This window comes from Streptomyces venezuelae ATCC 10712 (genome assembly GCF_008639165.1).
In the GTDB taxonomy this organism is placed as follows: Bacteria; Actinomycetota; Actinomycetes; order Streptomycetales; family Streptomycetaceae; genus Streptomyces; species Streptomyces venezuelae.
In genome coordinates this window covers 7,041,384-7,958,248 of the sequence record NZ_CP029197.1, presented here as the reverse complement: position 1 = coordinate 7,958,248, position 916,865 = coordinate 7,041,384, and the positions used below count along the sequence as shown (strand labels likewise).

At 72.7% G+C, this 916,865-nt stretch carries 757 protein-coding genes, 2 tRNA genes, 14 pseudogenes and 1 riboswitch (2 of these 774 cut by a window edge); of the genes and pseudogenes, 372 read left to right on the top strand and 401 right to left on the bottom strand.

Features of this window, described 5'->3' with window-relative positions:
- From DEJ43_RS36175 to DEJ43_RS36160, 4 genes are all read left to right on the top strand, one after another.
- Positions 1–407, top strand: partial view of a tellurite resistance/C4-dicarboxylate transporter family protein gene (locus DEJ43_RS36175; protein ID WP_015038416.1) — the end only. 526 nt of this gene lie to the left of the window's left edge; 407 of the gene's 933 nt are visible here — the last part of the coding sequence; its start codon lies off the left edge, out of view; it ends in the stop codon at positions 405–407.
- 392 nt (positions 408–799) lie between these two features.
- Positions 800–2,191 carry a globin domain-containing protein gene (locus DEJ43_RS36170; RefSeq protein ID WP_078508832.1) on the top strand — a complete coding sequence of 464 codons (1,392 nt, stop codon included), beginning with the start codon at positions 800–802 and terminating at the stop codon, positions 2,189–2,191.
- Positions 2,188–3,024: a pyridoxamine 5'-phosphate oxidase family protein gene (locus tag DEJ43_RS36165; protein ID WP_015038414.1), complete on the top strand. Its 837-nt coding sequence runs from the start codon at positions 2,188–2,190 to the stop codon at positions 3,022–3,024. Before DEJ43_RS36170 ends, DEJ43_RS36165 begins: the two co-directional genes overlap by 4 nt.
- A gap of 125 nt (positions 3,025–3,149) precedes the next feature.
- Positions 3,150–3,959: a polysaccharide deacetylase family protein gene (locus tag DEJ43_RS36160; protein WP_015038413.1), complete on the top strand. Its 810-nt coding sequence runs from the start codon at positions 3,150–3,152 to the stop codon at positions 3,957–3,959.
- A gap of 122 nt (positions 3,960–4,081) precedes the next feature.
- Here DEJ43_RS36160 and DEJ43_RS36155 read toward each other — a convergent pair whose 3' ends face one another.
- The 3 genes from DEJ43_RS36155 to DEJ43_RS36145 all read right to left on the bottom strand — a co-directional run bounded on the left by DEJ43_RS36155 (position 4,082) and on the right by DEJ43_RS36145 (position 7,682).
- On the bottom strand, positions 4,082–4,882 hold the full coding sequence (locus DEJ43_RS36155; RefSeq protein ID WP_041663283.1) for a bestrophin-like domain: 801 nt from the start codon (positions 4,880–4,882) through the stop codon (positions 4,082–4,084).
- A 261-nt stretch (positions 4,883–5,143) separates the two neighbouring features.
- Positions 5,144–6,025 (bottom strand): diacylglycerol/lipid kinase family protein, encoded by an 882-nt coding sequence (locus DEJ43_RS36150; RefSeq protein WP_015038411.1) that lies wholly within the window; start codon positions 6,023–6,025, stop codon positions 5,144–5,146.
- A 61-nt stretch (positions 6,026–6,086) separates the two neighbouring features.
- A complete protein-coding gene (locus DEJ43_RS36145; RefSeq protein WP_015038410.1) occupies positions 6,087–7,682 on the bottom strand; it encodes an FAD-binding oxidoreductase in 1,596 nt (531 codons plus the stop codon).
- Positions 7,683–7,756: 74 nt separating this feature from the next.
- Between DEJ43_RS36145 and DEJ43_RS36140 the strand changes: the two genes are divergently transcribed.
- Positions 7,757–8,356, top strand: a complete 600-nt coding sequence (locus DEJ43_RS36140) for a TetR/AcrR family transcriptional regulator (protein WP_015038409.1) — start codon at positions 7,757–7,759, stop codon at positions 8,354–8,356.
- Positions 8,353–9,921 carry a glycerol-3-phosphate dehydrogenase/oxidase gene (locus tag DEJ43_RS36135; RefSeq protein ID WP_015038408.1) on the top strand — a complete coding sequence of 523 codons (1,569 nt, stop codon included), beginning with the start codon at positions 8,353–8,355 and terminating at the stop codon, positions 9,919–9,921. Before DEJ43_RS36140 ends, DEJ43_RS36135 begins: the two co-directional genes overlap by 4 nt.
- Before the next feature lie 65 nt (positions 9,922–9,986).
- Here the strand turns inward: DEJ43_RS36135 and DEJ43_RS36130 are convergent, their stop codons facing one another.
- The 3 genes from DEJ43_RS36130 to DEJ43_RS36120 all read right to left on the bottom strand — a co-directional run bounded on the left by DEJ43_RS36130 (position 9,987) and on the right by DEJ43_RS36120 (position 14,163).
- On the bottom strand, positions 9,987–11,300 hold the full coding sequence (locus DEJ43_RS36130; RefSeq protein ID WP_015038407.1) for an MFS transporter: 1,314 nt from the start codon (positions 11,298–11,300) through the stop codon (positions 9,987–9,989).
- Between the two features lie 122 nt (positions 11,301–11,422).
- Positions 11,423–12,592, bottom strand: coding sequence for an acyl-CoA dehydrogenase family protein (locus tag DEJ43_RS36125; protein ID WP_015038406.1), 1,170 nt, complete (start codon positions 12,590–12,592; stop codon positions 11,423–11,425).
- Positions 12,593–12,606: 14 nt separating this feature from the next.
- A complete protein-coding gene (locus DEJ43_RS36120) occupies positions 12,607–14,163 on the bottom strand; it encodes an acyl-CoA synthetase (RefSeq protein ID WP_041663281.1) in 1,557 nt (518 codons plus the stop codon).
- Positions 14,164–14,276: 113 nt separating this feature from the next.
- Between DEJ43_RS36120 and DEJ43_RS36115 the strand changes: the two genes are divergently transcribed.
- From DEJ43_RS36115 to DEJ43_RS36095, 5 genes are all read left to right on the top strand, one after another.
- Complete coding sequence (locus DEJ43_RS36115) at positions 14,277–14,903, top strand: TetR/AcrR family transcriptional regulator (protein ID WP_015038404.1); 627 nt, start codon at positions 14,277–14,279, stop codon at positions 14,901–14,903.
- 245 nt (positions 14,904–15,148) lie between these two features.
- Positions 15,149–16,876 (top strand): M6 family metalloprotease domain-containing protein, encoded by a 1,728-nt coding sequence (locus DEJ43_RS36110; protein WP_015038403.1) that lies wholly within the window; start codon positions 15,149–15,151, stop codon positions 16,874–16,876.
- Positions 16,873–17,709: a hypothetical protein gene (locus tag DEJ43_RS36105; protein WP_015038402.1), complete on the top strand. Its 837-nt coding sequence runs from the start codon at positions 16,873–16,875 to the stop codon at positions 17,707–17,709. Before DEJ43_RS36110 ends, DEJ43_RS36105 begins: the two co-directional genes overlap by 4 nt.
- Positions 17,706–18,623, top strand: a complete 918-nt coding sequence (locus DEJ43_RS36100) for an MvdC/MvdD family ATP grasp protein (RefSeq protein ID WP_015038401.1) — start codon at positions 17,706–17,708, stop codon at positions 18,621–18,623. The genes DEJ43_RS36105 and DEJ43_RS36100 overlap by 4 nt, the downstream gene beginning before the upstream one ends.
- A 4-nt stretch (positions 18,624–18,627) precedes the next feature.
- The gene (locus DEJ43_RS36095; RefSeq protein ID WP_015038400.1) at positions 18,628–18,936 is read left to right on the top strand and encodes a hypothetical protein; all 309 of its coding nucleotides are present in this window, start codon (positions 18,628–18,630) and stop codon (positions 18,934–18,936) included.
- 65 nt (positions 18,937–19,001) lie between these two features.
- On the opposite strand, the gene DEJ43_RS36090 is transcribed toward DEJ43_RS36095, so the two are convergent.
- From DEJ43_RS36090 to DEJ43_RS36015, 16 genes are all read right to left on the bottom strand, one after another.
- A complete protein-coding gene (locus tag DEJ43_RS36090; protein ID WP_145953734.1) occupies positions 19,002–21,071 on the bottom strand; it encodes a beta strand repeat-containing protein in 2,070 nt (689 codons plus the stop codon).
- 52 nt (positions 21,072–21,123) lie between these two features.
- Entirely contained in the window at positions 21,124–21,714 is a 591-nt protein-coding gene (locus DEJ43_RS36085; protein WP_015038398.1) for a hypothetical protein, read from the bottom strand.
- Entirely contained in the window at positions 21,707–26,017 is a 4,311-nt protein-coding gene (locus tag DEJ43_RS36080; protein ID WP_015038397.1) for a LamG-like jellyroll fold domain-containing protein, read from the bottom strand. Before DEJ43_RS36080 ends, DEJ43_RS36085 begins: the two co-directional genes overlap by 8 nt.
- Complete coding sequence (locus DEJ43_RS36075) at positions 26,014–27,339, bottom strand: baseplate J/gp47 family protein (RefSeq protein ID WP_015038396.1); 1,326 nt, start codon at positions 27,337–27,339, stop codon at positions 26,014–26,016. Before DEJ43_RS36075 ends, DEJ43_RS36080 begins: the two co-directional genes overlap by 4 nt.
- Positions 27,336–28,001 (bottom strand): hypothetical protein, encoded by a 666-nt coding sequence (locus tag DEJ43_RS36070; protein ID WP_015038395.1) that lies wholly within the window; start codon positions 27,999–28,001, stop codon positions 27,336–27,338. Before DEJ43_RS36070 ends, DEJ43_RS36075 begins: the two co-directional genes overlap by 4 nt.
- 58 nt (positions 28,002–28,059) lie before the next feature.
- On the bottom strand, positions 28,060–28,434 hold the full coding sequence (locus tag DEJ43_RS36065) for a hypothetical protein (protein WP_015038394.1): 375 nt from the start codon (positions 28,432–28,434) through the stop codon (positions 28,060–28,062).
- On the bottom strand, positions 28,434–30,179 hold the full coding sequence (locus tag DEJ43_RS36060) for a hypothetical protein (protein WP_015038393.1): 1,746 nt from the start codon (positions 30,177–30,179) through the stop codon (positions 28,434–28,436). The genes DEJ43_RS36065 and DEJ43_RS36060 overlap by 1 nt, the downstream gene beginning before the upstream one ends.
- Positions 30,170–30,595, bottom strand: coding sequence for a hypothetical protein (locus DEJ43_RS36055; protein ID WP_015038392.1), 426 nt, complete (start codon positions 30,593–30,595; stop codon positions 30,170–30,172). Before DEJ43_RS36055 ends, DEJ43_RS36060 begins: the two co-directional genes overlap by 10 nt.
- Entirely contained in the window at positions 30,592–31,101 is a 510-nt protein-coding gene (locus tag DEJ43_RS36050) for a hypothetical protein (RefSeq protein ID WP_015038391.1), read from the bottom strand. Before DEJ43_RS36050 ends, DEJ43_RS36055 begins: the two co-directional genes overlap by 4 nt.
- Positions 31,102–31,123: 22 nt before the next feature.
- A complete protein-coding gene (locus DEJ43_RS36045) occupies positions 31,124–35,521 on the bottom strand; it encodes an AHH domain-containing protein (RefSeq protein ID WP_015038390.1) in 4,398 nt (1,465 codons plus the stop codon).
- Positions 35,518–35,730, bottom strand: coding sequence for a hypothetical protein (locus DEJ43_RS36040; protein ID WP_015038389.1), 213 nt, complete (start codon positions 35,728–35,730; stop codon positions 35,518–35,520). The genes DEJ43_RS36045 and DEJ43_RS36040 overlap by 4 nt, the downstream gene beginning before the upstream one ends.
- Positions 35,731–35,752: 22 nt before the next feature.
- Positions 35,753–35,950, bottom strand: coding sequence for a hypothetical protein (locus DEJ43_RS36035; RefSeq protein WP_015038388.1), 198 nt, complete (start codon positions 35,948–35,950; stop codon positions 35,753–35,755).
- 19 nt (positions 35,951–35,969) lie between these two features.
- Entirely contained in the window at positions 35,970–36,368 is a 399-nt protein-coding gene (locus tag DEJ43_RS37705; protein WP_015038387.1) for a hypothetical protein, read from the bottom strand.
- 11 nt (positions 36,369–36,379) lie between these two features.
- The gene (locus DEJ43_RS36025) at positions 36,380–37,693 is read right to left on the bottom strand and encodes a hypothetical protein (RefSeq protein ID WP_051025986.1); all 1,314 of its coding nucleotides are present in this window, start codon (positions 37,691–37,693) and stop codon (positions 36,380–36,382) included.
- Positions 37,694–37,760: 67 nt separating this feature from the next.
- Positions 37,761–38,519: a hypothetical protein gene (locus DEJ43_RS36020; protein WP_015038385.1), complete on the bottom strand. Its 759-nt coding sequence runs from the start codon at positions 38,517–38,519 to the stop codon at positions 37,761–37,763.
- A 79-nt stretch (positions 38,520–38,598) separates the two neighbouring features.
- Positions 38,599–41,379, bottom strand: coding sequence for a gluzincin family metallopeptidase (locus DEJ43_RS36015; RefSeq protein ID WP_015038384.1), 2,781 nt, complete (start codon positions 41,377–41,379; stop codon positions 38,599–38,601).
- A 506-nt stretch (positions 41,380–41,885) separates the two neighbouring features.
- On the opposite strand from DEJ43_RS36015, the gene DEJ43_RS36010 reads away from it, so the two are divergent.
- The 23 genes from DEJ43_RS36010 (at position 41,886) to DEJ43_RS35900 (ending at position 72,243) form a co-directional block, all read left to right on the top strand.
- Positions 41,886–42,458 (top strand): antibiotic biosynthesis monooxygenase, encoded by a 573-nt coding sequence (locus DEJ43_RS36010; RefSeq protein WP_015038383.1) that lies wholly within the window; start codon positions 41,886–41,888, stop codon positions 42,456–42,458.
- 27 nt (positions 42,459–42,485) lie between these two features.
- Positions 42,486–43,658: a hypothetical protein gene (locus DEJ43_RS36005; RefSeq protein WP_015038382.1), complete on the top strand. Its 1,173-nt coding sequence runs from the start codon at positions 42,486–42,488 to the stop codon at positions 43,656–43,658.
- Positions 43,659–44,236: 578 nt separating this feature from the next.
- Positions 44,237–45,715 (top strand): sugar transferase, encoded by a 1,479-nt coding sequence (locus DEJ43_RS36000; RefSeq protein WP_041663276.1) that lies wholly within the window; start codon positions 44,237–44,239, stop codon positions 45,713–45,715.
- A 73-nt stretch (positions 45,716–45,788) separates the two neighbouring features.
- Complete coding sequence (locus DEJ43_RS35995; protein WP_015038380.1) at positions 45,789–47,105, top strand: nucleotide sugar dehydrogenase; 1,317 nt, start codon at positions 45,789–45,791, stop codon at positions 47,103–47,105.
- Entirely contained in the window at positions 47,095–48,375 is a 1,281-nt protein-coding gene (locus DEJ43_RS35990; protein WP_015038379.1) for a glycosyltransferase family 4 protein, read from the top strand. Before DEJ43_RS35995 ends, DEJ43_RS35990 begins: the two co-directional genes overlap by 11 nt.
- Complete coding sequence (locus tag DEJ43_RS35985) at positions 48,372–49,946, top strand: Wzz/FepE/Etk N-terminal domain-containing protein (RefSeq protein WP_015038378.1); 1,575 nt, start codon at positions 48,372–48,374, stop codon at positions 49,944–49,946. The genes DEJ43_RS35990 and DEJ43_RS35985 overlap by 4 nt, the downstream gene beginning before the upstream one ends.
- Entirely contained in the window at positions 49,943–51,493 is a 1,551-nt protein-coding gene (locus tag DEJ43_RS35980) for a Wzz/FepE/Etk N-terminal domain-containing protein (RefSeq protein WP_015038377.1), read from the top strand. The genes DEJ43_RS35985 and DEJ43_RS35980 overlap by 4 nt, the downstream gene beginning before the upstream one ends.
- A 3-nt stretch (positions 51,494–51,496) precedes the next feature.
- A complete protein-coding gene (gene asnB, locus DEJ43_RS35975) occupies positions 51,497–53,422 on the top strand; it encodes an asparagine synthase (glutamine-hydrolyzing) (RefSeq protein WP_015038376.1) in 1,926 nt (641 codons plus the stop codon).
- Between the two features lie 26 nt (positions 53,423–53,448).
- A complete protein-coding gene (locus DEJ43_RS35970; RefSeq protein WP_015038375.1) occupies positions 53,449–55,632 on the top strand; it encodes a bi-domain-containing oxidoreductase in 2,184 nt (727 codons plus the stop codon).
- Positions 55,633–55,634: 2 nt separating this feature from the next.
- Positions 55,635–57,596: an alginate lyase family protein gene (locus DEJ43_RS35965; protein ID WP_202490858.1), complete on the top strand. Its 1,962-nt coding sequence runs from the start codon at positions 55,635–55,637 to the stop codon at positions 57,594–57,596.
- A 9-nt stretch (positions 57,597–57,605) separates the two neighbouring features.
- On the top strand, positions 57,606–59,204 hold the full coding sequence (locus DEJ43_RS35960) for a right-handed parallel beta-helix repeat-containing protein (RefSeq protein WP_015038373.1): 1,599 nt from the start codon (positions 57,606–57,608) through the stop codon (positions 59,202–59,204).
- Between the two features lies 1 nt (position 59,205).
- On the top strand, positions 59,206–60,477 hold the full coding sequence (locus DEJ43_RS35955) for a membrane protein (protein WP_015038372.1): 1,272 nt from the start codon (positions 59,206–59,208) through the stop codon (positions 60,475–60,477).
- Positions 60,478–60,484: 7 nt separating this feature from the next.
- A complete protein-coding gene (locus DEJ43_RS35950; RefSeq protein ID WP_015038371.1) occupies positions 60,485–61,762 on the top strand; it encodes a glycosyltransferase family 4 protein in 1,278 nt (425 codons plus the stop codon).
- Positions 61,759–62,994, top strand: a complete 1,236-nt coding sequence (locus tag DEJ43_RS35945) for a class I SAM-dependent methyltransferase (RefSeq protein ID WP_015038370.1) — start codon at positions 61,759–61,761, stop codon at positions 62,992–62,994. The genes DEJ43_RS35950 and DEJ43_RS35945 overlap by 4 nt, the downstream gene beginning before the upstream one ends.
- A complete protein-coding gene (locus DEJ43_RS35940) occupies positions 62,991–63,785 on the top strand; it encodes a glycosyltransferase family protein (protein WP_015038369.1) in 795 nt (264 codons plus the stop codon). The genes DEJ43_RS35945 and DEJ43_RS35940 overlap by 4 nt, the downstream gene beginning before the upstream one ends.
- A complete protein-coding gene (locus tag DEJ43_RS35935; protein ID WP_015038368.1) occupies positions 63,782–64,429 on the top strand; it encodes a PIG-L deacetylase family protein in 648 nt (215 codons plus the stop codon). The genes DEJ43_RS35940 and DEJ43_RS35935 overlap by 4 nt, the downstream gene beginning before the upstream one ends.
- A 3-nt stretch (positions 64,430–64,432) precedes the next feature.
- Positions 64,433–65,458 (top strand): NAD-dependent epimerase/dehydratase family protein, encoded by a 1,026-nt coding sequence (locus DEJ43_RS35930; protein WP_041663274.1) that lies wholly within the window; start codon positions 64,433–64,435, stop codon positions 65,456–65,458.
- Complete coding sequence (locus tag DEJ43_RS35925) at positions 65,446–66,726, top strand: DUF4910 domain-containing protein (protein ID WP_041663273.1); 1,281 nt, start codon at positions 65,446–65,448, stop codon at positions 66,724–66,726. Before DEJ43_RS35930 ends, DEJ43_RS35925 begins: the two co-directional genes overlap by 13 nt.
- A 4-nt stretch (positions 66,727–66,730) precedes the next feature.
- The gene (locus DEJ43_RS35920) at positions 66,731–68,056 is read left to right on the top strand and encodes an MATE family efflux transporter (RefSeq protein ID WP_015038365.1); all 1,326 of its coding nucleotides are present in this window, start codon (positions 66,731–66,733) and stop codon (positions 68,054–68,056) included.
- Between the two features lie 111 nt (positions 68,057–68,167).
- Entirely contained in the window at positions 68,168–69,115 is a 948-nt protein-coding gene (locus tag DEJ43_RS35915; RefSeq protein ID WP_015038364.1) for a glycosyltransferase family 2 protein, read from the top strand.
- Positions 69,112–70,362: a polysaccharide pyruvyl transferase family protein gene (locus DEJ43_RS35910; RefSeq protein ID WP_015038363.1), complete on the top strand. Its 1,251-nt coding sequence runs from the start codon at positions 69,112–69,114 to the stop codon at positions 70,360–70,362. The genes DEJ43_RS35915 and DEJ43_RS35910 overlap by 4 nt, the downstream gene beginning before the upstream one ends.
- Positions 70,359–70,910, top strand: a complete 552-nt coding sequence (gene rfbC, locus DEJ43_RS35905; protein ID WP_015038362.1) for a dTDP-4-dehydrorhamnose 3,5-epimerase — start codon at positions 70,359–70,361, stop codon at positions 70,908–70,910. Before DEJ43_RS35910 ends, rfbC begins: the two co-directional genes overlap by 4 nt.
- Positions 70,911–70,917: 7 nt before the next feature.
- A complete protein-coding gene (locus tag DEJ43_RS35900) occupies positions 70,918–72,243 on the top strand; it encodes a glutamate-1-semialdehyde 2,1-aminomutase (RefSeq protein ID WP_015038361.1) in 1,326 nt (441 codons plus the stop codon).
- A gap of 7 nt (positions 72,244–72,250) precedes the next feature.
- Here the strand turns inward: DEJ43_RS35900 and DEJ43_RS35895 are convergent, their stop codons facing one another.
- The 3 genes from DEJ43_RS35895 to DEJ43_RS35885 form a co-directional block, all read right to left on the bottom strand.
- Positions 72,251–72,907: a phosphatase PAP2 family protein gene (locus DEJ43_RS35895; protein WP_041664565.1), complete on the bottom strand. Its 657-nt coding sequence runs from the start codon at positions 72,905–72,907 to the stop codon at positions 72,251–72,253.
- A 138-nt stretch (positions 72,908–73,045) separates the two neighbouring features.
- Positions 73,046–74,239, bottom strand: coding sequence for an alpha/beta hydrolase (locus DEJ43_RS35890; protein ID WP_233448030.1), 1,194 nt, complete (start codon positions 74,237–74,239; stop codon positions 73,046–73,048).
- A 187-nt stretch (positions 74,240–74,426) separates the two neighbouring features.
- Entirely contained in the window at positions 74,427–75,242 is an 816-nt protein-coding gene (locus DEJ43_RS35885) for a S1 family peptidase (RefSeq protein ID WP_015038358.1), read from the bottom strand.
- A 191-nt stretch (positions 75,243–75,433) separates the two neighbouring features.
- Here DEJ43_RS35885 and cseB point away from each other — a divergent pair, with 191 nt between their 5' ends.
- The 4 genes from cseB to DEJ43_RS35865 all read left to right on the top strand — a co-directional run bounded on the left by cseB (position 75,434) and on the right by DEJ43_RS35865 (position 79,687).
- Positions 75,434–76,150 (top strand): two-component system response regulator CseB, encoded by a 717-nt coding sequence (gene cseB, locus DEJ43_RS35880; RefSeq protein ID WP_041663269.1) that lies wholly within the window; start codon positions 75,434–75,436, stop codon positions 76,148–76,150.
- 13 nt (positions 76,151–76,163) lie between these two features.
- Entirely contained in the window at positions 76,164–77,411 is a 1,248-nt protein-coding gene (locus tag DEJ43_RS35875) for a sensor histidine kinase (RefSeq protein WP_015038356.1), read from the top strand.
- Between the two features lie 239 nt (positions 77,412–77,650).
- Positions 77,651–78,598: a D-alanyl-D-alanine carboxypeptidase family protein gene (locus DEJ43_RS35870; protein WP_015038355.1), complete on the top strand. Its 948-nt coding sequence runs from the start codon at positions 77,651–77,653 to the stop codon at positions 78,596–78,598.
- Between the two features lie 3 nt (positions 78,599–78,601).
- A complete protein-coding gene (locus tag DEJ43_RS35865) occupies positions 78,602–79,687 on the top strand; it encodes an endonuclease/exonuclease/phosphatase family protein (protein WP_015038354.1) in 1,086 nt (361 codons plus the stop codon).
- 99 nt (positions 79,688–79,786) lie between these two features.
- On the opposite strand, the gene DEJ43_RS38835 is transcribed toward DEJ43_RS35865, so the two are convergent.
- The 4 genes from DEJ43_RS38835 to DEJ43_RS35845 form a co-directional block, all read right to left on the bottom strand.
- Positions 79,787–80,263: a restriction endonuclease gene (locus DEJ43_RS38835; protein ID WP_234104587.1), complete on the bottom strand. Its 477-nt coding sequence runs from the start codon at positions 80,261–80,263 to the stop codon at positions 79,787–79,789.
- A gap of 525 nt (positions 80,264–80,788) precedes the next feature.
- Complete coding sequence (locus DEJ43_RS35855; RefSeq protein ID WP_015038352.1) at positions 80,789–82,120, bottom strand: MFS transporter; 1,332 nt, start codon at positions 82,118–82,120, stop codon at positions 80,789–80,791.
- Positions 82,117–83,490, bottom strand: coding sequence for a GH1 family beta-glucosidase (locus DEJ43_RS35850; protein WP_015038351.1), 1,374 nt, complete (start codon positions 83,488–83,490; stop codon positions 82,117–82,119). Before DEJ43_RS35850 ends, DEJ43_RS35855 begins: the two co-directional genes overlap by 4 nt.
- 158 nt (positions 83,491–83,648) lie before the next feature.
- Positions 83,649–85,976 (bottom strand): LPXTG cell wall anchor domain-containing protein, encoded by a 2,328-nt coding sequence (locus tag DEJ43_RS35845; protein ID WP_015038350.1) that lies wholly within the window; start codon positions 85,974–85,976, stop codon positions 83,649–83,651.
- 202 nt (positions 85,977–86,178) lie between these two features.
- On the opposite strand from DEJ43_RS35845, the gene DEJ43_RS35840 reads away from it, so the two are divergent.
- Together DEJ43_RS35840 and DEJ43_RS35835 are read left to right on the top strand one after the other, a co-directional pair.
- Complete coding sequence (locus DEJ43_RS35840) at positions 86,179–86,742, top strand: hypothetical protein (protein WP_106433787.1); 564 nt, start codon at positions 86,179–86,181, stop codon at positions 86,740–86,742.
- Positions 86,743–86,857: 115 nt separating this feature from the next.
- Positions 86,858–87,958: an AfsR/SARP family transcriptional regulator gene (locus DEJ43_RS35835; protein WP_015038348.1), complete on the top strand. Its 1,101-nt coding sequence runs from the start codon at positions 86,858–86,860 to the stop codon at positions 87,956–87,958.
- Here the strand turns inward: DEJ43_RS35835 and DEJ43_RS35830 are convergent, their stop codons facing one another.
- Entirely contained in the window at positions 87,959–88,624 is a 666-nt protein-coding gene (locus tag DEJ43_RS35830; RefSeq protein ID WP_015038347.1) for a cutinase family protein, read from the bottom strand.
- A gap of 155 nt (positions 88,625–88,779) precedes the next feature.
- Between DEJ43_RS35830 and DEJ43_RS35825 the strand changes: the two genes are divergently transcribed.
- Positions 88,780–90,441, top strand: coding sequence for a PLL family lectin (locus DEJ43_RS35825; RefSeq protein ID WP_015038346.1), 1,662 nt, complete (start codon positions 88,780–88,782; stop codon positions 90,439–90,441).
- 80 nt (positions 90,442–90,521) lie between these two features.
- Here DEJ43_RS35825 and DEJ43_RS35820 read toward each other — a convergent pair whose 3' ends face one another.
- Complete coding sequence (locus DEJ43_RS35820) at positions 90,522–91,559, bottom strand: alpha/beta hydrolase (protein ID WP_015038345.1); 1,038 nt, start codon at positions 91,557–91,559, stop codon at positions 90,522–90,524.
- Positions 91,560–91,610: 51 nt separating this feature from the next.
- On the bottom strand, positions 91,611–94,082 hold the full coding sequence (locus tag DEJ43_RS35815) for a penicillin acylase family protein (RefSeq protein ID WP_015038344.1): 2,472 nt from the start codon (positions 94,080–94,082) through the stop codon (positions 91,611–91,613).
- Positions 94,083–94,310: 228 nt separating this feature from the next.
- Between DEJ43_RS35815 and DEJ43_RS35810 the strand changes: the two genes are divergently transcribed.
- The 4 genes from DEJ43_RS35810 to DEJ43_RS35795 all read left to right on the top strand — a co-directional run bounded on the left by DEJ43_RS35810 (position 94,311) and on the right by DEJ43_RS35795 (position 100,605).
- A complete protein-coding gene (locus DEJ43_RS35810; protein WP_015038343.1) occupies positions 94,311–95,822 on the top strand; it encodes a DUF8189 domain-containing protein in 1,512 nt (503 codons plus the stop codon).
- A 20-nt stretch (positions 95,823–95,842) separates the two neighbouring features.
- On the top strand, positions 95,843–97,885 hold the full coding sequence (locus DEJ43_RS35805; protein ID WP_015038342.1) for a DUF8189 domain-containing protein: 2,043 nt from the start codon (positions 95,843–95,845) through the stop codon (positions 97,883–97,885).
- A 489-nt stretch (positions 97,886–98,374) separates the two neighbouring features.
- The gene (locus DEJ43_RS35800) at positions 98,375–99,184 is read left to right on the top strand and encodes a serine/threonine protein kinase (protein WP_181399415.1); all 810 of its coding nucleotides are present in this window, start codon (positions 98,375–98,377) and stop codon (positions 99,182–99,184) included.
- Positions 99,181–100,605, top strand: a complete 1,425-nt coding sequence (locus DEJ43_RS35795; protein WP_015038340.1) for a serine/threonine-protein kinase — start codon at positions 99,181–99,183, stop codon at positions 100,603–100,605. Before DEJ43_RS35800 ends, DEJ43_RS35795 begins: the two co-directional genes overlap by 4 nt.
- 85 nt (positions 100,606–100,690) lie before the next feature.
- Here DEJ43_RS35795 and DEJ43_RS35790 read toward each other — a convergent pair whose 3' ends face one another.
- Genes DEJ43_RS35790 through DEJ43_RS35770 form a run of 5 tightly spaced genes read right to left on the bottom strand, consistent with a single transcriptional unit; the run spans position 100,691 to position 105,939 of the window.
- Positions 100,691–101,503 carry an ABC transporter ATP-binding protein gene (locus DEJ43_RS35790; protein WP_078508827.1) on the bottom strand — a complete coding sequence of 271 codons (813 nt, stop codon included), beginning with the start codon at positions 101,501–101,503 and terminating at the stop codon, positions 100,691–100,693.
- Complete coding sequence (locus tag DEJ43_RS35785; protein ID WP_015038338.1) at positions 101,470–102,480, bottom strand: ABC transporter ATP-binding protein; 1,011 nt, start codon at positions 102,478–102,480, stop codon at positions 101,470–101,472. Before DEJ43_RS35785 ends, DEJ43_RS35790 begins: the two co-directional genes overlap by 34 nt.
- A 5-nt stretch (positions 102,481–102,485) precedes the next feature.
- Positions 102,486–103,355: an ABC transporter permease gene (locus tag DEJ43_RS35780; RefSeq protein WP_015038337.1), complete on the bottom strand. Its 870-nt coding sequence runs from the start codon at positions 103,353–103,355 to the stop codon at positions 102,486–102,488.
- Positions 103,352–104,305, bottom strand: a complete 954-nt coding sequence (locus DEJ43_RS35775) for an ABC transporter permease (protein ID WP_015038336.1) — start codon at positions 104,303–104,305, stop codon at positions 103,352–103,354. Before DEJ43_RS35775 ends, DEJ43_RS35780 begins: the two co-directional genes overlap by 4 nt.
- A complete protein-coding gene (locus DEJ43_RS35770) occupies positions 104,302–105,939 on the bottom strand; it encodes an ABC transporter substrate-binding protein (protein WP_015038335.1) in 1,638 nt (545 codons plus the stop codon). The genes DEJ43_RS35775 and DEJ43_RS35770 overlap by 4 nt, the downstream gene beginning before the upstream one ends.
- Before the next feature lie 141 nt (positions 105,940–106,080).
- Between DEJ43_RS35770 and DEJ43_RS35765 the strand changes: the two genes are divergently transcribed.
- Positions 106,081–107,199: a LacI family DNA-binding transcriptional regulator gene (locus DEJ43_RS35765; protein WP_015038334.1), complete on the top strand. Its 1,119-nt coding sequence runs from the start codon at positions 106,081–106,083 to the stop codon at positions 107,197–107,199.
- On the opposite strand, the gene DEJ43_RS35760 is transcribed toward DEJ43_RS35765, so the two are convergent.
- On the bottom strand, positions 107,166–108,800 hold the full coding sequence (locus DEJ43_RS35760; RefSeq protein WP_015038333.1) for an amidohydrolase: 1,635 nt from the start codon (positions 108,798–108,800) through the stop codon (positions 107,166–107,168). The two genes, DEJ43_RS35765 and DEJ43_RS35760, sit on opposite strands and share 34 nt — an antisense overlap.
- Positions 108,801–108,910: 110 nt before the next feature.
- Between DEJ43_RS35760 and DEJ43_RS35755 the strand changes: the two genes are divergently transcribed.
- Positions 108,911–109,618: a TetR/AcrR family transcriptional regulator gene (locus tag DEJ43_RS35755; protein ID WP_015038332.1), complete on the top strand. Its 708-nt coding sequence runs from the start codon at positions 108,911–108,913 to the stop codon at positions 109,616–109,618.
- A gap of 87 nt (positions 109,619–109,705) precedes the next feature.
- On the opposite strand, the gene DEJ43_RS35750 is transcribed toward DEJ43_RS35755, so the two are convergent.
- Complete coding sequence (locus tag DEJ43_RS35750) at positions 109,706–110,896, bottom strand: GlxA family transcriptional regulator (protein ID WP_015038331.1); 1,191 nt, start codon at positions 110,894–110,896, stop codon at positions 109,706–109,708.
- A gap of 111 nt (positions 110,897–111,007) precedes the next feature.
- Here DEJ43_RS35750 and DEJ43_RS35745 point away from each other — a divergent pair, with 111 nt between their 5' ends.
- Genes DEJ43_RS35745 through DEJ43_RS35735 form a run of 3 tightly spaced genes read left to right on the top strand, consistent with a single transcriptional unit; the run spans position 111,008 to position 114,600 of the window.
- Entirely contained in the window at positions 111,008–111,814 is an 807-nt protein-coding gene (locus DEJ43_RS35745; protein ID WP_015038330.1) for a dienelactone hydrolase family protein, read from the top strand.
- Between the two features lie 26 nt (positions 111,815–111,840).
- On the top strand, positions 111,841–112,485 hold the full coding sequence (locus DEJ43_RS35740) for a TetR/AcrR family transcriptional regulator (RefSeq protein ID WP_015038329.1): 645 nt from the start codon (positions 111,841–111,843) through the stop codon (positions 112,483–112,485).
- 60 nt (positions 112,486–112,545) lie between these two features.
- A complete protein-coding gene (locus DEJ43_RS35735) occupies positions 112,546–114,600 on the top strand; it encodes an alkyl/aryl-sulfatase (protein WP_015038328.1) in 2,055 nt (684 codons plus the stop codon).
- A 38-nt stretch (positions 114,601–114,638) separates the two neighbouring features.
- On the opposite strand, the gene DEJ43_RS35730 is transcribed toward DEJ43_RS35735, so the two are convergent.
- The 7 genes from DEJ43_RS35730 to DEJ43_RS35700 form a co-directional block, all read right to left on the bottom strand.
- The gene (locus DEJ43_RS35730; protein ID WP_041663266.1) at positions 114,639–115,319 is read right to left on the bottom strand and encodes a GntR family transcriptional regulator; all 681 of its coding nucleotides are present in this window, start codon (positions 115,317–115,319) and stop codon (positions 114,639–114,641) included.
- A gap of 47 nt (positions 115,320–115,366) precedes the next feature.
- A complete protein-coding gene (locus DEJ43_RS35725) occupies positions 115,367–116,749 on the bottom strand; it encodes an aldehyde dehydrogenase family protein (RefSeq protein WP_015038326.1) in 1,383 nt (460 codons plus the stop codon).
- Positions 116,746–117,750, bottom strand: coding sequence for a proline racemase family protein (locus tag DEJ43_RS35720; protein ID WP_015038325.1), 1,005 nt, complete (start codon positions 117,748–117,750; stop codon positions 116,746–116,748). Before DEJ43_RS35720 ends, DEJ43_RS35725 begins: the two co-directional genes overlap by 4 nt.
- 123 nt (positions 117,751–117,873) lie before the next feature.
- Positions 117,874–118,782, bottom strand: a complete 909-nt coding sequence (locus tag DEJ43_RS35715; RefSeq protein ID WP_015038324.1) for a dihydrodipicolinate synthase family protein — start codon at positions 118,780–118,782, stop codon at positions 117,874–117,876.
- Positions 118,779–120,317, bottom strand: coding sequence for an NAD(P)/FAD-dependent oxidoreductase (locus DEJ43_RS35710; protein WP_015038323.1), 1,539 nt, complete (start codon positions 120,315–120,317; stop codon positions 118,779–118,781). Before DEJ43_RS35710 ends, DEJ43_RS35715 begins: the two co-directional genes overlap by 4 nt.
- A complete protein-coding gene (locus tag DEJ43_RS35705) occupies positions 120,298–120,612 on the bottom strand; it encodes a (2Fe-2S)-binding protein (protein ID WP_015038322.1) in 315 nt (104 codons plus the stop codon). Before DEJ43_RS35705 ends, DEJ43_RS35710 begins: the two co-directional genes overlap by 20 nt.
- Before the next feature lie 32 nt (positions 120,613–120,644).
- The gene (locus tag DEJ43_RS35700) at positions 120,645–121,802 is read right to left on the bottom strand and encodes an NAD(P)/FAD-dependent oxidoreductase (protein ID WP_015038321.1); all 1,158 of its coding nucleotides are present in this window, start codon (positions 121,800–121,802) and stop codon (positions 120,645–120,647) included.
- Between the two features lie 207 nt (positions 121,803–122,009).
- Between DEJ43_RS35700 and DEJ43_RS35695 the strand changes: the two genes are divergently transcribed.
- From DEJ43_RS35695 to DEJ43_RS35675, 5 genes are read left to right on the top strand one after another with little or no spacing between them, the layout of a single operon-like run.
- On the top strand, positions 122,010–123,752 hold the full coding sequence (locus tag DEJ43_RS35695) for an ABC transporter substrate-binding protein (protein ID WP_041663264.1): 1,743 nt from the start codon (positions 122,010–122,012) through the stop codon (positions 123,750–123,752).
- A gap of 10 nt (positions 123,753–123,762) precedes the next feature.
- Positions 123,763–124,695 (top strand): ABC transporter permease, encoded by a 933-nt coding sequence (locus DEJ43_RS35690; RefSeq protein WP_015038319.1) that lies wholly within the window; start codon positions 123,763–123,765, stop codon positions 124,693–124,695.
- Positions 124,692–125,678 carry an ABC transporter permease gene (locus DEJ43_RS35685; RefSeq protein ID WP_015038318.1) on the top strand — a complete coding sequence of 329 codons (987 nt, stop codon included), beginning with the start codon at positions 124,692–124,694 and terminating at the stop codon, positions 125,676–125,678. Before DEJ43_RS35690 ends, DEJ43_RS35685 begins: the two co-directional genes overlap by 4 nt.
- Positions 125,678–126,682: an ABC transporter ATP-binding protein gene (locus DEJ43_RS35680; RefSeq protein WP_015038317.1), complete on the top strand. Its 1,005-nt coding sequence runs from the start codon at positions 125,678–125,680 to the stop codon at positions 126,680–126,682. The genes DEJ43_RS35685 and DEJ43_RS35680 overlap by 1 nt, the downstream gene beginning before the upstream one ends.
- Positions 126,679–127,662, top strand: coding sequence for an ABC transporter ATP-binding protein (locus tag DEJ43_RS35675; protein ID WP_015038316.1), 984 nt, complete (start codon positions 126,679–126,681; stop codon positions 127,660–127,662). Before DEJ43_RS35680 ends, DEJ43_RS35675 begins: the two co-directional genes overlap by 4 nt.
- A 51-nt stretch (positions 127,663–127,713) precedes the next feature.
- On the opposite strand, the gene DEJ43_RS35670 is transcribed toward DEJ43_RS35675, so the two are convergent.
- From DEJ43_RS35670 to DEJ43_RS35650, 5 genes are all read right to left on the bottom strand, one after another.
- A complete protein-coding gene (locus DEJ43_RS35670) occupies positions 127,714–128,649 on the bottom strand; it encodes an ornithine cyclodeaminase family protein (protein ID WP_015038315.1) in 936 nt (311 codons plus the stop codon).
- A complete protein-coding gene (locus DEJ43_RS35665; RefSeq protein WP_015038314.1) occupies positions 128,646–129,632 on the bottom strand; it encodes a proline racemase family protein in 987 nt (328 codons plus the stop codon). The genes DEJ43_RS35670 and DEJ43_RS35665 overlap by 4 nt, the downstream gene beginning before the upstream one ends.
- Before the next feature lie 86 nt (positions 129,633–129,718).
- A complete protein-coding gene (locus tag DEJ43_RS35660; RefSeq protein ID WP_041663262.1) occupies positions 129,719–132,079 on the bottom strand; it encodes a collagenase in 2,361 nt (786 codons plus the stop codon).
- Between the two features lie 184 nt (positions 132,080–132,263).
- Positions 132,264–134,240, bottom strand: a complete 1,977-nt coding sequence (locus DEJ43_RS35655; protein WP_015038312.1) for an RNA polymerase sigma factor — start codon at positions 134,238–134,240, stop codon at positions 132,264–132,266.
- 35 nt (positions 134,241–134,275) lie between these two features.
- The gene (locus tag DEJ43_RS35650) at positions 134,276–134,599 is read right to left on the bottom strand and encodes a YciI family protein (protein ID WP_015038311.1); all 324 of its coding nucleotides are present in this window, start codon (positions 134,597–134,599) and stop codon (positions 134,276–134,278) included.
- 143 nt (positions 134,600–134,742) lie between these two features.
- Here DEJ43_RS35650 and DEJ43_RS35645 point away from each other — a divergent pair, with 143 nt between their 5' ends.
- Positions 134,743–135,423, top strand: a complete 681-nt coding sequence (locus DEJ43_RS35645) for a DUF998 domain-containing protein (RefSeq protein ID WP_015038310.1) — start codon at positions 134,743–134,745, stop codon at positions 135,421–135,423.
- A gap of 103 nt (positions 135,424–135,526) precedes the next feature.
- On the opposite strand, the gene DEJ43_RS35640 is transcribed toward DEJ43_RS35645, so the two are convergent.
- Both DEJ43_RS35640 and DEJ43_RS35635 read right to left on the bottom strand, forming a co-directional pair.
- The gene (locus DEJ43_RS35640; protein ID WP_015038309.1) at positions 135,527–137,272 is read right to left on the bottom strand and encodes a lysyl oxidase family protein; all 1,746 of its coding nucleotides are present in this window, start codon (positions 137,270–137,272) and stop codon (positions 135,527–135,529) included.
- 77 nt (positions 137,273–137,349) lie between these two features.
- The gene (locus tag DEJ43_RS35635) at positions 137,350–138,240 is read right to left on the bottom strand and encodes a helix-turn-helix domain-containing protein (protein WP_015038308.1); all 891 of its coding nucleotides are present in this window, start codon (positions 138,238–138,240) and stop codon (positions 137,350–137,352) included.
- A gap of 103 nt (positions 138,241–138,343) precedes the next feature.
- Here DEJ43_RS35635 and DEJ43_RS35630 point away from each other — a divergent pair, with 103 nt between their 5' ends.
- The 6 genes and pseudogenes from DEJ43_RS35630 to DEJ43_RS38460 all read left to right on the top strand — a co-directional run bounded on the left by DEJ43_RS35630 (position 138,344) and on the right by DEJ43_RS38460 (position 149,140).
- Positions 138,344–139,852, top strand: coding sequence for an MFS transporter (locus DEJ43_RS35630; protein WP_041663260.1), 1,509 nt, complete (start codon positions 138,344–138,346; stop codon positions 139,850–139,852).
- Between the two features lie 49 nt (positions 139,853–139,901).
- Entirely contained in the window at positions 139,902–140,501 is a 600-nt protein-coding gene (locus DEJ43_RS35625) for a CU044_2847 family protein (protein ID WP_015038306.1), read from the top strand.
- A gap of 4 nt (positions 140,502–140,505) precedes the next feature.
- A complete protein-coding gene (locus DEJ43_RS35615) occupies positions 140,506–142,692 on the top strand; it encodes a VMAP-C domain-containing protein (protein WP_015038305.1) in 2,187 nt (728 codons plus the stop codon).
- 32 nt (positions 142,693–142,724) lie between these two features.
- On the top strand, positions 142,725–143,735 hold the full coding sequence (locus DEJ43_RS35610; protein ID WP_106433925.1) for an AAA family ATPase: 1,011 nt from the start codon (positions 142,725–142,727) through the stop codon (positions 143,733–143,735).
- Positions 143,732–146,083: pseudogene (locus DEJ43_RS38660) on the top strand (SAV_2336 N-terminal domain-related protein); the annotation flags it as partial. The gene DEJ43_RS35610 and the pseudogene DEJ43_RS38660, both read left to right, overlap by 4 nt.
- 54 nt (positions 146,084–146,137) lie before the next feature.
- Positions 146,138–149,140 carry an AfsR/SARP family transcriptional regulator gene (locus tag DEJ43_RS38460; protein WP_411572333.1) on the top strand — a complete coding sequence of 1,001 codons (3,003 nt, stop codon included), beginning with the start codon at positions 146,138–146,140 and terminating at the stop codon, positions 149,138–149,140.
- A 27-nt stretch (positions 149,141–149,167) separates the two neighbouring features.
- Here DEJ43_RS38460 and DEJ43_RS35600 read toward each other — a convergent pair whose 3' ends face one another.
- The 3 genes from DEJ43_RS35600 to DEJ43_RS35590 all read right to left on the bottom strand — a co-directional run bounded on the left by DEJ43_RS35600 (position 149,168) and on the right by DEJ43_RS35590 (position 153,043).
- A complete protein-coding gene (locus DEJ43_RS35600) occupies positions 149,168–149,821 on the bottom strand; it encodes a GOLPH3/VPS74 family protein (RefSeq protein WP_015038302.1) in 654 nt (217 codons plus the stop codon).
- 120 nt (positions 149,822–149,941) lie between these two features.
- Positions 149,942–151,750, bottom strand: coding sequence for a CAP domain-containing protein (locus DEJ43_RS35595; RefSeq protein WP_015038301.1), 1,809 nt, complete (start codon positions 151,748–151,750; stop codon positions 149,942–149,944).
- 108 nt (positions 151,751–151,858) lie between these two features.
- Positions 151,859–153,043: a Gfo/Idh/MocA family protein gene (locus DEJ43_RS35590; protein ID WP_015038300.1), complete on the bottom strand. Its 1,185-nt coding sequence runs from the start codon at positions 153,041–153,043 to the stop codon at positions 151,859–151,861.
- A gap of 199 nt (positions 153,044–153,242) precedes the next feature.
- On the opposite strand from DEJ43_RS35590, the gene DEJ43_RS35585 reads away from it, so the two are divergent.
- On the top strand, positions 153,243–153,632 hold the full coding sequence (locus DEJ43_RS35585) for a hypothetical protein (protein WP_015038299.1): 390 nt from the start codon (positions 153,243–153,245) through the stop codon (positions 153,630–153,632).
- A 45-nt stretch (positions 153,633–153,677) separates the two neighbouring features.
- On the opposite strand, the gene DEJ43_RS35580 is transcribed toward DEJ43_RS35585, so the two are convergent.
- From DEJ43_RS35580 to DEJ43_RS35565, 4 genes are all read right to left on the bottom strand, one after another.
- Positions 153,678–154,871: an MFS transporter gene (locus DEJ43_RS35580; protein WP_015038298.1), complete on the bottom strand. Its 1,194-nt coding sequence runs from the start codon at positions 154,869–154,871 to the stop codon at positions 153,678–153,680.
- A 132-nt stretch (positions 154,872–155,003) separates the two neighbouring features.
- Positions 155,004–155,858: a DUF1684 domain-containing protein gene (locus DEJ43_RS35575; RefSeq protein ID WP_015038297.1), complete on the bottom strand. Its 855-nt coding sequence runs from the start codon at positions 155,856–155,858 to the stop codon at positions 155,004–155,006.
- 354 nt (positions 155,859–156,212) lie between these two features.
- Positions 156,213–157,271 carry a chitinase gene (locus DEJ43_RS35570; protein WP_015038296.1) on the bottom strand — a complete coding sequence of 353 codons (1,059 nt, stop codon included), beginning with the start codon at positions 157,269–157,271 and terminating at the stop codon, positions 156,213–156,215.
- Between the two features lie 148 nt (positions 157,272–157,419).
- The gene (locus DEJ43_RS35565) at positions 157,420–158,562 is read right to left on the bottom strand and encodes a S1 family peptidase (RefSeq protein ID WP_015038295.1); all 1,143 of its coding nucleotides are present in this window, start codon (positions 158,560–158,562) and stop codon (positions 157,420–157,422) included.
- A 260-nt stretch (positions 158,563–158,822) separates the two neighbouring features.
- Here DEJ43_RS35565 and DEJ43_RS35560 point away from each other — a divergent pair, with 260 nt between their 5' ends.
- Positions 158,823–159,761 (top strand): adenosine kinase, encoded by a 939-nt coding sequence (locus DEJ43_RS35560; RefSeq protein ID WP_071892336.1) that lies wholly within the window; start codon positions 158,823–158,825, stop codon positions 159,759–159,761.
- A 42-nt stretch (positions 159,762–159,803) separates the two neighbouring features.
- Here DEJ43_RS35560 and DEJ43_RS35555 read toward each other — a convergent pair whose 3' ends face one another.
- The 3 genes from DEJ43_RS35555 to DEJ43_RS35545 form a co-directional block, all read right to left on the bottom strand.
- Complete coding sequence (locus tag DEJ43_RS35555) at positions 159,804–160,700, bottom strand: geranyl diphosphate 2-C-methyltransferase (protein WP_015038293.1); 897 nt, start codon at positions 160,698–160,700, stop codon at positions 159,804–159,806.
- A 3-nt stretch (positions 160,701–160,703) separates the two neighbouring features.
- Positions 160,704–162,158: a family 2 encapsulin nanocompartment cargo protein terpene cyclase gene (locus DEJ43_RS35550; protein ID WP_015038292.1), complete on the bottom strand. Its 1,455-nt coding sequence runs from the start codon at positions 162,156–162,158 to the stop codon at positions 160,704–160,706.
- A gap of 106 nt (positions 162,159–162,264) precedes the next feature.
- Entirely contained in the window at positions 162,265–163,677 is a 1,413-nt protein-coding gene (locus DEJ43_RS35545; protein ID WP_015038291.1) for a family 2B encapsulin nanocompartment shell protein, read from the bottom strand.
- A 420-nt stretch (positions 163,678–164,097) separates the two neighbouring features.
- On the opposite strand from DEJ43_RS35545, the gene DEJ43_RS35540 reads away from it, so the two are divergent.
- Both DEJ43_RS35540 and DEJ43_RS35535 read left to right on the top strand, forming a co-directional pair.
- Positions 164,098–165,558, top strand: coding sequence for a basic amino acid/polyamine antiporter (locus DEJ43_RS35540; RefSeq protein ID WP_015038290.1), 1,461 nt, complete (start codon positions 164,098–164,100; stop codon positions 165,556–165,558).
- Positions 165,559–165,610: 52 nt separating this feature from the next.
- Positions 165,611–166,873, top strand: a complete 1,263-nt coding sequence (locus tag DEJ43_RS35535; protein ID WP_015038289.1) for an arginine deiminase — start codon at positions 165,611–165,613, stop codon at positions 166,871–166,873.
- A 91-nt stretch (positions 166,874–166,964) separates the two neighbouring features.
- Here DEJ43_RS35535 and DEJ43_RS35530 read toward each other — a convergent pair whose 3' ends face one another.
- From DEJ43_RS35530 to DEJ43_RS35475, 12 genes are all read right to left on the bottom strand, one after another.
- Positions 166,965–167,468, bottom strand: a complete 504-nt coding sequence (locus DEJ43_RS35530; protein WP_071892332.1) for a DUF1269 domain-containing protein — start codon at positions 167,466–167,468, stop codon at positions 166,965–166,967.
- 17 nt (positions 167,469–167,485) lie between these two features.
- A complete protein-coding gene (locus DEJ43_RS35525) occupies positions 167,486–168,127 on the bottom strand; it encodes an FxLYD domain-containing protein (RefSeq protein ID WP_015038287.1) in 642 nt (213 codons plus the stop codon).
- A 41-nt stretch (positions 168,128–168,168) separates the two neighbouring features.
- Positions 168,169–169,263 (bottom strand): baeRF3 domain-containing protein, encoded by a 1,095-nt coding sequence (locus tag DEJ43_RS35520; RefSeq protein ID WP_015038286.1) that lies wholly within the window; start codon positions 169,261–169,263, stop codon positions 168,169–168,171.
- Positions 169,264–169,356: 93 nt separating this feature from the next.
- Positions 169,357–169,860 (bottom strand): DUF1269 domain-containing protein, encoded by a 504-nt coding sequence (locus DEJ43_RS35515; RefSeq protein ID WP_015038285.1) that lies wholly within the window; start codon positions 169,858–169,860, stop codon positions 169,357–169,359.
- 136 nt (positions 169,861–169,996) lie between these two features.
- Positions 169,997–171,142 (bottom strand): agmatine deiminase family protein, encoded by a 1,146-nt coding sequence (locus tag DEJ43_RS35510; RefSeq protein WP_015038284.1) that lies wholly within the window; start codon positions 171,140–171,142, stop codon positions 169,997–169,999.
- Positions 171,139–171,981, bottom strand: coding sequence for an ABC transporter ATP-binding protein (locus DEJ43_RS35505; protein WP_015038283.1), 843 nt, complete (start codon positions 171,979–171,981; stop codon positions 171,139–171,141). Before DEJ43_RS35505 ends, DEJ43_RS35510 begins: the two co-directional genes overlap by 4 nt.
- Positions 171,974–172,999 (bottom strand): ABC transporter ATP-binding protein, encoded by a 1,026-nt coding sequence (locus tag DEJ43_RS35500; RefSeq protein WP_015038282.1) that lies wholly within the window; start codon positions 172,997–172,999, stop codon positions 171,974–171,976. Before DEJ43_RS35500 ends, DEJ43_RS35505 begins: the two co-directional genes overlap by 8 nt.
- Complete coding sequence (locus tag DEJ43_RS35495) at positions 172,996–173,856, bottom strand: ABC transporter permease (protein ID WP_015038281.1); 861 nt, start codon at positions 173,854–173,856, stop codon at positions 172,996–172,998. The genes DEJ43_RS35500 and DEJ43_RS35495 overlap by 4 nt, the downstream gene beginning before the upstream one ends.
- A complete protein-coding gene (locus tag DEJ43_RS35490) occupies positions 173,853–174,812 on the bottom strand; it encodes an ABC transporter permease (protein ID WP_015038280.1) in 960 nt (319 codons plus the stop codon). The genes DEJ43_RS35495 and DEJ43_RS35490 overlap by 4 nt, the downstream gene beginning before the upstream one ends.
- A complete protein-coding gene (locus tag DEJ43_RS35485; RefSeq protein WP_015038279.1) occupies positions 174,809–176,494 on the bottom strand; it encodes an ABC transporter substrate-binding protein in 1,686 nt (561 codons plus the stop codon). Before DEJ43_RS35485 ends, DEJ43_RS35490 begins: the two co-directional genes overlap by 4 nt.
- A gap of 110 nt (positions 176,495–176,604) precedes the next feature.
- Positions 176,605–177,618, bottom strand: a complete 1,014-nt coding sequence (locus tag DEJ43_RS35480) for an agmatine deiminase family protein (protein ID WP_015038278.1) — start codon at positions 177,616–177,618, stop codon at positions 176,605–176,607.
- 302 nt (positions 177,619–177,920) lie between these two features.
- On the bottom strand, positions 177,921–178,502 hold the full coding sequence (locus DEJ43_RS35475) for a TetR/AcrR family transcriptional regulator (RefSeq protein ID WP_015038277.1): 582 nt from the start codon (positions 178,500–178,502) through the stop codon (positions 177,921–177,923).
- A 131-nt stretch (positions 178,503–178,633) separates the two neighbouring features.
- Between DEJ43_RS35475 and DEJ43_RS35470 the strand changes: the two genes are divergently transcribed.
- The 4 genes from DEJ43_RS35470 (at position 178,634) to DEJ43_RS35455 (ending at position 182,990) form a co-directional block, all read left to right on the top strand.
- On the top strand, positions 178,634–179,248 hold the full coding sequence (locus tag DEJ43_RS35470; protein WP_051025984.1) for a TetR/AcrR family transcriptional regulator: 615 nt from the start codon (positions 178,634–178,636) through the stop codon (positions 179,246–179,248).
- Positions 179,249–179,497: 249 nt separating this feature from the next.
- A complete protein-coding gene (locus DEJ43_RS35465) occupies positions 179,498–180,682 on the top strand; it encodes an agmatine deiminase family protein (RefSeq protein WP_015038275.1) in 1,185 nt (394 codons plus the stop codon).
- Between the two features lie 130 nt (positions 180,683–180,812).
- Entirely contained in the window at positions 180,813–181,637 is an 825-nt protein-coding gene (locus tag DEJ43_RS35460; protein ID WP_223831202.1) for a DUF4436 domain-containing protein, read from the top strand.
- A 102-nt stretch (positions 181,638–181,739) separates the two neighbouring features.
- Positions 181,740–182,990, top strand: a complete 1,251-nt coding sequence (locus DEJ43_RS35455) for a serine hydrolase domain-containing protein (protein WP_041663257.1) — start codon at positions 181,740–181,742, stop codon at positions 182,988–182,990.
- A gap of 75 nt (positions 182,991–183,065) precedes the next feature.
- On the opposite strand, the gene DEJ43_RS35450 is transcribed toward DEJ43_RS35455, so the two are convergent.
- Positions 183,066–183,518, bottom strand: a complete 453-nt coding sequence (locus DEJ43_RS35450; RefSeq protein ID WP_041664545.1) for an SRPBCC family protein — start codon at positions 183,516–183,518, stop codon at positions 183,066–183,068.
- A 192-nt stretch (positions 183,519–183,710) separates the two neighbouring features.
- Here DEJ43_RS35450 and DEJ43_RS35445 point away from each other — a divergent pair, with 192 nt between their 5' ends.
- Entirely contained in the window at positions 183,711–184,520 is an 810-nt protein-coding gene (locus DEJ43_RS35445) for a hypothetical protein (RefSeq protein ID WP_233448028.1), read from the top strand.
- Between the two features lie 314 nt (positions 184,521–184,834).
- A complete protein-coding gene (locus tag DEJ43_RS35440) occupies positions 184,835–188,905 on the top strand; it encodes a bifunctional nitrate reductase/sulfite reductase flavoprotein subunit alpha (protein ID WP_041663255.1) in 4,071 nt (1,356 codons plus the stop codon).
- 28 nt (positions 188,906–188,933) lie between these two features.
- Here DEJ43_RS35440 and DEJ43_RS35435 read toward each other — a convergent pair whose 3' ends face one another.
- Positions 188,934–189,677: an ankyrin repeat domain-containing protein gene (locus DEJ43_RS35435; RefSeq protein WP_233448027.1), complete on the bottom strand. Its 744-nt coding sequence runs from the start codon at positions 189,675–189,677 to the stop codon at positions 188,934–188,936.
- 187 nt (positions 189,678–189,864) lie between these two features.
- Between DEJ43_RS35435 and DEJ43_RS35430 the strand changes: the two genes are divergently transcribed.
- The 3 genes from DEJ43_RS35430 to DEJ43_RS35420 all read left to right on the top strand — a co-directional run bounded on the left by DEJ43_RS35430 (position 189,865) and on the right by DEJ43_RS35420 (position 193,130).
- Entirely contained in the window at positions 189,865–190,956 is a 1,092-nt protein-coding gene (locus DEJ43_RS35430; protein ID WP_015038268.1) for a sugar ABC transporter substrate-binding protein, read from the top strand.
- Between the two features lie 99 nt (positions 190,957–191,055).
- Entirely contained in the window at positions 191,056–191,841 is a 786-nt protein-coding gene (locus DEJ43_RS35425; RefSeq protein ID WP_015038267.1) for an ATP-binding cassette domain-containing protein, read from the top strand.
- Positions 191,838–193,130, top strand: a complete 1,293-nt coding sequence (locus DEJ43_RS35420) for a sugar ABC transporter permease (RefSeq protein WP_015038266.1) — start codon at positions 191,838–191,840, stop codon at positions 193,128–193,130. Before DEJ43_RS35425 ends, DEJ43_RS35420 begins: the two co-directional genes overlap by 4 nt.
- Positions 193,131–193,157: 27 nt before the next feature.
- On the opposite strand, the gene DEJ43_RS35415 is transcribed toward DEJ43_RS35420, so the two are convergent.
- Positions 193,158–194,825 (bottom strand): BCCT family transporter, encoded by a 1,668-nt coding sequence (locus tag DEJ43_RS35415; RefSeq protein ID WP_051026236.1) that lies wholly within the window; start codon positions 194,823–194,825, stop codon positions 193,158–193,160.
- A gap of 269 nt (positions 194,826–195,094) precedes the next feature.
- Here DEJ43_RS35415 and DEJ43_RS35410 point away from each other — a divergent pair, with 269 nt between their 5' ends.
- Both DEJ43_RS35410 and DEJ43_RS35405 read left to right on the top strand, forming a co-directional pair.
- Positions 195,095–195,730 (top strand): GntR family transcriptional regulator, encoded by a 636-nt coding sequence (locus DEJ43_RS35410; RefSeq protein ID WP_233448107.1) that lies wholly within the window; start codon positions 195,095–195,097, stop codon positions 195,728–195,730.
- Between the two features lie 939 nt (positions 195,731–196,669).
- On the top strand, positions 196,670–198,037 hold the full coding sequence (locus DEJ43_RS35405) for an amidohydrolase (protein WP_015038263.1): 1,368 nt from the start codon (positions 196,670–196,672) through the stop codon (positions 198,035–198,037).
- Between the two features lie 121 nt (positions 198,038–198,158).
- Here DEJ43_RS35405 and DEJ43_RS35400 read toward each other — a convergent pair whose 3' ends face one another.
- Entirely contained in the window at positions 198,159–198,533 is a 375-nt protein-coding gene (locus DEJ43_RS35400) for a VOC family protein (RefSeq protein ID WP_041663252.1), read from the bottom strand.
- 406 nt (positions 198,534–198,939) lie between these two features.
- Between DEJ43_RS35400 and DEJ43_RS35395 the strand changes: the two genes are divergently transcribed.
- Complete coding sequence (locus DEJ43_RS35395) at positions 198,940–200,514, top strand: pectate lyase family protein (protein ID WP_015038261.1); 1,575 nt, start codon at positions 198,940–198,942, stop codon at positions 200,512–200,514.
- A 28-nt stretch (positions 200,515–200,542) separates the two neighbouring features.
- On the opposite strand, the gene DEJ43_RS35390 is transcribed toward DEJ43_RS35395, so the two are convergent.
- Both DEJ43_RS35390 and DEJ43_RS35385 read right to left on the bottom strand, forming a co-directional pair.
- Entirely contained in the window at positions 200,543–201,232 is a 690-nt protein-coding gene (locus DEJ43_RS35390; RefSeq protein ID WP_015038260.1) for a DUF6000 family protein, read from the bottom strand.
- Between the two features lie 157 nt (positions 201,233–201,389).
- A complete protein-coding gene (locus DEJ43_RS35385) occupies positions 201,390–202,157 on the bottom strand; it encodes a hypothetical protein (RefSeq protein WP_041663250.1) in 768 nt (255 codons plus the stop codon).
- Positions 202,158–202,369: 212 nt separating this feature from the next.
- Between DEJ43_RS35385 and DEJ43_RS35380 the strand changes: the two genes are divergently transcribed.
- Positions 202,370–202,771, top strand: coding sequence for a hypothetical protein (locus DEJ43_RS35380; protein ID WP_015038258.1), 402 nt, complete (start codon positions 202,370–202,372; stop codon positions 202,769–202,771).
- A 59-nt stretch (positions 202,772–202,830) separates the two neighbouring features.
- Positions 202,831–202,968 (top strand): hypothetical protein, encoded by a 138-nt coding sequence (locus DEJ43_RS37695; protein WP_158506280.1) that lies wholly within the window; start codon positions 202,831–202,833, stop codon positions 202,966–202,968.
- Positions 202,969–203,079: 111 nt separating this feature from the next.
- Here the strand turns inward: DEJ43_RS37695 and DEJ43_RS35375 are convergent, their stop codons facing one another.
- Complete coding sequence (locus DEJ43_RS35375) at positions 203,080–203,757, bottom strand: hypothetical protein (protein WP_015038256.1); 678 nt, start codon at positions 203,755–203,757, stop codon at positions 203,080–203,082.
- A gap of 205 nt (positions 203,758–203,962) precedes the next feature.
- Between DEJ43_RS35375 and DEJ43_RS35370 the strand changes: the two genes are divergently transcribed.
- From DEJ43_RS35370 to DEJ43_RS35340, 7 genes are all read left to right on the top strand, one after another.
- Entirely contained in the window at positions 203,963–204,322 is a 360-nt protein-coding gene (locus DEJ43_RS35370; protein WP_015038255.1) for a hypothetical protein, read from the top strand.
- A 247-nt stretch (positions 204,323–204,569) separates the two neighbouring features.
- The gene (locus DEJ43_RS35365; protein ID WP_015038254.1) at positions 204,570–205,052 is read left to right on the top strand and encodes a DedA family protein; all 483 of its coding nucleotides are present in this window, start codon (positions 204,570–204,572) and stop codon (positions 205,050–205,052) included.
- 223 nt (positions 205,053–205,275) lie between these two features.
- Positions 205,276–206,010: a hypothetical protein gene (locus tag DEJ43_RS35360; RefSeq protein ID WP_015038253.1), complete on the top strand. Its 735-nt coding sequence runs from the start codon at positions 205,276–205,278 to the stop codon at positions 206,008–206,010.
- A 286-nt stretch (positions 206,011–206,296) separates the two neighbouring features.
- Positions 206,297–207,337 (top strand): N-acetyl-gamma-glutamyl-phosphate reductase, encoded by a 1,041-nt coding sequence (argC, locus tag DEJ43_RS35355; protein WP_015038252.1) that lies wholly within the window; start codon positions 206,297–206,299, stop codon positions 207,335–207,337.
- The gene (gene argJ, locus DEJ43_RS35350; protein WP_015038251.1) at positions 207,334–208,485 is read left to right on the top strand and encodes a bifunctional glutamate N-acetyltransferase/amino-acid acetyltransferase ArgJ; all 1,152 of its coding nucleotides are present in this window, start codon (positions 207,334–207,336) and stop codon (positions 208,483–208,485) included. Before argC ends, argJ begins: the two co-directional genes overlap by 4 nt.
- A 17-nt stretch (positions 208,486–208,502) precedes the next feature.
- Positions 208,503–209,441: an acetylglutamate kinase gene (gene argB, locus DEJ43_RS35345; RefSeq protein ID WP_015038250.1), complete on the top strand. Its 939-nt coding sequence runs from the start codon at positions 208,503–208,505 to the stop codon at positions 209,439–209,441.
- A gap of 38 nt (positions 209,442–209,479) precedes the next feature.
- Positions 209,480–210,622 (top strand): acetylornithine transaminase, encoded by a 1,143-nt coding sequence (locus tag DEJ43_RS35340; protein WP_051026235.1) that lies wholly within the window; start codon positions 209,480–209,482, stop codon positions 210,620–210,622.
- A 94-nt stretch (positions 210,623–210,716) separates the two neighbouring features.
- Here the strand turns inward: DEJ43_RS35340 and DEJ43_RS35335 are convergent, their stop codons facing one another.
- The 5 genes from DEJ43_RS35335 to DEJ43_RS35315 are packed head-to-tail and all read right to left on the bottom strand — an operon-like array spanning position 210,717 to position 215,643.
- A complete protein-coding gene (locus DEJ43_RS35335) occupies positions 210,717–210,941 on the bottom strand; it encodes a hypothetical protein (RefSeq protein ID WP_071892329.1) in 225 nt (74 codons plus the stop codon).
- 17 nt (positions 210,942–210,958) lie between these two features.
- Entirely contained in the window at positions 210,959–212,533 is a 1,575-nt protein-coding gene (locus DEJ43_RS35330; RefSeq protein WP_015038247.1) for an amidohydrolase, read from the bottom strand.
- Between the two features lie 52 nt (positions 212,534–212,585).
- Complete coding sequence (locus tag DEJ43_RS35325) at positions 212,586–213,452, bottom strand: ABC transporter ATP-binding protein (RefSeq protein WP_015038246.1); 867 nt, start codon at positions 213,450–213,452, stop codon at positions 212,586–212,588.
- Complete coding sequence (locus DEJ43_RS35320; protein ID WP_015038245.1) at positions 213,449–214,558, bottom strand: FecCD family ABC transporter permease; 1,110 nt, start codon at positions 214,556–214,558, stop codon at positions 213,449–213,451. Before DEJ43_RS35320 ends, DEJ43_RS35325 begins: the two co-directional genes overlap by 4 nt.
- Positions 214,555–215,643 (bottom strand): FecCD family ABC transporter permease, encoded by a 1,089-nt coding sequence (locus tag DEJ43_RS35315; RefSeq protein ID WP_181399414.1) that lies wholly within the window; start codon positions 215,641–215,643, stop codon positions 214,555–214,557. Before DEJ43_RS35315 ends, DEJ43_RS35320 begins: the two co-directional genes overlap by 4 nt.
- A 246-nt stretch (positions 215,644–215,889) precedes the next feature.
- On the opposite strand from DEJ43_RS35315, the gene DEJ43_RS35310 reads away from it, so the two are divergent.
- A complete protein-coding gene (locus DEJ43_RS35310) occupies positions 215,890–217,599 on the top strand; it encodes an ABC transporter ATP-binding protein (protein WP_015038243.1) in 1,710 nt (569 codons plus the stop codon).
- Positions 217,600–217,673: 74 nt separating this feature from the next.
- Positions 217,674–219,527, top strand: coding sequence for an ABC transporter ATP-binding protein (locus DEJ43_RS35305; RefSeq protein WP_051026234.1), 1,854 nt, complete (start codon positions 217,674–217,676; stop codon positions 219,525–219,527).
- Between the two features lie 90 nt (positions 219,528–219,617).
- Here the strand turns inward: DEJ43_RS35305 and DEJ43_RS35300 are convergent, their stop codons facing one another.
- The 4 genes from DEJ43_RS35300 to DEJ43_RS35285 form a co-directional block, all read right to left on the bottom strand.
- Complete coding sequence (locus DEJ43_RS35300; RefSeq protein WP_015038241.1) at positions 219,618–219,827, bottom strand: MbtH family protein; 210 nt, start codon at positions 219,825–219,827, stop codon at positions 219,618–219,620.
- Positions 219,824–234,160 (bottom strand): non-ribosomal peptide synthetase, encoded by a 14,337-nt coding sequence (locus DEJ43_RS35295; protein WP_015038240.1) that lies wholly within the window; start codon positions 234,158–234,160, stop codon positions 219,824–219,826. The genes DEJ43_RS35300 and DEJ43_RS35295 overlap by 4 nt, the downstream gene beginning before the upstream one ends.
- A gap of 131 nt (positions 234,161–234,291) precedes the next feature.
- Positions 234,292–235,353, bottom strand: a complete 1,062-nt coding sequence (locus DEJ43_RS35290) for an iron-siderophore ABC transporter substrate-binding protein (RefSeq protein WP_015038239.1) — start codon at positions 235,351–235,353, stop codon at positions 234,292–234,294.
- Positions 235,354–235,462: 109 nt separating this feature from the next.
- The gene (locus DEJ43_RS35285) at positions 235,463–236,839 is read right to left on the bottom strand and encodes a lysine N(6)-hydroxylase/L-ornithine N(5)-oxygenase family protein (RefSeq protein WP_015038238.1); all 1,377 of its coding nucleotides are present in this window, start codon (positions 236,837–236,839) and stop codon (positions 235,463–235,465) included.
- A 242-nt stretch (positions 236,840–237,081) separates the two neighbouring features.
- Between DEJ43_RS35285 and DEJ43_RS35280 the strand changes: the two genes are divergently transcribed.
- Both DEJ43_RS35280 and DEJ43_RS35275 read left to right on the top strand, forming a co-directional pair.
- The gene (locus DEJ43_RS35280; protein WP_015038237.1) at positions 237,082–238,026 is read left to right on the top strand and encodes a methionyl-tRNA formyltransferase; all 945 of its coding nucleotides are present in this window, start codon (positions 237,082–237,084) and stop codon (positions 238,024–238,026) included.
- 26 nt (positions 238,027–238,052) lie between these two features.
- Positions 238,053–238,721, top strand: a complete 669-nt coding sequence (locus tag DEJ43_RS35275; protein WP_015038236.1) for a MarR family winged helix-turn-helix transcriptional regulator — start codon at positions 238,053–238,055, stop codon at positions 238,719–238,721.
- 46 nt (positions 238,722–238,767) lie between these two features.
- Here the strand turns inward: DEJ43_RS35275 and DEJ43_RS35270 are convergent, their stop codons facing one another.
- Positions 238,768–240,516: an ABC transporter ATP-binding protein gene (locus tag DEJ43_RS35270; RefSeq protein WP_015038235.1), complete on the bottom strand. Its 1,749-nt coding sequence runs from the start codon at positions 240,514–240,516 to the stop codon at positions 238,768–238,770.
- A 73-nt stretch (positions 240,517–240,589) separates the two neighbouring features.
- Here DEJ43_RS35270 and DEJ43_RS35265 point away from each other — a divergent pair, with 73 nt between their 5' ends.
- The 4 genes from DEJ43_RS35265 to DEJ43_RS35250 all read left to right on the top strand — a co-directional run bounded on the left by DEJ43_RS35265 (position 240,590) and on the right by DEJ43_RS35250 (position 244,590).
- Positions 240,590–241,195 (top strand): TetR/AcrR family transcriptional regulator, encoded by a 606-nt coding sequence (locus tag DEJ43_RS35265; protein ID WP_015038234.1) that lies wholly within the window; start codon positions 240,590–240,592, stop codon positions 241,193–241,195.
- 191 nt (positions 241,196–241,386) lie between these two features.
- The gene (locus tag DEJ43_RS35260) at positions 241,387–242,439 is read left to right on the top strand and encodes an iron-siderophore ABC transporter substrate-binding protein (RefSeq protein WP_015038233.1); all 1,053 of its coding nucleotides are present in this window, start codon (positions 241,387–241,389) and stop codon (positions 242,437–242,439) included.
- Positions 242,440–242,521: 82 nt separating this feature from the next.
- On the top strand, positions 242,522–243,493 hold the full coding sequence (locus tag DEJ43_RS35255; protein WP_202491912.1) for a FecCD family ABC transporter permease: 972 nt from the start codon (positions 242,522–242,524) through the stop codon (positions 243,491–243,493).
- Entirely contained in the window at positions 243,490–244,590 is a 1,101-nt protein-coding gene (locus DEJ43_RS35250) for a FecCD family ABC transporter permease (protein ID WP_015038231.1), read from the top strand. The genes DEJ43_RS35255 and DEJ43_RS35250 overlap by 4 nt, the downstream gene beginning before the upstream one ends.
- A gap of 10 nt (positions 244,591–244,600) precedes the next feature.
- Here DEJ43_RS35250 and DEJ43_RS35245 read toward each other — a convergent pair whose 3' ends face one another.
- Positions 244,601–245,185 carry a histidine phosphatase family protein gene (locus DEJ43_RS35245; protein WP_015038230.1) on the bottom strand — a complete coding sequence of 195 codons (585 nt, stop codon included), beginning with the start codon at positions 245,183–245,185 and terminating at the stop codon, positions 244,601–244,603.
- Positions 245,186–245,493: 308 nt separating this feature from the next.
- Between DEJ43_RS35245 and DEJ43_RS35240 the strand changes: the two genes are divergently transcribed.
- The 15 genes from DEJ43_RS35240 (at position 245,494) to DEJ43_RS35170 (ending at position 260,348) form a co-directional block, all read left to right on the top strand.
- Positions 245,494–245,721 (top strand): CbtB domain-containing protein, encoded by a 228-nt coding sequence (locus DEJ43_RS35240; protein ID WP_015038229.1) that lies wholly within the window; start codon positions 245,494–245,496, stop codon positions 245,719–245,721.
- A gap of 14 nt (positions 245,722–245,735) precedes the next feature.
- Positions 245,736–246,551, top strand: a complete 816-nt coding sequence (locus DEJ43_RS35235; RefSeq protein WP_015038228.1) for a CbtA family protein — start codon at positions 245,736–245,738, stop codon at positions 246,549–246,551.
- A 358-nt stretch (positions 246,552–246,909) separates the two neighbouring features.
- Complete coding sequence (locus DEJ43_RS35230) at positions 246,910–248,055, top strand: DUF6421 family protein (protein ID WP_223831195.1); 1,146 nt, start codon at positions 246,910–246,912, stop codon at positions 248,053–248,055.
- Positions 248,048–249,193 carry a branched-chain amino acid aminotransferase gene (locus DEJ43_RS35225; RefSeq protein ID WP_015038226.1) on the top strand — a complete coding sequence of 382 codons (1,146 nt, stop codon included), beginning with the start codon at positions 248,048–248,050 and terminating at the stop codon, positions 249,191–249,193. Before DEJ43_RS35230 ends, DEJ43_RS35225 begins: the two co-directional genes overlap by 8 nt.
- Complete coding sequence (locus tag DEJ43_RS35220; protein WP_015038225.1) at positions 249,190–249,774, top strand: type 2 periplasmic-binding domain-containing protein; 585 nt, start codon at positions 249,190–249,192, stop codon at positions 249,772–249,774. Before DEJ43_RS35225 ends, DEJ43_RS35220 begins: the two co-directional genes overlap by 4 nt.
- Positions 249,774–251,033 (top strand): MFS transporter, encoded by a 1,260-nt coding sequence (locus DEJ43_RS35215; RefSeq protein WP_041663246.1) that lies wholly within the window; start codon positions 249,774–249,776, stop codon positions 251,031–251,033. The genes DEJ43_RS35220 and DEJ43_RS35215 overlap by 1 nt, the downstream gene beginning before the upstream one ends.
- Positions 251,018–252,175: a GNAT family N-acetyltransferase gene (locus DEJ43_RS35210; protein ID WP_015038223.1), complete on the top strand. Its 1,158-nt coding sequence runs from the start codon at positions 251,018–251,020 to the stop codon at positions 252,173–252,175. Before DEJ43_RS35215 ends, DEJ43_RS35210 begins: the two co-directional genes overlap by 16 nt.
- On the top strand, positions 252,169–253,407 hold the full coding sequence (locus tag DEJ43_RS35205; protein ID WP_015038222.1) for an ATP-grasp domain-containing protein: 1,239 nt from the start codon (positions 252,169–252,171) through the stop codon (positions 253,405–253,407). The genes DEJ43_RS35210 and DEJ43_RS35205 overlap by 7 nt, the downstream gene beginning before the upstream one ends.
- Positions 253,404–254,492, top strand: coding sequence for an aminotransferase class IV (locus DEJ43_RS35200; RefSeq protein WP_015038221.1), 1,089 nt, complete (start codon positions 253,404–253,406; stop codon positions 254,490–254,492). Before DEJ43_RS35205 ends, DEJ43_RS35200 begins: the two co-directional genes overlap by 4 nt.
- 72 nt (positions 254,493–254,564) lie before the next feature.
- Complete coding sequence (locus tag DEJ43_RS35195) at positions 254,565–254,858, top strand: ferredoxin family protein (RefSeq protein ID WP_015038220.1); 294 nt, start codon at positions 254,565–254,567, stop codon at positions 254,856–254,858.
- Positions 254,859–254,880: 22 nt separating this feature from the next.
- Entirely contained in the window at positions 254,881–256,428 is a 1,548-nt protein-coding gene (locus DEJ43_RS35190) for a coproporphyrinogen-III oxidase family protein (protein ID WP_015038219.1), read from the top strand.
- A gap of 7 nt (positions 256,429–256,435) precedes the next feature.
- The gene (locus tag DEJ43_RS35185; RefSeq protein WP_015038218.1) at positions 256,436–256,717 is read left to right on the top strand and encodes an acyl carrier protein; all 282 of its coding nucleotides are present in this window, start codon (positions 256,436–256,438) and stop codon (positions 256,715–256,717) included.
- An 88-nt stretch (positions 256,718–256,805) separates the two neighbouring features.
- Positions 256,806–257,372, top strand: coding sequence for an RBBP9/YdeN family alpha/beta hydrolase (locus DEJ43_RS35180; protein WP_015038217.1), 567 nt, complete (start codon positions 256,806–256,808; stop codon positions 257,370–257,372).
- On the top strand, positions 257,369–258,961 hold the full coding sequence (locus tag DEJ43_RS35175; protein WP_202490857.1) for an amino acid adenylation domain-containing protein: 1,593 nt from the start codon (positions 257,369–257,371) through the stop codon (positions 258,959–258,961). Before DEJ43_RS35180 ends, DEJ43_RS35175 begins: the two co-directional genes overlap by 4 nt.
- A gap of 13 nt (positions 258,962–258,974) precedes the next feature.
- On the top strand, positions 258,975–260,348 hold the full coding sequence (locus tag DEJ43_RS35170; protein ID WP_015038215.1) for a S8 family serine peptidase: 1,374 nt from the start codon (positions 258,975–258,977) through the stop codon (positions 260,346–260,348).
- 78 nt (positions 260,349–260,426) lie between these two features.
- Here DEJ43_RS35170 and DEJ43_RS35165 read toward each other — a convergent pair whose 3' ends face one another.
- The gene (locus DEJ43_RS35165; protein WP_015038214.1) at positions 260,427–261,512 is read right to left on the bottom strand and encodes a branched-chain amino acid aminotransferase; all 1,086 of its coding nucleotides are present in this window, start codon (positions 261,510–261,512) and stop codon (positions 260,427–260,429) included.
- A 112-nt stretch (positions 261,513–261,624) separates the two neighbouring features.
- Between DEJ43_RS35165 and acpS the strand changes: the two genes are divergently transcribed.
- Positions 261,625–262,116: a holo-ACP synthase gene (gene acpS / locus DEJ43_RS35160; RefSeq protein WP_015038213.1), complete on the top strand. Its 492-nt coding sequence runs from the start codon at positions 261,625–261,627 to the stop codon at positions 262,114–262,116.
- Positions 262,117–262,125: 9 nt separating this feature from the next.
- On the opposite strand, the gene DEJ43_RS35155 is transcribed toward acpS, so the two are convergent.
- Entirely contained in the window at positions 262,126–267,048 is a 4,923-nt protein-coding gene (locus DEJ43_RS35155) for a hypothetical protein (protein ID WP_041663244.1), read from the bottom strand.
- Positions 267,049–267,224: 176 nt separating this feature from the next.
- On the opposite strand from DEJ43_RS35155, the gene DEJ43_RS35150 reads away from it, so the two are divergent.
- Entirely contained in the window at positions 267,225–268,250 is a 1,026-nt protein-coding gene (locus tag DEJ43_RS35150; RefSeq protein WP_015038211.1) for a LacI family DNA-binding transcriptional regulator, read from the top strand.
- Between the two features lie 78 nt (positions 268,251–268,328).
- On the opposite strand, the gene DEJ43_RS35145 is transcribed toward DEJ43_RS35150, so the two are convergent.
- Positions 268,329–271,106, bottom strand: coding sequence for a glycosyl hydrolase (locus DEJ43_RS35145; protein ID WP_015038210.1), 2,778 nt, complete (start codon positions 271,104–271,106; stop codon positions 268,329–268,331).
- A gap of 315 nt (positions 271,107–271,421) precedes the next feature.
- Here DEJ43_RS35145 and DEJ43_RS35140 point away from each other — a divergent pair, with 315 nt between their 5' ends.
- The 4 genes from DEJ43_RS35140 (at position 271,422) to DEJ43_RS35125 (ending at position 276,113) form a co-directional block, all read left to right on the top strand.
- Positions 271,422–272,741 carry an ABC transporter substrate-binding protein gene (locus tag DEJ43_RS35140; RefSeq protein ID WP_015038209.1) on the top strand — a complete coding sequence of 440 codons (1,320 nt, stop codon included), beginning with the start codon at positions 271,422–271,424 and terminating at the stop codon, positions 272,739–272,741.
- Positions 272,742–272,819: 78 nt separating this feature from the next.
- A complete protein-coding gene (locus tag DEJ43_RS35135) occupies positions 272,820–273,785 on the top strand; it encodes a carbohydrate ABC transporter permease (protein WP_015038208.1) in 966 nt (321 codons plus the stop codon).
- Positions 273,782–274,648 (top strand): carbohydrate ABC transporter permease, encoded by an 867-nt coding sequence (locus DEJ43_RS35130; RefSeq protein ID WP_015038207.1) that lies wholly within the window; start codon positions 273,782–273,784, stop codon positions 274,646–274,648. Before DEJ43_RS35135 ends, DEJ43_RS35130 begins: the two co-directional genes overlap by 4 nt.
- A 61-nt stretch (positions 274,649–274,709) precedes the next feature.
- Positions 274,710–276,113 carry a GH1 family beta-glucosidase gene (locus DEJ43_RS35125; RefSeq protein WP_015038206.1) on the top strand — a complete coding sequence of 468 codons (1,404 nt, stop codon included), beginning with the start codon at positions 274,710–274,712 and terminating at the stop codon, positions 276,111–276,113.
- 20 nt (positions 276,114–276,133) lie between these two features.
- Here DEJ43_RS35125 and DEJ43_RS35120 read toward each other — a convergent pair whose 3' ends face one another.
- From DEJ43_RS35120 to DEJ43_RS35110, 3 genes are all read right to left on the bottom strand, one after another.
- Entirely contained in the window at positions 276,134–276,862 is a 729-nt protein-coding gene (locus tag DEJ43_RS35120) for a hypothetical protein (protein ID WP_015038205.1), read from the bottom strand.
- 155 nt (positions 276,863–277,017) lie between these two features.
- The gene (locus DEJ43_RS35115) at positions 277,018–278,388 is read right to left on the bottom strand and encodes a carbohydrate-binding protein (protein ID WP_015038204.1); all 1,371 of its coding nucleotides are present in this window, start codon (positions 278,386–278,388) and stop codon (positions 277,018–277,020) included.
- Between the two features lie 139 nt (positions 278,389–278,527).
- The gene (locus DEJ43_RS35110) at positions 278,528–279,466 is read right to left on the bottom strand and encodes a LysR family transcriptional regulator (protein ID WP_015038203.1); all 939 of its coding nucleotides are present in this window, start codon (positions 279,464–279,466) and stop codon (positions 278,528–278,530) included.
- Positions 279,467–279,708: 242 nt separating this feature from the next.
- On the opposite strand from DEJ43_RS35110, the gene DEJ43_RS35105 reads away from it, so the two are divergent.
- Both DEJ43_RS35105 and DEJ43_RS35100 read left to right on the top strand, forming a co-directional pair.
- On the top strand, positions 279,709–280,374 hold the full coding sequence (locus DEJ43_RS35105) for a GOLPH3/VPS74 family protein (protein WP_071892325.1): 666 nt from the start codon (positions 279,709–279,711) through the stop codon (positions 280,372–280,374).
- Positions 280,375–280,629: 255 nt separating this feature from the next.
- Complete coding sequence (locus tag DEJ43_RS35100; protein WP_041663242.1) at positions 280,630–281,979, top strand: hypothetical protein; 1,350 nt, start codon at positions 280,630–280,632, stop codon at positions 281,977–281,979.
- A gap of 45 nt (positions 281,980–282,024) precedes the next feature.
- On the opposite strand, the gene DEJ43_RS35095 is transcribed toward DEJ43_RS35100, so the two are convergent.
- Positions 282,025–282,999, bottom strand: a complete 975-nt coding sequence (locus DEJ43_RS35095; protein ID WP_051025981.1) for a DUF4232 domain-containing protein — start codon at positions 282,997–282,999, stop codon at positions 282,025–282,027.
- Positions 283,000–283,188: 189 nt separating this feature from the next.
- Between DEJ43_RS35095 and DEJ43_RS35090 the strand changes: the two genes are divergently transcribed.
- The 7 genes from DEJ43_RS35090 to DEJ43_RS35060 all read left to right on the top strand — a co-directional run bounded on the left by DEJ43_RS35090 (position 283,189) and on the right by DEJ43_RS35060 (position 291,045).
- The gene (locus tag DEJ43_RS35090) at positions 283,189–283,956 is read left to right on the top strand and encodes a GntR family transcriptional regulator (RefSeq protein WP_041663241.1); all 768 of its coding nucleotides are present in this window, start codon (positions 283,189–283,191) and stop codon (positions 283,954–283,956) included.
- Positions 283,957–283,996: 40 nt separating this feature from the next.
- Positions 283,997–284,224, top strand: a complete 228-nt coding sequence (locus tag DEJ43_RS35085; protein WP_015038198.1) for an indolepyruvate ferredoxin oxidoreductase subunit alpha — start codon at positions 283,997–283,999, stop codon at positions 284,222–284,224.
- 14 nt (positions 284,225–284,238) lie between these two features.
- Positions 284,239–285,600 carry an ABC transporter substrate-binding protein gene (locus tag DEJ43_RS35080; RefSeq protein ID WP_015038197.1) on the top strand — a complete coding sequence of 454 codons (1,362 nt, stop codon included), beginning with the start codon at positions 284,239–284,241 and terminating at the stop codon, positions 285,598–285,600.
- Positions 285,597–286,457, top strand: a complete 861-nt coding sequence (locus DEJ43_RS35075) for an ABC transporter permease (RefSeq protein ID WP_015038196.1) — start codon at positions 285,597–285,599, stop codon at positions 286,455–286,457. The genes DEJ43_RS35080 and DEJ43_RS35075 overlap by 4 nt, the downstream gene beginning before the upstream one ends.
- On the top strand, positions 286,454–287,230 hold the full coding sequence (locus DEJ43_RS35070) for an ABC transporter ATP-binding protein (protein WP_015038195.1): 777 nt from the start codon (positions 286,454–286,456) through the stop codon (positions 287,228–287,230). The genes DEJ43_RS35075 and DEJ43_RS35070 overlap by 4 nt, the downstream gene beginning before the upstream one ends.
- Positions 287,231–287,283: 53 nt before the next feature.
- The gene (locus DEJ43_RS35065; RefSeq protein WP_015038194.1) at positions 287,284–290,058 is read left to right on the top strand and encodes a fumarate reductase/succinate dehydrogenase flavoprotein subunit; all 2,775 of its coding nucleotides are present in this window, start codon (positions 287,284–287,286) and stop codon (positions 290,056–290,058) included.
- 192 nt (positions 290,059–290,250) lie between these two features.
- Positions 290,251–291,045 (top strand): VOC family protein, encoded by a 795-nt coding sequence (locus DEJ43_RS35060; RefSeq protein WP_223831190.1) that lies wholly within the window; start codon positions 290,251–290,253, stop codon positions 291,043–291,045.
- Between the two features lie 75 nt (positions 291,046–291,120).
- On the opposite strand, the gene DEJ43_RS35055 is transcribed toward DEJ43_RS35060, so the two are convergent.
- Entirely contained in the window at positions 291,121–292,587 is a 1,467-nt protein-coding gene (locus DEJ43_RS35055; protein ID WP_015038192.1) for an MFS transporter, read from the bottom strand.
- Between the two features lie 123 nt (positions 292,588–292,710).
- Here DEJ43_RS35055 and DEJ43_RS35050 point away from each other — a divergent pair, with 123 nt between their 5' ends.
- Positions 292,711–293,178: a MarR family winged helix-turn-helix transcriptional regulator gene (locus tag DEJ43_RS35050; RefSeq protein WP_015038191.1), complete on the top strand. Its 468-nt coding sequence runs from the start codon at positions 292,711–292,713 to the stop codon at positions 293,176–293,178.
- Between the two features lie 16 nt (positions 293,179–293,194).
- Here the strand turns inward: DEJ43_RS35050 and DEJ43_RS35045 are convergent, their stop codons facing one another.
- Positions 293,195–294,055, bottom strand: a complete 861-nt coding sequence (locus DEJ43_RS35045; RefSeq protein ID WP_015038190.1) for a M64 family metallopeptidase — start codon at positions 294,053–294,055, stop codon at positions 293,195–293,197.
- Positions 294,056–294,057: 2 nt separating this feature from the next.
- On the bottom strand, positions 294,058–294,450 hold the full coding sequence (locus DEJ43_RS35040; RefSeq protein WP_145953733.1) for a hypothetical protein: 393 nt from the start codon (positions 294,448–294,450) through the stop codon (positions 294,058–294,060).
- 255 nt (positions 294,451–294,705) lie between these two features.
- On the opposite strand from DEJ43_RS35040, the gene DEJ43_RS35035 reads away from it, so the two are divergent.
- A complete protein-coding gene (locus DEJ43_RS35035; protein ID WP_015038188.1) occupies positions 294,706–295,161 on the top strand; it encodes a carboxypeptidase-like regulatory domain-containing protein in 456 nt (151 codons plus the stop codon).
- A gap of 60 nt (positions 295,162–295,221) precedes the next feature.
- Complete coding sequence (locus DEJ43_RS35030; RefSeq protein WP_015038187.1) at positions 295,222–296,082, top strand: thermonuclease family protein; 861 nt, start codon at positions 295,222–295,224, stop codon at positions 296,080–296,082.
- Positions 296,083–296,099: 17 nt separating this feature from the next.
- Here DEJ43_RS35030 and DEJ43_RS35025 read toward each other — a convergent pair whose 3' ends face one another.
- From DEJ43_RS35025 to DEJ43_RS35005, 5 genes are all read right to left on the bottom strand, one after another.
- Positions 296,100–296,852 (bottom strand): hypothetical protein, encoded by a 753-nt coding sequence (locus DEJ43_RS35025; protein WP_041663237.1) that lies wholly within the window; start codon positions 296,850–296,852, stop codon positions 296,100–296,102.
- Positions 296,853–296,881: 29 nt separating this feature from the next.
- A complete protein-coding gene (locus tag DEJ43_RS35020) occupies positions 296,882–297,559 on the bottom strand; it encodes a hypothetical protein (RefSeq protein ID WP_015038185.1) in 678 nt (225 codons plus the stop codon).
- 31 nt (positions 297,560–297,590) lie between these two features.
- Entirely contained in the window at positions 297,591–299,117 is a 1,527-nt protein-coding gene (locus DEJ43_RS35015) for a hypothetical protein (RefSeq protein ID WP_145953732.1), read from the bottom strand.
- Positions 299,118–299,194: 77 nt separating this feature from the next.
- Positions 299,195–300,658, bottom strand: a complete 1,464-nt coding sequence (locus DEJ43_RS35010) for a hypothetical protein (protein ID WP_015038183.1) — start codon at positions 300,656–300,658, stop codon at positions 299,195–299,197.
- A 317-nt stretch (positions 300,659–300,975) separates the two neighbouring features.
- Positions 300,976–301,356, bottom strand: coding sequence for a YrdB family protein (locus DEJ43_RS35005; RefSeq protein ID WP_015038181.1), 381 nt, complete (start codon positions 301,354–301,356; stop codon positions 300,976–300,978).
- Positions 301,357–301,562: 206 nt separating this feature from the next.
- On the opposite strand from DEJ43_RS35005, the gene DEJ43_RS35000 reads away from it, so the two are divergent.
- Entirely contained in the window at positions 301,563–304,559 is a 2,997-nt protein-coding gene (locus DEJ43_RS35000) for a carbohydrate binding domain-containing protein (RefSeq protein ID WP_015038180.1), read from the top strand.
- A gap of 83 nt (positions 304,560–304,642) precedes the next feature.
- Here the strand turns inward: DEJ43_RS35000 and DEJ43_RS34995 are convergent, their stop codons facing one another.
- Together DEJ43_RS34995 and DEJ43_RS34990 are read right to left on the bottom strand one after the other, a co-directional pair.
- Positions 304,643–305,236, bottom strand: a complete 594-nt coding sequence (locus tag DEJ43_RS34995) for a TetR/AcrR family transcriptional regulator (RefSeq protein ID WP_015038179.1) — start codon at positions 305,234–305,236, stop codon at positions 304,643–304,645.
- A complete protein-coding gene (locus DEJ43_RS34990; protein WP_015038178.1) occupies positions 305,233–305,595 on the bottom strand; it encodes a DUF1304 domain-containing protein in 363 nt (120 codons plus the stop codon). Before DEJ43_RS34990 ends, DEJ43_RS34995 begins: the two co-directional genes overlap by 4 nt.
- Positions 305,596–305,915: 320 nt before the next feature.
- Between DEJ43_RS34990 and DEJ43_RS34985 the strand changes: the two genes are divergently transcribed.
- The 3 genes from DEJ43_RS34985 (at position 305,916) to DEJ43_RS34975 (ending at position 310,552) form a co-directional block, all read left to right on the top strand.
- Positions 305,916–307,745, top strand: coding sequence for a S8 family peptidase (locus tag DEJ43_RS34985; RefSeq protein ID WP_015038177.1), 1,830 nt, complete (start codon positions 305,916–305,918; stop codon positions 307,743–307,745).
- A gap of 203 nt (positions 307,746–307,948) precedes the next feature.
- Positions 307,949–308,860: an AurF N-oxygenase family protein gene (locus DEJ43_RS34980; RefSeq protein WP_015038176.1), complete on the top strand. Its 912-nt coding sequence runs from the start codon at positions 307,949–307,951 to the stop codon at positions 308,858–308,860.
- Between the two features lie 33 nt (positions 308,861–308,893).
- A complete protein-coding gene (locus DEJ43_RS34975; RefSeq protein WP_015038175.1) occupies positions 308,894–310,552 on the top strand; it encodes an FAD-dependent oxidoreductase in 1,659 nt (552 codons plus the stop codon).
- Positions 310,553–310,655: 103 nt separating this feature from the next.
- On the opposite strand, the gene DEJ43_RS34970 is transcribed toward DEJ43_RS34975, so the two are convergent.
- Entirely contained in the window at positions 310,656–311,234 is a 579-nt protein-coding gene (locus DEJ43_RS34970; protein ID WP_015038174.1) for a type-2Aa cytolytic delta-endotoxin, read from the bottom strand.
- 108 nt (positions 311,235–311,342) lie between these two features.
- Positions 311,343–312,179 carry a LysR family transcriptional regulator substrate-binding protein gene (locus DEJ43_RS34965; RefSeq protein WP_015038173.1) on the bottom strand — a complete coding sequence of 279 codons (837 nt, stop codon included), beginning with the start codon at positions 312,177–312,179 and terminating at the stop codon, positions 311,343–311,345.
- Positions 312,180–312,243: 64 nt separating this feature from the next.
- Between DEJ43_RS34965 and DEJ43_RS34960 the strand changes: the two genes are divergently transcribed.
- The 3 genes from DEJ43_RS34960 (at position 312,244) to DEJ43_RS34950 (ending at position 314,617) form a co-directional block, all read left to right on the top strand.
- Positions 312,244–312,654, top strand: a complete 411-nt coding sequence (locus DEJ43_RS34960; protein WP_015038172.1) for a DUF5997 family protein — start codon at positions 312,244–312,246, stop codon at positions 312,652–312,654.
- 107 nt (positions 312,655–312,761) lie between these two features.
- Entirely contained in the window at positions 312,762–313,721 is a 960-nt protein-coding gene (locus DEJ43_RS34955; protein ID WP_015038171.1) for a universal stress protein, read from the top strand.
- Positions 313,722–313,816: 95 nt separating this feature from the next.
- Positions 313,817–314,617 (top strand): VOC family protein, encoded by an 801-nt coding sequence (locus tag DEJ43_RS34950; RefSeq protein WP_015038170.1) that lies wholly within the window; start codon positions 313,817–313,819, stop codon positions 314,615–314,617.
- Between the two features lie 61 nt (positions 314,618–314,678).
- On the opposite strand, the gene DEJ43_RS34945 is transcribed toward DEJ43_RS34950, so the two are convergent.
- The 12 genes from DEJ43_RS34945 to DEJ43_RS34890 form a co-directional block, all read right to left on the bottom strand.
- On the bottom strand, positions 314,679–316,274 hold the full coding sequence (locus DEJ43_RS34945) for a hypothetical protein (protein WP_015038169.1): 1,596 nt from the start codon (positions 316,272–316,274) through the stop codon (positions 314,679–314,681).
- 124 nt (positions 316,275–316,398) lie between these two features.
- Positions 316,399–316,593: a hypothetical protein gene (locus DEJ43_RS34940; RefSeq protein ID WP_015038168.1), complete on the bottom strand. Its 195-nt coding sequence runs from the start codon at positions 316,591–316,593 to the stop codon at positions 316,399–316,401.
- Between the two features lie 110 nt (positions 316,594–316,703).
- Positions 316,704–318,341 carry an amidohydrolase family protein gene (locus DEJ43_RS34935; protein ID WP_015038167.1) on the bottom strand — a complete coding sequence of 546 codons (1,638 nt, stop codon included), beginning with the start codon at positions 318,339–318,341 and terminating at the stop codon, positions 316,704–316,706.
- A gap of 95 nt (positions 318,342–318,436) precedes the next feature.
- Positions 318,437–319,096, bottom strand: coding sequence for an ABC transporter ATP-binding protein (locus DEJ43_RS34930; protein ID WP_015038166.1), 660 nt, complete (start codon positions 319,094–319,096; stop codon positions 318,437–318,439).
- Positions 319,089–320,102, bottom strand: coding sequence for an ABC transporter ATP-binding protein (locus tag DEJ43_RS34925; protein ID WP_015038165.1), 1,014 nt, complete (start codon positions 320,100–320,102; stop codon positions 319,089–319,091). The genes DEJ43_RS34930 and DEJ43_RS34925 overlap by 8 nt, the downstream gene beginning before the upstream one ends.
- Complete coding sequence (locus tag DEJ43_RS34920; RefSeq protein ID WP_015038164.1) at positions 320,099–320,935, bottom strand: ABC transporter permease; 837 nt, start codon at positions 320,933–320,935, stop codon at positions 320,099–320,101. Before DEJ43_RS34920 ends, DEJ43_RS34925 begins: the two co-directional genes overlap by 4 nt.
- The gene (locus DEJ43_RS34915) at positions 320,928–321,920 is read right to left on the bottom strand and encodes an ABC transporter permease (RefSeq protein ID WP_015038163.1); all 993 of its coding nucleotides are present in this window, start codon (positions 321,918–321,920) and stop codon (positions 320,928–320,930) included. Before DEJ43_RS34915 ends, DEJ43_RS34920 begins: the two co-directional genes overlap by 8 nt.
- Complete coding sequence (locus tag DEJ43_RS34910; protein WP_015038162.1) at positions 321,917–323,533, bottom strand: ABC transporter substrate-binding protein; 1,617 nt, start codon at positions 323,531–323,533, stop codon at positions 321,917–321,919. The genes DEJ43_RS34915 and DEJ43_RS34910 overlap by 4 nt, the downstream gene beginning before the upstream one ends.
- A 122-nt stretch (positions 323,534–323,655) precedes the next feature.
- Positions 323,656–324,753, bottom strand: a complete 1,098-nt coding sequence (locus tag DEJ43_RS34905; RefSeq protein ID WP_015038161.1) for an acyl-CoA dehydrogenase family protein — start codon at positions 324,751–324,753, stop codon at positions 323,656–323,658.
- Positions 324,750–325,931 carry an acyl-CoA dehydrogenase family protein gene (locus DEJ43_RS34900; protein ID WP_015038160.1) on the bottom strand — a complete coding sequence of 394 codons (1,182 nt, stop codon included), beginning with the start codon at positions 325,929–325,931 and terminating at the stop codon, positions 324,750–324,752. The genes DEJ43_RS34905 and DEJ43_RS34900 overlap by 4 nt, the downstream gene beginning before the upstream one ends.
- Positions 325,928–326,896: an NADPH:quinone oxidoreductase family protein gene (locus DEJ43_RS34895; RefSeq protein ID WP_015038159.1), complete on the bottom strand. Its 969-nt coding sequence runs from the start codon at positions 326,894–326,896 to the stop codon at positions 325,928–325,930. Before DEJ43_RS34895 ends, DEJ43_RS34900 begins: the two co-directional genes overlap by 4 nt.
- Positions 326,897–326,964: 68 nt before the next feature.
- Positions 326,965–327,561 carry a helix-turn-helix domain-containing protein gene (locus DEJ43_RS34890; RefSeq protein WP_015038158.1) on the bottom strand — a complete coding sequence of 199 codons (597 nt, stop codon included), beginning with the start codon at positions 327,559–327,561 and terminating at the stop codon, positions 326,965–326,967.
- A gap of 66 nt (positions 327,562–327,627) precedes the next feature.
- On the opposite strand from DEJ43_RS34890, the gene DEJ43_RS34885 reads away from it, so the two are divergent.
- Both DEJ43_RS34885 and DEJ43_RS34880 read left to right on the top strand, forming a co-directional pair.
- The gene (locus tag DEJ43_RS34885; protein WP_015038157.1) at positions 327,628–328,602 is read left to right on the top strand and encodes an NAD(P)/FAD-dependent oxidoreductase; all 975 of its coding nucleotides are present in this window, start codon (positions 327,628–327,630) and stop codon (positions 328,600–328,602) included.
- A gap of 99 nt (positions 328,603–328,701) precedes the next feature.
- Positions 328,702–329,481 (top strand): VOC family protein, encoded by a 780-nt coding sequence (locus tag DEJ43_RS34880; RefSeq protein ID WP_015038156.1) that lies wholly within the window; start codon positions 328,702–328,704, stop codon positions 329,479–329,481.
- A 48-nt stretch (positions 329,482–329,529) separates the two neighbouring features.
- Here DEJ43_RS34880 and DEJ43_RS34875 read toward each other — a convergent pair whose 3' ends face one another.
- The 14 genes from DEJ43_RS34875 to DEJ43_RS34810 all read right to left on the bottom strand — a co-directional run bounded on the left by DEJ43_RS34875 (position 329,530) and on the right by DEJ43_RS34810 (position 345,304).
- Positions 329,530–330,282: a PIG-L deacetylase family protein gene (locus tag DEJ43_RS34875; RefSeq protein ID WP_071892318.1), complete on the bottom strand. Its 753-nt coding sequence runs from the start codon at positions 330,280–330,282 to the stop codon at positions 329,530–329,532.
- Complete coding sequence (locus DEJ43_RS34870; RefSeq protein WP_015038154.1) at positions 330,279–331,211, bottom strand: SIS domain-containing protein; 933 nt, start codon at positions 331,209–331,211, stop codon at positions 330,279–330,281. Before DEJ43_RS34870 ends, DEJ43_RS34875 begins: the two co-directional genes overlap by 4 nt.
- Positions 331,212–331,315: 104 nt before the next feature.
- Positions 331,316–332,476: a GntR family transcriptional regulator gene (locus DEJ43_RS34865; protein WP_106433784.1), complete on the bottom strand. Its 1,161-nt coding sequence runs from the start codon at positions 332,474–332,476 to the stop codon at positions 331,316–331,318.
- 92 nt (positions 332,477–332,568) lie between these two features.
- Complete coding sequence (locus DEJ43_RS34860) at positions 332,569–333,876, bottom strand: alpha/beta fold hydrolase (RefSeq protein ID WP_041663232.1); 1,308 nt, start codon at positions 333,874–333,876, stop codon at positions 332,569–332,571.
- A 76-nt stretch (positions 333,877–333,952) separates the two neighbouring features.
- A complete protein-coding gene (locus DEJ43_RS38830) occupies positions 333,953–335,419 on the bottom strand; it encodes a cellulase family glycosylhydrolase (protein WP_015038151.1) in 1,467 nt (488 codons plus the stop codon).
- A gap of 184 nt (positions 335,420–335,603) precedes the next feature.
- A complete protein-coding gene (locus DEJ43_RS34850) occupies positions 335,604–336,536 on the bottom strand; it encodes an ABC transporter substrate-binding protein (RefSeq protein ID WP_051026232.1) in 933 nt (310 codons plus the stop codon).
- 35 nt (positions 336,537–336,571) lie between these two features.
- On the bottom strand, positions 336,572–337,246 hold the full coding sequence (locus DEJ43_RS34845) for an ABC transporter permease (protein ID WP_015038149.1): 675 nt from the start codon (positions 337,244–337,246) through the stop codon (positions 336,572–336,574).
- On the bottom strand, positions 337,243–337,923 hold the full coding sequence (locus tag DEJ43_RS34840; RefSeq protein WP_015038148.1) for an ABC transporter permease: 681 nt from the start codon (positions 337,921–337,923) through the stop codon (positions 337,243–337,245). The genes DEJ43_RS34845 and DEJ43_RS34840 overlap by 4 nt, the downstream gene beginning before the upstream one ends.
- Before the next feature lie 58 nt (positions 337,924–337,981).
- On the bottom strand, positions 337,982–338,368 hold the full coding sequence (locus tag DEJ43_RS34835; protein WP_015038147.1) for a VOC family protein: 387 nt from the start codon (positions 338,366–338,368) through the stop codon (positions 337,982–337,984).
- Between the two features lie 98 nt (positions 338,369–338,466).
- Positions 338,467–339,297: an ammonia-dependent NAD(+) synthetase gene (gene nadE, locus DEJ43_RS34830; protein WP_041663230.1), complete on the bottom strand. Its 831-nt coding sequence runs from the start codon at positions 339,295–339,297 to the stop codon at positions 338,467–338,469.
- Between the two features lie 94 nt (positions 339,298–339,391).
- Entirely contained in the window at positions 339,392–340,633 is a 1,242-nt protein-coding gene (locus DEJ43_RS34825; RefSeq protein WP_015038145.1) for a sulfite oxidase, read from the bottom strand.
- A 55-nt stretch (positions 340,634–340,688) separates the two neighbouring features.
- Positions 340,689–342,851, bottom strand: a complete 2,163-nt coding sequence (locus DEJ43_RS34820) for an ATP-binding protein (protein ID WP_041663229.1) — start codon at positions 342,849–342,851, stop codon at positions 340,689–340,691.
- Positions 342,852–343,007: 156 nt separating this feature from the next.
- Complete coding sequence (locus DEJ43_RS34815; RefSeq protein WP_015038143.1) at positions 343,008–344,594, bottom strand: molybdopterin-dependent oxidoreductase; 1,587 nt, start codon at positions 344,592–344,594, stop codon at positions 343,008–343,010.
- Between the two features lie 107 nt (positions 344,595–344,701).
- Entirely contained in the window at positions 344,702–345,304 is a 603-nt protein-coding gene (locus tag DEJ43_RS34810; RefSeq protein ID WP_015038142.1) for a sigma-70 family RNA polymerase sigma factor, read from the bottom strand.
- Between the two features lie 172 nt (positions 345,305–345,476).
- On the opposite strand from DEJ43_RS34810, the gene DEJ43_RS34805 reads away from it, so the two are divergent.
- Positions 345,477–346,466, top strand: a complete 990-nt coding sequence (locus tag DEJ43_RS34805) for a MerR family transcriptional regulator (protein WP_015038141.1) — start codon at positions 345,477–345,479, stop codon at positions 346,464–346,466.
- A 71-nt stretch (positions 346,467–346,537) separates the two neighbouring features.
- Here DEJ43_RS34805 and DEJ43_RS34800 read toward each other — a convergent pair whose 3' ends face one another.
- Both DEJ43_RS34800 and DEJ43_RS34795 read right to left on the bottom strand, forming a co-directional pair.
- Positions 346,538–347,911 carry a cryptochrome/photolyase family protein gene (locus DEJ43_RS34800; RefSeq protein WP_015038140.1) on the bottom strand — a complete coding sequence of 458 codons (1,374 nt, stop codon included), beginning with the start codon at positions 347,909–347,911 and terminating at the stop codon, positions 346,538–346,540.
- An 80-nt stretch (positions 347,912–347,991) separates the two neighbouring features.
- Positions 347,992–349,641 (bottom strand): SDR family oxidoreductase, encoded by a 1,650-nt coding sequence (locus DEJ43_RS34795; protein ID WP_015038139.1) that lies wholly within the window; start codon positions 349,639–349,641, stop codon positions 347,992–347,994.
- 147 nt (positions 349,642–349,788) lie between these two features.
- Here DEJ43_RS34795 and DEJ43_RS34790 point away from each other — a divergent pair, with 147 nt between their 5' ends.
- Together DEJ43_RS34790 and DEJ43_RS34785 are read left to right on the top strand one after the other, a co-directional pair.
- Positions 349,789–350,283 carry a MarR family winged helix-turn-helix transcriptional regulator gene (locus DEJ43_RS34790; protein WP_015038138.1) on the top strand — a complete coding sequence of 165 codons (495 nt, stop codon included), beginning with the start codon at positions 349,789–349,791 and terminating at the stop codon, positions 350,281–350,283.
- Between the two features lie 227 nt (positions 350,284–350,510).
- Positions 350,511–352,604, top strand: a complete 2,094-nt coding sequence (locus tag DEJ43_RS34785) for an MMPL family transporter (protein ID WP_015038137.1) — start codon at positions 350,511–350,513, stop codon at positions 352,602–352,604.
- A 27-nt stretch (positions 352,605–352,631) separates the two neighbouring features.
- Here the strand turns inward: DEJ43_RS34785 and DEJ43_RS34780 are convergent, their stop codons facing one another.
- From DEJ43_RS34780 to DEJ43_RS34765, 4 genes are read right to left on the bottom strand one after another with little or no spacing between them, the layout of a single operon-like run.
- A complete protein-coding gene (locus DEJ43_RS34780; RefSeq protein WP_015038136.1) occupies positions 352,632–353,546 on the bottom strand; it encodes an amino acid ABC transporter permease in 915 nt (304 codons plus the stop codon).
- On the bottom strand, positions 353,543–354,208 hold the full coding sequence (locus DEJ43_RS34775; protein ID WP_015038135.1) for an amino acid ABC transporter permease: 666 nt from the start codon (positions 354,206–354,208) through the stop codon (positions 353,543–353,545). Before DEJ43_RS34775 ends, DEJ43_RS34780 begins: the two co-directional genes overlap by 4 nt.
- Before the next feature lie 13 nt (positions 354,209–354,221).
- On the bottom strand, positions 354,222–355,088 hold the full coding sequence (locus tag DEJ43_RS34770) for a glutamate ABC transporter substrate-binding protein (RefSeq protein ID WP_041663228.1): 867 nt from the start codon (positions 355,086–355,088) through the stop codon (positions 354,222–354,224).
- Between the two features lie 48 nt (positions 355,089–355,136).
- Entirely contained in the window at positions 355,137–355,892 is a 756-nt protein-coding gene (locus tag DEJ43_RS34765; RefSeq protein WP_015038133.1) for an amino acid ABC transporter ATP-binding protein, read from the bottom strand.
- A gap of 232 nt (positions 355,893–356,124) precedes the next feature.
- Between DEJ43_RS34765 and DEJ43_RS34760 the strand changes: the two genes are divergently transcribed.
- Complete coding sequence (locus DEJ43_RS34760) at positions 356,125–356,583, top strand: Crp/Fnr family transcriptional regulator (RefSeq protein ID WP_015038132.1); 459 nt, start codon at positions 356,125–356,127, stop codon at positions 356,581–356,583.
- A 115-nt stretch (positions 356,584–356,698) separates the two neighbouring features.
- Positions 356,699–358,019 (top strand): annotated as a pseudogene (locus tag DEJ43_RS34755) (carboxyl transferase domain-containing protein).
- Between the two features lie 73 nt (positions 358,020–358,092).
- On the opposite strand, the gene DEJ43_RS34750 reads toward DEJ43_RS34755, so the two are convergent.
- Positions 358,093–358,521 (bottom strand): hypothetical protein, encoded by a 429-nt coding sequence (locus DEJ43_RS34750; protein WP_233448024.1) that lies wholly within the window; start codon positions 358,519–358,521, stop codon positions 358,093–358,095.
- A 170-nt stretch (positions 358,522–358,691) separates the two neighbouring features.
- Between DEJ43_RS34750 and DEJ43_RS34745 the strand changes: the two genes are divergently transcribed.
- Entirely contained in the window at positions 358,692–360,356 is a 1,665-nt protein-coding gene (locus tag DEJ43_RS34745; protein ID WP_015038129.1) for an FAD-dependent monooxygenase, read from the top strand.
- Positions 360,357–360,359: 3 nt separating this feature from the next.
- On the opposite strand, the gene DEJ43_RS34740 is transcribed toward DEJ43_RS34745, so the two are convergent.
- From DEJ43_RS34740 to DEJ43_RS34720, 5 genes are all read right to left on the bottom strand, one after another.
- Positions 360,360–362,009 (bottom strand): glycosyl hydrolase family 8, encoded by a 1,650-nt coding sequence (locus DEJ43_RS34740; RefSeq protein ID WP_015038128.1) that lies wholly within the window; start codon positions 362,007–362,009, stop codon positions 360,360–360,362.
- Positions 362,010–362,155: 146 nt separating this feature from the next.
- The gene (locus tag DEJ43_RS34735; protein WP_015038127.1) at positions 362,156–363,244 is read right to left on the bottom strand and encodes an AI-2E family transporter; all 1,089 of its coding nucleotides are present in this window, start codon (positions 363,242–363,244) and stop codon (positions 362,156–362,158) included.
- A gap of 163 nt (positions 363,245–363,407) precedes the next feature.
- Positions 363,408–364,172, bottom strand: a complete 765-nt coding sequence (locus DEJ43_RS34730) for a 4'-phosphopantetheinyl transferase family protein (RefSeq protein WP_015038126.1) — start codon at positions 364,170–364,172, stop codon at positions 363,408–363,410.
- 24 nt (positions 364,173–364,196) lie between these two features.
- Positions 364,197–364,427 carry an acetylxylan esterase gene (locus tag DEJ43_RS34725; protein ID WP_015038125.1) on the bottom strand — a complete coding sequence of 77 codons (231 nt, stop codon included), beginning with the start codon at positions 364,425–364,427 and terminating at the stop codon, positions 364,197–364,199.
- 135 nt (positions 364,428–364,562) lie between these two features.
- Entirely contained in the window at positions 364,563–365,420 is an 858-nt protein-coding gene (locus DEJ43_RS34720) for a class-II aminoacyl-tRNA synthetase family protein (RefSeq protein ID WP_015038124.1), read from the bottom strand.
- A 245-nt stretch (positions 365,421–365,665) separates the two neighbouring features.
- Here DEJ43_RS34720 and DEJ43_RS34715 point away from each other — a divergent pair, with 245 nt between their 5' ends.
- The 5 genes and pseudogenes from DEJ43_RS34715 to DEJ43_RS34700 all read left to right on the top strand — a co-directional run bounded on the left by DEJ43_RS34715 (position 365,666) and on the right by DEJ43_RS34700 (position 371,988).
- Positions 365,666–366,733, top strand: coding sequence for a phytanoyl-CoA dioxygenase family protein (locus DEJ43_RS34715; RefSeq protein ID WP_015038123.1), 1,068 nt, complete (start codon positions 365,666–365,668; stop codon positions 366,731–366,733).
- Positions 366,715–367,995: pseudogene (locus DEJ43_RS38455) on the top strand (DUF6271 family protein); the annotation flags it as partial. The gene DEJ43_RS34715 and the pseudogene DEJ43_RS38455, both read left to right, overlap by 19 nt.
- A 30-nt stretch (positions 367,996–368,025) precedes the next feature.
- On the top strand, positions 368,026–369,756 hold the full coding sequence (locus tag DEJ43_RS34710; RefSeq protein ID WP_233448104.1) for a condensation domain-containing protein: 1,731 nt from the start codon (positions 368,026–368,028) through the stop codon (positions 369,754–369,756).
- 1 nt (position 369,757) lies between these two features.
- The gene (locus tag DEJ43_RS34705; protein WP_015038121.1) at positions 369,758–371,023 is read left to right on the top strand and encodes an MFS transporter; all 1,266 of its coding nucleotides are present in this window, start codon (positions 369,758–369,760) and stop codon (positions 371,021–371,023) included.
- A 95-nt stretch (positions 371,024–371,118) separates the two neighbouring features.
- Positions 371,119–371,988, top strand: a complete 870-nt coding sequence (locus DEJ43_RS34700; protein WP_041664520.1) for a hypothetical protein — start codon at positions 371,119–371,121, stop codon at positions 371,986–371,988.
- A gap of 73 nt (positions 371,989–372,061) precedes the next feature.
- Here DEJ43_RS34700 and DEJ43_RS34695 read toward each other — a convergent pair whose 3' ends face one another.
- A complete protein-coding gene (locus tag DEJ43_RS34695; protein ID WP_015038119.1) occupies positions 372,062–372,778 on the bottom strand; it encodes a TetR/AcrR family transcriptional regulator in 717 nt (238 codons plus the stop codon).
- A 101-nt stretch (positions 372,779–372,879) separates the two neighbouring features.
- Between DEJ43_RS34695 and DEJ43_RS34690 the strand changes: the two genes are divergently transcribed.
- From DEJ43_RS34690 to DEJ43_RS34680, 3 genes are all read left to right on the top strand, one after another.
- Complete coding sequence (locus DEJ43_RS34690; protein ID WP_015038118.1) at positions 372,880–374,073, top strand: FAD-dependent monooxygenase; 1,194 nt, start codon at positions 372,880–372,882, stop codon at positions 374,071–374,073.
- Between the two features lie 248 nt (positions 374,074–374,321).
- The gene (locus DEJ43_RS34685; RefSeq protein ID WP_181399412.1) at positions 374,322–374,471 is read left to right on the top strand and encodes a hypothetical protein; all 150 of its coding nucleotides are present in this window, start codon (positions 374,322–374,324) and stop codon (positions 374,469–374,471) included.
- A 39-nt stretch (positions 374,472–374,510) separates the two neighbouring features.
- Positions 374,511–374,906, top strand: a complete 396-nt coding sequence (locus tag DEJ43_RS34680; RefSeq protein WP_071892314.1) for a hypothetical protein — start codon at positions 374,511–374,513, stop codon at positions 374,904–374,906.
- 34 nt (positions 374,907–374,940) lie between these two features.
- Here DEJ43_RS34680 and DEJ43_RS34675 read toward each other — a convergent pair whose 3' ends face one another.
- Complete coding sequence (locus DEJ43_RS34675; RefSeq protein ID WP_015038116.1) at positions 374,941–376,041, bottom strand: carboxylate-amine ligase; 1,101 nt, start codon at positions 376,039–376,041, stop codon at positions 374,941–374,943.
- Positions 376,042–376,157: 116 nt separating this feature from the next.
- Here DEJ43_RS34675 and DEJ43_RS34670 point away from each other — a divergent pair, with 116 nt between their 5' ends.
- The 3 genes from DEJ43_RS34670 to DEJ43_RS34660 are packed head-to-tail and all read left to right on the top strand — an operon-like array spanning position 376,158 to position 377,493.
- The gene (locus DEJ43_RS34670) at positions 376,158–376,691 is read left to right on the top strand and encodes a hypothetical protein (RefSeq protein WP_145953731.1); all 534 of its coding nucleotides are present in this window, start codon (positions 376,158–376,160) and stop codon (positions 376,689–376,691) included.
- Positions 376,692–376,721: 30 nt separating this feature from the next.
- Positions 376,722–377,282, top strand: a complete 561-nt coding sequence (locus tag DEJ43_RS34665) for a type 1 glutamine amidotransferase domain-containing protein (protein WP_015038114.1) — start codon at positions 376,722–376,724, stop codon at positions 377,280–377,282.
- A 22-nt stretch (positions 377,283–377,304) separates the two neighbouring features.
- Complete coding sequence (locus tag DEJ43_RS34660; protein ID WP_015038113.1) at positions 377,305–377,493, top strand: CsbD family protein; 189 nt, start codon at positions 377,305–377,307, stop codon at positions 377,491–377,493.
- Between the two features lie 299 nt (positions 377,494–377,792).
- Here DEJ43_RS34660 and DEJ43_RS34650 read toward each other — a convergent pair.
- Positions 377,793–377,880: pseudogene (locus tag DEJ43_RS34650) on the bottom strand.
- A gap of 35 nt (positions 377,881–377,915) precedes the next feature.
- Entirely contained in the window at positions 377,916–378,692 is a 777-nt protein-coding gene (locus DEJ43_RS34645; RefSeq protein WP_051025978.1) for a DUF7873 family protein, read from the bottom strand.
- 127 nt (positions 378,693–378,819) lie between these two features.
- On the opposite strand from DEJ43_RS34645, the gene DEJ43_RS34640 reads away from it, so the two are divergent.
- Positions 378,820–379,389 (top strand): GNAT family N-acetyltransferase, encoded by a 570-nt coding sequence (locus tag DEJ43_RS34640; RefSeq protein WP_041664518.1) that lies wholly within the window; start codon positions 378,820–378,822, stop codon positions 379,387–379,389.
- A 48-nt stretch (positions 379,390–379,437) separates the two neighbouring features.
- A complete protein-coding gene (locus tag DEJ43_RS34635; protein ID WP_015038110.1) occupies positions 379,438–379,770 on the top strand; it encodes a type II toxin-antitoxin system PemK/MazF family toxin in 333 nt (110 codons plus the stop codon).
- A gap of 48 nt (positions 379,771–379,818) precedes the next feature.
- On the opposite strand, the gene DEJ43_RS34630 is transcribed toward DEJ43_RS34635, so the two are convergent.
- The 20 genes and pseudogenes from DEJ43_RS34630 to DEJ43_RS34530 form a co-directional block, all read right to left on the bottom strand.
- Entirely contained in the window at positions 379,819–380,532 is a 714-nt protein-coding gene (locus tag DEJ43_RS34630; RefSeq protein ID WP_041663226.1) for an alpha/beta fold hydrolase, read from the bottom strand.
- Positions 380,533–380,576: 44 nt separating this feature from the next.
- Entirely contained in the window at positions 380,577–381,503 is a 927-nt protein-coding gene (locus DEJ43_RS34625) for a helix-turn-helix domain-containing protein (RefSeq protein ID WP_202490852.1), read from the bottom strand.
- Between the two features lie 41 nt (positions 381,504–381,544).
- Positions 381,545–382,396, bottom strand: a complete 852-nt coding sequence (locus DEJ43_RS34620; RefSeq protein ID WP_015038107.1) for an alpha/beta fold hydrolase — start codon at positions 382,394–382,396, stop codon at positions 381,545–381,547.
- Positions 382,397–382,535: 139 nt separating this feature from the next.
- Positions 382,536–383,783, bottom strand: coding sequence for a PucR family transcriptional regulator (locus DEJ43_RS34615; RefSeq protein WP_015038106.1), 1,248 nt, complete (start codon positions 383,781–383,783; stop codon positions 382,536–382,538).
- 136 nt (positions 383,784–383,919) lie between these two features.
- A complete protein-coding gene (locus DEJ43_RS34610; protein ID WP_015038105.1) occupies positions 383,920–386,754 on the bottom strand; it encodes a helix-turn-helix transcriptional regulator in 2,835 nt (944 codons plus the stop codon).
- Between the two features lie 104 nt (positions 386,755–386,858).
- Complete coding sequence (locus tag DEJ43_RS34605) at positions 386,859–387,695, bottom strand: alpha/beta fold hydrolase (protein WP_015038104.1); 837 nt, start codon at positions 387,693–387,695, stop codon at positions 386,859–386,861.
- Positions 387,696–387,831: 136 nt separating this feature from the next.
- Positions 387,832–390,588, bottom strand: coding sequence for a helix-turn-helix transcriptional regulator (locus tag DEJ43_RS34600; protein ID WP_015038103.1), 2,757 nt, complete (start codon positions 390,586–390,588; stop codon positions 387,832–387,834).
- Positions 390,585–391,472, bottom strand: a complete 888-nt coding sequence (locus DEJ43_RS34595; RefSeq protein ID WP_015038102.1) for a carbohydrate ABC transporter permease — start codon at positions 391,470–391,472, stop codon at positions 390,585–390,587. Before DEJ43_RS34595 ends, DEJ43_RS34600 begins: the two co-directional genes overlap by 4 nt.
- Positions 391,469–392,434: a carbohydrate ABC transporter permease gene (locus DEJ43_RS34590; protein ID WP_015038101.1), complete on the bottom strand. Its 966-nt coding sequence runs from the start codon at positions 392,432–392,434 to the stop codon at positions 391,469–391,471. Before DEJ43_RS34590 ends, DEJ43_RS34595 begins: the two co-directional genes overlap by 4 nt.
- A complete protein-coding gene (locus DEJ43_RS34585) occupies positions 392,434–393,759 on the bottom strand; it encodes an ABC transporter substrate-binding protein (RefSeq protein ID WP_015038100.1) in 1,326 nt (441 codons plus the stop codon). Before DEJ43_RS34585 ends, DEJ43_RS34590 begins: the two co-directional genes overlap by 1 nt.
- Before the next feature lie 103 nt (positions 393,760–393,862).
- Positions 393,863–394,588, bottom strand: a complete 726-nt coding sequence (locus DEJ43_RS34580; protein WP_015038099.1) for an alpha/beta fold hydrolase — start codon at positions 394,586–394,588, stop codon at positions 393,863–393,865.
- 117 nt (positions 394,589–394,705) lie between these two features.
- The gene (locus DEJ43_RS34575; RefSeq protein WP_015038098.1) at positions 394,706–395,422 is read right to left on the bottom strand and encodes a GPR1/FUN34/YaaH family transporter; all 717 of its coding nucleotides are present in this window, start codon (positions 395,420–395,422) and stop codon (positions 394,706–394,708) included.
- Between the two features lie 19 nt (positions 395,423–395,441).
- Positions 395,442–397,313, bottom strand: coding sequence for an amidohydrolase (locus tag DEJ43_RS34570; RefSeq protein WP_041664515.1), 1,872 nt, complete (start codon positions 397,311–397,313; stop codon positions 395,442–395,444).
- A gap of 8 nt (positions 397,314–397,321) precedes the next feature.
- Positions 397,322–398,275 (bottom strand): alpha/beta hydrolase, encoded by a 954-nt coding sequence (locus tag DEJ43_RS34565; RefSeq protein ID WP_015038096.1) that lies wholly within the window; start codon positions 398,273–398,275, stop codon positions 397,322–397,324.
- Positions 398,276–398,316: 41 nt separating this feature from the next.
- Positions 398,317–399,147: an alpha/beta fold hydrolase gene (locus tag DEJ43_RS34560; RefSeq protein WP_015038095.1), complete on the bottom strand. Its 831-nt coding sequence runs from the start codon at positions 399,145–399,147 to the stop codon at positions 398,317–398,319.
- Positions 399,148–399,310: 163 nt separating this feature from the next.
- Positions 399,311–400,735 (bottom strand): dihydrolipoyl dehydrogenase family protein, encoded by a 1,425-nt coding sequence (locus DEJ43_RS34555; protein WP_015038094.1) that lies wholly within the window; start codon positions 400,733–400,735, stop codon positions 399,311–399,313.
- Complete coding sequence (locus DEJ43_RS34550; protein WP_015038093.1) at positions 400,735–401,313, bottom strand: Dps family protein; 579 nt, start codon at positions 401,311–401,313, stop codon at positions 400,735–400,737. The genes DEJ43_RS34555 and DEJ43_RS34550 overlap by 1 nt, the downstream gene beginning before the upstream one ends.
- Before the next feature lie 93 nt (positions 401,314–401,406).
- Positions 401,407–401,916 (bottom strand): DoxX family protein, encoded by a 510-nt coding sequence (locus DEJ43_RS34545; RefSeq protein WP_015038092.1) that lies wholly within the window; start codon positions 401,914–401,916, stop codon positions 401,407–401,409.
- Positions 401,917–401,921: 5 nt separating this feature from the next.
- Positions 401,922–402,584, bottom strand: coding sequence for a hydrolase (locus tag DEJ43_RS34540; protein WP_041663224.1), 663 nt, complete (start codon positions 402,582–402,584; stop codon positions 401,922–401,924).
- A gap of 571 nt (positions 402,585–403,155) precedes the next feature.
- Positions 403,156–403,889, bottom strand: a pseudogene (locus tag DEJ43_RS34530) (IS5 family transposase).
- A gap of 417 nt (positions 403,890–404,306) precedes the next feature.
- Here DEJ43_RS34530 and DEJ43_RS38825 point away from each other — a divergent pair.
- Both DEJ43_RS38825 and DEJ43_RS34520 read left to right on the top strand, forming a co-directional pair.
- Positions 404,307–404,429: pseudogene (locus tag DEJ43_RS38825) on the top strand (3-oxoacyl-[acyl-carrier-protein] synthase III C-terminal domain-containing protein); the annotation flags it as partial.
- 390 nt (positions 404,430–404,819) lie between these two features.
- On the top strand, positions 404,820–406,130 hold the full coding sequence (locus DEJ43_RS34520; RefSeq protein ID WP_015038086.1) for a cellulase family glycosylhydrolase: 1,311 nt from the start codon (positions 404,820–404,822) through the stop codon (positions 406,128–406,130).
- Positions 406,131–406,194: 64 nt separating this feature from the next.
- On the opposite strand, the gene DEJ43_RS34515 is transcribed toward DEJ43_RS34520, so the two are convergent.
- From DEJ43_RS34515 to DEJ43_RS34505, 3 genes are all read right to left on the bottom strand, one after another.
- Entirely contained in the window at positions 406,195–407,955 is a 1,761-nt protein-coding gene (locus DEJ43_RS34515; RefSeq protein WP_015038085.1) for an ABC transporter ATP-binding protein, read from the bottom strand.
- 828 nt (positions 407,956–408,783) lie between these two features.
- Positions 408,784–408,966: a cellulose binding domain-containing protein gene (locus DEJ43_RS34510; protein ID WP_041663222.1), complete on the bottom strand. Its 183-nt coding sequence runs from the start codon at positions 408,964–408,966 to the stop codon at positions 408,784–408,786.
- A 16-nt stretch (positions 408,967–408,982) separates the two neighbouring features.
- Positions 408,983–410,131, bottom strand: a complete 1,149-nt coding sequence (locus tag DEJ43_RS34505) for a cellulase family glycosylhydrolase (protein ID WP_257788021.1) — start codon at positions 410,129–410,131, stop codon at positions 408,983–408,985.
- Between the two features lie 381 nt (positions 410,132–410,512).
- On the opposite strand from DEJ43_RS34505, the gene DEJ43_RS34500 reads away from it, so the two are divergent.
- Positions 410,513–411,544 (top strand): LacI family DNA-binding transcriptional regulator, encoded by a 1,032-nt coding sequence (locus tag DEJ43_RS34500; protein WP_015038082.1) that lies wholly within the window; start codon positions 410,513–410,515, stop codon positions 411,542–411,544.
- Between the two features lie 70 nt (positions 411,545–411,614).
- Here the strand turns inward: DEJ43_RS34500 and DEJ43_RS34495 are convergent, their stop codons facing one another.
- The 3 genes from DEJ43_RS34495 to DEJ43_RS34485 all read right to left on the bottom strand — a co-directional run bounded on the left by DEJ43_RS34495 (position 411,615) and on the right by DEJ43_RS34485 (position 414,907).
- The gene (locus DEJ43_RS34495; RefSeq protein WP_015038081.1) at positions 411,615–412,490 is read right to left on the bottom strand and encodes a carbohydrate ABC transporter permease; all 876 of its coding nucleotides are present in this window, start codon (positions 412,488–412,490) and stop codon (positions 411,615–411,617) included.
- Positions 412,487–413,461 carry a carbohydrate ABC transporter permease gene (locus DEJ43_RS34490; RefSeq protein WP_015038080.1) on the bottom strand — a complete coding sequence of 325 codons (975 nt, stop codon included), beginning with the start codon at positions 413,459–413,461 and terminating at the stop codon, positions 412,487–412,489. Before DEJ43_RS34490 ends, DEJ43_RS34495 begins: the two co-directional genes overlap by 4 nt.
- Before the next feature lie 120 nt (positions 413,462–413,581).
- Entirely contained in the window at positions 413,582–414,907 is a 1,326-nt protein-coding gene (locus DEJ43_RS34485) for an ABC transporter substrate-binding protein (RefSeq protein WP_015038079.1), read from the bottom strand.
- Between the two features lie 279 nt (positions 414,908–415,186).
- Here DEJ43_RS34485 and DEJ43_RS34480 point away from each other — a divergent pair, with 279 nt between their 5' ends.
- Positions 415,187–417,586 (top strand): glycosyl hydrolase 2 galactose-binding domain-containing protein, encoded by a 2,400-nt coding sequence (locus DEJ43_RS34480; protein ID WP_015038078.1) that lies wholly within the window; start codon positions 415,187–415,189, stop codon positions 417,584–417,586.
- Complete coding sequence (locus DEJ43_RS34475) at positions 417,583–418,629, top strand: LacI family DNA-binding transcriptional regulator (RefSeq protein ID WP_015038077.1); 1,047 nt, start codon at positions 417,583–417,585, stop codon at positions 418,627–418,629. Before DEJ43_RS34480 ends, DEJ43_RS34475 begins: the two co-directional genes overlap by 4 nt.
- A 164-nt stretch (positions 418,630–418,793) precedes the next feature.
- Here the strand turns inward: DEJ43_RS34475 and DEJ43_RS34470 are convergent, their stop codons facing one another.
- The 4 genes from DEJ43_RS34470 to DEJ43_RS34455 form a co-directional block, all read right to left on the bottom strand.
- Entirely contained in the window at positions 418,794–420,101 is a 1,308-nt protein-coding gene (locus tag DEJ43_RS34470; protein WP_015038075.1) for a cellulase family glycosylhydrolase, read from the bottom strand.
- Between the two features lie 340 nt (positions 420,102–420,441).
- Positions 420,442–421,623 carry a mannose-6-phosphate isomerase, class I gene (manA, locus tag DEJ43_RS34465; RefSeq protein ID WP_041664512.1) on the bottom strand — a complete coding sequence of 394 codons (1,182 nt, stop codon included), beginning with the start codon at positions 421,621–421,623 and terminating at the stop codon, positions 420,442–420,444.
- 119 nt (positions 421,624–421,742) lie between these two features.
- Positions 421,743–422,717 (bottom strand): ROK family protein, encoded by a 975-nt coding sequence (locus DEJ43_RS34460; RefSeq protein WP_015038073.1) that lies wholly within the window; start codon positions 422,715–422,717, stop codon positions 421,743–421,745.
- Positions 422,718–423,272: 555 nt separating this feature from the next.
- Positions 423,273–424,238: a pirin family protein gene (locus DEJ43_RS34455; RefSeq protein ID WP_015038072.1), complete on the bottom strand. Its 966-nt coding sequence runs from the start codon at positions 424,236–424,238 to the stop codon at positions 423,273–423,275.
- Between the two features lie 119 nt (positions 424,239–424,357).
- On the opposite strand from DEJ43_RS34455, the gene DEJ43_RS34450 reads away from it, so the two are divergent.
- The 3 genes from DEJ43_RS34450 (at position 424,358) to DEJ43_RS34440 (ending at position 425,939) form a co-directional block, all read left to right on the top strand.
- Complete coding sequence (locus DEJ43_RS34450) at positions 424,358–424,705, top strand: tetratricopeptide repeat protein (protein ID WP_015038071.1); 348 nt, start codon at positions 424,358–424,360, stop codon at positions 424,703–424,705.
- 53 nt (positions 424,706–424,758) lie between these two features.
- On the top strand, positions 424,759–425,181 hold the full coding sequence (locus DEJ43_RS34445) for a DUF6153 family protein (RefSeq protein ID WP_015038070.1): 423 nt from the start codon (positions 424,759–424,761) through the stop codon (positions 425,179–425,181).
- 92 nt (positions 425,182–425,273) lie between these two features.
- Entirely contained in the window at positions 425,274–425,939 is a 666-nt protein-coding gene (locus tag DEJ43_RS34440; RefSeq protein ID WP_015038069.1) for a DUF305 domain-containing protein, read from the top strand.
- Positions 425,940–426,074: 135 nt separating this feature from the next.
- Here DEJ43_RS34440 and DEJ43_RS34435 read toward each other — a convergent pair whose 3' ends face one another.
- Both DEJ43_RS34435 and DEJ43_RS34430 read right to left on the bottom strand, forming a co-directional pair.
- Entirely contained in the window at positions 426,075–427,736 is a 1,662-nt protein-coding gene (locus DEJ43_RS34435; protein ID WP_015038068.1) for an amidohydrolase, read from the bottom strand.
- Positions 427,737–427,827: 91 nt separating this feature from the next.
- Positions 427,828–429,243, bottom strand: a complete 1,416-nt coding sequence (locus tag DEJ43_RS34430) for a purine-cytosine permease family protein (protein ID WP_015038067.1) — start codon at positions 429,241–429,243, stop codon at positions 427,828–427,830.
- Positions 429,244–429,394: 151 nt separating this feature from the next.
- On the opposite strand from DEJ43_RS34430, the gene DEJ43_RS34425 reads away from it, so the two are divergent.
- Positions 429,395–430,024 (top strand): TetR/AcrR family transcriptional regulator, encoded by a 630-nt coding sequence (locus DEJ43_RS34425; protein ID WP_041664510.1) that lies wholly within the window; start codon positions 429,395–429,397, stop codon positions 430,022–430,024.
- 7 nt (positions 430,025–430,031) lie between these two features.
- On the opposite strand, the gene DEJ43_RS34420 is transcribed toward DEJ43_RS34425, so the two are convergent.
- Positions 430,032–431,480 carry a dihydrolipoyl dehydrogenase family protein gene (locus tag DEJ43_RS34420; RefSeq protein ID WP_015038065.1) on the bottom strand — a complete coding sequence of 483 codons (1,449 nt, stop codon included), beginning with the start codon at positions 431,478–431,480 and terminating at the stop codon, positions 430,032–430,034.
- A gap of 115 nt (positions 431,481–431,595) precedes the next feature.
- On the opposite strand from DEJ43_RS34420, the gene trxA reads away from it, so the two are divergent.
- Positions 431,596–431,964 (top strand): thioredoxin, encoded by a 369-nt coding sequence (trxA, locus tag DEJ43_RS34415; RefSeq protein ID WP_015038064.1) that lies wholly within the window; start codon positions 431,596–431,598, stop codon positions 431,962–431,964.
- A 205-nt stretch (positions 431,965–432,169) separates the two neighbouring features.
- Here trxA and DEJ43_RS34410 read toward each other — a convergent pair whose 3' ends face one another.
- The 3 genes from DEJ43_RS34410 to DEJ43_RS34400 form a co-directional block, all read right to left on the bottom strand.
- The gene (locus tag DEJ43_RS34410; protein WP_015038063.1) at positions 432,170–433,354 is read right to left on the bottom strand and encodes a thiolase family protein; all 1,185 of its coding nucleotides are present in this window, start codon (positions 433,352–433,354) and stop codon (positions 432,170–432,172) included.
- 197 nt (positions 433,355–433,551) lie between these two features.
- Positions 433,552–433,821, bottom strand: a complete 270-nt coding sequence (locus DEJ43_RS34405; protein ID WP_015038062.1) for a hypothetical protein — start codon at positions 433,819–433,821, stop codon at positions 433,552–433,554.
- 17 nt (positions 433,822–433,838) lie between these two features.
- Positions 433,839–434,873: a LacI family DNA-binding transcriptional regulator gene (locus DEJ43_RS34400; protein ID WP_015038061.1), complete on the bottom strand. Its 1,035-nt coding sequence runs from the start codon at positions 434,871–434,873 to the stop codon at positions 433,839–433,841.
- Positions 434,874–435,028: 155 nt separating this feature from the next.
- Between DEJ43_RS34400 and DEJ43_RS34395 the strand changes: the two genes are divergently transcribed.
- The 7 genes from DEJ43_RS34395 to DEJ43_RS34365 all read left to right on the top strand — a co-directional run bounded on the left by DEJ43_RS34395 (position 435,029) and on the right by DEJ43_RS34365 (position 441,271).
- Positions 435,029–436,291 carry an MFS transporter gene (locus tag DEJ43_RS34395; RefSeq protein WP_015038060.1) on the top strand — a complete coding sequence of 421 codons (1,263 nt, stop codon included), beginning with the start codon at positions 435,029–435,031 and terminating at the stop codon, positions 436,289–436,291.
- A gap of 41 nt (positions 436,292–436,332) precedes the next feature.
- Positions 436,333–437,040: an alpha/beta fold hydrolase gene (locus DEJ43_RS34390; protein WP_015038059.1), complete on the top strand. Its 708-nt coding sequence runs from the start codon at positions 436,333–436,335 to the stop codon at positions 437,038–437,040.
- A gap of 14 nt (positions 437,041–437,054) precedes the next feature.
- On the top strand, positions 437,055–437,282 hold the full coding sequence (locus DEJ43_RS34385; protein WP_041663218.1) for a hypothetical protein: 228 nt from the start codon (positions 437,055–437,057) through the stop codon (positions 437,280–437,282).
- Between the two features lie 84 nt (positions 437,283–437,366).
- Positions 437,367–438,782, top strand: coding sequence for a flotillin family protein (locus tag DEJ43_RS34380; RefSeq protein ID WP_015038057.1), 1,416 nt, complete (start codon positions 437,367–437,369; stop codon positions 438,780–438,782).
- 454 nt (positions 438,783–439,236) lie between these two features.
- Positions 439,237–439,962 carry a dienelactone hydrolase family protein gene (locus tag DEJ43_RS34375; RefSeq protein WP_015038056.1) on the top strand — a complete coding sequence of 242 codons (726 nt, stop codon included), beginning with the start codon at positions 439,237–439,239 and terminating at the stop codon, positions 439,960–439,962.
- Between the two features lie 255 nt (positions 439,963–440,217).
- Positions 440,218–440,748, top strand: coding sequence for a VanZ family protein (locus tag DEJ43_RS34370; protein WP_158506279.1), 531 nt, complete (start codon positions 440,218–440,220; stop codon positions 440,746–440,748).
- A 163-nt stretch (positions 440,749–440,911) separates the two neighbouring features.
- Entirely contained in the window at positions 440,912–441,271 is a 360-nt protein-coding gene (locus DEJ43_RS34365) for a hypothetical protein (RefSeq protein ID WP_015038054.1), read from the top strand.
- 123 nt (positions 441,272–441,394) lie between these two features.
- Here the strand turns inward: DEJ43_RS34365 and DEJ43_RS37690 are convergent, their stop codons facing one another.
- Positions 441,395–441,565, bottom strand: coding sequence for a hypothetical protein (locus DEJ43_RS37690; protein WP_167537147.1), 171 nt, complete (start codon positions 441,563–441,565; stop codon positions 441,395–441,397).
- Between the two features lie 77 nt (positions 441,566–441,642).
- Positions 441,643–442,473, bottom strand: coding sequence for a TIGR02452 family protein (locus DEJ43_RS34360; RefSeq protein ID WP_015038052.1), 831 nt, complete (start codon positions 442,471–442,473; stop codon positions 441,643–441,645).
- Positions 442,474–442,721: 248 nt separating this feature from the next.
- On the opposite strand from DEJ43_RS34360, the gene egtA reads away from it, so the two are divergent.
- Genes egtA through egtD form a run of 4 tightly spaced genes read left to right on the top strand, consistent with a single transcriptional unit; the run spans position 442,722 to position 447,017 of the window.
- The gene (gene egtA, locus DEJ43_RS34355; protein WP_015038051.1) at positions 442,722–443,981 is read left to right on the top strand and encodes an ergothioneine biosynthesis glutamate--cysteine ligase EgtA; all 1,260 of its coding nucleotides are present in this window, start codon (positions 442,722–442,724) and stop codon (positions 443,979–443,981) included.
- Positions 443,978–445,303 carry an ergothioneine biosynthesis protein EgtB gene (gene egtB / locus DEJ43_RS34350; protein ID WP_015038050.1) on the top strand — a complete coding sequence of 442 codons (1,326 nt, stop codon included), beginning with the start codon at positions 443,978–443,980 and terminating at the stop codon, positions 445,301–445,303. The genes egtA and egtB overlap by 4 nt, the downstream gene beginning before the upstream one ends.
- Positions 445,303–446,055: an ergothioneine biosynthesis protein EgtC gene (egtC, locus tag DEJ43_RS34345; protein WP_015038049.1), complete on the top strand. Its 753-nt coding sequence runs from the start codon at positions 445,303–445,305 to the stop codon at positions 446,053–446,055. Before egtB ends, egtC begins: the two co-directional genes overlap by 1 nt.
- Positions 446,052–447,017 carry an L-histidine N(alpha)-methyltransferase gene (gene egtD / locus DEJ43_RS34340; protein ID WP_015038048.1) on the top strand — a complete coding sequence of 322 codons (966 nt, stop codon included), beginning with the start codon at positions 446,052–446,054 and terminating at the stop codon, positions 447,015–447,017. Before egtC ends, egtD begins: the two co-directional genes overlap by 4 nt.
- On the opposite strand, the gene DEJ43_RS34335 is transcribed toward egtD, so the two are convergent.
- The 3 genes from DEJ43_RS34335 to DEJ43_RS34325 form a co-directional block, all read right to left on the bottom strand.
- Complete coding sequence (locus tag DEJ43_RS34335; protein WP_015038047.1) at positions 446,912–447,874, bottom strand: lysophospholipid acyltransferase family protein; 963 nt, start codon at positions 447,872–447,874, stop codon at positions 446,912–446,914. The genes egtD and DEJ43_RS34335 overlap by 106 nt on opposite strands.
- A complete protein-coding gene (locus DEJ43_RS34330) occupies positions 447,871–448,746 on the bottom strand; it encodes a GNAT family N-acetyltransferase (RefSeq protein ID WP_015038046.1) in 876 nt (291 codons plus the stop codon). Before DEJ43_RS34330 ends, DEJ43_RS34335 begins: the two co-directional genes overlap by 4 nt.
- Before the next feature lie 138 nt (positions 448,747–448,884).
- Positions 448,885–450,135 carry an extracellular solute-binding protein gene (locus DEJ43_RS34325; protein WP_015038045.1) on the bottom strand — a complete coding sequence of 417 codons (1,251 nt, stop codon included), beginning with the start codon at positions 450,133–450,135 and terminating at the stop codon, positions 448,885–448,887.
- Positions 450,136–450,427: 292 nt separating this feature from the next.
- Between DEJ43_RS34325 and DEJ43_RS34320 the strand changes: the two genes are divergently transcribed.
- Positions 450,428–451,468: a vWA domain-containing protein gene (locus tag DEJ43_RS34320; RefSeq protein WP_015038044.1), complete on the top strand. Its 1,041-nt coding sequence runs from the start codon at positions 450,428–450,430 to the stop codon at positions 451,466–451,468.
- 76 nt (positions 451,469–451,544) lie between these two features.
- On the opposite strand, the gene DEJ43_RS34315 is transcribed toward DEJ43_RS34320, so the two are convergent.
- The 11 genes from DEJ43_RS34315 to DEJ43_RS34265 all read right to left on the bottom strand — a co-directional run bounded on the left by DEJ43_RS34315 (position 451,545) and on the right by DEJ43_RS34265 (position 457,917).
- Entirely contained in the window at positions 451,545–451,763 is a 219-nt protein-coding gene (locus DEJ43_RS34315) for a dodecin (protein ID WP_015038043.1), read from the bottom strand.
- Between the two features lie 187 nt (positions 451,764–451,950).
- Positions 451,951–452,442, bottom strand: coding sequence for a phosphatase domain-containing protein (locus DEJ43_RS34310; protein ID WP_015038042.1), 492 nt, complete (start codon positions 452,440–452,442; stop codon positions 451,951–451,953).
- 81 nt (positions 452,443–452,523) lie between these two features.
- Positions 452,524–453,735 (bottom strand): glycosyltransferase, encoded by a 1,212-nt coding sequence (locus tag DEJ43_RS34305; RefSeq protein WP_041664506.1) that lies wholly within the window; start codon positions 453,733–453,735, stop codon positions 452,524–452,526.
- Between the two features lie 113 nt (positions 453,736–453,848).
- Entirely contained in the window at positions 453,849–454,301 is a 453-nt protein-coding gene (locus DEJ43_RS34300) for a gas vesicle protein K (RefSeq protein WP_015038040.1), read from the bottom strand.
- Positions 454,298–454,579 carry a gas vesicle protein gene (locus DEJ43_RS34295; protein ID WP_015038039.1) on the bottom strand — a complete coding sequence of 94 codons (282 nt, stop codon included), beginning with the start codon at positions 454,577–454,579 and terminating at the stop codon, positions 454,298–454,300. Before DEJ43_RS34295 ends, DEJ43_RS34300 begins: the two co-directional genes overlap by 4 nt.
- Positions 454,576–455,451: a GvpL/GvpF family gas vesicle protein gene (locus tag DEJ43_RS34290; protein WP_071892307.1), complete on the bottom strand. Its 876-nt coding sequence runs from the start codon at positions 455,449–455,451 to the stop codon at positions 454,576–454,578. The genes DEJ43_RS34295 and DEJ43_RS34290 overlap by 4 nt, the downstream gene beginning before the upstream one ends.
- Positions 455,448–455,909, bottom strand: coding sequence for a gas vesicle protein (locus DEJ43_RS38450; protein ID WP_078508819.1), 462 nt, complete (start codon positions 455,907–455,909; stop codon positions 455,448–455,450). The genes DEJ43_RS34290 and DEJ43_RS38450 overlap by 4 nt, the downstream gene beginning before the upstream one ends.
- A 138-nt stretch (positions 455,910–456,047) precedes the next feature.
- Positions 456,048–456,296 (bottom strand): gas vesicle protein GvpG, encoded by a 249-nt coding sequence (locus DEJ43_RS34280; protein ID WP_015038035.1) that lies wholly within the window; start codon positions 456,294–456,296, stop codon positions 456,048–456,050.
- Between the two features lie 24 nt (positions 456,297–456,320).
- On the bottom strand, positions 456,321–457,037 hold the full coding sequence (locus DEJ43_RS34275) for a GvpL/GvpF family gas vesicle protein (protein ID WP_015038034.1): 717 nt from the start codon (positions 457,035–457,037) through the stop codon (positions 456,321–456,323).
- A 3-nt stretch (positions 457,038–457,040) separates the two neighbouring features.
- The gene (gvpJ, locus tag DEJ43_RS34270; RefSeq protein ID WP_015038033.1) at positions 457,041–457,526 is read right to left on the bottom strand and encodes a gas vesicle protein GvpJ; all 486 of its coding nucleotides are present in this window, start codon (positions 457,524–457,526) and stop codon (positions 457,041–457,043) included.
- Positions 457,527–457,554: 28 nt separating this feature from the next.
- A complete protein-coding gene (locus DEJ43_RS34265) occupies positions 457,555–457,917 on the bottom strand; it encodes a gas vesicle protein GvpO (protein WP_015038032.1) in 363 nt (120 codons plus the stop codon).
- A 205-nt stretch (positions 457,918–458,122) separates the two neighbouring features.
- Here DEJ43_RS34265 and DEJ43_RS34260 point away from each other — a divergent pair, with 205 nt between their 5' ends.
- Together DEJ43_RS34260 and DEJ43_RS34255 are read left to right on the top strand one after the other, a co-directional pair.
- The gene (locus tag DEJ43_RS34260) at positions 458,123–459,100 is read left to right on the top strand and encodes a histone H1-like repetitive region-containing protein (RefSeq protein ID WP_015038031.1); all 978 of its coding nucleotides are present in this window, start codon (positions 458,123–458,125) and stop codon (positions 459,098–459,100) included.
- A 3-nt stretch (positions 459,101–459,103) separates the two neighbouring features.
- Positions 459,104–460,183, top strand: coding sequence for an SRPBCC family protein (locus DEJ43_RS34255; RefSeq protein ID WP_015038030.1), 1,080 nt, complete (start codon positions 459,104–459,106; stop codon positions 460,181–460,183).
- A 154-nt stretch (positions 460,184–460,337) separates the two neighbouring features.
- On the opposite strand, the gene DEJ43_RS34250 is transcribed toward DEJ43_RS34255, so the two are convergent.
- From DEJ43_RS34250 to DEJ43_RS34225, 7 genes are all read right to left on the bottom strand, one after another.
- A complete protein-coding gene (locus DEJ43_RS34250) occupies positions 460,338–460,511 on the bottom strand; it encodes a CsbD family protein (RefSeq protein WP_015038029.1) in 174 nt (57 codons plus the stop codon).
- A gap of 100 nt (positions 460,512–460,611) precedes the next feature.
- Entirely contained in the window at positions 460,612–460,785 is a 174-nt protein-coding gene (locus DEJ43_RS37685) for a hypothetical protein (protein WP_015038028.1), read from the bottom strand.
- A gap of 57 nt (positions 460,786–460,842) precedes the next feature.
- Positions 460,843–461,313 carry an SMI1/KNR4 family protein gene (locus DEJ43_RS34245; RefSeq protein ID WP_233448020.1) on the bottom strand — a complete coding sequence of 157 codons (471 nt, stop codon included), beginning with the start codon at positions 461,311–461,313 and terminating at the stop codon, positions 460,843–460,845.
- A 167-nt stretch (positions 461,314–461,480) separates the two neighbouring features.
- On the bottom strand, positions 461,481–461,795 hold the full coding sequence (locus DEJ43_RS34240; RefSeq protein ID WP_071892303.1) for a hypothetical protein: 315 nt from the start codon (positions 461,793–461,795) through the stop codon (positions 461,481–461,483).
- 77 nt (positions 461,796–461,872) lie between these two features.
- Entirely contained in the window at positions 461,873–464,026 is a 2,154-nt protein-coding gene (locus tag DEJ43_RS34235; protein WP_015038025.1) for a xanthine dehydrogenase family protein molybdopterin-binding subunit, read from the bottom strand.
- A gap of 16 nt (positions 464,027–464,042) precedes the next feature.
- Positions 464,043–465,026 carry an FAD binding domain-containing protein gene (locus DEJ43_RS34230; protein WP_015038024.1) on the bottom strand — a complete coding sequence of 328 codons (984 nt, stop codon included), beginning with the start codon at positions 465,024–465,026 and terminating at the stop codon, positions 464,043–464,045.
- Positions 465,023–465,700: a 2Fe-2S iron-sulfur cluster-binding protein gene (locus DEJ43_RS34225; RefSeq protein WP_015038023.1), complete on the bottom strand. Its 678-nt coding sequence runs from the start codon at positions 465,698–465,700 to the stop codon at positions 465,023–465,025. Before DEJ43_RS34225 ends, DEJ43_RS34230 begins: the two co-directional genes overlap by 4 nt.
- A 231-nt stretch (positions 465,701–465,931) precedes the next feature.
- Here DEJ43_RS34225 and DEJ43_RS34220 point away from each other — a divergent pair, with 231 nt between their 5' ends.
- A complete protein-coding gene (locus DEJ43_RS34220; RefSeq protein WP_041663215.1) occupies positions 465,932–466,951 on the top strand; it encodes an MsnO8 family LLM class oxidoreductase in 1,020 nt (339 codons plus the stop codon).
- Between the two features lie 36 nt (positions 466,952–466,987).
- The gene (locus DEJ43_RS34215) at positions 466,988–469,351 is read left to right on the top strand and encodes an ATP-binding cassette domain-containing protein (protein WP_015038021.1); all 2,364 of its coding nucleotides are present in this window, start codon (positions 466,988–466,990) and stop codon (positions 469,349–469,351) included.
- Positions 469,352–469,365: 14 nt separating this feature from the next.
- Here DEJ43_RS34215 and melC2 read toward each other — a convergent pair whose 3' ends face one another.
- From melC2 to DEJ43_RS34190, 5 genes are all read right to left on the bottom strand, one after another.
- Entirely contained in the window at positions 469,366–470,193 is an 828-nt protein-coding gene (gene melC2 / locus DEJ43_RS34210) for a tyrosinase MelC2 (protein WP_015038020.1), read from the bottom strand.
- Between the two features lie 22 nt (positions 470,194–470,215).
- The gene (melC1, locus tag DEJ43_RS34205) at positions 470,216–470,605 is read right to left on the bottom strand and encodes an apotyrosinase chaperone MelC1 (protein WP_015038019.1); all 390 of its coding nucleotides are present in this window, start codon (positions 470,603–470,605) and stop codon (positions 470,216–470,218) included.
- A gap of 314 nt (positions 470,606–470,919) precedes the next feature.
- A complete protein-coding gene (locus DEJ43_RS34200; RefSeq protein WP_015038018.1) occupies positions 470,920–471,669 on the bottom strand; it encodes a succinate dehydrogenase/fumarate reductase iron-sulfur subunit in 750 nt (249 codons plus the stop codon).
- Positions 471,666–473,612, bottom strand: a complete 1,947-nt coding sequence (locus DEJ43_RS34195) for a fumarate reductase/succinate dehydrogenase flavoprotein subunit (protein WP_015038017.1) — start codon at positions 473,610–473,612, stop codon at positions 471,666–471,668. The genes DEJ43_RS34200 and DEJ43_RS34195 overlap by 4 nt, the downstream gene beginning before the upstream one ends.
- A gap of 1 nt (position 473,613) precedes the next feature.
- Complete coding sequence (locus DEJ43_RS34190; protein WP_015038016.1) at positions 473,614–474,240, bottom strand: succinate dehydrogenase; 627 nt, start codon at positions 474,238–474,240, stop codon at positions 473,614–473,616.
- Between the two features lie 195 nt (positions 474,241–474,435).
- On the opposite strand from DEJ43_RS34190, the gene DEJ43_RS34185 reads away from it, so the two are divergent.
- Positions 474,436–475,368: a LysR family transcriptional regulator gene (locus DEJ43_RS34185; protein ID WP_041663213.1), complete on the top strand. Its 933-nt coding sequence runs from the start codon at positions 474,436–474,438 to the stop codon at positions 475,366–475,368.
- A gap of 60 nt (positions 475,369–475,428) precedes the next feature.
- Here DEJ43_RS34185 and DEJ43_RS34180 read toward each other — a convergent pair whose 3' ends face one another.
- Both DEJ43_RS34180 and DEJ43_RS34175 read right to left on the bottom strand, forming a co-directional pair.
- Complete coding sequence (locus DEJ43_RS34180) at positions 475,429–476,517, bottom strand: sensor histidine kinase (RefSeq protein ID WP_015038014.1); 1,089 nt, start codon at positions 476,515–476,517, stop codon at positions 475,429–475,431.
- Positions 476,510–477,205, bottom strand: coding sequence for a response regulator transcription factor (locus DEJ43_RS34175; RefSeq protein ID WP_015038013.1), 696 nt, complete (start codon positions 477,203–477,205; stop codon positions 476,510–476,512). Before DEJ43_RS34175 ends, DEJ43_RS34180 begins: the two co-directional genes overlap by 8 nt.
- A 153-nt stretch (positions 477,206–477,358) precedes the next feature.
- Between DEJ43_RS34175 and DEJ43_RS34170 the strand changes: the two genes are divergently transcribed.
- A complete protein-coding gene (locus DEJ43_RS34170) occupies positions 477,359–479,536 on the top strand; it encodes a TerD family protein (RefSeq protein ID WP_041664503.1) in 2,178 nt (725 codons plus the stop codon).
- A 140-nt stretch (positions 479,537–479,676) separates the two neighbouring features.
- Here DEJ43_RS34170 and DEJ43_RS34165 read toward each other — a convergent pair whose 3' ends face one another.
- Positions 479,677–481,842, bottom strand: a complete 2,166-nt coding sequence (locus DEJ43_RS34165; protein WP_015038011.1) for a putative bifunctional diguanylate cyclase/phosphodiesterase — start codon at positions 481,840–481,842, stop codon at positions 479,677–479,679.
- Positions 481,839–482,651 (bottom strand): SAM-dependent methyltransferase, encoded by an 813-nt coding sequence (locus DEJ43_RS34160; protein ID WP_015038010.1) that lies wholly within the window; start codon positions 482,649–482,651, stop codon positions 481,839–481,841. Before DEJ43_RS34160 ends, DEJ43_RS34165 begins: the two co-directional genes overlap by 4 nt.
- 842 nt (positions 482,652–483,493) lie before the next feature.
- Here DEJ43_RS34160 and DEJ43_RS34155 point away from each other — a divergent pair.
- The 3 genes from DEJ43_RS34155 to DEJ43_RS34145 all read left to right on the top strand — a co-directional run bounded on the left by DEJ43_RS34155 (position 483,494) and on the right by DEJ43_RS34145 (position 485,487).
- Complete coding sequence (locus DEJ43_RS34155; RefSeq protein WP_150253484.1) at positions 483,494–483,931, top strand: hypothetical protein; 438 nt, start codon at positions 483,494–483,496, stop codon at positions 483,929–483,931.
- 65 nt (positions 483,932–483,996) lie between these two features.
- Positions 483,997–484,761 (top strand): bestrophin-like domain, encoded by a 765-nt coding sequence (locus DEJ43_RS34150; RefSeq protein WP_015038009.1) that lies wholly within the window; start codon positions 483,997–483,999, stop codon positions 484,759–484,761.
- 168 nt (positions 484,762–484,929) lie between these two features.
- Entirely contained in the window at positions 484,930–485,487 is a 558-nt protein-coding gene (locus DEJ43_RS34145) for a hypothetical protein (protein ID WP_071892293.1), read from the top strand.
- Between the two features lie 143 nt (positions 485,488–485,630).
- Here the strand turns inward: DEJ43_RS34145 and DEJ43_RS34140 are convergent, their stop codons facing one another.
- Positions 485,631–486,116 carry a membrane protein gene (locus DEJ43_RS34140; protein WP_015038007.1) on the bottom strand — a complete coding sequence of 162 codons (486 nt, stop codon included), beginning with the start codon at positions 486,114–486,116 and terminating at the stop codon, positions 485,631–485,633.
- A gap of 403 nt (positions 486,117–486,519) precedes the next feature.
- Between DEJ43_RS34140 and DEJ43_RS34135 the strand changes: the two genes are divergently transcribed.
- Positions 486,520–487,182, top strand: coding sequence for a class F sortase (locus tag DEJ43_RS34135; RefSeq protein ID WP_015038006.1), 663 nt, complete (start codon positions 486,520–486,522; stop codon positions 487,180–487,182).
- Between the two features lie 62 nt (positions 487,183–487,244).
- Here the strand turns inward: DEJ43_RS34135 and DEJ43_RS34130 are convergent, their stop codons facing one another.
- On the bottom strand, positions 487,245–488,108 hold the full coding sequence (locus tag DEJ43_RS34130; RefSeq protein ID WP_233448019.1) for a polysaccharide deacetylase family protein: 864 nt from the start codon (positions 488,106–488,108) through the stop codon (positions 487,245–487,247).
- 105 nt (positions 488,109–488,213) lie between these two features.
- On the opposite strand from DEJ43_RS34130, the gene DEJ43_RS34125 reads away from it, so the two are divergent.
- Complete coding sequence (locus DEJ43_RS34125; protein WP_015038004.1) at positions 488,214–488,675, top strand: universal stress protein; 462 nt, start codon at positions 488,214–488,216, stop codon at positions 488,673–488,675.
- Between the two features lie 33 nt (positions 488,676–488,708).
- Here DEJ43_RS34125 and DEJ43_RS34120 read toward each other — a convergent pair whose 3' ends face one another.
- Positions 488,709–489,929 (bottom strand): CapA family protein, encoded by a 1,221-nt coding sequence (locus tag DEJ43_RS34120; protein ID WP_015038003.1) that lies wholly within the window; start codon positions 489,927–489,929, stop codon positions 488,709–488,711.
- Positions 489,930–490,210: 281 nt separating this feature from the next.
- Here DEJ43_RS34120 and DEJ43_RS34115 point away from each other — a divergent pair, with 281 nt between their 5' ends.
- From DEJ43_RS34115 to DEJ43_RS34105, 3 genes are all read left to right on the top strand, one after another.
- Positions 490,211–490,768 (top strand): sigma-70 family RNA polymerase sigma factor, encoded by a 558-nt coding sequence (locus DEJ43_RS34115; protein ID WP_015038002.1) that lies wholly within the window; start codon positions 490,211–490,213, stop codon positions 490,766–490,768.
- A gap of 4 nt (positions 490,769–490,772) precedes the next feature.
- Positions 490,773–491,186, top strand: a complete 414-nt coding sequence (locus tag DEJ43_RS34110) for a PaaI family thioesterase (protein ID WP_015038001.1) — start codon at positions 490,773–490,775, stop codon at positions 491,184–491,186.
- A gap of 217 nt (positions 491,187–491,403) precedes the next feature.
- Positions 491,404–491,907 (top strand): hypothetical protein, encoded by a 504-nt coding sequence (locus tag DEJ43_RS34105; protein WP_041663207.1) that lies wholly within the window; start codon positions 491,404–491,406, stop codon positions 491,905–491,907.
- Between the two features lie 17 nt (positions 491,908–491,924).
- On the opposite strand, the gene DEJ43_RS34100 is transcribed toward DEJ43_RS34105, so the two are convergent.
- The 8 genes from DEJ43_RS34100 to DEJ43_RS34065 form a co-directional block, all read right to left on the bottom strand.
- Positions 491,925–493,133: a histidine kinase gene (locus DEJ43_RS34100; RefSeq protein ID WP_015037999.1), complete on the bottom strand. Its 1,209-nt coding sequence runs from the start codon at positions 493,131–493,133 to the stop codon at positions 491,925–491,927.
- Entirely contained in the window at positions 493,130–494,881 is a 1,752-nt protein-coding gene (locus DEJ43_RS34095) for a sodium/solute symporter (protein ID WP_015037998.1), read from the bottom strand. Before DEJ43_RS34095 ends, DEJ43_RS34100 begins: the two co-directional genes overlap by 4 nt.
- A 10-nt stretch (positions 494,882–494,891) precedes the next feature.
- Positions 494,892–495,305, bottom strand: coding sequence for a DUF485 domain-containing protein (locus tag DEJ43_RS37890; protein WP_015037997.1), 414 nt, complete (start codon positions 495,303–495,305; stop codon positions 494,892–494,894).
- Positions 495,306–495,404: 99 nt separating this feature from the next.
- Positions 495,405–496,160, bottom strand: coding sequence for a LytR/AlgR family response regulator transcription factor (locus tag DEJ43_RS34085; protein ID WP_041663206.1), 756 nt, complete (start codon positions 496,158–496,160; stop codon positions 495,405–495,407).
- Positions 496,161–496,213: 53 nt separating this feature from the next.
- A complete protein-coding gene (locus tag DEJ43_RS34080; RefSeq protein ID WP_015037995.1) occupies positions 496,214–497,086 on the bottom strand; it encodes an Fpg/Nei family DNA glycosylase in 873 nt (290 codons plus the stop codon).
- Between the two features lie 54 nt (positions 497,087–497,140).
- Complete coding sequence (locus DEJ43_RS34075) at positions 497,141–498,490, bottom strand: wax ester/triacylglycerol synthase family O-acyltransferase (protein ID WP_015037994.1); 1,350 nt, start codon at positions 498,488–498,490, stop codon at positions 497,141–497,143.
- Between the two features lie 150 nt (positions 498,491–498,640).
- A complete protein-coding gene (locus DEJ43_RS34070) occupies positions 498,641–500,620 on the bottom strand; it encodes a SpoIIE family protein phosphatase (protein ID WP_233448101.1) in 1,980 nt (659 codons plus the stop codon).
- Positions 500,621–500,774: 154 nt separating this feature from the next.
- Entirely contained in the window at positions 500,775–501,974 is a 1,200-nt protein-coding gene (locus DEJ43_RS34065; RefSeq protein WP_015037992.1) for a DUF6777 domain-containing protein, read from the bottom strand.
- 211 nt (positions 501,975–502,185) lie between these two features.
- On the opposite strand from DEJ43_RS34065, the gene DEJ43_RS34060 reads away from it, so the two are divergent.
- The 3 genes from DEJ43_RS34060 to DEJ43_RS34050 are packed head-to-tail and all read left to right on the top strand — an operon-like array spanning position 502,186 to position 505,068.
- Positions 502,186–503,070, top strand: coding sequence for a YndJ family protein (locus DEJ43_RS34060; protein WP_051026227.1), 885 nt, complete (start codon positions 502,186–502,188; stop codon positions 503,068–503,070).
- Positions 503,067–503,618 carry a DUF1990 family protein gene (locus DEJ43_RS34055; RefSeq protein ID WP_015037990.1) on the top strand — a complete coding sequence of 184 codons (552 nt, stop codon included), beginning with the start codon at positions 503,067–503,069 and terminating at the stop codon, positions 503,616–503,618. The genes DEJ43_RS34060 and DEJ43_RS34055 overlap by 4 nt, the downstream gene beginning before the upstream one ends.
- 22 nt (positions 503,619–503,640) lie before the next feature.
- On the top strand, positions 503,641–505,068 hold the full coding sequence (locus DEJ43_RS34050; protein ID WP_015037989.1) for a lipase maturation factor family protein: 1,428 nt from the start codon (positions 503,641–503,643) through the stop codon (positions 505,066–505,068).
- Between the two features lie 90 nt (positions 505,069–505,158).
- Here the strand turns inward: DEJ43_RS34050 and DEJ43_RS37680 are convergent, their stop codons facing one another.
- The 3 genes from DEJ43_RS37680 to DEJ43_RS34040 form a co-directional block, all read right to left on the bottom strand.
- On the bottom strand, positions 505,159–505,329 hold the full coding sequence (locus tag DEJ43_RS37680; protein WP_015037988.1) for a hypothetical protein: 171 nt from the start codon (positions 505,327–505,329) through the stop codon (positions 505,159–505,161).
- Between the two features lie 289 nt (positions 505,330–505,618).
- A complete protein-coding gene (locus DEJ43_RS34045) occupies positions 505,619–507,103 on the bottom strand; it encodes an SDR family NAD(P)-dependent oxidoreductase (RefSeq protein ID WP_015037987.1) in 1,485 nt (494 codons plus the stop codon).
- A gap of 87 nt (positions 507,104–507,190) precedes the next feature.
- Positions 507,191–507,904, bottom strand: a complete 714-nt coding sequence (locus DEJ43_RS34040) for a (2Fe-2S)-binding protein (RefSeq protein WP_015037986.1) — start codon at positions 507,902–507,904, stop codon at positions 507,191–507,193.
- A 256-nt stretch (positions 507,905–508,160) separates the two neighbouring features.
- Here DEJ43_RS34040 and DEJ43_RS34035 point away from each other — a divergent pair, with 256 nt between their 5' ends.
- The gene (locus tag DEJ43_RS34035) at positions 508,161–509,168 is read left to right on the top strand and encodes a DMT family transporter (RefSeq protein ID WP_071892289.1); all 1,008 of its coding nucleotides are present in this window, start codon (positions 508,161–508,163) and stop codon (positions 509,166–509,168) included.
- Here the strand turns inward: DEJ43_RS34035 and DEJ43_RS34030 are convergent.
- Together DEJ43_RS34030 and panD are read right to left on the bottom strand one after the other, a co-directional pair.
- Complete coding sequence (locus DEJ43_RS34030) at positions 509,049–510,464, bottom strand: transglycosylase family protein (protein WP_015037984.1); 1,416 nt, start codon at positions 510,462–510,464, stop codon at positions 509,049–509,051. The two genes, DEJ43_RS34035 and DEJ43_RS34030, sit on opposite strands and share 120 nt — an antisense overlap.
- A gap of 374 nt (positions 510,465–510,838) precedes the next feature.
- Positions 510,839–511,261, bottom strand: coding sequence for an aspartate 1-decarboxylase (gene panD, locus DEJ43_RS34025; RefSeq protein ID WP_015037983.1), 423 nt, complete (start codon positions 511,259–511,261; stop codon positions 510,839–510,841).
- Positions 511,262–511,644: 383 nt separating this feature from the next.
- Between panD and DEJ43_RS34020 the strand changes: the two are divergent.
- Positions 511,645–511,956 (top strand): annotated as a pseudogene (locus DEJ43_RS34020) (transcriptional regulator); the annotation flags it as partial.
- Between the two features lie 103 nt (positions 511,957–512,059).
- On the opposite strand, the gene DEJ43_RS34015 reads toward DEJ43_RS34020, so the two are convergent.
- Complete coding sequence (locus tag DEJ43_RS34015; RefSeq protein WP_015037981.1) at positions 512,060–512,578, bottom strand: hypothetical protein; 519 nt, start codon at positions 512,576–512,578, stop codon at positions 512,060–512,062.
- A gap of 321 nt (positions 512,579–512,899) precedes the next feature.
- Entirely contained in the window at positions 512,900–514,561 is a 1,662-nt protein-coding gene (locus DEJ43_RS34010) for an FAD-dependent oxidoreductase (protein WP_150253482.1), read from the bottom strand.
- Between the two features lie 234 nt (positions 514,562–514,795).
- On the opposite strand from DEJ43_RS34010, the gene DEJ43_RS34005 reads away from it, so the two are divergent.
- The 7 genes from DEJ43_RS34005 to DEJ43_RS33975 all read left to right on the top strand — a co-directional run bounded on the left by DEJ43_RS34005 (position 514,796) and on the right by DEJ43_RS33975 (position 520,110).
- Positions 514,796–515,917 (top strand): SchA/CurD-like domain-containing protein, encoded by a 1,122-nt coding sequence (locus DEJ43_RS34005; protein WP_015037979.1) that lies wholly within the window; start codon positions 514,796–514,798, stop codon positions 515,915–515,917.
- 67 nt (positions 515,918–515,984) lie between these two features.
- The gene (locus DEJ43_RS34000) at positions 515,985–516,455 is read left to right on the top strand and encodes a cupin domain-containing protein (protein ID WP_015037978.1); all 471 of its coding nucleotides are present in this window, start codon (positions 515,985–515,987) and stop codon (positions 516,453–516,455) included.
- Positions 516,452–517,720: a beta-ketoacyl-[acyl-carrier-protein] synthase family protein gene (locus tag DEJ43_RS33995; RefSeq protein WP_015037977.1), complete on the top strand. Its 1,269-nt coding sequence runs from the start codon at positions 516,452–516,454 to the stop codon at positions 517,718–517,720. The genes DEJ43_RS34000 and DEJ43_RS33995 overlap by 4 nt, the downstream gene beginning before the upstream one ends.
- Complete coding sequence (locus DEJ43_RS33990) at positions 517,717–518,964, top strand: ketosynthase chain-length factor (RefSeq protein WP_015037976.1); 1,248 nt, start codon at positions 517,717–517,719, stop codon at positions 518,962–518,964. Before DEJ43_RS33995 ends, DEJ43_RS33990 begins: the two co-directional genes overlap by 4 nt.
- Before the next feature lie 24 nt (positions 518,965–518,988).
- Positions 518,989–519,249 carry a phosphopantetheine-binding protein gene (locus tag DEJ43_RS33985; protein WP_015037975.1) on the top strand — a complete coding sequence of 87 codons (261 nt, stop codon included), beginning with the start codon at positions 518,989–518,991 and terminating at the stop codon, positions 519,247–519,249.
- Between the two features lies 1 nt (position 519,250).
- Complete coding sequence (locus DEJ43_RS33980) at positions 519,251–519,730, top strand: SRPBCC family protein (RefSeq protein ID WP_015037974.1); 480 nt, start codon at positions 519,251–519,253, stop codon at positions 519,728–519,730.
- A gap of 47 nt (positions 519,731–519,777) precedes the next feature.
- The gene (locus tag DEJ43_RS33975; RefSeq protein ID WP_015037973.1) at positions 519,778–520,110 is read left to right on the top strand and encodes a TcmI family type II polyketide cyclase; all 333 of its coding nucleotides are present in this window, start codon (positions 519,778–519,780) and stop codon (positions 520,108–520,110) included.
- A 95-nt stretch (positions 520,111–520,205) separates the two neighbouring features.
- Here the strand turns inward: DEJ43_RS33975 and DEJ43_RS33970 are convergent, their stop codons facing one another.
- Positions 520,206–521,234, bottom strand: coding sequence for a methyltransferase (locus DEJ43_RS33970; RefSeq protein ID WP_015037972.1), 1,029 nt, complete (start codon positions 521,232–521,234; stop codon positions 520,206–520,208).
- 54 nt (positions 521,235–521,288) lie between these two features.
- The gene (locus DEJ43_RS33965; protein WP_015037971.1) at positions 521,289–522,353 is read right to left on the bottom strand and encodes a right-handed parallel beta-helix repeat-containing protein; all 1,065 of its coding nucleotides are present in this window, start codon (positions 522,351–522,353) and stop codon (positions 521,289–521,291) included.
- 189 nt (positions 522,354–522,542) lie between these two features.
- On the opposite strand from DEJ43_RS33965, the gene DEJ43_RS33960 reads away from it, so the two are divergent.
- Entirely contained in the window at positions 522,543–524,087 is a 1,545-nt protein-coding gene (locus DEJ43_RS33960) for an MFS transporter (protein ID WP_041663205.1), read from the top strand.
- A 193-nt stretch (positions 524,088–524,280) separates the two neighbouring features.
- On the opposite strand, the gene DEJ43_RS33955 is transcribed toward DEJ43_RS33960, so the two are convergent.
- The 4 genes and pseudogenes from DEJ43_RS33955 to DEJ43_RS33940 all read right to left on the bottom strand — a co-directional run bounded on the left by DEJ43_RS33955 (position 524,281) and on the right by DEJ43_RS33940 (position 527,889).
- The gene (locus DEJ43_RS33955; RefSeq protein ID WP_015037969.1) at positions 524,281–524,877 is read right to left on the bottom strand and encodes a class F sortase; all 597 of its coding nucleotides are present in this window, start codon (positions 524,875–524,877) and stop codon (positions 524,281–524,283) included.
- Positions 524,878–525,106: 229 nt separating this feature from the next.
- Complete coding sequence (locus tag DEJ43_RS33950; protein WP_015037968.1) at positions 525,107–525,736, bottom strand: hypothetical protein; 630 nt, start codon at positions 525,734–525,736, stop codon at positions 525,107–525,109.
- A gap of 338 nt (positions 525,737–526,074) precedes the next feature.
- Positions 526,075–526,418: pseudogene (locus DEJ43_RS33945) on the bottom strand (DUF2083 domain-containing protein); the annotation flags it as partial.
- Between the two features lie 235 nt (positions 526,419–526,653).
- Positions 526,654–527,889 carry a PucR family transcriptional regulator gene (locus DEJ43_RS33940; RefSeq protein WP_041663202.1) on the bottom strand — a complete coding sequence of 412 codons (1,236 nt, stop codon included), beginning with the start codon at positions 527,887–527,889 and terminating at the stop codon, positions 526,654–526,656.
- Between the two features lie 355 nt (positions 527,890–528,244).
- On the opposite strand from DEJ43_RS33940, the gene DEJ43_RS33935 reads away from it, so the two are divergent.
- Positions 528,245–528,853 carry a helix-turn-helix domain-containing protein gene (locus DEJ43_RS33935; protein WP_015037965.1) on the top strand — a complete coding sequence of 203 codons (609 nt, stop codon included), beginning with the start codon at positions 528,245–528,247 and terminating at the stop codon, positions 528,851–528,853.
- Between the two features lie 44 nt (positions 528,854–528,897).
- Here DEJ43_RS33935 and DEJ43_RS33930 read toward each other — a convergent pair whose 3' ends face one another.
- The 3 genes from DEJ43_RS33930 to DEJ43_RS33920 all read right to left on the bottom strand — a co-directional run bounded on the left by DEJ43_RS33930 (position 528,898) and on the right by DEJ43_RS33920 (position 533,150).
- Entirely contained in the window at positions 528,898–530,262 is a 1,365-nt protein-coding gene (locus DEJ43_RS33930; RefSeq protein WP_041663201.1) for an NAD(P)/FAD-dependent oxidoreductase, read from the bottom strand.
- Positions 530,263–530,442: 180 nt separating this feature from the next.
- Complete coding sequence (locus tag DEJ43_RS33925) at positions 530,443–531,504, bottom strand: Gfo/Idh/MocA family oxidoreductase (RefSeq protein WP_015037963.1); 1,062 nt, start codon at positions 531,502–531,504, stop codon at positions 530,443–530,445.
- A gap of 197 nt (positions 531,505–531,701) precedes the next feature.
- Entirely contained in the window at positions 531,702–533,150 is a 1,449-nt protein-coding gene (locus DEJ43_RS33920) for an APC family permease (RefSeq protein ID WP_015037962.1), read from the bottom strand.
- 502 nt (positions 533,151–533,652) lie between these two features.
- On the opposite strand from DEJ43_RS33920, the gene DEJ43_RS33915 reads away from it, so the two are divergent.
- From DEJ43_RS33915 to DEJ43_RS33845, 15 genes are all read left to right on the top strand, one after another.
- Positions 533,653–535,188 carry a flavin-containing monooxygenase gene (locus DEJ43_RS33915; protein WP_015037961.1) on the top strand — a complete coding sequence of 512 codons (1,536 nt, stop codon included), beginning with the start codon at positions 533,653–533,655 and terminating at the stop codon, positions 535,186–535,188.
- The gene (locus DEJ43_RS33910) at positions 535,181–536,116 is read left to right on the top strand and encodes an alpha/beta fold hydrolase (RefSeq protein WP_015037960.1); all 936 of its coding nucleotides are present in this window, start codon (positions 535,181–535,183) and stop codon (positions 536,114–536,116) included. The genes DEJ43_RS33915 and DEJ43_RS33910 overlap by 8 nt, the downstream gene beginning before the upstream one ends.
- Positions 536,117–536,140: 24 nt before the next feature.
- Positions 536,141–536,845 (top strand): hypothetical protein, encoded by a 705-nt coding sequence (locus tag DEJ43_RS33905; RefSeq protein ID WP_015037959.1) that lies wholly within the window; start codon positions 536,141–536,143, stop codon positions 536,843–536,845.
- 26 nt (positions 536,846–536,871) lie between these two features.
- A complete protein-coding gene (locus tag DEJ43_RS33900; RefSeq protein ID WP_071892284.1) occupies positions 536,872–538,230 on the top strand; it encodes an NAD-dependent succinate-semialdehyde dehydrogenase in 1,359 nt (452 codons plus the stop codon).
- A 29-nt stretch (positions 538,231–538,259) separates the two neighbouring features.
- Entirely contained in the window at positions 538,260–539,375 is a 1,116-nt protein-coding gene (locus tag DEJ43_RS33895) for a Zn-dependent alcohol dehydrogenase (RefSeq protein WP_041663199.1), read from the top strand.
- A gap of 17 nt (positions 539,376–539,392) precedes the next feature.
- Positions 539,393–540,649, top strand: a complete 1,257-nt coding sequence (locus tag DEJ43_RS33890) for an aspartate aminotransferase family protein (RefSeq protein WP_015037956.1) — start codon at positions 539,393–539,395, stop codon at positions 540,647–540,649.
- Between the two features lie 117 nt (positions 540,650–540,766).
- On the top strand, positions 540,767–542,323 hold the full coding sequence (locus tag DEJ43_RS33885) for a long-chain-fatty-acid--CoA ligase (RefSeq protein WP_015037955.1): 1,557 nt from the start codon (positions 540,767–540,769) through the stop codon (positions 542,321–542,323).
- A gap of 143 nt (positions 542,324–542,466) precedes the next feature.
- Entirely contained in the window at positions 542,467–544,044 is a 1,578-nt protein-coding gene (locus DEJ43_RS33880; RefSeq protein WP_233448017.1) for an AMP-binding protein, read from the top strand.
- A 3-nt stretch (positions 544,045–544,047) separates the two neighbouring features.
- Complete coding sequence (locus DEJ43_RS33875; RefSeq protein WP_015037953.1) at positions 544,048–544,824, top strand: SDR family oxidoreductase; 777 nt, start codon at positions 544,048–544,050, stop codon at positions 544,822–544,824.
- A gap of 29 nt (positions 544,825–544,853) precedes the next feature.
- Positions 544,854–546,092 carry an acyl-CoA dehydrogenase family protein gene (locus tag DEJ43_RS33870; RefSeq protein WP_041663198.1) on the top strand — a complete coding sequence of 413 codons (1,239 nt, stop codon included), beginning with the start codon at positions 544,854–544,856 and terminating at the stop codon, positions 546,090–546,092.
- Entirely contained in the window at positions 546,092–547,192 is a 1,101-nt protein-coding gene (locus DEJ43_RS33865) for a phosphotransferase family protein (protein WP_041663197.1), read from the top strand. Before DEJ43_RS33870 ends, DEJ43_RS33865 begins: the two co-directional genes overlap by 1 nt.
- 143 nt (positions 547,193–547,335) lie before the next feature.
- Positions 547,336–547,611 (top strand): hypothetical protein, encoded by a 276-nt coding sequence (locus DEJ43_RS33860; protein WP_015037950.1) that lies wholly within the window; start codon positions 547,336–547,338, stop codon positions 547,609–547,611.
- Positions 547,611–549,251, top strand: coding sequence for a sodium:solute symporter family transporter (locus tag DEJ43_RS33855; protein WP_015037949.1), 1,641 nt, complete (start codon positions 547,611–547,613; stop codon positions 549,249–549,251). Before DEJ43_RS33860 ends, DEJ43_RS33855 begins: the two co-directional genes overlap by 1 nt.
- 150 nt (positions 549,252–549,401) lie before the next feature.
- Positions 549,402–550,268, top strand: a complete 867-nt coding sequence (locus DEJ43_RS33850; protein WP_015037948.1) for a phytanoyl-CoA dioxygenase family protein — start codon at positions 549,402–549,404, stop codon at positions 550,266–550,268.
- A gap of 48 nt (positions 550,269–550,316) precedes the next feature.
- Positions 550,317–552,497, top strand: a complete 2,181-nt coding sequence (locus DEJ43_RS33845) for an ATP-binding SpoIIE family protein phosphatase (protein WP_015037947.1) — start codon at positions 550,317–550,319, stop codon at positions 552,495–552,497.
- Between the two features lie 48 nt (positions 552,498–552,545).
- On the opposite strand, the gene DEJ43_RS33840 is transcribed toward DEJ43_RS33845, so the two are convergent.
- The 7 genes from DEJ43_RS33840 to DEJ43_RS33810 form a co-directional block, all read right to left on the bottom strand.
- On the bottom strand, positions 552,546–553,235 hold the full coding sequence (locus tag DEJ43_RS33840) for a DUF1345 domain-containing protein (RefSeq protein WP_015037946.1): 690 nt from the start codon (positions 553,233–553,235) through the stop codon (positions 552,546–552,548).
- 296 nt (positions 553,236–553,531) lie between these two features.
- Positions 553,532–554,869 (bottom strand): LLM class flavin-dependent oxidoreductase, encoded by a 1,338-nt coding sequence (locus DEJ43_RS33835; RefSeq protein ID WP_015037945.1) that lies wholly within the window; start codon positions 554,867–554,869, stop codon positions 553,532–553,534.
- Between the two features lie 10 nt (positions 554,870–554,879).
- Complete coding sequence (locus tag DEJ43_RS33830) at positions 554,880–555,881, bottom strand: ABC transporter permease (protein ID WP_015037944.1); 1,002 nt, start codon at positions 555,879–555,881, stop codon at positions 554,880–554,882.
- Positions 555,878–556,702: an ABC transporter ATP-binding protein gene (locus DEJ43_RS33825; protein ID WP_015037943.1), complete on the bottom strand. Its 825-nt coding sequence runs from the start codon at positions 556,700–556,702 to the stop codon at positions 555,878–555,880. Before DEJ43_RS33825 ends, DEJ43_RS33830 begins: the two co-directional genes overlap by 4 nt.
- A gap of 5 nt (positions 556,703–556,707) precedes the next feature.
- The gene (locus DEJ43_RS33820) at positions 556,708–557,745 is read right to left on the bottom strand and encodes an ABC transporter substrate-binding protein (RefSeq protein ID WP_015037942.1); all 1,038 of its coding nucleotides are present in this window, start codon (positions 557,743–557,745) and stop codon (positions 556,708–556,710) included.
- 23 nt (positions 557,746–557,768) lie between these two features.
- Positions 557,769–558,326 carry an NADPH-dependent FMN reductase gene (gene ssuE, locus DEJ43_RS33815; protein ID WP_015037941.1) on the bottom strand — a complete coding sequence of 186 codons (558 nt, stop codon included), beginning with the start codon at positions 558,324–558,326 and terminating at the stop codon, positions 557,769–557,771.
- Positions 558,327–558,346: 20 nt separating this feature from the next.
- Positions 558,347–559,294, bottom strand: coding sequence for a TauD/TfdA dioxygenase family protein (locus tag DEJ43_RS33810; protein ID WP_015037940.1), 948 nt, complete (start codon positions 559,292–559,294; stop codon positions 558,347–558,349).
- A gap of 826 nt (positions 559,295–560,120) precedes the next feature.
- Here DEJ43_RS33810 and DEJ43_RS33805 point away from each other — a divergent pair.
- Positions 560,121–561,044, top strand: a complete 924-nt coding sequence (locus DEJ43_RS33805) for a formylglycine-generating enzyme family protein (RefSeq protein WP_041663194.1) — start codon at positions 560,121–560,123, stop codon at positions 561,042–561,044.
- A 43-nt stretch (positions 561,045–561,087) separates the two neighbouring features.
- Here DEJ43_RS33805 and DEJ43_RS33800 read toward each other — a convergent pair whose 3' ends face one another.
- The 5 genes from DEJ43_RS33800 to DEJ43_RS33780 form a co-directional block, all read right to left on the bottom strand.
- A complete protein-coding gene (locus DEJ43_RS33800; RefSeq protein WP_015037938.1) occupies positions 561,088–563,319 on the bottom strand; it encodes a sulfatase family protein in 2,232 nt (743 codons plus the stop codon).
- Between the two features lie 131 nt (positions 563,320–563,450).
- A complete protein-coding gene (locus tag DEJ43_RS33795; protein WP_015037937.1) occupies positions 563,451–564,560 on the bottom strand; it encodes an aryl-sulfate sulfotransferase in 1,110 nt (369 codons plus the stop codon).
- Positions 564,561–564,584: 24 nt separating this feature from the next.
- Positions 564,585–565,580 carry an ABC transporter substrate-binding protein gene (locus tag DEJ43_RS33790; RefSeq protein ID WP_015037936.1) on the bottom strand — a complete coding sequence of 332 codons (996 nt, stop codon included), beginning with the start codon at positions 565,578–565,580 and terminating at the stop codon, positions 564,585–564,587.
- 32 nt (positions 565,581–565,612) lie between these two features.
- Complete coding sequence (locus tag DEJ43_RS33785) at positions 565,613–566,329, bottom strand: ABC transporter ATP-binding protein (protein ID WP_015037935.1); 717 nt, start codon at positions 566,327–566,329, stop codon at positions 565,613–565,615.
- Positions 566,326–567,105 carry an ABC transporter permease gene (locus tag DEJ43_RS33780; protein WP_015037934.1) on the bottom strand — a complete coding sequence of 260 codons (780 nt, stop codon included), beginning with the start codon at positions 567,103–567,105 and terminating at the stop codon, positions 566,326–566,328. Before DEJ43_RS33780 ends, DEJ43_RS33785 begins: the two co-directional genes overlap by 4 nt.
- 137 nt (positions 567,106–567,242) lie before the next feature.
- Here DEJ43_RS33780 and DEJ43_RS33775 point away from each other — a divergent pair, with 137 nt between their 5' ends.
- Both DEJ43_RS33775 and DEJ43_RS33770 read left to right on the top strand, forming a co-directional pair.
- Positions 567,243–567,812 (top strand): helix-turn-helix domain-containing protein, encoded by a 570-nt coding sequence (locus DEJ43_RS33775; RefSeq protein WP_015037933.1) that lies wholly within the window; start codon positions 567,243–567,245, stop codon positions 567,810–567,812.
- Between the two features lie 216 nt (positions 567,813–568,028).
- Positions 568,029–569,468 (top strand): hypothetical protein, encoded by a 1,440-nt coding sequence (locus tag DEJ43_RS33770; protein WP_015037932.1) that lies wholly within the window; start codon positions 568,029–568,031, stop codon positions 569,466–569,468.
- A gap of 24 nt (positions 569,469–569,492) precedes the next feature.
- On the opposite strand, the gene DEJ43_RS33765 is transcribed toward DEJ43_RS33770, so the two are convergent.
- Positions 569,493–569,945: an Lrp/AsnC family transcriptional regulator gene (locus tag DEJ43_RS33765; protein ID WP_015037931.1), complete on the bottom strand. Its 453-nt coding sequence runs from the start codon at positions 569,943–569,945 to the stop codon at positions 569,493–569,495.
- A gap of 93 nt (positions 569,946–570,038) precedes the next feature.
- Here DEJ43_RS33765 and DEJ43_RS33760 point away from each other — a divergent pair, with 93 nt between their 5' ends.
- The gene (locus DEJ43_RS33760) at positions 570,039–570,866 is read left to right on the top strand and encodes an LLM class flavin-dependent oxidoreductase (RefSeq protein ID WP_015037930.1); all 828 of its coding nucleotides are present in this window, start codon (positions 570,039–570,041) and stop codon (positions 570,864–570,866) included.
- Positions 570,863–571,300, top strand: coding sequence for a nucleoside deaminase (locus tag DEJ43_RS33755; protein WP_015037929.1), 438 nt, complete (start codon positions 570,863–570,865; stop codon positions 571,298–571,300). The genes DEJ43_RS33760 and DEJ43_RS33755 overlap by 4 nt, the downstream gene beginning before the upstream one ends.
- Before the next feature lie 92 nt (positions 571,301–571,392).
- Here the strand turns inward: DEJ43_RS33755 and DEJ43_RS33750 are convergent, their stop codons facing one another.
- From DEJ43_RS33750 to DEJ43_RS33695, 12 genes are all read right to left on the bottom strand, one after another.
- On the bottom strand, positions 571,393–574,017 hold the full coding sequence (locus DEJ43_RS33750) for an RICIN domain-containing protein (protein ID WP_015037928.1): 2,625 nt from the start codon (positions 574,015–574,017) through the stop codon (positions 571,393–571,395).
- A gap of 39 nt (positions 574,018–574,056) precedes the next feature.
- Positions 574,057–576,426, bottom strand: a complete 2,370-nt coding sequence (locus DEJ43_RS33745; RefSeq protein ID WP_015037927.1) for a non-reducing end alpha-L-arabinofuranosidase family hydrolase — start codon at positions 576,424–576,426, stop codon at positions 574,057–574,059.
- Between the two features lie 190 nt (positions 576,427–576,616).
- Positions 576,617–578,167 (bottom strand): sigma-70 family RNA polymerase sigma factor, encoded by a 1,551-nt coding sequence (locus DEJ43_RS33740; RefSeq protein WP_015037926.1) that lies wholly within the window; start codon positions 578,165–578,167, stop codon positions 576,617–576,619.
- A 204-nt stretch (positions 578,168–578,371) separates the two neighbouring features.
- A complete protein-coding gene (locus DEJ43_RS33735; protein ID WP_015037925.1) occupies positions 578,372–579,847 on the bottom strand; it encodes a non-reducing end alpha-L-arabinofuranosidase family hydrolase in 1,476 nt (491 codons plus the stop codon).
- A complete protein-coding gene (locus DEJ43_RS33730; RefSeq protein ID WP_015037924.1) occupies positions 579,847–580,593 on the bottom strand; it encodes a cupin domain-containing protein in 747 nt (248 codons plus the stop codon). The genes DEJ43_RS33735 and DEJ43_RS33730 overlap by 1 nt, the downstream gene beginning before the upstream one ends.
- Positions 580,590–581,513 (bottom strand): DUF6807 domain-containing protein, encoded by a 924-nt coding sequence (locus tag DEJ43_RS33725; protein ID WP_015037923.1) that lies wholly within the window; start codon positions 581,511–581,513, stop codon positions 580,590–580,592. Before DEJ43_RS33725 ends, DEJ43_RS33730 begins: the two co-directional genes overlap by 4 nt.
- Positions 581,510–582,556: a Gfo/Idh/MocA family protein gene (locus DEJ43_RS33720; protein ID WP_015037922.1), complete on the bottom strand. Its 1,047-nt coding sequence runs from the start codon at positions 582,554–582,556 to the stop codon at positions 581,510–581,512. Before DEJ43_RS33720 ends, DEJ43_RS33725 begins: the two co-directional genes overlap by 4 nt.
- Positions 582,553–583,605: an endo-1,4-beta-xylanase gene (locus DEJ43_RS33715; RefSeq protein ID WP_015037921.1), complete on the bottom strand. Its 1,053-nt coding sequence runs from the start codon at positions 583,603–583,605 to the stop codon at positions 582,553–582,555. Before DEJ43_RS33715 ends, DEJ43_RS33720 begins: the two co-directional genes overlap by 4 nt.
- 30 nt (positions 583,606–583,635) lie before the next feature.
- Complete coding sequence (locus tag DEJ43_RS33710) at positions 583,636–585,027, bottom strand: glycoside hydrolase family 30 protein (protein ID WP_015037920.1); 1,392 nt, start codon at positions 585,025–585,027, stop codon at positions 583,636–583,638.
- Between the two features lie 38 nt (positions 585,028–585,065).
- Positions 585,066–585,896: a carbohydrate ABC transporter permease gene (locus DEJ43_RS33705; protein WP_015037919.1), complete on the bottom strand. Its 831-nt coding sequence runs from the start codon at positions 585,894–585,896 to the stop codon at positions 585,066–585,068.
- The gene (locus tag DEJ43_RS33700) at positions 585,893–586,882 is read right to left on the bottom strand and encodes a carbohydrate ABC transporter permease (RefSeq protein ID WP_015037918.1); all 990 of its coding nucleotides are present in this window, start codon (positions 586,880–586,882) and stop codon (positions 585,893–585,895) included. Before DEJ43_RS33700 ends, DEJ43_RS33705 begins: the two co-directional genes overlap by 4 nt.
- Positions 586,875–588,167 (bottom strand): extracellular solute-binding protein, encoded by a 1,293-nt coding sequence (locus DEJ43_RS33695; protein WP_015037917.1) that lies wholly within the window; start codon positions 588,165–588,167, stop codon positions 586,875–586,877. Before DEJ43_RS33695 ends, DEJ43_RS33700 begins: the two co-directional genes overlap by 8 nt.
- Before the next feature lie 240 nt (positions 588,168–588,407).
- Between DEJ43_RS33695 and DEJ43_RS33690 the strand changes: the two genes are divergently transcribed.
- The 4 genes from DEJ43_RS33690 (at position 588,408) to DEJ43_RS33675 (ending at position 594,931) form a co-directional block, all read left to right on the top strand.
- Positions 588,408–589,415, top strand: a complete 1,008-nt coding sequence (locus DEJ43_RS33690; RefSeq protein WP_015037916.1) for a LacI family DNA-binding transcriptional regulator — start codon at positions 588,408–588,410, stop codon at positions 589,413–589,415.
- A 9-nt stretch (positions 589,416–589,424) separates the two neighbouring features.
- Entirely contained in the window at positions 589,425–591,644 is a 2,220-nt protein-coding gene (locus DEJ43_RS33685; protein ID WP_015037915.1) for a beta-glucosidase, read from the top strand.
- Positions 591,641–593,116, top strand: a complete 1,476-nt coding sequence (locus tag DEJ43_RS33680) for a glycoside hydrolase family 43 protein (RefSeq protein ID WP_015037914.1) — start codon at positions 591,641–591,643, stop codon at positions 593,114–593,116. Before DEJ43_RS33685 ends, DEJ43_RS33680 begins: the two co-directional genes overlap by 4 nt.
- Before the next feature lie 366 nt (positions 593,117–593,482).
- Positions 593,483–594,931: an endo-1,4-beta-xylanase gene (locus DEJ43_RS33675; protein ID WP_015037912.1), complete on the top strand. Its 1,449-nt coding sequence runs from the start codon at positions 593,483–593,485 to the stop codon at positions 594,929–594,931.
- A gap of 57 nt (positions 594,932–594,988) precedes the next feature.
- Here DEJ43_RS33675 and araD (DEJ43_RS33670) read toward each other — a convergent pair whose 3' ends face one another.
- The 4 genes from araD (DEJ43_RS33670) to DEJ43_RS33655 all read right to left on the bottom strand — a co-directional run bounded on the left by araD (DEJ43_RS33670) (position 594,989) and on the right by DEJ43_RS33655 (position 600,949).
- Complete coding sequence (gene araD / locus DEJ43_RS33670; protein ID WP_041663193.1) at positions 594,989–595,702, bottom strand: L-ribulose-5-phosphate 4-epimerase AraD; 714 nt, start codon at positions 595,700–595,702, stop codon at positions 594,989–594,991.
- Between the two features lie 44 nt (positions 595,703–595,746).
- Positions 595,747–597,255 carry an L-arabinose isomerase gene (gene araA / locus DEJ43_RS33665; protein ID WP_015037910.1) on the bottom strand — a complete coding sequence of 503 codons (1,509 nt, stop codon included), beginning with the start codon at positions 597,253–597,255 and terminating at the stop codon, positions 595,747–595,749.
- A gap of 73 nt (positions 597,256–597,328) precedes the next feature.
- Complete coding sequence (gene araB, locus DEJ43_RS33660; protein WP_015037909.1) at positions 597,329–599,035, bottom strand: ribulokinase; 1,707 nt, start codon at positions 599,033–599,035, stop codon at positions 597,329–597,331.
- A gap of 867 nt (positions 599,036–599,902) precedes the next feature.
- The gene (locus tag DEJ43_RS33655) at positions 599,903–600,949 is read right to left on the bottom strand and encodes a LacI family DNA-binding transcriptional regulator (protein WP_015037908.1); all 1,047 of its coding nucleotides are present in this window, start codon (positions 600,947–600,949) and stop codon (positions 599,903–599,905) included.
- Between the two features lie 226 nt (positions 600,950–601,175).
- Between DEJ43_RS33655 and chvE the strand changes: the two genes are divergently transcribed.
- From chvE to mmsB, 3 genes are all read left to right on the top strand, one after another.
- On the top strand, positions 601,176–602,285 hold the full coding sequence (gene chvE / locus DEJ43_RS33650) for a multiple monosaccharide ABC transporter substrate-binding protein (protein WP_015037907.1): 1,110 nt from the start codon (positions 601,176–601,178) through the stop codon (positions 602,283–602,285).
- 62 nt (positions 602,286–602,347) lie between these two features.
- Positions 602,348–603,919, top strand: a complete 1,572-nt coding sequence (gene mmsA, locus DEJ43_RS33645) for a multiple monosaccharide ABC transporter ATP-binding protein (protein ID WP_051026225.1) — start codon at positions 602,348–602,350, stop codon at positions 603,917–603,919.
- Positions 603,916–605,160, top strand: a complete 1,245-nt coding sequence (mmsB, locus tag DEJ43_RS33640; RefSeq protein WP_015037905.1) for a multiple monosaccharide ABC transporter permease — start codon at positions 603,916–603,918, stop codon at positions 605,158–605,160. The genes mmsA and mmsB overlap by 4 nt, the downstream gene beginning before the upstream one ends.
- Before the next feature lie 75 nt (positions 605,161–605,235).
- Here the strand turns inward: mmsB and DEJ43_RS33635 are convergent, their stop codons facing one another.
- The 5 genes from DEJ43_RS33635 to DEJ43_RS33615 all read right to left on the bottom strand — a co-directional run bounded on the left by DEJ43_RS33635 (position 605,236) and on the right by DEJ43_RS33615 (position 611,178).
- A complete protein-coding gene (locus DEJ43_RS33635; protein WP_015037904.1) occupies positions 605,236–606,303 on the bottom strand; it encodes an aldose epimerase family protein in 1,068 nt (355 codons plus the stop codon).
- Between the two features lie 136 nt (positions 606,304–606,439).
- Positions 606,440–607,438 (bottom strand): galactofuranose ABC transporter, permease protein YjfF, encoded by a 999-nt coding sequence (gene yjfF, locus DEJ43_RS33630; protein WP_015037901.1) that lies wholly within the window; start codon positions 607,436–607,438, stop codon positions 606,440–606,442.
- The gene (locus tag DEJ43_RS33625; protein WP_015037900.1) at positions 607,435–608,550 is read right to left on the bottom strand and encodes an ABC transporter permease; all 1,116 of its coding nucleotides are present in this window, start codon (positions 608,548–608,550) and stop codon (positions 607,435–607,437) included. The genes yjfF and DEJ43_RS33625 overlap by 4 nt, the downstream gene beginning before the upstream one ends.
- Positions 608,547–610,109, bottom strand: coding sequence for a sugar ABC transporter ATP-binding protein (locus tag DEJ43_RS33620; protein ID WP_015037899.1), 1,563 nt, complete (start codon positions 610,107–610,109; stop codon positions 608,547–608,549). The genes DEJ43_RS33625 and DEJ43_RS33620 overlap by 4 nt, the downstream gene beginning before the upstream one ends.
- A gap of 67 nt (positions 610,110–610,176) precedes the next feature.
- Positions 610,177–611,178 carry an ABC transporter substrate-binding protein gene (locus tag DEJ43_RS33615; RefSeq protein ID WP_015037898.1) on the bottom strand — a complete coding sequence of 334 codons (1,002 nt, stop codon included), beginning with the start codon at positions 611,176–611,178 and terminating at the stop codon, positions 610,177–610,179.
- A 483-nt stretch (positions 611,179–611,661) separates the two neighbouring features.
- On the opposite strand from DEJ43_RS33615, the pseudogene DEJ43_RS33610 reads away from it, so the two are divergent.
- A pseudogene (locus DEJ43_RS33610) lies at positions 611,662–612,633 on the top strand (zinc-dependent alcohol dehydrogenase).
- Positions 612,634–612,971: 338 nt separating this feature from the next.
- On the opposite strand, the gene DEJ43_RS33605 reads toward DEJ43_RS33610, so the two are convergent.
- Positions 612,972–613,985, bottom strand: coding sequence for a LacI family DNA-binding transcriptional regulator (locus DEJ43_RS33605; RefSeq protein ID WP_015037895.1), 1,014 nt, complete (start codon positions 613,983–613,985; stop codon positions 612,972–612,974).
- A gap of 360 nt (positions 613,986–614,345) precedes the next feature.
- On the opposite strand from DEJ43_RS33605, the gene DEJ43_RS33600 reads away from it, so the two are divergent.
- The 3 genes from DEJ43_RS33600 to DEJ43_RS33590 all read left to right on the top strand — a co-directional run bounded on the left by DEJ43_RS33600 (position 614,346) and on the right by DEJ43_RS33590 (position 617,743).
- Entirely contained in the window at positions 614,346–615,311 is a 966-nt protein-coding gene (locus DEJ43_RS33600) for a glycoside hydrolase family 6 protein (protein ID WP_015037894.1), read from the top strand.
- Between the two features lie 105 nt (positions 615,312–615,416).
- Positions 615,417–616,703: a glycoside hydrolase family 6 protein gene (locus tag DEJ43_RS33595; RefSeq protein WP_015037893.1), complete on the top strand. Its 1,287-nt coding sequence runs from the start codon at positions 615,417–615,419 to the stop codon at positions 616,701–616,703.
- A 224-nt stretch (positions 616,704–616,927) separates the two neighbouring features.
- The gene (locus DEJ43_RS33590; RefSeq protein WP_015037892.1) at positions 616,928–617,743 is read left to right on the top strand and encodes a sulfite exporter TauE/SafE family protein; all 816 of its coding nucleotides are present in this window, start codon (positions 616,928–616,930) and stop codon (positions 617,741–617,743) included.
- A 16-nt stretch (positions 617,744–617,759) separates the two neighbouring features.
- Here the strand turns inward: DEJ43_RS33590 and tsaD are convergent, their stop codons facing one another.
- The 4 genes from tsaD to DEJ43_RS33570 all read right to left on the bottom strand — a co-directional run bounded on the left by tsaD (position 617,760) and on the right by DEJ43_RS33570 (position 620,611).
- Positions 617,760–618,830, bottom strand: a complete 1,071-nt coding sequence (gene tsaD, locus DEJ43_RS33585) for a tRNA (adenosine(37)-N6)-threonylcarbamoyltransferase complex transferase subunit TsaD (protein ID WP_015037891.1) — start codon at positions 618,828–618,830, stop codon at positions 617,760–617,762.
- 110 nt (positions 618,831–618,940) lie between these two features.
- The gene (gene rpsR / locus DEJ43_RS33580; protein ID WP_015037890.1) at positions 618,941–619,177 is read right to left on the bottom strand and encodes a 30S ribosomal protein S18; all 237 of its coding nucleotides are present in this window, start codon (positions 619,175–619,177) and stop codon (positions 618,941–618,943) included.
- 37 nt (positions 619,178–619,214) lie between these two features.
- The gene (locus tag DEJ43_RS33575) at positions 619,215–620,366 is read right to left on the bottom strand and encodes a CobW family GTP-binding protein (RefSeq protein WP_015037889.1); all 1,152 of its coding nucleotides are present in this window, start codon (positions 620,364–620,366) and stop codon (positions 619,215–619,217) included.
- On the bottom strand, positions 620,366–620,611 hold the full coding sequence (locus DEJ43_RS33570; RefSeq protein ID WP_015037888.1) for a type B 50S ribosomal protein L31: 246 nt from the start codon (positions 620,609–620,611) through the stop codon (positions 620,366–620,368). Before DEJ43_RS33570 ends, DEJ43_RS33575 begins: the two co-directional genes overlap by 1 nt.
- 153 nt (positions 620,612–620,764) lie before the next feature.
- Between DEJ43_RS33570 and rpmB the strand changes: the two genes are divergently transcribed.
- Positions 620,765–621,001, top strand: coding sequence for a 50S ribosomal protein L28 (gene rpmB, locus DEJ43_RS33565; RefSeq protein WP_015037887.1), 237 nt, complete (start codon positions 620,765–620,767; stop codon positions 620,999–621,001).
- Positions 621,001–621,306, top strand: a complete 306-nt coding sequence (rpsN, locus tag DEJ43_RS33560) for a 30S ribosomal protein S14 (RefSeq protein WP_015037886.1) — start codon at positions 621,001–621,003, stop codon at positions 621,304–621,306. The genes rpmB and rpsN overlap by 1 nt, the downstream gene beginning before the upstream one ends.
- A 16-nt stretch (positions 621,307–621,322) precedes the next feature.
- Here rpsN and DEJ43_RS33555 read toward each other — a convergent pair whose 3' ends face one another.
- From DEJ43_RS33555 to DEJ43_RS33540, 4 genes are all read right to left on the bottom strand, one after another.
- Positions 621,323–621,958, bottom strand: a complete 636-nt coding sequence (locus tag DEJ43_RS33555) for a nucleotidyltransferase family protein (protein WP_015037885.1) — start codon at positions 621,956–621,958, stop codon at positions 621,323–621,325.
- Entirely contained in the window at positions 621,955–623,025 is a 1,071-nt protein-coding gene (locus DEJ43_RS33550) for an iron-containing redox enzyme family protein (protein WP_015037884.1), read from the bottom strand. The genes DEJ43_RS33555 and DEJ43_RS33550 overlap by 4 nt, the downstream gene beginning before the upstream one ends.
- A complete protein-coding gene (locus tag DEJ43_RS33545) occupies positions 623,022–623,468 on the bottom strand; it encodes a CDGSH iron-sulfur domain-containing protein (protein WP_015037883.1) in 447 nt (148 codons plus the stop codon). Before DEJ43_RS33545 ends, DEJ43_RS33550 begins: the two co-directional genes overlap by 4 nt.
- Before the next feature lie 94 nt (positions 623,469–623,562).
- On the bottom strand, positions 623,563–624,285 hold the full coding sequence (locus tag DEJ43_RS33540) for a HemK2/MTQ2 family protein methyltransferase (RefSeq protein WP_015037882.1): 723 nt from the start codon (positions 624,283–624,285) through the stop codon (positions 623,563–623,565).
- A gap of 147 nt (positions 624,286–624,432) precedes the next feature.
- Here DEJ43_RS33540 and DEJ43_RS33535 point away from each other — a divergent pair, with 147 nt between their 5' ends.
- From DEJ43_RS33535 to DEJ43_RS33515, 5 genes are read left to right on the top strand one after another with little or no spacing between them, the layout of a single operon-like run.
- Positions 624,433–624,618, top strand: coding sequence for a hypothetical protein (locus DEJ43_RS33535; RefSeq protein ID WP_041663188.1), 186 nt, complete (start codon positions 624,433–624,435; stop codon positions 624,616–624,618).
- Between the two features lie 22 nt (positions 624,619–624,640).
- Entirely contained in the window at positions 624,641–625,156 is a 516-nt protein-coding gene (locus tag DEJ43_RS33530) for an SRPBCC family protein (protein ID WP_015037881.1), read from the top strand.
- 58 nt (positions 625,157–625,214) lie between these two features.
- Complete coding sequence (locus DEJ43_RS33525) at positions 625,215–625,904, top strand: HAD family hydrolase (RefSeq protein WP_015037880.1); 690 nt, start codon at positions 625,215–625,217, stop codon at positions 625,902–625,904.
- A 50-nt stretch (positions 625,905–625,954) separates the two neighbouring features.
- A complete protein-coding gene (locus DEJ43_RS33520; RefSeq protein ID WP_015037879.1) occupies positions 625,955–626,206 on the top strand; it encodes a BON domain-containing protein in 252 nt (83 codons plus the stop codon).
- Positions 626,203–627,009 (top strand): metallophosphoesterase family protein, encoded by an 807-nt coding sequence (locus DEJ43_RS33515; protein WP_015037878.1) that lies wholly within the window; start codon positions 626,203–626,205, stop codon positions 627,007–627,009. The genes DEJ43_RS33520 and DEJ43_RS33515 overlap by 4 nt, the downstream gene beginning before the upstream one ends.
- A gap of 170 nt (positions 627,010–627,179) precedes the next feature.
- Here DEJ43_RS33515 and DEJ43_RS33510 read toward each other — a convergent pair whose 3' ends face one another.
- The 4 genes from DEJ43_RS33510 to DEJ43_RS33495 all read right to left on the bottom strand — a co-directional run bounded on the left by DEJ43_RS33510 (position 627,180) and on the right by DEJ43_RS33495 (position 629,761).
- Positions 627,180–627,875: a DUF6766 family protein gene (locus DEJ43_RS33510; RefSeq protein ID WP_015037877.1), complete on the bottom strand. Its 696-nt coding sequence runs from the start codon at positions 627,873–627,875 to the stop codon at positions 627,180–627,182.
- An 82-nt stretch (positions 627,876–627,957) separates the two neighbouring features.
- Positions 627,958–628,389 carry a hypothetical protein gene (locus tag DEJ43_RS33505; protein WP_233448014.1) on the bottom strand — a complete coding sequence of 144 codons (432 nt, stop codon included), beginning with the start codon at positions 628,387–628,389 and terminating at the stop codon, positions 627,958–627,960.
- 115 nt (positions 628,390–628,504) lie between these two features.
- Positions 628,505–629,185, bottom strand: a complete 681-nt coding sequence (locus DEJ43_RS33500; RefSeq protein WP_015037875.1) for a hypothetical protein — start codon at positions 629,183–629,185, stop codon at positions 628,505–628,507.
- Between the two features lie 9 nt (positions 629,186–629,194).
- On the bottom strand, positions 629,195–629,761 hold the full coding sequence (locus DEJ43_RS33495) for a hypothetical protein (protein ID WP_015037874.1): 567 nt from the start codon (positions 629,759–629,761) through the stop codon (positions 629,195–629,197).
- Positions 629,762–629,887: 126 nt separating this feature from the next.
- Between DEJ43_RS33495 and DEJ43_RS33490 the strand changes: the two genes are divergently transcribed.
- From DEJ43_RS33490 to DEJ43_RS37675, 6 genes are all read left to right on the top strand, one after another.
- A complete protein-coding gene (locus tag DEJ43_RS33490) occupies positions 629,888–630,550 on the top strand; it encodes a UdgX family uracil-DNA binding protein (protein ID WP_015037873.1) in 663 nt (220 codons plus the stop codon).
- 104 nt (positions 630,551–630,654) lie between these two features.
- Positions 630,655–631,167 (top strand): SDR family oxidoreductase, encoded by a 513-nt coding sequence (locus DEJ43_RS33485; protein ID WP_015037872.1) that lies wholly within the window; start codon positions 630,655–630,657, stop codon positions 631,165–631,167.
- 46 nt (positions 631,168–631,213) lie between these two features.
- Positions 631,214–631,747, top strand: a complete 534-nt coding sequence (locus tag DEJ43_RS33480; RefSeq protein WP_041663186.1) for a cysteine hydrolase family protein — start codon at positions 631,214–631,216, stop codon at positions 631,745–631,747.
- Between the two features lie 167 nt (positions 631,748–631,914).
- Positions 631,915–633,729, top strand: a complete 1,815-nt coding sequence (locus DEJ43_RS33475) for a thiamine pyrophosphate-requiring protein (protein ID WP_015037870.1) — start codon at positions 631,915–631,917, stop codon at positions 633,727–633,729.
- 45 nt (positions 633,730–633,774) lie between these two features.
- Positions 633,775–634,731 carry a TIGR03557 family F420-dependent LLM class oxidoreductase gene (locus DEJ43_RS33470; RefSeq protein WP_015037869.1) on the top strand — a complete coding sequence of 319 codons (957 nt, stop codon included), beginning with the start codon at positions 633,775–633,777 and terminating at the stop codon, positions 634,729–634,731.
- 83 nt (positions 634,732–634,814) lie between these two features.
- The gene (locus tag DEJ43_RS37675) at positions 634,815–635,207 is read left to right on the top strand and encodes a hypothetical protein (protein ID WP_015037868.1); all 393 of its coding nucleotides are present in this window, start codon (positions 634,815–634,817) and stop codon (positions 635,205–635,207) included.
- A gap of 7 nt (positions 635,208–635,214) precedes the next feature.
- Here DEJ43_RS37675 and DEJ43_RS33460 read toward each other — a convergent pair whose 3' ends face one another.
- Positions 635,215–637,572, bottom strand: coding sequence for a CHAT domain-containing protein (locus DEJ43_RS33460; RefSeq protein WP_015037867.1), 2,358 nt, complete (start codon positions 637,570–637,572; stop codon positions 635,215–635,217).
- A 73-nt stretch (positions 637,573–637,645) separates the two neighbouring features.
- Between DEJ43_RS33460 and DEJ43_RS33455 the strand changes: the two genes are divergently transcribed.
- Positions 637,646–640,501: a CHAT domain-containing protein gene (locus tag DEJ43_RS33455; protein WP_015037866.1), complete on the top strand. Its 2,856-nt coding sequence runs from the start codon at positions 637,646–637,648 to the stop codon at positions 640,499–640,501.
- Positions 640,502–640,638: 137 nt separating this feature from the next.
- Positions 640,639–650,412: a hypothetical protein gene (locus DEJ43_RS33450; protein WP_015037865.1), complete on the top strand. Its 9,774-nt coding sequence runs from the start codon at positions 640,639–640,641 to the stop codon at positions 650,410–650,412.
- A gap of 93 nt (positions 650,413–650,505) precedes the next feature.
- Here the strand turns inward: DEJ43_RS33450 and DEJ43_RS33445 are convergent, their stop codons facing one another.
- Positions 650,506–650,787, bottom strand: a complete 282-nt coding sequence (locus DEJ43_RS33445; protein ID WP_015037864.1) for a hypothetical protein — start codon at positions 650,785–650,787, stop codon at positions 650,506–650,508.
- A gap of 252 nt (positions 650,788–651,039) precedes the next feature.
- Here DEJ43_RS33445 and DEJ43_RS33440 point away from each other — a divergent pair, with 252 nt between their 5' ends.
- Both DEJ43_RS33440 and DEJ43_RS33435 read left to right on the top strand, forming a co-directional pair.
- Positions 651,040–652,011, top strand: a complete 972-nt coding sequence (locus tag DEJ43_RS33440) for an acetylxylan esterase (protein ID WP_041664485.1) — start codon at positions 651,040–651,042, stop codon at positions 652,009–652,011.
- 30 nt (positions 652,012–652,041) lie between these two features.
- On the top strand, positions 652,042–652,497 hold the full coding sequence (locus tag DEJ43_RS33435) for a hypothetical protein (RefSeq protein ID WP_015037862.1): 456 nt from the start codon (positions 652,042–652,044) through the stop codon (positions 652,495–652,497).
- A 330-nt stretch (positions 652,498–652,827) separates the two neighbouring features.
- Here the strand turns inward: DEJ43_RS33435 and DEJ43_RS33430 are convergent, their stop codons facing one another.
- Entirely contained in the window at positions 652,828–654,018 is a 1,191-nt protein-coding gene (locus DEJ43_RS33430) for a cytochrome P450 (protein ID WP_145953730.1), read from the bottom strand.
- 379 nt (positions 654,019–654,397) lie between these two features.
- Here DEJ43_RS33430 and DEJ43_RS33425 point away from each other — a divergent pair, with 379 nt between their 5' ends.
- Both DEJ43_RS33425 and DEJ43_RS33420 read left to right on the top strand, forming a co-directional pair.
- On the top strand, positions 654,398–655,483 hold the full coding sequence (locus DEJ43_RS33425) for a cytochrome P450 family protein (protein ID WP_051025972.1): 1,086 nt from the start codon (positions 654,398–654,400) through the stop codon (positions 655,481–655,483).
- Between the two features lie 39 nt (positions 655,484–655,522).
- On the top strand, positions 655,523–656,290 hold the full coding sequence (locus tag DEJ43_RS33420; protein WP_015037859.1) for a class I SAM-dependent methyltransferase: 768 nt from the start codon (positions 655,523–655,525) through the stop codon (positions 656,288–656,290).
- Between the two features lie 34 nt (positions 656,291–656,324).
- On the opposite strand, the gene opcA is transcribed toward DEJ43_RS33420, so the two are convergent.
- Both opcA and DEJ43_RS33410 read right to left on the bottom strand, forming a co-directional pair.
- Entirely contained in the window at positions 656,325–657,239 is a 915-nt protein-coding gene (gene opcA, locus DEJ43_RS33415) for a glucose-6-phosphate dehydrogenase assembly protein OpcA (protein WP_015037858.1), read from the bottom strand.
- Positions 657,240–657,321: 82 nt separating this feature from the next.
- Positions 657,322–657,870 carry a DoxX family protein gene (locus tag DEJ43_RS33410; RefSeq protein ID WP_015037857.1) on the bottom strand — a complete coding sequence of 183 codons (549 nt, stop codon included), beginning with the start codon at positions 657,868–657,870 and terminating at the stop codon, positions 657,322–657,324.
- Positions 657,871–658,148: 278 nt separating this feature from the next.
- On the opposite strand from DEJ43_RS33410, the gene DEJ43_RS33405 reads away from it, so the two are divergent.
- From DEJ43_RS33405 to DEJ43_RS33395, 3 genes are all read left to right on the top strand, one after another.
- Positions 658,149–659,525, top strand: coding sequence for a dipeptidase (locus DEJ43_RS33405; protein ID WP_015037856.1), 1,377 nt, complete (start codon positions 658,149–658,151; stop codon positions 659,523–659,525).
- A gap of 66 nt (positions 659,526–659,591) precedes the next feature.
- Positions 659,592–660,200, top strand: coding sequence for an HdeD family acid-resistance protein (locus DEJ43_RS33400; RefSeq protein WP_015037855.1), 609 nt, complete (start codon positions 659,592–659,594; stop codon positions 660,198–660,200).
- 178 nt (positions 660,201–660,378) lie between these two features.
- Entirely contained in the window at positions 660,379–660,801 is a 423-nt protein-coding gene (locus DEJ43_RS33395; protein ID WP_015037854.1) for a DUF350 domain-containing protein, read from the top strand.
- A 25-nt stretch (positions 660,802–660,826) separates the two neighbouring features.
- On the opposite strand, the gene DEJ43_RS33390 is transcribed toward DEJ43_RS33395, so the two are convergent.
- The gene (locus DEJ43_RS33390; RefSeq protein ID WP_015037853.1) at positions 660,827–661,378 is read right to left on the bottom strand and encodes a hypothetical protein; all 552 of its coding nucleotides are present in this window, start codon (positions 661,376–661,378) and stop codon (positions 660,827–660,829) included.
- Positions 661,375–662,811: a WGR domain-containing protein gene (locus DEJ43_RS33385; protein WP_041663185.1), complete on the bottom strand. Its 1,437-nt coding sequence runs from the start codon at positions 662,809–662,811 to the stop codon at positions 661,375–661,377. The genes DEJ43_RS33390 and DEJ43_RS33385 overlap by 4 nt, the downstream gene beginning before the upstream one ends.
- 176 nt (positions 662,812–662,987) lie before the next feature.
- On the opposite strand from DEJ43_RS33385, the gene DEJ43_RS33380 reads away from it, so the two are divergent.
- Positions 662,988–664,145, top strand: coding sequence for an SPFH domain-containing protein (locus tag DEJ43_RS33380; RefSeq protein ID WP_233448011.1), 1,158 nt, complete (start codon positions 662,988–662,990; stop codon positions 664,143–664,145).
- A gap of 8 nt (positions 664,146–664,153) precedes the next feature.
- Positions 664,154–665,149 (top strand): M23 family metallopeptidase, encoded by a 996-nt coding sequence (locus DEJ43_RS33375; RefSeq protein ID WP_015037850.1) that lies wholly within the window; start codon positions 664,154–664,156, stop codon positions 665,147–665,149.
- Positions 665,150–665,201: 52 nt separating this feature from the next.
- Here DEJ43_RS33375 and DEJ43_RS33370 read toward each other — a convergent pair whose 3' ends face one another.
- Together DEJ43_RS33370 and DEJ43_RS33365 are read right to left on the bottom strand one after the other, a co-directional pair.
- Entirely contained in the window at positions 665,202–665,909 is a 708-nt protein-coding gene (locus tag DEJ43_RS33370; RefSeq protein ID WP_015037849.1) for an ABC transporter ATP-binding protein, read from the bottom strand.
- Positions 665,910–665,946: 37 nt separating this feature from the next.
- Positions 665,947–667,455: an ABC transporter permease gene (locus tag DEJ43_RS33365; RefSeq protein ID WP_015037848.1), complete on the bottom strand. Its 1,509-nt coding sequence runs from the start codon at positions 667,453–667,455 to the stop codon at positions 665,947–665,949.
- Between the two features lie 111 nt (positions 667,456–667,566).
- Between DEJ43_RS33365 and DEJ43_RS33360 the strand changes: the two genes are divergently transcribed.
- Positions 667,567–668,391, top strand: coding sequence for an MBL fold metallo-hydrolase (locus DEJ43_RS33360; RefSeq protein ID WP_051025971.1), 825 nt, complete (start codon positions 667,567–667,569; stop codon positions 668,389–668,391).
- Positions 668,392–668,433: 42 nt separating this feature from the next.
- Here DEJ43_RS33360 and DEJ43_RS33355 read toward each other — a convergent pair whose 3' ends face one another.
- Both DEJ43_RS33355 and DEJ43_RS33350 read right to left on the bottom strand, forming a co-directional pair.
- Positions 668,434–668,949 carry a GNAT family N-acetyltransferase gene (locus DEJ43_RS33355; protein WP_015037846.1) on the bottom strand — a complete coding sequence of 172 codons (516 nt, stop codon included), beginning with the start codon at positions 668,947–668,949 and terminating at the stop codon, positions 668,434–668,436.
- Between the two features lie 139 nt (positions 668,950–669,088).
- Entirely contained in the window at positions 669,089–670,327 is a 1,239-nt protein-coding gene (locus tag DEJ43_RS33350; RefSeq protein ID WP_041663184.1) for an ROK family transcriptional regulator, read from the bottom strand.
- 148 nt (positions 670,328–670,475) lie between these two features.
- Here DEJ43_RS33350 and DEJ43_RS33345 point away from each other — a divergent pair, with 148 nt between their 5' ends.
- Both DEJ43_RS33345 and DEJ43_RS33340 read left to right on the top strand, forming a co-directional pair.
- Positions 670,476–671,045 (top strand): winged helix-turn-helix transcriptional regulator, encoded by a 570-nt coding sequence (locus tag DEJ43_RS33345; protein WP_015037844.1) that lies wholly within the window; start codon positions 670,476–670,478, stop codon positions 671,043–671,045.
- A complete protein-coding gene (locus tag DEJ43_RS33340; RefSeq protein WP_015037843.1) occupies positions 671,042–671,971 on the top strand; it encodes a ketopantoate reductase family protein in 930 nt (309 codons plus the stop codon). Before DEJ43_RS33345 ends, DEJ43_RS33340 begins: the two co-directional genes overlap by 4 nt.
- Positions 671,972–672,010: 39 nt before the next feature.
- Here DEJ43_RS33340 and DEJ43_RS33335 read toward each other — a convergent pair whose 3' ends face one another.
- The 3 genes from DEJ43_RS33335 to DEJ43_RS33325 form a co-directional block, all read right to left on the bottom strand.
- The gene (locus DEJ43_RS33335) at positions 672,011–672,313 is read right to left on the bottom strand and encodes a hypothetical protein (protein WP_015037842.1); all 303 of its coding nucleotides are present in this window, start codon (positions 672,311–672,313) and stop codon (positions 672,011–672,013) included.
- A 13-nt stretch (positions 672,314–672,326) separates the two neighbouring features.
- Positions 672,327–672,557, bottom strand: coding sequence for a hypothetical protein (locus DEJ43_RS33330; protein WP_041663182.1), 231 nt, complete (start codon positions 672,555–672,557; stop codon positions 672,327–672,329).
- A gap of 169 nt (positions 672,558–672,726) precedes the next feature.
- Entirely contained in the window at positions 672,727–674,376 is a 1,650-nt protein-coding gene (locus tag DEJ43_RS33325; RefSeq protein WP_015037840.1) for an FGGY family carbohydrate kinase, read from the bottom strand.
- A 137-nt stretch (positions 674,377–674,513) separates the two neighbouring features.
- Between DEJ43_RS33325 and xylA the strand changes: the two genes are divergently transcribed.
- Positions 674,514–675,683, top strand: coding sequence for a xylose isomerase (gene xylA / locus DEJ43_RS33320; RefSeq protein ID WP_015037839.1), 1,170 nt, complete (start codon positions 674,514–674,516; stop codon positions 675,681–675,683).
- 33 nt (positions 675,684–675,716) lie between these two features.
- On the opposite strand, the gene DEJ43_RS33315 is transcribed toward xylA, so the two are convergent.
- Together DEJ43_RS33315 and DEJ43_RS33310 are read right to left on the bottom strand one after the other, a co-directional pair.
- Positions 675,717–676,754 carry a LacI family DNA-binding transcriptional regulator gene (locus DEJ43_RS33315; protein WP_015037838.1) on the bottom strand — a complete coding sequence of 346 codons (1,038 nt, stop codon included), beginning with the start codon at positions 676,752–676,754 and terminating at the stop codon, positions 675,717–675,719.
- A 199-nt stretch (positions 676,755–676,953) separates the two neighbouring features.
- The gene (locus tag DEJ43_RS33310) at positions 676,954–677,274 is read right to left on the bottom strand and encodes an L-rhamnose mutarotase (protein WP_041664480.1); all 321 of its coding nucleotides are present in this window, start codon (positions 677,272–677,274) and stop codon (positions 676,954–676,956) included.
- A gap of 179 nt (positions 677,275–677,453) precedes the next feature.
- On the opposite strand from DEJ43_RS33310, the gene rhaI reads away from it, so the two are divergent.
- Genes rhaI through DEJ43_RS33280 form a run of 6 tightly spaced genes read left to right on the top strand, consistent with a single transcriptional unit; the run spans position 677,454 to position 685,185 of the window.
- Complete coding sequence (gene rhaI / locus DEJ43_RS33305; protein ID WP_015037836.1) at positions 677,454–678,620, top strand: L-rhamnose isomerase; 1,167 nt, start codon at positions 677,454–677,456, stop codon at positions 678,618–678,620.
- A 53-nt stretch (positions 678,621–678,673) separates the two neighbouring features.
- Positions 678,674–680,794 carry a bifunctional rhamnulose-1-phosphate aldolase/short-chain dehydrogenase gene (locus tag DEJ43_RS33300; protein ID WP_079179238.1) on the top strand — a complete coding sequence of 707 codons (2,121 nt, stop codon included), beginning with the start codon at positions 678,674–678,676 and terminating at the stop codon, positions 680,792–680,794.
- Positions 680,791–682,374: a rhamnulokinase gene (locus DEJ43_RS33295; protein ID WP_015037833.1), complete on the top strand. Its 1,584-nt coding sequence runs from the start codon at positions 680,791–680,793 to the stop codon at positions 682,372–682,374. The genes DEJ43_RS33300 and DEJ43_RS33295 overlap by 4 nt, the downstream gene beginning before the upstream one ends.
- 26 nt (positions 682,375–682,400) lie before the next feature.
- Positions 682,401–683,117, top strand: a complete 717-nt coding sequence (locus DEJ43_RS33290) for a (Fe-S)-binding protein (protein ID WP_041663181.1) — start codon at positions 682,401–682,403, stop codon at positions 683,115–683,117.
- Between the two features lie 29 nt (positions 683,118–683,146).
- Positions 683,147–684,550, top strand: a complete 1,404-nt coding sequence (locus DEJ43_RS33285; protein WP_041664478.1) for a LutB/LldF family L-lactate oxidation iron-sulfur protein — start codon at positions 683,147–683,149, stop codon at positions 684,548–684,550.
- A complete protein-coding gene (locus DEJ43_RS33280; protein WP_015037830.1) occupies positions 684,547–685,185 on the top strand; it encodes a LutC/YkgG family protein in 639 nt (212 codons plus the stop codon). Before DEJ43_RS33285 ends, DEJ43_RS33280 begins: the two co-directional genes overlap by 4 nt.
- A 45-nt stretch (positions 685,186–685,230) precedes the next feature.
- Here DEJ43_RS33280 and DEJ43_RS33275 read toward each other — a convergent pair whose 3' ends face one another.
- Genes DEJ43_RS33275 through DEJ43_RS33260 form a run of 4 tightly spaced genes read right to left on the bottom strand, consistent with a single transcriptional unit; the run spans position 685,231 to position 689,460 of the window.
- Complete coding sequence (locus DEJ43_RS33275; protein ID WP_015037829.1) at positions 685,231–686,256, bottom strand: LacI family DNA-binding transcriptional regulator; 1,026 nt, start codon at positions 686,254–686,256, stop codon at positions 685,231–685,233.
- Positions 686,257–686,285: 29 nt separating this feature from the next.
- A complete protein-coding gene (locus DEJ43_RS33270; RefSeq protein ID WP_015037828.1) occupies positions 686,286–687,200 on the bottom strand; it encodes a carbohydrate ABC transporter permease in 915 nt (304 codons plus the stop codon).
- On the bottom strand, positions 687,197–688,150 hold the full coding sequence (locus DEJ43_RS33265) for a carbohydrate ABC transporter permease (RefSeq protein ID WP_015037827.1): 954 nt from the start codon (positions 688,148–688,150) through the stop codon (positions 687,197–687,199). The genes DEJ43_RS33270 and DEJ43_RS33265 overlap by 4 nt, the downstream gene beginning before the upstream one ends.
- Positions 688,147–689,460, bottom strand: coding sequence for an ABC transporter substrate-binding protein (locus DEJ43_RS33260; protein WP_015037826.1), 1,314 nt, complete (start codon positions 689,458–689,460; stop codon positions 688,147–688,149). Before DEJ43_RS33260 ends, DEJ43_RS33265 begins: the two co-directional genes overlap by 4 nt.
- Positions 689,461–689,669: 209 nt before the next feature.
- Here DEJ43_RS33260 and DEJ43_RS33255 point away from each other — a divergent pair, with 209 nt between their 5' ends.
- Entirely contained in the window at positions 689,670–691,691 is a 2,022-nt protein-coding gene (locus DEJ43_RS33255; protein WP_015037825.1) for a beta-galactosidase, read from the top strand.
- Between the two features lie 68 nt (positions 691,692–691,759).
- Positions 691,760–693,340 (top strand): glycoside hydrolase family 53 protein, encoded by a 1,581-nt coding sequence (locus DEJ43_RS33250; protein ID WP_015037824.1) that lies wholly within the window; start codon positions 691,760–691,762, stop codon positions 693,338–693,340.
- An 84-nt stretch (positions 693,341–693,424) separates the two neighbouring features.
- On the opposite strand, the gene DEJ43_RS33245 is transcribed toward DEJ43_RS33250, so the two are convergent.
- Together DEJ43_RS33245 and DEJ43_RS33240 are read right to left on the bottom strand one after the other, a co-directional pair.
- Entirely contained in the window at positions 693,425–694,330 is a 906-nt protein-coding gene (locus DEJ43_RS33245; protein WP_015037823.1) for an SMP-30/gluconolactonase/LRE family protein, read from the bottom strand.
- A gap of 102 nt (positions 694,331–694,432) precedes the next feature.
- On the bottom strand, positions 694,433–695,215 hold the full coding sequence (locus DEJ43_RS33240) for an IclR family transcriptional regulator (RefSeq protein ID WP_015037822.1): 783 nt from the start codon (positions 695,213–695,215) through the stop codon (positions 694,433–694,435).
- A 236-nt stretch (positions 695,216–695,451) separates the two neighbouring features.
- Here DEJ43_RS33240 and DEJ43_RS33235 point away from each other — a divergent pair, with 236 nt between their 5' ends.
- The 3 genes and pseudogenes from DEJ43_RS33235 (at position 695,452) to DEJ43_RS33220 (ending at position 698,457) form a co-directional block, all read left to right on the top strand.
- Positions 695,452–696,606: a mandelate racemase/muconate lactonizing enzyme family protein gene (locus DEJ43_RS33235; protein WP_015037821.1), complete on the top strand. Its 1,155-nt coding sequence runs from the start codon at positions 695,452–695,454 to the stop codon at positions 696,604–696,606.
- A 192-nt stretch (positions 696,607–696,798) separates the two neighbouring features.
- Positions 696,799–697,287, top strand: a pseudogene (locus DEJ43_RS33225) (hypothetical protein); the annotation flags it as partial.
- A gap of 117 nt (positions 697,288–697,404) precedes the next feature.
- Complete coding sequence (locus tag DEJ43_RS33220) at positions 697,405–698,457, top strand: LacI family DNA-binding transcriptional regulator (RefSeq protein ID WP_015037819.1); 1,053 nt, start codon at positions 697,405–697,407, stop codon at positions 698,455–698,457.
- On the opposite strand, the gene DEJ43_RS33215 is transcribed toward DEJ43_RS33220, so the two are convergent.
- The 5 genes from DEJ43_RS33215 to DEJ43_RS33195 are packed head-to-tail and all read right to left on the bottom strand — an operon-like array spanning position 698,447 to position 706,425.
- Positions 698,447–700,687 (bottom strand): glycosyl hydrolase family 95 catalytic domain-containing protein, encoded by a 2,241-nt coding sequence (locus DEJ43_RS33215; RefSeq protein ID WP_015037818.1) that lies wholly within the window; start codon positions 700,685–700,687, stop codon positions 698,447–698,449. The genes DEJ43_RS33220 and DEJ43_RS33215 overlap by 11 nt on opposite strands.
- Entirely contained in the window at positions 700,684–702,708 is a 2,025-nt protein-coding gene (locus tag DEJ43_RS33210; RefSeq protein ID WP_015037817.1) for a beta-galactosidase, read from the bottom strand. Before DEJ43_RS33210 ends, DEJ43_RS33215 begins: the two co-directional genes overlap by 4 nt.
- 44 nt (positions 702,709–702,752) lie before the next feature.
- Complete coding sequence (locus tag DEJ43_RS33205) at positions 702,753–703,670, bottom strand: carbohydrate ABC transporter permease (protein ID WP_015037816.1); 918 nt, start codon at positions 703,668–703,670, stop codon at positions 702,753–702,755.
- Positions 703,667–704,698 carry an ABC transporter permease gene (locus tag DEJ43_RS33200; RefSeq protein ID WP_015037815.1) on the bottom strand — a complete coding sequence of 344 codons (1,032 nt, stop codon included), beginning with the start codon at positions 704,696–704,698 and terminating at the stop codon, positions 703,667–703,669. The genes DEJ43_RS33205 and DEJ43_RS33200 overlap by 4 nt, the downstream gene beginning before the upstream one ends.
- Positions 704,699–704,700: 2 nt before the next feature.
- A complete protein-coding gene (locus DEJ43_RS33195; RefSeq protein ID WP_015037814.1) occupies positions 704,701–706,425 on the bottom strand; it encodes an extracellular solute-binding protein in 1,725 nt (574 codons plus the stop codon).
- A gap of 356 nt (positions 706,426–706,781) precedes the next feature.
- Here DEJ43_RS33195 and DEJ43_RS33190 point away from each other — a divergent pair, with 356 nt between their 5' ends.
- Both DEJ43_RS33190 and DEJ43_RS33185 read left to right on the top strand, forming a co-directional pair.
- On the top strand, positions 706,782–709,655 hold the full coding sequence (locus tag DEJ43_RS33190) for a glycoside hydrolase family 3 C-terminal domain-containing protein (RefSeq protein WP_015037813.1): 2,874 nt from the start codon (positions 706,782–706,784) through the stop codon (positions 709,653–709,655).
- A gap of 77 nt (positions 709,656–709,732) precedes the next feature.
- Complete coding sequence (locus DEJ43_RS33185; RefSeq protein ID WP_015037812.1) at positions 709,733–710,263, top strand: hypothetical protein; 531 nt, start codon at positions 709,733–709,735, stop codon at positions 710,261–710,263.
- Positions 710,264–710,297: 34 nt separating this feature from the next.
- On the opposite strand, the gene DEJ43_RS33180 is transcribed toward DEJ43_RS33185, so the two are convergent.
- Both DEJ43_RS33180 and yicI read right to left on the bottom strand, forming a co-directional pair.
- Positions 710,298–710,672 carry a pyridoxamine 5'-phosphate oxidase family protein gene (locus DEJ43_RS33180; RefSeq protein WP_015037811.1) on the bottom strand — a complete coding sequence of 125 codons (375 nt, stop codon included), beginning with the start codon at positions 710,670–710,672 and terminating at the stop codon, positions 710,298–710,300.
- A gap of 141 nt (positions 710,673–710,813) precedes the next feature.
- Positions 710,814–713,084 (bottom strand): alpha-xylosidase, encoded by a 2,271-nt coding sequence (yicI, locus tag DEJ43_RS33175; RefSeq protein WP_015037810.1) that lies wholly within the window; start codon positions 713,082–713,084, stop codon positions 710,814–710,816.
- A 250-nt stretch (positions 713,085–713,334) separates the two neighbouring features.
- On the opposite strand from yicI, the gene DEJ43_RS33170 reads away from it, so the two are divergent.
- The 12 genes from DEJ43_RS33170 to DEJ43_RS33110 all read left to right on the top strand — a co-directional run bounded on the left by DEJ43_RS33170 (position 713,335) and on the right by DEJ43_RS33110 (position 727,078).
- Complete coding sequence (locus DEJ43_RS33170; protein WP_015037809.1) at positions 713,335–713,985, top strand: GntR family transcriptional regulator; 651 nt, start codon at positions 713,335–713,337, stop codon at positions 713,983–713,985.
- Positions 713,982–714,905, top strand: coding sequence for a dihydrodipicolinate synthase family protein (locus DEJ43_RS33165; protein ID WP_015037808.1), 924 nt, complete (start codon positions 713,982–713,984; stop codon positions 714,903–714,905). Before DEJ43_RS33170 ends, DEJ43_RS33165 begins: the two co-directional genes overlap by 4 nt.
- The gene (gene araD / locus DEJ43_RS33160; protein WP_015037807.1) at positions 714,902–716,647 is read left to right on the top strand and encodes an L-arabinonate dehydratase; all 1,746 of its coding nucleotides are present in this window, start codon (positions 714,902–714,904) and stop codon (positions 716,645–716,647) included. Before DEJ43_RS33165 ends, araD (DEJ43_RS33160) begins: the two co-directional genes overlap by 4 nt.
- Positions 716,648–716,751: 104 nt before the next feature.
- Positions 716,752–717,690 carry a carbohydrate ABC transporter permease gene (locus DEJ43_RS33155; RefSeq protein ID WP_015037806.1) on the top strand — a complete coding sequence of 313 codons (939 nt, stop codon included), beginning with the start codon at positions 716,752–716,754 and terminating at the stop codon, positions 717,688–717,690.
- Positions 717,687–718,607, top strand: a complete 921-nt coding sequence (locus DEJ43_RS33150; RefSeq protein ID WP_015037805.1) for a carbohydrate ABC transporter permease — start codon at positions 717,687–717,689, stop codon at positions 718,605–718,607. The genes DEJ43_RS33155 and DEJ43_RS33150 overlap by 4 nt, the downstream gene beginning before the upstream one ends.
- A gap of 26 nt (positions 718,608–718,633) precedes the next feature.
- Entirely contained in the window at positions 718,634–719,797 is a 1,164-nt protein-coding gene (locus DEJ43_RS33145; protein WP_041663177.1) for a Gfo/Idh/MocA family protein, read from the top strand.
- Entirely contained in the window at positions 719,794–720,639 is an 846-nt protein-coding gene (locus DEJ43_RS33140; protein WP_015037803.1) for a DUF6807 domain-containing protein, read from the top strand. Before DEJ43_RS33145 ends, DEJ43_RS33140 begins: the two co-directional genes overlap by 4 nt.
- Positions 720,636–722,378, top strand: a complete 1,743-nt coding sequence (locus DEJ43_RS33135; RefSeq protein ID WP_015037802.1) for a glycoside hydrolase family 43 protein — start codon at positions 720,636–720,638, stop codon at positions 722,376–722,378. Before DEJ43_RS33140 ends, DEJ43_RS33135 begins: the two co-directional genes overlap by 4 nt.
- Positions 722,379–722,440: 62 nt before the next feature.
- Complete coding sequence (locus DEJ43_RS33125; protein WP_015037801.1) at positions 722,441–723,781, top strand: ABC transporter substrate-binding protein; 1,341 nt, start codon at positions 722,441–722,443, stop codon at positions 723,779–723,781.
- A complete protein-coding gene (locus DEJ43_RS33120) occupies positions 723,778–724,602 on the top strand; it encodes a rhamnogalacturonan acetylesterase (protein ID WP_041663175.1) in 825 nt (274 codons plus the stop codon). The genes DEJ43_RS33125 and DEJ43_RS33120 overlap by 4 nt, the downstream gene beginning before the upstream one ends.
- Positions 724,599–725,909, top strand: a complete 1,311-nt coding sequence (locus tag DEJ43_RS33115) for a pectate lyase family protein (RefSeq protein WP_015037799.1) — start codon at positions 724,599–724,601, stop codon at positions 725,907–725,909. The genes DEJ43_RS33120 and DEJ43_RS33115 overlap by 4 nt, the downstream gene beginning before the upstream one ends.
- Before the next feature lie 29 nt (positions 725,910–725,938).
- Complete coding sequence (locus tag DEJ43_RS33110; RefSeq protein ID WP_015037798.1) at positions 725,939–727,078, top strand: pectinesterase family protein; 1,140 nt, start codon at positions 725,939–725,941, stop codon at positions 727,076–727,078.
- A gap of 29 nt (positions 727,079–727,107) precedes the next feature.
- On the opposite strand, the gene DEJ43_RS33105 is transcribed toward DEJ43_RS33110, so the two are convergent.
- The 3 genes from DEJ43_RS33105 to DEJ43_RS33095 are packed head-to-tail and all read right to left on the bottom strand — an operon-like array spanning position 727,108 to position 728,666.
- Positions 727,108–727,530: a secondary thiamine-phosphate synthase enzyme YjbQ gene (locus DEJ43_RS33105; protein ID WP_015037797.1), complete on the bottom strand. Its 423-nt coding sequence runs from the start codon at positions 727,528–727,530 to the stop codon at positions 727,108–727,110.
- A 60-nt stretch (positions 727,531–727,590) separates the two neighbouring features.
- Positions 727,591–728,328: a permease prefix domain 1-containing protein gene (locus tag DEJ43_RS33100; protein ID WP_015037796.1), complete on the bottom strand. Its 738-nt coding sequence runs from the start codon at positions 728,326–728,328 to the stop codon at positions 727,591–727,593.
- On the bottom strand, positions 728,325–728,666 hold the full coding sequence (locus DEJ43_RS33095) for a PadR family transcriptional regulator (RefSeq protein WP_015037795.1): 342 nt from the start codon (positions 728,664–728,666) through the stop codon (positions 728,325–728,327). The genes DEJ43_RS33100 and DEJ43_RS33095 overlap by 4 nt, the downstream gene beginning before the upstream one ends.
- Positions 728,667–728,761: 95 nt before the next feature.
- Between DEJ43_RS33095 and DEJ43_RS33090 the strand changes: the two genes are divergently transcribed.
- Positions 728,762–729,244, top strand: coding sequence for a membrane protein (locus tag DEJ43_RS33090; protein WP_015037794.1), 483 nt, complete (start codon positions 728,762–728,764; stop codon positions 729,242–729,244).
- Between the two features lie 36 nt (positions 729,245–729,280).
- Here DEJ43_RS33090 and DEJ43_RS33085 read toward each other — a convergent pair whose 3' ends face one another.
- Genes DEJ43_RS33085 through DEJ43_RS33070 form a run of 3 tightly spaced genes read right to left on the bottom strand, consistent with a single transcriptional unit; the run spans position 729,281 to position 731,587 of the window.
- Positions 729,281–729,937, bottom strand: a complete 657-nt coding sequence (locus tag DEJ43_RS33085) for a hypothetical protein (RefSeq protein WP_015037793.1) — start codon at positions 729,935–729,937, stop codon at positions 729,281–729,283.
- Entirely contained in the window at positions 729,937–730,476 is a 540-nt protein-coding gene (locus DEJ43_RS33080; protein ID WP_015037792.1) for a SigE family RNA polymerase sigma factor, read from the bottom strand. The genes DEJ43_RS33085 and DEJ43_RS33080 overlap by 1 nt, the downstream gene beginning before the upstream one ends.
- Positions 730,457–731,587 (bottom strand): LacI family DNA-binding transcriptional regulator, encoded by a 1,131-nt coding sequence (locus tag DEJ43_RS33070; protein ID WP_015037791.1) that lies wholly within the window; start codon positions 731,585–731,587, stop codon positions 730,457–730,459. The genes DEJ43_RS33080 and DEJ43_RS33070 overlap by 20 nt, the downstream gene beginning before the upstream one ends.
- A gap of 282 nt (positions 731,588–731,869) precedes the next feature.
- Between DEJ43_RS33070 and DEJ43_RS38820 the strand changes: the two are divergent.
- Both DEJ43_RS38820 and DEJ43_RS33065 read left to right on the top strand, forming a co-directional pair.
- Positions 731,870–732,286 (top strand): annotated as a pseudogene (locus tag DEJ43_RS38820) (sugar-binding domain-containing protein); the annotation flags it as partial.
- A pseudogene (locus tag DEJ43_RS33065) lies at positions 732,283–733,485 on the top strand (beta-galactosidase small subunit family protein); the annotation flags it as partial. The pseudogenes DEJ43_RS38820 and DEJ43_RS33065, both read left to right, overlap by 4 nt.
- A 45-nt stretch (positions 733,486–733,530) precedes the next feature.
- Here the strand turns inward: DEJ43_RS33065 and DEJ43_RS33060 are convergent.
- The 9 genes from DEJ43_RS33060 to DEJ43_RS33020 all read right to left on the bottom strand — a co-directional run bounded on the left by DEJ43_RS33060 (position 733,531) and on the right by DEJ43_RS33020 (position 747,598).
- Positions 733,531–734,130, bottom strand: a complete 600-nt coding sequence (locus DEJ43_RS33060; RefSeq protein ID WP_015037788.1) for a DUF4328 domain-containing protein — start codon at positions 734,128–734,130, stop codon at positions 733,531–733,533.
- A 116-nt stretch (positions 734,131–734,246) separates the two neighbouring features.
- The gene (locus DEJ43_RS33055; RefSeq protein WP_015037787.1) at positions 734,247–735,305 is read right to left on the bottom strand and encodes a rhamnogalacturonan acetylesterase; all 1,059 of its coding nucleotides are present in this window, start codon (positions 735,303–735,305) and stop codon (positions 734,247–734,249) included.
- Between the two features lie 17 nt (positions 735,306–735,322).
- Positions 735,323–738,046: an exo-rhamnogalacturonan lyase family protein gene (locus DEJ43_RS33050; protein ID WP_015037786.1), complete on the bottom strand. Its 2,724-nt coding sequence runs from the start codon at positions 738,044–738,046 to the stop codon at positions 735,323–735,325.
- A 655-nt stretch (positions 738,047–738,701) separates the two neighbouring features.
- A complete protein-coding gene (locus DEJ43_RS33045) occupies positions 738,702–739,571 on the bottom strand; it encodes a serine/threonine-protein kinase (RefSeq protein WP_015037785.1) in 870 nt (289 codons plus the stop codon).
- Positions 739,568–740,476, bottom strand: a complete 909-nt coding sequence (locus DEJ43_RS33040; protein ID WP_015037784.1) for a carbohydrate ABC transporter permease — start codon at positions 740,474–740,476, stop codon at positions 739,568–739,570. The genes DEJ43_RS33045 and DEJ43_RS33040 overlap by 4 nt, the downstream gene beginning before the upstream one ends.
- Positions 740,473–741,531: a carbohydrate ABC transporter permease gene (locus tag DEJ43_RS33035; protein WP_015037783.1), complete on the bottom strand. Its 1,059-nt coding sequence runs from the start codon at positions 741,529–741,531 to the stop codon at positions 740,473–740,475. Before DEJ43_RS33035 ends, DEJ43_RS33040 begins: the two co-directional genes overlap by 4 nt.
- Complete coding sequence (locus tag DEJ43_RS33030; RefSeq protein WP_015037782.1) at positions 741,531–742,814, bottom strand: ABC transporter substrate-binding protein; 1,284 nt, start codon at positions 742,812–742,814, stop codon at positions 741,531–741,533. Before DEJ43_RS33030 ends, DEJ43_RS33035 begins: the two co-directional genes overlap by 1 nt.
- Positions 742,815–742,975: 161 nt before the next feature.
- Positions 742,976–744,499, bottom strand: a complete 1,524-nt coding sequence (arfA, locus tag DEJ43_RS33025) for an arabinosylfuranosidase ArfA (protein ID WP_015037781.1) — start codon at positions 744,497–744,499, stop codon at positions 742,976–742,978.
- 186 nt (positions 744,500–744,685) lie between these two features.
- Positions 744,686–747,598: a glycoside hydrolase family 48 protein gene (locus tag DEJ43_RS33020; protein WP_015037780.1), complete on the bottom strand. Its 2,913-nt coding sequence runs from the start codon at positions 747,596–747,598 to the stop codon at positions 744,686–744,688.
- 272 nt (positions 747,599–747,870) lie between these two features.
- On the opposite strand from DEJ43_RS33020, the gene DEJ43_RS33015 reads away from it, so the two are divergent.
- Positions 747,871–749,415, top strand: a complete 1,545-nt coding sequence (locus DEJ43_RS33015) for a cellulase family glycosylhydrolase (protein WP_079179237.1) — start codon at positions 747,871–747,873, stop codon at positions 749,413–749,415.
- 16 nt (positions 749,416–749,431) lie between these two features.
- Positions 749,432–751,177, top strand: a complete 1,746-nt coding sequence (locus DEJ43_RS33010; RefSeq protein ID WP_071892272.1) for a glycoside hydrolase family 6 protein — start codon at positions 749,432–749,434, stop codon at positions 751,175–751,177.
- A 151-nt stretch (positions 751,178–751,328) separates the two neighbouring features.
- Here the strand turns inward: DEJ43_RS33010 and DEJ43_RS33005 are convergent, their stop codons facing one another.
- Complete coding sequence (locus DEJ43_RS33005; protein ID WP_015037775.1) at positions 751,329–752,360, bottom strand: LacI family DNA-binding transcriptional regulator; 1,032 nt, start codon at positions 752,358–752,360, stop codon at positions 751,329–751,331.
- A gap of 370 nt (positions 752,361–752,730) precedes the next feature.
- Between DEJ43_RS33005 and DEJ43_RS33000 the strand changes: the two genes are divergently transcribed.
- The 4 genes from DEJ43_RS33000 (at position 752,731) to DEJ43_RS32985 (ending at position 757,581) form a co-directional block, all read left to right on the top strand.
- Complete coding sequence (locus DEJ43_RS33000; protein WP_015037774.1) at positions 752,731–754,083, top strand: ABC transporter substrate-binding protein; 1,353 nt, start codon at positions 752,731–752,733, stop codon at positions 754,081–754,083.
- A 90-nt stretch (positions 754,084–754,173) separates the two neighbouring features.
- Positions 754,174–755,178: a carbohydrate ABC transporter permease gene (locus DEJ43_RS32995; protein WP_015037773.1), complete on the top strand. Its 1,005-nt coding sequence runs from the start codon at positions 754,174–754,176 to the stop codon at positions 755,176–755,178.
- Positions 755,179–755,182: 4 nt separating this feature from the next.
- Positions 755,183–756,085, top strand: a complete 903-nt coding sequence (locus DEJ43_RS32990; RefSeq protein WP_015037772.1) for a carbohydrate ABC transporter permease — start codon at positions 755,183–755,185, stop codon at positions 756,083–756,085.
- Positions 756,086–756,147: 62 nt separating this feature from the next.
- Positions 756,148–757,581 (top strand): GH1 family beta-glucosidase, encoded by a 1,434-nt coding sequence (locus DEJ43_RS32985; protein WP_015037771.1) that lies wholly within the window; start codon positions 756,148–756,150, stop codon positions 757,579–757,581.
- 70 nt (positions 757,582–757,651) lie between these two features.
- Here DEJ43_RS32985 and DEJ43_RS32980 read toward each other — a convergent pair whose 3' ends face one another.
- From DEJ43_RS32980 to DEJ43_RS32970, 3 genes are all read right to left on the bottom strand, one after another.
- Entirely contained in the window at positions 757,652–758,122 is a 471-nt protein-coding gene (locus DEJ43_RS32980; RefSeq protein ID WP_202490841.1) for a hypothetical protein, read from the bottom strand.
- 176 nt (positions 758,123–758,298) lie between these two features.
- Positions 758,299–759,042 (bottom strand): IclR family transcriptional regulator, encoded by a 744-nt coding sequence (locus DEJ43_RS32975; RefSeq protein ID WP_015037769.1) that lies wholly within the window; start codon positions 759,040–759,042, stop codon positions 758,299–758,301.
- Between the two features lie 157 nt (positions 759,043–759,199).
- Positions 759,200–760,783 (bottom strand): hypothetical protein, encoded by a 1,584-nt coding sequence (locus DEJ43_RS32970; RefSeq protein ID WP_015037768.1) that lies wholly within the window; start codon positions 760,781–760,783, stop codon positions 759,200–759,202.
- 233 nt (positions 760,784–761,016) lie between these two features.
- Here DEJ43_RS32970 and DEJ43_RS32965 point away from each other — a divergent pair, with 233 nt between their 5' ends.
- Positions 761,017–761,937 carry a glycerophosphodiester phosphodiesterase gene (locus DEJ43_RS32965; protein WP_015037767.1) on the top strand — a complete coding sequence of 307 codons (921 nt, stop codon included), beginning with the start codon at positions 761,017–761,019 and terminating at the stop codon, positions 761,935–761,937.
- Positions 761,938–761,994: 57 nt separating this feature from the next.
- Here DEJ43_RS32965 and DEJ43_RS32960 read toward each other — a convergent pair whose 3' ends face one another.
- Complete coding sequence (locus DEJ43_RS32960) at positions 761,995–762,498, bottom strand: HD domain-containing protein (RefSeq protein ID WP_041663171.1); 504 nt, start codon at positions 762,496–762,498, stop codon at positions 761,995–761,997.
- A 125-nt stretch (positions 762,499–762,623) separates the two neighbouring features.
- On the opposite strand from DEJ43_RS32960, the gene DEJ43_RS32955 reads away from it, so the two are divergent.
- On the top strand, positions 762,624–763,550 hold the full coding sequence (locus DEJ43_RS32955) for a TIGR03564 family F420-dependent LLM class oxidoreductase (protein WP_015037765.1): 927 nt from the start codon (positions 762,624–762,626) through the stop codon (positions 763,548–763,550).
- Here DEJ43_RS32955 and DEJ43_RS32950 read toward each other — a convergent pair.
- Together DEJ43_RS32950 and DEJ43_RS32945 are read right to left on the bottom strand one after the other, a co-directional pair.
- Positions 763,539–765,842 (bottom strand): MMPL family transporter, encoded by a 2,304-nt coding sequence (locus DEJ43_RS32950; protein ID WP_015037764.1) that lies wholly within the window; start codon positions 765,840–765,842, stop codon positions 763,539–763,541. The two genes, DEJ43_RS32955 and DEJ43_RS32950, sit on opposite strands and share 12 nt — an antisense overlap.
- A 138-nt stretch (positions 765,843–765,980) precedes the next feature.
- Complete coding sequence (locus DEJ43_RS32945; protein WP_015037763.1) at positions 765,981–766,685, bottom strand: DUF2470 domain-containing protein; 705 nt, start codon at positions 766,683–766,685, stop codon at positions 765,981–765,983.
- 197 nt (positions 766,686–766,882) lie between these two features.
- Between DEJ43_RS32945 and DEJ43_RS32940 the strand changes: the two genes are divergently transcribed.
- The gene (locus DEJ43_RS32940) at positions 766,883–768,205 is read left to right on the top strand and encodes a hypothetical protein (RefSeq protein WP_015037762.1); all 1,323 of its coding nucleotides are present in this window, start codon (positions 766,883–766,885) and stop codon (positions 768,203–768,205) included.
- A 95-nt stretch (positions 768,206–768,300) separates the two neighbouring features.
- Positions 768,301–768,771: a hypothetical protein gene (locus DEJ43_RS32935; RefSeq protein ID WP_041664469.1), complete on the top strand. Its 471-nt coding sequence runs from the start codon at positions 768,301–768,303 to the stop codon at positions 768,769–768,771.
- A 48-nt stretch (positions 768,772–768,819) separates the two neighbouring features.
- Here the strand turns inward: DEJ43_RS32935 and DEJ43_RS32930 are convergent, their stop codons facing one another.
- The gene (locus DEJ43_RS32930; RefSeq protein WP_041663169.1) at positions 768,820–769,095 is read right to left on the bottom strand and encodes a hypothetical protein; all 276 of its coding nucleotides are present in this window, start codon (positions 769,093–769,095) and stop codon (positions 768,820–768,822) included.
- Positions 769,096–769,188: 93 nt separating this feature from the next.
- Here DEJ43_RS32930 and DEJ43_RS32925 point away from each other — a divergent pair, with 93 nt between their 5' ends.
- The 3 genes from DEJ43_RS32925 to meaB are packed head-to-tail and all read left to right on the top strand — an operon-like array spanning position 769,189 to position 774,154.
- Positions 769,189–771,000 carry a methylmalonyl-CoA mutase family protein gene (locus tag DEJ43_RS32925; RefSeq protein ID WP_015037759.1) on the top strand — a complete coding sequence of 604 codons (1,812 nt, stop codon included), beginning with the start codon at positions 769,189–769,191 and terminating at the stop codon, positions 770,998–771,000.
- The gene (gene scpA / locus DEJ43_RS32920) at positions 771,000–773,174 is read left to right on the top strand and encodes a methylmalonyl-CoA mutase (protein ID WP_015037758.1); all 2,175 of its coding nucleotides are present in this window, start codon (positions 771,000–771,002) and stop codon (positions 773,172–773,174) included. The genes DEJ43_RS32925 and scpA overlap by 1 nt, the downstream gene beginning before the upstream one ends.
- Positions 773,171–774,154: a methylmalonyl Co-A mutase-associated GTPase MeaB gene (gene meaB / locus DEJ43_RS32915; RefSeq protein ID WP_015037757.1), complete on the top strand. Its 984-nt coding sequence runs from the start codon at positions 773,171–773,173 to the stop codon at positions 774,152–774,154. Before scpA ends, meaB begins: the two co-directional genes overlap by 4 nt.
- A gap of 146 nt (positions 774,155–774,300) precedes the next feature.
- Here the strand turns inward: meaB and DEJ43_RS32910 are convergent, their stop codons facing one another.
- Positions 774,301–774,651 (bottom strand): winged helix-turn-helix transcriptional regulator, encoded by a 351-nt coding sequence (locus DEJ43_RS32910; RefSeq protein ID WP_015037756.1) that lies wholly within the window; start codon positions 774,649–774,651, stop codon positions 774,301–774,303.
- A gap of 59 nt (positions 774,652–774,710) precedes the next feature.
- Between DEJ43_RS32910 and DEJ43_RS32905 the strand changes: the two genes are divergently transcribed.
- Both DEJ43_RS32905 and DEJ43_RS32900 read left to right on the top strand, forming a co-directional pair.
- Positions 774,711–775,595, top strand: coding sequence for an NAD(P)-dependent oxidoreductase (locus DEJ43_RS32905; RefSeq protein WP_041663167.1), 885 nt, complete (start codon positions 774,711–774,713; stop codon positions 775,593–775,595).
- Between the two features lie 148 nt (positions 775,596–775,743).
- Positions 775,744–776,034, top strand: coding sequence for a hypothetical protein (locus DEJ43_RS32900; protein WP_015037754.1), 291 nt, complete (start codon positions 775,744–775,746; stop codon positions 776,032–776,034).
- Positions 776,035–776,094: 60 nt separating this feature from the next.
- Here the strand turns inward: DEJ43_RS32900 and DEJ43_RS32895 are convergent, their stop codons facing one another.
- Positions 776,095–777,168, bottom strand: coding sequence for a nitric oxide synthase oxygenase (locus tag DEJ43_RS32895; RefSeq protein ID WP_041663165.1), 1,074 nt, complete (start codon positions 777,166–777,168; stop codon positions 776,095–776,097).
- Between the two features lie 273 nt (positions 777,169–777,441).
- Positions 777,442–778,818 carry a helix-turn-helix domain-containing protein gene (locus DEJ43_RS32890; RefSeq protein WP_015037752.1) on the bottom strand — a complete coding sequence of 459 codons (1,377 nt, stop codon included), beginning with the start codon at positions 778,816–778,818 and terminating at the stop codon, positions 777,442–777,444.
- A gap of 221 nt (positions 778,819–779,039) precedes the next feature.
- Between DEJ43_RS32890 and DEJ43_RS32885 the strand changes: the two genes are divergently transcribed.
- Positions 779,040–779,831 (top strand): DUF4232 domain-containing protein, encoded by a 792-nt coding sequence (locus DEJ43_RS32885; RefSeq protein WP_015037751.1) that lies wholly within the window; start codon positions 779,040–779,042, stop codon positions 779,829–779,831.
- Positions 779,832–779,891: 60 nt separating this feature from the next.
- On the opposite strand, the gene DEJ43_RS32880 is transcribed toward DEJ43_RS32885, so the two are convergent.
- The 4 genes from DEJ43_RS32880 to DEJ43_RS32865 form a co-directional block, all read right to left on the bottom strand.
- Entirely contained in the window at positions 779,892–781,394 is a 1,503-nt protein-coding gene (locus DEJ43_RS32880; protein ID WP_015037750.1) for a carboxylesterase/lipase family protein, read from the bottom strand.
- A 197-nt stretch (positions 781,395–781,591) separates the two neighbouring features.
- Complete coding sequence (locus DEJ43_RS32875; RefSeq protein WP_015037749.1) at positions 781,592–782,599, bottom strand: HEAT repeat domain-containing protein; 1,008 nt, start codon at positions 782,597–782,599, stop codon at positions 781,592–781,594.
- A gap of 3 nt (positions 782,600–782,602) precedes the next feature.
- Positions 782,603–783,274, bottom strand: a complete 672-nt coding sequence (locus tag DEJ43_RS32870; protein ID WP_041663164.1) for a HEAT repeat domain-containing protein — start codon at positions 783,272–783,274, stop codon at positions 782,603–782,605.
- Positions 783,275–783,347: 73 nt separating this feature from the next.
- Positions 783,348–783,998 (bottom strand): alpha-ketoglutarate-dependent dioxygenase AlkB family protein, encoded by a 651-nt coding sequence (locus DEJ43_RS32865; protein ID WP_015037747.1) that lies wholly within the window; start codon positions 783,996–783,998, stop codon positions 783,348–783,350.
- Positions 783,999–784,071: 73 nt separating this feature from the next.
- On the opposite strand from DEJ43_RS32865, the gene DEJ43_RS32860 reads away from it, so the two are divergent.
- Entirely contained in the window at positions 784,072–784,950 is an 879-nt protein-coding gene (locus DEJ43_RS32860) for an oxygenase MpaB family protein (protein WP_233448010.1), read from the top strand.
- Between the two features lie 209 nt (positions 784,951–785,159).
- On the opposite strand, the gene DEJ43_RS32855 is transcribed toward DEJ43_RS32860, so the two are convergent.
- Entirely contained in the window at positions 785,160–785,726 is a 567-nt protein-coding gene (locus DEJ43_RS32855; RefSeq protein ID WP_015037745.1) for a hypothetical protein, read from the bottom strand.
- A 260-nt stretch (positions 785,727–785,986) separates the two neighbouring features.
- A complete protein-coding gene (locus tag DEJ43_RS32850) occupies positions 785,987–786,469 on the bottom strand; it encodes an RrF2 family transcriptional regulator (protein ID WP_015037744.1) in 483 nt (160 codons plus the stop codon).
- A gap of 106 nt (positions 786,470–786,575) precedes the next feature.
- Between DEJ43_RS32850 and DEJ43_RS32845 the strand changes: the two genes are divergently transcribed.
- Positions 786,576–787,322 (top strand): SDR family oxidoreductase, encoded by a 747-nt coding sequence (locus DEJ43_RS32845; RefSeq protein WP_015037743.1) that lies wholly within the window; start codon positions 786,576–786,578, stop codon positions 787,320–787,322.
- Positions 787,323–787,428: 106 nt separating this feature from the next.
- Here DEJ43_RS32845 and DEJ43_RS32840 read toward each other — a convergent pair whose 3' ends face one another.
- On the bottom strand, positions 787,429–788,592 hold the full coding sequence (locus DEJ43_RS32840; protein WP_106433912.1) for an esterase-like activity of phytase family protein: 1,164 nt from the start codon (positions 788,590–788,592) through the stop codon (positions 787,429–787,431).
- Positions 788,593–789,053: 461 nt separating this feature from the next.
- Here DEJ43_RS32840 and DEJ43_RS32835 point away from each other — a divergent pair, with 461 nt between their 5' ends.
- From DEJ43_RS32835 to DEJ43_RS32800, 8 genes are all read left to right on the top strand, one after another.
- Positions 789,054–789,647, top strand: coding sequence for a PadR family transcriptional regulator (locus tag DEJ43_RS32835; RefSeq protein ID WP_015037741.1), 594 nt, complete (start codon positions 789,054–789,056; stop codon positions 789,645–789,647).
- Positions 789,644–791,410 (top strand): sulfatase, encoded by a 1,767-nt coding sequence (locus DEJ43_RS32830; RefSeq protein WP_015037740.1) that lies wholly within the window; start codon positions 789,644–789,646, stop codon positions 791,408–791,410. The genes DEJ43_RS32835 and DEJ43_RS32830 overlap by 4 nt, the downstream gene beginning before the upstream one ends.
- Before the next feature lie 116 nt (positions 791,411–791,526).
- Positions 791,527–792,879, top strand: coding sequence for an MFS transporter (locus DEJ43_RS32825; RefSeq protein ID WP_015037739.1), 1,353 nt, complete (start codon positions 791,527–791,529; stop codon positions 792,877–792,879).
- Positions 792,876–793,880, top strand: a complete 1,005-nt coding sequence (locus DEJ43_RS32820) for a formylglycine-generating enzyme family protein (RefSeq protein ID WP_078508811.1) — start codon at positions 792,876–792,878, stop codon at positions 793,878–793,880. Before DEJ43_RS32825 ends, DEJ43_RS32820 begins: the two co-directional genes overlap by 4 nt.
- A gap of 35 nt (positions 793,881–793,915) precedes the next feature.
- The gene (locus DEJ43_RS32815; protein WP_015037737.1) at positions 793,916–794,779 is read left to right on the top strand and encodes an SGNH/GDSL hydrolase family protein; all 864 of its coding nucleotides are present in this window, start codon (positions 793,916–793,918) and stop codon (positions 794,777–794,779) included.
- 507 nt (positions 794,780–795,286) lie between these two features.
- Complete coding sequence (locus DEJ43_RS32810; RefSeq protein WP_015037735.1) at positions 795,287–796,765, top strand: cellulose binding domain-containing protein; 1,479 nt, start codon at positions 795,287–795,289, stop codon at positions 796,763–796,765.
- Between the two features lie 22 nt (positions 796,766–796,787).
- Positions 796,788–797,312, top strand: coding sequence for a hypothetical protein (locus DEJ43_RS32805; RefSeq protein WP_015037734.1), 525 nt, complete (start codon positions 796,788–796,790; stop codon positions 797,310–797,312).
- Between the two features lie 161 nt (positions 797,313–797,473).
- A complete protein-coding gene (locus DEJ43_RS32800) occupies positions 797,474–798,439 on the top strand; it encodes a MerR family transcriptional regulator (RefSeq protein ID WP_015037733.1) in 966 nt (321 codons plus the stop codon).
- A 518-nt stretch (positions 798,440–798,957) separates the two neighbouring features.
- Here the strand turns inward: DEJ43_RS32800 and DEJ43_RS32790 are convergent.
- Positions 798,958–799,713, bottom strand: a complete 756-nt coding sequence (locus DEJ43_RS32790) for a DeoR/GlpR family DNA-binding transcription regulator (protein WP_041663160.1) — start codon at positions 799,711–799,713, stop codon at positions 798,958–798,960.
- A 48-nt stretch (positions 799,714–799,761) separates the two neighbouring features.
- Here DEJ43_RS32790 and DEJ43_RS32785 point away from each other — a divergent pair, with 48 nt between their 5' ends.
- From DEJ43_RS32785 to DEJ43_RS32775, 3 genes are all read left to right on the top strand, one after another.
- Positions 799,762–800,145: a hypothetical protein gene (locus DEJ43_RS32785; protein ID WP_015037731.1), complete on the top strand. Its 384-nt coding sequence runs from the start codon at positions 799,762–799,764 to the stop codon at positions 800,143–800,145.
- Complete coding sequence (locus DEJ43_RS32780) at positions 800,142–800,816, top strand: NUDIX domain-containing protein (protein ID WP_015037730.1); 675 nt, start codon at positions 800,142–800,144, stop codon at positions 800,814–800,816. Before DEJ43_RS32785 ends, DEJ43_RS32780 begins: the two co-directional genes overlap by 4 nt.
- Positions 800,817–801,134: 318 nt before the next feature.
- Positions 801,135–801,512 (top strand): nuclear transport factor 2 family protein, encoded by a 378-nt coding sequence (locus DEJ43_RS32775; protein ID WP_015037729.1) that lies wholly within the window; start codon positions 801,135–801,137, stop codon positions 801,510–801,512.
- 45 nt (positions 801,513–801,557) lie between these two features.
- Here DEJ43_RS32775 and DEJ43_RS38435 read toward each other — a convergent pair.
- Together DEJ43_RS38435 and DEJ43_RS32760 are read right to left on the bottom strand one after the other, a co-directional pair.
- Positions 801,558–801,683 (bottom strand): annotated as a pseudogene (locus tag DEJ43_RS38435) (IS630 family transposase); the annotation flags it as partial.
- 225 nt (positions 801,684–801,908) lie between these two features.
- Positions 801,909–801,982: transfer RNA gene (locus tag DEJ43_RS32760), tRNA-Pro, on the bottom strand.
- A gap of 194 nt (positions 801,983–802,176) precedes the next feature.
- On the opposite strand from DEJ43_RS32760, the gene DEJ43_RS32755 reads away from it, so the two are divergent.
- Positions 802,177–802,728 (top strand): DUF309 domain-containing protein, encoded by a 552-nt coding sequence (locus tag DEJ43_RS32755; protein WP_015037727.1) that lies wholly within the window; start codon positions 802,177–802,179, stop codon positions 802,726–802,728.
- A gap of 18 nt (positions 802,729–802,746) precedes the next feature.
- Here the strand turns inward: DEJ43_RS32755 and DEJ43_RS32750 are convergent, their stop codons facing one another.
- Entirely contained in the window at positions 802,747–803,115 is a 369-nt protein-coding gene (locus tag DEJ43_RS32750) for a DUF488 domain-containing protein (protein ID WP_015037726.1), read from the bottom strand.
- 29 nt (positions 803,116–803,144) lie between these two features.
- Positions 803,145–803,747, bottom strand: coding sequence for a TetR/AcrR family transcriptional regulator (locus DEJ43_RS32745; RefSeq protein ID WP_015037725.1), 603 nt, complete (start codon positions 803,745–803,747; stop codon positions 803,145–803,147).
- Between the two features lie 208 nt (positions 803,748–803,955).
- Between DEJ43_RS32745 and DEJ43_RS32740 the strand changes: the two genes are divergently transcribed.
- The 7 genes from DEJ43_RS32740 (at position 803,956) to DEJ43_RS32705 (ending at position 814,682) form a co-directional block, all read left to right on the top strand.
- Entirely contained in the window at positions 803,956–804,804 is an 849-nt protein-coding gene (locus tag DEJ43_RS32740) for a phosphatase PAP2 family protein (protein ID WP_015037724.1), read from the top strand.
- Entirely contained in the window at positions 804,801–805,955 is a 1,155-nt protein-coding gene (locus DEJ43_RS32735) for a DMT family transporter (protein ID WP_015037723.1), read from the top strand. Before DEJ43_RS32740 ends, DEJ43_RS32735 begins: the two co-directional genes overlap by 4 nt.
- Before the next feature lie 52 nt (positions 805,956–806,007).
- The gene (locus DEJ43_RS32730) at positions 806,008–807,015 is read left to right on the top strand and encodes an SPFH domain-containing protein (protein WP_015037722.1); all 1,008 of its coding nucleotides are present in this window, start codon (positions 806,008–806,010) and stop codon (positions 807,013–807,015) included.
- Complete coding sequence (locus tag DEJ43_RS32725; protein ID WP_015037721.1) at positions 807,012–807,911, top strand: NAD(+)/NADH kinase; 900 nt, start codon at positions 807,012–807,014, stop codon at positions 807,909–807,911. The genes DEJ43_RS32730 and DEJ43_RS32725 overlap by 4 nt, the downstream gene beginning before the upstream one ends.
- 258 nt (positions 807,912–808,169) lie before the next feature.
- Positions 808,170–809,036 carry a GNAT family N-acetyltransferase gene (locus tag DEJ43_RS32720; RefSeq protein WP_041663159.1) on the top strand — a complete coding sequence of 289 codons (867 nt, stop codon included), beginning with the start codon at positions 808,170–808,172 and terminating at the stop codon, positions 809,034–809,036.
- Between the two features lie 818 nt (positions 809,037–809,854).
- Positions 809,855–811,555 (top strand): S8 family serine peptidase, encoded by a 1,701-nt coding sequence (locus DEJ43_RS32710; RefSeq protein WP_041664462.1) that lies wholly within the window; start codon positions 809,855–809,857, stop codon positions 811,553–811,555.
- A 223-nt stretch (positions 811,556–811,778) separates the two neighbouring features.
- A complete protein-coding gene (locus DEJ43_RS32705) occupies positions 811,779–814,682 on the top strand; it encodes a helix-turn-helix transcriptional regulator (RefSeq protein ID WP_015037718.1) in 2,904 nt (967 codons plus the stop codon).
- On the opposite strand, the gene DEJ43_RS32700 is transcribed toward DEJ43_RS32705, so the two are convergent.
- Positions 814,672–815,481 (bottom strand): caspase family protein, encoded by an 810-nt coding sequence (locus DEJ43_RS32700; RefSeq protein ID WP_015037717.1) that lies wholly within the window; start codon positions 815,479–815,481, stop codon positions 814,672–814,674. The two genes, DEJ43_RS32705 and DEJ43_RS32700, sit on opposite strands and share 11 nt — an antisense overlap.
- 260 nt (positions 815,482–815,741) lie before the next feature.
- On the opposite strand from DEJ43_RS32700, the gene DEJ43_RS32695 reads away from it, so the two are divergent.
- Both DEJ43_RS32695 and DEJ43_RS32690 read left to right on the top strand, forming a co-directional pair.
- On the top strand, positions 815,742–821,213 hold the full coding sequence (locus tag DEJ43_RS32695) for a trypsin-like peptidase domain-containing protein (protein ID WP_015037716.1): 5,472 nt from the start codon (positions 815,742–815,744) through the stop codon (positions 821,211–821,213).
- Positions 821,214–821,218: 5 nt separating this feature from the next.
- Positions 821,219–822,301 carry a trypsin-like serine peptidase gene (locus tag DEJ43_RS32690; RefSeq protein ID WP_041663158.1) on the top strand — a complete coding sequence of 361 codons (1,083 nt, stop codon included), beginning with the start codon at positions 821,219–821,221 and terminating at the stop codon, positions 822,299–822,301.
- A gap of 1 nt (position 822,302) precedes the next feature.
- On the opposite strand, the gene DEJ43_RS32685 is transcribed toward DEJ43_RS32690, so the two are convergent.
- The gene (locus DEJ43_RS32685) at positions 822,303–822,956 is read right to left on the bottom strand and encodes a maltokinase N-terminal cap-like domain-containing protein (protein ID WP_015037714.1); all 654 of its coding nucleotides are present in this window, start codon (positions 822,954–822,956) and stop codon (positions 822,303–822,305) included.
- A 232-nt stretch (positions 822,957–823,188) separates the two neighbouring features.
- Between DEJ43_RS32685 and DEJ43_RS32680 the strand changes: the two genes are divergently transcribed.
- On the top strand, positions 823,189–823,656 hold the full coding sequence (locus tag DEJ43_RS32680; RefSeq protein ID WP_015037713.1) for a GreA/GreB family elongation factor: 468 nt from the start codon (positions 823,189–823,191) through the stop codon (positions 823,654–823,656).
- An 8-nt stretch (positions 823,657–823,664) separates the two neighbouring features.
- Positions 823,665–824,516: a hypothetical protein gene (locus DEJ43_RS32675; RefSeq protein WP_015037712.1), complete on the top strand. Its 852-nt coding sequence runs from the start codon at positions 823,665–823,667 to the stop codon at positions 824,514–824,516.
- 42 nt (positions 824,517–824,558) lie between these two features.
- Here the strand turns inward: DEJ43_RS32675 and DEJ43_RS32670 are convergent, their stop codons facing one another.
- Both DEJ43_RS32670 and DEJ43_RS32665 read right to left on the bottom strand, forming a co-directional pair.
- Positions 824,559–825,413: a family 1 encapsulin nanocompartment shell protein gene (locus tag DEJ43_RS32670; RefSeq protein ID WP_015037711.1), complete on the bottom strand. Its 855-nt coding sequence runs from the start codon at positions 825,411–825,413 to the stop codon at positions 824,559–824,561.
- A 5-nt stretch (positions 825,414–825,418) separates the two neighbouring features.
- Positions 825,419–826,408 (bottom strand): Dyp-type peroxidase, encoded by a 990-nt coding sequence (locus tag DEJ43_RS32665; RefSeq protein ID WP_015037710.1) that lies wholly within the window; start codon positions 826,406–826,408, stop codon positions 825,419–825,421.
- 255 nt (positions 826,409–826,663) lie between these two features.
- Here DEJ43_RS32665 and fdhD point away from each other — a divergent pair, with 255 nt between their 5' ends.
- A complete protein-coding gene (fdhD, locus tag DEJ43_RS32660; RefSeq protein ID WP_015037709.1) occupies positions 826,664–827,500 on the top strand; it encodes a formate dehydrogenase accessory sulfurtransferase FdhD in 837 nt (278 codons plus the stop codon).
- A gap of 123 nt (positions 827,501–827,623) precedes the next feature.
- Here fdhD and DEJ43_RS32655 read toward each other — a convergent pair whose 3' ends face one another.
- The gene (locus DEJ43_RS32655; protein ID WP_015037708.1) at positions 827,624–830,185 is read right to left on the bottom strand and encodes an ATP-dependent Clp protease ATP-binding subunit; all 2,562 of its coding nucleotides are present in this window, start codon (positions 830,183–830,185) and stop codon (positions 827,624–827,626) included.
- A gap of 245 nt (positions 830,186–830,430) precedes the next feature.
- Here DEJ43_RS32655 and DEJ43_RS32650 point away from each other — a divergent pair, with 245 nt between their 5' ends.
- Complete coding sequence (locus tag DEJ43_RS32650) at positions 830,431–831,717, top strand: YhgE/Pip domain-containing protein (protein WP_015037707.1); 1,287 nt, start codon at positions 830,431–830,433, stop codon at positions 831,715–831,717.
- 34 nt (positions 831,718–831,751) lie between these two features.
- Here DEJ43_RS32650 and recQ read toward each other — a convergent pair whose 3' ends face one another.
- On the bottom strand, positions 831,752–833,794 hold the full coding sequence (gene recQ / locus DEJ43_RS32645) for a DNA helicase RecQ (RefSeq protein WP_015037706.1): 2,043 nt from the start codon (positions 833,792–833,794) through the stop codon (positions 831,752–831,754).
- Positions 833,795–833,952: 158 nt separating this feature from the next.
- On the opposite strand from recQ, the gene DEJ43_RS32640 reads away from it, so the two are divergent.
- On the top strand, positions 833,953–834,204 hold the full coding sequence (locus tag DEJ43_RS32640; protein WP_015037705.1) for an EF-hand domain-containing protein: 252 nt from the start codon (positions 833,953–833,955) through the stop codon (positions 834,202–834,204).
- Positions 834,205–834,384: 180 nt separating this feature from the next.
- Here the strand turns inward: DEJ43_RS32640 and DEJ43_RS32635 are convergent, their stop codons facing one another.
- Positions 834,385–834,675 carry a hypothetical protein gene (locus DEJ43_RS32635; protein ID WP_041664459.1) on the bottom strand — a complete coding sequence of 97 codons (291 nt, stop codon included), beginning with the start codon at positions 834,673–834,675 and terminating at the stop codon, positions 834,385–834,387.
- Between the two features lie 228 nt (positions 834,676–834,903).
- Here DEJ43_RS32635 and DEJ43_RS32630 point away from each other — a divergent pair, with 228 nt between their 5' ends.
- The gene (locus tag DEJ43_RS32630) at positions 834,904–835,632 is read left to right on the top strand and encodes a YoaK family protein (RefSeq protein ID WP_041663156.1); all 729 of its coding nucleotides are present in this window, start codon (positions 834,904–834,906) and stop codon (positions 835,630–835,632) included.
- Here DEJ43_RS32630 and DEJ43_RS32625 read toward each other — a convergent pair.
- Complete coding sequence (locus DEJ43_RS32625) at positions 835,629–836,189, bottom strand: carboxymuconolactone decarboxylase family protein (RefSeq protein ID WP_015037702.1); 561 nt, start codon at positions 836,187–836,189, stop codon at positions 835,629–835,631. The genes DEJ43_RS32630 and DEJ43_RS32625 overlap by 4 nt on opposite strands.
- Before the next feature lie 75 nt (positions 836,190–836,264).
- Here DEJ43_RS32625 and DEJ43_RS32620 point away from each other — a divergent pair, with 75 nt between their 5' ends.
- Together DEJ43_RS32620 and DEJ43_RS32615 are read left to right on the top strand one after the other, a co-directional pair.
- On the top strand, positions 836,265–837,188 hold the full coding sequence (locus DEJ43_RS32620; RefSeq protein ID WP_015037701.1) for a pirin family protein: 924 nt from the start codon (positions 836,265–836,267) through the stop codon (positions 837,186–837,188).
- Positions 837,189–837,238: 50 nt separating this feature from the next.
- Positions 837,239–837,580 carry a GNAT family N-acetyltransferase gene (locus DEJ43_RS32615; RefSeq protein WP_015037700.1) on the top strand — a complete coding sequence of 114 codons (342 nt, stop codon included), beginning with the start codon at positions 837,239–837,241 and terminating at the stop codon, positions 837,578–837,580.
- Between the two features lie 82 nt (positions 837,581–837,662).
- On the opposite strand, the gene DEJ43_RS32610 is transcribed toward DEJ43_RS32615, so the two are convergent.
- The gene (locus DEJ43_RS32610; protein WP_041663154.1) at positions 837,663–838,460 is read right to left on the bottom strand and encodes a VOC family protein; all 798 of its coding nucleotides are present in this window, start codon (positions 838,458–838,460) and stop codon (positions 837,663–837,665) included.
- Positions 838,461–838,603: 143 nt separating this feature from the next.
- Here DEJ43_RS32610 and DEJ43_RS32605 point away from each other — a divergent pair, with 143 nt between their 5' ends.
- From DEJ43_RS32605 to DEJ43_RS32595, 3 genes are all read left to right on the top strand, one after another.
- Positions 838,604–839,008 (top strand): ArsR/SmtB family transcription factor, encoded by a 405-nt coding sequence (locus tag DEJ43_RS32605; RefSeq protein WP_078508809.1) that lies wholly within the window; start codon positions 838,604–838,606, stop codon positions 839,006–839,008.
- Positions 839,005–839,424: an SRPBCC family protein gene (locus DEJ43_RS32600; RefSeq protein WP_015037697.1), complete on the top strand. Its 420-nt coding sequence runs from the start codon at positions 839,005–839,007 to the stop codon at positions 839,422–839,424. Before DEJ43_RS32605 ends, DEJ43_RS32600 begins: the two co-directional genes overlap by 4 nt.
- 82 nt (positions 839,425–839,506) lie before the next feature.
- The gene (locus tag DEJ43_RS32595) at positions 839,507–840,580 is read left to right on the top strand and encodes an NAD-dependent epimerase/dehydratase family protein (protein WP_015037696.1); all 1,074 of its coding nucleotides are present in this window, start codon (positions 839,507–839,509) and stop codon (positions 840,578–840,580) included.
- Positions 840,581–840,653: 73 nt separating this feature from the next.
- Here the strand turns inward: DEJ43_RS32595 and DEJ43_RS32590 are convergent, their stop codons facing one another.
- A complete protein-coding gene (locus DEJ43_RS32590) occupies positions 840,654–841,790 on the bottom strand; it encodes a sensor histidine kinase (RefSeq protein ID WP_015037695.1) in 1,137 nt (378 codons plus the stop codon).
- Positions 841,787–842,596, bottom strand: coding sequence for a response regulator transcription factor (locus DEJ43_RS32585; RefSeq protein ID WP_015037694.1), 810 nt, complete (start codon positions 842,594–842,596; stop codon positions 841,787–841,789). Before DEJ43_RS32585 ends, DEJ43_RS32590 begins: the two co-directional genes overlap by 4 nt.
- A 134-nt stretch (positions 842,597–842,730) precedes the next feature.
- On the opposite strand from DEJ43_RS32585, the gene DEJ43_RS32580 reads away from it, so the two are divergent.
- The 3 genes from DEJ43_RS32580 to DEJ43_RS32570 are packed head-to-tail and all read left to right on the top strand — an operon-like array spanning position 842,731 to position 844,771.
- Positions 842,731–843,408 (top strand): glycosyltransferase family 2 protein, encoded by a 678-nt coding sequence (locus DEJ43_RS32580; RefSeq protein ID WP_041663152.1) that lies wholly within the window; start codon positions 842,731–842,733, stop codon positions 843,406–843,408.
- A complete protein-coding gene (locus tag DEJ43_RS32575) occupies positions 843,405–844,094 on the top strand; it encodes a TIGR04282 family arsenosugar biosynthesis glycosyltransferase (protein WP_015037692.1) in 690 nt (229 codons plus the stop codon). The genes DEJ43_RS32580 and DEJ43_RS32575 overlap by 4 nt, the downstream gene beginning before the upstream one ends.
- Positions 844,091–844,771 carry a class I SAM-dependent methyltransferase gene (locus DEJ43_RS32570; RefSeq protein ID WP_015037691.1) on the top strand — a complete coding sequence of 227 codons (681 nt, stop codon included), beginning with the start codon at positions 844,091–844,093 and terminating at the stop codon, positions 844,769–844,771. The genes DEJ43_RS32575 and DEJ43_RS32570 overlap by 4 nt, the downstream gene beginning before the upstream one ends.
- Here DEJ43_RS32570 and DEJ43_RS32565 read toward each other — a convergent pair.
- Together DEJ43_RS32565 and DEJ43_RS32560 are read right to left on the bottom strand one after the other, a co-directional pair.
- Complete coding sequence (locus tag DEJ43_RS32565; RefSeq protein ID WP_015037690.1) at positions 844,732–845,289, bottom strand: hypothetical protein; 558 nt, start codon at positions 845,287–845,289, stop codon at positions 844,732–844,734. The two genes, DEJ43_RS32570 and DEJ43_RS32565, sit on opposite strands and share 40 nt — an antisense overlap.
- The gene (locus tag DEJ43_RS32560; RefSeq protein ID WP_015037689.1) at positions 845,286–846,506 is read right to left on the bottom strand and encodes a molybdopterin-dependent oxidoreductase; all 1,221 of its coding nucleotides are present in this window, start codon (positions 846,504–846,506) and stop codon (positions 845,286–845,288) included. The genes DEJ43_RS32565 and DEJ43_RS32560 overlap by 4 nt, the downstream gene beginning before the upstream one ends.
- A gap of 113 nt (positions 846,507–846,619) precedes the next feature.
- Between DEJ43_RS32560 and DEJ43_RS32555 the strand changes: the two genes are divergently transcribed.
- Positions 846,620–848,020, top strand: a complete 1,401-nt coding sequence (locus DEJ43_RS32555) for a glycosyltransferase 87 family protein (RefSeq protein ID WP_015037688.1) — start codon at positions 846,620–846,622, stop codon at positions 848,018–848,020.
- 249 nt (positions 848,021–848,269) lie between these two features.
- On the opposite strand, the gene DEJ43_RS32550 is transcribed toward DEJ43_RS32555, so the two are convergent.
- Positions 848,270–849,127 (bottom strand): class I SAM-dependent methyltransferase, encoded by an 858-nt coding sequence (locus DEJ43_RS32550; protein WP_015037687.1) that lies wholly within the window; start codon positions 849,125–849,127, stop codon positions 848,270–848,272.
- A 313-nt stretch (positions 849,128–849,440) separates the two neighbouring features.
- Between DEJ43_RS32550 and DEJ43_RS32545 the strand changes: the two genes are divergently transcribed.
- Positions 849,441–850,655, top strand: a complete 1,215-nt coding sequence (locus DEJ43_RS32545; protein ID WP_015037686.1) for a glycoside hydrolase family 64 protein — start codon at positions 849,441–849,443, stop codon at positions 850,653–850,655.
- A gap of 81 nt (positions 850,656–850,736) precedes the next feature.
- Here the strand turns inward: DEJ43_RS32545 and DEJ43_RS32540 are convergent, their stop codons facing one another.
- On the bottom strand, positions 850,737–851,291 hold the full coding sequence (locus tag DEJ43_RS32540; protein ID WP_015037685.1) for an SMI1/KNR4 family protein: 555 nt from the start codon (positions 851,289–851,291) through the stop codon (positions 850,737–850,739).
- A 21-nt stretch (positions 851,292–851,312) separates the two neighbouring features.
- Complete coding sequence (locus DEJ43_RS38655) at positions 851,313–856,073, bottom strand: DUF6531 domain-containing protein (RefSeq protein ID WP_015037684.1); 4,761 nt, start codon at positions 856,071–856,073, stop codon at positions 851,313–851,315.
- Positions 856,074–856,539: 466 nt separating this feature from the next.
- Here DEJ43_RS38655 and DEJ43_RS32530 point away from each other — a divergent pair, with 466 nt between their 5' ends.
- Together DEJ43_RS32530 and DEJ43_RS32525 are read left to right on the top strand one after the other, a co-directional pair.
- Complete coding sequence (locus tag DEJ43_RS32530; protein ID WP_015037682.1) at positions 856,540–857,151, top strand: RNA polymerase sigma factor; 612 nt, start codon at positions 856,540–856,542, stop codon at positions 857,149–857,151.
- Positions 857,139–857,504, top strand: coding sequence for a hypothetical protein (locus DEJ43_RS32525; RefSeq protein WP_015037681.1), 366 nt, complete (start codon positions 857,139–857,141; stop codon positions 857,502–857,504). Before DEJ43_RS32530 ends, DEJ43_RS32525 begins: the two co-directional genes overlap by 13 nt.
- 93 nt (positions 857,505–857,597) lie before the next feature.
- Here the strand turns inward: DEJ43_RS32525 and DEJ43_RS32515 are convergent, their stop codons facing one another.
- Positions 857,598–861,284, bottom strand: coding sequence for a discoidin domain-containing protein (locus tag DEJ43_RS32515; RefSeq protein WP_079179236.1), 3,687 nt, complete (start codon positions 861,282–861,284; stop codon positions 857,598–857,600).
- Positions 861,285–861,892: 608 nt separating this feature from the next.
- On the opposite strand from DEJ43_RS32515, the gene DEJ43_RS32510 reads away from it, so the two are divergent.
- A complete protein-coding gene (locus tag DEJ43_RS32510) occupies positions 861,893–865,192 on the top strand; it encodes a S8 family peptidase (RefSeq protein ID WP_015037679.1) in 3,300 nt (1,099 codons plus the stop codon).
- A gap of 169 nt (positions 865,193–865,361) precedes the next feature.
- On the opposite strand, the gene DEJ43_RS32505 is transcribed toward DEJ43_RS32510, so the two are convergent.
- The 3 genes from DEJ43_RS32505 to DEJ43_RS32495 form a co-directional block, all read right to left on the bottom strand.
- Complete coding sequence (locus DEJ43_RS32505; protein WP_015037678.1) at positions 865,362–866,147, bottom strand: class I SAM-dependent methyltransferase; 786 nt, start codon at positions 866,145–866,147, stop codon at positions 865,362–865,364.
- Between the two features lie 152 nt (positions 866,148–866,299).
- Positions 866,300–867,799 (bottom strand): DUF4246 domain-containing protein, encoded by a 1,500-nt coding sequence (locus DEJ43_RS32500; protein ID WP_041663148.1) that lies wholly within the window; start codon positions 867,797–867,799, stop codon positions 866,300–866,302.
- Positions 867,800–867,919: 120 nt separating this feature from the next.
- Positions 867,920–868,834, bottom strand: coding sequence for a LysR family transcriptional regulator (locus DEJ43_RS32495; protein ID WP_015037676.1), 915 nt, complete (start codon positions 868,832–868,834; stop codon positions 867,920–867,922).
- Positions 868,835–868,953: 119 nt separating this feature from the next.
- Here DEJ43_RS32495 and DEJ43_RS32490 point away from each other — a divergent pair, with 119 nt between their 5' ends.
- From DEJ43_RS32490 to DEJ43_RS32480, 3 genes are all read left to right on the top strand, one after another.
- A complete protein-coding gene (locus DEJ43_RS32490) occupies positions 868,954–870,072 on the top strand; it encodes a diaminopropionate ammonia-lyase (protein WP_041663146.1) in 1,119 nt (372 codons plus the stop codon).
- 231 nt (positions 870,073–870,303) lie between these two features.
- Positions 870,304–872,091 carry a PP2C family protein-serine/threonine phosphatase gene (locus DEJ43_RS32485; RefSeq protein ID WP_015037674.1) on the top strand — a complete coding sequence of 596 codons (1,788 nt, stop codon included), beginning with the start codon at positions 870,304–870,306 and terminating at the stop codon, positions 872,089–872,091.
- The gene (locus DEJ43_RS32480) at positions 872,088–872,603 is read left to right on the top strand and encodes a response regulator (RefSeq protein ID WP_015037673.1); all 516 of its coding nucleotides are present in this window, start codon (positions 872,088–872,090) and stop codon (positions 872,601–872,603) included. The genes DEJ43_RS32485 and DEJ43_RS32480 overlap by 4 nt, the downstream gene beginning before the upstream one ends.
- A 25-nt stretch (positions 872,604–872,628) precedes the next feature.
- On the opposite strand, the gene DEJ43_RS32475 is transcribed toward DEJ43_RS32480, so the two are convergent.
- Both DEJ43_RS32475 and DEJ43_RS32470 read right to left on the bottom strand, forming a co-directional pair.
- Complete coding sequence (locus DEJ43_RS32475) at positions 872,629–875,049, bottom strand: ATP-binding protein (protein ID WP_051026220.1); 2,421 nt, start codon at positions 875,047–875,049, stop codon at positions 872,629–872,631.
- Between the two features lie 78 nt (positions 875,050–875,127).
- Positions 875,128–876,597: an MFS transporter gene (locus DEJ43_RS32470; protein ID WP_015037671.1), complete on the bottom strand. Its 1,470-nt coding sequence runs from the start codon at positions 876,595–876,597 to the stop codon at positions 875,128–875,130.
- Positions 876,598–876,756: 159 nt separating this feature from the next.
- Between DEJ43_RS32470 and DEJ43_RS32465 the strand changes: the two genes are divergently transcribed.
- Both DEJ43_RS32465 and DEJ43_RS32460 read left to right on the top strand, forming a co-directional pair.
- Positions 876,757–877,404, top strand: coding sequence for a TetR/AcrR family transcriptional regulator (locus tag DEJ43_RS32465; protein ID WP_041663144.1), 648 nt, complete (start codon positions 876,757–876,759; stop codon positions 877,402–877,404).
- A 116-nt stretch (positions 877,405–877,520) separates the two neighbouring features.
- Positions 877,521–878,126, top strand: coding sequence for a dihydrofolate reductase family protein (locus tag DEJ43_RS32460; protein ID WP_015037669.1), 606 nt, complete (start codon positions 877,521–877,523; stop codon positions 878,124–878,126).
- A gap of 181 nt (positions 878,127–878,307) precedes the next feature.
- Here DEJ43_RS32460 and DEJ43_RS32455 read toward each other — a convergent pair whose 3' ends face one another.
- Positions 878,308–879,234: a LysR family transcriptional regulator gene (locus DEJ43_RS32455; protein ID WP_015037668.1), complete on the bottom strand. Its 927-nt coding sequence runs from the start codon at positions 879,232–879,234 to the stop codon at positions 878,308–878,310.
- Positions 879,235–879,376: 142 nt separating this feature from the next.
- Here DEJ43_RS32455 and DEJ43_RS32450 point away from each other — a divergent pair, with 142 nt between their 5' ends.
- Together DEJ43_RS32450 and DEJ43_RS32445 are read left to right on the top strand one after the other, a co-directional pair.
- Complete coding sequence (locus tag DEJ43_RS32450) at positions 879,377–880,198, top strand: 3'(2'),5'-bisphosphate nucleotidase CysQ (protein WP_015037667.1); 822 nt, start codon at positions 879,377–879,379, stop codon at positions 880,196–880,198.
- 44 nt (positions 880,199–880,242) lie between these two features.
- Positions 880,243–880,845 carry an NADPH-dependent F420 reductase gene (locus tag DEJ43_RS32445; RefSeq protein WP_015037666.1) on the top strand — a complete coding sequence of 201 codons (603 nt, stop codon included), beginning with the start codon at positions 880,243–880,245 and terminating at the stop codon, positions 880,843–880,845.
- Here DEJ43_RS32445 and DEJ43_RS32440 read toward each other — a convergent pair.
- On the bottom strand, positions 880,835–882,076 hold the full coding sequence (locus DEJ43_RS32440; RefSeq protein WP_015037665.1) for a serine/threonine-protein kinase: 1,242 nt from the start codon (positions 882,074–882,076) through the stop codon (positions 880,835–880,837). The genes DEJ43_RS32445 and DEJ43_RS32440 overlap by 11 nt on opposite strands.
- A gap of 331 nt (positions 882,077–882,407) precedes the next feature.
- On the opposite strand from DEJ43_RS32440, the gene DEJ43_RS32435 reads away from it, so the two are divergent.
- The 5 genes from DEJ43_RS32435 to DEJ43_RS32415 all read left to right on the top strand — a co-directional run bounded on the left by DEJ43_RS32435 (position 882,408) and on the right by DEJ43_RS32415 (position 890,415).
- Positions 882,408–883,256, top strand: a complete 849-nt coding sequence (locus tag DEJ43_RS32435) for an SDR family oxidoreductase (protein WP_341874299.1) — start codon at positions 882,408–882,410, stop codon at positions 883,254–883,256.
- A 252-nt stretch (positions 883,257–883,508) separates the two neighbouring features.
- Positions 883,509–886,136 (top strand): class III lanthionine synthetase LanKC, encoded by a 2,628-nt coding sequence (gene lanKC, locus DEJ43_RS32430; RefSeq protein ID WP_015037663.1) that lies wholly within the window; start codon positions 883,509–883,511, stop codon positions 886,134–886,136.
- A gap of 44 nt (positions 886,137–886,180) precedes the next feature.
- On the top strand, positions 886,181–886,309 hold the full coding sequence (gene ramS, locus DEJ43_RS32425; protein ID WP_015037662.1) for a mycelium formation morphogenetic lantipeptide SapB: 129 nt from the start codon (positions 886,181–886,183) through the stop codon (positions 886,307–886,309).
- Between the two features lie 144 nt (positions 886,310–886,453).
- The gene (locus DEJ43_RS32420) at positions 886,454–888,547 is read left to right on the top strand and encodes an ABC transporter ATP-binding protein (protein WP_015037661.1); all 2,094 of its coding nucleotides are present in this window, start codon (positions 886,454–886,456) and stop codon (positions 888,545–888,547) included.
- 185 nt (positions 888,548–888,732) lie between these two features.
- Positions 888,733–890,415 (top strand): ATP-binding cassette domain-containing protein, encoded by a 1,683-nt coding sequence (locus tag DEJ43_RS32415; protein WP_051025969.1) that lies wholly within the window; start codon positions 888,733–888,735, stop codon positions 890,413–890,415.
- Positions 890,416–890,449: 34 nt separating this feature from the next.
- Here DEJ43_RS32415 and DEJ43_RS32410 read toward each other — a convergent pair whose 3' ends face one another.
- The 4 genes from DEJ43_RS32410 to DEJ43_RS32395 all read right to left on the bottom strand — a co-directional run bounded on the left by DEJ43_RS32410 (position 890,450) and on the right by DEJ43_RS32395 (position 892,555).
- Positions 890,450–891,064: a helix-turn-helix transcriptional regulator gene (locus DEJ43_RS32410; protein WP_015037659.1), complete on the bottom strand. Its 615-nt coding sequence runs from the start codon at positions 891,062–891,064 to the stop codon at positions 890,450–890,452.
- Positions 891,065–891,288: 224 nt separating this feature from the next.
- Complete coding sequence (locus DEJ43_RS32405; protein ID WP_015037658.1) at positions 891,289–891,483, bottom strand: hypothetical protein; 195 nt, start codon at positions 891,481–891,483, stop codon at positions 891,289–891,291.
- Positions 891,484–891,637: 154 nt separating this feature from the next.
- Positions 891,638–892,201 (bottom strand): hypothetical protein, encoded by a 564-nt coding sequence (locus DEJ43_RS32400; RefSeq protein WP_145953729.1) that lies wholly within the window; start codon positions 892,199–892,201, stop codon positions 891,638–891,640.
- 280 nt (positions 892,202–892,481) lie between these two features.
- A tRNA-Pro gene (locus DEJ43_RS32395) sits at positions 892,482–892,555 on the bottom strand.
- A gap of 602 nt (positions 892,556–893,157) precedes the next feature.
- On the opposite strand from DEJ43_RS32395, the gene DEJ43_RS32390 reads away from it, so the two are divergent.
- The gene (locus DEJ43_RS32390; RefSeq protein WP_051025968.1) at positions 893,158–894,396 is read left to right on the top strand and encodes an acyl-CoA dehydrogenase family protein; all 1,239 of its coding nucleotides are present in this window, start codon (positions 893,158–893,160) and stop codon (positions 894,394–894,396) included.
- A gap of 115 nt (positions 894,397–894,511) precedes the next feature.
- Here the strand turns inward: DEJ43_RS32390 and DEJ43_RS32385 are convergent, their stop codons facing one another.
- The 5 genes from DEJ43_RS32385 to DEJ43_RS32365 are packed head-to-tail and all read right to left on the bottom strand — an operon-like array spanning position 894,512 to position 898,508.
- Entirely contained in the window at positions 894,512–895,084 is a 573-nt protein-coding gene (locus tag DEJ43_RS32385) for a GAF domain-containing protein (protein ID WP_015037655.1), read from the bottom strand.
- On the bottom strand, positions 895,081–895,704 hold the full coding sequence (locus DEJ43_RS32380; protein ID WP_015037654.1) for a GTP-binding protein: 624 nt from the start codon (positions 895,702–895,704) through the stop codon (positions 895,081–895,083). The genes DEJ43_RS32385 and DEJ43_RS32380 overlap by 4 nt, the downstream gene beginning before the upstream one ends.
- Complete coding sequence (locus tag DEJ43_RS32375; RefSeq protein ID WP_086024655.1) at positions 895,682–896,053, bottom strand: DUF742 domain-containing protein; 372 nt, start codon at positions 896,051–896,053, stop codon at positions 895,682–895,684. Before DEJ43_RS32375 ends, DEJ43_RS32380 begins: the two co-directional genes overlap by 23 nt.
- A 2-nt stretch (positions 896,054–896,055) precedes the next feature.
- Positions 896,056–896,490 (bottom strand): roadblock/LC7 domain-containing protein, encoded by a 435-nt coding sequence (locus DEJ43_RS32370; RefSeq protein ID WP_015037652.1) that lies wholly within the window; start codon positions 896,488–896,490, stop codon positions 896,056–896,058.
- 5 nt (positions 896,491–896,495) lie between these two features.
- The gene (locus DEJ43_RS32365; RefSeq protein WP_015037651.1) at positions 896,496–898,508 is read right to left on the bottom strand and encodes an ATP-binding protein; all 2,013 of its coding nucleotides are present in this window, start codon (positions 898,506–898,508) and stop codon (positions 896,496–896,498) included.
- A 908-nt stretch (positions 898,509–899,416) separates the two neighbouring features.
- Between DEJ43_RS32365 and DEJ43_RS32360 the strand changes: the two genes are divergently transcribed.
- The 4 genes from DEJ43_RS32360 to DEJ43_RS32345 all read left to right on the top strand — a co-directional run bounded on the left by DEJ43_RS32360 (position 899,417) and on the right by DEJ43_RS32345 (position 905,882).
- Positions 899,417–899,668: a hypothetical protein gene (locus DEJ43_RS32360; RefSeq protein WP_015037650.1), complete on the top strand. Its 252-nt coding sequence runs from the start codon at positions 899,417–899,419 to the stop codon at positions 899,666–899,668.
- 136 nt (positions 899,669–899,804) lie between these two features.
- A complete protein-coding gene (locus tag DEJ43_RS32355) occupies positions 899,805–900,611 on the top strand; it encodes a biotin/lipoyl-containing protein (RefSeq protein ID WP_015037649.1) in 807 nt (268 codons plus the stop codon).
- A gap of 107 nt (positions 900,612–900,718) precedes the next feature.
- The gene (locus tag DEJ43_RS32350) at positions 900,719–902,860 is read left to right on the top strand and encodes an NHLP family bacteriocin export ABC transporter peptidase/permease/ATPase subunit (RefSeq protein WP_041664448.1); all 2,142 of its coding nucleotides are present in this window, start codon (positions 900,719–900,721) and stop codon (positions 902,858–902,860) included.
- 1 nt (position 902,861) lies between these two features.
- A complete protein-coding gene (locus tag DEJ43_RS32345; RefSeq protein ID WP_015037647.1) occupies positions 902,862–905,882 on the top strand; it encodes an NHLP bacteriocin export ABC transporter permease/ATPase subunit in 3,021 nt (1,006 codons plus the stop codon).
- 20 nt (positions 905,883–905,902) lie between these two features.
- Here the strand turns inward: DEJ43_RS32345 and DEJ43_RS32340 are convergent, their stop codons facing one another.
- Positions 905,903–906,754 carry a DMT family transporter gene (locus DEJ43_RS32340; protein WP_071892269.1) on the bottom strand — a complete coding sequence of 284 codons (852 nt, stop codon included), beginning with the start codon at positions 906,752–906,754 and terminating at the stop codon, positions 905,903–905,905.
- A 273-nt stretch (positions 906,755–907,027) separates the two neighbouring features.
- On the opposite strand from DEJ43_RS32340, the gene DEJ43_RS32335 reads away from it, so the two are divergent.
- Positions 907,028–909,343 carry an FG-GAP repeat domain-containing protein gene (locus DEJ43_RS32335; protein WP_015037645.1) on the top strand — a complete coding sequence of 772 codons (2,316 nt, stop codon included), beginning with the start codon at positions 907,028–907,030 and terminating at the stop codon, positions 909,341–909,343.
- Between the two features lie 51 nt (positions 909,344–909,394).
- Here DEJ43_RS32335 and DEJ43_RS32330 read toward each other — a convergent pair whose 3' ends face one another.
- On the bottom strand, positions 909,395–910,597 hold the full coding sequence (locus DEJ43_RS32330) for an MBL fold metallo-hydrolase (protein ID WP_015037644.1): 1,203 nt from the start codon (positions 910,595–910,597) through the stop codon (positions 909,395–909,397).
- A gap of 131 nt (positions 910,598–910,728) precedes the next feature.
- On the opposite strand from DEJ43_RS32330, the gene DEJ43_RS32325 reads away from it, so the two are divergent.
- Both DEJ43_RS32325 and DEJ43_RS32320 read left to right on the top strand, forming a co-directional pair.
- Entirely contained in the window at positions 910,729–911,916 is a 1,188-nt protein-coding gene (locus DEJ43_RS32325) for a Glu/Leu/Phe/Val dehydrogenase dimerization domain-containing protein (RefSeq protein ID WP_015037643.1), read from the top strand.
- Positions 911,917–911,979: 63 nt separating this feature from the next.
- Positions 911,980–912,573, top strand: a pseudogene (locus DEJ43_RS32320) (TetR/AcrR family transcriptional regulator); the annotation flags it as partial.
- A 153-nt stretch (positions 912,574–912,726) separates the two neighbouring features.
- Here the strand turns inward: DEJ43_RS32320 and DEJ43_RS32315 are convergent.
- The 3 genes from DEJ43_RS32315 to DEJ43_RS32305 all read right to left on the bottom strand — a co-directional run bounded on the left by DEJ43_RS32315 (position 912,727) and on the right by DEJ43_RS32305 (position 915,679).
- Positions 912,727–913,497 carry an SIMPL domain-containing protein gene (locus DEJ43_RS32315; protein ID WP_015037641.1) on the bottom strand — a complete coding sequence of 257 codons (771 nt, stop codon included), beginning with the start codon at positions 913,495–913,497 and terminating at the stop codon, positions 912,727–912,729.
- A gap of 230 nt (positions 913,498–913,727) precedes the next feature.
- Positions 913,728–914,522 carry an SGNH/GDSL hydrolase family protein gene (locus tag DEJ43_RS32310; protein ID WP_015037640.1) on the bottom strand — a complete coding sequence of 265 codons (795 nt, stop codon included), beginning with the start codon at positions 914,520–914,522 and terminating at the stop codon, positions 913,728–913,730.
- 164 nt (positions 914,523–914,686) lie between these two features.
- Positions 914,687–915,679 (bottom strand): M23 family metallopeptidase, encoded by a 993-nt coding sequence (locus DEJ43_RS32305; RefSeq protein WP_015037639.1) that lies wholly within the window; start codon positions 915,677–915,679, stop codon positions 914,687–914,689.
- Positions 915,680–915,683: 4 nt separating this feature from the next.
- A riboswitch (cyclic di-AMP (ydaO/yuaA leader) is annotated at positions 915,684–915,838 on the bottom strand.
- Between the two features lie 393 nt (positions 915,839–916,231).
- Here DEJ43_RS32305 and DEJ43_RS32300 point away from each other — a divergent pair.
- Positions 916,232–916,865, top strand: the 5' portion of a protein-coding gene (locus DEJ43_RS32300; protein ID WP_015037638.1) for a tyrosine-protein phosphatase. 188 nt of this gene lie beyond the right edge of the window; 634 of the gene's 822 nt are visible here — the first part of the coding sequence; the start codon lies at positions 916,232–916,234; its stop codon lies beyond the right edge, outside the window.

Below are 916,865 nucleotides of genomic sequence, written 5' to 3'. Positions count from 1 at the left end.
ACGCGTTGACCCGGTTCGACTTCGGGCAGGTCGTGAGGGGGGCCGGTGACCACTGGATCGCGGGCGGCGCGATGGCGATCTCGGCGCTCGCCGGATCCAAGCTGCTCGCCTCGGGCGTGTGGTCGGGCGGCGCGGAGACGGCGCTGCGGACGACGACGCTCGTCCTCCTGGCGCTCGACCTGATCTGGTACGTGGTGCTGCTGGGCGGCGAGATCGTCCGGCCGCGCCCGGGCTACGACCTGCTCCGCTGGGCCACGGTCTTCCCGCTCGGCATGACGGCGGTGGCGGCGCTCTCGACCTCGGCCGCGACGGGGGTGGGCTGGCTGGATTCGCTGGGCCGGGTACTGCTGTGGATCGCCGTCGCCGTCTGCCTCCTCACGGCGTACGGCTTCGCGCGCGCACGCTGACAGGACGCGCCCAGCCGGGTGGGCTTCGTGCGGAGTCCGGCGTTCGGGCCGCCTCCGGTCGCGCCGTCGTCGGCCTGTCCCCGATCTTGTCGGGCAGATGTGGAGAAGTTCTGGTCACCGCGTGACTATTCCGTCGGTGAATTCCTCGCGCGCGTCACACAGGAAACACCTTCAGACCTTCCCTACTCAATAGTAGATGCCCTCTGAACAGCCAAAACGCCGACTCTGGAGGGGCCGTCAAGCGAAACTCCGGAATTCAGGCGGTCGGGGTATGGTCGGGCCCGCTCATTCGTCCGAGTATTCGTCAAACCTCATGGGCGACAAGGAGAACCGGGCATATACAGCCCCCACGGGCGACAACCGACCAAAGACGTTCGAGGTGAGGCAGACCGATGGAAGCTCCGACCACCCCGTCGGGCGACGGCTACGGATACGGCTCCGGTGCCGGCGCCGGTGCCTCTGCCGCCGGCGGCGGTCAGGGCGGGGGCTGGTTCGTGCGAGGCCCGAAGGAAGCGCGCGTGCCCCGGCAACCCGGGCGACCGGAGACCGACCGGTCTGCCCCGGAATCCGCGCCCCGCCCGACGGAACGCCGCCCCGCCCAGAGCCCGGCCCCGGGCCCCGCACCGGCACCGGGCCCCGCACCGACACCGGCACCAGTCCCCTCCCCCACGGACCTGCTGCGTCGCACCATGGCCGAGATCGAACCGATCGCCGACCAGGTCACCTCGTACTTCTACGCGCTGCTCTTCCTCCGCCATCCCGCTCTGCGCGACCTCTTCCCCGCCGCGATGGACACCCAGCGCGACCGGCTGTTCAAGGCCCTGCTCACCGCCGCGACCCACGCGGACGACCCCGCCACGCTGACCCGGTACCTGACCCATCTCGGCCGCGGGCACCGCAAGTACGGCACCCTCCCCGAGCACTACCCCGCCGTCGGCGAGGCCCTGATCGGCGCCCTCACCCGCTACGCCCCCGAGACCTGGGGTCCACGGACCGAGGCCGCGTGGGTGAGCGCGTACACCACGATCTCCCAGATCATGATCGACGCGGCGACCGACGACGAACTCCGTGCGCCCGCCTGGTGGCAGGCGGAGGTGGTCGCCCACGTCATGCGCACCAAGGACGTCGCGGTCGTCACGGTCCGGCCCGACGGCCCCTACCCCTTCCTCGCCGGCCAGTACACGTCCGTGGAGACCCCCTGGTGGCCGCGGGTCTGGCGGCACTACTCGTTCGCCTCCGCGCCCCGGTCCGACGGACTCCTCTCCTTCCACGTCAAGGCCGTACCGGCGGGCTGGGTCTCCAACGCCCTCGTCCACCGCGCCCGCACCGGAGACGTCATCCGGCTGGGTCCTCCCGCCGGCTCCATGACCGTGGACCACACCAGTGACAACGGGCTGCTGTGTCTCGGCGGCGGCACCGGCATCGCGCCCATCAAGGCGCTCGTGGAAGACGTCGCCCAGCACGGCCGGCGCCGCTCCGTCGACGTGTTCTACGGCGCCCGCCGGGACCACGGCCTCTACGACATCGACACGATGCTCCGGCTTCAGCAGTCGCACCCGTGGCTCTCGGTGCGTCCGGTCGTCGACGACGGACCCGTCGGCCTGCTGTCCGGCGGAATCCCGCAGGCCGTGCGCGAGTTCGGCCCGTGGCACAGCCACGACGCCTACCTGTCCGGCCCGCCCGGCATGATCCGGAGCGGCGTCGACACCCTCGTGGGCATCGGCATACCCACCCACCGCATACGGCACGACGCCATCGAAGAACTGGTCGGGGCAACGACGTGAGCACTACTCCACACACCGGACAGCAGGGGACGGCGATCCTGCGCACGGTCCGACCCGGCAGTGACGGCGAACACCTCGTCCAGCAGCGCATGGGCACGACGGACCGCGCGGACCGCTTCTACGCCGACCAGGTCCTCGACCGGCTCAACGGCCGGATGCGCGAGTTCGTGAACCGGCAGGAGATGTTCTTCCTGGCCACCGCCGACCGGCACGGCGCGTGCGACAACACGTTCCGCGCCGGCCCGCCCGGCTTCCTGCAGGTCCTCGACGACACGACGCTCGCCTACCCCGAGTACCGGGGCAACGGCGTGCACGCCAGCCTCGGCAACATCGAGGAGAACCCGCAGGTCGGCATCCTCATGGTCGACTTCCTGCGGGACCGCATCGGGCTCCACGTCAACGGCCGGGCGGCGAGCGTGGCCGACGACGAGATGCGCCGCGCCCATCCCTGGCTGCCGGCCGACCAAGTCCCCGGCCGGCGGGCGCTGGTGTGGGTGGTGATCAGCGTCGAAGAGGCGTACATCCACTGCGCCAAGCACATCCCCCACCTCCAGAAGGCCCCCGCGCACGGTCACGGCCGCTCGTGGGGAACGGACGACTTCAAGCGCAAGGGCGGGGACTTCTTCGGAGCGGCCTCCGAAGCACCGGAGCGGGGCCCGTTCCTGCCGCCTCCCCGGCCGGACGCGGATGCGGCGACCTGGCGGGCGGAGGCGGAGAGGGTACTCGCACGGGCCGAGCGGTCCGTCCGCGGCGAAGGCACCGGCGGCGGGGCGGAATCACCCGCGGGGGCACCGCCGTTCAGCGGCTGGTTCAGGAGGAGCACCTCGGTCTGAGCCCCTGGCCCCGAGCTCCTCAACCGCACGTTTCCGATTCTTGACCAGGTCTGATGAAACCTTCCGGCCGCCTCGTCCGTCCCCCTAACCGGGAGAGCGTAGAGATCGGCGAGGAGTGGCAGGACATGGGCCTGAAGGGCAAGTACACCGCGCACATAGCCGTGGCGGCATCGGCGGTCGCGATCAGCCTGGCGGCGTGGGGCGCCACCGCGCTGACGGACACCGAGGCCGCCGCCCGCCCGGACGCGGGCCGGAGTGCGACCGGGCCCGAGGGGCAGGCGAAGGACCCGGCGGCGGGCCCGCCGCCGGTGGCGAAGGTGACGGTGCCCCAGTCGATCGCCCATGCCACCGAGGCGGGCGGGAAGAGCGTGAACATCACCATCGACGACGGCCCCGACCCGAAGTGGACGCCCAAGGTGCTGGAGGTTCTCAAGCAGCACGACGTCAAGGCGGTGTTCTGCATGGTCGGACCGCGGGCGCAGGAGTTCCCCGAGCTGGTCAAGCGGATCGTCGCGGACGGGCACCGCCTCTGCGACCACACCACGTCCCACGACACCGCGATGGACAAGAAGCCCGTCGCGTACCAGAAGCAGCAGATCCTGGACGCGAAGCGGATGATCGAGGAAGCCGCCGGGGGCGCGAAGGTGGAGTACTACCGGGCGCCGGGCGGCGCGTTCACGCCTGACAGCCGGCGGATCGCCGCCGAGGCGGGGATGCGGCCGCTGGGATGGAACGTGGACACCAAGGACTTCGAGAAGCCCGGCACGAACGCCATCGTCGGCACCGTCAAGAACGAGCTGTCGAACGGTCCGACGATCCTGTTCCACGACGGCGGCGGCGACCGCGGCCAGACCGTCGAAGCCCTCAAGCAGGTCCTCCCGTGGCTCAAGCAGCAGGGCCACACCTTCAGCTTCCCCGTACGCACCACCCCCTGAGGACCTGTCGGCGGGCCGGCCGGGAGACGGAAGCCGCACGGCTGACGTCCACCGGCGGGGTACGGGGGTGGCGTTCCGTCAGATCCTCGGCGGGCGCGGCGCTGTGACGCGGGTCTCCAGGGTCAGGCGGCCCGGCGGTTGCCCTCGTCGTCGCAGGGCAGGACGGCGGCCGGGTTGTGGGCGAGGACGTCGCGGGTGGCCTGCCGCTCCACCTCGCTGATCGCCGTGGGCTCCACGTTGATGATGCCGCCGAAGGGGCGGTCGACGTCCCGGATGACGATCAGCATCGCGGTCAGGAGTGCGGTGATCACCGTCAGGGTGATCAGCTGGCCGCGGTTGTTCTTCCGGGGCAGGCAGATGCCGAGCGCCAGCACGGTGATGAAGAGGGTGGCGAGCAGGAACCAGAAGATGGCGCTGGGGATGCTGGCGCTCGCCTGGGTGAGCCGTTCCTCGCGCTCGTCGGAGCGCTTGTTGTCGGCGCCGATCAGCATGCCGAAGACCGGCTTGCCCTCCAGGGTGCGGAACGTCACCCGGAAGTCCGTGGACCACACGCTGGGCGCCGACGATCCGTGCCCGTCCGACATGGCGGGCCATTCCTGCTCGCGTACGGCGCGGGCGTAGCAGACGGCGCCGGCCTGGATCCGCGCGCGCTGCGCATCGGGCGCGTACTCGGCGGTCTCCACGAGCTGGTCGAGGGCCCGGGCCTCACCGCGGGATGCGACTTCGGCTTTGCCGTACGAGCCGTTGGCGGTGACCAGGACGAAGGAGAGCAGCAGCACGGTCATCGTCAGCAGCGGGCCGACGAGGTCCTTGACGGCCATGCCCGTGTCGTCGTCCTCCTTGAGCAGCCGGGGCCGCAGCCAGCGGTTGGCGGCGAGACCCGCGAGCAGAGCCACGACGGCGACGACGATGACGAGGACCACGAGGGGCCACCTCCGGAGTTCGGTGGGGAGTTCCCCTGCTGTCGGCAGGGCGCCGCGATCATGTCGTGGCCTCCACCCCCGTCCGGCCGCTGAAACGATCACTCGCCTTCGAACGAGCGACTCACTTTCGCCCAGGTAGTGGCCTCACCCTGCTCGGCATCGGCATCGGCATCGGCTGCGCGCTCGTGGCGGCCGCCTCGCACGGCGCTCGACCGACGACCCGGTGCCTCCCGGTGCGCGGCTCGGTCGCGTGGGCTCCCGTCAGGACAGGACGCGGAGGGCCGCGGGCCTGACCTTGAGGGTCACCGGCAGGGTCGCGTCGACCTCGCCGTCCGCGCCGTACGGCAGGGGGCGGTCGGCTTCGATGCGGACCTCCTTGCCGCGCAGGATCTCGATCTGAGGGCGGTTCACGTGCGCGCCCGTCTTCAGCTCGTTCATCATGGCGAAGAAGAGACGTTTGGGTGCTTCCTTGATCACCACAATGTCGAGGAGGCCGTCGTCGACCCGCGCGCCGGGGGCGATGTTCCGCCCGAAGCCGTAGAAGCCGGAGTTGGCCGCGACCACGGTGTAGCCGGTGCGCTCGTGCCGGGTCCCGTCGATCGTGATGCGGTACGCGGCGGGCTTCCAACCGAGGACGGCCCGGAGGCCGCCCGCGTAGTAGGAGGCCGCGCCGCGCAGCAGACGGGAGGTGTTGGCGTGGCGGTTGGCCACCGCGTCGACGCCCGCGTACACGCTGCCGAGGACGTGGATGCCGGGGTGCTCGGCGGACGTCACCTCGATGGTGTCGACAGCCCGCGGTTCGCCGTCGAGCAGTACCTCGGCGAGGCCCTGGGCGTCGGTGGGGAGTCCGAGGGCGCGCGCGAAGTCGTTGCCTCGGCCGGCGGGGACCAGGCCGAAGACCGTGTCCGTGCCGCTGAGTGCGCCGCCCACGGTGCCGGCCATGCCGTCACCGCCGACGGCCAGCACGACGTGCCCCTTCGCCCCGGCCTCCCGGGCGAGCTCCCGTGCGTGTTCCAGGCTGCGGCTGTAGACGGTGTCGAGCCGCGCGCCCCCCTCCCGCAGCAGCCGGGCCAGCGGAAGCAGGCTCGCCGTGCCGCTGGAACCCCCTGCGGTGGGGTTGACGACGGCGGTGAACTGTCGCATGGATCTGGCCTCCGGGGGCGGCGGGAGAAGGAGTTCGGCGGGTGGGGATCAGCGGGTGGTGTCAGCGGAGGGGGATCAGGACCCCGGGGCTGAGGACGCCGGACGGGTCGATCTCGGCCTTGACGGCCTGGAGGATGCGGACGCCGAGGGGGCCGATCTCGCGGGCGTACCAGTCGCGGTGGTCGGTGCCGACACCGTGGTGGTGGCTGATGGTGCCGCCGGCCGCCAGGATCGCGTCGTTCGCCGCCTGCTTGACCGGCGCCCAGTGCGCGACGGCGTCCTCGCCCTGTGCGGAGACGACGGTGAAGTACAGCGAGGCGCCGTTCTCGTACGTGTGCGAGATGTGGCACATGACGAGCGGCGGGGTGCCGGCCTCGGTGAGGGTGTGGGTGAGCGCCTCGCGGACCGCCCGGTAGAGGCCGGGGATCGCGGACCAGAAGGCGGCCGTCTCCAGCGTCTCGGCGAACGCGCCGGCGTCGAGCAGCGCGTCGCGCAGGTAGGGCGCGTCGTAGCGGCCGTGCTGCCACTTGTCGCCGGCCTCCTCGCCGAGGAACTCTCCGTCGCAGGCGAGGAGGACCTCGCGGGCGGCGGCGCGGCGGGCGGTGGTGTCCGCCTCGGTGCCCTCGAAGCCGACGATGGCCATGCAGCCGGGGTTCTGCGGGAGTTCGGTGGTGCCGATGGCGTTCGGCTGCGCGAGTCCGATGAAGGTCTCGGACTCGTCCGACAGCCGCAGCACCGTGGGGCGCGGGCCGTCCTGGGCGAGTCGGCGCAGTGCCTCCGTGCCGGCCTCGAAGGAGGCGAAGCGCCAGCCTTCGTAGATCCGCTTCTCGGGCAGCGGGCGGATGCGTACGGTCACCGAGGTGATCACTCCGAGGGCGCCTTCGGAGCCGAGGAGTAGTTGGCGCAGGTCGGGACCGGCGGCGGAGCGCGGGGCGCGGCCGCTCCAGAGGGTGCCCTCGGGGGTGGCGACCTTCAGGCCGAGGACCATCTCGTCGAAGCGGCCGTAGCCGGCCGAGGCCTGGCCGCTGGAGCGGGCCGCGGCGAATCCGCCGATGGACGCCCATTCGTAGGACTGCGGGAAGTGGCCGAGCGTCCAGCCCCGCTCGTTGAGCAGCGCCTCGCACTGGGGGCCGCGCAGGCCGGGGTGCAGGGTGGCGGTGCGCGACACCTCGTCGAGGGCGAGGAGCTGGTCGAGGCGTCGCAGGTCGAGGGCGACGAACGGGCGCTTCGTGGTGGGCGCGAGGCCGCCGACGACGGAGGTTCCGCCGCCGAACGGGACGGCGGACAGGCCGTGGTCCGCGCAGGCCCGCAGGACGGCGAGGACCTCGTCGTGACCGCCGGGAAGGACGACGGCGGCGGGGATGTCGTCCACCTCGCCGGCGCGGATGCGCAGGAGGTCGGGGGTGGACTTGCCCCGGGTGTGCCGGATGCGGCTCTCGGTGTCGTCCCGCAGGCCGTCGGGGGCGGCGACGGCGGCGCGCAGCGCTTCCCTCGCCTCATCGGTGAGTGCCGGGGCGGGCACGTCGATGTCGGCGAGGGTGGCCGGGCCGTTCTCGCGCGGTGTGACGCCGAGCAGGTCCCGCAGCAGACCGGTCACCGATTCGGGCAGGGGTGCCGCCTTGGCCGGGTCGCCCCAGCCGCTCCACAACATGTCCACTTCGAGAGGTTCCTCACGGTCTGTTTCACGGACGGCGCTGCCGCTCGGCCCGCACTGGCATTACACTGTGACAGATGACGCCCATTCGTCACAACCATGCGGACGCAGATCCCGTACTCGACGCGGCACGCGACTGCGTGCTCGCCGTCGGCGTACGGCGAACCACCCTCACCGACGTCGCCCGGCGGGCCGGTGTGTCCCGGATGACGCTGTACCGACGCTGGCCCGACGTGCGGACCCTCGTCGGCGACCTGATGACCCGTGAGTGGATCTCCGTCGCCGCCGGCGCCATGCCGCCCGCCGACGACGACCTGCCCGAACGGGCCCGGATCGTCGAGGGGCTGGTGGCCGGAGTCGCCGCCTTCCGGTCCCACCCGCTGTTCCGGAAGATCCTCGACGTCGACCCCGAGCTGCTCCTGCCGTACGTCCTCGACCGGCGGGGCGCCAGCCAGGACGCCCTGCTCGGACTGCTCCTCACGGCACTGGAAGAAGGGCACGAGGACGGTTCCGTACGCCGCGCCCACCCCGAGGTGCAGGCCCGGTCGCTCCTGCTCGTCGTCCAGTCCTTCACGCTCTCGCTGCGCACCATGACCGACGAGCACGATCCCCGACTGAGCGAAGCCGCCTTCCTCGAAGAGCTGCGCACCCTGCTGGAGAGGACCCTCGCCCCATGAACCCCACGAGCAGCACCGCCCTGCCCGGCTCCTCGCTCCACGCCGAGCGGCGCCGGCGCGAACTGGACCGGCTCGCCGACGGCGACGTCGTCGACGTACTCGTCGTGGGGCTGGGCGCCACCGGCGCCGGAGCCGCGCTCGACGCCGCCACCCGCGGGCTCCGGGTCGCCGCGATCGACGCCCACGACCTCGCGTTCGGCACCTCCCGCTGGAGCTCCAAGCTGATCCACGGCGGGCTGCGCTACCTCGCGTCCGGGCAGCTCGACGTCGCCCACGAGAGCGCCGTCGAACGCGGCATCCTCATGGAGCGCACCGCCCCCCACCTGGTCCGCGCCCAGCCCTTCGTGCTCCCCCTCACCCCGCTCGTCAGCCGCGGCCAGGCCGCCCTCGCCCGCGCCGGGTTCGTCGCGGGCGACCTGCTGCGCGTCGGTGCCCGCACCTCGCGCCGCACGCTGCCGCAGCCGCGCACGCTGTCCGCCGTCGAGACCCGCCACCTCGCTCCGGCCCTGCGCCCCGTCGGCCTGCGCGGCGGACTGCTCTCCTGGGACGGACGGCTCTCCGACGACGCCCGCCTGGTGACCGCGATCGCCCGCACCGCGGCCGCCCACGGTGCCCGGGTCCTCACCCGCTGCCGGGCGCTGGAACTCCACGGCGACGGCGCCCTGGTGCGCGACGAGACCACCGGCCAGGAGCTGCGCGTCCGCGCCCGCACCGTCGTCAACGCGACCGGAGTGTGGGCGGGCGGCCTGATCGACGACATACGGCTCCGGCCCTCGCGCGGCACCCATCTCGTCCTGCGGTCGGAGACCCTCGGCCGGCTCTCCGCCGGACTGCACATCCCGATCCCGGGCGAGACCAACCGCTTCGTGCTCGTCCTGCCCCAGGGCGACGGGCGCGTGTACGTCGGCCTCACCGACGAGCCGGTCGACGGCGACGTCCCCGACGTCCCTGAGGTCCCCGAGACGGACATCGGCTTCCTCCTCGACGTCCTGGGGTCCGCGCTGGACGTCACCGTCCACCGCTCCGACGTGGCCGGGGCCTTCGCCGGACTGCGCCCCCTGCTCGACACCCGGGACCAGCAGGGCCGCACGGCGGACATCTCACGCAAGCACGCCGTGCTCACCTCGCCCGACGGCGTCGTCACCGTCGTCGGCGGCAAGCTGACCACGTACCGCCGCATGGCCCAGGACGCCGTCGACGCGGCCGTCGCCGTCCGCGGCCTGTCGGCCGGCGCCTGCCGCACCGCGTCCGTCCCCCTCGTCGGCGCGGCCCGCCCGCAGACCCTCGCCGGTCTCGACGTGCCACCGCGCCTCGTACAGCGCTACGGCTCCGAAGCCCCGGCCGTCCACGCCCTCGGCCTCGAGGACCCGGCCCTAGCCGAGCCCGTCGTGCCCGGCCACCCCGTCACGGGCGCCGAACTGGTGTGGGCGGTCCGCCATGAGGGCGCCCTCGACACCTCCGACCTCCTCGACCGCCGCACCCGCATCGGCGTGGTCCCGGAGGACCGCGCCCTCGCCGAAGCGGCGGCCCGGGACGCCCTCGCCCGTACGGCCCCGGCACACTGAACGGGCCCGGCCGACAGGGAGGGTGGACGCACCGGATCATGGAGGGGGCGCCGGGGCCGCCGTGCTCAGGCCGGCGGCCGTGACCCGGCTTCCTGGGCGATGCGGCGGGCGTCCCGCTCCGGGCGGATGGCCGTCAGGGCGAAGGCTCCGGCCGTGAGCATCACCGCGCCGGCGGCGACGAACGCGGTGGTGTAGCCGGCGGCCGGGGTCTGCGCCGTGTCGATGAGGTGGCCGGTGAGGAACGGTGCGACGAGCCCCGGCAGGGTTCCGACGCCGGCCACGATGCCGAAGACGGCGCCGCGCTGGGCGGGCGGGACGACCTCGGCGGTCGTCATGTAGTGGAGGGGGACGGCCACGGCGGTGCCGCCGAAGGCGCAGGCGACGAGTACCAGCCGCGGACCGGTGGCGTCGACGAACGGGAACGCCGTCATCGCGCATCCGGCCAGGACCACGGCGACGCTCTGGGCCGCCCCGCTGGACCAACGGCTGCTCACGCCACGGGATTTCAGCGCGTCCACGAACGGGCAGACCCCCAGCAGCAGCACCAGCCCGAAGCCCGATATGACGCTGATGGCGGTCGCCGAGGCCGCGGCGGACATGTCCAGCTGGGTCCTGAAGTACGCGGGCAGCCAGGCGTGGCTGAGGGACAGGGCCCACGCCGCCCCGAAGGCGCTGGCGATGCTGCCGAGCACCGTGCCGGTCAGCAGGATCCTCCGGTACGGCAGCCGGGGCCCGCCCGGTCCCGTGGCCGTGCGCTCGTGGTCGTACGGGCCGTCGTGTCCGACCCGCCACCACAGCAGTGCCCAGAGGGCGCTGACGGCGGCCAGGACGGCGTAGGCCGAACGCCAGCCGAAGCCGTCGATCAGCCAGGTGACGACGGGCGCCGCGATGAGCGTGCCCAGGGCCGCGCCGCCGATCTGGAGGGCGGAGGGCAGGGCGCGGCGTTCCGGCGGGAACCACTTGTACAGGGCGTGCATGGACATGGACGCCGCCGGCCCTTCGGCGGCGCCGAGCAGGATGCGGCCGGCCATCAGCGTGGGGACGGACGCCACCAGCAGGACCGGGAGTTGGGCGACGGCCCACAGCACGGTCATGACGAACAGCAGGACGCGGCTGGAGATCCGGGTGGAGAGGAACCCCACGAGGAGTCCGGCAACACTGAAGAGGAAGAAGAAGGAGCTGGAGATCAGGCCGTAGGTGCTGTTGCTGAGGCCGAGTTCCGTCATGACGGGCACGGCGGCGAGGCCGAGGACCGACTTGTCGGCGTAGTTGACGACCATGAAGGCCACGATCATCGCGGTGACCAGCCAGGCTCTGCGACGGTCCGCCGCCGGTGCGGCGACGGGCCGGGACCGCGTGATGAGGGTACGGGGTGTCATGGGGCGACTCCTGCGGGTGCGGGTGGGGCAGGGGGTCGTACGGGTGGGCGGTCGTCCCCCGTGGCCGGGGGCCCCGCTCGCCGGAGCGGGGCCCGGCACCGCCCTGGGCGCCAGGGGGTGGGTCAGACGAGGCCCTTGGCGATGGCGTTCTTGTGGATCTCGGTGGTGCCGGTGACGATCCGGAACATCCGCAGGCTGCGGAAGATCTGCTCGACCTCGTGTCCGCGGGTCAGGCCGGCCTTGCCGTGGATCTGGACCGCCTGGTCGGCGGCCCGGAAGCACGCCTCGGAGGTGAAGAGCTTGCACATGTTGGCCTCGACGGAGATGTCGTCGCCCCGGTCGGCCTTCACGGCGGTGGCCGTCACCATCGAGCGGGCCGCGTAGATCTCGGTGGCCATGTCGGCGATCTTGTGCTGGATGGCCTGGTGGGCGAGGAGCGGCCGGCCGAAGACGACGCGGTTCATGGCGTACTCCACCGACAGGTCCCAGGCGCGGCGGGCCGCGCCGATGAGGGAAGGGCAGTGGAGCAGGCGGTTGAGGGTGATGCGGCCGATGCCGATGCGCAGGCCCTGGCCGATCTCGCCGAGGAGGTTCGCGGCGGGGACGCGGCAGCTCTCGAAGAGGAGGTCGCCTTCCATCTGCTGCCCCGACATGGGGACTTCGCCGTCCAGGACGGTGCAGCCCGGGGTGTCGAGGTCGACGAGGAAGGCGCTGTACGTGTCCTCCTCGCCGGCCATGCGGGCGACGACGACGGCGAAGTCGGCGAACGGGGCGGCGGAGGAGAAGACCTTCTTGCCGTTGAGGACGTAGCCGTCGCCGTCCGGGGTGGCGGTGGTCGTCATCCGGCGTACGTCCGAGCCCGCGTCCTCCTCGGTGAGGGAGAAGCAGCAGGCCCGTTCGCCCCGGACGACGGGCATGAGGTAGCGCTCCCGCTGCTCCTCGGTGGCGTACTTCACGATCGCGCCGACGCGCAGCGGCCCGCCCATGTCACCGAGGACGGAGTGGGAGAGGGCGGCGCCGGAGGCGGTCAGTTCCTCCTTGAGGGCGCACAGTTCGGCGAAGCCGATGCCCTGCCCGCCCAGCTCCGGCGGCAGGCTGACGCCGTAGAAGCCGAGTTCCGCGCTGCGCTTCCAGACGCGTTCGAGGGTGGCGCGGTCGAGCGGGGTCTCCGGGGTGATCCCGTGCTCGCGCTCGTACGGGAGGAGTTCGTCACGCAGGTAGGTGCGCAGCCGGACGACGAGTTCCTGGAGGCGGGGGTTCTCGTCGTAGGAGGGTTCGAGGGTGAAGGGCATGGCGGGGTTCCTGTTCAGTTGACGCGGCGCGCGGCGCCCGCCCAGTAGGGGTCGCGGACGGCGCGGCGGTCGATCTTGCCGTTGGGGTTGTGGGGCAGGGCCGTGACGAAGTCGACGGAGCGCGGCTTCTTCATGCGGGCCAGGTGTTCGGCGCAGAAGTCGATGAGGTCGGTCTGCGTGAGGACGGCGCCGTCGCGCGGGACGACGACGGCCTTGACCGCCTCGCCCCACCGCTCGTCGGGAACGCCGACGACGGCGGCCTCGTAGACGTCGGGGTGCTGCTGGAGGACGGACTCGACCTCGACGGCGTAGATGTTGAATCCGCCGGAGACGATCATGTCCTTCTTGCGGTCGACGATGAAGACGTAGCCGTCCGCGCGGCGGCGGGCGAGGTCTCCGGTGTGGAACCAGCCGTCCCGGAAGGACTCCGCCGTCAGGGCCGGCTCGTTGTGGTAGCCGGGCACGACATCGGGCCCGCGGACGGCGATCTCGCCGATCTCTCCGTCGGCGACGGGCTTTCCGTCGTCGTCGACGATGACGACCTCGGCCTCGGCGAGCGGGCGGCCGCAGGACAGCAGCAGCTCTTCGTCCTCGCCTTCGATGGCGCGCCGGTGGTCCTCGGTGGAGAGGAACAGGACGCCGGAGGTCGTCTCGCCGCATCCGTATCCCTGGGAGAGGACGGGTCCGAAGAGCTCCCAGGCGGCCCGGATGCGGGCCGGGGCCATCGGCGCGGCGCCGTAGGTCAGCTGACGCAGACTGGAGAGGTCGTGGTCGCGGGCGGTCGGCAGGGCGAGCACGGTGTTGACCATGGTCGGCACGACGAAGGCGTGGGTGGCGCGCTCGCGCTCGACGGTGGCGAGGAACTCCTCGGCGTCCCAGCGGGGCAGTACGACCGCGCAGCCGCCGGCGAAGAAGATGCCCATCAGCGGCATGCCCGAGGCGTGGGTGACCGGCCCGGCCAGGATCTGCCGGCTGCCGGGGCCGACCCGGGTGTCGGCGCCCATCGTCGACTTGCGCATCAGGGCGAGCCTGTTGCCGTACGTCTGGACCGCCGCCTTGAGTTTTCCGGTGGAGCCGGAGGTGAAGTGCAGGACGGCGGTGTCGTCTTCGGCGCATTCGGTCTCGACGGGTTCCGGTTCGGTGGCGGCGAGGGTCTCGGCGTAGCCCGGGCCGAGGTCGCAGGGGCCGTCGTAGCCGAGGACGGTCGTCACGCCCGAGCCGGGCACCACCGCGCGGGCGGTGTCCAGGTGGGCGGCGTCCGTCAGCAGGACCCGGGCATCGGACTCGGCGAGCAGGTGCGCCACCTCGGTCGCGCCCAGTCGGGCGTTGATCGGTGCGCGGGCGAGGCCCGCCTTGTAGAGGGCGACCTCCGTGACGACCAGTTCGGCCCGGTTGCCGGCGAGGGTCGCCACGCGGTCGCCCCGGCGAAGGCCGAGTGCGCGCAGCGCCGTCGCGAGCCGGTCGCTGTGGTCGTCGAGTTCCGCGTACGTCAGCCGTACGGGTCCGCAGACCACGGCCTCGGCGTCGGGTTGGTGGCCGGCGGTCCGGCGCACATATCGCCCGAGGTTCATCACACCTCCAGAGTTTCCGAACAGTGTGTTCGGTATCAATCTTGGTGTGCGGCAACGTACGGGCAACGCTAGGGTCAGGTCAACGGTTCGAAGGAGAAGGAAGCGAAGTGGACATGAAGCCCGCGGGAGACCGCCGCGTCCGCAGGACACGGGCCGCACTGCGCCAGGCCCTGGTCGAACTGGTCCTGGACAAGGGGTTCCACGCCGTGACGGTCGAGGAGGTCACCGAACGCGCCGACGTCGGCCGCGCCACCTTCTACGCGCACTACCGCGACAAGGAGGACCTCCTGGTCGGGATCGTCCGCGACCTCGCCGAGGACCGCGAGCGCCTCCTGCCGGCCGTCCGGCAGGCGCACGCCGAGGGGTTCACGGGCCTGCCGGTGAAGTACGTCTTCGAACACGCCGAACAGGAGAAGCCCGTCTACCAGGTCATCCTGCGGGGCGAGGGCGACGGCCGGGCCCTGCGCGAGTTCACCGACCTGATCCGCACGCACGCCGAGGCGGCCTTCCGCGCGCGAGTGGCACAGCTCGGGGTGACGCCGCGGATCCCCCTGGACGTGGTCGCCCGGGCCTGGACCGGCGAACTCATCGCGCTGCTCACCTGGTGGGTGGAGAACGACACCGGCTACAGCGCCGCCGAGATCACCGCCCATCTGCGCGACCTATCGGTCTACGGCCGCGTCTGGGCCACCGGACTCACCCCGTCCGACGCCCCGGGAGCCCTCGACCTCACGCCCTGACCCCGCCGCGCGCCTGCACGGGGCCTCAGTCGTGGTCGCGTTACCAGACAGACTGTACGGTAAAGGCCCGATGGACCGGACGGGGAACGGGGAGTGCGGGGGCGCGCGGCGGCGCCTTCGGGTGGGTGCGCGCGCCGACCATGGGAGCGCATATGCCGAGGGCTCGTTCGTCGGGCGCGCTCCCTCAACGAGCGACGGCTACCTTGGTGACGGAAAGCAACGGACCATCACTCTCAGGAGTCGCCATGGCCGATCGTGCCGCCGCCTCTTCCCCGTTCTGCGCCGTCGCGCCAAGCCCGGAGCTGCGCCAGCGCATGCTGGACGAACTCGAGCAGGTGCGGGGTGGCCCCGGGGAGCTCACCAGCCTGCTCGGTTTCACCAGCCCGCCCACGCCCCTGGGCTTCGACGACGGAACCATCTTCCCCCCGGAGGCGTTTCCGGCGGGAACCCCCCGCTCCACCATCAGCGCGGCGGCGGCCGACCGGGCCCCGCTGCGCGGCGCCATCAGGGTGATCGTCGTCCTGGTGGACTTCTCGGACCAGCCGATGGCGAAGTCCGCGGCGGACATCGACCGGCTGTTCTTCTCGCTCGGCTCGATGCCGGACGGCAGCGTGCGCGAGTACTACCGCGAGGTCACCAACGGCCTGGTGGACCTCGTCGGCGAGGTGCACGGACCGTACCGCATGCCGGAGACCATGGACTGGTACGCGGCCGGCACCTTCGGCATCGGCAGGCCCGTCCCGCCGTTCCGGTCACCGGAGATGGCGGCGTCCGCCGCGCAGGCCGCCGACGCGTCCGTGAACTTCGCGCCGTTCGACAACGACGGCAACGGCTACGTCGACGCCTTCGTCGTGGTGCACTCCGGGCCCGCCGCCGACCAGAGCGGAAAGCCGTTCCACATCTGGTCGCACAAGGCGACCCTGCCGTCCGTGCACCAGACCGACGGCACGAACATCTACGGCTATCTGACCATCTCCGAAGAGGCGAAGATCGGCGTCTGCGCGCACGAACTCGGCCATCTGCTCTTCGGTTTCCCCGACCTCTATGACACGGACGACACCTCCGAGGGCGTCGGCATGTGGTGCCTGATGGGAGCCGGCTCCTGGGGCGGCGGTGGAGACCGCCCCACGCATCCGTCCGCCTGGTGCAAGGTCAACCAGGGCTGGGCCACCACCAAGATCGTCACGAGTGGCGGCGACGAGTCCTTCCCGGACGTGAAGTCCAGCCAGACCGTCCACCGGCTCTGGAAGGACGGCGCGGGCGGCAGCGAGTACTTCCTGCTCGAGAACCGCCAGCGGACCGGGTACGACGCCTCGCTGCCGGGAGACGGGCTGCTGATCTGGCACATCGACGAGAACCAGCCGAACAACCGGGACGAGAACCACTACAAGGTCGGCCTGGTGCAGGCCGACGGCCTGCGCAACCTCGAACTCAGACAGAACCGCGGCGACGACGGAGACCCCTACCCCGGAACCAGCGGCAACACCACCTTCACCTCCTCCAGCTCACCCGCGTCGCGCACCTTCGCGGGCGCCAAGTCCTGCGTCTCCGTCACCCGGATCTCGCCGTCCGCGGCGACCATGACGGCCACCTTGGCGGTCTCCTGCGGAAAGGAACCCGTCAAGGAGCACAAGGAGTGGAAGGAGCCGGCCAAGGAGCACAAGGACTGGAAGGAGGTCAAGGACGACTGGGACAACCCTCCGGACGTGTCGGCCCCACGATCGAGGGGCGGGGCGGGCGACCCCACCGCCGCCGCCATCCACGACCTGCGGACCCGGCTCACCGCCCTGGAGCGGTCCGTGGGCGGCGCCGGGGGCGCGGGCGAGCACACGGAGCCGTTCATCGGCGCCGAGCTCCGGCCCGACCTGGTCGGCGGACCACGGTACGGAGCGGGCGCGGAGGCCCTGCGGGAGGCCGTCGAGGCCGGCGACGCGCAGGCCAAGCGGGTGTACGACAGTCTCCCCCCGCAGTGAGCGGAAGCATTCTCCTCCTGGCCGCTCCCGAGGACGGCGGCGCGGCGGCGGTGGCCCGCGCGCTGTCGGCCCGGGGCGGCCACGGCGTAGTCCTGGTCCTCACGCCCGCCGAACTCGCCCGCGCTCGGTGGAGCCACCGGGTGACCCGCGCGGGCGTGGCCGCCACCCGGATCACCCTGCCCACCGGCCGGGTCCTCGACGACCGGACCGTCGGCGCGGTGCTGAACCGGCTGCCGGGCACGCCGCCCGCCACGAGAACCGCGGACGGCCCCCGCGCCAAGGACGCCCAGTACGCGCACAGCGAGCGGCAGGCCCTGGTCGCCAGCTGGCTGCTGTCCCTGGCGCCCCGGGTGATCGGCCTGGTCGACGCGTACGGAACCGCCCACGGCACCGTCTCCCCCACGACGGCGCTCGTGCACGCCGAACGGTGCGGCCTGCCGGTGGCCCGGCGCGGCGGGGCGACCCGCGGCGGCCTGGTCGGCCCGCCCGACCCCGGGGAACGGCACGTGCCGCGCCTCGCGTGGCCGGGCGGCCCCGGATCACCGGTCCCGGTCGACGTGCTGTCGGTGGCGCCGGCGGGATACCGCGACACCCTGCTCGTCGCCGGGGACCGGGTGATCGGTCCCCGGGCCGGCGAGCACGGCGAGCGCTGCCTGCGCCTCGCCGACGTGCTCGGCACACGGCACTTCGAGCTCCGGTTCGCGCCCCGCGCGACCGGAGCCGTGGTGACCGACGTGCGTCTGTGCCCGCGGCTGGACGACCCGCCGCACGTCGAGGCCACCGCCGCCCTCCTGGTGGCCGTCGCAGACCAGCCCACGAGGAGGACCGAGTGATCCTGTTCTTCGGCCGTACGGACGACGCGCCGCTCACCCGCGCGATCGGCGCCGCGCGGGACGCCGGCCTGCGCCACCTGGTGATCGACCAGGCCCGCACCGCCCGGTACGACCTCGTGGTCGGTACGGACGCCCTGGACGCCCGGTTGACCGTCGAGGGGACGCGGGTGCCGCTCGGGGAGGTGTCGGCCGTGTACGCCCGCCCGCTGGAGCCGCCGGACGACGCGGACCCGGCGGCCCGGGCACGGGCTGCGGCGTTCCAGGAGTGGTTCGTGGGCTGGCTCGACACGGCCCCGGCCGTCGTGGTCAACCGGCCCCGCGCCATGGGCTCCAACGCCTCCAAGCCCTACCAGGCCCAGCTCATCGGGCGCTGCGGATTCGCCGTACCGGAGACGCTGGTCAGCGACGACCCCGAGGAGATCCTCGCGTTCCGCGCCCGGCACGGCCGGATCGTCTACAAGTCGGTGAGCGCGATCCGTTCCGTCGTCACGGAGTTCACGGCGGCGGACGAGAACCGACTTGCGCTCGTCCGTGGGCTCCCGACCCAGTTCCAGGCGTACGTGCCGGGCCAGGACGTCCGCGTCCACGTCGTCGGCACGGACACGTACGCCGCCGCCGTCGACAGCGACGCGATCGACTACCGGTACCCCGGCCGGGACGGACGGTCCGTCCGGCTCGCCCCGTACGACCTGCCCCCGGAGACGGCCCGGCGCTGCGTGGAACTCGCGGCGGCGCTCGGCCTGCCGCTCGCGGGCGTCGACCTGCGCCGCACCCCCGACGGTTCGTGGGTGTGCTTCGAGGTCAATCCGATGCCGGCGTACAGCTATTACGAGGCGCACACCGGCCTGCCCATCGCCTCGGCCCTCGTCGCCCACCTCGCGGGCCGTGGGGCCGCCGTGCCCGTGGGGGTGTGAACAGGTGGTCCAGTCGGTCGAGAACCGCACCGCGCTGTCGCTCCGGCTCCTCGCCCGGAGCACCCACCCGCGGCTCGACGAGTGGGACCTGGTCACGTGCCAGGTCCTGGCCGCCGTCCCCGTCCCGGGCATGGCCGATCTGATCTCCGCCAACCTCACGGGCTCCCCGCTGGACCTGGGCGTCCGGCGTGAGCTCCTCCAGGGCGTGGTGCTCGGGGCGATCCTCCATCTCCGGGCGAGCCTCGGCTCCTCGGGCGACATCCTGGCGGAGCCCCACCCGGCGGCCGGGGACTTCCGCGTCGAGCGGTCCTGACTCCGGGGGACGCCCAGGGGTGCCGCGCGGACACCTGACCCGGTGCGCGGTTCCGCGCGGTGTCGTCAGACCACGTCCTCGGGCACGGTGTCCGGCGCCCCGCCACGGGCGGCGAGTTGGGCGAGGGAGCGGTCCGCCGGACGGCCGATCAGTTCCGGATGCACCAAGAGGCCCTGCTCCTCCCCGGTCTTGCTCACGTCGGCGACCAACGGGTTGGCCCGGGCCCAGTTGTCGCAGCGGACTCCGGTGATCTGCCAGCAGACGTCGAGGCCCGCGGCTCCGCCCGCTATCTCGAAGGTGTGGTCCGTGAGGGGGCGGCTGACGTGCAGGTCGGGGGCCGGGGCGCCGACCGCGGTGAGCTGGTAGCGGAAGGACTCGTTCAACGACTCGAACCACTCGGGCAGTTCGACCGTGGCCCGGCCGTTCGCGTCGAGGACGGCCGAGCCGTCGTAGACGTTCTTCAGCTCGGAGGACTCGACGGCCGCGTGGATCAGGAAGCGGTCCTCGGGCGCCACCGGGTGGTCGATCCGCATGAGGTTCGCGCCGTCGGAGACCGTGCCGGTGATCACGACGTCGCCGTCCAGGATCGCGGCTTGCGACGAGCCCTTCGCGAACAGGCCGACCGCTCCTGTGGCTTCGACCCCGTTGCCCTGGGTGCTGTCGCCGTGAACGCCCGATCCGAAGGTGACACGGCCCTCGACACCGGCCTTCCCGGATCCGCCCTTGCCGAACACCCCGACGTTCTCCGTGCTGGAGCCGGACAGGCCGGGCCCGGCGCCGCCGGTACCCTGGACGCCCGGATTCGCGCCGCCTCCCGTGCCGGACACGCCCACGCCCTGGGTGCTCGTGCCCGAGACACCCGTGCCCTCCACGCTCGACGCGGACACCCCCGCGCCGCTGGTGCTCTTCGCGAGGACGCCGTCCCCGCTGGTGCTGGTGCCCTGGAGACCGGCGCCGCCGGTGCCGGTGCCGGCGACTCCGGGGGACGACGCTCCGCCGGTCCCCGAGACGCCGGCGCCCTGGGCACTGGTACCGGACACGCCCGGACCCTCGGCGCCCGTACCCTCGACACCCGCGTTCGCCCCCTCCCCCTTCCCGCTGACGCCCACTCCCCCGGTACTGGTGCCGAGGACCCCGGCGCCCTGGGTACTGGTACCGAGCACACCCGCGCCGGTCCCGCCGACTCCCTCGACGCCGGCGGAGGCGCCACCGCCCGTGCCGCGCAGGCCGACACCGGAGGTGCTGGTGCCGGAGACTCCCGGACCCGCGTCGGCGCTGCCGGCCACGCCCGCGCCCTGGCCTCCTCCCTTGCCGGTGACGCCGGGCCCCTTCGTGCTCGTACCCGAGACGCCGGCTCCGTCGGTGCTGGTGCCGGAGACGCCCGGTCCGGTCGGGGCGCTGCCTTCCACTCCCGCCGCGGTGCCGCCGCCCTTCGCCAGGACGCCCGGGCCTTCCGTACTCGTGCCCGAGAGGCCCGGACCGGCGCCGGCGGTGCCGACGACACCGGCACCGGTGGTGCCGGCGACGCCCTTGACCCCGTCGCCCTGCTCGCTGGACCCGTGGACTCCGGGGCCGGTGGCACCGGAGCCGGTGACGCCCGGTTCGGCGCCGGTGCTCTCGCCGGAGACACCGGGGCCGCCGGGGCTCGTGCCCGACACTCCGGGGCCCTCGGCGGAGGACCCGAGCAGGCCCGGCCCCGCACCCGTGGTGGCGCCCAACACGCCGGGGCCGTCGGTGCCGGTGCCGGCCACACCGGGTTTGCCAGGCCCGCCCTTGCCGGACACTCCGGGGCCCTCGGTGCTGGTGCCTTCCACACCCGCGCCTTTGGTGCCCGTGCCCAATACCCCGGCGGCGGCTCCCTTGCTGACGCCGGACACTCCGACCCCGCCGACGCTCAGACCGACGACACCCGTGCCGCCGGTGCCGTTGGTGGACTGGCCCGCGACGCCGATGCCGCCGGACTCCGGATGAACCCCGAGCACACCGGCGATCGGGTCGTCCGGCAGGCCGGTGCTCCCGCTGCTGCTGCCGATGACGCCGGTGCCCAGTTCGGAATCTCCCCAGACACCGAACTTGCGGCCTATCGGGGGTGTGAACTGGCTGGGGTCGCCGTCCCGCGACTCAGGGGGCTTCACGGGTGACATGATCGTTTCCTCTCCTGGTGCGCCGAACGGGGATCCGGACAGCTCACTGGTAGACGAGTTGGACGCAGAAGACCTTCACCGGTTTCGTCAGTTCCGCACCGACCACCTCGACCGTCAGGTAGTAACGGATCGATTCGTTCTTTATCCGCACCTCTTCCGCGGGCGGGGCGGGGATGCCGAGCTTCGTGGAACTGACGAACCTCTTGGTACCCGCGTCGTTGTTGCCGATCTCCCGGCCGTCGAGACTCACCGTCAGTGTGCCTGTGGAGGACTGATTGGATCCGGTCACGAGCAGGGACCGCACCTGAACGCCGTCCGGCAGCACGATGTTCATGAAACCGTGCGCCTCAGCCACGTTGGCCGGCTTCGCGACCATGTCGACGGCCTGCTCCCATCCCGGTACGGCGATCCCGTCTTTGGCGTAGCTGTGCAGGGCGGGCACCAGCGTGAGATGTCTCGTCGGCGTCCCCAGCACGTCCAACATCGGGTTGATCTGGTTCTCCGCCAGCCCCAGGAACTCGGCTTCCAGCTGGTGGAAACGGCTGTTGAGTCCGTTCTCGCCGCCCGCCTGGACACGGTCCTGGTTGTCGATCCAGTCCTTGTGGCTGAACTGGGGTACGTAGCGCTCAGTCATGACGGTCGTCCTTGCGCAGGTGGATGAACGGGGACGAGAAGGGATCCGTGACGTGATACGTCGGGAAGGTGTAGAGGCGCGGCCCCTCCTCCTCTCCCTTCGGATCGATGTCCGCCAGGGCCCGCAGGTGGTCCGTGCGGCATTCCACCCCGAGCGGGTGGAACCAGTTGAGGACGTTGAGGATCAGGTCGTACTGCTCCTTCGTGACGGCCGCGTCGGGGTTCGACTCAAGATCGGGCTTGAGCCGGATCTCGCACTGGTACGGCCGCAGCCCTTCACCGGGGAGGTAGGCGGCCCGGAGCATGACCCGCCCGGGCGTGCGGCCGAGGACCGCGGACACCGGGGCGTGGGGCGTCACCGGTTCGGCGGTGCCGCGGCCGTGCGGGACGGCCGACCACGCGAGTACCTCGCCCGTGCCGGTGCCCAGCGGAAGCTCGGCGTCGAGCCGTGGCGGTCCCGGCGGGTCCTCGCGGAGGGGTGCGAGGTCGGCGAGGAGCACGGTGCCGCCGTGCCGCGGAGCCATGACGAGGCAGGGCGGGTACGGGGTCCCGGCGGGGCTCGCGGCCAGCGCCGTGCCACCCCGGCCCGGGCTGAACACCAGCGGCAGGCGGACGCCGGTGGCGACGTCCACGACGTGCACGCGCCCGACCGCCGGGGGCGCACCCTCCGTCGCCACGAACAGCAGCTTCCCGTCGCCGCTCAGGCTCAGCGCCGCCGGGGCGGCGCCGGCGGGGAACCCGCCGATCTCGGCCTTGGGGTCCGCGTCGGGCGGGCGGTAGACCCGGACCGCTCCGTCCCTGTCCGGGTCCGCCCCCGGGCAGATCACGTACAGCTTCTTCCCGTCGGCCGTGACGGCGGCGGCGCGGGCTCCTGTGTCGTGGGTGTCGGCCTTCTCGCGCAGGGTCAGCGTCGCGCGCTCCACGCGGCACCAGTGACCGTCGTCGAGGACGGCGTACAGGGAGGGGCTCCCGGCAGCGACCACGAGGGATCTCGGCACGGCGGGGAGCGACAGCGTGCCCGCGGGCTGGCCCGTCGTCAGGGCGAAGGCCCGCAGGGTCTTGTCGCCGCAACCGACGTAGAGCCTGTCGGCGTCCGTCGCCAGCGCTGTAGGGAGGGGACAGAGGATCTCCGGCGGGGTGGTGGCCGGCGTGAGGTCCGCCGGGTTGAGCACCGCGACGCGGCCGCGCGGTTCGTGCGCCACGAAGAGGTGTCCGCCGCCGAAGGCGAGGGCTCCCGGGAACAGGTCCACCCGGCGTGACGTGTCGAGACGCATCTCGGGAGCGGGGCGCCCGGCATGCGCTTTGAGGGTGAAGGAGGTGATCCGGTGCGTGCCCGGCTCGGCCAGGAAGACCCGCGAGCCGTCCGGGGCGAAGCACGCGGCGGCGGGTTCGGCGGCGGGGGCTGCCTCCACCAGGACGGACTTTCCGGCCTCGACCTCGACGGGCTCCACCGCCGCGCCCGGGGCGGGCTCCCCGGCTCCTGCGGCGCTCGGGCGGGTCACCGCGAGTTGCTCTCCGGCGGCGACGGCGACGCGCACGGTCTCGGGCCCGTCCGGCTCGGTGGGCGGGGCCGGGTCGACGCGGATGTGGTCGAAGCCGGCCGCGAAGGCACGTGCCGCGAGCGCCGGGGCGGTCAGCGTGGTGTGACGGAGCCTCAGGGCCCGGCCCTGGGCGTGGAGGGCGGCGTCGGGGTCGGTCTCGCCGGCGTCGCCCGGCGGCGGCTCGCCCTCGTCCTCCGGGACGTACGAGCGGCGTACCTCGAGCTTGCCGGCCGTGCCCGCGAGCAGGGCGAGCAGTCGGTCGAGGGCCTCGCCGGTGACGCGTTGCATCATCCGGTTCCCGGGCTCGTCGCGGTAGTCGACGAGGCGCGGCGCCGGGCCGAGGTCGTCGGTGCGTACCCGCAGCATGTCCGGGTCGAAGTCGTCGGTGGGCGGGCCCGCCGCGGCCGCCTCGGCCGCGTCGAGGCGGCCGGTGCCGCTGATGCTCCGCCCGGCCGTGAGGGAGGTGTCGGACAGGCCGATCCGGATCCGGCGGGTCCCGCTGGCGACGTGCCCGTGCCGCACGACCTCGACGCGGACCCAGACGTCACCGGCGGCGAGGGCGTGCAGGGTGCCCGGCGCGCGCGGCGGGAACGCGGCATTGCCGGCTCCCGAGCGGAGGACGGACCACCGGATCTCGGCGTCGGTGATCCGGGAGGGGTCGGGCTCCACGCCGAGTGCGAGGGCGCCGCCCACAGTGACGTCCGGCGGGCCGGGGGATGCGTCCGTGGCGGGCGTGGTGATGCGGAAGACCTCGCCGCGCGGCTGGGCGGCGTAGACGTGGCCTTCCTTGGTGTGGTGGACCCAGCCGAAGCCGGCCGCGTGGGCGAGGGCTCCGAGCCGTGCGGGGCTGATGTCGGGCGTGTGGGTGAGCAGGACGGCGCGCCCGACTCCGTGCAGGCCGGTGGAGGTGGGGTCGTACGCCTTGAGGACGTGCAGCGCGCGGGGGGCGGGTTCGCTCGGGTCCGCGGGGTCGCCGTCGGCGGGGGGGTCGAGGTCGGCGAGGCGGCTGAGAAGGGCGTCGAGGGCGTCGAGGACGACGAGTTGCGTCCGGCGGCCGTCGCCGTCGTCCTCGAAGGTCAGTCCTGCCCGGTCGGGGCAGCTGATCAGCCAGGCGGGGTCGAAGTCGGGTTCGTCGCGGGCGGCGGTGCCGACCGTGGCTTCCTCGGGCGTGCCGAACTCGCCCTCGGCGGTGAGGGACTGGCCTACCGGGAGGGTCGTCGGCAGGACGCGCAGGGGCAGTCCGCCGGTGGCCACGGTGGCGCCCGCTTCCCGCACCACGAAGGGATCGGGGTCCGCCGGGGCGGCGGCGATCGCGCCGGCGGCCGCGTTCACCGCGGCCTGGAGCCGGTCGGGGGTGGGCAGGAGCCAGCGGTGGAAGATCCGGAGCCGGCGGCGGTACTGCTCGTCGGATTCCCCGGTGACCGGGTCGAAGGTGTCGCGGGCCGTGCCGGAGACGCGTACCTCCTCGATGAGGCCCGTGTACTGCGCGGTGATGTCGCCGTCTCCCCGGGCTTCCGTGCCACGCCCGATCACGAGCTCGGCGGTGCTGGTCAGGGCGCCGAGGGGGGTCTTGAGGGGCTGGCGGGCCACCTCCTTCCCGTCGACGTGGAGCAGGACGGTGGAGGCGCCGTCCGCGCGGGAGAGCGCGCCCGCGATGTGGTGGAAGGCGCCGTCGCCGAGGTCGCGGTCGGCGAAGACCTCGGCCTCGGTGCTGCCGTCGGAGAGGCTGAAGCGGACGTTGCGGTCGATGCCGCGGAAGGTGCCCACGGTCAGGGACCAGCCCGCGTCCGCACGGGTGTTGAGCTTCCGGCGCTTGGCGACGACGGCTCCGGTCGTGGTGGTCCGGTCGGTCCGCACGACCGCTTCGACGGTGAGGGCGGCGGTGGCCGGGAGGGCGAAGGCCGGGGCGTCGTCGACGGTGACGAGGCTCTTGTCCGGCCCGAAGCCGAAGGCGTGGGCGAAGCGTCCGGTCCGGCCGCTGCGGCCGCCGGTGTTGCGCCCTTGTCGGCCGGGGGCGGCGGAGTCGACGACGGTGGTCACCTCGTCGTCGGGGTCCGGGATCCCGTTGGGGCCGGCCGGGGGGACGTCGTCGAGGTGGAAGAGCGCGATCGTGGCGTCGTCGACCGTGTGCGGTCTGGGCGGGAAGCGGGGTGCGCCCAGGTCGAGGCCGAGGAGGTCCAGGCTGACGCCGTGCGCGGTCGCGGTGTTCCGCTGTGCCGTCACGTCCCTGAGGTGTTCGGCGACGAGTTCGTGTTCGGCTCCGATGACCCAGAGTAGTTTGGCCAGGTTCCCGAGCAGTGCGGTGACCTCCCACGTGACTGTGCCGAAGGACCGGTCGGGCGGGAAGGGGGCGAGTTCGACGAGTTCCAGTTGGTCGGTGACGTCCGCGTCGCCGGGGATCGGGATGGTCATCGCCCTTCCGGCCGGGTGGCCCGCCGGGAACCGTACGACCACGGGCTTCTCGGCCGTGACCTTGGACCGGGTGTAGGAGACCTGGACAGCGAGGGGTCGGGGGATGTCCTGCCGGGGGGCGAGCAGGTAGCGGGGGGATGCGGGCGGTGTGCCGTAGAAGCGCTCGTAGCGGGTGAAGTCGAACTTCGGGACGGGGACGTTCTCGCTGCCCTGCGCCCGGTCGAGCACCACGGTCATGCGCTCCATCCCCCGGTCGTACGGGGCGGGGAGGGCGCCCCGCATGACGGCGAGGGCGCCGCCGGGGAGCGGGTCCCGGAAGCGGGGGCGTCCGCAGGGGCGCGGGCTGCTCATGTGATCACGACCTGGAGGTCGGCCATGGAGGTGTCCACGGAGAAGCGGGCGATCTCGTCAGGGGCGAGGTTCAGGTTCTCGCCGACGGACAGTTCCTGGGACCCGCCGTAGGTGGCACCGCCGTAGTGGGTCTGGCCGAAGGCGGGCGCGAAACGGCGCAGCCGCAGGTGCTGCACGTCCACGACGCCCGCGGCGGTGCGGGCGCTGAGGACGATGTCGGAGTGGAGCACGCCGTGACCGAGCCGGAGCCGGTTGACGGAGGCGCGTACGGCGTCGAGGATCGCGCCCTTGACGGCTTCCTCGTCGTGGCCGGCCTCGACGACCAGGGTGGCGCGTATCCCGACGTCGACCTGGTTGGCGGCGAGGATGTCGGGGAAGACCGACACCGGCCGCCACTGCCGTACGACGTCGAGGACCTCGTCGTACACGCCGGGGATGAGCGCCTCGCCGCTGTTCCACGGCCAGCCGGGTTCGGCGGCGACGACGATGTCGAAGAAGTAGGGGGAGCCGGTCTGGCGTTCCCGGGAGAAGGCGCGGTTGCCGAAATTGAAGGTGCCGAAGGCGCGCCGGGTGGCCTCGACCCCGCCGAGGGGGTCGAAGATCGCCGCGTCCCGTACGCCGTTCACGTCGAGCACCTGGGCGAGCAGCGCTTCCTGGGTCCACACGGTGCGGGGGACGCCGAGCAGGCGGGCCCGGTAGGCGGCGTCGGACTCGCCGAGGTCACCGCCGTGGAAGGACTGTTGCACGACGACCTTGACCTCGACGGTGCCCAGGTTGAGGTTGTGCCGGGCCCATTCGTGGTCGAGTCGCAGCGTCGTACTCTGGTTGATGTTCCCGGTGGCACCGCGTGTGACGGCCTCGACCTCGACGGTGGCGGTCGGCTGTTCCGCGGAGAGGATGGCGGCGCGGGCGCTCCGGAAGGCCAGGACGGCTTTGCCCGGCGCGGGTTCGGTCACGAAGACCGTGCCCTGCGGGAAGGCGTAGCGGCGGTCGGTTTCTCCTTTCTCGATCGCGAGGATGACGGTCCCCCGGGCGCGCAGTTCGCGGCGGTGCAGGCCCAGGTCGCAGCCGAGCAGGTCCAGGCCGGGGCCCTGGGCGGTGCTGACGAAGGTGCCGTAGTACTGGGATTCCAGCGCCCGCCACAGCTCGTGGGTGTCGAAGGCCGCGGCGTCCAGGACCTTGCGCAGGGCGCTGCCCGACGTGAGGTCGACGTCGTCGCCGAACATGGCCCGGGCGCGGGTCTGCTGGTCGGCGATGATCCGGTCGATGCCCTTGACGACGAACCCGTCCTCGCCGACGCCGAACCGTTCCTCGGAGGTCATGGGGTCCCCCTTGCTCGCAGGGTGACTGGGGTGTTCGCGACGGTGTCGACGACGGCGTAGACCGTGTAGAGGCGTGCCGCGTGCGCGGCGGCGATCTCCCGGCGGTGGGCCTCGTCGTCGAGTCCGGGGAGCAGTTCCCGGTAGCGCGGGTCGTCGTCGTAGAACACCTCGCGCACGTCGGTGACGCGGAGGTCCGTGCTGAGGCAGCGGACGAGTTCCATGGTGAGGAACTCCTTGCGGGTGGTCAGGTCGTCGGCGTAGGCGCTGATGGCCAGGCGGTCGAAGCCGAACCGGACGTTGAGCGGGTCGCTGCCGGTCTGGGTGGCGACGGCCAGTTCCAGCGCCTGGCCCAGGGCGTCGGCGCCGGCGACGAGGGCCAGGTCGTGGGAGCGTCCGTCGATGACGAGGTCCCCGTCGTCGAGGGCGAGGCTGCGGCCGAGGCTCGGGGCGCCTTCGCGTACGGCGTCGCCGGCGAGGTACGGGCGGATGGCGGCGGCGAGTTCCGGGACGGCCGACGAGACGCGGAAGCCTGGCCTTCGGGGTGCGGCGGACGGCGAGGGGCCGCCCCTGAGGGCGTCGGCGGTCTGTCCGCCGGGGAGGTCCAGGGCGCCGCCGCCGGCTGGGGGGTCCTCGCGCGGTGCCAGGGGTTCGTTGCCGGTCATCTGAGGATCTCCAGCACGGCCGGGGTCGTCGACGGGGTCTCCAGCGCGGTCCGGGTCATCAGAGGGTCTCCAGCACGGTCTGGCCCGGGTCCGCGACCTTCCACTGCCCTGGTCCCTGTCCGCTCACGGTGACCCCGAAGGCCGTGGCCAGCAGGACCGGGGTACCGCCGACGGTCAGCTTCTTCGACCATCCGTCGGGGGTCGCCGGGACCGTGATGGTGCAGGCCTTGGGCGCTGCGGGGGTGGGCGCGGTGCAGGGTGTGATCATGCCGGGTACGGGTGCGGCGGCGGAGCCGAACGTGAGGCCGTTCTCCTTGCCGGCGAGGACGACTCCCCTGCCCTTGACGGTGACCCGGGGGTCGCCCGCGGCGAGCCTGAGCCTGCCCTGGTGGGTGCACTCGATGATCGCGCCTTCGACGAGTACGAGGGGCATCAGCTGATCGCCACCTTTCCGTTGCCGATCGTGAGGGTCACTCCGCCGGACTTGAGCACCACGTCCTGCGCTCCCCCGTCGACGGTGACCTTTCCGTCGGCGGCGATCTGGACCGTGGTGCCCGACTTGTGGGTGAGCAGGAAGACTTCGGCGTCCCCCTCGGTGGGGCGGTCGCCCACCGGTGAGCAGGCGTTCTCGCCGATCGCGATCTTCAGACCGATCGCCTCCACGACCCGCCGGCCGTCCGCGGCGATCAGGTCGTTGGCGCCCTTCCCGGTCGGTTTGGGCGCGCTGCCGACGGTCAGGTCGGTGGGCAGGCAGAGCCACCAGTCGCCCTCCTTGGACTTCGGACGCTCCGTCTGGGGGTCGTTGGGCCACAGGAAGCCCGTCACCACGGTGTCGTCGGGGTCGTCCCTGACCTGGTTGAGGAGGGCGCGCATGCCCCGGTACACCGGGACCGAAAGACCGACGTTGTGCCAGGCGAACGGGGACGCGACGGGCCTGTCGTACCGCTCCCCGGTCGCTCCGGTGACGGGCAGTTCCACGCTGGGCGACGCCTTGGCGTAATCGGTCGACTGGCCGACCATCACGCTCGCCACCCGCTTGTCCGGCGTGGCCTTGTCTATCTCACCGACGTCGACGGAGGGGTGCGCGGCGGCCCGCTCCTGGGCCTTGCCGGAGATCAGGTCGGCGATCGACTGCGGACTCGCCTTGCGGGCGAGCTCGCTGCGCCGGTTGTTGCCGCCGATCCCGCTGAACTCGACGGCGCGGCCGGTGCAGGTGTAGCCGTTCCGCGGCGAGAACGTATGGGTGAGCTGGAGGACGCGGAAGTTCATGAGCGCCTTCTGGTAGCCCTCGACTCCGGCGGCCACCATGAGGCCCGCCCGGAAGGTGGGGACGCCGAGCACCGTGAAGTCGAAGAGCTCCACCTTGTCCGGTTCCGGCTTGTCGGCGACCACCGACTGTTTGCCGACCGCCTCCAGCTGCCCGGGTTTGAACTCGGCCATCCGGGCCACGGTCATCGTCGCGTACGCCACGAGACAGTCCTCGGAGAGCATCGCGGCCGCGAGCAGGGCGTCCGGGGGGATGAAGGGGAACCTGCTGTCGGTGGGCGGATGGCTGAGGGTCATCCCGCACTGGACCTTCCCGTCCTGGACGAGGACCTCGTAGCCGCAGTCGGAGGCCATTCCGGTGAGGAGCGCGAAGGAGTTCTTGCCCCTCTTGTTGATCGGGCGTTCGGGGGCGTCGGGCTCTTCCGGGCCTTCCAGGGGGACCCCGGCGAGGGCGACGATGTCCTTGGCCGCGTCGTAGGGCGTCGACGCCTTCCGCGAGATGACGGCCTCGGGTGGATGGGTGCCCGGGTCGGTGTGGTTGAGCAGCCGGTGCGCCGCCTCCTCGTGCCCGGTGAGTCGCATGCCGAGCGGAGGGAACCGGGTCGCCGACTTGATCTCTTCGACCCGGCCCGTCAGGGCCACGGCCCGCCCGGACGGGTCGTCGAGATAGCCGAGGTGGATGTCGACGATGACACCGCCTTCCGGGCCGGTGTCCTTCGCGAGCTCGCTCGTCAGCTTCTCCTGGACGAGGAGCGGCAGGTCCGCGAAGGTGATCTCGAACGTTCCCGCCTCACCGATCGCGTACTTGATCACGATCTCGGCGTCGGCAAGGACGGACCCGCTGCGGACGTCGTTCGAGATTTTGAGCATCATCTTCGGGAAGTCGATCTGGTACCAGAGGATCACTCCCATCGCCGCGCCACCCCGATCACTATCCGGGAGCCGTAGTGGCCGGCTCCGTTGAGATTGCCGCGGGCCACCGTCGCCTCGACGAGCTTGACCGCGAGCGGGCCCGCCTCGTGGACGAGGTCCGGCTCGGGGACGAGCTTGCGCTGGAGGAGGACGCGCGGCCCGTCGGGCCCGGGGGCGGTCACCTTGAGCACCAGGTGGCCCGGAGGCACCGGCTGCTGCTCGGGGTCGATCGGCTGGGGCGCACGGCTCCACGACGTCAGGTCGTACAGCATCTCGGGCGGGTCGTCCTCACCGCTGTCGAAGTTGGCGTAGAGGGCGAAGTCGTAGGTGGTCCCGCCGACCGGGCAGCGGAAGACCTGCGGCAGCCCCGCGTCGGGCTCGACCGGGAGTCGGTAGAAGGTCGGTTCGGCGCTCACAGCCCACCTCCCAGCTGGCGGTCGGGCGAGATCATCTCGCTGACGGTGGGGATCGCCGCGGATCCTGCGGCGAGCGCGATGTCCATGGCTTCGCCCAGGATCGCGGTCAGGCTCGAACGGGGCACCTGTTCGAGGCTGATGGCGACGTCCAGAGCGTCCCGCTTCTGGTTGGACTGGGTGAAGCGCAGACTGGTGATCTGCATGTCGAGGCTCACGGTCATCCCGCAGACGACCGGCAGCCCCGCCATCTTCATCAACGGCGCCGTGGAGCCCGCCAGCACACGCGAGGTGAGCGCCATCGCCTCCAGGCCCTTCTTGGTCAGCAGCCGGGTCCTGCCGACGAGTACGGCCTCCACGCTGATCGACTTGGTCGTCGGCGCCACGAGCTGGGCCAGACGGCTTCCGGCGATCCTGGCCACCTGATACCCCTCGCCGAGGGTCAGGCTGGTGACCGTGAACAGCGGAACCGCGCCGATCAGGACGGGAACGTTCACACCGGCGGGCATGGTCCGCGCCTACCTTCCCTGCTCATTTCCCGTGGCCTCCTCGCCTGTGCGCCCGCTTCTTCTTCCGTTCCGGCTCCGCGATCTCTCCGACGACCTCGTACAACGGCTCGCCCGCCACGTCTTCGACGACCTCGGGGGCGACGCGCGTGGGTGGCTGCGTGTCCACGCGCACGCGCGGCTTGGGCCCGCGCCGTTTGCGGGGTGGCGGTTCGAGACTGACGCGCGGTCCGGGCGGGGGCGGCTCGACGGCGACCCGTTGGCGCACCGCGGGCTCGGCCGGGGGCTCGTGCTCGGACGCGGCGGTCGTGGTCTCGGGCTCGGCTTTGGGCTTGGCCTTGGCTTTGGATTTGGCCTGGGCTTTGGCCTTGGCCTTGGCTTCGGCTTTCGCCTGGGCCTGGGCCTGGGCCTTGGCTTCGGCCTTCGCTTTGGCTTTCGCCTCGGACTTCGCCTTGGCCTGGGCCTTTGCTTCGGCCCTCGCCTGAGCCTTCGCCTCGGACTTCGCCTTCGCCTGGGCCTTGGCTTCAGCCTTCGCCTTGGCTTTCGCCTCGGACTTCGCCTTCGCCTCGGCCTCCGACCTGGCCTTCGTCTTCGCCTCCGTCTTCGGCTTGGGCTTGGGTTCCGCCTCGGCCTTGAGCTTGGCCTCGTGTTCCGCCTTCCGCTTGGCCTCGGCCTTCGGTTCGGTCTCCGCCTTGGGCTTCGCCTCCGCCTTGGGCTTGGCCTTCGCCGTCTCCGGCGGCTTCGGCTTCGGTGCCGCGTCAGCTCCTGCGACTTCCTTCGGGCGCGCCTTCCGGGGTGCCCTCGGCGCGCTCGGCCGCCGCGGTGTGGCCCTCACCCTCTCAATCAGCTCGGCCTGCTCCGCGGGGGTCAGCCAGTCCATGTTCTCGTGCATGTACCTCTCGAACCACTGGGCGAAGTTCTCCCCGCGCGTTCCCTCGGCGGCAGGGGGGTGCCAGCCGTGGATGAGGTCCTCCTTGATCCGGGACATCTCGTGGATGACCCCGTCAGCCCCGCCGAACTTCCTCGCCTCTACGAGTCGCTCCGTGATCGCCTTGTAGTAGTTGTCCGTGTGCAGGACCTCATGCAGGGTCCCGGCCTCGTGGATGACCTTCGAGTCCCTCGAGGTCTGGGTCAGATAGATGCCGTTCAGAGGGCAGTCGTCGGGATTCACACCCGCCCATTCGAGGATGTCCCTCGCGGGCTGGGCCTTACGGTCCGACGCCGGCACGCCGTGGTGTGCCGCCTGCCCGTGCGACTTGTACTGACCGATCTTCTCCATGGACTGCGTCATCTCGTGCGACGGCGACCCCGCCTCCCCGAGCTTCGGCTTGAGTTCCTCGCGGACGCTGAGCGCCGCGGGCGGCGCCTCCTCGGCCTCGTGGTGCAGGGCCTTGGCCTCCTTGCCCGCCTTCGCCTCCGCCTCCGCCACGATGTCGGCGACGTGCCCTTCGGTCGTGCCCTGGGCCTTGGCCAGGTCCTCGAACTTCTCCAGGGACTCCATCGCCTTCGCTGGGTCGGTCTCGGCCGTCCGCGCGATCTGCCGCAGCGCGTTGTCCATCGCCTTCGGGTTCTTGACCTTGTTCTTCGGGAACCGCTTGCGCAGTTCCTTGATCCGCTGCTGCACCGGGGCGCGTTCGAGGACCGTCGCCTTGACGGGCGGCGCCTTGAGCGGCCTGTCAAGGCGCCGCCAGGGCCCCTTCTTCGCCTGGTTGAGCTTCTCGACGAACTCGCTGAACTCGACCGCCTTGCCCTCGGCGAGGTGCTGCGCGCGGATCTTCTCGAGTCTCGCGAGCATGGCGTCGAAGGCCTCCGCGCTTCCGGCGGAGCGGGAGTGCATCTGGCCCACGACGGTGATCCCGTACTGGTGCACGGCCTCCATGCGCTTGCCGTCGGCGGCGAGCACCGCCAGCAGGTCCGCCTTCACCTGGGCCCCTGCCCCGATCCGGCCGTAGCCGATCTGTTCGAGCATCGCGGCGAACCGGGCGCCCTCGCCCTCCTGGAGGGCCTCGGCCACCTTGGCGACCTCGGCGACCGTGAAGGCGTCCTTCCCGGTCAGCCGGGTGAACATCTGGGCCACCTCGGGTGTGAGTCCACCCGACTTGGCGCCCAGCACCCGCAGGACCTCGGCCTTCGGCTTGAGGTCGGCGAGCACGGGGCCGAGCCGGGGATGCTCCATCAGTTCCGCAAGACGGCTGCCCTTGGGCACGTCGATCTCCTGAAGGACGGCGCCGAGGCGGATGCCGTCCTCCTCGGGCAGCATGACCATGAGTTCCACGACCGCGTGCTCGTCCTTGAGCCCGTTCAGTACGGCGCTGCCGGCGTGCAGGGCCTCGGCCAGCCGGGTGAACCGTGCGGCGATCTGCTCGCCTTCGAAGACCTTGAGCACCTTCAGGAAGCGCAGGATGGCGACGACCTTCTCGAGCTTGGCCAGTGCCTCGACGGCGGCCTGGATCTCCGAGATCCAGGTGAGCGCCTCGATGATCACCGCCCACTTGATCCTCGTGAGCGCGCGCGGGCCGACGCCGAGGAGCGCGGCACCTCGCAGACCGTTGACGAGTGCGCCGCCGACCGCGCTGCCGACCTTCTGGACCAGTTCCTTGAGTTGTTTGGTCGACGCCTCGTGGCCGTACCAGGCCAGGTAGCAGGTGTACGTAAGTTTGTTGAGTTCCCAGAGCGCGGAAAGGATCTTCTCTGGCTGGGTCAGCATGATCTTGACGGCTTCGAGCGTGCCCAGGACGAATCCCATCGCCGCTCTGACGGCCTCCTCGATCTCGATCATCTTCTTGAGATCGACGACGGCCGTCTGTTCCTGCTCGACGTTCCGGCTCAGCCCGACGTCGTGCTGCATCGTCAGGTTGAGCGCCTCGGCCACGAGGCCGATGAACTCCCGGACGGTCAGCTCCTTGTTGTCGCCGAACTTCTTGCCGACCTCGATGAGCAGGTCCCAGAGGTCACTTCCCAGGTCCGCGAAGAGCTGCTCGTACAGGCCTGCCTTGATCAGGCGGTCCCGGACGGCCTGCAACTCGGTCATGCCGTCCAGCGAGAGCATGATCTGGATGATCGCGTGCCGTGGTTCCTCGAACGTCCAGGCCTTGACCAGGATTTCCAGGTACTTCTCCCGCCGCTCCAACGACGCCAGGGCGAACGCCTTCGCGTTCATCTCGGACAGCTGTTCGGCGGCCTTCTCCAGGCTCTCGTCGTTCCCGGCGAGCCCGGCGTCCACGAGGCGGTCGAGTTCCTGGAAGGTGAGGGCCGTCAACTCCTCGGCTGAAAGGCTGAGTTCCTGATAGAACTTGCTCAGCTGGAGCCAGCGTTCCGCTTCCTCCTCGTCGCCCCACACCACGCCGCGTTCCTTGGTCCACAGCAGGTTCACGCCGTACCGGTGACCGTCCAGCGTGGTGACGACGCGCAGGACGCGGAACCCCGAGTAGACGTTGACCTTCTGGCCGGCGACGTGCCGGACTCCCACCGCCTTGCCGATGATCTCGTCGGTGAGGGTGGGACTGGTGGCGACGGCCCAGTAGAAGCTCTCCGCCGTCCCGAGCGGGCCCTGCAGAACGGCGAAGGAGCGGGCCCCGAAGATGTGGTCGCCGAGTTGGACCGCGTGGATGAGGGTCTCCGTGCGCGCGTGGCGGGTCGCCTCCCCCAGCATCACGAGTTGTGTGGCTCCGATGACCATCACGGCACGTCCGTCGACCGGGCTCGGTCCTTCGATGACCTCGCGCGTCAGCTCGTCGGAGTCCTCGCCGGCGGCCGCCGCCACGTCCCTTGTTCCGTACGGCGCTTCCGTGGCCGCCTCTTCCGGCGACACCTCGGTCGCGGTGCCGGTGGCGGGAGGGGCTGGTGTCTGATCGGCGGTCGGAGCCGTCGTGGTGCCCGAGGCAGCGGGGGTCGCGGTGGCGCTTGTCGACCTCCTGGGGGTGGCGGCCTTCCCGGTGGTCTGCTTGGTTTTCGCCGCAGGAGTCGCGCCCGGTTCCGCGGTCTTCGCGGCGTCCCCTTGGCTCTGCTCCGGGGTGGCCCGGCCCGTGCCCTGCCCGGCACCGCTCTCCCCCTGTTTCCCGTCCTTCTCCGCGCCGCCCGCCCCGCCGCCTTCCCCGTCCTCGCCCGCCTCGGCGACGGCCATGGCGAAGGTGAGATGCGCGCGACCGGTCGCAGTGGGCTCCGTCGGCGCCCCGGCGGCCGTCTCGTCGCCGGTCGGCGGCCACCCCGGCCGTGGGCCGGTGATGCCCGCGTCCCGGTCGTCCTGCTCGATCGCCCGGGTGACCGCGCGGAGCAGCAGCGCCTCCAGCCGTGCTCGGTAATCCGGGGGTTCCTCGTCCCCGGTGAACTCGACCGAGGTCGGCAGGTGCAGTCGCCGGTACGCCACGCCGCCCACCGCCGTCTCCGCGGCGGTGACCGGCCTGACCACGACGGGCGCGTTCACGGCGCCGCCCGCGCTGTGCCCGCCGCATCCGCCGCATCCGCCGGGACGATCTCGGTGAATCCCGCCGCTGCGATCCGCGCCCGCGCGAAGCTCAGGCGTGCGGCCAGTGCCTGCTCGACCACCTCGCCCAGGCGTTCCAGCGCGGCGGGCGAGGGAGTCCCCGTGATCCTCACGGTGATGGGGAAATGGCAGGTGATCGTGGTGGGCATGTGAACTCTCCGGGCCACGCGGTCAGCTGAGGGCGTCGTGCAGGGCCTCGTAGATTCCCGAGACGAGATCCTGGCGGGTCTCCTCGGCGATGTCTCCCGCCACGACCACCTCGATGGGGAAGTGGAAGTGAAGCTCCGCCCCCGGACCGGAGACGATGACGGGCTCCGGTCCCATGACCTCGGGCAGGGCACCCTGTTGCTCGAATTCCTGGTGCGACACGGGGTCCTCCGCAGTCGGGTCAGGCGCTGGTGGGGGTGACTTGCAGACAGACGCAGTTGAAGGTGGTGGTCGGGACGCCGTCGACGAGGATCGTGCTCGCGGCGGACGTGATGTAGCAGTCGTTGAACAGGATCTGCTGGAACGTCCAGTCGCTGCCGGAAGCCTCCTGGAGCCCGATGTTGAAGCTCTTGTGCGTCAGGGCGATGTCGGTGAGCTTGGCGACCGCCGGGCCGATCGCCTTCACCGCCATGGAGAAGGAGAACGCCTTGGGCTGGACGACATGGGCGACGTTGTCGGCCTCCAGTGAATGCAGAGGCACCACCGGGCTGTTGAAGGTGGGGTTGAAGGAGTCGATGGGGGTGACCGCCGTGGTGTCGAGCATCACCGTCAACCGGGTGTCCCACTTGACCTCGGACATCTCATCGCTCCTTAACCCTTGAGAACGAGCTTGACGGCGATCTGGTGGATCACGCCCGCGTAGACGACCGAGACGTCCATCTCGACCTTCCGGCCGCTCCGGCCATCACTGATCTGTTTGAGCTCGTCGGCAGTGAGGGTGGCGCGTTCGCGTTCCATGAGCACGAGCAGCGGGATGTGGATGGCGTAGCTCTCGATGACGCCCCGGTTCACCTGCGGCGAGAGCACGCTCTGGACGAGCGTCACGACCGTGCGCAGGCCCGGGCGGTCGATGCGGAGGTCGCCCACGGCCTGGATCAGCGCGGCCTTGATGCGGAAGCTGATGTCGTCGAGCGTGCGCACGACGTCGACGTACTCCTTGCCGCCGACCGGGCTGGCGGTGAGGCCCTCACCCAGATAGAGGGCGTGGCCGGGGAGCAGCACCGGGCTCGCCACCCAGTTGATCGACGCCGTGCGGTAGGCCTCGATCTCGTTGGCGGTGAAGAGCTGGGTCATCTCGATGGAGATCGGCTTGAGCAGGAGCGAGATGTGGGGTTCGTGGCCGGCGATGACTCCGGCCACCGCGGCGGCCACGTCGTCGTCCGACTTGTGGGCCACCAGGACCATGCGGTTGCTCTGGATGTCCCCCTTGTTCAGGGCGATCTGCTTGGTCTGCGTCAGCGTCCGGTCCAGCATGGCCACCCCGATGCGCTCGCTGCCGTCGCCGCCGGTGTTGGAGACCGCGGTGACGTGCTTCGCCAGGAGTTCGACCGGATGGTTGGTGCCCGGCTGCTCGTTGAGGGGGGTGTTGGCGAGCACCACGATCTGCGCGGGGACGTCCACGGCGGCCGCGAACGCGGTGGTCCAGGAGGGGTTGGCGGGGGCCAGTTCGATGCCCCAGACCACGGTGGGGGGCGGGGTCTGTGCGAAAGCCGTCGAGATGGCGGCGGCGAGGTCGCTCGTGCCGTGCCCGACCACCGGGTCGTCAACCGGGTGCGGGTTCTTCAGTTCCTTGTCGAGCGTCAGGGTGACCTTGGTGGCGACGACGGCGACGCTCTTGACGGTGCGCACCTCGGCCGTGCTGTCCTTCCCGACCACGACCTCGGTGCCGGTCGGGAACTCCGCCGCGACGCTGACGGCGGTCGCGTTGGCTTCGCTCTTCTCCACCAGTTTCGTCGCGCCCATCGGGTACTTCTCCGCGGCTGTGGCCGGGTCGGTGAATCGCTGGGCGGCCGAACCCGAGCTTCCGACGGCTCCCTTGCCGATGATCAGGATGTCCCCGAAAGCCCTGGTGGCGGGCGTGAAGAGATCACTGCTGGCTGCGACAGTGACGTAGTTGAACGGCATCGAATGCTCCTCACCGTATGCGCGCCCGGTCTCCTCGGAGGGGGCGCGGCCGGTGCCCACCGGGCGGTCAGGGCGCCGCCTCGAAGGCGGCGACGAATCCCTGGGTCGCCAGCAGATCGCCGACCAATTGCTCGGTCGTCTGTGACGGGTCGTCAGGCGTGAGGGCGGGGAAGACCGCCAGCCACGCGCTGGAGGCGAGCCTGGTGCCGCCGTCGTGGACCTCGGACTGCGGGCTCGCGGCGTCGACCGCCCGTTTGGCCTCGCTGAGCCGGCGCAGCGCGTCGGCGAGGTCGAGTCGGTCGAAGAAGAGCGTCGACACCCGCAGGGCGAGGTTGCGGGCCGGCGCTGTCGGTTCGAAGGGAGGGGGGTCGGCGTACTGGAGTCGGTAGGGCCGCTCGAACTCGCCCGGCCGCGCCCCGGCGCCGTCGGCCGCCACCCAGGGGTCCGCGTCCACGGAGGCGAGGGCGCCGCCGACCGGTGCCGTCTTCACCGAGACCATCGTGTCCAGGGACATGTCGATCCAGTGCACCGGGGGTGTCGCCGGTATCTCGACGGTGGCCCGGGCCTGTTCGGTGCTGGGGATCGACTTGTCCCACGAGCCGTGGACGGCGAGGGTGGCGTGGACGGCGGTCTGGAACTCCTTGTGGTCGACCTTGACGGACTCCACCGATCTGATGTCGAGCAGGGCGGGGTCGTAGACGGAGACGAGCAGCGACCGCAGGCGCTTGCGCTCCGGGTCGGCGCCGGGCGACAGCAACGCCTCCACGTTCCCCGGTTGGAGGTACCGGAGCATCAGGCCGTCCGTAAAGGGGATCGTCGCTGCCATATCGCTGTCACCTTCTTCAGCGTACGTCGAGGAGTTGAGCAGGTCATGTCGGCCGAAGTCCCCCGGCCGCGGCGCGGAATCAGCCGGTGTTGTGCTGCGGGAGGCAGTACGCGCACCCGTTGTAGCCGTGGGCCAGGGCCAGTTCGATGCGCGGGTACGGCTCCTTGCTGTGGTCGCTGATCTGATCCCAGTAGGGGCAGGTCTGGATGTGGACCTCGTGGGTGTTCCGGTTGCCGAAGAACCACTCGGACAGGTCCTTGACCGCGGTGATCTCGATGGTCAGGCGTCCGGCCACCTCGTGGTCCTGGAGCTGGGTGGTGACGAGGTCGTAGGCCTTCATGTGCACGGCCTCGTGGGAGAAGTCGATGGTGACATCGGCGGACACCTCGTCATTGGCGTCGAGACGGAAGCCTTCGACGAGCGCCGAGTCCCCGCCCTTCATCTGCAGAGTGGTGCGGACATCTCCGGCCTCCGTCGCTTCGATGTTGGTGAGGGTGGAGGGCTTGATGATGCGGCTCAGGGTGCGGATGGTGATCTGGGTGTCCGGCGGCATGGCCGTGGCGTCCAGCTCCCACGCGCCGTCCGTCGCCGCCGGCCCGCCGTTGAGCTTCATCGGGAACTTCGTCTGACCACCGAGGATGGACGGCTTGGGGTACACGTTCCGCTGGCCCACGTTGTTGTCGAAGCGGACGAGCTTGTCGTGCGGGATCGGATCACCCGACGTGGCGGTGACGGCGGGGTCGTCCGCCCCGTGCGCGACCGCGATCAGGCACTCGTGCCCCGCGATGGTCGGCGTCCAAGGGAAGGGCCCGACGCGCACCGACCCGCCCGCCGGGATCGGTTGTTGAATTGTCATTTTCTCGCTGATGGGCTTGAAGGAGCCGGGCCACGTCATGCCGGTGCCCGGGTCGCACCGGCGCGTCTCGACCGTGAAGCTGCCCGCCGGCGCCTCGTCCGTCCCGCGGTTGCGCACGCGCACGTACAGGTAGTTCACCTGATTCATGATCGGCTCTTGGTGACCCGCGTCGGGATCGTCACCCTCCAGCTCGTTGCGGACCCAGATGTCCGGCGACGTCCAGAACGGGTCCCCTTCGCCGCTGGGCTCCTCACCCGTGTCCCTGTCACTGTCCGCGATGAACACGTCGATGTTGGGCTTCGGCAAGAGGCCCTGGCGGACGAAGGCGCCACGCATCACGTTCTTGTGCAGACCGCCGTGGACCTCGGTGTCCGCGGCGATGCAGATGTTGGCCAGGTGGACGGCGTTGTCCTTGCTCTTCGGGGTGTCCGCCGCCAGGCGCGGCACCATCGCGAGCAGCACCTTGATCAACTTGTCGGCGGCCTTCTGCCGTACCGGCTGGTTCTTCGACGCCCCGCCCATGCCGAGGTAGCACTGCCACAGCGCCGAGGCCAGCATGGAGGTGCGCCGGTCGGGCGGGAAGGTGTCGAAGTCGGGATCGTCGAAGCGCTGGGTCAGGTCGAGCCGCCGGTCCTGGCTCCACGCCTCCTGTGCGTTGTTGTCGAAGGGGAACGTCTCGGTCCGCCGGTGTCCCTCGCGGTTGAACAGGTCCCGGTAGATGCCGGCCATGACGTCACAGATGCTGTGCTCGTACTCCAGGGGGGCCGTCGCGCCCGGCCGCAGCCACTGGATGACTCCGTGCGTGTATTCGTGCACGATGATGCCGAGGTCGGCGGCCCCGGGCACGTGCTTCATGTCGAAGCGCATTCGCGGCGGATCCGTGGTGCCGATCCACTCGCTCCGGTCGATGGTCGGGGCTCCCTGCGGGTCCACGTCGACCGCGACCATGCGTTCGTTGAGCTGTGGATTGCCGAGCTTCTTGAGGTAGTTGGCGAAGGAGTCGACCCAGTAGTACGCGTTCGCGCTGAGGAACCCGAGGTTCGCGCGATGGCTCTCGAAGACGAAGCGGGGCGGCGAGGCCGACTCCGGCTGGGCGAACCCCGACTCGTCCCAGTCGACGCAGCGGCACATGGGACCCGCGAGGTGGAACTTCCCGTTGCCGTCGGCGGGCGAGACGTCCGTCTGGACCTCGTGGGCCAGCGCCTTCAGTTCGTCGTTGGTCGACAGGGAACTCAGCGTACCGAGGCCGGAGTCGGTCACAGGGTCGGGCAGATAGACGTTGAGCGTCGCCGTCACGTACCTCCCCGCGGTCTCGATCCAGAGCAGGTTGCCGCCGACGGCGTCGACGACGACACGGAAGTGCTCGAAGGGCCCCGAGGTCTCGACGACGAGGTCGTGGACGAGGTGCAGCTTGCCGTCCGGTCGGCGCTTCCCCGTCTTCAGGAGCGCGACCGAGGCGGTGGGGCGGTCCGCCGCCGGCAGCGGGGGCCTCGACGTGTCCCGCAGGTAGCCGAGGGTGTCACGCACCACCGCAGCCGACTCGTACCCCTTCTGGAAGGGGGCGAGCGCCGCCTTCTCGACGACGTCGGGGGCCTGGGCCTCGGTCACGTCGGGGGCGTCGGAGACGTCCGGCTCCGTCGCGTTCTCGACCTGGACGACGGCCGCCTGCCCGGTGTCGGCCACCATCTGGAGCGTGGCCCCGAGGATCGGGACGTCCTGGTGATACTGCTGGTAACGGACATGGAGCGTCGACGTGTGCTCCTCCTTGGCGACCTCGCGGAGGTCCGTGCCCTCCGTCCCGAGGTCCCCCGCCCGCTCCCGTACGAAGGTGTTGACGGCCCTGCGGGCGGTCGGCGCGCGGAAGAGCGTCGCACCGGGATCCAAGTACCGGCGCAGGACGCCGTCGGCGCCCCGGTGCTCACCGACCCCGGACGTCAGCTTCAGCGGCACGCCGGGCAGCGGGCCCGGGTCGTTCCTGTGCCTGCGTTCCTCGTTCCGGCCCATGACGTGCTCCTCTGCGCACCTGGATCCGTTCCCCCGCGGCAGCCCACCCCTCGGTGCCTGGCTCCGTCGACGGGCACGGCCGTCGGCCGGCCGGGGCGGCGCCGAGGGTGGTGGGGTTCGTCAAGGGGCCTCCGCGGGACCGAGGGCCCGGAAGGGCGAGGCCGCGGTGGGCGTCGCGAAGGTGATGTGGTTCTGCCTGCCGCCCATGGCTCCTGCTCCCGTCGCCTGCGGCCGCGTCCCCCTGACCAGCTTAGGCACGTGTCACGCGGGTCGACCACACGACCGGGCGGGCGCGGGCTTCGCCGTCCGGCCACCGTGCTGACTCACCGTCATCGGGTTGACTCACCGTCACCGCGCTGACCGACCGTCACCGAGTTGACTCATCGTGACCGCTCCCGTCACCCGCGCGGCGACCCGGGACGAAGGCGGTGGCACGCGCAGCACGCCGCCCGCGGCCGGCAGCGCGTAGAGTACGGCCGGGCGCGGTGAGATCATCTGGAGTTCCTGTGACCGCGGTCAGCCTTGAGCACACCACCGTCCCCGCCGACACGGGCGAGGTGACGCTCCTGATAGCCCGTCGGGTGGAGCCCGGCTACGAAGCCGCCTTCGAGCGGTGGGCCAGGGGCATCCTGGAGAGCGCGGCCGCCTTCCCCGGACACCTCGGATACGGACTCTTCCGTTCCTCAGGCGGTGACGCGCCCTGGTTCCTCGTCCACCGCTTCCGGGACGAGGCGGCGTGCCGGGCCTGGCAGGAGTCCCCCGAGCGGGCAGCCTGGTTCGCCGGCTGCGAAGGGCACCACCACACGGAGATCGCCCGCCGCACGCTGACCGGCATGGAGACCTGGTTCGCCAAGCCGGGCTCGACGCGGCCCGCACCGCCCCGGTGGAAGATGGCGATCAGCGCGACCCTGGCGATCTACCCGATCTCGGTCCTGGGCAGCCTCTTCCTCGTACCACGGCTGACCGGACTCCCCCTTCTGCTGAGCAGCGCGGTCATCGCCTGCGTGTTCAACGTGCTCATGACGTACGTGGCCATGCCCGCCGTGAGCAGAGTGCTGCGCGGCTGGCTCACGCCGTAGGACCGGCAGCGGCGGGCCCTGCGGGAGGTGACGAATTCGTCGGGGGCGGCAGGGCAACCATGCGGGACCCTCGGTGGTCTCCTGATCGGTCACGCCGGTGACCGTACACACAAGGAGATCATCATCACCGCCATACGCAAGACCCTCGCCGCCACCGCCGTCGTCGGTGCCGTCCTCGCCGGCTCGGCCGCCTGCGGCACGGTGGAGCAGGTGTCCGCGGGAAAGAAGCTGGACCAGGCCTTCGAGAAGCTGGGCAAGGAGAAGTCGCTCTCGTTCGAGCTGGACCTGGACGTCGACGCCGCGACCCTCAAGCAGCTGGACGCCGAGTCGGACCCGGAGCCCGGTGAGGAGATCCCCGACGAGGCGGCGAAGCTCCTCAGCAACGCGAAGATCAGCGTGACGGTCGAGTCGGGCAAGCCGATCGTGGACTCCGAGGAGAAGGACTTCCTCGGCATGGCCATGAAGGTCAGCACCACCGACGGCGACCTCGCCGAGTACCGGGTCGTCGGCGACTACACGTACATCCGCTCCGACGTCCAGGCCCTCAGCAAGGCGATCGGCATGCCGATGCCGCCCGCCGACCAGTTGCCGCCGGAGGCCAAGGGCCTCAAGAAGATGCTGGACGGCGAGTGGGTGAAGTTCAGCACCGAGGAGATGGAGAAGGCCGGCCAGGGGCTGGGGCAGGAGCCCGGCGCCGCCGCGCCGTCGCCCGAGCCCACGCTGGACGCCAAGACGCAGAAGAAGCTTCTGGACGCGCTGCGCGGGGTCATCGCCCGCAAGGTCGAGTTCAAGACGGCCGGGGGCGAGGACGGCACCGAGCACATCACCGCCACGGCGCCGTTCCGCTCGCTGATCACGGAGCTGTTCGGTGAGATCCGTCCGCTCACCAAGGACCTGCCGCCGGGCATGGACCTGCCGTCGGACGAGGACCTCAAGGACGCCCCCGAGACCGACGTGTCGGCCGACTTCACGCTCAAGAACGGTGAGCTGACCGAGGTGTACGTCGACCTCGCCAAGCTCGCGGAGAGCGCGAAGGTCAAGAAGTTCGGTCTTGCCCTCAAGATGAGCGCGGGCACCCGGCCCACGGCCCCGGCCGGAGCGACCGAACTGCACCTGGACGAGCTGATGCAGGGCTTCCTCGGCGGCATGGCGCAGGACGCGTCCTTCGAGGAGGACGAGCTCGCGGAGGGCGCCGCGTAACCGGAACCACCGGGAGTGCGGGGGGAGGTACGGTTAGCCGTACCTCCCCCTGTTCCGTATACCAACGCCCCCCGACAGCCGGGGCGTTGGTGGTGTGAGCGGCGCGCGCCTCCGGCGCGCGAGGCTAAAGAACAAGCCAAGCCTGACCTTCCCCGGGTGTCGGAACGACGCCGTCTCACGGGCTTTCTCGACGCCTGGAAACACCGTCGTCACAGGTCACGCGGCACATGCCCGGCGGCACGACGGTCCCGGTCGGTCGACGGCCCGTGGAGCCGCCTTCAAACGTTCAGCACAAATTGCATACATCCCCTCTTCAGGCGGGCCCCGATGCTCTAGATTGACCATGCTTCACAGCTCGGACACCAGGCGACAAACCATGATCTTTCGGTCAGGTATGGAGCGCCGCAACAACCGGTACGTCATCGCGGGGTGAGCGGGGGCTCCCTGAGCGAGGAACAGCGCGGCGCGGGAGGCGGGGGCCTCCCGAGGGGAGGAGCGGCGCGGGGGGCGGGGGCTCCCCGGGGGGAGGAACCGTGTGGAGCCAACACGTCGAGCCCACTGAGGCCCTGGGGGGGTCCGTGCAACAGGGGGAGTTAGTCAGCCCGTTTCCATCGGCGCGCGGGCGCCTGGAGAACGGGGCGTTCGGCCGGACGACCATCGACTGGGAGCAGCGCTACCGCCGTGCCGTGATCACCAGCGACACCGTGGCCACCGCCTTCGTCGTGGCGGCCATAGGCGGCTTCTTCGGCGGCCGGGACGCGGCCAACTGGCACGAGAAGTGGCGGATCCTCGCCTTCGCCACCGAGCTCCTGGTGCTCGCCGCGCTCGCGGTGAGCCGAGCGTGGTCCCCGGCCGTACTCGGCCAGGGCGCCGAGGAGTTCCGCCGGCTCGGCCGGTCCCTGTGCACGGCGGCGGTGGTCCTGGCGCTGGTCGGGATCGCCCTCACCTCGCGCAACATCAAACTGTGGATCTTCGTCGCGATACCGGTGATCGCGCTCGTCACGATGACCGAGCGGTATCTGCTCCGGCTCTGGCTGCACAAGCAGCGCAAAGAGGGGCGGTGTCTGCGCCCGGTGCTCGCCGCCGGGAGCCCGGCCACCGTGCGCGACCTGATCACCCGCACCCGCAAGTTCCCGCACCTCGGCTGGCGGGTGGAGGCGGTGTGCACGGCGGACAGTCCCGGGCTCGGCGAGGACCACGTGGACGGCGTGCCGGTCGTCGGCCGGCTGGCCGACGTCGCGGGCCATGTCCGGCACCACGGCTACCGGGTCGTCGCGGTCACCCCGGACCCGCACTGGTCACCGGACCGGCTGCAGCGGCTGGCCTGGAACCTCGAAGGCAGCGATGCCGAGATGGTCGTGGCCCCGGTGCTCATGGAGGTGGCAGGACCGCGGCTGCACGTCGACGCGGTGCTCGGGATACCGCTGCTGCGGGTCAGCATGCCGACCTTCACCGGCGCACACCGGGCGGTCAAGGAGGTCGTCGACCGGCTGGGCGCGGCGGTGCTGCTGGTGCTGTTCGCGCCGCTGATGGTCCTCGTCGCGCTGCTCGTGGTGGCGGACAGCCGGGGCGGGGCGGTCTACCGCCAGCGCCGGGTCGGCAAGGACGGCCGCGAGTTCACCATCTTCAAGTTCCGCACGATGGTCGTCGGGGCCGACGCGGCGCGGGCCGCGCTGGCCGACCGCAACGAGGGCGCCGGACTGCTGTTCAAGCTCCGCCGGGACCCGCGGGTGACCCGGGTCGGCACGGTGCTGCGCCGGTACTCGCTCGACGAGCTGCCGCAGCTGTTCAACGTGCTCACCGGCTCGATGTCGCTGGTCGGCCCGCGGCCTCCGCTGCCGGAGGAGTCCGCCGCGTACGGCCCCGACATCCGGCGGCGGCTGCTCGTCAAGCCCGGGCTCACCGGGTTGTGGCAGATCAGCGGACGCAGCGACCTGCCGTGGGAGGAGGCCGTCCGGCTCGACCTGCGGTACGTGGAGGACTGGTCGCTCGCGCTGGACGCGGTGATCCTGTGGAAGACGCTGCGTGCGGTGCTCTATGGGCAGGGGGCCTACTGATGCGCGGGGGGCGTCGTCAGGTCGGCTCGTGGACGGCAGGCCACAAGGGCCTGCCCGGGGGGAGGAGCGGGTCATGAGGGTCAGCGTCTTCGGACTCGGCTACGTGGGCTGTGTGTCGGCCGCGTGCCTGGCGAGCCTCGGTCACGAGGTCATCGGGGTGGACGTCAACCAGGTGAAGGTCGACCTGGTCAACGACGGCAAGGCCCCGCTGGTCGAGGAGCGGATCGGGGAGCTCATAGCGGAGGTCGTGCGCGCCGGGTCGTTGCGCGCCACGACCGACGTCCGTGAGGCGATCATGGACAGCGAGGTGTCGCTGATCTGTGTGGGTACGCCGTCGGAGCCCAACGGCAGCCTGTGCACGACGTACTTGGAGCGGGTCACCGAGGAGATCGGTGCCGCGGTGGCCGAGCGGGGCGGTCGGCAGACCGTCGTGTTCCGCAGCACCATGCTCCCGGGCACCTGTCTGAACCTGCTGGTGCCGATCCTGGAGAAGCACGCCGGCGGCACGGCGGGGGTGGACTTCGGGGTGGCGGTCAACCCGGAGTTCCTGCGCGAGGGCACCAGCGTGCGGGACTTCTTCGATCCGCCCAAGACCGTCATCGGCGAGCTCGACCCGGCGAGCGGCGACGTGGTGGCGGCGCTGTACGACGAGGTGCCCGGCGAGGTGTTCCGGGTGCCGATCCCGACGGCCGAGGCCATCAAGTACGCGGACAACGCCTTCCACGGCCTGAAGATCGGCTTCGCGAACGAGCTGGGCGCGGTGTGCCGGGCGCTCGGGGTGGACTCGCACCAGGTGATCGACGTGTTCCTGGCCGACCGCAAGCTGAACATCAGCCCCGCCTATCTGCGGCCGGGCTTCGCCTTCGGTGGCTCCTGCCTGCCCAAGGACCTGCGCAGTCTGGTGCACGCGGCGCAGCGGGCCGACGTCTCGGTGCCGATCCTCTCCCATGTGCTCCCCTCCAACGCCGACCACCTGCAGCGTGCGGTGGAACTGGTCGAGCGCACCGGGAGGCGCCGGGTGGGGCTGTTCGGTCTCTCGTTCAAGCCCGGCACGGACGACCTCCGCGAGAGTCCGCTCGTCGAGCTGGCGGAGCGGCTCTTCGGCAAGGGGTACGACCTGCGGATCTACGACCCCAACGTGAACCTGTCGCGGCTGCTCGGCGCGAACCGCGAGTACATCGAGACCCGGCTGCCGCACCTCGCGCAGCTGCTCGCGGAGTCCGTCGACGAGGTGCTCGACCATGCCGAGGTATGCCTGGTCGGGACGAGGGACCCGGCCGTCCTCTCGGCGCTCCCCCATGGCGACGGCACGGTGATCGTCGATCTCATCCACCTTCCCGACGCCGAAGCGCGGCGGGCCGAACCGGGGTACGTGGGCCTTGCCTGGTGACACATCGTTCGACGACACATCCGGTGGTGCCGGGCCGGTCCGGCGCGCGCTGATCCTGGTGGAGAACCTGTCGGTGCCGTTCGACCGGCGGGTGTGGCAGGAGTGCACGACGCTGCGCGACGCGGGCTGGGAGGTGCACGTCGTCTGCCCCCGCGGGGAGAAGCGGGACACGGAGGCGGAGGCGGTGATCGACGGGGTGCGGATCCACCGCTATCCGCTGCGCGCGGCCACCGGCGGGCCGGCCGGCTATCTGCGGGAGTACGGCTCGGCGCTGTGGCACACGGTCCGGCTGGCCCGCCGGGTCGGCCCGGTGGACGTGGTCCACGCCTGCAACCCGCCGGACCTGCTGTTCCTGCCGGCGCTGTGGATGAAGCGGCGCGGGTCGCGGTTCGTCTTCGACCAGCACGACCTGGTGCCCGAGCTGTACCTGTCCCGGTTCGACCGCGGCGAGGACCTGCTCTACCGCGCGGTGTGCGCGCTCGAACGGCGGACGTACCGGGCCGCGGACGTCGTGCTCGCCACGAACGAGAGCTATCGGGACGTCGCACTGCGCCGTGGGGGGCTGCGGCCCGAGGACGTGTTCGTGGTCCGCAGCGCACCCGACATCGACCGCTTCCACCCGGTGCCGCCCGAACCGGAGTTGAAGCGCGGCAAGCCCCATCTGCTGTGCTACCTCGGCGTCATGGGGCCGCAGGACGGCGTCGACTACGCCCTGCGGGCGCTCGCGAAGCTGCGCGACGAGTACGGGCGTACCGACTGGCACGCGGTGTTCGTCGGCGCCGGCGACGCCTTCGACGCGATGGTCGAGCTGTCCGGGCGGCTCGGGCTCTCGGACCAGGTGCAGTTCACCGGGCGCGTCCCGGACGCCGACCTGGCGCGCTACCTGTCCACCGCGGACGTGTGCCTCTCCCCCGACCCGCGCAATCCGCTCAACGACGTGTCGACCATGAACAAGGTCCTGGAGTACATGGTCATGGGGCGGCCGATCGTCTCGTTCGACCTCCGGGAGGCGCGCGTCTCCGCCGGTGACGCCGCCGTGTACGCGCCGGCCAACGACGAGACGGCGTTCGCCGGGCTCGTCGCGGGGCTGCTCGACGATCCGGAGGAGCGCGCCCGGATGGGCAAGATCGGGCAGGAGCGGATCGGCGGGGAGCTGTCCTGGCGGCACTCGCAGCGGTCGCTGCTCGCCGCGTACGCCGCTGCCGTCCGAGACCACACTCCCGTGGCGGTGAGCCGTCCGGTCCGGACGGGGAGAAGGCCGCGCCGTTGAGCGATGACACCATACGCCTGGTCACGATCGGGCGGATCGTCCGTCGGCGCCGACGGCTGCTCGTCCTCCTCGTCGTGGTGGGCGCGCTCGTCGGCTACGGCACCTCCCTGCTGCTGCCGCCGCGCTACACGACGTCGGCGTCGGTGCTGCTGCCGGGGGCGTGGGAGGAGCGCGAGCTGCTGACCCAGGCGGAGATCGCGACCACGTCGGTGGTGGTGGACCGCACGGCCGCCGCGCTGGGCTGGCACGGCGTCAGCGGCGAGGAGCTGCGGGAGCAGCTGACCGCCAAGGCCGCGGACGGGAACATCATCAAGATCTCGGCCACCGCCGACACCCCGGCCCGCGCGCAGCGCCTGGCCGACCAGGTGGCCGAGGAGTTCGTGACCTTCGCCGCGCAGATCTCGGGCGACGGCGCCGACCCCGAGGCGGCCGGGCAGCCGGAGGCACTGCGGAAGCTGGTGGAGCAGACCAGCCGCCGCATCACCGAGCTGGCCGACGGGGCGGGGTCGGGGAAGAGCGTGGAGAGCGTGCAGACCCGCACCGAGCTCGCGAAGCTGCGGACCGCGCTGCAGGAGGCGCTGGACAAGCTGGACAAGGCCGAGCCGGCCGCCGGACGGGCGAGCATGGTCGTCCTCGGCCCGGCGGCCCGGCCGACCGGCGAGGCACCGCCGACGAGGACCCAGCTCGTCGCCGGCGGGGCGCTGCTGGCGTTCGTGCTCGCGGTCCTCGGTCATCTAGCGGCCGCGCGGGTGAGCCGTCGGCTGCGCACCGAGCCGGAGATCACGGCCGCGCTCGGCGCGATGCTGCTCGGCACCGTCGACGTGCCCGCGCAGGGCTCCGCGCAGCGGACCGAGGGCCGTGGCGCCCGGGCGCTGGTCCGCCGGCTGCTCGGCCTCGACGTACGGTGGGACATCCCGGCGCCGCAGAGCTCCGGCGACGAGGCCAGCAGGCAGATCCGCTACCGGCGGGTGTACGCCCGCCTCCGGGACCAACTGCCGCCGTCGCATGTGGTGTTGGTCGTGGTGCCGGAGGGCGACGCGGTCGCCCGCCGGGCCGCCGACCGGCTGGTCGCCGAGGCTGCGACCGCGCCTTCCCCGGCTTCGGCGAGCGGGGGCCGGCGCTCGCTGCGGGTGGTGGAGGTGTCGGTGTCCCGGCCGATGGTTCCGGACCCCGACGACGAGTCCGGAGCCGTGGTCGTGCTGAGCGCGGGCAGCTGGACCGCCGGGGAGCTCGCGGGGATCGCCGAGGCGTGTGCCGACGCCCGGCACGAGGTCGTCGGCGTCGTCCTGGCCGGCACGGTCTGGACGCGTCCGGCCCGCACGGCCGGCCGCGCGCGACGGTCCGCCCCGGCACGGCTCACGGCCGACGAGACGGAGCCGCAGACGCTCGCGGCGGGCGGCCGCACGTCACCGATGCTCGGCACGGAGGACACGTCGCCGACGCCGGGCGCGGAGGACCGCGGGTCGCGGACGTCCACCGCGGACGAGCGGACGTCACCGGCGGTCGACGCGGACGACCGCGCCGCGCCGGCCCTCGCGGTGGGCGACGACGCGCCGGGAGGCAACGGGTGACGACGCGCACGACGCCGGAGCCGCAGGGCGCCGCTCCGCTGCTCGACCTGCAGTCGCTGGTGGTGGCGGTACGGAGACGGCGCCGCCTCTGGTCCGCCATGGCGGCACTCGGTCTGGTCGGCGGCACGGCGATGGCGGTCCTGATGCCACCGCCGCCGACCGCGGTGACCAAGGTGCTGGTCGCCCATCAGGAGGACCAGCCGAACGACCCCGGAACGCTGATCCGCACCGACGCCGCGCTGCTGCACACCACCCGGATCGCCGGCAGCGCCCTGCGATCGCTCAAGTCCCCGGAGAAACCGGAGGACTTCATGAAGGAGTACGAGGGCGTCGGCTTGACCAACAACCTGCTGCAGATCGATGTGACGGGTGACAGCGACGCGGAGGCGGTGGCCCGCGCCAAGGCGCTCGCCGACGCGTTCGTCGCGGACCACGTGCGGCGGATAAGGGAAGCGGCGGACGCCGAGGCCAAGGCCCTGCTCGACCAGCGCGACCGGCTGCGGGACGATCTCGCCGAGGTCAACCGGGCGATCGGGGAGGGGTCGTCGGCGAACGGCCCGAAGACCTCGGCGAACATGGAGTCGCTCTTCGCCCGCCGGGCCGAACTCACCTCGCAGATCTCCGACTTCGGCCAGCGCGCCGCCGAGGCGCGCATCGGCACGCCGCACCTCGTCGCCCGCACCCAGATCGTGGACGCCCCGCGCGTGGTGCGGCACTCGCTGCCGAAGGCCGCCGCCACCAACGGCGGGGTCGGTCTCGCCCTCGGGCTCGCGCTGGGGCTCGCGGTGGCCGCGGTCGGCGCGGTGGTGGCGGACCGGCCCGTGCTGCGCCGGGACATCGCGGCCCACCTCGGCGCCTCGGTCATCGCCGAACTGCCGCACGGCAAGGGCGGGTTGTGGCGGCGCCGAAGGACCCGGGCGGCCCGGGCGCGGCTCGCCTCGTCCCTGGCCCGCACGGTGCGCGGCTCCGCCGAACCACTGTCGCTGCTGGAGCTGGGCAGTGAGCAGAGCACGACCACGATCGCCCTGGACCTCGCCGGAGCGCTGGCGGACGAGGGCCCCGTGACGATCGTCGACGGTCTCCCCGGCGGCCGGCTCGCCGGCCGCCGGCCGAGGCCGGGTGATCCGACCGTGCTCGGCGGGGACGCCGCCGCGGCCGTCCCGTACCAGGAGCGCAGGCTCGGCGTCGGGTCGGTGGCGCCCGGTACGGCGTGGACCGACCTCCACCACCTCGGCACCCGGACGGTGCTCGTGGTCCGTGCCGGCCACGGCAGCGCGGCCTGGCTGCACACCGTGGCGCGGCAGCTCGCCGACCAGCGGATCGCGGTGATCGGCGTGGTGCTGATCGACCCCGATCCACGCGACCGGACCGACGGCACGCTGTGGGACGTGGCGCAGGCGGTGCCGCGCGGCCGGGGCGAGAGGCCGCCCCGGCGCAACGGCGGGGGTGCCTCCCACGGCGTTCCGGCGGTGGACGGGCGGCGGGGGACGGAGCGGGTGCCGATGTGGACGACACGGATCCCGGACATCGACCAGGACGGGCGGTAGGACATGTGTGGCATCGCGGGCACGTACCGGTGGCCGGACGGGAAGGCGGTGACCGACCGGCTCACCGACATCCTCGCCCACCGGGGCCCGGACGCGGCGGGCCGGTACGACCACCGCGCCGGTGACGTCGAGGTGCACCTCGGGCACCGACGGCTGTCCATCATCGACCTGTCCGAGACCGGCGCCCAGCCGATGGTCCGGGACGGCCTCGTCCTGACGTACAACGGCGAGCTGTACAACGCGCCCGAGCTGCGCGCCGAACTGGCGGCCGCGGGGGTGCGCTTCCGGGGCACCTCCGACACCGAGGTGCTCCTGGAGGCCTGGCGGCGCTGGGGCACGGACTGTCTGCCCCGGCTGCGCGGCATGTTCGCCTTCGGGGTCTTCGACGAGCGCACCGGTGAGCTGGTGCTCGCCCGTGACCAGCTGGGCATCAAGCCGCTGTTCCTGCTGCGGCGCGGTGAGGGCCTGGTGTTCGCCTCCGAGCTCAAGGCGCTCGCGGCGACCACCGGCGGCACCGTCGAGGTGGACCACGCGGCGCTGGTGGCCTCGCTCCTCTACTACTGGGTGCCGGACTCGCGGTGCGCGCTCCGCGGGGCGGAGAAGCTGCCGCCGGGCACCTGGCTGAGGTGCCGGCCCGACGGCGGGGTGGAGCGCGGGCGGTTCTGGAACCTCCGGGAGGTGGCCGCCGAGGGGCGGGACCGGGCGCGGAGCGGTGAGCTGCCGGATGTCGCCGCCGTGGTCGAGGAGTCGACCCGGCGCCATCTGCTCTCCGACGTGCCCGTGGCGACGTTCCTGTCCGGTGGTCTCGACTCCAGCTATCTGACCGCGCTCGCGGCCCGCGACCGGCCCGGGATCTCCGCCTACACGATCGGGTTCCGGGCCGAGGACGCCAGGTTCGAGGCGATGCCGGACGATCTGCGGTACGCCCGTCAGGTGGCCGAGCGGTTCGGCGTGGACCTGCACGAGATCGAGATCGCGCCGAACGTCCTCGACCTGCTGCCGCAGATGACGTACCACCTGGACGAGCCGATCGGCGACCCGGCGGCGATCAACACCTTCCTGATCTGCCAGGCGGCGCGGGAGGCCGGGGTCAAGGTGATGCTGTCGGGGATGGGCGCCGACGAGCTGTTCGCCGGGTACCGCAAGCACCTGGCCAACCTGCTCGCGCTGCGCTACCAGCGGGTGCCGCGGCCGCTGCGGCGCGGTCTGTCGGCGGCGGTGGACCGGCTGCCGGTCGCGTCGGCCCGCCGGGGGTACCGGTCGGTGCGCTTCGCGAAGCGGTTCCTCTCCTTCGCCGACCTTCCGGAGGAGACCGCGTTCCGGCGCAGCTACACCATGTACGACCGGGACGAGCTGCTGGCCCTGGTCGACCCGGACCTGGCCGGGACGGTCGGGGACGTGCTGACCGAGCACGCGGACGTCTACGAGGACAACGACCTCGACGACTTCGTCAACCGCATGTGCCTGGGTGACGCCCGGATGTTCCTGCCGGGTCTGAACCTCGCGTACACGGACCGGTCGAGCATGGCCGCGTCGACCGAGGTACGGGTGCCGTACGTGGACGTCGAGGTGGTCAGGGCGGCGTTCGCCGTGCCCGGCGACCGCAAGATCGTCGGGCGGCAGGGCAAGGCCGTCCTGAAGGAGGCGGCCACCTCGATCCTGCCCCGGGAGATCGTGTACCGGCCCAAGGGGCTGTTCAGCGCCCCGCTGCGGGCCTGGATGAGCCGGGATCTGGCGCCGCTGGTGCGGGAGGTGGTGCACGACGGCGTCCTGGTGCGTTCCGGGTTCCTGCGCCGTGACGCGCTGGCGCGCATGGTCGCCGAGGACGCCGCCGGGCAGCGGGACTTCTCCAAGCACCTGTGGCATGTGCTGACCCTCGAGTACTGGTATCGCGGCGTGACCTCCGGGTCCGGCCGGAACGCGCACTGAACAGCAGAGGAACAAGGGGACTTCGGGTGAAGCAGGTCGTACAGAACTACAAGAGCGGCGAGCTGGCGGTCCTCGACGTGCCGGTGCCGGGATGCAAGCCGGGCGGGGTCCTGGTCAGGACCGCCTACTCGCTGATATCCACCGGGACCGAGCTCATGAAGGTGTCCGAGGCCGGCATGTCGATGCTGGGCAAGGCCCGCTCCCGCCCGGACCAGGTGGCCAAGGTCATGCAGAGCGTGGCCACCAACGGGATGTCCGCCACCTACCAGAAGGTGATGGGCAAGCTGGACTCCTACACGCCCCTCGGCTACTCGCTGTGCGGGGTGGTCGAGCAGGTCGGGCCCGGGATCGACGACGTCAAGGTCGGCGACCTGGTGGCCTGCGCGGGCAACGAGCACGCGCTGCACGCCGAGCTGAACTGGGTGCCGAAGAACCTCTACGCCCGGGTGCCGGACGGTCTCGCGCCCCGCCACGCGGCCTTCGGCACCGTCGGCTCGATCGCGATGCAGGGCGTCCGGCAGGGCGAGCCGCAGCTCGGCGAGGTGGCGCTGGTCATCGGCCTCGGGCTGATCGGGCAGCTGGTGGCGCAGCTCCTGACCGCCTCAGGGGTCCGTGTCGTCGGCGTCGATCCCGATCCGGAGCGCTGCGCGCTCGCCGAGCGGCTGGGCGCCGCGGCCTGCGGCGATCCCGCGTCGTCGGCGGTGGAGGCCGCCGTCGCCGAACTCACCGACGGCCACGGCGTGGACCAGGTGTACCTGGCCGCCGGCGGTGGCAGCAACCAGCCGGTCGAGCTGGCCGCCCGGCTCTGCCGGGACCGCGGCCGGGTCGTCGACATCGGCAAGTGCCGGCTGGACCTGCCGTGGAACGCGTACTACGAGAAGGAGCTGGACGTCCGGTTCTCGCGCAGTTACGGCCCGGGGCGCTACGACCCGGAGTACGAACTGGAGGGGCGTGACTATCCGATCGGCTATGTGCGCTGGACCGAGCGGCGCAACCTCGCGTGCTTCCTGGATCTCATGGCCCGGGGCCGCGTCGACGTGGACCCCCTGGTGTCCCACGTCGCCGACTTCGACGACGCCGTGGAGACGTACCGGCGTCTGAAGGACGGCGATCTGAAGGCCGTGGCCGTGCTGTTCCGCTATCCGGAGCGGGCTCAGGACGCCGAGGTCCGCCCGGAGGTCGCCGTGCCCGCGGTGCGGCGCGGCGGCGGCGCGTCCGTCCCGGCCCGGTCCGCGGCGGCGCCGGTGCGCCTCGCGTTCGTCGGCGCGGGGAACTACGCGACGTCGATGCTGCTGCCGCACCTGGCGCGGCGCGAGGGCGTCGAGCTGTCCACGGTCGTCACCACGACGGCGCTGTCGGCGGCCAACGCGCGGCGGAAGTTCGGCTTCGCCTCGGCGACGACCGATCTCGACGCCGTGCTCGGGGATCCGTCCGTCGACGCGGTGTTCGTCGTGACCCGGCACAGCTCGCACGCCGAACTGACCCGCAAGGCGCTCCTCGCCGGCAAGACGGTGTTCGTGGAGAAGCCGCTCGCGCTCACCGAGGACGAGCTGGCCGGTGTCCTCGCCGCGGTGGAGGAGTCCGGCAACGACCGGCTGCAGGTCGGCTTCAACCGGCGGTTCGCGCCGCTGCTCCAGGAGGCGAGGTCGAGGTTCGGCCCCCGGACCGGTCCGGCGAGCCTGCGCTACCTGGTGAACGCGGGCCGGCTCCAGCACGGCAGCTGGTACCTGCAGCAGGGCACCGAGGGATCGCGGTTCGCCGGCGAGGGCGGCCACTTCATCGACACGGCGAGCTGGCTGCTCGGTGCCGACCCGGTCTCGGTGTACGCGACCGCCCCGGCCGGCAACGACGACCTGCAGGTCGTGCTGCGCTACCCGGACGGGTCCACCGCGACCATCAGCTACGTCACCACCGGCCCGGCCGGCTACCCCAAGGAGACGCTGGACCTCATCGCGGACGGCAGGGTGCTGCGGCTCGACGACTTCGTCCGCGCCTCGGTCCACGGCGGCAGGCGGTGGGTCAGCTCACGGCTGCCGCAGGCCCGGAACAAGGGGCAGAACGCCGAGCTGGCCGCGTTCGTCAAGGCCGTGCGGACCGGCGGCCCGATGCCGGTGCCGCTGGAGTCGCTGGTCGCGACCACGGCGGCCACCCTCGCCGTGCGGACCGCGCTGGCCGGTGGCGCGCCGGTGACGCTGGCGAGGGCCCTGTGACCATGAGCGCGGGCTGGTACCTGCGGCGGTTGTCCGCGATGGGGCCGGCGGAGGTCGGCGGCCGGGTGGGCGACGCGGTGCGCAGGCGGCGGTGGCGGTCGGAGCTGCCGGACTGCCCCTGGGTGACCGGCGCGCGGTTCACGGCGGTGCTGCCCGCCGGGACGGTCGCCGGGCTGCCGGCGGACGCCGTGAAGCGGCTCGTGGCCGAAGCGGACCGGCTGATGGCCGGGCACGCCGAGTACTTCGGGGTGGACCGCGACGACCTGGCCGACCCGGACTGGTGGTACGACCCGAAGACCGGGCGCCGGGCCCCGTGGGGGTACGCCTTCGACGTGCCGTACCGGAACGAGGAGGCGGTCGGGGACGTCAAGCAGATCTGGGAGCTGTCCCGGCACCAGTACCTCACCGTGCTCGCGGCCGCCTACGCGGTCACCGGGGACGAGCGGTACGCCGAGCGGGTCGCCAAGCACCTGCGGCTGTGGTGGGCGGCCAACGCGCCGCTGCGCGGCGTGCACTGGGTCAGCGGCATCGAGCTGGGCATCCGGCTGCTGTCCTGGGTGTGGGTGCGCAGGCTGCTCGACGGCTGGCCGGGCGCGCCCGGTCTGTTCGAGGAGAACCCGGTGGCGCTGAAGCAGATCTGGTACCACCAGCGCTGGCTTGCCGCCTTCCCCAGCCGGGGGTCCTCGGCGAACAACCACGTCATCGCGGAGGCGGCCGGGCAGTTCGCCGCGGCCTGCGCGTTCGGCTGGTTCCCGTCCTCGGCGCGCTGGCGGGCCGACGCGATGCGGTCCCTCGAGCGGCACCTGCGGAGCAACACCTTCGGCTCCGGGCTCAACCGCGAGCTGGCCACCGAGTACCACGGACTGGTCCTTGAGCTGGGTCTCGCCGCGGTCGCGGAGGCGGACGCCGCCGGGGTGGCCGTCCCGCCGTCGGTGCGGCTCGTCCTGCTGCGGATGACCGACGCGCTCGCGGCGATCGTGGACGGCCGGCTGCGGCCGCCGCGCCAGGGGGACGCGGACGACGGGCACGGTCTGGTCGTGGACGGCACGGGCACCGACCGCTGGGGTTCGCTGCTTGCCACCGGGGAGGCGGTGTTCGGCCGGCTCGACTGGTGGCCGGCGGTGACCGGCACCGATGTGCGCACCCCGCTGCTCGCCTCGCTCGTCCGGCCGTACGGGAAGGGCGGCGCCGTGCCGGACGCGAAGCGGCCGGCCACCCGGCCGGCTCACTTCGCCGACGCGGGCATGACCATCCTTCGCGGTCCCGGGGAGATCTGGTGCCGTTGCGACGGGGGCCCGCACGGGTTCCTCTCCATCGCCGCGCACGCGCACGCGGACGCGCTGTCCGTGGAGGTCCGGCACGACGGGGTCGACGTGCTCGCCGACCCGGGGACGTTCTGCTACCACGGGCAGCCCGAGTGGCGGCAGTACTTCCGGTCGACGCTGGGCCACAACACCCTGCAGTGGGACGGCGGTGACCAGTCCGTCTCCGGGGGGCCGTTCCTGTGGACCCGGCAGGCCCGCACCCGCGTCCTGGTCGCGGAGGCCTCCGGTGACGCCGACGGGGGGACGTCCCGCTGGTGCGCCGAGCACGACGGCTACCAGCGCGTCGTGCACCGCCGTCGGGTGGAACTGGACTCCGGGAGCCGGGAGTTACGGGTGGTGGACGAGGTGCGCGGCGATCAGGGGGCGGTCCGGCTGGCGTTCCACCTCGGTCCGGCGGTCTCGGCGGACCTGACGGGGAACCGGGCGGTGCTCACCTGGAGCAGGGACGGCGAGGACCGCTCCGCGGTGCTCGACCTGCCCGCGGAGCTGTCCTGGCGTGCGCACCGGGGCGAGACCCGCCCGCCGCTTGGCTGGTACTCCCCCGGGTTCGGCCGCAAGGAGCCCGCCACGACGCTGGTCGGCACCGGTTTCGCCGCCGGCGCGGCCGGGTTCACCACCGTGCTCGGGTTCCACGGGTAGGGCGGGCGCGTGGGGATCAGGGGGAGGTTCGGGGCCTGGGCGGTGGCTCCGCCGGCGGTGGCACTGCTGGTGGCGACCGGCTGTACGGGTGCGCCGGACGCCCCGGCGGGGCCGTCGGGTGCGCCGTCCGCTGCGGGCACGTCCGCCTCGGCCGGTGGGTCCGGCGCGTCCGGGTCCGGCGCGTCCGGTGGGTCCGGCGCGCCGGTCACGCCCGTGGCCCGGGTGTGCGACCGGGCCGTGGCGGGTCCGGCGAAGGCGCCGGCGGGCGCGGTGACGGTCGATCCGTCGGTGGTCGGTGACCTGGCGGCGAAGACCGAGAGCAGTCCCCCGCGCACCACGTTCTGGCTCCGGCCGGGCAGGCACCGGCTGGAGCCGGACCCGTACGCGCAGGTCGTGCCCAAGGAGGGGAACCGCTATCTCGGCGCGCCGGGCGCGGTGCTCGACGGGGAGAAGGTCAACCAGTACGCGTTCGGCGGGGCCGCCCGCGACGTCACGATCCGCCATCTGACGGTGCAGCGGTTCGTCGCACCGCGCGACGAGGGCGTGGTCAACCACGACATGGCCGACGGGTGGGTGATCGAGCACACCACCGTCCAGGACAACTCCGGCGCGGGGCTGATGGCCGGTGCCCGCCAGCGGCTGCGCGCCAGCTGCCTGCGCCGCAACGGCCAGTACGGGATGAACGCGTACAAGACCGGTGACTCCATCCGCGGCCTGCTGGTCGAGGGCAACGAGATCGTGGGCAACAACACCGACGACTGGGAGCGGCGGCAGCCGGGCTGCGGCTGCACCGGCGGCATCAAGTTCTGGGCCGTCGACGGCGCCGACGTCCGCGGCAACTGGGTGCACGATAACCGCGGGGCCGGGCTGTGGGCGGACACCAACAACAACGACTTCCTCGTCGAGGGCAATGTCATCGAGGCCAACGACGGTGCCGCGCTGATGTACGAGACCAGCTACAACGCGGTCGTCAGGAACAACACGGTCCGGCGCAACAACTGGGTCGAGGGCCGTGCGTACGCGAAGGACGGCGACACCTTCCCGTACGCGACCGTCTACGTCTCCGAGGCCGGCGGCGAGCCACGGGTGCCCGCCCGCACGGACAGGATCGAGATCTACGGGAACGTGCTGGAGGACAACTGGAACGGGATCACCCTCTGGGAGAACGCCGACCGGTTCTGCAACAGCCCGGCCAACACCTCCACCGAGTACTGCACGCTCCTCGTGAAGGACACCGGCCGCTGCGCGCGGCCGGCGATCGCCTCCGCGCCGCTCTACGACGACTGCCGGTGGCGGACCCAGCGGGTGGACATCCACGGAAACCGCTTCGTCCTCGACGCCTCCGTCGTCGGGTGCGGGCCGGAGTGCGGCCGGATGGCGGTGCTCGCCAACGAGGGCACCGCACCGGACTGGTCGCCGTACAAGGGCCGGCGGGTGGCCGAGGCGATCACCCACCGGCAGGGGAACCGCTGGCACGACAACACCTACCTCGGTCCGTGGAGCTTCGTCGCCGGCGACCAGAGCCGGACGCTCGACCCGGAGCGGTGGCGCGGCCTGCCGTACCGGCAGGACGAGGGCAGCACCTTCGGCCCGCGGGCCGGTGGTTGAGATGGGCGGAGAGCTGACCTCCGGCGCCGCGGGCGCGCCGCCCGCCGCCGCACCGGGCCCCGGTGGCACGCCGAAGGCCGTCGGGATCGTCTGGGCGCTCCTCGGTCTCAACACCCTCGGGTCCGCCGGGGCGAAGACCGTCGTCCCACTCCCCCGGTCCCTCATCCAGATGGCCACCATGGGCGCGCTGGTCGCCGCGTTCGCGCTGGCGCTCGCGCTCAACCCCCGGCTGCGCATCCGGGCCAGCGCCTTCCTGTTCCTGCTCACCCTGCTGCTCGTGCCGAGCGTCATCGCCAGCGTGCAGCCGGACGTCGGGTTCGGCGCGCTGTTCCGGTGCACCCGGCTCGCGGTCTTCGTCGGCACGCTGTGGCTGCTCAGCCACTGGTGGGACGGCGGCCTGACGTTCGTCAGGTACCACATCCGGATGTACTTCGCGGTGCTCGTGCTGGTCGCCGCGGGCCTGGCCGTCGCCCCGGGCACGGCGATGCCGGAGTACTACGGCGGGCGGCTGGTGGGCGCGCTGTGGCCGCTCACCCCGCCGCAGATCGGCCAGTACGCCGCGATCGTCATCGGGCTCGCCGTGCTGCTCGTCCTCGGCCGCCGGACCACGGCGGGGAGCGCGGCGGTGGTCGTCGTGCCGTCGCTCGTCCTGCTCGCGATGACGCACACCCGGACGGCCACGCTCGGCCTGCTCATCGGGCTGGTGCTGGCGATCGGCTCGCTCGTCCTGACCAGTGCGGCCGCCCGCCGGTTCTTCGCGTGGGCGGTGCTGTGCGCCACGGTGGCCGCGGTCGCGTTCAGCTCGGCGCTGCGGGCGTGGTTCCTGCGCGGGCAGAGCCAGGAGAACTTCGCCAACCTCACCGGCCGGGCCAAGGTCTGGGACGCCCTGCTCGCGGAGCCCCGGTCGACCGGGGAGAAGGTGTTCGGCACGGGTCTGGGCGACAAGTCGTTCGACGGTCTGCCGATCGACAACAGCTGGCTGGCCGTCTACGACGAGCAGGGCCTGATCGGGGTCGTCGTCGTGGCGGCGCTCGTCATCGTGATCGGCGGCGTCGCGCTGCTCCGGCCGCCATCGCTGCCGAGGGCCTGCGCGATCTTCCTGATCAGTTACTGCGCAATCTCCTCGTACACCGAGGTAGGCCTCGGCGACGCCTCGGCGTACCTGCTGCATCTGGCGCTGGCCGCCTCGCTTCTGGTCGCGCCCGCTCCCCCCGCGCCGCTGCCGGTGGCCGAGATTCCCCGACGACGTATCCCCCGATGGGCCAGGAGGTGACCTGAGCATGCATGTCCTTGTGGTGCACAACCGCTACTCCTCGGCGCAGCCGAGCGGGGAGAACAGGGTGGTCGACGAGGAGGTGGGGCTGCTGCGGGCGGCCGGCCACCGGGTCGACGTGTTCGAGCGGCGCAGCGACGACATCGCGGCCCGTTCCCTGCTCGGCAAGGTCGCGGTGCCGCTGCTCGTGCCGTGGAACCCGGCGGTCCGTACGGAGCTCGCGGCCCGGCTGCGCGCCGAGCGGCCGGACGTGGTCCACGTCCACAACGTCTTCCCGCTGCTCTCCCCCGCGGTGCTCGCCGCCTGCGCCGACGCCGGTGTGCCCGTCGTCGCCACGCTGCACAACTACACCCAGGTCTGCCCGCCCGGCACGCTGCACCGCGACGGCCGGCAGTGCACCGAGTGCGTCGGCTCGGCGACGTCGCTGCCCGCCGTCCGGCACGGCTGCTACCGGGACTCGCGCCTCGCGACGGTTCCGCTCGCGGTCAGCCTGGCGGTCAACCGGCGGCGCTGGTGGTCCGGCGTGGAGCGGTTCTTCTGCATCTCCGGGGCGCAGCGCGACATCCTGGTGCGGTCCGGGATGCCGGCCGAACGCCTCGCCGTGAAGCACAACTTCGTGCCCGACCCGGGGACCCGCCGGACGGGTCCCGGCGAGCACGTGCTCTTCCTCGGCCGGCTCGCGGAGGCCAAGGGCGTACGGCTGCTCATGGCCGCGTGGGACGAGCTCGCGGCGACCGGCGGTGTGGGTGTGCCGCTCGTGATCGCCGGGGCGGGGCCGCTGGAGCCGGAGGTGACCGCGTGGGCGGCGGGCCGGGACGACGTGCGTCTCGCCGGTCTCTGGGACCCGGAGGAGTGCCGGCGGGGTGTCGCGCGGTCGGTCGCCGTGGTGGCTCCTTCGCTGGCCATGGAGACCTTCGGTCTGGTGGTCGCGGAGGCGATGGCGGCCGGGGTGCCGTCCGTGGCCGCCGGTCACGGGGCGTTCGTCGAGCTCGTCGAGGACGGGGTGACCGGGCTGCTGCACCGCCCGGGGGACGCCTCCTCGCTCGCGTCCCGCATCCGTCGGATCGCGGGCGATCAGGACCGCAACGGGGCGATGGGCCGGGCGGCCCGGCTCCGTTACGAGCAGGGGTTCAGCCCGGCCGTGGGCCTGGACCGCCTGGTGGAGGGGTACCGGGCCGCGATCGCGGGCCGGTCCGGCGGCGGGGAGGCCGCGCCGCCGGTAGGGAACGAACACGCTGGCCCGCGCCGGGAGACCCGCGCGGGCAGGGATGGGGGCAGTAGATGACAAGGTGCCGACTCTGCGGTTCGGCGGCGCTGACCGGCGTCGTCGATCTCGGGGCGACCCCGCCGTGCGAGAGCTTCCTCGCCGCGGACCAGCTGGACCTGCCGGAACCGGCGTACCCGCTGCACCTGCGGGTCTGCACCGACTGCTGGCTCGCGCAGATCCCACCGCTGATCACGCCGGAGGAGACGTTCAGCGAGTACGCGTACTTCTCGTCGTTCTCGACCTCCTGGGTGGAGCACGCCCGGGTGTTCGTCGCGGACGCCGTGGAGCGGGTGGGGCTCGGCCCCGACGCCTTCGTGGTCGAGGTCGCCAGCAACGACGGGTACCTGCTGCGGCACGTGGTGGACCGGGGGATCCGCTGCCTGGGCATCGAGCCGTCGGTGAACGTCGGCGCGGCGGCGCGCGATGCGGGGGTGCCCACGGTCACCGCGTTCCTGGGCCCGGAGACCGGCTCCGCCGTCCGTGCCGAACACGGCCCGGCGGACCTGGTCGTGGCCAACAACGTGTACGCGCACATCCCCGACGTCGTCGGGTTCACCCGGGGGCTGCGCGCCCTGGTCGCCGACGACGGCTGGGTCTCCATCGAGGTGCAGCACCTGCTGACCCTCATCGAGGAGAACCAGTACGACACGATCTACCACGAGCACTTCCAGTACTACACGGTCGCCTCCGCGATCCGGGCGCTCGCGAGCGGCGGACTCGCGCTCGTGGACGTCGAGTTGCTGCCCACCCACGGCGGGTCCATCCGGCTGTGGGCCCGGCCCGCCGAGGTGGCGGGCGAGCCGACGCGGCGGGTCGCCGACGTCCTCGACCGGGAGAAGGCCGCCGGGCTCCAGGAGCTGTCCGGCTACACCGAGTTCTCCGCCCGGGTGGCCAAGGTGCGCCGGGACCTCCTGAAGTTCCTCATCGGGGCGGCCGAGCGCGGCGAGACCGTCGTCGGCTACGGCGCCCCGGGCAAGGGCAACACGCTGCTCAACCACTGCGGCATCCGGCCCGACCTGCTCGCGTACACGGTCGACCGCAACCCCTACAAGCACGGCCGGTTCACCCCCGGCACCCGCATCCCGATCCTGCCGCCCGAGCGGATCGCCGAGGACCGGCCGGACTACGTCCTGGTCCTCCCGTGGAACCTGCGGACCGAACTGGTCGAGCAGCTGTCCTTCGTGCACGAGTGGGGCGGCCGCCTTGTCTTCCCCATCCCGGAACTGAGCATTGTCGAGGTCACGCGATGAAGGTCGTCCTGTTCTGCGGCGGTTACGGACTGCGGATGCGCAGCGGAGCCTCCGACGACATCCCCAAGCCGATGGCGATGGTCGGTCCGCGGCCGCTGATCTGGCACGTCATGCGCTACTACGCGTACTTCGGGCACAAGGAGTTCATCCTGTGTCTCGGGTACGGGGCCCACCACATCAAGAACTTCTTCCTCAACTACGAGGAGACGACGTCCAACGACTTCGTGCTGCGGGGCGGGCGGACCGAGCTGCTGTCCACCGACATAGCCGACTGGACGATCACGTTCGCGCAGACCGGCATCGAGTCCCCGATCGGGGAGCGGCTGCGCCGGGTGCGCCACCACCTGGACGGGGACGACATGTTCCTCGCCAACTACGCCGACGTGCTCACCGACGCCCCGCTGCCGGAGATGATCGACCGGTTCGCGCGGCGGGACGCCGGGGCGTCGATGATGGTGGTGCCGCCGCAGTCGTCGTTCCACTGCGTGGAGCTCGGCGAGGACGGTCTGGTGGGGGGCATCACGGCGGTGAGCGACATGCCGCTGTGGGAGAACGGCGGCTACTTCGTGCTCCGCCAGGAGGTCTTCGACCACATCCCGGAGAACGGCGACCTGGTCGCCGACGGCTGTGCCCAACTGGCCAAGCGGGGGCGGCTCGTGGCGCACCAGCACCGCGGGTTCTGGAAGCCGACCGACACCGTGAAGGAGCGGGCCGCGCTCGACGCCGCCTACGTCCGGGGCGACCGGCCGTGGGCCGTGTGGGAGCGGGACGACGCCGGGGTGCGCGCGTGATCCGGCTCGGGGCGGGACGGCTCGACCGGGTCGTCGCGGTGGGCGCGCACTGCGACGACATCGCCATCGGCGCCGGCGGCACGCTCCTGACGATGTGCCGCGCGCGGCCGGGTCTCCGGGTCGACGCGCTGGTGCTGTCCGGCGGCGGCGGTGAGCGCGAGGACGAGGAGCGGGCCGCGCTTGCCGCCTTCTGCCCGGACGCCGACCTGCGGCTGACCGTGCTCAAGCTGCCGGACGGCCGGCTGCCCGCGCACTGGGAGGAGGCCAAGGCGGCGGTCGAGGAGCTGCGCGAGCGGTCCGAGCCGGACGTGATCGTGGCGCCGCGCACCGATGACGCACACCAGGACCACCGCGGGCTGGCGCAGCTGATGACCACCGCGTTCCGCGACCATCTCGTGCTCGGCTACGAGATCGTCAAGTGGGACGGCGATCTCGGGCGTCCGTCGGCGTACCAGCCGCTGACGCCGGAGATCGCCGAGCACAAGGTGCGGCTGCTGCAGGAGCACTACCCCTCGCAGCGGCACCGTCCCTGGTACGACCGGGAAGCCTTCCTCGGTCTGGCACGCATCCGCGGCATCGAATGCCACGCGCGGTACGCCGAGGCGTTCGCCGTCACCAAACTCACTCTCGATCTGGGGGATTGAACCTTGCGCGTACTGCTGACCGGACACCAGGGCTACCTGGGCACCGTGATGGCCCCGGTCCTCGCCGCCGCCGGGCACGAGGTCGTCGGACTCGACTCCGGCCTGTTCGCCGACTGTGTGCTCGGCCCGCCGCCCGCGGACCCCGCCGGGCACCGGGTGGACCTGCGTGACGTCACGGCCGAGCACGTGGCCGGGGTGGACGCCGTGATCCACCTGGGCGCGCTGTCGAACGACCCGCTGGGATCGCTGGCGCCGGACCTCACCTACGACATCAACCACCACGCCTCCGTGCGGCTCGCCCGGCTGGCCAAGGACGCCGGGGTGCGGCGCTTCCTGTACGCCTCGACCTGCTCGGTGTACGGCGCCGCCGGCGGTGACGAACTGGTCTCCGAGGACGCGCCGTTGCGCCCGGTGACCCCGTACGCCGAGTCCAAGGTCCGGGTGGAGGACGACCTGCACGCGCTCGCCGACGGCGACTTCACCCCGGTGTACATGCGCAACGCCACCGCGTTCGGCTACTCCCCCCGGCTGCGCGCCGACATCGTGCTGAACAACCTGGTGGGCCACGCCCTGCTGTCCGGCGAGGTTCTGGTGATGTCCGACGGCACGCCCTGGCGTCCGCTGGTGCACGCCGCCGACATCGCCCGGGCCTTCACGGCCGCGCTGACCGCGCCGCGCGAGGCGGTGCACGACCGGGCGTTCAACATCGGCAGCGAGGTCAACAACGTCACGGTCGCCGAGATCGCCGGGCAGGTCGCCGAGGCGGTGGCCGGCTCGAAGGTGGTGATCACCGGGGAGACCGGCGCCGATCCGCGGTCGTACCGGGTGGACTTCGCCCGGTTCCGCGGCGCGGTCCCGGGCTTCGACTGCGAGTGGACGGTGAAGCGCGGGGCTCTCGAACTCGCCGACGCCTACCGCGAGTTCGGGCTGACCCGGGAGGACTTCGAGCAGCGTTTCACCCGGCTCGCCGTGCTGCGCGCGGCCTCGGAGTCCGGCGCCGTCGACGACACCCTGCGGTGGCGCCGGTGACCGTCGGAAAGGACATGCACGAGCTGGTGGAGCGGCTGTACCCGCTCTGCCGGAGCATCACGGGCGACGGGGTGCGCGCCACCCTGGAGATCGTCGGCGAGTACGTTCCGCTCCAGGTGCACGAGGTGCCCACCGGCACACAGGTGCTCGACTGGACGGTGCCCCAGGAGTGGAACATCCGGGACGCGTACGTCGCCGACGCCGCCGGGAACCGGGTGATCGACTTCGCCGCGTCCAGCCTGCACGTGCTCGGCTACAGCGTGCCGGTGTCACGGACCATGCCGCTGTCCGAGCTGCGGGAGCACCTGCACACCCTGCCGGAGCACCCCCGCTGGGTGCCGTACCGCACCAGCTACTACACGCCGGAGTGGGGGTTCTGCCTGGCCCAGGAGACCCTGGACGCGCTGCCGGACGGCGAGTACGAGGTGTGCGTCGACTCCACCCTCGCCGACGGCCACCTCACCTACGCCGAGCACGTGGTCCCCGGTCAGGTCTCCGACGAGGTGATCGTCTCCTGCCACGTCTGCCATCCGTCGCTGGCCAACGACAACCTGGCCGGCATCGCGGTGGCGACGTTCCTGGCCAGGGCACTGGCCGAGGAGACGCCGTACTACACCTACCGGTTCATCTACGCGCCGGGCACCATCGGGGCGATCACCTGGCTGGCCCGCAACGCCGAGCGGATCGAGCAGGTCAAGCACGGGCTGGTGCTGGCCTGCGCGGGCGACTCGGGCCGGCTGACGTACAAGCAGAGCAGGCGCGGCGACGCGGAGATCGACCGGGTGCTGCGGCACGTCCTCGCCGCCTCCGAACGCCCGCACCACGTCACCGAGTTCACGCCGTACGGCTACGACGAGCGGCAGTACTGCTCGCCCGGGTTCGACCTCGGCGTGGGCTCGCTCAGCCGGACCCCGTACGCCGGGTACCCCGAGTACCACACCTCGGCGGACAACCCGGACTTCGTCTCCCCGGAGGCGATGGCGGACACGCTCGCCGTCTGCCGCGAGGCGTTCGCCGTACTGGACCGGAACAGGAAGTACGTCAACCTCAGCCCCTACGGCGAACCGCAGCTGGGACGGCGGGGGTTGTACGACTCGCTCGGCGGCCGCAGCGACGCGAAACAGGCGCAGATGGCCATGCTCTGGGTGCTCAGCCTCTCCGACGGCGAGCACGGTCTGCTCGACGTCGCCGAGCGGTCCGGGCTGCCGTTCGACACGGTCGCGGCCGCCGCCGACGCCCTGTGCGAGGCCGGGCTGATCAAGGCATGAGCCGATGAGCACCGGGAAGGAGAGGACGACGGCGCCCGCGGACCCGGCCGGACCCGCCCGGCCGGCCGCGCGGCGCGCCATGGCCGGACGGCTGTCCTGGGGGCTCGCCGACCAGGCGGCCTCCAGCGCGACCAACTTCATGGTCGGGATCTATGTGGCCCGCTCGCTCGGGCTGGCCGCGTTCGGGGTGTTCAGCCTGGCCTGGGTGACGTACGGCGTGGTGCTCAGCGTCTCCCGGGGGCTGTCCACCGACCCGCTCATGGTGCGCTTCAGCGGGGTGCCCGAGGCGGCCTGGCGGGGCGCGGTGGCCCGGTCCTCGGGCACCGCGCTCGGCGTCGGCGCCGCCGTCGGCGTGGTGTGTCTGGCGCTCGGACCGGTGCTCGGCGGCTCCGTGGGCACGGCCTTCGCCGGCCTCGGCGTGGTGCTGCCGGGGCTGCTCCTCCAGGACGCCTGGCGGTTCTCGTTCTTCGCGGCGGGCGCCGGGCGCAAGGCGTTCCTCAACGACCTGGTGATGGGCGTCGCCCTCGTCCCGGCCATGCTGGTGGCGGCCCGCGTCGGCAGCGTCGCCGCGTTCGTGCTCGCCTGGGGTGCGTCCGCCGCGGTCGCCGCGGGGTACGGCTACCTGCAGTCCGGCATCCGGCCGCGGCCGGCCGGGGCCCGGACGTGGCTGGGCGAGCAGAGCGACCTCGGCTACCGGTATCTGGTCGAGAACGTCGGCGTCAGCGGCGCCGGCCAGCTGCGGGCCTACGGCCTCGGCGCGATCGTCGGGGTCAGCGCGGTCGGCGTGGTCCGGGGCGCGGAGCTCCTGCTCGGCCCGTTCCTCGCCGTCCTGATGGGTCTGTCCCTGGTCACCGTCGCGGAGGCGGCGCGGGTCCTGCGGCAGGCACCGCACCGGCTGCGGGTGTTCTGTCTGCTGCTCGGCGGCGGGCAGGCGGCCGCCGCGCTGCTCTGGGGCGCGGCGCTGCTCCTCGTACCGGACCGGTTCGGTGAGCTCGTGCTCGGCGGTGTCTGGCACGCCGCGTCGGAACTCATCGTGCCGGCCACCCTCGGCGTCGCGGGCGCGAGCCTCGGCACCGGCGCGGCGGCCGGACTCCGCGCGCTCGCCGCGGCCCGGCGCAGCCTGCGCTGCCAGCTGATCGCCTCCACCTTCTACGTCGCCGGTGGTCTGGGCGGGGCGGTCGTGGCCGGCACGGTCGGCTCGGCCTGGGGGGTCGCCGCCGCGACGCTGCTCAGCTCGGCCGTGTGGTGGCTGGAGCTGCGAGCCGCCCTGCGCGAGCACCACCGCCGTCCCGTCCCCGAGGCGCACCCGACCAGCCCGTCCCCGACCTGAGCACCACCGGTTCGTTCCCGAGCCGAGCAGCACCGACGCCCGCCCGACGCGAGCACCACCGGTTCGTTCCCGACCTGAGCTTCACCGCTCCATCCCCGAAGTGAGGACATCATGACCGCCCCTCCCCGGCTCGGTATCGGCCTGCCCGTCTACAACGGCGAGGAGTACCTCGCCGAGGCGCTCGACGCCCTGCTCGGCCAGACCTACGAGGACTTCGAGCTGGTCATCTCCGACAACGCCTCGACCGACGGGACCCGGGACATCTGCCGCCGGTACGCCGCGAAGGACTCGCGCATCCGGTACATCCGGCTCTCCCGGAACATCGGCGCCGCGCCCAACCACAACTACGTGTTCACCCAGTGCCGCGGCGAGCTGTTCAAGTGGGCCTCGCACGACGACCTGTACGCCAGGGACCTGCTGCGGCGCTGCGTGGACGCGCTGGACGAGCGGCCCGACGTCATCCTCGCCCACGCCGACCAGGCGGTCATCGACGGCGACGGCCGGGTGAAGGTCCCGTACGAGTACACGCTCGCCACCGACTCGCCGAGCGCGCCCGAGCGCTTCCGCAGCATGCTCTTCGAGCCCGGCGGCGACGACTTCTACGGGGTGATGCGGGCCGACGTGCTGCGCCGGGTGAAGCCGCACGACAGCTACCACCACGCGGACCGCACGTTCGTCTCCGAGATCGGTCTGCACGGTCCCTTCCACCAGGTGCCCGAGCTGCTGTACTTCCGGCGCGACCACCCCACCCGCGCCGAGCGGGCCAACCCGTCCAAGCGGTCCCGCTGCGTCAACCTCGACCCGCGCCGGGCCGGCCCGCTGCACCCGACGCCCCGGCTGCTCGCCGAGTACGTCTGGGGCTTCGTCGCGGCGATCCGGCGGGCGCCGCTGTCGCCGGCGGACCGGCGGGCGTGCTACCGCCACCTGGCCGCGTGGGCGACCAGCCGGGCCAGGCCGGGCGCCGGCGAGCGGGTCGAGGACCGTGCCCCGGTCGACCCGGCCCGGTACGCCGTCTCCCTGGACGCGATCGTCGCCGGCCGGGAAGGCAGGCGGGCGTGAGGTCCCGGAACGGGGGCCCGCCGCGCGTCGGGCTGTTCGGGCTGCTCGGTTCCGGCAACCTCGGCAACGACGGGTCGATGGAGGCCGTGCTCGGGTACCTCCGCTCCGCGCACCCGGAGGCCGTCGTGGACGCGATGTGCGGCGGCCCGGAGGTCGTCGCGCTGCGGCACCGGCTCCCCGCGACCCGGCTCCACTGGTACCGCGGCGAGTACCGGACGGCGTCGCGGGCGGGCGCGGTCGCGGGGAAGGGCTTCGGCAAACTCGTCGACGCCGTCCGCACCGCCGCCTGGGTGCGCCGGCACGAGGTGGTGATCGTGCCGGGCATGGGCGTGCTCGAGGCCACCCTGCCGCTGCGGCCGTGGGGCTTCCCGTACGCGCTGTTCCTGCTCTGCGCGTCCGGCCGGCTGTTCGGCACCCGGGTCGCGCTTGCCGGGGTCGGCGCCGCCCCGATCGGCAACCCGTCGACCCGGGCCCTGGTGCGCTGGTCGGCGCGGCTCGCCGCGTACCGGTCGTACCGGGACGCGCAGTCCCGCGACGCCCTGCGGGCGATGGGCGTCGACACCACGGGGGACGAGGTCTGTCCGGACCTCGCGTTCGCGCTGCCCACGCCGGCGGCGAGCGCGCCCTCGGGGACGCCCGGGACGGTCTGCGTCGGCGTCATGGACTTCCACGGCGGCGACGACGACCGCGCCCGGGCGGAGGGGATCCACCGGCGCTACCTCGAAGGGACGATCCGCTTCGTCCGCGCGCTCGTCGAGGACGGCAGGCCGGTCCGGCTGCTCACCGGCGACGAGGTCGACCGGACGGTGGTCGCCGCGATCCTGGACGCGGTGGACTCCCCGCTGGTCACCGCAGCCGAGCCGGCCTCGCTCGCCGACCTGATGAAGGAGATGGCGGCCGCCGACAGCGTGGTCGCGACCCGGTACCACAACCTGGTCTGCGCGCTGAAGGTCGGCGTGCCGACGCTCGCGCTCAGCTATGCGGCGAAGAGCGACACGCTCATGGCCGAGTTCGGCCTCGCCGCGTACCGCCACCCGGCCCGCGAGGTCGACGCCGAACGGCTCCTCGAACAGTTCCGGGACCTGGAGAAGAACGCGCCGGAGCTGCGGCGGACCCTCGCCGAGCGGAACCTGGCCGCCGCCCGTCGAGTGGAGCAGCAGTTCACCGCCCTCACGGCGGCCCTGTTCCCCAAGGCCGTCCCGAAGACCCACCCCGTCCCCACCCACGCCCCACGGGAGACTCCATGAAAGCGACCGAAGTCCCGGAGATCTCCGGGGCCTTCCTGTTCGAACCGACGCCGTACGCCGACGAACGCGGCTTCTTCTGCCGCACCTTCGACGCCGACGTGGTCCGCTCGGTGGGCCTCGACCCGGGCGCCTTCGTCCAGGACAGCGTGTCCCGCTCGGTCCGCGGTGTGCTGCGCGGCCTCCATCTGCGCTCGGGCGCCGGCGAGGCCAAGCTCGTCCGCTGCTCGTACGGGAGGATCTTCGACGTGGTCGTCGACCTGCGGGCGGACTCGCCGACCTACCGCAACGTGGCCACCTTCGAGCTGTCCGGCGAGACGCAGCGGACCCTGTACGTCCCGGCGGGGTGCGCGCACGGCTTCCAGGCGCTGACCGACACCGCCGACACCTCGTACCGGATCGACCGCCCGCACGATCCCGCCGAGGACGTGACGATCGCCTTCGACGACCCGGAGCTCGCCATTCCGTGGCCGCTGCCGGCGACCTCGATGTCCCCACGGGACCGGGAGGCGCCGCGCCTCGCCGAGGCCCTGAAGCAAGCGGAGAAGTGAGGGCGGCGTGGACACCGAAGACTTCCTCCTGCCCCGGTCGCGCGCGGCGAACGCGCGGCTGCACGAGCTGATCCCCGGGGGCGCGCACACGTACGCCAAGGGGGACGACCAGTACCCCGAGGACCTGGCGCCGGTGATCAGTCACGGCCTCGGCGCCCATGTGTGGGACGTCGACGGCAACCGGTACGTCGAGTACGGCTCCGGCCTGCGGTCGGTCAGCCTCGGACACGCCCATCCGCGCGTCCTTGAGGCGGTGCGGCGGGAGATCGACCGGGGCGGCAACTTCGTCCGGCCGTCCGTCGTGGAGATCGAGGCCGCGGAACGCTTCCTGGCCACGGTCCCGACCGCCGACATGGTCAAGTTCGCGAAGAACGGCTCGGACGTCACCACCGCCGCCGTGCGGCTCGCCCGCGCCGTCACCGGGCGTCCCCGGGTGGCCGTCTGCGGCGACCACCCGTTCTTCTCCGTCGACGACTGGTTCATCGGCACCACGCCGATGTCCGCCGGCATCCCGGCGGCGACCACCGAGCTCACGGTGGCGTTCCCGTACGGGGACCTGGCCGCCACGGAGGAGCTGCTCGACCGGTACCGGGGAGAGGTCGCCTGTCTGATCCTGGAACCCGCCGGTCACACCGAACCCCCGCCGGGCTACCTCGCCGGACTGCGCGAACTGGCCGACCGGCACGGCTGCGTCCTCGTCTTCGACGAGATGATCACCGGTCTGCGCTGGTCGGAGGCGGGCGCCCAGGGCCTGTACGGCGTCGTCCCCGACCTGTCCACCTTCGGCAAGGCGCTGGGCAACGGGTTCGCCGTCTCCGCGCTCGCCGGGCGCCGCGAGCTGATGGAGTGGGGCGGGCTGCGGCACGCGGGCGACCGGGTGTTCCTGCTGTCCACCACGCACGGTGCGGAGACGCACGCGCTGGCCGCCGCGATGGCCGTGCAGACCACCTACGCCGAGGAGGGCGTCACCGCGCGGCTGCACGCCCTCGGCGAGCGGCTGGCCGCCGGGGTCCGGGAGGCCGCGGCCGGCATGGGGGTCGGTGACCACGTCGTCGTACGGGGCCGGGCCAGCAATCTGGTGTTCGCCACGCTCGACGAGCGCGGGCTGCCGTCGCAGGCGTACCGCACCCTGTTCCTGCGGCGGCTCCTCGCGGGCGGGGTGCTCGCCCCGTCGTTCGTGGTGAGCAGCGCGCTCGACGACGCCGACATCGACCACACCGTCGACGTGGTGGCGCAGGCGTGCGCGGTGTACCGGAAGGCGCTGGACGCCGGTGACCCCACGCCCTGGCTGGGCGGCCGGCCGGTGAAACCCGTGTTCCGCCGGTCGGTGTGACCCGGCGTCAGCCGCGGGCCCGCCCGGCCGCGTCGGCCGCCCGGTCGAGCAGCCGGGCGGCCGCCGGGACCACCGCGAGGGCGGTGCACAGGCCGCCCAGGGTGTCGGTCGGATAGTGCGCGCTCAGGACGACCTGCGCCCAGCCCATGGCGGCGCCGGCGGCCAGGGCCGCGGCGAGGACGATGGCCGTGCCGGCCGTCCTGCCGAGGGCGGGCCGGCCGGCCACCAGCAGGGCGACGGCGAGGGCCACGGCGGTGAGGAAGGCGGTGTGCCCGCTCGGGTAGGACAGGTTCCCGTCGCCGTGGATGGTGCGTCCCACCAGGTGTTTGAGCACCTTCGTCGCCGCCACGGCGAGGCCGGGGCCGACGACGACGAGCACCGCCGCACGGGGCCGTCGCAGGAGCAGACAGCCCGTCACCAGGGCCGCGACGAGCAGCGCGGCCCCGACGGGCTCGCCGAGGAAGTCCGTGGCGACGGCGACCTGCCGGCCCGGTGGAGCCCCGTCCAGCGCCGCCACGAGCCGCGCGTCCACCGTGCCGGGGCGGCCCGCGTCGGCGTACAGGACGCCGAGGGCGAGGACCGCGAGCGCGGCGAGGACCGACACGAGGCCGAGCGGTCCGCGCAGCCGCGGGGGCAGTGCCGGGCGAGCGGGCCGGCCGGTCACCCGCTCCCCCGGCGCCACGGGCCCGCGGTACGGGGCCGTCTCAGGTCCGTTCCGGCCAGACGGTCCCACGCGACCCCCCTGTCGTGTCCGATCCATCCTCCGGCGAGCCTATACCGCGGGCGGGAACGGGCCGGGCGGCTACGGCCGGTCGAGGTACCGGCGGAAGAACGCCACGGCGTGGGCCACGCCGATCCCGCGCTGGGCGGCCTCGGTGAGCTGGGGGTGGAACGTGGAGCCCCCGGGGTCGGTGCACCGTCCCGGGTGGGCGTCGTCGTGGGAGGCGTCGTCGCGGGCGGCGACCTCGCCGCTCTCCGGCGACCACCGGGTGTTGAAGTAGTGGTGGTTGGCGCCGGGGATCTCCGCCGAGTGGAACCCGGCGGTGCTCCGCGCGGTCGCGTCGGCGGCGAAGGACAGGGCGTCGGGGCCGACCTGGCCGTCGCAGCTCCCGCGGATCACGGACATCGGGGTGCCGGTGATCTCGTACGCGGTCATGTCCTCGGTCATGACGTTGTACGCGGGGGCCAGCGCGAGCACGGCCCTGACCTTGACCCCGGCGGGCCACTGGGCCTCGTGGCGGTCGGCCGCCTGCCAGGTCACCCCGGCGCCGCCGCGGGAGTGGCCCATGGTGCCGACCCTGTTCAGGTCGACGCGGTGCCGGAAGTCGACGGCGCGCGGCTTGCCCGTGGCCGCGTCGCGGAACGCGCCGGCGAGACCGCCCCGGCCGGAGGCGCTGAGCCGCTGCCACAGGGCGAGGTGCTTGTTGATCAGGTCGGCCCGTGCGGAGGCGTTGTCGTCGCCCCACAGCGACGCGGCGTTGATGCCGTTGGCGCGGACGGACACCACGACGAAGCCGCGGCGGGCGAGTTCCTCGCCGAGGTAGTCGTAGCCGCGGTCGTTGGCGAGGGGGCGGATGCCGGGGGCGCAGGGCCAGCTGTACAGCTTCCGGTCGGCGGCGTCCGCCGCTGCCCAGTCCCCGGCGCGTACGGCGGCGTCGCGGGCGGCCTCCGCGTCCCGGTCCGCGCAGGTCTCGTGGAGGCCGTGCAGCTGGACGACGAGGGGGCGCGGGGTGCTGCCGAGGTCCTTCGGGTAGTGCACGGTCCCGGCGATCTCGACCGGCTCGCCGGTGCCGGGGAGTCGGTAGGCCTGGTCGCCCAGGTCGTAGGTGACGGCGGCGACGCCCTCGGCGCGCCGGGTCGGGGCGTCGGGGGTCTCGGCGGCCGCGGCGCTTCCCGCCAGGGCCTGCGGCACGAGGAGGGCGGCCGTGGACACGGCGAGCGTGCGGGCGCGGATCAGGGGGCGGCGAGCGGCCGTGGGTGTGGCGTCGTGATGCAAGGGACGGTCTCCAGGGGCGGTGAACGGTGTGCCGTGCGCGGGGGCGCCGGGAGGATTTCCCCGCGTTCCGCGCGTGCGGCGCCGGGAGTGGTTCCCGGCGCCGTGCGGTGGCTTCATTCCGACAGACGTCCGGGGAGGCCCGGGGTTGCGTCCTGTTCCGCGTGTTTCACGGATGCCGTGACCGGGGTCAGCGGTGGTGCCCGAGGGTCTTGCGGATCCAGTCCGCGTAGGCGAGCACGTCGGTGTAGAGGCCGGGCCCGGCCGAGCAGGCGACTCCCGGGGCGCCGGGACCGGACGTGGCGCCGATCAGCTCCCACCTCCCGTTCCGGCCCTTCTGGAGCTGCGGCCCGCCGGAGTCGCCGCGGCAGGCCATGGCCCCGGGCACCCGGCTGATCGTGCAGAGCCGGGTCCGGGCGGCGTAGCCGGGGGCGCATTCGCCGGCGGCGCCCCTGCGGGTCTCGAGCTCCTGCAGCCGCTCCGCGAACTTCAGTTCGCCGTCGACGGTGGTGCCGAAGCCCAGGACGCGGGTCGGGGTGCCGGGCCGGCCGGCGCGCTCCGCGATGCGGATCGGCTTCTCGGTGACCGGGCGGTCGAGGCGGACCAGGGCGATGTCGTTCTTGTTGGGGCCCTGCCCGGCACCGCTCACGAAGCCGGGATGGACGACCGTCCGTTCGATGGCCCGGACGGTGCCCCCGGACTTCCGCGCCTCGCTGCCGATCCGGACGGTGCCGTCGAGGACCAGGCCGTCGCCGGTCACGCAGTGGGCGGCGGTCAGCACCCAGCGGGGGTCGATCAGCGTCGCGCCGCAGTTGCCGTCGTACACCCCGTACTTGGGCGCCGACTCGGGGATGGTCGCCATGAACGGGTAACGCTCAGTGGAATCAGTGCCGTTGACGATCGCCCCGGCGCCGCCGGCGAGCAGGGTGGCGCAGGTCGCGGCGGCGAGGGCGCCGACGACGGCGGTACGCGCCGCGCGGCGCCCGACGGACTTCAGGCTGAACACAGAGGGGCCTTCTTTCGTGGAACGGGAGTGCTCGTCCACCCTCCTCGTTCCAAGATCCACCGGACCATCCGGACAGCGGGCCGGAGTGCGGTGGGGGTGGCCCCCGGGGGGAGCCGGTGGGGTGCACCAGCGTGGAGATGGAGGTGCGGCATGATGGGAGTCCCGCCGATCACCCCCGATGGAAGCGACGCATGCCCCCGTCTGAGTCCGAGCCCACACCCGTGACGATCCTGCTCGTCGAGGACGACGAGGTGATCCGCAAGTCCGTCGCGATGGCGCTGGAACGTTACGGCTACCACGTGTCCGTCGCCGGCGACGGACTGACCGGACTCGAACTCTTCCGTGCGGGACAGCACGACCTGCTGCTGCTCGACGTCATGCTGCCGGCCCTGGACGGCATCGGGCTCTGCCGCCGCATCAGGGAGACCAGCACCGCGCCGATCCTCATGATGTCCGCACGCGGCGACGCCCTCGACGTGGTCTCCGGGCTGGAGGCGGGGGCCGACGACTACGTGGTCAAGCCGGTCGACACCGCCGTCCTGGTCGCCCGCATCCGCTCCCTGCTCCGCCGGGCCTCCGCCGCCGCCCCGCCGCCCGCCGGCCCCGGCGCCCCCGGCCCGGCCGGTCTGCTCGTCTTCGGCGACCTGACCATCGACCCCGCCGCCCTCGAAGTACGACGGGACGGGCAGGAGATCGCCCTGGCCCCGTCCGAACTGCGGCTGCTCCTGGAGTTCTCCGCCCACCCGGGGATCGTGCTCGACCGCCAGACCCTGCTGCGCAACGTCTGGGACTACGGCTGGGACGGCGACACCCGGGTCGTCGACCTCTGCGTCCAGCGGCTGCGCAGGAAGATCGGAGCCGACCGCATCGAGACGGTCCGGGGCTTCGGCTACAAGCTGCGGCGCTGAAGGAGAGCTCCGGATGACCCCCGTACGCGCGCTGCTCAACCTCCGGTCGCTGCGCTGGAAGATCGTTCTCCTCGTCGGCCTCGCGTGCACCGCCATGGCCCTCACGGTGGGCGTGCTCGTCCACGAGTCGACCCTGCGGCGGTCGATGCACGAGGGCGCGGGCAAGGCACTGGCCGCCCTCGATCCCGTCGTACGGGAGGGCACCACGACCCAGCCCACCGCGCTCCCCGACGTCCTGCTGCGGCAGGTCCGACGCGACGGCACCGCCACCCTGTACGACAACCGGCCCCCGGCCCCCGTCTTCTGGGCCGCGCGGACGCAGGACGGGCAGCTCTACGCGACCAGGGTCGACATGACCGCCGACCTCCTCACCCGCCAGGCCCTGGACCGGCACATGTGGAAGTACTCGCTGCTCACCCTCGGCATCGTCGTCCCGGTCGCGGTCCTCGCGACCGAACTGCCGGCACGACGGCTGCGCCGGGTGGCCCGCACGGCACGCCGCATCACCGCGGGCGACCTGGACGCCCGTACCGAGACGAGCCGTGGCGGCGTCGACGAGATCGGGGAGATCGGGGCCGTCGTCGACTCCATGGCCGACAGCCTGCAGCAGCGCATCGCGACCGAGCAGCGTTTCACCGCCGACGTCGCCCACGAACTGCGCACCCCGCTGATGGGCCTGGTCACCTCGGCCGGGCTGTTGCCCGAGGGCGAGGTCACCGACATGGTCAGGGACCGGATCGGGGTGCTGCGGGACCTGATCGAGGACCTGCTGGAGATCTCCCGGCTCGACGCCGGGGCCGAGGAAGCCCAGTTCCGGCCGGTGGTCCTCGCCGAGCTCGTCCGGGAGTCGGTGGCGCGGACCGGGACGACGGCCCGGGTGACCGCCGACGAGCCGGCGGTGGCCGACACGGATCCGCGGCGGCTGGACCGGATCGTCGCCAACCTCGCCGTCAACGCCCACCGCCACGGCGCGGGCCCCGTGGAGATCACCGTCTCCGGCCGGACGATCACGGTCCGGGACCACGGCCCGGGCTTCCCGGCGGACCTCCTGGCCGACGGTCCCCAGCGGTTCCGGACGGGCAGCGCCGAACGGGGCCGCGGGCACGGCCTGGGCCTGACGATCGCGAGCGGCCAGGCGGCCGTGATCGGCGCGGCGCTGTCCTTCGCGAACCATCCCGAGGACGGAGGAGCGGTGGCGACGCTTCGCCTGCCGGCGGAATGCCGCGGCGCGTCCGGTGTGTCCGGCACGTCCGGCACGTAGGCGTCACGCGGGGAGCTCGCCACCGAAGCACCGGTCGAGGGTCCGACCCCACAGCCCCGCCCACCGACACACCCCCACACCCCCACACCCCCACCGGTCCACCCCCGCCGATACACGCCCGATACACAGCCGACGCGTTCCCGAGCTCCCCTGAAGCGCTCGCCTTCGCCGTCCTGACACACCGGGCCCGCAGCCTGGCTGCCGTACCGATTCCGTACGGCAGCCCCGGAGGTGGCCCGATGTCCCTTTCTCCCTCGCACCGCAACCGCGTCGCGGGCGGCGCACTGGCCCTGCTCCTTCTGACCGGCCTGGGCGTCGCCGTGGCCGGGACGGTGGACGGTTCGGCCACGGTGCCGTACCCGGACGGGGGGCGGGGCCGGGTCGTCGTCGACGACGGGGCGCTCCCGTGGCCGAAGGGCGGGCAGAGCGCGGTCGCCCTCGAAGGGTCCGGTCCGGTCGGCACACGGGGCGACGGGCGGCCCGTTCCCATCGCGAGCCTGACGAAGGTGATGACCGCCCACGTCATCCTTGAGGAGCACCCGCTGAAGCCGGGCGAGTCGGGGCCGATGATCGAGGTGGACCGGCAGGCCGCGTACGAGGTGGGCGTCGGCGGCGAGTCCACGGTGCCGCTCCAGGCCGGCCGGCGGTACTCCCAACGCCAGCTGCTGGAGATGCTGTTGATCCCGTCGGGGAACAACGTCGCGCGGCTGCTGGCCCGGTGGGACTCCGGGACCCAGGAAGCGTTCGCGGAGAAGATGCAGCGCACCGCCGGCGGTCTGGGCATGAAGGACTCGACGTACACCGGGGCGAGCGGCATCGAGGTCACCACCACGAGCACCGCGGCGGACCAGCTGGCCCTGGCCCGCAAGGCGATGAAGAACGCCGTGTTCCGGGAGATCGTGGGCACCCGGTCCGTGACCGTGCCCGGCGTCGGCACGATCACCAACACCAACCCCCTCCTGGACACCCCGGGCGTCGTCGGCATCAAGACCGGCTCCAGCACTCCGGCGGGTGGCAACCTGCTGTGGGCCTGCGAGGTGCGCGTGGGCGGCGCGACCCGCCTTCTCGTCGGCGCGGTGATGCACCAGCGGGCGGACACCACGCCCTCCGAGGGCCTCCGGGAGGCCGTCGACAGCAGTCGGCGCCTGATCGCGGGGCTCCGCGACAGCCTGACCCGGGAGGGCTGAACCATGACGCCCACCATCCGTCCGGCGGACGCCCCGGAAGCTCCTGCGGACCCGGAAGCGGCGAGGGACCCGGAAGCGGCGAGGGACACAGAAGTGCCAAGGGACCCCGAAGCGGCACGGGCCGGGCACCGGGGACGCAGGGGCAGGAGCCTCGCGCTCTCCGCCGCCCTGCTCGCCCTCGGCATCGTCCTCGTCGGCCACGGGGGCCTGCCCGACCTCCCCGGCCGTCTCAGCAGCCTGGCCGAGACCGTGTTGCCGTGGTCGGGCCTCGCGATCCCCGCGCTCGCGGCCCCCGCGCTGCTGCGCCGGTCGCGGACGGCGACGGCGGCCCTGGTCCTGCCGGTGGCGGCCTGGCTGACGGTCTTCGCGGGCACCCTCGCCGACAAGTCGGCGCCCGGCGGGGATCTCACCGTCGTCAGCCACAACGTCAACCAGGACAATCCGGACCCGCAAGCCACCGTGCGGAGTCTGATCGCCTCCGGGGCCGACATCGTCGCGCTCCAGGAGCTCTCCCCGGACACCGCGCCCGCCTACGAACGTGCGCTGGCCGCCACTTACCCCCACCACTTCTACGAGGGCACGGTCGGCCTGTGGAGCACGCGCCCGCTGCGGAACGCTCGGGCCCTGCCGATCATGCCGTGGACCCGGGCCCTGCGCGCGACGGCCGACACTCCCGCCGGCCCGGTGGCCGTGTACGTCGCCCACCTCCCGTCCGTCCGGGTCGGAGCGACCGGCTTCACCTCGGGCACCCGCGACGAGGCCGCCGGGCTCCTGGCGGGGTTCCTGCGCGCCGAGCGCTCCCCGCGCGTGCTCGTCATGGGCGACTTCAACGGTTCCACCGACGACCGGGGCCTGCGCCCGCTCACCGCCGGCATGGCCTCGGCCCAGTCGACGTCCGGTGAGGGCTTCGGCCTCACCTGGCCGGCCAGCTTCCCGCTCGTACGGATCGACCAGATCCTCCTCAAGGGAGCGCGGGCCACCGGGTCGTGGACCCTGCCCGCGACCGCGAGCGACCACCTCCCCGTCGCGGCCCGTGTCGACCTCGGGCCCGGCCCGTCCGCCGCGGACGGCTCCCGCCCCGCCGGCTGACCGGGCCGGTCGGCGGGCCGGGCCCGACGACGTCCGCCTCACGGACCGCCTGGACGGACGACACGCCCCTCCCCGCCGATGCCACGTCGGCCGACGACGTCACCTGGCCGCGGCTTCCGCCTCAGTCTCCGCCGTCGCCTCCGCCGGCTCTCCCGGCTCCGGAGGGAGGGCGTCCCAAGGAGCCGGTGCCTCGGACGCGGTCCACGCGGACAGGGCGGGCCCGTCGACGCAGAGGATCCCGCACGAGGCCGCGTAGTCGAGGGCGGGATCGGTGAACGAACTGGTCGTCACCAAGGCCGCCACATCGGCCTCGTGGACGCTCCAGCAGGTGCCGCCGAAGCGCTGGAGGTCCGGCGAACCGACGCGGTGATCCGGCGCGTACCGCTTGCACTGGATCACGACCCGCCGGCCGTCGGCCGTGGTCGCCAGCACGTCGGCACCCAGATCACCCGCGCCCCCGACCACCTTCACCGATGTGCAGCCGTCCCGGGCGCAGAGCGCTGCCACGGTGTGCTCGAACTCGTACGGGTCGGCGGCGACGTGGTCCAGTGCCTCCTCGTCCACGACGGGTGCCACGCCCGGTGCACCTTCCGCGACCGGCTCGAGTACGTCCTCACCCGTGCCCCCTTCGACCGCCGCGTGCCTGCGACCCCAGCCCCGCAGGTGACCGAGGCGCCCGGCATCGCCGCCGCGACGCCCGCCGCGACGCCCGGGCCGCCGCGGCGGCGTGAGGCACCACCGGGCCATCGCCACCACGACACCGAGCACCAGGAGCAGCACGATCGGCATCACGGGCGGGTGGGCACCCGCGGCCCGCACCGTTCTGAGGAACAAGGCCGCCCCGCCGGCGACAACTCCCGCGAGACCCACGGCGAGCACCACGTCCCGCCCGAAGGCCGCCCGACCCCCCTCGGCCGTGCCCCTCTCCCTGCCACCGCTCGCCGCCATGCGCGGCCCCCTTCCCCAGCTCCTGTGACGTCTCGACCGAAGCGCGGCCCCGGCCCCGGGCTACGGGGGCGGGGAATTCCCTTCGAGCGAACGACAACGGCTGCAAGGCCGCCTGACCACGAAAGCGCTGCCGAAACACCCCTGGGTGTCGGGTCAGGCGACCGAGCGGATGCGGCGGACCAGGACCGAACCCGCGAGGGCCAGGGCGCCGGCGAGGGCGTACAGGGCCGTGTACCCGCCGAAGTGGGTGACGACGGGAGCCGCGATCACCGGGGCGAGGACCTGGGGCAGCGCGTTGGCGATGTTGATGACGCCCAGGTCCTTGCCCCGGTCCTCGGCCGTCGGCAGGACGTCCGTGAGCAGGGCGAAGTCCACGGCCGTGTACACGCCGAAGCCGAGACCCAGCACGAGCGAGGCGACGACGGCGCCGGTCCACGTCTGCCAGACGGCGAGGAGGAGGGTGGCGGCCGCGATCACCAGGCCCGACCGGATGACGTAGGACTTCCGCCGGCCGCTGCGGTCGGACCGGATGCCGCTGATCACCACCGTGGAGAGCAGGGTGAGCGCGTTGAGCGCCGTGAGGATCAGGACGCCGTTGTCCGCGTCGCCCCCGTACCGCACGGCGTCGGTCAGGTAGTAGAGCAGGTACATCGTGCTGATCGAGTACGACAGGTTCATCAGGAACCGGGTGAGCCAGGCCCAGCCGAAGTCGGGATGGCGGCGCGGGTCGATCCAGAACCCGCCGAGGAAGGTCCGCCACCGGAAGGCCGGCCGGGCGGCGCGGGCGAGCGGGGTGTCGCGCCGCATCAGGACGTACGGGACGGCCGCGAGGACCGCGAAGACGGCGCAGGCCAGGTATCCGGCGGCGACACCGCCCGCGAGCGTGGCGAGCGCCGTGCCCACCAGGATGCCGACCACCTGGGAGACCCCGAGCCAGCCGCCGACCAGGCCGCGCTGCCGGGCCGGGACCTGGTCGGGGACGGCGGCGGTGAGGGCGGCGAAGGCGGCGTTGAGGGCGAGCTGGACCAGGCACCAGCCCGCGATCACGGTGGCGACGTCCCGCGCGGCGGCGAGGACGAGCAGCCCGGCCGCCCCGCCCGCCACGCCGCCGGCCACCCAGGGGACGCGCCGGCCGACGGCGGCCGTGGTCCGGTCGGAGAGCGCGCCGAACACGGGGTTGGCGACCATCGACACGGCCGCTCCCACGCCCGTGACCAGGGCGAGGGTGGCGGCCTTGTGGTCGGGGGCGAGGTGCTCGGCCTGGCGGGCGAGGAGCAGTTGCAGGGGGCCGAACCAGCCGACCCAGACCCCGAGGTTGGCGAGGGACAGCGCCCCCACCCACCGACCGCCGACCGGCACGGCGGGGGCGTCGGGGGCGGTGCCGGGACCGCCGACCGGCGCGGCGGGGGTGCCGGGAGCCGGGGCGCCGGGCGTGGCGGGTGGCTCGGCCTGGGGTTCCCCCGCCGCCGTGCCCTCGGCGGTCATCTGCCGCTCTTGATCAGGTCGCGGTACCAGGCGTAGGACGCCTTGGGGGTCCGCGCCAGCGTCTCGTAGTCGACGTGGACGAGCCCGAACCGCTGCCGGTACCCCTCCGCCCACTCGAAGTTGTCGAGGATCGACCAGATGAAGTAGCCGCGCACGTCGGCGCCCTCGGCCATCGCCCGGTGCAGCGCGCGGACGTGCCCGTCGTGGTAGGCGATCCGGCGGGTGTCGTCGACCCGTCCGGTCTCGGGGTCCGGCCCGTCGTCGTACGAGCAGCCGTTCTCCGTGATGTAGAGGGGCGGCAGCCGGTCGCCGTACCGCTCGCGGAGGCCGGCGAGCAGTTCGCGCATTCCGTCGGGGACCACCGGCCAGCCGAAGTCGGTGCGTTCGGGCCCCTCGATCTGCCGTACGGCGAAGGGGAGGTCGGACGGTATCTCGATGCCGCCGAAGGAGGAGCCTCCGGCGGCCGGCCGGGGGGCGCCGACGAGCATCGGGTTGTAGTAGTTGACGCCGTACCAGTCGAGGGGGGCCGAGATGGTCTTGAGGTCCTCCGCCACCGGGCCGGGGAGCAGCGAGGCCAGGCCCTCGTCGGGGTAGGCGCCGGTCAGCACGGGGTCGGCGAAGAGGCGGTTCGTGAGCAGGTCGTACAGTTCGGCGGCGCTCCGGTCCTCGTCGGTGTCGCCCGCCGTCCAGATGGGGCTGTGGGAGGCGGCGATGCCGATCTGGCGGGCGCCCGCGGCGCGCAGGGCCTGGACGCCGAGGCCGTGGGCAAGGAGCTGGTGGTGGGCCGCGGGCAGGGCGTCGAAGACCAGCCGTCTGCCGGGGGCGTGTTCGCCGAGGCCGTATCCGAGGAGGGTGACCTCGGCGGGCTCGTTGATGGTGATCCACAGGGGGACGCGGTCGGCGAGCCGCTCGGCGACCACGGAGGCGTACGCGGCGAACCGTTCGGCGGTGTCGCGGTCGAGCCAGCCGCCGTTCTTCTCCAGGGCGAGCGGGGTGTCCCAGTGGAAGAGGGTGGGTGCCGGGGCGATGCCCGAGGCGCACAGTTCGTCGACGAGCCGGTCGTAGAAGTCGAGGCCCTTCTCGTTGACCCGGCCGTGTCCGTCGGGCAGGACGCGGGACCAGGAGACGGAGAACCGGTAGGCGCCGACGCCCAGTCCGGCCATCAGCGCAACGTCCTCGCGGTAGCGCCGGTAGTGGTCGGTGGCGACGCCGGCGTGCGAGCCGTCCTTGACGCGTCCGGGCTCTCCGGTGAAGGCGTCCCAGGAGGAGGGGCCGCGGCCGTCGGCCGTGAGCGAGCCTTCGATCTGGAAAGCGGAGGCGGAGACTCCCCAGAGGAAGTCGGCCGGGAACTCGGGGACGGGCGCTGTCATCGGAGCTCGCTTCGTTCGGCGGCGTGCGGGGTGTTGACGGCACTTTCGGGTGCCCGGGTCCGCCCTGTCAATGGAAAGTGAACAACTCTCATGTTTTTCTGGAGCCCGACGCGAACGGGCCCCTCCCGCAAGGGGAAGGGCCCGTCCTCCGTACCGGTTCAGCTCCCGGAGTTCACCCGGCGGCGGCGCCACCAGACGAGCGCGCCGCCCGCGCCGATCGCGACGGCCGCGATCCCGGCGATCAGACCGACGGGCGCGCTGCTGCCGGTGTCGGCGAGGTCGCCGCCGGGGTCCTGCGGTCCCGGAGGCGGTGTCGCCCCCGGGGTCCCGCCGGTCGTCGGCGCCGGCTCGGACGGGGTCGGCGTCGGCTTGCCCGTACCCGTCGGGGTCGGGGTCGGCTGCGCCGTGTCCGTCGGGCTGGGCGCGGGCGTGCCGCCCTCGGAGTGTCCGGCGCTGTTCCCGCCGAACATCAGGTACCCCTGCTTGTTCGGGTCGTCGGCGATGGTGTCGACCGCGAACCCGACCGTGCGCGGCTTGTAGCGCTGCTCGGTGCGGAAGCGCACGGGGTTCATGTTGGCCTTGGGCTGCTTGGAGAAGTCGACCCCGCCCACCGTGTAGACGTAGACGTCCTCGCCGTTGGACCACTTGTACTTGAAGGTGCCTTCGGTGAAGGCCTTGTAGTAGCGCTCCCAGACCTGCCTGCCGGTCCAGTCCTGGTGGGGGGCGCGGAGCGGCCAGCGCTTCACGTCGTTGCTGTTGATGATCTTGCGGTACTCGGCGGGCATGTCGGCGGCGTTCTGCCGGACCCACTCGGCGGCGACGCGGGCGGTGTAGACGCGGCGCAGATCGGCGTAGTAGTCACCGTTGTTGACCTTCTCGGCGACCAGCGGGGTGATGTACCGGTCGAGCACCCGGTCCGACTGCTGCGTCTCCGCCTCGGTGAGGTCGCAGCCCTTTCCGCCGGGCGGCTGCGTGGTGGTCTCCTGCGGCACCGTGGAGAGCTTCAGCGGGGTGTCGAGGATGTGGATGCCGCCGTCCTGCTCGCGGACGACCGCGGTCTCCGGCTCGATCCAGTAGCGGAACCCGGCCCAGCAGGGGAAGCCGTTGCGCTTGGGCAGGGCGTTCATGAAGGCGCGCCCCGCCTCCGTCTCCGGGTCCATGGCCTTGAAGATGTCGTGCTTCAGCTCCAGGTCCGCCTCCAGCAGCACCCGACCGGCGTCGGTCTTGCCGAAGCCCGCGTCGATGATGCGGTTCGGCTCGTCCGGGTTGAGGTTCACCCAGAACGTCGACGGGTCCAGGGCGAGCCAGGTGAAGAACGCGTCGGAGATCAGGTTTCCCTTCTCCTGGCCGCCCCAGCCGGCCGCGTACTCGTCCTCGACCGACTTGGCGGAGAAGGCGTAGTCGAGCCCCTTGCCGCCCTTGCCCTTGCCGATGTAGCGCAGGTCGAGGGTGGTGAAGTCGATGCCGCCGAGACCGCGGTTCATCAGGGCGCGTTCGCCGGTCTTGCCGAGCCGGTCGAGCTGGTCCTTGAGGGTCCGCGGGTTCGGCGGGGACTGGTTGATCACCTGGTTGCCGGAGCCGCGCGAGCCGGTCGAGGCGCCGTTGCCCGGCGACATCGTCGTGCTGTTCGCGCGGTAGGGCCCGTTCTCGGTGCCCTTGGGCGGCAGTCCCTTGTGGTGGGACTGGTAGTCGTAGGTCCGGACCCGGTCCCTGCCGAGGGTGTCCTTCCCCGCGGTGGTCTTGAGCTCCTTCATGAAGTTCTTGGCGTCGCGGGTCTGGTTCTCGGCGAAGACGTAGGTGTACCGGTAGGAGCGCCAGCCCGGGTTCTTGGCCCAGGCCCGGTCCGCGGGCTTCTCGCGGCCGTCCGGGCTGCCGTTGGACTTGACCTCCACGATCTCCCGGCTGCGCTTGTTGTAGGCGTCGAGCCGGCGCACATGGCGCTCGCCGGTGTCCGGGTCGACGAAGTAGAACTCCTTCTCGCAGATCCAGTCCGGCCCGGTGAGACCCATCTCGCGGACGACCTTGCCCATGAAGGCCTTGCCCCGGGCGTCGTAGCCCTGGTTCGGGATGTAGACCTTCGTCAGGTAGTCGCCGAAGTTCTTCCACCGCTGCTGCGCGTTGAACCGGGCGTAGATGCGCCTGGGGTCGCTGTGGTCGTACTTCTTGTAGTCGGTGCCCGCCGCGTCGAGTTCGGCCTTGGTGGGATTGAGGCCGTCGAACTGCAGACCGGGGTTGGTGTAGTCGTACGTGTCCCAGCGGTCCACGGCGCGCGAGGCGTCCCCGACGGGCAGACCGCCGGTGGGGACGTTCTTCACCCCGTACATCTCGTCGCAGCGCTTGCCCGGCTTCAGCTTCGGCGGTGCCGGCGCGGCCTCCGCCACGCCGGCGACGGACTGGCCGGTCATCGTGACGGCGGTGGCACAGGCGAGCGCTAGCAGGCTGTTCCTGAGCGCGCGCCAGCGGCGTGCTATTCGTGCTGGCTTCACAGTGCTTTCCCCCGGGAGCCCCACGGGTCCGATTCCTGCCGCGCGGCGCCAGGGCCCCCGAAGCTCATGTGGGCGCCGCACGAGCGCTCCGATCCTAGGGCGTGGCTTTGCCGTCGCAATGTCGTTTCGCCGGTGGGAAATGTGTTAACTCCGTGCAGATCAGAGATTTTTGAGGTCACATCGGGGGCTAGGGTTAGCTGCTGTGAGCGATGACACCTGGGAGTACGAGGACGAGGACGAGCCGGCGGACGAGCATGCCGTCGCCGAGCGCGTCGACAGGGCGCACGCCGACAATCCCCGGCTGACGGCCTGGCTGGACGAGCGGCGGGAACAGTTCGACGACTGGAGCCGTCGGCACGGCGGCGGCTGGGACTTCGGCGAGCGCTCTCTCGACCGCCTGGAGGCCCTCGTCCGCGAGCACCTCACCTCCGTCGACGACCTGTTCGCCCGCGAGCACACCCCGATGGTGCAGACCGCCTGCTGGTACCTCGGCGAGGTCCACAACCGCACCCGTGGCACCCGGTGGCGGATGGACCCCGACCCCGCCGACAGTCACCCCTGGTCCTGGCGCCCGTACGTCGTCGTGCCCTTCGCCCGGCTGGACGAGTACCGGGACCCCGAGGGCATCGACTACGACGCCCGCCCCCGGCACCACCCGCTCAGCAGCTTCCTCACCCTCCTGCGGGAGGGCCCCACGGCCGGTCCGGGGTCGCTGCGGAGCGAACTCGACGACTACGAACCCGGCTCCGGCGACGACGAGGAGTGACGCCGCACGTCGTGCGTGTCACTCCGGATCGTTCCGGGTGTCCGGCCCGACGCTCCCCCTCTACCGTGTCGACGGCGCGCCAGACCCGACCAGTCCGGAGCCCGGGGAGCAACCGATGCCGACGACCACCACAGCCCGACGCCCCACCCCCACCGCCACCGCCACGCCCGCCACGCTCAGGGCTCAGGAGCGGGAGGTGCTCTCCGCGGTCGGCTGCGGCCTGCGGGACGACGAGATCGCCGCGGCCCTCGCCATCCCCGAGGACGCCGTGGCGGCGCACCTCGCGCGGATCCTCGCCAAGCTCGGTCTGCGCGACCGGGCGGCCGCCATCGTGCACGCCTTCGACTGCGGCCTGGTCGTCCCCGGTCGCGGCACGCGCACCAGGGCGACGGGCCCGGCGCGCCGGAGCGCGGGCCGGGCGGCCGGCCCCGCGGTACGGATCTCCCTGCTCGGACCGTTGCGCGCCTGGCGCGACGGGCGGCCCCTGAACCTGGGACATCCGCGCCAGCAGGCGGTCCTCGCGACGCTGGCGCTGTGCGCCGGGCGGCCCCTCAGCCGGCGGGAACTCCTCGACGACGTCTGGGGGACGGAGCCGCCGGCGGCGAACGTGGTGCCGGTGTACGTCTACCGGTTGCGCAAGGCCCTGCGGGTCGGGGACGGCCCCGACGCCGTCATCGAGCACGCCCGGCACGGTTACCGGCTGGCCCCCGGGGCCGTCGACGTGGACGTGGCGCGGATGGAGGGACTGGTCACCGGCATGGCGAAGGCGGACCGGGCGGGCGACCCGGCCGAGGCCGTCCGCCTCTGCGGCCAGGCGCTCGACCTCTTCCGCGGCGAGCCGCTCGCCGGTCTGCCGGGACCGCTCGCCGAACTGGAGCGCCTGCGGCTCACCGAGCGCCGGATCGGCCTCGTACAGCGGAAGTTGGAGTGGCAGCTGCGGCTCGGGCAGGACGCGGAGGTGATCGCCGAGCTGTACGCCCTGTCCGCGGCCCACCCGTTGAACGAGCCGCTGGCCGCGATGCTGATGCGGGCGCTGTACCGCGACGGCCGCCAGGCCGACGCGCTGGCCGTGTACGCCCGCGCCCGCCGCAGCCTCGCCGACGAGCTGGGTGTCTCCCCCAGCCGGCTGCTGCGGCGGACGCACGAGATGATCCTGCGGGGCGACGAGACGGGCCTCGGGCTCACTCCCCCGGCCGGCCGCGCCGCCCGCCCGTGATCACCAGGAGGCGGGGAACCAGGCGCCGTTGTACCACTGCTCGTTGGCGACGTCGTTGTGGAAGTCCATGTTGAAGTCGTTGGGGTAGTTGTTCACGTGGTTCGCGGGATAGGTCCAGATTCCGGCGGACTCGTCGCAGACGTAGTCCCAGTGGCAGATCGTCTTCACCGGCACATTGCCGAAGAAGCGGTCGGCGCCGGCCAGCGGGGCGCCGACGATTCCGCCGAACGGAACGGATCCGCCGTTGGCGCCGGGATTTCCCTGGCGCTTCGGGTCGGCGATGAGAATGGCGTTGACGTTGTCGAACGTCTGCCAGTTCTCGGTGACCCAGGTGTGCACGACGGCGGCGCCCAGCGAGTACCCGCCCATCTTGACGTGCTGCCACGGGCACGCGGCCCGCTGGTCACGGACCAGCCGGTTCAGCTCGTTGACGCCGGCCCGGGCGCTCGCCCCGTTGGGGATCTGGGTCGGATATCCCACGTGCTGCTGGATGTTGCCGTAGAAGCCGTCGTTGTTCCACGAGCTTCCCGTACCGCCGACGACGATCGTGTACGTGCCCTCGCACGGAGCCGTCGCCGCCGCCTGCGCGGTGGCGCCCTGGGTCACCGAAAGTCCGGCCGTCAGCAGAACTCCGGCCAGCGCGGCCGTGATCCTCTTCGCTCGCATCTCGATCCTCCCGTGTGTTCGGTCTGCGTCCACGACATTGGCAGCGGCCGATGACATCCCGATGAAACGCGCGCCCGGCCGATTCCATCGGCATTTCATCGGCGCCTTCTACTGTCGGCCGCCGTCCACCGGAATTCACGAAGGAAAGGCACACGATGGCGAGAACGGGATGGAATCGCGTGTTCACCAGACTGGCCTTACTGGCCTGCCTCTGGGCCCTGGTCGTCGGGATGACCGCCTCGGTCGCCGTCGCCCGGCCCGACCCCGCTCCGGGCCCGCGCGACGACCACTACGGCGTCTCCCGGTACTTCAGCGGCCCGGAGGGCCTGGCCATCTCGACCGAGCCCTGTGACCCGGCCGGTCCCTCGGCCACCGACGGCATCATGGCCGACCAGCTCAACCCCCAGCTCCAGGCGCGGATGGCCGGCTATCTGACGGCCTACAAGATGTCCTGCGCGCGGATGGTCACCCAGGCGGTGAAGGACCGGGGGCTCAACCCGAGGGCCGCGGCGATAGCGATCGCCACGATCATCGTGGAGACCAACATCAACAACTACTCCGAGGCCGTCGACTACACCAGCATCGGGCTGTTCCAGCAGCAGGACTGGTGGGGCAGCAAGGCGCAGCGCCTCGACCCGGTCTACGCGACCAACGCCTTTCTGAACGCGATGGAGCAGCAGTTCCCGGGCGGCTCGTGGAACGACGAGGCGATCGGCGACGTGTGCTGGCAGGTCCAGCGGCCGAGGGAGGACCTGAACTACAAGTACGGTCTTGAGGCGGGCGACGCCGTGATCATCGCCAACGCGCTGTGGTCCGGCACGAGCAAGGGGCCCAAGCACCCCTACGCCGCCGGCCGGGTGGTCTCGGGGCGGTCCGCCGACGGGCGTCTCGAGGCGTTCGCCGCGGGGGCGGACGGCGTCTACCACTCCTGGCAGAACGAGGTGAACGGCGGCTGGTCGCCGTGGCGGTTCGCGGGTGGCCCGCGCAACGCGCAGCTCGCGGTGGCGTCCAACGCGGACGGCCGTCTCGAGCTGTTCGCGCTGTCCGACAGCACGCTGGACCACATGTGGCAGACCGGGCCCAGCGCGGGCTGGTCCGGCTGGCAGACCTTCGGCACCGGCGGGTACCGGCTGGCGGCCGGGAACAACGCGGACGGCCGCATCGAGGTGTTCGCCTCGAACTCCAGTGGGGTGTTCCACCGCTGGCAGACCGCGCCGAGCGGCGGCTGGGCCGGCTGGGTGGGCTCGCCCGGCGGCCCGGCGAACGCGCGCCTCGCCATGGAGAACGCCCCCGACGGGCGGCTCGAGGTCTTCGCGCTGTCGGACTCCACCTTCGGCCACCTGTACCAGAAGGCCGTCAACGGCGACTGGTCCTCCTGGGAGCACTTCGGCGAGGGAGGGAAGGCCGTCACCGCCAGCTACAACCAGGACGGGCGCCTCGAAGTGTTCGCCTCCAACGCCGGCGGGGTGTTCCACCGCTGGCAGACGAGTCCGACCTCGTGGTCGGAATGGACGGGCACGGGCGGGCTTCCCGACGCCGAGCTGGTCACCTCGCGGTCGGTCGACGGCCGGGTCGAGGTGTTCGCGATCAACGGAAGCGCCGCGAGCCACGCCTGGCAGACCGGCCCGAACGCCGCGTTCTCGGCCTGGGAGAACTTCGGCACCGGGGGCACCGCGATCGGTACCGGCAACAACGCCGACGGGCGCATCGAGGTGTTCGGCACCAGCAGCGCCGGTGTCTACCACCGCTGGCAGACCGGCTTCGCGAGCTGGTCGGAATGGGGCTGGCTGAACGGCCCCGGTCCCGCGGTGGGCTAGCGGGACAGGCCCTGGGAACGCGGGCCCGCCGTCGTCCCCGAGTCCGCGGCAGCGGGCGGGACGACGGCGGGCTCGGGGCGTCAGGAGGCGAAGTGCCGCTCGAGCCGGGGGATGAGGTCCCTGAGGTCCTCCTCCCAGCAGCCGGCGTTGTGGCCGCCGTTGCACTGGGTGCCCCAGCCGGAACCGTCGCCGTAGTTCACGAAGTGGTACGACATGCCCTGGGCGTCCATGGCGTTCTTGACGTGCTTGGCGGCGCCCTCCAGGTAGAACTCCAGGTCGGTGGGCGAGCCTCCGCCGTTGCCCACGTAGATCGAGACCCCCACGCCGCCGGCCTTGAGCCGGTCCATGTGCTGGGAGGGGTCGACCTCGTTGAACCGCCAGTCGGCGTTGAACACCGGGTACGGCGAGCCGAAGGCGGCGTCGCTGTCCACCGAGGGCTCGTAGGCGACCAGGGAGGCGACGACGGCGAGCCGCAGGTCCATGGAGCGCACCGAGAGGTCGATGTCGCCGGAGAGGGCCGCGGTCTGGCTGAACAGGTCGGGGCGGGCCTGGGCGTAGTGGAGGGCTCCGAACCCGCCCATGGAGATGCCGGAGACGGCCCGCGCCTTCTTGGTGGCGATGGTCCGCAGGTTCGCGTCGATGAACGGGATCACCTGCTTGAGGTGGAAGTTCTCCCAGTTCTGGGCGCCGGCCCTGGTCTTCTGGTTCAGCCAGTTGGTGTACCAGCCGCGTGCGCCGCCGTCCGGGATGACCGTGATCATCCGGTCCGACATGCTCAGCGCCGGATAGGTCTGCTGCACCGGGTCGTCGGGCGAGCCGTGCAGGAAGTACATCACCGGGTAGCGCCGGTTCGGGTCGTCGTAGTAGCCGCTCGGCAGGATGATCTTGATGTGCTGTTCCTCGGCGACCTCGGCGGTGGTCACGGTGAGGTAGAAGTTGGTGGCGGTGCCGACCGCCGCGCCCACCTGCGTCAGGCCGAAGCCGTCCGTCATCGGGGGCGGGGTGGTGTCGTCGGCGGCCTGGGCCGAGGCCGCCGGCAGGACCGTGGCCAGGGCCAGGGCGGCGAACAGCCAGGCCACCGTCATGCGCCGGCGCTTCGCGCCGCGTCCTCCGAACATGGTGCTCCCTCTCTCGTGGTCTTCTGTCGTGGTCTTCTATGGGGCGTGGTGTCAGTCGAGGACCTTGACGACCAGGGCCGGTGAGGCCGCGATCTGGTCCTCGGTGAAGCGCTCGGTCACCCACTGGCCGGCCGAGAAGAGCTTGGTCTGGTCGGCGTAGTGGGCCGAGTTCGGGTCGGCCGACTGGGAGTAGGCCAGGACGGACCGCGCCTGCGGCGGGCCCTCGGCGGTGAACCGGACCTGCTGGATGAAGCTGGAGCCGAAGACGACGTCCGTCTTCCCGTCGACCTGGCCGGCCTTGATGACGTTCAGTACGCCGAGTTCGCCGATCATTCCGTGGATCGGGATCTGCTCACCGCCCCGCGTGACCTTCTGGACGTCCGACAGCGGCGCGTTCAGGGCGATGCCCGCGGTGCGCATCGCGAGCACGGCGCGGGCCAGGGCGTCCCGGAGGGCGGAACTCCCGGTGTCCAGCGAGTTCGGCGTGTGGACCGGGTCCTTGGGGTCGAAGGGGACCCGCCACGGGAGCTTCTCGACGCCCTGCCCGCCGAGCAGGGAGTACCAGTAGTTCGCGAAGAGCAGGGAGCCCCGGCTGTCCGCCGTGTAGTCGTGGTCCTTCCAGCCGGCCAGGACCGGGCAGGCCTCGCTCACGTTGACCAGGTTGCCGTCCACCAGGACCAGCCCGAAGGGGACGCTCTGGCACATCGCCACGGTGGCGTTGAGGGCCAGGTCGGCCGCCCGGCTGTTGTCGGCGAACAGCAGCTTCCCCATGGTGTCCGGGGTGAAGCCCCGGCCCGGCAGTCCGTCGGTCCCGTTGATCCGCTTCTGCGCGGTCAGGATGAGCTCCTGGGTGCGCAGCGAGCGGGGCGCGCCGGCGTCGCCCATCACCCGGGGGAAGCTCAGCGGCTGCTCCGGGTTGGCCAGCCAGGCGCTGTCGTTGGCGTTGCCGACGAAGTCGTCCCGGATCAGGCGGGGTTGCTTGTGCGGGTCGAGCAGTCCCGGTGCGACCGCGTTCGGGTCGTCGGGCCAGTCGCAGGCGCTCCGCTTGCCGTCGAAGATGGAGATGGGCGGCACGTTCGGCAGCTTCAGCGGCTGGTTGAAGAGCAGTTGGCCGGTCATGGTGAGGCAGGAGTTCGCGTGGGCGTCGGTGATGTTCGCGGTGGCCTGGATGTCCGCGTACAGCGCCTTGCCCTTGCGGTCGGAGGCGATCGTGTTGAAGAAGGGGACGCCCTGGGTGGTCTCCAGGGTGTTCACCACGTCGTCGACGTCCTTGGCCTGGTCGAGACGGAACCAGGTGTTCAGCGCCCGCAGGTTGTTCATGTTCACGTCGCGCACCGCGTGCGCGCTGACCACCCAGGGCAGCGCCACCCCCTGCAGCGACGTGGTGACCGGGCCGTAGCGGGTGGACCACAGCGTCCTGGTGACCTTCCCGAGGGAGCCGTCCGGGTTCCGCACGTCGACGGCGACCTGCTGGGAGGTCATCCGCTCCCAGGCGCCGTCGACCAGGTACATGGTGGGGTTCAGCGGGTCGACCTGGACGTCGAACAGGCCGAACGGGGCCACCGTGGCGACGGTGTGGCTCCAGGCGACGTCGTCGTTGTACCCGATGTTGACCGCGGGGAGGCCGAGCAGGCTCGCCCCGGAGACGTTCACCTTGCCCGGGATCGTCAGGTGGCTCTGCCACATCCGATTCTTGCCCTGCCACGGGAAGTGCGGGTTGGCCAGCAGCATGCTGGTGCCGCCGGACACGCCCTGCGAGCCGACGGCCAGGGCGTTGCTTCCCATGCTCTGCTGTCTGCTGACCGCCATCGCGGCGCTGATCTTCGCCGCCGTCTCCTTGGGAGAGGAAGCCGGCGGCGGTGACTTCGGCTTCGCGGCGGCCGAGGCCCCAGGCGGGGCGGCGTTGACCTGGCCGTCCAGGAGCGCGTCGGCGCTGCCCATGATGATCTCGGCGTGCGCGTGCCGGTAGACGTCCAGCTCGGTGATCGGCCGCACCCAGGCCGCGCCGCGGCAGGCCGGGTCGGTGAGGTTCCCGGCGCCCGTCTCTGCCAGGTAGCGGTTGTAGCCCTGGACGTAACCGCGGATGGCCTCGCGCACCTCGGGTTCGGGTCCGTCGGGGGCGGGCTGTTCGAGCAGCCGCTCCACCACCCGGTTGTCCTTGATCCGCTGGAAGTACAGGTCGCTGTTGAGATTGGTGGTGCTGTTCTGGTTCTGGCCGGGGCTCGCCTTGCCCTGGGGTCCCAGGTACCGGGAGCGCTGGGCGTTGACCATCAGATAGGTGTCGGCCAGGGTGCAGATGTTGTCCTTGGCTGCCGCGTATCCGTAGCCGGTGCCCAGCCCCTCCCAGTCCGAGGCGATGATGTGCGGGATCCCGTACTCCGTGTACCGGATCGTCGGCCTGTCCGGCCCCGCCGCCCCGCCCCCCGTGGCGGCCGTGGACCCCGTGGCCGCCACCGTGCTCATCACCGCGACCACGGCCGCCACCGTCACCGGCAGCCCCGCTCTTGATCGCCTCCGTGCCATCGAGCCGTCCTTCCTTCGGTCCGGTCCTCGTGCGAACGCGGTCACGTTAGGGAGGGGCGATGAAATCCCGATGATGGGGCGTCTCCTGACGGGCCGTCGTAGCCGACGCGCTCCCGGCTGTCACTCCGTAACCTTCCGGGGTCTGTCGGCGGCGGGTGCGTTGCTACGTTCCCTACCGCCCGTTCGCGCCGCCCGGTCGACGGACCGCGCCCCCTGGAGGAGCGTCCTGTGCTGACTGCACTTTCCCGCCGTGCACTGACCTGTGCGCTCGCCGCGGCCGCCGCCCTGCTGCTGCCCGCGGTGGTGCCCGCGGCTCCGGCCTCGGCCCGTACCGCCGCCGCCGCGGCCTGCCCGGCCGCCGGTCCCGTGTCCCAGCACTACCACTCCGGTCACAACGGCGTGGACATCGCCAACGACGTCGGGACGCCGATCTACGCGGTCGGCGACGGCGAGGTGACCATCTCCGGGTACAGCGGCGACTACGGCCAGTGGATCCGGGTGCTGCACCCCGACGGGCGGATCTCCGAGTACGGGCACATGTCCCGGCGGGACGTCTTCGCCGGGGACCGGGTCGTGGCCGGCCAGCAGATCGCCCTGATGGGCTCCGAGGGGAACTCCACCGGCCCCCACCTCCACCTGCGGATCTGGGGGGACCAGTCCACCTCGTACGGCATCGACCCCGAGGTCTACCTCGCGGAGCGCGGCGTGGTGCTGCCCTGCACCCCGGGCACCGGTCCGCAGCCGAAGCCGCTGGTGCATCCGGCGGAGTCGGGCCGGGTCGTGTCGGCGCGGTCGGCGGACGGACGGCTGGAGGTGTTCGCGGCGGGCGCCGACGGCATCCACCACGCCTGGCAGCAGCGGGTCAACGGCGACTGGTCGGCGTGGGAGCCGCTCGGCGGGCCGGGCAACGCCGAGCTCGCCATCGCGCCCAACGCCGACGGCCGCCTTGAGCTGTTCGCGCTGAGCGGCAGCACCTTCCAGCACCGCTGGCAGCTGAGCCCGTCCGGCGGCTGGTCGAACTGGGAGGCCTTCGGCGAGGGGGGCCGGGACACGGCGGCCGGGGTCAACGCCGACGGCCGGATCGAGGTCTACGCCTCCGGCCCGGTCGGGCTCTTCCACCGCTATCAGCTCGCCCCCAACGGCGGCTGGTCGGAGTGGACGCCCACGGGCGGCGGCCCCGCCGACAGCCGCGTGGAGATGGAGAAGGCTCCCGACGGGCGCCTCGAGGTCTTCGCCCTCAACGGAAGCACCTTCCAGCACCGGTACCAGACGGCGCCCAGTGGCGGCTGGTCCGGGTGGGACGGCTTCGGTGAGGGGGGCCGCGACCTGACGGTCGACCACAACGCCGACGGCCGCCTGGAAGTCTTCGCCTCCGGCCCGGTCGGGGTGTTCCACCGGTACCAGACCGGCCCCGCCGACTGGTCCGGCTGGGAGGCCACCGGGGGCCCGGCCGACGCCCAGCTCACCAGCGAACGCACCGCCGACGGGCGCGTCGAGGTCTTCGCCATGAACGGCAGCACCGCCATGCACCTGTGGCAGACCGCCGTCAACGCCCCCTACGGCGCGTGGGCGCCGTTCGGCACCGGCGGCACCGAGGTCACCGCCGCCGCCAACGCCGACGGCCGGATCGAGGTCTTCGGCACCAACCCCACGGGCACCTTCCACACCTGGCAGACCGGCTTCGCCAGCTGGTCCCCCTGGACCTGGGTCAACGACACCGCCGGCCCCGGCCTCGGCTGACGCTCCCGCTGGAGGGACTCGTGCTTCCGATCAGCAGACGGAACCTGCTGCACGGCATGGCCGGGGCCGCCGGGCTCCCGCTCCTGGGCCTCGGCCGGGCCGGGGAGGCCGCCGCCGCCGCGGCGGTCGGGGACGACCCGGCCCCCCGGTGGGTCGGCGCGGAACCCTTCGCGTACGTCTACGACCCCTCGGACTCCGGTGGCCCGCGCTACCTCAACGACCACACCCTGGTCCACGGGCGGGGCCGCTGGCACCTGTTCTCCATCGTCGGGGAGAGCGCGCCGCGCGGCGAGGCCCCCGACAGCGCGGCGGAGATCTCCTTCGCCCACGCCTCCGCGCCGAGCCCGCGCGGGCCGTGGACGAGCCACGCCGACGCCCTCACCGTCGACCCTGCCTACTTCGGCGAGGAACACCTGTGGGCGCCGCACGTCGTCGAGGCCGACGGCAGATTCTGGATGTTCTACGCGGCGGGCGGCGAGGGCGGTGCCGCGATCAACCTCGCCACCTCGGACGACCTGTTCACCTGGACCCGCGAGCCGTCCGGCCCGCTGTTCCGGGGCCGCGCCGCGCGGGACCCGATGGTGCTGCGAGTCGGCGCCGAGTGGGTCATGTACTACACGGAGCTCTCGGACGCGGGCGGGCACCACGTCGTGGCGTACCGGCGGTCCGCCGATCTGCTGCGCTGGAGCGAGCCGGGGGTCGCGTTCACCGACGCGAGCACGGACGCGACCGTCTCGGTCACCGAGTCGCCGTGCGTGGTCCGGCGGGACGGCTGGTACTACCTGTTCGTGGGGCCGCGGGGCGGCTACGAGGGCACGGACGTGCTGGCGTCCCGGGACCCGTTCCGCTTCGAACTCTCCGGGTACGCCGGGCACGTGCCCGGTCACGCCGTCGAGGTGACCGCCGACGGGGACACGTGGTACGCCAGCGCCGCGGGCTGGTTCCGCAACGGGCTGTACGTGGCGCCCCTGGTGTGGCGGGACGGCCCGGCCCCCTGGCAGAGCCCCGACAACCCGGTGGCCGGCCTCGACGTGCGCGGCCGGCTCACGGTGTTCGCGCTCGACGCGGCCGACCGCTCGATGCTGCGGCGCGTCCAGCTCGACCCGTACGGCGACGGCTGGTCGGAGTGGGAGCGGTTCGGCGGCCCGGCCGGCGCGGTCCCCACCCTGGGCCGCGACGCCGACGGCCGCCTCGAGGTCTTCTCGCTCGCCCCCGGCGGCGTCAATCTGCACCGCAGGGTGCAGCGGTCGGACGGCGGCTGGCACGACTGGGAGGAGTTCGGCGGCCCGGCGGGCGCCGCCCCCGCCGTCGCACGCGACGCGGCCGGCCGGCTGGAGGTCTTCGCCCTGAGTCCGGGCGGCGGTGCCGTCGCGCGGCGCCGCCAGGCGTCACCCGGGTCCCTGGCCTGGGACCCCTGGCAGCCCGGCTTCGGAGCGGCGGCGGGCGCGCCCCCGGTGGTGGCGGCGAACGCCGACGGCCGCCTGGAGGTGTTCGCCCTGCTGCCCGGCGGCTCCGGGATCGTGCACCGCTGGCAGGAGGCCGCCGCCGGGCCGTGGACCGCTGACTGGCATCCGTACGGCACGGCGGCGGGCGCCGCGCCCCGGGTGGCCGGGGACGGCAGCGGTCGGCTCTCCGTGGCCGCGATCGGGCCGTCGGGCGTCGGGACCTTCGTCCGGCGGCAGGCCGTGCCGAGCGGTGGCTGGGGCGGGTGGCTGCCGCTGTTCGGCTGGAGCGCCGCCGCGCCGCTGTTCGCGGCCAACGACGACGGCCGCCTGGAGGCGTTCTCCCTGGCACCGGGCGGCGCGCGGCTCGTGCACCGCTGGCAGGTGGCTCCGGGCGGGGAGTGGAGTCCGGGCGGGGAGTTCGGCGAACCCGGTCTGCGGCTGGCGGCCACCCCCACGGCCGCCCTCGACGTCACCGGACGCCTCCACGTCTTCGCCGTGACCGCGTCGGGCGGGGTACGGACCCGGGTGCAGGAACGGCCGAGCGGCGGGTGGCGGCCGTGGGCGGCGTTCGGCGACCGTGCGGTCGCGCCCCTCGTGCCGGGCGGTCCCGCCTGGTGACCGGAGAGTACGGATCGCGCCATCGGAAGGGGGGACTCCGCCTGCGGTACGGGCCGTGAACCTCCTCCGGCCCGGCTCTCCGGCCCCGCGCCACGGTGACTTTCCCCACCTTGAACTGCCTCTCCCCCGGCAGCCGCTCCGCGCCCGGGAGGCGCGGGGCGCGCGGGCCGGCCTTCGGCGGCGGCGGCCGGTGTCCGCCGGGTGCCGAGGTCACATCTCCGGACGAACGGCCCGCCGGCGGCCCGGAAACAGCCCCACATAGCGGCTCATGTCACAGCGTTACAGTGACCTGGCCGGGGCGGGAGCCGTCCGCCGCCGAGCGCGCCGAGGGCGGAGCGCTCCGGGCGGCTCGTCGTACCTCCGGCGGCGACGCCCCCGGCACCCGCGCGGGGCACCCGGGCGAGGTGGCCAAAGTACGACGGTGAACTCCCCCTACGGATGAGTATCGTTCGGCTCGACCGACGCGTACGGCTGGGGGACGGGGGAACGGTGAGCGGCGTAGTCATCCATCTGCCGCAGGGAAGCGGTGGCGCCGAAGGCGGCGAACCGCCCGGTGACGCGGTGACCCTGCGGCTCGGCCCCGGCGAGGTCGCCCGCTTCGGACGGGGCTCCGCCACGGTCCCCGTGGAGCTGCTGCTGGCCGACCCGGCCATCTCGCGGCTGGCCGGGGAGATCCGGGTGACCCACGACCACTGGCAGCTGACGAACTACAGCACCAGCCACAGCTACCTGGTGGAGAACCCCGAAGGGGCGGGCGAGTACCTGCGCATCCCGCCCCGCCGGGTCGGCGCGCCCATCCCGTTCGAGTTCTCCCGCGTGGTGCTGCCCACGCGCAGCGACGCCACCATCGCCTTCCAGGTGTACGCCCCCGACCACGTCTTCCTCGACCCCGAGGCCATGGACGTCCCCTGGGGGAACAGCACCGTCACCGCGTACTCCCTCGACGAGACCGCCACGTACTTCCTCGTGCTCCTCGCCCTCTGCGAACCGCGGCTGCGGGACCAGTCCCGGGTGGCGGTCCCCACCACTCCGCAGATCGTCGAGCGGCTCAGGGACCACCCCGCCTGCGGCACGCTGACCGCGCGGGCGGTCAGCTCGCACATCGACTACCTCGCCGAGGAGAAGCTGCGCATCGCGGCCCCGGACACCGGCGAGACCGGCAAGGCCGACCGCCGCAACGGCAAGCGGGAGGAGATCGTGGGCCTCGCCCTGCGGTTCGGGCTCGTACGTGAGGAGCACCTCGCGCTGCTGCCGCCCCAGACGGGAGCCGGAGGGCGGGAGCGGCAGGCCGGATCATGACCTCCCCGGACCGCCCCGGCGCCCCCACCGCGAGCGACCGTACGGATGTGCTCGCGGCGGGCAGCGAGGTGGGCGACTGGGTGGTGACCCGGCTGATCGGCTCCGGAGGCTGGTCGACCGTCTACGCGGCCCGGCCCGCCGACGCGGCCGCCGGCTCATCGGGCCCCGCCGAAGTCGCGCTCAAAGTCATGCCGACGGCCGGGCTCGCGCCGCGCCAGGCGCGCAGGATCATGGAGTCCGCCCGCCGCGAGGTGGACCTCGGCAGCAGGGTCGGGCATCCCCGGCTGATCGGCCTGCGGGAGTCGTTCGTCCTCACGGCGCCCGACCGGCCCGCCCTGGACGGCGCGATCGTGCTCGTGATGGAACGGGCCGTCGGCAGCCTGCGCGAACTCATCGACGCCGGAGTGCCCGAGGCCGACCGCGGCCCGCTGATCGCCGGGATCTGCGAGGGGCTCGCCCATCTCCACGGCTCGGGCTGGGTCCACGCCGACCTCAAACCGGAGAACGTCCTGCTCGGCGAGGACCGCTCCGTGAAGCTCTCGGACTTCGGCCTCGCCACCGAACTCACGGGGACACACGGATACGTGCCGCCGATGGGCACCCTCGACTACCTGCCGCCCGAGCGCTGGCGGGCGCCGCTCGGCGAACTCGGCGTGCGGGTGCGGCCGTCCGCCGACATCTGGGCCCTGGGCATCGTCATCCACGAGGTGTTCTCGGCGGGCGGCTCGCCGTTCTCGGGGGCGACACCCGTGGCGCGCGGCGCCGCCGTGCAGGAGTACGCGCAGGGACGCGCCCCGCTGCGGATGGACCACACGGTGCCGCCGTTCTGGCGCGCGCTGGCCGCCGACTGCCTCGCCCCGAACCACGCGGCGCGCGCGCCGCACACCGCCGAGAGCCTGCTGGCCCGCATCGCCGCGCACCAGGACGCGACCGGAGCGGGTACGGGGGCGGGGTCGGGGCGGCGGCGGGGCCGGGCCCGGACCGCCGTCCTCGCCACCGCGCTCTGCGGCGTCGCCGCCGCCGCCCTGTGCTCGGACGCGGCCCGAGGGGGCTCGTCCGGGCCGCCCGTCCGGGTGGGCGCGCCGGCCGGCACCGTCCGGGTGTTCAACGCGGAGCGGAGCTGCCGGGAGCGGGCCGATCGGGCCGCCGGGTGCAGTCTCGGCCTGGCGGTCGATCCCCTGCGGGCGTACACGGCGGACAACGTCGTCCCGACTCGGGTGTGGCACGACGACGTCTTGGCGGCCGACTGCGAACTGCCCGACGGGCAGCCCATCATCGACGAGGAGGCCCGGTGGTCCACCCGCTGGTTCCGGGTCCGCCTCCCGGCCGGTTCCGCGCCCCCGACGGCCTGGCTGCCCGCCGTGCGCACCAAGGACCGCCCGGCCCTGCCGCGCTGCCCGCGTCCCACGGCCGCGCGCTGACACCGCCCGGCGCGCGGTCCGTTCAGCCGCCGACGGCGTCGGGGCGGAGCGCGTCCGAACCGCCCGTCGCCCCGGGCGTCCGCCCTCAGCGGGCGCCGCCCAGGGGCCTGCCGCGCCGGGGCACGGAGTCGAGCAGCAGCCGGGTGTACGGGTGGTCCGGCGCGTCGAGCACCCGGTCCACGGGGCCCGACTCCAGGACCGCGCCCGACCTCAGGACGAGCACCTCGTCGGCGATGTGCCGTACGACCGCGAGGTCATGGGTCACGAACAGATAGCCGACCCCCGCCGCACGCCGGATCTCGCGCAGCAGATCGAGGATCTGCGCCTGGATCGACACGTCGAGCGCGGCGACCGCCTCGTCGAGGACCAGCACCCGGGGCTCCACCGCGAGGGCCCGTGCGATCGCCACGCGCTGGCGCTGGCCGCCGGAAAGACCGCGCGGCAGGGCGCCCGCCTCGCGGCTCCCCAGCCCGACCCGGTCGAGGAGTTCGGCGACCCTCACCCGGCGCGCGGCGGCGTCCAGGCCGGTGTGCAGCCGCAGGACCTCGTCCAGGCAGCCGCTCACCGTCACCCTCGGGTCGAGGGACAGATAGGGGTCCTGGAAGACCATCTGGATCTCCCGGGCCCGCGCCAGCCGCTCGGCGCGGCCCCGGGCGCGGGCCGAACGGTCGCGGCCGTCGAGGCGGACCGTGCCGCCGTCGGCGCGCTCCAGGCCCACGAGCATCCGTACCGTCGTCGTCTTGCCGCTCCCCGACTCGCCGACGATCGCCAGCGAACCGCCCGGCGGCAGGGTGAACGACACCCCGTCGACGGCCGTGTGCGTGCCGTACCTCTTCGTCAGCCGGTCGACCACCAGTCCCTCGGTCACAGGGTGATTCCTTCCTCGGCGCGGAGGCATGCGGCGAGTCCCCCGCCGTGCGGTGCCAGTGCGGGCTTCTCCTCGGTGCAGCGCGCCACCGCGTGCGGGCAGCGGGCGGCGAAGGAGCAGCCGGGCGGGGCTTCGGCGAGCGAGACCGGCCGGCCCGGGATGGGCAGCGGCGCGGGGGCGCCGGGCTCGATGCGCGGGGTGCAGGCGAGGAGTCCCGCCGTGTAGGGGTGGCGGGGCCGGTCGAAGAGCTCGGCGGTGGTCCGGGTCTCGACGATCCGGCCCGCGTACATCACGTACACCCGGTCGCAGATCGCCGAGGCCAGTTCCAGGTCGTGGGTGACGAAGAGCATCCCGGTGCCGCGCTCGGCCCTCAGCCGCGCCAGGATCGCGATCACCTCGGCCTGGGTGGTGACGTCGAGGGCGGTGGTCGGTTCGTCGGCGAGGAGCAGGGCGGGCTCGGCGGCGAGGGCGGCGGCGATGACGACCCGCTGGAGCATGCCGCCGGAGAACTGGTGCGGATAGCGGCGCAGGGCGCCGTGCGGGTCGCGGATGCCGACGGCGTCGAGGAGTTCCCCGGCGCGTGCGGCGGCCTGGCCGGCGGGGGTGCCGGCGGCGCGCAGCCCTTCGGTGAGGAAGTCGCCGACGCGGCGCAGCGGGTTGAGGGAGGCGCGCGGGTCCTGGAAGACCATGGCGACCTCGCGGGCCCGCAGCGCGGCGAGTTCCTTGGGGCGCATGCGGAGCACGTCCCGTCCCGAGACCCTGACCTGCCCGCTGGTGCGGGCGCCCGCGGGCAGCAGTCCGAGGACGCTCCGGCAGGCGACGGACTTGCCTGAGCCGGACTCGCCGACGAGCCCGACGGTCTCCCCCGGCCGTACGGTCAGGCTGATCCCGTCCAGGACGGGCCGCGCGGCCCGGTCGTCGGGGAGCCGGATGCCGAGCCCGTCGATCTCCAGGACGGGCGGCGCCGGTGCCGGTGGTGTCGGGGCGCCGTTCGCTGTCGACGTCATGGCGTTCACTTCTCCCGTCGCGCGATCCGGTCGGCGAGCCCCTCGCCGACGATTCCGAAGGCCACGACCGCGAGCACGATGCACGCGGACGGCGCCAGGGCGGGGAGCATCGCGCCCTGCAGGACGGCCCCCTGGCCCTCGTTGATCATGGCGCCCCAGTCGGCGGTCGGCGGCTGGACGCCGAAGCCGAGGAAGGACAGGGCGGCCAGGTCCATGAGCGCGTACCCGAAGTTCATCGCGGACTGGGCGAGGACGGTCGGCGCGATGTTCGGCAGGAGGTGGCGCAGGCACACCGTCCAGCCGGACCAGCCCTGCACCACGTACGCCTCGATGTACGGCCGCCGCTTCTCCTGCCGGGCGATCCCGCGCACCAGCCGGCCCACGTACGGGGTGTAGGCGACGGACATGGCGACGACGGGTGCGGTCATGCCGGGGCCGACGACGGAGACGAGCAGGATCGCGAGCATCAGCCCGGGGATCGCGAAGACGAGGTCCATCGAGCGGGAGAGGACCGCGTCGGCCCAGCCGCCCCGCCAGGCGGCCACCACGCCGAGCAGCACGCCGAGCAGGGTGGACACGCCGACCACGAGCAGCGGGCCGAGGAGCCCGGTGCGGGCGCCGTGGAGCAGCCGGGACAGGATGTCCCGGCCGGACTGGTCGGTGCCCAGGAGGTGGTCGCCGCCGGTGCCGACGAGGCTGGCGGCGAGGTCGAGGGCCTCGGGGTCGTACGGCGCGAGGACGGGGGCGAGCACGGCGACGAGGACGAGGAGGGCGAGCACCGCGACCGAGGCCGTGAACAGCGGGCCCTGGCCGAGGACGCGCAGTCCGCGCAGGCCCGGCCTGCGGTACGGCGCCGTGCTGAGGGTGGTCGTCATGAGGAGCCTTCCCCGGGGGAGAGACGGGGGTCGATGAGCGGGGCGAGCAGGTCGACCGCGAGGTTGACGAGGACGAAGGCCGCCACGCTGAGCAGGGTGACCGCCTGGACGACGGCGAAGTCCTGGGCGGTGACCGACTGCACGAGCAGCGAGCCGAGCCCTGGCACGTCGAAGGCGGTCTCCACGATCGAGGTGCTGATGAGGAGGCCGGCCAGCATGGTGCCGCCGACGGTGACGACCGGGCCAAGGGCGTTGCGCAGGACGTGCCGGCGGACCACCGTGCGGGCGGCGACGCCCCGGGCGCGCGCCACCTCGACGTGCTCGCGGCCGAGTTCGTCGAGCATCGCGGAGCGGGTGACCCGGGCGAGCAGGCCCGCGAAGGTGAGGGCGAGGGCGAGGGCCGGGAGGGTGAGCTGGTGGAGCCGGGCGCCGAGGCCGTCCGCCGCGCCGCCGCCGGGACCGGGGAACCAGCCGAGCTGGACCGAGAAGAAGGAGACGAGCACGATCGCGGTGACGAAGGACGGGGTGGCGGTGGCCACGCCCGTGCCGATGAGCACCGCCCGGTCGAGGAGGCCCGGGCGCAGCGCCGCGAGGATGCCGGCGCCGACCCCGAGGGCGGCGACGAGCAGGGCCGCGTAGCCGACGAGCAGGGCGGTGCCGGGCAGCCGGGAGCCGAGGAGGGCGGTGACGTCCTGGTGGTACTGGGCGGAGCGGCCGAGGTCACCGGTGAGGACGCCGCCGAGCCATTTCCCGTACTGGACGGCGAGGGGGTCGTCCAGGTGGTGCTCGGCGCGCAGGGCGGCCACGGTCTCGGGGGTCGCGGGGCGGCCGTGCAGCAGGAAGGTCACGGGGTCGCCCGGTGCCAGGTGGACGGCGCCGAAGACCACGATCGAGGTCAGGAACAGCACGGCCGCCAGGCCGAGGAGTCGCCCGAGGAGGAAGCGGGTCATGACTGCGCGGCCCCGATCGTCGCGGCCCAGGGGTAGTAGAGCTGGGCGATGCCGGTGGGCGCGCCGGTGACGCGCTTGCCGAGGAAGACCGAGTACGGCGCCTCGTACACGGGGATGACGGGGAGCTCGCGCAGGGCGATCTCCTGGAGCTTCGCGGTCAGCTCGGCGCGCTTGCCGGGGTCCGGTTCGGAGTTGGCCCGGTCGAAGGCGACGTCGAACGCGGCGTCGGACCACTTGCCGTAGTTCCCGAAGTCGCCGGTGCGCAGATACTGGTAGAACTCCAGCGGGTCCGGGGTGTTGTCGTAGCCGTTGGTGACGACCAGGTCGAGCCCCTCGCGGGCGGCCGGGTCGACGAAGATGCCGCTGTACGCGTCGGGTGAGACGGGCTTCAGCCTGACGTCGAGGCCGATCTGCCGTCCTGCCGCCTGTACGGCGTTGGCGACCACGCTGATCTCGGGGGCGAGCGAGCTGGTGGCGAGGGTGATGGTGCGGCCGGTGGCGCCGGCCTCCTGGACGAGCTTCTTGGCGCCCTCGACGTCGTACGCGGGCTCGGGGAGCGTGTCGAACAGGGTGGCGGTCTTCTCGGGGGCGAGCGCCCAGGCGCCGCGTGCGGCGGGTGCCTTGGCGGGGACGCCGACGCCGCCGGCCGCCGCCTTGACGATGTTCTTCCGGTCGAGGGCCATGGACAGGGCCTTGCGGACCTTGAGGTTGCCGAGCGGGCCGTGGAAGTCGAGGACGGCGAGGTTCGCGGCGGCGGTGTTGGGGCCGAAGAGGAGCGAGCCCTTCCCGCTGCTCCGCAGATGGCCGAGGGAGGTGGCGGGGACCATGTAGCCGCCGTCGGCGGCGCCGGACAGGAAGGCGTTGGAGCGGGCGGCCGGGTCCTCGACGAAGGTGAACTTCACGGATGCGGACTTCGGGACGAGCTTCTTGTCCCAGTAGGCGGGGTTCCTGCGGAGCGTGATGCTGTCGCCCTGCGCCCACTTCTCGAGGGAGAAGGGGCCGGTGCAGTTCAGGGAGCCCTTGGGGGTGCCGTAGTCCTTGCCCTGCCGGGCGAGGGAGGCGGCGCTGACGACGGTGCCGGGCGAGGCGGCCAGGAGTTCGTGGAAGAGGACGTCGGCCTTGCCGAGGCGGATCGTCACCTCCAGCGGGCCGGTCTTCTCCACGGAGTCGACGTTCTTGAAGGCGGAGCCCCAGGGGGAGCCGGTGGCCGGGTCCGTCTGGCGCGTGAGGGAGGCGACGACGTCGTCGGCGGTCATGGTGGTGCCGTCGTGGAACTTCACGCCGGGCCGCAGGGTGTAGACGAGGGTGCGCGGGTCGGGCCGGGTCCACTTGACCGCGAGTCCGGGTTCGATCCTCAGGTCGGGGGTGACCCGCAGCAGCTGCTCGCAGACGTTGGCGAGCACGGTGTTCGGCGGGTAGTCGTACGCGAGGGCGTAGTCCAGGGTGTACGGCTCGGCGTACAGCGACCAGGTGAAGGAGTCCAGTTCGCCCTTGGCGGCCGGGGAGGTCGGGGTGACGTCGAAGCCGGCACCTCCGCCGGCGCCGGTCTGCGGCCGGGTGGCTCCGGAGCAGGCGGTGAGGGAGGCCGCGAGCGCGGCGGTACAGACGAAGACGATGAATCCGGGCATGCGCATGCAGACCCACCCCTTTACGGGTGTTGTGTCGGGCACGGGAGGATGGAGCGAGTATTGATGCGGGAACGTTCCCGCACAAGAGTTCGGCCGGCTTTGCGGGAACGGTTTTGCAGAGGTCGGGAGGATGGCAGCATCGGTCCCATGACCGAAGCTTCAGGGCCCGGCGGGCCGCCCTCGCCCCAGGCCGGACGCCCCGCCCCGCGCGTCCGTCTCGTCGACGTCGCCCGCGAGGCGGGACTGTCCAAGACCACCGTCTCGGCGGCGCTCAACGACACCGGCCGGCTCTCCCCCGAGGTCCGGGAGCGGGCCCGCGAGACCGCGCGCCGGATGGGCTACCGGCCCAACGCCACCGCGCGGCACCTGCGCGCGGGACGCGCCCGGCTCATCGGCTACGTGGTCGGCGAACTGGCCGACGCCCCCTGGACCTTCCTGGAGTCGCCGTACTTCGCCCGGCTCACCGGGGCCACCGCCGCCAGCGCCCTCGGACGCGGGTACGCGATGGTGCTGCTGCCCGCCGGATCGCTGCAGAGCGAGTGGGCCGCGCTGCCCCTGGACGCCGTGGTCGTCGCCGACCCCGTCGCCGACGACCGGATCGTCGAAGACCTGGTCGCCGCCCGCATCCCGGTCTTCAGCGACCGGTCCGTGGAAGGCCTGCCGGAGGCCCACTGGGTGGACGTCGACGCGACCGCCGCCGTCCACCGGACCCTGGACCACTTCGCCGCCCAGGGGGCCCGGCGCCCCGCCCTCGTCGTCCCCGACAGCACCACCCGCTTCCACCGCGAGGTGTTCGCCGCACACCACGACTGGTGCGCGGCGCACGGGCTGCCGGAGCTGTCCGTACGGGCCGCCGAGCCGGGCAACGGGCCGGTCGTCCGGGCCGTCGAAACCGCCCTGACGGCCGGGCCCGAACGCCCGGACGCCCTGTTCGTGGTCGCCGAGGCGAGCCCGCCGCTGCTGCTGGAGGCGGCCCGCCGCCACGGCTACGACGTGCCCGGCGACCTCCTCCTCGCCTGTGTGAGCGAGGACGAGACCGCCCTGCACACGCAGCCGCCGGTGACGACGCTCAGCCTGCGCCCCGACGCGGTCGCCGAGGCCGGGATCGAACTGCTCGTGGCCGTCCTCGAGCACGGGCAGCGGGAGACCGGCGGGGTGCTGGTGCCGGTCCGGCTCGACGTACGGGCCTCGTCGGTGCGGAACCCCGGGACCTCGGGGGCGGCGGCGCGGTCTCAGTCGCCGAACACGAGCGCCCCGCCCACATAGGTCCGTTCCACCCGGGCCTCGGCGATCTCCTCCGGCGGCGCGGCCAGGATGTCCCGGTCGAGCACCACCAGGTCGGCCAGGTGGCCGGGGAGGAGACTGCCGGCGTCGTTGAAGCCGTTCACGTGCGCGGAGCCGGCCGTGTAGGCGGTGAGGGCCGAGAGGAGGTCGATGCGCTGCTCGGGAAGGAACACCCGCTCGTCGGTGGCCCCCGGTTCACGGCGGTTCACGGCGACGTGGACGCCCGCGAGCGGGTCGGGGCTTGAGACCGGCCAGTCGCTGCCCGCCACCAGGGTGGCGCCCGCCCGCAGCAGACCACCGAAGGGGTACTGCCAGGCCGCGCGCTCCGGACCGAGGAACGGAATGGTCAGCGTGTCCATCTGCGGCTCGTGCGCCGCCCACAGCGGCTGGATGTTCGCGAGGGCGCCGAGCGCCGCGAAGCGGGGCAGGTCGTCGGGGTGGACGACCTGGAGGTGGGCCAGGTGGTGCCGGTTGCCGCGCCGTCCGTTGGCGGCCACGGCGGCCTCGATCGCGTCGAGCGCCTCCCGTACGGCCCGGTCGCCGAGGGCGTGGAAGTGGACCTGGAAGTCGAGCGCGTCGAGCTCCGTCACATATTTCCGCAGGGCCTCCGGGTCGACGAAGCTGAGACCGCTGTTCGCGGTGGCGCAGCCGCAGCCGTCGAGGTACGGGGCGGTCAGCGCGGCCGTGAAGTTCTCCGCGATGCCGTCCTGCATGATCTTCACGGACCCGGCACGGAACCGTCCGTACGTCAGCTCCTCACGGCGCCGCACCAGTTCGGGAATCTGCTCGGCGCCGCGGTCCCGGTCCCACCACAGCGCGCCGTTCACCCGGGCGGTCAGGGAACCGTCCCGGGCCGCCGTCAGATAGGCGGTCGACGGGTCCGCCATGCCGTTGAAGTCGCCGAGCAGCGCGTCCTGCCAGCCGGTGATGCCGAGCGAGTGCAGCAGCTTCTGGGCCCGCAGCAGCCCCGCGAGCCGCTCCTCCGGCGTCCTCACCGGCACCAGGCGGGCGACCAGCGCCGTCGCGCCCTCCTGGAGCATGCCGGTCGGGAAGCCGTCCGTCTCCCGCTCCATCCGGCCGTCGGCCGGGTCCGGGGTGGCGGCGGTCAGGCCGGCCAGTTCGAGCGCCCGGGTGTTGGCCCAGGCCCCGTGGTGGTCCCGGTTGGAGAGCAGCACCGGCCGGTCCGGCACCACGGAGTCCAGCTGCTGACGGGTCGGCAGCCCGCCGGCGAACCCCTCCATCGACCAGCCGCCGCCGGTGATCCACTCCCGCTCCGGGTGCGCCTCGGCGTAGGCCCTGATCCGCTCCAGGCACGCGTCGGCGTCGACGACGTCGGTGAGATCGCACTCGGCCAGTTCGGCGCCGCCGCCGACCGCGTGGATGTGGGAGTCCTGGAAGCCGGGCAGCAGCATCCTGCCCGCGAGATCCACCACCTCCGTGCGGGGCCCGATCAGCTCCCGCACCTCGTCGTGGCCGACGGCGGCGATCCGCTCCCCGGTGACCGCGAGCGAGGTCGCCCGGCTCCGGGCCGGGTCCATGGTGAGGACGGGTCCTCCGGTGAAGACCAGATCGGCGTGAGGCATGCGGCGGCTCCCCTGCGGGTGTGCGCTGGCGGCGACGGGTGACGGTGACGGACGCCATCGAAGCCGCCGAGCCGTTTACACGTCAATGGTGTTGACGTAAGGTCCCGGCCATGTCCGATCGCGTGGTCCCCGAAGCAGGCCGACGGCGCCGCCGCCCCACCCGGGAAGGCGCCGTCCTCTCCGAACGGCTCATCATCGAGACCGCCCTGCGGCTCGTCGAACAGCACGGCGCGACGGCACTCTCGGTCCGCCGGCTCGGCGCCGCGCTCGGCGCCGACCCCACCGCGCTCTACCGCTACTTCCGCAACACCGACGCGCTGCTCCTCGCCCTCGCCGACGAGGTCATCGGCCGCGCCCAGGAGGGCTGGACGGCCACCGGCGACTGGCGCACCGACCTGCGGGCGATGGGCCTGCGCATCCACGCCGCGTACCTCGCCCAGCCGCAGGCCGCACTGCTCGCCGCCCACCGCACCACGGGCCGGCCGCACGAGACCCGGGCCGTCGAGCGGATCATCGGCATCCTCCGCGACGGCGGCTTCCCCGACGCCCTGGCCGTCCGGATCTACCACGCCTTCGTCGACCAGGCGCTCGCCTTCGCCGCCCAGGACGCCGCCGCGGCTGCCCTGCCGCCGCTCGCCGCGGCCGCCGACGCGGAGGTCTGGCAGGCCGCCTACGGCAAACTCTGCGCCGAGACCCATCCGCACATCGCGGCGACCTTCCCCCACCTGGCCGTCGACATGCGCGACAGCGGCTACCCCTTCGCCCTGGAACTGACCCTCACGGGCGCGGCGGCCCTGCACCCGGACGCGGGCCGATAACCGCCCGGGCCTTACGTCAACGCCATTGACCTTGCCGCGTCCGGCCGGGTCTCATGACGGCACCCCTGGGGCGATCTCTCCGCCCGCTCACCCCTCCGGGCCCCGGTCGCGGCGGCGGAAGGCGGCGCGATAGGCGCTCGGCCGGTGGCCGGTGTGGCGGGCGAAGAGGGCCGCGAACGTGCCGGGGTCCTGGTATCCGACGGCCGCCGCCACGGAGGCGACCGTGCGGTCGGTGGTCTCCAGGAGGTGGCGGGCCCTGCGGACCCTGGAGGCCTGCAGATGGGCCAGCGGGCTGTGCCCGGTCTCCTCGGCGAACCGGCGCAGGAGGGTGCGGGTGCTGACCCGGAAGTCGTCCGCGAGCGCGCCCAGGTCGTACCGCTCGGCGAGGTTCTGGTCGAGCCGCCGCATGACCCGCCGCGAGAACCCGGCCCCGGGCCGCGGCAGCAGCCGCGGGTCGACGTACGGGGTCTGCGAGGTCCGCGCGTCGTCGACGAGCGCCACCCGCGCGGTGGTGCGGGCCACTCGGTCACCGCTGTGCCGGCGGATCAGGTCGAGCGCGAAGTCGTACATGGCGCTGAACGCGGCCGTGGTCGTGACCCCCGCGTCGGTGACGACCAGCCGTTCGGGCCGGACGTCGGCCGTCGGGCAGCGCCCGGCCAGTTCGTCGGCGTACAGCCAGGACGTGGTGGCCCGGCGCCCGTCGAGCAGCCCGGCCTCCGCGAGCAGGAACGCGCCGACGCAGAGCGAGACGACGGCGGTCCCGGCGGCGGCCTGGGCGCGGATCGCCTCGGTCTCGGGGGCCAGTCCGGCGAGAAGTGCGTCGAGGTCCGTGCCGGGGCCCCGTTCGAACCCGGGCACGACCAGGACGTCGACCTCGCGCAGCGGACGCACGTCCAGGCTCGCGCCGCCCGAGGCGACGACCCGGCGGCGCGGCGAGACGACCGTCACCCGGTAGCCGGGCGCGTCCGGTCCGGCGACGTGCGCGGCCATCGTCAACAGGTCCGGCACGCCGAAGACTTCGGACGCGAAACAGCCGGGGTAGGCGAGCACCCCGACCCGCAGCGCACCGGCCCCGCCGCCGCCCCGGTCCACCCGCCGCGCGTCCGCGGCGCGGTCGCGGTCCGCCCGCCGCACGTCCGGGGCGCGGTCGCCATCCGCCCCTCGCACGTCCGGAGTTCGGTCGGCGTCCGCCCCTCGCGCGTCCGGGGCGCGGTCGGCGTCCGCCCGCCGCGCGTCGCGGTCTCCTGGCGCCTTCGGGCGCCGTACGGCCACCGTCATCGTCCCCGTACCCCCTTCGCCGTACGATCCCGTCTCGCGTGGCGAGATTACCCCTGGACCAGGCGATCCCGCCCCTCCACGGACCGGCCGGCGCCGGGCCACGCTGGCCCCATGACCGACGATCCGATCACCGACTTCATCCGCCGGAGCGTGGCCGTACAGGGGGTGGAGAAGACCGTGTACGTGGCCGGGGCCGGGCCCGCCGTGGTGGTGCTGCCCGAGATGCCCGGCATCAGTCCCGACGTGCTGCGGCTGGCCCGCTGGGTGCGGGACGCGGGCTTCACCGTGCATGTGCCCTCGCTGTTCGGGACGGACGGCGCGTTCCCCACGGCGGAGGGCGGCCGGGAGGTCGTCCGCCGCGCCTGCGTCAGCGCGGAGTTCCGCGCCTTCGCGGGCGGCGGGACCAGCCCGGTGACGGTGTGGCTGCGCGGGCTGGCGCGCCAGGCCCACGAGGAGTGCGGCGGGCCCGGGGTCGGCGCGATCGGCCTCTGCTTCACCGGCAACTTCGCGCTCACCATGGCCCTGGAGCCGGCGGTGATCGCCCCCGTGGTCAACCACCCGTCGCTGCCGCTCGACGACCCCGGCGGGCTGGAACTCGACGCGGCGGACGCGCGGGCCGTCCGTGACCGGCTCGCCCGCGACGGACTCACCGTCCTCGCCTACCGGTTCGAGGGCGACCGCTGGTGCACCGGGCAGCGTTTCGCCGCCTATCGCGCGCTGCTCGGCGAGGCCTTCGACGGGCGGGTCCTGCCGGACGACGCGGCGAACCCGGTCCCGCCGCCGTTCTTCGCCGACGTGGTCGGCACCCCGCACAGTGTCGTCACCGCCCATCTGGTCGACGAGGCGGGCCACCCCACGGTCCGGGCCCGCGACGAGATCCTCGCCTTCCTCACCGGCCGGCTGCGTCCGGCCGGCTGACGCGGCCCTTCTGCCACCATGGGCCGGTGAACGACACAGAGGCGGGAAAGGGCCCCGGACGCGCGGATTCCGGCACGCGGGGGCGGCGCAGGCGCGACCCGGAGTGGACGTACGCGGCGCTGCTCGACGCGCTGCTCGGGCTGGTCTCGGAGGACGGCAGGGAACCCACCCGGAAGGCGATCGCGGAGCGGGCCGGGGTGTCGGAGCGGACGGTGTTCGTGCACTTCGCCGACCGCGAGGCGCTGTACGTGGCGGCCGCGCGGCGGCAGGCCGAGCGGTGGCGCGCCCACGCGGAACCGGTGCCGCCCGAGGAGGAGACCGGCCGCAAGGCGGCGGCGCTGCTCGCTCAGCGCGCCCGGATGTACGAGGTGATGACGCCGATCCGGAAGATCGGGCTCGGTCTGGAGGCGGACTCGCCGGGCCTGCGCGGGGTGATGGCGGAGGGCGACGCCTGGTTCCGGGCGGATGTCGCGGCGGTGTTCGCACCGGAGTTGGGGCGGGTGGCGGACGCCGGGGCTCCCGGTGGGCTGCTCGACGCCCTGGAGGCCGCCTCGTCCTGGGCGGTCTGGGACCATCTGCGGTCCCGCCGGGGGCTCGACGGGGCGGCGGCCCGGGCGGCGATGGAGCGGACGCTCCGGGCTCTCCTGGACGGGGTGCCGCCCAGCCCTTGACTGGTATTGCAGTCCGACTGCAATAGTGGGCGTCCTCACCGAGAAGGGCGTGACTCTGCCATGACTCCGATGAACCGGCGCGGCTTCGTCGCGGCCGCCGCCGCGATGGGCGCCGCGGCCGCCTCCGTCTCCCTGAACCCGCAGACCGCCCAGGCGCTCGCCGGGCACCTGCCCCGGGCGATGGGGACGCCCACGCGGACCGACGGGCTGCCGTACGACGACGAGACCGACTTCGGCGACGCGGACCGCGGCTTCGTCGCCGCGTTCACCGGCGGACCGATCACCGACGCCACCGGGCGGACCGTCTGGGACCCGGGCGCGTACCGATTCCTGACCGAGGCGGAGGACGCACGCGAAGGCCGGGGCGACGACGGCAGCGGTCGCGGCGGGGACGGCGGCGGCCACGGCGGGGACGGCCGACCCGGCGCCGACGGCGACGACGGCGGCCACGCGGGACCCGCCACCGTCGACCCCAGCCTATGGCGGCAGGCGCGCCTCCTGTCCCGCCAGGGCCTCTACCGGGTCACCGACCGGATCTACCAGGTCAGGGGCCTGGACCTGTCCAACATGACGATCGTCGAGGGCGACACCGGCATCATCGTCATCGACCCGCTCATCTCCGCCGAGACCGCCGCCGCGGCCCTGCGGCTCTACCGCACCCACCGGGGGGACCGCGCGGTGCGGGCGATGATCTACACCCATCCGCACGTCGACCACTTCGGCGGCTGCCGGGGCGTGCTGCCTGACGGCGCCGGGGACGTACCCGTGCTCGCCCCGAAGGGCTTCATGGAGCACGCGGTCAGCGAGAACGTCTACGTCGGCACCGCGATGGCCCGGCGGGCCGGCTACATGTACGGCTCCACGCTCCCGAAGAACGCGGCCGCGCAGGTCGGCTGCGGGCTCGGCCTCACGGTCTCGCTCGGCACCGTCGGGCTCATCGCCCCCACCCGGTACATCGGGGCCACGGGCGAGGAGGTCGTGCTCGACGGGGTGCGGATCCGGTTCCAGATGACGCCGGGCACCGAATGCCAGGAGGAGATGAACTTCCTCTTCCCGGACCTGCGCGCGGTGTGCATGGCCGAGAACGCCACCCACACCATGCACAACATCCTCACCCTGCGCGGCGCCCAGGTGCGCGACGCCCATGCCTGGGCCGGCTACCTCACCGAGTCGATCGGACTCTACGACGGCGCCGCCGACGTCGCCTTCGCCTCGCACCACTGGCCGACCTGGGGCAACGACGCCATCGTCGCGCTCCTCACCCACCAGCGGGACCTGTACGGCTATCTGCACGACCAGACCGTCCGGCTGATCAACCGCGGCCTGACCGGCACCGAGATCGCGGAGACCTTCCGGCTCCCGCCGCAGCTCGAAGGGGTCTGGGCCAACCGCGGCTACTACGGCTCGCTCAGCCACAACGTCAAGGCGGTCTACCAGCGGTACATGGGCTGGTTCGACGGCAACCCGGCCCACCTCTGGGAACACCCGCCCGCCGAGGAGGCCCGGCTGTACGTCGAGTCCCTCGGCGGCCAGGCCGCGGTCCGCGCCCGCGCCCGGCACTACGCCGACCGGGGCGAGCTGCGCTTCGCCGTCACGCTGCTCAACCACGCCGTCTTCAACGACCCTCGGGACAGCCGGGCCAAGCGCCAGCTGGCCGCGCTCTACACCCGCCTGGGACAGGCCGTCGAGAACGCCGTCTGGCGGAACTTCTACCTCACGGGGGCCCAGGAGCTGCTCCACGGCATCACCCCGCGCGCCACCGCCACGCTCGGCCCCGACATGTACCTGGCCCTGACGGTCGGCCAGATCATCGACAGCCTCGCGGTCCGCGTCGACGGCCCGAAGGCCTGGTCGCTGCGGATCGTCATGGACTGGCACATCGGCGCCGACTACTGGCACCTGCGCCTCGCCAACGGCCTCCTGACCTGGACCAGGGACGACCGCCCGGCCGCCGACGCCGCCCTGACCCTGAGGATGACCAAACCCCAGCTCCTCACCCTGCTCGCGGGCAAGGGCACCGCGGGGATCACCATGACCGGCGACCGCGGTCTGCTCCCCCGGCTGCTCGCGGTCCTCGAAACCCCCGAGCCGGACTTCCCGATCGTGACTCCGTGACCTTGACTCCCGGCAGGCCCCGGGGCCCAGAGGCAGGCCTACCGCTCGGCCGGTCCGCCGCTCTTCGCCCAGAGGGAGCGGACGTGGCCCAGGTGCCGGGTCATGCAGGCCTCCGCGCCCTCGGCGTCCCCGGCGATCATCAGGTCGAGGAGCTCCAGGTGCTCCTCGGCGGAGGGGATGAGGTCGCCGCTCTCGTCCAGGGCGGTGAGCCCGTACAGACGGGAGCGCTTGCGGAGGTCTCCGACGGTCTCGACGAGGCGTTCGTTGCCCGCGAGGCCGAGCAGGGTGAGGTGGAACAGCCGGTCGGCCTCCAGGTAGCCGATGAGGTCGTGCTCGCGGGCGGCGCGCACGATCTCCGTGGCCACCGGCCGCAGCGCCTCCAGGTCCTCGCGGGCGGCGGACCGGGTGACGCGGCCGACCGTGGGGATCTCGATGAGCGCGCGGATCTCGGTGAACTGGTCGAGGTCGCGCTCGTCGACCTCGGTGACCCGGAATCCCTTGTTGCGGACGGGCTCGACCAGACCCTCACGGGCCAGGTCGAGCATCGCCTCGCGTACGGGGGTGGCGGAGATCCCGAAGTCCTCCGCCAGGGTGGGGGCCGAGTACACCACGCCGGGCCGCAGCTCGCCGGAGATCAGGGCGGCGCGCAGGGCGTGGGCGACCTGGTCGCGCAGCCGCTCGCGGGAGGCGTTGAGGTCGCGGTGGGTCAGGTGCCCCATGGCGGTGGTGGTCCCTTCGGTTCGGTCTCCGTCACCACCGTACGATGTCATGCCGCCGCGCCCGTGGGTGCCAGTGTGTAGGTGCGCGAGGACGTGTAGAAGTCCAGGGCGGCCTTGCCCTGTTCGCGCGGGCCGTGGCCGGACTGCTTGGCGCCGCCGAACGGCAGGTGGAAGTCGACGCCGGTGGACGGGGCGTTGATCCGGATCATGCCGGTGTCGACGAGGTCGAGGCCGTACAGGGCGGTGTCGAGGTCGGCCGTGTGGACGGAGGTGACGAGGCCGTACGGCACGGAGTTGGTGATCCGTACCGCGTGGGCGAGGTCGTCGGCGGGCAGCAGGGCGGCGACGGGCCCGAAGACCTCCTCGTTGAGCAGTCGGTGGCCGGGCGGGACCTTCTCGACCAGGGTGGGGGCCGCGTACCAGCCGGTGCGCTCCGGTACGGTCGCGCCGGCGAGCGCGGAGAGCCCCTGCCAGGACTCGGCGACGCGCTCCCGCGCGCTCTCGTGGACGAGCGGCCCGCAGACCGTGCCGGGGTCGTTCGGGTCACCGACCCGGACGGCCCGGAACGCCTCGGCGAGCGCCTCGCGCAGCGGGTCGAGCACGGCGCCGACCGCGACGATCCGGCTGGTCGCGGTGCACTTCTGGCCGGCGAACCCGGCGACGGCGGCGGCGATGTCGGCCGCGGCCCGGCCGAGGTCGGCGTCGGGCAGGACGATCGCCGCGTTGAGTCCGCCCATCTCCGCCTGCGCGGGGATGCCGCGCGCGGTCGCCGCGCGGGCGACGGCGCGGCCCACGGGGGTGGAGCCGGTGAAGGAGACGACGTCGGCGGCGGAGACGAGGGCGTTGCCCTCGGTGGCGCCGCCCGGCAGCACGTCGAACACCTGCCCGGGCAGGGCGTGTCGGACGATCTCGGCGAGCCGCAGGGCGCAGGCGGTGGCCTCGGGGGCCGGCTTGAGGACGACGGCGTTGCCGGCCGCGAGCGCCGGGGCGGCCTTCCAGCTCGGGATGGCGAAGGGGAAGTTCCAGGGGGTGACGAGTCCCGCCACTCCGTGCGGGCGGCGCCGGCTGAGGAGGAGTCCGGGGCCGGCCGCGGTCTCGTGGACGGCTCCGGTGGGTTCGAAGGGCGCTTGGGCGTAGTAGCGCCAGATGGCGACGGCGCGCGCGACCTCGGCCCGGGCCTCGCCGACGGGCTTGCCCACCTCGCGTACGGCGAGGGCGGCGAGCTCGTCGGCCGCGGCCGCCAGGGCGTCGGCGACGGCGCCGAGGGCGGCCGAGCGGGCGGCGGCCCCGGCGCGCAGCCAGCCGGGCTGGGCGGCGCGGGCCCGCTCGACGGCGTCGGCGGCGGCGAAGGCGCCCGGGGCGCGGAGTCGTACGAGCACGTCGGCGGGGTCGGCCGGGTTGCGGGAGACGAGGCTGGCGTCGGTGGTCACAGGAGGAAGCCTCCGGGGAAGGGGTCGGCCGGGTCGAGGAAGTACTGGGCGGTGCCGGTGATCCAGGCGCGGCCGGTGACGGTGGGGATGACGGTGGGCAGGCCGCCGACCTCCGGGCCGGCGGTGAGGCGGCCGGTGAACCGGGTGCCGATGAAGGACTCGTTGACGAAGTCGTGGTCGAGCGGGAGTTCGCCGCGCGCGTGGAGCTGGGCCATCCGCGCGCTGGTCCCGGTGCCGCACGGGGAGCGGTCGAACCAGCCGGGGTGGATGGCCATCGCGTGCCGCGAGTGGCGGGCGTCGGAGCCGGGGGCGGCGAGGTAGACGTGCTTGAGCCCGGCGATCTCGGGCTGGGTGGGGTGGACGGGCCAGTCGGGAGAGGCGTTGATCGCGTCCATGATCGCGAGCCCGGCGGCGAGGAGGTCGTCCTTGCGGTCGCGGTCGAAGGGCAGTCCGAGGGCGTCGAGTTCGACGAAGGCGTAGAAGTTGCCGCCGTAGGCGAGGTCGTAGTTGACCTTGCCGTGGCCGGGGACGTCGACCGCGCGGTCGAGGCCGACGCAGAAGGCGGGCACGTTGGTGAAGGTGGCGTGCTCGGCCACGCCGTCCTGGACCCGGACGTCGACGGAGACGAGGCCTGCGGGGGTGTCGAGGCGGACGGTGGTGACCGGTTCGACGACCGGCACCATGCCGGTCTCGACGAGGACGGTGGCGACGCCGATGGTGCCGTGTCCGCACATCGGCAGGAGTCCCGAGACCTCGATGTAGAGGACTCCGTAGTCGGCGTCGGGTCGGGTGGGCGGCTGGAGGATCGCGCCGCTCATGGCCGCGTGCCCGCGCGGCTCGAACATGAGGAGGGTCCTGAGGTGGTCGAGGTGCTCGATGAAGTGAAGCCTGCGCTCGGCCATGGTGGCCCCGGGGATCACACCGACGCCTCCGGTGACGACCCGGGTGGGCATGCCCTCGGTGTGGGAGTCGACGGCGTGGAAGACCTGACGCGTACGCACGGGGTTCGTTCCTTTCGGTGGGCGGTCGGGAGGACGGGGTGGCCGGGCGCGAGCCCGTGACCGGTCGGGAGGGCCGGTGGCCGGGGGCTCCGGCCACCGGCGGTGGGCTCGTCGGTGGCCCCGTCAGCGGTGGCCGTCGGCGACGGCCTTCTCGGTGGCGGTGCGGACGGCGGCCTCGGTGGCTCCGGTGAGGGGGAGGCGCGGCGGACGGGTCGGCCCGCCGCGGCGGCCGGCGATGTCCATGGACAGCTTGATGCACTGGACGAACTCGATCTTGGAGTCCCAGCGCAGCAGGGAGTGCAGCGAGGAGTAGAGCGGCCGGGCGGTGGCGAGGTCGCCCGCGACGGCGGCCCGGTACAGCTCGGCGCAGCTGGCGGGGAGGGCGTTGGGGTAGCCGGCGATCCAGCCGACCGCACCGGCCAGGGCGAGTTCCAGGAGGACGTCGTCGGCGCCGATCAGCAGGTCGAGGTTGGGGGCGAGTTCGGCGATCTCGTAGGCCCTGCGGACGTCGCCGCTGAACTCCTTCACGGCGACGATGCTTCCGGCGGTGTGCAGCTTCGCGAGCAGGTCGGGGACGAGGTCGACCTTGGTGTCGATGGGGTTGTTGTACGCGACGACGGGGATGCCGACCCGGGCGACGTCCGCGTAGTGGGCGAGGACGGAGGGCTCGTCGGCGCGGTAGGCGTTGGGCGGCAGGAGCAGGACCGAACCGCAGCCGGCCTCGGCGGCCTGCTCGGCCCATCGGCGCGACTCGGCGCTGCCGTACGCGGCGACGCCGGGCATGACCCGCGCCCCGTCGCCGGCGGCCTCGACGGCGGTACGGACGACCCGGGCGCGCTCGTCGGCGGTGAGGGTCTGGTACTCGCCGAGGGAGCCGTTGGGGACGACGCCGTCGCAGCCGTTGGCGATCAGCCAGGCGACGTGCTCGGCGTAGGCGTCGTGGTCGACGGAGAGGTCGTCCCGGAACGGCAGGGTGGTGGCGACCATGATGCCGCGCCAGGGGCGCTCGGTGGTCCAGGTGGTGTCGTTCATCTCGACGGCCTTTCTGTCCTGTGTGGGTGCTGGTGGGTGGGGTGTGCCGGTCCTTCGGACCCGGCGGCGGGGTCCGGCGGAGCGTCGAGCGCTGCGAGCGCCGACAGGGGTACGGGCACGGCGAACGGCCGGTGCTCGGAGGGGGGTTCGGGGGTGCGGCCGGCGGCCGCGAGGCATGCCACGGCCGTCCCGCACATCCGGCCCTGGCACCACCCCATGCCGGCCCGGGTGAGGAGTTTGACGGTCCGGGCGTCGTGCGCGCCGAGCTCGGCGACCGCCTCGCGGATCCGGCCCGCGGGGACCTCCTCGCAGCGGCAGACGTCCGTGTCGTCGTTCAGCCAGGCGGGCCAGCCGGGACCGGGGGCGTGCGCGGCGGCCATCACGTCGGCAAAGGCCCGCAGGCGGTCGCGGCGGCGCCGGAGTCCGGTGGTGGTCCCGGCGCCGGTGCGGTGGCCGAGAAGCCGGGCGGCGATCGCCCGGCCCGCCAGCTCCCCCTCGGTGCGGGCGAGTTCGGCTCCGCCGACGCCGCCGGTCTCCCCCGCCGCCCACAGGCCGGGCACCGAGCTCTCCTGGAAGTCCCCCAGGGCGAGGCCCAGGGTGCCGTCGGGCAGCGTGCGGGTGGCGCAGCCGACCGCCGTGGCAAGTTCGATCTGGGGGACGAGGCCGTGACCGACGGCGAGGGCGTCGCAGTCGATCCTGCGGCCCGAGCCCGGTACGGGGCGCCAGTCGCGGTCCAGGCGGCTGACCGTGACGGCCTCCACCCGGTCGGTGCCGTGCACCTCGGTGACCGCGTGGCGGAGCCGTACGGGGACCCGGTGCCGGGCCAGTGCGACTCCGTGGACGAGGGCTTCGACGGCCTTGCGCGGGTTGCCGACGAGGGCGCGGGGAGCCCGGGCGTACCGCAGGTATCCCGCCGCTTCGACGACCATCGGCACCCGGGCGCCGGCCGAGGCGAGCGAGGCGGCGACGGCGAGCAGCAGCGGGCCGCTGCCGGCCACGACGACGCGCCGACCGGGCAGCACCAGGCCGGACTTGAGCATGGCCTGGGCGCCTCCGGCGCCCACGACGCCGGGCAGGGTCCAGCCGGGGAAGGGCAGTTGGCGCTCGTAGGCGCCGGTGGCGAGCAGCAGGGCGCGGGCCCGGATGCGTACGGGCGCCTCGTCGACGCCGTCGGCGCCGGTGAGGGCGTGGACCGACCAGGTGTCGTCGGACTCCCTGGTCAGGGACCAGACATGATGGCCGGTCAGGTGTCGGACGTCGCTCGCCGTCAGGCGGCGGCGCAGGTCGGTGAAGGCGGACCAGTCGTGGTGGAGGGCCTCGGGGCGGATCGCGCCGAGGGCGGGCGCGGGGTGCCGGTAGAACTGGCCGCCGGGCTGGGCGGAGGAGTCCAGCAGGGCCACGGAGAGGCCGAGCCGGGCAGCGGTCACGGCGCCGGCGAGCCCGGCGGAGCCCGCGCCGACGACCGCCAGGTCGTACGGCACGGCAGGGGGCGTGCCCGCGTCGTCGTCGTCCGGTTCAGACGCCGAGGCGGTCATGGCCGTGGCCTTCCTGAGTGGTGACGGCGTCGCCGGGGCGGGCCGGGACCAGGCAGGCGCGGCGGTTGGGCACGCCGTTGACGGTGGCGAGGCAGTCGTAGCACTGGCCGATGCCGCAGAACGCGCCGCGCGGGCGGCCTCGGTCGCGGGTGGTGCGCCAGGCGAGGATGCCCGCGCCCCACAGGGCGGCGGCGAGGCTCTGGCCGGGCAGGGCGGTGAGGCGGCGGCCGTCGAAGGTGATCTCGAACGGCGGCTCGGGCTCCGCCCTGACCAGGCCGATGGGGGTGCGGGCCACGGGCCCTCCTCTCGTGTCGGTGGGTGCGCGCCTCACCGGTCGGCGGCGTCGAAGCGCTCGGGGCGGAACGGGTGGAGGTCGAGGGGTGGTTCGGTGCCGGTGACGCAGGCCGTGACGATCCGGCCGGTGACGGGGGCGAGTCCGATGCCCGCGCCCTCGTGGCCGCAGGCGTGCAGCAGTCCGGGGACGCGCGGGTCGGGTCCGACGGCGGGCAGGTGGTCGGGGAGGTAGGGGCGGAAGCCGAGGTAGGTGCGGATCGCCCGTACGGTGCCGAGAACGGGGAAGAGGGTGGTGGCCCCGGTGGCGAGGCGGCGCAGGACCTCCGTGGAGAGCGTCCGGTCGAAGCCGACGCGTTCGCGGCTGGCGCCGATGAGGACGGGTCCCGCGGGGGTGCCTTCGACGACGGCCGAGGTCTGGAGCGCGGCGGAGCCGCTGGCCACGTCGGCGACGTAGTCGGCGGCGTACACCTTGTGCCGGACGACGCGGGGCAGGGGTTCGGTGACGAGGACGAAGCCGCGGCGGGGCAGCACGGGGAGGTGGACCCCGGCGAGTCCGGCGACGGCGCCGCCCCAGGTGCCCGCGGCGTTCACCACGTACGGGGCGTGGATGTCGCGGGTGGTGGTGCGTACGCCGCGGACCGCTCCGTCCGCGCCGGTGAGGAGGGCGGTGACCTCCTCACCCAGCGCGAGGCGGACCCGGTCGCCGGCGGCGTGGAGCAGCCGTGCGGCGGCGTGGGCGGGCATCACCTGGGCGTCCTGGGGGTAGTGGAAGCCGCCGGTGAGTCCGGGTGCGAGATGGGGCTCCAGGTCGTGGAGCCGGTCGGCCGGGACCTCGTGCGCGATGACGCCGGCTTTCTCCTGGCGGCCCGCGAACTCCCGCAGGGCGTGCAGTCCCGTCTCGCCGGAGGCGACGACGAGACCGCCCTTGGCCTCGTACTCGACGGCCGGCGGTAGCCGTTCGGCGAGTTCGCTCCACAACGCGGTGGAGAGGAGGGCGAGTTCGAGTTCGGGGCCGGGTTCCTTGTCGGAGACCAGGAGGTTGCCCTCGCCCGCTCCGGTCGTGCCGCCCGCGACGGAGCCGCGGTCGACGACGGTGACGGAGAGGCCGGCGAGGGCCGCGTAGTGGGCGCAGGCCGCGCCGACCACGCCGGCGCCGATGACGATGACGTCCGAGGTTTCTCTCGTGGGCACATCAGTAATATTTCACATTGCACTGGCCCTGCCAAGACCCCGGGTCGACACCCGTCGAGGTCATCATCGGGGTCCCGACCGGGCGTTCGCCGGACACGGATGGATAACGGGGCACCCGACACCTTGTCAGTACAATTTCACATTACTATGTTACCGGTCACATTCCAGCCGACCGAGGCTGTCCGACTGCTCCCCGGAGTGACCCGCATGAACAAGCGCACGCGCACCCTGGCCACGGCCCTGGTGACGACCCTGGCCCTCGCCGTCACCGGCTGCTCCGGCTCGGACACCCCCGGGGGCGCCCGGAACGGAAAGAACCCCGCGACCACCAACAGCGGGGCGGTCCTCGGCGGCACCCCGCAGAAGGGCGGCACCCTCACCGTCCTGTCCAACCAGGACTTCACCCATCTCGACCCGGCCCGCAACTGGGTGATGGGCGACATGGACTTCGGCACCCGCCTGCTCTACCGCACCCTCGTCACCTACGCGGCGGCGCCCGGCACCCGGGGCGGCGAACTGGCCCCCGACCTCGCCGAGGACCTCGGCACCCCGTCCAACGGCGCCCGGACCTGGACCTTCAAGCTCAAGCCCGGGCTGAAGTACGAGGACGGCACCCCGATCACCTCCCGGGACATCAAGCACAACGTCGAGCGCTCCTTCTCGCCCGACCTGCCCGGCGGCCCCGACTACGCGGCCCGCTACCTGGCCGGCGCGGAGGGCTACCAGGGCCCGGCGGGCGGCAAGCACCTCGCCTCCGTGAAGACCCCCGACGAGCGGACCATCGTCTTCGAACTCCGCACGCCCTTCGCCGAGTTCCCCTTCGCCGCCACCCTCCCCACCTTCGCGCCCGTGCCCCCGTCCCAGGACAAGGGCCCGCAGTACGACAACCGGCCCTTCTCCTCGGGGCCGTACAAGGTCGACTCCTACGCCCGCGACAAGCGGCTCGTCCTCGTCCGCAACACCCACTGGGACCCGAAGACGGACACCGTGCGCAAGGCGTACCCGGACCGGATCGTCGTCACCATGGGCCTCAAGGCCAACCAGATCGACGACCGGCTCATCGCCGCCGCCGGCCCCGACGCCTCCGCCGTCCCCTGGGACAAGCTCCGCCCCGAATCCACCCCCAAGGTGCTCACCAAGCCCGACATCCGGGCCCGCCTCCTCGCCGAGTCGACCAGCTGCACCGAGATGGTCCAGATGCACACCGGCCGCGCGCCCTTCGACGACGTCAGGGTCCGCCGGGCCGTGCAGTACGCCCTCGACCGCGAGGCCGTCCTCACCGCCTCCGGCGGCCCCGCCCTCAACGACCCGGCCACCGCGCTGATGCCCGGCGTCCTCTTCGGCGGCAAGCAGCCCGACACCCTCGGCATCCCGCTCACCGGCGACGTGGCCAAGGCGAAGCAGCTCCTCAAGGAGGCCGGCAAGCCGGACGGCTTCACCACCCGGATCACCGTCTCCAACGGCGACAAGGCCGTCGGCGAGGCCGTCCAGCAGTCCCTCGGCCGGGCCGGGATCAAGGTCACCATCGAGACCGTCGACCCCTCCGCCTTCTACGACACCATCGGCGACACCAAGAACCGCACCGACCTCGTCTACACCGGCTGGTGCCCCGACTACCCCTCCGGCTCGACCTTCCTCCCCTTCGTCTTCGACGGCCGCTACATCAAGGAGAAGGGCAACTCCGGCAACCACTCGCTCTTCCGCGACGACACCACCATGAAGCGCATGGACCAGATCGCCGCGATGACCGACGCCGACCAGGCAGCCAAGGCCTGGCGGGAGCTCGACGGCCAGATCCTCGCCAAGGCCCCGACCGCGCCCGCCGTCGTCGAGCGCCGGCCCCTGCTCATCGGCACCAACATCGCCGGAGCCTTCGGCCACACCTCCTACGGCGGCCAGCTCGACTACGCCACGGTCGGCCTCAAGGACCCCTCGAAGAGCGCGAACTGAGGCCGAACCCGTGACGACCACCACCGCACCGCCTCCCGCCCGCACGGCCCACAGCCCCTGGCAGCTCGTCCGGGCCGAACTGCGCCGCCGCCCCGCCGCCCGCCTCTCCCTCGGCGTGGTCGCCTTCTTCGCGCTGCTCGCCGCGGCCGCCCCGCTGATCGCCGCGCTCGGCGGCTGGGGCCCGGACGAGTTCGACAAGAGCGCCGTCGACCCCTACCTGGGCGGTCTGCCCCTCGGGCCGCTCGGCGGCGTGTCGGCCGAGCACTGGCTCGGCGTCGAACCCGTCACCGGCCGCGACCTGTTCGCCCGGGTCGTGCACGGCGCCCAGGTCTCGCTGCTCATCGCCTTCGCCGCGACGGCCATCGTCGTCCTCGCCGGGACGGCGGCCGGCATCTGCGCCGGCTACTTCGGCGGCCGCACCGACACCGTGCTCTCCCGGCTGATGGACCTCACGATGTCCTTCCCCTCCCTCATCTTCATGATCGCGATGATGTCGGTGGCCCGGGACGTCAACCGGATCGTCCTCATGACCGCCGTCATCGGCCTCTTCGGCTGGCCCGGCATCGCCCGGATCGTCCGCGGCCAGACCCTGTCGCTCAAGCACCGCGAGTACGTCGACGCCGCCCGCGTCGGCGGCTCCGGGCCCTGGCGCATCCTCGTCCGCGACATCCTCCCGGGCGTCGCCGGGCCCGTCATCGCGTACACCACCCTGATCGTCCCCGGCATGATCGCCACCGAGGCCGCCCTCAGCTACCTCGGCGTCGGCGTCCGCCCGCCGACCCCGTCCTGGGGCCAGATGATCGCCGAGAGCGTCGCCTACTACGAGACGGACCCCATGTACTTCGCCGTCCCGAGCCTCTGCCTCTTCCTCACCGTGCTCGCCTTCACCCTGCTCGGGGACGCGCTGCGCGACATCCTCGACCCCCGGGGAGGCGGCGCGTGATCCTCTACCTCGGCCGCCGGCTCCTCGGCGTGCTCGGCGTCCTCGTCGCCGTCGCCGCCGTCACCTTCACCATCTTCTACGTCCTGCCCTCCGACCCGGCGGCCGCGGCCTGCGGCAAGTCGTGCAGCGCCGAACGCCTGGAGGCCATCCGCGCCAACATGGGCCTGGACGCCCCGCTCTGGCGGCAGTTCGCCGACTTCGTCACCGGGATCTTCACCGGCCGCACGATGGGCACCGGCCCCTACGCGCTGCGCTGCGACTTCCCCTGCCTCGGCTACTCGTACGAGAACAGCCAGAGCGTCTGGGACCTCCTCGTCGACCGGCTGCCCGTCTCCGCGTCCCTCGCCTTCGGCGCCGCCGCGCTCTGGCTGCTGCTCGGGCTCACCGCAGGCGTCACCGCGGCGCTCCACAAGGACACGCTCACCGACCGGGTCCTGATGGTCGGCGCGGTCGCCGCCGCCTCCCTGCCCGTCTACTTCACCTCCGTCCTCCTCATCTACGGCCTGATCCGGGTCACCGGCCTGCTGCCGTATCCGCAGTACGTGCCGTTCGGCGACGACCCGCTGTCCTGGGCGTCGAACATGCTGCTGCCGTGGCTGGCGCTCGCGATCCTGTACGCCGCCATGTACGCCCGGCAGAGCCGCGGCTCGATGATCGAGTCCATGGCGGAGCCGTACATCCGCACCGCCCGCGCCAAGGGCCTGCCCCGCCGCACCGTCGTCGTCAAACACGGGCTGCGCGCCGGGATGACCCCGATCCTCACCATCTTCGGGATGGACCTCGGCGGTCTGCTCGCGGGCGCCGTCATCACCGAGTCCATCTTCGGACTGCCCGGCGTCGGACGGCTCTTCTACGGCGCGCTGTCCACCGGCGACCAGCCGGTCATCCTCGGAGTGACCCTGCTCGCCGCCACCTTCATCGTCGTCGCCAACCTGGCCGTCGACCTGCTGTACGCCGTCGTCGACCCGCGAGTGAGGTACTGATGGCCGACTCCGCCCCCCTCCTGTCGGTCCGGGACCTCGACGTCACCTTCGCGACGCGGCACGGACCCGTCAGGGCCGTCGACTCGCTCTCCTTCGACGTCCGGCCGGGCCGGACCCTCGGCATCGTCGGCGAGTCCGGCTCCGGCAAGTCGGTCACCTCGCTCGCCGTCATGGGCCTGCACACCGGCGCCCGGGTCACCGGCTCCGTCACCCTCGACGGCCGGGAACTCATCGGCCTCGGCGAGCGCGAACTGAACACCCTGCGGGGCCGCCGGATGGCCATGATCTTCCAGGACCCGCTGTCCAGCCTGCACCCCTACTACACCGTCGGCGAGCAGATCGCCGAACACCACCGCGTCCACTTCCGCTCCCGCCGGGCCGCGGCCCGCGAGCGGGCCGTCGAGGCCCTCGCCGAGGTCGGCATCCCCGAACCCCGGCGGCGGGCCGGCGAGTACCCCCACCAGTTCTCCGGCGGCATGCGCCAGCGGGTGATGATCGCGATGGCGCTCGTCTGCGAACCCGACCTCCTCATCGCCGACGAGCCCACCACCGCCCTCGACGTCACCGTCCAGGCGCAGATCCTGGAACTGATCGCCCGCCTCCAGCAGGAACGCGGCCTCTCGGTCGTCATGATCACCCACGATCTCGGAGTGGTCGCCCGGGTCGCCCACGACGTCCTCGTCATGTACGGCGGCCGGGCCGTCGAACACGCCCCGGTGGACGCCCTGTTCGCCGCCCCCGCCCACCCGTACACCCAGGGGCTGCTCGACTCGCTGCCCCGGCTCGACGACCCCGACGACGCCCCGCTGCGGGCGATCCCGGGAAGCCCGCCGTCCCTGCTGGACCCCTCGCCGGGCTGCGCGTTCGCACCCCGCTGCCCGCGCGCCGCCGTCGGCCCCGCCGAGGAACGGGCCCGCTGTACGACCGAACGCCCGTCCCTCGGCGGCCCGGACGGGCACCCGGCCGCCTGCCACTTCCCCGCGTACGAAGGCGTCGCCCCATGACCACGACCCCACCACCGCCCCTCCTCCGGGTGCGGGACCTCACCGTCACCTTCCCGGGCCGCCGCCGCGGCTCGGCCCCCGTGCGGGCCGTCGACGGCATCGGCTTCGACGTGGCGGCGGGCGAGACCCTGGGCCTCGTCGGCGAGTCCGGCTGCGGCAAGTCGACCACGGGCCGCACGATCGTGCGGCTCCTGGAACCGACCGCCGGCTCCGTCGCGTTCGACGGCCGGGAGATCGGCCGTCTGCCGCAGCGGGCACTGAAGCCGCTGCGCCGCGACCTCCAGATGGTCTTCCAGGACCCGCACTCCTCCCTCAACCCCCGGCAGACCGTGGCCCGGATCATCTCCGACCCCCTGCTCACCCAGGGCGGTTCGGCGGCCGCGGCGCGCAAGCGGGCCGTGGAGCTGATGGAGCTGGTCGGCCTCATCCCGGAGCACATCGACCGCTACCCCCACGAGTTCTCCGGCGGACAGGCGCAGCGCATCGGCATCGCCCGCGCCCTGGCCACCAGCCCGCGGCTGGTGGTGGCCGACGAGCCGGTCTCCGCCCTGGACGTCTCCGTCCAGGCGCAGATCGTCAACCTGATGGAGCGGCTCCAGCGCGAACTCGGGCTCGCCTATCTCTTCATCGCCCACGACCTGTCCGTGGTGAAGCGGGTCTGCGACCGGGTGGCCGTGATGTACCTGGGCCGGATCGTGGAGATCGGCGCCAAGGAGCGGGTGTACACCGCCCCGGCCCACCCCTACACGCGGGCGCTGCTGTCCGCCGTGCCGCTCCCGGACCCGGCGGCCGAGCGGAGCCGGGAGCGGATCACCCTGCTCGGTGACCCGCCGAGCCCCGCCGCTCCCCCGCCGGGCTGCACCTTCCACCCGCGCTGCCCCAAGGCCCAGGCGGTCTGCCGCACCGAGGCGCCGCCCCTGCGGGTGGCCGTGGCGGGCGAGCCCCGTGAGGTCGCCTGTCACTTCCCCGAGGCCGGCTGAACGCACGGACGCCCCGGTCCCGCCGCGCGCGGGACCGGGGCATCGGTGCCTCTACGCCGAACGGGCCGCCTCGTACAGGGCGGCGGCCACCGCGAGGTCCTCCCAGGCCATGCCGACGCTCTTGAAGAGGCGCGGGCGGCCAGGCGACGGCGTCCGGCGGCCCGTCACCAGTTCCGCGAGATCGCCGGCGACGTGCTCGGCGCCGATCGCCCCCTCGGAGAGGGGGACGAGCAGGTCACCGGCCTCCCGCAGGGCCGCGCCCCGGGCCTCGACGTACACCTCGGACCGGGTGACGAGCGCGGTGTCGGTCTCGCGGGCGGACGGCTCGTGGGAGCCGACGGCGACGACGGTCGCGCCGGGCGCGACCAGGGCGCCGTCGAAGAGCGGTGCGCGGGCGGTGGTGCAGCAGACGACGAGGTCCGCCGCGGCCACGTCGTCCGGTGCGCCGGTACGGGCGAGGACGCCGAGGGTCCGCGCGTATCCGGCGAGGGCGCGCCCGCCGACCGGCTCGCGCGCGACGACGACGGCCTCGGCGACCTCGCGGGCGGCGAGGACGGCCTCCAGGTGCCCGTACGCCTGGGGTCCTGCCCCGAACAGGACGAGGCGCAGGGGCCGGTCGGACGGGGTGAGGAGGCGTACGGCGAGGGCGGAGACGGCGGGGGTGCGGAGTTCGGTGAGCGCGGCTCCGTCGAGGAGGGCGAGCGGCCGGAGGTCGGCGCCGTCGAGGAGGAGGTAGGAGCCGGTGATGCGGGGCAGGCCGCGGGCCGGGTTGCCGGGGGCGACTCCGGCGATCTTGACCCCGGCGTAGGCGCCGGAGGCGGCGGGCATCAGGAGGAGTTCGCCGGCCGGGACGGGTACGGCCGTGCGGGGCGGTCCCGCGTCGGGGTCGAGTCCGGCCCGCAGGACCTCGGCGAGGACGTGGGTCGCCGCCGCCGGGCCCAGGAGGCGGGCCATGGTGGCGGCGTCGAGGACGAGGGGCGGGTTCACAGGAGGAACCCCGTTCCCAGTGCGTCGTGCGGGTCGAGGACGAAGGAGTGGGTGCCGGTGCGGTGGGTGGTGCCGTGGACCTCGGTGATCCCCTCCGCGAGGAGGCGCCCGGTGAAGACGGTGCCGACGACGGACTCGTGCCGCAGGGTGTCCCCCGGGCCGAGGCGTCCGTCGGCGCCGAGCAGGGCGAGCCGCGCGGAGGTGCCGGAGCCGCAGGGGGACCGGTCGATCTGCCCGTCGGCGAAGACGGTGACGTTGCGCTGCCGGCGCCCTTCGGGGGTGGCGGGGAGCTCCTCGTAGAGGATGACGCCGTACACGTCGTGTGCGGGGAGCGCGGCGCGGATCTCCCGTCCGGCCCGGACGAGTTCGGGCAGGGCGGGCGTGGTGACGTCGAGGCCCAGGTCGCGGGCGGCGACGGAGACGTAGCAGGCGCCGGAGTGGGCGAGGTCGGCGTGGACGGTGCCGAGCGATGTGGTCACCTCGACGTCTCGGGCGACGACGCGGGTCGGCACGTTGCGGAAGGTGACGCCGGTGGTGCGGCCGCCGGCCCGGTGCACGGTGGCGGTGACGCGGCCGGAGGGCACGTCGACGCGGACGGGGACGTCGCCGTCGTCGGGGGCCGGGACGCGTCCGCTGTCGACGGCCCAGGCTCCGAGGGCCATCGTGCCGTGGCCGCAGGCGGTGGAGTAGCCGTCCTTGTGCCAGAACAGCACGCCGAAGTGGGCGCCGTCGTCGTCGGGCGGCACGACGAAGCCGCCGTACATGCCCGCGTGCCCGCGTGGCTCCCGGGACAGCAGGCGGCGCAGGTCGTCGAGCGGGCCGGGGCGCGGGTCCGTGCCCGTGCCGCCGCCGGCGAGGGCGGTGGCGCGGCGTTCGGCGACGGTGTCGCCGGGGATCGGGGGGAGGTCCTGGTCGACGATCCGGAAGGGTTCGCCGGCGGTGTGGTAGTCGGTGGTGCGGACCGTGTGCGGGGTGGTGCTCACGAAGTACGGCCTCCGGGGCGGGGGTTCGGGGCGTGCGAGGGGGCCGGTCCCTCCCCGTGGAGGGACCGGCCCGGGGGTGGGGCGGGTCAGCTGCGGAGGGGGCCCTCGCAGCTGAAGCTCGACGTGCCGGCGACCTTGTTGGTCCAGATCTCGACCGGTCCGAAGGAGCAGTTCATGTCGGCCAGGTTGTTGGAGGCGGCGCCCGCGCGGTCGAGGATGAAGTAGTCGACCGTCTCGGACATGTCCTTGAAGTTCTGGTCGGGGCTGGCCCAGTTGGACAGGTTGGCGGTGATCCGGCCGGTGCAGAGGAAGCGGCGCTTGCCCGGCTCGCCGTTCTCGACGCAGTCGGGGGTGTTGTAGGTGGCGGTGGCGAAGGCGGACCGCACCGCGGACACGGTCGAGTCGCGCAGCTGGCCGTTGGGCGTGTACGTGGTGTTGGGGACGTACAGCGTGTCGACCTTGGCGATCTGGGTGTCGAGGAAGCGGTTGTAGTCGGCCTGGAGGCCGGTGTCGTTCCCGAGCCGGACGCGCCAGGCGTCGTATCCGGCGACGTCGTTGTTCCGCAGGTGGGTGTACATCTCGCGGATCAGGGAGGGCTTCTCGTTCCAGAGGAACTCGAAGAAGGTGCCCGCGTAGTTGTAGAAGCGGAAGCCGTCGCCGTCGTAGGTGGCGTTGAGGATCTGCCGGAGGTTCATCCGGGGGCCGCCGCCGGCCGTGTCGTTGATGACGCCGCGGACCAGGGACTTGCGGACCTTGATGCCGTCGTCGCGGGTGGCGCCGTCGAAGAACTCGGCGGTGCCCTCGTCCATGAAGGTGGTGCGGTCGCCCTGGTACCAGGGGCCCTCGCCGAAGAAGCCGGGGACGGCGTAACGGCCGTTGAGGTAGTGGGTGTACTCGTGGCGGAAGAGCTCTTCGAGCGTCAGGGAGGAGTCCTGCGGGACGCGCCGCTGGTAGGTGTAGAAGGTGGCGCCGCGCTCGATGTAGATGCCGCCGTTGTTGGTGTCCATCCCGGTCAGGATCGGGTGGTAGTTCTCGTAGTCGGCGCGCGAGCCGTACAGGACGATGGTGAGGGTGGTGTTGGGGTCGCCGGCGAGCGGCCGGTCGCTGCCGACCACCCGGTGGAACTGGGCCTTGACCTGCTTGCTGGCGTAGTAGAGCTGGTCGACGGTGGCCCGGTCGAGGCCGGTGCGGACCTTGATGGCGCCATTGTCGTAGGTGTACGTGTACGGGAAGATCTGCGCCTCGATGTCGGCCTTGCACACGCCGTACGGCTTGCACGCGTCGAAGTAGTTGAGCCAGGAGACGATCTTGGCCCACTGCTGGCTGCCGCGGCCGAAGGTGGTGACGGCCTGGCCGAGCAGACCGCCGAGTTCGGCGGTGGTCTCCGTCCGCAGGGCGGCTATCTCGCCGAAGCGGCCGAACTCGCTCAGGGCGTCGCGGGCGACCCAGTCGTTGGCGGTGCCCTTCAGGTGGCCGTAGCCGGCGAAGGCCTTGAAGACGGCGCGGTACGCGGGGTCGGCGGCGGCGGCCGCCTGGAAGGCGGTGTCCTGGTTGCCCGGGTAGACGCCCAGGTAGTTGACGGAGAGCGCGGCGAGGGCGGCCCCCGCCCATGAGACGTCGAGGTGGGTGGCGGTGTGCGCGGGGTCCATGGTGGCGAGGACCCGCTTGATCAGGCCGAGCTGGTGCTGTCGCAGCCCGGGGGCGCTGGCCGCGTAGAGGGCTTCGCGGAGGGTGAGGGCGTTGTTCTTCGTGACGTCGAAGGTGCGGGCCGCGTTGCCGAAGTCGGCGACGGCCTGGCGCATCGCGTTGACGGTGGGCGCGTCGGTGACGTCGATCTCGCCGCGGGAGTGGTCGTGGTAGGCGACGGCGTGCAGGTAGGTGAACATCTCCTCCAGGTGCGAGGAGTTACGGCCGTCGTGGGCGGCGGCCAGGCTTGATATGCGGCGGGAGACGGCCTGGACGTGGGCGTCGGACATGACGGGCGCGAGGCGGGCGTCCCAGGTCCAGATGAGCCCGCGCAGACAGCCGTCGGCGAGGACGGCCGGGTCGGCGAGGAAGTCGGCGAACTGCTCGGGGCCGAGGCCGGTGATCCCGTCGAGCGTGCAGGGGACGCCGGCGGCGGTGGTCGTGGTCGCGGCGGCGAGGGTCCGCGCGGTGGAGGCCGGGGCCGGGGCGCGGCCTGGGACGCGGCCGGCGGCGAGGTTTCCGGGGGCGGGCGCGGGCCCGAAGGTCTGGCGGGGCGCGGTGGCGAGGCGCTCCACCTCGTCGAAGGGGTTGGTGGCGTGCTCGGCCCGGGGGGCCGGGGCGCCGGTCGTCGCTGCGGGGACAGCGGTGGCGCGGGCGTCCGTGTCGGCGGCGAAGGCGCCGGTCTGGGCGGAGGTGGCCAGGAGGGTCACCGCGACGGCGGAGGTCAGCAGGGACGAACGCACGCGTCTGTGGATGGACAACAGAACTCCATGAGTGTGTGGGGGTCGTCGTGGGTGTGGGACGAGAACTGTTGTGGTGCACACGGGGTTTGACGAAGGCTCATCGCACCGCGTGCGGTGTAACATAGTAATGTGAAATTGCACTGACAACCCCTGTGCAGACACCAGTTACCTCGACTTCACCTGGGCCCGCGGAAGCTCCCGCTCAGGGCCGGGGCTTGAGCTGACGCAAGGTCCAGCCCTCGTGCGCCGGGTCGAGCGACCGGGTGGCCGCCTTGAACAGGTACTCGGCCCGCTCGTACGAAAGCCGCCGACGGCCCGTCTCCGGGCACAGGTCCGCCGGCCCCGGTGTCCGGGCGGGGCCCGGCCGGCGGTCGGAGAGGAAGACCGGGCCCCGGGTCCGGCCGGCCAGCAGCTCGGGAAGGAGCGCGGCGGCCCCCGAGCGCCAGCTCACCCGGCCCCGGTCCGGGCGGACCCGCCGGTCGTCCAGGTCCAGATCCTCGACGTCGAGCGCCAGGACGGCCTTCACCCCCGCCGCCGACTCGTGCAGCAGCCGCCACAACGTCCGCTCGCGCAGCGGCAGGTCCGTCCGGCCCCAGAGCGCGCCGAGCTCCTCGGGGTCCAGCGCCCGCACCCGGGCCCGGGTCCCGGCCCGCCGTTCGAGGCCCGCCGCGAGGCCGTCCAGCGAGGCCCAGGCGCCGAACGACCGGACGGCCGCCCGGTGCCGGTTCCAGGTACCGGCCGCGGCCCCGCCCCACGAGGCGGCGAACACCCGGGAGACCTGCTCGGCCGTCAGACCGGCGAGCGGCAGCTCCTCGCCGAGGGCGAGACGGAGCCGCCGGAGCGTCTGCCCGTACGAGCGGACCGTCGCGGCGTCCAGTTCGTCACGGCCCAGGAAGTCCCGCACCGCCTCCCCCAGCGTCGGAAGCGACGGGCCGTCGACCGCGATTCCCGCCGCGCGCCGCAGCAGGAAGGCACGCTCGGCGGCGTTCCCGGTGAGCGCCGCGGCCCGGTGGAACTCCCGCCGCGCCTCCCCGCCCCGGCCCAGCCGGAGCAGCAGGTCTCCCCTGACGCCGGGCAGGAGGTGGTAGTCGCGCAGCGCGGGATCGGAGACCAGCGAGTCGACCAGGTCGAGGCCGGCCTGCGGCCCGTACGCCATGCCGAGGGCCACCGCCCGGTTGAGCTGGACGACCGGCGTCGGAAGCAGCCGCGCCAGCGCCGCGTACAGCTCGGCGATCCGCGCCCAGTCGGTGTCCTCGGCGGTACGCGCCTGGGCGTGGCACACGGCGATCGCCGCCTGCAGCAGGTACGGGCCGGGCGTCCCGCCGGCTTCCCTGGCCCGCAGCATCGCGGTGAAGCCGCGCCGGATGAGCAACTGGTCCCAGCGGCCCCGGTTCTGCTCGTGCAGCCGGACGGGCTCGCCGGACGGTCCGGTGCGGGCGGCCGCGCGGGACGCCTGGATCTCCATCAGGGCGACCAGCGCGTGCACCTCGGACTCCTGCGGGGCCAGCTCGGCGAGGAGCCGCCCGAGCCGCAGGGCTTCGAGACAGAGTCCGGGACGGATCAGATCGTCGCCGGAGGTCGCGGAGTACCCCTCGTTGAAGATGAGGTAGATGACCTCGCGCACGGACGACAGGCGCTCGGCCAGCTCCGGCCCCTCCGGCAGCTCGAACGGCACGCGCCGCTCCGCCAGGGTCCGCTTGGCGGCGGCGACGCGCCGGGTGATCACCGTCCCGCCGACGAGGAAGGCCCGGCCGATCTCCTCGGCCGTCAGCCCGCCGAGCAGCCGGAGCGTCAGCGCCACCCGGGCCTCGGTCGGCAGCACGGGGTGGCAGGAGATGAGCATCAGCCGCAGGACGTCGTCCTGTTCGGGGTCGTCCCGCTCCTCCGGGTCCCGCCGGTGCTCCAGTTCGCGGGCGAGCCGCTCCTGACCGCGGGTCAGCCGCTCGGAGCGCCGGATGTGGTCCACGGCCCGCCGCCGGGCCGTGGTCGTCAGCCAGGCGGCGGGGTTGTCCGGGACGCCCGAGCGGGGCCACTGTTCGAGCGCGGCGACGAGCGCGTCCTGCGCCAGCTCCTCGGCGAGCCCGACGTCGCGGACGAGCCGGGTGAGTCCGGCGATGATCCTGGCCGACTCGAGTTTCCAGACGGCGTCGACCGTACGGCGGGTGTCCGGCTCGGGCACGCTTGCCTCGCTGCTCCTCGGCTCTGGTGCGACGGTCAGGGGCCGAAGACCTGCTGGACCACGCTCTCGCCGTCGCCGACGATCCTGCGGAAGCGGCGGGCCAGTTCGATCGCCTCCTCCTTGGACCGGACCTCGATCAGCGCGAAGCCGGCCACGGCCTCCTTGGCCTCGGCGAACGGCCCGTCCGTCACCGTGATCTCGTCGCCGAGGGAGCTCACCAGGGTGCCGCCCGGTTCGAGGCCACCGGTGGCGAGGAGGACGCCCGAGGCCGTCAGTTCCTCGATGAACCGGCCCATCTCGGCGAACAGCTGCTCGTCGGGGGCGGTGTCGGAAGGCCGGGTCGTCATCAGGTAGCGCATGGATTCCTCTTCTCTCCGTGGGGTGACTGCCCGCCTCCACGTCGAACGAGCCTATGTGACAGGGAACGGTACGCGTTCCCTGTCACATCGCCCGATCGACGTGTCAGCGAGCACCGCACACCACGAACCCCGGAGGACCCGCCATGACCACCCTCGACCACCGCGGCACCGCCGCTTCCGGCCCGGCCGGCCGCTCGGCCCGCCGCGCCACCCGCTCGCTGCTCAGCTGCGCGGTCGTGGCGACCCCGCTGTGGGCGGTCGTGGCCCTGACCCAGGCCGCCACCCGGGAGGGCTTCGACATCACCCGCCACCCCCTGAGCGCGCTGAGCAACGGCTCCCTCGGCTGGCTCCAGATCGGCAACTTCCTCCTCGTCGGCGCCCTGCTCGTGATCGGCGCGACCGGCCTGCGCCGGGCCCTGCGCGGCACACCGGGCGGCATCTGGGCACCGCGCCTGATCGGGGTCGCCGGCGTCGGAATGGTCGCCGCGGGGGTGTTCGTCATGGATCCGGCCGACGGCTTTCCGGTGGGCACCCCGTACGGCATGCCGGCCGCGCTCAGCTGGCACAGCTACGCCCACTTCGCCGCCGGTTCCGTCACCTTCCTCGCGATGATCGCCGGGTGCTACGTCCTGACCCGTCACTTCCGCCGCGCCGGCCGGCGCGGGTACGCCGTGCTCGCCGCCGTCGGCGGCACCGCTCTCCTGCTCGGCAACGGCTGGTCCATGGCCGGCGGCACGGCCGGCACGCTGACCCTGGCCGTCGGCGTCATGACCGCCATGCTCGCGATCTCCCTGATCGCGCACCGCTGCCGCCGCGGCCTCTGAGCACCCTCCCGGTCCACGTACCGACACGAAGAGGCGCCTGACGCGGGCTTCCGCCCGTCAGGCGCCTCTCGGCCGTCCGTCCCCGCGCGGGGACGGAGGTGTGTCAGTTCGCGTTCACGAGGTCGTGCGCGGGGACCGTCACGGTCCGCTTGCCGGGCGTGCCACCGAGGACGATCTTCCGCAGCGCGCTGTTGTTGTCGAGGTTGGTCTCCTTCAGCCGCTTGGCCGGGTTGGCCAGCACCTGGATGTAGTACGTGCCGTTGGGGACGTCCGTGATGTCGAACGACTGGCCCGGCAGGTCCTGGGTGTAGGTGTCGCCGGAGCCGACGTCGAGCACCTCACGGACGGAGATGGAGTTCTCCTGCCCGCACGCGGTGGACAGGTCGGTGTTGAAGGGGTGCCAGTTGGCGTTCTTCACCGTGTAGTCGACGGCGTCGGTGTTGGCGAGGCAGAAGGCCTCCTTGCCGCTGCGCACCGCTTCCTTCTGGTCGGCCTTCAGCAGCCGGTAGCTGGCGAAGTCGGTGAAGTGCCAGTGCACGTGGCCGGGGCGCGGGTCCCACTCCATGGTGCCGGTCGGGGTGTAGCCGACCTGCTTGCCGTTGGCGTCGTAGAAGTACTGGAAGGCGTCCATCGTGGGCTTCCCGGGCGAGCGGAAGCCGTCCACCACCAGCTGGGCCGGACCGGCGTTCCAGACGTTGGCGCTGAAGGCCAGGTAGTCCTTGCCGGGGACGTCCTGGCCGCCGTCGCTGATGGTGATGCCGTAGGCCGGCAGCGACCGCAGGTCGGGCTTGGGGACGTTCGGGACGGACGGGGTGCCGGTGGGCCGCTTCGCCTGCGGCGTCAGGGCCGGTGCCTTGCGCGAACCGTCGGTCTGCCCGGTGGTGTCGGCGGCCCGCGCCTCGGCGCGCGCGGCCTCCTGCCGCTTCAGCGCCCACGGCAGGGCCGGCGGCGCGGCCTTCAGCGGCCCGTGGCCCACGTTGTACGAGGGACCCGCGCCGCTCGTCTCCGGCGCCCCGGCCTGGGCCGGGCTCGGGGCGTGGCCCGGCCCGTGCCCGGCGTGGGCGGCCGGGGCCTGCTGACCGGCACCGTGCCCGGCGTGCTCGCCGGCCGTCTGCCGCGCGGCCGCCCCGCCGCCGTCCTCCCAGCTGCGCTCCTGGACGGTGACCCGCACCGTCGCGGGCTTGTCGGCGATCCCGAAGAGGTCCCGGTACTTCTTGGCGACCCCGACCTTGGCCGTGTACGTGCCGGCCGCGAGCTTCACCGGCTGGGTGTAGGCGCCGGAGTAGGTGTTGGCGGCCCAGCCCTTCTCCACGCCCCACACGGAACCGAGCGTGAACGGGTTGGTGGGGCAGCTCTCCGGATACTTCGAGGTGGCTGGCGCGTCGGGCCGGACCCGTCCGCTGGCGTTGTTGGGACAGAAGCTCTCCGTCCGGCTGACGACCTTCTTGCCGGTGCTGTCGGTGACGGTGATCTCCGCGAAGCCGGGCAGCCCGGAGAAGTCCTTCACGGTGTTCTGGGGCAGGACCTTCGCCTTGGCCTTGCCGCCCTCGTACACCGTCTGGGTGACGACCACCGGGTCCTTGTAGGACTTGCGGGTCACCTTGAGCTCCAGCGGTGTCCCCTCCGCGGTCAGGTAGGTGCCCAGGTCCAGGAAGACGCCGGGCTCCTCCTTCCAGGAGGTGAGCGTCACCGAGTCGGTCGCCGCGATAAGACTCAGTCGGGGTCCCGTCGCGGCCGTCGCCTGCTCCGGCGTCGCGGCCATGAAGCCCGCGGTGACGGCCATGGCGGCGACGGCCGTGGTTCCGGCGAGCAGCGGACGCCGCAGCCGGGTCGTGCGCGTGGTGGTCATCGTTCCCTCGTCCTCCGGGTGCTGTGGCCGGGAAGATGAGGGGACCGGACACCGGGTTGTGCGGGGCGGGGAAATCGTCAGGATGTTGGCCAGATAGCGCCGTTGTGGGGAATTCCGGCTGCTCCGGAAGGCTGACGCTCCGAAGTCAGGAGCCGCAGGGCGTCCGCGGAGCCCGGATCGTTGGGGGTGTAGACCTCGAGCCGGTGGTCGGGGCTGTCCGGTTGCAGCCACACCTGGTAGTCGACGCTGACCGGGCCCGCGGCCGGGTGCCGCAGCTGCATGGTTCCCGTGGTGCAGTCGGCGACGTCCCGGGTGGCCCACAGGGCCGAGAAGTCGTCGCTCCGCATGGTGAGTTCGCCGATCAGTTCCGCCAGCCGCGCGTCGGTGGGATGACGGCCGGCGGTGAGCCGGAGGTAGGCGACGTGGACGCGGGCGAGCTCGTGCCAGTTGCCGTACAGGTCGCGCGCGACCGGATCGAGGAAGAACATCCGGGGGATCGAGGGGCGGCGCCCCGGCACGTCCGGCGACGCGAGGTCCAGGTGCCCGGCGAAGAGGGCGTGCCCGGCGCGGTTCCACGCGAGCACGTCACCGCGGCGGCCGAGCACGATCGCGGGCATCGCCTCGCCGAGGGATGCCAGGAGGGCGAGGACGCGCCGGTGGGGCGCTTCCGCCGGGGGTTCGCTCAGCCGGAGCGTCGCCGGCTGCCGGGCGAGGTCGTGCAGATGGGAGGTCTCGGTCGCGTCGAGCCGCAGCGCCCGGGCGAGCGCGTCGAGCACCTGCTCCGACGCCGTGTCGGCCTGCCCCTGCTCCAGGCGCGTGTAGTAGCCCGCGCTCACTCCGGCGAGGAGGGCGAGCTCCTCCCGCCGCAGCCCGGGGACGCGGCGCCCCGTCCCGTGGGTGCGCAGCCCGATGTCGTCCGGGGTGACCCGGTCCCGGCGGCTCTTCAGGAACGTCGCGAGGCTCTCCACGGCGGCAAGCGTAGGACGGCCGGGGCGTGCCGTGGGTACACCTGTCGGGTGTACCCACGGCAGGGGGGTGGCTGCCCGTTCCGCGCTGCCCGACGGTCGGGGCATGTCGAAACAGCACACCCCCGACTCCCCCGGGCCGCGCGCCTGGCTGGGTCTTCTCGTCGTCCTCGGCCCCGTCCTGCTGGTCTCCATGGACGGGTCGGTCCTGTACCTGGCGATGCCCCGGGTCGGCCAGGACCTCGACCCGACCGCCGGTCAGGCGCTGTGGATCCTGGACGTGTACGGCTTCGCGGTCGGCTCGCTGCTGATCGCCTTCGGCAGCCTCGGGGACCGGTACGGCCGCCTGAGACTGCTGATGACCGGCGCGGCCGTCTTCGGTCTCGCCTCCGCGGCGTCGGCGTTCGCGCCCGACGCCGAGCTGCTCATCGTGTCCCGCGCGCTGATGGGCGTGGCGGGTGCGACGCTCCTGCCGTCGGCGCTCGCCGTGCTGAGCGAGCTGTTCGGCGATCCTCGGTGGCGGGCGCGGGCGGTCGGCGTCTTCGCCGCGGCCTTCGCCGCCGGGTTCGCCGTCGGCCCGGTCGTGGGCGGCGTCCTCCTCGAACGCTTCTGGTGGGGTTCGGTCTTCCTGGTCAACCTGCCCGTCATCGCGCTGTTCCTCGTCCTCGCGCCCGTCCTGCTGCGCGAGGTGCGCACGACCCGCCCCGGCCCCGTCGACGGGCCGAGCGTGGCGGCCTCCGCGGCCGGGCTCCTGTGCGTGGTGTACGGCCTCAAGCACACGGCCGCCGACGGATTCTCGCCGTTCGCCGTGCTGGTGGCGGCGGCCGGCGTCCTGCTGCTCGTCCTGTTCGTACGGCGGCAGCGGCGGCTCCCGTACCCCCTGATGGACTTCTCCCTCTTCCGCGACCGGGTCTTCACCGTCGCGATCGTCACCGGTCTGCTGCCGCTGGCCGCCTGGTCGGCGAGCGCCTATCTGTCGGGGATCTACCTCCAGTCCGTCCTCGGTCTCCCCGTCCTGCGGGCGGCGCTCCTGGCGCTGCCCGGGGCGGTGGTCCTCGTCGTCGCCTGTGTGGTGACTCCCCTGGTGGTGGATCGCCTCGGCAAGCGCGCGGTCCTCGTCCTCTGCCCGTTCGCCATCGCGGCGGGGCTGCTGCTCCTGCTCCCCACCACCCTCACCGGCGGCGTCGGCTGGTACGTGGCGTCCACGTCCGTGGCCGGCCTCGGCTACGGCATCTCCTTCAGCGTCGTCGCCGACACCGCCGTCGGCGCGGTCCCGGCCGAACGGGCCGGCTCGGCGGGGGCGATCGCCGAGACCAGCAACGAGATCGGCAACGCCCTCGGCATCGCGCTCGTCGGCTCCCTCGCCGCCCTGCTCTTCCGGCTGCGGGGCCCCGACCTCGCCCCCACCCTCGACGGGACGCTCCGGCTGCCCGGCCTCACGTCCTGGGCGGTCACGGAGGCGAAGTCGGCGTTCGTCACCGGTCTGCACGCGGCCGTGGCGGTGACGGCCCTCCTGCACGCCGCCCTCGGCGCCTGGGCACTGCTCCGGCTGCCCGGGGCGCGGCGCCCCCGGCGCACTCCCGCGCCCGACGCCGGTGCCGCGCACGGGAGATGATCGGTGAACAGCCGGGCGGAACCCCGTGTGACATGCGAGACTCTCGCCCATGGGGGACGTGAGACTCACCTTCGACGACGGTTCCGTCGTGCGCCTGCACCTCGTACCCGAGGACGGCCGGACGGCCGGGCCCGCCGGTGCGGAAGCGGGGCCGGACGACGACCTCGACCTGCCCGCGGGATTCGGCTCGGCGCGGCCGGTCAGCGCCGACGGCCGCGCCGCGCAGGCCCTGACGCGGGGCGGCGAGGCGCTCACCCAGGCGCTGCGCCCGCTGGGTGGCGTGCTCGGCGGAATCCACCGCAGCTTCTCGCAGTTCGCCCAGCGGCCCGACGAGGTGACCGTCGAGTTCGGGGTCACGCTGGGCAGCGACCTGAGCCTCGGTGTCTTCTCGGGGAGCGGCGAGGCGAGCTTCACCGTCTCCGCCACGTGGAACCTGGCGGACCGCGCCGACGGCGGGGCGGGCACCGACCCGGCCGACGGCACCGGCGCCCCCGCCGCCACCCAGGCCGGCGGCACCGGCGCCCCCGTCGCCACCCCGGCCGACGGCGCCCGCTCCTCCGACGCCGTCGACACCGGCTCTCCGGTCGACGCCGCCGTGGCGGCCCAGGCCGGCTCCCTTCCCGTACCCGGCCCGGTGAACGGCTCCTGATGGCATGCGGCATCAGGTGAGTCCCGCCGGGGCCGACGAGCCGCTGAACCGGGCGTTCGTGTCCGTGCGCGGACCGGCCGGACCCGTCGGCGCCGCCGTACTGATCACCCCACGGCTGGTGCTGACCTGCGCGCACGTCGTCAACAGCGCCCGGGGACGCGATCGTTTCGACCCCTCGCCGCCGTCGCGCGCCGAGACGTTCACGCTCCGGATGCCCCACGTCGACCGCGAGCGGACCCTGGTCGGCCGGGTCGTCCCGGCGATGTGGCGGCCGCCGCGCGCCCGTCCCGAGCCCGACTGTCCGCTGCCCCCGGCCGCCGGCGCGCTGCCGTACTACGGCGACCTCGCGGTGCTCGAACTCGACGAGGAGGCACCGCCGGGCGCCGAGCCCGCCCCGTTCCTCCCGCACCGGGACGGCAACGAGGTCGTGGCCCAGTGGGCCAGCGGACACGCCCTGCCCACGCTGCGGGCGATGCCCCGGGCCTCCGGGCACCCCTGGATCGCCCTGGACGTGCTGGGCGGGACGGTGGCGGACGGGTTCAGCGGCGGACCGCTGTGGGACCGGGACCGCCAGGCCGTCGTCGGGCTCGTCGTCGCCGCCCACGACACGGCCGGCCGGCCCGCGCCGCCCGATCCGGCCGGGGGCCGGCCCGGCCCGCCGCCCGCCATGTACGCGATCGGGCTCTCCTCCGTCGAGTCCGAACTGCCGGACCTGCCGCCCGTCACGGTCCCGGCGGCCGGCCGCGGCCGCCAGCAACTCCTCGACGTGCTGGAGCGGTTGCTGCCCACCCGGCAGGACGTCCGGGACTGCGAGGAGCGGCTCGCCGCGCAGCTCGACCGCCGGACGGCCGGCCCGGCCGCGGACGTCGAACGGCTCGCGGGACTCGCCCTGGGCGTGCGGCGGGGGGTGCCCGAACTCCTCGACATCGTCCACGAGCACCTCGCCGAGCGCCGGCTCGGCGGCGCCGCGGAGTCGGCAGACTGGCAGCACGTCCTGCGCGTCGCCCGTGTCGTCAGCCCGCGCGAGTGGCTCTCCGTGAAACGGCGGCGGGGCCTCACCGCGCTGCTCCCGCACTGCCGCGCCACCGAGCCCGCGACGCTGCTGCGCACCGTGCTGCCGTACGCCGACACCTCCGTCCCCGTCGACCTCGTGGACGCCACGCACATCCTGGAGGGCTACGACCCCGCCCCCGGCCAGCCGATACCCCCCTTGCTCCAGGGCGTCGTGCTCATCGGAGTGCACGAGCGGGCCGCCGGCGGGGAGTACGCCGACGACCTGGACGCCTGGGTCCGAAGGGCGGCACCCCGACTGGGCGTGCCGGCGGCCGCCGTCGACCAGTTCCGCGCCGACGCCGCCGCCGCGCACACCGCGACCGCCTCGGCCGCCCGGCGTGCCGCCGCCGCGCCGCCCCGGGTCCAGGTCGAGCTCCTGCCCGCGCCGCCCGGCCACCTCTTCACCTTCCAGATCTGGGTGTGGAGCGGCGACGGGCGGCACGAGGTGGTCCTGACCCAGGACACCGAGGTCACCAGCCACCGCGTGGTCGAGGCCATCCGGCAGGTCCTGCGCACGGAGGTGCGGGAGCACCCCGAGACCGCGCTCCTCGAGTTCTTCGTGTCCCCCGCCTGGCTCCGACTCGACGTGGACACCTGGGAGTTCGTGGGCGACGCCGACGACGGCGGCTTCTATCCGGGCATCACCCGCCGTGTGGTGCTGCGGAGTTCGGAGCGGACCCGGGACACGTACGCCTCCTGGAAGCGCCGCAGCAGCGCGCTGCCGACCTCGCCGCGGCTGCTCCTGGACGAGCGCTGCACGGACCCGGCCGTGGCGCGGGCCCGGCTCGAAGTGAGCCCGGAGGCCGGGATCGTCGTCGTGAGCTGCGACCGGCGGCAGCAGGGGCGCGTGCTGCGCCAGTGCATCGAGGCCGGGGTGCACACGGTGCTCTGGCACCGCGAGGACCACGGCGGGCACATCTCCACGGACCTGCTGGCACTGGTCGAGGGCATCGACCACACCCAGATCCCGGAGGTCGTACGGCTGGAAAGGGCGAAGGCGATGGCCGACCCGGACTGTCCGGCCCACCACGGCCGCCGGCTCTCGCTGCTGCACGACGGCCCCGACCACCGGCCCCCGCCGCTCGCACCCGACCCGTGGGCCCTCACCCAGCCGTCGCAGCGGGCCCCGCAGCCGTGAACCCGTCCCACCGCCCCGACAAGGAGACCGCCATCGTGCAGCCGCCCGCCACCCCTTCCGGCGCCAACGGCTCCGCTCCCGAGCCCTGGTGGGTGTTCCGCGGCACGGCGGAACTGCCCGAGCCCCCGCCCTGGCGGCGGTTCCCCGCCTCCCGCCGCCTCCCGCGGGCCCAGCGCCACCTGATGAGCGACGACGAGATCGCCGTCGTCAACGCCGCTCTCCATCTGCGGCGGCCCCTCCTGGTCACGGGCCGTCCGGGCACCGGCAAGAGCTCCCTCGCGCGTGCCGTCGCCGAGGACCTGGGTCTCGGCGACGTCCTGCGCTGGTCGGTCAACAGCCGGTCCACCCTCGCCGACGCCCTCTACCGCTACGACGCCGTCGGCCGGCTGCGCGAGGCCTCGCTCCAGCGGGAGCGCGAGGCGCCGCGCGGCGCGGCCCGCAGGCTCAGGAGGCGTGCGGGACAGGGCTCGGACATCGGGAACTACCTGCGGCTCGGCCCGCTCGGCACCGCGCTCGCCGCCACCGGCGGGCCCCGCGTCCTGCTCATCGACGAACTCGACAAGTCCGACATCGACCTGCCCAACGACCTGCTGGTAGTGCTGGAGGAGGGCGAGTTCGAGATCCCGGAGCTCTCCCGCCTCCCCGAGCACCAGCAGACCGTCGACGTCCTCGCCACCGGCGGCAGGGACCGCGTCCGGGTCCACCGCGGTCTCGTGTCGTGCGCCCACTTCCCCGTCGTCGTGATGACCAGCAACGGCGAGCGCGAGTTCCCGCCCGCCTTCCTGCGCCGCTGCGTACGGCTCGACCTGCGCGACCCGGACGAGGCGAAGCTGCGTGACATCGTCCGGCAGAACCTCGGCGAGGAGGCACTCGCCCGGGCCGACGACCTGATCGACGCCTTCCTCAACCGGGCCGCCGTGCAGAGCCTGGCGACCGACCAGCTGCTCGCCGCGGTCCATCTGCGGGTCACCGGCGCCGACCTGAGCCGCGACGAACTCCTCGCGGCGGTCATGCACCGGTTGGACGAAGCGTTCCCCGCATGATCGATCGGCTGCGCCGCGTCCTGGACGGCATCGGGTACGACCTCGGCGGCCCCGAGCTGCTCGACGTCCTGTGGCTGGCCCGGGCGATGGACAGCGGAACGGACCGGACGGCCGACGCCGCGCCCGGGCCGTTCACGGCGGACGAAGAGGCCCCGGCCGGCCCGGTGGAGGCGCCCGTCGCCCGGGGCACCGCCCCGCCGGCCGACCCCGCCGCCACGGTCCCGGACCCGCCGGCCCGCCCCGTACCCGATCCGGCTGCCCCGGACGCGCACACGGACGCGGACGCCCCGAGGCGGCACCGCCTCTTCACCGCGCATCACGTCCCCGGGGCGGACAGCGGCTCGGCGGCCCGGGCCATCCACGCGCCGGGGCCGCGCGCCCTCCCCGGGACGCACGGCCTCGCCCGGGCACTGCGCCCCCTGCGCGGTCACCGTGACCACCGGCACCGGACGGTCGCCGACATCGAGGCCACCGTCAGGGCCACGGCCGAGTCCGGTGTCCTCGACGTGATCTCCCGCCCCGAGCAGGAACTGCGGCACACCGCCGTGCTGCTGGTCGACGAGTCGGCCTCCATGCGGGTCTGGCAGCCGCTCGTCCGCGAGGTCAGACGCCTGCTGGAGCGCGCCGGGGTCTTCCGTGCCGTCCACGTCCACCGGTTCGACCTGCGGAAGAGCCGCCGGCCCGGCACCCCACCGCGTACGGAGTCGCCCGTCGTCTTCGTGCTGACCGACGGCGTGGACGAGGCCTGGCGCGGTCCGGCCGCGCGGCGTTTCCTCGGCGCGTGGGAACGCTCCGGCCCGCTGGTCGTCGTGCCGCCGCTTCCGCGTCGGCTCTGGCGCGGCACCGCCTTCGACGCCCGGCCCCAACTCCTCGTCGCGGAGAGCCGGTTCGCGACGGACCGGGAGCTCGGCGTCATCGACCCGCTCGGCGGCGGCCCCGTGGCGGGCCTCGGGGACCGGCTGCCCGTCCCCGTCGTGCCGCTCTCCCCCGCCACGCTGCACACCTGGGCACGCCTGCTGACCCGGCCGCGGGTGCCCCAGCTGGTGGACACCGTCCTGATGGGACCGGGCTCCGGGGGCGCCGTCGGCGCGCCGTCCGGCGCGGGCCCGCTCCCGTCCACCGCCGAGGAGCGGCTCGAACGCTTCCGCGCCTCGTTCTCACCGGAGGCGTACCGGCTGGCCGTACGGCTCTCGGTGATCCGGCCCCTGAGCATGCCCGTGATCCAGCTGATGCGCGTCGCGACGATGCCCGCGACCACCTCGGCGGTCGTGGCCGAGGTGCTGCTCGGCGACCTCCTCCAACCCCTCGCGGAAGGGGAACCGAGCGGGGCGAGGCCGCCGGCGGTCGTGCTGGGCGGCGCCGACGAGGCCCTGTACGACTTCCGGCCCGGTGTGCGCGACCTCCTGGCGAGCGGTCTGGACACCGAGCGGTCCATCGAGGCCGTCGAAGCGGTCGGCCGGGCGCTCGAACCGCACCTGGGCCGCATGCCGGACTTCACGGCGCTGCTCGCCGACCCGGCGGGTACCGCGCGCCTGTCGCCGGGGACGTCCGCGTTCGCCGTCCTCGTGAGCCCGTTCCTCGACCGGTTGTACGGAGGGACGCGGGCGATCGGCAGCGAGCCGGCCGACACGGCGGACCGGGCCCCTTCGGCGCACGTGCGGTTCACGGTCTTCGGACCGGAGCTGGCCTGGCGGGGAGACGAACCGGTGCCCGTGGGCACGCCCGTACAGCAAGCGGTCCTGGCCGTCCTGCTGTTGCGGGGCCGCCGGTTCGTCACTCCGGCGGAGCTGGCGTACGCGCTGTCGGAGGGCGAGAACCTCTCCCCGTTCGAGGCGTACGAGCTGGACGAGATGCGGGACCGGGTGTCGAGCATCGGGCAGCTCCTCGCACCGTGGGGCGTGGTCGTCGAGAGCGCGGCACCCGGATTCCGTCTCCGCGCCGACGGCGCGGACGAAGCCGTCGGCGCGATTCCCCGTGACCTGGCGGAGGCCGAGCGACTCCATGCCGAGGCCAAGGCGGCCTATGCCGCCGGCGATGCCGCCGCCGCCATGGGGCTGCTCGGCGAGGCCGTGGGCGGCCTGGTCGGCACGCCCCTCGACGGCGTTCCCGGGGTGCACGCCGAGGCGCAGCGCACCCGCCTGGCCGAGTGGCGCCTCATGCTCGTCGAGAGCAGGATCGAACTCGCCCTGGAACTCGGCAGGTACGAGGACGTCGTCCCCGAGCTCACCCGGCTGACCGCCGCCCATCCGCTCCGCGAGGACCTGCGCGCCCAGCTGATGGTCGCGTTGTACGGCTCCGGCCGCTCGGCAGAGGCGCTGGCCGTGTACGCGGACACCCGGCGGCTGCTCGGGGAGGAACTGGGCGTCGACCCCTTCCCCCCGCTCGGCGAGGTGCACCGGCGCATCCTCCGGGGCGAACCGCCCGACCGGGTGCACGCCCCCCGCCACGCTCCCCTCGCGGCCCCCGCCACCCGGACCGTCCCGGCCTGGCCGACGGCCGAAGGCCTCGCGTTCGGCGTCCTCGGTCCGGTCAGGGGATGGCGCGATGCGGAACCGCTGCCGACCGGCGCCCCCCAGCAACGCGCCTTCCTCGCTCTCCTGTTGCTCCGCGAGGGCCGGATCGTGACGGCGTCCGAAGTGATCGACGCGATCTGGGGCGAGGGTCCGCCCGGCCAAGCACTCGCCGCGGTGCGGACGTACGCCTCCCGGATGCGCAAGGCGTACGGCCCCGAGACCCTGCTGAGCGAGAGCGGCGGCTACGCGGTCCGCCTCCCGCCCGGCACGCTCGACCTGCACGCGGCCCGCGAGCTGGCGACGGAGTCGGAACGGTCCCGGGCCCTCGGTGACCTCCCCCGGGCCCGCGACCTCCTCACCCAGTCCCTCGCGCTGTGGGCGGGCGAGGCCCTGGCGGGTGTCCCGGGGCCGTACGCCGACGCGCAGCGGACCCGGCTGGAGGAGTGGCGCCTCGAACTCCTGGAAACCCGCCTGGACATGGATCTGGAGGCGGGTGCCCATGCGGAGGCGGTGCCGGAGCTCACGGCGCTGACGGCGGCGCATCCGCTCCGGGAGCGGCTCCGTGAGCTCCTGATGCTGGCGCTGTACCGGTGCGGTCGGCAGGCGGAGGCGCTCGCCGTGTACGCGGACACCCGGCGGCTGCTCGCCGACGAGCTGGGTGTGGACCCGTCCCCGGCCCTCCAGCGGCTGCAGCGGCGCATCCTCGACGCCGACGACGCCCTGTTCGGCCCTCCGCCGTCCGCTTCCGATCCGCCCCACGCCGCGCCCCTCCGGCCCGAGCTGCTCCCCGCCCGGGTCCCCGACTTCACCGGCCGTACGGAGCTCCTGGGAGAGCTGGCGCGCCGCCTCACGACCCCCGAGGGGTCCGGCCCGGCGGTCTCGGTGATCGCGGGGATCGGCGGCGTCGGGAAGACCACGCTGGCCGTGCAGGTGGCGCACGAGGTCCGCCCGCACTTCCCGGACGGCCGGCTCTACGTCGACCTGGATGGGGCCGGTCCCCGCCCCGCCGACCCCGTCACCGTCCTCGGTGCGTTCCTGCGGGCACTGGGCACCCCCGACTCCGCGATCGCCCCGGGCCTGGCCGACCGGGCCGCGCAGTTCCGTGCCGCGCTCGACGGCCGGCGGGTCCTGGTGGTGTTGGACAACGCCCGGGACGCGGCACAGGTCAGGCCGCTGCTCCCGGGCACGGCGGGCTCCGCGGTGCTGGTCACCAGCCGGGCCCGCATGGCCGAGCTGCCGGGCGCGCGTCTCGTGGACCTGGACGTGATGTCCGAGGCGGAGGCGCTCCACCTCTTCACCCGGATCGTGGGCGACGGGCGGGTCGCGCCCGAGCGGGATGCGGCGGTCGAGGTGGTCACCGCCTGTGGGTTCCTGCCGCTCGCGGTCCGTATCGTCGCCGCCCGCCTGGCGGCCCGCCGCGCCTGGTCGGTCGCGGTCCTGGCCGCCAAGCTGGCGGACGAGACCCGCCGCCTGGACGAGCTGCGGGCCGGCGACCTTTCGGTCAGGGCGACCTTCGAGCTCGGCTACGGCTGGTTGGAGCCGGACCAGCGGCGTGCCTTCAGGCTCCTCGCGCTCGCCGACGGCCCCGACATCTCCCTCACCGCCGCGACCGCCGTCCTCAACCTGCCGCCGCACCGGACGGAGAGGCTCCTCGAAGCCCTCGTCGACACGTCCATGCTCGACTCCTCGGCCCCCGGCCGGTTTCGCTACCACCCTCTCGTACGGCTCTATGCGCGGGCCTGCGCCGAGCGCGACGAACTGCCGCCCGCCGAGTGCGAGATGGCGCGCTCCCGGCTGCTGGACTTCTATCTGGCGACGGCCTGCAACGCGTACGCGATCGAGCACCCGGGCGACCGTCTGGTCGCGCACATGGAGCCGACCACGCACCCGGGGCTCACGTTCTCCGACTCCGGTGAGGCGCTGAACTGGCTCCATGCGGAGGCCGACTGCCTGCTGGCCTGCGCGGGCCGCTCCACCGGCCGAGAACTGTTGAGCCGGGCCGTGGACCTCCTCTGGCTGGCGCAGGACATCAGCGAGTCCGGAACCCATGCGCTCGCCTACGCCTCGACCGCGCGGATCCTCCGCTCCGCGACCGAGGCCGAGGGCGTCGTGGGCCGGGCGGGCAGGGCCGCCTTGATCCAGGCCGAGGCCGAGCTGGGCCTCGGCGCCTTCGACGCCGCCAGGGAGGGCGCGGAGCTGGCGCTGCGCCGGACGTTCCAGGACCCTCCGGTCGACTCCCGCGCGGCGGTCGTCCTCGCCGCGGTCGCCCTCCACCAGAGCCGGGACGACGACGCGGAGAGGCATTTCACCGAGGCCTTTCACGCGTTCCGCTCGGACGAGGACCGCGCGGGCGAGGCGGGCGTCCTGTGCAACTTGTCCCGTATGCGACTCGACCTGGGAGATGCCGCCGGCGCTCTCGGTCTCGCGGAGGAGGCCGTGGCCCTCTTCGAAAGCCTCGGTCCCTCGGTGCGCGGGGGCGACGCGCGCTACGCCCAGGGCCTCGCCCTCACGCACGTCGGGCGGCACAGCGACGCCCAGGCGGCGCTTCAGCGGGCGCGGGAGGTGTTCCGGAGCCGCGGCGCGCCGAGCCGGTCGGGTTCGGCGCTGTTCCGGTCGGCGGTGGTCGAGCTGCTGCTGGGCGAGCCCGAGCAGGCGGCCGCGCACACCGCGGAAGCGCTGGAACGCGTCGGCGTGTCCGGTGGGCCGTGGCGTCGTGGCAGCATCCTGGTGGTGCGCGGACACGCCCTCCACGCCCTGGGCCGCGCGGACGGCGCCCGCGCCTGCTGGCGGGAGGCGCTGACCTTGTTCGAGGGCATCGGTACGAAGGACGCGCAGCCCGTCCGGGAGCTGCTCGGCGACACAGTCACGTCCTCGCCGCCCGACCTCGGCTGAGCGGGATCGGGCGGCGAGGCACGGGGTTCAGACGGCGCGCCAGATGTTGTCGAAGGCGGCCTGCTCCACGTCGCGGCGCTGGCGTGCGGCGGCCAGTTCCAGCTCGGCGTCGCCCAGCGCGGCGAGCACGGCCTCGACACCGTCCGGGAGGTCCGCCGTCCCGGCGGCGTCGGTCGCGCCGTCGGACCCGTCGGCCTCGGTCAGGTCGTCCGGCACGTCGGCCTCGTCGAGGCGTACGGCGGCGGCCAGCGCGGTGAGGACGGGCTCCTCCGCCGTCAGGCGGTCTGCCGCGCGACGGCGGTCGGGCGACTCGGCGAGGGTGGGTTCGCCGGCCGCCCGGAACGGCAGCCTGCGGCCGCGCTGCCGGGTGAGCAGCCCTTCCGCCTCCAGGGCGGCCTGATACGCCGGGGACAGTTCGCGGCCCCGGCGCCACAGCCAGTCGTCCACGGACTCGTACGGCTCCTCCCGTACGACTCCGGACGCGGCGGCCCGCAGCAGCGCGTCGTCGGGCGCGGCCCCGCCGGCCGGCACGATGTGGTCGCCGTCCAGCTCGACGGTCCCGGCGGCGAGGAGGTCGATCAACTCGGCTCCGGCGAGCGCGAGCGACAGTTCGCCCTGGCCCGGCGGGCGACCCGATGCCGCGTCCAGGGCGACGAACATCAGGTCACGCGGTGTGGTCATGCTCAGCTCCTGCTGTCTGCGGGCGGGGGCCGGGACGGCCGACGGGGCCTTCGTGGCCCCGTCGGCCCCAGCGTACGGCCCCGGGCCCGCGCCGGACTCCGCCCGCCGTGCGACGGTCCGTCAGCGGGCGCCGAACACCTGGGTCCAGTAGGGGCCGCCCTGGGAGTGGATACCGATGCCGATCTCCTTGAAGGAGCAGTTGAGGATGTTCGCGCGGTGGCCCGGGCTGTTCATCCACGCCTCCATGACCGACTCCGGGCTGCTCTGGCCCATGGCGATGTTCTCGCCGTAGGTCGACCAGGGATATCCGGCGGCCGTGACCCGGTCCCCCGGGTCGGCGCCGTCGGGGTTGGTGTGGTCGAAGAAGTCGCGTGCGGCCATGTCGTCGGAGTGTCCCTGCGCCGCCCGGGCCAGGGTGGCGTTGGCCGTCAGCGGGCCGCAACCCGCCTTGGCGCGTTCCTGGTTGACCAGCGCGATGACCTGGTCGGCGGCCGAGCTCTGTCCCTGGTCGTTCTGGCGACCCGCGCCGGTGCCGGTCTCCGTGCCGGCGTCCGAGCCGGTGCCGGGGTCGCTGGGCCGGCTGTCAGGGGTGGGCTTCGTGGTGCGGGGCGGCGCCGTCGTCGCCCGGGCGGGGGCGGTGGTACGGGCCGGGCGGGGCGGCGGGGTGGTGAGGCGTGCGCTGGGCGAGGCCGACGCGGAGGGCTTGGCGGTGGTCGCGGAGGCGGACGGCGAGGCGGCGGGGGTCGTCGACGTCTCCGTCGGGGACCCCGAGAGGGCGGAGGGGTCGTGGGCGACGGGGAGGTCGAGTTCGGGGGCGGCGACGTGGTTCGCTTCGAGGTTCTCATCGTCACCGCCGCGGCCGCCGTGCAGCGAGAACGCCCCTCCGGTGACCGCCATGGCCACCACGCCGGCCGCGATGACGGCTCGGCGGCGGCCCCGCTCCTGCGTCCGGCGGCGGTGGCGCAGCGCGGCGCGCGCGCCGTGCGGGACGGCCGCCCGGGCTCCGCCGGCGTGCCGGGATATGGGGGGCCGGGCGTGCTCGGCGGCCCCGGCCAGGAGGTACGGCTCCGTCAGCTCCGCCGTGTGGTCGGTCCCGGGCGCCTCGGCGGCGGACGCGGGCGCTGGTGTCCCCGAAGGTCCCCATGCGGGCTCGCCGACGAGGGGAGCGGTCCTGGCGGCGGAAGCGGCGGCGGGCGCGGGCCGCTCGGCCACGGCCGGCATGGCCGACAGCAGCGTCTCGGCCGGGACCAGCGCGGTCCACCGCGTGGCGCAGTCGCCACAGCTGACGGTGTGGTGGGCCAGGTGGTCGCGCCAGGGTGCGGAGGGCCGGCCGTCCCAGCCGGCCGCCTGGTGGCTCAGGGCGGGGCAGGCCGGGGTCGCGGCCAGGGCGCCGGCGACGACGCGGGCGGCGTCGAGCCGGCCCCGCAGCGCCTCGACCCGTGCGGTCAGCTCCTCCTCGGACCACCGCGACGCGGCGGCGGTCTCGTACCGGGTCAGTTCGCCCGCGCGTTCCAGCCACCACAGGGCCAGTTGCTCGGCGTCGCCCGGGTCGAGCCAGCGGGCCGCCTCGGAGATCTCGTACCCCGGTCCGGTGCCGTACGGCGGGGCGGCCGGGGCGTTGCCGTACGCGGGCCCGGCCGGGTGGGCGTGGCGGTGCCTGCGGACGCCGTCGACGGCGATCGCGACCAGCCAGGGCCGGAAGACCCGGGGGTCGGTCAGGGTGCCGAGGCCGTCGAGGGCGCGCAGCATCGTCTCCCGTACGACGTGCTCGACGAGTCCGGCGTCCTGGCGGCCGCTCAGGGCGAGTCCCACGGTCGTGCGGATCAGGGGCAGGTGGGCGGTGACGAGCTGGTCCCGCGCCCAGGGGTCGCCGCCGCACGCCGCCGCGACCAGCTCGGTGTCCCTCTCGATTACTGTGCTCTGCCGCACGCCGACCGTCCCGTCCGTTGGAGATGTTTGCGCCTGGGAGAGCCTGGAGCGGGGGGTGCGACAACGGAAACCCGGAGGCGGGGAAAGTGATGTGGGTCACAGACCCCGTCAGCGGGTCTGACCGCGCAGGAAGTACCGGACGAGCGCGGGGTCGAGGGGCGGCACCGCGCGCGGTGCGCCGCCCGCGCGGAGCGATTCGGTGGCGCGCGCCCCGGCCGCCACGGACATCCGGGCGGCCACCGGCGAGGTGTCGGTGCGGCCGCCGTCGCGGGCGAAGCGCACGAACTCGGCCACGAGCAGCGGATCCGCACCGCCGTGTCCGGCCTCGTCCTCCGCGTCGGGTACGGGGTACTCGGCGTCCGGCTCCGCGCGGTAGCCCGACCGGCGGGAGTTCCACACCCGGACCGATCCGCCTGGCCCGTCGCCGAAGTTCTCCAAGCGCCCGGCGTCCCCGATGACGGTGTAGTTGCGCCAGTAGTCGGGGGTGAAGTGGCACTGCTGGTAGGCGGCGAGCACGCCGTTGTCCAGGCGCATGTTGACCAGGGACACGTCCTCGACGTCGATCACCGGGTTGAGTCCGCGCTGGGTGTGCGGCGGCCAGTGGCCGTCCTTGGTGTACCAGTCGTCGGTCTTGGGTTCGCCCGGGGCGCGGCGGTGCGGGTTGTCGCCGTAGACCATGAGGTCACCGAGCGCCTGCACCCGCTCCGCGTAGCCGCCGGCGAGCCAGTGCAGGACGTCGATGTCGTGGGCGGCCTTCTGGAGCAGCAGCCCGTTGGTGTGGCGCCGCTCCGCGTGCCAGTCCTTGAAGTACCAGTCGCCGCCGTAGCCGACGAAGTGCCGGACCCAGATCGTCTTGACGGCGCCGATCTCGCCGCGCCCGATGATGTCCCGCATCAGCCGGACCACGGGCATGTGGCGCATGTTGTGTCCGACGTAGAGCCGGGTGCCCGTCTCGTACGCGGTGCGCAGGACGGCGTCGCAGCTCTCGATGTCGACGGCGAGCGGCTTCTCGACGAGGACCGGTTTGCCCGCCTTGAGCGCCTCGCGGGCCACGTCGGCGTGGGTGTGGTCGGGGGTGAGGACGAGGACGGCGTCGACGTCGAGGTCCTCGACGACCTGACGGTGGTCGGCGGCGATCCGCGCGCCGGGGAAGGCCGGTGCGGCCTCCGCGCGGGCCTCGGGGTCGGGGTCGGCGAGGGCGGTGACCCGTGAGCCGGCGCCGGGGCGGTGGGCCGTACGGGCGAGGGAGCCCCGCAGTCCGTAGCCGAGGACGCCGAGACGGAGGTCGGTCATGGGCGGTCGTTCCTTCCGCGGGGAGGGACGAAGGCGTACGTGCGGGCCACGCGGCCCCGTACCCCGGTGCGCGGTCCTCACACCTGCCGTAGGGCTCCGGGGTCGACCGGGTGCGGCGACCCGGGATAATCGGACGCCCGGAGCCGTCCCGCGCGCAGGGCGCGACCATGGCCCGGCCGAGTGGAGAGACGAAGGTGCGATGACGCCGAAGGTGGGCCAGCGCGTGCGGCTGGCCGTGGAACTGGCGTGGCCGGGCGAGGTCACCACGGTGGCGGCGCCCGGCGAGCCCGGCGCCGCCGTGGGGTTCCTGTCCCTGGCGGCGGGCGTCGAGGGCACCGTCGAGGAGGTGACCGTCGGGGAGCGGGAGAGCCATGAGGTCCGCGAGTACGTACGGCTCAGCTCGCTCCTCGACGACTTCGGTCACCAGATGCCCCCGGAGAGCAGGAACCGGCTGGCGGAGCAGGTCGCCGCGCTCGAACCCGAGTGGACCGCCTTCCAGGCGCGAAGGCTCCGGGCGACGCTCCGGGTCCGCCTCGACAACGGCTTCGTCCTGCGCGACGCATCCGAGCAGGTCTTCATCCCCGCCTGAGCGCCCCGCCCGAACGCCCCGCCCGAGCCTGGCGGAGGGACGGCTTCAGGGTCGTCGCGCCGCCACCGGCCGCCGGATCAGATAGACGGCGGCCGGGACGACCAGCACCAGCATGCAGGCGATGAACACCAGCCCGGCCCCCTCCAGGCCCAGCGGATCGGCGAGCAGGCCCACGCCGATCACCGGGATCGAGATGCCGGTGTACGCGACCACGAACAGGGTCGAGATGACGGCCGCGCGCCGGTCCGCGGGAGCCGCCCCGGCGACGGCGGACAGGGCCGCCCGGAACGCCAGGCCCTGCCCGACACCGCCGACCACGGCGGCCAGGACGACCAGGACGAGCAGGTCCGTGTACAGGGCCGCCGCGAGCAGCACCAGACCGGTGAGGAGCACCGCGCAGCCCAGCGGCAGGGAGCGGGGCACGCCGACGCGGTCGACGGCCAGCTGCCCGGCGGTGGAGGCGAAGAAGGCCAGGGCGACGACGAGACCGCTCACGGCGTGGTTGTCCACGTGCAGGTAGCGGGCGAGGAACGCGGGGCTCACCGAGGTGAACACCCCGAAGAGGGCGAAGCCCACGAAGGAGGCGATCGCCGCCGGTACGAACACCGCCCGCACCTGCGCCGGGAGGGCGGGCAACTGGGGCCGTACGGCGCCCGGTCCGCGTCTGTCCCGTACCGTCTCGGGGAGCCGCAGCAGGACGACGAAGCCGGCCACGACCAGGCCGAGGTGCACGGCGAAGGGCAGGACCAGGGGGTCGGGGGCGTACTCGGCGAGGAGTCCGGCGAGCAGCGGCCCGCAGCCGAGACCGCCCATGTTCGCGGCGGTCGCCACCAGCGTCGCCCGTGAGCCGCCGCCGGGCGGGGCGAGCTCCATGACGTACGCGGTGGCGGCCCCGGTGAACAGGCCGGCGGACAGGCCCGAGAGCAGCCGGCCCGCGTACAGCCAGCCGAGGGAGTCGGCGGTCAGGAAGCAGACGGCGCTGGCCGCCGCGAACCCCAGGCCGCACAGCAGCGTCGGCCGTCTGCCGACCGTGTCCGAGGCGTTGCCCGCGAGGAGGAGGACGCCGATGACCCCGAAGGCGTACACGGCGTACACCACGGTCACCGTCAGTTCGGAGAACCCGAACTTCTCCTGGTAGAGGGGGTAGAGCGGGGTGGGCAGCGTGGTGCCGGCCATGCACACGACGAACACGGCTCCGGCGAGCAGACACTGCAGCCACCCCTGACGGTCACCATCCATGCGGTGGACCGTATCCCCGCGCCGCGGCCGCCCGGCGGCACGAACTGCGCAATCGCGGGGACGTCACCCGCCTCGCCCCGCCCGGGCGGCTCTCGGCGCCCCTGCGCGCGGCCCGCCGCCCGGGCCGGGCGTTCACCCGGCGACGGGTCCGCGCTCGCGGGGGATCTTCTCGCCGGCCTCGACGGCGAGCGGGAGCCGGTTCTCGGCCGGCGGGAGCGGGCAGGTCGCGAAGTCGGTGTACGCGCAGGGCAGGTTGGTGGCCCGGTTGAAGTCGAGGACCACCTCGCCGCCGGGGCCGGGGGCGTCGATCCGCAGGTCACGGTTGGCGGCGTACGTGGTGACGCCCGAGGTCGCGTCGGTGAAGAGCGCGGTGAAGGCGCCGGGGGTGTGGCCGTTGAAGACGGTCAGGCCAAGCTCCCGGCCGTCGAGCCGGAAGGTGACACGGCCGGGCGCGTCGTAGACGTGCCGCAGTCCCTCGACGGTGGCGCCGACGGTGGTCGGGCGCGGCTCGGGGAAGGGCTCGTACCGGCCGGTGACGACCCAGCGCGGATCGGGGGCGTACGCGGGTGTCCCGGTGAAGGCGGTCCGCAGCGGGTGGCCGGGGTGCCGGGGCCGGACGATGTCGTGGCCGCCGCGCCTGGCGACCTCGATCACGGCGTCGCCCCAGACGGCGTTGACGCCGCCGCGTTCCGGGAGGACGCCGAAGAGGTGCCGTCCCCGGACGGCGGCGCCGTCGACGACGAGCTCCGTGTCCTCGTCGAGCTCGACGAGGACGCCGTCGGGTCCGGTCGACCAGAGGCCGGGGGCGTCGGGGACGTGCTGCGGTTCGGCGGTGAGCCAGTGGAGGCCGGTGATGGCGAGGAAGCCGTGCTCGGCGGCGAGCCGGGCGTCCTTGGCGCGGTGCCACGCCTCCCACTCGGCGGCGAAGCCCTCCGGGTCCACCACCTGGGATGCGGCGGTGGCGAGGGGAACGTCACGGGTGCTCATGGATCCTCCTGATGTCGTGCGCGCGGGGGTGCTCGGCTGCGTCGGGAGGCCGCTCGCGCCCGGACCGGCGGACCCGGGCGGGTCCGTGGGACGGGGCGTCGAGGAGAGGACGAGGGGGCACGGTGGTCGCGCGGGCGACGGCCGGCTGCCGGGACGAGGGCCTCGGTGTCAGCCGGAACAGGACGTGGTCGTGACGCGCCCGTGGTCCACGTGTCGGCGCGTCACGAGCGGGGTCATGCGACTAGCTAAGCACGACCGCCGTGCCCCGGGCCAGTGATCCTCGGTCCTGGATCACCGGTCCGGGGCACGACCGCCGTCGCCGGGGCACGGCTCGCGGTGCCGTGGGCGGCGGGGCTAACGACCCTGGAGGGCCTTCACGTTGTCGCCGAACGTCCAGCCCTTGGACCCGTCCCAGTTCGCCGACCAGGTCATGAGGCCCTTGAGCGCCCCGCCGTAGTGGTTCCACGCCTGGGCCACGAGCGACGGCGCCATGTGGCCACCGCCGGCGCCCGGCTGGGCGGGGAGGCCGGGGGCCTGCTTGTCGTACGGGACGCGGATGGTGGTGCCCTGGATCACCAGGCCCCGGTTCAGGCAGTCGGTCTGCGCAACGAACCCGGCGACGGAGCCCGCCGAGTAGGAGTCGCCCGAGCAGCCGTACATGCTGCCGTTGTAGTACTGCATGTTGAGCCACCACAGGCGGCCGTTGTCGGCGTACTTCTTGACGATCGGCAGGTACGCGCCCCAGATCGAGCCGTAGGCGACGCTGCCCCCGGTGACGTACGCGGTCTCGGGTGCCATCGTCAGTCCGAACCCGGCGGGCATGCGGGCGAGGACGCCGTCGATGATGTACACCAGGTTGGCCTGCGAGGCGGACAGGGTGCCGATGCTGCCGCTGCCGACGAGGCCGGTCTCGATGTCGATGTCGATCCCGTCGAAGTTGTACTTCTTCAGGAGGGGCACGATCGTCGCGATGAACCGGTCGGCGACGGCCCGGGAGTTGAGGTCGATTCCGGCGGCGGCGCCGCCGATCGACATGAGCAGCGTCGCCCCGGCCGCCTTGGCGTTGCACATCTGCGCGGGGGTGGAGACCCGGACGGTGCTGTCCATGCCGTCCTCCCAGAGGACCGATCCGTCCGAACGGATCACGGGGAAGGCGGCGTTGATGACGTTGTAGCCGTGGGCGGCGAAGCGCGGGTCGTCGATGGGCGCCCAGCCGAAGGGCGGGTGGACGCCGTTGGCCGCGCCGTCCCAGTTCTCCCAGTAGCCCTGGAGCACCTTGCCCGCGGGCTTCTGCTTCAGGGCGCAGGTGTCGGCGGACGGGGCGGCCACGGCGGAGGGGGCCGCGAGGGTGACGGCGGCGAGCAGGGTGGCGAGGCCCGCTCCGAGGAGACGGGCGATCCGGGGGGCTGGCATGCGTGCTCCTTGGGACGTGGGGGGGTGGTCCTAGGCGTGGCGCGCGCTCCAGCAGACCGTAAGTTGGTCCAGACCTTTCGTCAACCTTCCGTACACACAAGGGAGTTGCGGCACCGCGGGCCCCGCCGGAGCGAGGCCCGCCCGTGCGTCAGGCCGTGTGCAGCGTCAGCCCGTAGCGGGTGAGTATCTCGTTGACAGGCTGGAACCACGTCTCGCCGCCGGAGGAGCAGTTGCCCCAGCCGCCGGAGGTCACGCCCTGCGCCTGGTCCCCGCTGATGAAGGCGCCGCCTGAGTCACCGCCCTCCGCGCAGACGCTGGTCTTGGTCATCTGGTGGACGGCGCCCTGGCTGTAGTTCACGGTCTCGTTCTTGGCGAGGACGGTGCCGCAGTGCCACTTGGTGGTGGAGCCGGAGCGGCAGATCGAGGCGCCGACCGGCGCCTCGGCGGAGCCCCGGACGAGCCGGTCCGGGATGACGCCCCAGCCGAGGACCACGGGCACCGTCCACCAGCCGCTGTGGATGCTCACGTACGCGTAGTCGTTCCCGGGGAACGAGGAGCCCTGGAAGGTGCCCATGGCCGATCCGTCCCAGCCGCGGACGGCCGCCCCCGCCCCGCCGCAGTGCCCGGCGGTGACGAAGCCGCCGTGCACGGAGAAGCCGATGGAGCAGCGGACGTTGCCGGTGTAGTACGGGTCGCCGCCGACGGTTCCCGCGGCGTAGGTACGGGGGGCGGTCGCCGTCTCGGCGACGGTGACGGGGCCGGCCGCCCTGGCGCGGTCGACGAAGGCGCGCACGGCGGGCCTGTTCCGTTCGGCGCGGACGACGGTGACGACGACGCTGTTGGACCGGGGGTCGACGTGCCAGCCGGCGACACCGGCGGGGGCGGGGGCGGCGTCGAGCCGCGCCTTCGCCCGGTCGAGGGCGGCGGCGCTGTGCCGGACGAGCCGGGTGTCGGCGCCGAGCGCCCGGACGCCGGCCTCCTCGTCGCGGTCGGTGAGGGCGACGACGAGCCGTCCGGTGCCGCTGTCGAACCAGGCCCCGCCGTAGGCGCCGCCCGCCGTCTTCCTGGCCTCGGACTCCACGCGGGCCGCCGCGCGTTCGGCCGCCAGCCGCTCCTCGGCCTGCCGCGCGTCGAGCCCGAGGTCCTGGCGCATGGCGTCGAGGAGTCCCGCCGAGGCGGCGGGCGGGGTGGCGGTGGGGACGGCGCTCGCGGGGACGGCCTGGGCCGCGCCGAGTCCGACGGTGAGCAGGAGGGCCGCGGCGGCGGCGCGCAGGGCGGACGTACGTTTCACAGGAGCCTCCTAGTGGGGGGAGCAGGCACTGAGAGCGCTCTCAAGCAAGCGCGGAGGCCACCGTAGCGAGACTTCACTTGTCAGGTCCATACCATGTACCGACATTGCGGCCGGGGCCGACGGGACTCACGCGGGCGACCGAAGGCGCGCAAGCGCTTGCCGAAATTCATTGCAAGATCTTGCCGACGCGGGTCGAGGACTGCTTGACTCGCCTGCGAACAAAGGGAAGTCGAAGCCCGGCGGGCACGGAAGGACCTTCGATGAGCAGTCGGTACGACGTCCTCGTCCTGGGAGGGGCGGGCGTCGACACGATCGTGTACGTGCCCGAGCTCCCCCTGCCGTACGCCGACAGCTACATGATCCGGCCGGGCATCGAAACCCGCGCCGGGCAGACCGGCGACTTCGTGGCGCTGGGCCTGAGCGCCCTGGGCCTGCGGACGCACCACCTCGACATGATCGGTGACGATCCGGCGGGCGACCTGGTCCGGGCCTTCCACCGCGACCGGGGCATCGGCCTCACCGAGGTGCCCCTGCCCGGCGGGACCAGACGGGCCGTCAATCTCGTGAGCCCCGACGGCCGGCGGCTCTCGCTCTACGACGACAGCCGCTCCCAGGAGTCCGACCGGCTCCCCGAGGACCTGGTCCGCTCCCTGGCCGCGGTCAGCCGCCACGCCCACGTCTCGATCACGCACCCCTGCGCCTTCGCCCTCCCCCAGCTGCGCGAGGCAGGTCTCTCGATCTCCACCGACCTGCACGACTGGGACGGCGAGAACCCCTACCACGAGCCCTTCGCGCACGGCGCGGACATCGTCTTCGTCTCCGCCACGGCCCTGGCCGAACCCGAGCGGACCATGCGGCGGATCCTGGAGCGGGGCCGCGCCGAGGTCGTGATCGCCACCGCCGGCGCCGAGGGCGCGTCCGTGCTGACCGCCGACGGCCTCGTCCACGTCCCGGCCGTCACGCCGCGCGCCCCGGTGGTCGACTCCAACGGCGCCGGGGACGCCTTCGCCGCCGGATTCCTGTTCGGCCGGCTCACCGGCGAGGACCTCGACCGGTGCGCCCTCTACGGCGCGGTGGCCGGGGCGTACGCGTGCACCGTCCCGGCCACCGCGAGCGACGCCATCGACCGCGCCGGGCTCGTCGAGGCGGCCGCCGCGGCGCTGACGGCGGACGCCGACGGGGCCCGGTCCGTCGTGTGACGGACCGGGCCCCGTCGGCTCACCTGGGGGCCGGGCGGATCATCAGACGCGGTCGGCCGCGATCAGGACGTACTGGAACGAGCCGTCCTTGTACGAGTTGATGAACGCCTCCTCGATGCCGGTCACCAGGGACGACGTGGCACGCAGCTCCCAGTACGGCAGGGTGTCGGGCGTCAGGTCGATGACCGCCTGCGGCACCAGACGGTTGTCGGCCATCGCCCGCAGGTACTCGCGGCGGGAGTGGATGTTGCACTCGAAGTGCGCGTTGATCTGCGAGACCCACTTCGAGGGCTGGCCGTACCGGGGGTTCCAGCAGCCGGTGATGGTCACGTAACGGCCGCCGACCTTGAGGAAGCGGGAGTGCTCCGCGAAGAGGTCGTCGAGGTCGACGTACATGCTCGACTCGTTGTTCCACGAGCCGGCGATGCTGCCCTTCTCGAAGGGGGTGTCCAGCATGTTGCAGACCTGGGCACGGACGTGGTCGTCGATGCCGAGCTCCTTCGCGCGCTGGTTGCCGAAGTCGGCCTGCGTGGAGGAAAGGGTGACGCCCTCGACCTTGCAGCCGAAGCGCTGGTGGGCCATGACGCTCGAACCGCCGCGGCCGCAGCCGGCGTCCACGAGGGTGTCGTCGCGCCCGATGGTTCCGAGGTGGTCGAGGAGGACCTCGGCCTGCGCGGACTCCAGCCGGTGCAGCTCGGTGATCAGCTTCTTCTCGTACTCGCTGTCCTCGACGTCCCCGAGCGCGGCGTGGTCCACGTCACCGATGCCGTAGTGGTGGTGGTAAAGACCGTCGACGTCCCCCAGGCGCAGGTTCACGGGCCTGGCCTCGGCGTTCCAGTAGCGGGCGATGTCCCCCTGGTAGGGGGTCGCCGGGGAGGGGACGAACGCGGAGGTGCCGTTGACGGTGGTGTACTCGGTGCTGGTCACAGATAATTCCATTTCTTACCAGAAATCGGGCAGGCTGTAGCGATAGGTGTTGGTCTGGTGCCAGTAGTGGTTGCCGTCGACCCACACGGCCACGCCCCGCAGGAAGCGCAGCACGGTCGGGACGGGGCAGGCGGCGGCGAGGGCGGCGGCCTCGGCCTCGAACTCGCGCATGAGGTCGTTGTGGACCTCGACCGCCTTCAGGTAGGCGTCCCGCTCGGAGAGGCCCTCCCGTTCGGCGATGACCACCGGCAGGTTCAGGTGCTTGCCGGGGCTGGCGAGTTCCTTCGTGTACGAGTACAGGTCGTTCACGATGGTCGTGGCGTTCCCGGCGAGCGCGAGGACGCGCTGCATGGCCGGCTGGGCGTGCAGGTCGGCCGGGAGTTCGTAGCCGCCGACGGAGTCGGTGATGGTGGGGCAGGGGCGGAAGTTGTTGAACTGCCGCATCGACAGGTACTCCCACACCTCCGGTACGTGGTTCGTCTCGGCCCACGCGGCCTCGGCGAGGTACCCCAGGTGCAGCCGGGCCATGTCGTGCCGGAACCGGTCGGCCTGGGAGGCGGTCGTCTGGTTGACGAAGTACTCCATCGCGGAGCGGTAGGCGCGCCGCGGCGCGTCCGCGTACAGCGACTCCGCCCAGAGGGGCTGGTACTCCTTCGTCGTGTGCACGGGGTCGAGGGCGGTGTGCGCGAGCAGCAGCCGGCCGCCGAGCCCGACGGGCGAGCCGCCGTGGTCCTCGCAGTAGCAGTCGTCGACGGCGTTCTCGGCGACCATCAGGCGGGTGGCGAGCATCAGGTGCTCGACGGTCGGGGCGTCGGGGTGACAGGCGACCATGTACCGCCCGACGGAGAAGCCGTCGAACTCGCCCTCCCAGTCCTCGGGGTAGAGCTGGATCTCGTCGAGGGCCCAGGCCTTGATCCGGCGGCTGACCTCGTCCACCCGTACCGGGTCGGGTTCGGCGATGGGGTGGAAGTAGAGCCCGGGGATCGGCCGGCCCGCCGGCGGCGCCTCGGGCGCCGGGGGCTCCGGCAGCTCCGGCACCGCCTCGCGCCGGGCCAGGGAGAGACCGGCCGTGCCCAGACCGGTGGGGCCCCGGAGCACAAGCCCCAGGTCGGGGCGGTCGGGGCTGTCGCCGACAGCCGCCGGGGCCGCCGAGGCTGCCGGGGCTGACGGGGCCGCCGAAGCGACCCGGACCAACGGGCCCACCGGGGCGACCGGGACCACCGGAGCCGAAGGGGCGAACGGGGCTGCCGGGGCCGACGGGACTGCCAGGGCGGCCGGGACCACCGGGCCCGACGGGACCACCGGGCCCGACGGGGCGGCCGGGACCGCCCGGGCCGTCGGTGCCGCGTCGGTGGGGACCGGGGCGGGCGCCCCGGCGGGCGCGGCCGCCCGGGCGAGGACGTGCGCCCCGAAGTGGGCGGCGGCGCTGGGGAGGCTCGACTGCAGAGGGGAAGGCCCGGGTTCGGGCATCCGTGACTCCTTGGTGAGGGGATGGGCTGTCCGGGGTCCCGGGCCCGCTCGGCCGGCCCGGGACGGTCCGGACTGTCATGGCCGCCGTGGCGGCGGCCCGGGACCTCTAGTCGCGCCGGCGGGCGATCTGCACGTTCTCCAGGACGCCCAGCGCGTTCGGCACGAGGATGGCGGCGGAGTAGTACGTGGTGACCAGGTACGACATGATCGCCTGCTCGCTGATGCCCATGAAGCGCACCGAGAGGCCCGGCTCGTACTCCTCGGGCAGGCCCGTCTGGCGGAGCCCGATCACGCCCTGGTTGTCCTCGCCGAGGCGCATGGCGAGGATGGAGCTGGTGTTGTCGTCGTTGATCGGGATCTTGTTGCAGGGCAGGATCGGGACGCCGCGCCAGCCCAGGACCTGGTGCCCGTCGAGCTCGACGGTGCCCGGGTAGAGGCCGCGGGCGCTCCACTCGCGTCCGATGGCGGCGATGGCCTTCGGGTGGGCCAGGAAGAGCTTGGTGCCACGGCGGCGGCAGAGCAGCTCGTCGAGGTCGTCCGGGGTGGGCGGACCCGAGTGCGTCTGGATGCGCTGCTTGAAGTCGGCGTTGTGGAGCAGGCCGAACTCGCGGTTGTTGATGAGCTCGTGCTCCTGGCGCTCGCGCAGGGCCTCGATGGTGAGCCGGAGCTGCTCCTCCGTCTGGTTCATCGGCCCGTTGTAGAGGTCGGCGACCCTGGTGTGGACCCGCAGGACGGTCTGGGCGACGGACAGCTCGTACTCGCGCGGCTTGAGCTCGTAGTCGACGAAGGCGCCGGGCAGGGCGACCTCGCCGGTGTGGCCGGCCGACATGGCGATCTCGGCCTCGCCGTGCTTGTTCTGCTTCTGCAGCGGCAGGGAGCTGAATTCCTGGATGTGCGACTGGAGGGCGGGCGCGGAGGCCAGCACGGCGGCGAACTCGGCGCGGGAGAGGGTGAGGAGCGTGCCGGAGGTCTCGGCGGTGGCGGTGTAGTCCCAGCTGGCGTCGGCGTCCAGCAGGGCGTTCTCGCCGAACCGGTCGCCGTCGGCGAGCACGGCCACGGCCACCTCGTCGCCGTACTTGCCGACGGAGGTCTGGTTGATCCGGCCGTGGGCGATGAGGTGGATCTCCTCGGCGGGGGTGCCGCGCTCGACCAGGACCTCGCCCGCGCGGAACTCGCGCTGCACGCAGCGGCCGGCCAGCGCGTTCAGCACCTCGTCGTCCTCGAAGCCGCGCAGCAGGGCGAGTTCGCCGAGTTCGCGGGGGATGACGCGGACGTTCGCGCCGTCCTGGACGAACTCGATGCGCCCGTCCCCGACCGTGTAGCTGAGGCGGCGGTTCACCCGGTAGGCGCCGCCCTTGGTCTCGACCCAGGGGAGCATCCGCAGCAGCCAGCGGGAGCTGATCTCCTGCATCTGCGGGGCGGACTTGGTGGTGGTGGCGAGGTTGCGGGCGGCGGCGGTGCTGAGGCTGGACTGCTTCGGGGCGTCGAGCTGTGCGTCCGGGCTGGTGTCAACGGTCATGGGGCGGGCTCTCCTTCGCAGGGGGGTGGTGACCGGCGCACGGGGCGGCGGCCAGTGAAAGAGGAGAAAGCAGGGAAAGCAGGGAAAGCATGGAAAGCAGGGGAAACCAGAGAAAGGGGAGAAAGGGGAATGAAACTCTGGGAATCCGTCCAGATCCGGGGGAACACTAACGGGCGGGGCACCCGGCGCACCCCATCAGTTCGAGGCCATTACCTCGAACCGGCGATCTTGCCGCGTACCAGGTTTAGCCGGATGACCTGCGGCAATCGCGCCACGTGGCCGAGAGAGCATGGGTCGGTCGGTGACGTCGGGCCACCCGTACGGTCGACCCGAAGAGGCACACATACTCCCCTACTGCGACAAACCATCCCACTCGGGCTAGATTCGGCTTCCAGCCGTCTCTCGTTCCCGAGGTAGGTCATGTCGCACGCAGAAACCGGAACGGAGACCACCTCAGCGGGGTCCCCGCCCGCGGCCAAGCTGACGCTCGTCACGCTGACCGCCATGGTGGTCGGGTCCATGGTGGGCGCCGGCGTGTTCTCGCTCCCACGGCGCTTCGCCCAGGAGACCGGCGTCGCGGGCGCGCTCATCGCCTGGGCCATCGCCGGACTCGGCATGCTGATGCTGGCGTTCGTCTTCCAGACGCTCGCCGTGCGCCGGCCCGACCTGGACGCCGGCGTCTACGCGTACGCGAAGGCCGGCTTCGGCGAGTACCTCGGCTTCTTCTCGGCCTTCGGCTACTGGGCGAGCGCCTGCGTCGGCAACGTGACGTACTGGGTGCTCATCATGTCGACGGTCGGCGCGATCTGGCCGGCGCTCGGCGACGGCGACACCGCCCTCGCGATCATCCTGTCCTCGGCCGGGCTCTGGGGCTTCTTCCTGCTCATCAGACGCGGGGTGAAGGAGGCCGCGGCGATCAACCGGATCGTGACCGTGGCCAAGGTCGTGCCCATCATCGTCTTCGTCATCCTCGCCCTCTTCTACTTCGAGCCGTCCGTGTTCGCCGACAACTGGGGCGGCGCCGACTACGCGGGCTCGCTCTTCAACCAGGTCCGCGGCACCATGCTGGCCACCGTCTTCGTCTTCCTGGGCGTCGAGGGCGCCAGCGTGTACTCGCGGCACGCCAAGCGCCGCGAGGACGTCGGCAGGGCGACGGTCCTGGGCTTCCTGAGCGTCTTCGCCGTCTTCGCCTCGGTCACCATCGTGTCGTACGGCATCATGCCGATGAGCGAGATCGCCGAGCTGCGCCAGCCGTCCATGGCGGGCGTCCTGGAGGCGGCCGTCGGCACCTGGGGCAAGGTCTTCGTCAGCGTCGGTCTCATCGTCTCCGTCCTCGGCGCCTATCTGGCCTGGACCCTGATGGCCGCCGAGGTGCTCTTCGTGGCCGCCAAGGACGAGGACATGCCCCGCTTCCTCGGGCGCTCCAGCGGCGACGACGTGCCCGTCCCCGCGCTGCTCATGACCACGGCCCTCAGCCAGGTCGTCCTGGTCGTCACGGCCTTCTCCGACGACGCCTTCAACTTCGCCCTCGACCTGACCAGCGCGCTCAGCCTGATCCCGTTCCTGCTCGCCGCCGCCTTCGCGGTGAAGATCGCCCTGAGACCCGCGCAGGAGAAGGTGACGGGCGACAGCACCCGGCGTGAGCTCGTCGTCGGCCTGCTCGCCACGGTCTACACGGCGTTCCTGCTGTTCGCGGCCGGGCTCAAGTTCGTCCTGGTCTCCTTCATCCTCTACGCGCCCGCCACCTTCCTGTTCGTCAAGGCCCGGCGCGAGCAGGGCCGGCGGCTGTTCTCCCCGCGCGAACTGGTGATCCTCGCCGTCTCCGTCGTCGGCGCCGTCCTGGGGATCGTGGCCCTCGCGGCCGGCTGGATCAGCCTCTGAGACCCCCGCCCTCCCCCGGTCCGTCCTCGCCCCGTACCCGAAAGGCCCCCGCATGACCAGCAACGACGCTTCCGCCAAGCCCCCGCTCGGCGTGCACTCCGAGGTCGGACGGCTCCGCAAGGTCCTTGTCTGCTCCCCGGGGCTCGCCCACCGCCGGCTGACCCCGACGAACTCGGACGACCTGCTCTTCGACGACGTGATGTGGGTGGAGAACGCGCAGCGCGACCACGCCGACTTCGTCAACAAGCTCACCCAGCGGGGCGTCGAGGTCGTGGAGCTGCACAACCTGCTCTCCGAGACGATGGCGATCCCCGAGGCGCGGGCCTGGCTCCTGGACCGGAAGATCACCGCCAACGAGGTCGGGCTCGGGCTCATCGACGACACCCGCGCCTTCCTGGACTCCGTCGCCCCGCGCGAACTCGCCGAGTACCTCATCGGCGGTCTGTCCACGACCGACCTGCCCGAGGAGTTCCGCTCCGGGTACGTGGCCCTCGCCCGGGAGGGCACCGGGGCGCGCGAATACCTGATGCCGCCGCTGCCGAACACCCTCTACACCCGTGACACCACCTGCTGGCTGTACGGCGGTGTGACCCTCAACCCGCTGTACTGGCCCGCCCGGCACGGCGAGACCCTCCTCATGAAGGCGATCTACACCTTCCACCCCGACTACAAGGACGCCACCGTGTGGTGGGGCGACCCCGAGCGGGACTGGGGCCAGGCCACCTTCGAGGGCGGTGACATCATGCCGGTGGGCAACGGCGTCGTCCTCATGGGCATGAGCGAGCGCACCTCACGACAGGCGATCACGCAGGTCGCGGCCTCCCTGTTCCGCGGGGGCGCCGCCGAACGGGTCGTCGTCGCGGGGATGCCGAAGCTGCGCTCGGCGATGCACCTGGACACCGTCTTCACCTTCGCCGACCGTGACATCGTCACGCTCTATCCGAAGATCATGGACTCGGTGCACACCTTCACGCTGCGGCCCGGCGAAGGCGCCACGGGGGTCGACATCACCGACGAGGGCGCCACTCCCTTCGTGGACGTGGTGGCGAAGAGCCTCGGTCTGTCGAAGCTCCAGGTCATCGAGACCGGCGGCGACGTGTACGCCTCCGAGCGGCAGCAGTGGGACAGCGGCAACAACGCGGTCGCCCTCGAACCCGGCGTGGTCTTCACGTACGACCGGAACACCCAGACGAACACGCTGCTGCGCAAGGCCGGTGTGGAGGTCGTGACCATCGTCGGGGCGGAGCTCGGGCGGGGACGCGGCGGCGGCCACTGCATGACGTGTCCGCTGATCCGGGACGCCGTCGAGTTCTGAGCGGACGCCGAACCGTCCACCCCCCCCCGGACGCCGAACCGGCCACCCCTCGTGGAGGGGTGGCCGGTTCGGCGTCCCGGGGCGGGCCGGGTCAGTCCGTCGCGTCCGGGCCCGCCAGCTGCTCGGCGAGCTCCCGCTCGCTCTGCTCCGGGAGCGAGGTCTTGAGGACGGTCCCGCCGAACTGCTCCATGGCGGCGGCGAACTTGTCCTCGGTGACCTTGGTGGCCATGACCACGACGGCGGACGAGCCGGGCGCGAGCAGGGACTGGACCTTCTCGCGGAACTGCTTGTCGACGCCCATCTGGCTCAGCTTGCCGATGAGTCCGCCGACCGCGGCGCCGACCACGCCGATGCCCGGGGTGAGGATGATCATTCCGAAGACCATGCCCCAGAGCGCCCCGGCCGTCGCCGAGAGGGCCACCCTGCCCTCCCTTCGGGCCGGGGTGTCCACATGGGTCTCCCCGTCGGCGTCCACCGAGACGACAGCCAGACCGGTCAGGGCGACCACGTGCTGGTCCTCGAGCTCCTGGACCTTGGCGAAGGCCCGGTTCGCGACGGCGCGGTCGTCGTAGCCGAGGACGATGAGTTCGGACATGCGGCTCTCCTCCTGTGTCAGTACCGCTGGGCCTTGGTGAGCCTCGGGGTGAGCACCGGCTCGGGAGGCTGCCGGCTGATGACCAACGGCTGTTCGCGTTCGCCCGGTTCGAGGTCCTCGACGCCGACGAACTGCGTCTCGACGACCTTGCCCGAGGCGTCGAGGAAGTCGACCTGCATGGCATAGGAGGCCTCCTCGTCCGTCTTGTTGGTGACGTTCAGGACGACGGTCAGGACACCGCCGGTGTCCGCCCGCGGCTTGCCGGTCATGGCGACCTCGCCGAGCGCGTTGCCCCGGCCCTTGACGTCCTTCAGGGCGTTCTCGGCGTCCTGCCGGTTGCGCTCGATCTCCGTCCCGATGGAGGCCTTGCGCTCGGCCTCGCGCTCGGAGGCCGAGGCCGCGGCCGAAGCGGCCGACGCCTGGACCGACTCGATCGCCTCCTGCGCCGACGAGGCGACGCCGGAGGGCAGTTCACCCGAGAAGCCGCCCGTGTCGGGGGCGGTCGGGCGTTCGCTGAAGGTGGGAGCGCCGGTGTCGTCTCCGCCGCCGTCGCAGGACACCAGGGCGGTGGCGCCGAGCGCCGTGAGGACGACCGCGGCGGCCGCGCTCACCGCGCGTGCGCGGACCGAGCCGCCCGGCCGTGCCGATGGGGGGTTCACAGGATGCTGCCTCTCCTCGTGTCCGGGGTGGGGTGTCGTGGTCAGTAGCGCAGGGCGGCGGCGATGCGGTCCATGTCGAGCAGCGTGTCGTCGCGGACGAACTGCACCTCGGCGCCGGTGTCCAGGGCACGTTCGACGATCTCGTCGACCATGTCGTCGCGTGCCTCGGGCTCGCCGGGTTCGGCGGGCTCCAGATGGCCGCCCTCGTCCCGTACGACGGTCCGGTAGTGGTCCTCGACGGCGAGCAGCCGGACGCGGCCCTCCCGCGCGGCCCGCCACACCTCGTCGATGCCGCCGGCGAACTCCCGTCGGCCCCGGGCCGCGTCGAGCTCGGCCATGACGGTGGCCGCCGCCGCGGCCTCGCGGGCGACGCGGGCGGGTTCGACGGCCTCCTGGACCGCCGAGGCCGGTCCGCGCGCGAGTCCGCCGTGGTGGAGGGGTACGGCGCCGGGCTGGAGCGGCCCGGTGTCCTCGAGGAGCGCGAGGGCGGCGGGTTCGCCGATCACGTACAGCGGCCGGGGCGCGGAGGCGAGGACGGCGCGCAGTGCCGTGTGCGCCTCGCGCAGGAACTGGCGGGTGGCCTCGTCCTGGAAGGTGCTCGGCAGGTCTCCGACGCGCTCCTTGCGCTCCGCGTCCGGGTCTTCGAGGCTGCGGGTGAGCGGGAATCCGTCGCCGGTGTGCTCGGTGGTCCGTTCGGGGCTGCCGCTCCAGAGCGAGACCCGGTCGGCCGCGACGGCCAGCGCCCAGGAGGGCTGCTCGGCGGCCTGGGCGGCGACGAGGTTGCGGGTGAGGAAGGTGTCCGCGAGGACGATCCGCTCGGGAACGGTCCGGGCGACCGTCCACACGTGGTGCTCCCCCGGGGCGACGAAGATCACCAGGCCGTCCTCGGCGTGGGCGAGGTCGATCTCGGCGACCGCGCGGCCCAGCTGGTCCATGACGTCCGCGCGCCGCTCCCGGGTCACCGCCGGGTCGTCCTGGACCGCCTTCTCGGCCGCGGCCACCAGGTTCCGGAGGCGTACGGGGTCCTGGGCGTTGTCCGGCTCGCGGCGGTGCGTCGGCATCAGGAGCGAGACCGCGGGGTACGGGCGGGGCTGTCGCAGCTTCGCGAGCACGTCGCTGCTGAGCGCGGGGTCCATGGGGAGCCTTCCTGGTCCTGCCGGTTCCGGCGTCCTGCGGGTTCCGGCGGTTCTGCGGGTTCCGGCGGTTCTGCGGGCGGGGCGGCGGGGCGGCTACGGGGAGTGCGGCTCCTGGGGGCCGGCGAGCTGCTCGGCGAGGTCCTTCTCGTCCTCGTCGCTGAGCGAGGTCTTCAGGACGGTGCCGCCGTGCGGCTGCATGGCCACCGTGAACTTGTCGTCGGTGATCTTCGACGCCATGATCACGACGGCTGCCGAGCCGGGGGTGAGGAGGTCCGCCACCTGCTGGCGGAACCGGTCGTCGACGCCCGACTTGCTGAGCTTGCCGACGAGGCCGCCGAGCGCGGCGCCGGTCAGCAGGCCGACGCCGGGCAGCAGGAAGAGCAGGCCGAAGATGGCTCCCCAGAGGGCGCCGGAGGCGGCGGAGACGCCGATGATCCGGCTGCTGGTGTCGACGTGGGTCCGCCCTTCGGCGTCCACGGACACGACGGCCAGACCGTTCAGGTGGACGACGTAGTCCCGCTGCAGGTCCTGCACCGTGGCGTACGCCTGCTCGGCCACCTGGGGATCGTCGTATCCGATGACGATGAGCTCAGCCATTCCCGTCTCCTCGGGCAAGGGGCCACGAGGTGCCATCTTGTCCCGATATATACGGGTTCGCGACTCGGTTGCTCCGTGCCGACCGGACCAGGACCGGCACGGAGCAACCGTGGAACCGCGCGCTGAAGGGCAGGCCCTAGGCGGCGGGCTGCTGCTGGGTGACGCAGTGGATGCCGCCGCCGCCCGTCCCGAGGCGGTCGATGTTCAGCTGCTCGATCACCCGGTCGGGGTAGAGCCGGGCCAGGGTGGCCTTCGCCGCCTGGTCCGCGCGGGTGTCACCGAAATGGGCGCTGATCACGGCGCCGTTGCACAGGTAGAAGTTGGCGTAGGAGGCGAGGAAGTCCGGGTTGGAGGAGCGGATCTTGTAGTAGTCGGGGCCCTGCAGCCGCATGGTGTCCATCGGGACGCGGGTGGCGGTCGTCGCGCCGGACAGGACGCTGAACTGCTGACGGGCGTCGCGGGCGTAAGCGTCGTTGTCGGAGGCGAGCGGCATCTGTACGAGGGCCTCGCCCGGCGCGAGGAAGCGGGAGGTGGCGTCGACGTGGTCGTCGGTGATGTCCTGCCCCCGGACGCCGTCGAACCAGATGACCTTCGACGCGCCGTACGCCGCGCACATCGCCGCCTCCAGCTGCCGCTCGGACACCCCGGGGTTGCGGTTGCGGTTCACCAGGCTGCTGCGGGTGGCCATGAGCGTCCCCGCGCCGTCCTGCTCGATGGCGCCGCCCTCGCCGACCAGGTCGGCGTAGGTGATCGGAACGCCCGCGTAGGACGCGACCCGGCCGGCCACGAGGGCGTCCCTGGCGTGGGTCTGCTTGTTGCCCCAGCCGTTGAAGTTGAGGCCGACCGCGTCCAGACCGCCGGCCCCGTCGGTACGGAAGACGGGTCCGCTGTCCCGCATCCAGCAGTCGTCGACGGGGATGGAGCTGATGACGGTGACCGTGGAGCCGCACAGCTGCCGGGCCTTGGCCGCGCTGCCGGAGTTGGCGCACATCACGACCGGCTCGTACTTCGCGACCGTACGGGCGATCAGGGCGATGTCCGCCTGGACCCCGCTCAGGGTGTTCCCCCAGATCGACGTGCTGTCCGGCCAGGCCATCCACGTACGGGTGTGCCGGGCGTCCTCGACCGGGACCCGGAAGGTCCCGGCCGCCGAGGCGGCACGGGCCCGGCCCTCGGTGGTGGTCGCGAGGGCCGCGCCGGCGGCGGTCAGACCGGCCGCGACGAGGAATCCCCGCCTGTTCAGGCCCCGTCGAACGGTCTTGTGCGCCTCGGGTCGGTTCACTTCTGCCTCCTGGGTGCTGGGTGGGCGGTGCGAGGGGGTGAGGTGAGCTCCTGGCGGGCGGCCGCGATCCGGTCCGGGTTCCAGCCGGGGCGCGGGACGGACTCCAGGAGCAGCCTGGTGTACGGGTGCTGCGGCGCGGCGAGCACCTCCGCGGTGCCGCCGGCCTCGACGACGCTGCCGTGGCGCATGACGAGGACCTCGTCGGTGACGCACCGGACCACGCCGAGGTCGTGGGTGATGAAGAGGTAGCCGATGGAGGTCTGGGCGCGGATGTCGGCGAGCAGGTTGAGGATCTGGGCCTGCACGGATACGTCGAGGGCGGCGACCGCCTCGTCGAGGACGAGGACGGCCGGCTCGACGGCGAGGGCCCGGGCGATGGCGACGCGCTGGCGCTGGCCGCCGGACAGCTGCCGGGGCAGGGCGTCGGCGGCGCGGCTGCCGAGGCCGACCTGGTCGAGGAGTTCGCGGATACGGGGCTCGGGGTCCCGGTCGGGGAAGTGCAGCCGCAGGGTCTCCCGCAGCACCTGGTCGACGCCGGTCCGCGGGTCCAGGGACAGGTAGGGGTCCTGGAAGACCATCTGGACCTCGCGGGCCCTGGCCAGCCGCTGTGCCCTGCCGCGGGCCCGGGCCGGCCTGGCCTCGCCCCGTACCCGTACCTCGCCGGCGTCCGCCCGCTCCAGGCCGACGACGATGCGGGCGGTGGTGGTCTTGCCCGAGCCGGAGCCGCCGACGATGCCGAGCGAGCCTCCTTCGGGCAGGGTGAAGGACACGCCGTCCACGGCGTGGACGGGGCCGAAGTCCCGCCGCAGGCCGACGGCTTCGAGGAGGGGTTCAGGCATCGACGACGCTCCCTTCGGCGGCGAGCCGGTCGCTGTGGTGGCAGGCGGCGAGGTGCGCCGCCGTCTCCTCGGCCGGTCGGGGTTCGGGCACGCTCTGCTCGCACACCTCGGTGGCGAGCGGGCAGCGGGCCGCGAAGGCGCAGCCGGTGAGGGAGGTCCGGAGGTCCGGCGGCTGCCCGGGGATGGCGGAGAGCGGCCCGCCGGGGGTGGTGAGCCGGGGTGTGGAGGCGAGCAGTGCTGCGGTGTACGGGTGGCGGGGGCCGGCGAAGAGGGCTTCGGCGGGCCCGGCCTCGGCGATCCGGCCGGCGTACATGACGTACACCCGGTCGCTGATCGCCGCCGCCAGGTCGAGGTCGTGGGTGACGAAGAGGAGCCCGGTGCCGAAGCGTTTCCGCAGCCGGGCGAGGAGGGCGATGACCTCCGCCTGGGTGGTGACGTCGAGCGCCGTGGTGGGCTCGTCGGCGAGGAGGAGCGCGGGGTCGCCCATGAGCGCCGCGGCGATCATGACCCGCTGGAGCATGCCTCCGGACACCTGACCCGGGTACTTCCCCAGGGCGGTTTCGTCCAGGCCGACCGCGTCGAGGAGTTCGACGGCGCGGGCGAGGGCGTCGGCCTTGCTCGTGGCGCGGGCCGAGCGGACGCCCTCGGTGAGGAAGTCGCCGATGCGGCGCAGCGGGTTCAGGGCGGCGCGCGGGTCCTGGAAGATCATGGCGACGGTGTCGGCGCGCAGGGCGCGCAGTCGGTCCGCGTCCAGGGCGAGGACGTCGTGACCCGACACGAGCACCGTGCCTTCGGTGACGGCACCCGGCGGCAGCAGGCCGAGGGCGCTGCGGGAGGTGAGGGTCTTGCCCGATCCGGACTCGCCGACGAGGGCGACGGTCTCGCCCGCGCCGACGGTGAGGTCGATGCCGTCGAGGACGGGCCGGGCGGTGCCGGGCAGGGTGATCCGCAGGCCCCGGACGTCCAGCGCGGGCGGGCCGGGGGTGTGCGCGGGGGGTGTGCTGGGGGACGGGGTCATCGGTCTCTCCTGGCGACGTGGTCGGCCCAGCGCTCACCGACCACGTTGAACGCGACGACGGTCAGGACGACGAAGAGGCACGGCAGGATCGCGGAGAGCGGGTAGCCGTACTGCACGGCGGTCTGCCCGTCGAAGACCATGCGGCCCCAGTCCGGGGTGAGCGGCGGTACGCCCAGACCGAGGAACGACAGGCCGGCCAGGTCCATCAGGGCGTAGCCGAAGTTGATGGTGGACTGGGCGAGGACGACGGGGGCGATGTTGGGAAGGACGTGGCGCAGACAGATCTGCGCGGCCGAGTGGCCCTGGACCTGGTAGGCGCTGACGTAGGGCCGGGCGCGCTCGGCCAGCACGAGCGAGCGGGTGAGCCGGCTGACGTAGGGCAGGTAGGCGAGGCCGAGCGCGAGGACGAGGGCGAGCAGCCCTTCTCCGTACACCGAGATGACGAGGACCGCGAGGAGCATCCCGGGGAAGGCGAAGACGAGTTCGGTGGCCCGGGAGAGGACGGAGTCGAGCCAGCCGCCGCGCCAGGCCGCCGCCGTGCCGAGGGCGACCCCGGCGACGGTGGAGAAGAGGACGACGCCGAGCGGCCCGAGCAGCGAGGTGCGGGCGCCGAGGAGGATCCGGGAGAGGGTGTCGCGGCCGGCCGCGTCGACGCCGAAGGGGTGCTCGGCGGAGGGCCCGGCGAGCGCGGCCCCCAGGTCGACGGCGTTGGGGTCGTGCGGGGCGAGCCAGGGTGCGAGGAGCGCGGCGGCGACGATGAGGCCGACCAGGCCGAGGCAGATCAGGTGGAGCGGTGAACGGCCGGACGGGGCGCGGAGTTTCGCGAGTACGGGCCGCCGGGTGAGTGCGGTGCTCATGCGTCCGCCCCTCTCGTGCCGAGGGTGATCCGGGGGTCGACGAGCGGCAGCAGGAAGTCGACGACCAGGTTCACCGCCATGAACAGGGCCACGATGACGAGGGAGATGGCCTGGACGGTCGGAAAGTCCTTGGTGGTGGTGGACAGTTCGAGGAGCTGGCCGATGCCGCCGATGCTGAACGCGGTCTCCACGAGGATCGTGCAGACCAGCAGGGTGGAGACGATCAGGCCGCCGGTGGTGAGGACGGTCCCGAGCGAGTTCCGCAGCACGTGCCGGCGGATGACCTGCCGCTCGGGGACGCCCCGGCTGCGGGCGACGGTGACGTGCTCGCCGGCGAGCGCTTCGAGCATGGCGGAGCGGGTGACCCGGGCGAGCATGCCGACGAGGTAGAGCGCGAGGGCGATCGCGGGGAGCGTCAGGTGCCAGATCTGGTCGAGGAGCCCGGCGCCCGCTCCCCCGCTGGGGAACCAGCCGAGCTTCACGGCGAACAGGCCCTGGAGCAGGACGGCGGCGACGAATGACGGGGTGCCGACGGCGAGGGTGGTGGCGACGAGGACGGCGGAGTCGGTGGCGCCGCCGCGTACGGCGGCGATCCGGCCGAGCAGCAGGCCGAGGGCGACCACCAGGACCAGTGCCATGGCGATCAGCAGCAGGGTGGTGGGCAGCCGGTCGGCGAGGAGCCGGGAGACGTCGGTGCGGTAGGTGAGCGAGCGGCCGAAGTCGCCCTGGAGCATGTCCCCGAGCCAGTTCAGGTAGCGCACCGCGAACGGGTCGTCGAGGTGGTACTGGGCGTTGACCGCGGCGAGCGCCTCGGGGGAGGCCGAGCGGCCGGAGAGGAGGAAGCTCGCGGGGTTGCCGGGCGCCAGGTACATCGCGCCGAAGACGACGAACGACGCGACGAGGAGGGTGGCCGCCATCTCGGCGACCCGCCGGACGGCGAATCTCAGGAAGTTCACGGCGCGGCCCCCACGTCGGCGGCCCACGGGTAGTACATGTAGGCGATGGTGGTGGGGGCGCCGGTGATCCTCTTGTTCAGGAAGAGGGCGGTGGGCCACTCCGCGACCGGGATCCACGGCAGTTGCTCGGCGGCCCGCTTCTGCAGCTCGGTCTCGATGCGGAGCCTGCTGTCGCGGTCGTAGGTGGCGGTGGCCCGGTCGACGAGGTCGTCGTACGCCTTGTCGCTGTAGCCCGCGAAGTTGAGGTAGGCGCCGGTCCTGAAGTTGGTGAGCAGGTCCAGCGGGTCGGTGATCGAGTCGTAGTAGGTGAGCGGGAACATGTCGATGCCCTCGCGCGCCTCCGGGTCGGTGAACAGGGCCGTGAAGGCGTTGGGGGCCACCGACTTGAGGGTGATGTTCAGTCCGATCCGGCTGCCCGCCGCCTGGACGGCGGTGGCGAGCAGCGAGACGTCCTGGCCGATCGAACTGGTCGCGACGGTCAGGGTCTTGCCGGTGGCGCCGGCCTCCTGGACGAGCGCGCGGGCCTTCTCGATGTCCCGCTCGGTGGGCGGCAGTCCGGCGAAGGCGGCCTCCCGGACCTGCGGTGAGGCGCCCGCCCAGACGGCTTTGGTGGTGAGGGAGTTGGTGACGGTGCCCGCGCCGCCGAGACCCGCCTTCACGAAGCCGGAGCGATCGAGGGCGAGCGAGAGGGCACGGCGGACCCGGACGTCGCCGAGCGGGCCCTTCATGTCGGTGACGTTGACGTTGACGGTGCTGAGGCTCTCGCCGAAGTAGAGGGTTCCGACGCCGCTGGTCCTGAGCCGGGCGTAGCTCTCGGTCGGGATCAGGTAGCCGCCGTCGGCCTCGCCGCTGAGGAGGGCGTTCGTCCGGGCGGTGGGGTCGGTCAGGAAGCGGAAGACGACCTTGCCCGCCTTGGCCCGGGTGCCCCAGTAGCCGTCGAAGCGGTCGAGCTCCAGCGACTGGCCCTTCTGCCAGGCGCCGAGGGAGAACGGGCCGGTGCAGGCCAGGCCGCCGGACGTGCCGTAGTCCTTGCCGGCGGCGATCACCCCGGCCTTGGAGGCGACGACGCCGGCGGCGGTCGCCATGTACTGCGGGAACTGGGAGTCCGGCTTCTTGAGCTTGACGGTGACCTGCAGCGGGCCGGTCTTCCGTACGGACGAGACGTTCTCGAAGTTCTGCGCCCAGGCCGCCGCGTTCTCCGGGTCCATCTGGCGGCCGAGGCTGAAGACCACGTCGTCGGCGCTCATGGTCCGGCCGTCGTGGAAGCGGACCCCGCGCCGCAGGTCGTACACCCAGGTGGTCGGGTCGGGGTTGGAGGCTTTCTCGGCGAGGCCCGGTTCGAGGGTGAGGCCCGGGGTCCAGCGCATCAGGCTCTCGCACACGTTGGCGAGGATCGTGTTCTGCGGGTAGTCGAAGGCCACGGTGTGGTCGAGCGTCGGCGGCTCGGCGTACACGGCCCAGGTGAAGGAGTCGATGTCGCCTGCGGGCTTCGGAGTCCCGGCGGAGAGCTGGTACGAGCCGGGACCGGCCGTCCCGTCCCGGGGCGGTCCCGCGCAGGCGGCGAGCACGGCGACCGAGGACAGCACCGCGAGCGTCGCCCGCGCGGCCGCCGCAGGGACGGACCGGCCGCGGAGCGGGCCGGGGCGGCGTCGGGAGACGCGGGGTGGGGGTGCGGGTGTCATCGTCGCGCTCTCTCTTTCGTTCGTACGCAGGGGGTGACGCGGGTGGGGACGCGCGCCGCCGTCAGGCGGTGGGAGGTGCGACGGGGGCGCGGGGCGGGAGACGGCGGGCGTCAGGCGGTGGGGCGGGCCGCCGGGACCTGCTGGGTGATGCAGTGCACGCCGCCGCCGCCCCACGCGATCACCGGTGCCCGGACGCCGACGACCTTGCGGTCCGGGTAGGCGGCGGAGATGACGTCGAGCGCGGCCATGTCCTGCGGCACTCCGGCGACGGGGACCACGACACCGCCGTTGGCGACGTAGTAGTTGAGGTACGAGACCTCCACCTGTCCCCCGGCGACCTCGGCGAACGCGACCTGGGGAACGTCGACGATCTCCAGGGCGCGGCCCCGGGCGTCGGTGGAGACCTCCAGGACGGCGCGGTTGGCGCGCATCCGGGCGTAGTCGGGGTGCGCGGGGTCGTCCGGCAGCGAGACGACGACCTTGCCGGGGGCCGCGAAGGCGCAGACGCCGTCGACGTGGCCGTCGGTCTCGGTGTCGAGCAGTCCGCCGTACGGGAGCCAGATCACCTTGCTGACGCCGAGCCGGCCCTTGAGCTCGGCCTCGATCTGCTCGCGGGTCAGGTCCGGGTTGCGGTTGGGGTGGAGGAGGCACTGCTCGGTGGTGATGAGGGTGCCCTCGCCGTCGACGGTGATCGCCCCGCCCTCCAGGATCATGTCGGAGGCGATGCGGTCGACGCCGAGGTGCTCCAGGAGGAGGGCGCTGACCCGGTCGTCGGAGTCGTACGGGTGGTGCTTGCGGCCCCAGGCGTTGAAGCGGAAGTCGACACCGGCGCGGCGTCCGTCGCCGTCCAGGACGAAGATCGGCGCGGAGTCGCGGAACCAGGAGTCGTCGAGCGGCAGTTCCACGACGGTGACGTCCGCGCCGCAGCGGGCGCGGGCCTCGTCGCCGGCGCCGGGCGGGGCGACCATGGTGACGGGTTCGAAGCGGGCGACGGCGCGGGCGACGTCCGCGTACTCCTGCTGCACGGCGTCGAGGACGTCGTGCCACAGGTCGACGCGGGTGGGCCACGCCATCAGGCAGCCCTCGTGCTCGGACCATTCGGCGGGCATCCGGTACGTGCTCATCGGTGTCTCATTTCGATCGGTGGAAGGATCGTGGCCCTTACTGAATTTTCAGTCAAGACCATGGGTATGAAAAGGAACAGGGAGAGGCAGAGGAAGGGGGGGAAGGGGGAGGCGGAGTGGGGCGGGCCTCTCGTCTGGGTCCACGACGCCGCCCGCGGGCCGAGCAGGGCGGGCGGCGGGACCTCGCGATGCCCACACTGTGGCACTGACTGAAAAGTCAGTCAAGAGTCAAGTCAGGGGGAGACCCGCAAGGGCGCGGACATGAACAACGGGTGGTCGCGCGGCCCGCGACCGACGCCCGGCTACGGCTGCCGCAGGGCGGCCAGCTCGACGTCGACGGCCTCCCGCAGCAGGCTCCGCGCGTGCTCGATCGCGAGGCCACCGCTCAGCCAGCGCATGCTCAGGCCCTCCAGGAGGGCGGTGAGCCGCTCGGCCGCCGAGGCGAGCACGGCGGCCGGCGCCATCGGCTGGACCTGGCCCAGGAGCGCGGCCACCTCCTGCACCCAGACCAGGGTCGCCCGGGCCAGGTCCTCACGCAGGACCGGGTCGAACACGGCGCTCGCCCGCAGCTCGCCCCAGGCCGAGCTGTTCTCCCGTACCTCCGGCGTGTCCTGGAGCTCCAGGAGGAGCACCTCGTCGAGTTCCTCGCGGGGGCCGAGCGGCTCCGCGTCGGGGTCCCGCGAGGTGGTGTACCGCTCCGCGCGGTCGTTGATGAACTCCAGCGTGTGCCGCAGGATCCCGGTGCGGTCCTTGAAGTGGTAATAGATCAGGCCGGTGGAGACACCGGCCTCCGCGGCGAGTTCCTCCACACGGAGTCCGCGCACCCCGCGCCGGGCGATCAACCGGGCGGCCGCTTCCAGGATCTGAGTACTGCGAGACGACATGCCGTGAACCCTATCCGGACGGCGGAGCGGTGCGATCACCCGAGTACGGCCAGATGCGCCTATTGACTAAAGTTTCAGTCAACAGACAGGCCCGGGCGTGTGGCCCGGGAACCGGAGAGAAGGAGTGCGGGATGAAGGACCGGAGACGGGCCATCCTGGAGGCGGCCGCCCTGGTGATCGCACGCCGTGGCGTGCGCGGGCTCCGGGTCGACGAGCTGGCCGCCGAGGCGGGTGTCTCCAAGGCGCTCGTCTACTACCACTTCGAGGACCGCGCGGGTCTGCTGCGCAGCACGCTGGAGTTCATCGGCGCCCGCGCGGAGCGGTACACCCGCGGCGATCCCGCCGACCCCCGCGAGCCCGGGCCGCCGCTGGAGGAGCTGGAGCGGAGGCTGCTCCTCGAGCTCCAGGAAGTGCCCGAGGTGCGGGAGAACAGCACGGCGTGGGGCGAGCTGCGGGCCGGCGCGGTCTTCGACCCCGAGCTGCGGGAGGAACTCGCGCGGGCACGGGCCGACTGGGTCCGCGAGGTCGCGGACCTCCTCGGCCTGGCGGTCCCCGCGGCCCCGGAAGCCCGTCTCGTCACCGCGGCGGAGCGGCTCACCGCCCTCCTGGAGGGCCTGAGCACCCGTTGGCTGATCGGCGTCCTGCCGGTGGGCCACGCGCGCGAGCTGCTGCGGCAGGGAATCGCGGCGGAGGCACGGGCCCTCCTGGCGCTGCCGGACCGCCGGGCCGTGTGCACGACGGGGTGACGGACGCGGGCGGGGGCGAACGCTGACAGGGGGCGGAAGCGGGCGGGCGGTTTGACTGAAAATCCGGTCAGTGTCAGAGTGGCGGCACGGCCCACCCCCACTCACACCCCGGGCGCCCGGACGCGTACTCCCGGTACGCGGCCGCCCGTGTGAGGCCCAGGCCCGCGAATCCCGCCGCGCCGCGTGTGTGTCACCGCGACCCGCCCGCCGTCGCTGGATAGTCTCGCCAGCCCATGATCGGAGCACAGCGTGTCCCACCTCCCTCCCTCCCGGCGTACGACCCTGCGCGCCTTCGCCGGTATCGGCGGCGCCCTCGCCCTGGGGGCCGCGGCCTGCGGTCCCGACGCGTCGGGACCGGCCGGCGCCACCGGCACCCCGACCCGCCCCGCCACCGGGTCGGGCAGCCCCGCGGCCGCGCGCGGTGAGCGTCGCTTCGGCGCCGAGTGGGACAGCCACACCCGTACGTTCATGTCGTGGCCCGCGCTCGCCTCCGTCTGGGAGGACGACCTGCCCTTCGTACGGGAGGACATCGCCCGGATCGCCCGCGCGGTCGCCGAGTACGAGGCCGTCGTCATGATGGCCAGGCCGGACCAGGTCGCGGCCGCCCAGCGGGCGTGCGGCTCCCAGGTCGAGGTCATCGCGCTGCCGGTCGACGACCTGTGGGCGCGCGACACGGTGCCCGTCTTCGTGGAGGACGGGGGCGAGCTCCTCGGCGTCGACTTCAACTTCAACGGCTGGGGTGGGAAGCAGGAGCACACCAACGATGCCGAGGTCGGCCGGCTGCTGCTGAAGAAGTACGGCATCCCCCGCGAGGAGGCGCCGCTCGTCGCCGAGGGAGGCTCCTTCGAGACCGACGGCGAGGGCACCCTCCTCGTCACCGAGAGCTCGATCGTCAACGACAACCGGAACCGGGGGAAGACCCGCGACCAGATCGAGGACGAGCTGATCGAGACGCTCGGCGTGGAGAAGGTCGTCTGGTTCGCCGGAGTGCGCGGCCAGGACATCACCGACGCACACGTGGACAGCCTCGTGCGGTTCACCGCGCCCGGGGTGGTCCTGCTCGACCAGGCCTTCCCCGGCTCCCCCGCCGACTCGTGGTCACGCTCCGCCGACCAAGCCCGCTCCGTCCTGGAGAAGGCGACCGACGCGCGCGGCCGGCGCTTCGAGATCGTGGACCTGCCGCAGCCGGACCTCGCCCGGATCACCGGTGAGGGCGACGACTTCGTGTCGACGTACGCCAATTTCTACGTGGCCAACGACTCCGTCTTCATGCCGAGGTTCGGCGACCGGAAGGCCGACGACCGGGCCCGGGGCATCCTCCAGGAGCACTTCCCCAAGCGGGACGTCGTGCAGGTGCAGATCGACACCATCGCGTCCGGTGGCGGCGGCATCCACTGCGCGACCCACGACCAGCCGGGCAAGCCCGCCGCCTGACCCCCGCGGAAGCCGCCGACGGCGGCGGCGTCCGCCCCGCCCCCCGTCCTCTCCCCCACCCCGGAGCGCGGCCGTGTCCCTGAAACGACGTCATACGCGGGCCCCCGGCGGGCCACTGAGTGGGGCACTCGTGCTGCTCGCCGTCGCGGCGGCCGCCCTCTGCGGGCTGTGGCTCCAGTTCGGCGAGCGCCAGGACCTGGACACCCGGTTCACGGCCGGCGGGCAGGCTCCCGACCGGATCGACATCGACGCGTCCGTCCAGCGCGTCGACGCGACCGGCCGGGAGCTGGTCCTGCGGGTCCTCGTCACCCCGCGCGGCGCGCTCGCGGAGGCCGGCGGCATCTCCCCCACCGAGGACCTGACCCTCCAGACCTCGTCCGCCGTCCGGGGTGACCTCAGCTTCCCCGCCCACGGTCGGATCGCGACCGTCGAGGTGCCCGTCGCGCTGACCGGCGGCGCGGTCACGGACTACCCCTTCGACGCCTACGAGACGGAGATGGAGTTCGGCGCCGTGCAGGGCGGCCGGACCGTTCCCGTCCGGATGACGCTCTCCAACCGGGACGCGCTGTTCTCGCTCGCCGTGGACACCGCGGAGGTCAACGGCGCCGCGGTGTTCTCGGCGGAGGTGGCGCGGTCCCGGAGCGTGCTCGTGTTCGCCGTCTTCATGATGCTGGCCATGTGGGCGCTCACCGTCGCCGTCCTCATGGGCGGCCGGCACCTCGTCCGGCGGCGCATGGGCCTCACCTGGCCCGCCCTGGGCTGGATGGCCGCCACGCTGTTCGCCCTGGCGGCCTTCCGCAACACCGCGCCGGGGGCGCCGCCCATCGGCAGCCTCCTCGACTACCTCGCCTTCTTCTGGGCCGAGACGCTCATCGCGTTCTGTGTGACCGTGGTCGTCGTCCGGGCCGTACGGGCGGAGGGCCCGCCGCCGCCGAGGGACGCGTCCGCGCCGTGACTGCTCCGTCGGCGGTGTCGCCTGCCCCAGTCGGGCGTGTTCGGCGGCGGTTGCGGAGTGTTCGGCGCGTCGGAGCGTCCGCCCCCGGACATAGTGCGGGGCATGACACACACCCCCCTCACTCCGCGCACGCGCAGGCGTGCGCGGTCCCGCAGGGCTCTGCTCTGCGCCGCGCTCCTCGCCCTCACCGTCCAGACGACCGCCGTCGCGCCGGCGCTCGCCGACGGGCACGGCGGCCGGGGCGGGTCGGACTGCGTACGGACCCAGGGCCGGCCGGACGGCGCCGCGGGCCGGGTCCTGGACATCACCCGCAAGGCCAAGTCCGACCTCCGGCTGAACGCCGTTCAGGTGCGGGTCACCCTCGACGGGCGCGAGGTGCTCACCGACGCGCTCGGCCAGTCCATGACCGGTGTCCCGGCGGAGCCGGACATGCATTTCCGGGCCGGTTCGGTGGCCTTCGCCCACATCGCCACGACCCTGCTCAAGCTGGTCGAGGAGCGGCGGGTCCGGCTCGACGACACGGTGGAGCGCTGGCTGCCCGACCTGCCGAAGGCGGACCGGATCACCCTGCGCATGCTGGCGAGCAACACGACCGGACTCCACGACTACGTCACCGACCCCGCCTTCGGCAAGGAGCTCACGGCGAACCCGTTCCGGGCGTGGACCCCGAAGGAGCTGGTGGCGTTCCCGCTGCGCCACTCCTTCTGGTACGAGCCGGGCAAGAGCTGGAGCTACTCCCACGCCAACTACGTCTACCTGATCAGAGCCCTGGAGAAGATCACCGGGGTACGGATCGACCGCCTGGTGCGGGAGAAGGTGACGGGGCCGCTGGAGCTGCGCGACACGCAGAACAACTTCACGCCCGAGATCCCGCGTCCGGTCCTGCACGCCTTCACCTCGGACCGCGGCCTCTACGAGGAGTCCACCTTCTGGAACCCCTCGTGGACCACCGCGCCCGGCGCGGTCATCACCACCCACATCTGCGATCTCGCGCGCTCGGCGGAGGCCATCGGCAGCGGCGAGCTCCTCTCACCGCGCTCGTACCGCACCCTGATCAATCCCGGGACCGTCGGTCTCGGCGGCGGGACGAGGACGTGTCCCGCCTCGATCTGCCTGAAGCAGACCGAGGCCAAGCACTTCGGCCTCGGTGTCATCGTGGTCAACAACTGGGTCGTACAGAACCCGTCGTTCTCGGGGTACGCGGCGATCCAGGCGTATCTGCCGTCCAAGCGGCTCGCCATCGCGGTCTCCTCGACCAAGACGGCGGACACGCCGGACGGCAACACGGCGGAGGTCGTCGCCACGCGGATCGCGGCCGCGCTCGCGCCGGGTGATCCGCTCGCGATCAGCTGAGCCCGAGGCCGCCCGAGGCCCCTGGCCGGGGTTCCGCCGTCCGGCGGGGTCCCGGCCGGCGGCCCGGGCCGGCCGTCAGGCGGTTGCGCCGCTCTCCAGGATGCCCTTCAGGGTCCGTTCGTCCTTCGGCATCTCCTTGCGCGCGTGCGGCCGGACGACCAGCGGGACGGCGGCCTTGCCGACGCCGTGGCCCTCGAAGTCGAGGGAGATCGTCACGCGGGAACGCTCCCCGTCGTCCAGCGGCTCGATCGTGCCCCGGACGTCGGCGCGCACCGGTCCGTCGATGCCGTGCACGTGCCAGCGGCGCGGCGGATCCAGCTCGATGATCTGCATGGTCGAGGTGAACTCCCGCCGCCCGAGCCGCCTGGTGACGGCGACCTTGGAGCCGGTCGCGAGGGGCTCGCTGCCCATCTTCCGGACCGAGACGGCGCTCTCCTGCCATTCGGGCAGGTGGGTCGGGTCGGTGACGTAGGAGAAGACTTCCGCGGGCCTGCGGGAGATGTCGATGGTTTCGGTGATGACAGGCATGGCGCCCTCTTCGACCCCCACATGGGCTTGGTGCTTCATACAAATGGTCCCATGGGCGGCCGGGCGCCGCCACCGCCCGGGGCCGCTCCGGGCGCGGCCGGGGCGGCGATCTGAGTAGCGGTACTCATGCCGCCGGGCGGGCCCTGGCAGGACCATGTCGCCAGGGTGGTGGGGCGGCGCGGAGGGGGCGGCATGAGCAAGGTCGTGGGTGTGTTCGTGGCGGCGGGGCTCGCGGTCGGCGCGCTGGTCCTCGCGTACGTGGTGGGGGTGCCGCCCGGCACGCTGCTCGCCGTGGGGGCGGGCGCCCTCGGGCTGCTCTGGCTCCTGCTGCTGCTCACGGCGCCGTGGAACCTGTACTTCCGCGCGCAGGCGGTCCTCGGGGAGATCGCCGTCAGCCGGGAGAAGGGCATCGCCGTCTCCCCCGAGCGGGACGCCGAGACCCGGCGCATCGCGCGCGTGATGCTGCGGGTGGCCGTCGCCGGGCACGTGGTGACGGCCGGCGCGGCGCTCGCCGTGGCCCTGGCGACCGGCCGCGAGGCGGGCCACTGGTTCGCCGGGTTCTTCCTCCTGAGCACGTTCTTCCGCCCGGCGGGCACGTACTTCGGCCGGCTGCGGCGCAGGCTCCGCGTGCTGCTCCGGGACGTGACGTTCCCGCGTGACGACGTGGTGGCGCTGACCGGGCGGGTCGCCGCCCTGGAGAGCGGCGCCTCGGTGCTCGACGGCAAGGCCGAGGAGCAGTACCGGGCCCTCGCCGAGCTGCGCCGTACGGTGGACGCCGTCGCCCTCTCGGCCCACGGACGCGCGGACGAGACCGACCGGCGGATCGCCGCGCTGGCGCGGGAGTTCGAGTCGACGGTGAACCGTCTCACCGACAACGAGGAGATCATCACGGGCCTCAAGGCCTTCCTGCGGCTCCTGCGCGCCACGGACGCCACGACGGACGTCACGACGGGCGTCACGACGGGCGTCACGGACGTCGCCGGGGGCGCCGCCAGGTCCTGACGGCCGACGGGTCACGTCCGGGTCCGGGGTCCACGCGCGCGTACCCCGGTCCGGGTCCACGCGCGCGTACCCCGGTCCGGGTCCACGCGCGCGTACCCCTGGTTCTCACACCGGGCCCGGCACCGCTGTGTGGCCGGTGTTACGGCCCATGATCGGCTGGGGTGACACAGGTGTAACGGGCATTTCGTACGGTCGGGGCTCGAACGGTTCCACAGAGAGGCGCCCCGGTGACCCCACAGGACACGCCGTCCCCCCGGGCCGGTGCGCCCGAGCAGGTGCGGACCGTCTGCTCGTACTGCGGTGTGGGATGCGGGATGCTTCTCGACGTGGGCCTCGGGCCCGACGGACGCCGGACGGTCCTGAAGGCCACGGGCGACAAGGACCACCCGGCCAACCAGGGCCGGCTGTGCACCAAGGGCGCGACGACCGCCGAGCTGCTCGCGGCCCCCGGGCGTCTGACGACCGCGCTCGTACGGCACGAGCGCGGGGCCGGCCTCGTCCCCGCCGACACCGACCGGGTCCTCACCGATACCGCGCGCCGGTTGCGCGCGATCGTCGACGAGCACGGGCCGGACGCCGTCGCGCTGTACGTCTCGGGCCAGCTGAGCCTGGAGGCGCAGTACCTCGCGAACAAGCTCGCCAAGGGCTTCATCGGGACCCCTTGGATCGAGTCCAACTCGCGGCTCTGCATGGCGAGCGCCGGCACCGGCTACAAGCTCTCGCTCGGCGCCGACGGTCCGCCCGGCTCGTACGACGACCTGGACCAGGCCGATGTCTTTCTCGTCATCGGCTCCAACATGGCCGACTGCCACCCCGTTCTGTTCCTCCGCATGATGGAGCGCGTCAAGGCCGGGGCGAAGCTGATCGTCGTCGACCCGCGGCGCACCGCCACCGCCGAGAAGGCCGACCTGTTCCTGCGGATCAGGCCGGGCACGGACCTCGCGCTGCTCAACGGGCTGCTGCACCTGCTCCACGAGAACGGGCACACCGACGCCGGTTTCATCGCCGCCCACACCGAGGGCTGGGAGGCGATGCCCCCGTTCCTCGCGGACTACCCGCCCGCCGCCGTCACCCGCGTCACCGGCATACCCGAGCAGGACATCCGTTCGGCCGCCGAGTGGATCGGCACGGCCGGCGAATGGACCAGCTGCTGGACCATGGGCCTCAACCAGTCCACTCACGGCACCTGGAACACCAACGCCCTGGTCAACCTGCACCTGGCGACCGGCGCGATCTGCCGCCCCGGCTCGGGCCCCTTCTCGCTGACCGGCCAGCCCAACGCGATGGGCGGCCGCGAGATGGGCTACATGGGCCCCGGGCTCCCCGGCCAGCGCTCGGCCCTGGTCGCCGAGGACCGGGCCTTCACCGAGGAACTCTGGGACCTGCCCCCGGGCACGATCCGCGAGGACGGCTCCGGCCAGGGCACCGTCGACCTTTTCCGGCGCATGGCCGACGGGGAGATCAAGGCCTGCTGGATCATCTGCACCAACCCGGTCGCCTCCGTCGGCAACCGTTCCACCGTCGTCGAAGGCCTGCGGGCCGCCGAACTCGTCATCACCCAGGACGCGTTCGCCGACACCGAGACCAACGCCTACGCCGACGTCGTGCTGCCCGCGGCCCTCTGGACCGAGACCGAGGGCGTGCTGGTCAACAGCGAACGCAACCTCACCCTCGCCCGCCCGGCCGTCGACCCGCCGGGCGAGGCCCTCGCCGACTGGCGGATCATCGCCCGGGTCGCCCACGCGATGGGGTACGAGAAGGCCTTCTCCTACGACAGTGCCGAGGAGGTCTTCGAGGAGATCAGGCGCGCCGGGAACCCGAAAACCGGGTACGACCTGAGCGGGGTGTCGTACGAGCGGCTGCGCACCACTCCCGTGCAGTGGCCGGCCGCGAGCGGAGGGCCGGCGCGGAACCCCGTCCGGTACGTGCGCGGCTCCGGCTCCGACGCGGCGGGCTCCGACTCGGCCGGCTCCGGGGGCCCCGTGTTCCCCACCGCGAGCGGCCGCGCGGTCTTCCACGCCAGGCCGCACATCGACCCGGCCGAGATGCCCGACGACGACTACCCGTTCGTCCTCAACACCGGCCGGCTCCAGCACCAGTGGCACACCCTCACCAAGACCGCGAAGGTCGCCAAGCTCAACAAGCTCAACCCGGAGCCCTTCGTCGAGCTGCACCCCGAGGACGCCCTGCGGCAGGGCGTCACGGACGGCGATCCCGTGGAGATCGCCTCCCGGCGCGGCAGGGCCGTGCTCCCGGCGGTGGTCACCGACCGGGTGGCGCCGGGCAGTTGCTTCGCCCCCTTCCACTGGAACGACCTCTTCGGCGCGGACCTGAGCGTCAACGCCGTCACCAACGACGCCGTCGACCCGCTCTCCTTCCAGCCCGAGCTGAAGGTCTGCGCGGTGCGGCTGACGAAGTCGCCCGTCCCCGCGGCCACGACCCGAGCCCCCGAGGCCCCCGAGCCCGTCCCGGTCCCCGGGGTGGTGATCCCGGCCGGCGGCCCGGCGCCCGGTCCCGCCGCGGCCTTCGGGCTGGACCCCGCACCGCCGCCGGTGCTGACCGCCGAGGAGCGGCAGTACCTCGTGGGCTTCCTCGCCGGTCTGGAGACGGGCGCGCCCGGCGTCCCCGTCCTGCCGCCGGGGGCGCCGTTCCGCGAGGACCACGCCCGCTGGGTGAACGGTGTCCTGGCCGGCCTGTACTCCCGCGCGCCGCAGGCCCCGGCCGTCGGCGCCGCGGCCACGGCGGGCCGCGAGGTCGTCGTCCTGTGGGCCTCGCAGACCGGCAACGCCGAGGACTTCGCGGCGGCGGCCGCCGAGCGGCTCCTGTCGGCCGGCCACCGGGCGGCGCTCGCGGGAATGGACGAGACCGACCTCACGGCGCTGCCGCCGGCCGCCGACCTCCTGCTCATCACCAGCACGTTCGGGGACGGGGACGCGCCCGACAACGGCTCGGGCTTCTGGGACGCGCTGGCCGCGCCCGACACCCCGCGCCTCGACGGGCGCCGCTACGCGGTCCTGGCCCTCGGGGACTCCTCGTACGGGGACTTCTGCGGGCACGGGCGGCGCCTGGACCATCGCCTCGACGAACTCGGCGGCGTCCGGCTCGCTCCCCGTACGGACTGCGAACCCGACTACGAGCCGTCCGCACTCGCCTGGCTCGACCAGGTCCTCGCCGGTCTGTCGGAGACGGCGCGGGCTCCCGAGGCCGCGCGGGCCTCCGCGCCGGCCCCGGTACCCGGGCCGACCGCCGCGCCCGCCCGCCGGTCCGGGCCCGTCACCACACCGGCCCGGCTGGTCGGCAACCGGCTGCTCAGCCTGCCGGGCGCGGGCAAGGAGGTGCGCCGTTTCACCTTCGACACCAGCGGGACCGGGGCGCCGCTCAGCTACGAGGCCGGGGACGCCCTCGGGGTGCGGCCCGTCAACTGCCCGGAGCTCGTGGCCGAATGGCTGGCGGTGACCGGACTCGACGCGGACTCCGCCGTGGCGCTCCCCGGTCACGGCCCTGTCCCGTTCGGCGAGGCCCTGCACCGTCACCTCGACATCACGCGGGTCACCCCGGCCCTCCTCGGCTTCGTCACCGAGCGGACCGGGGACCGGGACCTGAAGCGGCTCCTGCGGCCCGACAACAAGGACGGCCTGGCCCGGTGGACCTGGGGCCGGCAGGCGGTGGACGTCCTCGCCGAGCACTCCGTACGCGCCACGGCGCAGGACTGGGCGGACGTGCTGGGACGGCTCGTGCCACGGCTGTACTCGATCTCGTCGAGCCCGCTCACCGACCCGCACCAGGTGTCCCTGACCGTCTCCGTCGTACGCTACGAGAACCTTCGCGGGCGGCCCCGCAAGGGGGTCTGCTCGCCGTTCCTCGCCGATGCCGAACCGGGCGCCCCGGTGCCGGTGTTCGTCCGGTCCGCCCCGCACTTCCGGCCCCCGGCGGACCCCAGCACGCCGATGGTGATGGTCGGTCCCGGTACGGGCGTGGCCCCGTTCCTGGGATTCCTCGACGAGCGCCGGGCGCTCGGCCACCGGGCCCCGAACTGGCTGTTCTTCGGCGAGCAGCACCGCGCCACCGACTTCTACTACGCCGAAGAGCTCACCGGGTTCCTCGCCGACGGCACCCTGGACCGGCTCGACACCGCCTTCTCCCGTGACCAGCGGACGAAGGTGTACGTGCAGGACCGGATGCGGGAGCGCGGACCGCAGCTGTGGTCCTGGCTGCAGTCGGGCGCGCACTTCTACGTGTGCGGCGACGCGGCGCGGATGGCGAAGGACGTCGACCGGGCGTTGCGTGACATCGCGGTCACCCATGGCGGCCTCGACGAGGAGTCGGCGGGGGTCTACGTCAAGCAGCTGGCGGCGGACAGGCGGTACGTCCGGGACGTGTACTGACGTGTACCGAGGCCCTGCGGCACGTCGGTCACCCGGTGCGGGGCCGTGCGCCGCGGGCCGTGAGCCAGGCGACGACCTCCTCGGCGTTCTCGGCGCGGGCGACGTCGAGCGGGGTGAGGTCGTTCCAGCCGATCCAGTCGATGTCCGCGCCGGAGTCGAGCAGGAGGGCAGCGGTGGGCAGCCGGCCGCCCTCGCAGGCACCCCAGAAGGCCTGGGTGATCTCCTCGGGCGAGGGTGGCGGGGTCGCGGTGAGGCGGGCCTCGACCCGGTCGAGGAGGCCGAGGGTGGCGGCGTCCTGGAAGGTGGGGCGGGCGCCGAGTTCCAGCAGGCGGCGGGCGGCGCGCCACTGTCCGAAGGCGCGGGCGTCGGCCAGCGGCGTGCCGTCGGCGATGACGCCGCCGTCGGCCTCGATGTCGGCTCCGGCGGTGACCAGCGCGTCGATCATCGGGACGTCGTCGTTGCTCGCCGCCCAGTGCAGCGGCGTCTCGCGGTGGGCCCCGGTGAAGCGGGCGTCGGGGTCGGCCCCGGCGGCGACCAGCAGGGCGACGGTCTCGGGGCCCCGGGGCCGGTGACCCGGCCAGTCGGTGGCGAGGTGGAGGAGGGTCCGCCCGCCGGGGCCGCGGCCCTCCCGGTCCTCGACGACCCGGGCCCGGGCGAGCCCGGGGTGCGCGGCGAGCAGACCGCGCAGGGTGTCGAGGTCGCCGGTGGTGACGGCCTCGGTGACGGCGAGGGCGAGGGGGTCGCGGGAGGCGAGGGTCAGAGGCGTCGGCACGGACGCCAGGGTGCCCCACCCCGGGGCGTCGGCGCACGGCCGGGGCATCGGCGCACGGCCGGGGCGGTGCCGGCTCACCCGCTTGCCGGTCCCCAGCTTGACGCTAATGTCGATATATAGGCCACATGTGCATCCTCGTTCCCGCGCTCACCCGGCGGCGGGAGGGGGCGTACGGAAGGAGCCTCCCATGACCCGTACATTGCGGGGCGCGATAGCCCTCGCGGGAGCCACCGCCCTCTGCCTCGGAGTGGTGGCGACCAGCGGGGCCGTCCAGCCGGACGCGGGATCGGCCGCTCAGGGCGACGTGAGGATCGGTCTGCTGCTGCCGGAGAGCAAGACCACGCGGTACGAGAAGTTCGACCGGCCGTACATCGAGGCCAAGATCAAGGAACTGGCTCCGAACGCCCAGATCGACTACTACAACGCGGCCGAGAGCGCCACGACCCAGCAACAGCAGGTGAACACGGCGCTCGCCAAGGGCGACAAGGTCCTCATCCTGGACGCCGTGGACGCCAAGTCGATCCAGTCGTCGGTGCAGAAGGCCCGGGACGCGGGCGTGAAGGTCGTGGCGTACGACCGTCTCGCGCAGGGCCCGGTCGACGCGTACGTCTCGTACGACAACCGCAAGGTGGGCGAGCTGCAGGGCAAGGCGCTCCTCGACGCGCTCGGCGACAAGGCCGGGAGCGGCGAGATCGTGATGCACAACGGGTCGCCGACCGACCCGAACGCGGCCGAGTTCAAGGCCGGCGCGCATTCGGTCCTGGACGGCAAGGTGAAGATCGGCAAGGAGTACGACACGCCGAACTGGGACCCGAACAACGCCAACCAGCAGATGTCCGGCGCGATCAGCGCCCTGGGCAAGGACAAGATCGTCGGGGTCTACTCGGCCAACGACGGCCTGGCCGCCGGCATCGCCACCGCCCTGAAGGCGGCGGGCATGAACGTGCCGCTGACCGGCCAGGACGCCCAGCTCGACGCGATCCAGCGGATCCTGCTCGGCACCCAGACGATCACCGTCGAGAAGCCGTACAAGCCGGAGGCCGACATCGCGGCCACGATGGCCGTGAACCTCGCCGAGGGCAAGGCGCTGCCGGCCGACCTGACGCCCACCACCGTCACCAGCGGCAGCGGCGAGAAGGTCCCGGCCAACCTGCTCACTCCGGTCGTGGTCGACAAGACCAACATCAAGGACACCGTCGTCAAGGACGGCCTCTACACGGTCCAGGAGATCTGCACCCCGACGTACGCCGCTGCGTGCAAGGACGCCGGCCTCCAGTAGCCGCGTCCGGATTCCATCCCGTCGCGCGACGGCCCTTCCGCCCCGCCCCCACGGGGCGGAGCGGCCCGCGCGGGCGGGCGAGCGGAGGAGGCGGTTCCGGTGTCGGAATCACCCGTGCTCTCCCTGCGGGGGATCTCCAAGCGGTTCGGCGCGGTCCAGGCGCTGAAGGACTTCGACCTGGACGTGCACGCCGGTGAGGTGGTCGCCCTCGTCGGCGACAACGGCGCCGGCAAGTCGACCGCCGTCAAGTCCATCGCCGGGGTGAACCCGCCCGACGAGGGCGTCATCACCTGGGAGGGGAAGCCGGTCTCCATCCACCGGCCGCACGACGCACAGAACCTCGGGATCGCCACCGTCTACCAGGACCTGGCCCTGTGCGACAACCTCGACGTGGTCGCCAATCTCTTCCTCGGCCGCGAACTGCGGCGCTTCGGCGTCCTGGACGAGGTCCGGATGGACCAGCGGGCGCGCGAGCTGCTCGACACCCTGTCGATCCGCATCCCGAGCGTCCGCATCCCCGTCGCCTCCCTCTCCGGCGGTCAGCGCCAGACGGTGGCGATCGCCCGCTCCCTCATCGGCGCGCCGAAGGTCGTCATCCTGGACGAGCCCACCGCCGCCCTCGGCGTGGAGCAGACGGCCGAGGTGCTCGACCTCGTCGAGCGGCTCCGCGAGCAGGGCCTCGGCACCATCCTGATCAGCCACAACATGGTGGACGTGATGGCGGTCGCCGACCGGATCGCGGTGATGCGGCTCGGCCGGAACAACGGCTTCTTCGACAAGCGCTCCACGACGACCGAGGAGATCATCTCGGCCATCACCGGGGCCACCGACAGCGCCGTCACCCGCCGCCAGGCGCGCAAGCGGGAGCAGGAGGAGGAGCGATGAAGCGCGACCGAGGCCGCGGCCCCTCCCCCGCCGACGACACCGCGAGCCAGGAACCGGCACCGGGCGCGGTGCCCGCCGTCGACGCCCGCCTCCTCGTCCGCGAGGAGGGGGTCAAGGGATACGTCGACGAGTTCCGGCGCAAGATGCGCAGCGGCGAACTCGGCTCACTGCCCGTCGTCCTCGCGGTGATCATCATCTGGACCGTGTTCGGCAGTCTGAACAGCACGTTCCTCTCGGCGCAGAACCTGTCCGACCTCAGCCAGCAGATCGTCGGCACGGGCATGATCGCGGTCGGGATCGTCTTCGTCCTGCTGCTCGGCGAGATCGACCTGTCGGTCGGCTCGGTGAGCGGACTGTGCGCCGCGATCTTCGCCGTGCTCAACGTCCTGAACGGCATGAACGAGTGGCTCGCGCTGCTCGTCGCGATTGCGGGCGGTGCGGCCGTCGGGCTGATCCACGGGTTCTTCTTCGCGAAGGTCGGCGTCCCGGCGTTCGTGGTGACACTGGCGGGCAACCTCGCCTGGAACGGACTGATGCTCCAGGTGCTCGGCACCAGCGGCACGGTCAACATCCCCGGCGAGAGCATCGTCTCCAAGCTGTACTCGACGATCTACCACAGCCCGGCGGCCGCCTATGTGACGGCGGCGGTCGGGGTCGGACTGTTCCTGGCGGCCTCGCTCCTGGACGCCCAGCGGCGGCGGGCCGCCCGGGTGCCGTTCCGGCCGGTCGGCGAGATCGTCCTGCGGACCGTCGTGATCGCGGCCCTCGCGTTCGCCGCGGCGTACATCCTCAACCAGTACCAAGGCCTGCCGCTGGCGCTCCTCATCTTCCTGATCCTGCTGGTGCTCCTGGACTTCGTGCTCCGGCGCACCACGTACGGCCGCCGCATCTTCGCGGTCGGCGGCAACATCGAGGGCGCGCGCAGGGCGGGCATCAGCGTGGCGTTCGTCCGGATGAGCGTGTTCTCGATCGCCGGGACGATGGCGGCGATCGGCGGCATCTTCCTGGCGGGCCAGATCCAGTCGGCCAGTCAGACGTCCGGCGGCGGCAACCTCCTGATGAACGTGATCGCCGCGGCCGTCATCGGCGGTACGAGCCTCTTCGGCGGCCGCGGCTCGGTGTGGTCGGCGCTGCTGGGTGCGCTGGTGATCGGCTCCATCCAGTCGGGCATGAACATCATGGGTGTCAGCAACGCCGTCCAGTTCATGATCACGGGTTCGGTCCTGCTGGCCGCCGTGGTCGTCGACTCCCTGTCCCGCAGGACCCAGAAGGCCGCCGGCCGGGCATGAGCGGTCACGGCCCGGGAGCCGGGTGGGTCAGGGGTCGCCGGCGTCCTGGGTGCCCGGGCCGATCCTCAGCTCGAAGTCGCCGTCGTACTGCTCGTGGCCGGCGATCACGGCGAGTTCGACGACCTCGACGCCGACCTCGCCCCGGACGATCAGCGGGTCCTTGCGGAGGTCCCGCATCAGGGCGACGCACATGCCGATCATCACGAGGACGAACGGCGCCGCGACCAGGATGGTGAGGTTCTGCAGGCCCGCGAGGGCGTCGCCCTGGCCGTCGCCGATGAGGAGCATGATGGCGGCGACGGCTCCGGTCACCACGCCCCAGAAGACCACCTCGGGGCGGGTGGGTTCGAAGGCGCCCCGCTGGGAGAGCGTGCCCATCACGATCGATGCGGCGTCCGCGCCCGACACGAAGAAGATGCCGACCAGGATCATCACGAGCAGACTCATCGCACCGGCGATCGGGAACTCCTGGAGCACGCCGAAGAGTTGCCCCTCCGGGGTGCTCTCCCCCGCCAGATCGCCCTGCTCGCTGAGCTTCATCGCCGTGCCGCCGAAGACGGCGAACCAGATCAGACTGACCGTGCTGGGCACCAGGATGACTCCGCCGACGAACTGCCGGATGGTCCTGCCCCGGCTGATCCGCGCGATGAACATGCCGACGAAGGGCGTCCAGGAGATCCACCAGGCCCAGTAGAAGACCGTCCAACTGCCGAGCCAGTCGTGGATGTTCGCCCCGCTGGTCGCCTCCGTGCGGCCGGCGAGCTGCGGCAGGTCGCCGAAGTAGGCGGCGAGCGAGGTGGGCAGCAGGTCGAGCACGATGATGGTGGGGCCCGCGACGAACACGAAGACGGCGAGGATCGCGGCGAGCACCATGTTGATGTTGGAGAGCCACTGGATGCCCTTCTCCACCCCCGACACCGCGGAGAGGACGAAGGCGACGGTCAGGACGGCGATGATGGCGACGAGCAGCCCGGTGCCCGTCTTCTCCATCCAGCCCAGCTCCTCGAAGCCGCTGCCGATCTGGAGCGCGCCGAGCCCGAGCGAGGCGGCCGAGCCGAACAGCGTGGCGAAGATCGCCAGGATGTCGATGACCCGACCGGGTCCGCCGTACGCGCGCTTCTCCCCCATCAGCGGGACGAAGACGGCGCTGATCGTCTGCCGGCGCCGCTTGCGGAACGTCGAGTACGCGATGGCGAGTCCGACGACGGCGTAGATCGCCCACGGGTGGAGCGTCCAGTGGAAGAGCGTGGTGGCCATGGCCGTCTGCATCCGCTCGGCCGAGTCCACGGGATGGGTGCCGGGCGGCGGGGTGCCGTAGTGCGCGAGCGGTTCGCTCACGCCGTAGAACATCAGGCCGATCCCCATGCCCGCGCTGAACATCATGGCGATCCACGACACCGTCCGGAACTCCGGCCCCTCGCTCTCCTGGCCGAGGGTGATCCGGCCGTAGCGGCTGATGGCCAGCCAGAGCGCGAAGACGACGAAGCCGGACGCGGCCAGCATGAACGCCCAGCCGCCGTTGCGGATCAGCCCTTCGAGGAGGTCGCTCGACGCCTTCTCCAGGCTTTCCGTGGCCGTGGCGCCCCAGACGACGAAGGCCACGGTCAGGACGGCGGTGACGCCGAAGACGATCCGGTCGGTACGGGCACGGTGGTGCTGGTCCGGACGTCCGGGGAGGTCCGCCGTCACCGGCAGCCCTTCCCGGCCGGTCCGTTCGGCCCCCGCTCGGCGACCCTCCGGCCCCTGTTCTTCCTCTGACACAGATGACACCTTTCGCGGCAATGCCGTATTTCATCTCAAACGTGACGATGTCTCTGTAAGGCAGTACCACAGCCGGGGCCGATCGGCGCGGACCAACAGACCCCGACCGCTTGACCGATGGTCGCGCGCGGCCCGACGTATCCTCGGGCCGGGCACCCGCACACGGGGCCGTGCAGGACGAACGGGACGGGAAGAGGCCGGGGATCGTGACATCGCTCAGCACGCGCGCACGGGAAGCCGTCCTCCAGCGCATCGTCGACCGGCGCTACGCGCAGGGCTCCCGTCTCGTCGAGCGCGAGGTGGCCGAGGAGCTCGGCATGTCCCGCGTACCGGTGCGCGAGGCGCTGCGCGCGCTGGTCTCCGAGGGCCTCCTCGAACTGCTCCCGCACAGCGGGGTGCGCGTACGGCGCCTGGAACGCGCCGACGTGGAGCACCTGTACGAGGTGTGGGAGCCGCTGGCGGTCCAGGCCTCCCGGCTCGCGGCCCGGGCGCGCGCGGCGGGCGACACCGAAGGGCTCGCCGCCCTGGAGGCCGCCCTCCACCAGGCCGAGTCGGCGGCCGCGGCGGACGAGGGGACCCGCGAGGTGGCCGCCCACACGGCGTTCCACGAGGGCGTCGTCGAACTGTCGGGCAACCCGCTGCTGGTACGCACCATGGACCAGCTGAGCTGGCAGCTTCGGCTGGTGTTCGGGCTGCGCGAGGAGCCCGCGCACATGCGGGCCCAGCACGCCGAGATGTACCGGCACATCGCGGCGGGCGACGCGGAGGCAGCGGCGGCGAGCACGCTGCTGCACGTCCGGGACAGCAGGGCCGTCGCCCTGCGCTCCCTCTTCGGCTGAGCGCCTCCACCATTCGTATACCAAGACCGCTGATCGCGCATCCCTCCGACGACCAAGGATGGTGCGGAACGGGACTTTCCGCACGTTTGGGCTCTCACCCTTGTCCACCGCCTCCAGCTTGGTATACAAAATGCGGAAGCCGTCGGCCCACTCCCCCAAGGAGCACCCATGCGCGTCGAAGCCACCCCGCCGCCGCCCAGCACGCTGACCCGCCGTGGCGTCCTGACTGGAGCAGCCTCCCTCGCCGGTGCCGTGGCGGCGCCAGACCCGGCGGCGGCCGCCTCCGGGCCTTCGATGCGATCCGCACCGTGACAACCGGCGTCGCCCGGCGCCTCGGCCTCCACTGCAGGACGGGCCTCCTGGCCCGCGGCTACGCGGGCGACGCGATCCTCCCGGCCGGGCGGGCGTAAAGGTCTGAGGGGCGGCGCCCGGGCGCGTACGAACTCCGGCCGACGGCGGATGCCTCCCTCTATGCGTGCTGGGCGGTGCCCGGGCGCGTAGGAACTCCGGGGGTTCCCGCGGCTGCCCGACCGGACGTACGTGCCCGTCCGGAGCCGCGCGCCTGACGGAACCTGCTCCGGCCGGATCAGCGCCCTCCCGTACGTCGGCCGAGCCCGTGCCGTTGCTTACCCCGGCCGGGCCCGCGGCCTCGCGTAGGCCGGCCGGGCGCCCGGGGTCTCACTCGTACGCGCTTCCGCCGAACCTGCGCCCCGGTGTGCGCCGCTGGCCCGACCCACGCCCGCTCTCGTACGCGCTCCCGCCGAACCCGCGGCCGTGTGCGCTGGCCTGACTCACGCCCGCCCTCGTACGCGCTCCCGCCGAACCCGCGCACCCTCGCGTACGCGCTCCCGACCATCCCGCACCCGCACCCCGGGTGTCCCAACCCCCGCCCCGTACCCACCCGTTCGCCGCAAGCGGCGCCGCGGCTAAGGAGCCCCCATGCAGTCGACCTCCCCCTCCCCCTCCGGCGCGCTCTCCCGTCGCACGATGCTGGCCGGGGCCGCCGCCCTGGCCGGTGCATCGGCCACGGCGGCCGCCACCGCCGCGCCCGCCCAGGCCGCCACCGCACCGGCCGCGGCGTCCGTGTCCGCCGAGGCGGCGCACGGGGGCTCGGGGCGCCGTCACCGGGCGGTCGTCTTCCGTGACGTGCGCGTCCTGGGCGCGGCGAAGGCCACCGACCTCGTCGTCGTCGACGGACGCGTCTCGGACGGACCGGCGCCGCGCGGCGCGAGGGTCGTCGACGGCGGAGGCCGGATCGCGCTGCCGTCGCTCGTGGACGCGCACATCCACCCGGACAAGACGACCTGGAAGGGCTCCTGGGTGTCCCGGCGCCCGGCGAGCGGCATCGCCGACTACGTCGCCCAGGACGTCGAGCTGTTCCGCAGCCAGCGCCGCCCCGTCGTCGAGCGGGCGTACGGGCTGATGTCCCACGCCGTCTCGCGCGGCACCCGCGCGATGCGCGCCCACGCCGACGTGGCACCGGCCTACGGACTGGCCGGCGTGGAGGGCGTCGCGGCGGCGCGCGAGCGGCTGCGCCACGCCCTCGACGTCCAGATCGTGGCCTTTCCGCAGCACGGCGTCATCCGGACGCCCGGCACGGCGGCGCTGCTCGAGAAGGCGGCGCGCCAGGGGCTCATCGACATGATCGGCGGGATCGACCCGATCGGTTTCGACGAGGCGCTCGACGACCAGCTGGACGTCGTCTTCGGCATCGCGGACCGCCACGGCGTCGGCGTGGACATCCATCTGCACGATCGCGGCGAAAAGGGCATGAAGGCGATGCGCGGCATCGTCGACCGGACCCGCGCCCTGTCGCTCGCCGGCAAGGTGACCGTCAGTCATGTCTTCTGCCTGCCGGGTCTGACGGACCGTGAACTGGGTTCGATCGCGGCCGACTTGGGTGAGCAGGACATCGCGCTGACCACCGTCGCCCCGTCGGACTCGCTCGTTCTGCCGATCGCGCGGCTGCGTGAGCACGGGGTGCGGGTGGGGCTGGGCTCGGACGGCGTGCGGGACTCGTGGAGCCCGTTCGGGAACGCCGACATGATGCATCGCGCGCACATCCTCGGCTGGGTGACCGACGTCCGTCTCGACGAGGAGCTGAAGGACTGTTACGGCGTCGCGACGCACGGCGGCGCGGACGTGATGGGTCTGGCGCACGCCGACTTCTCGGCGGGCGCCCCGGCCGACTTCGTCCTGGTCAGGGGCGAGTGCCTGCCGCAGGTCGTCGTCGACATGCCGCGCCGGGACATGGTGGTGCACGGCGGTGTCGTCGTGGCGCGCGACGGCGAGTTCCTGGACGGGTAACCGGTCACCGGCCGGCCGGAGCCCGGCCCCGGGGCGGGGCTCCGGGGCCGGGCGGGACGACGGCCTGCCTGCCTGCCTGCCGGGGGCGGACGACCGCCCCCGGCAGGCGCTTTCGCACGCTCTACAGGTACGGCCGGGTGATCAGCTCGAAGGCGTGACCGGCGGGGTCCTTGAAGTAGACCCCGCGGCCACCGTGTTCGGTGTTGGTCTCGCCGGGTCGCTTCATCTGCGGGTCGGCCCAGTGCTCGACCCCCTGGTCGCAGAGCCGCGCGTACGCCCGCTCGAACAGCTCGTCGTCGACGAGGAAGGCGTAGTGCTGCATCTGGATGTCCACCGGGGGCTCGGCGAACTGGATCAGGACGCCGTCGGGGAGCTGGACGTTGACGAAGGGGCCCCAGGAGGGCGCCTCGGGAAGTTCCAGCAACTCCCGGAAGAACCGCGCCGATTCGTGGCGGTCCTTGGCGGCGATGATGGTGTGGTTGAACGTGACTGCCATGTGGATGACCTCGCTGTCGATTCGATACGAAGGGGACTCTCGGTGCCTGCGCACCGGGGGGTCCTCGTGCCGAATCCCGGGGGTGCTGTCGCAGCACCCACGGAGCGGTCAGTCGTCCACCGGATGGCCCGTCTGTGTGTGGCGTCGCTGCGCCGGTCCGGTGTTCACGTCGGAGGACGCTACGTGATCAAGGCCGCCGTGACAAGGCGGAATCCGCCGCTCGTCGGCCGGGGACAGCCCGGCGGTGCCGGGAGGCGGCTGTTGCGCGGAGCCTTGCCACGCCTCAGGGGTCACCCTATTCTCCGGGAAAGAAAGCGCTTTCCATCCGTCCGTGGACGGCTCGCCCAGGCCTGCCCATGGACGGTTTCTTCTGCCCCAGCGTTCGAAGACGGAAAGGACGGCGACCATGAGACGACCAGTCGCACTCCGGCTCCACGCGGCACTGGCCACCCTGGCCCTGGCGGCCGCGACCGGCGTGGTGCTCTCGATCCCCCAGGCATCGGCGGCGGCCGGCGGCGCCACCGGCTACGCCGGCCAGAACGGCGGCACCACCGGCGGTGCCGGCGGCCAGACCGTACGGGCCACCACGGGCACCGCCATCCACGCGGCCCTGTGCGGACGGGCCAGCAGCAGCACCCCGATCACGATCGAGGTCGAGGGAACGATCAACCACGCCAACACCGCCAAGGTGTCCGGCCCCAGCTGCAACACCGCCGCCGGAGTGATCGAGCTGAAGCAGATCAGCAACGTCACGCTCGTCGGGGTCGGCTCCGGCGCCGTCTTCGACCAACTCGGCATCCACATCCGCGAGTCCAGCAACATCATCATCCAGAACGTGACGGTCCGGAACGTCAAGAAGTCGGGCTCGCCGCTGTCCAACGGCGGCGACGCCATCGGCATGGAGAGCGACGTCCGCAACGTCTGGGTCGACCACTCCACCCTGGAGGCCTCGGGCGGCGAGTCCGAGGGCTACGACGGCCTCTTCGACATGAAGGACAACACCCGGTACGTGACCCTGTCGTACAGCATCCTGCGCAAATCCGGGCGCGGCGGCCTCGTGGGGTCCAGCGAGACCGAACTCTCGAACAGCTTCATCACGTACCACCACAACCTGTACGAGAACATCGACTCGCGCGCGCCCCTGCTGCGCGGCGGGACCGCCCACATGTACAACAACCACTACCTGCGGATCAACGAGTCCGGCATCAACTCCCGTGCCGGAGCCCACGCCAAGGTGGACAACAACTACTTCGAGGACTCCAAGGACGTCCTCGGCACCTTCTACACCGACGCCGCCGGGTACTGGCAGGTCAGCGGCAACGTCTACGACAACGTGACCTGGTCCGCCCGGGGCACCGACAACAACCCGGCGGGGCCGGACCCGCAGTCCAACACCACCGTCTCCATCCCCTACGCCTTCAGCCTCGACCCGGCCACCTGCGTGCCGGACGTCGTGAGCCGAACGGCGGGTGCCGGCAAGGGACTTCAGGTGTCGAACGGCAGCTGCTCCCCGCAGACACCCACGCCCACGCCGACGGGCACGCCGACCACACCCGCGCCGACGACTCCCACCCCGAGCCCGACGCCCTCCACGCCCGGACCGACCCAGCCCGGCGGGACGAACCTCAGCATCGGTGCCGGGTCCGACGGTTCGAGCAAGGCCGACGGCACCAGCTACGGCAACGTCCGGGACGGGGACCTCGGCACCCACTGGTCTCCGGCCGGTTCGACCGGCTCCGTGTCGATCAAGTGGGGCAGCGCCACCACGGTCTCCCGCATCGTCATCCGCGAGGCGGCGGGCGCGACGGGCGTCATCGGCTCCTGGCTCGTCCTGAACGGCGACACCGGCGCCGTGCTGACCTCCGGCAGCGGGGCGGGGACGATCTCCGTCCCCCGGACGGCCCTGAAGAAGATCACCTTCGAGATCACGGGCGCGAGCGGCACGCCACGGATCGCCGAGTTCGAGACGTACGCCGGCTAGACGGTTTCCGCGCGACCCCGGTGCGGCCTCAAGGGCGGGTCCAACCGTCCGCGAAGTCGCACCGGAGGTCGGTCCACGCACGCAGACGCTCCGGCGCCAACGAGGAGGCGTCGGAGCCGGCCTGCTCCCCGACCCAGGTGTCCCAGGGGCCGTCGGGGGCGTCGATCCGGTCGGCGTACGCCGTGCCGAGTTCCGCGTCGAGCCGGAGCAGGGCGCCGAGGGCAGCCGCCTGGTCGTAGTCGAGCTCGGGCCGGGCCAGGTAGCGGTCCAGATAGGCGACGAGGAGCTCGGCGTCCGCGCGGGTGCCGAGGCGGGCGAGGGCGAAGCAGTACCCCACGCCCGCGAAGCAGACCTCGCTGTCCAGGAGCAGGGTGCCGATCCGCTCGCGGTACGAGGCCCGGCGGTCCACTCCGATCAGCCAGGCCGCCGTGAGCCGCGACCGCCATTCGTAGTTGAGCAGCGCGTCCAGCTCGGCGTCGGTGACCGCCGCCGCGTCCCGGAGGACGCGGCGGACGAAGCGGCGCCGGCCCGGCCCCTCGGGCCGCGCGTACAGGGCGGAGTCGATCTCCAGGTAGCGCGGCCGGCCCCAGTACGTCGCCTGCACGTACCGCCTCACGACGTGGCCCATGCCGATGTCGCGCGGGTCGCACAGGGTCATGCGACCGGTGCCGCCCGCCGCGTGGGCTTCGAGCCCCGTTACCTGCCGGCGTTCGTTCATGCGGGCAGTCTGCCGGACGCGGCCGCGCGCGGGGCGGCGCGGGCGACCGGTTGCCCCAGTTCCTTCCGTTCCCGATGGAGTGGGGAAGCCTGGTGAGCGACGTACCGTCAGCGAGTCGGGCGGCCCGCTCATTCGATCGGCCGGCCCGCCACCGTTCCTACGAGCGCCCGTGCACCTTCTGGAGGATCTCCTCGCGAAGCCTCGCGCGATCCGAGTCCCTTCGGAAGCGAATGCCTCTCTGCCTCTCCACTGCTTCAGCCAGCCGCCTGGCTTGGCCCCCGTCCAGCCCGTCGACCATCTGCATCGCGAGCCGCATGGCGTGGTACTGCTCGAAAGGAGTACGGGGGTGCGCAATGGCGGCGAGGGCGGCTTCGAAGTTCCTCAGTTCGGGTTTGGCCTGCATCATCGCCAAGGCGGTGATGCGCTCTTCAGCCGTACCTTCCCGCAACCAACGCAAGACCTCGGCCGACTCGAAGGACTGCCCCTCCGCCAAGCGGCGCGCCCGGGCAACCACCTCTTCCAGGGCCCGGGTACGTGTGGCACCGGGACGCATCGATCCGCGCACCGAGCCGTAGTCGGCGGCGATGGGCCCGGCAGCGTCCATCAGGGTCCTCGCCTCCACCCGCAACTGACGCGCTGTGGCCGTGTCGCCCAGACGTTCGGACTCCTCCGCCAGTTCGAACCTCTCCGCAGCGGCGGCCCTCAGCCTCAGAGTGGCCCCTCCGAACTCAAGGCTCTCGACACGACTGCCCAGCAGAGCGAGGAGGAGCAAGACGCCCCCGAACACGATCAACGCGGCCGCGCCGGTCCCGTTCTGGGTCGCGAACACCGCAAGCGCCCCCAATGCGAATGACCCCGCACCCAGCAGAACCGTGAGCGCGCGCAAGACCGGCGTGAACCAGACGGTCGCGGCTCTCGTCTTCACCGGACTCTCCGCTCCTGTTGGGGTGGGCAAGAAACTACTGGCAAACCAGGGCGTACTCGGTCAGCAGGGACTCCGTGTCGGGACCGGGCGCGGCCTGCCCCCGAAGCGATGGGGAGCCGGCTTCAAGGCTCTGGCCGGGTCTGCGTGAACGCTCCTGTAGGTTCTTCCGGGCTCGCATGGGCGGGTCGCGACGCAGGCGGAAGGGACTGACCGTGACTGACGATCGGCTTGACGCCGAATGGCTTCGCGGCTGGTGCGAGCATGTCGATACGGCGCTCGTGGAGCTGACACCGATTCCCTCGGATCTGACCACGATGTACTGGGTGATCGACGAGGTCTCCTTGCCCGATGTGGAGAACGGCTACTTCGTCCACCCGGCCACGCTGGTCGCAGACCACTTCCGCGAGTACGGGGCCGTCCAGATCGACGGGGAAGAGCCTGCCCTGGTATTCGCCAGCGACGGGGGCGGTCACGTGTTCGCGTTGGCCGGTTCCGGCCGGATCTGGAGGTCGACCACGCCCTCCTGGCTCGATCAGTTCGACCTTGCCGCAGCCGGTCTGCAGGAGTTCTTCGAGGAGCTCTCTCGACAGATCAGCGGCAGCGGCCGGCCCTGACGGCTGGTCAAAGTGCGGCGAGGGCGCTCGGATCCGGCTGAGGATGCGAATCCCCAGGAGTGCGTGCCGAAGGACAGTGCGCCCAGCAGGGTCAGCCCGAGGGGTCCGACGGCGTCGCACTCAGCACCCGGCTGCCCACGATCGCGATCGACTGGGTCGACGCTCCGGAGAGGTCCACGCTCTCCTCGAACCAGTAGTCCTCAAGCCAGAAGGCGTGAGCGATCTGCGCGCCAGCCAGGTCGAGGTGCCCGGATATCCGGGAGCGCCACGATCACGGCGGCCCGCACCCGGCGCGGGGGCGTGGCCGGTCAGTTCACGAATTCGCGGTCTCCGTACCGTACTCGGGCCTCGTTCCAGTCCGCGCCGAGTCCGGTCACGAAGGTGCGGGCGAAGGGCAGTTCGGCGATCGGGGCCACGAGGAGGAGGCGGCCGTCGAGGGTGACCGAGCCGCCGCCGAGCTTCTCGCGGGCCTCGGGATCGGCGACGAGCGCGTCGCGCAGGCCGCTCACCCGTACTCCGGGCACCTCGATCTCGACCGCGTCGGTCTCGGGGGAGGTCCGGGGCAGACAGCGGAAGGTGAGCACCGATTCCTGGTCGTACTCCTTGGCGATGACGCCCGCGATGTGGTGGAGCCCGTCGCGGTCCACCCTGTTGACGTCGAACTCGCGCGACCGCTCGTACGTGGCCTGCTTCAGGTCGTCGGACCAGAAGACGCCGTCGAGGAGCGTCGACGCGGCGGGGCGTGCGCCGTGGGCGCGGATGAGGGTGCGCACCTCGTGGTCGAAGCGCGTCAGCCGGGTCCGGAGCCGGGGGTCGGCCGGGTCGGTGATGATCGAGGTGTTGTCGGTGGCGAAGATCTCGGCGGTCGGGCAGCCCTGGTCGGCGGGGCTCGCGTAGGTGCTCTGCGTGCCCGTCAGTCCGAGGACGAGGGCGGCGAGGCCGGTGGCGAGGAGGCGGAGGCGCCGCCGCGTTGCGATGTTGTTCATGGTCTGGACAACGAGACGGGACGGCGGGTGTTGCGCCTCCCGGGCCGTCGCTCGGAGCGCGGGACTCGGGCAGTCGCTCCCTGCGTCACCCAGGTCCGGATGAGTACCCGTGCTCATCACGCGGGCGGACCTCCCCTCCTACCGTGGCGTCGAGGCACACGAGGCGGGCGCACGGCGACGCGGACGCGGATCGGAGCGGGGCATCATGAACGCGCACATGCGGGGGACCCCCGGCACTACCCGGGCCACCTGGCCCACGGCCTACCTGGTGACGATCGCGGCCCTGACCGGGTGCGGGTTGATGATCGACACGATGGCGCTCTACGTCTCCATCTTCGCGACGGACAGTTGCGGGTCGACGAACCCGGCCCCCGTGTGCACCCCGGTCGGCATGCTGTCGGTGTGGGCGCTGCCCTGGGTGGGCCTGGGCGTCGCGGCGGCGGTCTCGGCGGGCCTGGGGGTGTGGGCCTGGCGGCGCGGACGTACGCCGTGGGTCCTGCTCCCGGTCGGCGTCGTGCTCTACGTGGCCTCGCTGGCCGGCGCCTGGACGATCATGACCTGGTGAGCGGCGACGCGCGCGCGGGCTCGGCGGATGCCGCGGGCGGCCGGGGACCCTGGATGTTCGTTCGGTTAGGCTAACCTTGCCGGGCGTACGGGTAGGGTTCCCAGGCCACGGCAGGCACCCCACAGGACCGACGTGCAGAGGCGGGCGCAGGTGAGAGACGGTGACCGGGCTCACGCCCGTCGGGGCGGGACGCCCGTGCGGCTGACGGGCGCAGCGGGTTCGGGCCCGGAGCGCGGGGCGGGGTCTCGTGGATAAGATTGCGCTCACCGCGGGCGCCCTCTACGTCATCGTCCTGCTGCGGGCCGGGGGAACGTTCGCCGTCGGCTGGCTCGCCGGTGCCGGCGCGCGGCGCAGCAGGTTCTCCGAGCGGATCTCCTCGCCGAAGTTCCGCCGTGCCGAGCGGGCGATCCAGCGGTGGGGCGCGCCGGTGGTGGCCGTCTCCTTCCTGACCGTCGGTTTCCAGACCGCCGCCAACTTCCTCGCGGGCAGCATGCGCATGCCCCTGCCCCGCTACCTCCCCGCCCTGTTCCTCGGTGGCGCGGCCTGGTCGCTGATCTACGCGACCGCGGGGCTCGGCGTCCTCGAAGTCCTCGGTCGCCTCTTCGCCGGGCGGACGGCCTTCGGGGTGGCCGCCGTGGCCGTCCTCGTCCTCGCGGTGTGCGCGATGGTGGTGTACCGCAGGAGGAGGCCGGGCCGGCCGTCGGGCGGCCCCGTGGCCGAGGAGTCGTGAGCGGCGGCCGGGCTCTGTGCCCGGCCCTTCGGACCGAGGACGGCGCCGCTGCGTGCGCGGGCCCGGGTTCTTCTTCCGTTTCGCCGTGCGCCGCCCGCCGGGCGTTCGCGACGCGCGCGGTGGTGGGAGGATGCGGGGCCTGAGGGAACGGCCGTTGCGTAGGCTCGAACTGAGCGTTCCGCACATCCGCACCGCGCCGTCCGTACGACGAGGAGGACCCCCCATGAACACCGCCGACGAGGGACGGCAGCAGCAGCTCGACGCGGCCAGTGTCGTCAACGCGAAGAGCACGCTCCTCCAGCTTCTCGCCCGCGCGGGGGTCTACACGGGGGACGCGGAGGAGCTCATCGGGTTGGTCGAGGCGGGCGCGCTGGCCGGGGCGCACGCGGAGATCGCCGGGTCCCGGCGGAGCGCGCCGGGCGAGCGGGGGGAGTCGTACGCGGCCGGCTGGTCCGACGGCGCCCTCGCCGTCACCGGTGAGCTCGCCGCGCTCGCCGAGCGGGCGCTGGTCCATGCGGTCACCTCGGGCCCTTCGGCGACCTCGCCCGACGAGCGGTCGCCCGTCGGGCGGGCGGAGATGGAGCGCGCGAAGGTGGCGATCACGCCGCTCTACCTGTCGTTCGCCGATGTCTCCGACCTCGATCCCGAGGTCACCGAGCAGGTACTGGGCGCGGTGCTCCGCACGATGAGTCCCCGGCAGCGGGCCGGGTATCCGGGGCGGTTGAGCGCGTTCGCCGAGGCCCATCACGCGCATCTGGAGCGGGTGTACGCGGAGTACGGGCCGGGCAGTCCGATCGCGATCCACGGCCGCTACTCCCTGGTCCACTCCCCCACCAGCGTGGCCGTCCTCGAGCGGCTGGCGGCGTCGCCGTCGGCGCTGCACGAGGAGTGGGACGCCGCGGAGCTCCCGCCGGCGTGGCTGGACGGCCTGACGACGGCGTGGGGTGCGCGGGGCTGAGCCGTTCGGCGTCCGTCCGCACCGGCCTCGCCGGCCGTGGCCTGGAGGCCGAGCTAGGCGGCGCGCCGGGGAGCGAGGCCCGCATCGGCCGGGGGTCAGACCCCGCCCGTCAACTCCATGGCGCTTGGCGGGAGTTGTCGGCCCCCGCTGGAGCCACGTAAGCGATCGCGGCCATTCCGCACCGGAGTTACTTAGGTTAGGCTAAGTTAATTTCCAGTGCGTCGGTCCGGGGTGTCCGCCCCGGGCGTGCGCCGTCGTCCCCACACGCCAGGAGAGACGGAAGAACATGACCTTACGGGTCGCGGTGGCCGGAGCCAGTGGCTATGCCGGCGGGGAGATCCTCCGCCTGCTCGCCTCCCACCCCGGCGTCGACATCGGAGTCCTGGCCGCGCACAGCAGTGCCGGGCTCACGCTCGGCCAGGTGCAGCCCCAGCTGACCTCGCTCGCCGGCCGGACGCTCACCGAGACGTCGGCGGCGGCGCTCGGCGGACACGACATCGTGTTCCTCGCCCTGCCCCACGGGCAGTCGGGGGCGCTCGCCCGGGAGTTGGGCGACGACACCCTCGTCATCGACTGCGGAGCCGACTTCCGGCTGCGCGACCCGGTCGAGTGGAAACGTTTCTACGGCACCGAGCACGCCGGGACCTGGCCCTACGGGCTGCCCGAGATGCCCGGCGCCCGGGACGAGCTGAAGGGCGCGAACCGGGTCGCCGTGCCGGGCTGCTACCCGACCGCCGTCACCCTCGCCCTCTCCCCCGCCCACGCCGCACGCCTGGTGGAACCCGAGGTCGTGGTCGTCGCGGCCAGTGGCACCTCGGGCGCGGGCCGGAGGGCCGGACCGCACCTGCTCGGCTCCGAGGTGATGGGGTCCATGACCCCGTACGGCGTCGGCGGCGGGCACCGGCACACCCCCGAGCTCGTCCAGAACCTGTCCCTGGTGGCGGGCGAGCCGGTGACCGTGTCCTTCACCCCGACCCTGGCCCCCATGCCCCGCGGCATCCTCGCCACCTGCTCCGCCCGGCTGCGCCCGCACGTGGCCGCCGACGGCGGCCTCGACGAGGTCCGCGAGGTGTTCGAGGCGGCCTACGCCGACGAACCGTTCGTCCGGCTGCTACCGCGGGGCCAGTGGCCGTCCACGGGCGCGGTGCTCGGATCCAACACCGTGCAGGTGCAGGTGGCCGTCGACCCTGCCGCCCGTCGCCTCGTCTGCGTGAGCGCGATCGACAACCTGACGAAGGGCACCGCCGGTGGGGCGGTGCAGAGCATGAACGTCGCCCTCGGCCTGCCCGAAGGGCTCGGCCTGCCCATGAATGGAGTGGCTCCGTGACCGTGACCGCCGCCCGAGGATTCCTCGCCAGCGGGGTGGCCGCCGGCATCAAGGCGTCCGGCGATCCCGACCTCGCCCTGGTGGTCAACCAGGGCCCCGCACCGGCCGCGGCGGGAGTCTTCACCTCCAACCGGGTCCAGGCGGCACCGGTCCGCTGGTCCCGACGGGTCCTCGCCGACGGCGGGGTCCGCGCGGTCGTCCTGAACTCCGGCGGCGCCAACGCCTGCACGGGCGCGGCCGGCGCCGACGACGCCCGGGCCATGGCCGAGCGGACCGCCGCGGCCGTCGGGCTCGCCCCCGACGCCGTGGCCGTCTGCTCCACCGGCCTCATCGGGGTGCCGCTGCCCATGGACCGGATCACGGCCGGCATCGCCCTCGCGGCGGAGCGGCTGGCCTCCGACGGGGGCGAGGACGCGGCGGTGGCCATCAAGACGACGGACTCCGTCCACAAGACCGCCGTCGTGTCGCGGTCCGGCTGGACCGTCGGCGGCATGGCGAAGGGCGCGGGCATGCTCGCCCCCGGGCTCGCCACCATGCTCGTGGTCCTCACCACGGACGCGGTGGCCGACGGGCCGCGGCTGGACACCGCGTTGCGCGCCGCCGTACGGACCACCTTCGACCGGGTGGACTCCGACGGCTGCATGTCCACGAACGACACCGTGCTGCTGCTCGCCTCGGGCGCGTCCGGCGTGACCCCGGCCGACGGGGAGCTGGCCGAGGCGGTGCACTCCGTCTGCCTGGACCTCGCGCGGCAGCTGATCGCGGACGCCGAGGGCGCGTCGAAGGAGATCGAGGTGGCGGTCGTCGGCGCCGCGTCCGAGGAGGACGCCGTGACCGTGGGCCGCTCGGTGGCACGGAACAACCTCCTCAAGTGCGCCCTGCACGGCGAGGACCCCAACTGGGGCCGGGTGCTCTCCGCCATCGGCACCACCGACGCCGCCTTCGACCCCGACCGCCTGGACGTGGCCATCAACGGCGTCTGGGTCTGCCGGGACGGCGCGGCCGGGGAGCCCCGCGAGAAGGCCGACATGTCGGGCCGCCGGATCACCGTCACGGTCGACCTGCGCGCCGGGGACGCGTCGGCGGAGATCTGGACCAACGACCTGACGGCCGCGTACGTGCACGAGAACAGCGCCTACAGCTCATGAGCGGAGGGGGAACGGGAATGAGGACGCTCGGTGGGCAGCGCGCCGTGCGCGGGGTGGACCCGGTGGACCTGCCGGCGGCGGACGTTCCGTGGTGCGAGGAGCTCCAGGGCCGGACGGTCGTCCTGAAGTGCGGCGGCAGCACCCTGGACGACCCGGCGCTGCGCCGGTCGTTCGCGCAGGACGTCGTCGAGCTGTGGCACGCGGGGCTGCACCCGGTGGTGGTGCACGGCGGCGGTCCGCAGATCAGCTCGATGCTCGACCGGCTCGCCCTGGAGGTGCGGTTCGAGGCGGGCATGCGGGTGACCACGCCGGAGGCGATGGACGTGGTCCGGATGGTGCTGACCGGGCAGGTGCAGCGGGACCTGGTCGGCGCCATCAACGCCCACGGGCCCTTCGCCGTCGGCATGTCGGGCGAGGACGCCCACACGCTGACGGCGGTGCGCCGGCCCGCCTGGGTGGACGGGCGGGCCGTCGACATCGGGCTCGTCGGAGACATCGTGTCCGTCGCTCCGGACACCGTGCGGAACCTGCTCGCCGGGGGCCGGATACCGGTGGTCTCCCCGGTCGCCCGGGGAGCGGACGGGCAGATCTACAACGTGAACGCCGACCTCGCCGCCTCGGCCCTGGCCGTCGCCCTCGGCGCCGACCGGCTCGTGATGCTCACGGACGTCCCCGGGCTCTGCGCGGACTGGCCGCGCAGCACCGAGGTGATCCCCCGGCTGACGGCCGGTGAGCTGGACGCGCTGCTCCCCGGCCTGGCCGGCGGGATGCTGCCGAAGATGGAGGGCTGTCTGCGCGCGGTCCGCTCGGGGGTCGGGCGGGTCCACGTCCTCGACGGGCGGACCCCGCACGCCGTGCTCCGGGGCGTCCTGACCGAGGAGGCCACGGGCACCACGGTGCTGTCGGACGACGCGGCGCACGGCGTCGCCCGGGACGCAGAGGAGGCCCTGTCGTGACCGCCGCCGCGCCGCTCACCAACCGCTGGCGGGCCGTCATGATGGACACGTACGGCACTCCCCCGCTGGCCCTGGTCCGCGGTGAGGGGTGCACGGTCCGGGACGAGTCCGGTCGCGTCTACACGGACTTCACCGGGGGGATCGCGGTCAGCACCCTCGGGCACGCCCATCCCGCGGTGGTCGCGGCCGTCACCGATCAGATCGGGCGGCTCGGGCACGTCTCGAACCTGTTCGTCGCCGGGCCGCCGGTCGCCCTCGCCGAGCGGTTGCTCGGGCTCTTCGGGCGGCCGGGGCGGGTGTTCTTCTGCAACTCCGGCGCGGAGGCGGCCGAGGCCGCGTTCAAGGCCGCCCGCCGGACCGGGCGCGGCCGGGTCGTCGCGATGGAGGGCGGTTTCCACGGCCGCACGATGGGCGCCCTCACGCTCACCGGCCAGCCCGCGAAGCGCGAGCCGTTCCTGCCGCTGCCCGGCGAGGTGACGCACGTGCCGTTCGGGGACGCCGAAGCGCTGCGGGCGGCCGTCTCCGACGACACCGCCGCCGTCTTCGTCGAACCGGTGCAGGGCGAGGCGGGCGTGATCCCCGCGCCCCGCGGGTATCTGCGGGCCGCCCGCGCGATCACCCGTGCCGCGGGCAGCCTGCTCGTCCTGGACGAGGTGCAGACGGGGATCGGACGGACCGGGCACTGGTTCGCCCACCAGGCCGAGGACGGCGTCGACCCGGACGTGGTGACCCTGGCCAAGGGCCTGGGCGGTGGTCTGCCGATCGGTGCCGCGGTCGCGTTCGGCCCCGCCGCCGAGCTGCTCGGTCCGGGCCAGCACGGGTCCACGTTCGGGGGCAATCCGGTGGCGTGCGCGGCGGGCGCCGCCGTGCTCGACACCATCGTGGCGGAGGGGCTCCTGGAGCACACCGCCCGGATGGGCGAGCGGCTGCGCTCGGGCGTCGAGGCGCTGAAGCACCCGCTCGTGGCCGAAGTACGGGGCGCAGGGCTGCTGTTGGGCGTCGTGCTGACGGAGCCGGTGACGGCCCGGGTGCAGGCGGCGGCGCAGGAGGCCGGCTTCCTGGTGACGGCCGCCGGGCCCCTGACCGTACGGCTGGCTCCGGCGCTGACGGTCTCCGAGGGTGAGGTCGGGGAGCTCCTTGAGGCGCTGCCCGCGATCCTGGACGCGAGCCGTCCCGGCTGACGGCCGGGGCGGGGCCGAGGTGTCGCCGCCGTGCCCGGCGGCGGGGTGCGGCAAGCGGGAGGGGGGCGGACGGCGGGGCCGTCCGCCCCCGTCGTCATCCGCAGGCCCGGCCGGGGTAGTCGGCGCTCTCCGGTGCGCCGGCCGCGCGCATCCGGCGCAGCACCTCTTCCAGGGACGCGTCGTCGACGTGCACGGGCAGGTTGAGTTCGCGGTCGAAGACCATGGTGTCCGCGTCGGGCTGCCAGATCACCCAGCGGGGCGGCGAGGTGGGCGCCTCCCACAGGGGCGCGAAGGCGTCGAGGTGGTTGTCCTGGGTCACGGCTTTCCCTCCGGTCGTCACAGTCCTGCCTTTCCGGTGCGGCCGTCCACGTACGTCGCCACGACCTCGATGTCGCCGATCCGCGAGGTGTCGACGCGCCGGGGATCGTCCCCGAGGACCACCAGGTCGGCGCGCTTCCCCGGGGTCAGGCTGCCCGCGCTGTCGTCCCAGTGGCAGGCGTACGCGCCGGCCACCGTGTACGCGTGCAGGGCCTCGTCGACGGTGATGCCCTCGTCCGGTCCGATCGCCCGGCCGGAGGTGGAGGCCCGCTCGACCATGAACTGGACGGCGCGGAGCGGCGAACCGTCCGTGACCGGGCGGTCGGAGCTGCCGACGAGGGTGACGCCGTGGTCGAGGAAGCCCCGGCCCCGGTACATCCAGGGTGCCCGCCGCTCCCCCATGACGTCGGCGTAGTCGTCGCCGAAGTAGCGCAGGAAGTTGGGCTGGACCACGGCGCTGACGCCGAGCCGGGCGAAGCGCGGCAGCTGGTCCGGGCGGATCAGGCCGGCGTGTTCCACCCGGTGCCGGGCGTCCGGGCGGGGCCGCAGCCGCTGGGCCCGCTCCAGGGCGTCCAGGGCGAGGTCGGCGGCGCGGTCCCCGATGGCGTGGACGGCGAGCTGCCAGCCGGCGAGGTGGCCGTCGACGACGAGCTGGGCGAGCCGCTCGGGGTCGTCCTGGAACTGTCCGGTGTGGTCCATGCCCTCGTACGGCTCGGTGAGCGCCGCCGTACGGGCCATCATGCCGCCGTCGGTGTAGATCTTGAGGGCGCCGAGGGAGAGCCAGTCGTCGCCGAAGCCGGTGCGCAGGCCGAGGTCGAGGGCGCGCGGGATGCCGTCGTCGCGGTGTGCGGCGCGCGGGCGGAGGGTGTCGCCGGCGGCCATCAGCTGGACGCGCAGCGGCAGTCGGCCATGGTCCCGCAGGAGTTGGTAGGCGCCGAGTTCGACGGGGCTGTGGCCGAGGAGGCCGCCGCCGATGCCCGCCTCGGCGGCGGCGGTGATGCCCTCGGCGAGGCAGGTGCGGCCGGCCCGCTCGATGGCGTCGGCGAGTTCCTCCTGGGAGTACGGCAGCCGGAGCCGGCGTACGGCGGTCATGGCGCTCTCCGCGAGGAAGCCGTCCTGGTGGGGGACGTCGGCGGGGAGCAGGTCGAGGACGGCGGCGTTGACGACGCAGGCGTGGCCGGAGTCGTGCATGAGGAAGATCTTGCGGCCCTGGCTGACCCGGTCGATCTCGGCCGCGGTGAGGTGGCGGCCCAGGGCCCGCTGGTCGTACCCGGCGACGTCCACCCAGGCGCCGGGGGCGGCCGGGCGGGCGGCGGCCTCCGCGATGACGGCGAGCACGTCCTCGACGCGCTCGCAGGGGGCGATGCTCGGGGTGTTCGCCTTGAGGCCCGCCCAGGCGAGGTGGACGTGGCTGTCGATGAAGCCGGGCAGCACGGTGGCGCCCTGGAGGTCGACGACTTCGCGGGCGGGCAGCGAGGTGACGGCCGCGTCGAGGCCGACGATCCGTCCGCGCCAGATGCCGACGTCGTGGGCGACGGGGTGTTCGGGGTCCATGGTGAGGACGCGCGCGTTCGTCAGCCTCGTACAGAGCATGGGCAGTCCGTTCCCCTCGTCGGAGGTGGTGGGCGGGTGCGGTGCCGGGCCGTCAGGGGGTCTTGGCCATCACGGTGTCGCGGTCCTCGGTGGCCGCCCGGCCGACCGCGTACCCCTTGGGGGCGGCCGGCACCATCAGGGGCGTGCCGGTCTCGGGGTCGGGGATGATCCGGCAGGGCAGGCCGAAGACGTCCTCGACGAGTTCCGCGGTCATGACGGTCGACGGGGCGCCCTCGGCGGCGATGGTGCCGCCGGGGCGCATGACGATGAGGTGGGTGGCGTACCGGCAGGCCTGGTTGAGGTCGTGGAGGACGGCGACGACCGTGTGGCCCTGCTGGGCGTGGAGGGCGGCGCACAGGTCGAGGACTTCGACCTGGTGGGCGATGTCGAGGTAGGTGGTCGGTTCGTCGAGCAGCAGGATGGAGGTCTGCTGGGCGAGGACCATGGAGAGCCAGACGCGCTGGCGCTGGCCGCCGGACAGGTCGTCGACGGGCCGGTCCGCGAGGTCGAGTACGCCGGTGCGGCGCATGGCGTCGACGACGGCGGCCTCGTCCTCGACGGACCACTGCTTCAGCATGCCCTGGTGGGGGTAGCGGCCGCGGGCGACGAGGTCGCCGACGGTGATGCCGCCGGGGGCGGTGGAGGACTGCGGGAGCAGGCCGAGGCGGCGGGCGACCTCGCGGCTGCGGTACGAGGCGATGGCCGCGCCGTCGAGGTAGACCTGGCCGGCCTTCGGTTTCAGCATGCGGGCGAGCGCGGTGAGCAGGGTGGACTTGCCGCAGGCGTTGGGGCCGATGATGACCGTGAAGGAGTGGTCGGGGATCTCGACGCCGAGGCCGGTCGCGACCGTCCGCTGGTCGTAGGAGAGGGTGAGGTTCTCGGCGCGCAGCCGGGGCCCCTGCGGGTTCGTTGCTGTCATGCGCGGCTCTTTCGCGACTCGGTGACCAGTAGCCAGATGAGGTAGAGGCCGCCGACGCAGCCGGTCGCCGTGCCGACCGGGAGCAGCGCGGGGGCGAAGAGGCGCTGCACGGCGAGGTCGCTGAGGGCGAGCATGACCGCGCCCATGAGGGCGGACGGCAGCAGCGCGGGTCCGGAGCCGGTGAGCTTGCGGGCGACCTGGGGCGCGGCGAGGGCGATGAACCAGATGGGTCCGGTGACGGCGGTGGCGAAGGCGGCCAGGGCGACGCTGATCACGAGGAGGATCACGCGGGTGCGGGCCACGTCGACGCCGAGGGCCGTGGCGGTGGTGTCGCCCATCTCGACCATGGAGAGCCGGCGGGAGAGGAAGAAGGCCAGGGGCAGCAGGACGGCGACGGCGATCCCGATGGCGTGGGCGTGCGTCCAGAGCCGGTTGCCGAGGCTGCCGATCAGCCAGGACTGTGCTTCGAGGGCCTCCTGGAAGGTGGCCCTGGTGATGAGGTACGAGTTGACGGCGAGGAGCAGGGCGCTGACGCCGATGCCGACGACGACGAGGCGGAAGCCCTGAATGCCGCGGCCGAGCATGAGGAGGTGGACGGCGAGGGCGGTGGCGAGGCCGCCGACCAGCGCGCCGATCGCGATCTGGGTCATGCTGCCGTGGATCACGACGATGACGACGAGGGCGCCGACGGCGGAGCCGTTGGTGAAGCCGATGATGTCGGGGCTGCCCAGGGGGTTGCCGGTGATGCTCTGGAGGATGGCGCCGCTCACGGCGAGGGCGGCGCCGACGCAGAGCGCGGTCACGAGGCGGGGCATGCGCAGGGTGTTGACGACGAAGTCGGCGATGCCGCTGCCCTCGCCGGTGAGTGCCCGGAGGACCTCTGCGACGGACAGGTCGAAGTCGCCGGTGGTGAGGGTGACGGCCGCGACGGTGAGCAGCGCGAGGAGCAGGGCCGCGGTGACGGCGAGGGTACGGCTCCGTACGAGCAGGGAGAGGGCGCCGGAGCGGGTGCGGACGGCCCGGCCGGTGACGACCCGGGGCCGGTCGGTGGCGGTTCGGGGGGCCGGGTCGGGCGGGGAGGTCTGCGCCTCCCGTACGGCGCTCACAGCATGACCAGCTTCCGGCGGCGGCACAGGGCGATGAAGAGGGGGGCGCCGATGAAGGCGGTGACGATGCCGACCTGCACCTCGCCGGGGGCGCCGAGGACCCGGCCGAGGACGTCGGAGCCGAGGAGGAGGACGGGGGCGATCAGCATGGAGTAGGCGAACACCCAGCGCTGGTCGGGGCCGACGACGAAGCGGGCGATGTGCGGTACGGCGAGGCCGACGAAGCCGATGGGTCCTGCGGCGGCGGTGGCGGCCCCGCAGAGCAGCATCACGGCGACGGCGCCGAGGGCGCGGGTCCTGGGGACGTTGACGCCGAGCGCGCGGCCCATCTGGTCGCCCATGGCGAGGGCGTTGAGCGAGGGGGCGAGGACGAGGGCGAGGACGAGGCCGACGGCGATGAACGGCAGGGCCATCAGGACGATGTCGCCGTAGCGGCCGGCGAGCGAGCCGACGGTCCAGAAGCGGAACTGGTCGAAGGCCCTGGGATCGAGCAGCAGGACGGCCCAGTTGAAGGCGTACAGGACGGCGGTCACGGCGGCCCCGGCGACGACGAGCCGTTCGGGGGAGGCGATCTTCCGTCCGGAGGAGCCGAGGACGTAGACGCCGGTGGACGCGGCGGCGGCGCCGGCGAGTGCGAACCACACGTACCCGAGCGGGGCCGCGACGCCGAAGAAGGCGATGGCGACGACGACTCCGGCGGAGGCGCCGAGGTTGACGCCGAGCATGCCGGGGTCGGCGAGGGGGTTGCGCGTGAGGGCCTGCATGAGGGCGCCGGCGAGGCCGAGGGCGGCGCCGACGAGGATGCCGAGGAGGGTGCGGGGGATGCGGTAGTCGTGGATGATGACCGAGGTCTCGGAGCCGTCGGGGTTCCACAGGGCGTGCCAGGTGGCGGTGAAGGGGATGCCCCGGGTGCCCACCCAGACGCTGAGGAGTCCGATCAGGACGAGTGCGGCGAGGGCGAGGACCAGGCCTAAGCCCCGGTACGCGGCGCCCGCGCGGCCGGTGCGCGGCGCCGCGGCGGACGCTGCGGGCTTCTCCGCGGCCGCGGTCTGCGGTCCCGACACCGCCCGGGATTCGACGGACAACGACAACTCCCCCTGGCGGCGGTTCAGGTGTACGGCGAAACCCCACGGTCGTACGGGCGGGAGCCCGCGGCATACGGAACCGACGGGGCACGACTTAGGTGAGGCTAACCGAACCGCATCCAGCGGTCAACGCGCTGAACAGGACCCGCGCGGGGACCGTCCGGAACTCCGCCCGGACCACCCCGACACGCCGTCCGGTCAGAGTAGGCTTACCTAACCTGCCATCTACCTCCGTGAAGGAGTCTCATGCCAACGGGCGGACCGACGGGGGGAGTTGTCCTCCGCCAGGCGATCAGAGGACAACGCCGCCGAGTGATCGCGGCATCCCTGCTCGGTATGACCCACCAGGGCTGCGAGGCCCTGGTGCCGGTGGTCATCGGCGCCACCATCGACACGGCGGTCGCGACCGGCTCCTCCGCGGCGCTGCTGCGCCTCCTGATCGTCCTCGCCGTACTCTTCCTGGTCCTTTCGACCTGCTATCGCACCAGCGCCCGGATCACCGAGGGCAGCGGCGAACTCGCCGCGCACCGCCTCCGGCTCGACCTCGCCGCGCGGGTCCTCGACCCCCGGGGCGGGGCGGACGCCGACCGGCTCCCGGGCGCGCTCACCAGCATCGCCACCAACGACGCCCGGCGCGTCGGCTCGGTGGCCACCGTCATCGCCTACGGGGTGTCCGCCGTCGCCGCCCTGGTGATCAGCGCGATCGCACTGCTCCGGATCTCGGTCCCGCTCGGACTGCTCGTCCTGCTCGGCATCCCGCCGCTGCTCTGGCTCGGACACCGCATCAGCCGCCCCCTCGAACGGCGCAGCGAGACCGAGCAGGAGCGGGCCGCCCACGCCTCCGGCGTCGCCGCCGACCTCGTCTCGGGACTGCGCGTCCTCAAGGGCATGGGCGCCGAGTCCGCGGCCGTGGCCCGCTACCGCACCACCAGCCAGGACTCGCTGTCCGCCGCCCTGCGCGCCGCCCGCAGCCGGGCCGGCCACGAGGGCGCGGTGCTCGCGCTGACCGGCGTCTTCATCGCCGTCATCGCCGTGGTGGGGGCGTACCTCGCGATGGACGGCAGCATCAGCGTCGGCGACCTGGTGGCCGCCGTCGGCCTGGCGCAGTTCCTCCTCGGCCCGTTCCAGCTGCTCACCTACGTGAACGCCGAACTCGCCCAGGGCCGGGCCTCGGCCAGGCGGATCGCCGAGGTGCTCGCCTCCCCCGTCACCGTCGGGACCGGGAAGGACGCGCCCGCAGACCGGCCGGCGGGCCGGCTCGCCCTGCGCGGGGTGTCGCTCGGCGCACTCCGCGGCGTCGACCTCGACCTCCCGGCCGGCAGCCTCACCGGGGTCGTCACCCGGGACCCGGCCGCCGCCGCCGACCTGCTCGTCTGCCTCGCCCGCGAGGCGGACCCGGCCGAGGGGACGATCGAACTCGACGGCACCCCCTTGACCTCGCTCGACCCCGACGCGCTGCGCCGTGCGGTGCTCGTCGCCCACCACGACGCCGACCTGTTCGAGAGCACGCTGCTCGACAACGTACGGGCCGGGGCCGGGGACACGGCCCCGGACGACCCGGCACCCGTCGAGCGGGCCCTGCGGGCCTCGGCGGCCGACGAGGTCGCCCGGCTCCTCCCCGAGGGCGGCGACACCCTCCTCGCCGAACGCGGCCGCTCCCTCTCCGGCGGCCAGCGCCAGCGCGTCGCCCTCGCCCGCGCGCTCGCCGCCGAACGGCCGGTCCTCGTGCTGCACGACCCGACCACGGCGGTGGACACCGTCACCGAATCGCGGATCGCCGCGCGGCTGCGCGAGATCCGACGGGACCGCACCACGATCCTCGTCACCACCAGCCCCGCGCTGCTCGCGGTGACCGACCGGGTGGTGGTCCTGGAGGACGGCGCCGTACGGGCCGCCGGCCACCACACCGAACTCCTCGCGGCCGACGCGACCTACCGGGCGGCGGTGCTGGCATGACGCTCACCGAGGACACCAGGCCGGACGGCCGGACCGACACGGCCGAAGGACACGGAAGAGGGACGGACCCGACCATGAGCGCGACCAGCCCCGAGCGGGCCCCCGACCGGCAGCTGCTGCCCACGGCCACCGGCGCCGAGTCGCTCGCCGCGCTCCGCGGCATGCTGCACGGCCACCGGCTGCTCACCGTGGCCGCGTTCGCCGTCCTGGCCGGCGGGACCGCCATCGGACTGCTGACCGCTCCCCTGCTCGGGCACATCGTCGACCTGGTGGTGGAGCACCGCGGCGCGTCCGCGCTCACCCTCCCGCTGACCCTGCTGGTCGTCGTCGCGGTGGCCCGCGGCGGCGCCGCCGCCGTCGGCAGCACCCTGGTGGCACGGCTCGGCGAGACCGTACTGGCCACCCTGCGCGAGCAGTTCATCGAGCGGGCCCTGCGGCTGCCGCTCGACCGCGTCGAGGCGGCCGGTTCCGGCGACCTGGTCTCCCGGGTCACCAGCGACGTGACGGTGATCGGCAAGTCGGTGCGCCAGGCGCTGCCCGAGTTCAGCCGCTCCGCCCTCACGATCGCGCTCACCTTCGCCGGACTCGCCGTGCTGGACTGGCGCTTCCTCCTCGCGGCGCTGCTCGCCGCGCCGGTCCAGGTGCTCTCGGTGCGCTGGTACCTGCGCCGCGCCGCGCCCGTCTACCGCGAACACCGGGTCGCCACCGGGGCGTTGCAGCACCAGCTGCTCGACAGCGTCGGCGGGGTCCGGACCGTCCGTGCCTTCCGGCTGAACGGCACCCACGCCGGCCTCCTGGAGAAGCGCTCCGAGGCGGCCCGCGACCTGGGCCTGCGGGGCATCCACATCGTCACCGGCTTCTTCTCCCGGCTCAACCTCGCCGAGTTCATCGGGCTCGCCGCGATGCTCGGCACCGGGTTCGTCCTGGTCGACCGGGGTGCGGTCAGCATCGGTACGGCCACGGCGGCCGCGCTGTACTTCCACAGCCTCTTCAACCCGATCAACGCCACGCTGTACCTGCTTGACGACGCCCAGTCGGCGGGGGCGAGCTTCGCGCGCCTGGTCGGCGTGTCGAACCTCCCCGCCGAGGGGGCGGACGGCGGGCACCGGGCCCTCGCGGACGGCTCCGTCGAGGTGACCGCGCTCAGCCACGCGTACGGCTCAGGGGCCCCGGTCCTGCACGAGGTCGACCTCCGGGTGCGCGGCGGGGAACGCGTGGCGCTCGTGGGCGCAAGCGGGGCCGGCAAGACCACCCTGGCCAAGCTGATCGCCGGCGTCCACAGCCCCACCGGTGGCTCCGTCGCGCTCGGCGGGGTCGACGCCCGTGAGCTGGGACCGGCCGGGGTCCGCCGCGCGGTGGCGCTCATCAGCCAGGAGGTGCATGTCTTCGCCGGGACCCTCGCGGACGACCTGCGGCTCGCCCGGCCGGAGGCCGGCGACGAGGAGCTGCACGCGGCGCTCGACCGGGTCGGGGCCCTGGACTGGGCGAAGGCGCTGCCCGACGGCCTCGCCACGGTGGTCGGCGAGGGTGGGCACCGGCTGACGGTCACCCAGGCGCAGCACCTCGCCCTGGCACGGCTCGTGCTGGCGGACCCGCCGATCGCGATCCTCGACGAGGCGACCGCCGACGCGGGCAGCGCCGGCGCCCGGGTCCTGGAGGACGCGGCAGCGCGGGCCCTCGAAGGGCGCACGGGGCTGCTCGTGGCGCACCGGCTGCCGCAGGCCGCGGCCGCCGACCGGGTGGTCGTGCTCGATCAGGGCCGGGTGGTGGAGACCGGCACCCACGAGGAGCTGGTGGCGGCCGGCGGCCGGTACGCCGACCTGTGGGCCGCCTGGTCCGACAGCCGCCGCGAGCCCGGCGAGAAGGTGCCGCGGCCGGCGACGGACGCGGACGCCGACGCGGGCCTCCCGGTCGCGCCGACCGTCTGAGGCCTCCCCCGGACCTCGCCGTCCGACGAACGGCCGCCGCCCGCAAGGGGAGTTCCCCTCGCGGGCGGCGGCCGTCGTGCGGGCGGGCGGTCAGTCCTGGAGGGCGGCCAGGCTCGCCGGGCGGAGGTCGGTCCAGTGGGACTCGACGTAGGCCAGGCACCCTTCCCGGGTGTCCTCGCCGAAGACGGTCCGCCACCCGGCGGGGACCTCGGCGAAGGAGGGCCACAGCGAGTGCTGGTTCTCGTCGTTGACCAGAACCAGGAAGCGGCCCTGCGGGTCCTCGAACGGGTTGGTGCTCATGCGTTCTCACTCCTCTTGTGTGTCACGCCGAACAGCTCGGACAGGTGCTGTTCGGAGTCGTCCGTCACGGTGCGCAGCAGGGTCTGGAGCTCCTCGGCGAGCCGGCGGGCCTTCGCCGCGCCGAGCCGCTCCGTCGCGTGGATCAGTCCGCAGTGCACCGGTCCCTCGCCCCGGGGTTCGTGGAAGCTGAGGGTCAGTTCGGCCCGGGTGGATCCGGTCGGCACGGCGACGAGGTCGCCGACGCCGCCCTCCAGGTGCTCCAGGTCGGCCTGTTCGTGGTGGATCACCATCACCTGGGGGCCCTCGGGCCGCAGGCCGGCCGCCTCGACCACCTCGTCGAAGGGCACGTCCTGCCGGTCGAGGGCGCTCAGCGTGGTCTCCCGCACCCGGGTCAGGAGCTCCGCGAAGGTGGGGTCGCCCGCCGTGTCGGTGCGCAGCAGGACGGTGTTGAAGAAGCAGCCGACGAGATCGGCGAGCTGGTCGTCGGTGCGTCCGGCGACCATGGTGCCGATCGGCAGGTCGGTGCCCGCGCCGTGGGCGGTGAGCAGCGCGGCGAGGGCCGCGTGCAGCACCATGAACATGCTGGTGCCGGTGGCGCGGGCGAGCCGGTCGACGTCGGCGTGCAGGCGCTCGTCGAGGACGAACTCGACGAGGCCGGCGGCCTGTCGGCCGCGCTGGGCGGGCTGGACGGTGAGCGCCTCGGCGGGCAGGTTCAGTTCGCGCGGCGCGTCGGCCAGCGTCTGTCGCCAGTAGGCGAGTTGCCTGGCGCCGCGGCTCTCCGGGTCGGCGGGGTCGCCGAGGATCTCGCGTGCCCAGCGGGCGTAGTCGGCGTAACGCACCGGGAGCGGCTGCCAGTCGGGGGCCCGGCCCGCGGTGCGCTCGCGGTAGGCGGTGGTGAGGTCGCGGAAGAGCGGGACCACGGACCACTCGTCGACGGCGAGGTAGTGCGGGGTGAGGAGCAGGGCCTGGGCGCCGTCGGCGCCGGTGAGGAGCGTGGCCCGCAGCGGGGCCTCCTGCTCCAGGTCCGGTGCGCCGGCGGCGAGTTCGGCGAGCCGGGCGTCCAGGTCGGCGCAGTCCTCCACCACCAGCCGGGGGGCCTCGACGGGCCGGTGGGCCAGGGTGCCGTCGCGTTCGGTGAAGGCGGTGCGGAGCGGTTCGTGACGGGTGGTCACATCGCCCAGTGCCGCGGCGAGCGCGTCGGCGTCGAGGCCGCCCGGCGAGCGCAGGACGAGGGCGTGGTCGAAGCCGGGGCCGCGCCGGTACGCCTGCCACTGCCACTGCTGCACGGGCGCCGCCAGGGGCTCCGGGCCCTCAGCGCCGGGTTCGGCCGGGCGCAGGGCGGGCCGTGCGGCGCTCGCGCCGTCGAGCTTGCCCGCGATGCCGGCGACGGTCAGCGCGTCGAAGACGTCACGGATGCTGAGTTCGACGCCGAACTCGGCGCGGATGCGGCCGAGCAGCCGCATGGAGGCCATGGAGTGGCCGCCGAGGGCGAAGAAGCTGTCGTGGACGCCGACGGCGTCCAGCTTGAGGATCTCGCAGAACAGCTCCGCGATCCGCGCCTGTGTCTCGGTGGCGGGTGCGGCGTCGCCGGTCATCGCCGACCACTCGGGCGCGGGCAGCGCCTTGTGGTCCAGCTTGCCGTTCGGGGTGAGCGGCAGCGGGCCGTCGAGCGGGACGACGAGGGCGGGGACCATGTACTCGGGCAGTCGCGCGGCGACGTGGGCGCGGAGTTCCTGCGGGTCGAGTCCGGGGTCCGCGCCGGGTTCGGGGACGGCGTAGCCGACGAGGCGGACGATGTCGCCGTCGCGGTCGGGCAGCACGGCGGCCTGGGCGACCGTGGGGTGCCCGGCGAGGGCGGCCTCGATCTCGCCGAGTTCGATGCGGAAGCCGCGGATCTTGACCTGGGTGTCGACCCGGCCGAGGAAGTCGAGGTTTCCGTCGGCGCGCCAGCGGGCCCGGTCGCCGGTGCGGTACATGCGGCTGCCGGGGGCTCCGTACGGGTCGGCGACGAAGCGTTCCGAGGTGAGCCCGGCCTGTCCGAGGTAGCCCCGGGCGAGGCCGCGCCCGGCCACGTACAGTTCGCCGGCCACGCCGGGCGGCACGGGCCGCAGGTGGGCGTCGAGGACGTAGCAGCGGGTGTTGGGGTCCGGGCGGCCGATGGGGACCCGGCCGGTGGCGCGGCCGCCGTGCTCGCGGGCGGGCCAGAGGGTCGAGTTGACGGTCGCCTCGGTGAGTCCGTACGCGCAGATCAGGTGCGCGGTGGCGCCGAAGCGTTCGAAGAGGTCCGGCGGCACGGTCTCGGTGCCGACCAGGACGGTCGAGCCCTCGGGGAGGCGGCAGCCGGGCGGCAGCGCGGACACCAGCGACGGCGGGAGGATCATGTGGGTGATCCGCTGGTCCGCCAGGAAGTCGGTGAGGGCCGGTCCGGCGACGCGGGCCTCGTCGGTGACGAGGACGAGCCGTCCGCCGTGGCAGAGCGCCATGGCCAGTTCGAAGGCGAAGACGTCGAAGCCGATGGAGGCGAACTGGAGGACCCGGCTGTCGTGTTCCAGGCCCATCCGGTCGACGGCGGTGGCGACCAGGCTGGCGATGCCCTCGTGCGGCACGACGACGCCCTTGGGGCGGCCGGTCGAGCCGGAGGTGTAGATCACGTACGCGGCCTGGTCGAGGCCGACGGGACCGCCGGGCGGCGCGGTGTCGGGCAGGGCGGCCAGGGCGGCGGCGGTGTCGGGGGCGTCGAGCAGGAGCACCGGGACGCCCGCGGTCTCGGGGATCTTCCCGGCGACGGGTTCGGTGCCGACCACGACGGCGGCTCCGGAGTTCTCGATCATGTAGGTGAGGCGGTCGCCGGGGTGGACGAGGTCGAGCGGCAGGAACGCGGCGCCCAGCTTCAGGGCGGCGAGGACCGTGGCGATCATGTCCACCGAGCGGGGTACGGCCACGCCGACGACGCTCTCGGCGCCGACGCCCCGGGCGGCGAGCAGCCGGGCGAGGCGGTTGGCGCGGGCGTCGAGCTGGGCGTACGTCACCGAGCGGGAGCGGTCGACGACGGCGACCGCGTCGGGGCGCTCGGCCACCCGGCGGGCGAAGAGGGCCGGCAGGGTCTCCTCGTCGACCTCGCGGGGCTGCCCGTTGAAGCCTTCGAGGACGAGGCGCCGCTCCTCCTCGGTGAGGACGGCGGCCTCGGACAGCGGCCGGTCGGGGGCGGCGACGAGCGCGCCGAGGAGCCGGTTCAGGCGGTCGCCGATGCGCTCGGCGGTCTCCCGGTCGAAGAGTTCGGTGGCGTACTCGATGCGGCAGCCGAGGGAGTCGCCGGAGCCGTCGGCCGAGGTGTGCTCGGTGAAGCTGAAGACGAGGTCGAACTTGGCGGTGCCGATGCGGTGCGGGAGGTACGCGGCCCGGAGGCCGGGGAGCCGCAGCGCCTCGTCGGTACGGGCGTGGTGGCCGACCATGACCTGGAACAGCGGGTTGCGGGAGAGGGAGCGGGTCGGGTTGAGCTTCTCCACGACGGACTCGAAGGGCACGTCCGCGTGGGAGAAGGCGGCGAGGTCGGTCTCCCTGACCCGGCGGAGGAGTTCGGTGAAGCTGGGGTCGCCGCCGAGGTCGGTACGGAGCACCAGGGTGTTGACGAAGAAGCCGACGAGCTCGTCGAGCGCCTCGTCGCCCCGTCCGGCGATGGGCGCGCCGAGCGGGATGTCGGTGCCCGCCCCGAGCCGGTGGAGGAGGGCGGCCACGGCGGCGTGCACGGCCATGAACATGCTGGCGCCGGTGTCGCGGGCGAGGCGGCGCAGGCCCTCGTGGACGGCGGGGTCGAAGGTGAGGTCGAGTTCGGCGCCGGTGAACGCCGGGCGGGCGGGCCGGGGCCGGTCGGTGGGCAGTTCGAGTTCCTCGGGGGCGCCGGCCAGGACGGTGCTCCAGTGGTCCAGCTGGCGGGCGGCGAGGCTCCCGGGGTCGGCCGGGTCGCCCAGCAGCCGCTGCTGCCACAGGGCGTAGTCGGCGTACTGGACGGGCAGCGGCTCCCAGTCGGGTGCGGTGCCGTCGAGGCGGGCGGTGTACGCGGTGGTGAGGTCCCGCAGGAAGGGGCGGTCGGACCACTCGTCGGTGGTGATGTGGTGGAGGAGGAGCACGACGACGTGCTCCTGCGGGGCGAGCTCCACGACCGTGGCCCGCAGGGGCAGTTCGGTGGCGAGGTCGAAGGGCCGCAGGACGGCGGCGTCCACGATGCCGGGGATCTCGTCCTCGGTGGCGCGCAGGTGCTCGACGACGGGGGCGGCCGAGCCGGCGGGCAGGACGCGCTGGTGGGCCTGGCCGTCGCGCTCGGCGAACAGGGTCCGCAGGGCCTCGTGACGGTCGGTCACATCGGCGAGGGCGGCGCTCCACGCCTCCCGGTCGAAGGTGCCGCTGAGCCGCATGACGAGCGGGAAGTTGTACGCGGCGGAGGTGCATTCGATCTGCTGGATGACCCAGAGCCGCTGCTGGGCGTGTGAGAGGGGCAGTTCGTCGGGGCGCTCGGCGGCGACGAGCGCGGGGCGGGCGGCGCCGCGCGTGGCGGTGGCGCGCTCGACGAGTTCGGCGACGGTGGGCGCCTCGAACAGGTCGCGGATCGCGAGTTCGGCGTCGAGCGCGGTGCGCGCCCGGCTGACGAGCCGGGTGGCGAGGAGCGAGTGTCCGCCGAGGTCGAAGAAGTCGCTGTCGATGCCGACGCCGCCCGGGGGCAGTCCGAGGACCTCGGCGAAGAGCCCGCACAGGGTCTCCTCCGCCGGGGTGCGGGGGGCGCGGCTCGCGCCGGTGCCGGTGAGGTCGGGGGCGGGCAGCGCCTTCACGTCCAGCTTGCCGTTGACGGTCAGCGGCAGGGTGTCGACGGGGACCAGGGCGGCCGGGACCATGTAGTCGGGCAGGGCCGCCTTGAGGTGCTCGCGGAGCCGCTGGACGAGTTCGGCGTCGGCGCCCGCCCACTCCTCGCGGACGACGTAGCCGACGAGCCGCTTCGTTCCCGCGGTCTCGTGGACGACGACGGCGGCGTGAGCGACCTCGGGGTGGTCGGATAGGGCCGCGGTGATCTCGCCGAGTTCGACGCGGTAGCCGCGGATCTTGACCTGGTCGTCGGTGCGGCCGAGGAAGTCGAGCAGCCCGTCGGGCCGCTGCCGTACGAGGTCGCCGGTGCGGTACATGCGCTCGCCGGGCTCGCCGAACGGGTCGGCGACGAACCGTTCGGCGGTCAGCGCGGCCCGGTCGTGGTAGCCGCGGGCGAGGCCGGTGCCCGCGATGTACAGCTCGCCGGGGCAGCCCGGGGGGACCGGGCGGAGCATCGCGTCGAGGACGTGGGCGCGGGTGTTGCGGATGGGCCGGCCGACGGTGGGCGTGGCGCTCTCGGTGGTGGAGCCGCCGAGGGTGTTGATCGTGTACTCGGTCGGGCCGTAGAGGTTGTAGCCGTAAGTGCCCTCGGTGCGGCGCAACTGCGTCCAGACGGTGTCGGAGACGGCCTCGCCGCCGAGCAGGACGAGCGCGGGCCGGTGCCTGCCCGCGGCCTCGTCCCGGTCGAGGAGGCCTTCCTCGATGAGGAGCTGGGCGTAGGTGGGCGTCACGTTGACGACGTCGACGCGGTGCTCGTCGCAGTAGGCGACGAGGGCCTCGGCGTCGCGGCGGAGTTCCTCGTCGCAGACGTGGACCTCATGGCCCTCGACCAGCCAGAGCAGTTCCTCCCACGACATGTCGAAGGCGAAGGAGACGGTGTGCGCGATGCGCAGGCGGCGGCCGCCGGCCGAGGCGATGGCCGGATCGAAGATCTCCTTCTGGTGGTTGAGCTGCATGTTGGTCAGTCCCCGGTAGGGGGTGACGACGCCCTTGGGGCGGCCGGTGGAGCCCGAGGTGTAGATGACGTACGCGGGGAACTCCAGGCGGTCCGGCACCCCGTGGGCGAACGCGGGGCGCTCGGCGTCGGTGATCCCGTCGCCGGACAGCGCGGCGAGTTCGGCGAGCACGGCCTCGTCGTCGAGGAGGAGTTCGGGGGCGACGGGGCCGTCCTCGCGGCGCAGCGTGGGGGCGACGGCGGTCGTCGACACCAGGCAGAGCGGTCCGGTGTCCTCGGCCATCAGCCGCAGCCGGTCGGCCGGGTGGTCGAGGTCGAGCGGCAGGTACGCGGCGCCGGTCCGCAGTACGGCGAACAGCGCGGCGACCATCTCGATGGACCGGGGCAGCGCGAGCGCCACGACCTTCTCCGGTCCGGCGCCGCGGGCGAGCAGCAGCCGGGCCAGCCGGTTGACCTGCGCGTCGAGTTCGGCGTACGTGAGGGAGCGCTCGCCGAAGACCAGCGCGACGGCGTCGGGGGTACGGGCCACCTGGGCGGTGAGCATGTCGGCGACGGTCTCGTCGGGCACGGGTTCGCGGCCCGACGCGGCGGCGGTGGCCAGCGCGGCGCGCTCCGCCGGGAGGAGCAGGTCCACGCCGACGGTCCTGGCGGTGTCGGCGGCCGGCCCCGCGAGGATCTCGCCGAGCCGGTCGAGGACGGTGGTGAACCGGGCGAGGATCGTGCCGGCGGCGTCGGCGTCGAACAGGTCGGGCCGGGCGGCCAGGGTGACCTTCAGCCGGGCTCCGGGGGTGACGATGAGGGTGAGCGGGAAGTGGGTGCCGTCCACGTTGGACACGGCGGTGATGCCGTGGCGTTCGCGGAGGGCGGCGGCCCGGTCCTCGCCGTCGGCCGAGCGGAGCACGAAGAGGGTGTCGAAGAGGCGGCGGTGGCCGGATTCCTGCTGGAGGGTGCCGAGGCCGACGTGCTCGTACGGCATGACGGCGGTGCGCTCGGACTGCATCCGGCGCAGCAGGGCGAGCAGCGGCTCGTCGGCGCCGAAGGCGACCCGGGCGGGGATCGTGTTGAGGAACATGCCGATGATGCCGGCGACGTTCGGGACGTCCGCCGGGCGTCCGGCGACGGCCGTGCCGAAGGCGACGTCGGCGCGGCCCGTCAGGGCGGACAGGACCAGGGCCCAGGCCGCGTTGAGGACCGTGTTCAGGGTGAGTCCGTGCCGGCGGGCGGCGGTGCGGAGCCGGTCGCCGGCCTCCTGGGTGAGGAGGGCGTCGAAGTCCACCGGGATGACCGGGCCGGTGTCGCGGCCGGACGGGGCGAGCAGGGTCGGTTCGTCGAAGCCGGCGAGGGCCCCGCGCCAGGCGTCGAGTGCGGCGGTGGTGTCCTGCGCCTCCAGCCAGGCCAGGTGGTCGCGGTACGAGCCGGGCAGCGGCAGCCCCGTCGGGTCGCCGGCCCGCTCGTACAGGGTGAACAGCTCCTCCAGGAACAGCCAGGCGGACCAGCCGTCCCAGAGGATCAGGTGGTGGGTGACGACCAGCTTGTCCCGGCCGTCGCCGAGGCGGACGAGGAGGAGCCGGCAGAGCGGCGCGGCGGTCAGGTCGAAGCGCTGCCTGCGGTCGGCGGCGAGGAGCTCCTCCGTGCGGGTGCGCTGCTCCTCGGCGGAGAGCCCGGAGAGGTCGGCCTCGACGAGCGGGATCTCGGCGCCGTCCACGATGTACTGCACGGGACGGGACAGGCCGTCGCTGGTGAACCCGGCGCGCAGGCCGGTGTTGCGGTCGAGGAGGGTCCGGCAGGCGGCGCGCAGCCGGTCGGCGTCGATCCGGCGGTCGAGGTCCAGGGTCTCCTGGGACTGGTAGACGTCGAGGGCGTCTCCCGCGTCGTAGGTGGCGTGGAAGTACATGCCCTCCTGGAGCGGGGAGAGCGGCCAGACGTCGACGACGGGGAGACCGGCGACGGCGTGGACGCGGGCGGTCTCCTCGGGGGTGAGCTCGGGTCCGCCGAGCGGCGCGGGGTCGGAGGGCGGCGGGGCGTCCTCGGCCGGCGGCGTAGCGGCGGTGAGCTGGTCGAGCAGGGCCTGGAGGGCGGGGTCGACGGCGGCGCCGGACTGCTGCTGGAGCGCGAGGACGGCCTGGAGGGCGGCGGCTGCCTGCCCGGCGTCGGAGGCGGAGACGGTCACGCCGTCGGAGTGCACGGGTACCTCGGGTGTGTCGGGTGTCGGGGGTGCTTCGGTGGCCGCGGCGGGCGGCGCGGCGGCGGCCAGGGCGGCCGGGGTCCGGTGCTCGAACACGTCGCGGGGGCTGAGCGGGAGGCCTCGCTCCCGGGCGCGGGTGGCGACGGTGATCGAGCTGAGGCTGTCGCCGCCGAGCATGAAGAAGTCGTCGTCGACGCCGGCTCCGTCGACGCCGAGGACGCTGCCGAAGATCTCGCAGAGGGCGCGCTCGCGGTCGTCGCGCGGCGCCCGGCCGGCGGCCCGGGGAGCGGGCCGGGGTGCGGGCAGGGCGTTCTGGTCGAGCTTTCCGCTGGGCGTCAGCGGCAGTTCGGCGAGGACGACGACGGCGCTCGGCACCATCGCGGCGGGCAGCGTCCCGCCGAGCGCGGCGTGCAGGTCCTCACCCGTGGGGGCGGCTCCGGGCGCCGGGACGGCGTAGCCGACGAGGGCCCCGTCGCGGACGGTCACGGCCGCCCGGGCCACGCCGGGGAGCGCGGCGAGGGCGGTCTCGATCTCGCCGAGTTCGACGCGGTTGCCGCGGATCTTGACCTGGCGGTCGGTGCGGCCGAGGTACTCGACGGCCCCGTCGGCGCGGCGGCGCACCAAGTCACCGGTGCGGTACATGCGCTCCCCCGGCGCCCCGGCCGGGTCGGCGACGAACCGTTCGGCGGTGAGCCCGGGCCGGTCGTGGTAGGCGCGGGCCAGCTGGACGCCCGCGAGGTACAGCTCGCCGGGCACGCCGTCCGGGACCGGGCGCAGGAAGGGGTCGAGGACGTGCAGCCGGGTGTTCCACACGGGCCGGCCGATGGGTACGGCCGGCTCGGTGCCGCCCTCGTAGGGGAAGGAGGTGACGTCGACGGCCGCCTCGGTGGGGCCGTACAGGTTGTGCAGCGGCACGGGGGCGCGGCCGGAGCGGGCGGTCAGCTCCCACCAGCGGCGGGCGTCGGCGCCGGTGAGCGCCTCCCCGCTGCAGAACACCCTGCGCAGGCTCGCCGTCCAGTCGGGGGCGTCCGGGGCGGCTTCCATGACCTGGACGAACGCGGCCAGCATCGAGGGGACGAAGTGGACGGTGGTGACGGCCTGTCCGGCGATGAGTCCGGCGAGGTACTCGGGGTCCCGGTGGCCGTCGGGGCGGGCGAGGACGACGGTGGCGCCCTCGGTCAGCGCCCAGAAGAACTCCCACACCGACACGTCGAAGCTTGACGGGGTCTTCTGCAGGACCCGGTCGTCGGCGGTCAGCCCGTACGCGCCCTGCATCCACGCGAGCCGGTTGACGACGGCCCGGTGGGTGACGGCGACGCCCTTGGGGCGGCCGGTGGAGCCGGAGGTGTAGATGAGGTAGGCGGGGTGGTCGGGTCCGGCGGCCCGGACGGGGACGTCGGGAGCGGTGCTCTCCTCGTCGGCCGCGCCGGTGCTCTCCTCGTCGGCCGCGCCGATCACGACCTGGGCGAGGTCCGGTACGGCGGGCAGCCGGCCGGCGGCCGCGGTGGTCGTCACGACGAGCCGCGCGCCCGAGTCGGCCAGCATGAACGCCACCCGGTCGGCGGGGTAGTCGAGGTCGACGGGCAGGTAGGCGGCGCCCGCCTTGTGGACGGCGAGCAGCGCGACCATCAGCTCGGCCGAGCGGGGGACGGCGACGGCCACGTACTCCTCGGGGCCCGCGCCCCGCACGCGCAGCCGTCGCGCCAACTCCGCGGCCCGGCGGTCGAGTTCGGCGTAGCTGAGGGTGGTGTCCGCGAAGACGACGGCGGGGGCGTGCGGCGTCCGGGCCGCCTGGGCCGCGAAGAGCGAGGCCAGCGTCGCGTCCTCGGGGACGGGGTGGGCGGTGGCGTTGAGCTCGGCGAGGTGCTCGCGCTCGCGAGCGGACAGCAGGTCCGTCCGGGCCACGAGCCGGCCGGGCTCGGCGGCCACGGTGCGCAGCAGGGCGGTGAACCGGTTGGCGAGGACGGCAACGGTCACCTGGTCGAGCCGGGCGGCGTCGTGCTTGAACCGGAGCAGCAGTCCGGCGTCGGCGGGCTCGACGACGAGCGCGAGCGGGTAGTGGACGGCGTCGTACACCTCGGCGCCGGTGAACAGCGGGCCCTCGGAGCCCGTGTCCCCGCCGCTCGGGTAGTTCTCGAAGACCACGAGCGTGTCGAAGAGTTCGCCGCCGCCGGCGGTCCGCTGGATGTCGGCGAGGCCGAGGTGCTGGTGGTCGAGGAGCGCGGCGTGCTCGTCCTGGACGCGGCGGAGCAGCTCGGTGAGCGTCTCCTCGGGACGGAGGGTCACCCGGGCGGGGACGGTGTTGATGAACAGGCCGACGGCCGTGTCGAGCCCCGCGACCTCCGTGGTCCGCCCGGACACGGTCGTGCCGAAGAGGACGTCCCGGCTTCCGGTGAGGCCACCGAGGAGCAGCCCCCAGACGCCGTGGAAGACGCTGCTGAGGGTGAGGCCGTGGGTCCTGGCGTACCCGGTCAGGGCCTCGGTGAGCTCCTGGGGCAGGCGGGTGTCGACGTGCTCGGGGCGGGCGGGTGCCCCGGCCGCGCCCCCGTGGTCGGTGAGGGCGGGGAGGCGGGTGGGTCCTTCGACGCCGGCGAGCGCCTGCCGCCACGCCTCGCGCGCGGCGTCGCGGTCGCGGTGCGCGAGCCAGGAGAGGTACGGCTCCGGGGCCGCCGGCTGCGGGAGTCCGGCGCCCCGGTAGGCGGCGGTCAGCTCGCGGAGCAGCACGGCGACCGACCAGCCGTCGGCGACGATGTGGTGCAGGGTGAGCAGCAGCCGGTGGCGCCGGCCGTCCCGGACGAGGGTGGCGCGCAGCAGCGGCGGCCGGCCGAGGTCGAACGGTTCGGCGCGGTCGGCGCGGAGGATGTCGTGCAGGGCGGCCTCGGCGGTGTCGGCCTCCAGCCACGGGAGGGTGACGTGGTCGGCGAGCCGCTGGACGACCTCGCCGCCGGGCAGCTGGCGGAAGGAGGCGCGCATCAGCGGGTGCCGGTCCAGGAGGAGCTGGAGCGCGCGCCGGAGGCGGTCGGGGTCGACGGGCGCTTCGAGGTCGAGGAGTTCCTGGACGAGGTAGAGGTCGGCGGCCTCGGTGTCGAACCGGGCGTGGAAGAAGAAGCCTTCCTGGAGCGGGGAGACGGGCAGGGCGTCCGGATCGAGCGCGACGGCCGGGCGTGCCGGGGCGGCGGCGGGCTCTCCCGCGGCCCTGGCGAGGGCCGCCACGGTCCGGTTGCGGAAGACGTCGCGCGGGGTGATCCCGATCCCGGCCTCGCGGGCCCGGTTCACCAGCTGGATGGCGACGATGCTGTCGCCGCCCAGCTCGAAGAAGCTGTCGTGGACGCCGACCGCAGGCAGCCCGAGGACCTCGGCGAACAGCGCGGCGAGGGCGGTCTCCGTCGGGGTGCCGGGGGTGTCGGTGCCGGTGAGGGAGGTCCAGCGGGGCTCGGGCAGGGCCTTGGCGTCGAGCTTGCCGTTGGGGGTCAGCGGCAGCGGGCCGTCGAGGACGACGACCGCCGAGGGCACCATGTGGTCGGGGAGCGTGTCCGTCACCCGCGCGCGGGCGGCGGTCACCGCCGCGTCACCGCCGGTCTCCCCCTCCGGGACCAGGTAGGCGACGAGGCGCTTCACCCGCCGGTGGTCCTCGCGGGCGAGGACGGCGGCCTGGGCGATGCCCTCGCAGGCCATGAAGGCGCTCTCGATCTCGCCGGGCTCCACGCGGTGGCCCCGGATCTTGATCTGGCCGTCGGCGCGGCCGAGGAACTCGAGGTTGCCGTCGGCGCCCCAGCGGACCCGGTCGCCGGTGCGGTACATCCGGGTGCCGGGAGGTCCGTACGGATCGGCGACGAAGCGCTCCGAGGTCAGCGCCTCGCGGCCCAGGTAGCCGCGGGCGAGGCCGCGCCCGGAGACGTACAGCTCGCCCTCGGTGCCGACGGGGACGGGCCGCAGCGCCGTGTCGAGGACGTAGGCGCGGGTGTTGGGGTCGGGGCGGCCGATGGGGGCGGGGCCCGGCCGGTCGGGGTCGGCGAGCCAGAGGGTGGAGTTGACGGTGGCCTCGGTGAGTCCGTAGGCGACGACCACCCGGAGCCGGCCGTCCCAGCGGGCGATCAGTTCGCTCGGGACCGCCTCGGTGCCGACCACGAGCACGGCTCCGTGCGGGAGTTCGCACTCCTGCGGCAGCGCGGAGACCAGCGAGGGGGGCAGGATCATGTGGGTGGCGCGGTGGTGCGCGATGTACTCGGTGAGCGCGGGTCCTGCGACGCGGCGCTCGGCGGGCACGACGATGATCCGGCCGCCGACGCACAGCGACATGATCAGGTCCCAGACCGTCACGTCGAAGCCGACGGAGGCGAACTGCACGACGCGGCTCTCGGCGGTGATGCCGATCCGGTCGGTGGCGGTGGCGATGAGGCTGCCGACGCCGTCGTGCGAGACGACGACGCCCTTGGGGCGGCCGGTCGATCCCGAGGTGTAGATGACGTAGGCGGCCTGGTCGAGGGCGACCGGCGGGCCCGGGCGGGCGGGCGCGGTGGCGGCCAGGGCGGCCGCGGTGGCGGGGTCGTCCAGCAGCAGCCGGCCGACGCCCGCCGTCTCGGGGAGCTCGCCCGCGAGGGCGTGGACGGTGACGACGGTGCGCGCGCCGGCGTCGGTCAGCATGTAGGCGATGCGGTCCCGCGGATGGTCCGCGTCCAGCGGCAGATAGGCGGCTCCGGCCTTCATCACGGCGAGCAGGGCCACCACGAGTTCGGGCGAGCGGGGCAGTGCCACGCCGACCACGTCCTCGGCGCCGACGCCCCGGGTGCGCAGCAGTTGGGCGAGGCGGTCGGCGGCCTCGTCGAGTTCGGTGTACGTGAGCTCCCGGTCCTCGCAGACGAGTGCGACGGCCTGGGGGCTGCGGCGGACCTGCCGCTCGAACGCGGCCGGCCAGGACAGCTCGGGCACCTCGCGGGGCGCGGTGCCGAACTCGTCGAGGAGACGGGCGCGTTCGGGGGCGGAGGTGAGCTCGATGCGGCCGACGGGGCGGTCGGGGTCCTCGGTGAAGGCGTCGAGGAGGGCGAGGAAGCGGCGCTCGTGGGCGGCGAGGGTGTCCGCGTCGCAGATCGCGGCGTCCGCGTCGAGGTGGACGGTGTGGCCCCGGCCGCCCGGGCCCTCGGCGAAGCTGAACGCGAGGTCGCTGACCGGGCCGAGCCATTCGGGGCGCAGTTCGGCCTCGTGGCCGGCGAAGTTCAGGTCCTCGGAGCGGGGCAGGATGTTGACGGTCGGGCCGACGAGTTCCGGTACGCCGTCGACGAGGCCCAGTTCCCTGGCGAGGTCCTCGGCGCGGTAGCGGCCGTGGGCGAGGGCTCCGGCGACGGTGTCGCGCACCTGGGCGACGAGGGCGGCGCCGGTGGTGCCGGGGCGGACGTCGAGGCGGAGCGGGACGATGTTCGAGACCATGCCGGGGACACCGGCGGAGACCTCGTCGTCCCGGGCGGTGACCGGCAGCCCGAGGACGAGGTCCTGTTCTCCGCTGACGCGGTGCAGATAGGCGGCGACGGCCGCGAGCAGGACCCGGGAGGGGCGCACGCCCGAGGCCCTGGCGGCCGTGTCGAGGCGCTCGACGGTGGCCGGGGCGAGGTCGGTGGTCCGCCGGAGGCGTCGGGTCATGGGGGTCTGGGCGCGGTCGACGAGCCGGACGGGTTCGGTGCGGCCGGCCATCCGCTCCAGCCACCAGGCGCGGTCGGCGGTGTGCCGCTCGGAGGCGCGGTAGGCGTGGTCGGCGGCGACGAGCCGGGAGAGGGACCAGTCACGGGGGGCGGTCGCGGCCGTCTCGGCCGTCCGCGTGCCGGTCCCGTCCGACCCGGCGGTCCCCTCGCCCGCGGTGTACAGCTCGCCCGCCCGGCGGGTGATGAGGGCGACGCCCATGCCGTCGACGAGGATGTGGTGGTAGCGCTGGGACCAGACGACGCGGTCGTCGGCGAGTCGCAGCAGGGCGTGGCCGAAGAGCGGGGCGCGGGCGAGGTCGACGGGCCGCTCGCGGTCGGCCGCGATCCACGCGGCGGCGTCGTCGTCGGGGTCGGCGGCGTCGCGCAGGTCGACGACGGTGATGTCGACGGGGCGGGGGTGCGGGCTCTGGCGTGGTCCGTCGGGGCCGGGAACGACCTGTACGTGCAGGCACTCGGCCTCTTCGACGGCGCCGCGGACGGCGGCGGCGAGCCGGTCGAGGTCGACGGCGCCGCGGACGTGGAGCGCGAAGACGATGTTGTAGGCGGAGCTGTCCGGTTCGATCTGCTGGGCCAGCCAGATGCCGGATTGCCCGCCGGTGACGGGGAGGCCGGAGGTGGGCTTCCGGTCCGACTCGACGTCAAACATCGTACGAAGTGGCCTTTCCCTGGAGGTGCGTGGCGGGCGGTGACGGCACAGGCGACGACGGCGTGGCGAGAGGTTCCGCCACGCCGTCGGTCGGGCCAGCTCCTGGCTGGTGGCGCGTCAGCTGGTGGGCGTCACTTGACTGCCGCGAGCAGCGGCTCGATCTCGTCGATGGCGTACGGGATCGACAGGACGGTGTTGAAGGAGAACGCGGCGCCGATGTCCGGGCCCTGGTAGGGCACGAACAGGTCGCGCTTCTCCTGGTTGACCTTGAGCTTCTTGTAGAGCGGCTCGGCCTTGATGCGGTCGTTGGCCTCGGTGCTGGACGTGACCCAGACGAGTCGGTCGACGTCGAGGACGTTCAGCTTCTCGGCGCTGAGTTCGGCGACGTTGAAGCCCGGCTTGGCCAGCGTGTCGATGTCCGGCTTGAGCTTGAAGCCCAGCTCCTGGAAGAAGATCGACTTGGGGTCGGTCCTGGTGAACGCCGAGTACTTGCCGGCCTCGAAGCTGTCGGCGACGGCGAGCGTCTTCGTCGCCCACTCGGGGTGCTTGGCGCGGGTGGCCTCGAAGCGGGCGTCGATGTCCGAGATCAGCTTGGCGGCCTCGGCGTCCTTGCCCAGCGACTTGCCGATCTGCTGGGTCATCAGCTGCCAGGGAGCGCCGTAGTCCGGGTGGTCCTTGGGCTGGGCGACGACCTTGGTGAACTTGGAGAGCGTGTCGTACTGCTCCTTCTTCATCCCCGAGTACTGGGCGATGACGAGGTCGGGCTTGAGCGCCGCGATCTTCTCGATGTTGTACTCGTCGCGCTCGCCGACGATCTCCGGCTGGGTGCCGCCCCACTTGTCCTTGGTCCAGGGCCACTTGCCGTACGGCTTCTCCTTGAACCAGTCGACGGCGCCGGCCGGCTTGACGCCGAGCGCGAGGACCGCGTCCTGGTCGGAGAGGCCGAGGGTGACGATCGTCTTCGGCTCCTTGTCGATCGTCGTGGAGCCGTACTTGTGCTCGACGGTCACGGGGAAGGCGGCGGGCTTGTCGCCCCCGCCGGCCGGGGCCGAGGAGGTGGGGGCGGACGGCGAGCCGGACTTCTCGGTCCCGCCGCCGCAGGCGGCGAGGGCGAGGGCCGCCACCGCGACGACGGCCACTCGGGGCAGGGATCTGGCGAACCGCGGCAGAGCGGGACGTGCACCAGCGGACACGGACGTTCCTTTCGGGGGATTCACAGTGCGTGCCACGACCGGCGGGGGCGCTGGGCGCCGCCCGGCGGACGGTGGCGGGTGTCGCGTGGGGGGTGGGGCGGGGGTGGCGTCAGCGCGCCGTGCCGACACCGTCGGCCATGGGCCGGATCTCGTCGGCGGCGGAGGCGGGGGCGCCGAGGCCGCTGGTGGCCGGTTCCCGGTCCAGGACCGAGGCGAGGATCTCGCCGACGCGGATCGCGGTGTTGGAGAGCAGCGAGGAGGTGATGCCGTGGGTGTGCTCGGTGCCGCCCTGGAGGTAGATGCCGCAGCGCAGTTCGGGATCGGTGGCGAGGCGGTAGTCCCGTTCGACGCGGACCCGGCCCTGGTCGTCGCGGTGGCAGCGGTCGGCGACCGGGCCGAGCAGGCCGAGGGGTTCGGCGGGGCTGTAGCCGGTGGCGTAGACGACGACGTCGGCGTCGAGCGCGGTCTCCTCGCCGGTGACGAGGGAGGTGACGAAGGCGCGGACCTTGTCGGGGCCGTCCTCGACGCCGGTCAGCCGGGAGATGTTGAGGAAGCGCAGCCGCTCGGTGCCGAGGACCTTCTCCTGGTACGCCTGCCGGTACAGGTCGTCGATGAGGTCGATGTCCACCACGGAGTAGTTGGTGTTGCCGTGATAGTCCATCAGCTTGCGCTTGATGTCGTCGGGCGCCGTGAAGTACTCGTCGACGGCCTCGGGGTCGAAGATCCGGTTGGCGAAGGCGCTGTCGTCGGCGGGGCTGTAGCCGTAGCGGGAGAAGACGGCGCAGATCTCGGCCTCGGGGAAGCGGCGGTGCAGATAGGCGACGTTCTCGGCGGCGCTCTGTCCGGCGCCGACGACGACGAACCGCTGGGGCTTGGTTCCTTCGAGGCCCTCGACCTTGGCGAGGAGGTCGGAGTTGTGCCAGACGCGGTCGCTGCGCTGGACGCCTTCCGGCATCCGGGGGCGAAGTCCCGTACCGAGGACGAGGTTCCGTGCGCGGTGCACCACGAGTTCGGAGCCGGAGCGGGCGGTCACGTCCAGGTATTCGACGATCCCGTCGCGCTCGACCGGTTCGACGGAGACGATCTCGTGGCCGTAGGAGACCATGTCGTCGACCTTGGAGGCGGCCCACTCGAAGTAGTCGTGGAATTCGACGCGCAGCGGGAAGAGGTTCTTGTGGTTGACGAAGTCGATCAGCCGGCCCTTGCTCTGCAGATAGCAGAGGAAGCTGTATTCGCTGGTCGGATTCCGCAGTGTCACCAGGTCCTTGAGGAAGGACACCTGCATGGTGGCGTCGTCGATCAGCATGCCGCGGTGCCAGCCGAAACGGGGCTGGCGCTCGAAGAAGTGGGCGGTGACCGCTTCCTGCCTTCCGACGCGTGCGTTGTGCTCGCTGAGCGCTATCGCCATGGCCACATTGGACGGCCCGAAGCCGATACCGATGAGGTCGTGGACCAGAGGTGCGTCACCGGGCGGGACCTGCGACATGTCACTCCCATCGTGCGGGAAAGAAGGCTGAGGGGGAACGGCGCATCGGGCGCACCGGTGTGACCGGCAGCCGTGCACAACTTAGGTAAAGCTAACCTGATCTGACGATGCTGTCGACGGGTCAAATCGGACATGACGAAGAAGCTCGGCGTCAACGACCGCATAAATCAAGCCAGTTGCACTGTTAGGTAAGCCTTGCTTTACTTGCTGCCGGTCAGTCGCTCTTCTGGAGGAGGAACCCCATGCGGGTCGTCATGTTCGGGTATCAGACCTGGGGCCATCGCACCCTCCAAGCGCTCCTGGACTCCGAACACGACGTCGTCCTCGTGGTGACGCACCCCAAGAGCGAGCACGCCTACGAGAAGATCTGGAGCGACTCGGTCGCCGACCTCGCGACGGAGCACGGCGTCCCGGTCGTCATCCGCAACAGGCCCGACGACGAGCTGTTCGCGCGCCTCAAGGAGGCCGATCCGGACATCATCGTGGCCAACAACTGGCGTACGTGGATCCCGCCGCACATCTACAACCTGCCGCGCCACGGCACCCTGAACATCCACGACTCGCTGCTGCCGAAGTACGCCGGCTTCTCGCCCCTCATCTGGGCCCTCATCAACGGCGAGACCGAAGTCGGCGTGACCGCCCACATGATGGACGAGGTGCTCGACGCCGGCGACATCGTCCAGCAGCACGCGGTCCCCGTCGGACCGACCGACACGACGACCGACCTCTTCCACAAGACGGTCGACCTCATCGCCCCGGTCACCATCGACGCCCTCGACCGGATCGCCGCCGGCACCGCCGAGTTCACCCCGCAGGACCGCTCCCAGGCCAGCTTCTTCCACAAGCGGGCCGAGGAGGACATCCGGATCGACTGGAACTGGCCCGCCGAGGTGCTCGAACGCCTGGTCCGCGCGCAGTCCGCGCCGTATCCGAGCGCCTTCACCTTCCACAAGGGCAGGCGGCTGGAAATCCTCTCCGCCGTGGTCTCCGAGGGGCGTTACGGCGGAACCCCCGGCCGGATCTTCTACCGCGAGGGCGAAGGGGTCGTGATCGTCGCGGGCGCCGACGCGCGCACCGGCCGCAACCACGGCCTGGCCATCACCCGCGTCCGTACCGAGGACGGCCGGGAACTGCCCGCGACCGAGTACTTCACCGCCATGGGCGGCTACCTCACCAGCCGCCCCTGACCAGCGGGGAGAGGGAGGAGCAGCCGATGGAACAGCCGGTCGTCTCCGGTTTCGCGCACGATCTCTCCGGGGCGACGTTCGCCGTCGTCGGCATCGCGAGCATGCCGACGGACTGGGCGAAGGTCTTCAGGTCGCTCGCCAACACCGATCTGACCCTCGACTCCCTCACCGGCGGGGGCGGGGGCACTCCCCCGCCCGCCATCCCGCCGCCCTCGCAGAGCATGACCCCGCCCAGCGTGCTCGATCTCAACGCGTACCTCATGCACGCCGTCGGCAGGGCGGCCCGGCGCCGGCTGACGGAGACCCTGGAGGCCCGTGGCTTACGGCTCTGGCACCTCTCCGTGATGGCCCTGCTCGCCGACCTCGGGCCGCAGATGAAGACCGCGCTCGCGACCCGGCTCGCCATCAACGCCAGCGACCTGGTGAAGGTCGTCAACGACCTGGTCCGCGTCGGACAGGTCGACTGCGTCCGGGACGAGGCGGACCGGCGCCGCGTGGTCGTACGGCTGACCCCGGAGGGCAAGGCCTCGCTCCGGAGCCTCAGCGCCGAGATCGCACGCACCGACGACGAGATCCTTGCCCCCCTCGACGCCGCGGAGCGCGAGCAGCTCGCCTCCCTGCTGCGCCGCGTACACGGCCACCTCGAACCGGCCCCGGCCGACCTGGCCCGCGAGCGGCCCGGCCCGGCGGACTGACCGCCCGCTCGCTCACCGCCCCGCCCGATCGCACCCCGGCGTGCGGTCAGGCGGCGGTGTGCGCCGGGATGCGCAGGGACTCGACGAGCTCGCGGTAGAGGGTGTCCGAGGCGAGCAGCTCCTCGTGCCGGCCGCGCGCCCCGATCCGGCCCGCCTCCATGACGACGATCGTGTCCGCTTCGACCACCGTCGAGAGCCGGTGGGCGATCGTCACGACCGCGCCGGTGTCCGCCCGGGAGCGGACGCACTCCTGGACGGCCGCCTCGGTCAGCCCGTCCAGCTGCGCGGTGACCTCGTCGAGGAGCAGGACGTCGGGGGCGGCGAGGAGCGCCCGGGCGAGCGCGATCCTCTGTCGTTCACCGCCCGAGACGTTCGCCGCGGCGAGCGGCGTGTCCAGTCCCCCGTCCAGGGCGTCGACCTTCTCCGCGAGCCGTACGTCCCGCAGGACGCGCCACAGTTCCTCCGTGGTGGCGTCGGGGCGGGCGAGCAGCAGGTTGTCGCGGATCGTGCCGGGGACCACCGGGGTGTCCTGCTCGACGTACGCGAGGCGGGCCCGGATGTCGGCGTGGGTGTGCTCCCGGTACGGCCGTCCGTCGAGGAGCAGTTCCCCGGTGGTGGGTTCGAGGAACCGCAGGACCAGGGAGAGCAGGGTGGTCTTGCCCGCTCCGGAGGGCCCGACGACGGCGGTGTGCCCGCGCCGGGGGACGACGAGGTCGATGCCGCGGACGGCCGCCTCGGCGTCCGGCCCGTAGGCCGCGCTGACGTTCCGCAGCTCCAGGACCGGCGTGTCGTCCCGCATCGCCTCGCCGGGCGTGCCCGCGCGGGGTGCGGCCTCCTCGGTCGGCAAGGCGTCGGCCTGCCGGATGCGTTCGGCCGCGGCGATGCCGGACTGGAGGGTGGTCACGTTCTGGGTGAGTTCGGTGATCGGGTCCATCAGGGCGAAGGCGTAGAGCAGGAAGGCGATCAGGCCGGACACCTCCAGCCTGCCCTCCCCGACCCGCCAGGCGCCGACGGCCAGGATCGCGATGATGGCGAGGTTGACCCCGGACCAGGCGGTCGTCCAGGCCAGCGCCTCCCGGCGTACGGCGCGGATGCCGTGCTCGGCGGAGGCGCGCGCGTCGGCCATGATCCGTTCGGCCATGCGGTCCTCGGCGCGGTGGACCTTGAGGGTACGGATCGCCCGCAGCGAGCCTTCGAGGACGCCGCCGAGCCGGCCCACGTGCTCCTGGGCCTGCTGCTGCGCCTCGGCGATGCCGGGCATGAGAAAAGCGAAGACCGCTCCGACGAGGGCGACGGCGGCCAGGGTGGTGGCGAGCAGCACCGGGTCGAGGACCCCCATGAGGACGAGGCTGCCGACCAGCATGACCGCGCCGTTGACCAGGCCGACCAGCGAGGCCGCGGTGGCCTCGCGCAGCAGCACGGTGTCGGAGGTGACGCGGGTGACCAGCTCGCCCGTGGGGTGCCGGGTCACGCCGGGCACGGTGGCCCGGAGGAAGCGGCGCACCATCGACGCCCGGGCGTCGAGGACGACCCGCTCCCCCAGCGTCCCGAGGAGCGTCCACTGCCGGTAGGACACGGCGCCGCCGACGACGAGCAGGGCGAGGAGCGCGGCGACGGGTCCGGTGAGGGAGGAGGAGCTGCCCAGGGCGTCGAGGACGTGCTTGGTCACCATCGGCGTCGCGAGTCCGAGGGCGGAGGCGACCAGGGCGAGGAACAGGCCGTGGACCAGGGTGCGACGGTGCGGGCGGGCGAAGGACCACAGGATGCGCAGTCGGGGGGTGAGGGAGGTGGCCATACCCACAATGGAACATCTCTGTTCCAAAAAGGTCAAAGGATTTCCTGAACGGAATGCGCGTTACCGTATGCGCATGGGGTCCGACGACACTTCCGCACCCGGCGCGGCCACCCGCGCCGACGCGGGCCGCGAGAGCGCCACGCGCGCCCGCACCCGCCGCGCGATCCTCGACGCCGCCGTCTCGGTGCTCTCCGCCGACCACACGGCCTCGCTCGGCGACGTCGCCGAGGCGGCCGGCGTGGGGCGGACCACCGTCCACCGCTACTTCCCCGAGCGCTCCGACCTGCTCGCGGCGATCGGCGCGGACGTACGCGACCGGGTCGCCGCGGCCACCGCCCGCGCGCGCCTCGACGAGGGGCCGGCCCCCGAGGCGATGGAGCGGCTGTGCCTGGAGTTCTTCGAACTCGGCGACCGTCTGCTGCTGTTGTACGACGTGCCGCAGTTCATCACCTGGTCGGGCATCGAGCAGGAGACGCCGGCCGACGCGGCGCTGCTCGGCCTCCTCCGGCGCGGGCAGAAGGAGGGGACTCTGGACGCGGGGGCCGACGCGGAGTGGCTGCAGGACGTCATGTGGTCCCTGCTGTATGCCGCTTGGCTCCAGGCGCGCGACCGCGCCACCCCGAAGCACACCGCCCTGTCGCTGTGTCTGCGCTCGCTGCGGAAGGCCGTCGCGCCGTAGTCCGGGGCCCCGCCCCGTCGATGCCGTGTGGATCACACCACGGCAGGACCCCCTGGCGCCCGAGCCCGGACAGGAATAGGTTAGGCTCACCTAACAAGAGGCGCGGTGGTCCCGCTCCCGTGAACGACCGTCCACGGGGGTGCCCGTCGCGGGCCTCGGTACTTCCCCCTGCCCGGAGACAAGGATCCACCATGCCTTCTGTGTTCACCCCCCTTCGCCGTCGCGTTCTCGTGGCGGGCGCCGCCACGGTCTCGCTCGGCCTGCTGGTGACCGGTTGCGGCTCGGACGACAAGAAGGACGACGCGACGGGCGCGGCGGACAAGGCCGCGGCGGGCGCCTTCCCGGTGACCATCAAGAGCGCCCTCGGCGAAGCCGTCATCAAGTCGAAGCCGAAGCGCGTGGTGACCCTCGGTCAGGGCTCCGCGGAGACCGCCATCGCCCTCGGCAACGTCCCGGTCGGCATCGAGGAGTACCCCTGGGGCAGCGACAAGACCGGCTACCTCCCCTGGATCCACGACGCCGTGAAGAAGTCCGGCGGCACGCTGCCCAAGCAGTTCAAGGGCGGCGAGGAGCTCGACATCGAGGCCATCACCGAGCTCGAGCCCGACGTCATCCTCGCCCCGTGGTCCGGTCTGACGCAGAAGCAGTACGACATCCTGAAGGACATCGCGCCCACCGTCGCCTACCCCGAGAAGGCGTGGAGCACGAACTGGGACCAGCAGATCGAGATCATCTCCAAGGCCCTCGGCCAGCCGGAGAAGGCCAAGGAGCTGGAGTCGAAGATCGACAAGCAGCTCGCCGACGCGGCCGCCTCCCGCCCCAACTACAAGAACGTCACGTTCTCGTACATCTACAACACCGGCCCCGGCACCCTCGGCATCTTCAAGCCCGAGGAGCAGCGCGTGGCCATGGTCGCCAAGCTGGGCCTCAAGGTCGACCCGATCGTGAACACCTTCCCGGAGACCGAGGGCACCGACTCCTCCCTGATCGGCCTGGAGAACGCCAACAAGCTGGCGAAGAGCGACATCGCCTTCACGTTCTACATGGACGAGAAGTCCCGCAAGACCGTCGAGGCCCAGCCGCTGTACGCGGCGATCCCCGCCGTGAAGAAGGGCGCGCTCGTCTACAGCCACGACACCCCCTTCGTCACCGCCTCCTCGATGATCAACCCGCTGACGGTGCCGTACAGCATCGAGCGCTACCTGCCGATGATCGACAAGGCCGTCGCCAAGGCCGGGAAGTAACCACGGGTCCTCAAGCGTGACCACTCTCGCCAAGACCGGCCAAGGCCCCGCCGTACGACGGCGGGGCCTTGGCCGGCATGTCATGGCCGCCGTCCTGTGCCTCGTCCTGCTCGCCCTCGCGCTGCTCGCCAGCGTGATGTTCGGGAGCAGGTCGACGTCCGCCGGCGATGTGCTGCGGGTCCTCACCGGTGACGGCGGCGACGCCTACATCCGTACCCTCGTCGAGAGCCGCTACCCGCGCACCGTGCTCGGTGTCCTCGCCGGTCTCTGCCTCGCCGTCGCCGGCACCCTGATGCAGGGCGTCACCCGCAATCCGCTCGCCGAGCCGGGACTGCTCGGCATCAACGCCGGCGCGTCCGCGAGCATCGTCGCCGCCACCGCGTTCCTCGGCGCCTCGGGGCAGCGGGAGACGATCTGGTGGGCCCTCGCCGGCGCCCTCGTGACCGGCGTCGTCGTCCATGTCGTCGGCACGGCCGGCGGCGGCGGTGGCCCGGTCCGCCTGGTGCTCGCCGGCGCGGTGCTCTCCGCCGTCCTCGCCGCCTTCATCCAGGCCGTCGCCCTGTCCAGGCCGCGGGTCTTCGACACGTACCGCTACTGGGTGGTGGGCGCGCTCGGCGGGCGCGGCTTCGACGCCTTCTGGGCGGTGCTGCCGTTCGCCGCGGCCGGCCTCGTGCTCGCCGTACTGCTCGCGCCGGGCCTCAACGCCATGGCGATGGGTGACGACAAGGCCGCGTCCCTGGGCATCAGCCCGAACCGGGTGAAGGGCGCGGGCCTGCTCGCCGCGACCCTCCTCGCCGCCGCCGCGACGGCCGCCGTCGGGCCCATCGCCTTCGTCGGCCTCGCCGTCCCGCACGTGGTGCGGGCCCTCGTCGGCGCCGACTTCCGGGCCCAGATCCTCTTCAGCTCCCTCGCGGGGCCCGCGCTGCTGCTCTTCGCCGATGTCATCGGCCGGGTCCTGCTGCGCCCGCAGGAACTCATGGTCGGGGTCGTCACCGCGTTCGTCGGTGCCCCCGCCCTGCTGTTCGCCGTTCGCCGTATGAGGGGAGCGGGATGAAGACCGCCGACCGGACCGACATCCCGGAGAGCACCGTGGAGACGAAGCGGCGGGTGGAGCGGCCCGCGGGCCGCGGCGTGCTGCGGATCGGCCCCTGGGTCGCCGTCCCCGTGCGCCGCAGGACCGTGATCGCCGGCGTGGTGACCCTGCTGCTGCTCTGCGCGGCGGCCGTGGCCACCCTGTCCATGGGCAGGCTCGGCATCGACCCGGCCGATCTGCCCTCGGCCCTCGCGGGCGACGCCACCGGGAAGAACGCCTTCGTCCTCAACAGGCTGCGCGGCCCGCGGCTCGTCGTGGCCGTCGCGACCGGCGCGGCCTTCGGCCTGTCCGGGGCCCTGTTCCAGTCCGTGACCCGCAATCCGCTGGGCAGCCCCGACGTGATCGGGCTCGGGGCCGGCGCCGGGGCGGGCGCCGCGGCGGCCGCCCTGTTCCTGCCCGACGTCCTGCCCGTGGCCGTCGGCGCCCTGCTCGGCGCGGTCCTCGCGATGGCCGTCGTCTTCTTCGCGACCGGTACGGGCTTCCGCAGCCCCGGGCGGCTCGTGGTGGCCGGAATCGGCGTGGCCGCGATGGCGACGGCGCTCACCCAGTACGTGGTGTACGCCGTCGAGCGCGACAAGGCGAGCGCGCTGACCGCCTACATCAACGGCAGCCTCTCCGCCCGCTCCTGGGACGACGCCGCGACCATCTGGACCGTGCTCCTCGTCTCGCTGCCGTTCGCCGCGCTCCTGGCACGGCCGCTCTCCGTCAGCGAGATGGGCGACGACCTCGCCACCGGGCTCGGGGCCCGCCCGGGCCGGACGGCGACCGCCGCGGTGGCGCTGTCGATCGTGCTCTCCGCCGGCGCCGTCAGCGTGGCCGGACCGATCGCCTTCATCTCCCTGACGGCGCCGCAGATCGCCAAGCGGGTCACCCGCGGCGGCGGCCCGCACCTGGTGATGTCCACCCTGCTGGGGGCGCTGCTCCTGGTGCTCGCCGATCTCACCGCCCAGCAGCTGCCGCTCTTCGACAACCTGCCGGTCGGTCTCTACACGATGGCCGTCGGCGGCGCGTACCTCGGCTACCTGCTGCTCCGCGAGTGGGGCCGGCGCCCCGCCTGACGACCGCGTCCTACTCGATGCCGAGCGGGCCGCCCACGCGGAGATTCCAGCGTCGGGCGCGCCCGCTCAGCTGTACGGCGGTCAGCGGCCGTACGTCCATCCGCAGGGCCGCCTCGTCGGGGGCCGCGAGGGCGTGGACGAGCGCGGCGCGGATCACGTCCGGTTCGGCGACGGCCGTGACCCGTCCGGAGTCCGGCCGCAGGCCGTCGAGCCAGGCCCCGACCCGGATCCGCAACTCGTGCAGGGACTCCCCGCCGTGCGGGACGGCCGCCGGATCGGAGAGCCAGCTGCCGAGCGCCGCCTCCTCCTCGGCCGCGACGGCCGCGAGGGCGCGTCCCGTCCACCGCCCCATGGCGCAGCCGGCGAGAGCGGCCGCCGGTTCCGCGCGCAGCCCGAGGGTTTCGGCGGTGTGCCGGCAGCGGACGGACGGGGAGGAGTACGCGCGCGTGGCCGGGCCGAGGGCCGCCGTGAGGGCGGGCGCCGCGGCCCGCGCGCGGGCGATCCCCGCGGTGTCGAGCGGGCTGTCGTCGTCGAAGGCGACCTCGCGCAGGGCTCCGTTCGTCGCGGGGGAGATCAGCGTCAGCCGGACGGTCATCGGCCTCCTTCTCGGTGGGCGCCGGGACGGCGGCGCCCAGGGTATCGCCGGGCCGGGTTCCGGCCGGGGGCGCGCGGAGGTGATTCGGGCCTCACGCCCTTGGCGGCCCCGGCGGTGCGCGGTACGGTCGGGCGACATCTGAAGAGCGTGACGACGGCGAGACGGAAGTCCGGTGCAAATCCGGCACGGTCGCGCCACTGTGTGCCGGGGCTCCTCCCCTTCCGGGGGCGGTGTCACGGTGAGTCAGACCCGTGGACCGTCGTCCTGCACCACCGTTCGGGACGCGTGTTCCCGCAGGAGGTTTCATCATGGCCGAGGCTGTCGTCTCCGCTGCCGTTTCCGCCCCTTCCACGGCCGTACCGGCTCCCCTGCCCGTCCGGGCCGTCCTTCCCTGGGCCTTCTTCGTCGGCCTTCTCGCGCTGATCGCGCTCTACTTCGTGGGCGCCGAGCAGGGCGCCACCTCTCTGATCGCGGGTTCCGACGTGCATGAATGGGTGCACGACGGACGTCATCTGCTCGGCTTCCCCTGCCACTGAGAGGCCTGACGCACATGCACGCCTCGACTGTCAGATCCCTGCTCGTCCGCGGCATGCTCGCGGGCCTGATCGCCGGTCTCCTGGCCTTCGCCGTCGCCTACGTGGTGGGTGAGCCGCCCGTGGACGGAGCCATCGCGGTGGAGGAGGCGCAGGCCGCCCGGGAGGCGCACGCCGGGCACGGTGGCGGGGCCGCCGCGGCCCCGGAGGCCGCCGGGGAAGACGAGGAGGCGGTCAGCCGCCCCATCCAGTCCACCTTCGGCCTGGCCACCGGTGTCCTCGTGTACGGGGTGGCGCTCGGCGGCATCGCCGCGCTGGCGTTCTCCTTCGCGCTCGGCCGCGTCGGTCGGTTCAGCCCCCGGGCGACGGCGGCGCTCACCGCGGCGGCCGCGTTCACCACCGTCTATCTGGTGCCGTTCCTCAAGTATCCGGCGACTCCGCCGGCCGTCGGCAACCCGGACACGATCGGGAAGCGCACCACGCTGTTCTTCCTGATGATCCTGCTCAGCGTGCTGCTCGGCCTCGCGGCGGTCGTCGCCGGGCGCCGGCTGGCCCCGCGGCTGGGCAACTGGAACGCGACGCTCGCCGCGGCGGGCGGTTTCGTCGTGGTGACGGCGATCGCCTTCGCCGTCCTCCCGGCCAACGACGACGCGGTCAAGGCGGGTTTCCCCGCCGCGCTGCTCTGGGAGTTCAGACTGGCGTCGCTGGCCGTCCAGGCCGTGCTGTGGGCGGTGTTCGGCATCGTCTTCGGCGCCCTGGCCCCGCGGGCGCTGACCTCCCGGACGGCCGCCGCCGACGCGTCCGCCCCGCTGGGGGCACCGCTCGCCGGCTGATCGTCCGACTGCCCGGTGGAACCGCCCCATACGCCCTCGCGTACGGGGCGGTTCCCCGTTGGCGACCCTTCGCCACGGCGTGAAGGTGACAACCGAAACACGGGCGAAACACACGGCGCGCGCCGGTGCGCCCCGGGCGCGTCTTCGCAGGTGGAGCAGTTGGCGTCCCGATCTTCGAACATCCATTGTTTCGATCCGAGTTGGAGTGTTAGCGTCCCAAGCGACCGGCAGTGCAGTGACATGGGTGTGAGGAACGGGGCCCCGCGGCCCCGCGTGTAGGACCTTTGCTGTGGGGGGTGTAGTGGGTCCGCGTACCGTTGCCAGGCTTCTTGAGTTCGAACGTCGAGTCGTCCCCGCCGTGGACCGGTTCCGCGAGGTGCGGAGCGGTGAGCGGGACGGAGATCAGATCGCCGCCCTGGACGAGGTGCGGCAGGCCGTGGAAGCGCTCTCCGGCCTTCTGCCGGAGCGTCAGATAGCCGCGACCCTGGCCGACTTGGCGACCTGGGCGGAGAACGGGTGCGAGGGCGTGCCCGACTTCGACGCCACCCGGGACGCGGTGCCCGCTCCGGCGGACGGTGAGGCCGCCGCGTACATCGGGCCGGTGATCCTCCCCAACAGCGACCGTCACGAGGTCCACATCGAGGCGTTCTCGGTGGTCCGGCAGGACCCCGACTGCACGCCGTACCTCCAGGACGTCTATCCGCACCCGAAGGCCGTCTTCCAGTCGACCCGGCTGCTGTCCGCCTCGCGCGGGCTGCGGGAGGGCAACTGTGTGGTGTTCTTCCCGGAGAACATCCCGGCCGCGACGCGGTGCACGCACCAGAACTTCGCCTGGTTCTTCTTCGACCGGCACGTCGACATCTACGCCCAGACGCTGGCGATCACGGAGCGGCTGTGCGGCCCCGGGTCCCCGTTCGCCGGTGACCCCGGTCTCGTCTCCCCCGGGATCGACCCCGAGGACGTGTACCAGGCCCGCTGCGTCTGGGGCTACATGCACGACTACTTCCACCACACCGGGCCCCGCCCGCTCGACCAGAACCTCGCGCTCAAGACGAAGTGGCGGCCCGGGCTCCTCGAGGAGCTCAAGGTCGACATGAAGTCGGCGATCGCCTGTTTCGAGGAGGACGTGCCGTACGGTCCTGTCGTCTTCGAGTACATCCTGCTCGAACGCCTCTTCCGCTATCCGGCCCAGCCCGAGCCGCTGCGCAACTTCGACTCCGGTACGGGCTTCGCGCTCGGCACCTGGCTGGCCGGGCACGGGCTGTTCACGGACGACGGCAACGGCCGGCGCGCCCTGGGATCCAAGGCGGAGATCGTGGAGTGCGTGCGCGAACTCGTGCGCCAGATCGAGGAGATCGAGACGATCGAGGACGACGAGGCCTACCGGACCCGGGCCGTGGACTTCCTCTACGAGACGCTCCTGAAGCGTCCGGAGAGCAAGCCCGACCGGTACGGCGGTCCGCTGGCACCGATCGGTCTGTGGGGTTCCGAGGTCCATGTCTGAGACACTCCCGCCGATACCCGCGACCGCACCGCCCGCCACACCCGCGCCCGCCGACCTCGACCGGATCCTCCGTGACCCCGGCTTCTGCCGCCATTCCACCGGCCGCGTCGCCGTCGTGGAGTGGGAGGACGGGACGGGCTGGTCCGAGCCGCGGATCGAGCCGTACGGCACGCTCGCGATGGATCCCGCCACGCTCGGACTCCACTACGGGCAGGCCGTCTTCGAGGGCATGAAGGCTTTCCGGGGCGCGGACGGATCGGTGTCCCTGTTCCGGGCCGCCGACCACGGGCGCCGCCTCGCGCTCTCGGCGGCGCGCCTGGCGATGGCCGAGATGCCGGTCGAGCTGTTCATCCGCGCCTGCGCCGAACTGGTGGCCGCCGACGAGCACTGGGTGCCCGGCGGGTACGGGCAGAGCCTGTACATCCGGCCGCTGCTGCTCGCCACCGAGGCGGAGATGGGCCTGCGGCCCTCCCGCCGCTACCGGTGCGTGTTCCTGGCGTACCCCGCGGACCCCTGCTTCGGCAGCGACTTCCGGCCCCTCGCGGTCACCGCCGCGACGGAGACGGTGCGCGCGGTACGGGGCGGGACCGGCGAGTCGAAGTGCGCGGGGAACTACGCGGCGAGCCTGCTGACCCGCACCCAGGCGCAGGCCGCCGGGTACGACGAGGCCCTGTGGCTCGACGGTCTGGAGCGCCGCTGGGTCGAGGAACTCAGCACCATGAACGTGTTCTTCGTCTGGCACGACGAGGACGGACCCCGGCTGACGACCCCGCCGTGCGACGGCTCGATCGTCCGGGGCATCACCCGCGACTCCCTGCTCACCCTGGCCGGCGGGCTCGGCCTGCGCGCCGCGGAGGAGCCGACGGCGATCGACGCCGTCCGCGAGGGGCTCCGCACCGGCGCGCTGGCCGAGATCTTCGCGAGCGGCACGGCCGGCGCCGTCGTCGCCGTGGGCCGTCTCGGAACCGGGGACGGCGATCTGTTCGTCGGAGACGGCAAGGAGGGCCCGGTGACCGCACGGCTCCGCGCCGCCCTCCTGGACGTCCAGCACGCACGTACACCTGACACGCACGGCTGGCTGCTGCCGGTCACCCGGCCCGCAGCGGCCGCAGACGAGGGCGAGGGACGACACGCATGAACGACAGCACGGCGCTGAAGGCCGACCGGGACGGCACGCTGTCGGGAGTCACCAGAATCCACACCCTCGGCCCCTCCGGCACCAATCTGGAGAAGGCCGCGCACCACTGGTTCGCCGAGCGCGGGGTCAACGGCACGGTCCTGCTCCACTCCGAGGTGGAGGACGGGCTCGACGCGATGGGCTTCGACGGCAGCGAGGCGATACTCGCCTGCGCCGTCTACCCCAAGCTGCACGACCTCGTCTTCGGCAACCTGCACCGTCTCGAGATGGTCGACAGCTTCATCCTGGACACCCACGACATGGTCCTCGCGGGCCGGTCCGAAGGGGTCGAGGTCCGCACGATCGTCTCCCACGCGGCGCCCAGCTCCCTGGTGGCCGACCGGGGGACGGTGACCACGGCGAGCAGCAACTCCCGGGCCGCCGCCCTGTGCGCGGCCGGCGAGTTCGACGCCTGTGTGACCACGTCCCGGGCCGCCCAGGCCGAGGGGCTGCGGGTCCTGGAGAACTTCGGGCCGGTCCCGATGGTGTTCACCCTGCACGTGGGCAGGACCGCCACCGGCTCCGCCGCCGGGACGGTGTGATGCGCAAGGCGGCACCGAAGAACGACGCACCACCGGGCGGGCGCCGCGGGCTTCCGGCCGCGTTCCGCGCTCTGATGGCGAGCGAGGCCGTGTCCTCGGCCGGTTCCCAGCTGACCCTGGTCGCCCTGCCCGTCCTGGCGGCCGCCGATCTGGAGGCGTCCCCCTCGCAGATCGCGCTGCTGAGCGGCGCGCAGTTCGTGCCCGTCCTGCTCGTGACCCCGTTCGCGGGCCGGCTCGCGGATCTGCGGGACCGGGCCCCGCTGCTCTACGCGTCCCATTTCGCGCGCGCGGCCGTCCTGTTCCTCGTGGTGACGCTGGCCGCCGCGGCCTGGCTGAACTACGCGATCCTGTTCGCCGCGGCGGTGCTGCTCGGCGCGTTCACCGCCCTGTTCGACACGGCCCTGCTCGCCTACGTGCCGGACACGGTCGACACCGATGACCTGACGCGGGCCAACGGCCAGCTGGCGGCGGTCAACGCGGTCTCGCAGACGGCGGGGCCCGCGGTCGGCGGTCTGGTCGTCTCCGGCCTCGGGCCGGGCCTCGCGGTCGCCCTGGACGCCGTGTCGTACCTGTTCGGCGGGGCGGCGCTACGGGCCCGCCCGAAGCCCTCGCGGAACCGGGCCACCCGGGACAACGCCTCCATCCGCGCCGGGTTCAAGGCCGTGGCGGCCTCCGACCCGCTGCGCCGCCTGGTCGCGGCCGGTTCCCTGTTCAACCTGGCCGAACAGGTGGCCCTGAGCGTCCTGTTCATCGCCGTCGTGCAGGAGACGGACCACTCCGTCGCCTTCCTCGGCTTCGGGTTCAGCGCCGCCGGCGTCGGCAGCGTGATCGGCGCCCGGGCCACCGCGCGCTACGGCGGCGGGGACGGCGCCCGGTCCTGGGTCTGGGCCCTGCTCGTCTCCCAGGCCGCGCTGCTCGCGGCCCTGTGGTCCCTCGACTTCGGCGTCTGGGGCGCGGCGGCCTTCTTCGCGAGCATGCTCGTGTACGGGGCGGCCATGGCCTTCTACAACGTCCACTCACTGACGCGACGTCAACTCGTGTCGCCCGAGGGGATGCTGGGCCGGGTGAACGCGGTGTACCGGACGTTCGCCTTCGGGACCATCCCGATCGGCGCGGGCGCCGCCGCCCTCCTGCTGCTGTTCACCTCGGCCCCGACGGCCGCCACGCTCGTCGCGGTGCTGAGCGTGGTCGCCACCTGGGTGCTGGCCCGGGGGACGTACACGACCGAGAGGCAGGACGAGGCATGGCAGGCACGCTGACACCCTTCGTGGTGGGAGAGCGGTCCCACCTCGACCCCTCCGGAACCGACGAACCCTGGCTCGACGAGGGCGGCTTCTACTCGTCCCGGCGCTGGACGGTCTCCCAGGAGGGCGACCGCGGCTTCACGACGGCGTATCTCGTCGGCCAGGACGAGACCAGCGGCCAGACGGGCGGGCTCGTGCCCTTCCACACGGCCTCCGGCGGCGACAGCAACCCGCTCTACAACGAGACCACCCTCCTCGGGTACACCCCGGAGGTCCAGGTCCTCGCGGGCTCGCGCACCGGCTACGACAACCGGGTGCTGCTCAGCCCCGCCCTGTCGGACGCGGACCGCACCCGGCTCCTGTCCGCCCTCTGCGACCGTCTCCTGGAACGGGCGGAGGAGCGGGGCGCCGGGCACGTCTCCTGGTGGTACCTGCCGGAGGAGGAGGCCCGTGCGCTGGCCGGACTGCCCGGCGTCGCCACCGTCGCCACGCCCTGTCTGCCGACGGCGGTGGTCCGGCCGCGCGGCGCGGACTTCGACGCGCACGTGGCGGCGCTGCCCGCCTCACGCCGCTCCCTCGTGCGCCGTGACCTGAAGCGGCTCGCCGCGGGCGGCTACCGTTCCCGGACGGTGGCAGCCGATCCGGCGGACCTGGAGCGGTACGCGCCGCTCGTCGTGCAGGTGCAGGCGCGGCACGGCGAGGAGCTGAGCGAGGAGGGCGCGATCCGCTATCTGCGCCGCTGCCTGAGCCTCGGCGGCGGTACGGGCGGGAGCGGCGGCGAGGTCGTGATCACCGAGGTGCTCGACACCGAGGACCGTCCGGCGGCCTTCGCCCTCGGCATCGTCCACGGCCGGACGCTGCACATGCGCGTCTTCGGCTGTGACTACGCGGCCGGGCACGGCACCTCGGGCGAGTACTTCGAGGCCACGGTGTACGGCCCGCTGCGGCTCGTCATGGAGCGCGGGCTCGACGCCGTCCACCTCGGGGTCACCTCGTACCGGGCGAAGTCGCTCCGGGGCGCCGAACTCCACGCGCGCCGCACCCTGTTCATGTCCCGTCCGGACCGGCCGCTGCCCGTCCCCGCGCCCGACTGGGGCTTCCTCGGGGACGACGAGCGGTTCCTCGCCGGAGCGTCGTCGGAGGTCCTGCCGTGCTGATCGTCGTCCAGCCCCTGTCGGCGGGGGTCCGCCTCGCCGCCCGGGTGGTGGAGTCCGGGATTCCGTGTCTGATCCCCACCCAGTTCCCCGAGCTGCTTCCGCCGGAGGTCACGGCGGGTGCCACGGTCGTCGACTGGCATCCCGAGCGGGGGGTGCCGGAGCTGCTCCGCCTCGTCGAGGAGTCCGGGGTCACGCCCACCGGGGTCGTCGCCGGCTTCGAGTACGTCGTCCCGGAGAGTGCCGAGCTCGCGCGGGCGCTGGGGCTTCCCGCGCTCGGCGCGGACGCCGCCGAGGCGGTGCGGCAGAAGGACGTGATGCGCCGGTGGTGCGCCGAGCGGGGTGTCGCCTTCCCGCGTTCGGTGCTCGTGGAGCCGGGCGCGGCGGGCACCTGCCCACTGCCCTTCCCGGTGGTGGTGAAGCCCGTCGACTGCGGGGGCAGCCTGATGGTGAGCCTCTGCCGTGACGAGGAGGAGTACGCGCGGGCCTGTGCGGCCGTGCACGGCCCGGGCGAGGTGAAGTTCCACCCCCGTCCGCGCCGGGCCGCCCTGGTCGAGGAGTACGTCGAGGGGCCGGAGTTCTCCCTGGACGGCTGGGTGGACGCCGCCGGTCCGCATCTCGCGAGCGTCACCACCAAGTTCCTCTCGGCGGAGCCCGACTTCTTCGAGATGGGTCACATCGCCACCGCCCCGGAGCGGTCGCCGCACGGGGCGGTCCTGGAGGACTTCGCCCGGCGGGTCGTGAAGGCCTTCGAGCTGTCGGTGGGGCCGTTCCACATCGAGACCCGGATCGACCGCGACCGGGGGCCGGTGCTGATCGAGGTCGGCGCCCGGCTCGCCGGTGACAACATCCCCGAACTCGTGCTCGCCGGACCGGGGGTGGATCTGTGCGCCGCGGCGGCGGACGCCGCCCGGGGGCTGCGGCACGAACCGGGTCCGCTCTCCCCGGTGAGCGCGGGCCTGGCGTTCGTCACCACGGACCGGCCGGGGCGGTACGCCGGGACGCTCTCGGGCGCCGAGCCGTTCACCGCGGCCCCCGAGTTCCGTGACCTCGTCCCGGAGGCGGAGCCGGGCGCGGTTCTCGACCCGGACGACATCTTCAGCAACCGGGTCGCCCGTATCCACTTCGAGGGAACCCTCGACCAGGTCGGACATCTAGTCGCCTCGGTCATCGGTGACGTCAAGGTCGACGTCGAGGGCGTCGACCTCAAGGACAAGGAAGGTGTCCGCGCATGAGCAACGAACTGGTGGTCACACCCACCGCCACCCCCCGCCCGCGGCCGGAGGCGGACGGGTCTGCCGCGCCGGTCCTCACCGATCACGCCTTCTTCATGCGGACCGGTAAGCGCCGCACGTGGCAGGGTCTGACGGTGGCCGACCGGGACGCGATCCCGGCGCTCCGGCCCACGGCCGGCGCCGTGCTCGCCGGCCAGACGGTCGTGGACGCGTTCACGGCGTACCGGATGGCGGACGGCACGATCGCCGTGTTCCGCCCCGACAGCCACATCAAGCGGCTCAACAACGGTGCCCGCCGACTGGCGCTGCCCCAGGTCGACTTCGACCGGGTGTGGACCTCCGTACGGGCCCTGGTCGAGCTCGACCAGGCGTGGCTGCCCGGGACGCCGGGCGCGGCCCTGCAGCTGCGCGCGGTGCTCGCCGCCGACGGCACCGGGCTCACCCCCTCCCCCGCCGACGACGTGCTCTTCTACGTCCTCGCGTCCGTGGCGGACCCCGCCGCGGCGGCGGGGAAGCCGGTCCGGGCGATGACGCTCGACGGCTACGTGCGGGCCTGGCCCGGCGGCACCGGCGACGTCAACGACGCCGGGTCGCTGGCGGCGGGCGTGGTGCCCGGCGAGGTCGCCGCCAACTACGGCTACGACCACGTGCTGTGGCTCGACGGGCCGCAGGGCCGCTTCGTGCAGCAGATCGGGAACCTCAACGCCTTCTTCGTGATCGACGGGGTCCTGACCACGCCGGCGCTCGACCGCTCCGTGCTGCCCGGCGTGACCCGCGACTCGGTCGTCAAGTTGGCCCGCGACTCCGGGACGCGGGTCGTCGAGCGGCCGGTGGAGCTGGCGGAGGTCCTGAAGGGGATCGCCGACGGGTCCGTCACGGAGGTCTTCGCCACCGGGACCGGGGCCGGCGTGGTGCCGGTCACCGCGCTCGGCCACCAGGGCGAGGAGTACCGGCTCGCCTCCGAGGAGGCCGGTCCGGTGACCGCGCGCTTCCGCGATCTGCTCGACGGAATCCACCGGGGCGAGGCGATCGACCGCTTCGGCTGGATGCGCCGGCTGACCGAGGTCGCGCCCGTCCACGCGTGAGGGCGTCACACCCCCTGTGACACGAGCCGCGGCGGAGACGCCGGGAACGAAGACCGCGGAGGTACCGAGAAGATGGCGTACGTCGTCACCGACGAGTGCATCGGCTGCAAGTACACGGACTGTGTGGACGTCTGCCCCGTGAGCTGTTTCCACGAGGGCCCCGAGATGCTCTACATCAACCCCGAGGAATGCATCGACTGCAACGCGTGCGTCGCCGAGTGCCCGCCCGAGGCCATCTGGGCGGACGTCGACCTGCCGGAGGACAAGCTCCAGTGGATCGAGATCAACGGAGAGATGAGTGCCAAGTACCCGGTTCTCCACGAGAGCCGGGGCCCCCACGGACAGCCCTCCAGCCAGCCTTCCTGATCAGAGAACGGGAGCCGAGGTCATGACGACCCAGGTCGAGAACCCCTTCATGCTCGGGCTCGACTCGAACTTCTACCTGAAGGACGAGTTCGAGAGCCCCGAGAAGCGCACCAACGTCACGTGGTTCTACCCCAAGATCTGCGCCTTCCAGGACGCCCTCGACGACGAGTCGAAGAAGGCGGAGTACTTCTCCTTCCTGGACCGCCAGTCGCACCCGGAGCAGACCGACATCCTGCTCTACTTCCACATCCCCTTCTGCGAGGCGTTCTGCAACTTCTGCGCGTGCTTCAAGGAGTCCGCGGCGAAGTACCAGGGCGAGCGCCAGAAGCGCTTCGTGCAGGCGATGGTGAAGGAGATCGAGCGCAACGCGCGCTCGAAGTACTTCCAGGGCACGAAGATCAAGTACGTCCAGTTCGGCGGCGGCACGCCCTCCGCGCTCGAGCAGGACTCCATGGCCGCCATCCTGGAGGCCGTGCACCGCGAGTTCGACCTCAGCGAGGTCGACGGCATCTCCCTCGAGGGCAGCCCGCTCGGGCTCTCCAAGGACGGCTACATCGAGATGCTGAAGTCGCTCGGCATCACGCGCATCTCCTTCGGCGTCCAGACGCTCGACCCGGAGATCCGCAAGAAGCTGACCATCAAGGCCACCGTCGACCAGGTGCACCAGACGGCCGAGAACATCCGCAAGGCGGGCATCCGCACCTTCGCGCTCGACCTGATGTACAACCTGCCGGGGCAGGACGACGAGGTCCTCGCCAAGGACCTCCAGGGCATCTGCGCCGAGCTGCGCCCCAGCTTCGTGCAGACCTACCGCTTCAACCAGTGGGAGGGCACCCGGCTCGACCAGCAGATCCGCGCGGGCAAGGTCGCCGACGTCAAGCCGTCGGGCGCGATCGAGCGCGAGCAGTACCGGCAGATCAAGGACGGGCTCGCGGCCTACGGCTACGACAAGCAGCTCCTGATCAACTTCTTCACCCGTCTCGACGACCCGGGCGAGATCGGCCTCAACCACGCCTGTGGCGGCAACGGTTACCGCGCCAGCTACACGCTGGGCATCGGTCCGGCCGCCGAGAACTACATGGGCGAGCGCAGCTACCGCAACCACACCGACGTCGAGCGGTGGATGCGGGAGGTCGAGGCCGGGATCATCCCGATCGAGCAGGGCCGCATCTGCAGCGAGGACGAGGTCGAGAACCGCGTCATGGTCTTCTTCCCGGTCTTCGGCTCGGTGAAGAAGGCGGACGTCGCCAACTTCGAGAAGTACCGCCGCGAGGTGGACTGGCTCGTCGAGGGCGGTTACGCGGTGGAGACCGACGAGGACCTGACGCTCACCGAGGTCGGCCGGGAGAACGCCGGAAACATCGCGTTCCTCTTCTACTCCGACGAGGAGAAGGCGCGCGCCCGCCGCACCATGTACCTCTCGCTGAAGAACAAGCGCAACCCGTTCCACCAGGACGCCCAGAACATCCCGCGGACCCCGCTGTTCCTGCAGACCCGCCCCAAGTCCGCGGACGAGGGCGCCGCTGCGGCGACGCAGGACGAGGGCACCGCGGCGCCCGAGAGGAGCTGAACCGAGGGTGAGCGACCGCAAGACCCAGGCGGACATCGAGGACGACCTCCGCAAGGTGATCGCCGAGATCTTCCCGCACCAGCAGGTCGAACTGACCTCGGCGACCCCGCTGTTCAACGGGGGCCTCTCGCTGAACTCGACCCAGATGATCGAACTGACCCTGGCCTTCGAGACGTTCTACGACATCGAGCTCGAACCCGAGCTGCTGACGACGGAGAACTTCGCGACCCTGGGTTCGCTGTCCGAGCTGCTCGAAGAGCTCCTGGACGACGAGGTGTCCCCTGTCTGAGATCTCCACGACGGGGCCGGGGGCAGGACCGGGAGCGGGTCCGGCTCCCGGTCCGGTCCCGCCCCGGTCCCGGGCGGACCTGCGGATCGTGCTGATCCACGGGAACGCCGGGGCGAGCGTCGAGGGCATCTGGTTCCCGTACCTGAGACGGGAGTTGGAGGCCCTCGGCCACCAGGTGGTGGCCGAGACCTTCCCCGACCCGATCAAGGGGCGGATGCGGTACTGGCTGCCGTACCTCACGGACGTCATCCGGCCCGACGAGAACACGGTGATCGTCGGGCATTCCTCCGGTGCGCTCACCGCGTTCCGGTACGCGGAGACGGCGCCGCTGCTCGGTACGTTCGCGGTGGCCGGCCACCACACCGACTGCGGGTTCGAACTGGAGCGCCGCAGCGGGTTCTTCGACCGGCCGTGGGACTGGGAGGCCATCCGCGCCAACCAGCGGTTCATCGCGCAGTTCCACTCCAAGGACGACCCGTGGGTGCCCTTCGAGGTCGCCGAGGAGCTGCACGGGCTGACGGGCAGCGAGTTCACCGTGATGGACGGCATGGGCCACTTCGGCTCGTACGACCAGCAGATGGAGACCTTCCCGGAGCTGCTCGACGCGATCCGGCTGCGGCTCGACTCCCCTCTCACCTGGCAGGAGGACCGTTGAACGGCGACGCGGAGGGGAGCGTGCCGGCGCTCGCGGACGAGATCCTGGAGCGCCGCCGGGAGAGCGCGGCCACGGCCGTGGTCGCGCTCGACACCGGGGCGGCGGTGTCCTACCGGACGCTGGCACGGCGGACCCAGGCACTGGCCGACCTGCTGGCCGGGCTCGGTGTCGGCCGGGGCTCCACCGTCGCCATGGTGATGGACAAGTCGATCGCCTCGGTGACGGCGATGTGGGCGGCCCTGCGGCTCGGGGCGCGGTACGTGCCGGTGGACGAGTCGCTGCCCGCCGCGCGGGTGGCGCTGCTGCTCGGTCTCTGCGAGCCCACCGTCACCCTGGTCGGTCCCGGCTACCGGGAGCTGCTCGACGGCGCGCCCGCCGGCCGTGTCGTGACCGTCGGCGAGGCGGCGGCCGGGGCCTCGGGGTGGGATCCGTCGGCGGAGGCCGAGGTGCGCCCCGTGGACCTGGCCGGCCGGAGTCCGGAGGACCACGCCTATGTGGTCTTCACCTCGGGTTCCACCGGCTCCCCCAAGGGCGTGGTGATCAGCCACCGCTCGCTGTGCGCGCTCCTCGAAGGGGTGCAGAAGGTGGTGGGGTTCGAGGACGGCATGCGCTTCCTCAACGTGGCCCCGCTGTTCTTCGACGCCTCGGTGGTCGACCTGTGGTCGACCTTCCTGGTCGGCGGCAGTGTCCATCTGCTGCCCCGGCTGCGGGTGGCCACCCAGATCACCCGGGCCGTCGAGGAGTGGCGGATCACCGACACGCTCCTGGTTCCGTCGGTGATCCGCATGCTGGTGAGCCGGTTCAGCGACGCCTCCCGCCGGGACCTGAGCTCCCTGCGCCGGCTCTGGTTCGGTGGCGAGTCCTGCCCGGTGTCGGTGCTGCGCGCGTTCGCCGATCTCGTGCCGGGGCTCCGTTACGTCCACGGGTACGGGCCGACCGAGACCACCCACAGTGCGACGCTCTTCCTCGTGGACGACATCGCGGGGTACGAGGAGGAGTTCCTGCCCATCGGCGGTCCGCTGCCGCACGTGGACGTGCTCGTCGTCGACGACGAGCTGAGGCCGGTCCCGGACGGCGTGACCGGGGAGCTGCTCATCGGCGGTCCGCAGGTGATGGTGGGCTACTGCGGTGAACCCGACAGGACCGCCCTGGCCGTCGTGGAGCTGCCGGGTCCGCGGGGCGGCCGCTATTACCGCTCCGGGGACTACGTCCGGCGCCGGGAGGACGGGGCGCTGGTCTTCCTGGGGCGCCGCGACGACGCCTTCAAGATCAACGGCAATCTCGTCCACCTGTCCGAGGTCGAGGCGGCGACGCTCGCCGTGGCCGGGGTGAGCGACTGCTGCGCCGTCCCGGCCGAGCATCCGATCGCGGGGAAGGCGATCACGCTCTTCGTGCTGGGCGGCCGGAGCGACGGCCCGGGCGGGCGGGGCGGTCCTCCCGACGAGACGGAGCTGCGCCGGGAGCTGGCCCTCCGGCTGCCCGAGTACATGCTCCCGGTCCGGATCGACTTCCTCACCGACGAGGACGTGAACCTGACACCGTCCGGCAAGCTCGACCGGCACCGCCTGCGGGCACTCGCGAACAGCTGAAGGGAGGCACCGCATGGTGCAGGACGAGCTCGCGCGCTTCGAGCGGCGCGGGGTGGTCACCGTCGTTCCCCGGTCGGCCGGCGGCCGGCAGCTGGGCTCCGACCCCGGTCTGCTGGCGCGTCACCCGGTGGAGGAGTTCCGGCCGGCCCCCGGTGTCGTCGAACGCCTCGCCGGGGCGTTCGGCCGCGAGGGTCTCGACGTCGAGGCGCGCACCGAGGTGGGCCTCACCGTCGCCGGGGACAACGCCCTGCTCGCGGAGGTCTTCGGCAGCCCGGTGCTGCCCGTACGCAACAAGTACATCCGGGGCTCCGTCCGTTACGAGGTGACGGCGTCCGGCCCGCTGCGCTCGCGGGTGCACCCCGAGCTGATCGCCGAGGTCCAGGTCCCCCGCTCGGGCTTCGAGCTGTCGGTGAGCACCACCCCGCCGCCGACGCGCACGGACCGCTATCTGCGGCTGCCCGAGGACGCCGTCCGGGTGGCCGGGGCCGAGCGGCTCCACGCGGCCGGCATCCGGGGCGAGGGGGTGCGGGTGGTGATGGTCGACACCGGCCTGTACGCGCATCCGCACCACCGCGCCCACGGGTACGCGACGTCCGTGGTGCCCGCGCTGGCCGCCTTCGACCCGGCGGCGGACGAGCGCGGGCACGGCACCGCCATGTCGGCGCTGCTCCTGGCGGTCGCGCCGCGGGTAGAGCTCACCATGGTCAAGATGGCCAACGAGGCGTTCTCCTTCCCGCTCGCCGCGTTCCAGCGGGCGGTGCAGCTGGCGCCTGACGTCATCTCGTGCAGCTGGGGCACCCTGCGCGAGGAGCCCCAGCTGCATCTGGAGGTCGCCGACGCGGTCCGGCGGGGCATCACCGTGCTGTTCGCCGCGGGCAACGGTTCCACCGATCGGCCCACGGCGATGTTCCAGTCGGTGGCCACCCCGGGCGCCCTCACGGTCGGCGGGGTGCACATCGGTCCCGGCGGCCGGCGCCGCGCCTCCGACCTGGCGTCGAGCTACCGCTCCGCGGTCTTCCCCGGCCGGAGCGTGCCCGATCTGTCCGGGCCGTGCGGAACGCTGCCGCACGGCGACTACATCGTCTTCCCGACCCAGCCGGGCTGTCTCTTCGACCGGCGCAACAGCGCGTACGACGGGACCGCGCCGGACGACGGCTGGCTGGTCTCCAGCGGCACCTCGGGCGCGACCGCGTACGCGGCCGGGGTGGCGGCGCTCGCCGTGCAGCGGGGGGTGGGCGCGGGCCGCGCCCTCCGGGCCGGCGACCTCGCGGACGCCTGTCTGCCGGTCACCGAGGGAACCACGTCCACCGGCGACGACTGCGGCGGCGCCTGCCCGAACGAGGCGGTGGGCCTCGGTCTGCTGACGGCGGGCCGGCCGGGCGACTGAGCGGACCTACGGCAGGGGGGCCGCACACCGTCGGGTGTGCGGCCCCCCTGCCGTGCGGGCGGGTCGGACGCGGTCGGGTCAGACGAGGCGCCGCATCCAGCCGTAGGTGTCCTCGGCGCGGCCGAACTGGATGTCCACCAGACGGCGGCGCAGCCGCATCGTCACCGAGTCCTCGTTGTCCGTGTCCGGGGCGGTGACCTCGCCGTCGGTCCAGACGAGCCGGCCGACGGGGGTCACCGCGGCGCCGGTGCCGCAGGCGAACACCTCACGGATCGCGCCGCTGCGCGCGCCCTCCTGCCACTCGGAGATCTCGACCGCCCGCTCCTCGACGTCGAGCCCCATCTCCTTGGCGAGGTCGAGGATGGAGGCGCGCGTGACCCCCTCCAGGATGGTGCCGAGTTCCGGGGTGACGAGGCGGCCGTCGTCGGTCACGAAGTACAGGTTCATGCCGCCGAGCTCCTCGACGTACCGGCCCTCGGTCGAGTCGAGGAAGCAGACCTGGTCGCAGCCGTGCTCGGCGGCCTCCAGCATCGGGGCAAGGCTCGCCGCGTAGTTGCCGCCGCACTTGGCGGCGCCGGTGCCGCCGCGGCCGGCCCGGGTGTACTCCGTCGAGAGCCAGATGGAGACGGGCTTCACGCCGCCGGAGAAATACGAGCCGACCGGCGAGGCGATCACCATGTACGTCACCTCGGCGGCGGGCCGCACGCCCAGGAAGGGCTCCGAGGCGAACATGAACGGCCGCAGGTACAGGCTCTGCTCGTCACCGGCCGGCACCCACACCTGGTCGGCGCGGACCAGCTCGGTGACCGAGTCGAGGAACGCGGAGGGCGGGAGCTCGGGAAGGGCCAGGCGCTTGGCGGAGCGCACGAACCGCTCGGCGTTGGCCTCCGGGCGGAACGTCCAGACGGAGCCGTCCGGGTGCCGGTAGGCCTTCAGCCCCTCGAAGATCTCCTGGGCGTAGTGCAGGACCGCCGCCGCCGGGTGCATGGGGATCGGGGCGAAGGGGACCACGGCCGCGTCGCCCCAGCCGCCGTCCGGCGTCCACACCGCGCGGGCCATGTGATCGGTGAAGTTCTGGCCGAACTTGGGGTCGGTGAGGATCTCGGCGCGCCGCTCGGGACTCGCGGGAGCGGGGTTGGAGTGAAGCGTGAACCGCAGACTCATCGCGGGGACCCTCTCGGTCGTCGCTCGGACCACGCGCGCGTGCTCCATCATGGGTGACGGCTCGGCACCATATCGGCCGATCGCCGCACGGAGCAAGAAAGTTGGTCCTGGCATGATGATCGGTCCGGTGGGGCGCGGCGAGGGCGCCCCGGGGGTCCGCGAGGACGCCGCGGAGGTCGGCGAGGCGGCCGCCGCCGCGGCCCTCGCGCTGGTCGGCCGGCGGGTCCTGCGGGTGGGCACCGACCTGGCCGAGGTGGACGAGATACGTGCCGTCCTCGCCCGGCAGCCCCGCTTCGCCACCCGGGTGTTCACCGCCGGCGAGCGCGCGTACTGCGACGTCCCCGCCGACCCCGCCGAGCGCTACGCGGCCCGCTTCGCCGCCAAGGAGGCGGTCCTGAAGGCCCTGGGCGTGGGCCTCACCGGTGCGATCCTCACCGAGATCGAGGTGCTGCGCGCCCCGTCCGGGAGCCCATCCCTCCGGCTGACCGGCCGCGCCGCCCGGCTGGCCGAGGAGGCCGGGGTACGGACGTGGCTGATCACGCTCACCCACACCCGTACCCTGGCCCACGCCTTCGTGGCCGGACTCGGACCCCAGGACGGCTGAGACCCGGTCTCAGGCGCCCCGCTCCCTGACGCGCTCCCAGGCCTCGGCGAACATCTCGTGCAGCGGGGCCGTCGGCAGCACGCGGAGGAACGGCGCGCGGATCTGGTTGCCCCACAGCGGGCGCACCCGGTGGCTCGCCAGCTTGGCCTTCTCCAACGGCAGGTGCGGGGACTTCAGCTCGGTCCACTCACCGGGCAGGAACAGGGTCCTGCCCGCCCGTGCCCGCTTGGCCTCCAGGACGGCGCCGGTGGCCAGGAGCTCCGCCCGCACCTCCGCGTGCCGCTTGGTCGTCCAGCCGTTCCACCGGCGCACGTTCCGGTCGGTGGGCGCGGCGAGGGCCGCCAGCTGGAGGTAGAGCGCCGCCGGGTCGGTCCCGGTGCCGAGTTCCTCCGCGACGCGTGCGACGAGATCCGGGCAGGACTGCCGGGGGTCCGCCTCGTACGCGCCGTCCGGTACGGCTCCGGAGGCGGCCCTGCGCATCATCCGGTCGAGGCCGCCGCCGGGGAGCAGCGGTGCCAGCCGGTCGAGCTCCTCCGTGAGCCCGGTGACCTCGCGGACCCGGCGCCACGCCTCGGGGTCAGCGGCCAGCGCGGGCCGCAGGAAGGCCTGGCCGCCGGGTGCGCACACCACCAGCGGTCCGGAGTCGTACGCCGTCATCGGGGGCAGCTCCCCCTCCTCCTTCCGGCGATCAAGCGACACGGGCAGCCGGGCGGGGCCGAACCGCTCGGCGAGCCGCTCCGGGGTGTCCTCGACGCGCCCGTCGGTGACCTCGACGAGCAGTTCGGGACGGGCCAGTTCGGCGCGCAGCCGCTCGTACAGCGCCGCCGCGCCGGCCGTGGCCGGGTCACCGACGGGCCGGTCGACGCACGCCCACACCAGGGCGCTGGCGATCCGGTCGAGCGGCAGTCCGACGGGCGTGCCGTACGGCGGCTCGGGCCCCTCGGGCGGCAGGGCCCGCACCTCCACGCCCCGGCCGTACCGGGGCGCCGCGAGGTCCCAGCCGGCCGCCGGCACGGTCCCGTCCTCGGCCGCCTCGTAACCGCCCGCGAGCCGGCGCGCCCACACCTCGCCGAGGCCCAGGTCGGCCTCCAGGGTGTCGGCCGCCTCGTCGTGCACCTCGGGCCGCTGCCCGATCCGCTCCCGCCACTCGGCGGCCATCCGCTCGACGGCGGCCAGGACCCCGCCGGGGCGCCACAGTTCGGCCGGGTCCTCGGGCAGGGCGGCGGCCAGGACGGCCCTGCGGCCGGCGCCGCCGAGCCGCCCGCGCAGCTTCTGGTACGCCTCGGCCGTCATCGGGCTTGCCTTGTAAGGGGCCTTGCGGGCCAGGGCGAGGTCCTCGTCGCGGTCGAAGCGTCCGACGAGGCCGGCGACCACGAGGCGGGCCACGGGCCGGCGGACCCCGGTCAGCTCGGCGAAGCGGGCGGCGGCCGCCTCCGGCACCGGGAGCGGCCCGTGGGCCTCGATCGCGGCGAACAGGGCGCGCAGCCGGGCGGCGTCGTCCCGCTCGACCCGGACGAGCCGGGCATCGGGCAGGGCCGCGGGCACGGGGTCCGCCTCCGTGTCCCCGGTCGCGGGGGCGACGAACCAGCGGGCCGAGCCCCCGTCCCACACCGCGGCCGAGGCCACGATGGTGCCGCCGTCCCGCAGCTCCTTCAGGGGTGCGGGGTCGGACGCGCGGCCGATCCACCAGCGGCTGCCCGGCCGGGCGAACGGCTGGTCGGCCCAGGTCTCCAGGAGGGCGAGCAGCGCGGCCCGGTCGGTGTCGGGGGTCGGCGCCACGGCGGCCCGCCAGGCCACCGCGTCGACGGCGCCGAGCAGCTGCGACCAGTCGTGCGGCGGGGCGGGCGGGGAGAGCCGCCGGACCTCCTCGACGATCGTCCCGGCGAGGCAGGCGCCGTCGGCGGCCAGTGCGCTCAGTGTCGCGGGCTGTGCCGCGTCGGCGGTCCGGCGCCAGGTGTCGCGCTGCCCCGCCGGGACGAGGCCGAACAGGGCGGGCATGAGCTCGGTGTCGGGCACGGGGCGGCTGGGCAGCACCGGCGGCGCCTCGGCGAGCAGGGTGACGCGCCGGTGCAGGGCGCGGCGCCGCTGCTCGACGCGCGCGGCCCGCTCGGCCACGGCCACGACGGCTTCGACGAGCACCGGTGCGGTGACCTCGGGCAGCTCCCGCGCCACGGCGGCGCGGAGGGTCTCCGTGCCGTCGAGGGCGGCGGCCAGGAGGGTGTCGGCCGTCCGCCGCTCCACGGTCCGCAGCGCCTTGGACCCGGCGGTGTCGCGGGTCCGCAGCAGGTACCAGAAGGCGGGCGGCAGGGCGACGCCGTGGGAGGGGGTGAGCCGCCGGGCGGGCTTGACCCGGGGGTGCTGGGGCGAGTGGTGCCCGTCCAGCTCCCAGAGCAGGACGCCGTCCGCGGTGTACGCGCGCACTCCGGTCCTGGTCTGGGCCTCGGCGAGGACGACGTCCTCCACGGCGCCCTCCGGCGGCGCCCACAGGCCCCAGGGCTCCTGTCCCGGCCGGTCGACGTCGAACCGGGCGGTGCGTCCGTCGACGCTCTCCAGGAGGTAGTGGTCGGGGGCGTTGCCCCCGTGGCGGGTGCGGAACAGCACCCGGGTCCCGACGAGTCCGTCGCGGCTGCCGAGCGGGGAGTCGGTCGTCCCGGCGGGCAGCGGGGCCAGCTGGAGGGCCTCGTGGGCGAGGGTCATGCCGGCCTCGGAGGACTCCCCTGCCGGGTCGCTGTCCGCGGGGCGGCCCGGGAAGTCCGGCAGCGGGGTCGCGCCCTGCCGTTCGCCGGTGACCGGGTCCACGGTCTCCCAGGGGCGCCGTCCGTAGACGGCGTTGGTCCAGACGCGGGTGCCGTCGGCGAGCTGCAGTTCGTCCCGGTCGATGCCCTCCGTGCCGCCCGGCCGGGTCACACGGAGGCCGCCGTGCCGTCCGCCGCCGTCGGCGGTCTCGAACTGGAAGCCGTACGCGCCGTCCAGGCTGCCCCCGTAGGGCACGAGGCCGCCCGTCTGCTCCGGGGTGAAGGGTTCGTCGGGGCGGTCGGCCCAGACGGCGGTCTCGCAGTGGTACGCGCGGTCCTTGAGGGTCCAGCTCACCAGGAACGAGCCGCCCACGTAGTGGACGGCGAACTGGGTGGCCTCCGGCGGCACCGTGAACCGGCAGGAGCCGCGCACGCCGTCCGGGGCGACGGCGACGGCGCGGTCACGCCCGAAGACCGTGAGCACCGGCCAGGTGCACGTCACCCCGGCCACCCCGGGCAGCCCGGCCGCACCGACGGCGGCCAAGGCCCCGGGCACCTCCGGCTCACCGGTCGCGGAGGTGTCGCCGGTGGCTGCCGTGTCGGCCGTGTCGGTCGGGGCGGGTGTGACGGCCGTGGATGTCGTGGCTGCCGTGGCGGGTGTGTCGGCCGCGGCTGCCGTGTCGGCAGTGATGACGGTCTCCCCCGTCCCGGCTTCCTCCGCCGCGAACTCCTCGTACACGGCCTCCAGCGCGGGCCAGGCGAGTTCCTCCGGGAGACCGGCCGCGAGGGAGCGCCGCAGCGCGCCCGCGGCGGACGCGTCCGCGAGGGCGTCGACGATCCCGTCGAGCGCGCTGACGGTCGGCCGGTCGAGCAGGGTCTCCAGCTCGCTGACGGACTCCTCCGCCCCTCCCATGCCGCCGCCCCCGACGATGTCGACGAGCTTGCCGACCCGGACCGCCACCTCGTGGGCGATGCCTTCGTTGCCCGGGAGCAGCGTCACCGCGGAGCCGGGCTTGCGCGCGGGCGCGCCGTACCAGTTCGGCATCAGACCGGCGTGGACGGTTCCTTCGAGCCGGGGGCCGAAGACCGGGTCGGCGGCGAGTGCGGTGAGGTCCCGCCGGGACCGCTCGCCCCAGAAGCGCATCCGGGTCTCGGGGCCCGGGTCGACGACGGTGACCCCGGCGGCGAGGCAGGCGTCGAGGACGTCGGCGTCGAAGCCCTGGTAGTGGTGCCGGGTGGTGTGGACGGTCACGGCCGCGCCCGCCGCGCGCAGGCGCGGTCCGAGCCGGCCCACCAGGTCGAGGAACTCCGGCGGGAGCTGCTGCCGGCCGACGCCGCCGTCGGCCACGCGCGTGTACTGGTACATGTGGACGAAGTGGCCGACCCAGTGGTGCAGTCCGCCCTCCGGGACGAGCCGGCCGGCCTCCATGGCCTCCGTGGCGCCGCAGCCGATCAGCATCCGCAGCCAGGCGCCGCCGTCGGTGGCGCTCTCGGGGAAGACCTCCAGGAATCCGGCGGCGACCTCGTCCGTCGGCGGGTGGGCCGTCAGGACCGGCTCGGCGGCCGTGAGGAGCGTGTCCGGCACGGACTTCTTCCGGGTGACGGACAGGATCGCGGCCACCACGCGCGCCACCTCGTCGTCGCCGAGCCGGGCGGCCTTGGCGGAGGCCCGCACCCGGCGCACCAGATCCGCCGGCAGGTCGGCCTTCGAGGCGGCCCAGGCGGTGAGGAAGTCGCCGAGGGCGGAGTGCGCCTCGACGGGGTCGAGCGACTCCGTGAGGAACTTCTGATGGGCCCCGAACTCCTTGGCCGGCATGGCCCCGCCCCGGGCGAACAGCAGCCCGTTGGCCCGGCGGTAGGCGGGGTCCACGGTCAGGCCGTGCTCGGCCTCGGCGGTCCGCGCGGCCACGAAGGCGCGGCCGCCGGGCCGGCTGCCGTACCCGATCAGCCGGTGGCCGACGGTGTCCCAGAACCACGGCAGGTGGGCGACGGGCAGCTGCCGGGCCCGCCATGCCATCGTGTCGACGAAGGCGCCGGGTTTGGTCCAGGAGCGGCTGAGTTCGGCCCCCATGGCCTCGTTGACCTCGCGCGCCTCCGCGGCGGCGTCCGGGTCGTGGGCGGCGACCCAGTCGGCGTACGTCGTGGACACGTGGGTCCTGCCGGTGGCGGGCAACAGGGCTTCGAGCGAGGCGATCATGCTCAGGATCCTGGCATGCCCCGCTGACAACGCCCCTGGCCGGGCGGCCCCTTCCCGGGGAGGGGCCGCCCGGGGCCCTCTCGCACCCGTTCCTGGGAGCGCTCTCAGACCTGGTGTCGCTCCGGATATCCTGATTCACGCAGCCAGCCGCCCACACAGCCCGAGGAGCGCCCGCCTTGCCCGAGCAGACCACGGGGTCCCGCCCCACGCTGGAAGCCGTCGCCGCTCGCGCCGGTGTGTCCCGCGCCACGGCCTCCCGGGTCGTCAACGGGGGCGCGGGCGTCCGTCCTCCGCTGGTCGAGAAGGTGCGCAAGGCCGTCGACGAGCTCGGTTACGTGCCGAACCACGCCGCCCGGACGCTGGTCACCCGGCGCAACGGCGCGGTGGCGGTGATCATCGCGGAGCCGGAGTTCCGGGTCTTCTCGGACCCGTTCTTCGAGCAGCAGGTGCGGGGCATCAGCCGGGAGCTGACCGCGCACGACGCACAGCTGGTGCTGCTGTGGGTGGAGGGAGCCGGGGACCACGACCGGATCGCCCGCTATCTGGGCGGCGGGCACGTCGACGGCGCGCTGGCGTTCTCCCTGCACAACGACGACGCCCTGCCGGCCGTGATCGACCGGACCCGCATCCCCGTCGTCTACGGCGGGCGGCCCGCTCCGGGCACCAGCCCCGAGGTGCCGTTCGTCGACTGCGACAACCGGGGCGGCGCCCGCGAGGCGGTGCGGCACCTGGTCGGTCTCGGGCGGCGGGCCATCGCGCACATCTCCGGGCCGGACGACCAGACGTCGGCGCTCGACCGGCTCCACGGTTATCGCGACGTCCTCATCGACGCCGACCCCACCCTGCTGTGCCGGGGCGACTTCACTGCGGAGAGCGGCGCCCGCGCCATGGCGGAGCTGCTCGACCGGAGGCCGGACCTGGACGGGGTGTTCGTCGCCAACGACCTGATGGCATCGGGGGCGTTGCTGACCCTGCGGGAGCGCGGCCGGCGGGTGCCGGAGGACGTGGCCGTCGTGGGCTTCGACGACATGGCCTCGGTGGTCGGCCGGACGTCCCCGGCGCTGACCACCGTGCACCAGGACATCGAGGGGATGGGCCGGCTGATGGTGAAGCTGCTGATGCGGCTGCTCGACGGGGCGGGCCCCGAGCTCCCCGGTTCGGTGATCACGCCGACTTCTCTGGTGCGCCGCGAATCGGCCTGAGGCGGCCGCGCGGGCCGGGAGCAGGGACGGCGGCGGGCCCGGGTGAGGAGGAACCCGGGCCCGCCGCCGTCCTGGGGGTCAGTCGTAGGGGATGACCACCACCGACCGGTCGGTGCCCGTCTGGAGCCGGGAGTCCGCGTTCCCGATCGCGCTCCAGACCTCGAGGCGTACGGTGCCGCCCCGCAGGTCGCCGAGCGTGCCGGTGGCGGACTTGAGGCCGCGCGTCTGGGCGTACTCCTCCCAGCCGGTCACCGGGTCCGTCGCGAAGTAGTGGTACGTCTCCGTCCGTTCGAAGGTGCCGTCACCGGTGAGGTCGTAGCTGATCCGTGCCTGCTGGCCGAGGCCGACGGCCGTGCCGGCGTCGAGCTGGAGGCGGAAGGCGGTCGAACCTCCGGCCCTGAGCGTGCCGTTGACCCCGGTCACCTGGTAGACGAGCGGCCGGTTCGGGGTGCCGTCGTGGTTGCTGCCCTGCGCCGAGGGGACGGTGTCGCTGCCCGCCGTGGCGCCGGTGGCCGTGGTGAGCGTCCCGCCGGTGCGGAGCTGGAAGGTGTTGCCGGTGGACGGTTCCGGGTCCGGGCCGGGGTCGGTGCCGCCCGTCCCGGTGCCGGTCGCGGTGGAACGCGCGGGCACGGAGAGGGACTTGCCGTCGGAGAAGGTGACGGTTCGGGCGGTGGCGCCGTGGTTGTGGGCCACGTACGTCCGCGCGGTGCCCTTGGCGAAGACTGCGGAGGTGGGGATGGATCCGGTGACCGTCGCGTCGGGGGCGCCGAGCGTGTCGAGTGCGGTGAGCCAGTGGTAGGTGTGTGCCTTGGACTCGCCCGCCTCCGGGGTGTATCCGGCGTTGCCCGCGTCCCACTTGGCCTTGGCGGCGGCGGGGTCGGCGAAGGACTGGAACTCCCAGAGGAGGTCGCGCCATTCGACGGCGGGGCCGCCGTTCTCGCGTTCCATCTCGGCGATGTTGCGGCGGACGGCGTCCTTGTGGCCGCCGAGGTGGAGTGAACCTCCGGTCACCGGGAGGACGTTGATGCCGTGGATCTCCTCGGGGTTGGCGGTCCACCAGGTGGCGTAGGCGGCGCCGCTGCCCCACACCATGCCGACCGTGTCGTGCTGGAAGGAGCCGGGGAACACCTGCTGGTCGGCGTCGAACCAGTACTGGGCGATGGCTTCGCCCTCGGTGGTGAGCAGATAGGTGCCGAGGTCGCGGAGCTGGGTGTTGCCGGTGGCCGCGCCCCAGAGGACGAGGGCGGCGCTGAGGTTGGTGGACTCGGAGGAGGACTCCTGGTTGTTGCCCGCGGCGAAGCCCTGGTGGCCGCTGGCCCAGCTGTGCCCGGCGTAGACGTCGAAGCCGCGGAGGAAGGGGAAGGAGGTGTCGGTGCGGCTGGGGTTGGCGGTGTCGCGGACCAGGGTCTTCACCATGGCGCCCCAGGCGGAGTCGGCGGCCCAGCCCGCGTCGTACTGGGCGACGATCGCGGCGGCGTAGACGTAGTAGCCGTAGTGGAAGTGGTGGTCGTTGAGTTCGGTGTCGCTGCCGTAGGAGGCCGGGTAGCCGGTGAGGGTCTTCCAGGTCCCGTCGTACGAGAACTCGTTGGCGCCGCCGGCCGTGAACCAGTCCTGGAGGCGGCCCTTGATCTGGCCGAGGAGCTTGTCGCGGAGCGCGGTCTCGCCGATCTGGTCGGCGAGCGGCACGAGTTGGGCGATCTTGCCGAGCGCCTTGCCGGTCCAGTACGTGTCGACGGCGCCGGAGAACGGGTCGGCGGAGTTCGCGACCTCGTTCAGGTATCCGCGCAGGCGGGTGGTGTCGGCGCCGGTGCCGCCCGGCAGGGCGGGCAGGGTGGCGGCCGCCTTCTGGGCGGTGGTGAAGGAGGCCGACTCCCGGACCTTCATGGTGCCGCGGGGCGAGACGTAGGTGTACGGGGTGAGCGGGTCGGTGGTGTTCAGCCACTGGTGGCGGTAGAGCGCCTGGAGGGTGCCGCGCTCGGTGCCCTCCTTGGCCTCGGTGGTGAGGGCGTAGGTGGCGCGGACGGTTCCGGCGTCGTAGCTCCAGTTCACGGTGGAGCCGGTGACGAAGCTGAAGGCGTATCTGCGGTAGGTGGCGAGCGCGTCGGTGGAGGGCAGGACGGCGACGGAGAAGTAGTCCTTGCCGCCGAGTCCGGCGGTGATGCTGGAGCCGGAGACGGTCCAGTCGGTGCCGGTGGGCGAGAAGAGCGCGTAGTGGTGGCCCGCGACGGTGATGCCGAGGACGTTGCCCTGGTCGGCGAAGACGGTGGGGGCGCCGGCGGTGGTGATGCGGGCGTCGCCGCCGGTGCCCTTGGCGTATACGAAGGGCATGCCGTGGCCGATGGTGGTCCGCAGGGTGCGGGCGCCGTCGGACCAGTAGGGGGTGACGGTCCAGTCGGACCAGGAGTCGGCCTTGGTGTCGGGCGAGTTGAGCCCGGTGAGGCCGAGGGTGAGGTCGGCCTTGTGGGCGAACTCGTACTGCCGCCCGTCGCCGACGACGGCGGGGGTGGTCGGGTAGCCGAGTTCGAGGCCGCCGGCGACGGCCTGGTAGGTGAGCGGGTGGCCGTACATGGGGGTGGAGTACGGATTGTCCCCGTAGCGCTGGAAGGCGAGGGAGGACCACCAGTCGTTGGTGGGGACGGGCTTGCCCTGGGCGGCGGGGGTCACCTTGGGGGTGACGGGCGCGCCGGTGTTGGTGGTGGGCCCGGAGGTTCCGGCGGGGCGGGTGTCGGAGTAGCTGCCGGCGCCGGTGGGGACGGCGGCCGCGGCCGCCGGGGCGGCGGCGGGGCCGAGTCCCAGGGCGGCGAGGGCGGAGACCAGGACCAGCGCTGCGGCCGGCCGTGTGCGGGGGGCGGGCATGGACGGCACCTCATGTCGTCGCGACGAGTGGGGCACGGAGGGGTTGCGGGAGAGGCGGTGGGCTCCCTGGGAGCGCTGCGGATCGGGAACGCGGTGAGCCGGGAACGTCGAGAGAGCGCTCTCAAGTCGCCGGAAACGTAGAACCGCCGAAACACGTGTGTCAAGAGATTGAACACAGGCAGGACTTGACGGCTCTTCCCGTCCGTTACGCCTTCGAGCCTTGACGGATGCACCGCTTCACGGGCACGCTCCCCCCGCACGCTTGAGAGCGCTCTCAGCCGCTCTCGCTCGTTCCGGAGCCAAGGGAGGCTTCCCATGCCCATCGCCCGAGCCGCCGCCACGACCACCGTCAGGAGAGCCGTCGCCCGCCTGGGAGCGGTCGCGCTCACCGGGGCCCTGCTCGCCGCCTGCGGAGGCGCGTCGGACGGCGCCTCCACCGACGGCGCGGGGGGCGGGGTCACCCTCACCGTCGACCTGTTCGGCTCCTTCGGATACAAGGAGGCCGGGCTCTACGCGGAGTACGAGAAGCTCCACCCCGGCGTGACGATCAAGCAGACGGACACCGAGGACGAGGCCGACTACTGGAAGTCCCTCCAGACCCGGCTGGCCGGCGGCGCCGGTCTCGCCGACGTCCAGGGCATCGAGGTGGGCCGGATCGCCTCCGTCACCCAGCAGCAGTCCGACCGCTTCGAGGACCTGCGGAAGTACGGCGCCGAGACGCTCAAGGACCAGTTCGCCCCGGCCAAGTGGGCCGCGGCCACCGGCAAGGGCGGCGAGGTCCTCGGCCTCGGCACCGACGTCGGCCCGGAGGCGATGTGCTACCGCACCGACCTCTTCAAGCAGGCCGGCCTCCCCACCGACCGCACGCAGCTGGCCGAGAAGTGGGCCACCTGGGACGGCTACCTGGCCCTCGGGAAGCAGTACAAGGCGAAGGCACCGGCCAAGAGCGCCTGGCTCGACAGCGTCGGCAGCCTCTACTCGATCATGATCGGGCAGCAGAAGGAGCGGTACTACGACGCCTCCGGGAAGCTGATCTGGGAGGACAACCCGGCCCTGCGCACCGCCTGGGACCACTCCGTGCAGGCCGCCCAGGACGGACTCAGCGCCAAGCTCGACCAGTGGTCCCCGCAGTGGAACCAGGCCTTCGCGGCCGGTTCCTTCGCCACCATCCCGTGCCCCGCCTGGATGCTCGGCTACATCAAGGGCCAGGCCGGTGACACCGGCAAGGGCAAGTGGGACGTCGCCGCGCTGCCCGGCGGCGCCGGCAACTGGGGCGGCTCGTACCTGTCGGTGCCGAAGGCCGCGAAGCACAAGAAGGAGGCGTACGAGCTGATCAAGTGGCTCACCGCGCCCGAGCAGCAGACCCGGCTCTTCGAGAAGCAGGGCAACTTCCCCTCCGCCACCGGCGCCATCGCGAAGGTCGCCGCGGCGAAGGACCCGTACTTCTCCGGCGCGCCCATCGGGCAGATCTTCGGCGACGCGGCGAAGGCGGCCCCGGTGCAGGTGCTCGGCGTCCACGACCAGAACATCGCGCAGCAGATCACGAACGCGCTCAGCGAGGTCGAGCGCAAGGGGACGTCGCCGGAGAAGGCCTGGTCGAACGCGAAGAAGGGCGTCGAGAACACGATCGGCTGACGCCGCACCCGGCCGCCGGCGCCGGCCGGCCTCCCCTCCCGGTTCCTCCCCCGCCTCCACCCTCCGAAGGGCCGCACCATGACCCTCACCGCATCCGAGAGCCCGGCCCCGCCGCTGCCCGCCCCGCCGCCCGCGCGGCGGGGCGCGGCCCGGCGGGCCTGGCGGACGGTCTCGCCGTACGCCTATCTCGCCCCGTTCTTCACCCTGTTCGCCGCCTTCGGCCTCTTCCCGCTGATCTACACCGCCTTCGTCTCGCTCTACCGCGTGGAGCTCCAGACGCCCGGCGACATGGAATGGCGCGGCCTCGGCAACTACACCGCGCTCCTCGCCGACGAGTACTTCTGGCTCTCGCTGCGCAACACCTTCACCATCGGCGTGCTCTCCACCGTGCCGCAGCTCGTCATGGCCCTCGGGCTCGCGCACCTGCTGAACTACCGGATGCGCGGCCGCACCTTCCTGCGGACCGCGGTCCTCCTGCCGTACGCGACCTCGGTGGCGGCCGCCACGCTCGTCTTCGCCCAGCTCTTCGGACGGGACTTCGGTCTGATCAACTACGCGCTCGGCCTGGTCGGCATCGACCCCGTCGACTGGCAGAACGGCACGGTCGCCTCGCAGATCGCGGTGTCCACGGTCGTCATCTGGCGCTGGACCGGCTACAACGCGCTGATCTACCTGGCCGGCATGCAGTCGATCCCCGACGAGCTGTACGAGGCGGCGGCCATGGACGGGGCCTCGCGGTGGCGCCAGTTCTTCCATGTGACGCTGCCGGGGCTGCGGCCCACGATCCTCTTCACGGTCATCGTGTCGACGATCGGCGCGACCCAGCTCTTCGGTGAGCCCCTGCTGCTCGAAGGCTCCATATCCGGCGGCATCTCCCACCAGTACCAGACGCTCGGTCTCTACATGTACGAGCAGGGCTGGGGCTTCTTCCATCTGGGCCGGGCCGCCGCCATCGCCTGGGTGATGTTCCTGCTCATCGTGGTGCTCGTCGGGCTCAACGCCCTGATCGCGCGCCGCCGTTCCCGCAAGGAGGCCGGCCGATGACCGCCCCCGTGGCCACCGCGAACCGGCGCCCCTCCCGGGCGGGCCGCACCCTGCACGCGGGACCCGTGGCGTACGGGATCCTCGTCGTCGCCGTCCTGTTCTCCGCGTTCCCCTTCTACTGGACGATCGTCGCCGCGAGCCGCTCCAACGCCGAACTCGCCAAGGTCCCGCCGACGCTGCTGCCGGGACCGAACCTGATGCGCAACTTCGAGGCGGTCCTCGAAGAGGCGGACATCGGGAAGGCGTTGCTCAACTCCCTCATCGTGTCCGGTTCCATCACGCTGGGCACGGTGCTCTGCTGCACGCTCGCCGGGTTCGCCTTCGCCAAGCTCCGCTTCCGGGGCAGGGGCGCGCTCCTGGCGGTCACCGTCGGCACCATGATGATCCCGCCGCAGCTGGGGGTGATCCCGCTGTTCATGCTGATCGCCGAACTGGGCTGGGTGAACCAGCTCCAGGCGGTGATCCTGCCGGGCCTGGTGTCCGCGTTCGGCGTGTTCTTCATGCGGCAGTACCTGGTGCAGTCGCTGCCGGACGAGCTGATCGAGGCGGCGCGGGTCGACGGCGCGTCGACCGCCCGGATCTTCTGGTCGATCGTGGTGCCGATCGCCCGCCCCGGCATGGCCGTCCTCGGCCTGCTGACCTTCATGGCCGCCTGGAACGACTTCTTCTGGCCGGTGGTCGCCCTGACCTCCTCCGAGCCCACCGTGCAGGTCGCCCTGCGCCAGCTCGGCGGCGGCTACGTCCACGACCAGTCCGTGATCATGGCGGGCACCCTGCTCGGCACCCTGCCGGTCCTGCTCGTGTTCGGCCTCCTGGGCCGGCAGATCGTCGGCGGCATCATGCAGGGCGCGGTCAAGGGCTGACCCGTCCCCGCCTCCGGATATTCCGCCCTCCAGACCTCTCACCTCAGGGAGTTCCCACCCCATGACCGCGCTCGACGCCCGCACCGACACCACGACCGTCCTCCGTTTCCCCGCGGGCTTCCGCTGGGGCACCGCCACGGCCGCCTACCAGATCGAGGGGGCGGCGACGGAGGACGGCCGCACCCCGTCCATCTGGGACACCTTCAGCCGCACGCCCGGCAAGGTGCGCAACGGCGACACCGGTGACATCGCCGCCGACCACTACCACCGGGTCGACGAGGACGTCGCCCTGATGCGGCGGCTCGGCGTGACCGACTACCGCTTCTCGATCGCCTGGCCCCGGGTGCAGCCCACCGGGCGCGGCCCGGCCGTGCGCAAGGGCCTGGACTTCTACCGGCGGCTGGTCGACCGCCTCCTCGACGCCGGCATCCGTCCCGTGGCGACGCTCTACCACTGGGACCTGCCGCAGGAGTTGGAGGACGCCGGGGGCTGGCCGCAGCGGGAGACCGCGTACCGCTTCGCGGAGTACGCGGGCATCATGGCGGACGCCCTCGGCGACCGGGTGGCGACCTGGACGACGCTCAACGAGCCCTGGTGCGCGGCCTTCCTCGGCTACGGCAACGGCGTGCACGCGCCGGGCCGCACCAGCGCCGTCGCCTCGCTGCGGGCGGCCCACCACCTCAACCTCGCGCACGGCCTCGCGGCGCGCACCCTGCGCGGGCGGCTGCCCGGCGCTGCGGAGGTGTCGCTGACCCTCAACCTCCATGCGGTGCGGCCCTGTTCGCAGGCGCCGGAGGATCTGGACGCGGCCCGCCGGATCGACGCGGTCGGCAACCGGATCTTCCTCGACCCCGTCTTCCACGGCCGGCTCCCGGAAGACCTCGTGCGGGACACCGCCCCGGTCACGGACTGGTCCTTCGTGGCCGACGGAGACCTGGCGGCGGCGGCCGCGCCGATCGACTCGCTCGGCATCAACTACTACTCCCCGTCCGTCGTCGGCGCCGGCACGTCGGAGTCGCCCTCGCCGTGGGCGGGCGCGGAGCGGCACGTCCGGTTCGAGCCCGCGCCGGGGCCGCGGACGGCGATGGACTGGCCGGTGGACGCGGACGGTCTGTACGAGCTGCTGACCCGGCTGCGGGACGAGCTCCCTGACGTACCGCTGGTGATCACCGAGAACGGGGCGGCGTACGACGACTACGCCGACCCCTCCGGGAACGTGAAGGACCCGGAGCGGGTGGCGTACCTCCACGCCCACCTGGCGGCGGTGCACCGGGCGCTGGCGGACGGCGCCGACGTCCGCGGGTACTTCCTCTGGTCGCTCCTGGACAACTTCGAGTGGGCGTACGGCTACAGCAAGCGCTTCGGGATCGTGCACGTGGACTTCGCGACGCAGCGCCGGACGCTGAAGGACAGCGCCCGGTGGTACGCGGAGGTCATCGCGCGCGGCGGTCTGGAAGGGGCCTGAGGGTCGCCGCGCGCGGGCCGCTACTTCGGGAGCGCGCCCTCCACGAAGGCCCGGGTCCACCGGGCGGCCGAGGGGACGGGGACGTACTGCGAGTCGTCCGGGAAGAAGTCCACGACTCCGGCGGCTCCGTAGTCGGCCCAGAAGCAGGTGGTCATCGGGAAGGTGTCGGTGACGTTCTGCCGGCACTTCACGACGAGGGAGCGGCTCGTGACGGTCCCGGGCTCGCCGGTGAAGTTTCGGCCGTAGCCCGTCGCGAGGTCCACGGACGCGTCGTAGATCCTGTTCAGCGCGGCGGTGGGATCGGGCACGTTCGCGTACAGGTTGGTCCTGGCGGTGAACATCGGCGCCGAGGCGGACATGGTGCCCTTGCGCAGGACGTTCCGGCGGCCACCGAAGCAGGACACCTCGTCGGCGGCGCCGTCGGCCTCGATCTCCTTGAGGCCGTCGTCGCCGGTGACCGTCATGTCGAGGTCGCTGCCGAAGTGGAAGCCGCCGTCGCCCTCGTCGCAGACGAGGCCTTCCAGCTGCGGCACGGCGATGGTCTTGTAGCGGGTGCCCGGGTCGGCGGCGAGCTTCTCACCGGCGGTCGGCGCGGCGGAGGGCGGGCCCGCGGGGGCCGTGCCGTCCGGCGACGCGCCCCCGGACGGCCTGCCCGACGCCCCCGCCTGGTCCGAGGGTTCGGCGGAGCCGCACCCCGCCACCGCCGACACCAGTACCACCGCGGCCACGACGACCCTGACCCTGCCCATACGACGACTCCCCCGCGAAGCGTCCGTGCCGCACCGCCCCCTAGGGCGACGCACGGATATTGATCATGGTCGCGACGATCCTACGGGGTACCCGGAGAGGGTGCCGCGACACCCCCCTCGGGTTCGCGGCACCCCCGGTCACGGCCCGGGGCGCGTCACAGGCGCTGCCACAGCGCCGGGACGTTCGGCGGCTGCCAGCCGGCCTGCGCCTGGTGGCCCTGGAGGCAGCGGTAGCTCGCCCCGCCGTACGTGACCACGTCACCGGCCTTGTAGACGGTGCCCGCCGCCCAGCTGCCGCCCGGCTCCGGCTCGCCCGGGCCGGGGCCCGGGTCGCCGCCGGTGGTCTTCAGGGTCAGGCCGTAGTTCTGCAGCAGCGGGTTCAGCGGCTGGAAGAAGGTGGTGCCGCCGCTGGAGCAGTTGCCGGAGCCGCCCGAGGTGACGCCCTGCGCCTGGCTGCCGGAGATGTACGAGCCTCCCGAGTCGCCGGGTTCGGCGCAGACCGTCGTCCGGGTCACCCCGGATATCGTCCCCTCGGGGTAGGTGACGCTGGTGTTGTGCTGCTGGACGGTGCCGCAGTGCCAGCCGGTGGTCGAACCGGAACGGCACACGGAGGAGCCGACCGGCTGCAGCACCGAACCGGTCACCTGGACGTTGGCCCCGCCGGAGCCCTTGACGTACGGCGTGGCCGTCCAGTTGCCGTTGGCGGCGACCCAGGCCATGTCGTTGCCCGGGAAGATCGAGCCCTGGAAGCTGCCCTGCGCCACCTGGTTGAAGCCGCTGGTCGTCGTCCCCGCGCGGCCGCAGTGACCGGCCGTGGCGAAGCCCTGCGTCGTACCGCGCGTCACCGGGAAGCCGACCGAGCACCGGCCGCCGCCACCCATGTAGTACGCGTCGCCGCCCCGGAGGTCGTACAGCGGGCGGGGCGCCTGTCCGCTCCGGACGACGCGGACGAGTTCGCGCGGGACTCCCGTGGCCGCCAGCAGCCGCGCCCCGGCGCCCGCCTTCGTCTCCTCGACGACCAGGACGTTCGCCCGCACGTCGACGTAACGGACGGGGGCGTCGGCGGTGGCGGCCCGGTCCAGGCGCTCCTTGGCACGCTCCAGAATGGTCAGAGGGTGCGTCACGAGCCGGGCCCGGGCGCCCGTGGCCCGGATCGCCGCCGCGTCGGAGGACCGGGTGGTGGCCACGGTCAGCGTGCCGGACTCGGCACCGTCCACCCAGGCACCGGCGAAGGCGCCGCCCAGGCCCTGGCGGAGCCGGGCGGCCGTCGCACCCGCCTCGGCCTCGTTGGCGAGCCGGGTCAGGGCCTGCGCGTGGCTGAGTCCCAGGTCGCGCCGCATCGCGTCGAGCACCTCGGGCGCGGCGGCGTCGGCGCCGAGGGTCTGGGCGGCGGTTCGCACGGTCGGGGCGGGGTGCGGTTCACCGGCGTCCGGTACGGCGGCCGCGGTTCCGGCCTGGAGCCCGGCGAGCGCCAGTCCGGCGGCGACCAGGGCGGTACACGCCGCGCGGGCGTGTCGTCGGAGCATGGGGAGTCTCCTCGGTTCTCGGATTCGGGACCTGGGGCCGCGGGGACCGGCCGGATCGCGGATCGCGGTGGGGGATCTGTTCGAACCGTAGGGATTCCGACCGGGGCACGGCAGTTGCCAGCCGGCCCCTGCCATCGCGTTATGCCGGGGGCGCCACTCCCGCGTGCGCCCGGCCCGCGCTGGCCGCGAGCGCCTCGGCGTGGGCGGCCCGGGTGTGGTCGAGGACGGCTGCGGCCCGGGCGGCCGCCCGCCCCTCGGGGTGCCATCCGAGCAGGTGCCGCCAGACGAGTGGGGCGCCGGCGAGGGGACGGGTGACGAGCCCCGGGGTGACGGGGAAGGTGGCCCGGCAGAGCCCGACGGCCCGGCCCACCTGCACCAGGTGCACACAGGAGGCGGTGTCGGTCTCGTACACGCAGGCGGGGGTGAAGCCCGCCCGTACGCAGGCGGCCGCGAAGCAGTCGCCGAAACAGCCGTCGCCCGGCACGTCGGTCCAGGCCTCCGCCGCCAGCTCGGCCAGGTCGATCTCGGTGCGGGGCGCGAGGGGATGGTCGGCCGCGAGCATCACGTACACCGGATCGCGGGCGACCTCCGTCCACGCGAGCCGTCCCGCCTCGGGCGGCGCGCTCTCCCCGCAGACCCCGACGAGGGCGAAGTCGAGGCGGCCGTCGCGGACCGCGCGGGCGACGTCGCGTTCCGACCACGAGGTGTACGTGGTCACCGGCGCACCCGGGTCGGTGCGGGCGATGCGGTCGACGAGCCCGCCGAGCAGCGGGCCGTGGGTGCCGCCGAGCCGGTACCCCTCGGCCCCGCCCCGCGCGAAGCGCACCGCCTCCTCCTGCAGCTCGCAGACGGCGGGCAGCACCACACGGGCCCTCTCGAGCACCAGGTCGCCGAGGGCCGTGGTCCGCACCCCGTCCCGTCCCCGCTCGAACAGGACGCCGCCCAGGGCCCGTTCGATCCGCTTGAGCTGGGCGCTCAGGGCCGGCTGGGCGAGCCCGAGCGCGGTCGCGGCGCGCGTGAGGCTCCCCGCGTCCGCGATGGCCCGGATCGTCTTGAGGTGCCTCAGCTCCAAGTCCATACCGAGAGCTTGCCGCCCCCGCTCCCGGCGGTCCAGACCACAGCACGGCCGTCGGTTCCGCCCGCGGGAACCGGCCGGGTGCGGGGCTCGTCATCAGGGACGACGGGCACCGGGTGTACGGTCGACCGTCCCGGGGCGCCGGTCGGACACGCACACGCAGGTCCATACGCACACAGCTTTAGACGGACACAGGTACGGACGCACGCGGGCACGCGCGCGAAGCGAAGGCGAAGGGGTACGGGGTGGCGGTCACGCTCGCGGAAGAGATCATGCTGCTGTCCCTGGACGACGAGTCCGGGGCCGCGAAGGAACGGCAGTCCGCCGCCTGGGCCGTGTCGGGCGGCATCCTGCTCGATCTCGTGCTGGCCGGACGCGTGACGGTCGACGACGGGCGGATACGGGTGACCGACCCGACGCCCACCGAAGTGCCGCTGCTCGACGAGCGGCTGCGGCAGATCGAGACCTGGTGCGGGAAGCGGAGCCGGGACCCCAAGGTCACCGAGTGGCTGACGAAGGACCACACCAAGGCGGTCAAGGCCACCGTCGCGAGCCTCTGCGAGCGGGGTCTGGTGCGCGAGGAGCAGCGCCGGGTGCTCGGTCTCTTCCCCGTCAGCCGCTACCCGGAGGCGGACGGCTCCGTCGAGCGCGAACTGCGGGCGAGGCTGCGTTCCGTGCTCGCCGAAGGACCCACCCACCGGGCCCGCACGACGGGACTCCTCGCCCTCATCCACGGCGCCAGGCTGCACCACCTCGCCTTCCCCGACGTTCCGCGCAAGGAGTGCGCGGCGCTCCTCGAGGAGCTGACGGCCGGCCAGTGGGCGGCGGAGGGCGTACGCCGGGCGATCCGGGACATGCAGGCGGCGATGGTCCTGGTCACGACCGCCTCGGTGGTGGCGGCCACGAGCTGACCGCCGCCGGGCGGACGGTGGATCCGGGGCGGGCCCCCACGGCCCGCCCCGGATCCGGTGGTGCGGACGGACCGCACGCCCCAGTACCGGTCCGTACGGGGCCGGACCGATGACCACAACTCTCCCTCGCGTCACTCACGTTTCGCTTACGAACCGCTAACGCACGGGCCCGCACGGTACTCTGCTCGCCTTCCGAACACGGGGCCGATCCTTCGGTGCACGGAGCCGATCTCTTCAGTGGAGCGTGTGACGCACATGACCGAGCTGAGCCGCACCTATGTGGACGAGTGCCTGCGCGGGGGCGACGACGGCCTCGCGGGGGCCGTGGCACGAGTCGCGCTGCCGCCGGCCTTCGAGGAGGCCTGGCGCGCGCACCTGCTGCCCAGGCCCTGGTTCGTCTCCGCCGCCGAGACGGCCGCCTTCGCGAGGGATCTGGAGGGCCTCTTCGACCTCCTGGTGTCGCTGCCGCTGCGGCTCTTCGACGGTGACCGCGACCGGTTCGCGGCCGCGGCCGGCATCGGCCCGGCGCTCACGGCGGTGCTCGGCAGGGGTGGTTCCGGCGTCCCCGCCAAGTTCGGCCGCGCCGACGCGTACCACGACGGGACCTCGTACAAGCTCCTGGAGTTCAACCTCGGGAGCGAGGTGGGCGGCATCGACATGGCCGTGTTCAACCAGGCCCTGCTCCGGGTCCCCGAGTTCGCCGACTTCGCGCGCGTGCACCGGCTCGACCACGTGGACATCGCGGCCCGGATGGCGGCCGTACTGCGCGACCGGGCCAAGCCCGCGCTGTCCGGCGGGGCGGAGCCCGTCGTGGGGCTGATCGAGGGGCGCGACGGCATCGGCCCGTACGGAGGTCTGATGCGGGCCACCGTGGAGGCCATGGCGGAGCAGGGCATCGACGTGCGGATCGGTGAGATCGGCGACGTCCGCACCCGGCCGGACGGCAAGCTCACCCTGGACGGCACCCCGCTCGACCTGGTGCTGCGCAACTTCGCGGCGAGCCAGCTGCTCGACGACCCGGAGGGCCCCGAGGTGGCGGAGGCGTTCTTCCGGGCCCACGAGGCGGGCAGGACGGTGCTGTTCACATCGCTCGAGAGCGGCTTCTACTCCAGCAAGGGCGCCCTCGCGCTGCTCACCGACCCTCGCTGGAGCGCCTCCTTCGACGCCGAGGAGCGGGCCCTGGTCGACCGGGTGCTGCCGTGGAGCCGCACCCTCCCCGCGGCCGGCGGCTCCGGCAATGACGGACTCGTGGACCTATGCCGGGAGCGGCGGGAACGGCTCATTCTCAAGCCGAGCGCCGGGTACGGCGGTCTGGACACGTTCGTGGGCTGGGAGTGCGGCGACGCCGAGTGGTCCGCGGCGCTCGACGTCGCCGTCGAGCGCGGCGGATACGTGGCGCAGGAGCGGGTCGTGCCGCGCCCCGAGCCGGTGTACGACCCGGCGACCGGCACCGTCGACGCATGGATCGCGGCGCTCGGGTTCTTCCTCACCGACGAGGGGTACGCGGGGGCGCACGCGCGTGCCAACCGCGCCGACGGGGGCGCGATCGTCGGGATGAGCAGCAACCCGGACACCCGGATGGTGGGCGTGTTCACCCACCCGTGAGGCCGCCGGCCCCTCCGGCGGAGGAACGGGCGATTCCGTTCGGGATCAGCGGGCCTCGTCCTTCTTCCAGGGGCCGACGCCCAGCTTCCCCGTCGTGCCGAGGTCGAACTCGGGGGTCACCATGACCGGTGCGGCGCCGGGCTTCGCCCACACGCGCGCGTAGGGAGCGTTCACGGGCTCGTTCGTGACGCTCGCGACGGTGTTGCGCCAGACCAGCGTCGCGTACGCGCGCTCGCCGGGCTTCAGGACGATCGACCGCGGCGGCCCGTCGGCTCCGGTGCCCGTGGCGACGGCCGCGCCGCCCTGGAGGATCGACACGCCGGAGACCCGGTCACGGTCCTCGTCGCGGAGCTCGACGCGCGGGTAGCCGTCGAGCGGGTAGGGACGGGTGCCGCAGTTCTCGAGGTGCAGGCCGACGACCCGGAGCCCCATGGCGGCGTCGCCCTCGTCGGCGTACACCCGTACGCCCGAGGGCGGGCAGGTGCCGCCCACGACGGGGGCCTCGGCCGTCGGCACGCCACGCACCTTGACGACCCGCACCCGGGGTGACCCGCCGGCCGCGTCCCCGGGGAGGTCGGAGGCGGTGACGGTGCCCCGGACCGTGCGTCCGGGGGCGACGGCCGGGACGGTCTCCGTCACGTTGCCCAGGGCCTGCCCGCTGTCCGAAAGGAACGAGAAGGTGACGACATAGGTGAAGGGCACGGTCTCCTGGCTCGTGACGGAGTACGCGGCACAGGGCCTGGCGCCGCCACCGGCGCCGCCGGCGGTGCCGAGGATCGCGACGCCGTCCTTCGCCGGGGAGGCGGAGGCCTGGGGAGCGGCCTCGGAGGCGGTGGTCGAGGAGGGTGCCGCGGATGATCCGGCGGAGGGCGCACCCGGCCCGCACACGGGTGGCGCACTGGTCGCGGCGCCCCCGGCTCCGAGCTGTTCGGTTCCGCAGCCGGTGAGCAGGAGGAGGCCGACGGCGACGGCGGCGGGGACGGTGTGGCGAGTCGGGCGGTTGTGCCGGGTGGGACGCATGGCAACAGTTGATCAGGTCGGGCCCTTCCCGCATAGTGGGCGAATACCGGTCCACCTGATGGGCGGCGAGGTGGCGGATCTTCCCGCCTGCTTGACATCGTCGCAGGTCAGAGCGGTGTGTACAGGTTGTCAGGTGGCGCAATACTGTGGCAACACCATCCGGGGCTTCCCGCCGCTACGTTCCTTGCCATGCCCGCCGAACCCGCTCCCGCCGCCCGCCCCGTCGCCGCCGCCCGTCGTCGGCGGCTGCGCGCGGACCGGGCGCGGCAGCTCGCCGACCTGCTGCGCCACCAGATCCTGGCGGGTGGCGTGCCGGGCGGGGTGCTGCCGCTGGAGGACGTGATCGCGGCCGACTACCGGGCCAGCCGCAACACCGTCCGCCAGGCCCTCGACCTGCTGCGCGGCGAGCGGATCGTGGAACGGCAGCCGGGGGTCGGCACGGTGGTGGTGTGCGAGAAGTACCCGCACGGCCTGGACCGGCTCCAGGGGCTCGCGGAGACCCTGCGGGAGCACGGCCGGGTGACCAACGAGGTCCGTACCGTCGGACCGGTCTCCGCCCCGGGTCCGGTGGCCCACCGGCTGGGACTGCCGGAGCACGCCGACGTGCTCTGCGTCGAGCGGCTGCGCCGTCTCGACGGGCTGCCGCTCTCGCTCGACCTGTCGTACCTCCCGATGGACATCGGGGGTGAACTCCTCGGCTGCGACCTGGAGAACACGGACGTGTTCCGGCTCCTGGAGCAGCTGACCGGCGGTCCGCTGGGGCACGCCGAGATCACCCTGGAGGCCGTCAACGCCGACGCGCACTCCGCCGCCGTGCTCCAGGCCCCGCGCGGGGCCGCCGTCCTGATGCTGGAACGGCTGACCCGGCTGCCCGACGGCCGCCCCGTGGACCTGGAGTTCATCCGGTTCCGCGGCGACCGCATCACCATGAGCGGCGTGCTGCACCGCTCCCTCTGACGTCCCGACTCCCCTTCCCCGCTCTTTCCTGGAGACAGCCATGCCTCTGGTCCCCCAGCGTGCCGACGTGCCCGTGACCATCGACGAGTCGAAGTGCATCGACGGATGCACGCTCTGCGTCGACATGTGTCCGCTGGACTCGCTCGCGATCCGCGAGGCGGACGGCAAGGCGTACATGCACGTGGACGAGTGCTGGTACTGCGGCCCCTGCGCCGCCCGCTGCCCCACCGGCGCGGTCACCGTCAACATGCCCTACCTGCTCCGGTGAAAGGCCGAACCCCCATGTTCCGAGGAAGACTCACCCTCCCCGCGCGCGCCCTCCGGCTCGCCCTGCCGACGGCGCTCCTGCTGCCCCTCGCCACCGCGTGCGGCGGTGACGCCGGTGCCTCGTCCGACGCGAGGACCGTGACGGTGACCGTCGGTTACCAGTCGAAGACCATCAACACCGTCACCGCCGGCACCCTGCTGCGTTCCCTCGGCTACTTCGAGGAGGAGCTCGCCGCCCGGGGCCGTAAGGACGGCGTCGGCTACCGGGTGGTCTGGCAGGACTACGCGACGGGCGCGCCGATCACCGCCCAGATGACGGCGGGGAAGATCGACATCGGCTCGATGGGCGACTTCCCCCTGCTGATCAACGCGGCCAGGGGCAAGCAGCTGAAGGAGCCGACCCGGCTCGTTTCCGTCACCGGCTACAACCTGCGTGGCGGCCTCAACACCGTGGTCACGGCCCCCGGTTCGCCGCTCAAGTCGCTCGCGGACCTCAAGAGCCGCAAGGTGTCGACCAGTGTCGGTTCGGCCGCCGACGGCACTCTCGTACGGGCTCTGCGGCGGGCCGGGATCGACCCGGGCAAGGACGTCCACAAGCTCAACCAGCAGCCGAGCGTGGGGGCTTCGGCCCTGGCGGCGGGCAGCGTCGACGCGCTGTCCCAGTTCGTGGCCTGGCCCGGACTGCTCGCCTTCCAGGGCAAGGCGACCGCTCTGTACGACGGCGCCGAACTGGATCTGCCGACCTTCCACGGGGTCACCGTCCGTGAGGAGTTCGCGCAGCGCAGGCCCGCCGTCCTCGACGCCTTCCTGCGGGCGCAGCGCCGGGCCACCGACCATCTGCGGGAACAGCCCGTCGCGGCGGCCGAGTCGGTGGCGAAGGCGACCGGGCTGCCCGCCGAGGTCGTCTACCTGTACAACGGCGCCCAGGGCATCGCCACCTTCGATCCGGCGCTCCGGCCCGAACTGATCGCCGCGCTCAGGGAGGACGTCCCCGTCCTGAAGGAGGCCGGTCTGGTGACGGACGTCGACGTCGACGCGTTCGTCGACCCGGCGCCGCTGCGCCGGGCGGTACCGGACCCGGGGTACCGGAAGGCGACGGTCCCGAAGTCCGAGCTGTGGATCGAGGGGCAGACCTCGACCCGTACCTTCGACAGCCCCGCCGCCCTGCTGAAGGCCGTCAAGGGGGCCTCCGTGCGGGCCGCCTACGTGCCGGACGCGGTGACCGGGACGCTGTGGTTCGCGGACCGTGCCGTGTGGGTCGCGGACGGCGGCTCGTGGCGGGCGTTCGTGACGCGGGCGGCCGCCGAGCGGTACGTCGCAGGGCACGCCGGCGCGCGGATCGTCGCGTACGCGGAGGCCGTGAGGCTCGCGTCATGAGCGCCGTGCGCCGGCTGGTCCGGGTGGCCTCCCCGCTCGCGGCCCTGGGCGTCTGGCAGCTGCTGACCTCCTACGACGTCCAACTGTGGCTGCGCTTCGAGCAGTTCCCCACGGTCGTCGAGGTCGCCTCGGCGCTCGCCGACCGGGTGGGGACGGAGGCGTACTGGCAGGACCTCGGCCACAGCCTGCGCCGGATCGCGGTCGGGTTCCTGCTCGCCGCCGTCCTCGGCGTCGCGGCCGGAACGGCCGTCGCCCGGTCCCGCTGGGCCGCCGACATCCTGGGCCCGCTGGTGGAGGTGGTGCGGCCGATCCCCGCCATCGCGCTGGTCCCGGTCGCGATCCTGCTGCTGCCCACCAACGAGCAGGGCATCGTCTTCATCACCTGCGCCGCGGCCCTCTTCCCAGTACTCGTTTCGACCCGGCACGCGGTGCGGGCCCTGAACCCGGCCTGGGAGGAGGCGGTGCTGACGCTCGGCGGCGGCCGGGCCCGGGTGCTGTTCTCGGTGGTGCTGCCGGGCGCCCTGCCGGGCATCTTCGGCGGTCTGTCGGTGGGCATCGGCGTGTCGTGGATCTGTGTGATCTCCGCGGAGATGATCTCCGGCGAGTACGGGGTGGGGTACCGCACCTGGCAGGACTACACGGTCGTCGACTACCCGGGGGTCTTCGTCGGCATGGCCACGATCGGCGCCCTGGGCTGGCTGACCTCCACCGCGGTCGAGTCGCTCGGCCGCCGCGTCACCGCCTGGCTGCCCCGCCCGGCCGCCCGGGTCCCGGCCGGTCGCCCGGCCCGCCCGGCGGACGTCCCCCCGCCCGCCGTCACCGCTGTCCGCACGCCCGAGAAGGAGCCGGTTCCATGAGCACCGTGAGCCCGTCCGCCGTGTCCGCGGAGCCGAAGGCCGCCGAGGCCCCGGCCGGCGCGGAACTCGCCCTGCGCGGCGCCCGGCTGGGGCATCCCGACGGGGTGGCCGTGCCCGGCCCCGTGGACCTGCTGATCGCGCCCGGCGAGCTGCTGACCGTGGTCGGCCCGTCCGGCTGCGGCAAGACGACCCTGCTGCGGACGCTCGCCGGTCTGCTGCCCCCGCTGACGGGGAGCGTGACGCAGGACGGGGAGCCGATCCGGCGGCCCGGGGCCGACCGGGCGCTGGTCTTCCAGCACGACGCGCTGCTGCCCTGGCGCTCGGTCCGCGCCAATGTGGAACTGCCGCTCGCCATCCGCCGGGTGCCCCGCGCCGAGCGGCGCCGGGCCGCCCAGGAGTGGCTGGAGCGGGTCGGGCTCGGCGGTCACGCGGGCAAGCTGCCGCACCAGCTGTCCGGCGGGCAGCGGCAGCGCGTGCAGCTGGCCCGCGCGCTCGCGGGCCGGCCCCGCGCGGTCCTGATGGACGAGCCCTTCGGCGCGCTCGACGCGCACACCCGCGCCGGGATGCAGGACCTTCTGGTGGAGATCCTGCGGGGCACGGGCGCGACGGTCGTCTTCGTCACGCACGACGTCGACGAGGCGCTCCATCTCGGCGACCGCGTCGCCCTGTTCGCGACCGGCGAGGTGCTCGACGTGCCGCGGCCCCGCTCGCGTGACGCCCGGCAGGCGCCGGACACGGCCGCGCTGCGCCGCCGGGTCCTCGCCTCGCTCTGACGGCCCGGTCCGCGTTCCGTCCTCCCACCCCCCTGAGCTTCGAAAGGCGCCCCGTGAGCAGCCCCGCCAGCCCCGCCAGCCCCGACACCGCACTGACCGTGCCCGACCTCGCCGACGCGACCGAGCTGTCCTGCGACGTGCTCGTGATCGGCGGCGGCACCGCCGGCACGATGGCCGCGCTGACCGCCGCCGAGCGCGGGGCGAACGTCCTGCTCCTGGAGAAGGCGCACGTCCGCCACTCCGGCGCCCTCGCCATGGGCATGGACGGCGTCAACAACGCGGTCGTGCCGGGCCGCGCCGAACCCGACGACTACGTCGCCGAGATCACCCGCGCCAACGACGGGCTCGTGGACCAGTCGACGGTCCGGCAGACGGCCACCCGCGGCTTCGCCATGGTCCAGCGCCTGGAGTCGTACGGGGTGAAGTTCGAGAAGGACGAGCACGGCGAGTACGCGGTCCGGCAGGTGCACCGGTCCGGCTCGTACGTGCTGCCGATGCCGGAGGGCAAGGACGTCAAGAAGGTCCTCTACCGGCAGCTGCGGCGGCGCGAGATGCGGGAGCGGATCCGGATCGAGAACCGGGTCATGCCGGTCCGCGTCCTCACCCACCCGGAGGACGGGCGGGCGGTCGGAGCGGCCGGGTTCAACACCCGTACGGGCGAGTTCGTCGTCGTGCGGGCCGGGGCCGTGATCCTCGCCACCGGCCCCTGCGGGCGCCTCGGCCTGCCGGCCTCCGGCTATCTCTACGGGACGTACGAGAACCCGACGAACGCGGGCGACGGCTACGCCATGGCGTACCACGCGGGCGCGGCGCTCACCGGGATCGAGTGCTTCCAGATCAACCCCCTGATCAAGGACTACAACGGCCCGGCCTGCGCCTACGTCGCCAATCCCTTCGGCGGCTACCAGGTGAACCGGCACGGTGAGCGGTTCGTGGAGTCGGACTACTGGTCGGGGCAGATGATGGCCGAGTTCGCGGCCGAACTCGCCTCGGACCGGGCGCCGGTGTACCTGAAGCTGAGCCATCTCCCCGAGGAGACCATCGACGCGGTCGAGTCGATCCTGCACACCACGGAGCGGCCCACGCGCGGCACCTTCCACGAGGGGCGGGGGCACGACTACCGCACCCACGACATCGAGATGCACATCTCGGAGATCGGTCTGTGCGGGGGCCATTCGGCCTCGGGGGTACGGGTGGACGCCCACGCGCGGACGACGGTGCCCCGGCTGTACGCGGCCGGCGACCTGGCGTCCGTACCGCACAACTACATGATCGGCGCGTTCGTCTTCGGTGACCTGGCGGGCGAGGACGCCGCCCGGTACCGCGCGTACGAGGGCGAGTTGGACCGCGAGCAGATCGCGGCGGCGCACGAACTGGTCTACCGGCCGCTGCGCCACCCGGAAGGACCGCCGCAGCCCCAGGTCGAGTACAAGCTGCGGCGGTTCGTGAACGACTACGTGGCACCGCCGAAGACGGGCGCCAAACTCTCCCTTGCCGTGGAGGCGTTCGACCGGATGGCGACGGAGATCGCCGGGATGGGGGCGCGTACGGCGCACGAGTTGATGCGGTGCGCGGAGGTGTCGTTCATCCGGGACTGCGCCGAGATGGCGGCGCGCGCCTCGCTCGCCCGGACGGAGTCGCGCTGGGGGCTCTACCACGAGCGGCTCGATCACCCCGAGCGGGACGACACGGGCTGGCTGCACCACCTGGACCTGCGCAAGTCCCCTTCCGGGACGATGGAGTTCACGGCACGGCCGGTCGAGCCGTACCTGGTGCCGGTGCCGGAGTTCGACCCGCCGGGCGGCCTTGAACGGCACCTCGGCGAGGTCGCTCTCGTGCCGGTGGCCACGGCCGGCCCCCGGGACGCGGCGCCCGCGGCACGGCCGGCGACGGACGTCCCGGATCCGGTCGGCCGAGCGGTGCCGGCACCGGCCGTCCCGGCGGCCGAGGCCCCGCACCCGCGCCTGCTCCGGCTCCTCTCGCTCGTCGAGGACTCCCCCGACCTCGACGCCCTCGCCCCCTACCTGGACGACGCCGACCCGGCCGTACGGGCCGCCGCCGTCACCGCGCTCGGCGAGACGGCGCCCGCCGGTACCGGCCCGGCGCTCGCCGCGCGGCTGCGCGACGGCTCGCCCCTCGTCCGGGCCGCCGCGTCGGCCGCGCTCCGCGAACTCGTCGAGGTGCTGCCCGCCGGGCCGGAGCTCGGGGCCGGGCTGCGGGAGGCGCTCGCCGTGCCCGACGCGGCCGTACGGTCCGCCGCCCTCGATGTGCTGCGGGCGCTTCGGCTCGGGGACGCCGCCCTGTACGCCGGGGTGCTCGACGACACCGCCGTGGAGGTCCGGGTCCAGGCCGTCCGGGCCCTCGTGTCGGTGGACGCGGTCGCGGAGCTGTCGGCGGCGGCGGCCGACCCGGCCCGTGAGGTCCGGGTCGCGGTGGCCCGGGGTCTCGCCGCCGTGCGGCGCCCGGAGCCGGAGCCGCTGGGCCCGCTGCTCGACGACTCCGACCCGCTGGTCCGCGGCGCGGCGCTGGCCGCCCTGGCCGGCACGGGCTGCCCGCCCGGCTGGTCGGCCCGCGCCGAGGACGCGCTGGGTGATCCCGCCTGGCAGGTCCGCGCGGGCGCGGCGACCGCCCTCGGGGCCGTGGCCGCCGACCTCGCGGTACCCCCGCTGGCGAAGGCGCTCGACGACCCGAACGCGGACGTCCGCAAGGCCGCCGTCCTGTCGCTCCTGGTCTACCGGGCCGACCCCTCGGCCCGTACGGCACTGGCCGGGGCGTCCGCCGACCCCGACGCCGACGTCCGCGCCTACGCGGCCCGCGCGGCGCGCTGATCCCGGGGCGGGGCCGCCGTCCGTCGCCCACCGGGTCATGAGGTCCGCACACCCGGGCGGGTGGTGATCGGCGGCACACGGGTGAGTGGGCGATTGAGGCACGGTGGACGGGGGAAGGGGCGCACGACGCACGCAGCGAGGCAGGACGACGAGGAGGTGGTGCCGGTGTCGGGGCCGACGACCGGAGAAGCGGTGGGAGCACCGTGCTGGCTGAATCTGACCGCGCACGATCTCGACGCGGCGGAGCGCTTCTACGGGGCCGTGCTCGGCTGGACCTTCCAGCGGGGCGGCGAGGAGCGGGAGTACTCGGTGGGTCGGCTGGGTGAGGTGCCGGTGGCCGGGATCGCGGCGGTGGCGGCCGAGCTGTCCGTCGGGGTGGCCTGGACGGCGTTCTTCGCCGTGGACGACGCCGACGAGACGGTCGCGCGGATCCGGGAGCGCGGCGGCACGGTCGGCGTGGGGCCGGTCGCGTATCCGCCGCACGGGAGGGCGGCGCTCGCCACCGACCGGGAGGGCGCGCTGTTCGGTGTGTGGGAGGGGCGGACGCAGACCCGCTGGCACGTCGGCGAGCACACCGCACCGGCCTGGCTCGAGCTGCACACGCGGGACGCCTTCGAGGCGGCCGTGTTCTACGGCGAGGTGCTCCGCTGGGCGGACGGCGGTCCGGGCAGCTTCGAGGTGTCGTACGAGCAGGACAAGGTGGTGCTGCGGCGTGAGGGCGAGGCGGTCGCCCGGCTCAACAGCGGGCCGGTCGAGGCGGCCTCGGCGCAGCCGCAGTTGCGACCGCGCTGGCTGGTGCGGTTCCGGGTGCCCGATCCGGAGGCGGCCGCCGCGGCCGTCGTGGAGCACGGCGGTCTGATCGTGCCCGGCGGGGACTGGGGCGGGGTGCGGGGCCCCGAGGTGGCCGGCGAGCGCCGGGCCGTGGCCGTACGGGATCCCGAGGGGGCGCTGTTCACCCTGGAGGCGGCGGAGGACGGCAAGGACTGAACGCCGGGCGGTGCGGGCCGGGGGTCGCTCCCCGGCCCGCACCGCCCCACGGTCGGGGCTCGGCGGTGGTGCCGCTCAGGCGGGGGCCTCGGTGGCGGCGCGCGGCGCGCCCCCCGGCTCGGGGCTGGTCGGCGCACCGGTGGACGCGGCCGCGATCCCGCTCGGGATGAGCGCGGCGACGACGGCGGCCACGAGGCCGACGCCGCAGCCGATGAGCATGGCGACGCGGAAGCCGTCCTCGGAGGGCAGGGCGTGGCCGCCGAGGGTGGTGGTCAGCTGGGCGAGGACGACGCCGATGACGGCGGCGGAGACGGAGGTGCCGATGGACCGCATCAGGGTGTTGAAGCTGTTGGCGGAGGCGGTCTCCTCCTGCGGGACCGCGCCCATGATGAGGGCGGGCATGGCCCCGTAGGCCAGTCCGACGCCGGTGTTGCAGATGAGGGTCACGGCGAGCAGGCCCCAGGTGGAGCCCATCAGGGCGAGCGAGGAGCCGTATCCGGCGGCGATGACGAGGGCGCCGACGGAGAGGGTGACCTTGGGGCCGCGGGCGGCGGAGAGCTTGGCGCCGAGCGGGGCGAGGATCATCATCATGAGGCCGGCGGGGGCCATCCACAGGCCCATCGCCATCATCGACTGGCCGAGTCCGTAGCCGGTGGCCTCGGGCAGCTGGAACAGCTGGGGGACGACCAGGGACTGCGCGTACATGGCGAATCCGACGAGGACCGACGCCAGGTTGGTCATCAGGACGACGGGGCGGGCGGTCACCCGCAGGTCGACGAGGGGATCGCGGGTCCGCAGCTCCCACCGGCCCCAGGCGAGCAGCACGACCGCCGCGACGGTGAACAGGCCGAGGACGGTGGCGCTGCCCCAGCCCCAGGTCGCGCCCTTGGAGACGGCGAGGAGGAGGGCGACGAGCCCGACGCCGAGGCCCAGGGCGCCCGGGACGTCGAAGCGGCCGGGGGCGGCGGCGCGGCGGCCCGCGGGGGCGACGCGCCAGATCAGGAAGCCGACGAGGACGCTCAGTCCGGCGGCCACCCAGAAGAGGACGCGCCAGCTGGCGTTCTCGGCGACGGCGGCGGAGAAGGGCAGGCCGAGGGCGCCGCCGACGCCCATGGAGGCGCTCATCAGGGCGATGGAGCCGCCGAGCCTCTCGGGCGGGAGGATGTCGCGCAGCAGGCTGATGCCGAGGGGTACGACACCCATGCCGAGGCCCTGGAGTCCACGTCCGACGATCATCGGGACGACAGAGGAGGCGAGTGCGCAGACCACCGATCCTGCGATCAGCGGGATCACGGAGACGAGCAGGACGCGCCGCTTGCCGAGGGTGTCGCCGAGCCGCCCGGCGACGGGGGTGGCGACGGCGCCCGCGAGCAGGGTGGCGGTGATCACCCAGGAGGCGTTGGACGCCGTGGTGTCGAGCAGCTTGGGGAGGTCGCCGATGAGCGGCACCACCAGGGTCTGCATGAGTGCCGCCACGATGCCGGCGAGCGCGAGGACGCCGACGACGCCTCCGGGTCGGGCGTCGGGCCTGGAGCCGTCCACGTGTTCTCCCTAGCTTTTCCAGGGTGGTCGTCCACTCTGGTCGATATGCATCATGCACACCAATGGGCTGATACACAAGCCATGCATGATGCACATTCGATCACCGCGAGGGACAATGGCCTCATGGACAAGCCCGTGGACAAACCCACCCACCTGGTCGAGTTCGAGACCATGCTGCTCGGCCGGCACTCCCACCTGTACGTGCCCCGCTCCCGGGCCGCCGGCGGCCACCTGGACCGCAGCGCGTACGTCCTGCTGAGCCGCATCCGCATGCACGGGCCGATGTCCATCGGACAGCTCAGCGAGGCCTTCGGACTCGACGCCTCCACCCTCAACCGCCAGACCGCCGCGATGCTGCGCGCCGGGGTCGTGGAGCGCATCCCCGACCCGGAGGGCGGAATCGCCCGCAAGTTCCGCATCACCGACGAGGGCGAACGACGCCTGGAGGCCGACCGGACCTCGAACATCGAGGGCCTGGAACGCGTCATGGAGCACTGGTCCCCCGAAGACGTGGCCCGCTTCGCGGCCTTCCTCGAACGCTTCAACCGCGACATCGAACGCCTGGAAGGCCGCCCTTGGCCGCGCCCCTAGGGACCGTCACGGCCCCTCAGGGGTAGAACGGGAAGAGGACGGCGTCGATCCGCTCCTGGCACACGGCGCAGAACGGCTCGCCGAACTGGCGCATCTTGCATTCGTACTCGGGGCGGAAGACGCCGCAGTGGTAGTGGTCGCCCCCGGTGTACGCGCCGACGGTCCCCGGGGGCGTCGGCGAGAGCCCCGGTGGCTCGCACACGCTGCAGTCGCTACTCGTCGACGTGGGTATGGGCGTCGAAGGGTCGACGAGATGGCCCCACTTGAGCGTGGAAGTGTCGATGGTGACGTTGGCGGCCGCGGGCTCCACCGCGGGATGAAAGTCCCGCCCGGACTCCGCGCAGGTGCTGCTGTAGTCGTACTCGTCCGCCAGACCGAGGGCATGGCCGAGTTCGTGGAGACCGGTGGCCAGGCCCTTCGGGTGGATGGACGTGGTGATGACACCACGTTTGGTGCCTCCGGGGATGGTGCTGTTCACGATGACGAGGATGACGTGGGACCAAGGGAGTTCGGCATACACGGTGTTCAGCGTCAACGTGTCGTCCACGAACAGCACTCGACGGTCCACGCCGTTGCCACAGAACGTGGCGTCGAAGAAGGTGTCGGCGGTGGCGCCGGTGCCGCACGGAGCGGGGTCGTCCGCGCCCGACTGGGCGGAGGCGACGTCGAGGCGGTAGACGTTGATCGCGGCGGACGGGCCGGCGAAGGGGGGCGTCGCGAGGAGGAGCGTGATGAACTCCAGTGCGTGCAGACGGAAGTTGGGGAGTTCTTCTTCCGTGTACCCGTCGGACACCAGGGTCAGATTCCAGCGGTCGATCGGAGATCCGTGGTCCAGCACGAGTTCGGAGCCGATCACCGTGCCGTCGTTCACACCCATGGTCATTCGCTCCAGAGGTCGAATCGGACGAGTTCGGTCGCGGCTTCCGCTTCGGACTCCGTGGCGAGCGGGCTGCTGTTGAGCACCAGGAAGCGCGCGTTCAGGTCGGCGGGCACGAGCACGGCGAAGTCGCCGGCGACCACATCCGCCGGAACCCGTACGAACCCGTCTGTGTCGACATCACTCACCTCGTAGTCGTACCGAATCGGCGTGCCGATCACCTGCCGGTACAGGACCTGGTCGTCGGTGTCGCGCGTCTCGTACCAGAACCCCGAGTACTCGCCCTCGCCTAGTTCGTCGGAGGACGGGAGGGTCATTTCGACGCGCTCTTGCGAGGCCAGCCAGAAGTCCTGCCCCTCGTAGGTGATACGGCAGCGAATTGCCTCCACGGACATGGGGGTCACCTCCTGCGCAGCACACCCCCTGCTTTCCATGCTGCTCCTGGAACCGCTGTCGCGCCAAGCAGGCCACGGCGCGATTGACACGGTCCGCGCACGGGACGAACCTGGAATCAGGTGCGTCCGAATGACCCCTCAGAAGTTTTCACTTCAATCAGAGTTGGGTTCATTTCCTCAGGCGTACATCCGGCGCATTCGGCCGCGCCCGAACACCGTCGACGAGAATCCGGCCCCATCCGAGAGGAGGCTGGCATGCGCGGGCATGTGCGCACCGTCACCGGGGATGAGCCGATCCACATGATCAAGGTCAGCGTCTACCGCCCCGACCTCACTTTCATCGACCGCGCCTACACCGACGAGGACGGCGCGTACAGCGTCGACGTACCCGCCGGTGAGACGGTCACCGTACGCTTCGACACCCATTACTCGCTCACCAACGCAGACGAATGGCAGCCCTCGTTGGTCACGAACGTGGTCGCCGACGACACCGTCCCGCTCGACCGCCGTCTGGTCCCGAGGGGCCACTTCGCGGACACGGCACGCGGCATCGACATCCTCGCCGCCTTCCTCGTGGCTTCGGCCGTGGAAGAACCCGAGTACGCGTCCCACGCCGCCGCCCGGCTGAACCAGCTCAAGCAGAACACCCTGTTCCTCCAGCACATCCAGCAGGCCCTCCTGGAGCACTTCATGGAGCAGGGCAACGCCTGACGTCCCGCACCCTTGTCGAGGGTGCCTCGGAGGGAACGTACGCACTGCTGAGGAGCCACCATGCCCATGCTGCTCATCAAAGGCTTCTACAACATCAAGGACTCCCAGCCGGACGGGGACACGGTCCACTTCACGGCCGCCGACCCGGCCGAGTGGGGCCTCGTCGGTGGCGGCGGCGGCCGTGCCGTCAAGAACAGCGAGGCGGGGCTCGGGAAGCTGCGCCTGGACGCGGTCGACACGCTCGAGACCCACTACGGCCCGGCCCAGGACCACCAGCCCCTCCCGTTCGCCCACGCCGCACGCGACGAACTGCTGAAGTCGCTCGGCTTCGTCGACGTCCAGCGGCAATCGGACGAGACCGTGACCGCCACCACCCCGGAGACGGTCCCCGGCTTCGTCCTCACACGCGGTGCCGATGTCCACGGCCGCTGCATCGCCCTGGCCGGCGCCGGCGCCGCGCCCGGCACCAGCGGCCGGGAGATCGACGTGGACGTCGCCGTGCTGCGGACGACGGTCAATCACCATCTGATCGGCGAGGGGCTGGCCTATCCGATGTTCTACCGGACCCTGCCCACCAGTCTTCGGGTGGAGCTGGCCGCGACGGCCGTGCGGGCACGCGAGGCCCGCCGAGGCCTGTGGGCCGGTGATGTGACCACCGCCGGAGCGAAGATCACGGGGCCGGCCTCACTGACCGACGACGTGGTGATCCTCCCCAAGCTGTTCCGCCGCACCCTCGACTACCTGCGCCTTGCCATGCCGTTGTCGTGCTACCCCGCCTTCCTGGCCGGTATCCAGGACCGGTACTCCGTCCTGTCCACGGGCGAACGCCGCGCCGGCCTGCACCACATCGTCGAGGTGACGAACGGCCACACGGTGAGGATGACGCACCAGCCCGAGGACCTGGTCTTCGAGGACGCCTGACGCTTCAACCCCGCGCGTCAACCCTGCGCGGCGGCCACGAGAGCGGTGAGCACGCGGTGGGTCTTGCTGTCGGGGACCTCGGACAGCGTCACCCCTCGTTCGAGCACCGCCTCTTCGAGCTTGCGCGCCTTGCGCTCGGCCCGTTCCTTGAACTCCCCCTCGTCGTCGCCGGCCTTGGGCTTCACACGGATCGACACCTCCAGGAAGTTCAGGCCGGCGACCGACCACGCCTCCAGGTCGACCTTCAGGTCGTCGAGGGGAACGTCCTCCACCTTCGTCGCGGAGATCGGCCCCAGAGCGACGAGCCCTTCGAACCGCACGTCGGGAGCGCAGACATCCAGGAACTGGTCCTGCACCTCGTCGAACAGCGTGGCGGGATCGGACCCCGGTGTCACCGCGGCCGGCAACGCCCCCGGCGGGTGATCGCGCACCAGGGAAGCCGCCAGAACGCGGCCGTTCCTCGACCAGTCCTCCTCGATCCGGTACGTGAGCGCATCCACCTCGAACGGGGCGGTGAACCGGCCGAGGAGCTGTTCCCTGGTACAGGGACGCAACTTGACGACCACGTCATCCTGCCCGCCACCGATCCTGATGCGTACGATCACTCCGCCGTCCAGGAGCAGCAGCTTGCCCTGCGCGACACCGACCCGGTCCTCGGCGAACCAGATCCGACGCGTCATCAGCACGCCTTGCGAAGCCCCGAGAGCCGACATCGCTCCCGCCACGTCGTCCTCGACGTTGACCTTGATTTCCACCGGCAGCAGACCCATGACATCGCTCCTGCACATGTATGGAGAGCTCACTTTCCGAAATCTTCAGTCTCGAGATACACCTCGGCCACCACTTGAAGACGGGTCTCATGCTGTGTAGGGAATCCGTCGTTCCCTACAATGGCACCTGATGCCTGCTCCCCCGGGGCGAGCCTGTCGTCGAGCCGGTTCTCGCGGCCCCCGAAATCGAGGAGAGCGCCGGGAGGCGGACCCGGCGGTACGTCTTCTCCCATCGGCCGGACCAAGAGAATCTGGTCGAAGTCGGGAGGTGCCGTGATCCGATGCGCCAAGAAACCTTCGTCCCCTCCACCGAAGAAGATGTAGCGCAACTCCGACGAGTGACTGGCGAGGGGGTCGAACTGCTGGAAGTACAGGGTTTGCAGGAGGCTCGCTCTCACTTCACCGAGCTCACCACCATCTCTTCCGACGCGCCCGAAGAACAGGCGGGCGGGCAGCGCTTCTGGAGTTACGGCCGCTTGCACCCGGAGCTCAGCGACGGAGAGCGGCTCGGGACGCAGGGTAAAGAGGGCCGAAGTGCCGTAATGGTGACGGTTGGTCTCGTACACCGGGCTGGAGAGTGCGGCCTGAAGAATGATCTGGTAGTCATGGGGCGCTATGAACTTCGCCAGGTGACTGAGGTACACGCGTGAATTCGTCCCCAGCACCACCATGTCGTGAGTTTCCTTGGGGAAGCCTTCGTCGGGCATGCCGCGCCTCCTCCCGAGGATGGTGGGGGAATTACCACTGGAGCGCAGGATCGGGATCTGGTGATTTGGGTAGGCGCTGACAGGTGAATGCGGCGATGTAGATGTCCTCTTCGTCGGAGATCTCGGTATCGCGACTCACGTAGTAGGTGGCCCATCTGATCTTCCCGTACGCGCCGGACTCGAGCACCTGAACTTTGGCGACATTTCCCTCGGTCGTGCGGAAGGCCATGAGCGTTCCCACAAGGCTGTATCCTTCGGCGGCCCGGAGGTAACCCTCCCCGAATGGGTGGTGGGGTGGTTCCGACTCTCTGTAGAGGCGCGCCGCTCCCAGTCCCTCGAATCCGGTGGACGAGTTCATGAGGTACAACGAGGCATCGTTCAGTGATCTCAGTTGCGGTACGCCGGCGGAGAGGGAGTCCCAGCCCATGTCGGGCACGCCCGCATCTCGATCGCCGGTATCGAGGTCGATGGACGCATAGGCATGCTCGGGATCGCCTTCCAGGAAGGCTTCTCCGGAGGAGACCTCGCTCCCGCTCAGGCGCACGATCTCAATGTTTCGGACGAGGGCGACGGTATCCACGTAAGTGGTACACCGGCCTTGGGGTCGGTCGGCACCGTCACTGAGTGACTGCGTGCCCGCCGGAAATCTCCAGGCCCGTGAGCCGAACAGGTCCATCACGGGGTCGAACCACGGCCGGGCGATCGAGACGGGACAGTAATCGAATGCCACGGAATGGATGTCGTCGTCGATGGCTCCGCCCAGAGCTGCCGTCAGGGCTGGTGAGGCCTGGGAGGCCAGGGCGACCAGCATGTCCCGGGACATCTCCACACGGGGCCAGGCCACGTCCAGTACCTCGCCGGGGGCGTAGAACGTCGGAGCGAAGCGAGTCCCGTTCGGAGCCGTGGAGAACTGGTCGGGAAGTTTCGGATTGAAAGCCTCGCGGTGCCGTCGCCACACGGCGGAGGGCATCTTCGCTCCCAGCTCGGTGACAATGCGCAGCGCGTCTTCGACCGTGCTCTTATGACCCGTGCCCGTCCAGGCCGCCAACGCGTCATCGCGAGCCTGGCGCAGTCGCGGTTCATCCACCTCATACCAGTGGTCTTTGACGGCCGGGTCCGAGGACATGTTCGCGGTCTGCTGTGCCTGTTTGTAGTCGATGCTGGCCTGCAGCCATGTCTGGCGAGCCGACTGGTACTCACGCAGGGCCGGCGAGGGGGCCGTCCCGCTGCCGTCGGACGTCGGGGCGTACAGGTAGTTCACGGCCGTCTGGTACTTCTGCTGTTCGGCCGCCGAGAGGCTGCTGGTCGCCAGCTCCGCGCCGAGCACCTCCCCGTAGATGTCCCAAAGGTGCACGGTGGTGGACGGCTGCCAGATCGGGTGGGTGGGGACCCGGTTCACGAGTTCTGAGAACTCGGCCAGTGTGTTCTCCTGAACCGCATCGCGTGGCGGGGTGAGGTGCAAGTTCTTGGCCTGGTACGCGTACGGCGTCACCGGGACGCTGACGATGTGCTCACGATCGGTCAGCATCTCCTGCAGTTTGGACGCGATGCCGAGCACGGTGGCAGCGTCCAGGGACCCGTTACCCATCAGCGCCATCCTTGGGGTGTCGGTGTCATGCGGTGGAACAAGGACGCTTACACCAGGTCGTCCTCGTCGATTCCATCGAGGAGGTTCGGCGTCTTGCCGAGCAGATGGTTGACGAATCCGATGATCTGCATGCCGGGTACCGTGATGCCCGCACCATCACTCTCCGAGTGGAAGTGATTTCCCGATTCGCTGTGACTGTAGCTGCCCTTGAGGACGAATGGCCCCCAGCCGACGCTGGCATTGGCTCCGACCGAGTTCGCGTAGGCAGTGAACGCCTGCGTGAACTGCGAGGAGCGGATCGTCACGTCCTTGACGAAGAGCGCCTGCAGCGGATAGCCGATGAACCGGCCGCTGGGCGGCCTGGCCCCGTCGGACGGCATCTCGTCGTAGTTCCACCCCTCGCCCTTACGCAACGTCCACCCGCGGTTTTCCAGGAATTCGGGGTAGAACCAAGGGCGTACGATCTGGACCTGCGTCATGGAGAACGACAGGGAGAAGTCGTCGACATGGAAGTCCTGCGAGTAGTTGGACGAGGAACTCGTCACACCACCACTGGCGCTCCACAGTCCCCATCCGAGACCGGCACCGGCAGACCAGTTCGTCTGCGACGAAGCCGTCGACGAGTCCACCATCTGGTGGTACATGTGATAGTTGGTCCAGCCGGGTGACGTCGCGAAGTTACCGGGGACAACGGTCGTGTAGGCGAATCGTTGCCCGGGCCCGAGAGCATTGACGATCGCCTCGTTGTAGTACCGCTCAAGGTTCTGCTTCCAGAGCAGCATCGACTTTTCGGTCGTCTGACTGATGTACGCGTTGACCTCATCGACCTCGTTGCGGTAGCCGGAGGACGTCCAGTCGTCCATGGCCGAGCTCACGAGGAGCCTGTATATCTCGGCGTTGTTGCTCCAGTCGGCAACGGCGAGTTTGCCCGGTTCGCCTACAGCCGCTTGGGCGGCGATGCGCTTGGCATTGTAATTCAACGCGGCCATGTAGTAGAGCTGCATGTACGACTTGTAGGCCTTGAGCAGCTGACTGTCCTCGGTGACCTCCTTTTCCTCGTCTGTGACGAGGTTCTTCACGGTCCGAGTCGTCCGGAGGAGGGCCCTGAATTTTTCCAGCTTGGCCTTCTGCGCATCGGTCAGGTCGTAGTGCACCACTTTGGAGAACTTGAGGATTTGACCATAGATCTCACTCAATCGGGCGCCACTGGCGTTGCGCCATACTCCGTCTTGCCGGTCGCTGGAGTAGGCGGACTTTACGTCAGGGATGAAGTCGACCAACGAGGCGAAGTTGAAGGCCTGCTGCAGCAACAGCTTGTCTTCGTTCGCGTTCGCACCAGTTCCGATCCCCTGCGCCGCAAAGGTGAAGTCGGCCGCCTGGTAGGGAAGCCCGGGCATGCACCATGTGATGAATGCGTCCTTGGAGGGCGGTACTGTCATGTCGCCACCGGCCAGAATTCGATACATCTGGTCACGGAACGTACCGCCGAGGTCGCCGATTGTGTAGGCCATGAGAGGAACCTTCCAGGCTTGCGGTTCACATTCCCGCATACTCAGCCGATGTGCGACGCCGGGAATTCGCCTAGATCCTCGCCGGCGTCACCTTGCCGCCGAGGTGTCCTGCACGACAGTCGGACGCGGCTTGGCGGACTGCACGTGAAGCAGGGCCCACCCCTCCAGGATGAACCCGTTCCACGGCGGGGACAACTCGTGCCCGGCGCGCCAACCTCGCCCGTCCGGCAGGGCAGTTCGGTCAGGGAGCTGTCACGCGAGGGCGAGGTCGAGCACGCACGTCACCCCGACCACCTCAGACCGGGCGCATCGCGGCCCTAGCGCGGAAGGGGCGCGCCGGGTGGCGCGGCGGCTCGGCGGTCCAGGGTCGCCAGGGTGGTGTTGACGAGCGCCACGGCGACGAAGCAGCCGGCCCACGCCGGCCCGTCGAGCGCGTCGAGCGCGAGTGCCGCCGCGCCGAACACCAGGGCCTTCACGGCCAGTACCACCGCGAGGGGCACCTGGAACCGCGCCCTCGGCGCGGCGAACAGGCCCCACAGGACGGCCGCTGCGACGGGCGCCGCGACCGCGAGCACCAGTCGGAGCACGATGGCCTCCGCACTCTCCCAACCCCAGCGGGCGAGCACGGCCAGTGCGGCCAGTTCCAGCAGGAACGCCAGCCCTTCGTTGAGCACGCGCAGGGGGCCGGGCAGCTTCATCGGGGGCCTTTCGTCGTCGAGCGCCCAGGGGCGGGCGATCCGAGCGTAGGCGCCGGTTCCGTCAGGAGTCTTTACCTGTGGGGCCCGGCGGCGGTAACTTCCCGCCGACGCAAGATGTTTCAGAAACTTTCCGACTGCGTTTCCAGTCGTGCTGATCCCCACTCCCCACCGGCCCGCACGGAACGCGCCCCCACGTGGAGCCTCACATGACCCGCACTCCCCTGCGGCCGCCCGGACGGGCGGTGGCCGTCCTGGCCGTGACCGCCGGCCTGCTCGGCCTGCTCACGGCCCGACCCGACGCACCCGCACCCGCACCCCGTACCGCCCCGGTCGCCGCCACCGCCGAGAACACCGCGACCGTCTTCTACTGGACGAAGACGAAGAACTGGGCGCGGTACAACCTCCATTGGGCGCCGGACGGTGGTTCCTGGACCACCGTGCCCGGCGTCGCCATGGAGGCCGCCTGCACGGACTGGGTGAAGAAGACCGTCTCCCTCGGTACGGCGGCCGGCCTCCAGGCCACCTTCACCAACGGCAGCGGCACCTGGGACAACAACGGCGGCAGGAACTACGCCCTGGGCACCGGCTCGCTCACCGTCAAGGACGGGGTGATCGCCCACTCCGACCCGTGCGCCGGAACGGGACCCGAGCCGACTCCGACGCCGGGTGCCAAGGCCACCGTCTACTACTCGACCGCCGCCCTCGGCTGGTCCACCGCCAACCTCCACTACCAGCCGGCCGGCGGCGCCTGGACCACCGTCCCCGGCGTCGGCATGCAGGCCGCCTGCGCGGGCTGGTGGAAGCGGGAGGTCGACCTCGGGACGGCCACCTCCCTCAGGGCCGCCTTCAACAACGGCAACGGCACCTGGGACAACAACGGCGGCGCCGACTACACGATCGGCGCGGGCGTCAGCACCGTACGGAACAACGCCGTGACGGCGAACGCCGCCGACCCCTGCGCCGCCGAAGTGCCCGACACCCAGGCCCCGACCGTCCCGGCGAAGGTCACCGCCGCCGCGGACGGCGTCTCGGTGCTGCTGACCTGGGACCCCGCCACCGACAACAAGGCCGTGGCCAAGTACCAGGTCACCCGGGTGGGCGGCAGCGGCGGTACGGTCGTCACCGACGTCGGCTCCACCGTGTTCTCCGACACGGGCCTGGCCGAACGGACCGCGTACACCTACACGGTGAAGGCCGTGGACGCCGCCGGGAACGTCTCCGCCGCCTCGGCGCCCGCGGCCGTCACCACCGGGGACAAGCCGGCGACCCCCGCCACCGGGAGACCGCTCGGCACCGACCCGCGCAAGGACCCCGTCTACTTCGTCCTGACCGCCCGCTTCAACGACGGCGACCCGTCGAACAACCGCGGCGGCAGCCAGCACGTGAAGTCGGGCAACGCCGCCAACGACGACCCCATGTTCCGGGGCGACTTCAAGGGCCTCATCCAGAAACTGGACTACGTCAAGGGCCTCGGTTTCTCCGCGATATGGGTGACCCCGGTGGTCCTCAACCGCTCCGACTACGACTACCACGGCTACCACGGCTACGACTTCTACAAGGTCGACCCCCGCCTGGAGTCGGCCGGCGCCTCCTACCAGGACCTGATCGACGCCGCGCACGCCAAGGGCATGAAGATCTACCAGGACGTCGTCTACAACCACTCCTCCCGCTGGGGCGCCAAGGGCCTGTTCACGCCCACCGTGTACGGCGTCCGCGACAGCCAGTGGAGCTGGTACTACGACGAGAAGCAGCCCGGCTTCACGTACGACGGCCTGACGGTCGACCCGAAGACCGGCAAGTCGTACTACAACGGGGACCTGTGGTCGACGGCCGAGCCGGCCGGCAACACCTGCCTCAACTGGGGCAAGCCCACCGGCGGCAAGAGCCCCGAGGGCTACACCCTCTACAACTGCCAGTGGCCGAGCCCCACTTCCGGCATGTTTCCCAAGGCCCTGTACCACAACTGCTGGCTCGGGAACTGGGAGGGCGAGGACTCGCGCTCCTGCTGGCTCCACGACGACCTCGCCGACTTCAACACCGAGTCCGCGGCCGTCCAGAACTACCTGATCGGCGCCTACGACAAGTACATCGACATGGGCGTCGACGGCTTCCGCGTGGACACCGCCGTGCACGTCCCGCGCACCACCTGGAACCGCCGCTTCCTTCCCGCCATCCAGGAGCGCGTCACCCAGAAGTTCGGCGCCGAGGCCGCGAAGAACTTCCTGGTCTTCGGCGAGGTCGGCGCCTTCGTCAACGACAAGTGGAACCGCGGCTCGGTCAACCACTCCGCGCAGTTCTTCACGTGGAAGGAGCGCAAGGAGTACGACGCCGACGACGCCAAGGCCGCCGTGGAGATGTACGACTACGAGAACCAGGCCGGGACCGCCGCCCAGCCCACGTCCACCAACGCCTTCCTCGACGGCAACGCCTACCACCAGCCCGACCACAGCAAGTTCTCCGGCATGAACATCATCGACATGCGCATGCACATGAACTTCGGTGACGCCGCCAACGCCTTCCACAACGGCAAGGACTCCGACGACACGACCAACGACGCCACCTACAACGTCGTCTACGTCGACAGCCACGACTACGGACCCAACAAGTCCGCCGAGCGGTACGCGGGCGGCACCGACGCCTGGGCCGAGAACATGTCCCTGATGTGGACCTTCCGTGGCATCCCGACGCTGTACTACGGCTCCGAGATCGAGTTCCAGAAGGGCAAGAAGATCGACTGCGGGCCGACCTGCCCGCTCGCCACGACCGGCCGGGCGTACTTCGGCGACCACCTCGCCGGCTCGGTCACGGCCTCGGACTTCTCCCAGGTCTCCGCGGCCTCCGGCGCGGTCGCGACGACGCTCGAACAGCCCCTGGTGAAGCACGTGCAGCGGCTCAATCAGATCCGCCGCGCGGTCCCCGCGCTCCAGATGGGCCAGTACTCGACGGAGGGCATCTCGGGCGGCATGGCGTTCAAGCGCCGCTACACCAGCGGCGGTACGGACAGCTTCGCGCTGGTCACCGTCACCGGTGGCGCCACGTACACGGGCATCCCCAACGGCACGTACACCGACGCCGTCACCGGTGACGTGCGGACCGTCACCGGTGGCACGCTCACGGTCGCCGCGCCCGGCAAGGGCAACCTGCGGGTGTACGTCCTGAACGGCCCGGGCCGGATCGGCACGGCCGGCCCGTACCTGAAGTAGCCGCCCGTACCCCGAAGGAGCCGCCCGTACCCGGCGCGGCCGCCCACGCCACCACCCCGCGCCCTCGGGCCGGGGTGGTGGCGCTACTCCAGCGGCGTGCGGTGCAGGGTGACGAGCAGGCGCCAGATCTGATGGGCGATCAGGTCGGAGTCGCCTTCGACGAGACCGTGCAGCCAGTCGGCGAGCACTCCGGCGAAGGTCGCCGCCACCGCCGAGGCGATCAGCGCCGGCTCGGGGCCGCCGGCCAGCGTGCGCTCGTGCAGGCTGCGGGCCCGCAGGTCCTCGTGGAGGACCAGGCCGAGCGGCCCGCCGCCGCCCGGGCGCAGCAGCGTGCGGTAGAGGCCCGTGTGCGGGGCGAGTCCGGCGAGGAAGTCGAGCAGCGCGGGCGGCGGCGACGCCGGGTCCGGGCGGCCCCGCCAGGCGTGCAGCGCGTCCACCGCCTCGCGGACCACGTCGGCGCAGGCGTCGACGGCGAGTGCCTCCAGGTCGCCGTAGTGGACGTAGAAGGTGGCGCGGCCGACCCCGGCGCGGCGCACCAGGGTGGCGATGGTGACCTCTTCCAGCGGGCGTTCGGCGCACTCGTCGAACAGGGCGCGGCGCAGCTTGGCCCGCGTCCTGGCCGCCCGAGGGTCGCCCGGCGCCGCCCCGGCTCCCGGCCCGCTCGCCCGTGCGCTCACCGGCTCAGCAGGACGGCGCCGAGGGCGACCGCGCCCGGGAGCGCCTGGGCGACCAGGATGCGGCGGTTCGCGGTGGCTCCGCCGTACAGCCCGGCGACGACGACACAGGAGAGGAAGAAGACCTGCACGCGGAAGCCGGTCGGGTCCCCGGCGATCAGGCCCCAGACGAGTCCGGCGGCCAGGAAGCCGTTGTACAGACCCTGGTTGGCGGCGAGCGGCGCGGTCGCGCGGGCCATGTCGGCGTCGAAGCCGGACAGTCCGCGCCCCGGCTTCTTCTCCCACAGGAACATCTCCAGCACGAGGATGTACGCGTGCAGGGCGGCCACCAGGCCCACCAGTACGTTCGCCGTCGTCTCCACCGTCGTCTCCCACCGTTCACACTTCCTGGACAGTTGTCCATCATACATGGACAGTCGTCCAGGAAGTCGCGGGTCGCCGAGGAACTCGGAGTCACGGCCGCATGCGTGGCGGGGCCGTCCGCGCGCGTGACGGGACCAAGGGGGCGACCGCGCCGAAAATCTCCCCTTCCCGGCAGGGATCGGTCAACAGTGCGTAACGCGAACGGGCTTCTCGGACAGAATGCTTCCTTCCGCCTCGTGAGTCTGGGATCTTGCGTCCACCCCACACATCACAGGGCCCGGCCGGCGCCACCCGCGCCACCGGGTCATCGGAGGACGCATTGTTTTCCCAGATATCCAGCCGGCTGAGAACGTCGGCCGTCGCCGTCGCGGCGCTCGGCACGACCGCGGCGCTCGCCGCTCCCGCGGGACTCGCCCAGGCAGCACCGACCGACACGGCGCCCGTCGCGGCCCGTTCGGCGGGGGCGACCCAGACCTCCCCCACCACCGTCACGAAGGCGGCCGCTCCGGCCGCCTGGGCCGCGGGCACCCGCGCCTACCTGGTGATCACGGCGCCCGGCGGCACCTCTGCCGTCAGCGGCGCGGTGACGAGCAACGGCGGTTCGGTCTTCGCGAGCTACGACGCGATCGGCGTGATCGTGGCGCACTCGACGTCCACGTCGTTCGCCTCGGCGATGCGCGCGGTCACCGGCGTCCAGCAGGTCGGGGCGACCCGTACCTCCGACGTCCCCGCCGACGCCTACAACCCGGCGCTCCCGGCCAACCCCGCGCAGTCGGCGACCACGCTGACCGAGTCGAACCGCTGGGACATGACCCAGATCAAGGCCGACCAGGCCTGGGCGGTCTCCACCGGCTCGGCGTCCGTGAAGGTCGGCGTCCTCGACACCGGCGTGGACGACCAGCACCAGGACATCGCGCCGAACTTCAACGCCGCCGACTCGGCCTCCTGCGCCTACGGCAAGGCGGACACGCGCGCGGGTGCCTGGCGTGACGTCGGCACCCACGGCACGCACGTCGCGGGCACGATCGCGGCCGCCAAGAACGGCAAGGGCGTCATCGGCGTCGCGCCGGGCGTGAAGATCTCCTCCGTCCGCATCGCGGAGCCGACCAGCAGCCTGTTCTTCGCGGAGAACACCATCTGCGGCTTCATGTGGGCCGGTGACCACGGCTTCAAGGTCACCAACAACAGCTATTACACGGACCCGTGGCAGTTCAACTGCCCGGACAACATCGACCAGGCCGCCATCATCGAGGGTGTCCGCCGGGCGCAGGTGTACGCCGAGGGCAAGGGTTCGCTCCAGGTGGCCGCCGCCGGCAACTCCAACTACGACCTGGCGAACAAGACGACCGACTCCGAGTCCCCCAACGACTCGACCCCGGTCACCCGCACGATCACCAACGCCTGCATCGACATCCCGACCGAGCTGCCGGGCGTCGTGACGGTCGCCGCGCAGGCCAGCGGGGGCGCGAAGTCCTCGTACTCGAACTTCGGCAACGGTGTGATCGACGTGGCGGCCCCGGGCGGCGACGGCGCCACCGGCGTCTACTCGACGCTCCCGGGCGGCAAGTACGGCTCCATGAGCGGTACGTCGATGGCCTCGCCGCACGTGGCGGGTGTCGCCGCGCTGATCGCGAGCGCCAACCCGGCCTTCACCCCGGCGCAGATCCGCGACCAGCTGGGCACCCAGGCCACGGACAGGGCCTGCCCCTCGGACACCCGCTGCAAGGGCACCACGACCAAGAACGGCTTCTTCGGTGAGGGCGCGGTCGACGCCCTGAAGGCCGTCGGCGGGAACACTCCGCCGCCCGGCGCGTACTTCGAGAACCTGACCGATGTCGCGATCGCCGACAACGCCACGGTGGAGAGCGCGATCACGGTCAGCGGTGTGACGGGCAACGCGCCGGCCACCCTGAAGGTGGGCGTGGACGTCAAGCACACCTACATCGGTGACCTGAAGGTCGATCTGGTGGCTCCGGACGGCACCGTGTACACGCTGCACAACCGGACCGGCAGCGGTACGGACAACATCGTCCAGACCTTCACGGTCAACGCCTCGGCGGAGGTGGCGAACGGGGTCTGGAAGCTGCGCGTGAACGACAACGCGAGCCAGGACACGGGCAAGATCGACGCCTGGAACCTGACCTTCTGACCCTGCTCCTGACCGAGCGTGACCCCGCGACGGGGCCGGAACCCACTGGGTTCCGGCCCCGTTCGCATGCCCGCCGGAAAAAGTCCGTACCGAGGGGTAGGCCTGCCCCGGCCCCTTGCTATACGTTCCGTCTAACAAGCTTGCTAGACGCGATGTCTAATAAGCCTCCGCCCCGCCGATCGCGCGATCCAAGGAGCCGCACCATGGCACACAGCACCGTTCGCCCGGAGAACGAGGGTCACCACGACGGCTCCACCGCCGAGCGGTTGCTCCGGTCGGCCGCGAAGCTGTCGTACGACCCCGCCGTCGACGTCGACTGGGACACCCCCCTCGACAAGGACTTCCACGGACAGAGCCCCGAGTGGAACTCCCTCTACGGCACCGCGTACTGGCACGAGATGACCGAGGAGCAGCGCAAGGAGCTGACCCGGCAGGAGACCGCATCGGTGGCCAGCACCGGCATCTGGTTCGAGATGATCCTCCAGCAGATGGTGCTGCGTGACATATACCGCATGGACCACACCGACCCCCGCTTCCAGTGGGCCCTCACCGAGATCGCCGACGAGTGCCGCCACTCGATCATGTTCGCCCGCGGCTCCCAGAAGCTCGGCGCGCCCGCCTATCGGCCCAGGCGGGCCGTCCTGGAGCTCGGCCGCTTCATGAAGACCGTCGGCTTCGGCGAAGCCGCGTACGCCGGCATCCTCGTCGCCGAGGAGGTCCTCGACGTCATGCAGCGCGACTGGATGCGCGACGAGCGGGTCGTCCCCTTCGTCCGCACCATCAGCAACATCCATGTCGTGGAGGAATCCCGGCACATGAAGTTCGCCCGGGACGAGACGCGCCGCAACCTGGCCCGCGCGAGCAGGGCGCGCCGCCACTTCCAGGCCCTCGTGGTCGCCATCGCCGCGTACTACATCATCACCAGCCTGGTGAACCCCGAGGTGTACGTACGCGCCGGGCTCGACCCCGAACGCGCCCGCCGCGAGGCCGCCGCCAACGAGCACTACAAGGCGCAGCTGCGGGCCAGTTGCTCCGGACTCATGGAGTTCCTCGCCGACGTCGGGATGCTGACCCGGCCCGCGCTCTTCTTCTACCAGCGCGCCCACCTCGTCTGACCCCTCCGAGCCGAGCAGAGCAGAGCCGACGACATGACCTACGCGATCACCCAGACCTGCTGCAACGACGCGACCTGCGTCGCCGTCTGCCCGGTCAACTGCATCCATCCGACGCCCGAGGAACCGGACTTCGGGACCACCGAGATGCTGTACATCGACCCGAAGTCCTGCATCGACTGCGGCGCCTGCGCGGACGCCTGCCCGGTCGACGCGATCTTCCCGGCGGACCGCCTCACCGGCCGGCTCCGCGAGTACGAGGCGATCAACGCCGCCCACTACGCCGGCCGGGACCCCGAACCGGCCCTCGACTCGCCCAACTTCCACGCCTGGGGCGAGCCCTCCTTCCCGCGCTCGCTGCCCGCCGACTTCGCCCCGCTGCGGATCGCGGTCGTCGGCACCGGCCCCGCGGGCATGTACGCGGCGGAGGACCTGCTCCTGCACACCAACGCCGAGGTCACGCTCATCGACCGGCTCCCCGTCGCGGGCGGCCTCGTCCGGTACGGCGTCGCCCCGGACCATCCGGCGACCAAGGGCGCCGGGGAGACCTTCGCCCGCTTCCACGCCCACCCCCGGGTCCGGATGACGCTCGGCCTGGAGGTCGGCAAGGACGTCACCGTCGAGGAGCTCGCCGCGCACCACGACGCCGTGGTCTACGCGGTGGGCGCACCCTCCGACCGGCGGCTCGGCATCCCCGGCGAGGAACTGCCCGGCAGCGTCTCGGCGACCTCCGTCGTCTCCTGGTACAACGCCCATCCCGAGACGCCGCCGGACGCCGTCCGGCTCGCCACCGAGCGGGTCGTCGTCGTCGGCAACGGCAACGTCGCACTCGACGTCGCCCGGGTGCTCGTCACGGACCCCGGCACCCTGGCCGGCACGGACATCGCCGACCACGCCCTCGCCGCCCTCCGGGACAGCCGGGTGCGCGAGGTGGTGCTGCTCGGCCGCCGGGGCCCCGGGGAGGCTGCGTACACCGGCTCCGAACTGCTCGCCCTGAAGCACCTGCCGGGCGTGGACCTGGTCGTCGACGACCGGGACGCCCGCACCGGCGCGGCGATCGACGGGGCGGCGGCCGGGGAGAAGGCCGCGCTGCTGCGGGACGTGGCGCGGGAGGCGGTCGACTGGACGCGGCCGCCGGCGCGGGACCGGCGCCGGATCGTGCTGCGCTTCCACTCCGCCCCGGTCGAGGCGCTCGGCACCGACGCGGTGCGGGCGGTCCGGGTCACCGAGGACGGCTCGCCGTCCGGTACGGAGATCGGGGCGGGCCTCCTCGTCCGGGCGATCGGCTACCGGGGCGTCCCGCTGGCGGGCCTGCCCTTCGACGAGGCGACCGGCACCGTGCCGCACGAGGCCGGCCGGGTGACGGGGCTGCCCGGCGGCTATGTCGTCGGCTGGATCAAGCGGGGGCCCTCCGGCGGCATCGGGGCCAACCGGGCCTGCGCGGAGGAGACGGTGGGGACGCTGCTCGCGGACGCGGTCGCGGGGGCGCTGCCGGCGCCGGTGGGCACGGCCCGGGAGTTCCGGCGGCTGGCCAGGAGTCGCAGCCGGCGGCTCGTGGACGCGCGGGGTCTCGCCGCCATCGACCGGGCGGAGCGGGCCAGGGGGCAGCGCGCGGGGCGTCCCCGGATCAAGCTCGCCACGGTGCCGGAGCTGGTGGCGGCGGCGCGGGGCGGCCGGCGTCGGCTGAAGGTCTGAGGGGTCCGCCGACGGTCTTCCGGCCCGGGACGGCGGGCCGGCGGAGCATCGCGCGGGGGTACGTCCGCGCGGCTGGGTCAGCGCGGGTACGTCACGGGGTGCGTCAGGCCACGAGGTCCAGGGCCTGGCGCACCACGATCGCGTTCAGCCGCACCGCGAACGGCACGACGTCCGTCAGCTCCAGGGCGACGGCCTCCGCCTTCGGCAGCTCGACGGTCACGTCGACGCAGAAGGCCAGCGCGTACATGTGCTCCCCGGTCCCCTCGTCCTGGAGGGCGAAGAACAGGTCCCGGTAGAAACGGGTCCGCTCCCCGGACTCCTCGTAGAACGACAGCCCGGGCTGCCCCTCCTGCGCGGCCAGACCCGTGAAGGCCCGCACGAGCTCCCGCTCCACGGTGGCCCAGAAGCCGGCCTCCGCGCACTCCGGCGGCAGCGCCTGGCGGACGGCCTCCTTGAGCGAGAGCACCATGACGAGGACGGGGGCGTACTCCTGGAGCCCCCAGCCCCGCACCATCTTCACCACGGTGCTGTCCGGGACGGCCGCGGCGGCCTCCCGTATGGCCTCGAAGTCGAAGTTGACGGTCGCCGGGGCGATCGCGTCCTGGAACACCCGGTCGATGGACCGGGCCTGTGCGAGGTGGTCCGGTGCCACCTCGACGACGGTCCTGAAACTGGCGGCCAAAGCTCCTCCTGCGTGATCTCGGTGATCAGGAGGGGTCAGTATGCCGAGCGGCCGCCGGGCACGGCGGCCGGCGTCCGCCGTACGGACGGGGGCGGCTCCGGTTCGGGCTCAGGACCGCTTGCGGGGCTTCCCGCTCGTACGGCCCCGGCCGGCGCCACCGGCTCCGCCGGACTTGCGCGCGGCGGGCTTGCCGGCCGTACGCGCGCCGGCGCCCGGCTTCCCGGCCCTGGCGGGCTTGCCGGACTTCTGCGACGCCTTCTGCTCCTTGGGCTGCTTCTGGCCCTTCAGTGCCTCCGCGCGCCGGCCCCGGGTGCTGTTCACCGTGCGGCCGCGCACGATGCCGATGAACTCCTCCACCAGGTCGGGGGCCTCGTCGGCGGCCGGCCACGACAGCGCCACCCGCGACTGCGGGACCTCCGTCAGCGTCCGGTAGGTCAGGTCCTTGCGGTGGTGCAGCCGGGCGAGCGACTGGGGCAGGGCGAGGACGCCGACGCCCGCGGCGACCAGCTCGATCGCGTCGGCGGTCGTCTCCGGGCGCTCGTTCGCCGGGCGGCCCGGCGGCCGCTCCCAGCCGAGGGTGTCGTCCAGCGGGTGCAGGACCAGCTCCTCGGCGAGATCCTCGGCCGACACCTCCTCCGCCGCCGCGAACAGGTGGTCCTTGGGGATGACGACGACCGTGGTCTCGGTGTAGAGCGGGATGGCGCTGAGGTCGTCCCGGTCGACCGGCAGCCGGACGAGACCCGCGTCCGCGGCGCCGTCCCGGAGCGCGCCGAAGGCCTCGGCGGCCGTCACGGCGAGCAGGGTCAGGGGCACGTCGGGCAGGCGCTCGGTCCACACCCGCACCCACTTCGACGGCGTCACTCCGGGCACGTAGGCGAGCCGAAAGGCCGAGGAGGGGGCGGGGGAAGCGGGGGAATCTGCGGGGGAAGCGTCCGAGCCTGTCACTCCGCCAGGTTACCGGTAGCTGCCGTGGTCGGAACTCGTCCGCACGCTCGATACCCTTGACACCATGACGTCGCACCAGAGCACCCAGACGATGAAGCCCGCCACCGCGGCGAAGAAGCTGGGTGTGTACCTCGAGGCCACCCCCGCCGAGTTCCAGGAGGGTGTCGTCTCGCGCGCCGAGCTCAATGAGCTCCAGGCCAATCCCCCGGCCTGGCTCCAGGAGCTCCGCAAGAACGGCCCGCACCCCCGCCCGGTGGTCGCCCAGCGGCTCGGCATCTCCATCGCCGGCCTCGCCCGTGGTGGCATCACCGACCCGCTGACCACCGAGCAGATCGAGGAGCTCCGGCAGGAGCTGCCCGAGTGGCTGCAGAAGGAGCGCGCCACCCAGGCGGAGGTCCGCAAGGAGACCGTCCGCATCAAGGAGCGCGACGCCGAGCGTGCCGAGCGTGCGGCGCGCGGCGAGCGCAGCGCCTGATCGTCCTCCCGTCCCGCCGGCCCTGACGTCCCGGCCGCTCCCGCACCGGAGCGGTCCCGACGCCGGGGCCGGTGTGGCGTGCGCCCGGACGCGGGAGTCATGGCCCCATGAGTGACACGAGCACCGCGTCCGAGCCGCCGGTCGTCGTCGGCGTGGACGGATCCGAGCACAGTCTGCGGGCCCTGGAGTGGGCCCTGAGCACCGCCGAGAACCTGGGATCGCCCCTGGTGGTGGCCCACGTCCGGCCCGACGCCGTCCAGCTCGGCGCCGCCCGCATCGCCTCCCTCGGCACGACCGCGGAGCTTCCGGACACGGTCGTCGCGGCCGTACGGACCCTGGTCGAGGAGCGCGGGCACCGGCTTCCCGTGCGGTACGAGACGCTCGACGGGTCCGTGACGGACGCCCTGCCGGCGGTCGCGCGGGGCGCGCGGCTGCTGGTGACCGGCTCCCGCGGGCACGGCGGCTTCGCGAGTCTGCTGCTCGGCTCGACCAGTCGCACCCTCGCCGCGACGGCGCCCTGCCCGCTCGTCGTGGTCCCGCACGAGGCGCGGGCGGCCGCCCTGGCGGGCGGGCCGGAGGGTGGCCGGGTCCTGCTCGGCCTGCAGACCGAGGAGACCCCCGACGAGGTGATCGCCTTCGCGTTCGACGCGGCGCACCACCGGGGAGTCGCCCTGGAGGCCGTGACGGCGTTCCGGCTGCCGCCCGACCCCGGTGCCCTGCTCGCGGCGCCCTCCCCCGCCTTCCAGGTGCCCCCGCCGCTTCCCGTCGCGGACGACACGGACGCGATCGTCCAGGAGGTGGAGCGGGAGCAGGAGGAGCGGCTGCGGCCCTTCGCCGCGCGCCGGCCGCGGGTCGACGTCGTTCCGACGGTGGTGCCGGCGGACCCGGCCGGCCTCCTCGTCGAGGGCTCGAAGGACGCCGGGCTGCTGGTCGTGGGCCGCCACCACCGGCATCGCTTCGGCTCGCTGCTCCTCGGCTCGGTCGCCCACGCGGTGCTGCACCACGCGCACTGCCCGGTCGCGGTCGTCCCTCCCGTACCGCCGGACCAGGACCAGGACCAGGACTAGGACGGGGCGCGCCGTGTCACCGAGCGGGGCGGGGCCCGCGTGGCTAGCGTGGCTCACAGGAACACGTCATCGAATCGGAAGTGGGAGTCACCGTCATGGCCGTACGACCTGAAGGCACGCCTGTCTGGGCCGACGCGATGTTCAAGGACGTCGAGGTCGCCAAGACGTTCTACGGCGACGTGCTCGGCTGGACCTTCGGCGAGTCCTCATCGGAATTCGGCAACTACACGCAGGCGTACAAGGGGGGCAAGGCGGTCGCGGCCGTCGTGCCGCCGATGCCGGGGCAGGACGGTGAGGGGCAGTCGACCTGGTGTCTGTACTTCGCCTCGGCGGACGTCGCCGCCACGGCGGAGAAGATCCGCGCCGCGGGCGGCACCGTCCTGATGGAGCCGATGCAGGTCGGTGACTTCGGGTCGATGTGCATCGCGCAGGAGCCTTCGGGCGCCGTCTTCGGCCTCTGGCAGGCGGGTCAGCACGAGGGCTTCGAGCTGGAGGGCGAGAGCGGTTCGTACGCCTGGGCCGAGGTCTTCACCCGGGAGCCGGCGAAGACGGACCCGTTCTTCACCGACGTCTTCGGCTACGGCTCGAAGAAGATGAAGGACGAGCACGTGGACTACCGGGTCTTCGACCTCGGTGGAGCCCAGCCGGTGCTCGGGCGGATGCTGATGACGGCGGAGGACTTCCCGCCGGAGATCCCGTCGTACATCCAGCTGTACTTCGCCGTCGACAACTGCGACAAGGCCGTCGAGGCGGCCCAACGGCTCGGCGGCAAGAAGCTGTTCGGGCCGATGGACAGCCCGTTCGGCCGCTTCGCGGCGATCCTCGACCCGCAGGGCGCCACCTTCGCCGTGATCGACCTCAAGACCACCGTCGGCGAGATGCCCGAGATGGAGTAAGGGGTGCGCGCAGGCGTACGGAGCCGCCCCGGGGCCCGGTCCCGGGGCGGCTCCGCGGGTGTCAGGCGGTGTCGCGGACGGCGACGATGCCGTTGAAGACGCCCACGTACGCGGTGCCGTCGGGGCCGAGGGTGATCGGGGCCCAGTTGTTGTCGTAGGCGAATCCGGTGCCGGTGAACTGGCTGAAGGCCCGCTGCCCGGTCCGGAAGTCGACGGCCGCCAGGTACCAGGCGTCGATGCCCCAGGAGTGGGGGCGCTTCTCGTAGAAGTAGAGCAGCCCGTTGGCGGTGGAGAGCTTGGGGACGGTGGAGGGCGAGCGGACGTCGCTCTCCCAGACCGTGTCGCAGCCGCTCCCGTCGGGGCGCACGTCGATCCGGGTCGCGCCGCCGACGACGCTGCGGCCGAGGAGGAGCGTGCTCGGGTTCTCGTAGCCGAAGTTGTTCTCCACGACGAGGCTGTTGCCCCAGCTGATCAGGGAGTTGTCGGTGGTCGAGGCCCCGGACCCGAAGACCGGCACCTTGCAGACCAGGCGTTGGCCGGCGGGGACGTCGGAGCCCCTGCGGTAGACGAGGACGTTCATCCGGTCGTCGGCGTTGTCGGTGATGGCGACGTACTCGTCGTGGAGGCCGAAGAGGTCGGGGGTGGTGCCCGAACCCTGGTTCACCGAACCGGGTTTGGTGCCGGTCCCCCGGTCGTACGTCTCGCGCCACCGCACGCGCGGGGTGCCGTCGGCGTCCGCCCCGAAGCCGTACAGGGCGTGGTCGGTGACGAGGGAGACGCCGTCCTCGGCGACGGAGAAGGAGTTCTGGATCTCCTCGCCTTCGAGGCGGATCGCGCGCAGCGCGCCCGTCGCGGGGTCGACGGTGCCGACGCGGCCGAGGCGGGTGACCCACCAGATACGGCCGTCCCAGTCCGGCATGACGGAGGTGACGGGGTCGCAGACGCCGCTGGGGAAGAGGTTGGTCCAGGAGACGCAGTCGTGCGGGACGAGGGAGGTGAGGTCCCAGTCGTTCTCGACGACGAACTCCCAGGCCCCGTCGGCCTTCTGGCGGTGGGCGATGCGCTGGATGTGCTGCCGGGAGTCGGCGAGCACGACCCGGTCGCGGTCGTCCAGGTAGAAGTAGGCGCCGCCGGAGGTGTCCTTGAAGATCTTCTCGAAGTCGAGCCGGGTGACGGCCTCGACGGTCGAGGAGCGCTGCGGCAGTTTGTACTCGGCGAGGGTGTCGAGGGTGCGCGGGTCGAGCAGTTTGAGCAGGAAGCCGGTGAAGGTGCCGCAGACGGTGACGAGCCGGCCGCCGGAGTCGAAGGTGACGGTGGCGCATTCGCCGCCGACGGGGGCGATCTTCTCGCTGTCCACGCGCGGGGCGCGGCCGAGCGGGCCGGGGTAGGGGTGGGTGCCGCTGCCCGCGCCGTCGGCGTGCATGCCGCTGCGGCCGTTGGGGGCGAGGTACGGGTGCTGGGCGGGGCCCGCGCCGGGCACCGGGCGGGCGGTGGCGGGGGCGGCGGGGCCCTCGTAGTAGTGGTCCACCAGCCGGTGCCCGAGGCCGAGGGGGATCTCCTCGGCCTGGGCGACGGGGGCGGCGCCTGCCAGGAGGGTGGCGGCGAGGGCGATCAGCGCGAGCGCGCGGGCTCGTCTTCGCGGCGGGTGCGTGGTCACAGCGGCTCCTCGGGTCCGTACGTCGTCGGTCGCGCCGGCGGCCGAGGCTAGGCCCGGGTGCCCCAGATGTACATGGAACTGCCCGTCGTTTCACGGGCAGTTCACCGCGCTGAAACGATCATCCTCAGGGTTTGAGGCTGGAGACCACGTTGGCGGTGGCGGCCACCCCGTTGTGGATGGTGGGCGCCATGCTGGTGCCGGCGAGGAAGAAGCCGAGCAGCGCGCAGACGAGGGCGTGGGTCACCTTCAGCCCGCCGTTCCGCAGGAAGATCACGGCCAGCACCAGCAGCAGCACCACGACAGAAATGGAAACGGCCATCGCTCTCACGTCCTCCTTGCGCCGCACCGGAATTGCGGCGTTCGGCGGACAGTGTGGCGGAATGCGCGGTCCGTCCGGGCGAACGGCGGGGCGGCCATACGGGTGAGAATTCAGGCCAGGAGGTCACGCAGCCGGGCCCCGAACGACTCGGGCAGGTTGGACTCTGCCTCCAGGGTGTCCAGGAAGTCCGTGTCCGTGCTGGCGACGAGGGCGTCGAGAGCGAGTGGTTGGAGCGGTTCGGGCGGGGGCGCCGCGCCACTGATGACCGGTCCGCTGGGGACCCGGTCCCGACGGCCGAGAAGCGGAAGGCGGGGCCGTAGTTCGCTGCCGGTGGGCACGATCTCGTCGAGGGCGAGCCGCCAGACGGGGGCGCCTTCGGCCCCCCGGGCCGTGCGGGGCGCCGTGTCCACCGGCGGGGCGGGGACGGAAAGGTTCGCGAGGGCGTCGGTGAGGCGCCGGGTGGCTTCGGCGAGCGTCAGGTCGCCCACGACGGGATCGGCGGAGGGATGGTGCAGGTTGAGGGAGCGGTCCGGCAGTTCGTGCTCGTCCAGCCCTTCCAGCAGGTCCGGGTCGGAGGTGAGCTCCGCCATGAGCGTCGTCGTGCCGTACCTCGCGAAGCCGTTGACGACCACCAGGGAGACGTCCGCGTCCCGGGCGCCGACCAAGGACGTGTAGGCGTCGCCGTCCTGGCCTCCGATGACCACGACGTCGGCGTGGAATCCGGGGGACAGGGCCCCGAGCGAGCGGTCCCAGCGCAGGATCCTCGCCGCGTCCCGGGTGGCCATGGCGACCAGCTCGCGATCGGTGAAGACCGCCCCGCCCGCGGCTGACGCGAGCTGGGCGGCCTTCAGTTCGCCCAGTAGTCCCTTGCTTCCGGAGACCGACCAGTCGGAGCCCAGGCCGACGAGCACACCCGCCGCCTTGGCCGCGGCGATGTCGGCCGTCCTGCCGTAGAGCAGCAGGTTCGACAGGGGCGACCACACCATGGAGCCGCCGTGCTCGACCATGATCTGGAAGTCCTCGGCGGTCAGGGGGGTGCAGTGGATCCCGACGAGGTTCTCCGTGATCGCCCACTTCCCCGGTTCGAACTCGAGCGCCTGGAAGTGGGCCCGCGCGCGGTCGTTCGTTCCTTCCGCGAGGTGCAGGAGGAGGCGGTGCGGCTGCTGGAGACGGGCGAGGAAGCGGCGGGCGTCGGACGCCTCCACGTCGGCGATGCGCGTCTTGGCCTCCGGGAGTTCCGGATCGTCGGTGGCCTCGACGTTGCGGACCAGGCCCCGGTACATGCGCCTCGATCCGGTGTTGCTGAAGAGCGCGACCCCCTGGCTGGTCGTGGTGCCGTGGATCAGCGCCTTCGCCTCGACGTAGCGGGCGACGGCCGGCATGGACTCCGGGTCGTCGCCCAGCACACCCATCGGTCCGGTCACCAGGCGCCGGTAGGCGGCGTTCGAACCGCCTCCCCACTGGGTCCGGTTGGCGAACAGACGCGGCACCTGCCACAACTGGAGGACGTCGTACGGAAGATGGTTGTGCAGCTCGATCAGTCCGGGGTAGGCGGTGCCGGCCGTGTCCACGGGCGTCACGTCCGCGTAGCCCTCGGGCGGCGGGGAACCGGCCGGGAGCACGTGGTCGATGATCCCGCGGTTGATGTAGAGGACCCCGTCGGGCAGGACGACGTCCTCGCCGTCCATCGTCACGATGCGGCCACGCAGCGCGAAGCGTGGCCCGTCCGCCGAATCCACCAGGGGCATGGCCTGCTCCCTCCGCGTGCACTCCCTTCCATTACATGGCGGAAGGGCCCCTGCCGCCATCGGGGCGCCCGGGGCGCGGGGTGGCGGGTCCGCCCTCAGGCGGGCAGGCAGTCCTTCCACTCCACCGTGCGGTCGCACCAGCGGCGCAGCAGCACGCGGTCGTGGCCGACCGCGAGGAGGCCCGCGCCGGTCTCCGCGCGGTAGGCCTCGACGGCGGCGACCAGGGCGGCCGTGGTGGAGGCGTCGAGCATCGCGGTCATCTCGTCGCAGACCAGCCAGCGGGGGCGCAGGGCCAGCGCCCGCCCCAGACAGGCGCGTTGGAGCTGCCCGTCGCTGACCTCGTGGGGGCGGCGGCCGAGCAGGTCGGGGGTGAGGCCCACGGCCGGGGCGAGTTCGGCGAGGCGGTCCAGGGCCTCGGCGCGCCGGCCGGTGGCGCGGAGGGGTTCGACGAGGAGGTCGGCGAGGGTGAGCCGCGGGTCGGCGGCCGTGCGGGGCTGCTGGAACACGACGCCGACGGCGGTGCGCAGCTCGCGCGGGGCGCGATGGCGCCAGGCCCTGACCTCGGTGCCGTCGAGTGCGAGACGCCCCGCGTCGGGGCGGTGCAGGAGGGCCGCGACGCGGGCGAGGGTGGACTTGCCGCAGCCGCTGGGGCCGAGCAGTCCGACGGATTCGCCGGGCGCGACGGTGAGCGAGGCGCCCCGGAAGACGGGGGTGCGGCGGTCGTATCCGGCGGTGACGGTGTCGAGTTCAAGCACGGGGGCGCTCCGGGTGGTGGCAGGCCAGGTGCGCCGTGAACTCCGGCCGGGTGGCGCAGCGTTCGTCGGCGAGGGGGCAGCGCGGGGCGAAGGCGCAGCCCTCGGGCAGCGCGGAGAGCTCCGGGGGCATGCCGGGGATCGGGGTGAACGCCCGGTCGGGCAGTGCGTCGAGGAGTCCGCGGGCGTAGGGGTGGCGGGGGCCGGTCGGTCCGAAGAACCGCTGGGCGGGGGCGATTTCGACGATGCGGCCGGCGTACATGACGGCGACGCGGTCGGCGATGCGGGCGGCGGCCGCCAGGTCGTGGGTGATCAGGAGCAGCGCGCGGCCGTCGTCGGCGTGGCGGCGCAGCTCGTCGACGGTGCGGTCGACGAGGTCGCGGTCGAGGCCGGTGGTCGGCTCGTCGGCGAGCAGCAGCCGGGCGTCGCCGATGAGGGCGAGGGCGGTGGCGGCGCGCTGGGCGAGGCCGCCGGAGAGCTCGTGCGGGTAGCGGTCGAGGTGTCCGGCGGGGAAGGCGGCGCGTTCGGCGGCGTCCTCGGCGGCCTTGCGGCGGGCGCGGCGGGAGGTGCCGGTGAGCGCGCGGACGGTCTCCTCCAGCTGGGACCGTACGGTGCGGACGGGGGTGAGGTGGGCGGCGGGGCTCTGCGGTACGAGGCCGACGCGGCGGCCCCGTACGGTGCGGGCCAGGGTCTTCTCGTCGGCGGCGAGCAGATCGGTCCCGGCGGCGCCGTCGCGGCCGGCGAGCAGCGCCGTACCGGAGGCCTCGGCGTTGGCCGGCAGCAGCCCGAGGAGCGCGGAGGCGAGCACGGACTTGCCGCAGCCGCTCTCCCCGACGAGGGCGAGGCACTCCCCCGCGCCGAGGTCGAAGTCGGCGTCGCTGACGGCCTCGACGCTCCGGCCGCCGCGCAGCCGGAACCGCACGCTCAGGTCTCGGACGCTGAGCACGGCGTCGCCGGCCCGCTCGGCGGAGACGGCCTCCAGGGCGCGGAGCACGTTCTCTGCGGTCACAGCATCAGCTCCGATCGGCGGCGGGGGTTGAGACGGTCGCGCCAGACGCCCGCGAGGCCGGCGATGGCGAGGGTGGGGACGATGAGGAGCAGGCCGGGGAAGACAGTGGGCCAGCCGTGTCCGGCGAGGAGGGAGGAGCGGGCGTTCTGCACGAGGTTGCCGAGGCTCGCCTGGTGGCTGGGGAGGCCGAGGCCGAGGAAGGACAGCGCGGACTCGTGCCACATGGCGTGCGGGACCATCAGGACGGCGGCGAGGCCGGCCTGCGGCAGGACCGCGGGCAGCAGGTGGCGGACGGTGACGCGCCACCGGGTGGCGCCGCCGGAGATCGCGGCCTCGACGAAGGGCCGGGTGCGCAGGGAGAGGACCTCGGAGCGGACGATCCGGGCGGTGGACAGCCAGTGGGTGACGGCCACGGAGGCGATCACCGGCCAGACGCCGGGCCGGAAGAGGGCGACCACGAAGATGCCGAGCAGCAGGTGGGGCACGGAGGAGAAGGCGTCGACGAGCCGCATGAGGGTGCGGTCGGTCCAGCCGCCGAGCGCGCCGGCGGCCGCGCCGACGGCGGTGCCCACGACGGTGGCGACCAGCGCGGCGACCAGGCCGACGAGGAGGGAGATCCGCAGGCCGTAGACGCAGCGCAGCAGGAGGTCGCGGCCGAGGTCGTCGGTGCCGAAGGGGTGGTCCCAGGACGGCGGGAGGAGCTTGCGGGAGAGGTCGACGGCCTGTTCGTCGAGCTGGACGAGCGGGGGCACGACGAGGACGGCGAGGAGGACGACGCCGACGACGAGGGCCGAGCTCCACAGCCGCAGGCGGTGGGTGCGCGGGTCAGCCATCGAAGCCCACTCTCGGGTCGGCGAGGCCGTACAGGAGGTCGGAGAGGAGGTTTCCGAGGAGCACGGCGGCGGTGGCGAGGACCGTGAGGGCGGCGAGCAGCGGGAAGTCCACGGAGGTGGCGGCCTGGACGGTGGCGGCGGCGATGCCGGGCCAGCTGAAGACGGTCTCCACGAGCAGGGCCCCGGTGATGAGCTCGGGCACGCGGGAGCCGATGAGGGTGAGCATGGGCAGCATTCCGGAGCGCAGGGCGTGGCCGGTGAGGACGGTGCGTTCGCGCAGGCCGCGGGCGCGGGCGCCGCGCACCGGGTCCTCGTCGAGGGCGTCGCCGACGCCCTGGCGGACGTACAGGAAGAACCAGGGCAGTTGGGAGATGCCGAGGACGAGCGCGGGCAGCACGAGGTGACGGGCGACCTGGTCGGGGGTGACGGTGTCACTCGCGGTGTCGGTGAGTCCGCCGGCGGGCAGGGCGCCGAGCTTCAGCGCGAAGAACCAGATGGCGAGGAGGCCGAGCCAGAAGGCGGGGGCGGCTTCCAGGGTGTACGCGACGGAGCTGACGGCGCGGTCGGTGAGGCCGCCGCGGCGGCGTCCGGCGAGGACGCCGAGGAGGGTGCCGAGGGCGATGGCGACGAGGAAGGCGGTGACGGCGAGGAGGACGGACCAGCCGAGGCGCTCGCCGATGACCTCGGCGACGGGGCGGCGCATGACGGCGGAGTCGCCGAGGTCGCCGGTGAGGGCGGCGGTGAGCCACTCCCACCAGCGGGTGAGGAGGGGCCGGTCGACGCCGAGGTTGGCGCGGAGCTGGTCGAGGTTCTCCTGCGAGGCGGTGAGTCCGGCGGTCCCGGCGTAGGCCTTGACGGGGTCGAAGGGGGAGGCTTCGGCGACGGCGAACACCGCCAGGGTGACGGCGAGGAGGACGGGGACGGCGGCCAGGGCACGCCGTCCCGTCATCCGCGCCATGGCCCCCCAGGGGAGGCGGCGGGTCACTTCTGCGTCGCCCCGGCCTTCTTGGGCTTCCAGCTCTCGACGTTCCACCAGGGGCCGGAGGCGAGGCCGTGGTCGTGCGGTTCGGTCTGGGTGCTCGGTCCGTCCCAGGCGTCGTCGACGACGTAGAGGTGGTCGATGTGGGTGAGGAAGGTGTAGCCGGGGTTCTTCACCAGTTCGCGCTGGACGGTGTCGTACGCGGCGCGGCGCTTCGTGAGGTCGTCGGTGCGCCGGCCGTCCTCCAGGGCGCGGTCGACGGTCTTGTTGTCGTACCAGGCCATGTTGTTGAAGCCGTCGCCCGCGAGGTCGGACTTCAGGAGCAGGTACTGGTCGAAGTCGGGGTCGCCGGGCGCGCCGCCGCCGGCGAGGACGGCGTCGGTCTTCATCCGGGGCTCGATGACCTCCCAGGTGCCGGCCTGGGCGGTGATGTCGATGCCGGCCTTCTTGGCGTCGGAGGCGTAGGCGAGGGCGTGGTCCTGGCGGAGCTTGTCGCCGGAGAGGTACCAGAGCGGGAAGGCGGCGCGGACGCCGTTCCTGACGCGGATGCCGTCGGGGCCGGGCTTCCAGCCCGCCTCGTCGAGGATCTTCTGCGCGCCGGCGAGGTCGTGGCGGCGCTCGGTGCCCTTGGCGAACCAGGGGCTGTCGGTGGGGACGGGGCCGTAGGCGGGCTTGCCGGCGCCTTCGAGGATCTTGTCGACCATGGCCTGGCGGTCGATGGCGATGTCGAGGGCGCGGCGGACGGCGGTGTCGCCGGCGACCTGGTGGTGGGTGGGGAGGGTGACGGTGCGGTAGTCGTACGTCTTCGCCGTCCAGGTCTTCTTGGCCTTGTCGGCCTTGAAGCCGGCGGCCAGGTTGGGCGGCAGGATCGCGCCGTCGAGGTCGCCGGCGCGGAGCCGGGTGGCGCGCACGTCGTCGTCCTTGATGACCGCCATGGTGAACTTCTTCACCTGGGGGGCGCCGTTCCAGTAGGTCGGGTTGGCCTTGAAGCTGAGCTTCTCACCCTTGGACCAGCCGGTGAGGACGTAGGGGCCGGTGCCGATCGGCTTGCTGGTGAAGGGGCCGGTGTTGACGTCCTGCTTCGCCGCGATGTGTTCGGGGGCGATGGCCTGGACGGTGCGCTGGGCGAAGGGCGCGTAGGGGTACTTGAGGTGGAAGACGACGGTGTCGTCGCCGACGGCTTCGACGCTCTTGAGGGCGTCGAGCTCGGTGCGGGAGGCGTTGTTCGTCCTGGGGTCGAGGATCGTCCGGTAGGTGAAGACGACGTCCTTGGCCGTGAAGGGGGCGCCGTCGCTGAAGGTGACGCCGTCGCGGAGGGTGTACGTGTAGGTGAGGCCGTCCGCGCTGATGTGGGGCAGCTTGCTCGCGAGGGCGGGCTTGAGCTTCATGTCGGCGTCGAAGGCGAGCAGCCCGTCGAAGATCTTGGAGTTGCCGTCCTTGCCGTAGCCGAGGAGGGGGCTGAGGGTCTCGGGCTCGTAGGCGATGCCGACGACCGCGGAATCCTTGGGTCCGCCGGAGGCCCCGGCGGTGGAGCCGGGGTTCGAGCAGGCCGCCGCGGTGAGGGCGAGGGCCCCCGCGAGCGTCGCGGCGGCCGTGCCGCGGAGGAGACGGGCGGTCATCGTGTCCACACCCCTTTTGGAGATCAACTGTTATTGCGAACAGCATGCAATTAAACAGTATGTAAAGGGGTGCGGACACAGAGGCCCCTTACATCGGGGCTCAGGGGCTCCGACCGGTCCGGCTACAGCGGCGGCTCTAGGCCCACCAGGGCGGCGATCGCGTCCTGGTGCCGCCCCGTCGCCCCCAGGGCGATCTGGTCGGACTTGGCCCGCTTGAGCGCCAGGTGCGCGGGGTGTTCCCAGGTCATCCCGATCCCGCCGTGCAGCTGCACGCACTCCTCGGCGGCCCGGACGGCCGTCTTCGAGCAGTAGGCCTGGGCGACGGCCACCAGCAGCGGGGCGTCCGGGCTGCCGGTGGCCAGGGCGTCGGCGGCCGCGCGGGCCGCGGCCCTGGCGCCCACGAGATCCAGCCAGAGCTGGGCCATGCGGTGCTTGAGGGCCTGGAAGGAGCCGACCGGCCGGTTGAACTGGTGGCGCTCCCGGGTGTACCGGACGGTCTCCTCCAGGCACCACTCGGCGAGGCCGAGCTGTTCGGAGGCGAGGAGCCCGGCCCCGGAGAGCAGTCCTCGCCGGACCGCCGTACGGGCCGCGTCGGGGCCCGCGAGCCGGGTGCCGCCGACGGAGGCGGTGACCCTGGCCAGCGGGCGGGTGAGGTCGAGCGGAGTCTGCGGCTCGACCGTCGCCTCCGCGGCGGGCACGGCGTACAGACCGTCGGCGCGGGGCACGAGGAACACGTCGGCGGCGGGGGCGTCGGCCACCGCGGGGACCGGGCCGGTGAGCGGGAACTCCGCCCCGGGCGCCGTCGACAGGGGTACGGCGAGGACGGCCACCGTCCGGCCGCCCGCCAGCTCCGCGAGCAGTCCGGCCGCCGCCTCGCTCCCGTCCGCCAGGTCGAGCAGCGTCTCGGTGGCCACCACCGCGCTGGAGAGGTACGGCAGCGGGGTGACCGCACGGCCGAGTTCCTCCAGGACGACGGCGGTCTCCCGGTGGCTCGCGCCCTGGCCGCCGAGCTTCTCGGGGACGAGGAGTCCCGCGGCGCCGATGTCGGCCGCGAGGGACTTCCACAGGCCGGGGGCGTACGGGCTTTCGGTCTCGATCCGGTCGAGCAGGACCTGATGGCCGGCCCGGTCGGTGAGCAGGGCGCGGACGGCGGCCCGCAGGTCCTCCTCGGTCTCGGAGTAGAGGAGGTCGAGGGGGTGCTCCGGCAGAGGCTCGGTCATCGGGCGAGGTCCTTCCAGGCGACGTCCTTGTCGTTACGGGGCTCGGGCGGCAGGCCGAGGACCCGCTCGGCGACGATGTTGAGCAGCACCTCGCTGGTGCCGCCCTCGATCGAGTTGCCCTTGGACCGCAGATAGCGGTATCCGGCGTCGCGGCCGGTGAAGTCGACCAGGTTGGGGCGGCGCATCTCCCACTCGCCGTACAACAGGCCCTCGTCACCGAGGAGTTCGACCTCCAGGCCGCTGATGGCCTGGTTGAGGCGGGCGAAGGCGAGCTTCATGGCGCTGCCCTCGGGGCCGGGGCGGCCCGCGACGAGCTGCTGGCGGAGCCGCTCGCCGGCGAGCCTGGCCACCTCGGCGTCGACCCAGTGGTCGAGCAGCCGGCGGTGCAGCTCGTGGGTGCGCAGTTCGGGGCGCTCGCGCCAGGTCGTGGCGGCCTTCCCGATCATGCCGCCCTCGCGGGGGATGCGGGAGCCGCCGATGGAGACCCGCTCGTTCATGAGGGTGGTCTGGGCGACCCGCCAGCCGTCGCCGACCTCGCCGAGGCGGTGGGCGTCGGGGATGCGGACGCCGGTCAGGAAGACCTCGTTGAACTCGGCCTCGCCGGTGATCTGGCGCAGCGGCCTGACCTCCACGCCGGGGTCGGTCATGTCGCAGACGAAGTAGGTGATGCCCCGGTGCTTGGGGGCGTCCGGGTCGGTGCGGGCGATGAGGATGGCCCAGCGGGCGGTGTGGGCGCTGGAGGTCCACACCTTCTGTCCGTCGACGACCCAGTCCTCGCCGTCGCGGACGGCCCGGGTGGCGAGCGCGGCCAGGTCGGAGCCCGCGCCGGGCTCGCTGAAGAGCTGGCACCAGACCTCCTCGCCGACCCAGAGCGGGCGGAGGAAGCGCCGCTTCACCTCGTCGGAGCCGTGGGCGAGGACGGTGGGGGCGGCCATGCCGAGGCCGATGCCGATCTTGCGCGGATCGTTGTCGGGGGCGCCCGCGGCGGCGAGTTCGGCGTCGACGACGCTCTGGAGCGCGCGGGGCGCGTCGAGGCCGCCGAGGCCGACCGGGTAGTGCACCCAGGCGAGTCCGGCGTCGAAGCGGGCCCGCAGGAAGTCGGTGCGGTCGGTGGTGGCGGGCGGGTGTTCCTCCAGCAACGTCCGGGTGCGTGCGCGGAGTTCCTCGGCGTCGGTCATGCGCGGGCTCCTTCCGGGAGGACGACCAGGCGGCCGGTGGTGGTGCCGTCGGCGACCCGCTGGACGGCGTCGGCCGCGCCCGCGAACGGGACGCGCTCGCCGATCAGGGGTTTGATCAGGCCCTTGGCCGCGAGGGCGGTGAGGGTCTCGTGGCAGCGGCCGATCGAGGCCGGGTCCTTCGCGGCGTAGAGGCCCCAGTGGAGGCCGAGGACCGAGTAGTTCTTCACCAGGGCGTGGTTGAGGGCGGGCGCCGGGACGGTGCCGCTGGCGAAGCCGACGACGACGATCCGGCCCTCGAAGGCGACGCACTTGGCGGACTGCTGGTAGGCCTCGCCGCCGACCGGGTCGTAGATCACGTCGGCGCCGCGGCCGCCGGTCGCGGCCTTGACGGCGGCGACGACGTCCTCGGAGCGCCGGTCGATCACCACGTCGCAGCCCAGCGCGCGGGCGACGGCGGCCTTCGCCGGTCCGCCGACGACCCCGATCACGGTGGCGCCGGCGGCCTTGCCGAGCTGGACGGCGGCGCTGCCGACGCCGCCGGCCGCGGCGTGGACGAGGAGGGTCTCGCCCTCCTGGAGGGCGGCGCGGCGGTGCAGTCCGAACCAGCCGGTCTGGTAGCCGATGTGGAGCGCGGCGGCCTCGGCGTCGTCGAGCGACTCGGGGGCGGGCAGCAGGCCGGCGGCGTCGGCGAGGAGGTACTCGGCGAAGCCGCCGTGCGGGAGGGCGGCGGTGGTGACGACCCGGCGGCCGTCCTCGGTCTCGGCGCAGACCTCGACGCCGGGGGTGAAGGGCAGCGGGGGGCGCACCTGGTAGTGGCCGCGGCAGAGCAGCGCGTCGGGGAAGTTGACGTTGGCGGCGCGCACCTTGAGGAGGACCTGGCCGTCGCCGGGCGCGGGCGGGGCCACCTCCTCGCGGCGCATCACCGCGCGCGGTTCCCCGTTCTCGTACACACGCCATGCCTGCATCCGGAAGCCTCCTCCGTACCGAGCGGTCGGTTGCATACTAAGCGGTCGCTTGATGCGAGGGGAACCGCTCAGCCGGACTTCTTCGGGCGGGCCCTGACGTGCATCCGCTCCCCCTGTGGGCCGTAGAGGCTCAGGAACTCCACGGGGCCGTCCGCCGTCGGTCCGAACCAGTGCGGGACGCGCGTGTCGAACTCGGCCGCCTCGCCGGCCCCGAGGACGACGTCGTGCTCGCCGAGGACGAGCCGGAGCCTCCCGGAGAGCACGTACAGCCACTCGTAGCCCTCGTGGACGCGCGGCTCAGGCTCCTCCTGCTGCGGCTTCTCCTGCACCACCTTGTACGCCTGGAGGCCGCCCGGCTGCCGGGTCAGCGGGTACATCGTGCGGCCGTCCCGCACGATCGGCTTCGCCCGGATCCGTGGGTCGCCGGTCGGCGGTGCGCCGACCAGCTCGTCGAGCGGGACCTGGTGGGCGCGGGCGAGCGGCAGGAGCAGCTCAAGGCTGGGCTTGCGCTGCCCCGACTCCAGCCGGGAGAGGGTGCTCACGGAGATGCCGGTGGTCGCGGAGAGCTCGGCGAGGGTCACCCCGCGGTCGCGGCGGACCCGGCGGAGCCGGGGGCCGACCTCGTTCAGTACGGCGTCGATGCGATCGTCTTTTTCTTCGGTCATACGTGCAGTTTTGCAGAAACGGCAACGATGCTTGCTCGTTTCGCGGGCTCGGGCGACGCTCGCCCCATGAACGCACACCACACACATCACGCAGATCGAGAGAACGCGTACGAGGCCGTGGTCGTCGGCGGTGGCGCCGCCGGGCTCAGCGCCGCCCTGGTCCTCGGCCGGGCACGCCGCCGGACCCTGGTCGTCGACGCCGGCCGGCCGCGCAACGCGCCCGCCGCGCACATGCAGGGCGTGCTGACCCGGGACGGCATGAGCCCGGCGGACTACCTGGCCGCCGGACGGGCCGAGGTCGCCGGATACGGGGTGGAGCTGCGGACCGGGGAGGTGACGGGCGCCGCACCCGACGGGCGGGGCGGGTTCGTCCTGACCCTCGCGGACGGGGACACCGTCGCCGCGCGGCGGCTCGTCGTCACCACCGGGCTCGTCGACGAGCTGCCCCCGATCGAGGGCCTCGCCGAACGGTGGGGGAAGGACGTGCTGCACTGCCCGTACTGCCACGGCTGGGAGGTCCGCGACCAGGCCTTCGGCGTCATCGCGCACCCGACGATGCCCGCGCACCAGGCGCTGATGGTCGCGCACTGGTCGAAGGACGTGACCCTGTTCCTGCACACCTCCGCCGAGCCGTCGGAGCACGAGGCGGCCCTCCTCGACGCGGCGGGCGTCCGGATCGAGCGGGGCGAGGTGGTGGGCTTCGCGGTGCGCGACGACCGGCTGACCGGGGTGCGGCTCGCCGACGGCAGGACCGTGGCCCGCTCCGTGGTCTTCGCCGCGGCCTCGCGCCTGGCGGCCCGGGACGGTGTCCTGCGGCAGCTCGGCGCGGAGCTGAGCGCCACCCCGTTCGGCGAGTTCGTCGCCGTGGACGGGACGGGCCGGACGAGCGTGCCCGGCGTCTGGGCCGCCGGGAACGTGACGGGCCCGCAGGAACAGGTGGTCAACGCGGTGAGCCGGGGCTACCGGGCCGGGGTCGCGCTCAACAACGAGCTGGTGTTCGGCGCGCTGGAGGAGCAGGCGGCCGGTCGGCCGGTCGGATGAACCCCGGCCGGTGAGGCTGCGCCGCGCCCGCCGAAGGGCCAGGATCGGTCACGGTGGCCGGAAACGGCATACGGACGACGGAAGGACGGGACACCTCCCATGCTCGGTACCCAGTTCACCAAGGGCTCCCCCTGCTGGATCGATCTCGGCAGCCCCGACACGGAGGCCGCCGCCGCCTTCTACACGGGCGTCTTCGGCTGGGAGTTCCGCTCGGCGGGACCCGACGCGGGCGGCTACGGCTTCTTCCAGCAGGACGGGAAGACGGTCGCCGCGCTCGGCCCGCTCACCGAGGAGGGCGCGAAGAGCGCCTGGACCGTGTACTTCCACACCCCGGACGCGGACGACACGGCGAAGGCCGCGGAGACGGCGGGCGCCACGGTGCGCCTCGCGCCCTTCGACGTCATGGACGCGGGCCGGATGGCCGCCCTCACCGACCCGCACGGCGCACAGTTCGCGCTCTGGCAGCCGGGCACGACCAAGGGCCTCGACCGGACCTCCTCCCCCCACACCCTGGTCTGGGTCGAACTGCACACCGGCGACCCGGCCGCCGCCGTCGCCTTCTACCGGACGGTGCTCGGCTGGCGGTCGGCGGAGATGGACGCGCCCGGCATGAAGTACCAGGTCCTCTCCACCGCCGACGGGGACCAGCAGGACGCCTCCTTCGGCGGCGTCGCCGAACTCCAGGACCAGGCCGAAGGCCCGCGCTGGATCGTGTACTTCGACGTCACGGACGCGGACGCGATCGTCAAGGCCGCCCAGGGGAACGGCGGTTCGGTCCTGATGCCCGCCGCCGACATCCCGGACGTCGGCCGCATCGCCTGGCTCGCCGACCCCTTCGGAGCGCCCTTCGCCGTCCTGAAGCCGGCGCCGATGGGCTGACCGGACGGCCCGCCCCACTCGCGGCGGCTGCTCGGCAGGACGGCCGCCTCAGCGGGCGAACAGCTCGAAGGTGACCGCCGGGCGGCCGCCGAACCGGGCCGACGCCTGACTCGTCGTCATGCCGAGGAAGGAGCGCACGTACTGCTCCGGGTCCTCGTCCGTCAGCGCCTCGATGTAGGCGCGGTGGCACAGCAGCGAGCGGATCGCGCGGTCGAGGCCCGGGCCCGCGTCGACCGCGTGGGTCGGGGTGCTGGAGGCCGCGACCGCCACCCAGCGCACCCCTCCCCAGGGCTCCAGACCCTGCTCGACGAGCTCCGGAAAGATCCAGCGGTTCCCGGCGTCCGCCGCGGCGTCCAGGGTCGCCCGCCCGACGGCCAGGTGGTCGGGGGTGTTCCACGGGGCGCCGGGGCCCCCGCCCCAGGTGTCACGGTGGTTGAGGGTGACGACCAGCTCCGGGCGGTGCCTGCGGATCGCGGCCGCGATGTCGCGGCGCAGCCCGGTCCCGTACTCGATCACCCCGTCGCGGTGGTCCAGGAACTCGACCGTGTCCACGCCCACCACGGCGGCACTGTCCCGCTGTTCCCGCTCGCGCAGCGGGCCGCAGACGTCCGGGGCGAGGGTGTCGATCCCGGCCTCGCCACGGGTGGCGAGGACGTACACGACCTCCTTCCCGGCGTCCGTCCAGCCCGCGACGGCGGCCGCGCAGCCGTACTCCAGGTCGTCGGGGTGGGCGACGACGGCGAGCGCGCGCTGCCAGTCGCCGGGCATCTCGGCGAGGTCCGTGACATCGGTTCCGGTCATGCCCGCAGGATACGGGCCGCCTCCGCGGCCGTCGGCCGGAACGCTCCGGAAAGGATCACCGAACGTGAGACGTTGCGGGGCCGGTCGGGGTTGAGCCCGCGCCTTACGGCGAGGGCGACGGCGAGCCGCTGCGCGCGGACCAGCGCCGCGACCGGATCGATCGCGTCGGCCGCGAACAGGGCGCCCGTGGACTCCACTTCGTCCTTCAGACCCGAGGGGGCCGGACCGAGGCACCAGACCAGGCTCGACCGGTCGCTGATGCTGATCGGCCCGTGACGGTACTCCATCGCCGCGTACGACTCCGTCCAGGCACGGGCCACCTCCCGCAGCTTGAGCGCCGCCTCGTCGGCGAGCCCGACGGTCCAGCCGGTGCCGAGGAAGGTGAACTGGCCGCGCCGCTCCCAGGCCGCCGGCAGCCGCTCGTACAGGACGAGTTCGGCGTCGGCGATGGCGGAGGTGAGGTCCACCCCGAGTCCCGCGCGCAGGAGTTGCAGCGCGGTGGTCGCGAACCGGGTCTGTACGACGGAGCGTTCGTCGGCGAAGCCGAGGTCGAGGACCCGGTCGGCGAGCTGTCCGGCCGGGCTGTCGGGGACACCGGTCAGGACGAGGGTGGGGACGGCGCCCGCCGCCCCGGCGAGCAGCTGGACGACCTCGGTGGTGGTGCCGGAGCGGGTGAGGGCCACGATCCGGTCGTAACCGCGGCCGAGCGGGGTGGAGTCGGAGGCGGGGAAGGCGTCGGTCTCGCCCGCGCCGAGGGACTCGCGCAGCGCCGCGTAGGCACGGGCGATGAAGTACGAGGTGCCGCAGCCGACCACGGCCACCCGCTCGCCACGGGCCGGCAGCAGGGCGGCGTCCCGGTGGGCGAGCTCGGCGGCCCGGCGCCAGCAGTCGGGCTGGCCGGCGATCTCCGCGCCGACGTGGGTGCTCATGTCCGGGTCCTCTCCTCGCGCCTCCCCTCGCGGGGCCCGGACCGAGTTCTACCGGCTCGGGTCAAGAGCACTCCATGAGCAATGGGAACTCACCTCTTGGACTTTTACGCGCCGCCGCCGCGCCCGGAACCGCCCTGACCGCGTGGCGCGCCGCCCGCGCCCCGGCCTCCGCCGCAGGAGGCGCGGACCACGAGCCGGGGGCGGAGCTGCACCTGGTGCAGCGGCGCGGCCTCGCCCTCGGCGAGCCGCTTGAGCAGGATCTGCGCGGCGAGCCTGCCGAGGGCGTACTTGGGCGGCGACACGGCGGTCAGCGGGGTCTCCGCGACATCGGCGAACTCGTTGTCGTAGCTGATCAGGGCGAGGTCGCCGGGGACCCGCACCCCGGCGCGGCGGGCCGCCCCGAGCATCAGCGCGGCCTCCCGGTCGCCGAAGCAGAGCGCGGCGGTGACCCCGGCGTCCCGCAGCGCGGCGAGGGCCCGGTCCGCGCGGTCCGGGTCCCAGCGGGCCATCACGTCCCGCTCGTACGGCGGCGGCCCGGGCAGTCCGAGGTCGCCGACGGCCCGGGCGAAGCCGGACTCGATGGGCGCGGTGGTGGGGGCGTCGGTGCGGACGACGAGGCCGAGCCGCTCGTGGCCGAGGGCGCGCAGATGGCGGACCGCGTCGTAGGCGCCGCCCTCGTGGTCGGTGCAGACGTGCTCGGTGGGGTCGCCCGGGCCGTACGCGGCGAGCCGGCGCTCGACGAGGACGGCGGGGACGGGCAGCGCCAGCAACTCCTCCGCGCGCCGTCCGGGGTCGGTGGCGGTGTGCAGGCTGGGGACGAGGAGGAGTCCGTGGACGCCGGCCGAGAGGAGGCGCTCGACGGCGGCGTCCTCCTCGTCGGGGTCGTAGTGGGAGCAGGCGAGGACCAGCCGGGCCCCGGCCGCCGCGAGTTCCTTCTCGATGCCCTGGAGGACCCGGGGGTAGTAGAAGGCGGTGTCGGGGACCAGGACGCCGACGATCCGCTGCCCGCCGCCGTCGCGTTCGGGCCGGTGGGCGGCGAAGCTGCCCGCGCCCTGGCGGCGTTCGACGAGTCCGAGGGCGACCAGGTCCTCGTAGGCGCGGCGGACCGTCGTGACCGACAGGCCCGTCTCGGTGGCGAGCGCCCGCTCGGTGGGGAGCTTGCTGCCGGGGGGCCAGGTGCCGTCGAGGATGCCGCGCCGCAGCTCGGCCATGAGGGCCCGGAACTTCAGCTCCCGGCCCGAAGCCGGTGTCTCGCGTCCCGTCATCCGGACCCTCCTCGTGCGCACGGCGCCTCGGCCTGCTCGGTTGCGCGCCGCATCCTATGCGGAGGTGATCGGTTTCCGGCCGCCGGCCGGGATCAGATCTCGTCCCGGGAGAGCGCGAGCAGCCGGTCGAGGACGCGCGGTCCGCCGGCCCGTACCCCGTCGTGTTCGAACTCGTCGGTCACCCAGGTGCGCAGTCCGCGGACGGTCCGCGCGGTGTCGAGGGAGTGGACGGTGTCCACGTACATGTCGTCGTGGTAGACGGCGGCGGCGACCGGGACCCGGTTGGCGGCGAGCCGCTCGGGGTCGTAGAGCGGGGCCCAGTCGGTGCGGGCGGCGAGGAGTTCGGCGGTCTCGCGGAGCGGGCGCAGGGCGGGGTCGGTGGTGAAGTGCCAGGGGTGGACGGTCTCGCCGGTGAACAGGAAGGGCCGGCCCTCGTCGAGCGCGGCGCCGGCGTCGAACTCGGGGTATTCGGCGCGGACGCGTTCGGCGGCCCAGTCGGTGGGGCCCTCGCCCTGGGCGTAGATGGCCTCGTGGAGCACGGCGTACAGCGGGTGTCCGGCGTACGACAGCTGGGCCTGGACCTGCTCGAGGAAGGCGTCGGCGAGCGCGGGTCCGCCCGGGGTGGGGACGAAGGCGCCTTCCAGGAGCAGGTGCAGCTGGTGGGTGCCCTCGCCGGAGCCGAGGAGGATGCCGAGGGACTGGAAGGCCTCGGGGGTGAGGTGCCCGCCGCCGGGGAGGGTGACCCGGTGCTCGCGGAGGTGGGCGGCGATGGCGCGGGCCCGCTCGGCGTCCTGCGGGTAGCGGGCGAAGTGGGCCTCGTTCTTGCGCCGGATGCGGGGGTAGGCGGCGCGGTAGACCTCGTCGGCGGTGGCGTGCAGGGAGGGCAGCCCGCCGGTGATCAGGACCCGCTCCAGGCCCTGGGGCGCGGTCGAGAGGTAGTGGACGGCGCAGAAGCCGCCGAAGCTCTGGCCGAGGACGGTCCAGGGGGCGCCGCCGGTGAGGCGGCGCCGGATGCTCTCGCAGTCCTTGACGATCGAGTCGGCGCGGAAGTGGGCGAGGTAGTCGGCCTGTTCGGCCGGGGTGCCGCGGAGCGGGAGGGTCTGGCGGTTGGCGGGGGTGGAGCGGCCGGTGCCCCGCTGGTCGAGCAGGAGGACGCGGAACTCCCGCACGGCCCGGCCGAGCCAGGCCTGCGGGCCGATGAAGCGGCGGGCGCCGAAGCCGGGGCCGCCCTCCAGGTAGACCAGCCACGGGAGCCGGTCCCGGTCGGATCCGGCCTTGTCGCCGGCGACGACCTCGCGGGCGAAGACCTCGATGCGCTCGCCGTCGGGGCGGTCGTGGTCGAGGGGGACGGGGAAGCGGTGGTCGGTGAGGACGAGTCCCGGCTGCCGGTAGGTGGTCACGCTGTTCCTGCTCCTGTTCGGTACGCCCCCGCCAGGACAGTGGATCACATGGCGGGGGCGTACCGGAGGAAGGGCGTCAGGAGGTCGGGAAGTCGTCCGCCGTCCTGACGCGGTCCCGGATCCAGACGCCGGCGGGCTTCAGCGAGCCGGTGCCGGTCCAGGGTCCGCCGGCGTCACAGGTGCCGGTCTTGAAGACGGCGCCGGTGCGCTCGTCGTCGGAGTAGTTCCAGTTGACCCAGCTGATCTTCTTCGCGGCCATGAGGTCGATGAACTTCTGGCTCATGGCGAAGTCGTTGCTGCCCTCGCCGGCGTAGTTCTGGGTGCCGAACTCGGTGACGAAGACGGGCAGCTTGTCGGCCGCGCGGGAGAGGGTGTTCAGGTACTCCTCGCGGTGCGAGTAGGCGTAGAAGTGGAAGGTGTACATGATGTTGGCGGCGTTCACCGGGTTGGACACGACCTCGGACTCGTCGCCGTCCTCGGAGACGCCGAACGAGGACCACGCGCGCGTGCCGACGAGGATCGGGGTCTCGGCGTCCTTGGCGCGGATGACCGGGATGAGCTGCTCGGCGTAGCTCTTGATGCGGGACCAGGCGACGCCGCTGGGCTCGTTGGCGATCTCGTACAGCAGGTTCGTCTTGGAGCCGTGGCGCTGGGCGATCTCGGTGAAGAAGGTCTTGGCGCGGGCGAGGTTGTAGTGCGGGTCGCCCGGGTCGAGCATGTGCCAGTCGACGATCACGTACATGCCGCGCGCGGTGGCCTGCTCGATGAGCGCGTGGGCGAGGTCGGTGTACTTGCGCGGGTCGGTCTCGTAGCCCTCCTCCTGGACGTACGTGGAGACGCGCAGGACGTCGGCGTTCCAGTCCTTGGCGAGGGCGTCGAGCGAGCCGCCGGTCAGGCACTGGCTGTACCACTGGGTGCCGTGGCTGGACATGCCGCGGAGCTGGATCGGCTTGTCGTACCGGTTGCAGAGCTTGGTGCCGCAGACCTTGAGCTGGCCGTTGATCGCGGCGGGGGTGGTGCCGGTGGGCGGCTGGGTGGTGCCGCTGTCGACGGTCAGGTGGTCGACGTTGGGGCCGCCGTTGGCGGTGGTGGCGGTGGCGCGGACGGTGTTGGCGCCGGCCTTGAGGGTGGTGTTGACGGTGGTGGTCGCCCAGCTGGTCCAGGCGCCGGTGCCGGCGAAGGACTTGCCGGAGGCGGCGACCGCGCCGTTGACGGCGATGTCCATCGGGCGGTTGGTGGTGGTGCCGTTGGCGTAGCGCAGGGTGAGCGTCGCGGGGCCCGCCTGGGCGGCGTTGACGTTCCACTGGACGTAACTGCCGCTGACGTTGTCGTAGTTGACGAATCCGGCGCCGGTGAAGCCGGCGTGGTTGGACTCGACGGCACCTTGGGAGACGGTGGCCGCCTCGGCCTCGTGGGTGACGGGGGCGGCGGTCGCGGTGGGCGGCAGGGTGGCGAGGCCGAGGAGCAGTGCGCCCAGGGCGGTGCCGGCGATGCCGTAGCGCCGGAGGCGGGGTCGGGGTCGTGCGGATCGTGCCGAAGTCATGGGGGTCTCCACGGAACGACGAACGAGGTCGGGGGGGTACGCGAGTTCGACTGGAAGGAAACTTTCCTAACCGATGAATAGCAGGGGCGCGAACGACCCCGCAAGGGTCATGACAAGAGACGCTGTTCAGCGGGCTGACACGCGCGGCCGTCCCGCGCGGGCTCGGCACGCGCTCGTCGCCCGCTCAGCGCCGGACGAGGCCCTTGTCCGCGAGGTAGTTCCGCGCCACGTCCTCCGGGAGGCGCCGCCAGCTGTCCACCTGCTCGTTGAGCATCGCCAGATCGGCCGTCGTCAGCACCGTGTTCAGCCGGGAGAGCGCCCGGGTGACCCCCTCGCTCCCGGCGCGGGCCCGGTTCACCACGGGGACGATGTGATCGGCGTTCTGCAGGTTCCGGTCGTCGGCGAGCAGGACGAGACCGAACTCGTCGAGCGTGGCATCGGTGGTCGTGGTGAGCACCATCTGGTCCTCGCCGTTCTGGACGGCCTGCTTGGCCGGGGTGGTGCCGACGCCCTTGGGGTCGACGGCGGTCACGTCGATGCCGTACACCTCCCTCAGACCCGGCGCGCAGTACGGCCGCCGGACGCACTCGTCACCGGCCGCCAGCCGGACGGGAACGCCCCGGGCGCCGAGGTCGCTGAGCGTCTTCAGCCGGTGCTCGGCGGCGAAGGCGGCGGTCACCGCGAAGGCGTTCTGGTCGACGGCGCGGCCCGCGTCGAGGACGGTGAGGCCGCGCGGGCCCGCGAGCGCGCGGAGCGCGGTCATCGTCGCGGCCAGGTCGGGCGAGCCGACCGTCGGCGCGTCCGCCCCGTGCGCCTTGGCGTTCAGCCAGTCGGCGAAGGTGGCCGCGTACTCCGGTACGACGTCGATCTGACCGCGCTCCAGGGCCGGCTCGTACAGCTCGCGGTTGGTGACGGAGAGGATCTTCGTCCCGTAGCCGGCCTCTTCCAGCAGCAGCGCGTACATCTGCGCCAGCAGGTCGCTCTCGGTGAACCCGGCCGAGCCGACGGTCAGCTGCCGGCTGTCCCCCGGCGGGGCCGTGACGGCCCCCTGGTCCTCCAGCGAGGGGCCGGCGGCGCAGCCGCCGAGCCCGGCGCAGACCACCACGGCCAGCGACACGACGGCCGCGCCCCGGGCGACGCGGCGCCGCCGGCTCACGCGCCGCTCCCCCGGGCCCGGTCGGGAGCCAGCCGCTGGACGCCCTCGAAGACCCCTTCCACCAGCAGCGCGAGCACGGCCACGAGACAGGCTCCGGCGACGACCTGAGGGGTGGAAGCGAGGTTGAACCCGGCGGTGATGATCCGGCCGAGGCCGCCGCCGCCGGCGAGCGCGGCCACGGTCGCCGTGGCGACCAGCTGGACGGCGGCGATCCGCACGCCGGTGAGGATCAGCGGCAGGGCGAGCGGCAGCTCGACCCGGGTGAGGGTCTGGCGGCCCGTCATCCCCATGCCCCGGGCGGCCCGTACGACATCGGGGTCGACGCCCCGCATCCCCACGTACGCGTTGGTCAGCAGCGGGGGCACGGCGAAGAGGACCAGCGCGATGATCGTCGGCCACTCGCCGTACGAGCCGATCGGGCTCAGCAGGAGCAGCACGAGGACCGCGAAGGTGGGGACGGCCCGGCCCACGTTGGAGAGGTTCACGGCGAGCGCGCCGCCCTTGCCGAGGTGCCCGAGGACGAGGGCGACCGGCAGCGCGATCGCGCAGCTGATGAGGAGGCAGACGACGGTGAGGAAGAGGTGCTCGGCGAGCCGGTGCCAGATGCCGTTCTCGCCGGCCCAGTGCGCCGAGGTGGTGAGCCAGGACCAGGCGTCGGCGAGGGTGGTCACGCGGCCTGCCCGCGGGTCCAGGGGGTGAGCAGCCGCTGGGCGCCGAGGAGGAGCAGGTCGGCGGCGACGGCGATGAGGACGCAGAGCACCGAGGCGGTGAGGACCTGGGCCTTGAAGTAGGTGTTCATCCCCGCGTAGATGAGGTTCCCGAGGCCGCCGTGGCCGACGATCGCGCCGATGGTGACGAGCGAGACGGCCGAGACGGCGGCGATCCGCAGCCCGGCCATGGCGGCGGGCAGGGCGAGCGGCAGTTCGACGGCGAGGAGCAGTCGTACGGGGCCGTAGCCGAGTCCGCGCGCGGCCTGCCGGGTCTCCTCGGGTACGGCCCGGAGCCCAGCCAGGATGTTCCGTACCAGCAGGGTGAGGGAGTACAGCACGAGCCCGGCCACCACCAGGGCGGCGGACAGGCCGTACACCGGCAGCAGCAGCGAGAACATCGCGAGCGCCGGGATCGTGTACAGGAGCGTGGTGACCCCGAGGACGGGCCCGGCCGCCCAGCGCCAGCGGCGCGCGGCCACCGCGAGGGGCAGCGCGAGCACCAGGGCGAGGGCGACCGAGACGCCGGTCAGCTGGAGGTGCTGGACGACGGCGTCGGTGAGGATCTCGCGCCGGGTGGAGAGATAGGCGCCGCAGATCCATTCGTTGCGGGCGAGGCAGTCGTCGGGCGGCGCGATCACCCTCCCATTCGAGGCGTTACGAGGCTGCCGCGCACGCGGGCCGGTCCGTTCGGGGAGGTCAGCGCTCCTTGAGGACCGACAGGACGTTGCCCGCCGGGTCCTTGAACCAGGCGATGGCCGGTCCGCCCTCGTCCACCACGATCCCCTTCTCGTCGGCCTCGAAGCCCTCGTAGCGCTCCATGCTCACCCCACGGCCGGTCAGGTCGTCGACGGCGCCTTCGATGTCGTCGACGGCGAAGTTGAGGATCGTGAAGCTCGCGGGGGTGTGGTCGTCCTTCGGGTAGACGAAGAGACGGGTCCCGCCGGCCAGGGTGAGGAAGAGGATCCGCATGTCGCCCTCGCCCGCCTCCTCCACCTTCAGGCCGAGCGTCTCGCCGTAGAAGCGCCGGGCGGCGTCGAGGTCGTCGACCGAGAAACCGCTGAACGCCGGGGTGTCGCCGAACATGACGTGCTCCTTCCCGGGGGCCCGGGAACGGGCACCCCTTCCAGCATCCGCCGATCGCCGCGAGACCGCCGCCCGTCGCTCGCCGTGGGGCGCGGGCCTCAGGGGGCGATCGGCAGCTGCCGCTTGTGCTCGGTGAGCGCGTAGCGGCGGGCGATCGCGGCGAACGCGGCCTCCGCGACCGGCTTCCCCTCCAGGAAGTCGTCGATCTCGTCGTACGAGACGCCCAGCGCGTCCTCGTCGGGCTTGCCCGGGTCCAGGGTCTCCAGGTCGGCCGTCGGGACCTTCCACACCAGCTCGGCGGGGGCGCCGAGCTCGGCGGCGACCGCGCGGACGCGCCGCTTGGTCAGACCGGTCAGCGGGACGACGTCGGCGGCGCCGTCGCCGAACTTGGTGAAGAAGCCGGAGACGGCCTCGGCGGCGTGGTCGGTGCCGACGACGAGTCCGTCGTTCGCCCCGGCGACCGCGTACTGGGCGATCATCCGCTGGCGGGCCTTGATGTTGCCCTGCACGAAGTCCTGGTGGTGCGCGTCGCGGAAGGTGACGCCACCGGCGAGGGCGGCCTCAAGGGCCGCGTCGCTCGCCGCCTTGACGTCCACGGTGAGGACCTCGTCGGCGCGGATGAAGCCCAGCGCGGTCTGCGCGTCCTTCTCGTCGGCCTGGACACCGTACGGCAGGCGCATCGCGTAGAAGGTGGCCTGGTGGCCGGCGGCGCGGGCGCGCTCCACGGCGAGCTGGCAGAGCCGCCCGGCGGTGCTGGAGTCGACACCGCCGCTGATGCCGAGGACGAGCGAACGCAGCCCGGTGGAGGTCAGCCGCTCGGTGAGGAAGGCCACGCGGCGCTCGATCTCGGCCCGCGGGTCGAAGGTCTCGGCCACCTGGAGGTCCCGGGCGATCTGCTGCTGGAGGGCGGTGGACGCCGGGTCGGTCACGGGGGTCTCCTCATCAGGTCTGGGTCTGCCGAAGTCGACTCTACGCACCCCGCCCGGGGCGCGTCCCCCTGCCCCGTACCCGAAGCCGGGCAGGTCAGGCCGGGGGCCGTGCGGACCGGGGCTCCGTCGCGGCCGGGGTGGTCTCCGTCGCGGCGGGGGTGGTCCCCGTCGCGGCGGGGGCGGTCTCCGTCGCGGCCGGGGCGGTCTCCGTCGTGGCCGGGGTGCAGAGGACCTCGACGCGTTGGACGTGGTTGTTGGCGAAGCCGCCGCGGTTCCAGGGCTGGGTCATCGGCTGGACGTTGCCCCGGGCGTCGGTGGCCCGCACGGTCAGGTGGCGCAGGCCGGGCGTGGCCGTCCAGGTGGTCCGCCAGGCGGTCCAGGCCCACGGGTGGTCCGGGTCACGGTGGAGTTCGGCGTCGGTCCAGACCGCGCCGCCGTCCTCGCTGACCTCGACGCGGGTGATCGGTCCGTGCCCGGACCAGGCGCGCCCGGTGAGCGGGACCCGTCCCGGCCGGACGACGCGGGTGCGGGACATAAAGTCCGGGAAGCCGGGCGGCACCATCAGGGCCCGGGGCGCGATGAGGGTGACCGGCTCCCCCGGATCCTCCGCCGCCTGCCGTACGCGATAGGCCACGCTCTGCTGGAAGCCGGTGTACGGGGTGGGGGTGAGCGTGATGTCGCGCAGCCACTTCACGTGCGCCATGCCGTACCAGCCGGGGACGACGAGGCGGAGCGGGCTGCCGTGCTGCGGCGGCAGCGGCGCGCCGTTCATCGCGTACGCGACGAGGACGTCCCGGGCGGGGTCCGCGGCGGTCGCCAGGGGCAGGGCGCGCCGGTAGTCCTGCTCGACGCCCCGCTCGATGCCGTGGTCGGCGCCGGTGAACACCGCCTCGGCCGCGTCCTCCGCGATCCCCGCCTCGGCGAGGAGTTCCGCGAGGGGCACGCCGGTCCAGTCGGCGGTGCCGACGGCCTCGTCGAGCCAGGGCTGGCTGACGGGGCGGGGGGTGAGGCGGGCCCGGCCGTTCCCGGCGCACTCCAGGGTCACCCGGCGGGTGACGGCGGGCCGGGCGCGGAGCGCGTCCAGGTCCAGGGTGAGGGGCCGCAGGACCCGGCCGCCGACGGTGAGCCGCCAGCCGTCGGCCTCGGTGGCGGGGATGTCGTAGTGCACCAGGACGTAGTGCAGCCCGGGCGGGGTGACCTCGTACCGCAGGGCTTCGAGCGGGAGCCCGTGGTTGCGGGTGGCGAGGGCCAGCTCCTGCGCGGTGACGCCCTCGTCGGGGCCGGCCACGCGCCCCGGGGTGCTGATGTCGCCCAGACCGCTCAGGGATCCGTCCATGCCCTCATCGTCCGCCCGGGCGAGGGGCCCGGCACGTCGGGGGCGGGAGCGGCGGTCAGTCCTCCCGGGGGCCGCGCAGCGCACGGTCGAGGCCGTCCTGCGGGAGGCCGGTGAGGGCCCGCAGGAAGATCTCCTCGTAGGCGGGTTCGCCGAGCGTCGCGCGGACCGTGTCCGTGTACTTCTCGTGCAGTGCCCGCAGGCCGGGCAGCCCGCGCCGGGGCTGGCCCGTGGAGCGCCAGTACGCCTCCCCGGTGCCGGACACGTCGGCGGCGCGTGCTCCGTCGCCGGCCGCGGCGAGGGCGGTGGCGAGGACGTCGAGTCCGAGGGCGACGCCGAGGCTCGCGCCGAGCGCGCGGGTGCCTTCGAGCATGGCGCGCGCGTGGCCGGCGGCGGCCGCCGGGTCGCCCTCCAGGAGGCCGGTGAGGGCCAGTTGGTACTCCAGGGCGGTCCGGGTCCAGTGCTCGTCGAGCTCCTCGCACCGGGCGAGCAGGGCCAGCGCGCGTTCCCTGGCCTCGGCGAGGCGGCCGAGGCCGGTGAGGGCGAAGACCTGGACGAGGTGGCAGCGGAGCCGGGCGGCGGAGTCGGCGGGGCCGCCCCGGGCGGCGTCGAGGACGTGCCCGACGACGACGTGCGCGGCCATCGGGCGGCCGGTGGTGAGGGCGAGCAGCCCGGCGAGGGCGGCGGCGTCCAGGGTGAGGTCACCGGGCCGGGACCGCGTCCGGCCGGCCGCGGCGAGCTGGTCGTCCTCGACGCCCGCGGGCGCGTGCCCGGTGCGCTCCGCGATCGCCACGCGGTCGGCGTGCTCGGCGCGGTCGGTGTACTCCGTGTACTCCGTGTGCCGGGCCTCCCTGGCGCAGCGCTCGCTGACCTCCTGGGCGGGGCCGAACTCTCCCTGGAGTACGAGGGTGACGCCGAGCGCCCACAGGGCGCGGGCCCGGGTGCGGCCGCGTGCTCCGCTGAGCAGCAGCGCCTGTTCGAGCCCGTCGCGGGCCTCGCGGAGCCGGCCCCGGCAGGACCAGGCGAAGGCGACGGAGCCGACGAGGTCGAGGGCCGCGTCGGGATCGGTCCGCAGCAGCCGGTCGAGGGCGGTGCGCAGGTCGGTGTGGTGGGCGTCGACGGTGCGGTACCAGTGCAGTTGGCGGGCGCCGTGCCACTCGGTCTCCGCCCGGACCGCGAGGCCGCGGAAGTGCGCGGCGTGCCGGTCGGCGACGGCGCCCGTCTCACCGGTCCGGTCCAGCCAGGTCGCGCCGTAGGCACGGATCGTGTCGAGCATCCGGAACCGGCCGCCCGCGTCGGGAGGGCGGACCACGGAGGAGCGGACGAGACCGTCGAGCGCGGCCGGCAGGACGGCCGGGTCGAGCGGGCCGCCGGCGCAGACGGCGGTCGCCGACACCAGGTCGAAGGGGCCGCGGAAGACGGAGAGCCGGGCCCACAGGAGACGCTCGAGGGGCGCGCTGAGCTCGTGGCTCCAGCCGATGGCGGCCCGCAGCGTCTGGTGGCGGCTCGGCCAGACCCGCTCGGTGTGGGCGAGCAGGTCGAAGCGGGCGGCGGGCGGGGCGTCGAAGCGGGTGCCGAGCTGGTCCCGTACGGCTTCGGCGCCCTGGAGGCGGATCTGGGCGGCGGCAAGTTCCAGGGCGAGCGGGATGCCTTCGAGCCGGACGCAGATCTCCCCGGCGGGCCCGGCCGCGGGGAAGTCCTCCCCGGCGGCCCGGCGGAGCAGCTCCAGGGCGTCGCGTCCGGCGGGCGGCAGCGGATCGAGGGCGACGATCCGCTCCCCTTCGACGCCGAGGGGGCGCCGGCTGGTGGCCAGCACGGTGAGCCCGGGGGCAGCGGCGAGGAGTTCGGCGACGAGCCGGGCGCAGGGCTCGGCGAGGTGCTCGCAGGAGTCGAGGACGAGCAGCAGCCGGTCGTCGGCGAGCCGCCGGCGCAGCGCGGTGGTCGCCATGCCGGGGGTGTGGTCGGCGAGGTCGACGGAGTCGGCGACGAGCGCGACGAGGAGCCGGTCGCCGTCGAGCGGGGTGAGGTCGGTCCACCAGGCGCCGTCGGGATACCGGTCGGCGGCGCGGTGCGCGGCACGCAGCGCGAGCCGGGTCTTCCCGACTCCGCCCACGCCGGTCACGGTGACGAGGCGGTGCTCCGCCAACGCGGCGGAGACGCGCTCCAGTTCCGTGCGGCGTCCCACGAAACCGGGGTTCTCGTCCGGCAGATGTCCACGCACGGGAGCAGTCTCCCTCATGAGAGCGGTGAACGGGTGGGCGGCACCGCTTCGTTACGGTCCCCGGACCGAAGGCCGCGGACAGCGGCCCGCGGAGTCCTCGAACCGTGTGGGCGGTGTCCGCTCGGCTGCCACGATGCCCCAAACCCGGGCGCGGGGCTACCCCTCTCCGACGGTGACGACGACGGAGTGGTGTCCCTGCGCCCCGTCGGGCACCACGTCGGTGCGCTGTTCCGGCTGGGTGACGCCGGTGCCGTCGGTGGCGCGGACGGTGAGGGTGTGGCGGCCGGGGGTGGCCGTCCACGGGTACACCCACTGGCGCCAGGTGTCGACGGTGTCCTCGGCGGCGAGCCGGGCAGGCTGCCAGGGGCCGTCGTCGACGCGGACCTCGACCCGGCGGATGCCCCGGTGCTGCGCCCAGGCGACCCCGGCGATCATGACGGGGCCGGCGGCGGGGCGGGCGAGGGCGCGCGGGGTGTCGATGCGGGACTGGGTCTTCACGGGGGCCTGGGCGGCCCAGCCGCGCGGGACCCAGTAGGCGTCGTAGGCGGCGAACGTGGTGAGCTCGATCGACTCGATCCACTTGCAGGCGGAGACGTATCCGTAGAGACCGGGGACGACCATGCGGACGGGGAAGCCGTGGGCGAAGGGCAGCGGCTCGCCGTTCATGCCGAAGGCGAGGAGCGCGTCGCGGCCGTCCATGACCTGCTCGACGGGGGTGCCGATGGTCATGCCGTCGACGGAGCGGGCCACCAGCTGGTCGGCCGGGCCGCCCTCCGAGGGCGGCCGGACCCCCGCCTCGCGGAGGAGGTCGGCGAGCGACACGCCGAGCCAGCGGGCGTTGCCGACCAAGGAGCCGCCGACCTCGTTCGAGACGCACGCGAGGGTGATGTCCCGCTCCACGATCCGCCGGGTCATGAGCTCCCGCAGGGTGACGGTGAGCTCCTCGCGGACGCCGCTGCCGTGGACGCGCAGCCGCCAGCGGTCGGCGTTGACCCGGGGCACGACGAGCGCGGTGTCCACGCGGTAGAAGTCGCGGTTCGGGGTGACGAAGGGACCGATGCCGGGGACGGGCAGCTGCGCCCCGGCGGGCACGGCGGGCGCGGGCGACGCCGGTCGGGGCAGCCGGAGGGCGGCGCGGGAGGCGGCGGCGTTCTCCTCGACGGGGCTGCCGGCCGCCCTGGCGAGGGCGGCGGCACCGGTCGCGGCGAGGCCCGCGGAGGCGGCGACGACCAGGAAGCTGCGGCGGTCGGCGCGCGCGGCCCCGGAACTCGTGTCGGCCCTGCGGGTGAGCAGACCGGTCAGCCCGTACAGCAGGGCCGCGCCCGCCGCGCCGCCCGCGAGCGAGGGCACGGCGTCGAGCGCGGAGTCCGAATCGGGGCGGGTGACGGCCGCCACGGCCCCGATGACTCCGAAGGCGGCGACCGCGGCCGAGCCGAGCAGGCGGCGCCGCAGCGCGAGCAGGCCGATGCCGACGGCGAGGACACCGAGGATCACCAGGATGCCGAGCAGGAGGACGGCCTTGTCGCTCTCGCCGAACTCCCGGATCGCCCACTCCTTGACGGCCGCCGGCGTCTGGTCGACGACGACGTCCCCGACGGCGGTCACGGGACTCGCCTCGGGCCGCACCCAGAAGGCGGCGACGTCCGCAACGGCGAGGGACACGTAACCGGCGATCAATCCGCCGACGGCCGCGAGGAGTCGGACCGTACGGGTGGGCTGTCCCGGGGGCTCGGAGAGGGTCATGCCTCCCATTCGACATCGGCGCGCGTCGGGATGCGGCGATTCACCCGGTCGGCGGTGATTACCGAAGTGTGACGGTCACGGGCGGGGGGGGGCGGGGGTGGGTCGGTTCAGCCCGCGTCGGTCGGGGTGGGGGCGGCCGGGGGTTCGGTCAGGGAGCGGCGCAGGCGGTCGAGGCCCCGTCGGGCGTGGCTCTTGACCGTGCCGAGGGGCATTCCGGTGCGTTCGGCGATCTGGACCTGGGTGAGGTCCCCGTAGAAGGCCATGGCGAGCACCTCGCGCTGCGCGGTGGGCAGCTTCGCCAGCTCGCCGGCCACCACGAGCCGTTCGACGACCCCGTCGGAGTACGGGACGGGCGTCGCCTCGGGCCACAGCCGCTCGCCCAGCGCGACCTCCAGGGCCCTGCGCCGGGAGCGGGCCGTCAGTGCGTCGGCGGTCTTCCGCCGGGTGATGCCCACCAGCCAGCCGGGGAACGGGCCGCGCTCGGGCCGGTAGCCGGCCCTGCCCCGCCAGGCCGCGAGGAAGACCTGCTGGCCGACGTCCTCAGCCTCCCTGGTGTCGCCGAGCGTGCGGGCCGCGAGGGTGTGCACCAGGCCGTGCCACCGGGCATGGGCGACGGCCAGACAGGTTTCGTCACCGCTCACGAAACCGTCGGCGACCTCGCGGTCGGACAGGGAGAGCGAGGACCGGCTGTCGACGCTCGGTGCGGTCATGGCGACGGCTCCTCGGGCCGGGACCGGCGGGCTCCGGTCGGCGGGGGGGGTGCCCGCTGGGGGCACCCTCGGGCTCCGGTGGCGGTGGGGTGCCCCACTGGGCCCCCTCAGGCTCCGTCCCGGCACGGCGCCCGCACCATTCGCAACGGTCGTGCGTCGTATCGTGGGCCGCATGACCGCACCCTCCCCGGGTCTCACCAGCGGCGCGGTCGCGCGCCGCCTCGGCGTCGCACCCACCACCCTGCGCTCCTGGGACCGGCGCTACGGCATCGGGCCCGCCGCCCGTGAGAACGGCCGGCACCGGCGGTGGAGCCCGGACGACATCGCCGTCCTCCAGGAGATGTGCCGGCTGACGGCGTCCGGGGTCCCACCGGCGGAGGCGGCCCGCGCCGCCCTCGCCGCCGGGGGCGAAGGGTCCGCCCGGACCGCCCTGGGTGAGGGCGTGCCCGGCCCGGCCGTGCCCACCCCCGGCGACGTCCGGCGCGAGCTGCGGGGCCTCGGCCGTGCGGCCGTCAGGCTGGACGCGGGGGCCATGGACGAGCTGCTCGAGTCCGCGATCGCACGGCACGGTCTGGTCACCGCGTGGGAGGAGGTGCTGGCTCCCGCCCTGCATGCCGTGGGCCGCAAGTGGGAGACCTCGGGGGACCGCTACGTCGAGGTGGAGCACCTGCTGTCCTGGCACGTCTCGACGGCGCTGCGCCGCGTCGGCTCGGCGGGCCGCGCCAGGACCTCACCGGACGGCACTCCCCCGGTCCTGCTCGCCTGCGTCCCGCACGAACAGCACACCCTCCCGCTGGAGGCGCTCGCCGCGGGACTCGCCGAACTCGGGGTGCCCTCCCTGATGTTCGGGGCGGCCGTCCCCCCGGAGGCCCTCGACCAGGCGGTTCGCAGGACGGGTCCGGTCGCGGTCGCGCTGTGGGCGCAGGCACGCTCGACGGCCGACCACCCCCTGGCGCGCCACGTCGCCGACACCGCGTGGGGCGTCCGGGGCGCCCGGTCCCGTACGGCGGTCCTCCTCTCGGGACCGGGCTGGGCGGGCCGGACGCCCGCGCCGGGGATGCTGCGCCCCACGGGTCTGCGCGAGGCCCTGTCCCTGCTGCACGGCCTGTGCGCCACCGCGCGGGACGGCGCCGGGGCCGCCGCCGCGCCGGGAGGGGGCTGAGCGGACACCGTCGGCGCGACGCCGGGGTCCGCGGCGCGGTCCCGCCTCTTCCCGCCCCGTTGGAGCGCGGCTCAGTCCTGTCCCCTCGCCCGCCGGAAGCGGGCGAGGCCGTCCGCGAGTTCGACCATCGGGTCCGGGTAGTCGTAGCGCGCCCGTTCGCGCCCGGGCAGCTTCCACGGCTCGTGCACCGCGGGGCCTTCGAGCCCGGCGAGTTCCGGCACCCAGCGCCGTACGTACGCGCCCTCGGGGTCGTACCTCTTGGCCTGGGTCACCGGGTTCAGTACCCGGTTGGGGCGGCTGTCGGTGCCCGTGCCCGCCATCCACTGCCAGTTCAGCTGGTTGTTGGCGAGGTCGCCGTCGACCAGCAGCTCCAGGAAGTGCCGCGCGCCCTCCCGCCAGTCGATGTACAGGGTCTTGGTCAGGAACGAGGCGGTGAGCAGCCGCCCCCGGTTGTGCATCCAGCCCTCGTGGGCGAGTTGCCGCATCGCGGCGTCCACGACCGGGTAACCGGTGCGGCCCTCACGCCACGCCCGGAGGTCGGCCTCCGCCTCCGTCCCGCGCCGCCAGCGGTCATGACGGGTGCGGTAGTCGTCGGAGGCCGCGTCGGGGCGCGCGGCGAGGACCTGGTGGTGGAAGTCGCGCCAGCAGAGCTGCCGTACGAACGCCTCGGCGCCCGCCCCGCCGCGCGACCGGGCCCGGTGGACCGCCTCGGCCGCCGAGACCGCGCCGAAGTGGAGGTACGGCGAGAGGCGGGACGTCGCGTCCCCCGCGAGGTCGTCGTGGCGTTCCTCGTACGTGTCGACGTCCTCCGCCAGCCAGGCGGCGAGCCGCTTCCGGCCCTCCTGCTCGCCGCCGGCGGCGAGGCCCCCGGAGACGCTCTGGACGTTCGCGCGGGCCGGCAGGTCCTCGGAGCGGATGCCCCGTGGGGTCCGGACGACGCGCGGCGCGGCCAGCGGCTCGCGCAGCCGCTCGCGCGACCAGCGGCGGAAGTAGGGGGTGAAGACGGCGTAGTGGTCCGAGCCGCCCGGTGTCACGGCGCCCGTCGGCAGCGCGGTGACGACGGCGTCGTGGACGTACAGGCGCCGCCCGTCCGCCTCCAGGGCGCGGCGGAGCCGGTCCTCACGGCGCCGGGCGAACCCGCTGCAGCCCGCGGCCATGTGGACCTCGTCGGCGTCGGCCTCCCGCACCACCGCGCACACCTCGGCGACGGGGTCGCCCGAGCGCACCACGAGCCGGCCGCCGCGTTCGCGCAGTGCGCTGTCGAGGGCGGCGAGGCAGTCCGCGAGGAACGCGTCCCGGTTCGGCGCCGCGTGGCCCGCGCGGGCCACGGCGGGATCCCGTACGAACAGGGGGACGACCTCGTTCCCCCGGCCCAGCGCGGCGCGCAGCGGGGGATGGTCGTGGACGCGGAGGTCCGAGGTGAACAGGACGACCGAGACGTTCATGGCACCGCTCCTGGCATGGGGTCACCGAGCGGCTCGGCGAGGAGCCTGTCCCGGTGGTTCGCTGTACTGACGTGCGGAGGTCATTCGCCGCGCGGGGGCGCGCCGGATGCGGGTGGCGGCGCGGACGCCGGCGCCGGTCCGCCGTTTCCCGCCGCCCCGATCGCCTCCGCCCCGCCCGCCTTCGCTCTGCTCCCCTCCGCCTGGCCCGCCTCCGCCCCGCCCGCCTTCGCCTCGCTCGCCTCCGCCTTCAGGGCGATGTTCCGGGCCATGCCGCCGAAGACCACGGCGTGGAACGGCGCGACGCTCCACCAGTAGGCGTGGCCGGCCAGGCCGTGCGGGTGGAACAGGGCACGCTGCCGGTAGCGGGTGTCCCCGTTCTCGTCGCGCTCGGCGTACATCTCCAGCCAGGCGAGCCCGGGGAGCCTCATCTCGGCGCGCAGCCGCAGCAGCCGCCCCCGTTCGATCTCCTCCACCCGCCAGAAGTCCAGCGAGTCGCCTGCCCGCAGGTGCAGGGCGTCACGGCGGCCGCGGCGCAGACCGACGCCTCCGACGAGCCGGTCGAGCCAGCCCCGGACGGCCCAGGCGAGGGGGAAGGAGTACCAGCCGTTCTCCCCGCCGACGCCCTCGACGACCTTCCACAGCGCCTGCAGTGACGCGCCGACGGTGCGTTCGCGCTCGTCGGTGTAGAGGCTGCCGCCCGCCCAGTCGGGGTCGGTGGGCAGCGGATCGCTCGGCGCGCCGGGCACGGACGCGGAGGACCAGCGGGTGGTCGTCTTCGCCTCGCGGACCCGTTGGAGGGCGAGGGCGAGCGCCCGCTCGAAGGCGAGCGGGGCGTCGGGCGGATCCGGCACCCAGTCGGCGATGTCGTGCTCGTCGCAGACGACCTCGTAGCGGAGCGACTCGGCCAGCGGGCGGGCGATGGACCGGGGCACCGGGGTGACGAGTCCGATCCAGTGGCTGGACAGCCGGGGGGTGAGGACCGGCACGGGGAAGATGAGCCGTCGGGGCAGTCCGGCGACGGCGGCGTAGCGGCGCATCATGCCGAGGTACGTGAGGATGTCGGGGCCGCCGATGTCGAAGGCCCGGTTGACCTCCGCGGGCATCCGCGCGCTGCCGACCAGATAGCGCAGCACGTCACGGACGGCGATCGGCTGGATCCGGGTGCGGACCCAGCTGGGGGTGACCATCACGGGCAGGCGTTCGGTGAGGTACCGGAGCATCTCGAACGAGGCCGAGCCGGAGCCGATGATGACGGCGGCGCGGAGCACCGTGGTGGGAACCCCGGATTCCAGCAGGATCCGGCCCACCTCGGCACGTGAGCGCAGGTGCGGCGAGAGTTCCCGGTCGGGCACGCCGCGCGGGGTGAGGCCGCCGAGGTAGACGATGCGGCCGACACCGGCGGCGCGGGCCTCGCGGGCGAAGTTCTGGGCCGCCGTGCGGTCGGTGTGCTCGAAGCCGCGCCCGGCGCCGAGGGCGTGCACCAGGTAGTACGCGACGTCCACGTCGCGGAAGGCGGACGCGAGGGTCTCGGGGTCGGTGACGTCGCCCCGGACGATCTCCACCTCCCCTGCCCAGGGGTGGTCGCGCAGTTTCGCGGGGGTACGGGCCAGGCACCGCACCCGGAAGCCCGCCTCCAGGAGCTCGGGGACGAGGCGCCCGCCGATGTAGCCGCTGGCGCCGGTGACCAGGCACAACGGTCCCGGGGCCTCGTGCCCTGACGCGTCGCTCATGGATCCGCTCCGTTCGTTGTCCGGTGAGGCCCGTCGTACGAAGGCGCGCGGCTTCTCCGCGTTCCTCCTGTTTCTTCTGTTCCTCCGGTTCTCTTCTGGAGGTGCGGCCGCCGCGGATGCACCGGCCGGTTTCTATAGGCTGATCGTGTGGCCAGTACAGAGGGATCCGAGACCGGTGGGACCGCGCCCGGGCGCGTGCCGGGTGACGCGCAGAGTTTCGCCCGCGCGCTGCGGCGGACGAACGGCGAGATCAACCGACTGGTCCATGGTTTCGCGCTCGCGCAGGGACTGCATCCCACGGACGTGCAGGCGCTCTCGGTCGTCCTGGACAGCCCCGAGCCGCTGACGCCGGGGCGTCTGCGGGAGCACCTGGGGTTGACCTCGGGTGCGGTCACAGCCTGCCTCGACCGGCTCGAACGGGCCGGGCACATCCGCCGCTCGCGGGAGAGCACCGATCGGCGGGTCGTCCATGTGCACTACGTGGAGGGGGCCAAGGCCGCCGCCCGCAGCTACTTCATGCCGCTCGCGCAGGCGGCGGAGCGAGCCCGGCAGCGGTTCGACGCGGAGGAGCTGGCGGCGGCCGTGCGCTTCCTGGACGCCCTGAACGAGGAACTCGGCGACCTGCGCGTCCCCCGCCGCTGACCGACCGCGTCCGCCGCCGCTGACGGACCGCGGGCCCCGCCGCTGACCGACCCCGTCCCCCACCGCTGACCCACCGCGTGGCCCTCGCGCCTCAGCCCGTCGGCGCGTCCTCACCACCCCCCGCCCCACTTCCGGCTCCGGCCATGCTTCAATCTCTCTCAATCATTGAGATTCTTTCTCCTTGAGGTACTTTTTCCGTGCCGAGAGACCCCTGCCCTGGAGTCCGCATGTCCCGCCCCGCACGATGGTCCGCCCGTCTGCTGCCCCTCGTCCTGCTCGTCCTCTGGCTCGCCGTCGGCGGCGGGCTCGGTCCGTACGCCGGGAAGCTCGGCGAGGTGGCCACCAACGACCAGGCCGCGTTCCTCCCCCGGAGTGCCGAGTCCACCCGGGTGATCGAGGCCCAGCGGGCCTTCCGCCAGGAGGAGACGCTCCCCGCGCTGGTCGTCTGGACCTCGCCCGGCGGCGCCCCGCTCGGTCCGGAGACGCGGTCGGCGGCCACGCGCGCGCTGGCCTCGCTCGCCGGGCGACCCGGTGTCGTCGGTACGCCGTCCCCGGCGCTCCCCTCCGAGGACGGGGCGGCGCTGCGCGGAGTCGTACAGCTCCGTCCGGATCTCGGCGAGGAGCTCGCGCCCACGCTCGGGGAGATCGACCGGGCGGCGTCCGCCGTGCCCGGCACGACCGTGTGGCTCGCGGGTCCGGCCGCCACCCAGGCCGATCTGTCGGACGCCTTCTCCGGCATCGACGGGCTGCTGCTCGCGGTCGCCCTGGTCACGGTGCTGCTCATCCTGCTGCTCGTGTACCGCAGCGTGCTGCTGCCCCTGATCATCATCGTCGGCGCGGTGCTCGCCCTCGCCCTGGCCTGCGCCGTGGTGTACGTGCTCGCCGACCACGACGTCGTGCGGGTCGACGGGCAGGTACAGGGCATCCTGTCGATCCTGGTCATCGGCGCCGCCACCGACTACGCGCTGCTGCTCGCCGCCCGCTACCGCGAGGAGCTCGCCCGGCTCGACGGAGAGCGCGTCCCCGCCATGCGCGCGGCGCTGCGCCGGTCCGCGGGCCCCGTCACGGCCAGCGCGGCCACCGTGGCGCTCGCCCTGCTCGCGCTGCTGTTCAGCGACCTGACCAACAACCGGGCCCTCGGTCCGGTGGGCGCCATCGGGATCGTCTGCGCCGTCCTGAGCACGCTGACGTTCCTGCCCGCCGTCCTCGTCCTGCTCGGCCGCGCCGCGTACTGGCCCTCCCGGCCCCGTCCGTCCGAGTCCGAGGGCGGGGGCCACGGGATCTGGCGCCGCGTGGCCGCGCTGGTGGACCGGGCTCCGCGGAAGGTGTGGGCGGCGACGCTCGCCGGGCTGCTCGCCTGCGCCGCCTTCGCGCCGGTCCTGGAGTCCAGGGGGGTGCCGCTCGACGAGATCTTCGTGAACGACGCCCCGTCCGTCGCCGCGCAGGAGCGACTCGGACGGCACTTCCCCGGGGGCGCCGGCAACCCGGCGATCGTGATCGCCGACGCGGACACGGCCGACCGGGTGACCGCGGCCGCCGAGCGGGTCGAGGGAGTGGACTCGGCCGCGGCCGTCACCGCCTCCGGCCGGCCGGGGGCCGGGGCGCCGCTGGTCGTCGGCGGCCGCGTCAGGATCGACGTCACCCTGACCGACGCCGCGGACAGCGACGCCGCCAAGGCCACGGTCGCCCGGCTCCGCTCGTCCGTGCACGCGGTGCCGGGGGCGGACGCCCTCGTCGGCGGCTACACCGCCCAGCGGTACGACACCCAGCGGACCGCCGAGCGCGACCGGATGCTGATCGTGCCGGTGGTGCTCGCCGTCATCCTCGCGATCCTGGTGGGGCTGCTGCGCTCGCTCCTGACGCCGCTGCTGCTCGTGGCCACGGTGGCGCTGAACTTCTTCGCCACCCTCGGCGTCTCGGCCCTGGTCTTCCGGTACGTCTTCGGATTCAGCGGCACGGACTCGTCGGTCCCGCTCTACGGATTCGTGTTCCTGGTCGCGCTCGGCGTGGACTACAACATCTTCCTGATGTCCCGGGTACGGGAGGAGTCGCTGCGGCACGGCGTCCGCGAGGGCGTGCTGCGCGGTCTGACCGCGACCGGCGGCGTCATCACCTCCGCCGGTGTGGTGCTGGCCGCCACGTTCGCGGCGCTGGGCGTCATTCCGCTCGCCTTCCTGGTGCAGATCGCCTTCATCGTCGCGTTCGGTGTCCTCCTGGACACCCTGGTGGTCCGGTCGCTGCTCGTGCCCGCGCTGGTACGGGACCTCGGCCCCGTCGCGTGGTGGCCTGGCTCGCTCAGCCGGCGGAAGACGGGGCCCTGAGCGAGGCCCTGAGCGAGGCCCGGAGGGTCACTTGGTCCCGTCGGTGGGCCCCAGGTGCTCACCGGGCCGCGCCAGATCGTCCACCGCGTCGGCTCCGACGACCGCGCCCGTGGACCGCTTGCCGCGCCGCAGCCGGCCTTCGAGCCAGGCGGCGAAGGTGGTGAGCGCGAAGTTGAGGAGGACGAAGAGCACGGCGACGACGGTGAAGCAGGCGATGGTGTTCGCGCCGTAGTTGGCGCTCATCGGGCGGACGGAGGCGAGGAGTTCGGAGAAGCCGAGCAGCGCGCCGCCGAGCGCGGTGTCCTTCACGATGACGACGAGCTGGCTGACGAGGGCGGGCAGCATGGCCGTCACGGACTGCGGCAGGAGCACGTACGTCATGGTCTGGCCCTTGCGCATGCCGATGGCCTTGGCGGCGTCGGTCTGGCCCGTGGGGAGGGCGAGGATGCCGGCGCGGACGACCTCGGCGAGTACGGAGGCGTTGTAGAGCACGAGCCCCGTGACGACGGCGTACAGCGGGCGGGTCTCCGGGCTGATGTCGGTGAACTCGGAGTACGCCGCGTTGGCGAAGAGCATCAGGATCAGGACGGGGATGGCGCGGAAGAACTCGACGACGGTGCCCGCCACGACGCGCACGGAACGGTGGTCGGAGAGGCGGGAGACGCCGAGGAGGGCGCCGAGGGGCAGGGCGATCACCATGGCGAGTCCGGCGGCGATCACGGTGTTCTTGAGGGCGGGGAGGATGTACGTGTCCCAGACCCGGCCGTCGGTGAAGAAGGGCTCCCATTTGGTCCATTCGAGCTGGTTCTTGTCGGCGAGGCTGACCACGACCCACCACACGACGGCGGCGATCGCGACCAGGAACAGCAGCGTCCACAGGAGGTTGCGCCGCCGGGCGCGCGGGCCGGGGACGTCGTAGAGGACGGTCGGCTTGGTCTTCACCGCTTCACCGCCACCTTCTTGGCCACCCAGCCGAGGAAGAGGCCGGTGGGCAGGGTGAGGCAGATGAATCCGAAGGCGAAGATCGTGGAGATCAGAATCAGTTGGGCCTCGTTCTCGATCATCTCCCGCATGAGCAGGGCGGCTTCGGCGACGCCGATGGCGGCGGCGACGGTGGTGTTCTTGGTGAGGGCGATGAGGACGTTGGCCAGGGGGCCGACGACGGAGCGGAAGGCCTGCGGGAGCACGATGAGGCGCAGTACCTGGGGGAAGTTGAGCCCGATGGCGCGGGCGGCCTCGACCTGGCCGAGGGGGACGGTGTTGATGCCGGAGCGCAGCGCCTCGCAGACGAAGGCGCTGGTGTAGGCGGTGAGGCCGAGGACGGCGAGCCGGAAGTTGATCGTGGTGAAGCGGTCGGCGCCCATGTCGACGCCGAGGGTCTGGAAGAGGCCGAGCGAGGTGAAGACGATGATGACGGTGAGCGGGATGTTGCGGACGACGTTGACGTAGACGGAGCCGAAGCCCCGCATGAGGGGGACGGGGCTGACGCGCATGGCGGCCAGCAGCGTCCCCCAGACGAGGGAGCCGACGGCGGAGTAGACGGTGAGCTGCACCGTCACCCAGAAGGCTCCGAGCAGGTCGTACCCCTGGAGGAAGTCGAACACGACGGCCGTCCGCTCACTTCACGATCACGCCGATCTTCGGGGCGGGTTCGTTCTGGTAGTTCGCCGGCCCGAAGTTCTTCTCGACCGCCTTGTCCCAGGAGCCGTCGGCGACCATCTTCTCCAGGGCCGTGTTGATCTTGTCCTTGAGGTCGCTGCCCTTCTGGACTCCGATGCCGTAGTTCTCGTTGCTCAGCTTGAAGCCGCCGAGCTTGAACTTGCCCTTGAACTGGTCCTGCGAGGCGTATCCGGCGAGGATCGAGTCGTCGGTGGTGAGGGCGTCGATGACCCCGTTCTCGAGGCCGGTCAGGCACTCGGAGTAGCCGCCGTACTCCTGGAGTTGGGCGTCGGGGGCGATCTTCTCCTTGACGTTCTGCGCGGACGTGGAGCCGGTGACCGAGCAGAGCTTCTTGTTGTTCAGGTCGGACGGCTTCTTGATCGAGTCGTCGTCGGCGCGGATCAGCACGTCCTGGTGGGCGAGCAGATAGGGGCCGGCGAAGTCGACCTTCTTGGCCCGCTCGTCGTTGATCGAGTACGAGGCCGCGATGAAGTCCACGTCGCCGCGCTGGAGCAGCGTCTCGCGGTCGGCGCTCTTGGCCTCCTTCCACACGATGTCGGACGGGTCGTGGCCGAGCTCCTTGGCGATGTACGTGGCCACGTCGACGTCGAAGCCGGTGTAGGTGCCGTCGGGGGTCTTCAGGCCGATGCCGGGCTGGTCGTACTTGATGCCGACGGTGATCTTGTCCCCGCCGTGGTCGGCCGGCACCGCGGCGGCGCCGTTGGCGAATCCTGCCGAGGTGAGGGAGAGGACGACGGCCGCGGCGGCCGCCACCGTGGCCCTGCCGGTCCTGACGGTGGCCCTGCGGGTCCTGGTCGGGTTCATGTGGATCACCCCTGGGGGCTGCTGGTCGGGCGGCGCCCGTGCCGAGGCTCAGTGGTGGAGGATCTTGGACAGGAAGTCCTTGGCACGGTCGCTGCGCGGGTTGCTGAAGAACTCGTCCGGGGTCGTCTCCTCGACGATCCGGCCGTCCGACATGAAGACGACCCGGTTGGCGGCGGAACGGGCGAAGCCCATCTCGTGGGTGACGACCACCATCGTCATGCCGTCCCTGGCGAGTTGCTGCATGACCTCCAGGACCTCGTTGATCATCTCGGGGTCGAGCGCGGAGGTCGGCTCGTCGAAGAGCATCACCTTCGGATCCATGGCGAGGGCGCGGGCGATCGCCACGCGCTGCTGCTGGCCGCCGGAGAGCTGCGCCGGGTACTTGTCCGCCTGCGAGGCGACACCGACCCGGTCGAGCAGGGCGCGGGCGCGCTGTTCGGCCGCTTTCCGGTCCTTCTTGCGGACCTTGATCTGGCCCAGGGTGACGTTGCCGAGCACCGTCTTGTGCGCGAAGAGGTTGAAGGACTGGAAGACCATGCCGACGTCGGCCCGCAGCGCCGCGAGCTCGCGCCCCTCGGCCGGCAGCGGGCGGCCGTCGACGACGATCTCGCCCTTGTCGATGGTCTCCAGGCGGTTGATCGCGCGGCAGAGCGTCGACTTGCCCGACCCGGACGGCCCGATCACGACCACGACCTCGCCGCGGTGGATCGTCAGGTCGATGGACTGGAGGACGTGCAGGGTTCCGAAGTGCTTGTCGACCCCGCGCAGCACGACGAGCGCGTCGCCGCCTTCCGGGACGGGCATGGCACCCTCCAGGCTCGCGCCCCCGCTTGCCGCTCCCTCCCACGTTCATGCTCCGCCCTCCGCCCTGCCCCCGCACGCCGGGTCGAGGGGTTGTACGGAGGGTGATCGGACGGCCGCGCCACGCGGACGCCCCGGCGGGCCCCGCACCTCCGCGCCGGACCGGAGGAGGCGCGCGCGGGGGCTGCCTGGCGGACACTGTTGGTGGGAGCCGAGTGCGTGAGGAGGGTCCGCCATGAGCAGTGCCGCACCCAAGGTCAGCACGTTGCCGCAGGAGCACCGGGAGCGCCTGATGGCCTTCGCCGAGGACGTGTACTTCGAGTCCGGTCACCGGCTGTTCGAGGAGCAGCAGCACGCCGACCGGTTCTGGATCGTGAAGACGGGCGCGGTGACGCTCGACGCGAAGGTGCCGGGGCGTGGGGCGCCGGTGATCGAGACCCTGCGCCACGGTGAGCTGGTCGGTCTGTCGTGGCTCTTCCCGCCGTATCTGTGCCAGTCGGGGGCGGAGGCGATGACCCCGGTGCGGGCGCACGAGTTCAACGCTCCCGCGGTCCGCTCGATGTGCCGCTCGGACGCGGAGTTCGGGGCGTCGGTGATGTTCTGGGTGGGGGCGATCCTGGCCCACCGCCTGCACATCACCCGGGTCCGGCTCCTGGACCTGTACGCCCCGCACGGGAGCGGCATCATGGCGTGAGGCCCTTGCTCGCGGGGGCGGTTCGGGGCCGGGTCCGGCGCGGGCCGGTTGTTACCGGACGGTATGGTGACCTCGCCCCTCCCCCGGTACGCCCGCGACGAGCTGCGAGGCCCGCATGAGCGACGACCCGACGACGGCACGCGAGGCGATCGCCCTCGTCACCGACGGCGACTTCGACGAACTGCCCTTCGCCGGGGGCCCGCCGGCCGGTGACGGGCCGCTGGGATGGCCCGGCTACTCCGCCGCGCACGCCCGCGCCCGCGCCCGTACCGGCGAGTCCGAGTCGGTGGTCTGCGGCACCGGCCTGATCGGCGGGGTCGAAGTCGTCCTGATCTCCTTCGAGTTCCGCTTTCTCGGCGGCTCCCTCGGGGAAGGGACGGGGGCCCGCGCCGCCGCCGCGCACGCGCTTGCCCGCGCGCGCCGGCTGCCCGTGGTCGTGCTGCCCGCGACGGGCGGCAGCCGGATGCACGAGGGAATGCGGGCCCTGCTCCAACTCCAGCTCCTGGCCGGGGAATCGGCCCGCACCCGGGCCGCCGGGCTGCCTCAGATCGCCGTCCTGCGGGATCCGACGACGGGTGGCGGCTGGGCCACCCTCGGCGCCGGATCGGATGTGGTGCTGGCCCTGCCGGGCGCCCAGGTCGCCTTCGCCGGTTCCCGGGTCCGGCCGCCGGACGCGGACCCGGCCGCGTACACCGCCGAGGCGCAGCTCGCCCACGGGCACGTCGACGCGATCGTGCCGCCCGAGGCGCTCCGCGACACCCTCGGTCGCTGGCTCTCCCTGCTCACCCGCCCCGCCGAGGGCCCGGTCGCGCCGCCACGCGCGCTCGGCACGCCCTCGCCGCCGGCCGCGAGCGGCCGGGAGGCGGTGGCCCGCGCCCGGCACCCGGACCGGCCCCGGGCGGCCGCGTACCTCGACGCCCACTTCACGCTCCGGGCCGGGATCTCGGGCGACCGCGCCGGGGGCGTCGACCCGGGGATGCTCTGCGGCTTCGGGCGGCTGCCGGACGGCCGTACCGTGGCGTACGCGGCCCAGTGCGGGACGGCCACGGCACCGTCCGGCTTCCGCACCGCCGCCCGGCTCGTGCGGCTCGCCGACCGGCTCGGCATCCCGGTCCTGACGCTCGTCGACACCCCGGGTGCGGCCAACGGCCCGGAGGCGGAACGCGCCGGGGCGGGTCCCGCGATCGCCGACCTGTTCGCCGCCGTCGCCACCGCGCGCGTCCCGGTCACGTCCCTCCTCATCGGCGAGGGCGGCTCGGGCGGCGCCCTCGCCCTGGCCGCCCCGGGCAACCTCTGGGCCACCCCCGACAGCTACTTCTCGGTCATCGCCCCCGAGGCGGCGGCCGGAGGAGTCCGGTACGACGGCGGACCAACTGCGCCTGCGTCCCGACGACCTCGTCGGGCTCGGCGTCGTCCGGGGCGTCGTGGCGCCCTGAGCAGCACCTTGAGCGGCGCCCTGAGTGGCGCCCTGAGTGCGCCGGTCGCGGCCGGCCGCCCCGGCGCCGGGGGTCAGATGCCGCCCCGGTAACCGGGATCGGGGAGCTGGCGCGGGTGCCAGACCGCGTCGATGCCCCACAGGGCGAGGGCGGCGACGGCGAGACAGACGGGGAGCGCCGCCCAGGGGCGGAGCCATCGGGTGGCCGCCGCCCAGGTCATGGGCGGGAGGAGCAGACCGGCGAGAAGGATCAGCGGGACGTCGACGAAGGCGACGCTCAGGTCCCGGGCATGGCCCTCGAAACCTCCGTCGATGCTGAACGCGGCCCGGGGGAACGCGTAGATCGCGGCGCCGGTGACGCCGGCGACGGCGAGCAGGCAGCCGACGGCGCTCTCCGCCCGGTCACCGCCACCGTCGTCGGCCGCGGCATCGGCGGCCGTGACCCCGTCGGCGGCCGTGGCGTCCGTGGCCTCGTGCGGGTCGGGTGCGGGTTTCTCGTCCATGCCCGGAACGGACGCCGTGCACCCCCGCCCGGTTCCGCACACCCGTTCGGCACGGAGGGCGGGTCGGCACGGCTCGCCGAACGGGGCGCCCCGGGCGACCATGGAACACGGGAGGGGAACGGGACCCGGCCGGGGGCATCGGAGGCCGCCGAGCACTGGGAGGCACCCCCGTGGCGCGCACCGGCACCACCACCGATGTCCTGATCGTGGGCGCGGGTCCGGTCGGACTCAGCGCCGCCGCCGAGCTGCGCCGCCAGGGGGTACGGTGCCGGCTCGTCGACCGGCTGCCCGCGCGGCTCCCGTACGCCAAGGCGGTCGGGATCCAGCCTCGCACGCTGGAGCTCTGGGACCGGATGGGCCTGGCCCGAGACGTCCTGGAGGCGGCCGTCCCGATGCGCGGACAGCTGCTGTTCATCAACGGCAGGGAGGCGGCCCGCGTCGTCCTCCAGCTGCCTCCCGAGGTGCCGTACGGCTTCGCCGCGCTGCCGCAGTACGAGACGGAACGGCTCCTGGAGGCGCACCTCGCCGGTCTGGGGACGGAGATCGAGCGCGGCACCGAGCTGCTCTCGTTCACCCAGGACCCTGACGGGGTGACCGCCCGGCTGCGCACCGCCGCGGGGGCCGACGAGGAGCTGCGGGTGCCCTATCTGATCGGCTGCGACGGGGCGCACAGCGTCGTCCGCAAGACCCTGGGCCTGTCGTACGAGGGCGGGGCGTTCCCGGAGACGTACATGCTCGGCGATGTCCTGGCCGACGCCGAATGGGGGCTGCCCGAGGGGTACGCGCTCCGCTCCGAGCACCGCTCCGACGACGGTTCCGCCGACGACGTGCTGGTCTGCATCCCGCTGCCGGGGGCGGGCCGCTACCGGATGTCCATGAAGGTGCCGCCCGAACTCGCCGGGGCCGGACGGGCGCCGGCGGACGGTGTCGCGCACGGTCTCGACGGCGGCGACGGACCCGACCTGTCCCAGCTCCAGTCCGTCGTCGACCGGCTGGCCCCGGGTCCGGCCCGGCTCTCCGGACTGCGCTGGGCCTCGGTGTTCCGCATCAGTCACCGCATCGTCGACCGGTACGGCGAGGGGCGGGTGTTCGTCGCGGGCGACGCCGCGCACATCCACCCGCCGACGGGCGCGCAGGGCATGAACACCGGTATCCAGGACGCCGTGAACCTGGCCTGGAAGCTCGCCCTCGTGGTGCGCGGCGAGGCCGGTCACGCCCTGCTCGGCAGTTACGACGCCGAGCGCCGTCCGGTGGGCGAGGAGGTCGTCGGCCGCACGGTCCGGCACGCGACCCAGGGCATGCAGAACGACCCGGAGGACCGGCGGACCCTCGCGTTCCGTGAGGCGCAGCTGCTGGTCGCCTACCGGGACGGGCCGCTGGCCGGTGGTCCGTACGGGCCGCTCGACGCGCCGCAGCCGGGTGACCGGGCGCCGGACTGCACCGGGCTCACGCTGCCGATCGCCGTCGGGCCGTTGCGTCTGCTCGACGTCCTGCGCGGCCGACCGGGTCACGTGGCCCTGTTGTACGGGCCCGACGCCGTCGAGCTGGGCCGGGCCGCGACGGACACGGCCCGGACCTGCGGCGACCTGCTCGACCGGCTCCCCCTCGACGTCCTCGCCGTACTGCCACGGGAGGCGCGGCCGTCCGACGAGGTCCTGCCCGACGTCCCGGTGTACCTCGACGCCGCCGGGGAGTTCGCACGGCTCTATCTCCCCGACGGCGCCACCGGCTTCGTCGTACGCCCTGACGGGCAGCTCGCCGCGCGGTTCCCGCTCGGCGGCGCCGCGGCGGCCCTGTCCGACTACCTCAGGGCCCTGTCCGCGGTGGTCACCTGACCGTTACGGCACCCAGTGGTTGCCGGATGCCGTGATCATGACCTGGAGCTGGATGCTCGCGGAGAAGTAGCTGCTGGTGTCGACCGGGGTCGCCACCATCTTGTTCCACAGCGCGTCCAGCCAGGCCTGGCTGCCGGAGTCGGTCATCGCGGCCACCGCGAACGGGGCGAAGAAGGCGGCCTCGCTGCCCGAGGAGATCTGGGTGCCGTTGAGCTTGTAGCCGATGGCGATCTTGTTGGGGTCGCCGCCGGTCTTCGTCTTGATCCAGCTGTTCAGCTTGCGGGCGGCCGCGAGCGAGGTGGCGTCCCCGCTGGTCACGGCGTCGTCCGCGATGCGCCACGGGGTGCGGCAGGCGTTCCACCAGTACGCGCCGTCGTTCGGGTCCTCGAGCACCTGGCGCGGGGCGGGCTTGGGCGTCGTGTTGGTGTCGACGACGAAGTCGGGGAGGAGTCCGGTGCCGGAGGCGTACGTCGACTGGAGCCGGGAGATCTGGGTCTGGTGCGCGGAGCGCACGGAGTCCCACGTGGTGTCGCCCGACGCGGCCCGGAAGGCCCGGAAGTGGTCGGCCATCCAGTCGGAGGTCCGGGAGATGTAGTAGTACTCGTCGCCGGAGCTGCTCCAGTCGCCGAGCTTCAGGAGCTTGGTCGTCGGGTTGACCTCGTCCTTCTTGATCGCGGCGATGTGCTTGAGCGCGAGGTCCTTGTAGTTGTAGGTGCCGGTGCTGCCCCACTGCTTGTCGGCGAGGAGCAGGCCGTAGGCCACGTCCATGTCGCCGTCGGTGGCGCCGTCGCCGCCGTTCACGCTGCGACAGTTGACGTCCTGTTCGGCGGCGAGCAGGTTCGGGTTGACGGCGGACGGGTGGTCGATCTTCCACTTGACGAGTCCGTCGAAGATCTTCTTGGCGTCGGGGTCGGCGCCGGCCATGGTGGCGGCGATGACCATGCCGTAGCCCTGCGCCTCGGCGACGTAGGGGTGGTCGGCGTCGGGCGAGATGATCTGGTACCAGCCGTTGCCGCAGTTCTGCCGGACGAAGGCGGCCTTCCACTTGTTGTAGTAGTCGACGACCTTCTGGTCGATCGAGGCCTGGGAGCCGGACGGCTTCAGGGTGCCGGCGGTGTAGGGCCTGAGGTGGCTGCCGAAGGGGACGGCCGAGCCGCCCCCGCCCCCGCCGGTGCCGGTGGGCGCGCCGTACACCTCGAACTCCCAGAGGGAGTAGCCGTAGGCGGTGCCGCGCCCGGTGCCGTACATCCGGACGTAGCGACCGGTGCCGGAGACCGTCAGGTCGTCGGTGGCGCCGTCACCGGCGGTGGTGGAGTAGACGTCGGTCCAGGTCGAACCGTCCGCCGAGGTCTGTATCTTGTACGCCTTCCCGTACGCGTCCTCCCAGTTGAGCTTGACGCGGGAGATCGTGTGGGCGGCTCCGAGGTCGATGCGGATCCACTGCGGGTCGACCCCTTCGAGGCTCGCCCAGCGGGTGGCCGCGTTGCCGTCCACGGCGAGACCGGCCCCGAAGGCCGAGGTCTCCACGGACGATGCCGTCACCGCCTTCCCGGTGGAGACCAGACCGTCGGCGGCCTGTGCCTGGGGCAGCACCGTCAAGGGCACCGCCAGCAGACCGGCGAGCCCGAGAAGCGAGACGCTTCGTCGACGCATGAGAAGTCCCTTTCCCTCCATGACCAATGGTTAGGAAATATTCCTAACCATTGGCGGGGAGAGTAGAGAGACCGGAACCGCCGCGCAAGACCCCGCACCCGACCGGACGGTGAAGTCTTGGTTGCGCCAGTTCCTCTGACGCCTCGTCACTCCGGCTCCGCGGCCTCCGCCTCCGCCTTCCGGGCCGTACGGTCCTCCCGCAGCGCCGTGTGCACCGACCAGATCACCGAGACCAGCGGTACGGCCACCACGGCCCCCACGATCCCGGCGGCGATCGTTCCCGCGACGACCGTGACGGCCACGACCAGCGGGTGGAGCCGCACGGCCCAGCTCATGACGATCGGGTGCAGCAGATGCCCCTCGATCTGGCCGATCACCACGATCAGGCCGATCACGATCGCGGCCACGACCGGGCCCTTCGCGGCCAGCGCCACGACGGCGGCCACCGCCAGGGCGACCGGCGAACCGATCAGCGGCACGAACGCGGCCAGGAACTCCAGGAGCGCAAGCGGCACCGCCAGCGGGACGCCCAGGAGCCACAGCGCGATGCCGACGAGCACCGCGTTCACCGCCGCCACGAGCACGATCCCGTGGGTGTAGCCGGTGAAGGTGCGCCAGGCGGCGCGCCCGCCGGTCGCCACCCGCTCGCGGACCGAGCCGGGCAACTGCTCCTTGAACCAGGCCCACTGCCGGTCGCCGGAGTGGATGAAGAACACCGAGGAGAACAGCGCGAGGGCCAGCGTCGTCAGCACGGCCACCACGTGATGGGCACCGCTCACCGCCTCGCTGATCAGGGTCGAGCGGTGGCTGGAGAGGAACTCCCCGATCCTGGCCTGGAGGCCGCCCAACGCCCCCGGGTCCAGCCGGAAGGGCGGCCGCTCCAGCCAGTCCTCGATCCGGCCGATCCCGTCCCGGAACTCGCGGACGAGGGTCGACCGCTCCCCCGCCACCGCCTCGCCGACCAGCGCGAGCACGCCGAGGACCAGCGCGATGCTGCCGAGCAGGGTGAGGGCCACGGCGATCGGCCGGGGCAGCCCGCGGGCCACGAGGTCGGCGAGCGGACGCAGCAGCGCGGTGATCACGAGCCCCAGGAACAGGGCCACGCCGATCTCATGAAAGCGCCCGAGCACCGCGAAGAGGCTGTAGACGAGCACGCCGACGATCAGGATGCGCCACGCGTAGGCGGCGGCCGTACGAAGGAAGGGGGTCACCGTCGGTGGTGTGCCTGGCTGCATGGCGAACGACCTACCACCGGGGGCGCGCCGGGCCACGCGGGGCGCTCGACATTCGCCCGTCCCGGGCGGCATTCGGCCGACCGGGTCCCCGCCGGCCCGCCGTCAGGATCACAGGGGGACGGGAGCGGGAGCGAGGAGGTGCTCTCCCCGGTCGTACGGACCGTCAGCGGGCGAATCCGATGACCGGAACGGGGTCGGGCGTACCACCACCCGCCCCGGTGATCCCGACCCTCGCGGCCCCGGCCCCGGTGATCCCGGCCCCCGTGACCCCGGCCCTCGTGCACCCGGCCCCCGTGCGCCCGTCCCACGTCACCCCGCCCCGCGTCACCCGGTCCGCCTCCGTCGCCACCGCGACGACCGCCGCGCGGTCCCCGTCCGTCCATTCGGACAGCCGCAGGCCCGCCTGGCCGCCCGCCTTCAACCGGGCCTCGCCGCGGACCCAGAGACGGAGCAGCGCCGGGCCGGGGTCGGGCCGGGCCGCAGCCTCGGCGACCTCCGCCTCGGGCAGCAGGCGGCGCAGTACGCGCAGGGGTCCGGGGCGGCGGGCGGCGGGCTCCACGTCGATGCCGACCGCGCCCGGACCGACGGCCGCGGCGACGAGTCCGTCGGCGTGGCTCATGCTCACGCCGACGCCGGGCAGACCGGGCAGGTACGGGCGGCCGTGGCCGGACCCGCCGCACTCGGGGCAGCGCTGGGCCGGGGCGGACTCGGCCGGTGTGCGGCCCGTGTGGCGGGCGGCGCACAGCCGGACGAGGAGGCGGGCCGCCAGCACGTCGTCACGGCGGCCGGGGAGCCGTATCGCGGCGATCCGCCGCCGCTCCCAGTCGGCGAGCAGGCCCTCGTGCACCCCGGGGTGGTCCAGGACCTCCCGGGTGGTGGCCACGAGCGCCAGGGCGTGGTCCCGGTCCGGCTGCGGGCCTTCGGTCATCGGCGGCGGTCCGGGGCCGCGGACTCAGCGGGCGGCGCTCAGGAAGCGCTCCTGGACGCGGCCGAGCGTGCGGAAGTCGTCGATGGTGACGTCCTGGAGGTCGATGGAGTCGCCGGAGAGCTCCTCCAGGAGGTCGATGAACTCCAGGAAGTCCATCGAGTCGATGAGACGGGCCTCGATGAGGTCCTCGTCGGCGTCGATCGGCCCGTCGAGGCCGGGGTTCTTCTCGTGAAGCCACGCGGCGATGCGTTCCATGGGGAGGTGGCGCTCCTTCGTGCTCTCGCGGAGGTGCTGGGGTCATGGAGGGGGGTACGGGTGGGGGCCGGGCGTTCCTCGGCCCGGGAGCCCACGGAGGCCGTGGGCCCGGGGTCCGGGCGGGTCCCGCCCGGTTCAGGGGCGGGCGGCGTGGAGGCGGTCCAGGGCCTGCTCGGGGCTGCCGTGGGTGAGGATCATCGCGTGGACCCAGCGTTCGAGGCCGAACGCGACGCAGGCGCTGTAGGCGGGGCCTTCCGCGCCGGCGCGGATGTCCAGGCGTTCGCCGAAGAAGTTGCGGTGCCGGTTGACGGAGGCGATGGCCGTGCCGTCGGGGGCACAGAACTCGTGCTTGACGGGGTCCAGGGCCATCAGCCGGGCGCGGGAGCCGCCCTTGTCGTAGAACGGGTCGTCGGCCACGGCCCGGGTGAGGTCCAGGCCGAGGCGTCCGGCGGCTTCGAGGATGAACTCGGCTCCCTGGTCGAGGTGTTCGACCGCGCCCTGCTTGGTGCCCAGGTACAGGACCTCGCGCATGTGGAAGCCCCAGAGACGGCGCAGTCCGTCGTAGTGGGTCTCGTTGCGGAAGCAGCGGCCGGAGGCGGAGAGGCGCAGGCCCTGCTCGCCGACGTCGCGGCCCTCCAGGGAGAGCAGCAGTCCGTAGCAGGTGGCGGAGGGCAGCAGGTGGCCGGTGGGGGTGAGTTGCCGCTCGGCGGGTGTCTCGCCGGCGGCGAGGGCGTCGAGCGCGTCGGGGGCGAACCGCCCTGCGGAGACGCCGAGATGGGGGAAGTTGCGGAAGAAGTCGAGCCGGGCGAGCCCCTCCACGGACAGCAGCGGCGGGCCGAGGACCTCGGGCGCGGAGAGCCGTGCGGCGAGACCCGTCAGGAGTTCGTCAAGTCCACGCAGGAGGGCGGTCCTGACCGGGTCCAGGGTGATCAGGCCCGCGCCCGGGCTCTTCAGGCCACCGTCCGGCAGGGCCGTGGTGCTGGGTGTGCTCATGGATACCGCTCCCTGTGGGCGTGGACGAACAGTCGGGGACACTAGGCGAGCCGCACGGCTGTTGTCTAGACCAAAGCTGACGGGCCGACGGGCGTGTCGAAGTGGCGTGAAGTTCTCCGGTTCGACACAACTCCGCATATTGAGACGACACTTGACAACGACTATGGTCTAAACCAATTCTGCTCAACGACGTGGCGCCGTCGCACTCCCGCCACGGCGCAGCCGTCCCCTTCTGGAGGGACCCCATGACGACACCCGCTCCCCGCCGCCGGCCCCGACTCCACCGGGCCGCGTCCGACCTTCCCTACTTCAGCGCGGACGGCGAGTCCTATCTGGCCCAGACCACCCTGCGGGAGCTGAAGAAGTCACGGCCGCTGCGGGTGCTGTCCGAGGAGGACTTCGCCCACTGGCAGACCTACGGCTACGTCGTCGTCCGGGAGGCGGTCCCGGCGGAGGCCGCCCGCCGGCTCCTCGACTTCACCTGGGACTTCCAGGGCCTCGATCCCGAGAATCCGGAAAGCTGGTACGAGGACCGGCCGTTCCGCTCCGAACTCGACCAGCAGCTGCACGTGTACGGCTTCGTGGAGGCGTACCACCACCAGCTCCTGTGGGACAACCGCCAGGCCCAGCGCGTCTACGACGCCTTCGTGGACGTGTGGGACTGCGAGGAGCTCTGGGTCACCCAGGACCGCCTCAACCTCAACCCGCCCAACATCCGCAACCGTGACCGCGCCCTCATCGAACCCACCGACCGGGGCTTCGACATCGAGCTCCACTGGGACATCGACACCACGCTCGGCGTCCCGCCGCAGCGGGTCCAGGGGATCATCGCGCTCAACGACACCCGCCCCGAATCGGGCGGCTTCCAGTGCTGCCCGGAGCTGTTCCGGCGGTTCGAGGAGTGGAAGGTCGGCCAGCCCGCCGACCGCGACCCCCTCCGCCCCGCCGTGGACCGGACCGAGTACCCCGTCGTCCGCCCCGACCTGCACCCCGGCGACCTGCTCATCTGGAACGGCCTGCTCGCCCACGGCGTGGCCCGCAACGTCTCCACGGACCAGGTGCGCGCCGTCCAGTACCTGTCGATGATGCCCGCCCTTGAGGAGCACGAGCGGCTGCGGCGCTCCCGGGTCGAATCCTGGCGCCACCTGCGCACCCCGCGCTGGAACCGGACGCTGGTGGGCGACCCCGTCCTGCACGAGTCCAAGCGGTACCCCACGGCCACCCTGAACGAGCTCGGCAGCCGGCTGCTCGGACTCACCTCGTGGTCGGACACGGCAGCAGCGGAGGAGCCGGCGTGCGCCGTGTCTGCCTGACCCTGCCCACCAACCGCGCCTGCGCCGCGACCCTCACCGCCGTCGCCGAGGAAGCCGCCTACGGCGCCCGCCGGTTCGGCGCCGAGGTGCACCTCCTCGTCCTGGACTCCTCCGAGCCCGACGTGCTCGCGGAGCACCGGCGGGTGACGGCCGCGCTGCCGCCCGTCCCCGGCGTCGTCGTGCACCACCTCGACGAGGACGAACAGCGCGCCTTCCTCCGGGACGTGATCGACCGGTCCGGCGCGGCGGCGCCCGAGCGGCTGCTCGGCCTGATGCTGCCGTCCCAGGTCTCCTACGGCGCCTGCACCAACCGTGCCTTCCTCATCGCCGAGGCCCTGGGCTGCGTCTCGGTCCACCGCCGGGACTCGGACAGCCGGTACCAGTACCTGGACGGCGAACCGGTCTTCCCGCTCCACCACGAGCTGACCGCCCTCGGCCGGCGGGCCGGCGACCTCACCGGCACGGTGTCCCGGAGCAGGCTCGACCCGGCCCTCGCCCACCGGCCGGTGGCCGTCGTCGGCGGCTCCTTCGTCGGCGCGATGTCCGTGGACGTCGAGGAGATCCGCCGCCTCGACCCCGCCGTCTACGAGGACGTCGTCGGCCTGTCGGTCCCCGCCGGCTACCCGGAGATCTGGCGCAGGAACCTCATCGCGGAGTCCTTCCGGGGCGCCGGCACCGCCGCGTTCACCGCCGACCGCAGCACGCTCACGAGCGTCAGCCCGACCCGCGTCGACATGTGCAACATCGCGCTCGACCGCGAGGTCTACGGCCGGGTCCCGCTGCCGCCCGCCACCGACACCATCGGCAGCGACTACTTCCTCCTCCACCTGGCCCACGACGCCGGCCTCCCCGGCGTGCTGCACAACCGACACATCGTCAACTTCCATACCGAAGAACGGCGTTCGGACGAGGGGTTCCTCGCCTATCAGATCCGGTTCGCGAAGTTCCTGCTCGCCTCTCCCCACCTCGACACCGTATACGCCCGGCTGAAGGAGGCCGGTGACACGCTGCTCGACCCCGAGGGGCACGTCCGCGCCGCCGCCGTCGCCGCGTTCGCCCGGGACGGCGCCCACGTGGACCGCGCCGAGCACCTCCGCCGGCTCGACGTGCTCGACCGCGCGTACCGCACCCTGGGCGGCCGCTACGCCACGGCCGCCGACGCCCTCGCCGCCCGGCGCGAGCGGCTGATCGAGGAGGCCCGGCAGGACATGGAGGACTTCGCGGCCCTGACCGAGGCCTGGGAGGCCCTGACCCGCGCGAGCCGGCACCGGCCCCGTACCACCGCCCTCACCGTGGCGTACGCGGGGGGCGAGGCGCGCCGCGGCCCCGTCACCATGGGGCAGGCCAACATGATCCGCTGCATGCTCCGCGACGAGCCCGCGCACATCAACATCCACGACGTGTGGCCGGTTCCCGAGGGAACCCGGACGGAGGCGGCGGTCGACGCCCTGCGCGCCCTCGCCGTACGCCACGAGGGTCTGCGGACGACCTTCCCCCACACGGCGGGCAGCGCGCCCCGCGAACAAGTCGTCGCACCCGAAGGACACTTCACGGTCACCGTCCTGGACCACGAGGAACTGCCCGACGAACCCGCCGCGTACGCCGAGTCGTTGGCACGCCGGGCCCGTGACGAACGGTTCCATCTGGACCGGGACTTCCCCCTCCGGATCACCCTCGTCACCTTGCGCGGCGCACCCGTCTTCGTGACCCTGGCGGCGAGCCACGCCGCGACCGACGTCGGCGCGCTCGCGGTCCTGAAGGAGGAGTGGCGGGCCCTGCTCACCGACGGCACGCTGCCGCCGCTCGCGTGCGCCGCGCCCCTCGACCTCGCCGCCGAGGAGGCGGCGCCCGCCGGGCGACGCAAGTCCGAGGCGTCCCTGCGGTACTGGGAGCGGATCATCCGCACCGGTCCCCAGGCGATGTTCGCGGAGCCGGGCGCGGAGGGCACCGAGGTGTCCGTGCCTCGGCTCACCCTCCGGTCCTCGCGCGCCGGGCGGGCCCTGGCGCTCGCGGCCCGGCGCACCGGCAGTCCGGCGCCCACGGTGCTGCTGACCGCCTGGTGCGCGCTCGTCGCCCACCGGGCGGGGCAGTCCGCCTGCGTGGCCGCCGTGCCGACCTCCAACCGGTACCACCCCCGGCTGGCCCGCTCGGTGAACACCCTGTCCCAGGACGCGCTGCTCTCGCTCGACGTCCGGGTCCCGACCTTCGACGCGCTGCTCGCCAAGGCCTGGGGCGCGGCCCTCAACGCGTACCGGCACAGCCAGTTCGACGCGGTCGCCCTCTGGGACATGATCGGTCGGACCACGTTCGAACGCGGCAGCCAGTTCGCCCGCGACGTCGTCTTCAACGACGTCAGCACCCTCCCCGGCACCGTCGCCCCGGTGGCCCCGGACGCCGCGGCGGACGCGGACGCACCGGAGCTGGAGCTGACGTGGGGCCCCGACCAGGTGCTGCCGACCCGCGTCCTGACCTTCGTGTACGCGATCGAACCGCTGGTCCACCTCAGCCTGTGGGCCGATCCCGCGCTGTTCAAGCCGGAGGAGGCCGAGGGCTTCCTCGCCGGTCTGGTACGGCTCCTGGAGGCGGTCGGCACGGCGGACGTACTCCTCGGGTCGCTGACCGGGGTGACGGGGGTCCGGCCCGTCGAGCGCGGCCCTCAGTGGTGCCGGGTGGACGGCTGCTGGACCTCGCCGCACCTCGTGGCGGAGGCCCTGGGCGAGGCGCTGACCGGGGTGCACGAGGCCCTGGCGGAGGCGACCGTGCACGTCACCGCGGAGGCCGCAGGCCCCGGCGGTGACGAGGAGGCCGCCCTGACGGCGTACATCGCCGCCGGCGACACGCCCCTCACCCCGGAACAGGCCCACACCGCGCTCATGGAGGCGCTCCCCGGCCGCCCCGGCGTACTGGCCCCGCGCCGGTACGTGATCGTCCAGGACCCGCCGGCGGAGCCGGACCCGAGCGGGAGCGGCTGGCTCCGGCAACAGATTCTCAGCGAAGGGACCGGCCGGGACCGGCGGATGTGACATGACGATGGATGAGATAACCGCGCGGCGGGAGCAGAGCCCCCCGCCCAGCCCGTGGCGGTCGAGTCGCTTCCGGCTGTTCTTCACCGCCCGCAGCACCTCGCTGCTGGCCGACGGCATGCTGATGGTGTCGCTCACGACCGCCGTGCTCGGCGCGGGGTACGGGGCGGGCGGCGTGGGCTACGCGCTCGCCGCCTGGATGGCGCCGATCGTCCTGCTCGTGCTGTTCGGCGGGGTGTTCGCCGACAAGTTCACCCCGCAGGTGATGATGGTCGGCGCCGACGTGGTCCGCATGGCGGCCATGCTCGCGCTCGCGGCGCTGCTGGTCGGCTCCGAGGTACGGCTCTGGCAGGTCATGGCGCTCCTTGCGCTCAGCGGGGCCGCGACCGCCATGTTCCAGCCGGGTCTCGCGAGCCTGGTCCCGCAGGTCGCCGAGGACATCCAGCGGGCGAACGCGCTGCTGCGGATCTCCGAGGCGATCTGCACCCTGCTCGGACCCGGCCTCGCGGGTCTCCTCGTGGCCTACTGGGACGTGGCGGGGTCCTTCGTGGTCATCGCCGCGGCGTACGCGCTCAGTGCCCTCGGCCTGGCGCCGCTGCGCAGGCTCGGCACGGCGCGGGACGAGAGCGACGACCCGATGTGGCACCGACTGGCCACCGGCTGGCACGAGTTCAGGGCCCGCTCCTGGCTGTGGGGGGTCATCGCCGTCTGGGCGGTGTACGGCCTCTTCGTCTTCGGTCCGGCGCTGCCGCTGGGCGCGGCGCTGCTCACCGAGCAGCACGGGGCCAGCGGTTACGGGTGGATCGCCTCGGCCGACGGCGCCGGGACGATCGTGGGCGGCCTGCTCGGGATGCGGGTCCGGCCCCGGCGGCCGCTGGTCGCGGGGGCGTGCGCGATGTTCTTCTTCACCCTCAACCCGCTCGCGCCCGCGCTCGGTTGGTCCTTCACCGTGACGGCCCTGACCGGGGTCGTGGCGGGCTGCGGGTTCGCCTTCTGGGGAGTCATGTGGGCGACCAGCGTGCAGTCGCACATCCCGCTGGCCGTCCTGAGCCGGGTCTCGGCCTACGACGTGGCGGGGTCCATCATGGTGATCCCGGTAGGCCGGGCCCTGGCAGGCCCCGCGGCGGACGCGTACGGCGCCGACCGGGTGCTGCTCTTCTCCTCGGTCATGGGCGTCGTGTGCATCGGCGTCATGCTGTGCGTCCCCGCCGTCCGCGCCCTCCGCCGGGCTCCGAAGGAGACCGCGGAGGCGGCCGTCGGCAGCTGAGGGCCACGGCCGGGCGGGTGATCGCCCCGGGCATCCGGTGGAGGCCCGGCGGTCGCGCGCCCGCCGCCGGGCGCGGACGGCGCAGAGTGGACGACGTGGACGTCGAGCAGATCTCCGATGAGCTGTACGGGCTGAGGCCGGCCGAGTTCGTGCCGGCGCGGGACGCGCGCGTCGCCGCGGCGCGCCGGGCGAAGGACGCGAAGGCGGCGAAGGCGATCGCCGCGCTGCGCAAGCCCTCGCTGGCCGCGTGGGCGGCGAACCTGCTGGCCCGTCAGAGACAGCGGGAGGCCGAGCAGTTCCTCGCCCTGGGCCGGACGCTGCGGGAGGCCCACCGGACGCTGGACGCCGAGCAGCTGCGGGCGGCGAGCGGTCGGCGGCGACAGCTCGTCACCGCGCTCGCCCGTACGGCCGCCACCCTGGCCGACGAGGCGGGGCAGCCGGTGAGCGACACGGTGCTGCACGAGGTCGAGCAGACCCTGCACGCCGTCCTCGCCGACGAGGAGGTCGCCGGGCAGTGGTCGCGGGGCCGGCTGGTGAAGGTGCCCGAGGCCGTGGTCGGCTTCGCCGCCGTCACCCCGGAGACGGTCCCCGCCCGCGCGGCGCGGACCGCGCCGCCCCCGTCCCGGGGCGGCGACGCGGAGGCGCGGCGGCCCCGGGACCTCGACCGGGTGCGGGCCGCGGCGGCCGACGCCGACGCGGAGGTCGAACGGCGCGAGCGGGCGCTCGCCGAGGCCCAGGACGCCCGGCGGGCCGCGTCGACGCGGGCCGAGGAGGCGGCCGAGCGGGTCCGCGGCCTGGAGCACGAGCTGCGGGAGGCCCGGCAGGCCGAGCGGGACACCGAGGCGGCCGCCACGGCCGCCGGTTCCGCGGTGACGAGCGCGGAACGCGCCCTCCGCACGGCCCACCGTGCCGCGGAACGCGCCGCCGAGGCCCTGCGCCATCTGGAGGGCGGGGCGAACGCGTAGCCCCCCGGCGCCGGTACGGGCCCGGGGGACGGCAGCGTCCGGATGGCCCGCCCGACTCCGATCCTTGCCGCGGTCAGCCCGCGCGCTGATCGATGAGTGCGGCCAACCCGTCCAGGATGCGCTGCAGGCCGAAGTCCCATGCCTGATCCTGCCCGCCGGACCGGGCCGCTGAAGCGAGGGCCTCGGCGAGCGCGGGGAACCGCGCACCGTGCGTCCGCATCAGATCGCCGAGGGCGGCGCCCAGTTGGGCCTCGGGATCGTCCGCGGGGCCGACCGCCCGGGTCTGCTGGGCGATGCCGCGCGCATGCCCGACGAGCAGGACCGCCGCATCCATCCGCTCGGCACCGCTCAGCCGTGTGCCGTCCAGGGCGGACACGGCGCGCTCCATCCAGGACAGCTCTCCGGGGCCCATGATCCGTGGGCCGACCGTGGCGTCCAACGCCCAGGGGTGCTGACGAAAGACGTCGAACAGTTCGCGGGCCCACTCCTCCAGCTGCTCACGCCAGCCACCGCCGTGCGGCTTCGCCGCCGGGTAGGGGCCGATCGCGGCGTCCACCATGAGGGCGACCAGCTCGGCCTTGCCCGGCACGTACCGGTAGAGCGCCATCTTGGTCACGCCCAGTCGCGCGGCGACCCCCTGCATGGACACATCGGTCAACCCCTCCGAGTCGGCGATCTCGATCGCGGCCCGCGCGATGCGGTCCAGGTCGAGTGTCGGCCTGGGACCTCTCGAAGGCTTCGGGTGCGGGCCCCAGAGCAGCCGCACCACCTCGGCGTGTTCGCCACCCATGTCCGCCACCCCTCCTGTTTCGACCTTGCCCCATCAACTGTGTCTAGGGTACACAGTAATTCAGTGTCCACGGGACACAGTTATCGAGTGGAGGGAACCACGTGAACAGGAACGTCCTCATCTCCGGCGCGAGCATCGCCGGCCCGGCGCTGGCCTACTGGCTGGGACGCCACGGCTTCCAGCCCACCGTCGTCGAACTGGCCCCGGCCCTGCGCCAGGGCGGTCAGGCCGTCGACTTCCGCGGCGAAGCGCATCTGACCGTGCTGGAACGCATGGGCCTGCTCCCCGGCCTCCGCCGCATACAGACCGGTGGCAGCCCGATGCGCTTCGTCGACGAACGCGGCCGCACGCTCCTGGACCTGCCGGCCGAGTTCGCCGGCGGTGAGATAGAAGTGCTGCGCGGCGATCTGGCCCGGGCGCTCCACGAGCTCAGCCTCCCCCGTACCGAGTACGTCTTCGGCGACTCGATCGTCGATCTCACCGAGACCTCCGACGGCGTGCGGGTCACGTTCCGCAGTGGGATCTCGCGCGACTTCGGCCTCGTCATCGGTGCGGACGGGCTGCACTCCAACGTCCGGCGCCTCGCCTTCGGACCGGAGGAGGACTACGTGAGCCACCTCGGCTACTACGCCGCCACCTGGCAGTTGCCCAACGAGCTGGGGGTGGGGAAGGGGTCGGTCGGGTACAACGCGCCGGGGCGGCTCGCCTCCGTCGGCGCCGACCACCGGGACCCTGCGCGGGCAGGGGCGTTCTTCGTCTTCGCGGCACCGAGGCTGTCCTACGACCGCCACGACCCCGAACAGCAGAAGCGTCTGATCTCCGACGCGTTCTCCGGACTCGGCTGGGAGGTGCCCCGCCTGCTCCGCTCGCTGCGCGAGGCCCCCGACCTGTACTTCGACTCGATCAGCCGGGCCGACGTGGCCACCTGGTCCACCGGGCGCGTGTGCCTCGTCGGCGACGCCGCCTGCGGGGCCACCATCGGCGGCATGGGCACGGGAAGCGCGATCGTCGCCGCATACGTCCTCGCCGGCGAACTCGCCCGAGCCCGGGGCGATCACAGGACCGCCTTCGCCCGCTACGAGAGCAGGCTCCGCACGTACGCCGAGAACTGCCAGGCGGGCGGCGACCGCACCGGAAAGTTCCTCGCCCCCGCCACCGCCACCGGCATCCGTCTCCGCAACACCTTGCTGTCCCGGCGCCTCCTCCTGAACGGCATGCTCAAACTGGGCGAGAAAGTCAGCAGCACCGTGACCCTGCCCGACTACGCAGCCGACCCCCGTCATGCCGGCCGGTGACCGCCGGGCCGAACTGCACGTCTGGCCCGGTGCCTGCCACGGCTTCGACAGCCTGTCGCATGCGGGCGCCGTCAGCGGGAAAATGCTGATGAGGGACCAGGGTTCCCCGGACCCGGCACGGCGGCAGTGAGGCGGACCGAGTCATGACCGCGCAAGGAAGATGATCACGGTGTTCGGTGCGCCCCCGGCCCCGCACTCCGGACGAATGGCGTGCACGGGGATTCCCGGGCGCCGACGAGTCGGGAAGCATGTTCCAGTACTGCACGGACTGCGAGCAGCACTTCACCGAAGCCCGGGACAGCGACGCCGTCCCGGTCCTCAACCCCGCCCTCCAGGACTTCGACACATGGCTCGCGGCACACCGGGACCGTCTCCGGACGGCCCTGGGCGTGACGTGAACGGTGACCGGACCGCTCGACGCTTGACGGGAGCTCGTGATGCACGATCCCAAGCTCACCCACCAGGAACGGAAGCTCCTCGAAGGCATCGAGGCCGGCCTTCGGAGCGATGAATCGCTCAGCCGCAAGCTGCACACCTTCGGGCACGCCCACGCGGGGGCGGGCGGCGCGTGGGGCGTGGTGGGGCGGCACCGCCTCGGCTGGTGCGCCGCCGGCCTCGGCGCCGCCTGCGTGGCCCTGTTCGTCCTGGCCGTCGCCTCCACGTCCACCGTGCCCCTCTGGCTCTTCTCGGCGGTGTGGGTGGTCACGGCGGTCTGCCTCATGCGCCTCGGCATGCTCGCCATACGGCGGCGGGCCAGGGGGGCGGGCAGGGCGAGCGGCGCGGAGTCTGACGGGCCTCAGGCCCGGGAGGGCGGCTCACCCACGGAGGGGTGAGCCGCCGTCCCGGCAGGGGGCCGGGGCCGGTGGGTCAGGACGCCAGCGTCCGGTGGGCCAGGGCGTCGACGACGTCCGTGAACCGTCCGTGCCGGCGGAACGTGGCGCGCTGCCGCGCCGCCCCGGCCCCGTCGGCGCGGATCCGCCGCCACTGGCGCAGGACGTGCTCGGTGTCGCCCGTGAGGTCCAGGCCCGGCCGGGCCCGCGCGACGAGCCGGTCGACGAGTTCGACGGCGGGTCGCTCACGTCCCGTGCACGGATCGACACCGAAGCCGGCGAGGCCCTGGCGCGCCGCGAGCTCATGGGCCAGCAGCAGCCGCCGCAGCGGCACCCGCGGTACCGGCCGGTTCTCGCGCACCTCGGTCAGGAACGTCGCGGCGAGGCCGCGGACGAGCGCGGCGAGCATGACGACCGTGTCGACGTCGGCGTTGGCGTCGGCGACCCGGATCTCCAGGGTGGGCACGTGCTCCGAGGGCCGGGCGTGCCAGTAGACCATCCGCCGGTCCAGCAGCGTCCCCGTCCGCACCAACTCGGCCACGTGCGCCAGGTACCGGGGCTCGTCCAGGTCGGGCGCGGGGCCCACGGTGGGCCACCTCGCGTGCTCGACCGACCGCCAGCTCTCGAATCCGGTGTCGCGCCGCCGTGCGAAGGGCGAGTTGGTGGTGACCGCCTGAAGGACCGGTAGCCAGGGCGCCATCCGGCGGGAGAGGGCGAGCGCGCTCTCCCGGTCGAGGGTGCCCACGTGGACGTGACAGCCGCAGACCGCGCCGTCGACCGTGCTGAAGTGCGAGGCGTACTGGTCCGCCATGCGCCGGTAGCGCTCGGTGTCGGTGACGGTCAGCGGCCGCTCGGGCGGGACCACGGGGGTGCCGACGGCGACCGGCAGGCACTGCTCGGGCTCCGCGGCCGCGGCGATCACACCGCGCATCCGGACGAGTTCGTCGCGCAGCCGTCCCGTCGACGCGGTGGGCCGGGAGACGGTCTCGACCTGGGCGTTGAAGAACTCCGTCTGCACCTGCTCGCCCAGGTCGTGGGTGGCCGTGGCGATCACCTCGGGAGCCCGGTCGACGGGGGCGCGGCTGCTCCGGTCCACGAGGACGAACTCCTCCTCGACACCCATGGTGAGGATCTCCACGTCCCTCGCCTCCCCTCGCGTTCCGGCAGGCCCGCGGGCTCGTGCCGTGCGGTGCCTCGCCTGCCGGGCCGACTACCCCGGCCGGGGCGTTCCATCCCTTCACCGGTGCGGACGACATGCCGCGCATGTTCCACGCCGGCAGGGGCAGTCGCACGGCGAAGAGAGGCGCGGGCCCCTCGTCGAAGGCGGTGACCGTCGTGAAGGACTTCGAGCTGCTCGACATCTCCCTGTACGCGGCCGAGCCGGAGCCCCTCCACGTGGCCCTGCGGGGCGGGGACCCGCCGGAGACGCCGGTACTCCCGGAGGGCGCCGTGCTCAGCATCGGGCTGACCTTCCGGCTGAGCCGGGAGATCGACTCGCTGGTCTTCGAGGACATCCGCGCCCGCGAGGGCAGGGTGCTCGCGGCCACCCGGACGGTCCTCGGCGGTTTCAGGACCGGTGGTCCGTACGAGGTGCGGCTGTCCCCGGAACGTCTTCCGGTGGGACGGGCGCACCGCGGGATCTACGAGCTGACCGGCCGCTTCACCGACGGCGAGGGCCGCGAGCTCGCGGTGGCCCGCCATCGCCTGCGGATCGTGCGCCAGCCCGCCGCACACAAACGATGGGCGGCCGCGCCGCCCGCCCCAGGGCCCGCCGGGGCCCTCTCCTGAACGACACGCCCCCGGAAGGAGCGACCCGACGTGACACTCGACGGAATCAGCGTCCTCGTGCTCACCACGAACTACGGGACCGAGCAGGACGAGCTGAACAAGCCGGTGGAGGTACTGCGCGAGGCCGGAGCCCGCGTCACGGTGGCCGCGCAGAAGCGCGAGCCCGTCGAGACGCTGGTCTCGGACCGGCGGCCCGGGGAGGCCGTCGAACCGGACACGACCCTGTCCGATGCCGCCGCGGAGGAGTACGACGCCGTGGTCGTCCCGGGCGGCACCGTGAACGCCGACACGCTGCGCACGGACGGGGACGCCCGGCGTCTGCTGTCCGCGTTCGCCGACGCGGGCAAGCCGGTGGCGGCGATCTGCCACGGCCCGTGGCTGCTCGTGGACACCGGTCTCGCGCGTGGCCGTGAGCTCACCTCCTACCCCTCGCTCCGCCCGGACCTCGAGAACGCGGGAGCCCGTTGGGTGGACCGCGAGGTCGTCGTGGACACGACGGGCGGCCACCCGCTGATCACCTCCCGCAAGCCTGACGACCTGGAGGCGTTCTCCGGGGCGGTCGTCCGCACCCTTGAGGGCCGGGCGGGCTGAACGACACGAGAGGAACCCGATCATGCGCAAGAGCGGCGCACAGAAGGGCAAGGGCAAGATCAAGGAGGTCGCGGGCAAGGCGACCGGGGACACGCGTCTGGAGGCGGAGGGAAAGACCGACCAGATGGCCGCCAAGGCCCGCGAGGGCATCGAAAGGGTGCACGAGAGCGCCCGACGGGCACGCGAGGAGACCGAGCGCGGCACGTCCTGAAACCGCCGGACCCCGGAAACGGAGCGGGTCCGAGGGCGTAGCCTGCCCCCGGACCCTGTCGATGCCACTCACATCACACGCCGGCACACTTGAGGACCCGGGTCATTCGTCATTGCGTCGCGTCCTGCCTTTGGACCACCGCCGATCGAGCTCGGCGGACCAGATTCGAACTGGCATTTCGACGCACCAGGGCCCGGGCCCGGTCGATCCGGCGATGAGCGGCGGATGCTGAGTCTGGAGCAATAGTCTGAGATTGACCGCGGTCTGCCTCTGCCTGGTTGGGCCATCCCGGCGCGAAGTGCCGGGAGGAGGACTCGAACCTCCACTGGAACCGCGGATGTCACGACAAGGCTCAGCTTCAGCTTTGCGCTCCTCGCGCACCCCGGCCGCGTTCTGCGGCCGGGGAGTCTGTGGTGTCCCGGCTACCCGAAGAGGTAGCCGAAGACGGCGTCGCCGACCCGCTGGTCGGTGACCTCGGCGCTGTTCGCCTCCTCACGGGCGAACTTCACCGCCTGCTGGAGCTTCTCCACCCGCTCCAGCAGTTCGTTGACCCGCCGGGCCGGCAGCGCACCGGAGAACTTCACGGTGGTCCAGTAACCGACCGGCACGTCCTCGTAGTACACCTCGACCTGGGCCGGGTGCTTGTCCGTCGCCTCCGCCTTCACGTGGTTGCGCGGCACCTTCTTCGTCCGGACCGTCCGTACGACCTCGGTCTTCCACGCGTCCGTCGACGGGTCCTGCGTCCACGACTCGGCGGCGTCCAGCACCGGGAGCTTGCGCACGAAGGTGTTGATGTCCGTGAGCTGCTTCTCCAGGAACAGGAGGTACGCCACGGGCACCCGCTCCACGAGCACGCGCCCGTCGACCGTGATGTCGGCGCGTGCCTCGCAGTTGGCCCAGTCCTTGGTGGCCGTCACATCGAACAGCCGGGTCAACGCCCGCGCGGTGTCGCGCAGCACGTCCTCGGCCTTCACCTGCACCAGCGTGGACTCGGGCGGAAGCTGCTCGCCCTCCTCGTCCTTCGGCTGGTAGGTGCGGGAGATGCCGGCGAGCAACGCGGGCTTCTGCAGCCCGTGATGAGCCGCCGTCAGGTCCTGGTGCGCCCGGGACTTGACGCCCTTCTCCACTGCGATGATCTGATTGAGTTTCGTTGCCACGCCGCAGACCCTAGATGTCGAGGCGACGACTGTTCGAGTCATTTTTTTCCCGCGGCCGGGGTCACGTGGTGGGGAGCGGTCTCCCACGGCGTAAAGGCGTGGCTTCCGGGCGGTCGTGGTGCGAAGATCAGTCCGCATCGTGATCCACATCCGCATCCCGGAGGTCCGCGTGGACGTCGCCCCGCTGCTGCCGTTGACCACGGCCCGGTTGTCGCTGCGTCTGTTCACGCCCGGCGACGCCGACGACCTGTACGCCTATCAGGGCCTGCCGAGCGTGGCGCGCTACTTGTACCGGCCGGCGCACACGCGGGAGCGCAGCGAGCAGGTCGCCGCCGAGCGCGCGGCGCAGTCGGCCTGGCGCGCCGACGGGGACAAGCTCGCGCTCGCCGTCTGCCGACGCGATGAACCCGGCGTCCTCGGCGAGGTGAGCCTCGCCCTGGCCGATGCCCGCGCCGCCCAGGCCGAGATCGGCTGGACTCTCGACCCACGTCACCAGGGGCATGGCTACGCGACGGAGGCGGCCGCGGCGCTGGCCGCGTTCGCCTTCGACACGCTGGGCGTGCACCGGCTCTACGCACGGCTGGACGTGGAGAACACCGGCTCCGTGCGGGTCTGCGAGCGCCTCGGAATGCGCCGGGAGGCGCACCTGATCGAGAACGACCTCGACGGGGATCGCTGGGGCAGCGAGTACATCTACGCGGCGCTGGCCGCGGACATCGCCGGCCGATCGGACGGCTGAGCCGGGCGTGCCGGCCCCGAGCCCTGCGGCCGTGTATCTGGAGGACGTGTGCGACGTGGTGAAGTCTGGTGGGTCCAGTTCGACGAGCGGAGGCTGGTCGTACTGCTGTCGGGAGACGAGACCTCCGGGTTCGAGGTGATGCAGGTCGTCGCCCCGGCGGGCGTCGACATCAGCGGTCTGGGCGTCGAAGTGCCGCTCGGCGCCGGTGAAGGACTGCCGTTCGAGGGCGTGCTGCGGCTCGCGCTCCCGAGACCGGGCTTCACCCCGTGCACGTGGGTGACCACGGTGTCCCGGGACGACCTGATCGAGCGGGCGGCCGTCCTGTCCTCCGAGAAGCTCAGCGAGATCGACGAGGCCCTCCGTCTCGGTGACCTCGGGTAGACGGGTCCGGAGGGAGATCAAGGGGGGTGACACGACCTCCCTTTTCGGTCAGCTCGTCGCCCGCACAGCCGTCCTGATCAGGTCGGCGACGTGTGTGGGTTCGGAGAGGGCGACGGCGTGGGAGGCGTCCGGGAGTTCGACGACGACGGCTCCGGCGCGTGCGGCGCCGAAGCGCTGGGCCTCGGGGCTGATGGTGCGGTCGGCCCCGGCGACCAAGGCCCAGGACGGTTTCGTCCGCCATGCCGCCACGGCGGCGGTATCGGTGAACGCGGCCGCGGCGAGAGGGCGTTGGGCCGCCGCCAGGGCGCCGGCGACGTCCTCGGGCACGTCCGCCGCGAAGACGGCGGGAAAGGCCGTCTCCTCGATGGTGACCTCGACCGCGTGGGCGCCGTCGTGGAGCGGGTAGGTCCACTCCTTCAGGTTGCCCGTCAGCGGAGGGTCGGGGAAGCTTCCCTGGAGCCGACCGAGGCTCTCGCCCTCGGCGGGCACGTAGGCGGCGACGTAGACGAGCCCCACGACGTTCTCCGCGGCGCCCGCCACGGTGATCAGCGCACCACCGTACGCGTGGCCGACGAGTACGGCCGGACCGTCGACCTGCGTCAGGACGGAGACGAGGTAGGCGGCGTCCGATGCCAGGCCCCGGAGCGGGTTCGACGGGGCGATCACCGGGATGCCGCTGCTCCGCAGTTCCGCGATGACGCCTATCCAGCCGGTCGCGTCGGCGAAGGCACCGTGCACGAGGACGACGGTGGGGTGGGGCATGCGAGTTCTCTTCTCGGTGGGGGGCATGACGGCGCGCACGCGTCTCAGCGTCTTCGCCCGTCCTGGGTGTCGGCGGTGTCGTCGGTGGCGTCGGTCATCGGCGCGAAGGCCGAGGTCGCCAGCGCCTGCCATTCGCTGGGGCTCATGCCGTAGGCCCCGCGGAACGTACGGCTGAAGTGCGAGGGACTGCTGAAGCCCCAGCGGTGTGCCATCGCGGCCATCGTGATCCGCCGGGTGGAGCGGCCCAGCTCGAAGCGGCAGGACTCGAGCCTGCGCTGCCGCACCCACTGGCTCACCGTCGTGCCGTCGCTCTGGAACAGCTTCTGCAGGTACCGCACGGAGATGTGGTGGGCACGTGCGATCGACTCCGGTGAGAGGTCCGGGTCCCTCAGGTGTTCTTCGATGTGGGCGTGGATACGGGACAGCATCTCGTTGCCCGCTCCGGAGGCGTCGTCGGCGGCGTCCGTCGTGTCCGCGTCGAGGAGCTCCATGACCAGGACGGAGAGGAGGTGGACGGCCGTGCGGGCACGCCGGTCCCCGATCGTGGACCGGCGGAGCTCCGCCTCGGCGGCGAGCGCGGTCAGGAATTCGGAGGCCAGCGCCCCGAGGCCCTCCCCGCCGCGTACGGGGACGCCGAGCACCCGGTGCAGTTCCGGTTCCGAGACGCCCAGGTAGCAGCGGGGCACCCGGAAGAAGATCATCCGGCAGTCCTCGCCGAACCGCAGCAGGTGCCGTCGGGCCGGGTCGCAGAAGACCAGGTCGCCCGGCTCCAGCAGGGCTTCGGCGCGCTCATGGACGACGCTGACGGCCCCGCGGACATGGACGCCGAGGTAGACGTGGTTCCGGTCGTTCGTGTCCGGCACCTCGGAGAGCATCTGGACCAGCCACCCCGAGCGGGAGGGGGACGGGGCCGGGTCGGGCGTCTGCCGGGGCGCCCGTTCGGGCGCGCGTGACATCAGTGTGAGGGTCATGGTGATTCCTAGCCGTGGGTTCGTGCAGGCGGGGAGCGGGTTCACGCCCCTCTCGGCGGCTCCTCGGCCAGGAACTTCTCCACGACGGCGTTGAAGGCCGGCGGGTTCTCCAGGAAGGGGAAGTGCGAGTTCGCCACGTCGGACGGGAAGACGTGCAGGAGTGCGCCGGGAATCCGCTCGGCGACGAAGCGCTGCGAATCGGGGTGCACATGGCTTCCCTCACAGCCGATCACCAGGGTCGGCACATCGATCCGGGGGAGCACGTCGCGCCAGTCCTGCGCGCAGTGGTCGAACAGCAGCGGAACGCCCGCGTGGGCGGGTGTCGACCTGATCTCCTCGGTGACGAAGGCCAGCACCTCGGGGTCGGGCTCGCCGGAGAACATGCCGCGCACGAAGTCGGCGCGGACCGTGTCGCCCTCCGGCCCCGCGAGGGCCGCGCCCAGGTACAGCAGTCCGGACACGTCGAAGATGGCGCCGGAGTCCCGCTGTTCCCGCTCGGTCATCCAGGGCACGGCGGCGACGGCCGGGGGCTGGTCGACGGCGACGAAGCGGCGGATGCGTCCGGTCCCGTACTGGTCGATGAAGCTCCACCACACCGAGACGCCCATGGACCAGCCCAGTGCGTCGAAGCGGTCGAGGCCGAGGTGGTCGACGAGTTCGAGCACGTCGCGGGAGAGCCGGGCGATGCGGTAGCCGTGCTGCGGCTTGCCGGACTTCCCGTGGCCGCGGAGGTCGACGGTGACGACGCGGCGGCCGGGCGCGAGCCCCTCGATCTGGTGGCGGAACATCGCCTGGGTCTGGCCCCAGCCGTGGAGCATCACCAGCGGGACTCCGTCGCCGCCGGTGTCCTGGTACGCAAGCCGCGCACCGTCTGTCGTGATCAGTTCCTTCATGACCTCTTCCCTGGTCAGAGGCGGTACGGCCGCCCCGCCCGTCCCGATCATCATCGGATGGGGCCCATCGCCCGCACCACCGCGAGCTGTAGGAATCGGGGCGTGGATCCTCCTCGCTTTGTCGTAAGCGAGTCGGGGGTCACCGGGCCCCGTCGGTGCCCGGAGCGAGGAGGTCCGCGGTCCTGAGGCCGAGGTGCAGGGTGAGCCGGTGGGCGCCGTCGTCGAGGTCGAGTCCGGTCAACTCCTGGATCTGGCGCAGCCGGTAGTAGAGCGAAGTGCGGTGGATTCCCAGGGCGTCCGCGGTCCTGGGAATCGATCCCGCGTGTTCGAGGAAGCAGCGCAGGGTGTCCCGCAGGCGGTCGCCGCCATGAGCCTCGCTCAGGGTGCGGAGCGGCTTCGGGACCAGCGACGCGTTCAGGGCGTGCTCGGGGAGCTGGAGCAGTACGGCGAGTTCCCCGAGCAGCTCCCAGTCACCGACGCTCCTCAGGGAGGGCAGTCGGCGGGCCGCGCGGGCCGCCACCAGCGCCTGCTCGTACGACGTCCAGGCGCCGTCCAGCCCGGGATGCCGGCCGCCGACGCCGATCACGGGGTCCGCCGACGGGTCCAGGAAGGTGCGGAGTTCGTCGAGGATGCGAGCGGACTGGGCGGCGATCTCATCCTGGCCGGGCGGCCGGCCGCGGAGCTGGAGCAGTATCGCCCGTTCCTTGTCGACGGCGATGAGGCCCTGGGCGGAGCGCGTCTGCCGGTACCCCTCCAGCGCCGCCCACAGGGCGGCCTCGGAGTGCCGCACGAGCTCCGTCCCGCAGCTGAGTTGGACGACGGTGACCAGGACGTGTTCCGCCGCCCCGAGCAGACCGACCTCCTTGCCGTGGCGACGCGCGGCGGTGCGTGCGGCGACGTCGGCGCCGACGAGCGCGAGGGCCAGGTCCCGCTCGCCGGTCTTCCGGGTGTCGGCGACGATGTGCTCCCCGTACATCTGGGCCGACATGGCGTCCGCGGCCCGGGCGATGGCAGCGGTCTCCTCCTCCCCCAGCTTCTTCTCGGGCACGACCACCACGAGCAGCCCGAGGAGATGCCCCCGTTCGCGCAGCGGCACGACGTAACGGGGCAGCAGTCCGAGATCGTCACGGCCGTCGATGAACCCGGGTCTGGACCACTGGGTCACGCCCTGGGCGAGGACGTAGCGGATGGCCGCGTTGTCGGCTCGGCCCTGCAGCAGGGTGCCGATGCGCACCGGGTCCTCGTCGCCGAAGTGGCGGCTCGTGCAGACCATGCGGACCAGCGGGTCGTCGACGGCGACGGACCGGCCGAGCCGCTCCGCGAGCTCGTCGACGAGTGCCTGGAGCTCGGGGCTGCCTGGGCGGGCTCGCTGGAGCCTTACGGTCATGCGGTGTTCCTCTCTCGATCAGCTGTCCCCGCGGGCTTCTTCCTTCCGCGGTTCTTGATCAGTCTGAGGAAACGGCGACGTCGGCACATCGCATGAATCGTCCATTGCCATGACGCCCACGTGGGATACGAAGCGATTACCCTCCGCTGTCGCGGAGCTTCGCCAGCCGGGTCAGCTCCGTGCGCGAGGTGACGTTCAGCCTGGTGAAGGCCCGGCGCAGGTGCGAGCTCACCGTGTGCGGGGAGAGGGAGAGGTGCTCGGCCGCCTGCCGGTTGGTCAGCCCTCGGGCCACGAGTCGAACTGCCCGTAGCTCCGCCGCCGTCAACTCGGGCCAGGCGTCGGAGAGTCCGGTCGTCGTCGGCCGGCGGCGGACACCGGCGGCCCGCAGGCGTCGGCGCACCCGCGCGACGTCCCTTTCGGCGCCCGCTCGCGTGTAGAGCGCGAGGGCCGTCTCGAAGTACGGGACCGCTTCCGCCGTGCGGGTGGCCGCCATCTTGCGGCCTGCGTCCTCCAGGGCCGACGCCCGTGCCAGTACGCGAGGGCAGTCCTCGTACAGCCGGACGGCGCGTACGAGAGGGGCGAGGTCGTTGTCGAGGAGTCCCCGGGCGTGCGCGGCGGTGGCGGCGAGGAACGGCAGGCCGGGATTGAGCGCGGCTCGCCTCTCTGCCATGGCGACGGCCTGCACGGCCCGTTCGTGGCTGCCCGCGCGCAACGCCATGCGGACGAGCACCGGGGCGTCGGCGGGGTCGATCAGCCCGGCGTAGGCGGGCCGGTCCGCGGCGGGTGACGTCATCACCCCGTCGAGTGCGGTCATGGCGCGGTCGGGCCGGCCTTCGAAGTCGGCCATCAGTGCCAGCATCCAGGAGCCGAAGTGCCGGACGACGGGGGCTGCGTCGCTCCGCATGCGCCTCGCCTCCGCCGCGTACGCCTCCGCGGTCTGCCGGTCGCCGGTGTGGAGGGCGACGCGCAGCATCACGTACCGGAGCGTGACGTCGGCGAGGTTGCCCGGGCCGGGATCGTCTGCCGTGGGGGACGCGGCTTCGGCGTCGGCCCGGGCGTCCGCCAGCCGTCCGGTCTCCAGAAGGATGCGGGTGCGGGTCATGAGCCACATGCGGGTGGCGGCCGTCCGGCCCTGCTCGCGGGTGATCCGGATGCCCTCCTCCGCGACGGCGAGCGCCTCCGCGGTGCGTCCGGTGGTGTTCGACAGGAGGGCGTGCCACAAGGCCTCCGGAACCCACAGCGAGGTGCTGACGCCCAGCGCGTCGGCCAGCGCGGCGGACCGCTCGGCCTGCCGGAACGCCTCGGTCAGGTCCATGCGGTGGAAACTCACGGCCGAGCGGACCGTCGTCAGGGTGGCCTCGGCGGAGCGGTCCCCCGCCGCCACCGCGGTCTCCCACGCCTCCGCGGCGACCTGCTCGGCCGCCGCGTGCTCGCCCGACATCGACAGGCCGACGGCGAGCATGGCGAGCAGTCGCCCCCTCGCGGCCGCGGAGATCCCGGGCAGTGCCGCCCCGGTACGGGCCTGCCGGACCGCCTCGGAGAAGTCGAACGGTGCGGCGAGGCGTGCCAGGGCGAGGCGGATGAGTGCCTCGTCCTCGGGTCGGAGACCGCCGGCCGCCAGGGCGGCGGTGCCGAGCTCGCGCGCCTGGGCGGCCCGGCCCGTCTGCCAGAGCAGCGGGATCGTCTCGGCGATGATCCGCGGCCGCTCCCGAGCGTCCGCCCCGGTGCGTTCCAGGGCCTTGAGGCTGCGCTCCGCGGCGGTCCCGGGGGCGGTGGCCGCGAGTTCCGCCGCTTCGGTACGCAGCCGGTCGGCGACCACCGTGTCCCCCGGCGCCGCCCTTTCGGCCGGTGCGGCATCGGCCGGTGCGCTCCCCGGCGGCAGCCCGGCGGCCTGACGGCGCAGGGCCTGACGCAGGGGCAGCGGGAGGCCGGCTTCCACCGCCTCACGGATCAGGTCGTGGCGGAAGGCGAGGCGATCGCCGCTCTCGGCGAGCAGATCGGCGTCGAGGGCTTCCCGTACGGCGGTGATGAGCGCCGCCGAGGAGGTGCCGAGCAGTTCGGCGAGCTGCGCGACGGTGACCGTGCCGCCGGCGGCGGCCGCCGTCTGCACCAGCTCCCGCGCCTGGTCGGACAGCTGGTCGAGGCGGCGCACGACAGAGGGGAGTTTTTGCGGGGCCGGGGGTCCGGCCGGCAGCTTCGCCGTGCCGTTCTCGATCGTCACCGCCTCGTCCCGCAGCGAGCCGAGCAGTTCGACCAGCAGCTGCGGCACCCCCTCGGCTCGGCGGGCGAGGCGGAGGACGTCCGGGTCGGGAGGAGCGCCGAGGACGTCCTCGGTGATCCGGGCGATCACACGGTCCTCCAGCGCTTCGAGGACCAGCTCGTGGGCGCCGGCCTGACGGATCCTGTCCAGGGTGGTGCGCACTCCGGACGGCACGCTGCCGGCCCGCACGGCGACCAGCCACAGGATCGGGTGTGACGAGAGCCCCGCCGCGAGCGTGTGGAAGGTGAGAAGGGTCAGGTCGTCGCACCACTGGAGGTCGTCGAGGACGACGAGCAGGGGTCCGTTCCGAGCCGCCTCCCGCAGGCGGTCCCCCAACTCCTGAAGGAGCCAGAACCGCCGACCGGGTGTCGTGGCGAGGTCGCGGAGGCGTTGGGCGCCCGACAACGGTTCCTCACCGGAGAGCACGCCTTCGAGGAGCGGGCCGAGCGGTACGAACGGTTCTCCGGGGCCCGCCGCCCCTTCGAACACCCGCGTCCCGCGCCGCCTCGCGGCCGCCGCAGCCTCTGCGAGGAACCGGGACCTGCCGATTCCGGCGGGGCCTTCGACGCGGACGATCCCGCCCGCTCCCCGGGCGAGCGCGTCGAGCCGCTCCTCGATGAACGCCAGTTCGGCTTCTCTGCCCCGGAGGGGTGCCCGTACGCCGTCCAGCTCCTCGGGCTCGGTCCTCGTCGTCACTCGGTTCACGCTCATACGGCGGATCAGTATGAACCATGTGCACCACCCCGGCGACGCCCGGCCCGGGGGCCGGGTGACGCCGGGTCTCCGGCGCCGCCCGGCCGGTCAACGGTGGGGTGTCACTTCGCCAGGAAGGCGAGGAGGGCGGTGTTGACCTCCTCGGCGTGGGTCCACAGCAGACCGTGCGGGGCGCCCTCGATCTCGACGTAGTCGGCCGACGGGAGCGCCTTGTGGAAGGGGCGCGCGGTGCCCTCGGCGGGCAGGATGCGGTCGGCGGTGCCGTGCAGGATCAGCGCCGGCACGTCGACGGCGGGGATGTCGGCACGGAAATCGGTGTACCAGGTCGCCGGCGCGGCGGAGGCGGCGAAGGAGCCGCCGCGGGCCGCGGTGTTCCAGCTGTTGCGGACGGCCTCCTCGCTGATGCGGCTGCCGAGGTTCTCGTCGAGGTTGTAGAAGTCGTTGAAGAAGGCCGTGTAGTAGGCGTACCGGTCGGCCTTCACTGCGGCGACGACGCCGTCGAAGAACTCCTTCGGGGCGACGCCGTCCGGGTTGTCGTCGCTCTTGAGCAGGCAGGGCTCCAGGGAGGCGAGGAAGGCGACCTTGGCGACGCGGCCGGAGCCGTACGTGGCGACGTAACGGGCGACTTCGCCGGTGCCCATGGAGAAGCCGACGAGGACGGCGTCCTTCAGATCGAGGGTCTCCATCACGGTGTTCAGGTCGGCGGCGAAGGTGTCGTAGTCGTAGCCGGTGGTCGGCTGGGAGGACTGCCCGAAGCCGCGGCGGTCGTACGTGATCACCCGGTGGCCGGCGTCGAGCAGCGCGGCGCTCTGGCGCTCCCAGGAGTGGCCGTCGAGCGGGAAGCCGTGGATGAGGACGACGGGCTGCCCGTCTCCTTGGTCCTCGAAGTAGAGCTCGATGGGGTTGGTGTTCTCCTGGCCCACGGTGATGTACGGCATGGGGATGGTTCCTCGATTCGGGTCGGCCGGTCCGCGCGTTCCAGCGGCGCGGTGTGCCCGTCACGCTAGGACCGCTCGCGCGTCTGCTGTTGCCGTACAGCGCACCACACCTTGCACAGGGGCGCAGAGGACGCGCTCAGTCGTCGACGGCCGGTCCGGCGTCGTCCTCCGCGAGGACGATCCGGGCCAGGTGGACCCTGGATCGCACCGAGAGCTTGCGGAAGATCGACGCCAGATGGGTGTTGACCGTGTGCGGGGAGACGACGAGGGCCTCCGCGGCCGACCGGTTGGTGTGACCGGCGGCGATCAGCCGCGCCACCTTCCGTTCCGAGGTCGTGAGCGCGGCCCAGCCCCGGTCGGTACGCGGCCGGAGGCGGCCGGTGCGCCGACCGGGGCGGCTCGTGGCCCGTTCGAGTTCGGCCCGGACCCGGTCGGCCTCGGCGTCGGCCCCGGCCTTGGCGTAGAGGTCGTGCGCCCTGGTCAGGGCGGGGGTCGCGGCAGCGTCGCCCGAGGTCAGGAGCGCGCGCCCGAGGTCGGCGGACGCAGCGGCGAGGGACAGCGGCCGGGGGCCGTCGAGGAGGATGTCCACCGCCCGCTCCAGGAGTCCGTGGTCGGCGTTCACCAGGGCGGACGCGTGCGCGGCCGTCCCCTGGGCGGTCGGCACGGTGGGGTTGCGGATGGCGTGTGCGGCCGCCTGGGCCGCGAGGTCCTCGGCGAGCTCCCGGTCCCCGCCGCGCAGGGCGATCCGCACGGCCTGGACGACATGGGGGCGCAGGAGCCGCCACCGGAGGAAGGGGTGGTCGCGCTGCACCGTCCGGACGAATTCGGCCGCTGCCGCGTGGTCGCCTTCGGCGTCGGCGACGACGGCCTCGAAGTACCGGTGGGTGGCGTGGTTGCCCGTGTTCGGCCGGTCGGCCACGGCCGCCCGTACGACGTCCAGGTGTTCCCGCGCGGCCTCGCGGTCGCCGCGCAGCATCGCGAGGAGGCCGCGGTTGACGCGGAGGTTGACCAGGTTGCCGGGCACGTGGAGGTCCGCTTCGAGACGCTCGGCGGTGACGAAGTCGGCGTCCGCGTCGTCGAGCCGCCCGAGCCCCATGTTGAGGGTTCCCTGGGTCCAGATGAGCATGGCGGGGCGCAGGGGAAGGTCGCCCGCAGTCCGGAGCAGTCGCCGTACGGCGTCGAAGTCGTCCAAGTGGATCAGGGCGATGGCCTCCTCGGGAAGGAAGGCCGAGTCGAACACGCTCAGCGCCGTGTGGTGTGCGACGGCCGCGGCGCAGTCGCCCGCGTTGAGGGCGATCTCGCCGAGGCCCCACAGCGCGAGGACGCGAGCCTCCCGGTCCCCTGCCCGCTCCGCCTCGGCGAGCGCCCGTTCGCCGGTCTCCCGGGCGGCCCCGAGGTCGCTCCCGCGGGACCGGACCAGGGCGTGCCGGGCGGTCAGCCGGGCGCGGATCGCCGGGTCGGTGACGGCGGCCAGCGCCGTCGTCGTGCGGCGGGTCAGTTCCTGGACGTCGTCGAGGTGCCAGAGCGTGTCGCCGAGGACGCACTGCAGACGGGCGAAGACGTCCAGGGGCGGCCGCCGGGCGAGCAGCGCGTCCCCGGTGTCCCGTGCCTGTGTGTACCGGCCCGCGCGGGTCAGCGCGACGATGGCGCGCTCCCCCACGTCGTACGCCATGGGCGCACGGGGCGGTACGAGTTCCAGGGCGCGTACGGCCAGGTCGGCGGCGAGGTCGGGCATCACGGCGATCACGTCCTCGGCGGCTGTGCCGAGCAGTGCGATGGCCTCCGTGTCGCCGGGTTCGGCGCTCTTCAGCAGGTGCGGGACCGCGTCGCCGGAGCTCCGGCCCGCCGCGACGAGCCGCCTCGCCGCCTCCCGGTGCAGTGCCCGGCGTACGGAGGGGGCGAGGTCGGCGTACACCGCCTGGCGGAGCAGGTCGTGGCGGAACAGGAGGCGTTCGCCGTCGTCGTGGAGGAGAGCGGCGGCGATCGCCTCGTCCACTTCGGCGCTCAGTCCTGAGGCGGGCCGGCCGCACAGGGCAGCGGCGTCGGCGAGCGAGAACGCGCGGCCGAGGACCGAGCCGATCCGCAGGAAGTGCAGGGTGTCCGGCCTGAGGTCGGCCAGTCGGCCGCGTACGCCGAGGACCAGTCGCTCGGGCGGTTCCGGCCCGTCCGCGCCGGTCGCCGCGATGCCCGAGAGGATCTCGGCCGCGAGGAAGGGGTTGCCGCCCGCCCCGTCGAGGAGCTCCTCGACCCGCGCGGGCACGTCCCCGCCGAGGACGTCGCGTGCCAGCTCGGCCAGGGCCGTCTCGGACAGCGGCCGCAGCGGGAGGGTCGTCGCCGGCGGCCCCTGCCCGTACGGCTCCGGGTTCTCCCTGCTGGTGAGCAGCCAGAGGACCGGGGAGCTGAGCAGCCGTGCCGGCAGGACGCTCAGGGCGAAACGGCTCAGCGGATCGGCCCATTGAACGTCGTCGACCGCGATCAGCACGGGCCTGCCCGCCGAGCGTTCCTCGATCAGCTGGGCCAGTCGCTCGACGAGCCAGATGCGCTGGTCGTGGTGGCCGGCGAGGTCCGCGAAGTCCGTGCCGGAGAGCAGCGGCGGGTCGCCGTGCAGGAGCCCGGAGGCCAGTGAGGCGAGCGGTGCCAGTTCGTGCAGTTCCTCGGCGCGTCCATGGCTGATGACGAACCCGTGGGCCCGTGCGAGCGAGACGGCCTCCCGCAGCAGCACGGTCTTGCCGATCCCGGGCTCGCCGAGGAGCAGCGCGATCGCTCCTCCCTCGCCGTCGCGCACCGCTGCGACGAGGGCGCGCAGCTGTTCCAGCTCGGCTTCGCGGCCCCGCAGCCCGGGCCGGCTGAGCCGGGTCGTCACGTCGTGTTCCTCGGGCCGGCCGGGGCTCATCCCTTGACCGATCCGGTGAGCAGTCCCCGGGCGAAGTGCCGCTGGAGGGAGAAGAAGACGAGCAGCGGGACGAGCGCGGCCACGAAGGCTCCCGCGGTGAGCCGCTGCCATTCGTTGCCGTAGGTCCCGGCCAGGCTCGCCAGTCTGACCGTCATCGGCGCGGTCTCGGCCGTACCGCCGGACAGGGTCAGTGCCACGAGGAGGTCGTTCCACACCCAGAGGAACTGGATGGTGGCGAAGGTGACGCAGGCCGGGCGGGCCAGCGGCAGCACGATCCGGAGCAGCAGCGTCCCGTGCGACGCGCCGTCGACGCGGGCGGCCTCGATCAGGTCCCGGGGCAGCGCGGCCAGGAAGTTGTGCAGGAGGAACACCGCGAAGGGCAGCGCGAAGACCGTGTGGGCGAACCAGACCTGGCCGAACCGCGCGGGACCGGTGAGGTGCCAGGCGGGCAGGAACAGCCAGCCCTGGGAGAAGAGCTTCAGGAGAGGAACGAGCGCCATCTGGAGCGGTACGACCTGGAGCGCGAAGATGCCGACGACGAGCGCGTCGCGCCCCCTGAAGTCGATCCAGGCCAGGGCGTACGCCGCGAAGAACGCGAGCACGAGCGGGAACAGCACGGAGGGAACGGTGATGACGACCGAGTTGACGAAGTACTCCGCGAGCCGCCCCGCCCCGTGACCGCCGCCGGACAGCACCTCTCCGTAGTTGTCGAGCGTGAAGCGCGGGGCACGGAACACGGTCCACCAGCCCGTCGTCTTGATCTCCTTCTCGGGGCGGAACGAGGAGAGCAGGAGGCCGAGGGTCGGTGTCGTCCAGAGGACCGCGATCACCACGGCGATCGATGTGAAGGCGCGGGAGGCCAGACGCTCCCGGACGCCGTTCACCCCGTCCTCCGCTGTGCCCGGATCTGGTGGGCGACGAAGGGGGTGACGAGGAGGAAGAGGAGCACGGCGAGCGCCGCCCCGCGGCCCGTCTCGCCGTAGCGGAAGGCCTGGTCGTACATCGCGTGGGCGATGACGCCCGTGTCGAATTGTCCGCCGGTCATGGTCTTGACGATGTCGAAGGCCTTGAAGGTGCCGATCGCCTGGGCGAGGAGCACGACGAGCAGCGTGGGCCTGATCGACGGAAGGGTGATCCGCCGGAGGATCTGCCCGTGGGACGCGCCGTCGAGTCGGGCCGCCTCGGTCAGCTCCGCGGGAACGGCCCTGATCGCGCCGGCCAGCAGGACGGCCGCGAAGCCCGCCTGTGTCCACACCATCGCCACGATGAGGAACAGGACGTTCCAGGGAGAGTCGACGAGCCACTGCCTCGGTTCGCCGCCGAAGGCGACGACGAGCTGGTTGAGCAGCCCGATCTGCCCGGCTTCCGCGGGGCGGTAGGCGTAGACGAATTTCCAGACGACGCCCGCGCCGACGAAGGAGATCGCCATCGGCGTGAGGACGAGGGACAGCGCGAACGCCCTGAACCGCGACCGTGCGACGGCCGCCGCGTAGTGCAGACCGACCGAGGTCGCGAGCAACGGCACGAGCACCACCCACGCGAGGGTGTTGCGCAGCGCCACCACCGCCCGGGGGTCGGTGACCAGCCACACGTAGTTGTCGAAGCCGGCCCACGCGTCTCCCCCGCTGTCGGTGAACGACAGAACCAGGGTGCGCAGACCGGGCAGGAGGAGACCGACCGTGAGCAGCAGCAGCGCGGGGGCCAGCAGGAGAAGGGCCGCGGCCCTACTCCTTACCGGCCCGCGGTGCAGCGCCAGCAGGATCAGGGAGACCACCGCCGCGAAGGCGGCGACGCCCTGGAGCAGGTACAGCAGCTTGGGCTGCTGGGCGACGGCGTCGAACGACATCAGCGGCTCGGCCAGGACCGTTCGACGGAGTCGGCGACCTGCCGGGTGCTCGCCCCGCCGATCCAGTCGACGGCCCCCTTCCAGAACGTCCCGGCGCCGACCGACGCCGGCATCAGGTCCGAACCGTCGAACCTGAACTGCGTCCTGGGGTCCTGGAGCAGCTGGATCGACAGCCGGTCGACCGGGGTCGCGGAGTCCGCCGGATCCACCCCCCGGTTCGCCGAGACGAACGAGCCCTTCCTCATCCGCGCTTTCGCGAAGTCCGCGGAGGCCAGGTACTCCTGGAACGCCCGCACCTCGGGGCGGTCGGCGAACGCCGCGGTGAACACTCCACCGCCCAGTACGGGGCGGTGCGCAGGGTCGGCACCCGGCAGGAGGAAGGCGTAGACGTCCTTGTCCGGTCCGATCTCGGTGCCCTTCGGCCACATGTCGGCGTAGAACGAGGCCTGACGGTGCATCGCGCAGTCCCCGGAGAGGACGGGCGTGCCGGCCTCCTGGAAGGAGACCGACGCCATCGACCGGGCCGGACCGAAACCGCCGTTGGCGTACCGGTCGTTCTTGAGGACGGACCCCACGGTGTCCATGGCCTTGATCACCCGCGGGTCGTTGAACGCGATCTCGTGGGCGACCCACCGGTCGTAGACGTCCGTGCCCTGCTGGCGCAGCAGGACGTCCTCGATCCAGTCCGTCACGGGCCAGCCGGTCGCCTCGGCGGACTCGATGCCCGCGCACCACGGCTTGACGCCCGACGCCGCGACCTTCTCGGTCACGGCCATCAGCTCGGCCCAGGTGCGGGGAACGCTCAGTCCCTTGTCCCGGAAGAACGTCGGGGAGTACCAGACGAACGACTTCACGTTCGAGACGAGCGGCGTGCCGTAGAGGATGCCGTCCACGGTCGCGTAACTGTTCCAGTCCGCCGACCAGCCCTGCTTCGCGAGGGCCACGACCCCGGCGCTCGCGGGCTTGAGCTTCCCGGCTCGCGCGAAGCGTTCCATGAGTCCGGGCTGGGGGAAGAACGCCACGTCGGGCGCGTTCCCGCCGTCGACCCGGACCTGGATCTGCGCCTCGAACTCCCCGTCACCCTCGTACCGGACGTCGATTCCCGTGCAGTCCGCGAAGTCCGCCCAGGTCTCTTCGAACAGATCGGCCTCCCGGTCCCGGTTCTCCGCGTAGACGGTGACCTCGGTGCCGGGGTGCTTGCCGTACCGGGCGTACGGTGCGCAGTCCGCTGTGGTGTGCGACCGCGAACCGCTGTCCTGCGAGGTTCCGCAGGCGGTGACGGCGAGGGTGATGACGGCGAGCGCGAGCCTCGCGCCGAACCTCATGGATGTGCTTCCTCCGATCGCCCGCCACATGTTCTCGGTGGGCGTTCCGGAAAGCTACCGCGTTCGAACGACATAGACCAATCGTTCGATGTTCAAGCGTCGGTCAGTGCCCCGTGGACCGGGCCGCGTCCAGGATCAGCTCCGCCACGGCCTTGGGCTGGGCGAGCATGACCAGGTGGGAGGAGTCGACCTCGACGGTGGTCATGCCGGCCCGCTCGTACCCGTACCGCTCCACATCGGGGTTGATCGTGCGGTCGGAGGAGGCGACCAGGCCCCACGAGGGCTTGGTCTTCCAGGCCGCGACCGGCGCCGCCTCCGAGAAGGCCCGTGCGGCCAGGGGGCGCTGGGAGACGGCGAGCACCGCGGCGAGGCCGGGGTCGACGTCCGCGGCGAAGAGGGCGGGGAACTTCCCGGGCTCCACCGAGACGTCGGTGCCGGTCTCGGTGGAGCCGGCCACGGGGAAGGGGGTGTAGACGAGCGCGTCGGCGAGGCCGGAGTCGGGGAAGCGGCCCTGCAGCTCGCCGAGGCTCTCGCCCTCTTCCAGGGCGTATCCGGCCAGGTAGACCAGCGCGCGGACGTTGTCCTCCGTGCCGGCGAGGGTGATGACGGCGCCGCCGTAGGAGTGTCCGACCAGGATCACGGGGCCTTCGACGGAACGGACCACCGAGGCGATGTACGCGGCGTCGTCGACGAGGCTGCGGTTGGGCACCGCCGGGGCGACCACGTCCAGGCCGGCGGCGGTCAGTTCGGGAATGACGCGGGCGAAGCTGGAGGCGTCGGCGAAGGCGCCGTGGACCAGGACGACGGTGGGGCGGGCGTGTCGGGGCATGGGGGAACTCCTCGGTGAGTGGATAGGGGGAAGGTGGTGGTGGGTTGGTTCACAGGGTCGAAGCGGGCTCTAGGCGCCTCGGGTACCAGGTCGGCGTACCCCCGGCGGGGGACGCGATCAGAGCGTGCGGCGCACGCCCGCCTGGCGTTCCAGGTTGCGGAGCTGGACCCCGAGGTCGCCTTCCACGGCGAGGTGGGCGGGACCGCTGCGGCCGATGGGCAGGACCTGCTCGCTGCGCATGTCCTCCAGCATCAGGGCGAACGCCGTGTACATCGCGACCAGCGCCACCACGAGGCCGAGCGCCCCGGACGTGCGCGTCAGCCATTCGGCTCCGGTGACGCCGGCGAGGCCGGTGGCCGCCCAGCGGGGCAGGGAGACCGCGAGGACGAACCACAGGGCACGCTTGGGCCGGGTCACGGCGGTCATCAGCGCGCCGAAGCAGAGGAGCGCCAGGTTGAAGACGCCGAGGACCTTCAGGCCGTCGGCCGCGCCGCTGAGCATGATGAGCGCGTAGGGCAGCCAGCTGCCGGCGAACACCGCCATCAGCGTGGCAGCGATCACGTCACGGGCGCCGAAGGCCAGGAAACTGACCAGGAGTTGGAGGACGAAGGCCGGAAGCACGGTGAAGGCGACGGCGGCACGGGCCTCCTCGCCGAAGATCCCGAGCTGGAGGCAGCCCGTCATCACGGAGGCGATGGCGATCGTGAAGAAGCCGAGCGGCATGGGTGAGGCGATGGGGCGCAGGTTGATCCGTGTCATCGACCGGAGGTCCGGCTCGAATCGGCGTCCCGGGGGTGCGTCGGGTGCCTCGTCGGCGGGTGGGGAGGCTGTCATCGTGTGTGCGGTCTCTCGTTCAGTGATCGAAGCAGGGGTCGACGAAGGACGGCGTCGTGTCCGGGACGGAGCCACGGGCGACGCGCCACCGGCGGTGCTGGTCGGACTCGGCGGCGGCCTCGGCCACGAGCGAGGCCTGATGGGCGCCCCCCTGACCCGACTGGTAGCCGCCGAAGTGGGCCACCGGGCTCCATTCCGGGCTGACCGGCGGGACGGCCTCGTCGAGACCCTCGTACTCCGCGGCCGCCCAGACGATCCGGCCGCCGACGACCGTGAGCACGGACTCGATGCCGGGAATGACCTCCTCAGGCACGGTGAGGTAGTCGTCGGACAGGACCGCGAGGTCGCCGTACGAGCCTTCTCGCAGGGTTCCCTTGACGTCCTGCTCGCCGGTGAGCCGCGCTCCGCCCAGGGTGTAGAGGCCGAGGGCGGTCTCGCGATCGATCAGGTTCCCTGCCGGGTGGAGGCGGGTGCCGCCGACCGTACGCCCGGTGACCAGCCAGTGGAGGGCGACCCACGGGTTGTACGAGGAGACGCGGGTGGCATCGGTGCCGGCGGCGACGGTCAGGCCCCGGTCGAGCATGGCCCGGACCGGCGGTGCGTGGGCGGCGGCCTCGGCACCGTACCGGTCGAGGAAGGCGGCGCCCTGGAAGGACATCCGGTTCTGGACCGAGACGGCGCCGCCGAGGGCGGCGATCCGGTCGAGGCTGTCGGCCGAGACGGTCTCGGCGTGGTCGAAGAGCCAGCGGTTGCCGCCGGGGAAGAGTCCCTCCGCGGCGAGCTTCTCGAAGACGGCCAGGTCGCGGCGGATCGTCTCGTCGTAGGTCGCGTGGAGCCGGAAGCCCCAGCCGTTCTCCAGGAGGAGCCGGACCGCCTGCTCGAACTCCGGCTCGTACTCCCCGAGTTCGGGCCGCGGTTCGGAGAAGTTCTCGAAGTCGGCGGCGGCCCAGGTCAGATTCTCGCCCGCGCCGTTGAGCCGGAGCCACTCGTCCCCGTCCCCCGGCTTGACCATCTCGGTCCAGCGCTTCAGGTCGGCGAGCTCCTGGCCGGCCGTCTGGGGGAAGAGGTGGTAGGCGATCCGCAGGGACAGTTCCCCCGAGCGGGCGAGGTCGCTGACCGTGGCGTAGTTGTCGGGGAAGTTCTGGAACCCGCCGGCGGCGTCGACCGCGGACGTCAGCCCGAAGCGGTTCAGTTCGCGCAGGAAGTGGCGCGTCGACGTCCGCTTGTCGGCCTCGTCGAGGGCGGGCGCCTTGGCCAGCGTCGAGTACAGAACGAGGGCGCCCGGTGCCGCGAGGAGGACACCGTTGGGTTCGCCGTCCCGGCCCCGTACGATCTGCCCTCCCCTGGGGTCGGGGGTCTCCCGGGTGAACCCGGCGGCCTTCACCGCGGCCCGGTTCATCAGCGCCGACTGGTACAGGTGCAGCACGAACACCGGGGTGTCGGGAGCGGCGGCGTTCAGCTCGGCGACGGTCGGCATCCTGCGCTCGGCGAACTGCTCGGCGGTCCAGCCGCCCACCACCCGGATCCACTGCCCCTTCGGGGTGCGGCCGGCCTGCTCGCGCAGCATCGCCAGGGCGTGCCGGAGGCTGCGTACGCCGTCCCAGCGCAGCTCCAGGACATAGTTCAGGCCGCCCCGGATGACGTGCAGGTGCGAGTCGTTGAGTCCGGGGATCACCCGGCGGCCCAGCGCGTCGACGACCTTCGTGCCCGGCCCGACGAGGTGGGCGAGGTCGTGGTCGTCGCCGAGGGCCGCGACCCGGCCGTCGCGGATCGCGACGGCGCGGGCCCCGGGGCGAGCGGGGTCGCCGGTGAACACCTTCGCGTTGCGGACGAGGAGGTCGGCCTGCGCGGGTTCCCGGCGCGGGGCGGGGACGAGGCCCGCGACGGGCATGCCGGCCGTCACGCCAGCGCCTTGCGCAGGGTGTCGACGGCGACGTCGATGGCGAGGTCCGCGCCCCACGTGTCGCGCAGCGCGTTCAGCATCACGAAGTCGTGGATGACCCCCTGGACGCGCAGGGCGGTGACGGGGACTCCGGCGGCGCGGAGCTTCGCCGCGTACGCCTCGCCCTCGTCGCGCAGGACGTCGGCCTCGGCGGTGATGACCAGGGCGGGCGGCAGGCCGGTGAGCTGTTCGGTGGTGGCGCGCAGCGGGGAGGCGGTGATCTGGGCGCGCTCGGCCTCCTCGGTCGTGTACTGGTCCCAGAACCACTTCATGGCGTCGCGGCGCAGGAAGTACCCCTCGGCGAACTCGTGGTACGAGTCGGTGTCGAAGGCGGCGTCGGTGACCGGGTAGAAGAGGACCTGCTGGACGAGCGTCACGTCGCCGCGCTGCTTGGCCATCAGGGTGAGGGCGGCGGTCATGTTGCCGCCGACCGAGTCGCCCGCGACGGCGATCCGGGTGCCGTCGAGGTCCTTGTGGTGGCCCTCCCGGGCGATCCACTGGGCGACGCCGTAGTTCTGCTCGATGGCGACGGGGTAGCGGGCCTCGGGCGACAGGTCGTACTCGGGGAAGACGACTGCCGCCCCCGTGCCGACGGCGAGTTCGCGGACGAGCCGGTCGTGGGTGTGGGCGTTGCCGAAGACCCAGCCGGCGCCGTGGAGGTAGAGGATGACGGGGAGCGGGCCGGTGGCGCCGTGCGGGCGGACGATCCGGGCGCGTACGTCGCCGGTGGGGCCGCCGTGGACGGTGACCCATTCCTCGTCGACGGCGGGCAGGGAGACGCCCTCACCGCTCTGGACGTCGTCCACGGCCTTACGGCCGTCGGCTACGGGGATCTGGTAGAGGTACGGCGGCTGGGCGGTGGCGTCGGCGAAGGCCTGGGCGGCGGATTCGAGGACCGGACGGTTCTTCATGAGGGGTTCTCCTTCAGGGGGTTACGGGACGGGGCGGGGTGTCAGCGGGTCGCCCGCGCGGCGGCGAGGATCACGTGCGTGACCACGGCGGGGCGGGAGACGGCGACGGCGTGCGACGCGTCCACTTCGGTGATGTGCGAGCCGGCACGCCGGGCCATCCACCGTTCGGCGGCCGGCGGGATGTTCTTGTCGGCGGTGGCGATCAGCGCCCAGGACGGGATCGTCTTCCACGCCGCCGCCCCGGCCTTCTCCTCCAGCGCGGCGGTGGCGACCGGGCGCTGGGTCGCGGCCATGACGGCCGCGTCGGAGACGGGGACGTCGGCGGCGAACTGCCGGTGGAACTTGGCCCGTTCGATGACGAGTTCGGTGCCGGTGCCACCGCCCGGCAGCGGGTACGACTGCGGGTTCACGGCGTCGCCGAGAGTGGAGCCCGGGAACTTGGCGGCGAGCTCGGCCGCGCTCTCGCCCTTGTCCGGGGTGAACGCGGCGATGTAGACGAGGGCCTTCACGCGGCTGTTGCCCACGGCGGCGCCGCTGATGACGGCGCCGCCGTAGGAGTGGCCGACCAGGACGACGGGCCCGTCGACGGCGGCCAGCACGCTGCGCAGATAGGCGGTGTCCGCGGCAAGACCGCGCAGCGGGTTGGCGGGGGCCAGGACGGGGTAGCCGGCGTGCTGCAGCCGCCGGATGGTGCCGCTCCAACTGGAGGCGTCCGCGAACGCTCCGTGGACCAGGACGATCGTCGGCCTGGGGCCATGCCGGTCGGTGTCGGCCGCGGCCGGGCGGCTCGCGGGTGCGGCGGGTGCGGCGCCGATCAGAGCGGCAAGCGTCGCGGGCATGGCGAGGGCGAGGGTGCGCCTCGTGAGCTGCATGGGTGGGTGACTCCTTGTGGGGTGGGGAAGCGTCGGGGTGTGGGTGTGCTCGGTCGAACGGGAGGGGTACGCCGGTCGGGCGGGGCTCGGGAGAGGGGGCTCGGGAGCGGCGGCTCGGGAGCGGGGCTCAGGAGCGGGGGGCTCGGGAGCGGGGGGCCAGGCCTCAGAGGCCGTACGCCTCCAGGAGCCGGAGCCAGATCTCGCTCACCGTCGGGAAGGCGGGCACGGCGTGCCACAGGCGCTCCAGGGGGACCTCGCCCACGATGGCCACGGTGGCCGTGTGGATGAGCTCGGTCGCCATCGGACCGGTGAGCGTGCAGCCGACGACGACCCCTCGGGCCTCGTCGACGACGAGCTTCGCGAGGCCGCGGTAGTCGTCCGCGTGGAGCGCGGCACCGGCGACGTCGTCGATGCGGTACTCCACCACGCGTACCGCGAGACCCGCTTCGCGTGCCGCGCGTTCCGTGAGCCCGACGCTCGCGACCTCGGGGCGGGTGAAGACGGCCTGCGGGACGGCGGTGTGGTCGGCCTGCGCGCTCCACGGCTGCCGTCCGCCGGTATCGGCCGGGCGCCCTGCGGCGCGCTCGGCGATCGCCGCCGCGCAGGCGCGGGCCTGGTACTTGGCCATGTGGGTCAGCGGCGCACGGTGGTTGACATCGCCGACGGCATAGAGCCAGTCGCCCTCGACCGCCGTGACCCGACAGGTGTCGTCGACCGCGAGCCAGTCGCCCGCCGGCAGTCCGACGGAATCCAGGCCGAGGTCCGCGGTGCGCGGGCGCCTGCCCACGGCGGCGAGGACCTCGTCGCAGACGAGCGTCGTGCCGTCGTCGGTGTCCACGGTCACCGTGCGGGTGCCGGTGTCACGGGCGACCCGGACGGCCGACACTCCGAAGCGGATCGTGACGCCCAGATCGCTCAGCCCCCGGGTGACCTCTTCGCCGGCGCAGGGCTCCCAGCCGGTCAGCAGCGCCTGGTCGCGGACCAGCAGGGTGACGGAGGAGCCGAGGGAGCGCCACGCGGTGGCCATCTCGCACGCCACCACTCCCCCGCCGATGACGACGAGCCGCGCGGGCACCGCGTCGGCGGTGGTGGCCTGCCGGTTGGTCCAGACGCCGATCCGGTCGAGCCCGTCGACCGGCGGAAGCGCGGGTTCCGTGCCGGTGCAGACCACGACCGCGCGCCGGGCCTCCAGGGTGCGCACGGTGCCGTCGGCCCCGGTCACCTCCACCCGGCGCTCACCGGCGAGCCGTCCATGTCCCCGTACGAGCGCGATGCCCGCACCGTCGAGCCAGTCGGCCTGACCGGTGTCGTCACCACCCCCGGTGAAGCGGTCACGGCGGGCCAGCACGCGCGCCGGGTCGAGTGCCGCGGTGACCGCCTGTCGGGCCCCGTCGACCGAGCGGGCCTCCGCCCGGGCGGCGCCGGGACGCAGCAGGGCCTTGCTCGGCACGCAGGCACGGTAGGAGCACTCGCCGCCGACCGCCTCGGCCTCGACGACGACCGTGGTCAGCCCCGCCCCGACGGCGCGGCCGGCGACGACCTCACCGGCCGGCCCGCCGCCCACGACGACGACGTCGTACGTGTCCATCAGCCGTGCACCAGGGGGGTGTCCACGAGGTGCTCGGCCAGGAACCACACCTGCGCCTCGCCGGTGCGGATGACATCGGAGACGAGCAGGTCGGCGCTGCCCTCGTCGCCCTCCCCGGAGAGCCGGGCGGCGGCGTCGCGGGCGTCGATCAGGATCCGCTCGTGCGCGTCGAGGAGCCGCGACAGCATGACGGGCACCGGCTCGACGCCGTCCGGCGGCCGGGGGATCGCCGTCAGCTCCGCGACGTGGCGCGGGTCGCCGACGGCGACGCCACCGAGGCTCTGGACGCGCTCGGCCAACGCGTCCACGATGGCCAGCTGGGCTTCCGCGTGCTTGTCCAGCATCAGGTGGAGCGAGTAGAAGGTCGCCCCGCGCATGAGCCAGTGGTGCTTCTTGTAGAGGGAGTGGAGGATCTGCGTGTCGGCGAGGACGCGGTTCAGCCGCTGGCACGCGTACATGCGGGTGTCGTGGCCGAGGCCGATCGGCAGCTGCTTGAGCGTGCCGAACGCCTGGGTCTCGGCGCCCTTCTGGTGCAGCAGCGGCTGGCCGCCGCCGTGCGGGTTCGTGAGGGTGTCCATCGAGTGCTCCTGTGCAGAGTGAAGTGGTGATGTGGGCCCGGCCGCCCGGTCGGGGGTACACGGCCGGCCGGACCCGGTCCGTGGTGCTCGCGCTCAGCGCTCGCCGGTCGCCGGGGCGGCGGGGGGCCGGTGCAGGACGAGCCGGGTGAGGAGTCCGCTGCCGAGACCGGCCACGAGCGCGAGGGCCGCCCACCAGAGCGGGTACGGCGTGAGGCCGAGGGCCGTGTCGAGGGACCAGGCGCCGGGCCCGGTGGCGGCGAGGGCCACGGCGGTGCCGATGAGGACGAGCGGGTACTCGTAGCCGTCGTTCTGCACCCACAGCCCGTGGCGCCACTTCACGGTGAGGGCGACGGTCATGACGCCGACGGTCCCGGTCGCGGCAAGCGGGGTCAGGAGGCCGGCGGCGAGCAGCAGGCCCGAGCCGATCTGGCCGCCGCCCGCCGCCAGGGCGGTGAGGGCTCCGCCGCGGAAACCGTCGGCGCGGAACTCCTCCGTGCCGCCTTCGAGGCCCTTGCCGCCCAGGTGCGAGCTGATCTTCTGCACCCCGTGGCCGGCGACGAGCAGTCCCACCAGCAGACGCAGGATCAGAATGCCGGTGTCCACGGAGGTCAGCCGGCCGCGTGCGCGCCGATGACGCTCTGCGCGTACACGACACCCAGGCCGTACGCGCCCGCGTGGGCCTTGACGATCTCCATGACCGCGCCGTACGTCTCCTGCCGCGCCCAGTCGCGCTGCAGCTCCAGGAGGACCTGGACCCAGGTCACCGGGACCGCGCCGGCGGCGATCATCCGCTGCAGCGCGTGCTCGTGGGCGGCCGGGCTGACGCCGCCGGAGGCGTCGGTCACGACGTACACCTCGTAGCCCTGCTCCAGCGCCGAGAGGGCGGGCAGCACGAGGCAGACCTCGGTCCACAGGCCCGCGAGGATGATCTTCTTGCGACCGGTCGCCTTGACCGCCGCGACGAGCGCCTCGTCCTCCCAGGCGTTCATGGTGGTGCGGTCGATGACCTCGTTCTTGGGGAACACCTCGGCGAGCTGGGGCAGCAGGGGCCCGGAGAAGGACTCGGCGGCGACCGTGGTCAGGACGGCCGGAACGTCGAACGCCTGAGCCGCCTTGGCCAGACCCACGGTGCTGTTGATGATGGCGGCGCGGTCGCCGCTGCCGGTGCCGAAGAACATCTGCGGCTGGTGGTCCACGAAGAGCATGACCGAGTTGTCGGGCGTGAGCAGGTCCTTGCTCGGAGCGGCCTGCACCTTGTCGATGTCGAACATGAGGGGTCCTTTCGAAGCCATAGGTAGCGCGCCCACCGCGTCCGCGGCGGGGCACTTCCGCAAGCTACGAGCGACCCGATCGGCCGAGTTGACCTCCTGCGCCCAGGGGTTGGCACGACAGCGCACAACCGCGCTGAATCGGAAGGGAGGAAACCCCAGCTCAGCGCACGCCAGCTCCACGTCATACGCGCCGCCGGTGAAGACCTCCTCCGTCTCGTCGCCGACCTGATGAGCGGCTGCGGCATGCGCAACGGGGAGGCGCTGGCCGTCAACACCAACAACATCGTGGCCGATGACGTGTACCCGGATCACCGAGCAGGTGAACCAGACCACGAAGACCTACTCACCCCTCAAGCACCGCAAGGCCGGCGACTACCGCGACGTCCCGGTCCCGGCCCAGGTCTAACAGCCCATCGAGTGGTACGCGGGCACGTACGGCTTGACGGTTATCTGCTCCGCAACCCGCGAGACCTGACCATGCCAATATCCAGCCGCTGAGCCCTATCCCATCTGATGGCGACGGCTGCCGGTAGGCCCTGCTCGCTCTGGCGCACTTGAGATGCGGAGACACCTACACCAGCTCGCGTCCGGGGTTGTGCTTCTTGAGGCGTCTCCAGCAGATGAGGCAGCAGGCCAGGGAGACGAAGGCGTCGTGTAGTTCAGTACGGCGTTCCCAGCGCACTGCGAGGCGCTTGGACTGGTGGAGCAGGAGCCGGCGCCTTTGCAGTTCGCGGCGGTTGGGGTTGGCGTCGTAGCCCTTGTCACCGAGCAGGGCTTCGGGACGCCTGCGGGGACGCCAGGCCGTCCGGCGACGGGCGGGATGCCGTCGACGAGGGCGGGTGTCTGGGTGACGTCGTTGGCGTTCGCCGCCGTCGTGATGACCTTGAACGGGGTGCCGCGTCCGTCGCAGATCATGTGATGCTACTGCCCGTCTTCCGCCGGTCGACCGGCGACGGACCGGTGTCGGCTCCCCCTTTTCGCGCGGATGTGGGAGCCGTCCACGCATGCCCTCGACCAATCCAGCTCGCCGACCGCGTTCAGTTCGGCAGGCAGGATGCGGTGCAGCCGGTCGAAGACCCCGGCCTTCTGCCAGCGGTCTCGCCGCCAGCAGGTCTGACCTGAGCCGCACCCGAGCTCCAGAGGCAGCAGTTGCCAGGCGATGTCGTTGTGCAGCACGTACAAGATGCCCTGGAGGCACAGACGGTCCGGCACCGGCGGTGGCCCAGGCGACCGCTCGGGCCAGGGCGGCAGAAGCGGCTCGATCGCAGCGAGGAGCCAATTCCGGTACGTCGTCCACGCGCGCACGATGGCTGTCACGGCGCCTTACCCCCATAGCCCACTGCGCTCCGCATGTGACAGCCTCGGGTTCGCGCGGGCACGGACCTTCGCGCTCAGCGGACATGCCTGCGCATCGGGGCTTCTTGCCCTGAGAGCGGCTGGCGACCTCGTCCCACCGGGATCCGAACGCGCTCGCACTCGTACGGGCGGGCGAGAAGACGCTCACGGCCTACGCCCGGCTGCTTGCCGACGCGGCCGTGATGGGAGAGGCCTCCTCCGCCGCGCTCATCTCGGCAACTGGCACCCGGGACCGCCTGCTCGGCTACGCAACCGGATCGCGGTGGGGCCTCGATATGACCCTCCTCCGACTGGCGCGGATCCTCGGTCTCGGCCGCGGCAGGCTGTTCCTGGACGGCATCCCCTCTCGGGGTACATTGCTTCGGAGCCGGCCCCTTCCTGAACCTCCAGTCAGCACGGGAGGCGGGACGCCTTCGCTCAGGTGATCTCTACGTCATGACGGCATCAGGGCTTGGGTCGACCTTCAGCGCGGCCGTTCTGCGGCATTGAGCCCCCATGTGGGCAGCCCGCTGCACCCGACTGAAGCGGCACCGAACTTCCCGCCACTCGACTCCGCGCCCCACTTACGCGTGCAACGCGAACTCCCGGTTCAATTCGGAAAGCCTTAGTTCAGTAAATTCGCGGCTGACGCGCGACAACTGAACCATTAGCGCGTCTGCGTATTTGACAATGATCCACTAAACCGGCTTCGTCACTTCACCTTCTGGCAATAAAAACGCCCTTCACGCTTGACATGCATCCGGCCACGGGTGCCTCATGGTGGACACCCCGGCACGACACAGACCAGCGGCTCGGTCCTTGAACACTGACAACGTTGTCTATTTATCAGTGTTCTGAGTGCTCGGGGCTCCTTCCCCCCATTTCCCTATGAGGAGAGGCATGACCAAGTCACAGCGCAGGACGTGGCTCACGGCCGTCGGCAGCGCCATCGCCGGCATCGCCGGACTGCTGCTGCCCGTCTTCGCCACCGCCGGAGCCGCCCAGGCCGCCGGCAGCGGCATCCACGTCAGCGACGGCCGCGTGTACGAGGCCAACGGCAGCGAGTTCGTGATGCGCGGGGTCAATCACGCGCACACGTGGTACCCGAGCGAGACGGGCGCCATCGCCGACATCGCCGCCACCGGCGCCAACACCGTCCGCGTCGTCCTCTCCAGCGGAGACCGCTGGACGGAGACGACCTCGGCACAGGTGTCGTCGATCATCAGCGACTGCAAGGCGAACAAGGTCATCTGCGTCCTGGAGGTGCACGACACCACCGGATACGGCGAGGACGGCGCCGCCGCCACCCTCGACCAGGCCGCCGACTACTGGGTGGGCGTCAAGAGCGCCCTCCAGGGCCAGGAGGACTACGTCGTCGTCAACATCGGCAACGAGCCCTACGGCAACAGCGGTTACACCGCCTGGACCGACGCCACCAAGAACGCCATCGGCAAGCTGCGGAACGCCGGCATCGAGAACGCACTCATGGTCGACGCACCCAACTGGGGCCAGGACTGGTCGAACACCATGCGGACCAACGCCGCCTCCGTCTTCGCCTCCGACCCCCGCCGCAACACCATCTTCTCCATCCACATGTACGGCGTGTACGACACGGCCACCGAGGTCCAGAACTACCTGAACCACTTCGTGACCAACAAACTGCCCATCGTCGTCGGCGAGTTCGGCGACAACCACAGCGACGGCAACCCCGACGAGAACGCCATCATGGCCACCACCCAGTCGCTGCGCGTCGGCTACCTCGGCTGGTCCTGGAGCGGCAACGGCAGCGGCGTCGAGTACCTCGACATGGTCACCGGCTTCGACGCCGGCTCCCTGACCACCTGGGGCAACCGGTTCGTCAACGGTGCCAACGGCATCGCCGCCACGTCCACCCGCGCCACGATCTACGGCGGGGGAGACACCGGCGGGGGTGACACCGGCGGTACGGCGCCGAACGGCTACCCCTACTGCGTCAACGGCAGCGCCTCCGACCCCGACGGCGACGGATGGGGCTGGGAGAACAGTCGCTCCTGCGTCGTCCGCGGCAGCGCCGCCGACACCGGCTCCAGCGGCGGTGGCGACACGGGCGGCACGGCCCCGAACGGCTACCCCTACTGCGTCAACGGCAGCGCCTCCGACCCCGACGGCGACGGATGGGGCTGGGAGAACAGTCGCTCCTGCGTCGTCCGCGGCAGTGCCGCCGACCGCTGAGCACCGGGGTGCCCTCCCCCTCCCGGCGACGGGAAAAGGAGGGCACCCCCGTTCGTGTCGCGGGTCAGGCCAGCTGGGTCGCCTGGAGGCGCGCGTACGCGGCGTCCCGTTCGAGGAGTTCGCGGTGACTTCCGGACTCCACCACCCGCCCCCGCTCCAGGACCACGATCCGGTCCGCCCGCCTGATCGTGGAGAGGCGGTGGGCCACGACGAAGACCGTCCGGCCGGCGACCAGACGGGCGAGGGCCTCCTGGACCTGCGCCTCGGAGCGGGCGTCCAGCGCCGAGGTGGCCTCGTCCAGCACCAGGACCCGGGGGTCTCGGATGAGGGCGCGGGCGATCGCGAGCCGCTGCCGCTGGCCGCCCGAGAGCCGGGTGCCGCGCTCCCCCACCACCGTGTCGAGACCCTCCGGCAGCGCGTCGACGAACTCGGCGGCGTTGGCGTCGCGCAGGGCGCGCCGCAGCCTCCCGTCGTCGACATCCTCCAGGCCGTAGGTGACGTTCTCCCTGATGGTCCCCTCGAAGAGGACGGACTCCTGGGGCACCACGGAGACGGACCTGCGGTAGCTCCGCAGGTCGAGGTCGGCCATGTCCTGCCCGTCGAGGAGCACCCGGCCCGCCGTGGCACGGTGGAAGCCGAGCACGAGGTTGAGCAGCGTGGACTTCCCCGCCCCGGAGCCACCGACGATCGCGAGGGTGGTGCCGACCGGCACGTCGAGGTCGACGTCGCTCAGCGCGGGTTCCTCGCTGTCGCCGTGGGTGAGGCCGACGCCCTCGAACCGGAAGGCCCCGGCGACCGAATCGACGTGACGCTTGCCGTCGTTGACCTCCAGATCAGGCGCCTGCAGGACCTCGCCGACGGACTTGAGCGACTCCACCGCCTTGCCCACGACGGGCGCGAGCGCGAGCAGGGTGGTGACGGCGCCGGTGAGGGTGGAGAAGTAGGCGCTGAGCATGACGACCTCGCCCGCGGTGACCGACGCCCAGCCGTGGTACGCGACGAGCGCCGCGCCGGCCAGGCAGGCCGTGCCGAGCCCGTTGAACACGACCCAGGACAGGGACCCGAAGCGGGCGTTGAGCAGGTCGAGTCGCGTCCCCTCCCGCTGCACCCGGTCGAGCTCGCGTCCGACGCGGCCCAGGGCCGTGCGCTCCAGGGCGTGGGCGCGGGTGATGGGGATGAGGGTGGTCATGTCGCTGACGGAGGCGGACATGCGCTCCACGGAACGTCGGTACGAGGTGTTCCCCTCGCCCAGCCGTGCGCGCAGCGCGCCGATGAGCAGCACGGCGACGGGGACGAGCAGGAGGAAGACCGGCAGGAAGACCGGGGTGACCACGGCGATGACGGCGAGGCCGCCGGCCAGGGTCGCCACGGCGGTGAGGCCGTTGTCCGCCGTCTGCTGGACTCCCGTCTCCAGCGTCTCGACGTCCCTGACCACCTTGGCGTGGAGCACGGACGAGCTGGTGCGGCTGTGGAAGCCGATGGAGAGCTGCTGCATCCGGGTCACGAGGGCGGACCTCAGGTCGCGGCCGACCCGGCGGATCACCCCGTGCATCCAGCGGACGTACAGCAGGTGCAGCGGCGGGTTCAGGAGGAGGACCGCGAGCATCACCGCGCAGTTCCACCAGAGTTCGGAGAGGGGCCGGTGCTCGACGACGACGTCGATGACGTTCGCCGTCACCGGCGGGAGCAGCCAGACGGGCGCGTGCTTGGCGAAGAAGACCGCGACGGCCCCGGCGAGCCGGGCGCGATCGGGCCTGAAGAGGTAGTGGACGGTGCGGATCGGGTGTTCGCCGCGGTAGCGGTGGTCGAGCGGGCTGTGGTTCATGGCTTCTGCGGGCTTCCTTCGTCGGGGCCGGCCGCCCCCTGCACCGTGGCACGCGTCCGGCGACGGCAGGGGGACGGGGCGGAGGCCCGCCGCGTACGAGGGCGGCCCGGTCCCGCAGCCGTGGGACGGCCGGGGTCTCCCTGGGGGCGAGGACGGCGGCGTGCTCTCGTAGAAGCATGCGGCGTGCGGGGCGTCCGATTCCAGTGCCGGCGATGCCCCATCAAAGCTTTACGAAACTCTGACTAAATTCGAGAGTTCTCGCAGTTCACGCCGGCGCACCGAGCCGTGGAATGACGTCGCGGAGCACTCTGCGGATGACTCCGGCTCGACGACACCAGCCACTCACCGACCGGCTCCGAACTGCCTTTCCTGAGCGGCCAGCGCCTCCGCAACAGCACTTATCCGTTCCCCACTGAAGACGAAGGCCCCTCTGGGCGGACGGCCCGGGTTGAGACGCGCACCCAGTGCTCTGCCGGCGCGCTGACAGCGCGCGCCCTGTCCTGGCCGAGAAGCACACGCCTTCCTGCCGTGTCTCAAGGTGTGTGGTGGCGAGTGGAACAGCGCAGCCCGGGCAGAGCAGTTGAGGAATTGGAGGAGACTCACTGCCCTCTGCGTCATGAGGGTGAGCCGACTGATCCAGGAGTCGGCGGGCGTCGTCGGCTACGGGGCCACCCTCCACCGCGGGCGTGGAGTGCAGCGGGCCGGCGAGGTCGTGCCCGCAATGGCGGCAAAGAAGGGCGATGGCACGCACGTCCATGGATCTCCGATGCGAGATGCGCAAGTGGGGTGCCCGCATCAGCGGGCACCCCTGTGCTGCACTGTGTGCGGTCAGACGGTGGTGCAGGCCTTTCCGTTGAGGGTGAAGGCGGTCGGCACCCCGTTGGTGCCGGCCGTCGACGAGCCGTTGAAGCCGAAGTTCACGGAGGCTCCCGGCGCGATGGTGACGTTGTAGCCGGACGGGTTGCTCGTGGTGACGGCTCGCCCGTCCTGGACGGGTACGGCGTTCCACATCTGGGTGATCCGCTGGTCACCAAGGAAGTCGTGGCGGGGTCGTGGGGTCCGTCGGCCCGGGGGTGGGCGGCGTGGTCGGGTCGGTGGGGGTCGGGGACGGGGTGGTGCCGGGGAGGCCGCTCTTCTCGGCCATGCGGTCGGAGCGGGCCCGGAAGACAGCAAGTTCGGGCGCGCCCTCGGAGACGCCGAACTTTCCGTCGATGTTGCGGTCCTGGTACCACCAGAAGGCGCTGCCGTCGCCGCCGGCCTCTTCGAAGGCGGAGTAGATCTCCCGCCACCACAGGGCACGGTCGACGTTGTGGACGTTGAACTCGCCCATGAAGAAGGGCTTGCCGACGGCCTCGTGGGAGTCGCGGATCCAGGCGCGGACGAGGTCCTTGGTCTCCTCGATGCTCAGGTCCGCCCAGTGTTCGGTCGGGTAGGGGTGGGCGGAGGTGAAGTCGATGTACGGGGACTTCTGGATGTGCACGAAGGGGTTGCCGGAGTCGCCGCCGAAACCGTACTTGGTGCCGTGGCCCTCGATGCCCGCGCCCAGGAGGTGGTTCGGGTCGATGGACTTGACGAAGGCGCCCATCTCGTCGACCCAGGCGCGGAGAGTGGTGCCGTCGACGTTCTCGGCGGCGCTCTGGCCCTCGTAGCGGGGCTCGTTCATGAGCTCCCAGGCGAGGATGGCGGGCTCGTCCTTGTACTTCACCCCGCTGTAGTGGTTGGTGCGGTTGAGGGCGTAGGAGACGGAGTTCTTGTAGGAGGTGAAGCAGCCGGGGCAGCGGTTCTTGTCGAAGAAGGCGGCGCGGGCGGGGTGGCCGCCGGAGAGTCCCTCCCAGCGCAGTCGGGTGTCGATGCCGCCGTACGCCTCCCAGTAGTTCTCGAAGACGGGGATCAGGCGCAGACCGTGGGCCTTGGCCGACTCGATGATGTAGTCGAAGGCGGCGTACTGCTGCTCGTTGAACTCGCCCTCGCGCTCCTCGAAGCCGTGCCAGCTCTCGTGGCTGAACATCCACACGCGGGCGACGTCGACGCCGTCCGCGGCCATGCGGGCGAAGTGGGCGTCGATGCGGGCCTTGTCCATGTACTGGGTCTCGGTGTCGCCCGACCCGGCACCGAAGGCCGCAGCGGGTGATGAAGGAGTCGGCGCTGTCGGCGGCGGCCTGGGTGGGGCGGGCAACGAGGAGGCCGGTGAGGGCCAGCACCGCCGCGAGCAGAAGGGGCAAGGGGCCCGCGCGCCTTGCTTGTCGAACGGCGTGGGGGGACGTACTCATAGGAGTTCCCTTCGTCCTGAGGGAGCTGGAGGAAGAACCGGTCGCCTGAGGGGCGGCTTACCCTCAACAGAAATTAACCGGTTAACTTTGGGGACCGTAGAGAGGGCAGCAGGACATGTCAACGGTTTCAACTAGCTTTGATTTATGGCCTGTTGGTACAGAAATCCGCCTGCCGGCACAGCCCCTGTCGGGTCTCCCGCACGTTGCGTCAAGGAGGCCAGCCACCAGGAGCACGGCCTGGCGGTAGGGTCGAAGCGTCGAGAGTTCAGGATGGAGCTGGGGTGCAGGTGAAGCGGCCGACGATGGCGGACATCGCCCGGCGGGCGGGCGTGTCGAAGGTGGCGGTCTCGTACGCGCTCAACGACCAGCCCGGAGTGTCGGAGGCCACCCGCGCCTCGATCAAGAACATCGCCGAGGAACTGGGCTGGCGGCCGAACAGCGCGGCCCGGGCACTGACCGGGGGTCGGGCGCAGGCGGTCGGACTGATCGTGCGGCGGCCGGCGCGGACACTCGGGGTCGAGCCCTTCTTCATGGAGTTCATCAGCGGCGTGGAGGCCGTGCTCGCCGAGCACGCGTACGCGCTGATGCTCCAGATGGCGGGGGACCAGGAGCAGGAGATCGAGGTCTGCCGTCGCTGGTGGGGCGAGCGGCGTGTGGACGGCGTCTTCCTGATGGACCTGCGGACCGACGACGAACGGGTCGGAGCGGTCCGGGAGATTGGTCTGCCCGCGGTGGCCATCGGGCCGCCGGAGGTCGCCGGGGGCGTGCCGGCGATCTGGTCGGACGACGGCGCGAGCGTCTACGAGATCGTGCGGTACCTGGCGGCGCTGGGCCACCGGCGGATCGCGCGGGTGGCGGGCCCCGCCGCGTTCGCGCACACGGCGGTCCGCGACGCCGCGCTCGCGGAGGCGTCCCGGGAGGCAGGGATCTCCGAGGCGACGGTGGTGCACACCGACTACACCGGCGATGCGGGCGCGCGGGCCGCTCGGGCGCTACTGATCGCGCCCGCACGGCCGACGGCGCTCATCTTCGACAACGACATCATGGCCGTGGCCGCGCTCTCTGTGGCCCAGGAGCTGGGCCTCTCCATCCCTGCCGACCTGTCCGTCGTCGCCTGGGACGAGTCACCGCTCACACAGGTCGTGCGCCCGACGCTGTCGGCCGTCACCCGCGACATCCCAGCGTACGGAGCCCACTCCGCGACCGCGCTGCTCTCCCTCATCGGCGGGGAGGACGTCGTCGACGCGCGCGAGGGGTACGCGCAATTTGTGCCCAGGGGTAGTACCGCTCCCCCGCCGCCGGACCCGGCCACGCGTTGACCACTGGCCCGTGGGGGCGCGTCGAGGCCGGGCCGCCCCCGTACGCCCCGGCCTCGACACGCTGCTTCTTCTACTTGGTGGCCCCCTGGGCGAAGCCGTTGTAGATCCAGCGCTGGAGCAACAGGAAGATGATCAACGTCGGGACGATGACGAGGATCGCTCCGGCGGAGATGGCCTCCCAGTGGGCGCCGAAGGGGCCCTTGAAGCGGAAGAGCGCGGTCGAGATGGTCCCCAGGTCCTCGGAGTGCATGTAGAGGAAGGGAATGTAGAAGTCGTTGTAGGTGGTGATCCCCTTGATGATGACGACGGTCGCGATCGCGGGCTTGAGCAGCGGGAAAATGATCTTCCGGTAGATCGTGAAGGCGTTGGCGCCGTCGAGCCGGGCAGCCTCGTCGAGCGAGACCGGGATGCCACGGATGAACTGCAGGAAGATATAGACCGAGACGATGTCGGTGCCCATGTAGAGCAGGATCGGAGCCCAGCGGGTGTCGACCAGGCCGAAGCCGTTGATCACCTGGAAGGTCGCAACCTGGGTGGTGACGCTGGGGACGAGGGTGGCGATCAGGAAGCCGGCCATGACGAGCCTCTTGCCACGGAAGTCGAAGCGGTCGACAGCGTAGGCGGTCATCGAGCCGATGATCACCGTACCGCCGATCGAGAACAGCAGGATGAAGGCGGTGTTCCCGAAGGCCAAGAGCATCTTGCCGTCGTTGAACGCCGTGACGTAGTTGTCGAAGTTGAACCAGTTCCCGGGCAGGGAGAGCGCGCTGCCGTCGCCGACCTCCTTCGAGGTCTTGAGCGACGTCAGGAAGACGACCACCAGCGGGATCAGGACGACCGCGGTCGCCACGAGGAGCGACAGATAGGTCAGCACGCCGCCCACCGGCAGCCGTCGGCGCGCGGGGCGGGGCCGGTTCGGGGCGGCGGTGAGGTCGGGGGAGGTCATACGAGGTCCACCTTGTCGTCGGGCACGAGCCGGCGCTGGATCCAGGTGATCAGCAGGATGATCAGGAGCAGCACCACGGCCGCGGCCGAGGCCAGGCCGGTCTTGTTGAACTGGAAGGCGAGCTTGATCGTCTGGATGACGAAGGTCTGGGTGCCGGTCGCGCCGCCGGTCATGATGTAGGGGATCTCGAAGACTGAGAGGGATCCGGAGATCGCCAGGATGGCGCTGAGGCTGATGACGGGCTTGATGCTCGGGGCGATGATGTGCCGGAACTGCTGCCACTTCCCGGCCCCGTCGAGCTCGGCCGCCTCGTACAGCTCGCTCGGGATGGACTGGATCGCGCCGAGGAAGAGGACGAAGTTCAGTCCGGTGAAGCGCCAGACGGAGACGCCCGCGAGGGACACGTTCGCGGAGGTCGGGTCGCCGAGCCACGCGTGGTCGGTGCTCACGCCCAGCCAGGCGAGCACCGAGTCGAGCGTGCCGCCGTCCTGGAAGAAGTACAGGAAGACGAAGCCGATCGCGACGCCGTTGATCAGGTAGGGGAAGAACAGGATCCCCTTGAAGAAGTTCCGGAACCGCAGGTTGAAGCTGAGGATCACCGCGAAGTAGAGCGCGACCACGATCTGGACCACGGACGCCGCGAGGTAGTAGCCGCTGACGAAGAAGACGCGGAAGAGCTCGGGGCGCGTGAAGATGCTGACGTAGTTGTCGAAGCCCACGTTCTCCCGGTCCGGGCTCACGCCGTCCCAGTCGGTGAAGCTGTACGAGATCATGCTCGCGACGGGGACGTAGGTGAACGTGATCAGCAGGGCCAGGGGAGCCGCCAGGAAGAGCCACGGCGTGATCCGCCGCAGCGGCGAGTCGCGCCAGGATCTCGTCCGTCCGGCGGTAGGACCGCGGCGGCCCGCCTGGTTGCGCCGGCTCCCCCTCGTATCGGCCTTGGCTTTGCGCGTGCTGGATCGCCCTGTCATGGCGGCGCCCTCTGGTGCGGTGTCGGTGGTGTGGGTCATGTCGGCCTTTCGTGTCCGCGAGTGCGGAAGGTCCAGGGGGCCCCGGCCGGTGTCGTACGGCCGGGGCCCGCTCCGCCGGTATCAGCTACCGACGGTCTTCGCCGCCTCGTCCCACCTCTTGTTCAGGTCGGCGAAGAAGTCCTCCAGGCTGCCCTTCGCGGCCCCCCGGGCCGTGTCGATCAGCTTCTGACGGTAGTCCTGCTTGTTGAGGCCGATCTCGGCCGCCTCGTCGATGTCGTTGACGGCCGCGGTCTTCGCCTCGGAGCGGTCGAAGAGCATGACATCGTTGTCAACGAAGTCCTTCAGGGTGGCGGGCATGGGTGCCGACTTGACCGCGGAGACCACACCCTCCTTCTCCGCGAAGCCCGACTTCTCGGTGAACCAGTCCACCCAAGCGCGCGCCGCCGGCTTGTTCTCCGAGTAGACGCTCACGGCCTGCTGGTAGTCGGAAACCAGGGCGGCACAGTGCTTGCCGCCCTTCTGGACCGGGAAGGGCATGAAGCCGATGTCGTCGGCCGAGCCACCGGCCTCCACCGCGGCGGCCTGCATCTGCGTGATCGACCAGGAGCCCAGCATCATCGTGGCGATCTTGCCTTCGCCGAGGAGCGCCTTGGAGACTTCCCAGTTCGTAGTCGTCGGATCCTTCTCCGACAGCCCCTGCTTCGCGATGCTGTAGAGGAGGCTGTCGACGACGTTCAGCTCGCTCCCGGCCTTCCAGGGGGAGACCGGGCCCGCGAGCGCGTTGCTCGCCTGGGCGTCACAGCCGACGACACCGAGGTTGCTGGTCCACTGGACCAGCGGCCATCCGTCCTTGAAGTTGGTGTAGTACGGGGTGGCACCAGTCTTGTCCTTGATCGCCTTCAGGCCGGCCAGGAACTCGTCCGTGCTCTTCGGCCACGCGGTGACGCCCGCCTGCTGCCACAGCTTCTTGTTGTAGACGAAGCCGTTGGCGGTGCCGAACTGCGCGATGCCGTAGACCTTGCCGTCCACCTCGGTCTTGTCGCTGAAGCGGTACTTCGAGAGTTCGTCGGTGGTCCCGAGAGGGGCGAAGAACTTCGGGTAGTCGTTCTTGGCCACCGCCCCGGGGATGAAGAGCACGTCACCGTACTCCTTGGTGTTCATGCGGATCTTCACCTCCCCCTCGTAGTCGGTGATGCCGTCGAACGTGACCTTCACCTTCGGGTAGACCTTGTTGAACTCGGACGCGTACTTCTGCAGCGCCCCGCTCTGGACCAGGTCGGTCCGCTGGGTCAGGACCTTGATCTCGCCGGAGACCTCCTTCGGGTCCGACGGAGGCGCGGCCACCTCTCCGGTGGCACCGCCGCCTCCGCCGCCGCACGCCGACAGCGCGAGCATCACGGCGGCCAGCACAGCGCCCGAAAGTGCCGTCGTCTTCTTGTTCCCCATGGCCCAACTCCTTCAAAGTCACGGCTCAGGTCATCGGTGGGATGACGGCACTATGTCAGCCAGTCGTGAACCGGTAAAGTGTTGATTTCCAGCGTGATGCCTAATCGTTACCCGGACCAGCCGATTGCCAAGTGCCGATGCGGCCATGTGCCCGATGCGCTGCGCACCGTGCTGACCACCTACGCTTCACCGGTTCATGGACAGTTAAGTAAATGTACGGCTAGCTTGTCGGCCCGTACACGCATCCCGCCCACTGCCAGGCGATTGGAGCCGCACACCATGAAGGACGTCACCCAGCTGCACGAGGGGTGGAGCCTGCGCCACGAGGGCGCGGTGCTCCCGGCGCAGGTGCCCGGTTGTGTCCACACCGACCTGCTCGCCGCAGGAGTGATACCGGACCCGTTCCTCGGGTCGAACGAGACCGACATCGCCTGGGTCGGCCGTCGCGCGTGGTCGTACCTGACGGACCTGACGGCCGACGGCGGCGGGCACGAGCGCTCCGAGCTGGTCTTCGAGGGCCTGGACACCGCCGCAGAGGTCTTCGTCGGCGGGGAGTCGCTCGGTACGACGCGGAACATGCACCGCGTCCACCGCTTCGACGTCACGGGCCGGTCGGGGCCGCTGGAGGTCCGTTTCGACTCGGCGTACGACGAGGCGGAGAGGGTCCGGGCGCTCACCGGCGACCGGCCCAACGTCTACCCCGAACCCTTCCAGTACATCCGCAAGATGGCCTGCTCCTTCGGCTGGGACTGGGGCCCCACCGTGGTCACCGCCGGCATGTGGCGCCCGGTGCGGATCGAGCACTGGTCCACCGCCCGCCTCGCCGAGGTCCGCCCGCTGGTCACCATGGACGGCACCACCGGCCACGTCGAACTGCGGGCCGGGACCGCGCGCACCGAGAACGGGGCGGGCCGTCCGCTCACCCTGCGGGCCACGGTCGCCGGAGTCGCCGCCGAGACCTCCTTCGAGGGGGCGGAGGCAGTGCTCCGACTGGAGGTGCCCGAGCCGGAGTTGTGGTGGCCGCGCGGGTACGGCTCCCAGCCGCTGTACGGGCTCGACGTCGAGCTCCTGGACGAGGACGGCACGCCGCTCGACTCCTGGTCGCGGCGGATCGGCTTCCGTACCGTCACCGTCGACCGCTCCGAGGACGCCCACGGCACCGGCTTCACCTTCGTCGTCAACGGCGTACGGATCTTCGCACGCGGCGTCAACTGGATCCCCGACGACGTCCTGCCGTCCCGGGTCACGCCCGAGCGGTACCGCACCCGTCTCACCCAGGCCGCCGAGGCCAACGTCGACCTCGTACGGATCTGGGGCGGCGGGATCTACGAGGACCACGCCTTCTACGACGTCTGCGACGAGCTGGGCCTGATGGTGTGGCAGGACTTCCTCTTCGCCTGCGCCGCGTATCCCGAGGAGCAGCCGCTGCGCGGAGAAGTGGAGGCCGAGGCGCGCGACAACGTTGTCCGCCTGATGTCGCACGCCAGCCTCGTCCTCTGGAACGGCAACAACGAGAACCTCTGGGGCTTCCGCGACTGGGAGTGGGAGGCGCCGCTGGCCGGCGACTCCTGGGGCGAGGGCTACTACCTCGGGACCCTGCCCCGGATCGTCGCCGAGCTCGACCCGACCCGCCCCTACGCCGCCGGCAGCCCCTGGTCCGGTTCCTGGGACCACCACCCCAACGACCCCCGGCACGGCACCCACCACTCGTGGGAGGTCTGGAACCGCCAGGACTACGCCGAGTACCGGGCCGACGTGCCCCGCTTCTGCGCCGAGTTCGGCTGGCAGGCCCCGCCCGCGATCAGCACCCTGCGGCGCGCCCTGCCCGGCGAGCACCTGGCCCCCGACTCCCCCGGGATGCTGCACCACCAGAAGGCCGAGGACGGCAACGGCAAGCTGAACCGCGGCATCGAGCGCCACTTCGGCCTGCCCGACGGCGACTTCGACCGCTGGCACTACCTCGCCCAGGTCGTCCAGGCCCGCGCCGTCGCCGCCGGCATCGAGCACTGGCGCTCCCATTGGCCGGTCTGCGCGGGCACGATCGTGTGGCAGCTCAACGACTGCTGGCCGGTGAGCAGTTGGGCGGCCATCGACGGCGACGGGCACCTCAAGCCGCTCTACCACGAGCTGCGCCGCGTCTACGCCGACCGGCTCCTCAGCCTGGTCCCCGCGGAGGAGGGCCCGGTGCTCGCCCTCGACAACCAGTCCGGCACCACCTGGCGCACCACCGTCACCCTGCGCCGCGTCGCCGCCGACGGCACCGTGCTGAAGGAGGTCGCCCTCGACCTGGAGGCGGAGGCCCGGACGGTGGTGCGGATGGTCGTCCCGGCTTCCCTCCTGCCGGCGGCCGACTCCGGCAAGGAACTGCTGGTCGCCGACGCGGACGGCCTCCGGGCGGTCCACCTGCCGGTCTACGAGAAGGAGTTCGCGTATCCGGCGGCCGCGTACGACGTCCTCGTCGAACCGTCCGGCGAGGGCGGCTCGGTCGTGACCGTCACCGCCCGCACCCTCGTACGGGACCTCCTGCTCCAGGCGGACCGGCTGGCCCCGACGGCCCGCGCCGACCAGGGCCTGGTCACCCTCCTGCCGGGCGAGGAGGTCCGGATCGGCGTGCGCGGCTGGGCGGGCGACGACCCGGAGGCCGTACGGGCGGCCCTGTTCAGCGTGGGAGCGGCGTGAGCGCCCCAGCCTCCCGCATCCCCGGCCAGCGGGTCACGATCAACGACGTGGCCGCGCTGGCCGGGGTGTCCAAAGGTGCCGTCTCCCTCGCCTTCAACAACCGCCCAGGAGTGTCCCCAGCGACTCGGGAGCGCATCTTCGCGGCGGCCGGGGAACTCGGCTGGAGCCCGAACCAGACCGCGCGCAACCTCTCCGGACAGCGGGCGGGCATCGTCGGCCTGGCGATCTGCCGGCCCGCCCGCCTCCTCGGCCTCGAACCCTTCTACATGGAGTTCATCTCCGGCATCGAGGACGTCCTCGCCGAACGCTCCTGCTCCCTCCTCCTCCGGCTCGTCCGCGACCTGGACGAAGAGACCGCCCTCTACAAGGAGTGGTGGCGCGGCAGGACCGTCGGCGGGGCGATCCTCGTCGACTTCCACCAGGACGACCCGCGCATCGCCCCCCTGCGGACCCTCGGCATGCCGGCCGTCGCCGTCGGCCATCCGTCGCTGACCGGCGGGTTCCCCTCGGTGTGGACGGACGACGCCTCGGCGGCCGCGGAGGCGGTGCGCTACCTGGCCGCGCTCGGACACCGGCGCATCGCCCGCGTCGGCGGCCCCGCCGGCCTCGGACACAGCGGCATCCGGGCGGCAGCGTTCGAGGACACCATGACCGAACTGGGTCTGGACGGACGCCGGCAGGTGGCGACCGGCTTTGTCGGGGAGGAGGGGGCGCGAGCGACGCGTAGTCTTCTGACGGCCCCGGACCGGCCGACGGCGATCGTGTACGACAACGACATCATGGCCGTCGCCGGGGCCGCGGTGGCCGCGGAGATGGGGCTCGCGGTCCCCGACGACCTCTCCCTGCTGGCCTGGGACGACTCCCAGCTGTGCCGCCTCACCCACCCCCCGCTGTCGGCGATGAGCCACGACGTGCACCAGTTCGGCGAACAGGTCGCCCGAACCCTGTTCGGGGTCATCGAGGGGACCCACACGGGCGCATATCAGGTGCCCACGCCGTCCTTGACGCCTCGCGGATCGACGGGGCCGCCGCGGCGTACGTAGGCCAGAAACAGCGTTGAGGGGCTGCCTCTCCAGGGGCAGCCCCTCAACGCCTTCCGCCAGCCCGGTGGGGAAGGCGGAAGCAAACGAGGAGCGGGCTCCGGGGCAGGGACGTGCCCACGGAGCCCGCTCCTCTCGCACCCGGTGCGGCGGGTGCGGTACGGGGGTCAGCTCTTGGCGCAGGGGACGCCGTCAAGGCTGAAGGAGGCGGGCACGGCGCCGGGGCCCGCGACGTTGACGCCGAAGCTCACGGCCCCACCGACCGGAACGGACGCGGTCCAGGACTCGTTGGTGGCACGCACCTGTCGGCCGGTCTGGGTGACGGAGGCGTTCCAGGAGGAGTTCACCGTGGTGCCGGCCGGGAGTTCGAAATCGAGCTTCCAGCTCTTGAGGGGCTGTTCGCCAGTGTTGCGGACGGTGATGTCCGCGTTGAAGCCGGTGCCCCAGTCGTCCAGCCGGTAGGCGACGGAGCAGCCTCGGCGGTAGACACCGGCCTCCTTCGAGGTCTGCTGGATGCCGTCGGGGCCCTGGAAGAGGCGCTCGCCCCAGGGGGTGAGCTGCTCGGCGTCGAAGCCGGTGGCGAGGTCGAGGTATTCGACGCCGCCGCCGTTGCCGCTCCAGGACCAGCCCATATAGCCGAGGTCCAGCCGTCGGGCGGTGGCCATGATGGCGTCCTCGTCGGGGTTCCCGTCGGAGTGGTCGTAGCCGAACTCGCCGACCACGATCGGAAGACCGCGGTCGACGAAGCTGCCGAGGTAGTCCTCGACCTCGGCGGCGGTGTCGTACACGCCGTACATGTGGATCGAGAAGACGGTGTTGCGGTCGGGGTCGGCCGCGAAGACGGCGGGGGCGTTCTCGCGCATGGTGTTCGACCAGTCCTGACCCCAGTTGGGCGCGTCGGCCATCAGCGTGTGGTCGAAGCCGGCCGCGCGCAGCCGGCCGATGGCGTCCTTGGTGTCCTGCGTCCAGGCGCTGTAACCGGCGTTGCCGTGGGGCTCGTTGCCGAGGTTGACGATGACGTACTTCTCCTGGCCCTTCAGTGCGCTCGCCACCTCCAGCCAGTAGTCGACGGCCTCGGAGAGGGAGGCCGCATCGCTCTGCTCTCCGTATCCGGTGGTGTCGTGCGCCTCCAGGACGCAGACGAGCCGGTTGGCCTTGCACTGCGCGACGACGGCCGCGACGTCGGAGGCGTCGTTCCTGGTCCAGCGGGTGCCGGTGGAAAGGACCACCCGCACGGAGTTGGCACCCAGAGCCTTGATGTCGGCGAGGGACTGCCCGGTGCGGTCGGTGTACCAGGTGTGGGCGTGGTTGACGCCGCGGAGGACGAAGTCCTTGCCGGTGGCGTCGACGAGCCGTCCGTCCTCGACGCGGAAGCCGTCGGACCGCTCGGCGGCCTGGGCGGTGACGGGGACCGAGGCGAGCGTGGCGACGAGGGCGAGCAGCGTCGCCGCCGAGAGGACCCGTGTCCTGTTCATGTGGTGCTCCCAACTCGAACCGCGCCTTCAGGGGAAGATCGGGCGCGGCGGTGCCTGACATGGAGTGAGATCGCGGCCGATCGGGGCCGGTCGCCCCGGGCGGGCCCACGGGTAGTGGGCAGGCCGCCGCCGTCCGTCCCCCACTGCCCGGAGGGTGCTGCGGCTCGGTTCCGGGCAGTGGGGATCAACCGCAGGTGCGGTTCAGGTCGTCGCCTTCTTATCGGCGATTTCTCCTGCCGGTTCCTGGCGGCCGAGTTGAGGCTAGAGGTCGTGATGGCCGATAACAATAGCCGAAACATAACCGGTTAAGTTTAGTCCCGGTTTTGTTGAAGCCCAGTGATCAACCAACGCGTTGGGCGGTGCCCGTCGTGGCGCGGAATACCGTACCGGTCCCCTCCAGGCCGGCCTCGGTGCCCGCGGGCACGTACACGGCCTGCCCTGGGTCGATGACACAGCTGTCCCCCGACGAGAAGACGGTGGTGGTCCCGCTGGCGCAGAGAAGGATCTGTGGGGCGTCCAGCGTCACACGCCGGCGCGGCTCCCCGGCGCGCAGGCGGTACCGCGACAGGCGGAAGTCGTCCACGGGCGCCGGATACGCATCCTCGTCCCCCTGCTTCCGAGGGACCAGGACGCGGGCGGGGGGCTCGTCGAAGCGGACGACCCGGGTCAGTTCCTCCGCATCGACGTACTTCGAGGTGAGTCCGCACCTCAGGACGTTGTCGGAGCTCGCCATGATCTCCACTCCCAGTCCGGAGAGGTACGCGTGCGGGACTCCGGCTCCGATGAACAGCGCCTCGCCCGGGCTCAGTTCGACGTACCGGAGCATCAGCGCGGACAGAAGTCCAGGGTCTCCGGGGTGAGCACGTGCAATGCGGTCGTAAGCAGTGACGGGGGCTTCTCCCGCTGCGGCCGCCAGCCCCTGGGCCACGGCGTCAAGCAAACCCGCCGGCGGTCGGAGGAAGGCCCGGAACACCTCCGCGAGCGCCTGCCGCTCGGGAACGACTCGCAGGGTCTCGATGTACGGCCGCAGTTCCGGGACCTTCAGGGAGTCGAGCAGGTCGGCGGTGTCCGCCGGGCTCCGGAAACCGCACAGCCCCCGAAAGGGGGTGAGGGCGACGATCATCTCGGGCTTGTGCTGGTCGTCGCGGTAGTTGCGATCGGGCGCGTCCAGGGGCACACCCAGCGCGTTCTCCCGCGCGAAGCCGGCCTGGGCCTGGGCGAGGTCCGGGTGGACCTGGACGGAGAGCGGCGCCTCGGCGGCCAGGAGCTTGAGCAGGAACGGGAGCCGGGGCCCGAACCGGCGCACGGTGACCGCGCCGAGCTCGCGCTCCGGATCCTCGGCGATGAGGCGGTCCAGCGGGACCGGGACTCCATCCCTGAGCACTCGGGAGGGCGCCGCCGGATGGGCACCCATCCAGAGCTCGGCCTGGGGCGCCCCGGTGGGCGGCACCCCCATGAGCTCCGGCAGCAGCGTGCGGGAGCCCCAGTCGTAGGGCTGAACGGTGTTGTGGAGGAGATCCATGACCATTTCCTGGAGTGCTTTACGGGTGAGGTGAGGGCAGGGCGCCACGCGTCGTGGGGGCTATCGGCGCTCGTGCGCGGGCACAGTGGCCCCGCCCATGTCCGGTGCAGGGTCAGGGGTCAGTTGGCCGTCAGGCCGGTCGCACCCGCGCCGGCACGGGACAGCCCAGAGGCCGCGACGCCGGCGGCGGCCGCGCCGATCAATCCGGAGTCGAGAGCCAGACCGGCGGTCACGACCGGAAGGTCGCGCGTGAAGTCGAGGACCGCGAACGACCTCAGGTGGTGCCGCAGCGGCCCGAACAACACGTCGCCCGCCTGAGAGACACCGCCTCCCACGACCACCAGGTCGAGTTCGACGAGTGCGGCCGTCGCCGCGATGGCGGCGGCCAGGGCGCGGCCGGCCCGGTCGAACGCGGCGAGCGCCCTCGGGTCGCCCTCCCGGGCCGAGACCTCGACCTCGCGGGCGGTGGCGGGAAGGCCCGGCGGGGGCGTCCAGCCCGATTCCAGCGCGTGTGCGGCGATCGCCGTACCGCTGGCGTAGCGCTCGACGCATCCCCGGGCGCCGCACGGGCACAACGGGCCGTTCTGGTCAACGGTGATGTGCCCGATGTGGCCGGCATTCCCCGTCGTCCCCGCATGGAGGGATCCCCCCAGGATCAAGCCTCCGCCGACCCCGGTCGAGACGACCATGCACAGGGCGTTCGCCGCGTCCTTTGCCGCACCGATCCAGTGCTCCGCCGCCGCCATCGCGACCGCGTCACCGACCAGCACCGGCTCGATGCCCGCCGGAACGGCGGGATGGCTCCGCACCCGCTCCACCAGGGGGAAGGAGCGCCAGGCCGGGATGTTCACCGGGCTCACCGTGCCCGCGAAAGTGTCCACAGGACCGGCACTCCCGATCCCCAAGCACGACAGCGCACCCCACTCGGGACGGGCCGAGAGCTCGTCCACCACCGAGGTCACCGCCGCCATCATCGCCCGGGCCGACTCGCGCGCGGGCGTCGGCCGCTGCACCCTCGCCACCACGCGCCCCTCGGCGTCGATCAGCGCCCCGGCGATCTTCGTACCACCGATGTCCAGCGCTCCGTACACCATCCGCCCAACCTCTCCAGAACCGTCTGAACTGCGAGCACCACTCTGCCGAGCTATGACAACGTTGTCTAGAGAATGACGGATCCGGTTAAGTCACACGGGGGTGGCGGAGCTCTAGGCGGACCCCCGCCACGCCTGATCTTCCTGAGCCCGGCATCCCGGCACTGCCTGCACGCGTGTGGTCGAACGCGTCCCCACCTCTTCAGGGTGACTGCAGTGTGTCGGCGCGCCACGCGGGCCACCTGCGGCCGGCGCTCCAGCGCCAAGCGGCTCCTCAATGCCCCCTGGCGGGAGCTGGGCGTAGCGCGGGTCGGCGGAAGTTGCGCGATCACGTCGTGGCGGAGAGGGCACATACGACGACGAAGCGAAGCGGCGGACTTGCGCCGGTGCCGTCACCGGCGCTGAAGCCGTGCTGGACCCCACATTCCACACAGAGAAGCTCCCTCGCGAATCCCATGGACCCCCGCCCCGCACCCAAGGGGCCGGCAGCGGATCGGGGGCCCAGTCATGGTGGGCGCGTGGCGTGTTCAGGCCCGCCAGGTCACACGTTTACCCAGGTCAGCGCACTCGCCCCCGCGCCTTCAGCGGGGTCGCCGGCACCTCCGGGGCGTCCAGGCGGTCGCCGTCGTAGCCCTTGACCTCGCCGAAGCGGTCGGACGTCATCCACTGCTCGCGCGCCGCGCGGATCTCCTCGTCCGTGCGGCCCACGAAGTTCCACCACATGACGATCTCCTCCTCGAAGGGCTCGCCGCCGAGGAGCATCAGGCCGGCGTCGGAGGCGGCGCGGAGGGGGAGTTCGGTGCGGCCGCAGCCGAGGTAGAGCATGGAGCCGGGCAGGACGGGGACGCCGTCGACGTGGGCCTCGCCGGACATGGCGAGGACGGCGTACTCGAAGTCGGGGTCCAGCGGCAGGCGCGTCTCGGTGCCGGCCGCGAGGGCGAGGTCGGCGCCGACGAGCGGGGTGTACGTGGTGCCGGGCGAGGCGGCGCCGTCGAGGGCGCCGAGGATCACCGTGGCGGTCAGGCCGGGGGCGGTGACCCGGGGCAGCTCGGCGTGGTGCTGGAAGTGCGGCTCCACGTGGCGGTGGGCGTCGGGCAGGGCGACCCAGAGCTGCGCGCCGTGCAGGAGGCGGGCGTGCGGCCGGGGGCTCTCCTCCGAGTGGGAGATGGCCCGGCCCGAGGTCATGAGGCCGAGTTCGCGGGGCCTGATGGTCTGGAGGCTGCCGGTGGAGTCGCGGTGCAGGACCTCGCCCTCGTGGAGCCAGCTGACGGTCTGGAGCCCCATGTGCGGGTGGGGAGGTACCTGCATGCCGGGCTCGTCGGCGATGTCGTCGGGGCCGTAGTGGTCGACGAAGGCCCAGGCGCCGACCATGCGGCGGCCCAGGTTGGGGAGCAGTCGGCGGACCTCGGTCGACTCTCCGAGCTGGACGTGCCGGGGGCTGAGGAGTTCCCGCACCGGCTCGGCGACGACGAAGCCGCGGCCGCCGCACACCGTCACCGTGGCCTGGCGATCAAGATTGCTCATGCTCAACCTGTTCCTGTCCGGAGAGAAGGCTGTAGTGGAATGTTCAACCATCTGCGCTTGTTGACCTGGTCGACCACCTCACAGGGTGGCAGATCCGGGCCTCTGGAAAGGGCGGGCAAGTGAGCGACACGTACTACGAGTTCGGAACGGCCGGCGAACGCTGGGACCGCGCCCAGCTCTTCTTCGACGCGAAGGAGTACGGCACCGCCGTGCGCATCCTGCGCGGCCTGGTCGCCGAGCACCCGGAGCAGACGGCCCAGCGGCTCCTGCTGGCGCGGGCGTACTACCACTCCGCCCAGCTCTCCCGGGCCGAGACCGAGCTGCGGGCGATCCTGGACCGCGACCCGGTCGAGCACTACGCCCGGCTGATGCTCGGCCGCACCCTGGAGCGGCTGGGGCGCACGGACGAGGCCGCGCCGCACCTGCGGATGGCCGCCGCGATGTCGGGCGAGACGCCCGCGTCCTGACGCCGCCCTGATACCCCCGTACGGTATATTCGCCGGCCAGGAGGTCCTAGGCCGTGCGAACACACCCAGCGGAACGCCGCAGACGAGCGGAAGGCGCCCTGGCGCGTCTTCTGCTCGTCGTCGTGCTCGCGCTCGGCGTGTTCCTGATGCACGCCGTCGGCCACCCCGAAGGGTCCGGCGGGGATACGGGGACCTCCCCGGCCTCCGCCCACGCAGCCGCGTCCCACCACGAGGCCGCCCCCGAGGGCGGTGCGGGGTCCGACGCCCGGCACGATCCGGGGCCGGGGATGGACATGACCACCCTGTGCGTGGCCGTGCTCAGCGGCTGGCTGCTCACCTGCCTCGTCCGGGCCGCGCTCGGCCGCCGCCCCGACTGGCTCACCCTTCTGCTCACGCGGCTCACCCCCGCGCTCGGGCCGCACGCACCGCCGCCCCGGCCCCCCGACCTCACCCAGCTGTCCGTACTGCGGATCTAGGCCGTACCCCCGTCACCGCGGGCGCCCCGCGCTGCCCGCACGACGTCCGTACGCCCGATCTCTTCCGTACGACAGCACACGAGGTGTCACCCATGCGTTCCTTCACCCGCCGCACCGCCAGGAAGTTCGCCCTCGCCGGCGCCGCCACCGCGACCGGCCTCCTGCTCACCGCCTGTGGCAGCGACGACGGCGCGAGCGGAATGGACCACAGCGGCACGTCGGCCTCGGCGACCGTGTCCACCGCCGCCCCGTCCGCGACCCCGTCGGGCCCGTCCTCGTCCGGCGCGCCCGCGTCCGGCGACTTCAACGACGCCGACGTCATGTTCGCCCAGATGATGATCCCGCACCACGAGCAGGCCCTGGAGATGGCCGGGCTCGCCGCCGGTCGCGCCGAGGACCCCGAGGTCAGGAAGCTGGTGGCCGCGATCGAGCGGGCCCAGGACCCGGAGATCCAGAAGATGAAGGCCTGGCTCAAGGGCTGGGGCAGGCCCGAGTCCGCCGGCCACGGCTCCGGCGGTCACGGCATGGCCGGGATGATGTCCGAGCAGGACATGAAGGACCTGGCCGGGCTCAAGGGCAGGGCCTTCGACCGCAAGTTCGCCGAGCTGATGATCGCCCACCACGACGGAGCCGTCGCGATGGCGAAGGACGAGCGGAACAACGGCCGCAACGCCACGGCGAAGGCGCTCGCCGACGACGTCGTGCGGACCCAGTCCGCCGAGGTCGCCGCCCTGAAGAAGATCCTCGACCGGCTCTGACCCGGTCCGATCCCGGCTCTGGCGCGGCCCCGATCCGCGTCCGATCCCGCTCCGAGCGGCTCCGCCTGTCCGCCCGCACGGCGGCCCGTCCCCCTCGGGGCGGGCCGCGGTCCGGGTGCCGCGAGCGGTGGGCGCTCAGCGCTCCACCACGACCTCGCCGCCCACCACGACCGTCTCCGCCACCGTGCCCGGGATCTCCTCCGGGTCGACGCGCAGGATGTCGCGGGAGAGGACGACGAAGTCGGCCAGCTTGCCCACGGTGAGCGAACCCCGCTCGTGCTCCAGGAAGTTGGCGTACGCCGAGCCCATCGTGTAGCCCTCGACGGCGGCGGCGACGTCGATCGTCTCGCCCGCCGTCCAGGCCTCCCCGCCGCCCGGCGCGCGGCGCGTGACGGCGGCGTGGATGCCGACCATGGGGTCCATCTCGGCGACGTTCCAGTCACTGGAGAGGGCGAGCACCGCGCCGGCCGCCCGCAGGCTGCGCAGCGGCCAGGCCTTGTGCCAGCGCTCGGGGCCGACGTTCTCCGCCCAGTCCTGGCCCGGGCCCGCGATGTCGGGTGCGGCGTGCCGGGGCTGCATGCAGGCGACGACGCCGAGGGCGGCGAAGCGCGGGGTGTCGGCGGGGTCGAGGCACTCGACGTGGACGACCTGGTGGCGTGCGTCGCGGGGGCCGTTGGCGGCGCGGGCCCGCTCGACGGCGTCGAGGACGGTGCGGATGCCCCGGTCGCCGGTGGCGTGGACGAAGCACTGGAAGCCGCGCGCGTCGAGGCGGGTGAGCAGCTCGGCGAACTCCTCCGGCGGGTAGAAGGTGTCGCCGCGGTGGTGGGAGCAGCCGGCGTACGGTTCCAGGAGGGCGGCGGTACGGGGTTCCACGACGTCGTCGATGTACAGCTTGAGCGGGCCGACGCGCAGCCGGTCGTCCGCGAACTCCTTCGCCGCCGCCTCGAACTCGTCCAGGTCGGCCTCGGTCGTGCTGCGCGGATGGAAGAGCGCGGCGACGATCCGGGAGCGCAGCCGGCCCTCGCCGCGGGCGCGCCGGAAGAGGGCGAGGTCGTCGAGGGAGTTCTGGGGTTCGACGACGGTGGTGATGCCGAAGCCGATGGCGTCGTCGAGGCTCTTGGCGAGGCGGCCGTACTGCCGGTCCGGCGAGGCCCACGGCAGGCCGAGCTCGCGCAGGGCGCGGTGGCCGTCCCGGGAGAGGCCCTTGACGGCGAAGTCCTTGACGAAGCCGGTGGGTTCCCCGGTGGCCGGGTCGGTGACGGCCCGCCCGAAGGGGAGGTCGGTGTGGTCGCGGTCGACGCCGAGCCGCCGGAGGGCGGCGGTGTTGAGCCAGGCGGTGTGCACGTCGTAGCTGAGGACGAGGGCGGGGGTGTCGCCGGTGGCCGGGTCGAGGTCGGCGGCGGTGGGCATCCGCCCGCCGGGGACGGCGGAGTAGTCGAAGGCCTCGGCCTCGATCCAGTCGGCGTCGGGGTGCGCGGTGTGCCAGGCGCGGACGCGGGCGTGGATCTCGTCGAGGGTGCGGGCGCCCGCGAGCTGGACGCAGGCGTCGTCGGAGCCGAGCCGGACGTGGTTGTGGGCGTCGACGAAGCCGGGGAGGACGAGGCGTCCGTGAGCGTCGATGACGCGGGTGCCGGGGCCCGCCCAGGCTCCGGCATCGGCGTCGACGCCGATCCAGACGATGCGGCCGTCCCGGACGGCGAGGGCCTCGGCTTCGGGGAGCGCGGGGTCGACGGTGTGGATCCGGGCGCCGGTGAGGAGGAGGTCGGCGGGGGCGGGGGTGGTGGTGGTGCCGTTCATGGCGGATGACTCCGTGACGTGCGTACGGGGGGAGGGCGGGTGCGGGAGGGTGGCGGCGGGGGGCGGCAGCGGCAGGGCGGGCGCGGAGGCCTCAGGCCCGTACCGGTGCGACGGTGCGGCGGGCGAGGAGCACGTACACCAGGGCGGAGACCACCGCGCCGAGCAGGGTGAGGTCCGCGCCGCCGAGCGGGGCGACGAGCGGGCCGGTCCACAGCTCGGAGTCGCAGGTGAGGGCGGAGAAGAGCAGGCCCGCGAGGAGGGCGGTCAGGCCGGCCGGGTGCCAGCCGGAGCGGTACCAGTACGGGCCGCCGGTGCCCGCGTGCAGTCCGGCGGCGTCGTAGGTGCAGCGGCGGAGCACCATGTCGGCGAGGAAGACTCCGCCCCAGGGGGCGAAGACGATGATCAGGAGGGAGAGGAAGGACAGCAGGGAGGTGGTGAAGTCGGTGAGGAAGAGCGCTCCGAGGGAGCCGATTCCGGTCACGGCGGCGCTGATGACGATGGCGCGGGCCCGGCTCCAGGGGATGCCGAGGACCTGGAGGTTCAGGCTCGACGAGTAGAGCGTGATGATCGAGTTGGTGACCGAGCCGCCGAGGACCAGCGCGAGGAAGAGCGGCTGGAACCAGCCGGGGAGCAGGCTCTCGGTGCCCGCGACGGCGTCGGCCATGTCGACCTGTGTCGCGGCGGCCACGCCGGTGATCCCGAGGGCGACGGAGGAGACGAAGCCGCCGAGCGCGCCGCTCCAGGTCACGGCCTTGAGGGAGGTCGTGCGGGGCAGGTAGCGGGTGTAGTCGGCGGGCATCGGGAGGTACGAGAAGGGGCCCGCGAGCATGACCACGAAGGCCAGGCTCCAGCCGGCGGCGCCGGGCCCGGCGGAGGGGGCGGCGGTGTCGGCGCCGGGCAGGACCAGGAAGAGGAGCACGGCGAAGCCGGCGGCGAGGACGTAGGCCATCCAGCGTTCGGCGAACTGGACGGTGGCGTGGCCCCAGAGGGCGACGGCGAAGGTCAGCGCGAGGGTGACGGCGAGGGCGAGGGCCCGGGCGGCGGTTCCGCCGCTCCAGCCGAGGTCGGCGAGGAAGGCTTCGAGGGCCAGGGTGCCGACCACGGTGTTCACGATGGTGTAGCCGATGCTGACGATCCAATTGAGCAGGCCGGCGGGCCAGTTCCCGCGCGGGCCGAAGGCGGCCCGGGAGATGACGAGGGTGGCGGTGCCGGTGCGTACGCCGCTGAGGCCGGCGGCGCCGATGGCGAGGAAGGAGAGGCCGCCGAGCACGACGACGAGGGTGGCCTGCCAGAAGGAGAGCCCGAAGGCGACGGCCAGGGCGCCGTTGATGACGTAGGTGAAGGTGAGGTTCGAGCCGAACCAGAGCCAGAAGACGTCCTTGGCGCTGCCGTGCCGTTCGGCGTCGGGGATGGGGTCGATGCCGTGTTCCTCGACCTGGAACACCTCGTCCCGGCCCGTGGCCGCCGTGGCCCCCGTGGTTCCGGGCGCCGTCTCGTGTTCGAGCACACCGCACCTCCTGATCTTGAATGCCGTTCTAAGTTTTAGAATGGCATTCAAGATGTGCGATGGGTTCCGGCCACGTCAAGACCTTCGGCGGTTGCGATTAGGGTCGACCCGGCAGGGACACCCGCGGATCGAGGGAACGGGGACGGTGGCGGTGGCAGGCGCGGCACGACGGCGGGACGGACACGTCACGCAGGAACGGATGCTGGAGGAGGCCATGACGGCGATCGCCGAGGACGGCCTCGCCTCGCTCACGATGTCGGCGCTCGCGGAGCGGCTCGGCACCAGCGGCGGCCACATCCTGTACTACTTCGGCAGCAAGGACCTGCTGCTGCTCGCGGCGCTCCGGTGGAGCGAGGCCGCACTCGCCGAGGAGCGGCGTGCGCTGCTGGCCCGGCGCCTCACGGCCGAGCGGAAGCTCGACGCCTTCCTCCGGCTCTACCTGCCGCGCGGCCCGCGCGACCCGCGCTGGACCCTGTGGATCGAGCTGTGGGCGCGGACCCCCGGCAACAGCGCGCTCCGCGAGGCCCAGGAGGAGCTGGACCGGGGCTGGCAGGAGGATCTGGAGACGCTCTTGGCGGCGGGGGTCGAGCGGCGGCGCTTCGCCCCGCTCGACACCGGCGCCCGCGCCTCCGAACTCCTGGCCCTGCTCGACGGGTTGAGCACCCGGGTCGTCCTCGGCCAGGAGTCGGGCCGCGATCCTCGACCGGCCCTCGACGCGGCCCGCTCGGCGGCCCGGGCGCTCATCACCCCGTACACCGCCGGGGCGGGTACCGCGAAGTGACTGCCCGTCAGCCCCGGTAGGCCTCAAGGAGGCGCAGCCAGGCCTCACTCAGCGTCGGGTACGAGGGAACGGCGTGCCACAGGCGGGCGATCGGGACCTCGCCGACGACCGCGACCGTCGCCGAGTGGAGCAGCTCGCCGATGCCGGGGCCGACGAAGGAGGCACCGAGGACGACCTCCCGGTCGAGGTCCACGACCATCCGGGCGTGGCCGCGGTAGCCCTGGGCGTAGAGCCCGGCCCCGGCGACCTGCCCCATGTCGAGGTCGACGGCCCGGACCCGGTGGCCGGCCCGCTCGGCCTCGGCGAGCGAGAGGCCGACGGCGGCCGCCTCGGGGTCGCTGAACACCACCTGGGGGACGGCCGCGTGGTCGGCGGTGGCCGCGTGCGGCCCCCAGCTCGCCCCGTCCAGGGAGGCGTCACCCTTCGCCCGGGCGGCGATCGCGGCACCGGCGATCCGGGCCTGGTACTTGCCCTGGTGGGTGAGGAGCGCGCGGTGGTTGACGTCCCCGACTGCGTAGAGCCAGTCGGTGCCGTCGACCAGGAGGCTGTCGTCCACGTCGAGCCAGGAGCCCGGCTTCAGACCGACCTTCTCCAGCCCGATGTCCTCGGTGCGCGGGGCCCGGCCGGTGGCGAAGAGCACCTGGTCGCCCTCGACGTGGTCGCCGCCCTCCAGGACGACGGTGACCGGTCCCGTACCGCCGTCGCGCACCACCGCGCTGACGGAGACCCCGGTACGGATCTCGGCGCCGCGCGCCGTGAGCGCCGCGGCCACGTGCTCGCCGACGAAGGGCTCCATGCGGGGCAGCAGCCCCTCGCCGCGCACCAGCATCGTGACCTTCGAACCGAGGGCGTGCCAGGCGGTGGCCATCTCGACCCCCACCACTCCCCCGCCGACGACGACGAGACGTCCGGGCACCCGGTCGGAGCTGGTCGCCTCGCGGCTGGTCCAGGGCCGGGCGCCGGACAGGCCCGGCAGGTCGGGGAGGACGGCGCGGCTCCCGGTGCAGACGGCGACCGCGTGCCGGGCGGAGAGGACGTGGTGCTCGCCCTCGGGTCCGGTGACCTCGACCCGGCGCGGCCCGGTGAGGCGCCCGTGGCCCCGGAAGATCCGTACGCCGATCGAGTCCAGCCAGTCCACCTGGCCGTCGTCCTGCCAGTCGCCGACCACCTGGTCCCGGTGCGCGAAGACCTCGAGGGCGTCGAGCGGCCCGTACACCGACTCGCGCAGTCCCGCGACCTTCCGGGCGTCGGAGCGGGCGATCACCGGCCGCAGGAGGGCCTTGCTGGGCATGCAGGCCCAGTACGAGCACTCGCCGCCGATCAGTTCGCCCTCGACGATCGCGGCGGTCAGGCCGGCGGCCCGTACCCGGTCGACGACGTTCTCCCCCACCGGGCCCGCGCCCAGCACCACCACGTCGTACTCGTTCTCGTGCGCGTGCGCCACCGTTCGTGTCATGGGTCCCAGTCTGGCTGGCAGGATGCGGAATAGCGCGGCTCGATACGCCGTTGTGCCGGGCGAGTCCCCAGGGGACCGTGAGGACACCGCCAGGAGACCCCGAAAGGTAGGAAGCATGAGCACCGTAGAGCTCACCAAGGAAAACTTCGACGAGGTCGTGAGCGGGAACGAGTTCGTCCTGATCGACTTCTGGGCTTCCTGGTGCGGTCCCTGCCGTCAGTTCGGGCCGGTCTACGAGGCGGCCTCGCAGCGCCACGAGGACCTGGTCTTCGCCAAGGTGGACACCGAGGCGCAGCCGGAGCTGGCGGCGGCGTTCGAGATCCGCTCGATCCCGACGCTGATGATCGTGCGCGACAACGTGGCGATCTTCTCCCAGCCCGGCGCCCTGCCGGAGGCCGCCCTGGAGGACGTCATCGGGCAGGCGCGGAAGCTGGACATGGACGAGGTCCGCAAGTCCGTCGAGGACGCCAAGCAGCAGCAGTGATCCGCGGCGAGGCCGTCTAGCAGCGGCAGTGATCCGCAGCCAGGCCGCCTGGCAGCGGCAGTGACCCACCGCGAGGGGGGTACGGGAGCGACTCCCGTACCCCCCTCGCATGCTGTCCGGTCGCGTGTGCCCTCCGGTCTCGTGTGCTCTCCGGCCGGACCGGACGCTGGCCGGCCTGACCGGCCGGGTTCAGCGCTCCAGGACTTCAGCGCTCCAGGACCAGGGCGAGGCCCTGACCGACGCCGATGCAGAGGGCGGCCAGGCCGGTGCCCGAGCCGGCCGCCGCAAGCTGGTGCGCGACCGATCCGGCGAGCCGGGCGCCCGAGGCGCCGAGCGGGTGGCCGATGGCGAGGGCGCCGCCGCGCGGGTTCACGATCTCGGGATCGAGTTCCGGCCATTCGGCGAGGCAGCCGAGCGACTGGGCGGCGAAGGCCTCGTTGAGCTCGAAGGTCGTGAGGTCCTCGAAGCCGCGCCCGGCCTTCTCCAGCGCCCGTCGGACCGCCGCGACCGGCCCGAGGCCGAAGAGCTGGGGCTCGATGCCGGTGACGGCGGAGGTGCGGATCCGGGCGAGCGGCTCACGGCCGGTCTCGCGCAGCCCGTCCTCGTCGACGAGGAGCAGGGCCGCCGCCCCGTCGTTGAGGGGCGAGGAGTTGCCCGCCGTGACGGAGCCCTCGGGGCGGAACGAGGGCTTCAGCTTGGCGAGGGCCTCCATGGACGTGGTGTCGCGGACGCATTCGTCGCGGGGGAGCTCCACTCCCGGGTAACCGACGACCTCGTCGTCGTAGAGCCCCTTCGCCCAGGCCTCGGCGGCCTTGCGGTGGCTGGCGAGGGCGAAGGCGTCCTGCTGCTCGCGGGTGATGCCGTGCTTGTCGGCGATCAGCTCCGCGCCCTCGCCGAGCGCGACCGTCCACTCGGCGGGCATGCGCGGGTTCGTCATGCGCCAGCCGAGGGTGGTCGAGTGGAGCTGCTGGTGGCCGGCCGGGAAGGCCCGCTCGGGCTTCTGCAGCACCCAGGGCGCGCGGGACATCGACTCGACGCCGCCGGCGACCGCGACCGAGGCGTCGCCGAGGGCGACGGCGCGGGCGGCCTGGATGACGGCCTCGAGGCCCGAGCCGCACAGCCGGTTGACGGTGACACCGGGGACGGTCACCGGGAGCCCGGCGAGCAGCACGGCCATCCGCGCCACGTCGCGGTTGTCCTCGCCGGCGCCGTTGGCGTCGCCGAAGTAGACGTCGTCGATCCGCGCCGGGTCGAGCGCGGGCGTGCGGTCGACGAGCGCCCGGACCACGTGCGCCGCGAGGTCGTCCGGGCGCACCGGGGCGAGGGCGCCCCCGAACTTCCCGATCGGGGTGCGGACGGCCTCGACGATGTAGACGTCGCGGATGCTCATCGGTTCTCTCCCACGTGACCTCGGGAACGGCTCGGTGCGTTCCCCTGGTGAAAGGACTTTCGCCGTAAAGACTTTCGTCCTGCTGCGCGCGAGGAGTCTCTGCCCGTCGGAAGCGCCCTGTCAACGGGCCCCTTCGGGACACGGCGGGGCCGGGCCCGGACACCGGACGCGTCCGGAGGGCCGTGAACCGTCCCAGGTCAGCCGCGTGCCACCGGGCGTACGAGGGCCGTGAGTCCGTAGTCGAGCTCGCGGCCGTCGACCAGCAGCGCCTCCACCGTACGCGTCTCCGGGTCGATGTCGGCCCGGAGGCCGTGCCCCTCGTAGATCGGATAACCCGACTCGCCGTGCCGCCCGGTGGCCTCCACGACGGCGGTGCGGACCGCGCTGTCCGTCACGGCGGCGCCGCCCCGGTCCTCCACGTGCGCGGGCACCAGCAGGATCTCGAAACGCTTCGGAACTGTGCTCATGGACCGACGCTAAGCGCTCAGCTGGACTCCCGCCGGACGACCCGCGAGTCCAGGAGCGCCCGGGTGCGGGGCGGCACTTCCGGTTCCCGTACGGCCCGGTCGACCAGCTCGGCGAGCTCGCGCCCCAGCACCATGTCGATCCGTACGGTGCTGAGCCGGGGGCGCAGCAGCCGCCCGAGCAGCAGGTCGTCCGCGCCGACGACGGCGGTCTCCCCGGGCACGGCGATCCCGGCGTCCTGGAGCGCCCGCATGAGCAGCATCGCGTACTCGTCGTTGTAGCCGAAGACGGCGTCGAGGCCGAGGTCACGCCACCGGGCGGCGAGCTCGTTCGCCGACTCCTCCTCGTACCGCAGGGGCAGGGGTACGACGGTGGCCCCGGTGCCGGCGACCGCGCGGCGGGCGCCGTCGAGGCGGGGGCCGGAAAACATGGCGAGGCCCGGCTCCTCGGGGATGACGACGCCGATCCGGCGCCGGCCGCTCGCCACGAGGTGCGCGGTGGCGACCTCGCCCACCTTGCCCTGGTCCATGACGAGGGCGTGAGTGCCCTCGACAGCCCGGGTGCCGAGGGTGATCACGGCCCGGGCCCCGGAGCGCTTGAGGATCTCGACGCCCTGCCCGGTGAGCTGGACCTCGCCGAGCGAGACGACGGCCACCGGCCGCAGCTCGGCCCAGGCGCGGGCGGCCTCCTCGGCCTCCAGGCCCACGCTGCCGTACTGGACGACGGTGTAGTCGAGGCGGCGCAGGGCCCACTGGAACTCGTTGAAGAACTGGCTGTAGAGGGGCCCGACCGGGACGTGGGAGGTCGGCAGCAGGACCATCCGGCTGTGCCCGGCCCGCAGACTGCGGGCGGCGGCGTGCGGCACGTATCCGAGCTCCTCGGCCGCTTCGCGCACCCGTCGGCGGGTGGGCTCGCTGATGCGGACGGCCGAGGTGTTGTTCAGGACGTACGAGACGGTGGCCCGGGAGACGCCCGCGAGACGGGCGACGTCGGCGCTGGTCGGGACCGCGCGCCCGGCGGGGCGCTCGGGGGTGCGTTCGGTTGGCTGGCTCATCGCTTCGGCATCTTTCCAGAACGATCCGGCACAGGGTCTGGCGGATGGCCGGAATCGAGTGCTACACAATGCTCACACGAGTCACTGACACGTGTCACTTCATGGTTCGATCCGCTTCTCGCCCCCTCGTCGGGCGATCTCCCCAGGAGGGCACCGTGGCCCTTTCCTCCCCCGGCTCCACCGCCTCCGGCACCGGCACCCCGGACCCCGCCTCCCCCGCGGCCGGCCGACCCACCCGCGGGCTGATGGCGCTGCTCCTCGCCGGCAACACCGCGATGTACACGCTGTACATCGGCGTACCCGGCCTGCTCCTCGCGCTCCAGATCGAGGAGATCGACCCGGCCGGCAAGGTGGCGAACTTCGGTCTGGTCTCCGGCATCTCCGCAATCTTCGCGACGGTCTTCAACCCGGTCGCCGGCGCCCTCTCGGACCGCTCGGGGCGCCGCAACCCGTGGATCCTCGCCGGCGGCCTGCTCACCCTCCCCGTGATGCTGCTCCTCGGCAGCGTGCACACCATCCTGCTGGTCACCATCGCCTGGTGCCTCGGCCAGGCCGTCATGAACATCTACCAGGCGGCCCTGACCTCGGTGGTCCCCGACCGGATCCCGCTGGCCGCCCGCGGCAAGGCCTCCGCGGCCGTCGGCCTCGGCCTCCCCGTCGGCTCGACGATCGGCGCCCTCGTCGGCGCCGCCTTCTCCGAGGACTACCGCACCGGCTACCTCGTCTTCGGTGCGATCGTCGCCGCCACCGCCGTGCTCTTCACCGCCTGCGCCCGCGAACAGCGCATGCCCGCCAAGGCCCCGCTGCCGGTCAAGCGGCAGCTGGCCGCCTTCGGCAGCGCCCTCAAGGACCACGACTTCCGCTGGGCGTTCATCGGCCGGGCCCTGCTGGTCCTCGGCTACTTCGCGGTGGCCGGATTCCAGCTGTACATCCTCAAGGACCACACCGACCTGCCCGCCGGACTCAGCCCCGAGGAGGCCGTGGCCATCCTCATGCCGGTCAACTCGATCGCCATGGTGGTCTCCACCGTGCTCGGCGGCTGGCTCTCGGACCGCTACGACCGCCGCAAGCTCTTCGTCGGCGCCTCCGCCGCCCTCGCCGCCGTCGCCCTGCTCATACCGGCCGTCTCCACCAGCTGGACGGCGATGCTCGCCTTCTCCGTCGTCAACGGACTGGGCTTCGGCTGCTACATGGCCGTCGACACCGCCCTCGTGACCATGGTGCTGCCGAAGGCCGAGGACGCCGCCCGAGACATGGGCGTCCTCAACGTCGCCAACGCCGGGCCGCAGATCGTCGCCCCCTTCGTCGCCTCCCTGGTGGTCTCCCTCAGTGGCGGGTACACGGCGCTGTTCCTGATCGCCGCCGTACTGTCGGTACTCGGCGCACTCGCCGTGCGCCCCATCCGCAGCGTGCGCTGACCCCGGTCGGCGCCCGCCGAGCACCGTAGAAAGGCGGCACCGTGCGTCTGCACACGACCACCTGGGGATCCGGGGACCGGACCGCCCTGCTCGTCCACGGCCTCATGGCCGACCACCGCACCTGGCGGCGGGTCGGACCGGCGCTCGCGGAACGCGGCTACCGGGTGGTCGCCGTGGACCTGCGCGGACACGGGCTGAGCCCACGGGCCGCCGGGCCCGAGGAGTACCGGCCGGCGGACCACGCCGACGACCTCGTCGAAACCCTGTCCGGCGGCGTCGAGTTGGCCATCGGGCACTCGCTCGGCGGACTGGCCCTGGCACGGGCCGCCGAACGCCTCAAGCCCGCCAGGGCCGTCTACGTCGACCCGGCCTGGCACCTGGGCGCGGGGCCCGACGGATACCGCCCCGAGGTGTTCGTCCGCGGCAGTACGCTGACCCGCGCGCAGATCAGGAGCTTCAACCCGGACTGGCCGGACGAGGACCTGGACACCGAGATGGCCTCCGTACGGCTCTGGGACCAGCGGTCGGCGTACGGCCTGGTCGACTCCATCGGCACCGACCTGTGGCCGGACCGGGCCGTCGTGCCCTCCCTCGTCACCCTCGCCGACCCGAGCGTGCTGGTCTCCCCCGAGGCGGCCCGGATGCTTGCGGGCCGCGGCTTCACCGTCCGTACGGTGCCCGGGTCGGGCCACACCATCCACCGGGACGACTTCGACGGGTTCATCTCCGCGCTGGACGGATGGATCTGACGTACCGTTCAGACATGGACGAGTCGATGGATTCCCCGATGGTGGGACTGCTCGGCCGGGTGACGGGCACCGTCGGGCCCGGTCTCGTCGGCGAGGTGATCGTCCGGATCCGGGGCGGTGCCGAGCACTTCCTCGCCCATCCGGCCTCACCGAAGGAGCGGATCGACGTCGGAACGGTGGTGACGGTCATGGAACATCTCCCTCCACGCACCGTCTATGTCACAGCCGCGTACGACAGTTGACCGAACCGTTGAGTGACGCCCACCACGGGCGCACACTCCCTTCACCGGATCCGCTCCGGCTCCGGTGAAGGGGGACCTTTGTCCATGGGCATCGGCATTCTCGCGGGCGCCGTCGTCGGCGCCTTCGCCGTTCTCGTCATCGTCTTCAAGATGATGTGGCGCGTCGCGGAACCCAACGAAGCGCTGATCATCTCCGGTTCCAACCACAAGAACGAGGGCCTCGGTGCGGGCATGGGCTTCCGCATCGTCACCGGCCGCGGCACACTCGTCCTGCCGGGCGTGCAGGCGGTCCGCAAGCTCTCGCTCGACCTCAACGAGACCCAGCTGTCCGTCGAGTGCGTCACCCACCAGGGCATTCCGCTCAAGGTCCGCGGTGTGGTGATCTTCAAGGTCGGCGACGACTTCGTGTCGATCGCCAACGCCGCACGCCGCTTCCTCGATCAGCAGAAGCTGATGTCGGAACGGGTGCACATCGTCTTCGCCGGTCATCTCCGCGCCATCGTCGGCGGGTTGACCGTGGAGGACATGATCCGTGACCGGGAGAAGCTGACCGGGCAGGCCCGTTCGGCCTGTGGCACGGAGATGGAGAAGCTCGGCCTGATCGTCGACTCGCTGCAGATCCACGAGATCGAGGACCCGACCGGCTACATCAAGAACCTCGCCGCCCCGCACGCGGCCGCCGTCCAGCGGGACGCGCGGATCGCCCAGGCCGAGGCCAACCGGCGGGCCACCGAGGCCGAACAGCAGGCCGCGGCGCGGATGTCCGAGGCCACCCGCGACAGCGAGATCCTCCAGGCGGGCTACCAGGCCGAACGGGACCAGGCCTCGGCCCGGGCCCGGCAGGCCGGTCCGCTGGCCGAGGCGGCCTCCCGCCAGGAGGTCGTCGTCCAGGAGACCCGCGTCGCCGAACTGGAGGGCCACCGCAAGGAGCAGCAGCTCCAGGCGGAGGTCCGCAAGCCGGCCGACGCGGCGGCCTACGAGACCAGGACGCTCGCCGCGGCCGAGCGTGACGCCCGCATCTCGGCGGCCGAGGCCGAGGCGAAGGAGACCGAACTGGCGAGCGCGGCCATGGCGACGGCGACCCGGCTCACCGGCGAGGCGGAGGCCGCGGCGCAGCACGCCAAGGGGCTCGCGGTCGCCGAGGCGACCCGGGCGAAGGGACTGGCGGAGGCCGAGGCGATCAAGGCCAGGGCGGCGGCGCTCGCGGAGAACCAGGAGGCCGTGGTCGCACAGCAACTCGCCGAGAAGTGGCCGGAGATCGTCTCCGCCGGGGCCTCGGCCTTCGGCAACGTGGACCAGATGGTGCTGCTCAACGGCGCCGACGGAATGGCCGACGTCTTCGCCAAGGCCCTGACCATGGGCGGCACGGGCCTCGGCCTGGCCCGCCAGCTGCTCACCACGATGAGCCCGGCGGCCCAGGAGCGCCTGGGCACCGGGGTACCGCCGGCGCCCCGGGCACAGGCGGAGAGCATCGAGATCACGGTCGGCGAGGGGGAGTGACGGCGCCGACCTGAGCAGGGGGACGCGAACCGGGGCCCGGCGCCGCATGTGGCGGCGGGCTTGGGGGCGTGCGGGGGCGGGGGGCGGGCATCTGCTCGTACGGGGGCGGCGGGGCCAGGTATTGGCTGGTACGGCGGCGGGGGCGCCCGGCATCGGCCAGTAGGACGGCGGGGGCCAGGCTCCTGGGGCGCCGGACCCCGGCTCGTATGGGGGCGGAGAGGCCGACTCGGGACGCCCGGCATCGGCCCGTACGGGGGCGGCTCGGGGCGCCCCGCTTTGGCTCGTACTCCGGCGGAGGCGCGCCCGGCATCAGCTCGTACCCGGGGAGGGGCCCGGCCCCAGCCGGTACTCCGGCCGGGGCCGGGCCCCAGCTCGCATCCCCCTCCAGTTCCGTCGTTCCGCCGACGGTGAAGCTCGGCACGGGCGGGCGTGGGGCTCACTACAGTCGGGTGGCATGACGACGATCACCACACGCACGGTCGAGTACCCGGCCGACGGTCTGACGATGATCGGGCACCTCGCGCTCCCCGCCGGTGCAGGTCCACGGCCCGCCGTCCTGCTCGGGCCCGAGGGCCTTGGACTGAACGACTTCCAGCGGAGCCTGGCCGACGGCCTCGCCGAACTCGGTTACGTGGCCCTGGCGTTCGACATCCACGGCGGACGCTACTTCACCGACCCGCAGGAGATGCTCGCGCGGGCACTCCCGCTGCTCGCGGACCCGGACCGGATGCGGGAGATCGGCCAGGCGGCACTCGACGTGCTGCGGGCCGAGCCGCGCACCGACCCCGACCGGATCGCCGCCGTCGGATACGGCACCGGCGGCGCGATCGCCCTGGAACTCGGGCGCGCGGGCGTCGACCTGCGGGCGATCGGCACGATCAACGCCCTCACCACCGGCCGGCCCGGGGAGGCCGCGCGCATCCGCTGCCCGGTGTGGGCGGGCGTCGGCTCGGAGGACCTGATCATGGCGGCCGCGCAGCGGGAGGCCTTCGCCGCCGAGATGCAGGCGGCGGGCGTGGACTGGCGGTTGGTGGTCTACGGCGGGGCGCTGCACGCCTTCCACCACCCGCCGGTAGACCACGACACGGTCCCGGGCGTGGGTCACCACCCGCTGCACGCGCGGCGGGCGTGGCGGGACATCGTCGATTTGCTCGCGGAGTGCCTGCCGGTGACGGCATGAACGCCGTTGTGCGCTCGACTGAGGGGCCGCTTGGCGGTCCAAGCAGACTGGTAGGCGCCGGCGTTCTGGGCGCCGCCCGGGATGCCGCCGGATGATGTCCGAAGCGACGCCGGTCGGCCGCCCCCGGCCTGCCCGGCGAACGCGGCGTTGACACGTCGTGCAGGCAGGACCCCCGACCCTCCAGGCTCGACTCTCCATGCACTGGCGGAATTCATGTGGAAACTTCTCCACCACATCAACCCTTACTCTGTGAGCTTGGTCCTCCTCTTCCTGTTTGCCGGTTGCTTCGCTGTTTTCCCGACTCAGCGTCGCGGACGAGACACTTCCGGAGGCTCCCGTATAGCGTTTTCAGCCCTCCTGATTCTGACCCTGGCGGCAACGCTGACGCCTCAACAACCCATCGGATCAAGCGACTACAAAGTCTGGCTGATGCCCGGACAGGGACTGCTTTTCGACTATTCGGCCATGGGGTGGCTGGAGAGGTCGATGTATGTGCGGCAGCAGATCGCCAACCTGCTCATGTTCGTTCCACTCGCGATGACCTTCCGCTTCGCCTGGCCCAGATTCGGAACGTGGGGCCCGGTCATCATGGGCCTGCTGCTCAGCCTGTCGATTGAGGTGGTGCAATGGGGAATGGCCGCAGGACGGGTCGTGGATATCGACGACGTGATCGTCAACACGGTCGGGGCCTGCCTGGGCGCGCTCCTGTGCCTCGCCGGAGAGCGACTGGCTCAGGCCAGAAAGGCTCAGCGTCCGGTGGGGACGGCGTCCCACCGGCGCCGGTGACCTCAGTCCCAGAAGAGTGGAGGATCACCTCATGCCGCCGGGGTACTCGGCCATGCTTTGCGGAGCTGCCCCCGCTGCGGAAACCGCGTAGCTGCTGAGTTCGCGGTGCCGGTATCGTCCGGTCTCTCGGCCCGCCGTATCAGCGGCCTATGTTCAGAGAGCGATGCGCATGACCAGCCAGCAAACGACGACTACCCTGTGGCGCCCCACCGGCCCCAAGGAGCTGGATCTGGTTCGGGAGTTGAACTATCGCGCGTGGCCGCCCCGGCTGCCTGAGCAGCCGATTTTCTATCCGGTCCTGAACGAGGACTACGCGATCAGGATCGCCCGGGACTGGAACGTGAAGCACGACGGCGCAGGCTTCGTCACTCGTTTTGAAGTCGAGTCGGAGTTCCTGAGCCGCTATCCCGTCCAGCAGGCCGGCGGGCAGACGATCCTCGAGCTCTGGGTTCCGGCCGAGGAGCTGGACGACTTCAACGCCCACATCGTCGGCGAGATCCAGGTGGTACACGAGTTCCGCTGAGAGGCCGGCAATTGAGAGGCCGGCAATGGTTCGGCGAGGCCATTCAGGACGTGCCTGGAATGTGCCTCGCCTGCGGCGTCCATCGCGGGACGGACTGCTCGGATGCCGTCCCGTCGCCCTCGGTCAGTTGTGGCCGAACTTTCGTTCCTTGCGGTGCGAGGCGTGTTCCACCAGGGGCATCGAGCTTTCCCTCTTCGGGGTCGCCGTGCTCTGTTCCTTGGTGGCCGCCTCGGTGCGGTGTTCATGGCCGCCGGTACGGGCTCCCCGGTTCGTGCGGGTCTGTTTCTTGCCCACGATCGTGCCTCCCGTGACGGGTGTCGGACGGTGGTCCGTATCCCCTCAGCGTGGCACGGCGGTGGGAGGCGCGCACGTCAGGCGGTCGCCGCGACGACCCGGGTGAAGGCGGCCAGGGTCGGGGTGCCCGGGGCGCGGTCCAGGACGGCGAAGACGATCTCCTCGAAGTGGGCGGCGAAGCGGCCGTCGCCGGTCAGCAGCGCGGTGAACGTTCCGGCGACCTGTTCCGGGTCGTTCTGGAAGACGCCGCAGCCCCAGGCGCCGAGCACGAGCCGGCGGTAGCCCGCCGCGGCGGCGGTTTCCAGGACCCGCTCGGCGCGGGAGGCGAGGGCGGCCGGCAGCTGGTCGGCGCGTTCGGGGGTGCGGCGGCGGATGACGCCCGCGTTGGGCGCGGGTGAGGTGAGAAAGCCGACGGTGAAGGGCTGGGCGAGGAGGGTGCCGCGGTCGTCGCGGAAGACCGGGACGCGGGGCGAGTGGATGACCCGGTCGGTGTAGAAGGCGTCCTTCTCCTCGCGGTGGTGGGTGTAGTAGGCGGGGGCGCGGAGCAGGGTGGCGTGGAGGGCGGAGGAGCGGCAGAGCGCCTCTTCCTGGGCCTGGGCGCCGTTGAGGTAGCCGCCGCCGGGGTTGCGGGCGGAGGCGAAGTTCAGGACGGCGACGGGGCGGGCCGGGTCGGCGGCGGTCATCCTGCGGGCGGCGGCGAGGCTGCTCTCGCCGGTGACGTCGAGGGTGGTCGTACGGTCGGTGTCGGAGGTGACGGCGACGGGCCCGGGGCCGTGGAGGCGGGTTCCGGCGAGGGCGGCGGCCAGGTCCTCGGTGAGGGAGACGGTCCGGCCGTCCGGGGCGAGGTAGTGGCCCTCGGCAACGATCTCCTCGGTCTGTCGCGCGATCGCGCGCAGTCGTGCGCTCATGGCCCCAGGGTGATCGTTTCGCCCGTTCGGGACAACGGGTTTTCCCGGGAACGGGGACGTCGGCCGCGCGTTCCGGGGATGCCCCGTACACGGGCGGATTCAAGCCCGGCGGGGGCACGGGAGGCGCGTCCGGTCGCTCGGGGGCGCTCTTGCACGCCGCACGGCAGTGGCTTTAGGTGGAAAGCAGCAACTCCACGGGACGGGTCCGGACGGCGGGCCCGGATACCGGTTGACCAGGAGGTGTACGGATGTCGTCGAGCGGCATACCGCGTGGCGGCCCCCCTCTCGCGGAGGCGGAGGCGGAGGAACTGCTGCGATGTATCTGCTTCAAGACGGGCCCGCCCCGCACCGTCGGGGTGGAGCTGGAGTGGCTCGTCCACGAGCTGCGTGACCCCCGGCTCCCCGTTCGGCCGCCGAGGCTCGCGGCGGCCCTGGACACCGTGCGGTCCCTGCCGCTGGTGTCGGCCCTGACCTTCGAACCCGGTGGGCAGCTGGAGCTCAGCTCGCGCCCGGCCGGATCGCTCATGGAATGTCTCGACTCGGTCGCCGCCGATCTCGGCGCGGTGCGGTCGGCGCTCGGCCCGCTCGGCCTCACCCTCAGCGGATACGGGGTGGACCCCTGGCACGCACCGCGCGGCCGGGTGCTCCACGAGCCGCGGTACGACGCGATGGAGGCGGCGCTGGACCGGACGGGTCCGGCCGGGCGGGCGATGATGTGCGACTCGGCTTCGGTGCAGATCTGCCTGGACGCGGGTCACGAGGAGCCGGGCCCGCTGGGCTACCACCGGCGCTGGCAGCTGGCTCATCTCCTCGGCGCCGTGCTCGTCGCCGCCTTCGCCAACTCCCCGCTGCACGGCGGCCGTCGCACCGGTTGGCGCTCGACGCGGCAGGCGCTGTGGACGAACCTCGACCCGCTGCGGGCGCTGGCCCCGTCGCCGGACGGGGAGCCGCGCGCGGAGTACGCGGCGCACGTCCTGGACAGCCCGGTGATGTGCGTACGGGCGGACGAGGGGCCGTGGGACGTGCCGGAGGGGCTGACCTTCCGGGAGTGGCTGCGCACCGGTCTGCCCCGGCCGGCCGACGCCGACGACCTGCGCTACCACATGACGACGCTGTTCCCGCCGGTACGGCCGCGGGGCCATCTGGAGCTGCGGATGGTCGACGCGCAGTCCGGCACGGACGGCTGGATGGTGCCGGTGGCCGTGACGACGGCGGTGTTCGACGATCCGGAGGCGGCGGAGACCGTGTACCGGGCCGTGAAGCCGCTGGCGGAGCGGGCCGGCCCGGGTCCGGCGCCGCGCAATCCGCTCTGGGTGGCGGCGGCCCGTGACGGCCTCTCCGATCCCGAGCTGCACGCCGCGGCCCTCGCGGTGTTCTCCGCCGCCCGTGAGGCACTGCCCCGGATGGGGGCGAGCGGGGAGGTGCGGCGGGCGGTCGCCGCCTTCCACGAGCGGTACGTGATCCCCGGGAGCTGCCCGGCCGACGACCTCCTGGTGGTGACGTCATGACGGAGACACGCACGGATGCCGGTCCCGAGGCCCTGCGCCGCCGGGCCGTGGCGGCCCTGACCGCCGCCCGGGAGCGCACGGCGCTGCTCACCAGCTGCGTCGAGGACGGGGAACTCACCGCCCAGCACTCCCCGTTGATGTCGCCGCTGGTCTGGGACCTGGCGCACATCGGCAACCAGGAGGAGCTGTGGCTGTGGCGGGCGGTGGCGGGCCGGGAGGCCCTGCGGCCCGAGATCGACTCGCTCTACGACGCCTTCGAGCACCCCCGGGCGACCCGGCCGTCGCTGCCGCTGCTCGCGCCGGGCGAGGCCCGGACCTACGCGGCCGACGTACGGCTCCGGGTCCTCGACGTCCTCGAACGCGCCGAGTTCGACGGGCGGCCGCTGCTGCGCGACGCGTTCGCCTTCGGCCTGGTCGCGCAGCACGAACAGCAGCACGACGAGACGATGCTGATCACCCATCAGCTACGGAAGGGGCCGGCCGTCCTGACCGCACCGCCGCCCCCGGCGGGTCCCCGCGACCCGCTGCCCGCCGAAGTCCTCGTCCCGGGCGGGCCGTTCACCATGGGGACGTCCGACGAGCCGTGGGCCCTGGACAACGAACGCCCGGCGCACATCCGGGACGTGCCCGCCTTCCACATCGACACCGTCCCCGTCACCAACGGCGCCTATCTGGCCTTCATCGCCGACGGCGGCTACGAGGAGCGCCGCTGGTGGCGGCCGGAGGGCTGGGCGCAGATCAGGGAGCACGGCATCGCCGCCCCGCTGTTCTGGCGCCGGGACGGCGCCCAGTGGCTGCGCCGCCGGTTCGGTGTGACGGAGCCGGTGCCCGAGGACGAGCCGGTCCTGCACGTGAGCTGGTACGAGGCGGACGCCTACGCCCGCTGGGCGGGCCGGCGGCTGCCGACGGAGGCCGAGTGGGAGAAGGCCGCCCGGCACGACCCGGCCTCCGGGCGCTCGCGCCGCTATCCGTGGGGCGACGCCGATCCGCGACCCGAGCACGCCAACCTCGGCCAGCGGCACCTGCGTCCGGCGCCGGCGGGCAGCTATCCGGAGGGCGCCTCGCCGCTCGGCGTTCGGCAGTTGATCGGTGACGTGTGGGAGTGGACGGCGAGCGACTTCCTGCCGTACCCGGGCTTCACGGTCTTCCCGTACAAGGAGTACTCGGAGGTGTTCTTCGGGCCCGACCACAAGGTGCTGCGCGGTGGTTCCTTCGGGGTGGACCCGGTGGCCTGCCGGGGCACCTTCCGCAACTGGGACCTGCCGGTGCGCCGCCAGATCTTCGCCGGCTTCCGTACCGCCCGCAGCGCGGAGCTCGACTGATGTGCCGTCATGTCGCCTTCGTGGGCGAGCCGGTGGCGCTCGGTGAGCTGATCCTGCGGCCGGAGCACGGCCTGTTGCGCCAGTCCTGGGCGCCCCGTACGCAGAACAGTGGCGTGGTGAACGCCGACGGCTTCGGGGTGGGCTGGTACGCCGAGGGTGATCCGGTGCCCGCACGGTACCGGCGCACCGGCCCCATCTGGAGCGACCTCTCCTTCACGGACCTCGCGCGGGTGGTGCGCTCCGGGGCACTGCTCGCCGCGGTCCGCGGGGCGACGGTGCCGGGCGCCGACGGGGAGGCCGCGGCGGCGCCGTTCGCCGCCGGTCCCTGGCTCTTCAGCCACAACGGCGCCGTCACGGGCTGGCCCGGCTCCCTGGAGGCGCTCGCCGGGACGCTGTCGGCGGGCGAACTCCTCCGGGTCGAGGCCCGCACCGACTCGGCGCTGCTCTGGGCCCTCGCCCTGCACCGGCTGCGGTCCGGCGACGCGCCGGGGCCGGCGCTGGCGGACACGGTGCGGGAGGTCGCCGAGGCGGCCCCCGGATCCGGACTCAACCTGCTGCTCACCGACGGCTCGCTGATCGCCGCGACCGCCTGGGGGAACAGCCTCTGGTACCTGCGGGGCCCCGACCGGGTGGTCGTGGCCTCGGAACCGTACGACGCCGATCCGCGCTGGCAGGAGGTCCCCGAGCGCACGCTCGTGACCGCCACCCGCGCCGACGTCACCCTCACCCCGCTCAAGGAGCCGTCCGCGTGAGCCCGTTCCAGCTGACCCGTACCCTCGCCCCCGACGCCGCCGGCGCCGATCTGCGCGCCGACGTCCTCCACGGCTTCAACCGCTCCCCCAAGGAGCTGCCGCCGAAGTGGTTCTACGACGCCCGGGGCAGTGAACTCTTCGAGGAGATCACCCGGCTGCCGGAGTACTACCCGACGCGGGCCGAGCGGGAGATCCTCAAGGAGCGGGCGGCCGAGATCGCCGCCGCGACCGGTGCAAGGACCCTGGTGGAGCTCGGTTCCGGCTCCTCGGAGAAGACCCGGTTCCTGATCGACGCGCTGCTCCCCGGCCTGGACAGTTACGTGCCCGTCGACGTGAGCGAGTCCGCGCTGACGGGGGCGGCCGAGTCGCTGCTCGCCGCGCGTCCCGAGCTGCGGGTGCACGCGCTGGTCGCCGACTTCACCCGGGGGCTCGCGCTGCCGGGGACGCCGGGACCGCGTCTGGTGGCCTTCCTTGGCGGCACCATCGGCAATCTGCTGCCCGGTGAGCGGCGGACCTTCCTCCGTTCCGTACGGGCGATGCTCACGCCCGGCGACGCCCTGCTGCTCGGCACCGACCTGGTGAAGGACGAGGCGACGCTCGTGGCCGCGTACGACGACGCCGCCGGGGTGACGGCCGCCTTCAACAAGAACGTGCTGGCGGTGATCGACCGGGAGCTGGGCGCCGACTTCGATCCGGACGCCTTCGAGCACGTGGCGGTGTGGGACCGCGAGCGGGAGTGGATCGAGATGCGGCTGCGGGCCCGCCGCGCGCTCACCGTGAAGATCCCGGAGCTGGATCTCGTGGTGCCGTTCGCGGCGGGCGAGGAGATGCGGACGGAGGTGTCCGCGAAGTTCCGTCAGGCGGGCGTCCGGGCCGAACTCGCGGAGGAGGGCCTCGACCTGGAGCGGTGGTGGACCGACAGCGAGGGCAGGTTCGCGCTGTCGCTCGCGACGGCGCGCTGAGCGGCGGCCGCGAGGGCCCGGCGGTCCGCGTACCGGCCGCCGGGCAGGGGCTCCCGGAGGCGGACCACGGCGGTGAGCCGGCGGGTGGTGACGACCCGCCACAGTGAGGAGCCGAGGGGGTCGTCCGCGACGTAGGCGGCGGCGTCCGTGGGCCGGTAGTCGATCCGTACCGGCTGCACGGCTGCGCCGCCGTCCAGCGCGGCCTGGAACGCGGCAGGCCGGAACCGGCCGCGCTCCCGGCCGCACCAGGTCGAGCCCTCGGGGAAGACGATCACGCGGCCGCCGCCCGCGAGGACCTCCGCCATGGTCCGTACGGTGCCGGGCAGGGCCATGATCCCGTCCCGGTCGATGAACAGGGTGCCGCCGAGCGCGGCGAGCGTGCCGAGGACGGGCCAGTGGCGCACGTCCGACTTGGCGACCATCCGGCCGGGCAGGACGGCTGCGATCAGCGGTATGTCCAGCCAGGAGACGTGGTTGGCGACGACGAGCAGCGGGCCGGCGGCCGGGGCGGCCGTTCCCTCGTACCGGACGTGGACGCCGAAGGCCCTGACCACGGCCCGCGTCCAGTGGCGGACGAGGGCGAGCCGGGTGGCGGCGGGGAGCAGGCCGGCGGCGGGGGCGAGGAGGATGCCGAGGAGGAGGGTGCCGAGGCCGGCGGTCAGCCGGACGACGGCCCGGAAGACCCCGACGTGATCGGGCCGGTCCCGCTCCGCCCCACGGCGGTGGAGGGACCCGGGGTGGGCGGGCCGGTCCCGCTCAGCCTCATGGGGGTGGAGGAACCCGGGGTGGGCGGCGCAGTGGCCCGGGGTGCAGGGCGCCGTGGGGAGCCACGGCGAGAGGGCCGTGGTCCCGTTCACCGTGCCGGGGCGAGCGAGAGGAAGTGGTTGAGGTAGCGCGGGTTGGTGCGGCGCAGCGAGAGCAGGACGTAGAGGTCGGCGACGCCGAAGTCGGGGTCGTGCGCGGGGGCGCCGCAGACCCAGGCGCCGAGCCGGAGGTAGCCGCGCAGTAGCGGCGGGAGCTCGGTGCGGCCCTCGGGGCGCGTGATGCCCTCGGGGTTCCAGAGCTTGTGCGGGGTGACCCAGTACTCCTCGGGGGCGAGGTGCTTGGCCTTGACGGTGTCCCAGGTGGCGGCGGCGAGGGTGCCCCCGTCGGCGAGCGGCAGGGAGCAGCAGCCGGCCAGCCAGTTGTGGCCGGTGGTCGTCATGTAGCGGGCGAGCCCGGCCCAGATGAGGGCGATGACGGCGCCGTTGCGGTGGGCGGGGTGGACGCAGGAGCGGCCGACCTCCACCAGGTCGTGCCGGATCGGGGCGAGCCTGGTGAGGTCGAACTCGCTCTCCGAGTAGAGGCGGCCCGCGACGGCGGCCCGGTCGGGCGGCAGGATGCGGTAGGTGCCGACGACCTCGCCGGTGGTCTCCTCCCGTACGAGGAGGTGGTCGCAGTACGCGTCGAAGGCGTCGCTGTCGAGGCCGGGCTCCGGTCCGTCGAGCCGGGCGCCGAGCTCGCCGGCGAACACCTGGTGGCGCAGCCGCTGGGCGGCGCGGACGTCCTCCTGGTCGCGGGCGAGACCGACGAGGTAGCGGGGCGTGGGCTCCTCGGCAGCGGCCGGGGACGCGGAGGGCGCGACGGGGGCCTGCGACGCGGGCGGCCCGGCGAGCGGCCGGGGCTGTGCGGGGACGGCGAGCGTGGGGGTCGGTGCGGGGACGGCGAGCGTGGGGGTCGGTGCGGCCATGTCGGGCTCCTCCGGCGTACGGAAGGGGAAGGGACGGCGCCGGACCGTGTGAGCGGTGGCCCGGCCCCTTACTTCTTCCGTTGCCGGCTGGATTCGACATGACCGTTCGGGGGCTCGCGGGTGTGGAAGCGCTGAATGCTATTCGGCGAGGGTCTCCGTGATGGCGGTCGAGGCCTGCCGGGCGGCCTTCGCCGGGTCCTCGCCCTGGAGGACGGCCGTCATGTAGGGCTTGATGGGGTTGTCGGCCTCGACGTCGGCCCACTGGGGGGAGTTGGGGGTGGCCCGGCCGCGCGCGGCGCCCCTGGCCATGACGGCGGTGGCCTCCTGACCGGCGACGACGGAGGCGAGGCCCCGCTTGTTGGGCACGTAGCCCATGGCGCGGGCGAGTTCGGTCTGCCACTTCTCGCCGGCCAGCGCCTTCACGACGTCGAGTGCGGCGCCGCGCTCGGGCGCGTTCTCCGGGATGATCAGGTCGGAGCCGCCGGTGAAGACGGCGCAGGGCTGGTCGGCCTTGGCGCCGGGTATCGGGAAGTAGCCGAGCTTGTCCTTGAGGGCGGGGTTGGCCTTGAGGATCGCGGAGACGGCGCTGGGCACGGCGATGAGCTGGGCGACGTCGCCCTTGGCGAAGACGTCGGCCTGCGGCGGGTTCTGCTCGTCGGCGTCCTTGGGGCCGGAGCCGAGGGACTGCAGCTGCTTGTAGTAGGCCATGCCACGCCGGGCCGCCGGGCTGTCGAGGGCGCCGGTCCACTCGCCGCCCTTGTCGGTGGCGAGTTCGCCGCCCTCGTCCCAGATGAAGCCGGCAAGGGTGTACCAGTCCTGTCCGGCGAGGTAGATGCCCTGGTTGCCCTTCCGGTTGAGCTTCTCGGTGTCGGCGAGCCATTCCGCGCGGGTGGCCGGCGGCTTGTCGATGCCGGCGTCGGCGAAGAGGTCCTTGTTGTAGATGACGATGCGGTTCGCCGCGTACCAGGGGATGCCGTACTGCGAGCCGCCGATGCTGCCGGGTTCGGCGAGACCGGGCAGCCAGTCCTCGCTGCCGAGGTCGCGGACCGACTCGAGGGTCAGGTCGTAGAGCTTCTCGGTGTCGGCGTACTGGGCGACCTGGGTGTTGCCGACCTCGATGACGTCGGGGCCGCCGGAGCCCTGGATGGCCTCGGTGACCTTCTTCCCGATGCCGGTCCACTCCTGGACGGTGACCTTGAGTTCGACACCGTCGTGCTCGTCCTCGTACGCCTCGGTGAAGCGGTTGAGGAAGTCCTCGCTGACGCTGTCCCGCATCAGCCAGATGTTGACGGTCTTCGTTCCGCCGCCCCCGCCCGGCAGCATCCCGCAGCCGGCGAGGGCGAGCGCGGTGGCGGCTGCCAGGGGGCAGGCCAGATGGCGGTTCTTCACGTAGGTCACCTTCTGCGGTTCAGCACAGGGTCGTGCGGCATGGGGGGCTGACCCGACATGGGGGGACCGAACGGGGTGTTCGCGCGGGTATGTGGCCTGGATTCTGGTCTGGACCAACGGGATGGTCAAGTCCTTGACCATCCCGCGCCGCACCCCGAATGCGCGCTCCGTACCGTTACCGCCGGTAGTTACTCGCGAGTTACGCCGGGACCGACAAACGTTCGATTGTCAGTGCCGGGTGAGACGGTAGGTGCATCGGGTCGGAAGGCCCGGGAACCCACGGGGAGTTGCCATGTCCGGAACCCAGAACTACATCAACCACGTCGCTCTCGTGCTGGACGCCAGCTCGTCCATGTCGCACCTGAGCAGCAAGGTCGTCGACGTCGCCGACCGGCAGATCGCGTACCTCGCCCGCCGGTCGAGGGAGCTGGACCAGGAGACCCGCGTCACGGTGTACGTCTTCGCCGACAAGGTGGAGTGCGTCATCTACGACAAGGACGTGCTGCGGATGCCGTCGCTGAAGCAGCTGTACCGGGTCGGCGGCATGACGGCGCTGCTCGCGGCCGCGCTGAAGTCGCAGCGGGAGCTCGCGCAGACCGCCCAGCTGTACGGCGACCACAGCTTCCTGACGTTCGTGCTCACCGACGGCCAGGAGAACGCGAGCCACCGCTGCCCCGACGCCCCCACCAAGGACCCGCGGGCCCTCGTCGAGGCCGTGGCGCGGATGATCGAGACCCAGCAGGACAACTGGACGCTCGCCGTCCTCGTGCCCGACCAGATGGGCAAGCGCGAGGCCATGCAGAGCGGCTTCCCCAAGGACAACATCGCCATCTGGGACGCCACCAGCACCCAGGGCCTGGAGGAGGCCGGGCAGGTCATCCAGGAGGCCACCGAGAAGTTCATGGTGGGCCGCACCAAGGGCATCCGGGGATCGCGAGCGGTGTTCTCCACCGGCGCGGACGCGGTGAACGCGGACACCGTCAAGGCGGCCGGCCTCGCCCCGGTGGACCCGGCGGAGTACCAGCTGATCCCGGTGGCGCGCGACGCGGCGATCCGGGACTGGGTCGTCGAGTCCGGGCACACGTACCGCACGGGCGGCGCGTACTACCAGCTGAGCAAGCCGGAGAAGATCCAGGCCCGGAAGCAGATCGCGGTCCTGGAGAAGAAGACGGACCGGGTCTACACGGGGCCCGAGGCGCGGACCCTGCTCGGCCTGCCGGACGTGGAGGCGCGCGTCAGGCCCAACCACAACGACGAGTTCACGATCTTCGTGCAGAGCACGAGCGTGAACCGGAAGCTCGTGACGAACACCCGGCTGCTGCTCATGCTCTGACCCGACCCGCCGCACCCCCACCCCGACGCAGGGGTGGGGGTAAGGGCCTGTCCGGCGGACGCGGGACGGGACGGTCCTAGGTGCCCGGCTCCTCGAGACGGAAGCCGACCTTCATGCCCACCTGGAAGTGGGCGACCTGCCCCTCCTCGACGTGACCGCGGATCTCCGTGACCTCGAACCAGTCGACCGAGCGGAGCGTTTCGCAGGCGCGGGTGATGCCGTTGCGGATGGCGGTGTCGACGCCCTCCGAGGACGACCCGACGATCTCCGTGACGCGGTAAACATGGTCTCCCATGGCGGCGGCCTCTCTTCGCGTTCCGATTCCTTCCACCCTGCACGGAAGCGAAGACCACCGCGAGTCGAGGCCGCCGCGGGGGCGGGTCGTGGGCCTCAGCGGGGGCGGGGGTACGCCTCCAGCCGGATCACGGCCGACGCGGCGGCCCGGACCGTCCGCGAGGCCCCGCGCGGGTCCTGGCGGCCCCTCACGTCCGGCCCTCCTTCTCCTGGGCGTCCCTCAGTTCCTCCGACGGGGTCGCCCATCGGGCGCGTACGACGGGGAAACCGGCCGCCTCCGCCGCGCCGCAGACCAGCAGGTCGTCGTCGACGAGCATCCGCACCGGCCGGTCGGCACCGAGCCGGCGCAGGATCTCCACCTTGGTCACCCGGGCCGGCCGGAAGTCCCGGTTCCGTCGCATGTGGACCGGCCCCTCGGGCAGCCCCTGCGCGGCCAGCCAGTCCAGGGTGTCCCGGCGGCAGCGCTCAGGACGCCCGGTCAGGTACACGATGTCGCACTCCCCCGCCGCCTCCAGACACAGCGCGATCCCCTCGTCGAGCGGCGGATCGTCGGGAGCCGCCGCGAAGAACGCGTCCCAGTCCTTGGGGCGCCGCTCCAGGAAGTGCTGCCGGTGGGCGGTCGCGGCAAGCGTGTTGTCCAGGTCGAAGACGGCCAGGGGCCGGTGGTTGTCGGCTGTCACGGGCCCAGCCTAGGTGTGCCGACCAGGGACGACGGGGGCGGATTCGCCGCAGGTCTCGACCTCGAACCCACGGCGACGTGCTCAGGGTGCCAGGCGGGCGAGCGCGGCGAGTACCGGCGCGACCCCGTCCTCCGCGGCCAGCCGGTCCGCCAGGGCCCGGGCACGCGTGCGGTGGCGGCCGTCCGCCGTGGCGCCGACCAGCGCCTCGGACAGCGCCCCGGAGGTGAGCCGGCGCAGCGGCACGGCGCCGGGAGCGGTGCCCAGCGCGGTCAGCCGGGACGCCCAGAACGCCGCGTCGAACTGGACGGGCACGGGGACGCTGGGCACCCCGGCGCGCAGGACGGCGCCGGTGGTGCCGGCTCCCGCGTGGTGGACGACGGCGGCCGTCCGGGGGAACAGCAGGGAATGCGGTACTTCGTCGACGGTGAGGATGTCGTCGCTGCGGGCGTCGAGTCCCGCCCAGCCCCGCTGGACGATCCCGCGCACGTTCGCCGTGCGCAGGGCGGTGACGATCTCGCGGCTCACCCGCTCGGGATCGGGAACGGTGGCGCTGCCCAGACCGACGAAGACCGGCGGGGGCCCGGCGGCGAGGAAGTCCTCCAATTCCTGGGACAACCGCCCGGTCTCGTGCGGCCACCAGTAGCCGGCCACCTCCAGCTCCGGGGACCAGTCCCGGGGCCGGGGGACGACGAGCCGGCTGTAGCCGTGCAGCACCGGTCGGGCCCGGCGGCCCCGCCTCGGGCCGGTCGTCACGAGCCCGTACCGCCGCCGAAGCGACCGTACGGCGTCGGCGAACAGCAGCTCCACGGTCGTCATGACGGCCCGTCCGCTCAGCCGGTTTCCCACCGCGCCCAGGGACCGGGTCCCCAGGACGGGGGCGGGGAACTCCCCGGTCGGGTGCAGCGGTTGGAGGTGCAGGCCCATGGCCGGCACCGACAGGCCGTCGGCGATGGCGTACCCGAGGGGCCCCAGGGCCCCGCCGACCAGCAGGACGTCGCCCTCCCGCGCCACCTCCACCAGGGCCGCTGTCATCTCGTCGGCCGCGCTCCGGGCCATGGACGCGAGCCGTACGAGCTTCCCCGCGCCGGTCCTCGCGTCGTGCAGCCGCCGGCCACGCGGCGAGTGCAGCTCGGCACGCGGGTCCACCGGCAGCGCGCGGAACCGCACCCCGGACCCCGTCACCAGCGGCTCGAACACCCCGTGCGCGGCCAACGTCACCTCATGCCCCGCCCGTACGAGGCCGGCACTCAGCCCCGTGTACGGCGCGACGTCACCCCGCGAACCCGCCGTCATCATCACGATGCGCACACCGCCAGTCTGCCCCACCGGAGCGCGCCGCCCCAGCATTGGGGGTGAGGAAGTGATCCGCAGGCGCGGCGTGGGCTGACGGGGCGTCCGTCCCGTCCTCACCCCGGTCCCCGGTCGGCCGGAGGCAGCAGGGGCCCGAGGGGGCCGAGGTCGAGGTTGAGGTCCTGGAGTGTGTAGCCGTGCTCGGCGCAGAGGTCGGACAGCGCGTCGTGCAGTGCCATCAGGGTGGCGCCCAGTTCCTCCTCCTGGTCGTCGGTGAGGTCGCCCGCGTCGACGCGCCGCAGCGCCTGCCTCTCGATGAGCTGGCGCAGGAGTTCCACGACGGTGAGGACGAGCTTGAGGAGGTCCTCCTCGACCGAGTCACGGTCCGTACGGAGCCGGTGCGCGGGCCGGTGGGGTTCGCCGGCGGGGTCGGGAGGGGCCTTCACGAGGCGGAAGGCGTCGCCCAGGGCCGTACCGACACCTTCCAGGGCGGGGGACGGCGTGCGGGGAGGCGGGGACGTGCGTGGGTCGTCGCCCCGCTCTCCGGGTGCCGGCCCCGGGCCGTTCACGCGAGCCCCTGGGCGGTCGGTCCGAGTGGGTCGGCCCGCCCGTGGGCGGACGGCCCGAGGGGGCCCGTGTGCCGCTGGGCGGACGGTCCGAGCGGGTCCGCCTCGGAGCCGACGGAGACGATCAGCGCGCGGAGGGAGATACGGACGAGGTCGATGTCGGCGATCGAGAGCACGATGTCGCCCGAGAGGACCACGCCGCCGCTCAGCAACCTGTCGAGGAGGTCGACGAGGGCGACCTGGCGGCCCGGCAGTTGTTCCGTGGACCGGTCGACGCTCATGGTGCGGGACCGTCCCGTGCGGCGTCCTCCTGCGGAGGGTCGGACGGCGGAGGGTCGGACGGCGGAGGGGGCATGGCGAAGGAGTAGGGGGCCCACGGGCCGGTCACCACCACGCGTACGCCGTCGATGTCCACCGCCACCGCGGCGAGCGCGGTACGGAAGCTCTGGGCCCGGTCGTCCGGAACCAGGTAGGCGTCGTTGAGGACGTTCTCCTCGGGCCCCGCGAGTGCTCCGCGCTGGGCGGGGTGGCGAACGCGGTGGGTGGTGTACCGAGCGGCGAGCGCCTCGATGTTCTCGGCAGCGGCCTGGGCGTTCCGGTAATGGGTCTCCTGAACCGTGTGCTGGGCCCTGCGGCGCCGCAGGTACGCCTTGCCCGGGCCGAGCGTCGTGGTGTTCGCGGGGCCGGCTGCGGCTCCGTCCTGCGGGGGGCCGGCGGAGCTGACGTACACCTTGACGCCCCACTCGCTCCGGCCGTGGAGCAGGGCAAGTCGCTCGGCGAAGACGCCGCGCCGGGCGGCGAGTGCCTCGCGGGCGCGGTCGTCGTCCTGGTACAGGGTGGCCAGCCGCAGCGGGAGCACGGTGTCGTGGCGGGCGATCGTCTGCACCACCTCGTGGTGGGCGCGGGCGACGGCCTCCAGCCATTCCAGGTCCTCGAAGCGGGCCTTGAGCGTCCGCTCGTCGTACTCCCGCGCCGTGACCCGGCTGATGACGAACGCCGGGTCCGGTCCAGTCGGGGTCGTCGCCGGTGTGCCCTCCCCGAGGAGGGACACCGGCGCCCCGGACACCCCGTGCACACCCGAGAGAACCGTCCGCAGTTCCGGGGAGTCCGCCACCACGGCGTATACGTAGGTGAGGTTCTCGCCGCCGGTCATGTGCCGGGCCTTCGTCGTGCCGCCTTCCGGCGCGAGGTCGACGACGGGTCACCTTGCTGCTCCCCCGGCTCCTCGTACCCGCCGCCCGCCTCCTCGTAGTCGTCCGGCTCAACCGCCTCCGTCTCAACGGCCTGTTCCGTCCCGGGAATCCGGGGCTCGTTCGCGATCGGCGCGGCGCGGCGCAGGGCATCCAGCTCCGCGCGGAGCCGGCGGTTCTCCTCCGCCAGCGGGCCTCCGCTGTGCTTGGAGGAGAGCGAGGGGTCGTGCTCCCACCAGTCGATCCCCATCTCCTTCGCCTTGTCCACGGAGGCGACCAGGATCCGCAGTTTGATCGTCAGCAGCTCGATGTCGAGCAGGTTGATGCGGATGTCTCCCGCGATGACGATGCCCTTGTCCAGGACGCGTTCGAGGATGTCCGCGAGGTTCGCGGACGAACCGGAGCCGTACGGCGCCGGCATCGCCCTGGAGGGTGCCGTCCCGAATCGGTCGGGCAGGGGGTCAGACACGGCGACGTCCTCGCTTCCCGGTCATGGTGTGCGCGGCTTCCCGGTCATGGTGTGCGCGGCTTCCCGGTCATGGTGTGCGCGGCTTCCCGGTCATGGTGTGCGCGCCCGGAAGGCGTTGATCTCCGCGAGCCGGTCGAGCAGCTCGTCCTCGCGGTGCTCGAAGGTCTCCTCGTCGATCTCCCCCCTCACCAGTCGGCCCTCCAGCTCTCGGAGTTCGCGCCAGACGGGAGCCGGGTCGTAGTACTGCTCCTCGGCCTCGTCCAGCACCCTCTGGGCGACCCAGGTCACGCCGCGCACCGGCGCGACGGGCAGGGTGAGCAGGAACGTCACAAGTCCCATGGTCTCCCTCCTTCCGGGCAGTTCTCACTGCACGAAGCTGTAGGGCGGCAGCGGCCCGCTCAGCCTGAACTCGATCCCGTCTCCGATCTCCCGGGCGAGATTGCCTTCCGCCGTACGGAACTCTTCCCGCCGGTCGTCGGCGACCAGGAGGGAGAGGTTCAGCAGGTCGGTCCCGGACGCCTGCCGGACGGTGTAGTCCCGAGCGAACGGCACGAGCGCGTCGACCAGCCCGGACGACAGGGCCTGCTGCCGTTCCTGCACCTGCGCGGCGATCAACTGGCCCAGGGCGAGCGGGAGCTGGGGATCCTCGTCCCCGGAACGGATCCGCTCGTTGAGCTCACGCGCCTCGGGCGAGTCCCGCAGGATCTGCCGCAGGAGCTCCTCCTCGTCCTGCACCGCTCTCACGTGGTACTCGGCACAGCCTCGGAGCCGTTCCAGGGTGGCGAGATAGCCGTCGGCGTCCTTCCGCAGCGCCTGTTCGACCGCCGACTCGTCGGTAGCGGTGTAGCCGAACTGCAAGGGTAGGACCGGGCCGCCGCTCATGAGGCGCTCCTGCACGTCCTGGTGGATCAGGACGTCGCGGCGCTTGGGCCGGATCTCCTCGGAGATGTCGCTCACCACCGCGCACAGCGGCCCGGCGGCGACGACGCGCACCGGACTCGGCTCCGAGCCGACACCGGACAGACCGTCGAGGTCGAGGGGGTGCTTCTCCCCGGTGATCGCGTAGACGTAGAGGGCCATCGGTCACTCCTTCTCCCGTCGCGCCGAGCGCCGGGCGGCGGGCCGTCGACGTCGGGGAACGGGTGCCTCCGCCTCCTCCTCTTCCGGCTCTTCCTGCTCTTCCTCCGGCTCCTCGTCATCACCGCGACGCTTCCCCGACAGGGACTCGGTCACGGCCTCGACGGCCCCGGACAGGGCGCCCTTGGACTTGCCGTGGGCCCCGTCCTCCAGCATGCCGCCGACCACCTCGGGCAGCTGCGCCGGAGCCTTGCGGCCCGCTTCGAGGTCGAGCCTGTTGCACGCCTCCGCGAAGCGGAGGTAGGTGTCCACACTGGCGACCACGATCCGCGCGTCGATCTTCAGGATCTCGATCCCGACGAGAGACACACGGACGAAGACGTCGATCACCAGACCTCGGTCCAGAATCAGCTCCAGGACGTCGTAGAGACTGCCCGTGGAGCCACCGCCGCTCCTGCCGACGGCGCTGCCGCTCTGCGGCACCATGGTCATGGCGCCTCCTTCCGCGGCCGAACGCGACTCAGAACGGCCGATCGATCATTCCTCGGGTGTAGCGGCGGGTTCGTTCGAACGAGATGAGCGCGCCCTCTCCGTCCAGAGCGACCTTGTAGCTGGCCAGCACGCTCGTCGTATCGGGAATCCGCTCCAGTTCCACCACTTCCACCTGCGCCTCCCACCCGTCGTCGGTGGGCTTGAGCGAAGAGACGGATTCGGGACGTCTGCCGAGCAGTCCCGTCAGCTGCTCGGCGGCCGACCTCATGGCCGAGCCCGCGTCCACGCCCTTCGAACGGCCGGACGCCGACTTCCGCCGGGCGGCAGAGCGTGTCTCACCGCCGGAACGCGAGGTACCGCGTCGAGGCCGATCGGGATCCGCTGTGGCCATGGGGCACTCCCGCGAGACGTCCAGCGACAAAAGGCTAGAATTTCATGGTATAGGGACATATGCCATGTCCGGGAGAGCGGGCTCGTCTCCCACCGCCCCAGCGCGGCGTCCTCACGCGCTTTCCCCCCGACGCGTGGCCCGACCCCGGGCACACCGCACACGAGCGGCGGAACGGCCGCGGTCGCCCGGTGAAGGGACAGGAGTCATGGAGGACACGACAAAAGTCGCCCTGGCAGCCGCCGTGGCAGGCGGCTACCTTCTGGGCCGAACGAAGAAGGCTCGCCTCGCGTTCACCGTGGCGACCTATCTCGCCGGCCGCCGCTTCGGCCTGGAGCCGGGGCAGCTCGTGACACAGGGGCTCAGCAAACTCAAGGACGTACCCCAGATCGCCGAGATGGGCGATCAGTTGAAGGGCGAGGCGCTGGACGCCGGCCGGCAGGCGTTGACCGCCGCGGCCAATCGCAAGCTCGCGGACCTGGCCGACTCCCTCCACGAGCGGACTCTGGCCATCAGCAGCGGCAGTGACCAGGGCGAGGACGAGGACGAGGACGACGAGGCGAACGGACGGTACGACGAGGACGAGGAATGGGAGGAGGAGGAAGAGGCGCCCGAGGGCGAGTACGACGAGGACCTGGGTGAGGACGAGGAAGAGGCCGAGGGCGAGGGCGCAGAGGACACGGAAGAGGACGCGTGGGAAGAGGAGGAAGAGCCCGAAGAGGAGACCGAAGAGCCTGAAGAGGCGGAAGCGGAGGCGGAGGCGGAATCCGAGCCGAGGAAGCCACGGACCCGCCGTTCCACCGGTGGGCAGTCCCGCTCGCGGTCGGGCGGAGGCACGACGTCCCGTTCCCGGTCGCCCGCCAAGAAGACCGCTCCCGCGAAGAAGGCTTCGTCGAGAACGGCCACGAAGGCCACCCCCTCGAAGCGGTCGACGTCGACCGGAAGCGCGGCGAAGAAGACCACTCCCGCGAAGAAGACCACGGCGGCCAAGAAGTCCTCCGCCGCGCCGGCGAAGAAGACGACGGCCAAGAAAGCCCCGGCCAAGAAGACACCGGCCAAGAAGACGGCGGCGAAGAAGGCACCGGCCAAGAAGGCCACGGCCCGCAAGCCGCCCGCGAAGAAGGCGGCGGCGCGCAAGCCCGCGGCCAAGAAGACAGCAGCGCGCAAGCCGAGCACGCGGAGGTAGGTCATGGCATCCGACGACCGAGACCGCGACCAGGACCGCTCACAGAACTCCGAATCCGGAATGGACCGGCTGCTCGGCGAACTGGGCGAATTCCTCAGCGCGCAGACCGGAAAACTGGCCGAGAAGGCCACGGACAAACTCGAGGACGTCACCGATCAGCTGTACGACGTGGCGGAGAACGGCGGCAAGCTCACCGACATCGGCGGGCGGCTCCTGAAGGGCGACTCCCCGGCGAAGGCGGTCGTGGGTCAGACGCTCGGGGGACTCAAGGACAAGGTCACCGACGCCGCGTCGAACCTGTTCGGCGGAGGCGGAGGAAAGCGCAAGAGCGGCTCCCAGAAGATGACCAGCATCATCGAGACGATCGACGTGGGTGCTCCGCTGCGAACGGTCTACAACCACTGGACGCAGTACGAGGATTTCAGCGGGTTCGCCAAGGGTGTCCGCAACGTCTCACAGGGCGACGAGACGACGAGCGACTGGAAGGTGAAGGTCGGCCCGTCGACGCGCAGCTGGAAGGCGACGGTCCAGGAACAGGTCCCGGACGACCGCATCATCTGGACCTCCGAAGGCGCGAAGGGTTCCGTCCGGGGATGCGTCAGCTTCCACGACCTGGGCCCGACACTCACCCGCATCCTGCTCACCGTCGAGTACTACCCCTCCGGCCTTTTCGAGAAGACCGGCAACATCTGGCGGGCTCAGGGCCGCCGTCTCCGGCTGGACCTGAAGCACTTCCGCCGACACGTCACGCTCACCGACGACGAACCGGAAGGCTGGCGTGGCGAGATCCGCGACGGCGAGGTGGTCCGTTCGCACGAGGAGGCGCTGGAGGAGGAAGAGGAGTTCGACGAGAACGAGGACGAAGACGTAGACGAGGACGGCGAAGCCGCGGGAGAGGAGGAAGTGCCGGAGGAGGACGAGGAGGAGTACGACGAGGGCGAGCCCGAAGAGGAGTACGACGAAGAAGGGGAGGAGGACGAAGAGGGGGAGGAAGACGACGAGGCACAAGAGGACGAAGACGCCGAAGACGACGAAGAAGACGCATACGAGACGGCAGGCCGAGGCCGGCGCCGACGCAGGTAAGCCGACGCAGGTAACCCGGTCGGGCGGCCCGGCACACGCGCGAAGGCCAGCGGGAGAAACAGCCGCGGTGAGGCAGTTCTGTTTCCCCCGCCGGCCTTCGAGTCGTACGCCGGAAATCCGGCGATCGCGGGATCGCGGGTCGCGGTCGATGGGGTCAGTGCTTGAACGTGTCCTTGATCTTCTCCCCCGCCTGCTTCGCGGCCCCTTCGGCCTGCTCGGCACGGCCCTTCAGTTCCAGGCTCTCGTTGCCGACGGCCTTGCCCGTCGTCTCCTTGACCTTGCCCTTGGCCGTCTTCGCCACGTTCTTGGCCTTCTTGCCTCCGGCCATGACTTTCACCCTTCCGACATGTCTGAGCGAGTCGTCTTCTGCCCATGCCCACGTTGTCGACATGCATGCACGGCGGACGACGACCTGACGTCGCGAAAAATCAGTGCTTGAAGAAGTCCTTGCCCTTTTCCTTACGCTCCCGCGCCTTACCGCGCAGCCCCAGAGCCGCACCCTTGGCTTCCGTGCTCTTCTTGCCCTGCACGCGGGCCGTCTTCTGCATGGCCTTGCCGACGATCTGCTCGGCCTTGGCCTTGGCTTTCTCCTTGGCGCTCACCTCGGACCTCCTCCCACTCTCATAGGTACCGCCTACCCCCGGCACCGCAGAGAAATCTCACGACCAGACAAGTCGGCCGTCGGTGCACCGACAGACCGGGAAGCGTCCCTCGGCGATCCTCGTCAGCATCTCCGCCACGGAATCGAAATACTGGGCCATCGACTCGTACTCGCCCGTAACCGTGGGCTCACCCACGAACCACCTACCGACGCGCCCGTCCCGCACATCGATGAACTTTCCCGTCCAGCCGTCCTGGTCCGAGAGGAACGGGATCCACTCGTTGCGCCAGAACGGGTGGTCCGGCTGGTCCGGTGGGTCGAATCCGCAGGACGTGGAGCGGTTCGCGTAGAGGCCCTCCATGGCCCGGATGCCCAGAAAGAAGCTCCCCTCGTCGGGGAACCCGTCGAAGCCGCAGCACGCCACTTCGTCGTCGACGTCTTCCTCCGGCAGATCCAGATTGTTCTGCAACAGCCACGTCCGCAGATCCCCAAGGGAGATCCCCATCCGCTCTTCGGCCGCCGCGAGCACGGGGCGGCTCCGGGCAGGCGACCGGCCCGCACAACACCACTGGTGCGGGCCGGTCTCCACCCTGCCCGGGCCCGCGGTCGGGGGAGGCCGCGGGGCCCTGAAGGAGCGGCCATGTCATCCGCTCCCGGTCCGTATGCCCGGGCGTCCCGCGACCATGCACACCTTTTTCAGTCGGTGTCGCTCGCGATTTCCAGGGCCAGGGCCTGCAGGATCTGCTCGGTGGGTTCTCCGGCCTCCGTCTCGTCGTACGCGTCGGCCACCGTCTCGAAGGCCAGGATGAACCCGCGTACCAGCGCGCTCACCGGTCCCGTGAGCTGGGACAGTACCGCCGCGCCCACTTCCATCGCATCGTCCGTGTCGGGAACCAGGAACCGCGTCGGAATGACCTCGCCGAGCAGGTCGGAGACGTAGTCCTGGGCGACTCCCCCGCGCAGGGCCGTGAGCGCCGCGATTGCCTTGAGCTGGATCTCGCTCTCCGTCATACGACGAGCGTAGGCATCGCGGGCCGGCATCGGCGCGGCCACGCCGATCGCCGGAACGCATATCGCACGCACATGTGTCAGCGGGGCAGGTGGGGAAGGAGCCGGTCCGGGGTCAGGGGCAGGTCCCGCAGCCGTACGCCCACCGCGTGGTGCACGGCGTTCGCGATCGCGGCCGCCGTCCCCACGATGCCGATCTCGCCGATCCCCTTGCTGCCCATGGGGTTGAGGTGGGAGTCCTCCTCGTCGAGCCAGTGCGCTTCGAGCATCGGTACGTCGGCGCAGACGGGGACGTGGTACGAGGCCAGGTCCCGCTCCGCGAAGTCCCCGAACGCGGGGTCGAGCGTGCTGCTCTCGGTCAGCGCCATGCCCAGCCCCATGGTCATGCCGCCGATGAACTGGGAGCGCGCGGTGCGCCGGCTGAGCACCCGCCCGGCCGCGAAGACCCCGAGCAGGCGCCGGACCCGTGCCTCCCCCGTCACGGTGTCCACGTCGACCTCCGCGAACTGCGCGCCGAACGCGTGCCGCGCGTACGGGGATTCCCGGCCCGCCTCCTCCCCGGTGTCCGCCCGGGCGGTGAGGCCGTCGGGCGGGAGCGGGCCGGAGTGCGCGCGCACGGTGCCGGCCAGCGCCGTGCACGCCTTGTGGACGGCCCAGCCCCAGGACGAGGTGCCCGACGAGCCGCCCGCCAGCGGGGCGGTCGGCAGTGCGCTGCTCCCGAGCTCCACGCGTACCGAGGTGGGCGGGACGTCGAGTGCCTCGGCGGCGATCCGGGCGAGGACCGTCCGGGCCCCGGTCCCGATGTCGGTGGCGGCGAGCCGTACGAGGTAGGTGCCGTCCGGCGCGGCGTGCGCGGTGGCCGACGAGGGACTCAGGAGGTACGGGTAGGTCGACGCGGCCACTCCGGTGCCGGTCAGTCGGCCGTCGGCCCGTCGCACTCCGGGCCGGGGGTCGCGATCCGCCCAGCCGAAGCGCCGCGCGCCCTCGCGCAGGCAGTCCGCGAGGCCTCTGCTGCTGAACGGCTTGCCGCTGTCGGGTTCGGTGTCGGGCTCGTTGCGCAGCCGGAGTTCGACCGGATCGACGCCCGTGGCGACGGCGAGTTCGTCCATGGCCGCTTCGAGGGCGTACATGCCGGACGCCTCGCCGGGGGCCCGCATCCACGAGGGCGTCGGCACGTCCAGAGCCACCACGCGGTGGCTGGTGCGGCTGTGCGGCGAGGTGTACATGGTGCGGGCGGGAACGGCCGCCTGCTCGACGAACTCCTTCACCGTGGAGGTCTGGGTGACGACCTCGTGGGCGAGGGCGCCGATCACGCCGTCGGCGTCCGCGCCGATGCGGACGCGCTGGACCGTGGGGGCGCGGTGGCCGACGACGGCGGCGAGTTCGCGGCGCGGGAGGACGAGCTTCACGGGCCGTCCGACGTGCAGGGCGGCCATCGAGGCGAGGACGGCCTGGGGCCTCGGGGTGCCCTTGGAGCCGAAGCCGCCGCCGACGTACGCGGAGACGACCGTGACACGGTCTCGGGGCACCTGGAACAGCTGCGCGAGGACGTCTCGTACCTGTGTCGCCCCCTGGCTGGAGTCGTACACGGTCAGCGCGCCGTTCTCCCACCACGCGGTGGAGGCGTGCGGCTCCATCGGGTGGTTGTGCTGGGCGGTCATCGTGTACGTGGCGTCGACGCGCACGGCCGACGTGGCGAAGGCCGTGTCGAAGTCGCCGCGCTCGCGCAGGGCCGGGTGGCCGCCGTTGGCCTCCTCGGGTGCGTAGAGGTCGGGGTGGCCGGCGGGTGGGCCCGGGTCGTGGTCCTCGGTGGCGTACTCGATCCGCAGGTCGTCGGCGGCGGCGCGGGCGTTCTCCAGGGTGTCGGCGACCACGAGGGCGACGTACCAGCCCCGGTGGGGGACGCGGTCGGTCTGGAGCAGCGTCAGCGTCGGGTCGTCGAGCTCGCCGAGACGGGGGGCGTTCGCGTGGCTGAGGACGGCGTGGACGCCCGGCCGGCGCGTGATCTCGTCGGCGTGGACGGCGGTCACCCTGCCCCGAGCGACGGTGGCGGGGACGGGCACGGCGTGGACGTGGCCGGGCGGGTTGTGCTCGGCGGCGTAGCGCGCCGCGCCGGTCACCTTCTGAGCCGCGTCGCGACGGACGTCGTCACCAGAACGGGCGCCGTCGTCGCGACCCGGCGCGTCGTTCTCGTCGGGCGTGGAGGGGGCCTGGGGCGTGGGGTTCGTGGGCATGGTGGTGGCCGGCTCCTCAGGGGCGGGACGCTAGGTCGGTGAGCACGCGGACGGCGAGACCGCGGGCGAGCGGCACCTTGAAGGCGTTGTCCCGCAACGGCTCGGCTGCGGCCAGCTCGGCGTCGGCGGCCCGTCCGAACGTCTCTTCCGTGGCGGGAGCACCGCTGAGGACCTCCTCGGCCGCGCGGGCCCGCCACGGCGCGTGCGCGACCCCTCCGAAGGCGAGGGCGGCGTGCCGGACGACTCCGTCCTCGACCGTGAGCGACGCGGCGACGGAGACGAGCGCGAAGGCGTACGAGGCGCGGTCGCGGGCCTTCAGGTAGGCGCTGTGGGTTCCCGCGGGCGGCGGCAGCGTCACCGCCGTGACGAGCTCGCCCGGCCTGACGACGGTGTCCTGCTCCGGCGTGTCACCGGGCAGCCGGTGGAATTCGGTGAGGGGTACGGTGCGCTCTCCGTCCGGGCCGAGGAGGTGCACCCTGGCGTCGAGGGCGGCGAGCGCGACCGCCATGTCCGAGGGGTGGGTGGCGACGCATCGCGCGGAGTGGCCGAGGACCGCCAGGTCGCGGTGGACGCCCTCGCGGGCGGGGCAGCCGGTGCCCGGCTCTCGTTTGTTGCAGGGCTTCGAGGTGTCCTGGAAGTACGGGCAGCGGGTGCGCTGGAGCAGGTTGCCGCCGGTGGTAGCGGCATTGCGCAGTTGTGCGGAGGCGCCCGCGAGGAGCGCCTGCGACAGCACGGTGTAGCGGGTCCGTACGAGCGGGTGGGCGGCCAGGTCGCTGTTGCGGACGGTTGCCCCGATGCGGAGGCCGCCGTCCGGGGTCTCGTCGACGCCGTCCAGCGGGAGTCCGCTGATGTCGACGAGGAACGGCGGCTCGGCGACGCCCAGCTTCATCAGGTCGACGAGGTTGGTTCCGCCGGCGATGTACTGGGCGCCGGGGTGCGCGGCGTACGCGGCGAGTGCCTGCTCGGCGTGGCCGGCGCGGAGGTATGCGAAGGGTTTCACGAGGTGGCCTCCTTGATGACGTCCCCTACGGCGTCCTCGCCGACGTTGCCGACGAGGTCCCCGCTGACGCCCCCGGCGACGTCCCTGATGGCGTCCACGATGTTCGCGTAGGCGCCGCAGCGGCAGATGTTGCCGCTCATCCGTTCGCGGATCTCCTCCGGGGTGAGGGGCTCCGGGTCCCCGCCGGCCGGCCGGTCCGGTGGTGTGACGTGGGAGGGGTGGCCGGCGGCGGCCTCGTCGAGCATGCCCGCGGCGGAGCAGATCTGGCCGGGTGTGCAGTAGCCGCACTGCAGGGCGTCGCGGGAGACGAACGCCTCCTGAAGGGGGTGGAGGCGGTCGTGGCCCGCGAGGCCCTCGATGGTGGTGACGGGTTCGTCGCAGGTGACGGCGAGCACGAGGCAGCTGTTGATACGCCGGCCTCCCACGAGCACGGTGCAGGCGCCGCACTGGCCGTGGTCGCAGCCCTTCTTCGCGCCGGTGAGGTCCAGGTGCTCGCGCAGGGTGTCCAGGAGGGTCGTGCGGTGGTCGAGCCGAAGTCCGTACGTGTTCCCGTTGATCCGGAGCGAGACGTCCGACGTGGGGGCGGATGGTCCCCGTCCCCCCGTGCCGCCTTCGCGTGGTTCATGCGGTTCACGCGATGTCGGGCTCTCGCTGGTCGCTCCGGCATCGTCCACGGTGCTCTCTCCTCCGACGGCGATCGGGGTCACCTGCTGGCCGTCGTCTCCCTCACCGCCTTCCCCGGGTTCCCCGAGTTCCTCACCGCGGACCGCGCTTGTCCGCCGATCGGCGCAGAGGAGCGGCTGGCGTCGCCGGGGCGCCGACGGCCGGGCCGCAGAGGAGCCGCTTGCGTCGCCGGGGCGCCGACGGCCGGGAATCCCTCGCCTTCCCCGACGTTGAACAGGGGTGTGAGCACCTTCCCCGGCGGCATCCGCTTCTCCGTCCTCGACCGCTCCCGTACCAGGGAGGGCGAGCCCGCCCCTCAGGCCCTGCGCGACACCGTCCGGCTCGCCCAGGAGGTGGAGGCCTTGGGGTATCACCGTTTCTGGGTGTCGGAGCACCACAGTGTGCCCGGGGTGGCCGGGTCCGCGCCGACGGTGCTCGCGGCCGCCGTCGCCGCCGCCACGTCGGGCATCCGGGTCGGTACGGGCGGGGTGATGCTGCCCAACCACCAGCCGTTGGTGGTCGCGGAGCAGTTCGGGGTGCTCGAAGCCCTGTTCCCGGGCCGGATCGACATGGGTGTCGGGCGTTCGGTCGGCTTCACTGACGGCATCCGGCGGGCGCTCGGCCGGGACAAGGACGATGCCGACCGGTTCGCCGAGCAGCTCGACGAGCTGCTGGGCTGGTTCACCGGCGAGCAGACCGTCCACCCGCAGGTGCACGCGCGGCCCGCCGAGGGCCTGCGGGTGCCGCCGTTCGTGCTGGCCACCGGCGAGGGCGCGGCGATCGCCGCCGCGGCGGGGCTGCCGCTGGTCATCGGTGACCTGCGGGGCCGCGAGCGGCTCCTGGCAGCGGTCGACACGTACCGGTCCGCGTTCCGTCCCTCGTCGTGGTCCGCGGAGCCGTATGTGGTGATCGCGGGGACGGTGGCGGTGGCCGCGACGGAGGAGGAGGCCCGGCGGCTGCTGATGCCGGAGGCGTGGTCGCTCGCCCACTCCCGGACCCGGGGGGTCTTTCCGCCGCTCGTGGCGCCCGGGGTGATCGACGGGCTCGCGATGACGGAGAAGCAGCGCGGGTTCTACGAGGCGGGGCTCGACGGCCATGTGCACGGCACCGCGGAGCAGGTCGCGGAGGCGTTGGAGCGGGCCGTGAAGGAGACGGGGGCGCAGGAGGTGCTCGTCACCACCGGCACGTACGACCGGGCGGCGCTCAGCGAGTCGTACCGGAGGCTCGCGGAGGTGGTGGGCCTGGCCCCGGGGACGCCCTGACCAGGCCGGGAGCGGTTCCATGGATACCATCACTTTATGCCCGAAAGTACCCATGATCCGTACGTCCGTGTCCGTGGCGCCCGCGAGCACAACCTCGCCGGGGTGGACGTCGACATCCCCCGTGACGCGCTCGTCGTCTTCACCGGGGTCTCGGGCTCCGGGAAGTCGTCGCTCGCGTTCGGCACGATCTACGCGGAGGCGCAGCGGCGGTACTTCGAGTCGGTGGCGCCGTACGCGCGGCGGCTGATCCACCAGGTGGGGGCGCCCGCGGTCGGTGAGATCACGGGGCTGCCGCCGGCGGTCTCCCTGGAGCAGCGCCGCTCCTCGCCGAACGCCCGCTCGTCCGTAGGGACGGTCACCACGCTCTCCAACTCGCTCCGGATGCTGTTCTCACGGGCCGGCCGCTACCCGGAGGGCGCCGAGAGGCTGGACTCCGACGCGTTCTCGCCCAACACGGCGGTGGGTGCCTGCCCTTCGTGCCAGGGTCTGGGGCGGATCCACGAGACGAGCGAGCGACTCCTCGTCCCCGAACCCGGGCTGTCGATCCGTCAGGGCGCCATCGCCGCCTGGCCGGGCGCCTGGCAGGGGAAGAACCTGCGGGACGTGCTCGACGCCCTCGGGTACGACGTCGACCGGCCGTGGCGGGAGCTCGACGCGAAGGACCGGGAGTGGATCCTGTTCACGGACGAGCAGCCGGTGGTCACGGTCCATCCGGTGCGGGACGCCGACCGCATCCAACGCCCGTACCAGGCCACGTACATGAGCGCCCGGCGTTATGTCCTGCGGACCTTCTCCGACTCGAAGAGCCCGGCGCTGCGGGCGAAGGCCGAGCGCTTCCTGACCAGTGCGCCCTGTCCGGTGTGCGGCGGCGGGCGGCTGCGTCCGGAGGCGCTCGCGGTGACCTTCGGCGGCCGGACCATCGCCGACCTCGCCGCCCTGCCGCTGACCTCGCTGGCCGCGCTGCTGACCGAAGAGGCGGCGCGGGAGGGCGGGGAGACGGCGCGCGTCCTCGTCGAGGACCTCGTCGCCCGGATCGCGACGGTCACCGAACTCGGCCTGGGCTACCTCGGTCTGGACCGTGCCACCCCGACGCTCTCCAACGGCGAGCTCCAGCGGCTGCGGCTCGCCACCCAGCTGCGTTCGGGGCTCTTCGGCGTGGTGTACGTCCTCGACGAGCCGTCCGCAGGGCTGCACCCGGCCGACACGGAGGCCCTCCTCGTGGTCCTCGACCGGCTCAAGGCGGCCGGGAACTCGGTGTTCGTCGTGGAGCACCACCTCGACGTCATCCGGCACGCGGACTGGCTCGTGGACGTCGGGCCACGGGCCGGGGTGCACGGCGGGCAGGTGCTGCACAGCGGCCCCCCGGGTGACCTCGCGGCGGTCGAGGCGTCCGCGACCCGGCGTTTCCTCTTCGACCGGGAGCCGGCGCCGGAGCGCCGGGTGCGCGCACCGGCGGGGTGGCTGCGGACGGGACCGGTCACCCGGCACAATCTGCGGGCGGTCGAAGCGGCCTTCCCGGTCGGTGTGCTGACCGCCGTCACCGGTGTCTCCGGCTCGGGCAAGTCGACGCTCGTCGGCGCGCTGACCGAGGAACTCGACGGGGTGGGGCGCCTGGTGACGGTGGATCAGCGTCCGATCGGCCGGACTCCGCGCTCCAATCTGGCCACGTACACCGGTCTGTTCGACGTCGTACGGAAGCTGTTCACGGAGACCGAGGAGGCGCGGGCGCGCGGGTACAAGGCGGGCCGCTTCTCGTTCAACGTCGCGGGCGGGCGGTGCGAGACCTGCCAGGGCGAGGGTTTTGTCTCCGTGGAGCTGCTCTTCCTGCCCAGTACGTACGCGCCCTGCCCCGACTGCCACGGCGCCCGCTACAACCCCGAGACCCTTCAGGTCCGGCTGCGCGGTCTCACCATCGCGGAGGTCCTCGATCTCACCGTCGAGTCCGCCGCGGCGTTCTTCGCGGACACGCCGGCCGCGGCGCGGAGCCTGGGCACGCTGCTCGACGTGGGTCTCGGGTATCTGCGGCTCGGGCAGCCCGCCACCGAGCTGTCCGGTGGCGAGGCCCAGCGCATCAAGCTGGCCTCGGAGCTGCAAAGGCCGCACCGCTCCCCCACCCTGTACGTGCTCGACGAGCCGACGACCGGCCTGCACCCGGCCGATGTCGAGGTCCTGATGCGCCAGCTGCACGGCCTCGTGGACGCGGGTCACTCGGTGATCGTCGTCGAGCACGACATGGACGTCGTCGCCACCGCCGACTGGGTCGTCGATCTCGGCCCGGGCGGCGGCGACGAGGGCGGCCTGATCGTGGCGGCGGGTCCGCCCGACCGGGTGGCGCGGGCGGCGGGCAGCCGCACCGCGCCGTATCTGGCCCGGTCCCTGGGGTCCGGCGAGCGGCGCTGACCGCTCCCCAGGGGTCAGGCGGCGGTGTCGAAGGTGTAGTGGCGGGTGTGGTCGAGCATGTCGGCCGGGGTGACGTCGTTCCACGGGCGCATGGTGTCGCGGAGGTCGACGACGTTCGCCGTGTCGGCGGCCGGCAGGTAGGTGGACCGGGGGTGGCGGGCCTGCCAGTCGGCCCACAGCTTGTCGACGAAGGCGTGGTGGAGCCAGAACACGGGGTCGTTGGGGGAGACTCCGGTGCCCATCTGGCCGCCGACCCAGACGTGGACGCGGTTGTGGAGGTTCACGCCGCGCCACCCTTCAAGGTGGTTGCGGAAGCCGTCCGAGGAGCTGTTCCACGGGGCCGTGTCGTAGGTCTCCATGGCGAGGACGGAGTCGACCTCGGCGCGGGTGGGCAGCTGGCGGCCGCCGGCGCCGAGGTCGCGCCGGAGGTAGTCGCGGCCATCGACGCGGACGGTGATGGTCCAGCGGTTGCCGCTGCGGGCGAACGGGCCGTCGAGCACCTGGCCGTCGCGGGCGCGTCCGGTGCCGCCGAGGAAGTCGGGCGCCCAGAGCGAGGAGCGGGAGGTGCGGTCGGCGGTCCAGTCCCAGTAGGGCAGGTTGACCGTCGGGTCGACGGACTGCAGTGCCTGCTCGAACTCTATGAGGAAGCGCCGGTGCCAGGGCAGGAACGAGGGCGACCGGTGGCCGACGCGGTCGCCGTTGTCGGTGTCGCTCATGATGAAGGCGTTGTGCGTGGTGACGAAGGTGTCGTACCGCCCGGAGCGCTTGAGCTCCAGGAGGGCGTTGACGAAGCGCCGCTTCTCGTCGGCGCTGAGGGTGGCCTGGTTCTTGCGTACGGTCATGGTGGTGCGGCTCCTGGATCGATCAGGTGAGGGTGAGGGGTACGAGCGGGGCGCCCTGGAGTTCGCGGACGGCCGCCCGCGCCAGTGCCTTGGGCGTGGCGACGGGCTCGTAGTGGTTGATCACGCTGATCCAGGTGCCGTCGGCGTTCTGCATGACGTGCAGTTCCGCACCGTCGATCGTCACGGAGTAGCCGCCTCCGTGGTGTCCCCCGTGGTGGCCGCCGCCGTGCGCGGGTCCGCCGGTGATGCGGCGGCCCTGGTAGACCTCGTCGAAGGGCGCGGGGCCGGCCGCGGGAGCGGCGGGGCGGGGCGCGTCGGCGACGGAGGAGCCGGCCAGGGCGAGGCCTGCGGCGCCGGCGGCGGCGCCGGCGGCCGCGACGCCGAGGGCCCGGCGGCGGGTGATGTTGGACATGGAACCCCCAAATGGTCTGCATGACCGGGGGTTTGGTCATATGCCCCCGGCAGCCCTCATCAGTACCCGGGGGTTCGGGCGGGGCGGAAATCGCCGGCGGCGGGTTGGCCGAGAAGTGGACAACTTGCCATGAAAAGTACAGATTTGAACGGAGTTGATCTTGCTGTACGGGTGGACAGGAGCACCCCGGAGCGAAAATCTTACGGAGAAAGTGATCATTCTGTGAATGATCTTTCGCGCCGGGGTGCGGGATGTGGTGGAGCCCACGCCCTCAGACTGTCCTGATCCCGTCCTGCTCCCGCCCTGATACCGGCTCAGCCGCGGGGGGCCTTCCGCCGCGCCCGCAGCCACTCCTTGTTCATCGCGGAGATCGACGGCAGGGGGATGCCCTTCGGGCAGGCCGTCGCGCACTCCCCCGTCAGGGTGCAGCCGCCGAAGCCCTCCGCGTCCATCTGGGCCACCATGTCGAGGACCCGGGTCTCGCGCTCGGGCGAGCCCTGCGGCAGCACGTTCAGATGGTTGACCTTGGCGGAGGTGAAGAGCATCGCCGAACCGTTGGGGCAGGCCGCCACGCACGCCCCGCAGCCGATGCACTCGGCGTGTTCGAAGGCGGAGTCCGCGTCCGCCTTGGGCACGGGGGTGGCGTGCGCCTCGGGGGCCGAGCCGGTGGGGGCGGAGATGTAGCCGCCGGCCTGGATGACCCGGTCGAAGGCCGAGCGGTCGACGACCAGGTCCTTGACGACGGGGAAGGCGGCGGCGCGCCAGGGCTCGACGTCGATGGTGTCGCCGTCGCGGAAGGAGCGCATGTGGAGCTGGCAGGTGGTGGTGCGTTCCGGTCCGTGCGCGTCGCCGTTGATGACGAGGCTGCACGCGCCGCAGATGCCCTCGCGGCAGTCGTGGTCGAAGGCCACGGGGTCCTCGCCGCGCAGGATGAGGTCCTCGTTGAGGGTGTCGAGCATCTCGAGGAAGGACATGTCGGCGGAGATGCCGTCCACGTCGTAGGTGGACATGGCGCCGGGGGTGTCGGCGTCGCGCTGGCGCCAGACGCGCAGGGTGAGCCTCATGCGTAGCTCCGCTGGGTGGGGTGGACGTACTCGAAGGTGAGCTCCTCCTTGTGGAGGACGGGGGAGACTCCGGTGCCGCCGAACTCCCAGGCCGCCGCGTAGGCGAACTCCTCGTCGCGGCGGGCGGCTTCGCCGTCGGGCGTCTGGGACTCCTCGCGGAAGTGGCCTCCGCAGGACTCGGCGCGGTGGAGCGCGTCGAGGCACATGAGCTCGGCGAGTTCCAGGTAGTCGACGATCCGGTTCGCCTTCTCCAGGGACTGGTTGAACTCCCGGCCGGTGCCCGGGACCTTGATCCGGCTCCAGAACTCCTCGCGGATCTCCGGGATGCGGGCGAGCGCGGTCTTGAGGCCCGCTTCGGTCCGGGCCATCCCGCAGTACTCCCACATGAGTTCGCCGAGTTCGCGGTGGAAGGAGTCGGGGGTGCGGTCGCCGTCGACGGCGAGCAGCAGGTTCAGCCGGTCCTCGGTCTCGGCGAGCACCTCCCGTACGGCCGGGTGTTCGTCGGTGACGGGCTCGGCGTGGGGGTGGCGGGCGAGGTAGTCGTTGATGGTGGCGGGGAGGACGAAGTAGCCGTCGGCGAGGCCCTGCATCAGGGCGGAGGCGCCGAGCCGGTTGGCCCCGTGGTCGGAGAAGTTGGCCTCGCCGATGGCGAAGAGGCCGGGGACGGTGGTCTGGAGGTCGTAGTCGACCCAGAGTCCGCCCATCGTGTAGTGGACGGCGGGATAGATCCGCATGGGGACCTCGTACGGGTTCTCCGCGGTGATCCGCGCGTACATGTCGAAGAGGTTGCCGTACTTCTCCTCGACGGCGGCCCGGCCCATGCGCCGGATGGCGTCGGCGAAGTCCAGGTAGACGCCCTGGCCGCCGGGGCCCACTCCCCTGCCCTCGTCGCAGACGTTCTTCGCGGCGCGGGAGGCGATGTCACGTGGGACGAGGTTGCCGAAGGAGGGGTAGATCCGCTCCAGGTAGTAGTCGCGCTCGTCCTCGGGGATCTCGGCGGCGGGCCGGGTGTCGCCCTTGGCCTTGGGGACCCAGATGCGGCCGTCGTTGCGCAGCGACTCGCTCATCAGGGTGAGCTTGGACTGGTGGTCACCGGTGCGCGGGATACAGGTGGGGTGGATCTGGGTGAAGCAGGGGTTGGCGAAGTACGCGCCGCGCCGGTGGGCCCGCCACACGGCGGTGGCGTTGGAGTTCATGGCGTTCGTCGACAGGTAGAAGACGTTGCCGTAGCCACCGGAGGCGAGCACCACCGCGTCCGCGTAGTGGGTGGAGATCTCGCCGGTGATCAGGTCGCGGGCGACGATGCCGCGGGCCCGTCCGTCGACGACGACCAGGTCGAGCATCTCCGTACGGGCGTGCATCTCGACGTTTCCGGCCGCGATCTGCCGGGACAGGGCCTGGTAGGCGCCCAGGAGGAGCTGCTGGCCGGTCTGGCCGCGGGCGTAGAAGGTGCGGGAGACCTGGACGCCGCCGAAGGAGCGGGTGTCGAGGAGTCCGCCGTACTCGCGGGCGAAGGGGACGCCCTGGGCGACGCACTGGTCGATGATCTCGACGGAGATCTGGGCGAGGCGGTGGACGTTGGACTCGCGGGCGCGGAAGTCGCCGCCCTTGACGGTGTCGTAGAAGAGGCGGTGGATGGAGTCGCCGTCGTTGCGGTAGTTCTTGGCGGCGTTGATGCCGCCCTGGGCGGCGATCGAGTGGGCGCGGCGCGGGGAGTCCTGGAAGCAGAACTGGACGACGTGGTAGCCCTGTTCGGCGAGGGTGGCGCCGGCGGAGCCGCCGGCGAGGCCGGTGCCGACGACGATGACGCGGTGCTTGCGCCGGTTGGCGGGGTTGACCAGCTTGGCCTGGAAGCGGCGGGTGTCCCAGCGTTCGGCGACGGGGCCGGCGGGCGCCTTGTGGTCGGCGACCGGTGCTCCGGTCGTGTAGTCGAGGTAGCTCATGTCAGCTCACCACTCCGGTCATGACGGCGACGGGGACGGAGACGAAGCCCGCGGTCAGGACGAGCGCGAGGGTGTTGGCGAGGGCCCGGAGGAGGCGCTCACGGCGGGCGTTGCCGACGCCGAGGGTCTGGGCGGCGCTCCAGAAGCCGTGCCGGACGTGGAGGCCGACGGCGAGCATGGCGACGATGTAGATGACGTTGCCGTACCAGGTGGAGAAGGTGTCGACGACGTTCTGGTAGGGCTTGCCCTCCTCGAAGCCACCGGGGTGGACGGTGCCGGTGGTCAGGTCGAGGACGTGCCAGACGATGAACAGGGCGAGGATGATCCCGCCCCAGCGCATGGTGCGGGTGGCGTAGGAGGCGCGCCTGCGCCGGTGGACGTACGCGGTGGGGCGGGCCTTCACGTCGCGGCGGCTGAGCTGGTACGCGGAGACGGCGTGCGCGGCCACGGCGGCGAGGAGCACGATCCGGACGATCCAGAGGGCCCAGTGGTGGTGCAGCACCGGGGCGCCCATGACCCGCAGCCAGTGGCCGTAGGCGTTGAACTCCTCGGGGCCGAAGAAGACCTTCAGGTTGCCGGCGACGTGGGCGACGAGATAGCCGAGCATGATCAGCCCGCTGACGGCCATGACCGTCTTCTTGCCGAGGGTCGATGACAGGAATCCGCGTGACGGTGTGGGGGACGGCGGGCGGCGCGTCGTCCGGTCCCTCGTGGGTGCCAGAGCCATGTTCATGACGCTAGGGCCGAAGGACCCGAGAGGTCCAAGACATGGTCCGGCTGATGTCGATAGGTGCAGCCTATTCATGTGCCCTACGCTGGGGCCATGCAGTTCCAGCAGCTCCTCTACTTCGTCGCCGTCGCCGAGACCCGTCACTTCACCCGGGCCGCCGAGCGCGTCCACGTCTCGCAGCCCTCGCTCTCCCAGCAGATCAAGGCCCTTGAGCAGGAGCTGGGCGCGGAGCTGTTCAGCCGCGCCCGGGGGAACATCACGCTGACCGACGCGGGCGAGGCCCTGCTGCCGCTGGCCCGCCGGATCCTCGCCGACACCGAGACGGCCCGCATCGAGGTGCAGGAGCTGGCCCAGCTGAAGCGCGGGCGGGTCCGGCTCGGCGCGACGCCGAGCCTGTGCACCGGACTGCTGCCGGACGTGCTGCGCGCCTTCCACGACCTGCACCCGGGGATCGAGCTCCTCATCGAGGAGGGCGGCTCGCACGATCTCGTACGGGAGCTGGCGCGCGGAGCGCTCGACCTCGCGCTCGTGGTGCTGCCGCTCCCGACGCCGTCACCGGCGCTCACCACGGTCGAGCTGCTGCGGGAGGACCTGGTGGTCGTCTCCTCGGCCTCGGCGCCCGCGCCCCGCCGGCCGGTACGGATCACGGACCTGCGCGACCAGCCGCTCGTGATGTTCCGGCACGGCTACGACCTGCGGGAACTGACCGTGGCGGCCTGTCGGGCGGAGGGCTTCGAGCCCACCTTCACGGTCGAGGGCGGCGAGCTTGACGCGGTCCTCGGTTTCGTACGGGCCGGGCTCGGGCTCGCGGTCGTCCCGGCGATGGTGGCGGGGCGGGCGGGCCGGGACCTCCGGGTCACCGCCCTCGCCCGGCCGGGGCTGCGCCGGACGATCGCCCTGGCGCACCGGAGCGACGTGGCACCGCCGAGGGCGGCGCGGGAGCTCCAGCGCATGCTGCTCGCCTCGCGCCGGGGCGGCCCGGACCGGACGGCGGCGGCGGCGGCCGGGACCGGCGTCACCGGCTGAGGGGCGGCGCGGTGAGGCGGGGGCCCGGTAGGACGGCGGCTCGGCCTGGCCCCGCGGCGGTCAGTCCTCGCCGGGCGCGCCCGCCGTGGGGAGTTCCACCGTGACGCGGAGCCCGCCGGCGGGGCGCGGGGTGAGGGTGAGGGTTCCGTCGTGCGCGAGGGTGATGCTCCGGACGATGGCCAGGCCAAGGCCGACGCCCGCGTGGTCGGTGTGCACCCGCTCGGTGCCGCGGCGGAACGGCTCGGTGAGGGTCGCCGCCAGCTGCGGCGAGAGCTCCTCACCGGTGTTCTCGACGGTGAGCACCGCGGCCCCGGCGCGGACGCCGGTGGTGATCCACACGCTGCCGGGTCCGGGGAGGTTGTGGACGATCGCGTTGTGCACGAGGTTCATGGTGAGCTGCAGCAACAGCGCAGGCGACCCCGTCGTGGGGGTGATGTCGCCGTCGGTCTCGACGGTGACGCCGTGCTTCTCCGCCAGGGGGAGGAGCGTCTCGGTGGCGTCCTCCGCCAGGAGGGACAGGTCGACGGGCTCCCGGGTGAAGGAGCGCCGGTCGGCGCGGCCGAGCAGCAGCAGCGCCTCGGTGAGGCCGATCGCGCGGGTGTTGACGGCCTGGAGGCGGTCGACGAGTTCCCGGGGGTCGCGCGTCGGATCGCCGCGGGCCACGTCGAGGAGGGCCTTGGTGGTCGCGAGCGGCGTGCGCAGCTCGTGGGAGGCGTTGGCGGCGAACCGCCGCTGTTCTTCGACGTGCGCCTCGAGCCGGGCCAGCATCGTGTCGAAGGCGTCGGCCAGCTCGCGGAACTCGTCGGCGCGGCCGGGCAGCCGGATGCGGTGGGAGAGGGAACCGCTCGTGGCCGTCCGGGTGGCGTCCGTGATGCGGGCCAGGGGGGCGAGCATGCGGCCGGCGAGGATCCATCCGCCGACGAGGCCGAACGCCAGCAGGAAGACCATGCCCACGCCCGCGATCGGCGCGAAGACCCGCAGGAAGTCGGTGCGGCTCAGCGGCCCGTCGGGGCTGGACGCCATGTCGGGCATGAAGCGCACCAGGGACACCCACACGGCGACGAGCAGCAGGACCCCGGCCAGCATCAGGAATCCGGCGTAGCTGAGGGTCAGCCGGGCGCGCACGCTCAGGCCGGGAGCCCTATCCACGCGCGCCACTCCCCGGGCCCGTCTCCGGCGGCGTGTCGATGCGGTAGCCGACGCCGGGCACGGTGGCGATGATCCAGGGTTCGCCGAGCCGTTTGCGCAGGGCCGAGACGGTGATGCGTACGGCGTTGGTGAACGGGTCGGTGTTCTCGTCCCACGCGCGTTCGAGCAGCTCCTCCGCGCTGACGACACCGCCCTCGGCGGCGACGAGGACGTCGAGCACCGCGAACTGCTTCCTGGTCAGGGCGACCGGGCGGCCGTCCCGGTGGACCTCCCTGCGGAACGGGTCCACCCGGAGGCCCGCGATCTCGCGCACCGGAGGCCTGCTGTGGGCGCGGCGGCGGTCGAGCGCCCTGAGCCTCAGCACGAGTTCCCGCAGCTCGAAGGGTTTCGTGAGGTAGTCGTCGGCCCCGAGTTCAAAGCCGGAGACCTTGTCGTCGAGCCGGTCGGCCGCGGTGAGCATGAGGATGGGCATGCCGCTGCCGGAGGCGACGACGCGCCGGGCGATCTCGTCACCGTTCGGGCCCGGGATGTCCCGGTCGAGTACGGCGATGTCGTAGCTGTGGACGCTCAGCAGTTCCAGGGCGGTGTCGCCGTCCCCCGCGATGTCGGCGGCGATCGCCTCCAGGCGCAGTCCGTCGCGGACGGCTTCCGCCAGAAAGGGTTCGTCCTCGACGATCAGCACGCGCATGGTGTCGATGCTACGAGCCGGCGCGTATCGCCGGTGTATCGGAAACCGCCCGGTCGCCACCTGCCCGCCGGCGCGAGCGGAGGCGCACCTTCCGTCGGCCTCCGGGAGGAAATCCGCGTGCGGCCGGGCTCGGGCGGCTGCGAGCATGCCCGCATGGTCCACGCTCTCGAACACCTGGTCGTCCGGCACACCTTCCGCGTCCCCTCCCCCACCGGCCCGGCCGGGGACGGAGCCTCCGCCGCGCGCCGGTTCGACGCCGCCCTGATGACCGCCGGGTTCAAGCTCTCCGCCGAGCTGATCGGGCGCCTGTCGACGCTCGCCGAGCCGGTGGTCGTCGAGACCGCCGTCCGCACCCTGGCCACGGTCCGTGAGGTCGTCGGCGACCATGTGCGGCACAACGTCTACTTCGTCGACTTCCCGGAGAACGTGCCGGACACCCTGGACTTCTGGATGGAGTGCGTGGCCCGGGCGGTCGACGACGGCGACGCGCGCGCCGGGACGCTCGACCAGCTGCGCGCCGGCGTCCTCGACCTGCTGACCCTCCCTTCGTACGGCCGCTACCTGCACACGTACGAGGAGATGCTCGCCGCGCACGACGAGCTGATCGCGGCGGCCGGTGACCGGCTGACCGTGCTGCACCTCGGCGGGACCGCCGAGGAGGAGCTGACCGCGCTCTACCTGGCCCTGGCCGGGAGCGCCACGCCGCTCGGCGAGGAGCACCTGCGGGATCTGGCCGTCCTGGCAGGGCACGGCGCGGACGGCCCCCAGCCCGCGGAGATCCCGGTGCGGGAGAACCGCGCCGTCGTCAACCACGCCCGGCTGCGGACGGGGGCGGCGCCGCTGCTCGACACCGTCACCGACGTCCTGCGGCTCGCCTGCGCCCTCGCGGACGGCGATGTCACCCTGCGCGAGCCCACCCGCTTCCGCGCGCTCTCCCGCCCGTTCCGCCGTCTGCTGCTGGCGGGGCTCGACGCGGTCGTGGCCGGTTCCCCGGCCAAGCTGTCGGACGTGGCCGCGCACGGGGAGGCGTGGAAGCGGCTCGGGGAGCGGCTGCACCCGCACGAGTACCCGTGGTGGCCGCACGCCGCCGAGGTGTTCGCGGTGGCCCGGGGCGAGCGGAAGGTGCCGTCCTTCGACAGCCGGGTGGAGGAGCTGCTCGGCCGGGGCGAGGTCGCGGGCGCGGCGGAGCTGCTGTCGGCGGCGGCTCCCGGCCGCCTGTTCCGCGCCGTGGACCGGCTGCTGCGCACCGCGGCGGAGGGCAAGGAGCGGGAGCTGGTCCTCGCGGCCGTCGAGCGGGCCGCGCCGGAGGTGTCGGGCCGGGTGGTCCTGTCGGTGCGCGAGCACGTCCAGAACCGCGCGGGCGTGGACCCCGGGGCGCGCCGGGTGTTCGTGAACCGGGCGGGCAAGGCCTGGGTCGCCGCCGACACCCGCCTGCCGCTGGAGGACGCCGTCCGTGAGCGGCTGATCTCGGTACTGGACGCAGAGACGCGCCGCCGGCTTCCCGCGCCCGGGCGGCTGCTGATCGACCCCGACGTGCTGGACGTGGCCCTGCCGTTGAGCGGCCGGGCGGCCTCGGCGGGGCTCGGCGTCCTGCCGCGCGGCTCGGTCTCGCCGGTCGAGGGGGAGCTGCTGCGCTTCTTCACGTACTGGCGGGAGGCACGGCGCACCACCGACCACGATCTGTCGGCGCTGGTCCTGGACGAGGACTACGCGACCGTGACCTGGCTGTCGTACACCGCCCTGACCGATGTCGAGGGCGCGCACTCGGGTGACATCACCGCGGCGCCGGACGGGGCTTCGGAGTTCATCGACCTGCGGCTCGGCGCGGTGCGGGGCACATTCGTCGTCCCGCAGGTGCACGTGTTCTCCGGCGAGGGCTTCGACGAGGTGGCGGAGGGCTTCTTCGGCTTCATGCTGCGCGAGTCCGCGCAGGCGGGCCGGCCCTTCGAGCCGCGCACGGTACGGATGAAGTCGGATCTGCGCGGCCCCGGCCGGGTGGCGCTGCCGCTCGCCTTCCGGCGGAACGACGAGGGCCGTTGGCACGCGCACTGGCTCCACCTGTATCTGCGGGGGACGCCGTCGGCGAACCGGGTGGAGGAGCACCGGGTGTCGATCGCGGTCTTGCTGCGCGGCCTGATGGGGCGTACGCCTCTGACGGTCGGTCATCTCGTTGCGCTGATGGAGGAGTCGGGGACGGAGACGACCGTGTGGGACGGCTCCACGGTGCCGGAGGCCCCGGTCACGTACATCGGTCTGGAACGGCCCGACGGCCTCGCCCCCGGCTCGCGGGTGTTCACCCCGGAAAATCTGCGCGACCTGCTGCCCGCCTGAGTGTTACCGTCCTACCGGGGCGAGGCCATGGAGAGGCTTCCTTCTCACTCTTCCACGAATAGCCTCTCCGCTTTCCTCCCCCGTACCTCTTCCCGGCCTCCCCGCTTCGCGCGGGGAGGCCGGTTTCGTGCGTCCGGGTCTCAGACGGCGTCCGCCAGCAGCAGCGAGTGGATCCGGTCCGGGGCGCCGGGACGGGCGTAGTACCAGCCCTGGGCCGTGTCGCAGCCGAGGTCGCGCAGCTGCCGGGCCTGCGCCCCGGTCTCCACGCCCTCGACGGTGACGGCGAGTTCCAGGCTGTGCGCCAGCGAGACGATCCCCTCGACGATCTTGAGGTCGACCGGGTCCACCGGGTGCTGCTGCATGCCCCGGGTGAAGGAGCGGTCGAGCTTGAGGACGCTGACCGGCAACCGCCGCAGGTTGGCCAGGTTCGAGTAGCCGGTGCCGAAGTCGTCGAGCGCGATGTCCACGCCCATCTCGGCGAGCTGCCGCAGCGGCTTGAGCAGGTCCTCGTCGGCGCCGATGAGCGCCGACTCGGTCACCTCCAGGCAGAGCGCGCCCGGTTCGAGCCCCGACCGTTCCAGGACGTCGACGGTGTCGGCGACCAGCCTGGGGTGGTGGAGCTGGGTCGGGGAGAGGTTGACGTTGATCCGCAGCGGACCGCCGTCGGAGTGCCGGGTCTGCCAGAAGCGGGCCTGGCGCACGGCCTCCTGGAGCACCCAGCGGCCGAGCGGCACGATGAGGCCGGTGTCCTCGGCGAGCGGGATGAACCGGTCGGGGCCGAGCACGCCGTGCTGCGGGTGGCACCACCGGACGAGCGCCTCGGCGCCGTGCACACTGCCGTCGTCGAGGTGGACGAGCGGCTGGTACTCGATGAAGAACTCACCGCGCTCCAGGGCGGTGGGCAGCGCGGTGGTGAGTCCGTGCCGGGTGATGGCGCGGGCGTCGGCCTCCGGATCGGCCAGCTCGAAGCGGTTGCCGCCGGCGGACTTGGCCCGGTACATGGTGATGTCGGCGCTGCGCAGCACCTCGGCCGGGGTCCGCTCGCCGGCCGGGCCCTCGACGACGCCGAGGCTGCCGCGGACGGTCAGTTCGCGGCCGTCGATGCGGAGCGGGGTGGCGAGGGCGGCGAGGATGCGGTCGGCGAGCTCGGTGACGTCCTGTTCGCCGGCGGCGCCGGTGGTGAGGGCGACGAACTCGTCGCCGCCGAGCCGGGCGACCATCTCGCCGGAGCCGGTGACGCAGCTCTGCAGCCGGTCGGCGACCTCGACGAGCAGCCGGTCGCCGGTGGAGTGGCCGAGGCTGTCGTTGATGACCTTGAAGCCGTCGAGGTCCAGGTAGCAGAGGCCGAAGCGGGCGTTCTCGCCGGGGGCGAGGGCCTTCTCCAGGCGCTCGAAGAACAGGGTGCGGTTGGGCAGCCCGGTCAGCGCGTCGTGGGTGGCCTCGTACCGCAGGCGCAGGTGCAGCAGGCGCCGCTCGGTGGTGTCCTCCATGAGCGCCAGCTGGTACCGGGGGGTGCCGTCGGCGTCGCGGAGCAGCGAGACGGTGAGGTTGGTCCAGAGAACCGTTCCGTCACCCCGGTAGTACGGCTTCTCCACCCGGTAGTGCTCGCGGTCGCCGCGGACCAGCTCGTCGTACAGCTTCCAGACGTGCGGCCCGTCCTCCGGGTGGACCCACTCGCTGACCTTGCGGGTGCGCAGCGGGCCCTCCATCCCGCCGAACATGCGGGTGAGGGTCTCGTTGACCTCCAGGACGTTGCCGTCGAGGTCGGCGATGCCGATGCCGATGGCCGCCCCGTCGAAGACCGCGCGGAAGCGGCTCTCGGTGGCGTGCAGGGCGATCTCGGCGGCGCTGCGGGCGGAGAGCGCGGAGCGGGCGATGGCCTCCTGCTCGGCCCGGGTCCGCTCCCGCAGGGCCTGGGCGTAGCCGGTGGCCATGGCGTGCTGGAGCCGGGCGCAGCGGGCCCGCAGCTCCTCGGCCGGCAGGTCCGACTCCGTACCGCAGTAGAGCACCAGGTACGAGTCGACGACGCCCAGGCTGCGGCCGAGGGCGTCCGGGTCGGTGCAGTGGGCGGCGACGAGGGCCGCGCCGGTGCGCTGGGCCGGGCCGGTGTCGAAGGGCCGGGCGTGCAGCGCGTCGCACAGGGTGCGGGCCAGCGGCAGCAGGTGCCCCTCGAACTCGGCACGGGTCAGCGAGGTGGCGGTCACCGGGAAGATCGCGCGGCTCCATATGGTGACGAACCGCCTGAGTCTGTCCTCGGGGCCGTCGGCTTCGGCTACCGCGCCGGACGGCTGCGACGGGACCTTCACGCCTTGCGCCCCACCCCTGCGAAACCGGAGAAGGCGTAGGGATCCTCCTCCTCGACCGGGCTCTCCGGTCGCCAGCGGGGCATCGGGACGAGGCCGGGCTCGACCATCTCGGTGCCCTCGAAGAACCGGCCGATCTCGGCGCCGGAGCGCATCACCAGCGGGTTGCGGATGTTCCGGTAGACCCCGACGGTGCCGTCGGTCTGCTCCTCGGAGAGCGGGATGCCCTCGTACGAGGCGTGGGTGAGGACGAGGAGGCTGCCGGGCGCGAGGGCGTCGATCAGCTCGGCGACGGCCTCGTACGGCCGGTCCTCGTCCTCCAGGAAGTGCAGGACGGCGACGAGGAGCAGCGCCACCGGCCGCTCCAGGTCGAGGAGTCGGGTCACCTCGGGGCTGTGCAGGATGTCGGACGGCTTGCGCAGGTCGGCGGCGACGACCGCGGCTCCCTCGTCGCCGTCCAGGACGGCGCGGCTGTGGGCCACGGCGACCGGGTCGTGGTCGACGTAGACGACGCGGGCGGCGGGGTCGGCTGCCCGGGCGACCTCGTGCACGTTGCCGAAGGTGGGGATGCCGGAGCCGATGTCCAGGAACTGGGTGACGTCGTTGTCAACGGCGTGGCGGACGGCGCGCCGCATGAAGGCACGGTTCGCCTGCATGATCTTGGGCAGGCCAGGTATGAACTCCATGGCCTTGCGGGCCGCTTCCCGGTCCACTTCGAAATTGTGCGAGCCGCCCAGATAGAAGTCGTACATACGGGACACGCTCGGCACCGAAATGTCGATACCGGGCGGAGCCCAGGCGGGACGCTCCATCGATGTCTCCAACAAGTCGCCATGGGGGATGCGGCCATGTGTTCGCGGCCGGTGTTCGAGGTGAGGCTACTGATCGCCCGCCGAGAGAGCGAGTAGAAACGGAAATTCGCGGTCCGTTCTTGGTCACACGCCATTGGCACGTGCTCTCGGAACGAAGAGTTCACGCCTTCAGGCTGTGCAAATTCACGTGCATATGAGTGTGCGTCGGCTTCTGGGCGGGCCACCGTTCACCTCGACCGGCGCCCGAGCCCCGTCCGTACCTCGGTTGTTGCCGACGGACGGGCCTGGTCGCCGGTGCAGGATGCCCCCTCGACCTCCCCGGCCGACAGGGCGACAACCGGACAGATATCGCGCCGAAGGCCGGAACGAGCCGAGTGGACGCTCCCCGGGGAATCCAAGTGCGCGGCGATAGCCGGGGATTGGACCGGACCTGCCGCCCGGCCCAACGAAATCCCAAACCAGAGGACACGAAGAACCGCTCCATCCAGCGAATCCCGCGCGTTGCCGCCCCGGCGCGCCGCGCTTGTGATCAAGCTCGTCGGCGTGTCTCTGTACGGATCACTCCTCGCACGGCCGCTGGCGGCCCTCGGACTGGTGTGGCTGCTCGCCGCACCCGTGCCCGCCGCCGCGGACGCCTGCGCCTACGCCTCCACCGGCTCGGACGGTTCCCACGTCGCGGTGGCCGTCGCCGGCGACGGCCACGCCGTGGCCGACGGCAAGGGCCGCGGCGACGACGGCAACCACGGGAACGGCCACGGGAAGGGGCACGGCGACGGAAAGGGCCACGGGCACGGTCATCACCACCATCACCCGAAGCCCTGCCCCACCGAGCCGCCCCCGCCGTGCCCGTCCCCCACGCCCGAACCGACGCCGTCACCGTCCCCCACCCCGACGCCCGAACCGCCCCGTCCCTCCCCGTCCCCGACCCCCTCGCCGTCACCGGTGCCGCCCCCGCCGCCCGCACCCCTTCCGCCCCGGCCCGCACCGAAGCCACCGGCCACCAGGCCCGCACCCCGCCCGGAGCCGCCCCCCGCGCCCCCGACCACGAGGCCGCCGGAGCCCGCGCCCGCCCCGCCGCCCCCGCCGCCGAGCCCGAGCCCGACGCCCGCCGCCCACCGTGCGGCCGAGGCCCCCGGCGCCCGGCCCCCGTCGCGCTGCCCCGCTACCGCCGCGCCACACACACCCAGCCCAAGAACGGCACGTCCGTGGTCACCGCGACCCTCATGATCACCGCGCCCGCGGTGCTCGCCACGGCGATCCTGCGCCCCCGGTCCAAGTGACCCGCCACTCCGCCGACTCGCCGACTAGCCGACCCGTCCGTCCCTGAATCCCGCCAGAGGAATCCATGTCTGAATGGCTTGTTCTCACCCTTGCGATGGCCGCCGCGTGCGCCGTCGTCCTCACCATCGTGGTCATCAACCACCGACGGATCCCCGAGGACGACGACCCGAGCGAGACCCCGGACGTCATCGAGTACATGACGATGATGATCGGCGTGATCTACGCGATCGTCCTCGGTCTCGCCATCGCCGGCGTCTGGGAGGCCCGCGGGGCCGCCCAGGAGACCGTGCGGCAGGAGGCCCAGGCGATGCACGAGATCTCGGCCCGCGTCGAGGTGTACCCGCAGGACGTCCGCGCCCGCATCCGCGCCGACGTCGACGCGTACGTCGCGTACGTGGTCGACCAGGAGTGGACCCACATGGCCGAGGAGGGCGAGCTCAGCGAGGAGGGCACCGCGCTCCTCGAGAAGGTGCGGCGCGGCGTCACCGACTACCACCCGGCGAACGACTTCGAGGGGCAGGCGTACCAGCCGCTGGTCGACCAGGTGGCACTGGCCGACGACGCCCGGGGCGCCCGCGGCCAGAACGCCGGGGCGACCATGCCGGGGGTGGTGTGGTTCGGCCTGATCATCGGCGCGCTGGTGACGGTCGGTCTGATCTTCACCCTGCAGATCCGCAGGACCGGACGGGAACTCCTGCTCGCCGGACTCTTCAGTGTGCTGATCGCGTTCCTGCTGTTCCTCATCTGGGACTTCGACGCGCCCTTCGGCCGGGGCATCTCGGCCACCGCCGCGCCGTTCACCGATCTGTTCCCGCAGCTCACACCGTGAGGCGACCCGCCCGCATGGGCCGGCCGGGGGACATGCGTGCCCCATTCGCACGTCTGGGATCGCGGTTGTGGTAGTGCGCTCCTAGCGTTTCCGGCATCGAGGTGTACGCAACGGTTCTTCGCGGAAACCCCCTTCCGCGGCTGCCCCTCGGGACCCGGAGGATTCACCATGCGCGCGATACGTGCCGCGTCCACTGCCCTGCTGGGGGCGGCCGCCCTCGCCCTGGCCGCCCCCACCGCCGTCGCGGCGGACGGTGCTCCCGCACCCAACCCGCGGGCACCGCGGGCCAAGGCCCCGGGCGATTTCGTCGTGTCGCCCTCGCTCGTCGCCCCGGGCGGCCGGGTGACGCTCAGCGCCCCCGGCTGCGCCAGTACGGCGACGGCCTCGGCGGGCATCTTCGACACCGTCACCATCGCACCGAACTCGGCGGCGACCGCCACCGTGGACTGGGACGCGCGTCGGGGCGCCGTGTACACGGTGTCCTTCAACTGCACCGGCGGGATCTCGGACACCGTGAACCTGACGATCAGCGGCACCCCGACCGCCACCCCGACGATCAGCTCCACCGTGCTCACTCCCCCACGGGGCGTGCGGGGCGGTCTGGGCGGTGCCATGGGCGGCGTCGAGCCGCTCGAACTGGCCGCCGGCGGGGCGCTCGTCCTGGCGGCGGTGGCAGGCGGCGTGTACGTGGTGCGTCGTCGCACCGGCGCCGCCCGGCGTCACTGACCGGCCGTCATGGACCGGAAGGGCCTGAGCGGTGACGGGGTGTCCCCCTTCAGGAGCGGGCGGACGCCCGTCGCCCCCGGGTCCCGGAAAGGCGGGGACTCGGGGGCGACGGGCGTGGCGGGTCGACCGGGAGGTTCGACCGGTCAGACCCCCGCACCGGTCATACGGCGACGGCGGGCGATGAAGACACCGCCGCCGAGCGCGGCGGCGGCGACCAGGCTGCCGCCGACGGCCATCTCCGTGGAGCTGGGGGCCAGCGAGCCACCGAGACCACCCTGCGCACCGCGGCCGGAGAGGACGCGGAACGGGTGCGTGACCACCCGGGAGTTGTCGCTGCACTTGACGGCGAGGTTGTAGCTCCCCGGAGTGGCGTTGTTGAAGACGCGGGCGATGGCGCTGGAGAGCCCGTTGGAGTTGACCGAAAGGTTGGTCTCCGGGAAGGCGTTGGACGTGACGGTGCCGCCGTGTCCGCAGCCCTTGGCGGTGATCGTGATCGTCGACCCCGCGTGGACGTCGAAGGGGTTGACCGTGACGTTGCTCGGCCCGTTGGTGGCGGCGGCGAGGGGGGCCGCGAGGCCGACCGCCGCGATTGCGGTGGCGGTCACCGCCAGAGTGCGTGCAGCACGCATGGTTGAACCTCCAGTGGAAGACGCCCCAAAGCGGTGCTCCGGGAGTTTCGACGAGTACGCCTTCCATGACGAACCATCACAAGTCGGGGCGAGCTGTGCACTTCGGCACTGGTCCACCCCGGTGAGGCGACACGCCCGGAATCGGCCCCTTGCGGGATGGAAAGCCGCAGGTCAGAGCCGACTGGGCTGCTTATCTGACGATTACTCGGATGGGTCAGCCCGCCGTCACCCACCTGTCGGCGGCGGCGCGCTCCGGCCTGCCCGCGCCCGGCGGCGGCCACCGCCGCTCCGTACCGCGGGCGCCGACACCCGTCCGGCGGTGGTCCCCACCCGTTCGCACCGTCCGGCGCGACGGTCCGTCAGCTCGCCCTTACCGTTCTGACGACGCCACGAAGGGAGAACCATGCCCCCGAAGGACTTCCGCGTCTCGCAGCGCAGGAGACGCCAACCCTGGGGCGTCCTGGCCCTCGCCATGCTGTCCGGGATCGCGATGATGCGCAACGGAGTGGACGTGGCGCTGGGGCCCCCGCAGCCCGCCGCGGCGGCCCGTCCGATCGCGCGCGCCGTCCCGCCGCCGCCCGCCGGGGCCACCGAGGGGCTGCAGCCGCTGCCCTTCGCCCCGGCGTCCCGGATCAAGATCCCGGCGATCCGGGTGGCGGCGCCGATCATGGACGTGGGCCTGGATCCGGACGGCTGGGTCGCCGCCCCGCCGCCCCAGGACGCCAACCTCGCCGGCTGGTACCAGAACGGCATCTCGCCCGGCCAGCGCGGCACCGCCGTCGTGGTCGGCCACGTCGACAACGCCCAGGGCCCGGCGGTCTTCTACGGCCTGGGCTCCCTGGAGAAGGGCCAGCACATCGAGGTCGAGCGCTACGACGGCCGGGTCGCGGTCTTCGAGATCTACGGGGTCGAGGTGTACTCCAAGAACGACTTCCCCGGCGTGCAGGTCTACGCCGACACGGGCGAGCCCGAGCTGCGGGTCATCACCTGCGGCGGCGGCTACACGCGCGCGCGTGGCTACGACGGGAACGTCGTGGTGTACGCGCGCATGGTCGGCTCCCGCTAGGCGGTACGGCGAAGGGCCCCGGCACCTGGGTGGTGCCGGGGCCCTCACGCGTACCGTGGCGGTCAGCGCCGGGGCACGGTGATGTGGTAGCCGGCGTCGAGGAGTTCGGGCAGGTAGCGGCGGAGCGCCGCCACGCTCTGGCTCCGGTCGCCGCCGGCGTCGTGGGAGAGGACGACCGCGCCGGGAGCGGCGCCGTCGAGGGCCCGGCGGACGATGGTGTCGGTGCCGGGTTCCTTCCAGTCCAGGGTGTCGACGGTCCAGGCGAGCGGTTCCATGCCGAGCTCGGCGCCGATCTCGAAGGAGTGCCGGTTCCACGCCCCGTACGGCGCCCGGTACCAGAGCGGGGCCGTGCCGAGGGTCCGCTCGACCACCTCGCTGGTGGAGCCGAGCTCGTCGCGGATGCGGGAGGGCCGCAGCTTGGGGATGAGCGGATGGGACCAGGAGTGGTTGCCGACGACGTGCCCGTCCTCGGCCATCCGCCGCAGCAGGTCCGGGTTCTCGACGGCCATCTCGCCGCAGACGAAGAACATGGCCCGGCAGTCGTGGCGGCGCAGGATCTCCAGGATGGCGGGGGTGTAGCGGGGGTCGGGGCCGTCGTCGAAGCTCAGCACCATGGACCGGCCGACCCCGGACATGCTGAGGAAGGGCCGCTGGCGGACCGGTGGCACGGCGCGCCGGAAGGCCGGGGGCGCGTACGCGGTCATCGGCTGGAGCCGGTACGCGGCGGGACGCAGCCGGGCGGCCTGGGCCGGGGCGCCGGCGGCGGGTCCGGCCCCGGCGGCGGCCCGGCCGGGCGGAGCCGGGGGTGCGGCGGCCCCGGTGGTCCGTTCGGGTGCGGCGAGCCGGTCGGCGGCGAGGACTCCGACGGTGGCGGTGGCCCCGAGGGCGGCGACGAGCCGCAGCACCGCGCGACGCCCGCTGGTCATCTGATCCTTTTTCATGACCAATGGTTCGTACGGATGACCCTCCGCGCGTCCCAGCGACACCGGCCACCCGTCGGAAAGCACCCGATGAGCCGATAACCTCGGAGGGTGAGCGAACAGCAGCCCGGCCGGTTCGAACGCGGGACCGACGGACCGAAGGTGATCATGGCGGGGGTCGACGGCTCGGAGTCGTCCCTCCGCGCGGCGGCGTACGCGGCGGGGCTCGCCCGGCGGCAGAACGCGCTGCTCGCGCTGGTGTACGTGCAGCCGGTGCTCGCCGCGGGCGCCGCCCTGGGCGCGCCGACGGTGGGGACCACCGACGAGATCGCCGAGGACCTGGTCGCGGAGATCCGCACCTCGGCCGAGCGCGTGAAGGACCTGTGGCGGATGCGCTGGGAGTTCCACACCTTCCGGGGTGACGCCTACACGGGGCTCGTGCAGGCGGCCGAGGAGCTGACGGCGGACGCCGTGGTGGTGGGTGCCTCCGAGTCGGCGGGCCACCGGTTCGTGGGCTCGGTGGCCGTGCGGCTGGTGAAGGCGGGCCGCTGGCCGGTCACCGTCGTCCCGTGACCGGCCCGCGCGGAGGCGTCCTGGCGGAGCGGGCTACTTGCCCATCACCAGGCCGTCCTTGTCCGCGCCGCGGCTGAGCACGACCTGCCGGATGGTGTCGCGGACGTCGGTCCTGCGGGGGTCGGAGCCGTCGGCGGCGCCGAGGTTCACCACCCGGCCGCGCCCGGTGTCGAACCACTGGGGGATGAACTCCGCCTTGGTGACCTCCCAGCGCCCGCCGGTGGTCCGGGGCGGGGCGAAGGTGAAGCGGCCGATGCTGCCCTGGTTGCCCCGGGGGTCGAAGGCACCCTCGTGATTGATCATGTCCCCGGCGATCTGGTCGCCCATCCCGTAGATGATCCAGGTGCCGTTGACCTTCTCGTACGCCTGCGGGACGTGGGCGTGGGTGCCGAGGATCAGGTCGATGTCGGGACGGCCGCCGGTCCGCGAGGCGGTGAGTGCCCGGCCGAGGGAGAGCTGCCGCTCGTCGGGTTCGGTCTGCCACTCGCTGCCCCAGTGGACGCTGACCACGACCACGTCGGCGCCGGCCGCCCGGGCGGCACGGGCGTCGGCGATCACCTTCCGCTCGTCGAGCAGCTGGACCGCCCAGGGCTGCCCCTCGGGCATCGGGTAGCCGTTGGTGTCGTAGGTGTAGGCGAGCTGGGCGACGGTGGCTCCGCCCGCCTTGAGCAGGGTGGGCCGCGCCGCCTCCGCCTCGGTACGGGCCGATCCGGCGTGGCGGACACCGGCCCGGTCCAGGGCGTCGAGGGTGCGGCCGAGGCCCGCAGCCCCGTCGTCGAGGGTGTGGTTGGAGGCGGTGGAGCAGGAGTCGTAGCCGGTGGCCTTGAGCGCGGCGGCGACCTCGGGCGGTGACTTGAAGGCCGGGTAGCCGGTGTAGGGACCGCCCTCCTTCCCGTAGACGGTCTCCATGTGACAGACGGCCAGGTCGGCCTGGGAGACGACGGACTTCACCCCGGAGAACATGGGGGTGAAGTCGTAGCCGTCACCGCCCGCGTCCTCGGCCGCGCGGCGGATGATCGAGTCGTGCGGCAGGACGTCGCCGGAGGCCACCAGGGTGAATCCGGCCGCCCCGGGGGCCGCGCCGGGTGCGGCGGAGGGGACGGCGGGCCGTGAGGAGGCACCCGGACGTCCGGCCGGGGCCTCGGGGGCGGCCGCGCCGCCGGCCGGTCCGGTCGCGTCGGTGCAGCCGGTCGCCGCCGCGAGGAGCACGGCGGCGAGGGCCATCGCGCCCGCGGGTCTGGTGCGTGGGGTCATGGTCGGCACTCCGCCCGATTCGTGGGATGAACATCTGTTCACACGAATTGATCTCGCGGGAAAGCCTCAGTCAAGGGTCAAGGCCGCGAAGGGCCATGAACCCCGCTGAATCGGACGCAAGGACTCCGGTTGATCGCCGAGCGACCGGCTTGCGACCGCTCGCCGTACCATTCGCCGCTCGGTCCGACCGTTCGTCGCAGACCGATGTCCGTTCCCTGTCCCTCGCCGTCCGGATGGGTTCCGATACGGCCGAACGACGAGCCGCAGGAGAGGCGGGGAGCATGACCACGGCGACCACCGACGAACGGACCCTTGAAGAGCTGCAGCGGGACCACGGTCCGGCGCTCCTCTCCTTCCTGCTCGGACTCACCTACGGCGACCGCCAGCGGGCCGAGGACCTCGCCCAGGAGACCCTGGTGCGCGCCTGGCAGCACCCCGAGGCCTTCGACGGCCCCTACGCGTCGATGCGCCCCTGGCTCTTCACCGTCGCCCGCCGCCTCGCCATCGACGCCCGCCGCTCCCGGCTCGCCCGGCCCGCCGAGATCGGCGACGGGGTCCTCGCGGTGACCCCGGACCCCGCCGACGCCACCGCATCGGCCGAGGCCGCGCTGGACGTCCGGGCGGCCGTCCGCGAGCTCAGCCCCGAGCACCGCGCGGTGCTCGTCCGGCTCTACTTCCACGGACTGACCGTCAACGAGGCCGCCGACGAGCTCGGCATCCCCGCCGGGACCGTCAAGTCCCGCTCCCATTACGCGCTCCGCCAGCTCGGGCGGTCGCTGCCCGGCTACCGCCCGCGACGCGGGGCCGTTGCCCGGCCGCGGGTCGGGGCCCCACAATGACGCCGTGACGCTGACACTCGCCGCCGCAGAGAAGATCCTCGCCGACAACTTCGCGCCCTGGGTGCTCGACCTGGGACTCGCCGTCGTGTCCGTCGAAGGTCAGGAGGCCGTGCTGCGGCTCCCCTGGTCCGACCGGCTCGCCCGGGAGGGCGGCGGCCTCTCCGGCCAGGCCCTGATGGCCGCCGCCGACACGGCGACGGTGATCGCGGTCGCCACCGCCCGGGGCGGCTTCGTGCCGATGACCACCGTCCAGCAGTCCATCAGCTTCCAGCGGGCGGTCGTCGGCGCCGACGTCCTGGTGCGGGCCAGGCTCACCAAGGCGGGGAAGCGGATGGCCTTCGCCGACATCACCATGACGGCCGAGGGCACGGAGGAGACCGCGGCTCACGCGACGGCGGTGTACGCGCTCCTCGGCTGAGCCGCACCACCGGTCCGACCCCACCGGACACGCCTCCCCCGCCCCGCACGCCTCCCGTGGCATCAGGAATCCCACCGGCACCGATCCGGCCGGGAAACGTATCCGAAACCACACGGGCGAGTTGAGCAAAGCGGGACCCGCGGGCGCCCTTCACGGAGGAAGCTCTCCCCGGGCCCCGCACATCCGGGTCCCCCATGTCCGGGAGAAGGTGGGAGCGTTGCGCCCCGAGAGCACGAACGGCGCCGGCGGCACGAGCGGCGGCGGCCTCGCCGTCCCGATGGCCTGGCTGTGCGCCGAGTACCTGGCCGACGAGGTGCTGCGGGCCGCCGCGCTCGTGGCGCCCGGCTCACTGGAGTACCGGGCGGGGCTCCAGGCCCTCGCCCTCACCGTGCACCTCGCGGAGGAGCCGGACGGGCCCTCGGGCGGCTGGGCCGCCGGGCGGATCGACGAATGGCTGCGGCACACGGCGTACGACCGGCCCTGGCCGCCCTGGGTCGAGGATCGGCTCGCGGCGCGCCGCGCGGCCGGTGGCGACGGCCCCGACCTGGCGCTCGCGGAGACCGCGTGGCGGCGGCTGCGGGACACCTGGGTCCGCGCCGCGGACCTCGACGGACGGTCGGCCGGCGAGGCCGGGGTCCCGGTCGACGAGGACGAGCAGATCTGGCTGCCCGCCTGGAAGCTCGGCCTGCCGCTCGCGCACCTCTCGCTACACCTGCGCTGACCCGGCCCGTACGCCGGTCAGGGCACCGAACGGTGCACTCCCGGACGGTACTTGGGGATGCGCACCGTCACCTTCATGCCGGCCCCGACCCCGGTCTCGATGACCAGCCCGTACTCCGGTCCGTACACCTGGCGCAGCCGCTCGTCCACATTGGAGAGCCCGATGCCGGAGCCGGCCGGGTGCTCCCCCCGCAGGACCGCGCGCAGCAGCTCCGGGTCCATGCCGATGCCGTCGTCCTCGACGGTCACGACGGCCTCGGCGCCCGCGTCACGGGCCGCGATCGTGACCCGGCAGCCCCGCTCCCGGTCCTCCAGGCCGTGCTTCACGGCGTTCTCCACCAGGGGCTGGAGGCAGAGGAACGGCAGGGTCACCGGCAGCACCTCGGGGGCGATCTGGAGCGTCACCTTGAGCCGGTCCCCGAAGCGCGCCCCGGCGAGCGCCAAGTACTGCTCGATGGAGCGCAGTTCGTCGGCGAGCTGGGCGAACTCGCCGTGCTTGCGGAACGAGTAGCGGGTGAAGTCGGCGAACTCGAGGAGGAGTTCGCGGGCCTGCTCCGGGTCGGTGCGGACGAACGAGGCGATGGCGGCGAGGGAGTTGAAGATGAAGTGCGGCGAGATCTGGGCGCGCAGGGCGCGGATCTCGGCCTCCACGATCCGGGTGCGGGAGCGGTCGAGCTCGGCCAGCTCCAGCTGTACGGAGGCCCAGCGGGCCACCTCGGTCGCGGCCCGCACCAGGACGGCCGACTCCCGCGAGCCGTAGGCGACGAGCGCGCCGAGGACACCGTCCTCCCCGGTGAGCGGGGCGATCACCGCCCAGCGCAGCGGGCAGGCCGGGTCGGCGCAGCCGGTGTGCACGGAGCGGCTGCGGCCGGACTCCAGGGTCTCGGCGGCCTGTTCGGGCACGTGCGCGCGGTGGTGGTCCTCGCCCGGCCCGTCCCAGGCGAGGACGGCGCCCCGGTCGGTGAGGCAGAGCGCTTCGGTGCCGAGCAGCGAGCGGAGGGTGCCGGCCGCCTTGCGGGCGGTCTCCTCGGTGAGCCCGGCGCGCAGCGGCGGCGCGGCGAGCGAGGCGGTGTGCAGGGTGAGGAAGGTGGCCCGTTCGACGGGGGTGCCGAGATCGGGGTCGGCGACCCGGCCGCCGCGCCGGGCGGCGAAGCGGCCGAGCACGAAGCCCACCGCGAGGAGCACGGCCCCGGCGGCGGCCGCCGCGGCGAGGGCGATGCCGCTCATCGGCGTGCCTCCTGACCCGGCACCGGGTCGAAGTCCCCCGCCGGGCGGGTGATCTCCTCCGGCAGGTGGAGACGGGCGAGGAGCGCCGGGGTGCCGGGTGGGACCCGGCGCGGGGTGGCGAGGGAGACGAGGACCATGGTGAGGAAGCCGAGCGGCACCGACCAGACGGCCGGCCAGGCCATCAGGGTGTGCGGCCAGCCCTCCGGGGCGAGGCCGGCCCGGGTCGCCATCACGGCGGCGAGCGCGGAGCCGCCGCCGAGCAGCAGCCCGGCCATCGCGCCCGGCGGGGTGAGTCGCCGCCACCAGATGCCGAGGACGAGCAGCGGGCAGAAGGAGGAGGCGGAGACGGCGAACGCGAGCCCGACGGCGTCGGCCACCGGGACCTTCGAGGCGAACACCCCGACGGCCAGCGGGACGGCGGTGGCGAGCAGGGTCCCGAGGCGGAAGTGCCGTACGCCCCGGGACGGCAGCACGTCCTGGGTGAGGACACCGGCGACGGACATGGTGAGACCGGAGGCGGTGGAGAGGAAGGCGGCGAAGGCGCCGCCCGCGAGCAGCGCGCCCAGGAGGTCGCCGAGCAGCCCGCCGAGGACGCGGTCGGGCAGGACGAGCACGGCGGCGTCGGCGGACCCGGTGAGGGCGAGCTCGGGGGCGTAGATCCGGCCGAGGGCGCCGTACAGCGGCGGCAACAGGTAGAAGGCGCCGACGAGTCCGAGCACGACGAGGGTGGTGCGGCGGGCGGCCCGGCCGTTCGGGCTGGTGTAGAAGCGGACGGCGACGTGCGGCAGGCCCATGGTGCCGAGGAAGGTCGCGAGGATCAGCCCGTACGTGGCGTACAGCTGGTGTCCGTCGCGGCCGCCGGCCAGCGGCTGCGACCAGCCGAGCGGGTCCGTGCCGCTGGCGACCCTCTCGGGCAGCGCCGTTCCGGGGGCGAACGCGAGGGTCGTGCCGCCGAGGACCTGGTGGGTGCCGGGGGCGAGGGTCACGGTCCGCCCCTCGTACGCGACCGCGTCGACGCTGCCGGTGACGGTGAGGGTGAGCGGGGCGTCGATCCCGATCCGTACCGTGTCGGCGACCTTGACGGCGGTGTGGCCGCGCAGCAGGGCGGGGGCGTCGAAGCGGGCCCTGGGCGCCCCGTCCCCGTACCAGGCGGCGAGCAGGAAGAGGACCGGGACGAGCAGGGCGGTGAGTTTCAGCCAGTACTGGAAGGCCTGGACGAAGGTGATGCTCCGCATCCCGCCCGCGGCGACCGTGCCGGTCACGACGAGTGCGACGAGCAGCCCGCCGACCCAGTCGGGGGCGCCGGTGAGGATCTCCAGGGTGAGTCCGGCGCCCTGGAGCTGCGGCAGCAGGTAGAGCCAGCCGATGCCGACGACGAAGAGGCTGGCGAGCCGGCGGGCCTGCGGGGATTCGAGCCGGGCCTCGGCGAAGTCGGAGAGGGTGTACGCCCCCGAGCGGCGCAGCGGGGCGGCGACGAGGACGAGCAGGACGAGGTAGCCGGCGGTGTAGCCGACCGGGTACCAGAGCATGGCGGGGCCCTGGACGAGGACGAGTCCCGCGATGCCGAGGAAGGAGGCGGCCGAGAGGTACTCGCCGCTGATCGCGGCGGCGTTGAGGCCGGGCCTGACGGTGCGCGAGGCGACGTAGAAGTCGGAGGTGGTGCGGGAGACGCGCAGGCCGAGTCCGCCGATGAGGACGGTGGCGAGGACGACGGCGGTGACGGCCGCGACGGCGTAGGTCTGGTTCACGCGGGGCGGCTCAGCGTTCGACGAGGCCGGTGAAGTCGCGCTCGTTGCGTTCGGCGCGGCGCAGGTACCAGTGGGCGATGCCCCAGACGACGGGGTACACCCCGACGCCGAGGACGATCCAGACGGAGATCTCGGGGGCGGGCAGGGCGAGGAGCAGCGGCAGCGAGCCGACCAGCAGGGCGAGCGCCCCGAGGGCGGTGAGGGCGGCGCGCAGCTGGCTGCGCATCAGGGAGCGGACGTAGGTGTGGCCGAGGGTGGTCTGCTCGTCGATCTCGGAGCGGGCCGGCGGATGGACCGGACGCCGCCGTGCGGGGCCCGGTACGGCGCCCGTGCCGTGGGCGGAGGCGTACGTGACGGTCTCGCGGCGGGGTCTGCGCTGGGTGTCCCCCCGGCCGGAGACCGGGGGAGGTTGCTGCTCGGACATCGGCGTCCGCCTCCCGTCGGAAGTGAGGCCATCTGGGCCCGGGTCGCGTGGAGTCTACGCAGGTGGGAGCGGCCGCGGTAGGGGTGGCGTGGGACGGGCTCAGCCGCCGGCGCGGCGCATCAGCAGGTCCCGGAGCGGGCGGGCGTGGCGCCGGCTGACCGCCAGGTCGACCTCCCCGACCCGTACGGAGGTGGCGCCGCCGTCGAGCCGGAGCTCGTCGATCCGGGCGAGGGCGACCAGGTGGCTGCGGTGGATGCGGACGAAGCCCCGGGAGGCCCACCGCTCCTCGAGGGTGGAGAGCGGGATGCGGACGAGGTGGCTGCCGTGGTCGGTGTGGAGGCGGGCGTAGTCGCCGTGGGCCTCGACGTACGCGATGTCGTCGACGGACACGAACCGGGTGATCCCGCCGAGCTCGACGGGGATCTGTTCGGGTGCGGTGGGGGCCGGGGCGGTGGCGGCGGTGGCATGCACCAGGTCGTGGACGCGGCGGACGGCCTCGGCGAGGCGCTCGCGGCGGACGGGCTTGAGGACGTAGTCGACCGCCTTCAGGTCGAAGGCCTGGAGCGCGAAGCCCTCGTGGGCGGTGACGAAGACGACCAGCGGCGGGCGGGCGAAGCCGGCGAGCAGCCGGGCCACGTCGAGTCCGGTGAGCCCGGGCATGTGGATGTCGAGGAAGACGACGTCGATCGCCTCCTCGCCGTCCGGCCCGGTCTCCAGGGCGCGCCCGATCCGGCGGAGCGCGGCGGTGGCGTCGCCCGCGCCCTCGGCGGTGCGGACGCGGGGGTCGGCGCGCAGCAGGTAGAGCAGCTCCCCGAGGGCGGGTTCCTCGTCGTCGACGGCCAGTACGCGCAGCATGCGGCGGAGTGTAACGGGCACGCGGCGGCCCTGATCGGGGACGGCGTGCGGAGCTACTTGAGGAGTTTCGACAGGCGGCGGTCGGCGAGGGGCTTGCCGCCGGTCTGGCAGGTCGGGCAGTACTGGAGGGAGGAGTCGCTGAAGGAGACCTCGCGGATGGTGTCCCCGCACACGGGGCAGGGTTCGCCGGTGCGGCCGTGGACCCGCAGGCCGCTCTTCTTCTCGGCCTTGAGTCTGCCCGCGGCCAGGCCGTGGGAGCGTTCGACGGCCTCGTGGAGGGTGGTCCGCATCGCCGCGTAGAGGGCGGCCGTCTCCGTCGGGGTGAGGTTCTGGGTGGGTTTGAACGGGGACATCTTCGCGGCGTGCAGGATCTCGTCGCTGTACGCGTTGCCGATGCCCGCGATGAGGCTCTGGTCGCGCAGGGCGCCCTTGATCTGGCGCCGTTCGCCGGCGAGCAGGGCGGCGAACTCCGCCGGGCCGAAGTCCTCGGCGAGCGGGTCGGGTCCCAGGCGTGCGACGCCCGGTACCTCCCGCGGGTCGCGCACCACGTACACGGCGAGGCGTTTGGTCGTGCCCGCCTCGGTGAGGTCGAAGCCGTCGCCGCCGGTGAGCGCGGTCCGCAGGGCCAGCGGGCCCTTGCCGGGCTTGGGCGGGCCCGAGGGCAGCGGGTCCTGCCAGCGGAGCCAGCCCGCGCGGGCCAGGTGGAAGAGGAGGTGGAGCTCGCCGCCCGGGCCGGTGGTGGTGAGGTCGAGGAACTTCCCGTGCCGGGCGATCGCGGTGACCTCGGCGCCCTCGACGGCGCTCAGGGGCGGGTCGTACGTCTTGAGGACGCTGATCGCGACGGGCAGCACGCGGGCGATCTCCTTGCCCACCAGGTGCGTGTCGAGGAACGCGCGGAGCGCTTCCACCTCGGGGAGTTCGGGCATGGTTCCACCCTGCCGCACGGGCGGCGGGGCCGCGAGCCCGCCCGGGGGACGGTCTCACGGCGTGTCCGGCGGGTCCAGCAGGTCGAGTTCGGCGGTGAGCGCGGCGGCGAGCGCGTCGAGGTCGGGGACGGCCTCGCCGTCGGCGACGAGCCCGATGTGGACCTGGCCGCCGTACGGGGACATGGCGACCGCGAGGGACTGGCCGCGGGCGAGCGGGGCCATGGGGAACAGCGCGCGCAGCGGCGCGCCGGCCAGGGAGAGCGCGGAGCGGGGCAGCGGCACCTGGGTGACCAGGAGGTCGAAGAGGAGCCTGGCGGCACCGGACGCGAGGGGCGCGCCGAAGCGGTGGGCGAGCGGATGCAGCTGGTCGGCGAGCAGGGCGACGGCCCCGGCGCCCCTGAGCGGTCCTGCGGCCTTGTTGCGGTCCATGGCGGCGCGGACGGCGGCGAGCCGGGCGGCCGGGTCGGCCTCGGTGACCGGCAGGTCGACGAGGTAGCCGGAGAGGCTGTTGCCGGGTCCGGGGGCGGTGCCGGGCCGTCGCCGGGAGACGGGGACGAGGGCCCGGGGGTCGGCCCCCGGCAGGGGCAGGCCCCGCTCGGCGAACCAGCGGCGGAGGGCGCCCGCGACGACGGTGAGGAGGACGTCGTTGGCGGTGCCGCCGGTGCCGCGGCGGATCCGGTGGACGCGTTCCAGGGACAGGCTCGCGGTGGCGATCCGGCGGGTGCCGCTGGACTCGGCGGCGAGTGCGGCGGTGGGGCGCCCGTCGAGGCGGCTGGCGCGGACGACGGAGGCGCCGACCTCGACGGCCCGACTGAGGTCGCCGAGCCGGTCGCGGGCCAGGCCGAGGAGCCGGCCGGGGCCGGGCAGCCAGGACCGGGGGGTGACGGGGCGGGGGCGGCGGGCGGGACGGCGTCCGGCGGCGATCTCGTCGAAGATCCCGGCGCCGATGGCGACGGCCCGCATGCCGTCGGCGAGGGCGTGGTGCAGTTTGACGAGGACCGCGAAGGAGCCGTCGGGGGCGCCGCTGAGCAGGTACATCTCCCAGGGTGGCAGGCCGCGGGCGACGGGCCGTTCCATGAGTTCGGCGGCGAGCCGGGCGGTCTCGGCGCGGAAGTCGGCGCCGGGCAGGGTGATCTCGTGGACGTGGCGGCGCACGTCGAAGTCCGGGTCGGCGCTCCAGGCCGCGCCGCCGACGGGGAGCAGGACGTCGCGCACGCGCATCCGGAGCCGGGGGACGGCGGCGGCGCGCCGGGCGAGCAGCTCCAGGAGGTCGGGCGGCGTCCGGTCGGCGGCGTCGGCGGGTGGGGGGCCGAAGTGGGCGAGGGCACCGAGGTGCAGGGGGTGTGCGGTGGATTCGAGGTGCCAGAAGGCCAGGTCTAGCGGTGCCAGTAGCTCGCTGCTCACGGGTGTCCTCACGTCCTGCACGGAGAGCCGGGAGAGCGAAGTCAATCGCGTACCGACAGTTACGGTCAAGTACGATCAGTTCACGCTCAGTTAACAGACCCAGTTAACAGGCTCGGCTAGCAGACTCGGTTAACAGGCTCGGCTAAAGGCTCAGCTCTCCACGGTGAACTCGCACCACACGCACTTGCCGCTGCCGCGCGACTCCACGCCCCACACGTCGGAGAGCCGGTCGACGAGCAGCAGCCCGCGCCCCGACACGCCCGCCTCCCCCGCCTCGCGGCGCCGGGGCAGGGCGCTCGAGCGGTCCTCCACCTCGACCCGGAGCCGCCGTTCGGCGCCGCCCAGGATCCGCAGGGTCACGATCGCGCCGCCGTCGGTGTGCATCAGCGCGTTGGTCATCAGCTCGTCGGCGACCAGCTCGATCTCGTCCGCGTGGTCCTCCGCGCCCCAGGCGCGGACGGCGGCCCTGATCATGTGCCGGGCCGAGCTCAGCGCCTCCGGGTCGTTCTGGGCCACGTGCTGCTGGAAGCGGCCGGCGCCGTGGGCGGCGGCCTCGCTCAGCCGGCGCAGCAGCAGGATCGCGACGTCGTCCTCGCCGCCCCGGTCGGCGACCACCTCGCACAGGTGGTCGGCGAGCTCCTGCAGATCGGTGGGACCGCGCCGGACGAGGGCGGAGAGCCACTGGAGCCCTTCGTCGAGGTCGGCGCCGGGCTTCTCGACCAGTCCGTCGGTGTAGAGCATCAGGGTCTGTCCGGGGTCGAGCTCCAGGGTGGTCACCGGGTAGTCGAGCCGGCCGAACTCCGCCGAGAGCCCGAGCGGCAGCCCGCCCTCCACCGGGACCCGCCGGCAGTGGCCGTCGTGCTCCCGCAGCAGCGGGTCGACGTGGCCGGCGCGGACCACCTGGACGACGCCGGTGCCCAGGTCGACCTCCGCGTAGGTGCAGGTGGCGAAGCGGTCGGTGTCGAGTTCGTGCAGGAAGACGGAGGCGCGGGCCATCACCGTCGCGGGGGTGTGCCCCTCGGCGGCGTAGGCGCGCAGCACGATCCGCAGCTGGCCCATGACGGCCGCCGCGTGGGTGTCGTGCCCCTGGACGTCCCCGATGACGGCGCCGACGCGTCCGCCGGGCAGCGGGATGATGTCGTACCAGTCGCCGCCGATGTCCCGGCCGAGCCGGGCGGAGCGGTAGCGGACGGCGGTCTGGGCGCCGGGCACCTCGGGGATGCGGCGCGGCAGCATCGCCTGCTGGAGCCCCTCGGCGAGGTCGTGCTCCTGCTCGTACAGCATGGCCCGCTGGAGGCTCTGGGCGATGCTGCTGCCGAGGGCGACGAGGAGGGTCCGTTCGTCCTCGCTGAAGCCGGTCTTGTCGCTGTAGAGCAGTCCGAGCGCGCCGATGGGCCGGGCCTGGGCGATCAGCGGGAGGTAGGCGGCGGCGGTGATGCCGAGGCCGCTGATGTGCGGCCAGAGCACCGGGAAGGATTCGGCGAAGTCCCGGGCCGAGACGATGAACCGCGGGCGGAGGGTGCGGATCACCTCGCTCATCGGGTACGGCTCGTCCACCCGGGTGAATCGGGTGCCCGGCACGAAGGCACCCTGCGGGCCCTCGGCGACGAGATGGATGCGACCCGCTTCGAGGAGGCCCATGACGAGGCTCGCGGCGCCGAAGTGTTCGAGCGCGTGCGAGTCGTTGAGCAGGTCGATGACGTCCTGCACGGTCCGTGCGTAGGCGAGGGCCGCCGTGGTGCCCTCGACGACCCCGGCGCGCTTGCGCCGTCCCTCGTCGAGGCCGAGGCGGGCGGCGGACTCGGTGAGTTCGTGGGTGGCGTCGCGGATGACGCCGACGATGCGCACGGGGCGGCCGGAGTCGTCGCGGTGGACCCGCCCCTGGGTGTGGGTCCACTGGTGGCTGCCGTCGCGGCGGCGGATCCGGAAGTAGGCGCCGTACTCCGCGCTGCCGTCCTTGAGCGCCTGGGCGACGAGGGTGTCGAGGCGGCGGCCCTCGTCCGGCAGGACCCGCGGGCCGAGCGACTCGGGACGGTCGTTGTACTCCGCGCGGTCGAGGTCGAAGACGTCGAGGGCGGCGTCGTCCATGAGCATCGTGCCGTCGACGAGGTTCCAGTCGAATCCGCCCATCCGGAAGACGGAGCCGAATTCGGCCAGTATCCGCGCTCCGGCGCCCTGCTCGTCCGGGGCTCGGCGCCGCTCGGCCGCCTGCCCTCCCCCGTTGCCCGCGTTCATGGGGCCACGCTAGGCGGAGCGCAGCCCGCGCGCACCAGGAAGATCCGTTTCATCCCTCGAAGGTCTCGGGCTGCTCCGGGACCGGCTCGGCGGGGAAGAGTTCCTCGGGCGGCAGCTCGCCGTCGGGCACGCCGGGCGGCTCGGCGAAGGGGTCGGCGTGGGGGTCGCCATCGGGCTGGGGGTACGGCTCCGTGTCCGGTACGGGGTACGGCTCGGGGTCTCCCGGAGGGGGCTCGGTGCCGGTGCCGCCGGTTCCGGAGGCGTCGGGCAGCGGGCTGTCCGGCGCCGGGGGCACCGGGGCGGGCGGCACGGGGGCCCGGGAGGGGGTGTCCGGGGCGGTACGGCGGTCCGGGGCGCTCGGGTCGGGCCGCGTGGTGTCCGGGGTCGCGGAGTCCGGGGTCGCCGGGTCGGGGGTGCCGGCTTCGGGGGTGCCGGTGAGGCGGCAGGCGTCCGGGTCGCAGTCCGGTTCCACGGCGGGCTTGCGGTCCTCCGCCCCGTCGCTGCCGGTCCGCCGCTCGATCCAGCTGCGGTCGGCGGCGTTCACGATGACCAGGCTGGTGACGACGGTGGTGGTCGGCCGGACGACGATCACCCGGTCGGGGTCGAAGCCGTCCCAGGGATCTCCCTGATGCACTCCGCCCTGGGACGCGGCCGGGGTGCGCAGCGGATTGCCGCAGGCGCAGCGGACGCGCGGGGAGCCGTACTGGTCGACGAGGACGGCGGTGCCGGTCTGGAGGACGGACTGGAAGGCGTTGGCCTTGCCCTGGCGGTAGCCGTGGTTGGTGACCCGGGCGTCCGCGCGCAGCACGACGGGGGTCAGTCCGCGCAGCCAGTCGGCGACGTTGGTCTCGGGGATGCCGGCGGCCTCGGCGAAGGCGCGGGTCTTGTCCTGGTCGGCGGCGAGGAGGGAGACCTGCTGGTCGACGTCGCAGCTGCCCTCGGCGCGCGTGCCGCCGTAGAGGCCGGGGGTGGAGCCGGTGACCTCGCGGACCTGTTCGGGGGCCGCGTCGGGGCCGCGCTGCGGGGCCGAGACCGGCATGGTGCCGCGGGCGGTGGAGGCGGTGAAGGGATCGGGGCCCTGGGCGGCGACCGGCTGGAGGAGGACGTCCTGCGCGGGGCCGGCCGCGGCGGGCTCGGCGCCGCCGCGGGAGCCTTCCCAGACGGAGGTGCAGCCCGCGAGCAGCAGGGGGACGGCCAGCGCGGCGAGGACGGTGGGGGTTCGCCGTGTCCGGCTGTGGGCTGAGCGCACCTGGTTCTCCCGAGTTTCTCTCCCCGGGCCACGGCGCCCGGGTTCCGGCCAGTCCCTCATGTCTGTCGCAGTGCGCGGGGCCGCGCAAGCGGAGGGCGGCCGTCCGGGTCGCTCGACGCGAGCCAGCCACTTGAACACGTTCAAGAAAGGCCCTACGCTCGGCGTCATGAGTTGAACGCGTTCAAGTGGGGGTGGATGTCGTATGACCGCACTGTCGGTCCTGGTCGGCTCGGTCGTGACGATCGGCATGCTCTGGGTGGTCCCGACGGGCCTCGCGCTCCTCGACGGCCCCCGGCCACCCGGGTGGGAGCCCCTGCGGCGCGCCTGGCCGCTGCTCGCCGCGCCCGGGGCGCTGTCCCTGTGGCTGCCCCGCTCCGGGATCTCGACCGCGCTCGCCGCCGTCTACGCGCTGGCCACCCTGGCCCTCGCGCTCCAGGCCCCGGCCCGGCTCTTCCTGACCCGCTCCCTGCGGCCGGGTGAGGTGGCCGTGCTCACCGCCCTGCTCGCACCCTCCGTCGCCGGCCTCGCGCTCGTCGCCGAGCGGGCCTCGTACCCGCTCCTCGGCTTCGACCTGGACCTGCTCGCGCTGACCGTCCCGCACTTCCACTTCGCGGGCTTCGCCGCCGCCCTGGTCGCCGGACTGCTCTGCCGGGCCGCCGACGGCCCCGCCGCCCGCTTCGCCGCCCTCAGCGTCCCGGCCGGCACGCTGCTCGTCCTGATCGGCTACTTCGTCGACGACTGGGCCGAGCTCGCCGGAGCCGTCGTGCTCACCGCCGGCATGACGACCGTCGCCGTCCTCACCCTGCGCGAACGACGCGGGACGGCGACCGCCGACCGGCTCACCCGCGGCCTGCTCGGCGTCTCGGCGCTCGTCCTCTTCGTCACCATGCTGCTCGCGCTGAGCTGGGCGCTCGGCGAGGCGACCGGCCTGCCGCACCTGAGCCTGACCTGGACGGCCGCGACCCACGGCCTCGGCAACGCGCTCGGCTTCACGGTCTGCGCGCTGCTCGCCCACCGCCGCCTCCGCGCGGACCGCACCACCCCACCCGCCCCCGCCGGCCTCCCGGCCCGCCCCCGAACGGAGCTCCCCGCATGACCCGCCTCCTGCAGGACCTTCACCGTCCCGCGCACCCCCGTCCGTCCCTCAGCTACCGCGAGGTCGGCGCCACCCGCACCCCCGAAACCCTCCCCGAGGGCTACCACCACCTCCGGTACGAGGCGGTCGTCGGCCACGGCCGCGCCGCGTTCGAGGCCGCCGGCGCCGCCGTCACCACCTTCCGGATGCACCGCTCGTCCGGGGCGCGCCTCCTCGCGGACGCCGAGCGCGCCGTTCCCGGCGTGGCCGTCGAAGTGTCGGCGGGCCTCGGCCCGCTGCGGATGGCCGTCCCCTGTGCGGTGATCTGGACCGCGTACGAGCAGGACCGCGTCGGCTTCGCCTACGGGACGCTCACCGGGCACCCGGAGTGCGGCGAGGAGTCCTTCACGGTCCACCTCGAAGCCGACGGCACGGTCCGCTTCGCGGTCACCGCCTTCAGCCGCCCCGCCTCCTGGTACACCCGGCTCGCCGGACCGGTCGTCCCGCTGCTCCAGCGGGCGTACGCGCGGCACCTCGGCCGGACCCTGCGGCGTCTCGTCAGGACGTGATCCCGGGCCGATACTGGAAGGGATGGAGTGGTTCACCGAACCCGACCACTGGCTGAGCCGGATCGTCTTCCAGCGGGGCCTCGCCGGGCTGTACTGCGTGGCGTTCCTTTCGGCAGCCCTCCAGTTCCGGGCGCTGATCGGGGAGCGCGGCATGCTCCCCGTACCGGCGTACGTGCGCGGGACGCGGCCCCGGCACACCCCCTCGCTCTTCCACTGGCGCTACTCCGACCGGCTGTTCGCCACCGTCGCCTGGTCCGGCGCCGCGCTGGCGCTCGCGCTCGTCGCCGGCGCCGCGGACGCGGTGCCGCTGCCCGTCTCGATGCTGTGCTGGCTGGTCCTCTGGGCGCTGTACCTGTCGATCGTGAACGTCGGGCAGACCTGGTACTCCTTCGGCTGGGAGTCGCTGCTCCTCGAGACCGGTTTCCTGGCTGTCTTCCTCGGCAACGACGAGGTCGGGCCGCCCGTCCTCGTGCTCTTCCTGCTGCGCTGGCTGCTGTTCCGGGTCGAGTTCGGCGCCGGGCTCATCAAGATCCGCGGTGACGAGTGCTGGCGGAAGCTGACCTGCCTCTACCACCACCACGAGACCCAGCCGATGCCCGGCCCGCTGAGCTGGTTCTTCCACCATCTGCCCCGGCCGCTGCACCGCGTGGAGGTGGCGGCGAACCACGTCGTCCAGCTCTTCGTGCCGTTCCTGCTGTTCGCCCCGCAGCCGGTGGCCACGGTCGCGGCGGGACTGATGGTGGCGACCCAGCTGTGGCTGGTGCTCTCCGGCAACTTCGCCTGGCTGAACTGGATCACCATCGTGCTCGCGCTCTCGGTCGTGGACGCCTCCCCCGTCACCGGCGAGCACCCCCGGCCCGATCCGCCGCTCTGGTACGTGGCCCTGGTCGTCGCGGTCACCGCGTTCGTACTCGTACGGAGCTACCGCCCGGTGCGCAACCTGCTCTCCCGGCACCAGGCCATGAACCGCTCGTACGACCCGTACCACCTGGTCAACACCTACGGGGCGTTCGGCACGGTGGGCCGCGTCAGGGACGAGATCGTCGTCGAGGGCACCGAGGACCCGGAACCGCGTCCGGACACCGTGTGGCGGGAGTACGGCTTCAAGGGCAAGCCGGGCGACCCGCGCCGGCTGCCCCGCCAGTTCGCCCCGTACCACCTGCGGCTCGACTGGCTGATGTGGTTCGCGGCGCTGAGCCCCGGGTACGCGCGCGACTGGTTCGGCCCGTTCGTGGAGCGGCTGCTCGAAGGCGACCGGGACACCCTGCGGCTGCTGGGCCACAACCCCTTCCCGGAGGCGCCGCCAACCCTGGTCCGCGCCCGGCTCTACCGCTACCGGTACACCACCTGGCGCGAGCTCCGGGAGACCGGCGCGTGGTGGCACCGGACGCTGGTGCGGGAGTACCTGCCGCCGATCCGGCTGCGGGAACCGGCCGGGAAACCTCCGTGAACGAGCCGGCGGCCCGGGCCGGAACGTGCCGGTGCCCCCGGCCGCTGGAACGTCAGCGCGGCCGGGGGCACCGGATGTGAAGCGAGGGGATCAGTCGATGCCGGGCAGGATGTGGGGCTCGGCGAGGTCGTCCTCGTAGCCCGCGAGCCTGATGGGAGCCGCGTGGGCCCACACGTCGAGGCTCCCCAGCTCGCCGTTCCTGCGGGGCCGGTCGGTGTGTTCGGCCGGTCGCGGTTCCTGCTTCGCCAGTTCTGGTGTCACCGCGCACTCCTTTGTGTCGCGTACCTGTGGGACAAGTGCCGGTCGGTCGCGGTGGCGCCGTTCGTCGGGCGGGACCGCGGCCTCGGTGGAAGGCCTGTCCCTGGAAGGCCGTGAGGACGGTGTGTCTCCTCGGTGGCCGACCGTGAACATCAGAGTAACCAAATGAGCGCGTCTGCGCTCTACCGGGCTCCGAAGTGTGACGCGTTCGGGTGAAGAGAGCCGAAAGAGCGCCCCACCCGGCCGGTGAGGCGCTCTTGCCGGAACAGCGGGAACCGCTTCGGTCCCGGGGCTACCAGTTCGCGGGCGCGTAGTCCTTCAGGAAGCAGCCGTACAGGTCCTCGCCCTCCTCGCCGCGCACGATCGGGTCGTAGACGCGGGCGGCGCCGTCGACCAGGTCGAGCGGGGCGTGGAAACCGGCCTCGGCCAGGCGCAGCTTGTCGAAGTGCGGACGCTCGTCGGTGATCCAGCCGGTGTCGACGGAGGTCATCAGGATGCCGTCGGTCTCGAACATCTCCTGGCCGCTGGTCCGCGTCACCATGTTCATCGCGGCCTTGGCGGCGTTGGTGTTCGGGTGTCCCGCCCCCTTGTAGCCGCGGCTGAAGACGCCCTCCATCGCGGAGACGTTCACGACGTAGGAACGGCCGCTGCTCGCCTTCTTCGCCGCCTCGGCCATCACCGGCCGCAACTTGCTGATCAGGATGAACGGGGCCGTGTAGTTGCACAGCTGGGTCTCCAGCAGCTCCACCGGGGAGATCTGCTCGATGCTCTGCACCCAGGTGTTGGACTCCACGACGTCCGGCACCAGGCCGCCCGCGTCGATGGCGGTGCCGTCGAGGTGCTTGGCGATGGTGGCGTTGCCCGCGACGAGCGCGAGGTCCGCGACCTGCTGGGCCTCCAGGTCGCGCACGCCGGCGGGCAGCTCCGACGAACCGACGAGCTCGCCGACCGCGCCGGAGTTGAAGGCGCCGATCACGTGGTGGGCGGGCAGCTCGCCGGCCGGCAGCGCCGCGTTCTCGCCCTCGACCAGCGCAGCGTACGCGGAGGGCAGCCGGCGCACGGTCTGCGTGGCGTTGTTGATGAGGATGTCCAGCGGACCGGCCTCGGTCATCTGGTCGGCGAGGGCCACGGCCTGCGCCGGGTCGCGCAGGTCGATGCCGACGACCTCCAGGCGGTGCATCCAGTCCGCGGAGTCCTCCATCGCCTTGAAGCGGCGGATGGCGTCCTTGGGGAAGCGGGTGGTGATCGTGGTGTGGGCGCCGTCGCGCAGCAGCCGCAGCGCGATGTACATGCCGATCTTCGCCCGGCCGCCGGTGAGCAGGGCGCGCTTGCCGGTGAGGTCGGCGCGGGCGTCGCGCTTGGCGCGGTTCTGGGCGGCGCACTTCTGGCAGAGCTGGTGGTAGAAGTAGTCGACCTCGACGAACCGGGTCTTGCAGACGTAGCAGGAACGCGGACGCTGGAGTATCCCGGCGATCCGGCCCTCCTCGGTGACGGAGGTGGGCAGGATGCCCTCGGTCTCGTCGTCGATGCGCTGGGCGGAGCCGGTGGCGGTGGCCTCGGTGACGGCCTTGTCGTTGGCGGTCTTGGCGGCGCGGCGCTCCTGGCGGCGGCGCTGCTTCACGGTCCGGTAGATGCCGGCCGTGGCGCGGCGGACGCGGATGGCGTCCGGGTGGTCCACGTCCAGCTTGTCGAGCTCGTCGAGGACGCTGAGGCAGACGGCCAGGCGCTCGGGGTCGAGACCCGGGCCGTAGTCCTGGTTTTCTTCGGTCACCGTCATGGCCTTCGGGTTCCTCGTTCGCTCGTCACTCGCCGGTCGTGGGGGGCCGCCGTCCGGAGTAAGCGCGAAACGGCAACCCCGCCAACTTTACGGAGCCGGGGGCCGCGCCTCCAAACCCGTTCGGGGGGCGTGGTCGAAGACACAGTCGCCGCACAGTCCGCCGCCGGGGCAGCGGTAGTAGAGGCAGCAGCTGGCCCGGCGCAGCCGGGGGCCCCGGACGGTTCCGGCGAGGTCGGGGTGGTCGAGCAGGCCGGCGACCAGGACGGCGGCCCGTTCGGCGACTTCCGGGCGGCCGTGGGCGGCCGCCCAGCGGGTCAGTTCGCGCAGGGCCCCCGCGAGCGCCGACCCGGCGTTGCCCCAGAGCAGCCGCGGGGAGATGTGCCCGTCGCGGCGCAGCGCCGCGTGGAGCGGCCCGAGATGGGCCTCCTGGACGGCGGCGCGGAGCGCGGCGACCGTCGCCGGGCGGGTGTCGGAGCCCGCCCACCACAGGTCGTCGGGCGAGGTCAGCGCCCCGTCCCAGTGCAGCTCGGCGGGGTCGAGGGAGGGGAAGCGGCCGTGCAGGGCGGCGGGCCCCAGGGCGGTCGACCAGAGCCGGGCGGCGAGTCCGAGGTGGGCGACGGAGGCCCCGACGCGCCGCTCGGGGGCGCCGAGCCGGGCGGCGACCCGGTCCACGCGCGCGTGGAGGGGCCCGTCCTCCCCCGCGTACAGGAGGGCGAGCGGCCGGTGCGCTCCCCCGCTCTCCGGCGGGGTGGTGCGCAGCGCGAAGAAGCCGCCGACCGCGGCGCTCTCGACGAGATTCATCCGCGTTCCCCCTGCTTCGGTTCCTGGTGCTGTTCGTGCTGCTGTCCCACGGCTCCGCCTCCGTGGATTTCGACCACCGTAGCGCCCCCGCGCGGCCCCCGGGGACGGCTCGAAAAGGATGCTTTGCACCCGTTCTGACCTGCACTGGTGTACATCTCCAGGCGTACGCGGCGGCCGTGTACTGCGCCGGTGGTACCCGCGAAGACGTCCCCTGGGACGACGACGCGATCGGCCGGGAAGAGAGATCGTGGAAGGTATGAGTCCCCTCCTGCTGTCCGTACTCCTGGCCCTGGTCTCGGCGGTCGCCTACGCGGCCGCGGCGATCGTGCAGGAGCGGGTCGCGGCCTCCGCCACCGGTCCCCGCTACGCGCCGCTGCGCAGCCCGGCCTGGTGGGGCTCCGTCCTGCTCAACGGCGTCGGCGCGGCCCTGCACGTCGCGGCGCTCGCGTACGGACCGCTCAGCCTGGTCCAGCCGCTGGGCGCCCTCACGATCGTGTTCGCGCTGCCCATGGCTGCGCTGTTCGTCGGCCGCAGGGCGGGGCGGCGGGCCTGGCGCGGCGCCCTGATGGCCACGGTGGGCCTGGCCGGGCTGCTCAGCCTGACGACGGGGGCCGAGGGCCGGGACCTCTCCGACGGTGACCGGTGGCTGCTCGCGGGCTGCACCTTCGGCGTGGTGGCCTTGCTGTTCACGGCCGCGCACGTGGTGGGCAGGTCCGTGCTGCGCAGTGTCGTCCTGGCCGCGGCGGCCGGTGTCTCCTTCGGCATGGCCTCGGTCTTCACGAAGGCGGTGGCCGAGGAGTGGTCGCCGGACGCGCCGCTCGCCGAGTGGACCGGCCTGCTGGTGCTCTCGGCCCTCGCCGTGACCGGACTGCTCCTCTCCCAGGCCTCGTACCGCGGCGCCGGCCTGGCGGCCCCGCTGGCGACGGTCACCGTGGTCAATCCGGTGGCCGCCGCCGCCGTGGGTCTGACGCTGTTCGGCGAGAGCTTCCGCTACGGAGCGGCCGGCACGGTCGCCGCGCTGATCTGCGGCACGGTCGCCGCGGGTGGCCTCGTCCAGCTCACCCTGGACCGGATGACGGCGCCGACGGACGAGCCGTCGGCGCCGGACGGGGCGCGTGGGCCGGGCCCTGGCCCCGGCCCGGGGTCAGAGGGAGACGCCCCGGGCCCTGAGGTACGCGAGCGGGTCGATGTCGGAGCCGTACCCGGGACCCGTCCGCACCTCGAAGTGGAGGTGCGGGCCCGAGCTGTTGCCGGTCGATCCTGAGCGGCCGATGCGCTGGCCCGCGGTGACCCGCTGGCCCTCGCGGACGGCGAGTGCGGAGAGGTGCCCGTACTGGCTGTAGCGGCCGTCGTCGTGGCGCAGCACGATCTGGTAGCCGTACGCGCCGCCCCATCCGGCGGAGACGACGCGTCCCCCGGCCACCGCCTTGACGGAGGTGCCGGTGGGCACCGGGAAGTCGACGCCGGTGTGGTAGCCGCTGGACCACGAGGAACCACGGGTCCCGTAGCGGGTGCCGATGTCCGCCGAGACGGGCGCGGAGTAGCGGGCCTGGGCCGGGGCGGGCCGCGGCTTGGACGCGGGCCTGGGCTTGGCGGCGGGCTTGGCGGCCGGTTTGGCCGCGGGCCTGGTGACCGGCTTGGGCGCCGGCCGGGTGCTGGGCTTCGCGGCGGGCTTGGTGCCCGACGGGGCCGCGGGCCGGGCGCTCTGTCCCACGGGCTTCGCGGCCGGCTTGGTCGCGGGGTGCGCTGCGGGCCGGGTCCTGGGCACCTGCGCGGAGGTCTTCGCCGGGGGCTTCGTGGCCGAGGGGGCCTTCGCCGGGGGCGCCGTGGGGACGTGCGCCTCGGGCGTAGCCGGCTTCCGCGGCGCGACCATGCGCAGGGTCAGGCGCTGGCCGGGATGGATGAGGTCGGGATCGTCACCGACGACGGCGCGGTTGGTGTCGTACAGACCCTTCCAGCCGCCCCGGACCCGCTCGTCGCGGGCGATCTTCGACAGGGAGTCGCCGGGCGTCACCGTGTACATCTCGCGGACGGTGGGCACGGCGGTCGGGCCGACGTTCCTGGTGGGCCGCTCGGGTAAGGCGCGCTGCCCGGGCAGGGAGGCGGTGCTCACCGCGTTCCCGCCGGGCGACTTCGCCCGCGCCTTCGCCGTACCGCCGGGGGTGACGTCCGGCGCGTCGCCGCCCCGTTCGAGGCCCGCGCGGGCGCCGCAGGACGGCCAGGCGCCGGGCCCCTGGCCCTTGAGGACCCGCTCGGCGATCGCGATCTGCTGGTCCTTGGAGGCGAGGTCCGCGCGCGGCGCGTAGTGCGTGCCGCCGTAGGCCTCCCAGGTGGACTGGCTGAACTGCAGGCCGCCGAAGTAGCCGTTGCCGGTGTTGATCCGCCAGTTGGAGGTCGACTCGCAGGCCGCGACCTTCTCCCAGACGTCCAGCGAGGCGGCCTGCACGGCCCCCGCGCCGATCAGCGGCAGCGCCATTCCGGCGCTGCCCGCGGTGACGGTGAGCGAGGCACGGTTGATCCGGCTCGGCTGGTGGCGGCGGTGACGTCCGCGTACGGCCATGGGCCCCCCTTGAACACAGCAACAGTCGTCCAAGTTAGGGGTGGCGCACGCTCCGTGACAAGGGATTCGGCAAACCCCAAGGCCCTTCCGTCACCTCGGGGTTGACGCCGGGCGGAGACCGGCGGGGCCGGGCTGGGGCTGGGGTTCGGGATCCGGCACGGGCCCGCCGGGCTGCGGCGCCGGGCCCGGCTCGGGGGCCGGCGGGGTCGGCACCGGGTTGGGCGGCGGCACCGGCGGCGGGATCGGCGAGGGGGGCACCGGGTCGGGGTACGGGTGAGTCATCACGGACCTCTCGGTCGACGGGTTCGTCCCCCTCCAGGGTGACCCGGCGGGCCCTGCCGCGCCCGCCGGGTCCCGTCGTTCGGGTGGCCCGGCTACGAGGCGGGCACGGCGTGCGGCGCGCGCACGGTGTCGCTCCCGGGGACGGGCGCGGACGCGTCGGTCCCCAGCTCCACGATCCGGTTGTCCGCGTCCACGTGCACGACACGCGGCACGAACGTCCGGGCCTCGGCGTCCGCGAGCTGCGCGTAGCTGATGAGGATCACCAGGTCACCGGGGTGCACCAGGTGCGCGGCGGCGCCGTTGATCCCGATGACCCCGGAACCCCGCTCGCCCTCGATGACGTAGGTCTCCAGGCGGGCACCGTTGTCGATGTCGACGATGTGCACGAGCTCACCGGGCAGCAGATCGGCCGCCTCCATCAGCTCGGCGTCGACGGTGACGGACCCGACGTAGTGAAGGTCCGCCTGGGTCACGGTCGCCCGGTGGATCTTGGACTTGAATATCGTTCGTATCATCGAGGTACTCCTGGACATAGGCTCCCTGCCTGCGTTTTCGCAGGTCAAGGGCTGTTTCCACACCTTACAACGAGTCGCAGGTTCAGGCAGCTGTCCTCAGGTTCTTCAGGACTGATGCTGATCACTTGCCGACTTTTCTGACGCATCATCAGGCAATGTCGGGGAGCTACGCCCGCCCCTCCGGACCCACCACGACGACTTCACAAGCCTACGCAGCTCTCGCCCACGAGCCTCCGTGATCACCGTCACCCCGGCGGATCGGCGACAACGCCCGATCCCTGCACCGCCAGGATCCCGCCACCACAGGAACCCCGTCTCACCCATGGAACCGCAACAGCGTCTCTTCGAGAGCGGCCGACCGCGCAGGCGCCAGCCCGTCGAGCGCCTCGTGGCGGCGTTCGGCCCGTGCGCGGGTGAGTCAGGACGGGGCGGCGCGGGTGGAGCTGGACGGGAGCGAGCTCGCCGCGTACCGGGACGGTCATCCCCTGGCGGCGGCAATGCCGGTGATCCGCGAGCTGATGGGGGCGTACACGACGGACGGGGAGCATCTGCTCGCGGTCTGCGACGCGGCGGGACGGATGATGCGGGTCGAGGGCCACCGGGCCACGCTGCGGAAGGCCCGCACGATGAACTTCGCGGCCGGGGCACGCTGGTCGAAGACCGCCGCCGGGACGAACGCGCCCGGGACCGCGCTGACCTGGGGATTCGCCCGGCAGGCGCCTCTCTCTCGTTCCCCGCGCAGTGCACCGGCGGGCGCCGGTGCACGCAGGAACCGGAACCGGAGCCGAGGCTGTGGGCTCAGGCGCCGTTCCGGGCGGCGGTGGCGCGGCGGCGCGTTCTGATCAGGATGCCGGCGGCTGCGCCGCCCAGGAGCAACGCCCCGAGGGTGTAGGGGACGTCGCTGCCGTCCCCGTCCGCCCCTTCGCCGGCGCCCGCGGCCCAGCCGAAGCCCGCTTCCACCGCACCGACCGGCCGGCCGGAGATCTGATAGGTGACGGTCTGCTTGATGCGAGGCGGGCACTTGAGGGTCACTGTGTCCGTGCCGGAGGCGGCTTCCAGCGGGAGCTTGAACGTACCCACCAGCACGCCCTCCCGGTCGCCGGGCAGGAGGTGGAACTTCCCGCCCGCTTCCGACTCACCCTTGCCGTAGGTCTCCTTGCCGCAGGCGGTCGTGCTCACGGTGACGGTGGTCCCGGGAGCCGCCTTCCCCGGATTGACCAGGACGTCACCGTCGGGCGCCGCGACGGCGGGAGATGCGGACAGGACGAGGGCGCTCAGGACCAGGGCGAGCTGGGGACCCGTACGTGCGAGACGCATGCTTCTTCTCTCCTTCGGCGGAGCTTTCCCGGCCGGCTGGGCAGCGCGGCGCTGTGCTGTGCTGTGCTCCGTGCACGAGCAGAACCCCGACCGGTGAGCACCGCAACGGGAGATTCGCGCGCGCTGTCCCCCGGTCGGGGTCTTGATCTGCCCTGCTGGTGATCATTTGCGCAGGTCACCGCGGCTTGTCCGGTGCTCGGGATCGGACGACGTCCTGCGCGCGAACGGTCTAGCCGCAAGGATCACGAGCGTCGTCGGTGCTGCCTGGTCCGGTTCGTGGCGAAGGCTTCCGGCCCTGCCGTGCGGGCGGCAAGGAAGCGGTCAGTCCCGGCCCAGGATCGCCGTGAGGGCTTGCCGCAGCACCACTCCGGGGTCCGCCGACGCTCCTTCGGACCGCCACGCGACGAAGCCGTCGGGGCGGACCAGCACCGCGCCGTCCGGAGTGGCGCCGTGAACCTCCGCCCAGTCCGTTTCGCTCACGGGGGTGAGATCCGCGGCGGGACCCGCACCGATCCGGTACGAGTCGAGCGGCACCGACAGCTGCTGCGCGACGTGCGTCGCCGCGGTGTGCCAGTCGCAGGCGCCGTCTTCGGAACTCAGAAGGACCAGGGACCGCTCGTACAGATCGAGCGTGGAGACCCGGGTACCGGCGCGGCTCAGCCACATGTGGGGTGCCCGGCTTCCGGGTTCACCCGTCAGTCGCAGCCCGTCGGGCACGACCGGCATGGTCCGATCGGTGCCCAGGACGGCGCCCTGCGGGTAGCGGTAGCCGAGCACGTCGCTGAGGATGCCGCCCTTCTTCCCCTGGGGGCCGCCGGATCCGGGGCCGGGGGCGTACCCGGGGTGGCTGTGCTCGACCGACCGCGCCGCAGCCCGGGCACTCGTCGTCTCCGCGACCGGCCGGCGCTCCGCGCCGTAGGAGGCGAGCAGGCCGGGGCCGGCCCAGCCGCCCAGTACGGCCGCGAGCTTCCAGGCGAGGTTGTGCGCGTCCTGGATGCCGGTGTTGGAGCCGAACGCCCCGGTGGGCGGCATCTCGTGGGCGGAGTCGCCGGCGAGGAACACCCGGCCCTCCGCGTACCGTTCGGCGACCCTCTGCGCCGCGTGCCAAGGAGCTCTGCCGGTGATCTCCACATCGAGGTCCGGCACCCCCACGGCCCGCCGGATGTGTTCCCGGCACCGCTCGTCGGTGAACTCCTCCAGTGTCTCGCCGTGTTCGGGGTGCCAGGGAGCGTGGAACACCCAGTGCTCCCGGTTGTCGACGGGCAGTAGGGCCCCGTCGGCCTCCGGGTTCGTCAGGTAGCAGACGATGAACTTCCGGTCGCCGACGACGTCCGCGAGGCCGCGGGACACGAAGGTGATGCTCACGTTGTGGAAGAGGTCGCCCGGACCGCTCTGCCCGATGCCGAGTTGCTCGCGGACCGGGCTGCGCGGGCCGTCCGCCGCGACCAGGTAGTCCGCGCGGATGGTGGTGTGTTCACCGGTGCCGCGACTCTTGACCTGCGCGGTCACCCCTTCGGCGTCCTGCTCGAAGAACATCAGCTCGGTCGCGAACCGCAGATCTCCGCCGAGCTCCCGAGCGTGCTTCAGGAGCACCGGTTCGAGATCGTTCTGGCTGCACAGACACCACCCCGCGGGGCTGATGCGGGCGATCCCGCCACCGGGGTCGATGTCCTTGAACAGCCACTCGCCGACATCGCCCACCAGGCTCGGCGTCTGCAGGATCCCGTTGTTGGCTGCCAGGACCGACGCGGCCTCCTGGATGGGCAGCGTCATGCCGGCGCTGCGGAACACCTCCATCGTGCGCACGTTGTTGCCGCGGCCGCGCGGGTGGATCGAGGTGGCGGCATGGCGCTCGACCAGCGTGTGCGGCACTCCGAGACGCCCCAGGAACAGCGAGGTGGACAGGCCCACCAGTGAGCCGCCGACGATGAGAACGGGCGTGCGGTGGCCGGTCGCTTCCCCGGCCGAGTCGAATCGGGTCATTGCTCGTCTCCGGCGTCGCCTGCGACGCGAGTTGGGGATGGGATGCAGATTCATGCCCTTCGGGGACGGGTTCGCGTGCCTTGGGCACCCGGATGACACGCGGTTCACTCGTCCGCTTCACGTGGCTCGCGCGCTGTCGGCGCTCCTGTCGAGGATCGACACATGTCGGCCTCGGCGTTTCGGCTGGGTAGGCCGTCTCCCCACCCCCCACCGAGAAGAGAAGAGGTGTGCCGGATGGCCCCCTCGGGACGCATCTCGCAGTCTGTGTTCGACGGCTCCAGGCTGCGGGTGATCCTCCTGCTCGACCTGTACGAAGGAGCGCAGCAGCAGTTCCTTGACGCGTACGAGCTCATGCGCAAGCAGGTCGCCTCCGTGCCCGGCCACATCAGTGACCAGCTCTGCCAGTCCATCGAGAACCCCTCGCAGTGGCTGATCACCAGCGAGTGGGAGAGCGCGCCGCCGTTCCTCGCGTGGGTGAACAGCGAGGAGCACGTCGAAACCGTCAAGCCGATGCACAGCTGTGTCCGGGACACCCGGTCGATGCGCTACAGCATCCTCCGGGAGACGAGCCCCGGCCGGCCGGCCTCGCGGACCGCGGCATCGGCCGACGTGCCGGTGGAGCCCCGTGTGGGCGACGGTGTGGCACGCCATGCCCTCACCTTCACCGTCAAGCCGGGTTCCGAGTCGAAGGTGGCGGAGCTCCTGGCCGGTTACGAGTCGCCCCAGGCCCAGGTCGACGAGAACACACGGCTGCGCCGCACCTCCCTCTTCATGCACGGGAACCGCGTCGTGCGTGCCGTGGAGGTGGAGGGCGACCTGCTCGTGGCGCTGCGGCACGTCGCCCGGCAGCCTCAGGTGCGAGCGGTCGAGGAAGCCATCAACCCGTACCTCGAGCAGGACCGGGACCTGACCGACCCCGAGTCGGCACGGGTGTTCTTCACCCGGGCCGCGCTGCCCGCCGTCCATCACGTGGTGTCCGACCGGCCTGTTCCGGCCGACCTGCGACGGCACGCGCTGTACTACCCGGCCAAGGAGGGCCAGGGGATGGCGCTCGCCCGGCTGCTCTCCCATCAGGACCGGGCCGCCGCGGACGATCCGGACAACCCGGTGCACAGCAGCACTGTGTTCCAGCGCGACGACATCGTGGTGCGCCTCGTCGACGTCACGGGCGACCTCGACCTCGACCCCGTCGCCTCCCTCGGGCTCAAGGGTCCGGGGAAGGCAGCGGAGTTGGAACGCCTCCTCGACGGCGCCGCGGTCGGCGTCGAGGGCTCCCTGGAGACGGACCGCAACATCAACCGGCTTCTGTCGCACGCGGACATGCTGCCCGTCACGGATCGTTCGGCGCACTCCTGACTGACGACCGCGGCTCGCACCGCGGCCGCTCTCCGGCACGTCACTGTCACCTCTGGAGGTAGCAACCATGCTCAACCAGCGTCCACGCATCGTGAACCTCAGCGAGACGGAACCCAACCGCAGGCGGGGAGGTGACCTGCGGGCCATGCTCACGCCGGCCACCGTGGGTTCCACCAGCGGCTTCATGGGCCTGGCCATCGTCCAGCCCGGCGAGCGCATCGGCGAGCATTACCACCCGTACTCCGAGGAGTTCGTGTACGTGGTCTCGGGCGCACTGGAGGTGGACCTGGATGGCGACACGTACGCGCTCCAGCCCGATCAGGGCCTCCTGATCCCGATCGACGTACGGCACCGCTTCCGCAACGTGGGCGATGTGGAGGCCCGCATGGTCTTCCACCTGGGCCCGCTCGCCCCCCGACCGAGCCTCGGCCACGTCGACACGGAAATCACCGACGAGGCCGAGCTCGCCGCCGCGGGCCCGCACCTGACCGTGCACGACCCGGGACGGGTCTCCGAGCGAAGCGGGGCCATCGAGTGAACCGGCGAGTGGCCGTCACCGGCATCGGTGTGGTCGCTCCAGGCGGCATCGGGTCACGTGCGTTCTGGGACCTGCTCGCCGCCGGACGTACCGCGACCCGCGGGATAACGCTGTTCGACCCGGTCGGGCTGCGCTCCCGCATAGCCGCCGAGTGCGACTTCGACCCGGCGGAACACGGACTGGATCCGGATCTGAGCCGCCACGCCGACCGGTACATCCAGTTCGCCGTGGTCGCCGCCGGGGAAGCCGTCCGCGACTCCGGACTCGACACCGACGCCGAAGACCCCTGGCGCGTCGCCGTCTCCCTGGGCAGCGCCGTCGGCGGCACCACCCGGCTCGAACACGACTACGTCCTGGTCAGCGAGGGCGGGCGGCGGTGGGACGTGGACCACCGCGCGGCCGACCCCAAGCTGCACATGGCGTTCTCGCCGAGCACGCTCTCCTCCGTCGTGGCCGAGCAGTTCGGCGCCCGCGGCCCGGTGCAGACGGTCTCCACCGGCTGCACCTCCGGCCTCGACGCCGTGGGCTATGCCTTCCACACCATCGCGGAGGGCCGGGCCGACGTCTGCATCTCAGGTGCGTCGGACTCCCCCATCTCCCCCATCACCATGGCCTGCTTCGACGCCATCAAGGCCACGTCGCCCGACAACGACGACCCGGAGCACGCCTCCCGGCCCTTCGACAACAACCGCAACGGTTTCGTCATGGGCGAAGGCGCGGCCGTCCTCGTCCTGGAGGAGTACGAGCACGCCAGGGCACGCGGTGCGCACATCTACTGCGAGATCGGCGGCTACGCCACCTTCGGCAACGCGTACCACATGACCGGTCTGACCGGCGAGGGGCTGGAGATGTCCCGGGCGATCGACTCCACGCTCGACCAGGCCCGGCTCGATCCCACGCGGATCGACTACGTCAACGCACACGGCTCTGGCACCCGGCAGAACGACCGGCACGAGACCGCCGCTGTGAAGCGATCCCTGGGCTCGCACGCGTACGACACGCCCATGAGCTCCATCAAATCCATGGTGGGGCACTCGCTCGGAGCGATCGGGGCGATCGAGGTGGCTGCCTGCGTGCTCGCGCTGAAGCACCAAGTGGTACCTCCGACGGCGAACTACGAGACCCCCGACCCCGAGTGCGACCTGGACTACGTGCCGCGCGACGCCCGCCCCCGGAAGCTCAGGAACGTGCTCTCCGTCGGCAGCGGATTCGGCGGCTTCCAGTCCGCGGTGCTCCTGACGGGACCGGGCGGGAGGACACGATGAGCACTGAGCGCCCACGGCGCGCGGTCGTCACCGGGATCGGCGTGATCGCCCCCAATGGATTGCGCGCCGACGCGTACTGGAAGTCCGTCCGGGAAGGGCTGGGCGTTCTGGACCGGATCACCCGTGAGGGATGCGAGGACCTGCCCCTCAAGGTCGCGGGCGAGGTCCGCGGCTTCGATCCCTCCGATCTGATCGAGGAGCCCTTCCTCGTCCAGACCGACCGCTTCAGCCACTACGCGATGGCCGCGGCCCAGCTCGCGCTCGACGACGCCGGCCTCGTCCACGACGGCCCGGAGGAACCCTTCTCCATCGGCGTCGTCACCGCCGCCGGCTCCGGCGGCGGCGAGTTCGGCCAGCGGGAGCTCCAGAAGCTCTGGGGCCAGGGGTCCAAGTTCGTCGGCCCGTACCAGTCGATCGCCTGGTTCTACGCCGCGAGCACCGGCCAGATCTCCATCCGGAGCGGCCTCAAGGGGCCGTGCGGCGTGGTCGCGAGCGACGAGGCGGGCGGCCTGGACGCCATCGCCCACGCCGCTCGGGGCGTACGACGCGGTACGGGGGCGGTGCTCGTCGGCGCCGCGGAGGCGCCCCTCGCCCCGTACTCGATGGTGTGCCAGCTCGGCTACCCCGAGCTCAGCACTGTCGAGGACCCGGACCGCGCCTACCGGCCCTTCACCTCGGCCGCCTGTGGCTTCGTCCCGGCGGAGGGCGGCGCGATGCTCGTCGTGGAGGAGGAGTCCCGCGCCCGCGACCGGGGAGCGGCCGTCCGGGCCGTGGTGGCCGGCCACGGCGCCACGTTCACCGGCGCCTCCCGCTGGGAGGAGTCCCGGGAGGGACTCGCCCGCGCCATCCGTGTCGCCCTCGACGAGGCCGGGTGCGCCCCCGAGGAAGTCGACGTCGTTTTCGCCGACGCCCTGGGCGTACCGGAGGCGGACCGTGCCGAGGCGCTGGCGATCGCCGACGCCCTCGGAGCGCACGCCACCCGCGTCGCCGTCACCGCGCCGAAGGCGGGCATCGGCCGCGCCTACTGCGGAGCGCCCGTCCTGGACACCGCTGCCGCGGTGCTCGCGATGGAGCACGGCGTGGTGCCGCCCACTCCCAATGTGTTCGACATCTGCCACGACCTCGATCTGGTGATGTCCCGCGCTCGGCCCGCCGAGCTGCGCACAGCCCTCGTCCTCAGCCGGGGACTCATGGGATCCAACGCGGCGCTGATCGTGCGCCGCGGCGACGAGTCCGCCCGGTAGGACCGGGCGGGAAGGAGAGCACACATGATCACCACCGCACTGACCTTCGACGAACTCTCCACGCTGATGAAGCAGGCAGCCGGCGTCACCGTCGACGCCCGGGAGCTGGAGAAGGCGCCGGACGCGCCGTTCACCACCCTCGGTCTCGACTCGCTCGGCCTGCTCGGCATCGTCGGCGAGCTGGAGAACCGGTACAGCGTGGCGCTGCCCACCGACGCGGAGCGCTGCAAGACGCCGGGCGAGTTCGTCGGCCTGGTGAACAACGCCCTCAGGACTGGAGTCTGACGTGGCCGGTCACACCGACAACAGCATCACGATCGACGCCCCGCTCGACCTCGTCTGGGACATCACCAACGACATCGAGAAGTGGCCCGACCTCTTCAGCGAGTACGCCTCCCTCGAAGTGCTCTCCCGCGAGGGCGACTCCACCACCTTCCGCCTGACCATGCATCCGGACGCGTCCGGGAAGGTCTGGAGCTGGGTGTCGGAGCGGACCGTGGACCGCCCCGGGCGGACCGTTCGCGCCCGCCGCGTGGAGACCGGTCCGTTCGACCACATGAACATCCGGTGGGAGTACGAGGAGACCCCGGCCGGCATCCACATGCGCTGGGTGCAGGACTTCGCGATGAAGCCCGACGCTCCGGTCGACGACGCCTGGATGACCGACAACATCAACCGCAACTCCCGCACACAGATGGCCCTCATCCGGGACCGCATCGAGCAGGTCGCCCGCGACCGCCGGAGCGCCCCGGTCCTGCCCGGTTGACCGCCTGCCGCGGACACTCGCACACCTGCACCCTGAAAGGACGCTCGATGCACCACGCCCTGATCGTCGCTCGCATGGCGCCCGGCTCGGCCCCGGCGATCGCCGACGTGTTCGCCGCCTCCGACCGTGGGGAGCTTCCCCACCTGGTCGGCGTCACGCGGCGTCGCCTGTTCCAGTTCGGCGACGTGTACCTGCACCTCATCGAGTCGGAACAGGACCCGGGGCCGGCCATCGCGAAGCTGACCGGACACCCCGAGTTCCGCGACGCCAGCGAGAAGCTGTCGGCGTACGTCAGCGCGTACGACCCGCTGACGTGGCGGAGCCCCAAGGACGCCATGGCGCGGTGCTTCTACAGCTGGGAGCGCGACGCAGGTTCCTGATCCCCCCGAGATACGCACGGCAGGGAAACCCGAGGCCGCCCGCCCCGCGAACGACGCGGAGCGGGCGGCCTCGGGTTCTCCTCCTCCCCTCCCCGTCAGGCGGGCACGGTGCACTCGAAGGCGTGGAGGTACGCGTTGACGGGGCGGACCTCGCCGATGACGAGCCCCGCGTCCGTCAGCCGGTCGACCATGCTCTGCCGGGTGTGCTTCGCACCCCCGACGTTGAGGAGCAGCAGCAGGTCCATGGCGGTGGTGAACCTCATCGAGGGGGTGTCGTCGACGAGGTTCTCGATCACGACGACCCGTGCGCCGGGACGCGCCGCCTTGCGGACGTTGGCGAGCGCCCTGCGGGTGCTGTCGTCGTCCCACTCCAGGATGTTCTTGATGATGTACACGTCCGCCTGGACCGGGATGTCCTCGCGGCAGTCGCCGGCCACCACACGCACCCGGGAGCTGAGCGCCCCGCCGTCCCGCAGGCGCGGGTCGGCGTTCTCCACCACTCCCGGCAGGTCGAGCAGTGCGCCGTTCAGGGAGGGATGCTTCTCCAGCAGACTCGCCAGGACGTGTCCCTGTCCGCCGCCGATATCCGCGACGGAGGACACGTCGCCCAGGTCGAGGAGGTCCGCGACGTCCTGTGCCGACTGCTTGCTCGACGTCGTCATGGCCCGGTTGAAGACGTGGGCGGACTCGGGCGCGTCTTCGTTGAGGTACGTGAAGAACTCCCTCTCGTACACGTCCTCGAAGACGTTCCGTCCGGAGCGCACCGCCTCGTCGAGCTTCGGCCAGACGTCCCACGTCCACGGTTCAGTGCACCACAGTGCGATGTACCGCAGGCTGTGCGGATCGTCCTCGCGCAACAGCCGGGACATCTCCGTGTGGGCGAAGGTGCCGTCGGGCTGCTCGGTGAAGACCCCTTGACAGGACAGCGCGCGCAGCAGCCTGCGCAGGGTCCGCGGCGGGGTCTTGACCGCTGCCGCGAGGTCTTCCACGGTCATGGGCGTGTCGCCCAGTGCATCGGCCACGCCCAGGCGGGCGGCCGCGCGTACGGCGGCGGCGCATGCCGCCCCGAAGACGAGTTCCCTCAGCCGCATCGGCGGGGCGGGAGCCGGATCAACCGTTGTCATGTGTTTCGCCTTGTCCTTGGTGCGTGCCGTGGGAGATGTGGAGAACCCGGTGGGTCAGCACATTCCGGCGGGCTCCGAGAGGGTGCAGGTGTTGCGGGTGAAGGTGTTTCCCCGACCGGTGTCCCGGTCGGCCAGATCGGCGGGGCTGTTGCGCACCACCACGTTGTCGCGGATCGCGTTCTGCGCGTTCGGAACGCCCACGAAGCTCTTGAACAGCACGATGCCGCCCGACAGCGGCGAGGCGCCCACGTTGCCGACGACCCTGTTCTTCTCCACCACCGTCTCCTCGGCGCCGGTGAGGACGATGCCCGAGCCTTGCAGGAAGGGCAGACGGGGGGTCTTCGGGCAGTACTTGTTGTTGGTGTGGATGTTGTTCCGGCGCAGTGTCATGGCTCCGGCACGCGGCGTGGACTCGTCGCCCACCACGAACACCGCAGCGCAGTTGCCGGTCGCCTCGTTGTGGTCGACGTTCACGTTCCGCAGGCGCCGCACGGTGAGGCCGATCCGGTTGCCGGTCAGGCTGTTGCGGGTGACCAGCGTCCCCTCGGCGTCCGTGGCGCCTGCCTCCGTGTCGGTGGTGTTGGCCAGGAACAGTCCGGCGTCGGCGTTGTTCCTGGCGGTGTTGTGGCTGAGGACACCACGCGTGGATCTCTCCTGGGCGATGCCCCACTTCCCGTTCTTCTCCGCGAGCACCTTGCGGACCGTCAGCCGGTCGGTGCGGGTGGCCCACAGGCCATTGGCTGTGAAGCCCCTCAGCGCGAGCGAGCGCACGGTGACGCCCTCGACGGGGTCGCTGTCCGTCCCGGTCACGCAGATGCCGTGACCGGCCTTGGCGCACACGTCGGTGGCGGTGCCGTCACCGGGCACGAGGACGGTGGAGGCGGAGCCCGAGCCGAGCAGGGTCAGGCGCGAGGTGGTGATGCGGACGCTCTCGCGGTAGGTGCCGGGTTTCAGGACGATGGTGTCCCCCGGCTTCGCGGCGTCCACGGCCTTCTGGATCGATTCGCCGGGCTTCACCAGGTGCACCGTCCGGCTCACGGCACCGGGGGCGGCCGCACCCAATCCCGAGCCCGCGAGGGCCACGGTGCAGGCCAGCAGCGCGATCTGTCGTTTGGTCATGTGCCGAAGCTAAGAGCGCGTATTCCGGCCTGCCACCGGTGATCCCCCAGGCGGACCCAGGCATACCTCCCTGTGGCCCACGCCCGGGCGTGGCGGGCGGGTCCTTACGGGAATCGCTGCTCCTCCGTGAATCATGGGGGGGGCCGCCGGGGGCACGTCTTCGGTGCGGCGGGCAGCGAAGGGGTTCGGATGCGCAAGTGGTGGCCCTTGGCCGCGATCTGTCTGGGCACGTTGATGCTCCTGCTGGACGTCACGATCGTGACCGTGGCGCTGCCCGCCATGGCCATGGATCTCGGCACCACGCTCTCCGACCTCGAATGGGTCGTCGACGCGTACGCACTGGCCTTGGCGTCGCTGCTGCTCGCTGTCGGTTCCCACGCCGACCGGATCGGCCGCAGGAAGGTGTACCTGGTCGGGCTGATCGTCTTCACCGCGGCATCGGTGGCGTGCGCGGTCGCCCCGAACGCGGGTGTGCTGATCGGCGCCCGCGCGGTACAAGGAGTGGGCGCCGCCGGGATGTTCGGTACGACGATCGCCCTGCTCGGCATGCACTACAAGGGCCGGGATCGGGCTGTGGCCTTCGCCGTGTGGGGCGCCACGAACTCGGTCGCCGCAGCGGCAGGCCCGGTGGTCGGCGGACTCCTCACCCAGTACCTGGACTGGCGGTGGATCTTCCTCGTCAACCTGCCCGTCTGTCTGGCCGCGGTCGTGATGACCCTGCGCTCCGTACGAGAGGCCAGGGGCCGGGGCCGCCGGCGTGCGGACGTCCTCGGGACCGTCGCCTTCACGGTGGCGAGCGGCACCCTCACGTTCGGGCTGATCCGTGCCCATTCCGAGGGCTGGACGACTCCCCTCACCCTCGGCCTGTTCACCACCGCGGCCGTCGCCCTCGCCCTGTTCGTCGCGGCCGAGACGCGGCACGAGCACCCCGTGCTCGACCTGTCCCTGTTCCGCAGACCGTCGTTCACCGGCATCATGATCAGCGCCCTGTTCCTGCAAGGAGCCGCGTTCGCCTACCTGTTGTACGAGTCCTTGTGGATGCAGTCCGTCCTGGGGTACGAGCCTGTCGAAGCAGGCCTCTACATCCTGCCCATGTGTGCCGCCGCGTTCCTCGCGTCCGTGCTCGCGGGCCGCTTCGGCCCCTGGCAGCCACGGGCGGCCATCGCGGGAGGGCTGGCACTCATCGCGCTCGGCTCCGGCATGCAGGCCACCCTCGACGCCGGATCCTCGGGCAGCAGCCTCGTGGCGGGGCTCGTCGTCGCCGGCCTGGGCGTCGGGCTCGTGACACCCGGTCTGCCGGCGGCTGCCCTGGCCACGGTGCCGCCGGAGCGCGGGGGCATGGTCGGCGGTGCGGTCAACACCTTCCGCCAGTTGGGCTTCGCCTTGGGGATCGCCGTGTTCGGCTTCATCTTCCAGTCGCGGATCGAGGGCGTGCTGAAGACCGACGGCCGCATCCCCGACCCGCACGAGGCGGCCGCCGTTCTGAGCGGCGGACAAGCCCGGTCGTTCGTCGCCGGCTGGCCGGAGGACGAGCGCGCCGAGATGACGCACCTGGTGCGCGAGGCGTTCACGTCCGGCCTGAACACGGTGCTGGTCGTGGCGGCGGCCCTGGGGGCGGCGGCCTCACTGATCACGGTCGCGCTGGTACGCGTCCCCAAGGCCGACGCCCGACAGCAGCCGGAAGCGGGCGCGATCCCGGGCGGACAGGAGCCGCGAGCGGACGCCGCCCTGTAGCGCCGGGCGGGCATGGCGTGAGACGTCGCTCCCGGCCGACGTCCTCGAAGAGCTCGACGAGACGCTCTCCGGCCCGGCGGGGGGACCGGCTGGATCCCGGCACGCTCTTGTGGATCGATCGGCCTCTTTGCGTGCAGGCGTCAGCGCGAACGTGGCGGCGGGGCATGCGGAGTCGGTGGTTGCGATGGGGGTGTCACCTGGGTTGCAGGTGGGCGAAGACGACGAGGTTCCCGGTGTAGTCCTTGGCTGCGCGGTCATAGGGGCCTGCGCAGGTGATGAGCCGGACGAGGGCGTCGGGGGTGTCGTCGTAGACGCGCTGGTTCGGGAAGTCGTCCTTGCGGAAGCTTTCCACGGAGTCGATGAGGAAGACCGCGGTGGTGCCGTCGGCACGCGCGACCTCGAAGGAGTCCCCGGCCTCGAGTTCGCCGAGCCGGGCAAAGACGGCCGGTGCGGTGACCGTGTCCAGATGTCCGGCGATGAGCGCGGTTCCCCGCTGGCCGGGAGCAATACCGGCGGCGTGCCATCCGACGAGATTGGTGTCGTCGGCCGGCGGCGGGTCCAAAGCTCCGGAAGGCCCGATCTTCAGGCCGGTGAACGGGGCGTCGACACCGATCTTGGCGATCCTCAGACGGGTGGGGATCGCTCTGGGCATCGCGAGATCGGACCTGGGTTCAGCTTTCGGCGAGGCCCCGTGGGGTGTGCGGGGGGCTGCCGAGGCGCCGGCCGCCGGGTCCGACACGGCCCTGGAGGATGCGGGGCGGGGGGCACCGGTCTCGTCCTGAGTGAACATTCCCGGTCCGGCAAGGACCAGGATCGCGGCGAGCGCCGTCGTCCAGAACACAGTGGGCGCGACCCATCGTGCCGGACGGCGTACTTCTTCGTTCGCGGGGTCAGGTGGGGGTTCCATCACAGACGTCTTCTCAACGGGCATGGCAGGTCCGGGGTCGCGTGGCGAGCAGAGACTACGGCCGCGGCTCAGGGGCTGCCTCAGGGCGGCAGCCCCTGAGCCGGGTGGGCTATCACGCGGTCGCGCCGGCGGTGTTCTTGCGGCGGTAAAGGACGACTGCAGCCGCCCCGCCCGCCAGCACCAGCGCGCCCGTCAGGCTCACCCCGGGCCCCGCGAGGCCGCCGCCACCGGTGTGCATGCCGCCCTTGGGCTTCCGGTGCTCGTCGCCCTGCTGCCTCTGGTACTTGTCACTCTCCTGCTTCTGCTGCTCGGGCTTGCCCCAGTCGTCAGCGTTGACCGCGGACAGAGCGCCCGAACCCGTGCGCATCCCGCCGTACGGCTTGTCGTGCTCCTTCTCGTACTTGCCGCCCTTTTCGTGCTCCTTCGACCAGTCGTCACCACTCACCGCGGTGAGCGCACCTCCGCCGGTGTGCATCCCGCCGTGCGGCTTGCCGTGCTCCTTCTTGTCACTCTTGTCGCTCTTGTCGCTCTTGTCCTTGGACCAGTCGTCGCCGCCGATCAGGGACAGGGCACCGGAGCCGGTGTGCATGCCGCCGTGCGGCTTGTCGTGGTCACGCTTCTGGCTGTGGGCGGAGTCGTCCTTGTCCCAGTCGCCGGCCGCGAGCGCGTAGGCGCCGGGCGTGGTGAGGGCCAGGGCCGCGGCGGTGGCGGTGGTGGCGAAGAGAATGCGGGCAGAACGCATCAATGACTTCCTTCCATCCACTGCGTCAGCTGACCGTTGTCTGCTTTCATACGCAGCGACATGGTCCACCGTCAGCTCTGACATGACGGGTCGCCACCTGAGCTAGTACATAAGGGAACCAGGGGTCGCAGAATCAGCCGAGCGGACGGATGCAGCCGAAACCGGACCCATGTGCCAGGTACGGCGGGGACTCAGCGCAGCGCCCCGAAAGGAGGCGTAACTGCGGTGCCCCCGGCTCTGGCGTCATTCCTGCGGCGAAGGATCGGTCGAACGCGGAGGGGAGCGGTACGGGCCGGAAACCTGCTCAGCGTCGAGGCCGGGCCCTTGACCTGCCCGCGTCACCCCGATCGGGTGTCCTCCACCGCGTAGGGCACGAACGTGCCGGCGTTCTCGTCCACGGCGAGGGTGCGACCGAGCGGCGGCACCGCCCGCTGGAGGCAGTCGAGGCGTTCGCACACGCGGCAGCCCATGCCGATCGGGGTGGCGGCGGCCTTGTTCGTCAGGTCGAGGCCGTCGGAGTAGACCAAGCGGGAGGCGTGGCGGACCTCGCAGCCGAGGCCGATGGCGAAGGTCTTGCCCGGCTCGCCCCAGCCTCCCCTGTGCCGCGTGACGGTGCGGGCGGTCCACAGGTAGCGCTGCCCGTCGGCATGGCGGCCACCTGGACGTGGATCCGGCCGGGCGCAGTCCTTGGAGAAGGACCCCATGCCGCGGGCGAGCTGCCGGGCCATGTGACGCACCATCCGTTCCGGCCCAATAACCTGCTCAGGCGCCGCACTGGCGGTCGCAGGTCAGGAAGCGGGGACGGTCAAGGGCGGTCGCGACCCTACACCGGCAGGCCCCGGTCGCTGCTTGTGAGGAACATTGCTCTGCCCGGGCGATACGGCCCTCGCCACGCTCGGCGGCCGTGCCTCGTGGGCTCAGTTCGGGGCGGTCGTCACGATGTCAGGGGCGATGTCCAGGACCAGGAGCGCCGCCGCCACATGGGTCGGGTTGTCCTCCACCTTGACGGCCGAGAGCTCGTTGGCGCGGGAGACGCGTCGTTCGACGGTGTTGCGGTGCGCGTAGAGGTCGGCGGCCGCCCGGGTGGTGCTGAAGCCGCACTGCACGTAGGTGAGCAGTGCCTGCCGCAGGGCCGTGTCGGCTTCGACCAACGGCCCGAGGGTGCTGATGACGAACCGACGCGCGCCGGCCCGGTCCTTCGTGAGCGCGTCGATCAGCTCGACGTCGGCGTAGGCGGTGAACCGCCGTTCGGACCCCAGCCGGATCACCAGCGCCTGCGCCGCCAGGGCGTCCTGGTGGCTGGAGCGGAATCCTTCGAGTCCGCGTCCCGGCCTTCCCACCGCCGCGCGGACCTCGTCGGTCGCCGCGAGGTCCTTCGCCACGTGGTGAAGGTCCGGGACGGTCTCCCCCGAGAGCCAGATCCACCGCGACGTGGCGCTGGCGCGCGCCACCAGGGCGCTCCGGCCGCCGGCGGAGGAGCGCACGGCGGCGATCGCCTCGTCCAGGGCACCGGCCCGCTGGGGGTCGTCGACCCAGAGGACGAGACCCACGTGCCACCGCGCCATCCGGTAGCGCAGGCGCCCTTCGGCGAGGTCCTCCGCCATCGGTGCCCCACTGGCGATCAGCTGGATCAGCGCGATCCCCTCGGCATCCGTGTTCCCCATGGCCGCGGCGAGGCCGGCTTGCCGCAGGGCCGCGACGGAGTCGAGGGCGTACTGCACCATCGACTGCGCCGTCACGTCCAGGACGCCCACGAGGAGGTCGGGGTCCGCGAAGTCCGCCACGCATTCCTTCAGCCATCGCCGCCAGCCGATCCCCAGGGCCACGCGCCAGGCACCGGCGAAGTCGGGCGCGATGCCGCGGGAGACGAGGTCGTTGATGTACGCCGTGGTCCTCGGGCTGACGTAGGGCTCCACCCTTCGTCCCGGTTGCTGAATGTTCGCGGTCAGCCATTGAACAAGGTCAGAGCGGTTGAGCGCGCGGTCCTCCTCGACCAGCGATGCGTCCGCGAGGAGAGCAGGATCGTTCTGGGCGACGAGAGAGGGCCTTGCGAAGGCGTCGACCCAGGCGTCCGTTTCCGTCAGCAGGCGCTGGCACAGTGACCTGATCGCATCGGCGACCTCACGCGAGGGCGGGGGCCACAGCTCTTCCATGTTCTCAGTGTCCCTCTGCTCTCGGGGAGCCGAGGCTCCCGACATGCCGTGCCCCCGACAGGTGAAGGGCCGTCAGCAGCCGGGCCGGCGACGAAGGCGCGGGCCCTCGGCCGCTGTTTACCACCACTAAACAGCGGCAGATTTACCACGCCCTCCCTGGCGCCACAAGGGGGTGGGCGCCGTCTCCCCGTTCGACGCCGTCGCCCCGTTCGGCGCCGTCGCCCCCTTCGCTGGGGCGCGCCGATTGCCCCTGGCACGCATGCCTTAGCCTCATGCCACGGAGAGGACTCGTCCGGGTCGGCCCGTCACCTGACAGGCATACGACCTCGGCCTCGGGACGGGCGGTGAGCACACCATGTCCATCGGTGACGGCGGGACAGCAGGCGGAGCGGAACGGGGCGCCGCCGCCCTCGAAGCGTCCACCGGCGCGCGACTGCGGAAGTTCAGGCTCGACCGCGGCTTGTCGTTGACGGAGGTCGCGCACCGGGCCGAGGTCACCAAGGGCTTTCTGAGCCAGTTGGAGCGTGGGCTCACCAGCGTGTCCGTCCCGACGTTGCTGCGCGTCTGCGAGGTGCTGCGGATCGGGGTCGGGGAGCTGTTCGCGTACCCCGACGAGCACGTCGTGGACGGCGGAAGCCGGATCGGCATGGGCGGTGAGGGCGTGGCCGAGTACCTGCTCACGCCCGCCGGCACCACGGCGTTCCAGGTCTTCCGTTCCGTGATCGAGCCCGGCGGGGGGACCGGAGGCCCCTATCGGCTCGACACCGCCACGATCTTCGCGATGGGGCTGAGCGGCTCGACCCGTCTGATCGTCGGGGGTGAGACCCGGATGCTGTCGGCAGGGGCGTCCACCTCGTTCTCCGGGCAGACGCTCCACCAGTTCGACAATCCGGGTACGACGGTGAGCGAGGTCCTCTGGGTCCTGTCCCCTCCCCTGCCGCGCGCCGCGCGAGGGCCCGCCTAGGCATCTCACACCCCGCCGTCACGGAGCAGGCGTCGCCCGAACCCTCAGGAACCCCCGCGCCTGCCACGGCGGAGCGCCCGCCGGGCCCGTGTCCTGCTGCCGTTGAAGAAGTCGTTGAACCGGTCCAGCCCCCAGACGGCTCGGAGGACGAACGGCTGCAGCAGCAGCGACATCGACGGCGAGTACTTCGAGGCGTCCGACCAGATGCCGGCGAGGTCCTCCGGCATCTCGCCGTCGACGATGTAGTCGGCGAGCTGATGGGTCACGTACGGCACCTGGCAGAGACCGTGGCCGTTGCAGGCCATCGCGTAGAAGACGTTGTCGCCCACCTGCCCGGCGACCGACAGCCAGTCCGGGCTGATGCCGATCCAACCGCCCCAGGCCCGTTCGATGGCCACGTCGGACAGCGACGGGAACCGGTTGGCCAGATCCTTCCCCATGTCCCGTACGACACCGGGGTCCGGGACCCGGTCCGGGAGCGGGTAGGTCCGGCCCCGCTGTGCTGTGCGCACCCCGCAGACGATGGTGTTGCGCTCGGTGAGCCGGTAGTGGGTCATCAACTGGTGCTGGGTGATGATGCCGGACCGACTGGTCCAGTCCAGCGCGGCGAGCCGCTCCGGCGCGATGGGTTCCGACTCGATCTCGATGACGTACAGCGGCGTCGCGAGGTTCTTGGGCGTGATGTCCCACTCGCCGCCGTAGACGCTGGTCGCGAGCAGGACCTTGTCGGCCCGCACGGTGCCGTGCGGTGTCGTGATCTCGACGATGCCGCCGGTGCGCCGGACATCGCTCACCCGTGTCCGCTCGAAGACCTTGGCCGAGGAGCCGAGCAGTGCGCGACGCACACCGCGGGCGAGCTTGCCCGGGTTCAGCATCCCGCCGATGGATTCCCGCATCCCGCCCACGAAGCCGGCGGGGAGGCCGAGCTCCTCCCTGCTGCCGACGGTCCCGCCCCCACCGAAGGCGCGCAGGATCGCCGCCTGCGTCCGCACCCTGAGCATCATGAGGGGTGAGACCGCACCCCACACCAGGCCGTTCGCCACGTAGTCGCAGTCGATGTCGTGCGTCTTGATGAGGTCTTCCACATAGCGGCCCGCATGCTCCGCCAGTTTGGCCATGACCGGCATCTTCTTCGGGGACTGGAGGCTGAGCATCCGCAGGTCGCCACCCGGCGCCCCGGCGATCTGACCGCCGTTGCGCGAGGCCGAGCCGTAGCCGCAGAACTCGGCCTCCAGCAGGACCACGTCCTGGTCGCGCTCCGCGAGGCGGAGGGCAGCCGCCATGCCACCCATGCCGCCGCCGATGACGGCGATGCCGCAGGTGAGATCACCGTCCAGGGCGGGCCGCACGTCGTCCGGCGGGTCGATCCAGCCGGTGAAGCTGGTGTACTTCGTGCTGTCGGTCCTCATGCTGTCCCGATCTCCTTCCAGGTGGGGCGTCCGCCCCACTTCGTACTCCGCGTCGAGGCGTGCTCGGCGACGCGCCCGAGCCCCCGTTCCCGTCCGGCGGATCGACCGTGACGGGCGGCTCTTCGGCGAGGCGCGCGAAGACGGCGAACAGGAGGTTCTCCGTCTCCGCGCGTCTCCGTCTCAGTCCTGAGAAGTCGTGGCCCCGAGCGGGGTCCGGCCCGCTCGCCGCTCTCCCTTGGCCGCGACCGAACGGGCGGGCAGGTCACCCATCGACAGGAGACCGGGACGCGCCTCGACGACCGCGGTGGAGGCGTTGACCGCCGCCGCGACGGTGCTGAGGAAGGAGTCGAAGCCCACGGAGGAACGGAGATCGACGACCTGCTCCTCTCCGACGATCCGGTAGTCGTCGCCCGCGGCCACCTCGTCGGCCGGGTCGAAGAACCCGAACGTGATCTCCAGATCGATCACCACCTCGCCCTTGAGCACGCCGCGGGCGGCGTGCGTGACCGCCGCGATCTGCCCCGGTTCGATACGCATGTGGTCCCCGACGCGCGGCGAAGTCGTCACGACGGCGGGTTCGACCTCTCCCACGTCCACCGAGTCGAGATCCCATCCGAGCCCGGCCGCGAGCGCCCCGATGGCCTGCTCGAAGCCGTGGTGCCCGACGACCTCGCCCCGGCTGCGAGCCGTCGCGAACTCGCGGAGGGTCAGACCGAGGCCGAACTTCGACAGGATCGCGCCGTAGCGTGCCATGTTCGTCCGTCGGCGGATCCGCACGCTCTCCACGCGCTGGGTCAGTGCGGTCAGGAGGAGAGGGAGGGTGTCCATCAGGACGCCCGGGTTCGCCCCGCCGCCCAGGACGGTCACGCCGTGCGCCTTCGCCGTGTCGTCGAGCCGCCGGGCCAGATCGGGGTGGCTCCGCCATGGATGGGCCAGCTCTTCGCAGATGCTCAGGACGTTGTACGAACGCTCCAGCAGCGGCAGCAGGACGTCGGCCGCCCTGTGCAGGTCCGAGACGGTCGCCACGATCGCGAGGTCGGCGGCGGGCAGCTCGGCCGGGTCGCTCACGACGACGACACCGTTCGCGGCGCCGGCGAGGAGCACTCCGAGGTCTTGACCGACCACGCGGGGGTCCCGGTCCGCCGCTCCCACGATCTCCACGTCCGCGCGTCGCAGCAAGGAAGAGGCGATGGCCCGGCCAGTGGCACCGAGCCCCACCACGACAGTCCGATTCTTCAACATCACTCCCCTGGGCGCCTCGGCCGGCCCGCCCACGACACGGTGCTCGGCGAAACGGAACTTCGCCGGTGGCGGTTGCCTGGTACCCCACTGTCACAGGCCAGGGGCATGGTGAGAACGACACCGGGCACCGGCTTCCTCCGGGGGCGGTGCACGGTGCACAGACCGCCGCGCCCTTCATGAGCTGACCGGCACGTCGCTCAGAGTCGCTCGTAGACGGCCGGTCGGCGCGCTCGCAGGACGAGGGCCTGCACCGCGCCGGCCACGGCCGAGAGGGCGACGAGGCCGCCGATCACCCAGGCGCCCGTGGGGGTGCCGACGAGGAGCGGGAAGTTGGCGACCATCAGGCAGACCACACAAGCCAGGCCGAGGAAGGCGACGGCCGGGGCCACGACCGTCCGCCACACCGACTGCCGTTCGTCGGCGCGCCGGAAGAAGCCGATGATCGCGAGGCTGGTGGCCGCCATCAGCAGGACGATGCCGAGGGTGGCGGCGCCGGAGAACCACGCGTAGAGGTCCCCGATCGGGTCGAGGCCGAGCGCCGCGACGACGACCGTGGTGACGAACGCGACCGCCGAGGCGACGGCCGAGGACGCCGACGGCGCGCGGTGCCGGGGGTGGACGACGCCCAGCGGCGCCGGAAGCGCGCCGGCCCGGGCCAGGGCGAACTGGTAGCGCGTCACGACGTTGTGGAAGGCCAGTACGCAGGCGAACTGGCTGGTGATCAGGAGGAGTTGCATGGCGTCGGCCCAGACGGACCCGACGTAGCTCCGCGTCAGCGTGAGGACCAGACCCTCGGGGTCGGCCTGCGCGGCTCCGACCACGGCGTCGACGCCCGCACCCACCACGATCGCCCACACGGTGAACGAGTAGAAGACACCGATCACCAGGATCGCGACGTATGTCGCCCGCGGGACCGTGACGTCGGGGTCCTTCGCCTCGTTGCGGAACACCGCCGTCGCCTCGAAGCCGATGAACCCGAAGAGGGCGAACATGACGCCGAGGCCCAGGGAGCCGGTGCCCACGATCGAGGGCGACACCGGCTCGGCCGTCAGGCCGTGGGCGCCGCCGTGGCCCACGATGCCGAGGTCCAGGACCAGGAGCAGCAGGGATTCCAGCACCAGCACGGCACCGAGCACTTTGGCGCTCAGTTCGATGTCGCGGTAGCCGAGGAAGGCGATGACGCCCAGCGAGACGAGCGCCCACGCCCACCACGGGGAGCCGACCTCGGCGTACCGCTCGATGACGTTGCTCGTCGCGACGCCCACGTAGGCGTTCACCCCGACGAGAAGCAGCGTGTAGGAGAAGAGCGCGAGGGTCGAGGCCGAGAGACCGGGTATGCGGCCGAGCCCCGCCTGGACGTAGGCGTAGAAGGCGCCCGCGTTGCGTACCCGTCCGGCCATCAGGGTGAAACCGACCGCGAAGATCAGCAGCAGCACGGTGGACAGCGCGAAGTACAGCGGCATCCCCGGGCTGCCGCTCACGGCGAAGGCGAGCGGCACCCCGCCGGCCACGAGCCCGAGCGGTGCCGCCGCGGCGACGACCATGAACACGATCTGCGACACGCCGAGCCCACGGTGGAGCGGATTCCCCGATCCCGCTTCACCGTCGGCTGCTTCGGCGTGCCCTGTCTTGGAGGGGTCGGTCATCGCGACCACCTTTCGGCTCACGGGCCGGTACCGGCTCGTCATGGGTGGGTGAACTCGTCATGGGTGGGTGAAGGAGTGCGTGAGGCGGTACGCCTGCGCGAACGAACGGGCGCGGCTCCCTCGCGGCGGGCTGAGCCGGAGCGGCGGGAGGCGGATCTTCCCGACCGGGAAGACGTGGCGGGTTCGACCTCTGCGCACGACCGCCGCGAGGTGTTTAGTGCCACTAAACACCGGGGGCAAACCTCTATCACGCCGGTCCTGCTGTCGCAACGGCTGCGGCACGACCAGGCCCTGGACGGCGGCCGCCCGCTCCCGGGAGGGCCGGGCCACCGGCTCGGCCGGGGCCGCGGCCCGAACGTCGGACACCGTATGGGCGCAGCGCCCCGGCCCGCCTGTGCATCGTGCACCGAGCCCGGGCGAAGCAGGTGCCCGCTGTCGTTCTCGCAGGCGGGCCCGGCTGGCGACAGTGAGGCAACCGCCACAGGAACAGCGAGGAAACGCCATGACAGCTGAGGTGTTGGACGCCGTCGAGGAGTTCGACGTGGTGATCGTCGGAGCAGGGATCTCCGGGATCGGCGCGGCCACCTATGTCAGCCGGGAGCTGCCCGACAAGTCGCTCGCCGTACTGGAAGCGCGCGATGACATCGGAGGCACTTGGGACCTGTTCCGCTATCCCGGCATCCGCTCCGACTCCGACCTCCACACGTTCGGATACGCGTTCAAGCCCTGGCGCCACGAAGCCGCGATCGCCGACGCTCCCCTCATCAAGGGGTACCTCCAGGAGACCGTCGAGGAGAACGGCCTGGAGCGCGTCCTCAGGCTCGGCCACCGGGTCGTCCGCGCGGAGTGGTCCACGGCGGACTCACGGTGGACCCTCACCGTCCAGACGTCGGACCCCGCCACGGGAGCGGCCCGGACCAAGACGATCTACGCGGGATGGGTCTTCGCCGCCACCGGCTACTACCGGTACGACGAAGGATTCTCCCCGGAGTTCCGGGGGCGGGACGACTTCGAGGGCCGGATCGTCCATCCGCAGCACTGGCCGGAGGACCTCGACTACAGCGGCAAGAAGGTCGTCGTCATCGGCAGCGGCGCCACCGCGATCACCCTGGTGCCGGCCATGACCACCGGGGCGGGCGCCGCCCGGCACGTGACGATGCTGCAGCGCACCCCCACCTACGTCATGCCGCTCCCCCGCGTCGACAAGATCGCCCTGGCGCTCACGAAGCTGCTCGGAGAAGAGCGCGGGTACGCCGTGACGCGGTTCAAGAACATCTGGACCGAGCACGCCATCGTGAGGGGTCTGCGGACCTTCCCCAGGGCCGGACGCGCACTGATCCGGCGCGAGAACATCAAGCGCCTGCCCAAGGGATTCGACGTCGACAAGCACTTCAACCCGCCGTACGACCCCTGGGACCAGCGGCTGTGCGCGGCACCGGACGGCGACTTCTTCGACGCGATCAAGGAAGGCAGGGCCTCCGTCGTCACCGACGCCGTGGCGAGGTTCAGCAAGCGCGGGATCGTCCTGGCGTCCGGCGAGGAACTGGAAGCCGACGTCATCGTCACCGCGACGGGGCTGAACCTGCGGCTCTTCGACGGCATGCCCATCGTGGTCGACGGGCGCCAGATCGACATCGCCGACACGCTCTGTTACCGCGGCATGCTGCTGAGCGGCATCCCGAACTGGGCGATGGCGATCGGCTACACCACCTCGTCCTGGACGCTCAAGGTGAGCCTGATGTGCCGTTACTTCATCGACCTGGTCAGGCACATGGACGCCCGCGGATACGACACGGTGGTTCCGGTCGCACCGCCGGGAACGAACCGCAGGCCCGTCATGGACCTCCAGGCGGGGTACGCCAAGCGCGGCGAGAAGCTCCTGCCCAAGCAGGGCCCCGAGAAGCCCTGGCGGATGGCGATGTCCTACCCCGAGGACGCCAGGGCGCTGCGCGGCCCCGTGGCCGACGAGAACCTCCGGTTCGGCGCCCGACGGGCGGCCGCGCCGGCACCCGGCGGGAGGCGAGCCACCCGTGCCTGAGACGAGCGCCGTCGAGAGCGCCGACCAGTACGCGACCCTGCCGTCCGGGATGACGATCTGCTTCCGGGACCACGGCGACAAGGACGACCCCGCGATGCTGCTCATCGCGGGACTGGGCGAAGACCTCACCTTCTGGACGGACTCGTTCGTCGACTCCCTCGTCGCCCGCGGTTTCCGGGTCGTCGCGATCGACAACCGTGACGTCGGCCAGTCGACGTTCGTCGCCGCGCCCCCGCCCGGGACCTGGCGTCAGATCGCCGCGCGTCCGCGCGGCGACGCGTACGCGCTGGCCGACATGGCCCAGGACGCCGTCGGTGTGCTCGACCATCTCGGGATCGCGCGGGTCCACCTGGTCGGGCGGTCGATGGGCGGGATGATCGCGCAGACGATCGCGGCCACGGAACCCGAGCGGGCCCTGTCCCTGACCTCCGTCTACTCCACCACCGGGGCGCGCAAGGTCGGTCAGCCGGCCCTGTCGACGATCCGGCTCCTCGCCGCCCCGCCGGCGAAGAACAGAACCGCGGCGGTCTGTGCCCACCTGCGGCTCACCCGGCACGTCGCCGGAGTGGGCCATCCCATCGACGACGCGGCCGAGGCGGCCATCGCGGCGCGCGGCTGGGACCGGAGCGCCGGCGATCCGGCGGCCGGCACGGCGCGCCAGATCCAGGCGATCCAGCGCTCCGGCGACCGGACGGCGCAGCTGAGCGGGATCACGGCCCCGACGCTGGTCATCCACGGCGACCGGGACCTGCTGGTGCATCCGAGCGGCGGCGCCGCGACCGTACGGGCGATCCGCTCGGCCCGGCACGTGGTGATTCCCGGCATGGGCCATCACCTTCCCGAGTCCCTCGTCGGCCCTGTCACGACCCACATCTCGCAGCACGCGAACCGCGTGGGCGGAGGAGGAAACCATGTCCGGATCCCGTGAACCCGTCCGCGAGGGGGCGTTCCGATGAGGGAAGCGCTGTTCCTCCTTGCCGACCTGTGGATGATCTTCGCCGGCTACTTCTACGGCTGGAGGTTCATCCGCCGCTACGGCAACTACCTCCTGGGCCTCGAATGGATGGTCGTCGCGACGTCGGGCAGCAACTTCCTGCTCTGGTCGCTGCTCGGAGCCGAGAGCGACAGCGTCCTGTACGACCTGGCGTACTTCTTCGACGCGTTCTCCAGGTCGGTCGGCATCACCCTCATCCTGGTCCTGGGCCTGATGAAGGTCACCCATCGCTACAAGCCGAGCCGCAGCGTCGACGTCGCCGTGTTCGGGGTCGCGATCGTGGCCGCCCTGTTCCTCCGCCCCTTCCACGGCGCGGATCTCCACACCGACCGTGGTGCGTTCTGGGTCTCCGTGTTCTACGTCGTCGTCAACCTCTGCACGGCCGTGTTCCTCTGCTACTTCGTCAAACGGCTCTGGGGCGCGGGCGCGCGGTGGCCGGCGGTCTGGACGGCACTGGTCACGGCCGCCGGGACCACCATCGCGATCACGTACGACTTCTTTCCCCTGCCGTTCGACGACGCGAACCGCACGATCTTCTACACCGCCGCGCTGGCGACCTGGGGCACCCAGGGATTCGTCTACTTCCGCGCCTACCGCGCGCTGCACGACCGCAACGCGGCCTTGGACCCGTACCCGGCCCGCACGGCCGGGGCCCCCGTATGAACCCGCATCACGACGAAGGAGTCAGTATGGCGAAGCGGCACGTGTACGCGGTGGTGGACCCCGCCAGCGGCAAGCTGGTCAAGGAGTACCCCACCGCGACGGACGAGACCGTCGACGCGGCGCTCGACGCGGCGGCGAACGCCTACACGGACTGGTCGAGGCAGACCTCCGTGGCACAGCGCGCCCAGCTGTTGCACACCGTCGCCACCCTGCACAGCGAGCGCAGCCGGCAGCTCGCCGAGATCATCCACCGGGAGATGGGCAAGCCGGTGGACGAGGCCGTCGGGGAGGTCGAGTTCAGCGCCTCGATCTACCGGTACTACGCCGAGAACGCGGAGAGGTTCCTCACCGACGAGCCGATCGAGCTCCTGGAGGGAGAGGGCACCGCCTTCATCCGCCGCCAGCCGGTCGGCGTGCTGCTGGGGATCATGCCCTGGAACTATCCGTACTACCAGGTGGCCCGGTTCGCCGCGCCCAACCTCGCGCTGGGCAACACCATCGTGCTCAAGCACGCGTCGCAGTGTCCGGAGTCGTCCGCGGCTCTCCAGCAGCTGTTCACGGACGCGGGCTTCCCCCAGGGCTGCTACGTCAACGTCCACGCCACCGGCGAGCAGATCGGCCGCGCCATCGCCGACCCCCGCGTGCAGGGCGTCTCCTTCACCGGTTCGGAGCGGGCCGGCGCGGAGGTCGCCGAGAAGGCCGGGCGCAGCCTCAAGAAGGTGGTGCTCGAACTGGGCGGCTCGGACCCCTTCATCGTGCTGTCGACCGACGACCTCGACGCCACGGTCCAGGCGGCGGTCGAGGCGCGGTTCGAGAACGCCGGCCAGGCGTGCAACGCCGGGAAGCGGTTCATCGTCGCCGAGGACGTCTACGACGCCTTCCTCGACAGGTTCACCGAGAAGGTGCTCGCCCTGACCGACGGCCTGGCGCCGCTCTCCTCGGTGGCCGCCGCCGAGTACGTCGAGGAACAGGTCGAGCGCATCGTCGGGGAAGGGGCGACCTTCGTCTCCGTACGACAGCGAGAAGGGGCGTACTTCCCGCCCGGCGTGCTGACGGGCGTCTCGCCGACGTCGCCGTCGGCCGCCGAGGAGCTCTTCGGTCCCGTCGCGACCGTCTACCGGGTCGGATCCGAGGACGAGGCCGTACAGCTGGCGAACGACACCCCGTACGGGCTGGGCTCCTATGTGTTCACGACGGACCCCGAGCAGGCGCTGCGCGTCGCCGACAGGATCGACGCCGGCATGGTCTTCATCAACGGCGTCGGCCTCGAAAGCGCGGAACTGCCCTTCGGTGGCGTCAAGTTGTCCGGCTTCGGCCGCGAGCTGGGCCGGGCGGGCATCGACGAGTTCGCCAACAGGAAGCTCATCCGTACCGCTCGGACGTGATCGCCCCACACCACGGAAGGAAGACTTTCATGACGATCGAGTTCGACGCCGCCGTCTTCAGGACGCCGAACGAACCGCTGACCATCGAGCGAGTGACGATCCCCTCGACGCCTCCGCCCGGCGAGGTGCTCGTGCGGCTCAAGGCGAGCGGGGTGTGCCACAGCGACCTCCATGTCCTTTTGGGCGAATGGGAGGTTCCTTCGCCGATGATCCTCGGCCATGAGGGAGCCGGGGTCGTCGAGAGCGTCGGCGACGGCGTCACGTCGCTGACGAAGGGCGACCACGTCGTGCTGTCCTGGACGCCCTCGTGTCGCCGCTGCCGCTACTGCGTCAGCGGCAGGCCCGTCCTCTGCGACATGGTGAGCCGGCACTCGGCGAACCACCTGTCGTTCGACGGCCGGCCCCGGATCACGTCCGCCGACGGGGGCGACGTCCTCAGCTTCGCGGGCCTGGGAACGTTCGGCGAGTACGCCCTCGTGCCCGAATCGGGCGCGATCGCCATCCGGGACGACGCCCCGTTCCCGCAGTCCGCCCTGGTCGGATGCGCCGTCACGACCGGTGTCGGCGCGGCCGTCAACACGGCCGGCGTGCGGCCGAGCGACACCGTACTGGTCCTCGGCTGCGGCGGCGTCGGTCTGAACGCGATCCAGGGTGCCCGGCTCGCCGGCGCGCGGAGGATCATCGCCGCCGACATCTCCGACGAGAAGCTGGAGCAGGCGCGCGTCTTCGGCGCGACCGACCTGATCAACAACGGCCGCGAGGACTTCGCGGACCGGGTGCGACAGCTCACCGAGGGACGCGGTGTGGAGATCGCCATCGAGGCCATCGGGCTGCCCCGCACCATCGAGTCGGCCTACGAGGTCCTGGCCCGGGGTGGCACGGCGGTGGTCGCCGGGCAGGTGGCGGACGGCCTGAGGGTCTCCATCGATCCCTTCGTCATGTCCGATCAGGAGCTCTCGCTCATCGGCTCGAACTACGGCTCCAGCAAGCCGGATTCCGACTTCCCGTTGCTGATCGACCACTACATGAACGGCCGCATCGACCTGGACTCCCTGGTGACGAGCGTGATCGGTCTGCAGGACATCAACGGGGCGTTCGACCAGATGAAGCGCGGCATCGGCATCCGCTCGGTGATCACGTACTGAAAGGCAGGGGCGATCTCATGGCCCTGGAATCATCCCGCTCGGCCTTCGAGCGAGCCCGCCGCAGCGTCGGCGGGGGTGTGGGGTCGGGCCTGCGCGCCGCGATGCCACCCCATCCGCTCTTCGTGCGCGAGGCGCGGGGCGCGTACGTCTGGGACCTGGACGGCGACCGGTACGTCGACTACGTGATGGCGTGGGGGCCGCTCGTCCTCGGTCACGGTGACCCGCGCGTGCTGTCAGCGGTGTCCGAGGTCGCGACGAAGATGCAGGTCGTCGGCACCGGCCACCCGCTGGAGTACCTCGCGGCGGAAGCGGTCCTCGAGGCCGTGCCGCACGGCGAGCGGCTGCTGTGGAGCAACACGGGGACAGAAGCGGTGCAGGTGGCGCTGCGCCTCGCGCGCGCGGCCACCGGGCGGCGCCGCGTCCTCAAGTTCGCCAAGAGCTACCACGGCTGGCACGACACCGTGTACGCCGGGATGTCCGAGGACGACTGCGATCGCCCCGCCACCCCCGGCGGGGCCGGGCAGTCGGCCAGTGTCCTCGACGACCTGGTCGTGGCGCGCTTCAACGATGTACAGCTGGCCGAGCGCTTGCTGAGCGAGGCCGTCGAGCGCGACATCGCGGCCGTGCTCGTCGACCCGGTGATGAGCAACGCCGGCGTCGAAGCGCCCACACCGCTCTTCCTGTCGACGCTGCGGACCCTCTGCGACCGGCACGGCGTCGTCCTCGTCTTCGACGAGGTGATCGCCGGGTTCCGGATCGCCCGTGGCGGGGCGGCCGAGAAGTACGGCGTCCTTCCCGACCTGTCCGTCTTCGGGAAGGCGATGGCCGGCGGCTTCACCCAGAGCGCCGTCGTCGGCCGGGCCGATCTGATCGACCAGGTGACCTCCGGCGTCGTTCACGCCGGAACCTTCAACGCCAACCCGATCGCACTGGCGGCCGTCACGGCGACGATGCGCGTCCTGGCCGATCCCGCGGTGTACGAGCGACTCGAACGGACCTCGTCCGAGTTCGAAGCCCTCGTCGGCGCCGTTCTCGGTTCCTCGCCCGACTTCGGAAGCTTCAACCGGGTCGGCTCGCTCCTCCAGTACGTCCCCGCCGGGGGCGCCACCGGGCTTCACGGAACGAGCGGGCTCTGGGCGGTGATCCTCGAAGGGATGCTGCGGCAGGGCTTCCTGTTCATGCCGTCCGGCAAGGTCTTCCTCAGCACGGCGCACACCACCGCCGACGTCGAGGCGACGGCCGAGGCCCTCGACCGGCTCCTGCGGACGTTGTGACACCCGCATCGAGTCACGCGTCACCCCCACCCGCTCACCCGCTCACCCGCTCCGAGCCGGGCCGCGTGTTCTGTTCCTCCGCGGCCCGGCCCGGTCCGCCCTTCCGGAAATGGCACCATGCTGAACCTCTCGGTCCTGCTCGAGGACTCCGCCCGCACGCACCCGGACCGGGACGCGGTCGTCCTCGGCACGATGCGTCTCACCTACGCCCAGATCGACGCCGCCGCCAATCAGGTCGCCAACCTCCTGGTCGACCGCGGCATCTGGCCCGGCGACAAGGTCGCGCTCAGTTGTCCGAACGTGCCCTGGTTCCCGATCGTCTACTACGGGATCCTCAAGGCCGGCGCCGTCGTCGTACCGCTCAACATCCTGCTCAAGGGCCGGGAGGTCGCCTACCAGCTCGCCGACTCGGGGGCGAAGGCGTACTTCTGCTTCGAGGGCGGCGAGGGCCTGCCGATGGGGGCGGAGGGGCACGCCGGGTTCACCGAGACCCCGGCCTGCGAGCACTTCTTCCTCATCACCGCCGATCCCGCGGCGGAGAGCCCGATCGAGGGCGTCGAGACCATGGGCGCCGCGCTGCGGGGCACCGCGGCGACGTTCGACAGCATCGGGACGTCGGGGGACGACCCGGCCGTGCTGCTCTACACGAGCGGTACGACGGGGCAGGCGAAGGGCGCCGAACTCAGCCACGCCAACCTGGTGCTCAACGCCCTGGCGGTCAACCAGCTGTTGGAGAACCGGCCGGCGCTGGACACCCATCTGGTCGTGCTGCCGCTGTTCCACTCCTTCGGCGCGACCGTGCAGTTGAACGCCGGCTTCTCGACGGCGAGCACGCTGGTGCTGCTGCCGCGGTTCGACGCCCGGCAGGCGGTGTCCCTGATGCGGCGGGAGGACATCACCGTCTTCGCGGGCGTCCCCACCATGTGGTGGGGCCTGTTGCAGGCGCTCACCGAGGACGTCGACGTCGAGAGGATCGCGAGGAACCTGCGCGTCGGCGTCTCCGGCGGCGCCGCGCTCCCCGCGGAACTCATCAAGCAGGTCAGGGAGCGGCTGGGCGTCCAGGTCCTGGAGGGCTACGGCCTTTCCGAGACCTCGCCGGTGGTGACCTTCAGCGATCCGGCGCGGGAGCCCCGTCCCGGGTCGATCGGCGTGCCGATCTGGGGCGTCGAGGTCAAGCTCGTCGACGCGGACTGGTCGGAGGTCGAGGACGACGGCACGGGCAGCGCCATCGGGGAGATCGCGGTCAAGGGCCACAACGTGATGAAGGGCTACCACGGCCGCCCCGAGGCCACCGCCGAAGCCGTCAGGGACGGCTGGTTCCGCACCGGCGACCTGGCCCGCAGGGACAAGGACGGCTTCTACTACATCGTCGACCGGGCGAAGGACCTGATCATCCGCGGTGGCTTCAACGTCTACCCGCGCGAGATCGAGGAGGTCCTGATGACGCACCCGGCGGTCAGCCTGGCCGCCGTCGTCGGCGTGCCGCACGAGAGCCACGGCGAGGAGATCAAGGCGTTCGTCATCCTCGAGCGTGGCGCCGAGGCCCGCCCCGACGAGCTGATCGCCTGGGGCAAGGAGCAGATGGCCGGCTACAAGTACCCGCGCATCGTCGAGGTCGTGCGGACCCTGCCGATGACGTCCACCGGAAAGATCCTCAAGCGCGAGCTCACGTGACCGGCACACCTAGGCATGGACATGGGTGGGAAGGACGGCAGATGACAGTGGACGAGGGTCGGCGGCGGGACACGTCCCCCAGCGGGTCCGGTACGGGGCCGGACGCGGTTCCCGGCTCGCTCGTGGCCGCGTGGAAGGCACGTGTGGCGAGGAACCCGGGCGGGACAGCGCTTCGTTTCTTCGACGGTGCGCTGTCCGCGCGGGAGGTGGACGCGGCGTCGGACGCCCTGGCCGCCGCGTTCGAGGCACGCGGGACGGGCCGGGGCGACCGCGTCGGGGTGTACCTGCAGAACGTTCCGCAGTACGCGCTGGTGCTGCTGGCCCTGTGGAAGCTGGGGGCCACGGCGCTGGGGCTGAACCCGATGTACCGGCGCCGGGAACTGCGCCGGATCGTCGAGGACTCCGGGGCGGTGGGCGTCGTCTGCGCGGACGAGGACGTCCACGAGACGCTCGGCACGCTGGCGGGGAGCACGGTGCGGTGGCTTATCAGCACATCGGCGCTGGACTACCAGTCGAGGAACGATCCGCGGGTCTTCGCGACGACGGAACGCCTGGCCCCCGCGCCGGACGGCGACCTGGTGGCCCTGATCGGCGCGTACCGCGGTCGCCGCCCCGCTCCGGTGGAACTCACCCCTGAGGACGTCGCGTTCCTGACGTACACCTCGGGGACGACGGGCCCGCCGAAGGGCGCCATGAACACCCACGCCAACGTGCTGAGCGTGGTGGCGACCTGCGCGTCGTGGGTGCGTGTGGACGACGGGGACGTCGTGTTCGCCATGGCCCCGCTGTTCCACATCACCGGGGCGGTGGTCAACGCGACGCTCTCGCTGCTCACCGACACCACGCTCGTCCTGGCGGGCCGGTTCCACCCCGAGGTCGCCCTGGAGGCCTTCGCCGAGCACCAGGTGACGTACACGATCGGCTCCATCACCGCGTACAACGCGATCTACGAGCTGCCGCAGGCCGGGCCGGAGCACTTCGCGACGGCGAAGGCCCTGTACTCGGGCGGCGCGCCGATCCCGCCGGCCACCGTCGAGCGGTTCCGGGAGCGGTTCGGCGTCTACCTCCACAACGGCTACGGGATGACCGAGACGACGTCCGCCGTCATCGCCGTGCCGCCGGGTGAGCGGGCGCCGGTGCATCTGCCGAGCGGGACGCTGTCCATCGGCAAGCCTCTGCCTCATCTCACCGCGCGCGTCGTCGACCTGCACGGCGATCCAATGCCCTGTGGTCAGCAGGGTGAGCTGGAGCTGAGCGGGCCGCAGGTGGTTCCCGGGTACTGGGGCAAGCCCGAGGCCACCCGCCGGACCATGCCGGAGGGCCGGCTCCGTACCGGCGACGTCGCCGTCATCGACGAGCAGGGCTGGGTCTATCTGGTGGACCGGCTCAAGGACCAGATCAACGTGTCCGGGTACAAGGTCTGGCCGCGCGAGGTCGAGGACGCCCTGTACGAACACCCCTCGGTCCTCGAAGCCGCGGTCGTCGGACAGCCGGACGAGTACCGCGGCGAGACCGTCGTCGCCTACGTCTCGCTGAAAGCGGGTCTGACCGCATCCGCCGAGGAGCTGATCGCCTTCTCCCGCGAGCGGCTGGCCGCCTACAAGTGCCCCCGCACGATCCATTTCCTCGCCGACCTGCCCAAGACCCAGAGCGGCAAGATCCGGCGCGCCGAACTCCGCGGCCTCGACGGCACCGAGCCGGATTCCCCCTCGAAGGACTGATCCATGAGCAAGAACCACACCGGCCGGTTCTCGGGCCGCACCGCCGTCGTGACCGGAGCGAGCCGGGGCATCGGTCTCGCCGTCGCCGAACGGCTCGTCGCCGAAGGCGCGCGCGTGTGCCTGACCGCGCGCAAGGCCGGTCCCCTCGAAGAGGCGGCGGCCTCCCTCCCCCCGGGCAGCGTCGTCACCGTCGCCGGCAGGGCGGACGATCCCGACCACCGCCGTGAGGTCCTGGACACCGTCGCGCGCGAGTTCGGCGGACTGGACGTCCTCGTGAACAACGCGGGCATCAATCCCGCGTACGGTCCCGTCGTCGGCCTGGACCTCGACGTCGCCCGCAAAGTCCTGGAGGTCAACGTCCTCGCCACCCTCGCCTGGGTGCAGGACGCCGTGGCCCACCCGAAGCTCGGTTTCACCGAACGCCGCGGCACCGTCGTGAACCTCTCCTCCGTCACCGGCGACACCCCCTCACCCGGCATCGGTCTCTACGGAGTCAGCAAGGCGGCGGTGTCCCACCTGACCAGGACCCTCGCCGCCGAACTCGGCCCGGACGTACGGGTCAACGCCGTGGCGCCCGCCGTCGTGAAGACACGGTTCGCCGAGGCCCTGTACGAGGGCAGGGAAACCGAGGTGGCCGCCGACTACCCCCTGCGGCGTCTGGGCGTGCCGTCCGACATCGCCTCCGCCGTGGCGTACCTGGCCTCGGAGGACTCCTCCTGGGTCACCGGCCACGTCCTCACCGTCGACGGCGGCCTCACCGTCGCCGGCGGCACCGCGTGACGCCCTCGCCCCTCCCACAAAGGACAGCCATGACTACCCCTGACCTTCCGCCGGAGCTCGCGGAGCTGCGCGAGCGCACGCGCCGGTTCATCCGGGAGACCGTCGTCGACGCCGAGCCCGTACCGGGAGGGCGCCTCGACCAGGCCACTCGCGACCGGCTACAGGCCGCGGCGAAGGAGGCCGGCGTCTTCGCGCCGCTCGTGCCGAAGGAGTACGGCGGACAGGGACTGGCCATCGAGCACTGGTCGCCGATCCTGCAGGAGGCCGGATACTCGCCGATCGGCCCCGTCGCGCTCAACTGCATGGCCCCCGACGAGGGAAACATGCACATGCTCAACCTCATCGCCACCGAGGAGCAGAAGAAGCACTACCTCGCACCTCTGGCGGCGGGCGACGTCCGGTCCTGCTTCGGCATGACCGAGCCCCACCCCGGAGCGGGATCCGACCCGGCCGCGCTGCGGACCACCGCCGTACGCACCGACGGCGGCTGGATCATCGACGGCCACAAGCGGTTCACCAGCGGAGCCGTCGGTGCCGCGTTCTGCATCGTCATGGCGCGCACCCCGGCCGTCGACGGCTCCCCCGAAGGGGCCACCATGTTCCTCGTCGACCTGACGAACCCCGGGATCCGGGTCGGCGAGGCGATCCACACGGTCGACCGTTCCATCGACGGCGGCCACCCCCACCTGTACATCGAGAACTGCTTCGTCCCCGACGACGCGGTCCTCGGCGAGGTCGGACTCGGCTTCCGGTACGCGCAGGTACGGCTCGGCCCCGCGCGGCTCACGCACTGCATGCGGTGGCTGGGGCTGGCACGCCGGGCGCACGACATCGCCCTCGACCGGGCCGCGAAGCGGGAGCTGTTCGGCGGTCCGATCGACTCGCTCGGCCTGGCCCAGCACCTGATCGCCGAGTCCGTCATCGACATCGAGACCTCCGACGCGATCATCAGCAAGACCGCGGCCCTGCTGCACAGCGACCCGAAGGCGGGCTCGGCGATGTCCTCGGTCGCGAAGGTCCACTGCTCGGAGGCGATCCACCGGGTGATCGACCGTGCCGTCCAGATCTGCGGCGGCGACGGCGTCTCCGACGGACTCCCGCTGGCCCAGTACCTGAACGAGGTCCGCCCGTTCCGCATCTACGACGGCTCGAACGAGACCCACCGGTGGGCCATCGCCCGCCGGGCCTCCGCCGGCCGGCGCGCCACCGTCCGGGCCGGTGAGCGATACCTGGGCGACGCCGTCGTCGGCCGGGACGGAGGCGCGTGATGCACACCGTCCCCGACGGCGTGGAAGTCGTCGCGAGCCGCGACGGCGCCCGCCACCTCGACAGTCCTCCGCTCCTGGTGCTCGACGCGGTCACCGGCTTCCTCGACGCACACGGCATCGGCAGCGGGCCGATCGCGTGGCAACGCATCGGCGACGGCCACTCCAACGTCACCTATCTGATCGAACGCGGCGGCGAGTCCGTCGTCCTGCGCCGCGGCCCGCGCCCGCCGCTGCCGAAGTCGACGCATGACATGGTGCGCGAGGCGCGCATCCAGAAGATCCTCCACGGGCACGGGGTGCCGGTGCCGGAGATCCTCGCCGTCTGCGAGGACGAGGACGTCCTGGGCGTGCCGTTCTACCTCATGGCCCGGCTCGACGGCACGATCGTCACCGACACGATCCCGCCCCACCTCTCCCCCGCCGAACAGCGCCGGCTGACCAGCGAGGCGGTCGTCGACACCCTCGTCGCCCTGCACGGCATCGACGTCACCCGGGGGGAGCTCGCCTCCCTGGGCCTGCCCGAGGGGTATCTCCGGCGGCAGGTCGAGCGGTTCCGCGGCCTCTGGGAGGTCAACACCACCCGCAGCCTGCCCGCGGTGGAGCGCATCGCGGACTGGCTCGCCCAGAACCTGCCGACGAGCCAGGCGGCCTCGGTGGTGCACGGCGACTACCGCATGGGCAACCTCATGTTCGCCCCGCAGGCCCCGGCCGAGGTCCTCGCGATCCTCGACTGGGAGATGGCCACGCTCGGCGACCCGCTCGCGGACCTGGGGTACCTCACCGCCACCTGGTCCGAGGCCGGCAGCCCTGCCACCCCGCTCGAACTCACCAAGGTGACCCGCTCACCCGGCTACCTCACCCGGGGCCGGCTGGCAGAGCGCTACCAGCGCCGCACGGGCCTCGATCTCACTCCGCTCCCCTGGTACCAGACCCTCGCCCTGTGGAAGGCGGCGATCTTCTGCGAGGCCATCCACACCCGCTGGCAGCGGGGCGAGCGTCCCCATGACACGGTCTTCGGACCGTCGCTCGAAACGGGTGTCCCCCGGCTCCTGGAGCGGGCCGGGCACTACGCCAGCCTGACGGCGGCCAACCGCCGCTGACGCCCGACGGCGCGCGGTGAGCATGGCTTCCGACCGGTACGGAGCACGGCTGCCCGGCTCCCTCACCCGTCCTCGACGGCTGCGACCGTCCCGCGCCCCCGCGCGCCGAGTCCGTCTTCCTCGTTCTTCCCGAGAGAGGTCCCGTGCCCTCCGATTCCTCCCAGCGTTCCCGCCGTGACACCCGGATGCTGGTCACTGTCAACGCGCTGCCGCTCGCCGTCGGTGTCCTGCTCTCCTGCTCCACATCCCTTGGAGAGATCTCGGTATACGGCCGTCTCACCCTCGCCCTCACATGGGCGTTCGCCCAGCTGGTCGTCCTCGTCGGCGGGACCTGGTGGTACGAGTACCGGGCCGCTTCCTCCTTCGAAGCGGCCCCGGCGACGACGGCCGCCTCCCGTTCGGCCGGGGGCGCGTGGTGATGACGCACCTCCTGAGCGTCGGCTCGCCCGACCTCATCGGCACCGCCGCGAGGGGCGCGGTCATCAGCGCCTTCCTCGTCTTCATCGGCCTCTGCCTCCTGTGGGTCTTCACGCTCGCCACGCAGGACGACGACCCGGAACGCCTCTACGTCGCCGGCCGGGCCCTCCCGCCCGTCTTCAACGGTGTCGCGATGGCGGGGGAACAGATCACGGTCATCATCCTGGTCTCGCTGCCGGGAGCGATCGCCCTCTTCGGCTACGACGGCGTCTCGACCGCCGTCGACAGCGCCCTCGCACTCGGCGTCTTCCTGCTCCTCGCCTCCAGGATTCGCGCGACCCGCCGCTACACCCTGGGCGAGCTGTTCTCCCTGCGTGCCGAGGGGCCGGGAGTACGGATCGCCGGCGCCGTGGTGACCCTGTGCATCGCCGTGCCCCTGCTCATGGTGCAACTGCGTGCCGGCGGCATCACCACCGCCCTTCTCATCGGCATGCCGAGCGAGCGGGCCCAGGTGGTGTGCACGGTGCTGATGGGGTTCCTGGTCACGTGTTTCGCGGGGGTGGCCGATCTGCGCGGGACCAGTTTCGTGCAGGTCGTCAAAGTGCCCGTAGCCCTGGCGACGCTCGCCGCGGTGACCCTGCTGGCGCTCCGCGCTTTCGACTGGAGTCCCGGATCCCTGCTGACGGCGGCCATCGACAAGAGCGTGTCACCGGGCGGATACCTCAGCCCCGGACTGTGGGAGCACTCCGCCGGAGGCGGACCGCTCGGCACACTCAGTGACCACATCGTCGTCGTCCTCGGAACCGCGATGATGCCCCACCTGCTCCTGCGCGTCAGCGCCGGGCGCGACGTGCCCGCCGCCCGGCGTTCACTGAGCGTCGCCGTCGTGCTGACCGGCCTCTTCTACCTGCTGCTGATCACGACCGGTTTCGCCGCTGCCGCGGTGGTGGGCAGCGGACGGATCGGAGCGGTCGACGTGAAGGGGCAGGGCGCCCCGCTCCTCCTGGCGTCGGAGGTCCTCCCCCACCACTCCACCGGCCGGGTCGTGCTCATCACCCTCGTGGCCTGTGTCGCCTTCCTCGCCGTGCTCACGGCCGTGGCGAGCGTGACCTTCGCCGCCGCCGTCTCCGTGACCCGCGACCTGCTCGGGCGGAAGGGCCGTGCCCGGATCGGGATCGGAGAGCCGGCGGTCCTGCGGCTGTCCGTCGTCGCGCTCTGCGCCGTGAGCCTTCTCCTCACCACCGCCGTACACCGCTATCCCATCGAGTTCCTGCTCACCTTCTCGCTGAGCCTCGCGGCCACATGCGTGTTCCCCGCGGTCGTCTACTCCTTCCTCTGGATCGGCTTCAACCGCGACGGGCTGCTGTGGCTCGTCTACGGAGGGCTGTCCCTGTGCGCCCTCCTGACCCTCGCCTCCCCCGCCGTGTCCGGGACGAAATACGCGCTGCTGCCGGAGCAGGACTTCAACCTGTTCCCGCTCCACACCCCCGGCCTGGTCTCCGTACCGGCGGCCTTCCTCCTCGGCTGGCTCGGCAGCGCACGTCCCTGGGAGCGGACCACACACCACCGGCACCCGGCGTGGGGGCCCACCCCTGCCCGTAACGCCCCCGGAGCTCGTACCGACTCCGCAAGGACGCCGTAAGCGGATACCTCCGCCGTGCCCGTGACCGGACTGTGCGCTGTGCACCGGGCCCGGGCGAAGCAGGTGCCCGCTGTCGTTCTCGCCCACGGCACTGGCTGGCGACAGTGAGACGACCACCACAGGAACAACGCAGATCGAGGAAGAGGACACATGACCACACAGAAGAAGGCCCAGGCACTGACATCCGTGGCGAACGACACGCCGGCGGAGGAGATCCTCAAGATCGTGACCCGTGACGGCGGGGTCATCATCAAGGGCTTCCTGACGCAGGAGCAGATCGTCCGCTTCAACTCCGAGATCGAGCAGCCGCTGCGGGCGCTCGCCCCGGGGTCCACCCACGAGAACGAAATCGTGGCCGCGTTCCACGGCAGCAACACCAAGCGCCTCACGAACCTGGTGACGCACAGCGCCACGTTCCGCAGCGAGATCATCGACCACCCCCTGGTCCACGAGATCAGCGACCTGGTCTTCCTCCAGGAGTCGGGCACGTACTGGATGACCACCGCCCAGGTGATCGAGATCGGCCCCGGCAACAAGGCGCAGATGCTCCACCGTGACCTGGAGAACTGGTTCCCGTTCATCGGGATGGGGCCCGGCGGCCCGGAGGTCACCATCAACTTCCTGGTCGCCCTGACCGACTTCACGGAGGAGAACGGCGCCACCCGCGTCATCCCCGGAAGCAACCACTGGAGCGACTTCGAGGACCGCGGGACCCCCGAGCAGACGATCCCCGCCGTCATGAACGCCGGGGACGTCCTTCTCTTCAGCGGCAAGACCGCGCACGGCGGCGGAGCGAACCGGACCGGCGACGAGTACCGGCGCGGCCTCGCCTTCGCGTTCAACGCGGGCTTCCTCACGGGTGAGGAGGCGTACCCCTTCCTCGTCGACAGGGAGCTCGCCAAGACGCTCTCGCCGCGCGTCCAGCGCATGCTCGGCTTCCGCTCCCAGTACCCCACGGGCTCTCCCGGCCTGTGGCAGGTCGACTACGCCGACCTGGGTGACCACCTCGGCCTCTGATAGCCGGGCCGCCCCGAAGTCGCCGCAACTGTCCGAGGAGCGCACGCCATGGCTTTCCCGTACATTCGCACTATGGGAACCGATGTCGATGCGTTCCTTGGTCAGCTGGCCCGCCACCTCAGACCCGAGGTGAACAAGCTGGCCGCCCTGCTGCTCCAGCGCCTGAACGGCGAACTCCCCGAGCTGTGGGAGATCGCGGACATCGAGGCCCTGACCCTGGAGGAGACGGCCCAGCACGTCACCGCCCTCCTTGATCTCCTGGAGGCCCACCCCGGCGCGAGCGCACCGGAAGCCCCTCCGGCCGCCTTGGACATCGCCCGCCTCTACGCCCGGCGGGGGATCCCGGTGAGCCGGCTCCTGCGTGCCTACCGGCTCGACCATCTCACCCTGCTCGAACAGCTACAGGCCGAGGCTCCCCGCCTCACCGGCGACTGGCACATGATCAACCAGGCCACGATGAGGCTGGTCGCGATCGGTTTCGACTACGTGGACCGTTCCTCGGAAGAGGTCGTCGCCGCCTACCAGGAGGAACGCGACCGTCTGCTGCAGCGTCGGCTCGCCCTCACCGACAGGGCGAGCAAGCGGATCGGGACCACGCTCGACATCTCCCGCACCGCGGAGGAGCTGACGGAGGTCTGCACCGAGGACTTCGCCGACCTCGTCACCGTCGACCTCTTCGACTCCGCGCTCGACGAAACCGGCACCGGCCCGCCGGAAGCCCTGACGCAGCGCCGCGTCGCCCAGCGCTCCGTCCTCGACGACTGTCCCGAGTCCCTGCTCCGCGTCGGTGAGACCCACACCTACCCCGACGACTCGGCCCCGGTACGCGCACTGACCACCGGACGATCCGTCCTGCACCACATCGCGGGGACCGAGATGCCCCCGTGGGTGGCACCGTCGGAGTCCCACGGCCGAGTACTGCGCGGCCTCGGTCTTCACTCCGTACTCCTCGTGCCTCTGCACGCCCGTGGGGAGACCCTCGGCCTGGTGCAGTTCGTACGCCATCGCACCTCGGCCCCCTTCGACGACGACGATCTGCTGCTGGCGCAGGAGATCGCCTCCAGGGCGGCGGTGTCCATCGACAACGCCCGCCGGTACACCCATGAGCGTTCCACCGCGCTCGCCCTCCAACAGACCCTGCTGCCGCGGAACACGGTGCGGCACTCGGCCGTCGAAACCGCCTCGCGTTACCTGCCCGCCGGGTCCCGCGCCGGCGTGGGCGGCGACTGGTACGACGTCATTCCCCTGTCCGGGGCCCGCGTCGCGCTGGTCGTCGGCGACGTGGTCGGCCACGGCCTGCACGCCGCCGCCACCATGGGCCGGCTCCGCACGGCCGTCCGCGCCTTCGCCGACATCGACCTCATGCCCGATGAACTCCTCACCCACCTGGACGACGTGGTCATCCGCATGCAGCGCGAGGAGTCGCCGGACGAGGGCGAGACCAGCGCCACCTGCCTGTACGCGATCTACGACCCCGTCTCCCGCCGGTGCTCCCTGGCCAGTGCCGGCCATGTCCCACCGACCGTCGTAACCCCCTCGAAGATCAGCGAGGCCTTGCCGGAGGTACCGATCGGACCCCCTCTCGGCCTCGGTGGACTCCCCTTCGAAACCGCGGAGTTCGAGCTGCCGGAGGACAGCCTGCTGGTCCTGCACACCGATGGCCTGATCGCCGGCCGCACGCGCGACGTGGACCAAGGACTCGCCACGCTGCGCGACGTCCTCACCTCGGCGCCGGACTCGCTGGAGGAGACCTGCGACCGACTCCTGGCCGCACTGCTGCCCGGCCGCCCCGCCGACGACGTCGCCCTGCTCGTCGCCCGGACCCACGCCCTCGACCCGGACCACGTCGCCACGATGGACCTCCCGTCCGACCCGGCAGCCGTGTCCGGGGCCCGCCGCTTCGCCTCCGACGTCCTGGCGAACTGGGAGCTGGAAGAACTGGCCTTCACCACGGAGCTGGTCGTCAGCGAACTGGTGACGAACGCGATCCGCTACGGCAAGAGCCCCGTCCAGCTGCGGCTGATCCTCCAGTCGACGCTCACCTGCGAGGTCTCGGACGCCAGCAGCACCGCCCCGCACCTGCGCCGCGCCCGCACCTTCGACGAAGGCGGCCGCGGCCTGCTCCTGGTGGCCCAGTGCGCGGAGCGCTGGGGGACGCGACACGGTCGCGAGGGAAAGGTCATCTGGGCCGAGCAGGCTCTCCCGGCGGGCAGTGGAGCGACCCTCTGACGAACGAGACACCGATCGGACCGCGAAGGCGGGAGGCGGCAGCCTGTTTCAGGCGCCCTGCCCGCTGTCCAGCGCCGCGACCATGCCGGCCACGATCACCGTGTTGAAGACGAACGCGATGGTCGCGTTGGCCGCCACCGTCCGGCGCATCTCCCGCGACATCACCGTGACGTCCGTCGTCCCGAACGTCGTCATGACCGACAGGGCGAAGTACACGTAGTCGGCCCAGGCCGCCGTCTCCCCGCCCGGGAAGTCCAGCGCCGTCTCGTCCTCCACGAGGTTGTCGGCGTAGAACGCCACCGTGAAGGCGGCCAGAACGCAGATCCAGGCCACGGCGACGAGACCGAGCGCCATCAGAACCCGCGCGCCCGCCGGGAAGGCGGAACCCAGATGCCCGGGACGCCACGCCGCCGACACCACGAGCGCCGCCGACGCGATGAGGACCGACACACCGGGCCCGGGTGCGGTCCCCAGGAGATAGCGCTGCAACACGGTGCCTCGCGACTCCCGTCGGGCCCACTCGCGGATCCGCTCCGGCGGCGCGGCCGAGAAGGCCTTCAGGGTGACCACCAGGTAGCAGAGCAGGTAGGCGAAGAGTGCCACGACACCGACGTCGGCGCTGGAGGCCGACACCACCCCTGGCGCGAGAACCCCGAGCAGAACCAGGAGCACGGCGACGCAGAGCCCGACGACCGTGCTCACCGCGGACCGGCGGCGCTCGGAGAGCCATGAACACACCGGCGATGCCTCCTCTCGGACGCCCCCGCGCATCCGACGACAACCACTCGGCCCCGCGGAGGAAGGTGGATCAGAGCGTGATCGTACGAGAGAGCGGACGCCGGTGCCGCCGACGACCCGACGACGCACGGGACACCCGTGATCCCCGGCCCCACCGGCTCACCGACACCACGGTCTCCCCTCCGCAGCAGCCGCTGCGCAGGACCGTGCCCCGTCGAGCTGACGCGCGACGGGGCACGGCAAGGGCTGCCGGATCGATCAATGGTGTCCGTGGCGGGCCGCCCCGCCCGGCTCACCTATGCGCCGTCCCGCGCGTAGCGGTTGGCCGGGCGCGGCAGGCCGTAGTTCTCGCGGAGAGTGCGGGCCGTGTACTCGGTGCGGAAGAGGCCGCGGCGCTGGAGGATCGGGACGACGTGGTCGACGAAGTCGGTCAGGCCGGTCGGCAGGACGGGGGCCATGATGTTGAAGCCGTCGGCGGCTCCCTGTGTGAACCACTCCTCCAGCTGGTCGGCGATCTGCTCGGGGGTGCCGGCGAAGGTGCGGTGGCCGCGGCCGGCGCCGAGGCGGGCGATCAGGTCGCGCAGGTTCAGCCCGTCGCGGCGGGCGAGCTCGGCGACGAGCGTGAAGCGGCTCTTGTTGCCGTTGATGTCCCGCTCCTCCGGGAGGTCGGGCAGCGGGCCGTCCAGGGGCAGGCCGGTGAGGTCCACGTTCAGCATGCCGGAGAGCTGGGCGAGGCCGTACTCGGGGATCTGGAGGTCGGTGAGCTGCTGTTCGAGGGCCTTCGCCTCGGCCTCGGTGGACCCGATGACGGGGGCGATGCCGGGCAGGACGAGCAGGTCGCTCTCGGCGCGGCCGTACCGGGCCAGCCGGGACTTGAGGTCCTTGTAGAAGGTCTGGCCGTCGGCGAGGGTCTGCTGGGCGGTGAAGACGGCCTCGGCGTACTGGGCGGCGAACTCCTTGCCGTCCTCGGAGGATCCGGCCTGTACGAGCAGCGGGTACCCCTGCGGGGAGCGCGGTACGTTGAGCGGTCCGGCGACGCCGAAGTGCTCGCCGCGGTGGGCGGCGGGGTGGAGCTTGTCGGTGTCGGCGTAGATGCCGCGCTCCTTGTCGAGGACGATCGCGTCGTCCTCCCAGCTGTCCCAGAGCTTGAGGGCGACGTCGAGGAACTCGCGGGCCCGCTCGTAGCGGCGGGCATGCTCCAGGTGCTCGTCGCGGTTGAAGTTGCGGGCTTCGTCGACGCTGCCGGAGGTGACGATGTTCCAGCCGGCGCGGCCGCCGCTGATGTGGTCGAGGGAGGCGAACTTCCGGGCCAGGTTGTAGGGCTCGTTGAAGGTGGTGGAGACGGTGGCGATCAGTCCGATGTGCTCGGTGACGGCGGCGATCGCGGAGAGCAGGGTGAGCGGCTCGAAGCCGCCGATGGCGTTGTAGCGGGCCTTGCCCCAGAGCGCGACCCCGTCGGCGAAGAAGATCGAGTCGAGCCTGCCGCGCTCGGCGGTGCGGGCCAGCTCCTGGAAGTACCGCAGGTCGGTCGCGCGTTCGGGGCTGCTGTCGGGGTGGCGCCAGGCGGCGTCGTGGTGCCCGGCGTTCATGAGGAACGCGTTGAGGTGGAGGGTCCGGGGCGTCTGGTCGGTCATGTGGGTTTCCCTAGGAAGAGGCGGGGACGCGCCAGAGGCTGAGGCGGCGTTCGACGGTGACGAGGAGCTGGTTGAAGGCGACGCCGATGGCGGAGATCGTGATGATGCCCGCGTACATCTGCGGGATCGCGAAGTTGAACTGCGAGGCGTTGATCAGGTAGCCGAGGCCCGCCTTGGCGCCGATCATCTCGGCGGCCACGAGGACGAGGATGGACACGGCCCCGGCGAGCCGGATGCCGGTGAAGACGGCCGGCACGGAGGCCGGGAGGATCACCTTCTGGAAGAGCCTCGGGGTGGACAGGTCCATCGAGCGTCCCAGCCTGATCAGAGTGGGGTCGGCGTTGCCGACGGCGCTGATGGTGTTCAGCAGGATCGGCCACACGCAGGCGTAGACGACGATGGAGACCTTCGACGTCTCCCCGATGCCGAGCAGCAGCACGAAGACCGGCAGCAGGGCGAGGGCCGCGGTGTTCCGGAACACTTCGAGCAGCGGGCCGAGGACCGCGGCCACGGGCCGGTACCAGCCGATGAGCAGGCCGAGCGGGACGGCGACGGCCACGGCGATCCCGAAGCCACCAAGGGAGCGGGTCAGGCTGGCCGAGGTGTGCTCGACGAGCTGGCCGTTGCCCAGCAGCTCCCACCAGGCCTCGCCGACCACGCTGACGGGCGGCAGGAAGGTGGCGTCGACCAGGCCGAGCCGGGGGGCGGCCTCCCATACGGCGAGCAGGGCGAGCAGGGCGGCCGAGCGCAGTCCGGCGGCCTTCAGCCCCCGTGCCAGTGCCCGGACGAGCCGCCGGGCGCGCGGGGCCGTCGAGGCCGGGGCCTTGAGCGGGTCGCCGGCCGCCGGGGACGCGGGGTCCCGGACGGCGGCCGGGGCCGCGGGCGAAGCCGGGGGCCCGCTCGCGTCCTGCTCCGGCGCCGTCGCCGGGGTCGCGGGGGTTCGGACGTCGTCGACGGATCCCGCCAGGGCGGTGGCGCCCGGGGTGCTCGCGAGGGTGGTGTCGGTGGTCATACGGTGGCCTCCTCCTTCTCCAGTTGCTGCGCGCGCGCCACCTCGTCGTGGAGCAGGGTCCAGATCTCGTGGCGATAGCGGGCGAACTCCGGGCTGGACCGCAGGTCCTCGCCCTGGAGTCCGGCGGTGCGGGCCTCCCCGAAGGAGATGGGGACGACCTCCTTGATGCGCCCGGGGCGGGAGGTCATGACGGCCACCTTCTGACCGAGGTAGACCGCCTCCTCGATGCCGTGCGTGATGAAGACGACCGTCTTGCCCGTGCGCTGCCAGATGCGGCGCAGTTCGTCCTGGAGGGACTCCCTGGTCTGGGCGTCGAGTGCGGCGAACGGCTCGTCCATCAGCAGCACGTCCGGGTCGTACGCCAGCGAGCGGGCGATCGCGACGCGCTGGCGCATGCCGCCGGAGAGCTCGTGGGGGTGCCGGTCCTCGAATCCGGTGAGTCCGACCAGTTCGAGGAACTCCCGTGCCCGGTCCGTCCGTTGGCGTCGCGGTACGCCGGTCGCCTCCAGGCCGAATTCGACGTTTCCGAGCGCCGTCCGCCAGGGCAGCAGCGCGTACTGCTGGAAGACGATGCCCCGGTCGAGGCCGGGTCCGGTGACCGGCTTGCCGTCGAGCAGGATCCGGCCGGACGTCGGCCGGGACAGGCCGCCGAGGAGGTCCAGGAGGGTGGACTTCCCGCAGCCGCTGGGACCCACGACGACCACGAACTCCCCGGCCTGGATCTCCAGGTCGACGCTGTCGAGTGCGGTGAACTCCTCTTTGTTCTTCCCTCCCTTGGCCGGGAAGGCCTTCGTCACTCCCTCGAACACGATCTTCGCCATGCCGGTCAGCCCTTCCCGTAACCGTTGAACTCGTTGGTGTAGAGGTCGGACGGCTTGAGCTGCCCCTTCTTGATCTCGCCGCGCTCACCGAGCCAGTCGAGCCAGAGCTGGAACTCCTTGTCGGGTATCCGGCCGCCCGTCTCGGCGATCCCGTAGGAGCGCCAGTACTGCAGGGCGGTGGTGTCCTCGTTGCGGCCGCGCTTCTTGACGATCTCCGTCATCCGCGCGACGACCTTGTCGCGTGGAGTGGTGCGGGACCACTCGATGGCCTTGGCCACGCCGGTCGTGAAGGTCCGTACGGTGTCCGGGTTCTGCTTGATGAAGCGCTCGGTCATGATGTACGTGCCCGCGCTGAACGGGCCGAGGAGCTCGACGTCCGTGAAGAGCGGGCGGATGCCGCCGCCGGCGACGGCCTTGTCGCGCAGGATGCCGGTGAGCACGCCGACCTCGATCTGCTTCTGGCGAAGTGCCTGCTCGGTGTTGACCGGTGGCACCACGAGGGGTTCGACCTTCCCCGCGTCGGCCTTGGAGAGGCCGTTGCGGCTGAGGTAGGTGTCGAGCAAGGCCTGATAGTGGGCGCCGAGGGTGTTCATCCCGACCTTCTTGCCGATCAGGTCCCGGGCGGAGCGGATCGGGCTGTCCTCCAGGACGAAGTAGCCGGCGTAGGAGTATCGGTCCGAGCCGTAGGAGGAGATGACGGCCTTGATCGGCGCCTTCGCGGCGGCGAGCTTGATGACCGCGCCGTTGAAGGCGCTGCCGAAGTGCGTCTGGCCGGTGGCGGCGGACTGGATGTCCTGCGGGCCGCTGATGGTGTTGCCGACCCATTCGAGCTTGACGTCCTCGAAGTAGCCGAGGTCGGCGGCGAGTTCGGGGAGAGAGACCGCGCCGACCGAGCCCTGGTACTTCAGGGTCTTGATCTGCGCGCCGGTGCCCGATCCGCCGCCGGCGGTGGCCGTGCCGCAGCTCACCGCGGCCGCCGATATGCCGAGCAGGGTGAGGAACTGGCGACGGGAGGTGGGGGACGAGGTGAAGGCTGCGGCCATGACGGTTCCTTGTGGGTGCGGGGTTACGGGGTGGCGGTGAGCTCGGCGGCGGGGGCGTGGCGCAGGGCGTCGGCGAACTCGTCGACGGCCTGGTAGAGGTCCAGCTCCGCCTCGGGGCGCAGCCGGTCGGGGCCACTGCCGCGCTCGACGGAGGAGTCGAGGACGAACCGGCCCGCCGTGACGTGCCGGGCGCCGAGCGCGGCGAGCACGGGGCGCAGGGCGTAGTCGATGGTCAGGACGTGGGCGAGGCTGCCGCCGGTGACGAGCGGCAGTACCGTCTTGCCGGCGAGGCCGTCCTGCGGGAGCAGGTCGAGGAAGGCCTTGAGCAGGCCGGTGTACGAGGCCTTGTAGACCGGGGTCGCGATGACCAGGCCGTCGGCCGCGGCGACGGCTTCGAGCGCCCGGCGGATGGCCGGCTCGCCGCGGCGGGCGGAGAGCAGGTCGGCGGCGGGCAGGTCGCGTACGGAAAGGTGCGCGGTCTCGAAACCGGAGTGCGCCAGGCGGCGCGCCACGTGGTCGGAGACGACGGCGGTACGGGAGTGGGCGGAGGGGCTGCCGGTGATGGCGAGCAGGTTGGGCACGGGGGCTCCTTGCGGGACGGTCAGACGGCGGTCGAAGCTCCGGAGGCGATGCCGAAGGCAGGGGCCGGAACGGTCTCGGGGCTGATCAGGCGGGACGGCGTCCCGTCGGGCCCGACCGGGACGTCCCCGTCGACCGTCACGCGGCGCAGGGTGCGCTCGTGCTCGTCGGAGTCGTCCACGCCGTAGTGCTGGGTGGCGCGGTTGTCCCAGATCGCGACGTCACCGGCGCGCCACTGCCAGCGCACGGTGTTCTCGGGGCTCTCGATGTGGGCCTGGAAGAGGTCCAGCAGGGCGCGCGAGTCGCGGCCGGTGAGCCCGGCGATGCGCTGGACGAAGTTGCCGAGCAGCAGGGTGCGTTCGCCGGTCTCGGGGTGGACGCGGACCACCGGGTGTTCGGTGAGGAACGAGGTGGAGGTGAACACCTCGCGGTACTGGGCCAGGGCCTCGGGGAGCGCGTCGGGCTTGAGGGCGGCGTAGTCGTACTCGTTCGAGTGAAGCGCGCGCAGGCTGTCGGCGAGGGCCCGCAGGGGCTCGGGAAGGCCGGCGTAGGCGGTGGCCGTGTTGGCCCAGAGGGTGTTGCCGCCGTACGGGGGGATGGTCACGGCGCGAAGGATGGAGAAGGCGGGGTAGGCGGGGACGAAGGTGACGTCGGTGTGCCACTGGTTGGCGCGGGCACCGTGGTGGGAGTCGATGCCGAGGGCGTAACGCCCGTCCGCGGAGGGGACGGTGGGGTGCGCGACGGGCGCGCCGAGCAGCTGGGCGAACGCCTCGTGCGCGGCCTCGTCGAGGTGGTCCTGGCCGCGGAAGAAGACGACCTTGTGGGCGAGCAGCGCGGCGCGGATCTCGGCGACGGTCTCCTTGGAGAGGTCCCCGCCGAGGCGGACGCCGCCGATCTCGGCGCCGATGCGGCCGCCGATCTTCGTGACGGTGAGGGAGCTGATTTCGGTCGTGACGGAGGCAGTGGTCATGGGAACTCCCTGTTCGAAGCGAATGAGTTGTTCACGCCGCGGAGGAGACGGCAGGAGACGGAGGTACGGACCCGACCGGCAGGCAGGAAGCGGCGCGGTACGACGCGATGCGAGGAGGAGGAGACGCGCGGGCCTGGCCTCGGGAACAAGAGGCCGGGAAGGCACCGGTCAGCGGGGGCTCGAAGCAGAGCGGCCGCCGGGGCAGGGGGACCGCCGGCCCGTGGGGTCCGTGAGCAGTGGGGCTCAGGCGCGGTACGGGGCCGGACAGCGGCCCGGACATCCGCCCGGCGCGGTGCACGGGCCGGAGATGTTGAGCCGCGGAGCGAGGAGTGCGTTCGCGGTCATGGCTGGGAGCCTGGCAGCGCGCCCATCCCCGGTCAACCCCCGCCGAAGACCCCCGGAGGGACCTCGACCGCGACCCCCGACTGCCTCTGCGCACCCCCTGTGAACTGGGGTTTTCCCGCATCCGACCACGGTGTACCCCGCCACCGAGACGGCCGAAAACGGTGGCCGGATTTCATGGCCCCGCAATGCGACCGCCACGCCGCTCCGGAGGCACGGCATGATCGTGGCCCGAAACCGACGTCGGGGGCCGCGCCACCGCCGTCTGCTCCCCGGCCACCACGGGAGGCGCGTCCGCGGACGCCGCGCGAGCCACGGCCGCGCGGAGTTCCGCATTTCACATGCCGTACATGGACCCGCCTCTCCCCCGCCCCTAGCCTCGGGACACCGCGACGGCGACGGCAGCGTGTCGGGCACGGGCCAGGTGAGGTTCCGCGCGTACGACGACCTTGCCGGCGACCCGACTCACACCGACGGAGCCTCCATGCCCTCCTGCTGCACCCCCGGACACGGTGACGCGCACGCCACCACGGTCGCGCTCGCGCTCGCCCCGGCGCCGCGGGGGCATGTCGCCGACCCCGAGCGTGCCGCCCGGCGGCTGATCGACCTGCCGGGCGGGCGCTTCCTCATGGGCACCGACGACCCCGAGGGCTTCCCGGCCGACGGCGAGGGCCCGGTGCGCGAGGCGGAGGTCGGCCCGTTCCGGATCGCCCCGACGACGGTGACCAACGCCCAGTTCGCCGCCTTCGTCGAAGCCACCGGCCACGTCACCGAGGCCGAACACTTCGGCTTCTCCTTCGTCTTCGGCGGCTTCCTGTCCGACGAGGTCGCCGCCGCGTCCCCGTCCGTCGCGGCCGTTCCGTGGTGGCGCGCCGTCACCGGCGCGACCTGGCGCCACCCGGAAGGCGCCGGGTCGTCCCTCGCCACCCGGCAGGACCATCCCGTCGTCCACGTCTCGTGGAACGACGCCCAGGCCTACTGCGCCTGGTCCGGCACCCGTCTGCCCACCGAGGCCGAATGGGAGTACGCGGCCCGCGGCGGGCTCGAGCAGCGTCGCTACCCGTGGGGCGACGACCTCGCCCCGGACGGCCGGCACATGTGCAACATCTGGCGGGGTGACTTCCCCACCCTGAACACGGCGGAGGACGGCTGGGCGGGCACGGCACCGGCGAAGTCCTTCCGCCCCAACGGCTTCGGCCTCTACAACGCCGTCGGCAACGTATGGGAATGGTGCGCCGACCGGTTCGCACGGGACACGGGCCGCGTGATGCGTGGCGGCTCCTACCTCTGCCATGACTCGTACTGCAACCGCTACCGGGTCGCGGCCCGCAGCTCCAACACTCCCGACAGCTCCACGGGCAACATCGGCTTCCGTGTGGCCGCCGACGGCACGACGCCCGGCCCCTAGGCGAACGACGGCCCCTGCCCGTGTGCGGTGCGGCGACCGTGTCTCAGACGACGGTCACCCGGGCGCGGGCCCATGACGTGTGGTCGAAGGCCGTGTTCCCGTTGGCGTCCTCGACGACCAGGTGCAGCAGCTTCACCCCGCGTACGTCGAGATCCACCGGCACGGGACCGCCCGCGCCCGTCAGCTTGCCGGAGGTGAACAGCACCTTCCCGTCGCCCAGTACCGAGGCCTTCGTCGCGCCGGTGGCGGACTGTTGCGTCGAGAAGTCGTCGATGCCGACGAGCGCGGTGAAGCGGTCCGCCGTTCCGCCGAGGTGGTAGACGATCTCGGAGGGTGCGTGGACGCCGAGGCCCTTCGCGTACGTCGCTCCGCCGAACGAGATCGGCGTGCCGTCCCCGGCCGCCTTGCGCCCGTTGGACCGGTCGCGTTCCACCGGGCCCCAGCCGTTGGTGGCCGACACCCACGGGAGATCGCTCAGATAGGCGTCGGCGACCGGCGCGGGCGGCACCGTGGACACCCGTTCCGTGGCGGAGTAGCGCAGCGGCCCGGTCGGTGACTCCGCGGTGCCGTCGACGGTCAGCGGCCAGCGCGTACCGGGGGCGGCCGTCGCCGGCGGGGTGACCCGCCAGGTCGTCGTCAGCGTGGAGCCGGCGGCCAGCAGCTCCTGACCGGTGGCGGTGGTCGCCTGTACGTGCCATGCCGCCGGGGCGTTCAGCGCGAGGAGTGCCCGGGTCCAGGCCTTGCCCGACCCGTTGCCCAGGGTCGCGGTGACGGTGAAGGCCCGACCGGGCACGGCGGGCCCCTGGACCTGGGCGCGGACTCCGAAGGGCTTTCGGACGTACGTGTCCGCCCAGGAGGAACGCATGAGGGCGACCAGGCCGGTCACCACGGACGGGTTGGCATCGGCGACGTCGTGCCGCTCGCCGACGTCGGAGGCGAGGTCGTACAGCTCGACCTGCCACTGCGAGTCGGGCAGCGCGTGGTCCCTGACGGGCGCGAACCGCACGGCCTTCCACCTGTCCTTGCGTACGGCCTCGGCCAGCCAGGTGGCGCGTCCGTGGTCCTCGGTGTCGGCGCGGCTGGTGACGCCGCGTTCGTCCCGGTACCAGTACAGGTGGTTGTGGCGTGCGGCGTCCGGGCTCCCCGCGAGCAGCGGGGCGGCCGACAGTCCGTCGATGTCCGTGGGCGCGGGCGCGCCGCCGAGTTCCGCCAGGGTGGGCAGCACATCGGTGAGCGAGGTGGGGCGGTCGCTGGTGCGGCCGGCGCCGATCCGGCTCGGGGACCAGGCGATCAGCGGGACGCGGATGCCGCCTTCGTAGAGGTTGCGCTTGTAGCCGCGCAGCGGACCGTTCGCGTCGAACAGGTCGGGGTTCACCCCTCCCTCCTCGTGCGGGCCGTTGTCGCTGGTGACGAGGACGACGGTGTTCTCGGCGATGCCGAGCGCGTGCAGCCGGTCGGTGACCTTGCCGACGAGCGTGTCGAAGTGGGTGATCTGGGCGGCGTGTCCCTTGTTCTGCTGGGTCCAGGTGCGGGAGGCGTACGCGCCGACGTCGGGAATGTCGCTCGGTGCGTGCGGCACGGTCGGCGTGAGGAAGAGCAGGAACGGCTCGGCGGCGTGGTCGTCGATGAAGTCCAGCGCGCGCTGCTCGATGAGCTGGGGTGCGTACGCGCCCTTCGCGCCGTCCGCGTTGGCGGCGATCGTCTCCTTGACGCCGTTGTGCCACAGGTACTGCGGGTAGTACTCGTGGGCATGACCGTGGTCGATGTATCCGTAGAACTCCTCGAAGCCGCGGGCATTGGGATGGCTGGGCTGGTCGCCCTCCTCCGGCCCGAAGCCCCATTTCCCGATGACCGCGGTCCGATAGCCGCGGGCGCGCAGCACTTCGGCGAAGGTGGTGTCACCGGCCCTCAGCGCGCCGGGAGCACCGTTGGGGTTGGCCCGGACCGGGGAGTGGCCGGTGTGCAGGCCGGTCAGCAGCGAGGCGCGGGACGGCGCGCAGACCGCGGCCGTCGCGTAGGCGTCGGTGAACCTCAGGCCCTCGGCGGCGAGCCGGTCGATCCGCGGCGTGGTGATCAGCTTCTGTCCGTAGGCGCCGAGGTCGCCGTAGCCGAGGTCGTCGGCGAGGATCACGACGAGGTTGGGCGTCGACGGGCCCGCGGTCGTCGCGGCCCCGGCCCCCTGGGTCGCCGCCCGGCTCTCCGGTGCGGCGGAGAGCGAGGCGATGCCGAGGGCGGCCGCGGAGGAGCCGGCGATGAAGTGGCGGCGGGTGGGCATCGGGGGCTCCTCGGCTCTCATGGACGGAGTCCGATCATGCGGAGAACACCCACCTGATGGCCATGCACATGGCATTAACAGCGTGTGACAGCCCTTGCCGTCTACCGCCTGCCGCCCACCGTCTCCCGCCGTCACAGCCAAGGGAGTTGGTCGGCGGAGTACCGGTAGGCACGGAAGACGGAGTTCTGTGCGCCGGCCGAGGACTCCAGGCCCACTCCCTCGCCGAAGGACCGGAACTGCGGGACGACGAACTCCCACACCACGTCCCTGTCGGGCGTCACTTCGAAGAGCCGCCCGAAGGATCCTTCGGCGATGAAGGTGTTGCCGTTGGGCAGGCGCTGCGCGCTGGACATGTACGGGCTGTAGAAGTTCTGCGGCGGGTTGTCCTGGTAGGACCAGACCTCCTTGCCGGTGCGGGGGTCGAGCTCCAGCACGCGCGAATACGGTACGGAGGTCGTGTCCCGGTAGGTGCCGTTGTCGAAGACCAGGATGGTGCCGCCCGGCAGCTCGTGCGGGTGGTGCTGCTGTGCCAGCACGTCGGGGCCGATGCGCCACAGCACCGAACCGTCGGCGCGGTCGACGGCCACGGTGGAGGACGCGCTGCGGAAGCCCACCACGATCGAGCCGTCGGAGCGTTCGTTGACGGTGTTGGCCATCGGCCAGTGCTCACGGGCGAAGTGCCGGTCGAGCGGGAACTCCTCGGGGTCGAGGTGGTCGATGGCGGCCCATCGCCACACCGTCTCCCCGTCCCAGGTCAGTTCGTACACCACGTCCCCGTAGATCACCCCGCCCGCGGCCTCGGAGCCGGGGATGCCGCCCCGGATCCGGGCCGCGTCGGCCGGGGCCAGCGGCTCGACACCGGTGACGATGAGGTTGCCGTTGCGCAGCAGCGAGGCATCGTGGTGGTGGAAGGGGTGCTTGACCTCGCGGATCACCGTCGAATCGGGGGCCAGTTCCTGGAGGATGCCGCCGTGGTAGACGTCCCAGATGGGGAAGAGGGTAGGGCTGCTGGTGTCCTTGGCGGCGTAGAAGAGATTCCCGTTGGGGAGGATCTGCGCCTGGCGGCCGGGCGGGTGCGGGGAATTCCAGCTGTGGGCGGGTCGGCCCTCGATGTCGACGAGGTGGATCTCGCCGGCACTGGTGATGGGGGTGTAGAGGGTGTAGCCGCCGTAGCTGCGCTCGGGGTCGTGGGCGATCAGGCCGGTGCCGCGGCGGCGCAGGGTGTTCTGGTCGATGGTCATGAGAATCTCCTGGTGAGGCGTGGTTCAGCGGACGGTGACGGCGGGCCGGTCGACGGCTTTCAGAGGTTCGGGGTTCAGGTGACGCAGCAGCGCGGCCCGGTCGGCGGCGCCCGGCAGGTTCTGGGCGGCCTTGGCCCATGCGGCCTCCTCCGCCAGCTGCGCCACGAGCTCGGCGGAGAGGGTCGCGCCGTACGTATAGCGGGGCTGGTACGCGTCCACGTAGCCGGCCTGGAGCGCGCCCTTGGACTGGGCGACCACGGCCCGCCGTGCGCCGGCCGGGTTGTTGCCGAGCTCGCGCTGGGCCCGCAGCAGGGTACGGAGCACGGCGACGGTCGTTTCGTCCTTCGCCGAAGGGCCCGCGATCAGCAGGGTCCGCGCGGTGTATCCGGTGAACTCCAGCTCGGCATAGCGCTCCCCGAGCGCGGTGCGCGCGGCGTCGTAGAAGCTGGGGAACGTGACGCCCGCGTCGATGTCACCCCGCGCCAGCGCCGAAGTGACCTGATTCGGCGCGAGGTTCACCACGGTCACGTCCGTGGCCGTCAGCCGCGCCGAGGCGAGCATCCGCGACAGTGCGTACTCGACGTTCGTGCCCTGTGGGACGCCGACCTTGCGGCCCTTGAGCGCGGCGAAGCCGGTGATTCCCCGGTCGGTCCGGGTGAGCAGGCGCCAGTCGGAGAACCGGGACAGGTCGGCGACGATCCGCAGCTCGCGCCCGCCAAGCACCGCCGTGACCGCGGGCAGGTCTCCCACGACGCCGAGCTGCGCCTGGCCGCCAAGCACGGCGTTCAGGGCGTCCCGCCCGGTGGGCTGGGTGGTGACGGCGACATCGATTCCCTCGGCCGACCACAGCTTCCGCTCCTGGGCGATGTAGACGGGCGCGCCACCGAGGTGGTCGCTCGCCGCGAGGGTGACGGCCGGCCCGCCGGCGCCGACGGGGCCGGACGAGCCGGCGCAGGCCGTGGCGAGCGGGACGAGCAGGACCGCCAGCAGTGTGGCGGCCACCGCGCGGGATCTGAGCATGGTGAGCAGTCCTTCCGTGGACGTAAGCAGGTTCATTCGACGCGGAGGTGACGTGCGATCAGTGAGCGCAAGGCCGGATCGGGGGGTCCGGCGGGGACGAGGTTGTCGGCGAGCACCCGCCCAGGGGTCCCGCCGAGGACGACGACCCGCTGCGCGAGGGCCAGTGCCTCGTCGATGTCGTGCGTGACGAACAGCACGGTGGTGCCCCTGCGCTGCCACAGCTCCCGCAGCAGGCTCTGCATACGGGCCCGGGTCAGGGCGTCAAGGGCCCCGAACGGCTCGTCCATCAGGAGCACTTCGGGCTCGGCGGCCAGCGCCCGGGCCAGCGCCACACGTTGCTGCATTCCGCCCGACAGCTGCGCCGGGTACTTGTCGGTGCCGTCGGCCAGGCCCACCTCGGCGAGCGCCTCCAGGGCACGCCGACGGCGTTCCGCGCGCGGCAGCCCGAGCCGCTTGAGCGCGAACTCGACATTGCCGCGGGCGGTGCGCCAGGGGAAGAGCGCGTAGTGCTGGAAGACCACGCCCCGCTCCGGGCCCGGCCGGCGCACCGGCCGGGCGCCCGCCGTCACCCTTCCGTCGAGGGGCGGTACGAACCCGGCCACGGCGCCCAGCACCGTGGACTTGCCGCATCCGCTCGGACCGAGCAGGGCGGTGAACGACCCTGCGGGGAATTCCAGGTCCGTCCGCTCCAGCACGGGGGCGGAGCCGTAACCGAGGGACAGTCCCTCCAGCCGTACAGCGAGGCTCATGACGTGCTCCAGTGCACGAACCGGCGGCCCACCGCGGCCAGGAGCAGATCCACGGCCACGCCGAGCAGCCCCAGCACGAGCAACCCCGCGAACATCCGGTCCACCCGAAGGAACTGGCCGTCCACCTGGAGCCGATACGCCAACCCGCTGTCCGCGCCGCCCAGTTCCGCCGCCACCAGGGCGAGCAGCGCCACCGAGGCCCCGTAGCGCAGCGCCGCGAGCAGGGCGGGAGCGGCGGCGGGCAGCAGCACCTCGGTGAACCGCCGGTGCAGCGGCGCCCCCAGCGTGCGGGCGGCCCTCAGGTGGGACACCGGTACTCGGGAGACCCCGTCGTGGACGTACAGCCAGACCGCGAGCAGCACGGCGTACGCGATGAGCAGACGCTTGGCGGTCTCCCCTATGCCGAACCAGGCGGTGGCGAGCGGCACCAGCGCGATGGCCGGGATGGGGCGCAGGAAGGAGACGACCGGGGTGACAGCGGCGGAGAGCTTCGGCAGGTAGCCGGTGGCGAAGCCCAGTGCGCTGCCGACGAGGGCGCCCAGAGCGAAGCCCTGCCCGGCGCGGGCCAGGCTGGCGCCCAGATCGGCGGCGAGGATGCCGCTGCGGGCGCTGTCCGCGAGCGCGGCGGCAGTCTCGGTGGGCGTGGGCAGCAGCCCCGGGGCCACCGCGCCGGACAAGGCGAGCAGGTACCACAGCGCGAGCACGGCACCTGCCGTGCCCAGAGCCGGGCCGAGCCGGCCGAGGACCCGGCCGGGCGGTGATGGGGTGGCGTGCACGGGGCGGCTCCTCGTTCGGTCCTCGCGTTCAATAAGTGAGGTCAATAATTGACGACACTTATGAAGGGAGTGTTGCGGCAGTGCGAAACCTCGCCGGGGCCCCGGCGCCTGATGGGTGATGAGGTACGTTCACCTGCGTGTCTCGACCTGAACCCACGCCCGAGGCGATCGAGGTCGGACGGGTGATCAGGAGCTGCCGCAAACAGCGCGGCGTCTCCATGGCCGTCCTCGCCGCCCGCTCGGGCCTCTCCCAGCCCTTCCTCAGCCAGCTCGAACGTGGCCTCGCCACCCCCAGCCTCAGCTCGATCTACCGGATCGCGGAGGCGCTCGACGTCACGCCGGGCACCTTCCTCAGGCCGCCCGGCCGCCCGGGCGCGGTCAGCCACGAGAGCGACCCCCAGACGATCCGGGTGAACGAGACCGCGGGGCAGGTCGCTCAGGTACTCATCCCCGGCGGGCGCAGCACCGTGATGGAGGCGTACGAGCACCACTTCGATCCCGGCCAGGGCGAGCGCGGCTGGTTCGAGCACCCCGGCGAGGACTTCCTCTACGTCCTGGAGGGCGAGATCGTCCTGGAGGTCGAGGGCGAGGAGCCGCTGACCCTGCGCGCCGGCCAGAGCGCCCACCACCGGGGCGAAGTCCCGCACCGCTGCCGCCTGTCGGGCCCGGAACCCGCCCGCACCCTGCTCGTCGTCGCGAACGCCTGAAACGGGTGCGTGTTGCCCGCATGCTGCGGGAACGTGAACTGCGTGAACAGGCTGTAGCAGGCCGCCCCAGAAGGATCCGCATCGCCGGGGCAGCGGATAGCGTCGCCGTCAGAGCCGTTCCGGGGAGCAACCGCCCAACGGAAGCAAGGGCCGGGCCGCACCATCGGCAGCCGCCCCGTCGGCCGTTCCCAGCTTCCAGCCACGAGGACATCCCTGATGCCGCTCTCCCTGCCCGCGGGCGGGCACCTTGCCGCGCTCGCCCTCTCCCTCACCGTGACGCTCGGCGGCACCGCCGCCGCCCCGGCCTCCCCGTTCGGCCCGCAGGCGCCGCAGAACCCGGCCACCGCGGCCAACGGCGCCGCGACCATGCACGGCGACAGTGCTTCGAGCGGTACCACGCCCCGCCCGGGGCCGGGGACGTCCGCCGTCGACTACTCCCGCACGGCGCTGGCTTCGGCCTGCCCCACCGTGGTCGTGGGCAGCGACGGCTACGTGATCGCGCTCTGCACCACCATCTTCGGCCAGACGCCGACCGTGCACCTGCTCGACCCCGTCACCGGGGCCGACCTCGCGTCCCTGGCACTGCCCAAGGGCAGCCTCTTCGGCGGCGTGTACGCCTATCTCGACAACGCCGACCGGCTGGTGGTCGTCGACGGGAACAACAACCTCGTGCGCGTCGGCCACCGCCGGGCAGGCTCCGGATGGACCCTCCAGATCGAGCAGTCCACGCCGCTGGGAAACGCTGTCCCCGCCGGGGACAACATCGTCGGCCTGACGCCCGACTGGGAGGGCAGGGTCTGGTTCGCCACCAGCGGCGGTGTGATCGGGACCGTGGACACCGGCACCGGGGCGGTGCGCAGCATCAGCACCGGCGAGGGCGTCCAGAACAGCATCTCCACCGTCCCGGGCCGGACCGCCGTCGCCACCGACCACGCGCTCTACCTGCTGTCGGCCGGCCCGGACGGTACCCCCGTGGTGGACTGGCGGGCGCCGTACGACCGGGGCCCGGCCCGCAAGCCCGGCCAGCTCAGCTGGGGCACCGGCACGACCCCGAGCTTCTTCGGGCCGGGCGACGGCACCGAGTACGTCACGATCGTCGACAACGCCGCCCCGCACGGGAACCTGCTCGTCTACCGGGCGAGCGGCGGACCCGACCCGATCTGCCGGATCCCCGTGCTCACCCAGTACGCCCGCAGCGGCACCGAGGACGCCGTCATCGCCTCCGGGCGCAGCGTCTTCGTCACCAACACCTACGGCTACCCCTACCCGGCCCTGCCCGAGGGCGCACCGGCGAGCCAGCCCTCCTCCGCGAGCTTCGAGGGGGGTCTCAGCCGGATCGACGTGAACGCCGGGGGAACGGGCTGCTCGGTGGTGTGGAACAGTCCGGTGAAGTCCGCCGCTCTGCCGCGGCTCTCCCTGGCCGACGGGAAGATCTACACCGTCTCGGTGACCGGGCCGACGGGCAGCGCCGGGCTGAACACCTTCGCCCAGTACCACCACTCCGTGCTCGATCCGGCCACCGGCGCCCAGCTCACCAGCTCGTTCCTGGGCATCGGGCTGGTCTACAACCCGCTCCAGATGCGGGGGACGGCCGCCCCGGACGGCACCCTGTACCAGGGCACCGAGACCGGAGTGGTGCGCATCTCCAAGCGCTGAGCCGCGAGACCGGCCGCCGACCGTTCATCCGACGGGGCGGTCGGGTCCGCGATAGGGCAGCGTCTGGCTGTAGACGACGCTGGTGGTGGTGCTGCCGAAACCGGCCAGTGCGTCGACGAGGCTCTCCAGGTGCTCCATGGAGGTCGCGGCCACTTTCAAGGTGTAGCAGTCGTCGCCGGTGGTACGCAGGCACTCCAGGATCTCCCGCCGCTCGGCGAGCAGTCGGCGCAGTGGCTGGTGGCGGTTGCCGGGGTACTTCAGCCGGACGACGGCGAGCACGGGGTAGCCGACTTTCGCCAGGTCGACCCGGGCGTGGTAGCCCCCGATGACGCCCAGCGACTCCAGATTCCGCACGCGCTCGGTGACGGCCGACGAGCTGAGATTGACGCGCCGCCCCAACTCGCTGAGGGATATGCGGGCCTCCTCCTGCAACTGCCTGATGATCGCCCAATCCACGTCGTCAAGATTCAAGGTCATGACGTGAATCTACCGGCAGAATCGCGGGGAAAGGCCATGATCGCCGGGAGAACGGCCTTCAGATCCCCGTGAGCGCAGGGATAGCCTCGGCGCATGCAACTTGGTGTCAACGTACCGAACTTCGGGCCGGGAACCGACCCCGGCGTCCTGCGCGAATGGGCGCGCGTCACGGAGGGCCTCGGTTTCGACCTCCTCATGGTGTCGGACCATGTCGCCGTCACCCCGGACGTGGCGGAGCGCTACCCGGAGCCGTTCCACGAACCGTTCACCACGCTGTCCTGGCTGGCCGGCCTCACCACGAAACTGCGGCTTGGCACGACGGTGCTCGTCCTGCCCTACCGGCATCCCCTGCTGGTGGCCCGGATGGCCGCCAACCTCGACCGGCTCAGCGGCGGCCGGTTCGTCCTCGGGGTGGGCGTCGGCTGGGCCCGCCAGGAGTTCGACGCGCTCGGCGTGCCGTTCACCGAGCGCGGCCGGCTGACCGACGAGTGCCTGGGCACCCTGCGGGACGCCTGGCGGACGCCCGCCGCGGACGGCGGGAACAGCGACGTCCATGTCCCGGTGTGGGTCGGCGGCCACAGCGAGGCGGCCATCCGGCGGACGATCAGGTTCGGCGACGCCTGGCACCCGCTACGGCTCCCCCTCCCCCTGATGCGCTCGGTCCTGCGGAGCCACGACCTGCCGGGGTTCGCGCCCCGCATCGCCCTGCGGCTGACCACCACACCGGTCGACACCCCCGAGCGGCCCGTCGGCGTCGGCACCCTCGACCAGGTGCTCGACGATCTCGACCAGCTCCGCCTGCTCGGCGCGGACACCGTGGTACTCGACCCCTATCACGGAGATCCGGAGGAGACCCGCCGGCCACACGAGGCATGGCGGGCGCTCACCGCCGTGGCCACCCACGGGAGGACCCCGCAGTGATCACCCCTGCCGACGAGACCCTGTTGCGACGCGCCGTCGGAATCGCGGCCCGTGCCGTCACCCTGGGCGACGCGCCGTACGGGTCTCTGCTCGCCGGCCCGGACGGCACGGTCCTCGCCGAAGCCCACAACACCGTGCGGCGCGACAACGACATCACCGCCCATCCGGAACTGAAGCTGGCCCGCTGGGCGGCCCGCGAACTCGCCCCCGAGACGGCTGCCGGCACCACCCTGTACACCAGCTGCCAGCCGTGCGGCATGTGCGGCGGCGGCATCATCCGATCCGGCATCGGCCGCGTCGTCTACGCGCTCTCCACCGAGCAGCTCGTCGAGCTCAACCCGCCGTCGGGCGACTGGCCGACGGTGGCGCACGACGGCCCGGCCCTGCTCGACGAGGCCCGCGTACCCATCGAAAGGTACTACCGGCCTCAGTGAGGCGCTGTCCCACCGTCCCGCGACACCCTCGTGGCCGTAGCACTTGGCGGGGCCGCAGGCGTCGTGCCTGCGGCCCCGTGGGGGGGGGAGGGTCAGGACGGGTCGCCGTACTGGAGGCCGCGTCCGTTGGTGCCGACGTACACGCGGCCGTAGGTGTCGGGGTCGCCCGTGACGACGCCGACGCCTCCGATGCCGCCCCACTGGTGGGCGTCGTCGTTGACGCGGAGCCAGGTGGCGCCCTGGTCGGTGGAGCGGAAGACTCCGGTGACGTCCTTGACCGTACCGATGAGGTAGAGGGCCTGGTAGGAGGTGCCGGGTGCGGCCTTGCCGAAGCCGAGGGCCGAGGCGGACTTCACCGTGGTGAGCGGGGTGAAGGTGCGGCCGCCGTCGGTGGAGTGCAGCAGCCCCTGACCACCGCCGGCGATCCACAGGTCCCCCGCGACGCCGGGGACGGCCACGAGCCGGCCGGCGGGCAGGTTCGTGGCGCGGGCGGTGAAGGTCGCGCCGCCGTCGGTGCTGGCGTGGAGCGTGCCGCCGGACAGGGAGTAGAACGTCCTTGCCGAGGAGCGGTCGGCGACGACGACGGCGTCGGTGCCCAGGCCACCGACCCTCGACCAGTTCGTCCCCTTGTCGGTCGAGCGGTACGGGGCCTGGCCGGCCTGGGTCCAGACGATGGTGGAGCCGTCCGCCGCGAGCGCGACATGACCGTCCTGGGCGCCGGCCACCGGCTCCGCCTTGAAGCCGGTCCAACTGGCGCCGCCGTCGGTGGAGTGGGCGCCGTCCTGCGCGCCGCCCCGGCCGACGCGGACCATCATCGAGGGCGCGGACTGGGCGAAGTCGATGTCCGTGCTGTTCGTCATCAACGGATTGCTCAGCCGCCCGGCCGGGACCTTGCTCAGGTCGTCGTGGCGGAAGCCGCCTTGGTCGCCCATGGCGGTGATGACGGTGGCTCCGCCGGGCGGGGCGATCGCGTCCATCAGCGCGGTCTCCTCCAGCCCTCGGGCGCCCATGCTCCAGTGGCTGGTGCCTCCGCGGTCGGAGGCGTCGGCGTCCTTGCTGCGCAGGATGCCGTTGCCGGTGCCGTACAGCACGTGTCCGGAGTTGAACGGGTCGATGGCCAGGGCGGTCATCCAGTGCCCGGTGTGGGTACCGACGTAGGGAGCGGCGGAGGCGTCCCGTACGGATTTCCCGGCCAGTGCCTGCCAGGTCGTGCCGCCGTCGGTGGTGCGGTAGATCTCGTCCTCGGGCCACCAGCGGCCGAGGGTGGTGACCATCACCGTGGACGGCTTCCGCGGGTCGACGGACAGGCCGGAGAACCCGTAGTCGCCCTGGGACGGGGAGATGTTCTTCCACGTCCCGCCCTGCGGCGTGTGCTTCCACACCGAGCCCGCCGTCACGCCGTTGGGGCCGAGGGCGTTGGTGTACGTCAGGTACAGCGAGCCGTCACCGGAGAGCACGCCGTGCTGCGGCAGCTGTCCCGTGGGCTGCCCGGGGACGGCCTGCCAGGTGCTGCCGCCGTCGGTGGAGCGGTACAGGGAGGTGGACCTGTCGGCGACGCCGACGTAGATCGTCCTGCTGCCGGCCGGGCCGTACGTCACGAAGGAGATGCCCGCGCCGCTGCCCGCCCCGTCCTTGACGGGGAACGAGGAGACCTGGCGCCATGTCACACCGCTGTCCGTGCTGCGCCACAGGCCGTTCTTGCGGGTGCCCAGCAGCAGGGTGCGGTTGTCCGACGGGTCGATCACGAGCCGTTCGCCCGCCCCGCGGCCGTCCTCGTTGCCCCCCAGCTTGAACGGCAGGTCGGTGCGCTGGAAGGTGCGGCCCCGGTCGGTGGAGCGCAGGAGCGCGCCGTTGCCGGCCCACTCGTTGGTGTACGTGCCGGTCGCGAGGTAGAGCCGGTCGGGGTCGACCGGGTCGGTGGCCAGGGCGTCGATGCCGAGCAGGTTCCAGTCCTTCTCACCGAGCCAGTCGGTCAGCGGGATCCACTGCTCGGCCGCGCTGTCCCAGCGGTATGCGCCGCCCATGTCGGTACGCGCGTACAGCAGACCCTTCTCGCGCGGGTTGAACACCAGCCCGGTGACGTAACCGCCGCCGACGACCTGGGCGTTCCGCCATGTGTACGGGCCGGTCGCCGCCGACGGGGCGGCGGCCACCTTCACCAGCTTCCACTGCTGGTTGGTGCTGCCATGGCCGGGATACTGGATGACGGCCGCGCCGTCGGCCGTGGAGCCTCCGGAGACGTCCAGGACCTGGCCGCTCCTGCGGGAGGTGAAGGTGACGGCGCCGGAACCGCTGACCTCGTCGATCCGCCACTCCTGGGAGGCGGAGGGGCGGTCGGTCTGCTGCTCGGCGGCGGCCGCCCGCGCGGTCGCGTCGCCGGCTATGCCCAGCACCTTGCCGCTGTTGCGGTTCACCAGCTCGTAGTAGCCGTCGCCGGTGGGCCGCAGCCGCCACTGCTGGTTGGCGGTGTTCTGGTCGGTCCACTGCTGGATGCGGGTGCCGTCGGCGGTGGAGAAGGCGTTGACGTCCAGAGCCTTGCCGCTGCGCACGGACAGCAGCCGGTAGTAGGCGTTGGCGTCGACCGTCGCGGCCTGCGAGTCCTCCTGGGTGAACAGGAGGTACGGGACGACGGCGGCGGGCACACCGAGCAGCAGGGCGGTGGCGCTCCAGCGACGACGGTGACGCCCGCGGCGCGCGCCGTTCGTGGGGTTGTTCATGGGGGGTGTTTCTCCTTGGGTAACCGTGGATCGGGCGGGTCAGCGCTGCAGGGTGAGGACGCCCGGCCGGTACGGCAGCTGGTCGTAGGGTCCGCCCGCCTGCGGGGACTTGCCCTGGTAGAGCAGCTGAAGGTTGCAGGGGTCGATGGTCATGGTCTGATCGGGGTTGGTGCGGATCAGATCACCGTGGCTGATGTCGTCGGTCCAGGTGGCGCCGCTGTTGGCCTTGCCCGCGAAGGGGTTGCTCTCGGTCGCGGCCTGCGGGGTCCACGCACCGCTCAGGCTGGAGGCCGTGAACGAGCGGAAGTAGCGGCGCTCGCCCGCGCCCCGGGCCTCGACGATCATGAGGTACTGGTTCTGGTCCTTGACCTTGTACACCTGCGGCGCCTCGAACAGGTTCTTCGCGGTGTCGCTCATGACCGTCGTGTACGAGGAGCCGAAGCTGCCCGGGAAGTTCCCGATCGGCATGCTGGCCCGGTAGATCTTGCCGTTGTCACCGGCGAAGAACAGGTACATGTTCGTCCCGTCGCCGATGAGCGTCTGGTCGATGGGGCCCGTGCCCGAGCCGGTGATGCTTCCGGAGAAGAGCTCCTGCTCCGCCGACCAGCCGTTCGGGTTGGTGGGGTCGGTCGACGTCCGGTAGGAGAACGCGGTCCTGCCCCACTGGTACGCCAGCACCCAGATCTTCTTGGGTGCGAAGTAGAACAGGGTGGGTGCGACCGCGGGCTGCTTCATCGCCTTCTGTCCTGCGGACGCCATGTCCGACCAGGTGGTGAAGGGGCTGAACGTCATCGAGCCGTACGTCGATCCGTTGAAGTTCGACCCGTAGACCAGGTGCTTGCCGCCCAGCACCACATGGGTGAAGTCCTTCAGCGAGGCCCACCCGGCCTTGGGCTGCGCCAGGGCACCCGTCGAGCTCCACTTGTACGTCGACGGAAGCACGCACGTGCCGCCGCCCGATCCGGACGGGGCGGACCACTTCTGGTTGCCGACACCCCCACAGGCGTGCAGCTGGATCGGGGTGCCGTTGGCGGTGGCCGCGCCGACGGCATCGAGGCACAGACCGGACTGGACGCCGGTGATCGTGCCGTCGGTGTGGACGTTCCACTGCTGGTTGGTGCCGCCGTTGCAGTCCCAGACGACCACCGCGGTGCCGTTGGCGGTGCCCTTGCCCTTGGCGTCCAGGCACTTGTCGCCGTGGATCTTCAGCTGCTTGCCGGCGGTGTGGGTCCAGCGCTGGTTGGCCTGGCCGCTACAGTCCCACAGCTGCGCCCGGGTGCCGTTGGCGGTGGTGGAGGCGGGGACGTCCAGACAGCGGCCGGAGGCCACGCCCTTGATCTCCCCCGTACCGCTCCCCGTACCGTCGGCCGGCTTGCTCGGGGTGGGACCCGAGCCGGAGCCGAGGGCGTTCATGACGGCGGCGTACGCGGGCTTGGGCTTGCCGTTCCGGTCGAACAGCAGCGGGCTTTCGGCGCTCCGCCAGGAGTCGCTGTCACGGACGCCCCACACCGTGATGCCGGTGCACCGGGCCACGGACAGACAGGTGCTGACCGCACTCGCGTAGTGGGCAGGTGATGCCTGGGCGATGTCCAGCTCGGTGATCTGGACGTCGACGCCCAGGGCGGCGAAGTTGGCCAGGGTCGTCTTGAAGCTCGCCGGCGGGCCGCCCGCGCCGAAGTGGCTCTGGAAGCCGACGCAGTCGATGGGAACGCCTCGGGACGTGAAGTCCTTCACCAGGCGGTAGACGCCCTGGGTCTTGGCGTCCGACCAGTTCTCGATGTTGTAGTCGTTGTAGCAGAGCTTGGCCGAGGGGTCGGCCGCGCGGGCGGTGCGGAACGCCTCCTCGATGAAGCCGTCGCCCAGCACCTTCTGGAAGACCGAGTCGCGGAGCCGGCCGCTGCCGCCATCGGCGAAGGCCTCGTTGACCACGTCCCAGGCGTAGATCTTGCCCTTGTAGTGGGTCATCTGGGTGGTGATGTGGTGGTTCATCACGCCGCGCAGCGTCTTCGTGTCGCGGATGGAGCCCACCCAGGAGGGGAGCTGCGAGTGCCAGACCGTGGTGTGGCCGCGGACGCGCTGGCCGCGTGCCAGGGCACGCTCGACGATCCGGTCCGCGGGACCGAAGTCGAAACGGCCGCGGGACGGCTCGACGGCGTCCCACTTCATCTCGTTCTCCGGGGTGATCATGTTGAACTCCCGGTCGGCGATCGCGGTGTACGCCGAGTCGCCGAGGCGGCCCGCGGCCACGGCCGTGCCGAAGTACCGGCCCGAGGGGGCCGCGTGCGTACCCAGGCCCGCGGCGCCGGCGGAGCCGGGGAGGAGCGTCAGGGCGCCGGCGACCACCGCCGCGGCCGACAGTCCTGCCACCCAGGTCCGGCGACGGCGGCGGAGCCGGTGCAGGCCCTTCATGCCTTTGCTCGCGGGTCGCGGTTCAGATGGGTGCGTCGCGTCATGGGAGGCCTCTCTTCAGGGGGATACAGCAGTGGGGGAAGGTCACCCCTGAAGTGGAGGCTGCCGAACTCGCGGTCGCGTAACAGAAAAAGTCGCGCCGTCCGGAAGTTCGCTCAGTTTCTGCCTGCGACCTGCGCAGGAGCGACTCTCAGGACCAGGCCTGGCGCACGATGAAGGATGCCTGACCGGCGAAGGTCCGTGTTCCGTCGGAGCCGTCGAGCCAGATGCCTCCGTCCCGGTGGCGGAGGACGGAACCGGGATAGTTGTGGGCGTGCAGGGTCACCGACCCCGCGACCGACCCGGGGCGCGGACAGAAGGTCGCGTCCTCACGGAACAGCTCGCTGCCGTCGTCGGCGCTCAGCCGCAGCCGCAGGTAGGAGTGGCGAAGGTAGCGGCCGTCCGCGGCGCGGAAGGTGACGCACCGGGTGTCGGCCAGCCCCGCGACGACCGTGAAGGTGCCCCGGTTCCGGGTCTGCGCGCCGCTGGACGCGGAGACCCGGCCGAGCGTCGCGTGGTCGCCTGCAGAGGTGACGAACAGGCCGGGTTCATCCACGGACTCCAGCGACCGCACCCCGAGCGGAACATCGGCTGCCGCGGCGGACGGACTCACGGGGGACGGTTCGTCCGGCGTCGTGGTGCGCGACGGGACCGGCGGGGCGGTGCCCGCGGTGGGGGCGGCGATGACGGCGGGCACCCGAGGTGCCGGTTCGGGCCAGGTCACATAGGTGGCGGTTCCGGCGATGAGCACCGCGCCGGCGGTGAGGCTCGCCAGCGGGTGGGCGGTGATCGCCGCGAATTTGCCGCTCAGCGCGGCGTGCAGGCCGCCTCCCCCCGCCGCGGTGCCGGCGGCGACGTGTGCCGCGGCCGGCCCGGCGGCGATCGCGGCGGTGCCCGACAACAGGCCCTTGGCGACGAGCGCGGAGACCAGCCCGGCCGGCACGGCCAGCGTCGCGAGACCGAGGGGGAGCAACTCGGCCGGAACCCGTTCGGTCGTCTGCTCCGTGCAGACCGGGCAGTCGCGGGTGTGCCGCGCGATGCGCTTGCGCCACACCGATGCGCGCAGGCCGTCCCAGCCGGCGACGGCCTCGTCCAGTCGGGCGCAGCGCGGGTCGGCCTCCAGCGCGGCGACGATCGTCCTGCACAGGTCCAGCTGCTCGCGCATGCGTTGCAGGCGTACTCCGACGTGGGCGACCGTGAGCCCCGTCGCGGCGGCGATGTCGTCACGGCTCAGCGAGCCGGCGCATTCCTGCCACCAGAGCGACAGCAGCACCCGGTGGTCCGGATCGAGCCACCGGCCGGCTTCGACGACGCGACGGCGCTCGTCCGAGACGTGCAGCCGCAGGATCGCCGTGTCCACGGGCTCCGCGCCGACGTCCGGTATCTCGTGCGCCTCGTCGATGACCGTGGTCCGTTCGGCGAAGGCGTACTTCCGGTGCAGGTGGGTGTTGATCTGGCGGAGCGTGATCGACACGAGCCAGGACCGGAAGCTCTCCGGGGCGCGCACGGCGGGCAGGTCGCGGACCACGCGCAGCAGGGTCTCCTGGACGACGTCGTCGACGTCGGCGTGGCCGCTCAGCGCGCGCCCGACGATGTTGTAGACCAGCGGCAGGTACGCGGCGATCAGCTCCTCGCGCGCCCCGTCGTCACCGGCCTGCGCCGCGACGACCAGCCCCGCGTGGTCCACGTCGATGAGCCCCATTCCCACCCTCTCCAGGGAGGCGGTCCACCGGCGGACGGCGACCGGCCTCTGCGTCGGCAAAGAATACGACGTGAGACGGGGTCGGTCCGCCGGCGTCGTCGGTGGGCGGCCGGCACAGGTGACGCCGGCCCCGGACGCGGCCCTGGCCCTGACCCTGGCCCGCGACCATGGCGGGCCCGGGTGACGACCGGGCCCGCCATGTGGTCAGCGCTGGAGCGTCAGCAGACCCGGGCGGTAGGCCCACTGGCCGTAGTCGCCGCCGGAGTTGGGGTCACGACCCTGGTAGAGGAACTGCAGGTTGCAGGGGTCGATCGTGAAGGTCTGGTCGGCGCCGGCGCGGATCAGCTCGCCGTGGCTGATGTCGTTGGTCCAGATGGCGCCGCTGTTGGCCTTGCCGGCGAAGGGGTTGCTCTCGGTCGCGGCCTGCGGCGTCCAGGAGCCGCTCAGGCTGGTGGCCGTGAACGAGCGGAAGTAGCGGTGCTCGCTCGCGCCCCGGGCCTCGACGATCATGAGGTACTGGTTCTGGTCCTTGACCTTGTAGACCTGGGGTGCCTCGAAGAGGTTCTTCTCCGTGTCGCTCATGATCGTCGTGTACGAGGAGCCGAAGCTGCCCGGGAAGTTCCCGATCGGCATGCTGGCCCGGTAGATCTTGCCGTTGTCACCGGCGAAGAACAGGTACATGTTCGTCCCGTCGCCGATGAGCGTCTGGTCGATGGGGCCCGTGCCCGAGCCGGTGATGCTTCCGGAGAAGAGCTCCTGCTCCGCCGACCAGCCGTTCGGGTTGGCGGGGTCGGTCGACGTCCGGTAGGAGAACGCGGTCCTGCCCCACTGGTAGGCGAGCACCCAGATGTTCTTCGGCGCGAAGTAGAAGAGCGTGGGGGCGACGACGCGGTTCGCCATGGTGTTCTGGCCGGTGGAGGCCATCTGCGACCAGTCGGTGAACGGGGTGAAGTTCATCGAGCCCCAGCCCACTCCCGACGCCGTGGTGCCGTGCGTCGTCGCGTAGACGAGGTGCTTGCCGTTGTGGGGGGCGACGGTGAAGTCCTTGAGCGAGGCCCATCCGGCCTTGGGCTGCGCCAGCGCGCCCGTCGACGACCAGCGGTACGTCGAGGGAAGTGCACAGGTGCCGGGGGTGCCGCCGCCCACCTTGACGAGCTGCCACTGCTGGTTGGCGCCGCCCCAGTCGTCGTACTGGACGATGTTCGCGTTGTCGGCGGTGGAGCCGCCTTGGACTTCGAGGGCCTTGCCGCTGTGGCGGGCGACGAGCCTGATGTGACCGTCCGCGCTGTCGGCCAGGCGCCACTGCTGGTTGGTGCCGTTCGCGTCCGTCCACTGGACGATCGCGCCGCCGTTTGCGGTCGAGCTGTTCTGGACGTCCAGGACCTTGCCCGAGTGGCGGGACTTGAGGCGGTAGTAGCCGTCGCCCGAGGCGACGAACTGCCACTGCTGCTGGTTCTGGTCGTTCCTGGTCCACTGGGTGATGCGGGCGCCGTCACCGGTCGCCAGGTTGTGGACGTCCAGGGCCTTGCCGCTGTTGCGGTTGACCAGCACGTACCAGGCGTTGGTGTCGACGGTCGCCGCGGCGGCGGGCGGGGCACTGAGGAGCGAGGCCCCGAGCAGCAGCGACGAAAGGACCGCGAGGACGAGACTCAGGACCAGGGGTGGACGGCGAAATCTCATCAGGAGAGCTCCTTCGGAGGGTGGGGGTGAGATGGCTCCGACGCACCGCGCGGCGGCCGGGTCGGGAGGTCGGGGACGGAATAGGGACGGAGACGGCCGCACATGCCGAAGACCGGGTCCGCCGGGCTCTCCAGCCGCGACACCTCGCCGTGATCGAGGTGGGTGAGGTCTCCGGCCTGCAGCGATGCCAGTTGGCAGCCGGTCGCGAGGGTCGCCGCCAGCGGCCCGTCACGCCAGCGGATCCACCAGGCGTCGAGCAGCTCGCTCTTCAGGCGGTGCGCCGCGCCGTGGAACTCCCGCAGCCCTCCTTCGCGGCGCAGCGTCAGGAATCCCTCCAGTGCCAGGTCGCGGCGGCGGCGCGCCGCCGCGGCATGGTCGCCGGTCAGGACGGCCGCCGCCCGGTAGGCGTCGGGATCGGCCATCACGGGCGCCGGGAAGGTGAAGACGGCGTCACCCGCCTCGGGGAGGCCGCTGTTCTGCATGAGGACCACGAGACGCAGGCCGCCGGCGTTGACGAGCCGGTGGATCGTTCCGGGGGTGAACCGGACGACGTCGCCGGGGCGCAGCGGGGTGTCGGCGAAACCGGAGGTGGTGAGGGTCTGGACGCTGCCCTCGCCGTCGATGACCACGTACGCCTCGGAGCAGACGAGGTGCATGTGCGGGGTGCCGCCGCACAGCCCGTCGGCGGCCTCCCAGTCGTACACGGTCAGCCCGGAGATCCCCACCCCGCCGGGCAGCGGGGTCACCACGGGTGTTCCTCGACGTGGCGGGACAGGCGTGCGGGGGTCCACGCGCCGTCGGCCACGACGATCCTGTAGCGGCGCGACAGGGTGTCGCCCGGGGCCAGCGGCAGTTCCTTGTCGAACGCCAGGGACGGGTTGACGGCGGGGAAGGGCTCGCTGCGGACGAACCAGTGGCCGGGGGTGTCCGGATCGTCCAGGAACAGCAGCGTGGAGGAGCGGTCGACCTCGTCGTGCGTGCCGACGAAGGCCAGCCAGTCGCCCTGCTCGCCCATGCCGGGGCCGATCACCCCGCCGCCGGTGAAGTCGCGCGGGCCGCGCCAGAAGAGGCCCGAGTATCCGGCGAGTTCTCTGCCCTGGGTGCCGGGGCTGCCGAACATCAGGGCGGTGCCGAGGACGTTGGTCAGCGAGGTGGTGATCTCCAGGGTCCAGGAGTCGGCCTCGACGTCACGCGCGGTCAGCGTGCGGCGCTCGTCGATCCAGTGCTCCCCCGCCATCGTGTGCCAGGCGAGGTGTTCGGTGACGACGGCGCGGCCGGGGCTCGTTTCGGCGGCCAGGGAGAGGCTGCGCATCGTGCCGAGGTTCGGCAGGTCGACGTAGCCCTGCCCGCGCAGGTAGGTGCCGCCACCCCAGAAGTTCTGGCCCGACACCCATGAGGCCGTGAACTGGACGCCCTTGTGCCAGCGGTGGTCGTGCGGGCGGTACGCGGTGACCACGTCGCCGGCGAGGGTGCGCACCGGGTGGAGGTAGGGCTTCGGCGCCTCGAAGGGGTCCATGACCGGCCGGTGCACGTACCGGAAGAGGTCGGTGCCGCGTGCCCGGACGGTCAGCGCGTCCGCGCGCTCCAGGAGCTCGAAGCGCTCCGGGAGTCCGACGGGATCGACGTGCTCGGGGGCTTCGACGTGCTCGGGGGGTTCTGACGTCATCGGAACACCTCCGGGTGTCCCCCGTCGAGCGATCCGTGGAACGGGTCGGTCGCGTCGACCTCTCCGCGCCGGACCGGCAGGCCGGTGATCGCCGCCTTGTACAGGGCGGTGACCAGTTCCATGGTGGGGCGGCCGAGGTCGGGCCGGATCCCGGCCTCGTAGCCGTCCAGGAACTCCGCGAGCTGGGCGGTGTGCGAGCTGGGCAGGTCGTCCGGCGGCTCCCACTTCGCGTGGGCGGATCTGGCGGTGAACGTCCAGTCCGCGTTGGAGTAGCCGTACAGGTGCCGGAGTTCGACCGTGGCGCCGGTGAGGTCGAACCGCAGATAGCTCTCCTCGCGCGGGGAGAGGACGCTGTTGACGACCGTGGCGAGGGCTCCGTTCTCGAACCGGACCAGGGCCGTGGACACGTCCTCGGTCTGCACGTCGCGGGCGAGGCGGCCGGCCATCGCGCGTACCTCGGCCCATGGGCCGAGCACCGCGAGCATCAGGTCCATCTGGTGGATGCCGTGGCCGAGCGTCGGGCCGCCGCCCTCGCTCCGCCAGGTGCCGCGCCAGGGCACGTCGTAATAGGCGTCGTCGCGGTACCACGCCGTGACGCACTGCGCGACCAGCGGGCGGCCCAGGGTCCCGGCCGCGATCCGGTCGCGCAGGTAGCGGGCGCCCGAGCCGTACCTGTGCTGGAACACGGCGCCCGCGGCGGCGGTGCCCTCGGCCGCGTGGATCCGGTCGAGCTCGGCCAGCGACAGGGCCACCGGCTTCTCGCACCACACCCACGCCCCGGACTCCAGGCAGGCCACGGCCTGTTCGGCGTGGAGGTACGGCGGTGTGCACAGGTGCACGAGGTCCGGCCGCTGCTCGTCGAGCATCCTGCGCAGGTCGGTGTGGACGGCGGGGATGCCGTGCTCGGCCGCGAAGGCCTCGGCGCGTGCGGCGTCCACGTCGACGACGGCCACGATCTCGGCGCGGTGTGCCTGCGCCCGGAGGGCGGGTACGTGGCAGATGCCCGCGATCCCGCCCGCTCCGACGATCGCCGTCCTGATCATCCGCCCAGCACCTTCCTGATCGCGTGGTAGGCGGGCTTGGGCGCCAGGTTCTCGTCGTAGGGCAGCGCGGCGCCCTCACCGGGGAAGACGGAGGGGATCCACGAGTACTTGTCGGTGTAGTCCCAGATGGTGACGCCGACGCACTTCCTGACCTCCAGGCAGGCCTTGACGTAGTCGGCGTACCAGGTGGCCTGGGTGGCGAGCATCGAAGGGGTCGCCGGGAGGTTCATCCGGATGTCGAGCTCGGTGACCGCGACCTCGACGCCGAGGTCGGCGAAGCGCTGCATGTTCTGCTTGACGTCGGCGGGGAAGCCGTACTGGAGCGCCAGGTGCCCCTGGATGCCGAAGCCCTCCACCGGGACGCCGTCGGCCTTCAGCTGCTTGATCAGGCGGTAGTAGGCGTCGCTCTTGGGGCCGATCCCGTCGACGTTGTAGTCGTTGAGGTACAGCTTGGCGTGCGGGTCGGCCTCGTGGGCCCAGCGCAGGGCGTCGGCGATGTAGCCGGGGCCGAGCGTCTTGTAGAAGACCGACTCGCGGTAGGTGCCGTCCTCGTTGAAGGCCTCGTTGACGACGTCCCAGTGGATGACCTTGCCCTTGTAGTGCCGGGCCACCTTCTGGATGTGATTCTTGAGGACGGGGCGCAGTTCCGCGGCGGTCCAGCTGCGCTCGGTGAGCCAGGCGGGGAGCTGGCTGTGCCAGACGAGGGTGTGGCCGCGGACCTTCTGGTGATGGGCCTTGGCGAAGGCCACGACCTCGTCGCCCGCGGTGAAGTCGAAGACGCCGGGCGCGGGTTCGGTGGCGTACCACTTCATGGCGTTGCCGGGGGTGGTCTGCCCGAACTCGCTGCCGAGGAGCTTCAGATAGGCGGCGTCGGTGAACTCGGGGTTGTCGGTGGCCGAGCCGAAGTACTTGTGGTGCTTCTTGGCCAGTTCGCCGAGCGTCCGGGGACGCGGCTCGGCGCTCGCGGGCGCGGCGGCGAGGCCGGCCGCGAGGCAGACGGCGGCGGACAGGGCGATGACGTGCCGGGACATGGGCATGGGCATGGGCATGGATGACTCCTCGGAGGGGGGTCCGTCGTTTCAGTCGAGGACGATCGTGGTCAGCGCGCGCGGGGCGAGCGTGGCCTTGAGGGTCGTACCGCGCGCGGAGGCGACGTGGGCCGGGGTGATCGAGCGGGTCTCGTCGGTGACGTAGCCCTCGGGGTGCCGGTCGTGGCCGCCGCGGAGGGCGAACTGGGCGGACTTCTCGGTGGTCGCCGTGTTGAGGATCTCGATCACGCGGCTGCCGTCGGTGTTGCGGAAGGCCGTGACGCTCAGGGCCGGGTCGGCGTTCGTGACCGGTACGCGGACGGCGTCGGGGCGGATGAAGCGGCTGAAGGCGGCCAGCGCCCAGTACCGCTTGGACACCCGGTAGGAGTCGCCGGGGTTGGCGAGCTGGATGAGTCCCCGGGTGGCGCCGAGGGACGCGCCGGTCCAGTAGACGTAGGCGTTGGCGTTGCCGACGGTGAGGGTGTTCTGGATGTCGGCGGCGACGGTGAGGCCGTCGTAGCCGCTGCCGTCGTCCCAGTTCTCGTTCCAGGTGGTGCCGTCCGGTGACCACTCCGACATCCAGACCCGCTTGTCGGTGGGCTGCGGGACCGTGGTCGGACCGCTGTAGCGGTGGCCGGTGACGGTCCGCACGGCCTTGGCGGCCTCGGGGTCCGCCTCGATGGCCTCGGTGTAGGCGACCTGCCGGTCCCAGCCCGCCGCGTCGCAGCAGACGACGCCGGTCTTCAGTCCGGACGCGCGGACGGTCGGCCCGAGCACCTTGAGGAAGTCGACGGCCTGCTGCGGGGTGAAACGCATCGAGGCGTAGGTCGCCGCCCAGTCGGGTTCGTTGGTGAACCCCAGGTCGGTGATCGGGATGCCTTCCCGTTGGTAGAACTTCGCGTACTTGACGAGGTAGTTCGCGTAGGCCTGGCGCCATTCGGGCCGGAGCTCGCCGCCGTCGTTCTCGCTGCCGTTGGTCTTCATGAAGGCCGGCGCGCTCCAGGCGTCGGCGAAGAACCGCTTGACGCCGTACGCCTTGGCCTCCTTGGCGAGCCAGACCTGGCCGCCGTCCCAGCCGTCCCAGACGTACTTCGGCGGGGCGTCCGGCCCGCCGGGATCGGTCGGCAGGATCGTCGGCATGTGGTCGTAGACCCGGTCGGTCGACGACCCGATGCCCAGGCGCAGGATCGACAGGCCCGCGCCCCTCTCCTTGTCGAGCAGCAGGTCGAGCACCTCGCGCCGCTTGGCGGGGCTGAGGCCGCGCGCGCCGTGCAGCAGGTCGGCCCGCTGGAAGGCCATGGAGAAGCCGAATCCGTCGATGGGCTGGAGTTCGGCCCGGAAGTCGATGGCGGGGCCGGTGGCGGGTGGCGCGGGGTCAGCGGCGGCGACGTGAGTTGTTAGCGCTAACAATACGACGGCGGTCAGCGCGGATAGACGTTTCACGGAGTCTCCTCAGGGGTGGAGCAATCACGCGGAGCAGGTCAGCCCTTGGTGGCGCCGGCGGTGAGGCCGCCGATCAGCTGGCGCTCGGCGACGGCGTAGAAGGCGAGGGCCGGGACCATCGCGAGCACGATGTAGGCGAGGACGAGCGCGAAGTCGGTCGAGTACTGGCCCTGGAACTGCTGGACGCCGACCGGGATCGTCTGCCATTTCGGGTCGTTGAACACGAGCAGCGGCAGGAAGAAGTTGTTCCAGCTCGCGACGACCGACAGGACCGAGACCGTACCGAGCGCCGGACGTGCCATCGGCAGCAGGATCTTCCAGAAGAAGCGGAGCTTGCCGCAGCCGTCCATGGTGGCGGCCTCCTCGATCTCCGCCGGGATGGTCCGGAAGAATCCGCGCAGGATCACGATCGTCATGGGGAGCCCGAAAGCCGCCTGCGGGAGGATCACTCCGAGCGGGTTGTCGAGCAGGCCGAAGGTGCGCAGCATGAGGAAGAGCGGCAGAACGGCCACCGCGAACGGGAACATCAGCCCGATCGTGAAGAGCGTGTAGAACAACTCCCTGCCGCGGAAGGCATAGCGGGCCAGTACGAACGCCGCCATCGCGGAGGCCGCCACCGTGCAGACCGTCGTGCCGATCGCGATGCCCGCGCTGTTGGCGATCTGCCGCCAGAACATTCCGTCGCCGAGAATTCCGGTGTAGTTGCCGATCTTCCACTGCTCCGGCAGCCCGAACGGGTTCGTCGTGAGCTCGCCGGTGCTCTTGAACCCGGAGATCACCGCGTAGATCAGCGGCACGACGACGAACGCGGCGATCAGCCAGACCACGGCGTGCAGCGAAAGGCCGCGTGCCGTCCGACGGGCGTTCATCGGGCGCCTCCCGAGGTGACGGCGCCGCTCAGGTCACGGCGGAGCACGTACCGCTGGTAGAAGAGGGAGAAGACCAGACTGATCATGAACAGGACCACGCTGATCGCGCTGGCGTAGCCGACCTGGTACCGCTTGAACCCGAACTGGAACATCGCGATCGCCATCGTCTCGGAGGAGTGGTTGGGCCCGCCCGCGGTCATGACCCAGACGAGGTCGAAGAGCTGGATGGAACCGATGATCGAGAGGAAGACGCTGATCCTGATCGTCGGGCCGAGCAGCGGCAGCGTCACGTGCCGGAAGCGCTGCCAGGGGCCGGCGCCGTCGATGGAGGCGGCCTCCAGGATCTCGGTGGGGATGCTCTGCAGTCCGGCGAGGAAGAGCATCATGTGGAAGCCGAAGTACTTCCAGATCATGACCACGAACAGGGTGGGCATGACCGTCGAGGGGTCGGCGAGCCAGGTGCCCCGCAGCCCCTCCAGGCCCAGGAGGCCGGCGAGGTGGTCGGCCATGCCGGCGCCGGGCAGGAAGATCATCGTGAAGAGGACGGCCGTGACCACCTCGGACAGGATGTACGGCGCGAAGAACAGCATCCGGTAGACGGCCCGGCCGCGCAGCTTCTGGTTGAGCAGGACCGCGGTGAGCAGCGCGAACGGCAGCTGCACCGTGATCGACAGGACGATCAGGTAGAGCCCGCGTCCCAGGTCGCCGAGGAAGACCTGGTCGTCGAAGAGCTTGGTGTAGTTCGCGAAGCCGACGAAGTCGTCCATGGGGCCGACCCCGCCCCACTTGAAGAAACCGGTGAAGACGGCGACGACGATCGGGGCGAGGACGAAGACGAGGAAGAGGACCAGGGCCGGGACGAGGAACCAGGCGACCGACACCCAGTGTCCCCACCCGCGCAGGCGCGGCCGGGCCTGGCGTGGCGCGGGCGTCGGCGCCGCCTCCTCCGTCCGCTCCTTTGTCGGGGTGGACACGAGGCTAGGCACTCTTCGCAGCCTCGGTGATCGAGGCGGTGACCTGTTCGGGGGTCTTCTTGCCGGCTATGAGGTCGGCGACGCTGTCGTTGACCTCCTGGCCGACCGCCGGCGGATAGGCCTGGTCGAGGAAGAGCTGGAAGCCCGTCGCCTTGACCAGGCTGCCGGCCACCACCTTCTTGTTGGCGTCGGTGAGTTGGCTCTCCGCTCCCTTGACCACCGGCAGGTAGCCGTTGGAGGCCAGCAGCTTGGACTCGTTCTCCAGGACGAAGAACTTCAGGAAGTCCAGGGCCTCCTTCGGGGCGCCCTTGCGCAGCGCGAAGCCACCGCCGCCGCCGAACACCTCGGTGGCCCGTCCCACACCGCCGTCGACCGTCGGGAACGGGAAGAAGCCCAGGTCCGCTCCGAGGTCGGCGCCCGCGTCCTTCTGCACCGACGGCCCCCACTGCCCCATCAGCTCCATGGCGGCCTTGCCGTTGCCCATGGTCGCGGCCTGACCGCCGGGGGTGGCGTAGCCGGCACCGAGGAAGGCCGTCTGGAAGGGCTGGAGGTCGACGAGCTCCTTGAGGTGGACGCCCGCCTGGACGAAGCCGGCACCGGTGAAGTCCTTGGTGGTCGCGGCCTTCTCCAGCGCGGGGAGGCCGGCGACGCGCATCGCGAGGTAGGCCCAGTAGTAGTGGCCCGGCCACTTCTCCTTGCCGGCGAGGGCGATCGGGGTGACGCCGGCCGCCTTGAGCTTCCTGACGTCGTCGAGGAACTCGGCCCAGGTGGCCGGCGGGGTGGTGATCCCGGCCTTGGCGAAGAGTTTCTTGTTGTACCAGAAGCCGACCATGCCGATGTCGTAGGGCACCCCGTAGGTGCGGCCCCCGAACTGGTACGCCTGCAGCGAGACCGGGGTGAGTTCGGACGACCAGTCCAGGAGGTCGGTGAGGTCCTCGACCAGCCCGGCGTCCACCTGCTGCTGGAGCACGCCGCCGCCCCAGGTCTGGAAGACGTCGGGGAGCTTGCCCGAGGAGGTGGTGGCGGTCAGCTTGGACTTGAACGCCTCGTTCTCCAACGAGGTCGTGTTGATCGCGACGTTCGGGTGGGCGGTCGTGAACGCCGTGGCGATCTGCGGGAAGAGCGACTTGCCCGGTTCCGTCGTGGCGATGTTCCACCACTCGAACCTCACCTTGCCGTCGGCCGACGCCCCGCCGCCCGACCCGCCGGTCCCGCAGGCCGCGGTCATGGAGACGGACAGTGCGGTCAAGCCCGCGAGCGCCAGGAAGTTTCGTCGGCTCGGGAGAGTGCTGGCCATGGGACCTCCGTGATGGGGATGCCGGGTGCGATGCCCTTTTTGCGCCCGAAAACCTTTCGAAATACTCTCGAATTCTGTGGTGCCATAAACTAGGAACGTCCGGCTGCACGGTCAAGACCTCTCACCGATTTATCTCGGGAAGCGCGTGATGCTGGGCTTGACAAGCCGTCGCGCCGACCAGAAACTCTTCGAAAGTTTGCGATATCTGTCGTCGATCGACGGCGTCGAAGAGGAGAGAAGTTGAGCGAGCAGCGTGCGACTCTGGCGGTCATCGCCGCAGAGGCGGGGGTCTCCCAGGCCACTGTCTCCAAGGTGATCAACGGCCGCTCCGATGTCGCGCCCTCGACACGCGAACGGATCGAGGGCCTGCTGCGGTCCCACAACTACCTCCCGCCCGGCCGGCAGGGCAGGGCACGCAGGTCGGGCCTGGTCGACCTGATCATCGGCGGTCTGGACAGCGCGTGGGCGGTGGAGATCCTGCGCGGCGTCGAGGCCGAGTGCGCGGGGCGGGGCGTCGGCACCGTCGTGTCGCTCGTCCCGCCCGGCGAAGCCACGCCGTCGAGTTGGGCCGCACTGCCGGTCCTGCACCACAGCGACGGCGTCATCCTCGTCACCGCGTCGGTCACCCAGGCCCAGCGCGCCCAGGTCGAGCGGGGCGGGGTGGCGCTCGTCGTCATCGACCCGATCGACCTGCCGGACAGCAGCGTGCCCAGCATCGGCGCGACCAACTGGGCGGGCGGCCTCGCCGCCACCGAGCACCTGCTGGACATGGGGCACCGCCGGATCGCCGCGATCGGCGGGCGCAAGGAGATGCTCTGCAGCCAGGCCCGCATCGACGGATACCGGGCCGCCCTGGAGCGGGCCGGGATCGAGGTCGATCGCGACCTGATCCGGTTCGGGGACTTCCAGCACGAGGGCGGGTTCCGCCGCGCCCAGGAGCTGCTCGCCCTCCCCGAGCCGCCGACCGCCATCTTCGCCGGAAGCGATCAGCAGGCGATGGGCGTCTACGAGGCCGCCCGGCAGCGGGGACTGAGCATCCCGCGAGACCTCAGTGTGGTCGGTTTCGACGACCTGCCCATGTGCGAATGGCTGTCACCGCCGCTGACGACGGTACGTCAGCCGCTGGAGGAGATGGGCCGACTCGCCGCCCGCACGCTGTTCCAGCTTCTGGAGGACCAGCCCCTGGTCAGCCCCCGGATGGAGCTCTCCACCGAGCTCAAGCTCCGGGACTCCACCGCCCGTCCCTAGGAGAATCCCTTGACCGAGCCCTGGCGCGATCCTCTGCTGCCCGCTTCCGTGCGAGTCGCCGATCTGCTGAGTCGGATGACGCTGGAGGAGAAGGCGGGGCAACTCGCCGGCTTCTGGGCGCTGCCCTCGGACCCCGGAGCACCCGTCGCGCCCATGGAGGACGACTCCGGCGAGCCCGCGCCGGGTCTCGACGACATCGCCGGGCACGGGCTCGGCCAGCTCACCCGGGTGTACGGAACCGCGCCGATCACCGCGGAAGCCGGGATGGAGCGGCTCGCCTCACTCCAACGGCAGGTGACCGAGGCCGGCCGGTTCGGCATCCCGGCGATCGCCCACGAGGAGTGCCTGACCGGGTTCATGACGTTCGGGGCCACGGTCTTCCCCGGGCCGCTCGCCTGGGGCGCGTCCTTCGATCCCGGGCTGGTGCGGCGGATGGCCGGGGCCATCGGCGCGGGGATGCGGCGGGTCGGCGTCCACCAGGGGCTGGCTCCGGTGCTCGACGTGGTCCGCGACTACCGGTGGGGAAGGACCGAGGAGTGCATCGGTGAGGACCCCTATCTGGTCGGAGCGATCGGCACCGCGTACGTGCAGGGCCTGGAAGGCGCCGGCATCGTGGCGACGCTCAAGCACTTCGCCGGTTACTCGGCCTCGCGCGGCGGCCGGAACATGGCCCCCGTCTCCTCGGGGCCGCGCGAGCTCGCCGACGTGCTGGTCGAGCCCTTCGTACGGGCGCTGCGCGAGGGAGGCGCCCGGTCGGTGATGAACAGTTACACCGACGTGGACGGCGTCCCGGTCGCCGCCCACGAAGGCCTGCTGACCGGGCTGCTCAGGGACGAGCTCGGTTTCGGCGGCGTCGTCGTCGCCGACTACTACTCCGTCTCCTTCCTGGAGAGCCGGCACGGCGTCGCGGGGTCGCGCGGCGCGGCGGGCGCGCTGGCGTTGACCGCCGGAATCGACGTCGAGCTGCCCACGGCACGCTGCTACGGCGAGCCGCTGACCGCGCTCGTACGCTCGGGAGACGTACCCGAGGAGCTCGTCGACCGGGCCGCGGAGCGGGTCCTGCTGCAGAAGGCCGAACTCGGTCTGCTCGACCCCGACTGGGAACCCGTCAAGCCCGAACCGGTCGACCTCGACCCGCCGGAGAACCGGGCCCTGGCCAGGCTCCTGGCCGAGCGGTCCACCGTGCTGCTCGCCAACGACGGCATCCTGCCGCTGCGTCCGTGCCGGGTCGCGGTCAGCGGGCCGTACGCCGACGACCCCCACTCGTTCCTGGGCTGCTACTCCTTCCCCAACCACCTGGCGCTGCCCGGCGCCCCGGGTCTTGAGATCCCGACGCTCGGCGAGGCGCTCACCGCTGCCGGGTTCACGGTCACCGCGGAGGATCCGGAGGTGAACGTGCTGGTACTCGGCGACCGGGCGGGCATGTTCGGCCGTGGCACCTCGGGAGAGGGCTGTGACGCCGAGACCCTCGACCTGCCGGGCGATCAGGCCGCGCTCGCCTCCGCGGTGTTGGACTCCGGGGTGCCGACCGTCCTGGTCCTCGTCTCCGGACGCCCCTACGCGCTCGGCTCGCTGGCGGATCGCGCGGCGGCCGTCGTCCAGGCCTTCTTCCCCGGCGAGGAGGGCGGGACGGCGCTGGCCCGGATCATCAGCGGCGCCGCGGAACCGTCCGGGCGGCTGCCCGTCTCCATCCCCCGCCAGGTCGGCGGACAGCCCGGCACGTACCTGCACTCCCGGCTCGGCGGGCGCACCGACTGGAGCTCGGTGGACCCGACTCCGCTGTTCCCGTTCGGGCACGGGCTGAGCTGGACCAGCTTCACCTGCTCGGATCTCTCCGTGGATCCCGTCGCCCCGACGGACGGCGCCGTCTCCGTCGCGGTCACCGTACGCAACGTCGGCGAGGTGGCCGGGACCGAGGTGGTCCAGCTCTACCTCTCGGACCCCGAGGCGTCCGTCGTGCGACCGGAGCGGTGGCTCGCCGGATTCGGCAGGGTGGAGCTGCGGCCGGGCGAGGCCGCCCGGGTCACCTTCTCCGTCCACGCCGACCGGACTTCCTTCACCGGGGTCGACCTGCGCAGGAGAGTGGAGCCCGGCGAGATCGGTGTGGCCGTCGGACGGTCCAGCGGCGACCTTCCGCTCCGCGGCTCCTTCACGCTGAGCGGCCCCGTACGTCATCCGGGGGCCGACCGTGTGCTGTCCGTGCCGGTCGAGATCGTCCCGGTGCCGTGACCGGCTGGTTCGGCGATCCCGTACTCCCCGGCTTCCGGCCCGACCCGTCCGTCTGCCGCGTGGGGGCGGACTACTACCTGGTGACGTCCAGCTTCGAATGGTTCCCGGGGCTTCCCGTGTTCCACAGCCGCGATCTGGTGAACTGGCGGCGTCTCGGCTCCGCGCTGGACCGGCCGTCGCAGCTCGACCTCGACGGGTGCGAGCCGTCCCGCGGCCTGTTCGCGCCGACGATCCGGCACCATGACGGGGTCTTCCACCTCGTGTGCACGCTGATGGACGGCCCCGGCCATTTCGTCGTCACGGCGACCGACCCGGCGGGGCCGTGGTCGGAGCCGTACTGGCTGGACGGCGCGGGCTTCGACCCGTCGCTGTTCTTCGACGACGGGCCGGACGGCGACGGGCGGGCCTGGTTCACCGCCGCCCGGGTGCTGGACGAGGCCGCCGGCCGCACCGAGATCTGGATGCGGGAGTACCTGCCCGACGAACGCCGGCTCACCGGGCCCGAGTACGTCCTGTGGTCGGGGAGCCGTCCGGACGCGCGGTGGCCGGAGGCTCCGCACCTCTACCGGATCGGCGGCTCGTATCTCCTGCTCACCGCGGAGGGCGGCACCGATGTGGACCACAGTGTGGTCGCCGCCCGCGCCGAGCGCGTGACCGGCCCGTACCGCGGCGTCCCCGGCAATCCGGTGCTCGCGCCCTCCAAGGGCCCCGTCACCTGCACCGGGCACGCCGACCTCGTACAGACCCCGGACGGCGACTGGCGGGCCGTCCTGCTGGGCGTCCGCCCGGGCTCGGCCATCGGCCGCGAGACCTTCCTCAGCGAGGTCACGTGGCATGACGGACGGCCGGTCTTCTCCCCCGTCGACCACACGAGCCCCCGCCGCCCTCTCCACGACGACTTCGCCGCCCTCAGCGCCGACTGGAACATCCTGCGCACCCCGCCCGCGCCGTTCTGGACCACCGGCGACGGGCTCCGCCTCCAGCTGCGCCCCGACCGCCTCGGCGAACGGGCCGTCCCCTCCCTCCTGGTCCGCCCGCAGGAACAGCCGGTCTGCGACGTCTCCACCGAGCTGCACTTCACCCCCGCGGCACCGGGCGAACAGGCCGGCCTCGCCGTAGTCCTCGACGACGACACCCACCTGCTGTTCCTCCGTACCGGGGAAGGACTCGTCCTCCGCCGCGGGCCCGAGGTCCTGGCCAGGGTTCCCGTCCCTGCGGGGCCCGTTCGCCTGGGGGTGCGCGTACGGGGCTTCGGCCACGCCTTCGCCCACGCGGCACCCGACGGCGCCTGGCAGGACCTGGCCTCCGTCGAAGCCACGTTCCTCACGCCGCTGTTCACCAGCGTCCAGCTCGGCCTCTACGCCACCTCCCACGGCCACCCGTCCACGAACCACGCCCACTTCAGGTGGTTCGACCTCGCGTATCCGCACCCGTCCTCCGGGGCGACGGGCATCGACGACCCGGACATGTGAACCGAAGCAAGCACTCACTAATAGACGGAGCAGTCCTTGTCGAAATACTTTCGATAAGGACTGCTCCGTCATGGCTCTCTCGACATTCCTTTCAGGACCCTTTTCGAGAGGCCTCAAGAGCCCCATTATCGGGCCGCGCCACCGAAACATCTTCGAAACACTTGACATGTTCCTGCGGTGTTTCCAGACTGAATCCGGAGGTCGCCACCGCCCCTTGACCTGCATGTCGCGGCACCGGCCTCGCATCACTGCGCCCTGATGGTCCGCTTCCTTTTCCACGCACCTTCCACGCACGCGGACATCACCCTCGCGGAATCCTTCCGCCGCGCTCGCATCCATCCTGAATTCCGTACCGGAGGTTCAGCCATGCGTTCACATTCCCTTCCCCCGTCCACCGTCCGCCGGAAATTGGGCGGCCTCGGCGCGGCGCTGCTCGTCGGCGCCGTCGGCGCCGCCACCGTGCTCGTGGCGCCCCTCACCTCGCACGCCGCCGAGAGCACGCTCGGCGCCGCGGCGAAGCAGAGCGGCCGGTACTTCGGCACCGCCATCGCCTCGGGCAGGCTCAACGACTCGACGTACACGACGATCGCGAACCGCGAGTTCAACTCGGTGACCGCCGAGAACGAGATGAAGATCGACGCCACCGAACCCCAGCAGGGCCGCTTCGACTTCACCGCCGGCGACCGCGTCTACAACTGGGCGGTGCAGAACGGCAAGCAGGTACGGGGCCACACCCTGGCCTGGCACTCCCAGCAGCCCGCCTGGATGCAGAACCTCAGCGGCAGCGCGCTGCGCACGGCGATGACCAACCACATCAACGGCGTCATGGCCCACTACAAGGGCAAGATCGGCCAGTGGGACGTCGTCAACGAGGCGTTCGCGGACGGCAGTTCGGGAGCGCGCCGGGACTCCAACCTCCAGCGGAGCGGCAACGACTGGATCGAGGTCGCCTTCCGCACCGCCCGCGCCGCCGACCCGGCCGCCAAGCTCTGCTACAACGACTACAACGTCGAGAACTGGACGTGGGCCAAGACCCAGGCCATGTACGCCATGGTCAAGGACTTCAAGCAGCGCGGCGTGCCCATCGACTGCGTCGGCTTCCAGTCGCACTTCAACAACGACAGCCCCTACAACAGCAACTTCCGCACCACCCTCCAGAGTTTCGCCGCCCTCGGCGTCGACGTGGCCATCACCGAACTCGACATCCAGGGCGCCTCGGGCACGACCTACGCCAACGTGACCAACGACTGCCTGGCCGTCCCGCGCTGCCTCGGCATCACCGTCTGGGGTGTCCGCGACACCGACTCCTGGCGAGCCGAGCACACTCCGCTGCTCTTCAACGGCGACGGCAGCAAGAAGCCCGCCTACTCCTCCGTCCTCAACGCCCTCAACTCCGTCTCCCCCAACCCCAACCCCACTCCGACCCCCTCCCCCGGCGCCGGGCCGATCAAGGGAGTCGCCTCGGGCCGCTGCGTGGACGTACCCGGAGCCGGCACCGCCGACGGCACCCAGGTCCAGCTGTGGGACTGCAACAACCGCACCAACCAGCAGTGGACCCTCACCGCCGCCGGTGAGCTCAGGGTCTACGGCGACAAGTGCCTGGACGCCGCCGGCACCGGCAACGGCGCCAAGGTCCAGATCTACAGCTGCTGGGGCGGCGACAACCAGAAGTGGCGCCTCAACTCCGACGGTTCCATCGTCGGTGTCCAGTCCGGCCTCTGCCTCGACGCCGCTGCCGGCGGCACCGCCAACGGCACGCTGATCCAGCTCTACTCCTGCTGGAACAGCGGCAACCAGCGCTGGACCCGCACCTGACCCACCGCGGCGCACCCTGGAGGGGAGCCAGGATGATCCTGGCTCCCCTCGGCGCGTTCAGGTGGAGGAAGGGTTGCCGTAGTAGGCGTCCGGACCGTGCTTACGTGTGAAGTGGCGGTCCAGGAGGTGCTGCGGGGGCTCGGCCGTGCCCAGGGCGATGGTGTGGAGGGCCATCTCGGCCACCGCCTCGCAGATGATGGCGTGCTCCAGGGACGCGGTGGCGTCGGCGCCCCAGGTGAAGGGGCCGTGGTGGGCCACCAGGGCGCCGGGGACCTCGCGGGCCCGGGTGTCGTCACGGTCCAGCAGGTCCACGATGACCTGACCGGTGTTGTACTCGTAGTCCGTGGCGCACTGCTGGGGGGTGAGGGCCGCGGTGACGGGGACGGGGCCGTTGAAGGTGTCCGCGTGGGTCGTGCCGAGCACCGGTATCGCACGCCGGGCCTGGGCGAAGGCGACGGCGTGGGTGGAGTGCGTGTGGGTCACGCCTCCGATGGAGGGGAAGGCCAGATAGAGGCTCCGGTGCGTCTCCGTGTCGGTGGACGGTCGCAGGTGGCCCTCCACGACGCTTCCGTCGGACAGGGAGACGACGACCAGGTCCTCCTCTCTCAGCACGTCGTAGGCCACGCCCGAGGGCTTGATGACGAAGACGCCGGCTTGTCGGTCCACACCGCTCACGTTGCCCCAGGTGAGGGTGGCGAGACCGGCCCGTGGGATGCGGAGGTTGGCCTCCAGCACCTCCCGGCGCAGATCCTTGGAGACGGCGGTGGTCACGGAGGGCTCCGTCCTCGTGGGAGTGGCGGGGGTGGCGGGGGTGCTCACAGGCTCTGGGCCAGACGGTGGTACGCCTGGTTCCAGCGCAGCTCGCGCGTGAAGGTCCGGACGGTGGTGTCCTCGTCGATGACGGCGAGTTCGGTCCGCAGCATCTCGGCGAGGTCGTCGAGCTCCTCGCCGCCGAGGGCGGTGGTCAGGACGGTGTGGTGCGGCGCTCCGGCCGTCAGCCAGGCCTCGGTGGAGGTGCGCAGGTCGGGACGGGGGCGCCAGACGGCCCGGGCGACGGGGAGCTTGGGCAGCGGCTCGGGCGGGGCGACGACGTCGATGTGGTTGGCGACGAGGCGGAACCGGTCGCCCATGTCGGCGAGACCGACGACGACGGCCGGACCGGGATCCGCGTCGAAGACGAGACGGACCGGGTCCTCGCGTCCGCCGATGCCGAGCGGGTGGATCTCACAGCGGGGCGTGGCCGTCGTGAGGGAGGGGCAAACCTCCAGCATGTGGGCGCCGAGGATGAGTTCCCGGCCCGGCGTGAGGTCGTAGGTGTAGTCCTCCATGAAGGAGGTGCCGCCGGGCAGGCCGTGGGCCATGGCCTTCAACGCGCGCAGCAGCGTGGAGGTCTTCCAGTCGCCTTCGCCGCCGAAGCCGTAACCGTCCGCCATCAGGCGCTGCACGGCGAGGCCGGGCAGCTGGCGCAGACCGCCGAGGTCCTCGAAGTTGGTGGTGAAGGCGCGGAACCCGCCTTCCGTGAGGAAGGTGCGCAGACCGGCTTCGACGCGGGCGGCGTAGCGCAGGGATGCGTGGCGCTCGCCGCCGGGCCGCAGCTCGGGCGCGAGGGTGTAGAGGTCCTGGTACTCCTTGACGAGGGCGGTGACGGTGTCCTCGTCGGCGGCGTCGACCGCGGCGACGAGGTCGTTGACGCCGTACGTGTTGACCGAGACCCCGAACCGCAGCTGCGCCTCGACCTTGTCGCCCTCGGTGACGGCGACGTCGCGCATGTTGTCGCCGAACCTGGCGAGCTTGAGGGTGGTGAGCTCGGAGCGGCCGACCGCCGCCCGGGCCCAGCCGGCGATGCGGTCGACGACCTCGGGGGTGGAGACGTGGCCCGCCACGGTCTTGCGCGGGACACCGAGGCGGGTCTGGACGAAGCCGAACTCGCGGTCGCCGTGGGCGGCCTGGTTCAGGTTCATGAAGTCCATGTCGATGGTGGACCAGGGCAGTTGGCGGTTGGCTTGGGTGTGCAGGTGGAGCAGGGGCTTGCTCAGGGCGTCGAGGCCGGCGATCCACATCTTGGCCGGGGAGAAGGTGTGCATCCAGGCGATGAGACCGATGCAGCGGTCGTCGGCGTTGGCCTCCAGGCAGATCGCGCGGATGGCGGCCGCGTCGGTGAGAACCGGCTTCCACACCACGCGGACGGTCATCCGGGGCTGCCTGGCGAGGGTGTCGCAGATGGCGCGGGACTGGTCGGCGACCTGGGCCAGGGTCTCGTCGCCGTAGAGGGCCTGGCTTCCGGTGAGAAACCAGATCTCGCGGTCGGGCTGGGCGAGCGTCATGTCGGGTGTGCTCCTCGGAGGTGCGGGGGCGGAGAGGTCGCGCCGACGGAGGTCGGCGGGGGCGGCGGCCCGGTCAGCCGGTGGTGACGAGGCGGGCGGTGTTGCGGATGCGTCGCAGGCGGTGCAGGAGGAGGTCCGCTCCGGTACCGAAGTGGTCGTGCAGGGCGCGGTACTCCTGGAACAGCGCGTCGTAGGCGTCCGCCCGGGCGGGATCGGGCACGTACGCGTGGCGCTGGACGCTGCCCATCACGGAAGCGGCGGAGCGGACGTCGGGGTAGGCGCCCGCGGCGACGGCGGCGTGGATGGCGGAGCCGAGCGCCGGCCCCTGCTCGGAGGTGCCGACGGAGACGGGGCGGCGGAGCACGTCGGCGTAGATCTGCATGAGCAGCGCGTTCTTCTTCAGTCCCCCGGTGACGATGAACTCCTCGACGGGGATGCCGCCGCCCTCGAAGGTCTCGACGATCATCCGGGTGCCGTACGCGGTGGATTCGAGCAGGGCCCGGTAGACGTCTTCGGGGCGGGTGTCGAGGGTGAGGCCGGCGATGACGCCGGAGAGGTGGTGGTCGACCAGGGTGGAACGGTTGCCGTTCATCCAGTCCAGGGCGACCAGGCCGTGCGCGCCGACCGGCTGGTCCGCGGCCTTGCGGGTCAGGAGTCCGTGGAGGTCCTCGCCCGACTCCTCGGCCTCGGCGCGGTAGTGGTCCGGGACGCCCTGGCGGAGCCACCAGGCGAAGATGTCGCCGACCGCGCTCTGACCGGCCTCGTAACCGTAGGCGCCCTCGACGATGCCGCCGTCGACGACCCCGCAGATGCCGGGGACCTCGGCGAGGGTGGCGCCGTTGAGCACGTGGCAGGTGGAGGTGCCCATGATGGCGAGCATCCGGCCGTTCTCCACGGCGCCCGCCGCGGGTGCGGCCACGTGGGCGTCGACGTTGCCCGCCGCGACGGCGATGCCCTCGGGAAGACCGGTCCAGTGCGCGGCCCGGCCGCTCAGGGTGCCGACGCGGGAGCCCAGCGGGGACAGGGGGTGCTCCAGGCGGGTGGCGGGGAAGTCGGCGAAGTCCGGGTGGAGTCCGGCGAGGAAGGCGGGCGAGGGGTACGTCCCGTCCTGGTGGATGCCCTTGTAGCCGGCGGTGCAGGTGTTGCGGGACTCGGTGCCGGTCAGCTGCCAGACGATCCAGTCGGCCGCCTCGATCCAGCGGGCGCAGGCGGCGTAGACGGCGGGGTCCTCTTCGAGGAGCTGGAGGGCCTTGGCGTACTGCCACTCGGAGGAGATCTTGCCGCCGTACCGTGCGATCCACTTCTCACCGCGGGCGTGGGCGAGGGCATTGATGCGGTCGGCCTGCTCCTGGGCCGCGTGGTGCTTCCACAGCTTGGGCCAGGCGTGCGGGCGGTCGGCCCACTCGGGCGTCAGGGCGAGCGGGGTGCCGTCCGGGGTGGTCGGCAGGACCGTGCAGGCGGTGAAGTCGGTGGCGATGCCGATGACGCGGTCCGGGTCGACTCCGGCGTCGGCGAGCGCCGCGGGTACGGCGGTACGCAGGACGTCGCGCCAGTCCTCGGGGTGCTGCAGGGCCCAGTCGGGGGGCAGGGGGGCGCCGGTGGAGGGAAGGTGGTCCTCGATGACCGCGTGACGGTACTCGTGGACCGCCGAACCGAGTTCTGCGCCGTCCCGGACCCTGACCACGACGGCGCGCCCGGAGAGGGTGCCGAAGTCGACTCCGATGGTGCATGCCTCGGGATGCTGCGGGGCTGCGGGGCCGGAAGGGGTGCGTGTGGTCACGATGCGGTCTCTCTCGTCATGAACAAGGCCGGAGAAGCACCCTGATTGTTAACGCTCACAATCAGTCTGGACAAGAGCTGCGTGCAGTTCTTGCCGAACTTTCGGCGGGAAGACGGGCTTCTGAAGTGAGCGCTCACCTGTCGGCCTGGAGACGGCCCGGGTGTCGCGAACGGCCCGGTGCAGACGGCCTGGCGCGTCGCGGCCGGCCCGGTGGAGACGGCGTCGGCGTTGCGGCCGGGCCGGTGGAGACGGCCTCGGCGTCGTGGCCGCCCGGAGGAGACGGCCCCGCGCATCACGGCCGGCCCGGAGGAGACGGCCCCGCGCGTCACGGTCGACCCGGTGGAGACGGCCTCGGCGTCACGGTCGACCCGGTGGAGACGGCCCCCAGGCGTCGCGGCCGACCCGGGTGGGAGACGGCCCCGAGCGTCGCGGCCGACCCGTTGGAGACGGGCCGGGCGTCGCGGCCGGCCCGGCGCAGACGGCCTCGGCGTCGCGGCCGGCCCGGCGGGAGACGAGCGGACGGAACGGTCGACGGAGGGCTTGCGCGGGCGGACCGCGGCGCGTGCGCGCCCGATCGCCAGACGCCGGCCGTTAGGTGCCAGACGCCGGCCCATCGGGCGACGGACGTCGGCCGTCGGACGCCTCGCGCGTGCGCGCCCGGTCGCCAGATGCCGGCCATCGGGCGCCAGACGCCGACGTCGGACGCCTCGCGCGTGCGCGGCCGGGCGCCAGACGCCGACCGTCGGGCGCCGACCGCCGGTCGACAGACGGCAGGCCCCGGACGGAGGCACGGCGGCACTACGGCACTGCGAACAGGAGGCCTGCCACCGGCCTCCACTAGGCGGTGGCGAGAGCCCGCCCCCCGCGTCAGGACTCGTTCGAGGGCCGCGTGCTCGCGCGCATGATGAGCTGGGGTTCCACCAGGAGGTGCTCGGCCTTCCGGGCGCGACCCTCGATGTGGTCCACCAGGAGCCCGATGCTCCGGCGCCCGATGGCGGCGAAGTCCTGGCGGACCGTCGTCAGCGGCGGAGGGAAGAACTCGGCCTCCGGGATGTCGTCGAATCCGGCGACGGCGACCTGCCCGGGGGTGCGGATCCCGCCCTCCCGCAGCGCCCGCAGGACGCCGAGCGCCATCTGGTCGTTGGCGACGAAGACGGCCGTGACCGGTGTCGCCCCGCGGCGGGCCAGGGCGAGTCCCGCGAGTTCCTGTCCCGCGCGGTACCCGGACAGCGGGCTCCAGTCCCCCGTCAGTACGCGCGGGGGGCGGATGCCGCTCTCTTCCAGGACGGTGCGCCATCCCGCGGTGCGGGCCTCGCTCTCCAGCCAGTCGTCGGGACCCGCCACGTGCCAGACGTTGCCGTGGCCGGCGGCGAGCAGGTGCTCCGTGACCATGCGGGCGCCGAGTTCCTGGTCGAGGGAGACCCCGGGAAGGTCGAGCTGATGACCGCCCTCCACGGTGACCACGGGGAAGGGCGCGTCCAGTTCGGCGAGCGCCTGCACGTGCGAGCGTTGCGGGGTGATGGCGACGACGCCCTCCACGCCCCAGGACGCGAGGTGGTCGATGGCGTCCTTGAGCCCCTGTCCCTCTCCGGTGCGCAGACTGACGGTCGAGACGAGGTAGCCCTGCTCCCTGGCCGCCTCCTCCAGGCCGGTCAGGGTGCTGGCGGGGCCGTACAGGGCGGTGTTGACGGCGATGACGCCCAGCGTCCTCGTACGGCGCGTCACCAGGGCGCGGGCGGCGGAGTTGCGACGGTAGCCGAGCCGCTCGATGGCGAGGGTGACCTGTTCCCGGGTGGCCGCGCGCACGTTGGGGTGATCGCTCAGCACCCGGGAGACGGTCTGGTGGGAGACCCCCGCCTCGCGTGCGACGTCGGCCATCGTCGGCGGGCGGACGTCTTCCGCGGGATGCGCCACGTTCGCCTCCCTTCTCCCTGCTTACGCCTGTGTATCGATACGAGAAAAACCTTAGCGCCTCTTGTATCACTCTGTTGTGAGCGCTAACAATCTACCTCGACCGGGGTGCCGACGCCCTGGCCACCCAGCCGGAACGGTGCGGTCCCGGTGGTGCGAGGACACGCGCCGCCGCCGAGCCCGTCCCCCGGCCGGAGCCGCCCTCGACGACGGGATTGCCAGGTAACCCATGAAGAAGTTCCGATCCGCATCCGCCCTCCTGGCCGTAACCACCGGCTGTGCCCTGCTCCTGACAGCCTGCGGGCAGAACAGCGAGGGCGGCAGCCAGGAGTCGAAGGACACGAAGGACCTCACCATCGGCATCGCGATGCCCACCAAGTCCTCCGAGCGGTGGATCGCCGACGGCCGCAACATGACCGAAAGCCTGAAGAAGGCCGGCTTCGCCACGACCCTGCAGTACGGCGAGGACGACCCCGACCAGCAGGTCGCCCAGATCGAGAACATGATCACCCAGGGCGTCGACGCCCTGGTCGTGGCCGCCATCAACGGCGAGGCCCTGTCCAACGTCCTGCAGCAGGCGGCCGACGCCCACATCCCGGTCATCTCCTACGACCGGCTCATCCTGGGCTCCCCGCACGTCGACTACTACGCCTCCTTCGACAACGAGAAGGTCGGCGAGCTCCAGGCCACGTACATCGTCGAGAAGCTGGGGCTGAAGGCCGGCTCGAAGAAGGGCCCCTTCAACATCGAGCTGTTCGCCGGGTCCAACGACGACAACAACACCAAGTACTTCTTCAACGGCGCCATGAAGGTGCTGAAGCCCTACCTCGACAAGAAGCAGCTCGTCGTACGGTCCCAGCAGACCCAGCTCAACCAGGTCACCACGCTGCGCTGGGACGGAGGGACGGCGCAGAAGCGCATGGACGACCTGCTGACCTCCGCGTACTCCACCGCCCGGGTCGACGCCGTGCTCTCCCCCTACGACGGCATCTCCATCGGCATCCTGTCCGCCCTGAAGTCCGACGACTACGGGAGCGCCGCCAAGCCGCTGCCGGTCGTCACCGGCCAGGACGCGGAGGTCGCCTCCGTGAAGTCGATCATCGCGGGCCAGCAGACGCAGACCGTCTACAAGGACACCCGCGCACTCGCGCAGGTCGCGGCCGACATGGTGACGGCCGTACTCGCCGGCAAGAAGCCCGAGATCAACGACGACGCCACGTACGACAACGGCAAGAAGGTGGTCCCCGCCTTCCTGCTCGACCCGGTCAGCGTCGACAAGTCGAACTACCGGAAGGTCCTGGTCGACTCGGGCTACATCAAGGCCGAGGAACTGCGGTGACGCCCGCCCCGGCCCACTCGGTCCCCGTCTCCGCCCCGCCCCCGGCCGGCCCCGTCCTCGAGATGCGGTCCATCGTCAAGACCTTCCCCGGGGTCAGAGCACTGTCCGACGTGACCCTGTCCGTGGAGCGCGGCGAGGTGCACGCCCTGTGCGGAGAGAACGGTGCCGGCAAGTCGACGCTCATGAAGGTCCTGTCCGGCGTCCACCCGCACGGCACCTACGAGGGAGAGATCCTCTTCGAGGGCGAGCCGTGCCGGTTCAAGGACATCAGGGCAAGTGAACAGCGCGGCATCGTCATCATCCACCAGGAGCTCGCGCTCGTCCCCTATCTGTCGATCGCCGAGAACGTCTTCCTCGGCAACGAGCCGTCCCGGCGCGGGGTCATCGACTGGAACGAGGCGCTGCGCCGTGCTTCCGAACTGCTCAGGCGCGTCGGGCTCGACGAGCACCCCGAGACCCGGGTCGCCGACATCGGTGTCGGCAAGCAGCAGCTCGTGGAGATCGCGAAGGCGCTGGCGAAGGACGTCCGCCTGCTGATCCTCGACGAGCCCACCGCGGCGCTGAACGACGAGGACAGTGCGAAGCTGCTGCGGCTGATGCGGGAGCTGAAGAGCCAGGGCATCACGTCGATCATCATCTCGCACAAGCTGAACGAGATCGCCCGGATCGCCGACTCCGTCACCATCCTGCGCGACGGGCGCTCCATCGAGACCCTCGACGTCAGGGATCCCGCCACCACCGAGGAACGCATCATCCGCGGCATGGTGGGGCGGGACCTCGACAGCCGGTTCCCCGACCGCACGCCGTACGAGGGCCCGGCCGACGCCGGCCCGGTCCTGGAGATCCGGGACTGGACCGTACGTCACCCCCTCGACCGCGGCCGCAAGGCCGTCGACGGGGTCTCGCTCCAGGTCCGCCGCGGGGAGATCGTCGGCGTCGCGGGACTCATGGGTGCCGGCCGGACCGAACTCGCGATGAGCGTCTTCGGCCGTTCCTACGGCCACTACGAGCGGGGCACCGTACTCAAGGACGGCCGTGAGGTACGGACGCGCACGGTCCCCGAGGCGGTCGCCCAGGGCATCGCGTACGTCACCGAGGACCGCAAGCACTACGGGCTGAACCTCGGGGACTCCGTGAGCCGGAACATCTCGCTCGCGTCCCTCGGCGCCCTCGCCCGCCGCGGCGTCGTCGACGGGCACGAGGAGCGCAAGGTGGCCGAACGGTACCGGCGGACGATGAACATCAAGGCTCCGAACGTCCTCGAGCCGGTCGGCCGCCTCTCCGGCGGCAACCAGCAGAAGGTCGTTCTCAGCAAGTGGATCCTCGCCGGGCCGGACGTCCTCATCCTCGACGAGCCCACCCGCGGGGTCGACGTGGGAGCCAAGTTCGAGATCTACACCGTGATCGACCGGCTCGCCGCCGAGGGCAAGGCGATTCTCCTCATCTCCTCCGAGCTGCCCGAACTGCTCGGCATGTGCGACCGCATCTACACCATGGCGGCGGGCCGGCTGACCGGCGAAGTCGCCCGCGAGGACGCCACCCAGGAAGTCCTGATGCGGCACATGACACAGGACACCCCCGCACCACCGGCGGTCACCGCAGGCGCCGCCTCCAGCGAAGGACACCAGGCATGAGCACCGACGTCAGCACGAAATCGACCACGCCCGCGCCCCCGGGCCGCGGGGCTCCGTCCACCGGGGCACCGCTGGCCCGGGTGCTCCTGGACGGCGTACGGCGGAACATGCGCCAGTACGGGATGCTCTTCGCGCTCGCCCTGATCGTGCTCCTGTTCCAGATCTGGACGGGTGGCGACCTCCTGCTGCCGCGGAACGTCTCCAACCTGGTGCTGCAGAACAGCTACATCCTCATCCTGGCCATCGGCATGATGATCGTCATCATCTCCGGGCACATCGACCTGTCCGTGGGCTCCCTGATGGCCCTGGTCGGCGGCATCGGGGCGGTGCTCATGGTCCAGCACCATGTGGCCTGGCCCGTCGCGGTGCTCCTCACCCTGCTGCTGGGCGCCGTCGCCGGAGCCCTGCAGGGCTTCTTCATCGCGTACGTCGGCATACCGTCGTTCATCGTGACCCTCGCCGGCATGCTGCTGTTCCGCGGGCTCACGGAGATCTTCCTCAAGGGCCAGACGCTCGGCCCGTTCCCGGACGGACTGCAGAAGGTCGCCAACGGCTTCCTGCCGGAGGTGGGGCCGGAGACCAACTACCACAACGGGACCCTGCTCCTCGGCCTGGGACTGGTCGCCTACGTGGTGTTCCAGGAGGTGCGCGACCGCCGTCGCCAGCGCGCGTTCGCTCTGGAGCCGCTTCCCACGGGCCTGTTCGCGCTGAAGCTGACGGCACTGGTCGCCGCCGTCGTGGTCACCACCCTGCTGCTCGCGAGCTACAAGGGCGCCCCCGTGGTGCTCCTGATCCTGGCCGCGCTGCTGGTCGGCTTCGGTTACGTGATGCGCAACGCGGTGATCGGCCGCCACGTGTACGCGATCGGGGGGAACCTGCCGGCCGCCAAGCTGTCCGGGGTCAAGGACAAGAAGGTGACCTTCGCCGTGTTCCTCAACATGGGAATGCTCGCGGCGCTCGCCGGGCTCGTCTTTGCCGCGCGCTTCAACGCGGCCTCGCCGAAGGCGGGCGTGAACTTCGAACTGGAGGCCATCGCCGCCGCGTTCATCGGCGGGGCGTCGATGAGCGGTGGAGTCGGGACCGTCCTGGGAGCCATCATCGGCGGCCTGGTCCTCGGCGTCCTCAACAACGGCATGAACCTCGTCGGGGTGGGCACCGACTGGCAGCAGGTCATCAAGGGCCTCGTGCTGCTCGCGGCGGTCGGCTTCGACGTGTGGAACAAGCGCAGGGCGGGTGCCTGACGTCCCTCCGATCACGGCTGTGCCCGCCGGCTCCTCCCCCGGCGGGCACAGCCGTGTCAGCGTGCTCGTACGCGGTCAGCCGCCCGTGCCGAACCGCAGGACCGTCCTCGACCGGTACTCCTCGCCGGGGCGCAGCACCGTGGAAGGGTCACCGGGGCGGTTCGGGGAGTCGGGGAAGTGCTGGGTCTCCAGCGCGATGCCGGCGCCCGCCCGGTAGGGCGTACCGCTCTTGCCGAGGACCGTTCCGTCGAACTGCCCCGCGGTGTACACCTGCAGTCCGGGCTCCGTGGTCAGCACCTCCATGCGGCGGCCGGTGGACGGCGCGTGGAGGACGGCGGCGCGGCGGAGGGTGTCGTCGCCCTGCGGGCTCAGGACGAAGTTGTGGTCGTACCCGCCGTCCGCGCCGGGGCGGGCCAGGGCGTCGGCGATCCTCAGCGGCCGGCGGAGGTCGAACGCGGCGCCGGCGACGGGGCGGTGGTCCCCGCGGGGAAGGAGGTCGTCGTCGACCGGCGTGTAGTGGGAGGCGTGCACGGCGAGTTCGTGGCCGAGGATGTCGCCCGCGCCCTCGCCGTCGAGGTTGAAGTACGCGTGGTTGGTCAGGTTGACCAGGGTGGCCGCGTCGGTGACCGCCCGGTACGTGAAGGCGAGTTCGTCGTCGCGGCCGATGAGAACGCTGACGGTGACGTCGAGGTTTCCCGGAAATCCCTGGTCGCCGTCCGGGCTCCGCAGGCGCAGGAGCACCCCGGTCCACTCCCGTGTGTGCACGCTCTCGGCTTCCCAGAGGCGGGTGTCGAAGCCGTCGGTGCCGCCGTGCAGGCAGTGGCCGTTCTCCTGCGTGGTCAGCTGATACGGCTTCCCGTCCAGGGAGAACCGGCCGTGTGCGATGCGGTTGGCGTAACGGCCGACGGTGGAGCCGAAGTACCGGGCGGTGTCGGCCGCCCGGGCGGGGTCGTGGGGAGCGAGGACGACGTCGGCCGGGGTGCCGTTCCGGTCCGGCACCCACAGGCCGTGGAGGCGGGCGCCGCGGGTGTGCACCTCCGCCGTGAGTCCGCCGGGGAAGCCGAAGGTCCATCGCTGTCCGGCGTGCGGGTCGGGGCGGCAGACCGGGGGGACCCCGGTGAAGGTGGACGGTGCTGGGTTCATGGAGGTTCCTTGTCGGCGAGAGGGCGCAGCCGGAAAGGGGGGCAGGGATGGCCCTGCCCCCCTCCCTGGCCGTGTTCGTACGCGGAGGACGGCTCGGGGTTCGTTCTCGGTGAGGGGTTCGTACTCGGTGAGGGGTCTATTCCGCCTGGCGCGATCCTGCGAAGAGGCGTTGGAGGAGGATGAAGACGAACAGCAGACCGCCGATGACGATGCGGGTCCACCACGAACTGAGCGTGCCCTGGAAGCTGATGATGGTCTGGATGAGGCCGAGGACCGTCACGCCCAGGGCGGTTCCCAGGACGAAACCGGAGCCACCGGTCAGCAGCGTCCCGCCGATCACGGCGGCGGCGATGGCGTCGAGTTCCATTCCGACGGCGTGCAGGGCGTTGCCGGACAGCATGTAGAAGGTCAGCAGCAGACCGCCGAGGGCGGAGCACAGGCCGCTCACGGCGTACACCGCGACCTTGGTGCGCCCCACGGGCAGGCCCATGAGACGGGCGGAGGACTCGTTGCCGCCCAGGGCGTAGACGGTGCGGCCGAAGCGGGTGTGGTGGAGGACGACGAAGGCGACTGCCAGCACGACCAGGGCGATGATCACGGCGGGTGAGACGAACAGGCCCCCGGGCAGGAGCACCCGCGTCTGGGCGATCCGCGTGGTCGTGGGGTCGGTGACGGAGATGGACTTGGTGCTGATCATGTAGCAGAGGCCGCGGGCGAGGAACATGCCCGCGAGGGTGACGATGAAGGGCTGGATCTCGAAGGCGTGGATCACCCAGCCCATGAGGGCGCCGCCCCCCGCCCCCACCAGCAGGACCACCGGCACCGCCAGCGCGAGCGGCAGGCCGTTCTGTTCGACGAGCCAGGCCGTCAGCATGGTCGACAGGGCCACCATCGAGCCGACCGACAGGTCGATCCCGCCGGTGAGGACGACGAACGTCATGCCGATCGCGACGACGAGCAGGAAGCTGTTGTCGATCAGGACGTTGAGCAGGACCTGCGCGGAGAAGAAGCCTTCGTACTGCACGGAGCCGATCGAGAACATCGCGACGAGCAGCGTGGCCGTCACCATGAGCGGCAGGCGGGCGGCGTGCCGTGCCGAGAAGCGGTGGAGCGGCTTGGTGAGGGTGGTGCTCACGGGTGGACCTCCTGCCGGCGGGCCGTCAGGTCGTCGGCCGCGGATGCCGGGTCCGGGGCGGCCGTTCGGCGACGGCGTGAGAGTCGCGCGCGGAACGCGGGCGACTGGACGAGACACACGACGATGACGACCAGGGCCTTGAAGACGAGGGTGGTCTCGGGCGGTACGCCGAGGGTGTAGATCGTGGTCGAGAGGGTCTGGATGGTCAGCGCGCCCAGGACCGTCCCGCCGAGGGAGAAGCGTCCGCCCGTCAGGGCGGTGCCGCCGATGACGACGGCGAGGATCGCGTCCAGTTCGATCCACAGGCCGGCGTTGTTGCCGTCGGCGCTGGACACGTTGGAGCTGATCATCAGGCCGGCCACCGCGGCGCAGACGGCGCTGACGACGTAGACCATGACCAGGAGGCCGGCTGCCCGGATGCCGACGAGTCGGCTGGCGACCGGGTTGCCGCCCACCGATTCGATGAGCAGCCCGAGCGCGGTCCGCCGGGTGACGAGGGAGGTGACGGCGACGAGGACCGCGGCGAGGAGGACGGCGAAGGGGAGGGTGAGCCAGTAGCCGCCGCCGATCATCTTGTAGGCGCTGCTGGAGACGCTGATGATCTGGCCGTCGGTGATCAGCTGGGCCACGCCGCGCCCGGCGACCATGAGGACCAGCGTGGCGACGATGGGCTGGACGCCGAGCCGGGCGACGAGGAAACCGTTCAGCAGTCCGATCCCGGCGGCCACGCCGACCGCCACCGCGATCGCCGAAAGGACGGTGGACACGCTTCCCGGGTCCTTCGCGGTGGCGATGTGCTCGCACGCGAGGGCGCCCGCGATGGCGACCGTCGAGCCGACCGAGAGATCGATGCCCCGGGTGGCGATCACCAGCGTCATGCCGAGCGACACCAGGATCAGGGGGGCACCGAACTGCAGGACGTCGATCAGGCTGCCGTACAGGTGTCCGTTCTGGACGCGGACGGCGAGGAAGTCATGGGTGAACACGACGTTCCCCACCAGCAGGGCGGCCAGCACCGCGGCGGGCCAGAACAGGCGGTGCTCGATCAGCCGCCGGGCGGCGGGGGCGCGGACCGGACGCCCCCCGGCGCCGGTGTCGTCAGGTGCGGTCATGAGGTGGCTCCGGTGGCGATGGCGCCCAGGATCCGGTCGGGCGTCAGGGTGGGGTCGTTGGCGAGGGTGGCGACGAGCCGGTGGTCGCGCAGGACGCCCACGCGGTGGCTCAGCCGCAGCACCTCCTCGAGTTCGGCGGAGATGAAGAGGACCGCGGTGCCTTCCGCGGCCAGCCGGGTGACCAGCTTCTGGATCTCCGTCTTGGCGCCGATGTCGATGCCCCGGGTCGGTTCGTCCAGGATCAGCAGATCGGGGTCGGTGAGCAGCCACCGGGCGAGCAGCACCTTCTGCTGGTTGCCTCCGCTGAGGTTGCGGACCTGTGCCTCGGGGGCGGCCGGGCGAATGTCGAGGACCTCGATCCACCGGGCGGCGATCTCCTCCTGCCGGGTACGGGAGAGGGGCCTGGTCCAGCCGCGTGCGGCCTGGAGGGCGAGCACGATGTTCTCGCGGACGGTGAGTTCGCCGATCAGTCCCTCCGCCTTGCGGTTCTCCGAGCAGAAGGCGATCTTGTGGGCGATCGCGGCGCGCGGGGATCGCAGGGCGGCACGCTCGCCGTCGATCCGTAGCTCTCCTCCGTCGGCGTGGTCGGCTCCGAAGAGCAGCCGGGCCGCCTCGGTGCGTCCGGAGCCGAGGAGCCCGGCCAGGCCGATGACCTCGCCGCGGTGGATGTCCAGGTCGTAGGGGTGGACGCCACCGGCCCGCGCGAGGCCGCGGGCGCTGAGGAAGGGCGTGTCCCCGGAACCGGGGCCTTCGGTGGTGCCGGTGTGGGACGTCTCGGCCAGTTCGTCGAGAACGCGCAGTTCGCTGCCGACCATGCGGTGGACGAGGGTGACGGGTGTCAGCTCGTCGATCCGGTACTCGCCTTCCAGGCGCCCGTTGCGCAGGACGGTCACCCGGTCGCACAGGTCGAAGACCTGGTCGAGGAAGTGGGTGACGAAGAGGATCGCGACACCCCGGTCGCGCAGCCTGCGGACCAGGGCGAACAGCTGGGCGACTTCGTCCCGGTCGAGGCTCGAGGTGGGCTCGTCGAGGATGAGGACCTTCGCGTTGACGTCCACGGCCCGCACGATCGCGACCAGTTGCTGGACGGCGAGGGAGTGCGTGCTCAGCGGCGTGCGGACGTCGAGGTCGAGTTCCAGTTCGGTGAGGAGCCGTGCGGCGCGTTCGTGGAGGGCCGCCCAGTGGACCAGCCCCAGGCGCCGGGGTTCACGGCCGATGAGGATGTTCTCCGCGACCGAGAGGTTGGGGCACAGGTTCACCTCCTGGTACACCGTGCTGATTCCGGCGTGCTGCGCTTCCAGCGGTTCGGCGAACCGCTGGGGGCTGCCGTCGACGGAGACCGTTCCCGCGTCGGGCGGATGGACACCGGTGAGCACCTTGATGAGCGTCGACTTCCCGGCGCCGTTCTCGCCCATCAGGGCGTGTACCTCGCCGGGGAAGAGGCGCAGGTCCACCCCGTCGAGCGCGAGGACGCCGGGGAACGCCCTGCGGATGCCGAGGGCCTCCAGGACCGGCCGGTCGGTGCGGGTGGGTGTGGTGGGGATGGGTGGGGCTGTCATCCGCCCTCCTCTCCTGAGGGGTCGGGGGCGGCGCGAGGGCCGCCCCCGGTCCGGTGCGGGCGTCGGGTCAGTACTGGCGGCCGGGCAGGGCGGCCGCGGCCTGGTCCTGGGTGAAGACGCCCTCCTTGACCTCGACCCGTCGCGGGACGCTCTCCCCCGCCGCGACCTTCTTGGCGAGTTCCATCAACTGGTCGCCGAGGAGGGGGTTGCACTCGACCACCACGTTGATCTTCTTCTCCTGCATGGCGACGAAGGCGTCCTTGATGCCGTCGACGGAGATCACCTTGATGTCGGTGCCCGGCTTCTTGCCCGCCTCCTCGATGGCCTGGATGGCGCCCAGGGCCATGTCGTCGTTGTGGGCGTACAGCACGTCGATGTCCTTGTGGGACTTGAGGAAGGCCTGCATGACCTCCTTGCCCTTGGCGCGGGTGAAGTCCCCGGTCTGGGACGCGACGACCTTGAACTTGGGCTGTCCCTTGATGACTTCGGCGAAGCCGGCCTTGCGGTCGTTGGCGGGTGCGGAGCCGGTGGTGCCCTGGAGTTCGACGACGTTGACCGGTTCGGAGGTCCCCTCGTACTCCTTCAGGAGCCACTTGCCGGCCTCCTGCCCCTCCTTGACGAAGTCGGAGCCGAGGAACGTCCGGTAGAGGGAGGTGTCCTGCGAGTCGACCGCACGGTCGGTGAGGATCACCGGGATGCCGGCGCTCTTGGCCTCCTTCAGGACGGTGTCCCAGCCGGACTCCACCACCGGGGAGAAGGCGATGACGTCCACCTTCTGCTGGATGAACGTGCGGATCGCCTTGATCTGGTTCTCCTGCTTCTGCTGCGCGTCGGAGAACTTCAGCGTGATGCCGGCCTTCTCGGCCGCCTCGCGTACGGACGTGGTGTTGGCGGTGCGCCAGCCGCTCTCGGCTCCCACCTGGGCGAACCCGAGCACCAGCTTGCCGTCGGAGGAGCCCTTGCCGGCACCGCCGGTGGTACCGGTGGGCGCGGGCTCGGTGGTGCAGGCGGTCAGCACACCGGCGGCCAGGGCGGCGGCGGTGATGACACGGAGGGCTCTGTGGGCCATGTCGTGGTTCCTTTCGGGGACGTGCGTCGTACAGGGCGGGGCTCTGAAGGGGCCGGGCCCGGGCGAAGGTGCGGCTGCGCAGCGGTGGTTGCGCTGGGCGGAGGCGGAGTGCGCGGAGGCCCCCGAGGACCGGAGGCCTTCCGAACGCGACACATTGTGAGCGCTAACAGTCCCGTAACTCAAGGGTTCGTACGGCCGTTACCGTTTTCTGATGCGGAGAGACCCGTTGCTGTGCCGCCGCTCACAGCATGGGGATGTGAGCGTTAACAGACTGCTGAGGCGCCTCTGCGGCACAGAAGGCCCCACAGAATGAGGCCCGTTGACACACCCCACCGTGCTTCATATCGTCGCGACACAATTTCGGACGACGCCCGAAATATCGAACGCCAGGAGTCGCCCCATGCGTTCCACTCCGCCCACCGGCCAGGGCGACGTCCTGTGAGCCGCCAGGGACAGGCTGTCGTCCTCGACGCTCCCAGGACGATGCGCCTCGTGCGGCACGTGCCGCGTCAGGCGGGGCCCGGCGAAGCCCAGGTGCGCGTCCACGCCGTCGGGATCAGCCGCAGCGACCGAGACGTCTACCTGGGGCGCCGCCCCGTTCCGTACGTGCGCTACCCGGTCACCCCCGGCCACGAGTGGTCCGGCACCGTCACAGCCGTGGGAGAGGGCGCGCCGGCTTCCCTGCTCGGCCGCAAGGTCGTGGGCGAAGGACTGCGGAACTGCGAGACCTGCGCGCCCTGCCGCGACGGCGACACCAACCTGTGCACCGCCGGCTACGAGTAGACGGGGTTCACCCTTCCCGGCGCCATGGCTCCCACCCTCGTCCTCCCCGCCCGTCTGCTGCACGCGCTCGCGCCGGACGCCGATCTCACCGCCGCCGCGTTCCTCGAACCGGCCGCCTGCGCGGCCGCCGCCGTCCTGAAGGCGCGCCCCCTGCCCGGTTCACGGGTGGCCGTCATCGGCTCCGGCGCCCTCGGTCTGCTCACCGCACAGCTCCTCCGCTCCTTCTCCCCGAGCGAGCTGACGGTCGTCGGTACGAGCCCCGACCGGGCCGAACTCTCCCGTCGCTTCGGAGCCACCGCCCACCGGACGTGGGACCGCGCCTCCGGTCTCACGGGCTTCGACGTGGTGATCGACGCCGCGGGCACCACGTCGAGCGCGCGCGCCGCGACGTCCTTGTTGCGGCCGGGAGGACGTCTGGTCCTCACGGGCATCCCGGCCCAGGGAGCGGAAGGAATCGATCCCACCGAGGTGGTCGCGCGGCAGCTGTCGATCGGCACCGCCTTCGGAGCCTCCTCCGGCGCCTGGTCCTACGCCGTGGGCGCCTTCTCCGCGGGACGGCTGACGCCGCTCGAACTCGTCACGCACCGGCTGGGCATCGACGGGTACGAGCGGGCCATGAAACTCACGGGCAGCGGCGATCCCCGCGTCGGGAGAATCCTGCTCCGCCCCTGAGCTCGAAGACCGGGGGGCGCGTTTCAGGGCTCGTTGAGCGTGGTCCACGGGGCGCGCCGGTCGCCCAGTGCGCCGGCGGCCGACGGCGTTGACGGGTCCCGTGGGGCGCACGCGGAGCGCGGGCCGGGGCCCGGGGCCGCACGCCAGGCCCGGCCGGGAGGCGGTTCGTCAGGCGTACGGGCCGGAGCACGAGGCCGTACGCCAGGCCCGGCCGGGAGGCAAGTCGTCCGGCGTACGCGCCGGGGCACGGGGCCGTACACCAGGCCGACGGGAGGCGGTTCGCCAGGCGTACGGGTCGGAGCACGGCGCCGTACGCCAGGCCGCCCCGACGCGGTTCGTCAGGCGCTGGCGCGGAGGACCAGGCGCGTGGGGAGGATCAGTGGGGTGGGGGCCTGCCCGTTGATGAGCGCGACGAGCATGCGTGCCATCTCACGACCGAGGCCCTCTATGGGCTGGTGCACCGTGGTCAGCGGCGGATCGGAGATCCTGGCCACGGCGAGGTCGTCGAAGCCGATCACGGCGACGTCGGCGGGGACGCGGCGGCCTGCGTCGCGCAGGGTGCGCAACGCCCCTGCCGCCATGTTGTCGCTGGCGGCGAACACGCCGTCCAGCTCCGGGTGCCGCGCCGACAGCGCCGCCATGGCGGCCGCGCCGCTCGGCTCGGTGAAGTCACCGGCTTCCGGCGGATACGGTTCGAGGCCGGCCGCCAGCATGGCGTCCTGATAGCCGCGGTAGCGGGCGCGCCCCACCTCGGTGTCCAGCCGCCCGCAGATCGTCGCGATCCTGGTCCGGCCGAGCGAGATCAGGTACTCGGTCGCCGCGCGCGCCCCTCCGAGGTTGTCCACGTCCACATACCACCGCGGGTCCAGACCGACCGGACGCCCACCGAACACCACGGGAATGTCCGCCTCTTCCGCCACGCGGGCCAACGGATCGTCTTCGCGCAGCGCCATCAGCATCACTCCGTCGGCCCCCTTGGACCGGAGAAGCCGCTCCACGCGCCGGCGCCCGCGTTCGGAGGCCGCCAGACAGAGCATCAGGTGCAGTTCGGCCTCCTCCAGCGCTGCCGAGGCACCCACGATCACCTGGGCGAAGAACGGGTCCGCGAAGATCGAGGGATCCTCTCCCGAGACGACCAGGGCGGCCGCGCCGGTCTGACGGGTCGCCAGCGCCCGGGCGGTCGGATTCGGCACGTATCCGAGCCGATGGACCGCCCGTTCGACGGCCTCGCGTTTCGCGCGGCTGACGTGCGGGGCGTTGTTGAGCACACGCGAGGCCACCGACCTTGAGACGCCGGCCAGTTCGGCCACCTCGTCGAGTGTCGACTGCCGGTTCGGCACACCTTGCGCCATGAGCTGCCCTCCTCCCTCCATCTGAAAACCTGGGAGGCTGGCAGCGCTTCCAGTTTCAGGACTGTAAACCCCTCCCCTCATCCTGTGAAGTGCTGTTCGAGGGGGCGCACTTGACAGTCCCGAGGGGCGCATCACACGATACGGCCACACCTCGGCCCACAGAACGTGGCCTGGGAGCGCTTCCCGTGGGAGCGCTTCCACGGACGCTTGTGAGCCCGGAGTGCGCTGGTGTCCCCGCCGGGGCGCCGCCTCGGTGAGGCGCCGCACGGGGAACTTCGTACACCGCAATTCCTCACCGCGTCGCACCGCTCAGGACGAGAGCGGTCGACGCGTCCGCCGTCAGGAAATCGAGGTACAGCCATGCGCCGCAGAATCCGCGCCCTCGTCGCAGCCCTCTCCGCACTGCCGTTGGCGCTCGTCGTCGCCCCGTCCGCCCACGCGGCGGATCCCACCACCATGACCAGCGGGTTCTACACGGACCCCGACTCCAGCGCGAAGAAGTGGGTCGCCGCCAACCCCGGCGACGGCCGGGCCCCCGCGATCAGCACCTCCCTCGCCAACACCCCCATGGCCCGCTGGTTCGGCGCCTGGAGCGGCACGATCGGCACCGCGGCGGGCGCGTACGTCGGCGCGGCGGACCAGCAGGACAAGCTGCCCATCCTGGTCGCGTACAACATCTACCTCCGCGACTCCTGCGGCGGGCACTCCGGCGGCGGGGCCCCGTCGGCCTCCGCGTACGCGACCTGGATCGCGCAGTTCGCCGGCGGGATCGCGGGCCGCCCGGCCGTCGTCCTCCTCGAACCCGACTCCCTCGCGGACTACGGCTGCCTGAACCAGACCCAGATCCGCGAACGCCAGGGCATGATCAGCGGCGCGCTCGCCGAGTTCAACCGGCAGTCCCCCAACACGTGGGTCTACCTGGACGCCGGCAACCCCGGCTGGGTGAGCGCGGCGACGATGGCCCAGCGCCTCCACGAAGCCGGCCTCCGCCAGGCACACGGCTTCTCCCTCAACATCTCGAACTACTACACCACCGACCAGAACACCGCCTACGGCAACGCAGTCAACAGCGAACTGGCCGCCCGCTACGGCTACACCAAGCCGTTCGTCGTCGACACCAGCCGCAACGGCAAGGGCTCCAACGGCGAGTGGTGCAACGCGGCCGGCCGCCGCATCGGCACGCCCACCCGGCTGGGCGGGGGCGCCGAGATGCTGCTGTGGATCAAGGCCCCGGGCGAGTCCGACGGCAACTGCGGCGTCGGGACCGGTTCCACGGCCGGCCAGTTCCTCCCGGAGGCCGCCTACAAGATGATCTACGGCTACTGACATCCGACTCCTGTGGCCCGGTATCCGCCGCTCCACGTCCGCCGCTCCACGACCGGGCCACAGGCACCACCGGCCCCTCACCCATCCCTCCGATCAGGAGCCCCCATGAACCCACGCAGCCTCCGGCGCCGTACGACCGCCGCCCTCGCGGCGCTCGCGGCCTGTGCCGCCCTCCTCGCGACGCAGGCGCAGGCGCAGGCGCAGGCCGCACCCGTCGCGGACGCGCTCACCCCCGCCACGAGGTTCTACGTGGACCCGAACAGCAAGGCCGCCAAGCAGGCGCTCACCGACCTCCGGAACGGAGACTTCGCGAACGCCGTGAACATGGCCAGGCTCGCGAGCTGGCCTCAGGCCGAGTGGTTCACCGAGGGCACACCCGACGAGGTCCGGGCCAAGGTGAGGAGCCTCGTCCGCGAGGCCCGGCTGGTGAACCGGACCCCCGTCCTGGTCGCCTACAACGTCCCGGGCCGCGACTGTTCGCAGTACTCCAGCGGCGGCGCCGCGTCCTCCGCCGCCTACCGGAAGTGGATCGACGCCTTCGCCGCCGGCATCGGCGACAGCAAAGCCGTCGTCGTGGTCGAGCCCGACGGCCTGGCCCTCCTCCCGAGCGACTGCGGACCGGGGGTGGACCCGACCGGCGAACTCACGGCGACCCGCGTCGCCGACCTCACGTACGCCGTCAGGACCCTCAAGGCCAAGGCCCGCACCACGGTCTACCTCGACGCCGGCAACGTCCAGTGGCGGCCCGTCGGCGAGATGGCGCGGCGACTGCTCGACGCCGGCGTCCAGCACAGCGACGGCTTCGCCCTCAACGTCTCCAACACCCACCCCACCGACCACAACACGCGGTACGGCACCTGGATCTCCCGGTGCATGTGGTACGCCACCGAGGGGCCCGAGTACGCCCGCGGCCACACCGACTGGTGCGCCACCCAGTACTACTCGCCCGCCGCGCCCAACGACGGCGCCCCCGGCAACGCGGTCGACCCCGCCGACCCCGCCACCTGGCGCTGGACCGACGCCTGGTTCGACCAGAACGCGGGCACCCCGCCGAACGACGCCCTGCACCACTTCGTCATCGACACCAGCCGCAACGGTCTGGGCGCCTGGACCCCGGAGCCCGGCAAGTACTCCGGCGACCCGGAGATCTGGTGCAACGCACCCGGCCGCGGCCTCGGCCCCCGCCCGACCGCCGACACCGGTGTCCCGCTCGTCGACGCCTACCTGTGGGTCAAGATCCCCGGCGAGTCCGACGGCAGCTGCACGCGCAACACCGGCGGCACGATCGACCCCGAGTACGGCATCGTCGACCCACCCGCCGGCGCCTGGTGGCCCGCCCAGGCCCACACCCTGGCCCGCAACGCGGCACCACGACTGACCTTCAACCACTGAGCCTGCTCGCCGTCCAGAGCGGACCCGCGCCCGGCGGCGATCGACCTGTTCAACCTCGCTGGCGGCCCTGGTCGTCCTCGGCGCTTGAACATCGCGGCCCCGACGGGACGCCGTAGACCGTTCTCGGAGGTCCGCACAGCTCAGGGGCGGGCTTCCGGTGTCTTGTCCCGAAGGTGGGAGGGCGCCGTAGCAACAGGGGCGGGCCACCAGCGAGGATGCCCGTCATGAGCACCGGCCTGCCCCTCTCTCCCCTCCGGCCCCCGTACTCGGCACCTGTGGTGTTCGGTGCGGGGGCAGCCATCGGCGTTCTCGGCGGGATGATCGGGCTGGGCGGTGCCGAGTTCCGCCTGCCGCTGTTGATCGGCCTCTTCGGGTTCGCCGCGCTCTCGGCGGTCATCCTGAACAAGGCGATGAGCCTGGTGGTGGTCCTGGTCGCGCTGCCCGCCCGCCTCGCCGCGGTCCCGGCCGCCGAGGTCGCCGCCCGCTGGCCCGTCGCGGTCAACCTGCTCGCCGGCAGCCTGCTCGGCGCCTGGGCGGGCGCGTCCTGGGCGGTCCGCATGCGCAGCACCACCCTCTACAAGGTCCTGGCCGCCCTGATGGTCCTGATGGCGGCCGCCCTGGTCCTCACCCACACCGCCACGCTGGACACCGTCAACCTCCCGCTCTGGGCCCAGATCCCCGCCGGCGTCGTCGCCGGATTCGGTATCGGTGTCGTCGCCGCGATCATGGGCGTCGCGGGTGGGGAGCTGCTGATCCCGACGATCGTGTTGCTCTTCGGCGAGGACATCAAGACCGCCGGGAGCCTGTCCCTGCTGGTCTCCCTGCCCACCATGCTGGTCGCGTTCGCCCGGTACAGCCGCGACGGCAGCTTCGCCGTCCTCGGCGCCAACCTCCGCTTCACCGCGGTCATGGCCGCCGGCTCGGTCACCGGGGCCGTCCTGGGCGGCCTGCTCCTGGGCGTGTTCCCGGACCTGGTGCTCATCCCCGCCTTGGCCGTGATCCTGCTCGTCTCAGCGGTGAAACTCGCCCGCCACCACTGACCGACCGCGAGGGTCATCAGGCCGCTCTCGCGAGCTGGGCCGGGAGCGGGGTCAGGGAGGCGTACTTCAGCGGGGCGGACGGGTCGGTGGAGACGTCCAGCGGGGCGGGTTCGGCGCCGGAGCGGACGAGGAGGTCGCCGACGGCCGCGATCATGGCGCCGTTGTCGGTGCACAGCGTCATCGGCGGTACCCGCAGCTCGACGCCGGCGGCGGCGCACCGCTGCTCGGTGAGGGCGCGGACCCGTGAGTTGGCGGCCACACCGCCGACGACGATCAGCGTCTTGACGTCGTACGCCTTGCAGGCCGCGAGGGCCTTGCGGCTCAGCACGTCGGCGACGGCTTCCTGGAGCGCGGCGGCGCCGTCCGCCACCGGTACGTCGATGCCCCGGAGGCGGTGCTTCTCGACCCAGCGGGCGGCGGCGGTCTTCAGGCCGGAGAAGGAGAAGGCGTACGGGTCGTCGCCGCCCCGGGTCAGCGGGCGCGGGAAGTGCACGGCACGCGGGTCGCCGTCGCGGGCGGCCCGGTCGATAGCGGGCCCGCCCGGGTACGGGAGGCCGAGGATGCGGGCGACCTTGTCGAAGCACTCGCCTGCCGCGTCGTCGAGGGTGTCGCCGAGATGCAGGATCGGTTCGCGGACCAGGTCCCGGACCAGGAGGAGGGAGGTGTGGCCGCCGGAGACGATCAGGACGACGCACGGGGTGGGCAGCGGTCCGTGCTCCAGAGTGTCGGCGGCGACATGGCCCGCCAGGTGGTGCACTCCGTACAGCGGCACCCCAGCCGCATAGGCGAGGGATTTCGCGCCGGCCAGACCGACCTGGAGAGCGCCGGACAGACCGGGCCCCGTGGTGACGGCGACCGCGTCGATCTGCCCCAGCCGCAGCCCCGCCTGGTCGAGCGCTTGCCGGACGACCGGGGTGAAGGACTGGAGATGGGCGCGGGCGGCGATCTCGGGCACGACACCGCCGAAGCGGGCGTGCTCGTCCATGCTCGACGCGACGACGTGCGCGAGAAGCTTCCCGTTCCGCACGATCCCCGCGCCGGTCTCGTCGCACGACGACTCGATTCCGAGGACGACCGGTCCACCCACTGCACCACTCCGTTTGCCTTTTGCCCTGAACCCGTAGTTGCAATATATGTGCAATAAGGGTCGAGTGCGTCGCCCATACGACGACAGCGCGCCGCGGCCGCAGGAGCCGCCTACCGGCTGGTGTACGGCAGGAGTGCCATCTCGCGTGCGTTCTTGATGGCGGCGGCGAGCCGGCGCTGCTGTCGGGCGGTGACCCGGGTCACGCGGCGGCTGCGGATCTTGCCCCGGTCGGAGATGAACTTCCGCAGCACGTCGGTGTCCTTGTAGTCGATGTACGTGATCCCGGCCGCGTCGAGCGGGTTCGGGCGGGGCTTCGTGGGCTTGCGGGGTTCGGGGCGGCGGGCCATGGGGGTTCGTCCTTGGTCTGGTGGTCGTGACGGGGGGTCAGGCGGTGTCGAGGAGGGGGGCGAAGGCGGCCGGGAGGTGCTTCCAGCCGGCCGGGCCGGCCTCGTACTCCTCGTCCGTGAGGAGGCAGGACTCCAGGAGCCGCTCCAGGCCGTCGCGGTCGAGGCCCGGTGAGGTGAAGACGAGGTGCTGGCAGCGGTCCCCGTGCTCGGGATGCCAGTCCATGGCCGCGGCGGCCCGCCGCATCGGCGGGACCATCTCCCAGGCGGCGTCGGGCAGCGACGCGAGCCAGGGGCCGGCGCTCTCCACGCACAGCGCGCCGCCCGCGGCGTCCCAGGCCAGCAGGGCGTCGGGCCGGTCGGCGAGCCAGAACCTGCCCCGGCTGCGGGCCGCCGCGCAGCACAGGTCCTCGAGCGCCTCGTACAGGCGACCGGGGTGGAAGGGGCGTCCGCGGTGCCAGACGAGCGTCGTGACTCCGGCGTCGTCCGCCTCCTGCGGCAGCAGTGCGCACGCGGGGTGCTGGGCCGCCGCGGCGGCCTCGACGTCGAAGCCCGCGAAGGCGGCCGCGGCGAGGTCGTCCGAGCCGGCCGTCACCCGGCGGGCGGTGGGGTGCAGCTGGGCGAGCAGCGCGTGGTCCTCCTCGTCGGCGTCCTCGTTGTCGACGAGGGCGAGGACGGGTGCGTACTCCAACTGGCGGGCGAAGGTGTCGCCGACGGTCCGCCGGTCGGTGGGTGCGGCCGCCAGGCCGCCTTCGGCGAGGTCGTCGCCGTTGCCGAGGTACGGCAGCACGAGCGCCGGGTCCACCGCCGTGATCACGTTGGTGAGGGCGAGTCCGTCGCCGGCGTGTGCGGCGACGACCTCGGCCATCGTCTTCGGCTCGACCGAGTCCCACAGTTCGACCACGGCGAGCCGGGTCACACCGGCGCCGGCGAGTCGTTCCAGCTCCGGTACGAGGTCCTCGCGCAGCGCACAGCACGCGCAGTCGTTCACCAGGGGCGTCGCGTCCTCGGACAGGAGCCCGCTCGCGTCGCGGATCAGGCGGCGCACCGTGCCGTCCGGCGCGCCGGTGAGGTCGTGGTGGAGGGCGACGCTGCCGGGGACGGCCGCGAGGAGGCGGTCGACCACCTCCTTGCGGGCGTCGGCGTGGAGCCCGGCGACGATTACCACGGGCAGCCGGGGGTCGCGTGCCATCAGCGGGCTCCGTAGCGGCGCTCGAAGCGTTCGACGCGGCCGGCGGTGTCCAGGACGCGGGCGGTCCCCGTGTAGAAGGGGTGGCTCACGGAGGAGATCTCCACGTCCACGACCGGGTAGGTCCGGCCGTCCTCCCACTCGATGGTCTTCTCGCTGGTGAGGGTGGAGCGGGTGAGGAACGCGGAGCCGGAGGCGGTGTCGCGGAAGACGACGGGGCCGTAGGCGGGGTGGATGCCGGGCTTCATGGCTGGAGCCTCTCTGCGGTGGGGCGGGTGGGCGTTCAGCGCTCTTCACGGAAGTCGTGGCGGACGTCGGCGAAGAGCGCTGAACGTGAGGCTAGTATATGGGAACGGTTTTCATTACCAATAAGCAGCTCGCACGAGAGGCAGGTCACACCCATGTCCGCCCACTGCCAACTGACCGGCGCCAAGCCCGGCTTCGGCCACACGATCTCCCACTCCCACCGGCGCAGCCCGCGCCGCTTCGACCCGAACATCCAGCACAAGCGCTACTGGCTCCCCAGCGAGGGCCGCCACGTCCGCCTCACGCTGAGCGCCAGGGCGATCAAGACCGTCGACGCCATCGGCATCGAGGCGGCCGTGGCCCGAATCCGGGCCCGCGGAGGGAAGGTCTGATGGCGAAGCAGAGCAAGATCGCGCAGAACGAGAAGCGCAAGGCGACCGTCGAGCGCTACGCCGCCCGGCGGGCCGAGCTCAAGGAGATCATCCGCCGCCCCTCGTCGACCGCCGAGGAACGCCGGGCCGCCCGGGAGGAGCTGAGCCGCCAACCGCGCGACGCCAGCGCCACCCGGGTCCGCAACCGCGACAGCGTCGACGGCCGCCCCCGGGGCTACCTGCGCAGGTTCGGGCTCTCCCGGGTCCGCGCCCGGCAGCAGGCCCACGCCGGGTACCTTCCCGGCGTCACGAAGTCCTCCTGGTAGCCCGTACGGCGGTCGGCTAGGGCTCCTCGGCCCGGTGCGGGAGTACGTCGAGGAGCTCCAGCAGGTAGAGGAAGGCCTTGGCCATCGGGGCGTCGTCCGTGTCCTCGCGGACCCGCGCCCAGTCGACGCGCTCCCGCAGACCGCGGGCCAGCGGCAGGACCGCGCCGAAGTCGCAGTGATGCTCGGAGAGCGCGAGGAGACGGGAGACCATCAGGTCGGTGGGGGCGAGGACCGGCATGTGGACCGAGTCCACGGGGAGCGTGTCGGAACGGGCCAGGAGTTCGTCGGTGACCGGACGGCCGGCGAGGGAGAAGATCAGGTCGATCTCCTCCCCGCCCGAGCGGGCCTTCACGAGCCAGTCCTCGGGCGGGTCGACGATCCGTATGCCGCGTTCGACCAGGGCCCGGGTGACGACGTCGGCGTCCTCCCGGCGCACCGCGAAGTCCGTGTCGTGCTGGAGCCGGACCGGGATGCCGTGGGCGTACGCGGCGACGCTGCCGACCAGCGCGAACGGGCGGCCGGACGCCTTCAGCACGGCGCCGACCTCCTTGGTCGCCTCCAGGATCGCCTGGGTGTGGTCGACGGGCAGGGCGGGCGCGCCGCCGTCGGCCGCCGCCTGCCCGGGGGCGGCCCCGCCTTCCACGAGGCTCATGATCCGCTCCTGTCGTCGTCCTCCGGGCGGCTGCGATGGGGAGGGCCGGCGCCGTGGGAGGGCGTGCGCAGCGCGCTGTCACCCCGGGACCAGGCGCCGAGGAGGTGATCGCCGAGACGGTCCTCCAGATGGCGGGTGGCAGCGATGCCGAAGGAGACGTCGGGTGCGAGGTCGGGTTCGTCGTCGAGGAGGCCGCCGACGACGTCCCGGCGCACGACCTGCTCGTGGACGGCGTCCGCCACCACGTGCTCGTCGTAGTACAGCTGAGCCGCCGGGCCTGCGCCCGCGCGGCGCAGGGCTGCGGAGAGCCGGGAGGCGGCGGGCGGGGAGGTGGTCTCCAGGACGGCGAAGTGTCCGACGAGCGCACCCCGCAGCCGTCGGTGGAGACCCAGCAGCGACATCAGGTTCGAGACGGCCAGCATCTCGGCGCCGACGACGTCGACGTACCGCCCGTAAGCCGGGTCGAGTCCGAGGTCGGCCATGAGATGTGCGTAGAGCACGGCGTGTACCCGCTCGGCCCGCCCGCAGCCGTACTCGTCGTACGCGATGGCCGTCATGGCCGCCTTGGCGCGGCCGCGCAACCGGGGGATCACCCACAGCTGCGGGTCCGTCTCGCGCAGCTGGGACACGGAACGCAGGACGACGTTCTCGCGCAGCTGCCACAGCTCGCCCTCGGCGAGGAGGTAGGAACTCGGTCCTGTGCCGCCGACCGGTTCGACCAGCAGTTCGTCGAGGGCGTCGCCGACGCCGGGACGGTCACGGCAGTCGTGCCGCAGGGCGCTCTCGAACCGGTGCTCCACCAGGGCCCATACGCCGAGGAGGCCGGCGTCCCATTCGACGGTGTCGGGGACGCCTTCGAAGCCCTGGTAGTGGGGTTCGTAGCAGAGGTGCAGGGCGAGCTGCAGGTCCTCCCCGTACGGGTCGCCCCGGGCGATCGTCGCGGCGCTGGGAAGGACGTCGGCGCCGCCGCCGAGCAGGCGCGCCCGTACGGCGGACGACACGTCACCCCGGGCCTCGGGGACCGGGGGCCTCGTGGCGGCGGTGGCGGGCGCGGCGAGGACGGTCATGAGGTCCGCGCCTCCGTCGCCGGGCCATCGGGCGTTCGCGTCTCCGTCGCCGGGCCGTCGGGCGTTCGCGGCTCCGTGGTCGGGCCGTCGGGCGTTCGCGGCTCCGTGGTCGGGCCGTCGGGCGTTCTCGCCTCCGTCGTCGGGCCGTCGGGTGTTCGCGCCTCCGTCGTCGGGCCGCCCTGCGTCCGGGGCTTCGTGGCGCGGTCGCGCCTCAGGCGGGTGCGGTGGCTCGTGTCGCAGAACGGGGCCCGCAGGCTCCGCCGGCACGTGCACAGCGCCATCACGGGGCGCTCGCAGCGCACCACCGACCCGTCGGGCATCACGATGTCCGCCGGGCCGTCCACGAGCACCGGACCCTCCGGGAGCGGCCGGATGCGGGGCACGACGGGCTCGGGAGCGGTGCCCCGGCCGGTCGTCCGGGAGCCCTCGGGGAGAACGGTCATCACACACCACCACCGATCGAAGCGACTGCGCCGACACCGCGCGACTGCCCGGTTCGCGGGCCGTCAATCATGGCGACCCCGCGGGCGACTCCCGTCACGGCCGGCACGCGCGGATCACCACGAGGTCCTCCGTACGCACGCCCGGGGCGATCAGGCCCCGGTCGGCGAACCAGGCCGACCGGGCCGACATCACCGGCCCGAAGCCCTGTTTACGGCGCTCCACGACGCGCGGCGAAAGGCCGCCCCGCCCGAGGGCCGCCAGCGTGGCGTCGACGCCCGAGAGGGACGACTGGACGATCAGCAGGACGCCGGAGGGGGCGAGGAAGCTCGGGGCGCGCGAGCAGATCCGGTCGAGGAGCAGCCGGCCGTCGGTCCCGGCGTCCCAGCTGCGCCGCGCACCGCGGGACGGCGTCTGGGCGTCCGCGGACGGTACGTACGGCGGGTTCACGGTGACGAGGTCGAACCGCTCGTGGGCGACCGGGCCGTCCAGGTCTCCGCACAGCGTCCGGATCCGGCAGCGGTGCAGCCGCGCGTTGAGGCGTGCGACGGCGATCGCGGTACGCGAGATGTCGACGGCGGTGGCCCGCGCGCCCCGCAGGGCCGCGACGAGCGCGAGAACGCCGGTGCCCGTGCACAGGTCGAGCGAGCGCGCTCCTGGCCGGAGCTCCTCCCGCCGTACGTGCGCCGCCAGCAGACCGGTGTCGGCCTGGGGCGCGTACACGCCGGGAAGCCGGTACACGCGGGGCAGGTGGTGGGCCCGCGCCGCATGGTCCGGCGGTACACGTTGTCCCCCGGTCCTCGTCGTCACTGTGGTCATCACCATCTCCTCACGTCGCCCCGCGGCTACCCCGCGCCCGCCTCGGCATGCCGCGGGCCCGCCCCGCCCACTCCGGCTGCTTACCGACGGGCGGCCCGGGTAGACGCGGGGCAGCGCCGGTCACCGGCACCGAGGAGGGAACCCCCGATGAACGCGAACACCGACGTACGGACGGGCAACGGGCGACGCCCGCTCTCCGACGAGGAGTTCCGCGCACTGCTGCGGGAGGCACGCGCCGAGGCGCGTCGCCGCTTCCTCGGTGAACCGCCCCGGAGCGAACCCGACTTCGCGCTGCGCACGCAGCACGCCGAGTTCGGGGCCGCCGCACACTGAACGACCGAAGGAGGCAGGACTCATGAGCACCGTTGAACAGACCATCGACGTCGACGTCCCCCTGCGGACCGCGTACAACCAGTGGACGCAGTTCGAGGAGTTCCCGAAGTTCATGGAGGGCGTCGAGGAGGTCCGGCAGACCGACGACCGGCACTGCCACTGGCGGACCAAGGTGGCCGGGGTGCGGCGCGAGTTCGACACCGAGATCGTCGACCAGCTCCCGGACGAGCGCGTCGCCTGGCGCACGGTCGCGGGCGATGTCCAGCAGATGGGCGTCGTCAGCTTCCAGCCGCTCGACGAGGCGCACACCCGGGTGCGGCTGGCCATGGACGTCGAGCCCTCCGGCATGGCGGAGAAGGCCGCCGACGCGATGGGCGTGCTGGACCGCCGGGTCAAGGGCGACCTGAAGCGGTTCAAGGGCTACATCGAGGAGCACGGCCGGGAGTCCGGCGGCTGGCGCGGCCGTATCAGCCCGGGCGGCGCCGACAGCCCCGACATGACCCCGAGGGACGACCCGGGCTCCACCGGCCTGCGGTGACGGAGCCGGTACGTCGCCGGATGTGAACACGACCTGAGGTGAGGACGGAGGCGAGGAGATGGACCGGGCCGCTCTGTTCGACGTGGACGGAACCCTGGTGGATTCCAACGCCCTGCACGTCGTCGCCTGGTGGGAGGCGCTGCGTCAGGGCGGGCACGACGTCCCGACGCACGCCGTCCACCGCGCGATCGGGCTGCCGGGCGAGAAGCTCCTGGAGCATCTCCTCGGCCCCGACCGCGACCGGTCGGGGGACGACCGGCTCAGCGCCGCCCACGACACCCTGTACGGGGCGTACTTCGAGCGGCTCCGGGCCTTCGACGGTGCGGCGGAGCTGCTGAGCACGCTCGCGGGCGGCGGCTGGAAGGTCGTCCTGGTCACCTCCGCCAAGGACCGGGAGCTGGAGGCGCTCCGCGCGGCCGTGGACGCGGACGCCGCGATCTCGGCGACGGCCACCGCCGACGACGTGGCGGAGGGCAAGCCCGCGCCGGACCCGATCGAGCACGCCCTCTCACTGGCGGGCGTGCCCGCCGAGCGGGCCGTGCTCGTCGGGGACAGCGTCTGGGACATGGAGGCCGCGCGCCGCGCGGGGGTGCTCTGCGTCGGGCTGCTCTGCGGCGGGATTCCGCGCGCGGACCTCGAGGACGCGGGCGCCGCCGCCGTGTACGACGACGCGAAGGACCTGCTCGCCCACCTCGACACGGCCCCGTTCGCGAAGGTCCGCGCCGAGCGGGAGTCGTCGGCGGAGTAGTCCGCGGCCCCACCGGCCCCCGCGGCCGGCCACCAGGACGGAGGTACGTGATGAGCAGCGGCGACGCCGAGTACCGGATCGCCCGGTTCAGAGACCGGCTCATGGGCGGGGAGGTGGCGGAGCTCGGGGTGCGGATCGAGGTGCGGGGGTCGGTCGTCCTCCTGACGGGGACGATCCCGACGGCCGACCACCGTGAGGAGATCCTCCGGATCGCCGAGGCGGAGCTGGCGGGACTGTCCCTCCACACGGACCTCATGGTCGCCTGCGCCGACCCGCCGGACCGGTCCGAGGAGTTGCGATGACGTCCGCAGGGGAGCACGGCCGGCAGGGCCGGGACGCGGTTGCGTACGCGGGGGGCGCGGAGGGCGACCCGGGTGCCGTGCGCGTGGCCGCCGTGGGGGACATCCATCTGGGCACGGACTCCCGTGGCCTGCTGAGGCCGTCGTTCGCGACCCTGCCGCTCTGCGCCGACGTCCTCCTCCTCGCCGGCGACCTCACCCGCCACGGCACGGTCGCCGAGGCGGAGGTGGTCGCCGATGAGGTGCGGGACCTGGGTGTCCCCGTGGTCGCGGTGCTCGGCAACCACGACTACCACGACGAGCGGGAGACGGACGTCGCGCACGCCCTCACCGACGCGGGGGTCACCGTCCTGGAGGGCGAGAGCGTGGTCCTGCCGGTGGACGGCGGCAGGGTGGGGATCGCCGGGGCGAAGGGCTTCTGCGGCGGCTTCGCGGGCCGTAGCGCCGGGGAGTTCGGCGAACGCGAGATGAAGGAGTTCGTCCGCACCGCGCGCCGGGCCGCCGAAGGCCTGCACCAGGCCCTCCGTGAGCTGTCCGCCGACGGCTGCGGAGTCAGGATCGCCCTGACGCACTACGCGCCCGTCCCCGACACGCTCGCGGGTGAACCGGTGGAGATCCAGCCCTTCCTCGGCAGCTACCTCCTCGCGGAGGCCATCGACGACGGCGGTGCCGACCTCGCCGTCCACGGGCACGCGCACCTGGGCACGGAACACGGAATGACGGCCGGGGGCGTACGCGTCCGCAACGTCGCCCAGCCCGTGATCGGCCGGGCCTTCGCCCTCTACCACCTGCCGCTCACCCGGTAGGCCGCGTCCGGCCCGACCGGCTGGACATTCTCTGGGTACGGGTCCGGACTCGCGCGCTTGGAACGGGCTGCCCGGGGCAGTCGCCGGGTGGGTGCGCGCACCCGAAAGCCACCGCCCGACTTTTCCCCTTCCGGGCGGTGGCGCCGGGCCCGGGAGCCCGGCGCGGGCGTTCAGCCTTCGACGCCGGTGGCGGAGTGGGGGGAGCCGACCGGCTTCGACTCGGGGGAGCCGCGCTGGCGGAGGTAGACCGAGAGGATGGCCATCGCGGCCACCGCGAGGAGTTCCGACTGCCAGTTCTGCAGGGAACGGTTCCAGAAGTCCGAGGAGGCCAGGTAGGAGACCCAGCTGACGGGCTCCTGGAGCTGGCGCAGCCGTACGTCGTTGTACGCGGAGACCCCGGAGACGGACTGGGCGAACCAGGAGAACAGGAAGAACACGGCCATGGCGAGGCCCAGCGAGCGGGAGTAGAGGGCCTGCCGCCAGTCCTTGGTGCTCGCCCAGCGGGGCGAGTCGGACTGGGCGTGGTCGCCCAGTTTCTGTTCGCGTTCGCTCTCGGTACCGGCCTTGTGCAGGGGTTTCGACTCCGGCGAGCCGCGCTGGAGGAGATGGACGGTGCCGAAGATGTAGAGGAAGAACTGCAGGAACTCGGACTGCCAGTTCTCGGTGACGTCGACCGCGAAGTCCGAGGACATGAGGTAGTCCCCGAAGCCGACCTGCTGGAGCCCTTCGACGGCCAGCTGTTCGTTGAACTCGGCCCGTCCGGCGACCGCCTGAGCGGCGAGCACGACGAGGAACGCGGCGCCGAAGACGAGGGAGAGGCTGTTGCCGCGCCAGAACCCCGTACGCTCCCGCCTGTTCGCGCTCACCGGTGCATCGCTCCGATCACGGTGAAGTAGGCGAGGCCGCCGAGAATGATCACGACGCACCCCGCGAACACGGACTTCATGGTCAGGATCCCTTCAGCGCGCACTGGTACGGCTCGTCCTCCGCCTGCGGGACACAGCCCGCGGCGGTGACCTTCCAGCCGTCGTCGAACTGCGAGAGGAACAGCGTGTCGTTCCGCATGCGCAGGAGCGCCTGGCGGCCGTAGACCTCCACCCCGAGCTGCGCTCCGGCCTTCGGCAGGTCCAGCGAGCGCAGCGCCGGGCCGCAGGGGCTCTTGGCGTCCGACTCGACCTGTTCCCGGGTCTCGGGGGCGAGCAGCTCACAGCCGGCCCTGAGGTCGTCCGCGGCGAGCGCCGTCGTGAAGAGCAGGCCGGCCCGGGAGGCACCGTCCTCGCGGGCCGCGGAGGCGCCGCAGCCGCTGAGCAGGGCCGCCGCCAGCAGGACGCCGGCCAGCGGGCGTACGGGGCGACGGAGGGCGCGCGGGGACGAGGTCACGCCCCGCACTATTCCCCCGTGCGCCCGGCCGGACGGTCCGCCCCGCCGGACGCTCCCCTGCCCTCACCCGATGGAGGGTGAGGGCAGGGGGCCGGTGCGGGTCGGGTCGCGCCGTTCAACGCGGCGGCGCCGTGGGGCGCCGGTCGGAGGCGGCAGCTTCCCCGCCCCCGTCTCCGCCGGTGCTGAGGAGCCGGTGGAAGAAGGAGCGGTACTGGCGCAGGGCCGTACGCAGGCTCTCCGTGTCCACGTCCTCACCCCGGTTCCACTGGCCTTCGAGGGTCTTCCGGTGGTCGGCGAAGGTGGCGGCGAGCCGCTGCATCACTTCGGCGACGAGCGCGTCGGCCGCGTGCACGGCCTCGCGGGGGTCGTCGACGAACTGGCTCTGGATGTCGTGCCAGCGCGCCCGGAAGCCGTCCTCGTCGCCGGGGTCCAGCAGGTGCGGGGGCGGGTGCGGGGCGTCGCTCGTCGGCTCGTCCCGTCCGCCGCTCTCCGGTGCTCCGCCGCTCTCCTGTGCTCCGCCGTTCTCCGGTGTCTCGCTCGTACGCGTTTCGGCCGACCGGCCGCCGGCCTCGCCACCGCCGTCGCGCTCGTCGCCGAGGGCCGCGTCACGGTCCGTCACGTCGGCGTCCGTGCCGGTCGGGGTGCTCTCCCCCGGGTAGACCGGCGGCTGGTCGGAACTCCGCCCGCGCTCCTCCCGGGGGTCCGTACCGGTCGTACCGGTGCCTTGGGGTGTGCCCGCTATGTCGTCGGTCGACAGGCCGCTGTCGGCCCTCGCCGGAGTGTCGTTGTCTCGCATGCCACGGCCTTAGCGCTCGGGGCCGGCGGGGCCGGCCTGGTGTCCGTCGGAGAGGAGCTCGTCGAAGAGGGCCCGGTAGTGGACCATCGCTCCGCGCAGCTGCTCCGTGGTGGCCCGGTGCGAGGTGGTGAGGCGGTCGATCTCGTGGGCCTCCCGGTAGTGCTCCAGCGCGCGGCCGTGTTCCACGGACAGATCGCGCGTCTGCTGCTCGAAGTCCTCCGTGGGATAGCCGCGCTCCCGCATGAGCACGCTCACCAGCCGGTCCGCGTCGTGGACCGCCGTTTCCGGCCGGTCGACGAACTGCTCCTGCACGCCCTGCCACTCCCGCAGGTAGCGCTCCCGCACGTCGTCGGGCAAGGGCTTGATGTCGAGGGAGTCGTGCCGCTTCTCGCGTTCCCCGAGGTCGCGCTCGGCCGCCCGGCGGCTGCCGGCCTCATCGACCGTACGGTCGTACTCCGGGCCGAAGCGCTCGCGCAGCCGGCGACGGCGCCGACGGTCCAGCGCGAACGCCGCCACGATCAGGAGGATCAGCACCGCGACCGGTATGACGATGGCCAGAATCGTTCCTGTGGACATGGCCCAGCCCCCTTCGCTGCGACTGATGGCTGCTCCGGGCGGCTGCCCGCGCGGACGGAGCCGAAACCGTGCGGGTGCCGGACAATGGGCGTACCGCCCCCTCTCCGTGTCCACCGGGAGGCCCCCATGGCCGGTACCCGCGACGACGACCCCGTCCCCGAGCCGTACGACGCCACGCCGTTCCTGCCGCGGCGCGGCGGGATTCCCGCGCACCGCGCGGCGGCCGCCGGATGTCAGGGCTGCCCGCTCCACCGGGACGCGACCGGGACCGTCTTCGGGCGGGGAGATCCGCACGCGCGGCTGATGCTGGTCGGGGAGCAGCCCGGCGACCAGGAGGACCGCGAAGGGGTCCCGTTCGTGGGGCCCGCGGGCCGGCTCCTCTCCCGGGCGCTGCGCGAGGCGGGGATCGACGAGGAGGGGCTGTACGTCACCAACGCCGTCAAGCACTTCAAGTTCACCGAGGACGCGACCCGCAAGCGGCGGATCCACAAGGCCCCCAGCCTGCGCGAGACGCTGGCCTGCCGGCCATGGCTCATGGCGGAGCTGCGGCTGGTGTCGCCCGAGCTGGTGGTCACCCTCGGGGCCACCGCCGGCCGCGCCCTGCTGGGCCCGTCGTTCCGGGTCGGCGCCGACCGCGGCGTGCCGAGGCCGCTGACGGACGCCGGGGAGGGGACGGACACGCGGGTCCTCGCGACCGTCCATCCCTCCGCCGTACTGCGTGCCCGCGACCGCGACGACATGTACGCCGGGCTCGTCGCCGACCTGCGGGTCGCGGCCGACGCCCTGTGATAGCTCGGGGGGCCGCCGCCCGGCGCGCTAAAGGTGTGTCTCGGGTGCGCCGGGGCAGGCGCCCGGTGAGAGCGAGCGGGACACCCGAGGCGAGGAGCGCGACCATGATCCGGACGTCCGACGTCGTCTCGCTCCTGGAGGGCCTCGTCGTGCTCCACGCCACGCGTGCGGGCCGGGGCGCTCCGGACCCGCCGGAGCACCTCGAGGAGCGGACCGTGGTCGTCACCGGTGCGAGCGCCGGGGTGGGCCGGCCCGTGGCCCGGGCCGTGTCCACCGCGGCCTCGGTCCTCGCGCGCCGTGTCGCTCCGGGGCTCCTCGGCCGCTCCATCGCCCGAACGGCGTACGACTCCCAGCAGACCGACGAACCGACCTTCGACACGGCCCCGAGCAACCTCTGGGTGCCGTGGGACGGGCCGGGCGGCCGTGACCACGGCGCCCACGGGACGTTCGACGGGGAGGCCGCGGCGCACTCGCCGTACACCGCCCTCGCCCGTCATCCGGCCGTCGCGGGGGCCGCGGCGGGGGTGACCGTGGCCGCCTCGGCGCTGCTGGCCAGGACCTTGCGCGGGACCCGGGCGACGCGGGTCCTGCGCGCCGCGGTGGATGCGCGCGGCTGACCCCGCCGGGGCGCCGCGCGGCCGGTGGTCTGGGAGCGTGGGAGCCATGAAGCCCGCGCTTGTCGTCATCGACATGCTGAACACGTACGAGCACGAGGACGCCGCTCAGCTCGTGCCGTCCGTGGAGCGCGCGCTGCCCGCCGTGGTGCGGCTGCTGGAGGAGGCGCGCGCACGGGGAGTGCCGGTGATCTACGCCAACGACAACTTCGGGAAGTGGCGCTCGCACCACGGCGAGATCGTCGAGGCGGCCCTGGCCGGCCCGTACGCCCGTCTGGTCGAACCGATCAGGCCGGACGAGGACTCGTACTTCGTCGTCAAGGCACGGCACTCCGCCTTCTACGAGACACCGCTCGCCTATCTGCTGGGCAGGCTGGACGTCACCCACCTCGTGCTGTGCGGGCAGGTGACGGAGCAGTGCGTGCTCTACTCCGCGCTGGACGCGCACATCCGCCACCTCTCGGTCACGGTCGCCGACGACGCCGTGGCCGAGATCCACGAGGACCTCGCCCGCGCGGCGCTGCGCATGATGGCCGTGAACATGGCGGCGCGCATCGTCCCCGCCGTCGAGGCCTTCGACTGAGGCGCCGCCGGGTGCCCGGATCGGCTGCCGCCCGGTACAGGCGCCGCCGGGGACGGAGGCCACCGGGTACGGCCGATACCGGGGCGTTTCGCCCTCCCGTCGGCGGTTAGCCGTACCAGGGGGCGCACGGCCGGTGCCCCGAATCGAGAGTCCGTCAGAGGAGCATCATGCCGACCAAGGTCTCCGACCACATCCTCCAGCGCCTGCGCGAGTGGGGTGTCGAGCACGTCTTCGCGTACCCCGGCGACGGCATCAACGGCCTGCTGGCCGCGTGGGGGCGCGCCGACGACACACCGCGCTTCGTCCAGTCCCGCCACGAGGAGATGTCCGCCTTCCAGGCGGTCGGGTACGCCAAGTTCTCCGGCCGGGTCGGTGTCTGCGCGGCGACCTCCGGCCCCGGCGCGATCCACCTGCTCAACGGCCTGTACGACGCGAAGCTCGACCACGTGCCGGTCGTCGCGATCGTGGGGCAGACCAACCGGAGTGCCCTGGGCGGCTCGTACCAGCAGGAGGTCGACCTGCTCAGCCTCTACAAGGACGTGGCCTCCGAGTTCTGCGCGATGGTCACCGTCCCCGAGCAACTGCCGAACGTCATCGACCGGGCCATGCGGACCGCCTACGCCAAGCGCACGGTGACCGCGGTCATCGTCCCGGCCGACGTGCAGGAACTGGACTACACGCCGCCGACCCACGCCTTCAAGATGGTCCCGTCGAGCCTGGGCAGCCCCGACTACGCGCCCGTCCCCTCCCCCGCCGATGTGACGCGGGCCGCCGCCGTGCTCAACGAGGGCTCGAAGGTGGCGGTCCTGATCGGCCAGGGGGCCCGCGGCGCCCGGCCCGAGGTCGAGGAACTCGCGGACGTCCTGGGCGCCGGGGTGGCCAAGGCGCTGCTCGGCAAGGACGCCCTGCCCGACGACCTGCCGTACGTCACCGGGTCCATCGGCCTGCTGGGCACCCGCCCCTCGTACGAGATGATGCGGGACTGCGACACGCTCCTGGTGGTCGGCTCCAGCTTCCCGTACAGCCAGTTCCTCCCGGAGTTCGACCAGGCCCGCGCCGTGCAGATCGACATCGACCCCTTCATGGTCGGTCTGCGCTATCCCTTCGAGGTCAATCTCGTCGGCGACGCGAAGAGCACCCTCAAGGCGCTGCTGCCGCAGCTGAAGCGCAAGAAGCACGGCTCCTGGCGCAAGAAGATCGAGAAGGACGTCGCGCGCTGGTGGCAGGTCATGGAGGGGCGGGCCGGCGTCGACGCCGATCCCCTCAACCCGGAGTACGTCGTCCACGCCCTGGACGCCCTGCTGCCGGACGATGTGATGCTGTCGGCGGACTCCGGCTCGGCGGCGAACTGGTACGCGCGCCACCTGCGTCTGCGCGGGGCCATGCGCGGGTCGCTGTCCGGGACGCTGGCGACCATGGGCCCCGGGGTGCCGTACGCGATCGGCGCGAAGTTCGCCCATCCCGAGCGGCCGGCGGTGGCCCTCGTCGGCGACGGCGCGATGCAGATGAACGGCATGGCCGAACTCGTCACCGCCGCCAAGTACCACCGGGACTGGGAGGACCCGCGCCTGGTCGTGGCCGTGCTCAACAACCTCGACCTCAACCAGGTCACCTGGGAGATGCGGGCCCTGTCCGGGGCGCCCCAGTTCCTGCCCTCGCAGGAACTGCCCGACGTCCCCTACGCGGACTTCGCGCGCTCCATCGGTCTGGACGGGGTGCGCGTGGAGCGGCCGGCGGACGTCGAGGCCGCCTGGAAGCAGGCGCTCGCCGCCGACCGGCCGTTCGTCATCGACTTCCGTACCGATCCGGCCGTCCCGCCCATCCCGCCGCACGCCGACCTCGATCAGATCGAGGCCACCGCCGCGGCGGTCCTCAAGGGCGACAGCGACCGCGTCGGAATGGTCCGCCAGGGGCTCAAGGCCAAGATCCAGGAGATCCTGCCGGGCAGCGGCCGAACCCGGCGGTCCGACGACGGATCATGACCCCCGGGGCGGACCCAGGGGGCCGACGCGAAAGGAAACGAACACATGACGTCCTTCGGCTACTTCCTGTCCTGCGAGGAGTTCACCCCGGACCAGTTGCTGCGCCAGGCGCGCCTCGCGGCGGACGCCGGCTTCACGCGACTGGCCATCTCCGACCACTTCCACCCGTGGACCGACGCCCAGGGCAGCAGTCCCTTCGTGTGGTCGATGATCGGCGCCCTGTCCCGGACGGTGGAGCTGCCCGTCACCACGCTCGTGACGTGCCCCACCGTGCGGATGCATCCGGCGGTCACCGCCCAGGCGGCGGCGACGTCCAGCGTGCTCCTCGACGGCCGGTTCACGCTGGGCGTGGGGACCGGCGAAGCGCTCAACGAGCACGTCCTCGGCGACCGGTGGCCCGCCTTCGACGAACGGGCGGACATGCTGGAAGAGGCCGTGGAGGTGATGCGGAAGCTGTTCACCGGCCGTCAGACCAGCCACCGCGGCCGGCACTACACCGTCGACAACGCCCGCCTCTACACCGTCCCGGAGACCCCGCCGGACATCCTGGTCTCGGGCTTCGGCCCCAAGGCCGCCGCCCTCGCGGGACGCATCGGGGACGGCTTCGTCACCATGGGCCCCGACGAGGACGCCATCGCCTCCTTCCGGGAGGCGGGCGGCACCGGCAAGCCCGTCGTCGGCGGCCTGAAGGTCTGCTGGGGCCCGGACCGGGACGCGGCGATCGACACCGCACACTGCATGTGGCCGACCGAACAGCTGCCCGGAGAGCTGAACCAGATCCTCCCCACGCCGGCCCACTTCGAGCAGGCCACCGAGCTCGTCACCCGCGAGCAGACGGCCGACGCCGTACCGTGCGGCCCGGACGTCGAGGAGCACGTCACCGCCGTCCGCGCCTACCTGGACGCCGGGTTCGACGAGGTGTACGTCGGCCAGATCGGACAGGAGCAGGAGGAATTCTTCACGGCCTACCGCGAGAAGGTCCTCCCCGCCCTGCGCGGCTGACGGCGGACGCTCGCCCGTACCGGGAAGCCCTGTCGCGCCGGTACGTTGTCCGCGACGCACAGGCGACGTGGTGAGGAGCACAGGTGCAGGTTTCCATGCTCGGCCTCTGGGGGGCCGGGGCCTTCGGAGCGGTGATCGGGTGGATCGCCTACCGGACCCTGCGGCGCGCGGCCGAAGGGTCGCGGATCGCCGACCTCGTGACCGTCGTCGCCGCGCTGGGCGGCGGCGCCGTCGTCAACAACCAGTTCGCGGAACCGGATCTCTTCGCCGCCTACGGCCTCGGGCTCTTCGTCGGCTTCTTCGGCTACTTCGTGGTCGGTTGGCGGCTCGACCGGTCCGAGGCCGCCAGGGCGAAGGAACGGCTCGCCGCGGGGGTGCCCGCGCAGCCGGGCGCCCCCGACGCCGCCCCCGCACCCTCGGAGGGGGCAGGCGCCGGCTCACCCCCCACCACGTCCACGTGGATGGGCGAGCCCTGACGGACCCTCAGACGGTGGCGCGCAGGCGGAGCGCGGCGGAGCAGTACGCCGTGTAGGCGAGCCCCAGGACGTTCCCCTTGCGCAGCAGCTCCATCCGGACCCGGTGCAGAGCGGGGCCGACCTCCTGCCCGGCGAGCAGCGACTCCCAGAAGAGCTCGGCGCATTCACCGGCGAGCGCCTGCTGCACGGTGATCTCGGTGCCGATGACACCCGAGGCGTGGAGTTCCGTGAAGGTGTCGACGAAGCCGAGCCAGGAGGCGGGGTCGCGGTCGGCGGTGTGACAGCCGTTGAGGAAGACGAGGGGTGCGAGTTCGTCCCACCGGTCCCATCCCTCGTTCACCGCCCAGGCCTTGAGGTCCTCCGGCTGGATCCGGTCCTCGTGGCCGATCTCCAGGACCGTGGCGCTGGAGTGCTCGCCGGCCTCGGCGCGGGGCCTTCGCCCGTGCCCGTAGAAGTACACGCAGTCCCCCGGATCGCCGGTCAGCGCCTCGCGCAGTGCGGCCCGGCGGTCGTACACGTCCATCTGGCGGAACCCGGCGCGCAGCGTGGCCAGGTGACGGCCCGCCAGGTTCTCGTCGAGGCGGTTGCTGCGCGCCACCGTGAGCACCGGGCCTGCGTCGCGCTCGCGGCCGGCCGTGAGCCGCAGGCGGCGGCCCCGGGCGACGGACGGCGGATGCTCGATGAAGTGACGGTAGCCCCAGAAGCCGTACGGGCACAGCGTGTTGAGGCCGTGGCCGTCCGGCGCCGGGCAGGCGCGGGCCGCGACGTCCCGCTCCACCTGCGCCCAGCCGGCGGCGCACGGCACCAGCTCCCCCTGGCTCTCGACGGGGATGTCGTACAGCAGGCCCCAGGGGAAGACGAGGTACTGGTGTTCCTCCCGGCAGATCTGGATCTGGGCCGGTTCCCGCAGCACCCGCAGGAGCGCCGCACGTTCGTGCCGGCCGCGGGCGATCATCTGGAAGAACGACCAGCCGAGCCGGGCCAGCTTCGTCATGTCCTGGAGCAGGGCCGGGCGCGGCTTGCCGTTGTCGGGGCCGAGCAGGTTCTCCAGGCGGCGTTCCCCGCCCTCGCCCCGCCACACCGCGTGGCAGCCGAGCAGGGCCGCCCGGGCCTCCTTGAGGACGTCGCGCACCTGGTGCTCGCCGAGCCAGAACGTGGCGACGGGACCGTGCCGGGACACGACGTCGACGGTCATCCTGCCGTCGCCGTCCCGCCCCACCCGTACGCCCGCGGTCCGGGCGGGCAGCTCGGAGACCTCCGCGAACCCGGGCGTCAGGGTGTGGTCGACGACGGCCGTCGTCGCGCCGCCCGCGCTCTCCCGGGCGGCGATCCAGGTGGTCAGGGAGACCGACTGGAGCTGGTTCCCCCGGTAAGAGACGTACACCCGCATCCGGGCCGGACCAGGCTCCTCCGGGGCGGTGAACGGGATGAACAGGTGCCGCCCCCGGTGACCCTCCTCGCACAGGTGCCGTCCGCCGGGCTCGCACGGGCAGACCCAACTCCCGCCCTTCAGCGGCAGGAAGAGCGGGTGTACGACCGCCGGGAAGTCGAAGTCCTCGCTGACGACCGTCACGTACAGCCAGTCGCCGCGTCCCTCGTCGTCCGTGTGCGCGAGCGATCCCTCGGGGAAGGGCCTGGCCTGCTCGGCGAGCAGGCTCTGCTGCGACAACCCGCCGATGTCCAGGCGGAGTTCGTAGCGGCTGCCGGAGGCGAGGGTGTGGTCCTCGGGCACGGTACGCCGGGACAGCGGCCAGACGACCGCCAGGTTGAGGTACCTGTCCCCCTTCGGGGCGGGGACCGGCTCCGGAGCGCGACGGCCGAGCGGGGCGCCGGAGTCCGGCCGGGGGTCGACGACCGTCGGAACGTCGGCGCCCGGCAGGGTGTCGACCACCGCGGTGCCGGAGGTGGGCCAGGAGCCGGGCTGACGGTCACCCTCCGGCTGGGGTTCGCCCTTCTGCGGGGGCTCGTCCTCCGTCTGGAGTTCGCCCTCCGGCGCGGGCTCGTCCTCCGTCTGGAGTTCGTCCTCCGGCAGGGGGTCGTCCTCCGTCTCCTCCTCCGCCGCCACCTCGGGGGGCGGGGCGCTGCCCACCCGTTCGCCGTCCGGGAGGCCGCGCAGTCCCCCGTGCAGCCGGGCCTGGAAGAGGGCCCAGGTCTCCTCCGCGCCCGCGCACGTGTACAACACCTCGTCGTGCTCGAACGCGAAGTCCTCCTCGTCCATCTCCTCGTCGAACAGCAGCGCCTGCCATCGGCGCCGGGCGTCGTCGGAAAGCTCCGGCCTGAGCCACAGATCGGAGGCCCGCAGAGCGCGCAGCTGCTCCTCCAGAACCCCCCGCGCTGGCCGCGCGTACGTGTCTCCGTACCCCACTGATCACGCCTCCGTCGTTCCGAACCGGCCGGTGGTGTCATTCTGGAGCCCACACGGACGCGGGGAGCAACGGGTGGAGAGGGAACCGGACATCACGCTCCGGCTGTCGTGGCAGAACGGGCGGGTCACCGTGGTCGTCCTCGTCAACGGCCTGCCTGCTCACGAGGCGCCGCGGGCACGCTCCGTGGGGACGGGCGTGCTCGTCGCGCCGGGCCGCGAAACGCCCGCCGGGAAAGCCGAGCTGCTGGGGAAGCTGCTCTTCCCCCAGCAGGTACGCCCGCATGTCGCCGAGCGGGCGGCGGCGCTCGGCCCCGGGCGGTACCTGCGGCTGCGGCTGCTGCTGCCGGGGCCCGGTGAGACCGGTCCGTACGACCTCGGCTCCCTGCGCTGGGAGTCGGTCCGGCTGCCCTCACCGCTGGCCACGGCGGACGCGTGGGCGCGATGGGCCGACTCCCTGGCGCTGCCGCCGGACGGGGGCGTCGTGCTGGGGCGACACCCGTGGTTCGCCCTGGTCAGGGACGTGGTTCCGGACCGCCCCGCGCCGCCCCCCGCGGCCGGGACCGGGATCGTCGCCGTCGCGGACGCCACCTCCGTGCACGGCGGGATCACGACCCCGGCCGGCCCGGAGACCGTCTTGGAGCCGGAGCCCGGCGCGCCGGGGGACGACGACCGGCGGCGGGTCGCCGACGCGGTACGCGATTCGCGGCTCTCCGCCCTGCTCGTGGACGCCCCCGCCACGGCGGAGGGCATCCGGCGGACCCTGCTCGGGGGCGCGCGGGTCTTCTACTTCGGCGGGCACCACATCGCGGGCGGACTCGTGGTCGCGGGCGACGGGGGCGGCACCGACACGGGCGCGGGCGGCGCGGGCGGGGGCTCGCCGGGCACGGGCTCGCCAGGCACGGACGGCGAGCCCGCGGGTTCGCTGGTCGCGGGCGGCGCCGACGCGGGCGCGGTCGGCGCGGTCGCGGTCGCGGGCGTGCCCGGTGCGGTCGGCGCGGTCGCGGGCGCGGGCGCGCCCGGCACCGGCATGCCCGGCACCGGCATGCCCGGCACCGGCATGCCCGGCACCGGCATGCCCGGCACCAGCCCCGGCACCGCCGGCGCCGGGGCTCGCTGGCTAAGCGTGGACGTGCTCGCCGGGTGGCTGCGGGACGCCGGAGTCGGGCTCGCGGTGCTCATGGCCTGCGACTCGGCGACCTCGTGGGCGGACCCCGCGAAGGAGCCATCGGCGGACCACGTCGAGCGGCTCGGGCGTGGCACCTCCGCCGCCGAGGAGCTCGTACGGTCGGGCGTCCCCCATGCCGTGGCCGTGCAGGGCAAGGTGAGTCACCGTCAGGCGGCCGACTTCGCGGGGCGGTTCTTCTCGGGGCTCGTGCGCGGTCTCGGCGTCGACCTCGCGCTGCGCGAAGGGGCGGCCGCCCTGGAGGGCGCCGTGGCCGTGCCCGTACTGTACGCGCGCCACGACAGCGCCGACCTGTCGGTCGGTGAGCTCCTTCCGGCGCTGCGCCCGGCCCGTCTGGCACCGGTGGCGCACCGGCTGTCCGTGGTGGCCGGTCCGGCGCAGCCGCCCCCCGACGAGCGGCACCGCGTACAGCTCGACGTGCGGTGGTGCCTGGCCGAGCGTCCGGTGCGGGACGTTCTGGCCGATCCCGGGGCCGACGACCTGGTCACGGTCCTCACCGAGGCGGAGCGGGTGCTGCTGGGGGCCCGCGCGGCCCGGGGCCTCCCCCACGAGGAGCGCCGCCGCTGGTACGTGTGCGAGGTGCGGGACGGCCGGCTCCCGGCGACCGAGGCCGCGCTGCGCGATGCCGTGGCACCCGCGTACGAGCGGCTCTCCGACGGGGCCCACCGGGGTGCGGGGCTCGTGCTGCGGTGGCCGGTCGGACAGCGGCCGGGAGCGGGTGTCGCCGGAGAGCTTGACCGGCTGCACGGTTTCGGCTGGGACCTGCGTGCCGTCGTCCTCCAGGTGCACGGCGGCGGCGAGGGCGAGGTCAGGACGACGGCGGCCGGTCTGGCGCGGGCGCTCGGGAACGCGGAGTTCCTGCTGCGGGCCAGGACGCCGGACGTCGAGGGGGCGGGGACGCCGCGCCGGGAGCGCCCGGAACTGCCGCTCCCGCCGGGCCCGTCCGTCGTCGCCGAACGGCGCGGCGCGCGTGAACTCCTCGGTCGGGCGCACGCGGTGGTGGATCCGGACCGGCCGGGGCCGGCGCCGGACATCGACGTTCGGGCGGTCGTCGAGGAGCTGAACTCCGGCCCGGGGTGGGGGACTCCGGCCGCCGAGCGGCAGGTCCTCGGCGCCGTGCGGCTCTGGTGGCCGGCGCTGTACGGGGCGCTCCTGGAGGCCCACGCGGCCGGGCGGACCGGGCCGGGGCGGTCGGCGGCGCTGCGGCTGGCCGCCGAGCGGGACGAGGATCTGGACCGGTGGCTGAGGGCGGCGGAGGGTCGGGTGCCCGACCCGTCGGGGTTCTCCCCGCTGGACCGGCCCACCGCGTTCGTGGACGCGGTGGTGCTCGCCCTGGTGCGGACCGGGCAGCGGGACGGAGAGGTGTTCGAGGACTGGCTGGCCGAGGCGTCGGAGGCCGTGGTCCGGGCCGTACGACTCCTCGACGAGGGCTTCCCCGGTGACGAAGGGCCGGAGGAGGAGCCGGCCGAGGTCGCGGTGGCGCTGGACCGGGCGGGGGCCCTCGCGGCGGTCCGGCTGCCCGAGCTTGATCCCGGCGGCCGGTGGCCGGGCAGTTGGGCGCTGCTCGCGCGGCGGCAGCTCACCCCGGAGATCGCCGGCTGGCTGTACGGGTGGGACGAGGAGCAGCGCCGCGCGCTCGGGATCGCGCCGGGCGCCGGGCGGTTCGACCTGCTCCTTGAAGATCAACTGCTCGTGTTCCGCACGGCGTTGGCACCTCCCCTGCGGTCCGAAGGAACGGATGTCTGACCGTTCCCGTGGCAGGTGATACCGGCGGGAACCTGTCGAAACCTGCTCCCCCGTTCGTATGCTGGACAACTCGTTCTCGTCGATCGGCGCCGGTATCCGGGCGGGTTGGGCCGGGTACCGCAGGCAAAGGGACGTGCATGCTCGAACACTGGTATTTCTTCGCCTCCTTGGGTCTTCCTCCGCAGACGGCGTCGATCCAGCTGGATCACCTGACGGCACTGGCCGAGGAGCCCGGCACGGACCGGTCGGAGGAGCTCGTCTCCTCGTCGATCGAGTCCCTCGCGCGGGCGGGGACGGCGACCATGCTGTACGCGCTCCCCCAGGTCCTCGCGGCGCAGCGCCGGTTCGCGGGCGTGACCGAGGTGAACGCGCGGGCGGCCGCCTTCCACCGGGACATCGCCTCGGTGGCGCCCGAGGAGGTACGGGCCCGGCTCGGCGCGGCGCTGCGGGCGGCCGGTGGGCCCGACCCCGCGAAGGCGCTGGCGGCCCTGGAGGATCTGCTGCGGGAGGTGGGCGAGGACGCGGCGGCCGCGGACGTCTCGACTCCGCCGTACCACGACCTGGTGGAGCAGCTCGCTCCGACCGCGACGCTGGTGCTCGCGCGCTTCCTCGCCGCCCGGGACCCCCGGGGCACCGGGGAGCTGCTCGACGACCATCCGGCCGTGGTCGAGGACGCGCTGAACGGCCGGTACGGTCGGCTGGCGCTGCTCCAGGCCGCCGAGACGAGCGCCCTGCTGCGCCCGGACACGGCGGAGGGCATCCGGACGGCCCTCGCGGTGGCCTCCCGTGGCGCGTTCGACATGGAACCCGACCTGCTGGCCACGGCGGCCCGGGTCACCTTCCCGCTCCCCCGCGGGGACGCCGCGGCGACGGAGGCCGGTCCCGGCCCGGCGCTCCTCACCACCCTGGACGCCCTGGAGCGGGAGGCCCTGGCCGGTGAGACCCTGCTCGGCTGGCTGGACGACTGGCGGCGGGCGGGCGTCCTGCCCGCCGGGTCGGAGTGCGACGCGCGCCGGGTGGCGTACGGACATCTCGGCGGCGTCGGCAAGGTCGCCGCGTCGGCCATGCCCTCGGTGCTCTGGGAGTCGGCCCTCTGGTCCCTGGCCGCCGAGCACGACCCGGCGGAGACGACCCGGCGGCTCGCGCGGTACTGGGTCGGGCCCGATCCGCGGTGGCGCACCGCCGATCCGGAGTGGCGGCCCGGGACCCCGGGCCGCCTCCCCGTCACGCTGCCCCACTCCACGTACGGGCACGTGGTCATACACGCGCACCGGCTGCTGACGCTGCGCCACCCGGCGGGCCAGTACCCCAGGCCGAACCTCACGGACGGCCCCGTGACGGAGACCGAGCCGAGGGTGGCGGCCTGGCTGTGGTCGCCCTGGCTCCACCACCACACGCCGCCGCCGCAGGCCAGGACCGGGAAGAAGGCCGCCGGGGCGGCCCCGGCGCCGTCGCCGCACCTGCGGGACGACCAGCCGGAGCAGCTGGTACGGCTGCTCGGCGCCGCGCTGCTCGCCGCGCACCTGCTGACCCGGGCCGCTCCCGAGGAGCGCCCGGACGGGCTGCGGGACCACCTGCTGCTGCTGATCGTCCATGTGCGGGACACCCTGTACCGCACGTTCGCCGCCCTCATGGACGCCGTGCACGGCGAGCCCCGCAAGGCCGTCGGGTACGCCGGTCCGCTGGCCGGCCTGCTGCTGCACGCGGGCGGCGCCGCCGACTGGATCGGCAAGGGCGCGCGGGCCGGAGTCCATCCGGCGGAGCTCGTCCGGGTGGTGTCCGCGCTGCCCTCGGGCCCGCCGCACTCCCCGCTCTCCGCAAGGGGCGCCCGGTCCGTGGCACTGACCTGGGTGCAGGAGTCCCTGTCGGGCGGCGCGGGGCCGCACAGGACCGAGGCGGGCGGCCGCTGGTTCGCCGGGGCCCCCTCGCCGGCCGACCTCCTGCTCGAACTCGTCCGCGCCGAGGAGTCGAACCCGTACGCCTCCACGGCGGTGCGCGCGGCGCAGCTGCACCGGGACCTGCACGCGCACTCCCGGCACGACGTGCTGCGCTGGGACTGGACGCCCGACGGTCCGCGCACCCCTGGCCGCTCGACCGGGCCGAAGCTCTCGCCGGGCATCCTGACGCTGAGCGGGCCCGGCGACCCCGGCCGGGACTCCTTCTCCGTCGAGGAGTGGGACGCGATGACCGCCGGCCTTTCCGCGTCCCTGAAGGAGGCCGACAAGTTCGCCATCGTCCCGGTGACGGTGAGCACCCTGCGGCTCGCCGCGCTCCTCGGCCGGCCCGAGCTCGGCGACCAGGGGTCGTACGGCGAGTGGGTGACGGAGTGGAGCGGCCGGGTCACCTCCCTCAACTCGCCCACCCACCTGCCGCGTTATGTGCGGGCCCGGATGTTCGACATGTTCCGCTCGGAGGTCGCGGGAGCGGGCTCCCAGGAGCGGCTGCGGGCCGTCCTCGACCTCGTGGTGGACGTGATCGTCGACCTGAGCGGCGGGGCGCAGTTCTTCTACGAGCGCCTCTTCGAGGAGCTGACCACCCGCGCGCTGCCGCCGGAGATGGCGAACCGGCTGCGGGTCCGGCTGCTCAACGCGCTGTACGACCGCTGGGGCGGCAAGCCGCCCGTGGTGACCCACGAGAGTCCCTGGGGCGCCTACCTCGGCCGGGTCTCCGGGCGCGGTACGGAGGCGGCCCTGGTCCGGTTCCTGCGGGCGACGGCCGCCGAGCAGCTCCAGGGGCAGGGCACCCCGCTGGCCCGCGTCATGGACTCGCTGTGGATGCGCACCCAGCGCCCGCTCGACTGGCCGGCGGTGCGCGAACCCGCGGGCCGGGTGGGCGTCGACCCCCGGTTCGTGGTGGCCGTCACGCAGGACCGCCGGTCCGGCGAGGCCGTCGTGTACGCGCGGAACGAGAACAGCGGTGTCGGCGAGTACCACTCCACCCGCCCCTACGTGCAGGACCTGTTCCACCCGCTCCCCGGCACGCCGCTCCCCGTGCCGTACCCCGAGTCCGGGTCGTACGCGCTGGGGATCGTGTGCTCGGTGCCCCGCTCCCACGAGCGGCCCGTCCTCTGGGTCAACTGCGGGCTCGAGCGGCCCGTGGCCTGCGCCGTCGAACCGCACGAGCTCCGCCGCCGGCGCGTCGGGGACACGGTGGCCGTCAGGTTCGCCGCGCCCGACGACGAGAAGGACCGGCTGGGCGTCATTCCGCTCGCGCCGCTTCCGCCGCAGGACGGCGAGGTGCGGGGCGCGGAGCTCCGCCGCTCGGACCGCTTCCCGCGGCTGCGGCTGAAGGTGCCGGGCGTCCCCACCGACGCGTACCCCCGGGCGACCACCGAGCAGGGCGTCGCGGCCCGCCGCCGCTGGGATCCCGACCTCGGCCGGGCGTTCGGGGGCGAGGCCGCGTCCACGGCGGTCACCCGCACCCTGGCCCGCTGGCACGAGCGGCTCGGCCAGTGGGTGCCGCTCGACGCCGGCCTGCCGGAACTGGCCGTCGCGGCCGGTACCGGCGGGACGGCCGGGGGCTTGAGTACGGCCACCGCGACCGGGTCGGCCGGGGGCTTGAGTACGGCCACCGCGACCGGGTCGGCCGGAGGCCCGGCCGCTTCCGGGCCCGTGGGGCATCTGGCCGAACCCGCCCCGGAACCCGCGCCCGTGCCCGTACGGCTGGTGCTCGCCGGTCAGGCCACCGAGCGGTCCGGGTTCGGGACGGCCTGGCGGTTCGTCACCACGCCCGGGACCTGTTACGTGCTCGGGCCGGCCGCCTGGCGGCCCGAGGACTGGGAGCGGCTCGACGAGGCCTGCCTCGCGGCCCCGGCCGGGCTCGTCGTGCACGCCGAGTTCCGGCCCGGCGAGAGCCGGCTCGCGCTGGCGCCGGGAGAGCCGTTCGACCGGCGCAACCTCCGCTGGCTGGGCGTGTTCGACCGGGCCGGCGAGGACCACGCGGGGGACGAAGGACGCGTCAGGGACCGTCCGGCGCACGAGGAGGCCTTCCTCAGGACCGACGCCGCCGGGCGTCCCGAGTGGCAGATCGACGTCCCGGAGATCGGCGGCTTCCCCCGTACGGTCAAGGCGCGGTTCACCGGGCCCGCCCCGCAGGGGAGTTCCGCCCTGTGCGGCGTCGAGTCCTGGGGCGAGGTGGGGGCCCGGCAGGCCGAGGTGACCGTCCAGGCGTTCCAGGAGCACGGCATCCAGGAGGAGAAGCCGAGCCCGGAACAGTACGCCTGGTACGCCCGGGTGCCCGACCAGGAGGTGGTACGGCTGGCCCGCACCACCCGCAACGCCTCCAGCGCCTTCAACACCGCCTTCACCCAGGACGGCCTGTCCGGTCTGATCGGCACGGAATCCCTCACCCTCAGCGGCGAGTTCTTCGGCCTCACCCCGGCCGCGCCGCGCTGGGCGGTCGTCCTCAACGACTACGTGGTGGTGCCCCGGCAGGGCCGGCAGCGGTCGGGCCCGGTGCCGCTGCCGGCCGGGCGGCTCGTGGACCACCGCGTGCCCGCGTGCGATCCGGCGCTCCTCGACCGCGCCGCGCTCACCGGCATCGTCGTGGCGCAGATCAAGGAGGCGAGGCAGGTCAGCCTGGTCCGCGTCTGGTTCGACCTCGGCACGTACGTGGCGGTGTCGGTGCTGCCGGTGTCCTGTCTGGACGTCGAGTCCCCCCAGGCCGGCGACCACGTCACCGGCGTCCGGGGGCCGGACGGCTGGGTGTTCGAGGTACGGCGCCGGATGCTGCACCTGGAGGCGCTCTGGGAGTGGGCGCCGGAGCCCGGGAACGGCTGGCAGCCGGTCGGGCAGGCCCGCGGCGAGGACGGCACCCCGCTCGTCGTGCTCCAGGATCCGCGGGGCCCCCGGCTCGCCGCCGAGCCGGCGTCCGGAGAGCCCGAGGCGGGCGGCCGGGTCAACGCGCGACGCGGCGGCACCCTGCGGAAGGGCGACGCGATCCTCGTGGTGGTACGGACCGAGAGCGGCCATCTGGTGGGGCACGCGGCCGGGATCGAGCTCGGCGACGAGTTCCGGCCCGTCCACCTCGAACAGACCCTGGTCGAGGTGTCGGACCTGGGCGTGGAACTGGCGCGCGAGCTGGGGCGGCCGGAGGGCACCCGGCTCGTACGGGCCCACCGCGAGTTCGAGCTGTCGCCCGTCGGGTCGGCCCGCCGTGCCCCGGCCGCACCGGTCCGGCAGGTCCACGACCCCGTGGCGGAGTGGCTGCGGCTCATCCGCGAGCCCGGGCTCACGCTGCACGGCCAGCTCAGCGGGGAGGACCGGATGCTGCTCCCCGGCTGCACGCCGCCGGACGACGAGGGCGTCCACCGGACCTGGCTGGCGCTCGTCGACGAGCCGCGCGCCTGGGTGGCCGGCCGGAACTACTCGCCCGACCGGGTCCGCGCGGTCCCCGTCGAGCACGGCTCGGGCTACCGGGCGTCGTTCCGGGGCGCCCCGCCGCTGGCCGTCGCCGACTTCATGGCGGAGATCGCCCCGTACGCGTCGGCGGACGGACGACTGTGCGACTTCCGCGACCGGCGGCACACCAAGGGCCGGCCCCAGTACGTCGGCGTCGAGGAGACCGACTCCGGGCCCGCCGCCCGCTTCGAGTTCGGGTACGGCTGGTTCGTCGACGTCCCCGCGGCGGCGCTGACCGTCGGCGGGGAACCGCTGGACCCGGACGGCCTCGCGCTGTTCCACGGCGACCAGATCGACGCGATGGCGTTCACCGAGGACGCGGCCGTGCCCGGTGGCATCACCGTCTCGATCGACCTTGCGGACATCACCAAGGGCGTCGAGCGCCAGATCCACCGGGAGGCGACCCGGCACAGCGTGGTCCACCTCCTCGACGTCACCGTCGACCGGGACCGCAGGCGGGTGACCGTGCACCGGGCCGTCACCCGCAGCCGGGACCTGGGCCGGACCCGTGAGGACGACCACACCGAGGCGCGGCCGGTGAGCGCGGTGATCGAGGAACAGGACGCCGAGGCGCTGCTCGCCGCCCTCGACGCGGGTTCCGAACGGCGGGTGCTGCTCGGACGGGTCGTGCCGGAGACGGTGGTACGGCGCCGCCGGGCACTGCGCTTCGCGACGGTCACCCCGGCGCCCTCCGCGGACGACGACCCCGCGTGGCTCCGCAGGGACGACCAGCTCTATCTGGAGGCCGGCACCATCCTGGAGACCGTCAACGACCACCTGCTGCGGTTCGCCCTTCCGAGCGAGCTCCGCCAGGACGGCGAGCAGCTGACCGTGGTGGTGACGCGGCGGGACTTCTCCCACCGGGAGAGCTGTCTGCGGCGGGCGGCGAAGACGGAGGGCCTCGGCGCCTACCAGGGCCGGGCCCGCATGCTCGTCAAGCTCGGCAACCACGGCGGCGGCGGGCACGTCAACCAGTGGCACGGCGAGACGAAGTCGCCGCCCGCACGGGGCATCGAGACGCTGCGGAGCTACCTCCGGCTCCGGCCGGAGGGCGCCTTCGGCGTCGTGGACGACCTCGCCGGGTGCGTCGAGCTCCGCCCGGGCGTCGTCTTCGCCGTCGACGGGATGACGGGGGCGGTGGGGATCGCCCCGGGCTCGGTGGTCCGGCTGACCCTCGAACCGTCCGGCGGGACGGACGAGGTACGGGTCCACCAGGCGATCCCTGCCGACATCACGTACCTCGACGACCGGCCGCGGCCGGTGGTCGTCTTCCCCAAGGACCGGCTGAAGTGGGCCGAGGACATCCGGTGGGCGGACAAGTACGGCAGCTTCACCGTGGCGGGCCTGCCGGGCCTCAGCGCGACGGCGGAGGCGAAGTCCGGTGCGGGGCTGCTGCGCACCCCGCACCCCAAGATCGCGGGGGTGATCCGCAAGGTCCGGCCGAACGGCTCGGTGCAGCCCCTGCTCGTCCCGGCCGGCCAGGTGCGGGCCGGCACCCTCGCCTTCGACCCGGCGGAGGCCGCGGAGGGCGTCCGGGTGATGCCGGTCGGCACCGGGACGCCACGGGAAGCGGGCGGGGGCGGTGGGGTCCGCGACGGCGGCGGGACCAGCGGGGCCGGTGGGGTCCGCGACGGCGGTGGGGCGGGCGGGATGAGCGGGGCCGGTGGGGTCCGCGACGGCGGTGGGGCGGGCGGGATGAGCGGGGCCGGTGGGGTCCGCGACGGCGGTGGGGCGGGCGGGACTTCGAACGGCGTCGCCGCGCCCCGGGCCACTCCGGACGCGGAGGCCGGCGCGGACGCGGAGGCCGGCGGGGGCGCGGACGCCGGGCGTCCGGTGCCCTGGGCGCAGCTCTCCTTCCTGGACGCGCCCGCCCGGCAGCTCGCCGAGGCGTGCCAGAACTGGGGCTGGCGCTACCACGACTCCCGTACCCGGACCTGGCCGGCGGACGGCGGCGCCCCGGTGCGCGTCGATCTGGCCCCGGTCGCCCGGTCCGTCGACGAGCCGGTGTTCTTCTCGGCGCCCCGGGGCCGCTGGACCCTGCGGCACGAGCCGTCCGCACTGCGCCAGTTCGGCTTCCCGGCCACCGAGCTCCTGGAGGAGACGTTCCAGGACCTGCCCGGCGGCCGGCGCACCCACTGGGCGGTGGCGCGGGCCCACCAGGGCAGTGTCTGGCTGGAACTCACCCCCGGCCGGGTCGCGGAGGTCCGCGGCGAGCTGGTCCGGTTCACGGACGGCCACTCGCTGGCCGGGCTCGACTGGTCGCGGTTCGCACCGGGCGACCTCCTTTACGGGCACGTCGAGGGCGGTGTGAACGAGTGCGGGCACCTGGTCCTGGAGGACTGGCGACCCGGTCTGCGTGGCGCCCTGCCGTCCAGGGAGCGGCCCGGGCGGCCGTCCCGGGTGCTGCTGCCGGTGGCCCACGCCGACGAGGAGGGCGGCGCGCTCTACCTGGGAGAGGGCGAGGCCACCCTGCCGTACCCGGCGGAGCGCGAGCTGATCGCCCGCCATCCCGTGGGCGGCGCGGTCTGGCTGACCGGTGCCAACGAGGTGACGGCGGCCGCCGCGGACCCGGTGGCCCCCGGGGATGTGGTGCTCCTCGCCCCGGGCCCGGCGAGCAGCGGACTCCGGATCGCGGGGCTGCCGGCGGCCCGGGTCGAACTCGCACCGCTGTCCAAGGAGCGCTGGCTGCGGACGGAGTGGCTGCGCCGCGACCTGGCGGCGGCCGCGGGGCCCGGCAGCGCCGTGCTGCGCGCGCTGGGCGCGCTGCCGGTGACCGTGGAGACGGTGACGGAGGCGGCGGACGGGTCCGCGCCGGTGGTCACGGTGTCCCGGCGCGGGCAGCGGGGCGGGATCTGGCCGCACGGCACGGTCCTGGCCCGGCCGGTCGCGGAGCTGGGCGGCGGGCACCTGGTGATGCGGGCCGGGGCGGCGCTCGTCCGCGCGCACGTGGACGAGCTGCTGCCCGGGCTGCCGCCGGAGGCCGTGGCCGCGACGGCGAAGGCCCTGGTCGGGGACCGCCGGCTGCTCCGGCTGCACTGGGACAACGGGACGCAGACGCTCACCAGCGGGCTGCCGGTGGACCGGAGCGAGCAGGGCGAGACCGTGGTCCGCGCGCTGCTGGCGGTGGACGCGCCGGACGGTGCCTGTCTGGGTGTCCTGTGCCGGGACGAGCGGAGCCAGGCCCTGTGCTGGCTGCCTGCCCGGGACGCGGCCTGGGCCGCCGGGGTGCCCGGCGAGCTGCTCCTGAGCCATCTGCGCGCCTCGCGCCGGCTCACCGTCCAGCGCCGTGGCCGCTGTGTCGTGAGCCTGGTCCACCACCCGCTGATCGCCCGCGAGTACGAGAACCTGGCGGCCGGTCAGCTGGCGCGGGTGACCGTCGTGGGCGAGGCGGCGGGCTCGGGCCGGCGGGCGCTCCTGGTGTCCGTCGGCTCGCTGGGCGTCCTGGCGCTCTACACACCGGGCCGGGGCGCGCCCGAGCCCGGTGAGCAGGTGATGGCGGAGGTCGCGCGGCTGGAGGAGGTGGCCAGGCGGGGGACGGTCCAGTTGGTGGAGCCGGGCACCCGGCGCACGGTCGTGGACCTGCCTGCCTGGCTGTGCCGGGGTCTGGGCAAGTTGTCGCTGCCCACGTTCGCGGCGCCCGCGCTGCCCGTGGCCGGCCTGGTGCCGGCGGAGTTCGCCGCGTACCGCGAGGCCTATCAGGCAGGTCTCGAGGGGGCCGGGCCGCCGGCCGGGGACTGTGCGCGGCAGCGGGTGCTCTGGGCGCTGGGGGTGCTGGAACAGCCCTCGGCGGAGAGCCCGGTGGAGGAGCGGCAGGCGGTGGCCGCCGCCGCGGTCGCCGACTGGCTCCGGTCGCCGGCGGGCCGGGCTGTGGTGCTCCAGGAGGACGAGCCGGTCGACCTGACGCCGGTACTGGCGGTGTGCCGGATCGGCTCCCTGCTGCCGCAGCAGGCCTCGGGGCTGCCGCACGGCTGCGTGGCGTTCCTGCTCTGCCGGATCGGCGAGCGCGCGGTGAGCTCGGTGCACACGGAGGCGCTGGTGTCCGAGTGGCTGACCCGGTCGGACCGGCACGTGCTGGCGGGCGACTGGCGCAGGCTCAGGTCGGTGCCGCTCACCCGGTATCTGACCTTCGCCCAGGTGACGGCGGTCGAGGACTTCGCGCGGGCCGTGACGGGACGTCCGACGCTGCTGCAGCACGGCGAGTCGGCGAAGGTGGCGCGGGGGCTGCTCGCGTCGATCGGGCGGCTGCCGTCGGCGGAGCACCTCGACGTGGACGCGCCGCTGATGACGCGCCTCGTGCGGCTCGGCCAGAGCCTGCGGCCGCCGCACGGTCAGGCGGTCCCGGGGTGGGTGCCGCTGGTGGCCCAGCTCCGGGAGGTGCGTTCCCTGTTCCCGCAGGTGATGCGGCTGCCGCTCACGCTGCTGCCGGCGTACGCACCGCTGTCGGCGGAGTGCGCGCGGTACGGGGCCGTGCTGCTGCGGGAGGCGGAGGCGGTGCGGCCGGCAGAGGGGTGAGCGTCGGCGTACGGCCGGGGCGGGGCCTCCCGGGGCCCGCGGCTCCGGCCGCTCCGGCGCCGGCTGGGCCCCGCGCCTCTCCCCCGTTCCGCTTCAGGCGCTCTCGGTGTCCAGGAGCCGACGGGTGCGGGCGCTCGCGCCGGTGAGGGCGAGCGGGATGCCGAGGCTCGCGCACATGCGGTGGGCGCGGGCGAGGGCGCTGAGGGTGGCCGGGGTGGGGTCGGCGGCCGGGACGGTCACGACCACCCGGTCGGGGCGGTGCATCTGGACCAGGGCCTGGATCTGGAGGGCGGCGGCGGCCCGGTTGGTGACGTCCAGGTCGCGGTGGAGCGTCACGTGCAGCACAGGGTGACGTACGGCGTGGCTGATGAGCATGGTGTTCCTCCGCGCAGGACGAAGAAGGCCCACGACCGGACGCGGCGTGGGCGGTTCGTCCGAGGATGTCATGGGGACGGGCGTGCGGACGTTCTCGTCGCCCGTACGGCGTGGGGTGTCCCGCTCGGCCGCCGCGAAATTCACGTATATGAATCGGCGGAGGTGCCGGACTAGGGTGGGGAGGACCGGGACGAACCGGTCGAGATTTCGAACGTCACCCCTTCTCACCAGGCGATGTCCCAGGCGGTGTTCATGACCCAGTTCGACCTTCCTCTCGATCAACTCCGCACCTACCGCAGCGAGTCCGTCGAGCCCGAGGACTTCGACGCCTTCTGGGCGGAGACCCTCGGGGAGGCACGCGCGCACCCGCTGGACGCGCGCTTCGAGGCCGTCCCCACCGGGCTCGCCACGGTGGAGACGTACGACGTGACCTTCGGCGGCTTCGGCGGCCAGCCGGTCAGGGGCTGGCTCGTCCTGCCCGCCGGGACCACCGAACCGCTCCCCGTCGTGGTGGAGTTCCTCGGATACGGGGGCGGGCGCGGCCTGCCGCACACGCATCTGCTCTGGGCCTCGGCCGGGTTCGCGCACTTCGTGATGGACACCCGGGGGCAGGGCAGCGGCTGGGCCACCGGCGACACCCCGGACCCGGTGGGCAGCGCCCCCTCGTTCCCCGGTTTCATGACGCGGGGCGTCGAGGATCCGTACACGTACTACTACCGGCGACTGTTCACGGACGCGGTCCGTGCCGTGGAGGCCGCCCGCTCGCATCCCCTGGTGGACGCGAGCCGCACGGCGGTGACCGGCGGCAGCCAGGGCGGCGGGATCACCCTGGCCGTGGCGGGGCTCGTACCGGACCTGGTGGCGGTGGCGCCGGACGTGCCGTTCCTGTGCGACTTCCCGCGGGCGACGACGGTCACGGACCGGATGCCGTACCGCGAGATAGGCAGCTACCTCAAGACGCACCGCGGCCGGGTGCGGCAGGTCGCGGAGACGCTCGCCCACTTCGACGGCGTGCACTTCGCGGCCCGCGCCATGGCCCCGGCCCTGTTCTCGACGGCGCTCGAAGACCTGACGTGCCCGCCGTCGACCGTCTTCGCGGCGTTCAACGCGTACGCCGGGGAGGAGAAGGCGATCGAGGTCTACGACTTCAACGACCACGAGGGCGGCGGCGTCTTCCAGCAGGCGGCCCAGCTGCGCTGGCTGCCGGGGAGGCTGCGCGGCTGACCCGACGGGAGGGATGCGAAGATCACTCCCGTGGAGGACACCAGGGCGTGGAGCGACGGACCGAAGGGCGCCGAGGCCGCGGACCCGGGCGGCGGGCTGTCGGGGCTGCTCGGCGGCCCCGGCGGCGCGGCGCGGCGGGCCGTGACCGGCGTCCTCGTCTGCCGCTACTGCGGCGAGGAGCAGTTCGAGGTGACCGCGCGGGAATGCTTCTGCGTGGGCTGCTGCCTGCCGCTCGGCGTCGAGGACGGGGACGTGTACGGCCCGGAGACGGCCTGGCGGCTCCGGCCGGCGGCCGCGCCCGCTCCGGGGACGGCCACGGAGGTGCTCCGGTGCCCCGCGGGCCACGACCTGTTCCAGGTGGCGGCGGCGTACACGCTCGGCGCGGACGGCCGGGTGGAGCGCCTGTCGGTCGGGCTCCGGTGCCCCGCCGACGGCTCGCTGCGGCTCTTCGTCGACGACGCGCGCGTGGAGCCGGTCGCCGGTTAGGCGCCCTTGGGGTACTCGGTCCGGCGCGAGCGGTCGCGGCGCGCTCGGTGCGGCGGGCTCGGTTCGGCGTACGCGGCGGGCTCGGATCGGCGTACGCGGGCGTGAGCGCGGCTCGGTTCGGCGTACTCAGTCGCGGCGCGCCCGGTTCGCCGTACGCGGGCGTGAGCGCGGCTCGGTTCGCCGTACGCGGGCGCGGCGGGTTTGGTGCGTGGGCCGGAGCCCGAGCCGTGCAGCGGGCTCGGGCTCCGGCGGGGTGCACGTGTGTCGTGCACGGGCGTGGTGCCGGCCTCGCGGACGGGCAGCACGCTCACTGGTTTCAGTGCCAGTACTTCATGGTCGTACCTCCTCCCCCGTGTCTGGACGCAGGCAGACCTCGAAGCGGTCGAGACCGCGAAGGGTCAGGTTGCGCCGGTGTTCCGGTTCCGCGACCGCCCGTGCGCCGGGGTGGTCCGTGGCCAGGGTCCCGAGGACCGATCCGGTGAGCCGGATCGCCATGGACGCGCCCAGACAGGCATGGGCCCCGCGGCCGAACCCGAGGTGCGGGTTCGGGGCGCGGTCGAGTCGCAGCTCTGTGGGGTGGTCGAAGCGGAGCGGGTCGTGGTTGGCCGCGCCCAGGAAGAGCGTGACCGGATCACCCGCCTTCATCGTGACGCCACCCAGTTCGGTGTCGGTGACGCAGACCCGGGCGTCCGCCTGGACGGGTGCGTCGTACCGGATGAGTTCGTCCACGGCCGTGGCCGGGGTCGCCCGGAACGCGGCGAGCGCGCCGGGGGTGGTGAGGAGGGCGGCCGCGGCGTTGCCGAGCAGCCGGGAGGCGGATTCGTAGCCCGCGTGGAGAACGGCGCGCAGACTGTTCCGCAGAACCGTTTCTGCCACGCCGCTGTCCGCCGCGTGCTCGGCCACGTAGGCGATGAGGCCGTCCTTCGGCGGGTCGGCGAGCCAGCCGCCCGCGTACTCCGCGAGCTGGGCGCGGGCGGCGACGGCCGGCTCGTGCTTCTCGGGCCACAGCCCGGCGTCCATGCCGTCGACGACGGTACGGGACATGGGCACGAACCAGTCGAGCGCGGGGGCCGGGACGCCGAGGAAGGCGGTCACGAAGCGGAGGGCGATCGGTTCGGCGAGCTCCCCGACCAGGTCGAAGGACGGCCGGCCGGCCAACTCCGCGAGCAGATCGGCGATCTGCCCCTCCAGGTCGTCATGGAGCGCCCGCCGGTCCTGGGCCCGGAAACCGTCGAGGAGGAGGTGCCGGATGGCGGTGTGCTCCGGCGGGTCGAGGGTCTGCACGCTGAGCAGCGGGGCGGGGATGTCCTCCCCGGCCCGGCGCCAGTCGGAGGCGAAACGGTTGCTGTCGGTGAGCACCGCGAGGCAGTCGGCGTGCCGGGTCAGGACCCACGAACCGAGCAGTTCGTGCCAGAAGACCGGGCCGGTCTCGCGCATCCGGTCGTACGAGGGGTAGGGGTTCCGCAGGATCGACGGTCGGGCCAGATCCAGAATCGGGTCCACGGCTGCCGCTTGCTCCACGAAACGTCTCCCCCTGCGCATAGGGCCTGGTTGAGGCCTTTGACTGCTACCGAGTCGAGCGGTACGAGGCACCGGACACCGGTGGGTGGAGCGCCTCGTTGATCTGGTCACCGACCGTTCGCCGGTGCTTCTCCGTACGTCATGCGAGCCGAGCGCCGGTGACGCTACCACGCAACTGGGGTGGCTGGTATGACTACCTGCCAGAGATCTTTCACAAAGCTTCGGGGAGTTACGGAAGATGACCGGTCAAGACCAGACAATCGTTCACGATGTCCCGGTAAACGTCGCTCAACAGCCCAACCCCTACCCGCTCTTCGAACGCATCCGCGAGCACGGCGTCGTCCAGCGGGTACGGCTGAATCCCACTCTTGAAGTCTGGATGGTCACCGGATACGACGAGGCGGTGGCGGCGCTCACCGACCCCCGGCTCAGCAGCAGCCCCGTCGGCGTCAACGGACTCGAGGAGGAGATGGCCCACCAGGAGCGCACCAACGTCCTGATGGCCAGCATGCTCGTCGCCAACGGCGAGGACCACACCCGGCTGCGCAACCTCGTCTCGAAGGCCTTCACCGCCCGCCGGGTGGAGCAGCTCGCGCCGCGCGTCCAGGCGCACACCGACGCCTTCCTCGACGCGGTCGCGGCGCGCGGATCCGCCGACCTGGTCTCGGAGTTCGCCCTGCCGCTCCCCATGGCCGTACTCAGCGACCTCATCGGCATCCCGGCCGAGGGGCAGCCCGACTTCGCCCGCCTCGCGGTCGGCCTCATCATGCCGCCGAACACCCCCGAGCGGCTCGCCAAGGGAGCCCGCGCCCGCGCCGAACTCACCGAGTTCTTCGAGCCGTTGATCGCCCAGCGCAAGAAGGAGCCGAAGGACGACCTGCTGAGCGCGCTCTGCGCGGCGCAGGCCGAGGAGCGGATCAGCGACCGCGAGCTGACGGCGATGACGATCCTGCTCACGCTCGCCGGGCACGAGACGACGGCCAGCCTGATCGCCAACGGCGTGCACGCCCTGCTGCGGCACCCGGAGCAGTTCGCCACCCTGCGCGACGACCCCTCGCTGCTGCCGGGCGCGATCGAGGAACTCCTGCGCTACGAGGGCCCGGTGAGCCGGGGCGTCGCCCGCTTCACCACCGACCCGTACGAGATCGGCGGGGTCACCGTACCGGCCGGCGAGATGATCATCATCGGGCTCGCCGCGGCCAATCGCGACCCGGCCCGCTACGACCGTCCCGACATCCTCGACGTTGCACGCCGTGAGGTGCCGCAACAGCTCGCTTTCGGCCATGGCGTGCACTTCTGCCTGGGTGCGCCGCTGGCCCGCGCGGAGGCCCGGATCGCCATCGGCACCCTGCTGCGCCGCTTCCCCGATCTGCGGCTCGCCGACCCGGACGCGGACCTCAGCCGGCGCGAGGGCATCCTGCGCGGCATGGCGACCCTGCCCGTGACCTTCACGCCCGAGGCCTGACCCGGCCACGGCCGGGGAGAGACGAACGGAGACAGACGGATGACTGCGACCTCCGGTGCGGCGGAGTTCGACACGATCGCCCCCGGGTACGACGCCTCGCGCGGGGGCGCGGCCCGGGCGGCGGGCTTCGCCGAGCAGCTCACGCCGCTGCTCGACCCGGCCGCCGGTCCGGTGCTCGACATCGGCGTGGGCACCGGCATCGTGGCGGCCGAACTGGCCGCGCGCGGGCACCTGGTGTACGGGCTCGACCTCTCGACCGGGATGCTCGCCCGGGCCCTCGACCGGCTCGGTCCCCGGGTGGCGGTGGCGGACGCCTGCCGCCTTCCGGTACGGACCGGGTCCGTGCGCCAGGCGGTCTCGACCTGGCTGCTGCACGCCGGGCCGGACCACGGCCGGGTCTTCGACGAGGTCGCCCGGATCCTGCGCCCGGGCGGCCGCTATCTGGTGATCCCGGCCGGGGGCACCCGCCCCACCGACGACATCGGGACCGTGGTCGGGGCGCTGGAGGACCGGCTCGATCCGCTCAGGACCCGTCAGGACGGGCCGTGGACCCTGGCGCCGATCGCCGAGGCGCGGGGGCTCGTCTACCGGGGGAAGGCGTCCGAGCGTCCGGTGACGTTCCGGGTGTCCCCCCGGGCGATGGCGCGGTCCCTGTCGGGCGGCCTCTTCACCGGCGCCTGGCCGGTCACGGGTGAGGCCACCCGGCTGGTGGCCGAGACCCAGGAGCGGCTGCTCGCGCTCCCGGACCCGGACGTGCCGCGCGTACGGGAGATGGCCGACTTCGTGATGGTGTTCGAGAAGCCGTGAGGGGGCCTGCCGACCGCGCCGGGCGCGGCCGCCGTCACCGCCCGCGGCCGCGCAGGGCCGCCTCGTAGGCCTCGTCGGGGTCGAGGCGGCGGAGCTCCTCGGCGATCAGCTCGGCGGTGGTCCGCACCTTGAGGGCGAGGACCCGGCTCGGCTGGCCGGGGATCGCGAGTCGGGCCACCGGGCCTTCGGGCCGGTCGATGCGGATCTCGCCGTCCGCCGTGCCCATCCGGACGGCGGTGACGACGGGTCCGTCGGTGACGATCCGGTCCACCGGGACGCCGAGCCGGACCTCGAACCAGCGGGCGAGGAGTTCCGCGCTGGGGTTCTCCGCCTCGCTCTCGACGGCCGCCGACGTCACGGTCAGCGGCGCCTGGTCGAGCGCGGCGGCCAGCATGGAGCGCCAGGGGGTGAGCCGGGTCCAGGCGAGGTCGGTGTCGCCGGGGGCGTAGGAGGCGGCCCGGGTCTCCAGGGCGGCGAGCGGGTCCTCCACCGCGTACGCGTCGGTGATGCGGCGCTGGGCGAGGGAGCCGAGCGGGTCGCGGGACGGCACCTGGGGGGCGTCGACGGGCCACCAGACGACGACGGGCGCGTCCGGCAGGAGCAGCGGCAGGACCACGGAGTCGGCGCGGGCGCCGAGTTCGCCGTGGAGCCGGAGCAGGACCGTCTCGCCCGAACCGGCGTCGGTGCCGAGGCGGACCTCGGCGTCGAGCCGGGGTTCGTGGCGCTCGCGGGGCGTGCGGGCGTGGCGCTTGATGACGACGAGGGTCCGGGAGGGGTGTTCCCGGGAGGCGTCGTTGGCGGCCTTGACGGCGTCGTAGGCGTGCTCCTCGTCGGTGACGACGACGAGGGTGAGCACGGCGCCGACGGCGGGTGTGCCGACGGCCCTGCGGCCTTCCAGGATCGCCTTGTTGATCTTGCTGGAGTTGGTGTCCGTCAGATCGATCTTCATGCGCGGCGGCCGTCCCTTCCTCTGCGGCGAGCCTAACCCTCCCGGACGGCGGACGCGTGCGGGCCCCCTCCGTCCGGGAGGGTCACGGGACCTCGGGCTCCGGGTCCGGCGCGGCGTCGGCCGCCGCGGCCTGGTCGCCGGCACGGCGGTTGACCACGGCGGCCGCCGCGACGGCGGTGCCGAGGAAGGCGGTGAGCACCACCCAGGGGCGGTCGAGGACGTGGTCCGTCGCGTGGTCAAGGGAGTACCGCCCGGCGCCCGTGACGCCGATGGCGGCGGCGACGAAGCCGAGGAAGGCCGGGTACTCGTAGCCGCCGCTCGTGGCGAAGAAGCCGGCCGGGGCGTGCACGGCGACGGCGCCGGTCATGGCTCCGGCGGCCGCGGCGCCCGCGGCCGGGGTGGCGAGACCGAGCGCCAGCAGGGCGCCGCCGCCCGCCTCGCCGAGACCCGCGGCGATGGCGCTCTCCCGGCCGGGATGGAAGCCCATGGCCTCCATGCCCTTCGTGGTGCCCTCGATGCCTCCGCCGCCGAACCAGCCGAAGAGCTTCTGGGTGCCGTGCGCGGCGAGCACAGCACCGGTGCCGACCCGCAGCAAGAGGAGCCCGAGGTCGCGTCGGTTGGGGTGGCCCATCTGTTCCTCCAGGAGCGGCGGGGGCGGACTCGTACGCCGTGGTCGTTGGGGACTCGTACGCCGTCCCCAGGCTGTGGGACTCGTACGCCGTCGTGGGGACTCGTACGCCGTCCACTGTCGTCGGCCGTCCCGGACCGCGCCCCCGGGAGCCCTGACAGATACGCCGTCCGAGTCATGTTTTGCGGCGTTTGTCCGCCGGTGCTTGGGTGGGAGGGCAGTCGCCGTCCCGGGGGCCCGCGCGCCGCGCCCCCGCGCCGGCCCGAGGGAAGTGGGTACGCATGACCGCCGAGTCCACCGGGACCGCAGCCCTGCGGGAGAAGGTCCGGGCCCTGATGCCCCGGGCGAAGGAGGACCTGACCGCGCTCGTGGCGATGCGCTCCGTGGCCGACCCGCGCCAGTTCCCGCCGGAGGAGTGCGCCGAGGCCGCCGACTTCCTCGTACGGGCCTTCACCGAGGCGGGACTCCGCGACATGCGGCGGGTGACGACCCCGGACGGCACGGACGCGGTCGTCGGACACGCGCCGGGCCCCGAGGGGGCGCCCACCGTCCTCCTCTACTGCCACTACGACGTCCAGCCGCCGCTGGACGACGCGGCCTGGGAGACCCCGCCGTTCGAACTCACCGAACGCGACGGACGCTGGTTCGGGCGCGGCGCGGCCGACTGCAAGGGCAACATCGCCATGCACCTCACGGCGCTCCGCGCGCTCGGCGGCGCCGAGGGCCGGGGCTTCCCCGTGAACATCAAGTTCGTGGCGGAGGGTTCGGAGGAGCAGGGCACCGGAGGCCTGGAGCGGCTGGTGCCGCTGCGGCCCGAACTCTTCGCCGCCGACACCCTGTTGATCTGCGACACCGGCAACTTCGCGCGCGGTCTGCCCACCACGACCACCTCGCTGCGCGGGCTCGCCGACGTCGTCGTCACCGTCTCCACCCTCAAGGGCCCGATGCACTCCGGCATGTTCGGCGGGCCCGCGCCCGACGCGCTCGCCGCCCTGGTCCGCATCCTCGACAGCCTCCGTGACGAACACGGCAACACTGCGATCAAGGGCCTGCCGGGCGACGGCGCCTGGACCGGGGTCGACTACCCGGCCGAGCAGTTCCGTACGGATGTGGGCGCCCTCGACGGCGTCTCCCTGGTCGGTACGGGCTCGGTCGCCGACGAGTTGTGGGCACGGCCCGCCGTGACCGTCCTCGGCATCGACTGCCCGCCGGTGGTGGGCTCCTCGGCGGCGGTGCAGGCGACGGTACGCGCCAGGGTCAGCCTGCGGATCCCGCCCGGGATCGACGCGGACGAGGCCGTACGCGCCCTCACCGACCACCTGACCGGGGCCGCCCCGTGGGGCGCCCGGGTCGAGGTGGAACAGGAGGGCGCCGGGCAGCCGTTCCGGGCGCGCACCGACGGCCCCGCCTACCGGGCGCTCGGCACCGCGCTCCGTGAGGCGTACGGGAAGGACATGGTCCAGTCGGGGCAGGGCGGTTCGATCCCGCTCTGCAACGTGCTCGCCTCCCACTTCCCCGACGCGGAGATCGCCCTGATCGGCGTCGAGGAGCCCGGCTGCCTCATCCACGCGCCCAACGAGAGCGTGGACCCCTCCGAGATCGAGCACATGGCGCTGGCCGAGGCGCTCTTCCTGAGCACCTACGCCACCCCTCTCTGACCGCCATCTCCCCGCCGTCTCCCTCTGCCTCCTCCCTCTGCCGTCTCCCGCGACCAAGGAGCCCTCATGACACAGGCCCATGACCACCCGCCCCGTCACGACCACGACATACCTCCCGGCCCTCTGGGCGTACTCGCGGGCGCCGCCTGGCAGGCGCTGCTGGTGGCCGGGTTCGCGGCGCTGGTACTCGGCGTCCTCGTCCTGGTGTGGCCGGGCGCGTCGCTGTTCGTGGCCGGTGTGCTCTTCGGCCTCTTCCTGCTGTTCAGCGGCGTCATGCAGCTGGTCGCCGCCTTCGGCACGCACACCACGACCGCGCTGCGGGTCATGGCGTTCATCAGCGGCGCCCTGTCGATCCTGCTGGGCCTGCTCTGCTTCCGGGGCGCGACGCAGTCGATCCTGCTGCTCGCGCTCTGGATCGGGATCGGCTGGCTCTTCCGCGGCATCACGGAGACCATCGCGGCGGCCTCCGACCCGGCGATGCCGGCCCGCGGCTGGCACATCTTCCTCGGCATCGTCAACGCGCTCGCCGGTGTGGTCCTCATTGTCTCCCCCTTGGAGTCGGCCGCGGTGCTGATGGTCCTGGGCGGCATCTGGCTCGTCGCCGTCGGCGCGGTCGAGATCGTCACGGCCTTCCAGGTGCGCTCGCGCGCCAAGAAGCTGCCGCCGGGGACCTGATCGGGACGCTTCGGCGCCCGCTCCCCCGGTCGCGGCCCCGCCCGCCTGCCGTTCACCAGCCCCCGCCGTCCGCCCGATGCCCGGGCGGGCGGCGGCCGCCGTTGACGCGTGCGCTACATTTTGCCGGTCCTTGACCACCGATCCCCCGTGATCGTGACTTCCCGGAGACCGGCACCCCATGAGCGACATCGTCAACGGCCTCGGCCGGGCCGGCGCCTACGGCGCCCTCGGCGTGGTCCTGCTGATCCTCGGCATCGTGCTCGTGGACCTGCTGACCCCCGGCAAGCTCGGGCGGCAGATCTGGGAGGACCGCAACCGCAACGCCGCGATCCTGCTGAGCTCCGCGCTCCTCGGCATCGGCGGCATCGTCTTCACCTCGATCTGGACGACCTACGACAACTTCGGCAAGGGTCTCGTCTCGACGGCCGCGTTCGGCCTGCTCGGCCTGGTGATGATGGCCGTGGCCTTCCTGGTGGTCGACCTGGTCACCCCGGGCAAGCTGGGCGCCACCCTGGTCGACCCGCAGCCGCACCCGGCGGTCTGGGTGACCGCCTCGTGCAACATCGCGGTCTCGGCGATCGTCTCCGCCTCGATCGCCTGACCTCGCGGCCCCACCGGGCCCGGTTTCAGCCCGCCATCGGCTCCACCTCCAGGTAGCGGTGGCCGCGCGGGCCCTTGTACAGCAGGGCCTCCCAGCCGAGCCGGGCCAGCCGCGGCACGCACGCGCCGAGCGCCTCCGCCTCCTCCCGTGCGGCGCCCGAGCCCGGCGGGCCCAGCCACTCGACCACGGCGGTCTCCGGCCGGTCGCCGGCCCGCACGCGGTACCCGGCGGTCGTCCGCGCCCCGGTGGCGTCCACCGAGGAGGGCGTCAGCCCACCGGACTCCAGGGCCAGGGCCACCGCGCGGACCGGCTGCCGCCGCTCCCAGTCGGCGGGCAGGGCCCTCGGGTCGCCGCCGCCCTGGCGGAGGGTCAGCCGTCTGATCTGCAGCAGTCCGTCGAGGGCGGCCCGGACCTCCCTTGACCGCTGCTCGGCGTCCGCCGCGCCCACCGGCGGGCCGTCGCCCGTCGCCGCCTCGAAGGTGCCCCCTCCCCCGGAGCCCGCTCCCGCACCCCCGGAGCCCCCACCGCCGGAGCCCGCGCCCCCGCCCGGGCGCGCGCCGCCCGGGCCCGCCGTCATCGCAGCCGCCGGATGTCACCGCGGACCCGGTAGAAGCCGCCGGCGGCGGGGTGCAGCGCGTCGACCACGTACCGCGCGCCGGGCTCCCGGATCGCCCGGGGGAACTGCACGTTCCACCCGGAGTCGTAGCCCTGGGAGACGACCCGTACCCGCGTCCTGCCGTTCTCCGTCACGCACTCCACGACCACCGAACCGGCCGGGGCGTCGCTGACCGACGTCACGGCGGTGACGGTCGTGGCCGGCTCGTACACCGGCAGGGCGGCGGCGAGCTTGATGTCCCGGGCGACCGGGACCGTGCCCTCCTGGGCCGCCTCGATGGCCGCCTCGCTCGCGTCCACGCAGACCAGCGAGCCGTCCGTGGTCACCAGATAGAGCCGCTCGTCGCGGTACTGCATGGAGAGCGCCGAACCCCCGCCCGTACCGAGCTTCCACAGCCGGGTGCCGTCCTCCGCGAAGCAGTAGACGGAGGAGGCCGAGTCGGCGGCGAAGACGAACCGGCCGCCGGGCGAGGTCGCGCAGGAGTACACCGGACTGTCGCAGGCGTAGACCGCCTCCACCCTGCCGTCCTTCTTCGCGATCCGCTGCACCTTCTTGCGGGACGTGCCCGCGTAGACCGCGGTGTCCTCCTGCCAGCCGAAGAGCACCCCGCCCTCGGTCGCCGTGTGCCACAGCTCGCCGCCGCCGTCGGGCGCGTGCGCGGCGACGCCCCGGGTGTCGCCGTAGTAGACGGCGTCCCCGTCGGCGCGGACCATCCACGCGTGCTCGCCCTGGCCGCCGCGCGCCCACTGGTGCTCGTCCTCGTGGTCGATGACGGTCAGCCGGCCCGAGCGGTCGGCGACGTGCAGGACGCCCTCGTGGATGTCGAGCCAGAAGATGTCGACGTCGGTGGCGATGTCGTAGGCGGCGAAGGGCAGCTTCGACGACAGGTCGTACACCTTGCCGTCGTCGCAGCCCGCGTAGATCCAGAAGTCGTCGGCGACCAGGCACTTGACGCCGTCCGGCAGGCTGAACCGGGCCTGCACCTCGCCGGAGCGGTCGAGCGTGAAGACGTCGCCCGCCTGGTTGCCGACCCAGCAGCGCTCCTCGTCGACGTGGATGCCGAAGGCGGCCGAGCCGGTCCGGAAGCGCCAGAGCACGGGGGCGACGGCGCGGGCGGTGGAGGGCGCGGAGGTCACCGCGCGACGCGTCACGGCGCGGGCCGCCCGCTGTCCCCGTACGGCCGGGGCGTATCCCTTGCGGACCTTCTCCCCTATCTTCTTCGCCGCGGCCGCCTGCGCCTTCGCCGCGGTCGGGAACGTGGAGCGCTGCGTCTGGCCCGCCGAGCCGATGCGGCCGTAACGGACCGACACCGCGAGGTCCTCCACGGTCACTTCGTAGAACTTGTGGGCACCGCCGCCGTCCTGCGACAGCTCCAGATAGGTCGTCGTCGTCATGGTGAAAACGGTAGGGGCAGCCACTGACAACGGCCTTCGGTGAAGCCTTGGCCAAGGGACCTTGGTCCTGGACATTCGGGACGTTCGTCGTGGCATTCCGGACATACACCCCTGTGACGATGGTGCATGAAGATCATCCGACGCGCCGTCACCTCATGGACGGCCGGAAGGGCCTCATGACCGAGCTACAGAAGCGGCCCCTGCCCGTCCGCATCCGCCGGCCCGCGGACGGCATACCGATGAACGACCTCTTCCGGTCCGCCACCTCCCCCACCGAACCGCTCCCCACGACGCCGACGCTCCCCACCCCAACGCGCCGCACCGAGCCCGAGCCCGAGCCGCCCGCGCGCGAACCCCTCGCACCCGTGTCCCTCGCGTCCGAGTCCGCCGCGTCCACGCCCCGCGCGTCCACGTCCTTCGCAGCCACCGCCGTCCAACTCCCCCGCCGTCCCCCGCCCGTCGACCCCGAACTCGCCGAACGTCCCGGCCCCGCCGTCCCCGGCTGGGTCGCCGTCCTCACCGGACTCACCGCGCTCACCGGTGTCGGCACCACCCTGTGGCGGGCCCGCCCGCTCCGGGACGCGGTGCTGCCGCCCTGGCACTGGGCGGCGCTCGCCTGCTGCCTCGTCGTGGCCGTCGTCTCCTTCGGCGGGCTGACCCGGGGACGGACCGGTTCCGCCTGGGTGCTCTCGCTCTTCGGCCGGTACCGGGGCAGCGTGCGCCGCACCGGCCTCGTCTGGATCAGCCCCTTCGTCCTGCGCCGCCGGATCGACGTACGGCTGCGGCACTGGCGCAGCGAGCCGATCGCGGTCGTCGACGCCGAGGGTTCGGCGCTGCGCGTGGTCGTCCTCGTCGTGTGGTCCGTACGGGACACCGCCCGCGCACTGCTCGCCGTCGACGACCATCTCGGCTATCTGCGGGAGCAGGTGGAGGCGGCGGCCGCCCGGGTGCTGTCGCAGCTGCCCGCCGACGCGTTCCGTGGCGACACGCCGACCCTGCGGGACGCCGAGGCGGTCGGCGCCGCGCTGACCCGGATGCTCGCGGCCGAGTGCCGGCCGGTCGGCATCGCCGTGTTCTCCGCACAGCCGACCCGGATCGAGTACGCCCCCGAGGTCGCCGCCGCCATGCGCCGCAGGCAGGTCGCCGCGCTCGACGCGAAGCACCGGGACTCGGTCCTGACCGGCGTCATCGACGCCGTGGACGACACCGTGACCCGGCTGACCAGCCGTGGGCTCGTCGAACTCGACGACTTCGAACGCCAGGCCCTGGTCAAGGACTTGACCGTGGCCTTCTACACCCGCAGTGGCGGCCCGGCCGACCCGAATCAGGAGTGAAGAGGATCGTGGAGACCCCCGCGTTCACCGATGAGACACCCCTCGACTGCGGCTGCCCGGGCTGCGCCGGCGCCGCCCGGCGCGCCGCCGCCGACGGGTCGCGCGCGCTGCCCACCCTGCGCGGGGTGCGCCGCGCGGTCGTCGCGACCGTGGGGGCGGTCGCCCTGGCCGGAGCGGGCGCGGGCACGGCGGCGGCCGAGCCCGCCCCGGCGCACGCGGGCTGGGACGGCTCAAAGTACTGGTTCCGGAACGCCGCGGGCGAGTGGCGCTGGACCAGCCACGCCTCGACGTACGCGCAGCGCTCCGGTGCCTCCGCCGGTACGGACGCCGCCGCGGGCGGAGGCGGCGGGCGGGCCGGGAAGCCGGTGTTCCGGGGGCGGCAGGGCTGGGACGCGCGGGACCGCGTTTACTGGTACCGGTCCCGCGGCCACTGGTACTGGACCAGCCACGCCTCGACGTACACCGAGCGCACGGGTCTGCCCGTCGGCCACACCTCGAAGCCGTCGAAACCTTCCGGTCCTTCCGGTCCTTCCGGTCCTTCCGGCGCTTCCAGGCCGCCCGGCACGTCCGGGCCGTCGGCGCCCTCCGGCGCCGCACGCGGCTGGAGGGCGCCGGTCTCCTCCTCGTACACCTTCACGGGGTACTACGGGCAGCCCGGTTCCTGGTCGAAGGGGTACCACACGGGGCATGACTTCGCCGTGCCCACCGGGACGGCGGTCCGTTCGGTCGGACCCGGCCGGGTGGTGACCGCCGGCTACGGACGCTCGTACGGCTACGAGGTGGTGATCCGGCACCCGGACGGCCGCTACACCCAGTACGCCCATCTCTCCCGGATCGACGTGTCCGTCGGGCAGAGCGTGTCCGCCGGGCAGCGGATCGCGCGGTCCGGGGCGACCGGGCGGGTGACGGGTCCGCATCTGCACTTCGAGGTGCGGACCACGCCGTACTTCGGTTCGGACGTCGACCCGCTGGCCTATCTGCGCGGACACGGCGTGCCCGTGTGAGGGCCTCCCGGGCCCGGCCGGCGGCGTTCGCCGTCCGTCGACCGGGCCCGGGTCAGGCTTCGACCGGGTCGGGCGACGCCGCCCGGCGGTTCTCCTCGACCGTGATCCGCCCCTTGCGGATCGTGGCGAGGCGGGGCGCCCGGCGGGCGATCGCGCTGTCGTGGGTGACCATGACGAAGGTCAACCCGTGCTCCTTCCACAGCCCTTCGAGCAGCTCCACGATCTCGTCGCGCATCGACTCGTCGAGATTTCCGGTGGGTTCGTCGGCGAGCAGCACCTTCGGGCGCTTCACGAGCGCGCGGGCGATCGCCACCCGCTGCTGCTGGCCGCCGGAGAGCTCGGACGGCAGATGACCCCGGCGTTCGCCGAGTCCGACCGATGCGAGCGCCTCGGCCGCCCGGTCGCGGCGCTCCGCGGGCCGCACGCCGAGCGGGACGAGCGTGGTCTCCACGTTCTCCTGCGCGGTGAGCGTGGGGATGAGGTTGAAGCTCTGGAAGACGAAGCCGATGTTCTGGCCGCGGACGGCCGTCAGCCGGCGCTCGGAGAGCGCGGCGAGGTCGGTGCCGTCGAGCAGCACCTGCCCCGACGTGGGGCGGTCGAGACCGCCGAGCATCTGCAGCAGGGTGGACTTGCCGCCGCCCGTGGGGCCCTGGATGACCAGCCGGTCGCCCTGGGCGAGGGTGAGGTCGACCCCGGCGAGCGCGTCGACTCTCTCCTGCCCCCGCCGGTACTGCTTGGTGACGCCGATGAGTTCGTACATGGTGCGACTCCTGTGGTACGTGGGTGGGTTCGGGCGGCTACTCGACGCGACGCAGCGCGTCGGCGGGGCGCAGCCGCGAGGCGCGCCAGGCACCGAAGGCGCCCGCGACGAGGCCGCCGCCCAGGGCGAGGAGGCAGGCGAGGCCCACCGTGGTGACGCTGACGGGGGCGGTGAGGGCGATGTCGACGGCCTTGCCGGCGGCCGTGCTGCCGGGACCGCCGCCGAAGACCATGCCGCCGCGTCCGCCGCCTCCACCGAACCCGCCGCCGAACCCGCCGCCGCCCGCGCCGAGTTCGGCGGTCAGGGTCGGACCGGCAGCGGTCACCGCGTAGGCGCCGGCGAGGCCGATCGCGATGCCGAGGGCGCCGCCGATGAGGCCGTTGACGAGGGCCTCGCCGACGACCTGCCGGGTGACCCGGCCGCTCTTCCAGCCGAGCGCCTTGAGCGTGCCGAACTCCCTCACCCGCCGGGTGACGGCGGAGGAGGTGAGCAGCCCCGCGACGAGGACGGCGGCGAGGAGCACCGCGTAGGACAGCCAACGGCCCACGTCGGAGGCAAGGTTGGCGGCGGTGTCGAGGGAGCCGGAGACCGTCTTGGCGAGGTCGGCCGAGGTGGTGACGGTGGTGCCGGTGACGTTCTTCTGGATGGCCGTCTTGACGGCGTCGATCCGGGTCGAGTCGGTCGCCTTCACGTAGATCGTGGTGATCTTGGCGGCGGACCCGGAGAGCGTCTGCGCGCGCTTCAGCGGCAGGTAGACCTGGGCGGCGGACTGGCCGCGGTCGGCCGTCGCGATGCCGATGATGTCGAACTTCACGTTCTTGACGGTCAGTTCACCGCCGACGGCGAGGTTCTTCCGCTGCGCGTAGGCGCTGTCGACGACCGCCACCGCGGCGTCGGTCTCGGTGGTCTTGAAGGTACGGCCCTGGGAGACGGTGGAGGTGGTGAGGGGGCCGAGATCGGGGGCGGTGACGTCGGTGCCGTAGAGCGTGAAGGAGTCGACGTCGAAGGCGGCACCGCCGCCGGTGACGGTGTCACCGGGTCCTGAACCTCCGCCGTTCGCACCGCCGTTGCCGCTGCCGCCACCGGTCCCGGCGCCCGGCTGACCCTGCTGGGTCTGGCCGCGCTGGATCCGGCCGCGCGCGAACTCCCCGTTGATCTTCAGGTTGACGAGGCTGAGCCCACCGACGGCCCGGTCGACACCGGGCTGCCCCGCCACCGTGGCCACCGTCGAGTCGGCGAGGGTCTGGAAGCCCTGGACCATCAGCCGGTCGCTGCTCTGCTCCTCGCCCTCCTCCTTGCCCTGGAACTCGAACCGGGGACGCTGCGGTTGCGCGCCGTCCGCGGGCCGCTCCTGCGCCTTGGTCACCGTCAGGTCCGTACCCAGGCCGTACAGGGACTCCAGGACCTTGCCCTGGGCCTGGTTCATGCCGGTGGACACCGAGTTGACGACGATGACCAGCGCGATCCCGAGCGCGAGCCCGGAGGCGACGACGAGCGCCGCCCTTCTGCGGCGGCGCAGTTCGCGCCGGAGGTAGGTGAAGAACATGCGCGTGAAGCTAGGGGCGCCGGGTGATGGCGGGATAAGGCCGGCGTGAGAGCGGGATGAGAGTGACGGTCTCCTGGTCACACGGAGCCGGGGGCTGGCAGAGTCTGCCGCATGGCCGATGACGGAGAGTCGACGCGGAGGGGACCGGTGACGGCGCTGCTCGACGCCACCGGACTGTTCTTCAAGCCGGCGCGGGACGCGTTCCCCGGGGCGGTCGCCGCGGAGTGGGCCGCCGCCGCGGCGCTCGACCCGGGTGCGGTGGGGCCCGACGGCGCGTGGCGGCTGGACTTCCGCTGCTTCGCGGTCGCCGATCCCGACGGTTCGGGCTGGACGATGATCGACGCGGGCGTAGGTCCCGCCGAGGGGCCCGGTGCTCCGTGGTGTCCGGTGCCCGGCCGGCTGCCGGAGCTGCTGACGGAGGCGGGGATCGACCGGGCGGACGTCCACACCGTGGTCCTGACGCATCTGCACGAGGACCACACCGGGTGGGCCGCCGACGCCGCCGGACGGCCGTTCTTCCCGGCGGCCCGGTACGTCGTCCAGCGGGCGGAGACCGCCGCGCTCGACCGTCTCGACCCGGTGTGGGACTGGGTGGTGGAGCCGCTCCGGGCCTCCGGGCAGCTGCACGAGGTCGACGGCGGGCACCGGCTTCGTCCGGGCCTCACCCTGCTGCCCACCCCCGGTCACACGCCCGGCCACCAGTCCGTGCTGGTCGAACGGCCGGACGGCCGCGACGTCCTGGTCACCGGCGACGCCGTCGTGCACGCGGTCCAGCTCGCCGCGCCGGCCGTGGCGTACGCCCACGAACGCGATCCGGCGACCGCGCGGGCCTCGCGCGAGGAGCTGCTCGCCCGGGCCGTCGACAGGGGGGCGATCCTCGCGACGGCCCACCTGACCCGCCCGTTCGTCGACCCGCCGGGGGCCGGCACGCGCTGAGGCGCGGCACCGCCCGACGGGGCCGGGCCTCGTGGAACCGGGTCAGGCCCGGGGGTCCCCGTCGGGATGCTCCGGCAGGGCGAGCCAGTCCGACCAGGAGATCTCGCGGCCGAGGAAGCGCGGCTGCTCGAACGGCCAGTCCGCGGCGATCCACTGCGGCACCAGCGCGTCGAGGGCGTCCTCGACCTCGCTGCCCACCAGCTCGTCCACCACCCACCAGGAGATCTCGCCGTCGGCGCCGGCCTTCTCGGGCGGGTCGATGTAGACACAGCCGAGCAGAGCCGTCTCCGCCGTGTCGAACAGCGCGTAGTTGAAGGACTGGTGCGCGGCGATCTCCTTCTCGTGCCGCAACAGGTCGGCCTGGTCGGCCTCGTAGGTCATGGTGGCCGCGGGCCAGCCCCAGGCCGGGCCGAAGGTGGTCCACAGCCGCTCGCGCGAACCCATCACCGCCGGATAGTCGAGCGCGGTGTCCGCCTCCCGGATCGGCCGCAGGTGATGACCACCGCCCGGCAGCGGTACCAGGACGGGGTGGACGAAGTCGTCGGGAAGCCAGCTCATGGCGCCCGACCGTAGCAGGATGCCTGGCAGGGCCTGGGATGCCCCGGAGCAAGCCTTGCGAGGAGCCCGGATCCGTGTTGGCGGGGAGCCCGGATCAGGCCTTGCGAGGAGCCCGGACCGGGTTGGAGAGGAGCCCGGCTCAGCCCCGTCCGTTCGGTGCCGTCCCCGCGCCCGCCCCCGTGGCGGCGTACGCCGACGGGTCGGACAGGACGTCGTGGAGGACGAGGGCCGCCGCGCCGCGCGAGGCGTCGGTGGCGGCCGAGGCGGGGCGGAGGCGGCCCGCGTCCGGGGTCCAGAGGCCCGAGACGACACGGTCGGAGAGTTCCTCGGCCAGCGCGGGGGCCAGCCAGGGCATCAGCTGGGGGTAGATGCCGCCGAGGACGACGGCCTCCGGGTCGAGGAGGTTCACGGCGCCCGAGAGGGCGCGTCCGAGCATGCGGCCCGCCTCGGCGAGCGCCGCGAGGGCCCGCCGGTCGCCCGATCCGGCGCGGCCCACGAGGTCGGGGACGCCGCTGGCCTCCGCCGCGCGGAGGAGCGCGGCCTGTCCGGCGTACTGTTCGAGGCAGCCGCGTGAGCCGCAGCGGCAGCGGGGGCCCTCCGCGTCGACGACCAGGTGGCCGATCTCCCCGGCGAAGCCGTGGGCGCCGCGCAGGAGTTCGCCGTGCACGACGAGGGCGCCGCCGACCCCGATCTCGCCCGTCAGGTGCACGAAGGTGCGGAGGTCGCCGAGCGTGCCGGACCACAGCTCGGCGAGGGCCGCCATGTTGGCCTCGTTGTCCGAGGTGAGGGCGAGGCCCGCAGTGCCGGGGCGGAGCGTCGTGAGGGCGTCGCCGAAGAGGCGTTCGGCGGGGACCTCGTGCCAGCCGAGGTTGGGTGCCTGCCGGACGGTCCCGCCGGAGACGAGGCCGGGCAGCGCGAGTCCGGCTCCGGCCGGGACGAGCCGCCGTTCGGCGGCGGCGTCCAGGGCCTCGGCGGCGATGCGGGCGGCGCGGGCGAGGACCTCGGGGGCGTCGGCCGCGCGGTTGTCGAGGCGTTCGGTGTGCCGGACGCGGTCCGTGCCGGTGAGGTCGACGACGCGGACCGTCACGTAGTCGACGTTGATCTCGACGCCGAGGCCGGCGGGTCCGGTGTCGGCGGGTTTCAGGACGGTACCCGGTCGCCCGGCCTGCCCGCTGAACGTCTTGCCCGACTCGACGAGGAAGCCGAGGTCGAGGAGTTGCTCGACGAGGGAGGAGACGGCGGGCCGGGTGAGGCCGACGCGGGCCGCGACGGCGGCCCTGGTGGTCTCTCCCGCGTCGTGGACGGTCCGCAGGACGAGGCTCAGGTTGTGCCGGCGCACGCCCGACTTGTCGGCCTTGGGTTCCGTGGGCTGGTTCATGGTGAGCGAGAGCCTAGTCGCCCCTTTCGCTCGCCCGGAAACAGCTCCGGCGGACATGGAGGGCGAAAAGAGTTCGGTCACCGAACTGTTCTGCGCTAGGGTCCGGCCATGACACTAGGAGTCCGCTCGGCACGCAGGGGGTCCGTTCATGACGCTTCCGCGTGACTACCGCGGCCAGACCTGTGCCCTCGCCCGCTCGATGGAGATCGTCGGCGAGCGCTGGACGCTGCTGATCCTGCGCGACGCCTTCTACGGGGTGCGCAGGTTCGGCGAGTTCGCGGCGCACCTGGGCGTGCCCCGCGCCGTCCTCGCCGACCGGCTCGCCGGGCTCACCGAGGCGGGCGTCCTGGACCGCCGGCCGGAGCCGGGCACGGGCCGGCGCGAGGTGTACGGGCTCACGCCCAAGGGGGTCGCGCTCTGGCCCGCCGTCCGCGCGCTGACCGCCTGGGGCGAGGAGTTCCACCCGGCGGACGGCGGCCCGCGCCGCGTCTTCCTGCACGCCGGGGACGAGGCCCCGCTCGACGCCGACGGACGCTGTACGGGCTGCGGTACGGCCGTCCCGGTGACGGACGTCCTCGTCGCGCCCGGCCCGGGGCTCGCCGCCCCGGGGCCCGACGCCGACCCCGTGACGGCGGCGCTCGCCCAGCGCCACCGCTTGCTCACGCCCCTGCTCACCACCGCGCCCACCGGGCGCTCCACGAGAGGTTCACAACGATGAAGATCCTGGTCGTCGGCGCCGGTGCCACCGGAGGCTACTTCGGCGCCCTCCTCGCCCGCGCCGGACAGGACGTCACCTTCCTGGTCCGCCCCGCCCGCGCGGCGGCGCTGCGCGAACGCGGGCTGCGGGTGGTGGGCCGGGACGAGGAGTGGAGCATCACGCCCCGCCTCGTCACCGCCGACGCGCTCGACACCCCGTACGACCTGGTGCTGTTCTCGGTGAAGTCCACCGGCCTCGACCGGGCGATCGAGGACGTCGCGCCCGCGGTCGGGCCGGACACGGCGGTCGTCCCGCTGCTCAACGGCCTCGCGCACATGGACGCGCTCACCGCCCGTTTCGGGGCCTCGGCCGTGCTCGGCGGCGTCGCCAAGGTGGTCACCACCCTCGACGACAACGGCGACATCCGGCGGCTCGCCCCGCTGGCCCATGTGACGCTCGGCGAGCAGGACGGGACGGCGTCCGCGCGCGCGGCGAAGATCCGGGCGGTGCTCGAAGGGGCGGGCATCGCCTCGCCCGTGCCCGCGCACGCCCTCACGGCGATGTGGCACAAGTGGGTGTTCATCACGACCCTCGGCGCCGTGACGAGCCTGATGCGCGGCACGGTCGGCGACGTGTACGACACGCCCGGCGGCCCGGCCCTGGGCCCGGCGCTGCTCGACGAGGCGGCCTCGGTCGCCGCCGCGGCCGGCCATCCCGTACCGGAGGCGGAGCGGGCGGCGACGCTCGCCGTGGTGTCGGTCCCCGGGTCCCCGATGGTCCCGTCCCTCTACCGCGACCTGTCGGCCGGCCGGCCGACCGAGGTGGAGCACCTCTTCGGCGACCTGACGGCCCGCGCCCGCGCCCTTGGTGTGCCGACCCCCCTCCTGGACCTGGCCACCCTCCATCTGCGGGTGCACCAGCGCCGGGTCACGGCGGGGGCGGAGTAGACGGGGCCGAGGGGGGACGGGCCGCGACCGGCCCCGGGGTCATGGGGTTTCGGGGCCCAGTTCGGTGTCGAGGCGGGCGGGCCAGTCCGATTCGGCGAGGTCCGCGGCGACGAGGAGGTCGCGCCAGTCCCGCGCGGCGAGTTCCTGCGCCTCGTCGAACCCTCGCACGCTGCCCCCGGCGAGCAGCAGCATCGCCGCGTGGCAGCGCTCCTGCGTGAAGAAGTCCCGGGAATAGCCCATGGTCTCCGGGAGGGCAAAGAGCCTGCGGCTGATCTCCGCCGCGGTGTCGGGGTCGGGGAAGTCGCGCCGGATGCGGCGTTCGAGACGGCTGGTGAGCGGCATGGCCGGAGGCCTCCTACGGACGGCCCGAGCGGCGGTTGTAGGCGTCGCTCGCGGTCGGTACGGAATTGTGGACGGCTGAGGAGGAGAAGGACACCCGGTCGTGGTGCGCCTGGTCACGGGCCCGCTGCTCCAGAAGCAGCCCCTCGGCCGTGTCCGTCCCGCCCCGGCCGCGGCGCAGCAGCGTGACGACGAGCAGTGCGCCCACCCCGACCAGCACCGCCAACAGAACCAGCAGAGCCCCCACTTGTGCCTCCCCCGTGTCGTTTTCGCGCAGGGTAATACGGCGGACGCGCCGACGACCAGCGGCCGGGCCGGGGGTTCGCGGGGGCGGCACGGTGGCGGTGGCCCGGACCGCCACCCCCTGGCTCGCGTCCTCGCCGGGCGTGTGGCCCCCGGCCCGTACGGCCCGCGCGTCAGCGCAGCAAGGTCGGGCCGGCGGCGGTGAGGACCGCGGCGATCCGGTCCCAGGTCTCCTCGTCGCGCCGGACCGGCGGCAGCACCTCGCCCGCGCCCGTGCCCCAGGCCGTCGTCAGCGCCACCGGGTCCGCGCCCGTCACGGCTCCCGCCGCGAGGGCGGCCGCGCCGAGGGCGACGAGTTCCTCCGCGGCGGGCACCACCAGCGGACGGCCGGAGAGCCGGCGGACGGTCTCGGTCCAGGCACGGCCGCGCGCGCCGCCGCCGATCAGGCGCAGCGGGCGGTCCCGTACGGCGGGATCGGCCGGGTCGAGGCCGCAGGCGGCGAGGAGTCCGTCGAGGGCGCGCAGCACGGTGTAGGCCGCGCCCTCGTAGGCGGCGCCGAGGACGGCCCGGGGTTCGGTGCCGTGCCGGAGGCCGGTGACGAGCCCGGCGGCGTGGGGCAGGTCGGGGGTGCGTTCGCCGTCGAGGTACGGCAGGACCACGACCTCTCCGCCCGGTGCGGCGTCCTCCCGGTCCAGGCCGAGGAGGGTGGCGAACCGGTCGACGGCCAGGGTGCAGTTGAGGGTGCAGCCGAGCGGCAGGTACGTGCCGTCGGTGGCGGCGAATCCGGCGAGCGCGGGGTCCGCCGGGCGGGTCCTGGTGGCGGCGAAGACGGTGCCGGAGGTGCCGAGGCTGACGACGGGGTGGTCGAGGAGCCCGGCGCCGCCGAGGCCGAGGCCGACGGCGGCGGCCATGTTGTCGCCGGTCCCGGCGGCGACGGCGACGGTCCGGGGCAGTCCGAGGGCCTCGGCCGCGGCGGGGGTCAGGGTGCCGACGCGGGTGGCGCCGCCGGGCGCGACGGCGGGGAGCAGGGAGGGGTCGAGCCCGAGGAGATCCAGGATCTCGCGGTCGTAAGCCCCTGCCCCGGCTGTCGAAGTCGCGGCGCGGGAGCGGGCGTTGGTACGGGTGCCGGTGCCGGCGCCGACTCCCGTGCCCGTACCGACGCCCGAGCCGAAGCCGACGCCGACGCCCGAGCCGAAGCCGATGCCCGTGCCCGTACCCACGCCGACGCCGACGCCCGTACCGACGCCGACGCCCGTCCCGTACCAGCAGGTCCCCGAGGCGTCCCCGGGGTCCGTCACCGGGTGTCCGCAGAGGCGTTCGGTGAGGTGGTCGTGCGGGAGGCGGACCGCGGTGGCCGCCGCCGCGTGCCGCGGTTCGTTCTCGCGCAGCCACTGCCATTTGGCGGCGGTCATGGAGGCGACCGGGACCGAGCCGGTGCGGGCAAGCCAGGCCGCGGGGCCGCCGAGGCGTTCGGCGAGGGCGGCGGCCTGGGGCGCGGAGCGGGTGTCGTTCCAGAGGAGCGCGGGGCGCAGCGGGCGTCCGTCGGCGCCGAGGGTGACGAGGCCGTGCTGCTGCCCGGCGACGGCGATGCCGGTGACGGCGTCGGCGGGGATCCCGGCCTGCCGGACGGAGGCGCGGACGGCCGTCGCCAGGGCGGTCCACCACTCCTCGGGGTCGCTCTCGCGCGCGCCGGACGTGCCGGTGACGGTGTGCGGGGCGCGGCCGATCGCGAGGAGTTCGCCGGTGTCGGCGTCGACGGCCGCGGCCTTGGTGGACTGCGTGGAGCTGTCCACGCCGATCACGACGGAGCGGCTCGTGGGCACGTCCTCACCTCTTCCCTGTAGTGCGTCACGGTAGGTCGTCCCGGGGGCCGATCCGTGGCGGGGGCTGGCGCCCCGCGTGTCCGTCCCGTATTAGTTATCTCAGAAAACAAATCCCGAGAGCAAGAGAAGGACACACCATGCCGGAGCTCTTCTCCCCCACCCCCGAGGACCGCTTCACCTTCGGCCTCTGGACCGTCGGCTGGCAGGGCCGCGACCCGTTCGGCGAGGCGACCCGCCCGGCGCTCGACCCCGTCGAGGCCGTCGAGCGGCTCGCCGACCTCGGCGCGTACGGCGTCACCTTCCACGACGACGACCTGATCCCCTTCGGCGCCCCGGACGCCGAGCGCGACGCGATCGTCAAGCGCTTCCGGGCCGCCCTGGACCGCACCGGGCTCGCGGTGCCGATGGCCACTACGAACCTCTTCACCCACCCGGTCTTCAAGGACGGCGCGTTCACCGCCAACGACCGGGACGTACGCCGCTTCGCCCTGCGCAAGACCCTCCGCAACATCGACCTCGCCGTCGAGCTCGGCGCCACCGTGTACGTGGCCTGGGGCGGCCGGGAGGGCGCCGAGTCCGGCGCGGCGAAGGACGTCCAGGTCGCGCTCGACCGGATGAAGGAGGCCTTCGACCTGCTCGGCCAGTACGTCACCGAGCAGGGCTACGACCTGCGCTTCGCCATCGAGCCCAAGCCGAACGAGCCGCGCGGCGACATCCTGCTGCCCACCATCGGGCACGCCCTGGCCTTCATCGAGCGCCTGGAGCGCCCCGAACTGGTCGGCGTGAACCCGGAGACGGGCCACGAGCAGATGGCCGGTCTCAACTTCCCGCACGGCATCGCGCAGGCGCTGTGGGCGGGCAAGCTGTTCCACATCGACCTGAACGGCCAGTCCGGCATCAAGTACGACCAGGACTTCCGCTTCGGCGCGGGCGATCTGCGTCAGGCGTTCTGGCTGGTGGACCTCCTGGAGACGGCCGGGTACGAGGGCCCGCGCCACTTCGACTTCAAGCCGGTGCGGACGGACGGCGCCGACGGGGTGTGGGAGTCGGCGAAGAACTGCATGCGCAACTACCTGATCCTCAAGGAGCGCGCGGCGGCCTTCCGCGCCGACCCGGACGTCCAGCGGGCCCTGGCCGCCTCCCGGCTGCCGGAACTCGCCGTGCCCACCGCTTCCGACGGCCTCGCGGCGCTGCTGGCCGACCCCACCGCGTACGAGACCTTCGACCCGGACGCGGCGGCGGCCCGCTCCATGGCCTTCGAGCAGCTCGACCAGCTGGCCCTTGAACACCTCCTCGGCGTCCGCTGAGGCGGCCCGCTTCCCGGGGAGCCTCCAGGGGGGTCAGTGCCCGGCGAGCGTCGAGCGGCGGACGACCAGCTCCGGCTGGAGCACCACGTGCGCGTGCCGGTGGTCGGCCGCCCGCTCGCCGGTCTCCTCCAGGAGCAGTTCGGCGGCCTTGGCCCCCAGGGTCAGCGCCGGCTGCCGTACGGAGGTGAGGGGCACGGTCGCGGCCGCCGCGAACTCGATGTCGTCGTAGCCGACGATGGCCATGTCCTCCGGGACCCGGACGCCCGCCGCGTACAGGGCCTGGAGGACGCCGAGGGCCAGCAGGTCGTTGGCGCAGAAGACGGCGGTCGGACGGTCGGGGAGGCCGAGCAGCCGGGAGCCGGCGTCGCGTCCGGAGGCCACGTCGAGCCGCTCGGCCGGGATCTCCCGGAGCGCCGAGGCGGGCAGTCCGGCCTCGGCGAGGGCCAGGAGGGCGCCTTCGCGGCGGTCGCGGATCTGCTGGAGATGGGCGGGGCCGCTGACGTACGCGAAGCTCCGGTGGCCGGTCGCGGTGAGGTGCCGGACCGCGAGGGAGCCGCCGACGACGTCGTCCACGGAGACCGAGCATCCGGCGCCGTCGCCCGCGACCCGGTCGACGAGCACGGCCGGGATGCCGTGCCGGCGGAACTCGCGGAGGTTCTCACCGCTGGGGTCGGCGGGGGTGACGAGCACGCCCCGGACGCGCTGTTCGGCGAAGAGGGAGAGGTAGTCGGCCTCGTCCCGGGCGTTCTGGTCGCTGTTGCAGACCATGACGCCCAGGCCGGCCGCCCGCGCGGTGCGCTCGGCGCCCCGGGCGATGTCGACGAAGAAGGGATTGCCCATGTCGAGGACGAGCAGCGCCATGATGCGGCTGCGGCCGGCCCTGAGCTGGCGGGCGGACTCGCTGCGGACGTAGCCGAGGCGGTCGATGACCCGGCGGACGTGCTGGAGCGTCGCGGGCGAGACCCGGTCCGGCTGGTTGATCACGTTGGAGACGGTGCCGACGGAGACGCCCGCCTCGCGTGCCACGTCCTTGATGCCGACGTTCCCGACCGTCCGCGCGGTGTCCGTCATCCGTCCCACCTGGTCCGTCCTGCCCCTACCGCCCCGTCCGGGCGAGGTCCCGCCCCGGTTTTCATCCTATGCGGCCGCGCCGGGCCGCCCGCCGCCCGCGCCCCGCACGACGCCGCCGCCTCCCCGCGCCGCGCGGCGCCCCCGCCTTGCCCGTGGGCCCCGCGCCCCACCCGTCGACGCCGACGCCGCCCGGCGCCCCTCACGCCAGATGGAAGACCTCCGTCAGCGGCCGCATGGCGGCGTCCGGCGCCTGTCCGTCGAGCTCCTCGAAGAACTCCGCCATCTCCGCCTGCCAGCGAGCGTTGACCTCGGTGGCCTCCATGGCGGCGCGGGCCCGGTCGAAGTCCGGTGTCTCCAGATAGCCGACGAGCAGCCCGTCCTCGCGGAGGAAGAGGGAGTAGTTGTGCCAGCCGGCGGCGGAGAGGGCCGTCAGCATCTCGGCCCAGACGTGCTCGTGGCGCGCCCGGTACTCCTCGACCCGCCCGGCCCGGACCTTGAGCAGGAAGCAGACCCGCCGCATCGCCGTCATGTCGTCTCCTCTCCCCTCCCCCGAGTAGCTGAAATGTTTCAGTTCGGCGCTCGGGACGCTAGGCCGTCCGGTCGAGGAGCGTCAAGAGTCTTGACGGCATCCTGCGTGGTGGTTAGCTTCCCGATCACTGAATCGATTCATTTCAAGGCTTCGAGCACCCCGAGGTGGACATGCCCGACATCGCTGCCGTGAAGGCCGCACTCGCCGCCCAGCGGATCGAAACCCCCTCCTGGGGCTACGGCAACTCCGGCACCCGCTTCAAGGTGTTCACCCGGCCCGGCGTGCCCCGTGACCCGTACGAGAAGCTCGACGACGCCGCCCGCGTCCACGCGTACACCGGCATCGCCCCCACGGTCTCCCTGCACATCCCCTGGGACCGGGTCGACGACTGGGCCGCCCTCGCCGCGTACGCGAAGGAGCGCGGCCTGCGCCTCGGCGCGATCAACTCCAACACCTTCCAGGACGACGCCTACCGGCTCGGCAGCGTCTGCCACCCCGACCCCGCCGTACGCCGCAAGGCCGTCGGCCACCTGCTCGACTGCGTCGACATCATGGACGCGACCGGTTCGGCCGACCTGAAGCTCTGGTTCGCCGACGGCACCAACTACCCCGGGCAGGACGACGTCACCGCCCGGCAGGAGCGGCTCGCCGAGTCCCTCGCCGAGGTGTACGCGCGGCTCGGCGAGGGGCAGCGGATGCTCCTGGAGTACAAGCTCTTCGAGCCCGCCTTCTACGCCACCGACGTGCCGGACTGGGGCACCGCGTACGCCCACTGCCTCGCGCTCGGCCCGAAGGCCCGGGTCGTCGTGGACACCGGGCACCACGCGCCGGGCACCAACATCGAGTTCATCGTCGCCCTGCTGCTGCGCGCAGGGCGGCTCGGCGGCTTCGACTTCAACTCGCGCTTCTACGCGGACGACGACCTGATGGCCGGTGCCGCCGACCCCTTCCAGCTGTTCCGGATCATGCACGAGGTCGTACGGAACGGCGGCCTCGAGCCCTCGGCGGGCGTCGCCTTCATGCTCGACCAGTGCCACAACGTCGAGGACAAGGTCCCCGCCGTGATCCGCTCGGTCATGAACGTGCAGGAGGCCACCGCCAAGGCGCTGCTCGTCGACGCCGACGCGCTCGCCGCCGCCCAGCGGTCCGGTGACGTCCTCGCCGCCCACGCCGTCCTGATGGACGCCTACGCCACCGACGTACGGCCCCTGCTGCGCGCGCTGCGCGAGGAGCGGGGGCTCGACCCCGACCCGGTCGCCGCCTATCTCCGCTCCGGGCACCAGGAGCGGATCGCCGCGGAGCGCGTCGGCGGCGACCAGGCCGGCTGGGGGGCGTGACCGCGCCCCCCCCTCTGCCCGGCTCCCCTCCCCTCCGATCTCCAAGGACCTCCATGGCCTCCGCCGTCCCTTCCGAAGCGACCCCTCCCGAAGCCACCCCTCCCCACGCCACTCCTCCCCGCGTCGCCCCTCCCCGCGTCACGCCACCCGAGGTCGTCGCCCTCCTGGAGCGGGCCCACCGGCTCGGCTCCGACCCCCGCACCACCAACTACGCGGGCGGCAACGCCTCCGCCAAGGGCCTCGTCACGGACCCGGTGACCGGGGGCGCGACCACCCTCATGTGGGTCAAGGGCTCCGGCGGCGACCTGGGCACCCTCACCGAGGACGGGCTCGCGGTGCTCCGGCTCGACCGGCTGCGCGCGCTCGCCGAGGTCTACCCGGGGGTGGAGCGCGAGGACGAGATGGTCGCCGCGTTCGACCACTGCCTGTACGGGAAGGGGGGCGCGGCCCCCTCCATCGACACCGCGATGCACGGCCTGGTGGACGCGGCGCACGTGGACCACCTCCACCCGGACGCGGGCATCGCTCTCGCCTGCGCGGCCGACGGGGAGAAGCTCACGGCCGACTGCTTCGGCGACACGGTGGTCTGGGTGCCGTGGCGCCGTCCCGGCTTCCAGCTCGGCCTGGACATCGCCGCGGTCAAGGAGGCCCACCCGGGCGCCATCGGCTGTGTGCTCGGCGGGCACGGGATCACCGCCTGGGGCGACACCTCGGAGGAGTGCGAGCGCAACTCGCTGCACATCGTCCGGACCGCCGAGGCCTTCCTGGCCGAGCGGGGCCGTCCTGAGCCCTTCGGGCCGGTGGTCGACGGGTTCGCCCCGCTGCCCGAGGCCGAGCGGCGGGAGCGGGCCGCCGCGCTCGCCCCGTACGTCCGGGGGCTCGCCTCCCGGGACCATCCCCAGGTGGGTCACTTCACCGACTCCGGGACGGTGCTGGACTTCCTGGCCCGTGCCGGGCATCCGCGCCTGGCCGCCCTCGGCACCTCCTGTCCCGACCACTTCCTGCGGACCAAGGTCCGGCCGCTCGTCCTGGACGTCCCGGCCGACGCGCCCCTCGACCGGGCGGTCGCCCGGCTGCGGGAACTGCACACCGCGTACCGCGCGGAGTACGCGGCCTACTACGCGCGGCACGCCGCCGAGGACTCCCCGGCGATGCGGGGCGCCGACCCGGCGATCGTGCTCGTGCCGGGGGTGGGGATGTTCTCCTTCGGCCGGGACAAGCAGACCGCGCGCGTGGCCGGCGAGTTCTACGTCAACGCGATCAACGTGATGCGCGGGGCCGAGGCGGTCTCCTCGTACGCGCCGATCGAGGAATCGGAGAAGTTCCGGATCGAGTACTGGGACCTGGAGGAGGCCAAGCTGCGGAGGATGCCGAAGCCGCGGCCGCTGGCGACCCGGGTGGCTCTCGTGACCGGGGCGGGCAGCGGCATCGGCCGGGCGATCGCGCACCGGCTGGTCGCCGAGGGGGCCTGTGTGGTCGTCGCCGACCTGAACGCGTCGAGCGCGGCGGCGGTCGCGGAGGAACTCGGCGGCCCGGACAAGGCGGTGGCCGTCGCCGTGGACGTCACGTCGGAGGAGGAGATCGGCGCCGCGGTGCGGGCGGCGCTGCTCGCCTTCGGCGGGCTCGACCTGGTCGTCAACAACGCGGGCATCTCCCTCTCCAAGCCGCTCCTGGAGACCACGGCGCGGGACTGGGACGTCCAGCACGCGATCATGGCCCGGGGCTCCTTCCTGGTGTCCCGGGAGGCGGCGCGGGTGATGACCGCGCAGGGCCTGGGCGGCGACATCGTCTACGTCGTCTCGAAGAACGCGGTCTTCGCGGGTCCGAACAACATCGCCTATTCCGCGACCAAGGCGGACCAGGCGCATCAAGTGCGTCTGCTCGCAGCCGAGTTGGGGGAGCACGGCATCCGTGTCAACGGCGTCAACCCGGACGGGGTGGTGCGCGGCTCGGGCATCTTCTCCGGCGGCTGGGGGGCGCAGCGGGCGGCGACGTACGGCATCGCCGAGGAGGACCTCGGCGCGTTCTACGCGGGGCGCACCCTGCTCAAGCGCGAGGTGCTGCCCGAGCACGTCGCCGACGCGGTCTTCGCGCTGACCGGCGGCGACCTGAGCCATACGACCGGGCTGCACGTGCCGGTGGACGCGGGCGTGGCGGCGGCCTTCCTCCGATGAGCACCACGGACCACCCGCCGACCCGCTCCCCCGTCGCCGGGGGAAGCCCCGCCGGGAGGACCCCTGCTGGGAGAACCCCCGCCGGGAGAAAGCCTGCCGGGAGCGTCTTCGCCGCCGTCGACCTCGGCGCGACCAGCGGCCGGGTGATGCTCGGCCGCGTCGGCCCCGGGACACTCGACCTCACCGAGGTCCACCGTTTCCCCAACACCCCGGTCCGGCTGCCCGACGGGCTGCGCTGGGACGTCCTCGGCCTCTTCCAGGGCGTCCTGGAGGGCCTGCGCGCGGCGGCCCGCTCCGGTCGCCCCGTCGCCTCCGTCGGGGTCGACACCTGGGCGGTCGACTACGGGCTCCTCGACGCGGACGGCGCGCTGCTCGGTGCGCCGTACCACTACCGCGACGGGCGGACGGAGGGGATCGCGGAGGCCGTGCTGGCACGGGTCGGGGCCGGGGAGCTGTACGGGATCACCGGGCTCCAGCACCTGCCGTTCAACACGGTCTTCCAGCTCGCCTCCGCCGCAGGCAGTGCCCAACTCTTGGCGGCTAAGCGGTTGTTGTTGATGCCGGACCTGATCGTCCACTGGCTGACCGGGACGGTCGGCGCCGAGGAGACGAACGCCTCCACGACGGGCCTGTTCGACGCCCGCGCGGCCGTCTGGTCCGGGGAGCTGCCGGGCAGGCTCGGCATCGATCCCGCACTGCTGCCGCCGCTCCGGGCGCCGGGCGATCCGGCGGGTGGACTCCTGCCGTACGTCGGTGAGTTCACCGGCCTTCCGGTCGGCACGCCGGTGACGACCGTGGCCTCGCACGACACCGCGTCGGCCGTCGTCGCCGTCCCCGCGACGGCCCCCGGCTCCGCCTACATCTCCTGCGGCACCTGGTCGCTCGCCGGGCTCGAACTGGGGTCGCCGGTGCTGACCGAGGAGGCGCGGGCGGCGAACTTCAGCAACGAGCGCGGGATCGACGGCACGGTCCGCTTCCTGCGGAACACCATGGGCCTGTGGCTCCTGGAGGAGTGCCGCAGAACCTGGGCGCGGGACGGGCTGCCGGACGGGCTCGACGAACTGCTCGGGGCGGCCGCGCGCGCCGAGCCGCTCACGGCGCTCGTCGACCCGGACGCTCCGGAGTTCCTCGCGCCCGGCGACATGCCCGAACGCGTCCGGGCGTACTGCCGCCGTACCGGCCAGCCGGCACCCGGAAGTCAGGGGGCGGTGGTCCGCTGCGTCCTGGAGAGCCTCGCGCTCGCCCACCGGCGCACCCTGCGGCAGGCGGCCGAACTGGCCGGCCGGGACGTCCGGCGGATCCATCTGGTGGGCGGCGGAGCCCGGAACGCGCTGCTCTGCCGGTGGACGGCCGACGCCACCGGGCTGCCCGTCGTCGCGGGCCCCGTGGAGGCGACCGCCCTCGGGAACGTCCTCGTCCAGGCGAGGGCCGCAGGACTCGTCGGCGACCTCGGTTCGATGCGCCGGCTCGTCGCGGGGACGCAGCCCCTGCGACACTACGAACCGCGCGACGACCGTGCCGGACGGGCCGCCTGGGACGCGGCCGCCGACCGGCTCGGCCCGTCCCCGAGCAACCCGTGAGAGCAGAGGAGCCCGAGGAACCCGTGATGCGTGTCGCCCTCTTCGTCACCTGCGTCAACGACGCCGTCTTCCCCGCGACGGGGGTGGCGACCGTCCGGCTCCTCGAACGCCTCGGGGTGGAGGTCGACTTCCCCGCCGCGCAGACCTGTTGCGGACAGCCACAGTTCAACACCGGGTACCGCGCCGAGACCGCCCCGCTGGTACGCCGCACGGTCCGCGCCTTCGAGGGCTACGAGTACGTGGTGACGCCCTCGGGCTCGTGCGCGGCGATGGTCCGCCACCACTACGCCTCCTTCGGCGCGGCGGCCGCGGGCCTGGCCCCGCGCGTCCACGAGCTGACGGAGTTCCTGGTGGACGTGCTCGGCGTGACGGACGTGGGCGCGTACTTCCCGCACCGGGTGACGTACCACCCGTCCTGCCACGGACTGCGCCTCCTCGGTCTGGGGGACCGGCCGCGGCGGCTCCTGGAGGCGGTGAAGGGGCTGGAGCTCGTGGAGCTGCCGGGCGCGGAGGAGTGCTGTGGCTTCGGCGGCACGTTCGCGGTGAAGAACCCGGACGTGTCGGCTGCCATGGGCGCTGACAAGATCGCGAACGCGCTGTCCACGGGCGCCGAGGTGCTGTGCGGCGCGGACAACTCCTGCCTGCTGCACGTGGGCGGCATGCTGAGCCGGCAGGGGGCACCGCTGAGCGCGGTGCACCTGGCGGACATCCTGGCGAGCACGGAAGAGGAGCCCTGGCAGTGAGCGGAACGACATCCGGCACCTTCGTCGGCATGCCGGCCTTCCCCGAGGCCGCGCGGGCCGCGATCGGCGACCCGACCCTGCGCGCCAACCTGCGGCACGCCACCCACACCATCCGCGACAAACGGGCCCGGGCCGTCGCCGAACTCGACGACTGGGCGGAACTCAGGCAGGCCGGGAAGGAGATCAAGGACCGCACGCTCCGTCATCTCGACACATATCTCCTCCAGTTGGAGGAGGCGGTCACGGCGGCGGGCGGCACCGTGCACTGGGCCACCGACGCGGCCGAGGCCAACCGGATCGTCACCGAACTCGTCCGGGCCACCGGCGAGACGGAGGTGGTCAAGGTCAAGTCGATGGCCACGCAGGAGATCGGCCTGAACGAGCACCTGGAAGCCGAGGGCATCGCCGCGTACGAGACGGATCTCGCGGAGCTGATCGTGCAGCTCGGCGAGGACCGCCCCTCGCACATCCTGGTCCCGGCCATCCACCGCAACCGGGCCGAGATCCGTGACATCTTCCGGGAGAAGATGGGGAGTTGGGGGCGGCCCGCGCCGGAGGGGCTGAGCGACACCCCGGCCGAGCTCGCCGAGGCGGCCCGGCTGCACCTGCGGGAGAAGTTCCTGCGGGCCAAGGTCGGGATCTCCGGGGCGAACTTCATGGTCGCCGAGACCGGCACCCTCGTCGTCGTCGAGTCCGAGGGCAACGGCCGGATGTGCCTCACCCTGCCGGAGACCCTGATCTCCGTGGTCGGCGTGGAGAAGGTGGTGCCGGGCTGGCGGGACCTGGAGGTGTTCCTCCAGACGCTGCCGCGCTCGTCGACGGCCGAGCGGATGAACCCGTACACCAGCATGTGGACCGGCACGAGGGACGACGACGGTCCGTCCGCCTTCCATCTGGTGCTGCTCGACAACGGACGGACGGGCGCCCTCGCCGACGAGGTCGGGCGGCAGGCGCTGCGCTGCATCCGCTGCTCGGCCTGCCTCAACGTCTGCCCGGTGTACGAGCGGGCCGGCGGTCACGCCTACGGCTCGGTCTACCCCGGGCCGATCGGCGCGATCCTCACGCCCCAGCTCCGGGGCACGGCGAGCGAGGTCGACGCCTCCCTGCCGTACGCCTCCTCGCTCTGCGGCGCCTGTTACGAGGTGTGTCCGGTGGCCATCGACATCCCGGAGGTCCTGGTGCACCTGCGCGAGCGGGTCGCTTCCGAGGGCGGGAAGGGCCACCGCCTGGAGCGGGCCGCCGTCAAGGCCGCCTCCTGGGTGCTCGACCGGCCGGCCGCGCTCGCGGCGGGCCAGCACCTCGCCTCCGCCACGCGCGCGCTGCACCCGAAACGGCTGCCAGGCCCCGGCGCCCGCCAGTGGTCCGAGCACCGGAACCTGCCCGAACTGCCCGCCGAACCGTTCCGCGACTGGTGGAAGAAGAACCGCACATGACCAGCGACTCACGCGCACGCGTGCTCGCCCGCATCAGAGCCGCCGTCGCCGACGCCCCCGAAGCCCCCGACGTCACCCGCGCCTATCTGCCGCGGCACACCGCCGACAACCCCGGCGGGCTCCTCGACCTGCTGCACGAGAACCTCGCCGACTACCGCGCCCACGTCCACCGCACGCCACCGGACGGTGTGGCGGACCTCGTCGCCCGGCTCCTCGACGAGCGCGGCGCGCGGAGTGTCGTCGTACCGCCCGGGCTCCCCGAGGAGTGGCTCGCCGCCGCGGGTGCCGAGCGGCGGGGCGACGAGCCCCGGCTCACGCCGCACGAACTCGACGGCATCGACGCCGTGGTGACGGGCTGCGCCCTCGCGATCGCCGAGACCGGCACGATCGTCCTCGACGGCGGCCTCGGACAGGGCCGGCGCGCCCTCACCCTGGTGCCCGATCTGCACGTGTGCGTGGTCCGGGCGCCGGAACAGGTGGTCGCCTCGGTCCCGGAGGCCCTCCCCCGGCTCGACCCGACGCGCCCGCTGACCTGGATCTCGGGCCCGTCCGCGACCAGCGACATCGAGCTCGACCGGGTCGAGGGGGTGCACGGTCCGCGGACGCTCGAAGTGATCCTGGTGACCGGACCCTGACGTGCCGAAGGAGCGGCCGCACCTCCGCTGGGCGCGGCCGCGGGTCTAGGCCGACTCCCTCCGGACCAGCTGGGTCGGGAGGATGACCGTCGCCGGTTCCTCCCCCGCTATCCGGGCGAGCAGCGTCCGTACCATCTCGGCGCTGATCCGGTCCCACGGCTGGCGGATGGTGGTCAGCGAGGGCCGGGAGGACAGGGCGGCCGGGGAGTCGTCGAAGCCGCCGACCGCGATGTCCTCGGGCACCTTCCGGCCCGCGCGGGCGAACGCGTCGAGGACTCCCTGCGCCATCAGGTCGGAGGCGACGAACACGGCGTCGATGTCCGGGGCGCGCTCCAGCAGGGCGCGGGCCGCGTCCTCGCCGCTGGCCCGGCTGTAGTCGCCGGTGGCGATCAGCGTCTCGTCGACGGGCAGTCCGTGCTCGGCGAGCGTCTCGCGGTAGCCGGCGAGGCGCTCCACCCCGCCCGGGGTGTCGAGCGGGCCGGTGACGGTGGCGATGCGGCGCCGCCCGGAGGCGTACAGGTGACGGACCATGTCGCGGGCGCCGTCGCGGTCGTCGGCGGCGACATAGCCGATCTTGGCGGTCTGGCCGAGGGGCTTGCCGCAGGCGACGACGGGGACGCCGGCCTCGTGCAGCCGGGCCACGACCGGGTCTCCGGAGTGGCTGGAGACGAGGAGCACGCCGTCGACGTGACCGGCCTCGATGTACCGGAGGTTGCGGCGGCGTTCGTCCTCGGTGCCCGCGATCATCAGGAGCAGGGGGATGTCCTGGGCGGCGAGCGCCTGGGTGCAGGCGCGGAGCAGCACGTTGAAGTTGGGGTCCTCGAAGAAGCGCTCCTGGGGTTCGGTCAGGAGGAAGGCGACCGAGTCGGACTTGCCGGTGATCAGCGAGCGGGCGTGCCGGTTGACGACGTAGCCCGTTCTTCGGATCGCGGCGTCGACGGCCGCCTTGGCGGTCGGGCTGACGTAGTGGCCGCCGTTGAGGACGCGGGAGACGGTGCCGCGCGAGACGCCGGCCTCGCGGGCCACGTCGTGGATGGTCGCCGGGCGGCGCCTGCTCGCTGCTGTGCTCATGCTGTGTGTTTCCCCTCGATCCCCGGTGCTCAGGACTTTACGGCGCCGGAGAGCAGGTCGAGGCTCCAGAAGCGCTGGATGACGAGGAACAGGGCGATGAGCGGGGCGACCGCGAGGAGCGCGCCGGTGATCACCAGGGTGTACAGGGAGGGTTGGGAGGCGCCCTGCTTGAGCAGGGTGAACAGGCCGACGGTCATGGGGAACTTCTCGTCGTCGCCGAGCATGATGAAGGGCAGCAGGAAGTTGTTCCAGATGGCGACGAACTGGAAGAGGAAGATCGTCACCAGGCCCGGGGCCATCATGGGGACGGCGATCCGCCGGAAGATCCGCCACTCGCCCGCGCCGTCCATGCGGCCGGCCTCGACGAGTTCCATGGGGATGGCGGCCTCGGCGTAGATGCGGCCGAGGTAGACGCCGTACGGGGAGAGGATCAGCGGCAGCAGCACGGAGGCGTAACTGTCCGTCAGGTCGACCTCGGCCATGAGCAGGTACTGCGGGATGGCGAGGATGACCGGGGGCATGAGGACGCCGGTGAGCATCACGTTGAAGAAGGCCTCGCGGCCGCGGAAGCGGTAGATCGCGAGGGCGTAGCCGGCCAGGGCGGAGACGACGGTGGACAGGACGGCGCCGAGGCCCGCGTAGAACACGGAGTTGAGCATCCAGCGCCAGTAGATGCCGTCGCGGTACGCGGTGAGGTCGGTGACGTTGTCGGCGAGGCCGCCGCCGGGCAGGAACGTGAAGGTGGAGAAGAGCTCGTCGTCGGGCTTGGTGGCGGCGACCACGACCCAGGCGACGGGCAGCAGGCAGTACAGCGCCCCGAGGACCAGGGCGGCCGTGGGGAGCAGCGCGGTGCGGCGGGGGCGGGGCGGGGCCTGGGGGGTGCCCGGGGTGGTTCCCGCGGCCGGGGCCGCCTTGTGGAGCGGCGGGGAGGCGAGCCCGGTCATCGGCTGGCTCCTTGCGTGGTGCGGCGGTTGGAGATCCGGAGGAGGGCGAAGGAGAGGACGAAGGTGGCGAGGGCGAGCACGACGGCGGTGGCCGACGCGGCGTGGATGTTCCCGCCGGTGAAGGCGTCGTTGTAGACCTTCATGAGCGGACTCCAGGTGGAGGGGATGCCGTTGGTGAGCGGCTTGAGCGTCATGGGCTCGTTGAAGACCTGGAGGGTGGCGATGATCGAGAAGAAGAAGGTGAGCACCAGGGAGGGCACCACCATCGGGATCTTGATGCGCAGGGCGATCTGGAGCTCGGAGCAGCCGTCGAGCTTGGCCGCCTCGTAGACCTCGGTGGGCAGCGAGCGCAGCGCGGTGTAGATGACGATCATGTTGAAGCCGGTGCCGCCCCAGACCGCGATGTTGGACATCGCCAGGTAGAGCGGTCCGCCGTCCATGAGGTCGGGCTGCGGCAGGCCGAGCTGCCCGAGGACGTAGTGGAAGGGGCTGACGTCCGGGAGGTAGAGGAAGCCCCAGAGGACGGCGGCGATGACTCCGGGGACGGCGTACGGCAGGAAGATCGCGAGCCGGGCGAAGGAGCGGGCCCGGACGCGCTCGGAGTCGAGCAGGAGCGCGAAGAACAGGGCGAGGCCGAGCATCACGGGGACGACGACGGCGCCGTAGCCGAGGACGCGCAGGGCGCTGGCGGCGAGTTCGGAGTCGGTGAGGGCCGAGGTGTAGTTCTCCAGGCCGGCCCAGACCTCGGACTTGGCGCCCTTGCCGAGGCCGAGGCCCTTGATCTCGACCTTGTGGAAGCTGAGCCACAGGGCGTAGCCGATGGGGAGGGCGAAGAAGAGGGCGAAGAGGGCGGCGGCGGGGAGGAGGAAGCCGTACGGGGCCGCTTTGACGCCGTACGGCCGGCGGGCCCTGCGCCCCGCCGGCCCCGTGCCCTTGGGGGGCTGGGTCACTTGGCGACCTCGAAGCCCTGCTTCTCCAGGTCGGCGACGGTGGTGGACTGCACGGCGGAGAGCGCCGTGCCGAAGCCCGACTTGGCCTTTGCGGCCTTGCCGAACTCGTCCTTGAAGGCGGTGTAGGCGACGTTCACGTTGGGGCCCCAGGCGGCGGGCGCGGTGGTCTTCGCTATCTCGGCGGCGCGGGTGTAGAAGTCGGGCTGGTTGGCGAAGTAGTCGGGGGCCTTGGCGAGGGCGCCGCTGGTCTGGGCGGCGGTGGCGGCCGGGTAGATGCCGCTCTCCTTGACGAGGGCGGCGAGGGCGACCGGGTCGGTGTTCAGCCAAGTGGCGAACTGCGCGGCGGCCGTCTTGTGCTTCGAGTCGGTGGTGACGGCGGTGGAGGAGCCGCCCCAGCTGCCGGTGGCGGTGCCGCCCGCGGTCCACTGCGGGAGGGGGGCCATGGCCCACTTGCCCTTGGTGTCGGGGGCGGCGGTGGTCAGGGTGCCGGGGGCCCAGACGGCGGAGACCCAGGCGAGCTGCTCGCCGGTGTTGAGGGCCTTGTTCCAGGCGGGGGTGTACATCGGCTGGTTGTCGATGGCGCCCTCGGCGACCAGGCCGCCCCAGAAGTCGGTGACCTTCTTGGTGGCGGCGTCGTCGATGCCGACCTTCCAGGTGTCGCCCTCGAAGGTCCACCACTTGGCGCCGGCCTGCTGGGCGAGTCCGGCGAAGAGGCCGGAGTCGTTGGCGGAGAAGGTGGTCAGGGCCTTGCCGGGGGCCTTCTTCCGCACGTCACGGGCGGTGGCGGCGAACTCCTCCCAGGTGGTGGGGACGGAGAGGCCGTACTGCTTGAAGAGGTCCTCGCGGTAGAAGAACATCAGCGGCCCGGAGTCCTGGGGCAGGGCGTAGACGGCCTCGCCGCCGAAGGTGGTCTGCTGCCAGATGCCGGGGGCGAACTTGTCCTTGACGCCGGCGACGTCGGGGGCGATGTCGGCGAGGGCGTCGTTGGAGACCAGGGTCGGCAGGGCCTGGTACTCGGCCTGGACGAGGTCGGGTGCCTTGTGCGCCTTGGCGGCCGTGATGATCTTGGTGACGAGGTCGTCGCCCGAGGCCTGCTTCTGCACCGTCACCTTGATGTCGGGGTGTTCGGCGTTCCAGAGGGCCACGACCTTGTCCATGCCGGGGGCCCAGGCCCAGTAGGTGAGCGAGACGGGGCCGGACCCGGCGCCCGCGTCGTCGCCGGAGTCGGAGGATCCACAGGCGCTGAGCGCGGTGGCGCCGAGGAGGACGGCGGTGGCGGCGGCGAGGCTGCGGCGCGTGATGTGAGGCATGGGGTGCTTCTCCCTGACCGAAAAAGGGGCCTCTCCCCAGAGCGGGAAGGCCGGTCATGCATCTGTGAGCGTTCACAGTAGAGAAACGTTCAGGACACTTGTCAATGGTTGTTCGTGTGCGGTTATGTTGCGTTGCCACATCGAGATCGGCTGTGTGCACGTTCACAGCGATCCAGAGCTTTCATCGTTCGAGGTTTCAGGAGAGACTCATGCCGCAGAGCACGCCCAAGGGCCTGCAACGGCTCGCGTTCGGCGGGGACTACAACCCCGAACAGTGGCCGGAAAGCGTCTGGCAGGAGGACGTCCGCCTCATGCGGGAGGCCGGCGTCACCATGGTGAGCGTCGGGATCTTCTCCTGGGCCCTGCTCGAACCGGAGGCCGGCCGCTACGACTTCGGCTGGCTCGACCGGCTCCTCGACCTGCTCCACGAGAACGGCGTACGGGTCGACCTCGGCACCCCGACCGTGGCACCGCCCGCCTGGTTCTACCGGGCCCACCCCGAGGCCCTGCCCGTCACCGCCGAGGGCACGCGCTTCTCGTACGGCTCGCGTGGGGCGATCTGCCACAGCTCCGCCGCCTACCGCGCGGCCGCCGCCGGCATCACCACCGAGCTGGCCCGGCGCTACGGCAGCCACCCCGCACTCGCCCTCTGGCACGTCCACAACGAGTACGGCGTGCCCGTCAGCGCCTGCTACTGCGACAGCTGCGCCGCCCACTTCCGCCGCTGGCTCGACGACACGTACGGCTCGGTCGAGGCGGTGAACGAGGCCTGGGGCACCGCCTTCTGGGGGCAGCGCTACGGCTCCTACGAGGAGATCGACCCGCCCCGGATCACGCCCACCGTCGGCAACCCCGCCCAGCAGCTCGACTACCGGCGCTTCGCCGACGCCACCCTCCGGGAGAACTTCCGCACGGAACGCGACATCCTGCATGAACTCGCGCCCGGAGTCCCCGTCACCACCAACTTCATGACCGCGCTCAGCCAGTGCGACTCCATCGACTACTGGGCCTGGGGCCGCGAGGTCGACCTCGTCACCAACGACCACTACCTGATCACCGACGGCCGCCGCACCCACGTCAACCTCGCCATGGCCGCCGACCTCACCCGCTCCGTCGCCGGCGGCGCCCCCTGGCTCCTCCTCGAACACTCCACCTCGGGCGTGAACTGGCAGCCGCGCAACCCCGCCAAGCGCCCCGGCGAGATGGCCCGCAACTCCCTCGCCCACGTCGCCCGCGGCTCCGAGGGCGCGATGTTCTTCCAGTGGCGCCAGTCCCGGCGCGGCGCCGAGAAGTTCCACTCGGCGATGGTCCCGCACGGCGGCACCGACACCCGGATCTGGCGCGAGGTCGTCGCCCTGGGCGGCGACCTGGAGACCCTGCGGGAGGTACGCGGCACCCGGACAGTCCCGGACGTCGCCGTGCTCTGGGACTGGCACTCCTGGTGGGCGCAGAACCTCGAATGGCGGCCGCACGCCGCCCACGACGCCCGCGAGCGCGCCGACAGCTTCTACGAGGCCCTCTACGACCGGCACCTCACCGTCGACTTCGCCCACCCCGAGTCCGACCTCTCCGCCTACCCGCTGGTCGTGGTGCCCGCGCTCTACCTCATGACCGAGGCCGCCGGGCAGAACCTCCGGGAGTACGTCGAGAACGGCGGCACGCTCGTCGTCTCCTACTTCTCCGGAATCGTCGACGAACACGACGCCGTGCACCCCGGCGCCTACCCGGGCGCCCTGCGGGACGTCCTCGGGCTCACCGTCGACGAGTGGTCGCCGCTCCTGGACGGCCAGCGCGTGACGATCACCGGGCCCGACGGCGCCGAACTCACCGGTGACGTGTGGACCGAGTTCGTCCGGCCGCGCGGCGCCGAGACCGTGTGGTCGTACGCCGACGGGCCGGCCGCCGGCGGACCCGCCGTGACCCGCCACCGCCTCGGGCGGGGCACCGCCTGGTACGTCTCCACCCGCCTCGACGCGGCCGCGCTCGACGCGATCCTCGCCGCGGCGGGCGAGGACGCCGCGGTCCCGGCGCGCACCGGGCTGCCGCGTGACGTCGAGGTCGTACGCCGGGCCGGCGAGGGCGGGGAGTACGTCTTCGCCCTGAACCACTCCGGGGAGGCCGCCGAGGTGCCGCTGGACGGCGCCGGGACGGAGCTCCTCGGAGGCGGCCGCGTGAGCGGCGGGATCACGGTCCCGGCCGGAGCCGTCAGGGTCGTACGCCTGGACGCCTGAGCCCCCCCCTTCCCGCCCGTAGGGAATCGCACCACACTCCTGTCCGCCACCGTCGAAGGGACTCGACGATGCACCCCGTACGAAGCCGCGTCCGCCTGCGGGCCGCCGCCGTCGCCGCCGCACTCGCCGCGCTGCTCCTGGCCCCGCTGCCCACCGCCCGGCACGCCGAGGCCGCCGCCACCCTCACCAACGCCGGGTTCGAGAGCGACGGCACCGGGACCGCCACCCCGGCCGGCTGGTCCACCTACTCCGCCGCCGGACAGAACGCCGCCTCGTTCACCGAGGCCGGCGGCCACGGCGGCGGCCACCGCCTGAGCCACTGGTCGTCAGCCGCCTACAAGGTGGAGACGTACCAGTACCTCTCCGGACTCGCCGACGGCCCGTACACGCTGAGCGCCTGGGTGCGCTCGGGCGGCGGACAGAACTCCGCCTACCTGGCCCTGCGCAACTGCGGTTCGGCCGAGCAGCGCACCGACCTGCCGGTCACCTCCAGCTCCTGGATACGGATCGTCACCCCGATCACCGTGGCGGGAGGAGCCTGCACCGTCAGCATCAACTCCGATGCCAAGGCCGGGAACTGGCTCAACGTCGACGACCTGACGTTCACCCCCGGCACGACCGGCCTCGCCGTCAGGGGCGTCGACCTCTCCGCGCTCAAGAAGAGCGAGGACCTCGGCGGGACGTACAAGTCGGCATCCGGGACCCCAGGTGACGCGGTCGCCCTGCTCAAGAACGCGGGCGCGAACTACGGCCGGCTCAAGGTGTGGGTCAACCCGGCCGACGGCTACAACAACAAGGCCCGCGTCCTCGCCACCGCGCAGAAGATCAAGGCGCAGGGCATGAAGCTCCTCGTGGACTTCCACTACTCCGACATCTGGGCCGACCCGGGCGCCCAGACCAAGCCCGCCGCCTGGCAGGGACACTCGTACAGCCGGCTCAGGACCGACGTCTACAACCACACGTACGACGTCCTCAGCGCCCTGAAGGCGCAGGGCACCACGGCCGACATGGTGCAGATCGGCAACGAGATCAACACCGGCATGCTCTGGCCCGAAGGGTCGACGAGCAACTGGACGCAGCTCGCCGGGCTGCTCAACTCCGGCATCTCCGCCGCCAAGACGGTCTCGTCCGGCACGCAGATCGCCCTGCACCTCGCCAACGGCGGCGACAACGCCCTCTACCGCACCTGGTTCGACAACGCGAAGGCACAGGGCGTGAGTTACGACGTCATCGCGCTCTCCTTCTACGGCTACTGGCACGGCGCCCTGTCCTCGCTGCAGGCCAACCTCGACGACATCTCCGCCCGTTACGGCAAGAAGGTCTTGGTCGCCGAGACCGCGTACCCGTTCCGCCTCGACAGCGAGGACGCCCACGAGAACATCATCGACCTGGCGGGCGAGCTGGTCGCCGGATACCCGGCGAGCAGCGCCGGCCAGTCCGCCTGGCTGCGGGACGTCATGAACGTCGTCGAGGCGGTGCCGAACGGCCGCGGCCTCGGCGTCGTCTACTGGGAGCCGGCCTGGACCGCCGTCACGGGCAACGGCTGGGACCCGGCCGACCCCTCGTCCGGCAACGGCTGGGAGAACCAGGCCCTGTTCGACTACGACAGCAGGCTGCTCCCGGCGGCGAGCCGGCTGGCACACCGCTGACCCGACCGCGCATGAGGAGGGGCGGGCTCGTGAACGAGCCCGCCCCATCCGCGCGTTCCCGCTCGTGGGTCGGCGCGGGGGCGTTCAGTGGTCGGCGTACGGGACGGGCGGCAGGCCTCGGGTGGGTGGGCGGCAGGTGAAGAGGCTGCCCGCGAGGGGCTGGGCGCGGCGGGCGGCTGCGTCGAGGCCCTCCTTCGCCGTCGTGATGACCAGGACGTCGAGGTCCGGTCCCGCGAAGGCGCAGCTCGTCACGTGGGCCGCGGGCACCTCCACGCGCGCGTGGAGCGCGCCGTCGGGGGTGAAGGCGAGGACCTCGCCGCCGCCCCACACCGCCACCCACACCCGGCCGTCCGCGTCGACGGTGAGCCCGTCCGGCACGCCGCGGTCGAGGGCGGCGAAGGGCCGCCGGTCGGTCAGGGTGCCCGTACCGGTGTCGTAGGTGAAGACGTCGACCCGGCCGGTGGGGCTGTCCGCGTAGTAGAGGCGGGTCCCGTCGGGGCTCCAGCCGAGCCCGTTGGAGATGGTGACCGAGTCGAGGAGGGTGACGAGCCCGTCGCCGTCGAGGCGGTAGAGCGAGCCCGCGCCCGGGCTCTCGTCGTACGCCATGCTGCCGACGAGCAACCGCCCCGCGGGGTCGACGGCGGCGTCGTTCATGCGGCGCGGGAGGCCGTCGCCGGGGAGGACGGGCGCGGCGAGTTCGACGGCCGCCTCCACCGGGCGGTCCGGGTCGAGCCGCACCAGGCTTGTGCCCACGGCGGCGAGCAGGGCTCCGGAGGCGCAGGGCTGGACCGCGCCGACCGCGCTGCCGAAGCGGAGGGTCGAGGTCCCGACGAGGTCCGGCGTGGCCGCCTCGTGGGTGAGGGCGGCCCGGTGGACGAGCCCGTCGGGTATGTCGACCCAGAGGAGTTCCTGGCGCCGGTCGTCCCAGACGGGGCCTTCTGTCAGGCGTCCGGGCGGGGGTGAGCAGGGCACGGCCCTGAGCTGCTGCATTCTGGCCTCCTGGATCGGCGGAGCGGTAGCGCGCCTCCAAAACTACGGGTTCGTCCAACGGCCACCGACGGCCCCGGCGCGGCCGGCCCCGCCCCCGCACCCTCAGCGTGCCGCCCGGTGTCCCAGGCGTTCCGACAGTTCGTTCGCGCCCTTCACCGCGAGGGCCGTGAGTTCGTTCTCGCGTTCCTCGGTCCAGCGGTGGACCGGGACCGAGACCGAGAGCGCCGCCACCACGCGGCCCGAGCGGTCCCGCACGGGCGCGGCGACGCAGCTGACGTCGGGGTTGGACTCCTGCTGCTCGCCCGCGACGCCGAGGATGCGGATCTCCGCGAGGGCCGCGCGCAGCGCGTCCGGGTCGGTGATGCTGCGGGGCGTCATGCGGACGAGTTCACGGCCGGCCGTGTTCGCGTCGAGGCGCTCCTCGAGTACGGCCTCGGGGAGCCCGGCGAGGAGCATCTTGCCGACGGCGGTGCAGTGGGCGGGCAGTCTGCGGCCGGTGGCGGAGACCATCCGTACCGCGTGGCTGGAGTCGACCTTGGCGATGTAGATGACGTCCATGTCCTCGAGGACCGCGACGTGCACGGTCTCGCCGCAGGTGTCGGCGACCTCGCGGGCGACCTGGTGGCCCTCGGCCGCGAGGTCGAGCTGTTCGGCGTACCGGCTGCCGAGCTGGTAGGTGCGGACGCCGAGCCGGTAGCGGCCGGGCTGTCCCGGCGCCGGGACGAGGTAGTTGCGGGCGGTCAGGGTGGTGACGAGTTCGTGGGTGGTGGTGCGCGGCAGCTGGAGTCTGCGGGTGATCTCGGGGGCGGAGAGCGTCCCGTCGCCCTCCAGGAACAGTTCCAGTACGTCGAATGCCCTGGTCACCGCCGGAACGAGTCGTCCCATGGGTCCCCCACCTCACCTCTGTCCGTTCGATATCCCGTACCGCGACCGAAATCGCGGACAGAGACTAGCGGCGCCCCTCGTGCCCGGCAACGGGCCGCGGGGCCGCCGTGGTGGGCGGCGCGGGTGGCCGCGCTCCCATTGACACCCCGGCGGGCCGCTGCCTACGGTCTCGCCGATCCACCGAACGCGCTTCGGCATCTCGAACACATCATCCGCGCCCCCGGGGAGCAACCACCGTGCGCATCACGGGAATCACCACACATGTCGTCGGCACGCCCTGGCGCAACCTCACCTATGTCCTCGTCCACACCGACGAGGGACTCACCGGGGTCGGCGAGACCCGGATGCTCGGGCACACCGACGCGCTCGTCGGCTATCTCCGCGAGGCGGAGGCCAACCACATCGCCGGTTCGGACCCGTTCGCCGTCGAGGACCTCGTACGGCGCATGAAGTACGGGGACTTCGGCCGGGCCGGCGAGATCGTCATGTCCGGCATCGCGGTCGTCGAGATGGCCTGCTGGGACATCAAGGGCAAGGCGCTCGGCGTGCCCGTCTGGCAGCTGCTCGGCGGAAAGGTCACCGAGCGGGTGAAGGCGTACGCCAACGGCTGGTACACCACCGAGCGCACCCCGGAGGCCTACCACGCGGCGGCCCGCGAGGTCGTGGCGCGCGGCTACCGGGCCCTGAAGATCGACCCGTTCGGCACCGGTCACTACGAGCTGGACGCCGAGCGGTCGCGGGAGTCCGTCGCGCTCATCGAGGCGGTCCGGGACGCGATCGGCCCGGACACCGAGCTGATGGTGGAGATGCACGGCCGCTTCTCCCCCTCGACGGCGGTGCGGCTCGCGCGCGAACTCGCCCCGTTCCGCCCGGCCTGGCTGGAGGAGCCGGTGCCGCCGGAGAACCTCAAGGCGCTGCGCAAGGTGGCCGAGAAGGTGGACCTGCCGATCGCGACCGGTGAGCGGATCCACGACCGGATCGAGTTCAGGGAGCTGTTCGAGTCGCAGGCGGCCGACGTCGTGCAGCCCGACGTCGGACACATCGGCGGCATCCTGGAGGCGAGGAAGCTCGCCGCGACCGCCGAGACCCACTACGTCCTCGTCGCCCCGCACAACGTCGGGGGTTCGGTGCTCACCGCCGCTTCCCTCCAACTCGCCGCCTGCACACCCAACTTCAAGGTCCTGGAGCACTTCAACGACTTCGCGGACGCGGAGATCAAGAAGGTCGTGCGCGGCGCGCCCGAGGTCGATCCGGAGACCGGCTGCTTCACGGTGTCCCACGAGCCGGGCCTGGGCGTGGAGTTCGACGCCGACGCCGCCGCCGCGTTCCCGCAGCAGCGGGCCCGGTTCGACCTGTGGGCCGAGGGCTGGGAGAAGAGGCAGCCGAAGTGAGCGTCAAGAGGCAGCCGGAGTGAGCGTCGCCGCGCCCGTGAGCCGCGCGGTCCTCGTCGAGCGGCCCGGCTCCCATCGGCTGGTCGAGCGGGAGGTCCCCGCGCCCGGGCCCGGTGAGGTCCGGGTGCGGGTCGCCGCCGCCGCGGGGATCTGTCTGAGCGACCGCGAGCTGTACGAGGGCCGTCGCGCCCCGGGCACCTGCCCGCCGACACCAGGTTCAAGGTGTCCGCGCTCATCGGGCCGGTCAACCCCGCCTCGTACGCGGTCTACGAGCGGCTCGGTGCCGATTCGCTGAACGTGCCCTCCGGCCTGACGCTCGTCCATCTCACCGAGATCCGGCGGGTCAGCCGGGCGCCGATGGACCTGTACGTCGAGGCCCCCGACGACCTCGGGGGGTACGTCCGGATGTACGAGACGGCGGAGTTGATCCGCCGGGGCGCGCCGCTGTACCTGAAGTTCGGTCTGAGCCGGGCCGCCGGGATCTACCCGTACGGGGCCCAGCTGCGGGAGCACGCCCTCGCCACCGCGCGGGAGCGGGTCCGGCGCGGCCGGCTGGTGCTCGACCTGCTCGCCCGGCACGGGGCGGACGACGGGATGTCCCCGATCGGCTCGCGGCATCCCGGGGAGCTCCGGCGGTTCCCCGTCGACGGTACGGTCGTCGAAGCGCGTCGATCTTCTTGACCCGCTTCTCTGGACAGGTCAACACGCCCGCGTTACGGTCTCGCTGAGCCGTCGGAGCAGTCGCACGAGCGGTTTCGTCGAAGCGCTTCACCTGAGTCACGGCCCGCGGGAGAACGGATGGTCACGCTTGCCGAGGTCGCCCGGCACGCCGGAGTGTCGGCCAGCACGGTGAGTTACGTCCTCAGCGGCAAGCGGCCGATCTCCGGCCCGACCCGGCAGCGGGTCCGGGCCAGCATCGAGCAGCTCGGCTACCAGCCCCACGCGGGCGCCCGGGCGCTGGCCAGCAGCCGGTCGCGGATCATCGCCCTGATGGTCCCGCTGCGCACCGACATGTACGTGCCGGTGATGCTGGAGATCGCCGTCGCCGTCGCCACCACCGCCCGCGCCCACGGCTACGACGTGCTGCTCCTCACCGGCGAGGAGGGTCCGTCCGCGCTCCGCCGCGTGACGGGCAGCGGCCTCGCGGAGGCGGTCATCCTCATGGACGTCCAGCTCGACGACGAGCGGCTGCCGGTGCTGCGCGCCGCGGGCCCGCCGGCCGTCCTGGTCGGGCTGCCCGGCGATCCGGCCGGGCTCGACTGCGTCGACCTGGACTTCGCGGCGGCCGGGGCGCTGTGCGTGGAGCACCTGGCCGCCCTCGGGCACCGGGAGATCGCGGTGATCGGCGAGTCGCCCGGTGTCTACGCGCGGCACACGGGCTTCGCCGAGCGGACCCTGCGCGGGCTGCGCGAGCGGGCGGGCCGGCTGGGGCTCCGGCTGCTGCACCGGCCGTGCGAGGGCGGTCATGACGCGGTGGCGGGGGTGCTCGCCCGGATCTTCGACGAGCGGCCCGGGGTCAGCGCGTTCGTCGTGCAGAACGAGACGGCGGTCGAGCCGCTGCTGGCGCTGCTGCGGCGCACCGGCCGGGCGGTGCCGGAGGACGTGTCGGTGGTCGCGGTCTGCGCGGGCCAGGTGGCCGCGCAGGCGTCGGTGGCCCTCAGTTCCGTCGCGATCCCGGCGCAGGAGCTGGGCCGCAGGGCGGTGGAGCGGCTCGTGGCGGGACTCGCCCGGCAGGACGGGGACGCCCGGCCGGACGCAGGGCGGGGCCCGGGGGTCGAGCTGCTCGCCCCCACCCTGACCGTGCGGGACAGCTCCGGGCCTCCTCCCCCGCCGTCCGGGGTCAGGAACTGACGGTCCGTTCCTCGCCCGCGCGCAGGACGAGCCGGCCGGCCCCCGCCGGGGTCCTGAGGTCGATCTCCGCGTCCCGGTCGGGGCGCAGCACCGCCTGGTACGCGGCCGGGGACCAGGTCAGGTCGAGGCGGGCGCCGAACCGGGTCCGTATGCCGGTGAGCCGTCCGTGCGGGCAGCGGGCGGGCGGCGCGGGCAGCAGGACGAGCCGGGTGGGGGTGGACTGGACTAGGGCTTCGACGAGCAGCGCGGGCAGCGTGTGGGCGGCGTCGGCGTTGTAGACGTCACGGCCCGGGTAATGGGCGCTCATCAGGGAGTCGTGGAAGTAGTCGCCGGTGAGCACCCGGGCCAGCGCGTCCTCGGTGCGGGCCGCGTCGCGCAACCGGGCGGCGACCAGGCCGTGGTGGAGGTGCCCGTGGGCCGAGTCGTTCTCGCTGCCGCGGAGTTCGAGGGCCCGCCCGGCGGCCTTCGCGAGGTCGGGGGTGTCGTACGGGTTGATCTCGTCGAGCGGCCAGACGGGGTAGAGGTGGCTCAGGTGCCGGTGGTCGTAGCGGTCTCCGAGGCCGGGCCAGGCCCATTCGGCCAGCGCCCCCTCGTCGTTGACCCGGTAGGGCGGCAGCCGGTCGGCGAGCGCGCGCAGCCGTGTGGCGTCCGGCCGGGGCGCCCGGTCGGCGGCGGCGCGCAGGGCGTGCCGGGCGGCGGCGATGTCCATGGTGGCGTTGACGGCGCCCCAGCCTCCGCCGCGCGGCCGGTTCTCCGGGGAGTACGAGGGGACGACGGCGATCCGTCCGTCGGGTCCGGTGCGGGTGAGGAAGTCCTCGTAGAACCGGGCGAGTTCGGCGAGCAGGGCGGAGGTCCTCGGGTCGGGTCGTCCGGTGGCCTCGTCGTGGTCGAGGAGCGGCCCCAGCAGCCAGTCGGCGCCCGCCGTCCACAGGTGGAGGGGGTACTCGCGGCTGAAGTGGTACGTGTGCCCCGACTCGCCGTCGGTGTGGGTGGGAGCGACGATGCCCCGGGCGCCGAACACGGCGCGGGCGTTGTCCTTCCAGTGGGCCGTCTGCCCGTGCAGCAGGTTCCGGTGGGCCTCCGTCACCTCGGGCAGGTCGGCCGCGACGGCGGAGGCGGTCTGGAGGTTGAGGTTGGCGTTGGTGGTGAACGCCCCCGACCAGGCGGTGTTCCAGTCCCCGGTCCACAGTCCGGTGAGCCGGGGCGGGTGTGAGCCGGCGGAGGAGAGCAGGTGGTAGCGGCCGGCCGCGAAGAGGCGCTCCAGGAGGGCGGGGCTGTCGGGCCTGCGGAGGAGGACGGAGCCGGGGAGGGCCCGCTCGGCCTCGTCCGCGCCGAGGTCGAGGGCGACCCGCCGGTAGGCGGCGCCGTGCAGGGCGGTGTGGCGGGCGAGCAGCCGGCCGTGGACGGCGGCGAGATCGGTGCCGCCGCCGGGGCGGGAGCGCGCCACCGGCCGGGACCCGGGGCCCGCGTCGACCAGGGCTTGTAGCGCCTGCGCCTCGCCCTCCGTGTCCAGGTCGCCGGCGTGGCGGCGGACCCGGGTGAGGAGGAGCAGCCGCCCGGCGCCCTCGATCCGCACCCCGGCGGCGGTGACGGTGGTGCGGCCGGTGTCGGTGAGCAGGAGCGTGAGGCCGGTGTAGCCGAGCGGGCTGTCCGGGTAGCGGGCCCGCAGGGTGAGGACGGTCCGCCCGCGTGCCGTGGCGACGCCGCGTCCGACCGCCAGCTCGGCGGGGACCCCGGGCAGCCGGTGGTCGAGGTCGACCTCGACGGCGGGGCCGGGCCCGGTGACGTACTGGACGAGGACGTCGTCGGCGCGGGAGACGAAGACCTCGCTGCGCCGCTCCCCGCACTCGGCGGTGACCACGCCGGTGGTGAAGTCGACGGAGCGGCGCACGGGGAGGCCGGGGGCGCCGGGCCGGGGGCTGCGGACCCGGGTCCTGAAGGCCGGGTGGAAGGGCCGGACCCAGCGCAGCGGCCGGCCGTCCGTGAACCGCTCGGCGGCCGTCGTGTCCCCGGCGAGCAGGGCGTCCTGGAGGGCGGGGAGCGCGGCGGCGAGCCGGGGCGGCGCCGTGTCGGCGGGGGCGTGCACGGGCCGTACGAGGGTGTGGTGGGTGACGATCACCGCGTCGTCCTCGGGGTCGCCGAGGACGAGGGCGCCGTGCCGGCCGTTTCCCGCGAGGAACCCGTCCTCCCAGCGGGCGGCGGGCGCGGGCTCCCAGGTGCCGTGCCTCATGGACGCTCCCCCGCTGCCGGGACCGGCTCCGGTCCGCGCTCCTCAAGGACCGCCACCCCGTACCGGTCCAGCGTCAGCGTTCCGTCCGTGTCGGCGCCGGTGAGCAGGTCGCGGTGGCATCCGGGCAGCGGGACCGTGACCTGGTCGCGCCCGTGGTGGAGGAGGAAGAGCAGGTCGCCGCGCCGGACGGCCTCGACGCCCGGGGGCAGGCCGTCGAGGACGGGGCGCGCTCCGGCCTCCCGGGCGACACCCGCGAGGAGGCGGCTCAGGGCGGCCGGTTCGGGGAGGGTGGAGACGTACCAGGCGCGGCCGTTGCGGAGGACGGCGGGCAGGCCGTCGAGTTCCCCGCCCCGGTAGGCGGCGACGGTCTCGGCGCCCGGGGCGGGGGTCAGTTCCTCGGACCAGAGCGTGCCGCGGAACGTGCCGCAGTCGACGTGCTCGCCCACGTCGAGCGGCCACCACTCCTGGAGCAGGTCGATGCCGAGGAGGTCCCGGAGCCTGGCGTCCATGCCGCCGGGGCGGATCCGGTCGTCGTGGTCGGCGATGCCGGTGAGGAAGCCGCAGACGAGGGTGCCGCCGCCGTGGACGTACCCGAGGAGGTTGGTGACCGCCCGGTCGTCGAGGAGGTGGAGGTGCGGGGCGAGGACGAGCCGGTGGGCGCCGAGGTCGTGGTGGGGGTGGGCGAAGGAGACGGGGAGGTGGGCGTCCCAGAGGGCGCGGTGCCAGGCGCGGACGATCTCGGCGTGGTCGATCCGGCGGGAGGGCTTCCCGTCCTGGTCGCCGGCCCACCAGGAGTTCCAGTCGTGCAGGACGGCGATGTCGGCGGTGACCCGGCCGCCCGCGACCCGGGGGCCGATGCGGGCGAGGTCCTGGCCGACGCGGACGGTCTCCTGGAAGACCCGGCCGCGCTCCCCGGTGTGGCCGAGCATCCCGGAGTGGAACTTCTCCGCGCCCTGCCGGGACTGGCGCCACTGGAAGTAGCAGACGGCGTCGGCGCCGTGGGCGACGGCCTGGAGGGCCCAGAGGCGGTTGAGCCCGTACGGCTTGGGGTGGTTGACGCCCCGCCAGTTCACCGCGCCGGCCGCCTGTTCCATGACCATCCAGGGCCCGCCCCCGGCCTGCGAGCGGGTGAGGTCGCCGATCATCGCGTTGTACGCGCCCGCCGCCGGGTCCCGGGGATCGGGATAGACGTCGACGGAGACGACGTCCTCCTCCGCCGCCCAGGCCCAGCCGTCCTGTCCCGACCAGAACGGCATGAAGTTGGTGGTCACCGGGAGGTGCGGGGTGTGCCGGCGGACGATGTCGCGTTCGGCGCGGAAGCATTCCAGGAGCTGGTCGGAGGTGTAGCGGCGGAAGTCGAGGACGTGCGCCGGGTTCTTCAGGTAGTGGGCGCGGCGGGGTGGCAGGACCTCGGCCCAGTCGCCGTACCGCTGGCTCCAGAAGTCGGTGCCCCAGGCGGTGTTGAGGGCGTCGAGGGTGCCGTAGCGGTGCCGGAGCCAGCGGCGGAAGGTGCGGGCGGCCTCGTCGCCCCAGTCGTGGGTGCAGTACTCGTTGTTGATGTGCCACATGGTGAGCGCCGGGTGGTCCGCGTACCGGGCGGCGAGGTCCTCGGTGATCGCGGCGGCGTACCGCCGGTAGGCCTCGCTGGAGTGGGAGAAGTGCTGGCGCGAGCCCCACCATTCGGTCCGGCCGTCCTCGTCGCGGGGCAGCGTCTCGGGGTGGAGCCGGCCGAGCCAGGGCGGGGGCGAGGAGGTGGGGGTGGCGAGGACGACCCCGATGCCGTGCGCGTGCGTCAGGTCCATGAGCCGGTCGAGCCAGCCGAACTCGCGTGCGCCGGGGGCGGGTTCGATGCGGGACCAGGAGAAGACGCCGAGGGTGACGGAGTCGACCCCGGCGCGCCGCATCAGCCGGACGTCCTCCGTCCAGGTCTCCTCGGGCCACTGCTCGGGGTTCCAGTCGCCGCCGTACAGGATGCGGGGCGGGCGGCCGGGCGGCCGGGTCACGTCGTCGAGGCTCGGCATCCGACTCTCCATGAGGGAAGGGGTTCGGGGTGGGGGTGGCGGTCTCAGCCCTTGACGGCGCCGGTGAGCACGCCCTTCCTGAAGTGCTTCTGGACGAAGGGCGAGAGGACGGCGACGGGCAGCAGGGCGAGGACCATCACGGCCATCTGGACCGCGAGTCCGGACAGGTCGCCCGCCTTGACGGCCTGGCCGAGGCCGACGGGGATCTCCTGTTTCTGGGCGAGCTGGATGAGGACGTTCTGGAGCGGCATCATGTTCTGGTCGCTGAGGTAGATGGAGGCGTTGAACCAGGCGCTCCAGTAACCGACCGCGTAGAAGAGGGTGATGACGGCGATGACCGCCCTCGACAGCGGCATCACGATCTGCCAGAGGATCCGCAGGTCCCCGGCGCCGTCGATGCGCGCGCTGTCGACGAGTTCGGGCGAGACGCCCATGAAGAAGCCCCGCAGGACGAGGATGTTGAAGACGCTGACGGCGCTGGGCAGGATCAGCGCGAGGTAGGTGTCGGTGAGGCCGAGGGTCTGCACGAGGAGGTAGGTGGGGATCAGTCCGGCGCCGAAGAACATCGTGGCCATCAGGGTCAGCAGGATGAACCGGTGGCCGGTCGAGCCGGGCCGGGAGAGCCCGTACGCGCAGAGGACGGACACGGTCATCGAGAAGAGGGTGCCGGTCAGGGTCACGAGGACGCTGACGACGGCGGCGCGGGTGACCTGGCCGCCGCTGAGCAGCTCCTGGTAGGCGAGGAAGGTGAGGTCCCTCGGGACGACGACGAGACCGCCGGTCTCCGTGATCGTCTTCTTGGAGGAGAGGCTGGTGACGACTACGATCCACAGCGGGAAGAGGACCGCGAGGCAGGCGAGGACGAGGACCGTGCCCTTGGCGGCGAGGCCGGCCCTGCCGGGCGGCTCCTCCCAGACGGGGCGGGCCGGCGCGGCCCAGCGCGAACCGTTCGGTCGGGTCACTTCCGGTACACCCCCTGCTCGCCCATGAGGTGGGCGGTCTTGTTGGCCGAGAGCACGAGCACGAGGCCGACGACGCCCTTGACCAGTCCGGCGGCGGCCGCGTAGCTGAAGTCCTGGCTGCGCAGACCGGTCCACCACACGAAGGTGTCGAGGACCTCGGCGGCCCCCGGGCCGACGGCGTCGCGCTGGAGCAGCAGCTGTTCGAAGCCGACGGTGAGGGCGTCGCCCACCCGGAGGACGAGAAGCAGGGCGATGACGGGCCGCAGGGCGGGCAGGGTGACGTGCCACATGCGCCGCCCGCGGCCGGCGCCGTCCATCGCGGCCGCCTCGTACAGGTCCTGGTTGACGGCGGCGAGCGCGGCGAGGAAGACGATGACGCCCCAGCCCGCGTCCTTCCACACGCCCTCGGCGGTGACGAGGAACTTGAAGACCGCCGGGTCGGTCATCAGGTCGAAGCCCTCGTGGCCGTGCTGCCGGAGGGTCTGCGCGATGATGCCGGCGCCGCCGAGGATCTGCTGGAAGACCGTGACGACGAGGACCCACGAGAAGAAGTGGGGCAGGTAGAGGACGGCCTGGACGAAGGCCCGGAGCCGGGGTCGCAGCAGGCTGTTGACGAGCAGGGCGAGTGCGATGGGCACCGGGAAGAACAGCACCAGCTGGAGGAGGAAGAGGACGAGGGTGTTCTCGACGGCGTGCCAGAACCCCGGGTCGGAGAAGACCCGTTCGAACTGGGCGAGGCCGACCCATGGGCTCTCCAGCATGGCGGTGACGCCGTTGGCCGAGACGTACGGGTCGTAGTCCTGGAAGGCGACGACGTTCCCGAGGATGGGGACGTAGTTGAAGACGACGACGAGGACGAGCGCCGGGACGGTCATCAGGAGCAGGGCCCGGTCGCGGCGGAGCCGCCGGCCGAGCGGGACGTGCCCGGTCGTACGACTCCGCCGTCCGCCCCGGCGGCGGTCCCGGGGGGTCCGGCCGGTGGCGGCGGGCGCGGCCGGCTCCGCCGTCTGGGTGTCGAGCGTGGTCACGGTCAGCCCGCCGCGGGGCCGTTGGTGTCGAGGAGCTTGCGGTACCAGTCGCGGAGCTGGTCGCCGCCCTTGGTCTTCCACTCGGAGACGGCCTGCTGCATGTCGGAGACCTTCTTGCGGCCGCGGACGATGTCCTTCTCCAGCTGTTCGAAGTCGTTCATGAGGCCGGTCCAGCGGGACGGCTCGGTGACGGTCATGCCGTAGAAGGAGGACTTGGACGTCACGGCGCCCATGCGCCGCTGCCACTCGATCATGGCGCGGGTGACCTCGGGGGTGTCGGGGTGCGCGATGTAGGGGGCGGGGCTGGCGACGAACATCCAGGAGCTGCTGACCTCCTGGTTGCCCTTGTCGGTCTTGACCGGCAGGCCGTTCTCGACCGTGTGGTGGACGCCTTCGACGCCGTAGTCGGTGAGCATCCGCTCCTTGGTGCCGTAGGGGGCGGCGGTGAAGTCGGCGACGGCGAGCACGTCCTCGACGACCGCCTTGGAGCTGCCCTTCCGGATGAACGCCCAGATGTTGGCGGGGTTGGTGGCCCAGAGCTTCGGCCGGCCTCCGGCGTGGCCGGGGATGTCCATGGCCGCCATGGCGAACCCGGGGTTCTGCGCGGCCTGTTCGGAGGTCTTGGCGTACCAGTGGGAGAGGTCGTTGTTGTAGATCAGGCACTGGCCGGCGGTGAAGCGGTTTCCGGTGTCGCCCTGGTTCTGGGCCTTCTCGTCGGGGTGGACGACTCCGGCGTCGAAGAGCTTGCGGGTCCAGGCGAGGGCTTCGAGGTACTCGGGGGTCTCGATGCGGTTGACGAGCTTGCCGTCGACGAGGGTCCAGCCGAGCGCCTTGTCGCTTCCGGACAGGACGCCGAACATGTTGTACGCGGTCCAGGTCAGGTCACCGCAGGCCCACACCTTCGTCCTGGCACTGGTGATCTCCTTGGCGAGGGCCAGGAACTCGTCGGCGCTCGTGGGGGGTTGCCAGCCCTTCGCGTCGAAGAGGTCCTTGCGGTAGAAGGGCGCGATGTTGGTGACGTACGAGGCGGGCATGGGCAGTCCGCGCAGTCTGCCGCCGAAGATGGACCGCTGCCAGGCGTCGGTGGGGATCGCCGCGAGGTTGGGGTAGGCCTTGACCTTGTCGCCGGAGAGGTAGGGGCCGAGGTCTTCGAACTTGGCCTCGACGGCGCTGGGGATCTTGCCGCCGAGGTTCCAGCCGGGGACGACGACCACGTCGGGGATCTCGCTGGAGGCGAGGACGGCGCCGAGCTTCTGGTCGTAGACGTTGCCGTCCTGGTTCTGCCAGGTGGCCCGCACGCCGATGGCCTCGTTCATGGCCGTGTAGTACGGGTTGTCGGGGGCGGGCGGCGGGCCCCAGAACGGGGCCATGATCGTGAGGGCGCCGCCCTTGCCCCGCTTCGCCGCGACGGAGGCCTTGAGTCCGGCGCTCGGGATGGCGCGGGTGAAGCCGGCGGCCGAGCCGTTCTCCGGGGCGAGGTCGGGGGCGACGACGGTGCTCCCGACGAAGGCGGGGAGGATCTTCGCCGCGTCCTTGCCGGTGGTGGTGCCGTCCTTCTTCCCGCCGTCCGTGCCCCCGCCCCCGCAGGCCGTGAGCAGCGGGGCGCCGCCGGCGACCGCGGCGGCGGCGACCGCGGTGGAGGCGAGGAAGCCCCGGCGGCTCTGCCCGGAGTCGCTCCGGCTCGGGGTGGATCTCCGGGAGCCCGTGGAGACGGCGTTCGGCGTCATTGCGTCAACCCTTCATGGCACGCGCCAGGACATCCGGCGACCGCGGGGGTGCCGGCCGGCTGCGGTGGTGGAGGTGGAGCGGGCGGGGGCGATAGCCCGGGCGCTGCCGACGATCGATCGAGTCGAAGCGCTTCGATGTTGCTGCGAGGTTAAGTGAACGTCACAGGCGCGGCAAGAGTCGGTCCCGAGAATCTCGCCGACTTCCCGGCGATTCGGGCCGCCTCAAGTCCGCTCGCACGCAAGGGAGATGGCCGCGGCCCACGGCTTGACACCCGCTCCTCGCGACCGGAGCATCGAAGCGCTTCGAAAGCTCGCCCTGCCCCCTCCACCGCTCCTCTCCGCCAAGGGATTCGCACGTGACCGCACACCGGCCGCCCTTCCGTGACCCGGCGCTCCCCGTGGCCCGCCGTGTCGACGATCTGCTCGACCGGCTCACCGCCGACGAACGGCTCGCACTCCTCCACCAGTTCACCCCCGGGATCGAACGCCTCGGCCTGGCCCCCTTCCGCACCGGACAGGAGGCCCTGCACGGAGTCGCCTGGATGGGACCTGCGACCGTGTTCCCGCAGTCCGTGGGCCTGGGCGCCACCTGGCACCCGGAGCTGGTGCGCAGGGTCGGCGAGGCGGTCTCCCGCGAGGCGCGCGCCATGCGCGCCAAGGACGACCGGGTCGGCCTCAACGTGTGGGCGCCGACGGTGAACCTGCTGCGCAACCCGCTCTGGGGGCGCGGCGAGGAGGGGTACGCGGAGGACCCGGCGCTGACCGCCGCGATCGCCACCGCGTTCACCCGGGGGCTGCGCGGCGACCATCCGGTCCACTGGCGCACCGCGCCCGTCCTCAAGCACTGGCTGGCGCACAACAACGAGACGGCGCGGGACACCTCCTCGGCGTCCGTACGCCCCCGGGTGCTGCACGAGTACGACCTGCGGGCCTTCCGCGGTCCGGTGGAGGCGGGCGCGGTGGCCGGGGTGATGCCCGCGTACAACCTGGTCAACGGCCGCCCGAACCACCTCTCCCCGTATCTGGAGGAGCAGCTGCGCACCTGGACGGACCAGGAGCTGCTGGTCTGCTCGGACGCGGGCGCGCCGTCCAACCTGGCGGACTCGCAGGGGTACTTCGGGTCGCACGAGGAGGCGGTGGCGGCCGCGCTGCGGGCCGGGGTCGACTCCTTCACCGACCACGGCACGGACGCCTCGGTGATCCTGGGGCGGCTGCGCGGCGCCCTGGAGGCGGGGCTGATCGACCGGGAGGACGTGGACCGGGCGGTGCGGCGCCAGCTGACCGTACGGTGCCTGCTCGGCGAGTTCGACCCGGACCTCGGCCCGTACGCGGCGGAGGACCGGTTCGACACGCCCGAGCACCGGGAGCTGGCCCGCGAGGCGGCGGAGGCGGCGGTGGTCCTGCTGCGCAACGAGCCCCCGGAACCGGGCGAACGGCCACTGCTGCCCCTCGCGGCCGACGGGCGGCGGATCGCGGTGGTCGGGCTGCTCGGCGACGCCTGCATGCTGGACTGGTACAGCGGTTCCCTGATCCACCGCTCCTCGCCGCTGGACGGGGTGCGCGAGCGGTTCGGCGCGGACCGCGTGACCTTCGCCGAGGGCGTGGACCGGGTCCGGCTGCGAACCGCGTCCGGGGCGCTGCTGCGGGTGCCGGAGAGCCCCGGCGCGGCCGGCGCCGCGCGGGGTGCGGAGGGCGCGCTCGACCCGGCTCTGCTCGCGGGCCGTACGGACCTTCCGCCGCTGACCGCCGACGCCGAGGGCTCGGAACTTGCCCTCGTCGACCGGGGCGACGGGGTGCTGACCCTGCGCGCCCCCGACGGCCGCTACCTGTCGGTCGCCGGGGACGGGTTCGTCCGCGCCTCGGCGGACCAGCCCGGCGGCTGGGTCGTCCAGGAGACCTTCCGGCTGGAAGCCCGTGAGGACCATGGGAACGGGCACCTCCTTCTGCACCTCGGTACGGGTGGCTACGTCTCTGTCGCCGCCGAGGGCGTGAAGGTTGCCGCCGGCCGGGAATCCGCCGACGTCTTCACGGTGGAGGTGGTCGAGCGGGGCGAGGAGGCGGTCGCGCGGGCCGCCGCGGGGGCGGACACCGTGGTCGTCGTGGCCGGGAACGACCCGCACATCAACGGCCGGGAGACCGAGGACCGGACGACGCTCGCGCTCCCCGCCCACCAGGAGCGGCTCTGGCGGGCCGCGCACGCGGCGAACCCGCGGACCGTCCTGGTCCTCGTGTCCTCCTACCCGTACGCGGTCCCGGCGGCGGCCGCCACGCTCCCGGCGCTGCTCTGGACCGCGCACGGCGGGCAGGCGGCGGGCACGGCGCTCGCCCGGGTCCTGGCCGGCGACGTCTCCCCGGCGGGCCGGCTCCCGCAGACCTGGTACGCGGCCGACGAGGACCTGCCCGACCTCCTCGACTACGACGTCATCGGCGGCCGGCAGACCTATCTGTACTTCGACGGCACGCCGCTGTTCCCGTTCGGGCACGGCCTGTCGTACACGACGTTCGGGTACGAGGAGCTGACGGCGGCCGTGGACGGGGAGACGGTACGGATCTCCTGCACGGTGACGAACACCGGCGCCGTCGCCTCCGACGAGGTCGTCCAGGTGTACGCGCGCGCGGTGGCGCCGACCGTGCCGCGCCCGCACCGCGAGCTGGTCGCCCACGAGCGGGTGTCCCTCGCGCCGGGCGCGTCCGTCTCCCTCGCCTTCGAGGCGCCGACGGCGGCGCTCGGACACTGGGACGTGGCCCACGGCCGGTGGACGGTGGAGCCGGGCGCGTACGAGCTGCAGGCGGGAGCGTCCAGCGCCGACGTCCGCCGCACGGTCCGCGTCGAGGTGGCGGGTGAGGCACCGGGCCCGCGCCCGGTCCTGACGGCGGGCCTGTCAGCGGCCGACTACGACGAGCAGTCCGGCACGGTGCTGGTGGACCGCGCGAAGACCTCGGGCGACGCGGTGACCCCGGCGGACCCGGGCGTGCCCGGCGTCCTGCTCTACCGCGCGTGCGACTTCGGCGACGGCGTCGCGGAGATCGCGGTGACGGCCTCGGGGACGGGCGAGGTGACGTTCTTCGCGGCCGACGGGACGACCCTGGCCGGTGTCGTCGTGGGGCCGACGGACGGCCCGTACGCCTACGCCACCGTGGCGGTGGCCTGCCGCGTCCGAGGTGTGACGGACCTCCGCGTCGAGCTGCGCGGGCGGGTACGGCTGGCGCACGTCGCCTGCTCCGGCTGAGGTCCGCCGACCGGTGCCAAATCCTGGGCGACGCGCCGGATAGGGTCACCGGTACATAAAACCGGGGAGGGCTCCACATGATTGCCAAGACGTCCCTACGACGCGCCGCACTGGTCGCCGCCGCCCTGGCGGCCCTGACCGTCTCCTGCGGGACGACCCCCGAGCCCGACCGTTCGGCGGCGGGCCCGGGGGCCACGGCGACGGCGACGCCCGGGGCGTCCGAGCCGGCGGCCACCACGGCCGAGCCCACCGCTCCGCCCGAGGCGGACACCGCCGCCACTCCGTCCGACCTCGCCCCCTCCTCCGGCGAGAAGGTCCGTGACGCCTTCGCCACCCTCCAGGCCACGCTCTACGACTCCTGCGCGCAGGACTGCGCCTACTTCCTCGGCCGCGTCCACAAGGAACTCCAGGAACTCGACGGGGCGATGAAGGCCGACCCCAAGGGGCCCGGCCACTTCCCCGAGCCGATCCAGAAGATGGCCGAGCTCAACAAGACGCTGGCCGGGGACAGTTCCTACGAGAACCTGAAGAAGCACGAGAAACTGCTCATCGGCACCCGCGACTTCATCAACACGTGGATGCAGGGCCACCCGGACGACTACCGCTGACCCGGGGCGCGGCCGGGCCCGCCCGAGGGCGGGCTCAGACCAGCCAGACGCCGTCCCGCATCAGGTGGCGGCCGGCCATTTCGGGCTCCTCCAGCCAGGCCTCCACGTCGGTGGGACGGACCCGGAACCAGACGTACGCGGGGCCCGAATTCCGGGGGTCCCAGCCGCACTTCGCGGCGAAGCCCTCGATCGCCTCCGTCGGGACCGCGTCGACGGCGAGGGTCGTCACCTCGCCGTCGAGCAGCACCACGTCCCGGGTGTGCCCGAGCGCCAGCCGGGTCCGGCCGGATGCGGCGAGGTTGCGGCCGGTGGGGTTCGTCAGCCGGGTGCACAGCCAGATGTCCGCGCCGTCCCAATAAAAGGCCAGCGGGACGAGGTACGGGCGGGCGTCGGCGCTCGCGGAGGCCAACCCAGATGTCCACCTCCCGCTCCAGGCGGGCGAGGACGTCCTTCTTGCGCTGTGCGGGCTCGCGTACCGTGGGATGCGTCGTCATGGCCCTGACCCTACGCCGCGGCGATCACCCCGCGGCCACCGCGGGAACCTGCCGGATCACCCCGCGTCCGGGCCGAGGACCCGGGCCGCGGAGCCCGCGTCCGGCCCCAGGACCCGGACCGTGTACGGCCGTTCCGTGCCGGTCGCGGTCGCCTTCGGGCCCTCCGGCGTGCGGGTCACCTCGTAGACCGCGGCCGTCGCGCCCGCGTGTTCCGGGACGGTGACCGTGGTCGTCGTGCCGGCCGCGCCGCCCGGGGCCACCAGCAGCGTCAGGCCGTCCGCCCAGTCGCCGTCCGGGCGGGAGGCGTCGGCGCCGAGGGGGAGGACGGCGCCGGGGCGTACGTACAGCGGGAGGCTGTCGAGGGCGTGGGTCTCGCGGCGCCAGCCGGGGCCGGTGACGGTCTCGCCCGTCAGGAGGTGGGTCCAGTCGCCCGCCGGGAGGTACACCTCGACCTCGCCGCCGGCGGTCATGACCGGCGCCACCAGGAGGTCGGGTCCGAGCATGTACTGCCGGTCGAGGGTCCGGCAGGCCGGGTCGTCGGGGAACTCCAGGAGCATCGGCCGCATCACGGGCACCCCGGTCCGGTGGGCCTCGACGGCCGCCCCGTACAGGTACGGCATCAGCCGGTGCTTGAGGCGGGTGAAGCGGCGGGCGACCCGCACGGCCTCCTCGCCGAACTCCCACGGCACCCGGTACGAGTCGCTGCCGTGCAGCCTGCTGTGCGAGGAGAGCAGCCCAAAGGCGAGCCAGCGCGTGAAGACCTCCGGCTCGGGCGTGCCCTCGAAGCCCCCGATGTCGTGGCTCCAGAAGCCGAAGCCGCTCAGCGAGAGCGAGAGGCCGCCGCGCAGGGACTCGGCCATGGCCTCGAAGGAGGCCCAGCAGTCGCCGCCCCAGTGGACGGGGAACCGCTGGCCGCCGGCGGTTGCGGAGCGGGCGAAGAGCACGGCCTCGCCGGTGCCGCGCTCCTTCTCCAGGAGGTCGAAGACGGTCCGGTTGTAGAGCTGGGCGTAGTAGTTGTGCATCCGCTCGGGGTCCGAGCCGTCGTGCCAGACGACGTCGGTGGGGACGCGCTCCCCGAAGTCGGTCTTGAAGCAGTCGACGCCCTGGGCGAGCAGCGGCCGCAACCGGTCCTGGTACCAGGCCCTGGCCTCGGCGCTGGTGAAGTCGACGAGGGCCATGCCGGGCTGCCACAGGTCCCACTGCCAGACGTCGCCGCAGGGCCGCAGGAGGAGGTGGCCGCGCTCCCTGGCCTCCTCGAAGAGGGGGGACTTCTGGGCGATGTACGGGTTGATCCACAGGCCGACGTGCAGGCCGCGGGCCTTGAGCCGGGCGAGCATGCCCTCGGGGTCGGGGAAGGTCCCGGGGTCCCAGCGGAAGTCCGACCACTGGTACTCGCGCATCCAGAAGCAGTCGAAGTGGAAGACGGAGAGCGGGATGTCCCGCTCGGCCATGCCGTCGACGAAGGAGGTGACGGTCGCCTCGTCGTACGGGGTGGTGAAGGAGGTGGTCAGCCAGAGGCCGAAGGACCAGGGCGGCGGCAGGGCGGGGCGGCCGGTGAGCGCGGTGTAGCGGGCGAGGACGTCCTTGGGTGTCGGGCCCGCGACGACGAAGTACTCGACGGTCTGGTCCTCGACGCTGAACTGGACCTGGCCGACGGCCTCCGAGCCGACCTCGAAGGAGACCCGGCCCGGGTGGTTGACGAAGACGCCGTAGCCGCGCGAGGAGAGGTAGAACGGCACGTTCTTGTAGGCCTGTTCGCTGCTGGTGCCGCCGTCGGCCTGCCAGATGTCGACGCTCTGGCCGTTCTTCACGAAGGGGGTGAAGCGCTCGCCAAGGCCGTAGATCTGCTCGCCGACGCCGAGGGCGAGCTGGACGGCCATGTGGTGGGCGCCGTCGGGGGTGGTGACGAACGCGGTGCCCTTCCGGCCGGCCTCCGTGAGGGTGCGGCCTCCGGCGTCGCGGAACTCCAGGGTCCAGGGCGCCGAGCGGTCGAGGTAGAGCCGGAGCGGTCCCGAGGCGAGTTCGACGAGGGGGCCGTCGAGGCGGACCGTGCCGGCGCCGGGTTCCGGGGCGTCGAGCGTGAAGTCCGGTCCCCGGTGGGCCCTTCCGGCGTGGTGGGTGACGCGCACCCCGATGACGCCCTCGGCGGGGGCGTGGCACTCCACGGTCAGGAGGGCCGAGTTCAGGGTGTCGCCACGGTTCTCCACCCGCTTGACGGAGGCGTACGCGGTGAAGCGGTCGGCTTCCGGGCGCAGGTCGCGGACTTCGGTGGCGTACGAGGCGTGGACGCCCTCGCGCATCAGCCAGAAGCCGTCGGTGAACTTCATGCTGGTCCTTGGGGGTGGGGAGGGGGCTCGGCCCGCGGGGGCCGCACCGGGCCCTCAATAGTTATCCCAGAAAACAAAACCGCGAACCACCCCCGCGACCGGATCACCCTGGCGGTGACCACCCGGCGACGGCGCCGTAGAAAGCGTTTGCGCGAACCATTGACGAAACACGAACGCCCCCTTAGCTTCATGCCCGTTGCACTTCGTACGTCATATATGAGACGCGATACACGAGATCTGAGAGTGCTCCATGGCCTTCGCCCCCAGCCCCATCCCCTCCCGCACCCAGTACGTGCTCGAAGCGATCAAGCACGACATCCTCACCGGAGGGCTCAGACCCGGCCAGGCACTCGTCGAGGCCGAACTCGCCGCGCGCTTCGGGGTGTCCAAGACCCCGGTCCGCGAGGCGCTCAAGACCCTCGCGGGCAGCGGGCTCGTGGTGATGAACCAGTACAAGGGCGTCACCGTCCGGATGGTCGACGCCGACATGGCCCGCGCCGTCTACGACGTACGCCTCCTCCTGGAGCCCGAGGCGGTGCGCCGCGCCGTCGCGTCCGGCGCCCCGCTCGACGAGGCGCGGGAGGCACTGGAGCGGGCCGCCGGGGCCGAGGACCCGGCCGAACGGTCCCTGGCCAACCGGGCGTTCCACCGGGCGCTCTACCTGCCCTGCGGCAACCCGCTGCTCGGCCGGATGCTCGACGAGGTCCGCGACCAGGCCGCGCTGGTCTCCACCGTCGCCTGGGCGGCCGTCCCCTCCTGGGAGCGCGAGGCCGCCGAGCACCAGGAGATCCTGCGGCTCGCCGCCGCCGGCGACGTCGAAGGCGTCGGCCGCGCGGTCCACGAGCACATCGCGTCCTTCGTCGAGCGTGCCTTCCCCCAGTCACCCCTGATCAGCGAATGAGCGGGCAACACGTGAGCATGGAATTCGAGACGATGAGGACCGCCCTCGCCGACGTCGTGGCCATCCCGGTCACCCCGTTCGCCGAGGACGGCACCGTGGACACCGCCACCCACCGCGCGCTGCTGCGCCGGCTCCTCGACGGCGGGGTCCGCACCCTCACCCCCAACGGCAACACCGGCGAGTTCTACGCCCTCACCCCCGAGGAGCGCCGGGCCCTCACCGAGATCACCGTCGAGGAGGCCGGCGAGCGCGCCGCGGTCCTCGTCGGCGTCGGCCACGACGTGCCGACGGCCGTCGGAGCCGCACGGCACGCCCGCGCCGCCGGCGCCCACATGGTGATGGTCCACCAGCCCGTCCATCCGTACGTCTCCGAGAGCGGCTGGGTCGACTACCACCGGGCCATCGCCGAAGCCGTCCCCGAGCTCGGGGTCGTCCCCTACATCCGCAACCCGCGGCTCGGCGGTGACCGGCTCGCCGAGCTCGCCGCCGACTGCCCCAACGTCATCGGCGTGAAGTACGCGGTCCCCGACGCGGCCCGGTTCGCCGGCTTCGCCCGGGACGCGGGCCTCGACCGCTTCGTCTGGGTGGCGGGCCTCGCCGAGCCGTACGCCCCCGCCTACTTCGCGAGCGGCGCCACCGGCTTCACCTCCGGTCTGGTCAACGTCTCCCCCGCGCTCTCCCTGGAGATGCTGGGCGCCCTGCGGGCCGGCGACTACCCGGGCGCCATGAAGGTCTGGGAGCGCATCCGCCGCTTCGAGGAGCTGCGCGCCGCCAATGCCAGTGCCGACAACGTGACCGTGGTCAAGGAAGCCCTCGCCTCACTGGGCCTGTGCCGCCGTGACATCCGGCCGCCGAGCCGTGAACTCCCCGAGAGCGAGCGGGCCGAGGTCGCCACGATCGCCGCGGGATGGCCGATATGAGCGGGACCGACCCGGAGCGCACGCCGCGGAGGCCCGAGGACCTCCGGAGTCACCAGTGGTACGGCACCGACGGGCTCCGCTCCTTCAGCCATCGCGCCCGCACCCGGCAGCTCGGCTACCTCCCCGAGGAGCACCTCGGCAAGCCGGTGATCGCGATCCTCAACACCTGGTCCGACATCAACCCCTGCCACGTCCATCTGCGCGACCGCGCGCAGGCGGTGAAGCGGGGCGTGTGGCAGGCCGGCGGCTTCCCGCTGGAGTTCCCGGTCTCCACCCTGTCGGAGACCTTCCAGAAGCCGACCCCGATGCTCTACCGCAATCTGCTCGCCCTGGAGACGGAGGAGCTGCTGCGCTCGTACCCGGTGGACGGCGCGGTGCTGATGGGCGGCTGCGACAAGACCACCCCGGCGCTCCTGATGGGCGCGGCCTCCGTCGACCTGCCGACCGTGTTCGTCCCGGCGGGGCCGATGCTGCCGGGGCACTGGCGGGGTGAGGTCCTCGGCTCCGGTACGGACATGTGGAAGTACTGGGACGAGAAGCGGGCCGGGAACCTCGGCGACTGCGAGATGGCCGAGCTGGAGAGTGGCCTGGCCCGCTCGCCGGGCCACTGCATGACGATGGGCACGGCGTCGACGCTGACCGCCGCCGCGGAGACGCTGGGCGTGACCGTGCCGGGCGCCTCCTCGGTCCCGGCGGTGGACTCGGGGCACGACCGGATGGCGGCGGCCTCGGGGCTGCGGATCGTGGAGCTGGTGCGGCAGGACCTGCGGCTGTCGCGGATCCTGACGCAGGAGGCGTACGAGGACGCGGTCGCCGCCGTCCTGGCGCTCGGCGGTTCGACCAACGCGGTCATCCATCTGATCGCGATGGCGGGGCGCTCGGGCGTGAAGCTGACGCTCGACGACTTCGACCGGATCGCGCGGACCGTCCCGGTGCTCGCGAACCTGCGGCCGGGCGGGCGGTTCCTGATGGAGGACTTCCACTTCGCCGGCGGGATGCCGGGGTTCCTGTCACGGCTCACCGACGTGCTGCACCTGGACCGCCCGACGGTCGCCCACGCCACGCTGCGGGAGCAGCTGGCCGGCGCGCTCGTCCACGACGAGGAGGTGATCCGGGACCGTGCGAGGCCGCTGGCCGCCGAGGGCGGGGTGGCGGTCCTGCGCGGCAACCTCTGTCCGGACGGCGCGGTGATCAAGCACATCGCGGCCGAGCCGCAGCTGCTGCGGCACACCGGCCCGGCCGTCGTCTTCGACGACTACCGGTCGATGCAGCGGACCATCGACGACCCGGCGCTCGGCATCACGCCCGAGCACGTGCTCGTGCTGCGCGGCGCGGGCCCGAAGGGCGGTCCCGGGATGCCGGAGTACGGCATGCTGCCGATCCCCCGGTACCTCCTGGAGCAGGGGGTCCGGGACATGGTGCGGATCTCCGACGCCCGGATGAGCGGGACGAGTTACGGGGCGTGCGTGCTGCACGTGGCGCCCGAGTCCCATGTCGGCGGACCCCTTGCCCTCGTCCGCACGGGCGATACGATCACCCTCGACGTCGCGGCACGCTCCCTCCACCTGCACGTCACGGACGAGGAGCTGGACCGCCGCCGGGCCGCCTGGACACCGCCGCCGGCCCGGTACGAGCGCGGCTACGGCGCGCTCTACATGGAGCAGATCTCCCAGGCCGACACGGGCTGCGACTTCGAGTTCCTGGCCAGGCCGGGCGCCACTCCCGATCCGTACGCGGGCTGAGCCCCGCGCGTCCCCGCGCCACCCGTACCGATGTCACCCGCCCGCCCTGTCCGAAATCTCGAACGACGTTCGCGAAGCGCTTCACCGAGAACGGAGCCGCCGTCATGGCCTCAGCTGTGACCCCACCGCCCCAAGCCGTCACGTCACGGGGGCGCCGCCGCACGGGCGCCACGCCCCGCCGGCTGCCGTACCTGCTGATCGCCCCCGCCGGACTGCTGATGCTGGGCTTCATCGCCTACCCCGTGCTCAGCGTCTTCTACTACAGCCTCCAGAACTACAACCCCACCAAGCCCTGGCGGAACGGCTTCGCGGGCCTGGACAACTTCACCCGGATCTTCACGGACGACCCGCGGTTCTGGGGCACGCTGACCTTCAGCCTCAAATGGGTCGTGGTCGAGGTGACGCTCCAGCTCCTCTTCGGACTCGCGCTCGCCCTCATCGTGAACCAGACCTTCGTGGGCCGCGCCCTGGGCCGTGCCCTGGTCTTCTCGCCCTGGGCCGTGTCGGGCGTCCTCACCTCCGCCATCTGGGTGCTGCTCTACAACTCCCAGACCGGCATCAGCCGTTACCTCGCGGACCTGGGCATCGGCACGTACGGCACGTCCTGGCTCTCGGACACCGCGACCGTGTTCCCGGCCGCGATCGTCGCCGACCTCTGGCGCGGAGTGCCCTTCTTCGCCATCCTCATCCTGGCCGACCTCCAGTCCGTACCGAAGGACCTGTACGAGGCGGCCGAGGTCGACGGGGCGGGCCGGGTCCGGCAGTTCGTCCACATCACGCTGCCCCACATCCGGGACGCGATCGTCCTCTCCACACTGCTGCGCGCGGTCTGGGAGTTCAACAACGTCGACCTGCTCTACACGCTGACCGGCGGCGGACCCGCGGGCGAGACCACCACCCTGCCGCTCTACATCGCGCACACCAGCGTCGACGCCCACAACTTCGGATACGCCTCCGCCCTCACCACGGTGGCGTTCGTGATCCTTCTCTTCTGCTCCATGGTCTATCTGCGCCTGAGCAAGTTCGGAGGCGACGCCACATGACCGCCGAGTCCACCCTGAGCCCGGCCCCGGCCGACGTGACCCCGCCGCGGCAGGCGCAGCCGCCCGACCGGACCCCGCCCCCCGCCGCCCGCGTCCGCCGCCGGGCCTGGGACGAGGTGCCCCGCTGGCAGATCTACCTGCCCCTCGGGATCTACCTCCTCTTCACCCTCGTCCCCTTCTACTGGATCCTGCTCTTCGCCGTCCGCCCGGCCGGCTCCACCTCGCTGCTGCCCTGGCCGATGACCACCGCGCACTTCGAGAAGGTCTGGAACGAGCGCAGCTTCGGCGTCTTCTTCCAGAACAGCCTGCTCATCGGGGTGGCGGTGCTGATCAGCACCACCGTCGTCGCGCTGGCCGGCGGATACGCGCTGGCCCGCTTCGACTTCAGGATCAAGAAGGGCTTCATGCTGGCCCTGCTCTGCTCGCAGTTCGTGCCGGGCGCCCTGCTCCTCGTCCCGCTGTTCCAGATCTTCGCCGAGCTGCGGATGATCAACTCCCTCGGCAGCGTGATCATCGCCGAGACCGTCTTCCAGCTCCCGCTGTCGATGATCCTCATCAGCGGCTTCATCAGGAACGTGCCGTACTCCCTCGAAGAGGCGGCCTGGGTCGACGGCTGCAACCGCTTCTCCGCCTTCCGGATCGTCGTCCTCCCGCTGCTGCGCCCCGGGCTCGTCGCCGTCGGCTCCTTCGCCTTCGTCCACGCCTGGAACCACTTCCTCTTCGCCCTGATGTTCCTCAGCAGCCAGGACAAGCAGACCATCCCGGTCGGCCTCAACACCCTCATGGGCGCCGACAGCGTCGACCTCGGAGCGCTCGCCGCGGGCGGCGTCATCGCCGCCGTCCCCGTCGTCGTCGTCTTCGGCTTCATCCAGAAGTGGCTGGTCACCGGATTCAGCGCCGGGGCGGTGAAGGGATGAACAGCAACCGCACGCACAGGGAAGACATGAACACCGCACGGACACCCCTGCCGGTCGTCCTCGCCGGCGCCCGCGGCCACGGCCGCAGCCACCTCCTCAACATCCGCCGCCTCGAAGAACGGGGCCTCGTCCGGCTCGCCGGGGTGTGCGAGCTGCGCCCGCTCGACGCGGCCGAACTCGACGGCGTCGGAGACCCCGAGCAGTCCGCCGACCTCCCGGCGCTGCTCGCCTCCACCGGCGCCCGGATCGCCGTGCTCAGCACCCCCATCCAGACCCACACCGACATGACGCTCACCGCCGCACGGCACGGGGCGCACGTCCTCCTGGAGAAGCCGCCCGCCCCGTCGTACGCGGAGTTCCGCAGGATGACCGAAGGCGTCGAGGCGGCCGGAGTGGCCTGCCAGATCGGTTTCCAGTCGCTGGGCTCGCACGCGGTGCCCGCGATCCGCCGGATGGTCGAGGAGGGTGCCATCGGCGAACTCCTCGGCGTCGGCGCGGCCGGGGCCTGGGTCCGTGACGAGGCCTACTTCCGGCGCGCCCCCTGGGCGGGCCACCGGCGGCTCGACGGGGCCGACGTCGTCGACGGGGCCCTCACCAACCCCCTCGCGCACGCCGTGGCCACGGCGCTGACGCTGGCCGGCTGTTCCCGGGCCGAGGACGTCGAGCACATCGAGACCGAGCTGCTGCACGCCCACGCCATCGAGTCCGACGACACCTCCGCGGTACGGGTGGTGACCTCGGCCGGGACCCAGGTCACCGTGGCGGCGACGCTCTGCGCCGAGCGGTCCTCGGAGCCGTACGTGATCGTCCACGGCACCCGGGGGCGGATCACCTTCTGGTACCGGCAGGACCGGGTGCTCGTCCAGCGGGCCGGGCACGGCCCGGTGGAGACCGAGTACGGCCGCACGGACCTCCTGGAGAACCTCGTCGGCCACGTCACGGACGGCGAGCCGCTGTGGGTGCCGCCGGCGGCGACCGGCGCGTTCATGCGGGTCGTCGAGGCGGTACGGACGGCCGCCGACCCGCTGGACATCCCCGCCGCGCACTGGCACACCGCGCCCGGCGAGAGCGCCCCGCGCAGGGTCGTCGACGGCGTCGACGCCCTGGTGGACGCCAGCGCCGACGGACTCAGGTTGTTCTCCGAACTCGGCGCCCCCTGGGCCCGGTCGACCCGGATCGAGGCCCGATGAACCACCAGCCCCCGACGGTCCTGCGCTGCGCGGGCCGCGTCGTCGCCCGGTACACGACCCGGCCCGACCTCGGCCTCGACCACTCCCCGCGGCCGTACCTCCACCCCGTCACCACACTCGCCGGGCACCCCGTCACCGAGACCGGACCCGAGGACCACCCGCACCACCTGGGCGCGGGCGTCGCCGTGCCCGACGTCGCCGGGCACAACTTCTGGGGCGGGCGCACCTTCGTCCGCGGCCGCGGGTCCGTCGAGCTCGACAACCACGGCGTGCAGCGGCACGACGGGTTCAAACTGTGCGACCCGGACGGCTTCGTGGCGGAGCTGAGCTGGACCGCCGGCGGTGAACGGCTGCTCCGCGAGCACCGTACGGTCGCGGCCACCGCGCTCACCGACTCCGCCTGGGCGCTCGACCTCACCTTCTCCCTCACCAACGTGTCCGGGCGTGACCTGTCGATCGGCAGCCCCGCGACGAACGGGCGGCCCGGCGCGGCGTACGGCGGCTTCTTCTGGCGGGCGCCGAAGGAGGCGACCCCTCCCTCGGTGTTCGCCGCGGACGCCGACGGCGAGGAGGCCGTGCACGCGGCCCGCGCGGAGTGGGTGGCGCTCGCCGGCGAGGGCTGGACCCTGGTGTTCGCCGGGGCGACCGCGCGGACCCGCGAGGACCCGTGGTTCGTCCGGGCCGCCGAGTACCCGGGGGTCGGCTCCTCGCTCGCCGCCGACGGGCGGCTTCCGGTGGCGGCCGGGGAGACGTTCGTACGCCGGGTGGTGACCGTCGTCGCCGACGGCCGCCTCGACCGGGACGGCGCGGGCGCCCTGGTCCGCAAGGCGGTGACGTCATGAGGGCGGCCGGCGCGCGGCCGGCCGACCGCGCGGCCACGGCGACCGGCGACCTCGGGGACGGCACGTACCGCAATCCGGTGCTCGCCGCCGACTGGTCCGACCCCGACGTGGTCCGGGTCGGCGAGGACTACCACCTCACGGCCTCCAGCTTCGGCCGGGCGCCCGGGCTGCCGCTGCTGCACTCCCGGGACCTCGTCAACTGGACGCTGGTCGGCCACGCCCTCGAACGGCTCGAACCCGCCGCCGCGTTCACCGGGCCCCGGCACGACCGGGGGGTGTGGGCGCCCTCGCTCCGGCACCACGACGGACGGTTCTGGATCTTCTGGGGCGATCCCGACCACGGCGTCTTCCAGGTCAACTCCCCTTCCGTACGCGGCCCGTGGACGGCCCCGCACCTGGTGAAGGCGGGCCTGGGACTGATCGACGCCTGTCCACTGTGGGACGAGGAGTCGGGCGAGGCCTATCTGGTGCACGCCTTGGCCAAGTCCCGGGCGGGGGTCAACAACCGGCTGATCGGGCACCGGATGAGCCAGGACGGCACCAAGGTCCTCGACGAGGGCCGGACGCTGGTGGACGCCGACCGGATACCGGGCTGGTTCACCCTGGAGGGCCCCAAGCTGTACCGGCACGGCGGCTGGTTCTGGATCTTCGCCCCGGCCGGCGGCGTCGCCACCGGCTGGCAGGGCGCGTTCCGCTCGCGGTCCTTCTTCGGGCCGTACGAGGAGCGCGTCGTCCTCGCGCAGGGCGACACCGACGTCAACGGACCCCACCAGGGCGGCTGGGTGCGCACCCAGCGCGGCGAGGACTGGTTCCTGCACTTCCAGCAGTCAGGGGCGCACGGGCGGCTCGTCCATCTCCAGCCGATGCGCTGGGACGCGGACGGCTGGCCCGTCCTCGGGGACGGCGGCTCCCCGGTCCGGGTGCACCGCAAGCCGGACCTGCCGGAGCAGCCGCCCGCGCGGCCCGCGGTGGACGACACGTTTCCCGGCGGGCGGTTCGGCCGGCAGTGGCAGTGGACCGCCAATCCGGGCGAGGGCTGGGCGAGTCAGCACGCGGGGGACGGCCTGCGCCTCGACTGCGTGCGGACGGACCGTCTCGACGACCTGCGGACCGTGCCGCACGTGCTCACCCAGCGGCTGCCCGCCGGGGCCGTCACGGTGGAGGTCGGGCTGCGGCTCGACTCCCGGTCCCCCGGGGCCCGCGCCGGGCTCGTCGTCCTGGGCGACGCGTACGCCTGGATCGGTCTGGAGCGGGCGCCGGACGGCACGGCCCGGCTGACGCACCGGTTCGCCCCGGCCGGCACGGACCGCGAACGGGACGCGGCCCACTCCCGCCTGGTCCCCGGGGACCAGGTCCTGCTCCGGATCGAGATCACAACGGACGCCCGCTGCCGCTTCTCGTACACGCCTGACTCCGGCGCCGGTCCCGGTTGCGACCCCGACCCGGACTCCGGTCCCGGTCCCGACTCCGGCGTCCGTCCCGGGCCCGAGGCCGGCTTCGGCGCCGGGTCCGGGGCCGGCCTCGACCCGGACTCCGCCGTCGGCACCGACCACGGCACCGACTCCGGTCCCGGCCCCGACCCCGGCCGCGGCGCCGGGTCGGTCCGGCTCGGGCCCGAGTTCGCCGCCACGCCCTGGCGCTGGGTCGGCGCGCTGCTCGGTCTGTTCGCCGGAGCGCCGGAAGGCGCGGGACACGCCGGGACGGCCGTGTTCTCCGCCTTCCGCGTCACCGCCGCGTGAGCGGCGCCCCCGCACACCCACACCCCCACTCCCCGTAACACCCCGAGAGAAGAGAGCCGACGATGACCATCTTCCCCGGCGGGCGGCGCAGAGCCGCCCTCGCCCTCGCCCTGTCCGGTGTCCTCGCCCTGACCGCCACCGCCTGCGGTGACGACGGCAGCGGCGCGGGCGGCGACAAGGGCACCGAGGGATCGGGCAAGGGAAAGATCACCTTCTGGGACAACAACGGCGGTGTACGCACCGACGTCTGGAAGGAGATCATCGCGGACTTCGAGAAGGCGAACCCCGACATCGACGTCGAGTACGTCGGGATCGCCTCCAAGGAGGTCCAGTCGAAGTACGACACCGCGATCCAGGGCGGCGCCCTGCCGGACGTCGGCGGGGTCGGCGCGGCGATGCTCGCCGGGATCGCCGCGCAGAACGCGCTGGAGCCGCTGGACGCCCGGATCGAGGACAGCGCCCTCAAGGGCAAGCTGAACGCGGGCATGCTCGCGAGCGTGAAGTCGGCGGGCGGCCAGGACAAGCTGTTCACCGTCCCCACCTCCGCGAGCAACGGCGTGCTGTACTACCGCACCGACCTGTTCAAGGCGGCCGGGCTGCCGGAGCCGACGACCTGGTCGAAGTTCTACGCGGCGGCCGAGAAGCTCACGGCCGCCGACAAGAACCGGTTCGGGTACACGATCCGCGGCGGCGCGGGCTCGATCGCGCAGGCCCTGGACGCCATGTACGGCCAGAGCGGCATCACGAGTTTCTGGAACGGCGACAAGACCACCGTCAACGACCCGAAGAACGTGGCCGCGCTGCAGAAGTACGCCGGCCTGTTCAAGAGGACGACGCCGGCCGCCGACGTCAACAACGACTTCACGAAGATGGTCGCGCAGTGGGACAGCGGCCAGATCGGCATGCTCAACCACAACCTGGGCTCGTACCAGGACCATGTGAAGGCGCTCGGCACCGAGAAGTTCCGGGGCATCCCCAACCCCACGCTGGACGACGGCACCCGGGTGCAGGTCTCCAACCCGGTCGACGGCCTCGGGCTCTTCTCCTCCAGCAAGAACAAGGCCGCCGCCTGGAAGTTCATCGAGTTCGCCGCCTCGCACGCCTCCAACAGCAAGTGGAACAGGTCGGCCGGCGCCATCCCCGCCAACATCGAGGCGGCGCGGGACCCGTGGCTCCAGGAGGCGGAGCCGACGAAGCTCGGCGCCGAGGTCCTCTTCAGCGGCAAGGCCACGATCGTGGAGCTGCCGTACTACCTGCCGGACTGGAACACGATCTCCAAGGCCGAGAACGAGCCGGCGTTCCAGAAGGTCCTGCTCGGCACGTCCACCGCCAAGGAGTTCCTCGACCACCTGGCCGAGCAGCTGAACGCGGCGCAGGCCGAGTGGAAGCAGCAGAACCCGTGAGCGTCGGCCGCCGCGCGGTGGTCACGGCCGGGGCGGGCCTCGCGCTCGCCCTGGCCGGGGCTCCGCCGGCCCGTTCCGAAGGACACCCCCGTATGCGCACGCTCTTCCTCGCGGGCGACTCCACCGCCGCCCAGAAGTACGCCGACGCCGCACCCGAGACGGGCTGGGGCATGGCCCTCCCCTTCTTCCTGCACCGGGGCGTGCGGGTCGCCAACCACGCCGTCAACGGGCGCAGCACCAAGAGCTTCCTCGACGAGGGGCGGCTCGACCCGATCCTCAAGGAGCTGCGCCCCGGCGACCTGCTCCTGATCCAGTTCGGCCACAACGACGAGAAGGTCGCCGACCCCACCCGCTACACCGAGCCGTGGAGCACCTACCAGGACAACCTGCGGGTCTTCGTCGAGGCCGCGCGGTCCAGGGGCGCCCTCCCGGTGCTCGCCACCCCGGTCGAGCGCCGCAGGTTCGCGGTCGACGGCACCGCCCTGCGCACCCACGGCGCGTATCCGGCGGCGATGCGGGAGACGGCCGCCGCGTCGGACGTCCCGCTGCTCGACGTCGAGGCGCTGTCGCTCGCCCTGTGGCAGCGGCTCGGGCCCGAGGCCACCACGAGGTACTTCAACTGGACGGCGACCGAGCAGGACAACACCCACTTCAACCCGCCGGGCGCGATCGAGGTGGCCCGGCTGGTCGCCGGCGAGCTGCTCCGCACCCATGTCCTGGCCCCGCGCGAGACGCGCCGGCTGGCCGACGAGATCCCCACCGACCTGATCACCTGGCCCGAGCCGGGGTCCGCAGCCGAGTTCGAGGAGAACCGACCGTGAACCGACGTACCCGCCTGGGAGCGGTCGCCGCGACCGCCCTCGCCCTGACGGTCACCGCCCCCGCCGCCGGTGCCCACGCCGCCGCTCCCCACGCCGCGCCACGCCCGGTCGCCGATCCGGCTCGCGCCACGCTGCCCGCCGGCGACGGCTGGGCGTCCGAGGGGACCGGCACGACCGGTGGGGCCGCCGCCGAGGCCTCCCGGGTCTTCACCGTCGCCACCTGGGAGGAGTTCCGGGCCGCGCTCGCGGTGCCCGGCTCCGAGCCCAGGATCGTCAAGGTGGTGGGCACGCTGAACGCCACCGCCGCCGGCTGCGGCGCCTTCGAGGCGCCGGGCTACGACTTCGCCCGCTACCTCGCCGACTACGACCCGGCCGTGTGGGGGTACGAGAAGGAGGTCAGCGGCCCGCAGGAGGAGCTGCGGGCGGCGTCCGCGACCGCGCAGGGCCAGGCCATCAAGGTCAAGGTGCCGGCGAACACCACGATCGTCGGGGTCGGCAGGCACGCGGGGATCACGGGCGGCAGCCTCCAGGTGCAGGGCGTCGACAACGTCGTGGTCCGCAACCTGACGCTGGAGAGCCCGCTCGACTGCTTCCCGCAGTGGGACCCGACCGACGGCGCGACCGGGGCGTGGAACTCCGAGTACGACAGCCTCGTCGTGTACGGCTCCACCCATGTCTGGATCGACCACAACACCTTCACCGACGGCGCCCACCCGGACAGTTCGCTGCCCTCGTACTACGGCGAGGTCTACCAGCAGCACGACGGCGAACTGGACGTCGTGCGGGGCGCGGACCTCGTCACGGTCTCGTGGAACGCCTTCACCGACCACGACAAGACCCTGATGATCGGCAACAGCGACAGCGCGGGCGCCACCGACCGGGGCAAGCTGCGGGTCACCCTGCACCACAACCTGTTCGAGAACGTCGTCGAGCGGGCGCCCCGGGTCAGGTTCGGGCAGGTCGACGCGTACAACAACCACTTCGTCGTGCCGAGTTCGGCCTACGCGTACAGCCTGGGCGTCGGGCAGGAGTCCCAGCTCTTCGCGGAGAAGAACGCGTTCACCCTCGCCGGGGGCGTGCCGGCCGGGAAGATCCTCAAGAAGTGGAAGGACGCGCCCGTCACCACCGTCGGCAACTACGTGAACGGCAGGCCGGTCGACCTGCTCGCCGTCCACAACACCCAGTTCCCGGAGGAGCAGTTGCGGGCCGACGCGGGCTGGACCCCCGTCCTGCGCACCAGGGTCGACCACCCGAGGGCCGTCCCCGCGCTCGTCGACCACCGCGCGGGCGCCGGCCGCTCCTGCTGAGCCCGCACCCCGCCTCCAGGAGGACCCGCATGCCTTCGCACCCCACCGGAGCCGTCCCGGGACGCCGCTCCCTGCTCCTGGGCGCCGCCGGAGCGGCGCTCGCCCTCGCGCTGCCCGCCGCCCCCGCCTCGGCGGCCTCCCCGTCGCCGGCCCGGCCCTTCGGCCGGTTCGGTTCGCCCGCCCGCCGGCTCACCGAGCGGACCCTGTACGTGCACCAGGGGGGCCTCGGGGACCACACGACCGTCCAGGCGGCGGTCACCGCCGCGGGCGGCACCGGCTGGACCCTGGTGCTCGCCCCGGGGACGTACCGGGAGACCGTCTCCGTGACCTCCGCCCGTACGGACATGACCTGGATCGGCGCGAGCGGCGACCCCCGGGACGTCGTCGTGGTGTACGCCAACGCGGCCGGGACACCGCGCCCCGAGGGCGGCACCCACGGCACCACGGGCTCCGCCACGACCACCGTCCAGGCGGCCGGCTTCACCGCGCACGCCGTCTCCTTCGCCAACGACTTCCTCCGCACCGACCTGCCAGGCAACCCCGGCACCCAGGCCGTCGCGCTTAAGGTGCAGGGCGACCGGTCGGCCTTCTTCCACTGCCGCTTCCTCGGCCACCAGGACACCCTGTACGCCGACTCCATGGCGCTCTCGGCCTTCGCCCGCCAGTACTTCGCGCACTGTTACGTCGAGGGCGACGTCGACTTCGTCTTCGGCCGGGCCACCGCCGTCTTCGAGCACTGCCACTTCCGTACGCTGCTCCGCCCGGACCTGGCGGCGGCCCCGCACGGCTTCGTCTTCGCGCCGTCGACGGCCCGGGAGAACCCGTACGGCTTCCTGGCCGTCCGCTGCCGGGTCACCAGTGAAGCCCCGGACGGCTTCTACAAGCTGGCCCGGCCCTGGGTACCCGGCTCGGACCTCACGGCCCGGCCGTCGCTCGTGGTCCGGGAGAGCGTCCTCGGCCCGGGGATCGACGCCGTCGCCCCGTACGCGAACATGCGCGACGCCCATCCGTGGCAGGCACAACGCTTCGCCGAACACCACAACTCCGGCCCGGGCGCCCGGATCACGGTCCCGGAGAACCGCCCCCAACTCGGCCCGACCGAGGCCGCGTCCACAACCCGGTCCACGTACCTGGGCAACTGGAACCCGGTCCCGACCCGACCCTCCTGACGTCTCTCCGGCACGGCCACCGGCCCCCGTCATCCCAGGAAGGACAGGCGGACCTGGCGGTCGGGGTTGTCCTTGTTCGTGTCCACCAGGCACACCGACTGCCAGGTGCCGAGGGCCAGTTCGCCGTTGATCACCGGGAGGGTCGCGTGCGGGGCGACGAGGGCCGGCAGGACGTGGTCACGGCCGTGTCCCCGGCTTCCGTGGCGGTGCTGCCAGCGTTCGTCGGCGGGGAGCAGGTGGTGCAGGGCCGTGAGCAGGTCGTGGTCGCTGCCCGCGCCCGTCTCGATCAGCGCCACGCCCGTCGTCGCGTGGGGGGTGAAGACGTTGAGGAGGCCTCCCCGTCCCTGTGCCACCTCGGCCAGGAAGGCGACGCACTCCCCGGTCAGGTCGTACACCGTCTCCGACCCTCCGGTGGTGACGTCCAGGACGCGTGTGGCGAAACCGTTGCTCATTCCCTCATCGTGACGGAGCGGGCGGCCTTCTCAAACGTCCCACGCAGAAGACGTCCGGTGTCAGCCGGGCTCCGGTACCCCGAGGACCGGCAGGCGCGCGCAGCGGCGGCAGGCGCGGGCCGAGGTGGCCACCACGGCGTGGGAGGCGGCCGCGAGCGCGCCCGCGAAGGCGAGCAGCGGCCAGTTCGTCGCGAGCGCGGCGGCGGTGGCGAGGGCGAGGGTCGTCACCGCCATGGCGGCTCCGGCGGTCGTGCCGGTCCAGGCGACGATCGCCGGCAGCCGGGTCGGCGGGGACAGCCGGCGGGCCAGGGTTCCGGTGACGGCCAGAGCCGCGGCGGCGAGCAGGGTGGCGGCGATCGCGACTCCGGACAGATGCGCGGCGAGGAGTCGTGAGGCGTGGAGAACCGATCCCGCGGGTTCCTGGCCGGTGGCGCCGGTGAGGTACCAGCAGGCGATCAGGAAGGGTGCGGTGAGCGCCACGACCCGGGCGGTGTGCCGGGCCTGGGCGAGGGTCAGCTCCCGCTGGCAGCTCGGGACAAGCTCGTCGACGGTCCCGAACTCCCGGAGCGCCGCACCGAACGCCTCACGCCGTGGGACGCCCCGCTCGATCTGCGCGTCCGCCGTGTCCTCCAGTCCGCCGCGGATCTCCTCGATCATCCGGTCCTTGGCCCGGGCGGGCCCGTGCAGGGCGGCGGTGAGGCCGGCGACGTACGCGGCGAGCGGGTCGCCGGCGGGGTCGGTGCGGCCGGGGTCGGTGCCGGCGGGGTCGGTGTCGTCGCCCGTGTCCGCGGCGGTCATGTGGCGAGCCCGTGCGGTGGGGTGGGGTTGAGGACCGAACCGATCGCCGCGGTGAACTCGTTCCAGGCCGTGCGTTCGCCGGCGAGCGTCCGCCGGCCCTCGTCGGTCAGCTCGTAGCAGCGGCGGCGCCGCTCCCCGGAGGACTGCCAGCTGCTGCTCAGCAGGCCGGTGCGCTCCAGCCGGTTCAGGGCCGGATAGATGGTGCCCGTGCGCAGTTCGAGCGCGCCTCCGCTGCGCTGCTGCACCGCCGCGATGATCGCGTACCCGTGCAGCGGGCCCGGTTCGAGCACCGCGAGCAGCAGTCCGTCCAGGTGCCCTCGCACCGCATCCGCCTTCATAGGTAGGCAGCCTACACAAGCGAGAGGGAGGGCGTGTATGTATAGGTGGGCAATATGTTGGCTACCAATACACCGAGCTCTCGGAGGCATGCGCCGTGACCGAATTCCTGCTGTCCGTCCACGTCCTGGTGGCGATCGTCACGGTCGGATCGATCACCGTGGCCGCCTCGATGTTCCCGCGCGTCGCGCTCCGGGCCTGCGGCGGCGGCGAGGAGCGGGGCGGCCGGTCCGAGGGGACGGGAACGGCCGTGCTCCTCCATCGGGTCTGCACCGGGTACGCCGTCGCGGGGGTCGTCGTGCCGGTGTTCGGCATCGCCACCGGCGCCCAGCTCGGCGTCCTGACCGACGCGTGGCTGATCGTCTCGCTCGTGCTCACCGTCGCCGCCGCGGTCCTGCTCGGCCTGGCCGTCCTGCCGGGTCAGCGGCGACTGCTCGCCCTCGCCGAGGGCGCGGCCACGGAGGAGGAGGCGCGGCCCACCGCGTCCCGGCTGTCCATGACGACCGGGATGTTCAACGTCCTCTGGGCCGTGGTCGTCGTCCTGATGATCGTGCGCCCCGGCTCCACGACGGGCGCCTGATCCGGCCCCCCCCCAGGCGCCGTTCCGGCCCTGGGGTCACTTCGGGCGGTGCGTCCCGAAGTCGCCGCTGAGGGTGGAGCGGCCGCCGTCGGCGCCCGTCAGGACCACGGTGTACGTGTCTCCCGAGGCGTCCCGCACCCCTTCGGCGTGGTTGTACTGGCCGGCGAAGACATGCGGCCCCGGCGGGACCGTACGACCCGGCTTCAGGGTCCAGCGGTAGACCAGGAACCGGCCCTCGTCCCGGGCGGTCACGGTGAAGTCCTCGGCGGGCCGGGTGCGCCAGTGGCCGGTGCTCACGACGCCGGGGGTGCGGGCGATCCGCAGTTCGACGGTGAGCGCGGTGACCGGCGCGTCCGTCGTAAGGGCGAGGTCGTTCTGCGCCCACCAGCGGTTGCTGCCGGGGTCGATCGTGGCGGTCGCCCGGGCACCGGGGCCGGGCGCGGGCAGACCGGTGGCCGGCCCGGCGGGCCGGTCGCCGAGGGTGGTCGCCGCGAGCCCGCCGAGGCCGAGGACCCCGGCGACGGCCGCGGTGACGGCGACGACCGCCGTCCAGCGGCTCCGCGGCCGGGGGGCGCGGGCCGCCGGCTCGGGCGCGGCGAGGCCGCGCTCCACCCGGGCGAGCATCCGGGCGTGGTCGGGCCGGTGCGCGAGCGCCGCCTCCCGCAGCTCGCGGCGGAGCCGGGTCTCGTCCATCAGCGCCTCCCCGCGGCGAGTTCGGTGGCGGCCCGTGGGCCGAGCAGCCGCTGGAGTTCGGCCATGCCCTTGGCGGTCTGGCTCTTGACCGTACCGACCGAGACGCCGAGGGCGAGCGCGGTGTCCCGTTCGGAGAGGTCGAAGGCGTGCCGGAGGACGACGCAGGCGCGTTTGCGGAAGGGCAGGGAGCGCAGCGCCGTCCGCACGTCGACGACGGCGGGCACGTCCGGGTCCTCGGTGTGGTCGGGGCGCCGGTCCCAGAAGGCGGCGATGCGGCGCCGCTCGCGGACGGTGCCCCGGATGCGGGTGCGGACGAGGTTGGTGACGACACCCCGGGCGTAGGCGGCGGGGTGGTCGGCGGCGCGGACCCGGTCCCAGCGGTGCCAGAGCGCGAGCATGGCGTCGGCGGCCAGGTCGTCGGCGGCGTCGGTCTCGCCGGTCAGCAGGTGGGCGAGGCGCGCGAGTTCGGCGTAGTGGCGCTCGAAGAACGCCCGGAACTCCGCCGCGCTGTCGCCGGCCTCAGCGCCCGCCGCGGCCATGGCGGTCCTCCGTGCGGGGGCCGCCGGGGGCGGCGGGTGCGGCGGGTGCGGCGGGTCCGGCGGGTGCGGCGGGTCCGGCGGGTGCGGCGGGTGCGGCGGGTCCCGTGCTGGCGCGGGCGGTCAGCAGGGGCGGGATGAGGGCGGTGCCCCGGGGCTGCTCCCCGGCGAGGCGGGCGACGAGCCGCTCGACGGCGAGGCGGCCCATCTCCTGGGCGGGCACGGCGACGGCGGTGAGCGGCACGGAGGCGTGGACCGCGACCTGGTCGGGGCAGATGGCGACGACGGAGACGTCCTCGGGCACGGCCCGGCCCTGGTGGCGGAGGAGGGCGAGCAGGGGTTCGACGGCGGCCTCGTTCTGGACGACGAGGGCCGTGGTGCCGGGCCGTTCCTCGAAGACGCGGGTGACGGCGGCGGCGACGGCCGCGTAGGTGCCGTCGACGGGCCGGTGGAGCAGTCCGACACCGTGGGCGCCGGCGGCGGCGCGCAGTCCGGTGAGGGTGCGGGCGGCGAAGCCCGTACCCCGTTCGTACACGGCGGGCGGTTCGCCGAGGACGGCGATCCCGGTGTGGCCGAGGCCGGCGAGGTGCTCGACGCAGCGCGCTCCGGCGGCGGCGAAGTCGAGGTCGACGCAGTCGAGTCCGGCGGCGTCCGCGGCCTGCGCGGTCTCGGTGGGGAGTCCGATGAAGACGGCGGGCCGTTCGGCCTCCTGGAGGCAGGGCAGCCGGGGGTCGTCGAGTCCGACGTCCATGACGATCATGGCGTCGGCGATGGCGCTGCCCTCGACGCGGCGGACCGCCTCGGGGCCTTCCTCGCCGGTGAGCAGCAGCACGTCGTAGCCGTGGGAGCGGGCCGTGGTGGTGACGGCCATCGCGATCTCCATCATGACCGGCACGTAGAGGCCGGTGCGGAGCGGCATCATCAGGGCGAGGATGTCGGTGCGGCTGCTGGCGAGCGCGCGGGCGCCGGCGTGCGGCCGGTAGCCGAGGGCGTCGATGCTGTGCTGGATCCGCTCGCGGGTGGGGGCGGATATGGAGCGTTTGCCGCTGAGCACGTAGCTGACGGTGCTGGCCGACACCCCGGCGTGGCGGGCGACATCGGCGAGGGTGACCACGTGCGCGCTCCTCGGCTGTTCCCGGTGTTCCGGGCGAACGGCGCCCGTCGATGATTCGGACCCCGACCCTAAGCGGCCGCTCGTCGAGCTGTCCAGGCGGGTCGCCAAAGGTCCAAGGGTCCGGCGCCCGGGCGGGGTTGTGCGGGGACGTTCCGCGCGATGGGATGAAACAAGGTCTGCAAGCGCTTTCGGCGCCATCGATCCCCTTCTCCCTTCCTCGTCGACTTCCTCGTCGACTTCCTCTCCGACTTCCTCTTCGACTTCCTCTCCGACAGGAGAACCATGTCCGCCCTGCCCTGGTACGAAGACGTCTCCCCCGGCCGCGGCACCCTCCCGCCCCGCGCCTGGTACGCCCGCTCCGACGCCCCCGTCCTCTCCCTGAACGGCGACTGGGCCTTCCGTCTCTCCCCCACGGCCGACGCCGAGGACGAGTCGTTCACCGCACCGGACTTCGACGCGGGCGGCTGGGGAACGATCGCCGTGCCGGGACACTGGGTGCTCCAGGGCAAGCAGGGCGAGGCGCCCGGCGGGTACGGCGGCCCCGCCTACACCAACGTCCGCTACCCCTTCCCCGTCGACCCGCCCCGCGTCCCCACCGAGAACCCCACCGGCGACCATCTGCGCCGCTTCGACCTGCCCGCCGACTGGCCGGCGGCCGGCGGGGCGGTGCTCCGGCTCGACGGGGTCGAGTCCTGCGCCAGCCGTCGCCGGGCCTCCTGGAGTACAAGAAGGTCGTCGAGCCGGTCCGGATCACCGACGCGGGACCGGGCACGGTCCTGGTGACCAACGGCCATGACGTGGCCGATCTCGCGCATCTCGCCTTCACCTGGTCCTTCCTCGCCGACGGCGAACCGCTCGCCGAAGGCCCGCTGGAGGTGCCCGCGCTCGCCGCCGGGGAGAGCGCCCGGGTCATGCTTCCCGCGCCGCCCGCACACCGCGCCGGGGCGGAGACCGTGTGGACGGTGCGGGCCGTGCTGGCGCGGGACACCGCCTGGGCGGCCGCCGGGCACGAGGTCGCCTGGGGGCAGCTCACGGTCCAGGGCCCGGCGCCCCGCCCGTCGGCGGCGACGGCCCGGGCGGTCCGCGCCGCCGACCGGATCGCCCTCGGCCCCGGTGTCTTCGACGCCGCGACCGGAGTCCTCACGGCCCTCGGTCCGCTCCCCGTCACCGCCGGGCCGCGGCTCGACGTCTGGCGGGCACCGACCGACAACGACGAGGGCGCGCCCTGGCAGCCCGACGAGCGCCACGGCCCGCTGTGGCGTGCGCTCGGACTGCACCGGATGCGCCACCGTACCGACGAAGTGGTCCTGGACGGCGGCGCGTTGACCGTACGGTCACGGGTCGCCCCGGCCGCGTCGGACCTCGGTCTTCGCACCACGTACCGCTGGACGTCGGACGGCACCGCGCTGCGGCTCGGGGTCGAGGTGGAACCCGAGGGCGACTGGCGGGTCCCGCTCCCCCGGCTCGGGGTGCTGCTCGGCCTGCCGGCCGCCCTCGACCGGGCGGAATGGTACGGGGCGGGACCGGGCGAGGCGTACCCCGACACCCGGGCGGCGGCGCGGCTCGGCCGCTGGGCGGCCCCCGTGGACGCGCTGCACACCCCGTACCTGCGGCCCCAGGAGAACGGGGCGCGGATCGACACCCGGTGGCTGCGGCTCGGCGGGGAGACCGGGGGCGTACGGGTGGAGGGGGAGCCCGCCTTCGCGTTCACCGCCCGCCGCTGGACCACCGAGCGGCTGGCCGCGGCCGCCCATCGCGGCGAGCTGGTGCCGGGCGACACCATCTGGCTGCACTTGGACCACGCCCAGCACGGCATCGGCTCCCAGTCCTGCGGACCCGGGGTGCTGCCGGAGTACCGGCTCGACGCGGCCCCGGCGGCGTTCTCCCTCACCTTCACCCCGCTCGGCCGACCGCCAGCCCCCGGTCCCTTACGGGGCCGGGGCTCAGGTCATGTTGAAGTACGGCAGGGGGCCGGCGGGCTGCCCGGCGGTCACCCTGCGGACGAGCGCGATCGCGAGGACCGCGCAGAGGACGGCGATGCCCTCGTCGACCGGGCCGTGGTAGTCCCACCGGCCGAGGACCAGGAGGTGGAAGGTGACCGAGAGCGGACCGTCGAGGAGCCAGACCGACCACCAGGCGTTGATCAGCCACACGTCGCGTGGGGTCCCGCCGGCCCGCTGGATGTCGAGGGTGATGCGGCGCGGCACCCACCACATGGCCAGCGGGACGATCCAGGCGCCGAGGGCGAAGGCCGGACGGTACCTGTGGCGGCCGGGGGCGAGGACCTCGGCGTTGCAACGCACCCGGTGGAACCAGAAGAGGAACGCGATCCAGCACGACACCTGGAGCACGCCCGGCCACGGGACCATGCCGTCGGCGAGCCAGGGCGAGTCCTCGCCGCCGGTCGCGATGACGTAGACGTCGGTGAGGGCCTGGGCGGCGATCAGCGACTGCACCACGAACGCCGGCCGGGCCGGATTGCGGAACCGGTAGCGCGGCCCCCGTACGGCGGCCGGTCCGACGGGCACGTTGTACGCGTCCATGAGGGGTCCCCCCGGGATACGGTGACGCCGCCGCGGTACGCCACGGCGGCGCTGATCACCGGAATCGTAGAGGCGTCACCGGCCCGGCATAAGGCCCGGCGCCCCGCCGGCGCGGGTCAGCGGAGCAGCCGGTCCGGGACGATGCCCAGGGCCCGCAGCTCGGCGGCGACCAGGGCCGCGTACTCCGTGGCCCCGCGCACCGAGGTGTGGGTGTTGTCCCGTTTCTCCGTGGTCAGGTACAGCGCCTTCGACGCCTCGGGTCCCAGTGCCTCGACCCGGCGCTTGGTGAGGGCGGTCAGATCGATCAGCGGGGTGCCGAGGCCGGCCGCGAGGGCCCGGATCTCGGCGGGATGGTCCACGCCTAGCCCGTTGACGAGCAGGGCGGTGCCGTTGTTCAGGGTGCCGTCCGGGCTGAACCAGCGCCGGACGACCGGGGTGACGAGGACGGGTTCGCCGCCCCTGGCCCGTACCCGTTCGACCAGCGTGGTCAGGTTGGCGCGGTAGGTGGCCGCGTCCGTCTGCTTGTCGTTGTGGGCGAGCTGGATCAGGACGGGGTCGCCGGGCCGGATCGCGGCCTCGACCCGGTCGAAGAGCGCCGGGTTCGCCAGGAAGCTGACGGTGCTCTCGCCGGAGTCGGCGTGGTTGGCGACCGCGATCCCCCGCTTCAGATGGACGGGGAGCATCTGGCCCCAGCCGCTGTACGGGTCGCCCGGCTGGTCGCAGACGGTCGAGTCCCCGACGAGGAGGAGCCGCCGGGCCGCGCGGGCGGGGGTGACCCGGAGCGCCGTGACGCTCGGCGCCCCGCCGCCGATCACCAGGTCGAGGCCCGGGCTGCCGGCGGGCCCGGTGGGCTCGCCCTCCGGGTCGCGCACGTCCACGGTGAACGACCGCGCGACGCGCTGCCCGGCCCCGGTGACGGTCTCGGCCAGCAGGGCGCGCCGGGTCTCGCCGGCGACGGCGGTGGACCCGCGCTCCTCGCCGCCGAGGGTCACGGAGACGTCGTACGTGCCCGGCGCGACGTCGAAGTGGCAGGTGAGGGCGCCGGTGTCCGTGGCGGTGCAGTGGTCGAGGCCCTGGCCGTAGGGGCCGTCGACGGGTGAAGCGTGGGCGGTGGGTGCGGCGGCGAGGGCGCCGAGCAGCGTCGCCGCGACGGCGAGCGTGGCTCTCTTCCTCATCGTGTGGCCTCCGGGGGTCAGGCGGGCAGGTGGTCGCCGACGAGGGCGAGGTTCTGGATGGCGGCCAGGCCGTACAGAGCCGTGGTGTTGGTACTGATCCACAGATGCTCGTAGCCCGGTTCGAGGGCGGCGGAGCCCTGGACGGGCGTTTTGTCCCACACCATCGCTCCGGTATATCCGTCGCTCTTGTCGAACTTGGCCCAGGCGCGCTGGGCGAGCTTGGTGTCGTTCAGCTGGGCGGCCGCGTAGGCGTCCTGCCGCGAGTGGCCCTGGAAGAGGAGCAGGGTGCCGAAGTTCTGGCCGTAGCGGGCGGCCTGCTCGGTCTTGGAGGCGTTGAAGTAGCGGCAGTAGTCGAGCCAGGCCTCCTTGAACTCCGGCAGGTCCACGAGGTCGATGAGCTCGGCGCACATCTCGACCAGGCCGAACATCGCGGAGAGGTGGGACACCCCGACGACGGGCTTGTCGGCGACCGCGAAGCGGCCGGTGTCGAGGTCGTAGAGACCGGTGCCCTGGACGAAGCCGTTGGGCTGGGCGGCGATGGTCTCCATGGTGGAGCGCAGCCGCGCCTCCGCCTTGGCGGCCTTGGGGCCGCCGCGCTCCCACTCGGTGAGCCAGGCGGCGGCGAGACCGCTCCAGTCCGTGCCGAAGCCGATGGACAGGGCGTGCCGGTCCGGGGTGTACGGCTCGGTGCGGATCTTCCGGATGGGGTCGAGGACCAGGAACGTCTCGTCGGAGTCCACCAGGTCGTGCATGAGGTCGCCGACGCGTTCGTCGGCGGTGAGGAAGTAGTACGGGCGGCGGTAGACGGCCGTACTGATCCGCTGCTGCTTGGCGCTGTCGGCGAAGTGCTGGACGCCGTGGCGGGTGCCGAGGCCCGCCCACTTCCCCAGGTGGTAGACGTCGACCTCGCCGGTGTGCCGGGTCATGGCCTCGGCGAAACGGAAGACGTCGGAGCGGCCCGAGCGGAGGTAGGCGTACCAGAGCCAGAGGTCGGGTGACAGCTCGGAGTTGTCCCAGGCGTAGCCCCCGACGTCGTACCGCCACTGGTGCCGGTCCTCGTCGTAGGTGTGCATGATGTCGCCGTAGTCCCAGAAGCCGTACCAACGGCGCTGCTCCGCCTGGTCCTTGTAGTAGGTGAAGAGGTAGTCGAGGTGGTCCTCGATCCTCGCCCTGGCCGGGGTGGAGCGGTCGACGGGCGAGAACAGACCGCCGAACACCCGGGCGCGGACCAGGTCTTCCGGACTGACGGCGAGCTGCGGCGGGACGCGGACGGCGGCCGCCTGGGCGACGAGCGCCGCCGCGGTGGGGGTGGCGGCGTTCGCCCAGAACATCAGCTCGCTGGTCCGGGCGATGCCGTACGGCGTGCCGAAGCCCGGCTCGTGGTCCTCATAGGTGATGTTCAGGCCTTCGAGCTGCTCGGGGTAGGTGTCCTGGCCCATGCCGTCGTGGTAGAAGCGCAGGTCCATGGGCTGGGCCTCGGGCGACCAGAGCCACAGCGTGACCTCGGCGGCGTCGCCCGCGGCGCCCCGGATGTCGAGCTGGGCCGGGTGCTTCTGCCAGAAGTCCCGCAGGCCGAAGGAGAGTCCGCCGGACACCCCACCGACGTAACCGAAGCCGCTCGCACGGCGGCCGCCGCCGGCCGGGATCCAGGCATGGCCCGCCTTGGTCCGCTTGCGCAGGCCGAAACCGTCGGCGGAGAGCTGGGCGAGGGTGTAGTCGCCCCAGGTCGGGACGTACTGCATACGCGTCGTGACGCGCTGGTCCCAGGTGGCGGGATCCGGCAGCTTCTCCCCCTTGACCTGGGCGGCGCGGACGGCGGCGCCCGGGTCGCGGCGCAGCCCGGTGACCCCCTGGACGGCCTCGGTGAGGAACCCGGCGCCCTCGCCGGCGATCCGGACGTGCCGGTCGTACGGGGCGTCGCGCATCGGGACGGTGAAGCGGACGCCGAGGCCGCGGATGAAATCCTTGTTCTGATCGCCGTCATAGGTGATGGTGTGGACCATGCGGAAGGACTCGGAACCGGCGTAGAAGTACAGCCGCACGGAGAACGGCAGCCAACTGCGGCTGCCCTTGCGGTGCTTGCCGTCGATCCGCACCACGGCCCGCACGGGGCCGTCCTGTTCGACGACGGCGGCGGAGATCTCGCCGTCGAACCGCTCCCACTTCTCGTTCCCCTGGTCGCCGTCGTCGAGGTCGCTCTGACGGAGCAGGACGAGCCGGCCGTCGGTGGCGATCCTCACGCCGTCGCGGGTGACGGACTCGACGAGCTTCCCCCCGTCCCTGGAGACGACGGCCCGGACGATGCCCGTGTCGACGGTGATCCGCCGGCCGGACTCGGTGACGGACACGGACTTCGCCGCCGTCGCGGGGGTGCCGGGAGCCAGGGTGAAACGCTCGGCCCCGGCGGCCTCGGGACCGACGGCGTGCGCCGTCCACTTGAGGGAGCCGTCGGGCCAGCGGGCGGTCGTCCACGTCTGCACGGGGACGGAGGTGCCGTCCGCGGCGGTGAGCGCGAAGACCTGGTCACCGGGGTGGACGCCCTTGGGCCACGCGGCGCCGAACGTCGACCCGGCGGCGGCCCCGAGCCCACCGGGCTCCAACCACCCGACACGCGCGGGCACCCCACCCGCCGACGCCCCGGCGGCCCGAGCGTCCTCACGCCCGAGCACCCAACTGAACTGAGCGGCGACGCCGGCGACGGCGGCGGCCTTGAGAAGAGAACGACGAGGTATAGAGGACACGAAACTCCTTCCGGGGCATGCGGGGCATGCCGGTGGCAGTGGCTTCACAGAAAGACGACCTGCGCGCGCCGGGGGCCGGTGACCTCCACCCCCAGGGCGCGCTGCGCCCAACAGGGCGGTAACCGACCACGCCCGCACGGGCCTCCGCCCCGCCGGGGCGCCCCAGCGCTGCGCGCGGCGCGCCGACGCGCACCCGCCGTGCGGGCATTCACCCCGCAGGGGCGGCACCCACCCCCAGGCCTGCACGCGGCGGGCCGGCGCGTACCCGCCGTGCGGGCATTCGCCCCGCAGGGGCGACGCCCACCCCCAGGGCTGCGGGCCGGTGCGGACCCGCCGTATGGGCGTTCGTCCCGCCGGGGCGACGCCCACCCCCAGAGCTGCGCACGGCGGGACGGTGGCTGCCCACCCCCGTGCGGGCGTTCGCCCCGCTGGGACGGCGCCCACCCCCAGGGCCGCGCGCAGCGGGACGGCGCGCACCCGCCGTGTGGGCAATCGTCCCGCTGGGGCGATGGGGGTCCCCCCTGCTCGAGCGAAGCCGAGAGCTTGGGGGAGGGTGGGCACACGGGACGGCGCCCTTGGCGGCGCCTCCGCCCCTTGTGCCTTGACCCGCACCCACGGCGCGGCACGCATCCGGTGCGGGTTCAGGCGCGGAAGCCTAGGCCCGGCAAGGGGCGCCGTCCGTTGTGCCCACCCGTTCCGCCCCAGCGGAACAGTTGCCCACAACGGGGTCGGCGGAGGTGCGGGTGGGCAGCGCCCCGGCCGAACGATCGGCCACAACGGGGCCGCCGGAGGGACGGGTGGGCAGCGCCCCTGGCGGACGATCGCCCACAACGGGGTCGGCGGAGGTGCGGGTGGGCAGCGCCCCGGCCGAACGGTCGGCCACAACCGGGTCGGCGGCGGTGGGCAGCGTCCCGGCCGGATGATCGCCCGCAACCGCGGCCACGCGGCGTTCCGTCGCCAAGGTCGCGGCGACCAGGACGCCGAGCGCCGGCAGCGCGAGTGGTGTCGAGAACCAGGCCGACGCGGCGATCACGACGAGCCCGCAGACCACCAGGAGCGACCCCGCCGGATCGCGCAGCGCGCGCCGCGCCGCCGGGCCCAGCAGGTCCCGCCAGCGCCGCCCCGGCCGCCAGGCCGTGGCCGCCCGCAGCAGGCTGACGGTCAGCCAGAGCGCGCCGAGGACCGCGAGGGCCCCCGCGACTCGCCCGCCGGGCACGGGCAGCGCCCGTACGAGGGCGAGGTCGGCGCCCACCACGGCGAGCGCGGTCAGGTAACCGGTCCCCACCGCCCAGCCCCCGCCCCGCAGGGCCCCGCGCAGGTCGGCCGCGAAGGAGCGAAGTCCGGTCTCGTGGTCGCCGGTCCAGCGCCGCAGGTGCCCCGCGCCGGCCGCGAGGGCCGCCGGAAGGGTGACGAGGGGCAGCGCGGCGACGCCGATCCACACTCCGACGAGCAGGCACTCGGCGAAGACGGCGAACCGGGCCCGGAACCGCTCCCTGGAGCGTTCCCCGGAGCGTTCGCGGCTCATTTGAGCCCCGACGTGGCCATGCCGTCGATGAGGTATCGCTGGAAGGCGAGGAAGAAGGCCACCACCGGGAGCAGCGCGACGAGCGACATCGCGATCATGCCGCCGTAGTTGGCGACGCCGTCCTGGTCGACGAACATCTTGAGGCCGAGGGAGACGGTGTACTTCTCGGGTTCGTTGAGGTAGATCAGCGGTCCCATGAAGTCGTTCCAGGCGTTGATGAAGGTGAAGATGGCGCTGGTGATGAGCGCGGGCCGGCACAGCGGCAGCACGATCGACCAGTACGTCCGCAGGTGCCCGCAGCCGTCGAGCCGCGCCGCCTCGTCGAGTTCCTTGGGCAGTCCGCGCATGAACTGGAGCATGAGGAAGACGAAGAAGGCGTCCGTGGCCAGGTACTTGCCGAGCAGCAACGGCGTGTAGGTGTTGATGAGTTCGAGCTTCTGGAAGAGCACGTACTGCGGGATGAGCAGCACGTGGTACGGCAGGAGCAGCGTGCCGATCATGGCGGTGAAGAGCAGTCCGCGTCCGGCGAAGCCGATCTTGGCGAAGGCGTAGGCCGCGAGGGAGCTGGAGAGGACCACGCCGATGACCGAACCGACGGCCAGGAAGAGGGAGTTGCCGAAGAAGGTGGTGATGGGGATGTCGGCGATGCCGTCGGCGAGGCGCCGGTAGTTGTCGGTGATGGGGTCGGTGGGGAAGAGGGCGAGGCTGCCGACGATCTCGTCGTTCGGTTTGAACGAGCCGCCGATGACCCACACCACGGGGTAGAGGATGACGGCCAGGACGGCGAGCGCCCCGAGGTGCCAGGCGAGGGAGCCCGCCGAGCGGCCGGCTCGCGCGCCGGCCGGCCCGCCGGCCCGGGTCCGGGTCCGGGTCTCGGGGCCGGGCCGGGTGCGTACGAGGCTCATCGGGCCCCCTCCTCGTAGTGCACCCAGCGCCGCTGGGACCAGAAAAGGAACGCCGTGACCACCGCGACGGCGAGCAGCAGCATCCAGGCCATCGCCGAGGCGAGTCCCATCCGGCTGTTCTCGAAGCCCTGGATGTAGAGGTAGCAGGTGTAGACGAGGGTGCCGTCGGCCGGTCCGCAGGCGTTGCCCTGGCTGCCGATGATGTAGGCGGAGCCGAAGATCTGGAAGGAGTGGATGGTCTCCAGGAGCACGTTGAAGAAGAGGACAGGGGAGATCATCGGCAGGGTGATGCTCCAGAACCTCCGCCAGGGGCCCGCACCGTCGACCTGGGCCGCTTCGTACAGCTCGCGCGGGACCTGTTTGAGTCCGGCGAGGAAGATGACCATGGGGGCGCCGAACTGCCAGACGGTGAGGGCGACCAGTGCGTAGATGATGCGGTCGGGGTCGCCGATCCAGCCGCCGGGCTCCAGGCCGAGGAACCGCTGTCCCCGGTCGATCGCGGCGCCGTCGGAGAACAGGGCCCGCCACACGATGGCGATGGAGACGCTGGCGCCGACGAGCGAGGGGGCGTAGAACGCGGCCCGGTAGAAGCCCTGTCCGCGCCGGCTCTGGTTGAGCAGCAGGGCGACGCCGAGTGCCGCGGCCAGTTTGAGCGGGGTGCCGATCACCACGTACCAGCTGGTCACTTCGACGGAGGTGCGCCAGCGGGGGTCGCCGAACATCTCGGTGAAGTTGTCGAGGCCGACCCATGTGGGGGCGTCGAAGAGGTTGTAGTCGGTGAAGGCGAAGTAGAGCGAGGCGATCATCGGTCCTGCGGTGAGCAGGAGGAATCCGGCGATCCAGGGGGACATGAAGAGGTAGCCGGCGAGGTTCTCGCGGCGGGCTCGGGCACGCCGCCCGGGTCGGTGGGGCGTCGGGAGCGGGAGGCCCCCGCCGGGCGGGGCGGCCGCGGCGGCGGGCGCCGGGGCGGGCGGGTTCGGTGGCCCGGGCGGCGCTTCGGGATGCGGCCCGGGGTTCGACGGGGCGTGCGGTTCGGAGGTCACGGCGGCGTCCATCAGGAGGCGAGCGCCGTCTTCGCCTCGGTGAAGAACTGCTTCACCGCGTCCGGGACGCTCCGGGTGCCCAGGGACATCTCCTCGCCGAGCCGCAGGAACGCGGCTTCGGTGACGTCGGCGCCGGCCGGGTGCGGGGTGATCGGCTCCAGGACGCGGGACTCGACGAGTTGCTTCTCGTAGGCGGCGATCTGCTTGCCGACCTCGTCGTTCGGCACGTAGGCCTCGTACTGGGCGGTGGTGGCCGGGACTCCGCGGTCGTAGCCCATGATCTTTCCGACGTCCGGGTCGTGGACCATGAAGTCGATGAACTGGGCGACTTCCTTGGGGTGTTTGGTGCGCCGGGAGCCGCTGAGCATGAGCGAGCCGAGGTACTGGCCGGTCTTGCGGCCGTCGGTGGTGGGGATGGGGGCGAGGCCGTACTGGCTCTTGCCCTCGGAGGCGTACCGGACGGTGAAGTTGTCCCAGGTGAACTCGCAGGCGGCGAGTTCGGCGGTGACCGCCGACTTGGGTTTGGCCTGGATGGTCCGCTTGGGGTCGGCGTAGATGCCGGTCTTCACGCCCTGGTGTGCCTTGGTCCACCAGTCCGTCAGGTCCGCCTCGGTGAAGCCGAGTCCGGCGGTGGTGAAGAAGGCCTTGCCGTGCTGGCGCAGGTAGAGGTCGTACAGGTACATGATCCCGTACGGCCCGGCGTCGCCGGCCCGGCCCTGGCTGTCGCGGATCTTCGCGAGGGCCGCGTGGTACTCGTCCCAGGTCCAGCCGGCCTTCGGGGTGATGCCGGCCTTGCCGAAGACGGTCCGGTCGACGACGAGGGCCATGGAGTTGCTGCCGACGGGTATGCCGAGCAGTTTGCCGTCGACCTCGCCGAACTTCTCCAGGCCGGCCCGGAAGCCGTCGAGGCGGAGGTTTCCCTGCTCGGCCTGCTCGCGCAGGTCGAGCAGGACGTTCTTCGCGTCGTACTTGCGCAGGAAGCCGATGGCGTTCTGGAAGACGTCGGGCGCGTTGCCGCCGGACGCCTGGGTGTTGAACTTCTTCCAGAAGTCGGCGTAGGGCTGGAAGTCGGTCTTGACCTTGATCTTCGGGTACTTCTTTTCGAAGAGGGCGATCGACTGGTTGATCCGCTTGGCCCGGTCGTCGGAGCCCCACCAGGCGTATCGGAGGGTGACGGTGCCGTCTCCGGAGCCGGAGCCGGCGCCGCACCCCGTGGCGGTCAGACCGAGTGCCGCCAGGGACCCGCCCGCGAGCTTGAGCAGATTCCGACGGTCAACAGTGCCTTGAGTACGCACAGTTCGTCCTCCCGCGCGTGATTAGAACGTTTCAGGAAAGCGCTTGCTGGGACAAAGTAGGTTCGCCCGTCAGCCACGTCAACGCTTCGGACAGGATCTTTCGAAGCGCTTCGAGCGAGAGGAGGGGACGACCAGGCTGAAAGGATTCAATGCATGGCCGGTCAGAGCAGCCGGATCACGTTCCACGACATCGGTTCGAGCACGGCCCGCAGCGTCCCGTCCACGAGCGTCGCGCCCTCCCCCGCGTGCGGGACGACCCGCTCCGGCTCGTCGAGGGTGTTGCGCGCCTCCGGGTCGGAGTCCGCGAGCACGCTGTGCTCGACGACCCGGCCCAGGTCGAGACCGCGCAGGGCGACCGCCAGGTCCAGGGGCGCGTTCCGGCCACGGTTGACCGCGAAGACGGTGACGCCGCCGTCCTCGCCGCGCACGGCCGTGGCGTGCAGCAGCGGGACGTCCCCGTACCGCTCGGTGGGGTACGCCGGCGAGTCCACCCGCACGTCGAGGACGGTTCCCCGGCCGTACCGGGAGGCCTGGGCGAAGGGGAAGAAGGTGGTCTGGCGCCAGGCGGGACCGCCGGGTTCGGTCATGATCGGGGCGATCACGTTGACGAGCTGGGCGAGACAGGCGACCGCGACCCGGTCGGCGTGGCGCAGCAGGGTGATCAGGAGGGTGCCGAAGACGACGGCGTCGGTGACGGTGTAGACGTCCTCCAGGAGGCGCGGGGCCTCCTGCCAGTCCGCCACGGGGTGGGGGTTGGGCCGGCGCTGGTACCAGACGTTCCACTCGTCGAAGGAGAGGGTGAGCTTCTTCGGCGACTTGAGCCGGGCGCCGACGTGGTCGCAGGTGGCGACGACCTCCTTGATGAAGGCCTCCATGTCGACGGCGGAGGCGAGGAAGGAGTCGCGGTCGCCGTCCACCTCCTCGTAGTAGGCGTGCAGCGAGACGTGGTCGACGACCTCGTACGTCTCCGCGAGGACGGTCGCCTCCCAGGCGGCGAAGGTGGGCAGGCCGCGCGCCGAGCTGCCGCAGGCGACGAGTTCGAGCCCGGGGTCGATCTGGCGCAGGGCGCGGGCCGTCTGCGCGGCGAGCCGCCCGTACTCCTCGGCGGTCTTCTGCCCGGTCTGCCAGGTGCCGTCCATCTCGTTGCCGAGGCACCACAGGCGGATGCCGTAGGGGTCCTTGGCGCCGTGGGCGATCCGGCGGTCGGAGAGTTCGGTGCCGCCGGGGTGGTTGGCGTACTCGACGAGGTCCATGGCCTCGGGGATGCCGCGGGTGCCGAGGTTGAGCGCCATCATCGGCTCGGCCTGCGGACCGACCTTCCTGAGGAAGGCGATGAACTCGCCGAGTCCGAAGCGGTTGGTCTCGGTGGTCCGCCAGGCGACGTCGAGCCGGCGGGGGCGCTCCCCGACCGGGCCGGTGCCGTCTTCCCAGCGGTATCCGGAGACGAAGTTGCCGCCGGGGTAGCGGATCGCGGTGACCCCGAGCTCGCGGACGAGCTCCAGGACGTCGGTGCGGAGTCCGTCCTCGTCGGCGGTGGGGTGGCCGGGTTCGTGGATGCCGGTGTAGACGCAGCGGCCGAGGTGTTCGACGAAGGAGCCGAAGAGGCGGGGGTCGACGGGCCCGACGGTGAAGTCGGGGTCGACGGTGAAACGAGCGGTGCGGGTGGTGCGTTCGGTGTGGGACACGCGATTCCCTCTCGTTCAGATTGTTCGAAATATCGACCGATGGCCGTATTTCCGAACGAGAACGTAGGAGCCGGGACTTCGCGCGTCAATGGATCACGGATCCGCGTCGGCCGAAGGCCGGGCGGGCCCCTCTCGGGAACCGCCCGGCCTCGTCGTACGTGGAGCCCGCTCTCGCGGGGCGGGCTGTTATTCGAGCAGCTCCGCGTACGAGCCCATGGCCAGGGCGATGTCCGCCTGGGCCCAGAACCGGTGGTACGTGAAGACGGGCGCGGCGCCGCCCGCCAGGTAGGCCTCGATCTTGGGCCAGGCCGGGTCGTTCTTGTAGAAGGAACGGATCGAGGCGAAGGTGGAGGTGGCGTTCACCGGGTCGCCGTTCGGCATGGTGCCGGTCCAGCCGTTCGGCACGTACACGGGGTCGTCGAACCGGTTGTAGTCGGCGCGGGTCTCCGGGACGGCGATGCCCAGCGGGTCCTGGTGGTGGGCCCACATGCCGTCGAGGAGGGCCTTGGCGACCCGCTTGGCCTCGGCGTGGCCGGACTTGGCCGCGTAGTAGGTGAGCGTCTTGGCGTAGGCGGCGGCCACGCCGACGTCGTCGGTGTAGTCGGCGACGGTGACGTGCAGCCCGGCGTTGGCGCCGGGGTTCGCCGCGTTCCAGGTGTCGGGCGCGCCGGACCACTGGAGGGTGGACGGGATGCGGTAGGTGCCGTCGGGGTTGATCGTGGTCTTGGACAGCGCCCAGGTGACCCACTTGTCGAGGACGGTCTTCGCCGCCGCGTCACCGGTCTGCTGGTAGTACTCGGCGACGCGCTCCATGGACCAGGCCTGGAAGCCGAACCACTGGTTGGACGCCGGGTCGTGGTAGACGGGCTTCTCGTCGTAGTACATGCCGTGGAAGGTGGGGGTGCCGGCCGGCGGGGTGGCGTACCGGCCCTGCCAGCTGTTGGTGGCGCCGCCCGCGATGGCGCCCTCGTCGGACTGGAGCCAGCGGTAGAACTCCAGCTGCCGGTCGAGGCTGGTCGCCCAGTCCGCCTGGCCCGTCGCCGACTTGGGCTTGAGCGGGGCGTACTCGCTGAGCGCGTAGGCGGCCAGCGGGTTCTGGTAGCCGCTGTGGTTGTGGCTGGAGCCGATGCGCCACGACCAGCCGGCCGAGGTGTCGGTCGCGCCGCCCCAGGCGTAGTACCAGGAGAGCAGGTAGCTGGCGCTGTCCTTGCCGGTGCCGGCCGGGCAGGTGGTCGGGCCGACGCAGTTGCCGATCTTCTTGAAGTACTTGTCGAACATGGCGTACCGCAGGTAGTCGCCCATCTTGGCGGCCTTGCCGACGGTCGTGGCGACCTGGGTGCCCTTGCCCTGCTCCTTGGCCCAGAGGTCGGCCCAGTAGGCGGCCTGGACGGCGCGGGCGTCGGCGTCGGGGGCGTTGGTGAACTTCCACTGCTTGGCGTAGGAGGAGTCGCCGGTGAAGAGGTCGAGGTAGCCGTTCTTGCCACCGTAGGCGAACTTGTCGCAGGTCGGGTGGGTGACGGTCTCCCAGACGGACTCCTGCGGGCCGCGCTGGAAGGTGTTGATGTACGAGGGGCCGGTGGCCGTCGGTCCGGCGGAGCACTTGCCGGGCTCGTTGCCGAAGCCGTAGACGTTGTCGACGTCCTGGATCCAGTGCATGCCGTAGATGTCGTCGGTGCCGTAGGCGCTCTTCAGCTCGCCCGCGATCGGGTCGACGCCGGCGGTGACGCCGCCGTCGAGGCGCGACGGGTACTGCGAGGGCAGGTCCCACTCGGGCGCGTAGGTCGCCGGCTTCGAGGCGTTGTAGCTGCCGGTGGTCGGCGTGTCGGCGTGGGTGGGGATCATGAATTTCTCCATGGTGTCCCAGGCGCCGTTGAACTTGGTCCAGTCACCGGTGATCTTGCCGTACATGGCCTGGAGCCAGATCAGATAGCTGTACGCCTCCGAGGTCGTCTCGTGCCCGTGGTCGGGGGCCTCGACGATCAGCGTCTCGACGGAGTGGTACGGGATGCCCTCGGGCGAGAAGTAGCCGTTGGCCGGGTTGGTGATCTTCCCGTGCAGGTCGAGGAAGCGGGCGTCGTACGTGGAGTCCGCGGCCAGCTGGGCGACGGTGACCTCGGCCTTGGCGTGGCCGGGGGCGGTCGCCGTGAAGACGGCCGAGCCGGTGCCGGTGGCCGCGGCGGTGACGGTCACCTTCTGGGCGGTGTTCCAGTTCGCCGGGGTGAAGGTGAGCGTGGCCGGGCTCGCGGTGAGGTTGGTGTTGCCCGAGGTACGGGCGACGCTCACCGTGACGTTCGTGGTGGGGGCGGTGGAGAGCTTCAGGTCGAAGGTGCCGGAGGCGCCCTGGCGTACTCCGAGCTGGCTCGGAGCGGCGACGAGCGCGGGTCCCGCGGCGACGGTGATGCCGACGGGCGCGGACTCGGCGGAGGCGCCGAGGCTGTCGTAGGCCTTGGCGTAGAGGGAGTGGGCGCCGGTGGCGAGGCCGGTGGCGCTGAAGGTGAAGGGCGCGGTGGTGTCGGTGCCGAGGAGCGTGGTGTCGCTGTAGAACTCCACCTTGCTCACGGTGGCGCTGTCGGCCGCGGCCGCCGTGGCGGCGAGCGGCACCGCGGCGCCCGCGGTGAAGACGGCTCCCGGTGCCGGGCTGGTGAGGACGGCGACGGGCGGCTGGTGGGCGCCCGTGCAGGGGGTGCCGTTGACCGCGAAGGAGCTGGGCGCCGCGTTGGCGCCGCTGTAGGTGAACTGGGCACCGGTGGTGACGGCGGCCCCGGGGGCGAGGGTGCCGTTCCAGGACGCGTTGGTCACGGTGACGTTCTTGCCGGACTGCGACCAGACGCCGCTCCAGCCGTTGGTGAGCTTCTGGTCGCCGGCGTAGGCGTAGGTGAGGGTCCAGCCGTTCAGGGCGGCGGCGGCCCGGTTGGTGAGGGTGAGCTCGGCGGTGAAGCCCGAACCCCAGTCGTTCGTCTTGTAGTCGACGCTGCACTGCACGTCGGCGGCCTGGGCCGTGGTGGCGCCGACGGCCGTGAGGCCCAGCGGGAGGGAGAGCGCCGCGGCCAGCGCGGTCAGCTGCCGGCGTGGTCGCGTTCGTGCTCGGAGGCGTGGCATGCGGTGGTTCTCCTCGCGGCTCGGGAGGTCGGGGGAGCGAAGAGCTGGACGGTGTGACAGTCAAGCTTTGAACCAGTGGGAGCGCTCCCACTGTGCAGTTGGGGCCCAACGCCGTCAAGATGTGTGAGGAAGTCGAAGTCAAAAGCCGGGGAATTTACCCAACTCCTCTTTTCCTTGGCATGAGTTGCCGCTACGGTCTGCCCGACCAGTGGGAGCGAATCCGTCCGGTCGGCACACCGTCAGGGGTGTGCCCTCGCTGCGAGGACTCGCTCATGCGACATCCCCCACGTCTGTCCGCGCTGCTCTCCGGAGCGGCGCTCACGATGGCGAGCACCGCGTTCGCCCTCATGGGTACGGCCTCAGGAGCCGCGGCCGCACCCGCCTGCACGGTGGAGTACTCGGTCGTCGGCCAGTGGGCCGGCGGCTACCAGGGCGCCGTCACCGTCACCAACAACGGTGCCGCGCTGAACGGCTGGAGCCTCGGCTTCGCCTTCCCGGCCGGCCAGGTCGTCAGCCAGGGCTGGGGCGGCAAGTGGTCCCAGTCCGGGACGAACGTCACGGTCGTGAACGAGAGCTGGAACGCCGCGCTCGGCACGGGCGCGAAGATCACGGGCGGCTTCCTCGCCTCCTGGTCGGGCGCCAACACGGCACCCACCGCGTTCACGCTCAACGGCACGCCGTGCGACTCGGGCACCCCACCGACGCCCACGCCCACCGACCCGACCACGCCACCCACCACTCCTCCGACCACCCCGCCCACCACTCCCCCGACGACGCCGCCCACCACACCCACCCCCGTGACCGGAGCACCCGAACTCAGCGTCTCCGGCAACAAGTTCACCGACCAGAACGGCGCCACCCGCCGACTGCTCGGGGTCAACCGCTCCGGCGGCGAGTTCATGTGCGTCCAGGGCTACGGCATCTGGGACGGTCCCGTCGACGACGCGTCCGTCAAGGCCATCGCCGACTGGAAGGCCAACACCGTCCGCATCCCGCTCAACGAGGAGTGCTGGCTCGGCCTGGACAACATCAAGCCCGAGTACCGCGGTACCCCCTACGTCAACGCCGTCAAGGACCTGGTCACCAAGGTCCTGGCGCACGGCATGACCCCGGTGGTCGAACTCCACTGGACGTACGGCCAGTACACCGGCAACTCCTCCGGCTGCGCCGACGTGCACGCCTCCTGCCAGAAGCCGATGCCGAACGCCCAGTACACCCCGGCGTTCTGGACCTCGGTGGCGAACACCTTCAAGAACGACAAGCGGGTCGTCTTCGACCTGTTCAACGAGCCCTATCCGGACCGGGCGACCTCCACCGCGACCCAGGCCTGGTCCTGCTGGCGCGACGGCGGCAGCTGCCCCGGCATCGGCTACGAGGTCGCCGGCATGCAGGACCTGGTGGACGCGGTCCGCGCCACCGGATCGAGGAACCTGATCCTCGCCCCGGGCATCGCGTACTCCAACGACCTGAGCCAGTGGCTCTCGTACCGCCCCACTGACCCGGCGGGCAATCTGGCCGCCGCCTGGCACGTCTACAACTTCAACACCTGCGCCGACGAGACGTGCTGGAACAACACCCTCGCCCCGGTGGCCGCCGAGGTACCCCTCCTCGCGGGCGAGATCGGTGAGAACACCTGCGGACACGCGTTCATCGACCGCGTCATGAAGTGGTTCGACGACCGCGGCCTCTCGTACCTGGGCTGGACCTGGAACACCTGGAACTGCAACTCCGGCCCCGCACTGATCAGTTCGTACGACGGCACTCCCACCGCATTCGGCATCGGGCTGCGCGATCACCTGCGCTCCCTCACCCCGTGAAAGGAACCCCACCCGCATGAGCCGCACCAGTCGCACCGCCCTCCTGGCCGCACTCGGCCTCATCACGGCCACCGGCGCCACCGCCACCGTCTTCGGCACCGCCACCGCGGGCGCCGCCACCCCCGGCTGCAAGGTCGACTACCAGATCACCAACCAGTGGAGCACCGGCTTCGGGACCAACGTCACGGTCACCAACACCGGTGACCCGGTGGCCTCCTGGACCCTCGAATGGAGCTACGCCGGCAACCAGCAGGTCACCCAGGGCTGGAACGCCACCATCACCCAGTCCGGCGCCGCCGTCACCGCCAAGAACGTCTCCTACAACGGAACCCTGGCGACCGGCGGTTCAACCTCCTTCGGCTTCAACGGCTCGTACAGCGGCACCAACGCCGTGCCCGCGACCTTCAAGCTCAACGGCGTCGTCTGCAACGGCGCCACCGAGCCCACGACGCCGCCGACCACCCCGCCCACCACTCCCCCGACCACCCCGCCCACCACACCGCCGGCCGGCAGCAAGGCCGACAACCCCTACGCCGGCGCCAAGGTTTACGTGAACCCCGAGTGGGCCGCCAAGGCCGCCGCCGAACCGGGCGGCACCAGGATCTCGAACCAGCCCACCGGCGTCTGGCTCGACCGCATCGCCGCCGTCAACGGCTCCGCCACCTCCATGGGCCTGCGTGCCCACCTCGACGAGGCCCTGCGCCAGAAGGGCTCCGGCGAGCTGGTCGTCCAGCTGGTCATCTACAACCTGCCGGGCCGCGACTGCGCCGCCCTCGCCGCCAACGGCGAGCTCGGCCCGACCGAGATCGGCCGCTACAAGACCGAGTACATCGACCCGATCGCCGCGATCCTCGCCGACTCCAAGTACGCGGGCCTGCGGATCGTCACCACGGTCGAGATCGACTCGCTGCCCAACCTGGTCACCAACGTCTCCGGCCGCCCGACCGCCACGGCCAACTGCGACGTCATGAAGGCCAACGGCAACTACATCACCGGCGTCGGCTACGCGCTGAAGAAGCTCGGCGCGATCGGCAACGTCTACAACTACGTGGACGCCGGCCACCACGGCTGGCTGGGCTGGGACGACAACTTCGGCGCCTCCGCCGAGCTGTTCAAGCAGGCCGCCACGGCCGAGGGCTCCACGCTCTCCAACGTCCACGGCTTCATCGTCAACACCGCCAACTACAGCGCCCTGAAGGAGGACCACTTCACCATCAACGACAGCGTCAACGGCGTCTCCGTGCGCCAGTCGAAGTGGGTCGACTGGAACCGGTACACCGACGAGCTGTCCTACGCCCAGGCGATGCGGGCCAAGCTCGTCTCGCTGGGCTTCGACAGCAACCTCGGCATGCTGATCGACACCTCCCGCAACGGCTGGGGCGGCGCGGCCCGGCCCACCGCCGCGGGCCCGACGACCACCGTCGACACCTACGTCAACGGCGGTAAGTACGACCGGCGCATCCACCTCGGCAACTGGTGCAACCAGTCCGGCGCGGGCCTCGGTGAGCGGCCCCAGGCGGCGCCCGCCGCGGGCATCGACGCGTACGTCTGGATGAAGCCCCCGGGCGAGTCCGACGGCGCCAGCAAGGAGATCCCGAACAACGAGGGCAAGGGCTTCGACCGGATGTGCGACCCGACCTACACGGGCAACGCCCGTAACGGGAACAGCATGTCGGGCGCGCTGCCGGACTCGCCGCTCGCGGGCCAGTGGTTCTCGGCCCAGTTCCAGGAGCTCATGAAGAACGCCCACCCGGCGCTGTAGTGCCCGCCGGGGCGACACCCGCCGCCCCGGGAAGTCGCGGGGAAACCGGCGCCGGGAAGCCGGCGCCGCACCACCCGCCCAGGCCCCGCGGCCGGCCGGACCTCCGGGTCCCGGCCGGCCGCGGCAGGCTGCGCGCGCCCGCCCGTCGGCGTCAGCACGACTTGCGGGCGATCAGCTCCGTCGGGAGGACCTGCCGACGGGGCTCCGCCGGGGCCTCTCCGTCCCCCTGGATCTCCTGGATCAGCATCCGTGCCATCGTGCGTCCCATCTCCTCGATGGGCTGCCGGACGCTCGTCAGCGGCGGGTCCATCAGCCGTGCCACCGGCGAGTCGTCGACCCCGACGAGGGCCACGTCGTCGGGGACCCGGCGGCCCGCCTCCCGCAGGGCCGCGCGGGCGCCGGCCGCCATCACGTCGGACGCGGCGAAGACGGCGTCCAGGTCGGGGCTTCGGTCGAGCAGCAGGCGCATGGCCCGTCGGCCGCCCTCCTCGGTGAAGTCGCCCGCGGAGACCAGCGCCTCGTCGGGGGTGAGCCCGGCCTCCGTGAGGCCGGCCCGGTAGCCGCCGAGCCGGGCGCGCGCCACGTACATGTCGAGCGGCCCGGTGACGGTCGCGATCCTGCCGCGGCCGCGGGCCACGAGGTGGGCGACGGCCGCCCGGCCGGCGCCGATGTTGTCGGAGTCGACGTACGGCACGGGCTCGGCCTCGGAGCGGCGGCCGTTCATCACGACGGGCAGGCCCAGTTCCCTGACGCGCTCGGGCAGCGGGTCGTCGCCGTGCACGGAGGCGAGCAGGACGCCGTCGACGCGTTGGGCGGCGAGGTACTGCTCGAAGCGCTGCCGTTCCTGTTCGCTGCGGATCAGGGTGAGGAGCAATTGTTTGTCGGCGTCGGCGAGTTCGGCGCTGACTCCGCGGATGAGGTCGAGGAAGTAGGGCTCCGCGAAGAGCCGGGCCTCGACCTCGGGGATGACGAGGGCGATCGCGTCCGTACGGCTGCCGGCCAGGGCGCGGGCGGCCTGGTTGGGCACGTAGCCGAGCTCGGCGACGGCCTGGGCGACGGCCGTTCTGGTCTGCTCGCTCACCCGGGGGGAGCCGTTGATGACCCGGGAGACCGTGCCCCGGCCGACCCCGGCCCTGGCCGCGACCTCCTCCAGGGTGGGTCTGCCGCTCTGCCGTCCGTTCACAACTCCCGAACTCCCCTCGTAGGACAACGCGCAGCTCACCAGGGCCCGGCCGGGAACGAAAGCAGGGATGGGAGCGCTCCCACAGTAGTCCACACACCACCGGCGCGCCACGAGCCGCGTTCAGGAGATGACGTGACCCGCCCCCGCCCGGGCCCGCGAAACGCCCGGAAAACCTTCCGGTAACGAATCCGCGTTCATGTCTTGACACTCACACCCGCCAGGCAGCAACCTTCCGGCAACGACGTGGGAGCGCTCCCATCCGGGATGCGCACAGCCTTGCACCAGGTCCTGGCGGACGCCGCCGAGCCGCGAACAGCCGGCCGGACCTCGTGGGCGCACAACGAGCACCACCTTGGACGAGGAGAGTGGAATGCGCACTTCCAGCAGCAGACGCGGACGCCGTGCGGCGATCGCGGCAGTCGCCGTCGTCGTGACCGGCACGACCCTGCTCACCGGTTGCGGCAGCGACGACGACAACGGCGGCAAGGCCGGCGGGGGCGGCAAGGCCGGCGAGAAGATCACGCTGCGGATCGGGACCTTCGGTTCCTTCGGCTACGACAACAAGACCGGCGCGAAGCTCTACGCCGAGTACGAGCGGCTCCACCCGAACATCAAGATCGAGGAGTCGAACGTCTCCGACGGCCAGAAGTACTGGGACACGCTCAAGCTCCGCCTCGCCCAGAACAGCGGCGTCGCCGACATCCAGGCCGTCGAGGTCGGTTACATCGCCGAGGCGACCGGCCCCGCGATGGCGAACAAGTGGGTCGACCTGAGCAAGGAGGGCGGCGCGAAGATGGACGCCTTCCTCGACTGGAAGGTCAAGCAGGCCACCACCGGCGACGGCAAGGTCATCGGCCTCGGCACCGACATCGGACCGATGGCCATCTGCTACAACAAGGACCTCTTCGCCAAGGCCAAGCTGCCCACCGAGCGCGACGCCGTCGGCAAGCTGTGGGCGGGCGACTGGGCCAAGTTCATCGCCACCGGGGAGAAGTACAAGGCCGCCGCGCCGGCCGGCACCGCCTTCCACGACTCGGCCAGCGGCCTCTTCAACGCGGTGGTCTCCAGCGACCCGGTCCAGTACGCCAACACGAGCGGCGAACTCGACTGGGAGAACAGCCCCGGCGTGAAGAAGGCCTGGGAGACCGCCGTCACGGCGGCCCAAGGCGGACTCACCGCCAAGCTCCGGCAGTTCGACGAGAAGGGCACCTGGAACGCGGCCTTCAAGAACTCGAAGTTCGCGACCGTCGCCTGCCCCAGCTGGATGACCGGCATCATCAAGGACCAGGCGGGCCCGGCCAACCAGGGCAAGTGGGACGTGGCGGCCCCGCCGGTCGCGGGCAACTGGGGCGGCTCCTTCCTCGCCGTGCCGAAGGCCGGCAAGCACACCAAGGAGGCCGCCGAACTGGCCGCCTGGCTGACCGCCCCCGAGCAGCACGCCAAGGTGTTCGCCGTGAACGGCAACATCCCCTCCTCCAAGGACACGCTCGCCTCCTCGGCGGTCCAGGAGGCGAAGCTGCCCTACTTCGGTGACACCCCCGTCGGCAAGATCTTCTCCAGCGCCGCGGCCGGCATCACCCCGGCCGTGATCAGCCGCTACGACGGCCAGGTCAAGACCTTCCTCACCGACAACGGCATCCTCGACATCGAGCAGCGCGGCACCGACCCGGCCAAGGCCTGGGAGAACGTCAAGAAGCTGGTCGACGACAAGATCGACCAGTAGCGGGGGCCGTGTGCCGGTCCGCCGCCGCCTGCCCGCGGCGGACCGGCACCGTCCGCACCACCGCACGCATCGACCTGGAAGGACGCCCCCGTGGCCACCTCCGTTCGGGCGAGGCCGGACGGCTCCCCGCCGCCCGCCGCCCCGCCCTCCTCCCCCGGCCGTCGCGGCCGCCGTTCCGCCCCGGGCGGCTGGCGCAGCACGCTCTACCGCTGGGACCTCAAGGCGATCCCGTACGTCTTCGTCGCCCCCTTCTTCCTCACCTTCGCCGCCTTCGGCCTCTTCCCGCTGATCTACACCGGCTGGCTCTCGCTCAACCGGGTCGAACTCGGCGGAGACCCCACGTGGAAGGGCCTGGAGAACTACACCGACCTCGCGACCAGCGAGTTCTTCTGGAACGCGCTCCTCAACACCTTCACCATCGGGGTGATCTCGACCGTCCCCCAGCTGCTCATGGCCCTGGGGCTGGCGCATCTGCTCAACTACAAGCTCCGCGGCCGGGGCTTCTTCCGGGTGGCGATCCTCGCCCCGTACGCCACGTCCATCGCGGCGGCGACCCTGGTCTTCGCCCAGCTGTTCAACACCGACTACGGCATGATCAACGGCGTCCTCGGCTGGGCCGGCATCGACCCGGTGAACTGGGAGTCGTCCAAGTGGCCGGCCCAGATCGCCATCTCGGTGATCGTCACCTGGCGCTGGACCGGCTACAACGCGCTGATCTACCTGGCCGCCATGCAGGCCGTGCCGCAGGACCTGTACGAGGCCGCCTCGCTCGACGGGGCCTCGCGCTGGCGCCAGTTCATCAGCGTCACGATCCCCTCCATCCGGCCGACCATCCTCTTCACGATCGTCGTGTCCACCATCGGCGCCACCCAGCTGTTCGGCGAGCCGATGCTGTTCGGCGGCAGCGTCGGCATCAGCGGCGGCAGCGGCAACCAGTTCCAGACCCTGAGCCTGCTGATGTACGAGAAGGGCTGGGTCACCGGCGCGCTGGGCCAGGCTTCGGCGATCGCATGGGTCATGCTGCTGCTCCTGCTGATCGTCGGCGGCGGCCAGGCGCTCGTCTCCCGCCACAACCGCAAGAAGCTGGGGGGCTGACCTCATGGCGCACACTCTCGACAAGCCCCGGACCGAGCCCCGGGCGGGCCGGGCCGGAGGCCGCTTCCGGCAGACCGCCGGCCGCCAGCACCACGCAGGACCGCTCACCTACGTCCTGCTCGCCGTGGCCGCCTTCGTCTCGCTCTTCCCGCTGTACTGGAACGTGGTCGCCGCCTCGCACAGCGGCGAGCGGGTCGTGGAGGCCCCGGCGCCGCTGCTGCCCGGCAACCGCCTGCTGGACAACCTCAGCTTCGCCTGGAACCAGGTCGACATGGGGGCGGCGCTCGTCAACACCACGATCGTGGCGAGCCTGGTGGCCCTGTCCACCGTGCTGTTCTCCACGCTCGCCGGCTTCGCCTTCGCCAAGCTGCCGTTCCGGGGCAGGGGCATGCTGCTCTCGCTCGTGGTCGCCACCATGACGATCCCGCCGCAGCTCAGCGTCATCCCGCTGTACCAGATCATCACCGACCTCGGCTGGTTCGACCAGCTCCAGTCGGTGGTGCTGCCCTCGCTCGTGGCCGCCTTCGGCGTGTTCTTCATGCGCCAGTTCCTGGTAGAGGCCCTCCCGATGGAGCTGGTGGAAGCCGCCCGGATGGACGGTGCCCACAGCCTCCGGATCATCTGGCACGTGGTGTTCCCGGTAGCCAGGCCCGCCATGGCCGTGCTCGGCATGCTGGTCTTCGTCCAGGCCTGGAACGACTTCTTCTGGCCCTTCATCGCCCTCACCCCCGACGGCAACCCCACCCTTCAGGTGGCGCTCGCCGGACTGGGCGCGGGCAACCACACCGTGGACCACGCCGTCGTCCTGACCGGCGCCCTGATATCCACCGTGCCGCTCCTCCTGGTCTTCGCCTTCCTGGGCAAGCACATCGTGGGCGGCATCACGGCCGGCGCCGTCAAGAGCTGACCGTCCGACCCCCTTTCGTACCGAACGTACCGACCCCGTACCCGCGTTGGGAGCGCTCTCATATGACCGCGTCCGAAACCCGGCCGCTCACGGCCACCCGCTCGTTCCCGGCCGACTTCCTCTGGGGCGCGGCCACCGCCGCGTACCAGATCGAGGGAGCGGCGGCCGAGGACGGCCGTACCCCGTCCATCTGGGATACCTTCTCGCACACCCCCGGCAAGGTCTTCGAGGGCCACACCGGTGACGTGGCGGTGGACCACTACCACCGGTTCCGCGAGGACGTCGCGATCATGTCGGAACTCGGCCTGAACGCCTACCGGTTCTCCGTCTCCTGGTCCCGGGTGCAGCCCACCGGGCGGGGTCCGGCCGTCCAGAAGGGGCTGGACTTCTACCGGGCGCTCGTCGACGAGCTGCTCGCCGCCGGGATCGAGCCGGCGCTCACCCTCTACCACTGGGACCTGCCGCAGGAGCTGGAGGACGCCGGGGGCTGGCCGGAGCGGGCGACCGCGGAGCGCTTCGCCGAGTACGCGGGGATCGTCGCGGGCGCCCTCGGGGACCGGGTGACCCGCTGGACCACCCTCAACGAGCCCTGGTGCAGCGCCTTCCTGGGGTACGGCTCCGGGGTGCACGCCCCGGGCCGCACGGACCCGGTCGCCTCGCTGCGCGCCGCCCACCACCTCAACCTCGGGCACGGTCTCGCGGTGCAGGCGCTGCGGGCCGCGCTGCCGGCCGACCGGCAGCTCGCGGTCTCGCTCAACCTGCACGAGGTGCGGCCGCTGACCCGGTCCGCCGAGGACCTCGACGCGGCCCGCCGCATCGACGCCGTCGGCAACCGGATCTGGCTCGGGCCGATGCTGGAGGGCGCCTACCCCGAGGACCTGATCCTCGACACGGCGCAGCTCACGGACTGGTCCTTCGTCAAGGACGGCGACCCGGCGGCGATCGCGCAGCCGCTGGACCTGCTCGCGATCAACTACTACACCCCGACGGTCGTCTCGCACGTTCCGGAGGGTGCGGAGAAGCCGCAGGACGACGGTCACGGCAACAGCGACCACTCGCCGTGGCCCGGGGCGGACATGGTCGCCTTCCACCGGGCGCCGGGCGAGCGGACGGCGATGGGCTGGCCGGTCGACGCGAGCGCCCTGTACGACCTGCTGACCCGGGTGTCGGACGCGTACCCGCAACTCCCGCTGGTCATCAGCGAGAACGGGGCGGCGTACGAGGACGTGGTGGCGCCGGACGGTTCGGTGCACGACCCGGAGCGGGCGGCGTACGTGCACGCGCATCTGGAGGCCGTGCACCGCGCGCTCGCGGACGGCGTGGACGTGCGCGGCTATTTCCTGTGGTCGCTGCTCGACAACTTCGAGTGGGCGTACGGCTATGCGAAGCGCTTCGGCGCGGTCCGGGTGGACTACGACACCCTGGAGCGGACGCCGAAGTCCAGCGCCCGCTGGTACGCGCGGGTGGCGCGGTCGGGCGAACTGCTGGCGCCCTGACGCCGGCTGAACGCGAGTGAGGGGCCGTGCCGGACGTCCGGCACGGCCCCTCACTCGTCCTGACGTCAGGTCAGATGTCGATCACCCGGTAGCCGATGACGTAGACGCCTCCGGAGCCCTCCACCGAGCGCCACTGGGTCTCGGCGCCGACCTCGCTGCCGGTGACGAGCGTGGCGCCGAGCTTGTCGTCGCCACCGATGGAGTCGTAGTCCCAGAGGGTGAGGGTGCGGGCCTGCTCCTTGCCCAGGACGAGGGCCGCGTTGCCGTTCCCGTCGGCCATGGAGCGGACGTAACCGGTGCCCATGGTCTGGTACTTGATGCCGTTGCCGGGCCAGACCTTGACGGCGTTGCCGTTGGCGTCGGTGATCTTGAGGTAGGCCTCGTCGTGGTCGCCCTCGCTGTTCTTCTGGCAGTGGAGCTCGACCAGCTCGATCCGCACGTAGTCGATCGGCTCGGCCTGGGCGGTCCCGGCGAAGGCGGCGATGCTGCCGAGGCCCAGCAGGGCGGTGGCGGCGGTTCGGGCGATTCGGTTCTTGCGCATGTGGTCCCCCCACACATCGGGTCACTCTCGTGACGGTCGTTCCGGCCCGCCCTCCCGGGGCGGTTCCGGTGTGCCGTTCCCCTCGGCACACCTCTACTGTGGCCGCTCGGCCCGCCTGGTTCTACGCGCGTTCCGCTGGGCGGAACGGGGAGGCCCGAAAGGGGTTCGCCCGGTGGTCAGGGGACGAGGGCGACGGCCGGCGGGGGCGTCGCGCGCGGGCCGCCCCGGGCGATCGCGCGGCCGATCGCGGCTCCCGCCTCGGCGACGCCCCGGGCCAGCGAGTCGAGCGGGCGGCCCGCCGGGACCAGGCCTGCGAGGGCCGCGACCGTACGGCCGTCGGGGGTGCGGACCGGCAGCGCGGCGCAGCACACCCCGGCCATCACGTCCTCCCGGTCGAGCACGGGTCCGCCGCGCAGCGGGCCCCGCAGGGCCTTCCCGGCGGCGGTGTCGAGCCGGAACGCGATGCCGTCCCGTACCGGCAGGAGGGGCTCGATGTCCCCGGGGACCGAGCTGACCGTGAGGGCCATGTCCTCGCGCAGGACGGCGAGGACGACGCTCGCGCCGGTGGCCGCCCGGAGCCGCTGGAGCGGCAGCCGGGCGGCGGGGCGGAGTCCGGGGTGCGGTTCCCAGGCCTGGCCGAGGCGGTAGAGCTGGGGGCCGACGCGGTAGCGGTTGCCGTGGCGTTCCACGGCGCCGAGGGTGACCAGCTGGTCGAGCAGCCGGTGGACGCTGGCCTTGGGCACTCCGCAGAGCAGCGCCAGTTCGGTCACCCCGGCCTCGTCGCCGCTGCGGCGCAGGGCGTCGAGCAGGGCGAAGGCTCCTTCGAGTACGCCCCGGCCGCGTGCCCGCGGGCGCCCTCCGTCGTCGTGCGCCGGGCCGTGTCCGGATCTGCCCGACGTGCTTCCCTTACCGCTGTCCATGAGTCCCCCCGACTCGGCACGCCCGGCCGCGAACCCCCGACGGCGCGGCTCCGGGCACGCCGTCCACCATGCCGCAGACGGGCCGGTTCCGGCGAGGGGCTCGCGTCGCCCGCCGTGTCGCGGCGGCGGGCGACGGCTTCTCCCCGGGAGGGGTCCGCTACGGCTGGCCGTCGAGCCAGCTCAGCTTGTGGCCGTAGAGCACGCGCTGGCAGTAGTCGGTACCGGCCGGGTCGGAGGTGTCGCGGTTGGCGGTGCAGTCGGACGCCGATCCGGGGCGGTGCTCGGAGAGGGACCACAGCCGGCCGGTGCCGCGCTCGACGTAGAGGTCCTCGGCGCCGCGGGCGGTCTTGACGGCCTGGCCGTTCTGGACGAGCTGGCCGTTGTTCCAGGCGTAGCGCCAGAGGTTGCCCGGTTCGTCCGTGCCCTTGGACTCGTTGACGTACAGCGTGCCGCCGACGGCCGCCGCGCCCTGCGCGCCGCCGTTGGTCAGCGGCAGGTAGTTGGCCCAGCCTTCCGCGGCCACGTCGGCCGAGCGTCCTTCGAGCGCCGCGACGGGGTAGGAGGCGATGCGGCCGGTGGACGGGTATCCGCTCTGCGGGCGGCAGTACTCGCCCATGAGCAGGCGGTCCGGCGTGGCGCTGCGGTCGAGCGAGATGTAGGAGGCCTTGGGCGCGCCGGTGGAGACGCAGGCGTAGGAGCCCTGGGGGTTGCTCTGGGTCGCCTTGAACTTCCAGGCGGCGACCTGGGGCATCACGTAGCGGTAGCCGAAGCTGTACCAGACGTTGTCGTGCCGGCCGACCTTGGTCTTGTCCTGGACGTTGGCGGTGGTCTTCACCCCGTCCGTGTCGGCGCCCATGGCGTCGTGCGTGCTGGGGTCGCCGTCCGGGTCCAGGTCCATGATGTAGCGCATGTCGAAGACGCGGAGGCCGTTGCGGGTGTCCGCGACGTAGAGGTAGTTGCCGTACCAGACGATGCCGCCGGCGTGGACGCCCTTCTGGATCGGGTACTCGGCGGCGTGCAGGCCGTCGAAGGAGACGTGGTCGGCCGAGTTCACGTAGGTCCAGCCGAGCAGGACGTGCCGGTACTTGACCTCGGGGCTGCCGGTGGCGGGGTTGGTCCGGCTCTGCACGAAGGTGATGCGGACGCCCTTCTGGTTGCAGGCGTCGTTGGCTTCCAGCTCGGCCGTGGTGCAGTCGCCGGTGGCCGGGTTCGGGTCGGTCTCCCGGCCCGGGTCCCAGCCGTCGTACGAGGCGAACAGCTGGATGTTGCCCGCGTCGCCCCACAGTTCGTTGTCCTTGGCGTCGGAGACGCCGGTCATGCCCTGGGGGATCCACTCCTGCGAGGTGGAGTCGTCGCTCTGCAGGCAGTACTTGATGTCGGGGTCCGGGGCCGTGGCGAACGGGTCCCGGGAGCACCAGGGCTGTACGGTGCGGTTGGCCCCGGCCAGCAGGTTCTGCACGCCGGACTTGGGGAGTACCGAGTCCAGGCGGGTGACGCGCTTGGTGGTCTCGGCGTTCAGCGCGCCGGGGGCCATGGTGAAGTCGCCGGGCGAGGCCGCTCCGCCGGGTGCGGTCCAGCCGGTGGCCGCGAACGGCGCGGCAGTGGCCTCGGTCGTGCGGGGTTCCTGGTTCCAGCTCTGCGGGGCGTCCTCCGCCTGGGCGGGCGCCGCGAGGCCGGTGAACGCGAGCGAGGCCGCGGCGGCTGCCGTGAGCCATGCGCGCCGTATGCGCCGTGTGGGCATCTGGGGTTGCCTCCGTTGATCCTGTGTCAGTAAGTCGAACGGAGGGTTCCAGAACGTTCGAGGGCAGCGCAAATGTTCGGGCGCGAGCGCCAACGACTCGACCCGAGAAGGGCAGTTGGGAACAAGTGGGTCAAAACATGACCACTCGGACGGACCCGGCCGCCGCCCGGCGCGGGGCGACGCCACTCCCCGGTCCGGCCCGCGCGGCACCGCACCCCTTAAGGTGGGCGGTCATGAGAGACGCTCACCCGCCCGCCCCCCGGTCCCGTCGGCGCAGGACCGTCGGCCTGGTCGCCCTGACCACCGCCGTGGCGGGCCTCGCGACCGCCTTCGCCGTCGCCGCCCAGCCCTCGGAGTCCGCGCCCCGTCCGGTCGCGGAAGCCACCACGGCGGCGAGCCCCTGGATGCGCGCGGCCGGGGCGCCCCTGACGGTGATCGCCCACCGGGGAGCCTCCTCCGCGGCGCCCGAGAACACCCTCGTCTCCGACGAGGTGGCCCGGCGGGGCGGGGCCGTCTGGATCGAGAACGACGTCCAGCCCAGCAAGGACGGCGTGCCGTACATCGTCCACGACACCACCGTCGACCGGACCACCGACGGCACCGGGCCGGTGCGCTCGCTGACCGCCGCCCAGCTCGACGCCCTGGACGCCGGTTCCTGGTTCGCCCCCTCCTACGCCGGCACCCGCGTCCCGACCCTGGCCGCCCAGCTGGCCGACCTCAAGGAGCGCGGCGGGAAGCTGCTCCTGGAGATCAAGGGCCGCCACAGCCGCGCCGAGGTCGCCCGGATCGTGCGGGAGATCCGGGCCCAGGACATGACCGACCGGGTCTTCGTCCAGAGCTTCGACATCCCGTCGCTGCGGTACGCCCGTCAGCTGGCGCCCGAGCTGCCGCTCGGCCTGCTGCGCGCCACCCTCGACGCCGACCCGGTCACCCTCGCCCGGGACCTGCACCTGGCCGCGTACAACGTCGCGGACACGGCGCTCACGACCCGCCCCGACGTGGTCGCCGAGCTGCACGCGGCGGGCGTCGCCGTGAACGTCTGGACGGTCGACTCCCCGGCACGCTGGAAGGCGCTCGACGCGCTCGGTGTGGACGGGATCATCACCAACCGGCCGACCGAGCTGACCGGCTGGTCCTCGGGCCGGGCGGGCTGACGCCTCAGCGCCACCTCGGGCGGATCCCGGAAGCGTGGCGGTCGCCCGTGATCCGGGTCACACGGGACCGAGTTCCGCCAGGAGTTCGGGGTTGACCACGCGCAGGATCGTCGCGATGCGCCCGGGGTCGGCCGCCGCCCACAGGGTCTCCCGGGCCGCCCGGTACTTGGCGGCGAGCCGCTCCCGCTGCTCGGACGGCAGGCCGGCGGCCCGGTCGGAGCGGCTGTTGTGGGCGTTGTCGGCGATCTTCACCAGGGTGGCGTCCGGGTCCCGGGCGATCCGGCGGATCTTCTCCTCGTACGCCGTGCCCGGGGTGTTCGTGACGGCTTCGACGAGGGCGACGACCCGGTCGGGGACCCCGGCCGCGCGGAGCCGGTCCGCCGTCCAGTCGGTGTCCTCGACGATGTCGTGGAGCAGCCCGGCCATGGCCAGGTGCGGGCCGAGCGGCGCCAGGCCCGCGGCGACCGCGCGGACGTGCTCGACGTACGGGACACCGATCTTGTCGGTCTGTCCGGCGTGCGCGCGGCCGGCCAGCGCGTCCGCCTCGGCGAGAGTCATCATGCCCCCATCATCGCGGGCGCCGCCGAAGCCCCGCGCCGTGCCCGGCCCGAGCCCCGCCCGCGCCCGGCACACACTGTTCACACCCGGGGGGAATTCCCTTCGCGGGCAGGCCTGTTGCCGGAAGCATGACTATCGGAGTGACACTCGGTTCGACCACCGTCCAGCGCACGATCGACACCACGGTGGAACTCGCCCGTGAGGCCCGTGACGCCGGCCTGCACTCGGCGTGGTTCGGCCAGACCTTCGCGTACGACTCGCCCTCGCTCGCCGCGATCGTCGGGCGCGAGGTACCGGGCCTGCAGGTCGGCACCTCCGCGATCCCCGTCTTCGGCCGCCATCCCCTGCTCGTCTCCAGTCAGGCGCAGACCGCCCAGGCGGCGACCGGCGGCCGGTACCACCTCGGGCTCGCCCTCGGCACCAGGCATCTGACCGAGACCGGGTTCGGCATCCCGTACGAGCGGCCCATCGGCCTGCTCCGGGAGTTCCTCACCGCGCTCCGGCCGCTGCTCGAAACGGGCAGCGCCGACTTCCACGGCGAGCTCCTGACCGCGACGACCCCGTACTCGGCGGCCGTGCCTGGCGCCCGGCCCACGGTGCCGGTCCTGGTCGCGGCGATGGGTCCGCAGGCCCTGCGCGTCAGCGGTGAACTGGCCGACGGCGTCCTGCCGTTCCTCGCGGGGCCGCGCGCGCTCGCCGAGCACGTCGTCCCCGCGGTCACCGCCGCCGCGGCGGCGGCGGGGCGGCCCGCGCCGCGGATCGTGGCGCTCGTCCCGGGCGTGGTCACGGCCGACGCCGCGGCCGTACGGGAGAGCGCGGCCGAGGCGCTCGCGCTGTACGAGCGGATTCCCTCCTACCAGCGCGCCATCGAGCGGTCCGGTGCCGCCCGGGCCGCGGACCTCGCCGTGATCGGCGACGAGGAGACCGTCGCCGCGGAGGTACGGCGCTACCGCGAGGCGGGGGCGACGGAGGTGGTGTTCACGGCGACGGAGCTGAACGGCGAGGAGGACCGCCGGCGCACCTGGAAGCTGCTCGGCGAGCTCTCAGGCGGCTGAGTCCGGGCCGCCCTTCGCCGCGCCCACGGCCGGTTCCGGCTCTCCCTCTCCCTCCGTGTCCAGGTGCGGGAGCAGCCGGTCCAGCCAGCGGGGTGTCCACCACGCGTGCTTGCCGAGCAGGGTCATCACCGCGGGCACGAGCAGCAGGCGCACCACGGTGGCGTCGATGAGGACGCTCGCGGCCAGACCGAGCCCGAGCATCTTCACCACGATGTTGTCGGAGACGATGAAGGCCGCGAAGACGCTCACCATGATCAGCGCGGCGCAGGTGATCACCCTGGCCGTGATCTCCAGGGCGTGGGCCACGCTGGCCTTGGAGTCCCCGGTGCGCAGCCATGCCTCGCGGACCCGGGACAGCAGGAAGATCTCGTAGTCCATGCTGAGCCCGAAGACGATCGCGAACATCATCATCGGCACATAGCTCTCGATGGGCACCTTGCCGGAGACGCCGAGCGCGGGCCCGCCCCAGCCCCATTGGAAGACGGCCACGACCACGCCGTACGAGGCGGCGATGGAGAGCACGTTGAGGACCGCCGCCTTCACCGCGACGAGCAGGCCGCGGAAGACGATCAGGATGACGAGGAAGGCGAGCGCCACCACCACGGCGATGATCAGCGGGAGCCGGCTGGAGACGAGGTCGAGGAAGTCCACCTGGGAGGCCGTGGTGCCGGTGACGTAGGTCTGGGCGTCGGTGCCGGCCACCGCCTGCGGCAGCACGTCGTCGACGAGGTGGTCGGTCAGCTGGGTGGTCTTCTCGTCCTGCGGGGAGGCCACCGAGTACGCGGTGCCGACCAGGACGTCCCCGTCGGGGGTGGCCTGGAGCGGGGTGATGGAGGCCGCGTCCGGCACGCCGGTCAGCGCCTGCTTGAGCTTGTCGGCGAGGTCCGCCCGGTCGGCGGCGGGCACCGCGGACTGGTCCACGACGAGGGTCAGCGGCCCGTTCGCCCCCGGCCCGAAGGCCGTGGAGATCAGGTCGTAGGCCCGCCGGTCGGTGAAGGACTTGGGGTCGGCCCCGTCGCCGATGTGCCCGAGCTGGATGAAGAGCAGCGGGAAGGCGAGGACGAGCAGGACCACGACCCCGCCGGCGAGGAACCACCAGGGGCGCTTCTCCACCCGCTGCGCGTAGCGGTGCCAGGTGCCGTGCGCGGGCGCTCCGGGCTCCGCGTCCGTCTCGGCGACCGGTTTGCGCACGTGGTAGCGGTCGATGCGCTTGCCGACGAGTCCCAGCATCGCGGGGACCAGGGTGAGGGCGGCGAGGACGGCGGTGACGACGGTGAAGGCGGCCGCGAGGCCGAGTTTGCCGATGAAGGTGACCCCGGAGACCCACAGGCCGGAGAGGGCGATGATGACCGTGCAGCCGGAGACCAGGACGGCGCGGCCGCTGGTGGTGGTCGCGAGGGCGGCGGATTCGGCGGGATCGTGCCCGTGCATCATGTTCTGGCGGTGCCGGGTGATGAGGAACAGCGCGTAGTCGATGCCGACGCCGAGGCCGATCATCGTGGCCAGGGTGGGTGAGACCGTGCCGAAGGTGAACGCGGCCGCCATCAGGCCCAGCAGCGCGAGGCCGCAGACCGCCCCGAGGAGCGCGGTGACCAGGGGCAGGACGGCGGCGATGACGCTGCCGAAGCCGATGAGGAGGACCAGGATGGCGACGGCGAAGCCGATGGCCTCGCTGGTGCGGTCGTCGGCCTGCGGCCGGGCGAGTTCACCGAGCGGTCCGCCGTACTCGACGGTGACCCCGGCGTCACGGAGCGGCTGCACGGCCGCGTCGACGCCGGGGAGGTAGTCGTCGCCGAGGGTGGACGGCGGCACGCTGAAGCGGATGGTGATGTAGGCGGTCTTGCCGTCCGTGGACAGCGGGCCGGTGTTCGGGACGCCGGCGGGGAGGGCGGGCGGTGTGCTGCCCGGCGGCGGCAGCGGGTTCTGGGCGCTGAGGACGTCGGGCAGTTTCTGCAGGGCGGCGACGGTCGAGTTGACCGCGGACGCCTCGTCGGTGAGGGGACCCGAGGGGCGGTTGAGGACGATCTGGGCGCCGTAGCCGCCGGCGGCGGGGTCGTGCGCCTTGAGGACGTCGAGGCCTTCGGCGGACTGCACGCCGGGGAGGGCGAAGTCGTCGGAGAACTGGCCTCCGACGGCCCGGTCGGTGATCTGGAGTCCCGCGACCGCCGCCAGCCACAGGGCGATGACGACGAGGAAGTGGCGGGCGCACCAGTGCCCCAGCCGGTACAGCGCCCCCTTCTGCGGCCCCCGCTGTGGTGCTCGCCGGCCTGCGGCCGGGCTTCCTGCGTTCATGGCGACGCCGTGTCCGGTTGGAAGTCCCCGAGCTGTCCCGGCCCCGACGAACCGCGGGCCTACGGATCCATTGTTCGCCCGCCGCGGCCCTCCGGCATCCCGACCGGCGGGCGGGGGCGTTCGAGCAGGTCGGACCCGTCAGGTGAGCAGGCTGTTGGGGTGCGAGGAGCGGCGGGCCGCGGCGAGGAGGGCGTGCATCCGAGGGCCGGCCTGGTCGATGTCGGTGACGGGGGTGGGGAACGGCAGCCGGACGTCCTGGTGCCCCGTGGGGTGTTCGAGACGCAGGGTGATGCCGTACCGGTCGAGGGCGACGGGGAGGGCGCGGACCATGTCCCGTTCGGGGCGCGGCCGGACGAGCCGGAGCAGCAGCGGGACGAGTTCGCTGTGGCCGTCGACGAGGTGGGTCAGCATGGACGCCTCGCAGGAGGCCATCGGGTCGATGTCGGTGCCGTGGAGCTCCTCGAGCGTGACGTACGAGCGGCCCTCGGCGTCCTCCAGGAGGGCCTGTCCGAACTCCATGCAGATGCTGGAGGCCGCCTCGGGCTCGTAGGGGGCGGCGAGGAGTCCCGTCAGGGTGACGCGGGCCCGCAGCCGTTCGCGGACGGGGGTGGGGGCGATGTCGGTGAACTCCAGGCGCACGGGGATCCGCGCGGACTGCCCGGCGTGGCTCTCCTCGGAGGGGTCGTGCAGGTGGATGTGCCCCATGGGCCCGGTGCCGTCGAGGAGGTGCACCTCCTGGTGGACTCCGTCGGACACGACCGTCATGGAGTGGGCGGCGGCCAGGATCGAGCGCAGGCGCTCGGCGGGGGTGGGGCGCGTGACGCGGGTGGTGAAGGGACGCATCCGAGTTCTCCCGGGACAGGTGACGGGGACGGGCACAGAGACCGTGCTACTTAGGCAAGCCTAAGCTAACTCATCGCGGGCCTGGCACGGAACGGCCAAAACCGGCAGAACGCGAAGCGGTTGACGCCCCATGTGATGATCTCCCTTTCACGAAAGGGCGGATCCAGCCGATCCGCCAGCCACCCCAGGGGAGAAAAATGGGACAAACAGACGCCAACGGCGTCGATCTGTCCGGCGTCACCGGCAGGCTCGTCCAGACGGTCGACCTGGTGAAGAGCCCGGCACCGCAGGCCATCGCCACCGACACCGTCAACGGGCACATCTTCGTCCTCCAGGTGGAGAGCTCGGCCACGGCACCGCAGGGCAACCTGTACCTCAACCGCATCGACCGGCTGACCGGCACGGTCACCGGCTCGATGCAGCTGAAGGGCTTCGGCCACGGGCTCTCCATGGGCGCCGAGCCCGTGGGCACCGACACCTACCTCTGGACCGAGGTAGGCCCGCTGCACACCACCTCGGACGGCACCACCTTCGGCAAGGCCGTCACCCGGTTCCTGTTCGAGCCCGGCAAGGTCCTCGACGGCAGCCTCATACCGTCGGAGCGGAAGTTCACCCCGCCCGGCAGCACTTCGGGCACCGGCCCGTCGCTCGACCCGGTGAACCGGCAGCTCTGCGTCATGTACCACAAGGACGGCAAGCGGCACTTCACCCGCTACGACGCCGCCGCGGCCGCCACCGGCTCCTGGGTCCCGGTGGGCAGCACCTTCGTCATGCCGGCCGGTGAGGACGTCACCCCCGACGTGCCCTCGCCCTACCCGCTGAAGAAGACCCTGGTCTCCCAGGGGTTCACCGTCCTCGGCGACGTGCTCTACGCGTACCAGTGGGCTCCGTACGACCAGGAGAACAACCCCACCACCGTCCCCGACGCATTCCCGGGGATCGCCTTCCTCACCTCGTACTCCTGGACGACCGGCCAGCGCCTCGACCGGCAGGTCGTCACCGGCGCCGACGGCCTCACCCGGCGCGAGCCCGAGGGCGTCGCCACCGAGGTCGACCCCGCGACCGGCGAGACGCGGCTGCTCTTCGGCTTCAGCAACACCGTCCCCGGCACCACCGGTTCGCGTGACGTCACCATCTGCTGGTACCCCACGAAGCCCGCCGTCGACGGAATCAAGGTGCTCGCCGACTGGGAGGACCTCGCGCTCGAACCCGGGATCTCCCCCGGCGCCTCGCGGCCGCGCGGCCGGCTGATCGCCCTGGCCGGCACCACCTACCTCCAGTTGCGCGGCACCGTCACCTGCTCCCCCGGCCTGACCGCGGACGGCCGCTTCGCGACCCTGCCGCACCGGCTGCGCGCCACTCGCCTCACGCGCCAGAACGTGCCCCGCAACAACAACACCGGACGCTGCGTGTGCCGGATCGAGACGGACGTGAGCGGCGGGCTCCGGGTGTACGGCCCCACCCCGGACAACGCCATCACCTGGATCGACCTCGACGGCGTCTCCGTCGCCTGGCGATGAGCCGCCGATCGATGAGCCGCCCGGCGATGGACAGCTCGGCGACGAACAGCCCGGCGCACCCGACCGACCACCCCACCCGATCCGGAGGATCGCGCATGACCCAGCACACGACCAGCCGCCGCTCCCTGCTGACCGCGGCGCTGGCCGCCCCCGCCGCCGTCGCCACCGCCCCGCTGCTCACGGCCACCCCGGCCGCCGCCGCGGACCCGGTGGACGGCTGTCAGGTCGTCGTCCCCTGGACGGCGATCGCCCTGGACCCGGCCGTGACCAACCAGGCCGGCGCGCCGGCCGAGGCCCGCGTGATCCGGCTCGCGGGGACGGAGTTCCTCCAGCTCCGCGGCATCGTCACCTGCGCGTTCACCGCGGACGCCCAGCTCGGCACGCTGCCGGCGGAGATCCGCCCGCCCAAGCTGACCCGCGGCGTCTGCCCCCGGAACAACAGCCAGGGCATCAACGCGATCCGCGTCGAGGCCAACACGGCCGGCGTCATCAACGTCTTCGGCCCGCAGACGACGAACAAGGTGACCTGGATCCAGCTGGACAACTTCTCCTCCGTCCTGGGCTGAGCCGGCCGAGGACCACGGAAGAACGGCGGCGCGCCGACGGCCCACCCGTCACGGCGCGTCGCCCGTCCAGTCGAAACGGCCCGGGTCACCCGGACGCGGGTCGTACAGCGAGTGGCCGTCGGCGCCGTACCGGCCGAGCTCCGTCTCCAGGGCGACGCCGGTCCCGCCGTCGGCCGCCGTCCGGCCCGTGACGTCGAGCAGCAGCCCGTCCAGCGGGCCGCCGACCAGTTCGGCGTAGACCCGGCCGGGTCTCGGGCCCGGCCGGGGGTCGTCGTGCTCCTGGCCGTAGACCCGGCCCCTCAGCAGCTCCTCGTCCCTGTCCATACCCCACAGCGTCGCAGCCGCCACTGACAACGAGAAGAAGGTCACAGTCGTACGGTCTCCTGCTCCTTTGTCGATCTCCCCTAGCATCCGAGCATGACGGTCCTGCCTGACGACGGGCTCTCCCTGGCGTCCGAATTCCCCGACGCGCCACGCGAACAGTGGCAACACCTCGTGGCAGGTGTCCTGCGCAAATCCGGCAAGGAGCTTTCCGGCGACGCCGCCGAGGACGCCCTCTCCACCCTCCTGGAGGACGGCCTCGACACCCGTCCGCTGTACACGGCGCACGATGCCGCACCCGACGCCGGACTCCCCGGCTTCCCTCCCTTCGTGCGCGGCGGCCGCGCCGAGGGCAACACCCTCGACGGCTGGGACGTGCGCCAGCGGCACCTCGCGGCCGACCGCGAGGCGGTCCTCTCCGACCTGGAGAACGGCGTCACCTCCCTCTGGCTGGGCGTCGGAGGCGGCGGCATCCCCGTCTCCGCGCTCGACTCCGTCCTCGACGGCGTCTACCTCGACCTGGCGCCGGTGGTCCTCGACGCCGGCGACGAGACGGCGGCGGCCGCCGAACGGCTGCTGCGGCTGTACGAGGAGCGGGGCGTCGCCGACGACGCGGCCCGGGGCAACCTGGGCGCCGACCCGCTCGGCCACCAGGCCCGCACCGGCCGCCCCGGGTACGACCTGGCGTCCGTCGCCGGTCTCGCGCGCCGCTGCGCCGACCGGCACCCGGGCCTGCGCGCCCTGACCGTGGACGCCCTGCCGTACCACGAGGCCGGCGGTTCGGCCGCCCAGGAACTCGGCTGCTCGCTCGCGACCGGCGTGGCCTACCTGCGCGGTCTCACCGAGGCCGGGCTGAGCGTCGCCGAGGCCGCCGGGCAGCTGGAGTTCCGGTACGCGGCCACCGCCGACCAGTTCCTGACCATCGCCAAGCTCCGCGCCGCGCGCCGCCTCTGGGCCAGGGTCGTCGAGGTCTGCGGCGCCCCGCAGGCGGGCGCGCAGCGCCAGCACGCGGTCACGTCGCCGGTGATGATGACGCGCCGCGACCCGTGGGTGAACATGCTGCGCACCACGGTGGCCACGCTCGCCGCCGGAGTGGGCGGCGCCGACAGCGTCACCGTGCTGCCCTTCGACGAGGCCCTCGGCCTGCCGGACGCGTTCGCGCGGCGCATCGCCCGCAACACCTCCACCGTCCTCATCGAGGAGTCGCACCTCTCCCGGGTCATCGACCCGGCGGGCGGCTCCTGGTACGTCGAACGGCTCACCGACGAACTCGCCCAAGCCGCCTGGGAGTTCTTCCAGGGCATCGAGCGGGCGGGCGGCCAGGAGGCCGCGCTGCGCGCCGGGACGATCGGCGACCGGCTCGCCGAGACCTGGGCCGCGCGCAGCAAGAAGCTCGCCACCCGCCGCGAACCCATCACCGGCGTCAGCGAGTTCCCGAACCTCACGGAGAAGCCGGTCGACCGCGCGCCGGCGCCCGAGCAGCCGTCCGGCGGCCTGCCCCGGGTCCGCCGCGACGAGGCCTACGAGGCGCTGCGGGCCCGTTCCGACGCGCACCTGGCCGCGACCGGCGCCCGGCCCCGGGTCTTCCTGGCCGCGCTCGGCCCGGCGGCCGCGCACTCGGCCCGGCTCGGCTTCGCCGCGAACCTCTTCCAGGCGGGCGGCATCGAGCCGGTCACCGAGGGCTCGTTCGAGGAGAGCGGCGCCCGCGAGGCCTGCCTCTGCTCCAGCGACGCGCTGTACGAGGAGCAGGCCGGGACGGTGGCCGCGGAGCTGCGCGCCGCGGGCGCCGAGCACGTCCTCCTCGCCGGCCGTCCGGGGGCGTATCCCGGGGTCGACTCGTACCTCTTCGCGGGCTGTGACGCCGTCGCCCTGCTCTCCACCGCCCTCGACCGCATGGGAGTGTCCTGATGTCCATCCCCGATTTCTCCGGGATCGAGCTCGGGGCGCCGACCGCCGACGGTGGTCCCGACGCGTGGCGCACGGCCGTCAAGAAGGCCACGGGCGGTGACGACCTGGTCTGGGAGACCCCGGAGGGCATCGGCGTCAAGCCGCTCTACACGGGTCAGGACCTGGAGGGCCTGGACTTCCTGGGGACGTACCCCGGCATCGCGCCGTACCTGCGGGGCCCGTACCCGACGATGTACGTCAACCAGCCCTGGACGATCCGGCAGTACGCCGGGTTCTCCACGGCCGAGGAGTCGAACGCCTTCTACCGGCGCAACCTGGCCGCCGGCCAGAAGGGCTTGTCGGTCGCCTTCGACCTGCCGACCCACCGCGGCTACGACAGCGACCACCCGCGCGTGACCGGCGACGTCGGTATGGCGGGCGTGGCCATCGACTCGATCTACGACATGCGGCAGTTGTTCGACGGCATCCCGCTGGACCGGATGACGGTGTCGATGACGATGAACGGCGCCGTGCTGCCCGTCCTCGCGCTGTACATCGTGGCGGCCGAGGAGCAGGGCGTGCCGCCCGAGAAGCTGGCCGGGACCATCCAGAACGACATCCTCAAGGAGTTCATGGTCCGCAACACCTACATCTATCCGCCCGGTCCTTCGATGCGGATCATCTCCGACATCTTCGCCTACACCTCGCAGCGGATGCCGCGGTACAACTCCATCTCCATCTCCGGGTACCACATCCAGGAGGCGGGAGCGACGGCCGACCTGGAGCTGGCGTACACCCTCGCCGACGGTGTGGAGTACATCCGCGCGGGCCGCGAGGCCGGGCTTGACGTGGACGCGTTCGCACCGCGCCTGTCGTTCTTCTGGGCGATCGGCATGAACTTCTTCATGGAGATCGCGAAGCTCCGCGCGGCGCGGCTGCTGTGGGCCAAGCTCGTCAAGCAGTTCGACCCGCAGAACGCCAAGTCCCTCTCCCTGCGGACCCATTCGCAGACCTCCGGCTGGTCGCTGACCGCCCAGGACGTCTTCAACAACGTCACCCGCACCTGCGTCGAGGCGATGGCGGCCACCCAGGGCCACACCCAGTCGCTGCACACCAACGCCCTCGACGAGGCGCTCGCCCTGCCGACCGACTTCTCCGCCCGCATCGCCCGCAACACCCAGCTGCTCATCCAGCAGGAGTCGGGCACCTGCCGGACGATCGACCCGTGGGGCGGCAGCGCGTACGTCGAGAAGCTCACCTACGACCTCGCGCGCCGCGCCTGGAAGCACATCCAGGAGGTCGAGCAGGCCGGCGGCATGGCCAAGGCCATCGACGCGGGCATCCCCAAGCTGCGCGTCGAGGAGGCCGCGGCCCGCACCCAGGCCCGGATCGACTCCGGCCGTCAGCCGGTGATCGGCGTCAACAAGTACCGGGTGGCGACCGACGAGCAGATCGACGTCCTCAAGGTCGACAACTCCTCCGTGCGCGCCCAGCAGATCGCCAAGCTGAAGCGGCTGCGCGAGGAGCGCGACGAGCAGGCCTGCCAGGACGCGCTCGCCGCGCTCACCCGGGCGGCCGGCGGCGACGGCAACCTGCTGGAGCTCGCCGTGAACGCGGCCCGCGCGATGGCGACCGTCGGCGAGATCTCCGACGCCCTGGAGAAGGTGTACGGCCGGCACGCCGGCCAGATCCGTACCATCTCCGGTGTGTACCGCAACGAAGCCGGCGAGTCCCCGTCCGTGGAGCGCACCCGGGCCCTGGTCGACGCCTTCGGCGAGGCCGAGGGGCGCCGGCCGCGCATCCTGGTCGCCAAGATGGGCCAGGACGGCCACGACCGCGGCCAGAAGGTCATCGCCACCGCCTTCGCCGACCTGGGCTTCGACGTGGACGTCGGCCCCCTGTTCCAGACCCCGGCCGAGGTGGCGCGGCAGGCCGTCGAGGCGGACGTGCACATCGTCGGGGTCTCGTCGCTCGCCGCGGGACACCTCACGCTCGTACCGGCGCTGCGGGAGGAACTGGCGGCGGAGGGCCGGGAGGACATCATGATCGTGGTCGGCGGGGTGATTCCTCCGCAGGACGTGGCGACGCTCCTGGAGATGGGCGCGGCGGCCGTGTTCCCGCCGGGCACCGTGATCCCCGACGCGGCCCACGACCTGGTGACCCGGCTGTCGGCCGACCTCGGGCACGAGCGGTGATCGATCTCGACACCTACGTCCGGGGCGTACGGGAGGGCAGGCGGGCGCTCGTCGCCCGCGCCATCACCCTCGTCGAGTCGACCCGGCCCCAGCACCGGGCACTCGCGCAGGAGCTCCTCACCGAGCTCCTGCCGCACAGCGGGAACGCCGTGCGGATCGGGATCAGCGGGGTGCCCGGTGTCGGCAAGTCGACGTTCATCGACGCCTTCGGGACGATGCTGACCGGGCTCGGCCACCGGGTCGCGGTGCTCGCCGTCGACCCGTCGTCGAGCCGTACCGGCGGCTCGATCCTCGGCGACAAGACCCGCATGGAGCGGCTCGCGGTCGACCCGGCGGCCTTCGTGCGCCCCTCGCCCACCGCCGGCACGCTCGGCGGTGTCGCGAAGGCGACCCGCGAGTCGATCGTGGTGATGGAGGCCGCGGGCTACGACGTGGTGCTCGTCGAGACGGTGGGCGTCGGCCAGTCCGAGACCGCCGTCGCCAACATGGTCGACTCCTTCCTGCTGCTCACCCTGGCGCGTACCGGCGACCAGCTCCAGGGCATCAAGAAGGGCGTCCTGGAGCTCGCCGACGTGGTCGCCGTCAACAAGGCGGACGGCCCGCACGAGCGGGACGCGCGCGCCGCGGCGCGTGAACTCGCCGGCGCGCTGCGGCTGATGCACGGCGCGGACTCCTTCTGGACGCCGCCGGTGCTCAGTTGCAGCGCCCGCGAGTCCGCCGGGCTCGACGAGGTCTGGGGGCGGCTGGAACAGCACCGTGCCCTGCTCGACTCGACCGGCCGGCTCACGGCCAAGCGCCACGAGCAGCAGGTCGACTGGACCTGGACCATGGTCCGCGACGAACTCCTGCGCCGCCTCCACACGGACCCGGCGGTCCAGGAGCTCGCCCCCGCGATGGAGCGGCGGGTCCGCGCGGGCGAACTGACGGCGACGCTGGCCGCCGAGCGCATCCTCGACGCGTTCGGGGAGCGGAACGGCTGACGCGACACCTCTTCAGGGGGCCTTCCTTTCAGGAGGGCCCCCTTTCGCGTGCTCCCCCTCATACCCACTTTTTTGTGCGTACTTGTCGGGGTGCGGGCGCCGGGCGAAGCTGAGAGCGGCCCGGAGGAAGGGAGTACGCGAGGGCCTCAGGAAGCGGTCGGAACAGCCGTGAGGCTGTCCAGGCGACGGTGGCCCCAGTGCGACAACGGGGCCAGCAGCTCGGAGAGTTCACGCCCGATACCGGTCAGCGAGTAGACGGTCTTCAGCGGCAGGACGTCGTACACCTCGCGGTGCACGAGGCCGTCCGCCTCCATCTCGCGCAGGGCCTGGGTCAGCACCTTCTCGCTGATCTCGGGCAGTTTCCGGCGCAGTTCGGCGGGGCGGTGCGGGCCCGACTCCAGCAGCCAGAGCAGGGTGGGCTTCCATTTGCCCTCCACGACCGCGATCGCGGCACTCACTCCGCACACGTTCCTGTCCTGGGCCCGGGCGCGTGCCATCCGCGTCCTCCTCCTTCTTCCGGGATTTCTTTCTCATCTGTCTACAAGGGAGTTCACCCATGTCTTCTTCCCCCGCACCCGAGGTCACCGTGATCGGTCTCGGACCGATGGGACAGGCGCTGGCCGCCGCGTTCCTGGCGGCCGGCGTACGGACCACCGTGTGGAACCGGACCCCCGGCAAGGACCGGGAGCTGGTCGCCGCCGGTGCCGTCGCCGCCGCGACGGCCGCGGAGGCGGTCGCGGCGAGCCCGCTGACCGTGATCTGCCTGGTCAACTACGACGCCACCGACTCCGTCCTGCGGGCCAGTGCCGTGACGGACGCGCTCAAGGGGCGGACGGTCGTGAACCTCAGCGCGGACACCCCCGAGCGGGCCAGGGACACCGGCCGCTGGGCCGACGAGCACGGCATCGGCTATCTCGACGGGGCCATCATGACCCCGACCCCCACGATCGGGACGCCCGCCGGGGTGTTCCTGCACAGCGGGCCGGAGGCGCTCTACCGCGAGCACCGGCCCGTGCTCGACGCGCTCGGCGGCACCCACACCCACCTCGCGGAGGACGTGAGCCGGGCGGCGGCGTACGACATCGCGCTGCTCGACATCTTCTGGACGTCGATGGCGGGGTACGTCCACGCCGTGGCGGTGGCCCGCGCCGAGGGGATCTCCCCGACCGAGCTCGCTCCCTTCGCGCAGGGCATCGCCGCGATCCTGCCGCCACTGTTCCAGGAGTGGGCGGAGGACATCGAGAGCGGCAGCTACTCCGGCGACGGCAACCCGATCACCTCGGGGATCTCGACGATGGCGCACGTCGTGCACGCCTCGGAGGCCCACGGCATCGAGGCGAACGTGATGCGCGCCGTCGAAGGCCTGGCCCGCCGCACGGCGGCCCTCGGCAGCGGGTCGGACGGCTTCACCCGGGTCGCCGAGGTCTTGGGCCGACGCTGACCGGCGGGGCCGCGCCCCGTCCGCCGTCCCGGGCGGCGCCTTCCTCGGATGCCTTCCCCGCCGCATCGTGCTGTGCTGGCAGTGAGGGGGACGCCGCCGACGGGGTGGCGCGGGAGGGGCCGCCCCATCTCACGAGGAGTGATCCACCATGGCGATCTTCGTCCACGCGGTCCTGCCGGGTGTCACCACGGATCAGTACGACACCCTCAACGCGAAGCTCCAGGAGACGCCCGACATCTTCGACGGCTGCATCTCCCACGCCTGCGCCGCCACGGACGACGGCCTGGAGATCTTCGACACCTGGGAGTCCGAGCAGCAGATGAACGCGTTCGCCGAGCGCATGATGCCGATCGCCGCCGGCCTGGGCTGGCCCGAGCCGGGCGGCGCACCCCGCGTCCTGCGGGTGCACAACTACTGGATCCCCGGGGCGACCGACTGACCGGGCCGCCCCGACCGCCCCTCACGGCCGCGCCCCGGCGCCTACCGCCCCCCGGCGCCCTCACGTACGGGCGAGGAACGCCGGTCGGAGGGAGGCGTCGACCGGGGCGTAGTACCGGTGGAAGACCGGGGTGGCGGAGCCGGAGACCGGGGGCACGATCCAGCTCCAGTCGGCGGGCGTCTCCCGCCCGTGGCGGCTCTCCTGGGCGATGTGCCGGAGGAACCGCTGGGACTCGGTGTGGTGGTCGGCCATCGTCACCCCGGCCTCCTGGAAGGAGTGCAGCACGGCCACGTTGAGCTCGACGAGCGCCCGGTCGCGCCAGAGCGTGCGGTCGCTCGACCGGTCGAGGCCGAGCCGGTCGGCGACGACGGGGAGGAGGTCGTAGCGCTCGGTGTCGGCGAGGTTGCGGGCGCCTATCTCGGTCCCCATGTACCAGCCGTTGAACGGCGCGGCCGGATACCGTACGCCGCCGATCTCCAAGGTCATGTCGCTGATCGCGGGCACGGCGTACCAGCGCAGACCGAGCTCGGCGAACCACGGGTGGTCGGGGTGGCGGAGCGGCACCTCATGGACGGCGTCGTCCGGCAGCTCGTACCACTCGGGGCGCCCGCCGGGGTGCTCCCGCACCATCAACGGCAGTACCTGGAAGGGCTCGTCGTCCCGTTTCCAGCCGAGGTCGCGGGCGAGGGCGGTCAGCGGGGCGCTGCGCGGGTCGCCGTGCCCGCGCCCTTCGGGGGTGCGGTGTCCGGCGTAGCGGACCAGCTGGTCGTTGACGATCCGGGGGCCGAGCCGGCCCGGCCGGTCGGGGGCGAAGACGGAGATCACCGGCCGGATCCGGCCGCCGTTCCCGGCGATGCGCAGATGCTCGAAGCACTCCGCGGCGATGTCGTCGGCGGAGCCGAGGTGCCGCAGGTCGCGCACCACGAGGCTGCGCCAGTAGAGCCTGCCGATGCAGCGGGCGGCGTTGCGCCAGGCGACGCGGGCGCCGAAGGCGAGTTCTCCCGGGGTGTGCTCATAGGTCCCGGTGCGATCGATCTCGGCCAGCACCGCGCGGAGCCGGCCCGTCATGTCCCCCGCGCTCGGCTGCTCGTGGTGGAACTGCCGGACGAATCGTTCCGCCTCGCGCCGGTCCACGTACGGCGTGACGGGAGCGCCCTGGACGGGCGCCGCGGACGCGAGGTCCCCGGACAGGTAGGGGCAGGCACCGGTACTGGTTCCGGTGCTGGGTCCGGTGCTGGTTCCGGTGCTGGATCCGCGGCTGGGGGCAGATTTGCGGCGACGGCTCAGGCTGAAGATCAATGTGTTCCCTCCCGGCACCCATGACTACCGTATGAACACACACGAGAGCGGAGAGTGTGTGAATCTCCGCCTCGGAAGAGCCTCCCCTGGTACGCTGCCCGGCCGCCGTCACTGCGGCGGGTTGTCGATCCACTCGGTCCAGCCCAGGGGGTACGCGTAGGCGGGGCGGGCGAGGTTTCCGCTGGTGTGGAAGGGGCGCCCCTCGTCGTCGATGCGGAGCGTCTCGCGCTTCGCGCCGCTGGACCAGGTGAGCTCCAGGTACCAGTTGACGTCGTGCGCCTGGACGCGGGCCTTCACGAAGAACACCTCGGGATCCTTCTCGCTGACCTTGTACGGGAACTTCCGCTGTCCCGCCACGGCGGTGACGGTCGGCCGCGCCGCGTCGAGGTCGACGTCGAAGGACTTGGTCGACACCTCGCCGCCGCAGCCGACGCCCATGACGTAGTCGTTCCAGGCCAGCGGCGCGCCCTTCGACACGACCCGCACATGGAGGTCCTCCAGGACGACCGTCCCGGGCCCGGTGCCCTGAACCGTCAGCCGGATCAGCTGCTCCCCGGCCGACACGGCGCCCAGCACGGGGATCCACCCCGGCGCGTCCTGCTCCACCGGCGGTGGCGGCACCTGCTCGGGCTCACGGTCGATCAGGTAGTGCTGGGTGCACGGCCCTTCCCAGGTGTACGGGGCGGTGGCGACGGTCGGTGCGGTGGCCACGGCCTTGCCGTCGGACCGCCCCGACACGCTGGCCGAGGTGCTCGGACCGCCGCTCGGCGCGCCCGGCGCGGAGGGGGTCGGCTCCGTGCCCTTGCCGGGCGGGGTGGAGGCCGCGGGGCTGCCGGTGCCGGGGGTGGCCGTCGGCTGCCGGGCGGGGGCGGAGGGGCCGGCGGCGGTCGTCGGCCGCCCCGTGCCACCGGCCTGCCCGACGCTCCCGTCGCCTTCGCCGTTCCCGCGCGTGAGGCTCACGACGAGCGCCACGGACACGGCGGCCGCGGCGACGGCGGTTCCGACGAGCACGGCCGTGCGACGGGACCACCCGCGCCGCCGCGGGGGCGTGGGCTCGGACACCGGCCCGGTGACGGCGAGTTCGTCGACGGGTACGGGGGCGGGCACGGGTGTGGATAACGGGGTGGGCGCGGGGGCGGGGGCGGGCTTGGCCTCGGGCTCGGTCTCAGGCTCGGGCTCGGTCTCGGGACCCGCCGTCGCTTCCGGTGCCGGTGCCGGTGCCGGTTCTGGTGCCGGTGTCTTCCGCTGGCGTGAGACGTCCGCCCGCACCCACAGCCGGTGGAGTTCGACGAGCTCGTCAGGGGTGGCGCGGCACAGTCGCGCGAGCCGCTCCACCGGCGCGTAATCGACCGGTACGGCGTCCCCGTTGACGTATCGGTGCAGGGTCGAGGCGCTCAGGTGCAGGCGCTTGCCGAGCGCCCCGTAACTGAGCCCCGAGCGCTCCTTGAGTCGTCCCAACAGCGCCGCGAACTCGTCCCCCGCCACCGTTCCATCCTCTCCCCGCGTTCCTTCCCGCGTTCCAGGAAGGGACATGAGCGCAGGTCAGCGCCCTGAAATCATTCCAGCGTCCCGTACCACCGGGCTGGAGCCGCAACTGGAACGGATCTTCGCACAAGCTGTGGTCACCGAAGCAAGGCCGCCACGGGGAATCAGACGGCCGACTTCGTACGACCACCGAAGCAGACCGAAACCCGAGGGGGAACCCCATGTCCGGACGACTCACCCGCACCCGTCTTCTCGCCGCCACCACGGTCGCGGTCGCCGCTCTGTCGCTCACCGCCTGCGGGGGCGGCGACGTGAAGGACGAGGGCGCGGCCGTGTCCTCGTCGTCGCCCGCCGCGCCCACCGCGTCCGCCTCGCGGTCGGCCGAGACGCCGGCGGCGACCCCCACGGACGGCTCGGCCACGAAGCCGGGGGAGGATGCCGCCGGCACGTCGGGCGGCGGCTCGAAGAACGGGAGCTCGACGACGGGCGGCTCGACAGGTTCCGGCTCGACCACCGGCGGGAAGACCGGAAGCAGCACCTCCGGCGGCGGGAAGGGCACTGGCTCGAACGGCTCCAGCACCGGGGGGAGCGACGACGGGAACGGGCCCTCCCGGACCCCGTGCGGGGCGAAGAACACGAAGACCACGGCGACCCCGGTCTCCCGCCCGCTCAACCACATGCTGCTCACCGTCACCAACACCGGCTCGGGGCTCTGCGAGCTGCTCAACTACCCGGTGGCCCGCTTCGGCGAGGCGCAGTCGGTGCCGCCGGTCATCGAGGCCACCCGCCCGCAGGCGGTGGTCACCCTGGCACCGGGCGAGTCCGGCTACGCGGCGGTGATCCTGTCCGCCGCCGACGGCAGCGGCACCGGCGGCTACACGACGTCGAGCCTCACGATCGGCTTCGCGGACGACTCGACGTCCACGCCGCGGCTCAGCGGCAAGGGCGTCTACGTCGACAGCTCGCTGCGCGTGACCTACTGGCAGACCTCGATGGACAACGCCCTCAACTGACCCGGCCGGGCTCCCCTGCCGAACGGTCCCGCGCGCCGGGACCGACGCGCCCCGGGCGGTTCAGGGGCGGAGGAGAGGGAAGTCGGCCTTGTCCCACAGGGCACGGGGCACGGCGGGCAGCCCGTCGGCGGTGGCGTCGGCGGGCGTCCACGTCCTCACCGGGGACGCGGAGTCGGTGACCGGCGCCCAGCCCGGGTCACCCGCCGCGGCGAAGTCGGCCCAGGCCCGGACCATGCGGCGGGAGAGTTCGTGGTCGGCGGGGGTGGGCGTACCGCCGATCAGGAACGACAGGGCGCTGTCGTCCAGGTTGCCGAAGGCGAAGGGCATGTCCGCGCAGTGCCAGGCACGGACCACCCCGCCCGGCCCGGTGCGGCGGCGGTCGAAGCGCGACAGGAAGGCCCGGCCGCCGGCCCGTGCGTGCTGCTCCGCGAGCCGCCGGGCGTACTCGCCGAAGAGCAGGTCGCCGAAGACGGCGAGGTAGACGTCGAGGACCGGGGCGTGCGGCAGCGCGTCCCGGTAGCCGGCCACCAGGCCTTCGGGCAGGCCGAAGTCCTCGGCGAACCGGTCGAGCCGCTCCTCGGTGGTGACCTTCGCGCAGCTGCCGACGGCGTCGAGCAGCCGGTACTCCTCCGTGGTGTGGCAGACGAGCAGGTCCACTTCCCGGGCAGCGCCGGCGGCCATCCCGGTGAGCGGGTCGAAGGGCAGGACGTCGCCGTCGAGGACGGGGGCGTAGAGCGAGGGGTCGTAGTGGCGGGATCCGGAGGAGGGGTCTCGCCGGTAGACGTCGACCACCTGGTCGGAGGCGACGACCAGGGCCCGCGGGGTCGCCCCGGTGAGGCCGTCGGCCGTGGCGGGGCAGCCGGCCGCGGCGGCGACCTCGCGGGTGGTGGCGGCGGCGAGGTCGAGCGGGTAGCAGGGGCTGGCGGGGCTGTGGGCGACGGCCCGCCGGAAGAGGCCGCGGGCGCGGTCCATCACCATCAGGCAGGCGACGGAAGCCGCCCCGGAGGACTGGCCGGCGACCGTGACGTTGTCCGGGTCGCCACCGAAGGAGGCGATGTTCTCCCGTACCCAACGCAGCGCCGCCACCTGGTCGAGGAGGCCCCGGTTGTCCGGGTGTCCGGTGACACGGCCGTCCGGAACGTGGCCGAAACCCTCGAAGCCGATGCGGTAGTTGAGGGTGACGACGACGAGACCCGCACGGGCCAGGGCGGTGCCGTTGAAGTCGGGCTGGGCCGAGGAGCCGAAGGTGTAGGCGCCGCCGTGGATCCAGACGAGGACGGGCAGGCGGCCGCCGCCGGCGGCCGGAGTCCAGACGTTGACGGTGAGGACGTCCTCGTCGCCGGGTGACCAGGTGGGCGCGCCCGGCAGTTGGGCCGACTGCGGGGCGACGGGGCCGAACTCCGTACCGTCACGCACGCCGCTCCAGGCGGCTGCCGGGAGCGGCTCCCGGAACCGGTTCGCTCCGAACGGCGGCGCCGCGTAAGGGATTCCGAGGACGGCGACGACGTCGGCGGCGGCCCGGAAGCCTCGGACCTGACCGTTCTTCGTGCTGAACACATCCATGAGCGCGCCTCTCGCGACAAGCCGGATCGCCTGCGGAGAGGCGGGGTGGGATCGTCAGCTTCGCAGCGGGCGGCGGGCGTGGTCCAACACCGAGATCAACACGATTGACCCACGTGTGTTGTCAATCACCGCTGCCAGCAGTCGCAATGACGGGGCGCCAGTCAACACGCTTCGCAGTCCGCGAGAATGACGGACCGTCAACGCTCTTCGCGCAGAGTGAGGATGTACGCCGCCGTGAGGGCGACCGCCCGGTCCTCGTCCCGTGACAGCTCGTCGAGGGCGCGGGACGCCGTGTCTCCCGGGATGTCCGCCAGCGCCTGGGCGACCCGGCGGCGTACGGCCGGGGCGGCGGCGCCGTCGGCGAGCCGGTCGACGAGCGCCCCGGCGATCCGCTCCGCGAGCGCAGGTCTTCCCGCGAGCGCGCCCAGCGCGTCGGCCGCGTCGACGTCGCGCGTCGCGTCCACGACCATGTCGATGAGCGTCGGGACCGCCTCGGCGACGCCACGGGCCCCGAGCGCCGGCGCAGCGCACCGGCGCACCTCGACGTCGGGGTGGGTGAGGGCCGTGCGCAGCAGGGCGATCGCCGCCTCGCCGGGCAGCTCGGCGAGGGACTGGGCGGCGCGCTTGCGTACGGCGGCGTCCGGCGAGCCGAGCCCCTCCGCGAGCAGGGCGGGCGACCCCCCGTCGGCGGTGTGCGCCAGCGCCCACCGGAGGGCTCCGGCCACGATCGGGTCCGGCTCGCTCAGGGCGGCCTCGACCAGCGCCTCCGTCGGCACCGGGACGTCCTCGGCCGACGACAGGGCCGCCCGCTGGCGCTTCCCGGCGCTCTCCGACCCCAGGGCCTGGAGCAGCGCGACGACCTGGAGGACGTCCTCCCACCCGGCCGTCTCCGCGGCACCGATCCGGCGGAGCCGGGTCAGCAGTGCCGTCTCGGTCGCGATGCGCTCCCGCGTCCGGCGGACGAGGTCCTCGACGAGTTCCGCGGGCGCGAAGCCGGGATCGTCCAGCGCGCTCCCGACCTCACGCAGCGAAAGGCCCAGCGACCGCAGGCTCTCGATGTGGAAGACGCGCCGGATGTCCTCGTCGGAGTACTCGCGGTAGCCCGCGCCCGTGCGGCCCGTCGGCCGCACCAGGCCGAGCGACTCGTAATGCCTGAGCATGCGGGCACTCACCCCCGACCGCCGCGCCACCTCACCGATCAGCACCCGCTAGTCCCCTTCCCGTCCGGACCCGCCGAGGGCCACGATCCGCTTGGCCTCCTCGACGGCGAACCCGAACCCGGCGTCCGGGTCGCGCAGCAGCCGCTCCGTGGCGACGGCGTGCTCCCGCACCTGGGGGTCCCGGTCCTCGGCCGCGGTCCGCAGGGCCGGCACGATCGTCTCACCGAGGGCGACCAGGGCCCGGCTCAGACTCAGTCGCGTCTCACGCCCTCCGCGCCCGAGCCGGCTCGCGAGCACATCGGCGAGCCCGTGCTCCTCCCCCTCGGGCACGAGCACGACCGCCGCCCGCCAGGCGGCCCGCGCCACCTCGTCGTCGGCGTCGGTCAGCAGCTCCCGGGTGACCGCCGGCCACGCCTGCCGGTCCCCGATCTTGGACAGCGTGTGCAGCGCCTGGCTCCGCGCCTGTGCCCGCTCCGAGCGGAGCTCACCGAGCAGTCTCGGCAGGGTCAGGGACACCGGGTGGCGGGTGAGCGCCCAGGTCAGCATGTCGCGCACGGAGAACTCGGGCTCGATCGCGCACCGCTCGACCAACCCGTCGACGAACCGCGGGTCCGGGTCCGTGCCGACGGCCAGCGTCGCCCGCAGCCGCACGGACGCGCTGTCGTCGTCCAGCCGCCGGAAAGCCCGCATCGCGTCCGTGTCCTGTTCCGCCATGGTCATCGGGACCACCTCCTGAGGAGGCAGTGAAGACCTTGTCATCGTGTCAAGGTCAAGCCCGACGGCCACACCGGGTTCAGCGGACGCCTCTGGGGCGGAACTGGACGCTGATGCGCGGGCCGACCGCGCGGCTCGTCTTGGGCACGGCGTGCTCCCAGGCGCGCTGGCACGCCCCGCCCATCACCACCAGGTCGCCGTGGCCGAGCGGCAGGCGGAGGACGGTCGGGCCGCCGGAGCGGGGGCGGAAGGCGAGGTCGCGGGGGTCGCCGAGGGAGAGGATGGCGACCATCGTGTCGCGGGTGGCCGACCGGCCGGTGCGGTCGCCGTGCCAGGCGACGCTGTCGCGGCCGTCGCGGTAGAGGCAGAGGCCGGCGGTGACGAAGGGTTCACCGAGTTCGGCGGCGTAGTGGGAGCTGAGCGTCTGCCGAGCTTCGACGAGGGCGGGGTGCGGGAGGGGGGCTCCCTCGCCGTAGTGGGCGAGCAGCCGGGGTACGGCGACCACGGCGTCGTACATCGGCCGTTCCTCGGCGCGCCAGGGCACCCGGGCGGCGAGCTCCTCGAAGAGCGCGTCGGCGCCGTGCAGCCAGCCGGGGAGGTGGTCGATCCACGAGCCGCTGTCGAGCGCCGTCCGCCGGAGGCCGTCCAGCGTGCCGAACCGGATGTCGTCGCCCTGGTCGAACAGGGAACCCTGGAGGCCGGGCAGAGCGGGGTGCCGTGCTGCGGTCATGGATCCAGCGTAACCGCAAACCGAACGCATGAGCGAATATGACTGCCGGAGTCCGCGAGCGCATACTGACCGCATGGGATGGCCGCCGACCACCATGGACGACCTGAGGAAACGACTCGGCAGCGAGCTCTTCCGGCGTGTCGCCGGGCCCTCGGGCGCGCGCACCCGCGCCCGCATCCACGAAACGCCCGGACCCCGCTGGTTCGGCCCCGACCGCCCCATCCGCACGGTCCACGGCGACGCCTCGATGTTCGCCGGCGGTCTGACGGCGCTGCTGCTGCAGTCGCTGCACCCGCTGGCCATGGCGGCCGTGGCCGCCCACTCGGGCTTCCGCGGGGACCCGTGGGGCAGGCTGCACCGGACCAGCACCTTCCTCGCGGTCACGACCTTCGGTACGGCCGAGGACGCGCGGCTCGCGGTGGAGCGCGTCCGCGCGGTCCACGAGCAGGTGCGCGGCACCACGTCCGACGGCCGGGCGTACCACGCGTCCGATCCGCACCTGCTGGGCTGGGTGCACGTCGCCGAGGTCGACAGCTTCCTACGGGCCCACCGGCGCTACGGGGCACAACCGCTGGACCCGGCGGGCTACGACGGATACGTGGCGGACACCGCCCGGATCGCGGAGGAACTGGGCGTGGAGCGCCCGCCCAGGAACCTCGCCGAACTGGCCCGTCGGCTGGAGGCGTACCGAGGCGAGCTCGACGCGACCCGCGAGGCCCGCGAGACCGCCCGCTTCCTGCTGCTCAACCCGCCGATCCCCTGGCAGGCCCGGGCCCCGTACGCACTGCTGGCGGCGGCCGCGGTGGAGCTGCTGCCCCCCTGGGCCCGCGGACAGCTCGGCCTCCCCCCGCTCCCCCGCCCGGCCTGGGCCGCCGCCCGAACGGGCGGCCGACTCGCGACCGCGGGAATCCGCTGGGCGATGGGCCCACCCCCACGGACGGCGTCGACGTGACGCGCGCGAGGTGGTGACGTGCGTGACGTGGCGACATGCGTGAACTGCCGGATGTGGAACCGGCGTACGGGCGTACGGGCGTACGGGCGCGAATCAGCCGAAGTCCGGGATCGGGTGCTCTGGGACGAGGGCGGCGGTGGTGAGCCGACCCGCCCCCGTGTCACCCGTCAGGTCCGCTCGCCAGGTCCGCTCGTACGACGGCTCCGCGCTCACTCCGGGTCCTCGTCCGCGCCGCCCTCCGCGCTCTCCTCCGAACTGGAGAGGGCGTCGGTGATCAGTCGGGTGGCGAAGTCACGGTCCTCGGTGATCCGATTGATGTGCTCCGCGAGCAGCAGGGCCGTCGCTTCGAGCGGATTCATCTCGTCCCGCGTCCACTCTCCGAACTGCCGGCGCCACAGGCTGGGGCTCAGTTCGAGGCCGGCGGCGACGAGCATGCCGGTCATCGTGGGGATGACTTCGGGACGGACGGTCCGGTGCATCATGCGCATGGAGTTCACGAAGTTCGGCACCACCGTCGCGATGACGTCCTTGTCGTGCTGTTCGTGGGCCATCCGGAGCCACTTCATGTACATGAAAATCAGGGTGCACATGCCGTCCAGCAGGTCATGGGCCTCCTGGGCGGTCAGGGAGGCGGTGAAGTGGTCGATCAGCTGCTGGTGTTCCGCATCGGTCCCGGTCCTGCCGTCGTAGACGGCCTTGAGCCGGGAATCGACGATCATGACTGCCGCGCCCACATCGCCGGCGGGCGCATGACGGGGGTCACAGGACGATGACACAGGGCTCCTCCTCGTGCGACCGCTACGGCCAGACGCGGCACGGTATGCCCGTACGGTAGACCGCCGATCAGATGAGGTGAGGGCGTTTCCCGAGGAAGGGGTACGACCCTTCAGCGCCGGGCCCGGAACCCGCGAAAGAGCGCCCACGCACACGCCCCCGCGCACCCCCGCACGCCCTTCCCTACAGCCCCGCACGCCCCCGGCACACACGGGGCAGCCAGGCCCACCGAACAGCCAAGCCCCCCTCAGCAAGCCCTCCCTCAGCCAAGTCCTTCGATCAGCCAGGCCCCGACGCCCGGGAGCGCGTCCGGCCCGCTCTCGTCGTCGACCGTCGCGACGAGATCGGCGATGGTGGTCGCGGCGAGCGAGGCCCTCCAGGCGGCTTCCGCCGCGCCCATCGCCCGGGCGATGGGGCAGGCCTTCGTGCATTTCTCGGGCGGGGTGGCCAGCGGCCCCCGCTGCCGGATCTCGGTGCAGACGAACGCCGGGTCGGGCCCGTCGACGGCCTGGACGACGTCGAGCAGGGTGATCTCGACGGCCGGCCGGGTCAGCACGTATCCGCCGGTCTTGCCCTGGACGGAGCGCACCAGGCCGGCCCGTGACAGCGCCTGCATCTGCTTGGCCAGGTAGCTCGGCGAGACGTCGTGCAGCTCAGCGAGCCGGGCCGCCGGCACCGGCCTGCTCGCCGCCGTCAGGACCACACAGCAGTGGAGCGCCCACTCGACGCCACCGGACAGTTTCATGTCGCCTCCCCATTTGACTCGGACACAGACTATCCGAGTATTATCTCGGACATCGGGTATCCGAGTTTGCGTCCCCTGGGCCCCGGCCCACGAAGGAAGGCACACCATGAAGATCACCGTCATCGGCGGCACCGGCCTGATCGGCTCCCAGCTCGTCACCACGCTCCGGAACGCCGGCCACGACGTGGTCGCCGCGTCCCTCTCCTCGGGGGTCGACCTGCTCACCGGCGCCGGCCTGGACGACGCCCTCGCGGGCGCCCACACGGTCGTCAATGTCAGCAACTCCCCGACCTTCGACGACAAGTCGCTCCCCTTCTTCCGCACCACGGTGGGGAACCTGCTGAGCGCGGGCGAGCGGGCGGGCGTACGCCACCAGGTCGCGCTCTCCATCGTCGGCGTGGACCAGGTGCCCGGCCTGGACTACTACCGCGCGAAGACGCTCCAGGAGGACCTGCTGCGCGAGAGCCCGACCCCGTACTCGATCGTCCGCGTCACCCAGTTCTTCGAGTTCATGGACGCCGTGCTGTCCTGGACGACGGACGACGGCGTCGTCCGCCTCCCCGCCACGCCCGTGCAGCCGATCGCGTCCGCCGACGTCGTCGCCGCCCTCGCCGACGTGGCCACCGGGGAGCCGCTCAACGGCACGCTCGACGTGGCCGGACCCGACCTCCTCACCCTGGACGAGGTCGGCCGGATCACCCTGGCGGCCCGCGGTGACGGCGGCGAGGTCGTGGTCGACGCGGGGGCGGGCATGTTCGCGGCCGTCCCCGGCGACGTCCTCACCCCGGGCCCCGGCGCCCGGCTGGCCCCCACCCACTACCGCGACTGGCTGAAGACCCGCGCCACGGTCTGACCACGGCACCCGCGGGCCACAAGCCACCGCCTCGCGTGCCACAGGACGGAGCCCCGGTACGGCCTTCGCCGCACCGGGGCTCCCGCGTGTCGCTACGCCGGCGGGGTCAACGAAGGGCGAGCGCGACGAACTGAGTGACCGCGTCCTTGTCGAAGTTGTCGTCGCTGACGAGGATCAGCGACCGCTCGCCCGACGGCAGGGTGGGACCCCAGGTCATGCCTTCGGTGTTGTCGACGGTGGACAGGCCGAGGGAGTGGAAGTCGGCGACGAGCCTCTTCCGCATCGGCACGACCGGCCGTCCGGCCAGGGAGTCGACGGCCCGTACGTCCGTGGCGCCCCGCGTGGTGGTGTCGTACAGGCGGATCTTGTAGCCGGAGCCGGCGACCCAGGTGCGCTCGAGCACGAGGTAGCGCTCGGGGTCGTTGGGGAAGGCCAGCAGGGACGGTACGCCGGTGTCGGGGCCCCACGGGCTGGTCGGGTCGGACTCGGCGAAGATCTTCTCGATGGGGTAGGCGTACTGGCCGAGCACCCGGCCGCCCCGGCTCTGCCGGGTGACGCGGACGAGCGCGCCGTGCGTCAGGTCCGGGACCGGGCCGTCCTGGAGGAGCGGGCCCTCGATCGCGCTGGTCACGACGGTGCCCCGGGCGCCGAAGGTGAGGGCTTCGACGGCCTGGTTCCGGCGCGGCCCGCGGTCGGCGGTGATCAGGTAGTTCTCCGGCAGCCGCAGACGAGCGTGGTGGGTGCCGTCGGGCTCGGAGATCTCGATGGACGGCTGGATCACGGGCGGGCCGTCGACGGCGGGCCGGTCGCCCTCCTGCCCCCACCAGTAGCGGCAGTCGCGCGGGTCGACACGGATCTCCTCCGGATCGATCGCCTTGCCGTCGCCGAGGGCCGGGGACGGGTACGGGGAGCCGTCCGGCCGGCGGAGGGGGCGGGTCGAGGTGAAGTCGACGGCGTGGACGCCGCCGGCGTCGACGTCGAGCTTCGCGGTGTAGAAGCGCGCGGGCTGGAGGAAGGAGCGGTCGTCGCTGAGGAGGACGTACTCGCCGGTGCACCGGTCGCGGTCGATGCCGGAGAGGCCGCCGACGGTGGTCCCCTGGAAGTCGAGTTTGTGCGGGACGGTCTTCTCGCCGAGCAGGCGGGCCTGCACCGCGCGCTTCGACTCCGGTGCGAGCGCGCCGGGTTGGGGCGCGGCGGCAGCGGCGGGGACGAGGGTGGCGGTGACGAGCAGGGTCGCGGCACAGGCGCGGCGCATCAGGGAGACACTCATGCCGATGATCATGTCCCGCCCCCTGCCCACCCCACAGTCACCCAGGCGAGTGCTCCTGCCACCCACCAGTCCGATCACCCGACAACAGCCACCGCGCCGGGGACCCGCACGGCCCTGACCCTCGGCCCGCCCGGGCAGAAGTGGCCGTCATGGAGCCCTTGGTGACGACCATCGTGAACGTCGAAGACGGCACCGGCAGCGGCGGCCTTCACGACCGCGGAACCGGCCGGGCTGTCCCCCGGGAGTCCACCGGCACAGCGTTACCGCCGATGAGCGGACAGGCCCGAACGATTGACAGACCCGCTGGCGTTACCGCGCTGACTGCGGGGGTTCGGCCATGCCTGAACGTGAACGGCGTAATGCGGCCTTGCTAAGTGCCTGTCCGATCCGTTGACCCCACCCCTCCGCAGGCCCTACAACACTCTTCACATAGATGAGAGTGCACATAGGGGTGTGGTGGGGTGAAGTTCGAGTACGTGCTGCTTGCGTTGATCGGGGGACGCCCCCGGAGCGGCTTCGATCTGGGCCGTTGGGTGGAGGTAGAGGGCCAGTTCCTGCGGTCGCGGGCCCATCACAGCCAGATCTACCGGCTGCTGGGACGGATGACGGCTGACGGCTGGGTGGCGTTCGATGTGGATCCGCGCGAGGGGCGTCCCGACGCGAAGGTCTACCGGCTCACCCCGCTCGGCCGGGACGTGCTGTGGGAATGGGTGCGCTCGCCGTACGAGCCGACCAGCCGGTTCCAGGACCCTGACTTCCTGGCCCGGTTCGCCTTCACCGCACCGCTCGACCGGCAGGCCGCGCTCCGGTTGGTAGACGGCGAACTCGACTACCGGCGCGCCCAGATCGCCCGCAACCGAGATCGCGACCGCACGCTGCGTTTCGAGGACCCGCTGCCCGAGATGGACCAGGAGTTCGCCCAGGAGGTCTTCGACGAGCTGCACGCGTACGGCGCGTCCGCGGTCGACACCTGGGTGGCCTGGCTGGAAGGGATGCGACACCGCCTCGAACAGCCCCCGATGCCGGAGACCGAGAGAGGGAGCTCATCCGCATGAAGGCCATCATGGTCATGTTCGACAGCCTCAACCGGCGCATGCTGCCGCCCTACGGCTCCGACTGGACGCACGCGCCGAACTTCGCCCGCCTCGCCGAACGGGCGGTCACGTACGACAACGCGTACGCGGGTTCGCTGCCGTGCATGCCGGCCCGCCGTGAACTGCACACCGGCCGGTACAACTTCCTGCACCGCAGCTGGGGCCCCTTGGAGCCGTTCGACGACTCCATGCCCGAACTGCTCACCCAGAACGGCGTCTACACCCATCTCGCGAGCGACCATCCGCACTACTGGGAGGACGGCGGCGCCACCTACCACGGCCGGTACAACACCTGGGAGTTCTTCCGCGGGCAGGAGGGCGACCCGTGGAAGGGACACGTCGCGGACCCCGAGATGCCCGAGGGTCTGAAGCGGATGCGCACCCCCGCGTACCGGCAGGACTGGATCAACCGCTCCTACATGGCGACGGAGGACCGGCATCCGCAGACGCTGACCTTCGACGCCGGCCTGGAGTTCGTCCGTACGAACAAGGACACGGACCGCTGGTTCGTGCAGATCGAGACCTTCGACCCGCACGAGCCGTTCTTCTCCCACCAGCGGTACAAGGACCTCTACCCGCACGAGTACGACGGGCCGCACTTCGACTGGCCCGACTACAAGCGGGTGACCGAGACCGATGACCAGGTGGGGCACGCCCGGTACGAATACGCGGCGCTGCTGTCCATGTGCGACCGCTCTCTCGGCCGCGTCCTGGACACCATGGACGAGTTGGAGCTGTGGGGCGACACCCTGCTCATCGTCAACACCGACCACGGGTTCCTGCTCGGTGAGAAGGGCTGGTGGGCCAAGTGGGTCCAGCCCTGGTACAACGAACTCGTCCATCTCCCCCTGTTCACGTGGGATCCGCGGTATCCGGGGGCGGCGGGCGAGCGGCGGGCGGCGCTCGTGCAGACGATCGACCTGGCGCCGACGCTGCTGGACTTCTTCGGCGTGGAGCGCCCGGCCGATATGCAGGGCTCCCCGCTGCCCGTCGCCGAGGACACCCCTGTACGTGAGGCGGGGTTGTTCGGGGCGCACGGCGGGCACGTCAACGTCACCGACGGCCGATACGTGTACATGCGGGCGCCCGTCTCGTCCGACAACACACCTCTGTGCGAGCACACGCTCATGCCCACCCACATGCGGGGGATGTTCAGCCCGGCAGAGCTCGCCGGCGCGGAGCTGGCTGGGCCGTTCGCCTTCACCAAGGGCGCCCCCGTGCTGCGGACCCGCGGGCGGGCTCTGCTCAACCCGTACCTGCACGGAACACTTCTGTTCGATCTGGCAACCGATCCCGAACAGCTGACCCCGCTGGTCGACGACGAGATCGAACTGAGGATGGCGGGCCTGCTGGTGGAGGCGATGCGGGCGAACGAGGCGCCGCCGAGCCAGTACGAGCGGCTCGGGCTGCCGGCCGACGGGCCGGTCACCGACGAGCACCTGCTCGTACGCGCGCAGCGGGAGCAGGCCGAGCGGGCAGCGGAGCCGCTGCCACGCCCGGAGGAGTTCCCGGTCGGGCGGGTGTCACTGCGGACACCGATGCGGACGCTGATGTCCGACCCGGTCACCTCCGTCGTCCTGCGCCGACACCTGCCCGCTCTGTTCGACTCCGAACTCCTCCAACTGCTCGGACCGATGCCGCTGATCGACGTCGCCGCGGTGGCCGCCGGTTCCATGTCCCGCGACGCCCTGACGGCGGTCGCCCGAGAACTCGCCGCGCTCTGACGGCGTGAGCAGAACGGCCGGTAACGGGGTGGCCGCCCCGTCACCGGCCGGGACAACCCCGATTTCCCCGTGCATCTCCCGCGAAGAGACCACACACGAACAGAGAGCGAGGCGTCATGCCCGAGCTTATCCACGATCCCGGCAGACCCGGACCCGCCCAGGCCCCCTCCACGCGCGTCCAGGGCCGGTGGCGGCAGCTGTCCCTCCTGGGCGGCGCGATGCTCGTCGACAACACCGAGGCCGGCATGATCGGCGGCCTGTTCCCCGTCATCCGCCAGGCCCTCGGACTCTCCCTCGGAGCCCTCGGGGTCCTGACCGCCGCGGGCAGACTCGTCGGCGTGATCACCACACCCCTGTGGGTGTGGGCCGCGCACCGCTGGTCGCGCAAGACCGTGCTCGTCGTGTGCGCGGGCCTGTGGGGCGTGTGGGGCGTGGCCGCCGGCTTCGCCCAGAACTTCACCCAGCTCCTGCTCTTCTCCACCCTCCTCGCCGCCGGCTACGCCGGCGCCCACCCGATCATCACCACGCTCGTCGGTGACCTCTTCGACAGCTCGTCGCGAGGCCGCGCCGTGGGCATGCTGTTCGGGGCGACCGCGTTGGCGTCCTCCGTGTTCGCCGCGCTCAAGGGGCAGCTGGCGGGCGTGGACGACGGCTGGCGATGGGGATTGTGGGCGATCGGCGCGTTCAGCATCCTGTTCGGCCTGGTGATGTGGCGGTTCCTGCGTGACCCGGGCAGCGGGGCCGCCGAGACCCAGCTCGCGGACCTCGACCCCGCCGATCGCGAGGCCGCCGCCAGCACGTTCGTCACCCGACGCCAGGTCGTCTCGCTGGTGAAGATCCCCACCTTTGTGGTCCTGCTGGTCTCCCGGCTGCTCTCGGGCCACCTGTTGGTGTTCTCCTTCGCCGTGGTCTTCCTCGTCGAGGCGTACGGCTTCACCACCCAGGTCGCGTCGGTCGTGCTGATGCCCATCGGCCTTGGCTACTTCGCCGGGACGCTCCTCGGCGGTCTCACCGCCGACTGGGCCGCTCGGATCAGCCCTCGCCACGGCCTGCCCGCCGTCCTGCAGACGGCCCAGATCCTCTTCGCCGTCCTCGCCTTCTTCGGTACCCAGTTCGACTACGGAGGCATCGGCCCGTACGCGCTGTTCTTCGGCCTCATGGGCATCGCGCAGGGCGTCAACCCCGGCATCAACCGCCCGATGATCATGGCGATCGTCCCGCCCGAGCTGCGGCCCGCCGCCTTCACCCTTTACATCTCCGTCTTCGAGGCCATCGCCTGGGCCCTGTTCGGCCTCGGCGCCGGCTTCCTCGGCGACTCGATCGGCCTGCGCCCCGTCTTCCTGTGGGTCCTGGTCATCCTGATGCTCGCCAACGGAGCGTTCCTGACCCTGCTGCACCGCACCTACGCCCGTGACGCCGCCCGTATGCAGTCCGAGCTCGACCAGCGGCGCGAGCAGGCCCTCTCATGACACCGGGCCCCCTCGCGCCGGAACAGGGAGACGAGGCGGCGCGGCACGTCCCCGGCACGCCGGCAGCCTGCTGCGCCCCTGGCCGGTGGCCCGATAGGCCCGTGCCTCTTCGGCTGCTCTCGGCACCACGGCCCCGCCACGACACGTCGGCCGCCGGGATGGTGTGTCTGCCCGGCGGGGAGTTCCTGATGGGGACCGACGACGCGGAGGGCTTTCGCGGCGACGGCGAGGGACCCGTCAGGACGGTGCGGCTGAGGCCGTTCCTGATCGACACCTGCGCGGTGACCAACGACGCCTTCGCCCAGTACGTCGCCGACACCGGGTACGTCACCGAGGCCGAGCGTTTCGGCTGGTCCTACGTGTTCGCCGGATTCCTGCCCGCGGCCCTGCGCCGCGGGGCCTACCGCCCGGAGCGGACGCCGTGGTGGTGCGGGGTGGGCGGCGCTGCCTGGAACCGGCCCGAAGGGCCCGGCAGCACCCTGGACGGTCGCGGAGACCACCCCGTCGTCCACGTGTCGTGGAACGACGCCGCGGCCTACGCGGCCTGGGCCGGCAAACGCCTGCCGACCGAAGCCGAGTGGGAGTACGCCGCCCGCGGCGGCCTTGAACAGAAGCGCTACCCCTGGGGCGACGAACTCGACCCGGACGGCGCCCACCACTGCAACATCTGGCGAGGCACCTTCCCGGCCAAGAACACCGCCACCGACGGATTCCGCGGCACCGCTCCGGTCGACGCGTTCGAACCGAACGGATACGGCCTGTACAACACCTCGGGCAACGTGTGGGAGTGGTGCGCCGACTGGTGGACCACCGACCACCCCACTCACCGCCCCTTGGCCGACCCGACCGGACCCGCCACCGGAACCGCCAAGGTCATCCGCGGCGGCTCCCACCTCTGCCACCGCTCGTACTGCAACCGCTACCGCGTCGCCGCCCGCACCGCGAACACCTCCGACAGCACCAGCGGCCACGCCGGATTCCGCTGCGCCCGCAGCGCCTGAGCAACCCGTCCCGTACGCACCGCCAGGAGACCCCCATGCGCAAGAGCCGTACCTTCGGCATGCCCAGAAACCGCGTCCGTGCCCTCGCCGCCGTCCTCGCCGCACTGACGACCACGGCCCTCGGCCCCACCACGACCGACTCCGCACACGCCGCCCCCGCCACGGGGGTCCACTACGTGGCCCTCGGCGACTCCTACTCCGCGGGCGGCGGCTCCTCGACCACCTACCTCAACGACTGCAACCAGAGCGTCAACTCCCACCCCTACCTCTACGCGCAGCTCACCGCCCCCGCCACCTTCGACTTCCAGGCGTGCGGCGCCGCGAAGACCACCGACGTCCTCGACAAGCAACTGGCTCCGCTGGGCGACACCACCACGCTGGTCAGCATGACCATCGGAGGCAACGACATCGGTCTCGGCACGGTCATGGCCACCTGCCTGTTCGGCAGCGACAGCGCCTGCCTCGACGCCATCGCCACCGCCGAGACCACCGCACACGCCGAACTCCCCGGCAAACTCGACGCCGTCTACGACGCCATCCGCACCCGCGCCCCACAGGCCCGCGTCTTGATCCTCGGCTACCCGAGGTTCTACGACCTCGACGTCCCGGCCTGTCTCGGCATCAGCGCCACCAAGCGCACCGCGCTCAACAAGGGAGCCGACGTCCTCAACGGCGTGATCCGCGACGAGGTCGCTCAGCACAGCGGCTTCGTCTACGAAGACGTCGCCGACCGCTTCGCGGGCCATCAGCTGTGCGACAGCAACCCCTGGCTCCACGCCCTCAAGTGGCCCGTCGGCCAGTCCTTCCACCCCAACGCGGCCGGCCAGTCCGGCGCCTACCTGACCGCGCTCCAGGCCGCTGCCGGACCCGAACGGCGATCCCCGAACGGGGCACGCTGACGGCCGGGCCCCGCGTCATGCCGGGCCCGGGCGGTGGTCTCCATCCGCCGCCAGGTCGGCATGACGGACACGGGTGTCACCCGCCTCCGCCAGTATTCCGCCAGCCGGCCGTGGAACCGTTCCAGATCTTTGGGCGGCAGGCGGTTGCGCCGGGAGTCCAGGATGCGGGTGTCGAGCTGCCCCGGGCACCGCAGGGTCGCACCGAAGCCCTCCTTCCGGAGCTCGCTCGACCGCAGCGGGGTCGCCGACGCCGACCGCCACCGCCAGTGCCGTGCCGCCGTGCCGTCCGAGCCCGGCGGCGACGTGCTGCGCGCCGTCGCAGTTGATGTCGGCGACCGGGCTGTCGACGTGCTTCTGAGGGGTGCCCCAGAGCTTGACGGCGTCATTGGTCTATGCCAACTTCTCCTCGGTGCATGATCAGCCATCCCCACAAGGGCGTTGAAGCAGCAGACTTCACCCTCGGCATCGTGCTGCCTCCCCCCAGCCACCTCCCCGAGAGGAATGTCCATGCGCAACGGACCAGGCAGCCGCAAGCTGCGGATACGCATCGCCTTCGCCGCCGCCACCGTCATCGGGCTCAGCGCCGCGGCGTTGACCGCCCTCCCCGCGGCCGCCGCGGACGAGAGCATCGCGATCCGGTACCGGCAGGGCGGCGCGGGCGGTGACCAGGCAGCGCCGTGGTTCACGGTGGTCAACACCGGGGCGACGAGCGTCCCGTTGAGCCAGGTCAAGGTGCGCTACTACTTCAAGGCCGACCCCGGCGCCTCGTACCGCTATGCGTGCGACTGGGCCGTGAGGGGCTGTACGCAGGTGACGGGCACGTTCGGCACGCTGGCCAACCCCACCGCCACAGCGGACCGGTACCTGGAAGTGGGGTTCACACCGGGGGCGGGCTCCCTCGCACCGGGGGCCGACACAGGGGACGTACAGCTGCGCTTCCACCGCTCCGACTGGCAGTCGCTCGACCAGTCCGACGACTACTCGTTCGGACCGGCCCAGACCACGTACGGAGACTGGGCCAAGGTCACCGCCACCATCGAGGGCGTTCAGGTCTGGGGCACCGCCCCGGCCGGCAACGAGCCCACCCCGACCCCACCCGCGACCCAGACCGGCCCCACTCCCACCACTCCGACGACTACCGATCCGCTCCCCACCGGACCGACCACGCCCTCTCCCGACCGAGGCGTCCTCTTCGACGACTTCGACTACGCCCGTCACAGCGATCCGGCGCTCGCCGCACACGGATGGACCATCCGCTCCGGCGGCGGCGGCCCCGGAGTCACCGGAGCGACCTGGGCGCCCGAGAACGTGACCTTCGCCAAACAAGGCGCGAACTCCATCATGACGCTGCGGACATCGACCGCGGGATCCGCAGCCTCGACCCGACAGGCCGAAGTCCACACCGGCGTGAGGAAGTTCAAGAACGGCACCTACGCCGCCCGGGTGCGCCTCGCCGACACCCCTACGAGCGGCCCGGACGGCGACCACCTGGTCCAGAGCTTCTTCACCATCAACGACCTCACCGCACCGATGGCGGACGACTACGCCGAGTACGACTTCGAGTACCTGCCCAACGGCGGCTGGGGCGAGCCGGCGAACGTGCTCTACACCACCTCGTGGGAGACCTTCCGCCCCGACCCCTGGGAGGCCGTCAACCAGCACACGGAAGCCCGCACGAGCCAGGCCGGCTGGCACGACCTCGTCCTCACCATCGACGACACGGCGCTCGTCTACTACCTCGACGGCAAGGAGTTCGCCCGGCACGACGCCCGCTACCTTCCCGAGCGACCCATGTCGATCCACTTCAACCAGTGGCTGATCGACCTCACCGGCCAGATCTCCACAGCGCCCCGCGCCTACGAGGAGCAGGTCGACTACGTCCTCCACGTGAAGGACCAGGTCCTCACCCCCGCCCAAGTGGCGGCGAAGGTCACCGCGTACCGCACGACCGGGACGGCCTTCGAGGACTCCGTACCCGCCTCCTGAACGAAGCGGCCCGGGCCGGGCTGTGGCGGTCGCGATCCCCCGCGGCGAGGGGGTCGTCGCAGAGGTGACGGCGGCGCCGGCAGCCGACGTCCTCGCAGACGAGCCGGTGGCCCCGGTCGTACTGCCCGCACCGCGTCCGGCCGCCATCGTCCCCTCTCCGGAGCCGGAGCCCGCCGGCATCGACGACGACCAGGAGCTGGTCCTCGAGGAACTCACCCGCGAGCAGGTCCTGGACTGGCGCAACCGCGCCGCCGCCGACCACCAGCTGGTCTTCGACCGCATCGACCGGTACGGCGAGCCGTCGGCACAGCGCCTGTTCACCGGGCGTTCGTCGCCGAGGGGCAGCACCTGGCCGGCCTGGGTCACCTGGACTTCCGTCTCACCACCTGGGGGCGGCATGAGCGGCGGCGAGATGTCCCGCGTCGACCTGGCCCGGGTCGCGATACGGGCCGCGAAGGAGGCGTCCCGCAAGAACCGCGCCCGCGTCCGGGGGCTACCGCCGCGCGCTCACCGCGCCCCAGGAGGCCGCCGCGAGTCCCGGATGTGACTGAGCGCTTCACTTCGCGGATGAGCCCTTGGGTGGGCGAGGCTGAGGGGGCCGAGCGTTCCAGTTGGCGAGCGCGGAGTGGCAGAGAGACCTGACAGCCCGACCTTGACCCGTCCCCCAAGGTCCGGGTTTAGCGTTCCGGGCGAAGCGAGGAGGTACACATGCGTGCAGGTGAGGCGGCTGCGGCCGCCGGCGTGACGATCAAGGCGCTGCGCTACTACGAGGAGTGCGGGCTGCTCAGCCCCGGCCGTGCGGCCAACGGCTACCGCGACTACACCGTGGAAGACGTCCGGCTGGCAGAGGAGATCCACAGCCTCGGAGCGCTCGGTCTCACCCCCAAGGAGACAGGGCCATTTCTCGCCTGTCTTCGTGCGGGACACGATGCGGGCGACCACTGCGCGGAGTCACTGGCTGCCTACCAGCAGAAGATCGACGCACTTGACCTCCTCGTCACCCGGCTGACACACACCCGGGAACAGCTGATCAGCCGCCGGGACGCGGCGGCCCGACGCGGTTTCCCCTCCGCCGCCGACCCTTCGAAGGAGCTCGACGAGATGCTGCCCAAGGCTGACCCCCTGCCCCCCGACCTGCCGGTCCCGGTGGACGACGGCGCCTCCGCCCACCTGCCGGGCCGAACGCTCCCCGCCCTGTCGTTCCACGGCACGGATGGCGGCGACATCCGCCTGGACACGGTCTCCGACGGCCGTTGGGTGCTCTTCCTCTACCCGCTCACCGGAGACCCGGCCGCCGACATCCCTGAGGGGTGGAACGAGATCCCCGGCGCCCGCGGATGCAGCCAGGAAGCGTGCAGCTTCCGCGACAACCTAGACGCCCTCAGGGCGGAAGGCGTCGACCGTGTTCTCGCCCTGTCCTCGGACCGAGCCGACTACCAGCAGGCGCTCGTGGACCGCCTGCACCTGCCCTACCCGATGCTCTCCGACCCCCACCTCCAACTCGCGGACGAGCTGAAGCTCCCGACGTTCGAGGCCAACGGCCAGACGCTTTACCGGCGCCTCACCCTCGTACTGCGCGGCGCCACGATCGAGCACGTCTTCTACCCCGTCTTCCCACCGGACACCCATGCCGACCAGGTCGCGCAGTGGTTCCGAAACCATCACGACGCGTAACTGAACCGACGAGGGGCCGCCACGCCTTCCGGGGTGGCGGCCCCTCGTCGCTGTGGGCAAGGACGTGTGAAGACACGCTGCCAGGCCGGCGGCCACGTGGGGCCGCGCGCTTCAGTCGAGTCCCGCCATGTGAAGCGCTCAGTCACCGGGGCCGCGACCGACATGATCCGCAGACTTCGGATCGACGAGAAGCAGAGGGACCCCCGGTCGGGGCCTCGACGCGGCGCAGTCGACAGCGTGCACGACACCACCCCGGCGGGACCGCGGCCGCCGGCCTTCGCCAGCACCCAGCCCGACTGGCGGCGCGGCCCGAGGACCTGGTCCACGACGGAGGCCTCGGCGGGTACTCGGTGGGCACCTGGTCGTGCGAGACGCCGTCCATGGGCCGCACGTGGCCCGGAGCACGAACCAGACCAGGTACTCGGCAGGCTCCACCGAGTCCCCAGGGCCGACTGGACGCATGAGCGGGCACGAGCAGCAGCCAGCCCCGCGCTGATGCAAGGTCCTGGAGGCCCTCTTCAGGCTACGAGGACCTCCACGCCGAGTGTCTTGAGTTGCTTGATGACCGTGTCGCGAGGATCGGCGTCGGTGATCAGCCCGGTGATCTTCTCCCACGGCAGGACGCGGTACGGCGAGGCCGTACCGATCTTCTCGCGGGAAGCGAGGATGTAGGTGTCCGCTGCCCGCGCGGACAGGGCACGCTTCATCGCCGCCTCCTCGGCATCCCCCGTGGTCAGTCCGGCCTCGGGGTGGACGCCGGTGACACCGAGCAGACACAGGTCGGCGGAGACGTTCTGCGCGGCCTCGACCGCGGCGGCGCCGCAGGCGACCGCCGAGTGTTTGAAGACGCGCCCCCCGATGAGGAAGAGCTCCGCCCGCGGGTGGCCGATCAGAGCCGTGGCGATCGTCGGGCTGTGGGTGATGACCGTGCAGGCGAGGTCCTTCGGGAGCGCCCGCGCCACGGCGAGGGCGGTGGTGCCGCCGTCGAGGATCACCGAGCCGCCCGGCCGCACCAGCGCGGCGGCCACTGAGGCGACCTTCCGCTTGCCGTCCGGGGCCACCGCCTGCCGTGCGTCGTAGTCCACCGCTGCGGGCGACGCGGGCAGCGCGCCACCGTACACCCTTTGGCACAACCCCTCGGCGGCGAGATCGCGAAGGTCACGCCGCACACTGTCCTCGGAAATGCCCAGTTCGGCGGCGACGTCCTTGGCCACGACCTTTCCCGTGCGGGCGAGCAGATCGAGCAGGTGCTCGCGTCGTTCAGCAGCCAGCATTCACGTTCCTTCCTGTTCTTGCATGGTTCTGCATGTATCTTAGCCGCCATGACCGACAAGCCCCTGCTCATCCTCATCGCAGGTCCCTACCGTTCCGGCGCCGACGGCGACCCGCAGGCCATGGCCGTCAACCTCGCCCGCCTGGAAACCGCGGCCTGGCCCGTCTTCGCGGCCGGGCATCTCCCCGTGATCGGCGAGTGGATCGCCCTACCCGTCCTCCGCTCCGCCGGCGCGGGCCCCAACGACTCCCTCGCCGACCAGGTGCTCTACCCCACCGCCGACCGGCTGCTCGCCCATTGCGACGCCGTGCTGCGCCTGCCGGGCGAATCCGCCGGCGCCGACCAGGACGTCGCCACCGCCCGCCGGCGCGGCCTGCCCGTCTACCACGACGTCGCCGAGATTCCGCGCCGCACCCCGCAGGAGACCATGTGACGAGCATCCCGGGTGTCGACACCCCCGATCACCGCGGACGCATCGGTCTCCACCTCTCCGGACGCGACCTCGACCGCAACCCCGACGTCCGGATACGCGACGTCGAACTCACCTCCCAGGGCTGGCACGTCCTGCGCCGCACCACCTTCGACTACCGGCGCCGCGACGGACGGTGGGAGACCCAGCAGCGCGAGACCTACGACCGCGGCAACGGCGCCGTCGTCCTGCCCTACGACACCGAACGCAGCCGCGTCCTGCTCACCCGCCAGTTCCGCTACCCCGCCTACGTGAACGGCCACCCCGACGGCATGCTCATCGAGGCGGCAGCCGGACTGCTCGACGCGCAAGACCCGCACACCGCGATCCGCCGCGAGAGCGCCGAAGAACTCGGCATCAGACTCGGGCCGCTCACCCACGTGCTCGACGCCTACATGAGCCCCGGCTCCGTCACCGAGCGCCTCCACTTCTTCGCCGCCCCCTACACCCCGGCCGACCGGACCGGCACCGGCGGAGGACTCGAAGAAGAGGGCGAGGACATCGAAGTCCTCGAACTTCCTTTTGCCGAGGCCCTCGCCATGACCCGCAGCGGACGCATCGCAGACGGCAAGACCATCCTGCTCCTGCAATGGGCAGCCCTGTGCGGGCCCTTCGTCCGACAGCAGAACGTCTGAAAGAGCGTTCTGTCCCGGTGGAGGTGCTGGGTAAGTCGCGAGGTGCGAGCGGATTGGGGGCACGCACGGAGGCGCGTGAGGATCCGCCCGTGAAGCGCGATGCATGTGGACGTGCGAGGTAGCGATGGCCAGCACTGCCGACCGCGGGGGAAGGGGAGATCTGGTCCCGTTCCTGGTGTCACACCGCCCATGAGGGGGAGAACCTGCGGGTCAGCGTGACCCCGCGCCATCTGGTGCTGTGACCGGGGTGGTTCACCGTGGTCGGAGGACGGCTCACGGGACGAGCGCGTTCCGCGAGGCGACTGGTATTACTGGTGCATGCAGGAAGAGACCGCACGGTCCGCGATCGACACGTTCATCTCCGCGTTCAACGCCTCGGACGACAGCCATGTGACTGCGCTGCTCTCCCAGGCCCTCACTTCGGACGTGGTCTTCTGGGGACCGTTGGGCCGCAGTGAGGGGATCGAGGCGGTCGAGCGGTTCGTGCTGGACATCCGGCGCCACCCCGCGGGGACCGGCACGATGGTGCGCTGTTCGGCGGTGGACATGCCGGACGAGTGGGCCCGGTACCAGTGGGTCTTCACGACGCCGGATGGAGGCCCCCGCCTGGCGGGAACGGACGTCATCCATCTGCGGCGGAGCCTCATCGACCAGGTCATCGTCTTCGCGGGCGAGATCGAGCCGTCCGCCTCCTGAGCCGTTCTCCTCTGGCGCCGTCCTTCTCCTGAACCGGCCCCGTTCGGCGATGGTGAACTGCCTCAGCGGTCCGAAGTGGGCCTCGATGGGGTGGGTCCAAGAGGCGTAGTTCGGGGTGAAGCACAGCTCGCCCTCGTGCTTTGTGGCCCAGCGGCGGATGTCGTTGCGTTTGCGCAAGATCGCCGGGCACGGCTCGCCGACCACCACCCAGCGCTACCGGCACCCGGACGCCGGCCAGAAATCCGCAGCCGGGGCAGCCTTCGCCGCGCAGCCTGTCACGGCAGTTACCGCCGTCTGGCCCCAGCGACCACCTTGGTCCCCAGCTGGCCCCCAAAAACGATCAAGGGGCCGTTTCAGATTGCTCTGAAACGGCCCCTGACCTGCGACTCTTTCGAGTCGGGACGACAGGATTTGAACCTGCGACCCCTTGACCCCCAGTCAAGTGCGCTACCAAGCTGCGCCACGTCCCGATGCGCGTCTCCTCGGGGTTTCCCCCTCGGCGGCGTGCAGGGAAAACATTACCTCACTCCGGAGGGTGGCCCGACGCACGGGGTGTCACCGCGCCGGATCTCTGCTCCGGGCCCCGGTCCGCTACGGCCCTGGCCACGGCCGTACGGGCCCGGCCGGCGGGGGACGCCGGTCTTCCGGGGGTGACAATGGGCGGGTGAACCGTGCAGAGAGTGGCCCGGGCAGGGACCGTGACGACGAAGGGCGGGCCCGGAGTGCCCGGCCGCGTGACGGGCTCGGGCGGCCGCTGCCGTACGGCGCCGAGGGCGTGCCCCGGCAGCCCGAGGGGGTCGTCCGCGAGCCTGAGGAGACCCTGCGCGAGGCGCAGCGGCTGCTCGACGCCGGGATGCCCTTCCATGCGCACGAGGTCTTCGAGGACGCCTGGAAGTCCGGCCCCGCGTCGGAGCGGGATCTGTGGCAGGGGCTCGCGCAGCTCGCCGTGGGCCTGACGCACGCTGCCCGCGGGAACACGGCGGGCGGGGCGCGGCTGCTGCGCCGGGGCGCCGACCGCCTCACGGGCGGTCCGGAGCTCGCGGCCGCCGCCGGGTACGGGATCGACGCCGCCGGACTCGTCGCTTGGGCGCGGGCCTTGGCGGAGCGCGTCGGCGGGGCGGACGCGGGGGCGGGCGGCGCGGGGACGGGCGACGCAGGGGCAGGCTTGGACGCTGCCGCCGAGGCGCCGAGGCTACGGAGCGGGGACAGCCGGTGACGCGGCCCGGCGGAGCTTCTACTCCCCCGCCAACTCCCTCACCAGTACCGAGGTGTGACTGGCCGTCGGGTCCTTGGCCGCCGTCAAGAGGGTGATCGTCCCCTTCGCCGCGAGTTCCCGGAGCCGGTCGAGTGCCGCGGCCGCCTCCGGGGCCGCGAGTTCGGCCTCGTAGCGGCGGCAGAACTCCTCGTACTCGCCCTCCGGTCCGTGGTACCAGCGGCGGAGTTCCGTGGACGGCGTGAGCGCCTTCGGCCATTCGTCGATGTGGGCGTCGGTCTTGGCGAGTCCGCGCGGCCAGAGCCGGTCGACGAGGACCCGTACGCCGTCCTCGGGCGCGGGGGTCTCGTAGATCCGGCGGACGCGGACGTCGTGGCGGTGTGCGGGCATGGCTCCAGGGTGCCGGAAGGCCCCGGGGCTCAGCCCTCGACGCGCAGCGCCGGAAGGAGGACGGCGTCGACGAAGGTCCGCATGTTCGCGGTGTCGGTGAACCGGTCCTCGAAGAGGCGCTCGATGCGGAGCATGCCCATGAAGCAGGGGGCGACGAAGCCGATCGCGGGGTTGTCGGCGTCGAGCTCGCCCCGCTCGACGGCGCGCGCCAGCATCGCGTCGATGGCCGCGACCTCGGGGGCGATGACGGTCTCGCGGAGGGCGGCGCGCAGGTCGGGGTGCTGGATGAAGGCCTGGGCGACGGCCTCCATGAGTTCGGCGTCCCGTTCGCGGTGGGAGGCGGCGATCCGGCCCGCCTCGCGCAGGTCGCCGGCGAGGGTGCCGGTGTCGATGCCGGTGAAGACGGTGCAGCGGCGCTGGGCCAGCGCCGCGGTGACGAGCTGGGGCTTGGTGCCCCACTGCCGGTAGAGCGTGGCCTTGCCGCACTTGGTGCGGGCGGCGACGCCCTCCATGGTCACCGAGTCGTAGCCGCCCTCGCGCAGGAGGCGGAGCACGGCGTCGTACAGCTCGGTCTCGCGCTCCGGCGTGATCTTGCTACGACGGGCTGCGGCGGTCGCGGCCTCTGTGGACATCGATCCCTCCCGGACACCTCTGTCTCTGCACATACGAGAGTAGGGGGTGCACAATCGAGACGCAAACGTATCGAGACGCTTGCGTCTCGATGAATTCGGATCTAGGCTGCCTCCGTTTGTTGCCGTTTTGACTGATTACCGATAAGAGGGCCGCGCGATGGCTGCCGGGATACGCGGGATACGAGGACCACGTCCTGCAGGACCGGGGATGACGCCTACCCCCGGCCCCGTCGGACAGGGCGAGCAGGGCGAACGGGAGCAGAGCGAGGGGCACGACGGGCGCGAGGGGCCGGGGGACGGAGGCGAGACCGCCCGACCGCCCCTGCTGCGCGAGCTCGCCCTCGTCACCGCGCTCTTCCTCGTCTACAAGTTCGGCCGGCTCTTCGCCAACGGCCACGAGACCCGCGCCTTCCGCAACGCCGACCGCGTCTGGGACGCCGAGCGCGCGGTCCACCTGCCGGGCGAGGGAACGATCCAGCAGCTGCTCCTCCACGGCGAACCGCTGATCCGGGCCGCGAACACGTACTACGCCGCCGTGCACTTCCCCGCCACGCTCGCCTTCCTCGTCTGGCTCTACCTGCGCCGCCCCGCCCACTACGTGTGGTCCCGCCGGGTCCTCGCGCTCGTCACCGGCGCCGCGCTCGCCCTGCACCTCCTCATGCCGCTCGCCCCGCCGCGGATGCTCGCGGCCAGCGGGCTCGTCGACACCGCCCGGGTCTACGGACCCTCGGTGTACGGGGCGACGCCGGAGACGGACTCGATGGCGAACCAGTTCGCCGCCATGCCGTCGCTCCACTTCGGCTGGGCCCTGATGGTCGCGATCGGCCTGATCGCCGCCACCCGGTCCCGCTGGCGGGTGCTGTGGCTGCTGCATCCGCTGCTCACCCTGCTCGTCATCGTCGGCACCGCGAACCACTACTGGTTCGACGCGATCGCGGCCGCCGCGATCCTCGGCCTCGCCCTGCTCGCCGTCCGCGCCCCCGGCCGCCGGACGGCGCCCCCACCCGTACCCCGCACGCTCGGTACGGCCTCCCTCCCGGTCGGAGCCCTCCGATGAACCCTGCCGCCGGCACCGTCGTCGCGGTGCTCCTCTCCCTCGTCTCCGCCGCCGGGTACGCGCTCGCCGCCGTCGCCCAGTCCCGGCTCGCCGCCGCCTCCCCCGCCCAGGACGGACGCGGGGCGCTGCGCGGGCTGCTCGCCCGCGGCCAGTGGTGGTCGGCCGTCGGCCTGAACGCCGCCGGCGCCCTCGCCCACGTGGCCGCCCTGCACTACGGGCCGCTGACCCTGGTGCAGCCGCTCGGCGCGCTGACCCTGGTCGCTGCCCTGCCGCTCGGCGCGTACGCCGCCCGGCGGCGGGTGACCCGTACCGAATGGCGCGGGGCGCTGTGGACCCTGGCCGGTCTCGTCGGCCTGGTCGCCGTGACCGGCCCCACCGCCCCCGGCGAGGCGCTCAGCCTCCGCGAGTCCCTGGTCGTGGCCGCGGCGACGGCGCTGCTCATCGCCGCGCTCGCGTCCGGCCGGCACCACCCGGCCAAGGGCCGCGCGCCGCGCGGGCTCGGGCACGCCACGGCCTCCGGGATCGCCTCGGGCGTCGCCTCTGCGCTCACCCAGACCCTGACGGCCGCGCTCGCCCTCGAACTCCCGGGCGGCAAGCCGAGCTGGTGGCAGACCGCGCTGCTCGCGGTGCTCATCTCGGCCTTCGCGACGGGCGGCCTGCTGCTGTCCCAGGCCGCCTACCGGGGTGGTCTCGCCGCGCCGCTCGCGGTGGTCAACCTGTCCAACCCGGCGGCCGCCGCGATCATCGGCGTGGCGCTGCTCGGCGAAACCTTCCGCGCGGGCGCGTGGGGCTGGCTGGTCGCCGCCGGCGCGTCCCTGGTGGCGGCGCGGGGCGTGGTACTGCTGACGAAGGGCGGATCCCCTGAGGCGGCTGCGGCGCCGGGGGCCGGGGCAGGTGCGGTGACGGAGTCCGTAGCCGCTGCGGTCACGGGGCCCGTGGCCGCAGCGGCGTCGGGGGCCGGGGCCGCTGCAGTGCCGGAGCCCGTGGCCGTCGCCGGACCTGCGGCGATGGCCGTCGCGGGACCGACACCCATGCCCCTCACCGATCCCCCGCGTACCCCCCGGGAGCTCCGGCGCGTCCCCACTCCTCGGCTCGGCGGGCGTGGGGGACGCGGGCGGGAGCAGGAGATGTCCTTGAATTCGTCATCTTGACGACAACTGGACGAGGCCCCTATCGTCAACATGACGACAAGGGGGTTTCTTCATGGCCGACATCACCCGGCGGGCCGGCTGGCGTCATCTGCGTTCCGCGCCCACCGCGCACATCCGCCACCAGCGCCGCGGCAAGCTCGCGCACGACGGCGAAGGGCTGAGCTTCTGGTTCCGGCCGCTCAGCGCCGCGCTCTCCGAGGTCCCGGTCAACGACCGCGAACTGGCGATGGCCTTCCACGCCCGTACCGCCGACTTCCAGGACGTCAGCGTCCAGTCGACCGTCACCTACCGGATCGGCGACCCGGCGGCCGCGGCCACCCGGCTCGACTTCTCCATCGACCCCGACACGGGCGCGTGGCGCGGCACTCCCCTGGAGCAGATCGCCACCCTCCTCACCGAGACCGCCCAGCAGCACGCCCTCGACGTCCTCGCCCGTACCGCGCTCGCCGAGGCGCTCGTCGACGGTGTGGCCGCGGTACGGGACCGGGTCTCGGCGGGGCTCGCGGCCGAGCCGCGCCTGCCGGCCACCGGCATCGAGGTCGTCGCCGTCCGGGTGGTGGCGATCCGCCCCGAACCCGAGGTCGAGCGCGCCCTGCGCACCCCCGCCCGCGAGCAGATCCAGCAGGAGGCCGACCGCGCCACGTACGAGCGCCGGGCCGTCGCCGTCGAGCGCGAGCGCGCCATCGCGGAGAACGAGCTCGCCAGCAAGATCGAGCTGGCCCGTCAGGAGGAACGGCTCGTCGAGCAGCGGGGCACCAACGCCCGCCGCGAGGCCGAGGAGAACGCGGCCGCCGACGCGGTACGGGCCGAGGCCGAGGCCCTCCGCACGGTCCGGCTCGCCCGCGCCGAGGCCGAGGCGGCGCGCGAAGTCGGCGAGGCGCGCGCCGGGGCCCAGTCCGAGTGGCTGCGGGCACACGCCGAGGTCGACCCCGCCACCCTGCACGCCCTCGCCGTGACCCGCGCGGCCGAGAACCTGCCCCGGATCGAGCACCTGACGCTCTCGCCTGACGTGCTGACGGGCCTGCTCGCCAAGCTGGGCGAGGGCGGGGCACGGCCGTGAGTCTCGCGCCGCGCGCGGTGCTCGTGCACCGGACCACGGAGTACGAGGAGCTGCTCGCCCGGCACGGTACGCACGGTCAGGCGGCGTTCTTCCTGGCCGCGCGCGGCCGCTCGGTCGACGCCGTGCGCGAGCGGCACGAGCGCGCCCACCGGGCGCTCGCCACGGTGGCGGGCGCGGTGCCGCTGACCTGGCGGCAGACCCGGGTGGAACGGGCCGATCTGGACCGGTTCCTGTTCGGCCCCGAGGACGTGGTCGTGGTGGTCGGACAGGACGGCCTGGTCGCCAACGCGGCGAAGTACCTGACCGGTCAGCCCGTCGTCGGGATCGACGCCGACCCGGGGCGCAACCCGGGCGTCCTGGTCCGCCACCGCCCCGACCGCGCCCGCCGGCTGCTGCCGTACGCGGTGGGGGCGGGGGCGACGGTGGACGAGCTGACGATGGTGGAGGCCGTCACGGACGACGCGCAGCGGCTCCTGGCCCTGAACGAGATCTACGTCGGCCCGCGGAGCCACCAGACGGCCCGGTACACGCTGGAGCTCGACGCGTCGGAGCTTCCGCCGGAGGCCCAGGCGTCCTCGGGCGTGCTGGTCGGCACGGGCACCGGGTCGACGGGCTGGCTGCGGTCCCTGTGGGAGCAGCGCTCCAGCGCGCTGGCGCTGCCCGCGCCCACGGACGTCCGGCTCGCCTGGTTCGTGCGGGAGGCCTGGCCGTCTCCGACGACCGGCACCGGACGGGTCGAGGGGCTCCTCGACCCGGGCCAGGGGCTGCGTCTCACCGTGGAGTCGGACCGGCTGGTCGCGTTCGGCGACGGCGTCGAGTCGGACGCGCTTGAGCTGACGTGGGGTCAGACGGTCCGGCTGTCGGTCGCCGGACCGCGTCTGCGTCTCGTCCACTGAGCGGGCCGCGCGGGCCGCGCCGAGCCCGGCCGGAATCGATCGGCCGTGGGCGGGGACGGTCACCCAGGGCGCTATGCTCGGCGCGCTTTGCCCGGTTTTCCTCAGGGGTTCTGTCGGTGTTGGGATGTTATGTCCACGCACCCCGTGCCCCTATACCCCTCGCTCCCCTGGGCCCTCGCTCCCCCGGCCCCCCGTACCCCTGTGCCTCGCTCCCCCGATCGACTGCCCGCCCGCTCCCGGCTGTTGAAGGAACCCCCCATGGCCTCCGTCTCCTCCGGCTCGCTCTCTGTCTCCCCCGCCACGGAGCGGGACTGGGAACTCGTGCGTTCCTGGTGCGCCGAGGAGGGGTGGAATCCGGGGCGCTCCGACGCCGCGGCCTTCTTCGCCCAGGACCCGCAAGGGTTCTTCCTCGGCCGGGTCGACGGGGAGCCGGTCTCGGCCATTTCGGTCGTCACCTACGACGAGGCGTACGCCTTCCTCGGCTTCTACCTGGTCCGTCCCGAACTCCGCGGTCTCGGTCACGGTCTCGCCACCTGGCGGGCCGCGCTCGCCCACGCGGGCGACCGGTCCGTCGGCCTCGACGGGGTGCCGGAGCAGCAGGACAACTACCGGCGCTCGGGCTTCACCACGGCGTACCGGACGGCGCGGTACGTGGGCGAGGTCCCGGCCACCGACGCCCCGGCGGCCGGTGTGGTGCCCGCCGGGCAGATCGATCCGGCGGTCCTCGCCGCCTACGACAGCGCCTGCCACCACGCCGACCGGCCGCGGTTCCTCGCCGCCTGGCTCGCCACTCCGGGCCACCGGGCGCTGGTCCGGGTCGTCGACGGGCGGCCGACGGGGTACGGGGTGGTCCGCCCGGCGCAGGACGAGGCGCGGGTGGGGCCGCTGTTCGCGGACACTCCGGGTGACGCGGCCGTGCTGCTCGACGCCCTGGCCGGGGAGGCGCGGGCCTTCGGCTCGGCCCGGATCGCGGTCGACATGCCGGAGTCGAACCCGGCGGCGGCACGGCTCGCCGAGGAGCGGGGCCTTGAGCCGACGTTCGAGACGGCCCGCATGTACACGGGCCCGGTCCGCCCGGTCGCCCGTGAGCGCGTGTACGGGGTCACGACGCTCGAACTCGGCTGAGTTCGGCCGTTCCGGACGTCGCCCCGGGGTTCCCCGCCGCCGGGCGTCGAGGGCCAGGGCCGCCCGCCACCGGACGCCGCCAGGGCCGCCCCCCCCGCCGAACGTCGCCAGGCCCGCCCGCAACCGGCCGCCGCCGGGCCCACCGGACGCCGCCAGGCCCGCCCCCCGCCGCCCGTCGCCGAGGCCGGCCGCTTCCGGCCATCGGCCGGGGGCGCCCGCCCGCTCCCGTCGACAGGTGTGTACCTTTTCGGCTGTGCAGGTACGTACCTGCCGGCCGCGCCGCGCTCGCTCCGGGCCGCCGCCCCGTACGTACTCCCGGCGCTCACCGCGCTGCTGACGCGGTGCCGACTCCCGTGCCGCGCCGCTGGTCAGGCCCCTGGTCGCACCTCCCCTCACCGACCCCCCGCCGCCCCGTGAGGGGTGACAAGGGTTTTCCCCGTATCGGGTTCACCGTCCCGTTCCCTACTGTCCTCCGCACCGGCAGATATCATCCCCCGAACGCACCCTGACAGGTGCATGAGGAGGGTGGCATCCGCCGGTGACGGCCTTGACCCGGGCCGTCGCGCCGGTGGCGGCGCACGGGCCCCCCAGCCCAGGGAATGCCGGATCGCGACCCCACTTCGCCCCGTGTGTCCCGCGCCGCCGCCACTGCTCCGCAGTTACGTCGTACTCGAAAGGGCCACACCTTGAACGGTTCCAGGCGGAGAGTCATATCCGTGGTCGCGAGCGCCGCGATCCTCGGCGCCGCTGCCACCACCGGGGCGTTCGCCGCCGCCCCGGGCGCTGCCACCCCGAAGCCCGCACCGGCTTCGCAGACGATGCGGGCGCTCCCCAGCGCCCCGGTCGAGAAGGTCATCGTCACCTACAAGAGCCAGGCCACCGAGGCCGGCTCGAACACCGCCGCGAAGAACGACACGGCCGAGAAGGCCGCGAAGACGGGCGAGAAGCTCTCCTTCGAGCGTCGCCTCGCCGGCGGTGGCGCCCTGGTCGACCTGGGCGACAGCGCCACGAAGCAGGACGTCGCGGAGGTCATGGACGCGTTCCGCGCCGACCCCTCCGTCGCCTCCGTCGAGCCGGACATCCGCGCCTACGCGATGGCCGTCACGCCGAACGACACCGATTACGCGAAGCAGTGGGACCTGTTCGAGCCCACCGGCGGCATGAACGTTCCCTCGGCCTGGGACAAGACGACCGGTTCCGGCGTCACCGTCGCCGTCATCGACACCGGCTACGCCGCCCACACGGACGTCGCGGCCAACGTCGTCAACGGCTACGACTTCATCTCCACGTCCGCCGACGCCCGCGACGGCAACGGCCGCGACGCGGACGCGAAGGACGAGGGCGACTGGAACGCCACGGCCGGCGAGTGCGGCGTGGGCTCCACCGCCTCCAACTCCTCCTGGCACGGCACCCACGTGGCCGGCACCATCGGCGCCGTCACGAACAACGCCAAGGGCATCGCGGGCATCGCGTACAACGCGAAGATCCAGCCCGTGCGGGTGCTCGGCAAGTGCGGCGGCTCGTCCTCCGACATCGCCGACGCCATCACGTGGGCCTCCGGCGGCACCGTGCCGGGCGTCCCGGCCAACCCGACCCCGGCCAAGGTCATCAACATGAGCCTGGGCGGCGCCAGCGCGACCTGCCCGAGCGTCTACCAGAACGCGATCAACGGCGCCGTCTCGCGCGGCACCACCGTCGTCGTCGCCGCGGGCAACAGCAACGCCAACGCCTCCGGCTTCACCCCCGCGAACTGCGCGAACGTCATCAACGTGGCGTCCACCAGCCGTGAGGGCAACCGGTCGTACTACTCCAACTTCGGCTCCATCGTGGACGTGTCCGCGCCCGGCGGCGAGACCCGTCGCGCCACCGACACGCCCGGCACCGTCACCACCCCCGAGAACGGCATCTACTCCACGCTGAACTCGGGTACGACGGTCCAGTCGGCCGAGAACTACAAGCCCTACCAGGGCACCTCCATGGCCGCCCCGCACATCGCGGGCCTCGCCGCCCTGCTCAAGTCGGCCAAGAGCACCCTCACCCCGGCCGAGATCGAGTCGGCGATCAAGGCCAACGCCCGCCCGCTGCCCGGCACCTGCACCGGCGGCTGCGGCACCGGCATCGCCGACAGCGCGAAGACGGTCGACGCCGTCACCGGCACCACCACCCCGCCGACCGGCACCGTCTTCACCAACGCGACCGACGTCACCATCGCGGACAACGCCACCGTGTCGTCCTCGATCGCCGTCACCGGCCGCACCGGCAACGCCCCCGCCGCCCTCAAGGTCGGCGTGGACATCAAGCACACCTGGCGCGGGGACCTGGTCATCGACCTGGTCGCCCCCGACGGCACGGTGCGCAACCTCAAGGCGTCCTCCTCCTCGGACAGCGCCGACGACGTCGTCACCACGTACACGGTCGACGCGTCGAGCGAGGTCGCCAACGGAACCTGGAAGCTGCAGGTCCGCGACGTGGCCTCGGGTGACACCGGCTACATCAACTCGTGGAGCCTCACCTTCTAAGGAACCACCGCTCCACCACTGAACCACCCCCCACATCAGCATCACTGCTGGTCAGCGCCGCGTCCGTGGTCTACACCACGGGCGCGTCCTGGCGTTCGGGGCACCCTCGCGCCGGGGCTTCCTGTCCGAATGCCGGACAAGGGGCCTGGACTCCGCCGGTGGGCTCCGTATTCTCTGCCCACGGGACTCATGGGCCGGGCCCCGAGCACGGAGGTGGTGGACAGTGACGACAGCTCCGTATCTCGCCCTGCGCCCCGCGGGCGCCGGGGGTCCCGCGACCTCCGCGCCGGTGGGCCGCGAGGAGCTCCTCGCCCGGCTCGAACGCGCCCTGCACACCCGGGGCCGCGCCCTGCTCACCGGACCCGCCGGAGTCGGCAAGACCGAGCTCGCCCTCGCCGAGGCCTCCCGTGCCGAGGCACGCGGCGAGACCGTGCTGTGGCTGGCGACCCTGCCCTCCGACCGCGAGATACCCGGCGCCTCGGCCGCCGCGCTGGTGGCCTCGGTGGCGGCGACCGTGGCGTGGCCCGCCCTCGGCACGGGCCGCCCCGAGACCGCCGGAGTGTTCGACGAGCTCCCCGGCCCGCAGCGGACCGCCGTCGCCATGCTCTGCCGTGAGGCCCCGATCGACGCCGGCGGCTGGGACCCGATCGCGCTGCGCCTCGGCATCGCACAGATCCTGCGCACCCTGGCCTGCCGGGGCCCGGTCCTCCTCGTCGTCGACGGCGTCCAGCACATCGACGCGGACAGCGCGGACCTGCTGCGTTTCGCCCTGCACCTGGCGCCGCCCGCGCTGCGGGTGGTGGCCGTCGAGACCCCGGAGCCGTACGGCGAGGCCAAGGAGCCCTCCCGGGACCTCCACCGCCCTGAGGACCCGCACGCCACCCACCTCTGGGTGCCGTCCGAGGCGGACGTCCTGCTCGTCCCGCCGCTGCACGCCGACGAGATCGCCGAACTCCTCATCCATCACCGTCTCCCCTCCCGGATGGCCGGCCGCATCCACCGCGCCAGCGGCGGCAACCCCCGGCTCGCGCTCGCCGTGGGCCGCTCGCTGGCCGACGCGCGGACCCCGGTGCACCACGCGGAGGCGCTGACCCTGTCCGGGCGGGCCCGCGACCTCGCCCGCCAGCTGCTCGGGGCCGCGCCCCTCGCCGTACGCGAGACGCTGCTGCTCGCGGCCCTCGCGCTGCGGCCCTCGTCGACGCTGGTACGGCGGGCGGGGCGGCCCAACGCGGAGGCGGACCTGGCGGCGGCCGAGCGGGCCGGTCTGGTGTCGCTCTCGGAGGACGGCTCGGTGACCTTCACCGCCGGGCTGCTTCCCTCCACCCTGGTGCACGACGCGTGTTGGGCCGAGCGGAGCGCCGGGCACGCGGCGCTCGCCGAGGTCGTGGACGACCCCGTGGAGGCGGTACGGCACCGGGCGCTGGCCACCGACAGCCCGGACGAGGACCTCGCGGCCGAGGTCGCGGACGCGGCCGATCTGGCCCGGCGGCGCGGGAACAGCGCGCTCGCCGCCGAACTGGCCCTGCTCGCCGCCGAGTCGACGCCCGGACGGCACGGGACGCAGCGGATCGCCCGGCTCGTCGACGCCGCCGAGGAGGCCGCCCGCGCGGCCCGCGCCGACCTCGCGATGCGGGCCGCCACCGATCTGCTGGCCCGTGACGCGGTGCCCTCCGATCGGGTCAGGGCGCGGCTCGCCGTGCTCGACACGGCGGGCCAGGGCCTCACCGGGCTCGACGAGATGTACGTCCACGCCATGGAGGACTCGGAGGGGGACACCGCGCTGCGGGCCGCCGTACAGCTGCGTTTGGCCGTCAAGTACGTCCTCGCGGACGGTGATCCGGAGCGCTCGCGGACGGCGGCGGTCGAATCGGCCGCGCTGGCGGCCTCGATGGGCGATCCCCGGCTCGCGGCGCAGGCCCTGACCGTGCAGGCGCGCATGGAGCGGGCCCTCGGCGCGCCGGACGCCGAGGCGGTGCTCGCGCAGGCGCGGGCCCTCGAACTGGCCGAGCGGCCGCTCGGCATCCGCAACGCCGCCCAGATCCTGACGATCCGTCATGCTCTCTTCGACGACCGGCTCACGGACGCGCGTGACGAGCTGAACGCGCTCCTTCCCCTGGTGCAGCGCCGCGGTTCGGTGGAGGACACGATCGAGCTGTTCTCCACGCTCGCCGCGATCGAGTCCCGCATGGGCGTCTGCGCGGCCGCCCTCGCGCACGCCGGGCAGTCCCTCGCGCTCACCCTGGAGGCGGGCCTCTCCCCCGGCCCCGCCTGGTACACGCTGGCGCTCGCGGAGACCGCGGGCGGCAGCTTCGCCCGGGCGGCGAGCTACGCCCGGCGCAGCGTGCAGGCCTCGGAGGAGGAGGGCGACCGGGTCTTCCTCTCCCGCAGCCGGTACGCGCTCGGCCGGGTCCAGCTCATCAACGGGGACGTCGCCGCCGCCCTGGAGACGCTGCGGCGCGTCCAGGCCGACGAGCGCGCCCAGTCCACCGTCGACCCCTCCATGCTGCGCTGGCACGAGGAGCTGGCCGAGGCGCTGCTGGCCCACGACGCGGGTGACGAGGCGCTGGCTCTCCTCGACGAGGTGCGTCCGGTGGCGGCCCGGCTCGGACGGTCCACGGTCCTGCTGGGCTGCGACCGGGCGTACGCGCTGTGGCTCGCGGCGGAGGGACGGACGGACGAGTCGGTGCAGTTGCTGACCCGCACGGCCGAGGCGTTCGCGCGCGCCGGGCTGCCGCTCGAACAGGGACGGGCGCTGATCGCGCTCGCGCGGGTGGAGCGCCGTCGGCGGCGGCGGTCGGCGGCGCAGAGCGCGCTGCACACGGCGGCCTCGGTGTTCGAGCGGGCCGGTGCCGCGCCCTGGCTGGCCCTGGCGAGCGAGCCGCCGGCGGGCACGCCCGCCGAGACCGGCGGGGGCGGGCCGGCCGGTGAGGAGGCGCTTCCCGCGCTCTCCACCCTGACGGAGGCGGAGCTGCGGCTGGCCCGTCTGGTGGGCCAGGGCGCCAGCAACCAGGAGGCGGCGGCGAAGCTGTACCTGAGCGTGAAGACGGTGGAGGCGCGGCTGACGCGGATCTACCAGAAGCTCGACGTCCGCTCGCGCGCCCAGCTGGCGACGGCCCTCAGACCGTGAACGGCCGCTGGTCCAGGAAGCTCTGATCCGGGGCGCCGGTGACGTGGAGGTTGGGGACCTGCGTCGGGGGCAGCAGGCTCTGGATCGCCCGGTGGAAGTCGCGGTAGCCGCCCTGGAAGGCGCCGTCGTCCCACACCCGCAGCAGTGCCCCGGTGAACGCCCCGTTGGCGTCGCCGTCGGAGGCGACCTGGTCGTCCTGGCAGGCGGAGACGAGGAGCGCGTCCGGCGGGGCCCCGTCTGCGGCGGCGGACTCGGCGAGCCCGCGGCGGACCGTGGCGTAGAACGCGCGGTCGCGGTCGTAGAGCTGGCGCTGCTCGGGTTCGGGCATGTAGCGGGGCGTGCCGGCGGCCTCCGGGCCGCCGGGGAGTTCGATGCTGCTGCCGCTGTGGCAGCAGTCGAAGAAGGAGACGATCCGTACGCCGTCGGCGAAGGCGCGGAAGGCCTGCTGGACCTCGTCGTCGAGGAACTGGCGGTCGTAGAGGACGAGGGTCTCGTCGAGCGCGTCCGGCTCGTCGCCGGAACCGGCGTCGTCGGGCAGCTGGCCGCCGTGGCCCGCGTAGCTGAAGAGCATGATGTCGCCGGGCCGGAGCCGGGCGGCGGCCTCGTCGAGTGCGGCGGTGACCCGGGCGACGGTGCCGTCCTCGGTGAGCAGGACGGTGCTCTCGAATCCGGCGGTGCGGGCGATCCCCGCCATGCCGCGGGCGTCGTTCTCGCAGGCGGCGAGGGTGCCGACCCAGCCCCCGTAGCGGGCGGGGTCGACCCGGTTGAGTCCGACGTGGAGGGCGAGTCCGGTGGCCATGGGGTGCCTCCTGACGGAATGCGGGGCGGTACTTCCATCCTAGGAACCCGTCCGGCCGCGCGCCCGCTCCGGACCGGTCGCGGTCGGCCCGCCCGCGCCTCGCGGCCGGGCCGGCCGCGACGGCTCCGAGGAGTCCTCGTCGATTGCGGCCCCTCCTGGCCGGTGGAACGATTGAGGAGGGACCGGCCGTCCTGACCGGTCCGTCACGTCCCGGCGCCGGAGCGACCGGCGCTGCGCGAAGAGCGCCGGGCAGGTGCGGTATGCCGCTCACCGAGACCGAGTGGGGACTGGTCGCCAGCTGGGTGCGGGACCACCTCCTCGACACCCCCGAACCACGCGAACGGCTGCTGCGCGCCGGGCTTCCGGCCGACTTCGTCGAGGACCTGCCGCTCACCCCGGACCCCGGCCGCAACGCCCTCCTGCTCGTCGCGGCCGCGCGCCGGGACATCGCCCACCAGCGGCGGCTGCTCGCGGTCCTCGCCGGTCTCGACGCGCTCGCCGCGATCGACGACCCGCACGCGTTCGAGCAGGGCGCGGAGGCGAGGAACCTCCTCACCCGGCTGCGGGAGGACGAGCGTCTGCGGCGCTCGCCCGAGGACCCCTTCGACAGCCTGCTCCTGAAGCACGGGACGGAGGTCTTCCTCGACCGGTCGGAGCTGCGCGAGAAGCTCCGGGCCTTCGTCGCCGACCCGGAGCGTACGGTGCTGCTCGTCGACGGTCCCCCGGACAGCGGCCGGTCCTACACGTACGAGCTGATCCGCCATCTCGGCCAGCACCTCGACTTCCGTCCGGTACGGGTGACGCTGTCCCGCACGTCGACGGCGGCGCGGCTGATGGAACGGCTCTCCGCCTTCGTCGCGGGACCGGAGGCCGACGTATTTCCGTTGAACCCCACACGGTTGAACGATCCACTGCCTTCCCTCGACGACGCCGCGCACCGGATCGTCGCCCGGGCGACCGCCGCCGAGGAACGCTTCTGGCTCGTCCTCGACGACTGCGACCGGCTGGACCCGCAGGCCGACGTGTGGGACGCCATCGGCGTCCTGGCGCGCGCGATCTACGAACACACCCCGGTACGGACCGAGAGCGTGCCCCGCCTCGTGCTGCTCGGCTACGCCACGACGATGCGTCAACTCCCGTACGAGGTGCGGAAGAACGAGTGCCGGGACACCACACGACCGGCGGACGAGGGCGATCTCCGCGCCTTCTTCGGTACGTTCTTCGCGGACACGGACCCGTACCGGCGCGAGGACTCGGTCGAGGCGCTGACGGAGACGGCGGTGGCCGAAGTGCTGCGGGCCGTCGACTCCCCCTCGAACGGCGACAGTTACATGCGCCGCATGTGCACGGCGGTCGAGGACGTCGTACGGCTCCACCGGGCGCTGCCGCCGGTGTCGCCGCCGCCCGGCGAGGCGGGCCACCAGCTGCGCGACGCCCTGCGCGCCTGCCTCACCGCGCCCGCCGCCGCACTGCCCGACACCCGCCGCTCGTACCGTGAAGCGGCCTGTCTGCTCCAAGAGTTCGACCCGGCGCTGCTCCGGCTGCCGGGCGAGGAGCGGACCACCGGCCGGGCCGTCCTTGAGCTCGTCGACGACTGCACCGCGCTGCCCTCGCCCGGGGCCACGGTGTGGGCCCTCAAGCCCGAGGTCCGCGACGCCACGCTCGCGGAGCTCGCGGGGCCCGAGGCGGCGCTGCGGGTACTCCGGGCCAACGCTGACCTGTGGCCCGAGGGGCCGGGGCCGGAGCGCACGGCCCTGTCCCTGCTCACGGGCGCGGAATCGGGAGCGGGCGCGGGGGCCGGCTCCGGATCGGGCGCGGAAGGGGCCGGATCGGGTGCGGAAGCGGGGGCCGGCTCCGGATCGGGCGCGGAAGCGGGGGCCGGCGCGGGCGCGGAAGCGGGGGCGGGATCGGGTGCAGAAGCGGGGGCCGGCGCGGGCGCCGGCATCGGTTTCGGTGCCGCCCCGGAGAGTCCCCGCGTCCGGCCCGGGGACGACGTCGAGGAGCTGTCCGACACCCTGCAGGCCGTGCTCTGGCTCGGCCGGGTGCCAGGCGTGACCGGGCTGCCCGCCGTCGACGAGGTCCAGCACCGGCTCGAAGCGGCCCGGCTGCTCCAGCCGATGCACCGGCTGGTCCGGGGAACCTTCCACGGCCGCACCGCCGAACTCGACGCCCTGCACGCCTACACGGCGCTGCCGGAGGAGCCGGCGGAGCCACCGGTCCTCCTGCACGGCATCGGCGGCATCGGGAAGAGCACCCTGCTCGCCAAGTTCCTCCTCGACGCCCTGGCCGCCTCCCCCACCGGATTCCCCTTCGCCTACATCGACTTCGCGCGCCCCACGCTCTCCGTCCACGAACCCGCCACCGTGATCGCGGAGATGGCCCGGCAGCTCGGCGTCCAGTACCCGGAGGCGCGCGGCTCCTTCGAGGCGCTCGCGGACGAGTGCGAGCGGACGGCGGCGGTCCAGCGCGGGGAACGCAACGAACTGGAGGACCTGCACCAGCTGGCCGGCACCCGGGCCACCCTCGCCCGGGACTACTCGGCCGACTTCCACGCCCGCGCCAGCGCCCGCGAGCAGGAACTCGCCCGGGGGATCGCGTCCCTGGTCGCCGGGGCCGTCCGGCCGCCGTCCGGCGGGCCCGCGCCGCCGTTCGTCGTCGTCCTCGACTCCGCCGAGGAAGCCCAGTACCGGGGCTCCCCCCTCATCTCCCGCATGTGGGCGATCTGGACGGCGCTCCGCGCGGAGTACTCCCGTCTCCGGTTCATCGTCTCGGGGCGGGCGCCGTTCGACCATCCGGCCCGCATCCTCACCCCGCGCACGATGGAGCTCACCGACCTCGACCACCAGGCCTCCGTGGACCTGCTGATGTCCTCCGGCGTCATCGACGAGACGCTCGCCGAGGACCTCGCCGAACGGATCGGCGGCCACCCGCTGAGCCTGAAACTGGCGGCCCGGACGGCGGTCGTCGTGGGCGACGGCTCCGCCGCGCTCGGCGGGCTGCTACGCGGACTGCCCTCCAGGCGCCGGTACTTCGACCGGCAGGTCGACCAGATGCTCATCCAGGGCACGCTGTACGACCGCATCCTCAAGCACATCGCGGAGGACGACCTCAGGGCGCTCGTCCAGGCCGGTCTCGCGCTCCGCTTCATCACCCCCGACCTGATCCTCAAGGTGCTCGCCGGCCCGGCGGGGCTGCGCGTCGACAGCGCCGGGGCGGCCCGCAGGCTGTACGGGCTGCTCACCTCACGGGTCGACCTGATGGAGTCCGCCGGGCCCGAGGCCATCCGCCACCGGGCCGATCTGCGGGCCATCATGCTGCGCCTCTCGGACAGCGCGCGGACCGATCTGATGCGGGCCGTCGACCGGAGCGCGGTCGCGTACTACGCGGCCCGCGAGGGGGCCCGCGACCGCGCCGAGGAGATCTACCACCGGCTCCGGCTCGGCGAGAACCCCCGTACCGTGGAGGAGCGCTGGGAGCCGGACGTCGCCGCCTACCTGGGCGGGACGACGCACCGGGAGATGGCGCCCCGCTCGGCCGCCTTCCTCCTCGGCAGGATCGGCGGCCACGTGCCCGACCAGATCATGACGGCGGCCGCCCAGGAGGACTGGGAGCGGATCGCCGTGCGCGAGGTCGAGGACCTGCTCACCCAGGGGTACGTGGAGGCGGCGGCGCAGCGGCTCGCCGAGCGGCGTCCGTGGACGCCGTGCAGCAGGCTGCACGCGCTGCTCGCGGAGACCCTCGCCCGGTCCGGGCGGACGGCGGAGGCGCGGGCGAGCGCCGAGCGGGCCGTGGACCGCGCGGCGGAGGCGGGCTGCGCCGAGACCCAGCTCGAACTGCTCCAGCTGTCGGCGCGGCTCGCGCAGGACTCCGGTGACTTCGCGGACGCGGACCGCGACCTGCAGGAGGCGGAGGAGATCGCGGCGGGCCTCGGCCTGCGGTACGAGTCCCTGGGCGTGCTGGTGGCCCGGTCGAGGCTCGCCTCGCTGGCCGACGTCGACGCCGCTCCGGCGCGCGAGCGGCTGGCCCGGGCGCTGCGCGGGATGCCCGACGCGGATCTGGCCCGGCAGCCGTCCCTGGCCCGTACGGCGGCGGCCGCCGCCTCTCCGGCCGACCCGCAACTCCTGGAGCACACCTTGCGGTTGGTGGGTCTCCCGGCGGACGAGGAGGCGGTGGTGACCGAGCTCGCCCGCTGGATCGACACCACCCTCGTCGACGAGCCCGGGCTGCGGGAGCCGCTGGCCCGCATCCTGGAGTCGGCGGCGGGCGCGGAGCCGGCGGCCGGCGCAGGGTATCCGTCGTCGGCGGACACAGCGCCGCCGGACCGCGAGCGCATCGAGCGGCAGCTGCGGGAGGCGCGGCGGCGCGGCACGCTGGACGAGGTCGCCCGGCAGGTACTGACGCTCCGGGACGACAGCGGGGACCTGCTGCTCGGGGTCGCGTCGGCGATGGACTCAGGGCCCGAGCCGCGCGGCTCGGCGCCGGGCGGAAGGTCCGGGCGGTCGGCGGGTGACGCCGGGGGCGGGCTGTGGACGCGCCCTCCGCCGAACGCCGCCGGGGCGGCGCTCCGCGAGAAGCCGTTCCTGCGCCAACAGGAGCTCGTCCGGGTGCGCAACGCCGCCATGGCGGCGGGGCTCGCCGACCGGTCCCTGCGCCCTTCCCTGCTCAAGGGCGTCCCCGGCTACTTCACGGCCACGCTGGAGCCCCTGGACGACCCCAGGGAGCAGGTGCACGCCGACCTGAACGCCATGAACCAGGTGGAGCGGCTGATCGACGGTCTGGTGCCGATGGAGATCTGGCTGCACAACGCGATCGAGCACACCCACGAACCGGGCCCCCGGGCCGTCCTGCAGGGGGCCCTGGACTCGGTCGCCCGGGCGATCACCGGGGAGGCGGAGCTGCCGGCGGACATGATGCCCGGGGAGATGAAGGAGGAGATCGTCCTCCAGGACGACACCGTGCCGTACGAGTTCCTGCACGGCGGCATCCGGGCCGGCGCCTCCGTCGCCCTGCTGCGGATCCCGCCGTACGAGTCGGGCGCCCCGCTCCTCCCCTCGTATCCGCACGGCGGCACCGGCTGGATGATCGCCCCGGATCTGCTGATCACCAACCACCATGTGGTGATGGCCCGTTCGCACGAGTCGGGTGTCCGGCCGTTCGTGAGCGACGAGGACCTGCGGCTCCAGGCGATGATGTCCCGCTCCCGCTTCGACTTCGTCGAGAACGCCTTGGCGGCGCCGGAGGCGACGGCCGGTGAACTCGCCGCCTGGGACGCGGCGCTCGACTACGCCATCGTCCGGCTCGGCCCCGACCAGGAGCGGCGCCCCACCCTGCGGGTCGCCACCCGGCCGCTGCTGGTGCGGGAGCGGCAGCGGGTCCCGGTCAACATCATCCAGCACCCGGGCGGGCTGCCGAAGCGGGTCGCGCTGCGCAACAACCTTGTCTACCGGGCGGACGAGCACGACATCCTGTACTTCACCGACACCCGGGGCGGTTCGTCCGGCTCGCCGGTCTGCCTCGACGACTGGACGGTGGTGGGGCTGCACCGGGGGACGCGGAAGGTCGACGAGGTCGAGTTCCAGGGCGCCCGGACGCGGTTCGTGAACGTCGGAACCCAGATGAGCGGCATTCTGGCCCATCTCAGGGAGTTCCGGCCGGAGTTGTACGAGGAGATCATGGCGGCCCAGTCGGGTCGGCCGGCACCGGAAACGAGGACGAACGGGCAGCCGAGGTGAGGGACATGCCGAACGGACCACGGAACGTGTCGCCGGTCGCGACCGCCACGGAGCAGATCTTCGGCGATCTGAAGGAGGTCGCCGAGCGGGTACGCGGACAACTCGAGGCGGAGATCGCCGAGTCGACCTTCGAGCTGCCCGCCGATGTGGCGCCCGCCGCCGAGATCTCCCGCTTCGCCCGGGAGGAGCGGGCGCGCGTCCTGGAGGCCGGGGTCAGCGGCCTGGAGAAGCTGGCCGCCCACCGGGAGGACGAACTCGACGGCGACGAGTCCTTCGGGGTGGAGGCGATCGTCCTCATGGAGGGCCGCCCGGCGATCCTGGTGCAGCGCCAGGACTTCGCCCCGCAGCACGACGAGTGGGCGGTCCTGGACGGGCAACGGGCCGCCATCCGTGAGTCGTTGGCACGGATCGGCCGGGTCGAGGTCAGCGGGCATCCCCGGCTCGACTGGATCGGCACCGCGTTCCTCGTGGGTCCGCGCACGGTGATGACCAACCGTCATGTGGCGGTGGAGTTCGCGCGGTCGGCGGACGACGGTGGCCGCTGGGCCTTCGAGTACGGCATGTCGGCGCGGGTCGACCCGGCGGAGGAGCTGCCGGTGGACGGGGTGGCGCCGCCCGCGTCCCCGGCCCCGTACGAGGTCACCGAGATCATCGGCATCCACCCGGATGTCGACATGGCCCTGCTGCGCGTCGAGCCCGCCGCGGACGGGGGCCTGCCCACTCCGCTGGCGGTGGCGGCGGACGCCCCGGCGAGCGTCCCCGGCCGCCCGGTGTACGTGGTGGGGTATCCGGCCTGGGACGGCCGGCGCAACGAGCCCGAGTCGATGCGCCGGATCTTCATGGACGTCTACAACGTGAAGCGGCTCCAGCCGGGGGTGGCGACCGAGTTCACCCCGGGCGGTCTGGTGATGAAGCACGACTGCTCGACGCTCGGCGGGAACAGCGGCTCCCCCGTCCTGGACCTCACCGACCACCGCGTCCTCGGCCTCCACTTCGGCGGCCGCTACCGCACGGGCAACTTCGCGGTGCCGCTGTGGGAGCTGGTGGACGACCCACTGCTCGCGGCCGCCGAGGTCAACTGGGTGTAGCTCAGTGGGCGTCGGCGAAGACGCCGCGGGCGGTGGTGCCGTCGGGCAGCTGCCACTCGGCGGTGATCCGGCCGCCGGCGGCCGGGTCGGCGTCCCGGCCGGGGCGCAGGACGCGCCGCACCCGCAGGGTCAGCGGAGTCGGCGCGCCCGGGGCGCGGACCACCACGTCGGTGTGGTCGGGGCCGTCCTCGGCCCGCACGAGCTCCGCGTCCGCCGCGGTTCCGGTCTCGGCCGCGATCCGGGTGACGGCGACGGTGGGGTCGGGGGCGTCGCTCTGCGACTGGGCCTGCGCCTCGGTCCGGCCGGCGAGGAGGGCGTACAACTGGGCGGCCAGCACCGGGTCGTGGGCCCCGTCGTAGATCCAGCGGGTGCCGAGGATCCCGTGCTCGGAGGTGCCGATGAGGGCGTGCTCGGCGCCTTCGAGGGGGCCGGATCGGTACGTCATGGGGACGAGGTACGTGGCCGCCGTGTCGCCCTCGCCGTCGGCGACAGCCATGAACTCGATGCCCACCTCGCCGGCCGGGTCGTCGAGCCGGAAGCCGCCGGCCTTCGCCGGCCGCACGTCCCCGCCGGGGTGCCAGGCCCGGGTCGGCAGCCACGCGGCGAGCAGTTCCAGCTTGGTGGGCTGCATGGTGGTGTGGTGGATGACGGCCATCGTGCGGGTCTCCCTCTCCTGCGTGGCCGGGACCGCCTCGTCCGGCGCCCGGGCACCGGCAACGTAACAGACCAGGGGGCCGGGTCGGCGGGCCCGTCCGCCCGAGGCCGTGCGACGCCACCGACTGATGACGCCACCGACTGATAATGTCGAAAATGCCTTGAATGCCCTTTTTGATCGACGAGGATCAGATCCGCGACACGTGATCGTGCCGCCGCACCAGGGAGCAGCAATGACCGGTGGACCCGAGCCCATCAGCGCCGCCGCCCGCGAGGCACTGGAGCGGGAACTCGACGAACTGCGCACCGAACGCGAGGCCGTCGCCGTCACCCTCAGGGACGGGGGCGGCGACGAGACGGGCGACCGGGCCGACCAGGCCGACGAGCTCCAACGCGGCACGGAGCTCACCCGGCTGGACCGCCGCATCGACGAGCTCCACGGCCGGCTGCGCGAGGCGGCCGTCGCGGGAGCCCCCCGTACCGACGCGGTCGGCGTGGGCAGCACCGTGACCGTCCGGTTCGAGGACGGCACGGAGACCACCGTCCAGATCGGCGAGGTCGCGGCGGTCCTCGACGCGACCATGGTCACCGCCGACAGCCCGCTGGGCGGCGCCCTGCTCGGCCACCGCGCGGGAGACACCGTCACCTATGTGACGCCCCAGGGCCGGACCACCGCGGTCGTCGTCTCCCTCGGCGACTAGCGGCCGGCATGCGGGAAGCGGAGACGCGCGCGGCCGACGGCCCCTCAGGACCCGGCGACGGCCGGTCGGGACCGGGCGAGGACCAGGTCAGGGCCGCCGACCGCAAGGGCGGGCCCGGGCACACCGTCCTCCTGGCCCTGGCGGTCGCCGTCCCCGTGACCAAGGTGGCGTACACCGTCGGCGGCGGGGACGCGGTGCGGGACGTGTTCGTCGGGATGGACGTCGGGAACTGGCCCGACGTGCTGATCGGCATGGTCATCACCGACCCGCTGCTCGGCTCCGTGCTCGCCGTGGTCGTCTCCCGGGTCGTCTTCGCCCTGTTCGCCGCGCGCGGCGCGGTGCCGATGGGCGGCGGGCTCGGCGGGGCGCTCCGCCGGGCGGCCCTCACCGTCGTCAATCCGTTCGCCGTGGGCGTCGTCGACGCCTGCCTCTTCGGCCCGTGGTGGGGGCTCGGCACCGGGCTCGTCGCGTACGGGCTCCGCCAGGGCGTGGCGGTGGAGTACCGCACGGGCCGGCGCCGTTCGTACCACCACCGGAGCCATGGGGGGGACCCCGCGTACCGGCCGGCGCCCTGGCTGCGCCGGGCGGCCGGGGTCGAGCAGTGGGTGGCCCTCGCCCTGACCGTCGTCGTCCTGCCCGTCCTCGCCTTCGTCTCTGCGCTCGACGGGCGCGCGTGGACGTCGATCGTGGAGTGCCGGGTGACGGACGGGACGCGGACGGAGAGCGACCGGCTGATCGAGCTGGGCCGCGAGGGCGACGGCGTGATCGGCTGGAACCTCGACTCCGAGCAGGTCTCCAACGGCCTCGGCTGTACGAGCACCGAGAGCCTCTACGTACGCGAGCCGTGGTGGCGCGGCTGACCGGCCCCGCCGCACGCCCCCCCCACGGCCGGAGTCCCGCGCTCACGGGACGTTCGGAGCCTCCAGGACGACGACGGCCTCGTCCGTGTACGTGCGGAAGGTCAGCGTCTCCTGGAAGTACAGCTGGACGCTGTGGGCGTCGTGGCCGGTGTAGCCGATCGCCAGGTCCTGGCCCAGGAACAGTTCGAAGTCGCCGCCGCGGGTGGAGAGGACGAATCCGCCGCTGAGGGCCGGGGCCCAGATCGGGGAGCCGTCGAGCATCCGGGCGAGGTGCGCGGCGATGGGGTAGCCGTGGTCGGAGGTCTCGCTGACCGCCCGGTACTCCTCGGCGCCGAGCAGCAGGGCGTACGGCCCGTCGACGCCGGCGAGCCGCAGCGCGGTCAGGGCGCGGCTGACCGCGTCGGGGTAGTCGCTCGGTTCGACGGGCAGCCGGACGACGGGGTTCGAGGAGCGGGCGCGCAGTCCGTCGACACCCGCCGCCCCGTATCCGTCGAAGATCATCCGGTCCTCGACGAACGCCATGGCGCGCGCCGCGTCCTTGACGGGCTGCCAGTCGGAGTCCTTCGAGCCGCGCTCGACGTCGTCGACGGCGGCCCGGTCGACGGTGAACGGCACCCTGAGCTCGACCAGGGGCCGCGCGTCCCGCAGCCGGGCGGTGACGCCGGGCGCGGGCGGGGCCATGTCGGTGAGGTGTCCCGTGCCGACGGCGGCGAGTTCCGGACCCGCGGCGTCGGGGACGTCGACGACCCGGCGTCCCGCGACGTTGCGGCGGAAGGTGCGGCGGGCCTCCTCCTCGATCTCGGCCCAGGCCGCCGGGGTGATCGGGGCGAGTTCGCGGTGCAGGTTGGTGGTGTCGGGGCCGAGGTGCGGGGTGGGCGTGGCGTCGGGGGTCGTCATGGGGTTCAGGCTCCTTTCAGTCCGCCGATTCCCAGGGAATCTCCCTGGGTGGCGGCGGCCGCGTCCGGCTGCGGGGCGGGCAGGTCGTCGAGGAGGTCCGCGCTGGGCACGAAGAAGAGGCCGCCGGTCACGGCCCGGGAGAAGTCGAGGATGCGGTCCGTGCTGCCCGGGGGGCTGCCGAGGAACATGTTGCGCAGCATCAGCTCGGTGACGGCCGGGGTCCGTGCGTACCCGATGAAGTAGGTGCCGAACTCGCCGTCGCCGATCTGTCCGAAGGGCATGTTCGCGCGGAAGATCTGCCGGGTGACGCCGTCCTCGTCGACGATCGTGTTCAGCGCGACGTGCGAGTCGGCGGGTTTGACGTCGTCCGCCATCTCCACGTTGGACCCCTTGGCGCGGCCGATGACGTGTTCCTGCTGTTCCACGGTGAGGGAGTCCCAGGCCGGCATGTCGTGCAGGTACTTCTGCACGTGGACGTAGCTGCCGCCGCGGAAGACGGGGTCCTCGTCGCCGATGTGGACGGCCTCGGCGGCCACCGGGCCCTCCGGGTTCTCGCTGCCGTCGACGAAGCCGAGCAGGTCGCGGTCGTCGAAGTACGCGAAGCCGTGCACCTCGTCGACGACGGTCACCGCGCCGGCCAGGCTCTCCATGATCAGCCTGGCGAGTTCGAAGCAGAGGTCCATGCGCCCGGCCCGCAGGTGGAAGAGCAGGTCGCCGGGGGTGGCCGGGGCGCGGTGGCGGGGCCCGGCCAGCGGCGGGAAGGGGTGGAGTTCGCGGGGGCGGGGGCCGCCGACGAGCCGGTCCCAGCCCGTGGAGCCGATCCCGGTGACGCAGGTGAGACGGGATTCGGGGGAGCGGAAGGACACCGACCGGGTCAGGCCGGACAGGTCCTGGAGCGCCTCCCGCACGGTGGCCTCGCCGCCGGGGTTGACGGTGACGACCAGGAAGACGGCGGCCCGCGCGGGCGGGGCGACGACGGGTTGGACGACGACCATGGGACTCCCGTCGATGGACAACACGTACAAAAAGTCAACAAAAGGACAGCGCCAGCGTAGGCGCGGAAGATCGGGCCCGCAGCCCGGCGGCCGGACGTCGACCCGCGATCCGATGGCCGACGTCCGGAAACGGGTCCCGGGGGCGGTGCCCGCCGCGCCCGCGTGACAGAGTCGTATACGACCACCCGAACGGGGCACGACGGGATCACGCCGCACGACGCCTTCGGAGCGCTGCTCCGAGGAGAGGAACGGACCATGGGACGAGTGACCGTACGGCGGCGCGTGCTGCGCGTGCGCGAGGGTGACTCCTCCTACCGCCCGGACACCCTGGCCGCCGAGGAGCCGATGGAGATCCGGGTCGGCGGGCGCCCGCTCACGGTGACCATGCGCACGCCCGGCGACGACTTCGACCTCGCGGTCGGTTTCCTGGTCAGCGAGGGCGTGCTGCGCTCCGCCGACGAGCTGGCCGGCATCCGCTACTGCGCGGGCGCCACCGCCGACGGGGGCAACACGTACAACGTCGTCGACGTCGCTCTCGCGCCCGGCGTCGCCGCGCCCGACGCCTCGCTGGAACGCAACTTCTACACGACGTCCTCGTGCGGTCTGTGCGGCAAGGCGAGCCTGGACGCGGTGCGCACGACGGCCGCCTGGACGGTCGACGAGGACCCGCTGCGGATCGGGACGGACGTCCTCGCGGCCCTCCCGGATCGGCTGCGGGCGGCCCAGCGGGTCTTCGACAGCACGGGCGGTCTGCACGCCGCCGGACTCTTCTCCGCCGAGGGCGAGCTGCTGTGCCTGCGGGAGGACGTCGGCCGGCACAACGCCGTGGACAAGGTCGTCGGCCACGCCCTGCGCGAGGGCCTCGTGCCGCTGCGCGGGTCGGTCCTGATGGTCAGCGGGCGGGCCTCGTTCGAGCTGGTGCAGAAGGCGGTGATGGCCGGCATCCCGCTGCTCGCGGCCGTCTCCGCGCCCTCCTCCCTCGCCGTGGACCTGGCGGCCGAGAGCGGTCTGACCCTGGTCGGCTTCCTGCGCGGCGCGTCGATGAACGTGTACACGGGCGTCGAGCGCCTCGACCCGCTGCCGGTCGCCTGACGCACGGCGTCTGACGGACAGCGGGTCGGGCGGACAGCGGGTCGGGCAGAAAGCGCTTCGGGCGGCCGACGGTTCGGGCAGACGGCGGTTCGGACGGTCGGCGGGTCTACAGTCCCCGGCGTGTCACGCCGCCGCGCCGCTCTCCGCGGTCCCGTGCTCGGGCTCGGGTTCCGTGCCCGTGCCGGTCCCGGCCTCGTGCTTGCGTACGGTGCAGTGCAGGGAGTCGTCGATCACGTCGGCGACGATCGTGTCCCCCGGGTCCGCCTCCCCGCCGAGCAGCAGGGACGCCACGCGGTTGTCGAGTTCCGACTGGATCGTCCGCCGCAGCGGGCGGGCGCCGAACTCCGGCTGATAGCCGTGGGCCACCAGGAGCTTCTTCGCCGCCTCGGTGACCTCCAGGGTCATGCCCTGCGCGCGGACCCGGTGCTTGCTGCGGTCCAGGAGGTGGTCGACGATCTCCGACAGGTCCTTCTCGGTGAGGCTGTGGAAGACGATGATGTCGTCGATGCGGTTGAGGAACTCGGGCAGGAAGCGTCCCCGCAGGTCCTCCATCAGCTCGTCCTTGAGCTCGGCCGCGTCGCCCTCGTGCGCCAGGATGCGATGCGCGCCGATGTTGGACGTCATGATCACCACACAGTGGCGGAAGTCGACGGTACGGCCCTGGCCGTCGGTGAGCCGACCGTCGTCGAGGATCTGGAGCAGCGTGTTGAACACGTCGGGGTGCGCCTTCTCCACCTCGTCGAAGAGGACCACGCTGTACGGGTTGCGCCGCACCTTCTCGGTGAGCTGGCCGGCCTCCTCGTACCCGACATAGCCGGGAGGGGCACCGACGAGCCGGGCGACCGTGTGCTTCTCCTGGAACTCGCTCATGTCGAAGCGGATCATCCGGTCCTCGTCGCCGAAGAGCAGGCCGGCGAGCGTCTTGGCGAGCTCGGTCTTGCCGACGCCGGTGGGCCCGAGGAAGAGGAACGAGCCGACGGGGCGGTTCGGGTCTCCCATGCCGGCCCGGCTGCGGCGCACCGCCTCCGAGACGGCGGTGACGGCCTCGTCCTGGCCGACGATCCTGGCGTGCATCTCCTCCTCCAGCTTCAGCAGCCGCTCCTTCTCGCTGGCGGTGAGCTGGGAGACCGGGATGCCGGTGCGGCGCGAGACGATGTCGGCGATGTCGGCGGCGGTGACCGAGACAACGCCCTCCCGGCGCTCCTCGATGCCCGCCAGCTCGCCCTCCACCTCGGCGATCTGCCGCTTCAGGTCCGCGGCCTTGTCGAACTGCTCGCCGGCGACGGCCTGGTCCTTCTCGCGGCGCAGCTTGGCGATGCGGTCCTCCCGGCTGACGACCTCGGTGGAGCGGCCGGCGCTGCGCAGCCGTACCCGCGCGCCCGCCTGGTCCATCAGGTCGATGGCCTTGTCGGGCAGGAAGCGGTCGCCGATGTACCGGTCGGAGAGTTCGGCCGCCGCCGTGAGGGCTCCGTCGGCGAACCGGACCTGGTGGTGGGCCTCGTACGCGTCCCGCAGTCCTTCGAGGATCTGCACGGTCTCCTCGACCGTGGGCTCCGGGATGAGGACGGGCTGGAAGCGGCGTTCGAGGGCGGCGTCCTTCTCGATGTGCTTGCGGTACTCGTCGATCGTCGTCGCCCCGACCACGTGCAGCTCGCCCCGGGCGAGGGCGGGCTTGAGCATGTTGCCGGCGTCCATCGAGCCCTCGCCGGTCGCGCCCGCGCCGACGACGGTGTGGAGTTCGTCGATGAAGAGGATGATCTCGCCGCCGGCGTTCTGGACGTCCTCGATGACCTTCTTCAGACGCTCCTCGAACTGACCCCGGTACTGCGCGCCGGCCACCATGCCGGACAGGTCGAGGGAGACGACCCGCTTGTCCTTGAGGGTGGCGGGCACCTCACCGGCCACGATGCGCTGGGCGAGGCCCTCGACGATGGCGGTCTTGCCGACGCCGGGCTCGCCGATGAGCACCGGGTTGTTCTTGGAGCGCCGGGAGAGGATCTCGATGGTCTGCTCGATCTCCTCGGCACGGCCGACCACCGGGTCCAGCTTGCCCGCCTTCGCCTCGTCCGTGAGGTCCCTGCCGTACTCGTCGAGGGTGGTGGCGGGCTGCTGCGCCTGCCGTCCGGCGGCGGGCGCGCCGCCGTCGGTGCGGGACGCCCGGTCGGCGAGACCGCGCAGCTTTCTGACGTCCTGGTCGTCCGCGCCGAGCAGCCGCCCGGCGCCCGAGTCGGCGTCGTCGAGGAGGGCGGCGAGGATGTGCTCGGGACCGATGTAGGACACGCCCGCCTCCTGCGAGCGGCCGTAGGCGGCGGCGAGGGTGCGCTTGGCCGCCGGGGTGAGTCCCGGTTCCGCCGAGGGCTCGCGGGATTCCCGGGGCAGCACCTCGTCGAGCTGGGCGGCGAGCGCCTCGGGGTCCACGCCGATCCGGGACAGCAGTGCGCGGGAGGGGTCCACCTGGGTCGCGGCCCAGAGCAGGTGCTCGGTGTCGAGGTCGGACGTGCCGTCCTCGCCGGCCTTGCGGGCGGCGAGGTTGAGCAGTTCGTGCGAGGACTCGGTCAGCAGCCGCCCGATCGGGACGCGCTGCACGGCCGGGGGCGACGACGCCGGTGACATTCCGAAGAACCGATTCAGCATGTCGCTGAACGGATCGGATGAACCGAAGGGTGAACCGAACGCCATCGACATGTCAGCTCCATCAGACGCGTGGGGGGGGCGTTCCCACTGAAACGTGGTGCCCAGGGCTCCGCAACCGGAGTGGTCCCCCACCGAATCCGCGCGGGAAGCGGGCCAGCTGCCGCCCGTCTCACGCACCAAACGGCCCCGCGGCCCTCCGGTTCGCGCACCAAACGGCCCGCGGCCGCCCGACACGCCGCCCGCCCCGTACGGCCCGCAATCCCCGCCAGGGCGGCGCGCGCGCCGACGATGGCAGCATGACGTCCGCGATCCCCCCGAACACCCCGAGCACCCAGGGCCCGCAGGTCCGCGCCGCCGCCCTCGCCCGCAACCCCAAGCTGTGGCTCGTACCGACCGTCCTCAGCGCGATCGTCGCCGTGGGCCTCGCCCTCCTCTACATGGGCGGCATCCTCAACCCGAACGAGAACCTGCACCGACTGCCGGTCGCGCTGGTCGACGAGGACCGCGGCGCGCCGCTGCCCGGGCAGCGGGAGAACCTGGGGAAGCAGATCACCGACGCGATCGTCGCCTCCGGTCCCTCGAAGAACGCCGTCGACTGGCGGCGGCTCGACCGCGCGGAGGCCCAGGACGCGCTGGCCTCCGGCAAGGTCTTCGGCGCCCTGGTCGTCCCGGCGGACTTCACCGCTTCCGTCGCGGCCCTGACCACGGACCGGGCGACGGTCCGCCCGACCCTGACCGTGCTCACCAACCCCGGACTCGGCAGCCTCGGTTCCTCACTGACCGCCCAGATCAACCAGCGGGCGGCCCACCAGGCCTCGCTGACCATCGGCAAGCAGCTCTCGGCCACCACCGACCTGGCGACCACCCGGCTGCTCCTCACGGACCCGGTGGCCGTCACCACCGAGGTCGGCCATCCCATCGGCCGGCACAGCGGTCTCGGCCTGACCGCCTTCTACTACACGCTGCTGCTCGTCCTCGGCGGCTTCATCGGCGGCAACCTCGTCAACAGCGGCGTCGACACCGCGCTCGGCTACGCCGACAGCGAGATCGGCCCCTGGCACTCCCGCCACCCGACCGTGCCGATCAGCCGCACCCAGACCCTGATCCTGAAGATGCTCATGACGGCCGGCATCTCGGTGCTCACCACCACGCTCGTCATGGTGGCCACGATCGCGATCCTGGGGATGGACGCCTCCCACCTGCCGATGCTGTGGATCTTCTCCTACTGCGCCACGGTCGCCGTGGGCCTGGGCGTCCAGGCGATCAACGCCGCGTTCGGCGGGATCGGGCAGCTCGTGTCGATGTTCGTCTTCATCGCCCTCGCGCTCCCCTCCTCGGGGGCGACCGTCCCGCTGGAGGCCACCCCCGGCTTCTACCGCTTCCTCGGCGTCTTCGAGCCGATGCACCAGCTCAGTTCCGGCGTGCGGTCCATCCTGTACTTCGACGCCCGCGCCGACGCCGGGCTCGCCAGGGGCTGGATCATGATCGCGGTCGGCGTGGCCCTCGCCCTGGCCTTCGGTCTGGCCATGACCCACTACTACGACCGCCGGGGCCTGCGCCGCCTCACACCACAGCCCGCCTGACCGGCACCCGGCACCCGGCACCCGGCACCCGGCACTACCGCCAGTCGTCGAACGGCGGCTCGTCCAGCTCGTCGAGGTCGTACGGCGGCTCCTCGTCGTACGGCGCGGCGGCCGGGTCGACGGGAGCGGGACGGGCGCCGGGAACGACGGCCCCGCCCGCACCCGCACCCGGTGCCTGGGCGGCACCGGCACCGACTGCCGAAGCGGCCGCAGCTGCCGGAGCGGCCGCCCCCGCCTCCGCCAGCGCGCCGAGGACGCCCTCGGCGTACTTCGTCAGCTTGGCCTCGCCGACACCGCCGACGGTGCCGAGCTCCTCGACGGTGGCGGGCAGCCGCGTCGCGATCTCCCGCAGCGTGGCGTCGTGGAACACGACGTACGCCGGGACGCCCTGCTCGCGCGCGGTCGCGGCCCGCCAGGCGCGCAGCGCCTCGAAGACCGGCACCGCGGCCGCCGGCAGGTCGACCGGGACCCGGGCGCCCTTCCCGGAGCGGGCGCCGGACTCCTTGCGGGAGGCGGCCGGGGCCTTCTCCTTGCGCAGGGTGACGGTGCGGCGTCCGCCGAGCACCTCGCCGCTGTCCTCGGTGAGCACGAGCGTGCCGTAGTCGCCCTCCACGGCGAGGAGCCCGAGGGCGAGGAGCTGGCGCACGACTCCGCGCCACTCCGCCGTCCCGAGGTCCGAGCCGACACCGAAGACCGAGAGCCCGTCGTGGTCGAACTGGATGACCTTGGCCGTCTTCTTGCCCTGCAGGATGTCGATGATCTGACCGGCGCCGAACTTCTGGCGCCGTTCCTTGGCGAGCCGCCACACCGTGGACAGCAGCTTCTGCGCCGCGACCGTGCCGTCCCAGGACTCCGCCGGGGTCAGGCAGGTGTCGCAGTTGCCGCAGGGCTGCCCCTCCTGGCCGAAGTACGCGAGGAGGCGGACCCGGCGGCAGTCGACCGTCTCGCAGAGCGCCAGCATCGCGTCCAGGTGCATGCCGAGGGCGCGCCGGTGCTGCTCGTCGCCCTCGGAACCGTCGATGAGCTTGCGCTGCTGGACCACGTCCTGGAGGCCGTACGCCAGCCAGGCCGTGGCCGGTTCGCCGTCGCGGCCCGCGCGGCCGGTCTCCTGGTAGTAGCCCTCGACGGACTTCGGCAGGTCGAGGTGGGCGACGAAGCGGACGTCCGGCTTGTCGATGCCCATGCCGAAGGCGATGGTCGCCACCACGACGACGCCGTCCTCGCGGAGGAAGCGGGCCTGGTTCGCCGCGCGCGTCCGGGCGTCCATCCCGGCGTGGTACGGCACGGCGTCGATGCCGTTCTCCACGAGGAGGGCCGCGGTCTTCTCCACCGAGGCGCGGGAGAGGCAGTAGACGACTCCGGCGTCCCCGTCGTGCTCGGTGCGGATGAGTTCGAGCAGCTGCTTGTGGGGGTTGTTCTTGGGGACGATGCGGTACTGGATGTTCGGCCGGTCGAAGCCGGCGACGAAGTGCCGGGCGTCCTCCAGGCCGAGCCGCGCCGCGATCTCCCGGTGCGTGGCCTCGGTGGCGGTCGCGGTCAGGGCGATCCGCGGCACCTTGGGCCAGCGCTCATGGAGCATGGACAGGGCGAGGTAGTCGGGCCGGAAGTCGTGGCCCCACTGGGCGACGCAGTGGGCCTCGTCGATCGCGAAGAGCGACACCGTGCCCCGGTCGAGGAGCCGCTGGGTGCCCTCGGTGCGCAGCCGCTCGGGAGCCAGGTAGAGCAGATCGAGCTCGCCGGCGAGGAAGGCCTGCTCGACGGTCTGCCGCTCGTAGGGGTCCTGGGTCGAGTTGAGGAATCCGGCCCGCACGCCGAGGGCCCGGAGCGCGTCCACCTGGTCCTGCATCAGCGCGATGAGCGGCGAGATCACCACGCCCGTGCCGTCTCTGACCAGGGCGGGGATCTGGTAGCAGAGCGACTTTCCGCCGCCCGTGGGCATCAGGACGAGGGCGTCGCCGCCGTCGACGACCTGCTCGATGATCTCCTGCTGCACCCCTCGGAAGGAGCTGTAGCCGAAGACGCGGTGGAGGACCTGCGCTGCCTCGGAGAGCACGGCGGAATCGTCGGAAAGGACCATTCACCCACCCTATCGGCCCCCACGGACACCCCGTCCGCCTCACTGTGGAACTTGTGGAAAACCCTCCGCCAGGCAACGCGGAGGCCCCGCCCCGCGTCCTTCCGCAGGGACGCATCGGCCGACTCGACAGCCACGGCCAGAGGGAAGCAGGACACATCATGAGCGACAAGGCCCGTACTCTCTTCGACGCGCTCGACCTCGACCACGACGGCACCCTGACGCGCGCCGAGGTCATCGACGCCCTCCGGGTCAAGGGCCCGACCCTTGCCGCGCGGGGCGTCATCCCCTACTGGGGCGTGGGGAACGAGGACGAGTCCTCCGCGCTGTTCGACGAGGCCGACCAGAACGGCGACCGCGTGCTGTCGTTCGAGGAGTTCGCCACGCTGGTCGGCCGCCGCTTCGGCTGGTGACACCGACGGCGTACGGCGACGGGTGACACCGGCGGCGTACGGCGACCGGTGACGGTGACCCCGACGGCGTACGCGACCGGCGACCGGTGACCCCGACGGCGTACGGCGACCGGGGCCGGACGCGGAGAAGCCGGCACCGCGCCGTTCGCGCGATGCCGGCACGTCCGCCCGTGAGCCCTGTCAGGCGACGACGGGGAGCAGCCCGGCGACCGGCGCGGCCTGGTCGGTGAGCTGGTGGAGCTGGTTCACCTCGTGCAGCCGGTCGAGGCCGCCGAGCTGATCGGCGATGCCGGGGAACTGGGCCTTGGACTCCTCCGGGATCCCGGTGGTGACGAGCGCGTCGAGCTCGGTGACCGGGTTGATCGGCGGGCCGAGGGGGCTGGTGGTGGCGGCCTGTGCGGCGGTCGCGCCGACGCAGGAGAAGGCGGCGGCGACGGCGAGGAGCGCGGAGATGCGTCGTGTAGTGGTCACCCCCTGACAACGGCCCGGGGCGCCGACGGACACGGTCGTGTTCTCCCGCACCGCGCTCGGGGAGCTGCCGAACCGCCTCGCGGCGCGACCGGAGCCGTACGGACTGGGCAGTCCTGCCCAGCGTGGCGGCTCGGCCGTTCCGGACCGGATCGGTGAACCTCGGAGGAGGGTCGTGCGGTGCCGTGGCGGCCACTCGTCGCCGAACCGTCGCGGAAGGGGCGCCCGAGGATGCGCAGGCTGCTGGTCGACGCGGCCCACACGCTGGTGCCGCCGAAGGGGGACCGGCACGGGCCGCTGCCGCCGCTCCTGCTGACCCTGACGGTGGTGACCGGTCTGGTGGACGCGGTGAGCTATCTGGCCCTGGGTCATGTCTTCGTGGCGAACATGACGGGCAACGTCGTGTTCCTCGGCTTCGCCCTGGCGGGCGCCGAGGGCCTGTCGGCCTGGGCCTCCCTGGCGGCGATGGCGGCGTTCCTGGTGGGCGCGGTGGCCGGAGGCCGGTTCGGCACGCGGTTCGCCGACCACCGGGGGAAGCTGCTCGCCTCGGCCACGACGCTGCAGGCGCTGCTCGTGTCGGTGGCGCTCGTCACCGTCCTGGTGACGCACGACCGGCTGGCCGCGCCGGGCCGGTACGTCCTGATCGTGACGCTCGCCCTGGCCATGGGGCTGCAGAACGCGGCCGTCCGGCGCCTCGGCGTGCCGGACCTGACCACGACCGTGCTGACGCAGACCCTGACCGGTCTGGCCTCGGACCCGGGTCCGGCCGGCGGGGCGGGGCCCCGGCCCGGCCGGCGGGTGCTGGCGGTGCTCTCGATGTTCCTCGGCGCCCTGGCGGGCGCGCTGCTCCTGCGGTCCGGGACCGGCGCGGTCCTCGGCGTGGCCGTGGCGCTGATCGTGGTGGCCGCGGTGGTCACCCGGCTCAGCTCGGCCCCCGGCGCCGGGTGGGTCCGGCCTTAGCGCGCTGCCTGGCGTACCGGGTGCCGGCTCAGGATCGAGACGCGGTTGAAGGAGTTGATGGTGATCGCCACCCAGATCACGGCGGAGATCTCGTCGTCGGTCAGGACGGCGCGGGCCGTGTCGTAGGCGCGGTCCTGCGCGAGGCCGTCCGCCGGGTGGGTGGTGGCCTCCGCCAGGGCGAGGGCCGCGCGTTCCCGCGGGGTGAAGAGCTCGGTCTCGCGCCAGGCGGGGAGGACGCCGAGGCGCCGGGTGGTCTCGCCGGCCCGGAGGGCCGCCTTGGTGTGCACGTCGAGGCAGTAGGCGCAGCCGTTGATCTGCGAGACGCGGAGGTTGACCAGTTCGACCAGGACGCGGTCGAGTCCCGCCTCCGCGGCGGTCGCGCGGGCGGCGTCGGCCGCGCGGACCAGCGCCTGGTAGGCCGTGGGGCTCTGCTTGTCGAGGTAGACCCGTCGCCCGTCGGGGGCCTGCGCCGCCGGCTCGGTCACGCCTGTCACGCCGTTCGTCACGTCGCTCGTCACGTCGCTCACCCTGTACTCCTTCGACGACCCCGTGCACATCACGGGTTCGGAAGCTATGATCAACCAAGATTGTTGAAAGCGAAACTACATCACACTGTACGAGAGGGGCCGGACATGGACGACAACGAGGTCGAGATCCTCTCCGCCCGGGACGTCCCCCTGGGCGGTCCACGCGCCATGACCGTACGACGCACCCTGCCCCAGCGGTCCCGGACCCTGATCGGGGCATGGTGCTTCGCCGACCACTACGGTCCCGACGAGGTCGCCGCGTCCGGCGGCATGGACGTCGCCCCCCACCCGCACACGGGCCTGCAGACGGTGAGCTGGCTCTTCAGCGGGGAGATCGAGCACCGCGACAGCCTCGGCAGCCACGCCCTCGTACGGCCCGGGGAGCTCAACCTGATGACCGGCGGCCACGGCATCAGCCACACCGAGGTCTCCACCCCCGGCACCACGGTCCTCCACGGCGTGCAGCTGTGGGTGGCCCTGCCCGACGAACACCGGCACGCCGACCGCGACTTCCAGCACCACGTCCCGAAGCCGCTGCTGCTCGACGGCGCGGAGATCCGGGTGTTCCTCGGCACCCTCGCCGGCGAGACCTCACCGGTCCCCACCTTCACCCCGCTGCTCGGCGCGGAGCTCCTCCTCGACGCCGGTGCCACCGTCACGCTCCCCGTCGACCCGGCCTTCGAACACGGGCTGCTGGTCGACGAAGGAGAGGTCCGGCTCGACGGAACCCTCCTGCGCCCGGCGGAACTCGGCTACGCCGACACCGGACGCGCCACCCTGACCCTGACGAACGAGTCCGGCCACCGCGCCCGCGCGGTCCTCCTCGGCGGCACGCCGTTCGGCGAGGAGATCATCATGTGGTGGAACTTCATCGGCCGCACCCACCAGGACATCGTCGAGGCCAGGGAGGAATGGGAGCGCGCCTCCGAGCGGTTCGGACACGTCGAGGGCTACCCGGGCGACCGCCTCCCGGCCCCCGCCCTGCCGAACGCCGCGCTCACCCCGCGCGGCAACCCGCCCCGCGCCTGACTCGCACACCACCCCGTAGCCCCCACCCTCCAACACCCGAAAGGCAGATCATGAGCGAGCAGGTCACCACCCCCGTCGTACGGCACGTCGAGGCCCGCCACCGCTACGAGATCCTCGTCGACGAGCAGCGCGCCGGCCTCACGGCGTACCGCGACCGCGAGGACCGGCGCGTCTTCTTCCACACCGAGATCGACGACGCCTACGCCGGCCAGGGACTGGCCTCGATCCTCGTCGAGCAGGCCCTGACGGACGTGCGCGCGGCCGGGAAGCGGATCGTGCCCGTCTGCCCGTACGTGGCGAAGTTCCTGAAGAAGCACGAGGAGTTCGCCGACATCACCGACCCGGTGACGCCGGAGGTCCTGACCTGGCTGGAAGACCGACTGTCCCGCTGACGACGAAGAAGGGCCGGGGGCACGCCCGCCCCCGGTCCCAGCCCTCTTTGCCGAGCCCTCCCCCTCTCCCGGCCCTGCTCGTTCAGCCCGCGGGCGGGGCGAGGACGACGAAGTCGGCGTTCGAGGGGTCGAGGCAGACGGCGAGACGGCCGACGCCCTCCGCGTCGTCCGGCCCCATCTGGACGTTGCCGCCGCTCGCGGTGACCCTGGCGACCGCGTCGTCGCAGTCGGCGACGGCGAAGACGGGGTGCCAGTACGGCCGTCCGTGCGCGAGGGCCAGGTCGGCCTCCGCCACCTGCATGAGGCCGCCGTGCATGCGCTCCTCGGGGAGCCCGGCGGGCGTGATGAGGGTGTACGTGCCCCCGCCGCCCGGCATCTCCATGTCGCTGAACTGCCAGCCGAAGACACTGCCGTAGAACTGCTTCGCGGCGGCCGCGTCGCTCGTGTACAGCTCGGTCCAGGACAGTGAGCCGGGCTCGTCCACCTGGTCGACGCCCTTGTCGGTGCCCGGCTGCCAGACGGCGAACTGACCTCCCAGCGGGTCGCTGTACTGCGCCATCCGGCCCCACTCGTCGAGCTGCGTGGGCGGGACGCGGACCGTGCCGCCCGCCTCCTCCACGGCCCGTGTCGTGGCGTCCGCGTCGGTGACCGCGTAGTAGATCATCCAGGCGGAGCGGGCGCCCTCCTCGGTGAGCTTGCCGAGCCCGGCGACGGTCTTGCCGTCGTTGCGGAACATCCCGCCCTCCATGCCCTCCCCGGCGTCCATGGACTCGTACTGCCAGCCGAACACGCCGCCGTAGAAGGCGGCGGCGGCCTGGACGTCAGGGGCACCGAGGTCGAGCCAGCAGGGGGAGCCGGGTACGAAGTCAGTGGTGATCATGACAGTGGCCTTTCGCAGGTTCGGTACGCCCTCAGGCTCGCACCGGAGCCGCGGCCCCGCCCGTCGGCCGGACCCGGCCCACATCCACGCTGACGCGTCGGGAAAAGTTGACACGTCGGAGAACTCCGACGCATTCTGGAGGCATGCCATCCGTCGACGTCTACAGCGCGCTGTCCAACCCGGTCCGGCGCAAACTGCTCGAAGGGCTCATCGCGGGCCCGCGCCCGGCCGGTGAACTGGCCGGCGAGTTCTCGCTGAGCCGGCCCGCCGTCTCCGAGCACCTCGCCGTGCTGAGGAGGGCCGGACTGGTCAGCGAGGAGCCCCGCGGGCGCCACCGCTACTACCACCTGCGGCCGGAGCCCCTCGCCGAGGTCGGCGCCTGGCTGCACCCGTTCGAGCACTACTGGCGCGCCCGGATGGGCGCCCTGCGCGACGTACTGGACGAGCTCGGCGAAGCCGGCGGCGTGGGCGACGACAGCGCCCCCGGCAGCACCACCGACAACAGCAACAGCAACAGCAACAGCAACAGCAAGGACGAAACCCCATGACCACGGACCTCCGCACCATCCAATGCGACCAGTTCATCGCCCACCCGCCGCAGGCCGTCTGGCGCGCCCTCACCGACCCCGAGCTGCACGCGCGCTGGTGGGCGGCGGGCGACGTCCGCGCCGAGGTGGGACACCGGTTCACCCTCGACATGGGGCAGTGGGGCCGGCAGGAGTGCGAGGTGCTCGCCGTGGAACCGGAGCGCCTCCTGAGCTACAGCTTCGCCCCGGGCAGCCTGGACACCACCATCACCTGGCGGCTCGAACCGGAGGGCACCGGCACGCGGCTCTTCCTCGACCACGCCGGCTTCGACCTCGACTCGCCGCTGGGCAAGGCCGCGTTCGAGGGCATGGGGCGCGGCTGGCCCGCGCTGCTCCGCCGGATCGAGAAGATGCTGGCCGACACCCCGCAGCAGTAGCGGGACCCGCCGGGATGACGGAAGTCTTACGGCCCGGCGTGGACCGCCCCGCCGCGATCCTGCGGTCCGTAGCGTCCCGTCCATGCGCGTACTCGTCACAGGAGGAGCCGGGTTCATCGGCTCGCACATCGTCACGGCGCTCCGGGAGGCCGGCCATGAACCGGTCGTCCTGGACGCGCTGCTGCCCAGCGCCCACCCCACCGCCCCGGCTCCCGGCGCCGCCGCGCCCCCGGCGGAGTTCGTGCACGCCGACGTGCGGGACGCGTGGAGCGTCGCGGCGGTACTGCGCGGGGTCGACGCGGTCTGCCACCAGGCAGCCATGGTCGGCCTCGGGCGGGACTTCGCCGACGCCCCGGACTACGTCAGCTGCAACGACCTCGGCACGGCGGTCCTCCTCGCCGCCATGGCGGAGACCGGTGTACGGCGGCTGGTGCTCGCCGGCTCGATGGTCGTGTACGGGGAAGGGCGCTACGACTGCCTCCGCCACGGGCCCGTCCGGCCGGGGGCGCGCCGGCCCGAGGACCTCGCGGCAGGCCTGTTCGAACCGCGCTGCCCCGACTGCGGCTCGGCCCTCACCCCCGGCCTGGTCGGCGAGGACACGCCCCCCGACCCCCGGAACGTGTACGCGTCGACCAAGCTGACCCAGGAGCACCTGGCGGCGGCGTGGGCCCGCTCGGTCGACGGCACCGCCCTCTCCCTGCGCTACCACAACGTGTACGGGCCGGGGATGCCCCGGGACACCCCGTACGCGGGGGTGGCCTCCTTCTTCCGCTCGGCGCTCGCCCGGAGCGAGGCACCCCGGGTCTTCGAGGACGGCGGCCAGCGCAGGGACTTCGTCCACGTCGAGGACGTGGCGGCGGCCAACGTCCTCGGTCTCGAAGCCGCCCCCGGCCTGCCGCCCGGCACCCTCACGGCGTACAACACCGGCAGCGGGGACCCGCACACCGTCGGCGAGATGGCCACCGCACTGGCCCGCGCCCACGGCGGCCCGGCACCGGTGGTGACGGGCGAGTTCCGCCTGGGCGACGTCCGCCACATCACCGCCGACTCGACCCGCCTCCGCCACGACCTGGGCTGGCACCCCCGGATCACCTTCACCGAAGGCATGACCGCCTTCGCCCACGCCGCCCAACGGACCTCGGCGGGCGTGAACTAGAACCCGCTGAACCCGCTGGAGAGACCGGACTTCCCGGCCCCGGCCTGCCGGCCGCGCCCGTGCCGGTGGGCCGTCAGCCGGCGGCTGCCGGGAGGGTCACCTCGAAGCGGCAGCCGCCGGGGACGTTGCGTACCCGGGCGCTGCCCGCGTGGGCTTCCACGATGCCACGGACGATGGCGAGGCCGAGGCCCGCGCCCGCCGGAGGCGCGTCGCCCGACCCTGTCGGAGGGGTGCGCGCCTCGGTGCCGCGCCAGCCCGTGTCGAAGACCCGGGGCAGGTCCTCGGCGGGGATGCCGCCGCAGCCGTCGGTGACGGACAGGACCACGGCGTCGTCGCGCCGTTCGGCCGCCACGGCCACGGTGCCGTCCGCCGGGGTGTGGCGGATGGCGTTCACGAGGAGGTTGGCGAGGACCCTCGTCATCTCCTTGCCGTCGACCTCCACGGGGACGGCCTCGACCGTCTCCCCCACCAGCCGGACGCCGTTCGCCCTGGCCAGCGGGTCCGCGCCGCTCAGCGCGTCGCCGACCAGGTCGTACACGGACAGCCGGCTCGTACTGAGGGTCAGCGCGCCCGCGTGGATCCGCGAGAGTTCGAATAGGTCCGTGACCATCCCCGTGAGGCGTTCGACCTCGGTGCGGATCTGCCGGTGGTAGCGGGCCGGATCGGCCGCCATGCCGTCCTCGAGGGCCTCCGCCATCGCCCGCAGCCCGGCGAGCGGGGTGCGCAGATCGTGGGAGATCCAGGCGACGAGCTCCCGGCGCGAGGCTTCGAGCGAGCGCTCACGGCGACGGGAGGCGTCGAGTTTGGCGCTGGTGGCGGCCAGTTCGCGGGTGAGCGCGGCGAGTTCGGCGGTGGCGGCGCCGTCGGGGGCGGAGAAGCTTCCGCCGTCGCCGAAGTCCCGGGCCGCGCGGGCCAGGGCGCGGCTGCGGGTCACCACCCACCGGCCGAGGACGAGCGCGGTGCCGAGTGACACGAGGGCCGCCATGGCGATGACGACGGTCACCACCCACAGGTCGTGCGCGGACAGGAACATCGCCTGGGCGACGGCGAGCGTGCCCGCCAGCATCGCCGTCACGGTGACGGCGGCGACGATGGTCAGCGAGACGGCGACCGAGCGGTGCCGGACGAGGCGGAGGACGACCGCGCCGGCGAGACCCGCGCCGGCGGCTCCCGCGAGGGCGAACACGGCGATGAGCAGGATGTCCTTCACGCGCCCGCGCCACCGTCCGCCGCGTGAACCGCCGCGCCGCCGTCCGTCGCATGAACCGCCGCGTCGGCCACCGCCGTCGTCTCCCCCGGTTCGAACCGGTACCCGACCCCCCACACCGTCTCGATCAGCCGGGGCCTGGCCGGGTCCTGCTCGATCTTGGCGCGCAGGCGCCGTACGTGGACCGTGACGGTCGACAGGTCGCCGAAGTCCCAGCCCCACACCCGCCGCATCAGCGCCTCCCTGCTGTGCGCCGTACGGGGATGCTCCAGGAAGTACGCCAGGAGGTCGAACTCCCGCAGCGTCAGGCCGAGTTCCGCTCCCGCCCGGGTCGCCCGGCGCGTCGCCGTGTCGACCGTGAGGTCCCCGGCGCGCAGCACGGGCCGGGGAGCGACGGCCGGCGTGGCCCGGGCGGCCGTCGTACGGGTCCGCCGCAGCACGGACTCGACGCGCAGCACCAGCTCGCGTGGGCTGAACGGTTTGGTGACGTAGTCGTCCGCCCCCACCTCAAGCCCGGTGATCCGGTCCTCCTGGTCGCCGCGCGCGGTCAGCATGATCACCGGCACGGGACCGGTGGCGCGCAGCCTGCGGCAGACCTCGAGTCCGTCGAGACCGGGCAGCATCAGGTCGAGCACGATCAGGTCGGCCCACCGCTCCGCCGCCCGCCGCAGGGCCTCGGGGCCGTCGGCCGCGTGCTCGACGGCGCAGCCGGCCCGCTCCAGATAGCCGGTGACCACCTCGGCCACCGTCGGATCGTCTTCCACCACCAGGATCCTGGCGGGAGGTCGCTGCTCGTCGTGCTCGCTCATGCGGCACAGCCTCGCACCCGCACCGGCGGCCGGTCACGGCCACCAGGGGGTACGCACGGCGACGTCCGCGTTTCGTAAGGAGTGGAAGGGCCCGGGAGGGCCTCGCGGTTCCTACGGTGAGACGCGTGACACCCATGACCGTAGACGTCGTCCTTCCCTGTCTCGACGAGGCCGAGGCCCTGCCCTGGGTCCTGGCCCGGATCCCCGCCGGATGGCGCGCGATCGTCGTCGACAACGGTTCCACCGACGGCTCGGCCGCGCTCGCGGCCGGGCTCGGCGCGACCGTCGTGCACGAGCCCCGGCGCGGTTTCGGGGCCGCCTGCCATGCCGGACTGCTCGCCGCCGAAGCCGAGTTCGTGTGCTTCTGCGACTGCGACGCCTCCCTGGACCCGGGGCTCCTCCCGGGCCTCGTCGGCGCCGTGGCCGAGGGTTCGGCGGAGCTCCTCCTGGGCCGCCGCCGTCCCGCAGGTCGCGGCGCCTGGCCGGCCCACGCCCGGGCGGGCAACCTCGCCCTGTCCTGGCTGCTGCGCCGCCGCACCGGGCTGCGGCTGCACGATCTCGGGCCGCTGCGGGCCGCCCGGCGCGAGGCGCTCCTCGGGCTCGGTCTCACGGACCGGCGCAGCGGCTACCCGCTGCAGATGGTGGTACGGGCGGCCGACGCGGGCTGGCGGGTGCGCGAGGTCGACGTGCCGTACCTCCCCCGGGCGGGCCGGTCCAAGGTCACCGGCACCTGGCGGGGCACGTACCAGGCCGTGCACGACATGCGGCGGGTGCTCGACGAGCCGGTACGGGCCGGGGGCGGTCGTCCGTGACCACGCTCCTCGTCATCGCGAAGCAGCCGCTCCCGGGGCGGGTGAAGACCCGGCTCACTCCCCCGTTCACCCCGGCGGAGGCGGCCTCGCTCGCCGCGGCGGCGCTCGCGGACACGCTCTCGGCCGCCGCCCGCGTCCCCGCCGACCGGCACGTCCTCGTGCTCGAAGGGGAGCCGGGACCGTGGCTGCCACCGGGCTTCGACGTCGTCCCGCAGGTGGCCGGCGGCCTCGACGTACGGCTCGCGGCCGCGTTCGCCGCCTGCGCGGGACCTGCGCTGCTCATCGGCATGGACACCCCGCAGGTCGCTCCGGAGCACCTGGCCCCCGCGCTGCGCGGGGACGGCCACGACGCGTGGTTCGGCCCGGCGGCCGACGGCGGTTTCTGGGCGCTCGGCCTCGCCGCCCCCGACCCGGCCCTCCTGCTCGGCGTCCCGATGTCCCGGCCGGACACGGGCGCCGTGCAGTACGAGCGGCTGCGGGCGGCCGGGCTGCGGATCGGCGGCCTGCCCGTACTGCGCGACGTGGACACGGCGGAGGACGCCCGACGGGTGGCGGCCTCCGCACCGGGAACCCGTTTCGCCGCCGTGCACACGGAGCTGACGACGAGGCCACATCCGGCGGGGGCCGGGACGGGCGCCCGGGGGACGGGCGGCCAGGGCGCGGGCGGCCGCGGGGCGTCCCGATGAGCGGAGCGACGACCTGGTGCGCCGATCCGTACACCGACGCCCTGCGCGCCGGGCGCGGGCCGCTGTTCCTGCGCCGCGACGACGGCTGGCTCCTGCCCCTTGAGGTCGAGCGCTGGTGCGAGGAGCCGGACGCCGCCGACCGTTCGGTCCTGGGACGCTGCCGTGGCACGGTCCTCGACATCGGTTCCGGCCCCGGGCGGCTCGTCGCGGCCCTCGCCGCCGAGGGCCGCCGCGCGCTCGGCATCGACATCAGCCCGGAGGCGGTCTCCCGGACCGAACGCCTCGGGGGCGCGGCCCTGTGCCGCTCGGTCTTCGATCCGTTGCCGGCGGAGGGCCGCTGGGACACGGCGCTGCTGATCGACGGGAACGCGGGGATCGGCGGCGATCCCGCCGCGCTCCTGCGACGGCTGCGGCAGGTCGTGTCCCGCACCGGCCTCGTCATCGCCGAGTGCGCACCCGTGGACGTCGACGAGCGGTGTGAGGTGCGGGTCGACGACGGGCGCGGCGGTCGGGGAACTCCGTTCCCGTGGGCCCGGGTGGGTACCCGGGCCCTGGCCGCCCACGCGGCCCGTACGGGCTGGTCCGTGGCCGAGGCCTGGACGGTCGCGGACCGCCCCTTCCTGTCCCTGCTGCCCCGTCAGTCGCCGGTGCCGCCCCGCTCCCGACCTCGCCCCTGACCCCGATCCCGACCTCCCTCCGGCCCCGGCGCCGGAGGCTCCCGCCTCTCCCGCCGCTCCCGCCTCCTCCGTACGGACTCCCCCCGACCCTGTACGGAATCCCCCCGACTCCGTACAGACTCCGCCCAACGCCGTACGAGATACAGCACCCCCGTCACCACGCCCACCGCCCCCAGCACGATCGCGAGGTTCCGGCCGTACGGCAGGGGCAGCGCCGACGGGTTCGGGGGCTCCCCCGGGCGTACGAGCAGGGGCAGCGTCACCAGGGTCACGCTGCCCGCGACGATCAGCGCCCCGCGCCACAGGCCCCGTGCGGGGCGTGCCGCGATCAGCAGGCCGACGGCAAGGACCAGCGGGGCGAGCACGCCGTCGTGCAGGACGACGGCCCCGGCCAGCCACAGCAGCACGCCGGCCGGGTCCGGTTCGGCCGCCACCAGCCAGGCGCCCAGGCCGATCAGTCCCAGGCCGAGCCCTCCCAGGGCGTAGCGCAGCACCAGTTGTGCGTCCGTGTTCCTCATCGCACCTCCAGCCGGTGGACCCACTTGGTCTGCAGGACGCCCGGCCGGTTGGGGGCGATGATCCTGGCCGGGAATCCGTGGTCGAGGGAGAGCGGCCGGCCGTTGAGCGTGAGGGCGAGCAGGGTGAGCGGATCGTCCACGTAGTCCGTGCCCATCTCCATCACGCGGTAGGAGCCGGTCAGTTCGAGGGAGGTGACCCGCAGCGAGGCGCGGTCGGGCCGGCCGCCGGCCCGCGCCACCAGGTCGCGCACCCGCACCCCGCCCCAGTCGGCCAGGACGGTCCAGCCCTCGACGCAGGCGATCGGCAGCCGGGCCCGGGCCTGCCGCATGTCCCGCAGCGCGTCGAGGGTGAGGGTGTACGGACGGGGGCCGGCGACCTCCAGACGCCATGCTCCGAGGCGGCTCGCCGACACGCCGGCGGCCGCCGCGGTCCGGTTGACCGGCAGTCCCTGCGGACCGTGGTCGGGGTGGCGGGGCGCGAGGAGGTCGAGGGCCTTGAGGGGCGGGACGGTCTGTCCCACCGTCGTCAGCGTGACGACACCGACGGCGGCGCCCATGCCGAGGAGCAGGGAGCGGCGGTCGGTGGCGTCCTCGGCCGGGAGGGCGAGGGTGCCCGCCGAGCGCCGGGTCCAATGGTCCCTGATCTCGGGGGCCTTGACGGCGATGTGGAGCAGGATCGAGCCGGTCACGACCCAGGCGACGGCGAAGTGCACCTGGATGAAGGAGAACGGCCAGGGGTACCACTCGGCGATGTTGAGCAGGCCGGTGAACAACTCGAAGACGGCCGCGGCCACCAGGACCGCGACGGACAGCCGCTCAAGGGCGTGCCGTACGGACCGGACCGGCGGCCACACGAACAGGCGGGGGTACACCGCCCACAGTTTGACCAGGAGCAGCACGATCGCGGCGAGGCCGGTGGCCACGTGAAGGCCCTGGGTGAGCCAGTAGCCCCACACCGGCCGGGCGGGCAGGTCGTCGGCGAGGCCGTCCGGCGGATGCTGGAGGTAGTGGCTGACGAGGCCGGTCACGAAGCAGACGCCGAAGGCTGCGCCGAGCCACCGTCCGACGGCCGTCGCCGTCCGCGCGTCGTGCAGGCGCCCCGTGAAGACGGGCGGGCGGACGGCGGACAGCGCGGAGCGGGCTGCTCCGGGCGTCTGCCGGCGGGGCGGCGACGACGCGGAGCGGCGGAGGCGGCGGAAGGGACGGCGGGAGGTCATGCCGTCCATGACACCGCCGCGCCGGGCCGTACGGAGGGTCCGACACCTTACGAAACCCGAACGCCCCGACGGGTCGGCCGCTCACCGGCCCGGGCCGCTGCCAGGCTGCGCCCATGCCCCGCATCCGCCCCGTACCCGCCGTCGTCCTCACCTCACTGCTGCTCTTCGCCCTGACCGCGGGGCTCGCCGCCCTGCTCCGGGGGGACGCCGGGGGCGGTGCCTTCCTGGGCGGCTACCTGGGGGCCTGGGCGCTGTTCGTGGCGGCGGTCGTCACGCTGCGCAGCGCGCCGGCGCGGGCGGTGGTGCCGCTGGTCGTGGCCGGCGCGGTCGCGGTCGCGGCCGTGGGGCTCGTGGCGGGGCCGCGCACCAGCACGGACTCGTACCGGTACGCCTGGGACGGTCGCGTGCAGGCCGCCGGCATCTCCCCGTACGACCACGCGCCCGCCGATCCGGAGCTCCGTCCACTGCGCGACGCGTGGCTCTTCCCCGGGGCCGCGGCGTGCGAGCGGGGCGGCGCCGAGCTCGCCCCGCTCGGCGACGGCGGGTGCACCCGCATCAACCGGCCCGCCGTGCACACCGTCTACCCGCCGGTCGCCGAGGGCTGGTTCCTGCTGGTCCACGTCCTGTCGCCGGCGGACGCCCGGCACAAGGGCCTCCAGACCGGCGCCGCCCTCCTCGCGCTCGCGGTGACGGGTGTGCTGGTCGCGGCGCTGCGCCGGCGGGGCGATCCCCGTCGCGCGGCCCTGTGGGCCTGGTGTCCGGCCGTCCCGGTCGAAGCCGTCGACAACGCCCATGTCGACGTGCTCGCCGTCCTGTTCTCGGTCGCGGCGCTGCTCGTCGTGGCGCGCCACCGGCTCGCCGGCGGTGTGCTGCTCGGTCTGGCGATCACGTCGAAGCTGCTGCCTGCCGTGCTGCTGCCGGGGGCGCTCTCCGGCGTGCGGCGCCCGCGTGCGGCGCTCGCGGTCCTCGCGGGCGCGGGGGTCACGGTCGGGGCGCTGTACCTGCCGTACGTCCTGCTGTCCCGGAGCTCCGTCCTCGGCTATCTCGGCGGCTACGCGCAGGAGGAGGGGTACGACGACGCGGGCGCGGGCGGCCGGTACGTACTGCTCCGGCTCGTCCTGCCGGACAGCTGGGCGCCGCCGGTGGCGGCGCTCGCCCTGGCGGTGGTCGCGGTGGCCGTGTGGTGGCGCGGCGACCCCGAACGCCCGTGGCGCGGCGCGCTGGTGACGACGGGCACGGCCTTCCTCCTCCTCACCCCCGGCTACTCCTGGTACGCCCTGCTCCTGATCGCCCTGGTGGCGCTCGACGGGCGCGGGGAGTGGCTGGGGGTCGCGGTCGCCGGGGCGGTCGCCTACCTGCTGGGCGGCGACGCGGCGACGGCGGCGTACGCGGTGGCGGCGGCCCTGCCGGCGGGCGCCGCGTGGGTACGGCGGCGGGCACGGGAACGACCGGACCGGCGGCCCGTCCGGCCGCCGCGTCCTCTTCCCGTGCGCCGGGGTCGCGCGCCCCAGTGACCCCGTGCGCTGGTGATCGACGTGTGCGTGCCGTAGAGGCGGGTGCGTCGTCCTGAGCATGCGGCGAAGGTCCTGGCGGCCGGGTCCGGCGGTGGACCGGGCAGCCGGTGAGACCCCCTCAGCCCTGCGGGCCTGCGGTGACCCGCCCGGGGTGGTCCCTGGCCGGGCCCGTCGGGGCCGGTTGTGGTCCCGGGCCGGGCTCGTCGGGCTCGGGGCGGCCCCGGTACGGGCCCTGCCGCCGGCCCGCCGTCAGGCGGGGGCGCCGTCGCCCTCCGGCTTGCGGCCCCAGACCGTCAGCATGCCGGCCGACAGCGCGGCGCAGGCGTCGGAGTCCAGGTAACGGATCGCCTCGTCGACGGCCGCGTCGTCGACGAGGCCGGTGGCCAGCATCGCCGCCCTGCTGCGCTGCCAGGTGTCGGCCCAGAACCGGCTGAGGGGGCTGCCCGGCGTCAGGGGCGGCACGTGGATCTCGGCGGCGACGGCTTCGAGGCCCGCCCCGCGCAACACCCGCGGGTACGACGGCACCCAGGAGACGTCGGTGCCGATGGTGTCCTTCAGGCCGCGCCACATCGCCCGCATCGCCACGGTGTACGGCGTGTCGGGCGTGCGGTCGCTCGTGAGGTCGACCGCGTCGCTGAGCACCAGCACGCCGCCGGGCTCGACGAGTTCGGCGAGCCGGGTCACCAGGGCGTCGGGCTCGGGCAGGTGCATCAGCACGAACCGCGCGTGCACCAGCCGGAACCGGCGGCCGGGGACGAAGCCGGGGCCGGTGATGTCGGCCTCCAGCACGTCGAGCCCGGGCACGCGCCGCTCCCTCAGGAACCGTACGTCGCGGTCCACGGCGAGCACGCCCGCCACCCCGGCCTCGTCGAGGAGCCGCCGGGACACCGTGCCCGTACCGGCGCCCACGTCGAGGCACCGCCAGCCGGGGCCGACGCCGAGCGCGCGCAGCCGCGCCATGGTGATGTCGTCGTACGCGAGGGCGCCGTAGTCGATGCGGTCGCCCTCACCGGCCTGTTCGGGGCGGAACACGGCCTCGCCGTAGCGGCCGCCGCCCTGGTCGCGGATCCCGTCGCCGCCCAGGTCGCCGGGCGCCCCGCCCGTCATGTCGCCGCCGACGGGACGGCGCGTGTGTCGCACAAGGTCATGGCCAGATCTCTTCGCACGGTGGGGTGATGACGGTGCCGGCGGCCCCTGGCCGCCGCACCCCGCCGATCCTCCACCGGCCGCCGCCCGACCGTCCGAGGCGCGCCGCGCCTGGGCCGATCGGCCCAACGGGCCACGACACCGGACCGGCCCAACCTCTCCTCGACCTTTCGCCGCCCACCGCCAACCCATTGACAGGTCCAGGCCATTCTCACCATGCTTGAGAGCGCTCTCAAGCCCGCGCCCCCTCGCCCCCCACTCCCGAGGAGCCCCCATGCCCGCACGCCGCAGGCGCGCCCGCGTCGCCCGACTCGTCCCGCTGACCGCCGCCGCCGCGCTGATCGGCACCGCCGTCACCCTCGCCGGGCCCTCCGAGCCCGTCGAGGCCGCCGTCCCCGCGACCATTCCGCTGACCTTCACGAACAACTCCGGCCGCGGCGACCAGGTCTACGTCTACAACCTCGGCACCGAGCTCTCCACGGGCCGTCAGGGCTGGGCCGACGCGAACGGAACCTTCCACCCCTGGCCTGCCGGCGGCCCCGTTCCCGTCCCGGCGCCCGACGCGGCCATCACCGGCCCCGCCAACGGCCGTTCGATGACGATCCGGCTGCCCAAGTTCTCGGGCCGGATCTACTTCAGCTACGGACAGAAGCTGGTGTTCAAGGTGGCGACGGGCGGTCTCGTGCAGCCCGCCGTCCAGAACCCGAGCGACCCCAACCGCGACATCCTCTTCAACTGGTCCGAGTACACGCTGAACGACTCCGGTCTCTGGATCAACAGCACCCAGGTCGACATGGTCTCGGCGCCGTACGCGGTCGGCGTGAAGCGCCCCGACGGCACCGTCGCGAACACGGGCCGCCTCAAGCCCGGCGGCTACCGCGGCTTCTTCGACGCGCTGCGCGGCCAGCCCGGCGGCTGGGCCAACCTCGTACAGACCCGCCCCGACGGCACCGTGCTCCGCGCCCTGGCGCCGGGCCACGGCATCGAGGCCGGCGCGCTGCCCTCCGGCGTGATGAGCGACTACATCAACCGCGTGTGGAGCAAGTACGCCACCTCGACGCTGACCGTGACGCCCTTCGCGAACCAGCCCTCCGTGAAGTACTACGGCCGGGTCTCGGGGAACGTCATGAACTTCACCAACAGTTCCGGCGCCGTCGTCACCTCGTTCCAGAAGCCCGACTCCGACAGCGTCTTCGGCTGTTACAAGCACCTCGACGCCCCGAACGACCAGGTGCGCGGCCCCATTTCACGGACGCTCTGCGCCGGGTACAACCGCTCCACGCTGCTCACCAACCCGAACCAGCCGGACACCGGGCCGGCCGGCTTCTACCAGGACGCGGTGACCAACCACTACTCACGCAAGATCCACGCCCAGATGGCCGACGGCAAGGCGTACGGCTTCGCCTTCGACGACGTGGGCGCCCACGAGTCGCTGGTGCACGACGGCTCGCCGCAGCAGGCCTACGTCACGCTGGACCCGTTCAACTGAGGCACGTGACGGGGCCGGTGCGACGGGGCCGGACGCCCCGTCACACCGGCCCGTCACACCGCCCCCGTCAGACCGCCCCCGTCACCCGCCCAGGATCTCGTCGTTCGGGTCGAAGCTGTGGTCCTCGTCGTCGACGGGCAGGTTGTCGAGGATGTCGGAGTGGATCTCGCCGGTGAGCACGGACAGGACGAACCGGGTGCTCGGCACCGGGTGGTACTCCCACTCCGGTCCACGGCCCGCGTTCGCCAGGACCGTCCAGTCCTCGGGGCGGACGTCCTTGCCCGTGAACCAGTAGAGATAGGCGCCGGTCCCCTCGATGTACGCGAAGGGCAGCAGCCCGGCCCCGTCGGCCTCCAGCTGCTCGGGGCGCGGCTCGGGGCCGATCTCCCACAGCCGGGCCAGCACCTCGGCGCGCTCCTCCTTCATGGCGAGGAGGTCGTAGTCGGGGTCGGCGCAGTCGGGTTCGAGGATCCAGATCGTCTCGTCGAAGACACCGCCGCCGTAGGTGTCGACGAGGTCCTTGAAGTCCTCGGGCAGGGCGGTGCCCAGGCGGGCCTCGACGTCTGTCCAGGCCCGCGGCCGACGGTCCGCCGGCGGCGGGACGATCCGGGTGAGCTGTTCCACGTCAGGGTGCATCAGGGGTCTCCGGGAGGGGGCTCAGGGCTTGGGCACGTTCAGGATAGTGATGTGGTTGGTGGGGGACGCGCCTTCGTAGGGGATGAACCGGAACCCCTTGTTCCCGGTGGCGTGGATGGTCAGGCCGACCGGGACCAGATCGGTGGGGTCGTTGGTCCGGTAGATCGGTGTCACCGTGTAGTCGATCGTCTCGTTGTTCTTGTCCACGGCGTGCCGGATCTGGTCCTCGATGGCCTTCATGACCGGGCTGTTGGCGTTGCGGTGCATGGCGACGAAGTTGCGGGTGTCCTTGTTGGAGCCGCCGATCTGCGCGCCGAGCAGGTGGGTCTTGTTCCAGCCCTTGTACTTCTGGTAGCCGACGACGTTCGTGGGCGGCTTGGTCTTGCCGCCCGTCATGCCCGGCTCGATCTTGGCCCGCATGGTGCCGGAGCGGCCGCCGGGTCCGGTGCTGAACCGGACGCGGCCGCCCCAGGTGGGGTCGGACTCGTCGCAGGGCTTCAGGCCGAGCGGGTCCTGGAGGGTGAGCGGGTTGTCGACGTAGGCGAACGGGTTGGGGCCGGGGTCGAGCCCGAGCGGGTCGAGGGTGAGGTAGCGGGCCGTCTCGGGGTCGTAGTGGCGGAAGTAGTTGTGGTGGAGTCCGGTCTCCGGGTCGTGGTACTGGCCGGGGAAGCGCAGCGGGGTGTACGCCGAGGCGTCGCGGTTCCAGACGGTGACGCCCCAGACGGTGCTGCGGCTGTGCCAGGCGATGTGTCCGGTCTCGTCGACCATCTCGGTCGGCGTGCCGACGATGTCGGTGACGAGGGCGAAGAAGCGCTGGTCGACGATGTCCTGCGGGGCGTCGGCGGCGGACTTGCTCTCGACCTGGAGCAGCGGCCGGTAGCCGTCGTGCTCCCAGGTCAGATGGACCGCCTCGGTGGAGTTCGGGCCGCGCGTGGTCTGTTCGACGAGGGTGCTGCCGTCCCAGGAGAACAGCGTCTCCTCGACGACGCTCTCGCCGTCGGCCGCCAGGCGTTGCTTGGCGACGCGTCGGCCGAGCGGGTCGTAGCGGTAGCGCCAGCGGGTTCCGTCGGGGGTGGTGACGGCCGTGAGGCGGTCCTCGGCGTCCCAGGTGTAGTGCCAGGTGTCCGGCTTGCGGGACAGCCGGGTCTTCTGCCGCAGCACGACCCGGCCCTGCGCGTCGTACGCGTACCGTACGGTCCCGGCGCCGACCAGGCGGCTGCCCTCGTAGCGCCGCTCGCCGGTGGCCTCGGCGCCGGGCATGGCGGAGGGCCAGCTGGCGTGGCGCTGGTTGCCCGCCGCGTCGTACGCGTAGCTCTCCTGCCAGCCGGGGCCCTCGGCGGCGAGGACGCGTCCGGTGCCGTCGAGGGAGAAGGTGCGCCGCGTCGCGCGCGAGCCGGTGACGGCGAGCAGCCGCCCGTCCGGGTCCCAGCCGTACCGGCGCTCGCGCCGGCGCTCGGGCGCGGCGGCGCTGTCCGCGGCGGCCGGGTCGGGCGCGGCCGGGGTGAGCGGGGTGAGGACCTGGGCCTCAAGACGGCCGACGGGGTTCCAGGTGTGGGCGAGCCGGAAGACGTCGTCGAGCGTGCGGGAGGTCTCGCGGCCGACCGCGTCGTGGGTGAAGCGCAGGGTCCGTCCGGCGACGGTGAGCGACTCGCGGTGGCCCGCCTCGCCGTACGACTGGCGGGTCACGGTCCCGGACGGGGTGGTGCGGGTGAGCCGTCGGCCTGCGGCGTCGCAGGTGGTGGCCACGGTCCTGCCGTCGATGGTCTCGGCGACGACCCGGCCGACCACGTCGTACGCGTACTCGAGGACGGAGTCGGGTGATTCGGCCCGCAGCAGGCGCCCTTCGGGGTCGTGCGCGTACCGGACGCGGTGGCCGGCGATGTCCTTCTCGACGAGGTTGCCGACGGTGTCGTACCGGTAGGTGGTGGTCTGCCCGAGCGCGTTGGTCCGTCCGGTGAGCATGCCGGCGGCGTCGTAGGAGTACGCCGTGGTGCCGCCGTCGTAGTCGGTCTCGGAGACCAGCCGGCCGCTCGCGTCGTAGGTGTAGCCCCAGGTGAGCCCCTGGGCGTCGGTCATCCCGGTGAGCCGCCGCTCGGTGTCGTGGCGGAAGGCGATCCGGGCGCCGTCCGGGTTCCTGATCTCGGTCGGCAGGTCGAAGTGGGTGTAGGCGAACTCGGTGGTCCGGCCCGACGGGTCGGTGTGGCGGAGGCAGTTGCCCTCGCCGTCGTACGTCCACCGTTCGGTGCGGTCGTCGGCGGTGGTGCGCGAGGTGAGCGCGCCTTCGACGGACCAGGTCAGTCGGGTGTGGCCGCCGAGCGGGTCGGTGAGGTCGACCAGCCGGCCGAAGGCGTCGTAGGCGCACCGGGTGACCGCGCCGGTGGGGTCCGTGAGGCCGATGGGGAGGCCGGCCGGGTCGCGGTCGACGGTCACCGTGTTGCCGAGCGGGTCGGTGATGCCGATGGCGGCGCCGCGCCCGTTGTAGGTGTAGGTGGTGCCGGCGCCCGCGGGGTCGATGAGCGCGACGCGGTTGCCGTGCTCGTCGTAACGGTGGTGCCAGGTCGCGCCGTTGGGCTCGGTCACGGTGGTGGGCAGGCCGAGCTCGTTGTACGAGACGCTGGTGACCAGCCCGTCGGGCCGGGTCACCGTGGTGGGGCGTCCCTCGTCGTCGTAGGCGATGCGGACGGTCGCGCCGAGCGGGTCGGTGGCGGAGACCACGCGGTCGTGGGCGTCGTAGGCCGTGGTGCTGGTGTGGCCGAGGGGGTCCGTCCACGCCACCAGCCGGTAGCGGGCGTCGAAGCGGAACGCCGTGGTCGCCCCGGTGGAGTCGGTGTAGCGGGTGATGCGGTCGGTCTCGTCGGCGTGGTCGTAGGTCAGCGTGGCGGACATGATGCCGTCGGGGCCGACGGTCTCGACGACCCGGCCGGCGGAGTCGTACACATAGCGGAACGTGCTGTCGTTGCGGTCGGTCCACGACGTGATCCGGGCGTCGTCGTCGTACGTGAACCGGGAGGGAAGGCCGGAGGAGTTGGTGACCCCGGTGAGGTCGCCGTGCTCGTCGTAGCCGTAGCTCAGGACGGTGGTGGGGCCCGCCGGGGTGCGCAGCGCGAGTGCCGTGATCCGGCTGCCTTCGGTGCTGATCTGCACCTGGTAGCCGCCGTCGTGGGTGACGGCGCTCGGGGAGCCGTCCGGGCGGCGGGCGAAGGTGATGCCGTTGCCGTGGCGGTCCTCGATCTCGCTGAGCCAGTACGCCGTGGACACCGCGTACGGGTCGCCGGTGAAGTACCGGCAGAGTCCGGTGGCGGGATCGGTGACGCGGAACGTCGTCCGGGCGTCGGCCTCCTCGCTGTACGAGAGCGGCAGGCGCGGGCCTTCGACGGGCAGGACGGCCTCGTCTCCGGCGGCGGGGACGCGGGGGTAGACGAGGAGGCTGCCGTCCTCCCGGGCCCATATGAGCCCGCCGCCCGTCGGGTCGACCTCAAGGCGCTCGTCCAGGGTGGAGGCCCAACTGCGGCCGAACCACTGGCCGTAGCGGTACTGCGAGAGGTGGACGCGGCGTAGGGTCAGCGGCAGGACGCCGGGCAGGTCGAGGTCGGTCTGCGCCAGGATCATCTCTCCCGTCGCGACGTCGATGGGATCGCCCTCGCAGTGGGTCTTGTCCAGCGGGATGCTGTTGCGCTGCGCGTCCCCGCGGGCGTTGCGCAGGGCGTTGGGGCGGGTGCGGACGTCGGAGTCGCCGCCGCGTCCGCCCGGTCCCGGCTTGCCGTTTCCGCCCTTGGTGTCGTCGTGGTCGCCCTTGTGCTGCCGGGCGAGGCGGTCGCGCGTGGCGTCGTCGTTGTTCTTGTGGTCGACGGAGATCTTCTTGACGGCCTTGGGCAGCGTGTCGCCGATGTGGTCGCCCATGGTCTTGGCGGACTTCACCAGCGCGCCCATGGCCTTCTCGATCACCGGGTCGAGCGCGTCGGCGATGTCGTCCCGGCCCCGGTTGCGGCGCTGGTGCCCCTTGGCCTTGGTGAGCTTGCCCGCGGTCTTGCCGTGGATGCCGGTGCTCACCCCGTTCAGCTTCGTCCCGGCCTGCTCGTGCTCGTCGTGCTCGATGTGGAAGCCCTTGCCCTTGCCGCCGCCACCGCTGCCGCCTCCGGCGGAGGCCAGGTTGAGGCCGTCCTTGCCCGCCTGCTTCGTCTGGTCGAGGTCCACACCGTTCTGGACGCCCAGCGCGTCCATGCTCACCTGGACGACCAGGTCCGCGGCCATGTTCTCCAGCGCCGCCACGACCGGCTCCGTCATGACCGAGACGATGTGGCCGACGGCCTCCTCCATCGCCTCCGTGATCAGCTTCAGCAGCTGCTTCTTCGTGAAGGCGATCGCGCCGGCGCCCAGCAGCGCCGACAGACCGCCCGTCACGGGGATCAACGCCAGGGCGAGGCCGGTCTGTCCGGCCAGCACGCCGAGCTCGGCGACCGCCTTCCACTTCATTCCCTCGATCGCGCCCGCCGCCAGGTCGAGCGCGTCCGCGATCGTACGGGCCGCGGACACCATGTCCTTCAGGTGCTTGCCCTTGACCTTGGTCCAGTGCTCGTTGAGCGCTTCCATCGCCTCGCCGTGACCCGACGACAGCAGACGCTCCATGTGGTTGTTGGCGAGCTGGCCGTCATCGGCCAGGTCGTCCGCGAACTCCCGCAGCGCGTCCGCCATGTCGCGGTACGCGTCCTCGTCGACGTTCGGCCAGTTCACCCCCACCAGGTCGAGAAGTGTGTCCGCCCAGTCCGGCACCGTGACAGCCATGACCTCTGATCCCCCGTCCGACAACCGTCCGCTCCGACAGCCCTCCCACGGACACGGTTCCCGAACCATCCGCGATTGGCAACCGAATCCTGGTGACCGGGCGGGCTGTTACTCGCCTCGCGTGGACCGTCGCAGGTCAGTCGCGAGCCACACGATCATGCTTGTCGTACGCGTGTTCTGCAAATCGTCGCAATCGCGACGCCGGGACCGGCCGGAAGAAAGTCCGGCCGGAGGCGAATCCTCTTCCCGCTCCCCCGACTCCTTTCTGCGTACCGGCCGCACGGGCCGGTGGAACCGGGAGGAAACACCCATGCTGATCACCGGCCTCGTCGCGCTCGGAGTCCTGCTCGTGGGCGCGTGCAGCTGGCACCTGCTGCGCCGCTACAAGAGCCGCGTCTGACCCCCCACCCGCGTACGGGAGCGAACCCACCGGGCACCGTGGGGCACTTTCAGGTATGAGGAGCACATGAACCAACGTTTCCGCTGGCCGGACGAGCAGCTGATCAGGGCGGCCCAGGACGGCGACCTCACGTCGCTCACGACCGTCGTCGTGGAATCGCAGCCGCACGTGCGCAAGTTCGCGCTGTCGCTCTGCGCCTCGCCGCAGGACGCGGAGGACGCGGCGCAGGAGGCCCTGATCATCCTCTACCGGAAGATCGGCACCCTGCGGGCCTCGGGCGCGCTCGCCTCGTGGATGTTCCGGATCGTGCGCAACGAATGCCTCCGGCAGGTACGGCTGCTCGTCTCGCGGAGGGAGGAGACGACGCCCGACATGCCGGAGGCGGAGACCGAACCCTCCGCCGAGGAGGCGGTGTTGCGCCGCCAGGAGGTACGCCGGATCTCGGCCGCGATCGGCGCCCTGCCCCGCGACCAGCGGCAGGTCCTGCTCATGCGGGACGTGCAGGGGCTGCCCGGCAGGGCCGTCGCCCAGGCCCTCGGTCTGAGCAACGCCGCGATGAAGTCTCGGCTGCACAGGGCCCGCACGACACTGCGCCGCTCGCTGGAGGCGCCCGACCGGGCACCCGCCCCGAACCCCGACCCACCAGCCGGAGGAGAGACACGACCATGGACACCCTGAAAGGCCTCGACACCCCCGAGCCCGTCGCGACCGTCGTATCGCTCGCCGGGTCGCTCGCTGGGGCGCCGCCCGCGAAGGACTTCGGCAGCGCGTCCGTCCCGCGCCACCTGGCGCGCGGTGCGATCGGCTTCGGACTGATCATCGGCTCGATCGCCCTGGTGCCGGTCGCCGGACCGGTCACCCTGCTCGCGGCCCCGCTGGCCCTGATCGCCTTCCGCGGCTGCCCCACCTGCTGGATGGTCGGCCTCGCGCAGACCGTCTCGCGCGGCCGTCTGGAGCGCCAGTGCGTGGACGGCGTCTGCTCGCTCACCAAGGCGCATCCGGAAGGACACGGGCCGAAGGGCTCCCGGTGAGGGCGGGGACCGCCGGTGGCCCCGGCTGTCATCGCCGCGCGGCGGTGACGGCCGGGGCCTGGCCCGGGGGGCCGGCGGCCGGTGCCGGGCGCGTCAGGGCGTGACGGGGACGTTCGTCAGGCCGCTGCCGGCGTTCGTCACCGTGTTGGAGGCGTGGACGACGTTCGGATCGGCGGTGCACTTCGACGTCGAGGTGATCTTGATGGCGTACGCGCCCACACCTCCGAGGTCGGACCCGTTGCCGCGCCACACGTTGCCGCAGCCGTTCGCGAACGACGGGGTGGTGGACGGGTTGTGGGTCTCGTACCCGTTGGCGAACGTGCCGGGCGAGGAGAAGGTCCCGGTGTTGTTCTCGATCAGGTAGCCGACGCCCTTGGCGTCCACCCAGGAGTCCGCCGAGTTCTCGCCGGTGATCCCCGTCCCGTCGAAGGTGTTGCCGCGGATCACCCCGTCGAAGGTGCCCTCCTTGATGTCGATGTGCTCGGCGGCGACCGACGGACCGATCCGGTTGTCCAGCACCTGCACGCGGTCGGAGCGGTCCACGCCGCCCTGGTTGCCGTGGCAGCCCCAGTTGGAGCCGGCCGAGCCGATGTAGACCCCCTCGCCGTATCCGGCCTGGACGAGTCCCGTGTGGGTGATCGTCGAGTTCTTGAGGACGCCGTCGGCCGAGGAGCGCCGGAAGTGCACCGCCTCCTCGTCGACGTGGTGCACGGAGAGCCCGTCGAGCGTCACGTGGGGGGAGTTGTCGAGGACGACGCCCTTCTTCGACTCCTTCACCGTGAAGCCGGTCAGCTTCCAGTGCGGGGCGCCGTACAGCCAGAGCCCGTAGCCGGAGTCCCAGCCGGCCGTCGGAGCGGGGCAGGACGGGGCCGTGCCCGAGGGGCCGTCGTTGACGAGGACCGCGTTCGCCGGGCCGGTCAGCGTGATCGGTGCGGCGGCGGTGCCCGCCCGCTGCGTCACGAACGCTCCCCGGTACTCCCCGGCGGCCAGCCTGATGGTCTGCCCGGGCTGGGCGGTCGCCAGCGCGTCCCGCAACTGCGCGGCCGTGGACACGTCGACGACCGGACCGCCGCCGCCACCCGGCGCGGTGGTCACGCCGACGGAGCCGCTGGGGGCCGAGGAGTTCCCCGCCGCGTCCCGCGCCCTGACGGTGTAGGCGTAGGTGGTGGAGGCCGTGAGCCCGGTGTCCGTGTACGAGGTCGAGGCGGTGCTCCCGACCTTCGTAGCACCCCGGAAGACGTCGTAGCCGGTGACGCCGACGTCGTCGGTGGCCGCGTCCCAGGCAAGTGAGACGCTGCCGGCGCTCACGCCCGTCGTGTGGAGCCCGCCCGGGGCGCCGGGCGGTGCGGTGTCGCCGCCGGGGACGGGAGCCCCGTACACCTCGAACTCCCAGAGGGAGTAGCCGTACGCCGTGCCGCGCGCGGTCCCGAGCATCCGTACGTAGCGCCCGGTGCCGGACACCGCGAGGTCGTCCACGGCGCCGTCACCGGAGCCGGTGGAGTGGACGTCCGTCCAGTTCGCGCCGTCGTCCGAGGCCTGGATCCGGTACGTCCTGGCGTACGCGGCTTCCCAGGTCAGCCTGACCCGCGAAATCGTGTGGCGGGTGCCGAGGTCGATCCGGATCCACTGCGGGTCGACGCCCTCCAGGCTGGCCCACCGGGACCCGGGCTCGCCGTCGACCGCGAGCGCGGCCTCGAATCCGGCGCCCTCGACGGACGAGGCCGTCGCCGGCCTGCCCTGCGAGACGAGGACCGGGGCGGGGGCGGGGGTGCCGCCGCCGGGACCCGGTCCCGTGGACTTCAGGAACAGCGAGCCGGAGGTGTCCGTCCTCGTGGCGTTCACCCCGGCGTGCGGGGCCCTGCTGTAGTCGAGGTTCTCCTTGCCCGCCCAGTCCTGGATGGTCGCGCCGTTCTCCGCCAGGTGCTGGTACGCCGACGGGTCACCGGCCGAGCTGCCCAGCTGGTACAGCCGCGAACGGTCGGCGTAGTACGGCTGATAGGCGCCGCCCGCCGTGGTCTGCTTGCTGAGGTCGTTGCCGTAGAAGACGTTCTGGGGCCCGGTGGCGCCCGACCACTTCACGGCCTTGGGGCCCGCGCCCCACCAGATCGGCCACCAGGTCGAGTCGTCGGGGCCGCCGCCGCCCTCCTCGCCGCAGTGGGTGCGGCAGTTCTTCGAGGAGTTCTCGAAGGGGACCGCGGCCTTGTTGTTCTCGAAGAGGTTGCGCCGCTCCCAGCCGCCGTGGAGGTTCAGGTCGCTGTCGAAGTCGTTCCCGATGACGACGTTGTCCGAGGCGGACCACTGGAAGGTGAAGTGCCGCAGGTTCCGGCTGGTGTTGTAGGCGTACAGCGAGTCCCAGACGCGGGATCCGCGGAAGTAGCCGTTGCCGCCCTTGCCCTTGTTCCAGGAGCCGTCGAAGGACGACTCCTGCACCTGGATGTTCTTGGCGCTCTCGGTGACCACGGCGTGGGAGCCGGTCATCCGCGTCCCGACCCGCCGGATCCAGACGTTGGCGGCCCACTTGAGCACGATGCCGTGCTGGGCGTACTCCGGGGCGATGTTGCCGAAGTCGGCCTTGGCGTCGTCCGGGGTGACGTCATAGGTGCCGCCGCCGAGCTTGGGCATGCCGTCGAGTTCCTGGGTGATGCCGAGGTCCTCGATGCCGACGCCCTGGACGACCTTGAGCGGGGTGACGCGGCTCGGGTAGACGGTCCCGCCGATGGCGGCGGAGCCGTCGGAGGTCGAGTTGACCGGCAGGTCGTACTCGAGGGGCTTGTCGAGCGTCAGGTTCTTGCCGGTGGCGTCCACGGCGGCGATCTGGAAGATCTGCTGCCGCATGTGCAGGTTCACGTACTTGGACGAGTCCGTGACCGTCTGCTGCTGGTAGAACTTCGCCGAGTTCGCGGCGCCGACCCAGAGATAACCGCCGGCCTTGAAGCGCGCCATGTCGGCGTTGGCGGCGAGCCTGATCTGCGTGGAGCCGCTCGCGGAGCCTTCGCGCAGGGGGATCCCGCTCGCCCAGTGCTGGTTGACGCTGCCCTCGAAGATGTCCTTGCGGTTGGCGGGCGCGAAGGCGTGATCGGCGGCGTACTTCGGGGAGACCTCGCGGGTCTGCACCCGGAGCAGGCCGCGGCCCGGCCAGGTCCAGCCGCCCTTCCCCGCGCCGTGCGTCGCGCCGTCCTCGTCCCAGTCGCCGCCGTCCGGGGTGAGGGTGTCGTACCGGGTGTTCCCGTCGGGCCGGAAGGCGAGGGTGGTCTGCTCCATGCCCGCGCCTCGGAGCACCATGTAGTCGGCGTCCAGGGCGAGTTGGCGCGTCACGACGACCCGGCCCGCGGGCAGGGTGATCGAGGAGAGCCTGGTGTAGCCGGCCGACGGGGTGCAGCCCGTCCTCAGCGCGTCCACGGCCTGCTGGAGGCCGGTCGTGGCGTCGCTGCCGTCGGCGCGGACGCCGTACTGGGAGGCGAGCTCCTGCGCCGTGATGTGGCAGGCCGGGTCAGGGTGCGCCTCGGCGGCTCCGGGGAGTGCGGCGCCTCCCCGGTATCCGGCCTTGCTCCAGTCGGGCAGGCCCGCGATGGGCGCCCGCCGGTTCGCGCTGGTCAGGTCGGGGATCGCGGCGGCGGCCGCGGCGCCGCGGCCCTCGTCGGCGACGGCCGTCGCGCTGCCGCCGGCCAGGCCGGTGAGGCCCGTCAAGGCGGTGGCGACGGCCACGGCGAGCGCCAGGGGGCGGCGCCGTTGGTGGGGGTGGTCTGCGTGTGCGGGGCGTACCTGATGTGCGTATGACATCCGACGTCCTTCAGCCGAAGGTTAGGAAATGTTCCTAACCATTGCGCGGGAGAGTAGGGACGGTCCCGGGGGCGACGCAAGACCTCACGCACGATCCGTGGACATGACCTTCAGTCATGTATGTGACCCACGGGGGTGTTTGGCCCACGCGGACGGTCCGCCCGCCGGGGTCCACGCCACCCACCGACGACGGGTCACGGCTACGGATACGAACACGGACACGGATACGGCCAAGCCGCGGCAGCCCCTCCGGACCCGCGGCCCCCGGCCCGCGAAACGCTTGCGGCGCCTGCGATCCGCCGGGTCCGGGACGCATCGCCGTCGCACAAGGATCGTCCGGCCGTCACGGACCCGTCACGGGCCCGTCGTGGCCCCATCGCACGCGCGGCCGTCCGGATGGCCGGAAAGCATGCGGCTCAACCGACCGCGCCCGACCGGCCGTTGATCACCTCACATACTGCGCAGACCGGCGGCGGGTGCCCCCGCGCCCCCCGCCGGTCCTCCACTCGACCTCATCCCAAGCTCCTGGGGGAGACTTGCGCGCACACGTGAAGAGAGCACGCGCCTTCACCATCGCAGCGGCCACATCGGTGGCGCTGGTAGCAGGCATGACCGGCCCCGCGTCCGCGGTCACCGCGGACACGACGGCCGCACCGGACACCACCCGCGTCGGCGGCGACCGGCGGATCCCGCTCGTCACCGGCGACCGCGTGGTGGTGGACGCCAAGGGCCGCATGGTGGGCTTCGAGTCCGCCGCGGGCCGTGAACGCATACCCGTACAGGTGCGGCGCGTCGACGACCACACCCTCGTCATACCTGGCGACGCCGAACGCCTGATCGCCGCGGGCCGTCTGGACCAGCGGCTGTTCGACCTCACCGTGCTCACCGACGCACGGCTGCGCCAGAGCCATCGAGACGGGCTCAAGCTGATCGTGCGGTACGAGGATGCCGCCGGTACTGCCCGGGCCCAGGTCCGCGCGGCCGGCGACACCCAGCTCAGGCGCACCCTCCCGGGGCTCGACGCCGACGCCGTCCGTACCCCGGACGACGACGTCGCCAAGGTGTGGGAGGCACTCACCGACCGGCGCGGCGGCGGTGCGCGCGTGGCCGCCTCCGGCATCGCCTCGGTGTGGCTCGACGGCGTCCGCACCGCGAGCCTCGACCGCAGCGTCCGGCAGATCGGCGCCGACAAGGCGTGGGAGTCCGGCTACGACGGCAAGGGCGTCACGATCGCCGTCCTCGACACGGGCGTCGACAGGACCCATGCCGACCTGGCGACCCAGGTCGTCGCCGAGAAGAACTTCTCCGCTTCCTCCGACGCCGTGGACCGCGTCGGACACGGCACCCACGTCGCGTCGATCGCCGCGGGCACCGGCGCCACCTCCGGCGGCCGGTTCAAGGGCGTCGCCCCCGGCGCCAAGGTGATCAGCGGCAAGGTCCTCGACGACGAGGGCTTCGGCGACGACTCCGCCGTCATCGCGGGCATGGAGTGGGCCGCCGCCGAAGGCGCGGACGTGGTCAACCTCAGCCTCGGCAGCGCCGACAGCCCCGGCGTCGACCCGCTGGAAGCCACGGTCGACCGGCTGTCGGCCGAGAAGGGCATCCTGTTCGCGATCGCGGCGGGCAACGAAGGCGAGGGCGGCGCCTCGACCGTGGGTTCGCCGGGCAGCGCCGACGCCGCACTGACCGTCGGAGCCGTCGACAAGGACGACGTCCTCGCCCCCTTCTCCAGCACCGGCCCCCGCGTCGGCGACGGCGCCGTGAAACCGGACGTGACCGCCCCCGGCGTCGCCATCACCGCGGCCGCCGCCCCCGGCAGCGCGATCGACACCCGCCCCGGCACACCCCACCCGGCGCCGGGATACCTGCAGATCGACGGCACCTCCATGGCCACCCCGCACGTCGCGGGCGCGGCGGCGATCCTGAAGCAGCGGCACCCGGAGTGGAAGTCCGCCGAGCTGAAGGGCGCCCTGACCGGGTCCGCCAAGGGCGGCCCGTACACCGCGTTCCAGCAGGGCTCCGGCCGCGTCCAGATCGACAAGGCGCTCACCCAGAGCGTCGTCGCCGACCCCGTCTCGCTGAACTTCGGCACGGCGCTGTGGCCGCACGCCGACGACAAGCCGCTCACCCGCAAGGTCGCCTACCGCAACCTCGGGACCACCGACGTCACCCTCGACCTGTCGGTGGCCACCCTGGACCCGGCGGGCAGGCCGGCCCCGGCCGGCTTCTTCACGCTCGGCGCCCCGAAACTGACCGTGCCCGCCGGCGGGCGGGCCGAGGTCGACCTCGTCGCGGACACCCAGCTCGGCGACGCCGACGGCGCCTACTCGGGCTACGTCACCGCCACCGCCCCGGGCCAGTCCGTGCGCACAGCCGCGGTCGCCGTCCGGGAGGCGGAGTCGTACGACCTCACGCTCAGGACCGTCGACCGTGACGGCACCGACGCCGAGACCTTCACCAGCACCCTGTACGGCGTCGGCGGCGGCGCCGTCGGATTCGCGTCCCGCGTCTCCGACGAGCCGGGCAGCCACACCATCCGGGTGCCCAAGGGCTCGTACACCTTCAACACGGCCGTCTACCAGGACCCCTCGGACTACACCAAGGGCACCGACTGGATCGCGCAGCCGAAGCTCGACGTCACCCGGGACATGACGCTCGTCGCCGACGCGCGCACCGCCAAGCCGGTGGACCTGACCGTGCCCGGCCGGGACACCGCCGACTACGCGGGCACCTACTACGAGGTCGCCACCGAGAGCGGTCGCGTCGGCAACGGCTGGGTACTCAGGGGCTTCACCGGCTTCCGCACCGCCCACCTGGGTCCGGCCGTCACCGACGGCACGCTCCTGCAGACCTGGGACGCCCACTTCCTCAAGGACGCGACCAGCCAGTACTCGGTGGCCTTCGGCGGGAAGACGGACCGGGTCACGACCGGCTACACCCGGCACGTGAAGGCCGACGAGCTGGCCACGGTCAAGGTCGGCCTCGGCGCGTCCGTGCCCGGCCGCACCGCGTTCGCCTCCCCGTTCGCCCACGTCCCCGGCGCGCCGGAGGGCAACGGGTTCTACGCCCCGCAGGCGGCGCCGGGCATCCGCACCTTCCTCGTCTCCACCGGCGACGGCGTCGAGTGGCTCACCCGGTACGACCAGCTGGGCGAGCCCGACCAGTGGGGCTACCCCGCCTTCGAGGGAAGCTGGGAGATGGTCCGGCCGAAGCGTTACGAGGCCGGCCGCACGTACCGGGAGACGTTCCACACGGGCGTCGTCGGACCGCTCCTCGGCGAGGGCATGGGCGTCTTCCGCACCGCTCCCGACCCGGGCACCGGTGAGCAGCAACTCATCGGCGCCGTACCGCTGTTCTCCGACGGCAAGGGTCACGCGGGGCAGTCGCCGTACACCTCGGCCACGTCGACGCTGTACCGCGACGGCGTCAAGGTCGGCGAGCACGACGACCCGCTGAGCGGCACGCGGCCCTTCACGGTCGACGCCGCCGACGCCGAGTACCGCCTGGTGACCTCCGTGGAACGCCCGGCGGCCGCCGCCGCGGCCTCCACCCGGATCGAGGCGGGCTTCACGTTCCGCTCGAAGCAGGTCACGGCCACCACGGCGCTGCCGGTGTCGACGGTCCGCTTCGCGCCCCCCGTCGACCTCACCTCACGCGCCCCGCACCGCGCGCCGGTAGTGGTCCCGGTGACCGTGCAGGGCTCAGCGGCCGGGAAGAACCTCAAGTCGCTCACAGTGAAGGTGAGTTACGACGACGGCGCGACCTGGCAGCAGGTCCCGGTCCGGAACGGCGCGATCGCCGTGAGGAACCCGGCGAAGGGCGGGGCGATCTCACTGTCCGCGGTGGTCACGGACAAGCAGGGCAACGTCTCCACACTGACGATCCACCGCGCGTGGCTCGGTAAGTGACCTCTGTTCGCTGACCGTTGGCCGGGCCACGGCGTCACCCCTTCCGGTGACCCCCGTCACGGCGTCACCCCTTCCGGTGGTGGCGCCGTGACGCCGTTCCGAGCCGAGGCCACGGGACGCGGCCGAGCCGCCACCTCCGCCCGGACGGCCGCGGGCGAGCCCCGCGGCCTCAGCCCGGGCGCCTGCCCCGCACGGCCCATGCCCGCGCGCGCAGCGGGATCGAACCGTCCTCCGCACGGGGCAACGCCGACCGCAACCGCTCGCGCAGTGCCCCGCGCCGCTCCTCCGGAAGCGTGGCCACGTAGGCGGGCGCCGGTCCCTGCGCTCCGAGGAACGGCTGCCAGTAGTCGTCGAAATCCGCGAAACGCGCGGGCACGGTGATCCCGTCGACCTCGACGTCCTCGAGCCCCGCCCGCACGAACAGCTCGCCCAGCGGCGCGCGGGCACAGAGCGGAAACCTGACGGCCTCGTCCAGGGCCCGGGCCTCCGGATCGAGCGCGGACGCGGCGTCCCAGAAGGCGCGGATGATCTCCATGCCTCCGTCGCCCAGGTCCCAGACGTACGCCCCCACGAGCCCGCCGGGCCTGACCACCCGGGCCATCTCCGCGGCCGCGCGGTCGGGGTCGGGTACGAAGTTGAGCACGAGCCCGCTCACGGCGACCGAAGCGCTGGAGTCGGCGAACGGCAGGCTCTCGGCATCGGCCAGGACGAACCGCGCCCGGTGGTCGGCGATGGTCCGCCGCGCGTACGCCACGAAGCCGGCGGAGGGGTCGAGGCCGACGACCGTCGCGGGATCGGCCAGATCCAGCACGGCCCGCGTCACCGCACCCGTGCCGCATCCGACATCGCGCCAGCTTTCCCGGGGAGCCGCGCCCATCCAGCGAACGAACCGGTGGGCCACCTGACTGCTCCACCGTCCCACGTACGGCTCGTACGCCTCACCCGTCACCCACATCGGCCCCACGCCTCTCAGGAACACGCACATCCGTCGCCTTCCCCGTCCTCATCGGCACCGGTCCGCGCGACCTTGACGCCCCCTCACCCCCCCCGGCCGGACCACGAGCGCGAACCGCCGACGCCTCCCGGACGCGTTCGGGCGCGTGGGGTTCAGTGCTCGCAGAGGGAGAACTCCCGCTCGTAGAGCTGCTCGTTGTGCTCGTCCACGAAGAACTTGCGTTCCCGCATGAGCTGTTCGCGGTACTCCTTGGCCTGCTCCAGCGTCATCGTCGAGGTGTCGGACCACGGCTGCTGAGGCGGCACGTCGGACGTCGAGACGATCGTCCGCGCCGGGTCCACCAGGAAGAACGCGAGGATCTTGCGGTGTCCCGGCCGGGTGGGGTCCGCGAGGCGGAACGGGCTCACGCGGTGCTGCAGGATGTTCGGGAACGCCAGGCAGCGGCCTTCCGGCGTCGACACCGAACCCAACATCTGGTTCAGCGCGTCCTCGTTCTCCAGGCCGTAGACCTCACGCACACCGTTGTCGTCGCTCTGCTCGTACTCCGGGTCGTCGAGCGCGGCCCGGAAGCCAAGCCGGCTCTCGGTGATGTTCTCGTTGTCCCAGTAGTAGATGCCGGTCGAGACGATCCGCTCGTTCAGCATCCCCTCGACGTGCCAGGAACCACCGGCGTACTCGGGCTTGTCCGGGGTGAGATGGATGGTGGCGAGCTTGACGATGACCTGGAGGCGACGACCGCGCAGGTCGATCCGCTCCGGCGGCTCGGGTGCGGAGAAGGCCGGTGCGTCCGGGACCACGGGGCGCCGGTTCTCCCACCAGTCGTCCAGGGCCCGCTCCTGCAGCCGACAGGCCTCGTTGTAGGCCTGGTCGTCCTCGTAGTCCGACCTGTCGGGACGCTGCGGCTCGTCGTCGTACCACCCGTAAGGGTCGACGTCGATCCGCGGGGGCCGCGGGTTGCGCAGATCGGTGAGCACGTTCTCCAGCAGCGGGCGGAAGCGCGCAAGCAGTTCGGGCAGGACGGAGGCCAGCTCGCGATGGGTCTCGGGATGGAGGTTGTTGACGTACGAACGGAAGGCGACCTCGCCCTCGGCGTCGACGTCGACATCCGTGGGCAGCCATTGGAACCGCTCCGAGAACTCGTACTTGGAGTAGTGGTTCGTCGGATTCTGCCAAGCGCGCTCGGGCGCGCCGCTCGCCTCCCTCACCAGACAGAACAGGGAGGGGTGCACCAGGTCCAGCACCTGCCCGTCGGAGCCGGGATGCCAGTCGAGCTCCGCCTCGGGCACTTCCTCCAGTACCCGTACGGCCGCGCGCAGCCGGGACCTGAGCTCGTCCTCGACCAGGGCGTCGGAGTGCCACACTCCGTCGACGCCGGACACCTCGATCCCCGTGCGCTCGTCCCGCAGCGCGGCGTAGTGCGCGAGTTCGTCCAGCACGTAACGCACCTGTGCCTCGGTCAGCCCCTGGGCGACCGCCTCCCGCGTCCACCTGGCGACGATGTCGGCGTCGTTCATCTTGTCGAACCATCCCGGCTTCGCCCGGATGTGTGCGCTGCACTCCATCATCTGAAGCTCCCTCAGCGATCGGGGTGTCGCGAACGCTATGGAACGGGAGGCATGGAACGGCAGCGGAAAGGCAGACAGGCCGGTCACTTCTCGTGATCCCTACAGTCGGTGTGCGGTGGCGGGAAGAATAGCCCAGCCCACGGACACCAGGCGCGGCGACCGGCGCCGGGGAAGGGCACAGCCGAGCGCCGGGGTCCCCCGGGCCTTCTACCCCTTCCCGGACGACGTGGCAGCCGCCCGGAGGAGGGCCGCCCGGCAGGCCAGGACCGCCGGGTGCCGGCTGCGGCCGCGGCGTACGACGGTGAACACGCGGCGGGAGCGCTGTCCCCGGGGCAGCTGCCGCAGGGGGACGGTCGGCCGCCGGCCGCTCCAGACCAGTTCGGGGAGGAAGGCGGCGGCGTGCCCCTGCTCGACCAGGCGGAGGTGGAGCAGCAGGTCGGTGGTCTCGAACCGTACGTCGGGTTCGAAGCCGGCGCTGCGGCAGAGCGTCACGGCCCAGTGCCGGGCGGTCGTGCCCTCGGGCTCCATCGCCCAGGGATGACCGGCCAGCGAGCGCAATGCCGCCAGGGGGCCGTCGGCGCCGTCGGCGGGCCCGGGCAGGGCGAGGCGGAGGGGGTCGTCGAGCAGGTCCTCCTGCTCGAGTTCGGCGAGCCGGGGGTTGGGGTTGCCGGGGTACTCCTCGGCGAGGACCAGGTCGAAGTCACGGGCCTGCAGGGCGGGCAGGGCCCGTTCCGGCTCCATCTGTGTGACGTGGACGCGCAGCCGCGGGTGCAGGTCGCGCAGCAGACCGAGGGCGACCGGGAGCAGGGCCAGCGCGGCCGTCTGGAACGCGGCGATGCGCAGGGTGCCGGTGAGGTCGGTGAGGGAGGTGGCGATGTCCGCCTCGGCGCGCTCGAGCCGTTCGAGCACCGCTTCGGTGTGTGCGACGAGGATCTCGGCCTGCGCGGTCAGCCGCACCCGTCGCCCGACCGGTTCCAGCAGTGGGACGCCGACTTCGGCCTCCAGCTGTGAGAGCTGCTGGGAGACGGAGGAGGGGGCGTAGGACAGGGCGGCGGCGACGGCCGCGAGCGTGCCGCGGTGCTTGAGTTCGCGCAGCAGGCGCAGCCGGTGCAGATCGAACATCGCTGGACCGCTCTCCCAGCTCTCACGAGACGACGGAGCCGAATCATCGGGATTCCCGATGAGTATAGGTAGGAAACATTCGCTGGACCGATGGGAGGGCCGCACCGGACCCTGTCCGTATGCCTGAGAACGTTTCCCCCTCCCGCACGCTGCCGTGGTCCGTACGGCCCGGCGCCCGTAACTGGCGGTGCGCTCCCGCACCCGCCGGGATCCGTGACTTCCATTCCTCACTGCCCGACTACGCGCCGACTCCGCTGGCCGAACAACCTTCGCTGGCGGTGGAGTTGGGTGTGGGCCGGGTCTTCGTCAAGGACGAGTCGAACCGTCTGGGGCTGCCCGCGTTCAAGGCGCTCGGCGCGTCCTGGGCAGTTCACCGCACCCTGGCCGAGCGGGCCGCGAACGGCGGCCGGCCGGGTCCGGTCACGCTGGTGACCGCCACCGACGGCAACCATGGCCGGGCGGTGGCACGCACGGCGCGCCTGCTCGGACAGAACGCGCACGTGTTCGTCCCGCGGGGCGTGCATCCGCGGGCCGTGGCGGCCATCGTCGCCGAGCGGGCGCGGGTCACCGAGGTGGCGGGGGCGTACGACGAGGCCGTGCGCCTGGCGGCCGCGGCGGCCGCCGGACCGGACGCGGTCCTCGTCCAGGACACCGCCTGGGAGGGCTACGAGCGGATCCCCGGCTGGATCGTCGAGGGCTACTCCACCCTCTGCGTCGAGATCGACGAACAGCTGGCGGCCGCGGGCGCGGGCGGACCCGACCTCGTCGCCGTACCGGTGGGCGTCGGCTCGCTGGCCCAGGCGGTGGTCACCCACTACCGGAGCCGTCGCTCCGGTCGGCCTCCGGCGCTGCTCGCGGTGGAGCCCGAGGCCGCGGCCTGCGTCCTCGAAAGCCTCGCGCTCGGCGAACCCGTCAGCGTCTCCACCGGCCACACCACGATGGCCGGCCTGAACTGCGGCACCCCGTCCAGCATCGCGTGGCCCTACCTCCACGGCGGCCTCGACGCCGCCGTCGCCGTTCCCGACGCGGCCGGCGCCCGCGCGTCCGCCGACCTCGCGGCCCTCGGCGTGTCCTCGGGCCCGTGCGGGGCCGCGGCGCTGGCCGGAATCCGTGCGGCCCTCAACGGCGCGGGCGCCGAGGAACGCCGTACGGCGCTGGGGCTCGGCCCCGCGTCGGTGGTCGTCCTGCTGAGCACGGAGGGAAGAGCAGCGAACCCGCAGGCAGAGGGCGCCACCTGACTGAGCGCCACTCCCCCACTGCTCCGGAGTCGATCCACGCGAACGGCGCCCGGTCCTCCGGAGGGCCCGGGAGAGTCCGGCGGGTGACGAGACCGGTACAGGAAAGTCGCACTGTTAGGAAGCCCTGGGGAGGGGCAGGGTGCCCTGTGACGTACGGTTCATCCCAGCGTGCCGGACCGGTGGCCGGTCGGCCCGGGATGCGGCCGGGGCAGCGGTCGAGAGGCGGAGCAGATGGGCGGATCCGGTAGTGAGGGGGCGACCGGCTCACCCGGGGAACAGTACTGGGCCGAACGGCTGCACGCCCTGTGGCTCGCCGCGGACGTCGCCCATGACGTGACCGGCCTGGCCGACCGCGTCTACGACATGCTGTTGTCGCGCCCGGGCGTGGTGTCCGTGGTCGGTACCCGCTGGAGCGGGCACCGGATGACCTACCTCCGCCTGGTCTCGTCCGAGGAGCGCACCCCGATCACCTGGCGGCCGCCGTTCTCCGACTGGAGCGAGCCCGTGGTGCGGCCCGGGACGACCGTGGCCCTGGACGGCGGGGCGCCGGTGGTGCTGGAGCACACGGGTTCCGGGGCCGCCGCGGCCCTGTGGCCGGGCGGGCTCGTACCGGCGGGCAGGCCCGTCGCCGCCCTGGAATGCGCCTTCCCGCTGGCGGGGGACGACTGGGCGACCCTGTGGGTGGGGCTCGATCGTCCGGCGGAGAGCACGGATCCGCTGCGCGCGCAGCTCGTCCAGGTGGCGGAAGTCCTTGCCACGAGCAACGTACGACTCCTCGCGCATCACGCGCACGAGCGACGCCAGGTCGAGGACGCGTTCCTCGCCGAGGCATCGCTGCAGATGGACACGAGCCTCGACGTCGACGAGACACTCCGCCGGATCGCCCGGCTCGCCGTCCCGGCCGTCGCCGAAGGGTGCCTCGTCCACCTCTACAACGGCGCGGGTGTGCTGAGACCGGTCGCGTCGGCGCACGTCGCCGCGTTCGCCCAGGGACGGCTCCGCGAGCTGGCCGAGGACGACGACTGGCTGGTCAAGCTGCTCAGAGAGAGCTCCGAGCGGCGCGAGAGCACCCTGGTGGGTGCGGCGGAACTGCGCGACAGCCCCTTCGGTTCGGTACCCGGCATCGGCGCCGTGAAGAGCCTCAGCGTCACTCCGCTCCGGGCCCGTGGCCGCAGCCTCGGCACCCTCACGTTCCTCCACCACCGGGCGGAGGCACCGGTCGCCACCCCTCGTCTACTGGGTGACCTGGCGAGCCGAGCCGCGCTGGCCATCGACACCAGCACGCTGTACGAGAAGCGGCGGAGCCATGTGGAGGTGCTCCAGCGCCACCTCCTGCCCCGCACTCTGCCCGACGTCCCCGGGCTACGGCTGAGCAGCGCCTACCGGGTCGCCGACTCCAGCCTGGACGTGGGCGGCGACTTCTACGACGCCGTGGCCGTCGGCGACGGCGTGGCCCTGCTGATCGGGGACGTCTGCGGCCGCGGCGCCGAAGCGGCGGCCGTCACCGGCCTGGCCCGGCACACGCTGCGCACGCTCCTCCAGGAGGGCACGTCGCCCGGCATCGCCCTGACCAGGCTCAACGACACCCTCATCGCCGAGGGCGCCGCGCGGTTCGTCACCGCGCTCATCGCCCTGCTGAGCCCGGCCCGGGACGGCGGCTGGGACGTCGAGATCGCCGTCGCCGGGCATCCGAGACCGCTCGTCCGGCGAGCCGACGGGTCCGTGACGGAGGTGGACGGGGCGGGGGCGCTGCTGGGTGTCATCCCCGGTACCGACTACCGGTCCGTCCGTGTGCTCCTGGAGCCCGGCGCGTCCCTGGTGATGTTCACCGATGGGCTGACCGAGGCGCGGGGAGCCGACGGCACCTTCTTCGAGGCGGGGCTGCCCGCCGCCGTGGCGGAGTGCTCCGGCGGCGGCCCCGACCCCGCGGGACGGCTGGTGGCGGCGGCGTCGGCCTTCCGGCACTCCGGCGACGACGACACCGCCCTTCTGATCGCGACGGCAGAGGAACGACCGTGACCCACCGCCCCGTCCCCTGTTCCGGCAGCGGACCCGCAGCCGCGTCCGGCCCGGAATCCGGGCGGTGGAGCAGCCCCCGGATCGACCGCGGCCGCGTCCTCGTCGTCGAGGACTCGCAGGAGGACGCCGAGGCGATAGAGCGCGCCCTGGCCCGCAGTCACCCCCACCTCGTCCTGGAGTTCCTCGACCGCGCCGACCAGCTCGTCGAGCACCTCACCGCGGGTTCCGCTCTTCCGGGCCTGATCCTGCTGGACCTGAACATGCCCGGAACGAACGGGCACACGGCGCTGGCCTCCGTACGGGCCCGTCCCGAGCTGTCCGACGTGCGGGTGGTCGTCTTCACGTCGTCCACCTCACCGGCCGAGGAGGACGCCTGCCACGTGGCAGGGGCCGACAGCTACATCTACAAGCCGGTGAACTTCGACCTGTTCCGTACGGTCCTCAAGGGCGCCGTGGACTTCTGGCAGGACTCCCCCGGGCCCGACGGGCCCGCCACTCCGGACGGCTCCTGATCCGCGGCGCCGGGGGCCGGGCGGGTCAGCCGGATTCCCCGGCACCGGACGGGACGGGCGGCTCCCCCAGGGTGAAGTAGAAGGCCGTGCCGCTGCCCGGCTCGCTCTCCAGCCACAGCCGGCCGCCGTGTCGCTCCACGATCCGCTTGACGACGGCCAGTCCCACGCCCGTGCCGCCACCGTGCTCGGCCGGGCCGTGGAGGCGGCGGAACAGGTCGAACACGTCCGCCTGCAGCTCGGGCGGGATGCCGATGCCGTTGTCACGCACCACCACGGCCCGCTCCGTCCTGCCCGGACGCGTCCCCGCCGTCCCGGCGTCCGCTCCCCCACCGCACTCGGCCGGCACCTCCTCCACGCCGATCGACACCATGCGGTCGGGGCGTTCGGCCGCGTACTTCGCCGCGTTGACCAGCAGATTGACCAGGATCTCGTACAACCGCGTGGGGTCGGCTTCGACGTGTGGGAGCGGGGTGTCGCGGACGACACGGACACGCTCCTCCGCGAGCCTCGGCCCCGCCACCTCCAGTGCGGCGTCCACCGCTTCGTCCAGGTCGACGGTGACGCGTCGCAGCCCCGCCTGCCCGAGGCGGGCGTAGTGCAGGAGCGAGTTGAGGAGTTCGTCCATCCGGCCGGCCAGCCTCCGGATGGTGAGGAGCCTGCGCACACTGGTCGGGTCGAGCGCCGCTCCCGCGTCCTCCATGGTGAAGGTGGCGGCGTTGGAGATGCCGCGGAGGGGCTCCTTCAGGTCGTGGGCGGCGGCGTGGGCGAAGGAGTCGAGGTCCAGGTTGCTCATGCGGAGTTCCTCGTTGAGGGCGGCGAGCTCCTCCGCGTGCCGCAGGACCAGCCGGGTCAGCATCCGTCCGAGTTCAGCGGCGGCGGCCTGCTCGCGTGGCCTCCAGGGCAGCGAGCGGCCCCTCATGACCGAGCGGAACACCTCGCTGGAACCGCGGGGCGTCAGTCGCTCGCCACGCGGTCCGACGCGCACGGGCGTCGCGGGGTCGGTCGCCCACATCCGGGGTGTCGGGCGCTCGGCGCGGAACCAGGCCAGGAAGTCGCCCGGCGACGTGAGCCTGACCAGGAGCACGCCCGCCTGGCCGCCGTCGAGCTCCGGCACGTGGATGTCCTCGTCCGCCATGAGCTCACCCAGCCGGTCGGTGGCCCACACGGTCCCGGGAGTCATCCCGCCGGCGCGCCGGCGCAACTCCGTCACGAGTGCGGCGGGAACGGGGGCGCCGGTGGCGACCGAGCGGGCACCGCGTACGAGGACGGCCGAGTCCGCGCCGACCAGGTCCCGCACGGCGCCACCGTGCGGAGGCAGCGACATCTCCACGTCGGCATCGAGGAGTTCCGCCACGGACGCCGCCCGCCCGGCCGCCCCGGCCAGCGCGTCGGCACGCTCCCGCTCCTCGATGGCGGCGAGTTGCAGTGAGAACGCCGCCCCGAAGAGCTCGCAGGCGGCCCGCACCTCGGGCGCGGGATGGAAGGGCGCGGCACCGTGGCAGGCGATGAGGCCCCACAGCCGGCCCTCCCGCATCACGGAGACGGACATCGACGAGCGGACGCCGATGTTGCGCAGGTACTCGAGGTGGAACCCGGAGACCGTCCGCAACGCGGCTCCCGACAGGTCGAGCGGTGTTCCCGTGCCGGCCCGCACGGGAGGCACCAGGCCGACGGTGGAGTCGTCGACGTCCCCGATGACCCGGATCCAGTTCTCCTCGTACAGGCGCCTGGCCTGCGGCGGGATGTCGGTCGCCGGGAACCAGAGGCCCAACCAGGGCTCCCACGCGTCGGTCACGTCCTCGGCGAGGACCTCGCCCGGCCCCTCGGGACCGTCGAAGCGGTAGGCGACGACCCGGTCGTACCCGGTCAGAGCCCGGATCTCGCGCACGGCGGCCCGGCAGCCGTCGACGACGTCGACCGTCGACCGCAGCCGGGCCAGGGCGCGCCGGACTCCCTGGTAGAAGCCCGTGAAGCGGAACTCCAGGCCCTCCTCACGCGGCTCGAACTCCAGCACGACGAGTGGTCCCGACCGGTGCAGGGACAGGTCGAACCGGCGCGGGGCTCCGACGGGCCCGGCTTCCACCTGGAGCGCGGAGGTCTCGCCCTCCTCGGCGACGCTCCGGCACGCGTCCGTCCAGTCCTCCTCCGACAGGACTGCGGTGACGTGCGCGCCGACGAGGTCCTCGGCGGGGAATCCGAGTACGGCGAGGGTGTTGGCGGCGGCGGTGTCGACGACACCCCCGTCCGCCTCCACCGCGAGGAGCGTCCCGTGGGACTGCACGCCCCCCAGGAGGTGAATGGGCTCGCGCACGCAGTCGGAGAGGTCGAACCCCCCGGGCACCGCCGACTCGGCATCGCGCGCCCTCCGCGACAGCCATTCCTCAGCCACCCGTGACCGCCTCCCTGAAGTTCCGGGTCGCGCTTCCGCGCCGCCCCATCCTGTCATCAGGCCTGCGGTGAAGCAGGCCCGCCCGGTCGGGCGCACGGCCGCGCACCCGGGGGCAGGCGGTGGTGGGTGGGGCTCTCAGGCCGTCTCCTCGACCGGGTGTTCCTCCACGGAGCGGGAATCGGTGAGGCTCAGTGCGCCGCCGGCGGCGATCAGGCCGACGACGACGGCGAGCAGGGCGTAGGTGATGCGCTCGCCGTGGAAGAAGGACGCGATGAGTTCGCCGCTCCAGGTGCCGGCCGGGAGCTGGGTGGTGACCAGCACGGCGATGAGGGTGCCGACGACGGCGGTGCCGACGCTGGAGCCGACTTCCTGGGCGGTGTCGTTGAGCGCGGCGCCGATGGAGGTGCGGTTGGCCGGCATGGCGTCGACGAGGGCGACCGCGCAGATCGTCATGACGGTGCGCAGTCCGATGGTCATGAGGACCATGCAGACGGCGATGACGGCGTAGCCGTGCTCGACGCCCCAGGCGAGCCCGGCGAGTGAGCCGGCGAGGAACCCGGCGCCCACCAGACAGGCGACGCGATGCCCGAAGCTCCGGGCGAGCCACTCGGACAGCGGGGTGGCCAGCAGCATGGTCGCGATGATCGGCAGGTTGGCGAGGCCGGCCCGCACGGGGCTCCAGCCGTAGGCGTACTGGAAGTGCAGGATCAGGCCGAACATGACGCTGGCCATGGCGATCGACGTGCCGATCTGCGCGAGGGCGGCGCCCCGGACGGTGCCGCGCGAGAAGAGCCGCAGATCGAGCATGGGCGTGGCCGTGCGGCGCTCGTGCCGGACGAACAGGAGAGCCGCGGCGAGGGCGCCGACGACGGACGCGAGGGTGATCGTGGAGAGCCAGCCGTGCTCGACGCCGCTGGTCAGGGAGTAGCAGGCGAGACCGATGGCAGCGACGCTCAGGACGGCGCCCGGCACGTCGAGGGAGTCCTTGGTGAGGTCCTGCGGGCGGTCGGCCGGCACGCCGAGCCGCACTCCGACGCAGGCGATGACCGCGATGGGGGCGTTGACGAGGAGCAGCCACTCCCAGGACACGTGCGCCAGCGCCGTACCGCCGAGCAGCGGGCCGAGGACGAATCCGGACATGCCGACGACGATCATCACGGTCATGGCGCGCATCCGGAGCGCCTTGTCGTCGAAGAGCCGGAAGACCAGGGAGTTCGTGATCGGCGCCATCGCCGCCGCGGCTATGCCGAGCCCCGCGCGCAAGGCGATGAGACCGCCTGCGGAATGGACGAGGAGCACGCCGAGGCTGAGCGTGCCGAAGATCCCGAGCCCGATCAGGAGCACGCGGCGGCGCCCGAACCGGTCCGCGATGGATCCGGCGGTGAGCAGCAGTCCGCCGAAGGTGAGCGAGTAGGCGCCCGTCACCCACTGGAGCGCGGTCGTGCCTCCGCCCAGGTCGCGGCCGATGGTGGGCAGCGCGATCGACAACAGGGTGTTGTCGACCATCTCGACGAAGAAGGCCAGGCAGAGCGCGGCCAGGGGGATCCACGCCGCGCGCAGCGACGGGTAGGTGCGGGGCGGGTTGGTGAGGGTGGCGGTGGTCATGGCGCACTCCTTTCGATCGAACGTGGTTCGAGTATCGAACGTTGTTCCATCCGGTACGATAGAACAGCGTTCGATCCGATGCAAAGAGAGTCCGCTCACCAGCGAGAGGTGCACGCCATGGCCCGCCAGGGGACGGGGCGCCGACGCGCCTCGCACTCGATGGAATCCGTCCTCGGCGAAGCGGTCGCCCTGCTCGACGAGGCAGGAGCCCCCGCCCTGACCTTCCGCGCCCTGGCCCAGCGCCTGGGCGGAGGCGTCGCCAGCATCTACTGGTACGTCGCGAACAAGGACGAACTCCTCGACCTCGCCACGGACCACGTCATGGCCGGCGTGCTCGCCGACCTCGACACGCTCCCGCCCACCCAGGACCCCATCGACGACCTGCGCGCCATGGCCCTCACGCTCTTCGACGCCGTCGTCCGCCGCCCCTGGCTCGGCGCCTACTTCATGCGCAACACCGACGTGCAGAGCAACTCCCTGCGCATCTACGAAATGCTCGGCCGCCAGACCCTGCGCCTGAACCTCACCGCCCGCCAGCGCTTCCACGCCGTCTCGGCCGTCATCGGCGTCGTCGTCGGCTCGGCCATCGACATGGGCCAGGAACCACCCCAGGAAGTCCTGGACGGCGCGGTGAACCGGGACGAGTTCCTCGGCCGTTTCGCTCAGGCATGGCGGGAACTCGCCCCCCAGGACTTCCCCTTCATCCACGAGATCGTCGACGAGTTCGACGGCCACGACGACACGGACCAGTTCCGCTCCGCCCTCGACCTCACCCTGGCGGGCCTCCGCCTCCAGGCGGGCCTCTGACCGCCCCCGTCTCCCCCGGCCGCCCGGGCCGTTTCCTCAGACCTCAGCGGCGCGTCCGACGAGTCCGGCGCTCCCGGTCGGTCCATGCTCGTGGCGGGCCAGGAAAGGACACCGCCATGTCGGAGCTTCTCGTCGACTTCATCACCTCCCTCGACGGCTGTGCGTCGGGAGACGGCTGGCCCGGGTTCTGGGGCCTCGAAGGCCCGGAGTACCTCGCGTGGCTGGGCGAGCAGCCCCAGGCCACCTATCTGATGGGGGCGAACACCTACCGCCTGATGTCGGGCTTCGCCGCGGGCACGGTCCCCTCGGGCCAGGACGAGTTCAGGCCCGAGGAGGAAGCATCCGTCGACGAGCTCACCCGAGCGCCCAAAGTGGTGTTCTCCTCCTCGCTCCAGGCGCCCCTGACCTGGGCCAACTCCACCCTCGTCCGCGACAGCGCCGTCGAGGCGGTCAGCGCCATGAAATCCAGGGGCACGGGCCTCCTCAGTACGATCGGCAGCCTCAGCCTGTCCCGCTCCCTCCTGCAGGCCGGACTCGTCGACCGCTTCCGCGTGGTCATGTTCCCGGTCATCACCGGCGCCACCGGTGAGGAACGCATCTACGACGGCTATCCCGACGTCGCTCTCGAGATGATCGGGCACCGCACCTTCGACAACAGCATCCAGCTCGTCGAGTACAAGCCGCGCGTGCTCGACCACCCGCCGCTCGCCGCCCCCGCATGACGTCGCCGGGCCCGTGCGGGCGGCGCCGTACGGAGCCGGGGTCAGCCGCCGACGCGCCCGGCCTGTACCTGGCGGCCTTCGTTGGTGACGACCACGACGGGAACCCGTGAGCACTCCGCCGGCCGCGATGACGGCCGACAGGAACAGCATGGACCAGAACGCCGACTGCCCGAAGAAGCGATCACAGCGGCCCTTGACTGCCACCTGGTGCGGCGATCGCGGCCAACGCCTCCCGCGCCAGCCCGCGCAGCCAGGCATGAGCGGTGTCGGTGTCGTAGCGCTGATGCCATGACAGGTGGACCTGGGCCAGGGGCAGTTCCAGCGGCAGCGGGAGTACGGCCAGGCCGAGGTCGGTGACCGCCGAGCGCGTGGTGGCTTCGGGAACGCTCAGCACCAGGTCGGAGTCGCGCGCGAACGCGAACGCGGCGGCTTCCGTGGGTGCGCTCGCCACGACGCGCCGGCTCAGCCCCAGCCCGGCGAGAGCCTCGTCCAGGGCGTTGTCCAGGTTTCCACGTCGCGAGACGATGACGTGCTCCGCCGCGGCGTAGCGCCGCGCGGTGAGGGTCTTGGCGCGAGTGAGGGCGTGGCCCTGCCTCACGACGGTGACCAGGCGCGTCTCGCCCGCCTTCACGGAGCGGACGTCGGGCGCACCCGGACGGTTGGCGTTCGCCTCCAGGTCCACCTCTCCGCGTCTCAACTCGTGCGATTCGAAGTTCGATTCGCCAATGAAGCGCAGTCGCACGCCGGGTGCCTGTGCGCGTACGGACGTGAGGAGGGCGGGTCCGCTCAGGGCGATCAGGGATTCGTGCCAGCGAAGCGTGAACGTGCGCTCCAGCGTCGCCAGGTCGAGTTCGCGGCTGGGTGCCAGTACCCCTTGGACCTGGTGCAGCAGCTCGTGCACCTGGGCCCGGACGGCGATCGCGTAGGGAGTCGGGGTCATCGTGCGACCGGTCCGCACCAGGATCTGGTCGCCGGTCGTGCGGCGGATACGGCCGAGGCTCCGGCTCATCGCGGGAGCGGTCACGTGCAGGCGTGCGGCGGCGCCGGCCACGCTGCCTTCCTCGAGGAGTGCGTCGAGCGCCGCGAGCAGGTTCAGATCCAGTTGCATGAGAGTCATCCTAGGCGTGCCTGACATGCAGTTGAAGTTAACTATGGGGCTCCCTACCGTTGAGGCACAGGCACCCGCGGACCGCCCGGCCCGGTCGACGCGGCACCCCGCCCCCATCCCCTTCGCCGTCAGGAGCTCCGCCATGTCCGCACCCCATCAGGCCTCTTCCGGTGGCCCCCTCTCCGACGCCGACCTGCTGGCCCGGACCGTGACCGCCGTACGCACGGCCGGCTCGGCACTGCGCGAGCGCTTCGGCGAGGTGGTCCGCCACGAGACCCGCGAGGAGCTGATGCGCGCCCTCGCCGCCAACGACGACACGGTCCTCTCCACCCTGCGCCCCCGTCTCAGGGCCCTGCGCCCGCACGCCGGCTGGGTGGAGGACGAACTCGACGGCGGAGCACTGCCGTCCGGCGAATGGTGGGTCGTGGACCCGGCCGAAGGCAATGTCAACCATCTGCACGCCCTTCCCGACTGGGCGGTGACCGCCACCCTGGTACGCGAGAACCGGCCCGTGCTGACGGTCGTCCACGTGCCGTTGACGGGCGAGACCTACACCGCTCTCGCCGGAGGAGGCGCCCACCTCGACGGCCGGCCGCTGCACGTCTCCCGGACGGCGGAGCTCGGGCTGAGCATCGTCGCCACCAGCCAGGCCCGGCCGGACGAGGACGAGGAGGTCGTACGCCGCACAGGCGCTTCGATCACCGCCATGCTCCTCGACGCCCTCGTCGTACGGACCGCCGTGCCCGCGACCCTGCACCTGGCGAACGTCGCCGCCGGCCGGCTCGACGTCTTCTGGCAGTACGCCGGAGCCCGCGCGGACCTGCTGCCCGGCGCCCTGCTCGTCCAGGAGGCCGGCGGCCGGGTCACCGATGCCGGGGGCCGCCCCTGGACCACGCGGAGCACCAGCTTCCTGGCCGCCGCACCCGGCGTACACGCCCACGCCGCCGCGGCGCTCGCCCGCTGACCCCGACGAAGAGCAGCGAAAACACCAGAAGGAGTCGAACCGCCATGTCCACGTACGAGATCGCAGTTCTGGGAAACGGCCGCGTCGGCGGCAGCCTGGCCACCGCCCTGACCCGAGCCGGGCACCGGGTCACCACGGCGGACCGCACGCCGGGCGCCGCCGCCTCGGCCGCCCGCACCGCCCGGATCGTCATCAACGCCACGCCCGGCGCCGGCTCTCCGCAACGCCTCGGCGCGCTGCGGGAGGAACTGCGGGGCAAGATCCTCGTCGATGTCTCCAACGCCACCACCGACGGCCCCGACGGGCTCCCCGCCGGCCTGCTCCACCCCGGCTCCAGCCTCGCCGAACTGCTCCAGGAAGCGCTCCCCGAAACGCACGTCGTCAAGACGCTCAACACCATGCTCTACCCCGTGATGACCGCGCCGGCCACCCTCACCCACCCGCCCACCGCGTTCCTCTCCGGAGAGAACCCCCAGGCCAAGCAGACCGTCCGCGAGATCCTCACCGACCTCGGCTGGAAGAACGAGTGGATCACCGACCTGGGCGGAATCCGGACCGCCCGCGCCACGGAGGCCGCGATCCTCTTCGTCCCCCACGTGATCCGCTCCCGCGGATTCGAGCCCTTCGCGATCTCCCTCAGCCGGTGACCCGCGACTCCGCGGGCGGTGCGGCGCGCTCGGGTCGGTCGGCCGTCATCGCCTGCGCAGCGTCCGGTACCTGTTGGGCGGTCACTCGGGAGGACGGCGGGTCCGCGACGACGCTCCGGCCCCCGACGGGGGCGGCGCCGATGGAGCCCGTCAGCGTGACGCCGAGGGCGGCCAGCGCGGCGCTCTTGGCGAGCAGCCACCCCGGGCGGTGGAGCGCCCTGGGCGCCGGCTCCGCCTTCGTCTGCGCGTGCCGCCGGCTCGGGAGCGTGCCGGGCGAGCGACGGACTCCGGACGGGCGCGCGGGAGTTCCGGGCGCCGTCACCGGCTGTGCGGCGTGCCGGGCGTCGCACGCGTCGGGGATCGGCAGCGCGGCCAGTACCTGCTGGCAGGTGCGGGCGTCCGGACGGCGGGAGGGCTCGTGCGCCGTCATGGCCCTCAACAGTTCGCCGAGGCCCGGGGGGAGTCCGTCGGGCAGCCGCGGCGGGCGGTGCAGCCGGGCGAGCGCCGCCTCCAGGGGCCGGCCGTCGTACTCCCGTTCGCCCTTGAGGGATTCCAGGAGCACGAGTCCGAGGCTGTAGACGTCGGCCCGCGGCCCCGTGGTCAGGCCGAGTGCCTGCTCCGGTGCCATGTAGCAGGCCGTCCCTATGAGGGTGTCCTCGCCGTCGGTGGCCGGGGCGGCGGCCGCGCCGCTCGCGGCGTCGGGCACCGCCGCGGGGGCGTCGGTGGCGGCGAAGCGGCGGGAGATCCCGAAGTCCGTCAGGCGCGGGGCACCGGTCGGGTCCAGGAGGATGTTCGACGGCTTGACATCGCGGTGCACTATTCCTGTTCCGTGCACATGGGCGAGCGCGGAGGACAGCGCGACCCCCATGCGACGGGTCTCGGTCACCGAGAGCGCGGAGCGGGCGAGGCGCCGGCGCAGGGTCGTCCCCCTGACGAGTTCCATCACCAGGAAGGGGCGCCCTTCGTCGCGACCGGAGTCGAAGAGGGTCACCAGACCGGGATGCCGCAGCTGGGCCAGGAGACGCCCCTCGTTGTCGGAGTGTTCCTCCGTCCTGGCGTCGCCACCGCGGAAGACCTTCACCGCGACGTGCCTGCGCAGCCGGAGGTCCACGGCTTCGTAGACGTCGGCCGCTCCCCCTCTCCCCAGCAGGCCGTCGAGCCGGTACCGGCCGGCGACCGCGTGAGCCGTCAGCCCGGAGTCGGGGTGGACGCGCCACGGACGGACCTGCATGTCGGTGCTCCCTGTCTTCCGTTGCCGCCTTCTGCCGTGCGGCCGCCGAGTGGGGACCTCCGGATACGGCTGCCCCGGATGCCCCGGGACATCCCTGCGCCTTTCGCGCGTGCGGCCGGCGGGGGCGGCCGGCCGCGCTCGTGCGGTGTCGGGGAGCCGGCACCGATGCGCCTGTCCGTGCGTCCGCGCGCCCCCGCGTGAGGGATGGGCGTGGCCGGATCTCGCCTCCACGATGAAGCGCGTCCCGTCCCGTCCGGCGTGGTCGGGACGGTGCGCGTCCGGCGGCGCGAGAGGGCAGGACCGTTCACGCGTCACCACTTCGGCGATCCGTATGGGGGAATCCATGGGCAGGCGCTGGTTGATCACGGGGTGCTCTTCGGGCCTCGGAAGGGCACTGGCCGACGCGGCGGCTCGGGCGGGGCACGACATCGTGGTCACCGCCCGCAAGACCGCGGACCTGGAGGACCTCGCCGCCGCCTGGCCCGGACGAATCGTCCCGGTCCCGCTGGAACTGCGGGACCCGGCCTCATGCCAGGAGGCCGTCCGGACGGCCGTCGACCGTGTCGGAGGTATAGACATCCTCGTCAACAACGCCGGCGTCGGTCTGTTCGGCGCGGTGGAGGAGGTCTCCGACGCCGAGCTCCGGGACCAGTTGGAGATACTGGTCGTCGGGCCCTGGAGACTCACGCGGCTCGCACTGCCGTTGATGCGGGCCCAGGGGCACGGCCACATCGTCAACGTCTCGTCCGTCGTCGGCCGGATGGCCTTCCCGGGTCTCGGCGCGTACGTGGCCGCGAAGCACGCGTTGGAGGGCATGAGCGAGGCGCTCGCGGTGGAGGCGGCCCCGCACGGCATCCGTGTCACGGTCGTCGAACCCGGTATGTTCGCCACCCGCTACGGCACCGCCATGACGGAAGCCGCCCACCGGGTCCCCGCCTACGACGTGACCAACCGCGAGATGCTCGAAGGCGCGCGCGGGCTCGCCGACAGCCCCGGCACCGGGCGTCCCGACGACTTCGCCGTACGGGTCCTGGCGATCGTCGACACCGAGGGCCCCACGCCCCTGCGCATCCCGGTCGGCGCCGACGCGTACGGCTATCTGGACGTCGCGGAACAGGCTGCCCGCGAGGAGTACGCCGCGGCGCGGGCTCTGGTCGACGGGCCACCGCCCGCCGTCTGACGGACGGGCCTCGCCGCCCGACGGACGCACCGGGCCATCGGGCCGCCCGGCCACCGGGCCACCGGGCCACCGGGCCACCGGGCCACCGGGCCACCGGACAAGGGGAGTTGAGCCGGTCGTCCCGGCCCGGAGGCATCCGCGGGGCTGTTGTTACCTGTGCGTTCCGCATGGGTGGAAGGTGACAGCGGCGACTTCCTGGGCCCTCGGGTGACGTGACAGCGTCGTGTCCGTCACCGACCGAGGGAGTGCGCAGTGAACAAGGGGTACGCGGTGTTCTGCGACGCCGACCGTCACTTCTACGACGCGCCGCACCGTCTGGTCTTCGCCGAGGGAGCCGGCGGCTCCCTCTACCGGGCGGCCACCCTCCCCGTACCCGAGGGATGGACGTCCCACCGCAGGGGCGACTGGCTCGCCCTGCGCCCCCTGGACCTGTCGCTCCCTTCGCAGGGCTGGAAGATCCACGTCTCGGCCTGTCTCGACAACGCGGAGGCGATCCTCGCCACGGTCCGCGCGTACTGTCTGGAACACGGCGTGGCCTTCAAGTTCGTCCCCAGCCGCTATCTGCTGCACCAGCGCAACGCCAAGTACGCGGACCGCTCGGCGAGCGGCAAGTTCATCACCGTGTATCCGGCCGACGACGAGCAGTGCGAGCGCGTGGCCACCGATCTGGCGGAGCTGCTGGAGGGCCGGCCGGGGCCGTACATTCTCAGCGATCTGCGCTGGGGCCGGGGCCCCGTGCACCTGCGGTACGGCAGCTTCACCCTCCGCCACTGCTACGACGAGCACGGGGAGCTGCGGGCGGCCGTCGAGGACGGGTCCGGCACGCTCGTACCCGACCGGCGCGACCCCGTCTTCCACGTGCCCGACTGGGTGACTCCCCCCGCCTTCCTGCGTCCGCACCTGGAGGCCAGGGCCTCGGTGACCGTCCAGGACATGCCGTACGACATCGAGAAGGCCCTGCACTTCTCCAACGGCGGCGGCGTGTACGAGGCCCGGGACCGGCGGACCGGGCGGCGGGTCGTCCTGAAGGAGGCGCGGCCGTACGCCGGCCTCGCCGCCGACGGCGCGGACGCCGTGACGAGGCTGCACCGCGAACGCGAAGCCCTGGAACGGCTCTCGGGGCTCGCCTGCACGCCGGAGGTCCTCGGCGGCTTCACGGTGGGCGACCACCACTTCCTGGCCCTGGAGTTCGTGGACGGCAAGCCGCTCAACACCTTCTTCGCGCGGAGGCATCCGCTGATGGAGGCCGCTCCGTCGGCGGAGCGGCTCGCCGAGTACACGGAGTGGGCGCTGCGCATCCACCGGCTCGTCGAGCGGGCCGTGGCCGCGGTGCACGAGCGCGGGATCGTCTTCAACGACCTGCATCTGTTCAACATCATGGTGTCCGAGGACGAGTCCTCGGTGACGCTGCTGGACTTCGAGGCGGCCCGGCCCGCCGCGGAGGGCGGTCGCCAGACCGTCGCCAACCCGGCGTTCGTGGCCCCCGCCGACCGGCGGGGCGTCGATGTGGACCGGTACGCCCTCGCGTGCCTCCGGATCGCGCTGTTCATCCCGCTCACCAGCCTGCTGGCGGTGGACCGGGGCAAGGCCGCGCACCTGGCGGAGACCGCGGCGGCGCGCTTCCCGCTGCCGCCCGGTTTTCTGGACGAGGCGGTTCGGGAGATCACCCGCGACCCGGCCGGCGGCCGGCCCGGCGGGAGCTCGCGGGCGCCCGACCGTGCGGAGGGCCGCTCCCGGTTCCTGCCCGCGGAGCCGGGCGACTGGCCGAACAGCCGTGACTCCATGGTGGCCGCGATCCTGGCCTCGGCGACGCCCGAGAGGGAGGATCGTTTCTTCCCCGGGGACATCGCGCAGTTCGCCACGGCCGGCGGGGGCATGACCGTCGGACACGGCACCGCCGGAGTGCTCCACGCCCTGCACGAGAGCGGTGCACCCCGATGTCCGGAGGCCGAGGACAGACTCCTGCAGCACGCCAAACAACCCGACTCCGGCACACCACTCGGCTTCTACGACGGGCTCGCCGGTGTCGCCTGGACCCTCGAACGGCTCGGGCACCCGGCCGCCGCCCTCGAACTGGCCTCACTCGTCGCCGAACAGGACCACGAGGCCCTCGCCCCCGACCTGTACGGAGGGACGGCCGGCGTCGGCCTCGCCCTGGACGCCCTGGCCGTCGCCACCGGTGAAAGCGGCCTCCACACCGCGGCCCTGCGCTGCGCCGAGCTGTCCGCCCGACCGCTCCGGGCGCCCGCCCGACCGGCGGGAGCGGCAGGCAAGGCGCGCACGGGACTCCTGCACGGCTCCGCCGGACGTGCCCTCCTGTTCATACGGCTCTACGAGCGCACCGGGGACACCGCCCTCCTCGACCTCGCCGCCGAGGCACTCCACGACGACCTGAGCCGCTGCGTCCGCGGCGCCTCCGGGACCCTGCAGGTCGACGAGGGCTGGCGCACCATGCCGTACCTCGGCGCGGGCAGCGTGGGCATCGGCATGGTGATCGACGACTACCTGCTCCACCGGCGCGACGACGACCTGGACCGGGCGCGCCAAGAGATCGTGCGGGCGGCGCAGGCCACCTTCTACGCCCAGCCCGGTCTCTTCCGGGGCGTCGCGGGGATGGTGCTCCACCTCGCCCGTACGAACGTCGGCGGTCCCGGTACGACACCGGAGGACGTACGTCGCCAGGTCGGCTGCCTGAGCTGGCACGCCATGGCCTACCAGGGCCGTCTCGCCTTCCCCGGCGAGCAGATGATGCGCCTGTCCATGGACCTCTCCACGGGCACGGCGGGCGTCCTGCTCGCCCTTGCCTCGGCCCTGGGCGACCGCCCGGCCCACCTGCCCTTCCTTCCGCCGCTTCCGCGGCCCCACGAACCGGCCCCGTGACGGGGTCGTCCCGCACCACCCGTCCCCTACGAAAGGAAACGATCATGAACCTCTTCGACCTTCAGTCGCTGGAGACCCCCAAGGACGAGGCCATCGGCGACGTCGAGACCGGCAGCCGCGCGAGCCTCCTGCTCTGCGGTGACAGCAGCCTCAGCGTCACCACCTGTAACTGAGCCGATCCGGCTTCCCGCACGGCGCCCCGAGCGCCGGTGAGGAGTCACGGGCCCCGGGAGCGCTGCTCCCGGGGCCCCGGCCGTCCGGGCCGGCACCGGCGGCCCGGCGCAACGTCGCTCCCGGAGGGGAAGAGAGGGGGTCGGATGGCCTCGCCGACCGGTTCCGACCGGCTGCTCCGCGGCGCCGTACGGCACACGGCGGGAACCACCGCCGCGCTGCTGCTCTGCTCGGTCGCCGGGGCGGCCTGCTCGCTCGCCGTACCCGCGCTCGCCGGCGAAACACTGGACCTGCTGCTGCGTCACCGGCCCGGGGCGGAGACGTGGCTGCTGTGGACCGGCGTACTCCTTGCGGCCGAAGTGCTCCTGGAGACCTGCTCGGTACTTCTGACCCAGATCGCCAACTCCCGCGCCACCGCCTGGATCCGGCTGCGCGCCCTGGGCGGCCTCCTCGGCACCGCGCCCCACCGGGCAGCACCCCACACGGGCGGCGACGTCGCCGCCCGGCTCTGCGTCAACGCCACCGACAGCGGCACGGCCCCGGCGGCTCTGGCGACGTCCGTGTCCGCCGTGCTCGTACCGATCGGCGCACTCGTGGCCCTGGCCCTCATACACCTCTGGACCGCCGCCGTCTTCGTGGCCGGTCTGCCCCTGCTCCTGCTCCTGCTGCGCGCGTTCGCCACCCAGTCCTCCGACTCGGTCGGCCACTACCAGCGGGCCCAGGGTGCCGTCGCCGCCCGGCTGGCCGAGGCGCTGGGCGGCGCCCGTACCATCGCCGCCGCCGACACGGCACGGCACGAGGAGGAGCGCGTCCTCGCCCCGCTGCCGGAGATGACGAAGCACGGCACCCGCATGTGGCTCGTCCACGGCCGCGCCGTGGCCCGCAGCGGTGTCCTGCTGCCCCTGCTCACCACGGCCGTCGTCGCGGTCGCGGGGATCGCTCTCGCCGCGGGCGAGGTCAGCGTGGGCGGTCTGCTCGCCGCCTCGCGGTACGCGGCGCTCGCCGCCGGCATCGGAGGCATCGCGGCACCGCTCGGCACCCTGGTCCGGGCCCGCAGCGCGGGACGCCGCACCGCCGAACTCGCCGATCTGGCGCCGATGCCGCACGGCTCCGCGGTCCTGCCGGCCGACGCGCCCGGGGACCTGCGGCTGCGGGGGGTGCGGGTGACGCGCGGCGGCGTCCCCCTGCTCACGGACGTGACGCTCTCGATCGCCGGCGGATCGACGGTCGCCGTCGTGGGCCGCTCCGGAGCGGGCAAGTCGACCCTGGCCGCCGTCGCGGGCCGGCTGACCGACCCCGACGCCGGGAGTGTCCTCCTGGACGGCGTCGACCTGACGGAACTCTCCCGCGCGGAGCTGCGCGGGGCGACCGCGTACGCCTTCGCGCGTCCCCTCTTCGACGGCGGGGCCACCCCCACGATCGGCGCCGCGTTGGCCGCCGGGACCGGGCCCGCCCGGGGCCCGGCCGGCCCGGCCGGCGTCCGTGACGCCGCGGCGGCGGCCTGCGCCGACACCTTCGTCCGACTGCTGCCGCTGGGCTACGACACCCCGGTGGACGACGCCCCGCTCTCCGGCGGGGAGGCCCAACGCCTGGGTCTGGCGCGGGCGTTCATGAGCCGAGGCCGTCTGATGATCCTCGACGACGCGACGTCGAGCCTCGACACGGCCACCGAACGTCAGGTGGAGGCCGCCCTCGCCACGCCGTCACGGGCGTGCACCAGGCTGATCGTGGCCCACCGGGTGTCCACGGCCGCCCGGGCGGACCAGGTCGTCTGGATGGAGGGGGGCCGCGTGCGGAGGTGCGGACCGCACAGCCTGCTGTGGGAGGAACCGGAGTACCGCGCGGTGTTCACCGCGGAGGCCGGACCTGCTGACGCCCCGCGCCGGTCCACCGAGGCGGACGCCGCGCGCCGGTCGGCCGGAACGCACGCCACGCGGCCGGCGACCGCGGCGGACACCTCGCGACCGTCGACCGCGGCGGACGCCACACGACCGGCGACCGGGGCGGGCGCCACGCGACCCTCGACCGAAGCAGTTGCCACGCGGCCGGCGACCGGAGCGGACGCCACACGACCGCCAACCGGGGCGAGCGCCACGCGACCGGCGACCGAAGCAGATGCCACGCGGCCGGCGACCGGAGCCGACGCCACACGACCGGCGACCGGAGCGGACGCTCCCCCGGAGATCGTCGGCTCCGGCGCTCCGGCGTCGGCCGTCCCGGGGACGGGAGCGGGCGAGTGACGCCCCCTCCGCGCCCGGGGCGGGAGAGGAAACCGACAGCGCCGAGGGCGACGGACCGTCCGGCGCCGGAGGTCACCGCCCCGAGGACGGCCCCGGCCCGGGGTGTCCCCCCTCCGGGACCGGCGGCCTCCTCCCCCGAGGCGGAGTCGGCCCGGCGCGTCACCGCCTTCCTCCGGTCACTCCTCGTGCGCCGCAAGGGCGTCCTGGCGAAACTGGCGGCGTGGTCGGCCGCCGAATCCGCGCAGACGTTCCTCGGCGGCTACTGCGTGGCCCGCTCCCTCGACGACGGATTTCTGAAAGGCACGCCCTCGACCGGCCTCCTCTGGCTGGCGGGGGCCGCCGTGGCCATCCTCCTCGGCGCTCCCGTCGTCCGGGGCGTCTTCGCCCAGCTGCCCCCCCTCACGGAACCGCTGCGCGACGAACTCGTACGCGGGTCGGTGGTACGCGCCCTGCGCACCGCCACGACCACGGGCGGGCGCGCGGACACGACCGCGGTGTCCCGGCTGACGAGTCAGACCGAGATCGCCCGAGACAGCTTCGCCGGACTGGTGCTGGCCACCCGCTCCTTCGTCTTCGTGGCCGTCGGGGCCCTCGCCGGACTGCTGTCGCTCGCGCCGCAGTTCCTCCTCGTCGTGCTTCCGCCCCTGGTCCTTGGCCTCGCCCTGTTCACGGTCTCCCTGCGGCCCATGGCGCGGGCCCAGCACCGGTACCTCGACGCGGACGAGGCCGTCGGGCGGCGTGCCGAGATCACCCGCTCCGCCCTGCGGGACACGGTGGCCTGCGGTGCCCAGGAGGCGACCGCCGCGCAGAACCGCCGTGCCGTCGACGAGGCGGCCGCCGCCCAACGCGCCCTGGCCCGCTGGGCGTCCGTCCGTACGTTCGCGGTGGCGACGGCCGGACAGCTGCCGGTCCTCCTGCTGCTCGTCGCCACACCGTGGCTGCTCCGCCAGGGCGTCACGGCCGGTGCCGTGGTGGGTGCCCTCACCTACGTCCTCCAGTCGCTGCTCCCCGCCCTGCACACCCTGATGACCGTCCTGGGCGCCGCGGGCGCGCGGCTCTTCGTCGTCCTCGACCGGCTCACCCGACCGCTGCCCCCGGGCCCTTCCCCCGCCGACGCCCCGCCCGGCCCGCGCCGTACGGGCCGGGCGGCCACGGCGCTGGAGCTGCGCCACGTACGCGCGTCGTACGGCCCCTGGGCACGCCCCGTCCTCGACGCGCTGGAACTCACCGTCGAGCAAGGGGAACACATCGCTGTGGTCGGCCCGAGCGGCATCGGCAAGTCGACCCTGCTGCACGTCGCGGCGGGCATGCTCACCCCCGATCAGGGCGAGGTACGGCTCTTCGGCCACGCCGTCGCCGCCTGCTCGCGCCCGGAGCTCACCGCCCTGCGCGTGCTGACTCCCCAGGAGGCGTACGTCTTCACGGGCACCCTGCGGGACAACCTGCGGTACCTGCGGCCCGGCGCCGATCCGTCCGCCGTCGACCGGACCGTGGACGCGCTCGCCCTGGAATCCCTCGTCGACCGGGTGGGCGGGCTCGACCGTACGCTGACGCCCGACGCCCTGTCCCTCGGCGAACGCCAGCTGATCGCGCTGGGACGCGCCCATCTGGCCCCCGCCCCCCTGCTGCTGCTCGACGAGGCGACCTGCCACCTGGACCCCGTCGCCGAGGCCACGGCCGAGCGGGCGCTGAGTGCGCGGCCAGGAACCCTGGTCGTGGTCGCCCACCGGTTGTCCTCGGCACTCCGGGCCGACAGGATCCTCGTCCTCGACGGCACCCGGGCCCAGTACGGAACGCACGAGGAACTGCTCGCGCGTTCCGCTCTCTACCGCGATCTGGTGGGGCACTGGAGCCAGGTCCGAGGGTGAGCCGGCCCTGCCCGCCAGGGCCGCGGGGCGGTGCTCAGGTCCACCCGGCGCCCTGGGCGATGCGGATGGCGTCCACGCGGTTCCGGGCGCCTACCTTGCGGATGACGCTCGCCATGTAGTTGCGGACGGTGCCCTTGGTCAGGAACAGCGTCGCGGCGATCTCGGCGACCGGCGCTCCGTCGGCGGCCAGCGAGAGAACGCTCAGCTCACGCCGGGTCAGGGGCATCTCCGCGGCCTGGAGGAACCCGAGCGCGAGCGTGTCGTCGATGAACCGCTCCCCGTTGGCCAGACGGTGCACGGCCTCGAGTAATCGATCCTTCGGGGCGTTCTGGTCGACGAAGCCGGCCGCGCCGGCGGCATGGGCCCGTCGCAGTACCCCCGGCCGCTGCCCGGGGACGAGGGCCAGCAGGACCGGACGGACCCGCGCGCCCTCCCCCGAGCCCGGTGCGGCAGCGGCCACGAGCCGCTTCTCCGAGGGCGGCAGACACTCGGCGTCCGCCACGTACACGTCGGGTTCGGACTCCCCCGCCGCCGGGCCGTGCGGCCATCTGGACAGCGAGGAGACCACCGTGACCCCGCCCGACCTCAGCAGTTCGACCAACGCGGTCCGCAGGAGCTGCGCCTCGTAGACCACCGTCACTCGTATCATTCCCACCCCTTCGGTCCTCCGTCGTGCCAGGGGTGCACGACGCGAGCAGCCACCCCCACCCCTCTGCCCTTGCAACACCGGGCGGAACACAGCACCGGGTGCACGGGGGGCGCACGCCGGAGCGCGTCGGCCGGATCCGGTTCGTCGCTCCGACGGCGACGCAGGCCGACGGCGTGTGACGCCGACCGCGTCGGACCAGGAATGTCCAGATCGAACCGCCCGGATCAGGAACGGGACCAGGGCCGGCGTCCGTTGCTGTGGCGAGTCCGGCCGGCGCCGATGCCCGCAACGTGCAGGGCCAGGGCCGTGAGTCCGAGCAGCATGACGTTCGCCGAGGTGAACACGTCGTTGGTGCCGATGTCCGCGGCGTTGATCAGGAACGAGATGAAGAACAGTACGGCGGCTACTATGCCGAGCATCGCGGGACTCCTTCCAAGAGGTGCTGTCCGTGTGCCCGCGCACTACTGCTGCACACATGTGCGACCACTGGCCGGGGTCGACTCTCCCGGTCCCTGCCGAGTGGACTCGCGTACGGAGATGGCCCCCAGCTCCGGAAGTGGTCGGCCGCCCGGCTCACGGAGCAAGGGCGAAGTAGCCGAAGGTGCCCTTCGCCGCGAAGAACAGCCCGCCGTCGCCGGCGGCGGCCAGCGCGTCCAGGCGCCGCCCTGGGAGGGAACACCCCTCCACGGTCCGGCCGTCGGGCCCCACCTTCCGGAGGCCGCCGTTGGCATCCCCCACCAGGAGCGCGTCGACGTACGGCAGCGGGTCGGTGACCATCTTGCGATCCGCCTCGACCGACCACAGCGCGGTCCCGTCGGCGGGATCCACCGCGAGCAGCCCCCGGCCTGACCGCAGCATCCAGACCGCCCCGTGGACGTGGCCGACGGCTCCGAACGGATCGTAGGAGCCGAGCCGGGCGGGCTCGTCCTCGCCGATCCCGAGGGTCACCAGCGCCGAGCCTTCGCAGACCGCCACCACCCGCTCCGCACCGACCGGGACGAACGCCTTCGCGTCGGGTCCCGCGAGCGGGCCCGGCAGCCGCCACCGCGCCAAGTCGCTCCCGTCGACCGGGTCAAGGAGAACCGCCTCCTGCCCGCTGCCGGTCAGCACCCCGCCGCCCCATGCGAGGGTCCGCACGGACGTCACCGCCGATCAGCCGGGTACGCCTCTCGTGCAGGACGACACAGTCCGGCCCCACGACGAAACCGGACGCACCGCCCCGCTGGTGCAGTTGCCGCTCCCAGAGCACCGTGGCGATCATCGCGCCATCCCACCACAGACGACCTGCCCCGACAGCGGTGTCCCTGGGCCAGGTCGGCAGGGGAACGAGGGGCGAGCGGCCCCGTCGGTCCCCGAAAACGATCAGGGGCCGTTTCAGATTGCTCTGAAACGGCCCCTGATCAACGACTCTTTCGAGTCGGGACGACAGGATTTGAACCTGCGACCCCTTGACCCCCAGTCAAGTGCGCTACCAAGCTGCGCCACGTCCCGGTGCCCGTCTGACCTGGGGTTTCCCCTGGCTGGACGCGCATGAGAACAATACCGCACTTTCCCTGGTGGTCACGAACCCTTTCCCGGCGGTCACCGGGGGCGGTGCGGGGGCGGGTTGCGACGGTGAGCCGCCGGGCGCCGGCCGGAGCAGGACGATCACTCTCCGTAACGGGTCGCTCGCTCCGGCGTCCCTCCCGTCGGGGGCGCACCACCGGGGCGCGGGCGGGGCGTGGAGGTGGGTCGCCTGGCGGGAAGTGGAGCGTCGGACTTCCGAAATGTCGGGGCTTCGGGGTGGACGGCGCTCATGTGGTGGAGCGGGCGCTCTCATGGCCATATGCCCACTCGCTCGGCGCCGACGGCGAGTGGCAGAAAGACGCCTAAGCGGAATGGGGCTCCAAACAAGCGGAGCAGGTCAATCCTGCCCGAAACACAGTCGCGTTCGCTCGTCAACCGCTCGGGTTTCAGACAAAAACGGTGGCGATATTGATCCCTCCCGGAAAGATCAACACCATGAAGTGGTCGGCCTGTTCGGGACGGGGCCACTGCCGATGCACCACCTGACCGGACAACCGATCAGGCGTTTCGCAGGAGAGGTACTCCGGATGGACGGCTACTTCAGCAGTCGACTGCATCATCAGCTCAGGGAGACGGTCCGCGAGTTCACCGAGCGTGAGGTCCGGCCACGGATAGCCGAGATGGAGGCGTCCCGCACGGTCCACCACGAACTGTCCCGGCTGATAGCGGAGCAGGGCTGGCTGGGGGCGACGATCAGCCAGGAGTACGGCGGTATGGGCGCCGGCCACCTGGCCAAGACGATCATCATCGAGGAGCTGTCCAGGGTCAGCGGCGCCATGGGCGCCATGGTTCAGGCCTCGCAGCTGGGCACCGCCAAGATCGTGCACTTCGGCAGCGACGAGCAGCGCAAGACCTGGCTCCCGGCCATCGCCGCCGGCGAGTGCCTGCCGACCATCGCGGTCACCGAGCCGGAGTCCGGCGGCCACGTCCTCGGCATGAGCGCCACCGCCGTGCGTGACGGCGACGACTACATCCTCAACGGCAGCAAGGTCTACGTCGGCAACAGCCACGTCGGCGATCTGCACGGCGTCGTCGTCAGAACCGGTCCCGGCTCGAAGGGCCTCACCGCATTCCTGGTCGAATCCGATCGTCCAGGTTTCAGGACCGGTCCTCAACGACCGTCCATGGGGCTCCACGGCTTCAGCTTCGGCGAGCTGATCTTCGAGAACTGCCGGGTCCCGGCCGCCAACCGCCTCGGCGACGAGGGCGACGGCCTCTCCGTCGCGTACTCCTCCAGCGTGCTCTACGGCCGGGCCAACCTCACCGCCGTCTCGCTCGGCATCCACCAGGCGATCCTGGAGGAGACCACCCGCTTCGCCTCCGAGCGCATCCGCTACGGCAAGCCCCTCCACGACCTCCCCACGGTCAAGCTGAAGCTGGGCCAGATGCAGTCCCGGCTCATGACCGCCCGGCTCGCCGCGTACCACGCCGTGCACCTGCTCGACCAGGGGCTCTCCTGCGACGCCGAGCTGATGAACGCGAAACTCGTGAACGTCGAGTCGGCCATCGACTCCGGCCGCAACGCGATGGAGATCCACGCCGCCGCCGGTCTCTTCACCGACCGCCCCATCGAGCGCTACCTCAGGGACGCGCACCACATCTTCGCGCCGGCCGGCACCTCCGACGTCCAGCTCCTGCGCCTGGCCGAGGTCGCCCTCGGCCAGGACAAGGGCAGCTGGTCGGAACGGCTGTCCGAGGTCGTCCGCACGCCGGAGCTGGAAGCGGAGACGACACTCGAGTCGGAGCTGGAGCCCGTGCACGCCTGATCACTGAGCCTCCCGGCCGCACCAGAGCCCCCACAGCCCCACCCCGACGCACCAGAGCCCCGGCGCGGTCTCGCCGCGCCGGGGCTCTCGGGTGTGCTCCGTTCTCGACCGGCCGTCAGAACCTGCCGTCCTCACGGCGGTTGATCTGCTCCATCAGCTCGGCCGCCAGCGCCTTGATCGTCTCCAGGCCGGCGCGCCCCCACGGCCGTACGTCCGTGTCGACGACGCAGATCGTGCCGAGCGCCACGCCCGAGCGGTCGATCAGCGGCGCCCCCATGTAGGAGCGGATGCCGATCTCGTCCACGACCGGGTTTCCCGCGAAGCGCGGGTAGTCGCAGACGTCCTCCAGGACGAGCGCCTTGCGGCGTACCACCACGTGCGGGCAGTAGCCGTGGTCGCGGGCCATGTAGCGGCCGACGCCCCCGGTTCCGGCGGCGGCCGCGCCGAGGTCGCTGCCCGAGTGGGTGCCCTCCGGGGTGTGCAGCCCCGCGAAGAACTGCTGGTTCTCGTCGATGAAGTTCACCATCGAGAACGGGGCGCCGGTCACGTCGGCGAGACGGTGGGCGAACTCGTCGAACGCCGGCTCCGGCCGCTCCCCGAGGCCGAGTTCGCGCAGCCGCTGCACTCGGGCGGGCGCGTCCTTGTCGACGGGGGTCAGCAGGAGGTGACCGGTCGGGTCGTACGTCATGGCGTGGCTCCGTAGCTCGGCACGGCGGCCGGGATGGTGGTGAGCAGGTGCTGGACGAGCGTCAGCAGGGTGCGGATGCCGGAGCTGGAGATCCGGGCGTCGCAGGTGACGACGGGGACCTCCGGCTTGAGGTCGAGCGCGGCCCGGACCTCGTCGGGCTCGTAGCGGAACGAGCCGTCGAACTCGTTGACCGCCACGACGAACCGGATGCCCCGCCGCTCGAAGAAGTCCACGGCGGAGAAGCAGTCCTGGAGCCTGCGGGTGTCGGCGAGGACGACCGCCCCGAGCGCGCCCTCGGAGAGTTCGTCCCACATGAACCAGAAGCGCTCCTGGCCGGGGGTGCCGAAGAGGTAGAGCACGTGGCGGTCGTCGAGCGTGATGCGGCCGAAGTCCATGGCGACGGTGGTCGTCGACTTGGACTCCACGCCCTCCAGGCTGTCCGTGGCCGCGCTGACCGAGGTCAGCAGCTCTTCGGTGCTCAGTGGTTCGATCTCGCTGACCGCACCCACGAGGGTCGTCTTGCCCACGCCGAATCCGCCCGCCACCAGGATCTTGAGCGCGGTGGGGAAGGGGTCGGTCGCGAAACTGTCGTGGCGCTCAGAGCCGCTGTCGTAGGCCATCGAGCACTGCCTCCAGCAAGGAACGGTCGGTTGGGTTGGCGTGGAACCGGGGGGCGCGCGCGGTGAGCGCCCCGCAGTCCACGAGGTCGGAGAGCAGGACCTTGGTGACCACGGCCGGGAGCCGTAAGTGCGCCGCGATCTCGGCCACCGACGTGGGCCCGTCGCACAGCCCGAGGGCCAGGCTGTGTTCGGGGCCCAGATGGGCCTGGGGTGACGAGCCGGTCGCCATCACCATGGACAGCAGGTCCAGGGCGGTGGTCGGCTGGGTCCGGCCACCGCTGACGGTGTACGGACGGATCAGCCGGCCGGCCGCGTCGTCGAGCCAGGGCCCTTCCTGAGGAGGCGTCACGTTCACTGTCCGAGGCCACCCACCACACCGGCTGCCTGCCGGGCGGGGGTGACCAGGTACGGCCGGACGCTCTTGACGAGCATCGCCATCTCGTACCCGAGGACCGCGGCGTCCGCCTCGCGTCCGGCGAGCACCGCGAGGCAGGTGCCGGAGCCGGCGGTGGAGACGAACAGGAGGGTGGAGTCGAGCTCGACGACCACCTGGCGCACCTCACCGCCGTCGCCGAACCGGGCGCCCGCGCTGCGGCCGAGCGAGTACAGGCCGGAGGCGAGGGCGGCCATGTGGTCGGCGGCGTCGGGGTCGAGGCCGTGGACGGATTTGACGAGGCCGTCGGAGGAGAGCAGAACCGCGTTGCGGGTGTACGGGACCCGCTGGACCAGTCCGCTCAGCAGCCAGTCGAGGTCCGAGGAATGGCCGGGGGGCACATTGCTCGCCATGGTGTCTACTCCTTGTGCGCGTCGCCTGGACGCAGCGATTCATGGGGGGCGGGCTGGGACTCGGCGAGACCGATGCCGCGCTGGAACGCGGCCATCAAGCCGGGGTCGTGCAGGGCGTGCTCCTCGGGCTTGCGGGCCACGGGCTCGTCGCGCAGCTGCGGGACGATGTGCTCCTGGGCGCGCCGCTTGGGGAGCACGGGCCGGCCGTTGTCCTCGGGCGCCGGGGGGAGCGGCGACAGGTAGGAGGCCGGCGGGACCGTGTGCTCGGCAGCGGCCGGCCGGACCGGTGCCGAGGTGTGGCGACCGGAGTCCGGGTATCCGTCCGGGCGTTCGGTCGTACGGGGGTGGGTGTGCGGGCCGGGGGCGGAGGTCTCCTCGTGGCGGACGGGGGTCCGCTCGGGGGACGCCACGGGCTGCGGTACGGGTGCGGGGGCGGCCTGCGTGTTCGCCGCGACCGGCGCGCTCATGCCCGCCGGCGCGCTCATGGCCGCCTGCGTGTTCATCGCGACCGGCACGGGCACGGGCGCCTGGGGGTGGGCGGCGGGTGCCGGAGTCGCGTGGGGCGCCGCGTGGGGCGCCGGTGCGGGGGCCTGGGCCGGGGTGTGCAGGGGGGTCGTGCCCCCCGGCGCGGGCTGGGACGGCGCGGGCTGGGACGGCGGGTGCGCCGGCGTCCGCGTCGTCGGCTGGGGCTGCATCTGCACCTGGTTCGGCGGGACCGCGGCCGAGCCGGCCGTCGCGGCGGTCTGGCGCTCGTGCTGGGCGAGGCCCTCGGGGTCGGCGCCGAGGAGGCCCTGCGGCAGGACGAGGACGGCCTGGACTCCGCCGTAGATGTTGGACTGGAGGCGTACGGCGATTCCGTGGCGGCGGGCGAGGGCCGAGACGACGAAGAGTCCGATGCGGCCGTCCTGGAGCAGGTGCGCGACGTTCACCTGGTCGGGGTCGGCGAGCAGGGCGTTCATCTTGTTCTGCTCGGTGACGGGCATGCCGAGCCCGCGGTCCTCGACCTCGATGGCGAGTCCGGCCGTGACGTACTGGGCGCGGAGCAGCACCGTGGTGTGCGGTGCGGAGAACAGCGTGGCGTTCTCGACGAGTTCGGCGAGGAGGTGGATGACGTCGGCCACGGCATGGCCCCGGAGCGTACCGTCGATCGGCGGGACGAGCTTGACGCGCGGGTACTGCTCGACCTCGGCGATCGAGGAGCGCAGCACCTCGGTCATGGTGACCGGGTTCGACCACTGGCGGCGGGCGATGGCGCCGCCGAGCACGGCGAGGTTCTCGGCGTGACGGCGGATGCGGGTGGCCAGGTGGTCGACGTGGAAGAGGCCCTTGAGCAGCTCCGGGTCCTCGACCTCGTTCTCCAGTTCGTCCAGGAGCTGGATCTCTCGGTGCACCAGGGACTGGAGGCGCCGGGCGAGGTTGACGAAGACCTCGACCTTCTGTTCGTTGCCGACGCTGCTGGAGAGCTGGGACGCCTGCACGACGGCCGCGACGGCGGCCTCGTGGGAGCGGGTCAGCTCCTGGGAGAGCAGGTCGAACTCGTCGCCGGACGCGGAGCCGGCCGGCAGTGCGGGCCGGGGCGGGACCGCCTCCCCCTTGCGCAACTGTTCGACGACCGTGAGCAGTTCGTTCTGGCCCCGGGCGGTCGTGCGGCGCAGGGCGTTGCACCGGTCGACGACCGCCTTGGCGGCCCGGTCCGCACCGAGCGCGGCGGCCGTCACGGAGGCGACCGTGAGGGCGGCGGCGCCGGTGAGCGCGGCCCAGAGGCCGGGCGTGGGGGTGGCTCCGGTGGAGCGGAGGGTGAAGAGGACGGCGGCGGCGCCGCCCAGTGCGACCGCGACGGCGGGAAGTACGGAGGTGCGCAGGAGCTGGGGCCGTATCCGCGCTTCCGTCGGGTGCGGGGCGGCGGCCGGGGTGGGGGGTTTGCTGCTGGTACCGGGGGCGGGGCGGGCGCCTGACCGGCCGTGCCGCCCGCCCTCGCGTCGATCGGACCGCGAGGCGGGTGCGCGAAGTTGAGACATGAGTGTCCTTGGTACGTACGTGCCCAGGAATCGGCGTACTGCGGGGGTTGCTTCGGCGTACTACGGGGGTGGTTCACGCGGTGGACGACATGGTTGTGATGAGCCTATCGATGATCATCAACCACACACTGTAGTCGTCAACCGTTCATGTGCGGTGCGCAGTTGGCAAACTTACCCGTAGAGCGGCCTCCTCTGGTATCGCCTCTCGGACGACCGGCCGAGAAGGTCTGGCCGAAAGTCGACGGCGACGCTCCGGAACGGTGTCCGGCGGACCCGGAACGAACGCCGGCGGACGGGGGCGGGCGGGAGCGGAAGAGCACGGAGAGGCGGCCCCGCCGCCGCCCCCTGCGGAAATCCGTTCCGACCGGAATCATCCGGAGGGGTGCGGACCGCCCGATCCGTCCCCGATGTCGGGGGACTCGTACCGCCGTCGGTGTGCCGCCGCCGCCACCCGTGCCGGGTCCGCCGGACGCCCGTCCGGCCCCCCCGGCCGCGCCGCCGTCCACAGCTCCGTCCGCGTTCGCGCGCGCATCCACGCCGGACCGGCGGGTGAGCAGGGAGTGACCGTCGGTGAGGGGCGCACCACCCCCGGAACCTGCACAACGTGCATGGGTTGAGGACCGCGCCCTTCACGATTCCTCGACCGGAAGGGGACGGACCCAGTCCCGCTCGTCCCGTTCTCGCCCCTTGTGTCCCCCACGCGTACGGACCCCCCGGATTCTGTTACTCGTTCCTGCGGAGAACGTGTCGGCATTCCGTGAACATGGCGTCACGGACGTGACCCGAGGTCCACAACCGCCCCCGGAGAATCGTCAACCGAATTGGTTCGCTAGCCCGTTCGCGTGCTTTGATCAGCCCGCTGCGGCCGCAGAAAAGGATTCCCCCCAAACAAATGAAGGGTGCGCATCATGCATCACGACCTTGAGACGGTTGAGATCTCCGACGCCGACCTGGACGCCGTGTCCGGCGGTCTCGTCTCGATCTCCGGCGGCCTCGCCGGCGCCGTGACCGGCGACGTCACCGGCCTGCTCGGCACCGTCGGTTCCCTCCAGACGGTCCAGGGCGTCGAGGGCCTCGTGGGCGGCGTTCCCGGCCTCGCCCAGGGCATCACCGGCGTCTCGGTGAACACCGCCGGCATCACCGGTCTCGCCGGTCTCTGAGCCGCATTCGGTCGGTGAACCCCGGGATCCCCACGGTCCCGGGGTTCACCGGCACCCCCGCATCGCCAAACCGTCTCACGCCCGTATCCCGTAATCCCCGAATCCGAACGATTCGAATGCAGTCGAGGGAATAGCCGTGCAGTTCCGCCAGAAGGCGCTTTCCAAGCTGCAATCTCCCGAAGAACTCGACGTCCCGGTGCGCTTCGCGCGCCCGCAGGGGCGCCTCGTGCTCGCCGTGACCGTCGTCGTCATCGCCCTGGCGGGCTACTGGGCGCTCACCGGCACCGTCGAGTCCAAGCTGAGCGCGCCCGGCGTCCTCACCCACGCCGAGGGCAGCTATCTGCTGCAGAGCCCGGTCGCCGGACAGGTCACCGAGGTGCTCGTCGAGGAGGGCCGGGCCGTCCCCTCCGGTACGCCGGTGCTGACCGTCCGTACGGACAAGGGCGACCGGCCCGTGCGCGCGGTGGCCGGCGGCCGGGTGACCACCCTCTTCGCCAGGACGGGCGCGGTCGTCACGACCGGCGCGGACGTGGCGACGGTGGAACGCGTGACCGACCCGAAGGCCCCGTTGGTGGCCATGCTGTACCTCCCCGCCGACAGCGCGTCGGCGATCCAGGTGGGGGCCCGCGTCGACCTCGGCGTCCCCTCCGCCCCCCGCGACCGGTTCGGCGTCCTGCGCGGCCGCGTCGAGGCCGTGAGCCGCACCCCCCAGACCCGGGAGCGGATCGGCGCCTTCCTCGGCGACAGCGGACTCGCCGACCGGTTCGCCGGGCAGGGCAATCCGGTCGCGGTGCTCGTACGGCTCGACCGCTCCCCCGGCACCGCCTCCGGCTACGCCTGGTCCTCCGCCGACGGACCCCCGCACCCGCTCGACTCCGGCACACCCGTCACCGGCGCCGTCCACCTCGCCGCGCAGCGCCCCGTCGACTGGCTGCTGCCGTGACCGCGCCGCCGGAGGCATCCCGCGGCCGCTCCCGGGCCTCGGCGCGCCGGCTCCCGCCCGCCCGGCGCCGGCGCGCCGCCGTCCCCACGGGGCGGCGGTCCCGGACCGTGCGCACGCCCACGGTGCTCCAGATGGAGGCCGTCGAGTGCGGGGCCGCCGCCCTGGCGATGGTGCTCGGCCACCACGGCCGCTTCGTCCCCCTGGAGGAGCTGCGCATCGCCTGCGGGGTCTCCCGCGACGGCTCGCGCGCGAGCAACCTCCTGAAGGCGGCCCGTGGTTACGGCCTCCAGGCCAAGGGCATGCAGATGGACCTGGCGGCCCTCGCCGACGTGGCCGCGCCCGCCGTCCTGTTCTGGGAGTTCAACCACTACGTCGTCTACGACGGGATGGGGCGCCGCTTCGGTCGCAGGGGCGTGTACGTCAACGACCCCGGCAAGGGCCGCCGGTTCGTCCCCATGGACGAGTTCGACACGAGCTTCACCGGGATCGTGCTCACCTTCGAGCCCGGCCCCGGGTTCCGCCGCGGTGGCCGCAGGCCGGGTGTCCTGGGCGCACTGCCCGCCCGGCTGCGCGGCACCTCCGGCACCATGGCCGCGGCGGTGCTCGCCAGCCTGCTGCTGGTCGTCGTCGGCGCCTGGGTGCCCGCGCTGAGCCGTACGTACATCGACATGTTCCTCATCGGGAACCGGACGTCCTCGCTCGGCGTGCTCTTCGCGGCGATGGCGACCGCCCTCGTGCTCACCGCCGTGCTCACCGCGCTGCAACAGGCCAACCTGCTGCGCGGGCGCGTCATCGCCTCCACCCTGGGGAGCGCCCGCTTCCTGCGGCATCTGCTCAGACTCCCCCTGACCTTCTACGCCCAGCGGAACCCGGCCGACCTGGTCCAGCGCCTGCAGTCCAACGACGCCGTCGCGGAGACCCTCGCCCGCGACCTGGCCGCCGCCGGTGTGGACGCGGTCGTGGTCCTCCTCTACGCGGTGCTGCTCTGGACGTACGACCCGCAACTCACCGTCGTCGGCGTGCTGGTCGCCCTGCTGAACGTCGTGGCCATGCGGGTCGTGATCCGGCTGCGGGCCACCGACACGCAGAAGCTGCGCGCGGAGAGCGCCCGGCTGACCAACACCTCGTACAGCGGTCTCCAGCTCATCGAGACGATGAAGGCCACCGGCGGCGAGAACGGCTTCTTCCGCCGCTGGGCCGGGCAGCACGCGACCACCCTTGACGTACAGCAGCGGCTCGGCGTCCCCAGCGCCTGGCTGGCGGTCGTCGCGCCCACCCTCGCCGCGCTCAACAGCGCGCTGATCCTGATGATCGGCGGAATGCGGGCGGTCGAGGGGCATCTCACCGTCGGCCTGCTCGTCGCCTTCCAGGCCCTGGTGACCAGCTTCACCGCGCCCCTCACCCGCCTCAACGGCGTCGCCGGACGGATCCAGGACTTCGCGGCCGACGTCGCCCGCCTCAGGGACGTGGAGAACTTCCCCGCCGACCCGGTGTACACCCGGCGCGAGCCGTCGGCCCGGACCCGGCGCCTCCAGGGCCATGTGGAGCTCGACGCCGTCACCTTCGGCTACAGCCCGCTGGACGCCCCGCTCCTGAGGGAGTTCTCCCTCTCGGTCGGCCCCGGGCAGCAGGTCGCCCTGGTCGGCGGCTCCGGCAGCGGCAAGTCGACCGTCTCCCGGCTGATCTCCGGCCTCTACGCCCCCTGGGAGGGCGCCGTCCGGATCGACGGAATGCGCCTCGAGGACATCCCCCGCGGCGCCCTCGCCGCCTCCGTCTCCTTCGTCGACCAGGACGTCTTCCTCTTCGAGGGCACCGTCCGCGACAACATCGCGCTGTGGGACCCCTCCGTCCCGGACGAGGCCGTCGTCGCCGCCCTGGAGGACGCGGCCGTGTACGACGTGGTCTCCCGCCGGCCCGGCGGCATCCACAGCCGCGTCGAGCAGGACGGCCGCAACTTCTCCGGTGGCCAGCGCCAGCGCCTGGAGATCGCCCGGGCGCTGGTGCGCCGCCCCAGCGTGATGGTCCTCGACGAGGTGACCAGCGCCCTGGACGCGGCGACCGAGCAGGTCATCATCGACAACCTGCGGCGGCGCGGCTGCGCCTGCGTGGTCATCGCCCACCGGCTGAGCACGGTGCGCGACAGCGACGAGATCCTCGTCCTCGACCGGGGGACGGTCGTGGAACGCGGGCGGCACGCCCACCTGGTGGCCGCGGGTGGCGCGTACGCCGAACTGGTCAAGGAGCACTGAGGTGACGTTCCCTCACCAGCCGACCCACCCGTCCGCGGCCGTCGCGGACCCCGTCGTCGCCGCCCTGGGCGGGCTCGGCACGGCGGTCGACCTCACCGCACTGGGCAGCGTCCCGCTCGAAGGCCCGCAAGTGCTGTGGCTCGTCGCCGAGGGCGCCATGGACCTGTTCGCGATCGACGCCGCCCAGCTCGGCCCCTGGCACCACCTGGGCCGGCTCGCGGCGGGCACACTGCTGCTCGGCCCGGTGGAGGGACCCGGACACACCCTGATCGGCCGCCCGCTGGAGGGCTGCCTGCTGCGCCGCGTGGAGCTGCGCGAACTGTCCTTCGCCGGCGGGCCGGGGTACGAGGGCCAGGGGTACGAGGCCCAGTGGTACGAGGACCAGACGCACGGCGGTCAGGGGTACGCGGACCAGGCGCACGGCGGCCGGTGGTACGAGGGACAGGGGCGCGGCGGCCAGTGGCACGAGGGCCAGGGGCACGGCGGCCAGTGGCACGAGGGCCGGTGGTACGCCAGCCAGGACCCGTACGCGACCGCCGTCGAGCCACGGCTCAGCCCGCTGGAGCACGCCTTCTCCGTCGGCGTCGGCCGCGGCCTGCGCGTGCTGTACGAGGCTCCGCTGGGCGGCCGCGCGGACGACGACATCCTGTGGATGCCGATCGCCCCCGGCAGCGTGCGGTACGGGGCGGCCTACGAGGGGTACGGCGACGACGGCGCCGGCACCCTCCTCGTCGACCCGGCGATGTGGCAGAGCATGGTCGACCAGCAGTTCCGGCTGCTCCACGCCCTGGACTCGTGGATCGAGCAGCTGGAGCGGGCCCACGAGGACCGGACGGCGGCCGGGATCGAGGCGGGCCGGGCCGCCCGCACCCGGGCGGACCAGACACTGCTCGCCTCCATCGGCCGGTCGGGCTCCGGCGGTTCGGGCGCCGCGAACCGCCGGTCCCGGGGTCCCGCGAGCGATGACGCGACCTACGCCGCGTGCCGGCTGGTCGCCGACGAGGCCAGGATCACGCTCGCCGGACAGGCCGAGGCGGCCGGCCTGCCCGGCCTGCTCGACCCCGTCGAGCGGGTGGCGCTCGCCTCCCGGATCCGTACCCGCGTCGTCCGGCTCGGCGGCCGCTGGTGGCGGGAGGACAGCGGCCCCCTGGTGGGCCGTCGCCAGGAGGACGGGGGTCCGGTCGCGCTGCTGTGGCGGCGCGGCCGGTACGAGGCCGTGGACCCCGGCACGGGCCGGCGCGAGCGCGTCGACGGGGCGAACGCCGACCGCTTCGAACCGCGGGCCGTGATGTTCTACCGGCCGCTGCCCGACCGGCCGTCGGGGCTGCTTTCGCTGCTGCGCTTCAGCCTGCACGGCACCCGGTCGGAGCTGCGGACCCTGCTCCTCGCCGGCCTCGTCGCGGTCGGTCTCGGTGCGCTGGTGCCGATCGCCACCGGCAAGGTCCTCGGCGAGTACGTACCGCGGGGCGAGAACGGCCTCATCGTGCAGACCGCGCTCGCGATCGTCGCGACGAGCGTCGTCTCCGCCGCCTTCATGCTGCTGCAGAACATCTCCATCCTGCGCATGGAGGGCCGGATCGAGGCCACCCTGCAGCCCGCGGTGTGGGACCGGCTGCTCCGGCTGCCGACCACGTTCTTCGCGGGCCGCTCCACCGGCGAGCTGGCCGGCGCGGCCATGGGCATCAGCGCGATCCGCAGGGTGCTGTCCGGCATCGGGCCGGTGGTCGTCCAGGCGGGGGCCGTCGGCACGATGAACCTCGTCCTGCTGCTCGCCTACAGCGTGCCGCTTGCCCTGGTCGCGCTCGCCATGCTGCTCGTGGTCGCCGCGGTGTTCCTGGGCCTCGGCCTGTGGCAGCTGCGCTACCAGCGGCAGCTGATCCGGCTCGGCAACAAGCTGAACAACCAGGCCTTCCAGACCCTGCGCGGTCTCTCCAAGCTGCGCGTGGCCGCGGCGGAGAGCTTCGCGTACGCCGCCTGGGCGGGTGAGTTCGCCCGGACCCGCGAGCTGCAGCAGCGCATCGGGCGGATCAAGAACGTCCTGACGGTGCTGGGCGCGGTCTGTCTGCCGCTGTGCACGCTCGTGCTGTTCATGCTGCTCGCCGGGCCGGCCCGCGGGTCGATGTCCGCGAGCGCGTTCCTCACCTTCAGCACGGCGGTGACGATGCTGCTGTCGTCGGTCACCCAGCTGACCGGCGCGCTGCTGTCGGCCGCCGCCGTGCAGCCGATGTTCGAGCAGGTGGGGCCGCTGCTCAGGGAGACGCCCGAGGCCCGCGGCTCCAGTGCGCAGCCGGGCGAGCTGAGCGGGGCGATCGAGGTCGAAGGCCTGTCCTTCCGCTACTCGGACGACGGTCCGCTGGTCCTCGACGGGGTGGACTTCCGGGTGCGGCCGGGCGAGTTCGTGGCGATCGTCGGGGCCAGCGGCTGCGGCAAGTCGACGCTGCTGCGGCTGCTCATCGGCTTCGACCTGCCGACGTCGGGGACCGTCCGCTACGACGGCCAGGACCTGGCGGCCCTCGACCAGGCGGCCGTGCGACGGCAGTGCGGTGTCGTGCTGCAGAACGCCCAGCCGTTCTCCGGCACGATCCTGGACTGCATCCGCGGCTCCGAGGCCTTCCCCCTGGAGGACGTGTGGGCGGCCGCCGCGATGGCGGGCCTCGCCGAGGACATCAAGGCCATGCCGATGGGGCTGCACACCATGCTGTCCGACGGCGGCGGGACCATCTCGGGCGGGCAGCGCCAGCGGCTGATGATCGCCCAGGCGCTGATCCGCAGGCCGCGGATCCTCTTCTTCGACGAGGCCACGAGCGCGCTCGACAACGAGACGCAGCGGGTGGTCATCGAGTCGACCCGGGCGCTGAGCGCGACCCGTGTGGTGATCGCCCACCGGCTGTCCACGATCATGGACGCCGACCGGGTGATCGCCATGGCGGACGGCCGGATCGTCCAGCAGGGCTCGCCGGCCGAACTGCTCGCGGACCCGGCCGGGCTGTTCCACGAACTCGTCCGCCGCCAGCTGCGCTGACGGGTGGGCCGGCGCGCGGCTCAGGTCGACACGCCGCCCCGCGCGAGGGCGAAGACGCCGAGGACGATCAGGCCGACGCCCAGCAGCTCGGGCACCAGCCACCAGCCCGTGCGCACCTGCTCCTCGTACAGCAGGACGCCCAGCGTCAGGCTCACCGTGGCGTCGCCGAGGGTGAGAGCCGGCTGCGAGGCGACCAGCGGCCCGCCCTGCATGGCGTGTTCGAGGAGCAGGAGGGCCGCGATGCCGGCCGCGCAGAAGGCGTACGTCTGCCAGGCCGTCAGGAAGGCGGTGAGTCCGCCCTCGTCCAGGATGTGCATGGAGGTCTTCATCAGGGCGGCGGTGAGCGCGTAGCAGATCGCGGTGGCGGCCCCGAGGCACCCGGCGCGGGTCCGGCCGGGCCCCCGCCGCACTCCGGCGACGGTCAGGGCCGCCACCGCGCCCGCGCAGACGGCGAGTGCCGGGATCCAGCGGTCCAGCGGCACGTGCGTACGGTTCCCGCTCGGCGAGGCCGCGGCGAGCGCCACCCCGAGTCCCACCACCACGGCGGCGACGGCGGCCCAGAGCGCCGACGGCAGCCGTTCCCGGGTCATCAGCGAGGCGATGAGCAGCGCGAGCGGCAGTTCCAGGACGAACAGCGGTTGGACGAGGGAGAGCGGGCCGGTCGCCAGGGCGGCGGCCTGCCCGACGCCGGCGACGATCACCGCGAGGATGCCGGCGAGCCAGAGCGGGCGGCGCAGCAGGTCGAGGATCAGGCCGGGCCGGAAGGAGTCGGTCCGGCGGACGGTGAGGGCGGCGCGGCGCTGCAGCACCGTGGCGAGCGCGTTGCTGAAGGCGGCGCACAGGGAGAAGAGGACCGGCAGGACGACGCCCATCCACCGATCTTCACCCGACGGCGGAGCCGGCACCGGTGACGACACCGGCGGTGACCCGTGGTTCACCCGGTACGCCCCGCCGGCCTGCCCGAAAAGGTGGGCCACATCCTTCCTGCCCGTCCCCACTCACCCCAACGCCCGCCGCGGCTGCGGCCGAGCCGACGATGACGGAGGCGCACGAATGATCGATTTCCGTACAACCCTTGGTCGCCTTTGTCTGTCTTTCCGGGCGCGGCGCTGCTCGCGCCTCGGAAAGAGTCCCGGAGGTCACAGATGTCCCACAGACGCCGCGCCACCCCGCGCTCCCGGCCGCTGACGATGGCGATCGCCACCGCGCTGGCCGTCACCGGAGGCACGCTCGCCACGGCGCCGGCCGCTGTCGCCGGGACCACCGCACCCCCGGCCGCCGTCTCGGCGGCCACCGGGGCCTCGACCGCCGGCGAGGTCCTCGATTTCCCGAAGGCGTCCGAGATCGCCGGCGGCGGTGCCACCGGTTTTCTCAGCAGGAGCACCGTCGGCGAGTACCGCTGGACCCGCACCGACGGGAGCTCGACGGTTCTGACCAGTCCGGGCGGGCCGGTGCTGGGCGCGGCCTCGGACGTGGTCGCCACGCAGACCGCCGACCACGTGCTGCAGATCCGGGACATGGCGAAGGACGCGGCCGCGGACCCCGTCGAGATCGAGCTGACGAAGCTCGGTGGTGGCGTCAACATCGCGATCGGGATGGTCGGTTCACGGGTGCTGACGAGCGCTCACACCGTGACCGGCACGGAGGTGCTGCGTGTCGTGTCACGTGAGGCCGACGGGACTCTCCTGAACGACGCCGTCACGGGGCTGCCCGGGGACGCCGTGAAGTTCGTCGTACGGTCCGCCGTGCCGGGTGCCGCGCTGGTGTCCTACGCGTCGGGGGGAGCGACGCGGTACGCCGTCGTCGATCTGGCCGCGCACGCGGTCGTCGAGACGTACGAGAATCCGGCTTCGGCCGTCGACTCCCCTTCGCTCGCCCTCTCCGCCACCCACGTGGCGTGGGTCGAGCGGACGACGGGCGCGGACGGGAAGCCGGCGAAGGTCGTGGTGGTCGCGGACCGCGAGCGGCCCGGGGCCACGGAACGCTTCGCCGTCGGGAACGCCACCGGGGTCACGGTCGGACTGACCGGCTCCTGGGTGGTGTACGGGGAGGACGCCACCGGCCATGAGGGCGGGCGGCTGCCGCTCGTCGCCACAGCCCTCGGCGCGGGGACGGGCGCGGGCACAGGTACAGGCACCGGCGGCGACGCGGGCAAGGAGCTCCTGGAGCACGCCACGAGTCTCGTCACCGCACCCGACGGCACGCTCCTCGTCCGGGGCGGATCACTCGTGGAGGGTGAGGCGGAGGGCCTGTTCCGTGTCTCGGCCGGCGCGGACGGCGTGAGCAGGGAGCAGGTCGCGCGCAGCGGCGAGGCGACGCAGCTCGCGGTCACCGACTTCGACGTCCCCGAGGTGCTCGACCTCGACAAGCACCGCCCCTTCGCCGACTTCACGTTCAGGGTGAACCGGCCCCACGCGAGGGTGGCCATGGTGATCTCGGGGGAGGGCCTGATCGACAACTACCTGTACATGTGGAGGGGCCACGATTCCGACTTCGGCAGGGCATCCGGCCCTCTCGTCGCCCGGTGGGACGGCAGGTACGACTTCCTGAACGGCGACTACGGCCAGAGCGGGGTCACCTCGAACGGGACATACGAGTGGAGGGCGTCCATCTCGCCTTGGGACGGCGTGGGAAAGCCGGTGGAGCTACGGGGCAAGCTGACCGTGACCCGCGCGCCCCGGCCGCACGACTGGGACCACGACGGCGACCCGGACCTGCTGAGTGTCAACGCGAAGGGCGAGCTCATCTGGAACGAGGACGGGCACGGCTGGAACATCCCCTGGGGAACCGGCTGGAACATCTACGACCGCACGTCGGTCCCCGGTGATCTCGGCGGCACCGACCAGCCCGACATCGTCGCCCGGGACCGGAACGGCGAGCTCTGGCTGTACCAGGGCGGCACGTGGCAGGCGCGGCTCTCGCCCCGCAGCCGGATCGGCGGCGGCTGGCAGGTCTACGACAAGCTGGTCGGAGGCAGCGACGTCGACGCCGACGGCAAGGCGGATCTCCTCGCCACCGACAAGTCGGGCGTCCTCTGGTTCTACCACGGCACCGGCAACGCCGACGCCCCCTTCTCCCCCCGCAGGAAGGTCGGCGGCGGCTGGAACGTCTACAACCAGATCGTCGCCACCGGCGACATCGGCGGCGCCCCGGCCGGCGATCTCGTCGCCCGTGACAAGGACGGCGTCCTCTGGCTGTACCTCGCCAAGGGCGACGGCACCTTCGCGGCCCGCACCAGGATCGGTGGCGGCTGGAACGCATTCAGCCACCTCGTCGCCATCGGCGACCAGGACAACGACGGCCGCAACGACCTCCTGGCGTACTCCCGGACCACGTACGCCTCCGGCGGCTCCACCTACGTCGACGGGTACGTCTACAAGGGCACGGGCGACTGGCGCGCCCCCTTCGGCGCCCGGAGTTCACTCGAGGCAGAAGCCGAACTGGCACCCCGCTTCTTCTAGCGCCGCCGTGCCAAGCCCGACGCCCCGGTCCCGGTCATCCCCGCCGGGGCGTCACACCTCCCCCGCGAGGTCGAGATCGCCGCTCCGCGTCTCCTCGGCCACGACCTCGACACCGCGGGGCCGCCGCCACGGCCGGGCGATCGGGTGGGTGAGGGCGCTCCACCACGCCTCCCCGGGCAGCTTGCCCCCGGGCTCGAACGGCTCGCCGGGGCGGGGGAACGCCACCGCCTGGCCGGCCTCCTCGGCCGCGTCCCTGGTCCACTCCCCCGGCTCGGCCCACGGGTGCGGGGCGAGGTTGAAGGTGCCCCAGTGGATCGGCAGCAGGACCCCGGCGGGGGCGCCGCCCTGGAGGTCCAGGTGGGCGCGCATGCCCTCCTCGGGGGTCATGTGGATGTCGGTCCAGAACTCCGAGTAGGCGCCGATCTGGATCATGGTGGCGTCGAAGGGGCCGTGGGTGGCGCCGATGTCCTTGAAACCGGAGAAGTAGCCGGTGTCCCCGCTGTGGAAGATCCGGTGCTCGGGCCCCGTCACCACCCAGGAGGCCCAGAGCGTCATCTGGCGGTTGCGCAGTCCACGGCCGCAGAAGTGCCGGGCCGGAGTCGCGGTGAGCCGCAGGTCGCCGATCTCGGTGGACTCGTTCCAGTCGAGCTCGCGCAGCCGGGACGCGGGCACGCCCCAGCGTTCCAGGTGCGCGCCGACACCGAGCGGCACCGCGAAGACGGTGTCGGTGGCGGCGAGCTCCTTGATCGTCGGCAGGTCGAGGTGGTCGTAGTGGTCGTGCGAGATCACGACGACGTCGACCGGGCCGAGCGCGGCGAGCGGGGCGGGCACCGGGTGGAGCCGCTTGGGCCCGGCGAACGGGAAGGGGGAGCAGCGCTCGCCCCAGACGGGGTCGAACAGGACCCGGTGACCGTCGATCTCCGCGAGGATGCCGGAGTGCCCCATCCAGGTCAGGCGCAGCCCGGTGGCCGGGGCCTTGGCCAGGTCGGCGACGGTGGTGGGGTGGACGGGGATCGTGCCGGTGGGGGCGCGGCGCGAGCGTCCTTCCTTGTCGAAGTAGATCTTGGCGAACTCGACGGTCGAACCGGAGGGGCGGCGTCGGGCGGATTCGGGGTTCTGGAAGATCCCGTCCGCGAAGTTCGGTGAGCGGCGGATGCGGGCGAGACGCTCGCCCGTGGGATCCGCGCCGAAGGACTCGGGGCGCAGCGCGCGCAGCCGGGCCCGCGGTGAGCGGTCGGAGCCGGTACCGGTCACAGGACCTCCTGATCTCTGGGGGTCGTTCCATTATGAGCGGCCCGCGGCGGGAACGTTCGGGCCGGTGCGTCATACTGAACGACCATTCAGTACGGCCGACCGGCCGCCCCGTCCTCCAGAGGAGCCGCGCGATGCCCCCCGCCCCCTCCGCCCCCCTGCTCTCCGTCGGCTGGACCGACCACGTGACCGGCCGCCGGGGCCATCTGGTGGTCGACCGGCTGGTCCGCGGCGTGGCCAGCGGCGGCCTGCGGATGCGGGAGGGCTGCACGGCCGAGGAGGTCGCAGGACTCGCCCGCGGCATGACCATGAAGGAGGCCCTGCACTACGACCCTCGGGCCCGGTACGTCCCGCTGGGCGGCGCGAAGGGCGGCATCGACTGCGACCCCCGCTCCCCCGAGGCGTACGGGGTCCTGGTGCGCTACCTGCGCGCGATGCGGCCGTACGTCGAGCGGTTCTGGACCACCGGCGAGGACCTGGGGCTCAGCCAGGACCTGGTCGACCGCGCGGTGGCCGAGGCGGGCCTCGTCTCCTCGGTGCAGGCCGTCTACCCGCTCCTCGACGACGAGACGGCGGCCCGGCGACGGCTCTCCGACGCCTTCGCCGTCGAGGTCGACGGCATCGGCCTCGACGAACTGGTCGGCGGCCTCGGCGTCGCCGAATCGGTGCTCGTCGCCCTGGACCGGGCCGGCCAGGAGTACGCCACGACCCGGGTGGCGATCCAGGGGCTCGGCACGATGGGCGGGGCGACCGCCCGGTTCCTGGCCCGCGCCGGACTGCGGGTGGTGGCCGTCGCCGACGTCCTCGGCACGATCGTGAACCCCGACGGCCTCGACGTCGAGGCGCTGCTCGCCGCCCGGGACGCCCACGGCGCCGTCGACCGCGCCGCGCTGCGCCCCGCCGACCGGCAGGAGCCCGGCGACGCCTGGCTCACGGCCGAGGCGGAGGTCCTTGTCCCGGCGGCCGTCTCGTACGCGATCGACGCCGGGAACCAGGGGCGGATCACGGCCCGCTGGATCGCCGAGGCCGCCAACATGCCGGTCCTGCCGGAGGCCGAGGAGGCGCTCCGCGCCCGGGGCGTGACGGTGCTGCCGGACGTGGTCGTGAACTCGTGCACCAACGCCTGGTGGTGGTGGACGCTCTTCGGCGACATCGAGGCCGACGCGGACCAGGCCTTCGACCGGGTGCGCCGGTCCATGCGGACGCTCGTGGGCGGAGTGCTCGACCGGGCGGCGGCGGACGGCACCAGCCCGCGCGCCGCGGCGCACGCGCTGGTGGACGAGCGGCTCCCGCTCATCGCCGAACGCTACGGCTGGTACTGAACCGGTCGCACGTCGGAGCCGCTGATGATCATGCCCGCGTCACGTGCTGTGTAGGCTGCGGGCGTGGCGAGAGTGCGGTTGAGCGTGGCGGAACGGCGGGAGGAGCTCCTGCGGGCCGCCGTCGAGCAGATCGAGGCGCGCGGGGTCGCGGCCGTCCGGATCGCCGACGTGGCGTCCGCGCTCGGCGTGAGCAACGCCCTGGTGCTCTACCACTTCTCGTCCAAGGAGCAGCTGGTCGCCGCCGCGTTCGCGCACGCCGCCGAGGCCGACCTGGCGCATCTGCGGCGGCTCCTCGGCCGCCGCTCCACCGCCGTACGCCGGCTGCGTGCCGCGGTGCGCTGGTACGCGCCGACCGGGCAGGCCAAGGGCTGGCGGCTGTGGATCGAGGGCTGGGCGGCCTCGCTGCGTGACCCCGAACTGCGCCGGGTCGCCGCCTCCCTCGACCAGGAGTGGAAGGCCGCGCTCACCCGGGTGATCGCGGAGGGCGCCGCCGCCGGCGAGTTCCGCTGCGCGGACCCGGCCGCGGCGGCCTGGCGGCTCACCGCCCTGCTCGACGGCCTCGCGGTCCAGACGACGGCGTACGCCGGCTCCCTCTCCCGCACGGCGATGCTCCGCTGGGCGGACGAGGCCCTCGACAGAGAGCTGAGCCTCCCGAGGGCCAACGGCCGGACGAACGAGCACGGAACCGGACGCGGTGCCGAAACCCCCCGGCCCGAAGGGCCCGCCCTCGAAGAGACCACAGACGCACCCGACGGGACCGAGGACGCACCCGTCAGCCCCGGCGCCCACGCCTGACCGAGCCGCTCCCGCTCAGACCAGTTCGAAGACCGCCGAGACCGTGACCTGTTCCTCGATCTCGCCCGGGGCGAGCGGGACGCTCGGCTCGTCGGCGGCGATGCCGGGGGCCGCGCCGGGGCCCGGGCGGACGGACTCGCCCTCGCTGAGGGAGACCAGCCGGCCGAGCTCGTGGCCGCTCAGCCGGGCGTGCTGGGCCGCCTTCTCGTACGCGTCCTTGTAGGCGGCCTCGCGGGCCTTCACCCGCAGTGCCGAGGGGTCGGCGACGTCGAACACGACGCCGTTGACGCGGCCCGCGTCGCCCGTGGTGTCGTTGACGGCGCCGATGACCTGCCCGGTCCGGTCGATGTCGCGGATCTTCACGGAGAAGGACTGCCCGGCCTGATAGCCGGTCACCTTGTTCTCGCCCTGGGCGTTCTGGGTGTAGACCGGGGACAGCGAGAGGCTGTCGGTACGGATGTCCCGGTCGGCGATCCCCTGCTTGTGCAGCACGGCGAGCAGGGCCTCGGCGGCGGTGTTCTGCGCGGCCATCGCCTCCTTCGCGGTCGGGCGGGAGGCCTCGACCCCGACGGACAGGATCGCCAGGTCCGGTGCGGCGGAGGCGCGGCCGTGGCCGGTGACGGTGACCGTCGCGGGTGCCTCGGCGCGGACGACGGCGCGCGGCGCGGTGCGTCCGGGCGCGGCGGCGAGGGCGGGGGCGGCGGTGCCGGCGAGGAGGCCGGCAAGGACGGCGGTGGCGGCGAGCAGACGGGCGGTACGGGCGGCGCTGGGCCGGCGGATCGTCACGGGCGGTCCCTTCGAGGATGGCTGCCGGGTCCCGGCGGGCACATCCCAGCACCCGGCACGGCCGTCGCCCGTACGCCACTCCTGACCGCCGCCGCCCTTCACCTCTCCGTACCAGCGGGCCGCCGGCTCCGGGTCGGTTCGCCGGGGCCGAACTGCGCGGCCCGTAGGCCGGGTTCGCCGGCGGGGCCCCCGAGCGGGTCCCCGCCGTGCGCAACGCCGGGCCACGGGGGCTACAGCGGCATCAGGTCGGGGCGCTTGGCCTCGACGTGGTCGCCGGAGCTCTCACCGCGCAGGCGGCGTCCGATCCACGGCACGAGGTACTCCCGCGCCCAGTGGATGTCGTCGCGGCGCACTTCGAGCGTGCCGCGCGGGGGTACCGGCGGCCACGCCTGGTCGGGGTCGGCCGGTACGGGGACGCCGAGGACCTGGGCGGCGCGGAGCGCGACCCGGGTGTGGCCCTCCGCGGAGAGGTGCAGCCGGTCGTCGTCCCAGGCGCGCCGGTCCTGCACGGACTTGAGCGACCACAGGTCGAGGACCGGGCAGCCGTAGCGGTCCGCGATGGCCCGGACGTGCCCGTTGTACGTGGCGATCTTGCCGCGCAGGTGCTTGAGGAGGGTGACGCCGCGCGTGTCGAAGCCGGTGGTCACCATGACGGTGCCGACGGCGGAGGTCAGGTCGGCGACGGCCCGCTCGAAGCGCTCGGCGACCTCGTCGGGGTCCGTGCCGGGGCGGATGATGTCGTTCCCTCCGGCGCAGAAGGTCACCAGGTCGGGGGCGAGTTCCTTCGCCCGGGGGACCTGTTCCGCCACGATCTGGTCGAGGAGGCGCCCGCGTACGGCCAGGTTGGCGTAGCGGAAGGCGTCGTGCTCCGGCAGCTGGTCGGCGAGCAGCACCGCGAAGCGGTCCGCCCAGCCGACGTACGTCCCGTCGGGGCCGGGGTCTCCGACGCCCTCGGTGAAGCTGTCACCGATCGCCGCGTACGACCCGAATGCGTTCTTGTCTCTTGATCTCGAATCGTCTGCCACGGGAGCACATCCTTCCCTTTCGGGTGTGACCTACGCGACCGTAAGGAGGGGTTGACGCCGCGTGACATATGCCACCGATAAAGACTTCACCAAGCCGGAATAGACGGGGGACGCGCCGGAGGCCCGGCACGCGCGGTGCCGGGCCTCCTGGTGACGACGGTGCGTCAGATGTTCACGCCGTGCTGGCGCAGGGTGGAGATGGGGTCGATGTCGGAGCCGTACTCCGGCCCGGTGCGCATCTCGAAGTGCAGGTGCGGGCCGGTGACGTTGCCGGTCGCGCCGGAGAGGCCGATCTGCTGGCCGCCGGTCACGGTCTGGCCGGCGGAGACGGAGATGGAGGAGAGGTGGGCGTACTGCGAGAAGGTGCCGTCGGCGTGCTGGATGACGACCTGGTTGCCGTACGCGCCGCCGTTGCCGGCGGAGTAGACGGTGCCGGGGCCGACCGCGAGGACCGTGGTGCCGGTGGAGGCCATGAAGTCGACGCCGGTGTGGTAGCCGGAGGACCACATGGAGCCCGAGGCGCGGTACGGGGTGGACATGCCGCCGCTGACGGGGGCGACCCAGCCGGAGGCGGAGGTCGAGGCGCCGGAGCCCTGCGGGGCGGAGGTGTCCACGGAACCGGTGCTCGCGGCCGGGGCGGAGGCGCGCTCGCTGCTCCGGGAGGCGCGGGAGGTGTCGCCGTTCTTCGCGGAGCTCTTCGAGGAGGCCTTGGCGGAGCTCTTGGCGGGGCTCTTCGGGGCGGCGGCCTTGGGCGCGGCGGCCTTGGCGGTGCTCTTGGCGCCGAGGGTGAGCTTCATGCCGGGGAGGATGAGCGAGGGGTCCTCGCCGACGACCTGGCGGTTGTCCGCGTAGAGCTTCTGCCAGCCGCCGGCGAGGTGGTGCTCGGCGGCGATCTTCGACAGGTAGTCGCCGCGCACGACGGAGTACGTCTTCGGCGCGGCCTTCGCGGCGGCCGGCGCGGCCTTGGCGGCGGGGGCCTGGGCGGCGGCGGTGACGGCCTGGCCGGGAGCGGCGGCCGGGGCGGCCTGCTCGGCGGCGTGGGCGCCGGTGGCACCGAGGAGCGGCAGGGCGACGACGGCGCCACCCGTACCGGCGGCGGCGATTCCGCGGGTGAGGCGGCTGGACTTGATGCGGCGGTGCTTACCCTTCGCGGGCATGGCGAATTCCTCTCCGGCGCCTGCGAGGTGAGCTGTCGGGTTCGGACTGGAGATGCCCGGCCGCGTTCTCACGCGGCTTCACCCCGAGCCGTCCTGTTCGCGGGACCGGCGTACTTCCTGGGTCCCCCGCTCCTGCCACGCATGGGATGAGTGGGAATTCCGGACGGTGGCAGGATTCGGCGGTCCGACCGGATTGACGGTGACGCTAGACGAGCCGGGTCGGCGGGAACAAGCCACTGATTTCTTCCGGCTTTCCCCGTACGGCCTTTGATCGGGAATTCCGGTCACCCTCCGTCGATGACGGGCCCTCGATTTCCTTTTTCCGTACGGCAATTGCTCCGGGCCGCCGGGCACGATCCGTCACTTCTATGACCCTGCTCACGCACTGTTGCTCATCTCGCCCGTAAACAGGGCGCGTTACCCACACCATCTCAATTCGGACAGATCCCCCATTCCCGTCCAGGGGGGTGCGTCATCACCCTCCCACCTGGATGATTGTCCGAGGAACCGATCTCGCTTCGGGCACCCGAACGTCGACCACCAGGAGCATCCGTGACGCAGCAGCTGCCGCAGGTCCCGCCCATCACCATGACCGAACCCGAGCTGGCCGAGGTCCGCAACTTCCGGGACGTGGGCGGCCTGCCGACGACGGACGGGCGCGCCGTGCACCCCGGACGCCTCTTCCGCAGCGGTCACCTCGCCCACGCGACCGCGGCGGACGTCGCCTTCCTCGATTCGCTCGGACTCCACACCGTCTTCGACTTCCGGAACCTGGCCGACCGCAAGATCGAGGGCCCCGACGTCGAACTGCCCGGCGTACGGAACGTGAACATCCCGCTCAACGACCCGGCCGACGGCAAGGAGTTCTGGAAGCTCGTCCGCGACGGCGACATCGAGCAGCTGCGGGGGATCCTCGGCGACGGCAAAGCGGCGGCCAGGATGTCCGACTCGTACCGGAAGATGGTGATCGAGCGGACGGAGGAGCACAGCCGCATCCTGCACGCGCTGGCCGAGGACAGCCTCCCCGCCCTGATGCACTGCGCGGCCGGAAAGGACCGGGCGGGGCTCTCCATAGCCATCACGCTGCTCGCCGTCGGGGTCGAGCGGGAGGCCATCGAGGCCGACTACGTGAAGTCGAACGACCCGCACCGGCGCTACAAGGTGCGCCGCAGCTCCACCGCCCCCG

What these genes read in the sequence shown, in the direction of transcription:
- DEJ43_RS33450 (WP_015037865.1), top strand. Translation starts at nt 640,639, where the DNA reads ATGCTCGAACACTGGTATTTCTTCGCCTCCTTGGGTCTTCCTCCGCAG.
- DEJ43_RS34070 (WP_233448101.1), bottom strand. Translation starts at nt 500,620, where the DNA reads ATGGGCGGATTCGACTGGAACCTCGTCGACGGCACGATGCTCATGGAC.
- DEJ43_RS33150 (WP_015037805.1), top strand. Translation starts at nt 717,687, where the DNA reads ATGACCGCCGAGTCCACCCTGAGCCCGGCCCCGGCCGACGTGACCCCG.
- DEJ43_RS35675 (WP_015038316.1), top strand. Translation starts at nt 126,679, where the DNA reads ATGACCACGACCCCACCACCGCCCCTCCTCCGGGTGCGGGACCTCACC.
- DEJ43_RS34010 (WP_150253482.1), bottom strand. Translation starts at nt 514,561, where the DNA reads ATGACCCGATTCGACTCGGCCGGGGAAGCGACCGGCCACCGCACGCCC.
- DEJ43_RS34385 (WP_041663218.1), top strand. Translation starts at nt 437,055, where the DNA reads ATGGACGAGTCGATGGATTCCCCGATGGTGGGACTGCTCGGCCGGGTG.
- DEJ43_RS34880 (WP_015038156.1), top strand. Translation starts at nt 328,702, where the DNA reads ATGCTCGGTACCCAGTTCACCAAGGGCTCCCCCTGCTGGATCGATCTC.
- DEJ43_RS33985 (WP_015037975.1), top strand. Translation starts at nt 518,989, where the DNA reads ATGATCACCACCGCACTGACCTTCGACGAACTCTCCACGCTGATGAAG.
- DEJ43_RS35420 (WP_015038266.1), top strand. Translation starts at nt 191,838, where the DNA reads ATGAAGCGCGACCGAGGCCGCGGCCCCTCCCCCGCCGACGACACCGCG.
- DEJ43_RS33110 (WP_015037798.1), top strand. Translation starts at nt 725,939, where the DNA reads ATGCCTTCGCACCCCACCGGAGCCGTCCCGGGACGCCGCTCCCTGCTC.
- DEJ43_RS33040 (WP_015037784.1), bottom strand. Translation starts at nt 740,476, where the DNA reads ATGAGCCTCGTACGCACCCGGCCCGGCCCCGAGACCCGGACCCGGACC.
- DEJ43_RS34760 (WP_015038132.1), top strand. Translation starts at nt 356,125, where the DNA reads ATGAGCAGTGCCGCACCCAAGGTCAGCACGTTGCCGCAGGAGCACCGG.
- DEJ43_RS35755 (WP_015038332.1), top strand. Translation starts at nt 108,911, where the DNA reads ATGTCCGATCGCGTGGTCCCCGAAGCAGGCCGACGGCGCCGCCGCCCC.
- DEJ43_RS35080 (WP_015038197.1), top strand. Translation starts at nt 284,239, where the DNA reads ATGTTCCGAGGAAGACTCACCCTCCCCGCGCGCGCCCTCCGGCTCGCC.
- DEJ43_RS32595 (WP_015037696.1), top strand. Translation starts at nt 839,507, where the DNA reads ATGCGCGTACTCGTCACAGGAGGAGCCGGGTTCATCGGCTCGCACATC.
- DEJ43_RS35825 (WP_015038346.1), top strand. Translation starts at nt 88,780, where the DNA reads ATGGCGAGAACGGGATGGAATCGCGTGTTCACCAGACTGGCCTTACTG.
- DEJ43_RS33095 (WP_015037795.1), bottom strand. Translation starts at nt 728,666, where the DNA reads ATGAAGGCGGATGCGGTGCGAGGGCACCTGGACGGACTGCTGCTCGCG.
- DEJ43_RS32900 (WP_015037754.1), top strand. Translation starts at nt 775,744, where the DNA reads ATGGCGATCTTCGTCCACGCGGTCCTGCCGGGTGTCACCACGGATCAG.
- DEJ43_RS34305 (WP_041664506.1), bottom strand. Translation starts at nt 453,735, where the DNA reads ATGACGGCGGGTTCGCGGGGTGACGTCGCGCCGTACACGGGGCTGAGT.
- DEJ43_RS35945 (WP_015038370.1), top strand. Translation starts at nt 61,759, where the DNA reads ATGACAAGGTGCCGACTCTGCGGTTCGGCGGCGCTGACCGGCGTCGTC.
- DEJ43_RS35570 (WP_015038296.1), bottom strand. Translation starts at nt 157,271, where the DNA reads ATGCCAGCCCCCCGGATCGCCCGTCTCCTCGGAGCGGGCCTCGCCACC.
- egtC (WP_015038049.1), top strand. Translation starts at nt 445,303, where the DNA reads ATGTGCCGTCATGTCGCCTTCGTGGGCGAGCCGGTGGCGCTCGGTGAG.
- DEJ43_RS34870 (WP_015038154.1), bottom strand. Translation starts at nt 331,211, where the DNA reads ATGAGCACCCACGTCGGCGCGGAGATCGCCGGCCAGCCCGACTGCTGG.
- DEJ43_RS32955 (WP_015037765.1), top strand. Translation starts at nt 762,624, where the DNA reads ATGACTATCGGAGTGACACTCGGTTCGACCACCGTCCAGCGCACGATC.
- DEJ43_RS32785 (WP_015037731.1), top strand. Translation starts at nt 799,762, where the DNA reads ATGACCGACAAGCCCCTGCTCATCCTCATCGCAGGTCCCTACCGTTCC.
- DEJ43_RS32615 (WP_015037700.1), top strand. Translation starts at nt 837,239, where the DNA reads ATGAGCGAGCAGGTCACCACCCCCGTCGTACGGCACGTCGAGGCCCGC.
- DEJ43_RS34785 (WP_015038137.1), top strand. Translation starts at nt 350,511, where the DNA reads ATGTCCCGCCCCGCACGATGGTCCGCCCGTCTGCTGCCCCTCGTCCTG.
- DEJ43_RS34000 (WP_015037978.1), top strand. Translation starts at nt 515,985, where the DNA reads ATGCTCAACCAGCGTCCACGCATCGTGAACCTCAGCGAGACGGAACCC.
- DEJ43_RS35220 (WP_015038225.1), top strand. Translation starts at nt 249,190, where the DNA reads ATGAACGACAGCACGGCGCTGAAGGCCGACCGGGACGGCACGCTGTCG.
- DEJ43_RS33930 (WP_041663201.1), bottom strand. Translation starts at nt 530,262, where the DNA reads ATGAGGACCGACAGCACGAAGTACACCAGCTTCACCGGCTGGATCGAC.
- DEJ43_RS33020 (WP_015037780.1), bottom strand. Translation starts at nt 747,598, where the DNA reads ATGCCACGCCTCCGAGCACGAACGCGACCACGCCGGCAGCTGACCGCG.
- argC (WP_015038252.1), top strand. Translation starts at nt 206,297, where the DNA reads ATGACCTTACGGGTCGCGGTGGCCGGAGCCAGTGGCTATGCCGGCGGG.
- DEJ43_RS34315 (WP_015038043.1), bottom strand. Translation starts at nt 451,763, where the DNA reads ATGGGAGACCATGTTTACCGCGTCACGGAGATCGTCGGGTCGTCCTCG.
- DEJ43_RS34875 (WP_071892318.1), bottom strand. Translation starts at nt 330,282, where the DNA reads ATGACCGGAACCGATGTCACGGACCTCGCCGAGATGCCCGGCGACTGG.
- DEJ43_RS33420 (WP_015037859.1), top strand. Translation starts at nt 655,523, where the DNA reads ATGACTGCGACCTCCGGTGCGGCGGAGTTCGACACGATCGCCCCCGGG.
- DEJ43_RS33965 (WP_015037971.1), bottom strand. Translation starts at nt 522,353, where the DNA reads ATGACCAAACGACAGATCGCGCTGCTGGCCTGCACCGTGGCCCTCGCG.
- DEJ43_RS32580 (WP_041663152.1), top strand. Translation starts at nt 842,731, where the DNA reads ATGACCGTAGACGTCGTCCTTCCCTGTCTCGACGAGGCCGAGGCCCTG.
- DEJ43_RS32935 (WP_041664469.1), top strand. Translation starts at nt 768,301, where the DNA reads ATGACCCAGCACACGACCAGCCGCCGCTCCCTGCTGACCGCGGCGCTG.
- asnB (WP_015038376.1), top strand. Translation starts at nt 51,497, where the DNA reads ATGTGTGGCATCGCGGGCACGTACCGGTGGCCGGACGGGAAGGCGGTG.
- DEJ43_RS32460 (WP_015037669.1), top strand. Translation starts at nt 877,521, where the DNA reads ATGTCGGAGCTTCTCGTCGACTTCATCACCTCCCTCGACGGCTGTGCG.
- DEJ43_RS33550 (WP_015037884.1), bottom strand. Translation starts at nt 623,025, where the DNA reads ATGACCGTCCTCGCCGCGCCCGCCACCGCCGCCACGAGGCCCCCGGTC.
- DEJ43_RS33010 (WP_071892272.1), top strand. Translation starts at nt 749,432, where the DNA reads ATGAGCCGCACCAGTCGCACCGCCCTCCTGGCCGCACTCGGCCTCATC.
- DEJ43_RS32445 (WP_015037666.1), top strand. Translation starts at nt 880,243, where the DNA reads ATGTCCACGTACGAGATCGCAGTTCTGGGAAACGGCCGCGTCGGCGGC.
- DEJ43_RS33310 (WP_041664480.1), bottom strand. Translation starts at nt 677,274, where the DNA reads ATGCGGCGGGTCTGCTTCCTGCTCAAGGTCCGGGCCGGGCGGGTCGAG.
- rpsR (WP_015037890.1), bottom strand. Translation starts at nt 619,177, where the DNA reads ATGGCCCGCCGCCCCGAACCCCGCAAGCCCACGAAGCCCCGCCCGAAC.
- DEJ43_RS33765 (WP_015037931.1), bottom strand. Translation starts at nt 569,945, where the DNA reads ATGACCTTGAATCTTGACGACGTGGATTGGGCGATCATCAGGCAGTTG.
- DEJ43_RS34250 (WP_015038029.1), bottom strand. Translation starts at nt 460,511, where the DNA reads ATGGCCGGAGGCAAGAAGGCCAAGAACGTGGCGAAGACGGCCAAGGGC.
- DEJ43_RS32730 (WP_015037722.1), top strand. Translation starts at nt 806,008, where the DNA reads ATGGCCGACATCACCCGGCGGGCCGGCTGGCGTCATCTGCGTTCCGCG.
- DEJ43_RS32790 (WP_041663160.1), bottom strand. Translation starts at nt 799,713, where the DNA reads ATGCTGGCTGCTGAACGACGCGAGCACCTGCTCGATCTGCTCGCCCGC.
- DEJ43_RS32685 (WP_015037714.1), bottom strand. Translation starts at nt 822,956, where the DNA reads ATGGCCGTCATCCACCACACCACCATGCAGCCCACCAAGCTGGAACTG.
- DEJ43_RS33135 (WP_015037802.1), top strand. Translation starts at nt 720,636, where the DNA reads ATGAGGGCGGCCGGCGCGCGGCCGGCCGACCGCGCGGCCACGGCGACC.
- DEJ43_RS32970 (WP_015037768.1), bottom strand. Translation starts at nt 760,783, where the DNA reads ATGCCCACACGGCGCATACGGCGCGCATGGCTCACGGCAGCCGCCGCG.
- DEJ43_RS32775 (WP_015037729.1), top strand. Translation starts at nt 801,135, where the DNA reads ATGCAGGAAGAGACCGCACGGTCCGCGATCGACACGTTCATCTCCGCG.
- DEJ43_RS35535 (WP_015038289.1), top strand. Translation starts at nt 165,611, where the DNA reads ATGACCAGCAACGACGCTTCCGCCAAGCCCCCGCTCGGCGTGCACTCC.
- DEJ43_RS34255 (WP_015038030.1), top strand. Translation starts at nt 459,104, where the DNA reads ATGGCATCCGACGACCGAGACCGCGACCAGGACCGCTCACAGAACTCC.
- DEJ43_RS33830 (WP_015037944.1), bottom strand. Translation starts at nt 555,881, where the DNA reads ATGACCACCGACACCACCCTCGCGAGCACCCCGGGCGCCACCGCCCTG.
- DEJ43_RS32600 (WP_015037697.1), top strand. Translation starts at nt 839,005, where the DNA reads ATGACCACGGACCTCCGCACCATCCAATGCGACCAGTTCATCGCCCAC.
- DEJ43_RS35200 (WP_015038221.1), top strand. Translation starts at nt 253,404, where the DNA reads ATGAGCAACGAACTGGTGGTCACACCCACCGCCACCCCCCGCCCGCGG.
- DEJ43_RS34560 (WP_015038095.1), bottom strand. Translation starts at nt 399,147, where the DNA reads ATGCAGCTCACGAGGCGCACCCTCGCCCTCGCCATGCCCGCGACGCTT.
- DEJ43_RS35470 (WP_051025984.1), top strand. Translation starts at nt 178,634, where the DNA reads ATGAAGGACCGGAGACGGGCCATCCTGGAGGCGGCCGCCCTGGTGATC.
- DEJ43_RS33900 (WP_071892284.1), top strand. Translation starts at nt 536,872, where the DNA reads ATGGCGAAGCGGCACGTGTACGCGGTGGTGGACCCCGCCAGCGGCAAG.
- DEJ43_RS35030 (WP_015038187.1), top strand. Translation starts at nt 295,222, where the DNA reads ATGCCCATGCTGCTCATCAAAGGCTTCTACAACATCAAGGACTCCCAG.
- DEJ43_RS34660 (WP_015038113.1), top strand. Translation starts at nt 377,305, where the DNA reads ATGCGCAAGAGCGGCGCACAGAAGGGCAAGGGCAAGATCAAGGAGGTC.
- DEJ43_RS34005 (WP_015037979.1), top strand. Translation starts at nt 514,796, where the DNA reads ATGGCCCCCTCGGGACGCATCTCGCAGTCTGTGTTCGACGGCTCCAGG.
- DEJ43_RS33695 (WP_015037917.1), bottom strand. Translation starts at nt 588,167, where the DNA reads ATGGCCAGCACTCTCCCGAGCCGACGAAACTTCCTGGCGCTCGCGGGC.
- DEJ43_RS36160 (WP_015038413.1), top strand. Translation starts at nt 3,150, where the DNA reads ATGGGCCTGAAGGGCAAGTACACCGCGCACATAGCCGTGGCGGCATCG.
- DEJ43_RS32550 (WP_015037687.1), bottom strand. Translation starts at nt 849,127, where the DNA reads ATGACGGGCGGGGCGCCCGGCGACCTGGGCGGCGACGGGATCCGCGAC.
- DEJ43_RS35625 (WP_015038306.1), top strand. Translation starts at nt 139,902, where the DNA reads ATGGGGGACGTGAGACTCACCTTCGACGACGGTTCCGTCGTGCGCCTG.
- DEJ43_RS33400 (WP_015037855.1), top strand. Translation starts at nt 659,592, where the DNA reads ATGACACAGGCCCATGACCACCCGCCCCGTCACGACCACGACATACCT.
- DEJ43_RS32830 (WP_015037740.1), top strand. Translation starts at nt 789,644, where the DNA reads ATGAAGGCCATCATGGTCATGTTCGACAGCCTCAACCGGCGCATGCTG.
- DEJ43_RS32555 (WP_015037688.1), top strand. Translation starts at nt 846,620, where the DNA reads ATGCCCCGCATCCGCCCCGTACCCGCCGTCGTCCTCACCTCACTGCTG.
- DEJ43_RS34980 (WP_015038176.1), top strand. Translation starts at nt 307,949, where the DNA reads ATGGCACACAGCACCGTTCGCCCGGAGAACGAGGGTCACCACGACGGC.
- DEJ43_RS35505 (WP_015038283.1), bottom strand. Translation starts at nt 171,981, where the DNA reads ATGCCTGAACCCCTCCTCGAAGCCGTCGGCCTGCGGCGGGACTTCGGC.
- DEJ43_RS32870 (WP_041663164.1), bottom strand. Translation starts at nt 783,274, where the DNA reads ATGACCATGGCGGAACAGGACACGGACGCGATGCGGGCTTTCCGGCGG.
- DEJ43_RS36150 (WP_015038411.1), bottom strand. Translation starts at nt 6,025, where the DNA reads ATGCGACAGTTCACCGCCGTCGTCAACCCCACCGCAGGGGGTTCCAGC.
- DEJ43_RS33570 (WP_015037888.1), bottom strand. Translation starts at nt 620,611, where the DNA reads ATGAAGCCCGGCATCCACCCCGCCTACGGCCCCGTCGTCTTCCGCGAC.
- DEJ43_RS34130 (WP_233448019.1), bottom strand. Translation starts at nt 488,108, where the DNA reads ATGACCAGCGGGCGTCGCGCGGTGCTGCGGCTCGTCGCCGCCCTCGGG.
- DEJ43_RS33100 (WP_015037796.1), bottom strand. Translation starts at nt 728,328, where the DNA reads ATGACCGCCGCGGACACGGGCGACGACACCGACCCCGCCGGCACCGAC.
- DEJ43_RS36080 (WP_015038397.1), bottom strand. Translation starts at nt 26,017, where the DNA reads ATGAGCAGCCCGCGCCCCTGCGGACGCCCCCGCTTCCGGGACCCGCTC.
- DEJ43_RS32945 (WP_015037763.1), bottom strand. Translation starts at nt 766,685, where the DNA reads ATGCGTCCCTTCACCACCCGCGTCACGCGCCCCACCCCCGCCGAGCGC.
- DEJ43_RS32495 (WP_015037676.1), bottom strand. Translation starts at nt 868,834, where the DNA reads ATGTTCGATCTGCACCGGCTGCGCCTGCTGCGCGAACTCAAGCACCGC.
- DEJ43_RS33870 (WP_041663198.1), top strand. Translation starts at nt 544,854, where the DNA reads ATGACTACCCCTGACCTTCCGCCGGAGCTCGCGGAGCTGCGCGAGCGC.
- DEJ43_RS32810 (WP_015037735.1), top strand. Translation starts at nt 795,287, where the DNA reads ATGCGCAACGGACCAGGCAGCCGCAAGCTGCGGATACGCATCGCCTTC.
- DEJ43_RS35285 (WP_015038238.1), bottom strand. Translation starts at nt 236,839, where the DNA reads ATGTCGCAGGTCCCGCCCGGTGACGCACCTCTGGTCCACGACCTCATC.
- DEJ43_RS36050 (WP_015038391.1), bottom strand. Translation starts at nt 31,101, where the DNA reads ATGCCCGCCGGTGTGAACGTTCCCGTCCTGATCGGCGCGGTTCCGCTG.
- xylA (WP_015037839.1), top strand. Translation starts at nt 674,514, where the DNA reads ATGCCGGAGCTCTTCTCCCCCACCCCCGAGGACCGCTTCACCTTCGGC.
- DEJ43_RS35455 (WP_041663257.1), top strand. Translation starts at nt 181,740, where the DNA reads ATGACACACACCCCCCTCACTCCGCGCACGCGCAGGCGTGCGCGGTCC.
- DEJ43_RS35195 (WP_015038220.1), top strand. Translation starts at nt 254,565, where the DNA reads ATGGCGTACGTCGTCACCGACGAGTGCATCGGCTGCAAGTACACGGAC.
- DEJ43_RS34470 (WP_015038075.1), bottom strand. Translation starts at nt 420,101, where the DNA reads ATGAACAGGACACGGGTCCTCTCGGCGGCGACGCTGCTCGCCCTCGTC.
- DEJ43_RS34735 (WP_015038127.1), bottom strand. Translation starts at nt 363,244, where the DNA reads ATGCAGCCAGGCACACCACCGACGGTGACCCCCTTCCTTCGTACGGCC.
- DEJ43_RS33920 (WP_015037962.1), bottom strand. Translation starts at nt 533,150, where the DNA reads ATGACCGACCCCTCCAAGACAGGGCACGCCGAAGCAGCCGACGGTGAA.
- DEJ43_RS35590 (WP_015038300.1), bottom strand. Translation starts at nt 153,043, where the DNA reads ATGACCGACCTCCGTCTCGGCGTCCTCGGCTACGGACTGCGGGGCTCC.
- DEJ43_RS33480 (WP_041663186.1), top strand. Translation starts at nt 631,214, where the DNA reads ATGAAGCCCGCGCTTGTCGTCATCGACATGCTGAACACGTACGAGCAC.
- rpmB (WP_015037887.1), top strand. Translation starts at nt 620,765, where the DNA reads ATGTCCGCCCACTGCCAACTGACCGGCGCCAAGCCCGGCTTCGGCCAC.
- DEJ43_RS34900 (WP_015038160.1), bottom strand. Translation starts at nt 325,931, where the DNA reads ATGACCGACGCCGAGGAACTCCGCGCACGCACCCGGACGTTGCTGGAG.
- DEJ43_RS32720 (WP_041663159.1), top strand. Translation starts at nt 808,170, where the DNA reads ATGGCCTCCGTCTCCTCCGGCTCGCTCTCTGTCTCCCCCGCCACGGAG.
- DEJ43_RS33195 (WP_015037814.1), bottom strand. Translation starts at nt 706,425, where the DNA reads ATGACGCCGAACGCCGTCTCCACGGGCTCCCGGAGATCCACCCCGAGC.
- rhaI (WP_015037836.1), top strand. Translation starts at nt 677,454, where the DNA reads ATGCCCGACATCGCTGCCGTGAAGGCCGCACTCGCCGCCCAGCGGATC.
- DEJ43_RS34440 (WP_015038069.1), top strand. Translation starts at nt 425,274, where the DNA reads ATGCGTTCCTTCACCCGCCGCACCGCCAGGAAGTTCGCCCTCGCCGGC.
- DEJ43_RS34810 (WP_015038142.1), bottom strand. Translation starts at nt 345,304, where the DNA reads ATGACCGCACCGAGCGTCGACAGCCGGTCCTCGCTCTCCCTGTCCGAC.
- DEJ43_RS35480 (WP_015038278.1), bottom strand. Translation starts at nt 177,618, where the DNA reads ATGAGCACGTACCGGATGCCCGCCGAATGGTCCGAGCACGAGGGCTGC.
- DEJ43_RS34895 (WP_015038159.1), bottom strand. Translation starts at nt 326,896, where the DNA reads ATGCAGGCATGGCGTGTGTACGAGAACGGGGAACCGCGCGCGGTGATG.
- DEJ43_RS34865 (WP_106433784.1), bottom strand. Translation starts at nt 332,476, where the DNA reads ATGACGGGACGCGAGACACCGGCTTCGGGCCGGGAGCTGAAGTTCCGG.
- DEJ43_RS34615 (WP_015038106.1), bottom strand. Translation starts at nt 383,783, where the DNA reads ATGACCGTAAGGCTCCAGCGAGCCCGCCCAGGCAGCCCCGAGCTCCAG.
- DEJ43_RS35550 (WP_015038292.1), bottom strand. Translation starts at nt 162,158, where the DNA reads ATGCCCGAACCCGGGCCTTCCCCTCTGCAGTCGAGCCTCCCCAGCGCC.
- DEJ43_RS36085 (WP_015038398.1), bottom strand. Translation starts at nt 21,714, where the DNA reads ATGACTGAGCGCTACGTACCCCAGTTCAGCCACAAGGACTGGATCGAC.
- DEJ43_RS33055 (WP_015037787.1), bottom strand. Translation starts at nt 735,305, where the DNA reads ATGAGGAAGAGAGCCACGCTCGCCGTCGCGGCGACGCTGCTCGGCGCC.
- cseB (WP_041663269.1), top strand. Translation starts at nt 75,434, where the DNA reads ATGCCCCCGTCTGAGTCCGAGCCCACACCCGTGACGATCCTGCTCGTC.
- DEJ43_RS32405 (WP_015037658.1), bottom strand. Translation starts at nt 891,483, where the DNA reads ATGCTCGGCATAGTAGCCGCCGTACTGTTCTTCATCTCGTTCCTGATC.
- DEJ43_RS34730 (WP_015038126.1), bottom strand. Translation starts at nt 364,172, where the DNA reads ATGACCGAAGGCCCGCAGCCGGACCGGGACCACGCCCTGGCGCTCGTG.
- DEJ43_RS32950 (WP_015037764.1), bottom strand. Translation starts at nt 765,842, where the DNA reads ATGAACGCAGGAAGCCCGGCCGCAGGCCGGCGAGCACCACAGCGGGGG.
- DEJ43_RS32665 (WP_015037710.1), bottom strand. Translation starts at nt 826,408, where the DNA reads ATGGTCGTCGTCCAACCCGTCGTCGCCCCGCCCGCGCGGGCCGCCGTC.
- DEJ43_RS33340 (WP_015037843.1), top strand. Translation starts at nt 671,042, where the DNA reads ATGAAGATCCTGGTCGTCGGCGCCGGTGCCACCGGAGGCTACTTCGGC.
- DEJ43_RS33795 (WP_015037937.1), bottom strand. Translation starts at nt 564,560, where the DNA reads ATGACCATCGACCAGAACACCCTGCGCCGCCGCGGCACCGGCCTGATC.
- DEJ43_RS33885 (WP_015037955.1), top strand. Translation starts at nt 540,767, where the DNA reads ATGCTGAACCTCTCGGTCCTGCTCGAGGACTCCGCCCGCACGCACCCG.
- DEJ43_RS35450 (WP_041664545.1), bottom strand. Translation starts at nt 183,518, where the DNA reads ATGCCTGTCATCACCGAAACCATCGACATCTCCCGCAGGCCCGCGGAA.
- DEJ43_RS34150 (WP_015038009.1), top strand. Translation starts at nt 483,997, where the DNA reads ATGTCTGAATGGCTTGTTCTCACCCTTGCGATGGCCGCCGCGTGCGCC.
- DEJ43_RS34235 (WP_015038025.1), bottom strand. Translation starts at nt 464,026, where the DNA reads ATGCCCACGAACCCCACGCCCCAGGCCCCCTCCACGCCCGACGAGAAC.
- DEJ43_RS34795 (WP_015038139.1), bottom strand. Translation starts at nt 349,641, where the DNA reads ATGAGCGACGCGTCAGGGCACGAGGCCCCGGGACCGTTGTGCCTGGTC.
- DEJ43_RS33635 (WP_015037904.1), bottom strand. Translation starts at nt 606,303, where the DNA reads ATGAACCCAGCACCGTCCACCTTCACCGGGGTCCCCCCGGTCTGCCGC.
- DEJ43_RS32420 (WP_015037661.1), top strand. Translation starts at nt 886,454, where the DNA reads ATGGCCTCGCCGACCGGTTCCGACCGGCTGCTCCGCGGCGCCGTACGG.
- DEJ43_RS33950 (WP_015037968.1), bottom strand. Translation starts at nt 525,736, where the DNA reads ATGCGTTCTGCCCGCATTCTCTTCGCCACCACCGCCACCGCCGCGGCC.
- DEJ43_RS33715 (WP_015037921.1), bottom strand. Translation starts at nt 583,605, where the DNA reads ATGCCCATGCCCATGCCCATGTCCCGGCACGTCATCGCCCTGTCCGCC.
- DEJ43_RS33740 (WP_015037926.1), bottom strand. Translation starts at nt 578,167, where the DNA reads ATGGGGCTCATCGACGTGGACCACGCGGGGCTGGTCGTCGCGGCGCAG.
- DEJ43_RS34030 (WP_015037984.1), bottom strand. Translation starts at nt 510,464, where the DNA reads ATGGCCGTACGCGGACGTCACCGCCGCCACCAGCCGAGCCGGATCAAC.
- DEJ43_RS35855 (WP_015038352.1), bottom strand. Translation starts at nt 82,120, where the DNA reads ATGACCGCCGAGGGCACGGCGGCGGGGGAACCCCAGGCCGAGCCACCC.
- recQ (WP_015037706.1), bottom strand. Translation starts at nt 833,794, where the DNA reads ATGGTCCTTTCCGACGATTCCGCCGTGCTCTCCGAGGCAGCGCAGGTC.
- DEJ43_RS33960 (WP_041663205.1), top strand. Translation starts at nt 522,543, where the DNA reads ATGCGCAAGTGGTGGCCCTTGGCCGCGATCTGTCTGGGCACGTTGATG.
- panD (WP_015037983.1), bottom strand. Translation starts at nt 511,261, where the DNA reads ATGATACGAACGATATTCAAGTCCAAGATCCACCGGGCGACCGTGACC.
- DEJ43_RS34540 (WP_041663224.1), bottom strand. Translation starts at nt 402,584, where the DNA reads ATGTTCGACATCGACAAGGTGCAGGCCGCTCCGAGCAAGGACCTGCTC.
- DEJ43_RS33825 (WP_015037943.1), bottom strand. Translation starts at nt 556,702, where the DNA reads ATGGCGAAGATCGTGTTCGAGGGAGTGACGAAGGCCTTCCCGGCCAAG.
- DEJ43_RS33520 (WP_015037879.1), top strand. Translation starts at nt 625,955, where the DNA reads ATGAGCAGCGGCGACGCCGAGTACCGGATCGCCCGGTTCAGAGACCGG.
- DEJ43_RS36075 (WP_015038396.1), bottom strand. Translation starts at nt 27,339, where the DNA reads ATGACCTCCGAGGAACGGTTCGGCGTCGGCGAGGACGGGTTCGTCGTC.
- DEJ43_RS34420 (WP_015038065.1), bottom strand. Translation starts at nt 431,480, where the DNA reads ATGACACGAACGGTGGCGCACGCGCACGAGAACGAGTACGACGTGGTG.
- DEJ43_RS34890 (WP_015038158.1), bottom strand. Translation starts at nt 327,561, where the DNA reads ATGACCGAAGAAAAAGACGATCGCATCGACGCCGTACTGAACGAGGTC.
- DEJ43_RS35445 (WP_233448028.1), top strand. Translation starts at nt 183,711, where the DNA reads ATGAGCAAGGTCGTGGGTGTGTTCGTGGCGGCGGGGCTCGCGGTCGGC.
- DEJ43_RS34115 (WP_015038002.1), top strand. Translation starts at nt 490,211, where the DNA reads ATGACCACGGCGACCACCGACGAACGGACCCTTGAAGAGCTGCAGCGG.
- DEJ43_RS35245 (WP_015038230.1), bottom strand. Translation starts at nt 245,185, where the DNA reads ATGACCGTCCGGCTGACGCTGATCTCCCCCGCGACGAACGGAGCCCTG.
- DEJ43_RS34910 (WP_015038162.1), bottom strand. Translation starts at nt 323,533, where the DNA reads ATGACCGCCCGTCTCCTCCGCGGCACGGCCGCCGCGACGCTCGCGGGG.
- DEJ43_RS35020 (WP_015038185.1), bottom strand. Translation starts at nt 297,559, where the DNA reads ATGCCCGACGAAGGCTTCCCCAAGGAAACTCACGACATGGTGGTGCTG.
- DEJ43_RS33080 (WP_015037792.1), bottom strand. Translation starts at nt 730,476, where the DNA reads ATGGCCGCGGCGGGCGCTGAGGCCGGCGACAGCGCGGCGGAGTTCCGG.
- DEJ43_RS35145 (WP_015038210.1), bottom strand. Translation starts at nt 271,106, where the DNA reads ATGCCCGCCCCCCGCACACGGCCGGCCGCAGCGCTGGTCCTGGTCTCC.
- DEJ43_RS35405 (WP_015038263.1), top strand. Translation starts at nt 196,670, where the DNA reads ATGCAGTCGACCTCCCCCTCCCCCTCCGGCGCGCTCTCCCGTCGCACG.
- DEJ43_RS36070 (WP_015038395.1), bottom strand. Translation starts at nt 28,001, where the DNA reads ATGACCGGCAACGAACCCCTGGCACCGCGCGAGGACCCCCCAGCCGGC.
- DEJ43_RS33215 (WP_015037818.1), bottom strand. Translation starts at nt 700,687, where the DNA reads ATGAGGCACGGCACCTGGGAGCCCGCGCCCGCCGCCCGCTGGGAGGAC.
- DEJ43_RS34190 (WP_015038016.1), bottom strand. Translation starts at nt 474,240, where the DNA reads ATGGCCGTCAGCGGGCTGATCATGCTCGGCTATCTCGTCGCCCACGTC.
- DEJ43_RS35950 (WP_015038371.1), top strand. Translation starts at nt 60,485, where the DNA reads ATGCATGTCCTTGTGGTGCACAACCGCTACTCCTCGGCGCAGCCGAGC.
- DEJ43_RS32975 (WP_015037769.1), bottom strand. Translation starts at nt 759,042, where the DNA reads ATGGACAGCGGTAAGGGAAGCACGTCGGGCAGATCCGGACACGGCCCG.
- DEJ43_RS32960 (WP_041663171.1), bottom strand. Translation starts at nt 762,498, where the DNA reads ATGATGACTCTCGCCGAGGCGGACGCGCTGGCCGGCCGCGCGCACGCC.
- DEJ43_RS34705 (WP_015038121.1), top strand. Translation starts at nt 369,758, where the DNA reads ATGACGATGGATGAGATAACCGCGCGGCGGGAGCAGAGCCCCCCGCCC.
- DEJ43_RS34410 (WP_015038063.1), bottom strand. Translation starts at nt 433,354, where the DNA reads ATGAGCATCCGCGACGTCTACATCGTCGAGGCCGTCCGCACCCCGATC.
- DEJ43_RS35085 (WP_015038198.1), top strand. Translation starts at nt 283,997, where the DNA reads ATGCCTCTGGTCCCCCAGCGTGCCGACGTGCCCGTGACCATCGACGAG.
- DEJ43_RS33515 (WP_015037878.1), top strand. Translation starts at nt 626,203, where the DNA reads ATGACGTCCGCAGGGGAGCACGGCCGGCAGGGCCGGGACGCGGTTGCG.
- opcA (WP_015037858.1), bottom strand. Translation starts at nt 657,239, where the DNA reads ATGAAGATCGATCTGACGGACACCAACTCCAGCAAGATCAACAAGGCG.
- DEJ43_RS34135 (WP_015038006.1), top strand. Translation starts at nt 486,520, where the DNA reads ATGCCCCCGAAGGACTTCCGCGTCTCGCAGCGCAGGAGACGCCAACCC.
- DEJ43_RS32440 (WP_015037665.1), bottom strand. Translation starts at nt 882,076, where the DNA reads ATGCAGGTCCGTCCGTGGCGCGTCCACCCCGACTCCGGGCTGACGGCT.
- DEJ43_RS33145 (WP_041663177.1), top strand. Translation starts at nt 718,634, where the DNA reads ATGAACACCGCACGGACACCCCTGCCGGTCGTCCTCGCCGGCGCCCGC.
- DEJ43_RS35215 (WP_041663246.1), top strand. Translation starts at nt 249,774, where the DNA reads ATGCGCAAGGCGGCACCGAAGAACGACGCACCACCGGGCGGGCGCCGC.
- argB (WP_015038250.1), top strand. Translation starts at nt 208,503, where the DNA reads ATGAGGACGCTCGGTGGGCAGCGCGCCGTGCGCGGGGTGGACCCGGTG.
- DEJ43_RS36140 (WP_015038409.1), top strand. Translation starts at nt 7,757, where the DNA reads ATGACGCCCATTCGTCACAACCATGCGGACGCAGATCCCGTACTCGAC.
- DEJ43_RS34610 (WP_015038105.1), bottom strand. Translation starts at nt 386,754, where the DNA reads ATGAGCGTGAACCGAGTGACGACGAGGACCGAGCCCGAGGAGCTGGAC.
- DEJ43_RS35170 (WP_015038215.1), top strand. Translation starts at nt 258,975, where the DNA reads ATGGTGCAGGACGAGCTCGCGCGCTTCGAGCGGCGCGGGGTGGTCACC.
- DEJ43_RS35440 (WP_041663255.1), top strand. Translation starts at nt 184,835, where the DNA reads ATGCTTCTCGACGTGGGCCTCGGGCCCGACGGACGCCGGACGGTCCTG.
- DEJ43_RS32990 (WP_015037772.1), top strand. Translation starts at nt 755,183, where the DNA reads ATGGCGCACACTCTCGACAAGCCCCGGACCGAGCCCCGGGCGGGCCGG.
- gvpJ (WP_015038033.1), bottom strand. Translation starts at nt 457,526, where the DNA reads ATGACCATGGTGCCGCAGAGCGGCAGCGCCGTCGGCAGGAGCGGCGGT.
- DEJ43_RS33410 (WP_015037857.1), bottom strand. Translation starts at nt 657,870, where the DNA reads ATGGGCCACCCCAACCGACGCGACCTCGGGCTCCTCTTGCTGCGGGTC.
- DEJ43_RS37705 (WP_015038387.1), bottom strand. Translation starts at nt 36,368, where the DNA reads ATGTCCGAGGTCAAGTGGGACACCCGGTTGACGGTGATGCTCGACACC.
- DEJ43_RS32325 (WP_015037643.1), top strand. Translation starts at nt 910,729, where the DNA reads ATGCCCCCCGCCCCCTCCGCCCCCCTGCTCTCCGTCGGCTGGACCGAC.
- DEJ43_RS34160 (WP_015038010.1), bottom strand. Translation starts at nt 482,651, where the DNA reads ATGGAGCGTCCCGCCTGGGCTCCGCCCGGTATCGACATTTCGGTGCCG.
- DEJ43_RS34275 (WP_015038034.1), bottom strand. Translation starts at nt 457,037, where the DNA reads ATGGCCCTCTACGTCTACGCGATCACCGGGGAGAAGCACCCCCTCGAC.
- DEJ43_RS36040 (WP_015038389.1), bottom strand. Translation starts at nt 35,730, where the DNA reads ATGCCCACCACGATCACCTGCCATTTCCCCATCACCGTGAGGATCACG.
- DEJ43_RS32435 (WP_341874299.1), top strand. Translation starts at nt 882,408, where the DNA reads ATGGGGGAATCCATGGGCAGGCGCTGGTTGATCACGGGGTGCTCTTCG.
- DEJ43_RS35875 (WP_015038356.1), top strand. Translation starts at nt 76,164, where the DNA reads ATGACCCCCGTACGCGCGCTGCTCAACCTCCGGTCGCTGCGCTGGAAG.
- DEJ43_RS33845 (WP_015037947.1), top strand. Translation starts at nt 550,317, where the DNA reads ATGGCTTTCCCGTACATTCGCACTATGGGAACCGATGTCGATGCGTTC.
- DEJ43_RS38655 (WP_015037684.1), bottom strand. Translation starts at nt 856,073, where the DNA reads ATGGCTGTCACGGTGCCGGACTGGGCGGACACACTTCTCGACCTGGTG.
- DEJ43_RS35135 (WP_015038208.1), top strand. Translation starts at nt 272,820, where the DNA reads ATGACCCTCACCGCATCCGAGAGCCCGGCCCCGCCGCTGCCCGCCCCG.
- DEJ43_RS35850 (WP_015038351.1), bottom strand. Translation starts at nt 83,490, where the DNA reads ATGACAGCGCCCGTCCCCGAGTTCCCGGCCGACTTCCTCTGGGGAGTC.
- DEJ43_RS33350 (WP_041663184.1), bottom strand. Translation starts at nt 670,327, where the DNA reads ATGAACCAGCCCACGGAACCCAAGGCCGACAAGTCGGGCGTGCGCCGG.
- DEJ43_RS35500 (WP_015038282.1), bottom strand. Translation starts at nt 172,999, where the DNA reads ATGACCCCGTCCCCCAGCACACCCCCCGCGCACACCCCCGGCCCGCCC.
- DEJ43_RS32560 (WP_015037689.1), bottom strand. Translation starts at nt 846,506, where the DNA reads ATGACCTCCCGCCGTCCCTTCCGCCGCCTCCGCCGCTCCGCGTCGTCG.
- acpS (WP_015038213.1), top strand. Translation starts at nt 261,625, where the DNA reads ATGATGATCGGTCCGGTGGGGCGCGGCGAGGGCGCCCCGGGGGTCCGC.
- DEJ43_RS34260 (WP_015038031.1), top strand. Translation starts at nt 458,123, where the DNA reads ATGGAGGACACGACAAAAGTCGCCCTGGCAGCCGCCGTGGCAGGCGGC.
- DEJ43_RS32470 (WP_015037671.1), bottom strand. Translation starts at nt 876,597, where the DNA reads ATGACCACCGCCACCCTCACCAACCCGCCCCGCACCTACCCGTCGCTG.
- DEJ43_RS35395 (WP_015038261.1), top strand. Translation starts at nt 198,940, where the DNA reads ATGAGACGACCAGTCGCACTCCGGCTCCACGCGGCACTGGCCACCCTG.
- DEJ43_RS35630 (WP_041663260.1), top strand. Translation starts at nt 138,344, where the DNA reads ATGTCGAAACAGCACACCCCCGACTCCCCCGGGCCGCGCGCCTGGCTG.
- DEJ43_RS34720 (WP_015038124.1), bottom strand. Translation starts at nt 365,420, where the DNA reads ATGAGCACACCCAGCACCACGGCCCTGCCGGACGGTGGCCTGAAGAGC.
- DEJ43_RS34490 (WP_015038080.1), bottom strand. Translation starts at nt 413,461, where the DNA reads ATGACAGGGCGATCCAGCACGCGCAAAGCCAAGGCCGATACGAGGGGG.
- DEJ43_RS35025 (WP_041663237.1), bottom strand. Translation starts at nt 296,852, where the DNA reads ATGGGTCTGCTGCCGGTGGAAATCAAGGTCAACGTCGAGGACGACGTG.
- DEJ43_RS35255 (WP_202491912.1), top strand. Translation starts at nt 242,522, where the DNA reads ATGGCCGCCGTCCTGTGCCTCGTCCTGCTCGCCCTCGCGCTGCTCGCC.
- DEJ43_RS36135 (WP_015038408.1), top strand. Translation starts at nt 8,353, where the DNA reads ATGAACCCCACGAGCAGCACCGCCCTGCCCGGCTCCTCGCTCCACGCC.
- DEJ43_RS33605 (WP_015037895.1), bottom strand. Translation starts at nt 613,985, where the DNA reads ATGGCGCAAGGTGTGCCGAACCGGCAGTCGACACTCGACGAGGTGGCC.
- DEJ43_RS32305 (WP_015037639.1), bottom strand. Translation starts at nt 915,679, where the DNA reads ATGCCCGCGAAGGGTAAGCACCGCCGCATCAAGTCCAGCCGCCTCACC.
- DEJ43_RS34750 (WP_233448024.1), bottom strand. Translation starts at nt 358,521, where the DNA reads ATGGACGAGAAACCCGCACCCGACCCGCACGAGGCCACGGACGCCACG.
- DEJ43_RS33915 (WP_015037961.1), top strand. Translation starts at nt 533,653, where the DNA reads ATGACAGCTGAGGTGTTGGACGCCGTCGAGGAGTTCGACGTGGTGATC.
- DEJ43_RS33000 (WP_015037774.1), top strand. Translation starts at nt 752,731, where the DNA reads ATGCGCACTTCCAGCAGCAGACGCGGACGCCGTGCGGCGATCGCGGCA.
- DEJ43_RS34570 (WP_041664515.1), bottom strand. Translation starts at nt 397,313, where the DNA reads ATGCCCGTCGCGGGCCTCGTCCCCGCCCCGCGCCGGGAACCCGCGCAG.
- DEJ43_RS35795 (WP_015038340.1), top strand. Translation starts at nt 99,181, where the DNA reads ATGACCTCCCCGGACCGCCCCGGCGCCCCCACCGCGAGCGACCGTACG.
- DEJ43_RS32815 (WP_015037737.1), top strand. Translation starts at nt 793,916, where the DNA reads ATGCGCAAGAGCCGTACCTTCGGCATGCCCAGAAACCGCGTCCGTGCC.
- DEJ43_RS33935 (WP_015037965.1), top strand. Translation starts at nt 528,245, where the DNA reads ATGTCCATCGGTGACGGCGGGACAGCAGGCGGAGCGGAACGGGGCGCC.
- DEJ43_RS33540 (WP_015037882.1), bottom strand. Translation starts at nt 624,285, where the DNA reads ATGACCACAGTGACGACGAGGACCGGGGGACAACGTGTACCGCCGGAC.
- DEJ43_RS33045 (WP_015037785.1), bottom strand. Translation starts at nt 739,571, where the DNA reads ATGAGCCGCGAACGCTCCGGGGAACGCTCCAGGGAGCGGTTCCGGGCC.
- DEJ43_RS33390 (WP_015037853.1), bottom strand. Translation starts at nt 661,378, where the DNA reads ATGACGGCGGGCCCGGGCGGCGCGCGCCCGGGCGGGGGCGCGGGCTCC.
- DEJ43_RS35300 (WP_015038241.1), bottom strand. Translation starts at nt 219,827, where the DNA reads ATGAGCACCAACCCGTTCGAGGACCCGCAGGGCCGCTTCCTGGTTCTG.
- DEJ43_RS32485 (WP_015037674.1), top strand. Translation starts at nt 870,304, where the DNA reads ATGGGCGGATCCGGTAGTGAGGGGGCGACCGGCTCACCCGGGGAACAG.
- DEJ43_RS33810 (WP_015037940.1), bottom strand. Translation starts at nt 559,294, where the DNA reads ATGACCACTGCCTCCGTCACGACCGAAATCAGCTCCCTCACCGTCACG.
- DEJ43_RS35000 (WP_015038180.1), top strand. Translation starts at nt 301,563, where the DNA reads ATGACCCGCACTCCCCTGCGGCCGCCCGGACGGGCGGTGGCCGTCCTG.
- DEJ43_RS36015 (WP_015038384.1), bottom strand. Translation starts at nt 41,379, where the DNA reads ATGGGCCGGAACGAGGAACGCAGGCACAGGAACGACCCGGGCCCGCTG.
- DEJ43_RS32515 (WP_079179236.1), bottom strand. Translation starts at nt 861,284, where the DNA reads ATGTCATACGCACATCAGGTACGCCCCGCACACGCAGACCACCCCCAC.
- DEJ43_RS33475 (WP_015037870.1), top strand. Translation starts at nt 631,915, where the DNA reads ATGCCGACCAAGGTCTCCGACCACATCCTCCAGCGCCTGCGCGAGTGG.
- DEJ43_RS33905 (WP_015037959.1), top strand. Translation starts at nt 536,141, where the DNA reads ATGAGGGAAGCGCTGTTCCTCCTTGCCGACCTGTGGATGATCTTCGCC.
- melC1 (WP_015038019.1), bottom strand. Translation starts at nt 470,605, where the DNA reads ATGTCCAACATCACCCGCCGCCGGGCCCTCGGCGTCGCGGCCGCCGGC.
- DEJ43_RS34215 (WP_015038021.1), top strand. Translation starts at nt 466,988, where the DNA reads ATGCCCGAAAGTACCCATGATCCGTACGTCCGTGTCCGTGGCGCCCGC.
- DEJ43_RS32625 (WP_015037702.1), bottom strand. Translation starts at nt 836,189, where the DNA reads ATGTGCACGGGGTCGTCGAAGGAGTACAGGGTGAGCGACGTGACGAGC.
- DEJ43_RS33770 (WP_015037932.1), top strand. Translation starts at nt 568,029, where the DNA reads ATGCCGCTCTCCCTGCCCGCGGGCGGGCACCTTGCCGCGCTCGCCCTC.
- DEJ43_RS32820 (WP_078508811.1), top strand. Translation starts at nt 792,876, where the DNA reads ATGACACCGGGCCCCCTCGCGCCGGAACAGGGAGACGAGGCGGCGCGG.
- DEJ43_RS32340 (WP_071892269.1), bottom strand. Translation starts at nt 906,754, where the DNA reads ATGGGCGTCGTCCTGCCGGTCCTCTTCTCCCTGTGCGCCGCCTTCAGC.
- DEJ43_RS34770 (WP_041663228.1), bottom strand. Translation starts at nt 355,088, where the DNA reads ATGAACCCGACCAGGACCCGCAGGGCCACCGTCAGGACCGGCAGGGCC.
- DEJ43_RS33875 (WP_015037953.1), top strand. Translation starts at nt 544,048, where the DNA reads ATGAGCAAGAACCACACCGGCCGGTTCTCGGGCCGCACCGCCGTCGTG.
- DEJ43_RS34715 (WP_015038123.1), top strand. Translation starts at nt 365,666, where the DNA reads ATGACGACACCCGCTCCCCGCCGCCGGCCCCGACTCCACCGGGCCGCG.
- trxA (WP_015038064.1), top strand. Translation starts at nt 431,596, where the DNA reads ATGAGCACCGTAGAGCTCACCAAGGAAAACTTCGACGAGGTCGTGAGC.
- DEJ43_RS33395 (WP_015037854.1), top strand. Translation starts at nt 660,379, where the DNA reads ATGAGCGACATCGTCAACGGCCTCGGCCGGGCCGGCGCCTACGGCGCC.
- egtB (WP_015038050.1), top strand. Translation starts at nt 443,978, where the DNA reads ATGACGGAGACACGCACGGATGCCGGTCCCGAGGCCCTGCGCCGCCGG.
- DEJ43_RS32800 (WP_015037733.1), top strand. Translation starts at nt 797,474, where the DNA reads ATGCGTGCAGGTGAGGCGGCTGCGGCCGCCGGCGTGACGATCAAGGCG.
- scpA (WP_015037758.1), top strand. Translation starts at nt 771,000, where the DNA reads ATGTCCATCCCCGATTTCTCCGGGATCGAGCTCGGGGCGCCGACCGCC.
- DEJ43_RS32365 (WP_015037651.1), bottom strand. Translation starts at nt 898,508, where the DNA reads ATGTCTCAACTTCGCGCACCCGCCTCGCGGTCCGATCGACGCGAGGGC.
- DEJ43_RS32530 (WP_015037682.1), top strand. Translation starts at nt 856,540, where the DNA reads ATGAACCAACGTTTCCGCTGGCCGGACGAGCAGCTGATCAGGGCGGCC.
- DEJ43_RS36120 (WP_041663281.1), bottom strand. Translation starts at nt 14,163, where the DNA reads ATGAACCTCGGGCGATATGTGCGCCGGACCGCCGGCCACCAACCCGAC.
- DEJ43_RS34805 (WP_015038141.1), top strand. Translation starts at nt 345,477, where the DNA reads ATGACCGCACCCTCCCCGGGTCTCACCAGCGGCGCGGTCGCGCGCCGC.
- DEJ43_RS34835 (WP_015038147.1), bottom strand. Translation starts at nt 338,368, where the DNA reads ATGTTCGGCGACACCCCGGCGTTCAGCGGTTTCTCGGTCGACGACCTC.
- DEJ43_RS35210 (WP_015038223.1), top strand. Translation starts at nt 251,018, where the DNA reads ATGGCAGGCACGCTGACACCCTTCGTGGTGGGAGAGCGGTCCCACCTC.
- DEJ43_RS32450 (WP_015037667.1), top strand. Translation starts at nt 879,377, where the DNA reads ATGTCCGCACCCCATCAGGCCTCTTCCGGTGGCCCCCTCTCCGACGCC.
- DEJ43_RS33290 (WP_041663181.1), top strand. Translation starts at nt 682,401, where the DNA reads ATGCGTGTCGCCCTCTTCGTCACCTGCGTCAACGACGCCGTCTTCCCC.
- DEJ43_RS32570 (WP_015037691.1), top strand. Translation starts at nt 844,091, where the DNA reads ATGAGCGGAGCGACGACCTGGTGCGCCGATCCGTACACCGACGCCCTG.
- DEJ43_RS32545 (WP_015037686.1), top strand. Translation starts at nt 849,441, where the DNA reads ATGCCCGCACGCCGCAGGCGCGCCCGCGTCGCCCGACTCGTCCCGCTG.
- DEJ43_RS35430 (WP_015038268.1), top strand. Translation starts at nt 189,865, where the DNA reads ATGACCCGTACATTGCGGGGCGCGATAGCCCTCGCGGGAGCCACCGCC.
- DEJ43_RS35735 (WP_015038328.1), top strand. Translation starts at nt 112,546, where the DNA reads ATGACTCCGATGAACCGGCGCGGCTTCGTCGCGGCCGCCGCCGCGATG.
- DEJ43_RS33790 (WP_015037936.1), bottom strand. Translation starts at nt 565,580, where the DNA reads ATGCTCAGATCCCGCGCGGTGGCCGCCACACTGCTGGCGGTCCTGCTC.
- DEJ43_RS33820 (WP_015037942.1), bottom strand. Translation starts at nt 557,745, where the DNA reads ATGGCCGCAGCCTTCACCTCGTCCCCCACCTCCCGTCGCCAGTTCCTC.
- DEJ43_RS33750 (WP_015037928.1), bottom strand. Translation starts at nt 574,017, where the DNA reads ATGAACAACCCCACGAACGGCGCGCGCCGCGGGCGTCACCGTCGTCGC.
- DEJ43_RS33940 (WP_041663202.1), bottom strand. Translation starts at nt 527,889, where the DNA reads ATGGAAGAGCTGTGGCCCCCGCCCTCGCGTGAGGTCGCCGATGCGATC.
- DEJ43_RS35815 (WP_015038344.1), bottom strand. Translation starts at nt 94,082, where the DNA reads ATGGCACGGAGGCGATCAAGAGCGGGGCTGCCGGTGACGGTGGCGGCC.
- DEJ43_RS35710 (WP_015038323.1), bottom strand. Translation starts at nt 120,317, where the DNA reads ATGACCGCCTCGGCGTCTGAACCGGACGACGACGACGCGGGCACGCCC.
- DEJ43_RS33895 (WP_041663199.1), top strand. Translation starts at nt 538,260, where the DNA reads ATGACGATCGAGTTCGACGCCGCCGTCTTCAGGACGCCGAACGAACCG.
- DEJ43_RS32690 (WP_041663158.1), top strand. Translation starts at nt 821,219, where the DNA reads ATGCCGAACGGACCACGGAACGTGTCGCCGGTCGCGACCGCCACGGAG.
- DEJ43_RS32850 (WP_015037744.1), bottom strand. Translation starts at nt 786,469, where the DNA reads ATGAAACTGTCCGGTGGCGTCGAGTGGGCGCTCCACTGCTGTGTGGTC.
- DEJ43_RS33555 (WP_015037885.1), bottom strand. Translation starts at nt 621,958, where the DNA reads ATGAGCCTCGTGGAAGGCGGGGCCGCCCCCGGGCAGGCGGCGGCCGAC.
- DEJ43_RS33575 (WP_015037889.1), bottom strand. Translation starts at nt 620,366, where the DNA reads ATGGCACGCGACCCCCGGCTGCCCGTGGTAATCGTCGCCGGGCTCCAC.
- rfbC (WP_015038362.1), top strand. Translation starts at nt 70,359, where the DNA reads ATGAAAGCGACCGAAGTCCCGGAGATCTCCGGGGCCTTCCTGTTCGAA.
- DEJ43_RS35575 (WP_015038297.1), bottom strand. Translation starts at nt 155,858, where the DNA reads ATGAGCACCCGTGACGTTCCCCTCGCCACCGCCGCATCCCAGGTGGTG.
- DEJ43_RS36170 (WP_078508832.1), top strand. Translation starts at nt 800, where the DNA reads ATGGAAGCTCCGACCACCCCGTCGGGCGACGGCTACGGATACGGCTCC.
- DEJ43_RS33890 (WP_015037956.1), top strand. Translation starts at nt 539,393, where the DNA reads ATGGCCCTGGAATCATCCCGCTCGGCCTTCGAGCGAGCCCGCCGCAGC.
- DEJ43_RS32675 (WP_015037712.1), top strand. Translation starts at nt 823,665, where the DNA reads ATGCGGGAAGCGGAGACGCGCGCGGCCGACGGCCCCTCAGGACCCGGC.
- araD (WP_015037807.1), top strand. Translation starts at nt 714,902, where the DNA reads ATGAGCGGGACCGACCCGGAGCGCACGCCGCGGAGGCCCGAGGACCTC.
- DEJ43_RS35090 (WP_041663241.1), top strand. Translation starts at nt 283,189, where the DNA reads ATGCCCGCCGAACCCGCTCCCGCCGCCCGCCCCGTCGCCGCCGCCCGT.
- DEJ43_RS33675 (WP_015037912.1), top strand. Translation starts at nt 593,483, where the DNA reads ATGCGTTCACATTCCCTTCCCCCGTCCACCGTCCGCCGGAAATTGGGC.
- DEJ43_RS34265 (WP_015038032.1), bottom strand. Translation starts at nt 457,917, where the DNA reads ATGGCCACAGCGGATCCCGATCGGCCTCGACGCGGTACCTCGCGTTCC.
- DEJ43_RS32745 (WP_015037725.1), bottom strand. Translation starts at nt 803,747, where the DNA reads ATGTCCACAGAGGCCGCGACCGCCGCAGCCCGTCGTAGCAAGATCACG.
- DEJ43_RS35765 (WP_015038334.1), top strand. Translation starts at nt 106,081, where the DNA reads ATGACCGAAGCTTCAGGGCCCGGCGGGCCGCCCTCGCCCCAGGCCGGA.
- DEJ43_RS34015 (WP_015037981.1), bottom strand. Translation starts at nt 512,578, where the DNA reads ATGCGTCTCGCACGTACGGGTCCCCAGCTCGCCCTGGTCCTGAGCGCC.
- DEJ43_RS34565 (WP_015038096.1), bottom strand. Translation starts at nt 398,275, where the DNA reads ATGAAGAACCGTCCGGTCCTCGAATCCGCCGCCCAGGCCTTCGCCGAC.
- DEJ43_RS37890 (WP_015037997.1), bottom strand. Translation starts at nt 495,305, where the DNA reads ATGTCCGAGCAGCAACCTCCCCCGGTCTCCGGCCGGGGGGACACCCAG.
- DEJ43_RS33170 (WP_015037809.1), top strand. Translation starts at nt 713,335, where the DNA reads ATGGCCTTCGCCCCCAGCCCCATCCCCTCCCGCACCCAGTACGTGCTC.
- DEJ43_RS35530 (WP_071892332.1), bottom strand. Translation starts at nt 167,468, where the DNA reads ATGTCCGAACTCATCGTCCTCGGCTACGACGACCGCGCCGTCGCGAAC.
- DEJ43_RS35955 (WP_015038372.1), top strand. Translation starts at nt 59,206, where the DNA reads ATGGGCGGAGAGCTGACCTCCGGCGCCGCGGGCGCGCCGCCCGCCGCC.
- DEJ43_RS35100 (WP_041663242.1), top strand. Translation starts at nt 280,630, where the DNA reads ATGACCGAGCTGAGCCGCACCTATGTGGACGAGTGCCTGCGCGGGGGC.
- mmsA (WP_051026225.1), top strand. Translation starts at nt 602,348, where the DNA reads ATGCGGTCCATCGTCAAGACCTTCCCCGGGGTCAGAGCACTGTCCGAC.
- egtA (WP_015038051.1), top strand. Translation starts at nt 442,722, where the DNA reads ATGTCGTCGAGCGGCATACCGCGTGGCGGCCCCCCTCTCGCGGAGGCG.
- DEJ43_RS35770 (WP_015038335.1), bottom strand. Translation starts at nt 105,939, where the DNA reads ATGCGCATGCCCGGATTCATCGTCTTCGTCTGTACCGCCGCGCTCGCG.
- DEJ43_RS34175 (WP_015038013.1), bottom strand. Translation starts at nt 477,205, where the DNA reads ATGCGCGTGCTGATCGTCGAGGACGAACCCTTTCTGGCGGAAGCCGTC.
- DEJ43_RS35640 (WP_015038309.1), bottom strand. Translation starts at nt 137,272, where the DNA reads ATGACCACCACGCGCACGACCCGGCTGCGGCGTCCGCTGCTCGCCGGA.
- DEJ43_RS34435 (WP_015038068.1), bottom strand. Translation starts at nt 427,736, where the DNA reads ATGAACGGCACCACCACCACCCCCGCCCCCGCCGACCTCCTCCTCACC.
- DEJ43_RS33850 (WP_015037948.1), top strand. Translation starts at nt 549,402, where the DNA reads ATGACCACACAGAAGAAGGCCCAGGCACTGACATCCGTGGCGAACGAC.
- DEJ43_RS32650 (WP_015037707.1), top strand. Translation starts at nt 830,431, where the DNA reads ATGACGTCCGCGATCCCCCCGAACACCCCGAGCACCCAGGGCCCGCAG.
- DEJ43_RS33800 (WP_015037938.1), bottom strand. Translation starts at nt 563,319, where the DNA reads ATGCCCACCCGCCGCCACTTCATCGCCGGCTCCTCCGCGGCCGCCCTC.
- DEJ43_RS34380 (WP_015038057.1), top strand. Translation starts at nt 437,367, where the DNA reads ATGGGCATCGGCATTCTCGCGGGCGCCGTCGTCGGCGCCTTCGCCGTT.
- DEJ43_RS34055 (WP_015037990.1), top strand. Translation starts at nt 503,067, where the DNA reads ATGACCCGCCTCCTGCAGGACCTTCACCGTCCCGCGCACCCCCGTCCG.
- DEJ43_RS35295 (WP_015038240.1), bottom strand. Translation starts at nt 234,160, where the DNA reads ATGTTTGACGTCGAGTCGGACCGGAAGCCCACCTCCGGCCTCCCCGTC.
- DEJ43_RS35275 (WP_015038236.1), top strand. Translation starts at nt 238,053, where the DNA reads ATGGAACAGCCGGTCGTCTCCGGTTTCGCGCACGATCTCTCCGGGGCG.
- DEJ43_RS35515 (WP_015038285.1), bottom strand. Translation starts at nt 169,860, where the DNA reads ATGGCTGAGCTCATCGTCATCGGATACGACGATCCCCAGGTGGCCGAG.
- DEJ43_RS35045 (WP_015038190.1), bottom strand. Translation starts at nt 294,055, where the DNA reads ATGGGTGTGAACGACGGCACGGTGATCGGCTCCGAACTCGTGCTGGAC.
- DEJ43_RS32565 (WP_015037690.1), bottom strand. Translation starts at nt 845,289, where the DNA reads ATGAGGAACACGGACGCACAACTGGTGCTGCGCTACGCCCTGGGAGGG.
- DEJ43_RS34290 (WP_071892307.1), bottom strand. Translation starts at nt 455,451, where the DNA reads ATGACCGGCGGCGAGAACCTCACCTACGTATACGCCGTGGTGGCGGAC.
- DEJ43_RS33035 (WP_015037783.1), bottom strand. Translation starts at nt 741,531, where the DNA reads ATGGACGCCGCCGTGACCTCCGAACCGCACGCCCCGTCGAACCCCGGG.
- DEJ43_RS35360 (WP_015038253.1), top strand. Translation starts at nt 205,276, where the DNA reads ATGAACACCGCCGACGAGGGACGGCAGCAGCAGCTCGACGCGGCCAGT.
- DEJ43_RS33300 (WP_079179238.1), top strand. Translation starts at nt 678,674, where the DNA reads ATGGCCTCCGCCGTCCCTTCCGAAGCGACCCCTCCCGAAGCCACCCCT.
- DEJ43_RS34885 (WP_015038157.1), top strand. Translation starts at nt 327,628, where the DNA reads ATGAACGCACACCACACACATCACGCAGATCGAGAGAACGCGTACGAG.
- DEJ43_RS34035 (WP_071892289.1), top strand. Translation starts at nt 508,161, where the DNA reads ATGAGTCCCCTCCTGCTGTCCGTACTCCTGGCCCTGGTCTCGGCGGTC.
- DEJ43_RS32410 (WP_015037659.1), bottom strand. Translation starts at nt 891,064, where the DNA reads ATGATACGAGTGACGGTGGTCTACGAGGCGCAGCTCCTGCGGACCGCG.
- DEJ43_RS32620 (WP_015037701.1), top strand. Translation starts at nt 836,265, where the DNA reads ATGGACGACAACGAGGTCGAGATCCTCTCCGCCCGGGACGTCCCCCTG.
- DEJ43_RS33285 (WP_041664478.1), top strand. Translation starts at nt 683,147, where the DNA reads ATGCCGGCCTTCCCCGAGGCCGCGCGGGCCGCGATCGGCGACCCGACC.
- DEJ43_RS33490 (WP_015037873.1), top strand. Translation starts at nt 629,888, where the DNA reads ATGGCCGGTACCCGCGACGACGACCCCGTCCCCGAGCCGTACGACGCC.
- DEJ43_RS35940 (WP_015038369.1), top strand. Translation starts at nt 62,991, where the DNA reads ATGAAGGTCGTCCTGTTCTGCGGCGGTTACGGACTGCGGATGCGCAGC.
- DEJ43_RS34195 (WP_015038017.1), bottom strand. Translation starts at nt 473,612, where the DNA reads ATGAGCTACCTCGACTACACGACCGGAGCACCGGTCGCCGACCACAAG.
- DEJ43_RS35050 (WP_015038191.1), top strand. Translation starts at nt 292,711, where the DNA reads ATGGACAAGCCCGTGGACAAACCCACCCACCTGGTCGAGTTCGAGACC.
- DEJ43_RS35695 (WP_041663264.1), top strand. Translation starts at nt 122,010, where the DNA reads ATGAACAAGCGCACGCGCACCCTGGCCACGGCCCTGGTGACGACCCTG.
- DEJ43_RS35715 (WP_015038324.1), bottom strand. Translation starts at nt 118,782, where the DNA reads ATGAACGACACCACCTGGACCACCGAGCGCCCCTGGCGCGGCATCATG.
- DEJ43_RS35870 (WP_015038355.1), top strand. Translation starts at nt 77,651, where the DNA reads ATGTCCCTTTCTCCCTCGCACCGCAACCGCGTCGCGGGCGGCGCACTG.
- DEJ43_RS33360 (WP_051025971.1), top strand. Translation starts at nt 667,567, where the DNA reads ATGGCCGATGACGGAGAGTCGACGCGGAGGGGACCGGTGACGGCGCTG.
- DEJ43_RS33155 (WP_015037806.1), top strand. Translation starts at nt 716,752, where the DNA reads ATGGCCTCAGCTGTGACCCCACCGCCCCAAGCCGTCACGTCACGGGGG.
- DEJ43_RS34740 (WP_015038128.1), bottom strand. Translation starts at nt 362,009, where the DNA reads ATGCGTCGACGAAGCGTCTCGCTTCTCGGGCTCGCCGGTCTGCTGGCG.
- DEJ43_RS34145 (WP_071892293.1), top strand. Translation starts at nt 484,930, where the DNA reads ATGCGCGCGATACGTGCCGCGTCCACTGCCCTGCTGGGGGCGGCCGCC.
- DEJ43_RS35780 (WP_015038337.1), bottom strand. Translation starts at nt 103,355, where the DNA reads ATGACGACCACCCTCAGCACGGCGCCGTACCGCAGGCCGGGCCTGCGC.
- DEJ43_RS32885 (WP_015037751.1), top strand. Translation starts at nt 779,040, where the DNA reads ATGTCCGGACGACTCACCCGCACCCGTCTTCTCGCCGCCACCACGGTC.
- DEJ43_RS35280 (WP_015038237.1), top strand. Translation starts at nt 237,082, where the DNA reads ATGCGGGTCGTCATGTTCGGGTATCAGACCTGGGGCCATCGCACCCTC.
- DEJ43_RS34085 (WP_041663206.1), bottom strand. Translation starts at nt 496,160, where the DNA reads ATGCTGCGCGTACTGGCCGTCGACGACGAGGAACCCGCCCTCGGGGAG.
- DEJ43_RS33220 (WP_015037819.1), top strand. Translation starts at nt 697,405, where the DNA reads ATGGTCACGCTTGCCGAGGTCGCCCGGCACGCCGGAGTGTCGGCCAGC.
- DEJ43_RS35820 (WP_015038345.1), bottom strand. Translation starts at nt 91,559, where the DNA reads ATGTTCGGAGGACGCGGCGCGAAGCGCCGGCGCATGACGGTGGCCTGG.
- DEJ43_RS35140 (WP_015038209.1), top strand. Translation starts at nt 271,422, where the DNA reads ATGCCCATCGCCCGAGCCGCCGCCACGACCACCGTCAGGAGAGCCGTC.
- DEJ43_RS33165 (WP_015037808.1), top strand. Translation starts at nt 713,982, where the DNA reads ATGAGCGGGCAACACGTGAGCATGGAATTCGAGACGATGAGGACCGCC.
- rpsN (WP_015037886.1), top strand. Translation starts at nt 621,001, where the DNA reads ATGGCGAAGCAGAGCAAGATCGCGCAGAACGAGAAGCGCAAGGCGACC.
- DEJ43_RS35270 (WP_015038235.1), bottom strand. Translation starts at nt 240,516, where the DNA reads ATGGCCACCTCCCTCACCCCCCGACTGCGCATCCTGTGGTCCTTCGCC.
- DEJ43_RS38830 (WP_015038151.1), bottom strand. Translation starts at nt 335,419, where the DNA reads ATGACTTCGGCACGATCCGCACGACCCCGACCCCGCCTCCGGCGCTAC.
- DEJ43_RS34280 (WP_015038035.1), bottom strand. Translation starts at nt 456,296, where the DNA reads ATGGGACTTGTGACGTTCCTGCTCACCCTGCCCGTCGCGCCGGTGCGC.
- DEJ43_RS32540 (WP_015037685.1), bottom strand. Translation starts at nt 851,291, where the DNA reads ATGCACCCTGACGTGGAACAGCTCACCCGGATCGTCCCGCCGCCGGCG.
- DEJ43_RS35915 (WP_015038364.1), top strand. Translation starts at nt 68,168, where the DNA reads ATGACCGCCCCTCCCCGGCTCGGTATCGGCCTGCCCGTCTACAACGGC.
- DEJ43_RS33260 (WP_015037826.1), bottom strand. Translation starts at nt 689,460, where the DNA reads ATGCCTCACATCACGCGCCGCAGCCTCGCCGCCGCCACCGCCGTCCTC.
- DEJ43_RS35330 (WP_015038247.1), bottom strand. Translation starts at nt 212,533, where the DNA reads ATGCTCTGTACGAGGCTGACGAACGCGCGCGTCCTCACCATGGACCCC.
- DEJ43_RS35130 (WP_015038207.1), top strand. Translation starts at nt 273,782, where the DNA reads ATGACCGCCCCCGTGGCCACCGCGAACCGGCGCCCCTCCCGGGCGGGC.
- DEJ43_RS35005 (WP_015038181.1), bottom strand. Translation starts at nt 301,356, where the DNA reads ATGAAGCTGCCCGGCCCCCTGCGCGTGCTCAACGAAGGGCTGGCGTTC.
- DEJ43_RS32695 (WP_015037716.1), top strand. Translation starts at nt 815,742, where the DNA reads ATGCCGCTCACCGAGACCGAGTGGGGACTGGTCGCCAGCTGGGTGCGG.
- DEJ43_RS38450 (WP_078508819.1), bottom strand. Translation starts at nt 455,909, where the DNA reads ATGCCGGCGCCGTACGGCTCCGGTTCGTCCGCGAACCTCGCGGACATC.
- DEJ43_RS33270 (WP_015037828.1), bottom strand. Translation starts at nt 687,200, where the DNA reads ATGACCGGGCTCGCCTCCCCGCCGCTCCACAAGGCGGCCCCGGCCGCG.
- DEJ43_RS34375 (WP_015038056.1), top strand. Translation starts at nt 439,237, where the DNA reads ATGACGACGATCACCACACGCACGGTCGAGTACCCGGCCGACGGTCTG.
- DEJ43_RS35580 (WP_015038298.1), bottom strand. Translation starts at nt 154,871, where the DNA reads ATGGATGGTGACCGTCAGGGGTGGCTGCAGTGTCTGCTCGCCGGAGCC.
- DEJ43_RS33365 (WP_015037848.1), bottom strand. Translation starts at nt 667,455, where the DNA reads ATGTTCTTCACCTACCTCCGGCGCGAACTGCGCCGCCGCAGAAGGGCG.
- DEJ43_RS33760 (WP_015037930.1), top strand. Translation starts at nt 570,039, where the DNA reads ATGCAACTTGGTGTCAACGTACCGAACTTCGGGCCGGGAACCGACCCC.
- DEJ43_RS35920 (WP_015038365.1), top strand. Translation starts at nt 66,731, where the DNA reads ATGAGCACCGGGAAGGAGAGGACGACGGCGCCCGCGGACCCGGCCGGA.
- DEJ43_RS35040 (WP_145953733.1), bottom strand. Translation starts at nt 294,450, where the DNA reads ATGTCCGTGGAGGCAATTCGCTGCCGTATCACCTACGAGGGGCAGGAC.
- DEJ43_RS34200 (WP_015038018.1), bottom strand. Translation starts at nt 471,669, where the DNA reads ATGAGGCTCACCCTGCGCGTCTGGCGCCAGCGCGACGCCGACACCCCC.
- DEJ43_RS36020 (WP_015038385.1), bottom strand. Translation starts at nt 38,519, where the DNA reads ATGGCAGCGACGATCCCCTTTACGGACGGCCTGATGCTCCGGTACCTC.
- DEJ43_RS32510 (WP_015037679.1), top strand. Translation starts at nt 861,893, where the DNA reads ATGACCGGCCCCGCGTCCGCGGTCACCGCGGACACGACGGCCGCACCG.
- DEJ43_RS34685 (WP_181399412.1), top strand. Translation starts at nt 374,322, where the DNA reads ATGTTCCAGTACTGCACGGACTGCGAGCAGCACTTCACCGAAGCCCGG.
- DEJ43_RS34630 (WP_041663226.1), bottom strand. Translation starts at nt 380,532, where the DNA reads ATGCCCCACCCCACCGTCGTCCTCGTGCACGGTGCCTTCGCCGACGCG.
- DEJ43_RS34765 (WP_015038133.1), bottom strand. Translation starts at nt 355,892, where the DNA reads ATGCCCGTCCCGGAAGGCGGCGACGCGCTCGTCGTGCTGCGCGGGGTC.
- DEJ43_RS36130 (WP_015038407.1), bottom strand. Translation starts at nt 11,300, where the DNA reads ATGACACCCCGTACCCTCATCACGCGGTCCCGGCCCGTCGCCGCACCG.
- ramS (WP_015037662.1), top strand. Translation starts at nt 886,181, where the DNA reads ATGAACCTCTTCGACCTTCAGTCGCTGGAGACCCCCAAGGACGAGGCC.
- DEJ43_RS35730 (WP_041663266.1), bottom strand. Translation starts at nt 115,319, where the DNA reads ATGGGGCACCTGACCCACCGCGACCTCAACGCCTCCCGCGAGCGGCTG.
- DEJ43_RS34240 (WP_071892303.1), bottom strand. Translation starts at nt 461,795, where the DNA reads ATGACGGAGAGCGAGATCCAGCTCAAGGCAATCGCGGCGCTCACGGCC.
- DEJ43_RS36025 (WP_051025986.1), bottom strand. Translation starts at nt 37,693, where the DNA reads ATGCCGTTCAACTACGTCACTGTCGCAGCCAGCAGTGATCTCTTCACG.
- DEJ43_RS34330 (WP_015038046.1), bottom strand. Translation starts at nt 448,746, where the DNA reads ATGGCCGCACCGACCCCCACGCTCGCCGTCCCCGCACCGACCCCCACG.
- DEJ43_RS35120 (WP_015038205.1), bottom strand. Translation starts at nt 276,862, where the DNA reads ATGGGCAGGGTCAGGGTCGTCGTGGCCGCGGTGGTACTGGTGTCGGCG.
- DEJ43_RS34680 (WP_071892314.1), top strand. Translation starts at nt 374,511, where the DNA reads ATGCACGATCCCAAGCTCACCCACCAGGAACGGAAGCTCCTCGAAGGC.
- DEJ43_RS33615 (WP_015037898.1), bottom strand. Translation starts at nt 611,178, where the DNA reads ATGGCCCACAGAGCCCTCCGTGTCATCACCGCCGCCGCCCTGGCCGCC.
- DEJ43_RS34935 (WP_015038167.1), bottom strand. Translation starts at nt 318,341, where the DNA reads ATGCCCCTGGTGGATTCGGCGGACGGGCCACGCTTCGCGCTGCGTGGC.
- DEJ43_RS34365 (WP_015038054.1), top strand. Translation starts at nt 440,912, where the DNA reads ATGCGCATGACCAGCCAGCAAACGACGACTACCCTGTGGCGCCCCACC.
- DEJ43_RS35495 (WP_015038281.1), bottom strand. Translation starts at nt 173,856, where the DNA reads ATGAGCACCGCACTCACCCGGCGGCCCGTACTCGCGAAACTCCGCGCC.
- DEJ43_RS33335 (WP_015037842.1), bottom strand. Translation starts at nt 672,313, where the DNA reads ATGCCGCTCACCAGCCGTCTCGAACGCCGCATCCGGCGCGACTTCCCC.
- DEJ43_RS34485 (WP_015038079.1), bottom strand. Translation starts at nt 414,907, where the DNA reads ATGGGGAACAAGAAGACGACGGCACTTTCGGGCGCTGTGCTGGCCGCC.
- DEJ43_RS33955 (WP_015037969.1), bottom strand. Translation starts at nt 524,877, where the DNA reads ATGTTCACTCAGGACGAGACCGGTGCCCCCCGCCCCGCATCCTCCAGG.
- DEJ43_RS35760 (WP_015038333.1), bottom strand. Translation starts at nt 108,800, where the DNA reads ATGCCTCACGCCGATCTGGTCTTCACCGGAGGACCCGTCCTCACCATG.
- DEJ43_RS33855 (WP_015037949.1), top strand. Translation starts at nt 547,611, where the DNA reads ATGACGCACCTCCTGAGCGTCGGCTCGCCCGACCTCATCGGCACCGCC.
- DEJ43_RS32680 (WP_015037713.1), top strand. Translation starts at nt 823,189, where the DNA reads ATGACCGGTGGACCCGAGCCCATCAGCGCCGCCGCCCGCGAGGCACTG.
- DEJ43_RS35250 (WP_015038231.1), top strand. Translation starts at nt 243,490, where the DNA reads ATGAAGACCGCCGACCGGACCGACATCCCGGAGAGCACCGTGGAGACG.
- DEJ43_RS33595 (WP_015037893.1), top strand. Translation starts at nt 615,417, where the DNA reads ATGAACCCACGCAGCCTCCGGCGCCGTACGACCGCCGCCCTCGCGGCG.
- DEJ43_RS35585 (WP_015038299.1), top strand. Translation starts at nt 153,243, where the DNA reads ATGACGCCGAAGGTGGGCCAGCGCGTGCGGCTGGCCGTGGAACTGGCG.
- DEJ43_RS33280 (WP_015037830.1), top strand. Translation starts at nt 684,547, where the DNA reads ATGACCAGCGACTCACGCGCACGCGTGCTCGCCCGCATCAGAGCCGCC.
- DEJ43_RS32910 (WP_015037756.1), bottom strand. Translation starts at nt 774,651, where the DNA reads ATGGCACGCGCCCGGGCCCAGGACAGGAACGTGTGCGGAGTGAGTGCC.
- DEJ43_RS35165 (WP_015038214.1), bottom strand. Translation starts at nt 261,512, where the DNA reads ATGAGTCTGCGGTTCACGCTTCACTCCAACCCCGCTCCCGCGAGTCCC.
- DEJ43_RS32490 (WP_041663146.1), top strand. Translation starts at nt 868,954, where the DNA reads ATGCCTGAGAACGTTTCCCCCTCCCGCACGCTGCCGTGGTCCGTACGG.
- DEJ43_RS32385 (WP_015037655.1), bottom strand. Translation starts at nt 895,084, where the DNA reads ATGACGTACGACCCGACCGGTCACCTCCTGCTGACCCCCGTCGACAAG.
- DEJ43_RS33185 (WP_015037812.1), top strand. Translation starts at nt 709,733, where the DNA reads ATGATTGCCAAGACGTCCCTACGACGCGCCGCACTGGTCGCCGCCGCC.
- DEJ43_RS34405 (WP_015038062.1), bottom strand. Translation starts at nt 433,821, where the DNA reads ATGAGCACAGTTCCGAAGCGTTTCGAGATCCTGCTGGTGCCCGCGCAC.
- DEJ43_RS32740 (WP_015037724.1), top strand. Translation starts at nt 803,956, where the DNA reads ATGACGCCTACCCCCGGCCCCGTCGGACAGGGCGAGCAGGGCGAACGG.
- DEJ43_RS32710 (WP_041664462.1), top strand. Translation starts at nt 809,855, where the DNA reads ATGCGGGCGCTCCCCAGCGCCCCGGTCGAGAAGGTCATCGTCACCTAC.
- DEJ43_RS33140 (WP_015037803.1), top strand. Translation starts at nt 719,794, where the DNA reads ATGAACCACCAGCCCCCGACGGTCCTGCGCTGCGCGGGCCGCGTCGTC.
- DEJ43_RS32655 (WP_015037708.1), bottom strand. Translation starts at nt 830,185, where the DNA reads ATGTCGATGGCGTTCGGTTCACCCTTCGGTTCATCCGATCCGTTCAGC.
- DEJ43_RS35560 (WP_071892336.1), top strand. Translation starts at nt 158,823, where the DNA reads ATGAGCAGTCGGTACGACGTCCTCGTCCTGGGAGGGGCGGGCGTCGAC.
- DEJ43_RS34515 (WP_015038085.1), bottom strand. Translation starts at nt 407,955, where the DNA reads ATGAACCACAGCCCGCTCGACCACCGCTACCGCGGCGAACACCCGATC.
- DEJ43_RS34480 (WP_015038078.1), top strand. Translation starts at nt 415,187, where the DNA reads ATGAAGGACGTCACCCAGCTGCACGAGGGGTGGAGCCTGCGCCACGAG.
- DEJ43_RS33315 (WP_015037838.1), bottom strand. Translation starts at nt 676,754, where the DNA reads ATGACGGACACCGCGCGGACGGTCGGGAACGTCGGCATCAAGGACGTG.
- DEJ43_RS35965 (WP_202490858.1), top strand. Translation starts at nt 55,635, where the DNA reads ATGAGCGCGGGCTGGTACCTGCGGCGGTTGTCCGCGATGGGGCCGGCG.
- DEJ43_RS32610 (WP_041663154.1), bottom strand. Translation starts at nt 838,460, where the DNA reads ATGATCACCACTGACTTCGTACCCGGCTCCCCCTGCTGGCTCGACCTC.
- DEJ43_RS34400 (WP_015038061.1), bottom strand. Translation starts at nt 434,873, where the DNA reads ATGAGCCAGCCAACCGAACGCACCCCCGAGCGCCCCGCCGGGCGCGCG.
- DEJ43_RS33495 (WP_015037874.1), bottom strand. Translation starts at nt 629,761, where the DNA reads ATGTCCACAGGAACGATTCTGGCCATCGTCATACCGGTCGCGGTGCTG.
- DEJ43_RS35745 (WP_015038330.1), top strand. Translation starts at nt 111,008, where the DNA reads ATGACCGACGATCCGATCACCGACTTCATCCGCCGGAGCGTGGCCGTA.
- DEJ43_RS33105 (WP_015037797.1), bottom strand. Translation starts at nt 727,530, where the DNA reads ATGAGCAACGGTTTCGCCACACGCGTCCTGGACGTCACCACCGGAGGG.
- DEJ43_RS34580 (WP_015038099.1), bottom strand. Translation starts at nt 394,588, where the DNA reads ATGCCCCGACACGCCCGCCCCACCGTCGTCCTGGTCCACGGCGCCTTC.
- DEJ43_RS33785 (WP_015037935.1), bottom strand. Translation starts at nt 566,329, where the DNA reads ATGAGCCTCGCTGTACGGCTGGAGGGACTGTCCCTCGGTTACGGCTCC.
- DEJ43_RS34320 (WP_015038044.1), top strand. Translation starts at nt 450,428, where the DNA reads ATGTCCGGAACCCAGAACTACATCAACCACGTCGCTCTCGTGCTGGAC.
- DEJ43_RS35475 (WP_015038277.1), bottom strand. Translation starts at nt 178,502, where the DNA reads ATGTCGTCTCGCAGTACTCAGATCCTGGAAGCGGCCGCCCGGTTGATC.
- DEJ43_RS32845 (WP_015037743.1), top strand. Translation starts at nt 786,576, where the DNA reads ATGAAGATCACCGTCATCGGCGGCACCGGCCTGATCGGCTCCCAGCTC.
- DEJ43_RS33015 (WP_079179237.1), top strand. Translation starts at nt 747,871, where the DNA reads ATGCGACATCCCCCACGTCTGTCCGCGCTGCTCTCCGGAGCGGCGCTC.
- DEJ43_RS34100 (WP_015037999.1), bottom strand. Translation starts at nt 493,133, where the DNA reads ATGAGCGGCATCGCCCTCGCCGCGGCGGCCGCCGCCGGGGCCGTGCTC.
- DEJ43_RS35115 (WP_015038204.1), bottom strand. Translation starts at nt 278,388, where the DNA reads ATGCTCCGACGACACGCCCGCGCGGCGTGTACCGCCCTGGTCGCCGCC.
- DEJ43_RS34920 (WP_015038164.1), bottom strand. Translation starts at nt 320,935, where the DNA reads ATGGCTGACCCGCGCACCCACCGCCTGCGGCTGTGGAGCTCGGCCCTC.
- DEJ43_RS33990 (WP_015037976.1), top strand. Translation starts at nt 517,717, where the DNA reads ATGAGCACTGAGCGCCCACGGCGCGCGGTCGTCACCGGGATCGGCGTG.
- DEJ43_RS34670 (WP_145953731.1), top strand. Translation starts at nt 376,158, where the DNA reads ATGCCGCGCATGTTCCACGCCGGCAGGGGCAGTCGCACGGCGAAGAGA.
- DEJ43_RS33535 (WP_041663188.1), top strand. Translation starts at nt 624,433, where the DNA reads ATGAACGCGAACACCGACGTACGGACGGGCAACGGGCGACGCCCGCTC.
- DEJ43_RS34170 (WP_041664503.1), top strand. Translation starts at nt 477,359, where the DNA reads ATGGTCCACGCTCTCGAACACCTGGTCGTCCGGCACACCTTCCGCGTC.
- DEJ43_RS34550 (WP_015038093.1), bottom strand. Translation starts at nt 401,313, where the DNA reads ATGGACACCCTCACGAACCCGCACGGCGGCGGCCAGCCGCTGCTGCAC.
- DEJ43_RS35370 (WP_015038255.1), top strand. Translation starts at nt 203,963, where the DNA reads ATGAACGCGCACATGCGGGGGACCCCCGGCACTACCCGGGCCACCTGG.
- DEJ43_RS35750 (WP_015038331.1), bottom strand. Translation starts at nt 110,896, where the DNA reads ATGACGGTGGCCGTACGGCGCCCGAAGGCGCCAGGAGACCGCGACGCG.
- DEJ43_RS35645 (WP_015038310.1), top strand. Translation starts at nt 134,743, where the DNA reads ATGACCACCCTCGACCACCGCGGCACCGCCGCTTCCGGCCCGGCCGGC.
- DEJ43_RS33470 (WP_015037869.1), top strand. Translation starts at nt 633,775, where the DNA reads ATGACGTCCTTCGGCTACTTCCTGTCCTGCGAGGAGTTCACCCCGGAC.
- DEJ43_RS34045 (WP_015037987.1), bottom strand. Translation starts at nt 507,103, where the DNA reads ATGACGGTGACCGAAGAAAACCAGGACTACGGCCCGGGTCTCGACCCC.
- DEJ43_RS35390 (WP_015038260.1), bottom strand. Translation starts at nt 201,232, where the DNA reads ATGAACGAACGCCGGCAGGTAACGGGGCTCGAAGCCCACGCGGCGGGC.
- DEJ43_RS33525 (WP_015037880.1), top strand. Translation starts at nt 625,215, where the DNA reads ATGGACCGGGCCGCTCTGTTCGACGTGGACGGAACCCTGGTGGATTCC.
- DEJ43_RS32455 (WP_015037668.1), bottom strand. Translation starts at nt 879,234, where the DNA reads ATGCAACTGGATCTGAACCTGCTCGCGGCGCTCGACGCACTCCTCGAG.
- DEJ43_RS33805 (WP_041663194.1), top strand. Translation starts at nt 560,121, where the DNA reads ATGCCCTCCTGCTGCACCCCCGGACACGGTGACGCGCACGCCACCACG.
- DEJ43_RS33530 (WP_015037881.1), top strand. Translation starts at nt 624,641, where the DNA reads ATGAGCACCGTTGAACAGACCATCGACGTCGACGTCCCCCTGCGGACC.
- araA (WP_015037910.1), bottom strand. Translation starts at nt 597,255, where the DNA reads ATGACGCTCGCCCAGCCCGACCGCGAGATCTGGTTTCTCACCGGAAGC.
- DEJ43_RS32390 (WP_051025968.1), top strand. Translation starts at nt 893,158, where the DNA reads ATGGACGGCTACTTCAGCAGTCGACTGCATCATCAGCTCAGGGAGACG.
- DEJ43_RS35070 (WP_015038195.1), top strand. Translation starts at nt 286,454, where the DNA reads ATGAGCACCGTGAGCCCGTCCGCCGTGTCCGCGGAGCCGAAGGCCGCC.
- DEJ43_RS32825 (WP_015037739.1), top strand. Translation starts at nt 791,527, where the DNA reads ATGCCCGAGCTTATCCACGATCCCGGCAGACCCGGACCCGCCCAGGCC.
- DEJ43_RS34950 (WP_015038170.1), top strand. Translation starts at nt 313,817, where the DNA reads ATGGCCGTACGACCTGAAGGCACGCCTGTCTGGGCCGACGCGATGTTC.
- DEJ43_RS33500 (WP_015037875.1), bottom strand. Translation starts at nt 629,185, where the DNA reads ATGCGAGACAACGACACTCCGGCGAGGGCCGACAGCGGCCTGTCGACC.
- DEJ43_RS35790 (WP_078508827.1), bottom strand. Translation starts at nt 101,503, where the DNA reads ATGCCTCCGCGCCGAGGAAGGAATCACCCTGTGACCGAGGGACTGGTG.
- DEJ43_RS35600 (WP_015038302.1), bottom strand. Translation starts at nt 149,821, where the DNA reads ATGACCACACCGCGTGACCTGATGTTCGTCGCCCTGGACGCGGCATCG.
- DEJ43_RS34590 (WP_015038101.1), bottom strand. Translation starts at nt 392,434, where the DNA reads ATGTCGTTCGACGCCGTCGCCCAGCAGCCCAAGCTGCTGTACCTGCTC.
- DEJ43_RS34520 (WP_015038086.1), top strand. Translation starts at nt 404,820, where the DNA reads ATGACCAAGTCACAGCGCAGGACGTGGCTCACGGCCGTCGGCAGCGCC.
- DEJ43_RS33210 (WP_015037817.1), bottom strand. Translation starts at nt 702,708, where the DNA reads ATGCCGAGCCTCGACGACGTGACCCGGCCGCCCGGCCGCCCGCCCCGC.
- DEJ43_RS35110 (WP_015038203.1), bottom strand. Translation starts at nt 279,466, where the DNA reads ATGGACTTGGAGCTGAGGCACCTCAAGACGATCCGGGCCATCGCGGAC.
- DEJ43_RS34555 (WP_015038094.1), bottom strand. Translation starts at nt 400,735, where the DNA reads ATGGACACGTACGACGTCGTCGTCGTGGGCGGCGGGCCGGCCGGTGAG.
- DEJ43_RS32360 (WP_015037650.1), top strand. Translation starts at nt 899,417, where the DNA reads ATGCATCACGACCTTGAGACGGTTGAGATCTCCGACGCCGACCTGGAC.
- DEJ43_RS34905 (WP_015038161.1), bottom strand. Translation starts at nt 324,753, where the DNA reads ATGACCGAGCCTCTGCCGGAGCACCCCCTCGACCTCCTCTACTCCGAG.
- DEJ43_RS36125 (WP_015038406.1), bottom strand. Translation starts at nt 12,592, where the DNA reads ATGCCCTTCACCCTCGAACCCTCCTACGACGAGAACCCCCGCCTCCAG.
- DEJ43_RS35325 (WP_015038246.1), bottom strand. Translation starts at nt 213,452, where the DNA reads ATGACAGCAACGAACCCGCAGGGGCCCCGGCTGCGCGCCGAGAACCTC.
- DEJ43_RS34050 (WP_015037989.1), top strand. Translation starts at nt 503,641, where the DNA reads ATGGAGTGGTTCACCGAACCCGACCACTGGCTGAGCCGGATCGTCTTC.
- DEJ43_RS34815 (WP_015038143.1), bottom strand. Translation starts at nt 344,594, where the DNA reads ATGACCCTCTCCGAGCCCCCGGGACAGCCCACCCGTACGGTCCGACTC.
- DEJ43_RS33245 (WP_015037823.1), bottom strand. Translation starts at nt 694,330, where the DNA reads ATGCAGCAGCTCAGGGCCGTGCCCTGCTCACCCCCGCCCGGACGCCTG.
- DEJ43_RS32335 (WP_015037645.1), top strand. Translation starts at nt 907,028, where the DNA reads ATGTCCCACAGACGCCGCGCCACCCCGCGCTCCCGGCCGCTGACGATG.
- DEJ43_RS35075 (WP_015038196.1), top strand. Translation starts at nt 285,597, where the DNA reads ATGAGCGCCGTGCGCCGGCTGGTCCGGGTGGCCTCCCCGCTCGCGGCC.
- DEJ43_RS34120 (WP_015038003.1), bottom strand. Translation starts at nt 489,929, where the DNA reads ATGACCCCACGCACCAGACCCGCGGGCGCGATGGCCCTCGCCGCCGTG.
- DEJ43_RS33445 (WP_015037864.1), bottom strand. Translation starts at nt 650,787, where the DNA reads ATGCTCATCAGCCACGCCGTACGTCACCCTGTGCTGCACGTGACGCTC.
- DEJ43_RS33720 (WP_015037922.1), bottom strand. Translation starts at nt 582,556, where the DNA reads ATGATCAGGACGGCGATCGTCGGAGCGGGCGGGATCGCGGGCATCTGC.
- DEJ43_RS32640 (WP_015037705.1), top strand. Translation starts at nt 833,953, where the DNA reads ATGAGCGACAAGGCCCGTACTCTCTTCGACGCGCTCGACCTCGACCAC.
- fdhD (WP_015037709.1), top strand. Translation starts at nt 826,664, where the DNA reads ATGGGACGAGTGACCGTACGGCGGCGCGTGCTGCGCGTGCGCGAGGGT.
- DEJ43_RS32750 (WP_015037726.1), bottom strand. Translation starts at nt 803,115, where the DNA reads ATGCCCGCACACCGCCACGACGTCCGCGTCCGCCGGATCTACGAGACC.
- DEJ43_RS35340 (WP_051026235.1), top strand. Translation starts at nt 209,480, where the DNA reads ATGATGGACACGTACGGCACTCCCCCGCTGGCCCTGGTCCGCGGTGAG.
- DEJ43_RS35400 (WP_041663252.1), bottom strand. Translation starts at nt 198,533, where the DNA reads ATGGCAGTCACGTTCAACCACACCATCATCGCCGCCAAGGACCGCCAC.
- DEJ43_RS34825 (WP_015038145.1), bottom strand. Translation starts at nt 340,633, where the DNA reads ATGGACGGATCCCTGAGCGGTCTGGGCGACATCAGCACCCCGGGGCGC.
- DEJ43_RS35240 (WP_015038229.1), top strand. Translation starts at nt 245,494, where the DNA reads ATGGCCGAGGCTGTCGTCTCCGCTGCCGTTTCCGCCCCTTCCACGGCC.
- DEJ43_RS32525 (WP_015037681.1), top strand. Translation starts at nt 857,139, where the DNA reads ATGGACACCCTGAAAGGCCTCGACACCCCCGAGCCCGTCGCGACCGTC.
- DEJ43_RS32940 (WP_015037762.1), top strand. Translation starts at nt 766,883, where the DNA reads ATGGGACAAACAGACGCCAACGGCGTCGATCTGTCCGGCGTCACCGGC.
- DEJ43_RS33975 (WP_015037973.1), top strand. Translation starts at nt 519,778, where the DNA reads ATGCACCACGCCCTGATCGTCGCTCGCATGGCGCCCGGCTCGGCCCCG.
- DEJ43_RS32905 (WP_041663167.1), top strand. Translation starts at nt 774,711, where the DNA reads ATGTCTTCTTCCCCCGCACCCGAGGTCACCGTGATCGGTCTCGGACCG.
- DEJ43_RS33250 (WP_015037824.1), top strand. Translation starts at nt 691,760, where the DNA reads ATGCACCCCGTACGAAGCCGCGTCCGCCTGCGGGCCGCCGCCGTCGCC.
- DEJ43_RS33735 (WP_015037925.1), bottom strand. Translation starts at nt 579,847, where the DNA reads ATGAGATTTCGCCGTCCACCCCTGGTCCTGAGTCTCGTCCTCGCGGTC.
- DEJ43_RS35775 (WP_015038336.1), bottom strand. Translation starts at nt 104,305, where the DNA reads ATGACCCGCTTCCTCCTCGGGCGACTCCTCGGCCTGGCGGCCGTGCTG.
- DEJ43_RS35555 (WP_015038293.1), bottom strand. Translation starts at nt 160,700, where the DNA reads ATGGAATTATCTGTGACCAGCACCGAGTACACCACCGTCAACGGCACC.
- DEJ43_RS35865 (WP_015038354.1), top strand. Translation starts at nt 78,602, where the DNA reads ATGACGCCCACCATCCGTCCGGCGGACGCCCCGGAAGCTCCTGCGGAC.
- DEJ43_RS33835 (WP_015037945.1), bottom strand. Translation starts at nt 554,869, where the DNA reads ATGACCGACCAGACGCCCCGGACCCTCCACCTCAACGCGTTCCTCATG.
- DEJ43_RS34955 (WP_015038171.1), top strand. Translation starts at nt 312,762, where the DNA reads ATGAGTGACACGAGCACCGCGTCCGAGCCGCCGGTCGTCGTCGGCGTG.
- manA (WP_041664512.1), bottom strand. Translation starts at nt 421,623, where the DNA reads ATGGATCTCCTCCACAACACCGTTCAGCCCTACGACTGGGGCTCCCGC.
- chvE (WP_015037907.1), top strand. Translation starts at nt 601,176, where the DNA reads ATGAAGAAGTTCCGATCCGCATCCGCCCTCCTGGCCGTAACCACCGGC.
- DEJ43_RS32700 (WP_015037717.1), bottom strand. Translation starts at nt 815,481, where the DNA reads ATGGCCACCGGACTCGCCCTCCACGTCGGACTCAACCGGGTCGACCCC.
- DEJ43_RS35265 (WP_015038234.1), top strand. Translation starts at nt 240,590, where the DNA reads ATGGGGTCCGACGACACTTCCGCACCCGGCGCGGCCACCCGCGCCGAC.
- DEJ43_RS35835 (WP_015038348.1), top strand. Translation starts at nt 86,858, where the DNA reads ATGCCGACGACCACCACAGCCCGACGCCCCACCCCCACCGCCACCGCC.
- DEJ43_RS33295 (WP_015037833.1), top strand. Translation starts at nt 680,791, where the DNA reads ATGAGCACCACGGACCACCCGCCGACCCGCTCCCCCGTCGCCGGGGGA.
- DEJ43_RS35260 (WP_015038233.1), top strand. Translation starts at nt 241,387, where the DNA reads ATGCCTTCTGTGTTCACCCCCCTTCGCCGTCGCGTTCTCGTGGCGGGC.
- DEJ43_RS35155 (WP_041663244.1), bottom strand. Translation starts at nt 267,048, where the DNA reads ATGATCGCCTCGCTCGAAGCCCTGTTGCCCGCCACCGGCAGGACCCAC.
- DEJ43_RS34975 (WP_015038175.1), top strand. Translation starts at nt 308,894, where the DNA reads ATGACCTACGCGATCACCCAGACCTGCTGCAACGACGCGACCTGCGTC.
- DEJ43_RS35830 (WP_015038347.1), bottom strand. Translation starts at nt 88,624, where the DNA reads ATGCGAGCGAAGAGGATCACGGCCGCGCTGGCCGGAGTTCTGCTGACG.
- DEJ43_RS33255 (WP_015037825.1), top strand. Translation starts at nt 689,670, where the DNA reads ATGCCGCAGAGCACGCCCAAGGGCCTGCAACGGCTCGCGTTCGGCGGG.
- DEJ43_RS33240 (WP_015037822.1), bottom strand. Translation starts at nt 695,215, where the DNA reads ATGGGACGACTCGTTCCGGCGGTGACCAGGGCATTCGACGTACTGGAA.
- DEJ43_RS33370 (WP_015037849.1), bottom strand. Translation starts at nt 665,909, where the DNA reads ATGTACGAACTCATCGGCGTCACCAAGCAGTACCGGCGGGGGCAGGAG.
- DEJ43_RS33745 (WP_015037927.1), bottom strand. Translation starts at nt 576,426, where the DNA reads ATGAAGGGCCTGCACCGGCTCCGCCGCCGTCGCCGGACCTGGGTGGCA.
- DEJ43_RS34620 (WP_015038107.1), bottom strand. Translation starts at nt 382,396, where the DNA reads ATGAAGGAACTGATCACGACAGACGGTGCGCGGCTTGCGTACCAGGAC.
- DEJ43_RS34295 (WP_015038039.1), bottom strand. Translation starts at nt 454,579, where the DNA reads ATGAGCGTCGACCGGTCCACGGAACAACTGCCGGGCCGCCAGGTCGCC.
- DEJ43_RS35995 (WP_015038380.1), top strand. Translation starts at nt 45,789, where the DNA reads ATGAGGGTCAGCGTCTTCGGACTCGGCTACGTGGGCTGTGTGTCGGCC.
- DEJ43_RS34940 (WP_015038168.1), bottom strand. Translation starts at nt 316,593, where the DNA reads ATGGCCGTTTCCATTTCTGTCGTGGTGCTGCTGCTGGTGCTGGCCGTG.
- DEJ43_RS33590 (WP_015037892.1), top strand. Translation starts at nt 616,928, where the DNA reads ATGAGCACCGGCCTGCCCCTCTCTCCCCTCCGGCCCCCGTACTCGGCA.
- DEJ43_RS33865 (WP_041663197.1), top strand. Translation starts at nt 546,092, where the DNA reads ATGCACACCGTCCCCGACGGCGTGGAAGTCGTCGCGAGCCGCGACGGC.
- DEJ43_RS32670 (WP_015037711.1), bottom strand. Translation starts at nt 825,413, where the DNA reads ATGACGACCCCCGACGCCACGCCCACCCCGCACCTCGGCCCCGACACC.
- DEJ43_RS33440 (WP_041664485.1), top strand. Translation starts at nt 651,040, where the DNA reads ATGACCCAGTTCGACCTTCCTCTCGATCAACTCCGCACCTACCGCAGC.
- DEJ43_RS35235 (WP_015038228.1), top strand. Translation starts at nt 245,736, where the DNA reads ATGCACGCCTCGACTGTCAGATCCCTGCTCGTCCGCGGCATGCTCGCG.
- DEJ43_RS34585 (WP_015038100.1), bottom strand. Translation starts at nt 393,759, where the DNA reads ATGAGGTTCGGCGCGAGGCTCGCGCTCGCCGTCATCACCCTCGCCGTC.
- DEJ43_RS32630 (WP_041663156.1), top strand. Translation starts at nt 834,904, where the DNA reads ATGCGCAGGCTGCTGGTCGACGCGGCCCACACGCTGGTGCCGCCGAAG.
- DEJ43_RS34800 (WP_015038140.1), bottom strand. Translation starts at nt 347,911, where the DNA reads ATGAACGTCTCGGTCGTCCTGTTCACCTCGGACCTCCGCGTCCACGAC.
- DEJ43_RS34460 (WP_015038073.1), bottom strand. Translation starts at nt 422,717, where the DNA reads ATGGTGTACGGAGCGCTGGACATCGGTGGTACGAAGATCGCCGGGGCG.
- DEJ43_RS33705 (WP_015037919.1), bottom strand. Translation starts at nt 585,896, where the DNA reads ATGAACGCCCGTCGGACGGCACGCGGCCTTTCGCTGCACGCCGTGGTC.
- DEJ43_RS35190 (WP_015038219.1), top strand. Translation starts at nt 254,881, where the DNA reads ATGACGACCCAGGTCGAGAACCCCTTCATGCTCGGGCTCGACTCGAAC.
- DEJ43_RS34495 (WP_015038081.1), bottom strand. Translation starts at nt 412,490, where the DNA reads ATGACCTCCCCCGACCTCACCGCCGCCCCGAACCGGCCCCGCCCCGCG.
- DEJ43_RS33925 (WP_015037963.1), bottom strand. Translation starts at nt 531,504, where the DNA reads ATGTTGAAGAATCGGACTGTCGTGGTGGGGCTCGGTGCCACTGGCCGG.
- DEJ43_RS32965 (WP_015037767.1), top strand. Translation starts at nt 761,017, where the DNA reads ATGAGAGACGCTCACCCGCCCGCCCCCCGGTCCCGTCGGCGCAGGACC.
- DEJ43_RS35520 (WP_015038286.1), bottom strand. Translation starts at nt 169,263, where the DNA reads ATGGACCCCGCGCTCAGCAGCGACGTGCTCGCGAAGCTGCGACAGCCC.
- DEJ43_RS35095 (WP_051025981.1), bottom strand. Translation starts at nt 282,999, where the DNA reads ATGCGTCCCACCCGGCACAACCGCCCGACTCGCCACACCGTCCCCGCC.
- DEJ43_RS35615 (WP_015038305.1), top strand. Translation starts at nt 140,506, where the DNA reads ATGCGGCATCAGGTGAGTCCCGCCGGGGCCGACGAGCCGCTGAACCGG.
- DEJ43_RS32865 (WP_015037747.1), bottom strand. Translation starts at nt 783,998, where the DNA reads ATGACCGCAGCACGGCACCCCGCTCTGCCCGGCCTCCAGGGTTCCCTG.
- DEJ43_RS34575 (WP_015038098.1), bottom strand. Translation starts at nt 395,422, where the DNA reads ATGACAGCCTCCCCACCCGCCGACGAGGCACCCGACGCACCCCCGGGA.
- DEJ43_RS32985 (WP_015037771.1), top strand. Translation starts at nt 756,148, where the DNA reads ATGACCGCGTCCGAAACCCGGCCGCTCACGGCCACCCGCTCGTTCCCG.
- DEJ43_RS32585 (WP_015037694.1), bottom strand. Translation starts at nt 842,596, where the DNA reads ATGAGCGAGCACGACGAGCAGCGACCTCCCGCCAGGATCCTGGTGGTG.
- DEJ43_RS35375 (WP_015038256.1), bottom strand. Translation starts at nt 203,757, where the DNA reads ATGAACAACATCGCAACGCGGCGGCGCCTCCGCCTCCTCGCCACCGGC.
- DEJ43_RS35650 (WP_015038311.1), bottom strand. Translation starts at nt 134,599, where the DNA reads ATGCGCTACCTGATGACGACCCGGCCTTCCGACACCGCCCCCGACGAG.
- DEJ43_RS36065 (WP_015038394.1), bottom strand. Translation starts at nt 28,434, where the DNA reads ATGCCCCTCGTACTCGTCGAAGGCGCGATCATCGAGTGCACCCACCAG.
- DEJ43_RS34510 (WP_041663222.1), bottom strand. Translation starts at nt 408,966, where the DNA reads ATGTGGAACGCCGTACCCGTCCAGGACGGGCGAGCCGTCACCACGAGC.
- DEJ43_RS34725 (WP_015038125.1), bottom strand. Translation starts at nt 364,427, where the DNA reads ATGGAACGCATCGCCGCGTGGCTTCACGAGAAGAACCCCGGCCTCGAC.
- DEJ43_RS33125 (WP_015037801.1), top strand. Translation starts at nt 722,441, where the DNA reads ATGACCATCTTCCCCGGCGGGCGGCGCAGAGCCGCCCTCGCCCTCGCC.
- DEJ43_RS35125 (WP_015038206.1), top strand. Translation starts at nt 274,710, where the DNA reads ATGACCGCGCTCGACGCCCGCACCGACACCACGACCGTCCTCCGTTTC.
- DEJ43_RS35225 (WP_015038226.1), top strand. Translation starts at nt 248,048, where the DNA reads ATGTCTGAGACACTCCCGCCGATACCCGCGACCGCACCGCCCGCCACA.
- DEJ43_RS33385 (WP_041663185.1), bottom strand. Translation starts at nt 662,811, where the DNA reads ATGACGACGACGACCTATCTGGAGCTGTCGCAGGACGGCGGCGGTGCC.
- DEJ43_RS32860 (WP_233448010.1), top strand. Translation starts at nt 784,072, where the DNA reads ATGGGATGGCCGCCGACCACCATGGACGACCTGAGGAAACGACTCGGC.
- DEJ43_RS32505 (WP_015037678.1), bottom strand. Translation starts at nt 866,147, where the DNA reads ATGTGGGTGACGGGTGAGGCGTACGAGCCGTACGTGGGACGGTGGAGC.
- DEJ43_RS35540 (WP_015038290.1), top strand. Translation starts at nt 164,098, where the DNA reads ATGTCGCACGCAGAAACCGGAACGGAGACCACCTCAGCGGGGTCCCCG.
- DEJ43_RS35010 (WP_015038183.1), bottom strand. Translation starts at nt 300,658, where the DNA reads ATGGCCTACACAATCGGCGACCTCGGCGGTACGTTCCGTGACCAGATG.
- DEJ43_RS34625 (WP_202490852.1), bottom strand. Translation starts at nt 381,503, where the DNA reads ATGACCCTCACACTGATGTCACGCGCGCCCGAACGGGCGCCCCGGCAG.
- DEJ43_RS33625 (WP_015037900.1), bottom strand. Translation starts at nt 608,550, where the DNA reads ATGACCGCACCTGACGACACCGGCGCCGGGGGGCGTCCGGTCCGCGCC.
- DEJ43_RS34455 (WP_015038072.1), bottom strand. Translation starts at nt 424,238, where the DNA reads ATGAGCAATCTTGATCGCCAGGCCACGGTGACGGTGTGCGGCGGCCGC.
- DEJ43_RS33725 (WP_015037923.1), bottom strand. Translation starts at nt 581,513, where the DNA reads ATGACGTCAGAACCCCCCGAGCACGTCGAAGCCCCCGAGCACGTCGAT.
- DEJ43_RS34185 (WP_041663213.1), top strand. Translation starts at nt 474,436, where the DNA reads ATGCAGTTCCAGCAGCTCCTCTACTTCGTCGCCGTCGCCGAGACCCGT.
- DEJ43_RS32930 (WP_041663169.1), bottom strand. Translation starts at nt 769,095, where the DNA reads ATGGACAGGGACGAGGAGCTGCTGAGGGGCCGGGTCTACGGCCAGGAG.
- DEJ43_RS33355 (WP_015037846.1), bottom strand. Translation starts at nt 668,949, where the DNA reads ATGAGCTGGCTTCCCGACGACTTCGTCCACCCCGTCCTGGTACCGCTG.
- DEJ43_RS32370 (WP_015037652.1), bottom strand. Translation starts at nt 896,490, where the DNA reads ATGGCGAGCAATGTGCCCCCCGGCCATTCCTCGGACCTCGACTGGCTG.
- DEJ43_RS33060 (WP_015037788.1), bottom strand. Translation starts at nt 734,130, where the DNA reads ATGGACGCGTACAACGTGCCCGTCGGACCGGCCGCCGTACGGGGGCCG.
- melC2 (WP_015038020.1), bottom strand. Translation starts at nt 470,193, where the DNA reads ATGACCGTACGCAAGAACCAGGCCACCCTCAGCGCCGACGAGAAGCGG.
- DEJ43_RS35545 (WP_015038291.1), bottom strand. Translation starts at nt 163,677, where the DNA reads ATGACCGTTGACACCAGCCCGGACGCACAGCTCGACGCCCCGAAGCAG.
- DEJ43_RS32925 (WP_015037759.1), top strand. Translation starts at nt 769,189, where the DNA reads ATGACGGTCCTGCCTGACGACGGGCTCTCCCTGGCGTCCGAATTCCCC.
- DEJ43_RS34040 (WP_015037986.1), bottom strand. Translation starts at nt 507,904, where the DNA reads ATGAATCTCGTCGAGAGCGCCGCGGTCGGCGGCTTCTTCGCGCTGCGC.
- DEJ43_RS32735 (WP_015037723.1), top strand. Translation starts at nt 804,801, where the DNA reads ATGAACCCTGCCGCCGGCACCGTCGTCGCGGTGCTCCTCTCCCTCGTC.
- DEJ43_RS33620 (WP_015037899.1), bottom strand. Translation starts at nt 610,109, where the DNA reads ATGACAGCCCCACCCATCCCCACCACACCCACCCGCACCGACCGGCCG.
- yicI (WP_015037810.1), bottom strand. Translation starts at nt 713,084, where the DNA reads ATGAAGTTCACCGACGGCTTCTGGCTGATGCGCGAGGGCGTCCACGCC.
- DEJ43_RS36115 (WP_015038404.1), top strand. Translation starts at nt 14,277, where the DNA reads ATGAAGCCCGCGGGAGACCGCCGCGTCCGCAGGACACGGGCCGCACTG.
- DEJ43_RS35310 (WP_015038243.1), top strand. Translation starts at nt 215,890, where the DNA reads ATGCCAACGGGCGGACCGACGGGGGGAGTTGTCCTCCGCCAGGCGATC.
- DEJ43_RS33600 (WP_015037894.1), top strand. Translation starts at nt 614,346, where the DNA reads ATGCGCCGCAGAATCCGCGCCCTCGTCGCAGCCCTCTCCGCACTGCCG.
- DEJ43_RS34605 (WP_015038104.1), bottom strand. Translation starts at nt 387,695, where the DNA reads ATGCCGTACATCACCGTGGGCCAGGAGAACACCAACCCCATCGAGCTC.
- DEJ43_RS35680 (WP_015038317.1), top strand. Translation starts at nt 125,678, where the DNA reads ATGGCCGACTCCGCCCCCCTCCTGTCGGTCCGGGACCTCGACGTCACC.
- DEJ43_RS35485 (WP_015038279.1), bottom strand. Translation starts at nt 176,494, where the DNA reads ATGACACCCGCACCCCCACCCCGCGTCTCCCGACGCCGCCCCGGCCCG.
- DEJ43_RS33380 (WP_233448011.1), top strand. Translation starts at nt 662,988, where the DNA reads ATGACCGAGCTACAGAAGCGGCCCCTGCCCGTCCGCATCCGCCGGCCC.
- DEJ43_RS34140 (WP_015038007.1), bottom strand. Translation starts at nt 486,116, where the DNA reads ATGCGTGCTGCACGCACTCTGGCGGTGACCGCCACCGCAATCGCGGCG.
- DEJ43_RS34600 (WP_015038103.1), bottom strand. Translation starts at nt 390,588, where the DNA reads ATGAGCCCCGGCCGGCCCGAGGAACACGACGTGACGACCCGGCTCAGC.
- DEJ43_RS33085 (WP_015037793.1), bottom strand. Translation starts at nt 729,937, where the DNA reads ATGGACGAGACCCGGCTCCGCCGCGAGCTGCGGGAGGCGGCGCTCGCG.
- mmsB (WP_015037905.1), top strand. Translation starts at nt 603,916, where the DNA reads ATGAGCACCGACGTCAGCACGAAATCGACCACGCCCGCGCCCCCGGGC.
- DEJ43_RS33275 (WP_015037829.1), bottom strand. Translation starts at nt 686,256, where the DNA reads ATGAGCACAGCAGCGAGCAGGCGCCGCCCGGCGACCATCCACGACGTG.
- DEJ43_RS34645 (WP_051025978.1), bottom strand. Translation starts at nt 378,692, where the DNA reads ATGACTCGAACAGTCGTCGCCTCGACATCTAGGGTCTGCGGCGTGGCA.
- DEJ43_RS33425 (WP_051025972.1), top strand. Translation starts at nt 654,398, where the DNA reads ATGGTCACCGGATACGACGAGGCGGTGGCGGCGCTCACCGACCCCCGG.
- DEJ43_RS33970 (WP_015037972.1), bottom strand. Translation starts at nt 521,234, where the DNA reads ATGACAACGGTTGATCCGGCTCCCGCCCCGCCGATGCGGCTGAGGGAA.
- DEJ43_RS34960 (WP_015038172.1), top strand. Translation starts at nt 312,244, where the DNA reads ATGACGTCGCACCAGAGCACCCAGACGATGAAGCCCGCCACCGCGGCG.
- DEJ43_RS36060 (WP_015038393.1), bottom strand. Translation starts at nt 30,179, where the DNA reads ATGGGAGTGATCCTCTGGTACCAGATCGACTTCCCGAAGATGATGCTC.
- DEJ43_RS35305 (WP_051026234.1), top strand. Translation starts at nt 217,674, where the DNA reads ATGAGCGCGACCAGCCCCGAGCGGGCCCCCGACCGGCAGCTGCTGCCC.
- DEJ43_RS34360 (WP_015038052.1), bottom strand. Translation starts at nt 442,473, where the DNA reads ATGAGCGCACGACTGCGCGCGATCGCGCGACAGACCGAGGAGATCGTT.
- DEJ43_RS36110 (WP_015038403.1), top strand. Translation starts at nt 15,149, where the DNA reads ATGGCCGATCGTGCCGCCGCCTCTTCCCCGTTCTGCGCCGTCGCGCCA.
- DEJ43_RS35035 (WP_015038188.1), top strand. Translation starts at nt 294,706, where the DNA reads ATGCGCGGGCATGTGCGCACCGTCACCGGGGATGAGCCGATCCACATG.
- DEJ43_RS34080 (WP_015037995.1), bottom strand. Translation starts at nt 497,086, where the DNA reads ATGCCCGAACTCCCCGAGGTGGAAGCGCTCCGCGCGTTCCTCGACACG.
- DEJ43_RS33545 (WP_015037883.1), bottom strand. Translation starts at nt 623,468, where the DNA reads ATGACCGTTCTCCCCGAGGGCTCCCGGACGACCGGCCGGGGCACCGCT.
- DEJ43_RS34695 (WP_015038119.1), bottom strand. Translation starts at nt 372,778, where the DNA reads ATGGGTGGCGAACACGCCGAGGTGGTGCGGCTGCTCTGGGGCCCGCAC.
- DEJ43_RS32980 (WP_202490841.1), bottom strand. Translation starts at nt 758,122, where the DNA reads ATGCGCAAGAACCGAATCGCCCGAACCGCCGCCACCGCCCTGCTGGGC.
- DEJ43_RS35785 (WP_015038338.1), bottom strand. Translation starts at nt 102,480, where the DNA reads ATGACGTCGACAGCGAACGGCGCCCCGACACCACCGGCACCGGCGCCG.
- DEJ43_RS32465 (WP_041663144.1), top strand. Translation starts at nt 876,757, where the DNA reads ATGGAATCCGTCCTCGGCGAAGCGGTCGCCCTGCTCGACGAGGCAGGA.
- DEJ43_RS33405 (WP_015037856.1), top strand. Translation starts at nt 658,149, where the DNA reads ATGACCGCCGAGTCCACCGGGACCGCAGCCCTGCGGGAGAAGGTCCGG.
- DEJ43_RS32380 (WP_015037654.1), bottom strand. Translation starts at nt 895,704, where the DNA reads ATGGCCTACGACAGCGGCTCTGAGCGCCACGACAGTTTCGCGACCGAC.
- DEJ43_RS32840 (WP_106433912.1), bottom strand. Translation starts at nt 788,592, where the DNA reads ATGAGTGTCTCCCTGATGCGCCGCGCCTGTGCCGCGACCCTGCTCGTC.
- DEJ43_RS33485 (WP_015037872.1), top strand. Translation starts at nt 630,655, where the DNA reads ATGATCCGGACGTCCGACGTCGTCTCGCTCCTGGAGGGCCTCGTCGTG.
- DEJ43_RS32605 (WP_078508809.1), top strand. Translation starts at nt 838,604, where the DNA reads ATGCCATCCGTCGACGTCTACAGCGCGCTGTCCAACCCGGTCCGGCGC.
- DEJ43_RS32880 (WP_015037750.1), bottom strand. Translation starts at nt 781,394, where the DNA reads ATGGATGTGTTCAGCACGAAGAACGGTCAGGTCCGAGGCTTCCGGGCC.
- DEJ43_RS33345 (WP_015037844.1), top strand. Translation starts at nt 670,476, where the DNA reads ATGACGCTTCCGCGTGACTACCGCGGCCAGACCTGTGCCCTCGCCCGC.
- DEJ43_RS32475 (WP_051026220.1), bottom strand. Translation starts at nt 875,049, where the DNA reads ATGACAGGATGGGGCGGCGCGGAAGCGCGACCCGGAACTTCAGGGAGG.